A 922,746-nucleotide genomic window follows, 5' to 3' on the forward strand; every position below is an offset into this window, starting at 1 on the left:
CATTATTTATATGGCTTGATACCAACGAACGAAGCAAATGATCAATCGCTTCCCTCTATAACGGGTTTTGATGGTGAGAGCGATCTTTTCACCATCGAGGTTGGAGATGTGACAGCCATTGTGTGCACGATCGACTCCGATAAACATTCGGAAGAAGACTTAAAGGATAAGATTGAAAATGATATGGAATGGCTGCAGGAAAAAGCATTCCATCATCATGAAACCGTATTGATGGTGTCGAAGATGTATACCATCGTCCCTTTGAAATTCTGTACGCTTTACAAGAACGAGGACAGCTTAAAGGACACCGTAGAAAGCAACCGCAATAAGCTTTTGAGCACCTTCTCGAAGTTGAAGGGCAATGAAGAATGGAACCTCAAGATCTTCTGTAATGACAAAGAGCTCAGGGAAGAAGTGAGTAATAGCAATCCGGCGATAGAAGAAAAACGACAAGAAATCAGTGAATTGCCGAAAGGAAGGCAGTTTTTTGAAAAGAAAAAAATCGACCAGCTGATCGATCAAGAGCTCGAGAATGAAAAAAACAGGATTTGTGAAGAAGTCCATGAAAAGCTTAAAGAAAAGGCACTCGAAGGCAGTGTGAAGAAAAACTGGGGTAAAGACGTCACTGGGCGCCAGGAAAACATGGCATGGAACAGTGTGTTTCTGATTGAGGAAGATAAAGTGGATGACTTCATCAGTGAAGTGAACCGATACAAGGAAGAACTCGAGAAAACAGGCTGGAGTTTCGAAGCTTCGGGTCCTTGGCCTCCTTACCATTTCTCAAGTTTTTCATAAATTTGCCTGTTTCAAGAAGCGCCACTGAGGGAATTTAAAGAAGTATAAGAGAGAATAGAAAGGGATTGTGAGCTATGACAGTAAGAGAATCGATTGAGAACAAAGATATTGCACTTATAGACATTTTAGACGTGATTCTCGATAAAGGTGTAGCCATCAAAGGAGACCTCGTGATTTCGATTGCAGGTGTCGATCTCGTCTATTTGGATCTTAGGGTATTAATTTCCTCGGTGGAAACACTGGTACAGCATAAAAACGGAACACGCAAAGAAATCAACTCTGAAAAGCTTGATAAAGAAAGGGAGGAATTGATTCATGCAACAGGTCAGCCAGACAAATGGACGTAGCAGGATCAACTTCGATTCAAATAATCCCGAGGACGGATTGGCACAGCTTGTCCTCACAGTCATCGAATTAGTAAGGCAAATCGTAGAAAGACATGCCATGCGGCGTGTGGAAGGCGGCACACTCACAGATCAGCAGGTTGAGGATCTGGGCGTTGCCTTGATGAATCTAGAGGAAAAAATGGAAGAATTAAAAGAAATTTTCGGTCTTGATGCAGAAGACCTTAATATAGATCTCGGGCCGCTGGGAAGCTTGATGTAAGTACCTTCCCGTTGAGCCAAAGGAGGACAACAACATGGCTATGGAACATTCAATGCAGTCAAATACCATCGTGGATGTTTTAGAGAAAGTCTTGGATAAAGGGGTTGTCATCGCCGGAGATATTACGGTCGGGATTGCCGATGTCGAGCTCTTGACCATCAAAATCCGTTTAATCGTCGCTTCTGTCGATAAGGCAAAGGAAATCGGCATGGACTGGTGGGAAAACGACCCTTTCCTAAGCTCCAAAGCGGCTGACAACAATACACGAGCTCTTGAACAAGAAAATAAAAAGTTACAGGAACGCTTGGAGTCACTTGAGAAAAAGATGGATTCAAATCGTTTAAAAACTACTAATCAATCAAACTAATCGGAGGGTTTAACCATGGCAGAAAAAAACACAAAAGTAGAAGATACTACTGTAGAAAATCAGGATAAGAAATCAACAAATGAAAAGAAAAAAAGAATGAGCGGTCCCATCAGGCGCACGGTGGCAGGAAGTGTGCTTGGAGCTACAGTAGGATACCTGGCTACCCCGGAAAACGGGAAAAGGCTGCTTGATTCAATTGATCAGGAAAAGTTAAAGAGCAAATCCCTGGATTTTGGTAAAGCAGCAAAGGAAAAATCAAGAAGTGCGGTCACTTCGTTGAAGTCTTCAACAGCCGGTCTGTTCAAGCGTGATAAAAACACGGAAGAAAATGAGAATATGGAAGAAGAAAATGGTACAACACTAAGCTCAGACCAATCTGACGATCAAGAGACAAACAGCGACAAAGACTATGAATCTCTTAAGCAAGAAAACGATCAGCTAAACGACCGCCTTCAAAAACTAGAAGATATGCTGACAAAACTCACTGAACAAAACGAAGATGCAGACGAAGAAGACGAAGATGAAGAAGAAGAATCCAAATCAAAGAAGAGTACGAAAAAAGCGTCCAAGAAAAAAGCGGATGATGAAGAAGAGGATTCTAAAGAAGACTCAGACGACAACAATGAAGACGATGATTCAGATGAGTCAAAGAGTGAAGACGACTCTGAAGATGAGAATGAAGATGATGAAGATGAAGACAATAAGGATGATAAGAAAAAAGGCAAATCAGGATCATCTAATAGCAAGAAACGCTCTACCCGTAAATCATCAAAATCAAAAAAATCATCTAAAAAGGAAGATGAAAACGAAGACGAAGAAACCACACTTTCAAGCGATGACGACACATCTTCTTAATGGATAGACAGTCAGGAGGGAATAGTTAACATGAGCTTAGGATCTGGTGCAAATAAAGATTCAATTCTGGAATTTTTTGTACAGGCAGCTAATAAGCATGATTTTACATTGGACATCACCCTGAATGTAAACGGGGCTGTCATCACAGGAACGCTCATTTCTGCTAAAGACTACTTTGACGCATTGAGCGAAAACTTTGAAGATGGCAGCGATGTTGCGCAGAAGCTGAGTGAAGAACTTGTTAAAGCAGGTGAGCAGGTCGATGAGGGCGCCCTTAGTGAAGCCAATTTCATTCACCTGAAAAATACGAAAGTATACTGCGGCGACAATAAGCCTACTCCTTCAAAGGGGAAGATCCTCTGGAGGGGCAAGCTGAGTGAAGTCGATGGATTCTTCTTAGGGAAGATATCTGAATCAAAAAGCATTAAATAAAAATGAGATATAAACAAGCGCCCAGGGTACAGCCTCTGGGCGTTTGTTTGTGGAATAAAGGTGAAACCCTTTATTGAGTTTTTTAAGTGGTAGAGAAGCCTTTAAGGGCTTTTTTGCTTATTTTATGTTTACTTCCTTGATCGTACTCACCTTGTTGTTTCGGAAGCTGATATGTACTAAAGAGTTGGGAGAGGCTCCGTCCCATACATAACTCACTTGATGGGCTTTCGTTCCGGATTCCCCCGTCTCCCCCTGCTGCTTCCCTTCTCCGCCGATGATGTCGATGACCTCATCCAGCTCCATCCCTTTCGTAATTTGCGTGAATTCCTCCAGGGTGATGTCAGGTGAAAGTGCTTCTTCACTAGATTCCGGGCTGGAGTTGGAGCTTGTGCATGCAGTCAAGGCAATGAACAGGATGGTGATTATGAATACACCGTTTAACTGTTTTTTCATGTTAGATTTCTCCTTTTTTAATGATTCATTTATTGATGTAACCGAGGATAGATGAAAATTGTTTCGAATGTGGACGGTTTTTTTAAAATAGTGTATCTGAGAAATTGTAAAAATACACCATGAGAGTTGGATGTTTCTATTCATTTGAAGAGGTTTTTTTCCTTTTTTAACGGGTAAATAATACATAAAAAAGGAGGTTGCCTTTTATGAAACGTTTAATTGGAAGATTGATCAAATGGGGACCTATCATCTACCCGATCTATAAGAAATACCGCAATAAGAGAAGATCTCGTAAATCGATGACGTATTAATGTGAAAAACAGCCTGCGGGCTGTTTTTTTTGGTGGAAGAAGAGTGGTAAGGGTGCACATCAGGGAGTGGTTAATTAATGGCGCAATAGGTACCGTCAATTGTATTCCATATAAAAAGCTCCCCGAGATGACTCGGGGAGCTTACAAATCGTATAGATTAATGTGATGTTCTTCTCATTCCTCTTAACAGCAAGCTTAGAAGGAATACGAAGATAATGGCTCCGATCAATGCCGGGATAATCGCGATTCCTGCCAGTGACGGACCGAAGCTTCCCAGTAATTCACCGCCGATCCATGCACCGATGATACCCGCGATGATATTTCCGATGATTCCGCCTGGAACGTTTTTACCTAAGATTAGACCGGCTAACCAGCCAATGATTCCTCCAACGATTAAATATAAAATGAAACCCATAATTATTACCTCCAATTGTAGTTTTAGTATGATGTATTGTTACTGTTTATTTTCCCTTTTATCAGGAATTCAAACCTTAATACGTGGTCACTTGGAAGATTTTTTGCAAAAAGTACATGATGTATTTAAATGCAGGAAGTTTGTCCTGATACTTTTCATAATCAACCGTATACGTGCCATCCTCGTTATTCCAGATCCGCTTGAAATGGCTGTCAATGGAGCGGATGAATTCACTATCTGTAGATGAGACCAGCTTGATGTTTTCCTCGAGGTTGTAGTCATCAAGATTGCGTGATGTATAGTTTGTCGATCCGCCGATGACGGTGGATGTCTTCTTTCCTTTGACGTAAATGAACTTGGAATGATATTGTTCTTTGTTTGTGTCATACCAGCGGATGGTGATGTGTTCCTTGTTGAGATTATGCAGCTCGGATGCGATCGGCAGGTTGGGAAGTCCGATTTTTTCCTGGCCGAATGCATTTTGGTTCGGATCCAGCACGAGCCGCACTTTAACCTTCCGTTCTGCTGCGTCCTCTATGGCATCAATGATGTCCCGGTCTGCCAAATAAAACATCCCTATCCAAATTTCGTCCCCTTTTTCCGCCTCATCCATCGCTTTGACGACATGGTCCTGGACCTTGCTTTCAGTGAGGATCTGCGCCTTCACGGGTGGTCCTTCCCCCGAACCGGCAGGCTTGATCAGCTTATCCAGCTCTTCATTTGTCGGAAAGGCACTTTTATCACCATCGGAATAAGCAGCGACGGCTCTTTCGGCTTTTACCATGTCCTTCAGGATCTCCCCCTTCACCTTGAAGGCAATATTCGAATGAAACCCGCTCGCATCATGGGGGTTGGCTGAGAGGATCAATCCGGCATCCTCGGTGATGACCGTTTTCCTGTGATTCGCTTTTACGTTCAGTAATTTTAAGTAAGACCGTGCCGTCACTTTTGGAGCTGAAGGGGCCATAGGGTTCGGGAGCCAGCCGATTCCTTCCTGTCCAAACCATCCGAGGGCGGCCCTCCAAATTGATGAATAGATGATATTGGGGTCGCGGAGACGGTTCAAGTCCGTATAGATGACTTCTGCCCCGAGCTTTTCGAGAGGCGCTATTTGATGTGCAGTATGTGAACGGTAGGTCGTATTGACATGATCTGTAATGAAGACAACCTTCAAGTCAGGCTTCTTCTCCATTTGTTCCTGTATCTTTTTTGACAAATTTTCGCTGAGCTTGGGATAAGGCCGTTTGCCATCTGTATAGCCGTTGACGAGGAAGAGGTCAAGGACGAGAAAATCGTCTGCTTCTTCAATGGTTTTGTATACTTCATCAAAGATGGAATGGTCATATACTTCCTTGCCGTTCTTTTCATACGTAAGGTCGTACAAAAATTCAACATCTTTTTGAGGAAGTGTATAAACGTCCCCTTCATACGATATGCCCGGTGGGAGAGGCTTCACCCGATGATAGAGCATGAGTGCAGCAAGAATAAGAATGACGGCTCCGCCAATCCACCAGTTTTTCTTTTGATACCACTTTTGCTTCTTCTTCAATTGAATTCCCCTGTTCTTGTTTTTTTCTTACTATACCCTTTACGGTGGGAATAGAATCCTGTTTGAAACAGGTTTGCCACAAGGGCTATCAGTTTGTTTATAACGATATCTCCTATATGATGATGGTAAGAAATCTATATACCGATTGCAGGGAGGAAGAGATATGACGAAGCCGAAGATAAAAGCGTTTGTATTCGACGCCTATGGCACGCTGTTCGATGTACATTCTGTTATTGAGAAATGCAATGAATTGTTTCCCGGCAAGGGGGAGACAATCAGTGGGATTTGGAGGCAGAAGCAGCTTGAATACAGCTTTTTGCGCCAGCTGATGGGCAGATACTCGACGTTCTTTGAGATTACGAGGGATGCACTCCGTTACGCCTGTAAAGAGTCAGGTGCCGAGATCTCGGGCGAAACAGAAAAAGAATTGTTGGATTCTTATCTTAAGCTGCAGCATTATGAAGAAACGGAAGAGATATTGGAGGAGCTGAAATCCTATCAAACAGCGATCTTCTCCAACGGATCACTTGATATGCTGTCTCCGTTGGTCGAACAATCCCCGTTTGCTTCATTGCTTGATGAGGTGCTGTCCGTTGATGAAGTAAAGCAGTTCAAACCCACTCCGATGTCTTATCAGCTGGTGCTTGATAAGCTTGATGTGAAGAGGGAAGAGGTCTTGTTCATGTCGTCGAATACGTGGGATATCGCAGGTGCTGCAAGCTTCGGCTTCTACACCGCCTGGATCAATCGTCAGGGAAAGGAAATGGACGAGCTGGGAGTCAAGCCTGATTTTGTATTTCAGGATTTGCGCGGGATTCTGGATCTGGCGGAATAAGTGAATGGATACCAGCCGCTTCGGTTGGTATCCCATTTTATTTTTTTGAAAGGTAAACGGATCTTTGATGGCGAAAATGTAGAATAGACCGATCAAAAGGAGCTGTGTTGGAATGGTGCCTGAAGAAGTTGTGGTTAAGGGAGTAGACGTTGATCCGAAGACCAGATGCCGTCATTATCATAGTGAAAAAGATATCATCGCGATAAAATTCAAATGCTGCCATACATATTATCCATGCCATCTTTGTCATGAGGAAACGGCCGGACATGAGCCTGTGCGCTGGTCGAAGGATGAATGGAATATAAAAGCGATATTGTGCGGGGAATGCCGGAATGAACTGACGGTCCTGCAGTATATGAATTGCCAATCGGTCTGCCCGTATTGCAAGTCTTCTTTCAACCCGGGTTGTCAGACTCATTATCATCTTTATTTTGAAGGGTGAGGGAAGAATGAAGCAAACGAATCTGTCAATTGGCAATCAAAGAGTTCATTACAAAACGGCAGGTGTCTTGTTAATACATGCTTCAGAGCCTGCTGAGCTAGGGGATTCAAGAGAAAAAGGTATCCGTTCATTGAAAGAAAAAGTTTCTGATGCAGAGGTTCATCAGAAAAAAGGCGGTCACAATCTTCACTGGGATGACCCTGTTGGAATCGGGGACATGGTCAAAAATTTTACGGGAAGTATAGAAGATAGATATGTTCCACGTGAAACCAAGGAGTGATGAAATGGTACATGAGAAAGCGACCTTCGCAGGCGGATGTTTCTGGTGCATGGTCGAGCCTTTTGACGAACAGGAAGGCATCATCGATATCCGCTCCGGCTATACCGGAGGGGAGACTGAGCATCCAACTTATAAAGAAGTGATATCGGGCGATACGGGTCATGTTGAAGCAGTTCAGATCACATTCGACCCCGATATGTTTCCTTACAAAAAGTTATTGGACTTGTTTTGGCAGCAGATTGATCCGACAGATGCGGGCGGCCAGTTCAAAGACCGCGGCGAATCATACAGGACGGCAATCTTTTATCATATTGAATCACAAAAGGAGCAGGCGATACAATCAAAGAAAGACCTTTCGGAGAGCGGCCGATTCAATGAGCCGATCGTAACGGAAATCCTTCCAGCTGTAACCTTCTATGAAGCGGAGGAGTATCACCAGGATTTTTATAAGAAAAATGCCTTCCGATACGCCTTGTACAAGAGAGGGTCGGGAAGGGAAGAGTTTAAGCGGACATATTGGCCTGCTGATCGTTCGCATCTGCGCGTATCGTTGAGCGATATGCAATACTATGTCACCCAGGAAAATGGGACGGAACCTCCTTATGAAAATGAATATTGGAATAATACTGAAGACGGTCTTTATGTCGATGTAGTAAGCGGCGAACCGCTGTTCACTTCGAAAGACCAATATGACAGCGGGTGCGGATGGCCCAGTTTTACGAAACCGGTGATGGACGCGAGTGTGAAGGAGAGATATGACCTTTCACATAAATCGACACGCGTGGAAGTGAGAAGCAGGGAAGGTGGTTCCCATCTCGGCCATGTGTTCACGGACGGACCGGGACCTAAGGGACTCCGGTACTGCATCAATTCTGCAGCTCTCAGATTCATCCCGAAGGAACGGTTGGAAGCTGAGGGATACGGGGACTTTTTGATTTTATTCAATGGAAAAAAATAAACGTGTCCGCAAGGGATTCTGCGGGCACGTTTTACGTATCGGGTGGCGATATACTCTTTATTTTACTTTTTCTTCTGCCTTTTCAAACAGGTTTTCGACGCCCTGGACGCGCTTGATGGATGTGATTGTTCCCTGGTGCAGCCCCTCATGCCAATTGGCAAAGGAAAGCACTTCTCCCAAAGTAGTGAATGTAACGGTTCCCAGGTCGAACGGCTTTTCACCCTGTTCATCCAGACGGCCGGTGTATGCCTCTTTCACTCTTTTCGGCTGATCTTCAAGCAGGTCGCGAAGCTCCTTTAAAGACGGAGGAGTCAATCCGTCCTCCGCCCATGTCAAAGGACTTGTGTTGAAGCCGAACAGCTCATTGTAATGAGCGGGGATTCCTTTTCTTTCATTTTCACCAGCAAAAGAATGAAGAAGGTTTTCTTGTGATAATAGGATATGTCCGAGATTCCAGCGGATCGAGTTGCGGAAACCCTCAGGCATTCTGTCAGCCTGTTCTTCAGTTGTCGCATCTAAAAAAGCGAGTGTCCGCATTCGGATGAAGTCCATTTGTTGAAACAGCATATGTTCTTTCATGTCATATTCCTCCCAAAAAAGTGTGCTCTTTTGGTATTCGGGATAAACGGTTGATATTCCTCTTGTTGAATGGAAAATAAAAAAGCGCCCTTGAATCATCAAGGGCACCAGTCGAAAGTTTGATCAGTCTTGAGGACGGTTTTTTTCCGGCTTGACCCGCCCGGTTGTAAACTCCACTAATTCAGAGCTTGTGCGATTTCCTCTTTTAGCATTGGTATTTGCCTGTGCATTGCGGTTTCCCTGCTTTGTGCGGCCCATACTTTCCCCTCCTAAAAAAATACTCTTGCACTTATAGTGTTGGAACGAACTCCAGGAAATATTCCTTCATATCATTGCCAAGCTGGCGTCAAAAACTGACATATTTCTTTATGATCCGTGATATTTCCCGGGCTATATTCGACGTTATTTGAGTTGATCCTCCATTCGAGTCAACGGTTCTTTGGCTGGACCTTCAATAACGGTCCCGTCTGTTGAGAACCTTGAGCCGTGGCAAGGGCAGTCCCACGTGTGATCACCGTGGTTCCATGAACACTCGCAGCCCATGTGGGTACAGGTGGTATCCACCACGAAAAGCTCTCCATTTTCGTTTCTGTAACCGCCGCATCGTCTGCCGTTCACTAATACGATGGCTCCTTCTCCATTCTGTATGTCATCTGCTTTTTTGGTCGGGATATCAAGCTTTCCTTTCACCAATTGTGCTGCCACATTGGCATTTTCCTTCGCGAATCGTTTAATGCTTGGGTCCGCTTTGAACCGTGATGGCGTAAAGAGATCTTTGTATAGATTATGATTACCAAGTACATGATCGGAAAGGATCTGCCCGGCAAGTGTCCCCAATGTCATGCCCCATTTTCGAAAACCTGTAGCAACGAGAATGGCAGGGTGCTTTTTAGTTAAAGGGCCTATGTAAGGAACCTTATCCAAGGTAGTGAGGTCCTGTGCAGACCATCGGTACTTCACTTCCTCGATCCCGAGGACTCTATTTCCGAAGTCTTCAAGTGCATTGTAGTGTTCCATTGTGTCTTTTCCCTGCCCCGTCTTGTGGTTATCGCCGCCGATCAGCACAAGTTTATCGCCATTCTCATCTTCTGTGTAGCGAAGGGAGCGGGTAGGGTCTTCAGCACTGAGGTACATTCCGCCTGGGTACTCTTTAGTTGTTTTAACTCCAAGTATATACGACCGGTCAGGCTTAAGACGGGCGAAGTAGCCTCCCATCCCATCATAAAATGGAAAATGAGTGGCGATCACTACGTATTCGCTGTCGAGGTGATAACCGTCTTCCGTCACTACCTGTGTACTTTCTCCTTCATTGATCGTCTTTGCCAATGTCTGTTCGAAAATTTGTCCGCCGTTGTTAACGATACTGTCCACAAGAGCCTTGAAATACTTTAAAGGATGGAACTGTGCCTGATTTCTCATAATCACGGCATTTTTTATCTGAAGGTCGATCGGCAGCTGTTCCATCAGTTCTGTATCGATCCCCAGTTGTAGATAGGCTTCAAATTCCTTCTCCACCTTTTTCTTGTATTCATCGGTAGTGGAATAAATATAAGCATCCTGTTTTGTGTAATCGCAGTCGATGTTCTCAGACTGAATGGTGTTTTCCATGAAAGAGAGTGCCTTCATATTTCCTTCGTAATATTTCTTTGTGTATTCTTCTCCGAAATGATTGATCAGTTCGTCATAGATCAGCCCGTGCTGGGCAGTGATTTTTGCCGTTGTATGCCCGGTGGTACCATTGATAAGCCGGCCGGCATCAATCAAGGCGACTTTTTTACCGCCTTTTGCCAGCAGATAAGCAGTTGTGATTCCGGCGATCCCTCCGCCTACAACGGTTACATCCGTCTTGATGTTTTGTGAAAGCTTCGGAAATATAGGAAGATGGGCTGTTTCCCGCCAAAATGGCTCGGGTGGCTGGTTAAATGCATTATTGTTATTAGTGTCCATGGATTTGCTCCTTTTTTTACGTTTTTACACATTTTTCCCCATTGTCGGAAGAATAAGCAGAAATTTGGAAAAGAAATTAAAAAGAGACTGACCCATAAGGGCCAATCTCTGATGCAAACAAAGAGTTATGAAGATTTCTTGAGAAGCTTTGCTGATTTTTCAGCTGAGTCGACGGTTTGTTTTAAAAGCATCGAGATGGTTACAGGTCCGACTCCGCCAGGGACCGGGGTGATCGCACCGGCTTTCTCGTAACAAGACTCATAATCGACGTCGCCGACATTCCCTTTATTGTAGCCGGCGTCAAGGATGATCGCGCCCTCTTTCACCCAGTCGCCTTCAATGAAGCGGGGCTTTCCGACGGCCGCTACCACTATATCGGCCTGCGATATGATCTCCGGCAGGTTCTCTGTATAGGAGTGACAGGTCGTGACGGTTGCATTGCGGTTCAATAGCATCATAGACACCGGTTTGCCTAAAATCGGGCTTCTTCCGATCACGACGGCATGCTTTCCTTCAACGGACACATCATAAAAGTCAATGATGTTCATGATGGCAGCCGGTGTACAGGATGGGAACTCGCCGAAACCAAGAGATGTCTGACCGAAGCCGAGGCTCGTCACACCATCTACGTCTTTATCGATGGAAATCGCTTCGAACGCAGCGCGCTCATCGATATGCTTAGGGACAGGATGCTGAAGAAGGATGCCGTGTACATCCTCATCCGCGTTTAACTCGTTGAGGACTTTCAGCAGTTCACTTGTCGTCGTTTCCTTCGGAAGGTGAATCCGCCGGGACTCCATGCCGATTTTCCTGCAGGCATTCCCTTTCATTTTTACGTAGGTTTCCGAAGAGGAATCGTCACCCACAAGCACCGTGGCTAGGCAAGGCGTGATCCCTTTTTCCTTTAAAGCAGAGACTCTCAACCGCAAGCTTTCCTTCACTTCTGTAGCTACTCGTTTTCCGTCTAAAATTAATGGTTCCACTGCAATCCCTCCTGAAAATGATAAAAGACTATTTTCTGATAATCGCTGCTTTTCGATGGTGCTAAACAGCATAGTATGGAAAAGAGCCCAATAAAAAAAGACAAGGGCATACGGATGTCCTTGCCTTTGCCCAGGCGAACGGCATTTTTGGCTGATGATGAATGTAAAGTCGCAGCTCCCTTGTGGTTCGTTCCACGTTTTCGCCAGTCACTGCTGTTAATTAAGTTCAAATTCATTATAACACGAATATAAATAAAAAATCCAGTTAAATCGTTCGTGTTTTTATAAAATCTCCATCATAAGTCTGAAATGTATACCGGTCCAATTTTCTATCTTTCCTCCTCCCTTATAGCCGATTTGCGCAATGAACCGTTTTCATAAACTTAAAGTAACAAAACGATTTGGGAGGAAAAATGATGTTAAAAGATAAAGTAGTGATGATTACCGGAGCGTCGAAGGATTGGGGAAGGAAATAGCCCTGCAATTTACAAGGGAGGGGGCGAAGCTTGCCGTGTGTGCACGAAATCAAGCTCCTTTGAAAGAAGTGGAAAGGGAAATCCGTGCATAGGAGCTTCAATTAATTATTAACCGCATCAGCCTGCAAGCCCAAACACTTCTATAAGACCGCACACAAAAAGCGCACTTACCTAAAAGTGCGCTTTTCAACGTATTAACTCAACACCGCTGACCCAGTTTCAATCAAACCAATTGCGGCTTGCGTGTCTCAGCTGCTGCAAGTCCTGCTTTATTCAGAAAGTTCCACGGCTGATTGAAGTGAGGCTGGAAGAAGAAGTCGACAAAGCCGAGTTCTTCTATCGTCATGCCAGTCTGAATGCAGACGCTGAGTGTATTAATGGATTGGGTGACATCCGCTTTTGACAGTACCTGCGCGCCAATAATTTTACGGCTTTCAGGCAGGTAGCTGACTTTAAACAGCACATCTTCCGCTGTCGGCATAAATTCAGGACGGTGCTTTTCGGAGATTGTGACACTTTTCACATGAATATCCATCGCTTGTGCACTCGTTTCAGTTAAGCCTGTTGATGCCATATTCAGGTCATAAATATGCAGACCTGAAGTTCCCTGTGTACCAACATTCTTCATGACCGGTTCAGTGAGATTGCGTGCAACGAGTGTACCCATTCTGACTGCATTAGTTGCAAGTGGGATATAGGCAGCCTGACCTGTCGGATTGTATTTCACTGCACAACAGTCACCGGCTGCAAGGATGTCAGGGTCGCTTGTGCGCATATAATCATCAACTGTAATTGCCCCGTTTGGCAACATGTCTACTTTTCCTTTTAAGAGCTCTGTGTTTGGGCGGAAGCCGACACACATAATCACAATGTCAGTCTTAACGCGTCCTTGATTCGTTACAACAGCTTCAACAGACATTTCACCTTCAAAACGAGTAACAGTTTCGCCGAGTCGCAGTTCAACGCCGCGGTCAATGAATGCCTGCTCTACCTGATCTGTAAATTCCTGATCAAGATATTTATTCAGAATACGGTCCACACCGTCAATCAGCGTTACTTTTTTCCCTGCCTGCTGGAATGCTTCTACAAGCTCAACGCCAATATAACCTGCGCCGACAATCGTAACGTGCTTAGCGTCACGTGATTTTTCAATGATTGTATTTGCCTGATTGAAGTTCTTTGCTAACAGGACGTTATCAAGCTTAATGCCGTCGATTGGCGGGATGATTGGCCATGAACCGGTTGACATGACGAGCTTATCGTAGCTGTCATTGACTTCTTCACCAGTGACCAGATTCAACGCTTTGATCTGCTTCTGTGCAGTATCGATTTCCTGCACGGTGTGCTTCATTTTCATTGTAATGCCGAGATTTATCAGCTGTTCAGGTGAGCTGTAGAAAAGTCCCTGCGGATCTTCAACTACACCGCCCACATATAATGCTAAACCACATGAAAGAAAGGACACATTATCGTTTTTCTCATAGACTGTAATGTCTGCTTCAGGATACATATTTGCTATATTTGTTACAGCTGCTGTTCCAGCGTGAGTACTTCCGATTACTGCTATTTTCATGGGAAATTCCTCCTAAGTTTCAATTGTGAAATGTTTCACAAATACTGTTCGACTTAAGTATACGACGGTTTGGAATGGAATACAAGTGTTTTGTTCAGTATTTCACAAACAACTATATCTTTATCCGGCCTCCGTAAATAAGGGGCCGGGGGTGAATAATTGATGCGTCTCACCCGGGACGGAGGAAGCCGGTACTCTTATAGAATCATTACAAAAATGAATCACTGAGCTTCAGTCCCCGCTTCGCCGCCTCCACTCAATTAACTCGTCACTACCCGCAGCCCGACAACCGCTACTACAATCAGTGTTAAAAAGAAAATACGCTTGCGGTCTGCAGGGTCCCCATAAAATATCATACCTACGACAACGCCGCCGATTGTACCCATACCGGTCCAGACGGCGTAGGCCACGCCAAGCGGAATGCTGGTCATGGCGAATGAGAGGAGATTGAGGCTTGCTATAAAGCCGCCGATCAGAAAGATAAATCCGCTGATTTTTTTACCTGTTGCAATCCGCTGCATGCCGTTTACACCAAGCACTTCACAAAATCCCGCTATAATTAATGCAATCCAGCTCATGATTTCTGCGCCTCCTTCCCATTCGCATCCGTGACAAATTTCAGGCCGATTACGCCTACAAGCAGCATGACTACAAAGAACACCACACCTGCATTGATGCCAGCCTCAAAGAAGATCATATCCACGATCACAGTACCCAATGTGCCAAGCCCGACAAAGACTGCGTAGACAGTTGCTGTCGGCAGGCGTGTTGAAGCCATCAGCAGTCCTGTGAAGCTCACGAGAATCGCTGCGATTGTCAGCGTCCACGTCAATCCGTCATGCGCATATTTCAAGCCGGTCGCCCAGCCGATTTCAAAGAGTGCCGCAACTGCTGTGATAAACCACCACATAAAAATCGCTCCTTTTCTGCTAAAAAATAAAAAACCCGGGACATATCACTGTAAAGTGGTATCTCCCGGGCTTTTCTCCCTCCGTGTACAAAGATCGCTCTTTGCGCTTTCTCTCGGACCAGACCCGTAATGGCGGAACCCTAGAAAGTCTTTTTGTGAATATTATGGAGTTTTCGGTACTTATCTTAGTACGGGTGGAGCGGGAAGTCAAGTGAGGCGGTTTGTGCACTGTGGGACCTTTTTCTTTTAATGCAGAAACTCTCAATCTCGGGCTTTCCTTCACTTCTGTCTTATCGTTCGTGTTATTGTCGAACTACATCAAAAGACTGAATGAAATACCGGTCTATTTCTCTATCTTTCCTCTTCCCTTATAGCCGATTTGCCGCGGTAATCGTTTTCATAAAATGAAAGCAAGGAAAACAATTTAGGAGGAATGAACATGCTGAAAAACAAAGTGGTCATGATTACGGGGGCGTCAAAAGGATTGGGGAAGGAATTAGCCCTGCAATTTGCAAGGGAAGGGGCGAAGCTTGCCGTGTGTGCCCGTAATGAGGGTCCATTGAGAGAAGTGGAAAAGGAAATTCGAGCATTGGGCGGTGAGGTGGTTGCACTAGCCGCAGATGTATCCGTTCCGAAGGATGTGGACCGTTTTGTCTCGGTGACAGAGGATGCGTTCAGCAGGATTGATGTACTGATCAACAACGCTTCCATCTTCGGGCCTGGTCCAAGGCTGTTGGCAGATTATCCGGAAGCGGATTTTCTTGAGGTCTTGAAAGTCAACACGTTCAACCCATTCATCGTCACCAAGCGGGTCCTGCCGGGAATGCTGCTGAGGAATGCGGGTTCTGTCATCAACCTTACGTCTGAAGCGGGGAAGACCGGTTTTGGCGAATGGGGAGCCTACGGGATATCCAAATTTGCGGTGGAAGGCCTTACCCAGACGTGGGCGGATGAACTTCAGGACACAGGCGTCTGCATCAACATGGTGGACCCGGGTGAAATGAACACCGGGATGCATGATGAGGCAGTCCCGGAATGTGATTATCCGTTAGCTGAACCGCATGAACATATGGACGTTTTCCTTTACCTTGCTTCTGATGACGCCAGCGATGTTTCCGGCAGCCGCTTTGAAGCGCAGGAGTTCAAGTGGAATCGGGGTGGGGGACAATGAATGAAGCGGTCTTTGACATACCGGCCCAGTTAAATGCATCGACTCCCATCGAGATCACGGGAAAAAGCAGGGATGAAGTTAAATTGATGGTACTGAACAGGAAAACGGGAGCCTGCCTTCATTCCCGCTTTGATCAACTGCCCGCCCAGTTGAAGAAGGGAGACGTTCTGGTGGTCAACAACAGCAGGACGATTCCGGCATCACTGCAAGGGAAACAAGGAAATCGCCAGGTTGAAGTCCGGCTTTCCCGGAAAGTGAACAGCCATGAATGGGATGCATTGATTCTTGGGTGCATGTATGACACCCGGCTGTCCATTTCCTTCAATGACGGGGTTAAAGCCGTCATGGCAGGAAAAGGAAGTGAAGAGCCTTTAATCCGTTTGGCATTCAATGTGGAAGGTGAAGCATTTTTTGATTTTTTATATCGCAACGGGGAGCCGGTCCGCTATGAATACATCGATACCCCGTGGCCGCTTGAAAACTATCAGACCGTATACGGCTCGGTCCCGGGATCGGTGGAGATGGCTTCTGCCGGAAGGGCATTTTCCTGGAAACTGATCTCACAGCTTCGCGCAGAAGGGATCGAGGTCGTACCCCTGCAGCTTCATGCGGGACTCAGTTATTACGGTGATGACCGCTGGCCGACTCCAACGAACCACCCTGAGGAATACCATCTTCCACAAGGGACGGTGGATAGCATAAGAAGAGCCAAAGAAAAAGGAAACCGGGTGATTGCAGTGGGGACGACGGTCGTTCGTGCGCTTGAAACCGTCGCTGCCGGCCTTGATGGTGAACTAGCTGCCGAAAGCGGTGTGACAAATCTGTATATCACGAAAGAAAGTCCCCTGCGCATCGTTGACGGCCTGATCACCGGGCTTCATGAACCGCAGGCAAGCCACCTGGACCTTTTACGGGCATTCGTTTCGGATGAGCACTTATTCCGTGCCTACCGAAGCGCTTTGGCGAAGGGATATATGTGGCACGAGTTCGGGGATATGAATTTGATTTTGTGAATGTAGATTTTGGAAGCTTTGATTCTGGATGCGTCACCTTGGATATCGAGAAAATTCGACAAGTCGAGCAATAATCCCGGGTTTTCGCGCATAACGAGTGAAGATTCGAGCAAAATTAAATTTTTTCGAACAAAAATGTGATCATTTCGAGCAAAAGACCACGTTTCTATACCCATCCAGCTGTCAAAGCCATACATTACGATAAGGAAATCAGGTGAAACCATGAAACTTCATCACATCGGCATCAACGTCAGCAGCCTGAAACGCTCAAAAGGGTTTTATCAAACTCTTTTCGGTTTTAAAGAGGAGTTCACTGCTGTCATCGGGAGCGAGGAAATCGTATTTTTAAAGAGGAATGAGGATTGGCTGGAGCTGATCGAAGACCGGGATAGAGGCCCGTCAAACTCCCGTGTCCACTTCGCATGGGAAACGGCAGACCTGGAAGCAGAAATAAAGCGGCTCGCGCGGCTGGATTTGGTACCTGTTGAAGGACCAATCCAGCTGGATAACGGCTGGAGAGCAGTCTTTTACAAAGGGCCGGATGAGGAACTGATAGAGTTAATTTCAATAAAAACAAATTGAAGATGATAACCTGTTCCAGCAATTGATTGTAGTGGAAGACGAAGACTCCCTGCGGGGGAAGTGGCCAATGTAAGATCCGGCGGACAGCCGCTCTAGGTCTTAAGTTGAATACCTCACCAACCCGATCGGTTTTATGAAATTTTTTTGTTCACCCATCTGTGTTACAGTTATCCGGGTGTAAAGAAATTATACAGATTGGGAAGGGATTTTCATGAAAAGAGAATTCGTGATTCGCTGGGCGTTCTTCTTTGTCGGCCTGCTTGTTCTGGCCTTGGGGATTACGCTGACGATTAAAGGAAAAGATCTCGGGATCGGACCATGGGATGTCTTTCACTACGGGTTATTCAAACAGCTCGGTCTGACGATCGGTACATGGTCGATCATCGCCGGATTTATGATCCTTTTGATCACCGGTATCGGAACGAAGTCGTTTCCTAAGGTCGGCGCTTTTTTAAATATGCTTTTAATTGGTATTTTCATAGATTTATTTAATTTCCTGATTCCGGATCCGGAGTCGTTCGCGGCTCAGTCGATTGTATTCGCAATCGGGATCCTGGTGATCGGGTACGGAATCGGCCTATATGTTTCCGCTGATTTAGGAGCGGGACCCAGGGATAGCCTGATGCTTCTGGTGACAGAAAAAACAGGCTGGAAGGTGCAGTGGGTCCGGAATGGAATGGAGCTCATCGTCTTCTTCTTCGGATGGCTGCTCGGCGGTCCTGTCGGAATCGGGACGGTCGTCATTGCACTCGGCCTCGGTTCGATCGTCGGCATCTCCCTGCCGCAAAGCAAGAAGCTCCTTCAGTACGTCCTTACAAAACCATTAACGAAACGAGACAATCCCCTTGCAAGTTAAGGGGGTTGTTTTTTTATGTCCGGAACCCGAAAGTTGAAGCTGCATATTTTTTAAAGGGTAATCAAAGGACATAACAAGGGATTTCAACCTCAGTCAGAGAACTACTAATAATGTAAAGGAGTGGATGGAAAATGGAATTTACTTATCATGTATGGGCTACCCAAAAACTTTTGGAGCACTTGAAGTCCCTTCCACATGAGATGTTTCACGAAGAAATTCAAAGTGTGTTCCCGTCGGTAGAAAGGACGCTTTTTCATCTCTATGAAGTGGATGTCCTGTGGTTTTCTAGATTAAAAGGTGAGCGTATGCCGGTTGAAAAGAAAATGTTTGAAACAGTGGAAGAATGCGAATTGGATTTTTCTGATTTACATAATGAAATCCTCGAATGGCTTGGTGACATGTCTGATGAGCTCATTTCCCTCAGATATACGACTTCTAAAGGTGAAGCGTTTGAGAATACCAGAGGTGAAATCCTGAAACATATGGTCAACCATGGAACCTATCACCGCGGGAATATTGCGGCCATGCTCTGGCAGCTTGGTGAAAAGGGAGTTTCAACTGACTATATCTATTTCTTGAGGGAAAAAGGGGACGCATGGCTATGAAAGAGCTTGTAGGTCACTGCGATTCATGTCAAAAACCGATTTATTGCCTTGATGGGTTTTTTAACGGTGTGAAAAAGGGCAGCGGAGAGATTGTCTGCTTCGACTGCCATGAAGAGGAGGAAAACAACGATGGGTCATGAGTATGCGGATCGATTGGTTTCCCTTTTAAAGGAGAATCAAAATGAGGAAAACCGTGAAGCGATGGAGAAGTACATGCGCAACCAGTTTGCGTTCTTCGGCATCAAGACTCCGGAAAGAAACGCGTTGGTGCGTGAATTTATAAAAGAAAATGGAAAGCCGCCGGTGGAAGAGCTGCCGGAGATTGTCCGTTCCCTCTGGCGGGAGCCTCAGCGTGAGTGCCAGTACGCGGCGATGACACTTCTGGACAAGCAGGCAAGGGTTCTTGCGAGAGACCATCTCCCTCTACTGGAAGATATGATCTTGACGGTATCGTGGTGGGATACGATCGATCATATTTCCCCGCATTTTGCAGGGAGGATCCATGAAAAAGAGACGGCTGACGACTATCTCGAGAAGTGGATACACGCAGATAATTTCTGGCTGAACCGGGCAGCCATCCTTCACCAGTTAAGGTACAAAGACAAGACGGATGAAGAACGCCTCTTCCGTTATATCCTCATGCACAATGAATCGAAGGAATTTTTCATCCAGAAAGCGATCGGGTGGGCGCTGAGGGAATATTCGAAGACAAATCCCGAGGCTGTCCAGCAGTTCATCGACAGGGAGGATCTTGCTCCTTTAAGTAAGCGGGAAGGATTGAAGCATATTGAAAGGCTGGAAAATGCGAAGGGGTGATGCCCTTCGCTTTTTGCCTAGATGACATAGACTAAAAGAATTCCAAACAAGCCCCCGAGTAAAACATATAGGATCATGGGAATGAGTGTAATGCTTATGATCTGGCCTTCTTTTCCGCTCAGTCCGACAACGGAGGCTGCAGCGACCACGTTCAGCACGCAGACCATGTTTCCGGCATTGGCACCGAGAACTTGAAGAGCCAGGATCACGTCCGGTGCTGCTGATATCTGGTCGGCTACACTGAATTGAAAGAGTGAAAACATCATGTTGCTGAATGTTGCACTGCCTGAGATGAATGAGCCGAGAGCGCCGATCAAAGGCGCTGCAAGCGGCCATCCTTCCCCGATTGTCCCTGACATCAGTGTGGCAAGCTCCATCGGCATGCTGAGAAGTCCGCTTCCGTTCAGGTCGGAATTGATGAAGATCCTCACCATCGGCACGGCCGTCATTAATGAGATGACGGTCCCTTTCATCGTGATGATCGAGCTCTGCAAGGTGTCTTTGATTTGCTCTAGCTTCATTCTGTGAATCAAGAAAGTGATGAGCATCACGGTAAAGAAAATGGTGCCCGGCAGATAGAGAGGCTCGAACTGAGTTGATATCGACGTTCCAAGAATATCGGTCCATCCCACTTTTATACTCCGCATCCAACTCTTAAATGGGAGGAAGTCCAAGCGGGTGAGGACAAGGAACAGGGCGACAAGGATGTACGGAGACCAAGCCAGCCAGATCGGCATACTCCGTGCAGGGATTTCTTCTTGCAGTCTCTCATCCTCTTGCTTCTCTTTAAAATCCCACCCTCCATCCGGCAGCAGAAACCCTTTTTTGGCTGCCGGCACGACCAAAAGCAGCCCGGCAAGCCCGCCGATGATGGAAGGGAATTCAGGTCCAAGGAAAGCAGCAACGAGCCAGGCAGGGATCGTAAAGCTGAAACCTGCGAAAAGAGCGAACTTCCACACAGCCATTCCTTCTCTCCATGAACGATTTTCCCCAAAAAAGCGGGTCAGGATCGCCACCAGAACCAGCGGAATAAAACTTCCTATGAATAGATCGATGCTGACCGTCTGACTGGCAATAGAGCTCAGATAGTCGAGCATACTCCCATTACCTATCTGCTGAGATACTTGTTCTGCAAGGGATCCGCCTTGTCTCAGACCTTGGTCGACCCCGACCAGTACCGGTGTCCCGACCGCGCCGAATGATACGGCGCTGCTGTCGGCGATCAGTGCAAGAGATACGGCGGCGAGCGGCGGAAAGCCCAAAGCGACGAGCAAAGGGGCGCCGATGGCAGCGGGTGTGCCGAACCCTGCTGCGCCCTCGATGAAAGAACCGAATAACCAGGCGATGATGATCAACTGTACCCTTCGGTCAGGCGAAATCACGGAAAACCCATTGCGGATGGTTCCCATGGCCCCGCTGTTACTCAATGTATTTAAAAGGAGGATGGCACCGAAGACGATCCATAGGATCGAGATCGAAATAATGATTCCTTCAATCGTCGCTGCCCCCAGCTGTACGAATGGGATTTTCCATACAGTAAAACCCAATAGCGCCGTGACAAGGAAGCTGACCGGCATCGCCACGGAAGCCGGCAGACGGAATAATACAAGAAAAATGAAGACAGAAAGGATGGGTGTCAAAGACGTGAGAAGCTCAAGGAAACTCAAGATGTTCACCTGCTTTTATTATTTATACTCTTATTGTATATTAGTTTGCTCACCATTTCACAAACTTTTATGAACGATTTATGACAACGTATGATGGATTGATTTCCTGTTCACCGAAAAAAATAGAGAGAGTTCTGCAAGCCTATATTTTGAATGTTTCTTTCCCTGTTCGGTATGATAGATATACAAAGAATGAGGAGGTTATTCCAATGGACTTTATGCTCGAACGTCCCGATTCAAATGAAGAAGTGAACATCAACACGCTTCTTCAAGACAAGAAATCCGCGGTCATCTTTGTCCGTCACCTTGGCTGACCGATCTGCCGGAATTACCTCACGCAGTTGCGTGAGCGCGTTGAAGAATTTGATAAAAGAGGAATCAATTTAGTGGTGATCGCACCATCCAAAGGAAGCTTCGTTTCTCAATTCCTTGAAGAATTCGGCCCGTTCCCATTCACGATCTACGGTGATCCGTCCCGAGAAGGATACAAACAAGCCGGCACCGTCACCATGCCGAAATGGAAGCTGCTGAGTAAAGCCCTGTTCGGGTTTGTGACCGGAAAAGTGAAAAACTTCCTTCCCGACGAACAAGGCCAAAAGAAATTCGTCCAGAAATCCATGAAAACCCAGGACGTCTATATCCAGGGAGCGACGTTTCTCTTTAATGAAAAAAGAAAAATCGTTTGGAAGCACATCGACCAGTCTCCGGAGGATCATGCGAGTATTGATACTTTGTTGGGGAAGATTGATTCGAATTTATAGGAAAAATGTTAATTAACCTTCTATTTTTTTAGGTGAATGGCATTAAATTAAGTAAATTGCAAGGTGAAAATAGACGACCTCATAATGCTGGTGATTAGGCCGTCTTTTTAAATAAGCATTGTTTATTTGTAAGGTCAAGGAAGAACCTTGATTATAAGACGTTCCAGCGGTTGATTGGAGTGCAAGACGAAGACTCCTGCGGGAAAAGCGAAGCTGGGGAGACCCCGGAGACGCAGAGCGTCGAGGAGGCTCCCCGCTCGCCCGCGGAAAGCGAAGTCTTGCACGGAAATCAAAAGCGGCGTCCAACAGGCAATCTTCGTTTAAAATGATCCAGATAACAAACAACATGAAAAAGACTGCAGTTTCAACAAAAAACTGCAGTTTTTTTCATTAATCGGGAACACTAAATATATGAATAAAATGAAGAATTTTTTTGTCCATCACGAAAAAACATGTTAAACTAAAAAGTAGATTAAAAACAAGGAAATGTATAGAAATATCTGTTATTTACTGTATTTTTGGAGTGGACAATTGTTTATAAAGCGCTTACATAAAAGAAGGAGGATATTCCTATGACAAGCAAAACTCTTGATTCTTTTTTAACAGAAAACCTGGAAGATTTAAAATCACGAGGTTTATACAATGAAATCGATCCGCTGGAAGGTGCGAACGGACCGGTCATCACGATCAAAGGAAAGAAGCTTGTGAACCTTTCCTCAAACAACTATCTGGGCCTGGCAACAGATGAACGCCTGAAAAAAGTAGCAATCGAAGCGGTCAAAGAATATGGTGTAGGTGCGGGTGCCGTACGTACTATCAACGGAACGCTTGATTTGCACGTGAAGCTTGAGGAAAAGCTGGCGCAGTTCAAGGGAACAGAAGCGGCGATTGCCTATCAATCAGGTTTCAACTGTAATATGGCGGCAATTTCCGCGGTCATGGATAAAAACGATGCCATTATTTCAGACGAACTGAACCATGCGTCGATCATCGACGGCTGCCGTCTTTCAAAAGCAAAGATCATCCGTTTCAACCATTCTGATATGGAGGATCTCCGTGCTAAAGCAAAGGAAGCGAAGGAATCCGGCCAATACAATAAAATCATGATCATCACAGACGGTGTCTTCTCCATGGACGGAGACGTTTGTAAACTTCCTGAAATCGTGGAGATTGCAGAAGAATTCGATATGATGACATATGTGGATGATGCCCACGGCTCTGGTGTTCTTGGAAAAGGTGCCGGAACGGTGAAGCACTTCGGATTGCAGGATAAAGTCGACTTCCAGATGGGTACCCTTTCAAAAGCAATTGGGGTAGTCGGAGGATATGTCGCAGGAACACAGAACCTGATCGACTGGCTGAAAGTTCGCTCACGTCCATTCCTATTCTCGACTTCTTTAACACCTGCAGACGTAACGGCATGTACAGAAGCGCTTGACCTTCTCATGAACAGCACAGAGCTTCAGGACAAGATGTGGGAAAACAGCGCATATTTAAAAGAGAATTTGAAGAAACTCGGCTTTGACATCGGTGACAGTGAGACACCGATCACACCGGTCATCATCGGAGAGGAAAAAGCGACGCAAGACTTTAGTAAGCGCCTGTACGAAGAAGGCGTTTATGCAAAATCCATCGTCTTCCCGACCGTCCCAAGAGGAACCGGACGTGTGAGAAACATGCCGTCAGCAGCTCATACGAAAGAGATGCTCGATCAGGCGGTTGCTGCGTATGAAAAAGTCGGCAAGGAAATGGGTATTATCTAAACCAGACATCACAATATATACGGTACCGTGCCGGATGAACGAGGGCCTCGTTTGCCCGGCTGCGTGCTTTCTTAGCAGGAGGAAACAGAATGAAAAAGATTTTACTAACAGGGGCATTGGGTCAAATCGGTTCTGAGCTTACCGCAAAGCTTAGAAAAGAATATGGCACCGATAATGTCATTGCAACGGATATTCGCGAAACGGACAGTCACGTCGTTCAAGACGGTCATTTCGAGAAACTGGACGTGACGGATGCAGAAAAGATGTTCGACATCGCCAAAAAGAACAACGTCGATACAATCATTCACTTGGCCGCATTATTATCGGCTACCGCAGAAAAGAAGCCTCTGCTTGCATGGAATTTGAACATGGGCGGATTGGTGAATGCCCTTGAAGCGGCAAGGGAATTGGACTGCAAGTTCTTTACACCAAGCTCGATCGGCGCATTCGGACCCACCACGCCGAAAGACTCGACACCGCAGGATACAATCATGCGTCCAACGACGATGTACGGAGTGAATAAAGTATCAGGTGAGCTCTTATCCGATTACTACTTCCACAAGTTCGGAGTGGATACAAGAGGACTGCGTTTCCCAGGCTTGATTTCCTATGAAACTCTCCCTGGCGGAGGAACGACGGATTATGCGGTGGAAATTTACTACGAAGCGATCAAGAACAACGCTTACACGTCCTACATCGGTGAAGGAACGCATATGGACATGATGTATATGCCTGATGCCCTTCAGGCGATCGTCGACCTGATGGAAGCCGATCCCTCTAAGCTTCAGCACCGCAACTCATTTAACGTTTCTGCCATGAGCATCGCACCTGAGGATGTGGCAGCAGCGATCCGCGTACACCAGCCGGAATTCAAGCTGGACTACGACGTAGACCCTGTCCGCCAGTCAATCGCAGAAAGCTGGCCTGACGCCATCGACTCAAGCGCTGCAAAAGCCGAATGGGGCTTCAAAGCAGGCTACGATCTTGCAAAAATGACAGCCGACATGCTGGAAAAATTAAAAACGAAATAATCATAGAAAGATTGATCGCCTTCTTTTGTTAAGGTGATCAATCTTTTTTTATATACCTGCATGAAGTGAAGTCTTACATGAAAATAACCTCAAGTATAAAAACCCTCTATTTTCCTATTTGTAAATTTCCAAGAATTATAGAATAATACAAGTAAAGTACTTGGAAAATGAAGAAATCATGTATGATAAAAGAAAAAGATAGCGCAGGTGGTGTCATGAAACAAAATAAGGTTATGATCGGAAATAAACAATTTAATCATCTGGTGGCGCTGGCCGGCTTACTGTTGATCCTTCAGCTCCTCGCCGTGCTGCTGCTGGATGGACCTTGGGATCTCATTCTATCCCTTTTGATCTTGACACTCGGCGGCTTCTTTTTACTTAAGATGAAAAGAACAGCAACCGTCTTTTTCACAGAATATCGCCAACTGATCGAAGACAAGGACCAGCTGTCGACCCTGCTTCACTCGCTCCCCGACTTCGTGTGCTTTAAAGACGGTGAGGGGCGCTGGCTCAAGGTCAATCAATTCGGCAGGCAGCTCTATAACCTGGAGAGTATCGATTATATCGGAAAAACCGACCGTGAACTGGGTGAATTGGTTCCGTTTTTCAAAGACGCCTTCAACTATTGTGTCGATTCTGATGAAGAGTCTTGGAAAGCAGCGGAAGTGACGAGGTGTGAAGAAGGGTTTTATCTTCCAAATGGGGAGTTCAAGACCTTCGATGTCATAAAAGTACCACTTTATTATGAGGATGGCAGCCGGAAAGGCCTCGTCATCATCGGCAGGGATATTTCACAGCAGAAACTGGCTGAGGAAATGCTCTTAAGGAAAGAAAAGCTATCGGTGGTAGGTGAACTGGCAGCCGGGATTGCCCACGAGATCAGGAATCCGCTCACAAGCATCAAAGGATTCATCCAGCTGCTTGAAGAGAACGAACATGTGGCTGAAAATTATTTATCCGTCATGTCTTCTGAAATGGACCGCATCAACCAAATCGTGGGAGAGCTGTTGATCTTATCCAAGCCTCAAATGAGGGAATTCAAACCGTTCGATATGAGGGAAGTCCTTGATTACATCACAAAAGTGATGGGCCATGAAGCGATTCTGAAAGGCATTAACATCCAGGAAAATCGCCCGGAAACCCCAATGGTAGTCTACGGGGACAAAAATCAAATCATCCAGGTTCTCATCAATATCGTAAAAAACGCAATCGACGCCATGAATGAAGGCGAAATAACGGTCGACTGCACAATCGGAGAGAAACATATCAACGTCTCCGTCCTGGATCAAGGTACAGGCATCCCGCCAGAACGGCTGAAACGCCTCGGCGAACCGTTCTTCACCCTCAAAGAAAAAGGAATGGGACTGGGACTCACCATCAGCCAAAAAATCCTGGAAGACCACAAAGGCAGCCTCCATATCGAATCGGAAGTCAATAAAGGGACAAAAGTAGATGTGCTGCTTCCGCGATATATAGAAGAATAATAAGTGAAAGACCGGTGCAAAACGTGCCGGTCTTTTTTAGTTGAAGAAGGAGTGGCTGGTATTTCAACCAGTATTTATGTCTCTGTTTAAGCTTGTTCTTTTTATTATCCGTTCCAGCTTTTGATTGGAGTGGAAGACGAAGACTCCTGCGGGCAAAGTAGCTAATGTGAGACCCCACAGGAGCGCAGCGACGAGGAGGCTCACGGGCTACCCGCGGAAAGCGAAGTCTTCCACGGAAATCAAAAGCGGTATTAAAAGCACTCGAAAGGAATACAAACTAAGTTTTCCACATAAAAAAGCCAGGTCCCCCAAAAGGAACCTGGTTTTAAACGATTAACTATCAAAATATCATATGCGCAATCGCCACAATGACCAACAATGTCAAGAACGTACGCTGTAAGAAAATGATCACAAGATCTTTAAAGTCTACAGGGATCTTTGAACCAAGCAACAACCCGCCGACTTCAGACATGTAAATCAACTGTGTAACAGATAATGACGCAATCACAAATCGTGTCATTTCACTTTCAATCCCGGAACCGAAGATCGCCGGCAGGAACATGTCGGCAAATCCGACTAGAATGGACTTTGATGCTGCTTCTGCTTCAGGAACCTGCAGAATCTCTAATAGTGGGATGAAAGGCATACCAATCCATTCGAAAAACGGTGTGTTCTCCGCGATGATCAGTGCCGTCGTACCGATCGCCATAACGATTGGCGCAACACCCATCCACATATCGAGTACGTTCTTCATTCCATCCGCAAAGAATTTCGTCACGCTATTATTAGCCTTGGCCTGTACAAGCGCCGACTTATATCCATAGCCAAAACGCGTGTAGCCTTCAGGAATGACCTCCATTGTGTCTTTTCCTTCCTGGCCGTTGTAGTACGTATCAGGCTTGCGGGATAAAGGCGGTATGCGCGGCAGGATGATTGCGGCAATCAAACCGGAAGCTGCCACCGTTAGGTAAAACGGAATGAAATAGTCTCCTAGTCCTACTTCAGAAATGACCACTAAACTAAAGGTAATTGATACAACAGAGAAAGTCGTTCCGATGATGGCTGCTTCTTTCTTCGTGTAGTATCCTTCTTCATACTGCTTGTTTGTCAATAGAACCCCGATCGTTCCGTCACCGAGCCATGAAGCAAGGCAGTCGATGGAAGAACGTCCCGGTAATCCGAAAAGTGGTCTCATGATCTTCGTTAATAAAGCACCGAATAATTCCAGTAATCCGAAATTCAATAATAAAGGCAGGAACAGCCCTGCAAATAAAAAGACGGAGAATAAAATAGTGAGAAGCCCTTCAGAATTGAGAAGAAGTCCTCCGGTAACATCCGACCATACCCATTCAGGTCCGATTTTGAACAGGGTCATGATGGCGTAAACAGCCCCTAATACTCTTACAATCACCCAAACCGTCGGTACATTGAAAAGATTATAGAAAAATGGCGACTTCTTAATAGCATCCGGTTGAGCAAATTTTGTAATAAACGTCCCGATCACGGTTAAAACAATCAAACCTGTCATGATCGCAGGGACAAATGTTCCGATGTTTTCCTGCAGCCAGCCGGATAAGATGGCAATCGGAATTGTAATTCCATCCTCTTTAGGAATGGGAATGATAAAAAGAAAGATTCCTATTAATGAAGGAATGATAAATCGTAAATGACTAATGAGTGGATAACGTTGCTGATTCATATGTTCACCTCTGATGATCTTTATGCTTCGAATGAAACATTATTCATTTTAATGTATAGATATAAGTTTGTCTAGGTGGTAATTCATGCCTTGGGCATTTAAGCGTTTTCTACAGGGGCAGCGCGGTGTGTAAATAGAGCCGCTGTGATTATTCGACACAATTCGATTTTTACCCTGTTCATTTCATCCCTAAACCAAATTGCTTATGCCAATAAATAGAATCCTGCAGTTGACGGAGGCTGGCCGGTTAAATGGAAGCCAGCCTCATCAATTACGTTATAAAAATAGCAATCCAAGCGAAATGATGATTCCGCTGATGACAAGTATAAATACGCAATACCCCATGATGTCCTTAGCTTTTAATCCGGCAATCGCAAGGGCCGGTAATGCCCAGAACGGCTGAATCAGATTGGTCCAAGCGTCTCCCCAGGCCACTGCCATGGCTGTTTTAGCCACTGAAGCATCAAGGGTTTGGGCAGCATCGAGCATGATGGGAGCCTGAACGGCCCATTGCCCGCCCCCCGATGGCACGAAGAAGTTGACGATTCCTGCACTGAGGAATGCAAAGAAATAGAACGTCACATCATTTGAAATCGATACAAACGCCTCTGACATGACCACTGCCAAACCTGATGCAGTCATCATTCCCATGATCCCGGCATAGAAAGGGAACTGTATGATGATTCCACCCGCTCCTTTGACCGCCTCCTGAACCGCAGCCAGAAAACGTTGCGGAGTCCCGTGGAAAATGATTCCGAGGAACAGGAACAGGAAGTTTACAATGTCTAAGTTAAGGGCAAACCCATTTTTTACAAAATAATATCCAAGGAAAAGCACACCGAGAACCCCTATGATCATGGAAAGAACCATACTGTTTTCCATTTTTTCAGCAGGAGTCAGCGAGCCCGTTTCAACGGTCGCAGCTGTCTCATTGAATAATGAAGGGTCGACCGTTACGGTTTCATCCTTCGGAGGCATCAAAAGCCTCGCCGTAATCGGCAGGACGACGAATAAAACGGCAACAATAATGAGATTGAATGAAGCAAAAATCGTTTCACTTGTCGATATCACACCGATCAGATCTTGAAATGGATGCCCCTCGGTTGCAATCGATAATGGAATCGAGCCTGAAAAACCTGCATGCCAGACAACGAACCCTGAATATGCGCTCGCAATCAGCAAGCGGTAATCGACACCTTTGACCCTTTTTGCCAGCTCCTTTGCAAAAAGCGCACCGATGACCAGGCCGAATCCCCAGTTGATCCAGCTTGCGATCATCGACACAACCGTCACGATGACAATCGCGGAGCCTGGAGATTTGGCAAAAGAAGCAAGGAAGCCCAGAAAGCGTTTAAAGACCGGACTGCTTGCCAGTACATAACCGGTTACAAGCACCAGCACCATTTGCATGGAGAATGCCAAGAGTGCCCAGAATCCTTCACCCCAGAACTGAACCATCTGCATGCTTGTACTGTCTGTGAAAATCAGCCCCAGCCCGAACACAACGAGGGTCAAGATGACCACAAACAGAAACGGATCAGGCAGATATCTCTGCATAATCCTATTTGATAATGAAATTAGCGGTTTCAATTCATTTCCTCCCCTTTGTCTATTTCTCTTTATAAAACCATCCCATTTCCTATTCTTCTATAATGATATGTGAAAACCCTTTCAAAATTATAAATTTTCTTATTATTTTATTTGGATCGTACATCGTTGACCGTTCCTTTGCGCTTCAGGCATTTGCTTTCCGCGGGAAGGAAGTCGAGCCTCCTCACCGGAGCTGGACAGGTCGCGACCTTTCCTCCATCTCCCGTCGGAGCCAAATGCCTTCCGCTCTAATCCAATCAGGACTTTCAATTTACAAATAATGTTTAATGTCACTTTATTTGTAAATCCGACTGAGTATTATCCAGTAAATAACATTCTTAAATAATAAATGCCCGGTCCCTCTTTAAAAGAGAAACCGGGCATTTGATTCAGTGCAGTTATTTCTTAGGAACTTTCGGCTTTGGTTTTATTTCTTTCCTCAGCAGTCTGTAGAGGGTGAAGCACATGAGCAGCAGGATGACCGTGAATGGCAGAGCCGATACGAGGGAGGCGGTTTGCAGACCTTCGAGGCCGCTTGATAGGAGCAGAACGGCTGCGATCGCTGCGATGAGAACGCCCCAGACGATTTTTACAAACATCGGCGGATGCAGGCTTCCTTCTGTTGTCATGCTGCTCAGGATATACGTGGCCGAGTCGGCTGACGTGATCAGGAATGTGAAGATCAAAATGATGGACAGAACATTCAAGAGCATCGTAAATGGCAGCTCTGCATATGTCGTGAACAATGCCTTGGCCACATCCTGGTTGACGGCTTCAGCGATGGACGTGCCCCCGAATAAGTCGAAATGCAGGGCCGTTCCGCCAAAGACGGCGATCCATAATAAAGCGATCATCGGCGGGATGACCAGCACCCCGATAATGAATTCCCTAATGGTCCGTCCTCTTGAGACCCTCGCTACAAAGGCCCCGACGAACGGGGACCAGGCGATGGCCCATGCCCAGTAGAAAATCGTCCAGTCCTGCACCCATGATCCGCCTTGATAAGGGGTGAGGCGCAGGCTGTACCTGATGAAGTTGGTGATATAATCACCGATTCCAAGCGTGAACGTATTAAGGATGAAAACGGTCGGTCCGGAGATAAAGACAAAGACCATCAATAGGAGAGCCAGTGACAGATTAAGGTTGCTGAGCCATTTGATCCCCTTGTCGAGTCCAGTAGTGGATGATGTCAAATAGAGGATCAACAGCACCAAAATGATCAATAATTGTGAGAGGGTGCTGTCATCCATCCCGAATACGGTATTCAGCCCGCCATTGATTTGCAAGATCCCAAGTCCGAGTGACGTGGCAACCCCCATGACGGTCGCGATGACGGCAAGGATGTCAATCGTGTTTTTAATTCCTTTGGCGCGTTTACGCTTGCCGAACATCGGGGACAGGGAGGTGGAAATCAAGCCGTTCTCCCCTTTCCTGAACTGGAAGTAGGCAATGATCAGTCCAACGATTGCGAACACCGACCATTGGCTGAGCCCCCAGTGGAAAAAGGAATAAGCCATCGAAAGACGTGCCGCTTCTTTCGTCAGTGGTTCTGTCGAAGGATAAGGGGTTTCAAAAAAATGACTCATCGGCTCTGCAATCCCCCAGAAAACAAGGCCGATACCGAATCCGGCGGAAAATAACATCCCGATCCACGTGAAGAACGGGTATTCAGGCCTCTCGTCGTCCCGTCCGAGACGTATCTTTCCATACTTGCTGATGGCCAGGGCCAATAAAAATAATACAAAAATGAGAACGGCTAATAAGTAAAACCATCCGAATGCATATGTAGTGAAACCAAAAGCTGCATTTGCCCCTTTGGCAAAAAGCTTAGGAAATGCTGCCCCAAATACAACTAAAATGGCAACGACAATTCCGGATATCCAAAAAACTTTATTTAAATATGTACGATTCTCCAAATGCAGAATCCCTCCTTTTATATTTGTGCGTACCTGCCTATTATTCTCATACCCCAACCTCAACCAAAACATGCATGAACATTCAAATAACATGCATAAAGGCGGAAGAATGTTAAAAATGAAAGTGTTTTGATACAATGACTAAATAACAAAAGCACAGAGAGCAAAAGCTATAATAAAACATCATCAGAAAAATACAGAAATGAAAGGTGACGGACAATGATTACAAGCATAACCAGCGATATGGACGGAACATTATTAAATGAACATCAAGAAGTCAGTGAAGCCAATAAAAAAGCGATCCTAGAAGCTCAAAAGCAAGGAATTGAATTCATGGTGGCAACGGGGCGTTCTTACGAAGAAGCGCGATACGTCCTGGCGGATGCCGGCATTTTCTGCGATATCATCTGTGTAAATGGTGCAGAGGTCAGAAACAAGGACGGAGAAATCATCCATCAGGCCGGCATCCAGTCTGATCACGCCAAAGATATCGCAGCAGCCCTGAATGAAACAGGTATTTATTTTGAAGTCTACACAGACAAAGGTACCTATACGGAAAACTATGAGATGGGCATTGAACTGATCGTCGATATTTTTACGACAGCCAATCCTGAAGTGACCGAGGAACAAGTGAGGCAGGCCGCGCGTGAACGTTTTGAAAAAGGTCATATCAATCTTGTCGAAGATTATGGGAACATATTTAATGACGAATCCCAGCTCGTATATAAATTCCTCGTTTTTTCTTTTGACGATGATCAGCTGAAGGCAGCGAATGAAAAGCTGAAAGGCATCGGGGGGATCGCGGTCAGCTCCTCAGGTAAGGAAAACCTGGAAGTGAACAGCATTGACGCGCAAAAAGGCTTTGCCCTGCAGAAGCTTTTAAAGGACAAAGGATTATCGGCGGAGCAGGCGATGGCAATGGGCGATAACCTGAATGACCTGTCGATGATGAAAGTGGTTGGCCGACCGGTCGCCATGGGGAACGCACTTGATGAAATCAAGGAATACTGTACGTATCAAACAGCCCTTAACCGTGAAGACGGCGTGGCCAAAGCCATCAGGGAGGCCCTTCAATCCCCTGTGAAATAGATTGAACGCTTCAAAACTTGTCCATACTGATGAAAAAATGAAAAGGGAGCCAGTGACCGATGAGATCCATTTTATTTCAAAAAAGATTGGCAGTGACGATCGGACTTCTGCTCATTCTGGCATCATGCGGAGGACAACAAGAAGAAGAAAGCGAGTCAGTCAGCAAGCGCGAAACTGAACATAAAGTATTGGCCGAGAATCTTTCCATTCCATGGTCGATTGTCAAGGATGGAGAGGATTTCTACCTGACAGAACGGACAGGCGGTATCGTTGAAATCAAGGGCGGCAAGCAGACCGAGAAGAAAGTAAACCTCTCCAAACCGCTTGCCAGTCAGCCGGAAGCAGGATTCATGGGGCTGGTCCTTCATCCTGATTTCAAGGAGAATCAGCAGGCGTTTGCCTACTACACCTATAACGATGAAGACGGAACACCATATAACAGGGTGGTGGTGCTCCAAAGGTCAGAAGAGGCTTGGAATGAAACAGAGGTCCTCCTTGATAAGATCCCAAGCGGGGCACAGTATCATCACGGAGGCCGGCTGAAAATCGGGCCGAACGGGAAGCTCTACATCACCACGGGGGATGCCACCCAGGAAGAAAAAGCCCAGGAGCTGTCCTTCCTTGGAGGCAAAATCCTGAGGATCAACCTGGACGGCAGCATCCCGGATGACAATCCGTTCGGGGACTCCCCGGTTTATTCATACGGCCACCGCAACCCTCAAGGCCTGGCCTGGAATGATGAAGGGGAATTGTATGGCACAGAGCACGGACCTAACGGCTACGATGAGGTGAACCTCCTCCAGGCCGGGAAGAATTATGGCTGGCCGGAGATCACCGGAGACGAAACAGCCGAAGGGATGGTGTCACCCCTTGCCCATTCAGGAGAGCCTTCATGGGCACCATCGGGAGCAGGTTTCTGGAAGGATAAGCTCGTTTTTGCCGCCCTTGGCGGACAGAGTGTCAAACTCTTTGATCCTGCGACGAGAGAGGTGACGACTCTGATCGAGGGGTTCGGCCGGATCCGTGACGTACTGGTCGAAGGGGACACCCTCTATTTTGTATCGAATAACACCGACGGCCGGGGAATCCCCAAGGCAAATGATGATAAGCTGTACGAAGTGGATTTGGGTTCTTTGACGATGGAAGAATAAATGAGAAAAAGCCTTTCCTGCGAAAAATAACAGGGAAGGCTTTTATACGTTTAAAACCATAATCATTTCAATTTTCAAAGACATGCAATCATCATCGATTTTATCATCCTATTATGACTGACTGAACTATATTTAATCCATAAAAAAAAAGAGAACCGCTTCGGCTCTCTCTTTTTTCAATCGTTGAGGTGCTTCTACTTATCGATCTTGCCTTCTTGTTTTGAAAAGGCTTTGGATAAGGCGTGGATGGCAAGTTCAAGTTGTTCGAGTTTCTTTTCAAGTTTGACGAGCAGAAAAAGAGTGACTGCAATCGGAAAACCGAAATTGCCCAGTAATTGAATGAACACAGAATATTCCATTGCGAGACCTCCTTAGGAATTGTTCGGTAATGCTTTCTGTAGATCTGTCAGATCTGGTTAAGGCTGAAGGTTGACTGCTTTTGCAATCCCTGAGGCAATGGACTGGGACAAACCTTGAATAAATGCAGGATCTTTTAAATAGGAAGCATCGCCTGCATGGTCGATGAATAGGTTTTCAAGTAAAATCGCTGGCATCGCGGTCTCCCTCAGGACAGCAAAGTTTGCTTCTTTCTGTCCTCTGTCACGAAGGCCGTAGCCTGAATAGAATTTCATGATTTCAGCGTGGAGGACGTCCTGTCGTCTTCCCGTTTCTGTCCCGGAGGTGCCGGGATAGATGTAGCTTTCAAACCCTGTCCCGCCTCCTGCATTGTGATGGAAGGAGACGAAGTAGTCTGCACCAAGCCCGTTGGCAAACTGGGCCCGTTCTGATAATCCTATATAGACATCTGAATCTCTCGTTAAGATGGCGTCAACGATATATTGTTCTTCCAAAAGGGTCTGGACCTTAGTTGTAATGGTCAAGGTCAGCTGCTTTTCTTGCAGGCCGTGTCCCGTCGCTCCCGGGTCATTCCCGCCATGTCCTGGATCTAGTACGATCTTTGGCATACTCATCGTCCCCCTTTCTATGCCCAATACCAGAATTGCGAGCCGTATGGATACTCGATTCGGCTGTCGACATGGACAAATGTATTGTATGTGATGATGCCGCTGAATCCGCATGTCTTTGCGGCTTCGGCTGTTTGGGAAGGTGTTTTGCCTGAAGGGTCGGTGTCTGCCGCCACTCCATATGTGTGCATGCTGTTCGAAGCACCGCCTACATTGCTGTTGTGATTGATGCTGCGGAAGCCGGAATTGATGGTGATTGGAACATTGCCAAGCTTCTTACGGAGAGCTTCAAGTTTGTACATCAAGCGGCGGACGTTTTCTTTTACCTGGGTTGAACCGACTTTCCCGCCCGAAAAACCGCTGCCGTCTTTTGAGTGGAATTCACTGAAATTGAAATGGGCGGTAGAGCCGTCGCTGCTTTCAAGGGCATTCAGCTGAGTGTGAGTCTGCGGGCCGGCAATGCCATCAACCGAAAGCCCGTATGCGCGCTGGAATCGCTTCACGGCGGCTTCCGTTCCCGGTCCGAAGTCTCCATCGATTGTTACCTTGGTCTGTGAAGCAGAATCAGAAGCCCACCCTGCAACGCGGATTTGAAGTTCCTTTACATCACTGCCGGAGTCACCATTTCTCATTGTTCTAGTCCAGTTCATAAAAGCATCTCTCCCTCAGGTTTAGTAGATTAGTAGATTGAATGATTTGAAGGCCCGTCCCGCGGTGCTTTAAAGCGGTGGGGTGCGGGATTGGGCGGTGAGACAGCCAAAAGGGATGCAGGGTAAGGGCGGCCATCCCTGCCGCGCTTACTCTGTTTTGCTTGCCTTACACGTTATAAAGAAGACGAAGGGAGGGGATTTACAACCTATCTTCAAAAACTTTTCTGGGGAGGGAGGGTTGTCAGTGAACAAAAAAAGACAAATAAACACGAGGGGCGCCGTGTTTACTTGTCCTTCTTCATCTTAAGTCAGTTTAAATAGAGTGACTCTGATCATTTCATTAAATCAAACAGTCCGGGGACATCTTCCAGTGAGTAGCTTCGTACATACCCGATCACTTTGATCCTGAGTTCCTGTTCGAGATCTTCCCGATTTTCCTGATGAGTCAAACGCAGCGACTTTTTAATTTTTGGCTCGAAGGTATGCACCACGTCCACTTCATAATGGCTGTTATCCTGCGCTTCTTTTACCATGTCATAAAGTGCGTTCATTCTTGTTCTCCTTTCTCTAATTCTTCTTTTAATTTGGCCAGGGCTTTTTTGTGGGATTTAGAGACCGCCTGCTGGGAAACACGCAGAATTTTAGAAATATCCGTATCGCTTAACTCTTCTACGTATGCAAGGTCAAGAATCCTCCGTTGTCTGTCGGTGAGTTTTCTGTAGGCATGCAGCAGTGTTTCATCACTGATGGCATCTTCCAGGCTTTGTACGGGCAAGGTGAGGTGCTCTTCAGTGTCTGCAATCATGTCTTTAAACGTCCCGTCTTCCTCCCCGCCGAGCGGCTGATCAAGGGTCAGCAGCTGCCTGCCGCGGTGAAGGCGGATTTTTTTATCAAAATTGACACTATGAAAATATAAGGATGAACTGACATAGGAAGTGAATCTGATTCCGAAATAATGAGCCTTGAAAGCTTCATTCAGGCAACCCTCCGCCGATGCGCTTGGCGACGATAAAAATTCTTTCAAAAGTTCCTGGTGTTCGGGCCGGGTCATAAACGATTCCACTGCTTTATTTCCTCTTAAATCCGGATAGATACGGTAAAATCTCTCTTTCAATGAGTCCATTTTTTTCACCACCATTAGAACGTATGTTCGGTTAAATGTTTAAAAAAAAAGCGGCGGATACTATTCCTGCTTTTAGTATATAAAGAAACCTTCATTAAAAAAATGACAACCTCATTGTTTAATATCGTTCCAATGTACTATTCATTAAACTATAGAGTGGATATTTTTGTGAAGGGTGGAAGGGACTAATTTTTGGGTGGAAAGGGAGGATTAGCTAAAAAAGGAGGCTGGAAGCGTTGATTCGGTTAGTTGAAAATAAAATGGTAAAAGTTGAAAAGAAAAGAGGTAAAGTTGAAAATAAATAAGCAAAAGTTGAAAAGAAATCTCCTGAAGTTGAAAATAAAGTGCTGAACGAGGACAACTATAGGAAGAAATTTGATAAGATCAGCCGTCTTATTATAAAAAAATCAGTGTTCGCTTTAAATAAGGCACCCGCCGCTTCAAAAAGCGACGGGTTCTAGAAGAAAAATCAGCGCATCACGCTGCCGCCCGAGATCTTGACCGATTCACCAACAATGTTTCCGGCGGCATCACTCAACAGATAGACAATCGTGTTCGCCACTTCTTCAGGAGAAGTCAGCCTGCCGGACGGGATACTCTCTTTGGCAAGCTCCAGCTGCTCCTCGTAGCTGCGGCCGTGGCGCTCGCCCTTGGACTTGATGGCGTTCCGGCCCATTTCGGTATCCACATAGCCCGGGCAGACCGCATTAACACGTACGCCCTGTTCGATGGCTTCGAGGGCGAATGCCTGTGTGAAGCCGACAACCGCAAACTTGGATGCGCTGTACGCCGAGTTTCCGTGCGTTCCCCGGAGTCCAGAGAGGGAAGAAATATTGACGATCGCCCCTTTGCCGTTCTCTTTCATGCTTTTATAGATGGACTGTGTAAGCTCGACCAGTGAAAAATAATTGAGTTCCATCGTGCCGCGCAGATCATCTTCAGACAGGCTTTCAACGATGTCCCCGCCGCCGACCCCGGCCGAGTTGACGAGCCCGGTGATCGGGCCGAATTCGTTCGCGGCAAACTCAACGAGCTGGTCCCGCGCCTGGGGCTTGGTCAAATCCGCCTTCACCGCGAATACCTTATCCTCGCCGCAAGCCTGCCTAACCTCACTCAATTTTTCCTCATTCCTGCCCGTTATCGTCACGCGGGCACCGGCTGAAACGGCTGCTTTCGCCGCGGCATAACCGATTCCTCCGGTCGCCCCGGTAATTAAAATATGCTGTCCGTCCAGAGTTTTATCATGAAATGGAAAGTTCATCATGCTCCCTCCTTTTACTATGTAATGTATGTTACCCGTGAAACCGAACGGTAAAACGGGTCTGAAAAAAGAGCCCCGGGCACAAACCCAAGGCTCTTGACTATTACCCTTTCCCGACACCGTTCATAATCATCTGCACCGTCATCTCGATTTCTTTCTCGTCATCCCACTCTTCCTCAGGCAGGAACACATAGCGGACGAGCAGAAGGCCGAAGATGCTTGTCGCCGAGAAGCGCACCACTGCAGGCGAAGGCAGGTCGATGATCTGGCCTTTTTCTTTGTAGTGATCGACGAGGGCGGTGAATTTATCGAAGATTTTCTGAGCAATGTGCTCCTTGAATTGCTCCTTCAGTTCTGAATGGAAAGGAATTTCCTGGATCAGGATCTTGAAGACGGTCATATTATCCTTCAGGAACTCCTGGCGGTTCAGGATCATCGCCTTCAGGAAATCTTCGTAGCGTTCGTATTTGGCGTCCAATACCTTGTTGATATCGCGGATCACGAAGGGCGCGATCAATTTGGCCATGGTTGGTGAAACAATCGAAAGAAGCAGGTCCTTCTTTGTTTTATAATGGCGGAAAATGGTGCCTTCGGCGACACCTGCTTTCTTGGCGATCTGGCTTGTCGACGTAGAGGCATAGCCCTTCTCTGCAAACATCTCGATTGCGGCTTCCACGATCTTCTTTTGCTTCTCCGTAAACGGTTCTTCCTGTTCGAATAATTGTTTGAAAACATCTTTTTCTTCAGACATGCGTAAACCCCTAACGTAGTCGTTGTACCTTATATTTTACGGTATTTTTTAAGCGCTGCAACATTTAGGGTGATAAACAGGAGTGAAAATCCGGCAAGGACTGCCAGGTTGAAAAGCAGATCATTGAACTCGAACCCCCTGATCATCACATCCCGCAGGGCACTGGCTGCATAGTAGAGCGGGGTGAACGGTCCCACCCAGCTGAGCCATTCCGAAATCGTATCCAGATTGAACAATCCGGAGAAAAAGATTTGCGGCACGACGACAATCGGAATGAATTGCATCATTTGCAGTTCATTCTTAGCAAAAGCGGACAGCAATATTCCTAGTGTCAGCGCAGTAAATGAAAGCAGTACGATGACAATCAATACGTTAAAGAAGCTTCCAGCCATCATCATGTCGAGAATATAGATGGAATACCAGGAAATCAGCGCAGCCTGCAAGAGCGTCACAATCCCGAAACCAATGACATAGCTTACGACCATTTCCCAAATCTTGATCGGGGAAGCCAGCAGCCTCTCAAGCGTGCCGGTTGTTCTCTCTCTTAAAAAAGAAACCCCGCTTACCAAAAATACGAAGAAGAACACAAAGAATCCAAGCAGGACAGGCCCAAACGAGTCAAACATCCCCATGTCTTCATTTCCATATAAAAACGTCACTCCCTCTGATAGATTCGCAGATTGGGAAGGGAATAGGGTCTGGACCTTCTTCATCACGGCCCCGTTTACCGACGGGTCGCTTCCTTCAACGACGATGTGAGGTGCGGCGGTATCTTCAAACGTGACATACCCGTCCAACTCCCCGTCTTCCATCGCTTTCAAGGCTTTATCTTTGTTTTCAAAGCGTTCAAAATCTTTGAGGTCAAGCTTAGCCTCAAGAGGCTGGGGAACATCTATGACCGCCACTTTTGCCTCATAATCGTTTGAAGAAAAGACAAGCGAAAGCATCGTCATAATCAAGATGGGAGCCAGGAACATGAGGGCGAGCGTCCGTTTATCCCGGAAAAGCTGTCTGATGATACGAACGACGAAACCGTTAATTCTCAAGGGGAACACCTCCATTTTTCAGAAATACATCTTCTATTGAATTGACGCCGTATTGCGTTTTGATGGCAGCAGGCGTGTCGCTCGAAATGATTTCCCCATGCTGCAGGAGACCGAGCCTGTCGCAGCGTTCTGCCTCATCCATGACGTGTGTCGTGATGATGATCGTCCTGCCTTCCTCTTTTAGCGCATGGAATCCATCCCAAATCTCCTTCCTGAGAACGGGATCGATCCCGACGGTCGGTTCATCGAGAAAGAGGACATCAGGGTCATGCAAAAGCGCGATCGCGAGTGACAGCCTTCTTTTCATGCCGCCTGAATATTGGTGGACCGGCTTATCGAGGTGGGGGAGAAGGTCGACCATCTCCATCACTTTTTCAATCTGGTGTTTTCGCTGCGCTTTTTTGAGTCCGTAAAGAGAAGCCGTGAAAGCCAGATTCTCCTTGGCCGTCAGCTCTTCATACAGGGCATCGGACTGCGCCATATACCCGATGGACGGGTACAGCTCTTTCGCTTTCAGCGTGTTTCCTTTGAATGTGACTCTGCCTTTTGAAGGCAATTCAAGACCGATCATCATTTTGATCAGCGTCGTCTTGCCGGAACCGGACGGACCGAGCAGGCCGTAGATTTCACCGGGCTGGATATCAAGGGACACATCCTTTAATACATGCTGCGTTTTAAATGATTTGGAAAGATCGTTTAACTGAATGATAGAATTCATGTTCTCACACCTTTCGAGAGGTTGTTATGTGTTAGTGAGTGATTACTCACTTTAAAATATAAATGATTTGGGTTTGTTTGTAAAGTGAGTAATCACTCATTTTTAAGCTTGTTGATTTGTCCAGATAAAAAAAGCATGAAACATTCATCGAATGTCCCATGCTTTTTTTTATGTGTTCAATTTTCAATATAGACCTTACTCTACCTTATCGTTTTCCCACTGGTAGCTCCAGAAGTTTTCGGTGGTCACCCATTTCAGTGCTTCAGGATCGTTCACTTCCATGCCTTTTTCAAGGTCCTTCAGCATCCAGGCTGTCTGCGAGATATGGGCTTTCAATGTTTCGATCTTTTGATCCCTTACCGGTGTGATATCGATGACGATATCCGGCTCGCCAAGTTCTTCCCGGCAGTTCTTGGAGAAAGCCAGGCAGTGCAGTTTGGGACGCGATTCTTTCGGAAGGCGGCGCACTGCACGGACGACTGCTCTTGCCGTAGCTTCATGATCGGGATGTACAGAGTAGTCCGGGTAGAAGCTGATGATGAGTGAAGGATCGAGCTCTTCGATCAGTTCCGTTACCATATTCGCGAGTTTTTCGTCGTTTTCGAATTCGAGTGTTTTATCGCGGTAGCCCATCATGCGCAGGTCTTCGATACCCATCGCTTCGGCTGCTTTTTTCAGTTCTTTTTTTCGGATGAGGGGCAGTGATTCCCTCGTTGCAAACGGGGGATTCCCGAGATTCCGTCCCATCTCTCCGAGTGTAAGGCAGGCGTACGTGACGGGGGTGCCGTTATTTATATGAGTTGAAATCGTCCCGGACACGCCGAATGCTTCATCATCCGGGTGCGGGAAGATGACAAGGACTCTTCTTTCTTTTTCCATTCTTTTCTCTCCTTTCTTAATTAAACGGAGTAGGGCTGATTTCCAGTGCAACAGCAAGCTTCCCGTCAGCACCGTGGCCGGCCATCAACAGGCGGCCGTGTTCGTCCATTTCGTAGTGGGTGAGGCCTTCCGCATAAATCCAGCCGATCTCGATTTTCAATCCGACACGGAAAGGTCCGTCCCCGATGATTTTCCCATGCTCATAATTGACTTTCGCATTGCGGATGTAGGCTCCGGCGTTGAAGAAGCCTTCGTTGAAGTGAGCGGCGTACGCTCCGTTCGTCGTTTCCAAATGTATGTAGACATCCTGACGGGCAAATTGATTGATCAATCCTTGCGCATCAGCGATCTTGATCGGTTCCATTCCATTTCCTCCTTGAGTACAGAAATGACTCTTACGTATTATGTTCCATTTTACTAAAGTTTTTCCGTGAATGCGAAAAGTCTGTTTGTGAGGGGGCGGCGGTTTGAGGTGGGAAGGTGAGGCGGGATCGAAGTAGCTGTTCGTCATTTTAAAAAGTTTTTTCAATTTTTCCTTTGTTTTTCAGTGAGTTATTTCTATTTACTGAGGAAAATGATCATTTTAATAAAAATTCTTAACTAAGAATGCTTTGAAAACAGACGATGAGAAGGGAATATTAATTTAGTAATATTAATTGCGCCACTTTAGAGTTAATTGCGCCGGTTATTTATTAATTGCGCTACTTTCAAAATTATTGCGCCATAATCCAATTAATTGCGCAACTTGTCGAAAAATCTTTATCAACTAATTCATCATTCCGGCCATTACACATAAAAAAGTGCCAGGCACAAATCATCCAATCTGTGCCTGGCACCCGAATACTGCAAATTCAATATTATTTTTCTACACGATTATAAGCTCCGTGCATAACCGGGCCTACATATTCGTTCAATTTAAAACCGTGCTTGATCGCTGCTGTAACGAATTTCTTCGCGTTTTGAACGGCTTCCTTCACATCCTGACCGTTCGCAAGGTTGGATGTAATGGCAGCGGCGAAGGTACAGCCTGCGCCGTGGTTGTAAGACGTGTCCACTTTTTCTTCTTCCAACAGAGTGAATTCGCTGCCATCGTAGAAGAGGTCAAGGGCTTTGTCATGTTCCAGCTGCTTGCCGCCTTTGATGATAACGTTCTTCGCTCCGAGGTCATGGATTTTCTTTGCGGCTTCCTTCATACCGTCAACCGTTTTGATCGGACCGGTTTGGGCCAGCTGACCTGCTTCAAACAGGTTCGGCGTCACAACGGTCGCGCGCTGAAGGAGGTGCTCTCTCATGGCATCCGTGGTTTCAGGGTTCAACACTTCGTCTTCCCCTTTACACACCATAACCGGGTCGATCACGACTTTATCCAAGCCGAATTGATCGATTTTTTTAGCAGCAAGCTCGATGATTTCGACCGTGCCGAGCATCCCTGTTTTCATTGCGTCGATTCCGACGGACAGCACCGTCTCCAACTGAGCTTCCAGTGTATCGATTGAAAGCGGATGGACATTGTGGTGCCAGTGGTTATTAGGGTCCATCGTGACGACTGTCGTCAGGGCGGTCATTCCGTATACTCCGTGCTCCTGGAATGTTTTCAGGTCTGCCTGGATACCTGCTCCGCCACTCGTATCGGATCCTGCGATCGTTAGGGTCTTTTTCAATGTCATGGGTGATTACCTCCTAGTGTCGTGTCCATTTTTTGTCTGAATAAAGGATATAATACTGCCGGCGTAATTACAAATGTTCTTTCTTTTCGTAAAAAGAAGGCCCGTCCCGCGCTGCTTTAACGCGTCGCGGGACGGGCCTTCCACTCAAATGATTAGAACGGGCTTGGGTTGTTGGCTTTTGCTTCTTTGCTGGCGACGATGACCAGTTTGCCTTTGTCGAGTTCTTCTTCGTAGGTGTCTGCTTCCGTCCGGTTCATGCCGACTGCTTTCATCTTGTCTCGAAGCTCGTCTCCGCGGCTTTTGAACAGATTACCCATGCTCTCGATCATTCCCTGTTCTTTCACACCGATGGATTCGGTGCCTGTGCCTTCAGTGATGTCTTCTGAACGATGTTTGTCGTGTGCAAAGACATAAATATCTTCTTTCGTGTAGCCTTCTGCTGTTAACGTCTCGATTTTTGTTTTTGCTCCTACTACATTTTCAACGACTTCTACTTTATACATACATTCTCAACCTCCTGAAAATTGTTTTTCCAACACCGCAGTTTATTTCTGTGGAAGACTTCGCTTTCCGCGGGTGCCCCGTGAGCCTCCTTGCAAATCCTATAGGGTGTTTAACTGTCCAGCTGCAGGGCTTAGAGGCACATGTCATAAGCCAAACCGACCAAGAAGGCAAAAAACGCCTTCGTGGCCGTTTCGTCTTATGCCCCACGCCTCTGAGCAAAGCCCTTCCGCTTTTCTGATAGGAGTCTTCGTCTTCCACTCCAATAAACTGCTGGAACTCGTTAATGAAGTAATGTTAAGTCTAGCAAATGTTCTTATTTTTGCTTTTCCCGCTGAAAATAGTTTAAAACTTCCATAATCTAGTAACTGTTTTTGCGAGAATAATTGTTTCCAAGATTCGACAGATTTTCTTATAATAGAAGTAAGGAAGGTGAAGTGGTTGAGTACACAATATGAAAAGATCAGGCAAATGGAAGGGATTTTGGAAGAGTTAAAAGCGAATGAGAGAGAAATAAGCGCCACGGCCGCTATTGATTATAGAAGTAGAAGCAACAGGAATTCATGGAAGCTGATGACCTCGGTTCTTTCCTTTTGGAAGAATCGGCTGCTGCTCATTCTGCTTTTGATCATATTAGTGGCAGGCGGGACCGCCATCGGGATGTACGCATGGCTGGGTGGTTCCACTTTTACAGAAGAAAGAGGGTCGTTTGTTGAACGCATTCAGGAAATGAGTTCGCTGGCGACGGCTCAAGGGTTCGTGAAAGCGGTCATTGAGCAGGAGGATAATCAGTTATTTGGAAAAGATATCAGTGCCGACATCCCGGGCACGAAGCGGAAGCTTTTGATGGTGGTACCGGGGACGGTGCTCGCAGGCGTGGATTTACAGCAGATTGATAAAAACGATATAGTGGTAGATGAAGAGAAGAAAGAGATTCAACTGACGCTCCCGCAGGCGGAGATCCTTCAGGAGCCATCCATTGATACTGAAAATATTAAAACTTTTTCAGTGGAAGGGGTTTTCAGAAGTGACGTCGATTGGAATGAAGGCTTCGCCCTTGCCGATGTGGCGAAGGATTTGATCAGTCAGGAAGCGGTCGAGCAAGGTCTGCTGGAGGCTGCTGAGAAGAATGCCGAAAAGTCATTAAAGGGCATCTTTGAACAATTAGGCTATAAAGTGACCATCACGTACGAGAAGTAGAAAGGATGTCGCACGTTGTCTTCTGCTATTTTTAATAATGATTGGTCTGAGGTGCTGGAGGAAGAACTTCAGAAAGACTATTATCTGAAATTAAGAGAATGGTTAAAGGGTGAATATCAATCGTCGCCCACGTATCCGTCCATGTACGATATCTTCAATGCATTTCACTATACACCCTATCAGGATGTGAAAGTAGTTTTGCTGGGGCAGGACCCTTATCACGGACCGAATCAGGCGGAGGGGCTCAGCTTTTCAGTAAAAAAAGGCATCAAGCTGCCTCCGTCCTTACGCAACATGTATAAGGAGCTCCATGAGGATATCGGATGTGAGATCCCGCAGCACGGCTCGCTCGTAAAATGGGCTGAACAGGGTGTCCTGCTGTTGAATACCGTTTTGACGGTGCAGGAAGGAAAAGCTCACTCACACCGCGGCAAAGGGTGGGAGGAGTTTACCGACAGGGTGATTAGGCTGCTGAATGACCGCGAAAAGCCGATGGTGTTCCTTTTATGGGGGAAGCCGGCCCAGAGCAAGCGTGCCCTGATCGATGAATCCAGGCACAAAATCCTTGCTGCCCCTCACCCGAGCCCGCTGTCTGCCCACCGTGGTTTCTTCGGGAGCAGGCCCTACTCGAAGGCGAATCAATTTTTAAAAGAGCAAGGGTTGGAGGAAATCGATTGGTGCATTGAATAAGGAAGGTTGTTTCACGTGAAACAATCCGGAACCCTTCATTTTTCTGAAATGAGGGGTTTTAGCGTATCAGCAGGAGGCGAGGCGAGTTTGATGAAAAAAGAAAAGCGGATCAACTGCTTTCACTGCCGTTATTTTTATACTACATGGGAACCTGCCCATCCAAGGGGCTGCAAAGGGTACGGCTTCAAGACGAAAGCGATGCCGTCCATGGTCGTCCTCCAGTCATCGGGAAGTCCGTGTTTGAAGTTTGCGCCTAAATCAAAATAAGAACATATTTGATTATTCTCCCATTTACAATTAGGATTATGATGTAGATAACGAACGTAAGCTTTCGAAAGTGAAAGGAGGACCGGAATGAATATTCCTCATCAAAGCGTCATGAAACGAATGGAACAAGAATTGGCTAAAGCGAAATCTGCCGAGAAATCCCAGCAGATTCGAGAGCATATAAATTCGATTAAAGTGTTATGTGAAGTCCTGCTTGAAGAAAACAACCAAGGGGGGAGCTTCACTGCGCCCCTTCAACCGCAGCAGACAGTCCCATTCATTTCGCAGCAGCAACAACAGCCTGTCCAGAGACCGGTTCAGGTCCAGAAAGAAGAACCGCTGGAAACGGACGACGGGGCAAACGGGGATTCATTATTTGATTTTTGATCCACGGGATTCGTAAGAGGGAGGGCATCTCCCATATGAAAAAAGTGTTAATACATGCGGAGGAGTAGAGCCATGAAAACATTCATTATCATCGGAGCGCTTAGTGCGTTTTTGTCAGTGGGCCTGGGGGCGTTCGGTGCCCATGCACTTGAAGGCAAGATCGAGAAGAAATACATAGACACCTGGAATACAGGGGTCCTTTATCAAATGTTCCATGCGATCGGGATCATCATCATCGGTGTCTTGATGGGGACGGTTTCCCCGACGTCACTGCTGTCCTGGTCGGGCTGGCTGATGCTGATCGGGACGATTCTTTTCTCAGGAAGTCTGTACGTCCTGAGCATATCGGGCATCAAGATCCTCGGAGCGATCACACCGTTCGGAGGCGTGAGCTTCCTTGCCGGGTGGATCCTTCTCGTGATTTTTGCTGCAAAGACGATGTAATAATAAGAAAGGCTGACCATGGAGTCGGTCTTTTTTTTATCAAACAAGGCCCGTCCCGCGCTGCTTTAACGCAGTGCGGGACGGGCCTTCAAAAAATAAAAAGTGTTCAAAATTGGATTTTGAACACTTGAGGTTTGGATTACCGCGGGGAATAACTTGTCAATCCGGTCCCGTTGAACGGATATTCGTATTCGATTTCTTCGTCGAAGGTGATGTAATCCAAGTAAATCATCGGTATCAGATAGCGCATTCCGGTTTGGGGATCGCTTAAAATAAGATGATCGCGGCCGGCCGCTTCTATGACGCCCTTGAATACTTTCGCATTCCATTGTGTGTTGTTTTCAAACGTCGTATAAACAGTCGCCACTTTTCCTTTATTCAGGCGCAGGATGTTCTCGATATAAGATTCTTCGACAGGGAGCATGCCGGGAATGTTCTGCGACGGTCCCGGGGCATTTTGCTGTGCAGGCGGCTGCATATATTGCCCCTGTCCTTGCTGGGCCCCCTGAACCTGCCCTTGCTGCGGCATTACGGCACCGGCATAGTATTGACGGTAAGGATCATACGCTTGATACCCTTGGTAATATGGGTTGAATTCTTGATTTGACAAGTGATATACCTCCTTGAAAATCATGATTTTTACGTTTCTGTCTAAAGAGAGCCTGTCAGTTTAATAGGCCTTTGGACAATCTTGCCTGGTTGGAATGAAGAAACAATGTGCCTTGAAGCGGCCGGAGTTGGATTGATTGAACCATTTGGCGGGACAGTCTCCTTCCGGCCGGAAGAACCATAACGAATTTGACGCAGGGTGAAATCTTTCGCCTCTTATTGTTCTTCTGGCAAGATTGATGTCTTTCTCCCTTGCCCGCTGATAGAAATAACCCTTTTGTGTGGCTTCGAATCCGCCCGGTTTTTGAAACACCATCCGTTGTATCGAATTGATATCCTTGAAGTCCAGACATCGCACCCTTACACGGTTGATCCCCGTGTTTCCAACCATCAGCATCCCAAGCTGACCATCACCCTCGGCTTCGGCCCTCATCAATCGAGCGAGGAGTTTCACTTCCTTCTCGTTAAAAGGTACAACAGCCATCTTCCCACCTCATTTTAGAAGATGCTTTCTGTCTCACTATTTCATGTCTATGTCCGGGCACGAAAAGATATTCTTATAATTGGGCAGATTAACGATTACCCGGCAAAACTTGCGGAACCGGCCATTTGACCGGGCCTATTGTATAAAATGGGCTCATCTCCACGTAACTTGTGATTTTTTCAGGCGTCTAATGAAGTAGGAATCACATCAAGAGACACATCATGGGGGAATAAAGATGAAGAAAAACAACATGTTTAAATCAGCTTTCCTTGCTTTGACCATATCTGCGCTGAGTGTATCGAGTGCAGGAGCGGCAGGCTTTCATTTGATCCAAAAAGGGGATACGCTTTGGAGCTTATCGCAAAAGTATGGAATGTCTGTCGACCAACTCAAGGAGAGCAACAACCTGCACTCTAGCTTGATCTATGCAGGAAGCAAGCTTCAGGTTGGAAAAGTGGTCACCGTCAAAAAAGGAGACACGTTATGGAGCCTCGCTAAAAAGCATCAAACAACGGTCGGGCAATTAAAACACGTGAACGGGCTGAATTCAGACACGATCTATATAGGGCAGAAGCTCGAAATTCCAACGTTTGTATTGGTGAGGCCGGGGGACACGCTATGGGGAATCAGTCAGACATACGGACTGACAGTGGAAGAACTGAAGAAGAGAAACGGATTGAAAAGCAGCCTGATTTTTGCCGGTCAGGTCTTGAAGGTGAATAAGGTCACACCTGACAAATCACCGGGATACGATGCCGATAAGGTCATTCCGGGATTGACTCCCTATACCGGATATTATTACACGGCGGAAGAACCACGGAGATTCATCCTTCAATCAGCCAATGACGACTACTATTTTACAAGAGTCGAAGTGATCGATTCTGGTGCTGAGATCGGTTCATTGAAAAAGCAGGCACACGAACAGCTTAAGATGTTGGGCAAAGTCACTGAACTCCAGACGGAGAATTCGCTGCCATTTTACAAAGAGGCTGATTTTGTGCTTCACGCACACGATTCCGAGGTGCAGATGAACGTCGCTGTTAAAGAAGTGGATGGCGTTCTGTTGAAATTCACGATTCATTACCGGAATGCGGAGGAGTCGGAAGGGATTGTTCCGGAGATGCTGAAGATGCTGAATACGATTGAAATAAAATGAGTCAGGCCGTGCCCTTTTCGGGTCACTTTACTGTTTTTGTTATTTCTCTGTCTAACTGAGGCAGAAAGGCCCCCTCCCGGTACGGCAGAATATTTTGGTAAAATTTTTAGTGGACCGGGAGAGTTTTTTCGGTCTATTTTTTATTGTCTTCTTCAGCCTTTGCAATCAGCCATTCTATTTCTTCCACGGTGATTCGGCCCTTTTTCACTCGGTCTTTAATTGAATCTAGTGTAATGTTGTATTCTTCCATGTTATCCTTCTCCTCTTCATCTTGATATTTCCAGGTAAGCGGGGTAATCCGACTTTTATCAATACCCAGATTATTTTCTGTTTAATCCACTTGCAAACCCAGATATTTATATCGGAAGTAAAATGAAATTGTTAAGGGGAATCACCAGCGGGGTTCTGCAGAACGCAAAAAAGCAGTCCATTTTGGTGTTGCCCCAAAACGGACTGCTTAATTCATTCTTATACATGAAGGAACTTAGAGATTCCCTCTTCTTCTAACAGGTTACCAACGTAGAATGCACCGAATTCGCCGTAGCGTGCGCTTACTTCGTCAAAACGCATTTCGTATACAAGCTTCTTGAATTGAAGAACGTTATCGGCAAATAGCGTAACGCCCCACTCATAATCGTCAAAACCGACAGAACCGGTAATGATCTGCTTTACCTTGCCGGCATATTGACGGCCGATCATGCCGTGGCTCTTCATCAGTGAACGGCGCTCGTCCATCGGAAGCATGTACCAGTTGTCATTGCCCTGGCGGCGCTTGTCCATCGGATAGAAGCAGACGTGTTTCGCCTTCGGAAGGATCGGGTAGATGCGCTCCTGAACATACGGATTGTCATAAGGATCGCCTTCAGTCGGCATGTAATTACCAAGCTCAACGACAGAAACGTATGAGAATGTCGGAATCGTGAATTCAGCAATTTTAAGCTTGTTGAATTCGTTTTCGAGTTCATTCAGTTCTTCCATCGTCGGACGCAGGATCATCAGCATGAAGTCCGCTTTCTGCCCAACGATCGTGTAAAGGGCATGGCTTCCTTCTTTTGCAGCCTGAGTCGTATTCAACTTATCTAAGAAACGGTGGAATTCAGCAATCGCCGTTGCTCTTTCTTCACTCGGAAGCATCTTCCATGTAGTCCAATCGATCGCACGGAAATCATGCAGTGAATACCAACCGTCCAATGTTTGTGCTGGTTCTGGCATGTTCAATCACTCCTTAAAGTTCTTTTCATTTAGGCTCTTTTCGCATATTTTGTTGCATTACCCGCAAGAAAATACCGGAATTTGGGTATTTTCAGTTATATGTCCATGACTGTTAAAAAGATTGATTTCGAAAAGAGCACGATCACGCTCTTCATTCAAACTTATAGATAAGTACGTAGAGCAACAATTTATAGAAAACAGCCTTGCAATGTCACTATATCATAGTTTGGTCAAAGAGTAAGAATGGGAAACCCAAATGTCGTTAAAATGGCACAATTATAGGATAGGAAGCGCTTTTACGGAACACACTAAAAGGTGTTACATAAGGGATTGTTTGCATGCTGTATCGGGTATAGGAAGGATAAAAGGTGAAGCGGAATTTTTTGAAAACAAAGACTTTAACGGTGTAACCGAATACATTTTCCCTTTTCCTTGAATTCCTATATGAGTAGAGTATTCTAAGAATGGATATGTATAAATCAAGGAGGTTCCTCTATTGAGTAACTTATTTACGACACTGACAGATAAAATCAAAGGCAAAGAACTGAAGATCGTCTTCCCGGAAGGCAAGGATGAGCGTATTTTACGCGCGGCTTCCCGTCTGGCAAGCGATGGCGTATTGACTCCGATCGTAGTGGGGAATGTCGATGAAGTTCAAGCGGTGGCCAATCAATCAGGCGTGAAGCTTGACGGCTGCGAGCTTGTGGATCCGGCCGGATTCGACGGCATGGACGACCTTGTGAAAAGCTTCGTCGAGCGCCGCAAAGGGAAAGCGACGGAAGAAGATGCGAAGAAAATCCTTCTTGACGGAAACTACTTCGGAACGATGCTTGTGTACACTGGACAAGCACACGGACTTGTGAGCGGTGCTGCCCATTCAACGGCTGACACGGTCCGCCCAGCCCTTCAAATCATCAAGACAAAAGAAGGCGTACGCAAAACATCAGGCGTGTTCATCATGGTGCGCGGAGAAGAGAAATACGTATTCGCCGACTGTGCGATCAACATCTCACCTGACAGCCAGGACCTGGCTGAAATCGCGGTGGAAAGTGCAAAGACAGCAGACATGTTCGACATCGACCCACGAGTTGCGATGCTGAGCTTCTCCACAAAAGGATCTGCAAAATCAGCAGAAACCGAAAAAGTGGTCGAAGCCGTGACGATTGCAAAAGAAAAGTCACCTGAGCTGACAGTAGACGGAGAATTCCAATTCGACGCGGCATTCGTCCCGTCCGTTGCAGAGAAAAAAGCCCCGGGCGCAGACATCAAAGGTAATGCGAACGTATTCGTATTCCCAAGCCTCGAAGCCGGAAACATCGGCTACAAAATCGCTCAGCGCCTAGGAAACTTCGAAGCAGTAGGGCCGATCCTTCAAGGATTGAACGCTCCTGTAAACGACCTTTCCCGCGGGTGCAATGAGGAAGATGTATATAAATTGGCATTGATTACGGCTGCTCAGGCGCTGTAATGATGGTTTGTGGAAAGCCGGACTCTTAGTGAGGGTCCGGCTTTTTTTGTGGGGTGTTTGGTGTGTACCTGGTACATTGGGTTTGATTTGTACCAGGTACAAGTGAAGGGTGTTGTACCAGGTACATTCATTATATGGGGGTGGTGCCTGGCTCGATTGTGTTGATTTGAGCCTGGCTCAAGATGGGTAATCTGAGCCAGGCTCGTTTTGAACGGATTGAGCCAGGCTCAAATAAGAGGTCTGTGCCAGGAACAAATACCGCCTTTTGTGCCAGGAACAAACCGGTGTCATTGTGCCAGGAACAAATCGCCCTATTTGTTCCTGGCACCAATCCGGTGCACCCACCCATCGAGCCGCACCACCCATTACCCCACCAAGACCCAGGCACTCCCACCCCTATTTTATGTTATAATAAACCCGCATGTTTTCAGTGAAGGAGAAGCGTTATGGATAAGGAAAAAGCATATGCACTGCTTCGTCAGGAACGGTGGAGGGTGATCGATCAGTCGAGTCTCGGGCCGATGTTCGGTGCGCTGCAGTCTTTTGCAATGGATGATACATTGTGTACGGCTGTGGGAGCGGTTCAATCTGATCCGGCTGCCCGTTCGTGGGTCCATCATCAGACGGTGGTGCTTGGTATACAGGATACGAAATTGCCGTTTCTTTCTGAAGCGTTAAGCGCGTTGGAGGAAGCGGGTTATCAATATATTGTGCGGAACTCCGGAGGTTTGGCGGTTGTGCTGGATGAGGGGGTCCTGAATTTGTCTCTGGTATTCCCTGACTCGGAAAAAGGGATCGATATCAATAGAGGCTATGATGCGATGTGGCTGCTTGTTCAGGAGATGTTCAGGGATTTCGATGTCGAGATGGAAGCGAAAGAAATCACAGAGTCGTACTGTCCGGGAAGCTATGATCTGAGCATCGGTGACAGGAAGTTTGCCGGGATTTCACAGCGGCGCATCCGGAACGGGGTGGCTGTGCAAATCTATCTGTGTGTAAATGGAAGCGGTTCTGAGCGGGCAGAGTTGATCCGGCGGTTTTATGAAACAGGGCTCAGGGGAGAACAGACGAAGTTCACGTTTCCGTCCATCCGCCCTGAGGTGATGGCTTCGTTATCGGAGCTGCTCGGCGCGGAACTGACCGTACAGGATGTGATGCTCCGGTTCCTGCAGTCGTTGAAGACGCTCAGCGGTGAGATTTACTCCAGTGCCCTTCAAGGTGAAGAGTATACGATGTATGAAATGTATTATCAAAGAGTCGTGGAACGGAATGAGAAGGTATTGGGTAACTAAATACGCAGCAGAAAGATCAAATGACCGATTAGGACGTTTGGTCTTTTTTTGTTGAGTTTTGGTAAAAAATTGAAACTTTTATGATTTGTGTTCGTACTTTGAGATAACATCTTACTTCACATTGGAGGAGATCAGAGTGTATCTGACAGTTGATATTAAAGAAGCAGGTTATGAAGGCGGTTCGAATGTGCTGAAGGATATCCGGTTCTCGGTCGGGCCGGGGGAGCTTGTCGGGTTGATCGGGCCGAACGGGGCAGGAAAAAGTTCGACGATCAAATCGATTCTGGGAATCCTTAAGCATGTAAATGGAACGGTTCAAGTGGGGGATTATGCATACATACCGGAGCGGCCGATTTTCTACGACCGGCTGACACTTTGGGAGCATATTGATTTTCTCATGTCGACCTTGGATGTCGACGAAGAGGCTTTTAAGCTTGAAGCAAAAAGGCTGCTTGACTTTTTTCAATTATCACAGAGGATCCACCATTACCCGGAGAGCTTTTCGAAAGGGATGCAGCAGAAGGTCATGCTGATCCTGGCTTTTTTGAAGAAGCCCGATTTATACATCATCGATGAGCCGTTCATGGGGCTTGATCCGAATGCCACGAAAAAATTGTTGCAGCTGATCACAAAAGAAAAAAAGCGGGGGGCCGGCATTTTGATGTCAACTCATGTGCTGGATACGGCAGAAAAAATTTGCGACCGGTTTGTCCTTATTTCAAACGGAAAACTTGTCGTACAGGGGAAATTGGCTGAAGTCCGGAGAGACAGCGGGTTAATGGAGGGATCATTGTTTGATTGTTTCGATGTGCTGACGGAGAGTGAAAGTCATGCGGGCTAGCACGTTGTTCAGGAGGAGGCTGGCGGCAGAGTGGAACTATCAATGGGGCGTCATGAAGTCGGTCCTCGACTGGACAATCGTCGTTTATCTGGTCATTCCGGTGCTGATTGCGGCTCCCTTCCTCTACGCCGATATGTGGGAGCACAGTGAACTTTATTGGAGCGGCCGGCTGCCCTTTCATGTTTTGTTTGTTTTGATTCTGTTCGTGACAGCAAGCGGGAATTTCAGGACCTATTTAATGGAGGCAGACCTGCTATACCTTCTTCAGCAAAAAGACCTTCTTTACCCTTTTAAACGATATAGTTTTTTATATTCTGTAGTGGACTCGGTGATACGGGTCCTGGCTGCAGGTGTGATTGCAATGCCTTTGTTTGCCGGCATATACGGGTTGCAGGTTTCCGAGGTGTACCCTTTGATGGCAGCGGTGCTTGCGGTCAGACTGCTTTTCATGACGGTGAAAAAATTCACCTCCAAGGGAACGGTCAAGCTGGCGGCGTTCGTGCTGCTTGCGGCGGCAGCAGCGGTTTTGGTGACGAATGGTGGATCGTTTGCTGCAGGTGTCATCGGTCTATCCATGGCAGCGGCGGTCATTTTTCACCACCTGTGGCAGATGCCGAGGACCGACCGCTGGTTCATGAAGGAAATTGAAATCGAGGGGCGGGAAAGGGTCAGATATATCAAACTCATTTTAACGTATTCTATGGAAGTGGAGAAGGAACCGGAGAATCAGAAGAGCCGGCCGCTCCATGTGTTCCGCGACTCACAGCGTCTCTTCAAGGGGAGGAGGTCAAAGGAAGACGGCCTGCTTGAGCTGCTGGTGAAGGGGTTCCTCAGGAGAAACTATCTTACGCTTTATATTCAGGTCTTCTTGTTGACGATGTCAGCGGTCATCATCCTGCCGATATGGCTGAAATGGATCGTCTTTGCCGGCTTTGCTTTTTTCATCCAGTCGTGGCTGAAAAGTTTGTTCAGAAAAATGCTGGACAGCCCTTTTTTCGCCGTCGTCCCTTATGATAAGGAGGCAGTGGATTCAGTCTGGATCAGGTTTAAGAAGCTGTTCGCCTTGCCGGTGATTGGTGCAGCTGGAGCATCTGCTGTTTTTATCACTATTGTGGAGGTTATCGGACGTATAGGTTGACGGGGTTTGAGAATGGTAGAGTTTGAGGTCGGTTAGATTGGGTTATGGGTTGTCAGTAGTCCGATTTATGTTTTGGTTGCATACCCCGTGTTGTATATAGGCCCTTGAGTGTCCTGTTTCGCCCTTATAAATAAAATACCGCCCTTAAAAATGTTTTTCCGCCCTTAAAAATAAAATATCGCCCATATCCATATTTTTTCCGCCCATAAAATTTCCGATTCATTTGAAAAGAGGGGAAAATACCCCTTCATAATGCCGCAAAATCAATAAAAGCCAGCACACCCTTTCTTACAAAAGGCATACTGGCTTGGGAACCCTATTAAAAGGGGGGCTCACTATACATGTTACTCTGCGACCTTCTCCAAATTTCCGTTGCGGTCCATTTTGAAGCGCGGTGCTTTTGCTTCGCCTTCTTCGTCAAACAGGACAAGCTTGCGGGCGCGGTTCATGATCTGCATAAGTGTTTCGTAGTCTTCCTGCATCGTGACAGAGTTGGTTTCGAGCTCGGCGACCTTCTTTTCAAGCTCTTTGTTTTCTCTTCTAATCTCAGCGAGTTCGTGTTTTAATCTCTGATTCTCGATTTTTACGATATCCGAGTTTACGCTGGATTGCGCCATATTTTGCAGGAAGGCGATCACTTTTTCAAGTGTGACTTCACCGCGAAGGGCGGATGGGTTCACCATGTGCTTGCTTGCTGGTGCCTGCGGGGCAACGGGCTGCTCTTCCACAGTTTCTGAAACTTCAACTTCCTGCTGTTCAGCTTTTTGTGAAAGCTGTTCAGTTGCCGGTACATAATCCTCGAATTGGAATTCCATTTCTTCTTCCGCTTCAGCCATTGATAGAGACATAGCATCCAGTTCTTCATATGAAGGTGTAGGCGGCTTGTATAATAGCTTCTTCTTTCCGCCCTGATCTTTCCCCAGCAGGCGGTGGCGCTGTTTGCGCTGTTTTTTTGCCAGCTGCAAAGCTTTCTCGTATTGGTGGCGGACCACTGCATTCCAGCGGAACCCGCAGGCTGCGGATGTGCGGTTCAGTTTATCTCCAACCTCTTCAAACGCGTTTAGCTGTGTACTGCCTTCGCGTACATGACGCAAGACGGTTTCGGCTAATAGTAAATCATTTTCATCAGTCCAGGCATCCTGTCTTGTCTTCATCATTCTCATCTCAACTCCCATAATTTACTTAAATGACTCGTTGATAAAAGGATGGGCAGTTTTATAGATTTTTATACGAATATGTTAAAATTTTTTTGAAGTTGGTAGTTTCGTTGTTCGGTTCTTTGAATGCCGCTTATTGATTTCCGTGGAAGACTTCGCTTTCCGCGGGCGGCCGGTGAGCCTCCTCGTCGCTGCGCTCCTGCGGGGTCTCACCTGTCTCGCTTTTCCCGCAGGAGTCTTCGTCTTCCACTCCAATCAAACGCTGGTTTCGGTTAAACCAATTCACTTATATTGTGAGGGGTGCCATCTCCCCAAAACTGCTTCCATAATCAACCACCCGTGGCAGGTGAGTCACCACAACCTGGAAACGACACTCTCTTGCAAATCCTTGCAGAAAACTGTATTCTATAAATCGATGTTTAGTAAATAAATGATTCGATAGATAGAAAGGGTTGTTGGCAGATGGCAAACGAATTCCGGGTTTGCGATGATTGTCAGGCCGTTAACTTAAAGACTTTGATTCCCAAATTAAAAGAGATGGATCCGGACGCACCGATCGATATTGCGTGTCAGTCCTATTGTGGTCCAGGACGCAAAAAGACATTCGCCTTTGTCAATAATCGTCCGGTAGCGGCATTGACGGAAGAAGAATTAATGGAAAAGATCGAAAAGAAATTGAAGAAATAAATGTTTGGTTCAGCAAACTTCCTTTAAGGGAGTTTTTTCTTTTCTACCTTAAACTGCTTTAAGACCTTCTTTCAATGTAAAAGGGGCGCGGAATGGCCATTCATTCAGGTCTAGGACATGGATTGGGTTAAAAAGGTTTACGCGGCCTGTTGGAAGGAAATATTTAAGGGATGGAGAAGTAATGGAAAGAGGATGAAAATGTTTGTCAAGATGGTAAGAAAGCTGAAATTTTTTTGGAGGGTGACGGAGTGCCCGGTGTGAGTTGTTCAGGGGACATTTTTATATTTTTTTCGACAAAATTCGAGATGAAGACCGGGTACAAAGTCGCTATAATAGAAATATGCTAGTTTAGGAAGAGGGTAGAAGATGGAGTATTCCAAGCAGAAATTACATGAAGAAAAAGTATTTAAAGACCCTGTTCATCGGTATGTTCATGTAAAAGACCGCGTGATTTGGGATCTCATCGGGACGAAGGAGTTCCAGCGTCTCAGACGGGTCAGGCAGCTGGGAACGACGTATCTGACCTTCCATGGCGCGGAGCATAGCCGGTTCAACCATTCCCTTGGGGTTTATGAAATCATCCGCCGCATTGTCGACGATGTCTTTGACGGCAGACCCGAATGGGATCAGGAGGAGAGGCTGCTGTCCCTTTGTGCTGCATTGCTTCATGACCTCGGCCACGGACCTTTTTCACATTCCTTTGAAAAAGTGTTCCACTTGGATCATGAGCATTTCACTCAGGCCATCATTCTCGGCAGTACGGAAGTGAATCAGGTTCTCTCCAAAGTAGGCAAGGATTTTCCGAAGCATGTGGCAGAGGTGATCGCGAAGACGTACGAGAACAAGCTCGTCGTGAGCCTGATATCGAGCCAGATCGATGCCGACCGCATGGATTATCTGCAGCGCGATGCCTATTTTACGGGTGTGAGCTACGGACACTTCGACATGGAACGAATCATGCGTGTAATGAGGCCGCGAGAAGATCAGGTCGTCATAAAGCAGAGCGGGATGCATGCCGTTGAGGATTACATCATGAGCCGCTACCAGATGTATTGGCAGGTTTATTTCCATCCTGTGACGCGAAGTGCAGAGGTCATCCTGACGAAGATTTTACATAGAGCGAAGGAACTTCATGAAACGGGATACTCTTTCAAGCAGAAGCCCCTTCATTTTTATTCCCTTTTTACAGGGGATGTTGCTCTCCAGGACTACTTGAAGCTCGATGAATCGGTGATCATGTATTATTTTCAGATCTGGCAGGAAGAAGAGGACGGGATCCTGCGCGATTTATGCGAGCGGTTCATGAACCGCAACCTCTTCAAATACGTGGAATTCGATCCGGCGAAGGAATACAAGAAGCACAGCGAGCTTGAGACCCTGTTTAAAAAAGCGGGCATCGACCCCGAGTATTATTTGGTCGTGGATTCATCTTCTGATCTTCCATACGATTTTTACCGGCCGGGTGAGGAAGAGGAACGCCTTCCGATCCATCTTTTAATGAGAAATGACGAGCTTCGGGAGCTCTCGAGGGAATCGGATATCGTGGATTCCATCTCGGGAAAGCGCAGAACCGACCATAAATTATACTATCCAGTGGATTTACTATACGACGAATCAACGAAGAAGAATATAAAGAGACAGATACGGACGATTCTGGAACTTTCTTAGAAAAAGGCTGTGAGGATGAGCGGTTCGCGCAATCTGTGCGAAGGCCACATCTCAGGACAGCCCCGACACCTATGCCAACGGAGAATCACTGATGCAATACTAGGAGTAGGAGATGACGTACATTGTTGAAAGAACATGCAAAACTGATGAGTGCCTTTTTAGCGTCCGGCGAAGTGGTGGGAAGGAAGAAGCTGCAGAAGATGATCTTCATCGCCAAGAAGCTCGCTTTCCCGTTTCAGGAAAAATTCCAATTTCATTTTTACGGCCCTTATTCTGAGGAGCTGACCCTGCGCGTCGAGGAGCTGTGCAATATGGGGTTCATCTCGGAGGTGCGCGAGAAAAAGGGCGGCTATTACCAGTACCGCTACACCGTCACGAAGGAAGGGGAAGAATTCCTTTCACTCTATGAAAAGGACATCCCGTCCCTGAAGGACTGCCTAACGGATATGAATACGCAGTCTGCACGCTTTTTGGAGCTTGTTTCAACGGTTTTATATTTTGATAATCTTACAAAAGAAGAAGTCTGCGAGAAGGTCTTCACGCTGAAGAGCAAGCAGAAGTATACGGAAGAAGAAATCGATGAGGCGTTTGCCTATATCGACGGGTTGAAGAAGATTAAGGTTGTTCAATAAATTGGATGAAGGGCTGCTCTTAGTGGAAGGGCGGTCTTTTTATTTTATAAATAGGAGGAAAATTACATGCAGCATTATGATTTTACGGAGAGAGAGTTGTTTGTGAACAAGCTAAGGGAAGAAGGGAAAACATTTAGAGCCATCGGTGAAACACTTGGAGTAACTGGGAATAGGGCAAATCAAATTCATAAGGTATATAAAAAAAAGGAAAGATACCAATCTGTTGCCCGTGATTATCGAAATGGTGTAAGCAAGGAGACTATTGCAGAGAAGCTCGGATATTCGATGTCTTTGGTTGAATCCTTAATACGGAGAGGAAGAAATAAAGCTCCAAAGCAATAACTTCAGAGCCTCATGTGAAGCGATTTACTGATCACTCAATCTCTTCCCGCCGACAGCGTAATGCCCCTTCGTCATTTCTTCAATGAACACGACGATCTTGTCTTCTGAGGCGCCGGTTGTTTCGCTGACGGCCTGGGTGACTTTTTCGACGAGGGCTTTCTTTTGGTCTTCTGAACGTCCTTCGAGCATTTTAACGGTAATGTAAGGCATTTTGATTCGCTCCTTATCTCTGATTTTGATACAATCGTGGGTAGAACCCTGCTTCTATACTGTAATCCGGGGAGAGCGGGGAAGCAAGCTTGGATGATAAAGTCATGAGCAGGACTTTTTCGGTATACTATTGAATAAGAAAGTAAAACATTTTTAAAGGAGTACATATTTTGGATACTTTTCGCAGTTTGTTTGAGTCTATTTCGATCTTTTCGCTGGAAGAGCTTCCGTTTGTGGTCATCGCATTGGTGCTGGCGTTTACGGTCCATGAGTTTGCACATGCGTACGTGGCCTACAAATTCGGGGACACGACAGCCAAGGATCAGGGAAGACTGACGCTGAATCCTGTTCAGCATTTAGATCCATTTGGAACCATCTTGATACTGATTGCCGGTTTTGGGTGGGCCCGGCCTGTACCGGTGATGCGTTCGCGGTTCAAGAATCCGCGGCTGGCGGGCATTCTCGTGTCGGCGGCAGGACCGCTGAGCAATTTCCTGATTGCGTTCATCGCGTTCGGTTTATTTTATTTCTTTGTCGGGGTGACGGGCGGCGGGATCCCTCCGTTCGCGGTCGATCTTCTTCAGATGATCGTCGAATTGAATATTCTTCTATTTGTCTTTAACCTATTGCCGTTCCCTCCGCTTGACGGGTACCGGATCATCGAAGATCTGTCACCGGCCCATGTCCGGGTGAAAATGAGTCAGTTTGAACAATACGGCATTCTGCTGTTCTTGATCCTGGTGATCACACCGCTTGATCAATATACGATCTGGCCGTTCTTGAATACCGGTATGAGTGCGACGGGCCAGGCATTCAGTACGATTTATGGAACGATTTTTTCAATCTTTAGCTAAAAGGAGTGAAAAACGATGGAAAAGAAAAAGAACATCGGATTTAATATCATAAAAAGTGACCCTACTGACGGGCATGGAGGCTATGGTGTCGGGGCGCTGAGCCTAGATAATGTGTCTCCTGTCATGATCGATGTGGAAGAAGGGGAAGCGACGATCGAAATCGGTGCGATGCACGCACGGAGCCCGATGGAAAGAGGAATTAAATTTACGAATAACCGGGAGGATTCAGCCGGGGGCAAGCTGTTCTGGCTGATTTGGGTGACGATTGACCGCATGGAGGACGGCCCTTATTATGCGGGGGTGACTGCCTGTGAAATGGTCATGAATCGTGAAAAGCGGAGAGGCTACAAGTCGATGCCGGAGCACGTCAATCATATGGATAAATCCATCAAACGACACATCATCGTCGATCACATGGACGATAAGTCAAAAGGGATCCTGGCAGACTTCCTCAAAAACCATGACCAGGGCATGTGGGACCGCTCCAAGCCTGAGTTGAAAGAAGCGTTGAAAGCGGAATAAGATAGATGGCGGCCCATCCCTTACTATCAGGGATGGGCCTTTACTTTTGGACACCATTTTGTTTTGTGAACAAACTGTGACATTTTTTTGAAAGTGACTTTCACATCTTGTACTTATCTTGGAAAAAAAGTACACTTAAAGCACAGTTTGCACATAAACTAGGACATGAAAGACCCCGGGTTCGCACAAGCCCGGGGTTTTTCGTATTTTATAAATGGATAACGCCCGGCTTTGGTCTGGATGCTTTGTACCATTGCAGACAAAGGATAAAAATAATGATCATATCGATTGCATCTCCGCCGTAATACATGAGCATACTCCCGGCTTCGGCTTGATTTACCGGGACTCCCTCCGGCGGCCGGGCATAAATAATTTTCGAAAGAATGCCATGGGCAGCAAGGGCGCATAGCAATGCCGCAGCCCGGTATGCATAGCTTTTACGGTGCGGAATTGGGTCAATATAGATCAAACTGACAGTAAATAGATAACCTGCAAGGAATACATGCAGATGGATGAATATATGCAGCATAATGTTTTGGTGCATGGCGCTGTACAAACTGGTGGTGTAAAGCAGCCACAGCCCTCCTATATTCACGATGGAAGCAAAAAAGGGGTCGTTCAATACCTGTAATGGCCTAGTTTTTAACAGCCGTGAGAGCGTTCTCGCTTTATTCCTGGGAAGGGTGCGCAGTGTAAGGGTCATTGGTGCAGCCAATGCCATCAACAGCGGTGCGAGCATGCCAAGAAAAAGATGTCCGAGCATATGTGCCTGAAAATCGTGATGTGCCTTCTCTGCAAGGGGGCTGGCAACAGAAGCAACGGCCAGAAAAACTCCTGCGGACCAGGAAACCGTTCGGTACAATGGCCATTTTTTATAGTGGCGGTTTGAAAGGATCACTGCCCACACATAAAGGATCAGGGCACAAATAAAAGGAATGGCCAAAATCAATTGAGGTGTTGGCCCAAAAAGGCTCCGGGCAGCTTCTTCATGGACGTGATCCGTGCTCATCAGATGAGCTCCGCCTTCGCCTTCCTGCCTGTAAGGATCGTCACCATGATTCCGGCAATCAGCAGTGCTAGGGCAATGCTATTCCAAATCAAATCGTAAACGAACACATTTTCAACATAGCGGATTTCATGGATGCGCATGATCTTATGCTGGATCGTGCCGTCGTATAATTGGAAGCCGCCGGTGCCGAGCAGGATGCCGCCCCACCATCTCGCCTGCCAGTAGGCGTTCCTCCGCTTCAGGTCTGCAAAAAGAAAAAATCCGCCGATCGTGGCAAACCAGCTGAATGCATGGAAGAATCCATCCGATACCAAGCCGATATCCGTGGTGGATCTGTCATAAAAATGATGCCAGTGAAGCAGCTGATGGAAGACCGTCTCATCAATGAATGCCACCAGGCCGAGCCCGCATAGAAATCCCGATAACAGATTCCGTCCGGAGTAAATGCTCCGTGTTCCCAGAACTTTAACCATCGCCAAACCTCCCCTTGATTTCTTGTCACCATTATTCCCTCATAAAAAAGCGATAAACTCAGAGCGGAAAAAACCACCCCATTTAAAACATAAGGAAAACTTATGCATGAGGATAATGAACTTCTAATTAACTTATGAGAGCCTGCCGGGTACGATGGTAGTAGATTGATACAAGTAAGGAGTGGTAGAGGTGGAGAGGGAGATCACATTCAGATTAGCCGTAAAAGAGGACTTGGACAGGATTGTCCAGATGCTCGCTGACGATGTATTGGGAAAAGAAAGGGAACGTTATGAGGACCCCCTGCCGGAAGGGTATATGAAAGCCTTTCAGGCGATTGAGTCGGATCCGAACAATGAACTGACAGTGGCCTGTCATGACAACAAAATCATAGGCGTGATGCAAATCACTTTCACGCCTTACCTTACCCATCAGGGGAGCTGGCGGTCGACGATCGAAGGTGTGAGGACTTCCACTGCTGTCCGCGGGCAGGGAGTTGGATCCAAGATGATCAACTGGGCGGTGGAGCGTGCAAGAGAACGCGGCTGCAGTTTGGTCCAGCTCACAACGGACAAACAGCGCGGGGATGCTCTTCGATTCTACGAGAAGCTCGGATTCAGCGCCACACACGAAGGAATGAAAATGAAACTTTAACGAGCTAAAGGCCCGTCCCGCGTCGCTTTAAAGCAACGCAGGACGGGCCTTCAAAAGGAACTTAGAAGATCCAATCTTTCAGTTTTTTGTACCATGGTTTTTTGTCGTTTTTGGATGGTTCTTTTTCTTTTGGCGATTCGTGTTCTCCGAGGTGTACTTTGCAGTATTCAGTCGGTTCGGTGCCCCTCACGAAGTAGGTGAAGCGCTGGACGGGACAATCCTTCGTGGCAAGTTTGCCATTGTGGGGATTGACTGCCACTCCGACGACGCCCTTGGTCGGCTTGAACGCTTTGACGGGTTCGTCCTTCAGGGCTTCCTCCATGAATTCCACCCATATTTTCTTCGCGTAAAGTTTATCGGTCACCAGGGAGATGTCCTTCCCTTTGTCATAACCGGTCCATACCCCGGCTGTCAGCTGCGGCGAGAATCCGATCATCCAGTTGTCGGTATTGGTCGTACCGGATTTTCCGGCGTAATGCCTTGTTGCGTCTTTCCTGATCTGGATCCCGGTGACGGTCGAGTAATCATTCAGCTTCGGATCGAATATTCCGCTCAGCATGTGAGTCATGACGTAGGCTTTGTCCGGATCGAGGACTTGCTCTTTCTTCACTTCTTTTTCATAGATGACGTTCCCGGACCAGTCTTCCACACGGGTGATGAAGACCGGTTTCACTTTGTAGCCGCCGTTGGCGAACATATTGTAGGCGTTCACCATATCGATCACCCTCGCTCCCGATGTTCCGAGGGCGGATGACGGATACTTTTTAACCGGGGTGGTGATGCCGAATTTCTCCTTTGTCGTTTTCGGCAGGGTGTCCTGTCCCATGAACAGGTGGGTCTTCACGGCATAGACATTATCGGAGAGAGCAATCGCCTGGGCAAGCGTGATATCATCGTTCGCATATTTATTATTGTAGTTATGCGGCGCGTATTTTTTATTTCCGTCAAACGTGAAAGTGGTGAGTTCGCTTTTCATCGTGGTGGCAGGCGTGAATCCCTGGTCGAGTGCTGAATAGTAAAGGAGCGGCTTGATCGTCGAACCGGGCTGGCGTATGGCTTGAACAGCGCGGTTGAAAGGACTTTCCTCATAGCTCCGGCCGCCGACCATCGCAGTGACGTAGCCGTTTTTAGGATTCATCGAGACAAACCCGAGCTGGATGTCGGACTCCTCTTCAATCTGCCCGTCGACCACTTTTTCAGCTATTTCCTGATGCTTTGTATTAAGCGTTGTGTAAACTTTGAGACCGCCCATTTCGATTGTTCGTTCTTCAAGCCCCAGTTCCGTGCGGAGGATGTTTTTAACGACATCTTGAAAATATGGCGCTGTTTCCACGGTTAGATGGGCATGATGCCCGTTGATCTTGATTGGTTTTGCCTTCGTAATTTCACTTTCCGCCTTCGTGATGAAACCATCTTCCTTCATAGAATCAAGTATGAGCTCCTGCCGCTTCTTGGCATTCTCCATCGATTCGAGAGGGGAATAGTAGGAAGGTGCTTTCGGGATCCCCGCAAGCATGGATGCCTCCGCCAGTGTCAGCCTGTCTGCGTCTTTTCCAAAATAATATTGACTTGCAGCCTGGACCCCGTAAGCGCCGTGTCCGTAATAGATGGTGTTGAGGTAACCCTCGAGAATTTCCTTCTTGCTATAGTTCATTTCGATGCGAAGTGTATAAAGGGCTTCTGAAATCTTTCGTTTCCACGTCTTATCATGCGTTAAAAATAGATTGCGGGCGTACTGCTGGGAAATGGTGCTCGCCCCCTGTACCTTGGCCATTGCCTGCAGGTCGGCGAGTGCGGCGCCGGCGATCCTTTTTATATCAAATCCGTAATGTTGATAGAAATTCTTGTCTTCTATTGAAATCGTCGCTTCGACGAGGGCCGGTGAGATTTGGTCGAGATTCACCCAGTAGCGTTTCTCGCCGGTGTTCGTCTCGCCGATCACCTTGCCGTCCTCCCCGTAAATGAGCGTGGACTGAGGGACCGCGAGCGGCGGGGGACCCTGAATCTTCGCATACGTCAGCACCCCGATGAGCCCGATCAGCATCAGGACAGAAAATAATAGAGACAGAATAACGGCTGCCCTGACATATTTTTTTGTTTTCTCCATTCTCGAACGAGTAATCAGTTCCATCCCTTTTCCCGCCTTTTTTATAAAATAGTTTTCTATGAGAATCCGTCCCCGGGTTCCCTTCCCCAAGGCCCGTCCCTCGATGCGTTAAAGCACCGAGGGACGGGCCTTCCGATAAACTTCTGGTATATATAATCAGTATGAAAGCTTTGCAGAGTTTTTAAACGTACTAGAATAGAAAAAATTTCACTTGAATTTTTGCTAGATTCCACTATACTTTTTCTCATGTTTGTATTTATCATGATAGGGAAGGATAAAAATGACGTCTGTCGATGACGTTATTTATTTTGTAATCAATATCTGTGATGTTAAGTGACTTTGAATTTGGAAGGTTAAGCATATTTGATAATTTGCAGTAACAGGTTTTCAGCTAGAATAAACATAATAGCTATTTAGTTTTCAAACGGATCCAGCTTTTGATTGGAGTGGAAGACGCAGACTCCTGCGGGATAAGCGAGTTAGGTGAGACCCCGCAGGCGAAGCCGAGGAGGCTCACCAACCGCCCGCGGAAAGCGGAGTCTTCCACGGAAATCAAAAGCGGCGATCGGGCAGTTTATAGCGATAAAATAATTATAAGAAGGGAAGTAGAAACAATGAGTGGACTTTGGTACACAGAAAAACAAACAGAAAACTTCGGAATCACAATGAAAATCAAAAAGACTTTACATACAGAGCAAACGGATTTTCAATACCTTGAAATGGCTGAAACAGAAGAATGGGGCAACATGCTCTTCCTTGACGGCATGGTCATGACAAGCCAAAAAGACGAATTCGTCTACCACGAAATGGTCGCACACGTACCTTTATTCACACACCCGAACCCGGAAAGAGTATTGGTAGTAGGAGGCGGCGACGGCGGTGTCATCCGTGAAGTCCTGAAGCACCCAAGCGTGAAAAAAGCCGTATTGGTCGATATCGATGGAAAAGTCATCGAGTACTCAAAGAAATACCTTCCGGAAATCGCAGGCGAACTTGAAAACGAGCGCGTCGATGTCCAGGTGGGCGACGGCTTCATGCATATCGCGAAAAGCGAAAATGAATATGACGTCATCATGGTCGATTCCACTGAGCCTGTAGGGCCAGCTGTAAACCTGTTTACAAAAGGTTTTTATGCGGGAATCTCTAAAGCTCTTAAAGAAGACGGGATCTTTGTCGCTCAATGTGACAATCCATGGTTCAAAGCGGACCTTATCCGCCAGGTACAGCGTGATGTGAAGGAAATCTTCCCGGTTACACGCCTGTACACAGCGAATATCCCGACTTACCCAAGCGGCATGTGGGCATTCACGATCGGATCTAAAAAACATGATCCAATCGAAGTGCCTGAAGAACGATTCCACGAAATCGAAACAAAATACTACACGCCGGAACTGCACAACGCAGCATTCGTGCTTCCTAAATTCGTCAAAGACCTGACGAAATAATCGATAAAGAAAGGGTGAATAAGATGCGTTTTGATGAAGCTTATTCAGGTAATGTGTTTATTAAGAGTCATCCTTCCTATGAAGAGAGCTCGGTTGTGCTTTACGGGATGCCGATGGATTGGACGGTCAGCTACCGTCCGGGTTCACGTTTCGGCCCTGCCCGCATCCGTGAAGTATCGATCGGACTTGAAGAATACAGTGCATATCTTGACCGCGAGCTTGAAGAAGTGAAATTCTTCGATGCCGGCGATATTCCGCTGCCGTTCGGAAATCCTCAGCGCAGCATCGATATGATCGAGGATTATATCGATCAGCTTCTAGGCGACGGGAAAATCCCGTTCGGCATGGGCGGGGAGCACCTCGTTTCATGGCCAGTGATGAAGGCTGTTGCGAAGAAGTACCCGGATTTGGCGATCATCCATATGGACGCTCACACGGATCTTCGTGAAGAGTATGAGGGAGAGCCGCTTTCCCACTCGACTCCGATCCGAAAGATCGCCGAGCATATCGGACCTGAAAATGTGTATTCTTTCGGAATCCGCTCAGGCATGAAGGAAGAGTTCCAATGGGCAAAAGAAAACGGCATGCACATCTCGAAATTCGAAGTGCTCGAGCCGCTTAAGAAAATCCTTCCGACGCTTGCAGGACGTCCTGTTTACGTCACGATCGACATCGACGTACTGGACCCAGCCCACGCTCCTGGAACAGGTACCGTGGACTGCGGCGGGATCACATCCAGGGAGCTGCTTGCATCCATCCATGAGATCGCGCACTCCGGAGTCCACGTAGTAGGTGCCGACCTCGTCGAAGTAGCACCAATCTACGACCCATCCGAACAAACAGCCAACACAGCCAGCAAACTCATTCGTGAAATGCTTTTAGGCTGGGTGAAATAACTTATTTAAAATAGGATTGCCTTGTTATGAGGTGATCCTATTTCTTTTATAAGGAGAAATAGTGCCTCTTTGAAAAATAGAGTGGGATAGAGTACGTTAAGGGATCTGGGGAATGAAAGAAAAGTAAAAATGAATTGAATTAGGGTAGCAGCTCTATAGTCTCAAACAGAATTATTAGGCTCTATAGTAGTATGAAACGAAACCAGCTGTAGATTGGAGTGGAAGACGTAGACTCCTGCGGGAAAAGCGAAGCAGGGGAGACCCCGCAGGCGAATGCCGAGGAGGCTCCCCGCTCGCCCGCGGAAAGCGAAGTCTTCCACGGAAATCAACAGCGGTATAAAGAAGACGAAACCTGGTACCTGGAATTAAGAAGCCGGCTCATCACAACTTTCACAAACTTCCAACCCAAAACTCACCCCCATTCATTGCATTTTCACCCAATACTTCTTATACTTAATAAGTTAGAAGGAAGACCGCCCGCCAACAAAGGCGGACCAATTCCACGATCGGACCCTAAAATAGAAAAGGATGTGAGTGGTTTGACAGAATTCAATACTGAATCCACGCCTGTCAAAATTCACTTAAAAACGAATATCACAATCGGTGAAGACAGCGACTCTTTTGAGCTCGTATCATTTGGGCGATACTATGAAAAAGGGGATGCCTTTTTCCTGAAGTACGACGAAGTCCAGGAAGAAGGGACCATCCATACAATCGTCAAAGTCACCGATACGCAGGCACTGATCTTAAGAAGCGGTGCCGTGAAGATGAGAATGGTGTTTAACGAAGAGGAAGAGATGAACGGTTCCTATGAAAGCGAGCTCGGGACACTCTTGCTTACGACAAAAACAAAGAAACTTTCACATACGAAAAACCTGTCCAAGGCAGAAGGGGATTTCAACCTTTCATATGAGCTGATGATGCAGGGCAGCTCGGTCGGGGATTATGAGATGTCGATCAATTTTAAGGAGGAAGAATAGGCGCATGAATATCGTCGAAAAAGTACAAGAAAACCTGAAATCCGAAATAAAAGCAGCGGTTCTGAAAGCGGGTCTTGCAACAGAGGAGCAGATTCCGGATATCATCCTTGAGACACCGAAGGAAAAGTCACATGGGGATTACTCCACAAACATGGCGATGCAGCTGGCGCGTGTAGCGAAAAAAGCGCCGCGCATGATCGCAGAAGACATCATGGCAAACTTTGATCAATCAAAGGCTTCCATTGAAAAGATGGAAATTGCCGGACCTGGATTCATCAACTTCTTTATGAATAACGATTACCTGACGGATCTGATTCCGATGATTCTCGATCAGGATCACGAATATGGATTGTCCGATGCAGGGAAAGGGGAGCGCATCAACGTTGAGTTTGTTTCAGCGAACCCTACCGGTGACCTTCACCTTGGACATGCCCGCGGCGCTGCTGTCGGTGATTCCCTCTGTAATGTGCTTGAAAAAGCAGGCTACAAGGTGACTCGCGAGTACTATATCAATGACGCCGGAAACCAGATCCATAACTTGGCTAAATCAGTGGAAGCCCGTTATTTCCAGGCACTTGGTCAAGATGTGGCAATGCCTGAAGACGGCTACCACGGTGCCGACATCATTGAAATCGGAAAGCAGCTTGCTGATGAATTCGGTTCTAAATATGCGGATGCAGGCGAAGAGGAACGCTACAAGTTTTTCCGTGAGTACGGATTGAAGGTTGAAATGTCCAAGCTTCAGAAGGATCTCGAAATGTTCCGCGTGCCATTCAATGTGTGGTACTCTGAAACCTCCCTTTATGAAAACGGGAAAATCGATGCGGCGCTGGCGAAGCTCCGCGAAAACGGACATGTATACGAAGAAGACGGAGCGACTTGGTTCCGTTCGACCGAGCTTGGCGACGATAAGAACCGTGTGTTGATCAAGAACGACGGGACGTATACGTATCTGACTCCGGACATCTCTTACCATCAGGATAAATTCGAGCGCGGGCATGAGGTGCTCATCAACATCTGGGGAGCGGACCATCACGGTTATATCCCCCGCATGAAAGCGGCGATCGAAGCGCTTGGCTTTGACCGCGAGAAGCTTGAAGTAGAAGTGATTCAGCTTGTTCACCTTTATAAGGATGGCGAAAAGATGAAGATGAGTAAGCGTACCGGTAAAGCGGTAACGCTGCGTGAGCTTGTGGAGGAAGTCGGCCTGGATGCCGTTCGTTATTTCTTCGCGATGAGAAGCGCGGATACCCATATGGATTTCGATCTGGACCTGGCGGTGTCACAGTCCAATGAAAACCCTGTCTACTATGCACAATACGCACATGCGCGTATCTGTTCGATCCTGCGTCAGGCAGAAGAGTCCGGCCTTGCTTCTGAAGACCGCATCGACCTGAGCCTGATCGGAACGGAAAAAGAAATCGACCTTCTGAAGAAGCTGGGAGAATTCCCGCAGATGATCGCCGATGCAGCTGAGAAGCGCACACCGCACCGTGTCGCAAACTACATCAATGATCTTGCATCTGCATTCCACAGCTTCTATAACGCCAACAAGGTGCTGGACGATGAAAACCGCGAGCTTACAACAGCGCGCCTGGCACTCGTCAAATCCGTACGGGTAACGCTTCAAAACGCACTTGCCCTGATCGGTGTTGCAGCCCCTGAAAAAATGTAATCAAAAATCGAAGGCCCGTCCCTCGCTGCGTTAATGCAGTGAAGGGCGGGTCTTCTTTTTAATATTTTTTTCCGTATAACGTATAATAGTGGGTAGACATAGCTTAGGAGGTTACTCATGAAGACTGTTGTGCTGGCCATTGTTACCGGGTTTGTGGTAGGGTTCATTTTCGCCCTGTTCAAGCTTCCGATTCCAGCCCCGCCCGCGCTTGCCGGAATCGCCGGGATCGTTGGGATTTATTTGGGCTTCAAGGCATTCATGGCGATCCAGCCTTGGATTGAATCGGTATTTAAGTGATTTTTACATAAAAGAAGCGTCCTGATAAAGGGAGTGCTGTCTCAGTAAAGCCCGGATCATCCTCCGGGCTTTTGTGATTATTTTGAATTTATTATTCAAAATATATTGAATAATAAATTCAAAAACATTAGAATAAAGTCAACGATCTCTAAGGGAGGCTATTTATTTTGAAACATTTACTGCAATCAGATGAAGTGGAATCCATATCCCTGGAGGTAGAGTGGTCACCTGTGTGGGAAATCATCCTTGGCATCTCAGGGTATACACATAAGCAGCTCAGGCACACCTTCGACATGGACAGGGAGTGGGCCGCATCCTCGTCTTCCATGCCTCCAACCTTGGTTAAGAACTTAGATGAAATTGAAAAAACAAACTTCTGGCACGCGCTCATTATGCTGCAAAATAAATTTTCCGCAGCGAACGTACAAGATTTTTCGAACAGGCTTAAGGAGCTTCCGGCAGCTGATTTTTATGAAACAGTTCTGCCGTATAAGAGCAGAAATCTTGAGACAATGAGAGTAGAAACAGCCGAACAGCATACAAATCGGGATCTGTTTGAGCAATACGCTGCCAATTTTGAAGGTCATGAATTTTTAGGGGGATATATAAGTCATCTTGGACGGTATTCCTACGGGCAAATCAGGGATCTGCTGATTACCATCATGGATGAATGGACCAGCTGGATCAGTCAAAACGAAAACTGGGAAAAGTGGCTCAAGGCGCTGGATTATGAGTGTAAGCAGCAACGAAACCTTGATGCAAGAAATCCTGTTGAGGAAATTGAAAGAGTGACCGACGGGGTCAATTACCTCCCGGAACCCGGCGTATGGAAGGTTAAACTGATTCCCCATGCAGCCTACAGGCCGTGGATATTGGAAAAAAGGACCCCGGACACCAAGATTTTTTTCTACCCTTTAAAAGATGATTATCTAGCATCCCCGGGCGAACCATCTTCGGAATTAGTCCGCGGCCACAAAGCCCTGGGGGACGAGCTCCGTCTGAAGCTGCTGTACCAGCTTATGAAAGGGCCGTTGTCGCTGCAAGAATTGAGTGTTCAGTTTCAAACGTCTAAAACGTCGCTCCATCATCAGCTTTCACTATTAAAAGCGGCAAAATTTGTGGCCGCAGATAAAGGGGTTTATTCAGTGAACCCGCACAGGATCGAAACGTTTTCTGAAAAACTGAATCAATTCCTGGATACCAAATAATGAAGAAATTCTCTAAATCATTCAAGGCACTTTGGGCAGGGGAAGTCATATCAGAATTCGGCGGGGCGGCCGGAGGGATCATTAACGGATTGCTGTTATTTGAATTGACAGGCTCGAAAGAATGGATGGGCATCCTCTGGCTCGTTTACTTTATTCCTTCTCTGGTTTTGCAGGGAATCAGCGCCCCGTTTCTTAACCATGTGGTAAAAGAAAAGATGCTGAAGAGGATCCAATTGATCCGGGCATTTGCTTATCTGCTTCCCCTGGCCGGCCATTTGACCGGCTCCCCGAACGGGATCATTACTGGATTGGTCCTGCTTCAATGCCTCTTGGGACTGATGCAGCCGATTTACGCCAGTCTGTCATTTTCTTTGCTCCCCGATATTTGCAAGGAGGAAGAGCTCGCAGATGCAAACGTCTTGCTCGATGGCACCATCAGGCTGATGAGTTTTCTTGCCCCGGGAGCCACTTCCTTATTACTTGTGGTCAGTCCGATGCATTTCATCTATGGTTTTTCCTGCGTCATGTTTCTTGCCAGTTATTTTGCACTGTCGCGAATCCCTCAAACCAGTACGAAAAAGGCGGCTGCATGGACAAAAAAATTCTGGTGGGAAGAGATGAAGGAGGGATACAACACCTTTTTTCAATATCCCCGTCTTCTGCGCCTAACCATTCTTTCCTCTGCTGTACAGTTTGCAGTAGGGGCGGCTTTGGTGTTGAGTGTTCCCTTCATTCGCAGCGATCTGAATGGCGATGCCTGGCACTATGGGATCTTTTCCGGAGCATTTCCTGTCGGGTATGCTCTAGGCATGTTTTTACTGACCCGTGTATCGAAAAACGCGCAAACGATGTATTTAGGCTTGATAGGCGGCGGACTTTCCTTCGTATTCTTTTATTTTGTCCAATCGATCCCGTTGGCGTGGCTCTGTGAATTATTCGGCGGCTTGATCTTTCCCTTGTTCAATGCCCAGAACGCCGCTCAGTTTCAAAAGGAAGCCCCGAGAGACCGCCTGTCACAGCTGAGTGCTGTGAGACTCCTTTTCATCAGGTTGACGATGCCATTGGGGATCTTATTTGCCTCATCAGCGGTTCTCGGTACAAGACAAACCTACATGGTAGTTGGATTGGCCATCGTCATACCGGGATTATATTATTTCTTCACTTCATTTTTCCGGAGAGATTCCCGGCTGCCTGTGAAAGAAAACCAGAAGATTGGATAAAAAAAGCAGAACGGCCTCCTGAAGCCGTTCTGCTTACTAAATCAATACTCCAGCACACCGCCGCTGATCCGCTTGACACCGCGGATGGAAGCGAGGTCTTCGGTCAGTTTCAGCATGGCAAGGTCCTTGTCCTTCGCTTCGATCATGAAGTCGACATCCTGGCCGAATTTCTTCAGTGTTTTAAAAAAGGGTTTCACAAAATCCGGGTCCACATAATCGGCATGGGATCGAAAGGCTTTTTCGGATTTTGGGGAAGAGATATGTATTTTGGGCACAAGATCCCGCCTGTCCCATGTCTTAAAGATGTCCTCAAGATATGTTTCAAGAAGCTCGCTGCTGAGGTTCGCTTCATGATGGTGGATATCAAGCACCATCGGAATATCTTCCTTTTGACAGGCGGCAAGCGTCTCCTCCACATTGTACGTCTTGTCGTCGTTCTCGAGCGTCATGATTTCCTTCACCTCGGGCGGGATCGAATTTAGGTTCTCGTGAAACCTCCCGAGCGCTCCTTTTTTATCCCCGTAGGTCCCGCCGATATGAATATTGATCACCGACTCCTTTTCGACTCCCATGTACTCAAGCATCCGGTAATGATACACCAAGTCCTTCACCGCATTGTCGGTGACATGCTGCTTCGGGCTTGTGAACAACGTGAATTGATTCGGATGAAAACTCGCCCGGATCCCGAACGATTTGATGAGATCCCCGAGCTCCTTCCATTCATTTTTAAAAGGGGAGTAGAAATCCCACTCGACATCCGGGTGCGTCGCCAATGGGACGAGTGAGCTTGAAAGTCTGTACAGCTCAATCTCATGGGCTCGACAATAATAAAGAATCCGTTTCGTATGCTCCAGATTCATCCTCGTCACTTCAATGAGCTTCTCCATGCGCTCCTCGTGAGGCAGCTCGGTGAACCGTCTGTAAGTCATCGTTTTGGAGGGACTTGAATCCCACAAGGCAAGGGAATTTGCCACAAATCCCAGTCTCACTTTCATGCTGCAGCCCTCCCTAAAGCAGAATGGAAATCGCCGAAGCGACCTTCTCCTTAAATTTTGTAAAGAAAGATACAGACTCCAAATCACTGGCAGTCAATCGATCGGATGCCTGTATGTCTTTATCGATTTCTTTTTTTACTATTTCAATAAAATGTTTATCATAGATCAGATTATTAAGCTCAAGATTGAGGAAAAAGCTCCGCTGATCGAAGTTCGCTGTTCCTATATCACAAATGTGATCATCGACCATCATGATCTTTCCGTGATAAAAACCGTTCATATATTGATACACCAACGCCCCTTTTGCAAGAAGCGGCCTGAAATAGGGAAAGGCCGCTTCCTTCACCAGGGCATGGTCCGCCTGATCCGGCACGATGATCGTCAGTTTAACGCCCCGGTCGAGCGCATTCATCAGTTTGTCCATCAAGTGACTGGTCGGAATGAAGTAAGGAGAACCGATGAAGATGGATTCTTCCGCTTCCTCGATGAACTCCCCGAAAAACTGCTCGATGTTGACACCCTCGGTAGGGAAAATCCGATGCTTCATACTCCCTTTTTCGGAAGAGGGAAAGTAAAGCGAATCGTTTTTTAAATCCTGCTGCGTCGCACGGTGCCAGTCGATAATAAATTCAGATTGAAGGTCGAGGACCCCTTCCCCTTCCATTCTCATATGATAATCTCTCCAAGGGGACAGCTCCGGCTTATCATTTTCATCGATGTATTCCTTCCCGACATTGTATCCTCCAAGATAACCGATTTTCCCATCAATCACGGTGATTTTCCGGTGATTTCGCTGCTGGGAGGAAAAGAATAGGTAAGGGAATTTCACTTTCTGGGCGTAAGCGACTTCTACACCTACCGTCTTCAGCATATGCACTTTATACCTTGGCACCTGCAGACTTCCGATTTGATCCATAAGCAGCCGGACTTTCACGCCCTGTTTGGCCTTTTCCTTCAGAAGGTCCATGAAACGGTAGCCAAGATGATCATTTTGAACAATATAAAACAGAATATGAATAGAAGATTCCGCATTTTTGATATCCGTAAACATTTTATCGAACAATTCAGGTCCACGGGAAATCAACGTTATATCACTATAACGATCCTCGTATGTTCGTCTGGTACGGGTACGAATGAACTTACTTCGTCCCAGCTTGAAATCAACCACGATCCAGGCAATCAAAAATCCAATTATTAACAGTGTGTAAACCAACCACATTCGTATCACTCTCTCATCGTCAATAGGCTTAGTATGTCCGGTAACTTGTATTGTGTTCCATAATTTTTTATTCCCTGTAACAATAAGACTCGAAACCTTTTCTTCATACTTTTCGACTATGGAAGAAAAAGGGGCTTATGAATCATTCCTAAAATGAATGAGTTGTTTCGAGATTTAAGTCGTTCCAGCGGTTGATTGGAGTCAGGACGAAGACTCCCGCGGGAAGAGTAGCTAATGTGAGACGTGTCTAGCTACGGGGCTTAGAGGCTCACGGGCCGCCCGCGGAAAGCGTAATCCTGCACGGAAATCATTTGCGGTGATCAGAGAAGTTTCTTTTAAAAAAATCGTTGACTGAATGCTCATTCATTATATAATGGACATAAGGACATTTTTCTGAATATTAATTTGGTTTGTAAAAGTTTGAACAAAGGGGGAAGTTCATTTACGAACCGAAAAAGGGGGAGAGACTTGAGATGAATATATTACTCATTCTCAATTGGATTGCGTTCATTTTTGTAACCGTTTACGCAGTGAGTCTGTTTGTGTATGTGGTCAAAACAAGAATTGAATATATCAAACTTGGTAATAAAGTCGAATTTGATAAACGATTCAAAGAACGCTTCGAAAAAATCATGGTCAATGTTTTCGGACAGAAAAAGCTCTTGAAGGATAAGAAAAGTGGAGCGATCCACGTCATGTTCTTCTATGGCTTTATTTTAGTACAATTCGGGGCGATCGACTTCATCATCAAAGGACTCGCACCGGGAAGCCACCTGCCGCTTGGACCGTTGTATCCAGGCTTCACGTTCTTCCAGGAACTCGTCACACTGATGATCCTCGTCGCTGTCGTGTGGGCGTTCCACCGACGTTACGTTGAAAAGCTCGTCCGTTTAAAAAGAGGCTTCAAATCAGGACTCGTTCTTTTATTCATCGGGGGCTTGATGCTTTCCGTCCTGGTCGGAAACGGGATGAGCCTGATCTGGCATGGCGAAGAGCTTGCCTGGACTGAGCCGGTCGCGTCACTGATTGCAGGAGCACTCGGTGCCATCGGTGAAACGGCATCCATCGTGATTTTCTACATCGCATGGTGGATCCACTTGATTTTCTTACTTGCTTTCTTGGTGTACGTGCCGCAGTCAAAGCACGCCCACTTGATCGCAGGACCAGCCAATGTGTTTTTTAACCGTTTAGACAACCCTGGAAAACTGAAGCCGATCGACTTTGAAGACGAAACGGCAGAAAGCTTCGGGGTAGGAAAAATAGAAGAATTCAACCAGCACCAGATGATCGATTTCTACGCCTGTGTGGAATGCGGACGCTGTACGAATATGTGTCCGGCAACCGGTACAGGGAAAATGCTTTCGCCGATGGATCTGATTGTGAAGCTGCGTGACCACCTGACGAATCATGGTGCAGCCGTTACGCAAAAGAAACCATGGGTGCCTACATTTGCTTTCAACGGGACGAAAGGAAACCAGCTTGCGATGGCAGGTGCGACACAGGCAGCTGAAGAAGCGGCTGCCGGTGCAGCATACAGCCCATCCCTGATTGGGGACGTCATCACGGAAGAGGAAATCTGGGCGTGTACAACATGCCGTAACTGTGAAGACCAATGTCCGGTCATGAATGAGCACGTCGATAAAATCATCGACCTTCGCCGTTATCTGGTACTGACAGAAGGAAAAATGGATGCCGATGCCCAGCGCGCAATGCAAAACATCGAGCGCCAGGGAAATCCATGGGGCCTTAACCGAAAAGAACGTGAAAACTGGCGTGAAGCGAGAGAAGACGTTCACATCCCGACGGTGAAAGAAATGAAAAAAGCCGGGGAAGACTTCGAATACTTATTCTGGGTCGGATCCATGGGTTCATTTGATAACCGAAGCCAAAAAATCGCGCTTTCGTTTGCGAAGCTTCTGAATGAAGCAGGCGTGAAGTTCGCGATCCTTGGGAACAAGGAGAAAAACTCCGGTGACACACCTCGCCGCCTGGGTAACGAGTTCTTATTCCAGGAGCTTGCGACGAACAACATCGCCGAGTTCGAAAAGCATGAAATAAAGAAAATCATCACGATCGACCCGCATGCGTATAACATTTTCAAAAATGAATATCCTGACTTCGGCTTGGAAGCAGAGGTCTATCACCATACAGAGCTTCTGTATGACCTGGTGAAGGAAGGCCGATTGAAGCCTCAGTATGAAGTCAACGAAACGATCACGTTCCATGATTCCTGCTACCTGGGCCGTTACAACGAAGTATACGATCCGCCGCGTGAAATCCTTAAAGCGATTTCCGGCGTGAAACTCGTTGAAATGGAACGTAACCGCGAAAAGGGAATGTGCTGTGGAGCCGGCGGGGGACTCATGTGGATGGAAGAAGACACAGGCCACCGCGTCAACGTCTCACGTACAGAACAGGCACTTGCTGTCAGCCCGTCCGTCATCAGCTCAGGCTGTCCTTACTGCCTGACGATGCTATCAGATGGAACGAAAGCCAAGGAAGTCGAAGAAAACGTCTCAACACTCGACGTTGCCGAGCTTCTTGAAAAAGCAGTCTGCGGTGACCGGAAGGATGAGGTAGTGGCTTAAGCCCTGCATCTACTCAACGTTATCTGTAAAAGGAGTGAAACAACATAATACTCATTATGGCGTTTCACTCCTATTTATTTTTCTAGAATAGTAATTTAAATGAAAAATAAAAACTTTCTAAAAAATCATTACGTTTTACACAATTTTGAAGTACAATGGAAGTAGTGAAGGGACGGAATCTGTCCCTTCCTCTTTTGGGATTTGGTCGAGCGAGCGTTCAGTCGCAATAGCAGAAGCGGCTCTTACATGCAGATCAGCCACAATAAAATACAGCAACCGGGACACTTTCCCGGAGCACTGAAGAACAACCTGATACTTACTGGATTTTTTGAAAGCGTATACAAAAATATGATTCTCAAACTGAACAATAAGGAGAGGGATTTACATGGGAAAAACGGTTATTTTAGATGGGGCCAGAACTCCTTTCGGTAAGTTTGGAGGCGGATTGAGCAGTTTTACAGCTTCCGAGCTTGGCGGATTTGCCGTGAAGGAAGCATTGAATAGAGCGGGGGTCAGCGGTGAAGACATCGATGAAGTGATCCTCGGTTCCGTCCTGCAGGGAGGACAGGGACAGATCCCTTCCCGCCAGGCATCGCGTCACGCAGGCCTGCCTTGGAATGTGAAGACGGAAACGATCAATAAAGTGTGTGCATCCGGGATGAGAAGTGTGACGATGGCCGATCAGATCATCCGCGCCGGGGACGGGGAAGTAATCGTTGCCGGAGGAATGGAATCGATGTCGAATGCGCCATATATTCTGCCTAAAGCACGCTGGGGATTCAAAATGGGTGACTCAAGTGTGAAGGATCTGATGGTTCACGACGGTCTGACATGCAGCTTCAACAACGTTCACATGGGGACGTACGGAAACGCTACAGCGAAGGAATTCGAACTAACAAGGGAAGACCAGGATCGCTGGGCATTAAGAAGCCATGAACTTGCGGTGAAGGCGACTGAGGATGGGAAGCTTGGCGAGGAAATCGTGCCGGTGGAAGTGCCGCAGCGCAAAGGTGATCCAGTGGTTGTCGATCGTGACGAAGCACCTCGTAAGGATACTTCCAGTGAAGTACTGGCTAAATTAGGTCCGGTATTCGGTTCAGACGGAACGATCACGGCAGGTAACGCACCGGGGGTCAATGACGGAGCGGCAGCGATGATCCTGATGAGTGAGGAACGTGCTGAAAAAGAAGGCAAAAAACCATTGGCGACGATCCTGGGTCATACGGCAATTGCAGTGGAAGCAAAGGACTTCCCGCAGACGCCTGGACTTGTCATCAACGAGCTATTAAAGAAAACAGGTAAATCACTAGAAGAAATCGACCTATTCGAAATAAACGAAGCATTCGCGGCAGTGGCATTGACAAGCGGCAAGATTGCCGGTCTCGATCCTGAAAAAATCAACGTAAACGGCGGCGCTGTTGCCCTCGGCCACCCGATCGGGGCAAGCGGAGCACGCATCATCCTGACACTTGCTTACGAACTGAAACGCCGCGGCGGCGGAATCGGAATTGCGTCCATCTGTTCCGGTGGCGGCCAGGGAGATGCGGTTATGATTGAGGTGCCGAAGCAGTAGGCTGCGGATTTTGGAATGGTAGATTGGTAGAGTTTTAAGTTAGAGTTGGGTGCCTGGCTCGATTTGGTGGTTTTGAGCCAGGTTCAAATGAAGTGTTTTGAGCCAGGCTCAAACCGGGTCATCTGAGCCAGGCACCTTATGGAGTTTAGCGGTGCCAGGAACAAACGAGCCATGTTGTGCCAGGAACAATCGATGCACTTTGTGCCAGGCACAAATCAAGCAACCTTAGCCAGGCACCGCACCGGGCTCGCCGGTGTACCAGGTACAAAAGGCAGCCAGTGTACCTGGTACAAATCAACGGGCCTGGACCAGGTACACAAATTCGAAATTTCAAATTTATCCAGCAGTTGGTTGGAGTGGAAGACGAAGACTCCTGCGGGAAGAGTAGCTGATGTGAGACCCCGCAGGAACGAAGTGACGAGGAGGCTCACGGGCTACCCGCGGAAAGCGAAGTCTTCCACGGAAACCAACTGCGGTATAGAGGGACCATTTTTCAATCAAAGGGGAGAACAAACAATGAACATAAAAAAAGTCATGGTCATCGGAGCCGGACAAATGGGCTCGGGGATTGCCCAGGTATGTGCACAGGCAGGATTTGAAGTATTTTTAAATGACCTTAAAGAAGAATTCGTCCAAAAAGGAATCGGCGTCATCACCAAGAACCTTTCCCGTTCAGTCGAAAAAGGCAGAATGAGTGAAGGGGACAAAGAAGCGACGCTAAACAGACTGACGGCTTCAACGGATATCAACAACGCGAAAAACGTCGATATCGTCATCGAAGCAGCGGTTGAGAACATGGAAATCAAAACGAAGATCTTCGCTCAGCTGGATGAGATCGCCCCTGAGCATGCAATCCTTGCAACAAATACATCTTCACTTCCAATCACAGAGATTGCAGCGGCTACGAAGCGTCCTGAACAGGTGATTGGGATGCACTTCATGAATCCGGTACCGGTAATGAAGCTTGTTGAAATCATCCGCGGACTTGCGACAACGGATGAGGTGTATCAGGCGATCGAGGATATGACGAAATCACTGAACAAAGTGCCTGTTGAGGTGGAAGACTTCCCGGGATTCGTTTCGAACCGCATCCTGATGCCGATGATCAACGAAGCGGTCTACACGCTGTATGAAGGTGTGGCGAGTAAGGAAGCGATCGATGAAGTGATGAAGCTTGGTATGAATCATCCGATGGGGCCTCTGACGCTGGCTGATTTCATCGGGCTCGACACGTGCCTCTACATCATGGAAACCCTTCACGAAGGCTTCGGTGACGACAAATACCGCCCATGCCCGCTCCTAAGAAAATACGTAAAAGCAGGCTGGCTCGGCAAGAAGACTGGAAGAGGTTTCTACTCTTACGAATAAACAGCGTCTGGAGTAATGCACACGAACATCCGGGAGGGGACAATCATGGAATTACGATTCACGGAAGAACAGCAGATGATGCGCAAGATGGTGCGCGATTTTGCACAAACAGAAATACAGCCTTTTGTGGAAAAGATGGAAGAGGGGCATTTTCCACGTGAGATTTTAAATAAAATGGCGGAGCTCGGCCTGATGGGAATCACGATCCCTGAAAAATACGGCGGCTCCGAGATGGATTTCACATCCTACATCATCGCGATTCACGAACTGTCAAAAGTAAGCGCAACCATCGGGGTAATCCTGTCGGTTCATACTTCGGTGGGAACGAATCCGATCCTATATTTCGGAAATGAAGAACAAAAACAGAAGTACCTTCCAAAGCTTGCTTCTGGTGAGTATTTAGGGGCTTTCTGTTTGACGGAGCCAAGCGCGGGGTCTGATGCGAAGAGCTTGAAGTCAAAAGCGGAAAAGCGCGGCGATCACTATGTACTGAATGGTTCGAAGGTCTTCATCACAAACGGGGGCGAAGCGGATACATATATCGTGTTCGCTGTCACCGATCCTGCAAAGGGAAGCCGCGGGGTATCGGCATTCATCGTCGAAAAGGATACGCCTGGGCTGATCATCGGGAAAGACGAACACAAAATGGGCCTTCACGGCTCAAGAACGGTTCAGCTGACGTTTGAAGATATGAAGGTACCGGCAGAAAACCTTCTTGGTCAAGAAGGGGAAGGCTTTAAGATCGCGATGGCAAACCTGGATGTCGGACGCATAGGTATCGCAGCACAGGCACTGGGAATCGCGGAAGGAGCGTTCGATTACGCAACTGACTATGCGAAAGAACGCGTTCAGTTCGGCAAGCCGATTGCCGCCCAGCAGGGGATCGGGTTCAAGCTGGCCGACATGGCAACCGCCGTTGAAGGTGCGAAACTCTTGGTCTACAGAGCGGCAGACCTTCGCGCCCAAGGCATCTCCTGCGGAAAAGAAGCCTCCATGGCCAAACTTTTCGCCTCCAAAACAGCCGTCGACGTCACAACAGAAGCCATCCAGGTCTACGGAGGCTACGGCTACACCAAAGAATACCCGGTCGAGCGCCTATTCCGAGACGCCAAAGTAACTGAGATCTATGAAGGCACGAGTGAGATTCAGAGAATGGTCATCGGGAAGAATTTATTGGTTTAAGAGGTTTTTAGTGAAACTCAAGAATGAGAAATGGCTGGTTCCAGCGTTGGTTGGAGTGCAAGACGAAGACTCCTATCAGAAAAGCGGAAGGGCTTTGAAGAGAGGCGTGTGGCATAAGACGAATCGGCCTGGAAGGCGTTCTTTGCCTTCTTGGTCGGTTTGGCTTATGACATGTGCCTCTAAGCCCTGCAGCTAGACAGTGAACTCCTTGAAGAAGCCGAGGAGGCTCACGGGCTGCCCGCGGAAAGCGAAGTCTTGCACGGAAACCATAAGCGGTGGTTAAACGGTCCAAAATAGATTCCAACAAAGATGGGAGAAAAAATCATGAATTTTAAATTATCTGAAGAACATGAAATGATTCGCAAGATGGTACGCGATTTTGCCCGCAATGAGGTGGCACCGACTGCTGCGGAGCGCGATGAAGAAGAACGCTTCGATATGGATATTTTCCACAAAATGGCGGAGCTCGGCTTGACCGGGATTCCTTGGCCGGAAGAGTACGGCGGGATCGGAAGCGACTATCTTGCTTACTGCATCGCAGTCGAGGAGCTTTCAAGAGTGTGTGCATCCACGGGTGTAACCCTGTCAGCCCACACGTCTTTAGCGGGATGGCCGGTTTATAAATTCGGTACGGAAGAGCAGAAGCAGAAGTATCTCCGCCCGATGGCGCAAGGGGAGAAAATCGGTGCGTACGGTCTGACTGAGCCGGGTTCGGGTTCGGATGCAGGCGGCATGAAAACGACGGCGCGCTTGGAAGGCGATCACTACGTATTGAACGGCTCCAAGATCTTCATCACGAACGGCGGAATCGCGGATACGTACATCGTGTTTGCATTGACCGATCCATCGTCCCGCCAGCGCGGTACAAGTGCGTTCATCGTGGAGAAGGATTTCGAAGGCTTCTCTGTCGGTAAAAAAGAGAAGAAGCTCGGCATCCGTTCCTCTCCAACGACGGAAATCGTATTTGAAGAGTGCAAAGTGCCTGCAGAAAACCTCCTTGGTAAAGAAGGGGAAGGATTCAAAATTGCGATGATGACACTTGACGGCGGCCGTAACGGAATTGCCGCTCAGGCGGTCGGAATTGCACAAGGGGCGCTTGATGCGTCCATCGACTATGCGAAAGAGCGCGAGCAGTTCGGTAAGCCGATCGCTGCGAATCAGGGGATTTCTTTTAAAATCGCTGACATGGCGACATCCATCGAAGCTTCCCGTCTATTAACCTATCAAGCGGCGTGGCTTGAGTCGGAAGGTCTTCCTTATGGGAAGGAATCTGCGATGTCTAAGCTGATGGCAGGGGATACGGCGATGAAGGTGACGACAGAAGCGGTCCAGATCTTCGGCGGATACGGCTACACGAAGGATTATCCGGTGGAACGCTACATGCGTGATGCGAAGATCACTCAAATCTATGAGGGAACTCAGGAGATCCAGCGTTTGGTTATTTCCCGTATGGTGACGAAATAAATAATAGATTGATTGGAGCGGAAGGCTTGGCCTGAAGCGTAAATCACCACCTAATCTTTGGTGGGTTTAAAGGGGTATGTTTCCATATATAAGCCGCCCGCTTCGTTGGGGGATGAAGCAGGCGGCTCTAAGAGGGGTCAATGGGAGAATGTGATAAAGGCGGTCGGTACGATTGGATAAAAAAAGGGAAGTGCATGCTTCTGTCAAAGATGAACGGTTAGTGGAAAAAAGGCGTGACCAGATGATCCGGGGAGCCGTCTCTCTTTTTAAACAGAAGGGGTTTCACCGCACCACGACGAGAGAGATTGCCAAGGCCGCCGGATTCAGCATCGGAACGCTTTATGAGTATATACGAACAAAGGAAGATGTTTTGTATTTAGTCTGTGACAGCATTTATGAGCAGGTTCGATTGGAGCTTGAGGAGCTCGATATCGGCCAGGGTACGATTGAGAGCCTGAAGATCGGCATTGCCCATTATTTTCAGGTAATGGACCGGATGCAGGATGAGGTTCTCGTCATGTACCAGGAAGCGAAGTCGTTATCGAAGGACGCTTTGCCGTATGTCCTCCGAAAAGAGCTTGAGATGGTGGCGATGGTCGAGAAGCTGATCGTCCGCTGCGTCGAGACGGGGGAGCTTGAGCTTGATGAAAATCAGATCCATATGCTCGCTCAGAATGTATTCGTCCAGGGGCAGATGTGGGGATTCCGCCGCTGGGCACTGCAGAAGAGGTATTCTCTTCAGGAATATATCGATCTTCAAGTCGATCTGCTTTTTGCAGGAATCACAGGTTTTGAAAAACAAAGGAGAACAGGGGGAGTAATATGAGCACGGTTGAAGTTTACAAACCAAAGCACCATGTCCGTTTTGTGACGGCATCGAGCCTTTTTGACGGACATGATGCGTCGATCAACATAATGCGTCGGATTATTCAGGCAAGCGGATCAGAGGTTATTCACTTAGGTCATAACCGCTCCGTGGAAGAAGTGGTGAACGCTGCGATCCAGGAGGACGTACAGGGGATTGCGATTTCCTCCTATCAAGGCGGACACGTGGAATATTTTAAATACATGTATGATCTTTTAAAAGAAAAAGGAGCTTCCCACATCCGTATTTACGGCGGTGGCGGCGGGGTCATCATCCCGCGCGAAATCAAGGAGCTCCATGAATACGGGATCGCCCGCATCTTTTCACCGGAAGACGGCCGCCAGCACGGCCTTCAGGGGATGATCAACCAGATGATCGAGGAATGCGACTTCCCGACGATTGAAGGAAGCGTGAACTCGGAAGTTGAAAAGCTTTCGACTGGCGACGTGAACGCCGTTTCCAAGCTGATCTCACTCGCTGAGTATCAGGTCGGGGCGAATGAAGAGGTGGCCGCGACGGCACAGACGGTTTTCTCTGAGATTAAGACTCTTGCTAAAAAGGTGCCTGTACTCGGGATCACCGGAACCGGGGGCGCAGGGAAAAGTTCACTGACAGATGAACTGATCCGCCGCTTCATCAACGAACTTCCGGAGAAGAAGATTGCGATTCTATCAATCGACCCGACGAAACAGAAGACGGGCGGTGCGCTGCTTGGTGACCGTATCCGCATGAACGCGATCTTCAATCCGCGCGTCTACATGCGCAGCCTTGCTACCCGCGGTTCGAAAACGGAGCTGTCGTTAGCGATCAAGGATGCAATCAATGTAGTGAAAGCGGCCGGCTACGATCTCGTAGTTGTCGAGACGAGCGGAATCGGGCAGGGGGATGCGGAAATCGCTGAAATCTGTGACATGTCCATGTATGTGATGACGAGCGAATTCGGAGCGCCATCACAGCTGGAGAAAATCGATATGATCGATTTTGCCGACCTGATCGTCATCAACAAATTCGAGCGCAAAGGCTCAGAAGACGCACGCCGTCAGGTCCAGAAGCAGTATCAGCGCAGCCATATGCTGTTTGACAAGGACCTTGATGAGATGCCGGTGTACGGAACGATTGCAAGCCAGTTCAACGACCCGGGAACGAATGCGTTATTTGCGGCGATCGTGGAAACAGTGAATGAAAAGATGAAGCTTGACTGGAAAACAAGCTTTGGGAAAAACGTCGATGTTGAAAAACAGAACGTGATCATCCCGAACAACCGCCGTTACTATTTAAGAGAAATCGCGGAGACCGTCCGCAGCTATCATAAACAAGCGGAAGAGCAAGTGAATCTTGCGCGCCGCCTGTTCCAAATCGAAGGTGCGATGGAAGCCCTCCGTGAAAAAGAACAGAATGAAGAAGTCCTCACTTCACTGAACACCTTGAAAGAAGAAGTAGAAAACAAGCTGACAGCGGAATCCAAGGATATCTTGGCAAAATGGGAAAACCTGAAGGATACGTACAGCAAGGACCAATTCGTCACAAAAATCCGCGACAAGGAAATCGTCACCGAGCTGAGTACGAAGAGCTTGTCAGGGCTCAATATTCCTAAGGTGGCCCTGCCTAAGTACAAGGATTACGGGGAAATCCTGAAATGGGTCTACAGGGAAAACGTGCCGGGTTCATTCCCGTACACTGCCGGTGTGTTTCCTTTTAAACGAAAAGGGGAAGATCCGAAGCGCCAGTTCGCGGGTGAAGGGACTCCGGAACGTACGAACCGCCGTTTCCACTACTTGTCGAAGGACGATGATGCGAAGCGTCTGAGCACGGCGTTCGACTCGGTTACATTATATGGGGAAGATCCGGATTACCGTCCGGACATCTACGGTAAAGTCGGGGAAAGCGGTGTGAGCATCTGTACGCTTGATGACATGAAGAAGCTGTATGCTGGCTTCGATTTGTGCGCTCCGTCCACATCGGTTTCGATGACGATTAACGGACCTGCGCCGATCATCCTCGCGATGTACATGAACACGGCGATCGACCAGCAGATCCGTGCGAAGGAAGAAGAGCTTGGCCGCGTGCTGACAGTCGAAGAATATGTGGAAGTGAAGGAACAGACGCTTCAAGTCGTGCGCGGAACCGTTCAGGCCGATATTTTAAAAGAAGATCAAGGCCAGAACACTTGCATCTTCTCGACTGAGTTCGCGCTTCGCATGATGGGTGACATCCAGCAGTACTTCATCGATCATAAAGTGAGAAACTACTATTCTGTCTCGATTTCCGGCTACCACATCGCGGAAGCGGGGGCGAATCCTATTTCGCAGCTTGCGTTCACGCTGGCAAACGGCTTCACCTATGTCGAGTACTATTTAAGCCGCGGAATGGATATCAATAAGTTCGCTCCTAACCTGTCGTTCTTCTTCTCGAACGGACTCGATCCTGAGTATACGGTGATCGGCCGCGTGGCCCGCCGAATCTGGTCGACAGTAATGAGGGATAAGTACGGTGCGGATGAGCGCAGCCAGAAGCTGAAGTATCATATCCAGACGTCCGGCCGCTCGCTGCATGCGCAGGAGATCGATTTCAACGATATCCGTACGACACTACAGGCCTTGATGGCCCTTCAGGATAACTGTAACTCGCTTCACACCAATGCCTATGATGAAGCGATCACGACGCCGACGGAAGAATCCGTCCGCCGTGCGATGGCGATCCAGATGATCATCACGAAAGAACACGGTCTTTCTAAAAATGAAAATCCGCTTCAAGGATCTTTCATCGTGGAAGAATTGACGGATCTCGTGGAAGAAATGGTGCTCACTGAGTTCGACCGCCTGAATGACCGCGGTGGTGTGCTCGGTTCCATGGAAACCCAGTATCAGCGCGGCAAGATCCAGGAAGAATCCATGTATTATGAAATGAAGAAACATAACGGTGAACTTCCGATCGTCGGGGTGAACACGTATCTGAATCCGAATCCTCCATCTGAAGAACAGATGGACAGCATGGAACTGGCGCGTGCGACGAAGGAAGAAAAAGAAACGCAGATCAAGAACCTTCGCGACTTCCAGGCGAGAAACGAAAGTGATATCGAAGAAGCGCTTCAGCGCCTGAAAAAAGCGGCAGTCGACGGAGGCAACATCTTCGAAGAGCTGATGGAAACCGTCAAAATCGCAAGCCTGGGACAGATCACAAGAGCCCTATACGAAGTCGGCGGCCAGTACCGCCGGAATATGTAATAGATTAAGAAGAAAGAAGACTGCTGTCGTACCGGACGGCAGTCTTTTTTCAAAATTGCGGGTTTGATGAAGGCCCGTCCCAGCACGCGTTAACGCGCTAAAAGCCCGTCCCTCACTATGCTAAAGGATTTTCTGGTGGGTTGGATGATTAAAGTTTGGGGAATCGGTCCATGCTGAATATACAGAAAAGTTACAATTCTTTACGCTGCAATCATAGATGATGGTGTGGTTTTGCTATATAATGGGTATTGGATGAATAGACCCTGAGACGATTTATACTGGATGTGAAACTGTGAGGACATTTTTGCGTTATGCGCTTATGGCGGTCGGTATTTATGGGGCTCTTGTTTTGTATCACTTTCAGCTGGGGGCGATCCCGTTCCTTCTCCTGTCCTTCTACTTTTTTTATGAAGCGTATAAGGTGATCCGGTACGGTGACAGGGAGGAAAGTGAAGAGAGCAGCAGCCTTCTGAATTCACAAAAATAAAAAAATGATAGAAATGACAGATAAAGATAGCATAAAGTCTCTTATATTGTTTATAATGGGTAATATGCTTAAAATGATAATGGCAGGATTGTGCCATTTTTTAAAGTGCTTTAGTGACTCTCTCAGTAGAGTGTGAAATAGAGAAAGGAAGTGCGTGAAGTGAGTCTAAAACAGTTATCGAAGGAAGAATTGCGACAAACATCTTTTATTGAATTGGCACACGAGATCATGACGGAAAAGAAGCAAGCCATAACATTTCAAGAAGTGTTGAACGAAATTACAAGTCTACTTGAAATCTCTGAATCAGAGGCTAAGAGCCGCATGGTTCAATTTTATACAGATCTTAACATCGACGGACGATTCATTGCGCTTGGCGAAAACCGCTGGGGTCTCCGCGAATGGTATCCGGTTGATCAAATCGAAGAAGAAACCGTACCTACGATGAAATCTACCAAAAAGAAAAAGGCGAAGAAGAAAGTCGACGAAGATCTTGATCTTGACGAGTTCGATGATCTTGATGATGAAGATCTGGATGACGATCTTGATTATGATGATCTTGATGATACAGATGACGAAGATCTGACGGATGATGACGACGATGTGGATGACACGGACGATGATCTGGACGACCTTGATGTCGATGATGACGAAGAAGTCGATGAAGACCTGGAAATCGACGAGTTCGATGAAGTCGATGACGAAGAGGAAGAAGAATCAGATGAAGAAGATGAGGATGAAAAGCTTTAATTTTTCTGTGAATTAGGAAGATTTGCCTGACTCCATTCTATGCTTGACTTCTTTCTTGCAGGAAGGTAGTATTTTATTTGGGCTCCTTAAAAAAGGACGGATAGAGTATTCAGCGCTCCCCTTACCATTTGGTAAGAGGGGCGTTTTTTATTTTTTACAGGACAGCCTGTGCTTGGGATGCAGGCTGATTCACGTTTTCTCTACCCCTTACAACTTACCAATATTCATAAATAAGAGGCTGTCTTTTAGCTGATTTTTGCCCATGATTTTATTTTGCGGGAATGGACTTCTCCTTCTTTGAACAAGATAACTTCATGACAAGGATACATAGGAGACACCCTCTACTTTTTTTGAACCAACTCATATTAAAAGGGGGACATATACATGACTAAGTATATTTTCGTAACAGGCGGCGTTGTGTCGTCACTTGGAAAAGGGATCACAGCAGCGTCCCTTGGAAGACTATTAAAAAACCGCGGAGTTTCGGTGACGATCCAGAAATTCGATCCGTACATCAACGTGGACCCGGGAACGATGAGCCCGTATCAGCATGGAGAAGTATTCGTAACGGATGACGGTGCGGAAACAGATCTTGATTTAGGTCACTATGAGCGTTTCGTAGACATCAACCTGACAAAATACAGCTCCGTGACGACTGGGAAAATCTATTCCACGGTCCTGAAAAAAGAGCGCCGCGGTGATTACTTGGGCGGAACGGTTCAGGTCATCCCGCATATCACAAATGAAATCAAAGAACGCGTATACCGCGCAGGCAAAGAAACAAATTCAGACGTCGTCATCACGGAAATAGGCGGAACGGTAGGGGATATCGAGTCTCTTCCATTCCTTGAAGCAATCCGTCAAATCAAGAGTGACGTAGGCCGTGACAACGTGATGTACATCCACTGTACGTTAGTTCCTTACATCAAAGCTGCCGGTGAAATGAAAACGAAGCCGACCCAGCACAGTGTAAAAGAGCTTCGCAGCCTTGGTATCCAGCCGAATGTCATCGTCGTTCGTACAGAAATGCCGATGACGCAGGATATGAAAGACAAGATCGCCCTGTTCTGTGATATCGATAAAAATGCCGTAATCGAAGCGATGGATGCAGCGACACTGTACTCAGTTCCTCTTTCCCTTCAGGAACAGAAGCTTGATGAAATTACATGCCAGCACCTTAAGCTGAATTGCCGTGAAGCGGAAATGACGGAGTGGAATGAACTCGTCGAGCGTGTAACGAATCTATCACGCAAAACGAAGATCGCACTTGTTGGGAAATATGTTGAACTTCAGGATGCTTATATTTCAGTAGTGGAAGCTCTTCGTCATGCCGGCTATCAGTTCGACAGTGATATCGAAGTCAAGTGGCTGAACTCTGAGCTTGTTGATGCAGGAAATGTTGCTGAAAAACTTGGGGACGTAGACGGAATCCTTGTGCCTGGAGGCTTCGGTGACCGCGGAGTCGAAGGGAAAATCGCAGCGACTCAATATGCCCGTGAAAACAAGATTCCTTTCCTTGGAATCTGCCTTGGCATGCAGCTGGCATCTGTAGAGTATGCGCGCAATGTACTTGGTCTTGAAGGAGCTCACTCAGCTGAGTTGAACCCGGATACGCCTTACCCGATCATTGACCTGCTTCCAGAACAGAAGGACATCGAAGATCTTGGCGGAACGCTTCGCCTCGGTTTATATCCATGTAAACTGACGAAAGGTTCAAAAGCCTATGCAGCGTACGACGGCGAAGTGGTTTACGAGCGTCACCGCCACCGCTTCGAATTCAACAATCACTACCGTGAGCAAATGGAAAAAGCAGGCTTCATCTTCTCAGGTACAAGCCCTGACGGACGCCTTGTGGAGATCATCGAACTTGAAGATCACCCATGGTTCGTGGCATCCCAATTCCACCCGGAATTCACGTCACGCCCGACTCGTCCGCAGCCGCTGTTCAGAGACTTTGTCGAAGCAAGTTTGGCTTTTGGTGAGAAGGAATAAGAGATAGTAGTTGGTTTGGACCGCTTTCCTGGATGGGGGAGCGGTCTTTTTGTGTGGAGGGGGCACGGCGGTGGCTGTCTATTTACGATTGAGTGCAGGGATAAAGTGTGTAGGGAGGTGTAGAGGTTGTCGGATATTGTCGTTAAATCGGTAGATCGCCCTTATATTTGATATTCCGCCCTTAAAATCGAAATCTCGCCCTTATATTTAGAATAACGCCCATAACAATGCAGATTGCGCCCATAAAAATAGGGGCGGCACTTGGTGCAGGTGTAGATTATTCGACAGTTCGAGCATAAGGAGGGAGTTTTCGAGTAAAAGCAACCGAATTTCGAGCATAAAATGGGCAGGTTCGAGCAAAAGCAAGCGGATTTCGAGCATAAAATAGAAATCCCAATCATAAGAAGCTCCCCAATACCCGGGTATGTGTATCTCAAGAAAAAAATAAAAAAGAATATTGACAATTTTTCCACAAATAAGTAAGATATCGATTATACGCATGCGAATAGTAAACAAATTTCATATTTCTCTTATAAAGAGTTGGCAGAGGGACTGGCCCGATGATGCCCGGCAACCTACCGTTTCGACGGAAAGGTGCTAAGACCTGCAGGATTGATTTCCTGAGTGATAAGAGTACGTTTATTGATACATAAACCTCTTTTCTCTCGGGAAAAGAGGTTTTTTGGTGTCCGCGGGAAACTGGTGGATCCCGTTGACGGACCTTGAAAGCGAGCGAGTGCACCGCCCGGATCGAGAGGTCAAATTTTTAAAAAAACATATCACAAGAGGAGAGTCATTTATGAAAAAGCCGTCTTTATTACTTATCATCATCACGCTGGTACTGAGCCTGCTCGCAGCATGCCAGCCGAAGGTTTCCGAGGAATCGAATGCTGAAGCGGGGGCAGTGAAAGGGACATCCGATCACGCGCTTGCAGGCAAGAAAATCGCTTTGATCATGCAGATTAACCTGGGCACGTTTTCTGCCCAATACATTGAGGGTGTGAAAGAGCAGGTCGAGAAGTTCGGAGGGAAGGTACAGGTCTTCACTTCTGATGGGGATCTTTCAAAGATGTCATCGAACCTCGATGCTGCCATCAATCAGAAGTTCGATGGGATCCTGATTGACCATGGAACGAAGGAAGCGCTGCAGTCAGGTGTCGAGAAAGCAAAAGGGCAGGGCATTCCAGTCGTCGTGTTTGATGCGGATGTTGAATCGGATGGTGTGACCGTCCTTGAGCAGGGAGACAGGCAAATGGCAGATCAGACACTTAACGCCCTTTCAGAAGAGTTAGGCGGAAAAGGTGAAATCGTCAAGATCTGGGTAGCGGGGTTCGCCCCGATGGAAAGGCGCCAGACAGCTTATAAAGAGTTCCTTGAAGCGAACCCTGACATCAAGGAAGTGGCGGCTTTCGGCGCCGCGACCCAGAATACGGCACTCGATACGCAGGCCCAGATGGAAGCGATCCTGAAGCAGTATCCGAATAAAGGGGATATCGATGCTGTGTGGGCGGCATGGGATGAATTCGCGAAGGGTGCTGTCCGGGCCATCGAGGCAGCCGGACGGGATGAAATCAAGGTTTACGGGATTGATATGAGCGATGAAGACCTGCAGATCCTCCAGAAAGAAGGAAGTCCGTGGGTGGCATCTGCGGCGGTTGATCCGAAAGACATCGGGCGCGTTCAGGTGCGGTTCCTTTATCAGAAGATTTCTGGAGAAGATACACCTCAGACCGTGAAGCTCGAGCCTGTCTTCATCGAACAGGACCAGCTACCGGATGAACAGATCACAACCGACCAGCTTCACAAGCATGTCGAAGGCTGGGGCGCAAGCGAGCAGGGATACACAGATGAATTGAAGGAGCTTGAAGGCTCTTTCAAAAAATAGAGAGGAGGATGGATATGGCTGCTTTGCTGGAAATGAAAGATATCCATAAAACTTTTTCAGGGGTGAAGGCCCTGGACGCAGCAAGATTCCAGGTGAATGGAGGGGAGGTCCATGCCCTTCTCGGAGCGAACGGGGCAGGAAAGAGTACGCTCATGAAAATCCTTTCCGGGGCTTACACGCCGGACAGCGGCGAAATTCTTCTTCGCTCTGAAAAGAAACGCTATCAAACTCCGAGAGAAGCAAAGCAGCACGGCATCCACTGTGTCTATCAGGAAGTGGATACGGCAATCGTCCATCAGCTTTCGGTTGCGGAAAACATCCTGCTTGACCGCTTATCGGGCGGCGGATCTTTTTTCCTGAATAAAAGGACGCTTGAGAAAGAGGCGGGCGCCGTGCTTCACAGGATCGGGGCAGGTAATCTGTCACTGAGTTCACCTGCTTCCTCACTCAGCCTGGCCGAAAAACAGCTCGTCCTGATCGCGAGGGCGCTGCTTCAGAAAGCGGAAATACTGATTCTCGATGAGCCGACAGCCCCTCTCAGTCTATCGGAAACCGACAGGCTGTTCGAGGTGATGGAAGAGTTAAAGAAAGAAGGGGTAGGGATAGTGTTCATTTCCCACCGTCTGCCCGAGGTGTTCCAGGTGTCCGACCGGATCACGGTGATGAGGGACGGCAGGACGATCGGCATCTATGAAAAAGAGGAGACGACACCTGAGGAAATCGTAGAAAAAATGCTGGGGCGTTCGTTTAAGGAAGAATTCGTAAAGCAGCCTGCTGAAAAAGGAGGGATGCTTTACGAAGTGAAAGGGCTGGATGACGGCGGGAAACTCCGTTCGATCGACCTTCGTGTCAGGGAAGGGGAAGTCGTCGGGATTGTGGGGCTTGTCGGTGCAGGTAAAACAGAACTGGCAAAAGCATTGTTCGGGGCCTCCCCGATAGACGCAGGCTCCTATTTTTTAAAAGAAAAAGAAGTGAAGGTCAAAAGCCCGCGTGACGCTGTTAAGAACGGCATGGCGCTCGTACCGGAAGAGAGAAGGAAAGAGGGACTCTTCATCCATGAATCGGTCCAGCATAATCTCAGCTTTCCTTCATTACGGAATATTTCGAAACGCTTGTGGATCAACTCAACGGCAGAAAAAGAGCTTGCCCGGAACAGGATTGAATCACTCGGCATCTGCACCGCTCATGAAGGGGTCTCTGCAAATGATCTGAGCGGCGGTAATCAGCAGAAAGTGGCCATCGGTAAGTGGCTGACGGATGACGCTTCGCTGTTTTTGTTCGACGAACCGACGAAGGGTGTGGATGTCGGAGCGAAAAAAGAAATTTTTTCCTTAATACAATCCTTGGCACAAGAAGGCAAGGGCATCCTCTACTTTTCCTGTGAAATCCAAGAGATCCTGGCCGTTTCAGACCGGATCCTTGTTATGTATGACGGTCGGATCGTCAAGGAAATGACGGCAGGGGAAGCGACACAAGAAACCATTCTGCTTTATGCATCAGGAGGGACGGCAGCACATGAAGGCAAAGATATTAGACTTACTGTTTAAATACGGAGCCATTGCTTTGATGGCGGTTATTTTGATTTTTTTCAGCTTTTATCATCCATTCTTTTTCACATACGGGAATCTGTCGGATATTTTGAGGTCGATATCGATCGTGACGCTGGTGGCCCTCGGTGTGACCTTCACGCTGGTCGTCGACGGCTTTGATTTGTCCGTCGGCTCGACCGTCTCACTTTCGACGGTGGTGACGGCATCCCTGATGGTGTGGTATGAAGCGCCGTTGTGGCTCGTGCTCCTGATCCCGCTGCTGGTCGGCGCGGGAGTGGGGCTCTTCAATTCCCTCTTGATCGTCAAGCTCGGCATCCCGGATTTATTGGCGACGCTCGGTGCGATGTACATCATTTCAGGGATCCACCGGACCTATACGGAAGGGTACTCCATCTATAACAATATGCCGATGGCAAGCGGCGGAACGGCACCGGGGATATTTTCGGAAGCTTTCTTATGGATCGGGCAGGGCGAGCTGCTGGGTTTGCCGGTGCCTGTCTGGATCATGCTCGTGTTTGTCGGTTTGATGTATGTGATCATGCATTTCACACGTTGGGGACGGATTCTCTATATGACGGGCGGAAATGCGGAAGCATCGCGGTTGTCGGGTGTGAACATCAAGCGCGTGAAGCTTATCGCCTATGTCCTGTCCGGAGTGTTCGCCTCCATCGGCGGGATCCTGTTCACCGCCAGGGTCGGGTCCGGACAGATGGATGCCGGTGCCCCGCTCCTGATGGAAGCGGTGGCCGCCGTGTTCGTCGGTTTCTCCGTGCTCGGCGCGGGAAAACCGAACATCCTCGGCACATTCTTCGGTGCGGCGCTCATCGGCGTCCTCCTCAACGGGCTGACGATGATGAACCTGCCATACTACGCATTCGAAATCATCAAAGGAAGCGTGCTCGTACTGGCATTGGCCGTTACCTATATTCATGCAAAAAAAGTGAAATCAGCATAAAAAAAGCCCGTCCTTCAATGCGTTAAAGCATCGCGGGACGGGCTTTCAACTATTATTCGTACTCCTCAAGCATCTCCCGGATCACAAACCCGAGCGCGAAATAGATATAGAGCGCCGCCATGCTCGTAGGCATGCACACACGCTCGCCGATTTCCTCGCCCGGAAGCATCCCTTTGATCACCTTGGTATCGAGGTGAATGTCCGCAAGTCCGGCGAGCCCTTCACCCTCACTGACTAACCCGGATATCCCAACAAACGGAATCCCTTCCTCCGCCAGTCCCTTTGCAAACTCGACCGCTTCTTCATCCGTCGACAGGCGGGTCACAACGAGTACTCGGTCGGCTTCAGTCAGTACGGTGGAATCCTCGTATCTTTTTATAGAAGGAAGGCGTTCAGCACCATACAGAGCCTCAACCGTCACCGCTTCCATTTCCCCGAATGCCTTGATATAAACCGATCCCTGACCGACTGCCGCCTGTGCCAGTAACCTTGCCGCATCCTCAATCTCAAACTCCTGCTTCTCAGCTATACGTTTAAACAAACCCGATAACTGGGTCGTGAACATCTTGATCATCTTTCCACTCCTCCATCTGTCGAACATTAGACTTCGACAATCTTTGCTGTATCGCTTATTATAAAGGAAAATGAACCTAAGTAAAATAATGGAGAAAAAGCAGGATTTTTCACAGAAGAAAGAGAAGTACTAGAAGTGTGATAACTTTAGAGACGTTTTAATAGAAATAAACTTGTATAAAAACGGCTGCTGCGTTGATTGGAGTGCAAGACGAAGACTCCTGCTGAAGAAGTAGTTATGAGGGCCCGAAGACAAAGCCTGGGAAGCCCACCCGCTCCGCGGAAAGCGAAGTCTTGTACGGAAATCATAAGCGGATATGACAGGTATTCAAAGATATTAGACTGTCGCCAACCTATCGTTTGTTCATGTTCAAAACATACATATTCTATTTAAAAAGGGGATTAAGCCATATGAATGAAAAGATACTTATTGTAGATGATCAATTTGGTATTCGGATTCTATTAAATGAAGTGTTGCAAAAGGAAGGCTACCAAACCTTTCAAGCAGCAAATGGCGTTCAGGCACTTGAAATCGTTGATAAGCATTCCCCTGATCTGGTCCTTTTGGATATGAAAATTCCTGGAATGGATGGAATCGAAATCCTTAAGCGTATGAAGAAGAAGAACCAGGATATCCGCGTGATCATCATGACCGCGTACGGGGAACTGGATATGATTCAGGAAGCGAAGGATCTGGGTGCTTTGACTCATTTTGCGAAGCCGTTTGATATCGATGACATCAGACAGGCAGTAAGGCAGTACATTCCGGTTTGACCCAGAAGTTAGAATAGTGAAAATAGTAGTATTTTTTACAAATCGCCTCTTCAGTTGGTAAAATCAATTGTGTTTTGGTATGATACAAGTGAAATTGTTAACAATGTAGGTGTGAACAAGCTATACCTTCCATTATACTTACCAAAAATGGCACACTGACTGAATAAAAGGAGGAAATAAATATGCCTTTAGTTTCAATGAAAGACATGCTTATCAAAGCAAAAGAAAACAGCTATGCTGTTGGTCAATTCAACTTGAATAACCTTGAGTTCACTCAAGCGATCCTTCAAGCGGCTGAAGAAGAGAAATCACCTGTCATCCTTGGTGTTTCTGAAGGTGCAGCCCGTTACATGAGCGGTTTCACAACAGTAGTAAAAATGGTGGAGGGTCTTATGGAAGACTTGAACATCACAGTACCTGTTGCGATCCACCTTGACCACGGTTCAAGCTATGACAAATGTAAAGAAGCGATTGACGCTGGTTTCACATCAGTCATGATCGACGCTTCTCACGGTCCTTTCGAAGAGAACATCGAAATCACTTCCAAAGTGGTTGAATATGCTCACTCTAAAGGTGTTTCTGTTGAAGCTGAGCTTGGTACAGTCGGCGGACAGGAAGATGACGTAGTAGCTGACGGCGTTATCTATGCTGATCCTAAAGAATGCCAAGAGCTGGTTGAACGTACTGGAATCGACACTCTTGCTCCTGCATTAGGTTCAGTGCACGGTCCTTACAAAGGTGAACCAAACCTTGGTTTCAAAGAAATGGAAGAAATCGGTGCGGCGACAGGAGTACCTCTAGTACTTCACGGCGGAACTGGTATTCCGACAAAAGATATCCAAAAAGCGATCTCTTATGGAACAGCTAAAATCAACGTAAACACTGAAAACCAAATCGCTTCTGCTAAAAAAGTACGAGAAGTACTTGCAGCAGACTCTGAAGTGTACGATCCACGTAAATACATGGGTCCTGCACGCGAAGCGATCAAAGCGACGGTAATCGGTAAAATGCGTGAATTTGGTTCTTCTAACCAAGCGTAAGCGAATAGAGGTAATGTTTGGAAAGTGACCTGAAACAGATTAGATCTTTCCGGACGTGGTAGAAAAAGAATGAAGCAGTAGGAGAGGACTGGCACCAGGGGAGGTAATGCCTTTTTGGGTCAGTCCTCTCCGTTCATTATAAAAAGATTGAAAATTTTGTCGAAAAAGGGGTAGGAGACTTGAAATTTTTTATCGATACAGCAAACATGGACGAAATCAGAGAAGCATTTGAATGGGGAATCGTGTCAGGTGTGACAACCAATCCATCACTTGTGGCAAAAGAAAAAGGTGTCACATTCGAAGACCGCCTGAAAGAAATCACCGAACTCGTACCGGGTTCTGTCAGTGCAGAAGTCATCGCGACAGACGCGGAAGGGATGATCAAGGAAGGAAGGGAGCTTGCAAAGATCGCTCCGAACATCACGATCAAGCTTCCGATGACTCCGGACGGCTTGACGGCTGCATCCACTTTTTCAAAAGAAGGAATCAAGACCAATGTTACATTGATTTTCAGTGCGAATCAGGCCCTTTTGGCGGCCCGTGCAGGAGCGACGTATGTTTCGCCATTCCTGGGAAGATTGGATGATATCGGCCATGACGGCCTTGAGCTGGTTTCAAAGATCGCTGAAATCTTCGCGATCCACGGTCTGGAAACAGAGATCATTGCAGCATCGACACGCCATCCGCAGCATATCACTGAAGCTGCACTGAGAGGCGCGCATATTGCAACCGTGCCGCTTAAAGTATTGAAACAGTTATTCAGCCATCCGCTGACGGATAAAGGAATAGAAGCCTTTTTAAATGACTGGAATAACAGATAAATTGTTTTAGATAAACGCATGGTGATAGGTCAAAAGGACCTGTAAGAAAAAAATCGAAAATCCTATACATGTTTTGACGAAATATGTATAAACTAGTAGACAATACACTTCTTAGATCGTCTTCATATGGAAAAATAATCCTTTTTGTTCACGTGCTGGAGAACCGCACTCAAACTGAATGAGTGCTCATCTTCACCATGGAACAGTGGAAGGGAGATTAAAATGGAAAAGCTTAAGATTGCAGGTGGATATCCACTTGAAGGTACCATAAAAGTCAGTGGTGCGAAAAACAGTGCTGTTGCGTTGATACCGGCTACGATCCTGGCCGACTCACCGGTTACGATTGAAGGTCTGCCGGATATTTCAGACGTGCGCACACTGCAGGACTTACTGGAAGAGATCGGCGGAACGGTCGGTTTCGAAGATGGAGAAATGAGAGTGGACCCAAGTGAAATGGTGTCCATGCCGCTTCCGAGCGGGAAAGTCAAAAAACTCCGAGCTTCCTATTATCTGATGGGAGCGATGCTGGGACGCTTCAAAAAAGCCGTCATCGGTCTGCCGGGGGGCTGTCATTTGGGACCTCGTCCGATCGATCAGCATATTAAAGGGTTCGAAGCGCTTGGTGCAGAAGTGACGAATGAGCAGGGTGCGATTTATCTCCGTGCCGATGAATTGAAGGGTGCCCGTATCTACCTTGATGTTGTAAGCGTAGGCGCTACCATCAATATCATGCTTGCTGCCGTCCGCGCCAAAGGACGCACCATCATCGAAAATGCAGCGAAAGAGCCTGAAATCATCGATGTGGCAACGCTCCTCAGCAACATGGGAGCGAAGATCAAGGGAGCGGGTACTGATGTGATCCGCATCGACGGTGTCGATGAGCTTCACGGATGCCGTCACACGATCATCCCTGACCGCATCGAGGCAGGTACGTTCATGATCCTTGCCGCTGCAGCAGGAAAAGGCGTCTTGATCGACAATGTCATTCCGTTACATATGGAATCAGTGATTGCGAAACTTCGTGAAATGGGGGTTCCCGTTGAAACGAACGATGACCAGATCTTTATCGGCAGAGCGGACAAGCTGAAAGCCGTCGATATCAAGACACTTGTTTATCCTGGATTCCCGACCGACCTTCAGCAGCCGTTCACGGCGCTCCTGACTAGAGCGGAAGGTTCCGCGGTGGTAACGGATACGATTTATTCTGCCCGCTTCAAGCACATCGATGAACTGAGACGGATGAATGCCACGATCAAAGTCGAAGGGCGTTCTGCCATCGTCAATGGACCGGTCCAGCTTCAGGGAGCGAAAGTAAAAGCGAGCGACCTGCGCGCCGGAGCGGCTCTTGTGATTGCAGGCCTGATGGCAGAAGGAATCACAGAAGTCACCGGTCTTGAGCACATCGACCGCGGCTACAGCGATCTCGTTGAAAAACTGGAAGGACTCGGTGCGACGATCTGGCGTGAAAAAATGTCAGCGGAAGAGCTCGAACAATTAAAATCTTAATAATTATTTCAAACAATTCTCAGCTTTGAGAAGGATTGGCCCCGCTTTTTTTGAAAAAAGGTCTCTCTTAACCCTTGAATGTGTTACAATAAATCTGTTAATATGTTATACAATTTAAATTTATTGTAACCAATGATGCTTTTCTTATGCTTTTTGTGCCTATAGAAAGCAAGGAAGAGCCTAAACAAAAGGGAATTCAGGAGGCTGTATACATGGAAAGAAGTTTATCAATGGAGCTGGTTCGGGTAACGGAAGGAGCGGCCCTTGCATCAGCTAGATGGATGGGGCGCGGCAAGAAGGACGAAGCGGATGATGCCGCAACGTCTGCCATGCGTGACGTATTTGATACGGTACCAATGAAGGGAACTGTGGTCATCGGTGAAGGGGAAATGGACGAAGCGCCGATGCTGTATATCGGTGAAAAGCTTGGGACAGGTTACGGTCCCCGCGTCGATGTGGCAGTGGACCCGCTTGAAGGAACGAATATCGTCGCTTCCGGCGGCTGGAATGCACTTGCAGTCCTTGCGGTTGCCGATCACGGGAACCTGTTGAACGCTCCGGATATGTATATGGATAAAATTGCGGTTGGCCCGGAAGCCGTTGGCAAGATTGATATCAACGCTTCCGTCATCGATAATCTGAAAGCTGTGGCAAAAGCAAAGAACAAAGATATTGAAGACGTTGTGGCGACGGTGCTGAACCGTGAGCGTCACCAGCACATCATCCAGCAGTTGAGGGAAGCGGGTGCACGCATCAAGCTGATCAATGACGGGGATGTTGCCGGCGCGATGAATACAGCATTCGATCACACGGGAGTCGATATTCTTTTCGGATCAGGCGGTGCCCCTGAAGGTGTGCTTGCAGCCGTAGCGCTGAAATGCCTTGGCGGGGAAATCCAAGGGAAGCTCCTGCCTCAAAACGATGCCGAGCTTCAACGGTGCATCAGTATGGGGCTTGATGTAGATAAGATTTTACGCATGGAAGACCTCGTAACGGGAGACGACGCGATATTCGCTGCAACAGGCGTAACCGACGGGGAACTCCTTAGAGGCGTTCAGCTGAAAGGAACATACGGATTGACCCACTCAGTCGTCATGCGTGCCAAATCCGGAACCGTCCGCTTCATCGACGGCCGTCACAGCCTTCAGAAGAAGCCGAACTTGGTTATTAAATAAAAAAGTAAGTGGTGGGCATGATGCCACTTGATAGAAACGTTATTTTAAAAAATTATCATTCCAGCGGTTGATTGGAGTGGAAGACGAAGACTCCTGCGGGAAAAGTAGCTAATGTGAGACCCCACAGGAACGCAGTGACGAGGAGGCTCACGGGCTACCCGCGGAAAGCGAAGTCTTCCACGGAAATCAAAAGCGGTGTAACAATGGTTAGCAAGATAAAAGAGAAATCTTCATAAAGATAGCGAAGGAGGAGGTCGGCCCTCTTCCTTCCCATCTTATCACCCACACCTACTCTTCACAGGTGATCAATACCTTCCTGTTTTTTCTCAAACACACAAAATTTTCACCGAAAAAGCGAAAAGTCATGAACAGTTATCAACAGTTGAAAAGGGTACCTTGCGCTTTTACGATAATTATGGTTAAAATAGATAAGGTTTTTTCTTCAGCATTCTCTTTTTAATGCTTCAATTAATTTCTTCATTTTATTTACAGGGTTATTTTACATAGATTGTTTTGTCCTTCAGGAGGGTAAACAAAACAATGTGCAAATCCCCTTATTTCAATTCACTAATTCAATGCAGCAACCAAATTAATAAAGCGTGGTGTCATAATGGAAGAGTTAACAATCTCCAGCTTAGAAAATATGAAGCTGAAAGAGCTTTATGAGCTGGCTAAGCGATACAAAGTTTCATATTATAGTAAATTAACAAAAAAAGAATTGATTTTTGCCATTCTGAAAGTAAGAGCAGAGCAGGAAGGCTTCTTCTTCATGGAAGGTGTCCTTGAAATCATCCAATCTGAAGGCTTCGGTTTCTTAAGACCGATCAATTATTCCCCAAGCTCAGAGGATATTTATATTTCTGCATCCCAAATCCGCCGCTTCGATCTTCGTAATGGAGACAAAGTGTCCGGTAAGGTGCGTCCTCCGAAAGAAAATGAGCGTTATTTCGGACTTCTGCATGTGGAAATGGTCAACGGCGAAGAGCCGGAGGCAGCGAAGGAACGCGTTCACTTCCCAGCCCTTACGCCATTATATCCTGACCGTCAAATCACACTCGAAACAACACCGAACAGGATTTCAACGCGGGTCATGGACTTGATGGCACCGGTCGGATTCGGGCAGCGGGGTCTCATCGTGGCACCGCCTAAAGCCGGTAAGACGATGCTTTTAAAAGAAATCGCGAATTCGATCACAACGAATAATCCTGAAGCGGAATTGATCATCCTTCTGATCGATGAACGGCCTGAAGAAGTGACCGACATCGAACGTTCAGTGGATGCGGAAGTCGTTTCTTCTACGTTTGACGAAGTTCCTGAAAATCACATCAAAGTGGCTGAGCTCGTCCTCGAACGTGCGATGCGCCTGGTTGAGCACAAGCGTGACGTCGTGATCCTGATGGACAGCATCACCCGCCTTGCACGTGCATACAATCTTGTCATCCCGCCAAGCGGCCGTACATTGTCCGGCGGTATCGACCCGGCAGCGTTCCACCGTCCGAAGCGATTCTTCGGTGCGGCGCGTAATATCGAGGAAGGCGGAAGCTTGACGGTCCTTGCAACGGCACTGGTAGACACCGGTTCCCGTATGGATGACGTCATCTATGAAGAATTTAAGGGAACAGGCAACATGGAACTCCATCTTGACCGTTCACTTGCTGAAAGACGTATCTTCCCGGCCATCGACATCCGCCGTTCCGGTACACGTAAAGAAGAACTTCTTATCCAGCAGGATCATCTTGATAAACTATGGGCCATCCGTAAAGCGATGTCCGATCAGCCCGATTTCGCAGAGAAGCTTATGCGCAAGCTGAAACAATCGAAAACGAATCACGAGTTTTTCGAAGTGTTGACAGAAGAAGCAAAGAAGCGTTAATCTAGTAATCGGCCACATATAAAAGGACGTTATTTCCATTTTATTAGGTTGCAAAAATGGCATGTCCTTGTTATAATGTAATCAATGTGTTTTTAAAATTGGATGCGGTAAGGGGCTGGCTATTACTACCATGCTTATGCTCATATCGCATATATCTTCGTAATAAATTACTCTGTTTCAGATGATTCAGGGCGGAAGGAGATGAAAGTAATGAAATCAGCAATTCATCCTAAGTACAACACGATCAAAGTTAGTTGTGCATGTGGTAACGAATTCGAAACTGGTTCTGTAGCAGAAGAAATGCGCGTTGAGGTATGTTCTGAATGCCATCCATTCTACACAGGCCGTCAGAAATTCGCTGACGCAGGTGGACGTGTTGACCGTTTCAACAAAAAATACGGTCTTAAACAAAAACAACAATAATGAAGAGAAGGAGGACCGTGGATTCCCGTACCGTTTATATGCCCGGCATATAGGCGGGAAGGGCTCCCGCAGTCTTCCCTTCACTGCATAAAAACAGGCAAGGAAATTCTGCTTGCCTGTTTTTTATTACGTAAAGACAGGATTGAGGCGGTTTTTTCTTAAGAGCTGTGCCTCTTTTTTTCTGTCAAATTCACGATGATCAAGCATTTTTTCCGTACATAAAGGAATGCTTTATATTAATAGACAGCCAGCGGCAGGTGTCCTTTCTTGGCAAGATTCAGTCAGCGAATGTGTTTACTGAAAATTGCGAAATAAGGATGCGCTGAAGGACCGCTTTTTTATAAAATAAGGGGTTAGAAAGGAGAGGCGCTTTCGTGTATGTCATGAAGCAAACCGGTTGGGTGGAAGTCATTTGCGGCAGCATGTTCTCTGGAAAATCAGAAGAACTTATCCGCAGGGTCAGACGCACTCAATTCGCAAAGCAGGAAATTGCTGTGTATAAGCCAAAATTAGATAATCGCTACAGCGATGAATCGGTCGTATCCCACAATGGTACCTCGGTCATTGCAAAGGCAGTCGAGGGGTCGTCTGTCATCCTTGAGGATCTGAATCCTCAGGTCGATGTAGTCGCCATTGACGAGGTTCAATTTTTCGACGAAGGCATCGTGGAAGTCGTGCAGAAGCTTGCGAACAGCGGATACCGCGTGATCCTTGCGGGACTCGACCAGGATTTCCGGGGAGAACCATTCGGTCCGATGCCGGAGCTCATGTCCATTGCGGAGCAAGTGACCAAGCTACAAGCCGTATGTGCCGTCTGCGGCTCTCCGGCGAGCAGGACACAGCGCCTGATCAACGGTGAACCGGCAGGCTATGACGATCCGGTTATCCTTGTCGGGGCATCCGAAGCCTATGAACCAAGATGCCGCCATCATCATGAGGTTCCTAAGGGCTTGAGTGTCTCGCCTGATATGGTGAAGGAAGTATAATTATTATTTGACTTAAAACAAACCGCTATCCACCTGGGATGGCGGTTTTTTATTTTTGAAGGCCCATTTCTGAACTGAGGCCCGTCCCGCGGTTGTTTAACGCGGTGAAGCGGTCTGGGACGGGCCTTGAAGGGGTGGGTCAGCCAAAATTCACCTGGTATAACGATTCTCGTGAGGGAAAACGTAATATCAGGAGGTGTTTTGGCATGATGAAAAGAATGATGCTTGCTCTGTTCTTTACGGTGATTTTTATCATCGCTACGGCTTGCGGCAGCGTGAACCAGGAGTCAGAGTATGGAAGGCATAATGATGGCGGCGGGACACAATTCATCGATACCCGCAAGCCTCATATGGATAATGACCCGAAAAACGTGAAAAATGGCGAGAGTATGAATCAGAATCCCAATTTTCCGAACCTGACGAATAATATGGAAAACACATCGACGACGATGGGCGTCTATGAAGATAAAGCGCGCGAAGTCGTGAATGAATACTCCCATTTTAAAGCCGATGAGGTCTGGATCAATGGTGAACAAATGTGGGTGACTGCCCATACCAATAATGAAATGACCGCCAAAGAAACGGATAGAGAAGAAGCGAAGTTAAAGAAGAAACTTGAACAAGCGCTGCCTCGTTATAATGTGAATGTGAAGATTACAGAAAGATAAATATCAACTTGAATGGGGCAAGTGGAAGATGGATTCTGCTTGCCTTTTTGTGGTTAAGAGAGCGGCTGATGCCACATGCTGACTTTTTGTGTAAAACAACAGGTAAATGCCTGCTCATTTTCTAAGAGAATCCAGCAGTTGATTGGAGTGGGAGACAAAGACTCCTGCGGGAAGAGTAGCTAATGTGAGACTTGTCCAGCTCCAGGGCTTAGAGGCACATGTCATAAGTCAACTCGTCCAAGAAGGCAAAGAACGCCTTCGTGGCCGATTCGCCTTATGCCACCCGCCTCTGAACAAAGCCCTTCCGCTTTTCCTCCCGCAGGCTTGACGAGGAGGCTCACGGGCTACCCGCGGAAAGCGAAGTCTTCCACGGAAATCAACTGCGATATTCAGAGTGCTTTCATCATTTCTAGGGAATAATCATTAGGGATCACGTGGAGAAGCTCTTTTACATAGGGAAGCCTTTCATATTGAACATTCTTGTTTTTACCCACCCCATATAATATAATTAGACTGTTATGGATTAAAATTGAGGTGAATAGCTGTGTTCGATCGTTTACAAGCAGTGGAAGATCGCTATGATAAGTTAAATGAGCTATTAAGTGATCCGGAAATTGTGAATGACCCAAAGAAGCTAAGAGAATATTCAAAAGAGCAGTCAGATATCCAGGCGACGGTGGAAGCATACCGCGAATATAAAGACATCAGCCAGCAGTATAAAGATGCAAAAGCAATGCTGGATGAGAAGATGGATGCTGACATGCGCGAAATGGTAAAAGAAGAAGTATCCGAGCTTGAAGAGCAGATTGATGCACTGGAAGAGCGTTTGAAAATATTATTGATTCCTAAAGATCCGAATGACGACAAGAACGTTATCATGGAGGTCCGCGGAGCAGCCGGCGGAGACGAGGCAGCACTATTTGCGGGTGACTTGTACCGCATGTACAGCCGTTATGCCGAATCCCAAGGCTGGAAGATCGAAGTCATGGAAGCGACGTCTACAGGTGTCGGCGGTTATAAAGAGATTATCTTTATGATCACAGGTAATGGCGCCTATTCGAAAATGAAATACGAAAATGGTGCGCACCGCGTACAGCGTGTTCCTGAAACCGAATCCGGCGGCCGTATCCATACGTCGACAGCGACAGTGGCATGTCTTCCGGAAGCAGAGGAAGTGGAAGTGGATATCCATGAAAAAGATATCCGCGTAGACACATTTGCATCCAGCGGGCCAGGGGGGCAATCGGTCAATACGACGATGTCTGCTGTCCGTTTGACTCACATGCCAACAGGCGTAGTGGTTTCATGTCAGGATGAGAAATCCCAGATCAAGAACAAAGAGAAAGCCATGAAAGTATTGCGTGCCCGCGTATATGATAAATTCCAACGTGAAGTACAGGCTGAATACGACGCAAACCGTAAGTCTGCCGTTGGGACAGGTGACCGCTCTGAACGTATCCGTACGTACAACTTCCCGCAAAATCGTGTGACCGACCACCGTATCGGTCTGACGATCCAGAAGCTTGACCAGATTCTTGAAGGGAAGATGGATGAAGTCATCGATGCATTGATCATTGAAGACCAATCCAAGCTTCTTGAAAGAATGGAAGAAGTATAAAATGACCGTGACTGTATTTGAAGCCCTGAAGTGGGCTTCTTCTTTTTTAAAAGAAAATAACCGGGATGATAACGCAGGGGAAATCTATCTGCGCCATCTGCTTGGGCTGTCGCGTTCGTCTTTGCTTGCTGAACAGCGGAGTGAAGTCCCCCAGGATAAATGGGAAGAGTTCCAGGTGGGGATCCGTAAGCATGCCGCCGGGGTGCCGATCCAGCATATCATCGGTTTTGAAGAGTTTTACGGACGGGTGTTCAAGGTGAATGAGCATGTACTGATTCCGAGACCGGAAACGGAAGAATTGATTTATTATGGTCTTGAGAAGTTGAAACGGCTGTTTCCTCGAGGCGGTTCGCTGCGTGCCGCCGATATCGGTACGGGGAGCGGAGCGATAGGTGTGACGTTGAAGCTTGAAGCCGGGGGATGGCCAATTGACATGATGGCTGTGGATATCTCCGAGGAAGCTCTCGCTGTCGCGAAGGAAAACAGCCTGCGGTTAGGGGCTGCGGTCGATTTTTACCAGGGAGATCTTCTGCAGCCGCTTGTGGACAAGGGAGTGAAGCTTGATATCATGCTCTCGAACCCTCCTTATATACCTTTGGGTGACCGCGAAACCATGTCGGAAGTGGTCGTCGACCATGAACCGCAGCTCGCTTTATTTGGCGGGGAAGACGGTTATGATCTGTACCGGCGGTTTATGGAAGAGCTGCCTTTGATGATGAATGAAACGTTCCTGATCGGATTCGAAGTCGGCGCCGGCCAGGGTGAGACCGTTGCAGACATGCTGCGCGTAACTTTTCCTGATGCAGAGACGGAAGTGGTATTTGATATTAACGGCAAGGACCGGATGGTGTTTTGCTGTAAGGAATAGAATTGGATTGGAAGGCTCCTTTTTCTGAGAAAGGGGTCTTTTTTGTGATTTTTTTGATGTTTTTAATGAAAATTCGTTGAAATGATTAAGGGTCGGCATGTTTTAGTGGGAAATAGGTGTCTGAACCGTGTTTTCATAGAATAATAGATAGTAAGATATCATGCCGCCGCAACTTATTATCGAAATTTCAATTTTTATAATCGAAATAGAAGAATTTATTATCAAATTTTATTATATTTGATTTTATATTATCGACAGGAAGTTCTTATGATCAAATTTCATCCTTTGTAATCAAAATCATCGCTTTAATAGCGGGAGGTTGGTTCATTTAGAAACGGATTCAGCGTTGATGGGAGTGCAAGACGAAGACTCCTGCGGGAGAAGTGACTGAGGTGAGACTCCACAGGATAAAAAATATCAATTTACTAGTTTAAGATTTCCCCATCTTGTCCAGACTATTTTACTGAGGGGAAGGTGGAGAGAAAATGAAAACAAAACACGTGGTATTATCTTATATTCTCATTCTTACTTTAGGGACAATCGTAAGTTTATATATTCCGAAACAGGAAATCGTGGCACAGGAGCCGATGGTGATTCCACAGGAGGCGATTCGCCTGCGTATCCTGGCAAACAGTGACTTGGAAAAAGACCAGAACGTGAAACGATTGGTACGGGACGAGGTAAATAAAGAGATTACAAAATGGGTCGGCAGCCTCACATCACAGGAAGAAGCGAAGAACATCATCAAAGCGGGATTGCCGGAACTTCAGAAGATTGCGGAAGACGTGGTCGCAGAACAAGGTTTGGATCAAAACGTGGCAATCGATTTTGACAAAGTTCAGTTCCCTACAAAGCTTTATGGACAGTATCTATATCCGGCAGGTGAGTATGAAGCGGTATTGATCACACTTGGAAAAGGTGAAGGAGCGAACTGGTGGTGCGTACTGTACCCTCCTCTCTGCTTCCTGGATTTCTCAACAGGCAACGCAGTAAGAAGCCCGGGATTTGAAACAACGGTCGAAGCAAGCGGAGATGTCATCACTGAAGTTGATCCGGAAGACGAACTTGCGGAAGAAACAGGAGAACCTGCTGAAGAAGTGGTAACTGAATTAGCTGAGAAAGATGAAAACGGATTGGATAATCCTTCAGAAAAAGTTGAAACTGAAGTGGTGGAAGAGACAGTGGAAGTTCCAGCCGGAGCAGGAGAAGAGCAAGAATCTGTCGAAGAAAGCTTGGAACAAGTAAATTCCCAAGAAACCATCGTGAAAGAAAACAAACTAATCGACGGATTTCAAACAAAAGTACAAGTGGAAACAAAAGAACAACCAGTTAGTGAACAGGTCTTTGTAGAAGAAGGCGAGCAGGAAGAAGTAAAAGTCCGGTTCTTCGTGGTTGATTTTGTAAAAGGATTGTTTAATTAAGCGGAAGGCTTCATCTCAAGGGTGAAGTCTTTTTTATGTATCTCTTTTATAAGCCCCTGTTAAAGATAATCCAGGGTGATTCCAGCGGTTGATTGGAGTGCAAGACGAAGACTCCTGCGGGAAAAGCGAGTTAGGTGAGACCCCGCAGGAGATTTAGCGACGAGGAGGCTCAACAACTGCCCGCGGAAAGCGAAGTCTTGCACGGAAATCATTAGCGGTGTTAAAAGATTAATGAATTGTAGCTGGTCCACGTTAGTTAGAAGAATGGTTTTCTACTAAAAATAGAAATCTACTAAAAACTAGTTCTAATCCTCCCTCCCTCTCATAAAGTTAAAGTAAAGATACTAGAAAAGGGAGGAACACAAAATGACAAAAACAATCAGGCAGGCAACACATGAGGACATCTATAAAGTAATTGGATTTCTTGTCAAAGCGGGATTGAGCACTGAAGGGGTTAAGAACACGATTGACTGTTTCCTGGTGGTGGAAGATGAGGAAAAGAATCTGATCGGGACGCTTGGAATCGAGATGCGCGGCAGTACCGGGCTGCTTCGTTCGCTGGTTGTCACCCCTGCCTTTGACAGTGAAGAAATCTTTACCCTCTTCCAGGAGATTTTTAAGCTTGCAAAAGAGAAAGACTTATCCAAGCTTTACTTGATTACAAATCGGCGAGCTTCATTAAATTTCTTTGAAGTTTTAGGTTTTCAACAGGAACCACAGGCGTTTGTGGATGAACTGAAAGATTTCGTTCATGCCAAACAGTTATCCACAGTGGATAATCTGCTGACGATGAGCCTTCAACTGTAAGGGGAATCTCCGAAATTCGACAAATATTCAAATCAAATACCAGGGATGTTCATTCTATGAGGCAGATCATTTTTCAACAAAATGATCTGTTTTTTTTATGAGTGGATTCGACAAAAACCGTATGAAAGTGGGAGTTTGAAAAAATGTCTCTTTTTTCAGAATTATTCACACTCATCCACAGGGTTATCCACAGAGGGTAGAGGTTTATGCACGTTTTGTGGACAATACTTGAGTATTTACTAGGTTTCTTTTATACTTTCAAAAGGGTATGTTTGTGGAACGCTTGATAATTCAGTGTTTATACACATTAATGTGAATAGATGTATGCTTGATTGAAAAAGGTGGACGAATGATATGATAAAACGTTGGATTGTGGAAAATGATGTGGATAACAAAGAAAGTTATCCACAAATTGTGGATGCAGCTCGGATTTTGCAGCAAAATGAGGTTGTGGCATTTCCGACAGAGACGGTTTATGGACTTGGGGCAAACGCAAAAAGTGATGAGGCCGTCGATAAGATTTTTAAAGCAAAGGGAAGGCCATCCGATAATCCACTGATTGTCCACATCTCGAATAAAGATCAATTAATAGAGCTGGTTGAAGATATTCCGGAAGCGGCGGGAGAGTTGATTTCTTCCTACTGGCCGGGACCGTTGACCCTTATTTTTCAAAAAAAAGAGGGGGTACTTTCAGAGAAAGTGACGGCTGGACTCGATACGGTCGCGATCCGGATGCCGGACCATCCCGTGGCGCTTGCCATTATTGAAGAATCGGGTCTGCCGATTGCGGCGCCGAGTGCGAATCGTTCGGGAAAACCGAGCCCGACCACGGCTCAGCATGTGATCGATGACCTTGAGGACCGCATCATCGGAGTAGTTGACGGCGGTGAGACGGGTGTTGGCGTTGAATCGACCGTTGTTGATTGTACAGGACCGGTTCCTGTCATCTTGCGTCCGGGCGGTGTCACCAAAGAGCAGCTTCAGGAAGTCGTCGGGGAAGTGAGCGTGGATCCTTCATTGAAAGAAGGGAAGGGCGCGCCTAAATCACCCGGGATGAAATATACGCATTATGCCCCGGATGCCCCGGTATACTTGGTCGATGGGACGCGGGACGACGTTCAAAAGCTTGTGGATGAGAAAAAGAGTGAGGGATTGAAGGCCGGTGTGTTGACCACAGATGAATTTGTGGAGGATTACCGTGCTGACGTCGTGCTCTCTGTTGGACGGCGGAACGATTTGAAAACGGTCGCCCACGGGCTTTACGATACGCTTCGGGCATTCAATAACAGTGATGTTGATATTATTTTTGCCGAGATGTTCCCTGAAGAAGGAGTCGGGCTTGCGATTATGAACCGGCTTCAGAAAGCGGCGGGGTATCGGGTGATAAAGCCTTGATTTGCTTGATTTGAGGAGCTTGGAAAGACGGATTATACCGTATATGAATATAAAAAGTTGAGCAACACCCCTGCTGATTCGTGTAATGGCGGGGGTTTTTCGTTTGTTAGCGGGTGTGAGTTCAAGCAATCGATACCACTATACATTTTTGTCATTCTATTTCCTTTTGGACGTGCATAAGTTTGTCTTGAAGGCACGTCCAGAGGAGGAAAAGGAATGACAACGCTTATCGGAGAATTGATTACCCTGATGTTAATGGCATTTGCTCTCGGGATGGATGCCTTTTCGATCGGTATTGGTATGGGAATGCTGCAGCTTCGTTTGAAGCAGATTTTTTACATAGGATTGACGGTCGGCATTTTTCACGTATTCATGCCGCTCTTTGGAATGATAACCGGGAAATTCCTATCCGACACGTTCGGTTCATTTGCTACTTACGCGGGGGGCATTCTCCTGATTGTGCTTGGCATACAGATGTTTTTTTCCAGCTTTAAAGATGAAGAAACGACACTGATTTCCCCGGTGGGATTCGGTCTCATGTTATTTGCGTTGAGTGTAAGCTTAGACAGTTTTTCGGTTGGTTTGACCCTCGGGATTTTCGGTGCACGGACAGCCGTGGCCCTGGTTTGCTTCGGAGTGGCTGCCACCCTCTTGACCTGGATCGGCCTCTTGCTCGGAAGGAAATTTCAAGGCGTCCTCGGCACCTACAGCGAAGCACTCGGAGGCAGCATCCTCTTTGCCTTCGGAATCAAACTGCTGCTGCCATTGTAAAATTTCAAGGCCCGTCCCAGCCCGCTTTAAAGCGCTAAAAGCCCGTCCCTCACTGCTTTAATGTGGTGGGGCGTTTTTGTTTTCTTGATGATTAAGAAACGAGGTGCCATTGAAATGCACTACAGTTCAATGTTTAGGAGTTTAGAACAAGATTAGAGCCTGACAAGAAAACCAATAGTAGCAGATGTCCCTTATGTTTCTCTTTAAGAATATCCATGGCCTTATAAGAGTTGCTATTTTGTTATTAAAAATACAGAGTGGAATGTAGCGGAAGGAACTTGACTCCGACGGGATATAGAGGAAAAGTCGAGACCCCGCAGGCGGAACGACGAGGAGGCTTGACTTCCTCCCCGCGGAAAGCAATTGCCTGGAGCGAAAAGGAACGGTCGACTTCCGAAGTAACACTTTTCTTTTTGTAATCTTTGTGAATGTCCTATATGAGATTTGGAAAATATTTTATAATAGGCTTAAGGAGGATGAGATGATGAAGATCTTATTTGTTTGTACGGGAAATACATGCCGCAGTCCGATGGCGGAAGCGGTATTGAGACATAGAGGGACTGAGCGTTTCGAGGTGAAATCTTCGGGTGTTTTTGCAATGGATGGAAGCGATGCTTCATTTCAGACTAAAGAAGTTCTGAAAGAGAACGATATAAAACATGAGCACCAATCCAGCACGCTCCGGAAAAAGGACATCGACTGGGCGGACTATGTATTCACGATGACCGCTCATCATAAATGGGCAATCATGGATCAGTACCCAGAGGCCTCCGACAAAGTATTCACGTTAAAGGAATATGTGCTTGAGGATCCTGATGACATGGACGTTTCCGATCCCTTTGGAGGAAGTGTGGACATCTACAGACATACATATAGAGAGCTGGACTCGTTGATCGGGCAGTTGATCAACAAATTAGAAAGAGATTGATTTTTTGAGGAGAGAAAAGGGATGGGGAAAGAGAGAAGGTATAAGTCCGGTCTTAGAAAGAAATTGGTATTCTTCATTACGATTTTGGCTTTGGTCACGTATTCAACGTCGGCATTTTTCATTTATTTTATTAAACCTACCTTTGCACCTGACATGAATGAGTTTTTATTTACGAGTGTCACGTTGGGCATGGGTGTGTTCTGGTCAGCGGTACTGGCATTCTTCGCGGCCGGTTTTATCGTAAAACCATTGCAGCGTCTGGAGCAGGCTGCATTGAAAGCGGCAGAGGGTGACATTGCGGTGGAAGTGGAAGTGCCGAAGTCGGATGATGAAATCCGTGCGCTGGGCCTCGCATTCAACCGCATGCTTCATAACCTTCGGGATATGGTGTCGAGCATCGAGGAGAATTTCACAAAAACAAATTCAAATGTAGTGGATTTATCAAAGGCGTCTGAAATGGCTTCACAGCAAGCTGATGCAATTTCAAGGACGATCAGCGAAATATCGGCTGGCGCGGAAAGCTCGGCCATGTCCATTCAGACAACAGCCGAATCGGTTGAAGACGTCATTCAGATCGCGCAAGAAGTGCAGAATCACTCAAAGTCTTCTGAGCAGCTGTCTAAAAATATGGTCACCGAACTTCAAGGAAGCAAAGAGGTCATTCATTCTTTAGTGGAAGGGATCACGACGCTCGCGAAAGGTAACGAAGATTCACTGGTGGTTGTACGCCGTCTGGAGGATAACGCGAAAAAAGTGGAGCAAATCATTCAATTGGTAGGGGATATCGCCAACCAGACGAACCTGCTTGCACTGAATGCGTCCATTGAAGCGGCGCGCGCCGGTGAGCACGGAAAAGGCTTTGCCGTCGTAGCCGAGGAAGTCCGTAAACTTGCGGATGAGAGCGGCAAAGCGGTTCAAGGGATTTCTGATTTGATTAAAAATATCCAAACGGAAGTCGGGAACGTGGTCGGTCAAATCACAAACCAGGTGACGACGGCCAATAAGGAAGCGGAAAAGGGATCGGAAACGAATGAAGTCATTGAAACGATGACAAACACGATTCACGAAGTGGCAGACTCGGTCCAGAAAATCTCAGGCCTGGTCGACAGACAGATGGAAAGCATCAGACTTACATCCCAGCAATCCCAGGAAGTGGCGGCGATCGCTGAAGAAACTTCTGCGGGAGCGGAAGAAGTTTCGGAAGCGACCCGTGAACAGGCTGCGGTCATGGGGAATGTCGAGGACTTGACGTTGAACCTGAAGAAGCAGGCAGAGTCGCTGAAGGGGACGATCACCCGTTTTCATTTATAATTTGTTTATCTGATAGCATGGGCTTTAGAGTCTGTGCTATTTTTATTTTGGTTAGACACTTGGAAGGCCCGTCCCGCCGTGCGGTAACGCGTTAATGGACCGAGGGACGGGCCTTCAAACCGGGGACGGACTCCGTGTGAAAGACGACTTTTTTCCTAAGCTGAAAAACTTTATCTATTCGCATGGGTATGTCAAAATAAAAGGAAACAAACACTAGTCAAAAACGGGGAGTGACGATATATGAAAATCGCAATTGCGTCAGATCACGGCGGGGGTAATATTCGTGAAGAAATCAAATCATTATTGGAAGAACTGGGACTTGAATATGAAGATTTCGGCTGTGAATGCGGCACATCAGTCGACTATCCGGATTATGCGGTACCGGTAGCCGAGAAGGTTGCAAGCGGCGAGTTTGACCGCGGCATTTTAATCTGTGGTACAGGCATCGGTATGAGCATTTCCGCCAACAAGGTAAAAGGCATTCGTTGTGCGCTTGTGCACGATGTATTCAGTGCGAAAGCGACACGTGAACATAATGACAGCAACATGCTTGCAATGGGCGAACGCGTCATCGGCCCCGGGCTTGCCCGCGAAATAGCAAAAACATGGCTGGGAACGGAATTCGAAGGCGGACGCCACGCCAATCGAGTCGGTAAAATCACGGCATACGAAGACAAATAATAGGAAGTGGGTTTCATGGAAATCACTCAATTGCAGGAACAGCTTCGCAGTATATTGACAGAATTCAAGGATAAGGTTTCGTTGAAAAAAGGACAGGTTTTTGTCGTCGGATGTTCAACCTCGGAAGTCATCGGTGAACGGATCGGGACAGCCGGAACGTTTGATGTGGCTGAGATGATTTATAAAGAGTTAAAAGAGTTCGCCGAGTCAGCAGGAGTGTCGCTCGCGTTCCAGTGCTGCGAGCATCTGAATCGGGCGATCGTCCTGGAGCGTGAAACGGCTGAAAGGCTGCGGCTCGATGAAGTGACCGTCATCCCGGCCCGGTCGGCCGGCGGCGCGATGGCGACCCACGCTTACCGGTCGTTTGAAGATCCCGTCATGGTAGAGTTCATCAAGGCGGATGCCGGGATCGATATCGGTGACACGTTCATCGGCATGCAGCTGAAGCATGTAGCGGTGCCGGTCAGGGTGTCCCAGAAGAGCCTGGGTGGGGCGCATGTGACGCTCGCTGTGACCCGGCCGAAGTTGATTGGCGGGGTAAGGGCTGTATATGAATGAGAAGTTAAGAATTGAGCTCGTCTTTCAATGCTTGATGCGTTGAAGGGCGGGCTTTTTGTTTGTGCGTGGGGTAAGTTTGCTTTTGTTGTACCAGGTACAATCTAAGCTACGTGTACCAGGTACATTTGGAAGGGATTGTACCAGGTACAGTCTAAGCTGCGTGTACCAGGTACAAAAACCCCCCTGATGTACCAGGTACAACCCCAATTTGCAACTGCATATTTTTTCCCCGCCAACCCCAAAAACACGAACATTCCAATTTACCCACACGTTCTTATTTCGCGTTCTGCATAATCATGATAGAATGAAATTGAATGAATCAAGATGGCGCAGCTTAGAATGGGCCGATGATTAAAAGGGGGATATGTATGAGTAAGATTGCCAAGCAAGATCCGGAAATTTATGCATCAATTCAAGATGAATTAGAGCGTCAACGCACGAAAATCGAGTTAATTGCATCTGAGAATTTTGTCAGTGAAGCCGTTATGGAAGCACAAGGTTCGGTCCTCACGAACAAGTATGCAGAAGGGTACCCAGGTCGTCGCTATTATGGCGGGTGTGAACATGTCGATGTAGCGGAAAACTTAGCGCGCGACCGCGCAAAAGAGTTATTCGGAGCGGAGCATGTGAACGTGCAGCCTCACTCGGGGGCACAAGCCAATATGGCAGTCTACTTCACAATCCTTGAGCAGGGTGACACGGTCCTTGGGATGAACCTTTCACACGGAGGACATCTGACGCACGGAAGTCCGGTCAACTTCAGTGGAATCCAGTATAACTTCGTAGAGTACGGAGTCGATAAGGAAAGCCACCTGATCAACTATGAAGATGTTCGTCAAAAAGCATTGGAAAACAAACCGAAATTGATCGTAGCGGGAGCAAGCGCGTATCCTAGAAAGATCGATTTTGCAAAATTCCGTGAAATCGCGGATGAAGTGGGAGCATACCTGATGGTGGATATGGCTCATATCGCAGGCCTTGTGGCTGCCGGTCTTCATCAGAATCCGGTTCCTTACGCAGATTTCGTGACAACAACGACTCATAAAACACTTCGCGGTCCCCGCGGCGGTATGATCCTTTGTAAAGAAGAGTTCGGCAAGAAGATAGACAAGTCTATTTTCCCTGGACTTCAAGGTGGTCCGTTGATGCACGTGATCTCTGCAAAAGCGGTATCGTTCGGTGAAGCGCTGCAGGATTCTTTCAAAGAATATGCGCAAAATATCATCGACAATGCAGCCCGTCTCGGTGAGAGCTTAAGAAAAGAAGGAATCGACCTCGTATCAGGCGGTTCGGACAACCACCTTCTATTAATCGACCTTCGTTCACTTGGACTGACTGGTAAAATCGCAGAAAAAGTCCTTGATGATATCGGAATCACGGTCAATAAAAACACCATCCCATTCGATCCGGAAAGCCCATTCGTCACAAGCGGTATCCGCATCGGAACAGCGGCAGTCACGTCCCGTGGTTTTGCTAAGGAAGAAATGGACGAAATCGCGTCCATCATGGCCCTTACCCTCAAAAACCACGAAGACCAAACCAAGCTCGAAGAAGCCCGCAAACGCGTAACAGACCTAACAAGCAGATTCGCTTTATATCCAGAAAGATAATAAATAGTAGAAACCTCTTCAAAAGAACTGATTTTTTGGAGAGGTTTTTTTATGAGGGAAATAGATTGATAGGTTTGCAGGTAATGGAGGTTGTGGTTTATAAGATAGGTTAAAGGTGATTAGAAAAATAGCTAGTAACAGGATAGGTAGGATTCAGTAGTTGTAATTATGATTGAATGGATTCCAGCGGTTGATTGGAGTGGCAGACGAAGACTCCTGCGGGAAAAGCGGAGCTGTGGAGACCCCGCAGGCGAAGTGTGCTGCACCCCTATTGTTGGACACCCATCCAACAATAGGAGGTGCCCGTCAAATGGCTAAGTTTACCCAAGAGTTTAAACTTCATGTTGCCAAGCGTTATCTCAATGAATTGGTCAGTTATCGAGACCTAGCGAATCAAGTGGGTGTTGATGATTCGATTCTCCGCTACTGGGTGATGTTAGTTCGTCACCACGGTGATCAAGCTTTTACCTTTCCCTATACAAACTATCCTCGTGCCTTTAAACTGAGGGTAATTCAATTTATTACGGAAAAGAATTACTCCATTCGAGAGGCATCAGCCATTTTTCATATCCCAGATCCATGTATGGTTCGCAGGTGGAAGAAAAAGTGGGAGACAGCTGGAGAAGATGCCCTTGAACCTAAAGGAAAGGGGCTTTCTACAATGACTTCTAATAACAAGAATAAAAAGGCCAAAGACAACTCTTCCAACCAGTCGGTAGAAGATATGAAAAAAGAACTTGAATACCTTCGTATGGAGAACGCCTATTTAAAAAAGCTGAAAGCCTTAGTTCAGGAAGAACAATCACCAACGAAATCAAAGCGAAAGTAGTGTATGAACTAAGGAATGAATTCCCGGTGACTCGAACGATAAAAGTAGCCAAGATGCCCAAAAGTACTTACTACAACCTCATTAAAAAGTGGAGCCAACCAGACCCTGACCGTAAATGGAAAAGGAGAATACATTTCATTTACCATAGACATTCAGGTCGGTTTGGTTACCGTCGCATTACCGACGTGCTTCAGGAAAAAGGATATTCGATCAATAAAAAGAAAGTACTTCGAATTATGAGAGACCTCGGACTTAAATGCATGGTGCGAATGAAAAAGTACAAATCGTATAAAGGAGAAGTCGGAAAAGCAGCTCCAAACATTTTAAACCGTAACTTTAGTGCCAAAAAACCTAACCAAAAGTGGGTGACGGACATTACGGAATTTGCATTGTTTGGACAAAAGCTATATCTGTCTCCGATTTTAGACCTGTTTAACGGCGAAATCATCACCTACACGATTCAATCAAGGCCGACATTTGATTTGGTTGAAACGATGTTGGCACAAGGTTTAAAACATGTAAACGAAGGTGACGAGCTCTTAATTCATTCCGACCAGGGTTGGCACTATCGAATGGCCCAGTACCGAAGGGTACTGAAGGAACACAACATCACCCAAAGTATGTCTCGCAAAGGAAACTGTTATGACAACTCTGTCATGGAAAACTTTTTTGGAATCCTAAAATCAGAATTCCTTTATCTACAAGATTTTGATAGTATCGAGCACTTTAAAGACGAACTTGAACAATACATGCATTACTACAACCATTTGAGAATTAAATCAAGGTTGAAACGGAAAAGTCCAGTAGCTTATCGACTTAGTACAGAATTAGCTGCTTAACAAATAAGTGTCCAACTTTATGGGTCCAGTGCAAAGCCGAGGAGGCTCCACGCCCGCCCGCGGAAAGCGAAGTCTGCCACGGAAATCAATAGCGGTAATAAGAATGACTCACTCCTATCATTTTTTAATAAATCTCTCACATAAAAATAACGATTTCATTACACCTCCCAACTTTTATTGCTCTTAAAACCTCTTTTATGTACAATAGTCAAAGGTGTAAAACAGCAACTATCTATTTTTACATAAATCAAAACCAAAAGGAGAGAGTCGAATGGGCAAAGTATACGTATTTGATCATCCATTAATCCAGCATAAGCTGACATTCATCCGTGATAAAAACACAGGTACAAAGGAATTCCGCGAACTGGTCGATGAAGTATCAACGCTGATGGCATTTGAAATCACGCGTGAACTTCCGCTTGAAGACATCGAAGTCGACACACCGGTAAGCAAAGCGAATGCAAAAACACTTACAGGGAAAAAACTAGGGATCGTTCCTATCTTACGTGCAGGTCTTGGCATGGTCGACGGCATCCTTAAATTGATCCCGGCCGCAAAAGTCGGTCACGTAGGATTATACCGTGACCCTGAGACTCTTAAGCCAATCGAATACTACGTAAAGCTTCCGAGCGATGTGGAAGAGCGTGAATTCATCCTGGTTGATCCGATGCTTGCAACAGGGGGATCTGCTGTTGAAGCGATCAACTCACTGAAAAAACGCGGTGCGAAAAACATCACGTTCATGTGTTTAGTGGCATGTCCTGAAGGGGTGGAAGCCATTCAGGCAGAGCACCCGGAAGTAGACATCTATATTGCCGCCCTTGATGAAAAGCTGAACGAAAAAGGGTATATCGTTCCTGGATTAGGGGACGCCGGTGACCGTTTGTTTGGAACAAAATAAGAGATAAAGAACCCGGGTCATTTTCAGATGACCCGGGTTCTTTATTTTTTCGGAAGCATTAGATCCAATTGGATATATTTACATTATAATGTAGGGTTTCTAGTAAAAAGGAACTTCTTTATAATGAAGGTTGTGTGAATGGTTTCCATTCGATGAAGGTTGAGTAAAAAGTGCAATATTCACCAGTTTTCTGCAAATTATGATAAAAATGTGAACGTTTTGGAAACACGTGGCGAGGTTGTGAACTTTTTAACTTGAACGCATTGACATGGAAATAACCCTATTGTATGCTTACAAAGGGTATAAAATGATAAGGTTTTCACAATGCTTGAACACTTGTGAAAACGGTATTCTTTCATTTAACCCATCACTGTGTTTTTCCACTAAAAAATATGTGTGGGGATGCCAAATGCGTCAGGACAATAGACGCCCGTATCAAGCGATGGTCTTATATTCTGCTATTCTTACCCAGCTTGCAGGGTCCATTTTAATCGGGATCTTCGGGGGGAGATGGCTTGATGGAATATGGGGTACCACACCACTTTTCTTAATCATTGGACTACTCTTTGGGCTTTCAACAGGAATCTACACCATGCTCCGAACGGTCCAACATTTCAATTCGGGAGATTAATGTAAATGCCAGAACTTCAGCAAGTGTTTAACAGGCATCGTAAGTACATATTTTTCCTCCTTTCCTTATACGTCCTCGGTTGGGGTTTTACTTCCTATCAGTCTATATTTCTTGGGCTTATCCTGGGGACAAGTATAAGCATGTTCAGCCACTGGCTAATCATGAGGAGGACGGTACGATTTGGTGATGCAGTCGCAGCTGGACAGAAGGTTCGGTCTTTGGGGACTTTTTCACGGATGGCGGGGGCCGCCTTTGCAGTGATCATTGCAATGGAATATCCTGAACATCTTCATCTCCTGAGCGTCATTTTTGGATTAATGACAATCTATGTTGTCATTATGATAGATTATTTTACCCAGCAGCTTAAATCTCATAATTAGCGGGGAAGAGAGGTGAATTTCATTGCATCATGAAAATCCTACAGCCGAGTTTTTGGGTTTGACTTTCAACCTGGGGAACGTATTGATGATCACGGTGGCGAGTGCCGTTGTTTTCTTAATAGCCGTTCTTTCAACTCGGAGACTGGCCATGAAACCAACTGGAGTACAGAACTTCATGGAGTGGGTCATGGACTTTGTCAAGAACATTGTGAAGAGTAATATGGATTGGAAGACAGGTGGTCGTTTCCATATCCTTGGACTTACTTTGCTTATGTACATTTTTGTTTCAAACATGCTTGGGCTTCCGTTTTCGGTCGTCATTGACAACGAGCTATGGTGGAAATCACCAACAGCGGATCCTGTTATCACGATGACACTGGCAGTTATGGTTGTCGCGTTAACGCATTACTATGGTATCAAGATGAAAGGCTTCGGTGAATACGGTAAAGATTTCTTCAGACCTATGTCGTTCTTATTCCCGCTGAAGATTATTGAAGAGCTTGCCAACACACTGACACTTGGTCTTCGTCTTTACGGTAACATCTATGCCGGGGAAATCCTGCTTGCATTACTGGTGGGAAGCTTGGCGCACGCCGGGGCAGCCGGACTACTGGGAGCAATCATCCCAACGATCGTTTGGCAGGCATTCTCAATCTTTGTCGGCGCGATCCAATCATTTATTTTCGTTATGTTAACGATGGTTTATATGGCTCATAAAGTCAGCCACGACCATTAATATATACCCTGTTCAAAATTGAACAAAACTACTAACATTTTTCATACATTTAAAGGAGGAAATTTAGAATGGGTCTTTTAGCAGCAGCAATCGCAATTGGTTTAGCAGCACTTGGTGCAGGTATTGGTAACGGTCTTATTGTATCTCGTACAGTTGAAGGTATGGCTCGCCAGCCGGAAGCACGTGGTATGCTTCAAACAACAATGTTCATCGGGGTTGCACTAGTAGAGGCGATTCCTATCATCGCGGTAGTTATCGCATTCATCGTAATGGGTCAATAATAGCAAGTCTTGAGTTCAAAATGGCGAAGTCCTTCCAAAAGAACCTTCGCCATTCCTTTTATGTCCATAACTAATGGACGATTAATCTTGAATGTCCAGGCAAGAACTTGCCGTTAGATTACATGCTTTTCAAAAGAAAGTATTGACTCTTGAAGGGAGTGAAATCGCGTGCTAACAAACGCATTTGTCCTTGGAGCTGGTGGCGGCTTCAACGGTGGAGATATCCTTTTCCAGCTAGTGATGTTTTTGATTTTACTTGCGCTTTTAAAGAAGTATGCTTGGGGTCCTTTGATGGGCATCATGCAGGAGCGTGAGAATCATATTGCAGGCGAAATCGAAGCGGCTGAACAGAGCCGTGCTGAAGCAAGCAAGCACTTAGAAGAACAACGTCAACTTCTTAAAGAGGCTCGTCAAGAAGCGCAAACGCTGATTGAAAACTCTAAGAAGCAAGGCGACCTGCAGCGTGAAGAGATCATTCTTGCCGCTCGTCAGGAAAGTGAGCGCCTGAAAGAATCTGCTAAACGTGAAATCGAAACTCAGAAAGAGCAGGCAATGACTGCTCTGCGTGAGCAAGTTGCTTCATTATCCGTCATGATTGCTTCTAAAGTGATCGAGAAGGAATTGTCAGCAGCAGATCAACAGAAATTGATCAATGACTACATTAAAGAGGCAGGAGAAGAGCGATGAGCAACTCTACAGTCGCAAAACGCTATGCGTTAGCTCTTTTCGAAATTGCCAAAGAACAGAACCAATTAGAAGCGATTGAAGAAGAGCTTCGCGTAGTGAAATCTGTTTTCACACACAACCAGGAACTTAACATCCTTCTCAGCAATCCGAAGCTTTCTTTGGATAAAAAGAAGGGACTTATAAAGGAAGCATTCTCATCCGCTTCTGTACCAGTCCTGAATACCCTTTTACTTTTGACTGATCGTCATCGCATCAATCAGGTAGTAGGTGTTGCAAATGAGTTCATCGAGCTTTCGAATGCAGAAAGAGGAATCGCAGAAGCAACAGTCTATTCAGTACGTCCATTAACAGAAGATGAGAGAGAAGCCGTTTCCGCATCTTTTGCCAAAAAAGTAGGCAAACAATCATTAAGAATCGATAATGTGACAGACGATAACTTGCTTGGCGGACTTAAGGTCCAAATCGGCAACCGCATCTTTGACGGAAGCCTTGCAGGGAAGTTGCATCGTCTTGAACGTGAACTAGTTCGTTAACTTTCGTATAAATGAGGGGTGAAATTCATGAGCATCAAGGCGGAAGAAATCAGCGCGCTGATAAAAAAGCAAATTGAAAACTATCAGTCTGAGATGAAAGTAAGCGATGTAGGTACAGTTATCCAAATCGGTGACGGTATCGCTCGTGCTCATGGCCTCGACAATGTCATGGCTGGAGAGCTTGTTGAATTTTCTAACGGTGTCATGGGTATGGCACAAAACTTAGAGGAAAACAACGTAGGTATCATCATTCTTGGACCATTCAGTGACATTCGTGAAGGCGATGAGGTTCGTCGTACTGGACGTATCATGGAAGTACCAGTAGGGCAAGAACTTGTAGGTCGTGTAGTAAACTCACTTGGACAACCTGTAGACGGGTTAGGTCCGATTGCAACAACAAAAACACGTCCTATCGAAAGCGGAGCACCTGGTGTTATGGATCGTAAATCCGTACACGAGCCGCTTCAAACAGGTATCAAAGCGATTGACGCTCTAGTGCCGATCGGCCGTGGTCAACGTGAGTTAATCATCGGAGATCGTCAAACAGGTAAAACATCTGTTGCGATCGATGCGATCCTTAACCAAAAAGACCAGGACATGGTTTGTATCTATGTTGCGATCGGTCAAAAAGAATCTACTGTACGTAACGCAGTAGAAACATTACGTAAGCACGGTGCGTTAGACTACACAATCGTAGTAACGGCATCTGCTGCTTCACCGGCTCCAATGCTATTCTTGGCACCTTATGCGGGAATCACAATGGGTGAAGACTTCATGCACAGCGGCAAGCACGTTCTTGTTGTCTATGATGATCTATCCAAACAGGCCTCGGCATACCGTGAGCTGTCCCTATTACTTCGCCGTCCTCCAGGTCGTGAAGCATTCCCTGGTGACGTATTCTACTTGCACTCCCGTTTACTTGAGCGTGCAGCGAAATTAAGCGATGCAAAAGGCGGCGGTTCCATCACGGCACTGCCATTCGTTGAGACACAAGCAGGAGATATCTCCGCTTATATCCCGACAAACGTTATCTCCATCACTGACGGACAGATCTTCTTACAATCTGACCTGTTCTTCTCCGGTGTTCGTCCGGCGATCAACGCAGGTTTATCCGTATCCCGTGTTGGTGGATCCGCACAGATCAAAGCGATGAAAAAAGTATCTGGTACACTGCGTCTTGACTTAGCCGCTTACCGTGAGCTTGAAGCATTCGCTCAGTTCGGATCAGATCTTGATGCAGCAACGCAGGCGAAACTGAACCGCGGTGCGCGTACAGTAGAAGTACTGAAGCAGGATCTTAACAAACCACTTAAAGTTGAAAAACAAGTCATGATCCTTTACGCATTGACTAAAGGACATTTAGATGATATCCCGGTAACGGACGTTCGCCGTTTCGAAGGTGAATTCCTAAGCTGGTTAGATCACAACCATACTGAACTGTTAGATCATATCCGTACGACAAAAGGTCTTCCTGAAGATGCTGCAATGGTTGCTGCGATCACAGAATTCAAGAAGACATTTGCTAAGTCTGAGTAATCGCTTATAGGTCGGTGCTTCTTTTTAAAAAAGGACACCGGCTTCAATAAGTGATGACCATGATTGTTCGATCTTATGGCTAACATTTTAAAAGGGTGGTGAGAACCAGTGGCATCGTTACGCGACATTAAAACTCGTATTACGTCTACGAAGAAAACAAGTCAAATTACGAAAGCAATGGAAATGGTATCTGCTGCGAAATTGAACCGTGCGGAAACGAACGCTAAGTCCTTCGTTCCTTACATGGAGAAAATTCAAGACGTAGTCACTTCTATTTCCCTGGGCAGCACCGATGCAACACATCCGATGCTAGTCTCCCGCCCCGTAAAGAAAACCGGCTACTTGGTCATTACGTCTGACCGCGGTTTGGCGGGGGCTTATAACAGCAGTGTCATCCGTGCTGTAAGTAATGCGATTAAAGAGCGTCACAGCTCAGAAGACGAATTTGCGATCATTGCACTTGGTCGTGTCGGAAAAGACTTTTTCCAAAAGCGCGGCTATAACGTCGTAGAAGGTATTGTAGGTTTACCGGATCAGCCTAACTTTGCAGATATCAAGGAGATTGCGAACAAAGCAGTGAGCATGTTCTCTGATGGTGCTTATGATGAGCTGTACATGTACTACAACCACTACGTCAGTGCGATTCAACAAGATGTAACAGAGAAAAAGGTTCTGCCTTTGACAAACCTTGAATCTGAAGCTTCTTCAAGCAGTCTTACTTCTTATGAATTTGAACCGAATGCTGAAGAAATTCTTGAAGTGTTGCTTCCTCAATACGCCGAGAGCTTGATTTACGGAGCTTTACTTGATGGTAAAGCGAGTGAACACGCAGCTCGTATGACAGCGATGAAGAACGCAACCGATAACGCAAAAGACATCATTAATAACCTTACACTTTCATATAACCGTGCACGTCAAGCTGCGATTACCCAAGAAATCACGGAAATCGTCGGCGGAGCAGCTGCACTGGAATAGAAACGTATCCGGTTAATTCCGGTAAAACCATAGTTTTGTCGTCAAAAGCTAGTTAGGAGGGAAAGAGATGAACAAAGGACACGTTCTTCAAGTAATGGGTCCCGTTGTTGATGTCAAGTTCGCCAATGGCCAACTTCCTGATATCTACAACTCATTAAAGGTCCAAATTGCAGATAGAGCTGAACTTACATTAGAGGTTGCCCTTCACCTAGGTGATGATTCTGTACGTACGATCGCGATGGCTTCTACGGACGGTTTACAACGTGGAGCCGAAGTACTAGATACAGGAGCGCCAATCTCTGTACCAGTAGGGGATGTAACGTTAGGTCGTGTATTCAACGTCCTTGGTGAATCAATCGATTTAGACGAGCCGCTTACAGCAGGAATTCGTCGTGATCCGATTCACAGACAAGCACCTACATTCGATCAACTTTCTACAGAAGTAGAAATTCTTGAAACAGGTATCAAAGTAGTAGACTTACTTGCTCCATACATCAAGGGTGGTAAGATCGGTCTATTCGGTGGTGCCGGTGTTGGTAAAACCGTATTAATCCAGGAGCTTATCAACAACATCGCTCAAGAGCACGGCGGTATCTCGGTATTCGCAGGTGTTGGAGAGCGTACGCGTGAAGGTAATGACCTTTACCACGAGATGAGCGACTCTGGCGTTATCAAGAAAACAGCGATGGTATTCGGACAGATGAATGAGCCGCCTGGTGCACGTATGCGTGTTGCCTTGACGGGTCTTACAATGGCTGAATACTTCCGTGATGAGCAAGGTCAGGACGTACTTCTGTTCATCGATAACATCTTCCGTTTCACGCAAGCAGGTTCTGAGGTATCAGCACTACTTGGCCGTATGCCATCTGCCGTTGGTTACCAGCCGACACTTGCTACTGAAATGGGTCAATTGCAAGAGCGTATCACGTCTACAAACGTTGGTTCCGTTACATCGATCCAAGCGATCTATGTACCTGCCGATGACTACACGGATCCGGCTCCTGCAACAACATTCGCTCACTTGGATGCAACAACGAACCTTGAACGTAAGCTTTCCGAGATGGGTATCTACCCTGCGGTGGATCCATTAGCATCAACTTCACGTGCACTTTCTCCTGAAATCGTAGGGGAAGAGCACTACACAATTGCACGTAATGTCCAACAAACATTACAGCGCTATAGAGAATTACAAGATATCATTGCCATCCTTGGTATGGATGAGCTTTCTGATGATGATAAGCTGACTGTGGCACGCGCCCGCCGTGTACAATTCTTCTTATCTCAAAACTTCCACGTTGCAGAACAGTTCACAGGCCAAAAAGGTTCTTACGTACAAGTGAAGGACACGGTAAAAGGCTTCAAAGATATTCTTGACGGTAAATACGACCACATTCCAGAAGATGCATTCCGTCTAGTAGGTCCGATCGAGGACGTATTGGCTGCAGCTAAAGAAATGGGCGTAGAGGTATAATTAGGGACCAGGAGGGAAGAAAATGAAGACATTAAAAGTCAATATTGTCACTCCCGATGGCCCAGTGTACGATTCAGAAGTGGAAATGGTGAGTACGAAAGCTCAAAGCGGTGAGCTTGGGATCTTACCTGGACACATTCCGATGGTTGCTCCACTACAAATCGGTGCGGTACGCCTGAATAAAGGCGGTAACACTGAGCTTGTAGCTGTCAGTGGCGGATTCTTAGAAGTACGTCCTGAACAAGTGACAATTCTAGCACAGACTGCTGAAACAGCAGAAGCTATCGATGTACAACGCGCGAAAGAAGCAAAAAGCCGTGCAGAAGGCCGCATGCAGGCACAAAAGGATGACGTCGACTTCCGTCGTGCCGAACTTGCCCTTAAGCGTGCCATGAACAGAATTAACGTTTCCGAACGTAACTTCTAATAACGAAAACACCCTCTTCCGGTTGGAGAGGGTGTTTTTTTTGGATGTGGGCTGGTGGAACTGAATTGAAGGCCCGTCCCAGCGTACGTTAAAGCGGTGAAGGCCCGTCCCAGACCGCTTTACAGTGCTAAAAGCCCGTCCCGCCGTACACTGACGCGTTAAAGGACATACTTACACTAGTCATACATATTATAAGAAGATAGACGGGATTTCTAAGATACAAAGGCAGTTCGGGGGAAAACAAAAAATTTCCGTCTTTTGCTACATTTTCATTATCCCGTATCGGCCGGTATGTGATAAAATGGGCTATGTGTGTTGAATTTTTTTGATTGGAGAGAAACAGTATGGTGGAAAGCTTCAGCCAACAGGCATTGATCAGTATGCTCGTGCACTTATTTGTATTCGCCGTTACATTCTGGTCGCTGCAGGCAATTCAGCTTGATAAATTACTGAAAAAGAATCGTGTCGCTCAAGGAAGGCTGCTATTCATCCTGCTGACGATTGCGATTGGTTCAGCCGTCAGCCGATTCCTGCTGGATTATTATCTGTGGTCACAGCAGCTGCCAGCGTTCTTTCAATGAGGCTTTTTTCGCAGTGAAAAGCCAATCCTGACATGTGTTTGTGAAGAAAGATTGGATAGAGCATATCAAATTAAAAAATCAAGACAATTCTTTTACAAAAAATAGGACTTCCTGCATGTTTTCTTTACAGCCTGTTTTGAGTAAGATTAATTTTGTATTTGCATGTTTGTGAAAAAGTTTCATATTGAATCCGTTTTCATAGATGACCTTAAAAGGTTGTGTCCGGGGTGTAAAGAACATCGTTTTCTCCTCTGACCAACTGTTTCTATGCGTCATTTTATGAAAAAGGTTCAAACCTCTTCTCACACAAAATCATCTGAAAATTCTTCACACGATGCGGATCATTTTCAATTGCATATGGATAGTGCCCGAACAAAAAATTGTAAAAAGATGACGACATATTCGAAGTATGTTCTCCCCATAAAAGGAAAGACTTTTACCTAAGGGGAGGAATGCAGTATGGGACGGCATTTTTACATTTTATTAATATTTTTTGTTGGAATAGGTTTCCTGCCTATCATAAATGGGAAGAACACTATCGAAGCCAATCAATTATTAGACATCGAAAAGCTTGATCGCGCTATCTCTCAAACAAATGGTGAAGTAACTGAATGGTCTCTATATGCAAGAGAAAACGTAAAAAGCTTCACGAATAAAGGATTTGCCCAATATAGTAAGAATATGCAAGAAACTTTTTCTGATTTCGAATGGACGACAGAAAATAAGGGAGAAGAAGTAATTGTTGTGGGGACTCGCAAGACTTCTCACGGGGAAGAAACAATTAAGCTTCAACATACCCTCGGAAATGCACATTCGGTTTCGTACGTTATGTATGAGATCCGTGGAAATCAGGAAGCTTTGGGAGAAAAAACATCACGATATCTCAAGAGACAGTATATCCCAAACATGGAAATCATTTTTACTACTAAACCTTTGATTTTCTCTTGTATAAAAGGCGAATTCAATGATACGCTTGAGGAAGTTTTGTCGAATCAGGCTGTCGAAATGATGTCGATTCTTGACGCAACCGAAACGGAGTCACTGGAAGAAGAAGACTTTCATTCCGTTTCCGCCTACTCGAAGCAAATGTCACGGTCAATACCAACAAAAAATAGCGAAATGAATATACAACTGGGTCTACGGAAAAGTGGAATGGGCACCAAGACAACCTTTGTTCTTGGCACACCCATCCTGACGATTGAATATTAATATAGAGAAATTGGACGCGGAGGGGAATACTCTTGGAAAAAATTATCGTCCGCGGCGGTCAGCGTTTAAGCGGTACTGTGCAAGTTGAAGGAGCAAAGAATGCCGTTTTACCTGTTCTCGCTGCTACATTATTAGCAAGTGAAGGAAAAAGCAAAATTACAAATGTACCACCACTCTCCGATGTATATACGATTAATCAAGTATTACGTCATTTAAATACAGATGTTGAGTTCCATAATGATGAAGTTGTCGTTAATGCATCTAGGGAGTTATTTGTGGAAGCCCCATTCGAATATGTTCGCAAGATGCGTGCATCCGTTCTTGTAATGGGATCTCTTCTAGGACGTACCGGGAAAGCACGTGTGGCACTGCCAGGCGGATGTGCCATCGGTTCAAGACCAATTGACCAGCACTTGAAAGGCTTCGAAGCAATGGGAGCCAAGGTGAAGGTCGGTAACGGATTCATCGAAGCAGAAGTCGACGGAAGATTGAAAGGTGCAAAGGTTTATCTGGACTTCCCAAGCGTGGGTGCCACTGAGAACATCATGATGGCAGCAGCCCTTGCTGACGGGACAACAATCCTTGAGAACGTTGCAAAAGAACCTGAAATCGTCGACTTAGCAAACTTTATCAATAAAATGGGTGGAAACGTAGTAGGCGCAGGAACTGGAACGATCCGCATCGAGGGTGTTGAACGCCTTTACGGTGTCGAGCACAGCATCATTCCTGACCGTGTCGAAGCGGGAACATTCATGGTGGCTGCGGCCATCACAAAAGGAAACGTCCTTGTAAAAGGTGCGATTCCGGAACATTTATCTTCTTTAGTAGCGAAAATGGAAGAAATGGGCGTAACCATCATTGACGAAGGAGAAGGCCTGCGTGTCATCGGTCCAGATAAACTGAAATCTGTCGATATTAAAACAATGCCTCATCCTGGTTTCCCTACGGATATGCAGTCACAAATGATGGCTCTTCTTCTAGCAGCAGAGGGTACAAGTGTACTCACAGAGACAGTCTTCGAAAACCGCTTCATGCACGTGGAAGAATTCCGCCGCATGGGAGCCGACATCAAGATTGAAGGACGTTCTGTAATCATGCAGGGCCCAACTGCGCTTCAAGGTGCAGAAGTAGCTGCGACGGACTTACGTGCAGCGGCTGCGCTTTCCATCGCAGGGCTCGTTGCAGACGGCTACACACGTGTAACCGAACTGAAGCACCTGGACCGCGGCTATGTAAACTTCCATCAGAAGCTTGCGGGCATCGGTGCAGACATCGAGCGCGTAAAAGAAATCGAAGAAACAGATGCAGCTGTTTCAGATCAAAGCATGCTGAAAGACGCATAACATATAGGTTGAAAAATGGTAAGCTTTCTTTATTGGGAAGCTTGCCTTTTTTGTTTTGGGGTGTGGGAATTTTCCTGGTTGGTCTATAGCTTGGTGGTTTATTTCAGTGTGTTGATTGTTCGGTTTCGATTATAAACATGTCTAGTTGATAGTAATGGTTCGGATTCGATTAGAAATGTTTATCTTCAGTAATAACGGGTTGATATTGATAAAAGGAAAAATGGTTTCGATAATAAAAAGTTGATTTTCGATAATAGATGTCGATTTTCCGATAATAAATTGTTAAATATCGTTAATAATGCTGGATATGGGACAGATTATAATGCTCAGGATGGGAACATTTTACGTGTTACTGCCACATGGAGAGACTTTTTAGTGGCTGGAAGACAAGTCTGTAGAAAGGGTCATGCTATTTTTGAAGAAAAAAGAGCTGTTTTTGAGGAAAAAAGCGAAATAAATGCCCCTTTTTTAAAAAACTACCTTTCTGAACAGCCAGTTCCAAGAGATGTACGGAGTGATCGCGAAATCTGATGGTGTATTCACACAGTAAGGAGATTTTAATTTCAACTTTTCACGTTTTCCGATCAACTTTTGCTGATTTATTTTCAACTTTCCGCCCTTTGCGATCAACTTTCACCATTTTATTTTCAACTAAGTGAAGCAGACAAAACTCCAAAGAAATCTCCTTCACCACAAAACAAATTTCAATCATAAAAGCTTGTCCACTACCATACATATGAAAAAGAATGGAGAAGTGTGCTTGAGGCACTCTCCTATTTAATCTTTCATTGGAGGCAGCGAACATGACGCATTTAAAACCAGTACTGATCGTCTTCTCAATCTTCATTTGCATCATCTTTATCGTACCCACTCTGCTTGTGCTTCCGTTTTCATCGGACAAAGAAAAGACCAACTTAAATGAGAAACTGGAAGGCGCTCCCGGTATCGAGGAGCTAGCGGATTCAGTTGAGGTGGCTGTCTACCGGTCAGGCAAGAAAGTGATAGAGAAGCTGCCATTAGAGCAGTATGTAGTAGGAGTGGTAGCTGGTGAAATGCCTGCAGATTTTGAAAAAGAAGCACTGAAGGCACAGGCGCTTGCAGCACGGACATTCATCGTCAATAAAATGATGACTGAAGATTCCTCTGTACCAGAGGGAGCGGACGTCACCGATACGATTTCACACCAGGTATTCAAGAATCCATCGGAGTTAACAGTCCTCTGGGGTCCGGAAGCTGAATGGAAACTCGAAAAGATTACAGAAGCTGTACTGGAAACGAAGGGGCAGGTCCTCACATTCGATGGAAAACCGATCACCGCGGCCTTCTTCTCCACGAGCAACGGATATACGGAAAACTCAGAAGCTTACTGGCCAAATGAGATCCCCTACCTGCGGAGTGTGAAAAGTCCGTGGGATGAGAACTCGCCGAAGTTCACCGATCAAAAAATTATTCCGATAACGGAATTTGAGAAGAAGCTTGGTGTGAAATTGTCGAAGGACGGCTCTGTAGGAACGATCACTTCCCGGACGGAAGGGAAGCGGGTCGCCAACGTCGATATAAACGGCAAATCATTCACTGGCCGTGAAATAAGGGATATGCTCGGACTGAAATCCTCTGACTTCTCTTGGTATCTGAAAGACAACCACATCGTCATCTCGACCAAAGGCTACGGCCATGGAGTCGGCATGAGCCAGTACGGGGCCAATGGGATGGCGAAGGAAGGGAAGGACTATAAAGAGATCGTGACCCACTATTATAAGGGAGTGGAAATCACGACTTCGGAAAAGCTGCTTCAGAAGGTGACGGCGCAGAGATAGAATCGTTGGTGGGTAGTACCGGTTTTAGAGGTCGGGGCCATTCCGGGGTGCCAGGCACAGATTGGCGATTTTGTTCCTGGCACGCTGAGCCTGATTTGTGCCAGGAACAAATGACAGGGATTGTGCCTGGCACCTGACAGAATAGTGAGACTGGCTCAAATGACAGGTTCTGAGCCGGGCACCAACAGCTAGAATTGTACCTGGTACAAATCGAGGCCTTTGTACCAGGTACAATCCAGCATTCCTGTACCAGGTACACACTCACGCCAACAAAAAAAGATGGATTTCCCAAGCCAACACTGGCACCCGGGAAATCCATCTTTTTTAATTAAAATACCCTTCAAGCCTCTTCATATATCTCGTCACCACATGATTCGAACTCCTGAAATACGTCCGATTCACAACCCAGAATAGAATCGTCACCCCGATCAAATCCTTCGCTGCATCGATCATCGTCGCCGAACGGTACGGTACGAACGATTGATGAATCTCATCGACAAATCCGTAAAAGATCGCGATCAACGCAACGGTGAAATTGATTGAATACCGGAGCAACCCATGCGCAAGCAGGGCAAGCACAAACAATCCATAAAGAATCGCAAATTCAATTAAATGGAGGGACTCCTTTATAAAGCGGTCCCAATAGCTATCAGGAAAGCGGATGACCGCATCATCGGGGTTGCTGGACAGAATCCAGATCAGCATCATATATAGAAAAGGCGCAGCTGTAAGAGTGTATTTAAGCAATGTTTTCACAGTCTATCGTCCTTTCATTTCACATTAATTGTAAAAATACTTACCCATTGTATCATGTGTAAACGGTCCATCCACCCCATAAATATTGCAGTTCTATGAAGATTCCAGAAAAAAGTTTGGGATTCCATACATATTTCATTCAGGTTTGTCGAAAGATAAGAATTAAAAATTTTTTTGGACTTGTGTATATATTTTCAGAATTCTGTTCAGAATGATTGCTGAGGTGATGAAAATGAGAGAGGAAGAAAAGAAATACACTTCTCCAAAATTTTTGAAAAGACGTTGGGCATACCCAGCAATCTATCTAGCAAGTGCAGCAATCATTATCACAGGAATTCTGTGGTACCAAGCAGGAAATGATGCGAACGAGAATGCCGAGGATTACAGCTATGATGTTCCTACTGATAACGAGTTCAATCAGCCTGCTGAAGAAGTCAATCGTTCACTGGAAAACTTCGTAATGCCTGTTTCAAGCCCGGAAGACACAGTCATCGAAAAAAACTTCTACGATGCTGAAGCTTCTGCCGAAGAACAGGAAGCCGCTTTAGTCGTGTATGGCAACATGTACTATCCGAACCAAGGGATCGATATCTCGAAGGATGGAAAAGAATTCAACGTACTTGCTGCAATGAGTGGAACAGTCACAAAGGTTCAAGAAGATTCATTACTGGGCAACACAATCGAAATCGAACACAGTAAGGGTATTGTCACTCGTTACCAATCAGTCAAAGATTTTGAAGTAGCCGTCGGGGATGTCGTGGATCAAGGTCAAGAGATTGCAAAAGCCGGAAAATCTTTATTCAATGAAGATGCAGGTGTACACGTACACTTTGAAATCCGCAAAGACAATGTAGCAGTCAATCCAATCAACTATTTCAATAAGTCTCTTGCCACTCTTCAAGAAGCAAAGCTTGATGAGCAGAAGGTTTCCGGCGACCAGCCAGAAGCGGCACAAGAGGATGCAGTGAAGGAAGATGCAGCAGCTGAAGAAGGTGCTGAAGGGGAAGCGGCTGAAGAAAATCAAGACGCCAACCCATCTGATGCAGAGCAAAAAGACGCTGACGATGCAGAGTCCAATGCCGATGCAGAAGATCAAGATGCTGAATCAAACGCTGATACAAGTAAAGAAGAGCAAGAATAATAAACGGACTGACCGGCAGATGCTGGTCAGTTTTTTTGCGTCTACAAAAGTTTCGACTATTATCGACATGTCAATATTATGTCAGAAGAATAGTTTGATTGATTACCTAACACAACAACGTACAAATAGTAAGAAAATTCTTATATTTATAAAATAGATAGAGGTGAGTCAGGTAGCCATTGTCGGAATTTCTTTATTGAAAAAGCTTTTCCACATAAATGATAATGAGGTCACGAATAAAATTTCAGAAAATTTAATATTTATTTATGGCAGCGTTTACATAATGGGAGGTGAAAGATTGCTTTATTTCATCGTGTTACTCCTGATCACAGGAGCCAGCATCGTCTTTGCAATAAAGAAAAAGAAGGCCGTTTTTTTAGTTCTTCCGTTCTTATCCATGTTTGTTTATTTTATTGTTCAGATCGCACTTGTCCCAATGCCGTTTTTTGAAACAGTGAAGTTCATATTCAGTCTTAGATAAAAAGGGGGATATTTATGAAGAAAATTGACCGTGCACAAGCGGATCAGTATTTCAAAGAGAAAAATCGTTTTATGGCCTTATACCTTGTCATCTGGTTCATCAGTTCCTTTGTGATGGTGTTCTTCGCTGAAAGTCTATCATCGTTTTCGATCAACGGGTTTCCGTTCCACTATTTCATGGGGGCTCAAGGGTCGATTCTGATCTTTATTATCCTGCTTTATGTGAATGCGATTGTCTCTGACCGCATCGACCGGAAATATGGAATCGATGAAAGCAAGAATGAGCAAGTAAGTTATGGGAAGACGCTTGATCATTAAGTTGAATGAGAACTTTATAGTATCTTTTTTAAAAATAGTCTCTGTTTAACGATTGTTGATAATGGAAGCATGAAAGACCTGCCGATTCGTACACTGAAGCGGCCTGCTTCGTGATTGCCTTATATAAAAACAAGAAACAGAGCAAATAAGAATCACCAGCAGACAAAAGGGGGAAATCGGTTAATGGATGTACAGTTTATCGTGTCTACGGCTATTATTCTTGCAACATTTGCATTATATATCGGGATAGCAGTTTATAACAAAGCGAAAGCGACATCGGATTTCTACGTTGCCGGCCGCGGTGTACCGCCGGTATTCAACGGAATGGCCATCGGAGCCGACTGGATGAGTGCAGCGTCATTCATCGGGCTTGCCGGGACGGTCATGATCCTTGGTTATGATGGACTTGCCTACATAATGGGGTGGACAGGCGGTTACTTATTGCTGACCTTCCTGCTTGCGCCACAGCTTCGTAAATACGGGCGATATACGGTTCCAGAGTTTATCGGGGATCGGTATAACAGCCACACGGCCCGTGTCATTGCCGCTATTTGTACAATCATCATCAGTTTCACCTACTCGATCGGACAGCTGTCAGGGTCCGGGGTTGTTATCGGGCGTCTATTTGAAATCGACGCCAAGGTCGGGACGCTCATCGGGGTCGTGCTGATTGCCTTTTATTCTGCATTCGGCGGTATGAAGGGGATCACGTGGACACAGGTTGCTCAGTATATTGTTCTGATCATTGCTTATTTGATTCCGATCATTTTCATGTCCCTGCAGATCACGGGGAATCCTGCTCCATGGATTTCATATGGTGAACTCGTCGGAAAGATCGGGGAGCTTGACCGGGAACTCGGAGTTTCAGAGTATTTTGCACCGTTCACAAACGGGACGAAGTGGCAGTTCCTCGCATTGATGTTTACACTGATGGCCGGGACGGCGGGTCTTCCGCACGTCATCGTCCGCTTCTATACGGTCTCCACGATGAAAGCGGCTCGCTGGTCAGGGGCCTGGGCGCTTCTATTCATCGGATTACTTTATCTATCGGCACCTGCTTACGCAGCGTTCTCACGCTTCATCCTGATGACGAAGGTTGCGGGCAGTAAGATCAGTGAACTGCCGGCATGGACGGCTTCCTGGGTGGATACAGGAAAGCTCCAGGTAGCGGATACGAATGCTGACGGCGTTCTGCAATGGAAAGAAATCGTCATTTCGAATGATATCGTCGTTATGGCAACCCCTGAAATCGCCAATCTTGGGGTATTTGTCATCGGACTTGTTGCAGCGGGTGCGATGGCAGCGGCATTATCGACTGCCGGCGGGTTGATGATCGCGATTTCGTCTTCATTCGCCCATGATATTTATTACCGCGTATTCAGACCGAATGCGACGGAGAAGAATCGTCTCGCTGTAGCACGCTGGACGATCGTACTTGCAACACTTGCTGCCGGGCTGGTCGCGTTGAATCCTCCGGGTGTTATCACCCAGATCGTTGCATGGGCCTTTGCACTCGCGTCAGGAACCTTCTTCCCGGCTCTCATCCTTGGGGTCTGGTGGAAACGTTCCAACGCACAAGGGGTCATTGCAGGACTCTTGGTCGGCCTTGGCGTGACGCTCACATATATTTTCATGGCAAGGGCAGGAGTCAACGTATTCGGCATCATTGATACAGGAGCAGGTGTATTCGGAGCCACAGCCGGATTCCTAGCGAATATCATCGTATCGCTGATGACGAAGGCGCCGGCTCAGAAGCTTCAGGATGAAGTGACGGATCTTCGTTATCCTGAGCAAATGACATTCAAAAACGGGGATATTTGGGTGGACGATGATGTCAACTTCAAATCCTGATCATGCATTTCAAGAAGCTGTACTGCTTCATCCCTTCTTCAAGGGGATGGAGCATAGTACAGCTCTTTCCCTTTTTTCAAGTTGTAAAAAAGTGACCGCAGGAAAGGACCAGGCGCTTCTGAAAAGCTATGAAAGTCGCATCGGCCTCTACCTTGTCGTCAAAGGGGAAGTAGAGGTCATCGTCCCCGGTGAGATGGACGGAAAGGAAGAAGTGCTGGAATTCATATCTGAGGGAGGAATCGTCGGACTGTCCTCCCTCTACTCTTTTATGGAAAAAGAAGAAGTGGGAGAAGGTGTCTATGCATCCGTTGAAGTCAAAGCAAAAGAGGACAGTCTGCTTTGCCTCGTCCCTTACAGCGGATTGAAAGGATACTGGGAAGATCCGCACCTGAAGCGTTTTTTATTGAATGAAACGTCCAAGCGGCTCCAGGATATCTATTACTCTCTATCGAAGCAGGTCGGTGCATCCTATGGCCTTCAGGAACGCTCCACCATTTTAAAAAGAGTGCAAGATATCATGATTGATAATGTGATGACAGTAAACAGCGGCGCAACACTGCAGGAAGCGGCTCGTATCATGGGTACATATCGGGTAAGTTCGGTTGTGGTGCTTGATCAAGAAAGGATTGCCGGCATCCTTACCGAACGGGATATCGTCTCCCGATACATGGCAGGGAACATCCCCCTCACCAAAGGGGTGGAGGAAGGGATGACAGCCGATCCTGTCGTAATAGGGCAGGATTCGTATCTATACGAAGCACTGGCTGCGATGCTGGACCATTCGATCAAGCATCTTCCGGTAACAGAAAAGGACAAGCTCGTGGGGATCGTCACCCTTTACGATGTGATGAAGGCGAATCACACCGGCGCATTGACGAGTACACATAAGCTGGAAGATTCATTGTTCCCTCCAGATAAAATAAAGGCCACCATCGAGTCGGTATTCCATCATTTATGGAAAGCCCATGCCCCTGTCTTTCATGTATTGGACTTTATGTCAGGACTCCTGGACCGCTTGTATCGAAGAGTGCTGAAAGAATCTGAAGACGAGCTGAATGAAGAGGGGATGACCAAGCCATGCAGCTTTGCTTTTTATGTAATGGGTTCAGCGGGAAGAAAAGAGCAGTTCATGCTGACCGACCAGGATCATTTCCTTGTTTATGAAAAGGAAGGAAAGCAGTCGGAGGAATATTTCAGGCTGTTTTCAGATAAAGTGGTGAAGAAGCTAGAGGAAGCCGGTTTAAGGCGTTGTGACGGCAATATGATGGCCTCTGAGCCCGAATGGAGGGGTAGTCTGGATAAGTGGCAGGAAAGGGTGAGACGCTGGTCTGTGCGCTCTTCTGAAGAAACCCTGTTAAAGGCTCAAAATTTCTTTTCATTCCGCTTCATGGAAGGGGATGGGGATCTTCATGAGGATTTCACCAGTGCCCTTCACCATCAATTGAAAAACTCGAAAATCCTGCTGGCAAGGATGGCCGGGGTCGAAAAGACAAAGCCTGTACCCGTCCTTCATTCATCGATCAGGTCCCTGCTTGGGATGCAGCGAAAGGAATTTTCAATGAAAAAAGAAATCCTCTTCCCTTTTCATCATGCGCTGCAAATCTTGAATCTAGCCCATGGAAACCTGGCAGGCTCCACGTTGGAGAAAATTGCTTTCCTCGTGGAAAAAGGATCGATTTCCCCGGGGTTTGGCGATGACTTAACAGAAGCATTTGAAGAAGTGATGAAACTCTACATGGAACTGAAGAGAAATAAGCAGGTGGATACCGTGCAGCTATCCACCCTTTCAACGAGGGAAAAAGAAAATCTCTACCACAGTGTAAAAACAATCAGGGAATTCCAGAACATGATGCTCGCGCATTATTCATTAGCATAGAAGGGAAGTGACTCCATTCATTTTTTCTAAAAAGAAAATGACGTGTCCCTTGGAATATGATTCGATACCCATGAACAGGGCCATCGAAGAAATCACCTTCATCGTCTTCGACACAGAAACAACCGGCTTCCGTGTCAACGCAGGAGACCAGCTGCTCGAAATCGGGGCAGTCAGAGTGGAGGGATATAACGTAAAAGACAAAATGACATTTCAATCATTTTCTAATCCAAATCGACTTATTTCTCAGGAAATATCCGATTTGACGGGGATCGGGTCGAATGATGTCGAAGGAGCCCCTTCAGCTCAAGAGGCGATACGCGATTTCTTTGATTTCCTGAGTGAAAATAAAGCGGACTGCTTGGTTGGACATTATGTAAGTTTTGATGAACTGGTTCTGAAGAGTGAATTGAAGAGAACAGGCTCGCACCTGCAAATCGACCCGAGCATTGATACGCTTAACCTCATCGGCTACCTTGCGCCTTCCTATGACATGCGTGACCTGGAGCGATATGCTCAGCTATTCGGCACGCGGATGTACCCGCGGCATCGTGCTGTCAACGATGCACTGACGACGGCTTATTTGTTTGTGGAGCTGCTGGAGCTATTGCGTGATCGGAAGGTCGATACGTGGGGCGAGCTGCTGCGGGTGAGCAGGGGGCGGGGGTGAAGAGGGTCAATGAGAAGGTAGATTGGTCTGGGCCCTGAGCCACGAAGAGATTTTTTGTACCAGGTACAAAACGTAATCGGTGTACCTGGTACAATTTGTTCCCGATGTACCAGGTACAGGGTATCCTCCCGGGTTCAGAGATGGGACGATAACGCCGATCGTTACCTCACTAAAGGGTGAAAGCCGGCGTATGCCTGATTTATTTTCAGAAAATTCCCCCAAAACCTTGTCCTTATTGTCTTTTTTGTGCATATATGGGGACCTCGGCTAATAAAATGAAACAAACCTATCAAAATAGAGAGTGTTTGAGGTGAGGAATCGTTTCAACCTACTATTTCACCAAGCCGGGGAATTTGTTCATACGTTGTAAGATCAGGAAGCCGCTGCTTTAAATAAAGCTTTCTGCCGCTGATTGCGGTCTATACTATTTCATTGATGATATAGCGAGTCTCATTTCACACTTCTCACATCCAATTTAGGGAGGTCGAGTGGTGTGCACGATTACATCAAAGAGAGAACAATCAAGATTGGCAAGTATATCGTGGAGACGAAGAAAACTGTTCGTGTCATTGCGAAGGAGTTTGGCGTGTCCAAAAGTACTGTTCATAAGGATCTGACAGAACGCCTGCCGGAAATTAATCCAGAACTCGCAAACGAAGTGAAAACGATACTTGATTATCATAAATCAATTCGTCATCTACGAGGTGGAGAAGCCACAAAGCAAAAGTACAAAAAAGAAGAGCTCCACAGCTGATCAAAATACGCCAAGCTACGCATTGATGCGCTTGGTGTATTTTTAATTTGCAGGAGGAAAATCATATAGATCGGTGCCAGGCACAAACGGGCTGTTTTGTGCCTGGCACCGATCTATATGTAAAAGTGTTATTTGACCGAGCGCTCAGTCAACAATTTAAGTTGGGGTGGATTAGTGTATTTACCCTTTACCAGCATAGACTCCTGTGGGAATAGCGCGTTAGGTAAGACCCCGCAGGAGCGCAGCGACGAGGAGGCTTACCAACCGCCCACGGAAAGCGAAGTCTCGCACGGAAATCAACTGCGGCATACAGCTGCCACCCATTTTAACCTACCTGTAACAAAAAACATCCAATCAACATACTTCTTCAAATAAATAACAATTTTAATACATTTTTTTGACAAAGAATACGTCCTTTCGACACATTTGTGGTAAAATAATATATTGGGTGCAAGTTTTACCTTATCGTAAAAACGTAATTACATACTGACAATTAACTGACATATAAATGACTGGAATTGAAGAAGGGAGTAACACGAAATGTTTGCGAAAGATATCGGTATTGACCTTGGGACGGCGAATGTCCTGATCCATGTTAAAGGAAAAGGGATCGTTTTAAATGAGCCATCAGTTGTGGCTCTTGATAAGAATACAAATAAAGTATTGGCGGTCGGTGAAGAAGCACGCCGCATGGTGGGGCGTACGCCTGGAAACATCGTCGCCATCCGTCCCTTGAAGGATGGGGTCATTGCAGACTTTGACGTAACGGAAGCCATGCTGAAGCACTTCATCAATAAATTGAATGTAAAGGGTTTCTTATCGAAGCCTAGAATCCTGATCTGCTGCCCGACAAACATTACAAGCGTCGAGCAGAAAGCGATCAGGGAAGCTGCCGAGAAGAGCGGCGGAAAGAAAATTTATCTTGAAGAAGAGCCTAAAGTGGCCGCAATCGGTGCAGGGATGGACATTTTCAATCCTACAGGGAATATGGTTGTCGATATCGGCGGTGGAACGACGGATGTTGCCGTTCTTTCAATGGGTGATATCGTGACGGCGCAGTCCATCAAGATGGCAGGGGATAAGTTTGATTATGAAATCCTCAACTATATCAAAAAAGAGTACAAGCTTCTGATCGGTGAACGCACGGCAGAAGATATCAAAGTAAATATCGGGACGGTATTCTCCAGCAAGCGCGAAGAGGGAGAAGAGTTCATGAATGAGATGAGCATCCGCGGACGGGACATGGTATCCGGACTACCTCGTACGATTACCGTTACGTCCAAGGAAATTGAAGGAGCTCTTAAAGAATCTGTTGCTGTTATTGTACAAGCAGCTAAAAATGTCCTTGAGAAGACTCCGCCTGAGCTTTCAGCGGATATCATTGACAGAGGTGTCATCATCACGGGCGGAGGTGCTCTGTTGCACGGTATGGATCAGCTTCTTGCAGAAGAATTGAAGGTGCCAGTCTTCAAAGCTGAAAATCCGATGGACTGTGTGGCAGTCGGCACAGGAATGATGCTTGAGAACATCGATAGAATTTCACGCAGAAAAATCGGCTGATAGGAACTTTTTGGAACTGAAGCGAATGCGGTAAAAGTCGGTCCAAAACATCCGATAACAAGATGGAAGAGTGAAAACGTAAAGAGGTGGACATATGTTTCGTGGTTTTTATACTGTGGCAACTGGTATGCTTGCCCAGCAGAGAAAAACAGAGATGCTGACCAATAATATGGCGAATGCCAATACTCCAGGCTACAAGGCTGACCAGGCGTCGATGCGTGCTTTTCCGGAAATGCTGTTGGAGCGTTTGGACTCGGCTGGAGTCCCGACGGAAAAGGGGCTGTCGATTCCTTTTAACCAGAAGGTAGGCAAGTTGAATACGGGTGTCTATATGCAGGAGACGACCCCGAACTTTTTGCAGGGGGATATTCAGGAAACAGGCAGAAACGCTGATATTGCCCTCATTAATGGGACGATGCCTATCGATGAAGAGTCGGGCACTCAAGGGTCGGTTTTTTTGACGGTGGAAAGCGCGGATGGTCCCCGTTACACGAGGAACGGGAATCTGACTGTGAACGGAAACGGATTTTTAACTACTAACAGCGGCTTTCATGTTTTGGATGAGAATGGTGAACGGATCCAGCTGGAATCAGATGAATTCAAGATGTCCGATAATGGGGAAATCCTTGTTGAAGATAGGGTTGTTGGACGCTTGGGCATTGGTTTTTCAGAAAATCCGAACAGAATGATCAAGCAGGGAGACGGCTTGTTTGCTTCAGAAAACAATGGTCCCCTTCAGAATGCCTATGATACAGAAGGCGTCATTTTTTCGACAAAGCAAGGGTTCCTTGAACGTTCTAACGTAGACGCTTCCCGTACGATGACAGACATGATGACCGCTTACCGGGCATTCGAGGCGAACCAGAAAGTGCTTCAAGCCTATGATCGCAGCATGGAAAAGGCAGCAAATGAAATCGGGCGGGTAAACGGATAGTCATCCTTTTGAAATAGAAAATTCACGTGAAATACCTTATAATAAAGGGGAATTGACATGAACCGGACAATGATCACCGCGACGAATTCGCTGGGGCAATTGCAGAAACAAATGGATATGATCGGTCATAATCTGTCGAATGCTGAAACGAACGGGTACAAACGGCGTGAAGCGTCTTTCTCTGAGATGATGGTGCAAAACGTCAGGAATCAGGAGAGAACAGATATCGAAACAGGCAGGCTTACACCGCTGGGGATCCGTTCAGGAGTTGGTGCGAAGCTGGGGCAGGCTCAGCTTATCCTGTCACAGGGGTCTCTCAGATCGTCGGGACGCTCGCTGGACTTTGCATTGACAAATGAAAGACAGTACTTCAAAGTGCTGGCCCAGGACGGTGAAACGAATGCCGTGCGCTATACAAGAGACGGTGCCTTCTTCGTCAGTCCGATGGGGAACGGTGAATCGATGCTGGTGAATGCAGCCGGCCACCCTGTTCTGGATGAGAACGATAATTACATAACGTTTTCAGAGGAAGCAACACAGTTTGATTTGAATGATAATGGTGTCCTTGCAATTTCCGGCCCAAACGGAGTACTGGGTCAGGTGAATTTAGGAATAGTTTCCATTGAAAAACCTCAGTTTCTCAGTCAATATGGAAGTAACTTAGTAGGTCTTCCCGAGAATATGGACCAGCTGGATGTCGGGACTGACGAAGTACTGACCAATATGACCGGCGGTGCAAGAACGGATATTTCAATGGTGCAAAATTCCCTTGAAGCCTCAAACGTCGATATCGGAAAAGAAATGACAGATATGCTGAATGTTCAACGATCCTATCAGTTCCAGGCGCGTTCGATCTCGCTTGCCGATCAGATGATGGGTCTCGTTAATGGTATACGCTAAAAGGAGTCTTAAGCTATGAGTGAAAAAGAACTGGTACAAGAAGCGAAAACAAGAGAAACGGTAAAAGCCGAGAAAAAGGATAAGCAAAAGGAAGAAGCAAAACCGAAACGCTGGGTACGCGTGCGGATGCTTCCCATCTGGCTGCGGATCCTTCTCGTCGTCGTCCTTCTTGCTGCCAGTCTGGCTATTGGGGCGATGGTTGGATACGGCGTCATCGGTGACGGCAACCCAACTGACGTATTCAAAAAAGAAACTTGGCAGCATATCGTGGATATAGTGATGAAAAAATAATTTTTGAAGGCCCGTCCCGCATTGCTTTAACGCACTGCAGGACGGGCTTTGTGAGCTATTCCATTCTCCATGCTATTTATGTACAATGGAGGAAGGTTAGATATTACAGGAGGTACATAATACATGCTTGATATTAATGAAATCAAAGACATCATCCCGCATCGCTATCCGTTTTTGCTGGTCGACCGCATTCTAGAGGTTGAGGAAGGCAAGAAAGCGGTCGGTATCAAAAATGTAACTGCGAATGAAGAGTTCTTTAACGGCCATTTCCCTGATTACCCTGTCATGCCTGGCGTTCTGATTGTCGAGGCACTTGCACAGGTCGGTGCTGTGGCGATGCTTAAAAAAGAAGAAAATCGCGGCCGCTTGGCATTCTTTACCGGAATCGATAAATGCCGCTTCAAGCGTCAGGTAAAGCCTGGCGATCAGCTGAAGCTTGAGGTTGAAATGATCCGCTTCAAAGGGGCAATCGGTAAAGGGAAAGGCGTTGCAACGGTTGATGGAGAAGTAGCGTGTGAATTGGAAATGATGTTTGCTCTTGGTGAAAAGGAAGAATAAAGTATTGGGAACCGGTCCTGAGGTGATTTTAGAATCACTTAGGGATCGTTTTTTTTTTGCTTTTTAAAAATAGGTATGTGAATTTAATCTATGACGATACCTTGAATTATTGATGTAGTTAATAATTGTTTTTCATTTTATCCGGTTCCAGCGTTTGATTGGAGTGGAAGACGCAGACTCCTGCGGGAGAAGCGTGTTAGGTGAGACCCCACAGGAGCGCAGCGACGAGGAGGCTCACCAACCGCCCGCGGAAAGCGAAGTCTTGCACGGAAATCAAAAGCGGCATTCAAAGGAATATTAACCGAGGTTAAAAAGAGCACTTTTATAGAGCGATAAAAGTTTAAAAAGTTTCCAAATACCATGCAAGTAAATCAAATTTCAGGGAAAGCTAACCACGAAAGACCACAAATGGCGGTCTTACAACAAATATTCCAAACGTGTAGAAAGGAGTCATACATCATGAACAAAAAGTTAGTATCGATCCTTAGCGGGTCAGCACTTGCAGCAATGCTTCTTGTTGGATGTAACGCAAACGACCAGGAGCCTCCTCCGGAAGATAACGGTGTTGAAGAGAATGGTGACGTTGACGAAAATGGCGACATGAATGACGGCATGGACGAAAACGATGGCATGAACGACAACACGGAGCCTGAATCACAAGATAAAAACGCTCCAAACGACAAAGATGCAGAGAAAGATCCAAACACGCCTGAAGAAGATGCGATGGAAGATGACATCGATATGCAGGATGCGGATAATAAGGACGAGTAAGAAAAATAGCGTAGAGGCTCTGGGGCTTCTACGCTTAATCTATTCTCCTGGCATTGATTATGTATCTTTCTTCGGTGCTTGAAAGATATTCGAAGGGATAGCAGGTGGAGAGGGTCAGGATCTCATTAGGTGATGTAGACTCCAGTACAGACAAATCTGTTTCGTTAACCACAAACATTTCAAATACCACATAACGGTGATGCCCCGTGCTTAATTGAATCTCCAGAAGATCACCTTTTTCTATTTCCCCCATGCTTTTAAAAACGGTATCTCTGTGTCCAGCCAGGAAAATTCGATCTCCTTGTCCCGGCAACTTGGTATCTGAGTAATGACCGACCCCTTTTTCCAGCTCTTCTTCTTGTGTACCTTCAATAACTGGCAGTTTCTTTTTTAATTTGGGAATTGATAGGATACCCACTACCTCACCTTCAGAAAATGAATAAGAGACAGCAGCCGCTTTTTTCGGATATTTATTTTCAGCTGCCTTTACGATTTCATGTGCATCTTCCAAGGCTCTTTTTTCTTTCATCTCTTGCCCTGCTAAATGATATCCTGAATACCCTAGTAAGGATCCACCGCCAATTAATAGAGTTACACTCATTGCTTTTAAAAAATTAATCTTCAATGGCGTTTCTCCTTTTAAATTGGATAAATTGAATATACTCTAGAAACTCATGCTTAGTCAGTCCTTCTTCAATAGCTTTTGTTACCAATTGAAGCCACTCTTCATCGACTGAAATATCATCTGATTTAAACTTGAGTAACTGGGTAAGTGAAATGTTCAAAGTGTCCGCTAACTTTTGAAGGACCTGGATGCTGGGGTTTTTTTGCAGACCCCTTTCAATTGAGCTTATATAAGATTTAGAAATACCCGCTAATTGGGACAATTCATTAATTGTCAGCCCTCTCTCATCCCTATAATGTTTTAAAATGTCACCTACCAAAATGCTCAGTCCTTTCACTTCTTTATTTTTCATTATATAGAACAAAGTGCCTTTTATAAAAAACAAAATACTGAGTAAACGAAAGGGAATTCCATATATAGAACGAAAACACTTTGTTTTATTGGAGATTTAAAGTAATTTAAAGCTTTATTACATAAATTTCTTTATATATACTGATTTATATAGTTCACTAAAAAGAACAAAAGAAGCCGAGAGGAGCTTCTGAGTTTCTATCCCAAAGGAGACTTTCTATGGAAAAACGATTTAAAACAGTATGCATTCTTTTCCTAGCTTTCTTTATCTTTTCTCCTAAATTGATTCTAGCCGTAGAGAATAACCAAAATGAACAAAAAGAGATAGATATATCCATCAGTCCATCTCCCATTCTTTTTCACCTTACCAATGTGAAACCTGGAGATGAAATGTCGAGAGAGGTAACAATCCATAATAAAGGAAAACAGGATTTCAGCTATCTATTTTCTAATCAATTTTTAAAGGGATCAGAGAAGTTTTACAATGAATTATTTATTGAAGTGAGTGATAAGAAGAATATCTTAGTAAAGGGAAAGTTAAAAGATTTTAAAGAATTGGACGCCCGGGAACTTGAGAGCAATTCCTCTGAAATTCTGTATTTTAAAGTAGAAATACCATATGAACTCGGAAACGAATTTCAGGGGTTATCGACGGAATTTCAATTTAATTTTTTTGTAGAAGGGCCAATGGGGGCTGCACTTCCGGTCGATGGAAATGGTGTTTTACCATATACAGGAACAATTTATTATAAGATTTTAGTAGCGGGGATAGCACTATTGATAACAGGTATGAGCTTATATCTTTATACCAAAAGTAAGAAGAACGTAATGGCAGCATCAAACTTTAAGCTAGCAGAAAACCACCTTCGGGAAAGGAATGAGGTATAGTATGTATAGAAAAATCTGCACCCGATGTACGCGACCATCATTTAGCAGCACCGAATATGGTCAATGGATCTGTCCATCCTGCGGAAATGACTTAACTGATCATCCTTTTTACGACTCCAAAACCTTCCAGAATATTAATGAAAAAGTCCTTCCCTTAAAGAAGAAATTAGAAGCTTACCACATTAACATAAGGTGTAATAATTCGCAGTAATTCGACACAAGTTTCTTCGTTTCTTTTATCAATTAGCCTATTTTTAGTAAAATGATTAATCGTTTGTCAAAAAATAACAGTAAATGTAGGAAAAAAGTGTAAAAATAATTGTCAGAAAAGACAAAAAACAACAAAATTGAAGGTTGTTCATTAGTATAATGGGTATAGTTCTAAGGAGCTAGTCAGACAAAGGCAAACCTGCTGAAAAGCAGGGACGCAAAGTCACAGATCTAAGGTAAGAAGATGTGGAAAAAAGGTAATATACATAACTAATTGCACATTGGACGGCTAAGATGGCTGGATTGCCTGAAATACATATATGTATTTTGGGAGGAATGGTATTGATGAAGCGTGAACTTGATGTTGAATGGGTTGAACTAGTTAAACAGGCATTGGATGCAGGGATTTCAAAGAATGAAATTAGAGAGTATTTACAAAATCATAGTAAAAAAGCAGCTGAAGAATATAAAGTGGTTTAACGTAAAAAGTCTTGCAGAACCTGCAAGACTTATTTGTTGCCCAATTTCCATTTATTAAATTCAATAAACTCACGGAATTGTTCTTTCGTTATTCCAGAATCCATCGCTTCCTCTGCAATCTTGATCCATTCACGGTCAACTGCTGTGTTTTCGGATTCATCATGCAATAACGCGTCCATCGAGATTCCCAAAGCGGCAGAGACTTTTTCTAAAAACTGAATGGATGGGTTTTGTTGAATGTTGCGCTCGATGGAGCTCAGATATGACTTAGCAACCCCAGCTTTTTCAGCCAGCTCTGTCATAGACATTCTTTTTTCCTGTCTATACTTTTTCACTCTTTCCCCGATCATCGCGGACACCTGCCTATAAAATCGTTTCGATAATGTAATTATATCAAACCGTCAACGGGTACTCTACAAGAAGTTTACATATTCACGTAAAATTAGACGCTCGGTTTTGATGTTGCGGGGATACGCGGCTTGGATACCATCTTCTCGCGGAATTCTTTCATCAGTTCCTCACCGGAATATCCTCTTTGAAGCAAGTCGTCCAATAAAAGCTCGGCATATTCGTTCCGCTGCTTCTTTAATTTTCCTTCAAATAAAATACTCATGCGGCCGTTCATTTTCTTGATGCAGCGTATGGATGTCATGAAAGCGGCAGGATCATTTGCTTTGTGGGAAATGACGACCTGTATTTCCAAGTCGCTTTTTTTCTGCTGGGCCTTTTGGAAAAACTCAATGTGATCTTGGGGCATATATGTTTCGACAAGCCACGTCCTCTTCTCATCCTCTTTATTGATGATCAAACCGTCCTCAATTTCAAAATCCTGGAGTTCATCATTATCAACTACCTGCAGTGAAATCACTTTAAAGGTTTTCATGAACGAACATCTCCTATAAATAGGTATTGTTAAAAAAATTATATCACAGCGTGAAAAGAATCCCTAATATCAAATTGTGTTAAAAAAGTCTGATTTCCGATATTTGGCCTTATTTTGCGACGAAAATCGAAAATCTCCCTAGACGAATTTACCGAATCTAAGGCTGTTTTGGTTTTGAATTTCGGAAATTAACGATTTTACAAGCTTGAAAGAAGGGGTGTAAGATGAAATCATTCCAAAGAGAAAGGAGTGAAGAACGAAGGTGATTAATCAAGTAACCCTTGTAGGACGGCTGACCAAGGATCCCGAAACGAGGAAGACGATGGAAGGCAGGTCGGTCCTCAATGTAACCGTGGCCGTCAACCGCCAGTTTAAAAACCAGCAGGGGCAGGTGGAGACGGATTTCGTCATGTGCAAGATATGGAACAAGGCCGCCGATAACACGGAGAAATACTGCCGCAAAGGTTCGGTTGTCGGCATCACTGGCCGTATTCAAACCCGGAATTATGAAAATGATCAAGGTAAGCGGATCTATGTCACGGAAGTGGTGGCGGATTCGATACGGTTCATGGATTCAAAGCCGCAGCCTGACAGACATCAGGAGCCGGAGAAAGAACCGGTAGAATTACCATTTTAAAAGAAGGGAAGGGCACATATGGCAACCCTGCAAACCCTGGAACAACGAATCGATCGATTGGAAAAACTGAATGAAGACCTGATCAAAAAAGTAGCGCGTGCGAACGTCGAGAATTTCTATCTTGCACAACGTGTAACCGCACTCGAGCAAGGGTATGAATATCCGAGTGCCGTCCTGCAGACCACATCATAAGGAACTCTTCGCAAATGTCTCCAACTTAGATCTCTTCAAACGTAATTTCTATTCGTAAATAATTTCTGTCCAACCTATATGTTTTGTCTCAAATTCAATTGTCATCTTGTCACCGCGTCATCCCTCTAACATACCTCGTTAGAAATAGAATATCGTAAGGAAGTTGTGAAGTAGTTTTGTAAGTTCCCCAATATGTCTTCATGTAGGGTCGGTTTCTTTTGGAGCCGGCTGTTTTTTTGTTTGTAAAGCATTGAACGGGGCCCGTTGATTTCCGCTCCAGGCACTCGCTTTCCGCGGGCGGTCGGGAGCCTCCTCGGCGTTACACGCCTGTGTGGTCTCCCTTGACTCGCTTTTCCCGCAGGAGACGAGTGCCTGAAGCTCCAATCAACTCAGTATTAATACTTTGAAAATTAACTGAACAAAAAACAGCAGACTCCCAAATTAAAATTCATACACCAAAAAACCCCCTTTCTACAAGAAAAGGGGGCTCTCCACCATAACTATTCCAACACCAACAACGATTGGAGATCCTGATCAGACAACTCCGTAACCCACTGGTCGCTTCTGATAATCTCGTCATTAAGAGCCTGTTTCTTCTCCAGCATCGCATCGATTTTCTCTTCAAGCGTCCCTGATGACACCAGCTTATGGACATGGACGAATCGCTTCTGCCCAATTCGATACGCACGGTCGGTCGCCTGGTTTTCGACTGCAGGGTTCCACCAGCGGTCGTAGTGGACGACGTGGTTGGCGGCGGTCAGGTTCAGTCCGGTTCCGCCGGCCTTTAAGGAAAGCAGGAAGACGGGGAACTCTCCGTTTTGGAATTGTTCCACAAGTTTATCACGCTTAGCCTTGGCCATGCTTCCGTTCAAGAATGGTACGTCGACATCGAATTCTTTCTTCATGACTTCCTGGATCATTTCACCCATTGAAATATACTGGGTAAAAATCAATGTACCCTCACCTGATTCCAGTGCGGTTTCCACGATATCCTTCAACTTCTGCATTTTTTCTGAACGAGTCAGGATTGATTTCGGATCGGGTTCTTTCAAATAAAGGGCAGGATGGTTACAGAGCTGCTTCAATTGATTCAGCATCTGTAATATCAATCCCTTACGCTCGAAACCGCTCAGCGTCTCGATCTTCGTCAACGTCTCCTGTACTAGCTGTTCATAGAGAGCGGCCTGTTCAGCGGTCAAGCTGCAGTATTCCTTCTGTTCGATTTTTTCAGGAAGATTCAGCTCGACTTCAGGATCCTTCTTCGTTCTCCGCAGAAGGAACGGCTTGATTTTTGCCTGAAGCTCGCGGACTTTTTCCTGTGATTCGTCTTTTTCAATCGGCGCGATGTAGTTCTTCTGATACTGTGTGAATCCGCCCAGGTAGCCGTGATTCAAGAAATCAAAGATGGACCATAGTTCGGACAGGCGGTTCTCCATCGGCGTTCCCGTAAGTGCGATGTGATGCTTTCCATTAAGCTTGCGGATGGCACGGGATTGCTTCGTGTTCGCATTCTTGATGTTCTGCGCTTCATCGAGGGAGATGGAGCTCCATTCCACAGCAGACAGTTCGTCAAAATCGATATGTGACAAGCCATAAGAGGTCAGCACAATATCCATTCCTGCAATCCGCTCAGTAAATTTCTCCTCTTTCGCACGGGAAGGACCATAATGAAGATGAACCTTCAAATCCGGAGCAAACTTCTCGATCTCACGCTGCCAGTTGCCGAGTACCGAGGTAGGCGCAATGATTAGTGCCGGCGTTTCAGGTTTTTCGGTCTCCTTCACATGAAGCAGATACGTGATGAGCTGCACCGTTTTCCCAAGTCCCATATCATCGGCAAGGCAGGCACCGAAACTGAATTTCCGCAGGAACAGCATCCAGCTCATTCCGAGCTGCTGGTACGGGCGGAGTTCCCCGTGGAAGTCCTCAGGCGTTTCCACCAAAGGAATTGACGAGACATTCGTCAGCTGACTCACAAGTTTTTTCAAAGAGCGGTTCAGCTCCAGCTGAATACGGGCATATTTATACGGATCATACTCGTCATCCGGTTCCATCCCGTCATCATCCTCGTCCCGCGGCACAAGCTCCTGCTCCAGCATATCCTGAATCGAAATACCTTCCTGTTTTGCTTTCGTCATCATCTGTTGTATGCGTCGGATCATCGCAGGGTCGAGCTTCATCCACTGACCGCGGATCTTCACGAGGCGCCTCTGGTCAACCACCAACTTATTGAAATCCTCTTCCGATAAATTGACTCCGTTCATCGATAAACGCCAGTCAAAATCGAGCATCGCATTCAAGCCGACAAAAGAAGGGCGGTAACTCGTGTCTGTGTTCTTCAGCTTCGCCTTCACCAGCACCTGGGCATCCTTCATCGCTTCCCACCAGGACGGAAGGAGGATTTCGATATCAAGGTCGATCAGCTTTTCACTCAGCACAGATAAGAAATCCCATGCATCGTGCTCGCTGAGGGAATCGGTCAACGCACCGTCTGTGTCACGAAGCATCGGCATCATTTTCAGCCAGCGTTCCTGCTCATCGCGTACCTGAGGCAAATACCTTTCCCAGGAAGGCGGCACCGTATCTTCCGTCAACGAAATCACACGCTTTTCCTTCTTCCGGTCGCGCAAGATCGTCTCAAGCTGCCACGTTTCATCCTCATCCAAAGGCTCGGAAATACGAAGACCGATCGAGAAAGGAAGCTCGTCATCTTCCTCACCGCGGATCCATTCACTCCAGCGCTTCTCATCAAAATAAGCATGCAATTCCTCCGAAGTCAGCGTACTCTCCTTCAGCTTCTGAATCCTCTTCATCGCCTCAGATCCGCCTGCAGCCATTGCCTCATTCAACGACCCTTCAAACCACTGCTGCGTTAAAGCAGCGAGGGACGGGCCTTCAGGGAGGTCCTGCTGCCAGAATTCTTCATTGAAGTTTTTCCAGACTTCATCGGGAATGTGGAATTGAAGCCCTGATTCCTGCCACTCATCGAAGCGGGGGAGCCAGCGTCCGTCTTCGATCGCTTCGTAAAGGACGGGGGCAATCGCATTGCACGCCTGGCCGGTTTCGTCCCAGTCCCAATCCACCATTCCGCTGAAATGCTCCTGGGCAAGGAGGGTAAGAAGCTGCCACTGGGACACGACGATTCCGTCATTCACGATCACATCGTTCAGCAGCGTCCCGTAATGGGTATCTTCATGCCAAAGGAACAGCTGGCTTTTCCACTCTGAAGGCTGCAGCTGCTCACCATCACCATTTTCCGCAGTCAGAAAGAAGCGGTCTTCATATTTAGTTGCGTCTACATTGATTTTCACGGAAGACAGTTTAAGCATCAATCAACTTACCCTTTCTGCATTCTTCTTGAAACGCACGTAATCGCTTGTATTTTTCCAAGGTGTACTCTAAGTAAGTATCCCATTTATCCGTTTGCTTCAGCTTCTTATAAATCGTCCGGATCTTCTTCATATAACGGACAGCATACTTGTAGCTGTCGCGGTTCTTCTGCTCGATCATATCAATGACACCATTATAATAGACTGGCAAGGCAAGCTCAGGGGACTCTTTATATACCTGGCTGAGGCCCATGTTCTCCATCTCGGAGATTGAATAGCCCATATATTTCTGAAGCTCCACCCACTCACGGTAGGATTTTGTGTTAAGCAGAAATTCTGTGTAGCTGTAATAGCTGAACGGCAGCATCGATAGCAGCAGCTCCCGTAAGAAGGCAGGATCCCGTTCCATCAGCCATTCAGTCGGAAGCTTGCGAACGAACCAGCGGACAAAGCTCGATGCCTCATAATGACCCTTTTCTTCAATGTAAGAAGGGAGTCTTACTAAAATCGCTTTTAAAAGAAGCAGCAGACCCTCATATCGTTTTGAAAGAACGAATTTCACCAGCCAGAACTCAGAATAAGCGACGAGCTCAGTCCCAATCCTTTCCATGGTTTCCTCTGCCTTTTCCAACTCTTCAAGCAGCAGGTATTGATGGAGGAGGGCAATCTTTGTGAACGATTCGTCCTGAGAAGGAGAGTTCTCCAACCGCTCTACTTCTTTGCGGCGCCAGGGTTTTTGTTTGAACAGGTAATACCAGATAAACCGGTACACCTCTAATTTGATCTCAGTGCTGTGTTCAGGATCCTCGCTCATCCCGGCAGCCTTTTCTTTTAAAAAGGCAATGAACGGATCGAAGCTGAACGGCATCGCATGCACCGAAAGCTTCTCGACCGCATCCTCCATTTCATCCAGCAGGAAATCGAACATGGCATACTGCTCCCGGTTCAACGCGATGTCCCTTCTCTGTAAAAATAAATCCACTTCCAGTGTCAGGAAAAAGGTAGCGAATAGCTGATAAAGCGGCTTCCATTCTCGTTCGAAAGGCGCTTCTTTGTTAAACCGTTTGTAGATGTTCTGGATGATGACATCCATCAAGTAAGGCTGCCTTTCGAGCAGCTGCAAATCTTCTTTTTGTAAAAGCGTCTCGAAAAACTGCCACCACTCATCCGGAGAATTTCCGCGTGATTTCCGTTCCTGTAATAGGTCACTGGCTTTACGTAGGGCACCGGAATTGCTGTGCTTCTTCAATAAATCGTCCAGTGAGGATCTTTCTTCTGTATCCGAAGCGGGAGAGCTTTCCTGGCTGCGCCAGTCCTGGATCCATTCGCTGACTCGTGCCACCTTGTTGTAGATCATGAAAAAAGTGGCCATCTGATGGCGGCACCAGCCGGAATAGGGACAGGAGCACTTGCTCAACAAAGGGAACTGCAGATCCAGGCGCACAGAAACAGGCGTCACATCCTGAATATCGGCGCTTGCTTCTTCATCCCGGACCTTTACGTTCGACACCAGGTTCTGGCGAAACAATAGAAGCCCTTTTGAGACAATATTTCTTCCTTCATCGGTACCCGGGTTCAGCTCGCCCTGTATCGCCCGACTCATCGGAATTAATTTATCTTTCAATTCTTCAATTCGAATCGCCATCGAACAATCTCTCCCATCTATAAAATCGCATTCTTTTATTATAACGCATATGGGGTGGTGAATGGAATAAAAGAGGGAAATGTGCGGAAGTTGGGGAGGGATGGGGGAGATATTTCTCGGGAAATGTCGAAGTGTGGAGGGAGGGGTGTGGCTATATTAGTGTACCTGGTACAAGTAAGAGTTAATGTACCAGGTACACCAGTTTGAATTTGTACCAGGTACAATCCCGCCTGCTTGTACCTGGTACAGTTCACTTAAATGGGTGCCAGGCACAAAACCAGGGTATCGTGCCAGGCACAAACCGTTTCATCTGTGCCTGGCACGCGGACAACCCCTAAAACCCCGACTACTCCTCCCAATGAACATAAAAAGTCCCACCGCTATGAACATTCACACCCTTCAATTCAACAGCTTCACCGTTCCTCACATAAAAATTCTTATTCTCAGGAAACCGAAGCTCCTCACTACCACGCTTTACAACCAATTCAGGATTCTTCGGATTCCGCTTATCAATCAGCACCTCATAGCCTTTCTCCTTGAAAAACTTCTTCCCATCCACATACCAATCAGAAAAGCTATCCAAAGAAAACTCAAGATACCTGGCAAACACCCTCGGCAGATCTGTATTCTCAATCAACCCGGCAGGCTTATCAGGTCCATACCCGTAAAGAAACACATCCTCACCCGTATGCCCGTGGGTGGAAAACCCTACATTCGCACGCTTCGCCAGCAGCTTGACCATTTCATTCTCCAAGTCCTCCACATCTTTAGCTTCCTTCATCACACAATATTCTTTCCTGTTCAAATCAGACAACCCGTAAGACTCCAACACATCTTTCAAATTCGAACGGTCATCCTTCAATCGGGAAGTTGCGCCTTTCACCGTATACTGGGCTTTTTTCAACGGTTCTATAAATGTTTCAATAGGCTGATTCTTATATGTTTTATCTGTATCCCGATTACCGAGTGTCAGCCCGCTGTTCCCATGATCCGTCACAGCCACAACCATGGTGTTTCCATCGAGCTTTGCAAACTCAAGTGCTTCACCAACCGCCTTGTCGAAGCTCAACACCTCGCTCACCATCCCGACAGGATCATTCTTATGCGCTGCCCAATCCACCTTGCTGCCCTCCACCATCAGAAAGAAACCTTTTTCATTAGCGGATAATAGTTCGATGGCCGTCCTTGTCATCTCGGCAAGGCTCGGTTCATCCGGACTCAACGCTTTCCGGTCAAAATCATAAGCCAGATCCTCCTCGGCAAAAGCACCCCAAAGCTTATCGGCACCGCGGCTTTTTGAAAGCCCGTCCCTCGTTGCGGTGAAGGAGTAAAGTGCATCGGATTTAAGTTTATTTACTAGGTTTTCGCCGTCTTCGCGGGAGATTTGTTTGGTTTTGAGCATGCCGTCGTCATTTTTGACGGCGTTTTTGGATTTTGGTTTGAGCCAGGCAGAACCGCCGCCGAGGATGACGTCGAGATTCTGGTAGACCTGCTGTTCGCCGATGTCTCCGAATTCATTGCGGTTCAGTACGTGCGCAGTGAAAGCAGCCGGTGTTGCGTGCTGAACAGGGGAGGTAGATACGATACCTGTTGAATATCCAGACAGTTTCGCCGCCTCCAACACGGTCAGGGCCGGTTTGCCGTCAGCGTTCATGCCGATATAATCCGCTCGTGTTTTCTCCCCGGTGGCCATGGCGGTCCCTGCAGCTGCAGAATCGGTGATGGCAGATTCAATGGAATAGGTGCGAACGCCGCCGGTCAGGATTTTATCAAGGTTGAGTCCGGAGCCTTTATACCATCTTGAAAGCGTGACGATGTCGGAATTTGTGCCGTCCATGATCATGAAGATCACATTTTTCTTTGGAGGGGTGGCGGCAAAGCCGCAAGTGGAAGGGAAAGAGAAGGCCAGCAGGGATAGGAGAATGGTGATAATGAGTACAGGTTTGAAGGTTTTCATGAGATCGTCTCCTTACAAATAGTGTGAGTTACACTTAGTATCGACACTGTTAAAGAGACTATGTAAAAAAAGACCCGCACCAAACCGGGGCGGATCTTCTCCTACAATTATTTACGTTCTAAAATACCTAACAACAGATTTTCCAAAACAGTCGGCCGGTCCATTTTCTTCAGATCTCTCAATTTGATCTTGTCCCAATCGAGGGCTGTGATAAAAGAAGCGCCATTTCTTAATGCAGGGACTACATCGGGATTCACAATAAAATATTCGCCGGCTTTCACGCCGGATTTGATTTGGATTTTCCCGTCAACCTGCAGTCCGGTTTCAACGACTTTCTTTTTAACGGTACCCTTATCTGTCAGCACCCAGACATGCTTTTTTGTACCTGATTTTTCAACAGCCGTAATTGGTACGACCAATGTGTTCTTCACTTCATCGGTAATCACCGATACAAGTACATGGTGTCCTGGGAGAAGTTTGTTGTCTTTATCCTGCAGCTGAATCTTTATCGGATACATGCTGTCTGTTTCAAGGTGCGGATCTCTTTTAGGCAGGGAAGAGACATCTGACACAATCCCTTTTTGGGTTTTCTTTTCAACCTCGGATTGCACTTTGGCGTTCATCTTTTCTTCGACTTCCATGATTTCTTTTTCCGTCAGGTCGGTCGTGACGATCGTAGCTTCAGAAGCAATCGTAATCAGTGGATTCTGGACAGAGTGGGAAAGGTCTTTCACGATTCCATCCCCGCTGCTTTCGACTGTCAATGTTGTTTCATATGATTCCAGGTCGGAAATTTGACTCTCCAGGCTGTCGATCTGGTTTTCGAGGCGATCGACTTCAAGCTCCCGGGCGGCAATTTCCTTCTTCAAATCATATTCAGTTTCAAGGGCACTTGCTTCAAGCGGCATTTCTTCTTCATCATAAGAAGAAGGGAGCGTGTTCTCGAGCCTTTCCAAATCCGAGATATTGTCTTCGATGCTGTCGATCTCATCTTCAAGCTGGTCGATTTCAGATTCGAGGACATCCTTCTGCCCGGTGTAATCGGTTACTTCATATTCATACAGCGGTGTTCCTGCTTTCACTTCGTCGCCTTCTTTAACGAGGAATTTCTTGAAGGAGCCGAATTCGTCGTTGAAGTAAAGGTAGGTTTCTTCCGCAGAGGTGACGACGCCGGATTTAGGGAGCTCTCTTTGCAGGTCGTCTTTATCAAATGCGTCCCATTCCTCAATACGCACTTCCCTGTCGACCTTGCTATTTGCCTTTTCAATAAAATAGAGGTTGGTACCTGTAAAGAGGATGACCAAAAAGAGAATAATGTAAAATGTCCTTTTTTTATTCATAAATATCACAGCCTTTAATTTGTTAGATAAGGGTGGAAATATTTAAATATGCAAGTAAAGCTGTAATAGCCCAAAAGATTAGATTTGTTAGAAAAATAACTAGCCAGATGAGCCAATTTTTCTGCTGTGTGAGAGATTTCAATCCTTTGTATTGGATGTAAAAGATCCAAACCTTAAATAAGCTAGCGATGCCTAAAAAATATATAATTAAAGAATTTGATGTGATGTACTGGGCAAGTACTCCCAGGGATAGCGGAGATGAGTGCCAATCCAGCGATAAAAACAGGGATAAAGGTATGTATGTCAATCTTTCAAGCAATAGAATCATGAGGATAATCCCTTGGGTCATCACAAGCTTTTTATATTCACCATCATCAGAAATCGTCCAAAAGATCAGTGAAGGGATGAATAATATTATGGCTGCATATAACAGTCCGGCCAGCAGCCTTCCCAGAAAAAATAAAAATTTTTCTAATTCGTAGGTCGTTGGTGATAATGTTGTTAATTCTTTTGATATAGAATCCATTCCCAGTCCAAAGAACGCAGTGAATCCGAAAGTGATACAAGAAAGGAAGAATAAGAGAAACATTTTTTTGCGAAATTTTACGAGTTTTTCTGTTTCAGTGAGTTGATAAAAGAAGATGGATGGTTGTGTTAAACCTTTGAAGAGTCTGACTTCTCTATGCATAAATGGTTGTCCTCCAGCCTGAATTGATTCCTTCTCTTATTCTATCGAAAAAGATCGAACTTTTCCATAAATTGTAGAATGAATTTATGAGTAAAATAAAAAAGCGTCAAAAGACGCCCTTCTATTATGCTTGATATGTTAGGTAAGTAGTCCCCGCTATCAGCAGGATCGTGATGAGGAAAAAGCTTATGTACATGAAGACTTTTTGTATTTTCTTTTTTTTCATTGCTTCTTCTGGTGTTAGAAATGCCAACGATATATCCCCCTTTGTTCATGGTTTGGTAACTGGCTGGCTGATTTAGCCCCTACAGTTTTGCGTCCTCACCTTTCGATGAGTTTGCCTTATTCAAACCTTTACCAAGTTATATTATCGGACAATCGGACGAAAATGTTTATAGGTAAATAGTAATTTTAAAGAAAAATTTTCCACTAAAAAAGATGTCATTTTGTGTATAAATATGGTAATATACCTATATATTGATGTTTGAACTTTCGACAACTAGTGTATTAAAGTAGTAGAAACTGTTTGAAACTGTAGGAGGTTGTCTTTTTTGAATAAGAACGCAAGTAAAGACCAGCACGTTCTGTCCGTGATGCAAAAGGCATTCGATAAAGGACAGCAAGGGAACATGGATGCAAATAAAATGTTAAATTGGCTAAAACAAGAACTTCAAAGTGAATATACATTCCAAAACGAAAAAGCACTCTAATCCCAAACGGGCTTATGGAGTGCTTTTTTTAGTTTAAAGTGATGGTGACTACTCCTCCCTTTACTTTCAGGACAAACTTTTACTTCGGTCATCGAGTTATTCAAGAGACTCTTCAATTTGATATTAAAACAATTATCTATACCAAATTCCGTTAATCGGTAGTATGATAAGGAAGTGGAATATTGTCATTTGTTGTAAAAGAAGGAAGGGTGGCGAAAATAATGATAGAACAGAGACCAGAGAGTACAAAAAACAGTGAAGGAAAGGCAGAAAAGACAACTAGGATAGAAATGAATGGGATCCGAAATGACTTTGCTGCCAGCAAGGTAAGTTTTCACGTAACAAAGAAAAAGAATAGTTACTTCCGGGCAGGCGACTATGGGAAAAAGCGGGTGCACTTCTTTTCCAACAACAAAGAAAATGACAAAAATTTTTATGAGCTATATATTATCAACACCCATCAGGAAATTACTCATACCAATAAACTTACCTGTTTCATCCAGGAAAATAAGCGCATTGTTTATACAGGTAAGAAAGAGAAAAAATAGTGAATTTACATGCCCGCCACTCGCTGCAATAACATAGTGAGAGACGGGCATTTTAAAGAATAAAAAGTTCGAAAAAAATTAAACTTCTTACAGGAAAACGGAAATTGATGTCGAATCTTAATTTATAGGAAAATATTCCTAGTTATTAATATTGAAAATTCAAGCTCAAAAAGGAGGAAGTAATGAACAAAGAATTCATCCTGGTTTTCGAAGATTTCCACGTATCAAGAAAAATAGTGACTACACCTAAAAAACACCTCGTATTATTCCAGGGTCAGCAATACCATAATCGACTGGTTGTGGTAAGCAGGCCGCCGGGTTTCTCTCACGCATTGGAAGGAATCATGTATTCGGATAAAATTCTTGAAACGGTGGGCTTCAGCACGTTGTTTGCGATACCGATTGATTCAAAGCATTCCATTCCGTTTAAATATGTGCGTGTAGATGACAGGGACCAAAAACCTCTGGATTGTAAAATCGTGCTTGAAAACCAAGATGGAGAAGGTAAGTTGAATATACGTGCCCGCTTTCCCAGTAAAGATACATTAACGGATGGTGACAGGCAGGATATCCTTTCCTATCTCAGTCACAAATGCGACGGCGGGAGTATTACATACTTTCTGAAAAATCCTGATGTATATAAAGGGAAAGGCAATAAACAAGAAGATTCATAAAGGAGCCACCAGGCGAACCTGATTTATGGGGGCGTCTATTTTTAATGAATGCAAATAACCTCTGTCAGCTAAGTCTCCAAAACCATCATAAAACCCTTTACCACACTACCAAACTGCCTCTCTAAGTTTCTAAAATCGCGACATTTTCCGTTGACCTATCGAAAAACACCACATACAATATAAGTAGTTATTAGTATTTTTAGAATTTTCTAGTTAAGGTGCGAATGCCACTTGGATAAAATGGATCATACCAAAATTGGAAAGAATGCCATGCTGCTCCTGCTCCTGGATCAGGAAGAAGAAGAGTGGAACAGGCATTTCAATGAAATGAACTGGAGCTATTGCACAGGCAAAATCGGCTCCATGGACAGTCAAAAGATTGTCGCTGCCATCGAAACGGCAGCAAAAAGAAGTGATCTTGTACGAGAAGATCTCTATCGTGAAATGCATGCGCTGTATCACGCGACCATGGAAGCCCTGACCGGGGTGACCAGGGGGCACACCCAGATTGGGGAAGTCCTCCGAACGGTCGGCCTTCGCTTTTCTATCGTGAGGGGGACCCCTTATAAAAACGAAGAAGAAGGCGAATGGATCGCAGTCGCACTGTATGGAACGATTGGCGCGCCCATTAAAGGATTGGAACATGAAACAATCGGTTTAGGCATCAATCATATCTAAATGAAGCTCTTTTCAGACACTATGCTTTATTACACGCAAGAAAATACCGGGGTTTGGGTATTTTCGTGAACTCTGCTGTTTACAGGTTTACATTGACTGTGAAAAGAGCACGTGGCAGAACTGTATTTAGCAGTCTGGATGGAATCGAAATGCATGTTTTTTTTAAGAAATCAATTTAATGTAGAAAGAGCCTATAGAAACCAGTCAAAAGGAGGCTCGACCCGAGGCAGAACTCTGTCTTCGGGTCGGGCCTCTTTTTCTTGTGAAATTGATGATTATTAAGGCCCGTCCCAAACTGGATTAACGCGGTAGTTTGCTGAAAGCCCGTCCCAGGCTACATTAAAGCGGTGCTTGGCTGAAAGCCCGTCCCGCCGTGCTTTAAAGTGTGAAAGCAGTATGAATGTAAATAATTTTAATGAGGTGATGATAGATGGTTGTGTTGACAGGGTGTTCGTTGAGTTTGGAGGATGCGAGAAGGATCATTTATGAAGGGGAGGAGGTTGTGATTTCCCCAGAGAGTATGGCTCGGGTGAAGAAGAGCCGTGAAGCGGTTGAAAAGATTGTGAAGGAGAAGCGAGTGGTCTACGGGATTACGACGGGCTTCGGGAAGTTCAGTGATGTGCTGATCGATTCGGATGATGTGGAGGAGCTGCAGCTTAACCTTATCCATTCCCATGCATGCGGAGTGGGAGAGCCATTCCCTGAGACGGTTTCGAGGGCGATGCTTCTCCTTAGGGCAAATGCCCTTCTTAAAGGATATTCCGGCGTTAGGCCAGTAATCGTTGAAAGATTGGTAGAGTTCCTGAATAAAGAAATCCACCCGGTGATCCCGCAGCAAGGGTCTCTTGGAGCAAGCGGCGACCTCGCCCCTCTTTCCCACCTGGCGTTGGCACTTATGGGTGAGGGGGAAGTTCATTACCAAGGCGAAGTCCATCAGACACTGCCTGTACTTTCTAAAGAAAACATCTTCCCGATCCAGCTCCAGGCAAAAGAGGGGCTGGCACTGATCAACGGCACACAGGCGATGACGGCAATGGGTGTAATCGGATACTTGGAAGCAGAGGAACTGGCCTATCAAAGTGAAATGATCGCCAGTCTGACCTTGGAAGGTCTGCAAGGAATCATGGATGCGTTTGACGAAGATATACATTTAGTAAGAGGGTATCCTCAACAGGTAGCAACGGCAAAGCGAATTAGAACCTACCTGCGGGACAGCAAGCTCACAACCAAACAGGGAGACATCCGCGTACAGGACGCCTACTCCCTCAGGTGCATCCCGCAAGTGCACGGGGCATCCTGGCAGGCACTCGATTATGTAAAAGAAAAGCTGGAGATCGAAATGAACGCAGCAACCGATAACCCGCTGATTTTCGAAAACGGGGAAAAGGTCATCTCCGGGGGCAACTTCCATGGCCAGCCGATTGCCTTCGCAATGGACTTCATGAAGATTGCCGTAGCAGAGCTCGCCAACATCTCGGAACGGAGAATCGAACGGCTCGTCAATCCGCAGCTGAACGACCTGCCGGCATTTCTGAGCCCGCAGCCCGGCCTGCAGTCGGGGGCAATGATCATGCAATACTGCGCGGCATCACTTGTTTCAGAAAACAAAACATTGGCCCACCCTGCAAGCGTCGATTCGATCCCGTCATCCGCGAACCAGGAGGACCATGTGAGCATGGGGACAATCGGCTCCCGTCATGCGTATCAAATTTTACAAAACACAAGAAGGGTCCTTGCAGTCGAATTGATCTGCAATCTGCAGGCAGTCGAGCACCGCGGAACGGACCTGCTCGCAAGCACGACCCGTAAATTTTATGAAGAAGCGAGAAAAATCGTTCCTTCCATCACGAAGGACCGAATCTTCTCGAAAGACATAGAGAAAGTGAACAGCTGGCTGAAACAATTCCAACTAAAATCCATCACCAAAACAAAGGAGGAAACGACAAATGGTTAATGCAAACAAACGAATCGTCAATGTGAAAAAAGGAACGGAAATCGAATGTAAAGGATGGGAGCAGGAAGCGGTCCTCCGCATGCTGTACAACAACCTGGATCCCGAAGTAGCTGAAATCCCGGAAGAGCTTGTGGTATACGGCGGCATCGGGAAAGCGGCTCGTAACTGGGAGTCTTTCGATGCGATTGTCAACACACTAAGAAATCTTGAAAACGACGAAACGATGCTTGTCCAATCAGGTAAACCTGTCGGCGTCTTCAAAACGCACCAAGCGGCTCCAAGGGTTCTTCTTTCCAACTCGGTACTAGTACCGAAATGGGCGAACTGGGAGCATTTCCACGAGCTGGATCAAAAAGGTCTCATGATGTACGGGCAAATGACAGCGGGAAGCTGGATTTACATCGGTACTCAGGGAATCCTTCAAGGAACATACGAGACGTTTGCAGCATTAGCGAAAAAGCACTTCAATAACTCTTTAAAAGGAACGATAACCCTAACAGCCGGGCTTGGCGGAATGGGCGGTGCGCAGCCATTGGCCGTTACGATGAACGGCGGTGTGGTCATCGCAGTCGACGTCGATGAAGAGCGCATCCAGAAGCGCCTCGACACGAAATACTGCGACGTGAAGACGGACTCCTTGGAAGAGGCAGTCGCAATGGCTTACGAAGCAAGAGATAAGGGGAAAGCCCTATCCATCGCGCTTCTAGGAAACGCAGCCGAAGTTCACCACGAATTTTTAAAAAGAGGCGTGAAAATCGACATCGTGACCGATCAGACTTCAGCTCACGATCCTTTAAACGGTTATGTTCCTGAAGGATATTCATTAGAAGAAGCGGCGCGTCTAAGAAAAGAAAATCCATCTCAATATACACAGCTTTCACAAAAAAGCATGGCCAAACACGTGGAAGCCATGCTCGAGTTCCAAAAGAGGGGCTCAATCGTATTTGACTACGGCAACAACATCCGCCAGGTCGCGAAAGACGAAGGAGTGGAAAATGCCTTCGACTTCCCTGGATTCGTTCCTGCCTACATCCGTCCGTTATTCTGCGAAGGGAAAGGGCCGTTCCGCTGGGCAGCGCTTTCTGGCGACCCGGAGGACATTTACAGAACAGACCGCCTGATCAAAGAGCTGTTCCCTGAAAACGAAGCACTCAACCGCTGGATCGACATGGCGCAGGAGCAGGTATCGTTCCAGGGACTGCCTTCACGCATCTGTTGGCTTGGTTACGGTGAGCGCGTGAAGATGGGTCTGGCGATCAACGAGCTGGTACGTAAGGGCGAGCTGAAAGCACCTGTCGTTATCGGCCGTGACCACCTGGACTGCGGATCCGTTGCATCTCCGAACCGTGAAACGGAAAGCATGAAAGACGGAAGTGACGCTGTAGGGGATTGGGCAATTTTGAACGCCCTGATTAACACGGCAGCAGGCGGCTCATGGATTTCCTTCCACCACGGCGGCGGAGTCGGTATGGGTTACTCCCTGCACGCCGGTATGGTCGTTGTTGCAGACGGTACGGACCTTGCCCAAGAAAGACTAGAGCGCGTGCTTACCACCGACCCTGGAATGGGCGTCATCCGCCACGCCGACGCAGGCTACGATATCGCAGAAAAAACAGCCGAAAAACACAACATTCAAATCCCAATGAAAAAAGGAGGAGAATAAGGGATGACAAAACAATTCGACACGATCATTGAAAATATAGGACAGCTGCTCACGATGGACCACGGGGAAGGACCCCTCAAAGGGAAGGAAATGAGTGAGCTGCCGGTCATCGAACATGCAGCCGTTGGTATCAAAGACGGACTAGTAGAATGGATCGGTACACATGAGGAAGCCCAATCCCATAAAGCAACCGAACGAATCGACGCAGAGGGTAAACTCGTGACGCCAGGTCTTGTAGACCCGCACACCCACCTGGTATTCGGCGGCTCACGCGAACATGAAATGGCGCTGAAGCAGCAAGGGGTTCCATACTTAGAAATCCTTAAGCGGGGAGGGGGCATTCTTTCAACAGTAGGAGCTACCCGTGAAGCATCTGAAGAAGAACTGCTTAAAAAAGCCCGCTTCCACCTCGACAGGATGATTTCGTACGGAGTAACCACCGTCGAAGCGAAAAGCGGCTACGGCCTCGACAAAGAAACGGAGCTAAAGCAGCTCCGTGTGGCAAAAAAATTAAACGAAGAACACGCAGCGGACTTAGTGTCGACTTTCTTAGGAGCACACGCAATCCCGCCGGAATACAAAGAACGTTCAGATGAATTCTTACAGGAAATGCTTAAGTTGCTCGCAGACATTGAAAAAGAAAACCTAGCAGAATTCGTCGACATCTTCTGTGAAACAGGCGTTTTCACTGTCGAGCAGTCCCGCAAATTCCTAAAAGCGGCAAAAGAAAAAGGCTTCTCCGTAAAAATTCATGCCGATGAAATCGACCCGCTCGGCGGAACGGAAATGGCCACTGAAATCGGAGCCACAAGCGGAGATCATTTGGTAGGAGCATCTGAAAAAGGAATCCAAGCACTGGGAGCAACAGACACCATCGCCGTCCTCTTACCTGGTACATCCTTCTACTTGAACAAAGGAAAGTTTGCCAACGCTCGAGGAATGCTGGAAGCGGGAGCGGCCATCGCACTGTCAACGGACTTCAACCCGGGCAGCTCGCCTACAGAGAACCTGCAGTTCATCATGAACCTGGCATCGCTGCAGCTGAAAATGACCCCGGAAGAAATCTGGAACGCGGTGACGGTCAACTCTGCATACGCCATCAACAGAGGAGAACAGGCAGGCAAGCTCATAAAAGGGCGCAAAGCCGACATCGTCCTCTGGGATGCACCAAACTATCACTATGTTCCATATCATTACGGAGTGAACCACACTCATACTGTCATGAAAAACGGATGCATCATATACCGCAAGGAGAAGCTTCATGAGCATATTTCAACACATTAAGCCGGCAGGGAAAGCACAGTTCAAGGACCGGTACACAACGAAGGCAGCAGAGCTGCTGACACCGTACACAGAAGGCTCAAAAGGGGATGTCGCCATAATAGGCGCACCCCTTTCCAAGCCGTCCATCTCTCACTCGGGAGCGAGCTTTGCACCAGATGCCATTAGAAGATGCCTTAACTCCTTCACGACGTATAATATCGAAGAAGAAGCGGACATCAGCAACAAAACCATCATCGATTTCGGCGACATTGCCATGCACCCGACATCAATCGAAGAGTGCCACCAGAGAATCTATCAATCAACCAAAGAAGTCGCACAAGCCCAAGCGGCACCTTTAACCATCATTCTCGGCGGGGATCACTCCATCACCACATCAACCGTGAAAGCAATCAAAGAAACAATAGGGACGGTAGGGGTCATCCAACTCGATGCCCACCATGATCTGAGAAACACGGAAGACGGAGGACCTACCAACGGCACGCCATTCAGAAGATTGATAGAAGAAGGACATCTGAAAGGCGAGCATCTGATCCAAATCGGGATCCGCAACTATGCGAATGCCAAAGCTTATCACGACTACGCCATCCAAAAAGGCGTATCTGTCCACACCATGAAGGACGTCAGGCAACGCCCAATCACAGAACTGATCCAGTCAGCCCTAACCCGGCTGGACACTCAAGTCGACACCATCTACCTATCCGTCGACATGGACGTCCTCGACCAGGCATACGCTCCCGGCTGCCCGGCAATCGGCCCTGGCGGAATGGATCCGGATACACTCGCAGAAGCGGTCCAGCAGTCAATAAAACACCCGAAAGTCCAAACCATGGACATCGTGGAAATCGACCCGACGCTTGATATCCGGGATATGACGAGCAGAATTGCCAGCTTGCTTATTGTCAATTCACTAATAAAGTAAGATGAACAAAAAGTGTATCTCTTCGTCATGGGATACACTTTTTAAATTTGTTTTAAAATATGAGACATTTAATCGCTTTTATCGTCTAACATGTAATGGAAATCAATTAATTTATTTCCTCCTATATATGAATTTTTTTATTGTTAATGTAAGGAGCCAAGAAAATCAATTTGGGAAAGAAAGACTTAATCACCCTGTATAATGAATGTCTTGTAGTAACTTTCAAATAATCAAGTGAAAGGGGGAGTCCTTCATTTGGAAGATACACATAAGAATCACTTGATTGAGTCACTGATCGATGAATATGAAATATCTATAACGAAGCTGGCTTACTTTTATGTTCAGGATTGGCCGGCCGCTCAGGACATCTGCCAGGATGTCTTTATTAAAGTATATGATGCACTGGACCAATTCAACCATCAGTCGTCCTATAAAACATGGATTTATCGCATTGCCATTAATAAATGTAAGGATTATAAGAAATCAGCTTATTTCAGAAAAAGTACAGTCGTAGATAAATTTCATAGATTCTTTAATAAAGAGATTGCGGCTACTCCAGAACAAGTCCTGCTTCAAACAGAGGAACAGACCAGTTTATCAGCACAAATCTTTACCCTTCCAGTCAAATATAGAGAAATCATCCTATTGTATTATTATGAAGAACTGACAACCCGGGAAATCAGTGAACTGCTGAATATCAACTCCTCTACAGTCCGTACCAGATTAGAAAGAGGAAGACAGAAGCTGAAAACGATGCTGGAAAGGAGGGATAAGGATGAATAACGAAAGGGACCCTTTATTCACCCTCAAAGAAGATTTGGACAAAGAATTATTCGATAAAATAGAAATTACCAGTCAGAAGAGGCGCATCATGTCAAAGATTCATCATCATCACCCTAAAAAGAAAATAAACTGGTATATATTCTTGAATATCGGTGTGATTGCAGCCTTTATTTGCCTGCTCTCGATACTTGGAAGCAGTTACCTTTCAAACGAAGAATTAACTGAGGAAGACCCGGGTGAAGAAATACAGATACCTGATAAACCGGATCAGCCCTCCACGTTTATACCAGAAGATGACTTAAAGGACGAAATAAAAAAGGAGAAAAGAGAGCTCCGAAAAAAGGAACAGCCTGCGGTAGAAGACGATAAAACCGATCCTGCTCCATCAAATGAAGATGAAGAGGAAGAATCTGAAAAAGAAGAACCAAAGCAAAGGGGAACAACCAGCCCGGCACCACCTTTCGATTTCTCTTTTATTCTTCAAAATCCAACTGCATTTAAAGCTGAAGCGTCACAAGGCATATTGCATGGAGTAAATATAGTCATTGGAGAATCATTTGATAGTATAACTGAAAAGTACGGAAATCTTCCGTTTGCAAGCGGGACGGAAGGAGGATATAAACATAATTTAGGCAGTGATTATTTATTGACTTTTGACGAAAAAGGAGATGGAATCCTTCATAGGGTGGAAGTTAAAAGGAGAACGGTTACAAATCTGACAGTGGAACAAATGGTGAATGCTCTGGGTATCCCCTACTTTTACCACGATGCGATGTCAACAGGAGAAATTTATATGGCATACATTTACGGGGATTATCAATTGACAATGAGGGTGGAGGGAGACGTTGAACTCAGGCAGAGAGATACAAACGCAGATCTTGATGTAGTGTTTGTAGATTCCGCTGCAAAACTTACTACACTCCAGCTAAGTAGAAAATGGCTCGATGAAACGTTATTGAATAAAAACACCGAGATTGGTGCTCGAGAAGAATAGATTCCCCCGTCCTTCCTTTAAGGTCGTTAGCTAATTATTAAGGTTTTTACCAAACAAAAGCCCCTCCCTCTGATTTAAAAGTGGGAGGGGCGTTCACCATTAATCAAGTTTATTAATCAATTCCTTTTTAGCTTCCTTACTCTGGGTAGTATACTCTTCTTTACCATTTAAATAAAAATCTTCACCACATTCAGTTTGGGTGACTTGTACATCCACGTAGCCAATTTCTTTTCCGTCTGCCCCCGTGTTGCCTCCAACACCTCGTTCATGCACACAGTACGAATCAATTTCCTTTCGCTTCCCTGCCTGATCTATATAGTAATATTTATTATTCACTTCGTATGTAGCTGCTTTTGGAAGATACGGTTCCTTTCTTGAGGTTAAGGCATAACCATACGTTGAATAATCGGTTTGATGTAAGGTTTCGATTTCTGTTGTTTCTATGGGAAATACAGCAAATTCTCCTTCTTTTTTCAATTTGGGGGCACCTGGGATATTAAAGAAAACAGTGAAGGAGCCTTCGTATCCTTCAGGGATTAAATAAATATGATTAGTCAACCCTGGTGAGGTACAACCACCAAGGCTCAATGCTGCAATCAATAATAAGAATAATTTTTTCAATTGTCTGCCTCTCTTTATATAAATATAATTCCATTATAAGGATTTTATATGAAAGAAAAACAGGCCTTTTCAACCATCTTATAAGTAATCTTTGTTATGGTTCTAACAAGCCTTAAACTAAAAAAGAACCTCCTCCTGAGGTTTATACCTTCAGAAGAGGCTCTCTTTTTATAGTCCTGAAATGTGGCCGCCCTTAATGTCATAACCGGAATGAATTTCTTTCATCCCGATTACTTGAAGAAAATGCTGAAGCTTCTTCATGCATAGTGCTTCTGTTTCATTAACCACATCGAATCGATCGATGACTGCACATTTTTTGGTTTTTAGATACGTTACATTGTTGGTTTGGCTGCGGGAATAGGTATCGTTGGCAATGGAGTAGGTGGATGCTGATGCTTCACCGATTTTGGTATCGCCTTGTGTGAACTCGAAATGGAATTGAATCGACAAATCTACATCGGAATATAGAGGATTTACTTTCATGTTGATATCTTTCATCATGAAGCCCCCTTTCTTTTATTGTACTTTTATCCTACCACAAAAGTTTTTAAAGTGTATTTCGACTCATAATCGGTACGGAAGCAAATTTTTAGGGAATATGTGCAGAAAGTGATGTTTTCCTTCTTTTGTATAACTATAGGAATATTCCTACATGAATATATTAAGTAAAGTGATGATTTACTGGTTAGGGGGATTGGAACGGTGTCTGATGAGAAACATGTGGAAAAGGAAGAGGCTGAATTTAAGAAGAAAAAAACTTCCCAAATGGGAAGTTTTAAATTAAGTAATTAATGAGCACTTCCAGGAAGTTCCAGCTTTTGAACGGTTGCCGCTGCTTCCTCGGTGGTATTGCTTGAAAAACCTGCAACGCCAAGAAGAAGAATTGAAGCGGTTAGAATGGCAAGAAAATGTTTTTTCATGGGTCTTTCCTCCCTTTCTTATTGAACTTAATATTCGATAAGATTGATGATATATATGTTATTATAATTAAAGCACATATTCAATCTTTATTAAATTTGAGTGTAATGCCAAAATACCTATTTATTTTAATATTACATAGTTAATACACCTATTTTCATCAAAAAATATAACTCTAGGCATATTTAGAGGAGGATGTAAATGGACTTCACGGCCGTTGGAAAAAAAATTAAGGAACTAAGAAAAAATAGTGGACTTTCTCAAGAGGATCTTGCAGAAGGAGTCTGTACTCAGGCGCAAATAAGTAAAATTGAAAAGGGAGATGTGTTTCCTTACGCTTCTACATTATATCAAATTTCGCAAAAATTAGGGGTGGATGTAAATTATTTCTTTGATATCGGCACCACGCCAAGGTTAGATTATGTACAAGAGGTTTTTCAACAACTTCAGATTCTCAGAAGGAATTTGAAATTTGAAGAAATGATGGAGATTGTGAGAGCGGAGGAGGATAACCCTTTATTCATCCAAAATAATAAAAACCACCAACTCTTATTATGGCATAAAGGAATATATTTATATGAAGTAAAAAAAGATCTGGATGCTTCGGTGAAAACTCTTCGAGAGGCAATCAGCATTACAAATGAAAAAGGGAAGCTTCTTCAAGAGAGAGAATTAGAAATTCTTTTATCACTAGGGGCAATTTATTTTTACGAAGATTTGGATAAGGCTTTGGAAGTTTTTGAAGAGATTGAAGATCACTTGCACCTTTTACCTCATTTAAATAACTACACCATTAAAACAAGGCTTTATTATAACCTGGCAAGGACACTAACGAGGCTAAAAAGAATAGAAGAATCAAATAAATATTGCAAAAATGCCATTAAGTGGGCACTTCACAAAGATAGTTTGTACTTATTAGGAGAATTACACTATCACTTCGGTTATAACTTAGAATTATTAGAAAAGCCGGAGCAAGCCAAATCGTATATGGAAAAAGCCCTTATAGTCTTCGAACTTCAACAGGATGATAAATATACCCAGTTCATTAAAGGGAAAATTAAAGAACTAACTGCAAATTCGTAACGTTCTACTAACGTCCTGTGTGTTGATGGAACACTATCATGAAAAAAAGGAGATATCAGCATCTTAATTGGCTGATATCTCCTTTTTTGCTATTAAAAAAATTAATAAAATCTCTTAAAACTATCAAACTTAGATTTCCAATATGGATTATTTAAGCTGCTGATTTCAACACCGTTATCTCCAGCATGAATGAATTGCTCATCTCCAATATAAATTCCTACGTGAGAGATTCCCTTCTTATATGTATTTTCAAAAAATACAAGGTCCCCTAATTCAGGTTTGTCTACGTAATAAGACCGGTTAAAGTACCCTTCACTGGATTGACGCTTGATATCATATCCAGCCTCATTAAATACATGATAGATATAACCGCTGCAATCAAAACCGCTTGAGGAAGATCCTCCCCATTTATAAGGTGCCCCTAAATGGGCAAGGGCCTCAGAAGTAATCTCAGAATCCGGTCCTGGAGCAACTTTCTCACTGTCTTGCGAATGGGAAGTCTGCTGCTTGGCTACCTCCAGCTTCTGCCCTATGTGAATGACATCGGATTTAAGGTTATTCCATTGTTTGATATCCTGAACGGAGACAGAGAATTCTCTGCTGATCTTGTATAGTGTGTCGCCCGACTTAACAGAATATGAAACATTTTGTGGCTTAGAGACTGGTGGTACATTATTTTCATTTTTTGTTGTATCTTCCTCTGTTTTTGATGGTTCTTTTACTTGCGATGATGTAGAAGCGGATACTGTTAATTTCTGACCTGGATAAATAATATGCGAGGAAATTTGATTCCACTTTTTCAGGTCACTTAAAGAGATAGAATGAGAGTTAGCAATTCTTATAAGTGTGTCACCGGACTTAATAGTATAAGTCTTGCCGTTCTCAGCCACGGGCACGGCAGGAGGAGACGGTTTAGGATCAGTAGGCACCGAAGCTGGGTTCTTAGTCACAACTAGCTGCTGTCTAGGAAAAATGACTGTATTTCGAAGGTTATTCATCTGCTTTAACTCGGATATACTTACGTCATATTTCTTTGATATTGACCATAAGGTGTCACCCGGTTCGACTTTGTGGGTATTGGCAGAGGCTTGAGCAGCGAAAGAAGCAGAAATAACTGCAGTAGTAGCTACAGTAAATAACATTTTTTTCACATGTACTTCTCCTTTTTTGTCATAGATTGTTAAATATATTGTTATTTTATCACAGTTGGTATAAAAAATGGTTTTGAATTCAGAAAAAACATCTCTAAATATAGTTAAATTTAACTAGTTTCATTTTTGTATCTATACAACTTATAAAATACCATAAAATACCTATATAGTAATTTTATTATAACTATTTAATTTTTATATAAAATGCATTAACATGTTAAAAGTTAGGTATTTTTGGAACTTAATAGAAATTATTTAGGAGATTGGATTCATGAAGAAATATTTAATGATTGTTGTATTAGTAGTATCTTTTTTAGGAACGGGCAGTAAGGAAGTTAATGCTGAGGTATTTAATTATGATAGGATCGGCGGGGAAGATAGATTCGAAGTAGCTGTAAATTTATCAAAAAAATACTGGCCGGAGTCAGCGGAGGTTGTTGTTTTATCCAATTATAATGCTTTTGCTGACGCTTTGGCGGCAGGTCCGTTAGCTTTTAAACATAATGCGCCTGTGTTATTGACACATCCTGATAAACTAACTTTAACAACCAAGGAAGAGTTAAACAGACTATCCCCCTCTAAAGTCATAATTGCTGGAGGAACAGGGAGTGTCTCGGTGCAAATTGAAAAAGAACTTCGTGGGATGGGCATCAAGATTATAAGGTATGGGGGAAGAGACAGATTCGAAGTAGCTGTAAACATTGCAAAAGAATTCAGTAGCCCCAAATCAGCCATTCTTGCAAACAGCCAAGCGTTCGCAGATGCTTTGTCCGTTTCACCCTATGCCTCTCGGAATGGAATACCGATTCTGTTAACTCGTCCGAACAAGTTAGGGGAAGAGACTAAACACTATATTAAAGAGAGTAACATTCAACATACATATGTAATCGGAGGGACGGGGAGCGTAAGTAATTCCGTTCAACAAGATTTGCCTTCTCCCACAAGAATCGGAGGCAAGGATCGATATGAAGTAGCATCAAAAATATTTGAGCAATTCAATTTGGATAAAAACGGTGCCTTCATTGCTACAGGCTTAACGTTTGCAGATGCCCTTACAGGTTCGGTACCTGCAGCGAAAGAAAATACTGCAATATTATTAACGAAACCAAACAGTCTACCTGAGTCATCTCTAACAGCAATAACAAGAAATAATGTTAGCGGCTTTTTGTTGCTGGGCGGTCAAGGATCTGTTGGAGAAGAAATTGAATATCAGTTGTTTCATCGGAATTCCTCCACTGTTCCAGTGGTATATTTTGTACCGCATGCAGATGATGAAGTGTTATCGTATGCTGTAGATATTAGAAATATGATTAGGGAAGGAAGACCAACCTACTTAGTGTTAATGTCTCAAGGGGAAGATTCTTTTGCAAGAAGCATTCAAAATGGCTTCTATGATGGTAAGGATGTTTTACCTTTTGAGCAGGGTATGCCACTTTTTTGCCATTGGCATAAAAGGTATCATGACCCCATCGAAGAAAGTTATCTCCATGGACATATAGATGTTGAAACCTTTGGGGAATTAAGGGAAGAAGATTTCTTCAGAGCAACTAGAGCTTTGGGGGTCCCTGAGGAAAATATCTTTTCACACGCTCTTTCAAAGAATGAATTCACTAGCGAAAATATAGAGGGGATTATTAAAGAATATATTGGAAAATATCCTAGTGCAGATTTTAAAACAATGTCTAAGTTTGATGGGCATATTCAACATGCATTGATCGGCAGCACATTAGAAGAAATGGAACAAAAAAATGAACTGTACCCATTTCAAACATCATACTTTGTTTCTATGTATACTGATCGTTTTTCTTCTATTAATATACCTTATAAAAATGTGGTAATCACATTAAGTAATCATTTAGATGAATCATATATTAAAAAGGGGATAAACGAGTACAAACTTTTTGAGCCGGAGAATGGTTTGTATGGTAATGGCTATCATTCTGTGATGTCACAGTTTAATGCTTTAGAAAAACAAATGTTCACGAAAATCCATAAGTAGAGTTTTTTAGTAAGTAATATTTATGAAACAGAATGATAATTTTTTATTTTAAAGTGGTTGCGGTAAAATAATAAGGCTGACATTTATAGAAACACCTTTTAGAAAGGAGAATATGCATGAGTCGAATTTTAGTAACTGGTGGGGCAGGGTTTATAGGATCCCACTTAGTGGATGCGCTTTTAAATAGAAACGAAAAGGTTATTGTAATTGATAACCTTTCAATGGGAGATGAAAACAACCTGCCCCAGGATAATAATATTACTTTTATTAAAGGAGATTTGTCTGATCCAGAGTTAGTAAACACCTTATTCAGTAAATATACTATCAAAACAATTTTTCATTTAGGCGCTGTTGCAAGTGTAGTTGCTTCTATAGAAAAACCATCAGAAACACATAGAACAAATATGGATGGAACTTTAATTTTATTAGAAGCAGCAAAAAAATATGGTGTGGGTCGCTTTATTTTTGCTTCTTCAGCTGCGATTTTTGGTGACGAGCCAACCTTGCCTAAATCAGAAGAATCGACAATCAAACCTCTCACGCCATATGCAATTGACAAGTATGGGTCTGAACAATATGTAATTGCTTATAACAGACTGTATCATTTACCTACCACGGTTTTGAGGTTCTTTAATGTTTTTGGTAACAGGCAGAACCCTTCCTCCCCATACTCGGGAGTTGTATCTATTCTCACGGATAAATTTAAAAAACTCAAAAATAATGAGGAAGATTCATTTATCTTATATGGGGAAGGAGATCAAACAAGAGATTTCATTCATGTGAAAGATGTAGTTAAAGCTCTTATATTGGTCATGGAAAGAGAAGCGGCTGTAGGGGAGATATTTAACTTGGGAACAGGTATTTCTACTAGTTTAAAACAGCTTATAGAAATATATGAAAGAGCTACAGGGCTATCTCTTCCAATTATTGAAAAAGAAGAAAGATCTGGAGACATTAAGTATTCGTACACCAGTATAGAAAAAATAAAAGCTATTGGATATACTCCTGATTATTCCCTAGAAGAAGGTATTAAGATTTATTGGGATAAGGAATGTAGTTGATTTTACTTATAAATTTTTACCATAAAGCTTTGTTAAACACTGCTGTTGATTTTCGGGGTGCCCACCGCTCTAAATGTGGTCTTGCATGTTTAGTTTCAAGACCTTGGGGACAGTAAATGAGAATAATCAGCAACATGAATATATAAAAACATTCATATTGAAATAATAAAAGTCATTCTGAGGAGTGACTTTTTTATTTTTACCTAAATTCGACATAAACCCCTACTAATTACACAATTTCGAGTAATTTCTATTTTTATATTTACAATCTTTGTAAGCTTAGATAGTATTAACATTGTAAAATGTGTAACAAAAATTTAATGGAGTGATAAATAAATGAAAAATAAGATTGCAGCATCCTTGCTTTCATCTTTCCTATTACTAACTGCTTGTGGAACACAGGAAACAAAAGTGGAAGAAAATAGCACTTCAGGAAGTAGTGAAGTTACCGATAATAAGGAAGAGACTAAAATGGTCACTTATAATGGATTAGCTGATCCTCACACCATGGAAGTTGAAATGGATGGAGAAATTAAGTCAATCCAATTCAATCCGGATATCCTTGACCAAATTGAAGAAATGGAAGAAGGAAAAGAATATCAGTTGAAGGTAAAAGAAAATGAAAAAGGCCAGATCGAATTAGTAGAAATAATGAAATAAAATGATGGAGGTAAAGGATATTGGGTTTTTTAAGAAAAACAGTTGTATCAGTTGTTAGTGCCAGTGTGATTTTAGCTTATTCTCCTATTTCAGAAGCCAGTGCATCGACTATTTCAGTAAAATTGAAAAATTATATTGGCAACAGAACTAGTCTTGTAGTAAACAGTCAAGGTACATATAAACTAGAAAATAATAATAAAAGATTTTCTGGTGATGATCGCTATGAGGTGGCGGAAAATGTCGCAAGTAACGGCTGGGATACAGCTGAAACAGTGTTTGTTGTCAACTCATTAGCATTTGCTGATGCGCTTGCTGCGTCACCACTTGCCTACAAATATAATGCACCTATTCTATTAACCAGAGCAGGAGATATTCCTGAGTCTACGTTCAATAAAATTAAAACACTTCAACCGAATAAGATTATCATTGTCGGTGGTACTGGAAGTGTAAATGGGACAGTTGAAAATAAATTAAAGTCCATTACAGGTAATGTCTCCCGTATTGATGGGAAAGATCGTTTCGAGGTATCAAAAAAAATTGCACAAAACCTCGGAGCGTCAAGTGATGCGTTTCTTACCAACGGATTGATCTTTTCGGATGCCTTGGCTATAGCACCTTATGCTGCAAAGAATGAGATCCCTATCCTTCTTACTAGGAAAGATAGTATACCGGCTCCTACTTATGAAGCTATAAAGGGGAAATCTGAGGTAACGGTTATTGGCGGTACCGGAAGTGTGAATAATAATGTTTATAATAGTGCAAAAGCGACTAAACGAATTGATGGTAAAGATCGTTATGAAGTTTCAGCAAATATCGTAAAAGAGTTAAACATCAATTCAACTATGGCATATGTATCAAACGGATTAACGTTTGCTGATGCATTAACGGGCTCAGTGCTGGCTGCTAAAAATGGTTCGCCGTTGTTATTGACAAGAGCTGATAATCTGCCTGATGTTATTAAAAGTTTAATAGATAACAAGGCTTATAACGTATTCAACATTTTAGGTGGTCCTGCTTCTGTTGAAGAGAAAGTGGTTAATCAGCTGCCAAATGAATTTAAACTGCAGGCTGGAACGGATTATGTCGTGAAAAATGAATCTGGAAGACTAGCAATGTATCAAGGCAGCACGAAGGTTGCGGATTTTGGTCAATCTAATTTTGTGTTGGCACCATCATCATACTCAACTTCTAATGTACTTACAATCAAAGGTAGTGCAGAAAGACAATATCTGGGCAAGATGCAATTTACTTCAGAATCTGAAAAATACGTTAGACCAATAAACATTAACATCCCTTTTGAAGATTACCTAAAAAGTGTAGTTCCGAGAGAATCGCCAACCTATTACCATATGGAAGCATTAAAAGCCCAAGCGGTTGCTGCGCGTACCTTTGCCATTCGCAAAAAAGAGCAAACAGTTTTGGATGATCAAAGCTTTCAAGTCTATGGCGGATACGAATGGCACTCCAGAACTAATCAGGCAGTTGAAGATACGAGAGGGCAAGTACTCAGGTACAAAGGAGACTTAATTACAGCTTCATTTTCTTCGAGTAATGGTGGTTATACAGCAACCAATAAAGATGAATGGGGCTATGAAAACCCGGGTTATTTCCAGAATGTAAATGATCCATATGATACTTATTCATGGGATTTAAAAGTACCAAAAACGGCTATCAGTGACGACACTATCATAAAAACATCAGAAGAAAAAACAACTTATAGTAATATCACCTTAGACGCAGCTTTAAAGAATCCAGGCTGGTGGTGGGATGCTGTCAGTGAATCTAAAACAGTTTATTTAGATGAAACTCAAAAAACAGCGCCGCTTATTGATAATATTAAGAGCTATTTATATAAAGGTAGTTATATAAATAAAGAAATAAAGATTAAGTCAATCTCCAGTTATGTAATAGATCCTGAGAAAAATGAGGGCCAAAGAAGTATAAGCGGTTCTTTAAGAGTTAAGTTTTATATGAAAGAAAAAGGCACAAACAATTACTATCTTGAAACAGATGGAAAATTAAAAGAATATGAAGAAACGATTGAGGCTTCTGCAACTGATTTAAGATATTTGTTCGGTACAATGTACTACAGAAGTACATACACGCCATCTGTCGAAAATAACAGTGATAGCTTTACCATCCACGGCAAAGGATTCGGACACGGTGTAGGAATGAGTCAACAAGGTGCCAATAATAGAGCAAATGGGTACAATGGTTTACCTAAACAAACGTACAAGCAAATTTTAGATTTCTATTATCCTAATACCACACTAGGAAACTAATAAATTAGAATATCAGTAAAAATGGAGGAAATAATGAAAAAAATATTAATGACACTGGTTGTTTCTATCGTCTTATTGGGTCTAGCACACGGAGCCAGTGCTGAAGGACAGCATAAACGCTTAGCAGGTAAGGATCGGTTTGAAGTAGCAGCGAATGTAGCAAAGGAAGGTTGGCCTTACGGTGCCAATGTAGTTTTCATTGCAAACTATGATGCGTTTGCTGATGCCCTTTCAGCTACGCCTCTAGCTTACAAATTGAATGCACCGATTTTGTTATCGCGTACAACTAGTTTAGGTGACACAACTAAAAATAAGTTGCGCGAGCTATCACCTTCAAAAGTTTTTGTTGTAGGTGGTACAGCCAGCATTTCAAATAATGTTGTTAATGAAGTGAAAAGCTTAGGGATTTCTTCAGTTGAACGTATTAGTGGGAAAGATCGTTTTGAAGTATCAGCTGAAATTGCGAAAAGAATGCCAAGCTCTTCGAAAGCGGTAGTGGCAAATGGTTTGAATTTTCCGGATGCATTGGCAATTGCACCTCATGCTTCAAGAAGCGGCATGCCAATTTTATTGACACGTGATAACGAGCTTCCAGCTCCAACGGTTTCAAGCTTACTAAATAGAAAACCAAGTCAAGTCATTGTAATGGGTGGAACGGGCAGTGTAAGCAATGGGGTTTATGCTGATTTATCAGCTTACAACCCTCTTCGAATCGGTGGAGCCGATCGATATGAAGTTGCGGCTAATATTATTAAAAAATTGAATCTATCAACTTCAACAGGATTCTTGGCTACCGGGCAGACTTTTGCTGACGCTTTGACTGGGTCAGTTTTGGCAGCCAAGAAAAACGCCCCGGTTTTATTAACAAGAAATTCTTCACTACCTGAAGCGACTAAGGAAATTACAGGTCAAAAGAGAATGACGAATTTTGTTGTATTAGGCGGTACAGCTTCTGTTTCAAACAGTGTTGTTAAGGCTGTAGCAGGTCCTTTGGCAGGTGAGATGATAGTCGTAGATCCTGGGCATGGGGGAAGTGATCCTGGTGCTTCCGGGAATGGTGTTGTTGAAAAAGAAGTGAACCTCGACGTTTCAAAAAGAGTAAAAGGAAAATTAGATTCAAATGGGGCGTATGCAATCATGACTCGTGAGACGGATACCTATCCTACGCTCTCTGAAAGAGCAGCATTAGCAAATAAGCAAGGTGCAGATGCGTTTATTAGCATTCACGCAAACGCATATTCCAATTCTGATGTACAAGGCACTGAAACATTCTATGATGATACGTATGCAGGTCAGCTAAGTAAGGAATTGGCTACTTATATTAACAATGAATTAGTAGAAAAGTTAGATACAAACGATAGAGGAGTTAAAAACGTCGGCTTTAAGGTTATCAAGGAAGCCACGATGCCAAGTGTTCTGGTTGAACTGGCATTCATCACAAATGAAGAAGATGCAGCGAAATTGAGAAGTGATTATTACAGAGAACAAGCTGCAATTGCAATCACTAATGGAGTGCTTACTTTCTTTAGATAATAAAAGTAAGGAATAATATCGGAAAGGCACCTGGAATATGCTTATTCCAGGTGTCTTTTTATAAAAATCAAAGGGAGCATCTTGAATCTTTGTCCTTTAAACCATACAAATGCTGCTTGCTGTAATCAAATAATCGAAATAATGACACAAAATGCACTGAATGAACTATTGAAGTATGACTGATTTCGTTATATGTTTTTCTCGAGAGTATGCTGCTTAGTGAATATTACCACTAATAAACTCACTTTCAGGTTAGAGAATAAGACAGACAGGGTATATATGAAATGAAATTGTAAAAAAATTTTCATTTCTAAGAATGTATTTTGTGTTAAACTGATTTAGGAATTAATCAAGAAATCGAAGGAGTAAATATAATGGACATTACGCTACTATTGTCGGTACTAATATCTTTTGTCTCCGTCCTTATTGTCACTCCATGGGTTATAAAACTTGCTAAGCTCATCGGCGTGGTTGACCAGCCTGACCACCGGAAAGTGCACACCAAGGCAATGCCGAGAATGGGTGGACTTGCCATCTTTATCGGAGTCCTTGCCGGGTACTTTGCCTCCGGGGTGTATAAAGAACCGATTGCCTCTATTACATTAGGCGCTTTGGTGATCGTCGCTGTTGGTTTACTGGATGACAAGTTTGCACTGTCTCCGAAACTCAAACTGCTGGGTCAGCTGATTGCAGCCGGTATTGTGGTATATTCTGGATTAACTATTGAATTTTTATACATTCCATTTTTCGATCGTATCGATATTGGATTCCTGGCCATCCCCATGACCATATTATGGGTGATTGGAATTACCAATGCGATCAATTTGATTGATGGACTGGATGGACTCGCAGCCGGGATATCATCCATAAGTTTAGCTACAATAGCCTTCATGGCATTTATGAATGGGAAAGTCCTTATTTTGACACTTGCCTTGATTGTACTCGCAAGTGCAGTCGGTTTCCTTTTCTATAATTTTCATCCTGCAAAGATTTTCATGGGGGATACAGGATCGCTGTTTTTGGGTTACATGATCGCTGTATTATCTTTACTAGGACTTTATAAGAGTGTGACGCTTTTCAGTTTCGTTGTTCCCGTATTGATACTGGGTGTCCCATTATTTGATACAATCTTTGCTATTATCCGAAGGGTAGTCAATAAGAAACCGATATCAGCTCCGGATAAATCCCATTTGCATCATCGCCTGATCAGTTTGGGGTTTTCGCATAGAGAAACAGTGTTGATTATATACGCACTTGGATTATTCTTTAGTATATGTGCCATTATCTTTACTAAAGCTACTTTGTGGGGATCCGTTTTATTAATAGCGGCATTATTGATTACGATTCAGATGATTGCTGAGGTTATTGGCCTGGTAAATGAAAAACATAAACCTTTCTTAAGTTTCTATAAGAAAATCTTAGGACGTCAATAAGCTGTGGGAGCACTCCTGCAGCTTTTTATCTTATTTTCTAAGGAGATTTGCAATGAAACAAGTTCAAAGTCTTATTCTTCTCACAAGCCGGTTTCCTTATTCGCCGGGAGAAGAATTTATCTATAACGAAGTGAAGGTTCTGGCTGAGAAATTCGAGAAGGTCATCATTGTTCCTACGAATCAGGAGTGCTGGAATTTAGCCCGGCCGCATAAGAGGGATTTGCCTGGAAATGTAAATGTGGAAATTCTTAAAAGCCCCATTAGAAACCTAAAGTACAGAAAAATGCTGAATCTTATTAAAGGTTTTACTAATTCCCAGGTGCGTTCCTGGTATAAAAAGGATTTAAATAACGCCAGCAGATTTGGCTTAAAAGGAAAATTTAAGTTGTATAAATGGATTGTCGATGCCAATCAAATACAAAATCAATTAGGCTCAATCGAAAAAGCAGCAGATGGCAGCAGTATATACTACTCGTATTGGCTGACTCCTGCAGCGGCTTCCTTGGCTATGGAAAAAGAAAAACGGTCCATCAAAGCTGTATCAAGGGTTCATGGAGGAGATCTATATTCTGAAAGACACGCACTTCCTTATTTACCATTGCAGGAAGAGGTCATCCGCTCTTTGGATAAGACGTACAGCATCTCAAGCAATGGAAAACAATATTTAGCAAATAAATTCCCTGAGATTAATCAAAAAATTGAGGTTAGCCGTTTGGGTACAAAGGGAATAGAACATTCGTATGGAGAGGTTGAGCAAAAGTCTGACGAATTGAAACTAGTTTCGGTCTCCTATTTAAAATCGGTTAAGAGGGTGCATCTTATAGCAGAAGCAATCAAAAAGGCAGCTGTTCCCATTCACTGGATACATATCGGAGATGGACCGGAGAAAGAGAGAATCCAACACATCATTGAAGAATTTCCAGCACAATGTAAAGGAGAACTTGTTGGGAACTTTACAAATGATGAAGTCATTCAAACTCTGGGAAGCCAACCATTCGATTTGTTCTTGAATGTCAGTGAAAGTGAAGGGATTCCTGTGACGATCATGGAGGCGTTCAGTGCGAAGATTCCTGCCATAGCAACCAATGTGGGTGGCACAACCGAGGTAGTGAACGATAGAAATGGATGGCTTCTGGACAAGGACTTCGATCCAGCACAGATAACACAGATATTAAACGATGTATTTAAGCAGCCTGACCATTTGCTCACAAAGAGGGAAAAGGCTTATCGCACATGGAAGAAAGAATATTTCAGTGATGACAACTATGCGCGATTTGCAGAAAATCTACAGTCACTAGGAGCTTTATACGATCATGAATACTAAGGGTTCTTTTTTCTCAAACAGCTTAATCACATTGACGAGACAGGTGGCAAGTATTGTCATTGGTATCACGCTTATTTCGGTACTGGGTCGGACTCTCGGGAAGGAAGGATACGGTGAATACACTTTAATCACATATGTTCCTCTCATGATCATGACATTCCTGAATTTAGGGTTGAATTCCTCGACGATTTATTTTGTCAGCAGAGAAAAATACTCGTTAAGGGAAATCTTTAATACCAATGTCATAATGGCTGGTTTATTGTCTTTAACAGGAATACTTATCGGCACGATCGTCATGTTCATGTTTAAAGAATCTAAATTTGAAGAGTTGAACCTGGCACTGTTATTTGCAAGCTTGTTTGCTTTGCCATTTATGTTAGGGATGATCTTTTTACAAACGATTTTCCAGGGCCAGCAAAAATTCAAGACCTTTAATACCGCATTGTTGATTCAACAGATGGGTACCGTTGTGTCAGTATTGATATTAGTGTTTTTGATGGACTTGGGGCTTGAAGCTGCTGTGTTTTCTTTCGGGTTTGGATATTTCTGCAGTGTGACGTATTGTTTGATGAATTTGTTTCTTAAGGACAAGCTGAAGCTGGATCTCCACAGCTTTTCAAAAACTTATTTGAAAGAAGCGGTTTCTTACGGGATAAAGGCTCACATCAGTAACGTCATGACGTTTTTGAATTACCGACTGGATATTTTCCTTTTAGGATTTTTCTTAGGTAAGGGACCGGTAGGGGTATACTCTGCTGCTGTAAATATCGGTGAAAGGCTGTCGATCTTTTCACAATCCATCTCCAGTGTGCTGCTGCCAAGGATCTCATCGTCGACAGAAACCGTTGATCGAAACAAGATAACCGGCTTGGTTACAAGAATCATGACATTATTTATGATCCTTTTGGGTGTTGCTGTATTTGTATTATCCGATTTTATCTTTGATGTTCTCTTAAACAATGAGTACGAGAGCAGCTCGTTGATGCTTCAATTATTAATTCCGGGTATAGTTGTTCTGGCAGTAGAGAAACTATTATCAAATGATTTAGCAGGTCGCGGTAAACCAGAACTCAATATGTACGTATCAATCTTTAATGTAGTGTTAAATGTTATTCTTAACCTGATCCTCATCCCAACTATAGGAATGAAAGGGGCAGCCATTGCTTCTACCATTACTTATATTTTAAGTTTTGTGATAAAAGTGATAATATATTCTCGAGAAACGAAAGTGAAGCCTTTCAGTTTATTGATTCTGAGGAAGGCGGACATTATATTACTGAGGAATACTGCAAAAAAATTAACAAAGTCTTTTATGTAACCAAATTGAAAAATATTTATAACCCAAAATTCTATCATTTTGTGTATGATAGGTAGTGCGACCAATTGAGTATATTTGAGATAGGTGGTAATGGAATGATCAAGTTTGGCATAGTCGGTTGTGGGCATATTGCAAAGAAACATAGTACTGCAATCCAGGAAGCGGATGGAGCAGAACTAGCAGCGGTGTGTGACACTCAACCTGAAAGAGTAGAGATGTTTTCGAATGAATTTAATGTAAAAGGCTATACCAGCCTGGAGGAAATGTTGAATTCAGATATAGATGTGGTAAATATTTGTACCCCTAGCGGCTTCCATGCTGATATCGCGGTACAGATCGCAAAAGCGAATAAGCACGTAATCGTTGAAAAGCCAATTGCTCTCACGTTAGAAGATACGGACAAAATCATTACAGCTTGTGAAGAAAATAACGTGAAACTTGCAGTCGTGCATCCGAATAGATTCAGACCGGCATTTGTTGCCCTTAAAGAGCTCGTGCAAAGCGGCGTTTTCGGCAAGATCAGTCACTCCAATGCCACAGTGCGCTGGAACCGGAATCAGGAATATTACGACCAGGCGCCTTGGAGAGGAACCAAGTCACTGGATGGCGGGGTCCTAATGAATCAAGCGATTCATAATCTTGATCTTCTTATTTGGTTAATGGGAGATGTAAAAGAAGTCTACAGCATGGCTGCGACAAGATTGAGAAATATTGAAGCGGAAGATGTTTCGACAGGCCTTGCCCGCTTTGAAGACGGATCACTGGGTGTCATCGAAGCAGCTACTACAATCTATCCGAAGAATTTTGAAGAATCCATCACTATCTTTGGTGAAAAAGGCACAGTGAAGATCAGCGGACCTAATGCACTTCACATCGAACACCTTACAATCGAAGGGATGGACGAATCAGAAACGGAGCAATTAATCCAGAACATAAAAAATGACCCATGGGGCAAACCTGGACACCAGCGCATCATTGAAGATATGGTTGAAGCGATCAAAGAGGACCGCGAACCGGTAGTTACAGGATTGGATGGCCGAAAAGCTCTGGAATTAGTCATCTCTTTATATGAATCAGCTGAACACAATAAACCAATTATTCTTAATTAAGGATGGGATCAACAATGGAAACGACCTTATCAGCACAAGCTCAAAATCTTTTTGATAAAATTACAAACAAAGAAGCGACAATCGGTGTAGTAGGTCTGGGTTACGTAGGCTTACCGCTTGCTGTTGAGAAAGCAAAAGCCGGCTATAACGTGATTGGATTCGATGTCCAGCAAAAACGTGTAGACATGGTGAATGACGGCATCAACTACATTGGAGATGTCGTTGACGAAGAACTTGCAGAAATAATCAAGGATAAGAAACTTCTAGCAACAACAGATTATTCTATGATCCAGGAAGTAGATGCAGTAGCGATTTGTGTCCCTACCCCATTGGATATGTATCAGCAGCCGGATACTTCTTATGTTGAGAGTTCCGGTAAGGAAATTGCTAAATTCATGCGACCTGGAATGCTGATTGTACTAGAAAGCACGACTTATCCTGGTACGACTGAGGAAATCCTTAAGCCGATCCTTGAAGGAACAGGTTTAAAAACAGGGGAAGATTTCTTCCTTGCATATTCTCCTGAACGTGTGGATCCGGGTAATAAAGATTTCAATACAAAGAATACACCTAAAGTGGTTGGCGGTATAACACCTAACTGTACAAAAGTAGCTGCTGAATTATATAAGAGTGTTCTTGAAGGCGATGTACACGAAGTATCTTCACCTGCAGTTGCTGAAATGGAGAAAATCCTTGAAAATACATTCCGTCATATCAACATTGCGCTTGCAAATGAAATGGCCGTACTTTGCAACCGTATGGGGATCGATGTATGGGAAGTCATTGATGCTGCAGCAACAAAGCCATATGGTTTCATGCCGTTCTATCCTGGTCCTGGACTGGGCGGACACTGTATCCCTATCGACCCATTCTACTTAACGTGGAAAGCAAGGGAGTACAAATATCATACGAAGCTGATTGAACTTGCCGGTGAAATCAATAATGCGATGCCGGAGTATGTAGTCAGCCGAAGTATGCAAATCCTGAATAAAAATCAAAGATCACTTAACGGAGCTAAAGTACTTGTGTTAGGTGTTGCTTATAAGAAAGACATTGATGATGTACGTGAATCCCCTGCATTGGATATTTTAAGTGAAATGAGTAAGGAAGGTGCTGACTTCACTGTTGTAGATCCACATGTGAAGCAGTTCCGATTAAACGGTCAAGTTATTGAGCCTGTTGATTTGACTGAAGAAGCACTTGTGAATGCAGATCTTGTCCTGATTACGACTGACCATAGCAGCTTTGATTACAAAATGATTGCTGAGAAATCCCCGGTCATCTTTGATACAAGAAATGCGATGAAGAATTATCGTGACGACATAAAAAATTATTATCGTCTATAAACCACAGTGAAAAGAGTCCTATCCGGACTCTTTTTACCAGTGTTCTCCGAAAGAGGGATCTAACTTGAAAGTTTGTCATTTAACTTCTGTACATCCAACTGAAGATATTCGAATTTTTGTAAAAGAATGTTCTTATCTGAGCGAAGCGGGATTTGACGTAAGCTTAGTAGTCGGAAACAGTGAAACATATACGAAGAATGGTGTAGACATCATAGGGGCGCCAGTACAATCATCTAATCGTTACCTTAGAATGATTAAGGGTCCTCAGAGTGTTTATAAAAAAGCATTGGAAGTGGATGCGGACGTATATCACTTCCATGATCCCGAACTGCTTCCAGTCGGATTGCTCTTGAAATCCAAAGGCAAGAAAGTGATTTACGACGTACATGAGGATGTACCGCAGCAAGTACTTTCGAAACAATGGATTCCGAAGCCGCTGAGAAAGCTAGTATCCAAAATGGTAGAAGGGCTGGAAAGGTACGCTTCCAATAGATTCGATGCGGTGGTGACAGCTACCCCGACAATCAATGAACGGTTCCTTACATATCAACAGAACTCCGTTACCATTCATAACTTTCCGATTATGAATGAATTAATAGGAGAGGGTTCTGGTGATACAGTAAAACCAATGGATTTGAACAAAATAGTATACATCGGAGGAATAACAAGACTGCGGGGAATAGAAGAGATGGTCCGAGCAATGGAGGAGTTGAACAAAGAACCAACTTCTGACGTCACTCTTCATTTAGCCGGGGCGTTTGCGCCTCCTTCCCTTCAGAAGGAAATGGAACAATTAGAAGGGTGGAATCATGTCAACTTCGAGGGATATCTGAACAGAAAAGAAGTATCGAACTTATTGAATACTTCTTCAGTAGGATTAGTCATTCTACATCCTGAACCACGCTATGTTGTTTCTTACCCGATAAAATTATTTGAATACATGTCTGCCGGACTGCCTGTTATCGCAAGTGACTTCCCGCTTTGGCGGGGAATCGTAGACGATGCCCAATGCGGAATCTGTGTGGATCCCATGAGTCCCAAAGAAATTGCAGATGCAGTGAGTTATCTTTTAACCCACAAGGAAGAGGCAAGGAAAATGGGTCAGAATGGGCGGAAGGCAATCATGAATAAATATAACTGGGAACAGGAAAGTGTCCGGTTAGTTGAGCTTTATAAGAGTTTATAATGGCTTTAAAGGGTGAAAATTGTTGAAAATTTGGATACTCAATGCAGTAGCATTAAAACCTAATGAAACAGGGATAACACGACATTATGACTTATCTAAGCATATGGCGGATCAAGGTCATGACATCACCATATTCGCCAGCAGTTTCTTAGTTTACCTATTTAAATGGCGGGACCCTAAAAAAAAGAATTACTCAGAGAATGTAAATGGCGTCCTATTCGAATGGGTATGGACGCTCCCTTATAACGGGAACGGTCCTAAGAGACTCTTGAATATGATGAGCTATATGCTGACAGCCGTTAAAAGAGGAATGAAGAAAAAAGAGAAACCTGATGTGATTGTAGGTTCCTCCGTCCATCTGTTTGCTTGTTTGGCTGCTTACATTTTAAGCAAGCTGAAGGGTGCAACGTTCATAGTGGAGATTCGTGATCTGTGGCCAAAGACATTGATTGATTTTGGAGCCTTTTCCAAGAATCATCCCGTAGCTCTATTGTTCGGATGGATTGAAAGATTTGTTTATAAAAAGTCTGAGAAGATTATTGTGACACTTCCCGGGGCTTATAAATATATTACTTCCCTGGGAATCCCAAAAAATAAAATCGTTTATATCCCTAATGGAATCGATATGGACAAGATTCATGAATTGGAAAATAAGGCATCCCTTGAACCGGCATTGGAGAAGATAAGAGAAAATTATTCTCATATTGCCATGTATTTAGGGTCTCACGGAGTGGCTAATTCATTGGAAACGATCGTAAAAGCAGCTTCTGAATTGCCAAGAAAAGATACAGCATTTGTATTTGTTGGAGAAGGTCCTGAAAAAGGGAACTTAAAAAAACAAGCTCAAACGCTTGGTCTGGACAATGTATTTTTCATGGACGGAATACCTAAGAGAGAAGTGCTGTCCACATTGAACCTTGCCGATGTATTAATGGTTTCGATGCTTGATACGAATCTATATCAATATGGAATCAGCTTAAATAAACTGAATGATTATCTGCTTTCAGGAAAGCCAATCATCTTCTCCGGCCGGGTATTCAATGATATCGTCGCAAATGCAGAGGCAGGGATCACGGTCACTCCTGAAGAACCGGAAGAGTTTGCAAAAGGGTTGGAGTCTTTATTAAACTTAACAAGTGAAGAGAAACAAGCGATAAAGCTGAATGGCTACCGTTATTTGGACGAACACCACAATATTGAAAAGCTCTCAGATCAATTTCTCTCGGTTTGTAAGCAAAATCATTTTAATAACAAGGAGAATGCCCAATGAAAGTACCTATGTTAGATTTAACTGAACAATATCAAAATTTAAAAGAAGAAATTCATACAGCAATGGAAGAAGTCATGTCCAAAGCACATTTTATCCTTGGGCAGAATGTAAAGGATTTAGAAGCTTCGGTAGCAGAGTACAGCAATGCGAAACATGGAATCGGGGTTGCAAACGGATCTGATGCCCTGAATATCTCCATTCTGGGATTAGAAATCGGACCTGGTGATGAAGTCATCGTTCCATCCTTTACTTTCTTCGCGACAGCTGGAGCAGTTGCCAGAGCGGGAGCGACACCAGTATTTGTTGATATTGATCCTAAGACATATAATATCGATCCTGAAAAAATTGAAGCTGCAATCACACCTAAGACAAAAGCAATCATCCCTGTTCACCTTTATGGCCAAATGGCTGATATGGAAAAAATCAAGGAAGTTGCAGATAAGCATAATATCGCCATCATCGAGGATGCCGCGCAAGCCATCGGTTCCCTTTACAAAGGCAAGAAAGTAGGAGAACTTGGCACCACTGCATGCTACAGCTTCTTCCCTACAAAGAACCTTGGTGCATATGGGGATGCAGGTATGATCATTACCAGCGACGACGAAGTCGGTGAACGTATGCGTGTGCTTCGTGTACACGGCAGTAAGCCAAAGTACTATCACCATGTGCTGGGTTACAACAGTCGTCTTGATGAACTTCAAGCTGCCATCCTGAATGTAAAGTTCAAGCATTTAGATGACTGGAGCGATCAAAGACGTGAAAATGCTTATTATTACAATGAATTACTCAACAAAGAACTGAGTGATATAGTGGTTACTCCTTATGAAGAGGAATTCAACCATCATGTGTATCACCAGTACACAATCAGAGTGCCGAAACGTGATGAGTTACAGGCGTATCTGAAAGAACAAGGTGTCGCGACTATGATTTATTATCCACAGCCGCTTCACTTACAGCCTGTGTTCAAAGAGTTAGGTTTCAAAGAAGGAGACCTTCCTGAAACGGAAAAAGCGGCAGCAGAAGCGATTTCTTTACCGATGTTCCCTGAGTTAACAAGAGAGCAGCAGGAATATGTAGTGGCTAATATCAAAGAGTTCTACAAAGGATAAAGGGGAAATACAATGAAGCCTTTAAAAATAGGACAGAATGTTGTGATTGAAGACGGTGTGGAATTTGGAGAGAACGTGTCAGTTGGGCACAATGTCATCATTTATGCCGGTTCCAAAATAGGAAACAATGTCATGATCCAAGATAACGTGGTCATCGGAAAGCAGCCGGCCCGTGCGAAGAATTCAATTCTTCCTGAAGTGAAGAAGCTTCCGCCGGCCATTATCGGGGACGGGACTACTTTAGGTACATCTTCCATTATTTATGCAAACGCAGAACTTGGGGAAGAAGTGTTTGTTGCAGACCTGGCAACCGTAAGAGAAAGAGTGACAATCGGCAGGCAGACAATCGTAGGACGCGGAGTATCCGTTGAAAATGACTGTACAGTGGGCCAGAAGTGCAAGCTGGAAACAAACTGCTATATCACAGCTTATTCCACCCTTGGCGATTATGTTTTTGTCGCTCCTTACGTTGTCACAACCAACGATAACTATATGGCCCGTTCTAAAGAAAGATATGATAAATTTAAAGGTGTCACAGTCAAAAAAGGCGGAAGAATTGGAGCAAATGCGTTAATCCTTCCAGGTAAAGTCATCCACGAAGATGGAACAGTGGCTGCAGGAAGCATCGTATCAAGGGATGTCGAACAAGAAACACTGGTTGTGGGTTCACCTGCCAAGCCTCTCCGCAAGGTTCCAGATGATCAACTGCTAAGAAATCAATAATCTTGTTAGAGGCTGTTTCATACAGCCTCTAATTATTAGGTGATGCTCATATGAATACATATTTGAAATCAAAATATAATATCGGGTTCGTTTTAGGGGGAGCCACCCTTCTCCTCTTTTACCTGGCTGCCATGCAAAAAGGGATTAATCCTCGTAATCTCTTTGTCCTCACTTTTGGGGGAGTAATCGGTCTTTTAGGATTGATCTTCATTTGGCATAAATGGTGGAAAGGGGCACATAGATTTCACGTTGCGGTAAGTTTATTAATCATCTCCTCCTTTATAGGCGCAGCTGTTCCTTTGTTCAAGGTCGCCGGATTTACCATCTATCCTTTTCGGATCTTACTCGGCCTCTGTGTTTTTATGTTGGCAGGATTTTTCTATTACCGGAATCAAACAATTATACATTCCCTGAAATCCCTTAAAGATAACTCTTATACATATCTAGGGTTATTTTGGATTTTTTATGCTGTCCTGTCACTTGCCTGGTCGGTTAATACAATGAACACGATTCAGGATATTATCTTTCTCCTGAGCGGGTTACTGACCATCTACTTCATCCTTCTTGTCTATAAGAATAAGAAGGATTATGAAGAATTATTCTTTTATTGGATTGTGATGTCTCTATTACTCATTGCGATCGGACTCATTAATCATTTTCTTCAAATTCATCTGCCTGTATCAAGAATAAATACAGTTGCTCAATATCAGAAGCATATCCCTACAGCAGTATTTACCAATGAGAATGACTTTGCCAGCTTCTTGGCAATTGCGAGTTTCTTCTTTCTATCTTTACTTAAAAACGGTAAAGTCCTTCTCTATAAAGCAGTTGGTGCTACTGGATTTCTTCTTTCTATCTACTTGATCGGTGCAGCTTCATCCCGGGCCAATTATATTGCCATTGCCATTGGTCTGGTTGTATGGTTTATCTTTGTGTTAAAGCCCCTTCAGCGGCTTAAGATGGTGATCATAGGTACCCTCTTATCCGCACCTGTTTTCATTTTTATGGCTGAGAGAGTGGCTGCAGGCATGGAGATTGTAATTGGTATAATCCGAACCTTGCTTCCAGCAGAAGGGCAGGAAGATTCCATCAGTATTAGAGAGAACCTCTTGAAGAATGTAAAGGTCTTTGTGGAGAATACGTATGGATTCGGTGTAGGTCCAGGAAACATTGAATTATATATGAAGAAATTCCAGTTCTACAACACTTTCGGAGATTACAACGTTCATAATTGGTGGGCGGAAATTCTTGTTCACTACGGTGTTTTAACATTTACCGGATATGTCGTATTATTAGTGTACTTATTTGTGCAGCTAATTAAAATTGTAAAGAAGTGTACACTCCGAAGTGAACGGATGATGGCCGAATCACTATTATGCGGACTTAGTGCATTTGCGTTGGCCAGCATAAGTCCCAATTCTTTCATGGCTCTTCATTATAATTGGCTGTTTATTGGTGTTTGTATTGGGTTTGTTTATATGAAAACGAAAGGTGAAGATGTACGTGCTAAAACAAATGGGTTTGTCAATCATTCACAGACTTAGACGATTTTTTATTCTGCTTTTGATCATACCGCTTATTACTGCTGGAGTTGCTTTCTTTATGGAGATGGGAAAAGAAACTACTTACACTGCCAGTGTTCCGTTTGAGTTAGGGAATTTTGAAAATGAAAAGCTGACGGGTAAAAGTACAGTTAAAGACTACTTTCAAAAGAGTGAATATCTTCAGGATGTAATAAAAGCTACTAATTTAGACTATTCCATTGAAGAAATAAAGAACGGATTGATAATAGAAGAAGGTGGCGATCATATCATCGTCTTTAAACATACTTCTGCTAACAAGCAAAAATCTGAAGAAATTGTTCAAGCGATATCTGACCACTTTTTAGAAATATCTGAAGAAAAGTATGATGAAAAATTATCATTATTAAAAGAGTATGTAGAAAAAATTGAAAAAACAGAAGCCGCAAGGGGTTACCTGGTAGAAGAAGAATTTGAGTTTAAAAAAGACAATGAAATGACGATTACTAATATCAGGGAAACCAAACCTCTAGAAAAAGTTGCTTCGGAAGCATCCTATAAAAACCCTCTAAAAAGAGCAGTATTTGGATTTTTAGTAGGTGCTATGCTAAGCCTATTCCTCCTCATTGTCCCTGAACTCTTTAAAGAATATAGAGATTAAACAAGAAAAAAGTGAACTATCAGATGATTGATAGTTCACTTTTTTTCTTTAGTATGAAGTTTCCTCGTTTTCAGCTGTATTTTCAGGTTCGGTATAATCTAAGTGATTTTGCAGTTCTTCTTTAATCTCTTCAGTTCTTTCCTCATCCGGAATAAAGTAATAGACACCACTATAGTATTGGTCGGCACCGCTGAATTCTATCTGTTCAAGGGACGACTTCGAGAAGTCATTATATTTTTGAACAAAGGCCAAACCTTCCTTGATTTTCATGTTCGTTTCGATATTATCTCCAACTTCTTCAGCCAAATCGTCTGCCTTTAAGAACGTTTTAGGAGATAACACTTTATCCATGAGGCTTGTTACAATTTGTCTCTGTCTTTCATTACGGCCGAAGTCCCCGCGGGGATCTTTTTTACGCATCCTGGCATAAACCAACGCTTCTTCGCCATTCAGCTTTTGCTTACCTTCTTTAAAGGTGAACTTTTCCCAGTCCTTATTAATATCATAGAAATCAAAAGGAACGTCAACGGTGACGCCGCCCACTTCATCAATGATATTTTTGAAGCCGTCGAAATTCACTGTTACATAATAATCAATTGGTATATCCAAGAAGTCCTCTACTGTATCTATAACGAGCTCTTTGCCGCCATAGGAGAAGGAATGGTTGATTTTGTTCTCTTCATAACCTGGAATATCCACTAACGTGTCCCTGGGGATACTGACGAGTTTCATCGTTTGATCCTTGGGATTAAAAGTGGCTACCATGATGGTATCAGATCTTCCCTGATCGTATTCATCCGAGTAATCCTCGACTCCAAGTAAAAGCACGGAGAAGGGGTCGTCAGAAACATAGACCTGTTCATCACGCATCTTGGATTTCTCACCGCGTTCTATTTCCTTGTATGTCCCATCCAAAGCTGAATAGGATTTGTATGCCATTAAACTCAATCCTGCAGTCGTAATGATAAGGAATAAAGTAACAATCGATAGTATGATTCTTTTTCTTCTTTTTCTTCGGATCGTCCTTCGATGCCGAAGTCTCTCCTGATTGAAGTCCTGCATTCATATCATCCTTTTAGTTTTATCCACTATTCATTATAAACGATAGGGAAAGGATTTAAAATAATAAGTATTATTACGATTCAGTTACTCTTAGGTGGTAATTGCATTAAAAGTCTCTTCTTTGTACCACAATTTGTTATTGTGCTGAAGTTTCCAGGTATTCCACTTCGCCTTCTGTGATGTCTCCCTGGCCGTTTGTGAGTTCCGTCATCCAGTCGATAAACTGCTGCTTAGCGGCTTCTTCTACGTAGATCTCTACTTCCACCGCTTCGAGATAGTGGATGTCTTTCAGCTGGTAATGTGATGAACGCACTTCATTTTCCACTTTCCCCAGCCATGTATAGTCTATTTTGGTTTTCATAATGCGCATGAGCTTTCTTTCGACAATTCCTGTAGCGTTTAGGCCTTCGGAAACCGCTTTTCCATATGCGCGGATGAGACCGCCTGCACCCAGCTTGATGCCCCCGAAATAACGCGTGACAACCACAACGGTGTCTTTCAAGTCGCGCTTTTTTAATACCTCTAGCATAGGTACTCCTGCTGTCCCGCTCGGTTCTCCGTCATCATTCGCTTTCTGGATCAGATTGTTTTCCCCGATCATATAAGCAGAGCAATTATGGTTCGCGTCATAGTGTTTTTTCTTTATGGAGGCAATGAAGGCTTGAGCTTCTTCTTCGGTTTCTGCACGATTTACATAGGCAATAAATCGTGACCGTTCGATATTGATTTCATTTTCTCCATATCCTTTGACGGTATTATAGTGGTGTAACAAATTTCATTCTCCTCTCAATAAAGATGTTTAGTCTATATGTAATTAGGGTATATACAATAGGTTTTATTTCTCTTCTTACTATAAAGGACTTAGAGCAAAATTGCACAGAACCTTATAATTCGACAAGGAAATAATTGGTTCTACATGAAATAATGGTAATACAATGTAACGAAACTTTAATCTCCGACAATATGTGACATGGTATAATTGACGCTGAAAGTAATACTTCTTGTGTTCCTAACTTATGTTCGTAGGTGAATGGTCTCTTTATGAATCACCTTGCGAATTCAATGTGAAATACCGGAAAAACCCTTATATAGAAGTATTGCCGAGAAATATGCCTAGATGAATAAAGGAGATTTGTGATTACGCATTGAATTTCTAATAGGTATATTTTATAAATGAGATTATAGGTAGTTGGACATGTAAGGACTTTCAACAGCCGGATATAATAATCGATTTCTTATTATAGAAGAATAATACCTTGTGAATATCAGCAAAAATTCTTTCTGGGTGTAAATGCATCGTGGGAACCAAAAGAGGGGTGTACCGTGTCACTAAAAAAAATTAACACCAAGCTGCTGGATGTCATTCTTGAGAAAATGGTGGATACGGTCGACCAAAGTAAGGATGAAATCTTCCAGATCGGTGAACAATGCCGAAATGATTTTGAAGAACTGACAAGTGAATTAGCAGAAGTAAAGGAAATGGTCATCAAGGTCATTGATGAAGGGGATGAATTGACCCAGAAATCAAGACATGCCAGACTGCGGCTTTCTGAAGTGAGCAAGCATTTCCAGACTTACTCAGAGACCCAGGTCAGGGAAGCGTATGAAGTTGCTCATGACCTGCAAGTGAAAATCTCGATTAACAGACAGCTCGAAAAACAGCTGCGTGACCGCCGCGATGAGCTTCAAAGACGTTTACAGTCTTTGGGGGACACGATCGATCGTGCCGAACATCTGTGCACGCAGATATCCGTTGTCCTTAATTACCTCAATAGTGATTTGCGACAAGTGAATGAAGCTCTGGAAGATGCGAAACAGCGTCAGGATTTTGGACTGCAGATCATTGAAGCACAAGAGGAAGAACGGAAGCGTTTATCCCGTGAAATCCATGACGGTCCTGCGCAGATGATGGCCAATGTCCTGATGCGATCTGATTTGATCGACCGGGTATACAGGGAAAAAGGCTCGGATGAAGCGATCAAAGAAATCCGCGACTTGAAAAAGATGGTTCGGTCCGCATTATATGAGGTCCGCCGCATCATCTACGATCTCAGACCGATGGCGCTCGATGATCTTGGTTTGATTCCTACCCTCAGAAAATACTTAAGCACAATCGAAGAGTATAACCATGGGACTAGTATTCAATTCGTGAACATTGGCCTAGATGTAAGGCTTCCATCAAAATACGAAGTAGCCTTGTTCCGATTGGTACAGGAATGTGTGCAGAATGCATTGAAGCATGCTGAATCATCGCATATCCAAGTTAAAGTAGAAGTAAAGAAAGATAATATAACAGTTGTCGTTAAAGACAACGGCAAAGGGTTCGATATAGAAGCTCAAAAAACAGGATCCTTTGGCATCATGGGGATGAAAGAACGTGTCGACCTTCTCGAAGGAGACATCACGATTGACTCAACAATAGGGGCAGGAACCGTAGTTATCATTGGAGTTCCGCTCAATAAGTAAATTTTTTCGAAGGATTAGGGAGGCGAATGACATGGCAACAAATATTGTTATCATTGACGATCACCAGTTATTCAGAGAAGGAGTAAAACGTATCTTGGAATTTGAACCTTCTTTCAACGTAGTGGCTGAAGGGGACGATGGTTCGGAAGCCATGAACCTGGTTGAATCCCACGAACCTGATGTGGTACTGATGGATATCAACATGCCGGAAACAAATGGAGTGGAAGCCACTCGTGAACTGATGAACAAATATCCTGACACAAAGGTCATCATCCTGTCCATTCATGATGACGAAAACTATGTTAACCACGCATTGAAAACTGGAGCATTAGGTTACCTACTGAAAGAAATGGATTCTGAAGCTTTAATTGATGCAGTTAAAGTGGTTGCAGAAGGTGGTTCTTATGTTCATCCTAAAGTGACTCATAACCTTGTAGCAGAATACAAGCGCCTGGCAAATGCTCAAAACTCCGGTGGATTCCAGCAGTCCGAAGTTCGCCGCCCGTTGCATTTATTAACCCGCCGCGAATGCGAAGTTCTTCAAATGCTTGCTGACGGAAAAAGCAACCGTGGCATCGGTGAGGCACTGTACATCAGTGAAAAAACCGTTAAGAACCACGTAAGTAATATTCTTCAGAAAATGAATGTAAATGACCGTACTCAGGCTGTTGTCACAGCGATTAAGAATGGCTGGGTTGAGGTGCGATAAGTAGAAGACAGGTAGTAATTTGTTGTTAGGAAAGCAGCCCTTTTTTATGATGGAGGGCTGTTTTTTATAGGAAATAGGGTGATGGTTTTAAGACTGGCTCGAATGAGACAGGTGGTGCCAGGCACCAACCAACCTCACAAAAAATCCACTCTCCAACAAGGAAGTGGATTACATTAATGCTTCCGTCTCGCAAAATCCACAAAACGAAACTTATCCAGCCTGTGCCGTGACTCCGTATACTCAAACAGTGTAGCATCCTTCAAATGTACATAATTCTTCACGACGACCACATGATCATATCCATCCAAGTCAAGATACCTGCGATCCTCATCCGTACATTCTTCCACCACTATTTCCTTTTTTGCAAAATCGATTGGAAGTTCCAGATCATTTTCCAGATACTCATAGATGGAATTCTCACAGATTTCCTTTGTCAGCAGCGGAACCTCCGACTTCAGGAAATACGACTTGTCTAATATGATCTTCTCGCCCTGTATCTGGCGGGAGCGCACGACACTCCAAATTTCCGTTTTGTCTTGTACTTCAAAGATGGAAGAGAGGCTGCTGCCTGCATTCACGAGGCCGAACTCATGAACGGTAGTTTCTATATCTTCCCGTCCCATCGAGGACTGCAGCTCCTTAAAACTCACCAATCCTGAAATCGGGAAATCCATCCGCGATACATCAAGGACAAGGGACCCCTTTCCGCGCAGCTTCTGTATTAGTCCTTTTTGAGCCAGTAGTGTAAGCGCTTTCCTTATGGTCTCGCGAGAAGTAGAATAGATGACAGCCAGTTCGTTCTCTGATGGGAGAATGGTATTCGTATTGTAGGTCCCATCCTGGATTTTTTTAGACAGGTCTTCAAAAATTTGTTTGTATTTATTACTTTTCGTCATAGTATCACCATCTATTATTTTACCATAACATCGCGTGAAAATGAGATTGAACTTGAGTGTTGTGAATATTTTCAATAGAATGGAGATAGCGCAAATTTTAGAAAAGGGTGAAGAGTATTGTCGACACAACATTGGAAGAAAATCATGCTGGGAATTGGAATGAGTACGCTGTTATTGGGCGCTTGCGGAGGAGAAGAGGAAGCAAAGGAAGGTAAGAAGGATACAGAAGAGGTACAGCCGAATGAGGATCCGAAGAAAGATCCTGCTACGGATGAAGCAGCTTCTCTTACACAGATGACAGAGATCGTGGAAGATGCCGGCGCTTTAAAAGAAGCGGAAAACATTCCTGCCGAGGAAAAAACGGCTATCACTGAAGCCTTTAATCAATATATCGATTCTTTCAACGCTGAGGATTTCGAATCCTATATGAGTGTCATTTCAAAGACACCGGTGAATTTCAAGTATGAAGATGAAGAGCGTTATGTGAAGCAGATCTTTGATTCCGTTGATTCCAAGCGTACGGTGGAAAATGTGAAAATCATCAACTATGCCGGGAAGAAAGCAGATGTCTATGCTGAAATTCAGGCGACGACAAAGGATCCAAACAGCGATAAAGAAGTAACACGTTCAGGAAAGCAAGTAACCGTGTTTCATAAGAAAGAAGAGGGATGGAAGGTAGCGGCTATTTTCTTCCTGGCGAGTGAAGAGGATCAAGAGTAGGAATAATGAAAATAGACTGCTGCAGCAGTCTATTTTTTATGTATTTAATCATCATCATTCTTATGTGCTTCGGCGGTATATAGATTAAATAATTCATCCAGCTCCTCACTCAGCCTGAGGGTGACAGGATGGGTGAAGCCATTGACAAGAGCGAAGGATTGTAGCTCAGAACGCTTCTTTTCCATTTCGTACATGATGCTCTGCAGTTGATTGGTAGATGGCATAGAATCCCTCCTCCTCATGTTGTGTCTATATTATGACATATTTCTCGGGAAATGTGTCGAAATTGCTATAAATTGTTTTACAGTTTTTTGTATAGAATATTTTGCTTGTAAAATAATTCTGTTTATTAGACGTTTTTGTATAAATGAAAGTTTTATAGAAGGAACAACTATTGTCTGGTGAGCTACATAAGTTTTGTTGAATGATTAAAGTCCCTTTGCTAAATAATCTCACAAAAAAAGTACCTGCAAATGTGCAGGTACCCCTGAAAGTTACTTCGTTAAACGGAAGACGACAGACTCATATGGACGGAGTGTGAATTCTTTATATTGATTCGCCGTGGCTTCATAGTTCGATAATAGTATTTCACTGGTCCAGCCCTCGACATCCACTTCAGATGGAAGGGTGAACTTTGCTTCTTTTTCATAGAAATTATTCACCACGAGCAGTTTCTCGCCCTCACCGTTGCGTGCATATGCAAAAATCTCCGGATCATCTTCAAGGATCAGTTGATAATCGCCATGGACAATGATGTCGTGTTCTTTCCGCAGGTTGTTGAGCTTCTGATAGTGATAGAAGACAGAGTTTTCGTCTTCTAACGCGCTTTCCACGTTGATTTCTTTGTAGTTCTTCGCAACTGGGATCCAAGGTGTTCCTGAAGTGAATCCGCTGTTTTCCTCTGCGTTCCATTGAACAGGTGTTCTTGAGTTGTCACGTGATTTGTGACGAAGGATCTCAAGGATTTCTTCCTCGGATCTGCCTTCCTCTTTTAAGATATTGAAGATGTTGATCGATTCGACATCTCGATATTCGTCGATGCTTGTGAATTTCGGGTTGGTCATCCCTATTTCTTCACCTTGGTAGATGTAAGGTGTACCCTGCATCATATGGATCGTTGTAGCAAGCATCTTAGCTGACTCGGTGCGATACTCTCCGTCGTTGCCGTATCGGGACACGATACGCGGCTGGTCGTGGTTGCACCAGAAAAGCGCGTTCCAGCCTCCGCCTTTGTGCATTTCACTTTGCCATGTCGACAGGATGTCTTTTAATTTTAGGAAATCGAAGTCGGCAACCGACCATTTCTCGCCGTTCGGGTAGTCCACTTTAAGATGGTGGAAGTTGAACGTCATGCTGAGCTCATTGCGGTTAGGATTAGAGTACTTGATGCAGTTGTCGATTGTGGTGGAAGACATTTCCCCGACTGTCATGATGTCGTACTTCGAAAATACTTCTTTATTCATTTCCTGCATGTACTCGTGAACTTTCGGACCGTCCGTGTAAAATTTGCGTCCGTCCCCTGGTGCCACTGATCCATCATCGTCTGGGAAATCTTGATCCTTAGAGATAAGGTTGATGACGTCCAGGCGGAAGCCGTCGACGCCTTTTTTCAGCCAGAAGTGCATCATGTCGTACAGCTTTGTGCGGACTTCATCGTTTTCCCAGTTCAGGTCAGCTTGTGTCACGTCAAAGAGGTGAAGGTAGTACTGGCCGGTTTCTTCATCATACTGCCATGCGTTACCGCCGAACTTGGACTGCCAGTTAGTCGGCTCAGAGCCGTCCGGTTTGCCGTCTTTCCAGATGTAGAAGTCGCGGTATTCGTTGTCTTTTGATTTGCGTGATTCGATGAACCACTGGTTTTCGGTTGATGTATGGTTGATGACGATGTCCATGATGATTTTGATGCCGCGTTTGTGTGCTTCTTCGAGCAGTTCATCGAAGTCTTCCATTGTGCCGTATTCTTCATGGATGTTGAAGTAGTCGCTGATGTCGTAGCCGTTGTCGCGCTGGGGGGATTTGTAGATTGGTGTAAGCCATACGACGTCTATGCCCAGCTTCTTTAGGTAGTCGAGTTTTTGTGTGATTCCTTTGATGTCGCCGACGCCGTTGCCGGATGTGTCGTTGAAGCTTTTCGGGTAGATTTGATAGACGACTGAGTTTTTCCACCATGGTTGTTTCATTTTTATTCGCACCTTTCATAACTTAGTTAGAAGTCCTAAAGCCGCTTTTGATTTCCGTGGGAGACTTCGCTTTCCGCGGGCGGGCGGTGAGCCTCCTCGGCTTCGCCTGCGGGGTCTCACCAGCACCGCTTTTCCCGCAGGAGTCTGCGTCTCCCACTCCAATCAAAAGCTGGAACAGGCTATTATTCTGTTTTTTAAAAGTAGATAGGAGGTCCACCAAATGTCTGGTCCTCATCAAATCACTAATTTTGAAATGTAAAAAAGAAAAAAAGAGGGGAGGACCGTCAGTGAAGTCTATTATTTCACTGCAGATCATCTCGCCCCCTCATTTTAACTTGTATATACAAGTTCGTCTACTGTTATCTCTATTTTAACTTTATGAAGGCCCGTCCCTCGCCGCGGTAACGTATTACCGGGGCGGGGGTCTGACCCCACCAAAGCTTTCTTTACACTGGCTTACTCTTACTAAACCTTGACCAAATCATTGTTAACACAAACGGAACAACAATTGAAATGGCCATTCCGATAAAGAATGGGATCCAGTATTCCGGGATGATGGAAAGGAATCCAGGCAGTCCACCGACACCGATGGAGAATGCTTTGGTCCCTGTCATCGCAAGCAGCACGCCGCCGATAGCTGATCCGATCAACGCTGAGATGAATGGATAGCGGTATCGGAGGTTGACCCCGAACATCGCAGGCTCAGTGATTCCAAGATATGCTGAAATGGCTGAAGTACCGGCGAGGCCGCGCAGTTTTTCATTTTCTTTCTTGGCCACGAACATCATTGCAAGTGCAGCTGAACCTTGAGCGATATTGGACAGCGCAAGGATCGGCCATAGGAATGTTCCGCCCTGACTTCCGACTAGCTGAAGGTCGACTGCAAGGAAGGTGTGGTGCATACCTGTGATAACCATAACTGCGTAAAGACCACCGTATAGTAATCCACCTAACCAGGAAACAGAATCGAATACCCACACCACGCCGTCAGTCAATAGATTACCTATGAAGAATGTTACAGGGCCGATTAAGATAAATGATGCAAAACCAGTGATCAACAGTGCCACAGGTGCAACCACAAGCAATTTAATCGAATCATGGACCCGTTTATCCAGGAACATTTCAATCTTTGCTAACAGGTAGGATGCGAAGAGGATCGGCAATACCTGCCCCTGATAACCAATCTTATCGATTTCAAGACCGAAGAGATTCCATGTCGGGATTTCATCAGCTTTACCGTAATCCCAGGCGTTCATCAAATCAGGATGTACTAAGATAAGTCCTAAAACGATACCTAGTAACGGACTTCCGCCGAAACGCTTAACCGCTGACCAACCAATTAACCCAGGTAAGAACACGAAGGCCGTATTGGCAATCAGGTTGATGATACTTGCAAGATCCGCCCATTGTGGATGAACATCAATCACAGATTGTTCGTCATAAAAAATGCCGGGGCCCGTCAAGATATTATTAAGACCCATCAGTAAACCGGCCGTAACGATCGCCGGCAGGATCGGAATGAAGATGTCAGCCAACGTCTTGATCGCACGCTGCAATGGATTCAGGTTCTGAGTCGCAGCATCTTTGACATCCTGCTTTGATGCCTGCTCGATACCTGTTTCTTCTGCTAAAATTTGATACGCTTTATTTACCAAGCCTTGTCCAATGACGACTTGGAACTGTCCGTTAGATGAGAATGATCCTTTAACGATATCAATCTCTTCCAACCGCTCTTTGTCTACTTTCTTCTCATCCTTCAACACTAATCGAAGGCGTGTCACACAGTGAGTGGCCGTCTGGATATTCTCCTTACCGCCAATCGCTTCAATTATCTCGCGAACGGATTCTTTGCTCACGCTCATGAAATTCCCTCCCTGGTATTTCGGCAGGTGACAGGCACCTCCCGTAAATTGTCGAAAGCTGTCATGTACCCGCTTTCAATTCTATTAATGGAATTCCCCTAAATAGTTTGAGAAAAACGTTTCCATTTTATGCTTTTTCAAGAAGAGAAACGCTTACATTTGTTAGGGTTCTTGTTGTATATACAAGATATACTTTTATTCTATTCATGTATATACAAGTTGTCAATAAAAAAAGGGCAGCGTTTTCATAAATGTTGATTTTTGTCGAATGGATAATTAATAATAGCTTTTGTACAATGTAGAATCAGAAAGGCGCTAGATAGAAATACACGAAAAGTGTAATAGTTATCTATAAAGTCAGTTAATTGATAAATATGGAATTAAACCCACTATATAACACATGTGTGCCAAATCCATTAATACTGGGCATTCACCCTATATATTCAGTAATTACCATAATAAACCTCTTAAAATATGAATCTTCTTCTTTCATAATGGAAAAGCAAGAAAATTTTACATGAAAAAGGAGAACTATCTTTTGAAGAAAACGATTATTGCTGTTACAACTGCTGCTCTTGTCTCGTCACTTGCTGCTACATCTGTTGGTGCCGCTTCTTATCGCGTGAAATCCGGTGATTCACTTTCTGTGATTGCCTATAAATATGATACATCTGTTTCAAACTTAAAAAGCTGGAACGATTTAACGTCAGATACCATCTATGTTGATCAAGTTTTAGAGGTTTCTGCTTCATCATCGACTACAGCGAAAACATATAGAGTTCAATCTGGGGATTATTTGTCCAAGATCGGTCAGAAATTTGATGTGTATGTTGCAGAGCTGAAAGAATGGAATAATCTTAACAGCGATGTGATTCATCCCGGGCAGGTGCTTAACATTTCTGCACCAGGCAGCACAACAACGCAGCCTAAGCCAACGACTGGTACAGGCAGTTACACTGTCCAGTCAGGTGACACACTTTCACATATCGCTGTGCGATACAGCGTAAGTGTACCCCAAATCAAATCCTGGAACGGGTTAAAATCTGACACTATTTATGTGGGGCAAAAACTATCCATTGGTACCACTACCCAAACGAAAGAAGATTCAAACCAATCTTCAAACGTAGTGGATGTCGCGAAGAAATACATTGGGACTCCATACGCATGGGGCGGAACGTCACCAAGCGGATTTGATTGCAGCGGATTTATCTATTATGTATTCAATCAAGCAGGAATAAAGATCTCTCGTACGAACACGGGTGGCTACTACAGCAAATCAACTGCCATCTCCAACCCTAAACCGGGTGATTTGGTCTTCTTTAAGAACACTTATAAAGCAGGCATCAGCCACATGGGCATCTATCTTGGAAATGGTGAATTCATACACGCATCCGATAGCGGAGTCGAGGTGTCCAAGTTAAGCAACGCTTACTGGTCACCTAAATTTGCGGGATATAGAACGTTTTAATTCTTCGTTTCGAATCTAGATTAATTAAGTTGGCGCACCTAGCAAGAAGCTGAGTGCGCCGGCTTTTTTTGTATGTTCACCTGCTGGATTTTTTCGCCAGGTGATTTCATCATCGATTTCATCTGGAGAGTACGGCTGATTATCTCCTCACTTAAAAACAAAGCCCGAGTCAAAAAGACCCGGGCTCTTTCTTATACTAATTTTTTAATGTAACCGCCTCATAAGCAGTCTCTTTCCTTTCAAACTTCACATACATCCAGCCTCCAAGGACCACACAGGGAACAACCACTGCAGCCATCCCAAGAAAGGCAGCCCCGGGGGAATAATCATACAAGAACCCGCCAATAAACGTCAGGACAGCTGTGCTCAATCCCATTCCGAGCGAGGTATACACGCCTTGAGCAGCAGGGATATCCTTGCTGTCAAGCTCCTCATAAATCAACCTCATGAATGCATAATGAGTCAGTCCGAAGGTTAATGCGTGAAAGACCTGGGTAAAGATAAACACAGGCACACTTGGGAAAAGGAATAGTAACGTCCAACGTACCAAGGCTGCTCCGGCAGCAAGGGTGAACATCAATGATATACTTTTTCCCTTAAGCAATCGGTCTGAATACGCAAAGAAAAGAATTTCAGACAATACGGCAATATTTAAAATGACACCGATATACAAATTGCTCACATGAAGCTCCTGCAAATAAAGCACACCATAATTATAATAAGCGGCATGCGCCCCTTGAATGAAGACCACAATTACCATCGACCAGATGAACTTTGGTGACTGAAGAAGTCCTCTATAAGAAAGCCTTTCCTGTCCTCGGGTCTGGTTCATTGACTTGGGGAGCTTCGTTAAAGAAGTCAGCAGAATGACTACGACACCCGAGAAGAGTAAATAAAGAATCGCACCCTCAGAATAAATGGAAGTAATCAGCCCGACTGCCAGAAGTGCGGCGGTATATCCAATCGATCCCCATGAACGGCTTTTCCCGTAATCCACTTGTTCTTCCTTCATCATTACAGCCGCCATGCTTTCCACCATTGGGAGAAGCATCGGATAGATCAGGCTGAATAACACCATACATGTCAAAATGAATCCAAATGAATTCATAGGTAGAAATAGTACTAATGAAACTCCGGAGAAGACAACGAGCCATCGTGACAATTTTCCAAGTGCGAACTTCTGGCTCAGCTTAGGAAAAAGGAAAAAACTCGAAAACGAGCGGGCGATCATCCCAGCTGCGATCAACGTGCTAGCAGCTGAAATCGAGAAACCCTTGCTTCCCACCAGCCAAGCCGTCCAATACGGAATGAAGATCCCCCAGGTGAAAAAGATGGCAAAAAACTGAACAGACAACCAAGTTTGATTCTTCAAATCGTGATAAACTCCTTTTTTATAATAGAACCTTCAATTAGGTTTTGTGTTTACAAACAAGTAGATATTATATAGAACTCAAGCTCCATAAACAAGCTACTTAGCAACTATAGTATTAAATAGTAAAAATATGGTAATATAGTAACTGATTACAAGATAAAAGAGGATTCTGTCAAAAAATCTCGAAAAGTTAGTTATATAGAGGGAAGAAAAGGGGCGAGAAAAACAATGAGTAAAAAACTTGTCTTCGGAATACTGGGCAGTGTACTTTTCTTGACTGCACTCGGTGTATATATCGCAGTGGGAAGTTTGGACCGGCCTTCAGAAGGTGTCAATTCCAGTGAAACCACAGCGGAAACAAGTGAGGGGGCAGCGGAAACGGATACAAATGAAACAGGCAAAGAGACAGGCACTTCCAACCCGTTTGAGCCAAAAGTGAAAACGCCATTAAAAGAAGAGCTGATCCAGCAATATATCCATGCCATGAGTCATCAAAAGGTCGCCGCAGATGAAAAATGGTCATTCTTTGAAATCACGGAAGAACGGATAGACTTTCTCCTGGGACAATTAGAGGTCAATAACTATAAACACGGTCGTCTTTATAAAGAGATTTTAACAAGCTGGAAAGAGGGGGATTTTTCTGAAGCGGATAGGCAGCATAACGCAGTATGGAAGCTGCAGAACGGTTCCATTGGGGAAGCAAAGGGATTATTATCTCCAAAAGCGGAAGAAGCGTATCTTCAAAAGCAGAATAAAGAATCCAGATAGAAAACACCCCCGCTAACGGTGATAAGCGGGGGTGTTCATATAAAATGATTAAACTTCCAGATGTTCTTGTAAAGTAGTTTGAATCGAATTCAATTCCTCATCAGGAATTACATAATAATAGATTCCATCGATCTTTGTTCCAGAGCCGTTCTTTATCTGAATCTGCTCGATGTCTTTTGAAGCAGCTTTATAATGCTTCTGGATATCGACCATTTCATCGAATGTCAGGTTGGTCTTCACATTATTGCCTAATGCATCAAAGATATTATCGAAATTCCATAAACTTGAGACGCTTGCTCCTTCGCGGATGACTCCTTGTATGACCTCGCGTTGACGCAGCTGGCGTCCGAAATCTCCGCGTGGATCTTCATATCTCATTCGGGAGAAGGCTAGTGCTTCTTTACCGCTTAGCTTCAGCTTTCCTTCAGCGAAAGAATGTCCTTCATAGCTGAAATTCAAGTCATTGTTTACGGTTACGCCACCCACAGCGTTCACGATGTCTTTGAATCCTTCCATATTCACCTGTACATAATAATCCACCGGTATATCAAGAAGACCTTCTACTGTATCCATCGCCATTCCCACTCCGCCGAATGCATAGGCATGATTAATTTTATCTTTCGTGCCGCGTCCGACGATTTCAGTCAACGTGTCACGCGGGATGCTAATCATTTTGACGGATTCTGCCTCGGGATTCACGGTAAGCACGATCATTGAATCTGAACGGCCTTTGTCATTCTTGCGTTCATCAACACCCATTAATAGCACAGAGAACGGTTCTCTCTCTTTGAACTCGATGTCTTTCGTACGTTTAGAAGATTTATCGCGTTCAATCGGAGTGTGCATGGTTTCAACAGCTTTATTTAACGAGTGATAAATGCTATATGCATAGACTCCGCCTGCAACAATAAATAATAGTAGAACAATGCCGACAATCTTTGGCCACTTGCGTTTCTTTTTTCGTGTATGTTTTTCCATTCTCATTTTCTTTTCCCTCACCTTTACTTAACCTAATCCATAACATAGCAGATTGAGGACAAATTGCATAGATGTTTTTAACAATATTTATCAGTGGAATGGGTTACTCATTTACAAAGTAATCAACCAAATAGTCGGACCAGAGTTCATGGCCTTTTTCGTTAGGGGTATCCTGGGACTCGATTAAATAATCAACCAGGGTTTCATCTTCCGGCCAGGCTGTCCAGTGATCCAGGTAAGGGATCCCTTCTTCTTCCGAGAACTCTTTCAGCGAGTCGATCTGTTGAGGATAATAAGTAGCCCCTGACAGTGGATGAGGAGGCTGAAGAATCAGAGTGCTTTCTTCATTCGCTTCACCAAGCTGACTCATGAACATCAGGATACTTTCGTGGTTCTGTACGGTACCGACACTGTTTGAATTGTCCACTAAAGAGAATGGCTCCAATAAGACCAGGTCTGGTTCATATGAAAGGACTTCTTCGCTGTCCTCTCCATTAATAAAGTCGATTGACGTTACATCCTGTTGGAAGACAGTGACTTCCATTGTGCTGCCGTATTGATTATGGAGTGTTTCTTTCAACTGAGGCGCCCAGCCATTTTCGCCATCCCCTAAAGCGGGAGAGCCGACGATGGCCACTTTAAATGTTTCTTCTTCTTTCATTAAAGAAATAAATCTCTCCTGTGCTTCTTCCGGCCAGTTAGAAATAAGAGATTCAATATTCCCATCCTTCTCTGCTACTTCCGGTTCTTCTTTTTCAATTTCTGTTTCCGTCTCTTCGACATCTACTGCTTTACCTGCTGTCTCATCAGTGGTAGCGGAAATAGATGTCCTTTCTTTCCAATACATATTCCCAAGAAAGAGAAAGACAGCACAACTGATGGCTAGAACTGTGACTAAAAAGCTTTTCATTACAAATTCCTCCCGAATAGGTAAAAATAGACAAGAAATAATATCCAATTATGAATAATCCCTTTTCAAATAGAAATATTTGTAGTTTAATAGTATAAGTGTTTAAATATTACAGTTTAATTAAAATTATGACAACAAATGATAAAAAAAACAACAAAATATGCTATTATTTTACTTATTTTTATTTAGGAGGACATTATGGAAGAAACAATCAGTTTGCGAGAGTTAATGGAGACGCTGAGGAAAAGGATGCAATTTATCCTGATGATTACTTTAACCGCTGTAATTGTAAGCGGAGGGGTAAGCTTCTTTCTATTAACACCTGTCTATCAATCCTCAACTCAGCTTCTAGTCAATCAATCAAAGTCGGATCAGCCGGCTTATAATATAGGAGAAATTCAAACGAATCTTCAATTGATTAACACATATAACGTAATCATGAAAAGTCCTGCTATCTTAGAGAAAGTTATTTCTGATCTGGACTTAGACATTACGGCATCTCAATTAAATGAAAAACTAACTGTCGCGAGCGAAAGGGATTCACAAGTAATCAACTTGTCTGTGCAAGATACTGATCCGAAGAAAGCCGCTGCCATTGCAAATAAAACAGCAGAAGTCTTTCAAGAAGAAATCGTAAAAATCATGAACGTTAATAACGTAAGCGTCCTGGCCAAGGCTGAAGTTGGGGAAGATACATCACCGATTAAACCAAAGCCACTTCTTAATATTGCTATTGCTATGGTCGTGGGATTAATGGCTGGTGTCGGTATTGCGTTCTTATTGGAATACCTCGATAACACAATTAAGACAGAACAAGAAGTAGAAAAACTTCTGGGATTACCGGTTCTGGGTTCAATCACTAGAATCAAAGATCAAGAAGAGAAGGCCAAGAGCCGTGCACAACAACGCAGATCAAGACTAAGGGGTGAGAGAGTTGGCTCTTAACAAGAAAAAAGTAAAGCAAATGGTGAACACAAAACGTAAACTAATTACGAAAACAGATCCAATGTCCCCTATATCCGAACAATATAAAACCATTCGAACGAATATAAACTTCTCATTTATCGATGAAGAGTTGAAATCTTTAATGGTTACTTCATCAGGACCGGGAGAAGGGAAGTCTACAACCTCTGCCAATCTGGGTGTCGTATTCGCTCAAGAAGGAAAGAAAGTTCTCCTGGTAGATGCTGATATGCGTAAACCAACCGCCCATTATACATTTGGATTAAATAATACGTATGGATTAACGAGTGTGTTAACCAGACAGAAACCATTAACTGAAGTCACTCATTCTTCGGATGTGGAAAATTTGGACTTACTCACCTGTGGGCCGATTCCGCCAAATCCGGCAGAACTCCTCAATTCAGTCAGAATGCAATATTTCTTTAAAGAATTATACGAAGAATATGACATGGTCATTTTCGATACACCACCTGTATTAGCGGTAACAGATGCCCAAATACTTGCGAACCAATGTCAAGGGACTGTGCTAGTAATCAGTTCGGGAACTACAGAAGTGGAGAGGGCAGTTAAATCAAAAGAACTGTTGGAATCTGCTAAAGCTAAACTTGTTGGAGTCGTGTTAAATAATCGTGAAATGAAAGATACGGATTATTATTACTATGGTGGTAAAAATTAACATGAATTCGACAAATTTCTACTATTTACATTTTCATCCTTTCCGTTAAACTATATAATGTTGCAGTATTGAGTCGAAAGAACTAAAGGGGGAGTCGACATGATCGATATACACAGCCACATCCTACCAGGGATTGACGATGGTGCCAGAACAATGAATGACAGTATAGATATGGCTAAGCAAGCTGTATCTGAAGGTATCCATACCATCATCGCGACTCCTCATCATATGAACGGAAAGTACGACAACCTAAAGTCGGACATCCTTCCACTCGTAAGTGAACTAAATGAAACATTAAAGCAAGAAGCGATCGATCTCCAAGTGTTGCCTGGACAGGAATGCCGTATCTACGGTGAAATTCTTGAAGACTATCAAAAAGGTGACATTCTAACACTAAACAAAGATTCTCAGTACTTGTTTATAGAATTCCCATCAAACTCAGTTCCTAGATATGCTGAAAGGTTGCTTTACGAGCTTCAAGTAGAGGGACTAACACCAGTGATCGTTCATCCGGAAAGAAATGCAGAACTAATTGAACGTCCTGACAAGTTGTATAAATTCGTTATAAACGGAGCTGCTACACAATTGACAGCTTCCAGTCTCGTTGGGTATTTCGGTAAAAACATTCAAAAATTTTCTCAGCAAATGATCGAAGCAAACCTGGCGCATTTCATTGCTTCAGATGCGCACAACATTAATAACCGAACATTTAAGATGGAAGAAGCGATGAACTACGTAGAGAAAAAGTTCGGTATAGACAGTCTCTATTACTTTACAGAAAATGCGGAAATGCTTGTAGATAATAAAACCATATATAGAGAGGTTCCGGAAGAAATCAAAAAGAAAAAATTCCTTGGAATCTTCTAGTTTATAAAACTCCTAATAAGGTCCTAAGGTACTATTGTCGTTGGTGGAATCCATATGAAGTAAACAAGACAACAGTAGATATTTTGGGGATGTCTCCTAACCACTATCAATGGAGGCACTCGGTCACGCCGTGGGTAAGCGAATAGCTTTACCTTAGACGCCGGTCGTCGATGGCGGGATGTGAGGAAGGGTTAAATGCCCACATTTACTATTTTATAAGACACAAGTAATGAAATACAATGAAAACGCTTTATGTAATTGGTGGTTAAGATTCCAATTTGATACCTAATGAAAGAACATTTGGAAATTGTGTTTTTTCATTAGGTATTTATTGTATCGATTTAAATTTTCATAAGTATAGGGGGAAATAAATTAATGAAAAAAGTAAGAAAAGCAATTATTCCAGCTGCTGGATTAGGTACACGTTTTTTGCCAGCTACAAAAGCTATGCCTAAAGAGATGTTACCAATAGTGGATAAACCTACAATTCAGTACATAGTGGAGGAAGCTATTGCCTCTGGAATAGAAGATATCATAATTGTTACAGGTAAAGGGAAACGGGCTATTGAAGATCACTTTGATTATGCTCCAGAACTTGAGAGGAACCTTGCTGAAAAAGGTAAAAATGATTTATTAAAAAAAGTTCAACACTCAAGCAAGCTGGCAAATATTCACTATATAAGGCAGAAAGAACCCAAAGGACTTGGTCATGCAGTTTGGTGTGCTAGAAATTTCATAGGAGATGAACCTTTTGCTGTTTTATTAGGAGATGACATTGTAGTAAGTAAGGTTCCGTGTGTTCAACAACTTATTAATCAATATCAAGAGACGGGAAGATCGATAATTGGCGTACAAACAGTAGACTATAGCCAAACTAATCGTTACGGAATAATCGATCCTCTATATAGTGAGGGGAGTAGCTATCAAGTTCGTAGGTTCGTAGAAAAGCCAGAAATTGATTCTGCTCCATCAAACCTTGCGATAATGGGGCGTTACTTACTTACCCCAGAAATTTTTGAGTTACTTGAAATACAGGAAGAAGGAGCAAATGGAGAAATACAGTTAACGGACGCTATACAAAGATTAAATGAAATTCAGAATGTATATGCTTATGAGTTTGAAGGGCAACGCTACGACGTAGGTGAGAAATTAGGTTTTATAGAAACTACTATAGAATTCGCTCTCAATAATGATGAATTAAAGATACCATTATTAAAATATTTGAAGAAAACTATTGAAAAACAAAAAATAAATATATAGGAAAAGAGGATTGTCAATGGGGGTAAAACTGAGTAACGAAAATTTTTTTAAAGAATATTCTATTGCAATGGAAAATAGCGTTAAAGACTCTTTTTTAAACAAGGAAAGTAAAAGATATATCTATACTGTTGCTAAATCCTTGATAGATATATTATTGACACTTATAGCACTTCCGTTTGCATTGTTAATAGTTTTTCTTTTTGGAGTTTTGATAAAGATTGAAACTCCCGGTCCAATTTTCTTCTTTCAAGAGAGGGTCGGCAAGAACGGGAAGTATTTCAAAGTAATTAAATTAAGATCAATGAGAGTTGATGCGGAAAAGAATGGGGCGCAATGGGCAACAAAAAATGATCCTAGGGTGACTAAAATCGGCAGTTTTATTAGGAGAACTAGAATAGATGAATTACCTCAACTTATTAATGTCCTAAAGGGAGAAATGAGTTTTGTAGGGCCACGACCAGAACGTCCTTTTTTCACTGCAAAATTTAATGAAGAAATACCTGGTTTCATTAATAGACTTTCAGTTAAACCTGGCTTGACAGGGTGGGCTCAAGTAAATGGGGGATATGACATTACTCCTGAGGAAAAATTGAAACTAGATATTTATTATCTTAATAACAAAAGTCTAAAATTGGATATGGAAATCCTTTATAAAACAATAATTGTGTGTCTATCTGGGGCTGGTTCAAGATGAGATAATATTATGAGATATTTTCAACTTACAGTGAATATTTTTTAACTAGCTCGCTTAAAGGAGAAAAACTCAAATGAGAAAAGATAAGCTCATTAGTACATTAATGGGGATTTCAATATTTGGAATTGTTTTTGGGGGAGCCCTAAAAACAATTCCTTTTCTTGGCTTAGGTTCAATCATTAACCTCGCCTTTTTACTACTGATAACTGTTTTAGCTGTTTTTCAGGGGAAGGGATCTATCAATTTCGAATCCAAAATGGTATTTGGTCTTCTATTCATTTGCTGTGTTTATGTACTTTATTCTATTTTTGTATACTCACATGAAGAAGAATATTTAAAATATTTAATCAAGTTCATAGGAATGACTTATGCAATCATTATAATTGCGGTTTTTGCAAAGAAGGAAGACATTAATAGTTTTATAAACTTTACTTTAGTAATAGCTCTTATTTTATTAGTATTTGACCTATCAGGTTTGAAAGCAGTAGGGGATGATGTGAATTACTTAACCAGGCCTCACCTTTACGGGGCGGCAACTTGTGTTCTCATGGTGAAGGCATTAAATTCAATTAAACAATTTTTTGTAAACTCCATTCTAATTATTTTGTACATCTATGTAATTATTGATTATGGAAGTAGAGGCCCACTTCTTTTTATTGGATTCACATTTATTCTGATTGCCATTTTGTTCAGTAAAAATAGAGTGAGAAATACAATATTTCTATTAATAATAAGCGTTATAGTTAAGTTCAATATTGAAACTATTTTGGAAAGTAATCAATTGCTTGTATATAGATTTAATCGTTTATTCTATTCAATAGAAGAAGAACCAAGATTTCAATTGTATAGTAAAACTATAGAATATATTCTAAATAATCCTTTAGGCTATGGTTTTTATGCCCATAAAACATTAATAGGGGAAAAATATGTAGAATCATTCCCTTTAGAAATGTTATTGAACTTTGGAATTATTACTTTTATTCTATTTTTATATTTATTAGTACGATTACTAAGATATGTAATTAATCACTTAGGCGATACTTCTAAAATAAGTTTGTTTACTATATTTATTTATTTACTCCTAAGTTTTAGTAGGAGTTGGTCATTTTCTGATGGAATGGTGTTATTTATTATATACTTATTGATATTTATTAAAAACAAAAAAGGTGATAATAATGTTCTCGGTAATAATTCCTACTCATAATAGACTAGATTTATTAAAAAGGGCTTTAAGCTCTTTAGAAAAACAAACATATAAAGAATTTGAAGTAATAGTAATTGATGATGGTAATACATTAAATAAACACGATAAAGAAGAAGTACTGTCTTTCAAATTAAACATAAAAATATTGAATAATAAAGAATCTAAAGGGCCGTCAGAATCAAGAAATTTAGGAGTTTCTAACGCAAAGTATGAGTGGGTAGCCTTTCTTGATGATGATGATGAATTTGTAGAAAATAAACTTGATACTATTAAAAAACATATCACCTTAAAGAATCCAGATTTAATACATCATGACGCTACAATTAAGATGGTTCATGAAAAATTCAATTATAAAACTAAATCGTTTCAATCACTAAATTACCAAAACGATTTATTTATAAAAAACATAATTGGTGGTACTCCTGTTGTTGTAGTGAAAAAAGAAATACTAAAAGAAGCTGGAGGTTTTTCAAAAGATCTTGAAGCATTAGAAGATTATGAACTTTGGATAAAAATTTCAAAAAATACTAACAATATAATTTACTTATCTGAAGAACTAACATTATGCAATTACTATACTCGAAAAAAAAGTGTTTCTAAAAACATTGAGAATAATAAAAATGCTTTGAAAAAAATATATAATAAATATGAAAAAGAAATAAGTAATTTAAACAATTCTCAAAGAAAAAAACGAAAAGTTTGGATTTACGATATGCTTGCTCATAAGTATCTCTGCTTATACCAAAGAGCAAGTACTTTATATTACTTAAAATCTTTTAAAACAATTCCTAATGTTTCAAAGATCTTAGTAGCAATAATAAGTCTGATATCTCCCAAAATGGTTTTTTATTTTAGGTCAAAATTATAAATATAGGAGAATATTATGAAATATAACCCAATAGAAAAAACTATCGCCAAAAAACTTGATAGTAATCCACATCTAAAAAACATTGTAAAAAATATGTATCAACGTCTAATTTATATAAAATATAAAAAATCTAGAGCTTATGAACTTAATAATAATATCGACATAAGCGCTGCTAATATTGAAAAAGAATTTTTTTATGGTTACTATGACAAGTCTCCTTGGTTAAATGAAAATATTCTATATCATGAAGTAATAAATAACTCTTCTAAGGTTAATCTTGTGTTATGGGAAACTGCGAACAAGAAAAAGAAAATAATAGGTAATTCGAATGCGTGGAATTTCCAACAAGGTTCCATGCTCCAATGGATAGAAGAGGACAAAATCATCTTCAATGATATTGTAGAGGACAAACTAGTAGCTAAGGTTATTTCACCTGAAGGAATCATATTAAATGTCTTGGATTATCCTATTCAGGCATTAAACCCAAATGGGAAAAATTATTTAAGTATAAATTATAAGAGGCTTTTTGATTGTAAAACTGAATATGGTTACGAAAATCATTTGATAAACTTTAGTGGGGAAATGGAGTTAGAAAAAGATGGCATATGGATGGTGGATATAGATACAGGAAAATCAAGTTTAATAATTGACTTACACACTTTAATAAAACATGATTCCAGAGTAGAAATGCAAAAAGCTGAACATTTAATAAATCACATTATGTATTCTCCTAAAGGCGATAAGATTATCTTTATGCACCGTTGGATTGGACCTAAAGGTAAATTCTCTAGGTTATATTTATATGATCTTGACAGTAAGAAATTAAAAATTTTATTTGATGATAGGATGGTATCTCATTGCTGTTGGTTAGATAATAATAATATAATTTTATGGGCAAGAAAAATTGAAATTGGCGATAGGTATTATATCTATAATGTAAATAAAGGAGATATTGGTGTTATTGGGGAGGGTGAACTGGATAGTTTTGGAGACGGACATCCCTCTATTTCTCCTAACAAAAAGTGGTTATTAACAGATACTTACCCAGATAAGTCCCGACATAGAAAATTACTACTTTATAACTTAGAGAATAAAGAATTATTTAACATTGGTTCTTTCTTTTCCCCTTGGAAATACAATGGGAAAAGAAGGTGTGACTTACACCCTAGATGGAGTCCAGATGGTAAGAAGATATCTATTGACTCCACTCATGAGGGAATGAGGAAGAGTTATATACTAGACTTATCTGTATTTTTTAAAAAGGTTGAGGATTATGGAAAATAAAATAACAATTATCTTAGCCACATATAATGCTGAACAATATTTAAACGATTGTCTTAACAGTATTTCATCACAATCTTATAAGAATTTTAATGTAAATATTATTGATGACCATTCAAACGATAATACAGTAAAAATTATAAAAGACTGGTGTGAAATAGATCCACGATTTAATTTAATTGATATTCACTCTCAAAATAAAGGGTTAACTTATACGTTAAATGAGTTATTAGAGTCCAGTGATTCTGAGATTATTGCAAGAATGGATGCAGATGACTTGATGATGGTTAATCGATTAGAAAAACAATATAAATTCCTTATAGAAAATCCTGAGATTAGTGTGGTTGGTTCTTGGGCTATTGAAATCGACGAGGATAATCACTTAGGTAAAATAAGAAAAGTTCCAATGAGTAATAAGAGTATAAATAAAGTAATTCCTTTTGTTAACCCAATTATTCACCCATCGGTTATGTTCAGAAAAAATGATATAGTTAAGATTGGTTCTTATAATGAAAAATATCGTTTTGCTCAAGATTATGAACTTTGGTTTAAGTGTGTAGAGAATAAACTTAAACTGTTTAATATAAATGAACCTCTTATAAAATATAGAGTAAGCAGCAAACATGTAGAAAAAAGAAAAATTAGTTATAGATTAATAGATTTTAAAATTCGTTGGCAAGGAACGAAGAAGTTAAAGATTATCTTTCCAGTAAGAGTTTTTTCATCTATAATTCCTATTTTGCTCGGTATAATCCCAAACAATATTAAAAGAATTGCTTTAAAATATAGTCATAAAATTGATCCAAGATATCTTAAAGAATAAGGGATGTAAAAAAGATATTATTATAAAGATTGCTGTCTGCAAAAATAAATGACCTGTATTTAGGTCATTTATTTTATATGAAGTATTTAATATTGCAAAATGAAAATTTGAGGAGTTTCATAATGAAAAAAATTCAAATTGATGAAATAGTAATAATAATTCTAAATTATTCTAATTACAATTTAACAAAGAATGCTGTAAACAATTTATTGTTAAACGCTATAAAATACCCGATTGTTATAGTTGATAATAACTCACCAAACGAAAGTTATTCAATTTTAAAAGATTACTATAGTGATAATACTAATATACATGTTATACAAACGAAAAATAATGGTGGCTATTCCAAAGGTAATAACTTTGGAATAAAATATGCTGAGAGCAAATATAAAAATTTAAAATATATATGTATTATGAATCCAGATATTGAACTAAAAGACTCTAAAATTATTGATAATTTAATATTACTATTAAACTCTTCTTCACAATATGCTTCAGCTACGGGCATTCAGATTTTAAATGGACAAAAAGTACACGGATGGGAATTGCCCTCATATCTAACGCTTATTTTTAAAGAGAGTATATTGTTTAATAAGTTAAATTTTATGAAGAAAAGAATGAAAGAAAAAGTTAATGAATCAATACTTGAGCAAGAAGTTCTATCGGGTTGTTTTTTTGTAATTAATAAAGAAATATTCAAAGATATAGGGTATTTTGATGAAAATGTTTTTCTTTACTTTGAAGAAGATATATTGTCCCATAAATTAATGCAAAGAGGCTGGAAAAGTGTTATAGATTTAAATCAATCTTTTTATCATAATCACAACCATAAAAAATCTAGAACTTTAAAATCTTTGCTAAAAGACTATTCAATATTTGTAGAGTCTAAGAAATATTATTGTAATAAATACATGAAGAAAAAACCTGATTTACTATTCTATATTAGTGCAATTTTTCATAAATATGTTGAATTGCCTTTAAAGTATCTTATTAAGTATAAAATAGGTATGTAAAAGTTTATGAAAAAAATGGAAAGAGGCATATAAGATGTTTTCATCTATTAAAAAGAAACTAAATTTGTACTTGTTAAAAAGAAAATGGAGAAAAAAAAACTCACATAATAAAACCACTATTAATAGCATATTTCCTTTTGAAGTTGTTGATGTGGGTAACTATACCTATGGAACTTTAAATATCAGTTATTTTGGAAGTGAAGATGAGAAGTTAGATATTGGAAATCTAGTGTCAATCGGTGGAAATGTATTATTTATGCTGGGAGGAAATCACCAATATAATACGTTAACAACATATCCTTTTAAAGTAAAAGTATTAATGGAGAAAAGTGAAGCTTTAACAAAAGGGCCAATTATAATTGAAGACGATGTATGGATAGGAAATAATGTAATAATTTTATCAGGAATTAAAATAGGAAAAGGTGCTATTATTGCTGCTGGAAGCGTAATAACAAGAGATGTTGAACCTTACAGTATAGTTGGAGGGAATCCAGCTTCATTAATTAAATATAGATTTGAAAAAAGTCTTAGAGATAAATTAATAGAAATAGACTTAGGTGAAATTGATGATCAACTTATACAAGAAAACCTAGACTTATTTTATACACCAGTAGATAGTACTAATATTGCAAAAATAATTAAAAAGTTATCCTAAAAAGGATAACTTTTTAGAATAAAAGGTGAATTTCTTGAAGCTTGTAAAAGATATACTAAAGATGCTTAATTCTAATATTCTTATGTTATTGAGTAACATACTAATAAGTATATTGCTCCCTATGACATTAAGTGTTGAAGGGTATGGACAATACAGGCAATATATACTATATATTGGATATATTGCAATTTTAAATTTTGGATTTATAGATGGAATATATATAAAATATGGTGGCAAGGATTTAAAAAGTAATAGTAAAGAAATAAGACAAGAACATAAATTTTTAATATACTTCCAATCGATTATTACTATTATAATGGTGAGTTTTTCGATATTAATAGATGATAAAATCCTTTTATTGCTGTCTTTTTCTATTATTCCTTTGAACATTGGAGGTTTTCATAAAATACTTTATCAGTCTACAGGACAGTTTTCTCTATTATCGAAAGTAAATATTTTCTTTTCCGTATTTAATCTTATATTTGTAGGGGCTTTAATGCAATTTAATATTGAGAATGCTTTTTATTATATTTTTTCAACCCTTTTAGCTCATACCTTAATACTGCTAATAACTGAATATCACTTTATAAAAACTACTAAAGAGTTTATTAATAGTTCTAATATAAAATATCTAGAGCACTTTAAAGTTGGTATTTTTATTTTACTGGCCAATTTGTCGATACTTCTTTTTAATAATATGGGAACCTGGATAGTTAATATATTTTTAAGTATACAAAAATTCGCCAGTTATTCCTTTGCCATGTCGATGTTAAATATGATATTAATAACTGTGAGTTCCGTAGGATTAACGTTTTATAATTTTTTAGCAAGAAATGAAGACATAAAGATCATAAAACTAACTAAAAATATTTTAATAATACTAGGAGCTTTAGCTGGGAATTTGTTTTTTTTCTTGAAATTTTTCATTATACAATTTATTCCCAAATACACAGAATCTCTAGAAATAATAGCTATATCATTAGTTAACTTACCATACATCATGATAATAAATGTAATAATTAATAATCTTTATAAGGCTAGAAAAAAAGAAAGAAAGTTTCTTTGGGTTGTACTAAAAATGCTCTTTGTAAGTTTTTTGTTAAATATATTATTCTACAAAATCTTTAATTCTTTAGAGATGATTGCCTTAGCATCCACAATCAGTTTTATTTTTTGGTATTTCTACTGTATCAATACTGATTTTAAGTTCATTAAAAGTGGATTAAAAGAAATCTCTTTTTTGGTTTTACATTTTATTTTATTTTTAGGATGTGCTAACTTCCTAAACTTATTTTTAGGCTGGATTATATATTTTGTTTTAATATGCATTTTTATTTTCTTTTTTTTCTACAAGGATATGAAAGGATTTTTAATAATATTAAAAAATAACTTGTAGGTTTAATTTTTTCATCTATTTTCTAGCGAAAAGATTTTATTTTGTTTTAAAGAGGCTTAAAATAGGTTTCTTTTTTAATTTAAATTTAATATATTTTGGAAAAATTATGACTATTTTAGTAACTGCTGGTACCGATAAAATAAACTTTAAATAACTTAGAATTGTAAGATTAAAAAACTAAAGTTTTTACAATCAATTAATTTATCTATATTTATAAAGAAAGAGGTAGAGTTATGAAAGGGATTATATTAGCTGGTGGTTCTGGTACGAGACTTTATCCATTGACGATGGTTACAAGTAAACAATTGCTTCCTATATACGATAAACCAATGATCTATTATCCATTATCTACACTAATGTTAGCTGGTATAAACGATATCTTAATAATCTCCACACCAGAAGACACACCAAGATTTGAAAATTTATTAGGAGATGGATCCCAATTTGGGATTTCACTTAGTTATAAAGTTCAGGACAAGCCGGATGGATTAGCTCAGGCTTTTTTAATTGCCGAAGACTTCATTGGTGAAGACTCTGTTGCGATGGTTTTAGGGGATAACATTTATTACGGAAGCGGTATGAGAAAAATACTACAAAGAGCTGCAAATAAAGAAAGTGGTGCTACCGTATTTGGGTATCATGTACAAGATCCTCAACGATTCGGTGTTGTAGAGTTCAGTAAGGAGGGAAAAGTAATTAGTGTAGAAGAAAAACCAGAAGTGCCAAAATCTAATTATGCCATTACCGGGTTATATTTTTATGATAATCGTGTTGTTGAAATAGCTAAAAATGTTCGCCCTTCCGCCCGGGGTGAACTTGAAATTACCTCAATAAATGAAGCATATCTAAAAATGGGAGATTTAGATGTCGAGTTATTGGGGAGAGGTTTTACTTGGTTAGATACTGGGACACATCAAAGCTTAGTTGATGCAACAAACTTTGTAAAGACAGTTGAAGAGCATCAAGGTATTAAGATTGCAGCTCCTGAAGAAGTTGCGTTTATTAATGGTTGGATTACCAAGGAACAATTATGGGATTGTGGCGAAAAACTTAGTAAGACAGGGTATGGTCAATATTTAATGAAAGTTGCAAATGGTGAAATACAATATTAAGCAGTGAAAGAAGTGGTATTATATGAAATTTACTAAAACTAATTTAGATGACCTAGTTATCGTTGAGCCTAAGGTATTTGGAGATCATCGTGGCTGGTTTATGGAAACATATAATAAAGAGAATTTTTCTGATGAAGGGATAAATATTAAGTTTGTCCAGGACAATCAATCATTCTCAGCAACAAAAGGTACTCTTAGAGGACTGCATTATCAATTAAATCCAAAAGCGCAGACAAAATTAGTTCGTTGTACTAAAGGAGCAATTTATGATGTTGCCGTTGATATACGAAAGGGCAGTTTAACTTTTGGAAAATGGTTTGGAGTAGAGTTGACAGCAGAAAATAAAAAGCAATTACTAATCCCAAAAGGTTATGCTCATGGGTTTATGACGTTAACAGAAGATGTTGAAGTGCAATATAAAGTAGACGAGCTTTATGCACCTGAATGTGACAGAGGTATCACGTGGGATGATCCTGAAATTGGAATAGATTGGCCAATAGATATTAAGCCTATATTATCAGAAAAAGATAAAAAAGCACCATTACTAAACAATGCCGAAAATAATTTCGTGTACGGAGAGTAGTATCATGAAAATACTAGTAACCGGATATACAGGTCAACTTGGCTATGATGTTTTTCACTATGGATTGCAACAAGGTTTACAAATGGTAGGAGTGGGATCAAAGGATTTAGATATAACGAGAAGAGAAGATGTATCTCAATATCTAAATGAAGTCAAGCCAAATGCAATTATCCATTGTGCTGCCTTCACAGCTGTCGATAAAGCTGAAGATGAAAAAGATATATGTCGAAGTGTCAATGTTGATGGTACAAGGAATTTAGCTGAAGCAGCTCAAGACATTAATGCGAAGTTTATGTATATCAGCACAGACTATGTGTTTAGTGGAGAAGGTCAAACGCCATTCAAGGAAACAGAAGAACCTGGGCCAGTAGGTCATTATGGGAAAACAAAGCTAGAAGGGGAAGAAGTACTAAAACAACTATTAAATAATTGGTTTATAGTCCGTATTTCTTGGGTTTTTGGTATCAATGGTAATAATTTTATTAAAACAATGTTAAGGTTAGCAGAAACAAGAGATGAATTAAATGTGGTAGGCGATCAATTTGGTTCACCTACTTATACATTTGATTTGGCAAAATTATTAATTGATATGATTAAAACAGATAATTATGGAATTTATCACGCCTCCAATGATGGCTTTTGCAGCTGGGCTGAATTTTCTAAGGAGATTTTCAGACAAGCAAATCTCAGTATTAAAGTGAATTCTATTTCTACAGAGGAATACCCTACACGAGCTGTTCGTCCTAAAAACTCACGAATGTCAAAACAAAAACTGATTGAAAATGGATTTAGTCCGCTACCTAGCTGGCAAGATGCAGTTACGAGATATTTAAATCAATTAACACAAGAGGTGGAATAGATGGAAAATAAAAAAGTACTTGTTACTGGGGGCGCAGGGTTTATTGGTGGAAACTTTGTCCAGTACATGGTGGATAAATATACAAATTACGATATTTATAATTTAGATTTACTGACATACGCCGGAGATTTAACAAAGCATCAACAAATTGAATCAAAGGAAAACTATCATTTTATAAAAGCAGATATAACAGATCGTGATTCAATCATCCCTCTTTTTGAAAAAGAGCAATTTGATTACGTGGTTCATTTTGCGGCAGAAAGTCATGTGGATCGCTCAATTACCGACCCGGAAATTTTCATGGTGACAAATGTACTTGGAACACAAGTATTGTTAGATGCTTCCAAACTAAGTGGTGTATTAAAGTTTGTTCATGTATCAACTGATGAAGTTTATGGTGAACTAGATTTTGATCCATCAACATTCTTTACTGAAAATACTCCGATACAACCTAATAGTCCATATAGCGCAAGTAAAGCTTCATCCGATTTAGTAGTTCGTGCTTACCATGAAACATATAACATGCCTGTTAATATTACTCGCTGCTCGAATAACTATGGGCCATATCATTTTCCTGAAAAGTTGATTCCTTTAACAATATCTCGGGTTTTAAATGAACAAAAAGTACCGGTTTACGGTGATGGAGAGAATATTCGAGATTGGTTACATGTTATTGATCATTGTGCTGCTATTGATCTAGTTATGCATGAAGGTGTAAAAGGTGAGGTTTATAATGTCGGAGGCCATAATGAACGGACAAATTTAGAAGTAGTTAAGACGATTATTAATACATTGGGGAAGTCTGAGAATTTAATTGAGTTTGTTAAAGATCGTCTTGGACATGATAAACGGTATGCTATTGATCCAACTAAATTAGAACAATTAGGTTGGAAACCAACATATACATTTGAAACGGGTATTGCACAAACTATTCAATGGTATCTAGACAACAAAGAATGGTGGGAACAAATTATAAGCGGGGAATACCAAAATTATTTCGAAAAACAGTACAGTATTTAATATAGAAAGGAAGGTATCTTTATGTACAAAATAGCAGTAGCAGGAACAGGATACGTCGGCTTAGTGGCCGGAGTTTGTTTTGCTGAAATGGGTCATCTAGTAACTTGTGTGGATATTAATGAAGATAAAGTTGAGTTGATGAAATCTGGAGTATCTCCAATTTATGAAACTGGTGTAGAAGAGTTAATGAAAAAAAACTATGTTGCCGGAAGAATCGAATATACCACTGATATTAGAGCAGCTTACAAAGATGCGGACGCCATCTTCATCGGTGTTGGAACACCTGAGCAACCGGATGGCTCTGCTAATCTATCATATATTGCAAAAGTTGCCAGACAAATTGCTGAATCGGTTGAAAAAGATTGCTTAGTTGTTGTCAAATCAACGGTTCCGGTTGGTACGAATGATAAAGTAGAGCAGTTTATTCAAGATTTTTTAGTTAGAGATGTAAAAGTTGAAGTCGCATCCAATCCAGAATTCTTAGCCCAGGGCTCAGCCGTTCGTGATACTTTACACGCTGAGAGAATTATCATTGGAACAGAAAGCAAATGGGCAGAGGATTTATTAATGAATATATATGAACCATTCAATCTCCCTATTGTTTCTGTTAATAGAAGATCAGCAGAAATGATTAAGTACGCCTCAAATGACTTCCTTGCTTTAAAGATTTCATACATGAATGACATCGCTAACCTTTGTGAATTGGTTGGAGCTGATATTAATGACGTTGCTCGCGGAATGAGTTTTGATGAAAGAATAGGCAGCAAGTTCTTGAATGCAGGTATTGGTTTCGGTGGATCTTGTTTCCCTAAGGATACTAAAGCATTGGAATATATAGCTAGACAAAACGGTTACGAATTGAAAACTGTAAAAGCGGCTATTGATGTTAATAAAGAACAAAAGACGATGTTATATAAAAAGGCGAGTAAAAGGTTGATAACGTTTAACGGATTAAAAGTAGCAGTCCTTGGGTTAACGTTTAAACCAGGTACGGATGATCTCAGAGAAGCAGCGTCCCTTGAAAATGTTCCATTACTGCTTGACCAAGGAGCCGACATTTATGCTTATGACCCTGTTGGGAAAGAAAACTTCTCTAAAGTCCATCCTGAAGGTCAGAATGGCAAAGGTAGAATTACCTATGTAACAAATGTGGAAGAAGCATTAAAAGATGCAAATGTTTGTTTCATCTTCACTGAGTGGGGAGAAATCAAAGAAATCACTCCTGAAGCTTATCATATGTTGATGCGAACTCCTTTAGTTTTTGATGGACGGAATCTTTATAAGGTAGAAGACATGGAAGCAACTAAAGTAGAATACCATTCAATTGGAAGAAGAACAGCCGAAAGAAAAAAGGTGAAGGAGAAATGGGCCAATGAGTTACAAGAAACCACAATCTGATAAAGTATATTTAGTCACCGGCGCAGCTGGTTTCATTGGATTCTACTTATCTAAGCAACTATTAGAGCAAGGCTGTAAGGTCGTGGGAGTGGATAATCTAAATGAGTATTATGATGTAAATTTAAAATATGCTCGTTTAGATCAGTTGAAACCATATGAGAACTTTACATTCCTTAAAAATGATATCTCTGATAAATCAGGGGTTGACGACATTTTTAAAAAGTACAAACCTAAAATAGTAGTGAATCTGGCGGCACAAGCAGGAGTTCGTTATTCAATAGAGAATCCCGATGTATATATGCAGAGTAATGTGATAGGGTTCTATAACATTCTTGAAGCATGCAGACACAATCCTGTAGATCATTTAATCTATGCCTCATCAAGCTCAGTATACGGTGCCAACAAGAAAGTACCTTTCGAGGAAACGGACTTCGTGGATAACCCTGTTTCTCTTTATGCTTCAACTAAGAAGTCAAACGAACTAATGGCACATACCTATAGCCATCTTTATAAAATCCCTGCTACTGGCCTGCGTTTCTTTACGGTTTACGGTCCTATGGGAAGACCTGATATGGCTTACTTCGGATTTACAGATAAGTACTTTGCCGGCGAGCCTATCAAGATCTTTAATAATGGTGATTTTGAAAATGACTTGTATCGTGACTTTACCTATATTGATGACATTGTAACGGGAATAGAGAGACTAATCACAACACCTCCAGTGGAGGAAGGAGTTCCTCATAAGGTTTATAACATCGGAAAAAACAGCCCTGAGAAATTGATGACATTTATTCAAACTTTAGAAAAGGCATTGGGTAATGCATTAGGTAGGGAAGTAAAGTTTGAAAAAGTATTTGAACCTATTAAACCCGGGGATGTACCAGCGACTTATGCTTCTACTGACAGATTGCAAAAAGCTGTTGGGTTTAAGCCTGAGACTTCAATTGAGGAAGGGTTAGGGAAGTTTGCTGAGTGGTATGTGGGTTATTTTAGGAAGAAATAATTAAAAAAGCCGCCAAAGGGTTATCTTTGGCGGCTTTTGTACATGCCAAGGGTTTTACCACCCTCAGTAGCCTTTTTACCCTGAAAGATTTGATTTACCCTTATGATTAACATAAAATATTTTTAAATATCCCATACAACTCATCATGATGATTAAAGGAGTCAAACTAACCAAATACCTTGAACGCGTTTCCCAAATGATGAAGAAAAGAAAAAACCCAATGAGCGATAACATGGAAAAGGTAGTAAAGGAATTCTTGTTCTTTAATCTTAAAGAAAACAGCAATCCGATCAGCAACATGAGATGCTGGACCCGTGCATACCCTTGGACCAAGTGACCAGGCGTTTGAGTAGTCAATTGGGTAAAGTTTTCTGGATGTTCAGGTATCCTCCTCAATTTATTTAAGGAGTAATAGGTTCCATCTGTCCATGTATGGCCAATCTTCTCTATGTTAAATGAAATATTCCCCAATATTCCCTTTTCGGAAATTCGGTTTTTCAGTTCTTGATAGTGGATTTGAGTGACCACTTCTCTTGGATACTTCGTTAATAGATCTTTCGTCCACACGACATCATCCTGAGAATACTTCCCGAACTTATTTTTGTTTTGCCCCATCACAATCCAATGGGTAACCGGCATACTTTTTTGTTCGACAGCTGCCTTATCCAAAATCTCGAATTGATAAATGGAGCTGTTAAATAACGACTTAACAATTAATAGAATGATGAATGGTATGATGAAATATAATTTTTTCCATTTTTTTTGGTTTAAAAAAAGTACGATGCTGAAGGCAATCAAAAAGATCACAACTGATCCTTTTAATAGCATCCCAAATGAAAATAGGATGGATGCTGCAATGACTATTAAAACATGACTCCTGAATTCCCCGTTCTTATTCACTAAAATATGCAAGGGCAGGAGCAGGAAGATGAGTGAAATAGTATCAGTATATACGATAGGTGCAAAAAAGATATAGGGAAAGAAAAGTATGCTGACTAGTAAACTTGCTATTCCAACAGCTGCTCCTGCCACCTTTGCAGCAATTCGATAAATTAAGTACTGGCTTATGGTAATGACAATGACATTAAAGACTTGAAAATTGATAAGATCAGGTGAAGAAATTTTTCCAATCAATGCAAGTATACAAACCAGTAAGATATTATTTGGATAAATGGTGAAATACTCACCTATTTCTCCGCTCTCCACAAAAAGCTTTGCGCTATATATTACGGCTCCGAAGTCCCAGGAAGGGGTGACGGACAACTCCCGTATAGTAATTGTTTGTAAAAGCAAACTCAATCCCAACAAGATGAAAACGGTATAGAATTTAGGGGTTTTTTCCAGAAGCCTAATTAAGTTCTTTCTGAGTAAAAACATCATGGCTGAAAGTGATACTGCAAGAATTAATGTTATTACATTAAAGTATTGGGGTGTTTCCAGACTGATTGTACTATATCCTCTGCTCATAAAGATGTTAAGACCGACTAGAAATAAAATCAGTGCAAAGAATAAGATGTAAATAAATCTATGTAAAAAATGAAAGAATTGCCCTCCCATATTGTTCCTCCTTCTCGTAATGAATCCTAATAAATTTACCTTTAGTATTTATTTGAAACAAGTGGCAGTATATAGTAGATTACCATCTTATGTTAATTTGGTAAATAAATCTTATTAAAAAAGGGATAAATTTTTACTATTTATTTCTGGTTTTACCATACCGCATAAGCTTTTTTTACTACGTATGGTATTGAAATATATTGGAAATTCTGCTACCTTTAACCAAGTACTCTCTTTAATTCCAAATGTAGAATGTAATGGAATGTTGTATTGCTAATTTATAGTTTTTAAAGCGCGATAGTATTTTATATTTATAGGGGAAAATGACTGTTAAATGAATCATCGGAGACTGCTTGAGTTTAATAGTATCATTTGAATGTGCGTCAGAAAGGATAAAACATATATGAAAATGTTCCTCAAGTTCGGAACAGTAGGGTTCTTCAATACGCTTATTACCTTAGGGAGTTACACTCTCTTTATTTATATAGGAATAAATTATTTGGCAGCTAATGTTTTGGGATACTTCTTAGGGGTTTTAAACAGCTATTACTGGAATAAGAAATGGGTTTTTCGGGATCGAACGAAGAAGGCAAGTGTATTCTTTAAATTTATCACAGTTAATATACTAACTCTCACTTTCAACACGTTCACCCTATACATTCTGGTAGATCAGCTTGGTTTTCATCCTGTGATTGCCAATGTTTTTGCGGTTGGTGCTGGTTTAGCCCTGAACTATATCATGAATGTTAAATGGACATTCAACCAACCATCATAAATTTACACGAGAAATATTCTTATTGGAGGAAAAAATGAAAGAGTTAATATCGATTGTCATCCCTATGTATTATGAAGAAGAAGTGGCACAAGAGTGTTATGACAGGCTGAAAAGTGTGATGGAGGATAATAAAATAAGATATGAATTCATTTTCGTGAATGATGGCAGTACGGATAAGACGTTAGATATCTTAACGGAAATCGCTGATCGTGATAGTCAAGCGAAAATAGTGAATTTTGCCCGGAACTTTGGTCATCAAACCGCCGTTACAGCGGGGGTGGATTTTGCTGCTGGGGATGCGATCGTTATAATTGATGCAGATCTTCAGGACCCTCCAGAAATGATTCCCGCTCTCATTTCCAAGTGGAAAGAGGGCTATGAGATTGTTTATGCAAAACGGAAGAAACGCTCCGGAGAAACGAAATTCAAACTTCTCACCGCTAAGTATTTCTATAAATTTCTTAACTATATGTCAGATATAGACATACCGAAGGATACAGGTGATTTTCGGATTATTGACCGAAAAGCAGCGGATGTTTTTAAAAGCATGACCGAGCGTAATCGTTTTGTCAGAGGAATGTTTTCCTGGGTAGGGTTCAATCAAACCTTCATTGAGTATGAAAGAGATGAACGATTTGCGGGAGAGACGAAATACCCGCTGAAGAAAATGATCAAATTTGCTTCAGACGGCATCATTGCTTTTTCAACCAAGCCCCTAAAATTAGTCATGACTTTGGGCTTCTTTTCGGTTTTGGTCTCCTTTTTAGTTCTTATATATGCCATTTCAATCAAACTATTTGGACGTGAAGTGGAAACGGGGTGGGCCTCCATAATGGTGGCCATTACATTCTTTAGTGGAGTTCAATTGCTGGGTATGGGCATAGTCGGTGAATACATCGCGAGAATATACGATGAAAGTAAAAACCGGCCTATTTATATAGTGAAAGATACTGTTAATATTAAGGAAGCATCTCACAGTAGTAGACGAAAAGATGTAATTTGATTTCGTCAGTGATTCGTAATAAATCAAATGAAAAAATTAAAGAATTGAGGCTGGGACGTAGGTGTTTTAGTCAAAGAAAAACCCGAACTAATTTGCATTCTTCGAGGCAAATTAGTTCGGGTTTTTAAATTTTTCAAAAGTACATTTAGATTTAGCTTTTACCAGCGGTTGATTGGAGTGCAAGACGAAGACTCCTGCGGGAAGAGTAGCTTATGTGAGACCCCGCAGCTTGCCGAGGAGGCTCACGGGCTACCCGCGGAAAGCGAAGTCTTGCACGGAAATCAATAGCGGTATTAAGAGACTATACTGAAATTGTTCATACGATGGTTTATTAGTTTTGTCCAGATTTTGATATTATTTATGAAAATGATTTAAAACGTTCTTAACGATTTGCGAGATATCTTTATCGCTTTCAAGAGTCCCGGTAAATGTAAGGGAACCGACTGAATACACTCCGCCTCCGTAAGGGGTATCGTAGTAAATCATATCAGAACCGCCTTGATTGGGATTCTGTCCCTTTGCAAGACGAACGAAATTCTTCGGTGTGTGAGGGGTGATCTTATCAGTCTCACCGCCTGCAGCACCACGTCCGTTTACTCCTGTTTCTCCGATTAACTCTCCAGTTTTCAACCCTGTATTTTTGAAAATCCAATGATCAGGTCTTTCCACCTTATAAGGAGTGTATGTCCCGTAACCTAGATAATTATAGGCTACTCCCAGGTGTTTTGACTCAGGTCTAGATAAGTCCCTCCACAGGCCGCCTTTTTCGTTTGTTAAGGTATGGTAGCCTTTATCTTTGCGTACTTCCATCTGATCCCCTTTTACAGCCACTTTCCAATAGATGCTGTTAGCTGAAAGATTAAGGACGTTTCCGCCTTTATTCAAAAAGGATTCAAACCCATTGTACATTTCCGTGGTCCAATATTCACTATGTGAGTTTAATGCTAACGTTTCATATTGCTGCAGAATCCCCGGTTGATGATGTAAATCATATTCAGATATTACATCATAGGAATATCCGTTTTTCTCCAGCCAGGATAGTAAGAACTTCTCTGCGAAAGGCAGATGAATACTGTCTTCGTAAGGGTTAATTCGTGGGTTTGGTCTCTGGAAGTTTAAGATTTGAGCATATTTGCGATTTGTACCATCGTTTATCTTGTAACCATAGAAAGAACCGCCGCCCCATAGATTATAAGATTCCCAGGTAAAGTTATTTGCGAGTACAGCAATTTTTGGTTTCGTGCTGCTTGAATTCTTTATTGTAAACATTATGTAGAATTCTTCGCCGCTCTGGTCATAAACCCTGGCACCGTAAAGGCCGCTCTTCCAATCAGAAGGAACTTGAAAAGAATAGCTGGTTGCCCATCTGGCTCCGTATTTATATGAATATTTTCGATAGTTTTGCTTTGTTCCTTTGAGTTCAACCTTCTCGAAAACGACGGAGTCTTCTTTTCCGAATCTCCTCACTTCTAAAGAGAAAGTGGGTTGAAGTGTATGAACCTTAAAATCAATTGTCTGACCGGGGCTATAGCTTGGTTTATCTGTATAACCTTCAATCGTATGGTTATTCTCAATGATCAATGCATCCGAATAATCATTTAATATTTCCTCTTGAACAGACCCAGGGCCACCTAAAAGAATATAATTTTTAATATTCTTTTCCTCAATGATTTTCTTCGTATCAACAGGCATGCTATCTGCCCTTGTAAGAAGAATGGGATTATTTTCTTTCGCTGCTAAGACGGATCCAGTGAGGGCATCAGCAAATGACAGACCCGTTGCGACAAAGGCTTCATCAGTTGGAAGATTCTTCTGTCTAATCAGATTTGCTGCTACAGCGTAACGGTCTGACCCTCCAATTCGTTCTGGATTGGGCAGCTTCCCGGCCACTTCTTTTCCAACGCTTCCTTCTCCTCCCATGATGATCGTAGAGGTGAATTTTTTGTTTTTCAGAAACTGTGAAACAGATGCTGGAATATCGCTTTTTCGAGTAAGCAGAATAGGGTAACTATTTCTAGCGGCATAAGGTGCTACCGACAGGGCATCTGCAAACGTCATCCCCGTGGCGATAACGGCTGTATCTTTTATATGAAGGTTATTTGCGACATTGGCAGATACATCATACCTGTCTTTCCCGCCAATTCTATGAATATCTCTAATTCCTATCTTATTTAAGTCCTCGACAACCTTCTGGGAGACACTTGCGGGTCCTCCAACAAGTACAACCTTTGAAGATTTTAAGCGGATGAGTTCATCCTTTGTAGTACTGGTTAAAGAATTGGCATGTGTAAGCAAGATTGGTGCATCGTCTTGGTAAGCTAATGGAGTAGCCGATAAAGCATCGGCGAAAGCAAGGTAGTTTACTAAATAGACAGTTTGAGATTCTGCCCATCCTTTCTGTGAAACGTTCACAGCAACTTCAAACCGGTCTTTGCCGCCAAGTCTTTCCACCTCATTCTTCTGTGCACTCGCTTCTGATCCCAAAGTCAGTAAAAACAGCAGTAGAAACAAAATCTTTACCTTTTTCAACTTCATCCCCCTAATAAATGTAAAAATAGCAATCTAGTATCTAATAATACCATAATAATTCCATATAAAGTAATAAAAATGAGATGTTTTACTTAGTTTATTTATAGTGTGGAAGGGGTATATGGATGGAGTTTTTGGGGGTGTCAAGGCCCACTACCTATTATGCATAAAATCCTTTATTAATTTAATTGGCACGGAGGGGAGTTTATTCTCCTTTTGTTAAATTTACACTAGAGGTGGTTTTGTGTTTAAAAAATACATGCGTTTCAATGTGAAAATTCTTCCGATGTATATTGTACTGTCATTCCTATTACTTGTAGCGATTTTTCTCGGAGAAGACGGAGGAGAATATATCAACGAGGTTTCGACAGCAATATTTCAATTGGTGATACTTGCTCTAATTCCAAATATTATTTAGATGAGTATGAATAGAAAAGAACCGGGGAATTTTTTGGGTTTTTTAGGGGTGATTCCTTACCGGTTCCGTTTGTGTTGATTGCTGTTATTATGAGGGTGGTATATGTTTAGTGGGGGAGGACAATGTATCTGTCTTTTTCAGTTAGTTGCTTTTCTCATTAAAGTAAAAAAAGAAATAACCATGTTTGGTATATTACGGATGTTAGAGAACCGTGAGAGAGTAACCAAGGGAGATTCATTAATGAGCTGGGGGAATTCTTAGTTTGCGTAATGGACTCTTAAGAATATTTAATTCTTAATAAAGAATAAACGAGCTGATAATGAATTCATAATCAGCTCGTGCTTCTTAAACTGCTTTGGAAACAGGGGAGATGATGCCTCTTGATTCAAGTTCTGATTGTGTTTGCTCATCAGCTGGGCGGTATCCTTTTTCAAGTAGATCTTTAATGAAAATCTTATTATAAACAAAAGAAAATATAATACCGGGAATCCAAGCTCCAAACCCAAGAGTGAATGCTCCAACTGCAAAAGCCGTGATAAACATGATTGCAGCCCACTTTAAATCACCTCTTATAAGTGCTGGGAAAAACCCAAAAAAGAATGTTGTCCAGCTGAAGCCCACTTTCACCTCTTTAGTTACACCTGCATCGTTACGTAATCTTGCTTTCATTTCTTACACTCCTTTAGTCATGGTCCTTTTAGATTATACTATAAATTTTGGATGTGTTTTCCAATAAATATAAAAAAGAATATAAATTTATTAATATTTTGGTGGGAAACAAGGGAACGGTTCGAGATCAGAAAGAGTATGCTTTTTAAAAATATATTCACTTAAATTTGGTTATTTTTGTAGGTCGGAGTGTGAGTGACTGTTTTTATTGGGGAAGTAAGGGGAGGTTCTCTTAAAAAAGCAATGAATTATTTTCTTAGTGCTTGATTAATAACAGCCAAAATATACCAGAAAATGAAAAGTTGTATGCCACTTTGCGTTCAGGGTAAACCCAGACGGTTCCGACTCTACATTCCAAAGCGTCTAAATAAAGTAGGTGAATTGGTATAATGGAGGCGGACAGCGGATCCGCAGGGACGCAGATGGGACCATCACAATTATGTGTGCGAGCAGGGAGAAATCGTCGTACTCAAGCGTCGACAAGAAAATTCGCAGAGACCCCCTACCCAAATAAAAAGAGGCCGGTTCGCCCGACCTCTTTTTGCTTACTTCAATTTAATTTGGACAGGTTTACTTTCCTGCGTATGAATAGTTTTGGGGTTGTTCTTTTGCAAAGCAGTTCTCTTTACCGAGCTTGTAACATTGTGTATTAATTCCCCTACATCATGAGCGGACTCAACCAAAGGGTCAACGGCTTTCATTTTTCCTTTTACATCTACAGAAATTTGGTTGGCTGTATGAATCAGTTCTTCTGCTTCTTCTGTAATGCCATTCACAGCTGTCCGGGTGTCAGACAGCGTCTTATTCGTTTCAGTAAGTGTTGCCATTACTTTTCTTAATGTCAAAATCAAATAGATGACGAGAATGGTAAACGCGGCGGCTGCAATAACAGCACTCCACTCAAGCATTGAGACCAGCTCCCTTCTTTTCTATAAGTCTATGAGAGTGGGAGCTCAGACATTCCTGTGAAGGAGAGGTGAAAGCAAGGGGGGGCAGGCGGCGAGGATATTGGGGGTGTCGTTAATTTGGTGTTTAAGGCTTGAAGGTCATGAGATTAAGGGGAGGAAGTTTTCTTTTATGGGAAGAAGCAGTAGAACCGTCCCCTTGCTAAGAGTTGCTTTATAATATTTTATCCCTGTTAGTAGAACAAGCCACTTTGTAAACTACTCTTAATAGATAGGGCTTTTAAGCTTACCTCTTTTTACTTGCTTGTCATTTGTTACTCATTTAGCGTTTGACAGGGTGATTAGGTTTGTTAATATCAATTACACCATTGTCTACTGGATCAGTTTGATTCCCACTGACCACAAGGTGATATTCCCAATCCCCCCATACCGGAGTTCCTTCTCCCGTGTAACGGGGGTCAGTTTCATGAACAATAAAGTAGAAATACTTTTCACCCGTTTCCATGTTCGTGATGTTATTGATCATCCATCCACTGTCTAGATACGGGTCTCCTCCAAAGTCACCACGATATTGAACTTTATAATGATAAACGCCATCTTCTTGAGTATACTTGCCTGTTACATCCCCCACTGGAATACTGCCATCATCTGTCTGGTGCCCTGGAACGATGGTACTCTTTGCCGATACCCCCGATCCAATTACATTCATTGCAAAAACTATACCCAATGTAGCCGTTAATAATTTCTTCATGTTTAAAGTTCCTCCTTTAATTATCAATTAAATCAAAATCACTAGTAGTACTAATTATGTATGGTTCATGATGCTTAAAAGAGTAGTTTACAAAGGGATGTATCAATACTACCACAACTAGAAAGAATATTTTGTCAATTTTTGTTGGAGTCTTACTATTAAAGGCCCATGTTAATATTTCTAGATAAAATTATTTAGAGGAAGGAAAAAGACGGTTCTTTGAGGACCACGGGGACGGTTGGACGGTTCTCTTGCTTCTTTTTCATGATGACTAAGACCACAAATCTTTTCAAAAGCATGACCGAGCGTAATCGTTTTGTCAGAGGGATGTTTTCCTGGGTAGGGTTAATTTATATAGTGAAAGATACCGTTAATATTATAGAAGCATCTCACAATAGCAGAAGAAAAGATGTAGTCTGATTTCTTGAGGGATTCGTCATATTCAAATGAAAAGGTTGAAGGAAAGTGCAGGGATTTTAAACCCTGCACTTATTTGATATTACTAATGGTATTCAGCAATTGTCAATTCATCAGGAACTTAGCGACCGCTTCAGATCAAGATTATCCGGCTCGCACGGACCCTCTCTGACTTACAAGGGAAAATCGATGAGGCACTTACCGAAGCACTAAGTGTCACGATCTTTTCCTGTATCGCTGACAGGGGTAAGTGTCAGGTGAGTTTAAAATACAGGAAGAAAAAACTCCTCGCTACCATTCAAAAATTTTAAAAGAAATCGAGTTTGCAGAAATATTCTTTTAGGAATATATCCCTTTTTAGTAAGTATTTTGAACTATAATAAACCATAGTCCTAAAAGGGGTGGGATGAGTATAGTGTAGTGCTAAGGATAGAGAAAATGTAATTGCCAGAAAGGGGAAACGAGAAAAGTGAATAGAAAAAAATGGAGTTTTATCATTATTTTTAGTTTGGTCTTTCAATTATTCCAGCCGTTTATGATGAATGGCCATGCGGTGGCGAAAGCTCAGAAAAATCAGCAGCATGAATTGCCAATTAAAAGTGTAACACCGGAAAACGGTAACCTGGAGGTGGATCCTGCCGCTCCACTAGAGATTAAGCTGGATTCCTCACATAAGAATTTCAAAAGATACAGGCAGCAGTTTGAAGAATTGAAATATTCTCTTACAGTTAATGATAGAGAAGTAGAAAGTCTCTATGACAAGAGTGTGAACAAGCTTGTTGTGCTGGGTGTTACATTGGATCCCAATACAGATTACTCTGTTGATCTAAAGGTAAAGGCAGACAAGAATAACAACAAGAATAAGTCTGAGAATGGATCCTATTCTTATGAATTTACGACGAAGGAAAGTTATACTTTCTCCAAGCGCTTGGCGGACAAGGATGGAAATGTATATGAATTTACCGGGAACGAGCTCGTGAAAGAGATCACCCTTGAGAATGATACAACTCTCCCGCTGAGTGACATCATCAACGAACAGGAAAAGGTATCAATCGTGTCTTCACCTGTTTCCATTAAGCTTCCAGAAGAGAAGTTGACCCCGGATGCTTATATTAACGTGAAAGTGAACTATAAGGAAACTCCTTACGGGGTGGGGGATTATTATGTGGAAGATGGCCAAAAGATATTAGAGTGGCTCCCTTTCAGTGTTTCAGAAGAACAGGAGACAGCAAGCTTCAGGTTGAAGGAGTCTGTGACCCTGATTCCTTTTACGAGGGCCGAGACGAAAGTGTCATCTGGTTTCCTCAGTGATTTAGTAGAAGATGCAGCAGAAATAGTAAACTTATTCAAAGCGAATAAGGTGCTTGCTGACGATTTTAATATTCGAAAAATGTTTAATATCAAGAGGAATGATTCGGACGGGAATTTTGAAGCAGAACTTACTTATCTGCAGAATATCGATGACAGTCCGTTTGAAATCGGAAACCCGGAATACTACTACAAAATTTATAAACAAACAGGCGTGGACAGTGATCCTTCCGAATTGGTGGGCGTGACTGAAATGGAAGATGATGATTTGACCATTAAGAAAAAATTGAACAACGGCGTCTACCAGGTAAAGTTATTTGAGGATGATTCGTTTTCTTCCGAAGAAGACTTTGCGGATGATTTATTCTGGATCCAGGATATTTATATCGAACGTTCTCCACGTTTGATGAGTCAAAGCGAGATAAGTGAAATGGCCAGGAAGTATGCACCGATCACTGTGTTCCAGGAAGATGAGCAATTCTTCCCTATATCATTTGAAGAGTTATTATCAGCGGATATACCGACAACGAAAGTAGGGGATATATCAAACTGGTTTGATGGTGTTCATAAAGGAAAGGATATCCCTTTTCATCACTTAGGGGAATACCTCTCGTATAACGGCCATGTTGACTACGTCATCAATGGGAAAAACGCTTTGGGGCTCCAGGAGGTGACTGGGAGCAGGGAGAATTCCACCATCTATTACTCTTACATTGAGCAGGAAGGCAGGAAGTTTCTCAACTATCATATGATTTACGCCTTTGATCCGAAGACGGGAACGGCTGCCGATCCTGGTTCGGGTGCCCATAACTATGACAGGGAAAGTATTACGATTGAACTGGGTACTGACAATGAAGCCATAAGCATCAGCACATCTGGTCACTTGCCGGGCCAGACGATGGGCTTGAACGGTGATGATTATTCATGGACTTCATCAAGGCTCGTTATGCCTTTTGAGGACGACAGCAATCTATTCCCGAATCATGATAACCATCCGATCATTGCGATTGCCAGAGGGGCTCATGCGGTTTATCCTGTTCAGGGCACGTATGATCTGAGTGTGCCGATCTTTATGGGAATCAGCAAAAAAGGACAGGAATTGGCAGGGTTGACTTCAGACTTGACAGCAGATGATTTTGCCCAGAGACCGATTGATCATCCTGACGGAAGAAATATACTTTTACCCGATACAAGTGATTTGAGCACTTCGGATTTCAATCAGTATACACTAAAAAAACTGGATTTCAATCAAACGAGTGACAGCCGATATTCTTATCTAAACTTCAGTGGGGATTGGGTCGATGTTCTTGCCAGTGAAGTAAGCAGTTACTCAAATGAACCTTTCCCACCTTTCACGGAAAAGGAGAAGTTCGTGACGGACTGGATTGACGAGGGAGACAGCGGATTCAATTTTAATAGTATCCCTCAATTGAATGTAAATCTCCGCGAAGATGTTGAAACCTATCTATCAACCTACTTAACCGATGCTGACGCCACCCTTTCAGGTCATGTTAAGGATGCGATTACGAACCAGCCGATCGAAAATGCAGCCATCAGCTCGCTGAATGCGGCCCACCAATTTGATAAATCGCTTGGTTTATCAGATGAAGAAGGGAATTACAGGGTTCAGGTCGAATCAGGTGAGAATAGAAATATTTTAATCAGTAAGAACGGGTATATGCCTGTTGAATATCAAGGCATCACATTGGAAGAGAATGAAGAGAAATTCCTAGAAACGATTCTGCAGATTCCAAGTGAATATGAAGGAAGAACGGATGGAATCATTAAAGGGCATGCCTATAGAGCCGATAATGGAGGCACAATCCCCGGTGCGGTCATTAAAGTAAGGGAATCTTTCAATTCAAGGTCGGGCGAAGTACTATATGAAACCGAGACCGGCGGCGACGGTTCCTTCTTATTCGAGCATGTCGAAACGGGTTACTACACACTCGAAATAAGTAAAGATGGCTACATCACCACCTTCATCAATGTCACTGCCATAGGCGGAATGGAAGTAGTCAAACAGCTTCTGATGTCACCGGCACTTGATGAAGATGAAGTAAGGATTGTACTGGAATGGGGTGCGGAGCCGAGTGACCTGGACTCTCATTTGACTGGACCTGCATCCGGCGGCGGAGAATTCCATGTATTCTATGGTGATAAAACCTATTATGAAGATGGAATTGTACACGCCGAATTGGATATTGATGATGTCACATCCTATGGACCTGAGACGGTCACCATACGCAATCTGAAAAATGGTGTCTATCACTATTATATCCATGATTACAGCAACCGGTCGAATCCAGCAAGTTCAGCCATGTCTAATTCATCTGCAAAAGTGAAAGTCTACACTGAAAATGGTTATAGGGAATTCGATATTCCTGTAAACCAGGCGGGGATCCAATGGAATGTCTTTACTATTGAAGATGGTGCCATTAATCCTGTAAATACAATTGAATAACTAATCACAAAGGTGGAACGAGTGGAAGGGGGGGAATTCCCTTCCACTATTGAAAAAGGGGCTGAAATCATTGTTTCTAAGAAAAGAGATAAAGGCAGAGAAGAGCCCGATTATAAAATCAGTCTTTCAAACAACCAGCCTGTTTTTATGGATCATTTTACTTTTTATTCTATTCTTGATAGGGAACCTGCTCCTGGAAGTAAGTACATATGGAATGGAGATTGGAATGAGAAGTACGTTCATTACGCTGGAAATGCTGTCTAAACCTTTCCTATCTCAGCTTATATGGTCGTCAGATCCGGAAAGCAGCGTCCTTCATCTAGTAATGAACACGATTGTTTTTTATGCAGTATTCACCTTCGGGTTCTGGGTGAAGCAGTATTACAAAGTGACGGGCGTGGTCCTTTTGCTGTTCTTTTTCAGCGCTGCAGGCATTTGGTATTATGTTTATATTTTAAGTAATGCAGTGTTGTAGGTTGAATGGGGGCGTTCTCTTGCTTCTTTTATTATCAATACGGAAAACGCTCGTTCCATAAGAAAGAGACCAAATCGAGTTGATTTGGTCTCTTATTCATCATTAATACACAAATTTCTTTTCGAAAAAATAAACGAAATGCATATATACATATACAGGAATCAAGACAAATGCCAAATTCTCTACCGTTAGTCCCTCTAATAATAGATACGCTACCAGTAGTGCAGGGATTAAATACAAAGCCACGGTCACCAGGTAATCCCGAGTCTGGTTCTTGATCAAGCGCTTCTTAATAAAGTTAATGATTAGCGTGACAGGTATTCCCACTACTAAGTAAATAATGATTTCATAAAAGGTGATCGTCATAATGGATCCCACTATCATAGCAAGACTGTACTCTTCACCCTTCAAGAAAACATCTGATAACACAAGCAGGATAGCGGATAATGGAGCTGCAGCAGCTATTGATAATCCTAAAACAATGAACTTCTTCAAAACAAATTCCCCTTACATACCAAAATTTCCATTAAGTTCTTATAAAGATACAATAATACATATTTTGTATTATTGCACGGGCATAAAGCCTATCGGGAAAATTTACTAATTAAATATGACTGTAAAGCTAGGAACAAGCCTCCCACAGCCCAATATAAAGGAAGGGAAGCTGGTGCATGAAAAGAGAAAAAAATAATCATGATCGGTGATAGAAGACCAACCAGTTTCATTTGTTTTTGCTGTTCAACAGTCATTTGTTTCTGACTTACTTTAAATTGCAAGAAGTAAACTAAGCCTGCAATAAGGGTAACCCATATATCAGGTTGGCCCAAGTTGAACCACAAAAAAGTATGACTTGATATTTCTTGGGATTCACGTATTGCATAATACAATCCCATCAAAATAGGAAATTGAAGCAATAGAGGGAGGCACCCAAGGTTTAAAGGATTTACACCTCGTTGTTTATACAGTGCATATATATTCTGCTGCAGCTTTTGTTTCTCTTTTATATCAGTGGTCTCTTTTATTTTCTTTTGAATCTCTATAAGCTCAGGTTTAAGCTCATTCATTCTGATACCCATTTGTTTTTGGCTTTTCATCTGCTGAAGCATGAAAGGCAATAATACTAAACGAATTAGAATGGTTATAAACACCATTGCCAACCCGTAATTTCCCCCCAGCACATGAGCTGCTCCTTCAATAGCTGTAGAGAATGGACTGATAAAAAACTTGTTCAGCTGTCCGCCACCGCCTGTATCAGTTTGCTGGCACCCCGTTAAGATCAAAAACGTGAAAAATAACAAACTCCAAAACAATCTAACCTTCACTTTCAAAATCTATTCCTCCTTAAATGTTTAGTATAGGTTTAAGGAAAAATAGACTCTTCTTCATCAGGGTAGTTATGACGTTTGACAGCTTTGAATAACCAGCTAACGACAGGTACAGCCTTGCGATCTTTATATAATTGTAAGGTCAATTTAACATCTGCGAATTCAACATCACATCGTGAATCGGTAAAAGGGAAAGAAGATTTCGCCAGCCAACCCAGGAGGCATGTCAGTATAAAACTTAACAGTATAACTCCATATATTGAATAAACAGTTAACAAACTCGTATAATCGTTTACTAATTCAATCATAACAAACACCTCAGTTGGAAGACTCATATACATATACGGATTTAGGAAGAAAAGGTTTCATGAAGTATTATGGTTCATAACTTATCCCTCAGTCCCCTTGTAAGTCATTCGGTTCAGCCTTCTTCCTGTTTTGCTGTTCAAGGACATGTAATGGATCAAACCTGTAACTGCCATTTTCGTTTTATATAGAATAGAACTGCCAGTACCCTGTTTCGTCCATGACAGCAAATGAAAAGTCTCCAAATATAACTAGAGTTATAAAAAAACATGAAACAGCAAATTACAACAAGAATTAGTGCGGAATTCCGCAAGATACTCTTAATAAATACAAAATAATCCAATTTGTACAATAATTAGAAAGGTGGTACATTTTATAAGACTTTTATCAGGTGCATAAAGAACCATTTTTATCTTTTGAGAAGGACTTTAGTTAGTACTATCTGGTAAATAGTTGTTTATTAAAGATAAACATCTTGGAGGATGAACGATGACACAGTGGCTAAAAGAAGGGAAGAATTCCACGTACATTTTATTTCTGATCACATTTTTTACGACGTTGTTCAGTATGGGCGTCTCATTATTAAATGAAATGGGGAGAAAAGAAATCAATGCTTTGACTGGGCTTGTGGAGAAAGATGGTCCTCCTGCCATTGCTTTGATTGGGGTAGTGGTCGTATTCTTTCTGCTTGGTATCTTGATCCAAATCTTTTTCAGCAGCTTGGTACTCCACTTGATTGCCAAGTTTTTATTTAGGATACCGATTACGTTCCAGGTCTTTTACCGCATCTTTCTAATTTTCATTTCGTTCTTATCTTTAAGTCTGCTGTGGCAAATCTTCTTATACAATAATAACTTTGACACATTTTTGGTTGCTACTAATCCTCTTATTTTAATAGGTATGGTTATTTTATTTATTTTAATAAGAGCGGTAGTCAATATAAATCAGGTTAAACCTCTTCTTTTCACATTGTTCTGCTATGGTAATTATGTATTTTTTACAACACTATCACTAGGGGGAATTTAAAATGAATCATGTATTAAAAATGAACACAATCAATAAGAAAGATTTATTGGGTACTCTTATGCTTTTAGGGACAATGCTTGCAATTGCGGCATCTGCTCAAATGGGTGTGGAATATGACATCCATAAGATCGTTCCTGGAATTTCCACTGCAGCTGCACTGGTAGGTTTGCAAAGAGCTTATAAAGCTTATAAAGCAGGGAAAGGTTTAAGAAAAGCATTAGCGGTTGTATTTGGTTGGAATGTAGTAGGTTTACTTGTTAGCTGGCTTGGCGACTGGGCTATTGGATATCTATTGAAGAACCACATTACTACATTAGCTAATTACTAAGTTAACCAAATATAGCAGATAAATAATAATGTGAAGAGAAGGGTTTAATATATACAGTATTCCCCCCATGAAAGAAGAATGATAGATTCTGAGTTCATTCATAATCTATAAGCACAACACGTATACTTCGATTTTTTATAATACCGGGTATGAGGCCCAAGTGGCTGAAGAGTTTTTTTGGCAAGTTGAGAAGATGAAATTTTAATGTACTCTCCTATGGCAGTGAGGCGCAGGCGAGGACAGAAAAATAAAACCCTTTTTCTTAACAGAGGGTGAACGTTAGCTGATAAATAGTTCTAGTATCACTTAGAAAACGTCTTGGAGGATGAACGATGACACTTTGGCTTAAAGAAGGGAAAAATTCCACGTACATTTTATTTCTGATCACATTTCTAACCACGTTGTTCAGTATGGGCGTCTCATTATTAAATGAAATGGGGAGAAAAGAAATCAATGCCTTGACTGGGCTCGTAGAAAAAGACGGCGCTCCTGCGATTGCATTGATTGGGGTTGTGGTTGTATTCTTTCTGCTTGGTATCCTGATCCAAATCTTCTTCAGCAGCTTGGTCTTGCACTTGATTGCTAAGTTTTTATTTAGAATACCTGTTACTTTCCAGGTATTTTATCGTATCTTCTTGATTTTCATTTCATTCTTGTCACTAAGTTTGCTGTGGCAAATCTTCTTATACAATAACAACTTTGACACATTTTTGGTTGCTACTAATCCTCTTATTTTAATAGGTATGGTCATACTATTTATTTTATTAAGAGCGGTAGTCAATATAAATCAGGTTAAACCTCTTCTTTTCACATTGTTCTGCTATGGTAATTATGTGTTTTTCACGACGTTATCACTAGGGGGAATTTAAAAAATGAATCACGTATTGAAGCTTGAAACGATTAATAAGAAAGATTTACTGGGTACTTTGATCCTCTTGGGCGCCATGGTTGCAATTGCAGCATCAGCTCAAATGGGTATCGAATTTGACATCCATAAAATTGTCCCGGGAATCTCGTATGCTGCAGCAGCGGTTGGGCTGCATAGAGCATATAAGGCTTATAAGGCAGGAAAAGGTGTAAGAAAAGCGATAGCACTTGTATTTGGTTGGAGTGTAGTAGGATTTCTTGTAAGCTGGCTTGGCGACTGGGCTGTTGGATATCTACTAAGAAACCATATTGATGTATTAGCTAGTTACTAATTAATAATATGGCTGGCAGATAAAATAATGGTGTGAAAAGAAGGGTTTAATATATAGTATTCCCCATTCGAAGAGGTTGATAGATGTTGAGTTCTTTAGTATTGAAGACAATAATCACTACACTTATAAACCAATTTTTTTATAGCATCGATAAAGCCGGATTTAATATCAAAAAGTGGAAAAAGACTGCAGGCAGTGCGAAGGTTTACTTTATAGTCATAACTGCTATCGCCTATGTTTCCTGGTTTGTGCTCATGGTACTCTTCCAGATTTTCTTCCACTATGTAAAGCTGCCGGTTGAAGATTTGAACTTTGTCATCATTATGCTTTATATTCTGACGTTGTGCTTTTTTATCGGTTACACAGTAAATGATGATATCCGAAACTATGCTATTAGGAATAACTTTAAGCTCAAAGCGAAGAAAAAGTTAATTCTGTACAATGAGTATCTCAGTGCTTTGGTCATTTTCTTATTTGTACTCATTGTTTCTGCTCCTTTTAGCATTACCCAGATCATATTGAACAACGGTACGGGTGCCAGGTTTATCTTTCAATTTTTATTCAGCATTTTATTGTTGGGATTCTTGATAGGGTTTTTGAGATTTTCCATGTACGCTCTTCATCATGTGAGCTCTGAAACATTCACAGAGAAACTGTTAAGTGGTATGTACCTTTCTATTTGTATTGTTTTGTTTTTTTTCAGGGAGGAAATAAGCAGGTTCATAAAATTGTTTATTGATCGCCTTATGGCTGGTGAATTGGTAGCTGCCATCATGGAGTTCATACCAAAGAATATCAATCTCTATACTTACGAAATTGGATATGGGTGGTTCTTGGTTTCCGGACTGATACTCATTGTGTTTTTATTACTATCGACATCTTATGCCGGCTTTTTGCTTGAGGAGAAGAGGCTTCATATTAAGCCATCTCTCAAGAGCATCAGAATTCCAGAAAATCTTCATCTGTTCATCAATGTCTACCGGAAAAACGGATTGGTAAACTTGAACTTTCTCATTGTTTTCATCGGGATGATGATTATTTTCTCGTTTTTTGAAGCATTTGAAGTATCTGAAGAAAACGCTTCATTCTTCTGTGCATTTATGCTGGTCAATCTTATGGTACATAATAACCTATCTCAAATTGTATTACTATGCAAGAGAAATTCGGCCAAATTATTCAAAACTACGTTATTGCTTTCTATTTACCCGGTTATCCAGTTTTTAATTATGTATTTAATTATTTTTACGGTTTTTCAAACAGGGGTTATGCACGTGAGCTTCTTGTTAAATGGAATGATTATTTTAGGCTGTTGTCTTTATATTTATTGTGCCGCTGTATATATTCTTGAAGGGTTTTTTGAATCGGTTCTATTAGGTAAGCTCAGTAACCTGTCTGTTATTGCGTTTATCATTTGTACAATTCTTCTCGAATATCTTCTATATGTTGTGTTCTTGATCGAAGGAAGCTTCATCACATATCTGGCACCGGTTGTTTCATTCATTGGTACGTTGCTAATCATTAAGAATTTCAATAAAGTACGAGGTATTTTACATGATCAGTCAAGTAGAGCTTAAACGTTTTTTCAACAAATCATTTACCACAATGTTAGCCATTTATATGGGGATTGTTTTTATTGTATATGTGCTTGTATACCTCTATCCTCCGGAATTTAATGTGCTGCCGGATAACGAATTAGTGATTTATGAGAACTGGTATGGGATATTCTCTCAAAATATCAGCTCAAGCTTATTGATCATTCTGCTTGGTGTACTAACACTGGGGACGATTTCAACCCTGGTCGCGTTTTACAACCTGTACATATTATCCATTGCTATATATACCGCATATTTACACAGTGGTGCCATGTCCTATGCAATTGCCGTTATTATGGTGCACGGGTTACTGGAGATCATTGGAATTGTCTTGAGTTACTACTTGTCTACGCTATCTATAAGAATGTTAATAAATAGGGTGTACAAAAGGGAAATCTTTTTTATTCATGATGTAAAAGGCACCATTCGATTATTAGGGATAATGGCGATGATATTTTTATTTGCTTCTTTCATAGAAGCGTTTGCCACGCCGGCATTACTATCTTATTTAGTGGAGAATGTTATTTAATATGATAAACATACAAAATATCAAGAAATCATTTAGTAAAGAGATACTTAAAGACGTGAACTTTGAATTGGAAAGCGGCAAGGTATATTGTCTGCTGGGCAGGAATGGTGCGGGGAAGACTACGTTGATGAAGATATTGTCGGGAATCATGCGACAGGATTCTGGGCAGATTCTCATCAATCAAAAGGGAAGTGTGGATGAGTACAGTCATTATGTCTCTGAAGCTCCTATTTTTCTTGATTATCTATCAGGTTATGAAAACCTGAAATTCATACAAAAACTCAATAAAATCCCTATGTCGGAAGAAGAAATGAGCCGCTTTACCAGGCACCATCAACTGTCCGGTTTCGCTCATGAGCTCGTAGTCAATTATTCACAAGGAATGAAGCATCAACTTTCTTTAGCTTGTGCCTTCCTGACCAAGCCTCTCTTTCTGTTGCTGGATGAGCCGCTTGTTTCGCTGGATCCGGTAAATATAGTCGATATGCACAACCGTCTGAAGGCTTATGCAGACAAAGGGAATATCGTGTTTATTTCTACTCATATGCTCCCGATTGCACACAAAATTGGCGATGAAATCCTGATTTTGAAAGACGGGGAAGTCACACAAGTTTCGAATCATTACACGGAGAAAGAGCTGCAGTCCATCGTATTAAATGCCATTTGATAAATTCTGTTCAGGAACAGATTATTTTCGTTCCATATATATCATTCTCGTTGATAAGAAAAGGAAAGATTCAATATGACTACTAAGAAGAAACTAATAATAGCCATTTCGATCATATTGCTGCTAGGTGTCATTATTTTCAACGTCATTAGAGTGAATTCTAAACAGGTTGTGATGGTGGATGTGACAAAACCTGAGACAATGGATATGACGGACCCAGTAATAGCACCGGCAACTTTAGATATTAAAGAATATCAGCAAGTTATGTATGATGCGAACAAAGGGGAAATTGTAAAATTCTTTGTAAAAGCAGGAGACACAGTTACCAAGGACCAGGACTTGTTTGTCTATTCAGGAGGCAATCTGGAATATGAGAAAGAAGCAAATCAGCTCTCTGTGGAGAGAGGGTATATTTCGGTAAATGATGTTCTGGGACAAATTGAAAAAGTATATTCCGATATAGCTGAATTAACGAAGGAAGTAGGAAAAGAGAAGGCACAGAAAGAATATGCTGAACAGCTGAATCAGTTAGAAACACAGAAGAAGCTTGCCAATCTGGACTTGAAACAGGCTTTATTGGATAAAGAGCAATTAAATGCAAGAGCATCGGACCTGAAAGTAAAAAGCAAGGTGGAAGGAACAATCATTTCAATCAATGAAGATTCCCAAGCGACTATGGAAGGTGCGCAGGAACCCGTCATTACAATTGCGAGCCTTGATCATTATCTTTTAAAGGGAAGTATTTCAGGATATGATGCCCTGAAAGTGAAAGAAGGACAAAAAGTCAACATAACGTCCGACGTAGTTCCTGATGAAAAATGGAGCGGTACCGTTAGTAAGGTGTCTGAACTACCTGAGTCTTACGGCAGCAATCCAACGGATACAACAAACTCATTAAAATATACTGTTCTGATCGAAAGTGAAGACAACTTCCATTTGAAACCCGGATACGAGATGGTTGCTGAAATTATAACGGATACCAAGAAAGTTCTTACTATACCAAATGAAGCGATCGTTATGGATGATAGTCAATCTTATGTCTTCGTAGTCAAAAAAGGAAGGGCGGTCCGTCAAGAAATTGAAACCGGACTGACAACGATTAAGCGGGTTGAAGTGATTAAAGGTCTTACGTTGGAAGATCAGGTTATCGTCAGTCCGAAGGAAGATATGGCTGAAAACACGGAAGTGTCCATCAATGATTGAATTGAAGAATATTGAGAAGGAATACTTAGCTGGAAAAGAGAGCGTAAAGGTTTTGCATGATATCAACCTGACCATAGAAAAAGGAGAACTAACAGCAATCATGGGGCCTTCGGGATCTGGGAAGTCGACTTTAATGAATATAATAGGCTGCTTGGACAGGCCGGCAGGCGGTAAGTTCTATCTGAATGGAGAAGATATCGCGCATTATTCTCAAAATGAATTATCTCATTTGAGAAATCAATCAATAGGTTTTGTTTTCCAGCAATTTATGCTTCTCCCGAGATTAACAGCTTTCAAGAATATAGAACTTCCCATGGTGTATGCAGGTACAGGGAAAAAAGAACGTGAAAGTAAAGTGTGGGAATCACTAGAAAGAGTCGGTCTGAAAGACAGGTATCATCACTTTCCAAATGAACTTTCAGGCGGTCAAAAGCAGCGTGTCGCCATTGCCAGGGCGCTTGTGAATAACCCCGATCTTGTACTTGCTGATGAACCGACCGGCGCTCTTGATACCAAAACGGGCTCAGACATCATGTCTTTGTTTAGAGAGCTTAATTCAGAAGGTTCGACGATTGTAATCATCACTCATGAACATGAAATTGCCCGGCAATGTAATCGTGTGATCAACATCAGAGATGGAAGAATCACAACTTAACGGCGGGAAGGGTATACGCAATGACACTTATTGAAAATATCAGAATGGCGATAAATTCTATCAAAGCTCATAGACTTCGGTCCATTTTAACCATGATCGGTATTATTATTGGCGTGGCATCAGTCATCGTTGTTGTCTCGATTGGAAAGGGGGGAGAGGAACTACTCAAATCGCAAATTATAGGTAAAGGGAACATATTGGAGCTCTTCTATCAGCCTGACCAGGAGTACAGTGATGAGTTCATTCAATCTCCCTTCACTGGCGAAGACATTAAATTACTTCAGGAAATCCGAGGTGTCAATCGGGTGGTAGCCTCGAATACGGATTTTGGAACATTGAAATATAGAGAGAAGGAATTAGAGGCATCCATTATCTCTATTAACCAATCATATTTCGAGGTGAAGGATCATCCAATAACCAGCGGAACACGTTTTTCTTCAATTGATTATATCAGCGGTAACCGAGTCGTTCTAATAAGTGACAAGGCAAAAGAAGAATTATTCGGAGAGGAAACGGCCATTGGAGAAGTCATCAACCTGAATTCTCAGCCTATGAGAATCATAGGAATTCTAAAAAAGCCTACAGGGTTATTGTCCATGGATAATGTGGAGGTCTATCTTCCCTTATCAACCAGTAAATCCGCTTTGGGTAAAAGTGATATCAACCAAGTTTCATTAGAAGTGAAAGAAAAGGAAGACCTCGGCGAGATTGGGGAAATAGCAGCAAATAAGCTAAATGCCTATCATCATGTTGAAGACCATTATCAAGTGATCAATCTGGAACAGATTTCTGATGGTCTTGGCAATATTACACGAGTAATGACCATTGTTATTGGAAGCATTGCGGGCATATCTCTGTTTGTTGGAGGTGTCGGGGTAATGAATATCATGCTGGTATCCGTCACGGAACGAACCAGGGAAATCGGAATACGGAAAGCCCTTGGAGCTACGAGGAACCAAATTATGATCCAATTTCTGATAGAATCCGTTACTCTTACTTTAATTGGAGGCAGCATCGGGATTGCGGCCGGGTTCGGTACAGCAAAGCTTATCTCCCTGATAGCGGGATGGCCGTCATTAATACTTTGGGAAGTGGTGTTTGGCGGACTGGCATTTTCAGTGTTCATTGGATTGATATTCGGGCTCCTTCCGGCTAACAAGGCATCAAAGCTTGATCCAATCGAAGCATTAAGATACGAATAAAAAATCATTCGGGAAGGATTTGGTTATTATGAAAAAATTAAAATATATACTGGCTTCATCAGTTTTATTTCTCTCCACTGCCACTGCAGCATCAGCTGTATCTGGCCCTGAATATACAGCGGGCAAATTCACCTATGAGGGACAGGATACATTCACATCAAAGAGTAAAGTCATCTACTCGGGTGGCGGCAGCTTTAAAGTGTGCATGACAGGCGGATCAGGGGTCCACGAAGTAACGCTAATGGAATATGACGGAAGTGCGAGTGCTGATGATAAAGTCGGAATCGGCCTGCTGACAAATGGTTCTTGCAAAACATGGTCTGGATTAACAGATCGAATCGACGGAGAAAACAACAAAGCAGAATTTTATATAACAAAAGATACTAGCAACAGCATTACTGTTAAATTTTATGATTAATAATATGAAAAGAAGCAGTCCTGAAAAGGGCTGCTTCTTCTACTAGGGGGCATATTCATTTTACTTAGTTGGCGACTGAGCTATTGAATATGCATTGCTTAAACTCTATATATAAAACTAAAAAGTATTAAGCACTCATTTTTTTTGAGTTGATTAGATAAAAAATAAAATAAGTGATGAGAGCCAGGATAATATAAAATAATTCCAAGTTTGTGTCACTCATGCTTACTTCGGGCTCATTAACATTAAATACCCCGAATAAATAATTCGTTACAAGAAACAGCAATAGAGTGGTCCAACTTTGAATAATGGATTTGCTCTTGATTGATCTCTTTCTTTCATCGTCATTTGGACCGATGGGATAGCTTTTTTTTCCGGTTATCCAGCCTATGGATACGATCCAAAGAAGGATGACAATTAATTGAACAAGTAATTGCATGATAGACACCTCTACAAGTTAAAATTCTAGCATTTTAATGCCTATTACTATATGTAAAGAGTTTTTCCAGAGGTGTTTCCAGAATAACTGACAGATGAAACGCCAGAGATAAGGTCGGATCATATTTGTCGTTTTCAATGGCATTGATGGTTTGTCTGGAAACTGAACATGCATTCGCTAATTCCTTTTGGGAAAGCCCTTTACTTTTTCTTATGGCTTTAATGTTATTCTCCAACTCATCACCACTCAATATGTCAAAACTTCTTTACATACATATAATATATTTTTTTGGAAATTATGTCAAATGTTTTTTACATATAATTATCTGGGATGTGATGAATAATTTGTGGTGGTTCAATGATTAGTATTTTTTATACATTGATATATCCGCCACTCTTTAGACTCTTCATTTTCTTCTTAAGGAATACTGAGTTTTGCTCATCACGACGAAGTTCGAACATGTTCAGGGCTCGATTGAAATAAGGAATCGCTTTGTCATTATCGTTCACAAGCTCATAATTATACCCAATTTGATAGTTCAATTCCCCAAGCCCCCACAGAAGTTCTTCTTCTAAACACCAGTTGATGGCTTTTGTGCAATAGTCGGTAGACTCTTCGTATCTGCCCTCTCGTGTCAGTACCCTGGATATGTTATAAAACAAACGGGGTTTGATGCTTTTGTCATGTAATTGTTCAGACAATTTTAAGGCGGATTCAATCTGGTCATAATAGCGGAGTGCTTCCTCGTGCTGATATAAAGAAGAATGAATGGTTCCTATACTTAACAGGATTTGCATCTCTCTTTCCGTCATGGCTTTTTTCTGGCGGGCTGTCAGGTAGTAGGCTTCTTTTAACAGATTAAAGGCCTCCTCCTCCTCCTTATCCACTTCAAATGCATAGATCCCTTTATACCAGTACAGAAGCTGCAGTTTTTCATCATCTTTATAGAAGAGAGGGTTCTTCTCTTCCGTCTTCACAAGCTCCCTGATGTCCTCGAATTTAAAGTTGGTCCTAAGCTGCTTTAACTGCTTTTCTACCTCCAAGACATAATCAAGCCGCGGGGTGGTACCGATCTCAAAGAAATAGTTCACATCTACGCCTAGCTTCAAGGAGATTTGGTATAAAGCCGTGGCACTGGGGTAGACGTCCCCCTTTTCAATCCGGCTGACTAGCGCCTGCGTGCAAATCCCCTCCGCCAGTTCTCCCTGTGTCAGCCCGACAGCCTTCCTTAATTCTTTTATTTTTTTGCCTATAGCTGAGTAATCCATGCTCTGTCTCCTTGTTAACGTCATATGTAATAGTTTACCAAGAAACAGAGGGAGCGGTATAGGGTTTCATTATTTTGAAGGAAGAGGGGACATTGTGTTATCTAATTCTTGATATGTACGGGAAGCAACTGTCAACCTGGCATATACATACAGGTATATCAAGTTTAGGCACGATTTATTGAAATTATATGTACGCTGACCCGTACTTGTGGGTCGGAAGCGAGTACCTTAAAATAAAGGGAAACGCCATTACGGATTTCCTGAAAGGGTGTATTGGAATTGATTTCTGGAATTATTGGAGTTGTTTGCGCAGTCCTATTCATCCTTGTTGTTTCGATTGGAATAAAAGTGATTTCAACATGGGGGATGGGGAAGAAGAACATTGAAGGCATTATATTTTTTAAGGCAGTATTTCTGTCTGTTTTTTCAATTGCGGTATTGATCATCAACTCGAAGTACTTTTTATTGGATGCAATGGCTAAAGCTGGCCTGACGGTAGCTGTACTACTAGTGGCATGTTTACCTGTTTTAGTGATTCTTAAAAGCAAAAAACAAAAAACGTATGAAGACTTTGTCAATATGATTGAGAGATATATAGTCTGAACCAAGGGTACAGTGTATTTTTGAACCACTGTACCTATTGGTCCTTTGGTTATTCTTGGGTTTCTAACGGGTACCCCATCCTGTCGATTTAATGGTGGCAAGCGCGTACATGCGTAAAGGGAACAGCAATCCTAAGTGAATCAAGCCATATAATGGGGCCATCAAGAACACGATCGGATGCTTTAGGATATAGTATATATTTCTTGCATAAGCCGAAAGGCAGATATAGATGAAATAATAGAACATAAGCAGTAAACCGATTGTTTTTGCCTTGAAAATAAAGGCGAATAAGATAACGAATCCGAATAAGATCCACAAAGATAGTTCCAGCAGCACCCACACAAGGGTCCGGGGCTTCTTGAATCCTACCTTTAACGCATTCAGGCTTTCACGAAAGAAAGACTTATTCCAGCGGATCTGCTGTTTGATGAACTGACGGACGGTATCCGGCACGTCTGTCAGACACACGGCTTTCGATTGATAGACTGTTTTTCCCTTTAGAATCGCATAATTCGTTAAGCAGCGGTCATCTCCGAATTGAACCGGCTCCCCTAAGAAGGTTTGATTGCCGTAGTCTTCAATATTATCCATGATGACTTCCCGTCTGTAGCAGCTGATCGGGCCAGAGCAGACAAGGACGTTCCCGGTGACGGATTGAGCGGCTCTTTCCACTCGAAAGGCGTTTTCGTACCGCATATCCAATAATTTCGTAAACCAGTTATCTGTTCGGTTCCTCGCATTGATATGACCGGTGACGGCTTGTACATCCGGATCATGGAAAGGAATCAGTAACTCACGGGTGGCGTCCGGGTATATATAACCGTCGGAATCGACAGTGAAAATGATGTCACCTGTCGCCTGCTTGAAGGCCCATATTTGAGCATGCCTTTTTCCTTGGTTATTCTCCAGCCGATGCACAATCAAATTCTCAATATTCCGGCTTTCTTTAAGGTGCAGGATGGCTTCATAACCGGAAGTATCTTTACTGCCATCGTCTACAAAGAAAATCTCATGCACAGGGTAGTCCTGCTGCAGGATACTCTCGACCGTTTTCATGACCGCATCTGGTTTCTCATTATAGGAAGGGATAACGACTGACACTTTTAAATCAGGCGGTGTCCCTATTTTTGGCTTGTACTGAAATGAAAGCACCATTTTTCCAAGTAGATATGTAATCATGATCGAACCATAGATTCCAAGTGTGTAATCCACCCCGCCATGAGCATATTTTCGAACAACGAAAAGCATGGAGACGATGAGACCGAATAAAAGGACAATGAATAGTTTGTGTATTTTTTTATCTGCCAAGGGATATTCTCCTTTATAAATAGAATGATATAAAAAGTTGAGTCCTTCCTGTTCAAGTTTTTACACCTATTCTGTGTCGTTCAAACGAGAGAATTGTTCCCTTGGATGGAAGAGAAAACGCAGTATTGTAAGGGGTTGTTAATACATACAAAAAACACCTGCCAAAAGCGGCAGGTGTTTAGAGGTGGTAAAGTATGGATTGTTTACTTTGTCATTGAATGTAGGAAGTGAAAGAACATTTACCCTCTATGATTAGTTAACTTTCAATACTTCCCCCACATAAATTCGATCACTGATCCTATTATTTGCTTTCTTCAGCTTGCTCACGGTTGTATTGTATCTTTTGGCTATTGAATAAAGGGTATCCCCTTTTTTTACCTTATAGGTTGCGGTATTGGATGGAGACGTACCTTTGCCAGTGGAAGGAGCGGTTTCAGATCCCGTTACCTTTAAGGTTTGTCCAGCGTATATCCTGTCATTTTTCAGGTTGTTAAGCTTCTTCAGAGTGGCAACAGTCGTTTTATGTTTTTTTGCAATGGAATAAAGGGTGTCGCCTTTCTTAACTTTATAGGACACTGTTTTTGAAGGAGCTTTGCTCTCATCTTTGGACGGTGTTGATGAAGTACCCGAAACCTTCAGCACTTGTCCTGTATAAATGCGGTCGCTCTTTAAGCTGTTCAATTTCTTCAGGCTGCTGACCGTGGTCTTGTATTTCTTGGCAATGGAGTAAAGGGTGTCGCCGCTCTTCACTTTGTATGTGTTTGTTTGTTCAGTTTTAGCTGGAGGGGTTTCTCCCAACAGGTAGTACATATCTTTACTAAAGGTAATACGGTGTTTGGATTGGTAGCTCTTTGCAGTCTGCATGAACATGATCTCTTGCTGGGCTACACTGTCTTCCATATTACTAAGGGCGTTCTTGTAATCTTCCTCTGATAGGTCACCGTTATAATAGTCGATTGTGTCGATTTCAGAATTATATACTTCTATTAAACTATTATAAATATACTCATCCAGCTTCACGATCGTGCTGTTAGACGCATTGACGGGAGCTTCTTTTTCTAAAGCTGCATCATAATAATCCATATATTCATTGTAGAGTTCCATCATTTCATCTTCGGACTTTGCAGCATCGATCTTTTTCGTATAGCTTTCCAGCGTACGAATGATGGCTGCATAGTGAGAGGAAAACTTGTCCAACTCCAGCTGATAATTGATTGCTTGAGCGGCTTCCACCGAATAATCTGGAGGAATCAGTGCGCTGCTTGAAAATAATAGAGAGGTTGCCAAAACAGAAGCCGTTAATGTTTTCTTCGTGACCATGTTCATTCTCCTTCAAAAATATAAGTATAGGAAGTGATTCCTGATTTAATTATAATGACTTCCCATTAGGTTGGGAATTACCTTAGACAGCGGTTGGGGAGAATATTTTTCGACAAAATCTGGGGGGATCGGAGATGAAATGACAACTGTATACTCGTTCTCTAACTCTAGTATAAGGCGAGACATGTTTGGGCGCTGGAAACTTCCGTGCAGGAATTGCTGTAAAGGTTTACTGATGGCTATATGGAGTTTATAATAAAAAAGATTGTGATTAGTAAATTAATTACCAAAAAGGGGACGTAACAAATGAATATACTAGTAACCGGTGGGGCAGGGTATATAGGCTCGCATACATGTGTAGCTTTACTTGAAGCAGGTCATACGGTGGTAGTGGCCGATAATTTAAGCAACAGTAAATTTGAAACAATAGATAATATAAAACAAATAACAAATAAGGAAGTCAAGTTCTATAATGTTGACGTGACCGATGAACATGCAGTCAACGATATCTTTTCGAGTAATAATATTGATGGGGTCATCCATTTTGCAGGTCTGAAAGCAGTAGGTGAATCTGTGGAAATGCCACTTGACTATTACTATAATAATATCGTCAGCACGATGATCCTTACAAAGGCTTGTAAGAAATTCGGTGTGAATCGATTAGTGTTTAGTTCTTCGGCAACAGTGTACGGAGATAACGAGTCTCCTTTTGTAGAGACCATGGAACTATTGCCGACGACAAACCCTTATGGTGAGACAAAAGCAATGAGTGAGAGGATTCTAACTGATATTGCTAATGCAACCCCTGGTTTCTCAGTTGCTTTACTTCGATATTTTAATCCTGTCGGAGCGCATGAAAGCGGGTTAATAGGGGAAGCACCTAATGGGATTCCGAATAATCTCATGCCTTATGTTACTCAGGTAGCAAACGGCAAATTGGAGAAGTTGAGTATCTTTGGAAATGATTATCCTACAGTAGATGGTACAGGTGTCAGAGATTATATTCATGTATTAGACTTGGCTGATGGACATGTTGCAGCTCTGGATCACCTTGAGGAAGGTGCTCATGTTTATAACTTGGGTACTGGCCGAGGTACAAGTGTACTAGAGCTTATTAAAGCTTTTGAGGAAGCGAATGGAATTGAAATACCTTATGAAATTACAGATCGCAGACCTGGAGATATTGCTTCTTGTTATGCTGATACCACTAAAGCAAACCGTGAATTAGGCTGGTCAGCAAAACGGGACATGATCGCCATGTGCAGGGATTCATGGAGATTTGAAAAGAACTTTAATAAGTAATGGGTATGATAAAGTATCCTGCACAAGGGAGCTAATCTGTGTAGGGTACTTTATTATCTAAACACCTAATGGAAAAAGAAGCCCAACCTTGGATAGGCATCTATCAATTTTATTTAGTCATCAGAGATATAAACCAGTCTGAAGCCGAGGGCGAATATTTTTTATGCATAGAGTTGACATTTTTAAAATGAATTGATAGATTAATATAGGTCGTCACATTTTAAAGATTGTATTTACGGAGGATTAGCTCAGCTGGGAGAGCATCTGCCTTACAAGCAGAGGGTCGGCGGTTCGATCCCGTCATCCTCCACCATGGATTTTTTACTGAGCGAAAGCGGAGTAAAAAGATCCTTTTTCCTTAAACTTGCGAAGCGAAAGCGGAGCATCACTAAGCAAAAGTAGGCAAGCCTTATTATAGGCAGTTAAAACAACTGCTCATAAGTTAAGCAGCAGCCAATCACACGGAGGAATACCCAAGTCCGGCTGAAGGGATCGGTCTTGAAAACCGACAGGGGTGTTAAAGCCCGCGGGGGTTCGAATCCCTCTTCCTCCGCCATATTTGTTTTTATTCTCTCATGGAGGGGTAGCGAAGTGGCTAAACGCGGCGGACTGTAAATCCGCTCCTTCGGGTTCGGCAGTTCGAATCTGCCCCCCTCCACCAAGCTTTTTTACGAAGCGTCAGCGGAGTAAAATAAGCATCCTTGAATATTGCGCAGCGAAGCGGAGCAATATGCTTCTAAGCGAAGAGTAAGAAATAAATTTTCATAGGGGTATAGTTTAACGGTAGAACGAAGGTCTCCAAAACCTTTGGTGTGGGTTCGATTCCTACTACCCCTGCCACATACTGCGGGTGTAGTTTAATGGTAAAACCTCAGCCTTCCAAGCTGATGTCGTGGGTTCGATTCCCATCACCCGCTCCAATAGTAATTTCAAAGGGTCAGTTCTTGTGTTTCTCACCATTTTGGGGAAAGCAGAAGAACGGACCTTTTTTTATTTGAAAGTAAAAAATATCTGTATAAATAATGATACACTATTATCAAATAGCTTATTTATTTAAACAAACGTTTGATTAACATTTCCTGTTTTATAGTATAAGCGTGCTTAAGAATTAAACAGGTGTTTAATAGATGATAAGAAGGACAGCGGGACGTATCGCATGGCCCTTGTTGACTATTTCGGATTTATGTAAGATAGTTACTATGACCTGTTACTGATAAGTAGATAAATAGTTTGTTAGTAGGTGAAGCAATGAGGGAATTTCAGCAAGGGATACAGAAAAGAAATTATTATATAATTGTCTCTATCATTATTGTTTTGATGGTGATGGGGGTCGTGATTGATAACCCGGTGAATGATCGCTTTGTTGTGCATGGGGCGATGGTGTTCATCGTATCCGTATGTCTGCTGCTATATCCCGTGTATGAAACGACTTGGATAAGATATGCGACGGTCATTGCGTCGACCGGGTATTTTTACAGCCTGTTTTATTTGTATCCGGAAACATGGTCGGGATTTGTTTTATTGTGTTTTGTTCCTGCATTGTCCATCCTCTTTTTTGACAAGTGGCTGTTTTATTTTTCGCTAGTATTAAACGCATGTTTTATCGGGGTGACATTCAGTTATATTGGGATTATTGATAAAGGAGAAGCTTACTCATACATTTACGAAGATATTGCTGGGAACTCTGTAAACTTTATTGCGAGTCAGGTTATCCTTTATTTTATTTTTCATCTATCAAATGTACGGATTCAAAAACTGCGAATGTATTATGAGCAGGTGCAGCAGGCTGAACGGCTTAAGACGACTGGCCAGATGGCAGCTGCGGTCGCCCATGAAATCAGGAATCCACTTACTGTGGTAAAGGGATTTCTTCAATATTACAAGGGAGATCCTGAATTGAATCAACGTTTAAAACGGAATCTATCATTGATGATCGATGAGCTCCATACTGCGGAGCACGTGATTTCTCAGTTCCTGTCCATTGCCAAGCCGGATCAAGCGAAAAATATGGATTGGATCGATATGTCGACCGTATTAAATGATGTGACGGAGCTGTTAATAATGTACGGATTACTGAATGATAACAATATCGAGCTCTCGGTGGAGAATGATTGCTTGGTTATGGCTCATTCCATTGAACTCAAGCAGCTATTCGTCAATCTGATCAAGAATGCCCTTGAAGCCTCCCCAACCAGTGCAGCAGTCTCTGTAACGGCTAAGAAACAAAAAGATGAGGTAAGGATTCAAATATCGGACAATGGCAGAGGAATGACGCCAGAGGAAGTAAAAAGCTTAGGTACTCCTTTCTATTCATTAAAAAGCAAGGGGACTGGTCTTGGACTTATGATCTGTTATAACATTGTGGAAAAATACAACGGGACTATTCGCTTTGAAAGTACTTCAGGAGTTGGGACAACTGTCACAGTATACTTCCCGCTCGCTGCTAAATAATATGTTAACTCCATTAATTTGTAGTATTTGGTGAAATACTTAAAGAGCCCCTTTTTGTACGAAGAAAGTACAAGAAGGGGGCTCTTTTTTTAAACAAACGTTTGATCAATATTTACTATCTCTAATCTGCCAATTATAACCAGGAACAAGAATCCATATTCCTTTTTTGTTATGCTTATACTGTGTTATTACTATAAAAACGAGGTGGAAATGATGCCAGTAGATGAGTTAGCTCTAAAGAAATGGAAGTCCATGCCCCCTGATTTAAGGAAGAGGTTGGAAGGTAACGTATTCTGTTCAAAATGTGGGGTAACCACCATCGTTGATTATCACGTTGATTCTATTGATCATGATATTGTGCTGAAGGGACACTGTAAAAAGTGCAACGGGAAGGTTGCGAGGGTGATTGATTAATTGGATGCCGGAAATCAGATCTTCGTTTAATTCAATTCATTGAAGGGGAAGTGGAACGGGGCACATTTCTTCTACCAATAAAGAAAAATGAGCAGCGTAACCCGCTGCTCATTTTTATCTTATAGCTCTCGGGTTTCTCCGAAATTAATTACTTCTACTTTTACACCTGTTCCTTTCATGACGTCTTCCAACTCCTGATCCTGCCCCATCATAAACTGGATGACTGGAAATCCTTGTACTAGCCCGGCCATCATTTCAGGATCTGCAGCTTCCTCGACCTGAGGGAATGTGTGACAAGGAATGACCTTCTTAACATTCAACAAATGAGTCAGCGCGTATTTTGCTTCCCTGACCCCCATCACAAACTGTCCGGCACAAGCAAGGATGGCAACACTTGGCTGGTAGATATCCTGAATGATCTTCATATCCGCCATCACATTCGTATCCCCCGAGATATAAACGACTTCTTCCCCATAAACATTCAGCACAAATCCGCAAGGCTGTCCCACTAACTGAGGCACCCCTTGTGTCTCTCCGAAGGAAGACGTGTGAACGGCATTGACCATCGTCACCTCGAACGAATCCTGATAATAGGTGCCGCCGTAATTTAATGGAAAAACATTGTATCCGTCACCCATCAACTTCAATGCAAGCTCATACTGTGCCACCACCAGCACACCGGGGTTATGCTTCTTCAAATCTTCCAGCCCTGAGGCATGATCAAAATGGCCATGTGTAAGCAGAACTGTATCGATTTGACCAAGATAATCCCCTTGTAAAAATTCCTTCGGACAAGCCGGATTCTGGCCCAAAAACGGATCCACCATCATTTTATTCCCAGCCTTCGTTTCAATAACAAAACATGAATGACCCAATCGAGTAATCTTCATAAAAAACTCCTTTATAGTAAGATTTCAATCTATATCTATTTCCCAAACTGAAGAAATAGACCTGGGACATGGGGGCAGGTTCATTGTCCCTTTTAAAGAACTGCTTTTAAAGAGTATGTAAATAAAAGCACATTATAAGAAACGATTAGTTCATTATAAAAAACAAAATAGTAAGATAAAAAGAGAAAAACTGAGTTATAGTTCGAAAGTTGTTCTTTTTAACGAATAAATGACAGAATACAAGGTTTTTCAAATATTAAATAATCCAATATACTCACATTATAAGTTCACTATAAAGAACAAAAAACGAACGTAAAGGGAATTGAAATTTATGAAAATAGATTCAAAGCAGTTCGTTCCTAAATCTATACATAGCATCAAACGTTCATTGTTAAGAACGATTAGGGGAGGGAGACTTATTAGACACTCTCGAATAAGAAAGTTCAAGAATAAATACCGGAGTGTTAGTATTTTTGCCCAATTAGTTGCCATATGGTACTTGACGATGTTTGCGGCGATACACTTCACCGGTGATACTGGAGCTGCTTTCAATGATGTTGAAACAATTGCTGAGACAATATCGGCTGCAGAGGACTTCTGTAAGGATGCAAAAGAAGGCTCTGAATATTGGAAACAGCGATGCAAAGATAATGCCGGCATCGGAAATGGGACTGAACCAGTAGACGAGGATACGGGTGAAGGAACAGATCCTGATAATCCGGGACATAACAAAGATGAGTGTGACGATCATACCAATGCTCCTTGCTCTGAAAATAGTAAAATAACAGACTTACAGAAAAACATTTCTAGTGACAGCATCCAACTAACATGGAACAACCCTCAGGATCAAAAATTCAGTTCGGTCACCATTTATCGAAACGATGAACTTGCTGCTGAGAATATAAAGAATGGCCAGTTTGAAGACAAAGGGCTAACACCCTCTACAACTTATCTATATAAGCTGATCATGGTCGATAAGCACGGAAAAACCTTACATGAAGAAGTAATCGAAATTATTACCGCTGATTCAGAAAAAGAAACACAGACGCCGGAAGAATCGTCATCAAAAGAAGCTGCTAAGCAATCTGAACAAGAAGAACCTAGTAAGGAAGAGGATGCAGCTGAACCTACTGAAGGTGAAGAATCTCCTGAAAAAGAAGATAAACAGCCTCCAGCAGAAGTCACAACCCTCAAAGCTGAGAGAAACGGAAATAATATCAAATTGACCTGGGTGAATCCCTCTGAAGAAGATTTTTCATATATAAGTATCTACATTGAAGGAAGCGCTGAACCAATAAAGGTAAAAGTAGCGGATTCTAAAATAGATCTTCAGCAAAATCCTAAAGACAAAGTCACGTACCGATTTAAGACTGTAGACACCAGTGGAAATGAATCAACTGGTACTTTAATAACTGTTGAGGAAAAACAGTAAATCTCAAATAAAAGGTGATGAAAAAATGACTGCAAAAAAAGTATTGAAGATTACTAGCAACCTTATTACGACGTTCCTTTTCCTAATCTTATTGTTCATGATCTTTGTGGTGATTTCCTCAAAAGCTTCTGGAGGGGAACCTCAGTTTCTGGGCTACCAATTAAAAACCGTTCTCTCGGGATCAATGGAACCGACCTTTAAAACGGGTTCCATCATAGCTGTAAAGCCGGTTGAAGAACCAGCTGCCTTGAAAAAGGGAGATGTAGTGACTTTCTTGCAGCAAGATAATACCATTGTCACCCATAGAATTGCTGAAGTAATCAAAAGCGGTGAAAACACCATGTTTCAGACAAAAGGGGACAACAACAAAGACATGGATACACAACCCGTATTAGCTCAAAATATAGTAGCAAAATACACAGGTTTCACTATTCCATTCCTGGGATATTTCATAGATTTTGCAAAATCCAGTAAAGGTACAGCCATTCTATTGATCGTACCAGGTGTTTTACTGCTAGGTTATTCCGGTTTCACGATTGTCTCAGCCTTAAGGGAGCTGGACAAATCACATGTAACGACAGATTCAAAGAAAACCGCTTGATTGATCCCCTTATCCATTAAGGGTTCAATATATAAAAATTCTACATACCTCAAAAAACTTGGGGGAAAACAAGGAGGAAACTTACATGTCAATTAAAAAGAAATTAGGTTTAGGGGTAGCATCAGCAGCACTGGGAATTTCATTGGTAGGTGGAGGAACTTGGGCGGCGTTTAATGATACTGCGACGATTAATAACCATTTTGCCGCTGGGACATTGGATTTGGAAGTAGGTAAAAATCACCCTAGTCATAAAATGAACTTTGACCTTGGCAATATGAAGCCAGGGGACAGTGTGCAAAGAATATTTAAATTAAATAACGTAGGATCGATTGCTATTAAAGAAGTACTGTTAGACACCACTGCAAATAATTTCTTAGATGGTAATAACGGTGCATTAAATGGTGATAACACCGCTATGATGGAATATCTTTCTCAATTTAAGATCAACTTTGCATCTGTGGATGGTGAGTCTGCACGACATGAGCCTAGAAATAATGTCGTAGCTAGCGGAGCAGATTTAACGTTAGCTGACCTTGTAACTGGTCCAACTGCTTATGAAACAAAAATCAACAGTGCTTATCTTGCCACTGATGGAACAAAGCGAATTAATTTGGCTCCATTGACAGTTGCTGCTGGCTCTGAAGGTTTAAGAGGTATCCCTGTTGATCCAACAAGAGACTCTGACGCTGTATTCATTGAAATTGAATTTATCGATAACCCTGCAAAAGATTTAACAACTAATGAATACGTACAAAATAAATACCAAGGTGATAGTGCTCAATTCTTCTTTAATCTTGAAGCAACTCAATGGGCTGGTGTAGAAGTAGATACTAACGATCCAAATGGTTCTGTAAACAATGGTATTCAAGGATCTGCTGACGATACTACTACTCCAACTACCCAACCAGCTAACCCATCTGTTGGATCTCCTACGCCGGTTCATAATGGGAATGAAGTAGTAGATGGAAACAATAGAGACTAATAGATAATTGTTAAATTGGAGCTGACTCTAAATGTTGAGTCAGCTTTTTCTGTTTTAAATAGAACCAAAAGGAAAGATACAATGTTTTTTGAACCAGTAAACCTGTCCTCTTGATATTCCTGGTATTCAAGTATCAAATGCTGATACCACTGATCCAATAACTCAACAAGGTCCAAGAAGAAGTGGTGAAGGAACAATAGTAGATGCAGATAAAGTTGTAGTAGAGTAATAATTGTCCTGTCTTATTTAAGTCTTTAAATTCAACTCCCATTTACATCCATTTCCCGATATGATTCTATTACTGTATAGGATATTTCCTCCAAAATAAAAAGAATAAAAGAAAAAAATCTCCATAAAAATATCCCAAGGGGGCACAAATGAAAAGAAAACAACTTGCTATTGTCACCACCACTGCAGACAGCGACTTTGCACACATTCTCCTCAACTCAGAAGCAGACACCACCATCCTGAAACCAACCGACCTCCGCCACCATCACCTAGATCAATTCTACAGCTTTGCCATACTGGGCGGCACAGACGAACAGCCATTACTATTAGACCCAAGAGACAGAAAGCTGCTCGAAGCCCAAATCAAAAAGGGCAAAAAAGTATTCGCCGAATACACGGCAAGCATCGGAAACGTATACTTCAGCCAGCCTGAAAGCACAAGATATGAGCGGCTCATTTACACATCCAGAAACTCAGATATCCATAATCTCAAAATAGGGTCGGTTCTCGATGACCAATGCGGGATGCGGATAAAACCTCACGACATTTCATGCACAAAAAACACACCAATCTTACAGTTTGGCAGAATCAATACCCACGATTTTGTAGAAGTCACAGATACGACAACCGCCACCACATCAGACAGGGCACTATGGTTTGACGACCCTGAAAACTTACTGATCTGCTCCTTTAGACTATCCAACTTCAGAAAAGCCAGATATGCCCCGTGGCAGGACATAAAGAAAGTCATCGAATTCATCACGGAATGGCTCATCGATGAACCTGTATCATTCCAAGATTATTCACCATCCTATGAAACTCAAATTTCATCTCAACAACCGCCCATAGAAAACCATATAGAGTCGACAACTAATCAAGCGATGGAATGGTTCAGGAATGCTTCTATCGTCATTGAAGAAGGAAAGGGAGGCGCCATTGAAGGGCTTGGAACCGAAATCCATCCGGACGGGACCCAGCGGATCAGCACGATTCTCCGGGCAGACTGCATAGGAGAAATATCCTTGTCTTACTTAATGGATTATTTGCACACCGGCAATCTGAAAAATCTCCACATCTCTGATAACCTGTCTGACTTCATTTTTGAAAACTACTTATGTGAGGAAAGAAATCAATTATCCGGCATGATGCGCTGGACGCATGAAGCCTGGGGAGTCTGCTATCAGGATGATGTTGCGAGGGCGATTATTCCGCAGCTGCTGAAATGCCTGTACCTTGAAACGGATGATCATCTGGATCACTGTATTCAGGCACTGAAGTTCCTGGTCAGCACAACCGGCACCGATGGAACACGGGTCTTCCGGACAGACAATCTCGATCTCTCTCCTGAAAAAACCAAGGAGCTGAGAGAAACTCCCGGTAATCTGCCTAGCGCTCACTACAATGCCTACTATCACGCAGCCCTGCTCTTAGCTTACAAGTTAACCAATATTGAAGAGTTTAAGGCTACGGCAGTTACAGGATTGACCACAATGATGAAAGCGTATCCAGATACGACACGAGAGCAGAGTGAGACACAGGAATACTGCCGGTTGATTTTACCGCTGTCCTGGCTCTATTGGGTGACGAATGATGATGAGCATAAAACCTGGTTATACAGGGTGACTTCAGACTTGATGATAAGAATGCATCCTGACGGCTCATTTCTTGAGTGGGATACCGGCTATAAAGCAAGCATGCGCAGCGATGTGGGTGAAGGGGAAAGTTCACTTCTGACGAAAAACGGTGATCCCGTCATCGATCTCCTGTATTCGAATAACTGGCTGCCGATGGCATTTATCCAAGCCTGGTGGATCACAGGGGACGAACAATTCAAGGAGTTGTGGCAAGCGTCAGCCTGGTTTTTTATAGATGCACAAATCAAAAGTGAAAATACGCAAATAAACGGAGCCTGGGCAAGGGCGTATGATATCACGAGGAAAGAAGTGTTCGGTTCACCGGCTGACAGCGGATGGGGGCCATGGGCGATTGAATCCGGGTGGACGGTTGCCGAGGTGACGTCCGGATTGTACATGGGACTGCTGGAGGAAAGGCTTGCTTCTTTTCATAGGGGAGGGTGATTCATTATGCCGGTTGAAGGAGATTTTTTCCGTTTTTTTTATAAACTTAGAAGAATTTATTCACTACAAAACTATAAATCTACAAGCAGGGAGTTAGCATGAAAAAAGAGGAGTTTCTTGATTTAGTCAAACATCAATTAATTGTTTCATCCCAGGCTTATCCCGGTGACCCATTGTACGGTTCCGATATGATGGCGAAAATGAGCGTGGCAGCAAAAGAAGGCGGTGCGGCAGCGATCAGGGCAAATGGCAAGGAGGATATCATCGCGATAAAGAAAGCCGCCAACCTTCCTGTTATCGGAATCATCAAGCAGGATTACGATGACAGCGACATCTATATCACCCCGACGCTGAAAGAGGTTAATGAGCTGTTGGAAGCCGGGGCTGAAGTGATCGCCCTTGATGCGACTCAGAGAAAGCGTCCGGGTGGGGTGACGCTGGAAGAGTTGATCCGGTATGTAAGAAACCGCAGTGACTGCCTCATCATGGGTGATATTTCTACGGCAGCAGAAGGGGCAGCCGCGATGGAAGCAGGCTGTGATTTCATCTCGACAACGTTGTCAGGATACACCCCATACAGCCGTCAATCAGGGGAAGTCGATATTGACCTTATCAAAGATTTATCAAAAGAATTCACCGTCATAGCGGAAGGGAAAATCCATACACCGGAACAGGCGGCGGAGGCATTCACGCACGGCGCCCACGCGGTGGTCGTGGGAACGGCGATTACGAGGCCGGAAGTCATCACCAGCCGTTTTGTGGCAGAAATCAAAGAGGGTTCCGGTACGAAGAAGGCTTAAGTGGAGGTGAATACAGATATGATTACAACTATCAAATCAAGTCCGATGGTCCTGATATCAAGCCATTACAAATCAATGACGAAGTCCGAGCAGAGGGTGGCGGACTACGTCATGAATCAAGCGGAAGAAGCTGTATATTTGACGGTTACAGATCTCGCGGAAAAGGTGGGGGTGGGTGAGACCACCGTTCTTCGTTTCTGCAGGAAACTGAGCTATAAGGGGTATCAGGATTTCAAGCTGGCAGTCGCGCAAAGCCAGGTGGTTCCGTCAGAGAAGGTGAATGGGGAAATTGCAGACACTGATCCACTGGATGTCGTTGCAGCTAAAATCACGCAGCAGAATACCAAGACGCTCACTAATACGCTTGAACTTTTCCAAGGTGAAGTCCTTCAAAGAGCGATTGATTTGCTGTCGGCAGCAAGGGCGATCAGCTTCTTTGGAATCGGATCTTCCGGTTTCACCGCCCAGGATGCCGAGCACCGGTTTATGAGGATGGGATTCAATGTGAGCTACTCAACCGACTCCCACGTCATGGCCATGAAAGCGGCCCTGGTGCAAGAAGGGGACGTCGTCGTCGGGATTTCCACCTCGGGAAGCACAAAAGATGTTGTGGACACAATGAGAATCGCCAAAGAAAACGGTGCGACGGTGATGTGTATCACGAATCACGGAAGATCGCCGATCACCAAGTATGCGGATATCATCTTACTGGCTGCCTCGAAGGAATCACCCCTGCAGGGCGGCGCCTTCTCCTCAAAGATCGCGCAGCTTCACCTGCTCGACATCCTGACAAAAGCCATCGAAATGAAGCGTAAAGAGCCGACATACGGATCCATCAAAAAAACAGCAGAAGCAGTACTCGACAAAATGTACTAGGGACGCAGGGACAGGTCCGCTGTCCCAATAAACTGGGACACGGGACCTGTCCCCGCGTCCCGCCAAGGAGGAGTTTCATTTGAAAAGGTTGTCTATTTTTCTTGTGATGGTTTTATTGTTAGCTGCATGCAGCAGTAATTCTGCAGGCGGCGATGGGAGTGGAAGCGGTTCGGATAAAGAAGGCGGCGAGGTCAACCTGATGATGTTTGAAGGCGGGTTTGGCTCCGATTGGGTGAAGAGGAGTGCGAAGGAGTATGAAGAAATAAATCCGGGGGTCAAGATCAATGTGACCGCATCACCTGATATCCATACTCAGCTGCAGACACGTTTCATATCAGGTGATGTACCGGACATCATGAACCCGGGAGCCAAGGTGGATATTCAAGGACTTATCAGCCAAGGAGAAATCATGGAGCTTGACGAGCACTTGGAGAAGCCTTCCTATGATGATGAGAATGTGACATGGAGAGACAGCTTCATTCCGGAGCAGTTCAAGCTGCAGAAAGAAGGCAAGACATATGGGATCCCGACAGTATTCGGTGCCGGATATCTGTGGTGGTATGATGAAAAACTCTTTGAAGACAACGGATGGGAATTGCCTCAGACATGGGATGACCTTGAGAAGTTAAAAGATGAGGCAGCGAAAAAGGATATCTCCCTTTTCGCACTGCAAGGGATGCACCCTGGCTACTACTTCTACGGATTCTATCTTCCATTGGTTCAGAAAATCGGCGGCGTGAGTGCGGTGGAAGATGCGTTCAACCTGAAAGATGGTGCGTGGAAATCGGATTCCTTCTTGAAAGCGGCTGAAGAGACAGCCAAATTGAAACCGGAGGATTATCTGCTTGATGGGACACTTTCCCTTTCCCATACAGATGCCCAGACTCAATTTTTCCAAAGAAAAGCGCTCTTCGTGACAGCGGGTACATGGCTGGAAGGGGAAATGCAGGACGTCATCCCTGAGGACTTCAAGCTTCGTGCGATGAACCAGCCTGGATGGGAAGGACAGTCGGAGCTTGAAAACAATGCAGCCCCTATAACCTCCGGCTGGGGGGGCGCATTCTATATCCCGAGTAAAGCAAAGAATAAGGAACTGGCTGTGGACTTCCTGAAGTATCTTTCTTCAAAAGAGTCCGTATATAAAATGATGGAACGCGGACTTGCAAGTACCGTGAAGGGCACAGAAGACAAAATCACGTCCGAGCCACTTTCAAGTTCCCTGGAAGTGATCAGCAATTCAAACAATAAAACGTATCTTCCTACAAGCATCAATGATTCCTATCCTGAGCTTGCCAACAATCTGGTGAACAAAATCCAGGGGCTGCTGAATGGCGAAGTATCTCCTGAAGAATTCGTGAACTATGCGGAAGAAAAAGCGGGAGATGTTCGGAAGGATGACAGTATCGATAAGGTGAAGTTTGATTGGGGGAAATAATTAATGACAATGGTAATGCTGGGATGTTTTCGTAAAAAGTACGCAACTTGAAAATGAATTTTATGAACCGGTGAGGCTTCACCGGAAGACCCGCGAGAAGCCGATATTTAGAACGGAAATTCAGCTTAAATAAAGGTAGATAAGGAGGATGCCCCGAATAATACGTTATCGTTTATTCGCGGCCATCCTCTTCATCTATACAGAAAGAGAGACAAGTGGTCATGAATATAAAAATGCAAAATCGAGTGTTTATTTTGTCCTTTTTGCTCCCGGCCATGCTTATTTATGGCATTTTTGTGATCTATCCGATTCTCTCCGGATTGACGACGAGCTTTTATCAGTGGAGGGGAACGGGTGCCAAAACATGGATTGGGTTTGAAAACTATTCAAAGCTTTTGATTGATGAAAACTTTATCAATTCTTTGGTGAATACCCTTAAGTACACGGTGGCCCAGGTTCCAATTATTCTATTTCTAGCATTATTATTCGCACTCTTGATTACAGGGACAAAAAGTGCGAAGTGGGCGAATTTCTATCGATCGAATATCTTTATGCCGTTTGTCTTGCCAGGAGTGGCAATTGCTTTGTTATGGGCGACGATCTTCAATCCAATCAACGGGTTGTTGAATATCGTACTGCGGACGGTCGGACTCGACGGCTTGGCACACGAATGGCTCGGTGATCCGGATACCGCCTTTTGGGCGATTGTCTGGGTGAAGACGTGGGCATCGATAGGATTTTATACTTTATTATTTATAGCTGGAATATCGAATATTCCGAGGGAAGTGCTCGAGGCCGCTGATATCGACGGGGCTTCGCGGATCCAGAAAAGCTTGAAGGTCATCATTCCGATGTTGAGTCCGGTCGTGAAAGTGGTCGTTATTTTCTTGATATTAAACAGTCTGAAGATGTTCGAAGAGCCTCAGCTCATGACCGCAGGGGGGCCGAACCGTTCCACCGAACCGATTTCCCTGTATATGTATGAGCAGGCCTTTTCCAATTTTAACTTTGGCTATGCGTCCGCAATCGGAGTCATTTTTTTCATCCTGACCTTCATCTTCAGCATCTTCACAATCAAAACGATGGGAGGGGATTCCAATGAGGACCATTGACCGATTGAAGAGGGCGGATTGGTCGAAGCATCTGATCCTCATGTTCTGGACGGCTCTTATCATCCTGCCGACGCTGTGGGTGGTCATGAACTCGCTCAAAACGTCCGGCAGTATTTTGACAGAGCCGTACTCCCTTCCCATTCCCCCTCATATTGAAAATTACCAGAATGCTTGGGAGGAGGCTGGACTGGGACGGGGGTTCATCAACAGCATCTATCTTACGGTTCTATCTGTTTTCTTCATTGTCTTATTTTCAGCGATGCCCGCGTATATATTGGCAAGGAAGGTCTTCATGGGCAGGAAGCTCGTCTATTACTTTTTCATCAGCGGATTGATGTTCCCCACGTTTGTCGCGATGGTACCGTTGTTCTTGCTGATGACGAAGCTGAATCTATTAAACAATCATGTTGGGTTATTGATCGTGTATACGGCTTATTCCCTGCCTTTTACGATCTTTATTCTGTTTGCCTTCTTCAGGAGTCTGCCAAAGTCGCTGGAGGAAGCAGCTCTTATGGATGGAGCCGGTCCATACAGGACATTCTTCTCTGTGATGCTGCCGTTGGCAAAGCCCGGGCTCATTTCAGCGGCCATCTTCAATGTCGTCGGAATCTGGAATGAGTATGTACTGGCATTGATCCTGATCCAGTCGCCGGAACTGAAAACCCTGCCGGTATCCGTCGCGAACCTCATGCTCGTCATGCAGTACAAAACCGACTGGGGTGCACTATATGCCGGTCTCATCATGTCCATCATCCCGGTCATCATCATCTACATGGTCTTCCAAAAACAACTCGCCGCCAACACCACGGCCGGAGCCGTGAAGGAATAGGGACATGGGGACAGGAACGTTGTCCCAAATCGAAGATGATCAGGACGCGGGACCTGTCCCCGCTTCCCACCAAGGAGGGATTTTATATGAAGCAGTATATTGCGTTTGATATAGGAGGTACATATATAAAGTATGGGATTGTGCGTGGGGATGGGAAAGTAGTCGTGAGCTTCCTTACAGATACAGAAGCTCATCTTGGCGGACCTTCCATTGTGCAGAAGCTGGTCCGGCTGAGCCGGGAACTGCTTGAAACATATCAAGCGGCAGGAGTGGCCATCAGCACCGCCGGCAGGGTGGATGCTGATAGAGGGGTCATCTTGGGGGCGAGTAATAACATCCCTGAGTATAAAGGAACGGAATTGAAGAAACTGATCTCCACGGAGTTGAACCTCCCCGTTGAAGTGAGAAACGATGCGGACTGCGCAGCTTTGTGCGAGCATTGGCTCGGTGGTCACGGCGCAGACAATTTCATCATGCTGACAGTCGGGACGGGTGTTGGCGGAGGAATCATACTCAATGGCCAGCTTTACTCCGGCCACTCTTTTAGTGCGGGGGAGTGGGGGTATATGAGGATCGAAGGCGAGCAGTTTGAGAAAATCGCTTCCTTCCCCGGTTTGATAAAGATGGCTAAGGAATACAAGAGTGACCGCGAATGGACGGGCAAAGAAATCTTTGACTCATATGACCAGGGAGATCCTGATATTCAAAAAGCCGTTGCGAAGTTTTACAAACATCTTGCAGTGGGCATTTCGAATCTCATTTATATATTCGATCCTGAAAAGGTTGTAATCGGTGGAGGGATTGCGCTGAGAGGCGAAGCATTCCTGAAGGAAATCAAAGAAGAAGTAAGAAAATATACTAAGAAGGATTTTTATCAACGCACTGAACTGGTTCTCGCAAAATACCAAAATCACTCAGGAATGGTAGGGGCCGTCTATCATTTTATGCAGCGGGACTAGGGGACAGGTTCCTTGTCCCACCTATAGGGAGGGAGTTTTCGATGAAGTCAATTGTGTATTTTAATGATCATGTCACCACTCGTTTTGCGGTGGAGGAGTTACGGAAGCTGTACCGGAAAGCAGGTATAGAGGCAAGAATAAAAAGGAGTGGCCATTCTGATAATCAGGGGGAAGTCATTTTCTTAATGCTTGAAAATGAATATAACTCGGCAGAATGGTGTACCGCACCGCTTTCTTTAAAGGAAGATGGATTCGCTATTATTGAACAGGGGGAACAGGTCTGGGTTATAGGAAAAGGGGAACGGTCCTTATTGTACGGAGTGTATCACTACTGCGAGAAGATATTGGGGTATAACTGGGCTCATCTATCGGAGGAAAGACAAGAGTCCTCCATTAAAAATGCTGCATGTCTCGAGGAGCCTTTATTTAAAAGGCGCGGCAATATCATCGAAACGGTTGATGATCCCATTTACATAAACCGCCTGATAGACTGGGGAGTGAAAAACGGGCTGAATGAGTTCTTTTTCACTTTTTTTCTATGGGATAAGATACATAAATATGTAGAAGGAGAACTGGTGAAACGCAGTGTGAATGTCACTCTCGGCGGTCACAGCTTGTCGTTTTTAATAGGGGAAAAAGGAAATAAAGTCCTTCATTTACTAAAAGACTGCAATACGCAGGAGCAGGTAATCAGACGGATTGTGGACATCTGCCGGGAATCGCCGGTCGTAACGAGGGTGTCCTTATGGCCGGAAGACGTTGGGATTGATAAAGAAGAGAACGCAGATTTTATGCCGGCCTACATTGCTTTTACGGAAAAATTAAAGGCATCATTAACAAGCTTGAACGTAGAAGTAGAACATATTGTTTATAATGCAGGGCTTGAGTGGAATATGCTGGAACGCTCCGCCGCAACAGAGGCCTCGCGGGAAGCAGATGTATTATATGCCTATTGGGGAAGGGATTATTCTCAGCCGATTCATCATTCAACTCCGGAACAAAAGCGGGCGGCAGCTAGCTTAATAGACTGGAGAACCGAGACGGCGAAAACGGGCAGAAGTTTTACTGTACTGGAATATTACAGCGACCATTTCATGTTAAGCGAACTATTCCCGCCTCTCCTGAACAGGATGAAAGAGGATATGGAAGATTACAAGGAACTGAAGGTGGATGGAATCCTGAATCTGATCGTTCCCTGCCACATAAAACCGCATTCACCCGAAGGAACCGCAGATTACCCATGGAAATGGATTCATCAGCTGAATAACTTCATGTATGCAGGACTAAGCTGGGGGAAGGAACACAGCGTGTTGGCTGATGCCTATCGTACTTCAATTGGTGAAAGATACTTCTCAATCTTACTGGAATTAGAAATTATCATGGCTAAGCACACTTCATGGAATGTCCCGTTATTCCCGGCACGTATAGTAGATCCTGAAAAAGTGAAGGGACATGATTCAAGTCAGGAAATCACCAGCTTCCTGGATGAAGTGATCGATTTTCTTGACGAGCATACGCCTGCTGGCAGCGAAGATTTACTCGCCATTCAAAACAAAGATAATTACGATTCATTTACAAATGAAGAAATGCTTCTGATCTACTTCGACTACCTGAAAAAATCCGCTGTAAAGTGTAAACGCGGCTGGATGGGGGGAGACGCTGATGGACTTCAGTAATCTTCGATATTATGAACCTTCCAACAAAATGAAGCATCCCTATATGGTCAAAGAAGATTTAATCGTATACGGAGCCACCCCGGCAGGGATCACATGTGCGATCCAGGCAAAAAAGATGGGACTTACCGTTGCGATTGCTGAATTCAGCCGTCACATCGGCGGGGTGACAGCCAGCGGGCTGGGGGCGACGGATTTCGGTGCAAAAGAAGCAATAGGCGGTCTTTCGAAAGAGTTTTATAAGAGAATAGGAAGCTACTATGGAAAAGAAGAACAGTGGACCTTCGAGCCGAAAGCAGCAGCCTCGGTTTTTAAAGATTGGCTGGCTGAATATGAAATTCCGGTCTATTATAATCAGCATCCTGAGACAGTGGAAATGGAGAATAAGAAGATTAAGAGAATCATCATGGAAAATGGAAGCGTCTTTGAGGGGGATTTCTTCGTGGATGCAAGCTATGAAGGGGATATCATGGCAAAGGCGGGTGTTTCCTATACAGTGGGTCGTGAATCGAATTCAACTTACGGTGAGACCTATAATGGCGTACGCTTTGGCGAACCTCATCATAAATTTGAAGTGAGGGTCGATCCCTACGTGGTAGAAGGCGACAAAGAGAGCGGACTGCTGCAGGGAGTGGAAGAGCTGGAGCCGGGTACGGAAAAAGAAGGGAAGGGCGACCGCAGGATTCAAGCGTATAACTTCCGCATTTGTCTAACTAAGGACCCTGAAAATCGTATCCCATTTCCCAAACCCCCGTCATATGACACGGACAGCTATTCATTGCTGCTGCGGTATATACAGGCCGGAGTGTGGGAGGCAATGAATCTCCATATCATGCTCCCCAATGGCAAATCCGACTTGAATAATTATGGAGCGGTATCGACCGATTTCATCGGGAAGAATCATGACTGGCCTGATGGAAGTTATGAAAAGAGGGAAGCCATTTTTCAGGAGCATTTTAACTATAACCTCGGCATGCTTTACTTTTTGAGTCAGGACGAAAGGGTTCCAGCGTCCATTCGGGAAGAAGTCGCAGAATGGGGGCTTCCGAAAGATGAATTCACGGAGACAGGCCACTGGCCCCACCAATTGTATATCCGGGAAAGCAGGAGAATGGTTTCTGACTATGTGATGACTGACCGTAATTGTCTGGGTCAGGCCGTTATTGAGGATTCAATCGGGCTGGCTTCCTATCAAATGGATTCCCATCATTGCAGACGGGTTGTCATGGAAGGCGCTTGCGTAAACGAAGGGGACGTGGAGATTCCGATCTCGCCTTATCCGGTTTCTTACCGTTCGATCAGGCCGAAATTCGAGGATTGCTCGAACTTGGTGGTGCCTGTCTGTTTATCGAGCTCCCATATTGCCTTTGGTTCCATCCGGATGGAACCGGTATTCATGATCATGGGACAGTCTGCGGGGGCCGCGGTGAGCCTGGCTTTTCAACAGGGGTCGGCTGTTCAAGATGTGGATTATAATCGGTTGAAAGAGGTCCTGCTGAAATCAGGTCAGGTTTTGAAGTGGGACGAGAATATAGAGGATGATCCCGTAACACGTATGAAAAAGACGTTCGGACATGGCGGCGTCGGAAATTGAGAGATATTGTCGAATTGTCGGCAAATCAGTAAGAATTGTCCGTATTCTTGATTTTTCGTCCGCAAACCTGAAAAAATGTCCGTAAATCCAAATAAATGTCCGCAAACCCGATTTTTCGTCGGTAAACAAAATAATATTGTCCGTCCAAACAAAATAACCCGGCTCAGTGCCTCAGCACCGCCCGGGTTATTTTCACGACATTACAACTCGATTGTTTTAAGAGCCAGTTTGATGTTTAAATCGTTTACAACATCTTCTTCCTTGGCAGCGTTGAAATGATCCAGCGCCTTTTGCAGATAGTTCCTGGCTTCATTTATTTCGCCTTTATCGCGGTAGTGGATCGCCTGCTTCAGTGAGTTGACCAGCTGTTTCTCAACAGATTTCTTCAAGTCACCGTTTTGTCCTTCCTCGATGATGAGTGCCTTCGCAGATTCCAGTGTGAATTCAATCACTTCTATCTTCATTAAGTCAGTTCCGTCCGCATAATAGATATCCCCGTCGTTGCCGACTGTAGCGAGTTCTGTTGTACCCAGGGTTTCAAAATCAAGGGAAATCGGATCAATTGCCGTCAAGTTACCCGCCAAAGTCGTATACATGATGCCATTATCATCCCAGCGGATATGGATCGGGCGCCATCTGCCGTAATCTTTCACATCTTCATAAATGGTTTTGCTTTTCACAACTTCCAACGTCTCGGGGTCCATGGCGAAGATCGTTCCGTCTGCAGCAGACCACAGCAGGCCGTCGGGACCTTCACTCATGCCGCTGAGCATGCGCGGACTGTAATCGAGTCCAGGGATGTCAGGAACAAATTCAGTGACCTTTTCATTGTTCTCCAAATCCCAGACGAAGATTTTTGCTGCTTCTTCTGAAGGGTCGATCCCAAGGCCGCCTGCTATCGTGGTCGAGCCGTACAGCTTGTCCCCTTTTTCAGCTAGAGCGACAATGGCCTGATTGTGAATGACGTTTTCAAACACTTGAGCGTTTTCAGGATCCGCAGGGTCAAGGATCGTCAGTGACCCGCCGAGTTTTCCGTAATCAGGAATCGTGCCGATATAGAGCTTGTCGTTCACAGGCTCCATCTCGAATGGTCTGTCCTGATGTGGGATATCATAGATTTCATGCCTTTCAAGTTCCTCCTGGGTGGTATCAAGTTCGTAGATGATCGCTCCTGGATAAACGCCGAAATACATTTTATCCCCAATGCCTGCCATTCCTTCCGCCTGTCCGAGTGTGAACATCTCTGAGGTGCCGTCATCCGTACGGTAGACAGCACCCTTGCCGCCAGGATACCCGCTCATGTACATATTCCCGTCGGGTCCTTTCTCAAGGGTCTGGATCGGAATCGGATTCCCGGCCACCGGATATTGAATCGTTTTCACTTTTTTGGTTTCAAGGTTCATGAATGTCACTTGTCCCCCGAATTGGACGGTGACTAGTGAGTATCCCGGAAAATCGGGATCCCCTTCAAGTTCCACCCAGGCGGTATTGCGGATGAAGGTGCCGAATCTGACTCCTGTATCACGCGCCTCCAGGGTTTCATAATCGATCTCCATGATACGACTGCTCTGCTGAAAATAAGCCTTATTACTGCCTGGGAGTCCCTGGATGAGACGGAGGCCTTTGTTATTTTCATAATAAGTATCTTCCCATTGGTCCGTATTCGTATTGTAGAACAGAAGCGAGTTATCACCGCCGCCTACACCGGCGACGATATAGTCGCCGAACGCATCCATCTGCCAAACACTTGAGCCCTGGATGACGTGGTCGGGAACTGGAATCGTTTTGTAATCGCCTGTTTCCACATCAAGCTTCACCAGACGGTTATCAACTCCGACACCAAGGTAAAGATAGCCATCGTGATATGCAGTTGATCGGGTATAGCTCTGTCCGGGGGCAACCGTCCCGTAATCCCTCATTTCGCCTGTGCTTGGGTCATACATCCCTGCTTTGGCGTTCGGGAAGGACCCGAAGTAGACACGGCCTTCTTCATCGTAGGATAAACCATAGACAACGCTTTCCCCTATTCCGCCGAGATTCTTGACCTCCTGTGTCTCGGGGGAGTACTCGTATAAAGTTCCGTTTCCTCCGATATACACGTTCCCATTCGGAACCGTGATATGTGTCCATACGGCACCGGTCCCTTCAAGAGGATACGTTCTCAGCACTTCCTGCGTTTCGAGATCCACTACCTGAAAAATGGCGGGACTTCCGGAAGCGGTCGTATACATGACATCGTGGCCATTTTCCTTTCCATAGTCAGAATCATAAACGGCCACACTTTCCATTTGATGACCGAGGTTGACGGGATCTCCGAAGTTGCTGCCCGTTTCTGCATCGGCCGTCCCGGCAGGTATGAACATGGAGCCGATCATCATCATGAAAGACAATGAGATAAAACAAAACACTTTCACTTTCTTCTTCATTCTTCCATCTCCTCTGTAAATTCATTTCTTCTTTCCCTTATGGGTGAAAATGATCTCTGCGCCTTACACCGCCTTTCTAACTAAATGAAAGTACCTATTCATGTCGTGTGTAAGTGATATCTCAGATGGTGAATGCCTGTCCGTTGTGAAAGTTCCGCAAGCTGTTATTCCTATTTTTATAGATTTAGAACCTGGGAAACAAGTCTTTAAAGAGTCGTAATGTTAGATGAGGAAAATGACCTGTGATGGTGTGGTGGGGATAGGTCCTTAATACCTATTTTTGTTGATGAAATAGAAAAACCGCCACCCGGTCGGCAGCGGTCAACATTCACTATTATGCTGTTCAGGGTTCACACTGTTCAGTTTCTTTCTCTCCACTTTTTCAAAGGCCCTCAGGCCGATCCACATGACGGCGAAGGAAAGGACGCTGCCTGTAAAAAGAGGAATCATACCGGGGAGAACGGTGACGATTCCGTATAGAAGTCCGCATGCTGCAGCGATTTGGACCACTTCTAGCGGGGAAGTCAAAGCGATCAGCAATGTTTGCTTCATTGTCTTGAAAAACGGCAAGTCAAAATGGACATAGACAGGAAACAAAAACAACAGGGTAATGATGTACCAGACCAGGATCAGCACGAGTACCGGCACGAGGAAGGTCAGTTTTCCGCTATTCAGGCCAATGAAAGTGAAATCATAATAAAGGATATACCCGACGACCATAAAAATGAGTCCGTATCCGTTCGACTTTAAAAATTCTTTCTTATATGTACGCCAAAATTCAGGGAAAACAGAAACGGTTTCTTCCCGGAGCAGCCATTTCCTTACAACGGTAAACATCGCTGTAGTGGCCGGGAAAAAACCTAAGATCAACAGGCCGATGAAAGTGAATAAAATCCACAGCAGATTAAGATAGGCCAACTTCAGCATTCCGAATACGATTGTATTAAATCGATCCCATCCTCCCATTTTTTCACCCCTTTTGTGAACTACTATACGTCACCCATGGAAAAGATTGCAATCATTTTCTTAACATTCAAAATCCTTTCAAAAATAACCTCTGGATTTTATTAAAGACATTTAAGAGACTTGTCTCTTTTAAAAAAACGGATTAGACTTGAAGAAAGCTTATGAATATTTTTACAATTCTGAATCGTGTTGGAAGAACTTTTTTGTTCTGGAAAAAAGCTATCCGAAAATGACAGCGCTTTATCATGCTGGGGGAATTCCAAGGGGGTGGATGGGAGCACGGTAGGCTTCGCCTGCGGAAAGCGAAGTTCTGTACGTAAATCAACAGCGGTAGTTAACAAGAAAGAACCATAAAAAATAAAAATGAAAAGGGGTTCATTCATGAAAAAGAAATTGACGTTTCTCTTAGTGTTAGTCATGGGTCTTATCCTGATGGCCGCATGCAGCTCAAAAGATGAAAAGACAGGCGGAAAAGCAGGAGACGGAGAAGTATCCGGTGAGATCACCGTTTGGGTCCATCCTTATACGGGTGATGCAGATGCCGAGAAAAAGATGTGGGATGAAATCATTGCCTCCTATCAGGAAAAATTTGATGTGGACGTAAAAATTGAAACCATTCCTTGGGCAAACCGCGATCAGAAGGTACTTACAGCCTTAGCTGCCAATAACGGCCCGGATGTATTTTATGCCATCCCTGACCAAATGCCTCAGTATGCGAATGAAGGAATGCTATTGGAACTTGATCCCTACCTGAAGGATAACGATATGGATGATTTTGTTGATACCGCAGTCCTTTCGACAAAATGGAAAGATAAAACGTATGGTCTTCCAATCCTGCAGGAAGCTTATACGCTTTTCTACAATAAAGAAGTCATTAAAGCGATCGGCGAAAATCCGGAAAAACTTCCTGCAACGTGGGATGAATTCTCTGACTGGGCTAAAAAAGCAAAAGACAAAGGGTTCTACGCACTCAGCTATCAGGGCGGCGGTTCCATGAACGGAACTTTATATCCATTCTTATGGCAAGCCGGAGGAGAAGTCATTACTCAGGATGACGAAGTGAAGATCAACAATGAAGCAGGTGTGGAAGCTTTTGAATTCATCAATAACATGTACGAAAAAGGCTGGATCCCGGAAGATTCAGTTACGGCAATGGAACACGATGCATTATGGAACGGCGGGAAAATGCTTGCTGTTCAAGGGTCCGGAATTTCATTGACAAACCTTCAAAAGAGCGGATTGGATTTCGTTATTGCGCCACCGCTAAAGAATAAAGAACAGGCAACATATGGTACCACGGGAATGTTCGTTGTTCCTTCAAACACTGACAACCCGGATGCGGCAGCCGAGTTTATCAAAGTAGTGACGAATGCTGAAAACCAGCGTAAATTCAACACTCTGACCCAGTATATCCCGGCGCGTGAATCAGCGAAGGATATCTTTGATGACCAAAAATATTTAAGCCAGCTTTCCGAGTATACTCAGTACGCACAACCGGGTGTCATCCACCCGATCGGGCGCTCCATCATGCCTGGGATCCAGGCTGAAGTACAAACAATGATGGCAGGGGAGAAAACACCGAAGGAAGCAGCGGATGCAGCTGCAGAAGCAATAAAGGCGGAACTTGCCAAACAATAGAGTGTTAGACAGGGAGTACTGGTCTCTAAGAGATTGGTACTCTCTGTTTCCTAACTTACATAAGAAGAAGGTGATGAAACTGTTAAGCACTGAAACGGTTAAGCGTGAATTGAAAGTGAAAAATAAAAAATTACCTTTGAAAACACGGATCAAGCGTGAATGGGATCGGAACGCCATTGTGTACATTTTTCTGATTCCGACGTTAATTCATTTCTTGATTTTTCAAATATTCCCGTTTGCGTTCAGTTTTGTTCTGACATTTCTGGATTGGAAGGTGATCGGGGACCCCGAATATGTCGGGCTGAAACACTGGATGAGGTTTTTGGAGGATAAGTTGGCATGGAAAGCGATCTGGAATACAGTTCTTTTCTCCATTTATTATATCGTTCCGACCATGGCCCTCGGTTTGATATTGGCATTAATCATCAATTCAGGGGTATGGCTGAAAGGATTCTTTAAAGGAATCTTCTTTCTGCCGGTTGTCACCTCATTTGTCATCATCGCAGGAATCTGGGGATGGCTCTTCAGAGGGACCGAATCAGGGATGGTGAACTACCTGTTAAGTCAATTCGGCATTGATACACAGCTGTTTTTGTCCGACTCAAGTCAGGCACTGATCGTACTTGCAGGATTGAGTATTTTTAAAGTGGCGGGGAGTACGATGATTTATTACTTCGCCGGCCTGCAGTCGATTGACAAACAGCTTTATGAATCAGCGAGAATCGACGGAGCCACACCGTTCCGTATCTTCTGGTCCATTACATTTCCGCTGTTGAAGCCGATTCATTTTTATGTGGCGATCATCACAACAATCGGTTCGTTCCAGATTTTCGATTCCACGTTCCTTTTAACGGGCGGCGGACCGAACTATGCTACGACGACGATCGTGTTCTATTTATATCAGCAAGGATTCGGCGGACTTAACTTAAGCTACGCAGCGGTTCTTTCCTACGTGTTATTCTTTATAATTTTGGTCATCTCACTCATACAGCGAAAGTATATGGGACAGGAAACGAAGTATTATTAACCGCAGGAGTAAAGGAGGGTGAACAATGGGTAAGGTTATTAAATATTTTGCCTTGGCGATATTGGCTTTATGTTTCCTGTTGCCATTTATCATCATGGCTTTAGGTTCTTTTAAAGATATGCAGTACGCATTATTGGATCCGCTGTTCTGGATACCTGAGGATCCTACCCTGAGTAATTACACGTACTTGATTGGCAATGGACTATTTGTCAGATGGATTTTCAACTCAGTGGTCATTACGATTGTCCCGGTGTTCAGCCAAATGATCTTTTGTGCAATCCTCGGATACATTTTTGCAAAGAAGCAATTCCCCGGACGCGAGGTCATTTTCTGGGTGTTCATGGCCGTCATCATGATTCCACAGCAATTACTGATCATTCCAAAGTATATCATGTTCGCGGACTTCGGATGGATCAACACATATTGGGCATTAATCATACCTGAGCTTTGGGGGATCATGGGAGTTTTCCTCGTTCGCCAGTTCCTGCAGAGCATCCCGAATGACTTGGAAGAAGCGGCTCGCATCGATGGGGCGAATGATATCAAGGTGTTCTTTAAGGTGATTCTGCCGTTATCGATCCCAGTGGTAGCGACGGTCGGTACGTTTTCATTCATCTCCAACTGGAATGATCTATTCCAGCCGTTGATTTATATGACGAGGGAAGAGATGTTCCCGGTAACTGTCGGGTTGGCATCGATCCTCGGGAAAGAAGGGAACTTCGGAATCGAAATGGCCGGCTCGACACTGTCATTCATCCCGACCTTCTTGATTTTCTTATTCTTCCAGCGTTATTTCACGGAAGGGATCCAGATGTCAGGACTCAAGTAGATTCCTGGATTCAGAGGAAAGGCGGGGGCCAGTTAAATGAAGGATCTCAAAATAGGCATGGTTGGATTGGATACCTCTCATGCCTCAGTTTTTACCCGGTTATTGAACGATTCAGGCGAGGAACATCATGTTCGCGGCGGGAAAGTCGTCAAGGCCTTCCCGGGAGGCTCGCCTGACTTTGAATTAAGCTTAAAAAGGATCGATCGGTTTACCGAAGAGGTCCGCCGATATGGGATTGAAATAGTGGAGACGCTTGAGGAAGCCGCAGAGGGGACGGACGCTATCTTGCTTGAATCCGTCGATGGCGGTACCCATTTGGAGCAATTACGGAGATTGATCGTCTATAAGAAGCCGATTTTTATCGATAAACCCTTCAGTCTGTCATCAGTGGAAGCTGAAGAAATGGCTGAATTGGCGAAAACGTATGGTACACCGATCATGAGTACCTCTGCGCTGCGTTTTTCAGAGGGATTAACCAACGTGTTATCCCGATCTGATAAAGGTGAAATCATCGGGGCTGATTGTTTCGGCCCCATGGATTTTCAGGACGGTCAGGGATACTTTTGGTATGGAATCCATGCAGTAGAAATGCTGTTTGCGATATTGGGTGGAGGCACCGAAGCCGTCACCACTCACTCAAATGAGGACCATGACTGTATCGTCGGATGGTGGAAGGACGGCAGAATTGGAACAGTAAGGGGGAACCGTACGGGCAGCCAGCAGTTCGGAGCACTTGTCCACTTTGAAAAAGGAACGGAGTATGTAAATGTGGCTGCTGATGCCAAGCCGTTCTACGCCAGTCTGCTGGAGGAGGTCATCGACTTCTTTAAGGAAGGGGATCCGGGAGTGAAATTAAGTGAAACACTTGAAATCATCCGTTTCCTCGAGGCGGCCAATGAAAGTAAGTCAAGGGAAGACGGGTTGAAAATGGTTGAATGTAAAAGAAAATAGAATTCAGGAAATTGCCCGAATTCTATTTTTTCTCATTACACTTTTTCATCCATCGTAAAACTCAGCCGGTAGATCCGGCGCGGCCTGCCTTTGTGGGTCAATTTCTCTTCGCCGACGATGTCCACAAGCTCTGCATCCATCCATTTCAACAGGATCCGGTGGGCGCTCCTTACCGTAATGTTGAGAGTCGAGGCAAGTTCCTGTGCCGTGTAGTCGACAATCCCGTACCGCTCTACCCGCGCCATCAATTTGGTCATATAAGAGGCCGACATCCCGGCTTTTTCGGCTCTCTCGAGGAGCTCGGCATCCGTGATCGCCAAGTCGTATCGTTCGTACTGGGTATTCGTGGTGATATCAACCGGCCCTAAGACGCTTCTGTTTTCGCGGACGATATAACATACATCCCCGCCGGAATCCTTGGCCTGTCTGAGTGCCAAGCGTGCATGGCTGCCTGCTTCGGCTGCGGTCGATCCAAAGCCGACACCGATGCTTAAGGTGATCCCCATTGCATGATTGGTCTCCTGCAGCAGCGGGATGAATTTGTATCCGCGTGTTTCCCGCTCGAAAATGCCCCGAGTCGTGATGAAAGAGTATTCTTCACCGCCGAGGTTGATGAGATGCCCGTCCAGTTGTTTTATGTAATCAAGAAGCATTTGCTGGATATTTAACTTTAATAATTGTACATCATGCTCGGAATGATATTTCTCGGTGATTTTTTTGAAATCATCCACATTGATCAGACCGAACACGATTTGTGACTCCTTATTCCTGCGTGTCTCTGTTGCGAGGAGTGCCCTCTCGAGGGAGACGATCATATCCTGCTGTGTCGGTGTGACCCATTCGCAGGGGATATTCAACTCATCCAGCCTTTTGGATACTTCCTGGATACCGGTCAGTGCGATGGCTCCGCGCATTTCATGATTTTCTATGTGGAAATCGACGATGTCACTGATCAAAGGGGGATTGGAGTTCTTCTGGAATACCATTAGCTCGTAGTTCTCTTCTCCAAGTTCTACCAGTATTTTTTCAACATATTTCTTTTCAATCGTATCAATCGACAAGTTTTTCAATCCATGGCTGCTTTTAATCAGAAAAAGGGATCTGTACAACCCGGTCCCCATTAGTGGGACATGATGGACAGGGATCGGGAAATCAAGGAACTGTTTTGCCAGATTGTAAAGATGATACTCGGTGAACATGAGGACATCGACGTCATACATTAAATCCTTCGCGGCTTCTGCAATGATGCTCCCGGGTTTGATGACCGAAAAATAAGGCTTGAAGTTCGGGAATGATTTCAGTGTTTCTTTCGTTTGATCGACCAGTTCTTCCGGTCCGATGATCCCGATATTGATTTCAGAGTTGTCATGAATGGTTTTTTTGCTTCTCAATGTGCTCCCCCCAATGCGTGTTTTTTATAGACATGTCTTTTAATCTAATGATAATAATAATTATCTGAATTGTCAAAAATCAATTACGTAAAATATTTTAGCCGGCCCACTTTAAAGACCATTTAAAGACTTGTCTTTTAATAACGGGATTCATAAGATGTTGGTAAGTAATTTTCTGAAAGTTCAATCTTACAGTTTAGGAGAGTGGTTTGATGAAAACGATTGAAGAATTAGAGGTGTTTATGACAGAGCCTTCGCAGGCGCTGATTGAAGATGTAAGGAAGCTCGAAGGAGATATCATGATCCTCGGTGTAGGGGGGAAGATGGGTCCTACATTGGCCAAGATGGCGAAAAGGGCGATTGACAAGGCGGGGGTGAATAAAAAGGTATTTGGTGTATCCAGATTTTCAACGCCTGACTTGAGAAATGAATTGAATGCGTTCGGCATCCATACGATTTCTGCAGACTTATTGAAGGAGGAAGATCTGCAGGCGCTGCCCCATGTGAAAAACATTATCTATATGGCAGGGAACAAGTTTGGAACCGTCGGCAATGAGCACTTTACATGGGCGATGAACGCTTATCTGCCAGGAAGATTCGCTGAGAAATTTCCGGACTCCCGCATCGTGGCATTTTCAACGGGAAATGTTTATCCATTGACGGATGTGATCAGCAGCCATTGTGGAGAAGACCAGCCCGTCAATCCGATCGGTGAATATGCCCAGTCGTGCCTGGGGCGTGAACGCGTACTCACTTACTTCTCTCATAAAAACAACACACCGATGCTGATGTTCAGGCTGAACTATGCCATCGATCTGCGATACGGCGTCCTGCTTGAGGTGGCAAGACAGGTATACAATGATCAGCCGATCGATCTGACGATGGGGAATGTCAACGTCATCTGGCAGGGGGATGCGAATGAATATGCAATCAGATCCCTTCTGCACACGGATTCACCACCTAAGGTACTGAATGTGACAGGTCCTGAGACGATCTCCGTCCGCTGGCTGGCTGAAGCCTTTGCTAAACGGTTCAACAAAAGGGCCGTGTTCGTCAATGAGGAACAGCCGACAGCACTGTTGAATGATGCTTCACAGGCACATAAATTATTCGGGTATCCGAAAGTCACCATGCAGCAGATGATCGAGATGACAGCGGATTGGGTAGAGAAGGATGGTTATACGTATAACAAACCAACACATTTCCAAGAACGGCAAGGGGCGTTTTAAATGTTGAATCCAGCGGTTAAGAACTCATTACATGAAGGGGCCTTCATACCTGCGCATCCCCTTGCGATCACGGAAGGCAAGGAACTGGATGAAAAAAGCCAGCGTGCACTGACAAGGTATTATATCGATTCGGGCGTCGGCGGCCTTGCCGTCGGGGTCCACACTACGCAATTTGAGATTCGCGATCCCGAATTCAACCTTTATCAGAGGGTATTGAGGCTTGCTATCGAAGAAATGAACAGGGCGGGTGTCCCTGATTCTTTCATTAAAGTAGCCGGGATTTGCGGCCCTGTTGATCAGGCGGTTAAAGAAGCTCAATTCAGCAAGGACGCCGGTTATGATCTGGGGCTCCTGAGTATGGGCGGCTTACAGGATCATTCGGAGGAGCAGCTGCTGGAGCGTACCAAAAAAGTGGCTGAAATCATCCCGGTGTTCGGCTTCTATCTGCAGCCGGCCGTCGGGGGCAGGGTATTATCCTACGAGTTCTGGGAAGCGTTAGCAGACATACCGAATGTTCACGCCATCAAGCTTGCCCCGTTCGACCGATATTTGACAACCGAGGTCGTCAGGGCAGTCTGCCACTCTAGTCGGGGCGATGAGATTGCCCTTTACACAGGAAATGATGATAACATCGTCAATGATTTATTGACGACATACAAGTTCAAGGTTGGTGGAGAGGTAAAAGAAAAGAAGATTGTCGGAGGCTTGCTTGGGCACTGGTCGGTCTGGACGAAGCGGGCGGTTGAATTGTTCCATGAACTCAAACAATTGAAGCCGCACGATTGTGTCCCGGATCGAATGCTTACCCTGGCTCAGGAGATCACCGATGCGAACGGTGCCTTCTTTGATGCGAAGAATCAATTCAAGGGAAGCATCGCGGGCATCAACCAGGTTTTAGCTGCCCAGGGTTTGATGAAAGGGCGCTGGTGTCTGATCGACAAGGAAGAACTGAGTCCCGGTCAGTTGGAAGAAATCGACCGTGTCCGTGCAGCATACCCCCATTTGCATGATGATTCTTTTGTTGAAAAGAACCTGGAAAGATGGCTTGGCAGCTAAAGTTCTTCACAGAAATTGGAGGAATAGTGATGATGAGGAAAATTACAGTTAGGAATAAACGGGTGGAAATTGTACAGGAGGAACGGCCGGAGGTGAAACCTTCCTATATCTTGATCAAAACCCTCTATTCTGCGATTTCTCCCGGTACTGAGTTAACGATCCTTCAAAACAGTAGAGATACCCCGATTACGCTCGGTTATAGTGCGATGGGAGTGGTGGAAGAAGCTGGTGACGGCATCACGGATGTCAAAAAAGGTGATCTTGTGGCAGTTTACGGTGCTCCTTACGTCCAGCATGCCGATTCCCTCCTTGTTCCCAAGACGCTCTATGCCAAGCTGCCTGAGAATGTTGAACCGAAAGAGGCAGCCCTTGGGGGGATTGGTGCCATCGCCATCCATGCCCTCAGAACAGCAGAACTGCAATTCGGTGAAACGGTTGTGATCGTCGGAATGGGGCTGCTCGGTCAGATGATTGCAAAGATTGCCAACGCTGCTTCGTATCAGGTGATTACATATGATCTTCACGAAGAGCGCGTTGAAATGATCAAAAAAGACCGGGGAATCAAAGCATTCACGACAGCGGAAGACATGAAGGCCGAACTGGATCGAAGTACGGCCGGCCGGGGAGCGGATGCGGTTTTACTATGTGCAGGAGGAAAGAAATCGTCGTTGACGGGGCAGAGCCTCGAATGGATCAGGAATAAAGGGAAAGTGGTCATCGTCGGTGATATCGAACCGGACTTCCCGAGGAATTTGATGTTCAGTAAAGAAGCACAGCTGCTGATTTCGCGTGCAGGAGGACCGGGCCGATACGACAAGGTGTATGAGGCGGAAGCCATTGATTATCCGTACGGCTTTGTCCGCTGGACGGAGGGAAGGAACCTGGGTGAATATGTCCGGCTTGTGAGCGAAGGACGGATTGATGTAAGTCCCTTCTTCCAACAAGAAGTGGGTGTGGCTGAAGCAGCGGCTGCATATGAAGAACTCATGAATAAGCCATCTGCTTCATTGACGAAAATAATCAACTTCTCCAGTTAAGTTAAGGAGGGACGAGGATGAAAAACGATGTAAACATAGGATTGATCGGCATCGGGTCGATTGCGGAATCCAGCCATATTCCGAATTTGAAGGCTGCAGACGGGGTGAGACTTGCTGCAGTGGCCGATGTGGACCTTGACCGAGCGAGGGTCATCTCGCAGAAACATGACATCCCTCAATTTTTCAAAACGGCAGATGAGATGTTCGAAACGTCGCAGCTCGATGCCGTGATGATCTGCACACCGAATCAGACGCATATCTCGATTGCCGTGAAGGCTGCGGAAAAAGGAATTCATGTATTCATGGAAAAGCCGATCGGGACGGATTTAAAAGAAGTGAAAGATTATTTACAGCTTGCGAAAGAAAAAAATGTCTTAACGATGGTCGGTATGCCCCATCGTTTTCGTCGTGATGCTCGAATTTTAAAAGGGTATGCAACAAGGGGTACCTTCGGGGATGTCTACTATGTGAAAGCCAAGCTTTTCAGACGGAGGGGCACACCGAAGGGCTGGTTTACGAATAAGGCACTAGCAGGCGGAGGGGCACTGATGGATATTGGTGTACATGTACTGGACCTGGCATGGTGGCTGATCGGCAAGCCCGAAGCCCGGAGCATCACCGGAAAAACGATTACCGGTCTCGGAAACTATGAAACACACTATGTATCAAGCTGGGAATCCAGCAACAAGCAATTGAACAGCGGCCGGATTTTTGATGTGGATGATTTTGGCGCGGCATGGATCCGCTTCCGGAACGGGGCAGTGCTTTCTTTGGAAACCGCCTGGGCGGTGAACGGGGAGCAGGATGAAGGGATTCATATTGAAATCCTGGGAAACAAGGGCGGTGCCGTATTATCACCGCTTTCCATTTTTACAGAGGAGGAGGGTCTTCTCAGTAAGCATCAGCCTGTTTTTGAAAAAAATGAACCATTCAAAGATGAAATCGACCACTTTATCCATTGTATTCGAACAGGTTCTCCTCCGTTGATTGACGGGGAGGATGGTTATGAAGTGCTGAAGCTGTTGATGGGAATTTATGAATCATCGAATCTGGGAAAAGAAATTTGCTTCAATTAGTATCCGAAGGGAGAGATGGAGATGTTGAAAGTTGGTGTGATTGGAGCCGGGTCCATTTCTGAATTCCATATCAAGCCTTACCTGGCCAATAAAGATGTGGAATTAATCGCACTTTGCGACATAAAGGAAGAGCGTCTTGCTGAAAAAGGTCAATTATATGGAATCAGTCATTTGTACACCGATTATAAAGAATTGATGGAGAATGACGAAATCGATGCCGTCAGCATCTGTACATGGAATAACTCTCATGCAGAGATTGCCATATCTGCTTTGAAAGCGGATAAACATGTCCTTGTCGAGAAACCTTTATGCATGACAGTGGAGGAAGCGCTCGAGGTGGAAGCAACTGTTGAGGAGTCCGGTAAGGTCCTGCAGGTCGGTTTTGTGCGCCGTCATGGTGACAATGCGATGTTATTGAAGAAATTCATCGACAACGGCGAACTTGGTGACATTTATTATGCGAAAACGTCCTGCCTGAGGAGACTTGGAAATCCTGGCGGCTGGTTCAGCGACCGGACAAAATCAGGGGGCGGGCCGCTGATCGATCTCGGCGTCCATATGATCGATATCTGCTGGTACTTCATGGGTAAACCCCGTCCGGTCTCCGTAAGCGGGAATGCGTATTCAAAATTGGGCAATCGAAGCCATATCGAGAATCTCTCATTCTATAAAGCGGCAGACTATGATCCTACTCTCAATGATGTAGAAGATATGACCAATGCATTGATCCGATTTGAAAACGGGGCGTCCTTATTGGTCGACGTAAGCTTCACGCTGCAGGCCAAAAAAGATGAGTTGTACGTGAAGTTATTCGGTGATAAAGGGGGAGCGGAAATCGAACCCGAACTGGCAATTGTGACAGAGAAACATAACACCATTCTCAACATCACCCCGCAGATCGATAACTTGAAGTTCGACTTCACCAAAGCATTTACGAATGAAATCAACCACTTTGTATCCTGCTGTCTCCACGGAAAGGAAACCATTGCACCTGTATCGGACGGTGTACAGGTGATGAAGATGCTCAACGCTGTGTATGAATCAGCCAAAACAGGCAAGGAAGTGTATGTATGATGGAGCGTTCCGAAGTGGATTTGCTGATTGCAGGCGGCGGACTGGGAGGTTGTGCAGCGGCAATGGCTGCCTGCTCCAGAGGGTTGAAGGTCATCCTGACGGAAGACACCGATTGGATCGGCGGCCAGGTCACATCCCAGGGAGTGCCGCCTGATGAACATAAATGGATTGAAGAATCTGGTTCCACGAAAAGGTACCGAAATTACCGCGATCGTGTAAGGGACTTTTACAGATATAACATGGTGATCAAGGAGTCGAAGGAACAGCTTAACCCAGGGAACGGATTAGTGAGTAATATCTGCCATGATCCCCGGGTCACTTTGCATGTATTGAATGAGATGCTGCTTCCTTATGCCTTGACCAATCAATTACGCATCCTTCGCCACACAAGGGTAACCTCTGTCAATAAACATGGGAAAACGGTGCAGGCGATTACTCTTTTGAATGAAGAGTCAGGAGTTCATGAAGAAATCAACGCACGGTACTACATTGATGCGACGGAAGCGGGGGATCTACTGCCGCTTGCCGGGATGGAGTATGTGACCGGTGCCGAGGCAAAGTCCGACACAGGGGAGCCTCATGCATTGGAGACTTCGGATCCGGGTGATATACAGGCTTTCACATATGTATTGGGGATGGAATACCGGGAAGGGGAAGACCATACGATACCGGAACCCGATATGTACGCATTCTGGAGAAACTTCCACCCTGATATTTGGCCGGATAAGCTGGTGAGCTTTTATGCGCCCCACCCGATCACAAAGGAAAAGCGGACCTATACGCTCTTCCGGGAAGCGGAAGGGTTTCCTTTATGGGAGTACCGGAGGATTTTCGACCGCACTCAATTTGACAGTGGTTTCCGAGCCGGTGATATCACCTTGATGAACTGGCCGCAAAACGATTACTTTTTAGGCAATATTTATGATGTTCCCCCTGAAGAGAAAGAAAAGAATCTGTATGAAGGAAAACAGTTGAGCCTGTCGCTCTTGTACTGGCTTCAAACAGAAGCACCGAGACCTGATGGCGGCAAGGGATACCCCGGCTTGAAACTGAGAAAGGACCTGTTCGAGACAGAAGATGGACTCGCAAAAGCACCTTATATCCGAGAATCAAGACGTATCAAGGCAGAATACACTGTTGTCGAACAGGATGTATCGCCGTCGACCAACGATGGTGCGACGGGGGTTAAGTATGATGACCGGGTCGGGATCGGTTCGTACAGTATCGATCTGCATCCTAGCATGGCCGGTAAGAATTATCTCGATATTAAAGCTCTCCCGTTTTATATTCCGCTTGGTGCCCTCATCCCGAAAGATGCTGATAATCTCCTGGCAGGATGCAAAAATATCGGGACCACCCATATTACCAACGGCTGTTTCAGGCTGCATCCGGTGGAATGGAACATAGGGGAAGCGTGCGGTGCTCTGGCTGCCTTTTGTATAGAGCATGGCGTCGAACCGAAAAGAGTCCGGGAAGATCAGCCATTATTAAAGAAGTTCCAGCAAGGACTGAGGGAAGACGGCTTTGAACTGGAATGGCCGTTTTAATATTGAAAGCGGGGTGACCCCATTTGGGAAGGTACGTGGGAGATTTTTCTCTTGAACAATTACGCGAATATAAGCCCGCGCTCAGCGGTAAACCTGATGATTTCAATGAATTCTGGGAGGGTCAGAAAGAAAAGATGAAGAGCGTCCGGCCCAATGTAAAAGTTTCGGGGCGCCCGTATCCCGTCCCCTCGGTCGAAGTCGCAGATCTGATCATGGAAAGCTGGGACTCCACACCCTTAAACGGTATTTTCATTAAACCTGCAGGGGTGAAAGAATGCCCTGTCATCGTTTGCTTCCATGGCTATACGGGCAGCTGCGGGCTGGCGGCCGACTATTTGAAATGGACAGCGCTTGGAGCCGCTGTCTATTCATTTGATGTGCGCGGACAGGGATCTTCCCCTGACTATGCAAGGTACGGGAACGGAAGCAGGGTCCCTGGGTGGATGCTGAACGGCATCCATACTCATGAAAACTATTATTATACCAATGTGTACCGGGATCTTATTTTGCAGCTTCAGTGGGTACGGTCTGAAGAGGCGCTTGTGATTCCTTCATCATTAGGGGTGATGGGTTCCTCCCAGGGTGGCGGGCTGGCTCTTGCTGCGGCAGCCCTTGGTAAGGATGTGGACTATGTCGTTTCTGATTGGCCGTTCATGACCCACTTCGACCGGGCCCTTGATATTGCACTACAGGGACCATATTTGGAAATCGTGAACTATTTTAAATGGAATGATCCCCAGGGCAAGACCCGGGCTGTGGTGAAGAAGACATTGAGCTATATTGATAGTCTTCACTTCTGTGACTCGATCACCTGTCCGGCTTTGATGGCTGCCGGACTGGAGGACAGCGTCACACCGCCTTCAACCGTCTTTGCAGCCTACAATCACTTACAATCAACCGATAAAGAGATGGAAGTATACCCACAGTTCACTCATGAGATGAATGGATTTCATGAAGAAAAAAAGCTGGCCTTTGTAGCAGGACAGCTAACGAAATAAGGAGGGATCCCCCATGAGGATCAGCGTCAGCATGTACAGCCTCGCATCGACAATCAGGAAAGAAGATTGGTCCATACTTGATTTTGTCGACTATGCCAAGCGAATTTCCCTGGATGGTGTCGAACTGCTTGATTTTTACTGGAAGGAAGGCGACAGGGAAACGGAAATAGAGGGTGTCAACCAGGCATTGAAGGAAAACGGCCTTGTCGTATCCGCTTATGATGTATCGAACAATTTTGTGAAAGAATCCAGGGAAGAACGCGCTAAAGAAGCTGAGAAGGTCCTGGAAGGAATCAAAACCGCAAAGAAGCTCGGGACGAACATCGTCCGTGTATTCTGCGGAGACCTCCACGGTGAGTTGACTTATGAAGATGGTCAAAGCTGGATTGTGGAGGGGTTGAAACAGTGCGCAGAAAAAGCCGAAGCAGAACAAGTCTATTTAGCGATTGAGAATCACGGGCTGCTCGCGGGGAAGAGTGAGCAGGTGAAAGAAATCATTGAAAAGGTAAACAGTCCTTTCGTCAGGTCCACCTTTGATACAGGGAACTTTTTACTGGTACACGAAGAACCTCAGCAGGCCTTCAACATGTTGAAGAGTGATATCGTCCACGTTCACTTTAAGGATTTCAGGGTAAAAGGAGAAGCTGAAGACTTGAAAGGGTTCAAATCAACAGAAGGAGTCGAGTTGATCGGAACCGTCCCTGGAGATGGGCAAGTCAATTTGGCCTCTATTGTGGAAGGGCTGAAGGATGTAGATTATCAAGGCTGGCTCTCGATTGAATATGAGGGGCATGATGATGCGAAAGAATCGAATGAAGAAGCCGTCAGACGCCTTAAAAAACTACTGAGATAGGAGGGTTCATATGAGAAATGCGGTGATTGGCAGAATGGATAAAATGGACCGCAGCTCCGTATCTGATGGGACGCTGCTGCTTTCCCCGGAGGAATGGAGAGTGAGATCGGCTGAGGTAAAACCCGATTACCTGTTCATACCGCTGGAGTCAGCCGGGGATTACATCGGAAAAAAGAACGTGAATGTCTATTTTGATTTGGAGCTATATCCATTTTTTCAAAGAGTAAAAGAAGTCATTTCAGCCGACGGGGATGCCAAGGGGGTCCTCAGGCTGAGGAGGACCATCCCGAAAAATGGCAGTGAGTCCGATTTATATGGGGACCTTTTTGCGTTGTCAGCCATTGCCGGGGAACCGGAACAAATTTGTGTAAGATCCACCAATCGTGAGAACATTCCTTATCATCTCATTCTGATGATCCGTTTCAGCGGGGGAAAGATGGCTCATGCCGAGTACACATTCGGGGCAGGGGAAGAGCGGATTGAAGTGGAATGGAGCGGGATCAAAACCATTGCCGAGTTCGACAGTGAGGAAATGACACCGATCAAACCTCACGGCCACACCCGTCTGCCGCTCGTTTATTCTGTTGATGACATTCTTGAAAAGTCGCACAGGACAGATGAGGCATTTTATGAAAAGTTGGAAACATATAAGACTCTTTTAGGAGGGGGCGGCAATCTATGAAAATCGGAATGATGAGCTTTGCCCACATGCATGCATACAGTTATGCAGACAGCCTGATGAAACTTTCTAATGTTGAGATTGCCGGGATTTATGAAGACGATGAGAAGCGGGGGAAAGAAGCAGCCGGATCCTATCACACGACGTACTATCGGGATCAGGCGGACTTCCTCGCTGCGGATATGGATGCCGTCATCATCTGCAGTGAAAACAGCCGGCATAAAGAAATGGTCGTGAACGCGGCTAAAGCCAAAAAGCATATTCTTTGTGAAAAGCCGATTGCCACGACTGTGGAAGATGCCAAAGAGATGATTGCCGTCTGTGAAGAGCAAGGGGTGATCCTGCAGACTGCCTTCCCGGTAAGATTCAGCGATCCGATTATGGATCTGAAGAAAATGATCGATGACGGCGAGCTTGGTGAGATTGTGGCGTTCCGGACGACCAACCGGGGACAAAATCCAGGAGGGTGGTTCATCGACCCTAAGCAGTCAGGGGGAGGAGCGGTACTGGATCACACCGTTCATATGGTAGATATTATGCGCTGGTACTCAGGAAAGGAAATTTCCTCTGTCTACGCCATGGTGGATTCATTCTTCCATGACATTGAAATAGACGATGCCGGGATTCTGACGCTTGAGTTTGAGAATGGCGTAATCGCTTCCCATGACGCAAGCTGGTCGAGGTTTGCTGAATACCCTGTGTGGGGTGATGCGACAATCGAGGTGATCGGGACGAAACGTACGGTCAGGGCCGATGCCTTCAAAGAACACATCAGACTTTTTAAGAGCGCCAGCAAATCTCTGGAGCATGTCTTCTACGGGAATGACATGGATTACGGACTCATAAAAGACTTTGTTGACTGTGTTGAGAAGAAAAGGCAGCCTTCCATCACTGGATACGATGGTCTCAAGGCACTGGAAGCTGCACTTGCAGCATACCAATCAAGTGATAAGAAAAAGACAGTACATCTATAAGCGGGACAGGGGGACAGGTTCATCGTCCCACCCGGGTGGGACAATGAACCTGTCCCCCTGTCCCGAATTTTAAAAGGAGGTTTATACTTGTACTATCTTAAAGGCGATATCATCACTGACGGGCAGCGTTTCCAGAATAAAACGATCGGTATTTCCAAAGGGAAGATTTTTTATGTCGGAGAGGATGAACCTATAAACGTCAGTAATCTGTATATCACAAAAGGAGTGATTTGTCCTGGTTTCGTGGACATACACCTGCATGGCGTCAGCGGAGATGATTTCATGGATTCTGCCGAAGCCTTTGACAAGATTGCTGAACGGCTGCCCCGTTATGGTGTGACTTCCTTCCTGGCAACTTCAAGGACAGCAGCCATTTCTGACCTTGAAGACTTCCTTATTCACGCAACAAGCTTTGAACGAAAGCCTTCTTATGCTCAACTTCTTGGTGTCCACATCGAAGGTCCCTGGATCAGCCCTGTCTACCCAGGGGCACAAAAGAGTTCTTTGATCCGGCGTCTCACGGCTGAGGACTCACAGCGCATCATCCTTCCCCATTCCGGCATCATCTCGGTCATCACGCTTGCACCAGAAGAAGTGAATGACCGCTCCGTTCTTGATCAATTGCATTCAAATGGCATCCGGCTCTCAGCCGGCCACACAAATGCTTCACTTGAGGATGTGAAGCTTGCCATCAGCCATGGACTAAGGCAGATCACCCATACCTTCAACGCGATGAGCCCTGTCCATCACCGGAGCCCGGGGACGGCAGCAGCTGCGCTTATATGCGAAGAATTGACGTGTGAGATCATTCTTGATGGCCTTCATGTTCACCCTGACATGATCGGGTTCCTATATAAGGTAAAAGGCAGGGAAAAGTTGGTGCTTATATCAGATTGTACAGGATATAACAATCTGGATGATGGAGAGTATTTCCTTCGGGGAAAACATTTGATCAAGAAAGGGAATCAATTGAGGCTGAAGGACGGTCCTCTCGCAGGCAGCGCTATCACACTAGACCAAGGGGTGAAATATGCCGTTGACCATTGCGGGATTCCGTTGGAAGACGCTGTCTACATGGCGGGAAAGGGGCCGCTCAAAGCAATCGGAAAAGACGCGGTGAAAGGAAGTATAAAGGAAGGATTCGATGCCGACCTTGTTGTACTGGATGAAGAATCGAAGGTGGAAATGACGATCGTCAACGGGGAAATCGTTTATAAAAAATGAGTGAGCAGAATATGCTTGCTCTTTTTTTATGTTGGGACGATGAACCTGTCCCCCTGTCCCTTGGTAGGTAATACGACCCCTTTCGTGTCTTTTAAGAGAGTAGAAATGGCCGTTCAAAGGATTATGGAAGAAGTTGAAAGAAGTCATTAAATGTAAATATTTTTCAAGAAAGGAGGGCCGATTCTGTCAAATCAATACGAAATATAGAAGGGAGAAAAAGAATGAGTAAAAAAGTACTGCGCACGGTTTCAGTCTTGCTTTCTTTCATTTTGTTCATTTCATTGGTCCCGGCACTCCAGCCGGCGGTGTCGGCAGACGCAGGTTGGGAAGAGCTTCAGGTAGTAAACGGAGGCTTTGAAGCGGTTCCGGGGTCGGATAATGATATTCCATCCTGGGTGATCTGGAGCGGAGGAAATAAGACGGGCATGAAAGTGTCGGAGGAAAATGTTTTTGAAGGGGAGAGGAGCCTCAGGGTTGATAACTCAGGTTCTTTCGGCCTTTTCAGTCAGTTGATTGATGTGACGGAAGGGAATTCCTATAAGATGACGGCTCAACTATATGTAGATGAACTTGTGGCGGGGAATCCCGGCATCTGGCTGCGCTGGTATGATGCTGAAGGAAAGAACTTCGGGAATACGCCAAAGTATTTTGAGGGTCTGAAAGAGGGAGAGTGGCAGGAAGTTGCCATTGAAGCGGATGCTCCTGCAGGTGCCGCAGGGGTCAAGGTCTTTCTCTACCAAACCACAAGTACTGTGACAAAGGGATACTATGATAACATTCAAGTCTTTGAAAAATCGAATGAACAGCTGGATCTACCGTTCGAATACGGCGACCCCATCAATCTCGGGCCATCGGCTCTGGCGGCTAAAACCCAGGGAGCGGCCGTTGGCGACGGGGAAATCTACTATGCAACAAATGGGTCCCCTGCGACTTTTTACGCCAATGATGCAGAAACGGGGGAAAAGATTTTCTCCCATGAACTGCCGGGGAGTGACGTCGTATGGGGGATGACCATCGGATCCGACGGGAATGTGTATTTTGCCGGTACATACAACGGCATTCTGTACAGATATCTGGTGGACGAAAAGAAACTGGAGGAAGTCGGTAAGAGTCCTTCGGATAACTGGATCTGGCAGCTGGATGCAACAGAGGACGGGAAGATTTACGGGGCAACTTATCCGAATGCAAAAGTGTTTGAATATGACATTGAAGCTGATACCCTTACGGACCTAGGTCGCTTCCATGAAGAACAGAACTATGCAAGGGGACTGGGTGTAACGGATGAAAACTTATATGTGGGGATTGGCACGACTGCATATTTGATGAAAATGAACCGTGAAACGGGGGAAAGGGAAGAAATCGATTTGCCGATCACAGGTACGGGCACTTCCGTTTCAAATGTGTGGGAGTACGGAGATCGATTATTTGTCGCATATGGTACAAGCTTGCTGGTACTGGATGTGAATACAGGAGAAGTGGTCCATGAAATGAGCTGGCAAGATGAGGCTGCCTATGACGGATTGATTTCCCCTCCTTCGCCTTATGATGAAAGCTTGATCTATTTCAAGGACAAGCGCACAAGCGAGCTGTGGACCTATGATATGGATACGGATGAAACACAGCCTGTGGAACCAAGAATCACGCTGCCGGCTTCCCCGGTAAAGGCGTATGAATGGACAACGAATGAAGATGGAAAACAGGTTCTGTCGGTCCTTCACCATCAGATTGAGTACTCCACCTATAATCCGGAGACGAATGAAGCCACTGTCATTTATCCTGATGTAGAGCTTCAGGGTCTTTCCATTCAAAGTCTAGAAATCGGCCCGGATGAAAAGGTGTACATGGGCGGATATCAAGGTTCATTTGGAGTATTCGATACGTCCTCCGAATCGTATCTGCTTCGTGAACGGAATCCGCATCAAATTGAAGGAATCGGATTTATGAATGGGAACGTTTACATGGGGATCTATGGAGGGGCGATGATCTACAAATACAATCCAGAGCTTCCTTTTAAATATGAAGATGGAGGCAGCGGCGATAACCCTGAAATGGTTCATGATATCGGCGATGGTCAAAGCAGACCGTTCACCTTTACATCAGGGGATGATAAGTTATTCACCGGTACGATCGCTGATTATGGAAAACTCGGCGGGGCACTGACCATTTTTGATGAAAAGACAGGCGAATGGAATACAATCAGGAACATCATCGAAAATCAAAGCATCATCGGCCTTGCGTATAAGGACGGAACATTATATGGTGGTTCTACGACTGCAGGCGGCCTGGGCATAGACCCGACCGAAGAGAAGGCAAGGATGTTTGAATATGATGCATCTTCCGGGGAATATGAGTTATTTGACCTGGAAGTGGAAGGAATCAAGACACCTGAAATGATAGGGGAGCTTTCCTTTGGCCCTGACGGAAATCTATGGGGTGCCGCCTACGGCGTGAATGAAAAAGGAAAAGCAAACAGCGTCATATTCGCGATGGATCCGGATTCGAAAGAAATCATCAAACAAAAAGAGTTCTATACAGGTGTCCATCGCGGCAGTCAATGGCGTCCATTCTTCATGAGATGGGATGAAGAGGGCATGCTTTACACCACCATAGGAAGGAAATTGACGGTCATCGACCCTGAAACCATGATGAGTAAACAGTTGATCGGAGATACGGTCAACCTGATGGATATCGATAACGAAGGGAATATCTATTATGCCGATGGAGCAGATCTAATGAAACTGCCTGTCTCTTTGGAAGCGGCCGAACTGACCGCGGAGGACAGCAGCCTGCTTCAGGGAGAGACGGCGAAACTTGATTTGAAAGTCATATTGACTAACGGTCATGAAGTGGACCTTGCCGGCGCAGAGGTTGAGTGGGAAAACAGTGATCCTGAAGTAATCGAGCTCAATGAGGGAGAAGTTACAGCGTTGAATGCTGGTACAGCAGAAATAAAAGCGACGGTTACGTATAATGGCCAGACGGTAAAAACCGATGCCCTTATCATCACAGTGGAAGTATCCACCACTACACTCGCTGAACAAATTAAAGCCATGAATGAAAACGGCGACCTGGACGATGATACTGCTGAACAGCTTGTTAACAGGCTGAAACAGGCACAGCACCATTATGATCAAGGAAGAACAGAGCAGGCACTGAAACACTTGGGTGACTTCTCCAAGCACCTTGAAAGGAGCAGTGCCGAAGAAAATATAAAAGCCTTGCTCGAACAAAACGTCCAATCAATCAAAGATAAATGGGGTGAAGGTTCTATGCGGGACACGGGGACAGGTTCCTTGTCCTAATAGAGGTTACATCGGCTAGGAATAAAAAGCCTGGAGAAGTTTTTAATTCTCCAGGCTTTTTGGTATGGAAGGGACAGGGGGACACTGTTCCTGTCCCCCTGTCCATTCACTCGGTTAATTCCACATTATGTTCCTCGGCCAGACGTTCCAGTTCATTTGTGTATTTTCTGATACCCGCTCTTCCCTCAGCCAGCATTTCGTTTGCATCGGCAATCATTTCGTAATCTTGCTGATCTAAGGCTGCCAGGATTTTAATGAATGCGTTATTTTGCATATTAACCGCTTCGATGTAGAGTTCATGAATTTCTCGCACTTCTGCGGTGGCAGGATCGACTTCTTCAAGTTGATCGAGAAAATCCTTGTACATGGGCATGACTACGTCTTCAATATGAACGTAGGTTGTATAGTCGTCCACATAGTTATCTCCTGTTACACTCTCATACTCTGCTATTGCCTCATTTTCAAGATCTGCAAGATCCTTCAGGTCCTCGTTGACATAAGTTAATAAATCATCCTGTACGGGGTCGCTGCATCCTGTTAATAAAAACATCATCATAACTCCAATAACAACAACTTGGCCTTTCATTCTCCATCCTCCTTTTAGTAGTTTAACATGCTGCGGTGAGGAATGTACCCTTGAATTGTATGATGAGGGGAGCCTGGGTCATTACTCCTGAGGGGAATAATGCTGAATGGATGTGAAGAATGGTTCCGATTTTTCATGAAAAGGTTGACAGAAAAGGAGGGCTTTCAGTTTGAAAGGAAAAATTCCCCGCACCTTTGATGAGTCTTTAGTCATATTGTCCCTCTTGTAAATATCATGTAAAATTTAAAAATACAGACAATTGCAAGCGTTTGCATCTAAAAGAGAAATGCTCGTTCCAAGTTGTTATAGAAGATTCGAGTGTGTCTTTTGTGCAAATTTGTGCAAACGCTTCCACAACAAGTAATTTTAAAACAAAGGGGAGGAAAATGGACTATGGGGAGAAAAACAAAGCGGCAATTCTCAGTCTTTATGACACTGCTGATGGTACTGAGCCTTTGGTTACCGTATGTACCGGCTCAGTCCGTGACAGCGGCCAGTTCTGGAGAAGAAGAACTTAACACAACTGAGTCTTCAGACCGTACAGTACGCTTTACGTACATCCGTGAAGATCAACAGTATGAAGGCTGGAACATATGGGCCTGGAATACTGGAGTACAGAATGATCAACTTAATTTTGATTCCTATGAAAACGGGGTGGCGACAGCGAATATCGCGGTTGCACCTGAAACCGAACAATTTGGATTCGTGCTCCGCAGCACAGAGGATTGGAATACTGCGGAAAAAGAATTCGGTGACCGTTTTATTAAGGTTAACAAAAATGACACCATCACCAAGGCCTACATAACAAGCGGTGTCGAAGAAATCCGGATTGTTCCTGATGGGTCGGCTCCGGTCATCGACCAGGGAGATGCAACTTTCTTCTATCGTGACAAAGAGCTGTTTGCAAATGATGCAATGGACACGATTGAAAAAGTGGAATTGAAGTTTAATGGGGAAACCAGGGAAATGACATATGAGCCGGAGAATGAGAGGTTTGTGGTTTCGTATGAAGACATTCCGAATGGGAAAACGCCATATTCCTTTTTAATAACAAAAAACGGTGAAACAACAGAGGTCAGCGATCCTTACAATACAGTGGATGGTGTGTCGGTGATTGAATTTCAAAAAGCTGATCTGAATGTATCTGGAACTGTAGCACCGACTGCGATCGACTATAATCAGAATGCTGTATTGACGGTCGGCGTTGAGGGTCTGACTGATGATCTTAAAGTCTCTAAAATCACTGCAGACCTTACTCCTATAGGAGGATCAGACAAGTTCGCAATCGACCCTGCGCTGAAAGAAGTGACAATTTCAGTCGATGACAATGTGACAGCGGGCACCAAAACGATTCCTTTAACCGTGGTGGACAACTACGGAAACCCTCATAAAGGAACGGCTGAAGTCGAAGTGAAAACAAGACAGGCTGTCGGCGAAAATGATTTTGACTGGGACGAGTCCATCATTTATTTCATGCTGACAGACCGGTTCTTTAATGGGGATGCGTCAAATGACGACCCTTATGGTTTGAACTATGACGAGTCTAAGCGCGGAACTTATCAAGGCGGTGACTTTGAGGGGATCACGGAAAAACTGGATTACCTGGATGAGCTTGGTGTGAATACGGTCTGGATCAGCCCGGTTGTGGAGAACATCAAGTACGATGTCCGTTCTGTTGAGACAAACGGAGAATCGGACGAACCTTACTTCGGCTACCATGGCTATTGGGCGAGTAACTTCGGAGAATTGAACCCGCACTTTGGTTCAATGGAAGAATTCCATACACTGATTGATGAAGCCCATGAGCGCGGCATCAAAATCATGGTCGATGTGGTAGTCAATCACACGGGGTATGGATTGAAAGAGGTTGACGGAGAGCTTGCTGAAGAAAATCGTCCTACCGGATACCCTACAGATACTGAGCGTGAAACATACAGTGATATCGTCCGCCAAGGTTCTGATGTAGGCACTGATGAAGTTGTGGGTGAGCTCGCAGGCCTTCCTGACATCATCACTGAAGATCCTGCAGTCCGCCAGCAAATCATCGACTGGCAGACAGCCTGGATTGAAAAAGCGACAACGGCTAAAGGCAATACAATTGATTACTTCCGTGTCGATACAGTGAAGCACGTAGATAAGCCGACTTGGATGGCGTTTAAAAATGCCATCACTGAAAAAATGCCCGAGCACAAGATGATCGGGGAAGCATGGGGAACAAATGCTGATACGGATTATGGCTACCTCGAATCAGGTATGATGGATTCCCTGCTGGACTTTGGATTCAAGGAAATTGCTCATGAATTTGTGAACGGAAGCCTGAAAGCGGCGAATGATAAATTGACTGCACGAAATGAAAAAATTGATAACACGGCAACACTTGGACAATTCCTTGGAAGTCATGATGAAGACGGATTCCTGCATTCGCTTGGCGGCGATGAAGGCAAGCTGAAAGTGGCTGCTTCCCTGCAGGCGACGGCTAAAGGACAGCCGGTCATTTATTACGGTGAAGAGCTTGGCCAAAGCGGAGCCAACAACTATCCGCAGTATGACAACCGTTATGATTTTGCCTGGGATCAAGTGGAGAATAACGATATCTTAGAACATTACAAAAAAATCCTGAACTTTAGAGGAGACCATTCGAAAGCTTTTGCTAAAGGTGATAGAAGTGTTGTAGGTGGAAATAACAGCGATAAATTCCTGATGTTCTCTCGTACGCATGACGGAGAATCGGCATACGTCGGCTTGAATGTTGAGGATAAAGCAAAAGAGATCACGGTTTCTGTTGATTCTCCTGATGCGGTCATTACTGATCATTATTCAGGGAAGGAGTACCCTGCTTCAGGAGCTGAAGAAGTTACATTAACCATTCCGGCAATAGCAGACGGAGGAACTGTATTGCTGACTGTTGCTGGAGGTTCAATCACTGGTGCCGAAGCTGGTTCCGGCGATGGTGGTGAACCGGAAGTAGAGCCGGTTCCGGAGAATAATATCCGTATTCACTACAAACGTGAAGATGGAAATTATGAAAACTATGGTGCGTGGCTTTGGAATGATGTAAAAGATCCTTCAGCCAACTGGCCGACAGGTGCGACCATGTTCGAAAAGACCGACAGCTACGGTGCGTATATTGATGTACCGTTAGCAGAAGGCGCCAAGAACATCGGCTTCCTGGTCATGGACGTGACCAAGGGTGACGCTGGTAAAGACGGCGGGGACAAAGGGTTCACCATAACTTCAGAAGATATGAATGAAATCTGGATAGAGCAGGGTTCAGACAAAGTCTACACATACGAACCAGTGGACTTACCTGAAAACACCGTGCGTATCCACTATGTACGTGATGACGCAAACTACGAAAACTTCGGTGTGTGGAACTGGGGAGATGTAGCGGCTCCTTCCGAAAACTGGCCGGCAGGTGCGGCTGATTTAGCGGGCAAGGACCAATACGGTGCCTATGTGGATATCCCGTTAAAAGAAAATGCCAAACAAATCGGTTTCATCGTCATGGATGAGTCCAAAGGCGATGCCGGTAAAGACGGCGGGGATAAAACGTTCAATCTGCTTGATAAGTACAATCGTCTCTGGATCAAACAAGGTGACGATACGGTCTATGTCTCCCCTCAATGGGAAGTGGCATCCGGCATCACGTCAGCCGAAGTCATCTCGGAAGACACGATCCGCCTTGGTTTCACGATGACGGAAGGTTTAACGCCGGAATCTGTAAAAGAAGGTTTGGCTATCAAAGAGAGTGATGGAGAAGATGTAGCAGTAGAAAGTGTTGAAATCACTGGAGATACAACGGTTGAAGTGAAAGCTTCATTCAGCTTGGATAAACTCCCTCTATCCATCACGTATTCAGGCAGAACCGTTTCAGCCTCAACGGGCTGGAGAATGCTTGATGAGATGTATGGGTACGATGGGGACGACCTTGGTGCGACATATAAAGATGGCAATGCGACGCTAAAATTATGGGCTCCAAAAGCAAGCAAGGTAGTGGCGAAATTTTACGATAAAAAAGATGCTGCAACAGAAATCAGCAGCGTTGAATTGGAGTCTGGCGAAAAAGGAGTTTGGTCAGCCAACGTCAAAGCGAGCGATGTGGGTGTATCAGACCTGAAAGGCTACTACTACCAATATGAAGTCACAAACGATGGCGTGACGAAGAACGTTCTGGATCCGTATGCAAAATCCATGGCAGCTTTCACTGTCAATACGAATGGTGATGCGGGGCCGGACGGCGATAAAGTCGGTAAAGCGGCAATCGTTGATTTAAGCGGCACGAATCCGGAAGGCTTCACGCACGCAGAGATTGATGGCTATGAAAAACGTGAAGATGCCGTCATCTATGAAACTCACATCCGCGACTTTACATCCGACCCTTCGATTGAAGGCGACCTTAACGCAAGATGGGGCTCCTATAAAGCCTTCATCGACAAGCTGGATTACATCAAGTCCCTTGGTGTCACTCACGTACAACTACTGCCGGTCATGGCATGGTACTACGGTGACGAAACCAATATGGGTGAACGTGAGCTTGAGTACTCAGCAGGAGGCAACGAATATAACTGGGGCTACGACCCGCACAGTTATTTCTCACCAGACGGGGCTTACTCAGAAAATGCGAAAGACCCTGAACTGCGTGTGAAAGAGCTAAAGCAATTGATTGATGCGATTCATGACTCTGGGATGGGTGTAGTGCTGGATGTTGTCTACACGCACATGGCACAAACAAGCACACTGAACGATATTGTTCCAAATTACTACGCGTTCCAGGATGATAAAGGAAACTTCCTTGGAGGCTTCGGTAACAACCTGGCAACGAACCACAAGATGGCTGAAAAGCTGATGGTGGATTCAGTGAAATACTGGTTTGAAGAATACAAGATTGACGGTATGCGATTCGACATGATGGGTGACGCAACGTACCCTGCGGTGCAGAACGCATATGACGCAGCGGCTTCTGTTAACCCTGATGCTTTATTCATCGGGGAAGGATGGAGAACATTTGCTGGTCACCTCGCAGATCCTGAACTTAAAGGAATGGGTGCAGATCAGGACTGGATGGACAAAACCGATGATGTCGGCGTATTCTCAGACGAAATCCGTAACGAATTGAAATCGGGCTTCGGTTCGGAAGGCGAGCCGCGTTTCATCACAGGCGGAGCAAGGGATATCAACACCATTTTTAACAACATCAAAGGCCAGCCGGGTAACACGGCCGATGACGATCCGGGCGATATGGTCCAATACATCGCAGCGCACGATAATCTGCCGCTGTATGATGTTATCGCTCAATCGATTAAAAAGGATCCGGCTATTCCAGAAAACAACCTTGAGATTCACAAGCGTATCCGAATCGGAAACTCCATGATCCTTACATCGCAAGGTACTGCATTCCTGCATGCTGGTCAGGAATACGGAAGAACAAAGCAATGGTTAGGTGAAGGAGTACCTGAACAGAAATATCATGAGTTAAAGGATCAAGACGGAAATCCTTTCGGGTATTTCATCCACGATTCCTACGATTCTTCGGATGCGATCAACAAATTTGATTGGGAAAAAGCGACGAACGCTGAAGAATTCGCGGTGAACGCAACGACAAGAGAGTATACGGAAGGCTTGATCAAGTTAAGAAAATCGACCAATGCGTTCCGGTTGGGTGAAAAAGAGCTTGTCGATCAAAATGTCACCATGCTTGATATTCCTGAAATCAAGGATACAGACTTGATGCTGGCTTACAAGAACGTATCCACAGATGACACAGGTACTTACTATGTATTCGTCAATGCAGACGACAAGAAGCGTTCGCTGTCCATCAGCGACTATGACTTCAGGGGTGCGAAAGTCTTAGTGGATAACGACGAAGCGGGAGTCAAGCCGGTTGAAGAACGATCAGGGTTCAAATTGAAGAAAGATACCTTAACAATTGATCCATTAACTACAGTAGTGATTAAAGTGGATCAAAAAGGCAAGGCAAAAGGTAAGTCTAAAGAAAAACCAGGAGAAAGAAAAGGTCAAAAGGATTAAATATCCTTCTAAGCTAAAGGCCCGTCCCTCGTCAATTAAAGTGACGGTGGACGGGCCTGTTTTTTTATTACTGCCCCATACTATATTCTCTGCGGTTTGTCGCTTCTTTCTTTTCGGCAGTTTTAATTTTTGGGACGGTAAGAATATATTGATTTAAAGGGAATAGCTGGATGAATTTGACCACTCCGATTGTTGCTAGGAGAATAACTGCATACACGATTGGGAAAAGTGCTGTCTTCCAGATTGATGCAGGAGCTATTTCTTGGAAACAATAAATCACGAATGGGTGAGCTAAATAGATAGCCATTGATAAGGTACCTATTTTAGTAAGGGTATGATTCAACCAATTAATTTTTGTAATCGTTTCTCCGATTCCGATGATAAATAAGGTGATGATAGGAATGTTGATCATATTGGTTGCTCTATTAGAAGCTATGGCCCCAACGGTCTTGTATTCCCATACTGCTGCCAGCGTGATCAAAATGACAGAAATCCCCAATATGCCTTTATATTTTCTTGAGAACGCTGCTAGTGGTTCCCAATAATATGCAAGGAACCCTCCAAAAATAAAGAAGTATATCCAATGTGGCAGAAAAGCTCGCTGTCCAAGGATTTCTCCAATAATTCCTTCAAATTGACCTGGTGTGAAAAGTTTTAAAAAATATAAGTTCAGAAAGATAGAGCCCATCAACAAAATAATCCAGTTCTTTTTAGATCGGATTAATTGTAAGAACGGGAACAGCAGGTAAAATTGAAAGACAATCGCCATAAAGTATAAATGGTAAAAAGAATTACCTGATAAAAAGTTTATTAGAAACCGTTTTTCTCCGACGTCAAAGGGATTCACACCTTCAGCTGCATACATGAATCCTAAATAAAATATACTCCAAAATAAAAAAGGAAACCCTATTTTAGTAAATCGACTAGTAGAAAACCTCTTAAGATCAAAACCTCTGAAGCGAACTTGATAAAATAATAGAAACCCACTGATGAGTGCAAATATAGGGGTTCCGAAGCGGCTTATCTGGTTAATGAAATAAGTATAATCATTGAACTGCTGCCCCTGTTGGTAATAATAAGTGGCTGAGACATGAACAAAGACCACTAATAGACAAGCAATTGCTCTTAATATATGAATTTCAGCTATATGGCTGCGTTTTTTAGTCATTTTTGTCACATCCTTGATGTAGTAAACTCAATTCCTCCTACATGTTATATGAAAAATATAGTGAATTCTCATTCGTAATCATATTTTAATGAAATAGTTGAACGAGGATAATATTAGAACCAGAATATGATAATTGTGGGAAACTTTTAAAAATCCACTGTAGAATAACCCATACTCTTGAATCGTTCTAAGTTATAACAACTATTCAGCGAAGCTTAAAACTGAAATAAAGCTTTTTTATATCTCTTGTAAAAAGGTTTATTGAAAAAAGAAAAGGGAATAAAAAAATAACATTTCGACGTATTAAGCCAAATATTCTTAGAAATTCCACCATAAAAATGACAATTTTCTTGTGATGACCGGTTTATAATTGGACATATACGTTCTCCAGCTAACAAATTAAGTAGAATGGGGTGCTAGAATTATGAGAAATGAAAATGACTTCAGTTCCGGTTTGTATTGGGGCACTCTTATAAGTATTCCGTTGTGGCTTTCCTTTTTTGGATGGGTAAAGATTGTTAAGACATTTTTATAAAAAGTATTGTGACTAAGTAGTTAAATATTTAAAAGGGGTGACTAAGGGTAAAACTAACTTTAAGTCATCTCTTTTTTTATAACAAAACATATATTTTGTCGTAACTTTTAGAACCGTACCCTACATATATTTACAAATAATGTAACTTATCTTCTATATCATATCTGTATAGGTTATACGGATGGGGGATGAGAATGAAAAATGTACTGTTAATCTGTCTTTTAATCATCACGGTGTACACATTGACAGCAGGTAAATTACATTGGGATAAGAGAGTAATAGCGGTTCAGGCAGGCTCTGCTGCAACAAACGATGTGAACCATCAAGATAAAAAAGAAAAGGAGGTAATATCAGCTGCAGAAGTAATAGATAAGGATAAACTAGTGAAGTTAGATAAAGTGAATCATTTGCCGCCTGAGCTTCAGCAAAAGTTCAGAGAAAAAATAAACGGTGATGATCAGCCTGTTTATATGATGGTTCTCGGGTCCTCCTCTACCTCTCAAAAAGAAGGTGGATGGCCAAAACAGCTGGAAAATAAGCTGCATGAATTTTACGGCAAGTCTCTTGTAGAGGTTTCAATAAAAGAAATTGCTAATAAAACCTCTGATCAGGTGATCAGCGAGAACATACATAAAGACTTGGCGGGACTGACACCCGACATTCTGCTGTTGGAACCTTTTTTACTGTATGATAATGGAGAATTAAGTATATCGGACCGATTACAAAACCTTTCAACGATCATAGAAGTTTTTAAGGAACATAATCCAGAGATGACAGTGATGATACAACCTGCTAATCCTATTCATGGAGCCCGTCATTATCCAAATGAAGAGCAAGATTTGGAAGATTATGCGAAACAAAATAAATATATCTACTTGAATCATTGGTATGCATGGCCGGATCATAAAGGGAAGGAAATAAAGGAGTATCTCACGAATGAAAACTTGCCGAATGATAAGGGAAATGGGCTTTGGGCGAAATACTTAATTGATTATTTTGTAAGGAAGTAAATGATAGCGGCTTTGTCTGTTGAAATATTCTTTTAAGAATATCCTGTTTATTTATAATTAAGTTATGATATTATCTAAAAGTAGTAAAATGGTATCATTATTAACTGCGGTTTATAGTTATATAGTATGTTGATAAAAATTTATAAGCACATTCATAATTCGTACGATAATGGCAAAATCATTGAAAAATGATGACGCAAAACTACAGGGGCTAATGTCCAGGACTATGCCAGCCAGTTTCCGAACACGGACTCCTGCGATTTATGAAATAGAGGAGGAATATTATGAAGTTGAAAAGACTATTGTCTCAATTAAAATTTTGGTGGCACTCTATTAGAGTGCACTACCATCAGGCATTATTGGATAGTTGTCTGGACTGCCGGCTTCAAAAGAAAATCCAACAAAAAATCATGTATCACGAAATGAAACTGAATAACTATTAGTTTATGGAAAGGCTCTTTATGGGCCTTTTTTTATTTTATATCCATTAAAGCTTATAGGAGTGTTTTTTGTCGAAATATCATAGATTATGTCTGATTATTTCCTTATAATAAATGGTAACGGAAGAAATAATCGGTATAACCTACTATCTTAAGGATGGATTCTATTGGACAGAATTGTCATTACCGGCTATGGGATAAAAGCTCCAGGCGCATTAACTAAACATGATTTTCACAGTGTACTGGAGAATGGGATCTGTACCCAGTCTGTACTTAAAAGTAACAATGATACGCATTCGAGTGTGATTGCGGGAATTATAGAAGACGAGTTTACAACTATTAATGAAAAAAATTATAAGCGTTATCCCCGTTCGATCAGGCTGGCCCTGGCAGCTGCCGATGATGCAGTATCCATGGCTCAATTATCATGTGACCCATATAAGGTGGCAGTGATTATGGGGACTTCTGCTGGAGCGATACTAGAAATTGAGCAGTATGCTTCTGTGGCCCTTGATTTAAAAAAGTATCCAATTCACGGTGTATCGATTGTTGATACCCATACCCTTTCTTCGGCAGTGGCCGCACATGTAGGACTTAGAGGACCTGCTTTCACTCTAACTACCGGGTGTACAGCCAGTCTGGATGCAATTGTTTTGGCAAAATTATTATTGGAGTCCGGCCAAGTGAATGCCTGTATCATAGGCGGGACAGACGCACCCCTTGGACAGTGGAGTATTAACGGATTCATCAAAACAAGAGCCATAAAGTCAAATGTCTCAATCGAACAGACTGGTGTCCCATTTTCGACTGATCACCAAGGGTTCGTACTGTCTGAAGGGGCAGGGGTTCTGGTTCTGGAACGAGAAGAGGATGCTTTGAAGCAGGGGAAGAAAATCTATGGAAGCGTAGAAAACGTGTTATCAAGAAATGAAGGAACCCCGATCTTGAAAACGGACGAATCAGGACAGGAGATGCTTTCTTTATACAAGGAAGTCATTAGGGACAAAGTCCCTTCATATGTGAACAGTCAGTCTTTAGGCCTGCAGACAAATGACCGGATTGAAAGGTATATTCATAGAGAGCTGTTCAGGAATAGGGTGCCTATTACATCAATGAAAGGAATGACCGGTCACTCGTTTGCAGCCATGGGGGCGATGCAAATTATTTCAGCTCTGATTTCGATTGAGTATGGATTCATACCTCCGACCATCAAAACCTCAGGGAAGGGGTACGAGGATTTACCCATTGTTTATAAAACACGGTATCAGCCAATTGAATCCGTGAGTATAACCACTCATGGTAATAGCGGGAATAATGCTTGTATTGTTATTGGGAAACCCTGAAAACGATAAAAATGGAACAGTAGAATTATACGATTTAGGGGGGATCATCTTATGTTTTTTCTGTTTTTACTATTAGTTGCTCTTATCCCTCTGGTTATCGGCATTTCAATTGTTAAAATGTTCAAGGGAAATAAGTTATCAAAAGTATTATTTTTATTTTTATTATTGGCCTCGTTATGGCAAGTGGATGTATCAGTGTTGTTTGCTCATCATATTTTATCCCGGGAAGCCATCGATTTTCTGTTTAGGTTATTCAGGATAGGTTCTATCATGGTATCTCCTACTCTATTCTTTGTGGCTTTTATCATTTACCAGGAAGAGCTTGCGAACTTCCAAAACAGTAAATGGAATTACCTGATGAATAAAAAGGTGGTCATATTCTATTACATCTGTAGTTTTGCTGTGTATTTAATAGGCTGGAGCCATAAAGGGATTCATTCTTATAGATTGATAGAACCGGTCAATGCCCCTGCTTTTCATTTTCCTGTATACGGGAGTCTTTCATGGGTGTTTCAAGCGAATGTGCTTTTATTTATCATCAGTATTGTCGTATGTATAAGGATCTGTACCCGAATCAGTCATTCCGCTTTGCGATCATTTTTATTCTATTTTATCATCTCGACCGCCGTAGGGTATGCCATCGGGATACTAAACATGCTTCCTGATGCCATGCTGCTTCCCAGTGCTGTGTCAGTTCTGTTATTCGCTATTTCCATTCTGATTCTATCAAATAAGATGCATCTTCAGAGGGTCAATGATGTCAATAATCAACTTGACCAGAACAGGGATTTTTTAAGTAAGGTGATCGACCTTAACCCCAATTATATTTACGCTAAAGATCAACATGGCCGTTACTCTCTGGTGAACGAATCCTTCGCCGCCCTATATGGAATGGACAAGATAGAAATAATAGGGAAAACTGATTTCGATGTTCAGGTAAATAAGGAAAGAGCCTTTGAGATTTATCAGGTTGATCAATCGGTACTTGCTGAACAGAAAGAGATCACTGTAGCTGAAGAAATCTTTATTAATCGTTTTGGAAAAGAGAAATGGCTGCAAAGTACAAAGATTCCCATTAAAACGAAAGATTCCACTATTCTCCTTGGTGTCTCAACCGATATCACTGAGCATAAACAGCATGAAAAAGAACTTAACCATCAAGCGAATCACGACGTCCTGACCGGGCTTCCCAACAGGAGGTTGTTAAACGAAAATTTAACGAACATCTTAAAGCCGGCCGGCACGAAAGCCGCTTTGATGCTTATTGATTTAGACCGTTTCAAATATATCAATGACACCCTCGGGCATGATGTCGGAGATTTATTATTGATTGAAGTCTCTAAACGTCTTAAACAGTTTATTGGTAAATTAGGACTTGCAAACGCGAATGTCTACAGGCTTGGAGGGGATGAGTTCACCTTACTGTTTCCTTATCGTCATACTAAAGAAGTAACTGATATTGCGAATAGTCTACTTGAACAATTTAATAGAGAATTCATTCTCGGAGAGCAGGAATTCTTCATTTCGCCAAGCATTGGCATCAGTACTTATCCTGAAGATGGATGTGACGCAAAGACATTAATGAAAAACGCTGACACAGCCATGTACTATGTGAAGGAAAGAGAAAAAAATGGGTTTCAACTATTCACGAAAGAAATGAACTGTGATTTCTATCGGAAAATGATGATTGAAAAAGAACTGCGTACTGCTTTAGAACTGGGTGAATTTGACCTTCATTACCAGCCATTAATGGACATACATACAAAGAAGATCTGCGGAATGGAAGCGCTTATCCGCTGGAACAATAAGAACCTTGGTCCTGTTTCACCTGCTGAATTCATTCCGATTGCAGAAGAAACAGGTATGATTATCAGGATAGGGGAATGGGTCCTCAGGACAGCCTGCGAGCAGAATATACGCTGGCAGAAAGCGGAGTATCCTCCTCTGAAAGTCGGGATCAATATTTCAATCAGACAGCTCCTGGATAAAAAGTTCGTCCATAAAGCAGCTGCCATCATTAAAGATTCTGGACTTTCCCCAGCTTATATTGATCTAGAAATAACAGAAAGTATTGCCATGTATGATCCGGCTATGATGATCAATAAATTGGAAGAATTAAAGGCAATCGGAGTCAGCGTTTCAATGGATGACTTCGGGACTGGTTACTCCTCTTTAAGTTATCTCAAGAAATACCCGCTCGATACGTTGAAAATTGATCGAAGTTTTGTCAGCGGCATTACTTTTCATGAAGATAATAAAGCTATTGTGAACAGTATCATTTCTATGGCAAAGCACCTTGGCTTACATGTGACAGCAGAGGGTGTGGAGGACGAAGAGGAAATACGCTTTCTGGAACAAAGCCAATGTGACACCATACAAGGGTATGCAATTAGCAGACCGTTATGCGGTAAGGAATTTGAGCAGAAGTTCCTTTTAAAAACAGCTGAATAGTAAAGAATATATAAGCATGAAGAAACGTTTCTTCATGCTTTTTCTCATTTACGATAAGTATGCCGCTGTTTTGTCTTGTCAAAAATAATCACAAGGAAGTGATTATTTTGCTCAGGATAGGAGCCGCATGCTATTTTATTCTAATATTTATCTTTACTTGTACAGAAAGCTTGAACAGATTGTATAGAGAAAGAATTCCTCATTTTAAATGGAATTCCAATCCGGATTATTCAGCGTTTTTCGATTTCACCTCTTATTCTTTTACCAGTTATGCTTACATTTTTCAAAAAACTGGGCATGCACTCGCATTCTTTTTATTGGCTCTGATAGTTTTTGTAGTGGTCAATCGGATTGGAGTGACCTTGCTCATATCATTTTCATACGCACTCTTTACCGAGACTGCTCAGTTGTTTTTTCATCGAACCGGCTGCCTGGTGGATGTGGGGTATGATATGGCGGGGGCTTTTGTTTTTATGGTGGTGTTGTTCCTTATGAATGCTATTGGTGAGTTTATTCATTCTGAGCAATTTGATGTACGTTGAAAAATGAGGACAGGTACTTTTGGTATGGAGTGTCTGTTTTTGTATTTGGTTAGAAAACAAAATATTACTAATATATTAAAATATTACAATTATTTTACAAATAAATCCTCCAGAAGGGATAGGTGTTCTGTATAAAGAATTCAGAATATAGGAACTTATGTCTATGTTCTAATTATTTTAAGGGGGAATTAGTTTGAGAAAGAAAAGAAAAGCTGCGTCCGCAGCACTAGCTACACTGCTGGGACTTAGTACATTAGCAGTGGGTCCAGCTATGTCAACTGCTCAGACGGTTGATGTGAAAAGCGTCCTTAATGAGGTGACAAGTAAAGGTCATGCCGGTCATAGTCACCATGGGTCTCCGTTTGACTTGGGGATTGCCAACGATGAGCGTCTGATTGAGATGCTGAAGAAAGAAGGAAAGATTGCAAAGAATGCAACTCCTGCTGAAGCGGAGAAGGCACTGGCTAAGTTTTTGAATAAGAAGGCTGAAAGTGCAGAAAAAGAAGCGGGGGAGCTTGAAGATGAAGCAGCTGCTAGCAAAGCCAAGCTTCAGAAGGAAATGAAAGAGAGTGGCCTAAGATCCGGAAAGGGAAATAAGCTTGGCCAGGCGAAGAAGAATTCACCTGAGTCTGTAGTGAAGGAAGAATACGGTGGGGAAATGCGCACGGATAAAGTGCTTGTTCTCCTAATTGATTACCCGGATAAGCCTCATAATTCCATGACGGCCGATGAAACGGATATGTATTATGAAGGGGAAGATTCATACTCGCGTGAGCATTATCAGGACATGTTGTTTGGTACTGGCGGCTGGACCGGTCCGGATGGAAAAAACTATGTATCCATGAAGCAATATTATGAGCAGCAGTCAGGTGGAAGTTATTCTGTAGAAGGAGAAGTTGCTGGATGGTACACAGCTAGTCAACCTGCAACTGCTTATGGTGGGAACTATCCTACGGAAGATGATAGTGATGTTAATGCACGTGGTCTTGTAAAGGAAGCGTTAGCTCTAGCAGCCGCTGATCCAGAAGTAAATATCGCGGATTACGACAAGTGGGATCGTTACGACCTTGATGGTGATGGTGATTATTTGGAAGCAGACGGTCTCGTTGACCACTTAATGATTATTCACTCTGGTGTTGGTGAAGAAGCTGGCGGTGGATCCTTAGGTTCCGATGCAATTTGGTCTCACCGTTGGAACTTGGGAGGAGTCCATGCTCTTGAAGGGACAGAAGCAACCGTTGGTTATTGGGGAGGAGCAATGGCAGCTTATGATTACACAATCGAACCTGAAGATGGGGCTGTCGGTGTTATGGCGCATGAATTTGGACATGACTTAGGTCTGCCGGATGAATATGATACTCAATACTCAGGTGCGGGGGAAGCGGTAAGCTACTGGTCCATCATGTCAAGCGGAAGTTGGGCAGGAAGTATCCCTGGTACACAGCCTACAGGTTTCAGCCCTTATGCCAAGGAAATGCTCCAGACCACTGCTGTAGTTAATAGCAAGGGAGAAAAAGGGAATTGGTTGACAGGTAAAGAAGTGGAACTAGAAGATATAAATAAACAAGGTAAGGAATATCTTCTTGATGAAGCTACAACAAAAGGTACTAATAATGATGTGGTAAAAGTAAATCTTCCGCAAAAAGAAACAGTAATCAATAAGCCCGCAAGCGGTGAGAATCAATACTTCTCAGGAAGTGCTGATGGTTTACACACTTATTTGAAGACAACCGTTGATTTAACTAATGCTGAGTCTGCTCAATTCAATTTTAAAACATGGTACGACATTGAAACGGATTGGGATTATGCATATGTAACCGTTAATGGGGAACCGGTAGCGAGTGATATTACAACAACTACTAATCCGTATGATGCCAACCTAGGAAATGGTATCACAGGCTCATCCGATGGATGGCTTGATGCTTCCTTTGATTTGTCAGCATACACTGGGCAAGTAGTAGAGGTTGCGATTGAATATGTAACTGATGCTGCAGTATCAAACCCAGGTTTATTTGCAGATGATCTTGCAATTTTTGTAGACGGGAAAGAAGTTCTGTTTGATGATGCAGAGGGGGAACCGAAGTTTGATTTAGATGGTTTTACTGATAGTGATGGAATCAAACGCTCTGAACACTACTACCTATTGGAATGGCGTAGCCACAACGGTGTAGATGAAGGTTTGGCTAACATTCGCCGAGGAGCAAGCTTGATGGAATTCGATGAAGGTCTGGTTGTATGGTATGTAGATAACAAATACAGCGAAAACTGGACGGGGATCCACCCTGGAGACGGCTTCCTGGGTGTCGTAGATGCCGATCAACATGTTCTGAGTTGGAGTGACGGCACTGTAGGATCTACTCGCTATCAAATCCATGATGCGGCGTTTAGCTTAAACAAATCAGAAAAAATGTTCCTGGATTATCCTGGACAATTCACAATGAAAGACAATTTCACAAAACGCAACCCATTATTCGACGACAGCGCCGACTACAGTAACCCAGGCCTGGTCGACGCAGGACGTAACGTTCCTAACTACGGTCTGAAGTTCCGTGTAACTGGTGAAAGTGCTGATGGCACTGTTGGCAAAGTATTAATCTATAAATAAAACAATATTTCTAAAGGTTAAACTCCTTACTGACCCAGTAAGGAGCTTTTTTGTTTTTATAGAATAGAAACTGGACAATAAACTTCTCAACTTGTCCCAATCTGTCTCTTTTTGTCTATTAATATTTACCTAATTGTATAGATAATTCAGACTTTTTTATTGTATAATAGTACAAGATAAGGAATTAATTGTATTTTAGGAGGGGGCTCAGGAATGCCGGTTTATTATATGAAAGAGATATGGACTCCTTTGAAGTTGTTTGGGATCAAGTTTTTCAGGTGTGAGGAGAATCGTATATACATAAAGGTTCTTCAGTCTCACCGAAAACGAATCTTTGGGTAAAGGCTCATCCTGAATTAATGTGAAAAGGGCAAAGCCATCGAAAGGTGGTGACGCAAAGCTATAGGGGCTTCTGTTTGATGACAATGCCAGCCAGCTGCCGAATCTTTCTTTTAATATCGTAATTTGACATGAAAACCTTTAAGGTTTTTTTATTTTGTCTTTTTTACATATTCCCTCATCCGATCCGCAGCCCCTTTTCTCCACTTCTTAACTGCACCAATGGAAACCTCTTCTCTTTCTGCTATTTCCCTTATCGTTAACATATCGATAAAGGTATACATGACCCACTTTGTTTGGCAAACCGAAAGATCCTCACAATAAGCGAGCAGGGTTTCCTTTGAAAAAGGAACCTCCGTCCATTCATCCTCCACGAGTTCCCAAAATTCTTCTTTAGGATATGTTTGCCGATCAAGATCTTTATTTTTGCTATTCATATCGCTTAAAATCCTGCCTTTGATGTAGGAGTAGGCATAGGCAGCAAATTCACCCTTTTCACTGTCGAATTTTTGTGAGGCTTCCCAAAGGGCGATAAGCCCAGTTTGGAAAAACTCCTGTTGGTCTTTGTAGATGTTGAGAGAATGGATGATTCTGTGGATCATAGGTTCAAACTGACTTTGAATTTCATGGAATGAATCCAAATCAATGGTCCTTCTGAATGGCGCGCCTTTCGGTTATTCCCGGGTAGCTTTACCATACAGGGGAGAGAGAGGATTCAACAAAACGGGGAATTGTCTGTTTTATAGTAGATTCAGCGTTTTTCGTATGGTGGAAACAAACGGTTTGCGGCTGGAAAGCAATTGTTCGGGCTGAATTACTTTGTATTTTACGAAAAATTGTAAAATTGTGTAGAAATAACTGGAAATAACATCCTGTTAGAGTATAATAGGTATAAAGTCACTTATTTTTATGATTTTTCTGAAAAATAAGTTTCTACTTACATTTAAAGGATGGTGTAGTGAGTGAGAGAAAGAGAAAATCCTATTTCAATGAATACGATGGCGGTTTACCCGGCCTATCACGAGAGGTATCAATCCGTCATACTGAATCAGACGGGGGAACATATCTTCAGTAAAAGGCCGGTCTTGGATCTCCTGGATGATGTGTGCATGAGAAATGGAGCTTCGTATGATGGCAGGGTTAAAGCAGTGAAGCATGTTTTGCCTTATTTCAGGAAAACTCCCCTCATAATCAGTGAAGATCCACACATAGTTGCTTTTCCAACCATGTCTCCCCAACATTATGAATGCACCTGGCTTTTTTGTTCCCACATCGAGAATTTCTCCCACACTAATGGAAAAACATACGTCACCTTTAAAAACGGTTCTATGCTCGAGGTCTCTTGTTCAGTCAAGGTTCTCCGCACACAGATGGAAAGGGCATCTGCGACATTGAATTATTTTACGTCAGGTTTGGATTTGCCGCCTGCCGCCGGAAATCCGGAAGAATCCATGTTCACTCCATCGGTTTACTCGAGTATGCTCCCTTTGCAGCCGGAGAATCAGCCTCCCATCCAAATGTAATAGATTGAGAGAAGAAGACTTTTAAGAAAGGCTTCTTTTTTATGGGCAAAAAAATAAGCATGAAGGAGGGCCTTCATGCTTATCGTTATGGTTATTCGGTAATCCCGACAGAATCAAACCCGCCTGCCGCCGCAACAGCTTCCGCGCTTCCTGCACCGTATAGGTCCTCGGCGGATTGAATAATCGCCTGACGCGCATCACTGAAATCAGACAGACTTGTCAGGTAAGTAGTCAATGCACGGTAATAAATCTTACCAAGCTTCTCACGTCCGATATCCTGGGCCGTCAAGTAAGCGGCATGATTGATGATGGAGGAGTTGATATGAACGCCGCCGTTATCCAATTCGCGGGGGAGGTCATAAAACTCGTCCATATGGGAAGGGTACATGCCGTCTCCGTTTCCGTAAGGGACGTAAGCTGCGTTTACAGGATATTTACTAGGGTCACTCAGGCTTCGCAGGGATTCCCTTCCGCTTTCTTTGGCAGCAGGGGCCATGATGTCCTCACCAAGCTCCCAGTTTTCATCATCGATCAGTGCTCCAAAAATATCGGAGAATGCTTCGTTCAGAGCCCCGGATTGAAAGCGGTATAGAAGGTTGGCAGAGTTTGATGTCACCCCGTGAGCCATTTCATGTGCGGCAACATCGAGCCCGGCTGATAGAGGGACCATGAATTCACCGTCTCCGTCCCCGTAGACCATGTACGTGCCGTTCCAGAATGCGTTGTTGTAGTTGTTCCCGTAATGAACGACCGATTGAATCGGCATTCCTTCATCATCCAGGGAGTTTCGGCCGTGCTCATTAAGGTAGTACTCATAAACCTTTTCGGAATTATAGTGTGCGTCTACCGCCGGCCGGTCAAAATCAGAATGGAAGGCAGCATCCTTATCCTTAAATACTTCTAATCGGTTATTGGAATAATCGTACGTGATGATGCCGTCCAGCCCTTCATGGCTGAAGTCGGCCATCTGGAACATCGTGCCGTCATTCGGCTCTTTTGTTTGAGAGATATGAAGAAGACGGTGTTCTCCTAGAACCCCGATTCCGCTTCCTGTCTGGGTATTGATGTCTTCCGCATGCATGATGGCGTTGTACTGATCGACTACTTCACCTGTTTCAGCGTCTATGAACACAAACCAGTTGCCGGGTGCTTCTCCAAGGAAATTGACATTCACTTTATATGTAAGGTGATTTTCCCCTTCGAAAGGATAGATGACGAGTTCTGAGGTCGGTGCATAGGTTAATTTCTCCGGTGCTTCGACAGCTGATTGGGCTTTTTCGACCGCTTTACTGCTTGATAACTGAGGTGACAGGTTGAGGTCGGTTTCTTCCGCTGACTGGTGGTAAGATCCATTCACAGAAGTGATTTCATTGTTCTTGTTATAGTGAACGATGATTTCAGAACCTTCTACCGGGATGCCGTTTTTGGTTTGGCTAAAGCGGACATGGGTCATGCCCAGCTCATCTTTTTCTACTTTCTTTGCTTTTAAACTTGCTTTTGGGTTCTCCATGTTGAGTGTGGATTTCTTTTCTTGAAGATAATTGAGTGCATCGTTGGAGGTGGCAGCCATACGTTTTACAGCATGCCTTTCTTTTACGAATAGAGGGACATTTGCTTTTTCATTCCATTGCTTCACAGATATTGTCTGGGCGGCGGCAAGATCCTGAGGCTGCACAGCCAGTGCTTGTCCTTGAGGCAGAGTGGCAGCGATAAGAGCGGTAGAAAGTGCGATTGGTGCAATTAGTCTTTTCTTCAATTTATTTCCTCCCTTTACCATTTGATATTAAGTATAGATAGCAATCTAGTAAAATACATGAACATATGGAACGAACTTAACCTAGTGAAATTACTAGAGATAATAGACTGTCCTGGGTAGGTTTGATGGGGAATTTAGGATACCGAAAATCATCATTCGATAAATTCCGATAACCGAAATAAACCAAACGGCCCACCCTCTGTCGAAACCAAGAGAACCTTGTAACCGGGAATTCTTTAGTACTTTAGTAGAGCGAGGGACGGGCCTTCGGTTTTTGAGGGGAGGCTTGAAATTTTTAGAAAGTGTCTCAGAAGCAGTGTATTTCTGTTATGATATAGGAAAGAGAGAGCGTCTGAAAATAGGGAAGAAGGGATTGCCGGTAAATGACTAGTACTTCTGATAGACTCATAGATTTTTTAGAGGAACATTCAGCTGAGTTTTTACATAATTGGAGATCCAACATTGTCATTGCTGAAAATGATTTATATAAGGAGGAAGTCCTGCAGAATGGACTCCGGATGTTTCAGTTGGTGAAGCGTGCCATTCAAAACCCTTTGAGTGATGAGGAGGAAATCCAAGCACTTGCTTTTAAAACGGCTCATGAACGTGTGACAGCGAATGTCAATATCAGCGAGTTTGTATACAACGTCAATGTCGGGAAAAGTGAAATCATCAAATGGGTAAGCCGCTCCGGGATTGAATGGGAGGCCCTCCAGCCGTATCTCGAGGGAATCAACGCGTTATTTGACCGATTCTCCTATCTTGCCGTGAAACAATACACGGATATCCGGGACCAACAGTTGCAGGAGAAGGAGCTTTATATCGATCAGACTCACAAGGAACGGTTGACCATTCTTGGGCAGATGAGCTCTAGCTTTGTCCATGAATTTAGGAATCCATTGACTTCTATTATCGGATTTACGAAACTACTTCAGCACGATCACCCTGACCTTCCTTACCTTGATATTATGCAGCATGAACTGGATCAGCTGAACTATAGGATATCACAGTTCCTTCATGTTTCCAGAAAAGAAATCATAGAGAGTAAGCGGGAAGATATAGTGCTTTCTGACTTATTCCATGAATTATTGGAGTTCCTGTATCCCAGCTTATTGGCCGGGGAGGTCGCAACAAGCTTGAAAGTGGACAAGTCTTTACAAATTTCAGGCAACAAGGATGAATTCAGACAGGTTTTTTTGAACTTGATCATGAATTCAATCGATGCACTCCAAATCATGGATGGAGATCGCTTAATTCAAATCCACTCTGCTGTCAAAGCGTCGACTATGCATCTCTCCATCAGTAACAACGGTCCCAAAATACAACAAGAAACTATCAATGCTATTTTTGAGCCATTCTATACAACCAAAGAGCTTGGTACCGGAATAGGATTGTTTATTTGTAAGAAGCTGATTGAAAAGCATGGCGGTGAAATCACTTGTGCATCTACTGACGATAAGACTACCTTTACGATTAAAATCCCGTTGCGTTCCATTGTTCCTTCATAGGTAAAGGTCTGCCCCATTTATAAGGAACAGACCTTATTTTTTTACAGAATTACTGACATTCAATACAGTTGGCCTTCCAATGGAGTAATAGTCAACTGGCGCTTCATTTGCTTCTTCCAACGTAAAACAATTGCGTCCGTCAAATATAGCGGCATTATTCATGAGACCGGCTATGGTCCGAAGTCTGAGCACTTTATATTCTTCCCATTCTGTCACAATGAAGAGCATATCTTGATCTTCTATCGCATCTAAGCAATGTTCACCATATTTGACTGCGTTCCCCAGGATAGACCTGGCGTTTGTCATGGCAGCCGGATCGAAGACGGTCACCTCAACGCCATATGCCAGAAGTTCATTGATGATCTCAATTGAAGCAGCTTCTCGCATATCATCCGTATTGGGTTTGAACGAAAGTCCGAGTATGCCTGCTTTTTTATCTCTTAATGATTGAAAATGTGTTTTTGCTTTGGTTATGAGCCTCTTCTGCTGCTGGGTATTCACTGTGATCACGGATTTCAACAGCTCAAATGGATGTTCCACATTCCCTGCAAGCTGCACAAGGGCATTCGTGTCTTTTGGGAAACAGGAACCCCCATAGCCAATCCCGGCTTGCAGGAAATGAGGGCCGATTCTATGATCCATCCCCATGCCTTTTGCGACATCTTCAATGTTACCGCCTGTTTTCTCACAAAGTGTGGCGATTTCATTTATAAAACTGATCTTCGTAGCCAAGAAAGCATTTGACGCATATTTGATCATTTCTGCACTTTCCACAGAAGTATGCAGTATGGGTATATTGAAGGGTTTCACCATTTCTTCTAGCTTAGTTGCAGTTTGGTCACACTCCGTACCGATGACAATACGGTCGCCGTGAAACGTGTCGTGAAGGGCAGACCCTTCCCGTAAAAATTCAGGGTTGGAAGCTATGGAGAATTGAACAGGCACTGACAAAGAATCTTTTATCCATTCTTTAATACTTTGATTTGTACCGACAGGAACTGTGCTTTTCGTCACAATGATGGTGTCATGCCTGGTTAAATGGGCACCTATGCCATGGGCTGCCGCTTTTATTGCGGACAGGTTGCAAGTACCGTCTTCATTAGATGGTGTTCCTACTGCAAGAATGATGACTTCCGCCTGGGGAATGGCATCGTCATATTCGGTTGTGAACGAGATATTCCCTTTAGCCAGCTGCTTTTGGAGCATTTCCTCCAAACCGTTTTCATACAGTGGGGAGCGGCCGGACTTCAACATGTCAATCCGTAAGGCGTCAATGTCTAAAACTGTGACGTTATGTGAGATTTCTGCGAAAGATACGCCTGTCACCAAACCGGCGTAACCGGCACCAATCACTGAAATTTTCATTGGACATCCCTTCTTTATACATAATCTATTCCCTTATTTTATCAAAGATATATTTAGGCAGTGGTCTTAAATAGTAAAAGTTATCAGGAAAAAGATTGATTAATTGTAAATTTATATATGTGGATTCTATTATTTTGACTTATTATTTTTATGTGAATGATATAATAGTAGTAGAATAAGCCTACGAGGAGAGTTCTGATGGTCGTAAATGAAAAGGGAGTTACATTAATTGAAATATTGGCGGCTGTCACGATTTTGTCGATCATTCTTGTATCCATCTTTCGTTTGTTCCCGCAGGTGGGGATGATGAACCAACAGAATGAATTGAAGATAAAAGGGATGCATATGGCAAAGGGAGTGCTGGTTGAGTGGTCCGATAGGAGTGATGTCAGGTCCTTTCTTCTTGATGAAGATACGGGTTCATCTCCGGAGGGATTCCAGGCAGCAGAATCTGCTACTGAGGATTATTATCTTTTTATCATTGAGGAATCTTCCTTTGAGAAACATATAAAAATAAATAAATTGCCCAGCTTGGAAAATGGAGCAGGAAAGACTTACTTAATACAAGTTGAATTGCTGGATAAGAGAGGGACTCTGGTGAGTAAGACGTTTGGATATATCTCTCTGGAGGGGGAGCAGCCTTGACTGATGAAAAAGGGGTAACATTAATTGAAGTGCTGGCAGGATTGGCCATCCTCACCGTCATTGGTTTGGTCCTCTGGAATGTATTTTTTCAAGGTCTTTATTATTCCAAAAAAGCGGAGTCGGACATTTCCTTACAGCAAGAAGCGAACATTATTTCCATGAAGATGACCAGAATTCATCAAACATCTAAATCATATTCAGTTGAAAGTGAACAATGCAAAGTGAAAGTAGACTATACACCCTCATCAACAAACAAGCCTCCAAAGGAAACTACATTTTCACATTCAAAGCTGTGCATATCCGCAAACCAAGTGGATAAAGTGATTCCAAGTAATGAAGAGTTTGAATTGTTTCTCACAATATACGACAAGCAGCGGCCGGAAAATGAGTTTAAACTTCGTACGACGTTATATAGATTGAGAGAGGGATGACAGTTGGCTCGAATGAATAATAATAAAGGTTATGCTTTGGTTCTGACATTACTGATTCTAGTCGTTTTCATGGCTCTGGCCCTCTATCTCATGGGACGTTCATACAGCAGTACGAAACAAAATGAAGTAGTGGAAGAAAACTATCAATCTGCTGCCCTGGCGGAAATGGGGGTCACCCAGTATAAAATAGTGATTAAGGATGCTTATGAGAAGAGCAAAAGGCCTATTGAGAAGAAACTAGCTTCCGATCCTGATTTCGATTCCACCAATAGGGGGATTATCAATGAACTGGAATGTGAATTGAAGAAGCAGTTAAGGACAATGGTGTGTGGGGGAGAGGTAGAGGCTTATTCAATCACCGTTGATGAGAAGGGTCCTTCATCATTTACCATAAAAAATTTTGTATTCGATCAACAAGAGGAAGGCAAGCTTAAGGTTACATTTACAAGTACGGATAATCAAGAGGGAGAGGTTACCAGCTTGAATGTTACTATGATCATACCCATTGACGCGCAAGGCGGCTTTGGGGAAGGCGGTCAGCCGGTTGGATTTGATGTAATAAAGCTTCCCTCTGACATAAACCCGGATTGTGTGGATCCCAAAAACAAAGATGTCCATTGTGACAGGGTAGTAATGAAGGATGACTCCGAATATCCGGGGAACAATAAAAGTATTGAAAAAGAACTAATATATGCCCAAAACGATTTAGAATTGAGTGGAAATGCCAACAATTTTGAATATGCCAAAATACACGTAGAGAAAGATTTTACTTTAATGAAAAACATGAACAATGCTAAAAAAGTATATATTGAAGTAAAAGAAAACGCGTATTTTAAAGGGCATTTGGATACTTCATTATCCGATATATATGTTCAACAAGATATGTTTGTTGAGAAACAGCTTAAACTTTATGACCATTCAACCCTCTATGTAGGCGGCAGCTTGACGGTTGATAGTGAGGGTAATGAGAGTAGTAAGAATGGAAAGGGCAATGGGGGTAATGACAACAATGGAAATGGCAATAAGTTAGATGTCAGCCTTGATTCCACAATGTGTATTGGAGGCAGCTTGCATGGGTATCCAACTGCAGACATCGATGGAAAAATATATATGAAAGGGTCAAAAGAGAACGGCAGAATTGAGCTTGATTCTAAAAGTAGCGGCTTGGAGAATATTGAGTTTTTGGATGAAGAAACTTTCAATAACAAATGTGGGCATAAAAATATCTGGGGAGAAATCGAAACCCAGGTGGAATATGAATATAATTAGGAAACAGTATGCTAGAAAAGAACAGGAAGTGAGATCCTGTTCTTTTTTTATGCATTAAATTAAAACGCGTTAGGGTATAGCAGACTTTTGGCAAGGCTACACTAGTCCTAAATACTAAAGGGGTTTGGAGAGGTTTGATGAATGAAAATTTGAAAGGCAATTTTTTTGTAGGGTTGATATGGGGAACATTGCTAAGTGTACCGTTGTGGCTGTCGATAGCAGGGTGGATAAAGATAATTATCAAGTTTTAGGAAATAAATCTCAAATTTGATGTTTAGATGGGATGTTTCGTGGGTAAAAAATACTATCTGGTTCATTTTAACTACAAAAAGATTGAGGTGCTTCCTATGAATCTTTCAACCAAACAGGAAATGTGTTTCTTCTATCATCCAGCTTCCGGGAAAGATCTTTTCATCAGTATGGGACATACTCGTCTTTATACAAAGCGTTTAAATATAGAGATTGCTTCGTATTCTGGAACGATGCAGGTCGCTCTATCCGGGCATCTCGGTTCCTCCACAGTTGAAAAATTAGATGAGTTCCTACTTGAATATAGAGATTATTTTAATAATCATCGAAACATTACCATCGATATCAGTCAGCTTGATATCATCAACCAATTTGGGATTTCTGCTTTGGTTGATTTGGTTTGTGTATTGAAGCAGGAGGGGCTCCAGGTCTCTTTTCGCCGTGGAGGGAACAAGGCAGACCAAGTTCTGAGTGATGCCGGATTTTATGAGTGGCTGTAACCAAAATAGAAAAGCTTGATTTCCATCCGGTTTGTTTTCGGGTGGGAATCAAGCTTTATTTGTTAGTTCAGCTTTTTGATGTCCTGGATGATTTCTTCAAACGGCGGATCTGATACTCCTTCGTATTTATTGAGGAGTGTGCCCGATTCACCCACCAGGAAAAAGGAAGTCGCGTGGACGAACTGATTCGAGCCTTCGACTTTAGAGGCTGGAGTTTTGAAAGAGACATTCGCGAACGATTCAATTTCTTCACGGGTGTAACCGGTGAGGAACGTCCAGTTACTGTAATCCGCGCTGTGCCGCTTGCTGTATTCGGTTAATGTCTCAGGGGTGTCCTGTTCGGGATCAATGGAAATCGAGACAAGCTGAACTTCTTTTTGAAGGCCGGCTTTGTTGATTTCTCGTTGCAGCTCAGCCATATTGGCTGTCATCGGAAGACAGACCGTATCACAATTCGTGAAAATAAAATCCGCAATCATGATTTTGTCTTTATTTAACTCAGACAACTTCACATCTTCTCCCTCTTGATTCACCGCCTCAAGTTCCCCGACTTCCACACTCATCGGAAACGACTCTTCTGCATCCTCATTTCCGCACCCAACAAGTCCAGCCGAAAAAAATCCAGCCAATACAATCAACAAAAATCTCTTTATCTCAATCTCCCCCTCTTTACAACAAAGGTCCGCCACTTCACCACGTCAAAGCAGCGAGGGACGGGCCTTCAAATTAGTCGATGAATTGTTTGTCGATCAGATCGGTGAATTCTGGTTTTTCTTTTAGAAATTTAAGTTCGTAGGATGAGTCGGCGAATGCCTGCACTGCCTCTGAGTCAACCTCGTAAGTGAATCCGATGCGTTCCCAAGCTTGGTCGACGACTTCTTTGCTTAGTTCCTGTTTTGTTGTTTCTTTAATATCGTTGATTGTAATTTCTTTCGCTTCTTCAGGATTTTCAGCGATGAATTCTGTTGCCTGTTTGTGAGCGTCGACAATCTTTTGAATTCGTTCAGGGTTATCTTTTACTGATTTTCCAGATGCGACAAGGACGGATGCCGGAAGTGTTTCACCAAATGCAATTTCGTCGTGATCGATAATGACTTTTGCTCCTGTTTCCTGCTGGATGACCGCTGCCCAAGGTTCAGGAGCGACTGCGATATCGACTTTTCCTGACTTCAGCATTGCTGCATATTGAGCAGGGTTTCCGGTCACGTGCTTCATCGTTCCGCCGATACGCTGTGATTCGATGCCGTGTTCCTGAAGGAATGTTTCGACTTGGACGTCATGTGTACAGCCTACTGCAGGGGTGATGAATGACTTGCCCGCAAAATCTTTTACAGATTTGACACCGCTTTGTTCACTGGCGAGTACGACCGTACCGCCTGTTGACGCACCGGCGATGATTTTCACATCCGCACCTGTCATGTAGTTGTTCATGGCAGGTCCCGGTCCGACTAAGCCGGCGTCGATATCGCCTGTTTTAAGGGCGGTCATGAATGATGAACCGTCCGGGAATGTTTTGTATTCGATCTTCGTGCCGTCACCAAGCTGCTCTTCATAGTAGCCTTTTTCTTTTGCCACCATCGCCGGGACGTGGTTGATATTCGGGAAGTAGCCGATGACGATTTTTTCTTTGTCCGAAGATGATCCGGACGTTTTGTCAGACGTTCCGCATCCGGCTAAAATACCGGCGAAGAGAAAGAAAATCGCTGTGAAAAGAAAGATTTTTTTCATTTTGGGGCCTCCTAATGTTTTTTTATGGGTGTTTTTTTGTAACTTAAGGGAGTATCGCTTTACTAAAAAATTATTTTTTCAAAAACTCATGCCTTATTTTCAAAAATCCGGATATTTTATCAAAAACTCTAAATCTATTAAGACTCCAGACCCCAACGCTTCATAACCGACTTCTCAATACGCTGGAAAATCAGCTGATCCACGATTGCACCGACAACACCGATGATGATCATGACGGCAATAACGAGACTCATGTCACCAAAGTCCGATGCGTAGCGGAGGGTGTATCCAAGTCCCGGTCCGGTGCTTAATAATTCGCCGGCCATCAATGCTCTCCATGCGAATGCCCATGCGAGGCGTGAACCGGTTACCACGTAAGGAATCGAAGCAGGGAAGATCACCCTGATAAACAGATCCAATCCCCGAGAACCCATCGTCTGTGCTGCTTTTATAAACAGAGGCGATACATTTTTGATCCCCATTCGGATGTTCAGTGCCATGACAAAAGTTCCACCGAGAATGACGACGAAAATAACGGATTTTTCATTCAAACCGAACCACATGATCGCGAGCGGCAGCCACACGATGCTCGGCACGCTTTGCAAGGCTAGTAATACCGATCCAAGCGTGTCATCAGCCGTTTTGGATTTTGCCAAAAGGACACCGATGCTCGTTCCGATCAGTAAAGCAATGCCGAGTCCGATCAGCAGCCTCTTGAAGCTTGCGATTAGGTCAATAATGAGCGTCTGATCCTGGATACCGGTAAACAGAGCTTTAAAAACTGAAGTAGGAGAAGGGAGCACGACCTCCGTCCACAGGCCGAAGCGTGAACCTGCTTCCCAGAAAGCAATGATGAGTGCAAAAAAGATGATTCGTTTAAGAGCTGTGTTCATAGGCCAATTCCTCACTAATGACTTTGTCTATTTCTTTCTTCAGGTAGCTCATGATGTGCTCCTCGATCTTGACCATTTCTTCTTTATGAGCTTCCCTTGGCCGGGGGATATCCACTTTGATATCAGCGAGTATTGTCCCGGGCCGGGTGCCCATTACGATGATCCGGTCTGATAGTTTGATGGATTCCGAGATGCTGTGGGTGACGAAAAGGACGGTCTTCTTCGTTTCCATCCAGATCGTTTCAAGCTGGCCGTGAAGGCGGGAACGGGTTTGTTCATCGAGCGCGCCGAATGGTTCATCCATTAACAGGACTCCCGGATCCATCGCCAGTGCCCGTGCGATTGCGACCCGCTGCTGCATGCCCCCGGAAAGCTCGTGGGGATAATGATCCTGATAGTTTCCGAGCTGGACCATGTGGAGATACTTTGCAGCCTGCTGTCTCGCTTCGCTTTTTGACATCTCTTTTTTCAGTGGGAAGGTCACGTTATCGCGAACGTTCAGCCAGGGAAAAAGGGCAGCTTGCTGAAACACCATACCGCGGTCTTTTCCGGGCTTCTTGATCGGATTTCCTCCAACCGTGATCCCGCCGCTAGTAGATTTGGTCAGTCCTGCCACAATCGAAAGCAGTGTTGACTTCCCGCACCCAGATGGACCGAGGATCGAAACGAATCCCCCTTTATCGATCTCCAGGTTGATGTCCTTCAACACATCCACAGGTGTACCGGTTTTATCATTATATTGTTTGTTAAGATGTTCGATTTGAATGAACAAATAATCACCTTTTCTTATTAATCATATTAAACTAATCGGAATTAATGAATTTAATTATAGTATATTAGTAGGGATTGTCAAGGTTGCTAATTATTTTAAAGTCCACATCTTTTGAAAATTAGCCGTTGTTCAGAAAATAATGGAAATAAATTTTGAAAAAGTGAAATAAAAACTTGCCGGGAATCGTCTAATCTACAAAAGCAAAAAAAGTGGGGGAAATAGATGTTCAAAAAAGGTAAATTCGTTGGTATAGCTTTGGGTCTCGTCGGATTGGTGCTTTTTTCTTTCCTGACGATGTACGTTCTTTCTCAAGCAGAGAAGGGAAAAGCCGGAGAGGTGTTTGCTTCGGCTCAGGGGAGTGTATCTTCCTTATATGAAACGATGGAAATCCATTTGAAGGACGCAAAGGAAGACGGTTTGCTGACACTTATGGATGAAAAGGCGGTAGCGTCAGCCCAGTTAACATTGAATGATACGGAGAAACGCCTCTCAAACTTGAACGGAGCCCATAAAGAAAACGTGGAACAAGAATTACTTCCTAAAATGAAGGGGATTGAAGAGTACAACAGTATCGTTCCAAGTGCCAATCAGCTGCAAAGCAGGATTCATGATGTTGGTAAAAAAGTTAAGGAAGATCCGCTCGATCCGGGTTTATCAAAGCAGTTTACTTCAATAAAGGAAGAGTTAGCTGATTTTACAAAGCTGACCTCCAAAATAGAAAACCCCGCCATCCAGGAATTTTTTCAAAACAGATATAAACCGCAAATCACTCATTTAGAAGATCAGGTTACAGCATATAAAGGTGTTTCTGAGAAAATTGCAGAACTCAAGTCAATTGCTGAAAAACTGTCTCTTCCTCAAGGAGAGTTTGATCAAAGGGTTTCAAAGTTGTCCGAGGAAGTTGCGCATTTACCGTACAGTAAGACAAATGCTGTGATTCAAGAAGAAATCGAAAAGGCATCAAAGGAATATGAAACAAATATAATAGCGCAGGAAGAAAAGAAACGTGCTGAGGAAAAACGTCTTGCAGAAGAAAAGAAACGAGCAGAAGAAGAACGTCTTGCAAAAGAGAGGAAAAAAGCAGAGGAAGAGATGACTAAACAACAGGAGGACGAAGCTTTTCCAATGACGTTTACCGTGACTTCTTCAAGCGGGCATGAAACAATTTTTAGCCGGGAACCTTATGGTGACCGTTACCACGACATTGATGAAATCGCCAGAAGGCATGGGGGAAGGTACTATTACATCCCAGAATCAGACGTGGCTGCTATTTTTGATAAGAATAGGAATGCAATTGCAGGACTGAATTATGGATTCTCGACGGGTGTTGAATCCAAAGAATTGTTCGTCGATCTGTATGTTTATTACACAGGGACTTCTACGAAAGAAGCTGCATCACTTGTTGAACAGGTTATTGAATCAGGAGAACCGATTGAAGCAGGTGAAGGAAATGGAGAAGGTTCCAAGCTTTGGACGGAGGCTGGAGAATTACATTATGATTTGTGGTAAAAGCTAAACCATGCTTTTAATCTAACTACTTATATTAAAGATTCCTGTCATAAAATCTTAATAATCCAATAAAAGAGGGAGCCAGCCGGCTCCCTCTTTACTTTTAGTAAAAACCTCCAGTAAAAATATCAAAAAAATTTTACTAAAATGTTTACTGTAAGAGCGCTTTCATTTATACTAGCTTTAAAGTTTACTAAATGAGTTGTGAAAACATTCTATTAGATCACTAAAAGGAAGTTTCGAAGAGAGAGGAGTTTCATCATGGTATTTACAGTTGTATCCTTCTTATTATTTACATTGCTTGTAGCATTTATCTCGTATTGGAAGACGAAAGATGAGGATTTGACCACGAAGGATGGTTATTTCCTTGCCGGCCGCAGCTTGACGGGCTGGGTCATCGGGGGCTCTTTGATGCTCACGAATTTATCGACGGAGCAGCTGATCGGGCTGAATGCTCAAGGGTATTCCGACAATATGTCGGTGATGGGCTGGGAAGTCGGATCCGCGATTGCGCTGGTCATTGTGGCGTTTTACCTGCTGCCCCGTTATTTAAAAGGTGGCATCACGACGATTCCGGACTTTCTGGAAGAGCGCTTTGATTTTGGAACGAAGCAGATCGTCACCATCCTTTTCTTATTCGGTTATGTATTCAACCTGCTTCCGCCGATTCTTTATTCAGGTGCGGTGGCGCTGAGCGGAATTTTCAATGTCCCTGAAATGCTCGGGGTCGACCGTACGACAGCACTTTGGATCACGGTGTGGACGATCGGGATCATCGGTTCGCTGTATGCCATTTTCGGTGGATTGAAAGCGGTTGCTGTATCCGATACCATCAATGGGATCGGACTTCTGATCGGAGGATTGATGATTCCGGTTATTGGATTATTCGTTCTTGGTAACGGCTCGCTGTTCAGCGGGGTGGACATCATCATGGAGAATACGCCAGAGAAGCTGAATGCGATCGGTAAACCGGAAGATCCGGTGCCGTTCAGTACGATGTTCACGGGGATGCTGCTGGTGAACCTGTTTTATTGGGGTACGGCACAGCATATCATGCAGCGTGCGATTGCCGCGAAGAACCTGAAGGAAGGACAGAAAGGGGTCCTGATTGCGGCGGGATTCAAGCTGCTCGGCCCGTTCTTCTTGATTCTGCCTGGGATCATCGCATTCAACATGTTCGGTGAAAATCTTGAACCGACGGATGCGTATCCGAGACTCGTAAATGAAATCCTGCCGACACCGCTTGTCGGATTCTTCGCAGCGGTATTGTTCGGGGCGATCCTGTCTTCGTTCAACTCGGCATTGAATTCATCTGTCACTCTATTTATCTTGAATATTTACAAGCCTTACATGAAACCGGGGGCATCCGATAAACAGCTTGTCAAAACAGGGAAGTATTTCGGGACGCTCTTAGCAGTATTTGCAATGGTATTGGCGCCGCTTATCGAAAAAGCGCCTCAAGGGTTCTTCCAATACCTCCAGATTGTAAACGGTTTCTATAATGTACCTATTTTCACGATCATCATCATCGGGTATCTGACGAAGCGGGTGCCGGCGATTGCGGCTAAGGTTTCCCTCTTTGTATTCATTTCGATTTACGCCGTGACGCAGCTGTTCTGGGATACAGGCCTGCACTTCCTGCACATCTTGGGGATTCTGTTCGTTCTCTGTTCAGGACTCATGCTGATCATCGGAAAGATCAAGCCGAGGGATACAGATTTTGTACTTGAAGAATCACATAAAGTCGATATGAAACCGTGGAAGCTTGTGTACCCGATCGGGATTGCCGTGACCATTGCGATGATCATCATTTATATGATCTTCTCTCCGGCAGGTATCGGTGCATAGGAAACTTACAATCGAACAGTCAGGTGACTTTGCCTGGCTGTTCTTTTTAAAAAGCGGCACTGCAGCAGGCTGCTTAGGTTTTCCATTCCCCTCACGCCCACCAGTGATTTTAAGGAAAATAAACCCTTAGTAAAACTTTTACTAAAAGTTTATTGACGGACAAAGGTGCTTTGAATTAACATGAAATTGGAAGCGGTTACGGTTCATTTGACAGAATCGGCCGCAGGATGAACGAATGATAGATTGACAGATTTGGATTTATAGGAGGAATCACGATGGAGTTTCAAAAGCTTTCAGAGAGCTTTCAGAAGATATTCGGTCAAGCGGCGGAAAGGGCATTCTTTGCACCGGGCCGCATCAACTTGATCGGTGAACACACGGATTATAATGGGGGGCATGTTTTTCCAGGTGCGATCACGTTCGGCACATACGCATTTGCACGGAAAAGGGAGGACCGGCTTGTCAGGATGTATTCGCTGAATTTTGAAGAGAAGAGCATCATCGAATTTGACGTCGACTCACTTGACTTTGACAAAAAACATGATTGGTCAAACTATCCGAAAGGGATGATCCGTTATTTAAAAGAAGCAGGCCACAACATCGATACCGGGATGGACGTCCTTTACTTTGGCAATATCCCGAACGGGGCTGGGCTGTCATCATCGGCTTCCATCGAACTTGCGACCGGGGTGCTACTTCAAGGAATGTTCAGCCTTGATACGGAACGCCTCGAGCTTGTGGAAACCGGTAAAAAGGTGGAGAACGAGTTCATCGGTGTCAACAGCGGGATCATGGATCAGTTCGCCATCGGCATGGGGAAAAAGGGAACGGGCATCCTGCTTGATACCCATACCCTTCACTATCAATATGCCCCGCTCGATCTCGAACACCATAAAATCATCATCATGAATACGAATAAACGCCGCGAGCTGGCAGGCTCGAAATACAATGAGCGCAGGAAGGAATGTGAATCCGCGCTGAAAAGTCTGCAGGAGGTGGTCGATATCAGTTCTCTCGGCGATTTGACCGAGGAAGAATTCGAACAGCATAAACGGGTGATCGCGGGTGAAACCGAACAGAAGCGGGCAAAGCATGCTGTTTACGAAAACCGCCGGACATTGAAGGCGCTGGCTTGCTTGAAGAACGGACAGCTCGCAGAATTCGGGAAGCTGATGAATGAATCCCACGTGTCGCTGCGTGATGATTACGAGGTGACGGGAAAAGAACTTGATGCCCTCGTGGAAGCAGCCTGGAACCAGCCGGGCGTTGTCGGGGCGAGGATGACAGGTGCCGGGTTTGGCGGCTGCGCGATTGCGATTGTGGAAAATGAATATGTGGAACGTTTTATTGCAGAAGTAGGGAAAGAATATAAGGAAGAAATCGGCTATGAAGCGGCATTTTATACAGCAGACATCGGTGACGGTGCAAAAGAATTAGACAAAGAGGTGATCGTATGAACGTGTTAGTGCTTGGCGGTGCAGGATATGTAGGTTCCCACGCAGTCTATCAGCTGGTGGAAAAGGGATACCGTACGATTGTGGTGGATAATCTTCAGACAGGTCATGAAGGGGCCATCCATAAGGATGCTGTCTTCTATAAAGGTGACATTCGCGACAAGCATTTCCTTCGCTATGTTTTTGAAAACGAAAGCATTGACGGCGTCATCCACTTTGCAGCAAACTCGCTTGTCGGCGAATCTATGGAAAATCCGCTGAAATACTTTGATAACAACGTGTACGGCACTCAGGTGACGCTTGAAGTCATGAAAGAATTCGGCGTGAAGAACATCGTCTTTTCATCGACTGCCGCAACATACGGTGAACCCGAGCAGGTGCCGATCACGGAGGACATGGTGACAAACCCGACTAACGCGTACGGTGAAACGAAGCTCGCGATGGAAAAGATGATGAGATGGTGCGACGAGGCATATGGCATCAAATTCGTTTCGCTCCGTTACTTCAATGTGGCAGGTGCGAGAACGAGCGGTGAAATCGGCGAGGATCATGACCCGGAGACCCACCTGATCCCGATCATCCTCCAGGTTGCCTTGGAGCAGCGTGAGCATATCACGATCTTCGGTGAAGATTACGATACACCGGACGGCACATGCATTCGTGATTATATCCATGTCGACGATCTGATTGAAGCTCATCTATTAGCCTTGAATTATTTGAAGGAAACCGGGGAAAGCAATATCTTCAACCTTGGCAGCAGCCAGGGCTTTTCTGTAAAAGAAATGATCGATGCCGCGCGCAAGGTGACCGGGCATCCGATTCCGGCAAAGGTCGGGGAGAGAAGAGCAGGTGACCCGAGCAAGCTGATCGCTTCTTCTGACAAGGCAAAGAGCGTGCTTGGCTGGCATCCTTCAAGAACTTCGATTGAAAGGATCATCGGGGACGCCTGGAATTGGCATGAAAATCACCCATACGGCTACAGAGACGGAAAGGGAGAGTGATGGAGATGACCATTTTCCAAAAGGTTGACGCACTGATCGCAAAAGCGCTTGAAGCCGGACTGATTACAAAAGAAGATGAAGTGTATGCGCGGAACCGGGTGCTGGCCTTACTGAAGCTGGAAGACTATCAGCCGGAGTATGCAGCAGATTCCGGGGACATTCCGGACTTGCTCCAAGGGCTGACCGAATATGCAGTCGAAAAAGGCATCATCGACGATCTGTTCGATAAGAAGGAAATCTTCTCTGCAGAAGTGATGGACTGTTTCATCGCGAGGCCATCCGTCATCAATTCAGAGTTCTTCACCCGATATGAACGCGATCCCGGGGAAGCAACAGATTATTTTTATAAATTAAGCCGGGACAGCAACTACATCCAGACGAAGCGGATTCAGCAGAACATCAGCTACAAGGCCCCGACTGAATACGGGGAGCTCGATATCACCATCAATCTGTCGAAGCCGGAAAAAGATCCGAAGCAGATTGCCATGGAACGCGCGATGCCGAAGAAGGATAACCAATACCCGCAGTGCCTCCTGTGCGTCGAGAACGAGGGATATGCCGGCCGGATCGGACACCCGGCACGGGCGAACCACCGGATGATCAGGCTGAACCTAGGGGATGAAGACTGGATGCTTCAGTATTCCCCGTATGTGTATTACAACGAACACTGCATCGTCCTGTCGAAGGAGCACCGTCCGATGGAGATCAACAAGAGCGGATTCGAGCGCCTGCTTCATTTCGTCCATCAATTTCCGCATTATTTTGCCGGGTCGAATGCAGACCTGCCGATCGTTGGAGGCTCGATCCTGTCTCACGACCATTATCAGGGCGGGCGCTATGACTTTGCGATGGCGAAGGCGGAAAGCGAGTACAGGTTTTCATTGGATGGGTTTTCAGGAGTCGAAGCGGCCATCGTAAAGTGGCCGATGTCTGTCATACGGTTGAGCTCGGATGAAATGGCGAAGCTTGCGGATGCCGCTGATGATATCCTGTCGCAATGGAAGGAATACAGCGACCCTGAAGTCGACATCATCGCTTATTCCCGGGACACCCGCCACAACACGATCACACCGATCGCACGCATGCGTGACGGCAAATACGAACTGGATCTCGTGCTGCGGAACAACCGCACCAACGATGAGCATCCGATGGGCATCTTCCATCCGCACGCCGATGTCCATCACATCAAAAAAGAAAACATCGGCCTCATCGAAGTCATGGGCCTAGCCGTTCTGCCGGCACGCCTGAAGGGCGAACTACAAGAAGTCGAAAAAGCCCTATTGGGAACAGACCATAACGTCGAAGACATCCACCTGCCATGGGTCCAGCAAATGAAAGACCGCCACGGCAGCGAAGTCAACAAAGAAAACGTAAGCGGCATCGTCCGCGAAGAACTCGGCCACAAATTCTCCCGCGTCCTCGAAGACGCCGGAGTCTTCAAACGAGACGACCAGGGAATGAACGCATTCAGAAAGTTCGTGGATGGGTTGAGTGGGAAATAGACAATTCTTTCGGTGGTGAGAATTGCAGGCGGAATCAGAGGACAATTTCATGTGTCGAGCTAGCGTCTTGTAAAAATTATTTATTGTTTTAACCCGTTCCAGCTTTTGATTGGAGTGGAAGACGAAGACTCCTGCGGGAGAAGTGGCCAATGTGAGACCCCGCAGGCAAAGCCGAGGAGGCTCACGGGTCACCCGCGGAAAGCGAAGTCTTCCACGGAAATCAAAAGCGGTAATTAGCAGCGATTCTAAAGATTACTTTATAAATTTATATTAAAGAAAGCCTACAGAGGAGAAAGGTGATAAACATGTACCTAGGTGTTGATTACTACCCCGAACATTGGGACAAATCACTCATCGATGAAGACCTTACCCGCATGAAAGAAATGGGCGTCAACATGATACGGATCGGCGAATTCGCCTGGCACCTCATGGAAAAACAAGAAGGAACCTTCGACTTTTCATTTTTCGATCACGTCATCAAAAAGGCAAAACGCCAAGGAATAAGCGTCATGTTCGGAACCCCGACTGCCACATTCCCGGCATGGCTTGCAAAAAACCATCCTGATATCCTGATCGAAGATATCAACGGAAACAAAAAGGCATTCGGCGGCCGCCGCCAATACTGCTTCAACTCAGAAACCTATGAAGCATACTCCCTGCGCATCGTCGAAAAACTCGTGGATCACTACAAGGACGAAGAAGCGATTGTGTCATGGCAGATCGACAACGAGTTTGGACATGAAGGCAGCGACATGTGCTACTGCGGCCAATGCCAGGATGCGTTCCAGCGTTTCCTTGAAAAGAAATACGATTCAATCGATGAACTCAATGAGCGATGGGGGACGATTTTCTGGGGGCAGACGTATAATGACTTCTCTGAAATCCCTGTCCCGAAAGTGACGGTCACCGTCCATAATCCGGCGATGATGCTTGATTGGGCTCGCTTCCGCTCAGCGTCACTTGCAGGCTTCGCCCATAAACACATCGAACTCGTCAACAGACTGAAAGGCAATCACCAGACCGTCACGACGAACCTGCCTGGCGGATTTTTCGATAAATGGTTCGACCACAACGAATTTTCAAGGGAGCTCGATTTCGTGTCCTATGACAATTATCCGGTCTGGGGCGGCTTGAAGGAGCCGATTTCACCTGCCCACCTATCGATGACGCTCGATTATGTCCGGGGCTTGAAGAAGGAGAATTTCTGGATTGTAGAGGAATTGATGGGGGCACAGGGTCATGACATCATCGGTTACCTGCCTCGTCCGAATCAGGCAAAGGCATGGGCATGGCATGCGTTCGCCCACGGCTGCTCCAATATGCTATTCTTCCGCTGGCGCGGGATGAATAAGGGCGCCGAGCAATACTGCCTGGGAATCCTGGATTCCAACAACCGGACGACACGCAAATACAAGGAAGTCCAGCAATTTTTCAGTGAAGTGAAAGAGCATAAGGCGCTGTTTGATGCACCCGTCAAAGCGGATGTTGCGCTTGTATACGACTTTGATACCATCTGGTCATGGAGGAATCAGCAGCAAAATGCGAGCATCGATTACACGGAGGAAATTCTTCGTCTTTATGAACCCTTCCATAAGCAAAATACGTCCATCGATGTGATTAAATACGATCAGGACTTCTCCGATTATAAGGTGCTTCTTCTTCCGGTGGCAAAAGTGATGGATCCTGAATTGGCCGGTCGTCTCGAGGAATTCACAAGGAACGGGGGAACCGTCGTCATGTCCTACCGTGCAGGTGTGAAGGACCGCGACAACAACCTTGTATTCGGAAAAATGGTTCCAGGGGAGCTTTCCGGACTTCTGGGCATCGAAGTCGAAGAATCCGAGTCCCTGCAGGCGGGTGAGTCAGCTCCTGTTGTCCCTGTCGACGGCGGGGAGGCAACAGAGGCGGTCTACTGGCGCGATCTCGTGAAGCCGCTGACCGCACGCACGCTGCATCGCTACGATGACCGTTTCTACAATGAATATTCCTGTGTGACCGAAAATGATTTCGGCAAGGGTAAAGCCTATTACATCGGTGCAGGTGTTCAGCAGGAAATCATGCATTCACTGGCCAAAACGATCGCATCATCCTCTGGTCTTCATACAGTCGAGTCCAACCCTGGAGTTGAAATCATCACGAGAACGGCAGAAGGAAAAGACTATCAGGTGATCGTGAACCATAACGGATACGAAGAGACATTCAATGGCATCGAGCTCCAGCCGTATGAATGCCGCATCGTAGAGGTGTAATGGATTGGATATCAGAAAAGAACTATTCGGAGAAATCGAAGGAAAGCAGGTCGACTCCTACACGTTAAAAAATGATCATGGAATGGAAGTGTCCTTCATTACGTATGGAGGAGCTGTGACCAAGATCCTTGCGCCTGACCGGCATGGCCGTCTTGAAAATGTCGTCCTTGGATTCGACACGCTGGACGAATATATCAAACACACCCATTATTTCGGTGCCATTGCCGGAAGGGTCGCCGGCCGGATCGGTAACGCCCGGTATTCCTGGAATGGGAAGACAGTGGAACTGACTCCGAACGAAGGGCGCAATCACCTGCACGGCGGGAGTGTTGGTTTTAACCGTGTGATTTGGAATGAGGAAAAAGTCAGTGTCGCAGGTGACAGGGCCAGCGTGAAGATTTCCTATCGCAGCCTGGATGGAGAAGAAGGCTATCCAGGCAACGTGAAGGTTGAGGCAGCCTATACCCTGACGGATGAGGGCGATTTCATCATTGAGTATCAAGCTGAAACCGACCGTGATACACCGGTCAATCTCACCAATCACAGTTATTTCAATCTTAGCGGTGACGCCAAGAGTCCTATTTTGAATCATACCCTGCAGATGGAAGCGGACGCCTACCTACCATTGACAGACACAAATCTGCCGACGGGAGAAATCCGCCCGGTAGAAGGGACGCCGTTTGACTTCCGCCAGCCGCGCACCATTCTGGATGGGATGGAAGAGTCCCAAGAAACGAAAGATGGATATGACCACCCCTTTGTTTTAAAGGAGGATGGAAGTGTCGTTCTTTCACACGGAGGGAGCGGCAGGACGATGACCGTCGAAACCGACCAGAAATCCGTCGTCCTCTACACCGGGAACTTTCTAACAGGTGAGCGTCTGAGCGGTGGCGGCACAGCCGGCAGACATATGGGGCTCTGCCTCGAAACCCAAGGCTATCCCGACGCCGTCAACCACCCTCACTTCCCATCGGTGATGGTCAAAGCGGGGGATGTGTACAGGGCTTCCAACGTATATAAATTCGCAATAGTGAAGTAGAAGAATTAGGAGGGACTGGCCTTTAGAGAGATAAAGGACAGTCCTTTTTGTGTTGGTAAGTGGGGATCCGGCAGGTGCTTGGGCTCAGGTATCTGGATTGAGTGCTGGGTATTGGGTGCCAGGCACAAATCAGCGCTATTGTGCCAGGCACCGAGTGAAGGCACCGAGTAAGGCGGAATAACCTCTGCCCCCTGCAAAAAGTGAAAGGGTTTTCACCTAATTAAGTGGTTTATCGTTTTATCCCGCATAAATTGGGTAACTTTATACTAAATACCAATAACTACTTATACTGAGCAGGAGGGAAACGATGATCAGCCAAACACGTGACATTGTCCAGAAATCGCTGGACGCTTTACTGGAAGATGAACACTTTTTACCGGAATTGCAAGGGGATGCGAGGGAGCAGGCTTTCACTTCGCTGACAGCCATTCTGTCCACCCCGAATCATGTACATAAATCTTTCCTGAGGGTGCCGCTGGAAAATGGGCGGGTCGACCGCATTCCCGCTTTCCGGGTGCAGCATAACAACGCATTGGGCCCGTATAAAGGAGGGATCCGTTTCCACGAGTCCGTCAATGAAGACGAAGTGGTGAACCTCGCGTCGCTCATGACTCTCAAGAACGCCCTTCATGACGTTCCGTTCGGGGGAGGGAAAGGCGGTATCATCATCAATCCGCGGGATTACACGGACAAAGAACTGAACCTGATTGCCAAGAAGTATGTCCAGTATTTCAGTGATGTCATCGGACCCGACAAGGATATCCCGGCGCCCGACATGGGGTCAGGGGAACGCGAGATGGACTGGATGATGTCCGAGTATAAAAGCATCCATCCTGGCTATCCCTATAGGGGCAGCTTCACGGGTAAAAGCGTCATAAATGGTGGTTCACTGGGGCGCAGGGAAGCGACCGGTAAGGGCGTATTTTTTACGTTCCGTTATATGATCCATGATTTTATTAAAAACCAGAAGAATCTGCTGACGAAGACGGATAATGTGTTTGCCAAGACTGCCTTGAAATACGAAGATAAGCCGCTTACCATTTCCGTGCAGGGATTCGGAAATGTCGGGTCTGTCGCGGCTCTTGAAGCCTACCAGTCCACTCATCTGAAGAACAAGGTCGTCGCTGTCAGCGACAGGAACGTGACGCTTTACAACAGTGACGGGCTGGATATTCCCGCATTGATTGAATTTACGATGAGAAATAAAGGAGACCTGCCGACAACCCCTGAACAATTGAAGGAGATTGATACGAAAGCCGAAATATCAGATCGCGAAGATGTCCTGTATCTGGATGTGGATGTCCTCATCCTCGCCGCCCTGGAAGACCAGATCCATAAAGACAATATGGAAAAAGTGAAGGCTGGCATCCTCGTCGAAGGAGCGAACGCCCCTGTCACCACGGAAGCCGACAAATTCCTGAGTGACAAGGGAGTCATCATCGTACCGGATATCCTCGCCAATGCCGGCGGTGTGATCGTCTCTTATTTCGAATGGCTGCAGGGAAGGGAAACCCAGTTTTATTCAGAAGATCAGGTATTCAGTCGCCTATACGAAAAAATGCAGGCAACTCTGGATACGGTCCTTCCGCAATTCTTCGGAGACCCATTCCCACTCCGCCAGAACTGCTATATCCACTCCGTCACCAAGTTGTCGACCATCTTATACAGACAGGGGAAACTTTATTGAATTAACGCATCGAGGGACGGGCCTTTAGCGAGCTAAAGGCCCGTCCCTCACTATGTTTAGTTGAATTTCTAACGGGAAAAGGATTGATAGAAAGACATTCATTACTTTGAAAGGAGAGATGCCGGCATGGCAGAACGAAATGTGAAGAAGCTTCCATACAAAGGAATCAATACAGAGAAGAACAATGGACTGACGGACACACAGGAAGTTTTATGGGCGAAGGAATTTAAACGTGCAACAAAAGCTGGATATCCCGACGAAGTGAAGAGTGACCGCGGATAGGATCTTTGGATTGTGACCCTGTGGACCGGGCTGTTAATGTGCGGTTTATGGGGTTTTTTGTTTGTAAATAAGTACAAAAGCTATTTAGCTTTATCAACATCTCCATGGAGCTGAAATTTCACTCTCGAATAAGTGTAGTCTTTTTTATTTTTTCCAAGTTAGTAAAATCACTTCATTATGACCTCAAAATGAACTTCTTAAAATATCCCCAAATGGTGAAAATAAATTACCCACAAATCCCTTTATATCAACCTTTATCATCAACCCCCCTGCACTTTACTAAAATAATAAAAATTTTAGTAAAAATACGATTGACTATTTTCTGATAATTTACTAAAATCTTAAGTAAGATGTAAACGCTTTCTAATGGGTGTTTTTATTTTTTGACGGAACAAGAAAACGATTACAACTCTTTTAATCTAAGAAACTAAGGGGGACAAAGGGTATGAGGAAATTATTCGTAATGATGAGCATCATTGCTGCATTGATGATCGCCGGCTGCAGCTCCAGCAGTTCGGGAGGCAGCAAGGATGGAGAAGTGACGTTGACGGCCTGGGCCTGGAACGTAAACGTGGGGGCCTTGAATGACGCCGTGAAGGAATATCAAAAGGAGCATCCGAATGTGAAACTGAAAGTGGAAGACATCGGGCGTTTGGATGTGTATGACAAACTGTCAACTGGTCTTGCAGCAGGCGGCGTCGGGCTTCCTGACATCGTATTGGTGGAAGATGACCGCATCCAGGGATATGTTCAGGCATTCCCTCAAGGATTCCTGGACCTTTCAGAAAAAGGATTTGACGATCATAAAGATAAGTTCCCTTCTTTCAAAAATGACCTGGCACAGGTGGATGGAAAATACTTCGCCATGCCATTCGATGCGGGCCCGGGGGGGATGTTCTACCGCAGAAGCCTGTTTGAAGAAGCGGGAGTGAAAGCAGAAGACATCGAGACATGGGATGACTTCCTGGAAGCAGGTAAGAAAATCAAGGAAAAAACAGGTTCATATGCGATGCCTCTGGACATGTTCAAAGATGATCCGACTTTCCGGATGATGTTGAACCAGCAAGGTGTTTTCTATTATGACGAAGAAGGAAACATCGATCTGACAAGTCCTGAAGCCGTGAAAGCAATGGAAATGCAAAAGAAATTTGCCGATGCAGACCTGATCAAGAATGTAGACGGATGGAACGGTGTCGTTTCTTCTACGGTCGACGGATCTGTCGCGACGATTCCGTTCGGCGCATGGTATTACGGAACGATCATCGACCAGGCGAAAGATACAAAAGGGGATTGGGGAGTATTCAAGCTTCCTGCCTTTGAAGAAGGCGGAAACCGCGCTTCGAACCTCGGCGGATCCAGCTGGATGATTCCTGCCGCTTCTGAAAATGCGGATGCTGCTTATGATTTCCTTGAGTATTTCTCAACGGATAAAGAGACACAGATCATGGCGATGGAAGACTACGGCCTATTCCCGTCTCTGAATACTACTTACGATTCTGACGTTTTCACTGGCGAAGACGAATTCTTCGGAGGTCAGAAGATCTGGGAGCTGTTTGCAGACGAGATGAAGGATGTGCCGACCGCATATTACACAAAAGACTATTCAGTGGCACTTGATGAAGCCATCAAGGCACAGGCAGATACATTCAACGGTACAGATCCTGAAAAAGCGCTAAAAGAAGCAGCGAAACGATTGGAAGATCGTACGGAACGTAAAGCAAACTAGATTCAAGTTTTCCTAATTAAAAGAGAGATTTAGAGCCAAGAGGTTCTTCTGGTGATCTAGGTCTCTCTTTTTCTATCACATTCTGCGGGGCTGAACGAACCGCATCCGCTAATAAATTCCGCAAGAGAGAAGGATGATGTATGAAGTCAAAGACATATATCCCATATTTATTCATAGCACCAGCCGTCATTCTGTTCAGTATCTTTATGCTTTATCCGATCATTTCATCGCTGATCCTCAGCTTTCAGACCGGACAGGGCGCGAATCTGACATTTGTCGGGCTGGATAATTACAAACGGCTGTTATCGGATGAAATTTTCCACACCGCACTTAAAAATACCTTTATTCTATTAATCATCCAGGTGCCGATCATGGTCCTGCTGGCCCTTGTGCTGGCTTCATTATTAAACTCGGCTTTGCTTCGCATGAAAGGATTCTTCCGGGTGACCTTCTTCCTGCCGGCCGTCACGTCATTGGTCGCCTACTCCATCATTTTCTCCATCATGCTGATGAATGACGGGGTGGTCAACCAGCTGCTGACGTCCCTTGGATTCAAGGCCATACCGTGGCTGAACGACCCGTTCTGGGCAAAAGCGTCCCTGATCATCGCGATGACATGGAGATGGGTCGGGTATAACATGGTCATTTACCTGGCCGGCCTGCAGAATATTCCCGAGGAGCTTTATGAAGCGGCAAGCATGGACGGGGCATCCCGGGTGCGTCAATTCTTTGCCATCACCATCCCGCAGCTGAAGCCGGTCATATTGTTTACCGTCGTGCTGTCGACGATTGGAACGCTTCAGCTATTCGACGAGCCGTTCGTATTGACGAAGGGCGGACCGAGTGATGCGACACTGACGATCGGGATGTATCTGTACCAGACCGGGTTCCGCTTCTTTGATTTTGGCTATGCTTCAACCATTGCATATGTGATTGTGGTCCTGATCGCAATCATGACGTTCATACAATTCAAAATAACGGGTGATCAAGAATGAGACAGTCTAAAGTAGGAAAGAAAATCGGTTTATATAGTGTCCTGGCCTTGGGTGCCCTCGTTTCCCTGTTCCCGTTTTACTGGGCGGCGATCGGGGCGACGAATGAGAGCGGCAAGATGTTTTCAAAGCCTCCGGTCCTAGTACCGGGAGAGAAACTTGCAGAAAACGTCCAAATTTGAATGCGTCGATTGATATTGGGAAGGTCATGTTTAACTCCCTATTCATCGCGATCGTCTACACCGTATTGAGTTTATTGATTTGTTCGATGGCAGCCTACGCGTTTGCCAAGTTTCGTTTTAAAGGCAGAAACATCATCTTTGGTGTGTTCCTGCTTTCGATGATGGTCCCTTACCACGCAACCATCATCCCTCTGTTTAAAATGATGGCGGGCTTCGGCTGGCTGAATACGTATCAGGCAGTGATCCTGCCGAACCTTGCGTATCCGTTTGCCATCTTCCTCATGAGGCAGAATATGCTGGCGTTCCCGACTTCCTTGATCGAAGCGGCGAGAATCGACGGCTCCGGAGAGTGGAAGATTTTCTTTAAAATTGTCCTGCCGTCCATGAAGCCTGCACTCGCGGCAACGGCGATCTTCTTGTTCCTTTATCAGTGGAACAGCTTCCTATGGCCATTGATCGCATTGTCGTCCAATGATATGTACACATTCCCGGTTGCACTGTCCAGTCTTTTCGGACTTTCCCGGATCGATTACGGTCAGGTCATGGCAGGGGTGACGATTGCAACGATTCCAATCATCATCTTCTTCCTGGCACTTCAGCGACAGTTCATTTCAGGGATGCTTGGAAGTGCGGTGAAATAATTTTTTGCTGAAATACCGCTGGTGATAAGAACGAAAGGAAAGGATGACTCAACATGCCAATCTATGTGTCGGAACAGACGAAACAATTTCATCTTCAGGGGAAAAACGTCAGCTATATTTTCTCCGTCATGGAAAATGAACAGCTCGGACAGCTTTATTTCGGGAAAAAAGTGAAGCAACGCCACGACTTTTCCCATCTGCGCCAGCTTCCGGCAGAGCCATTGGGGAACGCTTCGTTCCCTTATGAAGGAAATCAGTTTTTTTCACTGGAATTCTTGAAACAGGAGTATCCCGGTTTCGGGACAAGTGATTACCGTGAGCCTGCGTTTGTTTTAAAATATTCGAATGGGAGCAGGACGTCTCACTTCATTTTCAAAGGTTATGAAATACTTGCAGGGAAACCTGGACTGGAAGGGCTGCCCGCGACCTATGCAGAACGTGAAGATGAAGCGGAGACGCTGGTCATCACATTGGAAGATGCGACGGCCGGAATCCAGATGGATGTGTTCTATACGGTGTATCATGAGCGGGACGCAGTTGTTCGCAGTGTGAAGCTCCGGAATGTAGGGGCTGAACCCGTGGTGATCGAGCGCTTACTCAGCGCATCGGTAGATTTGCCTCATTCCGATTTCGAATTCATCCATCTTCATGGTTCTTGGATACGCGAACGCCATGTGGCAGCAAGCCCGCTCCGAAAAGGGCTGCAGTCGATCGACAGCAAAAAAGGGGTATCCAGCTCGCTTCACAATCCATTCTTTGCGCTGAAGTCCCCGGAAACGACCGAATCACAAGGTGAAGTATATGGATTCAATCTGGTGTACAGCGGAAATTTCTTCGGCGGTGTCGAGGTTGATCTCTATGATACATCCAGGGCATTGCTTGGAGTGAATCCATTCGGGTTTGAATGGAAACTGGAAAGCGGAGAGGCATTTCAGACGCCTGAAGCCGTCATGGTGTATTCCGATCAAGGTCTGAACGGTATGAGTCAAACCTTCCACCGCCTCTATGAATCCAGGCTAGTCAGGGGCGAGTGGCGCGGGAAGGAACGCCCGATCCTCATCAATAACTGGGAAGCGACATACTTTGATTTTAATGAAGAAAAGATCCTCGAGATCTGCCGTTCGGCCTCAGAGCTTGGAATCGAATTGTTTGCACTGGATGACGGGTGGTTCCAGGGACGCAATGACGATACGACGTCGCTGGGTGATTGGACGGTTGACCGGAGCAAGCTGCCGGATGGAATCGCTGGCTTGAGTGAAAAAGTCTCGGAGCAAACCGGCATGAGCTTCGGTCTTTGGGTGGAGCCTGAAATGATTTCCGAAAAGAGCGACCTGTACAAAGCCCACCCGGACTGGGTACTCGGCGTGAAGGACCGGCCGCTTTCACACGGCCGGAATCAATTCATCCTTGATCTGTCCAAGCAGGACGTGGTCGATTATTTGGATGAAACCCTGTCCGCGATCCTTTCTTCATCAAGGATTTCGTATGTGAAATGGGACATGAACCGAAATATGACGGAAGTGGGGTCCGACTCTGTTGGCAGCGACCGTCAGGGAGAGGTCGCCCACCGGTACGTGCTCGGTCTCTATCAGCTGCTTGAAAGGCTGACCAGCAAGTTTCCGCATATCCTGTTCGAATCCTGCGCAAGCGGGGGGAACCGTTTTGATCCGGGCATGCTCTATTACATGCCGCAAACGTGGACGAGTGACAACACCGATGCCATTGAACGCTTGAAGATCCAATGGGGCACTTCGCTTGTGTACCCGCTGTCATCGATGGGCGCACACGTATCGAGCTGCCCGAATCACCAGACAGGCAGGTCGACGCCCCTCGATACCCGGTTCCACGTCTCCATGTTCGGGGCGTTCGGCTACGAGCTCGATGCCACTCGATTTTCAGAGGAAGAACAGCAGGAAGTAAAGAAGCAGGTTGAATTTGTAAAAGAAAACCGCCAGCTCCTCCAGTTCGGTTCATTTTACCGCCTGTTAAGTCCATTCGAAGGCAATGACACTGCCTGGATGGTCGCGGATGCCGAAAAAGGTGAGGCCATCGCAGCATTTTACCGGACATTGGCCGTCCCGAACCCATCCCTGAAACGGATCAGGCTGCAGGGGCTGGACCCGGATGCCCTGTACGAAATAGAAGGGACGGGACAAACAGTTCACCGGGCGTACGGAGACGAGCTCATGAACATCGGGCTCTTGATCCCCCCAATGTTCAGCGGCACCGTCGTCACTGAAAACACTGTGATAAAAGGAGACTTTCAATCATTAATCTGGAAGTTAAAGGAAGTCTGATAAGAAATCCCCATATTGATGGAAATTCAGGCTGATTTGTTTTAAAGTAAAGAGTGGTATGAATTTAAGTACAGGGTTGACCTACTTTTTTTCAAAGAAAATGTACTTTTGAATAATAAAACCGGCTCCAGCTGTTGATTGGAGTGCAAGGCGAAGACTCCTGCGGGAGAAGTGGCCAATGTGAGACCCCACAGGAGCGCAGCGACGAGGAGGCTCACGGGTCACCCGCGGAAAGCGAAGTCTTGCACGGAAATCAACAGCGGCTTTAGAAGAGCATTCAAAATAACAATCAAAATGCAAGAGAGAAGTAAGTCGAGCGGCCCGCTTCTCTCCCAGGTAAATAGCAATAAAGGGGGAAGTGGGATGGCCACTTTAAAAGACATAGCACAAAAAGCGGGAGTCTCACTCGCGACCGTTTCAAGGGTCCTGAACTATGATGCTTCACTGTCCGTAACGGACGAAACGAAGAAGAAGATTTTCCAGATCGCCCAGGACATGAATTACAAAACCCTGAGGAACCGGAAAGACCCTCAGCAAATCAGCGACCGACTCCAGTTTGGCCTGGTTTATTGGTACTCCGATCAGCAGGAAATGGCCGACCCATACTACATGGCCGTCCGCAACGGGGTGGAGCGGGAGTGTCAGGAAAGAAACATCGACCTCGTCAAGCTGTTCAAGAACGGTAACACAATCGACCCGACCAGGCTTTCAGAACTCGACGGCATCATTGCGGTCGGGAAGTACAGCCAATCCGAAATCGATGCTTTTGAAAAAGCAGCCCGCCAGCTGGTCCTCGTCGATTACTCACCATCGGATGACTACGACTCCGTGGTCGTCGATTTCAGGAAAGCGATGACCGAAGTGCTCGACTACCTCTTGAGCCTAGGCCATAAGAGTATCGGATACATCGGCGGAAAGGAATACGTCCTCGATGAAGAGCCGATCCGGGACGAACGGGAAGTCACGTTCCGGGAGTACCTTTCATTGAAAGGACTCCATAACCCCGCCTTCATCTGGACGGACGGGAACTTCACGTCGGAAAGCGGCTACAGCCTCATAAAGGAAGCCCTGAAAAAAGATGATGTCCCGTCAGCCTTCTTTGTCGCATCGGACTCGATGGCGATCGGAGCGATCCGTGCCCTTCATGAAGAAGGAATCGCCATTCCGGACGAAGTGTCTATCGTCGGATTCAATGACATCGCAACATCAAAGTTCCTTCAGCCTTCCCTGACGACTGTGAAGGTCTACACGGAATTCATGGGTGAATCAGCGGTGGAACTCCTTCTCGACCAGATTCAATCAAAGCGGGAATTGGCGAAGAAAGTAGTGGTACCGGTTCATTTAGTGAAGCGGGAGAGCTGCAGCGAAGCGGCTGATAAATAAGGAGAAGCTCTTTTTGGATCGTTGGTCCGGGAAGGGCTTTTTTTTGTTTAACAGTGGTTTTGCCAAAGATTAGTACAAGTGAGCCTGGCTCAAAGGGTCTGGTTTGAGCCAAGCTCGATCTCTATGTTTTGAACCATGCACCGAAGCAGCGCCTTTGAAGGAAAGGCTTCAATCCATTCGGGTGCCAGGCACAATCCGGCTGTTCTGTTCCTGGCACAATTAGCCCCTTTTGTGCCAGGAACAATCACCCCCTCGTGTGCCAGGCACAACCATAATCCAACCTACCCATTCCCCGTTCCCAACCTCCCCAATAAAAATATTTCAAACCAAGGTGTCCTTTTCCTCCCCCGATCCCTATATAAAAGGTGAAAGGAGGTGAGGCACCATGGCAACAGCGGATTTGAAAGGAACAAAGCTGAGGTTTGCATACAACGACGGGATGGATGAGAAAGGCAACCCGAAGTACAAGTACAAATCATACAGCTACATCAAAGGCTCGGCTACTCCGGATGAGATGCACAGCGCAGCTCAGTCACTCGCAGGTCTTTCAGAGAAAAACTTATTCAACGTAGAAAAGATTCAAAACTTCGATATCAACGCGTAATGACGTTGAAATTTAAGAGGGAGGAGGAGATCTCAACATGGCAAAGGTACTTGAATTAGAATTTAAAACCGAAACTGGCAAAACAGCGAAAATCAGCGTCAACGATCCCATCGACCCGATCGATACAATCCAAGTCAAAGCAGCAATGGACAACTTGATCACAACCGGCGTATTCGGAAGCTCAGGCGGCGCGCTAGTAAGCGTAGACGGAGCACGTGTGGTAGAACGTAATGTGACGGATTATGAAGTTTTATAATAAGTGACCCAAGCCCACCTCGTAATCTCAATACGAGGCGGGCTTTTCAATTTTAATTAAACGTTTGTTTAAACCTTCAAAACCTTTCTCCATCGAGGATTTGAGACGTTAATCAAACGTTTGTTTAAAAGTTAAGTGCTTCCTCCAAGGAAGGTTTTTGTCTTAATCCATGGTCAACCGTAACATTGATTAATTGTCTCACTCCAGCGTTGATTGTAGTAGAAGACGTAGACTCCTGCGGGAAAAGCGAAGCAGTGGAGACCCCGCAGGCAAAGCCGAGGAGGCTCCACGCTCGCCCGCGCAAAGCGAAGTCTTCCACGGAAATCAAAAGCGGTATACAAGGAAAATTTTTCAGTTCAGCCTATCCCCTTTAACCACAGCAAAGAAATCGCTTACATAAAAAACAAACTCAAAATCCCTTATTGACTTCCCAAAACAAACCATATATCATCTCCTATAAGATTAAAAACTTCGAAAATTAAATACTTTCAAATTATCAAGAGCGACCGAGGGATCAGGCCCTGTGACGTCCGGCAACCTCCAATTATGGAACGGTGCTAATTCCTGCAGAATGGATTTCATTCTGAAAGATAAGTCGATGACATAAACGCGATGCTTCTTTCAGTAATTGAAAGAAGCATTTTTTATTTGGCCAAACATCAATACATAAAGAAAAGGGGTGTGAATGATGATCCAAATCAGAAATCTAGTAAAAGAATACAAAACAAAAAAGCAAACGGTGCTTGGTGTGGATAATGTCTCCGTCACCATTCAAAAAGGAGAAATTTTCGGTATCGTCGGTTACAGCGGGGCCGGAAAAAGCTCGCTTATCAGATGCCTCAATTTACTGGAAAAGCCGACATCAGGGGAGATCATCATCGACGGACGGGACTTGACGAAGCTGAAATCCAGAGAACTCCGCCTCGCACGCCAGAAAATCAGCATGATTTTTCAGCACTTCCACCTCATCAAAGCGAAAACGGTATACGAAAACCTTGCTTTTGCCTTGAAAGCAGCGAGGGTGCCAAAGGCAAAGATCGAACCAAGGGTGACAGAACTGCTCGAGATGGTGGGGCTGAGCGACAAAGCTCAAGCCTATCCGGCACAGCTGAGTGGCGGCCAGAAGCAGCGGGTCGGCATCGCAAGGGCACTCGCGAACAATCCTTCCGTCCTGCTGTGCGACGAAGCGACTTCGGCGCTGGATCCGAGCACGACCAAGTCGATCCTTAAACTTTTAAAAGACATCAACAAACAACTGGGACTGACCATCGTCCTCATCACGCACGAAATGGAAGTTGTAAAAGAAATCTGCGACAGGATGGCCGTCATGCAGGACGGCAGAATCGTGGAGGAAGGCCCTGTGTATGATCTTTTCGCCAACCCGAGACAGCCGCTTACAAAACAGTTCATCGAAAACATCCTGCAGTTTGAACTGCCGCCTCACTTACTGAAGAGCCGGACGGGCAAGCTGATCAAAATCCAGTTCAAGGGCTCTATCGCAGAAGAGAGTGTCGTATCTGAAGTGTTCCAAAAATATAAGGTCCGAGGCAATATCCTTCATGGGAAAATCGAGTATATCCAGGAAACGCCGCTGGGGATTTTCATCATGGAGCTGATAGGAGAGGATGCTGAAATACAGGCCGCCATCCGCTACATAACAGCTAAAACACAAAGTCTGGAGGTGCTCGACCGTGCTGCCTGATTCATTGATTGCGATTTTACCAGAATTAAATAAAGCATTCCTGGAAACCGTCTATATGGTCGGGATTTCATTGGCCATCGCGATCCTGCTGGGCCTGCCGCTCGGTGTCCTGCTTTTCGTGACAGACAAGGGATTGTTCCTGCAAAACGGCTTCATTAAAAAAATCGTCGGCTTCGTTGTCAACATGGTCCGCTCGGTTCCGTTCATCATTTTATTAGTTGCACTATTACCTCTTACAAAAATATTGACGGGAACGACGATCGGACCGACGGCGGCATCCGTTTCGCTGTCTGTAGCGGGGATTCCGTTTTTTGCAAGAATGGTAGAAACGGCCCTTCGCGAGATTGATAAGGGAGTCATCGAAGCCTCGGTGTCGGTGGGGGCGAGTCCATGGATGATCATCAAGGACGTCCTGCTGCCGGAAGCGAAGCCGGCCGTCATCCAGGCCATCACCATCACAACAATCAGTTTGGTCGCCTATTCCGCTATGGCAGGAATCGTAGGCGGAGGCGGTGTCGGTGACCTGGCCATCCGTTTCGGCTACTACCGTTATGACAATACGGTCATGATCACCACGGTCGTCGTCTTGATTTGCTTGGTGCAGCTCATCCAGTATACGGGCGATGTTTTTGCAAGATTAGTAGATAAACGATAAACAACCTAGGGGGAAGATTTCATGAAAAAGTGGTTTTTACTTTTAGTAGCAGCATTGACAGTAAGTTTGCTTGCGGCGTGCGGTGGAGAAGAAGCAAGCTCGGAGGATAAAAAAGAAATCACGATTGGGGCGACATCAGGTCCGTACAGCGACATGGTGACAAAAGCCATCAAACCAGGGCTTGAGGAAAAAGGATACACCGTTGAAGTAAAGGAATTCAGCGACTACATCCAGCCGAACAACGCACTCGCGCAGGGGGACCTCGACGCGAACCTGTTCCAGCATAAAATCTATATGGAAACATTCGCAAAGCAGCACGGCATGGAGCTTTCGGAAGTCATCGTCGTACCAACAGCACCGATGGGCATCTACTCGAACAAATTTGATTCGATCGAAGACATCAAAGAAGGAAGCGCCATCGCCGTTCCAAATGACCCGACAAACGCTGCAAGAGCGTTCCAAATCCTAGAGGATGCGAAGCTGATCACATTGAAAGAAGGAACAGATCCATTAACGGTTTCTGAAAAAGACATCGACAAAAACGTGAAAAACCTTCAATTCAAACCGATCGAAGCGGCACAGCTTCCACGGGCAGTGGAAAGCGTTGACCTGTCGGCAGTCCCAGGGAACTATGCACTGGCTGCAAAAATGGATCTGCTTGACGCACTGCAGCTTGAAAACATGCCCGACCAATATCGCAACCGTGTCGTCATGAACACCAAAGACGTCGATTCCCAGCTTGCTAAAGACATCAAAGCAGTCGTCGAAGCAGCTGAATTCGAAAACGTCATCGACGAAGAATTCAAAGGCTTCGGGAAGCCGGAGTGGATGGAATAATTTCATACTTTAATGTAGTGAGGGACGGGCCATTAGCTTGCTAAAGGCCCGTCCCTCGTTGCGTTAGTGCATGAAAACCCCGGAAGTTTTGTTCATACAACCTCTTACCCTTTCATATACTTTACTCACGTTGGTTATTCATTTCCAATTTGGAATTTCAGGAAATTAGAGCATACAAGTTAATACCTTTGTGTAGAGACCCGGAGAATTCACATCATGAGCTTAGGCACACCTAGGTTATGTTTGTGATTCTTTTTTTTGTCCAGGATTGCTTTGAATTGTACCAGGTACACCGGTTGTATTTTGTACCTAGTACAGGATCGACGTGCTGTACCAGGTACAACAGAGACGATTTACACCTGGTACAAAACTGATGAAATGCACCAGGTACACTGGCTGTATTTTGTACCTGGTACAAAACCGATGAAATGTACCAGGTACACAAAAGAAAGCAACCCATAAATGAAAACGCTGTATATGTATCAAAGCCAAAGTGAACAAGGAATCGGCGAATGCAAGGGGGAGAAAATGTGAAAAAGGTTGAGCTCATTGATGTATCAAAATCATACGACAAAAAGAATGAAGTCATCACCAATATTAACGTGACGGTCGAGCCTGGCGAATTCTTTGTGCTGGTCGGGCCGTCCGGCTGCGGGAAGAGTACGATGCTGCGGATGATTGCGGGGCTGGAGGATATTACGGCGGGTGTTCTAAAAATAGGAGACGAGGAAGTGAATAACCTGCCGCCGAGCAAGCGGAATATTTCGATGGTTTTCCAGAACTATGCCCTCTATCCACATCTGTCTGTTGAAGAGAATATCGTTTTTGGCTTGCACGTAAAGAAGATCCGGAAGGCAGAGAGGAAGGCGCGGTGTGAAGAGACGGCGAAGATGCTTGGTCTTTCTGACTATCTGAAAAGAAAACCCCGCGAGCTTTCCGGCGGGCAACGACAACGGGTGGCACTCGCCCGCGCCATCGTCAACCAGGCCCCGATCTGCCTGATGGATGAACCGCTCTCCAATCTCGATGCCAAACTGAGGGCACATATGAGGTCGGAAATCAGGCAGATTCAACGAAAGCTTGGAATTACGATGATTTACGTCACCCATGATCAGGTCGAAGCGATGACGATGGGGGACCGGATCATGATTCTTCACGACGGAAAGATCCAGCAGATCGGGAAGCCGATCGATATCTATAATAACCCTGCCAATCCTTTCGTTGCGACCTTCATCGGTTCTCCTCCGATGAATATCGCTGAAGCGGAGTATAATTCGGAAACTTCGCAGCTCCATTTTGGGACCGATGGTAAAATCGCCATTCCAAAAGTAGATGAGAAGTTCATGAAATCTGGCCGCATCATTGTCGGCATCCGCCCTGAACATCTGAAAGCGGCCACAAAAGAAACCGAAGAAGGGGACAAAATCAATGTTGAAGTCATCAATGTTGAGGTTCTTGGAAACGAAACAATTTTCTCCTTCATGCTCGGTGAAAAAGAATGGATGGCCAAGTGGACCGGTCAGTGGCGGATCAATGTGGGGGACGTGATCCCTGTTGTCATCAATTACGAGTCTCTTTGCTTCTTTGACAGTGAGACACAGCAGATCGTCAAAACCCCGACGGATATTGAAAACTATATGTTTGACCAAGAGGTGCTCAAATGAAGGCCGGCCTGAATGCAGCACCGCCAAGCCTTTGGAAGAGGTCGCTGAACGTCAGGACCGCCATGCTCTATCTTTTTCCTTCTATCTTATTATTTGCTGTGTTCATTTTTTATCCAATGTTCCGGACACTGTATCTCAGCTTTTTCCTGACCGATCAGCAGGGGACTGCCGCGTTGTTTGTCGGCCTTGAAAACTATGCTTATTTACTCGAGTCGCCAGAGTTCAGGAACAGCATCAAGGCGACCTTCCTATTTGTGCTGTATACAGTCCCTATCGGAATCATATTGGCGCTTTTCCTTGCCCTCATTGCCAATGAAAAATTGAAAGGGATCGGCTTTTTCAGGACGATGTATTCCTCGTCCATGGGGATATCGGTAGCGGCTTCCTCGGTGGTATGGTTATTCCTTTTCCATCCGAGTGTCGGAATGTTCAACCGGCTGCTGCACCTCCTGCATCTGCCTCAGGTGCAATGGCTGCTCGATCCCGAATGGGCGTTGATATCTGTGTCCATTTCGACCATCTGGCTTAACACCGGATTCTCATTTTTAATCATCCTCGGTGGTCTTCAGAACATCAATGAGTACCTCTATGAAAGCGCACGGATCGACGGGGCGGGGTATTGGTATCAGCTGAGGAGGATCACGATCCCGATGCTGTCGCCGACGCTCTTTTTCATCATCACGATATCGCTGATCAACGCGTTCCAGACATTCGGCCAGATCGACATCCTGACCAAGGGAGGCCCTTCGCAGTCTACCAATCTCATCGTTTATTCGATTTACCGTGAAGCCTTCATCAACTATCAATTCGGAACGGCGAGCGCGCAGGCAGTCTTCCTGTTCATCTGTATCCTGATCGTGACGATCCTGCAATTCAAGCTCGGGGAAAAGAAGGTGCATTATCAATGAGTATGCCGAAGAAAATATTGCTGTATGTCCTGCTGACAGTATCAGCTTTTCTTGTGTTTTTCCCGGTGCTGTACGCATTTATGATCAGTTTCATGACGGGTTCGGAAATCCTTCAGGGTAAATTCCTGCCGCAGTCATTCACTCTGGAAAACTATTTTAAGGTGTTCGAGCGGCTGCCGCTCATGAATTACCTGATCAATAGTTTTGTCGTGTCATTCGGTGTAATGCTCGGGCAGCTCGTTGTCTGCAGCATGGCTGCATATGCGTTTGTCTTCATCCCGTTCAAGGGGAGGGACTTCATTTTCTTCTTATTCATATCGACGATGATGATCCCGTGGGAAGCGACCATGATCCCGAATTTCTTTACGATTCAAAAACTGGACTGGATCAATACGTATCAAGGGCTGTCGCTGCCATTCTTCGCGCTGGCTTTCGGGACGTTCCTGCTGCGCCAGCATTTTAAAACGATCCCGAAGGAACTGCATGAAGCGGCACAGGTTGCCGGCTTGAGCCGATTCGCCTTCTTCTGGAGAGTGATCCTGCCCGTTTCAAAAACGAGTCTCGTGACGCTCGGGGCATACGGGTTTCTGACAACCTGGAATATGTATCTATGGCCGCTCCTCGTGACGACCAATGATTCGGTCCGAACGGTCCAAATCGGTCTGAAGCAGCTGCAGACACAGGAAATGGCGACCGAATGGGGAGTCGTCATGGCAGGCGTCATCATCGTCATCATCCCGACCCTGCTGCTCTTGTTCCTCGGACAGAAGCAGCTCCAAAAAGGATTGACTCAGGGGGCATTGAAGTAACGGTGTTTCACATGCCTGCTGCTCTCAGTGAGTCCGGGCATGTTTTAGCATAAATAACAAAAAGGGGTGTTACCGAAAATGAAAAAGAAACTGAGGATGCTGTTCATTTTTAGTGTGCTGGCTGTCATGCTTTTCACGACGGCCTGCTCGAACAGTGAAAGTGAAAAGCCGAAAGAAGACGGTTCAGATGATGGAAAGAGTTCGGGACCAGTGGAGATCAACTTCTGGCATGCCATGTCAGGTGCCGGACAGGAAGTGCTTGATGGGATCGTTGCTGATTTCAACAACTCTCAGGATAAGTACAAAGTAAACGCGGAATTCCAGGGGACCTATGAAGAGTCTCTGACAAAACTGAGGAGTGTCGGCGGTACCGAGAATGCTCCTGCGATCACCCAGGTGTTTGAAGTCGGGACGAAGTACATGATCGAGAGCGGCTTCATCGAACCGATGCAGACGTTCATCGATAAGGATAATTATGACGTCTCACAGCTTGAGGAGAATATCCTGAATTACTATACGGTGGATGGAAAGCTTTATTCCATGCCGTTCAACTCCTCCACACCGGTGATGATCTACAACAAGGACGCCTTCAAAGAAGCGGGGCTCGACCCTGAAAGTCCACCTCAAACCTTTGAAGAAGTAAAAGCCGCTGCTGAAAAATTGACGAAAAAAGATGAGCGTTTCGGCTTCTCCATGCTCACATACGGCTGGTTCTTTGAACAGCTGGTTGCCACACAAGGCGGGTTGTATGTAAATGAAGAAAACGGCCGTGAAGGAGATGCGACAGAAGCAGTCTTCAACGGGGAAGAAGGGCTGCGCGTCTTCAAGTTCCTCGATGACATGAACAAAGCCGGTACATTCGGAAACTACGGAACTAACTGGGATGACATCCGTGCTGCTTTCCAAACCGGGAAAGTCGCCATGTACCTCGACTCATCCGCAGGTGTAGCCAACGCGATCAATAGCTCCCCGTTCGAAGTGGGCGTAGCGTTCATTCCGTATCCTGAGGAAGTGGAGCGCCAGGGAGTCGCCATCGGCGGAGCGTCCCTATGGATGTCAAAAGGGATCTCTGAAGAAAAGCAGGAAGCCGCTTGGGAATTCATGAAGTACCTGCAAACACCGGAAAGCCAGGCGAAATGGCATATCGGAACAGGCTACTTCGCGATCAACCCGGCTGCTTATGATGAAGACATCGTGAAGCAGGAGTGGGAGAAGTACCCTCAGTTTAAAGTGACCGTTGAACAGCTTCAGCAGACGAAACCTTCTGTTGCCACTCAAGGAGCACTGATATCTGTCTTCCCTGAATCCCGTCAGCAGGTGGTAACGGCACTTGAGAATCTGTACCAGGGAACCGATCCACAGGAAGCATTGGATCAGGCCGTGGAAGGGACGAATCGGGCGATTGAGATAGCGAATAAGACGAAGCAGTAAGATAGGTAAGATATAATTGGCCTTCGGTTTCGGCACCGCTTGTAACAATGAGCGAACCCAACCGAAGGTCTTTTAATGCATTAACGCATCGAGGGACGGGCCATAAGTTTGCTAAAGGCCCGTCCCTTGTAGTTTATATCGTTTCATTTCCCATAGAATAGCGATGGGATTTCAAGAAACCTTTTATCATCTAACATTCTTAAATTCTCTATTAATCTCTTGAACTTTAGAGCAGAGAGCCATTAAATAAGTCGAATAACCTCTTTTTTTACATAAGTAAGTAGAATAATAGTGCTTTTTGCTCAAGGAAAATAAGCCTCTTTAAATGAATTTCTAGTAATGTTATGAAAATTTGTGTAATTAAGGAAGGTGAGGGTTTAGATTACAAGTAACAAAAAATAAAAGGAGATGAAACGCTTAAATGAAAAAACGTCTATTTCATGCTTCACTTTTATCTATCATTCTAGTATTTATTCTATCGACAATTAGTGTTGGTGCTGCCCCTCAGGCGAATAAAGTCAGTACACCTCAAGCCCAGACACCTCCTGAACTAGCAGAAATCTTCGGTAATCTGGATACCACGTCTTCGAAAGTCACCAGCGTCATTGTAGAGCTGGAGGAAGAATCAGTTGTAGAAGCAAAACATAAAGGAAAAAAGCAGTCCAAAGCCAACTTGGCAAAAACACGCAATAAGGTAAAAAAAGATGTTAAGGATGCAGCAAAATCAAGTAAGGTGAAACGTGAATATGATCATGTGTTCTCAGGTTTTTCCATGGAGCTCAAGTCAAATGAAATTCCGAGTTTACTGGCTGTACCCGGGGTGAAAGCAGTATACCCGAATGTTACATACACCGTGACAGGTTCTGAGGGTGTAACCATCGAAGAGGATGCTTATCACCCTGAGATGCTGGACAGTGCACCTTTCATCGGAGCGGATGAGGCATGGGAATCCGGTTATACAGGTGAAGGAATCACAGTCGCTGTCATTGATACTGGTGCAGATTACACACACCCTGATTTAGCTCATGCGTTTGGCGACTATAAAGGATATGATTTTGTCGATGATGATCTAGATCCGCAGGAAACACCAAAGGGGGATCCACGCGGAGAAGAAACGACTCATGGAACGCACGTATCTGGTACAGTTGCAGCAAATGGGCAGATAAAAGGGGTTGCACCTGAAGCGACTTTGCTGGCTTATCGTGTGCTGGGCCCTGGCGGCAGCGGTACCACTGAAGACGTTGTGGCTGGAATCGAAAGAGCGGTTCAAGACGGTGCCGATGTCATGAACCTGTCCTTGGGTAATAGTTTAAATAACCCTGACTGGGCGACGAGTATTGCACTGGATTGGGCAATGGCAGAAGGTGTCGTTGCAGTTACATCCAACGGAAATGCAGGACCTGATAATTGGACGGTCGGTTCACCTGGAACTTCACGTGATGCCATTTCTGTAGGGGCGACTCAGCTTCCTTATAATGTATACACTTCCGAGATTACGACGACAGGCGGAGTTGCGTATGAAACGGATAAAGTGATGGGCTTCGCAAGTGATGAAGAACTGCTTGCCCTTAATGGAAATGAGTATGAATTTGTTTATGCCGGGTTAGGGACACCTGAGGAATTTGAAGGAAAAGATGTAGAAGGAAAAATCGCACTCATCAAACGCGGTGCCATTCCTTTTGTTGATAAAGCATCAAATGCCAAGGCTGCCGGTGCTATAGGTGCAATCATCTTCAATAGTGCACCAGAAGAATTCGAGTATGAAATTCCAGGGATGGCGGTTCCGACTTTTAAGATGTCAGGGACTGACGGTCAGAAAATGCTTGATGAGTTAGAAAAAGGAAATAATACAGTAGCGTTTGATTTGGAGTTCGACCGTGAAATCGGGGAAACGGTCGCTGACTTCTCTTCACGCGGACCGGTCTTGGATACCTGGATGATCAAACCGGACGTTTCCGCTCCTGGAGTAAATATTGTGAGTACAGTTCCGACACATAATGGAGAGAATCCACACGGATATGCTTCTAAACAAGGAACAAGCATGGCATCCCCGCATGTTGCCGGTGCTGCTGCCTTACTGCTGGATGCCCACAGTAATTGGGGTGTGGATGATGTAAAGGCAGCCTTGATGAATACTGCCGTTAATCTTTATGATAAATCAGGTGAAGCATACCCTCATAATACACAAGGGGCAGGGAGTATCCGTCCGGTGGATGCAATCAATGCGAAAACCCTTGTCACACCTGGAAGCCATTCGTTTGGTGTCTTTTCAAAAGACAAAGGAAAGCAAGTAGAAAAACAGCATTTCATGATCAAAAACCTTTCGGATAAACATAAGAAGTACAGTTTTGATGTTGAATTTGAAGGGAATCCGGTTGGAATCAAAGTGAAGACCAGCAAGAACCTGAAAGTCAAAGGGAATAAATCACAAAAAGTAAATTTTAAAGTCCAAGTAGACGCAAGTAAATTAGAGCCGGGCTACTATGAAGGGACTGTCACAGTCAGTGACGGTGAGAGTGAAGTAGAAGTTCCGACCATTCTCTTCGTTAAAGAACCCGATTATCCACGTATCGATGGGGGTGTAACGGTAACTGAGACAGAGAACGGATATGACCTTGAAGTTTATCTGCCGGGCGGAGCAGAGGAAGCAGGCATTTGGGTATATAAAACTGATATGACTCATGTTGGGGACGGTCCTGTTTATACAGACTTACCTAAATACTACAACACGTTAAGCTGGGACGGCAAAATAAACGGTGAAAACCTGGCACCCGGCGACTATTATTTCTTTGTTTATGCAGTTAAAAATGGACAGATGGACTACACTAATAGTGATGTCATTACTGTAGAGTGAAATATCAATTAAAGCGTTGAGAGACGGGCCATGTAGAAAAGGCCTGTCTCTTTTTGTTTTTACTAAGGATGAATGCAAACTATAACCTATAAGCAAACTAAAAATGGGTCTAATTTCATATCTTATGTAACATTTGTAAGTCTAAAGTTCTGATTTTGTAAAATAATTGAAAATATCTTAAAATTCGACGAAAAGATGCTATATTAAAAAGGAAGCTTAGTCAAAATTCTACATACTAAGCGGTTATTGGAAAAAATTCGTGGAGGTGTTTTCATAGGATAAATAAATATCCGCCTGAAAATCTTATGGGGAAAAGGACGGGTTTTCGCGGAGAGAAATGACATCTTATGTAAGCGTTCGCATTATAAGGTTGGACCAAATTTACTGTTAAACAAAGAAAGAGGAGGAACCAGTTTGAAAATCATGAAAAAACAGTTGTTTATTTTGACAACGATCTTTGCCATGCTGGTTGGATATATTGCTCCAATCGGTTCGACAGCTTCTGCTGCCGACTATATGTCGGTTCAGGAAGCGATTGAGAATAATGAGGGGACCGGAACGGTTACTGGTTATATTGTAGGTCATACAACATCGACCAATAGTTACGATTTCGAAGCGCCTTTTAACAATGACTATAACTTTGCTATTGCCGATAGCATTGATGAAACCGACCCTGCTAAAATACTGCCGGTACAAGTTCCGTCTGTTTTCCGACCGGCTTTTGGCCTCCAGACAAACCCTGATATTATTGGTAAAAAAGTAATTGTTACTGGAGACTTAACAGCATATTTCAATGTCCCTGCATTAAAAAATGCTTCTGCCATGTCCTTCGAAGGTGAACAGCCGGAAGAACCAACCCCATACGAAGGCATTGAAGGTTTAAGCATCCATGACATCCAGGGAGAAAGCCACACATCTCCTTATGTCTCTGAAAAAGTAAAAGAAGTGGAAGGGATCGTCACACATGTCGACGATGCAAGCAACTTCTACATGCAAGACCCTAATCCGGATGAGAACCCTGAAACGTCCGAAGCATTGCTTGTCTATAAGCCCGCTCACGGAGTACAGGTCGGTGACCATGTAAAGGTTGACGGCCAGGTGAAAGAATGGGTACTCGATGGTTATAGTGAAAAATTAGATACAGACTTGGCGATGACAGAGCTGAACGCTCAATACGGAAACGTTGTTGTTGTCTCAAGCGGAAATACTCTTCCTGAAGCTCTTGTAATCGGTGAAGATGTAACACCGCCAACTGAAGTGATCGACAATGATCAATTCGCTGAATTCGATCCGGAACAAGACGGGATCGATTTCTACGAAAGCCTGGAAGGAATGCGCGTAGCCCTGGAGAGTCCTACTATCACAGGACCTCAAAAATATGGTGAACTTCCAGTCATCACAGAGCAAGTCGAAGGAAAAACCTATACAAAAGAGGGAGCACCTCTACTGACAAAAGAAAATCAAAACCCTGAAAGAATGTTCCTATTATTGGATAACCGTGATTATGTTGCGAAAACGGGCGATCAATTCAACGGAACAGTAAATGGTGTAGTCAGCTATGGCTACAGTAACTTCAAGATTTTAGTTAACGAGGCAGAACTTCCGGAATTGAATGAACGTGAATTCACTCCAGAAGTGACGACGATCGAAAAAGATAACGAGGAATTATCCATTGCTGCATACAACATCGAAAACTTTGCAGCTTCGGATACAGATAAGCGTGACAAGCTTGCCAAATCAATGGTGGAGAACTTGAACTCTCCTGACATCATTGGCCTTGTGGAAGTGCTGGACGAAAGTGGAACGACTGACGATGGTACTGTTAAAGCAGATGCCAATTACAAAGCATTAAGCGATGCGGTTGCGAGCTTCGGCGGTCCAACGTACGCATGGACTGAAGTTGCTCCTCAAGATAAAGAGGACGGTGGAGTTCCAGGAGGAAATATCCGTGTCGGCTATCTTTACAATCCTGAACGAGTGACTCTTGCTGAAGCTCAAAAAGGCGATGCAACTACAGCTGTTGCTTATGAAGATGGCTCTCTAACGGTCAACCCGGGCAGAATCGATCCGACAAACCCTGCTTTTGATGACAGCCGTAAGCCATTGGCTGCTGAATTCGATTTTAACGGTGAAGAAGTGATTGTCATCAACAACCACTTCAATTCCAAAGGCGGAGACCAGCCGTTATTCGGTAAGAACCAGCCGCCTGTTCTGGGCAGTGAAGCACAACGCCTGGAAATCGCACAAATTGTTAACTCTTTTGTATCAGATATTCATCAAAAGAATGCGGATGCAAATGTAGTAGTAATGGGAGATTTGAATGACTTTGAATTCTCTGCTCCATTACAAACACTTAAAGGCGATGTTTTAACAAACCTTGTTGAAACACTTCCTGAAAACGAAAGATACACGTACACATACCAAGGAAACGCACAAGTTCTTGATCATATACTTGTTTCCAACCATTTAGCTGCTGGTGCTGAGTTTGATATCGTCAACTTCAATTCTCCATATATGGAAGAGCACGGCCGCGCAAGCGATCATGATGCACTAGTTGCCCAGCTTGATTTTGCAGATGAAACAAATGGTGAATTCGATCTTTCCATCATGCACACAAATGATACGCATGCCCATGTTGAAGGATATCCACGTTTATTCACAGCAGTAAACGAAGTTCGTGCAGAAAAAGAGAATGCCCTGCTATTAGATGCTGGTGACGTATTCTCAGGCACACTTTACTTCCGTCAATATGAAGGTCTTGCTGACCTTTGGTTCATGAACGAGCTTGGGTACGATGCAATGACATTGGGGAACCATGAGTTCGATAAAGATTCAGAAACACTTGCTAATTTTATCAAAGAAATGAACTTCCCGATGGTATCCTCAAACGTTACCGTGACTGGTGATGCTGACTTGGAACCACTGGTAAAAAATGAAATCGGACAGCCGGGAGAAGGCGGAAACATCTATCCTGCGCTTATCAAAGAAGTAGATGGAGAAAAAGTTGGGATCTTCGGATTGACGACTCCAGACACAGCTTTCATCTCGAATCCTGGAGAAAATGTTGTATTCGAAGACGCGGTTGAAAGTTCGACTGCCACGATAAATATGCTCAAAGAAGAAGGCGTAAATAAAATTATCGCACTTTCTCACTTAGGCTACTCCCATGATTTAGAGCTTGCTGAAGCCGTGGAGGGCCTCGATATCATCGTCGGCGGACACTCTCACACGGTTCTTTCAGAACCTGTTGTAATTGAAAAAGAAGAGCCTACGGTCATCGTGCAGGCTGGCGAGTATCTGAACCTCCTTGGTTTATTGGATGTAACGTTCAATGCTGAAGGTGTTTTGACAAGCCACGCTGGTGAAGTGCTTGATCTTGAAAATTACGAAGAGGATGCAGAAGCTCTTGCAAAAGTACAAGAGTACAAGGCTCCACTTGAAGAATTGAAAAGTGAAGTTGTAGGTTCAACGGAGGTTGCACTGAATGGTGAGCGTAATGACGTCCGCAGACAAGAAACGAACCTGGGTAACCTGATCACTGATGGAATGGTTGCAAAAGCGAACGAATTTGTAGAAACCTATATCGGGCTGCAAAATGGCGGAGGAATCCGTGCTTCGATTGATGCCGGGGAAATCACCCTTGGTGAAGTTCTCACTACAATGCCATTCGGTAACCAGCTTGTAACCCTTGACCTTACTGGACAAGAAATCCTGGATGCCCTTGAGCACAGCGTATCCCGCGTGGAAGGGGAAGATGCACCGGGTGAATTCCTGCAGGTATCAGGAATCAACTTCAAATATGATGTAAACAAACCGGCTGGCGAAAGAGTATGGTCTGTCGAAGTGAATACGGCTGACGGATTCCAGGAAATCGATCCGGAACAAACATACCGTGTAGCGACCAACGCATTCACTGCGAATGGCGGAGATGGGTATGATATGTTTAAACAGGCAAAAGATGAAGGCCGTCAAACAGATCTATTCCTAGTGGATTTTGAAGTATTTACGGATTATCTGGCTAAAAACAGCCCTGTTTCACCTGAAGTGGAAGGAAGAATCGTCCAAGAGGTTGAGCCTGATGAAGAGCCAATCTTAACCGGATGGGTTTACAGTGATGGTAACTGGTACTTCTACAACGAAAATGGTGAAATGCAAACAGGTAAAATCGAATGGAACGGCAAGAAGTATCACTTGAATGAAGATGGAACCCTTAAATTTGGAGGGGCTAATTCGAATGCGAAGTGGCTGCGACCTAACGCAGAAGATAAAAAAGGTTGGATTAAATCCAATGGAAAATGGTTCTTTATGAGTGAAGAGGGACCTGAACAACCAGGTAAGAAGGGAAAGAAAAGCTAGATAAATTAATCACAAATGAAAGGAACAGAGTCTCTCTGTTCCTTTTATTTGTAATCCTATTGATAAGACCTAATATCGATTAATCGATATATTGTACATAATAGATAAACGCGCTGCAGTCGAAGCCCGCTGTTGAGGAACTTCCCCATAATAGGGACCTCCCCCATGTGTTTTGAAAAAGTCAAAACTCGCCACAGTGAGTTTTCTTTATCAATGAGGGAATAAAATGTCTTTTGTTTTTAATAGTTAATTAGTCTTTCTTTAAATTCCCTTAAAACTTTCCTTCGTTCTTCATATTCTTTAGAATCAGCGTCTTCCCAGAGCTCAAGGTCTGCACCTCGTTCAATTAAGTTTATAGCAGTTTTACGAACTTGTTCCTGGAGGCATTTTTTCTCCAATTGTATAGATGAAAGACCAATATAAACTAGAGACATTACCTCCAAATCCTCTTCAGGATCAAACTCTTCTACATATTCCTCCAAGATTAGCTGTGTAGCTTCTTCAGGTGTATTTCCTTCATCTAAGTAGTCAATAAAACTATCTCTCACATCATTAGTTGTATCATCATCAAATAGTCCTGTTCCCCAAGCACCCATATTAACACCCCTTAATTATTAAATTACCTTTTTTAATAATTCTATAAAAAGAAAGAATTACCTTCTTACCTGCAAACCCAAATACTTATACAACGTCAAATAAAAAGAAAATCACGTTGGCCTTAATCAAACGTCATTATTTATGCCATTTATTAAGAAAGCCCCTAATAGAGAATCGTTTATGAAATTTATGGAGTATTTTCTTGGGGAAGACTGTGTAGATTACTATTACTCTTTTCTATCCCTAGAGCGGAAAAATTTATTAAAGTTGTAAGTACAAAAAAAGAACCGGTCTTTAAAAGACCCGTTCTTTTTAAGAAATTAAGCGTTAGCTGTCTCTTTCTCAGCCTCAATCACTGCCAAACGCTCAGCCACTTCTTCCTCAGTCAAACCGTGTTCGATGATATAACGGTTTTCTTCGCTTCTGCGGCACTCATCAGAGCAGCTTCTCATATATTTATGCTCGTTTTCTTCTGAGCAAAGGATTTTCTTGTTACATGGCGGGTGTGCACAATTCACATAGCGCTCACATGGCTCGCCGTCAAAGTAGTCTTTACCGACAACGACATGCTCTTTGCGGTTGACTGGCACTGCAATACGTTCATCAAATACGTAAAGCTGTCCGTCCCATAGATCGCCTTGCACTTCTGGGTCTTGTCCATACGTGACAATTCCACCGTGCAGCTGAGCAACATTCTCGAAGCCTTCTTTCAATAACCAGCCTGAGAATTTCTCACAGCGGATACCACCTGTGCAGTAAGTGATGATTTTTTTGTCAGCCAATAGTTCTTTATTTTCACGGACCCAATCCGGCAGGTCGCGGAAATTGCGGATATCAGGTCTGATCGCACCGCGGAAGTGACCAAGATCGTATTCGTAGTCATTACGGGCATCAAGAAGAATTGTATCTTCACTTTGGATCTGCTCAAAGAAATCTTTTGGCGCTAGATATTCACCAGTGATCTCATGAGGGTTCACCTCATCTTCTAGACGAAGTGTCACAAGCTCTGGACGATGTTTCACTTTTAATTTTTTGAAAGCATGCTCGTCTGCTTCATCAATTTTGAAGACAGTATCGTGAAAATGAGGATCATTTTTCATAGCTTCCATGTATGCATCTGTCTGCTCGATTGTACCAGAGCATGTTCCGTTGATTCCTTCTGAAGAAATCAGGATGCGTCCCATTAGACCCAGCTCCTGGCATAATTCCTTATGCTTCGCAGTCACTTCCTCAGGGTTTTCGATTGTTACATAGTTGTAGTACAGAAGAACTCTGTAAGGTTTTTGACTCATATTAAATTCCACCTATCGATTTATATTTGCAAGATATAATCTTAGGATCTTGTTCCTTATTACTCTTACGACAGTATATTATATCAAAAAATATACCTCGTGCACCAGTTTTACTGAAAAAAGTAAGGGGAGTGGGAGGAAAAGAAGGTGTAATATGGAAAGGACTAAAGGGCTGAATCTTCTATATTGGACATACATCTTGGAAGAGAGAATACATTTAAATTGAAATTAATTCATCAATTTGAAATAATTAGAAATAAGAAAACCAAGGGGGCTCACATTACATATGTTTAAAAAAATGTTCTTGCTTAGTCTGGTTGCTGCGGCGGGAATTTTGATGGCAGGCTGTCAGGAGAAAGCTCAGCCTGATGATCGATTGAAAGAGTATGTCGATCTTTGGAACGACAAGAAGTTTGAAAAAATGTATGATTCATATCTTTCATCTTCCGCAAAAGAAACCTATAAAAAAGAAGATGTCGTAAAACGGACAAATGACATATATGAAGATTTGGCTGTTACGGATCTGAAGGTAAATTTTAAAAAGCCAAAAGAAGAAAAAGAGTGGGATAAGGAAAAAGAGGCAGATTTCCCTGTCACTATCACAATGAATACATTGGCGGGCGAGGTTTCTTATGAGGAAACTGTCACCCTTCGGAAACAGGAAAAAGACGATGAAGAGAATTGGTATGTCGATTGGAAGCCGGCATTCATCCTCCCTGAATTGGAAAAAGGGGATAAAGTCGGCGTTGAGAGTATCCCTGCCAAGCGGGGCGAAATCTATGACCGGAATGAAAATCCGCTGGCAATAAACGGTGAGGCTTTTCAAATCGGCATCGTGCCAAAGGAATTTAAAGACAGCGATCTGAAAAAGCTGTCATCCCTCTTGGAAATATCGCCTGAAGCGATTCAGAAAGAATTAGATCAAAGCTGGGTCCAGCCCGAATATTTTGTACCGGTTAAGAAGCTGCCGATATCCGAACGGCCGCTAGCACTGGATATCATCGAGCTGCCTGGCCTCTATTCAAAAAGAGTGGAAGCCCGCCAATATCCTTACGGTGAAGCGGCTGCCCATATTACAGGGTATCTCGGAAAAATTAACGCAGAGAAGCTGGAGAAATTAAAGGATGAAGGGTATACGGCGCAATCCTTACTCGGTATAAGCGGGGCGGAGGAAGTATACGAGGAGAAGCTCCGCGGTCAAAGCGGTCAGCGAATCTATCTGACTAAAGTGAACGGAGAAGAAGTGACGGTCGCTGAACAGGAAGTGGAAGACGGGAAAAAAATCATGTTGACATTGGATGCCGAAATGCAGAAAAAACTGTACGACCAGATGAAGGATGAAGTCGGGACGGCCGCGGCTGTCAATCCTGAAACTGGAGAGGCATTGGCACTTGTGAGCGTCCCATCCTATGATCCGAATGAATTTGCACTCGGGATGGCCGGTGATAAGTTTGACAAGATTTATAACGATCCCGATCAGCCGTTGCGAAATCGTTTCAACAAGACGTATTCACCAGGTTCTGCGATGAAGGGAATCACCGCTTCGGTTGGCTTGAAGTCAGGGAAGCTTGATCCCGACAAAACGTTTAAGATAAATGGAAAGACGTGGAGAAAGGATGAATCCTGGGGAGGTTACAAGATTGTCAGGGTCTTTGATAATGACAGCGTAGTGGATCTCGAAAGTGCCATGAAGTACTCGGATAATATTTACTTTGCCAGAGTGGGAATGGAAATGGGTGCTGAAACCTTTATCCAAGGTCTGAAGGATTTCGGGTTCGGTGAAGAGATTCCTATGTCTTACCCCGTTACGAAATCGCAAATTTCTAATGACGGCAGCATTTCCAAAGAAATCCTGCTTGCGGATTCAGCCTTTGGGCAAGGAGAGGTCCTGATGAGTATTGTTCACCTGGCCAGTGCTTATGGCGGCATCATCAACGATGGCACCATGATGAAGCCGGTTCTCTTGAAGGATGAAGAACAAGGAGTGTGGAAAGAGGGGCTGTTGAGTCCTGAGCAGTCTCAGCTGATGAGAACGAACCTCCGGAAAGTCGTTTCTGAGGGAATCGCGGGTAAGGCTCAGGTTGCCGGTAAAGAGATAGCTGGTAAAACTGGCACAGCCGAAATTAAATCGGAACAGGGAACGACAGGGAAAGAAAATGGATTGTTCGTTTCCTATGACCAGAAGAATCCTGAGTTTGTACTCGCGATGCTTCTTGAAGGTGTGGAAGACCGCGGCGGAAGTACGCATACGGTACAGGTGGCGCAGAAGTTCTATTCGAATTATTGATTGGACTTAACTTGATATTTTGATTTGGCCTGCCGGGTGGTTCTCGGCAGGTTTTTAATATTTGTGGGTGTCAGGGGTTTTGGTTTGTTCCGTATTTTTCTAAGTGACGGAATTATTGGCGGAATCGAAAGATTAATGTTGAAAACTCGAAGAATAATGGTTAAAACTAAAAGATTATAGGCCCAAACTCGAAGATTTTCGAGTGAAACTAAAAGACTTTTTTCTAACCTCATACAAACAACTCTTGAACTCATAGATTTTGACCGCGTATAATCTATTTCTCCAACAAAGCCTGCCCATCTCCCTTTAATTTACTACATGAACCTAGGATTCCCGACACTTTTACCCTTAAAACCATTCCGCCAATTGGAAATATCTTAAACACCCTCCCAAACGACATACCGCCTGTCGAATTATGCTATGATAGGATAAACCAATGTGGCGAAATCACAACAGGAGTGATTATCTTGAACCTATTTCTGACAGGCTCGACAGGTTTCCTTGGCGGGAAACTTATCAAGAACCTTTTACAGGATAAACAGAACGAAGTCTATATTTTAGTAAGGAATGTAGAAAAGGCGGAGACCCTCAGAGACTCATTTGCATCAGCCGACCAGCAGCGGATCCATATCTACCAAGGGGACATTACTTACCCTAAGGGAGGGTTGTCGGATGAAGATATCGAGTGGCTTACAAATAAAATAGATGCCGTCTACCATTTAGCAGCTCTCGTAAAATTCGATCTTAATTTAAGGGACGAATTGTTTGCAGCAAACTACGACGGAACAAAACATATACTCGAATTGGCATCCATCATGCAAGTCAAAAAGTTCTACTATGTTAGCACGGCATACACAGTAGGAACGTTGACTCATGGGATGGAAGAGCTGTACCCAACAAACAGACGCTTCAACAACCCTTACGAGGAGAGCAAAGTGAAATCTGAACATCTAGTATTCTCGTACAGAGACAAAATGGATATTTCCATATTCAGACCGGCCATCATTGTCGGCGATTCAAAGACAGGGGAAGCCGATTCGCAGTTTACCCTGTACGGATTCATGCGTGCCCTCGCTGTCTTTAAACGTAAATCAGCTCGGAAAAATGACAACAACCGAACATATAGGCTGCTGGCTGCCAAGAACGGAACGTCCAACCTGGTGCCGGTCGATTATGTTGCCGACATTCTCAGCCTGGCACCTCAGAAAGCAGAAGCGGATAAAATTTATCACATTACAAATCCGAACCCTCCGACAAACTTTGATTTGTTGGAAATGCTAAAAGAAGCATTGGAATTCCACAGCTTGTCTGTTGTGGAAAGTTCGGATGAGCAGCTTGATGTAGAAGAAGTGAAATTGAACAGTTTGATTGATGTTTTTAAAGTCTATCTTGAGGGGAACCTTTCATTTGAAGACAGGAATACGCAAGAGCTTATTCGGGGGACAAATATTTCTCATTTAGATATGTCTGAAGATACGATTGAAATGATAATCAAGGCTGGTTATAAAACAAAAGAGGTAATATAGAGAACAAGAGGCTGAGATTAGTTGTTTTGGTCTATGTAACCCGAACTGATTTGCATTTTATGAGGCAAATCAGTTCGGGTTTTAGTTTTGTTAAGTATACAAATAGATTTTGACTCTTACCAGCGGTTGATTGGAGTGCAAGACGAAGACTCCTGCGGGAAGAGTAGCTAATGTGAGACCCCGCAGGAGTGAAAGCGACGAGGAGGCTCACAAGCTACCCGCGGAAAGCGAAGTCTTGCACGGAAATCAATAGCGGTAATTAAGCTCCTATACTTCAATTATTCGTCTTATGTGAGTATTGTTAGCTTTGTCTCAGCCCTTTATTCTGAAAGAGAAATCACCACATATTTTGCAGTCTCTTTAAATGGAAGCTTTCTTCCTTTCATTTGTGTTTTACCACAACATTTAATAAGATAAATCATGAACCATTCCCTCAATTTTCTTGCCTCCAAAAAATTAACAAACTAGCGAAAACCACGATGAAATATGGTACTATAAGAAAATGTAAAGAGAGAAATTCCTAACATTAAAATACATAGAGTAAGGAGAATGATCATGAGTAAAACACTTATTTTCGGTCACAAAAATCCTGATACGGATACAATCACGTCAGCACTAGTGTATGCTGATTTAAAATCAAAAATCGGTATGGACGTGGAGCCTGTCCGTTTGGGAGAAGTGAACGGTGAAACACAATACGCGCTGGATTATTTCAAGGTAGAAGCGCCTCGTTTGGTAGAAACAGTGGCAAACGAAACGGACACAGTCATCCTTGTCGACCACAACGAGCGTCAGCAAAGTGCAGATGATATCGAAAAAGTACGTGTTCTTGAGGTTATCGACCACCACCGTATCGCAAACTTTGAAACAGCGGATCCTTTATACTACCGCGCAGAGCCGGTTGGATGTACGGCAACGATTTTAAACAAAATCTATAAGGAAAAAGGTGTGGAAGTAACGAAGGAAATGGCCGGATTAATGCTATCAGCAATCATCTCGGACTCCTTGTTATTCAAATCACCCACTTGCACAGACGAAGACGTGGCAGCAGCGAATGAATTGTCTGAAATCGCTGGCGTAGACGCTCAGGAATACGGTCTTGAAATGCTGAAAGCAGGAGCGGATACGAGCTCGAAATCGATCGCTGAGCTTGTGACCCTTGATGCGAAAGAATTCTCAATGGGTACGGCGAAAGTGGAAGTCGCTCAAGTGAACGTGGTAGACACGAATGATGTTCTTGGACGCCAGGCTGAAATCGAAGCGGCGATGGAAACATTGATCAAAGAAAAAGGATTGGACCTTTTCCTATTGGTCGTGACAGACATCCTTGAAAACGACTCGACTGCACTTGCGCTTGGAAGCAAGCAGGCTGAAGTTGAGAAGGCATTCAATGTGAAGCTTGAGAACAACACAGCAGTGTTGAAGGGTGTAGTTTCTCGTAAGAAGCAAATCGTACCTGTTTTGACGGATGCGATCAAGTAATAAAGGTATGAAGGGAAGCGGTCTTAGGGCTGCTTCTTTTTTATTTGAATAGTTCTCATTAGTAATGCGTATTGAAGGGTGCCAGGCACAAAACGGCCTTATTGTTCCTGGCACAAAACTCTTAAAATGTTCCTGGCACAAAAACGCATAATTGTTCCTGGCACAATCCCAAGTAAAAAACCATAAGAAAGAGGGCTCAACATGAACCTTAAACGAATCCATCACATCGCCATCATCTGTTCAGACTATGAAAAATCAAAAGAGTTCTATGTTAACAAGCTGGGGCTCCAACCATTAAGAGAAGTCTACAGAGAAGAAAGACAATCATACAAACTGGACCTTGCTTTAAATGGTGAGTATGTCATTGAACTTTTTTCATTTCCGGATGCACCTGCGCGTCCAAGTTATCCGGAAGCAAAAGGGCTTCGCCACTTGGCATTTGAAGTAGAAAATATAGAAGAATCGGTGGTTGAACTTAATAAGCATGGGATTGTTCCTGAAGAAATCAGATTGGATCCTCATACACAAAAGCGATTTACCTTTTTTGAAGATCCGGATGGATTGCCATTGGAGTTATATGAAAGATAGAGTTTAATAAAATAAAAAGAGCACTTCCCACAAAGAGAAGTGCCGTCAACAGGTATTGTAATTTGTCGTTAGGTATATTAAATCATAGATGGAAAATGTGTGTATTTCCGTTCTGGGGCTATAATGTGGACTTATCCGGGCAGAACCTAATGAGATGAACGTATTTCTTAGAAAATATTAAAATATTAATATTCAAGTTGCTATCCCAAACTCCCCTAAGCTCTCCAAACCAACCATCACACAAAAAAGAGCACTCCCCATAAAGAGAAGTGCCGTCAACAGGTATTGTAATTTGTCGTTAGATTTATTAAACCATATACCAAACATTCGTGTAATTTCAGTCTCGGGCCATTCTCATGTAGAAATACCGGGAAAATTGAAGTTTTTTAAACGTTATCTGTTAAAATATAAATATATTAATATTTGGCTATAGGAGGGATGAATGTGGATTACTCGGCAATTGGGACAAAGATCAGAGAGCTTAGAAAAGAGATTGGATTGACGCAAGGGGAGTTGGCAGAAGACATATGCACCCAGGCGTTGATCAGCCGTATTGAAAAAGGAGACATCTATCCAAGTGCCGCATCCCTCTATCAGATCTCGAAAAAATTAGGGGTTGATGTGAACTATTTCTTTGAAATTGGATCAACTCCCAGATTGGATTATGTCAAAGAGGTTGAACGGCAGTTGCGGAAACTGAGGATTAAGTTGAAATACAACGAGATGATGGATGTAATCAAAGTGGAAGAGAGCAACCCTCTTTTTTATAAGGACTCTACCAATCTGCAGCTTCTTTATTGGCATAAAAGTATTTATTTATTCGAAGTTCAAAAAGATCATAAGAAAGCCATTGAAATTCTAAAGGAAGCCTTTCATCTTACTGCTTCCCCCAAAAAAGTACTGACGGAGAGAGAGATAGAAATCCTCATGACTCTGGGGGTCTTTGAGTTTAACTTAGGAAATCATGAACAATCGATGGAGTACTATGCTCAAGTCAAAAGTGCTTTAAATACTCTTGAGCATCTCAATGACAAGTCGATAAAAACAAGGCTTCTATACAATATCGCCAGAAGCTTAACCCGTTTAGGAAACTACAAAGAGTCCACCGGATATTGCGAACAAGCCATAAAATGGTGTGTGGAAGAGGAGCATCTCTGGGGACTTGGAGAACTTTACTATCACATAGGACATAATTATGAGCAGGAAGGCAAACTGGAAGAGGCATTGCCATATATAGAAAAGTCGATGATCATATTTGAAATGCGCAATAATAACAGCTACCATTCCTATCTTTTGAAGAAAAAAGAACAGATCATCGCTAAAAGAAAAGAAAGAAACAGAAATAAAAAAGAGCACTCTCCTTAAGGAAAGTGCCATCAACAGGTATTGTAATTTGTCGTTGATTCTATTAAAACATATAGTGAAAAAACATGTATTTGAACTCTGAGGTCCTGACAAGTAATGATAGCTTGTTTTTGTGAAAAATCATGCCGATTTCTGATAAAATATAAATATATTAATATTTCGTAATTCAAGTATGCAAAAGGACGGTGAGCAATTGGACTACTCCTTGATAGGCAAGAAAATCAAAGAACTCCGTAAGATTGTCGGCTTGACTCAAGGGGAGCTGGCAGACGGAATATGTACCCAGGCCTTGATCAGCAGGATTGAAAAAGGGGACATATACCCGAGTGCCACTGCTCTTTATCAAATTTCCAAAAAACTTGGTGTGGACGTCAACTACTTCTTTGAGATCGGTACGACTCCTAGGCTTGATTACATACAGGAAGTGGAGCGTCAATTACGGAAGCTGCGCATCAGGCTTAAGTATGAAGAGATGATGGAGATGGTAAAAGCGGAAGAAAAGAATCCTATCTTTTTCAAAGACAATCAAAACCTGCAACTTCTCCTTTGGCATAAGGGAATCTACATGTTTGAAATCGAAAAAAAGAGGGAGGATGCAATCGCTACTTTTTATAAAGCCTTCCATCTCACTTATGATAGTAAAAAAGCATTGTCCGAAAGGGAAATGGAAATTCTCTTGAGTATCGGCGCCCTTGAGTTCACAGGCGAAAATTATGATAAATCTTTAGACATTTACAACGAAGTCAGACAGGGCTTGAGAATGTTTACTAAACTGAACGATAAGTCGATCAAAACACGGATGCTTTATAATATCGCCAGAGTCTTGACGCGGTTAGGAAAACGCCAGGAATCCATCGAGCGGTGTGAAGAAGCCATCAGGTGGTGTCTGGAAGAGGAAAATCTGTACGGATTGGGACAATTGCACTACCATATCGGCTATAATCATGAGTTGGAAGGATCTTATGATAAAGCACTGGACTATATAGAGAAGTCCATCCTGATTTTCGATATGCTCCAGGACGACAAGTATCTATCCTATCTGATGAAGAAAAAGGAAGAAATCCTATCCAAGCAGGAAAACCTTAAAGAAGGGACCATACAATGAATACAACGACCTACTCACTATCGGAGCGATATGAAGTCGCATTCAATCAAATTCATGAGGCGTTGAAAAAGCAGGTGAAATCAAGGTCTGATAAATTCACCAGCCTCGTACACTCGGGACGGCATCACCGGGTCATCAGTACGTACCAGGATGAACTCTTTCAATATGCTAAACTGCGAAATGCACTGGTTCATGAAAAAACGGAATTAGGTTACTACATTGCCGAACCGCATAAGGAAGTAGTCGAGAGAATCGAAAAGATTGCACGTGTTCTTACCAATCCCAATTATGCTTTGACCATAGCAACAAAAGACATCATCTTCTTCCAGCTGGAAGACAGTATCGAAGACGTCATCAATGGTATCAGAACATATAATTATTCTCAGTACCCTGTTTATCAGGATGGGGTCTGCATGGGTTTAATGACCGCAAAAGGAATTGTAAAGTGGCTGGCAGAACGGATGATGGGGAGTATTGTAGACCTGGCCCATGTGAAAATTAAAGACGTTTTTCAACATGAGAAAGAACATCCATTAGCTTTTACGGCCAAATCGTCTACCATATTCGATGTGGAAGAATTATTTGAGCGTTATCATCAGCGTAAAGTTGATCTTGAAGCGGTCATCATAACGGAAAATGGACGGAAAGATGAGGTGCCGCTTGGAATCGTAACGGCGTGGGACCTGATTGAAATTGACTATGCAGCAGACTAGCTTGAAGCCTTCATGTAAGATCATGAAGGCTTTTCTCATTTAATCCCCTTGAAAATCACATACAGGGAGGCAGGCTTTCATAATAATGGTTGTATAGGGTTCAGACAGGGGTGAAAGGATGAGGAGACGAAAAAATCCAGTTCCTCTTTTACTTATTGGCGTCGTCGGGGGTATTCTCCTTTTTCTTTTCGTAAGCGTGCTCGGAAGTGGAGGAGGGGCATCCCCGGAGCAAGTCATTCAGGAATTTTATGAATATGAACAGAAAGGCGACTTCGGGAATTCATGGGAACTTTTTCATTCTGAAATGAAGAAAAAGTTCGGGAAATCTTCCTATATTCAAACAAAGAATCATGTGTTCCTCGGTCACATGGGTGTGGATACCTTCGAAGTGGAGGTGGGGGAGATTGAGGAAGTGAAGAACTTTGAGTTCAGTAAGGATGGTCCGACCTTCAAGGACGTGAGGTCAGCCGATGTGGATTTGCTGTTTGAAAGCCAGTTTGGAGAGATGACGATCAGTCAGATTTGCTATGTTGCCCAGGAAAAAGGTGAATGGAAAATTTTGTGGAACTATGATTTTTAATTTTCAGGTTTTAGAAAGAAAAGTCGGGGTATTTAGAAACTAATTAACCATTCTAAAAAGGAGGGCTAGGCTGTGTCCCTACTATACGTGAAGGCTCGAGAAATGATGGAATTCGATGCAAAAGTCCAGCAGTCTCAGAACACGAATATCCGCCTGTTCCGTAAACCAAAGCCAGCACCTGTTCAGAAAAACAGATAAACACCTCCCATCTTCCATTCCGGCAGTCTAATTATTGATTAGGCTGTTTTTTTATTTATAAAAAGGTGATTTCTATTGTTAAATAGAAGGTTAGTATAGCGAATGGAGATGATGAAAATGTATGAAGATACGGAAATCCGCGTTGTCATCGGAGCAGGGGAATATTCGAATAACCCGACCTGGATGCAGACACAGGAAAATGATCTTAACCTGTTGAATCAAGGGGATTGGGACGCCTTGTTTTCTGAGAACAGCATCAAAGCAATCTTGGCAGAGCATGTGTGGGAGCATTTGACCTATGAAGAAGGCGTACAGGCTGCCCGGAACTGTTATACCTATCTGAAATCAGGGGGATATGTACGATGTGCGGTACCCGATGGGAATTTCCCTGATAAAGTATATCAGCAGATGGTACAGGTCGGAGGGCCGGGTCCAGAAGATCATCCCGCTGCCAGTCATAGAATCGTACATACTTATCAAACCCTTACCAAGATATTTGAAGAGGCTGGATTCGAGGTTCGCCTTCTTGAATATTGTAATGATGCGGGGGAGTTCGTTTTCAATGAATGGGATGAGGAAGAAGGATATATCTATCGTTCCAAGCGTTTTGACCACCGGAATTCAAATGGAGAGTTAAGGTTTGTGTCTCTTATTGTTGATGCAGTGAAGTCATAAAAAAATCAGGGGCCTGTTATAGGGAACCCTGATTTTTAAATTTACTCCAAATCTTCACCGATGATCCGGACTTCTCGCTCAAGTTCCACATCAAACTTCTCTTTCACCGTTTTCTGCACGTGCTCAATCAAGGAGATATAGTCTTTTGCGGTTGCATTATCCTTGTTGACAATGAACCCGGCATGCTTTGTTGAAACCTCGGCACCGCCAAAGTTCGTTCCCTGCAGCTCGCTGTCCTGGATCAGTTTACCTGCAAAGTAACCGGGAGGGCGTTTGAATACACTTCCGCATGATGGGAATTCAAGCGGCTGCTTGGATTCTCTTTTATACGTCAGGTCGTCCATTACTGCTTTGATATCCTCGTATTCACCCGGCTTCAAGCTGAAAGTTGCCTCAAGGACGATATCGCCATTTTCCGAGATGTTGCTGTGGCGGTAATCAAGTTCAAGGTCAGCAGCCGTACGTTTGACGAGTTCACCATGACGGTCGACCACATAGCAATAATCCAGTACATCCTTGATTTCCCCGCCGTAAGCACCAGCATTCATGAACAGGGCACCACCGACAGTTCCTGGAATCCCGCAGGCAAATTCAAGTCCGGACAGGCGTTCTGCCAGTGCACGCCTTGATACATCGATGATCGCTGCCCCGCTTTGCGCCACGATCTGCTGGTCGTTTGTTTTAATATCATCAAAGTTCTTCAGATGAAGAACGATGCCGCGGATACCGCCGTCTTTCACAATCAGGTTTGACCCGTTTCCAAGCAGAGTGAACGGTACGTCCACCTTATTGGAAAGCTTCACGATGTTCTGTACTTCCTCATAGGTTGTCGGGGTCAGGAAGAAATCCGCTTTTCCGCCGAGCTTTGTATAGAGGTGGTCCCTCAGCATCTCATCGCGCTTGATGTTCTCTGTATGCATCACATTCAATAATTCTTTATAAACATTTTCTTTATTGTACATTCATGATCAGTCCCATAAAATATTTTTCTCTGGTTATAAATTCTACCCTCCCATTATATGATGAAAACCCATGAAAGTTAAATGGTTTCCGTTGACAGTTTAAAAACCACCCCGAAGGTAGGATGTTCATTTATAGTCCGTCAGAAAAATAATAAGCCTCATTGATGAGGTGTCTAAAGGAAGTATTGCCGTCAAAGAATCTCGATTTCAGCCCTTTATCAGCTTCCGGGTCCTTCCCGTTTCGGGTAATCGCAATCCCGCTTATAGATTGGAAGGCTGCTCCGTGGCTGAAATAGATCACATCCCGATCTGCTATGATGATAGAGTAAACTCCGCCGGATTCCCTTAAACGATCCATCTTGTCAGTTGCCCTCTCAGATAAAAAGGGCTTTAGTTTTTCCTGGTCATATGTATGTGTGGAGAATTCAGCTCCAACGTTAATCTTCCCATTATCCACTGCCTTGAACAAGGCATCGGAAACAATATTATAGTCGGTTTTATGGAAAATGAATGTTGTCTCCTGGTTTAAACCGATCAAAAATAGGATTGGAGTAATAAAACAAAAAATGGTGGTCCGCAATAGCTTTTTTCCAATCCCATTCTTTGCCACACTCAAAATAAAGAGCCATATGGTGGATAATCCAAGAATGCCGAGGGCTGGAAGCATGAGCAAAAACGTTAAAAAGAAGTCCCCGACAGCCAGTTTTGCATACAGCAGCAGGAAGGTTCCGCTCATGTAAAGAAGAAGGGGTACTTTGATTCTTTTCCAGTCGTTCTTTCCGTTAAGTAAAAACGAGATATATCCAAGGAGCAGTGTTGTGAACAAGATCAATACTACAATCATGTTTCTACCTCTCTCATATAATGTAGTGTTTTTTCCAGTTTAACAGTTTTACAGGAGACAAATGTAAAAAGAACCCCCACTCAGGAGGTTCTAAGACTTTACTTGATGAAATTGAACGTCTGTGCAATCGATGAAATGAAGTTCGTCAAAAAGTTTCCTTTAGACTCCTTCTTTTCCTGTCCGGGATTCGTTGCATCACTCTGCTTGAACTTGATTGAATACTTGGCGAATCCGCTGTCTTCGGTGCGGATGTACTCGTATGTTCTTGAATCATGGAGGTATTTCTGAGCTTCAGGAGAAGTCTCGAATACGACATTGACATCCCCTTTGATTGCAGCGAAATTCCAGTTGCCGTCTGCTTCAGGGTTGATTGTCCCTTTTTCCATGATGTAATCGATGATGACATTGCGGTTCTCATCCGGTGATTGGATGATGATGTTCGATCCGTCGATGCCAGGGAAGTGTCCGCCGCCGCTTGCACGGTAATTATTCGTTGCCACGATGAACTTTTGATCCGGATCGATTGGCTGACCATTGTACTTAAGATTTTTGATTCTGTGGGAATCCTCATTGAACAGTTTGCCGTCTGTTCCGTAACGAACAGGTTTTGTCACATCGATTTCATACGTGACACCGTCAATCACGTCAAAGTTATAGGAACGGAAATTTCCATTCACAAGGGACTGCTCTTCAGAAGTTGCTGTATCGATCTGGTTGAATTGTCCGGCCGACATCTCCAGCCATTCTTTCACTTGTGTCCCATCAATTAATACAGCCTGAAGGGTATTAGGGTACAAATAAAGGTCGGCAACGTTTTTGATTGCAAGCTCGCCTGCGGGGATGTCTGTGTAATAGGAAGCGTCCCCACGTGTTCCTGCTTTGAACGGTGCGCCTGCGGATAATACCGGAAGCCCTTCGTATTCAGTGCCCTTGATGTATTTTTCCACATACCATTTTTGTGCGTTCGTCACGATCTGAATGGAAGGATCATCTTTAACCTGTGCAAAATAGCTGTTGATCGGAGCGGTTGTTTCACCGACTGCACTTCTGACCCAGTCTACTGTGTGGTTATGGTCTTCCTCGATAGCTCCGAAAACTTCTTCATCGCGTTCAACTAATGGGTTACCGTCCTTATCCGCGATAGCCCGCGTGGAAGATTGGGAATTGACAACTGACCACTCTCCGTCTTTCAGTTCCAGCTCCAGGTCGACAAGACCAAGGTGGCTTCCCCAGTAACCTGGCATAACGGAAGCGACACCATTGATCGTTCCTTTGTTTACGTCTACCCCTTCGATGCCAGCATACGATTCAGAAGGGAAGACCCCGTGGGAATGACCGAACAGGATGGCGTCGATCCCTTCCACTTTTGACAGGGAATAAGTAGCATTCTCTTCGATACCTTCATCAGTTACATTTCCTATTCCGGAGTGAGGAATGGCGACAATGATATCGGCACCTTTTTCTTTCATCTCAGGAACGAATTTATTTGCTGATTCCACGATATCTTTTGCAATCACTTTTCCTTCAAGGTTCGCTTTATCCCACTGCATGATCTGTGGAGGGGTGAACCCGATGACACCGACCTTAAGGGTATGTTTTTCCCCGTCTTCATCGACTACTTCACGGTCAAGAATTTCATAAGGTGTAAAGTAATTCTCATCGTCACTCGGATCGCTATTTCCGTCATCTTTATAAACATTGGCGTTTACATATGGAAAACCAGAGCCTTTTAAAGAAGTTTGAAGAAAATCCAGTCCATAGTTGAACTCGTGGTTTCCGATGTTCGCTGCATCATAATCAAGCAGATTCATCGCTTTATATACCGGGTGAGTCTCACCGTCTTGCAGCGGATCCACTTTTGCCACGTAATCCCCCAGTGGGTTCCCTTGAATCAGGTCGCCGTTATCGAATAACAGGCTGTTATTTACTTCTTCACGCGCGTTTTTTATAAGAGTGGCTGTTTTGACAAGTCCATAGCTGTTTGTTTCTTTATCTTGATAATAATCATAGTTGGCAAGGTTTACGTGTATATCCGTTGTTTCCAAAATACGAAGCTTCACCAAGTCCTGATCCATGACATCAGCGTACGTAATGGAAGGAGCGGCTTGAGGGATGAGAAGTCCTAGAGCTAAAGCAGTACCAACGACTTTTTTCTTATTCAACAGTATCTCCCCTAAAATATGTATTTTATTGCAAACACTTACATAGTAGCACTTAATTGTAAAAATAGAATGGTTGAAAAGTAGTGTTTTTTTGAATAGTGTAATAGTTTGTAAAGGAAAGCAATGTGCTAAATAGGGGACTACCTTTTCATGTAAAAATAAGTTAGGATTGAACGTATAAAAACATCTGTTATAACATCTTTTTATCTATTAAATTGCACAACTCCTTCATATAGTATAAGAGGGGAGAGGAGGAAACGAAATGGCTCGCTTGTATATGGCCCTGATCGGGTTAAGTCTGATCTGGGGAATGTCCTTTGTCTTCATAAAGTGGTTGATCGAGCCGGCAGGCGTATGGGGAACGACATTTCTGCGCTGCATCGCCGGGGCTCTTGTGCTGCTGCCGATCTTTTTCATTCAAAGACGCAAAGGGGAGAAGAAACCGCTGCCGATATGGAAGCTGATTGTTGTCGGCATCGGGAACGCGGCTCTACCCTGGACCCTGATTGCATTAAGTGAAACACAGATTAATAGTAATACAGCCTCTATTCTGAACGCGACGACTCCAATATGGACGGGGCTCATTGGCTTTTTACTGTTTTCAGTCGTGCTGACAAGCTTTCAGTGGATCGGGATCTTGGTTGGTTTCATTGGAATTTTAGTATTGATGAATTTTGAAGTGAGCGGGATTTTCAGTTCTGACTTTGTCGGAGTGGGTACGATGATCCTTGCGACTGTGAGCTATGCGTTTTCTTCTCAATTTACGAAAAAATATCTGGCAGGAACGAGTGTCGTCACCATTTCGACGTTTCAACTGTTGATTGGTGCAGCAATCGGCTTTATAGGAATGCTGGTGACTCAGCCAATTGAAGTTGGAAGCCTGTTTACTGGTGAAGCTTTACTTGGAATCATCGGTCTTGGCTGTTTCGGATCTGGAATTGCGACGCTGCTTTACTTTTATATCATGACAAATGGAAGCCCGGAATTTGCCTCCACGGTCACCTACTTGATTCCGGGGACTGCAATGATTTGGGGATTTGTGCTGCTCGGAGAACCGGTTACGCATAATTTGATTCTTGGTCTTTTGATCATTTTTGCGGGGGTATTTTTGTCTTCGAGAAAGTCTAAAAAGGCGCTTGCTTCCCTTACCGTAGGGACCAGGTGAGAATTTAAACAAACGTTTGATTAAGATTTGGGAGCCCAGTGCTGACAGGGTTTCCTGTACTTAAACAAACGTTTGTTTTATTTTTGGGGAAGTGATTTTTCAGGTGAAGTGGTGCAATCGAAAGAACTTTCATATAAAATGAGAAAGATACATAGGTTAGAGTAGACAAGTTATCAGCAGGGTCTGATGAGGTGCCGGATGCTGATTGAATTTAAAATAAAGAAGTAGAGGGGTAACAATTATGAAAACGGCAATTGTAACGGATAGTACAGCCTACATCCCGAAAGAATTGCGCGAGTCTTTAAACATACACATGATCCCGCTGAGCGTCATCCTTGGCGGGGAGACATACCGTGAAGAAATCGATATTACTGCCAATGAATTCTATGAAGAGGTTGTCAGTCAGGACAAGCTGCCGACCACATCCCAGCCGCCGGTCGGTGAATTTGTGGAGCTGTTTGAAAAACTGGCGCGTGACTACGATGCGGTCGTGTCTATTCACTTATCCAGCGGCATCAGCGGCACCTACCAGGGAGCGGTGCAGGCAGGAGAAATGGTTGAGGGAATCAAGGTCTATCCATATGATTCGGAAATCAGCTGCATGATACAGGGATTCTATGCTCTCGAGGGTGCCAAGCTTGCCCGTGAAGGAAAAGGTGCAGAAGATATCGTCAGGTTGCTGGATGAAATGAAGCGGTCGGTTCAGGCATACTTCATGGTTGATGATTTGGCTCATCTGCAACGCGGCGGTCGTCTATCACAGGCGCAGGCAATCATCGGAAGCTTACTGCAGGTAAAGCCTTTGCTGCATTTTGTTGATAAAGTCATCGTGCCATTTGAGAAAATCCGAACTCGCAAGAAGGCATTGAAGCGGGTGGAAGGATTGTTGGAAGAGGCAGTGAAGGACGGCGGTTCTTATCAAGCTTCGATTATCCATGCTAATCGTGAAGATGAAGCGGTGGTGTGGATGAAGGAGTTATCTGAGAAGTATCCGAATGTGGAGTTTGATGTGAGTTATTTTGGCCCGGTGATCGGTACTCATTTGGGTGAAGGCTCGATGGGGATGGGCTGGGCTAGGAAGATTAGTGGATAATGGTTGGGAGGTCAGGTGCTGGTTTGGTGCCTGGCTTTTTTTGTGGGAAAATTTGGACTTGAGTTGAGATGAGGTGATTTAGATTGTGCCAGGAACAATGTGGCCTTAATGTGCCAGGAACAAATAAGTAGATTTGTGCCAGGTACAATCGGGCTTGTTTGTGCCAGGAACAAATAAGTAGAATTGTGCCTGGCACAGGTTTATTATGTGAAATGCAGGAAAATGAAAAAGTTTGTCGAATATATTTTATGAATTCAATAATAAATAGAAAGGAAGATTCAATGGGAAGAGAACCTCGAGTTTGGTTCCCTGGTGCGGTTTTTCATATTACTGCCAGGGGGAACAGGAAAAATAATATTTTTAGGGACAGCAAGGATTACCACCATTATTTATCACTTCTATTAAAAGCTAAGCTTCGAACCCCTTTCATCTTACACTCGTTTTGCCTCATGCCTAACCATATCCACTTAGTGATCGAAACCATCAACCATTCCCCAACCGAGATCATCCATTATATTCACTCCATTTATGCAAGGTATTTCAATAGAAAGTACAACTATATTGGTCATGTATTTCAGGGGCGCTACTACTCCAAGATGATAAAAAACATGAAACAGCTGTTGGATACGTGTAGTTATATCCACTTGAATCCAGTTAAATCACGTAGCTCAAAGTTGCCAGAGGATTACCGGTGGAGTAATTACAAGTCCTATGTCAATATGGTTAACGACAAAATAACGGATAAAGAAAAAATTTATCAAGCATTGGGTGATAACCCCCAACAAAAATATCAATTCTATGTAGAATCAAAATTGAGGGTAAAGGATTGGGAGAGACCGACTTAAACTTTCTTTGAATCACCTGGTGCCAGGCACAGGAGACCCTTTTTGTTCCTGGCACAATAAGACCGGTTTGTGCCAGGAACAAATCACTATTATTGTGCCTGGCACCGCCTGTCAACATAATCCACAAATCATTAAACAGATCCTAAGGAGGTCTATAATTGAGATTTGAACTATCAAACACCCACCTAACCCCGGAACAACTACTAACCAATCAACCAGCAACTCTCCAAAAAATATCCGAAATCACCCTACCGCCAGCAACACTACCAAACCCATCATTCAACTACTCCACCGATCTTCAACACTACCTTTCAGGTCGATCCCTCCTCCTAGACGAACTCCCTTTCTCGCTACAAATCCTCCAAGAACATCAACTAAACGGCTATCTCGCTTACGGCAAAGGAGTCGACAACAACCACTGCAACCGCTGCGGCAACACAAAAAAACACCTGTTTTCCACATTCAAATGCTTCCGCTGCAAGGAACCCTGTACCTACTGTCGAAACTGCATCATGATGGGAAGAGTGTCCGAGTGCACACCACTAATAACCTGGAGCGGACCATCGCCAACCAATCACAACCAGCCGATTTTCGACTGGCAGGGTACTCTCTCCCCAGCTCAGCAGGAAGCCTTCAATAGAGTAGTAGAAACCGTGCGAAAGAATGACAATCTACTAGTCTGGGCAGTCTGCGGAGCCGGGAAAACAGAAGTCCTTTTCGAAGGCATTCATGAAGCTCTCACTCAAAACAAACGGGTCTGCATCGCCGCACCCAGGACCGACGTCATCCTAGAGCTCTCACCAAGACTCCAAAAAGTTTTTCCTCAAACACCAATCACCACCCTTTACGGAGGGTCCGAAGACCGCCACAATTACGGCCAGCTTGTCCTTTCAACGACCCACCAGCTATACAGATACCAGCATGCGTTTGACTTCATAATCATTGATGAAGTAGATGCCTTTCCTTATTCCTATGACACGTCTCTTCAATACGCAGTAGAGAAAGCACGTAAACCCGAGTCGGCCATCGTCTATTTAACAGCCACTCCTGACTCAAAGACCCAGAAAAAGTGCTCATCAGGAAAACAAAATCATATCCGAATCCCCGCCCGTTATCATCGCCACCCAATCCCTGCTCCTCGCTTAGCCTGGTGCGGCAATTGGGAAAAATCATTTGAGAAGAACAAAATTCCCGCAGCACTTAAAAAATGGACCCTTCAAAGACTCCAGCAAAACAAACAGGCACTCATCTTCTTCCCATCAGTAAAAGCCATGGAAAAGGCTCTGCCGCTGTTCCGGGAACTCAACCCGGCAATAGAATCCGTCCACTCAGAAGATCCAGGCAGAAAGGATAAAGTCCAAAACATGAGAAACAATGAAACACCGATTCTTCTTACCACCACTATTTTAGAAAGAGGCGTCACAATCCCAAATATCGATGTTGCTGTATTAGGGGCTGAAGATAAGATTTTCACCGAAAGTGCACTTGTTCAAATTGCCGGAAGGGCGGGAAGAAGTGCCGATTATCCAAAGGGTGATGTCGTATATTTTCACCATGGCCGGACAAGGGAAATGATTAATGCGATCCTTCACATCTTTTTTATGAACAAGGAAGCCATGAAGCGAGAATTGATCGATGGCTGATTTCTGTCTTTATTGTGTGAACCCCATCAAAGAAGTGATTTCATGGAAAGGATTGTTTTACAACGAACCTGAGTATCTTTGTGAGCAATGTCTAAAGGGACTTCAAGCAATTTCAGGACAAAGGTGTTTGCATTGCTCACGCTCGTTTGAGAATCTAGCCAGTGAGCTAGTAAAAGGGGATATTTGTCTGGACTGCTACCGATGGGAGAAAGATCCGAAGTGGAAAGGCATACTTGAAAGTAACACCTCCCTCTTTGAATACAATGACTTTCTGAAAGAATACCTTGCCCGCTACAAATACAGGGGTGATTATGCTTTAGCAAAAGCATTCGCGCTTCAAATCGCAAACTGTCTTAAGGGGATGCATTATCACCACATCGCCACGATTCCCCTGAGCCAGGAAAGACACTATGAAAGAGGATTCAACCAATCGACGGCACTTTTAGAAGCTGCAGGCATAGCGGCATCTCCTTTACTAACAAGGATCCACTCTGAAAAACAGTCGAAAAAATCACGCCAGGAACGATTGGAGCAAAAACAAGTTTTTATATTACCAAAAGCAGATCTCAAAGGCCAATCCATTCTTCTCTTCGATGACATCTATACAACCGGAACGACGTTAAGACAAGCCGCCAAATTGTTAAAAGAAGCCGGGGCACATGAAGTCTCCTCTTTAACTCTTGCCAGGGGTTAAAAGTTCGCGTGTTTTCTCCGATATAAGGGATAACAATGAGTACCGCCCAGGAGGAAGATCAAGATGTCAGAAGTTATGAACTGTCCACGCTGTAATGCGCTGTTTATGAAAAATAAATTCAGGGACGTATGTGATAAATGTTTTAGAGAAGATGAGAAAATGTATGAGACGGTGTACCAATTTTTAAAGAAAAGGGAGAACCGTGCTGCGACGATGGAGACGGTCATTAACCAAACGGGTGTGGAGGAAGAACTTCTTTATAAATGGGTAAAGAAGGGACGAATTCAGACGAAAATGTTCCCTAACTTGGGTTATCCATGTGATAAATGCGGGAAGATTATCACTAGCGGCAAGCTTTGTCAGGGATGTACGGATGGCTTGAAAAAGGACTTGCAGCAGTATGAGGCGAATAGTGAATGGAAAGAAAAGATGAAGGAGCAGCGAACGTATTATACGACGCGTGACAAGTGAACCAGAAGAGAATTAGGAAGAACTAACCAGTGAAGATCACTAAACAATGCAGCATTCTATCCGATATACTTATATAGAGACACTTTGAACGTGATGAAAGCGAGGGAAACAATATGAAAATCAATAATATTGGGAACCAGAATATCAATCCGTATCAGCGCAGCCTGAATAAGTTAGGTTCAGCAGCGAAATCCGGGAAAACACCTTCTGATAAAATCGAGATTTCTTCCACTGCAAAAGAAATGCAGGAAGTCTCGAAAATGACGAAAGAACGCCAGGCAAAAGTGGAAGCACTGAAGGATCAGGTACAGAGCGGGAATTACACAATCGATCCGAAAGCCATTGCCAAAGGATTAAAGAATTTCTATCAAAGCTAGGAGAGAGCAAACATGTCAGCAACTGTTTTAATCGCAACGCTTGAAAAACTATATAAGCTGAATAAAAGTTTGTTTGACCTTTCCGTAAAAAAAACACAGGTGATCAAAAGGGGTGATATGGCAGGGCTCGACAACCTGTTAAAAGACGAGCAGAAGCATATCGCCGCTATCAATACGGTCGAGAATGAACGTCAGCGGCAGTCTGCCGGCTATTTAAATGGACTCGGCCTGCTGACAGAAGAACCGCCGACCCTTTCTCAATGCATCGAATACAGTGCGCCCGATGATCAAACCGTTCTTCGGGAATGGCAGAATAAAATGACAGAGTTGATTTTCGAATTAAAAGAACGAAATGAACTGAATCAAAAATTGGTCTATCAATCTCTTCAATTTGTGAATATGAACCTATCGATGATGCAGCCGCAGGATCACCAGTCGACATACGCACGTCCGAACGGCGAAAAAAAAGCACCGCCACAACGATCAATCTTTGATTCCCAGGCTTAATTAATTGAAACGGAGGCACCACCATGCGATCTACTTTCCACGGCCTTGAAACCGCCAAGCGCGGCATGTACACACAGCAAGGCGCCCTTTATACGACAGGTCACAATATTTCCAACGCAAACACGCCGGGCTACAGCCGCCAGCGTGTGAACTTTGAACAGACCACTCCATATCCTGCTCCTTCAATGAACCGTCCAGATATCCCGGGTCAAATGGGAACCGGGGTAGAGGCGGGTTCCATTCAGCGTGTGCGCGATTCGTTCCTGGATGTTCAATACCGCGGTGAAAATAACAAGCTGGGATATTGGGAATCGAAAATGGAAGCGATGAAAAAGATGGAAGAAGTCATGAACGAACCATCGGAGTCAGGTCTATCCAAGACGATAGATATGTTCTGGCAGTCGCTCCAGGATCTTGCGGTCAATCCGACGAACGCAGGTGCAAGGTCAGTTGTTCGTGAGCGTGGAATCGCGGTGGCGAATACGTTTAATTATTTATCATCCTCGCTGACCGGTGTTCGCGGTGATTTGAAAAATGAACTCAGCGTGACTGAAAAGCAAATCAACTCCCTGACAAGACAAATCGATAAAATTAATAAACAAATCGCAGATGTTGAGCCTCATGGTTACCTGCCTAATGATTTGTATGATGAACGTGACCGCCTGATTGATGAATTATCAAAGCACGTGTCGATTCAAACAAGCTACCAGTCAAGCGGAGGAGCATCTTCCCCGATTGCAGAAGGCCAGGTGACCGTTAACCTGGTTGGCAAGGACGGGAATTTTGCCATCAACCTGGTCGGGAAAAGCGGAGCAAACGAACTGAAGCTTTCCATGAAAGGACCTCAAGATACGGTCGATTCCGTCACAATCGGAAACCAGACGCTTGATGTGAACGACTTTTTATCACAGGGTGAAGGGAAATTAAGAGCCCTCATCGATACATACGGTTACTCAGACAAGAACGGCAAAGCACAAGGCTCTTACATTACGATGCTGAACGAACTCGACAATATGGCGTATGAATTTGCTAAAGCATTTAACGAACAGCACCAAAAAGGTGTGTCCCCTGCAGGAATGGAAGATCCGACCGTTGAAACACCGAAGTTCTTCCAGGATGCCGCGGATGCTTCTGCAGACTTAGGGAACATAGATAGATCAGGGTTTGCCCAGCGTATGCAAATTGCGGATGAACTGGAAAACCTGGACATGATTGCAACAGCAAGTGCAGGCAATCCTACACTTGGTGACGCAGCCAACGTAAGAGCACTTGCAGATATTATTACCACGACTGAACTTTCATACGGGGAAAAACCGGCAACCTTCAGGGCTCACTTCGAATCGGTCATCGGTGCAATGGCGGTTGAATCTCAGGAATCCGTCCGGCTTTCACAAAACTCCGGAGTGCTGCGTTCAGCGGTTGAAGAACGCCGTATGTCTGTAAGCGGGGTTTCACTTGATGAGGAAATGACCAATATGATCAAATTCCAGCACGCCTACAATGCTTCTGCGAGAATGATCACCCTTCAGGATGAAATGCTCGATAAAATCATCAACGGCATGGGAACCGTGGGAAGATAGGAAGGTGAAGCCTAAATGCGCGTAACACAAAGCATGCTAACCAATAACTCAATGAGAAACCTTAGCTCATCCTATGCGAGGATGGGACAGCTTCAGGACCAACTGGCTACAGGTAAAAAAATAACCAAGCCTTCCGATGATCCGGTTGTTGCGATGAAAGGGATGTTTTATCGTTCGAACTTGACGGGGATCGAGCAGTATAAACGGAATCTTTCCGAGCTATATCTTTGGATGGATAACTCGGAAGCGGGAATTGACCAGGCCAATCAAGGATTGCAGCGCGTTCGTGAGCTTACACTGCAAGGTAAAAACGGTACGTTAAGTGAAGAGGACAAAAAGGCTGTTGCCGTTGAAATTGAACAAATTAAGATGGACTTGGTTGGAGTAGCGGAAACTAAGGTTGCCGGCCGTTATATTTTTCACGGGACAGATGTAGGGAATTCTCCTGTCAAAGATGGGAAACCTGCAGACGGCAGTGCACCACAGGTTGCTGATAATCTGATTAGTGCAGCCATTGGAAATTATAATATAGAAGTTTCGCAGGGAGTATCTCTAAAAGCCAACGTGAATCCTGGCAATGTATTCAGTCAGAAGCTATTTGATACGGTGCACAGTATTCAAAAAGCATTGAAATCAGGCGATACATCTACACTTGATACAGAATTAGGGAACTTGGATGATGTCATGGAAACCCTGTCGGCTGAGCGTTCAGAACTGGGTGCCCGCTATAACCGTTTGGAAATGATCGACGACCGCCTAGGTCAGCAGGAAGTAGTCGCTAATCGGATCCTTTCTGATAACGAGGATGCCGATATCGAAAGAGTCATTACCGATTTGAAGACCCAGGAGAGTGTACACCGGGCTGCGTTAGGAGTCGGTGCGAGAATCATCCAGCCTACTTTAATGGACTTTTTACGATAAAAATGCAAGGGGACCAACCCTTTAAGGTGTTTCGTCACCTTAGGGGACGGTTCCTTTTTTAATAGAGGTGAAAGGATATGAACTTTCCACAGATACGATTGCAATCCACCCCTGCTTCCATCGGGATCAAAACGACTCCCGGAAAACTGGAAGTCGAAACACCCCCGCCGTCACTGGATATCCAGCAGCCAAAAGCAAAGATGGAAATCGAACGGAGACCTTCGAAGTTGACCATTGACCAAACCGAAGCAAGGGCAGACATGAATTTGAAATCAGTGCGCCGGCGGATTGAAGATTTTGCGAGACAGGGACATGAGGATTGGCTGGCCGGGCTCGCTCGTGTTGCTCAGGATGGAGACGAGCTAATGATGATAGAGAACGGGGGTAATGCCATTGCAGCACAAGCCGAACGAAACAGCGAAAATCCGATGTATGATTTCAATATTGGCTGGATCCCTTCAGCAGGAAGCGTAAAAATTCAATATGATCCCGGCGAGGTGAACGTGAAGTTTGAGCCGCAAAAAGTCATCAACAATACACAAGTTGTGAAGCCGCACATCAATGTGTCAAAAGCTCAGGTGGACATCAGTCTTCAAAAATATGCCGATTTACAAATTGATTTTGTGAATTTAAACCATGTCGGAATTAATTACGAACAGGAAATCTAAAAAGAAGGAATGAGAGCATGAACATAAACACTAAATACCACGGAGAGATTGACGTCAAAGAGGACGCTGTATTGAACTTTGAACAGGGGATCCCCGGGTTCGCCGATGAGAAAAAATTCGTCTTGCTGCCTCTGCCGGAAAATGATTGGTTTCATATCCTGCAATCGGTTACCACCCCACAGCTCGGATTCGTAGTGACGGACCCATTTTTATTCACGAAAGAGTTTGACTTCGAACTGGATCAAGGCAGTGTGGAATCATTGGGATTCACTGATGGGAAAAATGTAAAAGTACTGACCATCCTTACAATGAGGGAAACACTTAATGATTCGACTGCCAACCTGCAAGCTCCGATCGTGATCAATCTGGCAAACAACAAAGCCAAACAAGTGATTCTGAATGATCCAAACTACAAAACAAAACATCTAATCTTTGCTCAGCCAGAGCAAGCTGGTAAGGAGTGAGACGATGCTGGTATTAACGAGAAAAACCGGAGAAGCCATTCAAATAGGGGAAGATATTGAAATCAGTGTGATATCGGTAAAAGGAGATCAAATAAAACTTGGCATCAACGCACCGAAGAACGTCGAAATCCACCGAAAAGAAATCTACCTGACCATCCAGGAAGAAAATGCCGAAGCCTCCAAAGGAATCGAAAACCTCTTCAATATTTTGCCGAAAAAACAATAATTTTTATACTAAACTATTAAACCCTAGTAAAAACGACCGATATTAACCATGTAAGCAAGGAAAAAAGGGCGGCCGACCTTTCTGTTCTTTGTAAACCAAATAATGAACAGTTCACAAGGATGTGGACTTACTTTCAAGGAGGAAATTTAGTTATGAGAATTAATCACAATATTGCGGCTTTGAATACTTATCGTCAGTTGAATAGTGCTTCTACTGCACAATCTAAATCTATGGAGAAGTTATCTTCAGGTCTTCGCATCAACCGTGCTGGTGACGATGCCGCAGGACTTGCTATCTCTGAGAAGATGCGTGGACAGATTCGTGGTTTAGATCAAGCTTCTCGTAATGCTCAAGATGGTATCTCACTAATTCAAACTGCTGAAGGTGCCCTTAATGAAACTCACTCAATTCTTCAACGTATGAGAGAATTAGCGGTACAATCTACTAACGATACTAATACATCGTCAGACAGAGCTTCATTACAAGCAGAGGTAGATGAATTAATTACAGAAATTGATAGAATTGCCAACCAAACAGAATTTAATACAGCTACGTTACTTAATGGCACTGGTGGTAATAATGGAGATGGAACGTTCGATTTTCAAATTGGTGCTAATACGACACAAACAGTTACTCTAACAGTTGGAAATATGACAGCTGGAGGTGCTAATTTAGGTGTTTCAGGATTAGATATTTCTACAGATTCTGCTACAGCTACAGCTGCGATTGCTACATTGGATACTGCTATTACTAATGTCTCTACTGAGCGTAGTAATCTTGGAGCATTCCAAAATCGGTTAGAACATACAATTAACAATCTATCTACATCTTCCGAAAACCTAACTGCCGCTGAATCTCGTATCCGTGACGTTGACATGGCAAAAGAAATGATGAACCAAACAAAGAACTCTATTCTTGCTCAAGCTTCTCAAGCAATGTTAGCTCAAGCAAATCAACAACCTCAAGGAGTATTACAATTACTTCGTTAATAGAACCTTTTATAGAGCGAAGGGACTCTGGTCATATCCAGGGTCTCTTTTATAAATGAAAAATAGGTATAAAGTAATGGTCGAATAATATCAGGGAGCAATTTGAGTATGAAAAAAATCTTTTATGTAATTCTTATATGTCTACTATTATTTTCTCAAACAAAAGTCTTTGCAGTTGACGTTATAATCGAGGATCCCACACCAGACCTACAGGCCCCATACATAAAAATTATAAGTGTGTCGAGTAATGAACTGACCCCTACTACTCCAATTACTATTAATGCTGAAATTTCAGATGAACTTTCTGGCTTTAATAAAGGATCTATTACTTATAGAAAACCCTCAAATCAGATTGTTACAGTCCCATTTGCTCAAAATTCTCAGACCGGAACATACGAAGCATACATGTCTGTGTCAGATATTGATGTACCGGGTGAATGGAAGGTAGCGGACATATTCCTTCAAGATAATAAAGATAATTCTGTTCATTTATCTCATTTATCCACTCAATCCAACGGTGAGCTAATCGATTTTTCTGGATTAAACTTAAATGTAAGTGGAGTAAGCACTCCGATGTCTACCGATAAAGAGGCTCCGATACTTAATTCATTATCAATAAAGTCTCAGGAGTTAAGCGTTAATGACAGCATAGAAATTACAGCAGACATCTCGGATAATGAGTCAGGAGTTTCCATGGTTAAAGCTTACTATAAAAAGCCAAGTGGACTTTCCCAAACTATTTATTTATATAAGGATGCAGTTGGTACTTTCACGGGTACTCATTCGATAGGAAAATATGAAGAAAGCGGTGAATGGATACTAACTTCTATATATATTAGTGATAAAGAAGGAAATTCAAAAACCTATTCTGACTTCATAGACAAAGATGGGAACCTTCAAAGTTTTGAAAACTGCAAATTAACCATAACTGGTACGACAATTGACTCTGAAGCTCCGGTACTCAATGAAATTTCTGTTACTTCAACCAAGGTAAGTCCAAACGAGAAAATTGAAGTGCGGGCAAAAATCACAGATAACGAGTCAGGTGTATCATATGTAAAAGTAAATTATAGAAACCCAAGCGGTAATACAAAGTATTTTTATCTATATAAAACTACTACAGATAATGAATATGTTGGATCAATGACAATTTCACAATATGAGGAAAGAGGAGATAGAGTCCTTACCTCTGTTTACTTGCGTGACAATGTGGGGAATTTTAATACAATCACAAATTACCAGAATGAGAATAATGAAGAGAAATCATTTAATCACTGTACTGTTGAGGTGATAGGGACAACCCCGGATTGGGAAGCACCGGAATTTATAGGCGGAAAAATTGGCGTTTCACAAATCTCTGCTGAGAAGGCAGCTGTTAAATTGACTATTGAAGTTGAAGATAACTTATCCGGTATTACTTACAGCACTCTTAATGGCTCCTATAGAAAGCCCAGTGGGAAAATCTACTCCTTAAATTTTATAAAACAAAATAATCAATACACCGCTACGATCTATATAGATAAATATGATGAGTTAGGGGAATGGGCCTTAAATAATTTATCTATAAGAGATGCGGTCGGCAATTATGCCCGTCCTATTAAGATAGGGAGTAGTCCTTTGTCTGAATTTAATATTAATGTAATGGGGAAAATCACCATAACCCCAGGTACTCACAATAGTATATTTTTTGAAGCGCCAGAAGTGTTGTCCAGCGCTCAAACATACCAGTTAAAACCTGTTCTTAAATCAAGTAATGAATCTGTACCAGATGCAGATGTGACTAATGAGAACCTAGTAAAATATACTTCGACAAACCCTGATTTATTGAATGTAAGTACTACAGGGTTAATTACTATACCAGAATCAGCCGGTTCCGGCATTGTTATGTTAGAAGTTTCCTATGGAGAACTAACAAGACAAGTCGAAATAAAAATCAATGAAGGAACCATTGAATCCGTTCTTCAAGTGACACCACTCTCAACGATTTTACATGCTGGGGAGAGTCAACAGTTGAAAGTGGTTGAAATTAATGACGGTGCCAGAAAAGATATAACAAGCTCATCCAGTGGCATCACTTATTCCAGTAGTAATCCTTCTCTTGTAAGTGTTAGTAGTAACGGTCTAATTCAAGCGGCTATAGGAGAAATAAAGGGCACAGCAGAAATTATTGTAAACTACAACGGATTGAGTACTAAAACAATCGTCCAAATATCTAAACCTGTTGTAAGAGAGTTATCCATTTCTCCTAGAGAGGAAACACTATCATTATCTAATAACAGGCTCCAGCTAGTGGTCAAAGCATTTATGACAGATGGCACAACAAAAGATGTGTCAAAGGGGATAGAGGGTACAAGTTACATTTCTTCTAACCCTGCTATTGCACAAGTAAGTGGGGATGGATTAGTTACAGTCCCCTCCGATGCAACTAGCGGGGAAGTAACGATTACAGCAAAAAATAATGGTGTTTATGTTAGAAGTAAAATAAATATCAATGTACCGGAATTAACAGAGATTAATGTAACGCCAGATGAAATTGGAGTATATCCCGGAGACACTATTCAGCTGAACGCTTTAGGAAGATGGAGTAATGGAGTGGTTAAAGATATTACTTCAGGTGATGAAGGAACTTCCTATATCAGTTCATTATCAAGCAGAGGATCTGTAAATGAAAATGGTACAGTAATCATCCCAGAAGATGCTTCATATGGAAAGCTTACTATAACTCTAGTGAATAAATCAGTTAAAGCTATAGCAGTCTTGTATGTGGAGAAAGATCCTAGCAATGAATTGGTAGAGATTAGGGCTAAAACTGAAAATTCGAAATTGTTCAGGAATGAATCAACTCAATTGAGCATTACAGGTATTTATGGAGATGAGTCAGAAAAGGATCTGACATCAGGTACAGAAGGAACGACATATACCAGTTCGGTGCCAAGTAGGGCGGTGGTAGATGAAAACGGAACAATCACTGTACCAGCAGACGCGACCTATGGAAGTGTAACGATTACAGTAAGAAACGGGTCGTTATACACAAGAGTGGTTCTGACGATCGAGGAAGACCAAAGTAAAGTGTTAAAGAACTTGTCAGCAACGATTGAAGATCCAGCATTATACCGAGAGGAAGAAACACAATTAGCCGTATCGGGCCTTTATGGGGATGAATCATTAAAAGACCTGACATTAGGTACAGCAGGAACCACATATACCAGTTCGGTGCCGAGCAGGGCTATGGTAGATGAAAACGGAACAATCACTGTGCCAGCGGACGCAACATATGGAAGTGTAACAATTACAGTAAGAAACGGAACGTTATATACAAGAGTGGTTTTGACCATCGAGGAAGATCAAAGTAAAGTGTTACAGACCTTGTCAGCATCGATTGAGGATTCAGCGCTATACAGGGGAGAAGGAACTCAGTTAAGTGTAACGGGAGTCTATGGAGATGAGACTATAAAGGATTTGACGTCAGGTACAGAAGAAACGACATATACCAGTTCGGTGCCGAGCAGGGCGATGGTAGATGAAAATGGAAAAGTCACTGTGCCAGCGGACGCAACATATGGAAGTGTAACAATTACAGTAAGAAACGGAACGTTATATACAAGGTTGGTTTTGACCATTGAAGAAGATCAAAGTAAAGTGCTAAAGACCTTGTCAGCATCGATTGAGGATTCAGCCCTATACAGAGAAGAAGAAACACAAATAACAGTATCTGGAATCTTTGGAGATGAGTCAGAAAAGGATCTGACATCAGGTACAGAAGGAACGACATATACTAGTTCAGTTCCGAGTAGGGCAATCGTAGATGAGAACGGGAAGGTTACTGTACCAGCAGGTGCAACTTATGGGAATGTTACCATCACTATAAGAAATGGAAAATTGTACAAGAGAATATTGTTAACAATTCAATAATATACGTTCAGGGTGCATCAGCACCCTTTTTTCTATTGATTTCTAAACAATCATAAAATTACTCCGATATAAATTTTATGATAAATGTTTGGGAGGAAACAAAGTGATTCAAAAAGTGGCAGGTAAGTCCATATCAAACCAACAATCATTTACTAAAGAAGAACCAAACACACGTGAAGCAGTAAAACAACTCCAAGTTCAGGAACGCCAACAAGCAGCATCCAATAAAGAGCCTGTCACAAAAGAAAAAATGGTTGATGTCGTTCAAGGAATGAATGAGTTTCTACAAGCTTCAAATACACATTTGAAATTCGAATTTCACGATAAATTACAAGAATATTATGTCACGATCGTAGACGAACAGACAAAAGAAGTGGTAAAAGAAATACCGGCAAAGAAGATTCTCGATATGTATGCGGCGATGACAGAGTTTGTCGGATTGATGGTAGATAAAAAGATATAAAGAAAGGAGATATTTATGGCCAGTGATATGCGAATAAGTGGACTTGCGAGCGGCATGGACACAGAACAGATGATTAAAGACCTGATGAAGGCTGAGCGTATACCTTTGGATAAGTTAGAGCAAAAGAAGCAATATCTGGAGTGGCAGCGTGATGATTACCGTGATATGAATAAAATGATGTTTGATTTCCGCAACCTCATTTTTGACGGGGTAATGAAGCAGGGGACTTATACACAGAAAGCAGTGACTATTTCAAATCCCAATGAGATATCAGTGAAGAATATAAGTTCCACTACGGATTTTTCAGGTACGATTAATGTGGAAAAACTGGCTTCTGCAGCTACAATGTACAGTTCGGGACCCATTACTCAATCAGACGGCGCAGCTTTTGACTCCAAAAAGAAGTTGAGTGAATCGTTCGGGTTATCGGGCGAGCAAAGTATTAAAGTGAGGGCAGTACAAGCAGACGGTACGATGGCTTCAGATTTTACAGAGATAAAATTTATGGCTGAAGATGAATCCTTAGATAGCCTTATTGCTAAAATCAATGCCCAGACAGGGGTATCCATGTTCTATGATACCCAGACCAAACAAATGTCGGTGATGAGCAAAAATACCGGTAATAATACATCTGGAGCAGAAATTGAACTTCAGGGAGCATTATTTACCACTCACCTAAAGCTTGATGGAAATAATGATACTGCTGCAGCAAGTGGCAGGGGAGCAGCAGGGGAAAACGCTGTTTTTACATACAATGGAATGAAAACGGAGCGTGCCTCTAACACGTTTACCATTAATGGCTTTGAATTGACGTTAAAAAACGCTTCAAACACAAACGTAACATTCAGTTCACAGCCTGATACGGATAAGATTTTAGAGAAGATTGTAAAATTCGTAGATGAATATAACAAACTCATCGAAAAGGTGAATGGTGAACTAGGAGAGAAAAAGCATCGGAACTTCCAGCCTCTTACAAAAGAACAAAAGGAAGCGATGGAAGAAAAGGAAATCGAGCTTTGGGAAGAAAAGGCGCGGAGTGGTACTTTACGAAATGATTCTGTTCTATCTTCTGCAATGAACAAGATGAGGATGGATCTATATACCCCTGTTTCAGGAGGAGTATCGGGAATCGATCAGCTTGCTCAAATTGGTATTAAGACGTCAAGTAACTATCTTGATAAAGGCAAACTTATCATTGACGAAAGCAAATTAAAAGAAGCCATTTCCAAAGATCCCAATGCCATTTATGAGATTTTCGCTAAAGATGGAGCAACATCAGGAGAACAGGGTATTGCTCGTCGATTACGCGAAACTTTGAAAAATACGATGGACAGTGTCGAGAAAAAAGCTGGGAAAGCATCCAGTGGAAATAACTCATTCACTTTGGGGCGCTTACTGGATTCAACGGATAATCAGATTGATCGTTTCGAAGACCGTCTCATCCAAGTGGAAGATCGCTATTGGCGCCAATTCACCGCGATGGAGAAAGCTATTCAACGTGCCAACCAGCAGTCCATGTACCTCATGCAGCAATTCGGTGGGGGAATGTAATTTTTTATAAAGCAAGGTAATAAAAGGAGTGTCAATATGGCCATCAATAACCCTTATACAGCATATCAAAACAACTCGGTTAACACGGCTTCACCAGGTGAACTTACACTTATGCTTTATAATGGAAGTCTGAAATTTATTCATATAGCTAAAAAAGCCATTGAAGAAAAAAATATCGAAATAAAAAATACGAATATCCAAAAAGTGCAGGCAATCATTAGTGAACTGATGGTGACACTTAATACTGATCTGGAAGTTTCACAAAACATGATGTCTCTTTATGACTACATTAATCGCCGTTTAACGGAAGCCAATATTAAGAATGATGTAGCAATTTTAAAAGAAGTTGAAGGATTGATCACCGACTTCCGCGACACCTGGAAACAAGTCATCCAGCTCAACCGCCAGAAGCAGCATGCAGGGCAAGGCGGGCAGGCTTAATGAGTTCTGTCCTTCTATGCCACAGCATCACGAAGCAGCTGAAAGAAGCAATCGATGGGGTAAGTTCTGAAAATCGCGACTCTGTCATTGAATCAATCGAAAAGCTTTTGGTGGAAAGGCAGAGTCTGCTGGGCAGCATTAAGCCTCCTTTTTCCACAGATGAGCAAGTGCTGGGCAGGGAAATGATGGCGTGGAATCAGGAAATTGACCGGAAACTTATGCTTTTACGTACAGAAATCAAGCGTGACATGAACGGCTTATCCAAGAAAAAAACATCGGCACAGCGCTATACGAATCCTTACCAATCACTTCAGCACGACGGCATGTTTTACGATAAAAAGAAATAGGTGATTCCTTGACAAACGCAGTAAAACTGGACGAGAAACAATTCGAACTCCTCAACCAGTACGTTGGAATGCTGGAAACAATCGAAGAAGCATTTGATTATGTAACAGTGAGTTTTACTGATATAGAAAAGACGGAAGGCGACCGGGTATTGGCGGATGTGTTCGAAGCCCTTGGTCAGGTATCAGAGAGCAATAGAATGTTGGGGCAGATGTTTGAAGAACGTCCGGATATTTTGTCAATTATGATGAAGTTTGTTGGTGTCATTGACCAAGCAATGGAGTTAAACGGTCATTTTCAAGAAAGTAACGTGAAAGAAGAAATTGTCAAAGGGAAACTATCCCCTGCATTTTCTGCCTGGAGACTGGAAATGGATCAGGTATTGAAGCCTCTTTTGAATAACTGATGTTAGAGCCTCGCATATGCCGGGGCTTTTTCTATTTTAGAAAGTCTTTTATGCTATGATAATAGTGATTTCTAAAAAACACTAGTGAGATGATGACTCCAATGCAAACCCTGATCAACCTCATCACCAACGAAACAATCAAACAAGCTTCACTCAACCGCACCTGGATTTCCCTCGGAATCATCGTATTCATCAATTCTCTTTCCTCCTTCTTCACCTACATGCTCTTTGACGGCATCCAGTTTTCCTTCTGGGAGTTTATGAGAATCAGTTCGAATCTCTTGTTAGTTATACAGATATTCTGCCTGGTGATCGCGGGTGATATCGTGTCGAATGAATTCTCGAGAGGTACGATCAAGCTGCTGTTGATCAGGCCGATTAAAAGAAGCACCATTCTCCTTTCTAAATATCTAACGGTGATTGTTTGGGCAGTCATATTGACTGCTGCTCATTTCTTGTTTTCTTCATTGCTCGGAATTATATGGTTTTATGATAGTTTTTTTGAATTCACGGTGAACTTCTTTGTGGTAGCCGGGGCTTACGTTTTGAGATTTATTGAAATGATCATCATTTGCTCTTTGGCCTTTACGTTATCGGTGATTACCCGGAGCAGCTCTCTAGCGATCGGAGTGACCATTTTCTTGACGTTCACTTCGAATACGTTCATGATCCTTCTTAATGAACGCGGGATGGAGTGGGGGAAGTATTTATTGCTGGCGAATACGGATTTGCAGCAGTACTTTTTTGCCTCGCCTCCTTTTGAGGGCATGACGTTTGGGTTTTCGGTGATGGTGGTCGGACTGTATCTGGCTGTTTTCGGTTTATTGTCGGTGGTTGTTTTTAGTAAGAGGGATGTTGATGTGTAACAATCGCGGTGCCAGGCACAATACAAGGCATTTGTGTCTTGCACCAATTACTCTCCCACCCATTCACAAACCTGCCCCAAAATATCCACCAATCCTTCAAATTTCCCCCGTCTATTCCTCCAAAATCGTGAGACAATAATAGTGTAAAGAGTAGTTAGTCACGAACCAGCTCCACACACTCTTTACTCATATATCTCTTCAATCCCTTATGTGGCGACACTTTCGACATCTGCCGCAATCCTGCGACAAAATACTTTGTGAAATGACAAAAAATTTCGAAAGTTTAAGCAGGAATAATTGAGGGAATGTAGAAATATATAAACATAGCTTTATTTTTAAAAGGAGGAGTTTACATGTTGAATTACAACATTCGAGGCGAGAACATTGAGGTAACTCCAGCGATTCGCGAACACGTGGAGAAGAAGATTGGCAAGTTAGATCGTTACTTTAATGAAACTCCTGATGCAAATGTACATGTTAATCTGAAAGTGTACCCTGATAAAAATACTAAAGTTGAAGTGACTATTCCAATGCCGCACCTGGTCCTTCGAGCGGAGGAACGCCACACAGATATGTATGCGGCCATTGATCTAATAGTAGATAAATTAGAGAGACAAATTCGTAAACATAAAACAAGAGTGAACCGTAAAATGCGTGAGAAAGGCAGCCCGAAAGAGTTCTTCGCAGCCCAGGAGGATTTGAACCATGTTTCTCCTAACGGCGCAGCGGCTGTTGAATTAGAGGACGAGAATGAATCAGAAGTAGTGCGTACAAAACAGTTCAACCTGAAACCGATGGACAGTGAAGAAGCGATTCTTCAGATGGACCTGTTAGGCCACAGCTTCTTCGTCTTCACAGATGCTGAAACCAATGCGACAAACATTGTGTACAAGCGTCGTGACGGAAAATACGGTTTGATTGAAACGAACTGATCATTAACAATTGAAGATCCTGCAGTCATTATGGCTGCAGGATTTTTTGATAGGAGGTTTCTTCCAATTTTTGTCGAAATATAAGAGTAGACAAAAATAGAGGGGGAACCAAAGTGAGAGATCCACGTTTGGGAAAATTGGCAGAGGTGCTTCTGATACATTCATTGAAAATGAAAGAAGGAGAAAAACTCCTGATCACAGGTGAGTATACAACTAAGCCGCTGGTAAAGGAGCTGCTTCGAAAAGCGTATGATATGGGGGTCATCCCGTATTTTGAATTCGGCGATCAGGAATTGATGCGCATCATGGGTACTCATGCAAAGGAAGAGCAGATGATTCTCATGAATAAATGGAATATGGAAAAGTATCAGGATCTGGATGCATTCATCAGCATATCGAGCGACCCGAATGATGCCGAAATGAGTGAGGTACCGGCAGAGCAGTGGCAGCTGCTCATGCCGCATATGAAAGATTCCAATGACTATCTTGTCCAGAAGAAGAAATGGGTCCTGTTAAACTATCCGAACCCATCTCTAGCGCAAAAAGCAAAGATGAGCTATGACACGTTCTTCGATTATCTCCTGGAAGTATGCACAGTCGACTACAAGCAGATGGAGGAGGCACAAAAGCCCCTCAAAGAGTTGATGGACCGGACGGATAAAGTCCGGATTACAGGTGAGGGGACGGATCTTACTTTTTCCATAAAAGACATTCCGTCAGTCATGTGCTTCGGCGAGCGCAATATCCCGGACGGGGAAGTGTATACGGCCCCGGTCAAGGACAGTGTGAATGGTACGATCACGTATAATACGCCGACTTTATACCGCGGTTTTTCATTTGATAATATCTCTTTGACTTTTGAAGACGGAAAGATCGTGAAGGCGACAGCTGATAAAACGAAGGAACTCAATGATATTCTTGATACCGATGAAGGTGCCCGTTTTATCGGGGAGTTCGCGATCGGTGTGAACCCGAAGATCAAAGAGCCGATGCTTGATATCTTGTTCGATGAAAAAATCAGCGGCAGCTTCCATTTCACTCCGGGACAGGCTTATGAAGGGGCAGATAACGGAAACCGTTCCAGCGTGCACTGGGATATGGTCTGCATCCAGCGTCCCGAGTATGGCGGAGGCGAAATGTACTTCGACGATGTTTTGATTCGCAAGGATGGGTTATTTGTAATAGAAGAGCTGAAAGGTTTGAACCCGGACGCTCTCATTTAAAAGGAGGACTTCAACATGACGTATTCCATAGTCGGATATGATCCTGAAGAAAAAGAATGGGGAATTGCGGTTCAGTCCAAGTTTCTTGGTGTCGGCTCGGTTGTCCCTTTTGCCAAAGCAGGTGTGGGGGCGGTAGCGACTCAGTCATACGCCAATACCGCTTACGGACCGCAGGCGCTTCAGCTGATGGAAGAAGGAAAGACAGCCGAGGAAGCAATGGACATCATTACAAAAGATGATCCGGAACGCCATCTCAGACAGGTGGGTCTCATTGATGCCTGGGGTCACGGCGCTACGTTTACCGGAGAAGGCTGCTATGACTGGGCAGGCGGAATCACAGGAAAACATTTTGCAGCCCAGGGAAATATTTTAGTAGATGAAAACACGGTGAAAGCGATGGCAGAAACCTTTGAATCTACTACCGGGAGTCTGGCAGAACGCTTGCTCCATGCATTGGACGCCGGACAGGAAGCAGGAGGCGACTCGCGGGGAATGCAGTCGGCGGCTCTTTTAGTCGTAAAAGAAAACGGGGGCTACGGAGGCTTCAATGATCGCTACATTGACCTGCGTGTTGATGACCACTCCTCTCCTATAAAAGAGCTGAAGCGAATCTATTTAATGCACCAGCTTTATTTCAAAGAGTCAGAACCTGGAAGAGTCGTGCTGGTAGAAGGCGAGGTCCGGGACGACCTGCAGAACGAGCTGAATCGTCTGGGTTATGCGGACGAAGGCAAGTCACTGCATCAATCCCTGAAGGACTACCTGCATACCGAAAACTTCGAAATGCGTGAGCAGGAAGAGAATTATATTGATTTGGATGTATTGGATTATATGAAGAAGCAAGGGCGGTAGATTGATAGGGAGCTGTTTTCAAGGGGGTGGTTGACTTTGAAAACAGCTCTATTTTATGGATATGAAATAGATATTACCCATCTCCAGCTTTTGATTGGAGTGCAAGACGAAGACTCCAGCGGGAAAAGTGACTAATGTGAGACCCCGCAAGAGCGCAGCGATGAGGAGGCTCACGGGTCACCCGCGGAAAGCGAAGTCTTGCACGGAAATCAAAAGCGGTAATCAAGGTACTTTATGAAATAATGAGCAATTCCATTCCAACTGGTTGTTTTTACATCCACCAAAACAGTTTAACCCAACCCCAAAATGTTATATAATGAACATTTGTGAACGGGACTCAACAATTCGGAGGTAAGAACATACATGAGTACAGTCGGAAGAAATGAACCGTGTCCTTGCGGGAGCGGTAAGAAATATAAGAAATGCTGTGAAAAAGAGAACGTTGTGAATATAGATGCAATGGTGAACCAGGAACTTGATGTGCTGCAGGCGCAACTGTATGACTTCATCGCTACGGCGCAGGACCCTAAAATGGAAGAAGCGTATCATGAATATCTGAAGAAAATGGACCTGATGAAGGCCGATCCGGATATTTATGAAATGGCGTTTGTCAGCTGGTACGGTGCCACACAGAAAGATTTGGAAGGAGTACGTTTGATCGACCGTTTCATCGATAAGGCGGTAAGCACGGTGACGCGCCCCCAAACGGCTTCAGTTCTGGAATCCTGGAGAAATCTCCGTGTGACAGCTGGTACGGTTGAAAAAGTGGACGACAGCACGCTTCACGTGGAAGAAGTCATCACTGGTGACAAATTGGTCGTGAAAGAGAGATTCGGCAAGATGGAAGAGAACAGTTTCTTCCTTGCGTTGCTGCTGCCGAACGGGGACAAGTATCTCCCATTTGCCCAGTATTTCATTTATCCATCGATTGAAAAAGCTGCGATGGAACTGGTGAACATTCGTTTTGAACAGGGTGAATTCGAGAACCTTCAGGACTATCTTTCAGATCAATACATGATGCTTGCTGACGTCGGGTTTGTTTTATACAGTGCGGAAAAGAAGAAATCCGGTAAGAAAGCATCAGCCGATTCAGAAGGAACCGAGATTGAAATACCAGAAGTTCAGGAGCAGACAACTGAGCAGGCTGACACAATCGAAGGCGTGGAAATCTGGAAGACCCCTGAATATGTAGAAGCACTCACTGCACTTAAAAACTTCCTTTCTGAAAAAGGTGAAGACAAAGCCGAAAGCGAATTGCTGGTCTCAGTACTGGAAAAATACTTCTACACAGAACGTCCGACGATCCGCAACCCGAAAATCTATTCAGGTGCACTCGTCGACATGGCGAAAAACATCGACGAAATCAGTATCCGCCACGTCCAAAAGGAACTGGCCGAATACTTCGACGTGTCCGCCAACAGCATCTCCAGACGAAGCAAACAAATCTGGGAAAGCTATCAGGACACAGTCTACGAACTATTAGAAAAATAAACCCCTTCCAAGGCCCGTCCCCCGTTGCTTCACCGCGATGAGGGACGGGCCTTTATCCGTTTAAACCGCTGAACGTCCGTCCCTCACTCGATTGAAGTGCATCCATTTGGCTTAAGTTGTAAGAGGGGTGGGATAGTGGTAGAATTAATAGGAATGAATCTATTTATGTGCAGGATTTATAGGGCTTTTAGCGAATGTTTAGTAGAGATGTTTGAACGGGGGAAATAGGAGGCTTGGAGGCCTTTTACCTTTTCTCATGGAATTCTCATCTGCTTTCGCTATAGTGAAAGTGTTGTTTGGCTCTTACTTATACAGGATAAAGGAGCGTTATACATGCTTGGGATTTTAAACAAAGTGTTTGATGCAAATAAAAGAGAGATCAAAAAGCTTGAGAGAATAGCTGATCAAATAGAAGAACTTGCTCCGGAAATGGAGCGCCTCTCGGATGACCAGATTCGTGAGCGAACGGAACGTTTTAAAGAGCGTTATCAAAAAGGCGAAGACCTGGAGGATATGCTTGTCGAAGCATTCGCAGTTGTGCGTGAAGCGGCGCGCCGTGTTCTTGGGCTATATCCATACCGCGTCCAGCTGATGGGGGGAGCTTCCCTTCATGGCGGTAACATTTCCGAGATGAAAACAGGTGAGGGTAAAACCCTGACGGCAACGATGCCGGTTTACCTCAACGCGATCACCGGAAAAGGCGTACACGTCGTTACGGTCAACGAATACCTTGCCAGCCGTGACGCCGAGGAAATGGGTCAGCTTTACAATTTCCTTGGTCTGACAGTGGGTCTGAACCTGAACTCCATGTCAAAAGAGGAAAAGCGTGAAGCGTATAAAGCGGATATCACGTACGGAACGAACAACGAGTTCGGTTTCGATTATCTTCGCGACAACATGGTCCTTTACAAAGATCAAATGGTTCAGCGTCCGCTTCATTTTGCCGTCATCGATGAGGTCGACTCGATCCTGATTGACGAAGCGCGTACTCCATTGATCATTTCAGGGAACGCACAGCGCACGCCGCAGCTTTATATCCAGGCAAATGCGGTCGTCCGCACTTTGAAAAAAGACGAAGACTTCACCTATGATGAAAAAACAAAAGGTGTTCAATTAACTGAAGAAGGTATCACAAAAGTGGAGAAAGCATTCCACATTGATAACTTATTCGATATTTCACATGTAACTCTTAACCACCACATCAACCAGGCGTTGAAAGCTCACCAGAGTATGCACCGCGACGTTGATTACGTGGTTCAGGAAGGCGAAATCGTCATCGTCGACTCCTTCACGGGACGCCTGATGAAAGGCCGCCGTTACAGTGACGGTCTTCACCAGTCCATCGAGGCAAAAGAAGGTCTCGAGATCCAGAACGAGAGCATGACGATGGCAACAATCACATTCCAGAACTACTTCCGTATGTACGAAAAGCTTTCCGGTATGACCGGTACGGCGAAGACGGAAGAAGAGGAATTCCGCAACATCTACAATATGAACGTCATCGTGATCCCGACGAATAAACCGATCGTCCGTGATGACCGTGCCGATCTGATTTATGCTTCCATGGAAGGTAAATTCATGGCGGTTGTCGAGGATATCAAGGAACGTCATGAAAAAGGACAGCCTGTTCTTGTCGGGACAGTGGCCGTTGAAACGTCAGAGTTGATCTCTAAACTTTTAACGAAAAAAGGCGTACGCCATAACGTGCTGAACGCGAAAAACCATGGCCGTGAAGCCGAAATTATTTTAGAGGCAGGCCAAAGAGGCGCGGTTACAATCGCGACGAACATGGCCGGCCGTGGTACGGACATCAAGCTTGGTGAAGGCGTACTCGATCTAGGCGGTCTTGCCGTCATCGGTACCGAGCGTCATGAATCACGCCGTATCGATAACCAGCTTCGTGGACGTTCCGGTCGTCAAGGGGACCCGGGTGTGACGCAATTCTATCTTTCAATGGAAGACGAATTGATGCGCCGCTTCGGTTCTGACAATATGAAGACGATGATGAGTCGTCTCGGTATGGATGATTCACAGCCGATCCAGAGTAAAATGGTCAGCCGTGCCGTTGAATCTGCACAGAAACGAGTGGAAGGGAACAACTTCGACGCCCGTAAGCAGCTTCTTCAATACGACGATGTCCTTCGCCAGCAGCGCGAGATCATCTACAAGCAGCGTTACGATGTCATCGAATCTGAAAACCTTCGCGAAATCGTGGAAGGCATGATCAAATCCGTCATCGAGCGCCAGGTCGCGGCTCATACGGCAAACGAGGAAATCGACAGCTGGAACCTTCAAGGAATAGTCGATTACGTGAACGCGAATCTTCTTCCTGAAGGGGATATCACAGTGGACGATCTTCGCGGAAAAGAAGCAGATGAAATGATGGATCTCATCTGGGAAGACGTGAAAGTCCGCTATGATGAAAAAGAAGAAGAGATGAGCGCAGAACAAATGCGTGAATTCGAAAAAGTCATCCTGCTTCGTGCAGTCGATACAAAGTGGATCGACCACATCGACGCAATGGACCAGCTTCGCCAAGGTATCCACCTGCGTGCATACGGTCAGACAGATCCGCTGCGCGAATACCAGCATGAAGGCTTCGCGATGTTCGAAAGCATGATTCTGGCAATCGAAGAAGACGCAGCTAAATACGTCATGAAAGCTGAAATCAGAAACAACCTTCAGCGTCAGGAAGTAGCCAAAGGCCAAGCAGTCAACCCGAAAGAAGAAGGCGGCAAAGCCAAGAAGAAACCTGTCCGCAAAGAAGAAGAAGTCGGCCGCAACGAACCATGCCCATGCGGCAGCGGCAAAAAATACAAACACTGCCACGGCAGAATGGGATAAATGTTAGATTGAAGAGGATACCTGGTACTTGTATAGGAGTGCCAGGTACTTTTCCGTTTTTATGTCCGGGTAGATCCCGGGTTGTTCCGGGTGCCAGGCTCAAAATGACTGAATTATGCCAGGCGCAGCATCTGGAATGATTTCGATTCAGGCATGATGTGGGAGAGATTGTACCTGGTATATTCTTAATTCTATTCTTGGAATATAGGACTATCCAGCTGTTGATTGTAGTGGAAGGCGAAGACTCCTGCGGGAAAAGCGAGTTAGGTGAGACCCCGCAGGAGCGAAGCGACGAGGAGGCTCACCAACCGCCCGCGGAAAGCGAAGTCTTCCACGGAAATCAACAGCGGCGATTAACAGAGCCAAATTTATATACAAATTAAAATAACTCTAGAGGTGACCAATCATGGAACTAGCAGAAATCAGATCAGAATTAGAAAAAACAGCTAAGACATTAGCGGACTTCAGGGGGTCTCTTTGACTTAGAAAACAAAGAGGCAAGAATCCAGGAACTCGACGAAATCATGGTCCAGCCAGATTTCTGGGATGACCAGCAAAAAGCACAGGGACTTATTAATGAAGGAAACGGCCTTAAAGCCCTTGTGAATGAATACAAAGCGCTGCTTGAAACGCAGGAAAACCTTGAGCTGACGCTCGAGCTTGTAAAAGAAGAGCCGGATGAGGAACTGCAGCAGGATCTTGAAGAAGAACTGGTCGACCTGATGAAACGCCTGAGCGACTACGAACTTCAGCTGCTGCTAAGTGAAGAATACGACAAAAACAACGCCATCCTTGAGCTTCACCCGGGTGCGGGCGGAACCGAGTCACAGGACTGGGGTTCTATGCTGCTTCGTATGTATACGCGTTGGGCAGAGAAGAGAGGGTTTAAAGTCGAAACACTCGATTACCTTCCAGGCGATGAAGCAGGTATCAAGAGCGTCACTCTCGGAATCAAAGGCCATAACGCATATGGCTATCTGAAAGCTGAAAAAGGCGTACACCGTCTTGTACGTATTTCACCGTTCGATTCATCCGGGCGCCGTCACACCTCTTTCGTTTCCTGTGAAGTGATGCCGGAGTTCAATGAAGAAATCGAAATTGACATCCGTACTGAAGACCTTAAAGTTGACACATACCGTGCGAGCGGTGCCGGCGGTCAGCACATCAACACGACCGACTCTGCTGTCCGTATCACGCACTTGCCGACAAACGTGGTCGTCACGTGTCAATCAGAGCGTTCACAGATCAAGAACCGTGAAGCTGCGATGAAAATGCTGAAAGCGAAGCTCTATCAGAAGCGAATCGAAGAGCAGGAACAGGAACTGGCTGAAATCCGGGGAGAGCAAAAAGAAATCGGATGGGGAAGCCAAATCCGTTCTTACGTGTTCCACCCATACTCCATGGTGAAGGACCACAGAACCAACACAGAATCCGGTAACGTGCAGGGTGTAATGGACGGCGATATTGATCCGTTCATCAACGCTTACCTGCGTTCTAAAATTAAGTAATTTCGAAAGCTGAACCACTCCAAAGCGGGAGAGGTTCAGCTTTTTATTGTGGTGCCAGGCACAAATTGTACAAATTGTTCCTGGCACAAAAAGGTGGAAATGTGCCTGGCACAAAAAACCTGTTTTGTGCCAGGCACCAATCTCCTTGGCCCCATACCAAACTCACCGACCGCCCACACCAAATCCTAAGCCAATCAACCCTCCAAATCTCACCCCACCCCATTAATGCTTTAACACGTCACTCAACTGTTATTTACACGTTTCGACACCCGTGCTATACTCTCAAAGGTTGTAACAGAGCATGCCGGGAGCACTTACCAAAAGCCTGAGCAAGCACGTCCAACAACAAAACAACTAATACAAAAAAGTATGAGACAAAGGCCCGTCCCTCGCTCAATTAACGTACTAAAGTGCGACCGGGCACAGACTAATGGATGATTTACTCCGCTTGTACTCATACTATCAATACATACGCAGAAGGAGTCGTACGGAATGGGTTTGAAGCAAAAACGTCGAGAGCAGTCATTTAATCCGCGGAAAGAGAAGTTACTTGAGTATTTGTTTGTGGTTTTTGGGTCATCGATCGTGGCCATTGCATTTAATGTGTTTTTACTTCCGAACGAGGTAGCATCGGGAGGAGTCAGCGGGATTTCTACTATATTAAAGGGGCTTTTTGATTGGAAGCCGGCCTTCGTTCAGTGGGCATTCAATATTCCGCTCTTCATCGCAGGCCTCATCTTCCTTGGTCTTCAATTTGGAGTGAAAACAGCGATCGGGACTGTATTCTTACCTTTAGTCGTTTATCTGACGGAGGACTGGCAGCCCTGGACGGAAGATCCGCTGCTTGGTGCCCTATTCGGAGGGATCGGAGTCGGTATGGGTCTTGGAATCGTCTTCCGTGGTAAAGCTTCGACGGGCGGTACCGACCTGGCAGCCCAGATTGTGAACAAATTTACCGGCCTGTCGCTGGGGACTTGTGTTGCATTGATCGATGGAATGATCGTATTATCAGCAGCGATTGTTTTTGATATTGAACGAGGTCTTTACGCACTGATCGGGCTATATGTAACGAGTAAAACCATCGACCTTGTACAGGTCGGGGTCAGCCGTTCCAAGATGGCACTCATCATCACGAACCGCCAGGAAGAAGTTCGTGAAGGAATCTTGAATAAAATCGACCGAGGTGTGACAAAACTATCAGCATACGGGGGATATACGGATGATGAACGTCCGATCCTGATGGTCGTAGTCGATCAGACAGAATTCACAAAACTGAAACAACTGGTGAAAAGCATTGATGCCTCTGCATTTGTGGTCACAATGGACGCTTCAGAGGTATTGGGCGAAGGTTTCAAACGGGTGTAACCTTGGTATAATTATCTATAGGAGAAAGATTTCACCACGGTCGAATTCTTACTCTTAAATTTTTTCCTAGGAGGAGAAAACATGAAGAAAAAGCTTTTAGGCATTCTTTTAGGAACTTCATTAGTACTTGCAGCCTGCGGCGGGGACGACGGCGGAGACAGCACGGAAACGAGCTCAGGCGGCGTTGATGCAGAGAAAATCGTTAACAACAAATGCACAAGCTGCCACGGCGGCAACTTGGAAGGCGGCATGGGGCCTGCTCTTAACGATGTTGGCTCTCGTTTAGACAAAGACCAAATCCTTGAAATCATTAAAAACGGTAAAGGCCAAATGCCTGCAGATCTTGTAAAAGGTGAAGAGGCAGAAGCCGTTGCTGAATGGCTGGCGAATAAAAAATAAGACAGAAGAGGGGGAATCCTGTGAGGGTTCTTCTTTTTTTTGCTTTGAAACCAGCTTTTCACCACAATAATCCGGATTCAATGTAAAATTTCATTCTTATCCACACCCCTCACTTAACCCTTCTTTAAATCTATATGACAAACAAATAAAACTCTCCAAATCTATTCAAATTCCAGCTCACTTCCTTTAAACAAAGGGGAATCCAAATCTATTACAGTCTATCTATTTTACTTGTTGTTAGTACCTGTTACTAGGTATAAATAACTATGAAAAAATCGAATTTTAGGTACAATTGTCAATAAAAAAGGTAAAAATTTCTCAAAATATGTGGTTTTGAAATGAAACTGTAATAATATTTTTCCTTAACATCGTAAGAAGTGATGTTATAATATTTTCGTGAGCGAAATTCGAGCAATTTCACCATTTTATGTCTAATTTGGTAAAGGCAAAAGAATTTTATTCACACACATAGAGATAACAACACAGCCAAGAGGGGAACTACATACTACAAATTAGGTGATTTTATAATGATTGAAATGAAAGACGTCTATAAGCAGTATAACAACGGCGTTATGGCTGCGAATGGGTTTAACGTCCATATTAAGCAAGGCGAGTTTGTTTATGTCGTGGGTCCAAGTGGCGCCGGAAAATCAACGTTCATCAAGATGATGTACCGCGAAGTGAAGCCTTCCAAAGGTGACATCATCGTGAATGGTATAAATCTAGCAAAAATCAAGAATAGCAGAGTACCTCATTTACGCAGAAATATAGGAGTGGTCTTCCAGGATTTCAAACTGCTCCCGTCTCTGACAATATATGAAAACGTTGCGTTTGCTCTTGAAGTAATAGAAGAGCATCCGAAACAAATCAAGAAACGTGTAATGGATGTACTTGAACTCGTAGGTCTTAAGCATAAAGCCAGAATGCTCCCTAATGAATTATCAGGCGGTGAGCAGCAGCGTGTTTCGATTGCACGGTCAATCGTCAATACGCCGAAGCTGGTGATTGCCGACGAGCCTACAGGGAATCTGGATCCAGAAACGTCCTGGGATATTATGAATATCCTTGAGGAAATCGCAACACGTGGTACAACAGTGATCATGGCTACACATAACCGGGAAATCGTAAATACAATCAAGCATCGGGTAATCGCCATTGAGAATGGCCGGATTGTCCGGGACGAACAGCGAGGTGATTACGGTTATGAAGGCTAGAACGTATGCCCGTCACGTAAGGGAAAGTTTTAAGAGCATCGGCCGTAACGGCTGGATGACATTTGCATCCGTCAGTGCCGTAACCGTCACATTATTGCTTGTTGGTGTTTTCATCGTACTGATGCTAAACATGAACAAGGTAGCAACCGATATAGAGAAAGATGTTGAAGTTCGCGTACTTCTCGAAGTTGGTACGAAGCCTGAAGAAGCTAAAGCCGTTGGAGATAAGATAAAGAAAATAAATGAAGTCGAATCCGTCGATTATTCTTCCAAAGAGGAAGAACTTCAGAACCTGGTAAAGGATCTCGGTGACGATTTCAGATTATTCGAGCAAGATAACCCATTATATGATGTATTTATTGTAAAAGCGGAAAATCCTCGCGATACCGGAAAAATTGCTGCACAGATCAACAAGTATGAGAATGTAAATGAAGCAATGTATGGAGAAGCGAAGATTGAAAAGTTATTCAATATCCTTGAAATGAGCAGAAACGTCGGATTGGTCCTGATCATCGGTCTGTTGTTCACGGCGATGTTCCTCATCTCAAATACGATTAAAATAACGATTGTCGCTAGAAGAAGGGAAATCGAGATAATGAAACTCGTGGGTGCAACCAACTGGTTCGTCCGCTGGCCTTTCGTATTGGAAGGGCTATGGCTTGGTGTTTTAGGTTCTATTATCCCGATCGCTCTTGTTACAACTGGTTATTACTATGCTTACGACTTTATAAAGCCAAAACTTCAAAATCATTTTATACAGATATTGGACTTTACCCCGTTCATCTACCAAGTAAACGGATTGATCCTCTTAATGGGATGCTTGATCGGCGCCTGGGGAAGCTTCATGTCTGTACGTAAATTCTTGAGAGTATAAAATCGACAGGTTGATAGAAGCTGAAAGGAGCATGCCGCTTGAACAGGAAGTATTTTTTATCAATAGCAATAGCAGCAGCATTAACAATCGGGAGTTTTCCGGCGTTGGGAACTCCAGCCAACGCTCACTCCTCAGTAGAGGATTTGAAAAAGAAACAAGATGAGGTTTCCTCTAAAAAAGATAAAATCAATGGTGAAATCGATCAGAAAAAATCAGAAATTAATGCCAACATCAATAAACAGCAGGATATTAAAGCGAAAATTGCAGAATTCGATGCAAAAATAAAAGATACTGAAAACAAAATCGCAGAGAAAACAAAAGAAATTGAAGAAACAAATGCTGAAATTGATCAACTTAAAAAAGAGATCAAAGCTTTGGAGGAAAAAATCAAAGAGCGTAATGAACTTTTAAAAGAACGCGCTCGTGCGATTCAGGAAAAAGGCGGCTCAGCAAACTATCTTGATGTCCTTCTTGGCGCGGACAGCTTCGGCGACTTCATCAACCGTGTCACTGCAGTCAACACAATCGTGAGTGCAGATAAAAAGATCATGGACGAGCAAAAGAGAGACCAGGAAGAATTAGAGAAAAAGAAAGAAGAAGTAGAAACGAAACTAGCAGAATTAGAAGATGATAAAGCGAATCTAGTAACGTTAAAGCAAGACTTGAACAGTGAAAAAGCCCAAAAAGCGGAACTGTTCAAACAGCTTGAAAAGCAGCAGGCTTCCCTTCAAGTGGAAAAAGCGGACCTTGAAAAAGAATCAAATGCGTTAGCGAAAATGGAACAGCAAATCGGCGGTGAAATCCAGGCAGAGCAGGCACGTTTAGCAGAACTTGCCCGCCAGCGTGAACTTGAGAAGAAGAGACAGGCAGAAGCAGAAGCTGCGAAACGCGCAGCAGCTCAAGCTCAAACTAGCACGAGCAGCAGCGGCGGTTCTACTGCAGCACCGGCACCGAGCACGCCTGTTAGTTCCGGAACTTGGACAAGACCGGCATCCGGTGCTATCACAACTGAGTACGGCTGGGATACATTGAACGGCAAGCCTCGTTACCACTATGGTATCGATGTCGCGGCACGAGGTAGTGTTCCAATCGTTGCAGCAGCAGATGGATATGTCATCAAGAGCCAATACAGCTCAAGCTACGGTAACGTTGTATACATCACTCACTCGATTAACGGAAAAACCTTTACTACAGTCTATGCCCATATGTCTTCTTCATCAGTAAGCAGCGGACAGCCTGTAGACAAAGGACAGCAAATCGGGTACATGGGGAACACAGGTTATTCCTTCGGTCAGCATTTACACTTTGAACTTCATGCAGGTTCATGGAATGCGTCGAAATCAAACTCTGTTAACCCGCGCCAATATATCAATTTCTAATAGAATAGTAGTCTATGAAAAATCCTGCCATATGTTTATGGCAGGATTTTTTTGGATAATAGTTTACAAAATACTTCTCTCTATTCTAATATTCATAAAAGAATAATCCTCGACCCTTACAAATCATACGCTATAATGTATAATGAAATAAATGTCGAAAAAGTAAGTTTTTTGCACAAAAACTCTTTCCTCTATTGCTGGTAACTGGTACTATAGTATTGTTGTGGATGAAACTAATTTATATCATTTGAACTATTTAACAACCTTCGATAACGGCAAACTAATTCGAAAGATTAGGACGCAAAGCCACGGATCTAACGTTTTTTTAAAACTATGACCGCCGGGCTACCGAAAAGGATTGGTACATAAATGAACGCTGTCGCCAACTGACAGTTTCATTTAGCCCGCCATTCTTTTTGGCGGGCTTATTTTTTTATAGAGCCCAAGGTCACTGCAGGCAGGCAAACATCTGAAAACAGAAAGGAGATTACAAGATGGAACAAATAAATACTTCTGATGTAAGAAGACAATTGAGAAGTTTTTGCAGGAGAAATCGTTCCTCTTTGAAGAAGTACAGCTCCTATACTGCGGAAGAAATCAGCGATATGGTATTAAGCAGGCTGGGCTGTGAAGAGGTTAAGAGAATCGTAGACGACATCCAGCTGATCGATCGCAGAGGCGGAAACACGGGATTTTACTTGTTGCTTATTTTAGAAGCACTGAAGGGTTCACAAAAAGCTAGTTCAAATGAGAGGGCAATTATATAATAAAACCGGAAGTCCAATTTTTTTGACCGCCGGTTTTTTTGTTATTTTAAATTGACCCTTCGTTAAGATCAATCCTCCATTATGCAGACTTCGATAGCCAATGCTCCAGGTTCTTTTCAGCCGTACGAATATCCATTGTGATGTTAGTGAGCAGTTCAAAATGGTGATCTCTTTCACCATGATGTTTCAATAATTGAAAGATAGCAGGCTTTTGATACTTGATCACTGTCATCACTTCCATCATTGGCAAGTAAGCTTCTTTAGGCTGAATGCGCAAAAAAGAGCATATGAGCTGGATATACTCACCTGCGTGCTTTTGTTCATCGCTACTCAATTCAATCAATGCATGTAACCTGCTTATATGACGTTTAATCGTTTGCAATTCTTCAAATGTCATTGTGATATCCCCTTTATCTTTTGTTGGCGGCCCGGCCATCCTGGCGGTAATGATAGAATCCGCCCTAAATCCGCAGCTATGCGTCCTTCCTTTTAAGGAAGTATGCCGTTTTCAACAGAAACCCGGACTTCCATCTTTTCCTTATTATCGACTGCCTGTCCTATCCCGTTAATCGTATTAAAGATAAAGTAATAGTTCTAAATTACTAAATTGAAATTTACGTTAAAGAAGTCAATCTACTTGATTGGTGTGGAGAAAAGCATCATACTTACATACATAAGAGGGTATCTTAGTTCAGACCGATTATTGCCCAAACGGTCTATATATCCGTAAAAGTGAAAAGAATGGAATAAACCGATTATTCTTCGATGGACTGACTATTCAGACCTAAACAAACCAACAAAACGGAGGGACCAACCATGCAAGGACACGGACATCTTTTTCAACACCACAAAGCATCCAAACTGCTCGATCCAAAACGGCAGGAAATGGTGCCGGTGGACAAAGTACTCGAGCTTCTTCAATTGGATAGAAATGACCTCCTCGCCGACCTCGGATGCGGCAACGGCTATCTGACACTGCCGATCGCAAAGTCGGTAGATACAAAGGTACATGCCGTCGACCTTCAGCAAGAGATGCTCGAATATCTCCAGCACCGTGCCAAGGAAGCGGATGTAACCAATATTGAATATGAAAAAGCCTCGCTGGAATACTTAAGTTTTAACAAGAACACTCTGGACAAAGTTGTTTCTGCATTCGTCCTGCATGAAGTACCGAATCTGACCAAGGTATTCCAAGATTTGAATGACATGCTGAAAGACGACGGCCTATGGCTGATCCTCGACTGGGAGGCGGTGGAATCGGAAATGGGACCGCCGATCGAAGAACGGATTCCTTCGGAAGAATTGGCACAGCAATTGGATACGGCCGGATTCAATACCGAAGTTGGCCATCTGCACCCGGCTGTTTATAATATTGTTGTACGCAAGGGATAAAATAGTTGGGGCGGTGCCAGGCACAAAGCTGGAGTTTTGTGCCTGGCACGAATCAATTGAATTGTGCCAGGCACAATGTGAGGGTTTTGTTCCTGACACAATTCAACCTGATCGTGCACTGTACCAGGTACACACCACCGGGAATGTACTGGTACAAATATGATCAATTGTACCAGGTACAAAATCGAGCCAGGCTCAACACTCCTGATCTACGCCATGCCCCAAAAAATCGCACCACCCCTCCCCCATTTCTATTCCCCACCAAAAATCCCCACCCCTTAACAAAAAATTAACATTCCCCCGCCATACTATTGGTATAAAGGAGTGAACAATGTATGGTAGAGGTATCAATTTGGTTTGCGCTGGCTGCGGGGGCGCTGTCGTTTTTCTCGCCGTGTGTGTTTCCGCTGCTGCCGGCTTATGTGAGTCACTTGACCGGCGGGCAGGCTGAAGGCGGGCGGATCCAGGTGGAGCGAAAAGTGGTATTTATCAGGTCCTTCGGATTCATCGCCGGTTTTTCTTTCATCTTTATTTTAATGGGGGCATCCGCAAGTCTGCTCGGCGGATTATTCTCGGAGTACCGGATGTACATAGAACAAATTGCCGGGATCCTCATTATCGTGTTCGGCCTGCAGATGATGGGCTGGATTTCGTTCTCCTTCCTGATGAAGGGCGGAAAACAATTTGAAGTGAAGAAGAAAGGGACGGCTTTTGGTTCGGTCCTTCTCGGGATGGCATTTGCCAGCGGATGGTCTCCGTGCGTCGGGATCACCTTATCGTCGATCCTACTATTGGCGGGTGCAAGCTCGACGCTCACTCAGGGCATCATGCTCCTGATTGTGTATTCACTTGGTCTGGCGCTTCCGTTTCTGATCATCTCAATGATGATCACAAGGACATTCAGCGTCATGAAAAAAGTGAACAGGATTCTTCCGAAGCTTGCGAAGTTCAACGGCGTCTTGATGGTCGCCATGGGGCTTCTCGTTTTCAGCGGAAAAATGCAGCAGATCTCCGCATATCTTTCCGTATTCAGTCTCTTTTCAACCTAGGAGGAAATGGTCGTGAACGTTCAGAATAAAAGCATCCTCGTCGTGGAAGACGATGCAAAGATCCGGAAACTCATAAAGATCTTTCTTGAAAAAGAAGGCTATGAAGTATTTGAAGCGGGTGACGGTGAAGAAGGGAAGCGCATGTTCAGGGAGCATGATCCCTGCTTCGCCATCCTTGATTTGATGCTGCCTGAAATTCAAGGGGAAGAGCTGTGCAGATGGATTCGCGAGGATGAAAAGAGCGACATCGGCATCATCATGGTGACCGCAAAAGCGAGTGAAAGTGAACGGATCCACGGGTTGAAAACCGGGGCGGATGATTATGTCACGAAGCCGTTCAGTCCGACCGAGCTCGTGACCCGGGTGGAAACGGTTCTCCGCCGTACATCCAACCGGTGCCAAAAGCTCAGCCGCAGCGGACTCACCCTTAAACCTCAAAAAGGGGAAGTGACGTATAAAGGAAAACCAATTGAACTGACTGCTTTCGAATTCCGGATTCTGCAGCTGCTGATGATGCATCCAGGCCAGGTCATTTCAAGGCAGCAGATCCTTGATTCCCTGTATGAATTACATGAAAAAATAGTGTCGGAACGGACGATCGACGTTCACATCCGCCATCTGAGGCAAAAACTCCAGGAAGATACGAGCCTGAATGTCATCGAAACGGTAAGAGGAATGGGGTATAAATTCAATGGTTAACCGTAAAAAGCTCGGGAGTCTATTGACCCAGCTCACCTTTCTCAACACCTTCATCATCGCGGCCGTGATCCTGATTGCCGGATTTACCGTGAAGAATTACGCCTGCAACCTGGTAAACCAGCAGCAGATCACAGGGGCAAGTCTTGAAAGTCTATTGAACGATTATCTTATAAAAGTCAGTGCGCTTGCGTTCCTTCTGGCAGGAGGCTTTCATTTCTTTTTCATCAAATGGCTGACAACCCCATTGAAGAAGCTGACGGAAGCGACTCAAGCACTGAAAAAGGGAGAGTACCCCGAAAAATTGAAAAAGCCGCTCATCTATGAGGTGAAGGAGTTAAGTGAAGCATTTAATGATCTTTCGGAAACGACGGCACTTGTAAAAACGAAACAAAACCGGCTGCTCCGGGACCTGTCACATGAACTGCGGACGCCGCTCACGAACCTGACCGGCTACCTTGAAGGGCTGGAAAAAGGGATCGTTGAAGGGGACAAAGAAATGTACCGTTCACTGCAGGAAGAAACCGGCCGTATCGAGCGGCTCCTGCAGCAGCTTGTACACATCAATCGATGGACGGCCGATGAAAACCTGACCGCTCATCATCAGGATGAGATCCTCATTCACGAACTGCTGCAAAGTCGGATCACGGCTTTTCAGCTGAAATTCAAGGAAAAAGAAATCGATGTAACGGCTGAACTTGCACCTTGTTCCCTCAAAGGGAACCGGGACGGTCTTCACCAGGTCTTCAGCAATCTCCTGCAAAATATTGCCGACTACGACGTCGGAAAAAAACTTTTTATAAAAGGATTTGTGGCTGACCAGCAGTATGCAGTACAATTTTCTCATGACGGAAAAGAGATCCCCAAAGCTGAAAAAGACCTCATCTTTGAACGTTTTTACCGGGTCGATTCCTCCCGATCGTTTGTCACTGATGGAGCGGGCTTGGGCCTTGCGATCACAAAGGAAATCGTACAGGCGCATGGAGGCACGCTGACGCTGGAGACAGACGGACATCACCACACATTTGAAGTCCGGCTGCCGGCCGGTCAATTTAAAAAAGAGGAGAATGATGATGAATCAACAATGGTATAACATCGGTGCCTTCACGTTCCCGGGCTCATGGGCAGCGACCGTATCCGCGTTCGTCATCACATTCTTGTTTCTCTTTTTCTGGAATAAGAAAGCGAGCGACTGGTATTCGAACGCGGTATTTTATTTTATCCTGACCTGGAAACTGAGCGTGATCGTCGTCGACTTCGGGACGGTCATCAAACATCCGCTGACCATTCTTTATTTTCACGGTGGCACAGCCGGTTATTGGATGGGAATCACCGCTGTCTTGATCTATACTTTTATTAAAAAAGAAAATCCCCGACATGTGATTGCCGCGTGGGTCATGACCGTCCTTGTTTATGAAGGTGTGTTCGACATTCTTCAGGGGACGTTCATCTTTGGAGGGGCGCAGCTCATTTTAAACAGTGTACTGCTTCTCGTTTTACTTAAAAAATTGGGTAGGGCTGATCAGAGGGTCTGGGGCATGCAGATCTTGATTATCTTCACGCTGATTCAGCTGCTGATGAATTCATTCGGGGGATTCGAAATAGGGACCCCCACACTCACATACATCGTATTAGCCATCGTTCTGCTTTATCTTCAGAAAAGAGATGAACAAACGGAAATTTATGAAGCAGGGAGGAAAAATTAGTGAATAAACGTAACTTTGCTTTGGCCATCGTGGCACTCCTGATCGGGATCTTCCTGGTGAACATATTCCAGGATCAGCAGGAGAAAAAGGAACAAGAGGAAGCGGCAAAGCTTGCAGAGGAGTCCATGGACCTGTCCAATGCCGAACAGGGACTGGCGAAGGGCGACCGTGCACCGGACTTTGAACTCACGACTCTGGCCGGCGAAAAAGTGAAGCTTTCCGATTACCAGGGTCAGAAAGTGATCCTTAACTTCTGGGCGACCTGGTGTCCGCCGTGTAAGGCCGAAATGCCGCATATGCAAAAATACTACGAAAAAAATGCTGAGAAAGAAAATGTAGAGATACTTGCCGTGAACCTTACCAGCATGGATGAGGGCAGGAATGCTGTACAACAATTTGTGGACGGCTACGAACTCACCTTCCCGATCCCGATGGACGTAGATGGTGATATCGGCGGGGAATACCGCGCCTTTACCATCCCCACCACCTACATGATCGACACCAAAGGTCAGATCCAGCACAAAATCGTCGGCCCCATGAACGAAGAAATGATGGGCGAAATGGTCTCTGGAATGGACTAACGCGTTAATAGGATGAGGGACGGTCCTTTAGCATGCTAAAGGCCCGTCCCTCGTTTCTCTAAAGTACAGAAGTTTAGATGCATACTCCTCAAGGTATATAATGAGTATGTGATTGATTTTCTTGAAGAAACTATTCATTGAGAGAAGATGAAGGAGGAGTATTGGATGTTTCATTACACAAAAGAAGTTTCGTTGAGTGTGAAAGAAGCGGCGGAGAAGGTGGAAGCTGCGCTGAAAGAGGAGAGCTTCGGCGTTCTTTGGAATCTCGATCTTGCCGGAAAGCTTGAGGAAAAAGGCCTCGATTTCAATGAGGAAGTCGTGATCCTTGAAGTGTGCAATCCTCATGAGGCAAAGAAAGTGCTCGAACAAAGCATGCTTGTCAGCTACTTCCTGCCGTGTAAAGTCACCGTTTATACTGAAAACGGCACGACTAAGGTCGGCATGGCGAAGCCAAGCAAGTTGATTGAGCTGGTGGATAATGATGAACTTAAAAATATCGCGCTGGACATTGAAGATCGATTGATCGCTTGTATGGACCGGGTATAGGATTGGATGGAAGAGCACCTGCTGCGTTGGCGGCGGGTGTTTTTTGTTTGGGAAGGTGTAAAATGACAGCGAAAGACATAAAAATGGTTGTTTTAGCAGCCGATTCTGTTAACTTCTTTCGGGATGAATCAAATTCAAGGAGAAAACACCTCGATGCACCCTAAAAAAATTTGCTCGGTACAGGGATTCAAGCCACTTTTCATACTTTACGTGCCAATTTAAAAATATACGTGCAAGATTTCTGAAACACATGCAACATTTTAAAATACAAACCAAATTCCTAAAAATACGTTCCACTTGTCGAAAAATCTTTACACCGCTGTAACCTCAGCTCAAAAATTCCAGCCTCCTATACCACCAGTCTCTTCATCTCTATCAAAAAAACCTAACCGTGCTGCAACTCCAGCCAAGCACCCCTAATCCCCTAATAACTCAATGCACTTCAAAAAAACAATCCGGCCCCCGAAACATTTTCCTTCCTCGCAATCTTCTGAATATGATACACTCTTCTAAATACTATCGATTACAAGAGGAAGGATGACATACATGAAATTCACAACGAAAGTCGTACATAGCCAGTTAAAAGGTACCGAGGAAATCCGCAGCAAAACGACGCCAATCTATCAGACTTCAGCTTTTTCGTTCAAATCACTGGAAGAGCTTGAAGGGTTCTATGAAGGAAAATCGCCTTACCTCTACACAAGGACGGGAAATCCGAATACGGATGAACTTGGACAGATGGTGGCGGCCCTTGAAGGTGCACCGGCCGGGGTGGCGACGTCTTCAGGCTTGTCGGCGATCCTTGCTGCCGTGCTGTCGGTGGTACAAACCGGCGATCATATCGTGGCAGCGGAAGACCTGTACGGGGGCACCTTCCATATGTTGAAGGAAGAACTGAAAGGCTTCGGCATCGAGACAACCTTCGTCGACTTCACCAAACGTGAAGAAATCGAACAGGCCATCACGCCGCAGACAAAGCTGTTGTACAGTGAAACGGTGACCAACCCGTTCATGAGGGTGGAGGACATTCCGCAGCTGGTCGAGCTTGCCGGGAAACACAATCTCAAAACGATCATCGATAACACATTCGCAACACCATACCTGCGCCAGCCTTATCTGGAAGGCGTCGATCTCGTTGCCCACAGTGCCACAAAATATATCGGCGGACACAGCGATATCACCGCAGGCGTCGTGACAGGAAAAGAGGAATTAGTAAGTAAGGCCAGGGAAAAAGTCGTCAACATGGGCTCCAACCTGAGTCCGTTCGAGGCATGGCTGACGGCAAGAGGTGCAAAGACGCTCGCCCTTAGAATGGGCACACAGGCCCATAATTCCCTAGTATTATCTGATAATCTTAGAACGAATCCGCATGTGAAAAACGTGTACTATCCAAATAACCTTTCCGATAAAGGCCACGGTGCCATCGTGACAATCGAGCTCGATCCATCATGTGACATCAGTGCATTTTTCAAATCCCTCGGCTGGATCAAGATCGTGCCGACCCTTGCCGGAGTGGAAACGACCGTCTCTTACCCGCTGGGGACATCACACCGCGCCCTGCCGAAAGAAGCACAGGAAAAACTCGGCATAAACACCCATGTCGTACGCATATCGTTAGGTATCGAAGACTCAGAAGACATCGTAACCCAGTTCAACGCAGCAATCGAAAAATCTATCGAGTAAAGTTTGACTTGCATGAATGATGGGCGAACTTTAACTGTTTCCAGCTGTTGGTTGGAGTGCAAGACGAAGACTCCTGAGGGATAAGCGAAGCAGGGGAGACCCCACAGGAGCAAATCTCCGAGGAGGCTCCCCGCTCGCCCGCGGAAAGCGAAGTCATGCACGGAAAACAACTGCGGTTTAATAGCCCAATCTAAATAAAACAAAAAACAAAATAATAAAAAAAATCAGAAAATACCCTTGACGTTGAATGAATCAGCCTTTATAATTCATCTCAACGCACTACTTAAAAGACAACTAAATCGCTCTTATCCAGAGAGGCGGAGGGACTAGGCCCGATGAAGCCCGGCAACCTTCATGTTCGCAGGAACGATCTGCTACCACATGAAAAGGTGCTAATTCCTGCAGGCAGACTGCCTGAAAGATAAGAGGAGGACCCCTATTAAATTAGACCCTCTTCTTAGGAAGGGGGTTTTTGATTTTTCCTCTTCTTTAAAAATTCCTAGCCCAAGGATGGCTGATTCGGTGAAAAGGCAGCCATCACATCCTGCTGTCACCGAGACCGGCACCATCCATCATCAGCATTCAAACACGTTCACCCACAATGCCAGCGGAAACCCAATAAACCAAAAACCAGGAGGAATTCATTATGACAAAATCATTCGATGTTGAAACGTTACTACTACACGGCGGACAGGAACCGGATCCAACAACAGGTTCACGTGCAGTCCCGATTTACCAGACCACATCTTACGTTTTTGATAACAGTGAGCACGCTGCGAAGTTATTCGGACTTGAAGAAGAGGGGAATATCTACTCCCGTATCATGAACCCGACAGTTGATGTCCTTGAGAAGCGGATCGCCCTGTTGGAAGGCGGAATCGGTGCACTTGGTGTCTCTTCAGGGATGGCCGCGATATCGCTGTCCATCCTGAATATCGCGGGAGCAGGCGATGAAATCGTCGCAGCGACGAATCTTTATGGAGGCACATACAATCTATTCTCCACGACGCTTCCAAAGTACGGCATCAAAGTTCACTTCGTCGATCCGTCCGATCCGGAGAACTTCCGCAATGCGATCACACCGAAGACGAAGGCTGTTTTTGCCGAAACGATTGGAAATCCGAGTCTTCACGTGCTGGACATTGAAGCGGTCGCGAAAGTCGCTCATGACAATGAAATCCCACTCATCATCGATAATACATTTGCCACTCCATACTTATGCAAACCGATCGAATGGGGCGCGGACATCGTCATCCATTCAGCCACCAAGTGGATCGGCGGTCACGGTACAGCGATCGGGGGAATCGTCGTCGACGGCGGTAAGTTCGACTGGAATAATAAAAAATTCCCGGGCTTTGTCGATGAAGACCGCAGCTATAACGGCATCCGATATGCAGTCGATGTCGGTGAAGCAGCCTTCATCACAAAACTCCGGGTGCAGCTGCTGCGTGACTTCGGTGCCTGCTTGAGTCCGCAAAATGCGTTCCTTCTTTTGCAGGGTCTCGAGACACTTCACCTGCGAATCGAAAGGCATACGGAAAATGCATTGAAAATCGCCGAGCACCTCGATCAGCACAGCGGTGTGGCATGGGTATCGTATCCTGGTCTCGCACAGCATCCGTCCCACACACTGGCGCAGAAATACCTGAAAAAAGGTGCCGGCTCGATTGTCGTATTCGGCATCAAAGGCGGCAGGGACGCCGGACGCAAGGTTGTCGATAACATCACCCTTTGGTCACATGTCGCAAACGTCGGGGATGCGAAATCACTCATCATCCATCCGGCTTCGACAACCCATCAGCAATTGAATGAACAGGAATTGCGCACAACCGGGGTAACCGAAGAATTAGTTCGATTATCAGTCGGTCTGGAGTCCAGTAAAGACCTGATCGAAGACCTTGACAGCGCCATCGAAGCGGCATTGGCAGCTTCCCCGGTTTAATCCGGGAAGAGTTTTGTCAAAGAACTCAGCAGTGAGGCCGGTCACACGATAAAAGTACAACACATCAGGCCCCATCTGTAATGATAAAAAGGGGTATGGCGGGCTGAACGAAACCCGCCTGCCCAAAAAACACTTACCAAAAAAGGAGGAGACGGAATGGAGAATCCCCACACCCAAACGACCCGATACGAAGTAAACTCCATTACGATCCCATCTCTGACATTAGAATGCGGCTCCACCCTGGAACAGGTGGAGCTTGCTTATGAAAGAATCGGCAGAAAAGACGGTCCGGTCATCCTCATCTGTCACGCTCTCACAGGGAATCACCTTGTAAAAGGGACCCCGGGAAGCATTGGCTGGTGGGACGGACTCATCGGACCTGGTTCGTACCTTGACCCTGATGAGTACACCATCCTTTCTTTTAACGTATTGGGCGGAAACGACGGCAGCACCGGTCCCGGTTCCATCAATCCCTCAACCGGGCAGCCGTATGGAAGGGATTTTCCGAAAGTCACTGTAAGAGACATGGTCAAAGCTCAATATCTGGCACTGAAAGGACTGGCGATCCCTCACCTTCAAGCAGTGATCGGCGGTTCTTTGGGCGGGATGCAGGCATTGGAGTGGGGGATGATGTATCCATCATACGTCGATAAGGTATTTGCCCTTGCCGTCACACCTGCTCTCAGCGATTACGGCTTGGCTTTTAACCATATCGGCATCCAGGCGATCGAATCAGATCCCGATTTTCAAAACGGTCATTACTCCCCGGGAACTCATTTAAAAGGCTTGGAGATTGCGAGGATGGCAGGGATGGTCACCTACAGAACTCCCCAGCTTTTTGACGACCGGTTCAAACGTGAAGAAGCACAGAGTTGTTTCCAGGTGGAGAGCTATTTGAACTACCAGGGGAAGAAGCTCGCAAAACGATTCGATCCGAACAGCTATCTGACACTCCTGAAAGCCATGAACTCGCATGACTTGACTAGGGACCGCGCCTGTTCGATGGAAGATATTGCGCGAAATTATCCCACCGAGCTGATCACCATCAGCTACGAAGGGGACCTCATCTATTCGCCTCAGTATCTGGAAAGCTTCACAAACCAGGTACGGGCAGGGAGGCATTATTTCGTTTCCACTGCCTTCGGGCACGACGGTTTTTTAGTAGAGTTCGAGAAATGGGGAAGCATGATTTCTTCCCATCTGAAAAAATATCAACCCAACCGTGTTGTGAACGGCTAAAGTATCATAACCCGTCCTCCTCCGGCATATAGTTTAATAAGCAAAGACACCGCACCGCGAAGAAGCGCGTTTTTGTGTGGTGTCTTTTTTGTTAAAAGTGGTCCGAGCTTTTTAAAGTGTCCGGCTGCGGTAGTTTGTGATACAGGTCATTCAATGATATTCAACAGGACGAGCCGTCCGTTTTATACATAACGGCGGTCAGTTGATGAGTGACGTGAATATGGACAAACCAACCTTCATGCAGCCGGCGCTTTTCTTATCAGCCATGACAACAAGTTGGAGGGGGAAATATGGAGTTGAGAGGCAGAAAGCTTATCATCACAATTGTGATCAGCATGCTGATCGGGGCAGGCGGAATGTACGGGGGAGTCACCATGTTTGAAGTCACCGATTCAGGGGACGGGCTGACGGAGTTCGAGGGCAATGGAGAGGTGAATGACAAGCTTCATAAAGTGGAAGTGGCCTATGATCTGATCAGCGAGAAGTTTTTTCAGGACGTAAATAAAGGAGAGCTCGTGGAAGGTGCGATACAGGGGATGTTGAAGACGTTGAACGATCCTTATTCGGTGTACATGAACGCCGAGACGGCCTCGCAGTTCAACGATGCCCTCGATTCTTCATTCGAAGGGATCGGGGCTGAAGTCACGATGATGGACGGGAAACTGATCATCGTTGCTCCTTTTAAAAATTCACCTGCAGAAGAAGCGGGACTTAAGCCGAATGACCGTATCGTCAAGATTGACGGCAGCAGCATCGACGGCCTCGATTTATATGAAGCCACTCTCAAGATAAGAGGGAAAAAGGGCACAAAAGTAAAACTCGAGGTGCTGAGGGAAGGTGTTTCGGAACCGATCCAAGTCTCCGTCAAGCGGGATGATATACCGGTCGAAACCGTTCATTCCGATGTGAAAAAAGTGAACGGGACCACAACCGGGTACATCCAGATCACGACGTTCTCCGAGAATACAGCGGTTGATTTCAAGAAGCAGCTGACGGAGCTCGAAAAGAAAAAGGTGGAAGGTCTGGTGATCGATGTCCGCGGAAATCCGGGCGGGCTGTTATCCAGTGTCGAACAGATCCTCCAGGAATTTGTCTCGGGAAAGAAGCCTTATATCCAGATCCAGGAAAGAAGCGGTGAAGTGATGAAATCCTTCTCCAGCAATAAAGAAAAGAAAGCCTATCCGGTCGTCGTCCTGATCGACGAAGGAAGTGCATCTGCATCGGAAATCCTGGCAGGTGCCCTGAAGGAGACGGAAGGGTATCCGCTCATCGGGACGAAGAGCTTCGGAAAAGGCACGGTCCAGCAGGCCGTTCCGATGGGGGACGGCAGCAACATCAAACTGACCATGTATAAGTGGCTCACACCGAACGGCAACTGGATCCATAAGAAGGGGATCAGGCCTGATGTCGCGGTCAAACAGCCGGCTTACTACTATGCCCATCCTCTTCAACTCGAGAAACCGCTGAAGCCTGAAATGAATAACGAGCAAGTCAAGAATGCCCAGGAAATGCTGAAAGGGCTCGGCTTCACGCTCGACCGGACAGACGGTTACTACAGCAAGAAAACAGAGATGGCCGTCAAGGAGTTCCAGATCCAGCAAGGCCTGGACGTGAACGGAGTCATCGACAGTAAAACAGCGGAACACCTGCAGGCTGAAATCTATCAGCAAATACAGAACGAAAAGAACGATCTCCAGCTGCAGGCAGCGATCGAATACGTGAACCGCATTGCTAAGGCACAGACGTCAAACGAATAATCATGTTGGATCGCTTCCCGATACGGGAGGCGGTCTTTTTGTCGTTTGCGGGTGTAAAGGTATGAGGGAAGTTCTGTGTACCAGGTACATAGCGAGTGATTTGTACCTGGTACATCGACCGGGATTTGTACCAGGTACAATATAATGATCAGGTGCCAGGCACAAAAGAGTCGATTTGTGCCTGGCACAAAACCGGCAGATTGTGCCTGGCACCACTCACAATAAATGAGCCAGGCTCAAACAACAAGAAATGAACCTGGCTCAAACCCGCCATTCTGAGCCAGGCACCCCACCCTCTACCAAACCACCCCCCACCCATAAAATCCCCAACCAAACCAGAAAATACGACATCATTTCCCGGGAAAATATCAGGGATGCTGTCGAAAAACCTTTTATTGTACACTGCACATGATGGAAATTTCCCCTATGTAATAGAATCAGAAAAAAATTGCAATAGGTTTTAGCATAGTATTTTGATAAAATATAAGATAACAATCAATCGATAGATTTGAGGGGGTGACGGAACATTGGTAGAGCTTTGGTTATTGGACGTATTGAAAGCATTGGGTAAGTTCATTCTTCACCCGGTTCTGTTTTTATCCGTTTTTTTAGCGGTTTTGACTGGATATTACCGGGTTAAGAGGGAACGCAAGGATTTTAACACAAGATTATTGGACGGATATCATGATACACGTGTTCTATTATCATATGGAATCGCAATAGGGCTGGTGTTTTCTCTGGTCTCAATCGGAGCGGGTCTTGTCATCCCGGTGATCGCCCTTACTCTGATCGGGGCTTTGAGTGTACTGTTTGCCCTTACCAGAAACTTTCATCTTGTTTCTGCAGCCATCACAGTCGGATTTTCTTATTTCCTCCTCGTGACGGTCCGCTATTTCGATTGGGAAATCCCTTATGTACATAGTTATGTGGAAGATTTGAATCTCGGGCTGCTGAGTTCAGTGATGGTCCTAGCAGGGGTGCTCACGTTAATAGAAGGCATGCTCATCAAATTGAACGGCTGGAAGCATACTTCTCCGCGCCTGATTAAAAGCGAGCGGGGATTGAAGGTCGGGGTTCATCAGAGCAAGAAGCTTTGGCTGGTACCGATGTTTGTGCTGCTGCCGACAGGGAATCTGACACTGCCGTTCGACTGGTGGCCGGTGTTCACGCTTGGCACACAGAGTTATTCGCTATTGTGCGTCCCATTCCTGCTTGGTTTCCAGCAGCTTGTGAAAAGCACATTGCCGGAAATCGCGATCAAGCAAACGGGCTCACGGGTATTCTGGCTTGGCGCTTTTATCCTCACGCTTGCTGTTACAGGCTTTTGGGCACCGATGTTTTCGGTCGCCGCAGGGGTCATCGCGGTCCTCGGCCGCGCATGGATTGTGTATCGCCTCCGCTCTTCGGAAGATGCGAAGCCTTATTACTATAAAAGACAGCCAAGAGGCGTCATGATACTTGGCATCCTTCCTCAAACACCTGCAGAAAAATTATCCCTCGCAGTAGGGGAAATCATTCTGAAGGTGAACGGTACAGACGTACACACAGAAAGAGAATTTTATGAAGCGCTCCAGAAAAATGGGGCCTACTGCAAACTCGAGGTCCTCGGGACAAATGGAGAAAATCGCTTCGAACAAGGTGCCCTTTACGAAGGCGATCATCACGAACTGGGAATCCTGTTTGCCGATCAGGATTCAGGGTGGGACCGTCATCAGGTTTCATAATATTAATAAAAAAAAGCTTGCAGAGTCTATGTCTGCAAGCTTTTTTACATATCAAGGCGGTCTGTTCAACTGAAAACACTCCCGGTAAAGGAGCATAAACCAACGAATCTAGACAGACTCAACCTCATCCTTCTCCGTCTTATCAATAATCGCGGTCCCCACTAAATCACCTGTCACATTCAGGGCTGTTGCTCCCATTCCAACCAAAGCATCGATGGCAGTCAAGAGCGCCACCGTCTCCATCGGCAATCCAAGTTGGGCAAAGACGGTCGCGATCATGACAATCCCTGCGCCCGGTACGCCGGCAGTCCCGATCGATGCGAGCGTCCCAATTAAAACGACTACCAGCATCTCGGATATCGTCAACGGTTCCCCGATGACGTTAGCTGCGAAAACGGCTGAAACCGCAATGCGGATCGCGGCACCGTCCATGTTGATGGTCGCCCCGAGAGGAAGACTGAAGCCATAAAGGCTTTTGGACAATCCCAGGTTTTTCGCCGCGTTCAGCGTAAGGGGAAGCGTCCCTGAACTGCTTTGCGTGACAAAAGCAGTGATCATCGGTGTCCGGGCTTGTGCGAAAAATCTGCCCGGTCTGATTTTAAAGAATATCATAAACAGAATATAGAGACCGATCTGAACGGCAATCGCTGCATAAAGAACCAGCACCATATTGCCAAGCGATACGAGCGTATCCATCCCCTGACTTCCGACCGTATTCGCCATGATGGCAAAAATTCCGATCGGCACGTATTGCAATACCGCTTTCATGATGACGAGCGTTGCTTCATTCAATCCTTCAGCAAGCTTGTACACCTGCTCGCCTGCGTCATGGAATTGGTCACTCGATCGTAAATAGGAGATGGCAATCCCGAAGGTAAGAGCGGTAAAGATGATTCCGAGCAGGTTGAACTCTGAAAATGCCGTCACGATGTTTTCAGGAATGATGCTTAATAACACGCTCGTGATTCCAGGGTTTTCAGGTACTTCGAATGTTTCTTTCGTATCCAGCGTCATCCCGGTTCCGGGATCGAATAGACTGGCGCCGGTTATTCCGACAATGATGGCCATCGCGGAAGTCAATACATAGTATAAGAACATTTTCCCGCCCATCCGGCCGAGTCTGCTAACTCTTGTCTGGTTGACCCCGACAATCAGGGTGAACAGAATCAGCGGCAGGATCAAAAATTTAAGCAGCCGGATCAGGATGTCTCCAAGCGGTGTGAGTACAGAGGCATCCTTGCCCAAGACGAGGCCGGCTATGACACCAAGGACGAGGGCAACAGTGATTTTTAAAATAAGTGAAGCATCAAGATATCCCTTCCATATTGCCTTCATCTAAATTCCTCCTTTATTACATAGTTTCCCCAATAGGTTCTATTAGAATCTTCCATTTTAAAATTGTTTTCACATTGATTTAGTCGGGATTTATTAACGATACAACACACTCTTTTGTCTGTCAAAAGACATGTTCGACTTCCACTTTTTACGTTTTAACAATACGGAAGAGGGTATACAACGAGTATGAAAGTACAGCAAAAAAGTAGGAGGAGATTCAATGTCACTTCAACCACTTGAAGTAAAGGACTTAGTCAAGAAAATCATGAAAAAAGAAAATGTCTTCATCCTCGATGTCCGCGGTGAAGACGATTATGAAAACTGGAAGATCGAGGGCGATTCGGTCGAAAGCATGAATATCCCTCTTAAAGAAATCAAGGAAAATCCGCAGAAAGCAAAGGAGAAGCTGCCGGAAGATGGCCCGATCTACGTGGTTTGCGCAAGGGGGATTTCATCCCAGGACGGAGTGGAAATCCTGAAAGAAGCCGGGGTCAAGGATGTCACCCATCTGGTGGACGGTATGAACGGATGGAGCGAGCATCTGGAACCGGTCAAAATCAGTAAACTTCCAGGGGATGGCGGTGCCCTTTATCAGTTCGTCCGTCTCGGTAAAGGGTGTTTATCGTATGTCATCGAATCCAATGGGGAAGCGGCCATTATCGACCCAAACCGCATGACGCACTTCTACACGGACTTCATCGAGGAACAGGGACTGACTATCAAGGCCGTGATGGATACCCATCTGCACGCCGATCATATCTCAGGCGGGCGTGAAATCGCGAAACAGAACGGAGCAGCTTACTATTTTCCTGAGAAAGATGATGAAAGAGTGGAGTTTGAATATACCCCGCTGAAAGACGGGGACGAAATCAAAGTCGGGGATGTGTCAATCAAGCCATTCTACTCACCGGGTCACACGATCGGGAGCACAAGCCTCATCGTGAATGATGAATTCCTGCTCACGGGTGATATTCTGTTCGTCGAATCGATCGGACGTCCGGATCTTGCCGGCAAAGCGGATGATTGGGTAGGCGACTTGAGGGAAACGCTGTATGATCGCTATAAAAATCTTTCCTCGGATTTAACCGTCCTCCCATCGCACTTCGGTGAAATGAGCGAGTTGAATGACGACGGAAGTGTATCGGATAAATTGAACAGCCTCTATGAAAAAAACAAAAAGCTGAACGTGGAAAATCCGGAAGAATTCCGGCATATGGTCACCGATAACCTGCCGGACCAACCAAACAGCCACGAAGAAATCCGTGAAACCAATATGGGCAAAAAACAACCGGATGAAGACAAAAAGAAAGAAATGGAAACAGGACCTAATAACTGTTCAGTGTAATCACTTGCTGAATCAGTCAGTTCAAATATGAACGCGGGCATTTTCTCATATCGGGCAGGCAGCTTCAAAAGCGTCTGCCTGATTTTTTTATTTTCCCTTCCAAACACCCTCTCATTTGGTATAATTTTACTTATGATAGTGTAAACAGGGAGGCATTCAATGAAAATTCTCCATATCTTAAAAAATTTCATTCTATCAGCAGCCGGAATCGTCTTGATGGGCGGGCTGCCGGTTCTCATATCGGGCCTTGCCAATAAAGAATGGCAATGGGGGGCCTATTGGCAGACGGTCAAAGAGATTCTGAAAGCACTCATGCATCCCTCGGCACTCACGTATAAAGTGATCGGGGGCCAGAAGGAGCGGGACTTGTTCCCGTACCTGTGGGAGCCGGTCCAATATTCGCTGACCGTCCTGTTCTCTTCTTTCTTCCTCGCCATGCTGATGGCGGTCATCCTCACGATTATCACCATGATGTTCTCAGAGCGGATCAGGCAATCTATTAAATTCGGTTTCTATCTTTTGGAGACACTCCCCGATCTCCTCATCATTTTGCTTCTGCAGCTCGTCATTCTTTATTATTACAAACAATCGGGAGAGGTCCTGGTTGGAATCGCCGCCACTTATGAAGAAAAAGTATATCTCCTTCCGATCCTGGTGCTGGCGATCCTTCCGACGATTCAGCTGTACCGGCTGACCATGTTAACGTTTGAGAAAGAAGAGAAGAAGGATTATGTGCTGCTGGCAAAATCAATCGGGTTCGGACGATTTTTCATACTGATTGTACATATTCTCAGAAATGCCGTCATCACGGTGTTTTTTCAGTCAAAGAAAACGGTCTGGTTTATGCTGTCGAATTTATTCGTCGTCGAACTGCTGTTCAATATTCCGGGCATCACCCGTTTTCTCATGTCCACCTTGCAGCCGACATTATTCACACTCGCTTTATTCAGCATCTTCATCCCTCTGTTTCTTTTTTATAACGTCGGTGAAGTGGTGCTGTCCCGTAAAGCGAACAGGGGGGAGGAGCTATGATGAAACGGAGTGTTTGGAAGAATCCCTTTTTTCTGACGGGATTTTTGTATATCGCTTTATTGATTCTGGCCAGTTTCCTGTATTCGATGCTGTGGGGGGATGAAATCAGAAGGCTTTATTTTATTTCTGAAAATGGATTTCCCGTTGAGGCAGCACCGATTTCACCGAAATGGGCGTATCCGTTTGGAACAGATCCACTTGGGCTTGATATGCTGGGCAAGATCGTGATCGGTGCCAAGTATACGCTGATCACTGCTTTTATCATTGCGTTCCTGAGGGTGGCTGTCTCCCTGCCGATCGGATTCGTCCTCGGTATCTACCTCGGAAAATATAGAAAATCCATAAACGGCACGATTGATTCTTTCCATTACCTGCCGTTATCGATACTCGCATATTTCCTGCTTCAACCCGTGTTATGGGAGCCGTTTGAAGGATTCACAACGACTATGACGGAAAGGTTCATCTTTGAAATACTTGTGCTGACACTTCTCATCGTCCCGATCATTTCATCACTGTTGGGAAATGAAATATCACTGATTTATAAGGAAGAATTTATTTTGAGCGCGAAAGTATTAGGAGCCAACAAACTGAGAATCATTCTTAAGCATATACTGCCTTCATTGAAAGACAAGCTTGTGATTATGTTCGGCCAGCAAGTCATGCAGACGCTCATCATTTTCATTCATCTCGGTTTGCTGAAACTTTTTGTGGGAGGGACCAATGTGGATTACTCTCCAGTAAAGGACCCGCCCCAATCAATGACCAATGAATGGTCCGGTCTGATCGGCGACTCCTTTCGGTACCTTCAGGGCGCCCCGTGGGTACCGCTTACCCCGATCCTGTTCTTTGCGAGCGCGATGTTCGCCGTCGCCCTGATGATGGAGGGGTACGTGCGCGTGACTGCAGGACATTCTTATTTCCATAAAAAATTCAAGGAGAAGTACAATGGAGCGGCAAAAGAGGGAAAGTTCCATGTGAGTCAGAGTGATTTTGAACGCGTGAAACAACAGGGGAAATCATTAAGCGGATGATTTTGAGCGCAGGATTTTCCCCTTGAAACATCAATCATCTTGTTCAGGTACCTGTGCCCCTGTCTGGTGTACCAGGTACACTTACGCTCTAATGTACCAGGTACAAATAACACATAACAAAACGCCCGGAATCCAATCTTCCGGGCGTTAAACATTTTATCTCCGCAGACGTACATATCGGACCGCTGCATATACAAGCCCCAGCACCGCTGCCGCACTCAGCAAGATCCATGTCCCTTTTGACGCTTCGATTACATTCACCACAATCAAAGCTTCCAGAAGGAGAGCCGGGATTTTTCCCGCCGTGCTCACCACGGCAAAAGCGGCGAGGGGGATGTTGCTGAAAGCCGCTGCCGCTGTTACGACCCCTGAAGGGACAAACGGGACGATACGGAAGATAAACAGCAGGAAAATCCACTCATTTCCTTTTGCATGCTTCAATTTTAAAAAATATCGATTGGTTGAAATCCTATCAAGCTTTGCAGCGGATATCCCTTTCCGGTAGAGAATAAAAGTGACGATGGCCCCGAGCGATTCACCGATGATAGAGACGAGAAGTCCCGTTTCCAACCCGAAGTAAGAAATATTCAAAGCCGTGATGAAAAAGCTCGGAAGCACTCCGGCAATGCTGATCAGAATGTTCACCAATACGCTGAAGACAGCCACTAAGACGGCACTCCCATTCAAATGATTCTCTATTATTTCCTTTATGGTGAGTGCGAGCCAGTCCATTCTCTTCATTCCTTCAACGTGTCTTAATCTGACATCGAAAATTCCATTTCTGTGCTAAGAAGTTTATTTTAACAGACTACAAGCGGCCGGTGCTACTCAATCGTACCCTCAGCCATGATTTCTTCCCATTCTTCCCCGCCATTGGCCGTACGGTAAATATCATTTTTATATGTCACAATCGTAAACTCTGAAGGGTCAGTTGGGTTTTGCGTGATATGCATGATGGGATTATCCTCTTTCAAAGCGGGTGCTTGAAGCTGGGTCTCCTTGCCGCTTTCAAGGTCGAATTCCACCAGTGTGATTTCTCCATTCTCAATGGAAGAATACACCCCTGTTTTTTCCCCTAGAAAAATGCCTGTTGTCATTTTCCCTTCGGTTACTGCATTGAAATTGTCTCCGCCATCTTCAGATAGGAAGAGGCCGTCCCGGCTGGCGATCGCCATCATATTTTTATCGGTTGGATGGACAGCCATGCCGCCGATGCCGGTTGAATCGAATCCAGCCATTTTCTTCTTGCTCCAATTTTCTCCTTCATCCCCGGTTGAATAGAGACCGGCTTCCAGAGTCGAATTAGGTTCTTGATTTAAAACATATACTATACCAGAATCATAGCCGGCTGCAAGATAATGAAAATCAGTTTCTCCGTAGAAAGCAAGTTTCTCCATACTCTTGCCATAGTCGGTACTTTTGATCAGGCCCAAAGGATTTTTCAGATCAGAGCCTTCTTCAGGATGACCGCTTGAATAAAATCCTTCACTGTACGGGTAAAATCCCATATAGTCATGTTTTTTACTGTTCGCTTCAAGCCATTTACCATCTACATATTTAAATAAGCCGTTATGGGTCGCGATGACAAATGACTCTTTATCATTCGGATAGCCCGCTCCGTGGAGATGTTCGATATTCCCGCTTGCCGCCTCTTTGAATGTATATCCTTCTTCTTCAGAAGAAGAGCAGCCAGCTGCGGCAATGCTTGCTGCAGCGATTAGTCCAATCAATTTTTTCATACGATCTCCTGCTTTCCTTTTCATATTTTCCACTGATAGCCGATTCCCCAAACGGTTGTTAAATGACCCTCTATCGGGAAGTCGGCACGTTTGAGTTTGTCACGGAGATTCCTGATGTGAGAGTCGACCGTCCTTGCTTCCGTTGTGGCATTGGCATCCCAGACCATCACGAGAAGCTGATCACGGGTGTAGACACGTTCAGGGTTTTTCATCAGGGATTCCAGCAGCTTGAATTCTTTCATGGTGAGTGAAATCTGCTGCTCTTTATGCCGGAATGTATAGGAGCTGGAATCGAGGGTGAAATCCCCCCGTGTCAGTTGGTGATTTTGTGCTGATGCGAATTCATTATTCTTCCTTCTCAATTGGGCGTTCACACGGGCAAGGAGCTCCTCTTCATCAAATGGCTTTGTGATGTAATCATCCGCCCCGGCATTCAGCCCTTTTACGACATCTTCCTTTGTATCCCTGGCCGTCAGCATGATGATCGGAACATCTGAGAATGAACGGATCCGTTCGCATGTTTCCCAGCCCGACAATTCAGGCATCATGATATCGAGAAGCACCAGGTCGACCGGCTTCTTTTTAACGGATTGAATGGCTTCATATCCATTATTCACTTTTATTATCGAGTAGCCGCCAGGGTTTAAATAAAGCTCCAGCAGCTTCAGCATTCGTGCCTCATCATCTACTAATAAAATGGTGTTCATTCTTCACCCTCCTTATTGGGCATGGTCATAACAACCGTTGTTCCCATTCCTTCTGTACTTGTCAGGGAAATATCCCCTCCATGGGCGTCTACCAGCATTTTGACGATGGAAAGCCCCAACCCTGTGCCTCCAAGTTCCCGTGATCTTGATTTTTCAACCCGGTAGAGACGTTCAAAAATGCGGGGAATCTCCGACTGTGGAATGCCGATTCCTTCATCTCTTATGGCAAAAACCACGGATTGAGCCTGGGATGTGACTTGGAGTCTGGTCACGGAGCCTTCCCTCGAATATTTTCTTGCGTTATCGAGAAGGTTCAAGAGTATTTGTTCAAGCCTGATCGGGTCAGCATGCAGGGTCAGCTCTTCACGGCATTCGACCACAAGCTGAATCCCTTCGCTGTTAAAAGCGGGTGCCATCTTTGTCTGAATTTTACGCAGTAAAGGGCCGAGTTCAACATGTTCTTTCAAAATCGTAAACGTATTTTCATCCAGCTTGGCCAATTCGAATAGATTTTCCACGAGCGCCACGATGGTGCCTGTTTCTTCCTGTATGATCCGCAAGTATTCCTGCCGGTCGTGTTCATCAATATTCTCACGCAGTGCCACATTCGTATATCCCTGCACATATGTAAGCGGCGTTCTCAATTCGTGTGAGATGCTGCCGAGAAACTCGGCACGATCCCGTTTCATCGTTTTTAAATCCTTGGACAGTTTGTTGATCGATGCCCCCAATTCCCCGATCTCGTCATTTCCGAGCCGGGGGAGAGTCACTTCATAATCACCCTCGCTGATTTTTTCAGTGGCTCGTTTCATCCGGATGAGGGGCCTGGTCAGGATTTTGGATAGGGTGAAATGGATGATGATCAGCAGGCATAAACTGGAAATACCGGCAATCAAGAAGTGGGCATTCAGCTCCTTGATCAGCTCGCGGAGGGGTGCTGTGCTTTTAAACATGTACACATAGCCTGACTCGCTGTCTGTTTTGAAGGGAGTGACGGCAGCGAGATAGCGCTGATCCCGGTAATCCGCTTCCAGGATTTCCCCTTCTCTGTCGAGGGAAGAAGGCGTACGCTGCATCAGGTCTCCAAGCTTGGAAGAAAGATCGGTTGAGCTGATGATTTTCTTGTGATTTCTATCTGTGATCAATACTTCCGTTTCTGTTTTTGACTCCATCAGGGCGATATGCTGGAGGGTATTCTGGGAATAGTTATCCTCTAAAACATCACGGTGGCTGTTTCCTCTATATTGAATGGATTTCAGCTCTTCACCGATCCGGTTGTCGACGATTTTTTCATGAAGGTAAAACATCAGAAAAGCTTCCATGATCAACACGACAACCGTAAAGTACAGAGCTAATTTTGTTGAAATTTTATTCACGGAATACCCCCATTCTCATCAATCATATCGTACCTGAATTTTTTGAAGAATTTATGCAGTTTAGTTCATTTTAGCTCTGATGAATCAGGAAAGACAAACGAAGAAAAGACAAGCCCCTAAAATGCTTGCCTTTCCGTATCTGCCTCAATGTCCTCCATGTGCTTCTCCGCTGGCAGGAACGATTTCAAGGGCGTCATCAAGTATGCCTTGTGTCTGATAAGGAATGGCTTCTAAATCGCCGACGATGATCCCGTGATTGTACGGTCCCTCTTGCGGGCTTTCTTTGAAAGCAGGCTTGATTCCCCCCAAAAAGTCAACCACAGGCTTGTTCACTTTCCCGTTCTCGAGCCAGATGAGGGGGGCGTGTTTCCCGAGATGGGAAAAAGGGGCCGCCGGAATGACAAGCTGCGGTGTGGAGGTGGATATGAAAGAAACTCCATGTCCGGGATCTGTCAATCCCCAGCCGAAGCCGGTGTCTTTATCTTTGAATTTGGCGAATTCCACACTCATGGATACGGGATCGGTCCCTTTTATTCTCGTCACGTCTCCATAGACTTTTAATTTCTTTGCGACCTCATCCGTTGCGGCGTCCTTCGCTCCAAGCAGGTAAAGGTTCGCTTTGCCATCCCGCTTTTCCAGTGCTTTCTTCGTTTCCTCAGGGATCCCTTCATCATTCACATAAAGGACCGGTTCAGGCATGTGAGCGATCCAGTTCGCTGCCAGAAGCGAATACGGCTTTGCTTTTTCTTCTGAGGAAACAATGATGATGCTTTCCGGATACTGATTGTCTGTCACCCCGGCATAGGTTTGGTCGATTTCAGCAGCAAACTCCTCAGGGGAGCTTCCTTTCACTTCCTGGATGGCATACCCCTTCAGCTGTTTGCTGACGGAAGCGGGTGCATCTCCCATCACCATGATCTGTGTCTTGTTCACATTACCTTTAGGATTCAATCGTTTGATTTCGTTCATCACGTTCTCGGGTATCCCTTTTTCGTTATAGTATAAGACGGGTCCGTTGTTTGGGTGGTGGATAAGGTCCACAGCGGCCAAACCGATTTGCCAGTTGTTTTCCGGGATCAGGATGACCGTGCCGGGCTGGCTGTTCTTGTGAGTGGACGGCCAGATCATCTGGGAAGTAAGGATGGATGCTGCGGACGCCTCACTCGTATTCAATCGGGTGCTGTTTTTGGTCATGAGAGTTTGCAGATTCCGTGAGGCTCCTTCATTAACATCATCGGGAAGCTCATAGGATTGATTCTTGTCCATTTCTCCGAAGATGTCATCGGAATGTTCGTGATCTTCCTGGTGTCCATCGCCATGGCTGTCCCCGTGGCCGCCTTGGGAATGCTCCATATTTTCGTGGCCGGATTGTTCCTTGTTATCAAGATCGTTGCTGCATGCCGAGAGAAGAAACATGAGGGATGTCATAATTACAATGGTTTCTTTTTTCATGAGAGGTACCCTTCTTTCATTGTTTATAAAAGGTAATATATCTAAAATTAAAGCAAAATGTATGCACTCAATAGTAGTGTAATAAAATTGTCAAAGAAAAAACAGAGCCTGATCATTTCAGGCTCTGCCGACTATCTATCTATTTCATCAATACATACTCAAATGTCGATTCTTCCCTTTCAAAATCTGATAAACTCCGTAAAAGAACAACCCAACCGCAACAGCGGCAAGAATCCACTGCCCAAAGGGCTGCTGGGCGATCTTTGATAATGCCCCGTCAAGGCCTTTCGTTTTATCGGGGTCTGCGGTGATGGCTGTCTGGATGAAGAAATAACCAATCAGCAGGAAGACGAATCCGCGGGAGTATAATCCGAGTTTTCCAGCTTTTTTACCCAGCTGCCACTCTTTATCAGACATTTCGTGCCTCTTGAAATATTTTGTGTACGTTTCCTTATAAGCAGAATACATTTCGTAAAGTGCATAGCCGATGATGATGGCACCGACGATTCCGACGATCCATTGTCCGAAAGGCTGTGACAGCAGCTTCGCCGACAGGGACTGTTTGGATCCAGATCCCGAACCGCTTTTAGCATGCATGGCAATCATGAAGGCATTGTAGGAAAGTGCACCATATATGATGCCGCTGATGAAGTGAGTAAGTCTTCTGAACGCTGATTTCATCAAGTTGTCTGAATGACCGGGATCTTTGAACGCTTCGATGAAACTCCACATAACGATTCCGATGATCCCGAACCCGACGATCCATAACAGCACCTCACCGAATGGAGCCTGTGCAACCGCACTGAATGCTCCGCTCGAATCGGACATGCTCCCGCCGACCCCTAAAGCAGCCATAAGCGCCAGCGCTCCGATCATCAAATACACACTTCCCCTTGAGATATATCCGATACGTGCAAATCCCCTGATCCAGGGCTTGATATCCTGAGAGGAGGATGAGTTTTGACTGCTTGTGATTTTTGATGCAATTGAAGAAAAATCCGCCATATCCATTCGTCCCTTCTAGTACTTCGTTCATATTACTTATGTAGGATTTTCCCCATATTATTGAATGGGAAACCTCCCGCGGTATGAAAAATATCTTCCATTTTTCTGAGAAGGAATTTTTACAAAAAAGTTATTTACAAGAATCGGGGCGAGGAGTATGATAACTATCATCAAACAAATATTCTTTATCGCTTAATTCAATTTGAAGCGGGGGACCCGAGTTACAGGGGTGAATCCTCATCGCTGCCCAGATCAACTGAATAAACCTCCAGACATGGGACGGTACACCTATTGGGATGCCGATTGATGCTTGGGATTTATCGAAAAGTTGCTGTGCGTGGGATGGGGTAGGGCTACTTCCATCGCCCGAATCCGTCAGCTAACCTCGTAAGCGTAATGGGAGAGGATGATACTTGTGATCAAAAATTGACGACCACAGGGTGTATTCCTTGTGGTCTTTTTGTGCTGTTTTTTTACTATGGTCATTCAATACCGCTGTTAATTTCCGTGCAGGACTTCGCTTTCCGCGGGTAGCCCGTGAGCCTCCTCGTCGCTTCGCTCCTGTGGGGTCTCACATTAGCTGCTTTTCCCGCAGGAGTCTGCGTCCTGCACTCCAATCAACAGCCGGGGTCAGCAAAAACACTTAGGCGTTTTTAAAAATGAAGGATATTTCGACAAATCTCATCTCCCGCTTGTGCCAGACTTGCAACGGCAGCGGAGTTGAATAACATCAAATGGTTAAGCTAATAAAAAGGTTTTGGAGGGTACTCATCATGAAGAAACAATTTGCAGTCATCGGATTAGGACGATTTGGAGGAAATCTTGTACAGGAACTTGCAGAACTCAATGTAGAAGTGCTCGCCATCGATATTCACCATGATGTCGTCCAGAAGTACCAGGACGTTGCCACTCATGCCGTCCAGGCAAATGCGATGGACGAATCGGTACTGAAATCACTCGGTCTGCGGAACTTTGATCATGTCATCGTTTCGTTCGGCGAGAATGTAGAAGCAAGCATTTTGACGACGCTTCAATTGAAAGAAATCGGCGTCAAAGAGGTGTGGGTCAAAGCTTCGAATGCGTATCATCAGAAGGTGCTCGACAAGATCGGGGCCGACAAAGTCATTCATCCGGAACGAGACATGGCAAGAAGGATTGCCCATCACATCACGTCTGAAAAAATTATCGATTATATAGAAGTATCGAAGGAACATAGCATTGTCGAGGTTCTCGCTACAAAAAAAGTGGCCGGAAAAAATCTGATGGAACTGGATGTGCGCGCGAAGTACGGCTGCAATATCATTGCCATCCACCGCGGTGAAGAAGTCATCGTGTCTCCATCAGCGGACGAAGTGATTCAAAAGGAGGACCTTCTGATTGTGATCGGTCATAACCGTGATATTAATCGCTTTGAAAAAGAAGGTGTATAATCCATGAAGAAGAAAGCCATACAATGGACCCCGCCGCAGCTGCTGGTGGTCACATTCATCTTTTTCAGTACGCTCGGGATGCTCCTTTTAAAGCTTCCGTTTGCTACAGTGGAAGGCATTACGATGCTGGATGGCTTATTCACATCGGTCTCTGCGATGACGGTCACCGGATTGATCGTCGTTGATACAGGCAGTGTGTTCACGCTGTTTGGTGAGGTCGTCATCATGTGCCTGATCCAAATCGGGGGTCTCGGCATCATGTCATTTGCCGTCCTGATCTTTATGATGATCGGCAGGAAAATAGGTTTCAAGGAGCGGCTCTTGATTCAGCAGGCGTTGAATCAGACCTCTGTCGGGGGTGTCATAAAGCTGGTGAAGTATTTACTCGTCTTTGCCTTTTCGGTCGAAGCAGTTGCGTTTGTGCTGCTTGCAATGGAGTGGGTGCCTGAGTATGGATGGAGCAGAGGCTTGTATGTGAGTTTATTTCATTCGATATCCGCTTTTAATAACGCGGGGTTTTCCATTTGGCCTGACAGTCTGATGGGATATGTTGGGAATCCGACTGTGAATATCGTGATTTCGTCCCTATTCATCATCGGCGGGATCGGATTTACCGTGCTGGTCGATCTATATAAGAAGAGATCGTTCAGGAAGCTGTCACTCCATACGAAAATCATGCTGTGGGGGACGTTGATCATCAATACGGCAGCCATGATCATCCTCTTCATCCTGGAATACAACAACCCTAGTACACTCGCGAATCTGTCCTTGTTCGATAAGCTGCAGGCTGCTTATTTTTCTGCAGTGACGCCGCGTACCGCAGGATTCAATTCACTAGATTATGCGAGCATGGAACGGGATTCCATATTGTTGACCATCCTGCTCATGTTCATCGGGGCAGGAAGCGCGTCGACCGGCGGGGGAATTAAGCTCACGACATTCGTGGTCATATCACTCAGTGCCTTTGCATTCTTAAAAGAGAAACGGGAAATCCGCCTGTTCCGCCGCACGATCAGCGAGTTTCATATCTTTAAAGCTCTCGCTGTTTCGATGATGAGTGTATTTCTTGTGTTCACGGCATTGTTCATCATGAACATCAGTGAAAAAGGGGCTGATTTCCTGCCGATCCTCTTCGAAGTCGTATCGGCATTCGGAACCGTCGGCCTCTCGATGGGCATCACAGGCTCCCTTACCGAAATAGGGAAGAGTGTCATCATCGTCGTCATGTTCATCGGGAAGCTCGGACCGCTGACGCTTGCATTCTCATTATCAAAACCGGATAAGGAAAAGATCCGATATCCGAAGGAGGATATCCTGACTGGGTGATTCCTTACGCAAAAAAACCTGTGCTTTTTATCGGCACAGGTTTTTTAATGTGTTGGAGGAAATGTCGCGATCCATCACGAAGGCCTCGATTTTTCCTGAGTCTCATGCAAATCCCATTTCCCTCGATAATAAAATCCGCCATCCTCGATATTTGGAAGGGCGCCGTATAGTGCGATTCCGGTGAATTGGGATTGGTCGACCTCATATTGAAAGACCCCTTCGCCAGGACCGATGTTTTCCCCGGTTTCTCCATAGAGATCTTTCACGGGCTGAGGCTGCAGTTCCGGCCTGAATTGAACGGATACCTGATATCGCTTTTCAGGCTTCTCCCGTTTCATGACGATCAAGAAGGATCCATCATCTTCCACTTCCCCTGTTTGTGAGATCTTAGACTCATCCACTGGATCGGCTTCCGCATTCATGACCTGCTCCAGCGTCACTTCATCCGGGTATTCCTTTAAACTCGCTTCGATGACTGACCCCTGGGGTAAATCCGTCACTCCGCGAAACACCAATTTATCTTTGCTGAATTGCATGGTGGACTGCAGCGAAATCTGTTCTTTTCCCTTTGCTTCAGGTTCCTCTGCGGTCTGTTTCAGTGATTCATCGACCAGGACGACACGGCAGCCTGATAAAAGAAGAAGAAGGGAGAGTGATAAAACAGTGACCAGTCTAAATGGATTCATGCTGATTCCTCCCTTGAACGAAATGAAAATCCTCAATATTCTGCTTAGAAAGGACAGTAGTTGTTTGCTCTATCTTTTTTCTCCGTCTTCCCCTGATCATATGCCCCTCGATCAGTACCTGCCTGAGGACGGAGCTGATCTGATTCACGCAATAAATCGAAACCGCAAAAAACAGCAAAGGTGAAAGTAACAGCATCGGTTTATTGAAGATCTGCTGAATGTTGATGCTCATCGTTGCAGCCCATTCATTTGTGACAGAAAAATACTGAGGGATGTACTCCAGAACCCCGAAATTTTCTGTGATCAGTCCTCCCAATGTAATATGCAGGATCCCGAGCTGAACAAGGAGAAAAAGCGTCTGTGCGAGCTGTTCGGAAAACAATACGATCGACTGGCGGCTGAAATACGGCCACAAATGCCTGCGGATCAACTGGATGCGCCCCGCCCCCATCGTCCGGGAAGCCGCCACGAAATCCTGTTTCAAGAAGTCATGCATCCCCTGTCCTACGTACATTCCTAGCGATGGAATGACAATCAATGAAATCACGATGACTTCGATGATCAGGAATCTGAAGGATGGAAGGGCCCCCCCTGCGAATGCGAGTTGAAGGGGGTACAGCAGGATATAGACCACAATGGCAAGCGGTATGAAATTGAATGTGTCCAACAATCCTTTTGCACCTGCCCGGAACCAGCGGGGAAGAAAGGCATACAGCACCCCTGTGATAAATCCGCCGGCCATTCTCAACAAGGCGATGGCCATCGCCGATAATAGGGTGTATTTAGCACCCGCCACCAGGATGATGAACATATTCCTTCCGAGTTTATCGCTCCCGAGCGGAGGCATTTCGGAAAGGGAGTATGGGGGTGCGGCAATCACCCTGCCAGTCTCTTCATCGGTCATATAAGATGGACCGGACTCTTGAAAATCCGGATCCAGAACCGGGACCAGGTAGCTTCCGATGATCATGGCCAGTAAGATCAGCAGCGGAATCCAGAAACGATAAGACCTGAACACACTCATGCTTCCACCTCCTCATGGATGCCCGTATATTTTGTAATAAAGAGCTGCCCAAGACTGAATAAGATGAAGAAAGGCACATAAATCATGAGCATGCCGATAAAGAATGCACTCGGCTCACTGACGGCAACCGATAACATAGCCACCATGAATCCATTGATGTTAAAGAGGATTTCAATAATCAACAAATTCGAGAGCATGAGCAGGAAGATCGGTTTTATATGATAGTAGAAACTGATCCACACATTCCTGAAAAGATGGACCCAAAGGGTGTAGGCCTTGGAAAACCCTTTTGATAAAGAAAATTCCACGTACGGTTTATCGCCTTCTTCACGCAGTTGAAACAAAAAATTCTTGATCAAAAAGGCGATCGGCATCACGGCTAAACAAATGATCGGCAGAACATAAATCCTTTCTTCTCCGAGTGCATACATATCGAAAAAAAGAATACCGGTCTTTTTAAACAGCCAAATGATAAATAACTGCAGGATCACTACCACCAGTACATCAGGCAGGGAATCGAACAGATCAAGAACTTTCAAGAAAAGTCGATGTACCCTGCGAGGCAGAAGCATAGATACATAACTTAATAGAGCAGCGCTCACGACAGCAATGAGAAAGGCTGCCGCCAGCAGCAGGAAAGAATAGCCGAATAATTTTAACAGCATCGGAAAGATCGGATAGTCCTTCCCGTCCGCTTCCAAACGGATCAGGATATTTCCGGGGTCCAGCAGATCCTTTAGAATCAGTTCCAGCGTATGCAGGTATTTAGCAATATGTATGACGAGTTCGTGATCGTACATAAGCAGTGACCCGGCACCGCTGAATAGAAATAAACCCAGACATGTAAGGATGAATTGAACAGGAAGCCTTAGAAGTTGTCTTCTCATCGGGGCCCCTCCCTTAATATGGTGATTACAATTTCATTACAAACTTTTCAGAATATTTACCCACTACACTATACCACTTCCACAAAATTCCTTCAATAGAGTAATAAAGTCCCTTTTTAAAGCGATTTCCTTTACCGATTTAAAGCAGTGCGGGACGGGCCTTCAATAAAATTTCAAAATTCAAAAGAACGATACGATGGGTATGCAATCGCTCAAAAAAGGGGGTGATTAAGCGTTTACATGTCGATTCTGTGGTATTGACTGAAATGACAGTGTTCACTATACTGTGGAAAAATTCTGAACTTTCATGAGGTGGTGTTGTACATGAAAACTGTCTATAATTTCTCGGCCGGTCCTGCCGTTCTGCCGAAGCCGGTGCTTGAAAAGGTACAGCGTGAAATGCTTGATTATGAAGGTACAGGCATGTCGGTGATGGAGCTCAGCCATCGTTCTGCACCGTTTCAACAGATCATCGATGGGGCTGAGGCACTTCTAAGGGAACTTCTTGCCATCCCGGAAAACTATCACGTCCTCTTTATGCAGGGAGGGGCTTCCCTTCAATTCTCGATGATCCCTTTGAATCTGCTCGGTCCCGGGGAGACTGCCGAGTATATCGTGACAGGCAGCTGGTCTAAGAAAGCGGTAAAAGAAGCGGATAAAGTGGGGGAAGTACGGACGCACACAATGAAAAATCAGGCGGCGATCCCGGCTTATTCCGCAAAGGATTTTTCAGAAAAAGCACGGTATGTACATATCACCTCGAATAATACAATAGAAGGAACACGGTTCAATGGCTATCCGGATACCGGTGATATCCCGCTGGTCGCGGATATGTCTTCTCATATTCTTTCCGAGAAGCTCGATGTTTCCAAGTTCGGCCTCATATACGCCGGAGCCCAGAAAAATCTCGGCCCGTCAGGCGTCACCGTCGCCATTATCCGTAAAGACCTTGTCGGAAAGGCACCTGATTATTGTCCGACTCTCCTGAATTACGAGACATATGTCAAACACGGCTCCCTATTCAATACCCCGCCGACCTTTGCCATCTATGTATTGAAGCTTGTGCTTGAATGGGTGAAAGAAAATGGCGGAGTAGAAGGGATGGAGGCACGTAACGAGGAGAAAGCACAACTTCTTTATTCTTATATCGACCAGTCCGGACTCTTTCATAATCCCGTTTCACAAGAAAATCGGTCACTGATGAATATTCCATTTAAAGCGGATGACGATGAAGTGAATGCCAGATTTTTAAAAGAAGCGAAGGAAGCAGGACTCGAGTTTCTGAAGGGTCACCGGTCGGTAGGCGGCATGCGTGCGAGCATCTATAACGCCATGCCGGTCGAAGGTGTGAAGGAGCTCGTCGATTTCATGAAAACATTTGAACAGAACTTGAGTGGAGGAGGATCATGATGATTACAATCAATACGTACAATGCGATTTCAAAAAGCGGACTTTCATTAATCGAGGACGACATCAACTATCACCTGAATGGTGAGGGAGCTCCGGACGGGCTTCTTGTACGGTCGAAGAATCTCCATGACTTCACATTCCCTCCGTCTTTAAAAGCGATTGCCCGCGCCGGGGCAGGTGTCAATAATATTCCGGTGGATGAGTGCACGGATAAGGGGATTGTCGTTTTCAACACCCCGGGGGCAAATGCCAATGCCGTGAAAGAACTTGTACTCGCAAACCTGATTGCTTCCGCCCGTAATCTCTACTCAGCGGTAGGCTGGGCAAAAACGCTTCATAACCAAGAAGATGTGTCCACAGTCGTCGAGGCTAAGAAAAAGGAGTTTGTCGGCAGTGAAATCAAGGGGAAGAAGCTCGGTGTCGTTGGACTCGGTGCCATCGGTGTCCTCGTCGCGAACGATGCACTGGCCCTCGGGATGGATGTTGTCGCCTACGATCCATTTATTTCAGTCGACGCCGCATGGAGATTATCGCAGGATGTGAAGCGAGCTCATAATATCGAGGACGTGTGGGCGCAGTGTGACTTTGTCACCTTCCACATCCCGCTTACGGATAAAACGAAGCACTTTGTGAATAATGACAGCTTCAGGCGCATGAAAAAGGGCATCACTCTCCTGAATTTCTCGAGGGGCGAGCTTGTTGAAGAAAGTGCGCTGGGTGAAGCTTTGAATGCCGGCATCGTCAAAAAATACGTCACGGATTTCCCGAACGAACACGTATTGAAATTGGACAATGTCGTCCCGGTTCCCCACCTGGGCGCTTCAACCGTTGAATCCGAAGAAAACTGTGCCGTGATGGCGGCAAAACAGCTGAAAACGTATCTTGAGACAGGAAACATCAAGCACGCGGTGAATCTTCCGGACGTAGAACTTCCTCACAGCGGGAAGATGCGCGTGACCGTGATGCATAAAAATATCCCGAACATGGTCGGCGGCATCACGACGACATTATCCGGCTATGCCGTCAACATCGCCGATATGATCAACCGCAGTAAAAATACGTGGGCCTACACGATGATCGACCTAGACCAGAAACTGACAGAAGAAGAGCAAAGCGACGTCAAAACGAAATTGAAAGCCATCGACGGCGTCGTTTCGGTCCGCCTAATCTAAAAATGATGACTAGAACTCCCTTAACCCGAGAACAATGTGTAGTAGATACTCACTCGGATTAAGGGAGGTTTTCATATATGCCAAGCGTACCCTATCAGGGTTCGACATTATACTTCGAGGATATGGGGGAAGGGACACCGCTCGTATTCCTTCATCCCCCGGGAATGGGGAGGATCGTTTTTTCCAAACAGCACACTCTTGCCAAGCATTTTCGGCTGATCATCCCGGATTTATCGGGACACGGGGATTCACCGTCCTTTAAGACATTTGTCAGCCTCGATTCCTATGCGGAAGAAATCAACTTCCTTCTGGATCACTTGAAGTTATCCACATGTGTACTCATCGGATACTCTGCCGGAGGGGTGATCGCGCAGGAGTTTGCATCACTATTTAAAAATAAGGTCTGCGCCCTCATCCTGATCGGGGCTTATCCGAAAGTGATACACAACAAACTGAAGCTGATGCATCTGGCCGGAATGAAGCTGGTCCGGAACCATCCCGTCCGCCTAGCTAAAATCATTTCCAAAGCGCACACGAAAAGCAAGATGGAACGAAAAGAACTGCTTCTTCATATGAATAAGGCGAATCCGGAAATCTGGTACCATTTTTACAAGCAGTCCCTTTATTATGACGGTATTGAAAAAATGAACCGGTGCAAGCTGCCGCTCTTGTTGATTTATGGAGAAAAATCGGACTGGCTGAACGATCAAATGGAGTGCTACAAGGATTGTCATCCAAAAAAAGTCTATATCATTCCAGGTGCCTCCCACCAAATCCCGACACTTCACCATGATGCACTCAATGCCATTCTGCTTGGGGAAGTGGAGGAACTGCTTAACGAGAACTGATTTTGTTTCCAGGAAAGAGAAAAAGGGTAAGTACATCCGGGACCATAAAAGAGAGAGGAGAATACTATGGGAATTCATCATTATTTCAAAAGTCTTTCCGACCTGGAGACGCTCGTCCGCTGTCCGGGCCGATTTAAATACCATGAACATAATGTGGCCAGTCATTCCTTCAAGGTAACGAAGATCGCTCAGTTCCTTGGAACCGTGGAGGAACAGGACGGGCAGGAAGTCGACTGGAAATCCCTCTATGAAAAAGCACTGAACCATGACTATGCCGAACTGTTCACTGGAGACATCAAAACGCCCGTGAAGTATGCATCCGTCGAACTCCGCGAACTGTTCAGCCAGGTCGAGGACGAAATGGTAAAGAAATTCATCTCGACAGAATTTCCTCCCCAATACCAAGAGGTATACAGAGGAAGGTTCAAAGAAGGAAAAGACGCATCACTGGAAGGGAAGATCTTGTCTGTGGCAGACAAAATCGATCTCCTGTATGAATCATTCGGTGAAATCCAGAAAGGCAACCCCGATCCGCTGTTCATGGAAATCTATCAGGGTGCATTGTCCACAATCGTAAAGTTCAAAGAACTGGAATGTGTCCGGTACTTCCTGGATTACATACTCCCGGATATGCTTTCCGAGAAATTCATTCCCCACAGTGAATTGAAAGAGCGGACGGAGAGATTGATCCAAGACGGGGAGGGATAGGGAGAAAATCCTTTCTTAAAAGAAGCATATTCGTTAAAATATGGTTATTCCCTTCAATTGAGGAGAGTGGACCGTGTCTAAAATCATACTGGGTATCTTTTTACCGGGATTGCTCGTGGTCCTGTTCACAAGGGTCACGTACAATCACTATGTCGGACTTATACTTACCGTAGCACTCATTGCTGCATCTGTTTCCAAAGGGTATACAGATTCCTGGTGGCTGATCGTAATCGACGCCGCCTCGCTGACCATCGGATTCTGGTACAGCAACCAAATGATGATCAAAGCAAGAAAAAATGCCTGAACACCGTTGATGAAACGGTGCTCAGGCTTTTTTCTTGTTGTGGATTGTGGATAAGTGATGTATTTTTGTGTATAAATGGATCGGGAAATAATTTATTCACATTGTGAATGCGTATTCATACACATTATTCACAGTTTATTTTCTTTTATGTGGATAAAATGAGTGTTTTCCACATTTTATAACAACTTATACACATAGTTATTCACAACCTGTGTGTATTTCTTTATTATTTGAAGGCCCGTCCCAGATTGCTTTAAAGCGTGAAAGTAAATGACGATTTTGTTGGAGGCCAGAAGTTGTCTGTTTCTGTCGAATTGTCGGTAAAACACCTAAATTTGTCCGCATTTTTCATTTTTTGTTGGTAAATCGAAAAAATTGTCCGTATTTCGTCCGTTTCTCCTCTAACTAATTCATCTTTCCCTCCTTATCCACACGCTCAATCATTCCAAAATATAAGATTTCTTTCCATATCCACAATCCACAAAAATAAACGAACTTTTGTTCGCTTTTCATTGGTTATTCCTGTATGATATGTGGTAGAATGTGTATAGATGAATGGACTGTGTTTAATTTGTGAATAAATAGGTAAATAACAAGGTACGGATCCTTTATTATAGGAGGTTTCACGGTGAAGGAACAATTTCAGTTAAAATCCAAATACAAGCCGGAGGGCGATCAGCCGAAGGCGATTGACAGATTGGTTGGAGGAATTAATGAGGGAAAACGTCATCAGACGCTGCTTGGTGCAACGGGTACCGGTAAGACCTTTACCGTTTCCAATGTAATTCAAAAAGTGGAGAAACCGACATTGATTATTGCCCACAACAAAACACTTGCCGGTCAGCTTTACAGCGAATTCAAAGATTTTTTCCCTGATAATGCTGTCGAATATTTCGTCAGCTACTACGATTATTATCAGCCTGAGGCGTATGTGCCCCAGACCGATACATTTATAGAAAAAGACGCGAGCATTAATGATGAAATCGATAAGCTGCGCCACTCGGCGACATCCGCTTTATTCGAGCGCAGGGATGTCATCATCATTGCTTCCGTCTCTTGTATATACGGGTTGGGTAACCCGGAAGAATACCGTGAGCTTGTCCTCTCCCTCCGGACAGGCATGGAGATTGAGCGGAATCAGCTTCTGCGCAAGCTTGTGGATATCCAATATGAACGTAACGATATCGATTTCCAGCGCGGTACGTTTCGCGTACGCGGGGATGTTGTGGAAATCTTCCCGGCGTCACGCGACGAACACTGTATGCGCGTGGAGTTTTTCGGGGACGAAATCGACCGTATCCGAGAGGTCGATGCACTGACGGGCGAAATCATGGGAGACCGTGATCACGTCGCCATCTTCCCGGCATCCCACTTCGTAACCCGTGAAGAAAAGATGCAGGTCGCAATCAAAAATATCGAAAAAGAACTGGAAGAGCAGTTGGCGATCATGAAGGAAGACGGAAAGCTTTTAGAAGCTCAGCGGCTTGAACAGAGAACCCGCTATGACCTTGAGATGATGAGGGAAATGGGCTTCTGTTCCGGGATTGAAAACTATTCCCGTCACTTGACGCTCAGACCGCCGGGTTCTACACCATATACCCTCCTGGATTATTTTCCGGATGATTTCATGATCGTCGTGGATGAGTCCCACGTGACCCTCCCGCAGATCAGGGGAATGTTCAATGGTGACCAGGCACGTAAAAAAGTCCTTGTCGACCACGGTTTCCGTTTGCCTTCTGCGATGGATAACAGACCGCTCCGTTTTGAGGAATTCGAAGAGAAGGTACAACAGCTTCTTTATGTATCAGCCACACCTGGGCCATATGAACTTGAGCACAGCCCGGAAATGGTCGAACAGATCATCCGTCCGACAGGACTGCTCGATCCCATCATCGAAGTGCGCCCGATCGAGGGGCAGATTGATGACCTTCTTGGCGAAATCAATGAACGCATCGAGAAAAATGAGCGTGTCCTCGTGACGACATTGACCAAGAAAATGTCAGAGGATCTTTCAGCCTACTTAAAGGAAATCGGCATCAAGGTCCAATACCTGCACTCTGAAATCAAGACGCTTGAGCGAATCGAAATCATCCGTGACCTCCGTCTGGGTAAATTTGATGTTCTCGTCGGGATCAACCTGCTTCGTGAGGGGCTCGATATCCCTGAGGTTTCATTGGTATCGATTCTCGACGCGGATAAAGAAGGTTTCCTCCGTTCCGAGCGTTCCCTGATTCAAACGATCGGACGTGCAGCACGTAACTCGAACGGTAAGGTCATCATGTATGCTGATAAGATGACCGATTCGATGCAGAAAGCGATTGACGAAACGAAACGCCGTCGTGAAATCCAAGAGGAATATAATGAGAAACACGGCATCACACCGACGACGATACAAAAAGAAATCAGGGATGTCATCCGTGCGACTCATGCCGCAGAAGAAGCAGGGGTTTACGAAGGGAAAGAGACAAAAGTTTCGAATATGTCGAAACCTGAGAGACAAAAACTTATTGCTAGCCTGGAAGTGGAAATGAAAGAAGCGGCCAAGGCGCTCGACTTTGAACGGGCAGCCCAGCTTCGCGATACCATTCTTGAGCTAAAGGCGGAAGGATGAAACAGGAATGGCTAAAGACCAAATTATCGTACAAGGAGCCAGAGCTCATAATTTAAAAAATATAGATATTAAAATTCCGAGAGATAAGCTGGTCGTCCTGACCGGTTTATCCGGATCGGGGAAATCTTCCCTTGCCTTTGACACGATATACGCAGAAGGGCAGCGGCGTTATGTCGAGTCCTTGTCTGCTTATGCACGTCAATTCCTCGGTCAGATGGATAAGCCGGATGTCGATTCCATCGAAGGGTTGTCACCGGCAATCTCGATCGACCAGAAGACGACAAGCAAGAACCCGCGTTCAACAGTGGGGACGGTCACTGAAATATATGACTATCTCCGTCTGTTATTTGCCCGTGTCGGAAAACCGATCTGTCCGAATCACGGCATCGAAATCTCTTCCCAGACGATCGAGCAGATGGTCGACAGGATCCTTGAGTACCCCGAACGGACAAAGCTTCAGGTGCTCGCCCCTGTGGTTTCCGGACGCAAAGGCACCCATGCCAAAACGCTTGAAGACATCAAGAAGCAGGGGTTCGTCCGTGTCCGTGTAGACGGCGAGGTCCAGGATCTCGGGGAAGAGATCAAGCTTGAAAAGAATAAGAAGCATTCCATCGAAGTCATCATCGACCGTATCGTAGTAAAAGATGGTGTCTCAGCTCGGTTATCGGATTCTTTGGAAACGGCTCTCCGCCTTGCAGAAGGCCAGGTCGTCATCGATGTGATCGGGGAAGAGGAGCTCCTGTTCAGTGAGCATCATGCCTGCCCTTATTGCGGGTTCTCGATCACGGAACTTGAGCCGAGGATGTTTTCCTTCAACAGTCCTTTTGGAGCATGTCCAAGCTGTGACGGACTGGGGACGAAGCTTGAGGTGGACAAAGAACTTGTCATCCCCAACTGGGACCGCACCCTCAATGAGCATGCGATTGCCCCTTGGGAGCCGACCAGCTCACAATACTATCCATCACTGCTGAAAGCGGTCTGTGACCACTACAGTATCCCGATGGATGTTCCCGTCAAGGATATCCCGAAAGATAAAATGGATAAAATCCTTAAAGGCTCCGGCAAAGACGAGATCTATTTCCGTTACGAAAATGACTTTGGTCAAGTGAGGGAGAATTATCTCCGCTTTGAAGGGGTCATGAAAAATATAGAGCGCCGCTACCGTGAAACAAGCTCGGACTACATCCGTGAGCAAATGGAGAAGTACATGGCGCAGCAGGACTGTCCGACCTGTAACGGCCACCGCCTGAAAGAAGAAAGTCTGGCCGTGAAAGTGGATTCGCTCCATATCGGGGAAGTCACTGCCTTCTCCATAGAGGAAGCTGACCATTTCTTCGCACAGCTCGAGCTTTCAGAAAAAGACATGCAGATTGCACGATTGATCCTGAGGGAGATCCGTGAACGACTCGGCTTCCTTGTGAATGTCGGCCTTGATTATCTTACATTAAGCCGTGCTGCGGGAACCCTTTCAGGGGGAGAGGCGCAGCGGATCCGTCTCGCAACCCAGATCGGATCCAGACTGACAGGGGTTCTTTATATACTTGATGAACCTTCGATCGGCCTGCATCAGCGGGACAATGACCGCTTGATTGATACACTCAAAAATATGCGTGACATCGGGAATACGTTGATTGTCGTCGAGCATGACGAAGATACGATGCTTGCAGCCGATTACCTGATCGATATCGGTCCCGGGGCAGGCGTGCACGGCGGGGAGGTTATCTCAGCGGGAACACCCGATGAAGTCATGGATGACAAAAATTCCTTGACCGGACAATATTTATCCGGAAAGAAATTCATCCCGCTTCCACAGGAAAGACGCAAGCCCGATGGAAGATATCTTGAAGTTGTCGGGGCGAAAGAAAATAATTTGAGCAACGTGAAGGCAAAGTTTCCGCTGGGAGTTTTTACGGCAGTCACAGGTGTTTCCGGCTCCGGTAAAAGTACGCTGATCAATGAGATCCTCCATAAATCCCTTGCCCAAAAGCTTCACAATGCTAAAACCAAACCTGGTGAGCACAAAGAAGTGAAGGGGATCGACCATCTCGATAAAGTCATCGATATCGACCAATCGCCGATCGGCCGTACACCCCGTTCGAACCCGGCAACCTATACGGGCGTCTTCGATGATATCCGCGATGTGTTCGCGACGACCAATGAAGCCAAGGTGCGAGGATATAAAAAAGGACGCTTCAGCTTCAACGTAAAAGGCGGAAGATGCGAAGCCTGCCGCGGCGACGGGATCATCAAAATCGAAATGCACTTCCTGCCTGACGTCTATGTTCCGTGTGAAGTATGCCACGGCAAGCGTTATAACCGTGAAACGCTTGAAGTGAAATACAAGGACAAGAACATTGCGGACGTTCTTGAAATGACAGTCGAAGATGCGGTGAAGTTCTTCGAGAACATTCCGAAAATCAAACGGAAGCTTCAAACGATCTTTGATGTCGGCTTGGGCTACATCACACTCGGCCAGCCGGCGACGACTCTCTCAGGAGGAGAAGCACAGCGTGTGAAGCTGGCGTCCGAACTGCACCGCCGTTCAACAGGGCGTTCACTTTACATCCTGGACGAACCGACAACCGGTCTCCACGTCGATGACATTTCACGCCTGCTGACCGTACTTCAGCGCCTCGTTGAAAACGGGGATACGGTCCTTGTCATCGAACACAACCTGGACGTCATCAAAGCGGCCGACTACATCGTCGACCTCGGACCAGAAGGAGGCGACAAAGGCGGCACCATCATCGCCAGCGGAACCCCTGAAAAAGTCGCAGAAGCAAAAGGTTCCTACACAGGTAAATACCTGAAGCCGATCCTTGAACGCGACCGCGAGCGGATGAAAAAGAAAATCCGCGAGAAGGAAGAAGTGACGAGTTAATAACGATAAAAGAAAGCCTGAATACTAAGTAAAACCCGAACTAGTTTGCATCCTTGAAGGCAAACAAGTTCGGGTTTTTATTATTTGAAAATGTACAAATAGATTTTAGCTTTTTCCAGCGGTTGATTGGAGTGCATGACGAAGACTCCTGCGGGAAAAGCGTGTTAGGTGAGACCCCACAGGAGCATCGCGACGAGGAGGCTCACCAACCGCCCGCGGAAAGCGAAGTCTTGCACGGAAATCAATAGCGGTGTTAAGAGACTTTACTGGAATTGTTTTTAGTTTTATCCCAATGCTTCTTTACGAAATGACACCGATTTTATAAAAGTAGAACCTTATTCCACCAACACAGCAGGATTTTTGAATAAAGTATGGAATACATCACTCTATACTAAGTTGCGTAAGGTGGAATCGATTATGATTTGCAAAGTGAAGATGGGCAGTATTTTTTATGAAATGGTTGGCGAAGGTACCCCTCTATTAATCCTTCATTCCATGGGAACAGATCACCGTTCCATGAAGGCTTGGCTGGAACCCATTTTCTTGAATATGGATGGGTACCAAAGAATTTACATTGACCTGCCTGCACACGGACGGAGTGAAATTGACGAAAACCTCAGAACAACCACTGATATGCTTACAAATATAGTAGATTTTATAGATACCGTACTCCCTAATAAGGTATTTTCCTTAATAGGATTTTCTTTTGGTGGATATTTAGCTCAGGGGATACTGCATTTAAGAAAAAACCAAGTTGAGAGAATTTGTTTGCTTGCATCTGCCCTTCATATTAAAGAGAGGACGCTGCCTGAAAAGACAGTCTTAGAAAAAGATGATGATTTACTTAATGGGCTGGAGTCTGAAATAAGAAATGCTTTCGAAACACTGTTTGTTTATCAAAATAAAGAAAACCTCGACTGCTTTTTAAATGAAGTCCAGCCTGGACGCTTTTTGGCCAACAGAGAATTTTTAACCTCAAACTGGAGAGAAAAGGGCTACTTTTTCCCTAAAGAACCTTTCCATGATGTCTCTACCATGCGGCAGCAGGCACTGATCATTCTTGGGAAACAGGACTGTATCTGCGGATACAAAGATTATGATTTCTTGCTCAATAAGTTTCCAGAGTCAACCTATGTCATTTTAAACAAAGCAGGCCATATGCTTCCCATTGAAAAGCGTAAAGTAGTGCAGCAGCTAGTTGAAGACTGGTTAAAGTGACCAAATTGATTATGTCCTGCGTAATGTAAAATCTTCAAAAACAGGATTGACAAACCAATTAGAATCCTATACTATTACCCTAATGCTTAAACGCACTATTACATTAATTTAATAAAGCGATATCTTCTTATCCAGAGAGGTGGAGGGACTGGCCCTGCGAAACCTCGGCAACGGGTTCTTTATGAATACCGTGCCAATTCCATCAAGTCAAATGACTTGAAAGATGAGAAGAGCGGGACATATACCATTTTGTGCCTCTCTTCTTATGAAGAGGGGCCCTTTTTATTTCATACATGTCCTGAAACATCAAGAAGAATTCATAGTGAAAGGAGCAAGTCCTGTATGATCAGAGTTCAGAATGTTACAAAAATATTCGAGACGAAGGATGGGCCGTTCACCGCTTTGAAGAATGTGTCCTTTCAAGTGAAAAAGGGAGAAATCTATGGGGTCATCGGATTCAGCGGTGCGGGGAAAAGCACGCTCGTCCGCTGTCTCAATTATTTGGAGAAACCATCGTCAGGCGATATTTTCATTGAAGAGCAGAGCCTGAAAGAGCAGTCGGCGGTCGATCTCCGAAAAGAACGGCACCGCATCGGGATGATCTTTCAACACTTCAATCTGTTTCAATCCCGGACGGTGGCAGGTAATATCGCCTATCCTCTGAAACTGGCAAAATGGCCGAAAGAGAAAATCAATGAGAGAGTAAAAGAATTATTGGCCTTTGTCGGCCTGGAAGATAAAGCGAAACATTATCCTGATGAACTGTCAGGCGGACAGAAGCAGAGAGTGGGAATTGCAAGGGCACTGGCGACATCCCCTTCGATCCTGCTATGTGACGAAGCGACATCGGCACTCGATCCGCAGACGACGGAATCAATCCTGAATCTTTTAAAACGAATCAACGCAGAGTACGGTATCACGATTGTGATGATTACCCACGAAATGCAGGTGATCCGGGAAATCTGTGACAAAGTGGCGGTGATGGAAAATGGAGAAATCGTAGAAGAAGGAAGCGTCTTCGATATTTTTTCCAACCCGCAGACGGCTACAACGAAAAACTTCGTGAAAAGTGTCATGAATGACCAGCTGCCATCGTCCGTACTGGATAAATTGAATGGCAGCGGCGAGGGACGCATTTGCCGCCTGATTTTCAAAGGGGATTCGACAGGGGCACCGATCCTTTCGGAAACGGCAAAAAAATTCAATGCCCATATCAATGTACTGTTTGGGCAGATAACGGAGCTTCAAGGAAAGCCATTCGGGAATCTCATCGTCCAGATCATCGGAAGCGAGAGGGAAACGACAGAGATTCTGCGGTACTGGCAGCAGCGATTATTTGTAAGTGAGGTGGAAAAGCGTGCAAGTTAATTGGGAGATGTTTTGGCCTAAGATCATAGAAGCTACGTGGGATACCGTGGCGATGGTATCATTTTCACTGCTATTTGCGACGTTGATCGGACTTCCGCTTGGAATCATTGTCGTCGTGACGAGGAAGGGGCACTTACTGGAGAACAAAGCCATCTTTTCTGTATTAAGCAGTATCATCAACGTGTTCCGGTCCATTCCGTTCATCATCCTGATGGTGGCAATCATTCCTTTTACAAGATTGGTAGTGGGGACGTCGATCGGAACGGCCGCAGCAGTGGTGCCGCTTGTTGTGTTTGCAGCACCGTATATTGCGAGACTGGTAGAAAGCTCGCTCCTTGAAGTGGAACCCGGTGTCATTGAAGCAGCGGAATCCATGGGGGCAGGGCCGTGGCAGATCATCTTCGGAATCCTTATCCCGGAAGCACTGAGCACATTGGTCCTGAATATCACGATTGCCACAATCGGTCTCGTAGGTGCATCCGCCATGGCCGGGGCAGTCGGCGGAGGAGGTCTCGGGGATCTTGCCATCGCCTATGGGTATCAGCGTTTTGAAACTTCGGTCATGATTGTAACGGTCATTATTTTAGTGGTGATGGTTCAAGGACTTCAGACTGCAGGAAATACATTATCGAAAATCATCAGAAGACGATAGGAGAGAATATCATGAAAAAATCGATCAGTTTACTAAGTTTAGCCGTGCTGTTATTTACCTTGATCTTAAGCGGGTGCTCAGGTGACAAGGCTTCTGGTTCAGGGGAAAAAGAAGTGGTGAAAGTCGGATTGAACGGGTCGGGAGTACCGATCTGGGAATATATCAAAGAGAAAGCAGCGAAGGAAGGGATTGAAATCGAGCTTGTCGAGTTTGCCGACTACGTGAGACCGAATCAAGCGCTGGCTGATGGAGATATCGACTTGAACGCTTTCCAGACGATTTCCTACTTTGACTCATTCATTAAAGAACATAATCTGGACCTAGTGCCAATCGGGACCACGATCATCGCACCGATGGGGATCTATTCAGAAAAACATAAATCAGTGGAAGATATTCCAGAAGGAAGTAAGGTTGCCGTTCCTCAAGAAGCGACAAACCTGGGACGTGCACTTCTTCTTTTGCAGGAAGCAGGTTTGATCGAGCTTGAAAAAGGCTTTGACCAGTCTCAGGGACTTGATGCGATTAAAGAAAACCCGAAGAATCTTGAATTCACACCTGTCGTCGCTGCACAGACTCCCCGCGTATTGCCGGATGTGGCGGCATCGGTCATCAATAACGGGGTAGCGGTGGAAGCCGGATTTGTTCCTGTGGATGACAGCATCTACATTGAGGGGTCAGAATCAACGCCATATATCAACATCATTGCTGCACAGGCAGAGGACAAGGACAATAAAACGTATCAAAAAATAGTGGAAATTTATCAGCAGGAAGATGTCGCTGAACATATTAAGGAAACGTACAAGAACTCCTTGATCCCGACATTCGTTCCGCTGAGCGAAATCCAATAGGAGGTGCTTCAGGATGAGTCAGACAGTGAATGGAATTGATGTTAAAAATAAACTGGCATCTGCAGTAGACGAACTATCAACCACTTTGCTTTCGGTCAGTCACAGGATCCACGAGAACCCGGAAATCGGCAATGAGGAATACTTTGCTTCAGAAACGCTGACCACCCTATTATCCCAGCATGGATTTGCCGTCGAAACGGGACTCGCCGGACATGAGACTTCCATTGTTGCACGTAAAAGCTCAGGGGAAGAAGGGCCGGTCATTGGATATCTGGCTGAGTATGACGCGCTGCCGGGACTCGGGCATGCGTGCGGTCATAATATCATCGGTACAGCCAGCTGCGGGGCGGCCATCGCCCTCGCTTCCGTCCTTGAGGAAACAGGCGGGGAAGTGGTCGTGTTCGGAACCCCTGCTGAAGAAGGGGGTCCGAACGGCAGCGCTAAAGGAAGTTTTGTGAAAGCGGGATTATTTCAGGGCGTGGATGCTTGTTTAATGGTCCATCCTTACAATCGCACGACGCTGACGGGCAGTACACTCGCCGTCGATCCTCTCGATTTTGAATTCAGGGGCCGGTCCGCTCATGCAGCCGCTTCACCTGAGGACGGGATCAACGCCCTGGATGGCGTGATCCAGTTATTCAACGGCATCAATGCCCTTCGTCAGCACGTGACGGACGACGTCAGGATCCATGGCATCATCACTCATGGCGGCGATGCTCCGAACATTGTCCCTGATTACGCAAAAGCACGTTTTTACATCAGGGCGGCAACACGTGAAGCCTGCAATGAAGTCACGCAAAAAGTAAAAGCAGTGGCTGAAGGAGCAGCACTCGCGACAGGAACGGAAGTCAACGTCATCAAGATCCAAAATGAAGTGGACCACTTCCAGCTGAACCGCCGTTTTGACAAAGTCTTTCAGAAATCCATCGAATCTCTTGGAGAGTACTTTGATGAAACCGAGCGCAAAGGCCTGGGCTCGACCGACGCCGGCAACGTCAGCAGAGTCGTCCCGACCATCCACCCCTACATTAAAATAGGCCCGGAATCCCTCGTCGTCCATACAAACGAATTCAGGGAAGCGGCCAAATCGCCTGAAGGGGACCGGGCGCTGCTCACAGGAGCCAAGGCACTTGCTTTGACAGGATATGAGCTTTTGACCGATTCAGAGCTTTTAAAGGAAATATGGCAGGAGTTTAAAGACCGGCAGAGATGATATAAAGTTTGAATCGGGATAATGAATAGCAACATACCAATTCAAAAACGCACTGGATTTCTATTTGAAATTCACAGTGCGTTTTTTATATCCCTTATTATAGGGGACTGGGCTTTATTTTTAGTGGATTATGTTGAAGAATAAAGAGTATAAAAGGATATAACTGCGTGACACTCGAATTAAAAAACACAGAGTGGATTGGAGCTGCCGGCACTTGACTCCTGCGGGAAAAGCGGAACAGGTGAGACCCCGCAGGCGAAGCCGAGGAGGCTCACCGGCCGCCCGCGGAAAGCAAGTGCCGGCAGCGGAAAGGAACGGTTCGCAATTAGAAGGAAACCTGTATTGTAAAACACACCTCAGTACCCACAAAAACTCAGACCTCAGATGGAGTAAAACGAAGAATGTCCTATGAGAAAATGATCACAGAAGGAATTTTCAAAGAATGAAACCTTTTAAGAAACGTATCGTAAATAATAGTAAAGGAGATGATGAAGATGGAGACCAACAAGATATTATCAGCGCTTTGCTATTTTAGTATATTTTTTGCAGGATTTATATTTCCGATCATCGTTTATTTCATAACAGATAACCCGCATGTGAAGAAGGATGCCAAGGCGGCATTGATCTCTCACATCATACCATTGATTGCTATACCGCTTATCTTTGCAGGCATCTTTTTAGACATCGGCATTTTTGCCACGGGATCAGGAATTCCGGTCTTTTTCTTCCTGATGATCGGGTTGTTCATATTGATTAATATCGTCATTGTCATTTGGAATGTGTACAAAGGAATCAAAGTACTTCTGTAATACTTAATGATAAGGGGATGAAGAATGATGAATGAAGAACGCAAACGAATTCTCGATATGGTGGAAAAAGGGACGCTCACTGCCCAGGAAGCATTGACCTTACTTGAAGCCCTGGATAAGAAAACCGAACCAACAAAGGAAAAAGAGAAGGATTTCCTTGATGAGTTCGTGTCCATTTTCCAGGATGAGAAGAAGGGTGACACAAGCCAAGGTTACAAATCGGATAAAACGAAGGATAAACTTCTGGATTTTATGAACACCGCTTTTTCTAAAATAAAGAACTTCGACTTCGATTTCCAATGGAATCAGTCGGTTGAAGTGTCGCATGTGTTCCAGCAGCCAAACACGGCCTTCAAAAAAGTGGACATCGATGTGGCCAATGGGAAAGTGGAACTCATCCCGTGGGACGGCGAAGAGGTAAGGGTCGAGTGTCAGGCGAAGGTGTACCGAACCGAAGACCGGGAAGAAGCCCGAAAGCAGTTCATGGAGAACACCTCTTTTGCAGTCGACGAAGAAACGCTCTATTTCTCCACCCAGCTGAAATGGATGAAGGTGGATTCGAAGCTTTATATACCGAAGCATCAGTATGAAAAGGTATCGGTGCGTTTGTTTAACGGCGGTCTGAAAGCCGGCCATATCGACGCTGAAGATTTCCGGGCAAAATCGGCAAATGGAAAGATCCATATCGATCAACTGACAAGCAAAAAAGCAGAGGTCGAAACGTCAAACGGTGCCATCACGATTTTGAATGCAAAAGCAGAAAAGGTCGAAGCGGAATCCATCAACGGCAAAGTTCAGGTGGAAGGGGATATTCAGTATACGGATGCCCAATCCTTGAACGGAAATATCGTCTGTGCCATCACCGGTGCAAAAGCCGATACCCTGCACGCTAAAACTGTAACAGGCAATGTCGACCTCTACGTACCTGGTACCATCAACATCGCAGGCGAAGCCAAATCAAATCTCGGCGGATTCAAGGTGGAACTGGAAGGGATCGATGTCATCGAGGAAAAAAATGAAGTCGTCCAAAAACATATCCGTTTTAACCGCAAGACAGAGGCAGAAGAAAAACTGCATCTCTTTGCAGAAACAAAAACAGGTTCTGTCCTTATTAAAAAGGCAGAAGACAGGAATGTGTCCAGCGTGTAAAGGTTATCCTCCATATCGTTTAATCTCGGTGTAGAAGGGAATAAAAATAGTAAAGTTGTCCATAGCGCTTTACCTTAAAAAGTGCTTCCGCCCGAGATTCATCTTTTTGCGGAAACATCCATTCTTTCCTCATAAAAACAGCCGTGGAGAAGAATGTTAAGAAGGACAACGCATAAGATGAGAAGGAAGTGTAATCTATGAGAAAACAATTAGTGCGCTCAAGGTCCAATCGTAAGTTCGCCGGTGTACTCGGCGGGTTATCCCGGTTTACAGGAATTGATGCGACCATTCTGCGAGTGATTTTCATTATTTTATTAATTCCCACGGGATTCTTTCCGCTGGTCGTCGTTTACGGCTTATTGGCCTTTGTGCTGCCGAATGAGGAGGAAGCCATCAAATAATGAGATGGATAGTTGGTATATTGATCAACGCAGTAATTTTTGTGGCATTGGCAGGATTTTTTGACGGATTCAATGTATCAGGTTTCGGAGCGGCGGTCATCGCAAGTTTTGTCTTATCGATACTGAACGTTTTGATCCGCCCGCTCCTGATCCTTTTGACCCTGCCGGTAACCATTCTGACACTCGGATTGTTCCTGTTCGTCATCAATGCGGTCACCTTGCTGCTGACAGACGGGATCATGGGTGATGCCTTCGAATTATCAGGTTTCGGAATGGCCTTTCTGGCATCGATCATCCTGTCCCTTGCCAATCTGATCATTCAAAAAGCTGTGTTAGAACCTAAAAATGAGAAATGAACTCCGGCCGCTTAAGCCGGGGTTTTTTCTTTTGTGATGAAATTAAAAGAGGATTTCCTCCTCTTGAACTAGAAATAGTTGGAAACAGAGGAGGAGTCATAAATGAACGTAACATCATCGAGTATCAGAGGTTTCAAAAACATTGAAGTGCATTATCGTTTAATAAGTACATCCGGGAATCCAAAAGGTTTAGCTATTTTCTTCCCTGGAATGGGATACACCGTGATGGGCCCGCTCCTGCACTACCCGACCGGCATGTTTCTCAATGAAGAATGGGATGTGCTGCAAATAAATTATCAATACGATTCAGCCGAAATAAAAGAGATGACAGACGAAGAATTTGATGAAATGATGGTGTGTGATTGTAAAAATGTGATTGATGCCGTACTTGAGTCCGCCGCTTACGAATCATTTTTCCTGGTCGCAAAATCAGTTGGAACCATCCCGATGAGCGCCGAACTCCAACGAACATCCTTCAAGGGCGCCCGCATCATCTGGCTCACCCCGCTCTTAAAAGAGAAAGCCGTCCATGAAACGATGATGAAAAGCAGACAAAAAGCAATCTCCTTCATCGGAGACCGCGACCATCACTACCATGAAGAAAGATTCAACGAACTAAACACCAATCCCAACCTCCAGCTCCACCTCATCCCCGGCGCCAACCACAGCCTCGAACAGGATTTCAGAGCATTGGAATCAATTGACATCCACAAGAAAATAATGGAGGATATCGAAGCATTCATCAAAGAAGCATAGCCCCGGGCTGTGTTTCTTTTACTTTTTTACCTATGAAGATGGCCCAAACGCTTAATAAGGAAAAGCGAAGCTGGGGAGACCCCGCAGGCAAAGCCGAGGAGGCTCCACTCTCGCCCGGGGAAAGCGAAGTCTTGCACGGAAATCAAAAGCGGTATCACACTAGATTCTATATAGAAAGCAGGGACATCTTCCATAACAACTGATGCGCTTGCGCTTTTCCTCATAATTGCTAAAATAGGTAAGAGTACAAAAGATTCGAAGAACGAACGATTCTGATAGACAATCGAAGGAGGAGCTTGCTTTGGCAAAGGTTCGATCGAAAGATATACTGGAAAAATTCAACTTGGAACTTGTAGGCGGAGAAGAAGGATTACATAGACCGATCACCACAAGTGATATATCACGCCCAGGACTGGAAATGGCAGGCTATTTTAACTATTATCCAGCAGAAAGGGTTCAACTGCTTGGAAAGACGGAGCTATCATTCCTGGAACTGCTGGATGTAACGGAACGCAAGCGGAGAATGGAAGCCCTGTGCACGGATATCACGCCGGGCATCATCATCTCCCGCGACCTGGAAATCCCGGATGAACTGGTGGAAGCGGCAAACCGCACTGCCGTTCCGGTCATGAGATCCTCGATGAAAACAACCCGTTTTTCCTCCAGGCTGACCAACTATCTGGAAAGTAAGCTCGCTCCTACAACAGCGGTCCACGGCGTGCTTGTGGATATTTATGGAGTGGGGGTGCTCATCACAGGTAAGAGCGGCGTCGGTAAAAGTGAAACCGCACTGGAACTTGTGAAGCGCGGCCATCGCCTTGTGGCGGATGACTGTGTTGAAATCCGCCAGGAAGATACGGATACTCTGGTCGGCACCTCACCGGAACTCATCGAGCATCTGCTTGAAATCCGCGGTGTCGGCATCATCAACGTGATGACCCTGTTCGGTGCCGGGGCTGTGCGAAACTATAAGCGCATCACTCTTTGCATCAATCTCGAGATTTGGGATAAAACGAAGCAATATGACCGCCTGGGTCTTGAAGAAGAAAAAATGAGAATCATTGATACTGATATTACGAAGATGACGATCCCGGTTCGCCCCGGACGGAACTTGGCGGTCATCATCGAAGTGGCAGCGATGAACTTCCGTCTGAAGCGAATGGGTGTCAACGCAGCCGAGCAGTTTACGAATCGCCTCTCTGATGTCATTGAAGACGGCGTAAACGAAGATATTTAAGCAGAATCCATTTTAATTCATTCAGAAGGAGCGAAACAATGAACCAATCGATAATACCAATCGATCCGATCGCATTTCAGCTCGGGCCGTTGCAGGTACACTGGTACGGCGTCATCATCGGAGTTGGAATTGCACTCGGATTATATTTAGCGATATCGGAAAGCAAGCGTCTCGGGCTTCACCCCGATACGTTTGTCGATTTACTCGTTTGGGCGATCCCGATCGCCATCCTTTCGGCAAGGGCGTACTACGTTATATTCGAATGGGATTACTACTCCCAGAACCCGGGAGATATCATCAAAGTGTGGAATGGCGGTATCGCGATTCATGGAGCATTGATCGGATCCGTGATCACCGCGCTTGTTTTTGCCAAAATTAAAGGAATTTCCTTCTGGAAGCTTGCTGACATTGCGGCACCGAGCATCATCCTTGGCCAGGCGATCGGCCGCTGGGGGAACTTCATGAACCAGGAAGCCCACGGGGGAGAAGTGACGCGTGCCTTCTTGGAAAATCTTTATCTTCCGCAGTTCATCATTGATCAAATGTACATAAATGGGACTTATTATCACCCTACGTTCCTGTATGAATCACTGTGGAATTTCGCGGGTTTTGTACTTCTCCTCGTCTTAAGAAGAAAAGTGAACCTGCGCCGCGGGGAATTGTTCCTTTCCTATGTGATCTGGTATTCGATCGGCCGTTTCTTCGTGGAAGGAATGAGGACGGACAGCCTGATGCTGACGGAATTCTTACGGATTGCACAAGTCATCTCGCTTGTTCTGATCGTGGTGGCGGCTGCGCTTATCATTTATAGAAGAAAGTCTGGTATGGCACGGCATGCCTATAGCGACAAAAGCAATGAAGAAGTGAATATGTAAACAAAAGCTGAAGTGAGTGCGCAATGAAATCGGCACAGCAGCTCCAGTTCTTCTGAAAAATCGGCATAAAACATTTAAAGAGACAAAAGGATAAGGGGAGAAGAGAGAATGTGGATGTCATCGATAAAACATGGCGGCCTGACAGGTTTAAAGACAACATGGTCCCTTGGGAAAGTCATTTTTCCCATTACATTGATTGTATTTGTACTGCAATACACGCCCGTCCTGCCTTGGGTGATGGAAAAAATATCGCCCTTCATGAAGCTGATCGGCCTATCGGGTGACGCCGCCATTCCTCTGGTCCTCGGTAATTTCCTGAACCTGTACGCAGGGATAGCGGGTATCCTGTCGCTGGATTTGACCGTCAAGGAAGTCTTTATCATTGCGGTCATGCTGTCGTTTTCGCATAATCTGTTGATCGAATCGACGGTCGCCGCCAAAGTCGGCGTGAAAATCTGGCTGATTGTCACAGTGCGGATTGGACTCGCCCTCATCTCGGCAGTCGTCATCAACCTGTTATGGAAGGGCGGATCCGAGATGGCCCAATATGGCATGATGCCCCCGCAGCAGGCAGAGCCTGAGGGATGGGGAGAAATCCTTTTACTCGGTCTTGAAAAAGCGGGTTATGGTGTGCTTCAGCTGGCGCTGATCGTCATCCCGCTCATGGTCATCATCCAGATCATGAAAGACCTTGGATGGATGGAAGTCTTTTCACGCTGGCTCGCACCTGCGACACGTGCGCTCGGGATGAATGCCAACACGTCGACGACGATGGTGGCGGGACTCGTGATCGGCCTTGCCTATGGAGCCGGGGTCATGATCCAGGCGGTAAAAGAAGACGGCGTAAGCAAGAAGGACGTCACGATTGCCTTCATCTTCCTCGTTTCCTGCCACGCTGTCGTCGAGGATACGCTGATCTTCATTCCGCTTGGCATCCCGGTACTGCCGCTCCTGATCATCCGCCTTGTCACGGCGATTGTGTTGACGATGGTCGTTGCGTATTTCTGGAACCGCGCTGATGCAAAAAAAGAAAGGAAGAATCACTATGAGCAAAATTACAACAGTATTGTTTGACCTGGACGGAACACTGATCAACACAAATGATCTGATTATCTCTTCCTTCCTTCACACTCTGAATCATTACTATCCAGACCAGTACACCGAAAGAGATGTGCTGCCATTCATGGGTCCTCCATTAGAGGAGTCCTTTGGGGGACTGAACCCGGATAAAGTCGATGAAATGTGTGCCCATTACCGTGCATACAACCACGAGCACCATGACGATCTTGTCACCGAGTTTGAAGGTGTCTACGAAACCGTTGAAGCGCTGTACAAACAAGGCTATAAGCTCGCGATTGTATCGACGAAAGTGCGGGAAGTCGTCCTGAAAGGGCTTGATCTGATGAACCTGCGCCAGTTTTTCGATGTGGTGATCACACTCGATGAAGTGGAAAACGCGAAGCCTCATCCAGAGCCAATCGAGAAAGCGCTGATTGAATTAGGTGCTACACCCGGGGAAGCGATCATGGTCGGGGACAACCACCATGACATCCTGGCAGGAAAAAATGCGGGAGTCCTCTCGGCAGGTGTCGCATGGAGCGCCAAAGGCCGAGAGCATCTTGCCCATTATGAACCTGACTTCATGCTTGAAACGATGCCTGACCTATTAAAGGTGGTCGGAGTGCCGACAGCATGAGAAGAACGACACGCTACCCGGTAACAGGAGGCAATTCACTCTGGCATGTCTATAAAACCGTCCCGTTCTTGAAAGTCGTCAAAAACTTCATCGTCATCCAGGCAGCGCGCTACACCCCGTTCCTCGGAATGAAGAACTGGCTGTACAAAACGTTCCTGAGAATGAACATCGGCGACCAGACATCCTTCGCCCTCATGGTCATGCTCGACGTCATGTTCCCTGAAAAAATCAGTGTCGGCAGGAACACCGTCATCGGTTACAACACCACGATCCTTGCACACGAGTATTTGATCAAAGAGTACCGCCTGGGTGAAGTGGAAATCGGTTCGGAAGTCATGATCGGTGCGAATACGACGATCTTGCCGGGAGTGAAAATAGGCGACGGAGCAATCGTATCGGCCGGCACCCTTGTCCATAAGGACGTGCCTGCGGGAGCATTCGTCGGCGGAAATCCCATGCGTGTCATCTACACCAAAGAACAGCTGGCAGAGCGGTGGAAGGACGATGAGATTTACGGATTGAAAATGAAGGAATAAGTGAATCCTTCATTTTAGTTCGCATACAGCTCCACCCTCGTACCACCTGGATAACAGTAAAAAAGTGATCCCTCTGTATGCTGGGTAGCATAAAGGGATCACTTTTTATATGTCTAAGGCGATTCCACTCATAGGATTACCCGCAACTAGCCAAACGCATTGATAATAGCCATGCCGCTGGGGGCAGTTAACGGTCCGATGTTGAGTTGTCCAATACGGACGGGAGATTCAGGTGTGGAAACATCATACATTTCTATCATATCCTCCAAGTAATTGGATCCATAAAGAGTGGTTGTATCATAAGGGGAAGAATGATTTTCATCGAAAATAAAAAGCTGCCATCGGATGCACGGAAATCAAAAGCTATATATAAGGCCATTCCAATAAATTAGCTATTCCCCCTCCCCTCAATCTGTTATAAAGTAAGAACAGAGACAAACTGGGGGGCATGTGATATGAATTGGAATGATTGCATCGAAAGAACAAACACGCACTCTGTCAAATGGTCGTTTCCTGAAGAAGACGTCATACCGATGTGTATTGCCGACATGGATTTTCAGGTGGCGCCGGCCATCGCGGAGGCACTCAATCAAAAAGCCAGTCATGGTATTTATGGATATACAACGTTCAGCGGCCGTTATTTTGATGCCATCGTGTCATGGTGGAAAAAGCGGTTCGATATGGAGATAGAAAAAGATTGGATCTGCTTCAGTCCGGGGATCATACCGGGGATAAACGTATTGCTTTCTGTACTGACAGAACCGGGTGACGGCGTCATCATCCAGGATCCCGTCTATTATCCTTTTTACAGTACGATTGAAAACCACGGCTGTTCAGTCATAAAAAATACTTTAGTGTACAATGACGGTATCTACTCAATTGATTTTGACGATCTGGAAGAAAGGGCCCGTCAACCTGAGACAAAGCTGCTTATTCTCTGCAGCCCGCATAACCCTGTCGGGAGAGTGTGGACACATGAAGAATTGAAGCGGATAGGCGAGATAGCCAAACGGAATGATCTATGGATCATCTCGGATGAGATGCATGGGGACCTTGTCTACGGAGGTCATGAACACCTGCCTCTTTTTCAAGCGGATGAAAGCTTGAGAGCGAACAGCATCCTTTGTGCAGCACCGAGTAAGACGTTTAATATCGCCGGTCTTCAAACATCCATTCTACTTATTCCGAACAAGGACCTCAGGGAAAAGTATAATGAAAAGCTGACAGGCTTAGGCCTCATGAGACCGAATGTGTTCGGAATCGAAGGGACGATTGCAGCCTATGAGGAAGGCGAGCCTTGGTTAAATGAGCTGCTGATGGTACTTGAAGATAACAAGCAGTACGTCCTCAATTATTTGGACCAGCACCTGCCGGAGTTGAAAGCCATCGTGCCGCAGGCAACTCATCTGATCTGGATCGACTGCAGCGAGTTGGGAATGGCGGGTGAGGAACTTTGCATGTTCTTCCTGGAAAAAGCCCGGGTCAAATTCGACGAAGGCTTCAAGTTCGGAGGAAGCGGTCAATCGTTTGTACGAATGAATATCGCCTGTCCGAAAGAGCGGATTGATATGGCGCTCAGAAGGATGAACCATGCTGTATTGGAGCATCGGATGGAACAGCAATCATGAAATGATCTTTCCACATGAAGGCAGAGTATGAATTGGATTGAAAACTGATAAATAGGGGAAAAGGCAAAGATAGATTGAGAAGATCTGTTTTTGTCTTTTTTTATTAAAAAGATGGGTAGTTCGTTCATAATTGATTTGAAAAGGACAAATCAGGATCATTTTCATTAGCGGGGGACTGATTAACCGGGGTGTGTGTGGGATTTTTTTGGGCGGCATTAATAAAATTGCACCGGTTTTCCAGGAATTGCGCCAGAAAAAAATTAATTGCGCCGCTTTTAGACTTATTGCGCAAGAATCTCATTTATTGCGCAGATTGTCGAAAAATCGCAACAGGCACGTACTCACGTACACACCCATCACTCCCCTGTTGAATTTTCTCTCGCCCATAAACACCCAGCCTTCCTCCCCGAAGCATTCACCCGCCAAAAAATTCCCCGATAACGGTTGACGAATAAAACAAGAAAAGCTAAACTAACTAATAACTTTATTTTATTAGCACATTAGCGAACTAAAGGATTTCGGAATAATCAACTATTAGTAATCCCTCTACCATAGGGGAAAATAAATCAATATTCAATCTGCCAAAGGTGGTTCTTATGACGAAGCTATTCATGTTCGAGAAGCCGTTGGGAATGAGAGATACATTTCCCGATTTATATGAGATAAAAGATGGTACGAAAAAGAAAATGGAAGGTGCGATGAAGCGCTGGGGCTACAAATTCATCGAGACACCTTCGCTTGAATATTACGAAACGGTCGGGGACGCGTCTGCCATCCTCGATCAGCAGCTGTTCAAACTCTTGGATCAGCAGGGGCACACGCTCGTCCTGCGGCCGGATATGACGGCTCCCATCGCCCGCATCGCTGCATCGAAGCTCCTGAAGGACCGGACGCCGCTCAGGCTTGCCTACTCCAACAGCGTATTCCGCGCACAGCAGCGGGAAGGAGGGCGCCCGGCGGAATTCGAACAGGTGGGCATCGAATGCATCGGGGATGACTCCGTCAGTGCGGACGCCGAGGTGATTGCCCTCATGGTGTCTGTTTTAAAGGAAGCGGGACTCGACAACTTTAAGATATCGATCGGCCATATCGGCTTTGTTCAGGAACTTTTCACCCAGATTGTCGGAACCGAAGAGAGAGCCAATACGCTAAGAAGATTTTTATATGAGAAAAACTACGTGGGATACCGTCAGCATGTGAATGAACTGACGCTATCCTCCATCGATAAACAGCGATTGTTCAGCTTTTTGAAATTGAGAGGGTCGGACAATGTGTTCGGGAAAGCCCACTCCCTTTTAGAAGGAGAAAAAGGACTGCAGGCTTTGGAGCAGTTAAAGGAACTATGGAGCATCCTGAAAGACTACGGAGTCGAGCAGTATATCAAATTCGATCTCAGCCTCGTCAGTCATATGAGTTACTACTCCGGCATCCTGTTTGAAGTGTACGGTGAAAATGTCGGGTTTGCGATCGGGAATGGCGGACGCTACGACAAGCTTCTCGAAAAGTTCGGCAAAACCTCAGGGGCGACCGGATTCGGGCTGCGCCTTGATTATGTCCTTGAAGCGATGAGGATCGAATTAACTTCATCCGACCAGGAGTGCGTGCTGTTCAGTGACGAACGCAGGAAAGAAGCCATTACACTCGCATCAGAACTTAGGGGTGAAGGAAAAGAAGTGGTCCTCCAGAACTGGAAGGGTGTCGGCGACGTGGATGAATTTACAAAAGGATTCAGCAATGTTCATTTTGTCGTTGGACAGGAACGGAACGGAAATGGTGGTGAAAACCGATGAGCAGTTTAACGATTGCGATGCCAAAAGGCAGGATTTTTGAAGAAGCGGTTGAACTTTTAAGAAAAGCGGATTACGATCTGCCTCCCGAATTCGATGATTCAAGAAAACTGATCATCGAAGTGCCGCAGGAGGAACTCAGATTTATTTTAGCAAAACCGATGGACGTCCCGACGTATGTCGAGCACGGTGTCGCTGACCTCGGGATCGCCGGGAAAGACGTGATGCTTGAAGAAGAGCGTGATGTATACGAACTGCTCGATCTCAAGATCAGCGGCTGCTACCTGGCTGTCGCAGGGCTTCCCGATACAAAAATGAATGATGTGGCTCCGAAAATCGCCACCAAATATCCAAACGTCGCTTCATCCTATTTCAGGGAGCAAGGTGAGCAGGTGGAGATCATCAAGCTCAACGGTTCCATCGAACTGGCGCCGCTGATCGGACTCGCCGACAGGATTGTCGATATCGTGTCGACCGGGAGGACGCTGAAGGAAAACGGACTCGTGGAATACGAAACGATTGTGGATATCACATCCCGGTTGATCGTGAACCCGGTCAGCTACCGGATGAAGGATGAAAAAATCGAGGACCTTGTGGCCAGGCTGACCCGGGTCATCGAAGGTTGAGGAACTTTTTTATTATAAAAGGCTGGTGGAATGAATGAAGATTATCAGAGAGGTCGAAGGGGCGTCGATTAAGCGCTCAGTCGACAGCGGAACCGAAGAGCAGCGGAGGGCCGTTCAGGAAATCATCGCGTCTGTCCGTGAAAAAGGGGATCCTGCCCTCACCGCATACACGGAAAAATTCGACCGTGTACGAATAGAAGAACTCAGAGTTTCCGAAGAGGAAATCGCTGATGCATTTGCGGAGATGGACACTGAAATGATCAAAGTGATCCAGGAAGCGGCTGACAATATCAGCGCGTTCCATGAAAAACAAAAACAGTCCTCCTGGTTCACCACGCAGCCGGACGGAACGATGCTCGGGCAGAAGCTGACACCCCTTGATTCGGTTGGGGTTTACGTACCGGGTGGGACGGCTGCATACCCGTCCTCCGTACTGATGAATGTGCTGCCTGCAAAAGTCGCCGGGGTGGAACGGATCGCAATGGTTTCTCCGCCTGGAAAAGACGGCAAGCTGTCGTCCGGCGTGCTCGTCGCTGCAAAGATCGCCGGTGTGGAGGAAATCTACAAAGTCGGCGGAGCCCAGGCAGTTGCCGCCTTGGCTTATGGAACGGAGACGATCGCTCCGGTTGATAAAATCACCGGTCCGGGGAACATCTTTGTTGCATTAGCCAAACGTGAAGTGTTCGGTGACGTGGATATCGATATGATTGCAGGTCCGAGCGAAATCGTCGTGTTGGCGGACGGAAATCAGCATGCAGATGAAATAGCGGCAGATCTGTTGTCGCAGGCGGAACACGATACATTGGCATCCGCGGTCCTTGTTACGACATGTGAAGAGCTTGCTGAGAACGTATCAAGGGAAGTCGAGCGGCAATTATCGACGCTGCCCCGTGAGGATATCGCCCGGCAGTCGATCAGCGATTTCGGCGCCATCTATGTAGTGGACGATTTGGAAAAGGCTGTCGAGCTGGTCAATCAGCTTGCGCCGGAGCATCTGGAAATCCTGACGGCGGATCCGTTCGAAACGATGGCGGGGATACGCCATGCCGGAGCGATTTTCCTAGGGCGCTACAGCTCGGAACCGGTCGGAGACTATTTTGCAGGGCCGAATCACGTATTGCCGACAAACGGGACGGCGCGATTCTCAAGTCCATTGAACGTCGATGAATTCATGAAAAAATCAAGCATCATTTCCTACAGTGAAAGAGCACTGAAGGAAAATGGAGATAAAATAGCGAAACTTGCGCGGCTCGAAGGTCTCGAAGCCCACGCCCGTGCAGTCGAAATACGATTCAAAAAGAGGGACTGACGCTTTAGCGCACTAAACGCCCGTCCCTCGGTACTTTAAAGGAGTGAAGCAACGATGGAGAGAAGAGCGGAGATTGTGAGGAAGACGAATGAGACGGATATTCGTTTGAGTTTTGGAATTGACGGTGAAGGAAATTCGGAGATTGAGACGGGTGTTCCGTTCATGAGTCATATGCTGGACCTGTTCACGAAGCATGGACAGTTTGACTGCAAGATTGATGCGAATGGTGATACCGAGGTTGACGACCACCATACAACGGAGGATATCGGGATCTGCCTCGGACAGGCTCTCGTGAAGGCGCTTGGCGACAAGAGAGGCATCAAGCGCTACGGTTCGGCGATGGTGCCGATGGATGAGGCGCTGGCAACCGTCGTTGTCGACCTCAGCAACCGTCCGCATCTTGAATTCAGGGCGGACCTTCCAAGCCAGAAAGTCGGAACGTTTGATACAGAAAACGTTCACGAATTCCTCTGGAAGCTCGCTCTTGAAGCAAGGATGAATCTCCATGTGATCGTTCACTACGGCCACAACACGCATCACATCATCGAGGCGATTTTCAAGGCACTCGGCCGTGCACTAGATGAAGCGACGACCATCGACCCGCGGGTCAAAGGAATTCCTTCCACAAAGGGGATGTTGTAAATCATGATCGGCATCGCAGATTACGGAATGGGGAATCTGTTCTCAGTCAGCAAAGCGCTTGAGCGGCTGAACGTCCCCTATTTTATCAGTGACGACCGCGACAAGCTTCTCGAAGCAGACGGGCTGATTCTACCGGGAGTCGGCGCCTTCAAGGACGCGATGAACCTGCTTGAGTCCACTCATCTGAAAGAAACGATCCTGACTTTTGCAGGCAGTGGAAAGCCGCTGCTCGGCATCTGCCTCGGGATGCAGCTCCTTTTTGAAAAAAGTGAAGAAAACGGCCGTACACCGGGCCTCGGATTGCTTCCGGGAGAAGTCATCCATATCCCGAAACGGGACCATGAAGGAAACGACTATAAAGTCCCTCATATGGGCTGGAACCATCTTTCGTTCCAAAAAGAATCTCATCTTCTTGATGGATTGGAAGAAGGTTATGTCTACTTCGTTCATTCTTACTATGTGCAAGGGTCCGAAGAAGTCCTGACAGCGACGGCAGACTACGCAGGTGTTGAAATCCCTGCGGTCGTCAGCAAAGATAATATTTACGGCATGCAGTTCCACCCTGAAAAGAGCGGGCGGCTGGGCATGCAGCTACTGGAAAACTTCACAAAACGAGTGAAAGAATCGGAGGCAGTTTCATGAGTTTTACAATTTATCCCGCGATCGATATGCGCGGCGGAAAATGTGTACGATTGATTCAAGGGGACTACAATCAGGAGACCGTTTACGGCGATTCCCCTTTTGATATGGCAAAGAAATTCGCCGTTGAAGGCGCGGAATGGATCCATATGGTCGACCTTGACGGAGCAAAAGAAGGCTCCCGCATCAATGATGAGTTTGTCATTGCCGTTGCTGAAAAACTGGACGCAAAAGTCCAGGTCGGCGGAGGAATCCGCTCGGCGGAAGACATCGAGCACTATCTGAACCGCGGCGTCGACCGCGTCATCATCGGCAGCATCGCCGTTTCCAACACAGAATTAGTGAAAGAGTGGCTTGCCAAATATGGTGATAAGATTGCGATCGGACTCGACGCCAAGGACGGCTATGTCGCTACTCATGGATGGATCGAAACCTCTGCGTTGAAGGCAGTGGACCTCGGAAAAGAACTGGCCGCTGCAGGAGCAGAAACGTTCATTTTCACCGATATCGCCACGGACGGAATGCTGTCCGGGCCGAACATCGAAGCGGTCGTCGAACTGGCAAGGGAAACGGGTAAATCCGTGATTGCGTCCGGAGGCGTGAGTTCATTGGAAGACCTGGCTGCTCTTAAAAAATACTGCGGCCAGGGAGTGTCAGGTACCATTTGCGGTAAGTCCCTCTATACCGGGAAGTTCACCGTTGCCGAAGCGCTGAAAGAGGTGAAGGGATCATGCTGACAAAGCGAATCATTCCCTGCCTTGATGTAAAGGACGGCCGTGTTGTGAAAGGGATTCAATTCGTTGAACTGAGAGATGCCGGAAACCCGGTCGAACTTGCGAAAGTCTATGACGAACAGGGTGCGGATGAGCTTGTGTTTTTAGATATTTCCGCTTCCCATGAAGGCCGGAAAACGATGGTCGAGGTCGTCCAGCATGTGGCGGCGGAACTCGCCATTCCTTTTACAGTCGGCGGGGGCATCAATGCCGTGGAGGATATGAAAGTGATTTTAAGAGCCGGTGCCGACAAGGTTTCCTTGAACACGGCAGCCGTCCTGCGTCCCGAACTGGTGCGTGAAGGAGCACAGTACTTCGGATCACAGTGCATCGTGGTGGCCATCGATGCGAAATATGATGAGGAGAGCGGCGGCTTTAAGGTCTACACACACGGCGGACGGAAGCTCCGCGACCTCGATGCAGTGGAATGGGCCAAGCAGGTTGAGGACCTGGGTGCAGGAGAAATCCTGCTGACATCGATGGACAGCGACGGAGAGAAGAAAGGCTTCAATGTTGCGTTGACCCGGGCAGTGAGTGAGGCTGTCTCGATCCCGGTCATCGCTTCGGGCGGAGCCGGGAATGCAGAACACTTTAAAGAAGTGTTCACTGATGGAAAAGCCGATGCAGCGCTTGCCGCGTCCATTTTTCACTATAAAGAAACGAGTGTTGAAGAAGTGAAGAGTTACCTGAAAGAGCAGGAGGTGCATGTACGATGACGAACAACGACTGGATTAAAGACGTAACATACGATGAAAAAGGCCTGGTGCCGGCAATCGTACAGGATGCAGAGAGTAAAGAAGTCCTGACTCTGGCTTATATGAATGAGACATCATTAGCGAAGACGCTTGAAACAGGGGAGACCTGGTTCTACTCACGCTCCCGCCAAGAGCTCTGGCACAAAGGCGGAACGAGCGGGAATACGCAGACGGTCAAGAGCATCGTCTGGGATTGCGATAAGGATGCACTGCTCGTCCTTGTCGATAAAAAAGGCCCTGCCTGCCACAAAGGCGAGGAGAGTTGTTTTCATGAGAAGGTATTCGGAGAAAGCGCCGCACCTGGGGAAAACATTCTGCTGACACTTGAAGCACTCATCGCCGACCGTGAAAAAGAGCGTCCGGAAGGCGCCTACACGACCTACTTGTTTGAAAAAGGAGTCGATAAGATCCTGAAAAAAGTAGGCGAAGAGGCGTCTGAAGTCATCATCGCTGCAAAAAACAGGGACGCGGAGGAACTGAAATGGGAAGTCGCCGACCTGTTATATCACGTATTGGTGCTGCTGCGGGAACAAGAGCTTCCATTGGAAGAGGTTCTTGGGGTTCTTGTGGAGCGGCATAATAAATAATGAGTTTGGGAGAGGGACGGGCCTTTTGTTAAAAGGTTCGTCTCTTTTATGTGTTTTTGAACAAAATTGATAAGATTTCTTTTTGAAATGGGGCTGAATGGTATGATTTCCTTACAGTTGTTCCTGAATAGTGGAGGTCTGCTAGAGTGTGTTCTTTATTGAAGAGCGGAATTGCGCCACATGTCGAAAAATCTCTATCTTCTTCATCAAAACTTGCCCGCTTTCCAACCGAAACCCCCATCCCCTCAAAATATGGTAGTTTAGTCCAACTATGTTGTATGTTATACTATCTTAGTTATACTATGAACGTTTCGGAGGACTTTGATGAGAAAAGGGTCAAAACTAATAAGTGAGCAAGCTAAGGTGTTGTCTTTTGTCCCGACAGGTGAGTACTACTACAACAAGGGAATGAAAGCTTATCAGCGCCGCGAGCTAAAGCGGTCGTTAAAATATTTGAATAGAGCATTTCAACTGGAACCATTGGAACCGATGATTGCGTGTCAATTGTCGATTGTTTATACAGAGCTTGGCGAGTTCAAGCGTGCGAATGAATTGCTGCAGGAAATCATTAAGAATCTGGATCCGCATATGACGGAATGCCATTATTTTTTAGCTAATAATTATGCGCATTTAGGGTTATTTAAGGAAGCGTATGACCATGTGAGCGTTTATCTGGATAAAGAGGAGCATGGCGAGTTCGTCGAGGATGCAGAGGATCTGCTTGAATTGCTGGAACTCGATTCGGACCTGACGGTGGAAGATCTATACGAACATGATGATCTGATCATGCAGCAGGAAAAGGCGAAGGACCTGCTGGAGTCGGGTCATTTCCAAAAAGCCGTCGAGACCTTGAAGAAGGTGATCGAAGAGTATCCGGAATTCTGGTCTGCTTATAATAATCTTGCCCTTGCATATTTTTACCTGGGTGAAGTGGATCAAGCCTCGGCCACATTGGAAGAAGTGCTCGAGAAGAATCCGGGAAATCTCCATGCGCTTTGCAACACGGCTGTTTTTTATTTTTATCAAAAGAGGAATGGCGAGCTGGATGAGCTGATTGCGGGACTTGAAAAGGTACGCCCGCTGCTTCATGAGCATCGTTTCAAGCTGGGTGCCACTTTCGCTTTGATCGGTCATTCGGAAAAAGCATATGAGTGGCTGAAGTCCCTGCAGAAGATCGGGTTTGAAGGTGACGCGAGCTATTACTACTGGCTGTCCTATTCAGCATATGAAACAGGGCACCAGCAGACGGCGCGCAATGCCTGGAAAAAGGTTATCGAGATCAACCCTGAAAAAGAGGGGAATGAGCCTTGGAATGACGACCGTGCTGCAGGTTTTGAAAATCACGTCACTTCGATTCTGAAAAAGCTTCAAAGCGACTACACAGAAGAAAAGCTGTTCGGCCTTTTCCTGACGTCCGTTTCGGAGCATCAGAAATCGGTCCTTACACATGCCGATTTTTGTGAGGTGGAGGAACTGTCGATTGTCGAGAAAGTGTATCTGGCACATGTCCTGAACACCAACGGGAATACCTCGATGAAGGTGAATCAGGAAATCAAGAATATGCATGAGGTCGCGCTTCATCTCTATGATTCCCATCACCCGATTTCAAGCGTCGATTCGGGATTGTTCCTGACGTGGTTCACGGTTGCTTACCGCGGCCTGAAAGAGCGTGAGACATTCAAGAATACAAAAGCTTTCGCTGCAGCTGCAGACTATGTATGGAACCGCCTCAGAAATGAAAAGGTGACAAAGAAGCAGGTGTGCGACAGCTACAATGTCTCTGCAAGCACGCTGACTAAATATATTTCCGTGGTGGAAAGCTACCTTCCATGAGCATATTTTTGGACGATACAACCCTGTTTTTTATAGGATAGGGATAGACAGTAAATACTATATAGGGAATACAAAAACTTGCTTATAAGAACGTTTCGGAAGGAGTAATCGAGAATGTCAGAAGAAAAAATCTATGATGTGATCATCGCCGGTGCCGGTCCTGCCGGAATGACAGCGGCTGTATATACGTCACGTGCCAGCCTTTCAACGCTGATGCTTGAAAGAGGTGTGCCGGGCGGACAGATGGCAAACACAGAAGAAGTGGAAAACTATCCAGGCTTCGACCATATCCTTGGTCCGGACCTGTCGAATAAAATGTTCGATCACGCGAAGAAATTCGGTGCGGAGTACGCATACGGAGACATCAAGGAGATCGTCGACGAGGGCGATTACAAGCTTGTCAAAGCGGGTTCGAAAGAATATAAAGCACGTGCCGTCATCCTTTCAACGGGTGCCGAATACAAGAAGATCGGCGTTCCTGGTGAAAAAGAACTCGGCGGACGCGGAGTATCCTACTGTGCCGTTTGTGACGGGGCATTCTTCAAAGGGAAAGACCTTGTAGTCGTTGGCGGAGGAGACTCTGCTGTCGAAGAGGGTGTGTACCTGACACGTTTCGCCAACAAAGTGACAATCGTTCACCGCCGCGATGAGCTTCGTGCGCAGAAAATTCTGCAGCAGCGTGCCTTCGATAACGAAAAAGTTGATTTCATCTGGAATCACACAGTGAAGGAAATCAACGAAAAAGAAGGCAAGGTCGGCAGCGTCACGCTTGTATCGACTGAAAACGGCGAAGAAACAGAATTCAAGGCGGATGGCGTCTTCATCTACATCGGAATGATTCCTCTGACGAAGCCATTCCAAAACCTTGGCATCATCAATGACATGGGCTACATCGTGACCAACGAACAAATGGAAACGAAAGTCCCTGGAATCTTTGCAGCCGGCGACGTGCGTGAAAAAGAACTTCGTCAGATCGTTACGGCTACTGGCGACGGAAGCATCGCGGCGCAGGCAGCCCAGCATTATGTAGAAGAATTGAAGGAAAAAGTTAAGAACGCTTAATAGATAAAGCCTTGGGAAGCGGATCCCAAGGCTTTTTTTATTTTCTCAGATGCTTATCGTATATCGCAATCAATTCGGTCAGCGTCCAATTTTCCACTTCCGGCCCTTCCGCAACTCCATTTTCCACTATGAGACGAATAAAATGCTCACGCTGCTTTTGGACAGCTTCTCTTAAAAATGGCATAGCATTCACTCCTTTAGTTAGCGTAGTTCCATTGTAAAACCTTTCCGGTATGCATTCCGCAACTTTGGGAGATTTCCTGACAAACAAAAGAATGTTTGTCAGACTTTCTTACATAACGCTCAAGTTTCCTGCAAGCCCATGTATAATGAAGCTAAGAGGAGGAGGGTAGTGTGGGACAGGAATCTTCCTATAAGGATAAAAAAGTGATCTCAATCGGCGTAGTCAGTGAACTAACAGGCCTGACGGAAAGAAAAATCAGGTACTACGAAGAAAAGAATCTTATCTTCCCAGAACGGACCAACCGGGGATACCGGAAATACTCTTTCAACGACGTAGAACGATTAATGGAAATTGCGGACCATAGAGAAGAAGGCGTCACAACCAAGGAAATCAAGTACGAACTGACCAAAAAAGAGAGGCAAGAAGCGAAACAAAAAATGATCAGGGGACAAATAAACGCACGGTTTGGAATCCAGAAAAATTGATGGATTCCGGGAGGAGAGACAAACTCTATTGGGGGAGTTTGTCTTTTTTAGTGTTAGGGGAAAAGGTATTAATTGGAAAACCGGGAGATTAAACCGGATTTCTCATAGATTAATTCACATTTCTCTTAGTTAAATCCACAAACTCATAGAATAACGGCCATACCTCGTTGAATAGTCGCTAAAACTCATAGATTGACCCAACAAACGCAAGGAGGCTCGACCTTTATCTGGAGAACAAATATCTGCAGTGCAAAAGAACATATCAAGATCGGTACCAAAAATATACAGGATTAAATCCCCCATAAAAGGGAATAACCTCATCATGAACTGCATCATAGTCTAATCGGAAGGTATGATCATCAATGTCAAAATGGAAAATCATCATCCCAATCATCATAGCAGCAATCATTCCCGTCATCTATTTCAGTTTTTTTGCGGAAGAAAGCAAGTCGGAATCGAAGAAAAGGGTAATCGCCCTTGGAGATTCATTGACGTATGGATACGGGGATGACAAGGATACAGGCTATATCGGCCGCCTTGAAGAAAAGGTGAACGAGAAGAACACAGAAGAGAGTTACCAGTTCCAGAACCTCGGAATTCCCGGTCAAAAGTCGTCCGGCCTTCAAAAACAGCTGGCGAAGCCGAGTGTTGCCGAGGATTTAACGGCAGCGGATGTATTTATCGTCAATATCGGGACCAACGACCTGATCAAAAGCAATGGAGGAGACTTAGTCCCGCTGCAGCATGATAAAATCATGGAAGCGAAACAAGAGTATGTGGATAATTTGAACTTCATTCTGGATACGCTTGAAGAAACGAATGAGGACGCAGAGATCCTGGTGATCGGGCTTTATAATCCTTATCCAGACAAAGACAGCGATAAAATCGAAGCGTATGTCGATGAATGGAATCAAACGATCGTGAAGGAAGTCAAGAAACACGGAAAAGTAAAATATGTATCTTCCAATCCATTATTCAAGGGGAAGGATAAAGAGCAATATTTCCATGATTCCCTCCATCCGAATGGGAAGGGATATGAACTGATGGCAGATCAAATTATGGAAAAGTATAAATTTTAGAATAACTATTCGCAGGGATGAATGTTCATTCAAAGGGCATTATACAAATTCCGGAAAAAATCGATCGAAAGTTAATAAAAATTCGTCAAAATTAACAATTCCGTAATACCGTTTTAAATCTGTTGTAACACTAGTGAAACAATTATCGGGTATTATAGAAAGTAAGAAATTGACCCCCTTTTTAAGTAATAAATCCCGTAGACGACACAGGACTCGCCTGTGTCTATTTTTTTTGCCTTTTTTTCTGTTATAGTGACGATGTGAGGGCTGTACTACTCGAAATTTGAAGAAGGTTGTCCGTTTTTTTATAAAGGATAATCGACACGATTCACTTGAATGAACACCCAGACTATTCTTGTAAGGAATCTTCCATGTTTACATCGGAGGCTGAGACATTGTGGCTTGTCTGCAATCATAGTATAATATAAGGAATGAAAAAGGACGGAACCATGTCCTAATGAACTAGACTAGAGGTGAAGGAAGTGCAGCGCGTCACAAATTGCTTATATCTGGATGGAGACAAAGTACTCCTTCTCCAAAAACCCCGCCGAAATTGGTGGGTGGCGCCTGGAGGCAAAATGGAGCCGGGTGAATCGATTCGCGATGCGGTCATACGCGAGTACCGCGAAGAGACAGGGATCTATTTGAAAAACCCCGATTTGAAAGGTGTATTTACTTTCATCATCAAAGATGGGGAACAAGTGGTTTCAGAGTGGATGATGTTTTCCTTTTTTGCAACGGAAGCAGACGGGGTTAACCTGCAGGAGTCGGAAGAAGGCAAGATCAAATGGCATAAGTTCGATGACATCAAGGACCTGCCGATGGCCGAAGGGGATTATCACATCCTTGACTACCTGCTCCACGGAAAGAAAACCATCTACGGAACATTTACGTATACACCGGATTTTAAGCTGCTGTCGTACCGTTTAGATCCGAGCTAATATATTTTTTAATAAAGCGGGGGAAGAGCATGAGTACAGGTTCTACGAATGACGTACAATTAGTGATCATAACAGGAATGAGCGGGGCCGGTAAAACTGTCGCCATTCAAAGCTTTGAGGATTTAGGGTTTTTCTGCGTAGATAATTTGCCGCCGACTCTCCTGCCAAAATTCCTCGAGCTGATGAAAGAATCCGGCAATAAGATGAATAAGGTCGCGCTGGTCATGGACCTCCGCGGAAGGGAATTCTTCGACCATCTCTTCAAGGCATTGGATGAATTGGCGGAAACCTCCTGGGTGACACCGCAGATCCTCTACCTGGATGCAGATGATTCCTCCCTTGTCAGACGTTACAAGGAAACACGGCGCTCGCATCCTCTTGCTCCCTCAGGCCTGCCGCTTGAAGGGATCAAGCAGGAACGTGAGCTGCTTGAAGAATTAAAGGGCCGGGCGCAGTTGATTTATACGACTTCCACCATGAAGCCAAGAGAACTGCGGGAGAAGATCCTCACGGAGTTCTCTGTGAACAAGAAATCGATTTTTACGGTGAATGTCATTTCTTTCGGTTTCAAGCACGGGATACCGATCGATGCGGATCTTGTATTTGATGTGAGATTCCTGCCGAATCCTCATTATATCGATCATATGCGTCCTAAGACAGGGCTGGATGAAGAGGTTTCAACCTATGTGCTGAAGTGGAATGAAACCCATAAATTCCTTGATAAGGTGACGGATCTTCTATCGTTCATGCTTCCTCACTACAAACGTGAAGGAAAGAGTCAGCTGGTGGTGGCCATCGGCTGTACAGGCGGGCAGCACCGCTCGGTTGCCTTGGCGGAACATATCGGCCATCACTTTGAAGATGATTATCATACGAAAATCTCTCATCGTGATATCGAAAAGAGAAAGGCTGTTCAGACACCATGACTAAACTGCCAAAGGTTGTCGTCATCGGAGGGGGGACGGGTCTTCCGGTCCTACTGCGCGGACTGAAGCGCCATCCGCTCGATCTCTCGGCGATTGTCACCGTTGCGGATGACGGCGGAAGCTCAGGTCGGCTCAGGGATTCACTGGACATTCCTCCTCCGGGGGACATCCGGAACGTGCTGGCCGCACTGTCAGAGGTGGAACCCCTTGTGGAGCAGATGTTTCAGCACCGGTTCGAAACAGAGAACGAGCTTTCAGGCCATGCGTTAGGCAACCTGATCATAGCCGCACTTGCTTCGATTACGGGTGATTTTGTCCACGCCATCCAGGAAATGAGCCGGGTCCTGAATGTGAAAGGGAAGGTCCTTCCTTCTGCCAATCAGAGCGTCATATTGAATGCCGAGATGGAAGATGGCACGATCGTGACGGGGGAATCGACCATCCCGAAGGCCGGCAAAAAGATCAAGAGGGTCTTTTTGAAGCCTGACAATATCAAGCCGCTCGCAGAAACGCTCCGGGTCATCAAGGAAGCGGATCTGATTGTCATGGGACCGGGCAGTCTATATACGAGCATCATGCCGAATCTCCTCGTACCGGGGATTGGTGAAGCCGTATGCCAGTCGGGGGCCAAGAAGCTTTATATCTGTAATATCATGACTCAAATGGGCGAAACGCTTGGATACACGGCAAGCAATCATGTGGAAGCCATATCGAAACATATGGACCCTTCCTGCATTGACGCGATCCTGGTCAACAACAAGCAGGTGCCGGTTGAAGTGCAGGCCCGTTATGACAAAGAACAGGCGAGTCCGGTACATTTTGATATCGATCGTCTGAATTCCATGGGGATCGAGGTTCTTGCCCATGATATTCTTTCATATAATAATGGACTGGTACGTCACAATACGGAAAAAGTAGCGAAAATCATTCATTCCTATATGGAATCAAATAAATGACAGGAACAAATTTCTGTTGTATTAGGTTGTGCAAGCGTTTGCTAGGAGGTGATGGGGATGTCGTTTGCGTCGGAAACAAAGAAAGAATTAACCAATATCGAAGTGAAGGACTGCTGTGCCAATGCTGAATTATCAGCACTCATCAGGATGAATGGCTCACTGTCCTTCTCGAATCAGATGCTGGTCGTCAATATTCAGACGGAAAACGCCGCGATAGCTAGAAGAATCTATACACTGATAAAAAAGGGATACGACACCCCCGTAGAACTTTTAGTGCGGAAGAAAATGCGTCTGAAGAAAAACAACGTTTACATCGTGCGGATAAAAGAAGACACGAAAAAGATCCTCGAGGACTTGAAGATCCTTGGAGAGGGATTCACGTTTATCCATAATATTTCAGAGGATCTGTTAAAAAAGAAATGCTGCAGACGATCCTATTTAAGAGGGGCATTCCTGGCAGGGGGATCCGTGAACAATCCGGAAACATCCTCCTACCATCTTGAGATTTTCTCCCTGTATGCCGAACACAACGAAGCGTTGTCGGAACTGATGAACACTTTCGGGTTGAACAGCAAGACCCTCGAACGTAAAAAGGGATTCATCACGTATCTGAAAGAGGCTGAGAAAATCACCGAATTCCTCAATATCGTGGGAGCCCACAATTCCCTCCTTCGTTTTGAGGATGTCCGGATTGTAAGGGATATGCGAAACTCCGTGAACCGTCTTGTCAATTGTGAGACGGCCAACTTGAATAAAACCATCGGTGCGGCATTGAGGCAGGTAGAGAACATCAAGTTCATCGAAAAGCATGTCGGCCTCGGGGTGCTTCCTGATAAATTGCGTGAAATCGCAGAACTGAGAGTGACCTATCAAGACGTCACGCTGAAAGAACTGGGGGAAATGGTATCAGGCGGTACCATAAGTAAATCGGGAATCAATCACCGCTTACGGAAAATCGATCAAATTGCCGAGAAAATCAGAGCGGGAGAGAAATTAAGCAAATAATCAGAAGCAAAGGGGAGAAATGATAATGGTAGAAAAACAAGTCGAAGTCAAATTGAAAACGGGTCTTCAAGCACGTCCTGCAGCACTATTCGTCCAGGAGGCAAACCGCTTCTCATCCGAAATCTTTTTAGAAAAAGGCGGGAAGAAAGTCAATGCCAAAAGCATCATGGGTCTCATGAGTCTGGCAATCAGTACAGGTTCCGAGATTATACTGGCAGCAGACGGCAGCGACGAAGAAGAAGCGATCGCTGCGCTTGAAAAGTTTGTAGGCAAAGAAGGATAGGATCAACTTCACCGAATATAAGCCAGCAGCCCAATCGGGCTGCTGGCTTTTTTTATGTCTATGTGTAAAATTCTCTCAATTTTATTAGCAAACACAGCCCAAGGGTAAAGGAGGACTAAATACTATGTCCATCTTTCATGAAACTGTAATTTTTAGTGGAAAATGATTATGGAAGTGTCTGGTATTTTTTGTTACATTAATATTTTCAGGGGATATTTCCGCCTGCTTAACGCAGGGCAATTTGATAGGTTTAATATATCTGCAGGAAACCCAAAAAGACTATTAAACTTTTAAAGTCAGCAGTATAATAGTAAAAATTGGCTCAAATGCGAGAAAAGAGTACTATCCCGAACGAACTCCAATAAAAAGGCAGAAGATGATAAATGGAAAAATACCAGAAGCACTTTTTAAATAACTTTCGAAAAAAATTAGAGGAATGGGAAGCGAAGCCGGAAGTTCCTCATAAGGACGTGTATCGATTCGTCCACTCACTGGCAGGATCAGCTTCAACCCTTGGGCTGGATGAGATCGGAAAGCTCGCCAGACAATTAATGGACACGATGGATGAAGTGGATGACCGCCTTCTGACGATTCCTGAGCTTAGAACCATGCTTTTTGACATCATTGAAGCATATTACCGCTTGGAGGAAGGGACGGTCTCTGATAAAAAAGGACATCAGGGAAGACAGGGAGAAGAGCCCGTCATCCTGATCATCGACGATGATACGTCCTTCCTAATGTATATGAAAGAAGAGCTTGAAAACATCGGCTGGTATGTCGTACCGATTGCTAATCCGGAAAAAGCGGTGACTTCTTATTATGATGTGAGGCCGGATTGCGCCATCATCGATATATATATGAATGAAACCAATGGTTTCGAGGTGCTTGATTTCTTTAAACAAAAATTGAAGCAGCAGTTCATCCCTACCGTCATGGTCAGTGTCGATGACAGGAAAGAAACGAGAATGAAGTGTTATGGGTTAGGAGCGGATGATTTCATCCAAAAGCCTTTCGATATCGACGAATTCATCGTTCGTGTAAAAAGACAGATCGAGCGTAAAAAACAAATAGAAGAACTTATATTAATTGATGAATTGACCCATATGTACAATCGTAAATATCTCGCTCAAGCATATGACCAGGTCAAGAGCATCTGGAACCGGAGAAAAGAACCTTCTTCCATTGCTGTGATTGATATCGATCATTTTAAAAAAGTGAACGATCAATATGGCCATCTGGCCGGTGATAAGGTGTTGGCAGAATTTGCTTCATTTTTAAAGAAGAATACAAGGGGACAGGATATAGTGGTCCGATATGGGGGCGAGGAGTTTGTCGTCATATGCCTGAGCACCACTGGTCAGGATGCCTATACCTTCCTTGATCGCTGCCGTCAGGATTTCAGTGAACTTATTTTTCACGAAAATGACCCTTTCTCTTGTACGTTTTCTGCGGGGATATCTGAAATCACAGACCCGTCGAAGTCAATGGATGAGTGGCTCAGATTAGCCGACCAGGCCCTTTATAAGGCAAAAGAAAACGGAAGGAACAGAGTGGAAATCGACTCGAAATCCACCGGTATACAACATACTAAGATCATTAAGGTTGCCATCGTGGATGACGATCCGATCATCCGGACGGTGATGAGGGATATCGTTTCGAAACTGCCGGCAGAACAGAATGTAGAGTATGATATCAAAAGCTTTAAAGATGGAGCGGCTTTTCTGGAAGCGGAGTGGCATCGGGATTCTCTTTGCCTGGTGATATTGGATGGTGTCATGCCGAAGATGGATGGGCTTGAAGTTCTTGAAAGGCTCCGCAGCCAGGAAGACTCTTACCGTTATAAGGTTCTTATGCTGACGTCGCGCAGCAGCGAAAAAGACATTTCAAGATCTCTTCAGTTGGGAGCGGATGATTACATGACAAAGCCATTTAAACTGCTTGAGCTTGAAGCGCGTTTAGGGCAAATTTTGAAGAGGATGAGGTAAAGAACGTGTTTGAAAATGAGATTTTTTATTTCTCTGTGGTGCTGGTCAGCTTACTGCTCATATTATTTTTGTTGTTCAGTTATTTAGTCATCAAGAAATTGATCGGAAACGACAGGCGGGCCAAGGTAGAGAAATATAAGGAAGACTACCGGCTTTCCCTTTTCCAGTATTTCCAGGATGAAGCAAATGAAGAGTCGTTGAGTTTCCGTTCACAGCTCGAAGTGAAGGCATTCATCGAATTGACCGCAGGTTTTGCCAAGGTACTTGGCGGTTACACGATCAATGAACGGATCAGGGTGTTTGCCGAAACCCATTTTGAATCGTATATTTACTCGCGATTGACTCATCGGCGCTGGAGCATGCGGATGAATGCCCTTTATTGGATTGAGGAATTTGATATGAAAAATATGTTTGTTCATCTTGATAGATTGTTTGCTTCAAAGAAGCTGACGAAGAGTGAAGAGATACAGCTCCTAAAGATTTATATTCTAAATGAAAATCATAATATCTTGGAAAAAATGATCAGTCCCAGACATGCATTAACTGAGTTCGATTATAGCCTGTTATTCAAATCTTTAAACGGGAGACAGCTTGATCGGTTCATCCAGATGTTTGATGAGCTGCCGATGGAAATAAGGTATGCGCTGGTTGATTCGATCGGGCTCCGGGGAAGGCAGGCTGACAGTTTGTTCCTGGAAAGCCTCCTGGACAATCAAGCAGGGGAAATCCGTATTCGGGCATTGAAAGCAATCGTTGAAATGGAGCATTTCCTTGCGCCATCCAAATTGACGCAGCATCTTCTTTCATCTTCCTGGCAGGAACGGCTGATGGCCATTAAAGCATGCGAATACATCAGGAGCCCTGAACTCGTCCAGTATCTTGAGGACCTTATGAGTGATTCATCCTTTTATGTCCGGTCCCAAGCTGCTCAATCTCTTTTAAGGCTTGCATCAGGCAAAGAAGTATTAAGCGAAATTGCTGCCTCCGCGGAGGATGCTTTCGCAAGGGACATGGCGGCACAATGGCTGGAAAGAGGGGCGGTATGATGGATGTAACTTCACAATGGGGAACTTTCCTGATGACCATCGGATGGGTTGTCCTGGTCTATATGATCCTCGTCATTTCCTTTTATTCTATTTTACTGCTGATCTCTTTCATTCAGTTAAGAAAGACGTATCAATTGGATGAAAGGGAGCCCTATGAAGAGCTGATGCATTTACATCAGACTAAGCCTGTATCGATCCTGGTACCGGCCTATAATGAGTCGGTCGGGATCATGGCCACTGTCCGGTCTTTACTCAGCATTGAATACCCTGAATATGAAATCATCATCATCAATGATGGATCGACAGATGACTCTCTCGAAAAGCTCATTGATTCTTTTCAACTTGTAAAAATAAAGTGGGTCATCCGCCAGCAATTGAAAACGAAGCAGGTAAAGGGTGTCTATCAATCAAAGGTCTATAAGAACCTCCTCGTCGTGGATAAGGAGAATGGAGGGAAGGCAGATGCCTTGAATGCAGGGATCAATGTGTCCAACTATCCTTATTTCTGTTCGATTGACGGCGATTCTGTCCTGGAGCGAACTGCTTTTCTGAAGGTGATGAAGCCGATTGTCGAATCCGACGGTGAGGTCATTGCTTCAGGCGGAAGCATCCGCATTGCGAATGGCTGCGAAATTGAAAGCGGGGAAATCGTTAAAGTCGGGTTATCGCGTTCACCTATCGTCGTGATGCAGGTGATCGAGTATTTACGGGCTTTTCTGATGGGCAGAATCGGCTTGAGCCGTCATAACCTCCTCCTCATCGTTTCTGGGGCGTTCGGCGTTTTCTCAAAGCGCTGGGTCGTGGAAGCCGGTGGATATTCGCATACAGTGGGCGAAGATATGGAGCTTGTCGTGCGGCTGCACCGCTATGTAAAAGAGCAGGAAGTAAATAAGAAAATCGTTTATGTGCCGGATCCCGTGAGCTGGACCGAAGCACCGGAGTCATTAAAGTATCTGCGCAGGCAGCGGAGAAGGTGGCACAGGGGGCTGTTTGAAAGTCTATGGATTCACCGCAGGCTGATCTTCAATCCGAAATATGGTTCCATCGGAATGGTATCAATCCCATATTTCCTTATTATTGAATTTTTAGGTCCCGTGGTCGAGTTGATGGGGTATTTAGTGATGATTCTTTCCTTATTCTTAGGAGGGGTCTATCTTGAATTCGCCATTCTATTATTCTTGCTGTCTGTCATCTACGGTTCCATCCTTTCTATGGCTTCCGTGCTCCTTGAAGAGTGGACCATAAGGAAGTATCCAAAGGCATCGGATATCATCCGGCTATTCTTCTATTCACTTACAGAAACGCTCTGGTACCGTCCGTTGACGGTTCTGTGGCGCTGTGAAGGGATCCTTGACGTACTGAGGAGAAAGACAGGCTGGGGCGAAATGGCGAGAAAAGGAGTATCAAAATGACAAAGCTGAAATTATACGGATTCCTCTTATTCATTGCAGGAATTGTGCTCGTTATTTCCTCACCATTCTGGCTCTGGCAGCTGAAGGATAGTCGGGAGCTAGACTTCCTGATCATAGATAAGACCGTACCTGACGAGACATACCGTGAGCATAAAGGATTGGTTTGGCTGTTGAATCAGCAAAAATACTCAAAATCGGACGGCATGCCATATGAGCTGAATGAAGATTATATCGGATTCGTCCCGAATGCCGGCGGACATTCAGATACGAAAGACCTGCCGTCTTCACTCGAAAGCTACGATGCTGTTTATGTAGCGGATACGTATGGTGTATATAAAGAAGACCTCGACAATGAAAATATTTCCGGGGAGCGCTCTTCAAAAGTATACGGCGGCTTGACCAATGATGATATGGATGCTTTAAAGGAAATGGCAATGAAAGACGGTAAGACCCTCATTGCTGAATTCAACTCGATGGCGCATCCGACGACGGAAGAGACCCGTCAATCCTTTTATTCCCTGTTTAACTTAGAGTGGTCAGGCTGGATCGGACGGTATTTTCCTGACCTTAAAAGCAGTGAAGTTCCTCAATGGGTTCTAGAAAACTATGAGAATCAGTACGGGAAATCCTTTACGTTTACGGGACCTGGATATGTTTTGGTGGATAAAAACGACAGGCTGGTCATTCTCGATAAGGATGATATCGGAAAAGAAGGCGTTGTCTTTTCCACGACGTCTGAAGGAGAAAAACAGTTCGGGGAAAACATGAGTGTCCCCTACTCCTATTGGTTTGATATCGTTGAACCGATCAATGAAGAAGACGTCCTGGCCAACTACACTTTATCCCTTTCAAAAAGCGGAAAGAAGAAGTTGAAAGCCCTTCACCTTCCGGAAACGTTCCCTGCCGTTGTTCACGGGGATAACCGGGTGTATGAAACCTATTATTTCAGCGGGGATTATGCCGACCATCCGGACGTTCCGAATCTCTACCAGACGACAGGATTTTCAACATGGAGAAAATGGACGGAAGCTTCAAATCCGGACAACTCTTCTGCCTTCTACTGGAAAGCGTATGTCCCGATGATGACAAGCATCCTGGAACGAATTCATAAAGAAAAGAATCGGGAAATGATGCAGGGGAATATCCAGATCAAATCCAAAGATGATGTGAAGCTGGCAGGTAAAGCCGGTTCTGACTATATTCAAATCAATCAAAATGGAAAATGGGAAGACCTGCTTATAAAAGGAGTCAATATGGGGATTGCGAAGCCCGGTTCATTCCCGGGTGAAACAGCCATAACCAAAGAGGAATACGTAAGGTGGTTCAAGCAGATCGGCGCCATGAACGCAAATGCATTGCGTGTCTACACGATTCATCCACCGGCATTCTATGAAGCGTTCTACGAATATAATCAAATGGCAGAAGATCCTCTTTACCTATTCCACGGTGTGTGGGTGAATGAAGAAATCTTTTTGGAGACGAACGATGCCTTCGCCAAGGAAAATACAGACGAATTCCGTGCTGAAATAAAGCGCATAATCGACCTGGTCCACGGGCAAGCAGAGCTTCCTGCAAGAAAGGGCCACGCATCCGGGGCTTACACCTATGATATTTCTCCATATGTGCTCGGCTGGATCTTCGGGGTGGAGTGGGATCCTGAAGTCGTTCTTTCAACAAATGAAAAACATAAAGGCTTGGAAGACTTCCAAGGTGAGTACTTGTCTACGGAAGAGGCAGAACCGTTTGAAATATGGCTTGCAGAAATGATGAATGAAGGAATTGCTTATGAAACGGAAACTTACAAGTGGCAGCGCCCTGTCAGTTTCACGAACTGGGTGACGACAGATCTGCTCCATCATCCAAGCGAACCATCAGAAAAAGAAGACTTGGTCTCGGTGGACCCTAATGTCATGAAGGGTACCGGTAATCTGCATACAGGTCTGTTTGCCTCCTATCATATCTATCCATATTATCCGGATTTCCTTAATTATGAACCGGAGTACGTCAATTATGTCGATCACCGCGGTGAGAAAAATAATTATGCCGGTTATCTGAATGACATGAAGAAGGCCCATTCCATGCCGCTGTTGGTAGCGGAATTCGGTGTCCCGGGCTCACGCGGCCATACTCACCGAAACGTATACGGATGGGATCAGGGACATCATTCAGAAAAAGAGCAAGGCGAGATCAACCGCCGATTATTCGAAGATATGGTGGAAGAGGGAGCGGCAGGCGGACTTGTCTTCACCTGGCAGGACGAGTGGTTCAAGCGAACATGGAACACAATGGACTATGACAATCCTGATAGACGTCCGTACTGGTCGAATGCCCAGACGAATGAGCAGCAGTTCGGGCTTTTGAGCTTCGACCCCGGCCCGGACGAAACATCGAGGATCCATGTGGACGGACGCACAGGGGATTGGCAGCTGAAGGGAGTGGATCCTGCATTTACGGACGGCAGCCGCTCGATGTATGTCACAAGTGATGAACGCTACTTGTATGTGAGGGTGGATACCGATGAGATCACTGAACGGAAAGACACCTATCTTTTATTTGATACAGTGGATGCGCAGGGACAGTCTTCACTCCCCGGGGATGCTGATGTGAAAACATCCGGCGTGGACTTTGCCCTCCATATTCAAGGAGTGGAAAAGGCCCGGCTATTAGTGGATAGCTACTATGATACGTTTTATTATCATTACGGTGAAGTCCTCGACATGATTCCGCGCGAGGAGTATGCGGCCAAGAAAGATAATGGAAATTTTCATCCGATCCGGCTTACGTTGAATAAAGAATTAAATATAGACGGGAGGGTGATCCCGTTTGAATCCTATGAAACTGGCACATTGACATTCGGGACGGCAAATCCGGATGATCCGGATTACGACTCTCTCACAGACATCAGTGTCAGCCCTTCAAAGGACAGCTATGAAATACGGATACCTTGGCAGCTTCTGAATATCAAGGATCCAAGCCAGAAAGAGGCGATGGGAGATGTGTGGAAAAACGGGCTGGATTCGACAAGGACAATTGATGGCATCAACATCGGTCTATACGAAACGGATGGAAATCACACATTTTCCTATCCAAAACAAAGAGCAAACAACCTGAATCCGGCTGGATATTATCATTACTCGTGGGAAACCTGGGACCAGCCTGCATTTCATGAAAGATTGAAACAGTCATATTACGAAATGAAGAAGGCTTTTGATGAAGGAGAGGACTAAACCATGGCGAAAATCTTAATTGCCGAAGATGAAGAAGTGTTGAGGATGCTGGTCGTCGATACACTGGAGGATGAAGGGCATGAGCTCCATGAAGCAGCGGATGGCCGGGAAGCCATCACGAGCATCATGGAAAATGACTATGACCTGATCCTCCTCGACTATATGATGCCTTTATATACCGGACTTGAAGTCATCGAAAAGGTACGGAACATCCCGGAGAAAAAGGACGTGAAGATCATGATGGTATCGGCGAAAAGCCAGCAGGCGGATAAAGAACGCGTATTGCAGTCCGGTGCAGATTATTTTATTGCGAAACCATACAGTCCGATGGAACTGGTTCAGCGGATCGAGGATATCCTGAATGAAGAGGATTAAGGGATTTTTCCAAACAAGTCTGCGGAATCAATTCATCGGCGTGATGAGCAGCTTCATCCTCATTTTCCTGATCGGGGCAGCCTGTTTGTTTCTTTACAATCAATACATTACGGATGAATATCAAGCGGAACGGGAAAAACTCAATGAAAAAGAAGCAGTGGCTGAACAGCTGAACAGGGCATTCAGCAAAGCATTCTTTGATGCCCGGGGCTACATTGCATTTGGGAGGCTGGAGCTGAAAGAAAGCATCTACCGGCAGGAAATCGTCATCGAGAATATCATCGAGAAATTCAGGACGCTTGCGATCGAACCGGATGATCAATCCTTCATCAAGGATGTAGAAGAATTCTCTGATTACTATTTCAGGCAAATCGTCGCAAATGCCATTTTAAATTACGATAACGGGGACATTGAAGCGGTAAAAAAAGCATCGGCTGACGGCGGAACCGCCACTGTTGACACATTTCAAAACCAGATGAATGATTATAAGGATTCGCTAGAGGAAAAGAGTGATGAGGCATATGAAGAGGTGAAACGCAAGGAATCTCTCAGCCAGGGAGCCTTTGTTCTATTCATTTTCCTTATGCTGCTGGTATTGATGAGGATCATGAGGATGCTTGCCAAACAGATTGGGTCACCACTCAATCAGGTTGCAACGGCAGCCGAACAGATTGCCGAGGATGAAACATACCAGCGCTGGTCTTTTGAAAACAATCGCAAGGACGAAATCGGGAAGGTTTCGCGGGCATTTGAAAAAATGATCCATCGAATTCAATTGAAGGAAGAAGATCTGCTGGCCCAGAATGAGGAGCTGGTCGCCCAGCAGGATGAGCTTGAGTCACAGCAGTCGAAGCTTGAGCATCTGCTTACGGTTGCCAAACTTCGCGAGCAGCAGCTCGAGCGGCGCAATGAATTCATAAACGGGATTTCCCGTTCCCTCAACAAGCAGGAAGTGCTTGATAGTATTGTAGACACGATGTGCGACGTCATGGATGCCTCGCGAGGCATGATAGTCCTCCTGGATGAGCAGAAGTCGCGTGCATCATGCGGGATATCTGAAACGGGAGTGGGGCAGTTTGTAAATTATATGTATAACGGACTGCATCAGCGTTTATTTCAGAAGAAGGAGCCTTTTTCGATTAAACGTGAGCTTATAGAGGCAGAAAAGGGCTACCATCTTGAAACGATGTATTCCTATGATCTTTTCATCCCGATTTTATCATTGAATAAAGAAGTCGAAGCCATCATGGTCTTCAGCCGTTTCGGCCAAGATTTTAACTCAGAGGAACTCAAAGAATACAGGAGTCTCAGCAAACAGGTTTCCATCTCCCTTCAAAAAATCCATCTGTTTGAAGAGTCGGAAAAAGACCGTCATATGAATCAGGATATCCTGAATAACATCCAGGAAGGCATCCAGCTTGTCGATAACGACGGGAACAGCATGCTGATGAATACGAAATTATCAAAAATCATCAAAGGTGAGCTGTGCGCCCTGCAGCAGGCTCCGTATCCAGAGTGGAAAAGAGCACTTTTAGATCAAGTTGAAAATGAAAAAGGGCTGAACCGATATTATGAAATGGTCATTGAAGGGGAAAAAGCCGGCAGACACCTCCATACGTACCATCTCCAAGATGGAAGGACCGTCTACCAGGTATACTCGGAGGCCCTATACCGAGGTGATGAGAAAGTCGGGACCATCTTCGTGCACCGCGACATCACAAAAGAATTTGAAGTGGATCAGATGAAATCGGAATTCGTCTCCACCGTCAGCCATGAACTTCGAACGCCGTTATCAAGTGTCCTCGGCTTCACTGAATTGATGCTGACCAGAGACTTGAAGCCCGAAAGAACGAAGAAGTATCTGACAACCATCTATCAGGAAGCGAAACGATTGACCTCGCTTATCAATGATTTTCTCGATGTCCAGAGAATGGAGTCCGGCAGGCAGACCTTTGATAAACGGTACGAAGACATCGTCCCGATCATTCAAAATGTCATCAATACCCAAAAGATCAATGTCCCCCATCATACATTCACGATTGAGAAAGATACGGATTGTACGATGGTGCTCGGCGATAAAGATAAATTATCCCAGGCCTTTACGAACCTGATCAGCAATGCCATCAAGTATTCTCCTGACGGAGGGAATATCACGGCACGCGTTTATGAAAAACAGGATAAGGTGTTCATCAATATCATCGATGAAGGACTCGGTATCCCGGATGATGCCTTTCCTAAGTTGTTCACGAAATTCTACAGGGTCGATAATTCAGACCGCAGAAGAATTGGCGGCACAGGACTGGGTCTGACGATCGTGAAGGAAATCATCGAGAATCATGACGGCAGTATCAGGGTCGCTTCTGAAATCGGGAAGGGAAGCACATTCACCATCAGTCTGCCGATGGTGACGCTGCAAACCTTCAAGGAGGAAGAATCAAGCGGGGACGGCATGACGATCACTGTCATAGAAGATGACATCAATCTCGCATCGTTATTGACGACAGAGCTTTCCGGCAGCGGATTCCAGGTGCAGCACGCGAAATCCGGAGAAGACGCGATTGAAAAAATCCATGAGCATAGACCGGATGCCATCGTCCTGGATATCATGCTCGAAGGAGCCTTGTCGGGCTGGGACGTCCTTCAAACCCTAAAAGCAAATAAAGAGCTGTGTGACATCCCGATCATCATTTCTTCCGCACTGGACGAAAAAGAAAAAGGCATCACACTGGGGGCAGTCGATTACCTTGTGAAACCCTATCATCCAAGTGAACTATCAAAAACCATCCTGCATCTGCTCCTGAAAAGCGGGAGGAATGGGGAAGTGCTCATACCGTTTAAAGACGAATAACCACTTGAAGGCCCGTCCCAGACTGCGTTAACGCATTAGCGCAGCGAGGGACGGGCCTTTGGTTTTCATGAAAAAACCCCGGCGGCCAAAGCCGACGGGGCAGACTCTTCAAAAGAGTATTATTTTGTATTCATTTCATTGCGAGTGATGATGCGGTCGATCAAACCGTATTCTTTCGCACGTTCAGCAGTCATGAAGTTGTCGCGGTCCGTATCTTTTGCGATGACTTCAAGAGGCTGGCCAGTGCGGTCTGCAAGGATCTGGTTCAGTTTTTCACGAAGGAATAGGATGCGCTTTGCAGCGATCTCGATTTCCGTCGCCTGACCTTGTGCTCCGCCAAGCGGCTGATGGATCATCACTTCTGCATTTGGAAGGGCAAGACGCTTGCCTTCAGCACCTGCTGCAAGAAGGAATGCTCCCATTGAAGCGGCCATACCGATACAGATCGTCTGTACATCAGGCTTGATGTATTGGATCGTATCATAGATTGCCATACCTGCCGTGATGCTTCCGCCAGGAGAGTTGATGTAGATGGAGATATCTTTCTCCGGATTTTCAGACTCCAGGAATAGAAGTTGTGCTACAATGGAGTTCGCCACATTATCATCGATGGCGCTTCCAAGCATGATGACACGGTCCTTCAACAGACGAGAATAGATGTCGTATGCGCGCTCGCCGCGGTTCGTTTGTTCAATAACTGTAGGAATTAAGTTCATCCTTCGTTCCTCCTTAAAGTACACTTTTTTATTTGTATTTAATACATATTCACTTTGTACTGTAATCATACACTGTTGGTCAATAAAGGTCAAACCTGACGCATCAGCGATTCTTACACTATGTAATCCTTTCTACATCATACCCATCCATTCCTTTTTTAAACAGAGAAAACGTATTGCAATCCTGAAAAAAGTACCTTATAATATACTTTCGTACGATAGTTTTTCACAACCAACTACATGCCCTCGTGGTGCAACGGATAGCACGTAAGATTCCGGTTCTTAAAATGGGGGTTCGATTCCCTCCGAGGGCGTACCAAAATACCGCAGCGTTTTTATAACGCTGCGGTATTTTTTTGTCTTCAGTTGTATCACCGCTCAACTTCCTCCCCGCGGAAAGCAAGTGCCTGGAGCACAAAGGAACCGTCAATGTTAGTTATACGCGCATGATTAAAAGGTATCTTCCTCCTACTAAATTCATAGAATTCTATAAAACAACCAGTCTTCCAAACAATTCCCATTAACGAAAGCCCCGTTTTCATGTAAAATGAAGGGAGGAGGTTAGAAGGATGAATTTGAACACAGGATTATGGCAAAAACAGCAAATGAAGCTTCAAATGACACAACAGCTCTCTCAAGCCATCACCCTCCTCCAATATTCCACGATGGAACTGAATGCTTTCCTTGAAACGAAAGCATTGGAGAATCCCCTCATACAATTAGAAGACCCCGTCATGGACATTCCCGATCGAGGAGAGTCGTATCAAAATAAAGGCAAAGATCCGATAGATTTCACAGAGTTTCTATCAGTCTCGAAGAATACGCTTGATGAACATCTTTTTCTTCAACTAGATTTGAAATCGCTTTCTAAAATAGACTTGAAAGTCATGAAAGAACTGTTTTACAGCTTGGATGATAACGGATACTTGCAAATCGAGACGGAGAATTTCCTCTCCCGGAACCATCTGCCATTGTCTCAGCTGGAACACTATATAGGCATGCTGCAGGAATTGGAACCTGCCGGAATTGGAGCACGTTCCCTGCAGGAGTGCATTTCCCTCCAACTAAGAAGAAAGCGATCTTCGGGATTGGCCCTGACAATCGTGGAGGATCATTTTGATGATTTTGCGGCGAAAAAGTGGAAGGGAATGGCGAAAGAATTAAATGTGGAACTGAAAGACATTCAGAAAGCCGCTGATCTCATCAAGCAATGCAATCCGCGTCCGGGCGCCCTATACAGCGACGGGCCGTCTCATTATATCGCACCGGAATTAGTAGTGAACGTGTTGGACGACAAGACGGTTACCGTCTCATTATTTGACGGTACAACACTCAAAGTGATCTATAATGATGAGTACAAGGTTTTTCTTGAGCATCATTCCGATAAGGAAGTCGGCAGTTATCTAAGGGAGAAAGAACAGGAATTCCATTGGCTGCTGCAAAGCTTGCAGCAGCGCAAACAGACCATTGTAAAAGTAGGGAAATTGATCGTCGAAAAGCAGAAATCCTTCTTCCTGGATGGACCGGCCGGCCTTCAGCCCCTTACATTAAAAGAAGTAGCCGAAGAAGCCGGAGTCCATGAATCCACGATCAGCCGTGCGGTGAAAGGGAAGTATATGCAAACGCCTTATGGCATCTTTGAAATGAAGTACTTCTTCAGTGCCGCCATCAAGTCGCTCCATTCAGAAGACAGCGGGGCAGCTTCCTCCACGACGATCAAAAATGAAATCCAGCGCCTGGTGGACGAAGAAGATAAGAAGAAACCGCTGTCCGATCAGAAAATCGTCAACATGCTGATTGATAAAGGATACGACGTCTCGCGCAGGACCATCGCAAAATATCGGGATCAGCTCGGGATATCTTCTTCGACAATGAGGAAGCGGTATGAATGATAAATAATGATGGAAACTGGTACAACGCCCACACCATTTCCACCAAACCGGCATATATAGTATTATCAGTTGTACCTGGTACAAACACCCTGAATTGTACCAGGTACAATGTATAAAATCTGGCAAAATCACTAAACGGAGGACAACCCCAATGAACCCAGTCATCTTCTACACCAGAAACCAATGCCACCTCTGCACCGACGCGAAACTGAATCTTAAACTCGTCCAGGACGACCTGAAATTCGACATCATCGAAAAGGATATCGACCAGAGTGACGAACTGACGGAACGTTTCGGATTGATGATCCCGGTGGTGGAATATGACGGAGAAATCATCCAGTACGGGCAAATTGACTATTTTACACTTAGCAAGCGTTTACATGAAAAACTCAGTAGTTTCTAGTTGAAATGCGATTTCCATACTGATAGAATGAACGTTGAAAGCAGGGATGAATTTTTTTTGGAGGCAGTGGGACATAATATGTCTATGTGGGACTTTTATAGTCCAGCGAACATAAGCCGCATTCGTTTGACAGTATCCCGCAATGGAAAGCGCACGTTTAGTGGCACTTCCCTTGTGGAATTACTATAAAGTGGCAGTCACTCACTTCCATGTAAGGAGCTTTTACCGATGGAATCCATTATTGATATACAAAAGCGATTATTACCCGACCTGCTTGAAGTTATGCAAAAAAGGCATCAGATTCTCCGTTCGATTCAATTCTTACAGCCGGTCGGCCGCAGGAGTCTCGCGCAGAACCTTGGACTGACGGAACGGGTGTTGAGAAGTGAAGTGGAATTCCTTAAGAATCAGGATCTCATCTCGATCAAGACTTCCGGAATGATCATGACCGAAGACGGCATGAAGCTGCTGGAACGAATCGAAAATATGATGAGAGAGATTTCGGGAATCAATGACATGGAGGAAAGATTACAGTCTTTACTCAATCTTAATGAAATTGTCATCGTTCCGGGGAATAGTGATGAGTCTCCGTGGGTAAAAGAAGAATTGGGGCGTGCGTCAGCTTTTAGTATGAAACAGCGCCTTGAGGGGAATAATATCATCGCTGTGACCGGCGGTTCGACCATGGCAGCTGTCGCAGAAATGCTGACACCCGACTTTTCCGGATCCGACACCTTGTTTGTTCCTGCGCGGGGCGGAATCGGTGAAGATGTGAAGAACCAGGCCAACACGATCTGCGCGAAGATGGCAGAGCATACCGGAATGCGGCACCGCGTTCTTTATGTTCCCGATCAGGTCAGTAAAGAAGTTTACAAGTCCTTTTTAAAGGAACCGATGATTAAAGAGGTCTTAAATTTAATTCAATCAGCAAACATGGTTCTTCATGGAATTGGAGATGCTATTACAATGGCAGAAAGGCGAAAGACGCCACCGGCTGATTTTGAAAAAATCACTGCAGGGAACGCGGTCGGCGAAGCATTCGGCTATTATTTCAATGAGTCGGGGGAAGTGGTACATAAAGTGCCGACCATTGGACTCCAGCTTGAAGATTTGAAGAACATCAAACATGTATTTGCCGTCGCTGGCGGCAGCTCGAAAGCAAAAGCGATTCGGGCATATCTGAAAAGTGCTCCCTCTTCAACAATCCTGATCACCGATGAAGGAGCAGCGAAAGAGCTTTTAAAAGGCTGAGGCCTTTTGAAATATAAAAAAATCATCCTTACACACACTAAAGGAGGAAATAATATTATGGCAACGAAAATTGGTATTAACGGATTTGGACGTATCGGACGTAACGTATTCCGTGCAGCACTTAAAAACGATAACGTAGAGGTAGTGGCAGTCAACGACTTGACTGATGCAAACATGCTTGCTCACCTTTTACAATATGATACAGTTCACGGAACTCTTCAGGAGAAAGTAACTGTTGACGGTGACACACTTGTTATCGGCGATAAAAAAGTAAAAGTACTTGCAGAGCGCGACCCTGCTCAACTTGGCTGGGGAGACCTTGGTGTAGAAGTGGTAGTTGAATCTACTGGCCGCTTCACTAAGCGTGCTGACGCTGCGAAACACCTTGAAGCTGGTGCGAAGAAAGTCATCATCTCCGCTCCTGCAACAGATGAAGACATCACAGTTGTTATGGGTGTTAACGAAGACAAGTACGATGCAGAGAACCACAACGTCATCTCTAACGCATCTTGTACGACAAACTGCTTAGCGCCATTCGCGAAAGTTCTTAACGACAAGTTCGGAATCAAGCGTGGAATGATGACAACAATCCACTCTTACACAAACGATCAGCAAATCCTTGATCTTCCGCATAAAGATTACCGTCGTGCTCGTGCGGCAGCTGAAAACATCATCCCTACAACTACGGGTGCTGCAAAAGCTGTATCACTAGTGCTGCCTGAATTAAAAGGTAAACTGAACGGTGGAGCAGTACGTGTTCCAACTCCAAACGTTTCTCTTGTTGACTTAGTTGCAGAACTAGACAAGAACGTAACGGCTGAAGAAGTGAACGCGGCATTCAAAGAAGCTGCTGAAGGCGATCTTAAAGGAGTTCTTGCTTACAGCGAAGAGCCATTAGTATCAACTGACTATAACGGAAGCCCTGCTTCTTCAACAATCGATGCATTATCAACTATGGTAATGGAAGACAACATGGTAAAAGTAATCTCTTGGTATGATAACGAGAGCGGATACTCTAACCGTGTGGTTGACCTTGTTGATTACATCGCTTCTAAAGGTCTTTAATCCGTCATTAAAGTAAATTGACATTATCAGCAGGGTGAGGATGGATAAATTTTGTCCCACCATCTATAATGGAAAGGGATGAAGGGGAGCGGGGAAGATTCCCCACTCCCCTTTTTCTTGTTCCTATACTGAATTTTCTTTTCATTATGAAAAGAAACACAAAAGGAGGCCTTTTACGATGAATAAGAAATCAATCAAAGATGTTGATGTAAAAGGGAAACGCGTATTTTGCCGGGTGGACTTCAACGTACCTATGTCAGAAGGCAAAATCACTGATGAAACCCGTATCCAAGCTGCACTTCCAACAATCAAGTATTTAGTAGAAGGCGGCGCGAAAGTCATCCTGGCGAGTCACTTGGGGCGTCCAAAGGGTGAAGTAGTAGAAGAACTTCGTTTGACTCCGGTAGCAGAAAGACTTTCGGAGCTGCTTGGCAAGAACGTTGCGAAGGCTGACGAAGCGTATGGAGAAAACGTACAATCCAAAATCAGCGAAATGGCTGAGGGGGATGTACTTGTTCTTGAAAACGTGCGTTTCTATGCTGGCGAAACGAAAAATGACCCTGAACTTGCGAAAGAATTCGCGGCACTAGCCGACCTTTACGTAAACGATGCATTCGGTGCAGCCCACCGTGCGCATGCTTCAACTGAAGGCGTCGCAAAGCACCTTCCGGCTGTGGCAGGTCTTTTAATGGAAAAAGAGCTTGAGGTACTTGGAAAAGCACTCTCAACTCCGGAACGTCCATTCACAGCGATCATCGGCGGAGCGAAGGTAAAAGATAAAATCGGTGTCATCGATAACCTGTTAGATAAAGTGGACAACCTGATCATCGGAGGCGGACTTGCTTACACATTCGTGAAAGCACAGGGCCACGAGGTAGGAAAATCCCTTTTAGAAGAAGATAAAATCGATCTTGCAAAGCAATTCATGAAAAAAGCTGAAGATAAAGGCGTTAACTTCCTTATGCCTGTCGATGTAGTCGTTGCTGATGACTTCTCAAACGACGCAAATACAAAAGAAGTGGATATCGATTCGATCCCATCTGATTGGGAAGCACTTGATATCGGTCCTAAGACAAGAGAATTATTCCAAGCGACAATCAAGGATAGTAAGCTTGTCATCTGGAACGGACCTATGGGTGTATTCGAACTCGATGCATTTGCAAACGGAACAAAAGCCGTAGCTGAGGCGTTGGCCGATGCGACAGATACATACTCTGTCATCGGCGGCGGAGACTCCGCAGCAGCAGTCGAAAAATTCGGCTATGCTGACAAGATGAGTCATATCTCTACAGGTGGAGGCGCATCCCTTGAGTTCATGGAAGGTAAAGAACTTCCAGGTGTTGTGGCCCTTAACGACAAGTAATTCAGCATTTTAAACATGATATAAGAAAGGATGAGCAGTATGCGTAAGCCGATCATTGCAGGTAACTGGAAAATGCACAAAACGGCATCGGAAGCAAAGACTTTTACAGAAGAAGTAAAAGGATTGGTACCTGATACAGACAAAGTTGACTCTGTCATCTGTGCACCAGCCCTATTTTTAGAAAACCTGGTTGAACAAACAAAAGAGAGCAAGGTTTCAATCGGAGCTCAAAACATGCACTTCGAAGAAAGCGGAGCCTTCACTGGCGAAGTGAGTCCGGTGGCACTTGCTGACATCGGTGTGGAATATGTGATCATCGGTCACTCCGAGCGTCGTGAAATGTTCAATGAAACAGATGATTCTGTCAACAAAAAAACTCTTGCTGCATTCAATCACAACCTCACTCCGATCGTGTGTGTAGGTGAAACATTGGAACAGCGTGAAAATAATGAAACGAAAGATCTTGTGGGCTCTCAGGTGAAACAAGCACTTACAGGCCTTACAGAAGATCAAGTCAAGCAGACAGTCATCGCTTATGAACCAATCTGGGCAATCGGAACAGGTAAATCTTCCACTGCAGAAGATGCCAACGAAGTTTGCGCTCACATCCGCCAAGTCGTGGCAAGTGAGTTCTCACAAGCTGCCGCTGATTCTGTACGCGTTCAGTACGGCGGAAGCGTAAAACCGAACAACATCAAGGAATACATGGCTCAATCTGATATCGATGGTGCTCTGGTAGGCGGCGCAAGCTTGGAACCTCAATCGTTCCTGCAACTACTGGAGGCAGGTTCACATGAGTAAGTCACCAACTGCTTTAATCATCTTAGATGGCTTTGCATGCCGTAACACAAAAGAGGGGAACGCTGTTGCACAGGCGAACAAACCGAACTTTGACCGCCTTTGGAATAAATATCCTCATAATCAGTTAACAGCGAGCGGCGAAGCGGTAGGATTGCCAGAAGGACAAATGGGCAACTCCGAGGTGGGCCACCTGAATATCGGTGCTGGCCGTATCGTGTATCAAAGTCTGACTCGCGTAAACCTGGCGATCCGCGAAGGCGAATTCGAAACGAATGCAACCTTCCTTGATGCCATCAACCATGTGAAAGCGAAAGGGACAGACCTCCATGTATTTGGTCTTCTCTCAGACGGCGGCGTACACAGCCACATTGAACACTTATACGCACTTCTTGGCTTAGCGGCACGTGAAGGCGTAAAAAATGTCTATGTACATGCGTTCCTTGATGGACGTGACGTAGGGCCGCAGACCGCACCAAAATACATTGAAGAAGCAGAAGCGAAGATGAAGGAAATCGGCGTCGGCCAATTCGCCACGATTTCCGGTCGCTACTATTCAATGGATCGGGACAAGCGCTGGGAGCGTGTTGAAAAGTCCTACCGTGCCATGGTGTACGGTGAAGGACCTGACTACACTGATCCAAAACAGCTGATCAACGATTCATATGAAAAAGGAATCTACGACGAGTTCGTGCTTCCTTCTGTCATCACAAAAGAAAATGGAGAGCCGGTAGGTACGATCAAGGACGACGATGCCGTTATTTTCTATAACTTCCGTCCTGACCGTGCCATCCAGATCTCAAATACATTCACGAACGAAGATTTCCGTTATTTCGTCCGCGGTGAAAAGCATCCGAAGAACCTTCACTTTGTGTGCCTGACTAAGTTCAGTGAAACAGTGGACGGCTTCGTTGCCTTCAAACCGACGAACCTTGATAACACGCTTGGCGAAGTCCTGTCTCAAAACGGTTTGAAACAGCTCCGCATTGCCGAAACGGAAAAATATCCTCACGTCACGTTCTTCATGAGCGGCGGCCGTGAGAATGAATTCCCAGGGGAAAAACGGATCCTGATCGATTCTCCTAAAGTGGCAACATACGACCTTCAGCCCGAGATGAGTGCATACGAAGTGACAGATGCCCTGCTTGCCGAAATCGAAGCAGACAATCACGATGCGATCATCCTGAACTTCGCGAACCCTGACATGGTCGGCCACTCCGGAATGCTTGAACCGACAATCAAAGCAGTCGAAACCGTCGATGAATGCCTCGGCAAAATCATCGACCTAATCGAGAAGAAAGGCGGGACAGCCATCATCACAGCCGACCACGGTAACGCTGATGAAGTCCTGACAGATGAAGGAAAGCCAATGACCGCCCACACAACCAACCCGGTTCCTGTCATCGTAACAAAAGAAGGAATCGAACTCCGTGACGGCGGTATCTTAGGAGATCTAGCTCCAACGATGCTTGATCTTCTGAACGTGGATCAGCCGAAAGAAATGACGGGTAAATCACTGATTATAAAGTAAGTTTGCAGGACTTATACAAATTTTGTAAGGGTTTTGGGTTAATGCCCAGAGTTGATTGGAGCGGAAGGCACTCGACTCCTGCGGGATATGCGGGACAGGTGAGACCCCGCAGGCGAAGCCGAGGAGGCTCACCGCCCGCCCCGCGGAAAGCGAGTGCCTGCAGCGGAAATCAACGACCCTTTTTAGAAGAGTATGATAAAAACCTAACTATAAAGGAGAGTTATTTTTATGCCATTCATTACAGACGTATACGCACGTGAAGTACTAGATTCACGCGGTAACCCAACAATCGAAGTAGAAGTTTACACTCAATCAGGCGCTTTCGGACGCGCACTTGTTCCATCCGGAGCATCTACTGGTGAATACGAAGCAGTAGAACTACGCGACGGTGACAAAGGCCGCTACCTTGGTAAAGGTGTAGAAAAAGCTGTCGATAACGTAAATAACGAAATCGCTGAAGAAATCATCGGTTTTGACGTAACTGAGCAAGTGGCAATCGACCAGGCGATGATTGCGCTTGACGGTACAGAAAACAAAGGTAAATTAGGTGCCAACGCAATCCTTGGTGTTTCCATGGCTGTTGCACGCGCAGCTGCTGACTTCTTCGGAGTAGAACTTTACCAATACCTTGGCGGATTCAACTCCAAGCAGCTTCCAGTTCCAATGATGAACATCGTCAACGGCGGAGAGCACGCAGATAACAACGTTGATATCCAGGAATTCATGATCATGCCTGTAGGAGCTCCTACTTTCAAAGAAGGACTTCGCATGGGTGCTGAAATCTTCCACAGCCTGAAATCAGTTCTTAAATCCAAAGGCTACAACACAGCTGTAGGTGACGAAGGCGGATTCGCTCCTAACCTTAAGTCTAACGAAGAAGCACTTTCTACAATCATCGAAGCAATCGAAAATGCAGGCTACAAGCCAGGCGAAGAAATCCTTCTTGCAATGGACGTAGCAGCTTCTGAAATCTTCAACAAAGAAGACGGCAAATATCATCTTTCTGGTGAAGGCGTAGTTCGTACTTCAGCTGAGATGGTTGACTGGTATGCTGAAATGTGCGAGAAATACCCAATCATCTCTATCGAAGATGGTCTTGACGAAAACGACTGGGAAGGTTTCAAACTTCTGACTGACCGCATCGGTAACAAAGTTCAGCTTGTCGGTGACGACCTATTCGTTACAAACACAAGCAAGCTTGCTCAAGGTATCGAACAGGGAATCGGTAACTCAATCCTGATCAAGGTTAACCAAATCGGTACCCTTACTGAAACGTTCGATGCAATCGAAATGGCGAAGCGCGCAGGCTACACTGCAGTCATCTCTCACCGTTCAGGTGAAACAGAAGACAGCACAATTGCTGATATCGCAGTGGCAACAAACGCCGGCCAAATCAAAACAGGTGCACCATCACGTACAGACCGTGTGGCTAAGTACAACCAATTGCTTCGTATCGAAGACCAATTGGCACACACTGCACAATACCTTGGTGTGAACACATTCTATAACGTTAAGCGCTAATTGATTTAGCGATAGGAAACAGCCCCGTTTGGTGACGGGGCTGTTTTTTTGGTTTTGGGTCGCCTGTGGTATCTGGTGCCGAATTAAGCGGCATATACTTCGGGACTGAGGGCTCAGTCGGCGAGGGTGAGAGACTGATCAACGGCTGAAGAAATAGTTTTGCATCGGAATGCATTCGTTTTCCCTGTTTTTATTAAAAATAGACAAATAAGTCTTTTAAAAAAGCTGCCAAGAGGCAAAATAGCGGTGGTTTATTAAGGGAATCTCCTTCGAAAAGGGGTTTTCATGCCACTTTTTCAACTTTACAATCCACATTTCGAATTTACGTGCAACTTCTTAAAAATACATTCCAGTTTTCTGAAATGCGTTCCACTTTTCATTTTTATGAGCCTCTTAAAATCATTATAATCTGCCCCCAGCAAGCCTCGGGCTCGACCACTTAAAACCTTAATTTTTCAGTTTGGCTGCCCTGGTTCCATATAATATAGGAATTCATCCTGGCGCGGAAAAGAACCAACTGTCCCCCAAACCCAACACTTTCCACAATTATGCGAATATTACCTTGTCCGTACCATATCCCTATGGTAAACTAATAATGTTGTAATGTTCGTATCAGGAGGTGGGACTCATGCACGCTTTATTAGTCACTTTACTTATCATTGATTCAATTGCACTTATCGCTATTGTTTTACTTCAATCAGGTAAGAGTGCTGGACTTTCAGGGGCCATCTCTGGTGGTGCAGAACAGCTTTTCGGTAAACAGAAGGCACGTGGTATCGACTTGGTACTCCACAGAATCACAATTGTGTTATCTGTTTTATTCTTTGTTCTAACAACTGCAATCGTAGCTATATAATACAAAACCTGATCTTTCATAGGGTCAGGTTTTTTTATTTTTAGCCTGCTAAATACCGCTATTGATTTACGTGCAAGACTTCGCTTTCCGCGGGCGGCCGGTGAGCCTCCTCGCCGCATGCGCGCCTGCGGGGTCTCACCTGTCTCGCTTTTCCCGCAGGAGTCTTCGTCTTGCACTCCAATCAATAGCTGGATTGCTTAAAACAATTACTAACCACAACCAAATTAAAAACGAAATATTGGATTATAACCACCATCTTTGCTAAAAATAAAGAGTAAACCATTTAAACGATCGTTTAATATGACGAGCCCATACGCACCAAGGGTTCGCCAACGTTAATCAAACGTTTGTTTAAAAAATTTCTGTAAAAACCCATTACATAAACAATCTATTTAAACAACCGTTTAAACCGATAAAGACCGAAGCAGCAAGCTTTTAAAATCTTAATCAAACGTTTGTTTAAATTCAGAGAAAAGGAGTTCATATAAATGAAGACCGTTTTACCAAAACCATTTACATTTGAAGCCGGCCCGAGAGCCGTTCTTCTGCTGCATGGATTCACAGGGAATTCAGCGGATGTGAGAATGCTCGGCCGCTACCTGGAGAAGAAAGGCTATTCTTCACATGCACCGCATTATAAAGGACATGGAGTTCCGCCTGAAGAATTGGTTCATACCGGACCTGAAGACTGGTGGCAGGATGTCATGAATGGATATCAGCATCTGAAGGATAAAGGGTACGAAGAAATTGCAGTGGCAGGACTTTCTTTAGGTGGGGTATTTTCCTTGAAATTGGGTTACACTGTACCTGTAAAGGGTATTGTACCGATGTGTGCGCCTATGTATATAAAAAGTGAAGAAGTCATGTATAAAGGGGTCGTGGAATACGCCCGTGAATTTAAGAAATTTGAAGGAAAACAGGAAGATCAAATTGAAAGAGAAATAGAAGAGTTCAAGAAAACGCCAATGAACACATTGAAAGCTCTTCAGGAACTGATTGCCGATGTACGTAATAATGTCGATATGATCTATTCTCCAACATTTGTCGTACAGGCAAGACATGATCACATGATCAATACCGATTCTGCCAACATTATTTATGATAATGTCGAATCGGACGAAAAGGACCTTAAATGGTACGAGGAATCTGGACATGTCATTACACTGGATAAGGAAAAAGAGCAGCTTCATGAGGATGTGTACAATTTCCTTGAGAAATTGGATTGGACTGTTTAATGAATAGCAAGAGCAGGAGGGATTGTCATGGACGAAAATATTAAAGAGCATGTGGATAAACTCCTTTCCTACATGAAAGAAGAGGCCTATAAACCGCTGACGGTACAGGAGCTTGAAGAAGCATTCGGAATCGAAGGCTCAACCAACTTCAAGGATTTTGTCAAGGCGCTCGTCGTCATGGAGGAAAAGGGGCTTGTGGTACGCACCAGGAGCAACCGCTACGGCCTGCCGGAAAAAATGAATCTAGTAAGAGGGAAGGTATCCGCCCATGCAAAGGGGTTTGCTTTCGTCATACCTGAAGAATCAGGTCTGGATGATATCTTCATCCCTCCCAATGAAACGAACAACGCGATGCACGGGGATATCGTACTTGTCCGCGTGTCTTCCAACACATCCGGATCGAGACGGGAAGGAACGGTCGTCCGCATCGTGGAACGCGGAGTCGACCAGATCGTCGGAACGTTTACTCAAAGCAAGCACTTCGGTTTTGTCATCCCGGATGATAAGAAGTTTGCAAGCGACATCTTTATCCCGAAGTCTGCCCAAAAGGGAGCGATCGAAGGGCATAAAGTCGTTGTGAAATTGACGTCGTATCCTGAAGGAAGAAAGAGTGCTGAAGGGGAGGTTGTCGAAATCCTCGGTCATAAAAATGATCCAGGCGTCGATATCCTTTCAATCATCCATAAGCATGGCATCACGGTCGATTTCCCTGAGGAAGTGATGGAGCAGGCGAATAACGTTCCGGATACGATCGATGAATCAGAGATTCCGAATAGACGGGACCTTCGTGATCAGACCATCGTCACGATTGACGGAGCGGACGCGAAAGACCTCGATGATGCGGTCACTGTGACAAAGCTCGACAACGGGAATTACAAGCTGGGAGTACATATCGCAGACGTTACCTACTATGTGAAAGAAAGCTCTCCGATTGATGAGGAAGCCTTTGATAGAGGAACAAGCGTGTACCTCGTCGACCGGGTGATCCCGATGATCCCGCACCGCCTGTCGAACGGGATCTGCTCATTGAATCCGCAGGTGGATCGTCTGACACTTTCCTGTGATATGGAAATCTCACCGGATGGGGATGTCGTCAAACACGAAATCTTCCAAAGTGTGATCAAGACCACGGAAAGAATGACTTACTCTGATGTAAATAAAATTCTTGTCGACAAAGACGAGGAGCTTCGTAAACATTATGAACCGCTTGTGCCGATGTTCGAGCAGATGGAAGACCTTGCCCAGATCCTCCGTACAAAACGGATGAAGCGCGGTGCCATCGACTTTGATTTTAAAGAAGCAAAAGTGCTGGTCGATGACGAAGGTGAACCGACGGATGTCGTTCTTCGTGAACGCTCGGTTGCGGAGAAACTGATCGAAGAGTTCATGCTTGTTGCCAACGAAACCGTCGCGGAACACTTCCACTGGATGGAAGTACCGTTCATTTATCGTATCCATGAAGATCCGAAAGAAGACAAGCTGCAGCGCTTCTTCGAATTCATCACGAACTTCGGGTTGATTGTAAAAGGCACAGCCAATTCCGTGCACCCGCGTGCCCTTCAGGAAATCATTGAAGATGTGCAGGGTAAATCGGAGGAAATGGTTGTATCCACGATGATGCTCCGTTCGATGCAGCAGGCGAAATACGATCCTGAAAGCCTGGGTCACTTCGGACTTGCGACAGAGTTCTATACTCATTTCACATCGCCGATCCGCCGTTATCCTGACTTGATCGTTCACCGCCTGATCAGAACGTACCTGATTGAAGGCAAGCTTGATCAAGCGACCCGCGATAAATGGGGAGCGCAAATGGGCAATATCGCGCAGCATACCTCAAGCCGTGAACGCCGTGCCGTAGACGCTGAGCGCGAAACGGATGAACTGAAAAAAGCAGAGTATATGGAAGACAAGGTCGGGGAAGAGTACGATGGTATCATCTCCTCTGTCACGAATTTCGGTATGTTCGTCGAGCTGCCTAACACAATTGAAGGTCTTGTCCATGTCAGCTATATGACAGACGATTACTACCGTTTTGACGAGCGTCATCTCGCCATGATCGGAGAGCGGACAGGCAACGTCTTCCGCATCGGTGACGAAATCACGATCCGCGTCGTCAGTGTCAACAAAGACGAACGCGCCATCGACTTCGAAATCGTCGGCATGAAAAACAACCGCAGGGAGCGGCCGTCCGAATCCCGCACATTCCGCTCAGACAGCGGAAAAGGAAAATCCCCGTCACGCAAAAAAGACGACGGAGAATGGTCAACAAGACCTCCTAAAAACAACAAAAAGAAAAAGAAAAACAAAAAACACTACGAAAACGCCCCAAGAAGTAAACGTAAAAAGAAGAAGTAAGATTTTTATTTGAGGTGTTAAGTTCTAATAATGTTGAGGGGAAAGTGATATCAGCTGTTTCCAGCTTTTGATTGGAGTGCAGGACGAAGACTCCTGCGGGAAGAGTAGCTAATGTGAGACCCCGCAGGCGAAGCCGAGGAGGCTCACAAGCTACCCGCGGAAAGCGAAGTCCTGCACGGAAATCAAAAGCGGTATGAGAAAGTCGATATCAATAAAGCCAGGAGCAAATGGTATTCACCGTTGCTCCTTTCCTTTTCATACAAATCTACATCAAAATATGAGATAATAATAAAACAAACTCGACAGAAAGAGAAAAGAGGGGATACACATGCCAAAGGGAGAAGGCAAGCTCATTGCCCAAAATAAAAAAGCCCGCCATGACTATGCAGTAGAAGAAACATACGAAGCCGGACTTGTCCTGCAAGGAACAGAAATAAAAGCCATCCGAGCCGGACGCGTAAACCTGAAAGATTCTTTCGCCCGAATCAGAAACGGCGAAGTATTCGTGCACAACATGCACATCAGTCCATATGAGCAGGGAAACCGTTTCAACCACGAACCGCTAAGAACACGTAAACTTCTGCTTCACCGCAAGCAAATCAACAAATTGATCGGTGAATCCAAAGAAGCAGGTTATTCAATTGTACCGCTTAAGCTCTATATCAAGAATGGTGTAGCGAAACTACTAATCGGTCTTGCGCGAGGTAAGAAGAAGTATGATAAGCGTGAAGATCTAAAGCGTAAAGAAGCAAATCGCTCCATTCAAAGAGAACTTGCTCAAAGACAAAAAGGCATGTAGTTGTACTGATTTCCGTAATCTTACAATTGCATTCTGCTGTAGATTTGTTATAATAGTATTTGTCGCGAGGTAATCAAGCGGCTGTAAGAACAATTGAATAAGTGACTTACACGCTGAACTTATTCTTTCCCGTTCTTCCCTTTCTAATATGGGGACGTTACGGATTCGACAGGGATAGTTCGAGCTTGGGTTGCGAGCCGTAGGGATCGTCTACGTTAAAACGTCAAAGCCAATAATAACTGGCAAAACTAACAATAACCTAGCTTTAGCTGCGTAATAGCGCTTTAGCTGTTCCTCCCTCCATCGCCTATGTGGTAGGGTAAGGGACTCACTCTTAGTAGGCTACGCCGGAGTCCACCGTCTGAGGACAAAGGAAGAGACTAATCAGACTAGCTGCACGGACGCCCGTCGATAGGCAGAAGCTGCAGTGAACTTGCGAATATATCGACTACGCTCGTAGACGCTTAAGTGGCGATGTTTCTGGACGTGGGTTCGATTAGTAATAGTCGCCTTATGTGGCAACACATAAGTGAAAATTTGGCTTTATCGGTGAAACCTAAGTCACAGAATGTGTGATAAGGCAATGCCGAGCGGTATGTGGAGCAATCCAACAGCCGTGTATCGACTTATAGGCTGCCAAGCTATGGCAGTACTAGGATGCGGGATCCTATCTGACAACAGATAAATCTACATTTCGCATAATACGCCAAAGGACCTCTACTACAGGTTCAAGATATAGTCAGTGCCATGTCGAAAGCATGGAAGTGCACGTCCCACCGTCTCCACCAAATACATATTTGGTGGTTTTTATTTTGTGGATACAACCATAAAATTACTATTTTGGAAATCTTATACTTCAAGTTTATATACAGAAAAGCCATGCTCTGTTTGAATGCAGGAGCATAACTTTTATTATTTCTTAAAAATGGTTATTCAGTAAAGGGCCAGATTGTTGAAGATGTAGTGTAGCACTGGTAGTGGAAAACCGTACCATAAATAACGGCGTAATGAATCATTCATTTTACTTTGTTATGGTACAATTGTACGCAATAAGACTTATAAAGAAACTTAGTTATTCATCTATCCCGCCAATGACATATTATGAATCAGTGCTTTAATAAGGAGTTGTTTCAAATGAATAAAAATAAAAGCACAGATATAAAACGCTCATCAAAAGCAGAAATCATTCTACCTCAGATCAATAGTAAAACAAAGCTAGGCGACTTACGAAAAATAGCGAAGGACATTAAAAAAGATCACGAACTAGCTATGGAACTTTGGTCAACCGGAGAGTTTTTGCCAAGACTATTGGCAATCTTAATTATGGACAAAAAACTACTTTCACAAGATGTACTAAATAAGCTTGATAAGGATATGCAGACTCATACATATGATGAGCGAAATAACTTAATGGATTGGTTAATGGCTAATCAGCTCACCAAAAACAAGAAGAACATTGCATTGATGGAGTTATGGAAAAATAGTCCTTCTGCTCTTCAAAGGAGAGCTTTCTGGTATTTTCAAGGGCGATTGAGATGGACTGGACAAACACCGCCTGATAACACCGCAGACTTACTATCTGCAATTGAAGCTACTATTACCCAGGAAGAACCGGAAGTTCAATGGGCTATGAATTTCACCGCAGGCTGGATAGGCGTTTATGATGAAAAGTATCGAGCACGTTGTATAAAACTTGGTGAGAAAACGGGTCTTTACAAAGATGAAATGGTATCAAAAGGATGTACTCCCAATTATTTGCCGGAGTTCATTACGATTGAAGTTAACAAACGAATTAATAATTAGTTACCATTGAAAAATTCATAAGGGTTTGATATGAAAATAAAGGCCTCAATATGGACAGGATCTGAAAGTAAGCTTCCAGGTCCTTTTTTGCTTGGAGGGAAATTTCAAAAATTTATTATGAGAAGCATTAGTGCAGTATTGTTGAGCATCAAAATAGGTATAAGGTGAAATCGTATGCTTAAATTAGTATGTTTTGGGGACAGTATTACAGCTAGAAAAGAAGGATTGGATACGCCACGTTATTTGAGTCAAATGAGAAAAAGTGTGCATTAGAGAAAAACAGGTCTTGTATGTCGATAAGAAGAGATAATTTGATACAGTAAAAATATGTGTTAAACTATTTGAAAATTGGGAATTTAAGGAGTGTTTTTTGTGATAAATTATGATGGACGTAAGTTTGTATCAATTGAAAATACAGCTAATGGAGAAGTTTCTTCAAAAACTTTTTTTGAATATAAACAGGAAGGGAATATACTTTCAGCAACTTATAGTGGAGGTGAAATTGTAAAAGGAATATTAATTGGGATTGTGAAGGAAGATGGATGCTTACAGTTTAGGTATAACCATGTAAACATTAAAAATGTTATTAGGGGAGGTCAATGCTATTCTACTCCTGAAATTCTATCCGATGGCAGACTTCGCCTCCTAGAGAGTTGGAAATGGTTAGATAGCAGCCAAAGCGAAGGAGAATCAATTGTTGAAGAAGTTATACATTTATAAAATTGTAATAGGGAAGTAGAACTAGCACAGAAGAGGATATCTGACGAGTGACACAATAGTTGTGGTTATTACTGTATTTTATAGTAACCAATCTGGACTATTGTGTCATTTTTTTGACACGAAAATAATTACAATCTTGTTAAATGACACAAATTACAATATCGAAAAAGCCATAATAAACCCATATTCTGTTAAAGGGCCATTTAATGGAAGAACTCTTTAATACTAAGTTGACAATAAGTGCGTGATAAAGAAAGTATGGTTATCAGTGAAAAATAAATAAAAAATGCTGTTTTCGCATATAACCAGGTTATTCTGGCGAATTATGCTTATTTTTTGGGTACTTGGGATAAGGTTGCGTGTTCATGTTCGCTTTAAACATTTGTTGCAATTGCTCTATTTGGTCTAAATTACGACTTTGATCCTTTTGATCCATAGAAACCTCCTATAGAAATAATTTTCTTCTAGGCAATGTATGTGTTATTCACAACAAATAATGTAATAGAAGTGTGAAAAAGTTGTTTGCTTTCAACACAGAATCGTATTCTTCTTCAAAAGAGAAACCTTTTTCTTGGTGTCGGGATGCTGTGAACAACCGATGAAGTGATGAAAGCATTTGAAACAGGTGTACCTTTATTCGCTTTAGGAAGGGAATTGATAATGGAACCTAAGTGGGTATTAAAAGTACAAGCGGGTGAAGAAGACAAAATTTCGTATAAAATTCTCTAAAAAAGATCCACAAGAACAGGCTTCCTTTATTAATGGAGTAAACCTTCGGGTAGATGGCGGTTCGGTTGCGAGTAGATAAATTAAGCTAATTCTCAAGAAAAAACTTAAACAAAAAAGCTAGATTTTTCGACAAACTGAAAGAATTACCATTAGAATGCAATCGGTCATTCTTTTTTGTTTTCCTTACCGACAGGCGTGTTTTTATAATATGTGCACTTCCATAAAGTAATTTAATTGATTTTAGTCAATTAAGAACAATTCACTAAAATAAATTTAAATCATATATATTTGATATCCCGTGCGTAATTTTTGAGGAGGATATCATGAAACCTATGTTACCTATGGAAAAATTTTTCGGTAAGTTAGAGCTAGTATATGAATTTTATGGGGCTATGCCGACAGGCGTTAGTGTATCAGAAACCGGTCGTATTTTCATTTGCTTTCCGAAATGGGGAGACGACGTTAAGTTCACAGTGGCGGAAATTGTTGGAGATACTTTGGAGCCTTACCCTAGTTTAAAAACCAATTTGGGTAGTCAAGGTAATATTACAATGTCTTTCATCAGTGTCCAAAGTGTATTTGCGGATGGAAGGGGAACACTTTGGGTTTTAGATACAGCGGCACCTAATTTTTCCGAACCAATTAAAGGAGGGGCAAAATTAGTCGCTGTGGATTTAAAAACCAATACAATAAGAAGAGTTTATACTTTTACAGAAGATGTTGTCCTGCCAACAACTTATCTGAATGATGTCCGATTTGATTTTCGAGTTGGAAAAGCAGGTTATGCTTATATAACGGATTCATCTTCCAAAGGACCAGGAGCTATAATCGTTGTGGATTTAGAAAATGGAAATGCGTTCAGACGGTTAAATGGAGTAAATTCCACTTCACCCGACCCTTATTTTTTACCGAAAGTAGAAGGAGAAATTTTGATGAACCGAAACAAAGATGGCTCAACATCTCCATTTAGATTGGCGTCTGATGGTATAGCGATTTCTCCCGACGGAAAGGTTTTATTTTATTGTCCACTTTCCAGCCGGCATTTGTATTCAATCTCAACAGAAGCTCTAAGAGACCGAACGATACCGGACACCGATTTACGTTACCAGGTTGAGTACTGGGGAGAAAAAGGTGCGTCTGATGGGATGATCAGCGGGGCAAAAGGAAACCTTTATGCCGGAGACTATGAAAACAACAGTATTCGAAAAATATTGCCAAATGGCATAATGGAAACCATTGCTCATGATCCGAGAATTTTATGGCCGGATACTTTTTCAATTGGGCCTGATCAATACTTATATGTCATTGTGAACCAATTACATCGGCAGGCAAGGTTTCATTATGGAAAAGACCTGCGACAGAAACCGTATAGTTTACTTCGTATGAAAATTGATGAATTCCCTGCTTCTACCTTTTCGTAATAAAACATAGATGAATAATTTTCACATTACCTCAGGAGAGGGTTAATCGGTAGTAGTTTTTATCTGGGAATTTGCTGACGGTTGGAGGCGCTGAGGGACAGGTTTCCTCGTCCCCCCGAAGACATAACCTCTCTGCTAAAATACAGAGAATCGACTTTTAGGAGCTGCCTTTCTGAAGACTCATCAACTAATTTCATATATCTCTGCAGGCACATAGGCATTATCATCATACAGGAAATTTGCAGCCTGACCCCTGATACGTTAATACGTTAGAGTACCGGGGGTCAGACCCACTAGCGTTGCACGAAAGTAATTAAATTGAATATATTCAATTATTTTACATCTATTTTGAGTTTCTAAATTAAAAAAGGGAAGTAAGGTGTTAACTCAACCTTGTTCCCTTTTTTTTACATATGTATAATGTGCCATTGTTATTTCTTCTTCGTTTTCTTTTCTTTCACCATCACAATCCCAGTATCACCAAAAAACAGATTCTTTTTCCCCAGAGGTTTTTGCACTTTCTGCCTTCCTTTGGATGGTTTCTTCCTTCGGTTTAACTCATTCAAGATTCTGTCTGCCGGTTGGAATAAATAAATCTGTAAGACTCGAAAGAAGTTCCATGCCGTCTTCGTTGAGTTCAGTTGAAGCTTGATTAACAGTGATAGCCCGTATGCGATTAGTGCTAGAAACATGTGATTCCAGATACCTTGCGGTTTGGTACTCCATATCTTTCTCATCTTGAGATGACCCTTTATCCATTTGAAGAAGAGTTCAATCAACCATCGGTTTTTGTAGATTTCGAGGATTTCCACATCCGTTAAATCAAAGCGAGTGGTCAAAATCCGATATACTTGATTCTTTTCATCGACAAACTCAATGTAGCGAACGGGTTCATTTGAAATACCAAAATTAACGGTCTCGTCTTTTAGAACAGACGAGTGAGTTGGTTCTCGTTCTTCCAATGTGTAAAGAACTAAGTTCTTTCCAATACGGGCAACAAAATCAATTTCTTTGTCCAACCAGTCCATCAAGTTTTTCTTCGATCCATACCCTCTATCCATGACATAGGTAGCGTTAGCCTCTTCAATGATGACATCTGAGCTTTCAAAGTCTGTCACATTACCCGTTGAAGGGACGATTTTATCTGGAAACACTGTATTTTTGGAAGTGACAACCAATCGTGTATGCATTTTAACAGCATTATGGCCCTTTGAAATAAAGGCCCAGTCACACATGTTTTCAGGTAACCGAAATTCTGTAGAATCCACGATGTCCAAACGTCCAATCGCATTCGAAATACCGTTTTGCTTCCGAGTGTAGTGACGAACTTTAGCCATTACTTTGATAAAAACACTTTGTACTACCTCGGTAGAAAGATCGTTGATCCGCCGGCTTATTTGAGAGCCACTAATCCCGTTGACATTCAATAGTTTCATTAGATCGGTATACGCTCGGATCTTTTCTTCAATATGAGAATACGAACTCATCTGATCCAGGTGCGCAGCCACACCTATCCTTAATAGGGCTTCGGTAGTCAGCTTCTTTCCATAATCAAGAAGAGGACATTGTAAATCTTCCGTAGGAAGTTGGGATAAACATTGACAAATTAACATTCTTTGACCTATACTTTTACTCATTGCGTGAGCTCCTTTTGTAGAAGATTAGGGAACGTTTAGGTCACTATCTTCTACATTAGGGCTTTTTTTGTTTTTGTAAAGAAATTTTACCATTTTGCGTTATTTTACATATTTTTGAAGTCGTGCAACGCTAGTGGGTCAGACCCTCACTCTTTTACAGCACCCATTCGTACTTCCCTTTCAAATAATAAGAAAAGGAATTGACCTTTTCACTTTAAAAAGTGAGGGAGATCAATTGCTTTCGTTAAGATTTAAAGTCAACAGGTGTATAAATTTTTATTTATATATTCAGACGACCTTCATTATGGAGTAGTAAAGGACAACCACTGGGAAACCAGCCCGATTTCTCTTCAAACAGGCAAAAGTTTACTTTTTATATCAAGCTAGTTTTGCGTAATGTAAAGATTAACCAAAATCAAGGAACAGTTGATCGTAGATCATATCTGCTCCTTGGTTTTTTAAAGTGTCGGCAGTTTTAAAGCAGTGTCGATATTCTGCAGGTTGAGATCAAGCTGCTCGTTCGTATCAAAGGCATGATACCAGCCCCGTTCCACCATATAACTCGAGATTTGCTCGTGCAGGTCCAGGGCTTCTTCCAAATGCTTTGTCATCACTTCTTTTATTTCAGGTGAACCCGTTTCAGTGATGGCCATCGCATAATTTCGGACGCCGCTTTTGGCTGCAATCAGAAGGTCTGTTGCGACTACCTGATCTGTAAGTGCCTTCATGCCTGTTAAATTTTCAGCAATAAAGTTCATCTTTATTCAACTCCTCATGATTGTTTTGCTTTGGAAAGAATAGCGGAGAATTCCTCCAGTTGACGTGTAGATGTTTGTACGTCTTGCTCCATGATTCTTTTGAGTTTCTCATCGGCAACAAGGGCTCTCATGGTTTTGGACTTGGTTAAACAATTAGTTTTGAATGAGGCCAGTTCCTGGACCTCCAGGACTTCATGCAATACATAATCCATTTCATCAACCTCCTTTGATTTGACGGGAGTTCAGTCTAAACTCCTGCGAGACAGCTTTTTTATGGTTTCAGCACGACTTTAATGCAATTATCTGTCTTAGTATCGAAAATTTCATAACCACGCTTGGCTTCGCTCAGTGGCAGCACATGGGTCACGACATCACCAAGGTCGATCTTGCCGGATGTAACCAAATCATACATATGTGGCATAAGGTGAATCATCGGTGCTTGTCCTGAGCGTATATTGATGTTTCGCTGCATGATGTCCCCAAGCGGGAATCCATTATATCTGCCGCCATAAACGCCTGTAATCTGGATGGTACCTGCTTTACGTACTGCCTGTGAAGCAATGACCAGGGCGCTCATGGCACCACCTTGGAGCTTTAATCCACTTGCAAGGAACTCCATATCGGTCATCTTTCCATCCATCCCAACCGCGTCAATGACGACATCGGCGCCCCCTTTGGTAATTTCCTTAAGATAGCTGCCAACATTTTCGTGGTCTTCAAAATTGACGATTTCCACTTTGTTTGTACGTTTGGCATGATCCAAACGATATTTGACATAATCTACAGCTATTACCCTTTTTGCACCCTTCATCCAGGCAAATTTCTGGGCGAACAAGCCAACTGGACCGCAGCCAAGGACAATGACCGTATCTCCGTTTTTGACTCCTGCATTATCAACGCTCCAAAAGCCGGTGGACATCGCATCGGCAATACAACTTAATTTCTCATCCGGTTCCTCGCAGGATTCAGGAATTTTAAAGTGGGTGAAATTGGCATAAGGAACTCTAAGATACTCAGCCTGCCCGCCAGCAAAACCGCCGGTAGTACCTGAATAACCGAAATAGGCTCCCATATCACCATTGTCATTGGAATTATCGCATTGGCTTTCCAGCTGATTTTTACAATAAATACATTCCCCGCATGCAATATTGAACGGGATGATGACGCGGTCGCCTTTTTTGAGATTTCTCACTTCAGGACCTACTTCTTCAACAATACCCATCGGTTCATGTCCGATGATATAGTCTTCCTGCATGTTCGGGATCATTCCATGGATCAAGTGGAGGTCCGAGCCGCAAATGGCGGTACTTGTGATTTTGACTATCATGTCATCCGGCTTTTCAATCTTTGGATCTGGAACTTCTTTGACTTCCACATTCTTGATGCCTTGGTAGGTTACTGCTTTCATGCTGATTTACCTCCAGTGTTATTGTTCATCCGGTGTCCGGTCAAACATTCCTTTTCTGTTAGTGTCAACAGGGAATAAGTTCATATTTGCAATCATATTTGTATTCTTGGCAGAGAGCTGATCCAATTGATATTGTTCACCCAGGTCATGAGGATGGAACCATTTTTTCTGGACCATAAGCTCTGTAATTTCCTGGTGCATCGCGATACCTTGAAAAAGCTGTTTCCGAAGTGCTGCTCGTAATTCGGGTGTGGTTGTTTCCGTTAAAGCAACAGCCGTATTTCTAACACCTTCTTTTGCACGAACGAGAAAATCCAATGCAAATGTCATATCAGCGAGTTCCGGCATATTCAGTGCATTAATGGGATCTAAATAATCTTGATTCAATGTACGTTACCCTCCTTATCATCGATAATTGGTGTCGGGCGGCTCTGTGGAACCGGGGCTTCAAATGGTGCGTGTTTATAGATCTGCTGTAATTCAGCAAGATCTAACATGGATTGCTGCACATCTTTTTCCATCAATTCTCTAAGGTCCTGGTCAAAAACAAGACCCTGCATCAATTTTGACTTTGCTACACATAAAGTTTTCAAATTGATCGCTTCATGCAGGTCCAAAGATTCGTGTGGAGCCAATTGATACTTATCCAATGAAACAGACCTCCTTTTTCTTAGTTTTTAGAGTGTTTTTCTTAGGGATTTACTGATACCTGGTCTTCAGCGGCAGCTTTCTTTTAGGTAATGTCTCATATAGAAGGTGGCCACTTGTTTAAGATACCCCTTTAATATTTACCTTAAGAAGGATAGTATACGTTTTGTATATATAAGAGTTGGGGGGACACACTGGTTGCCCCACTAGCACATTAAAAGGGGACGGAATCCCGTCCCCGCGTGCATTTATTCAAATAAATCGACCAATAACTCCCAGAACACTTTCACTTTCTCGGAAAAAGGGGCCGACCCCCGGTTCGTTAAGAGGGTAGTGTGCAGGTCGTCTGGTCCTGATTTCTATATATCACTACGAGCCCTTCGCTTGTTATACGAGATCTTTGTCCCAACCAGCCTTAAATATGTTTCTACCAGTAGGGGGTGAACGGTTTAATCGACGGGATTTAAGTCCCACGGGCAGGGACGTTCTACCATGGCTACTGTTATAGTAAGACCATATTAAAAAAGGTCAACCAGAAATATCTAGAATTCTGATTAACCTTATAATACGAACGGGCAGGTTAGTTCAAATTCTGTTTTAAATAAATATAAGACGGTGAAAAAAGCACCGTCAATAATTTGCTATTTATTTTGTGTTAATTCTTTATAATAAAGGTAATCGACTTTATGCTTTGTAGCCATTAACTGTGAAGCCAAAATTGCCGTATAAACAGTGGTTAGTACAATTGCTCCAACACCAAGACCTGGAAGGTTTATCTTATTAGATGTACTCATTCCATTATTGCTTGTGCTCATAGCATTATTACTTATGGGTGCTTCTTCCATTTTATTAACCCCCTAATTTGTTATAGGGGTATTATTTGTAACGGCAGTTAAACTTATACTCCAAAAAGTAACTTAGCGAAAGAAAACAGGCAGGTCTTAAAAACTTAAAGTTTGTGAACAAATGTACTTAAACTAAACGGGGGCGTTAATGAAACAACAGGAATCATCCAAATCGACTTCCCGATTACAAAACAACAGTCCTATTAAACAAAGTCCTTACTTATATTTTGAAAAATCCCTCTTCAAAATCGAATATGAGTTTCAAACATTCTGGACTATATTTTCCGTTTCTTTTTGTAACTTCGTTATAATGCTCTAGAATCCAGTACGCACGCTTTTTCTTTTTTCTACTCTTAAATAGGGAGTGATTTCTTTTAAAATGTTAAGGACATCATTTTTGTTCTTTATTGTAAATGAATAGGAGTTTAGATGACGAGATGGATTGTAGTTTTTCTTTTTAGAAATTTGTCCCTTGGTTAAGTCTTGAAGATACTCGAGAAGTTCCCTATCAGTCGACGCAACAGAAATACAAGGTCTCCTATGTTCATTTTCATGGATGCGGGTAGTGTGATTGACCCTTCTCCATCAATGATACCTGCTAAATAGGCGGTTTCCCAGTCCGTCACGTTTTCAGCCCCTGTCCTTTTTCCTTTTATATATGTGTTTCCCCAAAAATAACAGTTGTGAACATAATTTCCAGTAAAAGTTTAAAACATAATGATTCGTCTCTTTCAGTGAAAAAACGATGCTTGTCGGGGGTCAGACCCGGAATTTCGTTCAGTCAAGAACCATATAAGAAGTTCAATAAAGGATTAATAAATGGACAGAATGAATAGTAGAGGCTTGCACATAAGTTTTTTATTTTCGTTAAATGTAGAATTAGAATTTAGCTCTTTCCAGCGGTTGATTGGAGTGCAAGACGAAGACTCCTGCGGGAAGAGTAGCTTATTAGAAAAGCGGAAGGGCTTCGCTCAGAGGCGGGGGGCATAAGACGAATTGGCCAAGAAGGCGTTCTTTGCCTTCTTGGCCGGTTTGGCTTATGATCTGTGCCTCTAAGCCCTGCAGCTGGACAGGTGAGACCCCACTGGCTTGCCGAGGAGGCTCACGGGCTACCCGCGGAAATCGAAGTCTTGCACGGAAATCATTAGCGGTATTAAGAACCTATACTTTATTTGTTCGTCTTTATGTGGTGGTTTTTTAGTTTTGTTGTCCCAGCCTCTTATCTTTGGATAATCTCCATAATCCAACCTTTTAAATCAACAATTCTTAAGTTTTCAATGTTTTTATCTGTTCCTGACACGATGAGTGGAACCTTTGAATCTGCCTTGTGCATCGAGCCATGGGCACCTCCGCCGGAATGCTCCGGTGAACTTTCTCCAATGAATTCATATCCTGGTTTGGCATCGGTGATAAGAAAGCGGCCGTTTTGTGATTCTGCTGCTCCATACAGCCTTGCTAAAGCATCGGGATAATCCCCAAAGCTGATTGTATTCTCATTCACTTTCATATCGAGGATATCAATGTTTCCTTTTACCGACCATGTCTGATGATATTGATCTCTATAGGGGCCGCCTGGCTTAAATGACAGTTCACCTTGATGATCAGGCGAAATCATTTTAATACCTTCGTTGTCCTTCCATGCTATCCAGGCAATACGGGATTCTTTTTGTAATTTTTCCGCCATTCCCCGCTGCTGAATGTCCTCTTTAAGCATATAAACATACGCCATCCGTTCATTTGCGGTGATTACAATTTCGTCTTTAGCCCGGACCGCTTCGCCAAGCTTCAATATGTTGTATTCAGAGAGTTCTTTTCTAAGGTCTATAAGAGCTTCTTTTTTATTTGATTTCACTAAGGATTGGTTGCTGTCGCCCATAATGACCCACACTAGGTTATCGAGTGCCTCGTTCCAATCAGGGAAGCTGTTCAGAACGTTTTGAAGCTGTTTATCTGCATCTTCTATTCCTTTAATCGCGGAAGGGCCTTTTCTGTGTACCGTAAAATCGTTTTCCGGTAAATACAGGATTGTAAAAGAAGGCAGCGTGTTGGTTTTAAGAAGATATGTCAACTCCTCGGCTGCAAAAGAATCATTCAGGCCAATCCGATTGACGATATGATGGTTTTCCTGATTCTCTCTGGAAAACACCCCTAATGACAGCGTTTCGGGGCCCATGGTTTGTATTTCATCAGGCAGTTTGGCTACTGCCGAAATGAAGCCCGGGACCTTCAAGGTATGAGGATGATTTCCACGGTAAATCAAAGCGTTTATAGAAGCAGTCTTAAAGCCTGCATTGTCCAGGTCCTCATGTATGGTTTTTACATTGCTGCTCAAGTCTTGATTGTTATACGCATAAAGACCATTCTTTGCAAAATCAGAAACACCCAGCTTCAATATTTCAAAAAATCCATTTCCATAGGTGATGATTCGTCTTTCTTTATCATCAAACCAGACAAGCCCCGGAATTTTATGCTGATCTGGATAAGTGCCTGTAATTAAAGAACTGTCAATCGTGACCGACATGGTCGGATACGAACTTACAAGATCAGTGCTGTATTGGCCGTTCTTTTTTAAAAATTCCAGGGCGGGGGCTTTACCGTCCTCAATTGCCTTGTTCAGCGGTTCTTCCATCAATGAGTCAATGACGAGGAGAATCACTTTCGGATGGGGCTCGCTGCCGGTTTGCAGAGGGAGCGGTTTCTTGGTATCAAGGGACGGGACCTGGCTGCTGCCGGTACACCCGATAACAAAAATAAGAAAAGAAAAAATGAATACTAAACGCTTTATCATGACTTCATCCCCAGTAATGGTCTGTTTCTTACCTTTTAGTATGAACAGATGCATTAAATTATTGTGTAATATAAGGGGACATAAAATCTTCGCTGCTGCAGCATACTATTTTTAGCAAAATAATGAATGGAGGTTTTGAAAATGGATGAAATTAGAAATACAAATCAAGTGGAAGAAGTCAATAAACACCTTAAAGAAATTCCTAAGGAAGCCGCAGAAAGAAGAATAGAAAAACAGCCGCAAACTGGTAAAAACGAGAAAGCCATTAAGCCATTTTAAGCACATAATACCTTTTGGAAGTCTGATCCTGGATAGGTAAGGCAAACCAAGGAATCTTACTGCATAAGCAAAAAATAGCGTAGGAGGGATTGCGCATGTCTGTCAAAAAGGTAAGAGGATTGTTCGTTGTACTTGCAATGGTTATGGTTATGACAACTTTAGGGTCGCAAGGCGTATTTGCCGAATCCGATGTGGTCACTCAGCCAGTGGAGACGGGAAAATCGATTGAGGTCGAGTTGAACGATGATTTCTTTAATCCAAAAGCCATCACGATTCCAAGTGGAAAAGCCACCACGTTGATATTGAAAAACAAAGGTGTGAAAGAGCATACCTTCACCGTGGAACAGCTCGGAGTGGATACAGAAGTCCAGCCGGGAAAAGAAAAAACCATTACACTTAACCCGAAACAGGCCGGTACATATGAACTGATATGCCGGTACCATTTCCGGGAAGGAATGGTCGGGGAAGTAATCGTCAAATAAGAAGCGGGCCGATATGGCTCGCTTTTTTTGGTTAAGCAAATCAATTATGATCAATGACTTACATAACAGCCAGCTGTGCTTCACTAACAAATGTTGATCACTCATAATGGTTCCATCTCTAATAAATGGTAAATAGAATGTAGGGTAACGTGTAAACCATTTAGAACGGGGTGGAAAGGTGAATCCTTTTAAAGCTATTTCTAGTGACGTTCGTTCGTATCAAATAATATTCAATAAACATAAAAAAACGATAAAGCTGATGTTAGTGTCTATTTTTTCCTGCATCGCTGCCATCCTGCAGGCTGCAGGCGGCTTTTTACCTGGTATAGGATTATTTATCAGTCCGCTTGCCACTGCACCTATTCTGTTATGCTCCATGTTGTCCATTCCATTTGGAGTCATGTCCTACTTTTTGACAATCATGTTGTTATTCATCCTGCAGCCTACTGAACTCATTATATTCCCTTTTACAACAGGATTGTTGGGACTTGGCATAGGGGGAGCTTTTCGTTGTTTTAAGGGGAGATTAAGTATCATTGCTGCAGGTGCCATTCTTTTAATGGCAGGGATCGTGTGCTTGCTATTCATTCTTCACTTCTCCGTTTTAGGTCCGGCCGTATCTGCTTCCTTTTCATTCCTTACCATGGGATGTATCTTTTTATTTTCTTTCCTTTATAGCTGGTTGTGGGTTAAAATGGCTTTGATCATCTTTAACAGAATAAAGAGGATGATCATTTAGTGATCCATGGAACGATTTCATAAATGGTCCCTTGGTTAAGGTCAGTCACTTTCGTAGAGCCATAAACCCCTAAATATAATGTGGTTTGATTCAGGTTCGTTCCTAAATTGACAAAATAGGCTGATTGCGGCCCGAAATCATAATCGATTTCGATCACGCTAAACTCATTTTGTTTACCATCTGGTCTTAGGGTAGTGTAAGCTAAAGCTCCTCTAACCTGAGGTTGTGATTCTTTCCGGGCAAGATCGGTGAACACAACGCTTCCCGTTAAGCCGGGGATTATGTTCCCCATATACGGCTGAACGCCAGTTAGTGCCGTTCCTCCAAATTTATCGCGTCTGATGTCACGATGATAATAACTGGTTAAAGGGTGAAGGCGGCTCCCTGAAAGTGTGACTGCTTCATTGTAAAAGGCAATTGTTTTCTCATCCAATTCTTGATTTGTTGAGCAGGCTCTTATAATCAAAGAAGGAAAATCACCTTCCCAGCCCCGCCAGCCAAAGTTAATGAATCCTTCTTTGTCTTGTTCAACATTCATGGAAGAAGCTTGGACAAGCTCTGTAACCGGTATTGGTTTATAATTCACAAATGAAAAAATCGATTCGACCAGATCCTGTCCGACATTTCCTGCATATTTCACATACTGATTATAAAATCGTTGATATGAAATGCCTGGTATATTGCGGACGCCTTTTGCCATTACGGTGAGCGTTTCCTGAATGGATGCGGGAAGTTCATTAAAACGGGTGACGATGGGTGGGTTAGGGATGTGTGGATTCTTACTTACATCCATTTCAATTACCTTACCGGCGATTTCCATGTCATCCTGGCTTAAGTTGAATGGATCATAGCCGGACCCTCCATCTCCGGTTGTTAACACAAGTTTTCCTGTTTCAGGTGAGAAATGTAAACTATTGAATCCATTATGATTATAAAATGGTCTTCTAATATTAAGTAATGTCCGCCGTTTCCCCGGTTTCCCATTCGATTGTAAAACCCATTCTTCAAACGTATCAATATGATCGTATTGCTTTTCTCTATTATTCCACTTTAGATTTAACGTTGCAGGATCACACGGATCAGGTTTAAAAGATTGGGAAAGAGCACCTGGCCCTTGTGTTCCAGCTGCTGAATAATGAAGATAAAACAGGCCGTTATAATAAAAATTCGGATGAAACGCAAGCCCCAGCAATCCCCGTTCATCATATCCACGGCCAGAAACACCCAGCTTCAGGATTCGAGGGCGAATATCTAAAAATGTCCTTATCTCCCCATTTCCTATGTAAAAGATTTCCCCTACCTGGGTTGCGATAAATAGCCTTTCCTTTGAGTCACCCGGGAGTAGGGCTGTTTTCAAAACAGTGGGTAAATTTATCTTCTCTACGATGGGCCGTAAACCAACCTTCACTTTTTTCAACTGACATCGCACCCCTTCTTATCGTTTTCTTCTAATAAGAATATGATTTGAATGGACTATTCATTCAACATTAGGCTGGGGACTTCGCGCCGCAAGTAATTTCATTAAGGGAGAGTGTGTCAGTTCAATGGTTATTGTGTATACGGAAACCTGGTACGAAGACTTATATAAAAAAACCCCCCCCCGCTTTTAGCGGAGGGTTGATCGCTTTCGGACATTTTTGAGAATCATTCTGCTATGGGGAAGGCTTGGCATGCTGACCAGGCTGTAGCTCAAATCCTGACGGGGGACTTCATATTCAATTGATTCCAGGAGATGGTGCAGACTCACGTTTAGTATGTCAAGAGTGACAAACTCTCCCGCACATCGATGCCCAAGAAAATAATCGCCTCCGCCCTGAGGAATAAAGTTAAACGGGCTCCCTTCCCAGTTTTCGAAACGGCTTGGTCTGAATTGATCAGGGTTGTCCCAAATACGTGAATCGTGATTGGTCCCGTATAGGTCCAACAAGCTTAAGGTTCCTTTTTCGAAATGGAACCCATTCCAGGTGAAATCCTTTTTCACGATGGCACCCACAAAAGGAAAGAAAGGATAGAAGCGCCTCACTTCCTGGATGAATGGCTGATATGGTCCCTCTTCTTCTTTCAGTTTTTGTGCTTCTTCCGGATGCTGGTGCAGAGCGTGGGCGAGAAAGGTGATGAAGATGGAAATGGCCACCATTGGCCGCAGCAGGTTCAGCATCTCCACGGATACGATGTCCTCATCCAAAAGTTGACCCTCCAAATCACGGTGCCATGCAAATTTATATACAATCGACGTCTCAGGAATATCGATGCTTCTCTGCCTGATCTGTCCAATGATCTCCTTCATCCATTTTTCAAGACGATTTCTCGCTCTTCTTCCTGCCCAATGCTTAGGTCCCACGGCTGTGGGCGATTCGTACATGGCCGCCAAGTCCTCCGTAAGCGCTGGGATATCCTCATCTAACACCGGCACGCCTGTCCACCTGCAGGCCGTCCGGCACAAAATTTCCTTCGCCTCATCATAAAGAATGACTTCATCCATGTCATCCCATTGATCTGTTGCACGATGCCATTCCTCCTCATGGATGCCAGCTAACCTCTTCAACTCTTCCCGGGTCATGACTGACATGAATAACTCTTTTCGGTGCTTGTGGTGCTCCCCGTCCAGGGATTGGACTCCATTCTTCCCAAAAAGCGTTTGAGCAGCCCGTTCAGGTGCTGCCCCTTTCCGTTTGAACTTTGCGTTATCATAAAATAGTTCAGCCGCATCCTTGCCGCTCAAGCAAATGGCTTTCTTACCCAAGAGCCTTGTTTCAAACACATCTGAACCAAAGCCTTGCCGTCTATTCGGTATGTACAGGTATCCTTCCCTGAGCAGGGCCAACGTGTGATCCAGTCCTTGTTCTTTGGGGGTTTGCTCTTCATTAGACATCATGTTCACTCCATATTTTTGGTTAGGAATCTTTTTATCTTTTATTCCCATTTGGATGGTGGAACAAACTTAGGTTTTGACCTATAAATAAATTCCTAAGGGTGCTGTCTATCGGTTATAAGCAATTGCTGGCCGGCCGGTATCTATTGGTGCTATTATTTTCACATGCGTATTTCTCGAGGAAATGCGCTTTTCTTAACGGCGCCATTAAAAACCATTGCTTCCTCCCCGATAAATTGATAGAATCTCGAATGGTAGTACTGAAAAACGAACAAGAGGGGTAGAGACATGATAACTGCTGCAAGCGGATATAGAATTGAAAAAGATTTCCTCGGGCAAAAGGAAGTACCTGAGCATGTATATTATGGGATACAGACGTTACGGGCGGTGGAAAACTTCCCGATAACAGGTTATAAAATTCATAAAGAAATGATCCATGCACTGGCAGTGGTCAAAAAAGCGGCTGCGCTTGCGAATATGGAAACGACACGCCTTTATGATGGCATCGGTCAGGCGATCGTGCAGGCTTGTGATGAGATCCTTGAAGGAAAGCTTCATGACTATTTCATCGTCGATCCGATTCAGGGAGGCGCCGGGACGTCCATCAACATGAATGCGAACGAGGTCATTGCCAACCGTGCCCTCGAACTGCTTTCCCATCAAAAAGGGGAATATGGGAAAGTCAGTCCGAATAGTCACGTGAATATGGCGCAGTCGACCAATGACGTATTCCCGACGGTCATCCACATTTCGACTCTTACGTTATTGGATAAGCTCTTGATCACGATGGAAGATATGCTGTCTGTTTTCAAAAAGAAAGCCCAGGAGTTTGATCACGTCATCAAAATGGGCCGCACCCATCTCCAGGATGCCGTACCGATCAGGCTTGGCCAGGAATTCGAGGCATACAGCCGGGTGGTTGAACGGGATATCAAGCGAATCGGACGGACCCGCGAGCACCTGTATGAAGTAAATATGGGGGCGACGGCGGTAGGGACCGGTTTGAATGCCGATCCGGAATATATCAAGAGTGTCGTGAAACATTTGGCTGAAATCAGCGGACTGCCTTTGACGGGAGCCGAGCACCTGGTCGATGCCACGCAAAATACCGATGCTTATACAGAGGTTTCTTCTGCATTGAAGGTGTGCATGACAAATATGTCCAAGATCGCCAATGATTTGCGTTTGATGGCTTCGGGACCGCGCGCCGGCCTGGGGGAGATCTCCCTTCCTGCAAGGCAGCCTGGTTCGTCCATCATGCCTGGAAAAGTCAATCCGGTCATGCCTGAGCTCATCAATCAGGTAGCCTTCCAGGTGATGGGGAATGATCAAACGATTTCCCTGGCTTCTGAAGCGGGCCAGCTTGAACTGAACGTGATGGAACCAGTTCTTGTATTCAATCTTCTGCAATCCATCAGCATCATGAACAATGCGTTCCGAAGCTTCACCGACAACTGCCTGAGCGGCATCGAAGCAAATGAAACGCGCATGAAGGAATATGTAGAAAACAGCGTGGGCATCATTACAGCGGTCAACCCGCATTTAGGGTATGAAGTCGTTTCAAGAATCGCGAGGGAAGCGATCTTGAAAGGGAAATCAGTCAGGGAGCTTTGTCTTGAGTATGATGTCCTGACTGAAGAAGAACTCGATCTGATCCTGAACCCTCATGAAATGACCAACCCGGGGATTGCTGGCCGAGTGCTGTTTGATCGGGAATAATGTATGTTCAAAGCTGCAGATCCATTCTGCAGCTTTCAGCTTGTAGACTAAGTCCAGGAATCGGACCGGGTCTACAAGCTTTTTTGTTTTTTGTTAGTTGAGGTGTTTTATCAACGTTCCTCTATCGATAATAAATAATAGGATCTGTTAAAGCTTATTGTAGTTATTAATCAACAGCGGTGATTTAGCAAAGGATTTTCACATACTTCCTGCATAACTGGGGAATTTTAAAGGTATCTATGAATGGGAGGCATATTTATGGACGACAGACTATTCAGGCGACTCAATCTGCTTTCTGGAGGCTCGGCCCCGATTGATTGGCTGATGATCTTTTTATCAAAAAAGGTTCGTTATGTGTATATAGTTGTTTTGATCTTCATGTGGTTTCGGAATGAAGAGTATAGAAAAGTGGGCTGGAATGCCATCATGTCTTCAGGGATGTGTTTGTTTCTTCACACTTTGATTAAGTTGTTTTACTTTAAGCCGCGTCCATTTGTCAAACGGCGGGTCGGCATACTCATTCCTTCAAAGATGGATTCTTCATTTCCGAGTAAGCATACCCTGCTTGTATTTGCTGTATCTACATCTATTTATCTTTATGACCGTGCCCTCGGTTCGTTGATGTGGCTATTATCATTATTGACTGGTTTCTCTCGTATTTGGGTGGGGCATCATTATCCATCCGATATTATCGGAAGTGCTTTTATGGCTTCCATGATCAGCTTGATAGTGGGGAAACCTGCTGGTAAAGAATAAAGGAACCTTCCTATGGGTGAAGGTTCCCCAGTTTGTTCAATAAGCCTTCCATTTTACTTTTTTGGCTTCGTTATATCGTTTCTCGACTTCGTTCCAATTGACGATATTCCACCAATTGTCTACGTACTTTCCTCTGTTATTTTCATATTGCAGGTAATAGGCGTGCTCCCAGACATCCAGTACGAGGAGGGGGATGACGTCCCATTGGCTCAGGTTTTGATGTTTCTCCGCCTGCAGGATTTCAAGACGCTGTGCACGCGGCGCCCATACAAGAATCGCCCATCCGACCGCTTCTACATTTTTCGCGGCTTCAGAAAAATGACGCTTGAATTGATCGAAGCTCCCAAACGCTTGATTGATTTCAGATAAAAGGGGACCTTTAGGCTTTCCGCCGCCTTTAGGAGCCATTATATTCCAGAAGATGGTGTGCAAGTAATGCCCCGCTCCATTGAAAGCCGCTTCCCTTTCCCAATGCTTGATCAACGAGAAATCATTGTTCCTTCTGGCTTTCTCCATTTCCTTTTCCGCTTTATTGAGCCCATTCACATAGCTTTGATGATGTTTATCGTGATGGAGTTTCATGATTCTCCTGTCAATATAAGGTTCGAGTGCATCATAGGAATAAGGGAGCGGGGGAAGTGTATGTTTGCCAATGGGAACAGGGGAGTGATTCCTCTCGTCATATGTTTCCCGTAAGTCCCATATTGTTTTCCATTGTTCGGTTAAACTGGTGCAGGTTTGTTCCAGCTGATGCGCCGTATGATGATCAAACAAGTTACGGTTCATTTTGATTTGTTCTAACTGGTTGAGGAAATCGTCCAACTGGTCGCTGTATTGTGTAGTCTCGTCACAGACCGGAAGCTGGTTGAGGTCGCATGCTTTGTTCCATTCCTCGATTAAAAGCAAAGCCCGCCGGTCCATGTTATCCAATAAATTCTGTACCTCGCTCATGAATATCCCGCCTTTCTTCATCGTTACACTATATGTAATTCAGGCAATTTTTAATTCCTATAAATCCTTTTCGTTATATTCCCTTCAATGTCCCCGGCCTTTTGCAGCAATCACGTTAATTTCTATATCTAATAAAGAATAAAATGGCAGGACCTTAGATATACTTTTCTTCGATTTTCCTGTTTTTATCTATTATGAGAGGGTAATGGAATATGTGGAAATAGTCGTAGATTCACGGAAAGAGGAGGATTTAGGTTTACATGAGTCACAAGCGTTTGATCGATTATAGAATTTTTCTTCCCTCATTACTGATTGTAATAGGGATCAGTATTCCCTTTGCCTTTTATGAGGCAGAGTCATTGGAGCTGTTGAACTCCATCTTTGATTATATTGTTGACGTATTCAGCTGGGGCTACCTCTGGTATGGAGTGATCCTCGTGGCAGCGGCATTGTATTTTTCTTTTTCAAAATATGGACAGGTCGTCTTGGGGGATCCGGCTGAGAAGCCCCGATTTACTTTATTCGAATATGCGTCAATTTTGATTGCGATGGGGATCGGGTCGACGATCATGAGGACGGGGATGCTGCAGTGGACGTCCGTCGCCAATGATCCGCCGGCGGGAGTCGATCCCGGATCGGCCGAGTCTTTATTGTGGGGTAATTCCTACAGTATGTTCCTTTGGGGATTCCAGGTGTTCGCGATTTTTGTGATGATCGCACCGGCAATGGGGTATGTCCTTCATGTCCAGAAACGTCCTCTCATGAGAATCTCAGAGGCTTGCAGGGTTCTTTTTGGTGACAGGTTTACAGATGGATGGGGAGGAAAGTTCCTGGATATTCTTTTCCTTATCAGTATTCTGACCGGGGCTGCTGTAACACTGGGACTTGGGGCGCCGATCATTACGCATAACTTATCTGCCCTATTAAATGTAGAAGTGACCTTCACAATGACGATCATTGTCACTATTATTTGGGTATTCTTATTTTCGCTCAGTGCGTATTTGGGGATCGAGAAGGGAATCAAACGATTAAGTACATTCAATATGTATTTAGCGGGAGTTTTTGCCATTTTGATTCTCGTTGCAGGACCAGGCGTCTTTATTTTAAATTATTTCACAGACAGCGTTTCCTTTTTATTAAGTCATTATCTTACCTTTTCCTTAAATACGGATTCCGTACACCAGGGAGAGACTTCGCACATCCAGAGTAATACAGTATTCTGGTTTGCCTATAGTGCCACATGGGCCATGCTGCACAGCGTGTTTGCTGCTAAAATCTCGCGGGGGCGCACGATCAAGGAGATGATCTTAACCTATCTCTTGGCACCGACGATGATTTCCTGGATTGCGACAGGGGTCCTCGGCGGATTGGGGGTTCACCGTTACCTGACAGGGGAGGTGTCCATCCTGAAGCTTGTCAAGCAGGATGAACGTATGGCGGCTATCCCTGAGATCCTTCATACCCTGCCTTTCGGAGGCATCATGATTACAATTTTTATCATAGTGGCATTGATATTCCTTACGACTACCCTTGATTCGACTACCTATACCGTAGCGGCGTATACAAGTACGAGGGATATGAGTGAACATGAACCGGCCAAAATGCTCCGTATCGTGATAGCAGGGGTAATCGCAGCTCTTGCTCTGCTGCTTATGCGCATCGGCGGGCTGGCTCCGCTTGAAGTGATCTCCGGCCTGATGGGGCTTCCGATCATCTTGGTGCAATTCATCCTGATTTATGCTGCCAAGAAGATGATGGATAAAGATAAGGCGTGGAAATATAATATACGGAAATAGTAAGGGCATAACCTCTTATCGTAAACTGCGATGAGAGGTTTATTTTTTGAAGGGATTGTCCTTACATATTTTCCGCCTGACCTTCCTTTTTACCCCTGGTGGAAAAAATCTTTTCATATACATATTGAAACCCATACATGGATATCGATTTCACTAAAAAGAGTAATGATAGCTGGAACCTCGTAAACCTGATCAAGGTGACATACCCGATTTTCTTGAACCAATTCAGCATGATCGTAGTGAAGAAGGAGTCAACAATCAAATTGACCAGAAAATAAATCGAGAATTTACCATAAGTGTATCTTAATATCCAAAGGGAGCCCACAAAGAAAGGACCCATGATCAATGGCAGTTCAGCTAATACGTTCGGTTTTATTGAAAAAGGGAACCACCACCATTTCCTCCGCGTTGCTAAAGTGCCTTCTCCGAGGAGATACAGGCTCATGAAAATGGTCCCGGGTAAAAATCTTCTAAACGTTTTATTACCCAGAAGGGGGATGGACAACCAGGGAAGCAGGGTCATTAACGTGATCATTAGTTTTCGATTCTTCATAAAAGGACATCCTCTACATCATAGTGGTACCTCTATTTTTCCTTTTTTATGAAATAATTATGTATCTGGGAAAGGATTCTTTCATTCGATGAAAGTTGCACATGAAGTCCTTCTTTTTTGACTCCTGATTAAATATATAACTATAAAAGGGAGGTAAAGATGTGGCTAATCAAATGATCACGATATGGGAGGAACACTTATTCTGGCTTGAGGTATTACAGGATCATGCTTATTTCATAAGGGACCACTTGTCTGCAGCGGAAGAAGAGTATGTCGAAGCGTCTCAGCGGTACATTCAACTATTCGGGGAGCTTATCGAGCAGTTAAACCGTATTCCAAGTACAGCAGGTCATGGGGATGAAACCATGATTCAGTTTTCAAATAGAGTGTGGCCAGTGGCAAAAGGCTACTTTGAATTTGAAGGAATGCTGCAGTCATTGAGGATCGACAATAAAGTAAATCTTAATCTTTCCCCAACCTATTTAAACGGCACACTTGCAGAAAATCAGGAATACCTAAGGTTTTTAGGGTATCTAATGAAAGGTCAGGAACCTGAGCCCCTTTCACTGTGGGAACTGATGGATTTATGGCTCGAAGACCAGCTGGGTCACGCTTTATTATTCCAAAACATGCTGGACCCGATCGAAATTGGTGCGAGCAGGCGGGCAGAGGCGTATATAAACCAATATCAAGTATATATCGTTCAAAACCGCCATCTTAAAGGATATCTCAGATTCAAGCAGCCCGGTTTTGCCCGGCAGAGGGAATTTGCATATGAAGTCGGCCGGACGACATTGGAGATGAGTCAGTATATCTCAGGAATGGTTGTGAAATATAATAAGAAAAAACTGCTGAATAAAACCACTCTCCGCTTTTTGGAGCACCATTTTCCAGAAACCTGTTATTTCATAAAAAAACTCAGTTATTATTCTCCAAAGTTAAAGGAGGCTGCAGGGGCTTGTTCCTTGAAAAGAGCTTCCTACTTATGATCTTTGATTTGGATGCTTGAAAAGTGAACGTTTAGAACCGGTGAGACATCTTCATTTTTCCGAATTATCAATTCATAAAACGCTCTCAACATTATTCAAAAATAATGTTGAGAGTTATTTTTTTGCGGATTGAGGAATTCTTTCCAACATTGTTACCGTTTTGTGAATAACTTTCGTCTAAATTTCGAAAATCAGGTTACAGTTCGGTTAAATGAGGGTACCTTCTTTAGAGAATTTGGTAATATGATGCTACAACTGATAAATACGAGATAAAGGAAGGTGAACCCTTTGTTTGATAAATTCAAGCCATACTTGATCGTTTTGATAAGTTTGGTTTCTTTATTTTTCATCATCATATTCAGTTCGGGAAGTGAAATGATCATTCTCGATCCGAAAGGGCCAGTAGGGCAGGTACAGAAAGACCTGATCATGCTGTCGATTTATTATATGCTTGGCATTATGATCGTCGTTCTATCATTCTTTACATTTATTCTATTAAGATATCGAAGCAGCCGGAAAGGTGATTACAGGCCTGAAATGCATGGAAGCACAAAGCTTGAGATCATCTGGACGCTGATCCCGGTATTGATCGTCATTGCCTTGTCGATTCCGAATACGAAGGCTTTGTATGAATTGAAAGAGGCTCCCAAGGCGACAGCTCATAAAGAGCCGATTGTGGTACATGCAACGGCTGTCGACTGGAAATGGATCTTCAGTTATCCGGAGGAAGGGATCGAAACGGTGAACTATGTCAATGTGCCGGAAGATCACCCGATCCTCTTCAAGGTGACAGCTGCTGATTCCATGGCTTCATTCTGGGTGCCGCAAATCGGCGGTCAGATCTATGGGATGCCTGGAATGGTGAATGATTTATACTTACAGGCGGATGAGCCTGGGACATACGCAGGACGTAACTCAAATTTCACGGGTGAAGGGATGACGCACCAGAAGTTTGATTTTGTTGCGATGGAAGAAGGAAAGTATGAGAAATGGGTACAAGATGTTCAGGCCAATGAACCGAAGCTTTCTGAAAAACAATATGAACAGCTTATTCTGCCTGGACATGTTGAAAAGATGACGTTCTCTTCCACTCACTTGTCCATTGTCGATCATGGCAAGAATTCCGAATATGCCTTTGCGATCCGTGAGAAATACGGGGTAACTGAAAGATCGCATGGAGCAGATGCGGACGCCGAATCCAGCCACAGCGGACACGGGGACCATGGAAATGACAACGGAAGCCATCAGGACCAGGAAGGTCATGATGGACATTCAAAAGATGAAGAAAAAGAAGAAGGACACGAGCATTAAGAAAGGAGGACCACTCTAAATGTTTGATTTTATCAAGGATAATTTAATCCTCAATGATCCGTTGATCCTTGGAGCCAACATTTCGATTGTTTTCACAGTAATCGGGGTTGTCGCAACCCTGACCTATTTCAAGAAGTGGAAATGGCTCTGGAACGACTGGATCACGAGTGTTGATCATAAAAAGATAGGTATCATGTATATTCTCGCTGCATTGGTCATGCTCTTCCGCGGAGGGGTCGATGCACTATTGATGAGGGCCCAATTGACGGTGCCGAATAACGAGTTTTTATCATCACAGCACTATAATGAAATCTTTACGACTCATGGTACGATCATGATCCTGTTCATGGCGATGCCATTCCTACTTGGATTGATGAACGTTGTTGTACCTCTGCAAATCGGTGCAAGGGACGTTGCGTTCCCTTACTTGAATAACCTGAGTTTCTGGTCATTCATGTTCGGGGCGATCCTTTTCAATATGTCATTCGTATTCGGTGGTTCACCGGATGCCGGGTGGACGAACTACGCGCCGCTTGCGATCGAAGGAAGCCCTGGTCCGGGTATCAATTACTACTTGCTCGGATTGCAGATTTCAGGGATCGGTACGTTACTGACGGGTATCAACTTTGTCGTCACGATCATTAAGATGCGTGCGCCGGGCATGACGCTTCTTCGCATGCCGATGTTCACGTGGACGACATTGATCACGGCATTCATCATTGTGTTTGCATTCCCGATCTTGACAGTTACGCTTGCACTGATGACGTTTGACCGTTTGTTCGGCACGCATTTCTTCACGCTGACGGACGGCGGGAATCCGATGCTTTGGTCGAACCTGTTCTGGTTATGGGGACATCCGGAAGTATATATCGTCATTTTGCCTGCTTTCGGTATCTTCTCGGAAATCATTGCCACTTTTGCAAGAAAAACATTGTTTGGCTATAAATCTATGATTATATCACTTGCTGCCATTTCACTACTCAGCTTCGTCGTGTGGGTTCACCACTTCTTCACGATGGGCGGAAGTGCTGCAGTGAACAGTGTGTTCTCGATTACGACGATGGCGATTGCCATCCCGACCGGTATCAAGATATTCAACTGGCTCGGGACCTTGTATAAGGGAAGGATCGAGTTTACGACCGCGATGATGTGGTCGGTGGCGTTCATCCCGACATTCCTGATCGGCGGGGTGACTGGTGTCATGCTCGGTATGGCTGCAGCTGACTTCCAGTATCACAACAACTACTTCCTGGTTGCTCACTTCCACTACACACTCATCGCAGGTGTCGTATTTGCCTGCTTCGCAGGACTTGTTTACTGGTATCCGAAGATGTTCGGCATCAAGATGAACGAACGAATCGGGAAATGGGCTTTCTGGTTCTTCTCGATCGGATTCAACGTATGTTTCTTACCGCAATTCGTATTAGGATTCGCGGGTATGCCAAGACGTGTGTACACATACGGACCTGAAGACGGCTGGACTGCATTGAATGTCATTTCTTCTGTAGGGGCATTCGGAATGGGTGTCGGATTCCTGGTCATCGTGTATAACGTATATTACAGCTACCGTTATGCGAAGAGAGAGGTATCAGGCGATGCTTGGGATGGCCGCACACTGGAGTGGGCAACAAGCTCAGCGATTCCTCCTCACTATAACTTCGCTCATGTACCTGAAGTGAAGAGTGTGGATGCATTCCATTACATGAAACAGGAATGGAAAGAATCCGGCAAACCTGAAGATCCGGATTATAAACCGATCCACATGCCGAACAATGCAGGTGTACCGTTCATCATGTCCGGTCTCTTCTTTGTAGCAGGATTCGGCTTGGTGTTCGAGCTATGGTGGATGGCGATCCTCGGGCTTGTGGGCATCATCGGAACTATGGCCCATCGCTCACTTACTTCACACAAATATGATAAAGGCTATTATGTAAGTGTGGAAGAAATAGAAAAGACTGAAAATCGTTTCAAGAGGGAGGCGTGAGTATGGCACATAGTACAAATGTAGATCCAAACACGCCACTGGAATATCAATCTGAAATCGGCAGACTGAATATCTTCGGTTTCTGGATTTTCATCGGAGCGGAAATGGCGCTGTTCGCCACCATTTTCGCCACGTTCTTTGCCCTTGAAAGCGGAACGGTAGGCGGTCCGCTGCCAAGTGAAGTGTTTGATCTGAAGAATACGATCATCATGACGTTACTATTGTTAATCAGTAGTTTCACGTCCGGTTTATCGATAAATGAATTAAGAAGAAGAAATGTCAAAGGGATGATGGTCTGGCTGATCATCACACTGCTATTCGGTGCAGGGTTCCTTTACATGGAGATCGCAGAGTTCCTTCACCTCATTCATGAAGGGGCGACGATGGGAACCAATGCATACTGGTCTTCATTCTATCTGTTGACCGGTACGCATGGTCTCCACGTTTCATTAGGTATCCTTTGGATCATTCTCGTGATGTTCCAGGTGAAGAAACAGGGATTGAACCCTGATACCGCAAAAAAACTATTTGTATCCAGCTTGTACTGGCACTTCCTTGATTTCGTGTGGATCTTCGTGTTTACAAGCGTGTACTTGTTAGGGATGGTGGGATAATATGTCAAATAACACATCAAACCACAGCCGTATACCCTGGACTCAAATCATTGGATTTTTCTTGTCAGTCGGATTGACGTTCCTTGCTGTTTACTGGGGACTGTACACTGACCTTGCCCGCGGAGCCATCGTGGCCATTGTCTTTGGTCTTGCCTTCCTGCAGGCGGCAATCCAGCTGTTCATGTTCATGCACGTAAATGAAGGCGAAGGAAAATGGCAGGTCGGGAAAATGCTCTCGGCGGGCTTCATCGCCATCGTCATTGTTGCTGGTTCTGTTTGGGTTATGAACAGTATGCACTAAAAATGGATGGGACATGGGGACAGGTACGTTGTCCCGATGAGCTAAGTATAAGAAACATGAAAAAGGAAGCTTCAGTGTTGAGAAGCTTCCTTTTTCTTTGTCGTTTTTTAGACAGGCACTGTCATATGCTGGTCTACTCCTTTTCGATTACTTTAAGATGAAAATACCGTCGGATACGGGACGTTCACCAGTAGGATCTGAAGGCTTATTCACTAATTTGTCATTGACGACCATCGCTGACGATCCCCCGCCATCAAGGTTCAAACCTTTAACTGCTCCAAGTGACTGAAGTATTTGGGCACTTTCAAAGAAGCTGACACCTATGCTTTCTTCAGGATTGCGACCTTCAACTGTGACAAGCAGGATATTTCCGTTTTCTTTAATGCCTGCCAAGGATCTTGGATGACGATATTGTGCAAAGTGATAGTAGAAATCCTTGCTCCATGCAAAGCCCTCTTCTTTTGCCTGAATATCGATTTTTCCTTCATCTACAAGTTGAGGTCCTCCGCCGATGATATCTAAACTGGATGGAGTATTGATCTGCTTGCCATCAGCGGTTATTTTTTTGGTGATATTCAATGAGTCCCCTTTTGAGACATTTTCTTTCAGCCACTCTGCCTGATCCCCGGTCGCTGATAGGACGATTCCGCTCTCTGGGATGCTATGGCCCCGCTCGGAGAAAGTCTCAACAACCTCTCCATTTGCATTAAGTACCGCCTCGAAGCCGTCCCCTTTTGGAGTGGTATCCCCGAAATAAGCGTTATATTCGATAATTTCTTCTTGATCAGTACAGGTCACATCATGCTTTGGCTGATTGGTTTCGATGTCCCCGACCCCTCCGCAGCTTCTGATCAATCCGGGTTTCCGGTTGATCCCGTCAATCACTGCCGTTTCACCGTTTTTAGTTTTTACTTGTAAAACAGTCGACGTTTCTGCAATCTTTGTATCGTTCCCCGAAAGAAGAAGGCTTGTGCGCTCTCCAATCGCTTCGCTTACAAGTTGTCCATTAACTACAGAAATGCCTGCCGGATCACCCGGTGTTCCGTCACCTGAACCTACGACAAAATAACCGCCATTCATTCCAGCCAAAGCTTGGGTGCGGCCGGCCATGGAAGAAACCTTTTCACGGCCGGTGATTTTATCCTTTGCGAGGACATTCGTCAAATCACCTTTAAATTTCCCTGGATCGATTTCAAGCACATCAATCTCCCATGGTCCTGTTGTTTTCGTAGTCCCGTCATATTCAGAAAAAGTGACCTTTGCTTTTTCATACCCATCGGCTTTTAGTTGCTCTGCAAGAGCCTTCGCTTGTTTCTCTTCTTCCATTTCCCCGGATCGAACTACATATCCTATTTTTTTGTCATCAACATCAGTCTCACCCACGTGCTTATTCTCCACTTTATGAAGTGTTGGCTTATAGCCTTTTTCCCTTAGTTCTTTTATAAGTGCCGAGGCTTGTTCCTTAGAATCATAAAATGCTGCATCCACTGTGTAAGAGGGTTTCTCTGAATAGTAGCCCCTAGTGATTTCTGTATGAGTGACTCCTTTGGTCAATTGTTTGGTGTATCTTGATTCTGGTAAATGGTTTACTCCTATTGAGAGAGTTTCTTGAGGGTCGGCAGCCTCTGCTTTTTCGTCATCCGGCACTCCAAATGAAAGAACAGTGGAAAGTGTTAATGTAGATATTAATACGGTTTTCATAAATGAACGGTACATGAAAGGAAACCTCCAAATGGATTTTTTACTTGCACCACTAGACTAGCGGGAAATTAATAAAAGGAAGTTACATAGGGATAAAGATTTGGTTAATTTCAAGGTTTCATAAAACTATTTCTTGAAAATTCTTGAGATGTATAAAAGAACTTGAAGAGTTACATTCAAAAAATGACCATGCAACCTTTTGGAATATGTCGAATATTTAGTCCATGAAAGTGTTGACATTGGAAGTAACTTACAATATCATAATGATTGATTGATCAATCAATTTTTATAAGGGAGAGAATTCACATGTCGGCATCACTTTCACTTGAAGAAAAAAAGAAACGGAAAAGGGCGATGATTCTGCAGGCAGCGGTAAAACTGTTCAGCGAAAATGGATTTGCCGAGACGCCGATTGCTGCGGTCGCAAAGGAAGCAGGCGTCAGTTTTGGCACCGTTTTTACGTACTTCGAAACAAAGGAAGTACTGTTTCAATCTTCCGTTTTGGAGCCTCTGGAAGAATTAAAGCCTTATTTTTATGAAATAGAAGAACGTTACAGCGGCAGCCCCATGGAGAAGGTAAAAGACATGATTCATTGCCAAGTGGATCTGTTTTCGAAGAGCAAGGATTATCTGCGTCTGATCCAGCAGGTGCTTGCCAGACCCGACAGGTATCCGGTACTGTTCAAAGAGCTTGATGATTTTGTTAACGTGTTTATCGACAAGATCTATCCGGTCATTGCAGAAGGGCAGGAGATGGGACTTTTCTACAAGGATTCACCGCCTTTGATTGCCCAGTCGTATTTATCCCTCATAAATGGTATGAGATTGACGTTTGTCGATGATTATACAAATTTGGTTTGGAGCGATATGAAAATTCAGGCACTGAGGCTGTTTGGTCCGGTTGCAGGCGCAAGGGAGGAAATGCGATGAAATTGAGGGACATCCATCCCAACATCAAATTAAGGTTGGGCATGCAGTTCCTTGGCGGACTTGTGTCCATGGCCGTCATTCCGTTCCTGGCCATCTATTTTTCAAAAAAAATCGGGACCGCCGAAACGGGGGTCATTCTCATATTGACCGTCATCAGCGGGGTGATCGGCGGATTCATCGGCGGGCATGTCTCCGATAAAATCGGGCGGCGGAACATCATGATTTATTCAGAAATCGGAGTGCTGGTCACCTATCTGCTTATCGCTTTTTGCAATTCCCCTTGGTATGATCTGCCGTATGTATCTGCGGTCTTATTTGTCTTCAATATGTTTTCTGGCGGGATGTTTCAGCCGGCTGCGCAGGCGATGATCATTGATGTCACGGATTCAGAATCGAGAAAGCTCGTGTTTACGATCAGCTACTGGCTCGGAAACCTGGCCACTGCACTCGGGGGTATCATTGGTGCCTTCTTGTTTAAAAGCTATTTGTTTGAGCTGTTCATCGGAATATCGGCCATCTCTCTTTTATCTGTACTCATCACTATTTTCTTCATCTCAGAAACCTACACACCAAAAAAAACTTCATCCGATCCATCATCCAGGCAAACCAAATCTTCACCTTTAGAATTCCTGCAAAGCTACTCTGCGGTCTTAAAAGATAAACTATTTATGTTTTATATAGTCGGCGCCGTATTCATTTTCACTCTGGAGCAGTCATTGACCAATTATGTGGGTATACGGCTGGAAAAGGATATCCCTGAGCAATCCGTTTCATTGTTCGGAATGGAATTTATGCTCGATGGCACAAAGATGCTCGGATTTTTGAAAACAGAAAACACGATGCTGGTCGTGCTTTTGTCCACAGTGGTTTTATTTTTATTTAAAAAATGGAAGGACCGCTGGACTCTCGTTGCGGGTATGTTCATTTTTTCCGTCAGCTTCAGTGCACTTGCTTTTACCAACAGTATTTTCCTTCTCTTTATCATCATCTTTGTCGGCACGGTCGGTGAACTTATGTATGTTCCCGTTAAACAAGCGATGATTGGGGAACTTGCCCCTTCGAATGCCCGGAGCACGTATATGGCATTTTACAGCCTGACGTTTTATGGGACGATGATCATCGCGTCGCTGCTGATCATCGTCGGCGAGTGGATCAGTCCGGTGATGATGGGGGGCATCCTGCTGGCTCTTGGTCTTACGGGGACTTTCCTCTACCATTTGATCACCAAATCATTGGAATCTGATGCAACGGATGCTAAAGAAGTGAAAGCCTCCATTTCTTAAAAAGGAGCGGCTCTGGTTAAATGAGAAAGGACGCGGAATCCCGCGTCCCACTCGTTAATTAGTGAGGCATATTCCCCGGCTGCTGAGGGACAGTTGCGTAGCTTTGCAGCATTTGCGCCATATCCTGGTCGTTCAGCTGAGGTACCTGGTAGTAGCCGTGCTTGTTTTGATACAAGAAAATTTCGTAGCTCATTTCGATGAAGTTCGGCACGCTGTCCGCTACGACGCGTCGCAGGACCGGGTTCGTCATTTCAAGCGCTGTCATCGCGAGCAAAGTCGAAAGTGTCTTGGTCTGGCCAAGCATATAAGCTGAAAGGCCTTTGTCTGACAGTTCATTGACTGATTGGTTCGGCTTTTTCGGCTGTCCCGGCTTGATTCCATATACCGCGTCATTGTTCTGCGTCATTTTATACTGCTGTGTCGGTACTTGAGGATCGCGTCCGGTTGAGAAGCTTCCGACGATCGTATTGTACATCGTTGTCACAAAAGCTGTCTGTCGTTTGACGATATCTTTCAGCTCAGGGTCCTGGATATGCTGATCATACATTTGATACTGATCGAGCATGCTGATGATTCCTGCAATCACTTCATGGGCATCGAATAACTCATGGCCGCCGTGATTTTTATTCATTTGATTCATTCCCGGCTGGGGGGTGTTTTGAGTTTGGTTTTGCTGATTGTTTTGTTGGTTGAACATGATGTTTCCCTCCTAAAGTCGTTGACATCGGTGTTAGATTTCCCTTTGAGGAGGGAATCATGTATGGAAAATCTTCTGCCGTTTCAGTCAATATCATCTGAGACTAATACATGAAGGCCCGTCCGAATATAATAGGGAGAAGTAATGTAGAGGTGGTTTTTAAGAATGAGCGTATTCATCAGTTATATTGCATTGGGATTATCGCTGTCAGCGCCGATGGGCCCGATCAATGCCCTTCAATTGGACAAGGGGATCCGGTTCGGGTTCTGGCATGCATGGCTTGCAGGCGTAGGAGGCATGGCGGCGGATGCTATATTCATGCTGCTCATCTATTTCGGTCTCGCCCAGTTTGCGGACATGCCCATCGTTCAATTATTTTTATGGCTGTTCGGTTTCTTTGTGCTCGTTTATACGGGGATTGAAAGTGTGGTGAAGGCCGGTGCTGCCGCTCAGCAGCATCAACATAGGGGAAGGGAAACGAAAGGGAAGTCGTTTCGTACCGGTTTTTTAATGGCGATTTCAAATCCCCTGAGTATTTTGTTCTGGCTCGGGATTTACGGGTCGATCCTGGCCGAGACCTCCAGTAAATATCAAGGCGGGCAAATACTGATATACAGCATGGGAATCTTCCTGGGGATCACGCTTTGGGATTTTGCGATGGCGTCTGTCGCAGCAGGAACCAGGAAATGGTTCAATCAAAGCATCACACGGTGGATCTCCATCATTTCCGGCATCGTCCTGATCGGATTCGGCATCTATTTCGGAGTGAAGGCTGCCGGAGTCATACTAGGATAATAGACAGACACCCAATCGAACACCTCCTAATAGGATAGTGTGTAGTCTTTTAGGAGGGATTTGTCCGATGTTACTTTCAAAAAGCTGGATCGATAAACATATAGATGAACTCACCCCATGGCAGCAGTCTGCCTACACCGATTTCTCAGACATGATCTGTGATGAACAGCACCCATATCCATGTGTACCGGGGAAACAGGGGTTTCAAAGGGATATGCTGCGCTTTGGGTTTGCGGATGACCCGAGAACACCCGGATCAATTGAACAACTCGCTGTGCTTTTAAAGGAGTATGGAGAAATCTCAAGGGATACAGGGAATTACGCTTCGTTAGTCGTTTTCTTTCAATCGGATGGGTTGGAAGGAGTAGGAATCAATCACTTTCATGACATGTTCTGGTCTGTATTAAATAAGGTCCATGATTTGGATGAAACACCATGGCCGGAAGGGATCGCCGAGGACCCCCATCATCACAGCTGGGAATTTTGTTTCGACGGGGAACCATACTTTGCATTTTGTGCGACGCCGGCGCATTCAATACGAAAAAGCAGGCATTTTCCTTATTTTATGATCGCCTTTCAGCCGCGCTGGGTGTTCGATGAAATTAATTCTTCCACTGCCTTCGGCCAGAAATTGAAAAAAGTGATCCGGAAAAGGCTTGTGGAATACGATGAAATCGATGTGCATCCGAGCCTTAAGTGGTACGGTCAGGAGGATAACCACGAATGGCAGCAGTACTTCCTCAGTGATGATGATTCCTCACTTTCGAAGTGTCCATTTATGAATAGGCAAAAGAGGATCAAGAGTTGAAGCGTATTGAGCTTTGGCTCTTTTTATGTCTTGAATGTTTTTCATAAAGAAAGGAGAAAGTAAAAGAGGAAACAAAAGGAGGTCCGCGAATGCTCAATCTACACCCAAACTGCTGGAGTGAACACGAAGAGTTACGTACGGTCGTTGTTTGCTCACCTACAACATTAGATGTCCCCGATCAGCGCACCGCGGATTATGTCGGGTGGGAAAAGCCCGTTAAACACGAAAAGGCATGCGAAGATCATGAAAAAATGGTGTTGGCCATGGAACGTGCAGGAGTACAAGTAATCGATTATTCCATCTATCTAAAAGGGGAACACGCTGAACTTAATCCCCGGCTCATCAACCGGATATTTGTCCGTGACTACGCTTGCGTCTTCGGGAATACAGTCATTCCGGGAGTTGCGGGATCAACGATGAGAGCGCCGGAATATCTTCACAGTCATCAGCTTTTCCAGCAGTGGTTTGACGAGAAGACATTCTCTCTCAAAGACAATAACCGGATCAAGGCCTGGGAAAATGGCGACGTATTAGTTTTGAGTAAAGATGCTGTGTTCATCAATACTGGTCTCAGGACAAGCATCGAAAGTCTGGAAGTCATGAAAGAAAAGATTTTTAAAGCGGGGTTCTCAGAAATCGGAGTAATTGATCTGCCCCGAAAAACTGAGACGCTGCATCTTGATATGAACTGCAATGTGGCAGGAGCTGACGTAATGATCGCTAAAAGCTACTTGCGCCTGTTTCCTGTACAGGTCATTACAGAAAATACCGCTGAATATAGAATGACGGGGGATTTCCTGAACCGCCATGGATTCGACGTGCTGTGGACAGACAAAGTAAGTCACACCGTGGCAGATATTAATTTCTTGAATCTTGATCCGGAAACGCTCCTTGTCAGCACCAAGATGAACAAGAGAATCCTGCATGAGCATCCTAAATTAAAGAATAAAAAGATCATTGAAGTCGATGTGAATGAATTGGAAAAAGGGGGAGGCGGCATCCGCTGCATGACCCTTCCATTAGAGCGCAGGTAACGATATGAAAAAGGACTTGTCGATATGGGACAAGTCCTTTCCTGTTATTACTCCTTAACGTTTTGACAGCAGGTATCCAACCGGTAAGTAAGGTACTAAATAGTGCCTGCTTGTCTCATTTGTTGAAAGTAGATATCATATACCGTAAGAGAATATACAACAAATTTTAGGAGTGGCTATAGGATGAAAGCATTGCTTCTTAAAGATAAAGGGTTATGGAAAGACATGAAAGTGGAAGAAACGGAAAAACCGGCACCTGGTAAGGATGAATTATTGATCGAGGTTCATGCTGTCGGCTTGAATCCTGTCGATTATAAGACGGGAACGAATGGAAATCCGAACTGGACATATCCACATATTCTGGGGCTGGATGTTGCAGGTGTAGTGGCAGAGGCCGGCGAAGGTGTGACCGGCTGGGAAAAAGGTGACCGTGTTGTTTATCACGGTGATTTGACAAGAAAAGGCGGCTTTGCAGAATTTACGCTGATCACCGCCCACACTGTTTCAAAAATCCCGGGCACTGTCTCATTTGAGGAGGCCGCCGCCCTGCCGACTGCAGGTTACACGGCATATCAGGCACTTCACCGTAAATTACCGATGGATCAAGTAGATACCATCTTGATTCATGGCGGTGCCGGAGGGGTTGGAGGATTTGGTGTCCAGCTAGCGAAACTTGCTGGTAAAACCGTCATCTCGACTGCTTCTTCACACAATCATGAGTATGTGAAGTCGCTCGGAGCCGATTATGTTATCGACTACCGTGAAGAAGATGTAAAAGAGAAAGTGATGGAAATCACGGAGGGTCGCGGAGTGGACGCAGTGGTCGACGCGGTCAGCAGGCAAAGTGCAACCGAAGCCCTCGACATGCTCGCGTACATGGGACATATCGTCTATATCGCAGGAGCACCTGATTTTACTGCAATAAAACCATTCACTAAAGTGGTATCCTACCACGAAATTGCACTGGGAGCGGGACATCAGTCCAATGACCTTCGCGCTCAAAAGGACTTTGCCGTCATCGGTGATCACATGCTTTCCCTCCTTTTTGAAGGAAAACTGGACGCCATGCTGAAAGAGGTCATCTCACTGGAGGAAATTCCAGAGGCGCTCAACCGCTTGTCGGAACGCCATGTAAAAGGGAAGATTGTCGCGAAGCTGAAATAAATTAATTACAAAAGGTGCTCATCCATGAAGGAGGGGCACCTTTTGTATTTTTATTGCTTTATTAAAAAATAGAGCTTTGATAAGTCGGTATCAGACAGGATCTTCGGCACCGGATAGAACGGATTCGCTTCCGTCAGTGCCCGCTTCACCATCAGCGGGATATCGCTTTCGGAAATGCCGTCCACTTTGGCCGGGATCTTCATGTCCGTGTTGAGCTTCTTGATCGCAGAAATGAAAGCCGCCGCTTTTTCGCCTGCCGTATCGGATGGTGAACCGATACCTGCTGCATCGGCTAATTCCGCAAGAGGCTGGTGAACCGACTCCCCGTAGTAATCGAGTACATAAGGGAGGATGACGGCATTCGCTAGCCCGTGGGGAACCGAATAGAATCCGCCGAGGGTATGGGCGATGGCATGGACATATCCGACGTAAGCACGGGTGAACGCCACGCCTGCCAGATAGGAGGCTTTCTGCATATTTCTCCGGGCCTCGATGTTCTCACCGTTTGAATAGGCTTCGTAAAGATTGCTGAATATCAGCTTCACGGCCTGTTTACTGCACTCCATTGTCTCACGGGTCCTGCTCCTGCCGATGTACGACTCGACTGCATGCGTCAATGCATCCATTCCAGTCGTCGATGTGATGTGGGGCGGAAGTTTTACCGTAAGCTGGGGATCGAGCACCGCAATTTGCGGAATCAGCGATAAGTCGTTAATTGCATATTTTTCATGGGTATCCGGATTTGAAATCACTGCGGCAATCGTTGCTTCGCTTCCCGTTCCGGCAGTTGTCGGGACGGCTGCGAGGAGAGGGAGATTCCTTCTTACTTTCAGCTGTCCCTTCATTTCCGCTATGGTCTTTTCGGGTCTTGCAACCCTTGCCCCCACAGCTTTGGCGCAATCGATCGGCGATCCTCCGCCGATCGCGATGATCCCATCACACTTGTTGTCGTGGTACATTTTCAAGGCGTCTTCGATATTATCAATCGTCGGATTCGGGACGGTTTTATCATAAACAGTGTATTGAATGTTGCTACTATTCAACCCCTCGAGGAGTCCGTTCATCAATCCGAGGGAAGAGATCCCTTCATCGGTAACGATCAGGATGCTCGAAATCCCGCTTTCTTTTAAGGCAGCCGGCAATTGGGTAAGGCTGTTTTCCCCTTCGATCAGCCGGGGTTTACGCCACGGCAGGAAATATAAAGCGCCCCGGTATGCGGTTTGATAGGCCCTGCAATACATTTTGTACATGACAATCCCTCTCTCTTTTTAAAATTGATATCATTTAAGGCCGGTCTAAGGGTGTCGATGTCTCTTCTAATATGTATTTGTGTTTTAAGCAGTTTATAAGTAACTTACAGATTTTTCTACTCTTCATCTATGATTCTATCAAGCATTCATGTGGGCTGCCAGCGAAATTTTGTATAATCCCCAAAGGTTGTTATAATGGTACTTCATCGATAGGCTAAAAAGGAGTTGAAAACCCTTGAAATATATACGTTCTCAAATGAAACGGCTGATGAAAGATGAAAAAGAACTGCAGGACCGGTTAAAGAAACTGATGGATGAGCAGGGCTTGGAGAGAAGTTTTGCCATGAAGGCACTGTACCATTCCGAAGTGGCGGACGGCGGTAAGTATCAGGCGAAGTACCAAGCGCTGGATGAGCCGAAAAAGTAGTTTTTTTGAAATCAAAGACCTGTATAGAGTGGTTCTATACAGGTCTTTTGCAGTTTTGAAGGGGTTAAGCACGGAACCCCCGGGGTAAACAAGATGAAAAAAGGATGATACGATGCCATTCGATTATTCATTGGACTTTGATTCCGTCGACTTCAGGGAGAACCCTGAGTTGTACCGGGTCGGCCGGGGAGAGCAGGGGGTCCTACTCGTTGAACCTTATAAAAGTGAAATCCTTCTGCACTGGCGATTTAAAACACCGGATATTGCAGCTGAATCTTCCAAAAAAATTTATGATATGTTCCTTCAATATAAAGAGAAGGACGACTTCGTCGGGATGGACATGGCCAGGAAATTCCTTCAAATGGGATATACCAGAGCCCGGCGCTATGCGAATTATAAAGGCGGCCGGAAATATGATGGAGACGGCGATGTGAAGGAGAGGCAGATTGATTCGGAGAAAGCTGAATCCGCCGCCATTTTTGAAGAGAAATGGAAGCTGGCAAGGGAAGATGAAGACTATCTCAAGATGAAGCGGGAGCATCAGAAGAAGTATGGATAAAGAAGTAAAGGCTGGTCCCTTAGGAATATCAAGGGACCGGCCTTTGTCATTATGACCTCCTGCTGTCGATCAGGTGGAGGACCCCTTTGAGAATGAGAACGATCGAGAATAATAGAATGGCCAATACCCCAATGACATCGGCAATCGGGTTAATCGGCTCCAAAAATCCTGTCAGCGGCACCCGGAGCAGGGCAAACCCTGAAAGAATGCCTAAAAAAAATAACCAAATTGAATGACTCATTTGAATTCACTCCTTTCTCATGATTAATTTATTCGGGAGGGGTGAAAGGGTTTATGAAAGGGGGCTTTGGGATTGGATACAGTCACCATTTTTAGAGGTTGAGAAAAAAATGTAGCTTGTCATATAGTTATTTTGTTATAATTTGGTAAGTGACGGAATTAATTCTGAAATTAAAAGATTATAAGCCGAAACTCGAAGGTTAGCGAGGAACACTCGAAGATTTTTACCCAAAACTGAAAGATACACAGGCATTCCCGAAAGATTCCTTCTCCCGCCTCCTGAAAACCCCGAATAAAACTTCAATTTCCCGTCTTAACCTCCGTCAAACTACCTCATTTACAAAAGGAGTGGTCAATTGATCAAGAAAATGCCCTGCGCCCCAATCAAAATCTTTATGTTATATGCCTTACTGAGAAGAATCCTCCCAAATCACCCTTTGAGAAAAGAGATTGCAGCAGAATTAAGAAAGCTTGAAGCAGGATACAAAGGGGAGTTGTCCCTAAATTATCATTTAAGCTTTTTGCCCGATAAAGAATACTTGATTTTATTTGATCTCCGCCTTTCTTATAAAACATTTTTCTTTCAAATTGATACTCTTATCCTGCATACTAACTTCATTCTCATTTCGGAAGTGAAGAACATAGCCGGGGAAATCTATATCGATACGGATTTCAATCAAATGATCAGGACCAGACATGAAATTTCTGAGGTATTCCCCGATCCAATCCTTCAGGCGTATAAACAAAAAGAGGGGCTGGAGAACTGGCTGACATCAAAGGTTTTTCCCACTTTTCCGATTGAATATCGAGTCGTTCTCACCAACTCCCACACACTCATTAAAAATACTTCTAAAAATCAACTCGTACTGGATAAGCTGATTCGCAGCGAAAGGCTTGTCTACGAAATTAAAAAACTGACCGCTAAATATCCGAAGCCTGTGGTGACTCAAAAAGCGCTGAACCGGATTGCAAACCGTCTCATGAAATTCCATGATCCCCTGAAGCCGGATGTCCTCGCACAATTTCAGTTTTCACCATCCGATATTCTGCCAGGCGTTTATTGCAGTGAGTGTCAATCCCTTTCGATGGAAAGGGTCCAGGGTAACTGGTGGTGTCCAACTTGCCGGTTAAAGAAAAAGGATGCTCATATCGAAGCTTTGAAGGACTATGCACTGCTCGTCGACACGACCATCTCGAATAAAGAAATGAGACACTTCACCAACCTGCAATCCCTTTCCACTGCAGCCAGGGTGCTGTCACAAATGAATCTACCCTCGACCGGGACGACTAGGAATCGGCGATATTCCCTCGACCCCTTAATAAAGAATTCGTATTAAATTTCTTGGCCAAGTCAATATCATCACACAAAAACCAACCCTTCAACGCATAAAAAAACGCCCTTCACTGCATCAACGCAGTGAGGGACGGGCTTTTAGCGATTTAAAGAGATGAGGGACGGGCCTTCAAATCAGTTTGCAGCTCGTTCTCTTTTCTTATGTCGGAATCGATCAAATACTAGGTAAAGCATCGGCACGATCATCAGTGTAAGGATGACCGAGAATGCGATTCCGGAAATGATGGTAACGGCAAGCGGTGTGAAGAGGGCATCTCCGCTGACCGCCACCGGGATCAAAGCGACGATCGATGTGATGGCAGTCAGGACGATCGGGCGTAATCTTGCACGGCCGGCTTCGACGACTGCTTCTTTTACATGCATGCCGTCCTTCAATCGCTGCTCGATGAATTCGATCAGCACAATCGAGTTCCGGACGACTATCCCCGTCAGTGAAACCATCCCCATGACGGCAAGGAAGCTGATTGGTGTCTGTGTGACGAATAATCCGAGTATGGCTCCGGCAATGGCCAGATAAACGGCAACCAGTACAAGGAAAGGCATGGATAGCGAGTTGAATTGCAGTGCAATCAGCAGGTAAACAAGGAAGATCACAATCGTGAACAAGATGGTGATTTCCGAGAAGAAGCTGTCCTGCGCTTCGTTTTCTCCGCCGAGAGTCACGCTGTATTCAGCTCCAAGGTCTTTCCCCGCGCCATCCACGATCTCTTGGACTTTTTCCTCATAACCTTCCTCATTCTCAGGGAATGCACGGATTGTAATGGCGCGTTCACCGTCGACATGAGGGATCTGCTGGATTTCTTCTTTCGTTTCGACAGTCACCAGTTCATCCAACGAGACAAGTTCAGGTGGTCCCGCAGGGGTCTGGCCGCCAGCAGCCGGTAATTCCAAGGAAGAAAGATCGACTTCCCCTTCATTGCCGTCCAGAACAAGATTCATGTCGCGCTTGGTGACGCCGTTATCAAAAGCCTTCAAAGGGATTCCTTCAGTCGCCAGGCGAATCTGTTCACTGATTTGATTAACGGTGATCCCGTTTTCCTCCATAGCTTCCCGGTCAGGGATATACTCAAGCACTGGGGAGAGTTCCCCGACATTATCAACGACAAGATTCGTTTCCAGGTTTCCGATAGCGTCCTTCAGTGAATCCCTCAATTCAAGCAATTTCTCCATTTCAGGGCCCGACACGGTAACCGTTACAGGTGCTCCGGCCGGCGGTCCCTGCTCAATCGTTTCCATGAAAAGTACAGCATCAGGGAATTCGCTGCGGAGCTTTTCGGTCCACTCCTCAATCAAGCCTTGGGCCGTCTGATTTTCCCTGTCGACGCGCGCTACGATCTGGCCGGTGTGTTCCCCCGAATTTTGAAGGGAGCTGTTGAATAGATTCGGCAGCCCTGTTCCGGCGAATACGCTTGTTTCATAGACGCCTTTATCGGTTTTCAGTCGATCTTCCATTTCAGCAAGCGTATCTGAGGTTTCCTCAAGCGTCGTTCCGATCGGAAGAGTGACGTCAATCGTCACTTCCTCGCGGTCGGCAGATGGGAAGAACTCAAATGGTGTAAAGGCGATCAGACCGAAGATAGCGGTCGTGAACACAAGTCCCAGAGAGGCTGTCAGGAAAGGCTTCTTGGAAAACCTTTTTAAAATGACATCTGCGTAGAAATCTGCAAACTTATCAAGCGGCTTCCCGATCAAGCCTGGTGAATCCGAGATTTGTTTCTTCGTTTTACTGTACAGCATGTAACGGAGCACAGGTACAAATACCAGTGCAGCCAGCGTCGACGCAAGAATCGTCGTAATCAAAACGGTCGGAAGCGCCCGGATGAAGGCTCCGTTTCCGCCTGATAAAAAGACGAGCGGCAGGAACGTAAACACGATGGCAAGGGAAGACGTTAGAATGGACACCCACATTTCCTTCACACCGTTGACTGCACCTGTCAGGGCATTGTCCCCGAGTTTATAGCGGCGCTGGATATTGTCATTCATGACGATCGAGTCATCAACAAGGATACCCAGTGCGATAATGGCCCCGATGACCGAAATCTGGTTGAGGTCCACGCCTGCATAAGGAAGTGGGATCAACCCGGCCAGGACGGAAATCGGAATCGCCAAGGCGACTACGAAAACCCCGGAACCTGTAAGTCCTATGGCAGTGGTGACGATGACTGCCAGCACAGAAATCGCCAGGGAAGTGAACAACCCTTTGAATATATCCGTTACCAGGCTGGCCTGTGAATAATAAGGTACTAGCTCCACGTCTTCGGGAAGATTAGCGCAGAGTTCATCCACTTTGTCGCTGACCCGCTCGTCGACAGAAGGGATATCTTCCCCTTGCTTGACGAAAGCGGTAAACGATACAGCAGGCTTTCCTTCGAATGTGATGATATCTTCTGCGTCTTTAGGTGAGATTTTCACATCGGCAATGTCCCCGAGTAACACGGACTCACCGCCAGTATTCTTTCCGACAAAGACCTCTTTCATTTCGTCGATGGTCGTGTAGTGCTCGACCGTCAGCTGGACGACTTCATTATCGATCGTTTCTTTTCCGAGAGGGGCAGGGTAGTATTCATCATTAATCGCCTTCATGACATTGGACACATTCAGTCCGGATTCTTTTAAGTCTTGAAGGTTAAGTTCGATGAGTATCTGCTCCTCCGGCAGCCCTTTTACGGTAACCCCCGAAACGCCTGATAATTCTTCTACTTCCGTTTTCCAGCGGTCAATCTCATCTTTGATGTCTTGCAGGCTCTCACGGTTCTCGCTCGTGAGTTGATAAGAAACAATTGGCATCTTCACCGTTGATTCGTTGATCTCAGGGTCGAATGCCTCTTCTGGGAACGATGCGGAAGCATCTGAAACAGCCTGCCGCACATCGCTGAACACTTCTTTTTTGTCTTTGCCATCTTCGACCTCTACAATGATAGTAGAGAATCCGGCAGCAGATGACGAACTCAGCTCCTTGATCCCATCAATGGACTGAAGTGAATTCTCGATCGGATTCGTGACGGTCCGTTCCACCGTGCCAACGGTTGCTCCCGGATAAACGGTTGAAACCGTCCCGATATTCACTTCTGTTTCAGGTATTTCTCTTTGAGGCAGTTGAAAAAATGTGAAAATCCCGATAATGGCAAACAGCAGGACAAAAATCAATGTGATCTTTGAACGCTTCAAGATTGCTTGAATCATGAAAATCCCTCCTATTCCGATGTTTGACTCATTAGTCAAATGGAAATTTTGAAATGTTTTGATGTACTGATATAATAGCTTTTAATCGATTTGACTCATAAGTCATTTTTTCATGATTGGGTTTTTAAGTCAAGAAATAATGTGCTTTTCGTTGATGGAGGATTTGACGGGGAGGAACTATGATAAAATGGGTTTGTACAATCTCAATGCTGCACCATTAAAAAGTAAAATAGATATTCTGAACTTCAGATAGAAGACAGGTGATAAATATGAATAAACGTAAAGCAATACTGGAAGCGGCTGTCGACCTGTTTGCAGAACAAGGCTACAACCAAACCTCGATGCAGCAGATCGCTGACAGCATCGGTATATCCAAGGGTTCTCTGTACTCATTTTTCCAATCCAAGGAAGATTTAATCATCTCCATCTATGAACATTATCAGCAGCTTGTCTTCGAACGGGCGTTTGTGGTTGGATTGGACGGGAAGATGCCTCCGGAAGACCGATTGGCTAAACAGTTTCAAGTACAGTTTGAGGGGATCCTGGAATACAAATCCTATATGAGGATGCATATGAGGGGGGAAACCGCCAAGAACAGCGAAAAGCTTGCCGCAATGGAGCACAGGATGAGGGGCCGGCTATTCAGCTGGATGCAGCATAATCTCCAGCGGTTGTATGGAGATAAGATCGAGCCATATAAGTGGGATTTGATGTGGATGACCCAATCCATCTATTCATCCTATATGATGCTCCTGATTTCAACGGAAAGTGAGCTGAAGCCTGAAGATCTCGGAAAGCATATCGTCAGACAGATCATGATCCTTGCTGCTGACTTCTTCGAAGGGAAGAGCAGACCTCTCCTTAATGATGACATGATGAAGCCATTCTCTGTCGACATGGATCGTGAAGGGGCATTTATTTCATTTGAAAAAAGGGAAGAAGCCTGGACGAATCTGTATGATAAGATCCATTCACTGAAAAGTGAGGAAGCCGGGGAATATGTAAGCATTGCCGATAGGATTTCCGAAGAATGCCGGAAATCGAAACCTGATGAGTTGATCATCAAAGGGATGTTGAGGCTGCTTGAAGATGCAGAAGAATTAAAAAAAGAAGTAAAAGAATTGGAAAAACAGCTGCTGCCTTAGCATCAATGGGCAGCAGCTGTTTTTTATTCACCCTTTAATTTCGTCAATACATTGTATCCGAATAATAACACAGCCAGCGTCGTCAGGACTCCTCCTGCCGCAATCACCGGGATGATGCTTTCGTTGCCGGATGAAATGAGGATGAATAGTCCGATCATCATAAGCGGGAGACTGATATTATGGAGCCAAAAATGAGCTTTTGCAAGCTTTGTCTGAGACACAGCCGGGAATAAATGATAGATGATACCTGCCAAAGTAAGAGCTGTCCAGCCCAGAAGATTGATATGAGCGTGAACCGGTGTGAAGCTGTAATCATGTGTCATCGACATATACAACCCGAATAACACGCCGATCATAAAATAAACAACCGAAATCTTGATCAGTCTGATGCCCATTGTTATCCCTCCATTTCTAGAAAAAATATATGAATCAATTGGTTGGGATAGAACTATATTAATAGTTCTTAAGTCACCCTTAAGTCACGTCAGGTAATGAATTACTGAAATCTTTCTGCACCAATTTAATTTCCTTTATGCAACTTTTTTTACTTTAAGGGAGATAGATGGGAATGGGTAAAAAGGTTTCTATAGACCCACTCGCATGCCTCTTGATAAAATGTTCAGGCAGTGTTTGGAGGTTGGGCTCAATGGATGATAAACGATATTCGCATTTAAAATTGGGTGAACGCGGTGCGATCATCAGCATCATTGCGTATATTCTCTTATCCATATTAAAGCTGGTGATCGGGCATGTGAGCGGGTCGGAAGCATTGAGAGCGGATGGCTTGAATAATACGACTGATATATTGGCTTCCATAGCCGTGCTGATCGGGTTGAGATTATCTCAAAAGCCGGCCGATGATGACCATCTCTACGGTCATTGGAAATCTGAAATGGTTGCTTCGATGGTCGCGTCGTTCATCATGGCAGTCGTCGGAATCGAAGTGTTGAGCGGGGCAGTCTTGTCACTGTTCGAAGGGCAGTCGCACCCCCCTGAAATGATCGCTGCATGGACAGGTATCTTTTCAGCATTGGTGATGTATCTGGTATACCGTTATAATAAAAAACTTGCAATGAAAATCAAAAGTCATTCGGTCATGGCAGCGTCAAAAGACAATCTTTCCGATTCGTGGGTCAGTATCGGAACGGTGGTAGGAGTCATCGGTTCTCAGTTCAATCTGCCCTGGCTCGATCCCCTTACTGCCTTAATCGTGGGTATCCTCATATGCAAAACAGCCTGGGGAATTTTCCGTGAAGCCTCACACCAATTGACGGATGGCTTTAATCAAGAACTGATCAAAGAATACATAGAAACGATCGGCATGATTCCAGGCGTCGAGGGGGTCAAAGACATCAAGGCAAGGAGCTACGGAAACAACATTGTCGTCGACGTCGTCATCACCGTAGACCAGGGATTGAACATCAACGAGGCACATGACATCTCCACAAAAGTAGAGAAACGACTGGAAAAAGAGTATGAAATCTATGACGTCCACGTCCATGTGGAACCGGATTGACTTTACCCCATTAACGCAGCGAGGGACGGGCCTTTAAAGGCCCGTCCCTCGTTTGATATTAATAGACTTTATCCCCATTGAAGATGGAGTTCTTTACGACAACATAGTCAACGTGGCGGATGGCATCAAGATTTGTTCCTCCTGCGTAGGAGATGGAGGATTGAAGATCCTGTTCCATTTCAACCAGCGTATCTTCCAGTGAACCTTTATGTTCAACGAACATTTTCTTTCCTTCGACATTTTTCTTTTCGCCTTTTTGGAATTCGGACGCTGAACCGAAGTATTCTTTGAAAAGCTTGCCGTCTTTTTCGAATGTTTCACCAGGAGACTCTTCGTGTCCTGCAAATAATGAACCGATCATGACCATGGACGCACCGAATCGGATGGATTTCGCAACATCACCGTGTGTACGGATTCCACCGTCTGCGATGATCGGCTTGGATGCCGCTTTGGCACACCAGCGAAGTGCTGCCAGCTGCCATCCGCCCGTACCGAATCCGGTTTTGATTTTCGTGATGCATACTTTACCAGGCCCGATGCCGACCTTAGTCGCGTCCGCACCCGCATGCTCCAGCTCTCGGACCGCTTCGGGAGTCCCGACGTTTCCGGCGATCACGAAGCTTTCTGGAAGGTGTTGTTTGATATGCTGGATCATATTGATCACGGCATTGGAGTGCCCGTGTGCAATGTCGATTGTAATATATTCAGGTGTTAGCTTCTCTTCGGCCAGCTGCTCCACAAAAGTGTATTCTTCCTCTTTCACACCCACACTGATGGAAGCGTATAAGCCCCGCGAGTTCATATCTTTTATAAAATCAATTCTTTTACCCGGTTGAAAACGGTGCATGATATAGAAATAATTATTTTCCGCCAAGTAAGCGGCGATCTTTTCATCGATGATCGTCTGCATGTTTGCAGGAACAACAGGAAGTTTAAAGGATCGGCCGCCAAGCGTAATGGACGTATCACATTCCGAACGGCTGTTCACCACACATTTTGCAGGAATTAATTGAATATCTTCGTAATCAAATACATTTTCCATGAATAACACTCCTAAAAACGAATATTAAATCTTTGTTTATTTAAAAATGTTCGTTCCTATCGTAATATACAACATTTGTTATCAGGGTGTCAAAGATTATTTTCTGAAATTTTTTACCTAAATAAAAAACGGGCCTGCTGTAAGCAAGTCCGTTTTCTAGTTCATGATCTTTCAATATTTTCATTAATTTTCTTAAGGACATTTCTGTAAACGTTCAGGTCTTTTTCTGAAATACCGGTAAGGATTTTCTCCTCCCATAGCCCTTCGATGACTGGGGATAGTTCTTCTTTGACCGCGGTTCCTTTATCGGTAATGAACAGGATGAACGAACGGCGGTCCTCTTTATTTTTTTCCTTGGTTATCAGTTCTTTGCGCTCAAGGATATCAAGGATTCTCGTGACGGTTGGCTGATCCTTTTCAGCTTTTTCCGCCAATTCCTTTTGATTGATCCCGTCATTTTCAGAAAGCCGCTTCAGAACGGTCCACTGTTCGGGAGTGATATCGAAGTTCTTAATGTTCACTGATAAGAAACGGATGATGTTCTTAACCGTATTACTGGTAAAAAGACCGATCGATTCATCACGTGTATCATGCATACTGGATCACCTACTACAAATTTTGTCTACTTCCATCATACTATAAAAGTCACTGGAATTGAGAACGATTTCATTTTATTTGTTATGACAAGTATATTTACTTTTCTGCTTGCTGTATATATAATTAGTGTAACAACTAATTTACGAAACATACATGGAAGCTTAAAGAAAGGGGATATACATGAAAGATACAACGAACAGCATCTGGACAAAGCCTTTTCTGATGGCTTTATCAAATAACTTTTTCGTCTTTTTAGTATTCTATTCGCTGCTTACCGTATTGCCTGTCTACGTCATTGATGAGCTTCGGGGAAGTGAAGCACAGGCCGGCCTTGTGACCACGATGTTTTTATTGTCGGCGATCATCGTCCGGCCATTTTCAGGGAAGATCATCGATAGACTGGGGAAAAAGAAAACCTTGATGATATCAGTGTTTCTCTTCGGGGCTTCTTCCTTCTTTTATTTTCTGACAAGCGACTTCTATCTCTTAATGGGATTGCGTTTCTTCCACGGAATCTGGTTCAGCTTCGCTTCGACCGTTTTAGTCGCGATTGCAGCAGACATGATTCCAGAACATCGAAAGGGGGAAGGGATGGGCTACTTTGCGATGTCGATGAATCTTGCCGTTGTAGCCGGTCCATTCCTTTCTTTGGCACTGGTTCAATTCATCCCTTTTTCTGCGCTGTTTCTGCTTCTGGCGGGCATGATGGTGATCGCATTCATCTTGACGTTCGGCATTCAAAAGGCCGAAGCGGCTGCTTTCTTGCCGAAAGCTGCCAAGCGGTTGACAGTGAAGGATCTGATTGAAGTGAGGGCGATACCAATTGCATCTGTCGGGTTCCTGACTGCATTCGCCTACTCGGGCATCATGTCGTTCATTTCCGTCTATGCGAAATCGGTCGGCCTTTTTGAATCAGTGAGTCTTTTTTTCGTCGTGTTTGCGGCAGCCATGCTGTTATCAAGACCGTATACAGGAAGGTTATTTGATCATAAGGGACCGGACTCGGTCATTTATCCGTCCTTATTTATCTTCGCGGCCGGTCTCATCATCTTGAGTGTCACGCATACCACCATCATTCTGCTGCTCGCAGGTGCGATGATCGGACTGGGATACGGCGCTCTCCTGCCGAGCTATCAGACGATGGCGATCCAGTCTGCGGCCAGGGAAAGAACCAGTCACTCAACATCCACATTCTTTATTTTCTATGACCTTGGAATCGCGGCCGGTTCCGTCATTCTTGGAATGATTTCCGCAGGACTTGGTTTTACTAGTCTTTATCTGATGTCGAGTGTCGTTGTTCTGGTGACGATCTTTATTTATAAAATTGTCTCAGGTCACTCTCATAACAAACAGTCACGTAACGCAGAAGTCGTGGAACAATAAAAAATCTGCCCCGTACCGGTTATTTGAACCGATGGGGCAGATTTTTTTATTTGTGCAAGTCTTAAGTCTTTGCTTTCCTCGCAGGAAGCGTGACAATAACATATCAGCTTGCCTGCTCAGCCAGCACGGTATTTTTCAGCTGGCGATATCTTGAATAAAAAAGTCCGGTCATGATCAGGGATAGACATCCAAATAGAACCGTCATGATCTGTAAGCCGACCAGGTCCAAGAGTAGTCCCGTAATGAGCAATACAACCTGGAAAATCAAGCGGTCCAGCATGTTCCGGAATGAGAAGAAGCGTCCGTGGAATTCCTTGGGCATCCTGGTTTGGAAAATGGTCGCGGCCGTCGGGAAGAAGCATCCTACCGCAAATCCGAATATGGCAAACGAAACAACCGACATCACAGGGTTGACTGCAAAATAAAGCAGAAGCTGGGAGACCCCGATGACAAATGAAAAGAAGAACAGTATTCTATATGGCGACATCATTTCCCCCATTTTCTTTACAAAAAACGCACCCGTCATAAAAGCAATTCCTTCTGCCGTATAAATCCACCCTTTGATCGCAGAACTGGCCTGAAGCTCGCTGATATTAATCACCATGAGATTAAACCCGCCGATGAACAGCAGCGGGACCAGCGTCAAGATCAGGGTCATCAATACAATGGGCAGGCCCTTGATGATAGGGAAGACCTCTTTGAAACTGGTACCTTTCGCTTTTTGACCTTTGACGGCAGGTGAAAGTGATTCTTCATCAATGGACAAGAACCATGTGAGTATAAACAATGCGATATACGCTGCCAGCGACAATACATAAAGCATCGATAAAGAAAGCACGACCAGGAGAATGCCTGCAAGTGCAGTCCCGAGGATCCTTGAAAGTGTGGCTACATTCATATGCACGCCATTCATCTGCAATAAATCTTTCTCCTTGACCACCAGGGGGATGGCAGCTTGAAGTGCGGGAAAATAAAAGGCTGCCGAGACTTGAATGCTCACAAGGAATACAATCATCCACAAAACAGAACTTGTTTCAATCGCAATCAGCATGAAAATGACACTCAGTGCCCGGGTGAAACCAGAGACCAGCATCACCTTTTTCTTTTTAACCTGATCGGTCAACCTCCCTGCAAGGGGACCGACAGCGAGTCCGGCAAGAAGACCGGAAGCGAGAATCAGTGACTTAAGAAAATCGGACGGCACCTTTTCCTGCATAAACTCCAGATTCCCGATGATTCCCAGCCAAAGCCCCAGGCCGGCCACAAATTCCCCTATCAATAAAATCCAAACATTTTTGTTTTTCCACATGTTGTGCAGCTCCTCATCACGTTCTAAATTATTTCGGTACCCTAAATATACTACGAAGTGAGATGGTTTGAAATAGTTTTATCACAGTGTATTTTTTCTCAACATCATTTAATTACTGTGGGTCAATTTTCCCTTTTTACACAAAAGTGTATGGATGGATTGTTGAATGGAAATTCACGAAATAGGCTGTAATATTCTCATTCCAGCCTTCTCCAAAAGCTGCTGTCATCACATCTGAAGACCATCTGAGTTCAATGAAATGAATATATGACAAATGAACCAAGGTGGCTGCTAGTTGTTGAGAACGGTTATCAATTAACCATTGACACTGATAATCATTATCAATTACTATGACGAAGAAAGCAATTACGGAAACAACCAATGAAAGGGAGATGACGAATGACAGTTCAAACCTTGACTTCAAATAAAGAATTACTAAGCCAGCAGGAGAAACGTGAATCGAATGCAAGATCCTACCCGAGAAGGATCCCTCTTGCCATCAGCGAGGCAGAAGGTATCCATGTGACCGATATGGAAGGCAGGAAATATTACGACTGCCTGGCAGGTGCCGGCACATTGGCGCTCGGACATAATCACCCAGCGGTTATCGAAGCGATGGAAGGAGTGATCCGTGATAAACGCCCATTACATACATTAGATCTTACAACCCCGGTAAAAGAAGAATTCGTAAATGAGCTATTCGCTTCCCTGCCTGAAGGATTCCGCGACCGTGCAAAAGTACAATTCTGCGGGCCGACCGGGGGAGATGCGATCGAAGCTGCACTGAAATTGGTCAAAACGGCAACCGGAAGACAAAGCATCCTGACCTTCCAGGGAGGGTACCACGGTGCCACGCACGGAACGATGGCAATCTCGGGGAACCTGGGTCCGAAGAAAAAGGTGGGAGGGCTCATGCCTGACACGCATTTCCTGCCGTACCCTTACACGTACCGCTGTCCGTTCGGTGTAGGGGGAGAAGAAAGCCACCGCATCTCGGCACGCTATATCGAGAACCTGCTTGATGACCCTGAAAGCGGGGTCCTGCCGCCGGCTGCGATGATCTTCGAGACCGTACAGGGCGAAGGCGGTTCGGTTCCGGCACCGATCGAGTGGCTGAAGGAAATGAGACGGATCACGGAGGAAAGAGGCATTCCTCTCATCATCGACGAAGTGCAGACGGGAATCGGACGGACAGGGAAACTATTCTCGTTCGAACATGCAGGAATCGTCCCGGATGTATTCGTCCTCTCGAAAGCGATCGGAGGCAGTCTCCCGTTATCAGTGGTCGTGTATGACAAAGACCTGGACTGCTGGGAACCGGGAGCGCATATCGGGACGTTCCGCGGCAACCAGATGGCAATGGCAGCGGGTACGGCAACTTTGAAATATATCAAGGAACATGACCTGGCTCAGCATGCTGACAAAATGGGACAAAGACTCCTCCAGTCGTTATCCGGAGTTCAAAGCGAATTTCCTGAAATCGGGGACGTGAGGGGAAGAGGCTTGATGATCGGCGTTGAAATGGTGGACCCATCCCTCCCGCAGTCAACATCGGGAAGCCACCCGGCAAATCCTGAGCTTGCAAGCAGAATCCAGCAGGAGTGCTTCAAGCGCGGCTTGATCCTTGAAGTGGGGGGCAGACATGGAGCAGTCGTCCGATTCCTTCCTCCGCTCATCATCACAGAAGAGCAATTGGATGAAATCTTCGCCATCTTCAAAGAAGCCGTCTCGGCTTCCGTAGTGAGGTAGGCCTTATGAGTACAGGCATAATGCTTAAAAATAAAAAGACGGCGTTTGACTCTTTCTTCCTCCATCAGGGGGAAGAAGGGCTGGCCGCTTTTGAAAAAGGAATGGAACAAGTCAGAAATAAACTGAAAGAAGTTTACAGCGATACCGAACAGCCTTTCATTGGAAAGACCTCGGCTGAAATCGAAAAGGAAATTGCCGGGATCATGAATTTTTCAAGTGAAGGCCTCCCGCTTCAGGAAGTCCTGGATGATATCGAGGGTCCCGTCCTGAGGAACAGCCTTCATATCTCACATGAAAAGAGCATGGCCCATCTGCATTGTCCGCCGCTTCTCCCGGGGATCATCGGTGAATGCATCATCGGTACTTTGAATCAGTCCATGGACTCCTGGGATCAGAGCACGGCCGCTACCTATGTAGAAGAAGGAATGGTGGAATGGCTGAAAGAAACGATGGGTTACCCTGAAAAGTCAGACGGTGTGTTCACAAGCGGCGGTACACAATCGAACTACATGGGGCTGCTGCTTGCCAGGGATTCATTCTGCCATATCCAATGGTGCCATAACGTACAAAAGCAGGGATTGCCGCCTGAATTTCATCGGCTGCGCATCCTTTGTTCGGAAGATGCCCATTTTACCGTGAAGAAGTCAGCCTCCCAGCTCGGTCTGGGAGACCAGGCTGTCATCACGGTGAAAACGGACGAACACCATCGCATGTGCATGAAGGATGTACAAGCTGTACTGAAGAGGCTGGAGGAAGACGGCATGCTGCCGTTCGCCATCGTCGCTACATGCGGTACCACTGATTTCGGAAGCATCGATCCATTGCCGGAACTCGCTTCCCTCGCAGAGGAAAAAGGCCTCTGGTTCCATGTGGACGCAGCGTTCGGGGGAGGATTGCTCCTGAGCCATTCTCACCGCGATAAGCTTGAAGACCTTGAAAAAGCAGACTCGATGGCCATCGATTTTCATAAATTATTTTATCAGCCTGTCAGCTGCGGGGCGTTCATGGTCAAGGACCGCAGGCATTTTGGATTCCTGTCCCATCACGCGGATTATCTAAATCCCGAGAAAGATGAAGATGATGGGATCGTGAATCTGGTAACGAAATCAACCTCAACAACCAGGAGGTTCGATGCCTTGAAGCTGTATCTTTCGCTCAAGACAGTGGGGATCGAAACCTTTGGCAAAATGATCGACCGGACCATGGAGCTTGCCCGCTATACGGCAGGATATCTTGAAGGTCTTAGCAACATCGACCTCAAAAATAAACATCCTGAAATCAACACCATCATCTTCAGGTATAAGCCGGAGACTGAAATCGGCATCGACCTTGATTTACTGAACAGGGCGATACAGCAGTCGCTTCTGCATGAAGGAAGAGGAGTCATCGCAAAGACAAGCGTAGATGGAGAAACCTTTCTGAAGCTGACTCTCCTGAATCCCAGAACAAGTGAAGAAGATATCCACGAGCTGATGGATGAAATAGATAAGACTGCAACTCAATTATTGAACGGAGGTTTGGCCGGTGTATGACACGAAGCAACTAGCGGAGAACGCGACGATACAAAGCTTTTTGAATTGTTATTTAAGGGAGACGGGGAATTTTGAAGAAGCTCCACAGTATGAGGGTCATCCTTTATTCAATACGGCAGGAGTGGAAAAAGTAATCATCTCCAAACTGGTCCTTCAGAAAATCGAATTAGTCGCCGGGATGACATACTGGTCTGATACAGACCGCCATTTATTCGCTTTCCCGATCTACTACCGTACCGCTGGAAGCGAAGACCTGCAGCCGATCGACTATATCACGCTTACTTCGCTCATCGTAAAAGAATTTTTATTGGATAAAAGCTTCACGGGAGCCGAGGATGAACTCGTTTACCGTGTCATCCTGAGCTGCCGCAACATCAAAACATACCTGGAGGACCGGGTGGAAGACGCAGAGTCACTTAAAGATGAAGACTTTGAATTCATTAAAGCGGAGCAGTCCCTATTATTCGGGCACCTGCTTCATCCGACCCCGAAAAGCAAACAGGGTCTGACGGAAACGGAGGATGCGGCTTATTCTCCAGAGCGTAAGGGAGAGTTCCAGCTTCACTATTTTGCAGCGGAGAAATCACTGGTTCTCCAAGATTCCAGCCGTCCGCAGTCTGCTGCTTCAATTATTTTCGAAGAATTGCAGAATGACAGCGAAGTCGATCAGGACTGGCTCGAAGAAATCATGAAAAAAGATGAAAAAATACTGCTCCCGGTTCATCCGCTCCAAGTGAAGGAATTAATGGAGAAGCCTGAAGTGCAAACGAGGCTAGCGGATGGTTCGCTTCAGTATGTAGGTCCCGCCGGCAAGACGTTTACGGGCACTTCATCATTCAGAAGTGTGTACAGCAAAGACTCTAAATATATGTATAAATTCTCTGTACCTGTCAAAATCACAAACTCCCTTCGCATCAACCAGGCGAAGGAACTTGCAAGGGGAGTGGAGGTTTCGAGACTTCTGGAGACTGAGGTTGGGCAAAGTATCAAGAAGAATTTTCCCAACTTTCGGATATTAGAAGATCCGGCTTACCTGAATCTTGTGTCGGAGACTGAACTCTCAGGCTTTGAAGTGGTGATCCGCGACAATCCTTTCTATGAAAATAGCAAAAATGTCAGCCTGGTTGCAGGGCTGTGCCAAGACCATGCCTTCGGGGGGGAACCAAGGCTCTTTTCGATCATCAAAGGGATCGCCGGCCGTGAAAACCGTTCGGTGGAAGAAGTGAGCATCGACTGGTTCAACCGTTACCTGGATCTGACACTCGACCCGATGATCTGGCTGTTTAACACCTATGGAATCGCGCTTGAGGCCCATCAGCAGAACTCGGTCATCAAGCTCGGGGGCGGCTACCCTGAAACCTTCTATTACCGCGACAACCAGGGATACTACTACAGTGAATCGAAGGCGGATAAATTGATGGAGCTGCTGCCTGAACTCAGTACAATGAGCGATACGATCTGTGCTGATGACGTAGCGGAAGAGCGCCTGAGATATTACTTCTTCTTCAATCACCTGTTCGGTCTCATCAACGGCTTTGGAGTCAGCGGTTTGATCAAGGAAGGGGAGCTGATCAGGGTCTTGAAGGAACGGCTGCAGAAGCATGAAGAAACAATGCCTTCCGATCTATTGAGCAGCCTGCTGTATCAGCCGGTTCTTCCGTGCAAAGCCAATCTGCTGACCCGTTTTTATGACATGGATGAGCTTGTCGGACCGATGGAATCGCAGTCCGTCTATACGATGGTGAAGAACCCGATTGCGGGAGAGGTGGAGATCCTCCATGCGCTATGAGTTTTATGACGAAGAAATCGGAAGAAAGATTTCTTTTAGAAAAGTGGAGTTCGAGCGGGATGTGGACATGATTCACACCTGGATGACGGAGGACCATGTCCATCCGTTCTGGAATCTCAACATACCTATTGATAAGTTCAGGGAACATTTGAAAAAAGCATTGAACGATGATCATCATACTCTTTTTATCGGGTGTTTGGATGATGTTCCGATGAGTTACTGGGAGGCCTACTGGGTCAAGGGGGATGTGCTTGAAAAGATGTATGGCGCCGCTCCCCATGACCAGGGCGTCCATCTCTTGATCGGTGATAAAGAATTTTTAGGAAAAGGATATTCATTGCCGCTGTTAAGGGAGATGGTCCGGTTTCAATTCCAGGATGAACGCACTGAAAAAGTCATGGCGGAACCGGACATCCGGAATGAAAAAATGATCCATGTGTTTAAGAAATGCGGTTTTGAACCGAATGGCTCTGTAGAACTGCCCGATAAAACCGGACTGCTCATGACATGTGAGCGGGGAGAATTCGAAAAGAGGTGGACCCCATGAATGAAAATGAAATCTATGACGTGATCGGCATCGGGATCGGGCCCTTCAACTTAGGATTGGCAGCCTTGCTTGATGAAGTGCCGGATATGAAGGCACTGTTTCTGGAAAAGAAAACGGAATTCAATTGGCATCCCGGGATGCTGATCGACGGGACGACCCTGCAGGTGCCGTTTTTCGCGGACCTGGTGTCGATGGCCGATGTCAGGAGCAAATACAGCTTCCTGAATTATTTACAGGCTCACAACCGTTTGTATCATTTTTATTTTCTTGAGAAATTCCATATACCGAGAAAAGAATACAACCATTATTGCCGCTGGGTCTCCGATCAGCTGCCGCAGTGCCGGTTTGGGATGGAAGTGGAACGGGTTGAACCCCTAGCGCTGGAAGACGGCGGGAACGGATATGAGGTATGGGTTTGGAATGACGCGGCGCGTAATGAAGAGCGGTTCGTGACGCGCCAACTCGTGATGGGGATCGGATCGGTTCCTTCTGTACCGGAGTGCTTCAAGGAACATTTAGGAAGCAGTGTCTTCCATACCTCTGAGTACTTGGAGAAAAAAGACATCTGCAAAGGGGCACGGTCGGTGACGGTCATCGGCTCAGGACAGAGCGCCGCTGAAGTATTCCTGGATGTGGCAAAAGAACAGGAGAACCACGGCTTCACCTTGAACTGGTTCACCCGTTCCAAGGGATTCTTCCCGATGGAGTATTCAAAGCTCGGCCTTGAATACTTTTCACCCGATTACACAGATTTCTTTTACAGCCTCCCGCAGGAGAAGAAGGACGTCCTCCTTAAGGATCAGGACCTCCTTTATAAAGGGATCAGCGCGGACACGATCGCGGAAATCTATGACTATTTGTACGAGCGCTCGATCGGAAGTGAATACCCTCCGATTGAGCTGCAGGCAATGACGGAAATCACCGGTCTTGAAGCAAGCGGCCGCGGATACTCGCTCAGCGGGCGTCACCAAGTAAAAGAAGAGGGATTCACACAAGAGACCGATGTCATCATCTTCGGGACAGGATACAAAACAGCAGTGCCGTCGTTTCTGTCAGGGATAAAGGATGACCTGGCATATGATGGCGCCGGCAGATTCAAGATCACGAAGGATTACCGCCTGGAGACACTCTTCGGAGATGGAGGCAGCATCTTCGTTCAAAACGGGGAGATGCACACCCATGGTGTCGGGGCACCGGACCTTGGACTCGGCGCACACCGGAATGCAGTCATCATCAATCAATTAGCCGGGAGGGAAGTATATCCGGTGCAGACGAAGAATGTGTTTCAGAGATTTGGAGTGGAGGAACGGGCCGCGGCGGGCGTTCCAAGCATGTAAGGAAGACGCCGGTGGGAGTGGCGGACTTGGATTGGGTAAGCTCCTGCGTGTTTTGTTAATAAATGTGTAGATTTACTAATAAGTGTGCGTTTTCGATTGCAATAAAAAATTTTCAATAAAAGGCTTCGCCGTTTCAATAATAAAAAGTTGATTTTCAATAATAAATCTTTTGATTTCGATAATAAAAGTTCCGTTTTCGATAATAAAGCCTTTTGAGTTTAAGGCAGGTAAGTTCAAATTTGAAGATTTCAGTGGGAAATACGTTTTTATAGTGGAAAATGAATGAATTTCGGTTTAACCCCCTAAGTTTGGACACATACTCCACTTTTCTTAGGGTTACTTAGTTTTTCATCTTTCTACCGCGCTTTCGCTTGCTGGCCTCAATGTTTTCAAACAGGAAACCTGTTCAAAAACATTGAGGTCACATGGTTAATGTGATTGGTTTTACTTGATTGTCCATATATTTCTCAAAATACTCTTTTGGTGAATAGTCCATCAAACTGCCGTGATATCGTTCTTCATTGTAAAACTGGATATAATTATCGACCTTTTTATAAGCATGTTCAAAGTTTATAAACTCATTTCTTTGATAACACTCTCGTTCCAGTACACTATGAAAAGACTCAATATAAGCATTCATATTAGGTGACTTCGGTGGGATCCTTTCGTGCTCAATCACGATTTGTTCCTTACAAAAATCCTGAAAATGATGACTACAGAATTGTGGACCGTTATCAGTCCTGATAATTAGTTTAGTGGAGTTATCAGCTATTTGATCTTCAGAGTCGGGGATATGAATATTTCGTTTCATAATAGCCTTCTGAAGCATTTTGGTGATATGTTTGGCTTCGCACACAGTACCTCTGTAATGACCTACGATCGTACGATCGTAGACATCAATAGCACTAGCCAGGAAGAAATAACGCCTTGAAGAAAGCACATACCCATACTTAATATCTAGCTGCCATAACTGATTAGGACCATTAACAGAACGGTTTCTAGCTAGTTTTCTAGGATATTTTGGGTTCTTTTCTCTTTGAGGCATCAAGATATCTAGCTCTTTACACAATCTGTAGACTTTCTTTTTATTAATGATTAGTTTGTATTTTTTTCTTAAGGCCCTTGTCAGCTTACGGTACCCATATACAGCTGATTCACCATCAATCAATTTCATTAAGTACTTCTTTATTAAAGAATCTTTAACTCTCTTTCCTTTGGTGTTCATGGAGAATCCAGGGATTGGTCTTCCCCCCGTGGTTTCCCGTTTCACAGTGGGGTTAGAAACCCTATAGTAATACGTTGAACGTCCTACGGAAGCAATCTTTAAAACACGTTTGGCAGGAAAACCAGCCTGGATCCATTCATGGGCAAAGGCTATTCGCTCGGAAAGTCCGGAAACTTTTTTTTTAGCATTTCTCTAAGCATCGTAACTTCAAGTTCCTTCTCACCGAGTAATTTCATGGCATGATCGTATTTCTTCTGGATATCACTTTCAGAAGAAGACTTGGATAGAGGAGTTACACCCTCTTTTTCCATCTCAGCTTCAATCTCATCACGATACTGCTTTACCCAATTACTAAGAGTGGACTGATTGACTCCTGTTTTCCTAGCGATAAAAGCCATATTACCTGATTCCAGCGCCATGCGAACGTATTGTTTTTTCACTTCTTCCATTGGTCCATTTCGTTTACTCATTTTGGCTCCTCCTTTGATACTTCTATCTTAATATCTATAGAAGTAGGTGTCCAAAAGAGTAAAGGGGCTAAATAGATTTTATAGCGAGTAAGACGAAAAACATGTTTTTCCTATAGAAAATACTCAAATTTCACTGTTTTTGACGCTGGATTCTATAATGGGTCAACACAAGACACAGACTCCCGCGGAATGCGAAGTCCTGCACGTAAACCAACAACAGTGATAAACATACAATCTCACTTTTAAAACAGCAACTAAAACAGACAGAAAGAAGGGATCCCATGCAATTTGCCAGCGAATTACAAAATGTATTAAACAAAGACAACTGGAAAAAGGTCAACCGCAAACTGATTGCAAAAATGTTATCGGAATACATGTATGAAGATATGATTCAGCCTGAGATACTTAGCGAAGATGGTAAGGCGATCACGTATTCTTTGCAGGTTTCACCGGACAAACAGTATCGCTTCCAGGCAGAGAAACGGTTCTTTGACAGCTTTGATGTGAAGTGGGGCACGATTGACATTGCAGCAGGAGAAGAAACGAAGCCGGCAGAGAGTGCCATCGAGCTGCTGGTCGATCTTCAGGGGATCATCCCGATGTCATCCGAGACGATTGGACATCTGATCAAAGAACTGAACGCCACCTTGATTGCAGATGCCCACCTGCTCGAAAAAGATTCGAAATCATCAGACGAGCTTATCCATGTCGACTATGCAGAGCTCGAGGGCTTCATGACCGGCCATCCGTGGATTACATACAACAAGGGCCGCATCGGTTTCGGATACGACGATTATCTCCGTTATGCACCCGAACATGGCAACGAAATCCGTCTTTCCTGGATTGCCGTGGCGAAAAAAATCGCTTCATTCCAATCGGTCGATGGGTTGAAGTATGAAGACCTTCTTGGTTCGGAACTGTCTGAAGCAGAACAAATTTCTTTTGAAACAGTGGTGCAGAATCAAGGCGCCAATCCTGAAGACTATTATTTCATGCCGGTACATGAATGGCAGTGGGAAAATGTCCTGATACAGAACTTCCCGGAAGAGCTTGCCGAAAAATCGATCATCCCTCTAGGGGAAGGAAACGACAGCTACCTTCCTCAGCAGTCGATCCGGACATTCGTGAATAGGACGAACAAAGAGAAGCATCACGTCAAGCTTCCGATGAGCATCCTGAATACGCTCGTATACAGAGGGCTGCCGTCTGAACGGACATTGATTGCCCCGCAGGTGACAGAACTCATCAAAGGGATCGCTGACAACGATTCGTTCCTGAAAGAGGAGTGCCGCGTCATCCTGCCGGGTGAAAACGCCAGCATGAATGTCGATCATCGTTACTATACGGGGGTAAAACAGGCTCCTTATCAATACCTTGAGATGCTCGGGACGATCTGGAGGGAAAGCATCTATACGTATCTAGATGAAGGTGAACAAGCCATCACGCTTGCAGCGCTTTTATATGAAGATCATGACAATAAACCATATGTGCAGAGTTTGATTGAAGACTCCGGGCTTCAGGCGGACGAATGGATGAAGACATTTTTCAAGGTGGTCATGGAGCCGCTGCTTCACTACTTGTATCAGTATGGGACAGTGTTTTCGCCGCACGGTCAGAACACCATCGTCGTACTGAAGAATTCCGTTCCGCACCGGTTAGCGATCAAAGACTTTGTCGATGATGTCAACATTTCAGATCAGGACTTCCCTGAACTGCGTGGTTTATCGAAAGAATTCAAAGAGGTGCTGAGAAGCGAGCCGCCGGAAGGATTGACTCAATTCATCTTCACCGGCTTGTTCATCTGCCATCTGCGCTACCTGAGCAACATTCTCGTGAACCATGAACTTATGGAGGAAGAGACATTCTGGGGTATGCTCGCACAGTCCATTCAGGATTATCAGGACCGATTCCCTGAGCTGAAGGAGCGTTTCCAACTGTTTGACTTCTTCAAGCCGCAGCTGACGAAGCTTTGCCTGAACCGCAACCGCATGGTGGATTACGGATATTCAGACGGCGATGACCGCCCGCATGCTTCAGAATTCGGCAAGGTGAATAATGCGCTTGCGTTATTCCAGGTGAAAGAAACAGTTTAACAAAACTCACTCACCGGAAGCCTGACGCAGACGAAGGCGTCGGATTCGGATATTAGGGAGATTAAAACGGATCAGGACCAGATCCTCAAGAAAGCAGGTTTAGCATATGAGTATAATCGTACAAAAATTCGGAGGGACCTCTGTCAGTTCTGCTTCACATATCAAACGGATGGCTTCAAGGGTGATAGAGGAAAAAAACAGGGGAAATGATGTCGTCGTGGTCGTTTCAGCCATGGGGGACACCACGGATACCCTGACAAAGCTTGCAAGCGAAGTGACCACACAGCCGGAAAAAAGAGAAATGGACATGCTCCTCTCAACAGGGGAGCAGGTGACGATCGCCCTCCTTGCCATGGCCCTTCAGGAAAAAGGATCGGACTCGATTTCTTTCACCGGCGGGCAGGCAGGCATCCATACAGATTCAGTCCACGGTAATGCCAAAATCAAAACGATTGATGGGGAGCCGATTTTAAGAGAGCTCGATGCCGGAAAAATCGTCGTGGTGGCTGGTTTTCAAGGTATAACCGAAGAAGGGTATATTTCTACATTGGGAAGAGGGGGCTCCGATACTACAGCAGCGGCACTCGCAGCCCAGCTTGGGGCAGAACGCTGTGATATCTATACGGACGTCGATGGTGTGTACACTTCAGACCCCCGATATATCAAGAAAGCTGCCAAAATTTCATCCCTCACGTACGATGATATGCTGAACCTGGCAGCAAGAGGAGCGGGTGTCCTGCATCCAAGGTCTGTTAAACACGCGAAAAAGCATGGAATCCCGATGGTGGTGCGTTCCAGCCTGACGAAAGAGAGGGGAACATTCATCAATCACTCCTCCCGACGCTCAGACAGGTACCCAGTCATCGGAATCGTCTTTCAAGGCGAAAGGACAAGCATCACCCTCAGTGGATTGGAGGGCGGCAGCGAAGTTCAGTCAGCAATCAGATCGGCCCTTTCAACCCGGAACATCGAGTGTGATTTTTTCAAAGATCAACCGGAAAGCGAACTGACACTGCTCGTTCAACACAATGATGTGAAAGAATCGCTGGAGCTACTTTCAGAAGAGCTCAAGTTTCCTCGGTTCACTACACAGGGCGATTTGGCAAAAGTAGCGGTCATCGGAAGCAACATCCGCACCCATCCTGTCATCCAGGGAAAAGCCGCCCAAGTGCTGGCTGCTGAACACATTGAATTCAAGCTCATCGAGGACTTGCCTGGAAGCGTCACCGCTGCCGTACCACAACATGATATGCACCGGGCCGCCGGGATTCTGCATACTGCTTTTGGACTGGATGTCCATGAAATGAGAAAGGTTGTCGCGGTTCAATGATAAAAGGAACTTCCTGCCGGGAAGTTCCTTTCGTCGTTTATCATCTCTTTTTCTTTAAATACTCCAAGCTTCTTTGGACACTTTCAAGTGGAGAAGTACTGCACTCATCCTGCTCGACGATCCACCAATCTATGCCGCCTCCATTCCCGGACTCGAGCACAGATTCCAGATCTACCCCGCCAGTTCCGAGTTCCGCAAAAAAGCGTTCGCCATCCGTGGTCATGTCTTTGAGGTGAACAAGAGGGGAGCGGTCCCCGTAGCGCTCCAGCCATTTATCAGGTCTTTCCCCTGCAAAGGTCAACCAGTAAATATCAAATTCAGCTTTGACCCAATCGGGGTTTGTTTCACTCAGGATGGTCTCTAATGCCGTGCGTCCATTACTCAACGTTTTTAACTCAAAATCATGATTGTGATAACAAAGAGAGATGCCTTCACTCGCACATTTTTCTCCGATATCATTCAAATCATCAATCAACCGGAAATAATCCTTTTCCGTTCTTTCTTCAGGCTGAAGATACGGGCACACCACAAAGCTCGAGCCTAATTCCTTTTGATCATCAATGACTTTAGCGGCATCCGCTCTTAATTCAGAAAGCGCGATATGACTTGAAGCTGCTTCCAGCCCGAGATCATCGAGCACCCGTTTTAGTTCTTTCGCCGTTAAATCGCCGTAACCTGCCAGCTCGACCCCTTCGTAGCCAAACTGGGCGACTTTTTCTAAAGTACCTGTAAAATCGTTCTCGGCTTCGTTCCGAAGAGTATACATCTGCAGCGCAATAGGAATTTGCTTCATTTTATGTAACCTGCCTTTCTTACCTCTTTTAATAAGATTTCTGAAGGAAAGGCAGAAATCCTTTAATAAATTTAAAAAAACTACCCAAAGCGGTTGATTGCAACCAGCTTGGGCAGGCTTTTTTTATTTAACGGCAGGTGCTTTAATTTTCAAACACGCAAGCTTCTTTTCATTTCGAAAAACAGTGTAATGAGCAGCTGCAATTTTTTCTTCCACATAATCCAGTGAAAATGTACCAGAAGGATCGGCCAGACTCCCGATCGCCCTCGACAAATGGTCGACGACATGCTTCAGATTAACCTTATTTCCGAGCTCGCTGTCGGCATTCATCTCATCCATGATCTCAAACGCAAGATTCTGCACATGATACAAACGTCTCTGCTCCAAACGTGAATACCCCCTTGTCATATTCGTATCTTTTCTGATTATATGGCGGGAAAGGGATGGTTATGATAGCGAACATTGGGGTATAGGTTTTTTAACACCTCAAGGTATGAACAGATGTAAAAAAGTGAACTCTAATGATAACTGAGGAGGTGAAGAAACATGGCACAAGATGTACTATGTGAAGTAAGCAACTGCAAATACAACAAAGAAGGCAAAAAATGCTCAGCCGACCAAATCTTCGTCGTGAGCCACAAGGGGAACAAAGCACATAACAGCGAAGAAACCGATTGTAAGACATTTGAACCTGGTATGTAATTGATGCGATTACTGAAATAAGGAACTCATTTTGAATGAAGTTCCGGCAGGCAACCATTGGCGTGGTTGTCTTGTTTTTAGATAGTATTGATAATGATTGTCATTCTTATTCGTGGGTTGGGTGATTTTGTTAGGATTTGAGGAAAGGGCATGGCAGGAAGTGTCGATTTAGTGTCGGTTTTGACGGGAAATCGGAGGTTCGCCCTTAAAATTATAATAGCGCCCTTATATTCAATAGTTCGCCCTTAAATGAAAATAGCGCCCATATAACTACTCCGGAAGCATTAATTTGTAATTTCTTACTAAAATTAAAGGGTTTCACACCTATTTGAAGAATAAATAATTTAGATATTTCAGATTGGAGTGATGAAATGATTATACAAGACCGCGAAATACCTAGAATTATACTGAAGTTGCAAGCTTTACTCAGAAGACTTCCTCTAAATCATCCAAAAATCCAAGTGCTAGTAGACGAACTTAACCGAAGGTCAGCTGGCTACAAAGGAGAAGAAGCACTCGATTATCCACTCAGTCTCCTCGATCCTAAAGATTATCTGATTTTCCACGGCCTTCGCCTACAAATAAACAATAACTTCTTTCAAATCGATACTTTGGTAATATCCAAACATTATATTCTCTTCATCGAAGTGAAAAACTTAGCTGGCAGTATCTACTTTGACCCTGTTTTCAGTCAGTTAATTCAGATGAAAGATGATCAGAAATTAGCTTTCCCAGATCCTCAAATCCAACAACAAAGACAAGAAATGCAATTTAAAAAATGGCTAGAGCAAAATGGCTTTTCACCTATCCCTATTCTAAGCCTGGTAGTAATAAGTAATGATAAAACAATTATTAATACTTCTGCCAATAATAACAACCTTAACTCCAAAGTTTTACACCGCTATCTTCTCCCTATGCAAATCCACAAATATGAAGAATCCCACCCATATGAAAATTACAATGACAAAGAAATTAAAAAATTGATTCGATTGTTAAAGAAAAAACATGTGATGGCAGACCATTCAATTTTAGAAAGATTTAATCTCTCTCCAAGAGAAATCAGACAAGGGGTAATATGTGAGACGTGTAATCATAGTCCACTTGTCAGAGAACACGGTTCCTGGTTCTGTATTAAATGCAAAAATAAAAATACAAATGGACATATCCAAGCGTTAATTGATTACCAGTTGCTAATTAACTCGACAATCACAAATGTAGAAGCAAGAAGATTTCTTAATATTGAATCAAGATACGTTGCCAAAAGACTTTTAAAATCCCTCAACCTCCCTACAACCGGCACCAAAAAAGCCACCACCTACGACCTCACCCACCTCACCAAACAAAATCCCCAGACAAAACCAATCAAAAAACCCGCCACAAATAAGTGACGAGTCCATCATTCCTTCTCAATCCATTCCTGGGACCATTTTTCAATATTTTTCATCAGCGGTTCCAATGAATATCCTTTTTCAGTAAGGGAGTATTCAATTCTCACCGGGGTTTCCGGATAGACTTTCCGTTCGACGATGCCTTCTTCTTCAAGGTCCTTGAGGCGTTCAGATAAGAGTCTTCCGCTTATGCCGATACCGTCCTTGATGGTGCAGTTCCGCTGCGGGCCGGAAAGCAGTTGATAGATGATGAGGGCGGTCCATCGCTGGCTCAGGATGCTGATCGCTTTTTCGAACCGCGGGCAAATTTCAGATGTATTCACCATTACCACTCCTTTGTTCATACTCTTAGTATACCATACTTACTAATAAACTATAAATTAGTTACTTGACAAAATTTAGTTACTAAAATAATATTAGTTACATAAAGTAACTTACTAACTTTATTATATTATATTCAAAAAGAAAGGAAGAAGCAAAAATGAATACTCAACAAATAGGGGCACTGATTTTAAGGATTGCTTTAGGTTTGACGTTTTTCATTCACGGTCTTGTGAAGTTTCAAGGAGGCATCGAAAATACGGCGGGGTTCTTCGAGACATTGGGACTTCCCGGGTTTGCCGCATATGTGGTTGCGCTGATTGAATTGATCGGCGGAGTCGCGATGATTCTCGGATTCGGCACTAGAGTGACGGCAGTTCTTTTTGCCATTATTATGATAGGTGCAATCGCTAAAGTGAAGCTAGCGGGAGGCTTCTTAGGGAATGGTCAAGGTGCGGGTTATGAACTCGACTTTGCACTTCTTGCAATGTCCGTATATTTCATCCTTGATAAACCGGCGTCTTTTTCATTGGATTCCAAGCTTTTTCAAACGAATGTCAGTCAATAATGAAAGGAGTTTATAAAATGAACTTTCACCAATATCCACATACACATGTAAGTGAAGTAACCATAAAGGTAGAAAACCTCCAACGTTCACTGAATTTTTATCAGGAGGTCATAGGGTTCAAAGTATTGGATCAATCACAAAATAAAGCATCCTTGACTGCTGATGGTCAAACACCGCTGCTTACAATAGAACAGCCGGAAAATGTCATCCCAAATCAGCGGGGAACGACAGGCCTGTACCATTTTGCAATATTATTACCGGAAAGAGCGGACCTGGGAAGAATTTTACAGCATTTTGCTCAATTGAATATTCCTTTGGGTTCATCCGATCACCTGGTGAGTGAAGCACTTTACTTGAATGACCCTGATGGAAATGGAATAGAGGTCTATTGGGATAAACCTTCATCCGATTGGACGTGGAAGGGAGGACAGGTGGAAATGGCAGTCGATCCGATTGATGCCAGGGCCATTTTAGCTGAAGGAGAAGGGGAGCCATGGACAGGGCTGCCCCCGCAAACACTGATGGGGCATATTCATCTGCATGCTGCAGACCTCGATGAAACAGCCGATTTCTATACAAAAGGGCTGGGATTTGAAGTCGTGTCGTCCTTGGGGAATCAGGCTCTGTTCCTGTCCACTGGCCGCTACCATCATCATATTGGACTGAATACATGGAACGGTACCGGTGCGCCGAAACCTGCGGAAAACAGCGTTGGCCTGCAGTCATTCAATGTTCATTTTCCGAGTCAGGATGAGAGGGAGGCAGCCGCATCACGCTTGAAAACACTCGGATATCAAGTGGAAACCGGCCAGGACGGCAGTCTCTCTACAGAAGACCCTTCAGGCAATAAGATGTACTTAATGGTGTAAGCTGAAAAGTTTCATGAATTGGTCTGATACTGGAAAAAACGAGACGGTATCTAACGGGTAAAATGAAAAGCCGCCCCCATCACCAAGGGCGGCTTTCGACCATTCTTCATCCTTCGCTTGGATCGACCTCATCATAAACAAGCCGGGTCACCATCGTGGCTTCCCCATTTTTCACTTCCTCTTCCGTAGCGTCTTCGCCGAAGGATTGTTCTTCATCATAAGTGGGCGCGACATTGTTTTCTTTTGAAAGGTTCGGGGTTCTTTTTCTCATGGTCATTCCTCCTGTTGTCTGTTTGTTGTTTAGTGTGATGAGAAACTTGCAAAGTATACCAGTCAGGCAGAACTTTTTAAAAAGAAGCGGAGTTGGTGGGATACTATACATATCAATAGCTTTTTTGGAGGGAACAACATGAAATTGAGTGTGCTTGATCAATCAGTCATCACAAAAGGGCAGGACGCGGGGGCGGCATTCGAAGAGACGGTGAGGCTTGCCAAGTTCACTGAGGAACTGGGCTATACCAGGTTCTGGGTAGCGGAGCATCACAATACGAACGGCATGGCAGGTTCAGCGCCGCAAGTGCTGATTTCGCATCTTGCTTCTATGACAAACCGCATGAAAATTGGATCCGGCGGGGTGCTGCTCCCTCAGTACAGCCCCTATAAAATTGCAGAGGATTTCAAGGTGCTCCAGACCCTCTTCCCGGGAAGGATTGATCTTGGGATCGGGCGTTCACCCGGCGGTTCTTATGAGACACGCCTGGCACTGACGGATGGCTTGAAAAAAAGCATGAATGAGTTTCCCGGGCAGGTGGAAAGGCTTCAGCATTTCCTTCATGGGGAGCCGGGAGTCAAGGCTTATCCTTATGTAGATACACCGCCGGATATATGGATTCTCGGGATCACCCATCGGGGCGCAAGGGTTGCTGCCGAGAATGGTACGGCTTTTACTTATGGCCACTTTATCAATCCTTCGAACGGGAAGAAGGCGCTTGACTACTATCACGATCAATTCCGGCCTTCTGCTGGTTTAAAATCCCCGCTCACCAATGTCTGCATATTCGTCGTCTGTGCGCCGACCCAGGAAGAAGCTGAACAAATCGCAAAAAGTCAGGATATTTGGTTATTGGAAGTGGAAAGGGGAATTGATACCCGCATTCCGTCGAAGGAAGAAGCGGAAAGCCGGATATTTACCTCCAGGGAGATGGAGAAAGTAAGAGAAAATCGCAAACGTGCGATTGTGGGAACTCCTGAAAAAGTGAAAAAGGAGCTATATTTGCTTAATGAAATCTATGGGACCGATGAATTCATGATTATCACGAATGTATCTGATTTTGAAGACAAATTGAGATCTTATGAATTGCTTGCAGGTGTACTGCTGGATGAAGAGGAGGATTGATTTTGAACCAAAGCGGACAGGATCGATCCGACAGCCTGGGTCCAGCTTCCGATTACATTCAAGTCCCCGCTGTCTTCGTTGTTTAGTTCGAGGATACCTGAAATGGCCTGTAACGAGTTGCCGATTACCTGCAGGGCATTTCCATAGATCGAAAGCAATTCATCCAGCGTCCGTTCTTCATCAAGGGAATCAGCAACAGCGGCAGCCCCGCCTAATGCCTGAAGGAGATTTCCTTTGATATCGAGTTCCTGCTTCGTCACTTCATTAAAGTCAATCATCAGGCCGGACATGACGGTCAGGTTTCCTATGGCTTGAATTTGGTTGCCGATCTTCGTCAAGCTGCCTGGATCGTTGATGACATCAGCTTCAAGGGCATTGCCTGTAGCCTGGAGTTCATTTCCGACAATGTCGATGTTTTGGAGGGACTCCTCCGGCACAGACTTGATGGGCGTATTTCCTATCGCGGAAAGAACTGTCCCTATCGCTTGAATCCATGCTCCAAATGTGGCTTTAAACTCACTTCCCATGTAAATCGCCTACTCTTTGAGTTCTACGATAGTGTATACAAAAGTGTCGGGGATGGTTAATCCGTAAAAATAAAAAGGCAGAAGACGGGAAGGTCTTCTGCCTTTTATTATCTGGCAAGCTTTACGATTTCTGCATCCTGATTCGGACGGTTTAGTATCAGATCCCTTAATATGCGGGAGCCGAGCATGCTGTACACCGTGCCGTTCCCGCCGTAGCCGAGTAAATAGTAGATCCTGTCTTTATCGGGATGCCTTCCGATATACGGAAGGTGATCGAGGGATTCACCGAAACTTGCACCCCAGGCATATTCCATTTCAACATTTAAATCGGGAAACATCTTCTGCACTTCTTTTTCAATCCTTTTTCCTTGTTTCTTGATTTTTTCCATGCTTTGCGGGGCTTCCGCCGGGTCTTCATCGAGGCCGCCGGCAATGATCCGGTTATCCACGGTGGTGCGCAGATACAAATAAGGTCTGTCCGTCTCCCAGATAAGTGCCCGTTCATGCCACTGTGACAAATCATCGACTGGCTTGGTGGCGATGGCATAGGACCGATTGATTTCGGTCCCGATGTTTTCGCCGAGCGGCGGGGTTTCATAACCGGTCGAGTGCACGACGTGAGAAGCGGTCAATGTCCCCTTGTTCGTTTCGATGATGACCTTTTCGCCGTCTTCCTTTACTTCAATCGCTTCTCTTCCTTCGAAGGCTGTCGTGTTATGTTCCTTCAAATATTCGAAGATTCCATTCACAAACCGGAACGGATTTACTTCCGCGTCCCCATGGGTGATCAGTGCACCGGATTTGGAGAACGGCAGATGTTCCTTCATATCTTTTTTGGACCAGTATTCCACCGGGAAACCGTGCTCCTTCAAAGTTTTATATTCTTTCTTCAGCTTTGGCAGGTGCAGCGGAGAGCTTGCATAATAGATGCTCTTCCTGCGGGTGAATTCCGGTGAGACAGGCAGGGTCATAGCCACTTCTTCCAAGTGGCCGACGGCTTCCTGACATAACTTATAAAATCGGACCGCCTGCTCTTCACCGATTTCGTCGATCAATTCATGGAGCATGATATCATTTGAAAATTGCAGAAGCCCGGTGTTAGCAGAAGAACTGCCGGAAGCAAGCTGCCTTTTTTCAATGATGGCCACTTTCAACCCTTCACGGGAAAGCACATAGGCACAGAGCGCCCCGGACATGCCTCCGCCGATGATCGCGACATCGTAATGAGTATCGAACTCTTTTTCTGTATCATTATAAGTGGTCGGCCAAAATAATTTTCCATTATGTAATTCCATTTTCTTTATCCCCTAACTGTCAGCTTCTTTGTGAGTATTTGATTCCCTCTTAAAAAGGGATTGAAACGTGTCCGACATAAAAAAAAGAAGCTGGAACAAAACTAAAATGAGCTTTAATCACCGCTATTGATTTCCGTGCAAGACTTCGCTTTCCGCGGGTAGCCCGTGAGCCTCCTCGTCACATGCGTTCCTGCGGGGTCTCACATTAGCTACTCTTCCCGCAGGAGTCTTCGGCTTGCACTCCAATCAACCGCTAGGAATAGCTAACATTTAACACGTACATTCAAATTAATAACCCGAACTAAATTGACTTCTAGCAGGCAATTTAGTTCGGGTTTTACTTCTACTAAAACACTTTTGTCTCAGCCTACTGCCACAGTCTTAATGAGTGGATGTATTCAGTTTGACCTCAATGTTATCCCTTGTCGCTTTTGAATAAGGGCAGACACCATGCGCTTTTTCCACAAGTTGTTTCGCTTCATCCAATTCTACGCCGCCGACTGAAACCGAGAGGACGACTGAGAGCTTGAATCCTCCGTCTGTATCTTTTCCGATCGAAACTTCTGCAGTGACTTCGGAGTCAATCTTCTTTTTCTCCTGTCCGGCAACGAGGTTCAAAGCGCTGTCAAAACAGGCTGAGTATCCTGCTGCAAAGAGCTGCTCAGGGTTTGTCGCCCCTTCACCCCCGCTGCCCCCGAGGGATTTTGGCATGGCCAGGTCAAATTCCAATACCCCGTCGCTGCTTTTTACCTTTCCCTGCCGGCCTCCGTTAGCGGTTGCTTTTGCTGTGTATAATGGTTCCATCCTGATCACTCCCATTTAAAATTTGAACACTCTTACTTTTTACTATTGAGGTTTGGGCTAAACCTGCCAATGTGCTCCTCATTCCACGATTTCCCGCTGTTTCCGGCAGGCGAGGACGGTGGTCTTTAACGAAGCATAATTTCCGATTGCTGCATATCCGTAAAAGAAGCCCATGAAGATCCCGACCACGAGATGGCCCCTATGGCTGATGAAAATGGAAATGAGAAGTCCGAGGATGACCGCGATAATGGGGACCAGGAAGGCCGGGGGTTTCAGAGTCAGCTTGATGACCTGTGTGATGAGTATGATGATGGGGATGGCGATGATCGCATCCCAGATGTTTGTATGGATGGTTGGTAAATTCATGTTGTGCCTCCGGATGGTTGGTATAGTCATAATGTTTCCAACTGGAGGCTGAATAAACAAAAAAGGACGACCCTGGGGATCATCCTTCACTGCAATTGTGTTCAGCTTTATCAAATATCAGGGCTGAACCGGAATGTTTCTTTATCTGAACAGTGCATTCCAGCGCTCCGCCTTTTCAAGCGCGGCAAGGTCGGCCGACACTTCACCCGGACGTACACCGGCACCGATCATATAATCTGCAAATTCCATATTCACGAATTCAAAGATGTAATTGAACTGCTGAACAAGAGGAAGCCCTTTAATACGGGCACTCGGTCCGCCGCTGATGACGACATAGGCTTTTTTCCTGGTCAGCTCTTCTTTCAGATTAAATCGTTCATCACGTAAGTATTGACTCCAGCGGTCGAAGAAGTTTTTCATCGGCCCGCTCATCCCGTACCAGTAGAGCGGAGTGGCAAACAGTAGGACGTCGTGTTCCTGGATCAATTCTACGAGTTCTTCATAATCATCTTCGACAGGTGCGAATCCTTCTTCTGTATGTCTCATATCCACGATCGGCTTGATATCCAAATCTGCAAGCGACACAATCGTATGGTCGGTTCCCTCGACGATTTTTTTGGCAAGGTATTCGGAGTTTCCGTCTTTTCTCGTACTCCCGAGCAGCGCTAATACTTTCATCTGAAACTCTCCTTCTCTTTTAATTGGGCAGTTATCCCCAGTATATTCACACATGGGCAAACAGGGGAATGGACCTTGTTGCCCCGCAGGTTGTCCCTCATTGATGTGACGGGATATTTTCTAGAAAAAATTATTTATCGGATCTTAAATCCTTCTTCCCTCAAATACAAAGCGGCTTCATCATAGCCGCCGAAGCTGTCTTCCAGATTTTCACCGGCGTAAATATTCCAGCGGTCATCTTCTTCCACGAGGAGAAGGGTATGGCCATCGGAATCCTTCCACGTTTGTTCGACAGCAGGCTCGTTTTCTTCCTCTTCTGATAAGTATGAGATAGAAGCGGTGATGATTTCGCGGAGCTCCTCTTCGGCAAAATCACGAATGTTCACGAGCCCTTTTGCATTGGCATCATATTGGGGAAGGTTCCCCGTATAGACAAATCCGTTTCCGTTCGGATGCAGGTGGTAGACAACGATGGTTTTATCATAAAGACTGTCTTCAAAGTGAAAGTTCACCCGATTTAACGACACATCTTTTCTTGTGAGCTTATCGAATGTTTCAATGATGTCCAGTTTCTCCTGGAAGGTCAGCATGTCAATTCCTCATTTCTATTTCAACGATTTTTTCATTATAGCACAGTCCCCTATTTTTAAAGAAAGGATAGGGGTATAATGAGGGGAAAGAGGTGACCATATTGAAAGATTTCACATCCTTAGGTTTGCAGCCTAAGTTCGCAGATGCATTAAAAGAACAATCCATTACAGAACCAACTCCGATCCAGGTCGAAACGATACCTGTTTTATTAAATGGCGAAGATGTTATTGGACAAGCACAGACCGGCACGGGAAAAACAATGGCCTTCCTGCTGCCGATGCTTGCAAAGATCGATAAAGAAAAAGAAAGTATCCAATCCCTAATCGTCACCCCGACAAGGGAACTGGCGATCCAGGTGACGGCTGAACTCAACCAGCTGCTGGCTGCATCAAAAGAAGACATCAATGTGCTGGCGGTCTACGGCGGTCAGGACGTCGAGAAACAGATCAAGCGTTTGACAAATAAGGCGGTCCACATCGTCATCGGGACCCCGGGCCGGATCCTTGATCACGTGCGCCGCGGAACGATCGATTTTTCGGAAGTATCGTTTCTTGTCCTTGATGAAGCGGATCAAATGCTTCACATCGGATTTTTCGATGAGGTCGAGGCGATCATTCGCGAGACCCCTTACACGAGACAGACCGCCTTGTTCTCGGCGACGATGTCAAAGGACATCCGGAAAATCGGGAAGCGCTATATGAACAACCCGCACAATGTGCATATCCGTGAAAAAGAGAAGATCGTCGAGGAAATCCAGCAGGAGGTCGTCGAAACGACCGACCGTCAGAAACTTGATGCCCTCAGTCAAACAATCCACGACGTCCATCCGTTTCTCGGCATCATTTTCTGCCGGACGAAAAGGCGGGTAAGCAAATTGCACATGGACCTGAAGGCAAGGGGGTTCCTTGTCGATGAACTTCACGGCGATCTTTCCCAGGCGAAAAGGGAAGCCGTCATGAAAAAGTTCCGCGATGCCAAAATCCAACTATTGATCGCCACGGATGTGGCGGCCCGCGGTCTTGACGTTGAAGGCGTCACGCACGTCTTCAACTACGATATCCCGGAGGATGTGGAAAGTTATATCCACCGGATCGGGCGGACGGGACGTGCCGGAAATGACGGACTCGCCATCACGTTTGTGGCATTGAAGGATAAGCAGGCACTCGAAGTGATTGAAAAAGGAATCGAGCGGTCGCTGCCTAGGCGTGAGGTGGAATTGGCCACGACTGTTGAAAAAAGTCCATCTCGAGTCAAAGGGAACAATGAGAGTGCCAAAGAAAGAAGAGAGAAAAACATTCAGGCAAGCCGGGAACGCAGTGCAAAAGGCGGACGGGGCAGACGTGCATCCGGGAAATCTGGAGGCAGAAACGATTCGAGCGGCCACTCAACTTCAAAATCTGACAGCAGGAGTTCAGATGGCAGAAGGTCATCAGACAGAGGTTCATCCGGCGGACCAGCTGGAAGAGGTTCTTCATCCGCGGGCAGAAGGAGCGGCGGTGGAAGTTCGGGCAGATCCGGAGGACTAAACAGCAGCTCCGGTTCGGGTCCAGGCGGCAGAAGAGGCCGTTCTTAAATCAGGAAAAAGCATGGCTGTGTGAATGGTGCGCAGTCATGCTTTTTCAGTTGTTTATTTTACAGAATTTGCTAAATGGATGAATTATTGGAGTAACTCGGTGATTATGGAGTGAAACTCGAAGATATCAGCTAAAACTCGATGATTTCCACCAAAACTCGATGATTATGCATAAAAACTGAAAGATTAACCAATTAATTTCCAATTCCAAATGCCATAAGCCTTCATCTAGATGTACTACCACCTGGATAAGGGCTCCTCTAAGCAAGTCCCCTCCAATTTTCACCCTGTTCAGAGCCATTTTTAATTCTATTTATCAGAAAATTAAAACAACTAGCTTGATATCTCTCACACATTCCCTTTAAAATATAGTAAACGCTTTATTAATTTGGAAAGGGGATGGAATGACAGCATGCATGTACCTTTAGTGTTAACGGACTTTCTTGATCGCGCGGTGGAGCAATACGGGGAGAAAACCGCAATCATCGATGATGAAAAAAGACTTACATATAAACAGCTGAATGCCCGTGTAAACCAGTTATCCCGGGGGCTGCAGGAGCTTGGCATCGAAAAAGGGGACAAAGTCGCCTACCTCGCGCCGAACACGACGGAGATGCTCGAAGGGTTTTACGGGGTATACGGAGTGGGCGGAGTGATGACCCCTCTGAATACACGCCTCAAGCCTGCGGATTATCAATTCATTCTGACCCATAGTGAAAGTAAGGCATTGTTTGTGGATGAAGAATTGTATCCGCTCGTTCAACCGATTTTGTCAAAAGTATCAAACCTGAAACACGTGATCATCCACGGCGGTTCTCAGGATGATTACCCTGGATATGACGATTGGAGGGGCCAGTTCAGCCCTGAAGAATTTGACAGGGTGCCGCTTGATGAAACGGATATCGCTTCCCTGCTGTACACGAGCGGGACGACCGGTGATCCGAAGGGAGTCCTCCTCACGCACAGGTCCAATTATCTTCACGCCCTGTCCAGTATGCACCACCTGAAGGTCTCGGACCAGGACACGCTGCTCCACGTACTCCCGATGTTCCACGTAAGTGGCTGGGGATCACCTTTCTATTACACGGCAAACGGTGCCACTCAAGTGATGCTGAGGAAGGTCGACCCTAAGCTCATCTTGGAAAAAGTGAAGAGGCACGGTGTATCAGTCATGCATATGGCCCCGACCGTCCTGAATATGATCCTTGAACAATATGAATCTGAAAAGCCGGCAATCGATCAGCCGCTGAGGGTCGTCATCGCAGGATCGGCACCTCCTCCGGCTTTTGTGAGAAAAGTGGAAGAGGACCTGAAGTGGGAATTCATCCAGGTGTACGGAATGACGGAGATTTCCCCGCTCATCACGACTTCTGCGATCCGTTCCTTGGAACAGGAAAAAACCAATGAAGAGAAGTACAGGTTAAAGGCTAAAGCGGGATACAGCATGATCGGCGCCAAGGTCAAGGTCGTAGATGAGTTAGGGAACGAGGTCCCTCATGACGGGAAGGCAATTGGAGAAATCGTCACAAGGACGAACACGGTCATGGAGGGCTATTATAAAAATCCGGAAGCGACGAATGCAGCGATTCGGGGCGGCTGGCTGCATACAGGGGATATGGCGGTCGTCGACGGGGACGGCTATATCGAAATTGTCGACCGCATGAAAGACGTCATCATCAGCGGCGGGGAAAATATCTCCTCGATCGAAGTGGAGGGGGCGCTTTATGAACATCCTGGCATCTTGGAAGCAGCGGTGGTTGCCATTCCCCATGAGCGTTGGGGAGAGGTGCCGCACGCGGTGGTCGTCCTCCGCGATGGCCACAAATTGACAGAAGAAGAACTCATCTCTTTCTGCAGGGAAAAATTAGCCCACTTCAAAACCCCAAAGGGCATTACATTTGCTGGAGAGCTTCCGAAAACCGCCTCCGGAAAAATTCAAAAAGTCGTCATCCGGAAAGAATTCTGGAAGGATCATGACCGGATGGTTCATTAAGAAGACAAGAAAAAGACGTGTGGGCCCACACGTCTTTTTTTCTATTATCCTATTTAATAATGCCGAATGGTTTCCCTACCGGAAGCGTCACTTTTCCAAAATGAGCATTCAGTACGCTCGCTGCAGATCCATAGAAACTGAAAATCGAAATCAGGAGTTCTGATATGGCGGCAAGTTGGTGCATCGCGTGAGGCATGATCCCCAATGTAGAAAGTGAAAGACCGATGAATAAGAAATCGATCAGCACGAAAATGATAAACAATACCTTATGGGTCTCCATGGCCCCGATGGTCATAAATAAGCTGAAAATAAGGTAACCGATGAAAGCAATTCCTAATTGCTCAGTACCGACGGCTGCTGCCGCTTCCTTGCCGAATACACCGAACTGAATCAGCCAGGACGTTCCGACACCAAGCCAGAACAGCCCGAACGCACCAAAGGCTGTCGTCCCGAATGTATTGTTGTGTTTGGCATCTTGGATACAGGCGAAAAGCTGAGCGAATCCGCCGAGAAAGATTGCCCAGGGCAAGACAAAAGATACCCCGTCGGTCCAGCCGAGTTTGGCAGATGAAGCCACAAGCGTGACCATTGCCAGTCCGAATAACCCCAGAGCAGAAGGGTCCGCTGCTGTTAGTTGAACTCGTTGAGTTGTTTGTGATTGATTCATGATGATTCCTCCTAAAAAAACATACCTGACTACATTACAGAAATAATCAGCCCAGCACAATAGAAAGAAAGTATGTAAGCATAACTTTCACAAAAAATTTTTTTGGAAGGAGGTACGCCTTATCAGGGGTTGGATGTTTTTCCTTAAAATTTCAACGCGTTATGATGTTTATCTTTCCAATAAGATGGTAAACAAGCAAATGTAACATCAAAAAATCAAAGGAGGATTCTTACCATATGGCATTCCGTTTTAAAAGAAAAGACAAGCCATAGAGCAGCTGAAAAGGAAGCACATGAGAATTCTACTTAGGTTTTTAAAAAGTCATTGGAAACGTCATTTCTGGAAAAGAGTCATTGGTCATCAAGCTAATCACACTTAAAAGGAGAGGAAACAAAATGGCAAACAACAATAACCGAAACAACAATAATAGCAATGGAAACATGAGCCGCGAGGAAAGAGGCCGAAAAGGCGGAGAAGCAACCTCCCGCAACCATGACAAGGAATTCTATCAGGAAATCGGAGAAAAAGGCGGGGAAGCCACTGCGAGCAACCATGATAAAGAATTCTACCAGGAGATCGGTGAGAAAGGCGGCAGGAATTCCAGCAACTCAGGAAATTCAAACCAATCAAGAAGCAATAACTCAGGGTCCAACAGCTCTAACTCAGGATCCAACAGCTCTAACTCAGGATCCAATAACTCAAATAACAGCTAATCGTTAAAGAACTTGGAACTTAATCAGACTACTGTCATTGGAAACGTCATTTCCGAATAGGTCATTGGAGAATATACCAGATATAAAAAGGAGCGGAAACAACATGGCAAACAATAATAACAACAACAATAACAATAACAGTAATAATAACAATGGAAACATGAGCCGCGAGGAAAGAGGCCGTAAAGGCGGAGAAGCAACTGCACGCAACCATGACAAGGAATTCTATCAGGAAATCGGAGAAAAAGGCGGGGAAGCCACTGCGAGCAACCATGATAAAGAATTCTACCAGGAGATCGGTGAGAAAGGCGGCAGGAATTCCAGCAACTCAGGAAATTCAAACCAATCAAGAAGCAATAACTCAAACTCTGGGTCCAACAGCTCTAACTCAGGATCCAACAGCTCAAACAACAGTTAATCCATAAGCTTGTCATTGAAACGTCATTTCCGAATACGTCATTGGAGAATATACCAGACATAAAAAGGAGCGGAAACAACATGGCAAACAATAATAACAACAATAACAACAATAATAGCAAAAACAACAATAAAATGAGTTATGAAGAAGCGGGACGCAAAGGCGGAGAGGCTACATCCCGTAATCATGATAAAGAGTTCTATCAGGAGATCGGAGAAAAAGGCGGAGAAGCCACCTCAAATAATCACGATAAAGAATTCTACCAGGATATCGGAGAAAAAGGCGGCAGAAACTCAAATTCAGGCGGCTCCAACCGTTCAAATAACAACTCAAATAATAACAACAATTAATTTAATCGTAACAAATAAAAGGGATCCTTTGCAAAGGGTCCCTTTTTTGATCGTCTGTTAGAAGCTTTCGTGCAAGAGTATACGGTGATGGAGATTGGATTTTCGTTCACAATCCTCCAGTTATCAACAATTTCACAAGGTTATCAACGAAAAAAATCGATTATCAACGAAAACTCTAATTTATCAACCATTTTATGGATATATCAACATTTTTCTCACAGTTATCAACAATTCTCATAAAATCCGCCAGAAACACCTTGCTTCCTTTATACTAAAACCTTTTCACCCAAAATCCAACTCTATCTTTTTTACAGCAAACCTTCCTGAAAAATACTTTCCAAGGTTTTATCTCAAACCAAACAGGGAATAATCCATCCGTAAACGAAATTATCAGGAGGTAAGACCCTATGAACCTGTCAAAAAAAGCAGTCCAGGACAAGGATGTGTATTGTCCTTCTGAATATGGAAAATTGAAAAAGGTATTGGTGGTTTCACCTCAGAATATGAGAATCACCGAAGTAATCAACGAGACTCAAAAACATTACTTGGAAGATAATATCAAAATAGATAAAGCCATCAGGCAGCACGAGGAGTTTGTAAGAATCCTTGAGGAAAACGGAGCCGAAGTGGACCATCTTGAGCCAATGAAAGAATTGAATGAGCAGGTATTCACCAGGGATATTGGATTCTGCATTGGGGAAGAATTCATCGTTTCCTCCATGAATACCAGCTTGAGAGAGGGAGAAGTGAAGGTCCTTCTTCAATGGCTGGAAGAGAACAAGATTCCCCACTCCCATTTGGCAGCTCACTCCATTGAAGGCGGAGATGTACTCGTAGATGGGAAAAATGTATGGGTTGGAATCAGCGGTCGGACCAATCGTCTTGCGATTCAATCCTTGAAAAAGCTGCTGCCGGAATATACCGTCCATGCTCTTCCTTTAAGAAGCGATATCCTTCACTTGGATTGTGTCTTTACGATCATTTCGGAAGAAGCTGCACTCGTATATCCGCCGGCCTTTTCAAATAAAGATCTGGAAAAAATCAAAGAGCACTACAATATCATTGAAGTCAGTGAGAGGGAACAGTTCCAGATGGGACCGAATGTACTGGCCATCGGGGATAAAAAGATCATCAGTCTCACTCAGAACAAATTATTGAATGATAGAATCAGGGAGAAAGGCTTTACAGTGATCGAAAACGACTTCTCTGAGATCATTAAATCAGGCGGATCCTTCAGATGCTGCACCCTGCCTGTAATAAGAGAATAACATATGGCCCGTCCTGCAATGCTTTAAAGCACTGCGGGACGGGCCTTTGATTTTGTTTGAATGAAGCGCTGGTTTACAAACCTTTTACACGATTGTATTTTCCTTGAAAAAGGTTCTTCATAATTCTCTACTATTCTAGTAACTGTATTCATAACTTAGGAGGTAGGGAAATGAAAAAGTCTATGAAAAAAATCCTGCCATTGGCAGTTGTATCGTCATTAGCAATTGGCAGTGTCATTGGAATGAATCAGGAAAACCCGGAAGTGAAAGCGCAAGACTCTAAAAATGGCAAAGCCAAGAACGTCATCTTCATGATTGGCGACGGCATGGGTGTTCCTTATACAACAGCTCTTCGTTATATGAATGACAATCCGGAAACACCGGAATTCGAGAAAACAGCCTTTGATCCTTATCTTGTCGGTCTGCAATCGACTTATCCGGAAGATGAACATGAAAACGTTACTGACTCAGCAGCCGCAGCGACTGCGATGAGCGGCGGAGTGAAGACGTATAACAATGCGGTAGCTGTTGAAAATGATAAATCCAGAGTGAAAACAGTATTGGAGCAGGCGAAGGAAAACGATATGTCTACAGGTATTGTATCAACGTCTCAAATCACGCACGCCACCCCTGCTTCATACGGTGCGCATGATGAACACCGTGATAATGAAAATGAAATTGCCAATGATTATTTTGATGAAATGATCAAAGGTGAACATAAGATCGACGTCATGCTTGGCGGGGGGACGGACTTCTTCGAACGTGAAGACCGCAACCTTACGGAAGAATTCAAGAAAGATGGTTACAGCTATGTGAAGACAGCTGAAGAATTGAAGAATGACGATAACAAACAGATCCTCGGACTTTTTGCCGAGGAAGGAATGGACAAGATGATCGACCGCGATGAGAAACAGCCGAGCCTTGCCGATATGACTACATCTGCACTTGATCGTCTGAAAACAGACAAAGACGGGTTCTTCTTGATGGTGGAAGGAAGCCAGATCGACTGGGCTGGTCATGACAATGATGCGGTCGCGGCCATGAGTGAAATGAGAGATTTTGAAAAAGCATTTGAAGAAGTGCGTGATTTCGCGAAAGAAAATGGAGAAACATTGGTAGTCGTTACAGCTGACCACTCCACAGGCGGGTTCTCAATCGGTTCAGATGGTGAGTATAACTGGAATCCTGATGTGATTGATGCAGCAAAGCGCACGCCTGACTTCATGGCAGAAGAAATCGCGAATGGCGCTCCTGTGGAAGACACAATGTCACAATATGTTGATCTGGAACTGACAAGTGAAGAAATAGCTTCGGTAAAAGAAGCGGCAGCAACAAAGGACAAAGTGGAAATCGACAATGCGATTGAAAAGATCTTCGACAAGCGTTCTGGTACAGGCTGGACGACGGACGGACATACAGGGGACGATGTTCCTGTCTATGCATTCGGTCCCCAGAAAGAAAAATTCTCAGGGATGATCGACAATACGAATCAAGCACAGCTAATCTTCGAGATCTTAAAGAATAAAGGTAAAATCCAAGAAGATAAATAGTAGTGAAAAAGCCACGCGGATATGCACCGCGTGGCTTTTTCTTAGGATTCTTGCAGATCCGCGATGCTGACTTGCGATCTTTCTTCTAACGGTCCGCGAAGATGAACGACAGCTGTCTGTCCATCCTCCATCACTTCATCGATCCAGACAGAAGTGTCTTTATATTTAACCTCTATGTCTGCTGAAGAAGATAAGATTTGCTTCACACGTTTAAGTTCCATATGCCATTTCCTCCTGAATATCATTTTCCTTTGTTTAGTGTGTCCAACTGCTTCAAGAAAATGCCGGTATACTTTATTTTCTTCAAGAGATTCTAAAGTTGAAAGGGTGATTTCATGAAGGAAAAAGACCAAATGTCAACGACTGAGGCGAATATGGAAATGAATGAACGCTTTTACGGGAAAGACGAGGAAAAGCAGGACTCTCAAGCACCGACCTACCTTCAAGGAGGCGGCACCCCGGCAATAAAAATTACCGGAGACGAAAAGTAAAGGAAGACCGATTTCAGGATCACAACTGGAATCGGTTTTTTTATGACGAAAAAAAGCCACCTTTTATAGGCAGCTCACGTCATCAATCGGTCTTATTCTTTTGATCTTTATTATGTTTGTTGCCTTTGCTGTTATCGCCGTTTGTCAGTTCAGAAGCAAATTCAGTTGTCCCGCGCTTCGGGGAGTTTTGATTGCTGCTTCCTTTGTTGAATTTTTTGGTCATAAGGCATTCCTCCTTTGTTTGGTGGGGTTAGTTTTTGAAGGGAGAGTTAAAGTTATGCGTAAAATCAAATTTGCTTGTAGTTTTCCACAACGCTGTCCGAATCCATGCAAAACTAAGCTTTCCGGATTAAAAAAACAAAAAATAATCATAGTTTTTTTTTATGGACATAGGTTATAATGTAAAGCGTAATGATTACGATTAATCATCAAAAAGAAAGGATTACGATTAATCATCAAAAAGAAAGGATTACGATATGAATTCTTTAAGAGGTCTTGGTCAAGACACGTTGGGGATCTTGTTATTTTTGGGGATTATCGCTCTGTTCCTGGCAGGCGACTTGATTTCAATTCCGGATGCAGTAATGTCATCCTCGTTTGTGAATGTTACGACCATTTTCCTGAGTATTTTGTTAGAAGCCATTCCTTTTATCTTAATAGGGGTTTTTGCTTCATCGGTGATTCAGGTATTTGTATCGGAAAGTATGTTGAGAAAATGGATTCCAAAAAGGTATCCATATCTTGCTCTTTTTCCGGCTGCGATGGTAGGGGCCATTCTTCCAGTCTGTGAGTGTGCAATCGTCCCGGTTGCGAGGCGGCTGATCAAGAAAGGTGTACCGGCACACCTTGCCATTGTAGTAATGGTGACCGCACCCATATTGAACCCGATCGTGTTCGCATCCACCTATTATGCTTTTCAAAACAATATGACGGTGGTATGGGGAAGAATGATTCTCGGATTCATCGCGGCGATTTTGATCGGTGCATTCGTGTACAAGCTATTTGGTAAACAAAACCCATTGATTGAGGAAAAGCATACCCATCATCATGAGCATCATTACGCCAGCAATGGGAGAATGATGCAAACCATCGTACATGCAAGTGACGAGTTTTTTGATATGGGAAAATATCTTGTCATCGGTGCATTTGTGGCCGCTGTTTTCCAAACATATCTGGACCGTGAACTATTGGTGGGAATCGGCTCCAATGATGTGGCCGGACCGGCTGTGATGATGGCATTTGCATATATTGTTTCCCTATGCTCGGAAGCGGATGCGTTTGTGGCTTCATCGTTTGGCAGTCTGTTTACAACCTCATCACTTCTGGCGTTCCTGGTTTATGGGCCTATGATTGACTTTAAGAACACACTGCTGATGCTTGCTTATTTCAATAAAAGGTTCGTTCTCACATTTATAGGAATTGTCACGATTGCTGTTTATATCTGTACATTCATTTTTGGGATGCTGGTGTAAAGGAGGGGACCATTTGAAATCATCTGAACAATTTCACACATACATAAGGGGCATTATCTTAATCGGTTACGCGCTCTTGGTATTAAAGCTTTTCCTGACGTTCAATCTGCAAAATTTCGTCGCACCAAAGATGCATATCTATATGTATTTCTCGCTGGGCGTATTCCTTGTGCTTGGTGTGATCCAGATCATCCGGGGTACATCGTCTAAAGGAAAAGCTCATCATTGTGACTGTGAAGGACATGAGCTTCCAAAGGGATTCCTGCGTTCGACGATTGTCTATTCGCTTTTCGTGTTTCCGATTGTGCTCGGTTTTCTGCTGCCGGATAATTTACTGGACAGCTCGGTTGCTGCCAAAAGGGGAGTCAAGGTGGGGAACAGTTTATTTACCACACCTCCCAATTCAGGAGAAGAGCAGCCTGATGCAAGTCAAGTGGAAGAGAAGGAGCCAAAGGGGCATACAGTTGAACCGACGCTTGGTTCATACGAGGAGTTCCCCGTGGAAAAAGACTTTGATAAACTGAAAGAACTTCTTGGGAAACAAGAAAAGATCATTGTCCGGGATGAGCAGTATATTCAAACCTTAAGTGTGGTGGATGAAAATCTGGATCAATACGCCGGCAAGGAAATTCAGTTGACTGGCTTTGTGTACAAGGATGAAGGGTTTGCGCAGGATGAAATTGTTGTATCCCGCTTTACCGTTACTTGTTGTGTAGCTGATGCCTCTGTGTATGGGATACTTGCCAGGGATGAAGAACTTGGTAAATTAGAGCCTGACACATGGATTAATATTAGCGGCATCATAGGCAAAACCGACTTCAATGGATCCCAGATGCCTGTGATTAAAAATCCCGTATTTGAAAAGATTGATCCACCGGATAATCCTTACGTGGAGGAATTTTTCATCAAGATTGAGTAGTTTTACAGAACCCCTGCCCTTCTGTATATAAAAGGGCAGGGGTTATACTATAATGTATAAATCGTAATGATTTCGTTTTATGAGTGTAAGGAGGCTTCCTAATGTTTGAATGTATCATTGCAGGCGGCGGTATTCATGGCTGCACCATTGCGAATTATCTGGTTAAGAAGAAAAAGATTCCGGTTAATCAAATATGCGTAATAGATCCACATCGTGAGCCTTTAGCCAAATGGAAGCTATTGACGCAGAGGATAGAGATGCCATATCTTCGTTCCCCTGCAGTGCATCATCTTGACCTCAATCCATTTAGTTTGCATTCATTCAAAGAAAAGAACAAAGCTTCCTTCTTTGGATATTATAAACGTCCTTCGCTTGACTTGTTCAATAAGCATAGTGAGCATGTCTTGGAAGAGATTGAGATCCAGAAGGCATGGAAGCAAGGCTATGTTGAGAAGGTGAGTAGAAAGAAAAGAACTTGGGAGGTTCAGCTTGATTCCGGTGACATCATCATGGGGAGGAATTTAATCATTGCTACCGGCATGAATAATAGGCTGTCTTATCCAGGCTGGGGCGAGGAGCTTGTAAAAGAACTTCCAAACCAGGCAGGTCATGTTTTTCAAGATAAGCTTCCATTCATAAAGGCTCCTATAGCGGTAATAGGCGGGGGAATATCAGCAGCCCATCTTGTCGTTAAGCTTAGTAAAGCGTTCAAAGGCGGACTTTGTCAAATCTCACGCCACCCATACAGGGTAAAGGACTTTGATAGTGACCCGGGCTGGCTTGGCCCCAAGAATATGAATGCCTATCAAAAGCTTTCATCTTTTACAGAAAGACGAGAAGTTATACAAAAAGCAAGACACAAAGGATCGATGCCAAGAGAATTGGTGAATCGGCTAAGGTGGCTGCAAAAGGAACATGCCTTCACCTTTATCCAAGATGAAGTAGAGTCATGGGAAAAAGATTCTGACGGAATCAGGCTGAAACTGATGGCGGCAAAAGATATGACCGTGCAAACGGTCCTTTTTGCCACTGGATTTTCCCCGGACACAATGAGGGTGGAATGGCTGGAGGATCTTATTAAACAAGAAAAACTGACTTGTGCCAATTGCGGCTTTCCGGTTGTGAAAGAGAACTTGGAGTGGTGTGATCATTTATTTGTGTCAGGCCCCCTTGCCGAACTTGAAATAGGTCCGGCTGCCCGGAATATCTCAGGGGCAAGAAAAGCAGCACAGCGTATAGCAGACAGTTTATAAAAAGGAGATTGGTTTCATTGAAAGTACCAGTAACAGTATTAAGCGGCTATTTGGGATCTGGGAAGACAACATTGCTTAATCACATCTTACACAACAAAGAAGATAAGAAAATCGCAGTGATTGTGAACGATATGAGCGAAGTCAATATTGATGCAGCCCTCGTTAAGGACGCAGGTTTTTCACGGACAGAGGAAAAGCTTGTAGAACTGCAAAATGGCTGCATATGCTGCACGTTGAGGGAAGATTTATATTAGTCGAAGTAAATCGTTTGGTGGAACAGGGAGATATTGATTATATCGTTATTGAATCCACCGGTATATCGGAACCGATTCCCGTTGCGCAGACATTTACTTATCGTGATGATGATACCGGAGTGGATCTAACCGGTAAAACTCGGTTAGATACCATGGTAACAGTAGTGGATGCCAATCGATTTTGGCATGATTTTGCCAGTGGTGAAACATTATTGGACTGCAAGCTGGCAGCAAGCGGGGAAGATCATCGAGAAGTGGTTGATTTATTGATCGATCAAATTGAATTTGCCAATGTCATTCTTTTGAATAAGATTGATTTGGTGAAAGAAAAAGATGTATCCGAATTAAAAGCGGTTCTGCGGAAGCTTAATGCTGATGCGAATATAATCGAAACCTCTCATTCAAATGTTGACTTGGAAGAGGTTCTTTCTACAAGATTGTTTGATTTTGAGAAAGCCAGTCAAAGCGCTGGTTGGATCAAGGAGCTGCTGGAAGAGCACATTCCTGAAACCGAGGAATATGGGATATCCTCTTTTGTATACCGCAGAAATAAACCCTTTCACCCGGAACGCTTTATGAAGTGGATGGAAGAATGGCCGGTGGAGGTCGTCCGTGCAAAAGGCTTCTTCTGGCTGGCCAGCCGTAATCATATGACCGGTCTTCTTTCACAAGCGGGACCGTCGATTACCATACAAGGTGCAGGGGAATGGATCGCTGCGTATCCTGATGATGAAATAGCTCAGATTCTAAAAGAAGAAAAAGAGTTGGCTGCAAAATGGGATCCTGATTTTGGGGACCGGATGAGTGAAATCGTACTAATAGGCATAAAAATGAAACGGGAAGAAATGGAACGGTCCCTGGATAAATGTTTGTTGACTGAAGAAGAGATGATGATGGATTGGAGTTCATTCCGCGACCCAATTCCTCCTTTTACGATAACCGAGTAACACGAAAAAGCCTGATCCTCTTGGAGGGTTGGGGTTTCTTGCATATGAGTAAAAACTACCGAAATGGCCGGTTAAAAAGGTTTTATTTAGAGTCGTGAAGAAAAGGATTAGTACAGAGGAGGGGTGTTATGGAGGAAAACTTGTATTTTAACACTTTGTCTGAATTCAAGGTTGATCGTGAAGGCGGATACGGCAACTGGTACAGGGGGGAAGAGCCGGAAGCGGTGCGTCCTGACAGCTTTCCGATCCTTTTCATCCACGGAATCAATACAACATCTGAAACTTGGTGGATAAACGGAAATGATATCAGTGAATCGGCCCGTTCACATGGTTTCCGAACAGCGTTCATAAACCTTTCCGGAACAGCTGATATGTGGTCCAATGGAATGCTTTTAGCTGAAAAACTGAAAGAGATTTCTGCTTGTTTTAAAAAAGAACTCGTGATCCTGGCTCACAGCAAGGGTGGAATCGATGCCCAGACGGCAATCGTTTATCATGGTGCATCACAATATGTGAAACGGGTGATCACCCTTTCTACACCTTATCATGGATCGGAACTTGCAGACCTCGCGTACAGCAGATGGGCGGATTGGCTTACGGAAACCCTGGGCAGCAGGAGTGACGCAGTATTCTCGCTTCAGACTGGATATATGAAGGCCTACCGTAATTGTACGGATGCGGCCGCTGACCGGCAGGCGCCGCGCTTTTATACTTTCGGGGGCACGGGGTGGGGCAGCATGGGTTCCGAATTGTTTTGGGGAGGCCTGTATCTGAGCAGGTTTGGTGCAAGTGACGGAGCGGTGACGGTGAAGAGTTCCCGGCTTTCTTATGGGAAGGAAGTGATGGTTGATGATTGGACGCACAAAACAATCAAGCAGGGGCAGGAGATCTTTCCTTATATTAAAAAAATGGTTGTCGAAGAGATGGACGAAGTTTCGTATCAGTCTGCAGTTGCATCGGTTGAAGAGGGATTGGAAACATCGGTTCTTCACAGGGGAGGGGAATATGCCGGAGCGGTAAAGGAACGGTTCTCTGTAGAAGACGGAGTGGATGAAATCACCGTTGATTGGATCAGCTGTTCAAAAGATGCTTCGTATGTACTGACGGACCCTGGCGGCGGGAAGTATACACATTTCGTCACAACCGGGGACGAGACAGGTTTCTTTCCCAAAGCCTTTCATCATACTCTCAAGATCGAGTCACCTCCTGCCGGCGGATGGGTGCTTGAAGCAAGGAATGATCAGCGGGAAACCTATTTGCTTAACGTCATTTTTACCGGCGGGATAAATGTTCAGCTGGAAATGATAATGAGTGATAAGAAGGTTGATCCCAAAGGTAAGGAAATGGCTGCCCAAGGAGTTTCCGAGGTTAAGAAACAAGTTCATGTCTGTAACTTTCCCTTGGCACAAAAAGATAATAAAGTGACACGATCAACATATGGAGAGGGCCTCCATAATATCACAATCGACCTCGAAGGAATAACCTCTCAAGGCTTTCATTTCGAACGGACCATCATAAAAACGATCACTGTTGATAAAGATGGAAACTCCCTTGAGTAATATATTGAAAAAGGCCCGTCCCCCGCTGTTTTTAAAGTGGGGAAAGGGCCTCAATCTTTATAATGATTCCATGAATTCTGTCACCTGATCCGGTGTTTTAGCATTTGCGCTGTGCAAATGGGCGGTTTTTTCGCCGTTTTTCCAGACGAGCAGGCTTGGGATTCCCATGACGTCATACTTTTCCGCTATTTCCGGAAGTTCATCCTTGTTGATGTCATACCACTTGTATTGGCTGTATTGTTCCATGATTTCATCAATGAACATATCCATGCGACGGCAGTCAGGACACCAGTCGGCATGGAATTTCACGACTACGGGCTGTTCTGAAGAAATCACTTCTTCGAACGTCTCTTTATTTTTAATCGATTGCATGCGGATACCCCCTTTCCCTATTATTTTAACCACATGTGAATCTTACGTAAACTGCAAGGTTTCATAATCCATCAGCAAAGAATTTCCTGCTCTCGGAAGAACATGATAGTATAGGGGTACATTCTAAGGAAAACAGGTGATAACATGAAACCGATCAATGTGGGATTAGCAGGTTACGGATTCTCCGGGCAAAGCTTTCACCGCCCGCTGCTGCAGCATTCCAAAGACTATAAAATACATACGGTGATGTCTTCCAATAAGGAAAAAGTCCAGCAAGACTTAGAAGGTGTCAACGTGGTGCCGACATTGGATGAACTGCTTCAGGAAGACATTGAACTTGTGGTCATCACGACACCGAACCATTTGCATTATGACATGATCAAGCATTCACTCTCAGCAGGAAAACATGTCGTCGTTGAAAAACCATTCGTCACAAAGAGCAGGGAGGGCGAAGAACTGATACAGCTGGCAGAGGAGAAAGGCCTTCTGCTGTCTGTATTCCATAACCGGCGCTGGGATGCCGACTTCTTGACGATCCGAAAGCTGTTGGAAAACAAGGTACTTGGTGATGTCACTACATATGAAGCACACTTTGACCGTTACCGTCCGGATGTAAAGGACCGCTGGAAGGAAAACAAGGTCGACGGCGGAGGAGTATTATATGATCTTGGTGCACACTTGATCGACCAGGCATTGTGTCTTTTCGGAAAGCCGCAATGGGTGTTTGCGGATGTCTTCTCCCAGCGCGACCCTAAAAAAGCAGAAGATTATTTTCAGATTACATTTGGATATGACACAGCCCGGATCGGTCTCTATTCACGCTCGATTGTATTGGATCCGGGTCCGCGCTACCAGGTTCATGGGCGGAAGGGAAGCTTTGTGAAGTACGGCATGGATCGTCAGGAAGCAGATCTTAAAGAAGGTCTCGATCCTTATTCCAAGTCGTGGGGGAAAGAAGATGAAGAGTACTGGGGAACCTTATCCCTGATGGAAGGTGATAAGGTGAACACCGTTAAGTTTCCATCTGAAAAAGGGGATTATACTCAATATTACCGGGTTATCCATCAAGCCATAAGGAATAACCAAACGTCCCCGGTGACTCCGGAAGAAGCACTTGATGTCGTACGCATCATTGAGGCCTGCAAGAAAAGTGCCGAGAAGAAAGAGGCTGTTTACTTGAAAAGTTAATTTTCTCCTGGATGGCAGGGAATTAGAATATCAAAAATCAAAGACAAAAGAAAAGAGAAGCCCGGCTGACTCGTTCAGTCAGCCGGGCTTCTCTTTATTTTACAAGATTTGTTTAAACCTGAAGATGCTTAGGCAGCTGGTGGCGTCCGATTCTGCAGAGGTGATTCAATGAACGGTTCTTTACTCCACCGTCCCGCCTTCCACAATCTTAACGTCTGGTTCTACGTTAAATTGAGCATTGGGGTAGAGCGTTCCTTCCCACTCTTTTATGTCGAATCCTCTTACACCATGTTTTTGGATCTGACCGATACCGATCGGATCGACACCGATCTTCTGAAATTTAGTGAGCATTTCCATTGCTTTGTCTTCAATATCCTCCTCCATGTTTTTTTCAATCTCGGTGATTTTTTTAGGGGTCAATCTTTCACCTGTGTATTCTTTGATAATTCCTTTTATTTTTATTTTTATCGTAACCTTGACCGGTTTCTTTTTGTACGTAACTTTTATCTTGTGTTTCGCTTTAAGACTTGTTATGGAGGCTTCAACTTTTTGACCGTCTCTTTTTTTCTCATCATCAAGCCGTACAACGTGGCTGCCTTCCGAAATCTTATCCACCAGAATCTTAAAGAAAAACATGTCCTCAGCGGGTATTGTATCGACCATTTTATCTTTTTGGAATAGGGCGATTCCATCTACTTTCAGCGTACTATCTGAAATCTTCCGAATAATCGGGAGGTATGGAGTCTGACCTAATTGATAATAATCGAAAAGGAACATGTGCAGATTTGTTTCAGGCAGCTCCCGTCTTTTTATGTTCTGCCTAAGCAGATTGGAGATATACATCCCGTTTCCCCTAATGCCATACTGCCCTTGAAGGATGTCTTTGGCGTCCCCTCTGCTGACCATCATAAACACCCTTGCTCCGATGCTGGGATCCCTCTGCAGGGAATCTGCAATATCGATTACCCCTTTTTGCGCAAGGCCTTCCCCGATGACAACTGCATCCAGCCCCCCTCTGACCAGGGGCTGCTGTGACATTCTTGCCAGGGTTTCCAATACCTCACGGGTGGAAGTTGCTTCAGCGGAAAGCGTCATATTCTCAATTGATTTATCAGGCTTATAGATTGGGAACATGGCAGTCCCCCTAATGGTATTCTCATCAATCAAGTCATACCCTTTTCCTGTTTCAATGTATAAGTCATCGAGAATCTCTCTTTCTACACATCCTGACGATAAAACGGAAAGAACCATGGCTATCCAACATACCAGAACTTTTTTCATGATTTTTTTCTCACCTTCTTCATAAAAATAACGAGTACTAAAAGAAGCGGAATGTATATGAAATTGAGATAGAAACCGATTTGCCCAGCCATATCATTGAGGAAGTTTACTTGTGTTCTGGTAGTAAATAAAGTAAGTACGCCCAAGCATATCAGTATGATGAATACCAAGGAATGCCGGTGTTTGAGCGGGGTCATCCGCTTTAATATCCTGCTTGCACACCAAAGGGTAATACATACGTTTGGAAGAATGACAAGACACCAATTGGCTATCCCGATATATTCAAAACGCTCTACAAAAGGCATTTCTACAATTTTCCACATGGACAGGGTGGCCCATACGGTTTTTTCCAGCTGCTTCTCACTGAAGAAGGCAAACGAAATAAGGGCGATGAGTGCATAGACGGCAGTGGTGGTGAATAATGCCCAATGAGCGTACTTTTGCGAACTCTTAGCATTTTTAATAAAAGGATAAAACAGCAATATACATTCGTAACCTAAGTAAGTAAGAGACATATTTTTCGTAGAGATTAAAATGTCTTTCAATGAATGATCGAATACAGGCAAAATATTTCTAAAATCAGAGAACGGAAAGGTAAAAGCAAACGTAAGCAGCAGGTAGCTGGGTAAAATAGTGCCGAAAAAAGCCGTTCCCGCAATGACCCGGACTCCCCCGCTGACAAAATAATAGCTGAGAATCAGAAAAGATAGTGCAAATATGAATGTACTTAACCTTGGGTACATCCATACTTGAAGCACCTCGATGTACGTTCTTAAAATGGTGATCACCAGCAGACTGAAGTATATGACAAAAACGAAGTCGAATACTTTCCCGATCCACTTCCCGAATGCCAGAGTGTGAGCTGATACAAGGTCTCCTCCGCTTTTATCCAAGATGACATACATCATGAATACCAGGATGTGTGTAAGGATGCCGGCAAGGATAACGGAAATCCACCCATCATAACCTGCATTCTTGGCGATTATTCGTTGAAATCCTAATACGCCTCCACCAACTTGGATGGAGTGGATGAGAAAGAAAACCAAAAATGGACTGATTTTTCTTCTTTCAGGAATCGCTTGCATCATTTCACCTCTATTCATTCATCAATATCCAGCTTTTTCTTCCCTTCTTGAGAATGGAATCGAGTCTTCTTATTCGTCCGAAGGTATTGTGGGCGGTCTGCTTGCTTATAAAACGGAAAACGGATGAGTGCATCTTTTAAATCCTTCAGGCGCGGCGGATATATAGGGGACAGGAATGGCCGTCCCAATGACGTGAGATATAAAAGATGCCCCATAAGGAAACAGAAACAATATACGATTCCAACCAGCCCCCAAAGTTGTGCAAGTAGCAAGAATGGGAAACGCAGGATCCGGATTGTATTACCCATTCTGTAGACGGGTGTCGTAAACGAAGCCAGGGCTGCAAGGGCAACGAGGATAAGCAGTACATTACTCGTCAGTCCTGCTTCAACCGAAGCAGTCCCGATTACGATACCGCCCACGATACCGATTGTCTGACCGACTTTTGTCGGAAGCCTTGCCCCGGCCTCGCGCAGAAGCTCAATCGTCAACTCAAGAAACAATGCTTCAAGAATCGGCGGGAGAGGGATCTCCTGCCGGGACGTGACGAGTGCAGCCATCAGGTCTTTCGGGATCAGCTCATAATGATAAGTGAGGGCCGCCACATAGATGGGAGTGATCAGGATGGAGAACGCAACGGCGAATACCCGTACCAATCTGAAAAAAGAAGCCACAAGGAAATTAAGGAAGTAATCCTCATAAGCGTTGAAGAATTCAACCAGTGTGGTCGGACCGATCAGCGCATGCGGTGAACCGTCCACCAATACGGCAACCTTTCCCTCGACCAATACTGAAGCCACCCGGTCCGGGCGCTCAGAATCCAGCAGCTGGGGAAATGGAGATAAGCTGTTATCGGCAATCAGCTGCTCAATGAATGAGGAGTCCATGACCTGATCAAAGTTGACATTTTGCAGGCGCTGCCGCATTGTATTCACATTTGCTTCATCTGTCAGACCATCCAAGTAAAGGAGGGCGACTCTTGTATGGGTGATGGTCCCGATATTAAATTCCTCTACAGTTAGTTCCTTGATGGGGATCCGTTTTCGCAAGAGGTTTAAATTATCGCTCATAGATTCGACAAATGCCTCTTTTGGCCCGACGACACTGAACTCCACTTCCGGCTGTGACACCTTCCGACCCATTTCATTCTTGGTCGCGATGAATGCGAACTTACGATTCGAGGCATCCATCGTTAACATCGTGTATCCATTAAATAATTTCTGTTCAATTTGGGATTCATCTTTCGAAACTTGAATATCGACGATCGGCACCAGGGTTTTGAGATCGTCAAAGTCATGGAAATCCTTTGATAATAAAGAAGGAAGAACATCCTCCTGCAGGATTTTCCCGTCAATCAATGTGGTGATGAAGTGTAGGCTGAACTTCACTCCGGTAAAGGGGTTTTGGTAAAAGGCCTGTTTATAATCAACCGATTTTTCCATTTCTGATTTGATACTTTCATATGACTGTTTCTTTTTTGTTTTATCTGAATTCTTATTTTTAAAGAATGAAAACATACGAATCCCTCATGTTCACTGTGGTGTATTCTGTAGTGTTTCCGAAATAGGGAGAATTATGAAAAGATGAGGAGTGTTGGCAGAAAATAAAAAAAGACCAGGGAATCATCCCTGATCTTTAGGTCTTGTTTATTGCTCCAAGAAAAATTTCTCGATATCGTCAAGCATTTTGTTTGCTGCAATGACGCCGCCGGCGGTGTTCCAGATGGCATCACTTACTTCGTGTACGTTACCTTCTTTAGCAGCTTCAAGATTCTTGAATAACGGATCATTGATCCATTCTTCTGCTAATTTGTTCGCTTCACCGTCTCCTGTTTCATATGTGAAGTAGAAGAGGACATCTCCATCCATTGCCGGGATGCGTTCTTTCGTTACACCTTTTTCAGCAAAGTCATCTACGTCCTGGCCTTCTGGGCGTGCAAATCCTAATTGCTCAAGGATGACACCTGAGAATGAGTCTTTATGGTAGATACGGACGTCACCAGCTAAGAAACGGACCATTGATACTTCCTGGTTCACCTTATCGCCTAATTTCCCTTTCATGTCTTCGATGCGCTGATCGTATTCATCCATGACTTTTTTTCCTTCTTCTTCTTTATTCAATGCTTTTGAATATAGCTCGAAGTTTTCTTTCCAGTTACCCTTGAGTGTTTCAGACATAACCGTTGGAGCGATTTCTTTCAGTTGGTTGTATTGCTCTTCCTGACGAAGTTTCGTTCCGATGATAAGATCGGGTTGAAGCTTAGCGATCGCTTCGATGTTCAATTCGCTTTCAGTACCGACCACTTCAACATCTTTCATATCGTCAGCGATGTGATCGTACCAAGGATCACCTGTCCATGATTGAACTGCACCTGCAGGAGTCACACCCAATTCCAGCAGTGCCTCTGTTCCTTCGTTAGTAAGGATGACTACCTTTTCAGGCGTGCCTTCAATTTCAGTTGTCCCCATTGCATGTTCTACTGTATATGTTTCTTCTTTTTTCTTGTCGTCTTTACTTGCTGAAGTATCTTTATCTTCTTCCTTGTTCCCGCAAGCCGCAAGGAAAAGAAGGGAAGCAATCAGTAGTAAAGATAGTAAGCTTCTTAATTTCATATGTATAATTCCTCCTGAGATATGTTTTGTTGATAATGATTATCATTCACAACCCTTATGATAATTGAGAAGGTTTTCATTGTCAACAACTAATTGATAATGATTTTCAAAGTCATTGACGACATTATCAATTTTCTCTAAAATAGGAAGTAGGTAATCATTTTTAATTTAAACAGTGACCTGAAAGGTAAACATATGATTAAAACGCAGAAACAATTCATTTTATTTTTAGGGACGACCTTTTTCCTTATAATATGTATCGGGATGAGCATCGTCTATGGATACACGGATACATCTTGGAAACTGGCAATTGAAGCGTTTACGAACCCTAACCAGTCGACGGAACATCTGGTATTGCAGACAATCAGGCTCCCAAGGGCGCTGATCGCTGCCGTTGTCGGTGCCTCACTCGCCATATCGGGTGTGCTCATGCAGACACTGACGAAAAATCCGCTCGCCTCACCGGGGATTTTCGGAATCAATGCCGGCGGCGGGTTCATGGTGGTAGTGGCAGTGACATTGTTCGGCGTGTCGGATCTTCAGTCATTCACCTGGCTTTCCTTCCTCGGAGCGGGGATTGCTGCTTTTGGTGTATATGCCATCAGTGCTGCCGGCAACAACGGACTGACACCGATGAAGCTGACACTGGCGGGAGCCGCGATTACGGCCATGTTTTCGTCCTTCACACAAGGACTTCTTGTACTGGACGAATCAGCTCTCGAACAAGTGCTGTTCTGGCTTGCCGGATCCGTACAGGGCAGAAGCCTGGATATCTTGACCGGTGTTTTCCCATACATCCTGATAGGATGGATCGGGGCCCTCATACTCGCCGGCAAAATGAATATATTAGCTATGGGTGAAGATGTTGCCAAGGGATTGGGATTGAAAACAAATCTTATCAAATTCCTTGCGCTGTTGATCGTCGTTTTGCTCGCGGGCGGTTCTGTCGCGATTGCAGGACCGATCGGGTTCATCGGAATCGTCATCCCCCATCTGGCCAGGAAGGTGATCGGTGTCGATCACAAGTGGCTCATCCCTTATGCAGGATTATTGGGCGCGGTGCTTTTGCTCACTGCCGATATTGCCGCACGCTACATCATCATGCCCCAAGAGGTGCCGGTAGGAGTGATGACGGCTGTCATCGGTGCTCCATTCTTTGTGTATGTGGCCAGGAAGGGGTTCTAAAATGAATAGATTCATAGGAAAACGATGGTTTAAAGATCAAATATCTTTTTTAATAGATTTATCAGCACTGAAAAAAGTGACAGTACTGGGAGTTTTAGTGCTGCTTGTGTTAATTGTCAGTACAGGAATAGGGGATATGAAGATTGCCCCTTGGAATGTAGTAAGTGTCTTTTTTGGTGGGGGTACCGGTCTTGAACAGCTGGTCGTGAAAACGTTCCGGCTCCCGCGTATCATCATCGCCCTCCTTGCAGGGATGGCACTGGCAGTAGCTGGCGGCATTTTACAGGGGATGATCAGAAATCCGCTTGCTTCCCCTGATATCATCGGAATCACCGGCGGTGCGGGAGCAGCGGTTGTTGCCTTTTTGACGATATTCAGCAATGAAGATGGTACGCTGCCGGTCAGTATTCAATGGATGCCTGTGGCGGCGTTCATAGGTGCAGCAGTTGTCGCATTTTTGGTTTATTTTCTTGCATGGAAAAAAGGAGTATCCCCTGTCAGGCTTGTCTTGATCGGTATCGGGATATCGGCCTTGACGCAGGCGGTGACTACACTTCTGATGATCATGGGTCCTATTTACAGGGCGAGCCAGGCAAATATCTGGATTACCGGAACAGTGAATGGATCTGATTGGCAGGATGTAGGAATCCTCTTGCCATGGAGTATCGTGTTCATTCTTATAAGCTTTTTCATCACACGTCAATTGAATATCCAGGAACTTGGGGAGGAGCTTGCCAAGGGAGTGGGAGGACATGTTCAACGGCAGAGGTTCTTTCTTCTTCTGATGGCGACGGTTTTGGTAGGCGGTGCCGTTTCCTTTGCCGGCGGCATCGGCTTTGTCGGCTTGATGGCTCCTCATATGGCAAGAAGAATGGTAGGGTCTTCGTATGGGGCATTGCTTCCGGCGTCTGCCTTCATCGGGGGAATCCTAGTGATGCTCGCTGATTTGATCGGCCGTACGCTATTCCTGCCTCTGGAAGTTCCTGCCGGTGTATTTACCGCTGCGATCGGTGCACCATATTTTATCTATCTGCTATTTAAAACGAGAAATTCTTAAGGAGTTGGCCTCAATATGAGCATGCTGCAAACAAAAGACTTGACCCTGGCTTATGGTGAAAGAACGATCATCGATGAACTGAATATTGAAATTCCAAAAGGGGAAATCACCGTATTCATTGGTGGAAACGGATGCGGAAAATCAACGCTGCTGCGTTCCATCGCACGGTTATTGAAGCCGAAGCAGGGGTCTGTTCTTTTAGAAGGTGATGCCATTGCCAAGTTGTCGACAAAAGAAGTCGCGCGTAAAATGGCCATTCTTCCTCAGTCGCCGACAGCTCCTGAAGGACTGACCGTCCTGCAGTTGGTAAAACAGGGGAGATATCCCCATCAAACGTGGCTGAAACAATGGTCGCATGAAGATGAAGAAATCGTCCAGAACGCTCTCAAGGCAACCAAAATGGAAGAACTGCAGCATCGCAAAGTCGATGAATTATCAGGCGGACAGCGCCAGCGTGCCTGGATCGCACTCACCCTTGCACAGGATACGGATATTATTCTTTTGGATGAGCCCACTACTTATTTGGATATGACTCATCAAATCGAAATTCTTGATTTATTGTTTGAATTAAACGAGAAAGAAGACCGGACGATCGTCATGGTACTGCATGACTTGAACCTTGCCTGCCGCTACGCCCACAATATTGTGGCCATCCGCGATCAGAAAATCTATTCGCAGGGAAAACCCGAGACGATCATAAGCTGTGAGTTGGTGAAAAATGTCTTTGACATGGACTGTCAGGTAACGAGCGATCCGTTATTCGGCACCCCGCTTTGTATTCCGTTCGGAAAAGGCAGATGCATACTCAAGCAGATAGGTGAACCGGTATGAAGATTGCTTCCTTAACGGATGAACAATGGGCACTCTTGAATCAGTACCGCTTTCAAAAGTGGGATCCGTCGGATTCAGATGGAACCGAGGCCAGTCTGCTTTTAGAGGATGGTGAAATGGTCCGATATTTGGAAGACCGCTTCTCAGTGATGGGAGCGGATGATCTAAAGACAGCCGGGTCCCTTTTTATGAAGCGTTATGCGTTTGTGGCAGCACTGGGGATGCTGGCGATGACTTTTTGGAACAAGAAACTGAACGTTTCACCGGAAAATCTTTTGCTCGTTGATCACGTGAACGATAAGGGTTTGTGGCTGCCGCAAATCTGCTTGAAGGATTCGAGCGTACAAGAATTTACGTCCTGGTCTGAAAAAGAAGAGTTTATCCGTTCCCTGTTCAGTGAACACCTTGATCCATTCATCGGAGTGATGAAACGCTCCGTTAAGCTTTCAAATCTTATCCTGTGGGAAAATATTGCTGTCTATCTATTCTGGATCTATGAAAGTGACGCGTTGACTACGGATGAGTATGCGTTTGAGAGAAGAGACCATGATTTTGCCCAGTTATTAAGCAATGATAACAGTCATTGGTTCGGCGCGTATCATAACAATCCCCTGAACAGATATTATACTGAAAAAGTTCGTGTCGAAGGTCTTGAGGATAAAATCCGCGTGCGGAAGACATGCTGTTTTTCCTATCGATTAGAGAATGGCGAGCAATTTCGCTGTAAGAGCTGTCCGCAGACTTGCAAGGTAAAGCGGATGGCTTACTAGAGAATATACTATAAACTGGAGGTTCTGATTCATGAGCGAATTTCCGAAACAATTTGACGCGCTGCTGGATAAATACACCGAGCTGCTCATTGGAGAGTCTTCTCCTGAGAAAAAAGAAATGGTGAGCCAATATGCACTCTACACGTTCATTGCCAAAAACATGCCGGCACTCGTGAAACATTGGAACTCACTTTATCCTGACGGGAAAGAAGAAATGAAGAAAATCGTCGGTGAGATTAAAGTATTGAATGAGGCTCACCGGGATGAAGTGAACCGGAAGAAGAAGGATGAATAGACGGTTTTTGGCTGATAGATGTTGAAAGTACCCGGGGATGGGTGCTTTTTTTTGTGGATTCAGCCCCTTGGTATGAGGCAGGAGCTGGTGATAGAGTGTTGTTCCGGTCGGGGTATAAATCGAGCCCGTCCCGGTCATTTTGCCCTATTCAAAAAGCGACCCCCGAAAAGGAGGTCGCTTAAACAAAACTACTGAAGCTGTCCTCCGCTCGCACTCCCGTATGGAAACTGGGAAGAATACTGTTGATGCTGTTGATAGGACTGCTGGATTTTTTGGCTGTCTTCAGCTTCAAGCTTGTACCAGCCTTTACGGAACATTTCATTATACAGCTCGCGCTGGGCGTTTTGCGTTTCGTTGAAGATTGTCAATAAGTCTTGATACAGCGCCTGATGACTTGCTTCATTAAGAGCTGTGCAATAAGAAGCGGTCATGTATTTTTCATGCGAAAGGACATCTGTAATGAAATCGCGATCATTCATTTGTGGAGTGGATGGGACTTGTGTCTGCGGGTTCTGGATTTTCTGCTGGTTTTGATTCTGCTGGTTCATACGATTCGTCTCCTTTCTACATCATGCCTTGGTTTTGGTTTGACGTGTTCAAGTGGGTCAATAATTGTTCGTAATGGCGCTGATGCATTTGACCGCACTTATCGAGTTCTGCTTTAATTTCCTGATCCTGGCACTGAGTGGCAGCAAAGTGACATTTTTTCATGGCAGTCAAATTCCATGCCAGCATGTCATTCAAGTAGAGTGAATCCTTTGTCGTTAACATTTGCGGCGGCTGCGTATATGCTTGCTGCTGATTACCTTGTTGAGGTTGTTGCTGCATCATTTATTCCTCCTTGATGTTTGTGAAATGATGGGTCCATCGACCTAAAGTGCTTTATGCAGGATAAAACAATTTTCAGGCTTTAACAAACGTTATTCTGCCTAATTTCATGCAGGTTATGCACCGCTTACAAATTTCGATAATATTCTACTAAGAAAGTAACAAAAGTATATTCAAAATGTTTAATAGGTGATAAAATGTTGGTAAACAGAATACTACTCGAAACCTTTTTCTTTTTATCAAATAAGAAAACGTTTTCATAGTATGATATATATGTTTTTATCAGGGAGGTAGCAACATGGAGCAAGCAATGCGTAATTTCTTTTTATTCCTTTCTAAAAACAAGCCAATCACCAAACTGGCTAAGAAATATGGCCTACGTTTCGGGGCGGCGAGATTTGTTGCCGGTTCATCAATCGAGCAAGCGGTCGAAGTCATTCGTGAATTGAATAAACAGAATCTTGTGGTAACGATTGATTATTTAGGTGAGTTTGTCGATAACGTAGAGGAAGCCAATGAAATGGCCCTTGAATGTGTGGAAGCTGTCCGTGCAATCGGCAGAGAGAAATTGAGATCTCAATTATCGCTCAAGATGACCTCAATGGGACTTGATCTTAAAGAGGATGTCGTGACGAAGAATATGAGGATGATCCTCGAGGAAGCAAAGAAACATGATGTCTTTGTGACTATCGATATGGAGGATTACTCACGCTGCGGCAAGACGCTCGAAATCTTTAAGACACTGAAATCAGAATATGACAACGTCGGTACTGTCATTCAAGCCTATCTTTATAGAACAGAAAAGGATATGGAAGAGTTAAATGCGTATTCCCCGAATCTGCGTCTTGTGAAAGGGGCTTATAAAGAATCGCCTAAAGTTGCCTTTCCTGATAAAAAAGATGTAGATGAGAACTTCAAGAAAATCATCAAGATGCATATGCTGAATGGAAACTATACGGCCATTGCCACTCATGATGATAACATCATTGAATATACAAAGAAGCTTGCTGAAGAACATAATATTCCGCGTGATCAGTTCGAATTTCAGATGCTCTTTGGCATTTGTGTAGAGCGTCAGCACGAACTTGTGAAGGAAGGCTACAAAATGCGCGTGTACGTCCCGTATGGTACGGACTGGTACGGCTATTTCATGAGACGTCTGGCTGAGCGCCCGGCTAACGTGGCATTCGTTTTAAAAGGCGTTATGAAAAGTAAATAATCGATGAAAACTTCACGGATATTATGTCTGTGAAGTTTTTTATGAAGGATAGTTAATGCTGAGTGATGTCGGTCCAGATAGGTGTGAATCATTAGGACAAGCTGAATTCAATAAGCACATCAATTGTTACAACTTTCACAATATAGTATAATTATTCTTATCATCATTCTTTAATTCGAGGCGATCACATGGATTTTTCGATTGAAAATGTTTCAATGCTTTTAGCCCTCCTGCTCCTTATTGGTGTCATTTTTGCCAAGTTTTCCTCACGATTGGGAGTTCCTTCATTAATTCTCTTCATTGCAGTAGGAATGATCTTAAATACCTACTTTTTCTTTGATAATGCTCATATCACTCAATTTATAGGAACCATCGCCCTGATCATCATCTTGTTTGAAGGGGGTCTCCAGACGAAGTGGAGCAATATAAAAAGTGTCTATAAACCAGCCCTGTCACTGGCTACAATCGGGGTACTGGTCACAACTCTATCCATCGGCATTGCAGCTAAGTTCATATTGGACTTGAACTGGCTTGAGGGGATGCTGTTCGGCGCAATTGTAGGTTCGACCGATGCTGCTGCCGTATTTTCTGTTTTGGGGAACAAAAATATCAAATCAAGAATTTCATCCACCCTCGAGGCAGAATCGGGTAGTAACGACCCGATGGCGATCTTTTTGACTGTAGCCTTTTTGCAGTTGATTCAAATGCCTAATTTGAATCCATTCAATTTAGTATTATCCTTCTTTTGGCAGATGGGGATGGGGCTTGTTCTGGGTGCCCTATTTGGAATGATTTCTGTGTGGATCATCAACAAAATCAACCTGGACTCTTCCGGTTTGTATCCCGTCCTTTCGGTTTCACTCGCTATTTTGACATATGCCCTTACATCGATCATCGAGGCCAGCGGTCTGCTTGCCGTTTATGTCATGGCGATTATTGTAGGAAACCAGGAATTAACCTACCGCCATTCGATCATCAAATTCAATGAAGGTTTCGCCTGGATGCTGCAGATCGTCATGTTCATCCTTCTGGGCCTGCTCGTGTTCCCGCAGCACCTTCCCGGAATCGCACTGCAGGGAGTTCTTTTGTCTGTTCTCCTGATTTTCGTTGCGAGACCTTTAGGTGTTTATATCAGCCTTGCTTTTGATAAAAGCTACAATGTGAAGGAGAAATTCTTTATTTCGTGGGCGGGACTGAAAGGGGCGGTGCCGATTGTACTGGCAACGTTTCCAATGGTGGCAAATTTGGAAAACAGCGAAATTATCTTTAACGTTGTCTTCTTCGTCGTTCTATTATCCGCCCTTGTACAGGGGACTACGATTACCCCTTTGGCTAATTTCTTGAAGCTTGCCGGAAAAGATAAACCTCCGCTCGCTCACACGCTTGAGCTGGTCAGTATCGGAAAGACAAACAACGAAATGATTGAAGTTCATATCAATCAGGATGCCTATATCACCGGAAAGGCAATCAAGGAAATCGAACTTCCGGAAAAGACGTTGATTTCAGCAGTCATCCGGAAGAATGATTTACTCACTCCGACAGGGGATACGGTCATAAAGGCTGAAGATACATTATATGTACTTGCGAATAAAAGCCAGCGTAAACACATTAACCAGCTGCTGAATGCCAAGAAAGAATCTCAGGAAACCAGAGAGGGAGACGGCAACGGCAAGAAGTCTGAAGAAGCCGCCGTTCCCCATGAACATAACATGGACAGGAAACCTGAGGAATCCGGCACATCTTCACATGAAAATGGAATGAAGCTTGATGACCCTCAACATGTTAATTTGAAAGAGCATAACAACCCAGATCAGACAGAATCCGAAACCGGCACAGACAGCCAATCAGAAAGCAGATCATAATCGAAACCAGATTTTTAAAATAAAAAAAATGACCACACATTTGTCTGCTATGTGTGGTCATTTTAATGTGAGGATCAACGACATTGGTTATGCTTTCACTCTCAACTCATATCGGTGAAAAAGAAAGCCAAAGAAAGAAGCAAGCACTTGCTGAAAGAGCATGCCGATCACGACTGGGACCGCAACGGCAGCGGGAAAATATTGAACCGCGATGACAGCCCCTGCACTGATGTTCCTCATTCCCCCGGTGAACAACAGGCTTGCTTTGGTATCCCTTGTTTGTTTAAGCAGGCTGCCAAGCAGCCATGCCAGCGCGAAACCAGAGATGGCAATGAACAGCACGGTGAAAGCAATCAGGAACAGTTTAAGACTGATATCTTTTAAATAAGGAGCGACAGCGGAACTATTGATGGCAACGACCACACCGATTCCGATTTTTGTAAAAGGGGATAAATGTTTCCCGACTGTGTCCTTGATACTTCCTTTTGTCAGGTGATTACAAAGCATTCCGATAATGGATGGAATCACGACCATCCACAATAAACCGTTCATGATGCTCCAGCTGTCCATTTCAACCTTTTGTCCGACAATCATAGACAGGCTTGCCGGCACGATGAAGGGGGAAAGGATTGTATCGACGAGAATGATGGATAGGGCGAGACCGATATTCCCCTTATAAATGGTCACCCATACGAAGCTTGTGATTCCGGTCGGAATGACCATCGCAAGCAGTAATCCCGTCACTGTCAGCCCATCCTCCGGAAAGACGATGCTTCCCATCCCGAACGCCCAAAGCGGCATGATGATATGAAGGATGAGGAGCGATGTCAAAAGGGGGAGCGGGAATTGAACCGCCCGCTTAACGGAATGGAAATTCGAGCTCAAGGATCCGGAAAAAGTCATAAATGCGAATACCCAAGGCACGATGAACGTCAAAGGTGATAAATAGGGAGCAAACAATACACCGAGCAGCACAGCCGAGGGTGTAATGAAGGGCATAAGCTTCTCCAATTTCTTATTTAATACCTGCAGCATACCAAACGCTCCTCATAATGAAATAGAATAATAGAAACATCATATCATTTTTGGGCTTGGTTTATCCCGTCATCTGATTTGAAAAAACGACCACTCCTGGATGGGAGGGTCGTTTAGGAGTCAATTTCTATTCAGTTGGAAGCGCTGCTTTAGAAAACGATTTTTTCTCGAACAACTGTTCAAAAATCGGATACATATACTGTACGACGAATCCTAATAGAACCGTTACAAGAATCGTCCCGATCCCGATGTCACCTTTAAATAAGAAGGCAAGTGTCAATGCAAATCCTTCAGAGAGGATCCGCGAGTTTCGAAGATTCAAACCGAAACGGGTATGAATCGCCACCATAAGCGTGTCCATTGGGCTTGCAGGGAATTTGGCCTGAAGGTAAATGGAAACACCGATCCCAACTGTCATGATTCCGATTGCAAGGGCGATGAACTGATTGACCATCATCACAGGAGCAAAGTCAGCCAACACAATCAAGAGCCAGAAATCAATTAACAATCCAATAACAAAAATCGTCAGTGTCGCAAGTACGTCCGGACGCTTTTTCATAATGACCGCATTAAGTATGATCAACACGATACCGTTAATGAATACCGCCGTACCGACCGTGATGCCGAACATTCTCGACTCACCCACGGCAAGTGCATCCCACGCAGAAGCCCCAAGCCCCGATTTGATGATCAATGAAACACCCATCGTCAAAATGAATAATCCTATAGTGAAAAATACTGATCTGCGAATCATCATCGTATTTTCTCTCCTTATCTGTAAACGTTATCAAAAGACTGTTGGCTGGACACCTCTAAGATGTTGAAGTAAGAGGTCTGACAACCAAACACAATACACTTAGTTTACTTCATAACGTACAGGGAAGCAAAGTTAATTTTTGCATTTCAGCATATTTAATTCGTTTTATCTGGGTTGGGCACTTTAGTGCTTTATTGGAGCGAGGGACGGGCCTTTGGGGGAACAGGTGTGATTGCAGAAGGGGAATGTTTTTCCAAATATTACTTAAGTCAGCGTATATCGAAATAAGTCAGCATAAATGAAAATTTGTCAGCATATAACTGAAAAAGTCAGCATAAAATGATATTTTTACGCATAAAAAGAAAAAAGTCAGCATAAACCAAAGCCGGTGGGGAAGAAGTTGGTCCAGGCAGCCGAATTCCTCACCATTCGCCTCTTAAAATCTTCACTCAACATTAAAATAGGTCAAAAACAATCACAGGAGCCTGCAAAGGCGCCTGTGATCATCCCTTATTGCTTTTTAAATTGGTTGTTTTGACTGTTTACTTTACCGCCGCCGTCTTCTTCGACAGTCGGACCGGCATTGCCTTTCACACTGGCAGCACTGACTCCTGCCCTTGAAGGATCTTTTTTGCGTTTTGCCATGAAAAAACACCTCCATTCATAAAATGCCCGGATGGACGCAGTTTATGACTTAAAAATTCTGGGCTCTATACAAGGGGATTATGCTTTTAAACATTGTAAGAAGAAGAACCAGCAAAAAAATTTGTAAAAACCTTCATTTTTAAACGTTTAAATATTGCGATATTTTAGAAAATCCGATATATTATAGATAACAGAAACTCACTCGGGTCTTTTTTTTGACCAAAAAATGAATGAGTGTTCATTCAAAGTTGTCCGGACTGCATAACCGGTCCGGTTATCCATTGAAATTATCATCACAATGCAAACAAAGGGGGAGAACACATTGACGCGCAGAATTCAGAAAGCTGCAGTATTGGGATCAGGAGTTATGGGATCGGGAATTGCAGCACATTTAGCGAACATCGGTATTCCGACAATGTTATTAGACATCGTGCCACGCGAATTAACAGACGAAGATAAAGCAAAGGGTTTGACAGAAGAGAGCAGTGCATTTCGTAACCGCTTAAGTGAAAACGCTTTAAAAAAGCTTTTGAAACAGAAACCTGCACCTTTAACCTCTAAACAGAATTTATCGCTGATTACAGCTGGTAACTTTGAAGACGATATGGAGAAAATTGGCGAATGCGACTGGATCATCGAGGTCGTTGTGGAAAATCTGGAAATTAAAAAGAAAGTTTTCGAACAGGTGGAAAAATACCGTAAACAAGGAAGCATCGTCAGTTCCAATACATCTGGGATATCAATCGAGGCAATGTCAGAAGGCCGCTCAGAGGATTTCCAGAAGAACTTCCTGGGGACTCATTTCTTCAATCCGCCCCGCTACCTGAAGCTTCTTGAAGTCATCCCGACGAAGAAGACGGATGGGGATGTCGTGGACTTCATGAAAACATTCGGTGAAGATGTACTAGGGAAAGGCGTTGTCTTTGCAAAAGATACTCCGAACTTCATCGCGAACAGAATCGGAACATACGGCCTGCTTGTTACCGTGCAGGAAATGCTCAAAGGCGGCTACAGCGTCGGAGAGGTCGATTCAATCACGGGTCCAGCAATCGGAAGACCGAAAAGCGCGACATTCAGAACACTTGACGTCGTCGGTCTTGATACATTCGCCCACGTTGCGAAAAATGTCTACGACCAGGTGGAAGGCGAAGAGAAGAAGGTATTCGAAGTACCGGCATTCATGCGTAAGATGCTTGATAATGGCTGGCTCGGAAGCAAGAGCGGCCAAGGGTTCTTCCTGAAGCAAGGCAAAGAGATCCTTGAATTGAATCCGGAAACACTTGAGTATGAGCCTCGTAAAAAGCTGAAAACAGCTTCACTTGAAATGAGCAAGAATGAAAAGGGACTCCCGAATAAAATCAAGTCACTCATCTATGCGAAAGATAAAGCCGGTTCCCTTCTATGGAACATTCTATCTCCTGTACTGACATACTCCGCAGAACTTCACGGTGAAATCGCGGACGACATCGTTGCCATCGACCGTGCCATGAAATGGGGATTCGGATGGGAGCTCGGCCCATTTGAAACGTGGGATGCGATCGGAGTTGAAAAGTCCGTCACACGAATGAAAGAAGAAGGTATAACCGTACCGCAGTGGGTTAAAGAAATGCTTGAAGCGGGACACACTCATTTTTATAAAGAAGAAGAGGGCGAACGGTATTTCTACCATCATGGAGAATACAAGCTTGTAGAGCGTAACCCGAAAGTAATCGACTTGAAGCTTCTGAAGAAGCAAGGAAAGCTGATCAAGAAAAACTCAGGCGCGAGCCTCATTGATATAGGGGACGGTGTGGCACTACTCGAGTTCCACTCTCCAAATAACGCGATCGGCCTGGACATCATCCAGATGATCAACTTCGCTGTAGATGAAGTGGAGAAAAACTTCAAAGGGCTTGTCATCGGAAATCAGGCGAAGAACTTCTGCGTGGGGGCCAACCTTGCCATGATCCTGATGGAAGCGCAGGATGATAACGCTTTTGAAATCGACATGGTCGTGCGTCACTTCCAGCAGGCCATGATGAAGATCAAGTACTCCTCTAAACCGGTAGTCGCAGCGCCATTCGGCATGACGCTCGGGGGAGGAAGCGAAGTATGTCTGCCGACTGCACATATTCAAGCAAGCATGGAAACGTACATGGGTCTTGTAGAAGTCGGTGTCGGCCTGATCCCGGGCGGAGGCGGAAACAAAGAGCTTTATATGAAACACTTAGCAAACCTTCCGAATGGAGTGGAATTCGATCTTCAGAAGGTAGCGAATAAAGTATTTGAAACGATCGCAATGGCAAAAGTGTCGACGTCAGGCGATGAAGCGAGAGACACCAACTTCCTGAGTCGTGCTGATGGAGTGAGCGTAAACGGCGACCACTTATTATATGATGCGAAACAGGCTGCCCTGGCCCTCTTTGAAAGTGGCTACAAAGCGCCGATTCGCAGGAAGGTACCGGTAGTCGGGGAAACGGGATATGGCACTCTTTTACTGGGAGCGCAATCGATGTATCAATCAGGCTTCATTTCCGAACACGATCTCCTGATCGCGAAGAAATTGGCTTACGTGATTGCAGGAGGCAAAGTGCCATTTGGAACCGAAGTTGACGAACAATACTTATTGGACCTTGAGAGAGAAGCATTCTTGAGCCTGATCGCTCAGCCGAAATCACAGCAACGAATGCAGCACATGCTTGTTAAAGGAAAGCCATTACGCAACTAAACATATAAAACCAATTCAGAAAGCGGGGGAACATCATGCGTGAAGCAGTCATAGTGGCTGGTGCCAGAACACCAGTCGGAAAATCAAGAAAAGGGTCATTGGCAGGAGTGAGACCGGATGACCTTGGTGCCCTTGTCGTAAAAGAAACATTGAAACGTGCGGGGAACTACGAAGGAAATATCGATGATTTGATTATCGGATGTGCGATGCCGGAAGCCGAGCAGGGATTGAATATGGCAAGGAACATCGGCGGCCTTGCCGGGCTTCCAAGTTCCGTACCAGCGATCACCATAAATCGATATTGCTCATCAGGTTTACAGTCCATCGCTTATGCGGCAGAAAAAATCATGCTTGGGCACTCTGATACGGCAATCGCCGGCGGAGCGGAATCCATGAGCCTGGTACCGATGATGGGTCACGTGGTGCGCCCGAACGCAAAACTTGCTGAAACGGCTCCTCAGTATTACATGAGCATGGGCCATACGGCAGAAGAAGTGGCGAAGAAATTCGGCGTTTCCCGTGAAGACCAGGATGCTTTTGCAGTGAGAAGTCACCAGAAAGCGGCAAAAGCGATTGCGGAAGGTAAATTCGATGATGAAATCGTACCGGTGGATGTCGTTCAGCGCTCGGTAAATGCAGAGAACAAACTGATTGAAAAGACATTCCAGTTTTCTAAAGACGAAGGAGTTCGTGCTGAAACGAGTTCAGACGTTCTTGCGAAATTGCGTCCCGCATTCAATGTAAAAGGCTCTGTGACAGCAGGAAACTCCTCTCAAACAAGTGACGGAGCAGCAGCCGTCATGGTGATGGACCGTGAAAAGGCAGATGGACTCGGGCTTCAGCCGATGGCGAAATTCAGAAGCTTTGCTGTAGCTGGAGTGCCGCCTGAAATCATGGGGATCGGCCCTGTCGAAGCGATTCCGCGCGCACTGAAAATGGCAGGTCTTGAGCTGTCAGATATCGGATTATTCGAACTGAACGAAGCATTTGCTTCACAGTCGATCCAGGTCATCCGTCAGCTTGGACTGGATGAAGACAAAGTGAACGTAAACGGCGGAGCGATCGCACTCGGTCACCCGCTTGGCTGTACAGGTGCAAAACTGACCCTGTCACTCGTCCACGAAATGAAACGCCGCAACCAGCAATTCGGAATCGTCACCATGTGCATCGGCGGCGGAATGGGAGCAGCCGGGGTGTTTGAACTGATTGGTTAAAAGTTAAATGACTTGAAGATATAAATTTTTATTCGTCTTTTCTAAAGGATTCAATTTTCATTTAAGTGAATCTAGCTGTTGATTGGAGTGCAAGACGAAGACTCCTGCGGGAGAAGTGACCAATGTGAGACCCCGCAGGCGAAGCCGAGGAGGCTCACGGGTCACCCGCGGAAAGCGAAGTCTTGCACGGAAATCAACAGCGGTGTTGAACACAGCCTTTCCATAAAAAAAACGTTAAGGGGATGTCAAATATGGCAAATCAAACAGATAAGTTGATTAAGGGTGGAAGTTTTTTAATTGAAGATGTGAGCTTTGATCAAGTATTCACACCGGAAGAATACTCCGATGAACAAAAAATGATCGCGAAAACGACTGAAGACTACGTACTGAAAGAAGTTGTACCTGTCATCGACAATCTTGAAAACCATGAGTTCGATCATTCTGTGCGTCTATTGAAAGAAGCAGGGGAGCTCGGCCTCTTGGGAGCGGATGTTCCTGAAGAGTATGGCGGAATCGGCCTGGATAAAGTGAGCTCAGCTTTGATCGCAGAAAAAATGTCCAGAGCAGGCGGTTTCTCCATCTCCCACGGTGCCCATGTCGGGATCGGGTCACTTCCAATCGTCCTTTTCGGTAACGAAGACCAAAAGCAAAAGTACCTTCCAGCATTGGCAACAGGTGAAAAACTTGCCGCATATGCATTAACAGAGCCGGGTTCAGGTTCGGATGCTCTGGGTGCAAAGACGACAGCGAAACTGAACGAAGCAGGCACGCACTATATTTTAAATGGTGAAAAGCAATGGATCACAAACTCTGCATTCGCTGATGTATTCGTGGTATATGCGAAAATCGATGGCGAGCATTTCTCGGCGTTCATCGTTGAAAAAGATTATCCAGGCGTTTCTACAGGACCTGAAGAAAAGAAAATGGGAATCAAGAGTTCTTCAACCAGAACATTGATCCTCGAAGATGCTGAAATCCCTGCAGAAAACCTTCTTGGCCAGGCAGGAAAAGGCCATATCATCGCCTTCAACATCTTGAATATCGGCCGTTACAAGCTTGGTGTAGGTGCTGTCGGTGCGAGTAAGCGTGCGTTTGAAGTAACGGTTCAATACACCAATCAGCGCCAGCAGTTCAAGACATCCATCTCGTCTTTCAACCTGACGAAAGAAAAACTGGCGACGATGGCAGCGAAACTATATGCAGCTGAAAGCTCCGTATACCGTACAGTAGGTTTATTCGAGGACCGCATGAGCAAACTTACCGATGAAGAAGTCAAGAACGGAACCGAAGTAGCAAAATCAATCGCCGAATATGCAATCGAATGTTCATTGAATAAATTCTTCGCAACGGAAGTCCTGGATTACGTTGTTGACGAAGGCGTTCAGCTACACGGCGGATACGGATTCATGCAGGAATATGAGATTGAAAGAATGTACCGCGATTCACGCATCAACCGTATCTTCGAAGGCACGAATGAAATCAACCGCCTTCTTGTACCGGGGACATATCTTCGTAAAGCAATGAAAGGTGAACTGCCGCTCCTTCAGAAAGCACAGGCTCTTCAGGAAGAACTGATGATGCTTATGCCAGAAGAAGTTAGCGACGAGCCATTGGCACAGGAAAAATATCTTGTGAAAAACGCGAAGAAAATCGGTCTGATGCTTGCAGGATTAGCTGCTCAGAAGTTCGGAAAGGCACTCGAAAAAGAGCAGGAAATCCTTGTGAACATTGCAGATATCGTATCGAATGCATATGCAATGGAATCTGTCGTCCTTCGTACAGAAAAAGCGCTTGAGAAGGGCGGAGCTGAAAAAGCGAAGCAAAAACTTCTTTATACGCAAATCTTCTGTCAGGAAGCGTTCAATGAAATCGAAGCGCATGCAAAAGAAACGCTTGTGGCAACAGAGCAGGGTGACACTCTACGTATGATGCTTTCAGCGCTCCGCAAATTCACGCGCCACACACCGATCAATGTGATCGCGGTTAAGCGTGAAGCATCTGAAAAGCTGATTGATGCTGAGAAGTATGTTGTTTGATAAGTGACTTTTTGGTGAAAGGAACGGACCTCCGTTTGGGGGTCTGTTTTTTGTTTTTGGGGTCATTATCTTGAGGGAGAGATAGTAATCCAGTCAACTATTGAATTAATTACGTCACCAATATAAATAATTCAATCATACATTTAAATAATTCCGTCACACCGCCTCATCATTCCCTCACAAACCCCATTGATTCAATCAACCGGTCAAATTCTACTATAGCAGCTGGTGTACGCACTCAATATCCGTTCTCTTGACGTATCCCTAAGTATAAATTATTATATGTTTAAACACTTAAACGTTTAAGCGTTTAAACATAACGAAATAAGGTGGAAAATATATATGAAAAACAAAACCGTACTGATCACAGGGGCATCAAGTGGAATAGGGCTTCATTTTAGTCATAAATTTGCTCAAGCGGGCCATAACGTGGTCCTCGTGGCGAGAAGTGAGGAGAAGCTGCATTCTCTTGCTGCAGAATTAGAAGGGAAATACAAGATCAAAGCACATGTTATCAAAGCTGATCTAGCCGAGACGGGAGCATCCCGTTTCATTTATGAACAAGTTACGTCAAATGACATCGAAGTTGATATTCTCATTAACAATGCCGGGTTTGGATTGTTCGGTGAATTTGAACAGACTGAGATTGAGAAAGAAAAGGATATGATTCAAGTAAACATTACAGCCTTGACCGAGCTTAGCAAGTATTTTGGAAAGGAAATGGTGAATCGGAAGAAGGGACAAATATTGAACGTGGCTTCCACTGCAGCCTTCCAGCCGGGACCATTAATGTCCGTATACTATGCCACGAAAGCGTACGTCCTTTCATTATCAGAGGCACTTGCGAATGAATGGGAGGAATACGGAGTGCAGGTGATGGCACTATGTCCGGGAGCTACTAAAACAGGGTTCAGTGATGCAGCCGAACTTCAGGAATCAAGACTCTTCCAGTCGGGCGTCATGACTGTTGAAGAAGTAGTAGAAGAAGCCTATAAGCAGATGGCCCATCAAAAGAAGGTAGTGATCATACCAGGGATGAAAAATAGAGTGCTCGCCGGGTCCATTCGATTCATGCCGCGTAAACTGGTCACAAAGATTGTCCGCAAAGTCCAGGAACGGATATAATAAAAGTGAATGAAGTAGAAGGGAGAATATTATGGGGCAAAAAGCCATTGATACATTCCGTGCTTGTACTCCTTTATTTCAAGCATTAAGTGATCCGTATCGGCAGGACATCATTGTCCTTCTTGCTGAAAAAGAACCGCTTACGGTCAATCAAATCACTGAGCATCTAACTCTATCCCGTCCGGCGGTCTCCCACCATTTGAAAATATTGAGAGATCAGCAGCTCGTCTCCCTTGAGCAGAAAGGGACACAGCGTTTCTATTCTTTAGAACTTGATCATGCGGTTGAACTTCTAAAGCAACTGGTGGGGACAATAGAAAATCACTGTGAATAAACCTTCTGTAAAAGAAGGAAAATAACGAAGGCTGTCGAAATTAGTCTAATAGGTAAAATCCTTAAACCAGGGAACGGTGATATATCCAGTTCCCTACTTTTTAATATTGAATGATATATGCTGACAACCAAATCGAAAGGTGGTGGTAACATGTCATTGTCTTTTTATTCATATCCAAAATGCGGAACGTGCCGGAAAGCAAAGAAGTGGCTTGAAGACAATAACGCAGATTTTAATGAAATACATATCGTTGAAAATCCCCCGTCCAAGGACGAGCTGAAAAGCCTTTATGAAAAAAGCGGTCTGCCGCTGAAAAAGTTTTTCAATACCAGCGGGAAAAAGTATCGTGAACTTGGATTGAAGGATAAGGTGAACGATGCCCCTGATGAAGAACTCCTTGAGATCCTGTCTTCAGACGGCATGCTCATTAAACGTCCGATCACAACAGATGGTTCCAAGGTGACGGTCGGATTCAAAGAAGAAACGTTTGAAGACACCTGGAAATGAGGGTACATTCCATTTCGTGTAACCAGCTAATGGAAGCCCCTTAAACGGCTTATAAAAAGTTTCAAAGGAAACACTTTGTTTTCTTGCTTTTTTATAAAAGAGTGTGTCAATATTAGGTTGTATACCAAGTATTTGGAGGGATTTGAAATGAGTACACCGAAAGATCTTCGCTATTCTGAAGAACATGAATGGGTCAAAACAGAAGGGGAAAACGTACGTATTGGAATTACTGCATTTGCACAATCTGAACTTGGCGATATCGTATTCGTGGAGCTGCCTGAAGTAGGCGACGAAGTTAAGGCTGACGAGCCATTCGGAAGCGTTGAATCAGTTAAAACTGTTTCAGAACTGTACGCACCGGTTTCAGGTAAAGTCGTTGAAGTAAATGAAGATCTTGCTGACAGCCCTGAGTTTGTTAACGAGTCTCCTTATGAAAAAGCTTGGATGATCGTTGTTGAACCAACTGATGCTGGAGAAGTGGACAAGCTGATGACAGCAGAACAATATGAAGAAATGATTAACGAAGGTTAATACCCGGGAACACCTTGAGTATATTCTCAAGGTGTTTTGTTTTTCATTTGGGGCATTCTAATGGTAGATGCCATTAAAGAAAGGATGACCCCTATGACTCTTGAACCAAAGAAACTGGATGTCACAGACCGTGTGACTGGAAAACTGAAAAATGGAGAGTTGGAATTGTATCTTGATAATCAGCCGATCGGCAGAATGGCTGTGCCTCTTGAAGGGATCGCCATGGAACCTGATTTTGAAGCGAAAGAAAATAAAATTTTCCAAAACTACACCGCCACAGAAGGAACCGATGCACGATATACTGACTGTGACGAAGGCGGCTGGTGTTAAGTTTCACTTGAAAGGGTGCCAGACTTCTCCTCATGGAAAGCCGGCACCCTTTTGCCTGTTTTAATGCTAATGCAAGGTATTGAGTTGGTAAGATATATTTAATACGCTTTATTTTAATGAAAAAGATTTAAGCCTGTTCCAGCGGTTGATTGGAGTGCAAGACGAAGACTCCTGCGGGAAAAATAGCTAATGTGAGACGTGTCCAGCTCCGGGGCTTAGAGGCACATGTCATAAGTCAACTCGTCCAAGAAGGCAAAAAACGCCTTCACGGCCGATTCGCCTTATCCCCCCCGCCTCTCTTCAAAGCCCCTCCGCTTTTCTAACCCGCAGGAACGGAGTGACGAGGAGGCTCACGGGCTACCCGCGGAAAGCGAAGTCTTGCACGGAAATCAACAGCGGAGTTCAGCCTTTTTTCTTTCTATTTCCAAAAAAAAATGAGAAGATATAAGTAAGTAGCGGACATCATCTCTAATTAATTGAATATACTATCCTAATCTTATTTTTGAAAGATAAGGTGATGACAATGTTGGAATTTGGTGATGAAAAAGTAATCATCGTAGAAGGTACAACAGATAAACGAAAGGTAGAAGGGATCATTAAAGAACCCATTGAGATTATCTGTACAAATGGAACCATCAGCATTACAAAAATGGACGAACTGATTGATTCGCTGGAACAGAGAGATGTTTATATACTGGTGGATGCCGACCATGCAGGAGAAAAGCTTCGAAAACAATTCAAGCGTGAGTTTCCCGAGGCAGAGCACTTATATATCGACCGGATGTATAAAGAAGTGGCATCTGCACCTGAATATCATTTGGCTTCTGTACTGATTGGCGCCAATATTGATATACACACGGAATTTCTGGAAAAAAGGATGAGTTAACGTTGAATGAGGTAAGTAGTACAAGTGCGCTTTATGATTCAATAAACACACATGAACTTTCGGCCGTTTATCTCTACACCCCTATGTGTGGGACATGCCAGGTAGCAGGCAAAATGATGGAAGTCGTGAAAAAGCTTCCGCAGTCCTTTCATTTTGAAAAAGTCAATTTGAATTACTTACCACAGTTTGCAGAAGAACAGGTGATTGAAAGTGTGCCATGTTTGATCCTATATAAAAATTCTGAAGAGAAGGAAAGGATTTATGCCTTTCAATCTGTGCCCTATCTATATGAAATGTTGAAGAAAACAGAGACCTTTAATGGATAAAGGTCTTTTTATTTTGTCATTTTCGCTATCACTTTAATATAGGTGTCCAATGTAGCTGCTCAACCCTGAAAACCTTTCTACAAACTAGGACATATTTCTTGGGAAATGAAGAGAAATTGCTCGGAATTTATATTCTGAATATTCAATATTATCTATTTCGACAGTGATTCATTATTACTTCAAAATCATGTCGAGCAACTGAAAAAGGATAGAATATCCAAATGTAGAATTAAGTAGTAAGAAGATTCGCGGGAGGGTATTTATGAGAAATCATTTAGAGACGTTAATTGAACAATGTCATGCCAAGTACCATCTGCAGCTGTTATTTCCTTCAGATCCATTTATTCTTGCCTTCGAATGTGAAAATCAGCGCTACACCATTTCTCTATCAAATAATGAGTGCTTTATTATGGAAGACAGTATGAAATCTGAACCTCAATTTTTTATCGATGGAAATAAGGAAATGATTACACGTGTTTTAAAAGGGGATGAGCTTTTATCGCGGATGGTTGAAAACAATCAATTATCTGTTCGCGGTGGTTACCGCCCGCTGTTGTTCGTGGAGTCTGTGTTGTGGTTGACAAGACCCATCATAAAAGAGACTGTGGAAATTTAGTGATTACTCTAATCTTCTGAAAAAAAAGAATTGACACCCTTTATATGTGGTGATAAAATCACTTTTGTAGCAAATTTTCTGAGACTTTACACATATTAACTTAATATATTTAGACTTACTCTTATTTAGAGTGGTGGAGGGACGTGCCCTATGAAGCCCGGCAACCGTCAATTTTATTGAAATGGTGCCAATTCACTCAAAGCTATGCTTTGACAGATAAGAGGAAGGATAATCATATGATTATGCCTTTCTGCTTATCTGCGGGAAGGTTTTTTTATTGCCCTCATACCTAGACTGTGGGCAATAAGAGAAGTATTAATTCATATTAGAACGATCGTTTTACTCAAGAAGAAGGAAGGTGACCGACATCATGATTACCATCTCAGACGTGAAGAAAATATATCAATCGAAATCAGGCCCGATTTCTGCAGTGGACGGAGTGAACCTTTCCGTTAAGGAAGGTGAAATATTCGGGGTGATCGGCTATAGCGGTGCCGGTAAAAGTACGCTGATCCGGATGCTCAACGGACTTGAGGTCCCGACTGAAGGTGCTATTAACGTGGGCGGTCAGGCAGTATCTACGATTAGAGGTAAAAAGCTCCGCGAGGCAAGACAATCGATAGGCATGATTTTTCAACATTTCAATCTGTTATGGTCAAGGACTGTCATTGAAAATATTCAGTTCCCCTTGGAGATAGCAGGTGTTCCTAAAAAAGAAAGAAATAAAAGGGCAAATGAACTGCTGGCTCTTGTCGGCCTTGAAGGGAGAGGGGATTCGTATCCTGCGCAGCTGAGCGGCGGCCAGAAGCAGCGTGTCGGCATCGCAAGGGCACTTGCGAACAACCCGAGTGTACTTCTGTGTGACGAAGCGACATCTGCACTTGATCCCCAGACAACCGATTCCATCCTTGATCTGCTTGTGGATATCAACAAGCGCCTGGGACTGACCATCGTCCTGATCACGCATGAAATGCACGTCATCAAAAAAATCTGTCATCGTGTAGCCGTAATGGAAAATGGGAAGGTTGCTGAACTCGGGGATGTGCTCGAAGTATTCCGGAATCCTCAGCAGCAGGTGACAAAAAGGTTTGTGAAGGAAGTGTCTCAGGATCAAGATTCGGATGAAGTGATTGAACAGCTCATCCAAGATTACTCGACAGGGAAGGTCTTGAAATTTACGTTCGTGGGTGAATCGACCGGGCAGCCGCTGATCACCTCCCTGATCAGAAAATTCGACCTTGAAGTGAATATCCTTCAGGGGCAAATATCCCAGACACAAAAAGGTGCATACGGCACATTGTTCGTTCATCTGGACGGAGCGGAATCCCAGCTTAAAGAAGCCCTTGCGTTTGCCGAAAGCCAGTTGGTGAAAGTGGAGGTGATGGCAGGATGATCGAAACGATCTTTCCGAATGTCGATTGGGAAAAGCTCTGGGAAGCAACACTGGAAACCCTTTATATGACGGGGATGTCCGTCCTTATCACGTTTGTATTGGGTATCATTCTCGGGATCCTTTTATTTTTGACATCCAAAGAAAATCTTTGGGAAAACAAACTCACTTACACTGTAACAAGCGCTGTCGTGAATGTATTCAGGTCGATCCCGTTCATCATCTTGATCGTCTTGCTGATCCCGTTCACGAAGTTCTTGCTTGATACAATCCGCGGTGCAAATGCAGCTCTGCCGGCACTCATTATCGGGGCTGCGCCGTTTTACGCCAGAATGGTCGAAATCGCCCTGAGGGAAGTAAACAAAGGCGTCATTGAAGCAGCAAAGGCAATGGGCGCTAAGACAAGTACAATCATAATCAAAGTGCTCATTCCGGAATCGATGCCGGCGCTCATATCGGGTATTACGGTGACGGCCATCGCCCTTGTCGGATATACCGCTATGGCAGGGGTCATAGGGGCAGGGGGACTTGGGAACCTTGCTTACCTGGACGGTTTCCAGCGCAGCAGGGATGATGTCACTCTGGCATCTACGATCATGATCCTCGTGATCGTGTTCGGAATTCAATTCATTGGTGATTTCTTTACAAAAAAATTAGATAAACGCTAAAAGGAGAGAACAACATGAAAAAATGGTTAGCAGGAGCAGTAGCAGCAGCAAGTATTTTTGGATTGGCCGCTTGCGGAAATGATTCAGGAGCGGGAAGCGATGAAAAGGAACTGGTAGTGGGTGCTTCGAATGTACCGCACGCTGAAATCCTTGAACAGGTAAAGCCGATCCTGGAAGAGAAGGGAATCGATCTTCAAATCGAGACGTATCAGGATTATATCCTTCCTAACAAGGATCTAGATAACGGCGACATCGACGCCAACTATTTCCAGACGATCCCTTACATGGAGCTTCAAATGAAGGATAATGAGGGGTATGATTTCGTCAATGCGGGCGGCATCCATATCGAGCCGATCGGCGTTTACTCCAAGAAGTATAAATCCCTGGAGGACCTTCCGGAAGGGGCAACGATTTTGATGAGTAACTCTGTTTCCGATCACGGACGCATCCTAAGCTTATTGGAAAAGAAAGGGCTCATCACATTGAAGGATGGAGTCGAAAATACACAGGCTCAAATTGAAGATATAGAGGAAAACCCAAGAAACCTGAAATTTGATTATGAATATGAAGCGGGTATGCTTCCGCAAATGTACGAAAATGAAGAAGGCGATGCCGTGGTCATCAACTCCAACTATGCCATCGATGCCGGCCTGAAGCCGCTTGAAGATTCAATTGCCATCGAAGATACTGATTCTCCATATGTGAATGTCATCACTGTCAACAAAGGAGACGAAGATAAAGAAGAAGTGAAAGAACTCGTCAAAGCTCTGCGCTCAAAAGAAATCCAGGATTTCATCAATAAAGAGTGGGACGGGGCGGTTGTTCCTGTTTCAGAAGAATAAGTTTAACGAAACCCGATGACTTCATCGGGTTTCTTTTATGAATAAATTTCGGACATAATCCATTCCTGATTGGCTCATACTATCTTCGATGAATCTAAATCGAAAATGGAGTTGAACAGGATGCAAATGGAACCTAGAAATACAACCGAAGCGGCACTTCATGACTATAAAATGGGGCTTGGGATCTTCACGGAAAAAATGCCTGAGCTTGCACAGCATTATAATACATTCACAGAGCACTGTTTCAGGGAGGGTGTCCTTACTACAAAAGAAAAGCAGTTGATCGCCCTTGGAATCAGCCTCTATTCACAGGATGAATACTGCATCATCTACCACACAAAGGGATGCATCGATGAAGGATGCTCTGAACAGGAAATCCTTGAAGCCGTTGGAGTCACCGCGGCATTCGGCGGCGGGGCAGCCATGAGCCAGGCTGTCACCCTGGTACAGCAATCCGTGCAGGAACTGAACCAGCTTAAACAATAACTCAGAAAGCGGAAGGGCATGGATCGAAGCCCTTCCGCTTTTTAGTTTCTTCTATTATATATAGGACTTTAGTTCATGAGGGTAAAAAGTTTGGCATGCAGGGGATGTGGAAGATACAGGCTGCTGTCTCCGGCTGCATAAAGGTTATTTGACAAGTTGCACGTAAATGTAAAAAGTGGCATGTATTTTCGAAAAGAGGATTGATTAATCATTATTTGGTTCGATTTTTAAAAAATGGAACGGAAACGTGAGAAAGTGGAACATAAATAAAATGGACTTGGAGGTACATCAGAGGATCAAGTCTGCGTGTCCTTTTTGACGATTTGTTCAATGTAAGCGCTTTATTTTTATACAAGCATCTGGATATTTACTAACTTACCTATTATTTGCTAGTATAATGGCGGAATTTTATGAAAACTTAATAATACCCTGCTGTAAAAATCTTCTGAATATGATTTTTTAGAAAAAATGAAGAAATACGGGTTTTGTGTTCAGCAGGAGGGGGTAGTATAGTTATGAATATAAAATTTGAAAGGAATGATTCATTATCGACTCTCTTGAGGGTTTGTCGTACACAAGTGAAATGGAAAAGGCGATGCATAGTGCCCATGGAATTGGATACGAGGTGTACAAACGAAAGCATGCAGTGAGGATGCAAGTAGAGAAGCAAAGAGAGCAGGACTACAAGGAAAGTCGAAGAATGATTGCGGCACTTGATAGAAAAGTGCATGCTAATATATAATAGATGCAAAGGAAAACCAGTGTTGATTCAGACACTGGTTTTTTTCATGAATGTAACGTAATAATTGGAACTTCACGCATCACTGGCAAATCACAGTCTTGCGGGAAATCAACAGCGGTGTCAGGGATCCACAAAGAATAATAGCCAACGGATTATCATGTAATTTCTTCCTATTTATATAGGAAGAAACCTGGACAGGCTCTTTCATGGCAGTCCCTACATTTTTATGTGGTTTTCAGCAAACAATAGAGAAGGATTTACATGCCGGATTAACCTTGGCCGCTGATTCTGAAAAAGTTGATAATACCTTTTATTTGTTATAAGATTGTAATGATAATAAATTGAGAATGAGTAAGGGAGGAATCTCTTACATTCATTTTATAAAGTCACGGAGGTATATACACATGGCAGGTTCTACTTTAACAATTAAAGATCTTCATGTTGAGATTGAAGGAAAGGAAATCCTTAAAGGGGTTAACCTTGAAATTAAAGGTGGAGAAATCCACGCAGTAATGGGACCAAATGGTACAGGTAAATCTACTTTATCTTCTGCGATCATGGGTCACCCTAAGTATGAAGTCACTAAAGGAAGCATTACGTTTGACGGTGAAGACGTGCTTGAAATGGAAGTAGACGAGCGTGCACGAGTAGGTCTATTCCTTGCTATGCAGTACCCAAGTGAAATCAGCGGTGTAACAAATGCTGACTTTTTACGTTCTGCAATCAACAGCCGCCGCGAAGAAGGCGATGAGATTTCACTAATGAAATTCATCCGCAAAATGGATTCTGAAATGGAATATCTTGAAATGGATCCGGATATGGCACAGCGTTACCTGAACGAAGGTTTCTCCGGCGGTGAGAAGAAACGTAATGAAATTCTTCAATTGATGCTTCTTCAGCCAAAGATCGCAATCCTTGATGAGATTGATTCAGGCCTTGATATCGATGCCCTTAAAGTTGTTTCCAAAGGAATCAACAAAATGCGCGGAGAAGATTTCGGCTGCTTGATCATCACTCACTATCAGCGTCTTCTTAACTACATCACACCGGATCATGTCCACGTGATGATGCAGGGCCGCATTGTAAAATCAGGCGGAGCAGAATTAGCTCAGCGTCTTGAGGCGGAAGGGTATGACTGGATCAAGGAAGAGTTAGGAATCAAAGACGAAACTGTTGGCCAAGAAGCGTAAGTGTTAGGGGGATAATAATGACTGTAGAAACGAAACTATCAGTAGATCAGGACTATGTCAGCTCCTTCTCAAAGCAGCTTGGAGAGCCAGAATGGTTAACAACCCTTCGTACAGATGCCTTTAACAAAATGAAGGATCTTAGCCTACCGGTTGCTGATAAAACGAAAATCACGAACTGGAATTTCACTTCTTTCCAGAAGCATTCGGTTGAAAGTGATTCGTTTTCCTCATTGAGTGAGCTGCCAGAAGAAGCAAAAGCACTAGTTGACTTAGAAAGCAAAGATCAAAGCTTATATATCCAAAGAAACAATACACCTGCATATCTTTCACTATCCAGCGAATTAAAGGATAAGGGTGTCATTTTCACAGATATCTTTACAGCAGTGAAAGAGCACAGCGAAATTGTTCAAAAGTATTTCATGACAGAAGGCGTGAAAACGGATGAGCACAAGCTTACAGCACTTCATGCAGCATTGATGAATGGCGGAGCGTTCCTTTACATTCCAAAGAACGTAGAATTGGCTGATCCGATTCAAGCAGTTTATGTTCACGACAACGCTGAAGTTGCCATGTTCAACCACGTATTGGTTGTGGCGGAAGATAACAGCTCAGTGACGTATGTAGAAAACTATATTTCTACAACGGATGTTGAAGACGGCATATACAATATCGTAACGGAAGTAGTGGCGAACAATAATGCCAAAGTGGCATACGGTGCAGTGGACAATCTTGCAAGCGGCTTGACGACTTACGTGAACCGCCGCGGTGTTGCAGCAAGAGATGCCCGCATCGAATGGGCACTAGGGCTTATGAATGACGGAGACACTGTTTCTGAAAACGTAACGAACCTGATGGGTGACGGTTCTTTTGCTGACACAAAAACGGTTGTTGTCGGAAGAGGCAAACAGAAGCAAAACTTTACGACGAAGGTTGTTCACTTCGGTAAAAACTCTGAAGGTTACATCCTTAAGCATGGTGTCATGAAAGATGAAGCTTCTTCCATCTTTAACGGAATCGGCAAAATCGAACACGGTGCGTCAAAGTCGAATGCAGAGCAGGAATCACGCGTATTGATGCTGAGCGAAAAAGCACGAGGGGATGCAAACCCGATCCTTCTGATCGATGAAGATGATGTAACAGCAGGACACGCAGCATCAGTTGGCCGCGTTGATCCGCTTCAGCTTTACTACTTGATGAGCCGCGGTATTCCGCAAAAAGAGGCTGAACGCCTTGTTATTCACGGTTTCCTTGCTCCTGTGGTGAACCAATTGCCTATCGAAGGAGTCAAGAAACAGCTTGTCGAGGTAATCGAAAGGAAAGTAAACTAATGGATGTTAAAGAGATTCGTAAGCATTTTCCGATTCTCGACCAGGAAGTCAACGGACATCCACTCGTTTATTTAGACAGCGCGGCGACTTCGCAAAAACCGATTCCCGTCATTGAAGCGATCAATGATTATTATCGCGGCTATAACTCGAACGTTCACCGCGGTGTACACACGCTGGGGACACGAGCGACGGATGGCTATGAAGGAGCCCGTGAAAAGGTTCGTACATTCATCAACGCTTCGTCTACACAAGAAGTCATCTTTACACGCGGCACGACAACCGCGATCAATACAGTGGCGGCAAGCTACGGGCGTGCAAATCTGAATGAAGGCGACGAGATCGTCATCACTCATATGGAGCACCACAGTAATATCATTCCTTGGCAGCAGCTTGCAAAGGAAACAGGTGCCGTATTGAAATATGTTCCTCTTCAAGAGGATGGAACGATCACCCTTGAAGATGTAAAAGAAACCGTTACAGCCCAAACGAAGATTGTTTCAATCATGATGGTATCGAACGTGCTTGGTACGATGAACCCGATCAAGGAAATCACGCAAATTGCACATGATCACGGTGCAGTGATGGTGGTGGACGGGGCGCAGGCTGCTCCCCATATGAAGATCGACGTTCAGGATCTTGACTGTGATTTCTTCGCTTTCTCGGGCCATAAAATGGTTGGGCCTACCGGAATCGGTGTTCTTTACGGTAAGAAAAAGCATCTGAACAAGATGGAACCGGTCGAGTTTGGCGGAGAGATGATTGATTTCGTCGGGCTCCAGGAATCCACTTGGAAAGAGCTTCCTTGGAAGTTCGAAGGCGGTACGCCGATCATTGCAGGCGCGATTGGACTCGGGGCAGCGATTGATTTTCTCGAAGATATCGGACTGGACAATATCGAGGCATATGAGCACAAGCTTGCGGCTTATGCACTGGATAAAATGAATAGTGTTGAAGGAATGACCATCTACGGTCCCAAAGATCCAGGCCAGCGTGCCGGACTTGTTACCTTCAACATTGATGATGTCCATCCTCATGATGTTGCGACTGTATTGGATGCAGAAGGAATCGCTGTCCGTGCCGGTCACCATTGTGCGCAGCCGCTGATGAAATGGCTGAATGTCTCGGCAACTGCACGTGCCAGCTTCTACCTGTATAATACAGAAGAAGATATTGATAAACTTGTTGCAGGCCTGGTGAAGACAAAGGAGTTTTTCAGCGATGTCTTTTAATAACTTAGATCAGCTGTACAGACAAGTCATCATGGACCATTATAAAAACCCCCGCAATAAAGGGTCTTTAGAAGATGGCAGCTTTACGATCGATATGAATAATCCGACCTGCGGCGACCGCATCCACTTGACATTGAAAGTGGAGGATGGCGTCGTTCAGGATGCAAAGTTCGACGGCGAAGGGTGTTCAATCTCGATGGCATCTGCATCCATGATGACACAAATCGTAAAAGGTAAAGAAATCGATGAAGCACTTAAGCTTTCGAAGATTTTTTCTGATATGATGCAAGGTAACGAATATGATGAAGATGTGGATTTAGGAGATATTGAAGCACTTCAAGGAGTCGCTAAATTCCCTGCCCGCATTAAATGTGCGACACTGGCGTGGAAAGCGATGGAAAAAGGAGTAAAAGGAGAAGAGCAGGAGGAATAAGCTCTTCTCCCGACACTCTATCAAAGAATGGAGGAATCAACATGGCAAAGAAAATGCCTGAGATCGGGGATTATAAGTACGGATTTAGTGATAAAGACGTCTCAATTTTCCGTTCAAAACGTGGTTTAACGCGTGAGATTGTTGAAGAAATCTCCCGCATGAAGGAAGAGCCTCAATGGATGCTTGATTTCCGTTTGAAGTCGCTTGACCATTTTTATAACATGTCAATGCCACAATGGGGCGGAGACTTACAAGAACTGAACTTCGATGACATTACGTACTACGTAAAGCCTTCTGAGAAGTCAGAGCGCAGCTGGGATGAAGTACCTGAGGAAATCAAGCAGACGTTTGATAAACTGGGTATTCCTGAAGCTGAGCAAAAGTATCTTGCAGGGGTATCTGCTCAGTACGAATCTGAGGTCGTTTACCACAACATGCAGGAAGATCTTGAAAATATGGGAATCGTATTCAAGGATACAGATTCTGCCCTTAAAGAAAACGAAGATATTTTCCGTGAGCACTGGGCAAAAGTCATTCCTCCGACGGACAACAAATTTGCTGCACTGAACTCAGCGGTATGGTCCGGCGGATCGTTCATCTATGTTCCTAAAGGTGTGAAGGTCGATACGCCGCTTCAAGCGTACTTCCGCATCAACTCTGAGAACATGGGTCAGTTCGAACGTACATTGATCATCGTGGATGAAGGCGCAAGCGTACACTATGTAGAGGGTTGTACGGCTCCGGTGTATACGACGAATTCCCTTCACTCTGCAGTTGTTGAAATCATCATCAAAAAAGATGCGTACTGCCGTTACACAACGATTCAAAACTGGGCGAACAACGTATTCAACCTGGTCACGAAGCGTGCTGTGTGTGAGGCAAACGCAACAATGGAATGGGTAGACGGAAATATCGGATCCAAACTGACGATGAAATATCCGGCTGTCATCCTTAAAGGAGAAGGCGCTCGCGGTATGACACTTTCCATCGCACTTGCAGGTAAGGGTCAGCACCAGGATGCAGGGGCTAAGATGATTCACTTGGCACCGAACACTTCTTCAACGATCGTATCGAAGTCGATCTCCAAGCACGGCGGTAAAGTAACATACCGCGGTATCGTTCACTTCGGACGCAAAGCGGAAGGTGCACGCTCAAACATCGAGTGTGATACGCTGATCATGGATAATCAGTCCACTTCCGATACGATCCCTTATAACGAAATCCTAAACGATAACATTTCGCTTGAACACGAAGCGAAAGTATCCAAGGTTTCAGAAGAACAATTATTCTATCTGATGAGCCGCGGAATTTCAGAGGAAGAAGCAACAGAAATGATCGTAATGGGCTTCATCGAGCCATTCACGAAAGAACTTCCAATGGAATACGCAGTTGAAATGAACCGCCTGATCAAATTCGAGATGGAAGGTTCAATTGGATAATCATAGATAATATAAACCCCTTTTGCCCCGGCAGAAGGGGTTTGTTTTATTTGATTTAGGATTGGTTATGATCACCTCAACAGAACCTATCACTACGAATCCACATGCCTCTTATGATAAAATGAAAGCCAAAAGAAGTTCATCATTAGTAAAGAAGGTGAATACGGATGATTTATATAGGAGTGACGGGCTGGGGGGACCATGATTCTCTTTATGAAAATGTTTCTCCTCGCGATAAGCTGAAAGAGTATGGTGCGCATTTTCCGGTTGTGGAAGTGGACGCGAGCTTTTATGCTGTCCAGCCGATCCGCAATGCCGAGAAATGGGTGAAGGAGACACCGGAGCATTTTAAATTTATTGTGAAGGCCTATCAAGGCATGACCGGCCACCAGCGAGGGGACATTCCTTTTGAGACGAAAGAAGAAATGTTCAATGCTTTTAAGGATTCACTTTCGCCGTATCTGGAAGGTGATAAACTGGCGATGGTCCTTTTACAGTTTCCGCCTTGGTTTGACTGCTCGCGTGACAATGTCGCCTATATCAGGTACTGTAAGGAACAGTTAAACGACTTGCCGCTGGCGCTCGAGTTTCGTCATCAGAGCTGGTACAGACCGCAGTATAAAGATAAGACACTCACCTTCATGGAAGAACAGGGATGGATTCACAGTGTATGTGATGAGCCCCAGGCCGGGGACGGGTCGATACCGAGAGTATTGAAGGCAACCCATGAAGATGCGACCCTTATTCGTTTTCATGGCCGTAACGTCCATGGATGGAACAAAACCGGCAGCGGAGATGAATGGCGTGAAGTACGGTATTTATATCGATATAATGAAGCAGAATTAAAAGAGTGGATTCCTCATATTCATAAGCTTCACAGGGAATCAAAAAACGTGTATGTCCTTTTTAATAACAATTCCGGCGGGGACGCTGCGGACAATGCCAAACAGCTGATTGACATGCTCGGGATTGAATACAAGGGCCTTGCACCGAAGCAGCTGGATTTATTCCAGGAGTAGGATGATATAAAGGACATGGAGAAATTACGTTTTCTTCAATAAGAATTGGAGATGAAGGTTAGTGGAATGGATCGTATTAATTTGCATTGGATTATTTGCAGGGACAGTCGGCTCTCTTGTGGGACTCGGCGGCGGTGTGATTGTGGTTCCCGCACTGATCTATTTTGGTACATATACAGGCTGGCTTGAAAACATCACACCTCAAACGGCTGTCGGCACTTCGTTGATGGTCATGATATTCACCGGGTTGTCGTCGACTCTTTCTTATCTAAAACATAAGACAGTCGATTATAAGAGCGGGTTGATTTTCTTCGCGGGTGCCGGGCCGGGATCGATTATCGGCGCATGGGTAAATAAATATTTGAATATGGAAGATTTCAATCTTTATTTCGGTATTTTTATGATATTCATGGCGATCATCCTGATGGTACGGAATAAGCTGAAACCTATTGAAAAGTTCAAAACGGCCTCCTTTCAAAGGGAATTCACCGATCCAAGCGGGGAAACCTTCCGATATGGCTATCCGCCTATTATAGGGGCATTGATTGCTCTTGTGGTCGGGTTCACTTCAGGGCTGTTTGGCATCGGCGGTGGATCGCTGATGGTGCCTGCGATGATTCTGATCTTTCTGTTTCCGCCTCATGTAGCCGTAGCGACGTCCATGTTCATGGTCTTTATGTCGGCACTGGTGAGTTCCGGGACGCATGTGGCACTCGGAAACGTTAAATGGCTGTATGCGCTGGCTTTGATTCCCGGGGCATGGTTCGGGGCTAAACTGGGATCATTTTTAAATACCAAGCTTGAATCAAAAGCACTGGTGAGCGTACTGCGCATTATACTGATCTTAATTGGAATACGCTTGATTTACCAAAGCATAACGGGATAACCTCCATCGGGAGAGTGAGAGCACAATGAAAGAAATCATTCATATCTATCATACAAACGACCTTCACAGTCATTTTGAGCATTGGTCGAGAATACGGGATTTTCTGCAAAAAAGGAAGGCGTGGCATGGCAATGAGGGGGAAGATGTATTCCTCTTTGATATCGGTGATCACGTAGACCGCTGGCACCCTTATACGGAAGCTACATTGGGCAAGGGAAATGTCGGTTTATTAAATGAAGCGGGTTACGACGCAGTGACGATCGGGAATAACGAAGGCATCACCTTGGATTATGGGGATTTAAATACACTGTATCAAAAAGCAGAATTCCAAGTGATTGTTGGTAACCTGTTAAACCGGGAAAAGAAGATTCCAGATTGGCTCAAGACTCATCATATCTATGAAACAAACTCAGGATTGAAGGTCGCAGTTCTCGGTCTTACCGCCCATTTCTTCCCTTTTTACAGAGCGCTGGGCTGGAATATCACTCCTCCGCTTGAAGAGCTGAAGAAGCAGGTGGAACAGGTGAAAAGTGAAGCGGATATAGTGGTGCTCTTATCCCACTTGGGAATAAGGGATGATGAACTCATTGCAGAGTCCTTCCCGGAAATAGACGTGATCCTGGGTGCGCATACCCATCACATTTTGCATGAAGGAAAAGAAATAAATGGGGTCATGCTCGGGGCCGCAGGGAAGTTCGGAAATTATGTCGGTCATGTGATGATTGAAGTGGATCCTGCAGCTAAGAACATATTGTCAAAAAAAGCACAGCTGTATGCACATGACGATCTGCCTCATTCGGATCGTGAAGAAGAAGAGAAGCTGAAGTGGTATAAAGAAGGAGAAAGCATGCTGGGGACAGAAGTTGCAAATCTGTCCCAGCCATTGACGGCTGAGTGGTTTAAAGAATCACCGCTTCCACAGCTTTTGAGTGATGCTTTGAGAGAGTGGTGCAAGGCGGACTGTTCATTCCTGAATGCGGGACTCCTCATAGAAGGGCTGAATGAAGGTCCTGTGACCAAGCAGGACCTCCACCGTATTCTTCCTCACCCGATCAACCCTTGTCTGATCGAGCTTTCAGGGGCAGAGCTGAAGGAAATCATCAAACAGACGCATAATGAAGAATGGCCGCATTTGCAGCTGAAAGGGCTCGGCTTCAGGGGGAAAATCATGGGTGAATTTGTGTATACCGACATTGCATTTGAAGAAGATACACAAAGCATGTTTATCAAAGGGGAAGCGATACATCCCCAAAAAACATATAAGCTTGCAATCCCTGATATGTTTACATTCGGACACTTCTTCCCGGATCTACAGAGATTGGAGAAAAAATACTTCATGCCGGAGTTTCTGAGGGATGTCCTAGCCTGGAAATTGGGTCAGTAAATGTTTCACCGTTCTTCGGCTCCTTTCATACATATGAGTTGAGAGGAGTGATGCAGAATGATGAACCTTTCTCCGATTACCATTCAAGGACATACCTTTTTAGCTATTTCTGTTGCGTTGCCGAAAACCAACCTGCTCGTTGTGACGAGCGATAAGGGATATATTATGTGCGGGGCACTCGATGTTGCTTTACTCAACGAAAAATTAAGTGACAGAGGAATCATTGCCGGCAGAGCCGTGGGAGTCAAAACGATCGACCAGCTACTGGATGCTCCCTTGGAATCGGTGACGATTGAAGCGGAAAACCGCGGAATAAGTCCGGGTATGATCGGTCGCGATGCATTACTGAAAATGCTGTAAACCTTGATGGGATGATCGCTTCTGTGCTGTGTGCATGGAAGCTTTTTTTCTTATAAAAGTAGTGATGCCTTTCTTATTATTCTTCATGATTCAGTTATTATTTTCCGCTGTTATGGAAGCTCCGTCTTTTCTTATGTAGAATGGTGGTAAATAATTCTTTATGGAGTTGTTCATATGCATGAGAAACTTGGAATTCAAATGATGCAATTTTTACTAAACGCTCCCGTGTGGTCGGAGTGAGCCCTGAAATGATCATACAGCAACATCGTTTACGTGCCGTGATGTTTTATAAAAAATCACTCTTCAATGTCAGTCACGACATCAGTGAATTTGTCGTTCTTGGCGACCGGGATGAAATCATTCAGGATGCTCAACTGACGCTTGAGGTTTTAAAGCTCTATGAAATTTTGTATTTTACATTTAGAACAAAAATGCTTATTACTGAGACCCTGACAGTAAGTAAATTCTTGGTTGAAGTAAAGGATTATATACATAGCTTGAAGTTTCACCATGCAATAATTGAATTATTCGGATACAAGAATGAGAGGTATGGTCTGCCATTTGAAAGAATGGAGCAACTAATCAATACGGGTACCGCAAAAAAGGAATCCGCTAACTTGATGAAGGACATCACTGATTTTTATGACACCATTCTGGATAAAAGGACGTTCTCAGAGAAGGAAGGGAAAGAGTTGAAAGAAAAGACTGAAGATATGCTGAACGTAGACTACATTGCCACAGAGACATTAAAGAAAGCGTGGGTATTAAATAATTCATTTGAATAATTATTAATGATAAGGATGGGATGGACTGGGAGTTCCTATGCTTATTTTGTTCCTGAAGAGGCCCGTACAAAAGTAATCTCAGTTTAGACTCATAATACCGATATTGATTTCCGTGCAAGACTTCGCTTTACGCGGGTAGCCCATGAGCCTCCTCCTCACGCTCGCTCTTTGGATGCACATAATACCTTATCCTTTATAGAGTAACTAAAGATATATATAAGGGGAATTTTTTCCGTTAATCTGCTGAAGCTCGCTTGGATAGGGGGAAATAAGGGGAAAAATTCCTTCTAATCTTGCACAGATCCCCAATTTTAAAGTTTTTCAAGTAAATAGAAGTAAAACTTCCCTTTATTTTTACTGTTTTCAGTTCCATTTCTTCATTAAGGGAAATTTCTCCCCTTATGTAATCATCCAATGTTACCGATTCTTTCATCTGGCTCGAGGGGTTCCGCTTTTGTTCACTTTGTCGGGTAAGATTAGATGTAAATACATCTGCAATTACTACCACATTTTGCGGTGTAGATTGCAATTTTGTACTCCAAAACAGAACCCGTTATCATTAGCTTGGCTTTTTAGTTTTGTCCCGAGATTTTTTAAATCATCCCTATAAGGCTCACCTCAAAAAACCCCTCAAACTGCTTAGACATCTTCCACCTTTACTCCCCCTTAATATTCTTTCATGAATATTTACCATGTTTTGCTTAAATACAGCTTGCAACGCCTTTTTTATCCATTATAATGGAGGTACTAGTAAAATATGTCGAAAAATGAAGGAATTACATAGGAGAATTCTATGAGGCTGATATCAACTAGGGCTTTGAGGCCGGGAATGGTTATGGCGACAACTGTATATAATGTAAGGGGTCATGCGCTGATCCAGCAAAATGTTGCGATCACGGAACGGATGATTTACCGTTTGCAGGAGCTTAATATTCAGTATGTCTATATTGAAGATTCCCTGTCTAATGGTATTAAAGTCACCGAGTCTGTACCGAGCAAAGTACGACATGAAGCGGTTGCCGGTATTGAAGAAGTATTCAGCCGGATCAATGAAGCAAAAATGCCCCAGAATTTACTTGTACTGGCGGACAGCGCGAAACAACTGAAACAGATTATCGACGTTGTCTTAAAGGAAGTCAAGGGGAATGACGAGCTGCTGACCGTACTTACAGACGTCTTTGCCTATGATTCTTATGTATTTCATCATTCTTTCAATGTAACGTTATATACACTCTCGATTGGGATCGAACTGAATCTTTCCCAAAAACAGCTGGAGGAACTAGGGATAGGAGCGATTCTTCATGATGTTGGCAAGATGCTGGTATCTGAAGACATTCTTATGAAACCGGGAAAACTTACAGAAGATGAGTTCATGGAAGTCAAGAAACATACCGAGCACGGATTTGATATTCTTAGAAAACTTCAGTCTGTATCTCTATTGGTGGCTCACTGTGCCTATCAGCATCATGAAAGATTGGACGGCTCAGGATATCCCCGGGGCCTAAAAGGGGATGATATACATCCTTTCGCTAAGATCATTGCAGTGGCAGATGTCTTTGATGCGATGACATCCAATCGCGTGTACCGAAAAGCGATGCTTCCACATGAAGCGCTGGAAATCCTTTACGCGGGATCGGGTTCCTTATTTGACATGAATGTCATAGAAGCGTTCAGGAGATCCGTCGCCATTTATCCGAACGGGATGGTTGTTGAATTGAATGACGGAAAAAAAGGGATTGTCACCGGTCAGAATAAAGGACTGACGGACAGGCCTGTCATCCGGGTGATAGAAGAAGACGGGGAAGAGCTTTATTCTCCATATGAATTGGACTTACAGAGCGAGCTTGATAAAGTCATCATCGGTTTTGATGCCGAATATGAACCGGCAGCCGCTAAAATAAAATAAATTTTTGCGTTAAACCCTCCTTAAAGAGCATAAGAATAGCTTGTAAGGGGGGATTTTTTTGTCAAAGTTTAAAACACACAAACCCCGAAGAGGAGGACCGCTGCCTTTTCGCCACGTGATGATCATCACCATCGTTTTCTTTATCTTTTCCACAGGGGCGGGTCTCTGGATCGTAAACCTGGGCTTGAAGCCAACCCTGCTTGCTTATGCAGAAACGCAAACGAGCAGAATCGGTACGATGGTCATCAATAAAGCGATCAACAAAAAGGTGGCAGGATCCATTGAGTTAGAGGAAATAACGGAAGAAGTCAAAAATGCAGAAGGGGAGGTGGTCTCTCTCAGTTTCAATACACAGAACATCAACCGCGTTCAGGGAGAAATCACTAATTTAGTCCAACTATATTTAAAGGAAGCTGAAAAAGGGAATATCGAAAATCTGGAATACATCACGGACATAGAAATCGACGAGGAAGGCACAAAAGCGGATGAAGGAATCGTGTATTCTGTTCCTCTTGGTCAAGCTACGAATAACGCCTTACTCGGGAACTTGGGACCTAAAGTCCCGATCAGGTTCCATTCAATTGGGGACGTGCGTTCGGACATTAAACATACAGTAGAAGAGTTCGGGATAAACAATGCCCTGGTCAAAGTCTATGTGACCCTGACCGTCAATGTCCAGATCATCATCCCGTTTGCAACCAAAACAGAAACCATCAAACAGGATGTACTCATCGCCATGGATACCGTCCACCTTGATGTACCTCAGTTCTTCAACAACAGCGGCGACGGTACATCACCATCGATTGAAATCCCGACGAATTGATTCAGGTGTTATGATATCACCATCTACTCTTTTGTATAGATACTATTATAGCTGGCTCCAGCAGTTGGTTGGAGTGCAAGACGAAGACTCCTGCGGGAGAAGTGGCCAATGTGAGACCTGTCCAGCTCCAGGGCTTAGAGGCACATGTCATAAGTCAACTCGTCCAAGAAGGCAAAGAACGCCTTCGTGGCCGATTCGCCTTATGCCACACGCCTCTGAACAAAGCCCTTCCGCTTTTCTTCCCGCAGGCGAAGCCGAGGAGGCTCACAGGTCACCCGCGAAAAGCGAAGTCTTGCACGGAAATCAACTGCGGTAATCAAGAATGGAAAAACATGTACTCGCACTTTCCCAATAAAAAAGTTGTCAAAAAAGTGATAGTTTGATATATTAAGAAAGGAAATTTTAATATCATAACCACATCATCAATCCGATGGGGTAGAGGTGCAGGGTTCAAGAGTAAGCTGTTTGAGGATGACAACTGAGACAACAGATGAAAGGGAACCTTTGCCGAAGCAGATATGTTTGTCAGAAGCATATGTGCTGGGGTTATCTTGAAGAAGGGTAACACTGTCATTATAGGGGATACTCTATGATGGGGAGCTACAGATCGTGATGGAGCACTTACATTACTCATTAAAGGTAATGATAGGATCCTCTATCATTACCTTTTTTTATTCCTCTGTCATGCAATGAGGTTCCCCCCCTATCAAATAGGAGGAGGACATTATGGAAAACACAATTTACTCAATCATCCCGCCCCTTTTAGCCATCCTGATGGTTATCTTGACGAGGCGCGTACTGCTCTCGCTGGGTGTAGGGATCATCGCTTCAGCACTTCTAATCACAGATTTCTCAATTACAGGCACTTTCAGTAAGATATGGGAAGCCGTCAAGGGCATTTTCGTTGCCGACGGTGGATTGAATACCTGGAATGTGTACATCATTTTATTCTTATTGATTCTTGGCGTCATCACCGCTTTCGTAAACATTTCCGGCGGAAGCCGCGCATTCGGTGAATGGGCGATGAAACGGGTGAAGACAAGAAGAGGCGCGCAATTATTGGCGGCTGTTTTAGGTATCATTATTTTTATTGATGACTATTTCAATGCGCTTGCGGTCGGACAGGTTGCAAGACCGATCACGGACCGTCACAAAATTTCCCGTGCGAAACTAGCTTATATCATCGATTCGACATCGGCACCGGTCTGTGTGGTATCACCGGTATCAAGCTGGGGAGCATATATCATTGGAATCATCGGCTCTATTCTTGCCACACACAGCATCACTGAATACACAGCATTTTCTGCATTCATCCAGATGATTCCTATGAATCTGTATGTTTGGGCAGCGTTATTACTAGTGTTGATCGTTGCTTATAGAGGCTTTGATTTTGGAAAGATGAAGGAACATGAAGAAAGAGCGGTGACGACAGGCAACCTTTATGACCCGGATAAAGAGATCCCGGGTGAGCTTAAGAACGATCTGCCTGTAAGCTCTAAAGGGTCGGTAGGCGATCTCGCATGGCCGATCATCGCCCTGGTTGTCGGAACAGTCGGTATGATGCTTTGGACTGGATATAAGGCAGTTGGTTCGTTCGATATCTTACCTGTATTTGAAAATACAGATGTCACTAAGTCATTATTATATGGAAGCTTATTCGCATTAGCGATTGCACTCATTCTTTTCTTCCGTCAAGTCAGCTTGAAGGGAGTGGGGGGAAGTGCAGCCGGAACAGCGGTTGTTGAAGGAATCAAATCCATGCTTCCAGCTGTATACATCCTCATTTTTGCATGGGCGATCGTCACTCTTATCGATGAGCTTCAAACTGGAACATATTTAGCCGGATTAGTGGAAAAATCGAACATGCCGGTCGAGGTTCTGCCTGTACTGCTATTCTTGGTGGCCGGAGTCATGGCTTTCTCTACAGGGACTTCATGGGGATCGTTCGGGATCCTGCTTCCGATAGCAGGTGAAATTGCCGCAGCAACTGATGTAAGTGTATTACTTCCTGCGATGGCCGCTGTTTTAGCAGGTGCGGTTCTTGGAGACCACTGTTCACCAATCTCTGATACAACCATCCTGTCTTCAACCGGGGCAGGAAGCAATCACATTGATCACGTTCTCACGCAGATTCCTTACGCACTCATCGGTGCATTGGCAGCTTCCATCGGTTACCTCGTATTAGGGTTCACCGGAAGCACCCTGCTTGGATTAGTCGTAGTCATCGTGCTGGTTGCAGGAATCGGATTCTTAAAAGGAAAGAATTCAGATACAGCAGTTTCACAATAAGGATATTCGTAAAACCAGAGGCATATTTGCTTCTGGTTTTTTATATTTTGGGCCCGGGATCAATCGGGCATTCGCGGCAGTTATGAAAAATGAGCCGTTCGCCCGCAATTCTATCAGATGTTCCTCTCTCATATGAATAGGAGGAAAGGGGGAATCGATATGCTGACAGAGGTGGAAGGCTATGCCGATTTACATTATCCGGAAGAATTACTATCCATCATCCGGAATGGGTTCCAGCGATCCTCCAAGCCTAAAAAGGTGCTCATATTAGGAGGCGGGATGGCCGGACTGGTTGCGGCATCCCTGTTGAAAAGAGCAGGACATGAAGTGATGATATTGGAGGGAAATGACAGGATAGGCGGCAGGATTTATACGGTGAGGGAACCATTTACATCCGGGAATTACCTTGAATTCGGCGCCATGAGAATACCAGAGAATCATGTGTTGGTGTTTGAATATATTAAGCGTTTTAACCTGCCGATCAATCGTTTTATCAACTCTTCCCCGCAGGATTTGATCTATGTCAACAAAGTTCTGACTACCAAAAGTGAATATAAAAGAAACCCGGATATTTTACGTTTCCCTCTTGAAGAGGAGGAAAAAGGAAAAACGGCAACTGAACTTTTTCTTGAAGCGACCCAGCCATTTTTTGATTTATACTCAAGAAGCACCCCGGGAGAGCAGAAAGAATTAAAGAAAAAGTATTCGATTTACTCGATGGGTGATTATTTGGCTTCCAATCCTCTCGGAAAATCACTTTCGGACAACGCCATTCGAAAAATCGCTGTCATGCTTGGTATAGAGGGCTTCCCGGGCTTCTCTTTTATAGACATATTGACAGATATCATTTATCCAATTTTCAGTGAAAAAATATCATTTTATGAAATAACCGGGGGAAATGACCATCTGCCCAGGTCATTTATCAATGAGCTGCAAAAGGAGATCAAGCTTAACCGGAAAGTGGTCAAGATCATCCAGGAAGATAATCGTGTTTGTGTACAGACATTAAATCCTGTTACACGGAAGATGTCGCAATATGAGGGTGACTATGCCATTGTCACGATGCCTTTCACGGTCTTTCAATTCGTGGATGTCGTCCCTTATGATTCAATTTCGTTTAAAAAGTGGCAGGCAATAAGAGAAGTGAATAATGTCCATGCTGTAAAAATCGGCATTGAATTTAAAAGCAGGTTTTGGGAGGAATACGGATTTGGGAATATCACCAGTGACCTGCCTTTGAAATTCAGTTATATTCCAAGCCACGGAATCGGGTCGGGTGGTCCTGCGGTACTGCTGGCAAGCTACAGCTGGGGAAGTGATGCCGTGTTATGGAACAGTTTACCCAATGAAGAATTGGTTCGTGTGGTGCTGAAGGATTTAGCCAAGATATATGGAAAGATCGTGTATACGGAATTTATGCAGGCTGTTTGGTTCAATTGGAGTCAAAACCCTTACTCCGCTGGATGCTTCACACTATTTACCCCCCAGCAGCAGAAAAATTTCGATGAGATTACCCGGAAACCGGAAGGAAGGCTTCATTTTGCGGGAGAGCATACCTCTTCTTTTCACGGATGGATAGAAGGGGCCGTTGAATCAGGGATCCGGACGGCATATGAAATCCATTATCGAAAATAAATAGTGCTGATTATCAGGGTATAACGTTAGTGTTTTCCATTTAAAAACCGCCAGAGGGCAAATAGAACTATAAAAGTAGAAAATACCCCGAAATTACAAAATTTTGCTTTGACAATTGTCCTAGAACTAGCTATACTGACTTTAGATTAAATAATCTGAAAATATAAAAATTTCAATTACCTTCAAATTGGTAATTGGAAACTTTGGGGGGAACCAACATGGAAAAACGTGCCCAGTTTGGAACACGTGCAGGATTTATCCTGGCTGCAGTAGGGTCTGCTATCGGGTTGGGAAACATTTGGCGTTTTCCGGCGGTAGCATATGAAAATGGTGGAGGGGCATTTTTTATTCCTTATCTTTTTGCTCTTTTGACTGCCGGTATTCCATTACTCGTATTAGAATTCACGATAGGACATAAGTACCGCGGATCTGCGCCATTATCATTCTTCCGCATGAATAAAAAGACAGAATGGCTGGGATGGTGGCAGGTACTCGTATCATTTGTCATTTCCACGTATTATGCCGTCATAATTGCATGGGCGATGGCATACAGTGTTTTTGCTTTCAATCAAAGCTGGGGAAGTGACACGGAAGGATTCTTATTTGGGGAATACTTGAAGTTATCTGTAGACCCTGGACAAACAGGAAGCATCGTAGCCGGTGTATTCATACCTCTATTATTAGTCTGGATCATTACTCTCGGCGTACTCTTCAAGGGAGTCAAGAAAGGTATCGAAGTAGCGAACAAGATCTTTATTCCTGCACTCGTAGTATTATTCCTGATCATTGTGGTTCGCGCCTTGACTTTACCTGGTGCCCTTGATGGATTGGATGCTTTCTTCGCTCCGGATTTCAGCAAGATCATGAGCCCGGATGTGTGGGTAGCGGCTTACGGCCAGATTTTCTTCAGTTTATCAATCGCATTTGCAATCATGATTACGTACTCCAGTTATCTTCCGAAGAAATCCGATATTACGAATAATGCATTCATCACCGGTTTCAGTAACTCCGGATTTGAGCTTCTTGCAGGGATCGGGGTATTCGCTGCACTTGGATTCATGGCCCAAACACAAGGAGTCGGTGTTGAGGAAGTAGTGAGCGGCGGGGTTGGCTTGGCATTCGTGGTATTCCCGCAAATCATCAATGAATTCCCGGCATTGAACGGTCTATTCGGATTCTTGTTCTTTGCTTCACTGGTACTTGCAGGTTTATCATCACTCATCTCAATCACTGAAACGTATGTAGCTGGTATTTCTGAGAAATTCGGAATTACGCGTACGAAAGCGGTAGCGTTTGGCGGCGGACTTTCTGCCCTCGTCTCACTTTTATTCGCTACACAAGGCGGACTTTTATTCCTTGACGTAGCAGATTACTTCATTAACCAGTTCGGTGTAGCGTTCATCGGGTTAGTAGAAGTTATCGTAGTCGTTTGGTTCCTGCGCAAACTCAATACCTTTAAAGGTCACGCCAATGGATTATCTGACATCCAGCTTGGCGGCTGGTGGAAAGTTTGTCTCGGAGTCATCACACCTGTCGTACTGGGTTGGATGATGTTTGGACTATTCAAGATGAACATCCTGAAAGAATTTGAAACGGAAACAGGGAACTATGGGGGATACTCTGATTCCTTCATCCTTTACAGCGGCTGGTTTGTAGCAGCCTTCGCTTTAATTGTCGGAGTGGCATTTACCTTTAAACGCTGGCATTCCAAAACAGAAGCTGAAAGCTATAAGGAGGTAAGCTGACATGAGCGGTAGTGCAATCATTATGTTAGTTGTCGGTGTCGTCATCATTTGGGGTGGACTTGCGGCAAGTATCGCTAACGCGGTATCCAAGTCCAAAAAAGCATCATAATATGAACGTAAAGAGCAGACGGTGGTTTACCATCGTCTGCTCTTTCTTACTCCGTTAAAGGCTCTGCCCTCGTCATCATGATGAAGGCAGGGCCTTCTGTTACCTTTTCTTACTTTTGATACGGTCTTGCCGTTCCCATTGCCGAAGATGCGGGTACGGGTCGAAGGACCATTCTGTCAAGCCGTTGTCTTTGTACATACCGTAGTGGAGATGTGGCGGGAACTTACCGGATGTACCGGGTGGCCCGTAGCCTGAGCTGCCGACTCCCCCGATCATCATTCCGGGTTCGACGACCTGTCCGACTCTCAGATTTTCCGAAAAACCGCTTAAATGTGCGAAGTAATGGTAGGTATTATTGATATCCCTGATACCGATTCTCCACCCCCCATAGCGGTTCCAGCCTTTCATTTCAATGATGCCGTACGACGTCGCCCGAACGGGAACACCATAGTCCGCAAAAAGGTCCGTCCCTTCATGGATGCGCCGGCCGCCCCATCCGCGTGCGTCCCCCCATGTATTCCGGTAGCTGTAATTGAATCTGAGCGGGAGAGGGAATGCTTTGTCATTTAGATGAATCGTACCGAAGTGCTTGTAGATCTTGGCTTTGCCCATGATGATACTGACAGTCTTATCACGTTTGTAGTAATCCCATAAAGCCAGTTTGAAGTTATCGCGGTCGATTCCGTACTGTAAGATATAATCCGTAAAGGCTGCCAGGACATCTTCATCACTTTTGATGCTGGCCTTACCATCAAGATCCCCATCCCTTCCAAATCCGTTGAATAGAGTGATGGTCTCCGGGTTTTCATCTTCGAGATTGGGATTTAATGGTCCTGCCCATTTCTCGGGATCGATATAAATGGAGATCAAAGAGGAGGGCTTTTCTCTATCTTTACGCGCAAAGCGCAAGCTGCGTTCGTATTGGTCAACAGCTGCAAGATAATACCAAGGAATTTGAGTAAGTGCTTCACTTTTTTGAAATAATTCCAACCGTTTTGTGTGTATCTGTTCCTCTGACAACTTTTCTTCTGCCTGTGTCCGGACAGGACCTATAAGAACAAGGAGCAAGGCAAGTGTCAGAACTAATCGTATATACAAGTCAATCCCTCCAACTTATAGTTCTGCCCTTAGTGTGCGACGAGCTCTCATTAATCATAATCATCAATAAATGGTAAAAGAGGTACATGCTTGTTTTCACATTTTTAGTATGATAAAGTGACAAAAGAAGTATATTGATGATGGCTATAATTTTACATAGAATGAACGATCAGTAAGCGTTTCACTCTTACATAGGGCTGTTTTCTAATTACTGTTGCATCTCGTTCATGATGGCGGGGAATGAATAGTGCGTGTTTACGTGCTCTTTTCGAACTCAAGCTAATAAGAGATAGGGACGTACATTGGAAAATACCCAATATCCGGTATTTTCCTGTTTGTAAGCAACAGTGTATGCGAAAAGAGCTTTGCCTAAATCAGAAATTGTTAGGATTGGAGATGAGGGGTATGACGAAGAAAGACGAATATATTCGTAAACCGGATTGGCTTAAGATTAAGCTGAACACCAATGATAACTATATGGGCTTGAAAAAAATGATGAGGGAAAATAACCTTCATACAGTTTGTGAAGAGGCCAAATGTCCCAATATACACGAATGCTGGGGAACAAGAAGAACCGCAACTTTTATGATCCTTGGGGATGTTTGTACCCGTGCCTGCCGTTTCTGCGCAGTTAAAACAGGATTACCGAACGAACTGGACCTAAAAGAGCCAGAACGCGTAGCCGATTCAGTACAACTGATGAACTTGAAGCACGTTGTCATCACAGCTGTTGCCCGAGATGATTTAAAAGACGGCGGGTCTCAAGTATTTGCTGAAACAGTGCGTGCCATCCGCCGCAAAAGTCCATTTACATCCATTGAAGTACTGCCTTCCGACATGGGCGGAGTGTTTGAAAACATCAAGACACTAATGGATGCAAAGCCGGATATCATGAACTACAATATTGAAACTGTCCGCCGATTGACTCCAAGAGTCCGGGCCCGTGCAACATATGACCGTACGCTCGAGTTCCTTCGCCGTGCTAAAGAATTGAATCCGGATATTCCGACGAAATCCAGCATCATGGTTGGACTTGGCGAAACCAAGGAAGAAATTCTTGAGACATTCGACGACCTTCGTGCCAATAATGTGGATATCGTAACCCTTGGTCAATATCTGCAGCCAACGAAGAAACACTTAAAGGTACAGAAATACTACCATCCGGATGAGTTTGCCGAACTCCGTGAAGCAGCGATGGAAAAAGGCTTCAGCCACTGTGAAGCTGGACCGCTTGTGCGTTCTTCCTATCATGCCGACGAGCAGGTAAATGCAGCTGCCAAAGCGAAGCAAGCAGCAGGTGAGAAAGAAATGAAACAGCAGGCATAAATGCAGCAAGGACTGACTATTTGAGATGTCTCTCGTAGTCAGTCCTTTTTTAAAGGCTGTTGAAAAGGGCTTTTTGTACTTATCAACAATTGCCAAAGATAGAGGCTGAACGGAAAGATGCTAGTCCATCATGGTCTCTGAGTTGTCAGTACGCTGTTGACGCTCTTTATTGATTTGATGTACATCATCTTCATTCATATTCTGTTCATCAATCATTTCACCGTTGGCATTTTCACCGGCATCAATATTCTTGCCTTGAGGAGAAGCTTTCAGCATCAAGTTAATCGTATCATCAATGGCCGTATTGACATTTTTGCTGTCGCTGTCCATTTTTGCAAGATTTTCTACATTCTGCATCAAGTTCGGATCATCGGTTACATACACATGGTACCAGCGCGGGATGACGGACATGGCCGTTTTCTTCACCTGATCAGCAACATTGAAGCGGGCATCCTTATCTTTTTTATCGGTTTTATAAGAGATCAGCACCTCTTCATCCGTCACAAGGGTCGCACAATCATCCACGTTCGGTATGGCTACGCTCATTTTACTGATGCTGTCGGCAACCTGCTCCCGGTCTAAACGATACATATTGTCATTCGAAATGGCTTGTCCCTGTACAGGGCTTTTCTGCTGACGGACAAATCCGAAATCTTCCCCGTTTCGTTTAGAGTCCTTGCTCACATTTTCATTAAAAAGTTCTTCCTGGTCGTTCACATTGATGGTGTTGCCGTTGTCATGGAACATTTCTTCATTTGCTTTATCAATCCCGTTACAGGCCGCACCGAACAATGCAAAGCTTAATACCGTCGTGCCAAGAATATATTTATTCAATTGAAACACCCCCTAATTGTTAGGGTGACCATCTCATTTTATAATTTTTCATAGTAATTAATGGACAATCCGTTATAATTTAAGTAAGGATAAGGAAGAAAGAGGGTGGATGGAATGATCTGTGTCGGTAACATTTGTTATGAAATCGTGGAAGAATTCAGGGACGGATTTAATGAAGAAGCATTCAAAGAGAGATACAGTGATATTTTAAATAAATACGACTTTATCCTCGGAGACTGGGGATATGGCCAGCTGCGCCTTAAAGGTTTTTTCGATGATCAGAATCAGAAAGCATCCTTCGATACAAAGGTGAGTACGCATAAGGATTATCTTTATGAATACTGCAACTTCGGATGTGCATATTTTCTTTTGAAAAAAGTGAAAAAATAAGGCAGGATAACAAAGGAACATCTCAGAAGAAGGAGATGTTCCTTTGTTTTATTCATTCTCCGTATAAGGGGGCTCTTCGTTTCGTTCAGGGTCTGCGTGTACGGGATGAGAGCCAGGTTCCTGACGGGGGATATCCTGGTGAAGGGATTTATTTTCATAATTGAAGGCACTGTAGTACCGTTGTCCCTTTTCCCAGTCCGTACTCTTATTTTCAACCGGAGTATATTTTCCGCGAGGAGATCCATATGGTCCTTCGGGAAGCGTCTCGGGCACCAGGAAATTCCGCTGTGTCTCCACAGTGGAAAAGTCGCTGTACACTTCTTCTTCCTTGTCGCGGGAATCATGTCCTTTTTTCATTTCATCTCCCACCTTTCTTAGGTGTAGTATGTGAGGAGCGGGAGATGTTCATTCGGGGATATTTACATTATCGTCTCGCTCAAAAAATCCCTCAGCTCGGCAGCTTCTTCTTCCGTAAGCTTATAAACACTTTCAAGGTACCCCGGTTCATCGAGGTCATCGCGGCCGATGATGGCGAAGCGGCTTCCTTGAAGGTCCAATACGAGTGATTTACCATAATAACGGTCGGTTTGGGTGATGGCTAGGTCATAGCGCTGATTTTCTCCCATAAAGCTCACAAAGCGTGTTTTTGTCTGTTCGGTATCATCGTATAAATAAAATCGGTCTGTCATCACGATTCCTCCTCTAATTTCGTCAGCTTTCTCCATCATAACAAACTGAAGCGCGAATTGCAGTGAAGACGCCACTATATAGATTGCTGAAAATTATGTTAAACTATAAAAGGATGTCAATCAGAAGAGGTGAACGGAATGTATTTCGTGGACAGAGAAAAAATTGAAGAAACCTTGGTATTTATGAATGATCAATTAAGCATGTTTAATAAGCAGTCAGACTGGAAATCCGAGATGGAGAAGCTCGGTCTCGAAAGAATCGGGCATACCCTGATCGAATCGGTTCTTGATGTGGGAAACAGTATGATTGATGGTTTTATCATGAGAGATCCCGGAAGCTACGAGGACATAATCGATATATTGCTGGATGAAAAAGTCATCAATGATGAAATGAGCAAAGACTTAAAACGTTTGATCGAACAGCGTAAGGTTCTGGTTCAAGAATATACAAACGTCGACCATCAAGCTCTTCAGAGGATTCTTCATTACGTACGTTCTACATTAGAACAATTTCCTGTACATGTACGCAGCTATTTGGAAAATGAACTCGGACCCGTTTCCGCATTTAAAAATTAATGAAAATCACCGGCGCTTTCTTTTCGGAAAGCGTTTTCTTTTTGTAGATATTATAATGAAAAACTAACATACTAAACGTATCAAAACGGAGGTACAAAATGAAACAATACAAAGGTTATTTAATCGATCTGGATGGAACGATGTACAGAGGGAAAGAAGTCATCAATGAAGCGGGGGATTTTGTCCGGCGCCTGAAGGAAAAAGGGCTGCCATATTTGTTTGTGACGAATAATTCATCACGCCGCCCTGAACAGGTCGCTGAAAAACTTAAGGCATTCGGCATTTCAGCTGAAAAAGAACAGGTATTCACGACTTCAATGGCGACTGCTCAATTCATTGCTGACAAAAAGCCTGGCAGTACTGCCTATGTCATTGGAGAAGAGGGAATCCGCTCAGCATTGGAGGAAAAAGGCATTACTTTGCAAGACGAAAGCCCCGATTTTGTCGTAGTTGGGATCGACCGCGGCATCAATTATGAAAAACTTGCCCTCGCTTGTCTCGGGGTGCGCAATGGTGCGACATTCATTTCAACAAACGGAGATATTGCCATTCCTACGGAAAGAGGTTTGCTGCCTGGAAATGGTTCACTGACTTCTGTCGTTACGGTTTCTACTCAGACACAGCCTATCTTCATCGGCAAGCCTGAATCCATCATCATGGAGCAGGCATTGGAAGTGCTTGGCGTTGCAAAAGAAGACACGTTAATGGTCGGCGACAATTATGATACAGATATCAAGGCAGGAATGAATGCAGGTTTGGATACGCTCCTTGTCCATACCGGTGTTACAACAAAAGAGATCTTGAAGCAGATGGAACAACAGCCGACTTATACAATCAATACGCTGGACGAGTGGGATGTATAGAAAAGGAATGGGTGATGGACACTTAGTCTATCGCCTTTTTTAATGATATTTAAAAATTGTTTCGAGCATTTCCAGGTTAGACAACTCTTTTTTATCTGGGTAAAATAGAACAGGGAAATGAAAGTTATTTCCTGAAATATCATTAAAAGGAGTGAAACGTAAATTAAATTGCCGGGTAATGTTTTAATCATGCTATGCAGGGTAGAAGGGTAAGAAGGATATTTATGCATATCCTATCCTATTGACTCTGTTAGCTGGGGAATATGAAAAAGGTAGTGTGAAATATGAGTATTACTGAGTTGATTGGAAAGAACATCAGAAGGCACAGGCGCGCAAAAGAGATTACGATTCAAGAGCTCAGCAAAAGAAGCGGATTGACCGTAAATTATATCTCTTTAATTGAAAAAGGAGATGCAAATGCATCGATAAACAAAATTCATGCCCTGATACAAGGATTGCAGCTGAAGTGGGAGGATATCATTCCCACTCGCGAAGAAGAGATGACGCTTCGGGCCCCTTCTTCTGACGAGTTGACGGAATAAGGTTTCTATGAGACATTTCCAGCTTGATCATTTGAATGAATTCTTTGTCCAGTTGTAATGCATTTGCTTTTTTAAACGCTTCTACCAAGGTTTGATCACTGAGTAGTTTTATCTTACATTCACCTCAGTCCGATTCATTGTTGCGACCAATGAACAGGCGGAATTAGCCGTACTCGTGATAGCCTTTATAAAGTGGAAAAAAGTCATAATATTACAATTATATTTTTAATTATTACAACTATATTTGTAATTATATCGAATACTTTTTATGCGTGCAAATTTAACGTGCTAAAACAAGTAAAAATTACCAAATGAAAAAACAGACCTCAAAAAATGGGGTCTGTTTTTTCATAAATGCCTGTTTATTGCTGACCTTCATTCCGGTGAGCAAGACGGCTTGAAGCTGCTGCTGCAATGGCTCCCACGATATCATCAAGGAAGGTATGGCACATACCCGAAGATTTATCATTTAACTTCATTAAAATGCCGGGTTTTTGTTTATCAATAAAACCGTAGTTTGTAAAGCCGATCGATCCATACACATTCACAATGGAGAAGGCAAGAATTTCATCCACTCCGTATAATCCTTCATCCACTTCCACAATCGATTGAAGGGGCTCTTCAAGCAACTTCTTTTCCGCTAACCGGTCCAATTGAATTCCAGTTAGAATGGCATTTTGCACTTCACGCTTTGTTAACACTCTTTCCACGTTGTAAATGCATTCTTCCAGTTCAAGGTCAGGATGGTATTTCTGTTGAAGGTACATAACTAAATTGGCGATGTCTTCAATTTCTACGCCTCTTTCATGCAGCCATCTTCTTGAGGTTTCTTTTAATATATCCATTGATTTTTTGTCCTTCATCCAATTCACCTTTTCTGTAGTTAAATATTATTCAAGCGACAGAGCCTTGTTTTACTCATATGATACCCTTTTTAAAAATAGACATAATAATAGCCTCTATCCTCATTCTTGCCCATCAGTACAGGGGGATATTCCTTGGAACCATCGATTTAATGTAAAAATGAAGAAACTAAGGCAGCGGACTTCTTCATGAAAGCCGCTTTGTATACAGATAGGAGAGGGTAATATGTCTCATGAGATTTTAGCGAAGCATTACGGGTTGACCCCAGAACGCGCATACTTTGACGGTGTGATGGACCGCTATATGGCAGGGGGATTATTATATAGTATTGTTGGCGTTTCAAATGTGGAACAGGAAACATTGGTAGAAATCTATAAATTAACCGAGCATATGAAGTCACAAGGGGACCGTTATGTTTCTTCGTTTGTGCAAAGTACAGAGGGCCGTTATTTAGTAACAGAAAACAACCAGGATTATGTGCTGGTGAGAAATGAAGAACTGCCTTCCGCAGCTGACAGCAAAGTGGGAAGAAAGCTCGGTAAGTTTCATTTTCGAGGCAGATTATTTGAAGAGAAGGTAGAGAAGATCAGCAGGATGGGACAGTGGAAAGCGTTATGGGAACGGAGGCTTTCCCAACTGGAAAAAGCCTATTTCGAAGTCCTTGAGAATCAACCGGTCGATGATTTCGAACGCCTATTCGTCGAAAGTTATCCTTATTACAATGCCCTATCTGAAAACGCCATTCAATATCTAGTGGATACTGAACTCGATGAAGATCCAAAACCTGAAGATGCAGGCACGATCTGTCACGAACGTTTTCAGCACACGACATGGGGGACTGAGACCTGTATTCACTTCCCATTTCACTGGGTATTCGACCACGCCAGCCGGGATCTTGCTGAATGGGTCAGGGAACAATACCTCATGAAGAGCCAGACATTTCATCCCGGCATGCAGGAGTTCTTAAGGGAATACGAAACCATTGCGCCGCTTTCTCCTTTTGCATGGAGGCTGTTGTACTCAAGGATTCTGTTTCCGCTCCATTATTTTGAATGTATAGAAGAATACTATATCTCTCAATCCGATCAGCAAAAGAAAACTGCAGAGGACAAACTCGAGCGCTACTTGAAAAACTCCAAACATTACGAATCATTCTTGTCTGATTTTTATCACTTGTCTGAGGTGCCGGTGAAAAAATGGGGAATCCCATTGGTGGGCTGGCTGTAAATCTTTGAATCATCAATGAAAGCCCTTTTATGGTACACTTGTAGGAAATGTAAGTGAAGGCAGGTAAACTCAATGAAACCATCTATTTATATCACAAGAAGATTACCTAAAACCGTAATTGAATCGTTGAATCAGGAGTTTCAAGTGGAAATGTGGGAAAAGGAAGACGTTCCGGTTCCAAGGGATGTTCTTCTGGAGAAGGTGTCAGGGGCATCGGCACTGATCACCATGCTCTCGGATGGAGTGGATACTGAACTCCTTGAACATGCCAAGGAACTTAAAGTGGTAGCGAATCTGGCGGTCGGCTATGATAACATCGATCTCGAAGCAGCAAAGCAAAATGGAGTGGTCATTTGTAATACGCCGGATGTGCTGACCGATACCACAGCTGACTTGACCTTTGGTTTGTTAATGGCGGCTGCACGCCGGATCGTCGAGGCTGACCGCTACATTAAAGAAGGAAAATGGAAAAGCTGGTCCCCTCTCCTTCTGTCAGGGGCAGACATCCACCATAAAACAATCGGAATCGTGGGGATGGGAAGTATAGGAGAAGCGGTGGCCAAGAGGGCGAAAGGTTTTGACATGGACATTCTGTATCATAATCGTTCACGAAAGCCGGAAGCCGAAGAAAGGCTGGGGGCTTCCTATGTATCATTGGATGAGCTTCTGGTCCAATCTGATTTTGTGGTCGTCCTTGCGCCTCTAACTTCGGAAACGGAAGGGTTATTCCAAAAAGAACAATTTCAAGCCATGAAAAAATCTGCATTCTTCATCAATGCTGCCCGTGGTGCCATCGTGAATGAAGAGGCATTGACAGAGGCGCTGAAAACAGGTGAAATCGCTGGTGCGGGGCTAGATGTCTTTGTGAAAGAGCCGATCGATCCGGATCATCCGCTGCTCTCTTTGGAAAATGTCGTGGCACTGCCTCACATCGCAAGCTCTTCAACAGAAACCCGCATAGGCATGATGAATCTTTGTGTACAGAACATCCAGGCCGTATTAAAAGGGGACAAGCCCAAAACGCAGGTAACATAAAGTACAAAAAACACGCATGGCTTTCATGCGTGTTTTTTACTGCCATCATGCAGGTACAAGGTCCTTTTCGACAGCCAGATAATAAGGAGCCAGTGACTGGCCCTCAATCTCTTCAAGGAAAGAAGGTGCCACATCCGGTAATATACTCCGGGCAAACCTCCATGCATTTTCTTCGATTCGCAGCATCAACCGGTTTCTTTCCGGCTCATCAGCGAAATCTAAGCTGTCTGCCAATTCCTCAAGTTCTTTATCATGCGCGTGCCCAAGTTCATGGGCCAAAACGACTTTAAAATATTCAGGTAAACATGTATCTCGAGGAAACAGGCGAAGACATTGCTCAGTGACATCCTCAGTGTACATTGTAATGGAATGGGTGCTCATGCTGTATTTCCCGCCAACAAGGCGCCTGCCGGGAAAAGCATCCTCCAATGTCACACTCAGCACAGAATCCAAACGGCCTAACATTTCATCCACAACATTTTGAAATATCTCTTTAGTCAATCTTTCTCTTTCTCCCCTTAAAATAAAAATCTTCGTCATTATAAGATGTATATGGGAAAAAGGAAATAGCATTCTTTAAAAAGTTAGTGGAATAATTGGTATTTATTGTTATTAAGGGATGGGAGAACGGGAAGAACTTTTGGAAGCGGTTGAAGGTGGAGAAACTTCAAAATAAAAAAGATGACTCAACAGCTTGAGTCATCCTGTAAGTTTAATTAGAAAACTTGTTCTACTTCTACGATTCCCGGTACTTCTTCGACTAGTGCGCGTTCAATACCAGCTTTAAGAGTGATTGTTGAACTTGGGCAGCTCCCGCATGCGCCTAACAGACGAAGCTTCACGATACCATCTTCCACGTCAACCAGTTCACAATCTCCGCCATCGCGAAGTAGGAACGGACGTAATTTATCTAGTACTTCCTGTACGGAATCAAATTGTGCTTGATCAGCCATCATTATCTACTCCTTTCCTTACTCTCTATTATAATGACATATTCGTAAAAAATCTATCAACCCGCAAACAATTGGGAATTTCTTTTTTTGGAGGGTTCTCTATGCCGCTGCCCGATTCGTGGGAGACTTCGCTTTCCGCGGGTGGACATAGAACATAGTTTGAAACCCAGCCATTTTTTGTTCCCAGTTTGATGATTTTTTTGTAAAATGGTTGTATGAGGGGAAATAAGGGGGAGATGAGAGTATGGAGCGTAAACCAGTTGAAATTCATGTATATGGTGCTGAGGTCCTTTGCCCGAGCTGTGTGAATCTGCCATCATCAAAAGAAACGTACGAGTGGCTTGAGGCAGCAGTCGGACGCAAATACCCGGATCAGCCATTCACCATTAAATATATAGACATCCACAATCCGCCGGAAGACGAAGCCATTAAAAGCTTCGCTGAAAAAGTGATCGAAGAGGATATGTTCTATCCCATTGTCCTCTTGGAAGGTACAGTCGTCGGAGAAGGAAATCCCCGTTTGAAGACGATTTATTCTGAACTTGAGAAGCATGGGTATAAAGCGGTATAGTGCTTTTTAATAAATGTCTGTAAAGCAAAAAAGACTTTTCCTGAGGAAGAGTCTTTTTTTGTATATAAGGGAAATCAAAAAAGAAACCGCACCATGGCGGTTTCGGTTTCTTCAACATCATCCATTATGATATTTATACATCCATAAAACACCTGATTTCAGCAATCGTGCGACGCGCCCTGTGATGGACCGCTCGTTCACCAATCCGAATCCGTGCTTTTTACCGAGTGAACCGAGGATGCCTTTTAGTTTGATTTTAGGCAGTTCTTCCGGAAGCGGCTCGTCTTTCCAGCGTTTTAGGAGGATCTGTACGATCTGCTCAGCCTGTCCTTCAGCTAACTGTGCACTTGGGGCTTGTGGCAGGCTCGCACAATCACCGACAACGTACACATGTTCATCGTCCGGAAGGTTATGATACTTTGAAATCACGACGCGGCCGCTTGAGTCTTTCTCGGCATCCATTTCACGAACAACCTGTGTAGGCTGAATGCCTGCTGTCCAGACGATGGCATCACAATAGATTTGTTCTTCGTGGTTATGCAGCGTATTAGGCTCCACTTTCGTGATATTTGAATTATTGACGATTTCTACATTGTTTTCTTCAAACCAGCCGTGGACGTAGGAGCTTAATCGTTCCGGGAAGGCGTTCAGGATACGGGTTCCACGGTCGAAAAGCTTAATTTGTAAATCGGAACGACTTTCACGCAGCTCACTTGCAAGCTCGATTCCGCTCAGACCGGCACCGACGATTCCGACGATTGAGCCTGCAGGAAGATTATTAAGTGTCTGATACGTTCTCCGCGACTTGTCGATCGTTTGGATGCTGTAAGTGAATTCGTCTGCACCAGGCACATTATGATATTTGTCCTCACAGCCAAGCCCGATCACAAGGTCATCGTATGGGACAGCATCCTGATCTTGCAGCTGGACCAGTTTATTCTTTGTATCAATCTTTGAAATCTCACCGTACACATAGGATAAACGAGCATGTTCCGGGAATGATACGCGTACATGATGATCGGAAATTGTCCCGGCAGCCAGAGCATAATATTCTGTTTTCAGGCTGTGATATGGGTTGCGATCAATTAACGTAATGGAGACATCTTCCGGGAGTTGGTTCGGTAACAAGCGAAGAAGGACGCGCATATTGCCATATCCTCCGCCAAGCAGCACTAATTGTTTCATGTTAATTTCCCCTTTTGGCTCTCTGCAATTTTGTCGAAATGGTGTGTTTATATAAGGTTCTCTACAATGTAGAGGGAAAAAGGACTATTGTCCGTAAAAGTAAGCATTTTCAATATGATTCACAATTGGACCGATTATACAATAAGTAAACCTATTAACATTAAAAGTATATCGAAATAAGGACGTTTTCACAACAGAAATAAGGGAAATTGTTCACAATCTGTTATACGGATATACAATGCGCATGGATTGACGATTTTCTCAAAAAAAGGTAGCATTACAAAGAGTAGAGAGGTGATGGAATTGCAGCCTATAATCGAATTTTGTATCAGTAACTTAGCTAGCGGTGCGCAAAAAGCGCTTGAAATATTAGAAAGAGATCCAAACCTCGATGTCATCGAGTACGGATGTTTAGGCTACTGCGGAAAATGCGCTTCCTCTTTTTACGCATTAGTGAACGGGGAACCCGTCGAAGGGGATACCCCAGAAGAATTGGTGGAAAATATCTATCAGTTCTTAGAAGAAAATCCAATGTTCTAATGGTTGAAGCTGATCTTTTGATCGGCTTTTTTTTGTGGTTAAGGAAGGAAATGGAAAGGTTTTGGTGAAATAGTAAAGTGATGATAAGAAAGGGTGAGAAGATGAGTATTTTCCAAGGAGTCATGCAGACCAACATGATGGTGAGCGATATTGAAGCAGCAAAGAATTGGTACAGGGATGTACTGCAGGCAGAAATAGAAAAGGATTACGGTACGACGGTAGTCCTAACATTTGGCAGTGATTCGCCCTCAGGGACCCTTTGTTTAATTCAAGACAAAGAAGCAGCGGGGGAAAACCATTCTACTTATCCGGTGCTGCAAATATCCCCCGAATTCAAGGATACCCTTTATGAAAAGCTGCTTGAAAAAGATGTCGAGGTAGAAGGGGATCCGGCTCACCGCAGCCATTTTAAGTTTTATGATCCAGATGGTAACAGGCTGGAGGCATACAATCCTGGGATATATGAAGAAAGCTAGAGTCTTTTCTCCAGCTTTCTTTTTTTGTCTCTGTCAGTGTGAGCAGAACTTATGAAAGGGTATCAAGCCAGATGATTCTGCTTTTGTTCCTTAAAACGTTCCCTGATTTGATACCACTGTTCCTTGGCCAATTCCACAATCTTCGGCTCGGTTGATAGATGTTGTTTTTCAATCACCTTTGACAGGTATTTAACTGCTTCTTCAACTTTATCCTGACGGCGGAGCAGCTCAGCTATAAGGTATAGAAGCTTCGTTTCTGACATTGCCGTTCCTTTAAAGTCATCGTTTAAGTAAGATTCGATGTAATCATGAGTGGCAAGGTTAATGAATCTTCTTTCCTGTTCTTCTTGATTGGTTTTCCTGTATAGCCAGGCAGTCCGCAAATATAATCCGGCGATCGTGATCTTTTTTTCTTTTTTTATCAATGCACAATAAGCAGCGAGCTTATATGTTTTGATTGCTTCATCCACAGAGCGGATATGTCCGTAATCCTGAGGCTGCCAGTGACGGCTGATTTTCTTTTCCAGGTCTGTTTTTAAAACCGGAACGATATATTTGGTGAATTCATCGGTAAAGGAGAAGCCGCATTGAGGGCAGACGGATACATTGTAGAGTAATGGGTTGAGTTCATCAGAGCCATAGACAGGACAAAAATCGCTTTCATGACCTTGGACTTTGACGAAACGGGAGCGGAGTTTAGTAGTGGAATAGGGATGTTTACAAGCAAGACATTGGACTTTTTTTTCGTAAAAGGGGGTTACTTCAGTCATCATTCTCACCTCGTATTAAGGACTATTTTCCTTATTATACCTTGAAAGGGGAGAATTGGACTAGTGTTTTTTCTGTCTGATTTGAAAAACCCCAGGGCTTTCGGCTGTCACAAAGATAAAGTCAGTCACATAGTTTCCCTCGGTTGAGTAGTAAAATAGAAAGGAGTATACTAATAAATAAGAAGAGAAAAGGTTGGAGGTGTAGTGAATGAGTGAAATTGTGAATCTGACAGAAGCTGCTGCCCTTCAGATTAAAGATATGATGAAGGAGCATGACGAGACGGATGCCATGCTGCGAATCGCAGTAAAAGGCGGCGGCTGCAGCGGCCTTTCGTATGGAATGGGCTTCGAGCATGAGGTGCAGGAAGGCGATGAAGTGCTTGAACAGCACGGAATCAAACTTGTTGTATCCAAAGAGGATGGAGTCATTCTGAACGGTACAAAAATTGATTATAAGCAGTCCATGATGGGCGGAGGCTTTACGATTGATAATCCGAACGCAATCGCTTCATGCGGCTGTGGATCATCGTTTGTGACAGCTTCGAATAAAGGTACGCCGGAGAATTGTTAAAGATAAAAAGAGAAGTCAGGGTTGTGAATTACAAGGTAATATTGAGTGTACACAATCACTTAAATGCGTAGTAACAATCCTATTTATTGAATATTAAGGTTGTTAATTACAGTCCTTCTCGATAGTTAATGTCAAAGACTAACTATTTGAGGAGGATTTTTTTATGACTTTAAAGAAAAGAAAGAGAAAAAAACCAGTAGGAAAAATGTCTAATCAGAAAGAATATCCACAATTAACATTGGAGCAAGCGGTTGATCTAGTCATCTCAGGGAAAATGGCTGAGGGTTTACGTGAAAGGACTCTGAGGGATTATCAAAAAGACTGGAATTATTTTAGGAAATGGCTAAATGAACATTATGAAGTGGAGTACATAGACGATCTTACACCCCAGCACTTCAGAGATTATATTAACTACATGAAATATGATGCAAAAAAGTATGATGGTCACAAATATATAAATAGTGATGAGCAGGGTGTTGGGTTATCTGAGACAACGATAAACATTCGTCTTAGAGTTTATAAAGCAATCTTCAACTATCTGGATAGAGAAGATCTGATTGAAGTAAATCCAATGAATAACATTCGTCTTTTGCGCCAAGATATTGATTTAACGAATTGTTTAACAGACGAGGAAGTAAAAGAGATACTTAGACAACCAAATCAAAAAGATTATGTCGGATATAGGGATTATGTAGCTATAATTTTGTTGTTAGATAGCGGCATAAGAGCAAATGAACTTTTAAGTTTGCGAACGACAGATATTGATTTTAAAACTCGTTTTATTACATTAGGAGGAGATAGGAATAAAAATCGTAAACCAAGAATTGTCCCTATTTCAGCTCATACTGTTAAATTATTACTTCAATTGATTAACGAAAACAAAATTCACTATTCAACTGAGAGAATTTTCCTCTCGTCATACGGTGAACCTCTAGGACAAAATCACTTCAATAAAAGGTTGAAATATTATGGTGAGAAGGCAGGCATAAAAGGAAAAAAGATGACAGCACATGTATATCGACATACATGGGCAAAAAATATGACTCTTAACGGATGTGATGCGTTCACACTTCAAAAAATGGGAGGGTGGTCAGATATAAGAACTATGAGAAGGTATATTCAGATGGATACGGATGATCTGAGAATTAGTCATGATCAGTATTCACCAGTAATGAAAATTGTTCATAAGAAACGATGAATATAGGTGAATAGTATGGGAAGCACTTTGTTTGACTTTGACTAACTTTGACTATATTATGTAATATAATAACAAATACTTGATTATTTTGGGGAAGGAGGAGTTATTAAGGTGGATAGATACAATGAAATTATGGAAAATGTACAAAAACGATATCCCAATCTAACTGTTGTATCGTTAGAGCAAGAGTTGGATAGCTATGCTAGATCAAATGTGTTTTTAACTGTTAAAGCTCCTATCCACGTGATCGGTAAATTAATCACATTGGCCAGTGGTAAAAACCGACTATTAGCAACTTCTTTTAGTATTGAAGAAGATAAAATTAGATTTAAGTCTTTTAATGTAGCTGACATGTATCCGTTGTTGGATACAATCACGAAATAGTGAGTTTGATATGGGATAAACTTTAACAGTTGCGTTCTATTAACTGTAGGTTCTACCGTGACCTAAAGAAGGTTGCTGCATGCATAATATTAGCGGTTGTGTATAAGGCTTATAAGCTTAGCATCATGATGAGGAAGCCAAGTAGGAACAATCTTAGTGTAAGAAGAAAATAGAATTATCAATTTAAAATATTATTATGAAGGGGCTTGATGCCTCTTTTTTTTGTTGATCGAGGGGGGGGCACGTTTACAGGTAAGACTTGGTCACGTTTTTGATGTAGGAGGTTAATGCTTCTACTCCTACAGGGGGAACTTATTTTGATGTTAATCTTTGGTTAAATAAAGCATAGCCCAAAGTTGGACTATGCTTTTTACTTAGTGAACTAAGTCATATAAGTTGACTTGAGTCAACTTGGATTTTAAACCTTCAATATCGAGATTTTGAGCAACTAACTTATTTGCAAGGAATAAACGTAGAGAACTAGGGTCTCCAAACTTAATTTTTTGAAGTCCTTCTCTTAAAATTAATTCAAGTTCTGCTGCTATCTTTTGTATAACTTCAGGTTTTATACTATAAATGCCTTCTGAAGCGTGCTTAGAAAATTGTTCAATTTTACTTTTTGGACAAATCATAACCAATGTAATTTGATTTTCATCTTCTAACTTATAGTTTTGTTTAATCCAGCTACGGTGTACAACTGTTTGTCTAATATCATCAAGAGGAATATATCCCTCGCTACTCTCCACGTTTGTTTTAGCTTCAAAAGAAATCCATGTATTAGTTAAATTCCAAACTCCGTCTGGTGCGCCATGCCCTTCTGGTCTTTCAGAGTACAGTCCTAAACAATTTCCAAGGGATTGCAATGCTGTTTCAAACGAATTAGCATCTTTTTGATTAAGACCGTCAATAACTTTACGCAGATCTTTATCAAACTTATTTTCTCTGTCACCAAAGGATTTTAAATAACTGCTAATTCTTTCAATTTGTGTTTCTAATTCGTCGCTATAAACCTCTTCATCTTCTAAGTCAAGCTCAATATTCCTTTTATCTAGCCAAACTTTATTTTCTGAAGCTTGCAGGCTTTTCATTAAGTAACTTTCAACTTTATCGTTGTCTTCTTGAAGAACTGCTAAAGTGGCAATCAAGTAATTCCACCATGCTCGATAACCTTTCAACTCTGGTATACGTGCAAACTCATCTAGGACTCCTTGTGCAGATTTATGGGCTTGTTCATAGTTGTGTTCCCATAGATGATAAAGGTAATCTATCTCTGATTTAGTCGAATTATAAAGTTTTATCGCTGTCTGGCTTTGAGTATAATCTTCTTTTTCTTTACTCAGTTTATTAATTTGTTTATCTAAATGTGCTTCGACACGTTCCCAATTTTTATTCTGTGAATAGAAATTGGATAAAGAAGAGTGCCAAGTATCTTTATCAGTAATGTGGTTAATTTGACTAATTCCAAATGAGATTTCCGCATCTATTTCAGCAGGTAAACCTTTTCTAAACTCTTCTTTAAATAAGTAATCTCCTACGTACCTTCCCTTAAACAAGACTACTGCATAATCAGAAATCCCTCTTGTACATCTTCCTAAACCTTGAATTATCCTTGTCATTAATTTGCTTTTCAATAATTCAGTTGCATTAAGTCTATCTTGCAAGAACTTTTCTTCGTAACTGATTGCGACAGGCAACTCATTCATAATTTGTAATCTACAGTCATCATCTTTAAGGTCTATTCCTTCATAACGCCCAGCTAATGCCAATATTGAATTGTTAGTTGATGTAAAAGTATTTAAGTCATCCTCGATAGCGTGACCATCCAAAATAGTTGAGTTTGGCACTAGTTTATTTAATTCTTCCTTCATATTTTCAATTTCATTAAAGGACGGAGCAAGGACTAATGTCCGTGGTTGGTTTTCAATAGTCTCCTTAATAACCTCATTAAGTTTCTCCCCTTCAAAATGATCTTGAGGGAATAGGATTAGTCTTCTACCAGAAACTTTATTTGAAGTAGGAGGAAATTTTCTTATATAGTGTATATCTTGTACCCCAAACATTCTTTCTAGTTCGCCAGAGTAACCAAGAGTAGCAGACATATAAATCCGTTCTTTTGCGTCGATAAAGGCAGGATGCTTTTTATTAGGTGGCAATATGGGTTTTATGACTATTTGGGAATGGGATATAAAAATTTGGCAAGTATGTAAGTGGCTTCGAAGCATGCTCCACTTATAATAATGAGAAGTACCATCAGTTTTTGTATCAAGTAAACTCCTAATATCATCAACCTTTTTATACCATTGAGCGAACGATAGGATATCTATTCCATCATATAGTGGGTCGTAGGTACCGTGTATTATTTTATCTTGGATATGAGGAGATATACTGTCTCCGAGTGTATGGAACAGGTTATTAAAAATGTCTTCGTCTTTTTGTCTGTTTATTTGTACTGACCAAAAATTATCAATAGCATATTCGGTAGCATGTGCATCATCAAAGATAATTTGATTAGCGTCATGAAACTTAGGATTGATGTTAAAGATATGACCATAAGTAGTTACACAAATTGCAGCAGATCTCTGATATTTACCTAACTCTCTTTGTGAAAATTCGCTTGTTTTTCCAGTTAGAAGCACAGACTGAATACCATAAGACTTTAATAACATATTGGTTTGACTAGCTAGTTGTCTAGTAGCACAAGCATATACTATTCTCCAACTATTATTAATCCTATTAAATTCTCCAATCAAGCCTCCCACAAGTGTTTTTCCATGACCAGCAGGCATTTCAATTGCGAAATCATTAACTTTCTCTCTCATTTCTTCGTATTCCTTTAGAGACTCTCCTTGCTGATGAGAGAGTCTATCTAGTTTCCCCAATTTATTGAATAAATCGATAGTGTTGTTATAGCTCACTTCATCATCGCCAGGTATAAAGAAACTCATCATATATCCTCCTTTTATAGAAATATTTAACAATATTATAACAACAAAACCTTTAATAATGTAGTTTGAAGCTATTAATTTCGACAAAGATACCAATACTTACGAGCGAACCTAAAATAAATGTAAATAAAAGAAAGGTTTTATTAACATTTGAAATTAATAGTTTAAGAAATTAAAATATCGGACATAATTATGATGTGAGTGAAAAACACAAAAAATAAGATTGTCTTTTAGCTGAAATCTAGCTAACGATTATCTATTCAAACATTAATCCATTAATACTACGGTTTTCCGAATTGTTTTGTAGGAGAACACTGTGGTTATTATGATTAATTGATTTGGAGTCGTTAGCTTTTTTGTGTTTCTCTCAAATAAAATTTTAGGAGTTGGTAAAATGGAAAAATCAATTATTAGCAAAAAAGAATTTAAGAAATTAATGAAGGGAAACGAACTAGATTGTGTCAATATTATTGCTCAAGGCGAGGGATGTATGGTTACTATCTCTACACTAGATGATGATGACATTATATTTAATGTTACAACTACTGAAAATTTAGTAGAAGCCATTTTTCATGCTGAAGATTTGAGTATACGATACGACCTTCCTATGAAATTATACCTAAACCACATTGTTTTTAAGGAGGAATACCCGTCTCGCTATTTAACTAGAATTGGGTGAAATTAAGTCAAAAATATCTTTTTAACACATTAGCAGCGAGTTGAAGTGAAAATTAAGCTGAAGTCAAGCTAATTTTATTAAACATGGAGGTGGAGGCATTAAGAAAAAGGAGGAATGTTTATGAAATTTATGCTAGACAACGAAGAATTTACTAACAAACCTAAAGGAAATGAAATTGGTGTGATTAGCAGGCGGATTATAAATAATCCAGTAGATATTGATGTTGAAGGACTTGCAACTGAATTAGGAAAAGGAAAAACAATTGTCCCTGCAAACTTTAAGTATCGAGATGGTGCTATAAAAAGGTCTATTGATAACTGGGAGTCCCAGCAAATATTAGCTTTAGATTTCGATGAAGGACTTAGGTTAGATGAAGCATTAAAGGATAACTTTTTTATAGAGAATGCTGCATTTATATATACCACTTTTAGTCACACAGAAGAACACCATAAATTCCGTGTAGTATTTGTACTTGAATTTCCAGTTTATGATTATCAATTGTACAAGAAATTAATAAATGAATTATTAAGTCGTTACCCTTATGCTGATCAGTCTTGTAAGGATGGGAGTCGGTTGTTTTTTGGAGGAACTAGGATAATACCTTTTGACTATAATAATCGGTTATTACTGGATGAATTTAATGAAGAGACCCCTTTGCAGGACATAAAGAATAATCTAAGTAATATGTCTAGCACGAGGGTACACCAATCCCAGAACACTCTCATCCAGTGCCCAGATAATAATATTCAACTTATCAAAGAGCGTAATATACAAGCATTACAAGAAAGGCTCAATATCAATCCTGTTACATTATCAAATAACGAAGTTATTGATTATCTTAAGAAACAGGATTTACGTACATTTCTGGGTGTCCAGTCGAGCGGGAATTTCATCGACATATTTCATGACGAGAGTAACCCTAGTGCATCAATCTACCAATCAAATAAAGAGAACGGTCATTGGTTGTATAAGTGTTTTTCTTCTAGTCATCCATTTGTCGGGACTATATTCCATGTAGTCGAAAAGCTATTGAATTGCACGACTGTTCAGGCTAAGAAGTTTTTAATGGAAGTTTACAAGATAACTATCTTTGAGTCAGAGGCTGTTAAAGACTTCAAAGAAAGTATTGATATGTATAAGGAACTTTTAAGGTCTGAAGAACTTGAAGATATACATCCCAATTTTTATAAAGTGTTTAATAGATATGGTCATTTAATGGACTTATATATTTTATTGGACTTAACGAAGGAATATATAACAAACGAAAGTGACCCGAGAATTGTTTTCTATCATAGTGTAAGGACACTTGCATCTCATTTTGGTAGAAGTATATCTGCAACTGGGACAAGGTTAAATTTTTTCACCATATTTAATGTCATATACAAACTAGATGAACATGAAGTACCACCAGATTTGCTCGAAATACAAAAGCAAAATAAGAAGAAAAACGGTTATCAGTACAGAAGTAGCACATATGAAATTCCCATGTATACATATGAGTTCTTTAATAAAATTGATGACCTTTGTAAGTTGTGGATTGAGAGCGGCTGTACAAGTAGAACAATTTCATATGAAGGAGTTTTGAGAGTGTTTGGTCGTAAAGAAGCCGATCGGGTCTATCCGCAAGATAAAGGCAAGGAAATTCGGAAGTTGAATGATGACATTGTCTCTGAAATTAATTTTTCTGCTCTCCGACTGATTGAATATAAGGGGTGGGTGACCGAGAAAGAAATTCTTGAATGTATAAGGGAAACCATAAAGGGCAACCAAGATTTTAAGAAAGGACAGTTTAAGCGATGTATTGCAGAAATGTTAGATGCTTACGGGCTAGAAATTGTTGCGACCAACAAGCAAGTGAAAGCTGAAATGGGTATTACAGAAGAGTTTATGAGTAAACGAAGTTTTCCAAAGATAATAAGAAGAAAAAAATAATGATGAGGTGTGATTATAAAATAACATGAAACAAGAACCAGCCGCTTGTAAGAATAAACATGGTAGTTTGGATTAGTAATTGTTCAATACGGTTGGAAAATAGCAATCCAAAAACATAAACAACTACTAATCGAAAATACCAAACATAAACACCTTCATCGCTCAATTAATAGCAGCGGAAGGAGATGTTTAAGTTATGAAAATTAACAAAAAGTTCGACAGAGAGGTCATTGTAGAAGGGAACAGGTTATTGGTGATCTCATGTAGGAAAGCTATAGAAAGAAGCCGATGTTCAGAAGGAGCATATCAAAATGTTAAATGCTCTTTTAAGACTGCAAAACAGCTATATTCATCAATAAGACTTAACAATAAGAAATTATATGAAGAATGGATGAGAAAAACGGTAATCTATTTGGAGGCTGAAAGCAGAGCCGATAGATACCGCCTCCGCCCTACACTTGATAGGATTGATAGTAACGGGCATTACTTTATCAATAACCTGCAGGTATTAACGTTTGGCGAAAATGCTTCGAAGGCTCAAATGAGAAAATAGATAGTATCAAGGACTATGGAGTTAACCATAGTCCTTTTTTAAAAAAATTTTTAGCAATTATTTTAGTATCTATAAGCATACTATGGTTTCCTTTTCAACTGCTAAGGTATAGAACTATTAAGGCAAGCTTGATAAATGGGAACAAAGTAGAATACTATTTATTTAAGTTTTAGTTATCAGAATATTCAAAATAAGGTATTTACAATTAGATTTCTCTCCACTATTATTGAAAAGCATCAATAAGAAAGAGAATAGGAGAGAATTTACATGGTTATTACCAAGTTGTGTACAGATGAAAATTGTAGTAGGAAAAACCAATCTTTGAATATTGAAACTGAGTTTTATGCCCATAGGGGAGGTAAATATGGAAAGAGAGCAATCTGTAAAGAGTGCTATCACAAACGTTATGGTAAAAAGGAAAGAGCAGCCGCTCATAAGAGAAAGAATAGACTTCTAATCAATAACTCATTAACGGAAGAAGAAGAGTTGATGGTTAGAGAGGACTTTGAAGGGAAATGTGCGCTTAGTGGGAAGGTATATAATGTTCAGTTAGACCATTTTGTACCTTTAAGCTGGGGGAGGGTAGCTGCACAGTTAGGGATTGGAGGCACGAATTATGCTAACATGCTTCCGCTAAATGAAACATTAAATAAATCAAAATCCTATCACAACCCATTTGAATGGATAATAAAAGCAAAAGAGAGACATAACATTGATACATTAATGTGGGAAAAAGCGATAGAGTATATTGCAAGTAAGAATAACATGTCGGTTGCAGATTTTGAAAGTAGAGTCAATGAATGTCACAGAATAATTTTAGAAATGACCTATGTACGTACTCTTGAAAGAAGGATGACGTTGAAGAAAAGAAGAATAACAATGTTGCATATACCAGTTATAAAAGCTGCTCTGGAAAAAGGGATAAATATCGAGGCTGCTGTTAGCAAGTATGGAAACCTTTTAGTGAGAAAGCATGTTGAACTAAAAGAAGTTCAAGAAGCAATTAGAAAGATTAAGAGTGAATTATCCAAATTGAAATAAGGAGGAGTCCAAATTTTTATTGCGTATACAGATGCATCAATTCAAGGGAAGAGATGTTTCTTATCATTTGTGATTGAATTTGAAGACGGTGGATTAATACACCGAAGAATTTTAATTAGAGAAAGGAAGATACAATTAGCTGAGGCATTGGCAGTTAAAGAACTATATTCATTTCTACAATATCATGGTTTTGAGAAAGGGATTGTGCTTCTGGATAACAAAGAAGCAATAAACTGGATTATCCTTAACAAATCTAAAAGACTAGAAGGATTACATCAGTGCCTTGCTTCAGCGGAGGTGGAACTTCAGTATATTCCGAGAAGGTATAATATCGCTCATTCCCTAGCACATAGTAACCGCTATGTACCATCTAGCAATGTTAAGAGTATTAATCGAGATCATTTGTCTGCATTTATGAACTTTCCAGAATACAATTTAAACATAGAGGTTTATGAAGAATTTAGAAAACTATACCCTAAAAAAACCAGGTGCTATCACAAATATCAAAAAGCCTTAAATAAAAAGATATGGCTTGGAAATGTAATTGAAGAAGGTAAAGATTACAGTGTTTATGCATACTATGATTTAAGAATAAAAGTATCAAATGATAACATAGTGTCTGTTTCTAAAGAGCAATTTGTTTCTCTTAAAAACCATTATACTGTAATAAGAAATAAGAAGAAGTTGAGTAGAGTAAAAAGAAAGGTTATTAATACATCCTCCAACTCCAGTTAGAATAACAATTATTTTACTGACTAATAATACTCTTGTACTTACATTAACAGTGGAGACGATAAAAATGGGTAAACAGAGTGTTATTACTATTCGAATGGACTTATGTGAACTTAAATTAAAGGTTTTGAATATTGCCCTGTATCTTGAAGAAGATGATAAGTATTCCCGTGAAGACGCAGTAACCGATCTGTTTAGGGTTGTGAAGCAGATTGAAGCCATTGAAGAATTAAAATCATTAAACAAAGCCACCAATTAGGGTGGCTTTAAATATAGGTCGGGATGACATCTTTTATTTCTTGCTCAGCATTTTCTAATCCTTCTAACCATAAATCTACAAGTTGTACCCCCTCTATTAGGTCTATATTAAGTCCTGCAGCATAGTCTCTGGCACCTTGAGTGAATGAGCCTGTAGTTACTACATACCCTCCTGTTGCATCTCTTTTGACCATATTGCTATGTACTAGAGCAATTGCTTCAAAGGGCAAGTCTCCTCGATAGCATTTTACCTGTCCCAGAAAAAGACCATCTTCAGTAGTATGTTCAAAGTCAATTCCGAAATCCCCAGTGGGTGGAGATACCCAAGTGCTTCCTCCTTTTGCTCTTTCGATTATTTCCGCTACAAATGACTCAAACATGATCGGGTCTTGTTTTAAATAAGAAGAGGATAATGTTTTATCTTCTTCAGTTTCTTTTTTAAACCTCATGTATAAGCCGGTTGCAAGAGTTCTTTTCATTTCTTCGCTCTTATCAATATGTTGTGCCAGTAGCTGAGTCTGGTAGTCGTTTTTTCTTTTGTGAGAATAAAACTGAAAGAAAGCGGCAGCCAGTATTAGTGCAACTACTATTTCTAAGTAAATCATTTAATCACCTCCTTACTTGTTTTACCTTTAAAAAGAAACAATATTCACTTATGTAAAAAAATGTAATAAAAATAAAGGTCATGTAAGAAGGTTGTCGAAAATAGTAATAGAGAGGGAGGATGTATAACTTGTATGATGATTATGTTTTGAGGTGTATCATTTGCAAAGTGGAGTTTTCGGAGTCAGACATTGAAGTTATGGAAGCTACAGATATCCTTATCTGTGACTTGTGTGCACATGAACAATACGTGAAGAGTATAAGATCGGAAAACAATCTTTAACACGAGGAGTAAACAATGGATATTGAAAAAATTAAATTAGGAATTAACAAAACTGGATTTGTACATGAGTACAAGGTGTGTGAAATATTAGAACAAAACAAGTGGAACGTAATAAATAATAGGTATTATTTGGACGATGTCCAAGAAATTAATAGGGAAATTGATATCATAGCATACAGGGTTAATGAAGTTGAAGACATATTATATTACACATCTCTAATAATTAGTTGTAAAAAAAGTGAAAGTAATATATGGAGCTTTCTTACAAAGGACATTAAGAATGGTGACCCCAACATTAATTTTTGTCCTATATCAAACTGGGCAAATGACAAGGTTTTGAGTTATATGATCAAACCTGAAAAAGTTGAAGATGAAGTGTGGAGTGTTACAAGTGATCATGAGGAACTTAATTTTGTCTATGGGATAAATGATCATGTGTTTGCCTTTCAACAATTGAACAAAACTAGTTACACTCCCCAAAATGACAAAGATATTTATAATTCAATCATTTCTTCAATTAAAGCTTTAGAATATGAAAAGAACTCCTTAGATGAAAGAAAAAATAGAAAGGTTATGTACAATTTTAACTTAATATCAATATTCGATGGTGAAATGATTAAAGTACACTTAAACAATGAAGGAGAAAGCATAGAAGAAATAGATGAAATAAAGTATTTAAACAGACATATAGTTAATAAAAACGAAAATTTCTATAGAGTGCATTTCATAAAATTCAGTAGATTACAAGACTATATAACAAATTTTAACAAACTTCACCATTGGAATTGTGAGTTTTATCCAAATTTAAGAAGAGATTTTTTTAATAATATTACTATAGAAGAACCCAAAGAAAAAATAGATCTACTTCTTCCAGAATTCATAAAAGAGGTTCTTTGGTATGTATCTATGGAGGTTGAAGATTTTACGATCGACAAATTAAATCTAAAGTTCAACACTTACACAAATTTAATGGAAATTGGATTTACGGGAGAAAATTTAACTTTCAATGAAGAAAATCATATTGCAGAGGTACTAGATAATAGTGATACGGCAAAAAGAACAATAAAAGAAGGTTTTAATAAAGTATACAATTTTAATGGCTTTTTCTCTGTAAAACCTTATTACGAGGTTGATTTACCATTCTAATATTGTTTAGTCTCAAAAACGAATGTTTATGAGACAATGCTACCTAGCTTATATCAGGTAGTATTTTTTTGTGTTTTGTGGTTCATAAGCCGTTTCAAAATCAACGTTTCAATATATACACCAATAAACCTTTTTGATACAATTAAAGTATAAAAATGGAAAAGATGGTGTTTATATGAAAATTGGTTATGCAAGGGTTAGCACCCAAGACCAAAGCCTAGATCTTCAAATGGATGCACTTCAAAAAGCTGGTTGTGAAAAGGTATATTCTGAAAAGGTTAGCGGTATGAAAGACGACAGGCAAAAGCTGAAAGAATTGATTGATTACGCTAGAGAAGGAGATGTTCTAGTTGTATATAAGTTAGACCGTCTTGGAAGATCTACAAAGAAGCTTATTGAACTTACAGATGAACTTGAGAATAGGGGAATAGAACTTGTAAGCATTCGAGATAACATAGACACTACTACAGCAGTTGGGAAGGCTATGTTTCGTATGCTGGCAGTATTAAGTGAAATGGAAAGGGATTTAATATCAGAACGCACTAGAGCAGGATTAGAGAGCGCTAGAGCAAGGGGAAGAAAGGGAGGGAGACCTAGAAAAGACTCCAAAATAATTAATAAAGCTATAAAACTTTATGAGTCAAGACAATATTCGGTTAGGGAAATTGAAGATTTGACAGGAGTGTCTAAGGCTACGTTATATAGAGAATTGAAAGAGAAGAATATGAATAATGATTAGTAATATTGTTTAAAACATCTGAACTCATATAAGGGCTAGATATACAAACAATATTCTTTGGAAAGTGGTTTCTGGTATAATGAGGATATATTGTAAAATAAGTGGGTGTAGTTATGCAGTATATTATTTATTGTGATGAGTCAGTGAAAAATGGAACTTACTATGGCAATTTTTATGGAGGAGCTTTAGTAAGATCAATACATTTTGAAGAAGTAAAACAGTCTCTTGAAGATAAAATGAAAGAATTAAATCTGCTATCTGAAGTTAAGTGGCAAAAGGTTACCTCAAGCTATTTAGAAAAATATATGGAACTAATAAATCATTTTTTTGATTTTATAAAGGCGGATAAAGTAAAGATAAGAGTAATGTTCACTCATAATGCATATGCTGCTAAGAAACTAACTAAAGAGCAAAGAGAAAATGAATATTTCCTACTTTACTATCAATTTATTAAACATGCTTTTGGTTTTAGGTATTCAAATAACTCGCATAGTAGGATATCTCTGTACTCATACTTTGATCAACTTCCAGATACCAAAGAAAAAAATCAAAATTTTAAAGATTTTATTTATAGCTTGCAGTTTCAAGACTTTTTTGAAGAAGCCAACTTGTTCATTCATAGCAAAGATGACATTGCAGAAGCTAAGTCTCATGACCACGTTATATTGCAATGCTTGGATGTAGTATTGGGAGCAATGGAGTTCCGCTTAAATGAGAAACATAAAGAAATTCCAAAAGGCAAGAAAAGAAGAGGTAAAAGAACAGTTGCTAAAGAAAAACTTTATAAATTAATTAATTCTCGAATTAGAGAGATATATCCAAATTTCAATATTGGAGAAAGCACTGGAATTAAAGGGAGTCCAGATAATAGGTGGAACCATCCTTATAGGCATTGGAAGTTTGTACCTAGTGATAAGCAGCTAAACAAAAATTATACTCCAAAAAATAAAAAATGAGCCCCACTTTTTCTACATGTATAGCTCACGTGGAACGTAAGCCTTCGAAAAAAGTCAAGCTCATTTATTAACAACTTTTGTATATTTCAATTATATAGTAAAAAATAATTGAAAATCAACTCTAAGATTAATTTATTTTATATAAATACTTCCATATACTTGTATCTATACGTATGTTTGGGTAAAATTTAGACAGTGACATTAACAATCGTTTAGGTATGCAATTAACAATCTTGCTTGTTATTCATAATCATTCCAAATTACAACTAACCTTGATATATCAACGTTCTGAAACAGTCCATGATGGGCGGAGGCTTTACGATCGATAATCCGAACGCGATCGCTTCATGCGGCTGTGGGTCATCGTTTGTGACAGCTTCGAATAAAGGTACGCCGGAGAACTGTTAAAGGATAAAAAAAGAAGGACCAGCGCTCAAGTCAGCGCTGGTCCTTTTTATTGAATTCATTATAATTTCTTTAGGGCTTCATCTACGGGAATTTCTCCGTTAAGGATTTCAAACACTTTGTGGTTCGTTTCTAAAGTGGTCAATGATTCCACGAGCACCTTGGCTACGTCAGCCCGCGAGATACTGCCGCTTTTATCGGCTATGGACCGCTCCGCGATGATATTTCCGCTCGCATCGTCAAAGGTCAAGGCTCCTGGACGGACAATCGTATAGTTCAGGCCGCTTTCTTGAAGGTGTACATCCGCTTCATTTTTGGCTTTTAGATAGACGTGCATGCCTTCCGGGGCGTTCTCCGGCTGGTCGGCTCCCATGGAACTCAACATGATGAAACGTTCGATTCCCTTTTGCTTTGCATAATCAACCGCTTTTTTCGCGCCTTCCTGATCGATTGCAATCGTTTTATCCTCGCCTGTTTTACTACCGCTCCCGGCAGCGAAAATGACCGCATTGACATTTTCAAGGGCATAGGAGAAATCCTGTTCAAGATCTGCGACGACCGGTCTTGCACCCAGGTCTTCCATATCGTTTGTCTGTTCAGATTTACGGATCATGGCTTTAGCGAAGTGCTGAGTGCTGTTCACAAGCTCTTTTAAAATGAGCCGGCCGGTATGGCCATTCGCTCCAATAACAAGTACATTCATCTCATCTCAACATCCTTTTTTATTTTTTTCTCTTATTATTGGTCTACCCATTACTTGCTAAAATAAACAAGGCACTAATCTTAGAGAAGCTTTAACATACTGGAGAGGCACATATAAAAAGAGACCCAGGAATCATTCCTGAATCTCTTTTAAATAATTAATCTGTAAACATGGACGTACTGTGCATAGGCTGTACTCTTGCTTTCGGGTCCATGAAGGCTTTTGCATTGTTGACGGCTGTAGGAGCTTCACCGAAACCGCTCGCAATCAGTTTTACTTTTCCGTCATAGGTGGAAATATCGCCTGCTGCGTAAATGCCTTCTATATTCGTTTCCATTCGTGAGTTGACGACGATTGAATTTTTCTCGATTTCAAGTCCCCAATCTTTGATTGGTCCGAGTGAAGAGACAAACCCGAAGTTGACGATCAACTCATCGATATCAAGGATTTCCTTTTCATCTCCGCGTACTTCTTCTAAAATGATCTGATGGATCTTTGACTCATCGCCTACAATTTCAGCAGGAACAAAAGGAGTCTTAAGTTCCACAGAGGAATTGTTGAGATTTTCCACACTGTGCTCATGGGCTCTGAACTTATCCCTTCGATGAATGAGATAGACCTTTTCAGCAATCGGTTCGAGCATCAATGCCCAATCGACTGCAGAATCACCGCCGCCGCAAATCGCCACTTTTTTGCCTCTGAACTTCTCCATATTATCGACGAAATAATGAAGATTCGTTCCCTCATATTGAGAAGCGTTTTCGAGCTCGAGCCGTCTCGGCTGGAATGCACCGTTCCCGGCTGTGATGATGATGGTCCTTGAATAGTGAACTTCTTTATCAGTTGAGAGCTTGAAGCAGCCGTCGCCTTGCTTCTCGACACTTTCCACTGCCTGCTCCAGGCATATGGTCGTTTCAAACTTGGCCATCTGCTCCTTCAGGTTATTGACAAGGTCCTGAGCCTTCACTTTTGGGAACCCTGCCACGTCATATATGTATTTTTCAGGATAGAGGGTGGATAACTGACCGCCCAATTGCGGTAAACTTTCGATGATCTTTACTGAAGCTTTTCTCATCCCGCCATAGAATGCGGTGAATAACCCTGTTGGGCCGCCCCCTATAATCGTTATATCATAAACCTTTTGATCTTCCTTCAAGTAGATCCCTCCCAGATATAGATGCATCTATTTTAATTTATTCTATCATAGAGAAATGAATCCTTCCCAAAATTTAGATTATTCTTTTGGACACTCTGTCTTTGGATGCTGAGTGCAGTTGCTTGAAGCGGAGCCTTCGTCCCGAGACGAAGAAAATTCGACAAGCGGCGCAATTATTTGGATTCCGGCTCAATTATTTCTGAAAGCAGCACAATTAATTCTCAATTATCAAATAGATGACTATTTCCAAAGTGAAAAAGAGATCAACTTTAATAAACCATCTATATAATAGGGTGAATTTGATCAATACCAAAGCCCAGTCACCTGAAAAATAACCAGTTGAATAGTATGATCTCAACCAATATTTTCATCGATCAATTTCACTCAAATTCTTCGGCTCAAAACATAGTACCTATTACATTCTTCCTTCATTACTCAATGAATCAAACGATTCTCTAAATGCGCTATTGTCGCAATTTTCCCAAGAATGATTATTTATCTTTAATACCTTGAAAAGATGGGGTAAAACGAATATTATGTAATGTAGGCATATTGTTAAGAATTTATGACAATTTTCGCGGTGTGCACTAGTACGTGAAAGTTGTCACATACTTATTATTTTGTTTTTATACTATTTATACAGTATTCTCTCTTTTCATTTGAAAAGGATCATCCCGCAAAATTTGTTTTGAGTTCCGCTTAATCGGGGAATGAGATAGTAGCAGCAGATTGACGGGATAAAAAAGACCGATGTGGAGGACTCTAAGAGTATCCGACGCAAATTCAATCAAAAAGGTGGATGTGATTCAGTTGAGAAAGCCAAGAATCGTTGTTTTAGGTGCAGGTTATGGCGGGCTTATGACAGTAACTCGTCTTCAAAAGCAATTAGGTACGAACGAAGCGGAAGTCATCCTTATTAATAAGAATGATTACCACTATGAAACAACATGGTTACATGAAGCTTCTGCAGGGACTCTTCATCACGACCGTGTGCGTTATGATATTAAAGATGTTGTGAATACAAGCAAAGTGAACTTCTTACAGGCAACTGTGGACGACATCAAAGTAGCAGAAAAGAAAGTTGTAACAAGTCAAGGCGAAGTAGAGTTCGATTATCTTGTGGTTGCGCTTGGTGCCGAGTCTGAGACGTTCGGTATTCAAGGGTTGCACGAGCATGCGTTCATGATTTCAAACATCAACTCAGCTCGTCAAATCCGTGAGCACATTGAACTCCAATTTGCTACGTATAAGAACGAAGAAGAGAAAAACGATGAGCGCCTGACGATCGTCGTAGGTGGAGCAGGCTTCACAGGTATCGAATTCCTTGGGGAGCTGGGTAACCGTGTACCTGAACTATGCAAAGAATACGATATCGACCGTTCAAAAGTACGTATCGTTTGTGTGGAAGCAGCGCCAATGATCCTTCCTGGCTTCGATCCTGAACTTGTGAAATATGCACGTGCCGCTCTTGAGAAAAAAGGCGTTGAATTCCACATCGGAACTCCGCTTAAAGAAGCAAAAGCAGACAGCGTATTGATTGCCAAAGGCGAAGATGAAGTGGAAGAAATCAAAGCTGGTACAATCGTTTGGGCAGCTGGTGTCCGCGGTAACCGCATCATTGAAAAAGCAGGTATCGAAAACATGCGTGCCCGCGTCAAAATCAACAAAGATCTTCGTGCACCAGGTCACGACAATATCTTCATCATCGGTGACTGTTCACTGATGATCAACGAAGAAACAGAACGCCCATACCCGCCGACTGCACAGATTGCAATGCAGCAAGGGGAAGTGTGTGCGCGTAACATCGCAGCTCTTCTTCATGGAAAAGACCATCTTGAAGAATTCACACCGGACCTGAAAGGTACTGTATGTTCACTTGGTGAAGACGACGCAATCGGTGTTGTGTACGGCAAGAAACTTACTGGTACAAAAGCATCATTCATGAAGAAGGTAGTAGACAACCGTGCGCTATACATGGTTGGCGGACCTTCACTAGTATTCAAAAAAGGTAAATTCAAGTTCTTTTAAGATGAACAGTGAGTGATAAAGCAGAGTGGATTTTAATTCCGCTCTGTTTTTTTACATTCAGACAGTAATGAACGGTGGAACAGCCGGTACATATAGACCATCTTACCTAAAAATCCAGTCATGACTTTTCTATCTCCGTTACCTGTAGTACCTTAAAGTAAAGAGAATTTTTATAGTAAGAGGAGGAGTAGGTTGAAAAGGGGAAAGGTGTGGCTGGCTGTTGCCGGACTTGTTATAGATAAAGATGGAAACTGGCTTGTTGTTAAGAAAAAATACGGAGGACTGAAAGGTATGTGGTCACTCCCGGCCGGATTCGTTGACGAAGGAGAAACGGTCGATGAAGCAGTTCTTCGTGAAGTGAAAGAGGAAACGGGCCTCACGACGACTGTTAATGGGATCATCGGGGTACGTACCGGTGTGATAGGGAACGAAATCAGTGATAATATGATCATTTTTCATCTGGATCATGTCGATTCGGATCTGTTGAAAGTAGAAGAAAGTGAACTGTTCGATGTGCAATGGAAATCCCCAAATGCACTGATGGTGGATGGCAAAACCTCCGTCATGATCCATGAAATGCTGAAGCAGGGTGATTTATTCCAGCGCCATCAGGCCATTGAAGGATTGGATCCCGGCGAGCAGTTTGGCTATACGAGTTATAAGTTGTTTATGTGATTCATTAAGAAAAGGCATCAAATACAAAAACGTATTTGATGCCCTTTTTAGGTCATACCGATTCTTTTTCCTGAAGAGACATAATATATTTGAGCCCTGTTGATGAGTCACTGAAAGTCAAAACGTTTTCAAACTCACCGATACTTATGGCAAGCTCGGGTGTAATCCCGACGATGATGCATTCGACCCCGATCAATTTTAAACAATCATAGAGCTTCTGGAGGTTTTGTCTGATACTATCGTCAAACCTGCTTATCCCGCTGATGCTGATCATGACGTATTCAATGCGGCTCTTTACACACTCCTCAAGCACAGTGCTGATCACTATTTCTCCCCGGTCAAGATCAAGTTCGCCTTTAAGCGGCAGGGCAATGGTTTTATCCCAAATATGTAAAATGGGTACAGACAGTTCCCGGATCATTGTCTCTCTTCTCTTTTCCTCTTCTGCTCTTGAGGTAACATCCATAAGCATGACCATATAGCCTTCCACCTGTCCGGATTGCGTAGAACTTGTGATGGGAGTGATCACGATATCTGCAGCGAGCCTCTCCTTGATATTGATTCTTGCTCGATGTCCATCATGAATGTCGTCCATGATCCTGCGCTGATATGGAGGCAATTCATGAAATTCATCCATATTCATTCCGATCATATCTTCTGCGCTGTTAAGCCCGAATAACGGGGCAATGGCTGTCATTGACGTGGATGCTTTAGTATTCATCCACGTCACGGTATAATCCTTATTGGCAATAATGATATTTTCACCTATGCTGTTTAACGCATCGGTACCGGTAATGTCGATTGGAATCGGTCGATTCATTTTGGTATTCCACCTTTGTTCGATTTATACATGTATTTCTAATACAAGTATATCTAAAACAAGTAAAATGTAAAATAAAACGGGTAATGCTTGGTGCGTGAAAACCCCCGTTACATACCGTGTTGGAGGTAAAAGGACGAGCTTCCATAATTTATTTAAAAATTCAGTAAACTTTGTGAAAAAGAGAGATATTGAAAGATAACAAGCAATGTATTCGCTTTCTTAAAGGTACATCCTCTAATATGTCCCTTTCCATTCACGAGGATAGATGATATATTATCAGAAAATTAAGAAATTAAACTCAAAAGGAGAGGGAATCATGAGAGCTACTGCAAGTACGAAAACAAAATTTTGTCTATACTGTTCAGGAAAAGGATACTTTCAGTTAGTGTTGGGTGGTTCTGAGACATGTCCTTGCTGCGGAGGCAGCGGGAAACAAAAATAGAACGGACGCTAATCTGACCATATGAAGCAGACCTTGAAATTCGGGTCTGCTTTTTGCTTGGCAGAAACGATTTCGCGGTAGGTGCGTTATGCCACCCGCCTCTGAGCATAGCCCTTCCGCATTTCTATTGTCCAGCTCCGGCGGCTAGAGGCTCGAGACATAAGCCATGCCATCCAAAAAGGCAAAAAACGCCTTTATGGCTGCCCTGTCTTATGCTTGTCGCCTCTGAACGAGCCGCCTCCGCATTTCTATTTTTGTTGATTTTGTGAATACGTCTTTCAAAAGATTGACGCTTTCATAAACATTGAGTACACTAAACTTTAGTGTTTATGGAGGTGCAGACGGTAAATGCCTATACATGTAATGATTATTTCGATGCTTCTTTTTCTGGTTCTGTTTTTTGGAATCGGCTTTTTGTTAAATATGTTATTGCGTATGACATGGATAATGGCGATTATCTATCCGATCATTGTCATTTTTATTGTAGATGATGTGCGTTTTATTGAATACTTCCGAAATGCAGGAGCTTCGTTTTCGGAATTGGGCACTAAAATTAGCAGTTTAGCTTTGGCCGATCTTTTGATACTTGGCAGCGGACTTGCAGGAGCGATTCTTTCAGGGATTGTGATGAGAATCTTGAGAGCCAAAGGATATAGAATGTTTTGATTTATTTCCGTTTACCCCGTGAATGCCCGGGTTGAACGGATTTTTTTATGCAATTCTACAAATGATAAGAGAGCGGTGAAGCTTAAAAATTCCAGGGTAAGACACCATAAAAAAAACCTTTTCACCTTAGAAACTACTAATCCTAATATTTTCCAAAAATTGAAACTATTCGATTTTTTTATCAATTTATGAATAAATACCATCTTTGTGGGGAAGGAATAAGGGTGGGAGGAGTGAATTCATGAATTTGGTAATAAAATGGACGAAACGAATCATCATGGTTAGTTTATTTGTACTAGCCTTAGGGACCACCTTTCAATCGGTATCGGGGGTGGAAGCCCAGACGTTTAAATCCTGGCTGAATGAAAACAAAGGAAGTCAGTCGGAACGCTATTCAGAAAACCATAAAACAAATCATATATCATTATCATTCAAATTTTTGAAGAGATTAGCAGGGGTCAAGACGATGATCTCTTCAAGCAAACCTGTTGAAGGGCAACTTCCGACACTGGAAGAATCGGTCAATTGGGAGCAGTATCCGAAAAATACCGTGGTGGCTACTGGATATACGGCCGGTGTAGAATCAACGGGGAAAAGTCCGGGGCACCCTGGATATGGGATTACATACTCGGGAGTGAAAGTGAAAAGGGACTTATATTCTACGATTGCGGCAGATACATCCGTCTATCCGATCGGTACGATCCTCTTCATCCCTAACTATGGATATGGGGTCGTGGCTGATACAGGAAGTGCAATCAAAGGAAATAAGCTCGATTTATATTACGATACCGTTCAACAAGTCTATGATGAATGGGGAAAACAAACCCTTGAGGTGTATGTCGTACAAGTAGGTACAGGCAAGCTGACGGAAGAAGACCTGGTGAAACTGAACAGCAATGAATCGATGCAGGTCTTCAGGCAGCAAATCTTATCAACTAAAGTGGAATAATGTAAAAGCTCGTATGCAGAAACTTTGCATACGAGCTTTTCTTATGGAGAATGTTGAAGGTCCAATCCTTCGTATACTGCAGGATGCAGCATTCTGGCAAGCTTCACCGCCCCTTTTAAAAGAAGGGGGGACGGCCTGCAGTAAAGGGCTTCCTCCAGAATGAGTATCCGATTTTCCTGAACGGCTTTCATTGTATCCCAGCCGGGGCGCTTCTTTACAATGTCGGGATTCACCCGTTTCTGCTGTACGCCTACCCATGCAAGGCAGATATAGTCGGGATCACGATCCCTGACATCTTCCCAATCGGTTTGGACGCTGGCAAGTTCGACATCCCGGTAACTGTTTTTGGCTCCTGCCATCTCACTCAATTCGGTGAGCCAATTTATTTTTCCCGGAGTAAAAACGGGCTTCGGCCACCATTCCCAGTAGAGGACCGGCGCGTGGCTTACGGTCCTGCTCAACCTCTTTAATTCCTCAACCGTATGTAAAAACGTCTGCTGCCTAAGGACAGCGGTTTCCTCAACCCCGCATGCTTTCCCGACCGTTAATATATCCTCGGCGATGTCCCGGAAGCTTTGAGGATTCAGTGTGATATGCGGAATGTTTCTCCTATTTAATTCCTCGATATTTTTTTCCATCCCAGGGACGCTCAGTGAAGAAAAGACGAGATCGGGTTCCAAAGCCTGTAGCTTATCCATATTGATGGACAGGTCGGGGCCCAGCTTGGGGAGTGAACGCACTTCCTCAGGATAATCGGAAAAATCATCAACGCCGACCAGACTGGATGTAAGTCCAAGATAATCGATGATTTCAGTATTACTCGGGCAAATAGAGACAATCCTCACCGAATCACTCCTAAGTAAATAATAGATAGTGCAGAAGCAGGGTCAATATAATTCCTGAAAGGCCGCCGAAAAAGACCTCGATCGGTTTGTGTCCAAGCAGTTCCTTAAGCTCTTTCCGCTTTTCCTGCTCGGGCTTGTTCTGCCAGCCCTTGGCTTCTGTCATGAATTTTTGAAAATCAATCGTTAACTGGTTCAACACGATGGCCTGTTCACCCGCCTGTCTTCTGACACCGGTCGCATCAAACATGGTGATGATTGCAAAGATCGCCGACACGGCAAAAACCGGGGAAGAAAGTCCTGTCTCCAAGGCGACCCCTGTTGAAAGAGCCGTCACTGCAGCAGAGTGTGAACTTGGCATTCCGCCTGTAGACGTGATCAATGACCAGTTTAATTCCCTCGTTGCAATAAATTGAATGGGCACCTTAACAAATTGTGCAAAGAAGATTGCAAATAAAGAGGCCCACAATGGAAAATTCAAGAATACTTCCATGCTGTCACCTGCCATCTTTCTTAAAAGTCTGAAAACAAATAATGCTCTTATTATATCATACCCGAATGAAAGCAGAACTAACTTGCATGAGCGAATGTCTGTATGTCGAAATAAACTGACATCTCCGTTATAATGGAGAATGGAGGTGTCAGGGGAAATGAATTATACAATCAACCAAAAAGATATTACAAAAGCAGCAGGGGAATGTTTAGTGGTCGGAGTTTACCATCAGCCATCTTTTGAAGGGGAACTGAAAGAGCTTGATCACGCATTTGAAGGGTATCTTACTTCACTGGTGAAGGATGGAGACATTTCTTCAAAGCCTAAGAAACTATCAAAAATACATACGTTCGAGAAAATCGGAAGCAAGCGGATCCTGTTTGTCGGACTTGGCAAACAAAAGGATCTGACTTTCGATCTTTTAAAAGAGGCGATGGGACTTGCATCGAAAGAGCTGAAAAAAATGAAAGTCTCTTCTTTTTCAGTGGCGCTTGATACATTTTCATCAGAAGAACTGCCTGCTGCAGATGCGGCACATGCTCTCACAGAAGCGTACACGATGGCTACATATCAGTTCGAAGGCTACAAGCAAAAATCAAATGAGCCTGAAGTGTATGTGGACAGCATTGAGTTTTTAACAAGCGATGATGACAAAGAAGTCAATACGGCTCTTGAAGTGGGAGCGGCTTTCGGAAGAGGTGTCAATTCGGCGCGTACTCTTGTGAATACACCTGGTAATCTGCTAACATCTACAAAAATGGCAGAATACGCCCTGGAACTTGCAGAGCGCTATGATTTCGAGGCGGAAATACTCGATAAAGAAGAAATGGAGAACCTCGGAATGGGAGCCCTCCTTGCAGTCAATCAGGGATCGGTTGAGCCGCCTAAGATGATCGTCCTGAAATACAGCGGAAAAGATGAATGGAAAGACGTCATCGGCTTGGTCGGAAAAGGAATCACCTTCGATACCGGCGGTTATTCCATCAAGCCGAAGGACGGCATTGTCGGCATGAAGACGGATATGGGTGGCGCTGCAGCTGTCCTTGGGGCAATGGAAATCATCGGTGAAACAAAGCCTGAGCAGAATGTGGTAGCCGTGATTCCATCAACGGACAACATGGTAAGCGGTTCTGCATTCAAGCCTGATGATGTCATCACGGCGATGAGCGGGAAAACGATCGAGGTCCTGAACACGGATGCCGAGGGACGCCTTGCCCTTGCAGACGGGATGACTTATGCGAAGCATCACGGAGCGAATTACCTGGTGGATGTGGCGACGCTGACCGGCGGGGTCATCATTGCACTTGGAGAAGATAAGACAGGTGCCCTCACAAATAATGAGGCATTCTTTGAGCAGGTGCTTGAAGCATCGAGCGAGTCCGGAGAATTCATCTGGCAGCTGCCATACACGGAACATGATAAAAAACGTGTCCGCAGCAGTAAGATTGCCGACCTCAACAATTCACCAGGACGGGCAGGACATGCCATCATGGGCGGTGCCTTCGTAGGGGAATTTGCCGATGGTCTCCCATGGGTTCACCTGGATATCGCAGGAACAGCCACGACGAAGAGCACATATGATCTTGGTCCTTCTGGTGCCACTGGTGTCATGGCCCGTACGCTGGCACTACTGGTGGAACGATTCCAGCCTTTAGAAAAATAATGATAGAGACAGGCCTTTTTCTGATCCAGTTGTTTTGGATTGGGGAAGGCCTTTTTCATTTTCAAGAGGATATGTTAAATAAGCTTGTTGAATTAGTAGGGGTTTAAGCTGTTGACAGGAGCTGCTCGTAGACCCCGGGGGAAGCGCAGTCCATCAGAAAGAGGAAGGTGGTTTTTTAGAGTTGAAAATAAATTAGCTAAAGTTGAAAATAAGCCAGCCGAAGTTGAAAACAAATGTCCAGAAGTTGAAAATAAACCAGCTTAAGTTAAAAACAAATAAACAGAAGTTGAAAATATCAAACATTTACTCCTTCTAAACCATACAAAAACTTACCAACCAACATTTTAATGATTCATCAGACTAAAGTATTGACAACCTCTCTTTATCTTGTTAAAGTTAAAAACGTTGTTTTATTACTCTACCAATTTAGCGAACTAAAGTAATATCTATGGAACTACCAATAAAGAATCAGCCGGTAAAGTATCATTTGAAAACAGGCTGCAGAACTTTTTAAGGGAGGAATAATGATGAACGCAGTTGTTATTGCTGTTCTGATCATGCTCATATTGAGTTTAGTACGTGTCAATGTCGTCTTTGCCCTCATTACGGGTGCGCTGATCGGAGGTTTGATCGGCGGCATGGGCATGAGTGAGACGATAACGGTCTTCTCTGAAGGATTATCAGGGGGCGCCAATATCGCTTTAAGTTACGCGTTACTTGGGGGATTCGCTGTAGCAATTTCCTATACGGGGATTCCGAATCTTCTCGTAGACTGGGTGTTAAAGGTTGTCGGGAAAAAAGGAGATTCAAGAAAAGCGGCCCTTTCTAAGGCACTTATCGTTTTTGCTATTTTAATTATGGCTATTTTTTCACAGAATCTGATTCCGATCCACATTGCTTTTATCCCTATCCTGATTCCGCCTCTATTGAAGGTCATGACGGAACTGGAATTGGATAGACGCTTAATTGCCTCTGTCATCACATTCGGACTGACTGCTCCTTATATCCTTTTACCAGTAGGATTTGGTCTGCAGTTCCACGAAATCATTGCACAGAATATGGCAAGCAGCGGAATGGAGATCGATCTGGGGGATATCCCTAAAGCCATGCTCATTCCTGTTGGCGGAATGATGATTGGATTATTGATCGCAGTGTTTGTAAGCTACCGCAAACCAAGAAAGTACAGTGAAGCAAAAGAAGTCATTTCAGATGAAAAAATGGTCTATAACAAAAAAGCGATGGTCTTCGCCTTTATCTCGATCATCGTGGCACTGTATGTCCAGCTTCAGCTTGAATCCATGATCTTTGGAGCTCTGGCTGGGATTGCCGTGCTTTATCTTTCTGGTTCCGTGAAGTGGAAGGAAGCTGACGGATTGTTGAATGAAGGAATGAAAATGATGGCGTTCATCGGGTTTGTGATGATCACTGCCTCAGGATTTGCTGAAGTGATGACAGCAACCGGGCACGTAGAAACGCTTGTTGAGGCGACTGCAGATGCAATCGGCGGCAACAAGGCGATGGCAGCCTTCATCATGCTCGTTGTCGGCCTGCTTGTGACGATGGGAATCGGTTCCTCGTTTGCGACGATTCCGATCATTGCAGCTATTTTCGTACCTCTTTGTATGGAGCTTGGCTTCAGCCCGATGTCGACAATTGTTATTGTCGGAACAGCAGGCGCCCTGGGAGATGCGGGTTCTCCTGCTTCAGACAGTACGCTCGGGCCGACAGCCGGATTGAACGCGGACGGCCAGCACAATCACATTTGGGATACATGTGTACCGACGTTCTTGCACTATAACATTCCGCTGATCCTCTTTGGATGGATTGCGGCGATTATGTTTTAAGTTTGGATTTGGATTTTAGCAGGGGATTTTTTAATCCTCTGCTTTTTTTGTAGGTAGAAGAGGTACTCTCATTAAAAACGAGAAGCTTTTATAGACAGATAAAACCAAGTTTCAGGAAATACGTGCCACTTTCCAGATTTACATTCCACTTTCAGAAAATACATGCCACTTTCCCGAGATACGTGCCACTTGTCGAAAAATCTTTACGTAGAATCCAGCACCTAACACTAACCACCCCGACACCCTCATCTTGCGTTCATTCTCAGTAATAAATCAAAGCCCACTCAAAAACGCCCTCCATCGCATAAATCAGTAATGAAGCCGATAAAAATAGATGGCTGTCCCTGTAAACTGAAGAAGAGGAGGAAATGCGAATGTATAGTCAAGTGTATGACAGAAGGCCAAGACCGTACGGATTTGGCAGAAGACCATTCTACGGAGGAGGGTTCTTTGGCGCTCCGTTTATTGGCGGTGTGTTAGGCGGTCTCTTAGGTTCTGCTCTCTTGTATCCAAGACCTTATCCACATTATTATCCACCATACGGGTATGGTTATGGTAATGGATATCCGGGATATTACCAATATTATTAATCATAGATCAAAAGGGCCTCAAGGATCATACCTTGAGGCCCTTTTTTACTGAATTCTATAAACGAGTGCAACTTTTTACCTCAGTAACCTCTACCTGATAAACCTACATTTCCCTCCACCGTACGTCGACGATCAGATGGCAGCAATCCACTTCACCAATCTTCTCATCAAATATCATGTGGATCCCGTCTGGATTAAATGAGACGACGGGGACAACCTTTACACCGGTCCTGCGAATGAGTTTAAGGACCTCTTGAGTGTTTGACTGCTGAGCTAAATTCATGAGTTGATGGGCAAACGAAGTATCATTCTTGATTTTCGTCAATACGAGGTGGGCGCTTTCCATTAACTTTAGTGTTTTATCTGCAGAGGCCATAAACGTTTTTGTTTCAATTGGAGGAAGGTTATTGCGATAATGAAGGTTGGGGTACAGTGGGACATTTCTTCTCGAGTGATGGGGTTGATAAGGGCTCTGGACAGGATGGTAAAATGGGTGATATCGATTCATGGAATACCTCCTTATTCCTGGCAATTAGGCTCTAAGGAAATGTATGAAGCTGAACACGATATTATTCATGCGGGAGTTATCCAAAGCCGGTGTAGTTTATACTTTGCGGAGTGGACAGGCCTCGAGAGGTACAATCGGAACCACGATAAAAACGACTAAGTAAGCAAAAAGAACCTTCTTAAAGAGGGTTTTTATTATTTTTACCGAAATTCTACTATATGATGACTATAATGAGGTGAACAGAATGAAAATGGAAAATACGCTAATCAGTACACTTGGAATTGAGTTTGTGGAGTTAGGCAAAGGAAAGGTGATTGCAACCATGCCTGTCAATGAGGCTACCCGCCAGCCTTTCGGATTCCTTCACGGTGGAGCGTCGGTGGCCCTCGCTGAAACAGTGGCGAGTGTGGGGGCAGTGGAATTAATCGATCTTGAGAAAGAAATCTGTTTCGGTCTTGAAATCAACGCAAATCACATAAAAGCAAAACGTGATGGAGTGGTTACCGCCACGGCATCCGTCATGCACCAGGGGAAAACGACGATGGTCTGGGATATTAAAATCACCGATGAAGAGAATCAATTGATTTGTGTCTCACGATGTACAATGGCAGTCGTGCCGAAACGCTGACCTGCTTCGGGGGCGGTTCCCTGTGGTTAAGGAAGAGTACATATGTAGGGGACGTTTAAAAGCTTTCACAATGGGAAATCAATAAGTAACCAAGATAAGGAGGTTACACGATGCCTTGGAGCAAAAATGATTATCCCGATTCATTAAAGAATCTCCCCGCCGATGTTCGGAATAAAGCAATAGAGATTGCCAACGCCCTCTTGGATGAGGGGTATGATGAAGGAAGGGCCATTGCGATTGCCACCGACAGGGCTCACAAGTCCGAGGAAGGGACCGATACTGATAAGACCGAGTATCATGTGAAAACCCATGAAGACGGATGGCAGTTGATGAAGAAGGGCAGCAGCCGGGCCATTATGGTAGAAGACACGAAAGAGGACCTTCTTTCAAAAGCGAAGGATTATGTGAATGACCATTCCGGCACACTTGTCATCCATAAGCAGGATGGCAGTGTGGATAAGGAATTATATGATCAATAAAAAGAAGCTTGACCTGGAAAGGGATCCCTTTACCAGGTCAAGCTTTTTTAATTGGAGTTCTGTTGTTCATATTCTTTCTTATTCTTCAAATCATCCTGTACGCTTTTATCCCACAGCTTAACTCCTGAGTGATAAGCTGCTCTTGCAATAAGGTGTCCCGCAACCGGGGCGGTCACAAAGATAAAGATGATGGCAAGGATGAGCCTTGAATTGAAATGCCCATGTTCTAAATAGAAATAGAGAAAGGTTGCAAGGAGAATGGACATTACTCCGAGTGTTGCACTTTTGGAAGCGGCATGGTTCCGCGTATAAACATCAGGCAGCCTCAACAAACCGAAGGCTGTGACAAGGCTGAGGAATCCACCGACAATTAATAAAAATCCAATGAGGAATCTAATGATCTCGGTCACGTTCAATGATCTCCCCTTTCTCCAGGAATTTAGAAAAGGCTACTGTTCCGATAAACGCCAGAATACCTAAAAGCAGGATGACTTCCAGGAAAGCGAATGTATCCAGAAGCATGGATACCAACGCAATGATCGCGATCAGATTGATCCCTATCGCATCGAGTGCGACTACTCTATCCGGAGTGGTCGGTCCTTTGATCAGGCGGTAGATCAATCCCAGCATAGAGAGGGAGACCAATAATAATGTCAGCTGAAGAATTGTATGCAACATTATCGACTCACCTCCATGATCGCTTTTTCAAAAGAGTTCTTGATTTCATCAATTGCTTCATTTTTATCGGGGATATCAATGGCATGGATATATAGAATTTTATTATCATACGATACATCCGTCACCAGCGTACCCGGGGTTAATGTGATTAAATTAGCGAGCAGGGTGATTTCCCAATTCGTCTCCAACTCAGTCGGAAGAGCAAAAATCCCGGGCTTGAAATCGAGCTTTGGTCTCAGGATCGTTTTCAATACGGCGATATTTGCCATGATCAGCTCTTTTATAAAGAGAAACAACAGGCTGATGACGGCGATCACCCTATGAATATAAAACCGTGAACTGAAAAACCTTCTGAATGCAAAGAGTATCGCTAAACTTAGTAGAAAGCCAATGATAAATGACTGAGAAGTAAAGGAAACCGATAGAAACATCCAGACAAAAGCCAGGAATATGTTTAATAAAAATTGAAAGGCCATTTTACATTACTCCTTTAACACTGCGTCTATATAGATATTCGGGTCAACCAGTACTTCTGCTGCCTGTGAGAATAGGGGACGCAATGCTTCTGCTCCAAAACCGTAAAACACGGCGAGCAGCACAAGCAGGGCGGATGTCATCCACAAATAGCGCGCATGCCCTTTTGACACGTGCTTATATTCCTTAGGTGTTCCCCAAATTCCATTCAAGAAAATCTTAATCACTGAATACAGGACCATTAAGCTTGATAAGAGAATCAATCCTGCACCTAAATAATCTTCCGCCTCAAAGCTGCCCCTTACGATCAATAATTTTCCGATGAAGCCGCTGAGGGGAGGAATGCCCGCAAGTGAAAAGACAGCGACCAGGAATGTCCAACCAAGCCAAGGATATTCTTTGATCAAACCGCCCATCTTCTTCAAATCCGTCGTACCGGTGATCGTGATCATCACCCCGATCAGAAGGAAGAGGGCTGCTTTGATGATCATATCGTGAATCAGATAGTAAACAGAGCCTTCTAACGCATCGGGATTCATTGTAGATACCCCGAATAAAATGACGCCTACTGCAATGATGATATTATAGATGATAATTTTTTTAACATCCCAGTATGCAACAGCACCGATGCATCCGAATATGATCGTCATGATGGCCAGCACTGCGAGAATACTATGAGTATAGCCGGTATCATGATAAAAGAATAAAGTGTAGGTTCTCATGATGGAATAAATACCCACTTTGGTTAACAATGCTCCGAATAGAGCAAGGATCGGAGTCGGCGGAGCATAATATGAACCAGGAAGCCAGAAATAAAGGGGGAAGATTCCTCCTTTCAGTCCGAAAACGATCAGGAACAGTACGGCGATAGAAGTAAGAATCACAGGCTGGTTCACTTCAGCGATCTTCACCGAAATATCTGCCATATTCAGTGTCCCGACAACCGAGTATAAATAGGCTACAGCAATAACAAACAGCGCAGAAGAGATGACGTTTACAAGAATATATTTGATTCCTTCACGCAGCTGGGCTTTTGTGCCGCCCAATACGATCAATACATAAGAACTCATCAGCATAACCTCGAAGAATACGAACAGGTTGAAGATATCACCTGTCGTGAAGGCGCCGTTCACACCGACCAATAAGAACTGTACGACCGGATAATAGTAGAAACGCTCCCTGTCTGCCCCGATGGCTTTAAAAGAATAGAGCAGCACAACCAATGTAATGATGCTCGTCGTGGTCACTAATAACGCGGACAGCATATCCGAGACCAGGGTGATCCCAAATGGTGCCTGCCAGCTTCCAAGATTCACGCTTTGTATTCCATCTTTATTGATGGTGTAGATAAGCACGAGGGATGCTGCAATGGTAGCCAATGTCGAAATGGCTGAAATCCCTCTTTGAACGTTAACGTATTTACTTATGAATAGTAAGATAATCGCCGTGAATAACGGGATTAGTATGGGTAAAATCAGTAAGTTAGTCATTTCCTTCGTTTCCTCTCATTTGATCCGTATTATCAGTTCCAAGCTCCTGGTACGTCCGGTAAGCGAGCACCAGGAAGAAAGCCGTGACACCGAAACTGATAACGATCGCTGTCAGAATCAAAGCCTGAGGCAGCGGATCCACATAAGATTTCGCATGTTCCCCCAAAAGAGGTGCAGCTCCCCCTTTGAGACCGCTGATCGAAAGGAGCAGTAAATGGGCTCCATGACTCAGCAATGCCGTTCCGATAATGATGCGCAATAAACTTTTCGAAAGCATTAAATATACAGCACTCATAAACAGAATGCCGCAAACAACTGCCATTAATATCTCCATTATTCACTCACTCCTATTGTCTGAATAATGGTCATCGTTACACCGATAACAACCAAATACACACCTGTATCAAATAACACTGCTGTATGAAGAGACGTCTTTCCCAGAAGCGGAAGATAGAAATAATCATAGGCATGAGTAAGGAAAGGCACATCAAACAACAATGCACCAGCTCCTGTCGCCACCGCTATCAATAGTCCTACAGCCGTTAAAATCTTGTAATCGATCGGAAGGATATTCGCCACTGTATCGAGATCATATGCAAGCAGCATGAGAACGATCGCAGCGGAGGTCATCAATCCCCCGATAAATCCTCCCCCTGGAGTGTAATGTCCAGCAAAGAAAAGACTCAGAGAAAACAGGACAATGATGAAAGTGACAACATTAGTGACTGTTTGAAGAATCACATCATTTGTTTTGGGTTTCTTCATCCCTCTTTCCTCCTTGTCAGACGCAATTTAATCATGGAGTAGATACCCAGGGCAGCAATAGCCAGTACACAAATTTCAAACAGGGTATCAAATCCTCGGAAGTCTACGAGAATGACGTTAACCATATTCTTACCTGCAGCTTCCTCATACACATTTTTAATATAATACTCAGAAATCGATTCAGATAATTTAGTGCTGTAAGCAGAGATGGCAAACAGCGTCACCACTACCCCGACTCCAATGGAAATCAGTGCATTTCCGAGCTTGAAGCTCATCCGCTCTTCATGGCGGCTCAATGGAGGAAGGTGATAGAAACACAATAAGAACAGGGCAACCGAGACCGTTTCAATCACAAGCTGGGTAAGCGCCAGGTCCGGTGCACGGAACAGAACGAAGAATAGTGAAACGGTATATCCGGCCGCACCAAGTAAAATGATCGCGGTTAGTCGTGATTTCGCAAATAAAATCGATACGGAACTGATCACCAAGAGCAGTGCGATCGCGATTTCGTAGATACCGATTGGTGCAAGGTCACCGGTATTGATCGCAAACGCCCCTTTGAACCACAAGGTGAACAGCAGGATACCGATGAAGAACGCGAATATATAGACGAGGTAACTTCGGATGAACCCTGTCATGTACCCTCTTGTGAAAGAGAATGCAGCGCGTTCGCCTCGGACCAAACCTCCATCATAAATAGAATTCAGCGTTAAGCGTTCAGGAATCCATGAATAGATCTTCTTCCATTTCGGAAGCAATTGATAAAGCAGGATACCAAACAGGATGACACCTAATGTCATAAATAACTCCGGAGTGAATCCGTGCCAGAATGTAATATGTGCTTCAATCACATGACCTTCTTCAACAAGGCTCGGTGTAATCGCCGCAACTGCAGGAGCGATGATACGCTCAGACAGGATGTTAGGGAAGAACCCGAACACAATGACAAGGGAAGCCAGAATGATCGGCGAGATCAGCATCCCGAACGGTGCCTCGTGAGGTTTCTTCTCCAATTTTTCAGGCTGGTGTTCCCCGGTGAATGTCTTGAACACAAGGATCATGCTGTAGATGAGCGTAAATATGCTTCCCACCCAGGCAAGGACAGGGAAAAGGATGCCGGCTGTGTCCAGGCTGAAAATATCCATCTCAAGGACACGGACCATCCCGGTAAAGAACATTTCTTTACTCAAGAAGCCGTTGAATGGAGGCAGACCAGCCATTGAAAATGCACCGATCACCGCAACTGTAAACGTAATCGGCATAAAGCTCATCAGCCCGCCGAGTTTGCGGATATCCCTCGTGCCGGTTTCATGATCGATGATACCGACAACCATAAACAGGCTTCCCTTGAAAGTAGCGTGGTTGATCAAGTGAAAAACGGCGGCAAGAGTTGCGACCATATAAATATTGTCGTCCAAGTGAGTGTAGTGCAGGGCGGCTGCACCCACTCCTAGCAGCGACATGATAAGACCAAGTTGACTGACAGTGGAGAATGCGAGAATCCCTTTTAAATCTGTTTGTTTCACAGCATTAAAGGATCCCCAGAATAATGTGAAAATCCCAAATCCTCCTACAAGCCATAACCATAAGCTTGTCTCGGCAAATAACGGACTCATGCGGGCAACAAGGTAGATCCCCGCTTTAACCATCGTAGCCGAGTGCAGATATGCACTGACAGGTGTCGGGGCTTCCATGGCATCCGGAAGCCAGATGTGGAACGGGAATTGAGCCGATTTTGTAAAAGCACCCAGCAGTACGAGAAGCATAGCCGGAATGAATAGGGCATTTGTCATAAGCTGATCGGATTGTGAAATCAACTCGCGGATACTGAATGTACCTCCCATCAAATATAGAAGGATAAATCCAGCCAGCATGGACAATCCGCCGAATACAGTGATCAGCATGGATTTCTGTGCACCGTATCTGGAGCGTTCGCGGTGGTACCAGTAACCGATCAACAGGAAAGATGAAATGGACGTAAACTCCCAGAACATATAAAGAACGATCAGATTATCAGACAGGACCACACCGAGCATGGCTCCCATGAACATCATTAAATACACATAGAAGTTATGTAATTGTTCCTTTTTCTTATCGAGATAGTAGATCGAATAAAGAACCACAAGCGAACCGATACCGGTAATGAGAAGTGCGAAAAGAAGCCCGAGTCCATCTATGTAGGCAATAAAATTGATGCCGAAAGACGGCATCCACTCCGCTGTTTCCTTAATCGTGTTTCCATCCCTCGTAATCGGCATGAATTGAATGAAGTAGCTGAACAAAGCAACCGGCAGAAGCAATACGAACCAGCCGGTATGGATACTCCTAAATGCCTTATAAAGAAATGGAATAAGAATGGCAAATAAAAAAGGCGATATAATAGCCCAATGTAACAATGTCATAAAAAACCCCCCTCATATTAAATTCCAACATGTATTCTTCAACTAAATCTTATGTAGGTTCATTTCACTTTCTGGAAATTCATCATCCGTTCTTAAAGTATGTCCGGAAATCTTAACCTACAGAGCATTATAACGCAAAAAAACAATGCTTGCATTACTCAGGCTTCTGCCATAATCGTTTTTTAATTTTAGTATTAAATATGTAGAAACGCGGGAGATCACCACGAAAAATTTTAAGGATTTTCCTTTGGAAATACAGCATGTAAAGAATAGTTTTGGTTATTTTGGAGAATCCTATCCATAAGGCGGTGGTGAAATTGAAAAGAAAAACAGTGGCATTTACAACCATACTATTCACATTTATTGGATTGGGGTGGCTGGTTGAGTCCCAGGACCGGTTTAACCGGGGGATCATCGAAACAGATGACCCGGCAACAGCTAATCTGCAGTCTGTCCAATACGAAGGCACAGAAGAAATAGAGGAAGTGCCGGCGAACAATCAAAGGATCCGGCAGCCGTTTAGATCGAGAGAGTACATCCGTATAGTGCCGAACGGAATGTCCCATACTGATGAAGCATTCGACTGACTGTCTTTTTCATGTCCGCATGGGGGAGGCAGTCATTTTTTCTTTTTACGAGCGATTCCGTGTGATTTTCACCTATCGTGACAGCACGACAAAATGCCCATGATTTTCTTATCAATACCCTTTTCAAGACTCCCATAAACGATTATGATGTAAGTGCTGTATGGAATAATCATTATAGGAGAGTTATCAATTGAAGAATACATATTTAACAAGCTATCTGCCTCTGTTTGCCATCCTTTTATTCAGCTTGACCTTCTCGGTCTACGGAGTGGAAGTATTTGTGGACCTTTTCAAGAAAATCGGCGTCTATCCCGGGATGCGTGAATTTCTATCGGATATTCAACTGAAATTTGTGTTATTAATCCTGCTGATGATCGTCTTCTTCATGGTATTTGCAGCCCTGAAGCTCATTGCTGAAACTATCAACGGTGTCTCCATGCTATTCTTTTCAAAAGATTCCGAAGGCCAATTATATAACCGGGTCAGGTCCGGCTCCATGATCTATTTCATCGGCGGTCTCGTGTCCGTCGTCAGCCTCAAATCCTTCCTGGGGGTGGTTGCTATTTTCGCCGTCACTTCGGTCATATATTTTGTTTACTTTGTTTATAAAATAAGCGTCACAGTATCAAAAGCAGGGATCATAGGGGTCATCAGCCTGCAATTATTTACTTGGTCATCCCTTTTTATGACGATCTTTTTTGTGATTTTAAAATTGTATAACGGTGTCATGGCGAGTTTGCCGATCATGTCGAAGGTGAAGCTGTGACTGTTCTTTGAGGAGTATGAAACGGTTGTTTTGTACTCTTTTTTTATAGGATGGAAAAAAGCAGGGCGTTGTGAATGGTGTATAAGGATAATCGACAGTTCGAGCAAAAATTTCGGTTTTCGAGCATAAGTGGAGGGGCTTCGAGCAAAAACTTGGGATTTTCGAGCATATATAGTTGATTTGGCGGGATGCATCGTTTTGTCAGTTCAGTAAAATCGCATGACATCCCCAATTTGTCTGTCCTTAAGAAAAATAACGCCCGGAGATGGTCTCCGGGCGTTATTTCATGATTTTCTGCCATATTTTATGACTCGGCCGCAGCCTTTCGATCCTGCTCATGTTCTGAGGGATGTCGTGGCCGACCCAGACACCCGTCGTGTACTCATTCGTCAACCCCATTACCCAGTAATCATGATAATTGTTGGTGGTTCCTGTTTTTATTCCAACATAGGGCTTTGATACATAAGCGGCTTTCCCTGTACCGTTCTCAGCAGCATTCGCGAGCATCTGCCTCATTTTTGCCGTGGTATCTTGAGACCATATTTTCTTTGGCTTATCCTTCCATTCGTAAAGGACTTTTCCATTTCCGTCTTTCACGTTCACGATGGCATGGCTTTTATAATAGCTGCCGTCGATGAAGGATGTGTAGGCATTTGTCATCTCGAGCGGGCTGAAGCCGTAGGTGAACCCGCCGATCGATGCTGCGTATGTGTGATCATCTGCTGTCAAGCGCTCGAAGGAAAAGGATGAAAGCTTGTTGAATGCTTCTTCCACCCCGACTTTCTCCATCAACCGGAGAGCGGGGGTGTTGTACGATTGAGCCAGCGACTGGTTCAGCGTGACCGTCCCCGGCTGGACGCCTCCGTAGTTGATCGGGCAATAATTACCTATACAGTAATTATTGGCGTTCACTTTTTCATGAATGGATGCTTTGAATATGTCAAGATACGGCGCATATACAAGCAGCGGCTTGATGGAGGAACCAGGCTGCCTGTAGGCTTGGAAAGCATGGTTGAAATTATATTTTTGATAATCTTTCCCTCCGGTCAGTGCAGCGATTCTTCTTGTTTCATTATTGATGGTGACTGATGCGCCCTGCAGTTTTTCACCATGGAGCCCGGTGTTCAAAGCTTCTGCGCTTTTTTGCTGCAGGGCTGGATCAAGGGCAGTCTGAATTCTGACGCCAGAAGCAATCACGCTTTCAAACCGGTTATCCAGCTTGTTGATGATCTGCTCCTTTTCCTGTGGTGAAGAGGCATTTTCAAGCTGTACCTTGTAGCCTTCGTGCAATGAAATCAGCTCTCTTAATTCCTCTTCCACATAGAAGGCATAATCAGGATACCGATCGATTTTCTTGCGGATATTCAACTTTATCGGAACTTTCTTCAGCTTGTCCGCTTCTTCTTTTGCAAGCTTTTCAGTGTTAACGAGAATGTCAAGCAGACGTTCCTGGCGAACTTTGGTCTGATCGAAATGGTCGACAGGATCATACTTGCCCGGATTATTCGGGATCGAGGCTATGAACGCCATCTCTGCTTTGTTCAATTCCGAAACACTTTTTTGAAAATAATATTGTGACGCTGTTTCGATTCCATACACACCGTTGCTGAAATAAATGACATTGAGATAAAGCTCCAGTATTTCATTTTTGGAAAGGGAACGTTCAATCTCATGTGCATAGAAGAGCTCGGTCAATTTTCGGTTGTACGTTTTTTCCTGGCCTAAATAAAGATTTCGGGCGAGTTGCTGGGTAATGGTGCTGCCGCCCTGCTGTATATGTGTGAACACCAAGTTTTTTACAACTGCCCTTAATATGGCGCCGGCATCAAATCCCACATGTTCATAAAAATGCTGATCTTCTGAAGCGACCAGGATATCTTTTACGAATGGGGGGATTTTTTCATCTTCTACATATAATCGAAAGGGACGATTGACCTCTGAAAATACGTCCCCGTTTTTGTCCAGCAGTAAACTGGTCTTGTTAAGGTTCAACTGGTCTGTATTCACCGTGGTTTCGAGCTCATCCTGAAATCCCTGGACTTTGTCGACTTCTTCTGTCGTGAAGAACAGCGTGGTAAAAAACAAAGCCATAAAGCAAATCACTGTCAGAAATCCTGCAAACACTCTCATATTTCCACTCTACTTTTCTAGTAATCTTGTTTCACGTGACCGTCAACTTCAGAATGTCGTATACTCCACCATAATAATCCAAATGCCCCCAAGAATAAAGCACCTGTTACATAAAAAACGGAAGAAATGCCAATATATCCTGATATTGTCCCTCCGAATACGGGTCCAATCACGTTTCCAAGAAAACGAAAACTCTGGTTGTAGCCCAATACTTCACCCTGCATGCTGAGCGGCGCTTCCTGACGAATATAAGCTGTCACGCAGGGAATCATCCCCCCGATGGCAATACCGAATAAGAACCGGAGAAGTACAAGCTGCCAGAGCTCTGTAACAAGAGCTTGCGGCACGATAAGGATGGAAGCAAGCACCAGCAGGATGGAAAGGACCTTCTCATATCCGATTTCATCGCCAAGCTTTCCCCACTGCCGGGTAGCGATGAAATTCCCGAATCCTGTAGCCGAAAAGGCAAGGCCGGCTAAAAAGGCAAGGTTAGCGGATGAAGTAAGTTCATCTACATAAAGTGCCAGAAGCGGCTGAATGCTGAAGTTCGCGACTTGAATGATCAAGGAGAGAACAATCACCGTCACAAGGAGCTTGTGACTGAATATGTGCTGAAGCACCTGCTTGCTTGAATATTTGTTTTGCTTATTCCTCTGTTCCTTATTCCGCTGCTCGTTTATTCCGAACAGAACCACTGTCGCAGCGACCGCAATGGAAATCGCCGTGAAGATAAAGGTATAAGAAAAACCAACATTATCAGCAAGAATCCCGCCGATGACAGGTCCGAACAAACCTCCGGACACGGTCCCCATCTGCAGGGTACCCAATATTTTCCCTGCTTCCTTTTTAGAGGTCTGGGAAGAGATAAGCGCCATTGACGTAGGGATAAAACCGGTCACAGCCCCCATCAACAGCCTCAGGATAAACATCCCCTGGACGGACTCCATGAATCCCATAAAGAAAATGGAGGTGGCAATCCCATAACCTGTGATCAACAGAATGGGCTTGTAGCCATAGCGGTCACCAAATCTTCCCCATAAAGGAGAGATGAAGAACGCAGTCAGAAATGTGATCCCGAAAACAAAACCGGACCAGCGCTGCACATATTCAGCGCTATATTCACCGAACGTCTCTATATATAGAGATAAGAACGGCAGGACCATAGTGGCGCTGGCAGCCACTAAAAAATTCGCCATGACCATAATGACAAGATTTCTTTTTTCTATTGAAATGATAAACACCTTCTCATAAACTATTTATTTCGGTTTCCTAAATATCTATTGTATTAAAGATTTCTTACAGAGTCCACTGAGTAAGAAGTTTTTCAGGATGTTGAAAAGGATTTAGTCATATTTTTCAGGTTGAACATGATATAATATAAGAATAAGAATTATGTAATCTCACCGAAATGCGAATAAGCTTGTGAGTGAACATAAACTCGTACGTATTCAAAATAGTATCTTAATAGAATGAAAATTGGGGTCTGTACAAGATTGAGGAGGGAGTTACGTGGTAAATGCAAAGCAGCTTGTGTTCATTGACTTTGAGTTTTCAATGCCGGAACGACATAGAGTCCCCAAAGGTTTTTTCCCTGAAATAATCGAAGCAGGTGTGGTGGTGGTTCAGAATGGGCAAGTGACAGATACGTTTTCTACTTATGTAAAACCTTCTGCCTTTCCCAGACTAACCAATCGCTGCAAACGATTTTTATCGATCACACAAGATAAAGTAGACGGAGGAATCTCCTTCCAGACCCTCATCGATTATTTCAACCAATTGAATTCAAATGGTATTGAAAAAGTTGTCACATGGGGCAACATGGACATGAAAGTGTTGAGGGATAACTGTACCCAGTCAGGAATGGCCTTTCCTTTTCAAGCTCAATTTTTCGATTTATCGATGGAATACAAACGATTTTTCGGAGATCAAAATCAAACCGGCTTATGGAAAGCCGTCCAGGAATATGGAAGGGAAGGGGTCGGAAAGCATCACAAAGCACTGGATGATGCACTGACGACTCATCACATATATAATCTCGTGGAAAAAGATAAAAAGTATCTCGACAAAGCCGAACCAACCACCATCGGCGACCGGATTGATTTAAGCAAGTTTTATAACCAGCTGGCTTGAGATCATCTAAATATTTTAAAAAACGTGCCTATGACCGGCACGTTTTTTAGTTATCGTTGGATAATAGGCAAATTTAGTCTTCAAACGTCAGCCCATACATGAGCTCATACTCCCGCTGTACTCCGCGGAGAGCTTCCAGACTTTTAATGGCATGCGAAGATCCGTCTGCTTCCGATTGTTTTTTCAAATCGCCGAAAGCAGTGAGAAGTGTGTCATTGTATTCTGGTATGTCTCCTTCATAAGGCTTCACCATCTTTTCAGGCATGTTGGCCTGCTCACGAAATGCCAGTGCCTTTCTTTCGTGGAATAATGGAACATCCACTTCGGCAGGGTTATGTAAATCACCTTGCCGAGGGTGCTTAAGAACAGCAAGGATCCTTACCACGTAAGCACCTGGACGTTCTCCTGTGACCTCTCCGATGTATTTTCCCGTTTTATAAAAAGCTGTGACTTTATCCCCTATTTGAAAATTTTGCAAAATTACCCCTCCTCTTAAGTGTTCAAGTCTATTATAATGGAACACAAAGTGATCTTAATAAAGCTTACTAATAAAAGTAACATGCGGAGGTACATATATGAAGAGATTGGTACTATTATCCTTGTGTCTGATAGGTTTAATTCTTGCCGGATGTGGACAAACAGAGAAGGATAACAGCAGTGAAGAAAAACCTGCTGAAACAGAAGAAAACAAAACAACTGATGCAGAATCTGGAGGAGATGACAAGATGACTTACCCGCAGCTGACTACGGACGTAGCAGAAAATGAAAAAGTAGTAGAAATGAAAACTTCAATGGGCACCATTAAAATAAAATTATTCCCTGAGCAGGCACCAAAAACAGTTGAAAACTTTATCACTCACAGTGAAAACGGCTACTATGACGGATTGAAATTCCACCGTGTGATCAAAGATTTCATGATCCAGGGCGGAGACCCGAATGGAAACGGAACAGGCGGCGAAAGTATCTGGGGAGAATCCTTTGAAGACGAATTCTCCAAACAGCTTTTCAACATCCGCGGAGCACTTTCAATGGCTAACGCAGGCCCTGATACGAATGGAAGCCAATTCTTCATCGTTCAGAACAGTGAAATGAACCCTGGTTTCGAGGAGAAAATGAAAGAAGCAGGATTCCCGCAGGAAATCATTGACGCTTATATGGAACGGGGAGGAACTCCACATCTTGACTTCAAGCACACTGTATTCGGCCAGGTAATCGAAGGAATGGATGTCGTGGATAAAATCGCGGATGTGGAAGTGGGGCAGAATGACGCTCCGAAAGAAGATGTGACCATTGAAAAGATCACAGTTGTGAAGTAACGGAAAGAAGGATGCATTCCATATCGGGTGCAGTGAATATCGTGTATCGCGCCCCGATATGTGTGGGTTCATTTTATAAACATTTCAACGAAAAGGACCTTGATGCTTCAGCTGAAAGGTTCTTTTCTATTAGATCAAAATCAGCTTTTAGAAGCACAGCAAGCTTGACCAGATGATTACGACGGGTATTTGATGATGAAGCTTGTCACTATTTCCTCGGAAATTGTCGGAATGTGAGGTTCTGGGGAAGCTGCCCTCGTTCCGATTTAAACCGGAGAAGGTATGCTTTCAACTTTAACGTGTTCATAGAATCGTTAAATAATTTCGGCGGGGAAATGGTTTCTCCATTTTTATCTTGGTATAATGGGGAAAGAGTTTGTTGTGAAAGGAAAGGGGCTAATTATGCTTTCTTCATTTGTATTAAATTTGTTTTTATACTTTCCGGAAGACAAGACAGAGTACATTCCAGCCGCGATTTGGATGGTCATCTTTTTTGTATTGACGATCTTGACGTTCCGTTTGATAAAAAAGGTATCCAAGAAGGAAGAACTTAAAACGAAAGCGATCGAGGAAGAAGTAATGAAGCGGAATCGAGAAACTGAATGACTGTTATGTGAGCACGCCAGTATGTGTTATGGCGTGCTTTTTTATGAGAAAAGTTGTTCCGTGAGAATAGATGGGTGTCGATATTTGTAGAATTGTCGGTAAGTTGCTGTTTTAGGTTGATAAAAAGAAAAAAACGTTGATATAGTCAAATTTTTGTTGATAAACACCAAAAAACTTTGATAAATAATAATTTCCGTTGATAACCGCAAATCTTCATCGATTCTCCTCCACCCCCAGACCCCAGTACGCTCGTTTTTTCGCTTCCGTAAGAATACTTTCCCCCTATCTCGTCAAAAATGGAGTAGAGTATGTACATTTGGAGGAATTATAGATGAAAAACAACAAGTTACTTTACATAGTTTTGCCGGCGATCCTGCTTGGGGCGTGCGCCATTGAAAACCCAAAGAAGACGGAAGTCGATATGAAAAATGATACGGGCGATTCGCTGGGAAAGGTGATCCTTCAGGAGAAGTCGGATGGAATAGAGGTCGATCTGAACCTTGAAGGACTGCCGCCCGGGGAACACGGCATTCATTTTCATGAAAAAGGGACGTGTGAACGCCCTGACTTCGTGTCTGCGGGCAATCATTTTAATCCGGATGATAAAAAGCACGGACTTATGCATCCTGAAGGAGCCCATGCCGGCGATCTGCCGAATATCATTGTTAAAGATGACGGGTCTGTAAAGGTGAAGTTGATGGCACCTCTTGTGACGCTGACGAAAGGGAAGACTTCCTTGTTTACAAAAGAAGGGACCTCCCTGATCATTACCGAAAACAAAGATGATGGCATGACGCAGCCGGCAGGAGATTCGGGAGCGAGAGTCGCCTGTGGTGAGATTGCCAAAGAAAAAGAGAAGAAAAAGTAAAAGAAGCCCGCTGTTCAAGGTTATTGTGAACAGTGGGCTTGTTTATACTGTAACAAAAAAAGAGCAGCAAGGGCCGTCAGGCTTTCCTGCTCTTTTTTCATCTATCGTTATCCAAGCGCCTTCGCAAGTCTTTCCAGCCCGTCCATCAATACTTCCCGCGGACAGGCGATGTTCATCCTGACAAAGCCTTCGCCGCCTTTCCCGTATTTCGGGCCCGGCTCCAAGCCCAGTTTCCCTCTTTCAAGCAGTCGTTCTTTAAGCTCGTCATCCGAAATTCCAAGCTTGTTGCAATCGATCCAAAGAAGATAGGTTCCTTCAGGTTCAACAAGATGAAGGTCAGGAAGATTCTCTTCCAGGAATGATTTCGTGATCTTCACATTTTCCGATAAATAATCCATGATGTTTTCGAGCCATTTTTCCCCATAGCGATAGGCAGCTTCCATGCCAGTTATACCGAATGTATTAAGGGTGAAGAAGCCTTGTTTTTTATGGACATCGGCTATTTTATCGCGGAATTCTTTGTTAGGGGTGATCATGGCTGAAGCTTGCAGTCCTGCCAGATTGAAAGTTTTGCTTGGTGCTATGAGGGTGATGGTCATCTCTCTATAGCTTTCATCGATTGCGGCAACCGGTGTGTGGGTATGAGATCTGTAGACGAGATCCGAATGAATTTCATCCGATACAATGATGACATTGTGCTTTTGGCAGAGCTCCGCCATCTTGGTCAGTTCTTCACGTGAACATACGCGGCCGCTGGGATTATGCGGGTTGCAGAGCAGGAATACTTTCACGCCTTTTTTCAGTGATGCTTCAAAATCATCAAATGAAATACTATATGCCCCGTCTTCGTATACTAACGGAGCATTTTCAATCACACGGTCATTTTCTTCTGTCATGGTGAAGAATGGTGTGTAGACAGGTGACTGAACTAAGACTTTGTCACCGGGTTTGGTCAGTGCCTGTATGATCGCCGCGATAGCTGGTACGACACCAGGGCTGTATTGAAGCCACGATTTATGTATGCTCCAGCCATGTCTCTTCTTGACCCAATCAGTGATTGCTTCTGCGGGTCCGTCTCCGACAAAGGTATAGCCGAAGATGCCATGATCCAATCGGTTCTTGAGGGCCTCGCTCACTTCAGCTGGCGGGAGGAAGTCCATATCGGCCACCCACATCGGCAGCACATCATCCTTTCCAAATACAGTTTTGGTCATATCCCATTTAACAGAAGATGTCCCTTTTCGGTCGATTATTCTCTCGAATTCATTCAAAGTCTTTACCCCTTTCACGAAAAAAATGGTAAGTGCCTGAAGCTTGAGTTCAAGCTTATCGCCAGTCAACAAGGTTCTGGTGGATACTTAAGCTATATCCATCATATTATGCAAGTCGGAAAGATGAAAATGATTTGTTTATTCCGTATCAGAAAAAGGGACTTCCCCTTAGGTTTCAGTAAGAAGCGTTTGGGAAAGTCCTTTTTTATACTGCGGCTGATTATTTTTGACATATTCATCCGTTTCGGAATTTATAAACTGCTGGATATGCTGAAGTACTTCGTCAGGTTTTTCTTCAGGTACAAGGTGGCCGGTCTCTTTTAATACGACAAGCTTTGATTGGGGAAGATCTTTGGCCAGCCTGTGTCCGGTCGTGAGGGGGACGACGCGGTCATGTTCTCCCCAGACAAGGAGGCACGGTGTCTCGATTTTCTGTAATTCCCCGATGGATAAGTCTCCCTCGCGGTCACGGATCATCCGTGTCAGGGCTCTAAATATATCATCCTCAAGAAATGGTTTTAAGTAGCCGAACATCATCTCGTCATCGATCAATTCCTTGTTGTGGACAACGTTCTCAAGATTTTTCCGCACACCCGACCGTGTAAGCCAAAGCTTTACATACAGATGGAAAAAAGGAATGCGGCTCGCCATAAGGACCGGCCATTTCATCTTTTTGAGATAACCCGAGCTGCATAGGAGGACACCTTTATCGACGAGTGAAGGTTCTTTTTTCATGACATTGAGTGCAATCTGTCCACCCATGGAATGTCCGGTGAGGTGTATATTCCTCACATTCAAGTGGTCGAGCAGCGATATGACGGTATTCGCCAAATTGTCATAGGAATAGATGAAGCGGTTTGATTTGTCGCTGCTGCCGAATGGAGGCAGATCGATCGAAATCACGTTATATTTTTCTTTTAAAAGCGGAGTCAGTCGTCTGAAACTGAAGGTTGAAGATAGAAATCCATGAAGAAGAACGAAGGTTTCGGCTGCTGTCGGGTGCTGATGGTATTCATAATATACTTGTGCTCCATTTACGTTTACCGTTCTGGCAAACTCGTTTCCCTGCATGATTCGTCACTCCTCACAATGCTTGTTTGTCGTATTTTACCCTTTTTTTGTTATTTAACACCTTTAACAATTTGATTTCAGAATAAGAAAAACGGTGAGTAACACTTTCTATTTTTACTGCTTCTGCTATAATGTAACCATTTAAGTGGTTTGAAGGAGGAGCATTATGCAGCTTAGCGAATTGGAGCTTGATTTACTGAGGATCTTACAGAAGGATGCAAGAATTTCATCAGAAAACTTAGGAAAGATGGTTCAAGTATCATCAGAGGAAGTGGAAACTGCCCTCACCAAGCTTGAAAAGGAAAATATCCTTGTGCGATACAGCTCGATTGTGGACTGGTCAAAGGTGGAAGGACATGAAGGTGTGACGGCGATGATCGACGTCAAGGTGGCTCCGAAAAGAGGCGTCGGATTTGATGAAGTCGCTCACCGCATCTACCGATATAAAGAAGTGAAGAGTGTGTACCTGATGTCAGGGGCATATGATCTATCGGTTACGGTGGAAGGGCGGTCCATGAATGAAGTCGCTACCTTTGTCTCTGAAAAACTATCGACACTTGATTCGGTTTTGTCCACCACGACCCATTTTCAGCTGAAAAAATACAAGCATGATGGCACCATTTTCGGTGATTCTCATGAAGATAAACGGATTGTGGTGTCCCCATGACAATAAAGACATCATACATTGCGAAGTCGGTTGAAAACCTGAAGCCGTCCGGAATCCGTAAATTCTTTGATCTGGCGGCCAATATGGAAGGCGTCATTTCCCTTGGCGTCGGGGAGCCGGACTTCATTACATCTTGGACGGTAAGGGAAGCTGCGATTCTCTCATTGGAGCAGGGTTTTACTTCTTATACGGCTAATGCAGGCCTATTGGAGCTCCGAAAAAAAATCAGCAGCTATATGAAGAATGGTTATGGAGTCGGATATGATCCGGGAACGGAAATCATCGTGACGGTCGGGGCGAGCCAGGCACTCGATATCAGTATGCGTGCCATCATCGATCCGGGTGATGAAGTGGTCGTTGTCGAGCCGGGCTTTGTATCGTATGTCCCGCTTGTTCAGCTTGCAGGGGGAAAGCCTGTAACCGTCGAAACAAAGCCCGAGAATGGCTTTAAACTGACTGCAGAAGAACTTGAGGCAGCGATTACGGACAGAACGAAAGCCGTATTGATATGCTCACCGAACAATCCGACCGGAACCGTATTGGAAAGGGAAAATCTTGAAGAGCTTGCAGACGTTATACGCCGAAATGATTTGGTGGTGCTTTCGGATGAAATCTATTCCGAGCTTGCTTACGACCGGGGCCATGTGTCAATCGCGTCTTTCGAAGGAATGAGGGACAGAACGATTGTGATAAACGGCTTTTCGAAAGGATTTGCGATGACTGGCTGGAGGCTCGGTTTTATATGCGCTCCGGTGGAAATCGCCGAACCTCTGTTGAAAATTCACCAGTACGCCATGATGTGCGCATCGACTCCTGCTCAATATGCTGCCGTCGAAGCACTTGATAAAGGGATGGAAGATGTAGTTGATATGAAGCGAAGCTACCGCCATCGCCGGCATTATTTTGTCGATTCATTAAATGAGATGGGGCTTACATGCCACTTGCCGGGTGGTGCATTTTATGCATTCCCGTCTGTTGCCAAAACAGGCCTGTCCTCTGAAGAGTTTGCAGAAAAGCTGCTGATGGAAGAAAAGGTGGCAGTCGTACCCGGGAATGTGTTCGGGAAGGGCGGAGAAGGACATATCAGATGTTCGTATGCTTCTTCCATGGAACAGCTGCAGGAAGCTGTGAAGCGGATGAAGAGATTTGTTGAGAATCATAGCTAGCTATATTTTGCCCAGGTGCTGACATGTAGGCACCTGGTTTTTTTGATGCCTTGTTTTAAGCAAAAAAAAATAGGACGATTGAATAATCGTCCAACAAATGAAAACAAAAGGGGGAATACTTAGAAAGCTTAGTCTCAGTATGACCCGTTTTGAAGAATGATATACATACATTTTGAATGTTTATTTTTCATACTTAACTTCATAAAGCATCTGCATGACGCGGAGAAAATCGTCTTCTGAGAATTCCTTTGCTTTGCGGAGGATCAGCTTTGTCCGTTTGGAACCTATCTCTTTAATGAGCTGTTCGATCTCAGAATCGATCCCTGCCGGATGATGATTGATCATTTCACGTTCCAAAAGCTCGGAAGCTGGGATATCAAGAACGGTTGACAGCTTTAAAATGGTTTGTGTATCAGGGATCTGTTCATTGTTTTCATACTTCTCAATCGTACTGGCGCCTAAGCGAGCTTTAAGGGCTAACTCGCGCTGAGAAATGTTTCGATCTTCTCTGACTCTCTTCAAATTCTCACCAAAGTGTGACATCTTACAGCCCTCCCAAATATCAAGTCTTCTTCTTATTTCTATTTTATCACCAAGTGGAAAAAATTAGACTGTCCACCCGTGAACAAAATGTTAAAAATGAAGGCCAGCCCCTCATCGCTTTTACGATGAGGGACTGGCCTGAAGTGGATTATATAAACTTAGATATGAATACAAATATGATCGCAATCGGGACGATATAGCGGAGAATGGAGATCCACAAGTTGAATAGTCCTCTGGAGGTCGATGATCCCTGCTGGATTTCATTCCACACTTCTGCCCTTTTCAAGCGATAGGATACAAAAATACTAATAAACAATGCCCCGATCGGCAGTCCGAAGCTGCTGGTGATAAAGTCAGCAAAATCAAAGAAATTCCGGTCGAAAAGAATGAAGTCGCCGAAGACTCCAAATGACAGCGCACTTGGTATTCCAGCGATGAACACCATGATCCCCATCAACCAAGTATAAGGCATTCTCTTCTTTTGATTTCCTTTTGTTAAAGCGGCTACTCCGATTTCAAGGATCGAGAATGCCGATGTCAACGTCGCAAAGAGAAGGAGAACTAAGAATACGGTCAAGAAGATCCCGCCGAAAGCTATTTCATTAAAAACAGCCGGGAGAACGACGAAGGCAATTCCCGGTCCTTGATCAGGCTGGAACCCTAACGCATAGACAGATGGGAAAATCACCAGCCCAGCCAGCAAGGATATGAAAATATTCAGCCCTGATACTGAAATCGCCGAACGCGGCATGCTATCCTCCTTTGAAAGGTAGGAAGCATATGTGACCATGACGGATAATCCGACACTTAATGAGAAAAAGGCTTGTCCAAGTGCAAGGAGGGCTGTTTCGCCTGTCAGGTAATTCCAGTCGGGGACCAGAAGGAAGCGTACACCTTCCATAGCACCATCAAGAGTAAGCGAGCGTGCCATCAGGATAAGAAATAAAATAAATAAAGACGGCATCATATAGCGGCTGGCACGTTCAATTCCTTTCTGGATCCCTCCTTGAACGACCATGACAGTCAGCACAATAAACAAGGCTTGCGTGAACAGGATCTCCCATGGATTTGCGATGATGCTCTCAAACATTGCCCCGTACTGTTCCTGCGTTTTACCAGAGAGAGCCCCTGTAAAGCTTCTGGCAAGATAGGACAGAATCCAGCCTCCCACGACACTGTAGAACGACAGGATGATAAATGAAACGATTGTACCAAGGTAGCCGATTAGGTGCCAGGCAGACCCGGGCGCCAGCTTTTTATAGGAAGTAACGGCATCCGCTCCGGCTCTTCTTCCGATCACAAACTCTGCAAGCAGAATCGGTGTACCGATCAATATCGTGAAGATGATGAAAAGGAGAAAGAAGACTCCCCCCCCATTGGCCCCGGCCATATAAGGGAATTTCCAAATGGCTCCGAGTCCGATGGCAGAACCAGCCGCTGCCAGGATAAATCCTATTTTTGAAGACCATTGTTGTTTCTTTGCCATGACGATGCTCCTTTCAAAAGTGATTGTTATATAACCCTTCTAAAAACAAAATGATTTTTTCATACTACTATGTTTTTAAAGCCATGTACACCGGATATTGTAATTTTCAATAAATATTAAAATTGGTTGTAACTGTAATGAATTCAGGGATTTTTCAAAAAATTCATCTTGACCTTGGAATTAGTATGGATGTAAACGTTTTAAATCATGAAAAAATTCCTATTTTATTGAAAAAATAAAAACGGGCTGGAAAAGTTAGCAAAGTATAGTATACTAGTGGTAAGAACTCGTTCACAAATTAGACAATAATTCGTCAATAATTCGTCAAAAATGAAAGCGCTTATATTAGGAGGGATCAATTATGGATATGTTTATGGTGTATTTATTCGTTGCCACCGCTACCCCGTTATTCTTATGGATCGAGCATCGGAAATGGGCATTGATTCATATTCCATTCTTAGTAGCATTATGGGCCATCTTTATTTATTACATTGCAGTTCCTGAAATGGGCGGCTGGGGACATGTGACATTCTGGAGTCTCTTCGTTTTTAACTTTGCGTTCGCACATCTTGCAGCGTTCTGGTTATATGCGGCTCCTTATTTGAAAAAACACAGAAAGAAAATGATGGAAATGCGCACATACAATGTTGAAAAATAAATCCCCGGAGACGAGGGGTTTATTTTTTTTGCCTTCAAGACCGAAAAAAGCTGCAAGTGTTATCATGTATATATCCAATTTAATGAAGAAAACCCTCTTTTTTGAAACAAAAACGATTCAGTCTTCGTTACATAGATAAGGAGAGTCAGAAGGAAAGGAGAGGTTTACAGCAGTGGACGAATTTCAGCTCATTGAAAAGGCAAAGAAGGGGGATCTTTCCGCCTACAGCAAATTGATCAGCGACCATTCCCCAATCGTGGAACGCTTTGCTTTCCAGATGGGGAACCACATTGATGATATTCCGGATATCAGCCAGGAGGTTTTCATCAGGGTATACCGTTTCATCGATGGTTTTACACATGCGAAATTCACGACCTGGTTATATAAGATAACGTTAAATGTCTCCAGGGACTTTAAACGCAGAGAAAGTCAGCACAACAAGAGGGTCAAAAAGGTGATGAACGAACCTTTGGTGGAATCGACAGCCCCTTATATGCGTGTATTGAGAGAAGAAGAGGATCAGGTTCTTCACGAATGTCTCCAGGAGCTTGACGAGAAGTACAGGATCCCTATCATCTTGTATTATTTTCATGAAAAGAAATATGAAGAGATAGCCGATATCCTGTCCATCAATTTATCAACGATCAAAACCCGGCTGCTAAGAGGCAAAAGCATGCTGAAAAAGTTGCTTGAGGAAGCGGAGAAAAGGGAGGGAACCATCAATGGATGATAAAATGTTTGAAAAAAGGCTGGAATTATTAGATCGTTCGTATAAAAAAATGCCGCCGCAGACAGATTCCGCTTCAATCATCTCTGTCATTAGAAAGGAGCAGTCCCTTTCCGTTAAAAAACGTTCCCGTCCTCTTATTCACTGGCCATATGCTGCCAGTTTTATCGGAGTCTTATTAATTGGAACAGTGCTCGTACTGCAATTAACGTTGGGCAGTGACAGTGCGCATGAACCGCAGCAATCCGGACCGCAATCATCACAGGCTGGATACAGCAATGAAACAAGCGAAGAGCTGGATGCGCAGATAGAGGATGCAAAAGCACTCTATGAATTGCGCAAAACACAGGCGATGGCAAGACTGGGGTTGAATAACTCAATGTTCAGCGGAACACAGTTCAATAGGGATGCTCAAGGTCATCTATTATATGTAGAAACGATCCCTAAACGTAATTATCCCCTTGATCAGAAGCTGGAGTGGGTAAACAACGGGAAAGAATGGATAGAGGAATCCTTAAGGACACCAGATATGATGATCGGCACCCTTAAAGGCGGGATGACGATGATGGAAGCAGAAATTTGGACGGCAGAATTTTTGGAAAAACAAAAAGGACTTCTCCCGCTTTATGAAGAAAAACTGCAGAAATATAAAGAATGGTGGAAACCCCATATCGAGAATGGGGAAATCAATGTGAAAGAATTGAATGCAGTTCAGCATTATCCGCCTGAATTCAGAAGCATCCTGGGCGGCATGACAAACAATGCGGTAAAACTCATTTACAATAAAAAACAAGACGTACTCGAAACGTCCATCGACCTTGAGTATGTGAATATGATCTCCAACAATGCGTTGCCGGAAGTATATGTTTCATATATCCAAACAAGCCAGTCTCCTGTTCTGGCCGCAGGGGAAATTACGACAGGGTGGAAGGAAGCAGGTGACCGTCTGATGCTGCTTGAGGACATGTTGAAAAAATTGCCGGAGGATTCCAGATTCAGAAACGAAGTGGAACTTGATTATGACCTTCTCTATCAACACTATGTGAACGGCGGCGTCAACCAGCCGATTTTTACAGAGATGGGTCAGTTGAAGCCGGAAGTCCAGGAAGCGTATCAATATCTTGTGGAAAATTATTCTTCATATAAAACCGCTGAAAGTCTGCAAGGGGTCTTGGATGAACTGAGGGAATTGAATGGCAAAAAGCCGGAACGATGGGTGCAGCATACGCCGGTCATCATCTCGTCAGAAGTGGAAAAGATATACGAGGGACGGGAATAACGCTTTTGGTTTATTCTCAATAATGAATAATGTTTTAATAATAAGAAAAATAGGGAAACATAACTAGTGAGATGCGTGATTTTAGACAAATACTTTGTTTAGGCTGACTGTTAATTTAAGCTGATCCTAGCGGTTGATTGGAGTGGAAGACGTTAACTCCTGCGGGAAATCAACAGCTGCGTTTTAAGAGTTAGTAAAAAAGGAATAAATTCATACTCCAGTATAAATCCTTTTTGCCGAAAACCATAATCTATGGTATAATCTAAAATTGCGTGTAAAAGAGAAAAATAATATATATACTAGGAGTGTTACCATGACTACAAAATTCGAAACAGGATCTGTCGTAACAGGTAAAGTTACAGGCATCCAGCCATACGGAGCATTTGTTGCATTAGACGAAGAAACACAAGGACTTGTTCACATCTCTGAAATCACACACGGATTTGTTAAAGATGTCAGCGAGCACCTTTCAGTAGGCGACGAAGTAAAGGTTAAAGTATTATCAGTGGACGAAGCAGCTGGTAAAATCAGCCTTTCAATCCGTGCTACAGAAGAAGCTCCTGCACAACAAGCTAAGCCTGCAGCAGCGAAAAAACCTCGCCGTCAAGGAAGTGTAAAGCCGGCTGCTGAAGAAACAACTCCAGCAGGCTTCAACACACTTAAAGACAAGCTTGAAGAGTGGATCGAGCAATCTGAACGTGAAGATCTAATCAAGAAGTAATCCTATCATAAAACCACCCCGTCTCAAATGAGACGGGGTGGTTTTTCTTTTTATATAAAGGTTTTCTGCCGGTTGTTATCGAAGATGTATATAGGAAGAGTGATAAGGAAGGGGGAGATACAATGAAAGACCAAATATTGAATCTAAATACATGTGCTCATGTCCTGTACTCTTATGAAAATGGGGAATCTTATATAAAAAATGTTATTGTTTACATTAGCGAAGGAATCAAAAGTGGAGATTCAGTTATTCTTATTGAGAATGAAAGAAACATAAAGATTATATTCAAACAATTAAAGAGTCGCTTGACTGATGATCAATTAGAAAAAGTTCACGCAATCAGTAACTTTGAATTCTACCTTACAAGGGGGAGCTACCATCCACCTGCCGTTTACGAACAATTGACCAAAACGATCACTCCCTATATAGAGAACGGTATTCCCTTTCGTTCCTGGGCTAACGTGGAATGGGGGTCGCTGGATGATCCCTCTCAAATCATAGACTGGTTTGAAAAAGAAACGGATAGAGCGGTACTCCAGTATAAACTGAAAGTGGTTTGTGCATATGGTAAGGAGAAAATGCCTGCAGAGATGCAGTCCATCCTGGAAAAAAGCCATCCTCATATCATGACGGATGATAACCTGATGAAATCAAATACATACGACCCTTCACATATGTTGGTTAAAAAAGGCGATTGATAAATAAATGACTCAGTCGCTTTTTATTATATGTGCTGAATTAAACTTCTGCCCACTGAAGGCATCTGTATAGTGGATTTACCAATCTGACCACGAAGAATAAATAAAAAAATTGGAAGGAAGACTTCTTTAACAAACATTCTTTTTTTGCTTAAACAAGGATTTTAAAGATTGATAATGAATACATGTAATAAGGGAAACGAAAGGAGAGTGTCAGGAGATGGAAGAAGAGATAAATGGTCTTTTAAAAACAAAACCATGCACACACATCCTTTACTGTTACCACAACATGGATATGTATATCAAAAAGGTGACTGCCTACCTTGTGGATGGGGTGAACGCAGGGGAAATGGTCATTCTTATCGAGAGTGAAAAAAACCTGAAGACTATGGCCGCACGATTGAAAGTTGAGCTGACGGATGATCAATTAAAACAAGTCCACATGATCAGTAATTTCGATTTTTACCTATCAAGCGGAAGCTATCATCCGCCTGCCATCTATGAGCAATTGATGAAGATCTACACGCCTTATTTCAACGGGGATGCCCCGTTTAGAACCTGGACAAACGTAGAGTGGGGGGAACTGGAAAACCCTTCTCATATCGTGGATTGGTTCGAAAAAGAAACGGATAAATTGGTTAATGAACAACAACTGAATCTCGTATGTGCATATGATGCAGATAAAATGCCACCGGATATGCAGGCGATTTTAGAGCAAAGCCATCCTCATATCATGAGGGATGAGGATCTTATTGAATCGACAATATACAACAAAGTCAAGCTGTAACCGGGGAAAGCGGCGAATTCCAGTTGTGGAATCCGCCGCTTGATTTATGTGCAGTATGTAATTTGGCGGAAAATAAAGAATTTTTCAACAATATACTTGTCCGTACAACTTTAATAGAATATAATGAAAAATGAAAGCGCTTTTATGATGGAAATACATAACAATCGGGAGGGACTTGGATGCTTTATAATAATCCGAATACAGAAGGTTCACTGGTTCAATTCAAAGACAAATATGATAACTTCATCGGCGGGGAATTTATTGCGCCGGCAAATGGTGAGTACTTCGAAAATGTATCACCTGTAACAGGGAAAGTATTTACGAAAATCGCCCGCTCAAATGAAGCGGATGTGGAAAAGGCACTGGATGCTGCACATGCAGCGAAGGATGCTTGGGGGAAAACATCTGTAGCTGAGAGAGCGTCCATTCTGAATAAAATAGCTGACCGCATGGAAGAAAACCTTGAAATGCTTGCAGTAGCAGAAACGTGGGATAATGGTAAGCCGGTACGCGAAACGCTTGCTGCTGATCTGCCGCTGGCAATCGACCACTTCCGCTATTTCGCGGGTTGCATAAGAGGGCAGGAAGGGACGCTTGGAGAAATCGATAATGATACGGTTTCTTATCATTTCCATGAGCCGATCGGGGTTGTCGCCCAGATCATTCCTTGGAATTTCCCGATTTTGATGGCTGTATGGAAGATAGCTCCTGCGCTTGCTGCAGGGAACTGTGTGGTTTTGAAGCCTGCTGAGCAGACTCCGGCCTCCATCATGGTTCTTGTTGAACTGATTCAAGACCTGCTTCCTAAGGGCGTGTTGAACGTGGTTCAAGGTTTCGGAGTAGAAGCAGGGAAGCCCCTTGCCCAGAGTAAACGTGTCGGCAAAGTTGCCTTCACTGGTGAAACGACGACTGGGCGCTTAATCATGCAATACGCTTCTCAAAATATCATTCCGGTGACCCTTGAGCTTGGCGGGAAATCACCGAATATCTTCTTTGAGGATGTCATGAATGAAGATGATGATTTCCTTGATAAAGCGGTGGAAGGTTTCGTCATGTTCGCCCTTAACCAAGGGGAAGTATGTACATGTCCTTCAAGAGCGCTGATCCAGGAATCCATTTACGACAAATTCATGGAAAGAGCGATCGAGCGCGTGAAACAAATCAAGCAGGGCAACCCGCTGGATACGGAAACAATGCTTGGGGCGCAGGCGTCAGAAGAGCAGCTGGATAAGATCCTTTCTTATATCGAAATCGGTAAACAAGAAGGAGCGGAGTGTCTGATCGGCGGGGAGCAAAATAAATTGGAAGGTGACCACGAATCTGGTTACTATGTTAAACCGACTGTATTTAAAGGCGACAACTCCATGCGTATCTTCCAGGAAGAAATCTTTGGACCAGTTGTTTCTGTCACAACATTCAAAACGAAGGAAGAAGCACTTGAAATTGCCAACGATACCCTATATGGACTTGGAGCGGGTGTATGGACACGTGATATGAACACGGCGTACCGTTTCGGACGTGAAATCCAGGCTGGACGCGTTTGGACGAACTGCTACCATGCATACCCTGCGCATGCAGCGTTCGGCGGCTACAAAATGTCGGGTATCGGCCGTGAAACGCATAAGATGATGCTTTCCCACTACCAGCAAACGAAGAACCTTCTTGTAAGCTACAGCCCTAAGAAGTTAGGATTCTTCTAAAATGGAAAATAGACTGGAGGCGACAGAGCAGGCCCTTCAATTGATTGAAAAGCTTAAGAGCAAGCATGGACCACTGCTTTTTCATCAATCAGGAGGATGTTGTGATGGAAGTTCCCCGATGTGTTTGAGCCAGGATGATTTAATCATAGGTGACAGCGACGTGTTAGTGGGTACTGCAGCCGATTGTCCTTTCTATATGAATTCACAGCAATATGAGTATTGGAAGCACTTCAAGATCATATTGGACGTGAAACCCGGAAGAGGAGGCGTCTTCTCTTTGGAATCCACTGAAGGATTGAGGTTCATCACGGATTCCGAGTTGATCAAGTCTTAGATTCCAAGGCAGTTCTATTTTTAAAAAGAGAATAATAGTTTAAAAAAAGACAACTTATTCTGTTAAGTTGTCTTTTTTTGATGATTATTAATTTAAAATAATTCTAATTTATTATTGACTTTCATTCTCAATTAAGTAAAATAAAAATATACTTACTTAATAATAATTATAATCTGAAGGAGTGTTTAATATGGATAGAAAGAAATTGACGACTAATCAAGGGGCGCCAATCGGTGATAATCAAAACTCGATGACAGCCGGAGGCAGAGGTCCGTCGCTGCTAGAAGATTATCAACTCATAGAAAAGCTGGCCCATTTTGACAGGGAGAGGGTCCCTGAAAGAGTCGTTCACGCAAGAGGAGCCGGGGCTCATGGGGTATTCATCACAAAAAATAGCATGAAGAAATATACGAAAGCGAAATTTCTCCAAGAAACTGGTACAGAGACACAGGTGTTTGCACGTTTTTCGACGGTCATTCATGGACAGCATTCCCCTGAAACATTAAGGGATCCACGTGGATTTGCCGTTAAATTTTACACGGAAGAAGGAAATTGGGACTTGGTAGGGAACAACCTGCCTGTATTCTTTATCCGCGATGCCATGAAGTTTCCGGATATGGTCCATTCCTTAAAGCCTGATCCGCGTACAAATATCCAGGACGGGGAGCGATATTGGGATTTCATGTCCTTGTCACCGGAATCGACCAATATGATCATCCACCTCTTCACGGACGAAGGAATTCCTGCTAACTACCGTCAGATGCGCGGTTCGAGTGTCCACGCCTTCAAGTGGGTGAACGAAGCAGGAAATACCGTCTATGTTAAATTGAACTGGAAGACAAAACAGGGTATGGTGAATCTGTCTGCCGAGGAAGCGGCGGAAATCCAGGCTCATGACTTCAACCATGCAAGCCGTGATTTATACGAAGCGATTGAAAATGGCGATTATCCAGAATGGGATCTTTATGTTCAAGTTTTGGATCCAATGGATATGGATTCATTCGGTTTCGACCCGCTGGATGCAACAAAGGATTGGCCGGAAGAAGAAATTCCATCCCATTTCGTCGGCACGATGATCTTGAATAAAAACCCTGAAAACGTGTTTGCTGAAACTGAATCTGTCGGTTTTAACCCAGGAGTATTAGTGAACGGGATGCTTCCATCAGAAGATAAGCTGCTTCAAGGGCGATTATTCTCTTATTCCGATACGCAGCGCTACCGCATCGGGGCGAACTATCAGCAGCTGCCGATCAACTGCCCGTTTGCACAAGTCAATAACTATCAAAGAGACGGTTCGATGCCGTTCAAGCAGCAATCAAGTCCGATCAATTACGAACCGAACAGCTACGACGGTGAACCGGAGGAAGTGGAAGGCTACACGGAAGTGAACCAGCAGATGACGGGTGAAAGAGGCCGGCAAAAAATCGAGAAAACGGATGATTTCGGTCAGGCGGGACGTGTGTACAGAAGCTATTCTCCTGAAGTGAAGGCCCAGCTTGTGAAAAACCTTACGGCGGAGTTGAGCGCTGTAAGTGAACGAATCGCTCTTCGTGCGATTTGTAACTTCTATCGTGCAGATGAGGAGCTTGGGATGAAGGTTGCAGAGGGAGTGGGAGTGGATTTGACTCCGTACTTGCAGTATGTGAAATAGAAGATTGATGGAAAGCCAGTCTTTCCCCGGAGGTTTCTGATGGGGAGGGCTGGTTTTTTTAAATGGGGAAAGTGGTGGGGGATGTTGAGCCAAGTTGTTAATAAAATAAGGGGGGAGAAAGTTTATCGTCCGTTTTTCCGATTTATCGTCCAACATAATTTTTTTCTGCCATTTTATAAATATATCGTCCATTAATAAATTTTATGGTCCAACATTTCAATGTATCGACTGTTCTGCATAAAACGCCAAATTTCGCAAACGGGTTTCCCTCGAGCAGTGCTAAGATCAAAACCCTCTCTATAATAAAAGCCACACCCACAACCCTGGGCATGGCTCCTTATCCGCCTCATCACTCAATACCCAGCACCGCGCTCAATTCCATACTTCCTGATCCGATACTGCAGATTCTGACGGCTCATGCCAAGGGATTTTGCAGTCTGGGTAATATTGTATTCATGATGTTTCAATGCTTTTTGGATATAATAGGTTTCTGCTTCTTCAACAAACATCTCCAGCGGTTTGATGTCGCTTCCTGTCTGATAAAGGAAGTCTGACTCCTCTTGGGATTCCTGGCTGGAAGAGCCATGATGAAGGCGCTGCCTGAAGCCGATCGGCAGATGATTGAAATCGATCAATTCTTCAAAGCCGGCCAGGTTGAACGCCCCTTCTATTACATGCTCCATTTCCCTCACATTGCCCGGCCAATCATATTTTAGAAAAATATATTTGACTTCATCAGTCAGCCCCCTGATATTCATGGCAAAGTGATGATTGAACTGATTGATGAAAAAGGAAATCAGCTCTTTTATATCTTCTTTCCGGTCCCGAAGCGAGGGGATGAAGATGGACACGACACTCAAACGGTAATATAAATCTTTTAAGAGACGCCCTTCAGCAATCGCGTCGATCGGATCTTCGTTCACCGTTGCAATCACGCGGACATCATATGGGAGGTCCGTTCCTCCCTCCAGGAGGTTTAACAGCTTTTGCTGAAGGGAAGTGGTTAATGAGTTGATTTCATCGAGCAGCAATGTACCGCCCTCTGCCTGCTGGAACAGGGTTTGATGATTCTCTGTTTCATACCTGCCCGCTGCATTGTCACTTCCTTCAAAAAGAAGGCTTTCCATCATGTCCTCCGGTAAGGAAGCGCAGTTTTGGGCGATGAACGGACGGTCGGAACGGGAGCTGCCGTTGTGGATGCTTTGGGCGAACAGCTCCTTTCCAGAGCCTGCTTCTCCGCAGATCAAGACAGGGGAAGAGGTCCTTGTGGCTCTTTTCCCGGTTTCGACCGCTTCCTGCAGACGGATGTTTCCGCCCACGATACTGTCGAACGTATAGAGACTGTTCGTACGTTTGTGCAGATTTTCACGCATCATCTTCTCAAGCATCGTGACATCACGTGCAATTTCGATTGCGCCGATCAGCACTTCATCATGAAAAATAGGGAAGGTATCATTAATCGTCGTGATTTCAATTCCGTTTATATTAAAGTAGGTTTGTTTAACGTTGAGCGCAGGTTCCTTGGTTTTCAAGACTTGAAGAAGTGTGCTTTCTTCTTCGGAGTGGAATTGAAATACATCGAGAAGGTTTTTGTCGAGCACGTCTTCGATTTCCATACCTTCAATTTCACGCATTTTGCGGTTGTAGATGATGGTTTTGCCCCTTGAGTCGATGACATGGACACCTGATTCGAGATGTTCGGCGGCTTTTTCATACATATATAATCGTTTTTCGAATTCCTGCATGCTGTCTCTCTCCTCGAAATTTATGGTACGAATACTTCGTCTGACAGGTTTCATACGGCGGCAATTATTATTTCAGTAAAATAATTATTATTTCAGTAAAATAAATCAAATTGAAAACGCTTAATGAAAAAATTTTTAAAAAACTCTTGAAAAATGCAACTATCTTTTGCATTATTATAAGTGTAAGGGTTTTCTTAATGCAAATTTTTTTTGCATACCTGTTAATTAACCTCGTTTAAGGGGATGAATGAAAATCTTTGTTTAAAAGGGGGAATACCCAAATGATTCCTTACAAGCACGAACCATTCACGGATTTCTCACTAAAAGAAAATCAGAAGGCATTCAAAGAAGGTTTAAAAGTAGTAGAAAGTTACCTGGGGCAGGATTATCCGTTGATTATCGGCGGTGAGCGTGTGATGACTGAAGATAAGATTGTTTCCGTTAACCCGGCTAACAAGGAAGAACTTATAGGACGCGTTTCAAAAGCTGACAAAGATCTTGCCGAAAAAGCAATGAATGTTGCCTATGATACGTTCCAAACCTGGCGCAAAGTGAAACCTGAAACACGTGCAGACATCCTGTTCCGTGCTTCTGCCATAGTTCGTCGCCGTAAGCATGAATTTTCTGCTTTATTAACGAAGGAAGCCGGTAAACCATGGAAGGAAGCGGATGCTGATACAGCAGAAGCAATCGACTTCATGGAGTACTACGGGCGTCAAATGCTTCGAATCAAAGATGGGTTCCCTGTAGAAAGCCGTCCTGGTGAATACAACCAGTTCAATTATATTCCGCTTGGAGTTGGCGTAGTCATCTCTCCTTGGAACTTTGCGTTTGCGATCATGGCGGGTACAGCTGTAGCTGCAATCGTATCAGGTAATACCGTCCTTCTTAAACCAGCTTCAACGACATCTGTCGTGGCAGCTAAATTCATCGAAGTGTTAGAAGAAGCAGGGCTTCCTGCAGGTGTTATCAACTACGTTCCTGGAAGCGGTGCTGAAGTGGGTGACTACTTAGTTGATCATCCGAAGACACGCTTTATTTCATTCACGGGTTCACGCGAAGTAGGGACGCGCATATACGAAAGAGCTGCGATTGTCCATAAAGGCCAAAAATGGCTGAAGCGTGTAATCGCAGAAATGGGCGGTAAAGATACAATCGTTGTAGACAGCGAAGGAGATCTGGAGCTTGCAGCACAATCAATCGTTGCTTCTGCATTTGGATTCTCAGGTCAAAAATGTTCTGCCTGCTCACGTGCAGTCATCGTAGAAGATGTATACGACAGAGTGCTTGAGCGTGCAGTTGAATTAACGAAAGAATTAACGGTTGGTGATCCAGTTGACCAGGATAACTTCATGGGTCCAGTGATCGACCAGGCGTCATTTGATAAGATTATGAGCTATGTTGAAATAGGCAAAGAAGAAGGCAAGCTGATGATCGGCGGAGAAGGAGACAATTCCAAAGGATTCTTCGTGAAACCTACGATCTTTGCAGACGTTGGTTCTGATGCGCGCCTGATGCAGGAAGAAATCTTCGGACCTGTTGTCGCATTCTCCAAAGCGAAAGATTTCGATCACGCGCTTGAGATTGCAAACAACACAGACTATGGTTTGACTGGTGCGGTCATCACAAATAACCGTGCGAAGATCGAACAGGCTCGTGAAGATTTCCACGTTGGTAACCTTTACTTCAACAGGGGTTGTACGGGAGCAATCGTTGGATACCAGCCATTCGGCGGATTCAACATGTCAGGTACCGACTCAAAAGCCGGCGGACCGGACTACCTGCTGCTTCATATGCAGGCGAAAACAACTTCAGAAACACTATAATACCACATGAAAATAGGGAGGAGCCTTTGTTAGCAGGGGCTCCATCCTTTTGTATAAGTATTAAATTGCGGCAGTTGAAGATAGAGTTTCCGCAGGCTGCAATTTTTTAATAAAAGCTATCTGCAATTTCATTAAGGAGGAACTTTTTTATGTCAGTGAATACTCATTCTATTATCGAACAAACAGAAAAATATGGTGCGAAAAACTATCACCCGCTTCCAATCGTCATCTCAGAGGCAGAAGGTGTTTGGGTGAAGGACCCAGAAGGAACTAAGTACATGGATATGTTGAGTGCTTATTCAGCGGTCAACCAGGGCCACCGCCACCCGAAAATCATCCAGGCGCTGAAAGATCAGGCAGATCGCGTGACATTGACTTCGCGTGCATTCCACAACGATCAGCTTGCTCCTTGGTATGAGAAAATATGCAAGCTTACAGGGAAAGACATGGCCCTTCCAATGAATACAGGTGCCGAAGCTGTTGAAACAGCGATTAAAACGGCACGCCGCTGGGCTTATGATGTAAAAGGCGTGGAAGTAAACAAAGCGGAAATCATCGCGTGTAATGGAAACTTCCACGGAAGAACGATGACGGCTGTTTCCCTTTCTTCAGAAGAGGAATACAAGCGTGGATTCGGGCCTATGCTTCCTGGCATCAACCTGATTAATTATGGTGACCTTGATGCGCTAAAAGAAGCGATCACCCCGAATACAGCCGCATTCCTGATCGAACCGATCCAGGGTGAAGCGGGCATCGTCATTCCTCCTGAAGGTTTCTTGAAAGCAGCTTATGAGCTTTGTAAAGAAAATAATGTATTGTTTATCGCTGATGAAATCCAGGCAGGCCTGGCGCGTTCCGGTAAGATGTTTGCATGTGAGTGGGAAGGTGTAGACCCTGATATGTACATCCTTGGAAAAGCACTTGGCGGCGGAGTATTCCCAATCTCTTGTGTGGTTGCAAGCAATGAAGTGCTTGGCGTGTTCAATCCGGGTTCCCATGGTTCCACTTTTGGAGGAAATCCAATGGCTTGTGCGGTGTCAGTCGCTTCCCTTGATGTACTTCTTGATGAAAAGCTTGCTGACCGTTCATTGGAATTGGGAGAATACTTTATGAGTAAACTGCGCGAGATAGATAATCCTATGATTAAGGAAGTCCGCGGAAGAGGATTGTTCATAGGAGTCGAGCTTCATGAGCCGGCACGTAAATATTGCGAACAGTTGAAAGAGGAAGGGCTGCTTTGTAAAGAAACGCATGATACGGTGATCCGTTTCGCTCCTCCACTTGTCATTTCACAGGAAGAACTGGACTGGGCGATCGACCGCATTAAAAAGGTACTCTCAAAATAAGACTGATGGGGATGAGTGAAACCTTGAAAAAGGCTGATTTTCACGTTTTTCATCAGCTTTGAATAGATAGTTAGTGTCCCTTTAAAGTGCGAAATCAGGAATCATCATTTTTTTGAAAATGCCAATGGTTTAGTACAAGGTAATATGTTACAATAACTACGTTTCAGATCACATAATAAAGAGGCGAATGTTTAAAATGGGAGAAAACCTTAATCTGTTTACTTCTACACAGCATGTCATTAGCGATGCTTTATCGAAGCTCGGATATTCCGAAGAAATGTATGAACTTCTGAAAGAGCCGATCCGCATGTTGACGGTCCGGATTCCAGTGCGAATGGATGACGGCAGCATCAAAGTGTTTACCGGTTACCGTGCTCAGCATAACGATGCAGTCGGTCCTACTAAGGGAGGCGTTCGTTTTCACCCCGAAGTGGATGAAGAAGAAGTAAAAGCCTTGTCCATGTGGATGAGTTTAAAATGCGGCATCGTCGACCTGCCTTATGGCGGCGGAAAAGGCGGGATCATCTGTGATCCCCGTACGATGTCTTTTACTGAACTTGAAAAATTAAGCCGGGGATATGTGCGGGCGATCAGCCAGATCGTAGGTCCTACCAAGGATATTCCTGCACCTGACGTTTATACGAACTCGCAGATCATGGCGTGGATGATGGATGAGTACAGCCGGCTTCGTGAAAATGATTCACCTGGCTTCATCACGGGGAAACCAATCGTGCTTGGCGGTTCTCAGGGACGTGAAAAGGCAACGGCTCAAGGGGTAACCATCTGTATCGAGCAAGCTGCGAAAAAACGCGGCATTGATATCAAAGGTGCACGTGTCGTGATCCAGGGATTCGGAAACGCAGGCAGCTTCCTGGCGAAGTTCATGCATGACGCCGGTGCAAAAGTGATTGCCATTTCTGATGCTCACGGTGCACTGCACGATCCAGCAGGACTTGATATTGATTATCTATTGGATCGACGTGACAGTTTCGGAACCGTAACGACATTATTCGAAAATACGATCACGAACAAGGAACTGCTGGAACTTGAATGTGATATCCTGGTACCGGCAGCGATCTCAAATCAAATCACTGAAAAAAATGTTCATGATATCAAAGCATCCATTGTGGTAGAAGCTGCAAATGGCCCGACTACTCTTGAAGCGACACGCATCCTTTCCGAAAGAGGGATCCTGCTGGTTCCCGATGTACTGGCAAGTGCAGGGGGAGTAACGGTATCCTACTTTGAATGGGTTCAGAACAACCAAGGGTACTACTGGTCAGAAGAAGAAGTAAACGAGAAGCTTGAAGCTAAACTTATTGATGCTTTCAACAATGTATATGAAACATCTCAGAACCGCCGGGTCAATATGCGTCTAGCCGCATACATGGTCGGCGCTCGCAAAATGGCAGAGGCGTCAAGATTCAGAGGTTGGGTATAACCCCATCATATAGGTAGAACCTGCTCCCAAGTTATACGGGGGCAGGTTCTTTTGTTTTTCAGTGTTTTATATAAGAATTAACACTGCATCTCATGCTATATTGATAATAAGGTTAAAATTTTTAATTAGCAGGAGGGATCTTATTGACTGCAGCCATTGAAGAAGCATCCCGGAAATCCATACAAAACGCAATAGAAAGACAAAAGCATTTTTTTAAAGAAGGCGGGACGAAGCCGCTGGACATGCGGAAACAAACGCTTGAAAAGCTGGCAAAAGTCATCAAAGAACATGAAAAAGAAATCCTGCAAGCATTGAAGCAGGATCTGAATAAATCTGAAATGGAAACCTACGTCACTGAAATCGGGATTCTGCTTGAAGAAATCAGATTTACATTGAAGCATATTGATGAGTGGGCTGCACCGGTGAAGGTGAAAACAGCGAAAACGCATGTTGGGTCGAAAGCCTATAAGGTCCCTGAACCGTATGGGGCGGCACTCATCATCGCACCGTGGAATTACCCTTTACAGCTGGCACTCTCTCCTATCATCGGGGCGATCGCTGCGGGTAATACGGTAATAATCAAGCCGTCAGAACTGACCCCGCATACTTCAAATCTGATCTCGGATATGATCCATTCCCATTTCGACCCTGAATATATCACGGTCATTGAGGGCGGAGTCGAAACGACCCAAAGCTTGCTCGACCAGCCGTTTGATTATATTTTCTTTACGGGAAGTGTACCGGTAGGGAAGGTGATTATGGAAGCGGCAGCAAAACAGCTCATCCCCGTCACATTAGAGCTTGGTGGGAAGAGTCCCTGCATCGTCGACGAAACAGCCAATATATCGCTTGCAGCCAAACGTATCGCCTTCGGTAAAGTGACGAATGCCGGACAAACCTGTGTTGCCCCTGATTATCTTTTCGTTCATCAAAACGTGAAGGAAGTATTCGTTAAAGAATTTGAGAAAGCCGTCCGGGATTTTTACGGGAAAAATCCGCTGACGAATGATACCTACGGAAAAATAGTGAATGAACGCCACTTCAATCGACTGACGGATTATTTGCAGGACGGCGAAATCTTGACAGGCGGCCGGGTGGACCATGCCAGTCTGAAGATCGAACCTACTCTTATGGTACCTAAAGACCAGTCCGTTCCAGTCATGCAGGATGAGATTTTTGGACCGATCTTCCCGGTGATGGAATATGAGAGCCTGGATGATGTGATCGAGTTTATCAATGATCGTCCCAAACCTTTGGCCCTTTATTTGTTTACGAGTGACGATAATGTGGTGGATAAGGTTAACGGTTCCATTTCGTACGGAGGGGGCTGCGTGAACGACACGCTGATGCATCTTGCCACCCCTTATCTGCCGTTCGGGGGAGTAGGGGAGAGCGGAATCGGGAATTATCATGGGGAATCCAGTTTTGCCACATTCACTCATTATAAAAGCATTCTGAAACAGACCACCAAATTTGATTTCAGTTTCCGGTATCCGAATGCGAAATTTGGATTGAAAATACTTAAAAAGTTGTTGAAATGATGGGTATGGTGACTCAAGTTTTGGCGATGAGTCACCTTTTTTGTGGAATGGGGATTGAATGTTGATATTTGGGAGTATATCGGACCCTATGCATCGACAGGAACAAACTTTATGCTGACTTTTAGAGAGATATGCTGAATTATTAGGATTTATGCTTACTTTAACAAATAATGGAAACCGTAGGACGGGGTAAAATCAAAATACATAAAAGGCCCGTCCCTCACTGCTTAGAGAGGGACGGGCCTTTATCTTTAAAGTTAGCGTGTCGGTTCTGTGTGCGGCTCTCTCTCGATCTCTTCTGTTGGCTTGAATAATAATCCGAGATTTATGAGACCGGCGATTCCTACTAATCCGTAAATGATGCGGGATAGAGCAGAATCTTGTCCACCGAAGATGGCCGCTACCAGGTCAAATTGGAAGAATCCGATTAGTCCCCAGTTAATGGCACCGATGATCGTCAGAACCAAAGCAATACGTTGAATTGCACTCATGTCATTTTTCCTCCTTAAACAATGGCTCATTTATAAGATGTCCAAACCTTTTACACTTATTCCACACAAGAAAGTTTTTCTGTGTGCAAGTTCTTTGCAATTTGGGAAAGATATATTCGATAATAGAAAAGTGAGTGAACAGGCGACGTGGATTTAGCAAGCCTGTCATTATAAAAGGAGGTAACATAGGATGAATACTTTTACTTATTATAACCCGACAAAGCTGATCTTTGGTAAGGGTCAAGTGGAGCAATTGAAAGAATTGGTGCCTCAATATGGAAAGAAAGTGCTTCTCGTTTATGGCGGAGGAAGCATTAAACGTAACGGCCTATATGATGAAGTGGTATCCCTTTTAAATAGTATCGATGCAGAAGTGCATGAGCTTCCGGGTGTAGATCCGAATCCTCGTCTTTCTTCTGTTAGAGAAGGTGTGAAGATCTGTAAGGAAAACGACATTGACTTCCTCCTTGCAGTCGGCGGTGGAAGTGTCATCGACTGTACAAAAGCGATTGCAGCCGGTGCGAAATATGACGGTGATGCATGGGATCTTGTGACGAAGAAAGCTGTGGCTCATGAAGCCCTTCCATTCGGCACGGTGCTTACACTTGCTGCCACGGGTTCTGAAATGAATGCAGGGTCTGTTATCACAAACTGGGAAACTCAGGAGAAGTACGGATGGGGAAGCCCTGTGACATTCCCGCAATTCTCGATCCTCGATCCGGTGAATACGTTCACGGTACCGAAAAATCACACCGTTTACGGTATGGTTGATATGATGTCCCACGTATTTGAACAGTATTTTAACGATGCAACAAACACGCCTTTACAGGACCGTATGTGTGAGAGCACATTAAGAACGGTCATTGAAGCGGCACCTAAATTGATTAATGATCTGGAGAATTACGAGCTTCGTGAAACGATCTTGTATTCAGGGACAATCGCGTTAAACGGAATGCTCCAAATGGGCTACCGCGGCGATTGGGCGAGTCACAACATTGAACATGCGGTATCAGCTGTGTATGATATCCCTCATGCCGGCGGACTTGCCATCCTCTTCCCGAACTGGATGAAGCACAACTTGAAGGTGAACCCTTCACGTTTCGCACAAATGGCGGAGCGCGTATTCGACGTCGACCCGACCGGGAAAACAGAAGAAGAAACGGCGCTTGAAGGAATTTCAAAGCTTCGTGAATTCTGGAGCTCAATCGGCGCCCCATCAAGCCTTGCCGACTATGACATCGATGACAGCAAACTCGACCTCATGGCCGACAAAGCAATGGCAAACGGAGAATTCGGCAACTTCAACAAACTCAACAAAGAAGATGTTCTTGCTATTCTTAGAGCTTCTTTATAATAGTTCATTGGAAAAGGGCAGCTTTTACGGCTGCTCTTTTTCTATAAGTTGATAATACTAATTAAATCGGACATGAACGAAAGTTGCTATTAATTCATGGTGTAATCTCACCTTTTGTTTATTTTTAGTTATCCTCCATTATTAATATTATGGTGATTCCAGCGGTTGATTGGAGTGGAAGACGCAGAATCCTGCGGGAAAAGCGAAGCAGTGGAGACCCCGCAGGCTTGCCGAGGAGGCTCCACGCTCGCCCGCGGAAAGCGTAGTCTTCCACGGAAATCAACCGCGGAGTTCGAAGCAAAATCTTTGTTTTAAATCACCAAAAACAGGGGAAAATCATCAAGGGAAGAAAAATTTCATCATGACTGCGCTTACATAAATGGCGCGTTCTTGATTATCGTCTCAGCATTCGATAAAGTGAGATAGAAGAAAATAAATTAATCGGAGGATGGTTATGACACACATTCGTTTTGATTATTCAAAAGCGTTATCGTTTTTTGGAGAACATGAACTTACATACTTAAGTGATGCAGTGAAAGTCGCACATCATTCATTACACGAACAAACAGGTGCAGGAAGTGACTTCTTGGGATGGGTCGATCTTCCTGTCGATTATGATAAAGAAGAATTCTCCCGCATCCAGAAATCAGCTGAAAAAATCAAGAATGATTCTGATATCCTGCTTGTCATCGGGATCGGCGGATCTTACCTTGGAGCCCGTGCGGCAATCGAAATGCTGAATCACAGCTTCTACAATGCTCTTCCAAAAGAGAAGCGTTCGACTCCGCAGGTGCTTTTCCTTGGGCAGAACATCAGCTCGACTTATATGAGAGATTTAATGGATCTGCTTGAAGGGAAAGACTTCTCGATCAACGTGATTTCGAAATCCGGTACGACTACCGAGCCGGCGATCGCTTTCCGTATTTTCCGCAAGATGCTGGAAGAGAAGTATGGTGTCGAAGAAGCACGCAAACGTATCTATGCTACAACGGATAAAGCAAAGGGTGCCTTGAAGACACTTGCTAATGACGAAGGCTACGAAACATTTGTTGTACCTGATGATGTCGGGGGCCGTTACTCTGTTCTGACAGCGGTTGGTCTGCTTCCGATCGCGGTGAGCGGTGTTGAAATCGATCAAATGATGAAAGGTGCTGCAGAAGCACGCGAAGACTTCAGCAAGTCTGAATTGACGGAGAACCCGGCGTATCAATACGCAGCAGTCCGTAATGTCCTTTACAACAAAGGCAAGACAATTGAAATGCTGATAAACTATGAGCCTGGCTTGCAATATTTTTCTGAATGGTGGAAGCAGCTGTTCGGCGAAAGTGAAGGGAAAGACCAGAAAGGGATCTTCCCTTCTTCGGCTAATTTCTCCACAGACCTTCACTCCCTTGGACAATATGTTCAGGAAGGACGCCGTGATCTTTTTGAAACGGTTATCAAAGTACAGGAACCGCGCCACGAGCTGAAAATCGAAAAGGCTGACAGTGACCTTGACGGCTTGAACTATCTTGCAGGGGAAACCGTCGACTTTGTGAACAACAAAGCATTCGAAGGGACACTTCTTGCCCATACAGATGGCGGAGTGCCTAATCTGATTGTTGAAATTCCGGCGATGGATGCTTACACTTTCGGCTATCTGGTATACTTCTTCGAGAAAGCATGTGCGATGAGCGGATACCTGCTCGGCGTCAATCCGTTTGACCAGCCAGGGGTGGAAGCATACAAAGTGAACATGTTCGCCCTTCTTGGGAAACCTGGATTCGAAGAGAAAAAAGCAGAATTGGAAAAACGTTTAAAATAACCAGAATGAAGAGCGCGTGAGAATCCAATTCTCCGCGTTCTTTTTATACATTTTTCCCCCTCTTTTGGAAAAACTACTCCTAAAGAAAGGGGATTGATGTGAGTGATTGAGCTTTCATCCAATATTGAAGGTAAACATTATCAATTGTATAAGCTCGAACAGCTGCTGAAACCGCTCGGGTATACAATCGGCGGTAACTGGGATTATGACCATGGGTACTTTGATTATAAAATAGACGACGAGGTCGGCTATCAATTCCTGCGTGTTCCTTTCAGGGCAGTTGACGGTCAGCTTGATTCCAGAGGGGCGACGGTAGAATTCGGCAAGCCGTTCCTGCTTGGACACAAGTATCAAAGAGGTCTTGATGACTTTGCATCTGCCGGTGACTTTTCCGGAACGGTCAATCAATTTTCCGAGCCGGAGGATCCTGACGCAAGTATTCCGGATAAATATGTCGACATCGGCCGGGAGCTCGTAAAGGAACTCGAAGATGTCATCATGACGAATTAAATATCGGAAGCCATACAAAGGATAGAAGCTGACTCAATGGAATAGAGTCAGCTTCTTTTCGTATACCTTAATTTGTGATGACAAGCAATTCATCCGAAGCTTCGACCACGGTCGTCAACGGGGGGTTCACAGAGGTTTCATCCCCCTTTTTGATTCCGAGCAGAATGATATTTCTATCCAGAAGCCTCTGGCTTAAACTTTGAAAGGTTTCATTTACACAGTCTTCTGTGATCGGTACAAGCTGAAGGTGATTTCCTTTAAGGTGATTCAGCAGTTTCAGGATGGTTTTTGACATCCCCTGTGAAATGATGCTGTTGATCATGACAAAGCTTGTCTGCATGTTGGTTTGAACCACTTCATTTGCCCCCGCACGCTCAGCATTAATGACCTGGTCTTTCTGAAGGATTTCCACGACAGTATACACATCGGGGTGATTGCCTTTTACCGCAAGCAGCGTCAGGACCGTATGCATATCGGCTTCCACTTCGTTTCGGTTCTGATCCGCGGTGATGATGGCGACCGAAGCTTCCTGCATACTTGCTTTTTTCAGAACCTTATCCTTAAATGGGGACCCCTTGATAAAATGGATATGGTGATTCCGGTATGGATTCTTTTCTAGCGTTTCGTCAATCAGAATGATCTCCCCGCGGAAATGAAGGGAGCTCAATTGACTGATAATCTCCCTGGCACGCTCGTTCCAGCCTATGATCACCACGTGTCCCTTTCCTTTGAATTCAGCTTTCCCTTCCATATATGCATTTTGTGACATCACTGTATTAGTCGCTAATGTAATGAAGTATGTAGATAGAAAACCAGCACCGACCAAGATAAGGATGATACCGAAAACCCTGCCTTCGTTTGAAGCGGGTACCAGGTCACCGTAGCCTACTGTCGACATCGTGATGATGGCCCACCAGATTCCATCAAAATAGGACGGAAACGTGTCAGGCTCGATAAAATGTATAAGGATGCCAAATAACGTCATCAGACTTATGGCTATCAGGAAAATCCGCAATAATAAAGGCCAGCGCAAGAATTGATGAAATAGCTGCTGAACCATACAACCAGCCTCCTTCTTCATAATGGACGAGGTCGTCCAGCGCCGGCATCCTGGAAAATGCAAAAAAGCGAGCTTCCCATAAGGCAAAGGACACCTTTTTGCAAGCTCGCCGTAAGTGTGCCGGGCATAACCAGGTGCTTGCGCAATTGTTTCATCTGCACTGACCATTATTGCCCAACCAGGGTTATCTCATAACTAATCCAGCCATTCTTTCTTTAACATACTATACATATAAGCATCATACATGGTGTCTTCCTGCAGGATATATTCCCGCAGCAGCCCTTCCCGGCGGAAACCGAGTTTCTCCACAACTCTGGAAGAAGCCTGGTTATTTGGGACAATGACCGCTCCGATACGGTTCATTTCTCTTTCTATAAAAAGATACGTAATAAGCGGTTTTAACGCTTCCCCCATAATACCGTTCCCCCAATAATCAGGATGAAGGTCGTATCCGATTTCACAGCGTTTATAGGACTTTGCTATCCCGTGGAACCCGCAAGTCCCCATCATCTCATCCGTGCTTTTATCCACGATCGCCCAGCGCATCGGGCCTCCAACTTCGAACTGCTTTTCAAAGTTCTCTACCATTTTCTCTGCCACTTCTTTAGAAGAGATGGGGCTCATTCCGAAATACTGCAGGACTTCCCTGGAAGTATAATGTTCAAATAAAAAATTGACGTCCTCATTTGTAATCTGCCTTAAAATCAGGCGATCCGTTTCAAAGATTGGATAAGTTGTGGTTGTCATCTTCATCTCTCCTTCCGGCTCTTTTCGTATACGTTGTTGCTTTGCACACTGATGGTAAGTCTGTCTTTTGGTAAGCTTGAGTACGAAAAGAACAAGTCTACAAGCTGTATCCGGACTAGTGGATTATGTACGAAAAGCAACAATCTTTTAGAAAACAGCTCTCCTTTAAAAAGAGTATATCACGAGTGTATTAGAAAATAAGGAAAATTTCGAAAAGTAAAGAGTGAAATATTGCTTTTTATGAGGCCGAGTTTCAGTGTCCTCCTGTTAACAGATCTTCGTCTTCCCCTTCATCGAGGTATGTTTTGGTTCCAGCATAGTCGGGTACTACATGCGTAAACTATAAACTTGATGAAGGGGAGTTGTGCTGTGTACGTTCACTTTTGTGTAGAGGGCCATTCCGAAATTTTTCATAAGCAGGAGTTCGAAGACATTACTCCATTGTTGAAGATGAAAGAGGCAGGGACTTTATTAACTTTCAAGGATGAACGAAAAGAGTCCTGCTTTATTGAAGGAAGGATCATTAAAACCTCATTTGAAACCCTATTGGATTCGAACAAGGAAGTAAAAGAGCAAACCCTTGTTGTCCATTTATATGTGGAGAATGAAGACATGCGGGCTGTAAAGGGAGAAAGAAAATAGAATCATAAGTGAATGCCGGTGGTGTAAAATGCATGCCCCTCTTTTTTGATGAACATTTATTCCCTCCTTTTTGACTATTATTCTATTGAAAAATACAATAAATGGAATTATGCTTAGAGAGTATTGTAATTTGTAAATAATGGAATAGTAGGGAGATGGCAGGTTGAAAAATGCATGGAAAAATGGAATGAAAGCAATGTTTGCATTGGGACTGATTTTTTCTGCAATGATGCTCTTTGTAACCCCGGCTTCGGCTGCAGGGGATTACAATAGAAGCATTGAAGGGCCTCCGGGAGGATACGGAAGTCTATCGTGGAAATATGAGGGGCTTAACAGGACGACCTATTACGTTATATACAACTACAATGATACAAGTGAGCAATTCTGGAAAAAGGTTTATTATGATAAAAACAATAACTATGTTAAAACAACCTATGGGTCTAATTAAACGAAAGAATGATTATGTCCTGTGACATAATCATTTTCTCGTTCAGTTCTGAAAAGACTCTGCTATCTTCACCATATCTGCTTTATCAAGAACCATATCTGACATGCGGGGGTTGTAACCCATGGAGTAGAAAATTCCGTCTTCATACCATACTAGGTGGCTTGTTCTTAATTCCCGATTTTCGCGGTAGCTTCCTGTCACACCCCGGATTTTTACCGGTTCGTACATGGCGGGTGTTCCTGATTCAAGTCCGATATCCATACTGATCGTCAATCTCTGTTTCTCGGGTCCGAATAATTTTATAGAAAAGGTATCAAATCCATCATGTGGAGTGGTTTTGTAAGTTCGGTCCACCACTTCAAATGGAACTACGGAAGGCAATTTGATTTTTTCACTCCATTTTGTGTCATCTTCATCAACTTTCAGGTCCAGCTGCTGAAAGTCAGCCTGGCTCGCATTCTTCCCCTGGAATAACTCAAGCTGGCTCCCGCCTATATATACAAACAGAGTAAGGCAGGCAAGCATGAATACGGCTGTCATCACCGGGGCAAGCACAGACTTCTTTCCATAGGAAGATTTGCTTCCGCCAGAATGTATCTCATTTAATATATTTCTTCTCATTTCATCAGTAAATCCATGACCTTTAAATGTTTCTTCTTTCATCATTCCACGCAGTCGACTCAATTTATCCATTGTTATACACCTCACTGCTTTGGTATGCTGCCCCCAACAACTTTCTTCCCTTTGCTAAACGTGTTTTGACTGTGTTGATGTTCAGATCCATACACTGAGCAATCTCGGCCAGCTTCATTTCCTCAAAATAGAATAAAAAAATGATTTCACGATATTTCACTGGCAGCGATAATAATTTCTCTATTAGTTCACTGTTGGTTTCTTCTTGAATGAGACTTTGCTCAGGCGTGCCGAACTTTCCCTTCACCATATCATTGATGGTATTTGTGAAAGAAATCATCCTCGTATCCCATCGCCTTAAATAGTCCTTACAGTGATTGATCGCCATGCGGACGATCCATGTCTTTAACGATGATTCCTCGCGAAAGGTATCCATCTTCCTGTAGACCTTCACAAACACTTCCTGCGTCAGGTCTTCAGCGAGGCTGTGGTCCTTCACGTACGAATACACTATGTAATAAATGTCGTTGCCATATTCACTCATCGCTTTTTCCAGGATGAGGTCCCTTGATGAGTCAGGAAAGGCTTCTCTTTGATTTTTATGCAAAAAATCACCCGCTTTCGTCCTCTCCATTCTACCAATTTGACGTATACAGTTGGGAGAAAGTTTTGCAATTTGTGGAAAACATGGTGAATTAATTGAAACTTTTTCCAACCACACACCGTATAAAGAGTTGAACACATCATTCTTATTTGAAAGCGTCAGGGAGGGAGATCATGAATTATTATGTGAATGTCGGTTTTACAATCGTCCTTTTAATTGCATTGACGGCGGGGGCATTTGCTATTGACTTTATCGGAAAATCATTACAAAGATTGATTCATCCTAAATTCCTTAAAGGCACGATCATTTTTATCATCCTTCTTTTAATGACAGGCGGGTCTTATACCCTGAGCATGCTTGGAGAATGGAGTTTCATAGATACGATTTTCGTCACGAGCCTTTGTTTCTTCGGGTTGGGCTGGATTACAAACATCACCAATCGGGCGAGTAAGAATGCAGCTGGTACAACAGCAAAATTCATCACGAACAATGCCTATAAACATCAATATGAAGCAGCCGGTACATACGGGATAAGCCTCTATTTTCTTTCCAGCCTCATTTTTCTGGCAGGGAGCTGGACAGTGGCATTTGCCGTGGCCTTTATTTAATTGCTGATCAACAGTTTAAAGGGGGGATTTTATGCGCACAATCAGCCTCATCTTAACAGCCATTATGGCAGGGGTTTACTCGGGGATATTGGACGGATTTGAAGAAGGCAGGGGTCTTGCTCCGTTTGCCAGCGTTCTTATATTAATTATGATGACATTCAGTACAGCTCTCTTATTCAAAAAAATCTTTCCACAAGAGTGTGTGAAAAAATAAACAGGAACACCGCCATCTCACTGGCGGTATTCCTGTTTATTTTATTTGTTCAAACCGTTCAAGCGCCCTCTTCCTGGCAGCTTTATGATCGACGATCGGGTTCGGATAGTCCACACCAAGTTTCACTCCCGCTTCTTCCAAAACATCATCAGGTGCTGAGGAAGGGGAATGGATGTACTTGGACGGCATATCTTTAAGTTCAGGTACCCACATCCGGATGTACTTCCCGTCACCATCAAACTTCTTGCTCTGAAGGGTCGGGTTGAAGATGCGGAAGTAAGGGGACGAATCGAAGCCGCTGCCGGCTACCCATTGCCAGCCCATCGAGTTATTGGCGGTATCGGCATCAATCAACGTATCAAGGAACCACTCTGCTCCCTTTTGCCATGGAATCAATAGATGTTTGGTTAAAAAGGAGGCCGTGATCATCCGGATACGGTTGTGCATGAAACCGGTCGCCCATAATTCCCTCATGCCGGCATCGACAATCGGATAACCGGTTTTTCCTTTGATCCAGCTTTGCCAATGTGAATCATCGGCTTCCCACTCGAATGCTTTGAACTTCTCATGAAGCGGCTCTTTCGGCGACTGTGGGAAGTGAAGGAGGACGGAATAGGAGAAGTCCCTCCATATCAGCTGTTTGATGAACGGCTCGGTTTGTGTTTCAATTCGTTCAGTGAAATGGTGGAACACACTTCTTACTGAAACAGCGCCGACTGCCAAGTAAGGGGAGAGTGTGGAATGGATACCTGCCGCGGGATAATCCCTTCCCTCATCATAATCCTGGACTTCTTTACTGAACCGCTTCAATCGTTTGATCGCTGCCTTTTCACCTGGATTCCAGATGTTGTCCATGATTTTATACCAGGCGATTTTCGGAAACAGGTGTAAGTCATTAAGTGATAGTCCTTTATCATCAATATCAGGGGCAGACAATGATTTCACTTTCGGAACAGGCTTCGGGATCTCTTCTTTTCTGAGAGTCTTATAGTATGACGTGTACACTTTATAAGGCGACCCGTCACTTTTCGTAATTTTCCACGGGGGCATCAAAAGGGTACCTTCATAAGTCTTCACTGTTATTCCTTCCTCAGACAGCTCATCGGCAAGCTTCTTATCACTTTCAAATGTCCCGGGTTCGTATACCCGGTTCCAGTAAACGGCACTTGCCCCTGTTTTTTTAATCCACTTTGGGAGCACCTTTTTCAGTTCGCCTCTATCAAACAGCAGGCAACCGCCGATCGCTTCAAGTGATTCCTGGAAATGCTCCAGATTCCTGTGAAGCCACCATTTCTTTGCTTCACCAGACCCTGACAGGCTTTCATCATGTACGTAGAGCGGAATGACCTGCGCCTCCCTTGAAGCATGATAAAGCGCGGGATGGTCATGCAGACGAAGATCCTTCCTGATCAGGACGATGATAGGTTTACTCATGCTGGTTACCCCCTTTTCTAAAAGGTTTCTTAGTGAAGATTATATATAAGCAGTGTTATGGGTTCAAAGATGGATGGGTTAATACCCCTGCTAACTTTTATTCTCTTAACCTACAAAGCTCTATTCCAGCTCGACATAAATAATCAAAATATTCAAAACAGTCCATATGTCATACCTAATTCCGACATTCTGCTCATTAACAGGACTTATGTGGTATAGACATCTATACTTTTAATTCCATAAACTAGAATAGTAGAGTAAAATGGAAACCCTTACATTTATGGGCAGAAGGAGGTAAAAATGGATGAAAAAGAAACCAGTTTCAATTGCTTTAACCGCTTTAATGTGTACCTCGTTATTTAGTCCCGCAGTGCTTGCTCAAGGTGGGGAAAATGACAGGGCAGTACCCCAAGCAGAAAATGTCCGGGCACATCCTGCATTCACATGGGGGAATCCGGCACCTTCATCGCCTGTCCTCCACCCGGGTTCAGCTCGTGGAGCAGGCATGATTCAATCGACTTTAGACAGAATAGATCCTTTGATGGAAGAGAAGATTGCTGAAGGTGTCATGCCGGGGGCCGTGGCTCTTGTCGCCAGAAGCGGGCATATCGTAAAGCATGATGCTTACGGGGAGGCTTACCGCTACACGGATGGTGATTTCACTGAAACAGATTCTCCGATCTCGATGGAGAAGGATACGATTTTCGACCTCGCATCCATCAGTAAAATCTTCACCACGACGGCAGCGATGATCCTTTACGAGGATGGAGCTTTCGGGCTGGATGATCCGGTTGCGGACTATATACCGGAATTTGCGGCAAATGGGAAAGAAGACGTCACGATCAGGCAGTTGATGACACACACATCTGGGTTCACGGCATGGATTCCTCTTTATAGTAAGGGGAAAGATAGGGAAGACAGGATGCAGATTGTATTCAATCATCCGCTTGCGAACGAACCCGGCACCGCCTATACATACAGTGATTTAAACATGATTACATTAGGTGCCATCATCGAACGATTATCCGGGCAGCGTCTAGATGAATTTGTGGAAGAAAATATAACTCAGCCCCTGGGAATGAAGGATACGATGTATAACCCTCCAGCTTCGCTGAAAGAAAGAATCGCTGCAACTGAATATCAGCCGGCGATCGGAAGAGGGCTTGTATGGGGGGAAGTACATGATGAAAATGCCTGGTCGCTGGACGGTGTTGCAGGGCATGCAGGGGTATTCTCCACAGCGGAAGACCTGGCGAAATTTGCTCACATGTTTGTAAAAGAAGGGCGCTATGGAAGTAAGCAGATCCTGAAGCCTGAAACGATCAAACTGCTTTCTGAAAATCAAATCCCCGAATTTCCGGGTGATGACCACGGGCTAGGCTGGGAATTGAACCAGGGCTGGTTCATGGATGGGTTATCAGATGAGAACTCTCTTGGTCATACAGGCTATACAGGAACATCAATCGTTGTCAACCAGGATAATGACACGATTGCCATCCTGCTGACAAACCGTGTCCATCCATCACGAAGCACGGTATCGACCAATACGGCCAGACGTCCCTTTGCGCGATTAGTCGCAGACTCGATTCCTGTGGAAATGCCTAAAAAAGAGGATGCTTGGTTTTCTGGATATGGTGATCAATTGAACCGCAGTTTGACAGCAGAAGTGAATGTTGGGGAGGATGCTTCTTTATTCTTTGATACCTGGTATCGGATCGAGAAAGATTCCGACTTCGGTCATGTCGAAACATCGACTGATGGAGAAACGTGGACGGCTGCCGGAACTTCTTTTACTGGAAACAGTGAAGACTGGTCAGAAGAAGAAGTCTTGATACCTGCGGGCACAAAATTCATTCGTTTTACTTACGAAACAGATTCGTATGCCAATTATAGAGGCTGGTATGTGAAAGATATCGAGCTGAAGCTTTCAAATGGTGAAAAGCTTTCCCCTGTTTTCACAGGTTGGGAGAAACGAAGTTATTAAATAGAAATAGAGGAGGAGAAAGGATGAAACATACGTACAAGGTATTCTCTTTAACGGTGCTCGTACTGGCGATGATCATCTCTGGAATGCCGATGAATCAAGCGAAAGCAGAGAGTCCGTTGAAAGATCTCATCATCTATCAGAATGCTCCGCAAGTGGTTGTTTCGAATACAGGTGAGGAAATCGGATTGAAAGCAATGAATGTTTACGCGGACGGACACTTCACCTTTGTGTCGGAAGGCCTGGACTGGAGTTCATCCAACAAGAATGTAGCGTCTGTTGATGAAAACGGAAAAGTCACGTTAACCGGTCAGAACGGTAAATCCTTTATCACTTTGACGAACGGGGACTTCACAGATCGCATTGCTGTTCATGTAAAGCCTGCTCCTGAAAAAGGGAAGAAAGGCAAACCGGCATCCAAGACTATGATCGTGAAGGAAGAAGGAGAGCGCTATGACCTTGTAGACGAGGCCATCGCGAACATGACAATCGAAGAAAAAATCGGTCAGATGCTGATGCCTGACTTCAGAAATTGGAACGGTGAAAATGTAACAGAAATGCTTCCTGAAATCGAACAATTGGTAAAAGACTATCATCTCGGAGGGGTTATTTTATTCCGTGAAAATGTGGTCACAACGGAACAAACGACGAAATTGGTAGCTGATTATCAAGAGGCTGCAGAAAAATACGGTTTACTTATGACAATCGACCAGGAAGGCGGGATTGTTACACGACTTCAATCCGGAACCGATTTTCCGGGGAATATGGCATTGGGTGCCACAAGATCACCTGAGATTGCCCATAACGTGGGAAAAGCAATCGGTGAAGAGCTGCATTCTCTTGGAATTAACGTCAACTTTGCACCGGTGATGGATGTCAATAATAATCCTGACAACCCGGTAATCGGTGTTCGTTCTTTCGGGGAAGATCCTGATTTGGTCGCGGAAATGGGTGTGGCTTACACTGAAGGACTTCAATCAACCGGTGTAGCTGCCACAGCCAAGCATTTCCCGGGTCACGGGGATACGGCGGTGGATTCTCACTTAGGGCTTCCTGAAGTCCCGCATGATAAAGAACGTTTGATGGAAGTGGAACTGTATCCATTCCAGAAGGCCATGGATGCTGGAATCGATGCGATCATGACGGCACACGTCACGTTCCCTAAGATTGACGATTCCAAAGCAATATCGAAAAAAACAGGAGAAGAAATTGCAGTCCCAGCCACTCTTTCTCATAAAGTGCTGACAGAATTGATGCGGGAAGAAATGGGCTATGAAGGTCTCATCACGACAGATGCGATGAACATGAAGGCGATCGCAGATCATTTCGGCCCAGTGGATGCTGCTGTCAGAGCAGTGAAAGCAGGAACGGATATCGTCCTTATGCCAGTCGGACTAAGTGAAGTAAGACAAGGGCTGCTCGATGCGGTCGACAGCGGGGAACTGACAGTTGACAGAATTGAAGCGTCGGTTGAAAGAATCCTGACTCTGAAAATCAAGCGTGGTGTCATCAAGGAAGAAACACCTCTTCCATTGGAAGAAAAAATCGCACAGGCAAGTGAAATCGTTGGATCCCAAGAACATAAGCAAGTTGAAAAAGAAGCGGCAGAACGCTCCGTCACACTTGTGAAGAACGAGGATGCACTTCCCATGAACCCGTCTGAAGATGAAAAGATCGTCGTAGTAGGAAGATCTTTTGTCCAGGACCTTGGGAATGCCGTGAAAGAGCAGCATGAAAATACATCTGTCATCGAGGTTGCATCAACCTATCAGCTGACAGATGAGCAGAAAGCAGAAATTAGAGATGCATCAGCTGTCATTGTCGGAACCTACACTTATAATGTTTCAGGCAGATCTCCTGAGAGTGTGCAGATGCAGATGGTAAAAACGTTAGGGGAAGTAACAGAAGCACCGGTGATTGCACTGGGTATCCGTAACCCATATGACGTCATGGCGTATAACAGCGAAGTGGACGCGTATCTTGCTCAATACGGATTCCGTACAGCAAGCTTTAAAGCAACCGCGGCGACGATTTTCGGAACGAACACACCTGGCGGCAAGCTGCCGGTATCAATCCCAGGCGTGGATGAAGGCACTCTATACGAATTTGGTCGCGGCTTGACGTATTAATTTTACTGGCTAAATGAAAATTGTTGTTGATTTCAGCTGGTTTTAGCTGTTGATTGGAGTGCAGGACGAAGACTCCTGGGGGAAAAGTGTGTTAGGTGAGACCTGCTCACCAACCGCCCGCGGAAAGCGAAGTCCTGCACGGAAATCAACAGCGGTGATTACCAGCACTATTTTATAAAAACAGGAGGGAAAGTTCTTGAAAAAGTGGATGATTGCACTACTCACATTGGTCCTGGTCCTATCGACGATGTCAGCAGGGTCTGCCCATGATAATAACGGAAAAGGTAACGGTTACGGACATGGAAAGGGGAAAGGCAAGCATAAGGAATTCTCACTTGGTGTCGAGCAGCTTCTAAAAGAAGAAAAGCACCTCATCGAAGGGAAAAAAGTAGGCTTGATCACGAACCCTACAGGAGTCGATCAAGAGCTGAACAGTATCGTAGACACTTTGCATAATGACCCGGATGTTGAATTGACAGCCCTTTACGGACCGGAGCATGGTGTCCGCGGGGATGCACAGGCTGGTGAATATGTAGAATTCTATATCGATGAAAGAACGGGCCTTCCGGTATACAGCTTATATGGAGCAACGAAAAAGCCGACACCTGAAATGCTTGAAAATGTTGAAGTCCTGCTATTTGATATCCAGGATGTAGGAACTCGCTTCTACACCTATATCTACACGATGGCATATGCCATGGAAGCGGCAAAAGAAAATAATATCCCGATCGTCGTACTGGACCGTCCAAATCCATTAAGCGGGAAAGAAGTTGAAGGGCCGGTGCTTGACATGGAGTACTCTTCATTCGTCGGTAAATACAGCATCCCGCTTCGCCATGGTATGACAGTCGGGGAACTTGCAAAGCTATTCAATACTGAATTTGAAATTGGCGCAGACCTGACCGTGGTGGAAATGGAAGGATGGAAACGCAGCATGTATTATGATGAAACACCACTGGAGTTCGTGATGCCTTCACCTAATATGCCGACACTTGATACGGCATTGGTGTACCCGGGTGCAGCGTTGATCGAAGGGACAAATGTATCCGAAGGCCGTGGAACAACAAAGCCATTCGAACTGATCGGTGCTCCTTTCATCAATGCAGCCGACCTTGCAGCAGCACTGAATGGCCTGGAACTTGAAGGCGTTACCTTCAGAGCGGCATCCTTCACTCCGGCATCATCCAAGCACGCCGGAAAACTGTCACACGGGATCCAAATCCATGTCACTGACAGAAAAGATTTCAAACCTGTAGAAACAGGATTGCACATCGTCAAGACTATTCATGACATGTATCCGGAAGACTTCCAATTCCGCGCAGAAAACAGCGCAGGCATCTCATTCTTCGATAACCTCATCGGAAACGGATGGGTTCGAGAAGGAATAGAAGAAGGAAGAAGTGTCGATGAAATGGTTGAACAGTGGGAAGTAGAACTTGAAGAATTTAAAGAAGTACGTGAAGAGTATCTGATTTATTAATTTGATCATTGATAGAGCTTGAGGCCCTGCTGCCTCGAGCTCTTTTTCATTACATTGAATGGGAGATATAAATGATTTCCTTCAGCATATGCATAAGATGTTGGTCCTATTAAAATACTTACATTTTCACCCTTTTATTGATAGCATAGTAGTGAGAGATTTTTAGGTTTAGTCTCTATTAAAGCTTATCTATGTTTTAACTCGTTCCAGCTGTTGATTGGAGTGCAAGATGAAGACTCCTGCGGGAAAAACGTGTTAGGTGAGACCCCGCAGGCGAATGCCGAGGAGGCTCACCAACCGCCCGCGGAAAGCGAAGTCTTGCACGGAAATCAACAGCGGTATTAGCAGGGTGTTTATATATGTCTTACTATTTAGATGGATTGTAAAAACACCAAATCAATAAAAAAGAAAAGAGAGGTTATCAATCATGCTAAAGAAATTCGCAAGTGATGCATTGGGTATCAGTGACATCGGAAAAATCATCAAAAGAGAAGACTTTGATAAAACACAGTCAGATGATTACGTCCTAAATGAAGATGGAGAGAAAATCCACTTCCTGATCAAGTCCAAAACCGACGAATACTGCTTCACCAATCGTGCGCTCATTCATTTAGACGGTGAGAAAGCCTCCAGCAGCAAACGAAACCTTTACCGTTATGAGTATTATCAGCATCCAATCAGCAACGTATCCATAGAAACAGCCGGCACCATCGATTTGGATCTTGAAATTAAATTTACCATGGGCAATCAAGCCTTTTCCGTGGATATCGACAAAAAAGAAGGAGAGGCAATCGCCGACCTTTACAAATCACTACTTGCTATCTCCCACATACAGCAAGAAGCAAAGCGTAAAATCGATTCTGCAGAAAAGAGTTTATCAATGGCCAGGGACCTCATCGCAAATAATCGCTTCCATGATAATGACATTTCGAATGAATTCAAGGAAACGACGAGCTTTGCATTTGAATGGATGAATGATCATTACAATGCGAATACGAGAAAAGACTTTGGTGAAGTTTTTAATCGGTATATTCAAAACTAGAAGAATAATATAAGCGTCTGCCATTTATATGGCAGACGTTTTTTTAAGAATATAGACGCCAATCTCCGATGAATGGGTCAGGCTGAGGAAAATGGACGAATAATAATAGCTGAAGTGAAATATCTATATAAAAAGATTCATAGTACAAGTTCAATTTTTATTATTGGAAGACTAGTAAAGCTCTAGATAGGGGCTGATTCTTTGAAACGGAACGCCAATGTGAATGCCGTCATCTTTGTTCTTTTCTTCTTACTTATCATCCATGTCATCCGGATTATCCTCCACGCTAAAATCTACATCGTATACAGTATGGGGGTTGGCCCGCTTTTCTTAATAGGACTCATTATTTTCCTCATTGTATTGCTTTATTTTAAAGGGTGAGTATTAGAAATTGTAAGGATTGCCGGGGATCAGGCAGCTGACCACCGGTTTTTTATTTGGCACTGGCGCGACATTATTAGCAAGTAACTTTGTAAAAAAACGTGAGGAAAAAGACCGGATTTTGTTAACAATATCTTTATCAAGCTCTAATTGTATCAACATATCGGTTTAACATCCCTTTTCTAGAATGTAGGTGAATACATATTTTAGTTAGGAGATGAATAAAATGAGCAAAAAATTATTAGTAGGTACAGGGGTTGCCTTTTCGTTGTTATTCAGCCCGATCAGTCAGGTGTTTGCAGAAGAGCCTACAGCAGGCGAGAGGAAACAGGTAGATAATGTAGCGCACCGCGGGGCAGCGGGTTATGCTCCTGAAAATACGATTGCTGGTTTTGATCTGGCAGTTGATATGAAATCCGATTATATTGAAATCGATGTTCAAAGAAGTAAAGATGGTGAATTAGTGGTGATCCATGATACAACGGTGGATCGTACGACAGATGGAACTGGAAAAGTAGGGGAGTTAACACTTGGGCAGCTTAAAAGCCTTGATGCAGGAAGCTGGAAAGGGGAACAATTTGCTGGAGAAACGATCCCGACATTTGAAGAGGTTCTTGAGCGTTACCACGGTAAAGTTGGGATCTTAATAGAATTAAAGGCTCCGGAGCTTTATCCTGGCATTGAAAAAGAAGTGGCAGAAGCATTAGAAAAACAAAATCTGGATAAACCCCAGAATGAAAAAATCATCATTCAATCTTTTAACTTTGAATCCATGAAAAAGATGGATCAGCTTCTTCCTCAAGTTCCCATCGGTGTACTGACGTATCATCTTGCCGATACAACAGCGGAAGCTTTGCAGGAGTTTTCAACCTATGCGGAATGGTTCAACCCAAGCTATGGGATTGTGTCTGAAGAATTAGTCGATGAAGTCCACTCCCTTGATATGCAAATAGGCTCATGGACGGTACGCAGTCAAGAAGCGGCAGACTTTCTATTCGAAATGAAAGTTGACGCCATCATTACTGATTATCCGGATTATGTAGATCCTGGGGCTGAGAACTAATAAGCATATCCTTTTTCTCCACAAAAAAAGGAGCCTCCGCCCCTTTTTTCAACCTTAATAGGAAAAGCTCCCTGTCCAAGAAGGGAGCTTTTTCATCATGTCCAGTTATTACAACAACACTTTATCCAATTCATACATTTTATCATAAGCGGAGAGCAATTCTTCAGGCACCAGTGTCCGCCCATACACCCAGGCGTTCTTCTCGATCAGCGCATTTAACTCTTTTATTTCCTTTTTGTCACCATACATCAGAATCCTCGTGTCATGCTTATTCTTCTTAAAGTCCAGATAATAGCCGAGCACACGGTAAAGAACGATTTTCACAAGGTTCTCCTTTGTCTCTTTTATATTCAATTTCGCTATATACCCATTGATTTTCAGGTAATTGAATCTGATTGTGTTGTGGGATACGTTATAACTCATCGGCACAGTGAGCTGATTGTTCGATTCATACTTGATCTCTAAGTTGTGATCGGATAATGTCTGCTGGATGATTTTTTCGATATTCCATATGTAAAGCATTCTATATCACTACCCTTCGACGACTATTGTTTCAGTATAAGGAGGATTTCTTTCTTTGTAAAATATCAGCTATGTCCATTGATTTCCACGCATATGGCACTTGGTCTATTAGCCCCGTTCCCATAATAAATATAAGGTGAAGGGGGGACGGCCGATGAGCTTGTTTGAGAGTCATGTGAAAAAGAACTTAATGAGGCTGCACCGGAATGTATACGTATCGCGGGATGACCCGCAGTATTATGAGAAGGTCCTCCGCTATAAGGATCCCGACAATTCCGAGGCGCATTACTATGTCGGAAAGAAATGTGAAGAAGAGGGAGCGCTGGTGAAGGCTTATCTTCATTATAAACATGCTGCAGACGCGCAGTCCCCATATTATTTTCAAGCAAAAAGGGCCTATAAGTCTCTGGAGGAAAGAATCAATCCTCCCCCGAGGCCCCTGCCGGCGGTTCGGAAAAAAATTCCTGTTTATATGAAGTCCCTTATCGTGTTCCTTATTCTTTTTAACTTGTTTCTGGTTGCCATTTTATTCTGGAAGGCGGATTCCCTCAGGGCGATCGCCTCAAATGTAAAGGGTTGGGGGACGGATAAAGAAGTGGTATATGAGACTGAAGACATCCCCTACGTTGTTTATTTTCCTGAAGATACCACGCTTCAAGAGGTGGAGGATACTATTTATAACAAGGTGGTGCGAATAGGAAAGGGGCAATCGAACAAGAGTGTTCTGTTATACGGTGTCTGGACAGCCGATCCCGGCCTTTCCCTTAAGGTCCTCCCATTAAAGAGCGATAGGATAAAATCCCAGGCATTTGTGATGGCTGAGTACAATTCCGCCATTGATGACTCAGTCAAAATCCGGTTCTTGAACAGCCAGCAGGCTGCCATTGATCCTTACTCGAATACCTACATTGGAACCAATCTTTTGCGAACGGCCCTGGAGGCGTATATAAATGAAAAAGGATCTGCGCCGCCTGCTCTTGATGCCCTTGTGGACAATTACCCCAATAATTACCTCAGCTACATCCCAAAGGAGCAATACCTTGGTTCGAATGGCGTCTCACCCACTCATTCAGGCAAAGGCGGCTGGGTATATGATCCGCATGCTCCAAGCTTAGAAAAAATGGTCTATCCCAATATCACAGACGCCATTCAAATTCCTTTTCATCCTGTCGAGGTCATCGTGGATAAGAGATCATTTACTCTGATGGTGAAAAGTTCTCCCTATTTAATGGAGTTGAAACAAGTGGGCCTGGGGAGAAATGATTCCACTCCGGAAGGGACATTCACTGTTCTGGATCGAGTCGTGGAACCAGTTGGGATCAGCCCGGATATGTTTGGTGCCGCTGGTCTCGGTATGGGTGATTACGCCATTCATGGGACATATGAGGAGGATTCCATCGGGAAGGATCGATCGCTGGGGTGTATCCGGCTGTCCAATGAGGACGTTCAAGATATTTTTGATATTGTACCGAAGGGAGCGGTTGTGAGGATCGTTGATAATCCTCTATTGATGACGGGGTATAAAGAGGCGGGGGATATGGATGCTGGAATTCCTGAGGAAAAATCAGGGGGAAACCAATCTACTAAAAGAATATTTGGTTGGGCAGGGTGAATATAAACCTTGAACTTATAGACTAAAAAAGGAGTCACTTTGCTATAAAACCAGTAGATAAATAAAAAAGCAGGGAAAACCATAAAGGTTTTCCCTGCTTTTTGGTATGGAGCATAGCGGGATCGAACCGCTGACCTTTTGGCTGCCAGCCAAACGCTCTCCCAGCTGAGCTAATGCCCCGTGTTCAATATGTATGCCTCGTTAGTGGCTATGAAAATAGTTTACTGGATTGTCTATTTTATTGTCAATACCATTTTTATAGAAACGCACATAATTTTTGTACCGATTTGATAGCGGAAGAATTCAACTCGTTATCAATGTAAACTTTCTCCCAATCATGGTAACATTAAAATTAATGACAAGTACGGAGGATCCCTTATGCGTATTTTTAGGATTTTGAACAATAATGCGGTGGTGGTTGTGGACGGACCGCAGGAGAAGATTGTGATGGGGAGCGGGATTGCGTTTCAGAAGAAGCGGAATGATATCATCCCGAAGGACAAGATTGAGAAGATATTTGTCCTGCACGGAAACTCCTCTGAGAAGTTCCAACAGCTGCTGGCGACACTGCCGGAGGAACACATTGAAATAGCGGAAAATATCATCTCTTTTGCGGAAGGCCATCTCCATGCACCACTTAGTGATCATATTCACATCGCGCTGACGGACCATCTTTCTTTTGCACTTGAAAGGCTCGAGCAGGGCATTCCGATTCAGAATAAACTGCTGAACGAGATCAAGATGCTGTACAAGAAGGAATATGAAGTCGGCTTATGGGCGAAGGAAGAGATCAAGAATAAACTCGGAATCGACATTCCGGAAGATGAGGCAGCCCACATAGCCCTTCACATCCACACGGCAAAAATGGACGCCCCATCCATGAGCGAGTCTTTGAAGCAGGCGACGATTCTAAGAGACTTCGTCGATAAAATCGAAGAAATCCTGAATATCGAAGTCGAAGAGTCCAGTATCAATTATCAGCGGCTCATCACGCATCTCAGGTTTGCCCTGAACAGGATCCAGCAGGGCGATCAGTTCGATCCGATTGATGAGGATATGTTCGATCTCATTAAGATGAAATATGAATCTGCTTATCAAACGTCAAAACAATTAACTGAATACTTGCAGGAAGAATACGACATCCAATTTCCCCAATCCGAAATTGCTTATATTGCCCTGCATATTCAAAGATTACTGTAGGGACAGTCGGAACCGAATAACGAATGACAGACATGCTTCACGATTTTGATTACGGTTGGAGATTATCATTAATATTGGAGGCTGCATGACAGTCCCGCTAAAAACGAATGAACCAAGGAGGTTAGTGCCTCCTTGGTTCATTCATTTTCTTTTCCACTGACTTGCGTCTGAGTAGAGCCAGGGCTTTCCAATAAAAATTGATCACAAGGTGGTTTCCTGGATTGAAATTAGAGGTATGTTAACATAGGTAAGGTACATAATTATCGAGAGGTGAAGCATGAAACAGGCAACAAGAGTATTTTGGTATGCATTATTTATTACATTGATCGTTGTCGTTTGGGGTTCTGCAGCTCCAAAGAAACTGGAAAAATTCACGGCATCGGTCACGCAGGGAATTTTAAATAAATTCGGCTGGTTTTATTTATTGATTGTCATTGCCATTCTTCTATTCTGTGTTTATTTAATGTTCTCGCGGTACGGAAAAATAAAACTTGGTAAAGAAAACGATAAACCGGAGTTCAGCAACTCATCATGGTTTGCAATGCTCTTCAGTGCCGGGATGGGGATGGGCCTTGTCTTCTGGACAACGGCTGAACCGATTTCACATGCATTCATCAGCAGTCCGGCGGCAGAAGCCGGGACTGATGCAGCTGTGAAAGATGCATTGAAGTATTCGTTTTTCCACTGGGGAATCCATGCATGGGCCGTTTACGGAATCGTGGCACTGGTCCTGGCATACTTTAAATTCAACCGCGGGGCCCCGGGCTTGATCAGCGCTACGCTTATCCCGCTATTTGGAGAAAAGCGGATGAAAGGATTCCTGGGTCAGTGGATCGATGTCCTGGCCGTTTTCGCGACGGTAGTCGGTGTTGCGGCCACTCTCGGTTTTGGATCCGCTCAAATAACCGGCGGACTTTCATTCTTATTTGGTATACCAAACAATTTTACCGTCCAGCTCATCGTCTTGACGGTCTCTACCATTCTATTTATTTGGTCCGCATGGTCGGGTATCGGTAGGGGGATTAAATACCTGAGTAACATCAATATGGGGCTCGCCGCTCTTCTGCTGGTGCTATTATTCATCGTCGGACCGACGCTGCTCATATTGAATATGTTTACACATACCCTTGGCAGCTATGTTGCAGATTTCTTTAAAATGAGTCTCAGGATTGCACCGATGGACCCGGAAAGCCGGACATGGATCAATGGATGGACCATTTTCTACTGGGCGTGGTGGATCTCCTGGGCACCTTTCGTGGGGATCTTCATTGCGAGGATTTCAAAAGGACGTACGATCAAGGAATTTTTATTTGGCGTTCTATTGCTTCCTTCCCTCGTATGCTTCATCTTCTTCTCCGTATTCGGGGTTTCGGCATTACGGTTGGAAAACCTGGGGATGGCGGCCATTTCCGAATTCAGCCTGGAGACTTCCACATTTGGAACACTCGCAGAGTATCCGCTCGGTACGTTCATGTCGATTCTGACGATTTTTGTCATCGCCATTTTCTTCATTACGTCTGCAGATTCTGCCACATTTGTTCTGGGAATGCTCAGCACAAATGGAAGGTTGAATCCAGACAATCAGATTAAAATGGCATGGGGCCTCATCCAGTCCATGATGGCCGCTGCAGTCGTCTACTTCGGCGGGACCCAGGGTCTTCAGAACATGCTGATTATCGCAGCCCTGCCATTTGCGATCGTCATCATTCTGATGGGAGTGTCATTTTTTAAAGACATACGGGTGGAATTACGTTCAAAGAAGAACGATCCAAAACACAATCTACTGAAAAAAGGCAGCTAATCGGCTAACGGGTTCTGTTTTAAGGGACAACCTATTAAAAACATTGGAAAAAGGGAAGCAAATCGTCATGATTTTGCAACCCTTTTTTTATTGGATATACCAAGCTTTTTAAGGAATTCGGAATCTAATTTGTATATTAATTTGTTACCGAAACGGCACTAAAATTGAAGCGGTACAGAACTTTCTGTAACGCTTCAATTACAATGTTTTTTATAATCTAGCTAATGAGTTTGTTTGGTCTCCAAAGTTGAAAGTGGTGAAAATTAGGTAAATCCTTATTAAACTAAAAAACAGGTTGGGAATTTTCAGGTGCATAGGATGCCTTATCCTTTATAGAGTAACTAAAGATATAAATAAGGGAAAATTTTCCCGTTAATCTGTTGAAGCTCGCTTGGATAGGGGTAAATAAGGGAAAAATTTTCTTTTAATTTTGCACAGATCCACAATTTTAATGTTTTTCAAGTAAATAGAAGTAAATTTTCCCTTTATTTTAACTGTTTTCAGTTCGATTTCGTTATTAAGGGAAACTTCTCCCCTTATTTAATCATCCAATGATACTGATTCTTTCATCTTGCTCGAGAGGTTCTTCGTGTAAGATTATCTGTAAATGCATCTGCAATTACTACCACATTTTGCGGTGTAGATTGCCATTTTGTACTCCAAAACAGAACCCGTTACTGATCGGCGGCCCTTTTTTCATAAAAAACCGGTTGACGGTACCGTTTTCATATTGTAGAATGTTGTCGAAAACAACTTTATATCGAGGATTGTTACTGATTATGCAGGCAAGACCTAGAATGTATAAGACAGCGGTAGAAGTCTATCAAATGACCTACCTCTATTTTCTTATATATTTTAGGTCTTTTTTTGTTGCTGAATAGAAAATAGAGGAGGAATTTTTGATGAATCATCGTGAAGTAGCTGAGAAGCTAGTGCCGCTTTTGGGCGGAAGGAATAACGTCGTCAGTGCGACTCACTGCGCGACACGCTTGCGCCTTGTCATTGAAGATGAAAGTCAGATCGACAAGGGGGCCATCGAAGAACTTGATGGCGTAAAAGGAGCATTTTCAAGCTCTGGACAGTTCCAGATCATTTTTGGGACAGGGAACGTCAACAAAGTGTTTGAACATTTCGGTCCGCTTGTCGGGGCTTCAGTTGAAGACAAGTCCCCAACGGGAGAGTCTCACAGTGATGCAGCGAAGCGTAAAATGAACCCGTTCGCCCGCTTTGCACGGACATTATCCAATATTTTTGTACCGATCATCCCGGCGATCGTGGCAGCCGGTATGCTGATGGGGCTTCTTGGATTGATGAAAACATACAAGTGGGTGGATCCTGAAAGCGGCCTGTTTGTTATGCTTGATATGTTCTCTTCAGCCGCATTCATCATCCTGCCGATTTTGATCGGGATGAGTGCAGCCAAGGAATTTGGAGCAAATGGCTATCTGGGGGCAGTCATCGGGGGAATCATGACCCACCCTGCATTATTGAATCCTTGGGGGCTGGCGGATGCAAAACCTGAAACGCTTGATTTCTTCGGCATGGGTGTCGAAATGCTTGGTTATCAAGGGACTGTCATCCCTGTTCTATTGACTGTTTATGTGATGGCGAAGCTTGAAAAAGGCTTGCGCAAAGTAGTGCCGAACACAGTGGATTTATTGGTTACGCCTTTCTTAACCGTTATTTTCACAGGATTCATCGCGCTGTTGGTTGTCGGTCCATTGGGAAGGGTGCTTGGTAACGGCATCACAACCGTATTGGATGTTGTCTACAATACAGCGGGACCGATTGCGGGAATGATTTTCGGAGGACTCTACTCAACCATCGTCTTGACCGGCGTTCATCACAGCTTCCATGCGATTGAAGCGGAATTGCTCGCGAATGTCGGCGGTAACTATCTGCTTCCGATTTGGGCGATGGCAAACGTCGCGCAAGGCGGGGCGACACTTGCTGTCTTCTTCAGAACGAAAAATAAAAAGACGAAAGAAATCGCGGTCCCTGCAGCTGTTTCGGCATTCCTCGGAATCACGGAGCCTGCGATCTTCGGGGTGAACCTGAAGCACCGCCGTCCATTCATCGGCGCCGCCATCGGGGGAGCTCTTGGCGGAGCCTACGTCGTATTCACGCAAGTAATGGCAAACGGAATCGGACTGACGGGTATTCCGATGTTTGCTATCGCTCAGGATCCGATCAACTATGGAATCGGATTTGTGATTGCCGTAGCAGGTGCTTTCATTGCGACACTTCTGTTAGGATGGAAGGAAGAAACGAAATAGACTTTAGTCCTTACCAGTTTTTTGCTGGTAAGGATTCTCTTTATATAATAGAAAAAATGAGGAGGAACGGATATGAAACAAGGAATCATCTCCCTTGGAGAAGCACTGATTGATTTTATTCCACTCGATAAAGACAACGCCACTTTTCAAAAAAGTCCCGGAGGTGCACCGGCAAATGTGGCCGTAGGTCTTTCCAGATTAGGGACGAAATCTACTTTTCTAGGAAAAGTGGGCGAGGACGTACTGGGGAAGTTCCTAAAGCAGACGTTAATTGACTTCGGTGTAAGGACGAACCAGATGCACTTGATGAAGGACGTACGTACGGGAGTCGTTTTCGTTACAAACGCGGAAGACGGCGAGCGCAGCTTCGACTTCTACATCGATCCGAGCGCCGATCGTTTTCTTGAGAATAAGGATATCGATGAAGAAGATTTCACGTCTCACAAGATCCTTCACTTCGGTTCGATTTCCATGATCAGCAGTCCTGCAAAGGAAGCGACTCACTATGCGGTCATGCTTGCAAAGCAAAATGGAATGATCGTTTCGTACGATCCCAATCTGCGTCTCGGGCTTTGGGATTCAGAGGAGACCGCACGCGAAACGATCAAGAGCATGCTTTCGCAGGCGGATGTGCTGAAGATTTCAGAAGAAGAGCTTGAATTCATTACAGGTGAAAAAGACATCGAAGCTGGTGTGAGAAGTCTTCATGATTACGAAATTCCTCTCATCATTGTCACGCTGGGGGCAGAAGGCAGCTATGTGTTCAAAGGAACGTCGAACGAACATGTTCCCGCGATGAAAGTGAAGGCGGTCGATACGACAGGGGCCGGGGATGCATTCGTTTCAGGAATCCTCTATTCACTTCATCAATTTGAAGGAGACATCGACTCCCTTACGCTTGAGGAAGCCGTGGAGATGGCCCGGTTTGCATCGGTTTCAGGCGCACTTGCAGCTTCCACAAAAGGAGCGATGACCGCACTTCCGACATTGGAAGAAGTGAACAGTCACCTCAGGAAGGGGGAGTAATGGATGACAACGAGAGATGAAGAGTTGAGGCAGGCAGCGTATGATGAAATGAACAAGCATAAGGTGATAGTTGAACGGGACCCATATCGTCTCCACTATCATTTGATGCCGCCGGTAGGGCTTTTAAACGATCCGAATGGTTTCATCCAATCGGGAGGTGTCTATCACCTTTATTATCAATGGATGCCGTTCAAGACAGGCCATGGAGCCAAGTTCTGGGGGCATTATTCCTCACGCGACCTGGTGAACTGGACCCATGAAGAAATCGCTCTGACACCCTCCGAATGGTATGAGAAGAACGGATGCTACTCGGGCAGTGCCATCGAGCATGATGGGAAAATCCTTGCATTCTACACGGGTAACGTAAAAGGTGACGAAGGAAACAGGGAGACCTATCAGTGCCTTGCCGTTTCAGAAGACGGTGTTCATTTTGATAAAAAAGGTCCTGTCGTCCATCTGCCAGACGCCTTCACCGCCCATTTCCGGGATCCGAAGGTGTGGAAGCAGGACGGGAAGTATTTCATGGTCGTAGGCGCACAAACAACTGATTTAAAAGGTGCTGTAGCCATTTTAAAATCTGAAAATCTTACCGGCTGGACCTATTCCGGCATCCTGACGGGAGGAGGAAAAGGGAAGCTTGCCGATTTCGGATATATGTTTGAATGCCCGGATCTATTCCAGCTTGACGGAGAGGACGTTCTCATTTTCTCCCCTCAGGGCCTGGAGGCAGAAGGCATGAAGTATCGGAATGTGTATCAGGCAGGGTATGTAAAAGGAAGCTTTGATCCTGAAAACCCAGCATTCGAGCATGGTGATTTCGAGGAGCTTGATCGCGGTTTTGATTTCTATGCACCGCAGACAACACTTGATGAACATGGTAGGCGAATCCTTTTCGGCTGGATGAGTGTGCCGGATCAGAACGAACAGGATCACCCGACGATTGACTATAAATGGCTTCATACAATGACGCTGCCGCGTGAACTGAAGCTGGTGGGAGATAAGGTCTGGCAGATTCCTGTCGACGAGCTTTCGGATCTGCGTGCGGAAGAGGCTGTCGAACATGCCGTGACGTTAGTAAAAGAAAGCAAAGCGCTGGAAAGTGTCCGGGGCAAAGCGCTGGAGTTGCAGCTTGATGACATTTGTATTGAAGGCGGATGGATGGACCTCACGATCAGTGACGGTGCGAGACTTTTATATCATCCAGGCGACAAGGTCTTCACACTTGAACGTAAAAGCTATGTTGACGGAACGATCGAAAAGCGTCAGTGCACATTGAACGAGTTAAATTCCATGCAGATTTTCATCGATACATCTTCAATCGAGATCTTCCTAAATGGCGGGGAAGAAACCTTTACCGCCCGTTTCTATCCATCTCCGAATCTGGATAGGATTACGTTCAGTGCTTCTAAAAAGGCAGAGTTTCGTTTGAAAAAATGGTCCCTTGGTAAATAGGCCGCCCTTGTGGCGGTCGTTTTTTTTGGATTTACCGATTTTTTGATGTTGATTGGTCCTTTTTTCGGGAGAAGCGAATGAAAAAGTCTGAATGTCCCATAAAAATCCCTTATAAATAGTGAGATTTTTCTTTTTTAGATAAAAACGTTAAAAATGGAATGGATGCTTTGCGTCGACAAGGACTTTGTTATCGAATTTGAACATTTTTTTATCGGAACTCAAAGATGTATTATCGATAATCAGCTTTTTATTATCGAAGTGTTTAATTCTTTTATTGATACGAACCTTGCTTTAACATAATTAAACTATTATTTTCAAATCCCCAACTTTATTATCGAACGTGTAAGTCACAAGTATTCAACCGTTATACTTACCTCACAAACCCCCCCTGTTACCTCATGACCGTCACCATCCCATCTCCCATTAACAAAGCTTTCCTTTTATTAAAAATCCATTTGATGTTATAGTAGGAAAATAAATTTTCATTAATGAAAGGATTTTTATACATGAGTTATAAAATGATTGTTCTTGATTTAGATGATACATTGCTTCGTGATGACCAGACGATTTCAGAACGTACGAAGAAGGCATTGATGGAGGCGCAGGAATCAGGAGTAAAGGTGGTCCTTGCATCGGGGCGTCCGACTTACGGCATGCGCTGGGTGGAGAAGGAGCTGAAACTCGATGATTATGGAAGCTATATCTTATCCTTTAACGGCTCTAAGATCATCAACTGCCGTACAAATGATGAAACTTACAGCCGCACATTGTCAGCTGAAGCGGCTCACAGATTATACGATTTAAGTAAACGAGAAGGAGTCGGAATTCTGACATATTCCGAGGAAGCCATACTTGTGGAAGAGCCAAGTGAATATGCTGATATTGAAAGCAGACTCACGGGACTGCCTGTGAAAGTAGTGTGGAGTTTCAAAGAAGCGGTCCAGGGGCCAGTCGTAAAGGTGCTCATGCTGAAAGAAGCAGAGCGGCTTGTTGAAGTGGAAAAGAAGCTTCAGACAGAACTGGACGGGGAGTTGTCCGTCATGCGCTCAAAGCCATATTTCCTTGAGTTCACTCAGCTTGGCGTCACAAAAGGGGCGAGCCTCGATTACTTGATCAAACCTCTAGGGATCCACAGGGAGGAAGTCATCGCCATCGGGGACAGCTACAATGACCAGACCATGATTGAATTCGCGGGCCTTGGCGTCGCGATGGGAAATGCGCCGGAAGATATTAAAGAGAAGGCTGATTATGTAGCGGCTTCTAATATGGAAGATGGCGTAGCGGAAGTGGTAGAGAAATTCGTGTTAAATAGACTGACCCGTGTATAGAATTTGACACCAGCGGTTGAAAGGGAGAAAACATAAAAACATAGCTTTTTGAGGCGCTAATTACCGTACTGATTAGCACCTCTTTTTTTATTCTAAATGCGGTGTTAAAAAAATTAGGACACCTAGTTTGAGTGATCCTTTAGTTATTCCGTTAACCCTCGGTTCAGGAAAACGATAATATCTAAGAATCATCTTTGCTGCCTACGAGAGTTTGCACTGTTTTCAGATGATTGGTGTCACTGATGATTTTGTAGTCATCAAGAGATTTTTGATCTAATCTTACGTGAATAACTTTTGTTAGATAACGATCTTCGCCTACTTGATTTGTCACAATAATTTCTACATGATATTTATATAAATCCCGGGGCATACCCTCTGCTTTTTTAAGCTCTATTTTTGAAAAATCGTCCATAAGACGCTCTATGGTATCCTGCTCTTCTATGGTTTTACTTTCATTAGTTTCTAATACCTCATTTGAGGGGTCATACACTCGGATCTTGATTGCATCAATGACGCTATCTTCCTTAAGTGTTTTATCATAAAGATCTGGAAAGGTTGTATAGGTTGATTGATGAACAATAATAAAAGCTCCCAAAACGAATAACGTCATCCCCATAACCAACGTTCGTTTTCTTTTGAAAAATTTACTCATCACAAGTGTCACGAGCATAATCAAAACAACAATAAGAAAAAGATGAAAATATTGTAATGTGAAATCAAAAAACCACCCCAATATACAACACTCCCCCTCTGTAATCCAGTTTTTTTATATGAAAATCCAATACTTCAAATAGAAATAAAATGGAAAATTCTGATAACAATTTTATCATAAGTTGTATTTGATGGCGAACGGGTTAGTAAGACTTGTGAGGCGGACTGAAGTCCGAATCGGCTTCAATCCGCCCCACAAAAAAAGAGCTAAACCTATTATACAGATTCAGCTCCGCTCCTTACTTGGGATCGTACTCCCAATCGTATCCCGCACCATATCCCGGACCAATGCCCCGATTCCCGCTTGGACCACTTCCCTGTCCGTCCCCGTGATTGACTTCCGGAAGCTTCCGGTTGACTAATTTCGGAGGAAGGGGCTGAATTCCGAGGATGCAGTTGCAGTCAATGATGATACATTTGTCGGTTTTGTAAAGGGCAAATATATCTTCGACATCGTCGGTCATGTATCCGTCTATATCCACTCCCTCCAGTAACCTGAGTGTCGCACAGTCCTCTTCGATATCGATGATCTTAAAGAAGATGGTGCTGCCTGAGTGTAAGTGGGCTTCAAACGGTTCACTATTTTCTTTCATATATAAAAGAAAAGGAATGGTATCCACCTTGTCGTACTCACAAATGAACTTGAATTTTTGAGTTGCCAATTTACATTGTTCAAGGAGCAATTCATTCAGGGTTTCGCATATACAGCTGTTGTGATGACAAATCATCGCCACAAATCCTCCTTTCAACTGTCTCTTATTATTAGTGTATTTTGCTCTTGAAAAGTGGTGTAGTACATATATAACGGTTTAAGTTGATTCCAGATAAAATCGTATCTCTTTAGCGGCATTTTTTGCGCGCTCCTCTGATTCCTGCACAGATTCTCCGTACGCCATGACATACCCGTATCTGTGCCCCATGGAAGTGGGGGGACGGAGTATTTTCCCTTTTTTGGATTTTATATAAACTTCAATGATGCCTTCATGTTCTTCCGCTTTGTTCTGTCCTGACACTTTTAAGAGCTTTCCGACCTTGTTTACAGTCATGTAGCAGGTGTAGATATGTTTTTTCCATTTGGGTTTAATTGTGTTGGGTTTACTGAGATAGACCCTTAACGTTTCTTCCACTATGCTCAGTCCGTATGCTTCTTCGATCATCTTATTCATTGCCCCTCCGGAAATGCGGGGGTTGATTTCAATGAGTTTCCATTGATCCTTTACCAGCCTCATTTCCAGATGACAGCTTCCATTAATAAAACCCAAGTCATTGATGATCTCTTCCACCTTTTTGACTAATTCAGGTTGATGGTTTTCCGGTGAAACACTATAGCCGGTGACAATGAATCGTTTCTGATAGTTGATTTCCTGTTTGACGACCACGGCAATCACGGGTTTACCTTCTTTGACCACTGCCTCGATTAAGTATTGCGGTCCATCTAAATATTCTTCTACAAGGATGGTGGAAGGTTTTTTTCGATTTAATTTCTTTATGCCCCAAGCCAGCTCTTCCTCGTCATGAATGAGCAGGACATCCTTGGATCCATTGGAAACGGGAGACTTTAATATGAAAGGATAGGGGATCGTTCTTGCCTTATCTGTTGAAAAAGGAGGCTCCATTTTTATAAAATCAGGTGAATATTCTTTTCCTGTCAGTTTCATTCTGAGCTCTGTCTTATCCATACAATCAGCTATAGGCTGCAAGGTGATATCCGTTCCGCAGAATTCATTGGAAAGCCGGGCTGACAAAGAAACGTGGGCATCGAAAAAACTGATGATGCATGCTATCTTCTTCCCTGCCTGCTGAAGGGAAGTGATTTCTTTCCTTAGTGCTTCTTCCTGCTTTAAATCTACTTCGACCATTTCATCCACTTCCGGAAAAAGATCTTTTTCTCTTATAATCCTTCTATTGTTAGTAAAAAGGATGGTGGAATAGCCCAATTTTTTCCCGGCTTCAATTCCGTCCCTTGAGGAGCCTGACCGGTGAGTACCTATAAAAATGATGTATTCGTTCATAAGAAAAAAAGCTCCTTTATGAAAGTTCTTTGGTTTTCGTCTCTACTCATTATATGAGCTGTCTTTGGATAAGTATGGGCAGTTGAAGGTGAAAACAGATAAATGGAGGAACTTCCATCGAAGAATATTCAGGATATTTAACAAAATCGTCAATGAATCAGCCTGCACCCTATGTGTATGCTCAGAATAAACTATAAAGTAAAACATTGCTCGTACCCATTTTGAGCGTTGAAAGAGAATTTTTATTATGAAGGAGCGTACCTTGAATGAAGTCTATCATTTTTATTGAAACGACTAAGTCAGGTTCAAGCAGGGAAGCGATTAAGACGGCAGACAGACTTGGCTATTATACTATCCTTTTTACTGAGAGACCTAACTTTGTTGCGAAACGGGAGGAATTCCCCGATGTTCATTTCATGAAATTATGCGATCTCAGTGATATGAATAAACTGCAAAAAGAAGTGAAGGCCCTTATCTTAAAAGGGATCGAAGTGTCCGCTATCGTAAGCTATGTGGATCCGCACAGCTATACAGCATGTGTCCTTGCTGATACATTCAATGTAAATCACTTTTCCACCGAAGGAATGAAAAATATTCAAAATAAGATTCAATCACGGGAGCTGATGAAGGACTCGTCAAAAACTCCCGCTTACTGGACGGTTGCAACAAAGAGGGAAAGCAAGGCACTGGAACCGGAAATCAAGGATAAGTTCCCTCTGATCATGAAATCCCCCCAATCTACGGGTTCAAAAGATGTCTACAAGGTAGAGAATCTGGAAGAATATCGTAAGAGGTATGAGACGCTGATCAATCGTTATGAAAATCAGCCTATTTTAATAGAAGAATTTCTCCCGGAGCCTCAGTACCTGGTGGAAGTAGTGGTTCATAAAGGAAAGGTTCATATCATGGCGGTGATCAAACAGGATATTCACTATCATCGGCGCTTTATCGTCATGGGCTATAAATTGATGCTGAATGCAGGGAAAAACTTTTCTGACGGACTGAAGAAGGCGATAGAAGACATCGTTAGTCAGCATGGGCTCGAGTCCGGCGCTTGCCACCTGGAGCTTCGCCGCAAAGGAACTCAGTGGAAGCTGATTGAAATAAATGCACGTATCTCCGGGGCTGGGATGAACAACATGATCAAAGCTGCCTTTGGGATCAATCTGGTCGAAGAAACATTAAAAATGGCACTGGGAAAAGATCCTGATTTAAAGCCTAAATTTCAAAAGAATGTATATATGCAATATGTGACGGTGGAAAAAAAGGGGACCCTTAAGAGAGTAACAGGAAAAAATAAAGCCCTCGCTTCCAAGGGAGTAGTAGAGGTTTACGTCAAGCCGCGTAAAGGTTCGTTGATTACACCTCCATTGTCGATGGGACATCGGTACGCATATGTCACCGCTGTCGGAAAGACTGCTAAAGAAGCTGAGATGAATGCAAAGAAGGCGGCTGCGGAAATTCAGTTTTGGATTGAAGAGTCTCCAAAGGAAAAAATCACAACAGAAATTAAATAAGAAAGGAGGGAGGGCCGCCGTTTCCCTTCCTCATTTTATGTACAAGTATAATAGCATGATCAAAATTATTAAAAACGCCTTGTTCAAGCTTAGTCAGCTTAAAACAAGGCGTTTAAATTTACATGATTCCAGTATGCAATTTTGTTTTTCCAAATCGGGGACGGAGGATCTTCCATTCGAGGTGTCATCCAAGATGCTTCTTAAAATACTCCACCGTCTCCACCATCTCCAGCCCGCTGGCTCCTTTGATGAGAATGGTCCAGTTTGGCTTGATGGTTTTGAGTAGATTCTCGTTTAATTGATCCATAGAGGTTCGGTTAAAGTGAAAGATCCGCTGCTTATTCATTCCCGCTTCCCGGGCACCGATTCCAATGTTTTTAGAAAGATTGCCATAGGTAAAGAGGTAATCGATCTTCTTCTCAGCAACATATCTTCCTATTTCTTTGTGAACTTCTTCATGCTTATCTGCAAAGCCTGCCATGCTTCCCAGGACTGCGACTTTCTTTTCCCCTTCCAGGTTCGAAAGTACGTCGAGCGCCCCTTTCATTGCATCCGTAAAGGCATGTACCGTATCGTCAATCAGCGTGATGTTGTTTTTCAGCTGCATGACATCGAGCCTGTGCCTTGGCTTCCTCACTTCACTCAAACCTTGTTTGATTTCTTCAGGTGTAAAGCCGAGCAGGTCGGCGATGGCAATGGCCAGGAGGGCATTGTATACGTGGAATTCTCCATGATAGGGAATGGAGAAGGTATGAGATGTACCCGACAGCTCAAGGTCAAAGCTGATCCCTTCCACATTGTAGCGCACGTTCTTTGCCTGGTAATCCGAAGGGGTATGGATGCTGACCTTCTTCAGCACTCCTGTGAATTTCTTTGTATGCAGGAGCTTCGACTGTTTATCGTCTCCATTCAAGAATAAGTGGCCATCCCCATCCATACCTTTAATAAGCTCTGATTTGGCTGCCGCTATTCCTCTAATATCGCCATTGAAGTTGCCGATGTGGGCAGTGCCGATGTTGGTGATCGCCCCTATGTTAGGCTGAATGATTTTACAATGCTTACTGATGACGCCAGGGTACGCCATCCCATATTCGAGTACAATGGCCCGATGGATGAAATTGATTTCATCCTGGTGCTTTTCTGTATGGTCGGTCCGGTTCCAATAATCACTGGATTCGAAAATGATCCAGCGGGTTCTGAGAATGGATGCGATGAATGATTTTGTAGTTGTTTTCCCGGAACTTCCGGTTACAGCAATGATCGGTCTTTCAACGGAGAAATCAATACTCATAATTATCCTCCTTTCATGGTAAACTTGGTGATTGCTTGGCTAAGTAGATGCAGTATCGGATTGTATTAATAACTACATCCAATTCAAGATAAAAGGTTGGGGGGCATCCGGGTCTCCAGTTGACCTCATAGATCCATATTTTCCCCAGGTCGTCCAAAGCGACATCGATTCCAAGCTCATCGATTGTCTCTGAATAGTGTTGATCCTGTAATTCATCCATATGCCGGGCCAGGGCCAGGGAGAAATTTTCTAAATAACGTTTGATGTTAAAATAATCATCCCCAAATTCCTGCTTCAAAAAAGGGACCAGATAATTCATCGAACCGCCGCTGTTGATATTGGAAACAATCGTTCCCGGGGCACCGATTCTTGGGTAGATGGAAGTAATGACCCATTCTCCTTCACCGTCTTTTTGAACGTGAAGCCGGAAGTCAAATACGCTGCCATCCTTAGTCCGGCAATTGATATAGGGCTGTACGAGAAAGTCCTCTTCCCCGATATGTGTGGAAACAAATTCCTTTAATTCATCATAAGAATAAAGATGCTCATCCGTGTCAATTAATAGCCTAAAATCATTTCCGACACGTTCAATAAGAATGATCGATTGACCTTTCCGTCCGTTTACCGGCTTAAAGACAATTTTCCGATAAGCCTCCAGAAATGAAAAAAAGTGATTCGTCCCTCTGATAACCTCCGAGGGGATCAAGTATTGGGTGAACTCCCCAGCTTCCATTAATCGTTTATACACGGCCATTTTATTGCCGATCGAATGAGTGGTAAAGGGAATGTCTTTCTTCAGATTTTCAATGACATCATTGGATTTAGCCAGCTTTTCAGGGCTTCCTGTGTTATAGATGACATGTGGGAACGGGAAGATTCCTTCCACCCACTCCCCGTCTTTATATTCAAATCCTGAAATTGTTTTCGTATCAAAGTCAACTCCACCCGGAGAGAAATAAATCATCTCCGTTCCTTCCGCCTTGGCCACAGCTGCATAAGCGTACGATTTGATGACACTTTCAGGATGCTTTCTGTGGTGCAGCATTCCAATTCGAATCAATTGACTGACCTCCTTCATTTATATAAAAATGACCTTCTTCCTAACTAGTAAATGACGATAGCCGCTTTTAGGGAACGACACTTGTAATGGGTAAACCGCCCTTTTTTGCTCATTCACTTTCGGGGCTCCGAATGGATGGCATTCCACAAAAGCCTATAGAAGTAACTGGTATGCCCCCTGAAACAAATCTCTAATCCAAAGAGAATGAGGTTTCCTTCTGGATTGGTAATGATCGCAGCCTTCCCATGAGCTTGGTGGTAGTCAGGCCAGTATCCAGCCAGTAACGTATCCTGGCCCTTTCCGTATGAAGCGACCACATTCATCTTGCCGATATTCGTGAACCAGGCGGGCCGGTATACAAAACCGGTATCTTCAGTCAGATATCCCTTCGTAATCGCGTGATCCTTATAATGGATCTGCAGTAATGCATTCTTATTCCAGCCGCCGGAATGAACCTCCGCCTCACTCAATTCAAGGATCATGGTCAAGGCCTTAGAAGCACCAGCCCCGATCCCGATTACTTTTCCGCCCTTTTGTAAATAGTGCTGAAGATTTTTACGGCAGGCGTCCTGCTGGTCAGGGGAGTCCAGTACGAAATCACGGTACATGCTTCTGATGTTTGATGGAGGATAAAATAAATGCTCATATCCGTTATAAATAAGGACATCGATGGAGGATAACGCTTTTTTAACAGCCAAATCCTTTGCTCTTAATTCCTTAAAAGGAATCTTCATTTGCTGAAGGGCAAGCTTCAGCCCTGAATGAGATTTTTTATGAAAAAGGCCATCGTCTATTAAAATCCCGACTGAAACAGGGGCTTCTGGATTTGGTTTTTCAGGGTAAGGTACGGGTTGAACGTCATTCTCGAATGATTTGAAAGGCTTCATACCAGCCATTATCTTCTCAACTGCAGGATGGCAATTCACTCCCCAGCTCAATGGAAGGCTCCAGGCGCATAGCTCTGACAACCTTTCAGAACCTGAAGAGAGATCTTCCCCCCGGGACAGGAAACAATAAGCCAAATTAGCGCGTGCTTGATTCATTGGTACGATGGTGGTTCCCGAGGGGAATGTATGTCCTTCGTATTTGAATTCTTCTGTAGAGGAGTATAGTTTGATTCCATTTTGCTGCAGATGCAGGATTAACTTCCTGTAAGCTGATTCAAATCCGCTTTTTTCTGTCAGCAAGAAGTATTTTGGGAAAAGTCCCGGTGAGTGAGTGGGATGGTGATTCTTGATTCCCCTGCGGAAAAAGGCAGTTTGGTTTTTTTCCAACTCTACTCTGTGCTTTGAAATGTGGGAAAGAGCAGCTGTAACAGCTAAAACAAGCCAGGTGGTGCCGTCCTCTGAGCGGCTTGGTGATTCGATGGTAAGACCGGTGGCCCCTTGCAGCATCGAATACATCGAACAGCAAAATGGACTATAGTCATCCCAGCCATTCTTTCCATCGCGATAAGGGATGTACGTGCCTTTGATCGACTTAAATCTTTCACCGGAAAACTTGTCCCTTTCCGCAACTAAAAAGGCTTCCATGTGCTCAGCAAGAGGTAGCGCCCATTTAAGATACAGATCATATTCATATGCTGGATTGTGAGGGGGGGTACAGGGTTCGATCAATCCAAGGTGAGTGTGAATGGATCTTTTCCACACATACCCATGCAAGTCCAATACGACTGCCGGCTTTACCTTCACGATCAGATTGACTATGCTTTGTGTTTCCGGCTGCGATTGTGTAAGGAAATCCCGATTTAAATCAAAGCCTTCTGCGTTATAGCGGGTCTTATGCACATATCCGTCCGGATTACAGCAAATGACACAATGAACAACCAAATCATCCAGCCATTGTATGCTTTTAGCTTCTTTCTGAATCTTATCCAAAAAGCGCAGTAAAGCTATTGAACCGGTGGCTTCATGTCCATGAATGGAAGCGGTAATGACGACGGGGGTTTTCTTCTGTGACTGCCGGGACCGTTTCCTGTTTTGAACGATTTCTGTCCCTGAATCAATGGGTTTTTGAATCGTCACACACCAAACATCCCGCCCTTCAATAGACTTGCCGAGTGAGGAAAGGGAAAGGAATGGACTTTGCCGGCTCTTCTTCTTTATTAATGCTTCTAGCTTCCTGTAAGAAAGAATAGTACTTCGCATGTAGTCATAGCCTCCTTTCTATAGTTAATTCAAGGAGAGTCAGTTCTGCCATGGACAAGTGTCCCGTTTAGACAAATATGGTCATTTTTCGCCCCTATTGTAGAGAGAATGCCTGTAATATATGGTCTTCTGCCGTCTCCACCGGAGAGACTTGTACATAGATTAATACATGAGAACGGATCAACCGGTCAGGTGGAAGGGGGATTCCTATGAAAATGACGATTGAAAGATCCACGTTTAAAGAAGTGGAGCCGCTCATTAAGCTTGCTCGCAAAGAAGGGATGAGGGTTCATGACGTCCCGGGATCTGTATGGTTTTATGCAAAAGTGGATGGAGAAATGGCTGGCTTTGTCTCTTGCTATATAAGGGAGAAGCATGGGAAGGCGGTCTTTAAAAGTGATTATGTGCGGGAGGGATACAGACGCAGAGGCATCTACCGGAAACTGTTTGAGACGAGATTGGCCTACGTCAGGAATTTCAACGTGAAATTAATCAAAGCATCCTGTACAAAGATGTCTTTGGGGTGCTTCTTGTCTTACGGGTTCACGAAAACAGAAACGAGGTCAAGGAAATATACAGATGTAGTGATGAATGTAGTTCATTAGATAATTAGGGGGGATCGAAATGATGAAACTTCATTTAAAGGAAATCAGAGGGGCAGTGGAAGGAGCTTTAGTAAGCGGTTCTGAAAATATGGACATCCATGATGCGATCATCTTCCATCAGCATAAGCTGAAGATGACGAATACACTGGTTTTCATCGATAAAAGGAAGCCAATCAGCGAAAAGAAATGGAATAGGATGGTGAGGAATGCTCCATGCGCCGTAATTACAGATCATGATCAAGCTGCTGTAAGCGGTGAAGAAGGGATGACCATCATTCAGGTTCGAAATGTGAGGGAAGCGTTTACGAAGTTTGTGAAATACTTCAGGGGTATCTATACACTCCCGATTGTGGCCATTACAGGAACTTGTGGAAAAACAACCACCCGTGAGATGCTGACGCATATCTTGGAGGAAAATCATTCTGTCGTTTCCACCGAACAGAATGACAATACCCCGCATCGATCATTTGAATACCTGATGAAAATAAACGAGAGTACTGATGCAGGTGTATTTGAAACGGGCTTGGGCGGTCCTGGTGATCTGCGCTATCACTGCAAGGTCTATCAACCGGATATAGGGATCATTACCAATATCGGAGTGTATCATCTCGATCGCTGCAAGACCTTTGAAGGATATCTTGCAGCCAAAGCGGAAATGCTTGAAGGGCTGCAGAACAAAGGTACATTGATACTGAATGCAGATGACCCCAATAGTTCTAAAATTAATTTAGAAGAGTACAAAGGAAATGTCCTTTATTTTAGTATCCATCAGCCGTCCGGCTTCAGGGGAACCCATATCTCAATCAGTGAAAAGGGTACGCATTTCACCTTACATGCAAACGGCCGCAAATACCCTGCTTTTATTCCTGAAATCGGAGAACATCACGTATACAATGGATTGGCTGCGTTACGGGCTGCGGTAGAACTTGGGGTAGACATTAAAATAGGGATCAGAAGGTTACGCACCTTTAAAAATCTGGAAAGGCATTTTCAATTGCGTAAAGGCCGGAACGGTTCAACGATCATCGATGACACTTGGAATGTGAACCCTACCTCATTAAAGGAAGCCATTAAGACGCTTTCCTTGATAGCCAAAGATAAGAAGCGTATAGCTCTAATAGGGAATGTTGAAAGACTCAACAGAAAAACAAAGGACATACACAAGGAACTCGGAAAGTATGTGGTTGAATACGGAATCGATGTGCTGTTTACGTATGGAAAGAAAGCGAAGATACTGGCGGAGCAGGCATCGATGGAAAGTGAAAATATCATTGTATATCCATTTACCTCGATTAAAGGGATGGAAAAACTGATATTGAAACATCTCGATGAGCAGTCATACATGCTGGTCAAATGCCGGGCCGGCAGTAAACCTTTGATGAGATTAAAAGAGCGTTTGATGAGTGAGGAATGATAAGGAGAGGTGAAGGATGAAAGTTTTACAACTGAAGAGCGTAATTCAGACAGTCGGAGGACAATTAGTGCTTGGTTCGGATGATCTATTGGTGAAAGACGCAGTCATTTATCACCTCCATGGAGTCAGCAGGAGTCACACAATCATCTTTTTAGACAGAAGGAAGCCATTCGATCATGAAGAAATCGAGCATCTGCAGCCATATGTCATCATCAGTGATGCAAGGGATTGTAAAGAGAGATATACAGAAGCGTTTGCTGTGATTGAAGTGGACAATATTAGAAGGGCCATATTTGCCTTTGCTGATTTTTATAGAAGATTATGGAACATTCCCATCATTGCCATCACCGGAACGAATGGGAAGACTACGACAAAGGACATGATTGTTCATATCCTTAAAAAACAATATTCCGTTCAATTCACCAAAAGGAGCAGAAATGCGCCGAGAAAGTCCTTTGAATATCTGATGGGAATTAATGAAGACACAGACGTTGGAGTCTTTGAAACAGGTTTGGGATCCCCCGGGAACCTGCGGTATCATTGTGATATTTTCCAGCCTACGATCGGAATCATCACCAACATAGGAGTCTTTCATTTGGACAAATGCAAAACAATGGAAAATTATATTGAAGCAAAGGGAGAAATCATAGAAGGGTTAAAGAATAAAGGAACGTTACTGGTGAATGCAGATGATGAAAATATAGCCACCCTTCCTTTAAAGGATTATAAGGGGAAGCTGGTTTCCTTCGGGAAATCGGCAGCTGCCGACTTGAGAGCTGCTGATATACACATCGGTTCAAATCAAACGAGATTCACTATGACGTATAAAAGCAAAGCATATTCGGTGGTCCTGCCTTGTCTGGGAGAACATCAGGCTTATAATGCCATGGCTGCGATCGGAGCTGTACTGGAAGCTGGTATGGATCTCGAGTCAGCCATCGAAGCATTGAGGTCGTTCAGTGTGCTCGAAAAACATATTCAATTGAAGCAGGGGATAAAGGGTTCCACCATCATTGATGATTCTTGGAGTTTAACACCCGGAGCATTAAAGGAAGCATTGAAGGTACTGCAATCCGTTGCAGACGGCAGGAAAAAAATCTTACTGATTGGAAATATCGGCAGATTGGGCGATTATACTAAAAAAACTCATGAGGAAGTGGGGGACATGATCGCAGAACAAGACATCGATGTTCTGGTGACATATGGACATAACGCCATGTATGCAGCCCGAAGAGTGGCGGATAGAAACAAGGACATCCAAGTACATGCATGTCTGGATGTAGAAGACGTCTACCATAAAGTCTCTTCATTATTATCCCATGAGAGCTTAATGCTTTATAAGTGTTCAAATACAGACGATGATTTAATGACACTTAAGGAACATTTCTTAATGAACCATTAACTATAATGATGAACTTTTACCTTAAGACAGGAGTGAAAAAATGAAACCTCTGCCACTGCGAGAAATAATGGGTGTGATAAATGGAGAGCTCGTATATGGAGATGACAATTTCATCGTGAAGGATGCGATGGTCTCCCATCTGCACAGAATAAAAATGAGAAACACGTTAATATTCTTAAGAAAAAACGAAGCCTTTCACGTTAACAAGGTGATTAGATACTCGCCTTATATTATCGTAACGGATAAAAGTGATGAAGAAATGAAGGCTAGTGAAGCCGCAGGTATCGTAAGAGTTGAAAATGTAGATGATGCATTCTGGGCGTTCACCCGCTATTACCGAAATCTATTTGATCTGCCGATCGTGGCCATTACGGGCACTTGTGGAAAAACCACCACCAAAGAGATTCTTTCCCACCTTTTATCTTCTACACATTCCATCCAATCCACCATCAGAAGCAGGAATGCCACCAGAAAATCCTTTCAATATCTTATGGGCATCGATGAAACCACGGATGCTGCAGTATTTGAAACCGGTCTGCGCGGTCCCGGGAACCTTCATTATCATTGCCAAGTATTTCAACCTACAATCGGAATCCTCACAACAATCGGTGTCGACCACCTGGATAAGTGCAAGACGTTAGACGGGTACATCAAAGCAAAATCCGAGATTGTCAAAGGTGTCAGTAAGGGCGGCACCCTCATCTTAAACAGCGAGGATGAAAACACAAAGAAAGTATCTTTATCAGGATTCTCCGGGCAGATCATATATTGCGGTACAAGCAAACGCGCGGATTACCGAGCCGCTGACATTGTTTATGGAAGGAAAGGAATGTCATTTACACTTCATCATAAAAACAAAACGTACAGGATGTATATACCGGGCTTTGGAAAACATCAGATATATAATGCGCTGTTCGCTCTTGCAGCTGCCCATAAAATCGGACTGAGCCTTAGGAAGGCTTCAATGCGACTGAGGACATTTAAAAATCTTGAACGGCATTTGCAGGTTGAAAAAGGTATTATGGCATCTACGATCATTGATGATACGTGGAGTACAAACCCCACATCCATCAGTGCAGCCATTGAAGTACTTGAAAGGCTGGGAAATGATAGAAAAAGTGTATTGGTATTAGGTAATATTGCCTATTTAGGGAAGCAGGAGAAGAAAATTTATCATGATTTAGGAAAATTAATTGCATCTAAGAAAATCGACACCTTGATTGCTGTAGGAAAGAATACAAAGCAGGTAGCGGATCAGGCTCAAAAGGATGGGTTCGAAGGGAAAGTATATACAGCAGATTCTCCTGCACACATTAAAAAGTATGTAGCAAATCTGTTGGATGAAAAAACCGTATTAATGATCAAAGGATCGATGATGGATACGGAGTTAATAAGGCTTGCAAGCTCCTTTAAAGCGGATGGATAAGTGAGTAAGAAAAAAGACCCACTCCTATTACCCCTGTTGGTATCTCGCTCCTTCTTGGCAATTATTACATCGTTTAATCGCTAAAATCTTTGTTATACTTGCTGTGGATAAGAAATTAGAATATTTCACTTTATTCACAGGAGGTAGAAACATGAAGAAATTAATGACAACCGCGGTATGCACAGTTGCTTTAACGTTCAGCTCTGTGTCAATTCCGCCTGTGCAGCAAGCAAATGCAGAAACAGCTTCCCAGCAGCCTGAAGTAGAGCAGAAAGCTGATAATATTATTTCAACTGCAAAAAGCTTAATTGGTAAAGCGACATACGAACGATATGTTTACAACCCGCCGCATCAATTTGGCTGCAGTGGATTCATATACTATGCCTTCAAACAAAACGGTATCGACCTTGCAACAAGGGATACAAACGTACAGGCACAATTGGGTGAGTATGTACCAAAGGATCAGCTTCAAAAGGGAGATCTTGTGTTCTTCGATTCAAACCCGAATGATAACGACCCGGTTACTCACAATGGGATTTATATCGGAGATAACAAAATCATTCATATGGCAGACGAAGAGAATGATATTCTGATCTCTGATTTAGACGGTAAGGATTATTATAAGAATAATTATAAAACTGCACGACGTGTGCTTCCTTCCTTTATGTATGATGAAGCAACTTCATCCACTGCAGAAAAGGTAGTTGAAATAGCAGAAGGGTTAATCGGGAAAGCTTCTTACGGCACTCCTTACAATGAAGAAACATTGACTTTCAATGGTGCAGGACTGACTTATTATACGTATAAGCAGGTAGGGATTGACCTTAAATCAAAAACAGCAAGTGAACAGTCAAAACTTGGAGAACCTGTTAAACGTCAAGATCTTCAAAAAGGTGACCTTGTATTCCTTTCAAATAATTCAAGTAACGGAAAGATTGTTCATGTAGGTGTATATGCGGGGAATGATCAAATTGTTCACGCTGCCGGTTCTGATTCCGGAATCAAGAAGAGCGTTATTCTTAACGGCTACTACGATGAACATTATGTTACTGCGCGCCGCGTGATTGACGTGGATGCGGCGGCTACAGAAGATACAGCCGAAAATACTGAAACTCAAACACCATCTGCTTCTCAGGAAAAGCCTGAAACAGAGACGGATGTTCAACCAGAAACACCTGCAGCAAAGCCTGAAACAGAAACGGATGTTCAAGCAGAGAAGCCGGCAGAAACACCATCAGAATCGGATGTTCAGCCACAAGCTCCAGCAGATAAACCGGAAAACACTGAAGACAAGCCTGCTGCTCCTCAAAATAAAGGTACTGAGGTTTCAGGGCTTGCAGAAGATTTAATGGGCAAAGCTCAGTATGGACGTTCTTATGATGAAAGCACAATGAGTTTTAACAGTGCAGGACTCGCTTACTATGTGTTTAAACAGAACGGCATCGACCTTCAGGATAAAACAGCAGCCGGGCAGTCGACAAAAGGCCAGTACGTTTCGAAATCTCAATTGAAGGAAGGGGACCTCGTGTTCTTCTCAAATTCTTCAAGTGACGGTGAAATCGTTAATACTGCCATCTACGCAGGCAACAATGAAGTGATCATGTCCGCCGGTAAGACTTTAGGTGTTGTAAAACGAAACTTGGATAGAAGCTGGTATCAAGAAAATTATGTGACAGCTCGCAGAATCATTGAATAGTCTTTTAAATGAACAAGGGGTGACCGCCCCTTGTTTTTTCTTTTCTAAATAAATACCCTCGATCACAAAACATAAACCACTAATTATCAATTCCTTCATTAATGGTTGGATAACCCTCAAACTTTTTTATTGGAAATCCATCAGTCTTCACTGTATACAACACTTACATTTAACAGAGCCTAACATATACATAATCAAGATTTATGTTTGGTTTGGAATCTGCCTGGGTAGACATTTACATAGAATTAATATTTCTTTGGTTATTATTTACACCTCAAGTACATTCAGGCATCGATCGATGGAAGTAATATAAGAGTGAAAGCGTTACATCCCTTCATATGATTAGATTCCTCAAGAAATTGTCGAATTCCGATGAAATGTTTTTGTTACGAATTACACTAAAATGTTATACAGCTGAAATTAATTTCTGCTATAATACTTTTTGTTGACTCAATTTTGATTTACAAAAAACAAACGATCTTTACTAAATCTTAATATAAAAGGTGATGAAGTATGAACTTCTTTAAGAACCGTTTCAATGACATGCGCAGTGAGATGCGTGCTGGGAAGTTGACTTTCTTCTTTACAGTTGTCATTTTATTCTGGCTTAAAACGTATGCCGTCTACTTGGCGGAATTCAACCTTGGAATTCAAAATTTCATGCAGCAATTCTTACTATTCTTTAACCCGCTGAGTTCAGCACTATTTTTCTTTGCATTTGCTCTTTTCTGGAAAGGCAGAGGACGATATATTGCATTTATCGTCATTAACTTATTGATGTCTTTCGTATTATATGCAAACGTCGTGTACTACCGTTTCTTTAATGATTTCATTACAGTTCCGGTTATTCTTCAGGCAAAAACGAATAACGGACTCGGCGGAAGTGCCGTTGAGTTAATCAATCCTATAGACCTTCTTTACTTCCTGGATCTGTTCATCATTATTGGATTAATGATCCTGAAGAAAGTAAAGCCGCAGGAAAAGCTGCGTTTCCGTTCAGTATTCGCGGTCATGACTTCTGCAGTTCTTGTTTTCTTATTGAACCTTGGACTTGCAAATATTGATCGTCCGGAGTTATTGACTCGAAGCTTTGACCGTAACTACCTGGTAAAATATTTAGGAACACACAACTTTACAATCTATGATGTCGTTCAAAACTCTAAGACACAAGCGAAACGTGCTATGGCCGACAGCAATGAGGTATCAGAGGTAGAGAACTTTGTGCAAGCAAACAAAGCGGCTCCAAACCCTGATGCCTTCGGTAAAGCTGAAGGTAAAAACGTCATTTATATTTCTATGGAATCCCTGCAGTCATTCATGATTGGCAGAGAGTTGAATGGTCAGGAAGTTACACCGTTCCTGAATTCTTTAGTTGAAAATAAAGATGCCATGTACTTTGATAACTTCTTCCATCAGACTGGTCAGGGTAAAACATCCGACTCAGAGTTCATCATCGAAAACTCATTATACCCGCTTCCACAGGGTGCAGTTTTCATGACACATGCAAATAACACGTATCAATCTGCTCCTGCTATCTTAAAGGATAAAGGATACACTTCAGCCGTGTTCCACGGTAACTATAAAACGTTCTGGAACCGTTCTGAAATGTACCGTTCAATGGGGTATGACAAGTTCTTTGATGCAACGTATTATGATATGAGCAACCCGGAAGAACAGCTTCCATACGGATTGAAAGATAAGCCGTTCTTTGAAGATTCAATTCCGATGCTCGAGAGTTTAAAGCAGCCGTTCTATACGAAATTCCTGACGTTATCCAACCACTTCCCGTTTGACCGTCATGAGGAAGACACTGACTTCCCGACAGCGGAAACAGGTAATGGTGTAGTGGACCGTTATTTCCAAACGTCACACTACATGGATCAACAGCTTGAAGCATTTGTGAACGACTTGAAAGAAAAAGGTTTATATGACAATACGATGATTGTTCTTTACGGAGACCACTATGGTATTTCAGATAATCATAAAAAAGCGATGTCTGAAATCCTTGGCAAAGAAGTGAATGACTACGAAAGTGCTCAGCTGCAGCGTGTACCACTGTTCATCCTGAACTCTGGCGCTGAAGGTGGAGTCAACCATACGTACGGCGGACAGATTGACCTTCGCCCAACAGTTATGCACCTTCTTGGACAAGAGACGAAAGATTATCTAAGCTTTGGTCAAGACTTGTTATCTGAAGAACGCAAGCAAATTGTTCCTTTCCGTAACGGTGATGTGATTTCTGATAAGTATTCCAACATCAAAGGCGTCTGCTACGATAACGAAACAGGTAAGCCTGTTGAAGAAGATAATGAGGAAGCTAACAAAGCTTGTGAAGATATCAGTAAGGATGCCCAGAAACGCCTTGAGCTATCAGATAAGGTAGTCTATGAGGATTTACTGCGTTTCCACAAACCGGAAGGATATACGCCGATCGATCGTAAAGATTATCAGTATGTAAATCCAAATCCGAAAAGCACAGAAAATCCAGAAGCAAAACATGAAGAAAACCATGAATAAGATAGTATGATAAAAGCCAGCTCCGGTTTAAGGAGCTGGCTTTTTTTATGTCTTGGAAAGAAAGGGGCGGGCCTGCACTTCAACACTTTAAATTGACGAGGGACGGGCCTTTGTTTCATTAGCCAAAATGTTCGATGTGGTCAATCTGATTCAAGTGCAGATTGATCACTTCCTTCGTATCATCCGCGTAAAAAAGTAAATGTTCGTCATTTATTTGAAGTAGTCTGCCAGAAAAAGAGTGTGGGCCTTTCTTGGTTTTCATATAATGCACACTCAGTAACTGATTTTCATTCATCCATTCTGTCATCTTGCTAAGCCATTCATTCACGTCAGGTCTCTCCTTCTGGATGTCATCATACTCATTTCTCTGTGGAGAATGAATTGAACTGCCTTTCTCCAGTAAAACACAAACTAATTATTACTCTTGTTGTATTTTTATCGGTATGTTGGAAGTGGTTGTTTAGTTGGGATTTAAAGGGAATAAAGGATGGATGCAGGGAGAGAGAGGGGGTGAAGCGGTGGAAAGGGGGAAGCGGGGATTGAGCGCTCAGTCGGTAATTCTGACATGAATATTCGCAATAAAACAATCAAAATTTATAACTTTCAAGTAAAAATGACCATCTTTCAAACCATTTCACCTGTGCACTTTATAAAATGGGATATTTAAATACTCATAAGCGGCTCCTTTGGGGAGGAGCAGTTGATAATTGTGCCGGATTTCAATTTATTGTGCCAGTTCAAAGGATAATTGAGCTACTTAGAATGATTTAAACTGCCTTCAAGCCACGGCTATAAAGTTAAACTTCCTCACCCCCACCCATATTCAAGATCTAAACCCATCCCAAAAGTCATCTTGAACGTTTTTGATTGCCGAATGAACGTTTATGAATGATATTGATAGAAAATGATTGATTTTTGTAAACGTTCTCATTATAATGGAATTAATTAAGAAAGTAGCGGGAGGAACTTATGTTAACCGAAGAACGACACCGTATTATTTTAGACTTGCTGAAAGAGAAGGAAGCCATCAAAATCCAAGAGATTGCAGAGCAGACGAATGCCTCTGAATCAACGATCCGCCGTGATCTGACTCAGCTTGAACAAGAGAAGTTTTTAAAGAGGGTTCACGGAGGGGCGGCAAGGCTTCAAGGGAAGCTGAAGGAATTGACTGTTTCTGAAAAAACATCCAAAAGCCTTCATGAAAAAAACGCGATCGCCCGGTATGCGGCAAGCCTTGTTGAAGAAGGGGATTGCATTTTTCTGGATGCAGGAACAACGACGCTTGGCATGATCGAGTTCCTTCCTGAAATCGATATCGTGATCGTGACAAATGGTTTGACTCATGTAGATTCCCTGCTGCAGAAAGGATTCAAAACGTATATCGTGGGAGGCAGCGTGAAACCGACCACGAAGGCGATGATCGGAAGCGGAGCCATTGAATCTCTTCAAAAATACCGCTTTGATAAAGCATTTCTCGGAACGAACGGTGTCCATCCTCAATATGGATACACGACACCGGATCCAGAAGAAGCGCAAATAAAGAAAACGGCCATTGAACTTTCGAGAGAAGCGATGGTGTTAGCGGACGATACTAAATTTGGGGAAATCGCGTTCAGTAAGATTGCTGATCTTGAGAAAGCGATCGTCATCACCAATGGGACTACGAATGATCTCGACCCGGCATATAAGAAACAAACTACAGTAAAGGTTGTGACAACATGATATACACCTTGACCCTGAATCCTTCAGTTGATTATATTATGGAGCTTGATCAGTTTAAGAAAGGCGGATTGAACCGGTCAGCGAAGGAAAGTACACTGCCTGGCGGAAAGGGAATCAATGTCTCCCGTGTCCTTCACGTCCTGGGTGTAAAAAGCACTGCACTCGGTTTTGCGGGAGGTTTCACAGGTGAATACATCAAGCAGTTCTTAATAGAGGAAAACATAGATACCGACTTTGTGGAAGTGGAAGAAATGTCGCGGATCAATGTAAAAGTGAAGTGCGAAGACGAAACGGAAATTAACGGGAACGGCCCTTCGATCCATAAGGGGCAGTTAGATCAACTTCTGAGTCAAATCTCGGACCTGTCAAAGGAAGACACACTGGTGCTCGCAGGCAGCATACCCGCTTCTGTTCCTAGGTCTTTTTATCAAGAAGCGTCAGCTCTTTGTGAGGAGCGGGGAGCGCGCATCGTCATTGATGCTGAGAAGAATTTGCTAGAGCCGGTTCTGTCGCTGAAGCCATTTCTGATAAAGCCGAATCATCACGAACTTGGAGAAATGTTTGATGTGGTGATCGAGTCTATAGATGAAGCGATTCATTACGGAAGGAAACTGAAAGAAGAAGGCGCACAAAATGTGATTGTATCGATGGCGGAAAAGGGAGCGCTTATGTTAACCGGAGAGGAAGTGTATTATGCATCTGTTCCTAAAGGAGAACTGAAAAGCTCAGTGGGAGCTGGTGACTCGACGGTTGCGGGATTTCTGGCAGGACTTTCAAACGGGCTCAGCCTGGAAGACTCATTCCGATTAGGTACAGCTGCAGGTTCAGCGACGGCTTTTTCCATTGGGTTGTGTGAAGCAGAAAAAGTAAATGAATTATATAAACAGATTGATATCAAAAAAAGATAAAAGGGAGGAAGTACCATGCGTATAACAGAGCTATTAAGAAAAGAGACGATCGCATTGAATCTAGAAGCGTCATCTAAAGCTGCCGTCATCGACGAACTTGTTTCTGTCCTGGATAAGAGCGGTAACCTGCAGGATGCCGAAGAGTTCAAACAAGCGATACTGAACCGTGAATCACAGAGTACGACCGGTATCGGCGAAGGCATCGCCATACCGCACGCAAAAACATCAGCAGTAAAGGCACCGGCAATTGCTTTCGGAAAATCGGCTGCCGGCGTAGATTATGAGTCCCTGGACGGGGCTCCTGCACACCTATTCTTCATGATCGCGGCAACAGAGGGGGCGAATCAAACACATTTGGAGGCGCTCAGCCGGCTTTCTTCCATGCTGATGGATGAGAGTGTCCGTAAATCGTTAGTAAATGCTTCTACCAAAGAAGAAGTTTTAGAGATTATTAATCTTCATGATAAAGAGGAAGAAGAGGAAAACGTTTCTGAAGTGACTTCCACCAGTGATGGAATGGTGTTGGCTGTAACGGCGTGTCCTACCGGGATTGCTCACACATACATGGCAGCGGATGCCCTTAAAGCAAAAGCGAAAGAGCTGGGGATCGACCTTAAGGTAGAAACGAATGGCTCCGGGGGAGCAAAGAATGTATTGACTTCGGGAGAAATTGAAAGCGCTGCAGCAGTGATTGTCGCTGCAGATACGAAAGTGGATATGAATCGTTTCAAAGGAAAACCTGTCATTGAAGTTCCAGTGGCAGAAGCAATCAGAAAGCCAAAGGAATTGCTTGAAAAAGCGGTGAAAAAGGATGCTCCGATCTATAGCGGTGGTAAAGCAGCGAGTGAAACAGAGGAGCAGGGTACGGAGAAAAAGCAGCGAACGGGATTTTATAAGCATTTGATGAACGGTGTTTCCAACATGCTTCCGTTTGTTGTGGGAGGCGGGATCCTGATCGCGATTTCGTTCCTCTTCGGCATTCAGTCAGCCAACCCGGATCATGCTGAATACAACGAGTTTGCAGCCATGCTAATGAAAATTGGCGGCGACAATGCATTTTATCTAATGGTACCTGTCCTAGCAGGATTTATCGCAATGAGCATTGCCGACCGTCCCGGTTTTGCGCCAGGTATGGTCGGCGGACTGATTGCCGCTACAGGTCAAAGCGGTTTTCTCGGGGGAATCATTGCCGGTTTCCTTGCCGGATATGTTGTAGTTGGTATTAAACGATTGACGAATAACTTCCCGGCAGCACTGGAAGGCATCAAGCCGGTTCTTATTTACCCGCTGCTCGGTATCTTTATCACAGGTTTCATCATGCTTCAATTCCTGGTCGAGCCACTCAGTGCCGTGAACAGCGGAATTCAGAATTGGCTGGATGGATTGGGCACTGGAAATCTGATTGTCCTTGGGTTGATTCTTGGGGGGATGATGGCTGTTGATATGGGTGGTCCGATCAACAAGGCTGCATTTACATTCGGTATAGCGATGATTGAAGGCGGGAATCTTGCACCCCACGCCGCCATCATGGCAGGAGGGATGGTGCCGCCGCTTGGATTGGCGCTTGCGACCACTTTCTTTAAAAGGAAATTCAATGACAATGAAAGAAAAGCGGGGATTGCCGCTTACTTCATGGGTGCATCATTCGTTACGGAAGGTGCGATCCCATTTGCAGCAGCGGATCCTTTCAGGGTCATTCCTTCCATCGTGACAGGTTCAGCGGCTGCTGGTGCACTTGCAATGGCCTTTGGTATCGGCCTGCCTGCACCGCACGGGGGATTATTCGTCTTCCCTGTGGTAGAAGGTAATCCATTCTTATATCTCTTAGCTGTACTGATCGGTTCAATCATTACAGCATTAATGGTCGGGTTCTTGAAGAAGCCGGTTCAATAAAGGAAATCAAGGTGCCAGGTGACGTTTTCGTTGCCTGGTTTTTTATATTCTTGAAGTCAATTGAATACTCGTCTTCTGAAAAGACGCCTCCTCTCCACTGACAGTGGTTTTAAAATGTTCGATATAGGTTAAAAGTATAAGTAGTAGAAGATTGTGAAGAGGGGAAACGCCAATGGAATTTTTAGAAATGATCGATTTGGAGTTACCGGATGAATTTGAGCTCTCCCTGTACCGGATCATGTTAATCGTCATTTTAAGCGGCTTGATCGGGATCGAAAGAGAGTCTAAAAACCATCCGGCGGGACTGCGCACGCATATCCTGGTGGGTGTCGGATCCTGTTTACTGATGCTCGTATCACTATATGGATTTGAACCGTTCCTTGAAGAACACCCTGAATTAGTCGGTTTTGACCCAAGCCGTATCCCTTCGTACGTCATCTCGGGAATCGGATTCCTCGGCGCGGGGACAATTATGGTTCATGGTGGGGTCACTGTGAGGGGGCTTACCACTGCCGCGAGTATATGGGTAGTAGCGGGGCTTGGTCTAGTAGTTGGAATCGGCATGTATTGGGAAGCCATTTTCACTACGTTCATCATTGTGATCACATTGTTTTTCTTAAATAAGTTTGAGACCTTTTATAAAATGAAAGTGAGACATAAAAAACTCCTTCTCTTAAGTTTAGTCGTCAAAAAAGGGGAAGGAAATATAAGTGCCATTAATGATGCGATTACCCAACACGGCATAGAAATCACCCAGTATCAAATAGAAGATGACGATGACCTGAAAGGTCTGGAACGATTTAAATATTCTCTCCTGCTCCTTACGCCGGATACAGTTAATTTTAATGGTGTATTGGAAGTGGTGAAGGATCTTCCCTGCATTGATAAAATCCAGCTTCATAAAAAATAACCCCTGCATTGTTTCAGGGGTTATTTCATTTGTTTACAAGCTCTCGATTTCTACATCCTTGATCCCGCTAATTTCAGAAATCGTGTAATAAATATCTGTCGTCTTTTTTCTGAAATCAACGATGATCTTTAATTCCAGAAGATGCATGTTGTTCTTCAAATCCTTAATGCGCATGCTTTCTATTGCAATCTCTTCTTCCTTAATGTGTTCGATGATTGTCTTGATTTCATGCTTCTCTTTAATGGTCGCCCTCAGGAACAATTCCTTTTCACGCAGTCGTTTGGGACCGATGAAGGTAATGATTGTAGGTACTACCTCGACAGAAACGATAAGAAGCACGACACCTGCGGTTGCCTCTAAATAAAATCCAGCCCCGACTGCTATCCCGATTCCGGCAGCTCCCCAGATCATCGCGGCTGTTGTTAACCCTGAAATGCTGTCATTCCCCCGTCTCAATATAACGCCTGCCCCCAGAAAACCAATACCAGAGACAATTTGAGCTGCCAGCCGCAAAGGATCCATTGTAATATTCACTTTTTCAGATCCCTCGGAAATATAGGCCGATTCAATCGAAACGACAGTCAACAGGCAGCTTACAATACAAATGACCAGTGAGGTTTTAAGACCCACAGGCTTCCGCTTTAGTTCTCTTTCCAAACCAATGACTAATCCAAGAACCGCAGAAATTCCAAGCTTCATGTAAAGTGCTGTATCAATGAAGTCCATCTTACCCCCTCCATATCTGTAAACCCGATTGTAAAAATTGATAAATGGATATAGTATTCTCTCTCTCTATTTATTAAAATGAGAACAATTAAACCTTTTAAGAAGAAGCATTACATCATTCAGAAAAACACGGGGGTATTTCCATGTCCGAAACCAAAGTAAACCCATACCTGCTTCTAGCTGTCGGAGTGATCTCCGTTTCCACTTCAGCAATTTTGGTGAAAGTATCGAGTGCTCCGGCTGGTATTTTAGCGTTTTACAGACTCTTTTTCACAGTGCTTTTAATGTCCCCTGTATTTTTCTTAAAGTATGTGAAGGAACTCAAAGTTATTACACGGAGAGATTGGGTGTTTTCAATCATCGCGGGAATCTTTCTCGCTTTTCACTTCATCCTGTGGTTTGAGTCACTCAACTACACGTCCGTCGCCAGCTCGACGGTGCTTGTCACTCTTCAGCCGCTGTTTGCCTTTATCGGAGCTTATTTATTTTTTCAGGAAAAACTCACCGGGAAAGCAGTCATCTCTGCTCTCTTGGCAGTGACGGGAAGCATCATCATCAGCTGGGGAGATTTCAGGATCAGCGGAGAGGCCCTGTGGGGCGACATTCTAGCTTTGCTTGCCTGTGCATTAGTGACTGGATATCTTTTATTTGGACAAACGATCCGTAAACGGCTGTCTTTGGTCACATATACGTATTTGGTCTATGCGATCAGTGCGGTTGTACTTTTATTCTATGTACTTATCCGGGGGGAAAGTCTGGGACCTTATCCGAAAGAGGACTGGATTTACTTTCTTCTGCTGGCGATTGTTCCGACCCTTCTAGGGCATTCATTATTTAACTGGTCGTTAAAGTGGTTAAGTACTTCGACCATTTCAATGGCGATCCTGTTCGAGCCCATCGGGGCCTCTTTACTAGCCTATTGGCTGCTCTCGGAAAAAATACTTCTCACCCAAGTCATCGGCGGTATGATCATTATTCTGGGTGTAACCCTCTTTCTAATGGAAGAAAGAAAGATCAAGAAAATGGTTCGACAGGTGAACGAGGTGAAAAAGAATGAAGAATTACCATATTAGAAAAGCAGGGCTGCCTGACGCAGCTGGAATCGCAAATGTTCATATCAACAGCTGGAAAACGACCTATATAGATATTGTATCCGATGAGTACCTGGATTCCTTAACAGTAGAAGATAGGACAGTGAGATGGGATGGCATTCTCAAAGGTTCACATCAAACCTATGTGTGCGAACTGGATAATGGGGATATTGCCGGTTTCGTTTCTATAGGTAAAGAGCGTGAAAAGAAATATGAAGGTGAATTGTACGCCATATATTTATTGAAGGAATATCAGAGAAATGGAATCGGCAGCGACCTATTTTCATTTGCTATGAGTGCATTGAAATCTCAAGGCTGCTCCAACATGCTCGTTTGGGTGTTAAAAGATAACCCGTACAAGCACTTTTATTATTCATTTGAACCTGAAATCGTCAAAGAACAAAAGATTTCAATCGGCAGGGAGGAATATGACGAAGAGGGCTTATTGTTTTCATTGTAATGAAGGTCATGCAAAAAGACGCAGCTCAATGATGAGCTGCGTCTTCAATATTCTCCTTACCATTGCATTGGTTAGGAGAACGCATATGTAAAACTTGAAAAGACAAATGCCATAACTACTGAAAGAATAAATGTAAAGCCTCTGACGGGTTTCGTGCTTTCACTGATTTTCAACCCTGTTACATACGAATAAGCGAAAAGATAAATGGCCATAAAGTAAGAGAGGTATTGTGCTCCGTCTATAAGCGTCATGTCCTGGATCTCCTTTCAGGGAATGTCTATTCTTATGTTTATGAAACTGCACTTCAGGTAAGAACAAGAAAAAATGGACAAGGATTAAATTTTTTGTAAAAAATATATTGCAATAACATTAAACGCATGGTATATTAATAAACGTCGCTGATGCAGCAAACATCATTTCAAAAAAAGAAATTAAAAAAGTTGTTGACGCGAATGCATGAAACATGTTATATTAATAAAGTCGCTTCAAACGGAGCGCGAAACAAATTGAACCTTGAAAACTGAACAAAACAAGACAATACGTCAACGTTAATTCTAGATTTACCGCAACGATTGAATCGTTGCAACAAGAGCTATTCAAACTTTTATCGGAGAGTTTGATCCTGGCTCAGGACGAACGCTGGCGGCGTGCCTAATACATGCAAGTCGAGCGGATCAAAGGGAGCTTGCTCCCTGAGATCAGCGGCGGACGGGTGAGTAACACGTGGGTAACCTGCCTGTAAGACTGGGATAACTCCGGGAAACCGGGGCTAATACCGGATAACTCAGTTCCTCGCATGAGGAACTGTTGAAAGGTGGCTTTTCGCTACCACTTACAGATGGACCCGCGGCGCATTAGCTAGTTGGTGAGGTAACGGCTCACCAAGGCGACGATGCGTAGCCGACCTGAGAGGGTGATCGGCCACACTGGGACTGAGACACGGCCCAGACTCCTACGGGAGGCAGCAGTAGGGAATCTTCCGCAATGGACGAAAGTCTGACGGAGCAACGCCGCGTGAGTGAAGAAGGTTTTCGGATCGTAAAACTCTGTTGTTAGGGAAGAACAAGTGCCGTTCGAATAGGGCGGCGCCTTGACGGTACCTAACCAGAAAGCCACGGCTAACTACGTGCCAGCAGCCGCGGTAATACGTAGGTGGCAAGCGTTGTCCGGAATTATTGGGCGTAAAGCGCGCGCAGGTGGTTTCTTAAGTCTGATGTGAAAGCCCACGGCTCAACCGTGGAGGGTCATTGGAAACTGGGGAACTTGAGTGCAGAAGAGGAAAGTGGAATTCCAAGTGTAGCGGTGAAATGCGTAGATATTTGGAGGAACACCAGTGGCGAAGGCGACTTTCTGGTCTGTAACTGACACTGAGGCGCGAAAGCGTGGGGAGCAAACAGGATTAGATACCCTGGTAGTCCACGCCGTAAACGATGAGTGCTAAGTGTTAGAGGGTTTCCGCCCTTTAGTGCTGCAGCTAACGCATTAAGCACTCCGCCTGGGGAGTACGGTCGCAAGACTGAAACTCAAAGGAATTGACGGGGGCCCGCACAAGCGGTGGAGCATGTGGTTTAATTCGAAGCAACGCGAAGAACCTTACCAGGTCTTGACATCCTCTGACAACCCTAGAGATAGGGCTTTCCCCTTCGGGGGACAGAGTGACAGGTGGTGCATGGTTGTCGTCAGCTCGTGTCGTGAGATGTTGGGTTAAGTCCCGCAACGAGCGCAACCCTTGATCTTAGTTGCCAGCATTCAGTTGGGCACTCTAAGATGACTGCCGGTGACAAACCGGAGGAAGGTGGGGATGACGTCAAATCATCATGCCCCTTATGACCTGGGCTACACACGTGCTACAATGGACGGTACAAAGGGCAGCGAGACCGCGAGGTTTAGCCAATCCCATAAAACCGTTCTCAGTTCGGATTGCAGGCTGCAACTCGCCTGCATGAAGCTGGAATCGCTAGTAATCGCGGATCAGCATGCCGCGGTGAATACGTTCCCGGGCCTTGTACACACCGCCCGTCACACCACGAGAGTTTGTAACACCCGAAGTCGGTGAGGTAACCTTTTGGAGCCAGCCGCCTAAGGTGGGACAGATGATTGGGGTGAAGTCGTAACAAGGTAGCCGTATCGGAAGGTGCGGCTGGATCACCTCCTTTCTAAGGAATATTTTATGAAACGTTTGACAGTCGAAGTTTTGTTCAGTTTTGATGGTTTAATTTCCATCAAAATGATATTACTTGTTTTACAACAAGTAATTCTTATTTTCTTTGCGCTTGCGGCAAAGCTGATTCGAAGATTTTGTCTTCACCTCAGCGCAAGGCAGCACGAAGAGAACTCACTGATGCGATTCACGATGTGAAGCAAATCAGTAGCCTTGTTCTTTGAAAACTAGATAAAGATAAATTGATAGTCAAGAAATTACCGAGTATCGCCATTTTAGGTTTTAAACCTTATGTAACAACCAATTCGGTTAAGTTATGAAGGGCGCACGGTGGATGCCTTGGCACTAGGAGCCGACGAAGGACGGGACTAACACCGATATGCTTCGGGGAGCTGTAAGTGAGCTTTGATCCGGAGATTTCCGAATGGGGGAACCCATTGTTCGTAATGGAACAATATCCATATTTGAATACATAGAGTATGGAAGGCAGACCCAGGGAACTGAAACATCTAAGTACCTGGAGGAAGAGAAAGCAAATGCGATTCCCTGAGTAGCGGCGAGCGAAACGGGATGTAGCCCAAACCAAGAGGCTTGCCTCTTGGGGTTGTAGGACACTCTATACGGAGTTACAAAGGAACGGAGTAGACGAAGAAGTCTGGAAAGGCTCGTCAAAGAAGGTAACAACCCTGTAGTTGAAACTTCGTTCCCTCTTGAGTGGATCCTGAGTACGGCGGGACACGTGAAATCCCGTCGGAAGCTGGGAGGACCATCTCCCAAGGCTAAATACTCCCTAGTGACCGATAGTGAACCAGTACCGTGAGGGAAAGGTGAAAAGCACCCCGGAAGGGGAGTGAAAGAGAACCTGAAACCGTGTGCCTACAAGTAGTCAGAGCCCGTTAACGGGTGATGGCGTGCCTTTTGTAGAATGAACCGGCGAGTTACGATCCCATGCAAGGTTAAGTCGATGAGACGGAGCCGCAGCGAAAGCGAGTCTGAACAGGGCGAATGAGTATGTGGTCGTAGACCCGAAACCAGGTGATCTACCCATGTCCAGGATGAAGTCCAGGTAACACTGGATGGAGGTCCGAACCCACGCACGTTGAAAAGTGCGGGGATGAGGTGTGGGTAGCGGAGAAATTCCAATCGAACTTGGAGATAGCTGGTTCTCTCCGAAATAGCTTTAGGGCTAGCCTCATGTGTAAGAGTCTTGGAGGTAGAGCACTGTTTGGACTAGGGGCCCTCATCGGGTTACCGAATTCAGACAAACTCCGAATGCCAAAGACTTATCCATGGGAGTCAGACTGCGAGTGATAAGATCCGTAGTCGAAAGGGAAACAGCCCAGACCACCAGCTAAGGTCCCAAAGTATACGTTAAGTGGAAAAGGATGTGGAGTTGCTTAGACAACCAGGATGTTGGCTTAGAAGCAGCCACCATTTAAAGAGTGCGTAATAGCTCACTGGTCGAGTGACTCTGCGCCGAAAATGTACCGGGGCTAAACGTATCACCGAAGCTGTGGATTGACACCTCTAGGTGTCAGTGGTAGGAGAGCGTTCTAAGGACAGTGAAGTCAGACCGTAAGGACTGGTGGAGTGCTTAGAAGTGAGAATGCCGGTATGAGTAGCGAAAGATGGGTGAGAATCCCATCCACCGAATGCCTAAGGTTTCCTGAGGAAGGCTCGTCCGCTCAGGGTTAGTCGGGACCTAAGTCGAGGCCGATAGGCGTAGACGATGGACAACAGGTTGATATTCCTGTACCACCTCTTTTCCGTTTGAGCAATGGGGGGACGCAGGAGGATAGGGTAAGCGCACTGCTGGATATGTGCGTCTAAGCAGTTAGGCTGATGATGAGGCAAATCCCATCATCGTGAAGGCTGAGCTGTGACAGCGAGCGAATTATAGTAGCGAAGTTCCTGATTCCACACTGCCAAGAAAAGCCTCTAGCGAGGAAAAAGGTGCCCGTACCGCAAACCGACACAGGTAGGCGAGGAGAGAATCCTAAGGTGAGCGAGAGAACTCTCGTTAAGGAACTCGGCAAAATGACCCCGTAACTTCGGGAGAAGGGGTGCTCTTTGAGGTGCATAGCCTCGAAGAGCCGCAGTGAATAGGCCCAGGCGACTGTTTAGCAAAAACACAGGTCTCTGCGAAGCCGTAAGGCGAAGTATAGGGGCTGACGCCTGCCCGGTGCTGGAAGGTTAAGAGGAGTGCTTAGCGCAAGCGAAGGTGCGAATCGAAGCCCCAGTAAACGGCGGCCGTAACTATAACGGTCCTAAGGTAGCGAAATTCCTTGTCGGGTAAGTTCCGACCCGCACGAAAGGCGTAACGATCTGGGCACTGTCTCAACGAGAGACTCGGTGAAATTATAGTACCTGTGAAGATGCAGGTTACCCGCGACAGGACGGAAAGACCCCGTGGAGCTTTACTGTAGCCTGATATTGAATTTTGGTACAGCTTGTACAGGATAGGTAGGAGCCTTGGAAGCCGGAGCGCCAGCTTCGGTGGAGGCGTTGGTGGGATACTACCCTGGCTGTATTGAAATTCTAACCCGCGCCCCTTATCGGGGTGGGAGACAGTGTCAGGTGGGCAGTTTGACTGGGGCGGTCGCCTCCTAAAGAGTAACGGAGGCGCCCAAAGGTTCCCTCAGAATGGTTGGAAATCATTCGCAGAGTGTAAAGGCACAAGGGAGCTTGACTGCGAGACCTACAAGTCGAGCAGGGACGAAAGTCGGGCTTAGTGATCCGGTGGTTCCGCATGGAAGGGCCATCGCTCAACGGATAAAAGCTACCCCGGGGATAACAGGCTTATCTCCCCCAAGAGTCCACATCGACGGGGAGGTTTGGCACCTCGATGTCGGCTCATCGCATCCTGGGGCTGTAGTCGGTCCCAAGGGTTGGGCTGTTCGCCCATTAAAGCGGTACGCGAGCTGGGTTCAGAACGTCGTGAGACAGTTCGGTCCCTATCCGTCGTGGGCGCAGGAAATTTGAGAGGAGCTGTCCTTAGTACGAGAGGACCGGGATGGACGCACCGCTGGTGTACCAGTTGTCTTGCCAAAGGCATCGCTGGGTAGCTATGTGCGGAAGGGATAAGTGCTGAAAGCATCTAAGCATGAAGCCCCCCTCGAGATGAGATTTCCCATCACTTTATGTGAGTAAGATCCCTGGAAGATGACCAGGTAGATAGGTCAGAGGTGGAAGCATGGTGACATGTGGAGCTGACTGATACTAATCGATCGAGGACTTAACCACAAAGAGTCATTTTTAAATGAACAACGGCAATACCGGTATTCTTGACATCAATCCTTTATCTAGTTTTCAGGGGATAAATTTTAAATTAATACTTGAAATTATCTCTGAAAAAGATATAATAATACTTGTCCTTTAAAAAGGATAACAGTCTGGTGACTATGGCGAAGAGGTCACACCCGTTCCCATGCCGAACACGGAAGTTAAGCTCTTCAGCGCCGATGGTAGTTGGGGGCTCTCCCCCTGTGAGAGTAGGACGTCGCCAGGCGATTTATATTTTGGAGGATTAGCTCAGCTGGGAGAGCATCTGCCTTACAAGCAGAGGGTCGGCGGTTCGATCCCGTCATCCTCCACCATAGATTTTTACGAAGCGTGAGCGGAGTAAAAGATCTTTCCTTCCTTTACTAAGAGCGAAGGAAAAAACGTCCTTAATTTCTACAATGTATTCAATGCTGAGTATATTGGACGAGTATTGCAAAACAACTTTACACGCCGGTGTAGCTCAACTGGTAGAGCAACTGACTTGTAATCAGTAGGTTGGGGGTTCAAGTCCTCTTGCCGGCACCACTTCGGTTTTACTCATTTTTATATGAGCCATTAGCTCAGTTGGTAGAGCATCTGACTTTTAATCAGAGGGTCGAAGGTTCGAGTCCTTCATGGCTCACCATTTGATGTTTGCAAAAGGCAAATGTCTCATTACATGCGGGTGTGGCGGAATTGGCAGACGCACCAGACTTAGGATCTGGCGCCGCAAGGCGTGGGGGTTCAAGTCCCTTCACCCGCACCATATTTGCGGAAGTAGTTCAGTGGTAGAACACCACCTTGCCAAGGTGGGGGTCGCGGGTTCGAATCCCGTCTTCCGCTCCAAAGATTTTTGCCGGGGTGGCGGAACTGGCAGACGCACAGGACTTAAAATCCTGCGGTAGGTGACTACCGTACCGGTTCGATTCCGGTCCTCGGCACCAAAGATTTTTGCTCTGGCAAAAGATATTTCCTTAATTTGCGGAAGCAAACATTCTTAATTATATTAAGCGCCCGTAGCTCAATTGGATAGAGCGTTTGACTACGGATCAAAAGGTTAGGGGTTCGACTCCTCTCGGGCGCGCCATCTATATCGGGAAGTAGCTCAGCTTGGTAGAGCACTTGGTTTGGGACCAAGGGGTCGCAGGTTCGAATCCTGTCTTCCCGACCACTTTAGATGGGGCCTTAGCTCAGCTGGGAGAGCGCCTGCTTTGCACGCAGGAGGTCAGCGGTTCGATCCCGCTAGGCTCCACCAAAGATTTTTGCTTCAGCAAAATATCTTACCTTTTACGCAGCGTAAGCGGAGTAAAATAATCTTCAATGTATTTGCTTCAGCAAAACATCTGAAAATTTCATTAAAATGTTTCTTGGCGGTGTAGCTCAGCTGGCTAGAGCGTACGGTTCATACCCGTGAGGTCGGGGGTTCGATCCCCTCCGCCGCTACCAATACGGACCTTTAGCTCAGTTGGTTAGAGCAGACGGCTCATAACCGTCCGGTCGTAGGTTCGAGTCCTACAAGGTCCACCATTCACATTTTAAAACACGGAGGAATACCCAAGTCCGGCTGAAGGGATCGGTCTTGAAAACCGACAGGGGTGTTAAAGCCCGCGGGGGTTCGAATCCCTCTTCCTCCGCCATATTTATTTTTTTACCCTTATTATCGTCGCGGGGTGGAGCACGTCCGAATAATCTTCGGAGCTTGCACATCAGCGCACCGACTGAGCAGCAGCTTGAATAAGCTTACTGAAGTCGGGGTGGTTCTAACGGATCTGTATTCGTAGGATCACAACTTATTTAAACGTTTATTATCGTCGCGGGGTGGAGCAGTTCGGTAGCTCGTCGGGCTCATAACCCGAAGGTCGCAGGTTCAAATCCTGTCCCCGCAATACCATTTTTGTTAAAGCAAATAGTAATCTAAGGGGTAACCGATGGATGAATATTTTGCTGGCGCAAAAATTCTTGGTCTGGTAGTTCAGTTGGTTAGAATGCCTGCCTGTCACGCAGGAGGTCGCGGGTTCGAGTCCCGTCCAGACCGCCACTAATTACATAGTGTGGCTTAGTAGCTCAGTTGGTAGAGCACGGTGAATAAGCTTCATCGAATAAACATCAGCGTACAGCTTGAGCAGCATCTTGAATAATCTTTCTGAAAGCTGGACGATGGACTATCACACTCTATGATTAGGAATTTTACATATGATGGCTCAGTAGCTCAGTTGGTAGAGCAATGGACTGAAAATCCATGTGTCGGCGGTTCGATTCCGTCCTGAGCCACCATTTTTCATTTATATCATACTTTTCATGGCGATTGTGGCGAAGTGGTTAACGCACCGGATTGTGGTTCCGGCATTCGTGGGTTCGATTCCCATCAGTCGCCCCATATATTTTGCGGGTGTAGTTTAATGGTAAAACCTCAGCCTTCCAAGCTGATGTCGTGGGTTCGATTCCCATCACCCGCTCCAAGGGCCTATAGCTCAGCTGGTTAGAGCGCACGCCTGATAAGCGTGAGGTCGGTGGTTCGAGTCCACTTAGGCCCACCATCTTAATATTCCGCAGTAGCTCAGTGGTAGAGCTATCGGCTGTTAACCGATCGGTCGCAAGTTCGAATCTTGCCTGCGGAGCCATATGGAGAAGTACTCAAGTGGCTGAAGAGGCGCCCCTGCTAAGGGTGTAGGTCGGGCAACCGGCGCGAGGGTTCAAATCCCTCCTTCTCCGCCATTAAGGCCCGTTGGTCAAGCGGTTAAGACACCGCCCTTTCACGGCGGTAACACGGGTTCGAATCCCGTACGGGTCATTCTGAAAGACTATCTAATCGATAGTCTTTTTTATTTTATATGTAAGTAATCATCGCTCAAAAGCAGCTGCCATGCTTGAATCCTTGGAGGGATTTCAAGTTCATTCCCGAGCGTGCCTTATAAATAAGAAGAGTAGAAACGCCCTGTGAATTTCCATAGGGCGTTTCTTTTTGTGAATCTTTTTTTTGAAGATATGTTAACTCTGCAAAGTATTAGAAAAGAGCCGGGGAGAAACAATAGGTTTGTCGTCACCGCTGTGACAAAGTTAGTTTTCATCTTCCTTGTTGTTCAGTATTCCGTGACCTATGATTAATATATGAGTACTTGATTTATATAGAAAGGAAGAGAAAAATGGCTCAATCAACTGTAAAAGTTAAAATACAAAAGTTTGGTAACTTCCTCAGTTCTATGGTCTTGCCGAATATCGGTGCCTTCATTGCATGGGGATTGATTACTGCATTATTTATTCCTACCGGTTTTTTTCCAAATGAAAGCCTTGCCAAATTAGTGGGGCCGATGGTCACGTATCTTCTGCCTCTCTTGATCGGGTATACAGGCGGTAAGCTTGTGCACGATCAGCGCGGCGGAGTCGTGGGTGCGATCGCTACAATGGGGGTCATCGTAGGTGCACCTGATACCCCGATGTTCCTCGGTGCTATGATCATGGGACCGCTTGGCGGTTACGGCATCAAGAAATTTGACAGTGCAATCGAAGGGAAGATCCGTGCAGGGTTTGAGATGCTTGTTAACAACTTCTCGGCGGGAATACTTGGCGGGATCCTTGCAATCCTTGCGTTTCTCGGGATCGGACCTGCTGTTGACGGACTGACAAAGCTTCTGGTTGCCGGTGTTGACTGGCTTATCGGTGCAGGGCTGCTGCCGCTGACAAGTCTGTTGATCGAACCTGCAAAAATCTTATTCTTGAATAATGCCATCAACCACGGTGTCCTTTCACCGATTGGGTTGGAACAGGTACAGCAAACGGGTCAATCGGTTCTTTTCTTACTGGAAGCGAACCCTGGACCGGGTCTTGGTGTATTGCTCGCATTTATGCTGTTCGGCAGGGGGACTGCCAAGCAATCCGCTCCTGGCGCAGCAATCATTCATTTCCTGGGAGGGATCCATGAGATTTACTTCCCTTATGTCCTTATGAAACCTATGCTGTTTCTTTCAGTCATACTGGGAGGAATGAGCGGAGTCTTCACGCTTGTTCTATTGGGCGGCGGCCTTTCCGCTCCTGCTTCGCCGGGAAGCATCCTGGCGATTGCTGCTGTCACACCTCCTGAAGGTATGAAGTATCTGGCAAACTTTGCGGCTGTCATTGTAGCAGCGGTTGTGTCATTCATCGTTTCGGCGATCGTCTTGAAATCAAGCAAGAAACAGGAAGACAATATTGAAGAAGCAACGAAGAAAATGGAAGAAATGAAAGGAAAGAAGAGTTCTGTTTCCGGACAAATCAATCAGCAGCAGGGCCCACTTCCTGGTGAAGTGAATAAAATTGTCTTTGCTTGTGATGCGGGAATGGGATCCAGTGCGATGGGTGCGTCATTACTGCGTAAAAAAGTGAAGGAGGCAGGACTTGATATTTTCGTAACGAATACAGCAATCAGTAATCTGCCGGCTGATGCACAGGTAGTCATCACTCAGGAAGAATTGACGCCGCGCGCGAAGAATAAACTGCCGGATGCATACCACATCTCGGTCGATAATTTCCTTTCAAGTCCGGAATACGATAAGCTTATTGGAAGCCTCCAAAATGACATCACGGAAGAACAGGATGAGCTTGTCGAGGATGCAGAAAAGGAAGCAGTCGGAGTCGAACCTCAGGGAGACGGGGATGACGATCTTCTACGAGAAGAAAACATCTTCATCGGCCAGGAGTTTCAGACGAAGGAAGACGCTATCCGATTTGCCGGGGAAGCACTCGTGAAAGCTGCTTATGTAGAAGACAGTTACGTCGATGCAATGATCGAAAGAGAAGGCATCACGACGACATACATGGGGAATAACGTGGCCATCCCCCACGGTACGGAAGACGCGAAGAAAGCGGTCATCAAATCAGGATTCACGGTCATTCAAGTGCCGAAAGGCGTGGACTTTAACGGTGAACAGGCAAAGCTGATCTTTGGTATCGCCGGTAAAGATGGCACGCATCTTGAGATCCTGTCAAGCATCGCCGTCATCTGCTCCGAGCAGGAGAACGTAGACAAGATGGTACAGGCAAAAACAGCTAAAGAACTGAAAGAAATCATCAATAACAACTAATATTCAATCCGGAAAGGTGTTTCTTGCCTTTCCGTTTTGGCGGTTAAAATCTAAACTACAAATAACTTACTCAATACACATTTAAGGCGCTGACTATACCATAAAGAAACGGAGGGAGAACATGTTCATTACCTCAAGGGAAAAATCGATTATAGAATTGATTGTAAAAACATCGGGTAAGCATACCGTTCACTCTCTCTCTGCTTTTATGAATGTCAGCGGCCGGACGATCCAACGGAATCTAAAATCCATCGAAGCCATTTTGAAACAGTATCATCTGGAGCTGAAGCGGACGCCGAGTGATGGATTATTCATTGACGGAAAGAACGAGCATATCTACAGGCTGATTCAAGGGTTGGCAGAAGCAAGCCCTACAGATGAAACACCTGAAGAACGAAAGCTGCAATTATTGATCACCCTGCTGCATGATGGACCTTCTTTCAAAAAGCAGGTCCTTGCCAATCAGCTGGGAATCAGTGTCACCACATTAAGCGCCTATCTTGACGAACTGGCAGATTGGCTGAATAAATTCAGCATCACGCTCACCAGGAAGAGAGGGGTGGGTGTAGAGATGATTGCGAATGAAGCCAGTAAGCGGCATGCTCTTGCAAGCTTCTTTCTCGTTTATTTTTATGAAGATATCATTGAAAGCTTGTATTTAATGCAAAAAGGTCATGCATTCAATGAACCGGTTCTTGGATATTTCCAGCCGGATCATCTGAAGGCTGTCTATCAGACGATTGACAGGCACTTATCCAATGAACAGCTGAGCCTTGTAGACAACGATTATATCGGCCTGGTCGTACATGTCTGCCTGAGCATTCAGCGGACGCAGAATGACTGCGTCATAACCGAAATGAACCAAGTGGAAAGCCATTACTCCAGTGAATACAATTTGATGATGGAGATTGCCGGAGAGCTGGAGGAGGTCCTTTCAATACGGATCACCGAATCGGATATCAACTTTTTGACGCTCATATTAAAAGGCTCCAAGGTACAAGAAACGGATGCTGCTTATTATGACAGTATTTTTCTAGGGCATCTGATTAAAAAAGTTGTCAAGGATGTTTCCACCAACCTGAATGTTGATTTAACTGACGACTTTTCACTGTTTCAGGGTCTCCTGGCCCATATGGGACCATCGATTTTCAGGCTGAAGCAGCAGATGGAATTATTCAATCCGCTGACGGAGGAAATCAAGGAAAAATATCCGGTCCTGTTTTTGGCGGTCAAAAACAGCCTTGAAAACCAATTTACGGATATACATTTCCCAGATGCCGAGGTTGCGTATATCGTCCTGCATTTCGGCTCTGCGCTTCTGATGAATGAGGAAAAGGTCAAAATCGACGCCGTCGTGGTCTGTCCAACCGGCATCGGGGCATCAAAGATGCTCGCAAGCCGCATTCAAAAAGAATTGAAGATGATTCATTCTGTGGATATCTTATCGATTGCAGATTTCCGGACTGCGAACCTGGGTGATTATGACCTCGTGGTTTCTACGGTAAGGCTTCCATTTACCGAGGTTGATTATCTTTTGGTCAATCCGTTGTTAAGCGAAAAGGACATCGGATTCATTCAGGATTATCTCCAAAAAAACATCGAAAAAATCACGCGAAAAAAATATATGAAGCCATCTCCACGGGAAGAGGATAACACACGACCTACAGAAATCAGAGGTTTACTGAAGGAAATAAAAGATGTTCATTCGAGCATCCAATCCATCCTCGATCATTTCCGTGTCTACCGGATGTCCTCTGTAGAGAGTCATCACGCTGTATTACATGAGATGGTGGGAAATGCTGAAAAGGATGATCTGGTGACGAATCCCCGATCCGTGTTGAATCAACTTGTTGAAAGGGAGAAAAAAGGCGGCCTCGGGATCCCGAACACCAATATGGGCCTTTTCCATTGCCGAGATAAAAACGTCATGATGCTGCTTTTCCAGATTGCCCATTTAGATCAACCGTGCATCATCAAGGGAATGGATGGGGCGGATCTTGAGATGAAAAGCCTCCTGCTGATGGTCGCTCCAGAGAATTTAAGCAAAAGAGAGCAGGAAATCCTTAGTATCATCAGTACGAGTCTTATTGAAGATCATAGATCGATGATGATTTACTCGTCCGCTAATGAAAACATGATTTATAAAAAGCTGGAAAATCTTTTTCTCGATTACCTACAAAATAACTTGATAAAGGAATGATGAAAGTGAAACGAACCGTTCATTTTGGTGCAGGAAATATTGGCAGAGGTTTTATCGGAGCATTATTTTCAAAATCTGGCTATCATGTCACTTTTGTCGACATTGCTGAAGGAATCATCGATAAACTGAATGAGGAAGGAACCTACCAGGTTAAATTAGCAACAGAAAAGAATGAAACCGAAACGATTTCCAATGTTTCCGGCCTTAATAATCTCCATCAGGAAAAGGAAGTGATTGAGGAGATCGAACAAGCAACTTATCTCACGACAGCCATCGGTCCGAATATCCTTCCCAGGATTGCACCGCTGATTTCGAAAGGTATTGAAAAGCGTGTCCTATCATCGGATGAACCTCTTTATATTATTGCATGTGAGAATCAAATCGGGGCGACGGATATTTTAAAGGGACACATCCTGGAGCAGTTACCTGAAGATGTGAAGTCCAAATTGGAAGGGAAGGTCCATTTCTTCAATTCAGCTGTTGACCGCATCGTACCGATTCAGGGGCAGGATTCCTTGGATGTCCTCGTTGAACCATACTATGAGTGGGTAGTGGAGGCGAAGGAAACAATCCCTCCAGTTACCGGCATGACAATTGTCAGCGATCTTGCACCATTCATTGAACGAAAGCTGTTTACGGTAAACACTGGTCATGCTGTAATAGCTTATCTCGGTTACTTGAAAGGAAAAACAACAATCGATGAAACATTGGCAGACGAAAGCATTGCTGATCAGGTGAAGGAGACGCTGAAAGAAACCGGGGCTTACCTGGTGAAGCAATACGGCCTGGATGAAAGTGAGCATCTCTCATATATCGAGAAAAACATCGAGCGATTCAAGAATGCTTACTTGAAGGACGGGGTCACTAGAGTCGGGCGCGCACCAATGCGTAAACTAGGTCCGGATGACAGACTGGTACGCCCGACTACAGAAGCTCAAAAAGCCGGCTTATCATATACTAATCTTGCTAAAGCCATTGCAGCGGCCTTATTATTTGACCATCCAGAGGATCCGGAAGCAGTCAAAATTCAGAAAATGATTAAGGAAAACGACGTTCCATACGTGCTCAAAGAAGTAAGCGGGCTGGACGAAACGAACCCGATCACATTAGAAGTGATTCGTCAGTATGAAGAATTAAAGGCGTAACCTGCAAAAAGGAGAGTGGAGACACTCTTCTTTTCTTATTTCTAATAGGAGAATGTTAAAATTAATAAAGCAGTTAACATGAAGATGGATCATTAAGAACTGGAGCGAGTTGAAAATAACAGGGGTGATGTTGATGAAAGCTGGATGGGAGCGTTCAAATGAGTGGATCATGCCCGACTTAGACGAAGTCAGGAATATGCTGAAGCCTTATTTTAAAGATAGGTTTGTGAAGGAAATTGAGCGTTTAGACGGAGGGCTCAACAATTCAAATATCAAAATCAAAACCAATTTAAATGAGTATTTTGTTTTGCGGATTTATAATAAGCGCAGCAACAACATGAAGATTGAAACTGAAATAGCCAGGCTTTTACAAGGAAGAGTGCCTGTACCTCAAACTGTGTACGCTGACTCCAGCTGCTCTGTTTTTAAATACCCTTTTTTACTTATGAATTGGATGGAGGGAGAGCAGTTTTCTGAAATGATATACAGGAAAAATCATAAGGATATAAGGAAAGCAGCACATGCAGCGGGAGCGGCTTTAGCCGACATACATAAAATTAGGTTTCCCGATTCGGGTTTCTTCGATGATGAGTTGAACATAAAAGAGCATGTTGAAATCAATGCAAGCACGTTCATTGGGTTTATTTTAGAAATGGTTGAAAAAGGATTTGTCAGCAAATATTTGGGAAAAACATTATGCAGCAGTGTGGTGAAGTTTGTGCAGGAACATGTTTACCTTATGGACGATCCAGGAGTGCAGAATTCATTGGTACACAGTGATTTTAACCCTTTGAATGTCCTGGTTGAAGAAAAAGGCGGTGGTGTGAAGATTACGATTTTAGATTGGGAATACGCTTTTAGCGGTTCGCCTTTAATGGATATTGGAAATATGCTTCGATATGAGGGAACAACCGCCCCAGGCATGTTAAAGCCCTTCATTCAGAGTTATCTAGAGAATGGCGGCGGCTTGCCGGAAAACTGGCTGCAAAAAGCAAAGCTATTGGATCTGATTGCACTGCTCGATTTGTTAAATAAGGAAAAATGCGGTGAAGTAAGAGTTAAAGATATAAAGGGATTGATAATGAAAATGATGGATGAATGGGAGGGGTATGAGGCTGTCCAGAGAGCGTTTGAGTAAGTTTACCGTTGTGAAATACAAAATATAAATTAACATTGCTTTTCGTATAATAATACGCACCAAAATTAATAAGCAATTTGGCAAGGGGATTAGAAAAGAAAAATGTTTGGAGACATATGCTCTAAGCATTTTTTTATCACAAGATAAGCACTAGTTAGTGATTTTTGGATATAAAATAAATTTCATAAAATAAGCTGCCAAAATAAGGGGAGAAATTCCTCTTATTGAGGAAATGGCACGAAATATAAATTAAATAAAGGGAAACATTCCCCCTATTTACTCAAAAGCATGTAAATAGACTTATTTTACTTTGCCTTAACGGGAAAAACTCCCCTTATATCCCCCGAACCTAGCCCTATTCTGCAGTATAACGGGAAAAACTCCCCTTATTAAAACAATCAGAGGTTCCACACAATTAAGGATGAAAAAAATGTCTGCTTCATTTAACTGCTTCTCAAAAATCAACACCCACCGCCTGCTAGTTAAATATCATTTGTAGCAAACCAATTGCTATAACAATTAGAATGCAAATTATCATGCTGACAAAACGTATGACAAGAGGGTTAAAAAGAGTTCGAAATTCAGGGCGGATTTACCGTTTGTTTTTATTTCCCCCTAAATATATATCAACAAAAAAGAAGCAGTCTGTTTCAGTGGCGAATAGGACTGCTAATTGGTGTGCTAATTTAGTTTTTGTATTCGAAATCCGAACCCGTTAGATACCAATCTGGGCTTTTTTTCGGCCTTATCGTTTAGCAAAACCCTTCTATGACTTCCTTGTCCATGCCGCGGGTTTATCCTGCAGGCTCATCAGAATATGTAATGTAAGGAATGGACTTCAGCCATTTTTTCAGAGCTGATCCCTCTCCCAACTATTGTATTCAATGCCCGTTCCTTCATCGCTAAAGTGATGAGTGGCGAATGTTTATTTTACCATATTTATCCTTAAGTTGATGTGTGAGCCATCCAAGTTTCAACTTCTCCCTTATTAAAACAGGTAGTACTATACACCTGAATTCCCTACAAAATACCGGAATCCTTTTATATTCTTCATTTTTTTCCTCTTTTTTGATCGAAAAAACTTTCGACAAGATTCTGCATTTTCTTTACATGTAACCCTTATCATTTTCCTTAATATTACAATGCAACCGCTTTCCTAATTGTTGGTGTAGGATTATGTCGTAATAGAGCGATGTTTTTAAAAAGGAATTTTTCATAAGTAGCAGAAAGTAGTTAATAGATTGAAAAATGTAGGTGAAGTGATGAACGCAATGATGTTATCTGATTATGATGTTTTTTTATTTCATGAGGGAAGTTTACAGCAAGCGTATCAGTTTATGGGTTCTCATGTGAGGAGTGATTCCCGTGGGACCTATACAGAATTTTGCGTTTGGGCACCGAATGCGAGAAGTGTATCCCTGGTCGGTTCATTCAATGAGTGGAATGGTTCCGGGTATGAACTCGAAAAATGGAACCGGGAAGGCCTGTGGGTCATCCGGGTGGACCGTGACTTAACGGGTGAAACGTATAAATATGAAGTCACGGCACTATCGGGAGAGTGGAAGCTTAAGGCGGATCCGTATGGTTTTGCATCAGAGAAGCGGCCGCAGACAGCAAGCATCGTGTATGAATTGGAAGGGTTCAAGTGGAGTGATGAAGAATGGCTCGAGGATAGGTCTGGTTCGACAGTATACGATAAACCTTTATTCATTTATGAAGTCCATCTGGGGACGTGGAGAAAGAAGAAAGGAAAGTTTCTTTCTTATACGGAGCTTGCCGGGGAGCTGATTCCATATGTGAAGGAGCATGGCTTTACTCATATTGAGCTGCTGCCGATTACAGAGCATCCTTTTGACCGTTCCTGGGGCTATCAGAGTACAGGGTATTATGCACCGACAAGCAGGTATGGCGAACCTCATGACTTGATGAACTTTATCAATGAATGCCACAGACACGAAATAGGGGTCATCCTGGACTGGGTTCCGGGACATTTCTGTAAAGATGCCCACGGATTGTATCAGTTCGATGGATCTTTTGCCTATGAGTACGGGGAAGAACGTGACCGCGAGAACTATACATGGGGGACGGCGAATTTCGACTTGGGGAAAGGCGAAGTAAGGAGCTTTTTGATTTCCAATGCCCGTTTCTGGATGGAATATTATCATATTGATGGGTTTCGGATTGATGCAGTGGCCAATATCATTTACTGGGCCAATCAGGGGCAGCAGTCGCCCAACCAGGGTGCGATCGATTTTTTGAAAAAGCTGAATCAGGCGGTATTCGACTATGACCCTTCGATTCTGATGATTGCGGAGGATTCGACAGACTGGCCGCAGGTGACTTCCCCGGTTCATTATGGAGGGCTTGGCTTTAATTATAAATGGAATATGGGATGGATGAATGATGTGCTCGATTATATGGAGACGCCTCATACTGAACGGAAAGGTGTTCACTCTTTGATGACGTTCTCTCTTCTTTATGCCTTTTCAGAGAATTATGTCCTCCCTTTTTCACATGATGAGGTTGTGCATGGGAAGAAATCGTTATTGAATAAAATGCCGGGGGATTACTGGCAGAAATTTGCACAATACAGGCTTCTTCTTAGTTATATGGTGGCCCATCCTGGTAAAAAACTTCTCTTTATGGGAAGCGAACTGGCTCCGTTTTCGGAGTGGAAGGATCTTGAAGAGTTGGATTGGCATTTATCGAGTTACGAATTTCATCACAAATTCAATTCATATTTCAAAGATCTGCTGCATTTATATAAGGGTGCTGAAGCTTTATATGAGCTGGATCACCAATCCCGGGGCTTTGAATGGATCGATGTGAATAATTCAGCTCAGCAGATTTTTTCTTTTGTAAGAAAAGGAAAGAAAGAGAACGATCATCTGGTGGTGATCTGCAATTTCAGTCCGATTGTCTATCACGGGTATAAGGTCGGTGTCCCTCATGCCGATTCCTATAGAGAGATATGGAATAGTGATGACGGGAAATATGGAGGCTCTAATCAGATTAATCCTGCACCGCTTCCGGTACAACATGAAACCTATCATGGGAAAGAAGGATCAGTGGTCATGACGATTCCTCCATATGGAGCAGTATATTTAAAACCAGAATACGGAAGGGGAGAATAGAATGGGAAAGGGAAGATGTGTGGCCATGTTATTAGCAGGAGGTAAGGGGAGCCGTCTGAGTTCTTTGACGAAAAACTTAGCGAAGCCTGCCGTTCCCTTCGGAGGGAAATACCGCATCATTGATTTTACCTTGAGCAATTGCACGAACTCCGGAATCGATACGGTCGGGGTTCTGACGCAGTATCAGCCGCTTGTTCTGAACTCTTATATCGGAATTGGAAGTGCATGGGACCTGGACCGCAAAAATGGCGGAGTGACGGTTCTCCCTCCATATGCGGAATCATCAGAGATGCGCTGGTACACTGGTACAGCCAGTGCAATCTATCAAAATATGAACTATCTGGAACAATATGACCCGGAGTACGTCTTGATCCTTTCAGGAGATCATATCTACAAGATGGATTATAGTAAAATGCTTGACTATCATATCGAGAAGAAAGCGGACGTGTCCATATCGGTCATTGAAGTGGATTGGGCAGAGGCGAGCCGTTTCGGTTTGATGAATACGAACGAAGAGATGAGGGTCACTGAATTTGAAGAGAAACCGGCGTATCCGAAAAGCAACCTCGCATCCATGGGGATCTATATCTTTAATTGGTCCATTTTAAAGGATTTCCTGGAGATGGATGAACGAAATCCTCATTCAAGTCATGATTTCGGAAAAGATGTGATTCCGCTGCTTCTGGATGAAAAGAAGAAACTGATGGCGTATCCGTTCAAAGGCTATTGGAAGGATGTTGGTACGGTCAAAAGCTTATGGGAAGCGAATATGGATCTTATTGATGAGAACAATGAACTGAATCTGTTTGATCATGAATGGAGGGTGTATTCGGTCAATCCGAACGAACCGCCGCAATATATATCAGAAGATGCATTCGTTGAAGGGTCGCTTGTCAATGAAGGGTGTACGATTGAAGGGACGATCTCAAAGTCGGTGTTATTCCAGGGAACCACGGTGAAAAAAGGGGCCCACGTATCACGCTCGGTCATCATGCCGGATGCGGTGATCGGGGAAAATACCTATATTGAACAGGCGATTGTACCTACGAATGTGAGAGTGCCGAGTGGCGTCTGTATCATGCCGGAAGAAGGGTCTGATGAAGTGATCCTTGTGACGGAAGCATTCATCGAAACATTGCTTGAGCAAGAAGAAGTGTAAGGATCTCTAAAGTACAACTTAAGAGGAGGAAATTGTCGTGAAAAATTCATTGCTTGGAGTTATTGATGCCACTAGTTACTATAAATCTTTAGAGGATTTGCTCTTACATCGGTCATTGGCTGCCCTTCCGATTGGGGGAAGATACCGGTTGATTGATTTCGTGCTTTCCAATATGGTGAATTCCGATATAGGCTCTGTTGCGATTTTCCCTAAGTTTCAGTATCGCTCGTTAATGGACCATCTCGGTTCCGGGAAAAACTGGGATCTGAACCGCAAGCGTGACGGACTGTTCTTCTTCCCTGCCCCGGGACTTGATGCAGTGGATGAGGGAGTGGGATCCTTCAATCATTTCGCACACCACTTGGATTATTTCTACCGCAGCCGTCAGGAATATGCGCTGATCAGCAATTGCTTCACGGTATGCAATATCAATTATCGCCCGGTTCTTGAGCGCCACACGATGATTGGATGCGATATCACGGAGATCCGACATAATGGAAAGTCCCTCGAAATGTATATGGTGAAAACCTCTCTGTTGAGAGATCTGATCGAGACTCGCGAAGACACCGGCTATACATGCATGAAGGATGTAGTGGAAGATCTGGACAGCGGTTATAAAGTATGCGGATATGAACATATTGGGTTCGTGGAAACCGTCGATTGCATTGAAAAGTATTATGAAACCAGTATGAAGCTTTTAAATGTTTCTTCATGGAAGGAATTGTTCAAAAAAGAAATGCCCGTCTACACGAAAGTAAAGGATGAGCCTCCTGCACGTTATACTTCAGGTGCCAGCGTTAAAAACAGCATCATCGCCAATGGGTGTTATATTGAAGGGAAAGTACACAATTCAACCATGTTCAGAGCGGTGAAGGTAGGGAAAAATACAACTATTTCAAACAGTATCATTATGCAAAAGAGTCAAATTGGAGATAACTGTGTACTAGAGAATGTCATCCTGGATAAAGATGTGAGAATCGAGGACGGAGTGAAGCTTACAGGAGATCCCGATAATCCCATTGTCATTCGTAAAGGGATGGTTCAAGGAGCGCTGATGAATTCGTGAAAGTCTTGTTTACTGTTTCTGAATGTGTACCTTTTATTAAATCAGGAGGCTTGGCGGACGTTGCCGGAGCCCTCCCGAAAGAGCTGCGAAGCCTGGGGACGGATATCAGGGTCATTCTCCCGAAGTACGGGGGGATTTCCCATGAATTCAAGGGGGAAATGAAAAAGAGAAAAGAGTTTTTCGTTTCCGTCGGATGGAGAAATCAATATTGCGGGATCGAAGAGCTCCATCACGACGGGGTTACATATTACTTCGTTGATAATGAGTATTACTTCAATCGTGATCGCATGTACGGTTATTTCGATGACGGCGAGCGTTTTTCGTTTTTTACGAGAGCTGTGCTGGATTCCATCGAGGTCCTTGATTTTTATCCTGATGTCATTCATTGCCACGATTGGCATACCGGAATGGTGCCGTTCTTATTACGGACAGAGTATCAGGATAAACCGGGGTACGCGTTTATCCGGAGTGTCTTTACCATCCATAATCTCCAGTTTCAAGGAATTTTCCCTAAGTCTGTCATGACGGATTTACTTGGTGTGCCGGAGCGTTATTTTCACCCAGAGTATCTAGAGTTTTATGACAATATCAATTTCTTGAAGGGTGCGTTGATTTCATCGGACTATATCACAACTGTCAGTCCGACGTATAAAGAGGAAATTTTGACTCCTTATTACGGGGAAAAACTCCATGGGATTTTAAGGCAGCGATATAACCAGCTGCAAGGCATCCTGAATGGTATCGATGATGAGGTGTACAATCCGGAAGAAGCACAATTCCCTTACAGGAGCGGGAGCCTCGAAGGGAAAGTCAGAACGAAACTGGAACTGCAGGAGAAATTGAATCTGGAAGTGAATGAAGATATCCCGGTTGTCTCGATCATTTCCCGCTTGACGGTCCAAAAAGGGCTCGAATTGGTCAGGGGCGTATTTCATGAAATGCTTCAGGAGGACGTTCAATTTGTTTTACTGGGGACGGGTGATTGGGAATTCGAACAGTTTTTCCGGGAGATGGAATCGCAATATCCGGATAAGGTAAGGGTTACGATCGGATTTAATGAAGAATTGGCGAAAGAGATTTACACAGCTTCTGACCTCTTCTTGATGCCTTCGAAATTTGAACCATGCGGACTCGGTCAATTGATTGCTTTACGGTACGGAGCCCTTCCGCTTGTAAGGGAAACGGGGGGGTTGAACGATACGGTTCAATCGTATAACGAGGATACGAAGTCAGGGAACGGATTCTCCTTTAAAAACTTTAATGCGCATGACATGCTTCATACGTATAAACGAGCGCTTGATTTCTACCATAATGATAAGGAAACATGGGAGCATATCGTACAAACTGCCATGAATAAGGATTACAGTTGGGCTCAATCGGCCTTTAAATACAACCAATTATATGCTGACCTTGTATCGAGGAGTGAAAGCCATGTTTTCTGATCACAACGAATTTAAAGAGATGTTCCTTAAGAAACTTGAAATGATGTACGGAAAAACATTTCCGGAGTCCACCTCTCAGGATCAATTCTTCGCATTGGGGCATTTGATCCGGGAATACATCAGCATGAACTGGATTCATACGAACGAGCAGTATCGTTTTAATAAAAAGAAGCAGGTGTATTATTTATCCATTGAATTCCTGCTTGGGCGGCTATTGAGGCAGAACCTGATGAACCTTGGGATCTATGAGGTTGTCGATCAGGGATTGAAGGACCTCGGGATCGATCTTTCAGACATTGAAGAAATCGAACATGATGCGGGGTTAGGGAATGGGGGACTGGGGCGCCTGGCAGCCTGTTTCCTGGATTCTTTAGCCTCTCTTAATTTACCGGGGCATGGGTATGGGATCCGTTATAAACATGGCCTGTTCGAGCAGAAGATCGTAAATGGTTTCCAGATGGAGCTCCCGGAACAGTGGCTTCGGCATGGACACGTATGGGAAGTCAGAAAATCTGATTTGACGGTTGAGGTTCCATTCTGGGGGAAGGTCGAATCATCTACGGAGAATGGTGTGCTGAAGTTCCGCCATGTGGATGCAGAACTCGTTTCTGCTGTCCCTTATGATATGCCGGTCGTCGGACATGAAACCTCGACGGTCAATACCCTGCGTCTTTGGAGCGCGGAGCCTGCAGCTTACAAAGCCGGAAAAGACCTGATGAAATATAAGCGGGAAACGGAAGCGATCACTGAATTCCTGTACCCGGATGACACGCATGATGAAGGGAAGATCCTTCGACTGAAACAGCAGTATTTCCTGGTCTCAGCAAGCATTCGTTCCATCATAGATTCGTATATTTACAGATACGGAGATTTGAGGGATCTTCACGAATATGTGTCGATTCATATCAATGATACCCACCCGGTACTTGCCATTCCTGAACTCATGAGGGTACTGCTGGATGAATACGAATTTGACTGGGAAGAGGCATGGGACATCACCACGAAGACGTTCGCGTATACCAATCATACGACACTTTCTGAAGCGCTCGAGAAATGGCCTGTCCGTATTTTCCAGCCGCTGCTTCCGAGGATCTTTATGATTGTTAATGAAATCAACGAGCGCTTCTGCCGCGAGTTATGGAAAGAATACCCGGGTGAGTGGAAGCGGATCGAGGACATGGCAATCATTTCACACGGAGAGGTGAAGATGGCTCACTTGGCCATTGTGGGCAGCTTCAGCGTCAACGGTGTGGCGAAGATTCATACAGAAATCCTGAAGCAAAGGGAAATGAACTTATTTTATCAATATTATCCTGATAAATTTAACAGTAAAACAAATGGAATCACGCACAGAAGATGGCTGATGAACAGTAACCCTCCTTTATCGAAGCTGATCACCTCGGCGATAGGGGACGATTGGATCCATCAACCTGTAAAGCTTAAGGATCTTGAGAAGTATAAGAGCGATGCTTCCTTCCTCCAGGACCTTTATAAAGTGAAGCAGATGAATAAGGAGAGGCTTGCGCGCCGAATTCTTGAAAATAACGGAATGAAGGTCGATCCCCATTCCATCTTTGATATTCAGGTCAAAAGGCTGCATGCATATAAGCGGCAGCTGTTGAATGTGCTTCATATCCTGCATCTCTATAACCGCTGTCTGGAGGATCCGCATTTTGATTTCCACCCGCGGACATTCATTTTTGGGGCCAAGGCTTCCCCGGGCTATTTTTATGCAAAGAAAATCATTAAGCTTATTCATTCGGTAGCGGACCTTGTTAACGATCACCCTGTCGTGAAAGGCCGGATAAAGGTCGTCTTCTTGGAAAATTACCGGGTTTCGCTGGCTGAGGAAATCATCCCTGCCGCTGATTTGTCTCAGCAGATTTCAACCGCAAGCAAGGAAGCATCGGGTACGGGTAATATGAAATTCATGATGAATGGTGCGCTTACGTTAGGGACGCTCGATGGTGCAAATATTGAAATCCTCGAGCAGGTCGGGGAAGACAATATCTTCATCTTCGGCTTGACCGCAGAGGAAGTCATGAATTATCAGAAGCAGGGCGGATATTACGCGATGGAATATTTCCATCACGACCCCCGCATCAAGAAAGTGCTGAATCAGCTTGTTGACGACACGCTGCCGGGTGCGGATGACCACTTTGAAACGATTTATGATTCCCTTTTAGGCGAGAACGATCAATTTTTTGTCCTGCGCGATTTCGATTCCTATGTTCGCATTCAGGAAGAAGCAGGAAAAGCTTATGGCAAGAGGGAAGAATGGTCGAGAATGTGCTTGCACAATATCGCGAATTCCGGCTATTTTTCGAGTGATAGGACGATCGAGGAATATTCGAGGGAGATTTGGAAGATCGTTGAGGGTAGTTTGATGAGGTAAAATGAAATGAAGTTTAAGAGCAATGTTTTTTGTTGAGCAGACAGTAAACTTATAGGTTTATTCTAACGATGTAATGGTCCCGCTTTGAAAACGCAATCAGGAAAACTATTCTGTCATATAAATAGTTTATACCAGTCCCGGCAGGCATATTTTTGAATAAATAGACTGTGTTAGTTCATTCTTTTCATATGGTATGATTTTATTAAATGAATAGTAGCTGTGTCCTCCTTTTATGGAGGACTTTTTTCTTTTTAAGAGAGGTTTCTGTGATAGCTACTTATTATCCTGATTTTTTTCCCATGCCATCGGGCATTCAAGCCCTGAATAATTCAATCGGAAAAAATTGATTTTTAATTCACAAAGAAATCTTGCATTCTAGTTCTATCAATCCTTCGTTCGTTGAAAAAAGGAGTGTACGTATTGGATATATTAATTACCGTGTTTTTTATTCTTAGTGTTACGTTTCCAGTGCTTCATTTATATCATTGCCTGCCCATTTTCCGTGAGGCTGACGAAAGGTCTACACGGAATCCTGCAATTAAGCGGTGGATGATCGAGCATGGGCATGAAGAGGAGCAAGGCTTGAGCATATTAATCCCATGCTACAACGAAACAGGGATTGTGGAAACGTCGGTTAAAAGTATGGCTTCCCTGCCTTATTCGGAAATGGAGGTCATTTATATCAATGACGGATCAACAGATGACACAATGGGCTACCTGGACCGATTGCTTGAATTGGAGGCTTGTTCAATGACTCCGGGCGGTAACCTGACTCACGAAGAAGTGAAGGGGACTTATAGGTCCAGGCTCTACCCTCGCTTCTATGTCGTCGATAAGATGAATGGGGGTAAAGCGGATGCTCTAAATGCTGGTATTGAGTACTCGAATCATGACATAACCATCACCTTGGATGCAGACACGATCTTGGACGAGAGCGCGTTACATGCTGTAAATGATACATTTAAAGACGATCATGTTGTTGCTGCCGGCGGAATGGTCCATGTTCTTCAAACAAAGCCGAATGATTCTTCCAAACGCTTGTCGCTGAGGGATGCAAATATGTTGCTGCGGGTCCAAGTGCTGGATTTCTTGAAAGCATTCTATATTTCAAAGTTGTCGTTGGTCCGTTTTAAAGCATTGGCGGTCATTTCAGGTGCTTTTGGCATTTTTAGAAAACAAGCCCTTCTAGATGTCGGAGGTTACCGTAATACGATAGGGGAAGACATCGATATCACCCTGCGCATTCACAAACTGATAGCAAAAAATAAAAAGTTGCGTATTCGTTTCATCTCGGAGGCAGTGGGTTACACCGAGCTGCCGGAAACATGGGGAGATCTGACAAAGCAGCGTTTACGCTGGCAAAAGGCGTACGTAGATTGCGTCATTCACTTCAGTTCCTTTTTTGGGAAAACCTTATTTTCCAAGGCTGTCTCATTTTTTTATATCTTTGAAGCGTTTCTCGTCGGGACGGTTGCTTCGTACATAATGACAGGGATTGTCATCGTCAATATGATTTACGATCCTCAGAATACGTATTTAAACTATCTGTTTTTTTATATGTTTTGGATTTTCGTGTTTGGAGTAATATACGATCTAGTAGCAATTCGTCAAGGAAAGCGTTATGGATTTTCCTTTTCCCTAAAGGATGGTTTTCGGTTAGCAGGAGCTATTCTTTTTGATATATTCATCTATCGATTTGTCACGATGTATTTTGTCATGTATGGGAGTATTTCGTACTTCTTCAATAAAAAGTGGAACAAGGTTTCAAGGACAGGAAGAAAATATAATGAAGAAGGTACGAAACCTGCAGCATAGGTTGAACTCATGGTGAAAAGCTGAACATGAAGGAGGGAAGGAAATGGGTAAAAAATTACTTCTGATCACGTTAACCTCTACAACGGTTTTTATTCTGGGGGTAGTGAGTCTGACCTTCCAGTTTGTGACTTCAACAGGAGCAAGCATGAACGAAGATTTTGAACAGAACGGAAAATACAAAGAACGCTCGGATGATATCAGCCTGGCCGATGGTGATCCCCTTTCAATCCTTTTGATGGGGGTCGACTCCCGTCCGGGTGAAGAGAGCGGGAGAGCCGATACGATGGTCCTGATGACAATCAATCCTCACTCCAACTCGATCCATATGGTCAGCATACCCAGGGATACGCACATAAGGATTAATGGTGGATTAGATAAAATAAACAGTTCCTATCAAGTCGGAGGGCCCGGGATGACGATTCAGTCTGTCGAAACCCTCCTTGATGTCCCTGTTGATTATTTCATCGAAGTAAATATGAAAGGGTTTGAAGGCATTGTCAATGCATATGGGGGAGTGGAAGTGAACAATGACCTGGAGTTTACGGATAAACATGTACACTTTCCAAAAGGCGAGATTAAACTGGATGGTAAAGAAGCATTGATTTATGCCCGCATGAGAAAGAAGGATCCAAGGGGTGACTTTGGGCGTCAGAAGCGTCAGCGTCAAGTTATTGAAGCTTTGATGCAGAAAGGGGAGAGTATTGCTTCCGTCACGAAATTCCGTGATATTATCAATGTTCTTCAACATAACGTTAAAACGAATATGAACCCACTCGAAATGTGGAATATTCAAGCCAATTATAAGAGTGCAAGAGAAACCATTGAAGCTCACAAGATAGAAGGTAAAGATAAAACATTTAAAGGGACTTATTATTATATGCCGGATAAAAAGAACCTCAACTCTATTTCACTCACGCTGAAAGAACATTTAGAACTGATACCCAATAGTACAGAGGCAGATCAAAGTCGTTCAAGCAAAAAGGAAGATGCTGATAATAAGAAACCTGATAATCAAAAGTCATCTGTTCATAAAAAGGAACGATTCAGAACTGAGCAAGAGACTGAGATAAAAGACCCTGAAACGGAAAGGTCTTCTCAAACAGCCGATCATGGTCCTGATGAAGAAGAGACAGACAAAAACTCAAAGGAAACCGGCGAGCAGCCGAATGTAAAAAGAGTCATCAATAATGACTGGATGCCTATACCTACGAATCAAACAACTCATACAAAGGTGACGTTCGAAGAGGGGTCCCTGGATTGGGAAGAAATGAAAGCCGCAATAGCCAAGGGCGCTGACTTATCAACAAACGATATGATTCTTTGGTGGGTGGAAGGTAAAGGGGTAAATCGAGTCACGGCTACCGTGACGAATAAAGCCCAGACAGATAATTACAGGGTTTATGTAGAGTGGATTGAGGGAAGAGGCTACGCACCTGTAAAGGTGGAAGAACTGTATGAAAATGATCAAAGGCATCACTGATTCAAGCGAAATCTTGTTTGCTCGGTGGTTGATGAATTCATTGACAAAAGACCCAAACAACTAGGAGAATTTTCGAATGAATATCACTACATGGCTGGCAGCGGCCATCATCTTACTATTGTTGATCATCTTTGGATTATTAATTTTATTGAGGAAAAGAAAGAAAATGTATGAAAAACGATTAGGAGAAATTGAAAGAGAAGCCGTGATGAGTTTGGACCGCGTTGAATATAACCTGAAAGGTAATAAAGAGTGAATTTTAGAAGGGAGAAGACAATAGGAGTGGAAAGAATTGATCACGATTTAAGAACATTTCGAAGATAACCTAATAAAATCCCAAGGCTCTAGAGCCTTGGGATTTTATTTAGTCCTTTTTCTTTTTAGAAACATAACCGTCCCCATCTTTATATGGAATATCTCCGATCGGGGATTCCAAATCATTTTCATCGAGCATTTCTTCGTACTCTTCATGCTTCTTGGACGGATAGGTCTTGCGGGTTGAGCCGTCGATATCCGTTGCTGCGAAGCTTTCGTAATCCTCAGTGAATCCTTCAGAGGAGTCATCTCCCTGGTACAGTTCAGAGTAATCTTCGTACTCGCCTTCGAAATCTGATGGCGTTTCAGACGTACCGTAGCGGGCAACCTCTTGGAAGCTGTCTTCGTCATCCCGTACATTGCCGTCCGTGCGGTGCCTGAATTCATTATCGATCGGCGGCTGCAGTACGTCCTCTTCCACCGGCCGGTCTCCTGCTTTGGACTGCTCAGGCGAGTGATCTTTACAATAGAGCGTTGTCGGAATCACTTCAAGGCGTTCATAAGGAATCTCCGTGCCGCACTCTTTACACTTGCCGTACGTCCCATCTTCAATAGCCTTGAGTGCCTGATCTATCTTGTTTAATTCGATTTTTGAATGATCATCAATCGCGAAATCTTTTTCGCGTTCATAAAGCTCTGTACCCATGTCGGCAGGGTGGTTATCGTAAAGAGACAACTCTCCTGAATTATCGCGTTCGTTTGTATGATGAAGACTGTCAAGATCCCGATGCAGATGCTCATTTAATTGAGACTGTTGTTGAAGCAGTTCTTTCTTCAGTGTTTCTTGCTGACTATTCGTAAGCAATCTTCTCACATCCTTCATTTTAACGTCCGGCTTAGTGAAAGCCGGATCAATTTTTAATGGTCTAATCATACTTTATCCGAAAGTAGTCCGATTAAAACATAAAAAAGAGCACTCTGTGATGAAGGTGCTCAAAGTGAAGGGAAGACCTGTATTATTTTGTGAGCGAAAGTTATTAGGTGGATTGTTACCGGATTTTTCTTTTTTTTAGGTGATTTGGTACTCATTTATATGTATTCTTTTCATTTGCCTTCAATTTTGAGATTATGGGCTTGGAACTTTTGGGTAAATCGATTTTAAATGCAGGCTGAATTGATAATTGTGCCACTTTTGGATTTAATGTGCCGGAATCCTGATAATTGTGCTGCTTTCGGAATTATTGTGCCAAAATCCTCATAATTGTTCCGGAATCCCAATAATTGTTCCACTTGTCGAATGTTCTTTAACTCTAATCCGAACACCAAGAACAAAATAAAAAACCGGGCATCAATCCACCCGGTTTTCTAAACTGAACCATTATTAAATGAAATAAGCAAGCAGCAATCCAATCGACAGCAAAAATCCAAAAATGGTATTAGTTTGAGCCGTTGCTTTCATTGCCGGCATCATTTCAAGCGGCTGTGATTTTCCAATAAAGCTTTTCGTAGCTTTCACCGCTTTTGGGATACTAAGATAAGAAACGAAAATCCAAGGAGACATGTCTCCGAATAATACTAATCCTGCAACCCATGCGTACGTTAAGAAAAACATGCTGCCGAGAAGGATGATAGCTCCTTTTTTGCCTAGTAAGATTGCGATGGTTTTACGACCGTTTTCTTTGTCTCCATCCAGGTCGCGAATATTATTTGCAAGTAATATCAGTCCGACCAGAATCGATACCGGAACGGAAATCAGAATGCTCTCAGCAGTGATTGTCTCGGTTTGGATATAGAAGGAGATCAGGATGATGATCAAGCCCATAAACAATCCTGCTACAATTTCACCTAACGGGGTGTAGGCTATCGGCATCGGTCCCCCTGTGTAGAAGTATCCGGCTGCCATGCATAAAAGTCCTATCACTGCCAGCCACCATGTGCTGTTCGCGACGATATAGAATCCTAAAAGCAAGGCAATCCCGTAAAACGAAAAGGCAATATTCATGACCGTTGAAGGCTTTACCCCATTGCGGACAATCGCGCCGCCGATTCCGACGGAGTGTTCCGTATCGAGGCCGCGTTTATAGTCGTAGTATTCATTGAACATATTCGTAGCGGCCTGAATAAGCAAAGATGCCGCAAGCATCGCTAAAAATAATGAAAATTGAATGTCTGTATATTGAAGAGCAAGTACAGTCCCGAGCAGTACCGGAACGAATGCGGCTGTCAAGGTATGGGGTCTAGTGAGCTGCCACCAGATCTTCCACCCTTTATCTGCTTCTATTGTATTTGTCATTCCATGTGCCATTCATCTCTCTCCCTTACATTCAAGGAACTTTTCTGAAAACATTACAATTCCTTTACAGATTAAAGTGTAGGTAATGGAGCGGGGAGTGTCAATCTTTTTTTCAGTACGATGCTTTCCTATTTATACCTTTAACAAGTGAGCTTCTATCCTGAAGCAAAATTAGTGTTTTCCATTATTTGAGCACTTTTACAACCCTTTAGGTTTCTCAAATACGGAAAAAGGGTTTATTATATATAATAAGGATAAAATTGTTTGATTGTCATTCACATCGTTGACACACCTTACAGTGAGGTGTATCTTATAATAAGTTTTGAATCATGTACGTGATTGTTTGGGGGAATTCAGGTTGGTTACCATCCATAAAACCAATATTGAAAAAGCATATGATACAGCCATGGAAAAGGCTAAACAATATCAACACCCCGTCCTTTTCAGCATCGTGGAGAAAATCGACTCTGTCGACCCGCTTTCCTTTTATAATGAGGGGAACTCATTATTTAAGGGAACGCGTTTTTTATGGAAGGACAGGGATCATACGATTACACTCGCAGGGCTGGGTTCTGCATACACAATCTCTACACAAGATGAGAGAGATCAATTCTTTGCGGTTGAGAAAGAGTGGAAGCGCTTTATCGACGAGGGTGTCATTCTTTCTCCTGAGAATTGGATCGGTACGGGACCACTGTTATTCGGGGGCTTCCGATTCGATCCGCTTAATCAAAGAGGCTCGGAATGGGAAGACTTTGAGAACGGTACTCTTCAGGTTCCATCCTTCATGCTGACAAAATCAAAGGAAGCGGATTATCTGACGTTGAATATGTTATGCAGTCCGGGGGATGACGAAGAGCCGTTAAATGAGATGATCCGTTTTAAAGACGAAATCATCAGGAAGTCCAAGTACCCTTCCGTTCCTGAAGAATCAGCCGTGAACGTTGTTGAGGATTACAATCCTGAAGAGTGGAAGAAGTCCGTTCAGAATGTCGTGGAAGAACTTAAGGAAGGCGGGATGGAGAAGGTGGTTCTTGCACGTAAATGCCAAGTTACCTTTGATGCCCCGATCACTTCTGACTTTGTGCTGGACAACCTTTGGAAGCAGCAGCCTGACAGCTTCATATTCAGTTTCGAACAGAACAAGAGCTGCTTTATAGGGGCTACTCCTGAGCGACTGGTCAAAAAGACCGGCGAAGAAGTGCTGTCCACTTGTTTAGCCGGCTCCATTGCAAGGGGACGCACGCTCGAGGAGGATGAGAAGCTTGGTGAAGAGCTTCTGAATGATGAGAAGAATCGGTATGAGCATCACTTGGTTGTCGAGACCATTCAACAGGCACTTGAGCCGTTCTGTAATGAACTTTCCCTGCCGGAAAAGCCGGGTTTAATGAAGATGAAAGATATTCAGCATCTATATACCCCTGTTGTCGGACGGTCTGCCGAGCAGACTTCCCTGCTCAATATGATTGAAAAACTTCATCCCACACCTGCATTGGGCGGTGTCCCGAGAGACAAGGCACTTTCTGTCATCCGTCAGGAAGAGAAGATGGACAGAGGGTTATATGCGGGGCCTGTAGGATGGATGGATGCATACGGTAACGGGGAGTTTGCTGTAGCGATCCGCTCGGGTCTCCTTCATGAAGAGGGATCATATTTATATGCTGGCTGTGGAATTGTAGCGGACTCAGATCCTGAAAGTGAATTCAAAGAAACACAAATGAAATTTCGACCGATGCTCAGGGCATTAGGGGGAACCATCCATGGATGAACATCAACAGCGCTTGACAAGTTATTTAGCAGCATTTATCGATGAATTAGTCGGAAATGGAGTAGACGAGGTGGTCATCAGTCCGGGATCCCGTTCTACTCCTTTGGCGTTATTATTCGCGCATCACCCAGGCGTGAAGACGTATATCAACGTAGATGAACGTTCTGCTGCTTTCTTTGGACTCGGGATCGCAAAGGCTAAGAAGAAGCCTGTTGCGATTCTTTGTACGTCTGGAACGGCAGCAGCCAATTATTATCCGGCCGTGATTGAAGCGCGTTACGCTAAGGTCCCGCTGATTGTGCTGACAGCCGACCGGCCGCATGAGCTGCGTGAAGTCGGAGCTCCTCAGGCGATCAACCAGCTGGACCTTTACGGGAAACACGTGAAGTGGAGTGTAGATATGGCCCTGCCGGAATCTTCGCCTGGCATCTTGAAATATGCAAAATCATCCGCTGCAAGAGGAGTGAGCCTGTCACTCTCAGCTCCGTCAGGTCCGATCCATTTCAACTTCCCTATCAGGGAACCATTGATCCCTGACTTAGATGAAGCAGAGTTTACTAAAGGCAGTCGCAGAGAGAAGCGTGTAATCGGCGGTGTCCGGGGATTATCTCCTGAAACGCGCAATGACTTGCTTCCTCTTCTTAAGGAAAAACAAAAGGGACTGATTATTTGCGGTCCTGGACTGCCTGCGTCTGCAATCGAGTCGATTATGGAGTTTGCCGAACATTACGGGTTTCCAGTCGTCGCAGATCCTCTCTCGGGAGTTAGGAGCGGAGTACATTCCAAGGAAAATGTAATCGAAACGTATGATGCTTTTCTGAAAACGAAAGAGGTAAGCGATGATCTGCTCCCGGATTTGATTATTCGCTTCGGAGCCATGCCAGTCTCAAAACCTCTGACCCTTTTCTTAAAGGGGCTGCCTGATGTTCCATATTGGGTTGTCAGCAGCGGAGAGGAATGGCAGGACCCGATCGCCAAAGCTACTGAATTCATTTATTGTGATGAAAGATTGTTCTGTATGGACCTGAAGACCGGTGCTGGAACCAAGGATGCCGGTTGGCTGCATGAGTGGAAATCGGTAAATGATCTTTCGAGACATATCCTTCAGACAGGCCGTCAGCCTTGGAATGAGGGGAAAGCTGTCAAACAATTGATTGAACAGCTGCCGGACGGGGCAGCGGTTTTTGCCAGCAACTCGATGCCGATACGTGATATAGATACGTTCTTCTTCAATAGTGACCGCGAGATTTCCGTACATGCCAATCGCGGAGCCAATGGTATCGATGGTGTCGTTTCGACTGCCCTCGGGATGAGCACGGGAAATACCCCTTTGTATCTCCTGATCGGGGACCTTGCTTTTTTCCATGATCTGAACGGTCTTCTTGTCGCAAAGAAATATGGGTTGGATATCACTATTGTGGTGATGAATAACAACGGGGGAGGAATCTTTTCCTTCCTGCCGCAGGCAAGTGACGGCACCTACTTCGAGGAATTATTCGGCACCCCGATGGACCTTGACTTTTCTTCAGCGGCAGCCTTTTACGGCGCGCATTTTTCACTGGTGAAAGAAGAGGGGGAGTTTGGTGAAGCTCTTAAAAATGCTGAGCAGCATAAAGGAATCAAGATCATTGAAGTCCTGACAAACCGTGAAGAAAATGTAGCAATTCATCGTAAATTGTGGAATTTTGTTTCCCAGGAAATAGTGGCAAAGTTGAAGGGGAATGCCCCATGATTCTCCGGGTGAATGAGATCGATTATTTTGTAGATGTTAAGGGAGAAGGATTCCCGCTTGTATTCCTTCATGGATTCACCGGTGATAGCCGTACGTGGGATGACATAACCAGCCGGATTGGGAAAACACATCAATGTATTACCATCGATATCATTGGCCACGGGAAAAGTGAATGCCCTTTAGATGCAGAGAGGTATTCAATGGACGCAGTCTCAAGGGATATCAGTAACATATTGAATCAGCTGGATATAAAGAGAGCAGCCTTTATCGGTTACTCAATGGGAGGAAGGCTTGCTCTTCACTTTTCTAATCTCTACCCGGAATACGTCAGTGTGCTTATACTTGAAAGTGCTTCCCCCGGCTTGAAAACGGAAGAGGCTCAGAAAGAGAGACGGGAGAGAGATCTTGCTCTTGCGGATAAGATCATGCAAGAAGGAATGGAGTATTTCGTGAATTTCTGGGAAGAGATCCCCTTGTTCTCCACTCAGAAAAGGTTGCCTGGTGAGGTTCAAGAGACGATCCGCGTACAGCGGCTTCAGCAATCCCCTGTCGGACTTTCGAACAGCTTGAAGGGAATGGGGACCGGGGCGCAGCCATCCTGGTGGGATAGGCTGCATGAGCTTTCCTTTCCGGTGGTTTTGATGATAGGAGAGCTTGACCATAAGTTTGCTGCGATTGCCAAAGAGATGGAGAAGCATATTCCTGAAGTTGAAGTTATTACTTTTTTCGACACAGGTCATGCAATTCATGTGGAAGAACCTCGAAAGTTTGGTACAATAATAGAGGAAGTTTTATTCAATTACATAAAGGAGGATGTCTAACATGGCTTTTGAATGGGTTTCAGAAAGAAACTACGAAGAAATTTTATATGAAACATATAACGGTATCGCCAAAATCACGATTAACCGTCCGGAAGTTCGCAACGCTTTCACACCTAAAACGGTAATGGAACTGATCGATGCGTTTGCTTATGCACGTGATGATTCCAAAGTGGGCGTAATCGTCCTTGCTGGTGCAGGAGAAAAAGCATTCTGTTCCGGCGGTGACCAAAGTGTCCGCGGACACGGCGGTTACGTAGGTGAAGATGAAATTCCTCGTCTGAATGTACTGGACTTGCAGCGTTTGATCCGTGTCATCCCTAAACCGGTCATCGCGATGGTTTCCGGTTACGCAATTGGCGGCGGCCACGTCCTTCATGTCGTTTGTGATATTACTATCGCTGCTGATAACGCCATCTTCGGGCAGACAGGACCGAAAGTGGGAAGCTTCGATGCTGGATACGGTGCAGGATATCTTGCACGTATCGTAGGTCACAAGAAAGCAAAGGAAATCTGGTATCTATGCCGTCAGTACAATGCCCAGGAAGCTCTTGAAATGGGTCTTGTCAATACGGTGGTGCCATTGGATAAACTTGAAGAAGAAACGGTTCAGTGGGCTTCTGAGATGCTTGAGAAGAGCCCGACTGCACTTCGCTTCCTCAAAGCTGCATTCAACGCCGATACAGACGGTCTGGCTGGACTTCAGCAGCTTGCAGGAGACGCGACACTTCTTTATTACACAACTGAGGAAGCTAAAGAGGGTCGAGACTCGTTCAAGGAAAAACGCAAACCTGACTTCGGACAATTCCCTCGTTTCCCTTAATAGAGGGCAGCCTGATGGATCTCGACAGATTCATCAGGTTTTTTATATTTAGCGAAAATCATTCATGAATTGGAGAAGAGACGTTATGACATCCCAACAGCTGCCGAATTGGCTCAAACAAAGAACATATCTGACCCCCGACAGGGTCGCCTTGATAAGCGATCAACATGAGTATACGTTTAAAGACCTGTGGAACATGACGATCGAAACGGCAGGCAAGATACATAGTCATGTGAAGGGTTCTCAATCCGAATTCATCGGATTGATGATAAAAAACACAGTCGAATCGGTCACGGTCATTCATGCGGTTCAACAGCTCGGCTTGTCAGCCGTCCTCCTGAATCATCGATTAAGTCCGACTGAACTGGCATTTCAGATGGAAGATATGAAACTGCCGGCAGTCATTTTAGATGATGAGTTTGATGAAAAGCTTCAAAATCAGCATGTACAAAAAGTGAAGATTTCAGATTTACAGAAGGCGTCGCCGTCAACCTTTGAAATAAAGGATCATTTTCAGTTAGATCAAGTCTGTTCAGTCATGTACACTTCTGGTACGACTGGGGCACCAAAAGGGGTGCTTCAGACATACGGAAATCATTGGTGGAGTGCGATTGGTTCGTCATTGAATCTCGGTACAAGTGAAAATGATACCTGGCTGTGTTCGGTACCGCTCTTTCATATAAGCGGCTATTCGATTTTAATGAGAAGTGTCATTTATGGGATGAGCGTGCGGCTGTTTGACCATTTCGATGCAGTACGAATCAATAGAGAGCTGAAGAGCGGTTCCATCACTATTATGTCGGCAGTGAGTAATATGCTGCAGCGAATGCTGAAGGACCTGGGCGATGAACCGTACCATGGGAATTTTCGCTGTATGCTTCTTGGAGGGGGACCGGCGCCGCTTCCATTACTCGAAATCTGCAGAGACAAGGAAATACCTGTTTTTCAAACATATGGGATGACGGAAACGTCTTCTCAGATTGTGACCCTTTCCCCTGAATACAGCTTGTCAAAGCTTGGTTCAGCAGGAAAACCGCTGTTTCCTTCCGAACTGAGGATAAAGAAACAAACCGGACCTGCGTCAGCGTATGAAGAGGGGGAGATTTTAGTGAAGGGACCCAATGTGACAACGGGGTATTACATGCGTGAAGATGCGAACAGAAAAAGCTTTGAGGATGGGTGGCTTTCCACAGGTGATATCGGCTACGTGGACGATGAAGGCTTTTTATTCGTCTTGGACCGCCGTTCCGATTTAATCATTTCCGGTGGGGAAAATGTGTACCCGGCTGAGATTGAAAGTGTTCTTACTTCCCACCAAGAAATCGAAGACGTGGGGGTGGCAGGAATTACGAGCGATGAGTGGGGGCAGGTTCCTTGTGCTTTCATTGTAAAAGGCACCATGAGTCTCCTTAACGAGGAAGAAGTGCTTTCTTTCTGTAAAAAGAACCTTGCTTCCTACAAACAGCCGAAAAAGATCGTCTTTGTGGATGAAATCCCACGGAATGCCTCCAATAAGATTCTGAGACGAGTGCTGAGAGAGCGTTGGGAGCAGGGGGTGTACCGGGGTGAACATTAAGAAAATAAGACTGCACATGATATCGATGCCGTTGAAGAAGCCGTTTGTCACTCACTTGCAAAGAGTTGAATCACGGGAAGGGATCATAATTGAGGCCGAGGATCAAAACGGTGTGATCGGCTTAGGTGAGGCAGTGGCTTTTTCTACGCCATGGTATACGGAAGAGACGGTGAATACGTGCCATCACATGCTGAAAGATGTATTGATTCCATTGCTTGAACGCAGCCCGATTACCCACCCGAAAGAACTGAGTAAGCTGTTTGAGACTGTAAGAGGGAATGCAATGGCAAAAGCTTCACTGGAAATGGCGATCTGGGATTTATATGCGAGGCAGCAGGACAAGCCCCTTTGGAATGTGCTTGGAGGGACCCGTGAGAAAATACTGGCAGGTGCCGTCGTTGGAGGAGATTCGATTGACGGGATGATTGCACAGACTCATGAACTGGTCGATGCAGGGTATGAACGGATAAAAATCAAGATTTCGAAGGGGGCGGATATTGAAATTGTCCGTGCATTAAGAGAAAAATTTCCGCATCTTTCCCTTTTGGCAGATGCGAATTCTGCGTATGGTTTGGATGATGCCGAGCATTTGAAATCCCTTGATGAATTCCACTTGGAAATGATCGAACAGCCTCTCGGGATTGACGATCTGGTTGACCACTCCATTTTGCAAGAGAAGATCGGCACCCCTATCTGTCTGGATGAAAGTATCGTGAGTCCCCACGATATGAAAAGTGCCATCCATTTGAAGAGCTGCGGTGTCGTCAACATCAAGCTGGGCAGGGTCGGAGGTTACAATTCTGCACTTGAAATCTATCGACTTTGCCAGGAGAACGGGATCAGAGTGTGGTGCGGCGGCATGATTGAATTCGGTGTCTCCCGAGCTCATAATATCTGCCTTGCAAGCATTGAGGGATTCTCGATCCCAGGTGACATTTCTTCATCCTCGAAATATTGGGAGGAGGACATCATAGATGCTCCGATCACGGTGGAGAACGGAATGGTGCAGAGGATTGATAAGCCTGGTATTGGAGTAGGGCTGAATGAGAAGCGTCTGAAGGAAGTTTGTGAGTGTAGGGAAGAGTTTTTGTTGTAAACAGTGAAGGACATGAAATTCATCTGGGATTTCACGTCCTTTTATTTTTGCATTGTAAAAAAATGATAGACCTTTCTAGCTGTTGCATGGAAACCAACAGCGGCATTAAAAAGGAAGAAAGCTTAACTCTTTTTCTGTAAATACCGTTTGTCGTTCATGAACAGACTCCAGAAGTATACAAACCCCGGGAAAAGAATGATGAACCCGACAATATAAGTGATGAAAACCGCCCGGAATGAATTCGGATCTGTAAAACCAGACTGAATCGTCACTTCCGGATAAATGATATAAGGAAGATGAGCATTACCGTAGACATAGCTTGCCAATACATATTGAAACGTAACGGCCACCACTGCTACACGCGGCATTCCTTTCATCCCCTCTTTATTGGTGGGCAGGAACAGTGCTGCACCTGCAACTAAAAAGCCGAGCAGGGAAATCAGCAGGATCGTCAAGTCCTCCATCATACGTTCATAAATCCAGTTTGCTTCATTTTTCATTGTGACCATGATGAGAAAAGCCATCAAAACGGATATGGGACCGATGATCATCGCATCCCTTCTGTATACCTTATATGCCTCAAATTCCCTTGACGCTTTGGAGTAGTCCGCTAACAAAAGCGATGAAAGAAACAATGTACTCGCTACGGCAAACCCAAAGAACGCATATTCATGGGGACTGGTAAAAAGCTTGCCCAACAGCAGTGTCTGTCCGTCCTCAAAGTCAATATAAGGACCATGCGAAATCGGCAGAACGCTGATTAAAAGACCAGGTATCAATAGCCCCGTTATGCCGGTGATATAGGTCAGTGGTTTACGGTAATCATCTGCCACATGCGAAAAGACAAGAAAGGCGCTCCGGATCGCAAGCAGGAGGAGGATCAAACTCCCCGGCACCAAAAGGACGGTACCGAGAGAATAGGCCGCACCGGGGAATAAGCTGTATACCGCCACGACAAGGGCGACGATGAACGTGTTCGTCACTTCCCACGTCGGGGAGAGATAACGATTGGCGATATTGGTTGCTTTTGTTTTGTCGTGGTTGATATAAAGCATCGACCAGAAGCCCGCCCCGAAATCCATCGTAGCCATTACGGCATATATAAATACGAAACCCCATAGGATCGTAATTGCGATTAATACCTGAGTCATGAATGATCCCTCCTTCTTATTAAGTGGACAACGGAATTTCCTTGCTTTCAGCTTTATCAAGATCTTTTTGCGGCGGATTGCGTTTGAAGTAATAAAGTAATACAAGCACTACAGCCACTGCTAAAATGGCATACACAGTGACAAATAGTATAAACAGAACGGCAATGTTCCCTGTGGTCGTGACCGAATCCTCTGTACTTAAAATCCGGTAAATGGTCCAGGGCTGTCTGCCGGTACAGGCAAAAATCCAGCCGAACTCAATGGCCAGGATGGAAAGAGGTCCTCCAGCCACAAAGAGCCACATCATCCACTTCGGATAACGATCCTTCTTCAAGAGTTTCTTCCATACATAGGCAACCAGAGCAAGAAGAATCAACAATGAACCGATGGCGACCATTGCGTTGAACAGGGTATGAACGAAAAGCGGCGGCCAGTATTCCTCAGGAAAATCATTCAAGCCGATCACTTCGGTATCAAAGCTGTTCCCCGCAAGGAAGCTCAGTGCCCAAGGAATTTCGATTCCCCATTTCACTTCCTGTTCTTCCCGGTCCGTAAACCCTCCAATGGCAAGCGGGGCATGTGTCTGTGTTTCGAACAGCCCTTCTGCAGCTGCCAGCTTTTCAGGCTGATATTCGTGAAGCATCTGAGCGGATTCATGTCCATTGATCGCGGTGAAGAACGCGAAGACCCCTCCTACGAATAAACAAATCATCAGTGCTTTACCATGAAACTTATAGACTCTCGACCCGAATGGTGTGCGGAGCATTTTGAATGCAGCGACTGACGCAATCGTGAAAGATCCGACGACGTAAGCAGAAAGAGCGACATGCCCGGCCGTCACAAAGAAGCTTGGGTTGAAAAATGCTTTCCAAGGGTCGACATTCGTGATTTCACCGTCGACGATATTGAAGCCGGCCGGTGTCCCTTCAAATGCATGCACATTGGTGATCAAGACAGCCGATGCCAGTCCACCGATTGCCACAAGGATCAAACTGATGATCCGCATCCAAGGGGCAATCCGATTTGCCGCGTATACATAAATGGACATAAAAAGAGCTTCTATGAAGAAGGCATAAATTTCAATTTGAAAAGGCAGGGCCATCACTCGTCCAATGACCTCCATAAAACCGGGCCACAGCAGCGATAATTGCACGCCAGCAATCGTCCCTGTCGGAATACCTACTCCGAGAAGCACGGCGAATGCCTTCGTCCAGCGCTTCGCCATAACTGAATAATCCAAATCGTTTGTGCGTTGATACATAATTTCCGCTACAAGGATCATCAGCGGGATCCCGACTCCCAGCGTCGCAAAAATAATGTGAAACGCCATTGTCGTGCCGAATAAAGATCGGGCTAGTACTAATTCATCCATTTCCAATTCTCCCTTACCATGTCATTAGCTTTCCTTATTGTCCACATAATGGAAAATAATATGCATGTAAGTGAGCATTTGGATTATGTTGCAGAAAAAAGCACCACTCCAAAAATAGAGTGGTGCCAAATCATTACTGCAGAGCCTTTTTCAGTGTTTCAATATTCTTTCGCATCAGTGAAAAATAATCTTCATCCTCATCACGATCTTCTTCTGTCAAAACAGAGAGGTTATGAAGCTTGAGTGATTCAGCTCCCAGTTCCTTCTGAACGACTTCAGTCAAACGGGATGAAACATTTTGTTCAAATAAAATATACTGAATCTTATCTTCTTTTCCTTTTTCAATGATTTTCTTCAATTCCTGCTGAGAAGGTTCATCAGATGTATTCAATCCCGCAATGGCTTCCTGATGGAGACCGTATCGCTCTTCCCAGTAGCTGTATGCAGCGTGTGAAACATAGAACGTTTTCTTCGGTGCAGCCTCAGCCATCTTCATGAATTCGGCATCCAATGCATTAAGCTCACCGTTCAACTCCTTCAGATTCTTTTGAAAATCTTCTTTATGTTCGGGCATTTCCTTGGCTAACGTACTCGCAATGACTTCGGCCATTTGTTTGGAGTATTCAGGATTCAGCCAGATGTGGGGATCAGTGTCATGTTCATGCCCATGTTCATCCTCACCATGCGATTCTTCCTCGTGGCTGTCATCAGAATGTCCTTCTTCCTCATGCCCATGTTCCTCTCCTGAATGTTCCAAATCTATTTTCTCACTTGTGGGTACCACAGTAACATCTTCATTTTCCAATATGGTCTTAGACTTTTCGACAAATCCTTCGAGGCCCATCCCAACGTAAAAAAAGACATCTCCTTCGGCCATTTTGATCATATCTTTTTGGGAAGGTTCGAACGTGTGCTCATCAGCTCCTGGAGGATAAATGCTTTTGACTTCTACATGTTCTCCCCCGATTTTCTTAGTGAAATCCTCAAGCGGATAAACCGTTGTATAGACATCGAGTTTACCATCCTTTGCTCCCTTTTCATCAGGAGAAGTTCCGCACGCTGAGAGAAGTAAGACAATTAATAATAACAAGCTTTTGCGAATATAGTTCAAGAAGAAACCTCCTTTAAAATAATTAAAATGTAATGATTACGATTTAGCACAAAAGTTATTTTACTATCCTCCCACTCATTAAGCAAGACAAAAGTTTTATTCCCGTTTTTTATTTTTACCTAATCTTGAAAAGAAAGACGAAATAAATAAAAGACTACCTCCTTTTTCAGAGCTAGTCTTTGTGCTTTTTATTCCTGGAAGGCCATTCTTCCGGGACGTGATCAATTCCGCCGGGGTGGAAGGGGTGGCATTTAAGGATTCGTTTCATTGTGAGAAAGCTGCCGCGTATAGCGCCGAATCTTCCGACTGCCTTGATCCCGTAATGAGAGCAAGTGGGATAAAATCGGCAGGTAGGAGGTTTTATCGGTGATATCACGACTTGATAAAATCGGAACAGTAAAAGCAACGCGCGTTTCATCATTTGTACTCCCTGAGTGTTTTCTTCTACTATATCAAAGAAAGTATATCAAAGGAAAGAAGCCTGATTTTGGATTGAAATAAAAATGTAAAGAGGGTTGGAAGGCACGAATGACGAAGATTGAAGAAAGAAAATATCCATTCATATGGATAAAAACATATTAAGTTGATGAAATTACTATGGATTTAAGTTATACTAAGGATAGAAATGAATGGGAGTGATAATGGATGCCATCAGTAGAAAGCTTTGAATTAGATCATAATGCGGTAAAGGCACCGTATGTCAGACATTGTGGAGTTCATAAAGTAGGAAGCGACGGTCTTGTGAATAAATTCGATATCCGTTTTAGTCAACCGAACAAACAGGCGATGAAACCTGACTCCATTCATACACTGGAGCATTTACTTGCGTTTACCATCCGTAAATATGCAGAGCCATATGCTCACTTTGATATTATTGATATATCGCCGATGGGCTGCCAGACAGGTTATTATCTGGTTGTCAGCGGTGAGCCTGAAGTGGAGGAAATCATCGATCTATTGGAAGCGACCATGAAAGAAGCAGTCGAAATCGAAGAGATTCCTGCAGCAAACGAGAAGCAGTGCGGACAGGCTAAGCTTCATGATTTAGAGGGAGCAAAGAAATTAATGAGATACTGGCTGAGTCAGAGTAAAGAAGACTTGAAGCAGGTTTTTGCTTAACAATAAGAAAACCCACCAGAGCTGGTGGGTTTTTATGTTTATTATTCCTTTGGTTTCAATTCCGAGTCGGCTTTCTTTGCTTCCATATGCTTCAGGTGAGGATTATTTTCAATTGGATCGACGGTATGTTTAACTGTAGTATATGCTTTGGATGTCGTCAGGGCACTAACAAATATCACTAATATGCATACAGCGACAGCGATGATCATTAAAAGCGTTAATGACACAGTTCAACCCCCTTTTTCCTTATTTTATCATATACTAAATAAATGTCCTTCACTAAATCGTACAATTTGTTGAATAAAGTGTATGGTACAAAGGTCCTTTTATTGTTTCCGGAACCATTCTATTTCATCAGGTGAAATTTGGTATGATGAATAAAACAGGGGAGAGGAGGTGGGATTTCCATGAATGTATCCTCCATAATGGGAAAGCAGGTAGCAGAGCTTCAGCGGACGCTTAGTATGAATTTGCTTAAGAGCCAGATGTCCACCCAGGCTGCGCACGTCACGGTGATGCTTCAGGATATGCAGGAGGCAACTGCTGCACCGCATCCGAGCAAGGGACATAGTATTGATGTAATGGGGTAAGAAAAAAGCCTTAAACAATGATTGTTTAAGGCTTTTCATATTATGTTCCTTCCTGAATCAGTGAAGGCTTTTCCGTTCCAATCTTACTCGTTCTTCACTTTTGGACCATTTTTCTTTTAACGTTTCAAATATGTATAGTCGAAGGAAATACTCCAATTCTTCTGTTTCCATTTCCTGGATCAATTCAATGATTTCGTTCCTGGAAGTATCTTCTAAAATCGTAAGGGCAATGAGGTCTAAGTCTTCATCTGTACCTTTGATTCTGCCGCGGTACATTTCATAGATTTCTTCAATCAACTTCATGCACTTCACCTCCCTTTCATTAATTTTAACAGAATTAGGATTGAATACTCCACATTTTATTTTGTATTTACCCGAAATTCCACATCATAAGCCTATCGTCCGGAAAATCTAATCTTTTTCTTATTGATACTATACTAAAGAATAATGACTTTATTCTTTATACAGGGATTTTTTTAAAAAGATTTATGAATTCCGAGTAAGGTCTCGATGTCAGTGTGGCAAAGGTGAGCCTCCTCGTCAGGAAATGAATAGAATCGTACGAAATGAGGAAAAAGAAGGGTAAGAAAATTGAAGGGGTTGGAAAGCTTGGACGAACGTCATGATTATTACATCGAGGTAGCCACAGGTGAAATTTCAAGAAGCTCGACTGATTCTTCATGGAACTTTAAAATTTCGGCAACGGACGAAGAAATCACAAGATTGAGGGAGATTTTTGATTCAAGTCATTCGATCGACTGGCAGAATTTCTATCGTGCACATGTGCCATATATACAGTATCACTTTGACCGTGAGAATGATGCTTACGATGAAAATCTTCATAGGGTGTATGCCATGATCCATGAACTCGGTGATGAGGATGCAAGAAAACATATCGAGAGTATGGGGATTCTCGATCATCCAGCTCCATAATGGCAAATAAAGTGTTGGTTCCAAAGCTAAACTTGTGGACCAATGCTTTTTATTTGTGATTAGATTAGAGTGGGGGGATGACAAATGGAACAATTTATCGATGCCAATGGATTAAAAGTGGAACTTGCATTTCAACAACATTTTTTTGGACAGGAGTCCCATCATGTTTTGGTCATTTGCCGATACCGCGATAAATGGCTGTTAACACAGCATAAAAAGCGGGGACTTGAGTTTCCCGGCGGCAAGCGTGAAAAAGGGGAAACACTTGAAGAAGCGGCGATCCGGGAAACGTACGAAGAAACCGGGGGAGTGATCAAAGATCCCGTTTTTGTAGGGGAATACAAGGTCTTTGATCAAACACCATTTGTGAAGACCATATTCTTTGCGGAGGCTGACGAATTGGTAAGAAAAGAGGATTACCTGGAAACATACGGATGTAAGTTATGGGAAGGTGATCTGGCAGATATGCAGACACACCCCGAATTCAGTTTTATCATGAAAGACAAAGTGGTGGTATCGGCTCTGAAACACTTAAACCTTATGACTTGATCCACTTCTTTTCAAGTTGTTCTACAATCTTATACATAATCGTGGCAAATACAGCGATCACAAGCAGAGAGAGAAGCACAAGGGTGAAATTGAACACCTGGAACCCATAGATGATCATATATCCGAGTCCCTTTGCCGACACGAGGAATTCACCTACAATGACCCCCACCCAGGATAAACCGACGTTTACTTTCAACGTGGAGATGATCGTCGGGAAGGAAGCGGGAAGGATGACCTCTTTGAACATCTGGCCCCTTTTAGCTCCGAATGTCTTCATGACCTTCAAGTAGTTAGGATCCACCTCTTTAAAAGAGGTATATACGACGATGGTGGTGATGATGACGGAGATGACCGTTCCCATCGCGATGATCGAAGTGAAGCCCGGGCCAAGTCCGACGATCAGAATCGGACCAAGGGCCACTTTCGGCATTGCGTTCATGATGACAAGGTACGGATCCAGTACTCTTGACAGGAAAGGTGACCACCAAAGGAGTGCAGCTAACAGTGTTCCGAGCAGTGTACCTAGGATAAAACCGAGAATTGTCTCTCCCAGTGTCACTGATAAATTGGCAAGGAGGCTCCCATCTGCTGCTTTATCCAAGAAAAGTGCCCAAATCTTTGAAGGCGAGCTGAAGATTAACGGATCGACCCAGCTGTTTCGGCTCGATATTTCCCACATGCTGAAGAAAACAAGGAAGATGAGAGACTGATAGAACCATACCCAGCGCTGTTCTTTTTTCAGGGATTGAATGTATTCGGCATGCTTCTGTTTAAGGGTTTCCTGATTCAAGGTTCTCAAGCTCCTTCCATATCGTTTGAAAATAAGGGGGATATGCCTCATGGTTCCTCACGGTCAACGGCGTTAGTTCCCTTAACTCCCGTGGAACCTCAAACACCCTGTGTACCCTGCCCGGCTTTGAGGCGAACAGAATGATCCGGTCACTCATCGCAATCGCTTCACCGATATCATGGGTGACGAGCAAGGCGGTTTTATTCAGAGACTTCAAGGTGGTAAAGATAAGATCTTCGAGCTTTAATTTCGTTTGATAATCGAGTGCTGAAAACGGCTCATCCAAAAGCAGGATTTTCGGTTCCGTAATCAATGTACGAATCAGGGCGACCCGCTGCCGCATCCCGCCCGAAAGCTCTCTTGGATACGAAGATGCCACCCCGGAGAGGCCGAGTTTCTCCAGTAATTCATACGCTTCACGCTTCTTCTCTTTTGTTAAGCTCTCCATGATCTTCAACCCTATGAAGATATTCTCCTCAATCGTTTTCCATGGAAACAAATAATCTTGCTGAAGCATATATCCCATCTGATTTTTTTCGGAATTGACTGGTTTGCCGTGCAGGAGAACCTTTCCTTCTGTCGGCTTGATGAGTCCTGCGATGATTGAAAGAAGAGTAGTTTTCCCGCATCCGCTCGGTCCGATAAAAGAGATGAACTCTCCTTCATTCACATCGAATGAAATGTTAGATAAGGCATTGGTGGCCGTTTTAGGGGAAAAATAAGTGTGATGAATCGTGTCAAGGGACAGAAAATTCACGGTAACGCGCCTCCAGTCTTTTATTATTGAAGGGCTGACGTGGCGTCAGCCCTGTTTGGTGATGGTAAGGTTTGAACGGCTGGGTACCAGGTGGTGCCAGGCACAGATCGGGGTATTTGTACCTGGTACAAAATCAGCGAATTGTACCAGGTACAATCTCATCAATCGGTTCACCGGTTACTCAACTCTGATCATCCTATTCACTCACTTTCTCAGCAACCGATGTGTTCACGAGTGTCTCATGGTCTACTTGCTCCGGCAGTTCTCCCGCTTCCTCCATGATACTTTGCAGATTATCCCATTCTGCTGAATCCAGAATCGGATCTGTTGCGAAGGAGCCTTGTGATTTATAGCGGTCCACCACGGTTACGATGATGTCTAATTCAGTATCCTCGAAATACGGTTCGATGACTTCGGCGATTTCTTCAGGGGAGCTTTCTTGCACCCACTTCTGGGCTTTGTGAAGAGCCTTTGTGAACTTTTCGATGTCATCTTGGTTCTCTTTTATATAACTGTCCTTTGCCATGAAGGTAGTGTAAGGGACATGGCCGGATTCTGTACCGAAGGAAGCGACGATATGTCCTTTCCCTTCTTTTTCAAAAATCGATGCAGTTGGTTCGAACAGCTGCACATAATCACCTGTTCCTGATGCAAAGGCGTTGGCGATGTTGGCGAAATCGATATTCTGGATCAGGTTCAGATCATTATGGGGATCGATTCCGTGCTGTTTAAGCACAAATTCTCCGACCATCTGTGGCATGCCGCCTTTACGCTGACCCAGGAAAGTGGAGCCTTTCAGCTGGTCCCATTCAAAGTTTTCCACTTTTTCACGCGATACCAGGAAGGTACCGTCTGTTTGTGTGAGCTGGGCAAAGTTGATGACGGGATCATCGGACCCTTGCGCATGGACGTAAATGGATGTTTCAGAACCGACAAGCGCGATATCTGCCCCATCGGATAGTAAAGTGGTCATCGTCTTATCCCCGCCCCATGTGGTGGTGAGTTCAATATCGAGGCCTTCCTCTTTAAAAAAGCCTTTTTCAATTGCAACATATTGGGGAGCATAGAAGATGGAACGGGTAACTTCTGCCACGCGTACTTTTTCCAGCTCATTCTTTTCGCTTCCGCATGCTGTCAAGCCGATGGTGAGTACTGTGGTCAAGAGAAGGGTGAAGACGATTCGACTCCATTTTTTCATAAATATTTTCCTCCTTTGAATGAAACAAAAGCCTATACTAATACCCTCTAAACGGTTTTACATCATCATAGAGGGGTAGGATGCTCCTATAGAGAACCATGACAAGTTGAATATGAGATTTGATAAAATAGTTTATGTGACGTGTAAAAAATGTGTGAATACCCAGAGTGATTTTTGAAAGGAAGAGAGTATGATAAACGGAACAATTGTGAAAAAGACGTTATTTCCATCCCCGAACCCGCATGTCGAGCTCTATGAAATCGTCTATTTGTCAGGAGGTCTGCGAGTGAAAGGGCTGCTTGCACAGCCGGTACAAGAAGGAGAGTATGATGGCTTTCTGTATTTAAGAGGCGGAATTAAAGGAGTGGGGATGGTGCGTCCCGCCCGGATTGCCCAATTTGCCCAGCAAGGATTTATCGTGTTCGCGCCATTTTACCGCGGGAACCGTGGCGGGGAAGGGAATGAAGATTTTGCGGGGGATGACCGTGAAGATGCCTTGTCCGCATATCAGCTGCTCAAACAATACAAACGCGTACATAACCAGCGGATCCATGTCTTCGGTTTTTCCAGGGGAGGGGTCATGGCACTCTTCACCGGCATTGAAAGGAAAGACGTCACTTCCATCGTCACTTGGGGAGGGGTATCCGATATGTTCCTGACCTATGAAGAGCGGAAAGACCTTCGCAGGATGATGAAGAGGGTGATCGGCGGCAGTCCGAATAAATATCCTGAACGCTATGAGTGGCGGACCCCGCTGTATGAAATTGAAGGAATCTCAGCTCCTGTCCTGATCATTCACGGAAAAAAAGATCACAACGTTTCGATCGATCATGCATATAGATTAGAAAAAAGGCTGAAAGAGGCCGGGAAATCCGTTGAGTCATATTATTTTTCAGATTTCACGCATTATTTTCCCCCGCTGAAAAACCGTGAAATTGTCTCTATGCTTTGTGGTTGGATGAAAAAACAGAAGTAAAGGGGAATGACCATGGGAATGGGGCTCGAGCTTAATACCACGCTTGTCACGAAAGGGAAAGAGGTCAGAAAGGAAGACAATCTTTTTCAATTGCAAAAAGACGGTTACCGCTTATATCCGATGCACACTCCAATCGAAATTCGGACGACAAAGAAAAGCCATTCAAGGGGATATGCACGTATAGAAAAGATACAATGGCATGAAGGAAGGACAACGATTTCTTACAAACTGATATCGCTGAATAGGACCAATTAAGAGCCTGGTTATCAGGTTCTTTTTTATTTGCTGATAAATACAGGGATTAATTCTCATACTAATAAAAAACTGAGGTAAACAGATGATTGAAAAGTATGACAGCGTTCATAGTGGGTTAATGAGAGCGGCAAAATTAAATATCGACTATTGGATGGAATATAATTTCCTTACTCTGAAGTGGTGGATCATTGTCGTCTTAATGATCGGCCTCTGGGTGAAGATATTGAAGTTGGTGGATCGGCAGCAGCTGCCGAGGGTCCTTTTTCTCGGGATGGTTTGGATCATAGCTGCGGCGAATCTGGATGGATTTGGGTTTGAATTGGGTTTTTGGGGATATCCAACCGAACTCTTACCGATTTATCCAAAGGCCTATTTTTTTGATTACGCCTTGATTCCTGTCAGCTATATGTTCATTTATTATCATTTTCCGAAGGGGAAGGCATTCTTCATCGCCAATATGGTGTTAGCGGGCGGGGCTTCGTTTATCAGTGAGCCATTTTTTAGATGGCTTGATTATTACAAGGCTTATCATTGGGAACCGTGGTGGTCATTCGTGATCTATTTCCCCCTCTCGTATATCATTCGCTGGTTTGTGGAAAAAATCTTTAAGGTTCTTCCCGAACGATAAAAAGTGTGTTAACTTTAAATTGTTGATAGTTTACACAAAGGGGAGAACAGAGAATGAATGGGGAAAAATTAAGAATGATCATCCAATGCAGTATTTTTGCTGCAATAACAGGGATTTTTGCGCAGATTGAAATTCCGCTTCCGCTTGTCCCGATCAGCGGGCAGACTTTGGCGGTAGGGATTACAGCGACGATTCTCGGAAGTAGATACGGAGCTTTTGCCATGATTGGCTATGCCGCACTTGGAGCGGTCGGGGTGCCGGTATTTGCCGGGTTCAGCGGGGGAGCGCAGGTGCTTGTCGGCCCTACCGGCGGCTACATTTTCGGGTTCATTGCAGCGGCATTTATTACAGGATTGATCTTAGAAAAGACGAAATTCAACCTTACAATGGCCATGATCGCAAACACAGCAGGGATGGTCATCACCCTGTTACTTGGTACAATCCAATTGAAATATGTGGCCGATCTGAGCTGGGCGCAGGCTATGGCAGCGGGAGTGTATCCTTTTATCGTAGTAGGGCTTATCAAAGCATTCCTGGCCAGCTGGATAGGTATTACGGTTAGAAAACGTCTGGTGCAGGCGAAATTGATACAGGGCAGTCAAGAAGCGGCTGCTTAATTGAAAAAGCCGGATCTCTTCGAAAGAAGATCCGGCTTTTATAGTGCAGTTTTTTGATGGGGCGGGATGAGGGGGAATGAGCTTCCTCTTGGCATTCCCCACGTCTAAAATTTGTACATCATCCAATAGCCGATATCTTCAAAGCCGATATTCTTATAGATACTGCCTGCTTCAGGATTATCATAAAAAAGGCAGAGCTCCTTGCCTTCCTGAAGTACATCAAGGCACAGTCTGGTCATGCACTCGGTCGCATATCCTTTTTTCTTATGATCAGGGTGGGTACACACAGCCACGATCATCGCAGACATGCTGTTTTCAGCAGTGGTAGAGGCGGAGGATACATAGATGCCGTCTTTTTTAATGTAGTAGCTGCGCGCGACCCCTTTTTCCATACCATGTTTTCTTTTCTCCACAGTGAAATTTCCCCCGCTGAACTCAAGGATTTTTTTGTAGAGTTCAACTAGTCCGGGCAGGTCTTTCGTGGAGGCTTTTTCAACATGATTAAGTTCCTCATTTGACAATGAGCCGCGGTTATGCCTTTTTGATTGATATTCCCTCGTTAAGAAAGGTTCTACCTTTGAAGTGACCGCCTTTAGACCTGACATGATACTGAAATCATCGCAGTGATTAATAATGTCGGCGAATCCCTCTGCATCAAAATCTCCTGCGGAGTACGGAATGAAGTTTTCCCTATATTTTAAGAGGACCCCTCTCAGTCTTCCCAACTCGTCAAAATCTCCCCAAATGGTTTGGAAATCCTGTTCATAGCCAAATGCCTCTATATCGCCGATGATGAATAAATTCTCGGCAGGCTGCATTTGGATCAACTGCTGACATTGCTCATCATCTGCCTGGGTTAATACTCTGATCATTTCACTATCCCCTTTATAAGTTTAATTGATATATTACCAATATTTCTAATATTTAGTAAAGAGGAATTTGCAAAAAATATTCGTTGTTGTTTTAAAAAGCTCAATTTAGGGAAAGTTAGCAACAATACATGATGAAGGAGGCGGTATACATGTTGTGGACCATCATCGGGATACTTGTTGTCCTGTGGTTATTGGGACTGATCTTCAAGATCGGCGGAGCCATCATCCATATTTTATTGATCATTGCCGTGGTCGTGTTCTTATGGAATCTGATTACAGGCAAGAAGAAACGCTTATAGCTTATTTAAAAGGAGGAGGAATCCTCTTTTTTTATTTGGTTGGGATTTGGTGGAGGAAATCAAGGGAAGCGCAGCCGGCGAGGAGAGGGCCGGACTGGTGCCCCGTGGATTGCCGGGTTGGTAACTTCGGATTTTGTCGATTGTTGTAGAATTGTTGGTAAAATCAAAAAAACGTTGATAAACGAAGATTTTCGTTGATAAGCCTTATAAAACGTTGATAACCTAGAATTTTCGTTGATAAGCCTTATAAAACGTCGATAACTTCAATTTTCATTGGTAAGACTGATAATCACAGGGTTTTCGCTAATTCCCCCAGAAAAACCGACGCCAAAAATAAAGACCAGCCAAACACTATGCCGTGTTCGACGGGTCTTATTGAAATAAATGTGATTAATTTACAGCGGGACCGCCTTTAGCTTCGATCTCGGCAGGTACGTTTGTGAATTTCTTGAAATTTTCGTTGAATTGGCGTGCAAGTTCAGTTGCTTTCACTTTGTACGCTTCTTCATTAGACCATGTTTTAATCGGTTGAAGCACTTCATCAGGTACACCTGGTACATGTACCGGAATGTTCAATCCGAAGATTTCGTCTGTTTCCGTTTCAACGTTCGTCAGTTCACCTTCTAAGGCTGCCTGCACCATTGCGCGTGTGTAAGATAACTTCATGCGGTTACCCACACCGTATTCTCCTCCGGTCCAGCCAGTGTTTACGAGGTAGACTTCTGCATTGTGCTCATCGATTTTCTTACCGAGCATTTCTGCGTAGCGAGTAGCGGCAAGCGGCAGGAAAGGAGAACCGAAGCAAGTAGAGAATGTGGCCTGCGGTGAAGTGATTCCGCGCTCAGTTCCTGCTAATTTAGATGTATAACCGCTTAAGAAATGGTACATAGCCTGCTCTTTCGTCAGTTTACTGATCGGAGGCAGGACGCCGAATGCATCGGCAGTCAGGAATACGATGGTATTAGGGTGGCCGGCAACGCTAGGCTCCACGATGTTTTCCATTGCTTGAAGCGGATAAGCTGCACGCGTGTTTTCTGTTAAACTATTATCATCATAATCCGGAATGCGGGATTCTTCATCAAGAACCACGTTTTCCAATACGGATCCAAAGCGGATGGCATCAAAGATTTGAGGCTCTTTTTCACGAGTCAGGCCGATGCATTTCGCATAGCAGCCGCCTTCGATGTTGAATACGCCATTCGGTGACCAGCCGTGTTCGTCGTCCCCGATCAAACGGCGGTTGGGATCTGCTGATAATGTCGTTTTGCCTGTTCCGGATAGGCCGAAGAATAGTGCGACGTCGCCTTCGCGTCCTACATTTGCCGAACAGTGCATGGAAAGGATGTCTGCTTCAGGAAGCATGTAATTCATGACGGAGAAGATCGATTTCTTCATTTCTCCTGCATATTCCGTTCCGCCGATCAGGACGATGCGTTTTTCAAAAGAAACGATGATGAATGTTTCAGAATTTGTCCCGTCCACAGCAGGGTCTGCTTTAAAGTTTGGAGCTGATACGATCGTAAATTCTGATTTATGTGAGATTAACTCTTCCGCACTCGGACGGATGAACAGCTGATGCGCGAAAAGGTTATGCCACGCAAATTCATTGATTACCTGGATCGGAAGTCTATGTTTTGGATCTGCACCTGCAAATCCGTTGAAGACGAATACTTCTTCTTTTTCTTTTAAGTATGCAAGGACTTTATGGTATAATTTATCGAATGATTCAGCGGAGATTGGCTGATTAACAGCTCCCCAATCAATTTTATCTTTTGTTGTAGGCTCCTCTACAGTAAATTTATCTTTAGGAGAGCGCCCTGTATATTTGCCAGTTTCAGCTCTGACTGCACCTGAAGAAGTTAAAACGCCTTCATTTCTATGAAGAACTTTTTCCACTAATTGTGAAACAGACAGTTGATTTTTGATATTTTGACCGCTAAGTAATTCTGTTAACTCACTAGACATGCTCACTGAATTCATTAGAACCCTTCCTTTATATAAATTTAAATACCACTTTGTTGTTGTATCTTTTCAAAAATAGTATAACACAATTAATTTATTAGTCTATACTATTTAGCATTTTTTTATATTGTGACTTAAACTTGTAACATTTTCCTTTAAAAACGCAACTTATTTCTCCCTATCTAAGCAGTTTATGCTTGTCCTCAGGAAATTCCTCATTCATATACCCACGTTTCCGTGTTTCTTCTTATATAAATGTCAGAAGCCTGCCCAATAATCAATCAAAACATTGTTCCCAGCGGTAAATGTGGCATCATGCTGTTAATCTTTACATACTAAAAAATATTTGACACCCTTTGGCGTTAACGTTATTATTGTACCTTGAACGGATACTCTTATCCTGAGCTGGTGGAGGGAGCAGACCCTATGAAACCCAGCAACCTGCTAAATAGAAAGTTGGTCCTTTTTGTAATAGGGAAGGATCCCATGAAGCGAAGGTGCTAAACTGAGGCAAGGTGGACAACCTTGAACGATAAGAGAGAAAAGGCGCGGCTATGATGTGAAACCTTTCCTCTTTGTACTTTTTCCCGAGGAAGGGTTTTTTCTATTTTATAGTGGAGCATTAGTGATTAAATCTCATGTTTTTATATAAGGTCGTTTTTCTCTTCCTTATAAAAAAACCATGTTTACTTCATACTACTTAGGGAATGAGTACCGTATCTGTTTAATTGTTTTGTCGGTGGAAATCGGCAATTATGCTTAAGGAGGAACCTTAATGTCAACAAAACGTCGTCTGTTTACATCTGAGTCCGTAACGGAAGGACATCCAGATAAAATTTGTGACCAAATCTCTGATTCAATTCTTGATGCCATTTTAACGAATGACCCGAATGCCCGTGTAGCATGTGAAACATCTGTTACAACAGGTCTTGTCCTTGTTGCAGGTGAAATCACAACAAATACGTATGTGGACATCCCTAAAATCGTCCGTGAAACGATCCGTGGGATCGGATACACACGTGCGAAGTACGGTTTTGATGCAGAAACTTGTGCAGTTTTGACATCAATCGATGAGCAGTCTGCCGATATCGCCCAAGGTGTGGACCAAGCACTTGAAGCGCGTGAAGGACAAATGTCTGATGAAGAAATCGATGCAATCGGTGCAGGTGACCAAGGTCTGATGTTCGGATTTGCCTGCAACGAAACGAAGGAGCTTATGCCTCTTCCGATTTCCCTTGCACATAAATTATCCCGCCAGCTGACTGAAGTACGCAAAGAAGAAGTTCTTCCTTACCTTCGTCCGGACGGTAAAACGCAGGTAACGGTTGAATATGATGAGAACGATAAGCCTGTACGCATCGACACAATCGTTATCTCAACTCAGCACCACCCTGAAGTTTCGCTTGAGCAGATCCAGCGTAACCTGAAAGAATATGTCATCGATCCTATTGTTCCTAAAGAACTGATCGACGAAAAAACAAAATACTTCATCAACCCTACCGGCCGTTTTGTTATCGGCGGTCCTCAAGGTGATGCGGGTCTTACAGGCCGTAAAATCATCGTTGACACATACGGCGGATACGCACGTCACGGCGGCGGCGCATTCTCCGGTAAGGATGCGACGAAGGTTGACCGCTCGGCTGCATATGCAGCGCGCTATGTAGCGAAAAACATCGTGGCTGCCGGCCTTGCTGAAAAGTGTGAAGTTCAATTGGCGTATGCGATCGGTGTAGCACAGCCTGTATCCATCTCGGTTGATACATTCGGAACGGGTAAGGTTTCTGAGGATGTATTGGTTGATGTGGTAAGCAGCAACTTCGATCTTCGCCCTGCAGGAATCATCAAGATGCTCGATCTTCGCCGTCCGATTTACAAGCAGACAGCTGCTTACGGACACTTTGGCCGCAACGATCTTGACCTTCCTTGGGAGCGTACGAACAAAGCTGAAGTATTGAAAGCTGAAGCTCTTAAGTAATAACAGGTATGAGAAAACCAATACTCTTTTATGGGTGTTGGTTTTTTTGATGTATTTGGATTGGGGCGGCTGGTTGAGTGAAGTTGTATTCGGTGCGTACAAGTTTTGAATGAGGGTATGGGTTTCGAAGTCAAAGAAGTCAAGGTAAGGAAACTCATGCGGAATTTGTCGAAATATGAAGAATGGCAGATATATTAGGATTTTGGCAGCTAAAATGAAAAAATGGACGATAAAAAATATTTTTGGACGATAAAAATGAAAGACGGCAGATAAAATCGAAAAATGGCCGAAAGCTTCACCATACCGCAAAGTCCTGCCATACTCAATTAGCTTGAGTCGTGCCTGGTCCCGAAAGCAAGAATCGAGCCAGGCACAACCTCGGGATGATTAAATCCACTTCAACCCTCCCGTAATTTAACACGAGTAATCTCACTCAGGTTGGGGTATCACAAGTATAAGAGTTAAAAGGGTTTGATGCTTTTATAATACTGGCCTTTTTCGGCATATTCCCTGGAGATGCGTTTCATCTCACTGATATCATGTTCGTTCAATTCCCTCACCACTTTTGCAGGACGGCCAAAGGCAAGCGTGTTTGGAGGGATGACTTTTCCCTGAGGGACCAGACTACCGGCTCCGATAAAAGCACCTTCACCGATCTCGGCGTTATCCAGGATGATCGATCCCATGCCAATGAGGGCTTTTTTTCTGATTTTGCAGCTATGTAAGATGACACCGTGGCCGACTGTCACTTCATCTTCAAGGATAAGGGGATTTCCAGGGCTTTGATGAAGGATGGAGTTGTCCTGGACATTCACTTTGCTCCCAATCCTGGTAGGTGCAACGTCTCCTCTGATGACGGTATTGAACCAGATGCTGGATTCTTCCCCGATCTCAACATCCCCGGAAATCGTTACATAATCGGCAACATAAGCAGATTCTGCAATAACAGGTTTTTTATCATGGTATGGATAGAGCATTTTTCACTACCCCTTTCAATAATATTTACTATAATAATGGTAGCAGATGATAACCATTAGAGAAACATTTAAGGAGGATTTGCCATGTGGAAATGGGAAACAGATCAAGAGGCAAAAGCAGTCATCGTCATCATTCATGGAGCAATGGAACATCATGGCCGATACGGCTGGCTCATTGAAATGTGGCGTGCAGCAGGTTTCCATGTCATTATGGGTGATTTGCCGGGGCAGGGAATGACGTCGAGAAGACAAAGAGGACATATCGATTCGTTCGACGAATATCTTATCGAGGTGAAAGACTGGGTTCAGGCTGCTTATCAGTTTGAACTGCCTGTATTCCTCCTTGGCCACAGCATGGGCGGACTCATTGCCGTACGGATGCTTCAGGAGTCCCATGTCAAGTTGGCAGGGGTCATATTATCTTCACCTTGCCTGGGTCTTGTGAATGGACCGTCCAAACCGATCGAATTACTGTCGTATGGATTGAATAAATTTGCCCCGATGGTCAAATTCCCATCAGGATTGACGATTGATATGGCGACCCGGAATGCGGATGTCAGGGAGATTGACAGCAACGATACACTTTATATCACGAAAGTTTCTGTCCGCTGGTACAGGGAGCTAGCACAGGCAATCAAGCTTGCCACAGTCAACTTGAATAAAATGCCGGATATCCCTCTTCTGGTGCTCCAGGCTGGCGATGATAAAATCGTGGATAAAAGTGCAGTCAAGAAATGGTTCAATGAGCTGTCGCTTTCGGAAATGCACTATAAGGAATGGGCGAAATGCTATCATGAAATCTATAACGAACCCGAGAGAGAAGAAATCTTTGAATACTCGAAGATCTTCATAGAAAGCCGGCTGAAGGCACTGGGTTATATTTTATAAACGAGGTGGTAAGCTTGTCAGTACCTGCAAGTCCTTTTTCATTAATGACAAAAGTATATCGGGATATCTTTCCGCTTGTCCATCATGAGCTTGATCACTGGAAAAAACGAGCCTCAGAGATTCCAAACGATGAATTAAGAAAACAGGCATTAGCGAGTATTGAGCATAAAACCTTTCATTGTGAAGGGGGTTCGATCCTTTCCATTCTCTCACTGAAGAAGAAAAGGGAAACGATCCGCTTCACGGTGGCTTATCAAACGATCAGCGATTATCTGGATAATCTTTGTGACAGAAGTACGTCCCTTGATCCGGAGGACTTCGAATTGCTGCACCAATCGATGAAAGATTCATTGACCGTCGGTTCTGAAACCGTGAACTATTATGCATTGAGGAATGATCAGGATGACGGCGGCTATTTACGTGATTTGGTCATGGCTTGTCAGGAATCACTGGCTGCCATTCCCCACTATGGAAGCATTAAAAATGAGCTGCTGGAACTTTGCGAGTATTATTGTGATTTGCAAATACATAAACACGTGAAAGCAGAAGAAAGGGAGAAAAGGCTTCAGGCATGGTTTGAAGGACACCGGTCCAGCCTTCCGGAGATGGATTGGTATGAATTCTCGGCATGCTCCGGTTCCACCCTCGGAATCTTCTGCCTGGTGGCCTATGCCAGCAGGGCAGACTTTAGACCTTCATATACAGCAAAAATAAAGGCAGGTTACTTTCCTTACATACAAGGTCTCCATATCCTCTTGGATTATTTTATCGATCAGGAAGAAGATCATGAGGGGGGAGACTTGAACTTCTGTTTCTATTATGAAAATGATGATCATTTAAGAGAGAGGCTCATTCATTTCCTCCGTAAAGCGGATGAGCATACAAATGATCTTCCGCATTCCGGCTTTCACCGCCTGATCAATAAAGGGTTGATCGGGGTCTATCTGTCTGATGAAAAAGCGAGCCGGCAAAAAAGGGTCCAGGCTTTCTCGAAAGAATTCATCGGTAAAGCCGGATGGGTGACAAAATTCTTCTTTTGGAACGGAAAAATGTATCGGAAATTAAAGAGAGCGAAATAAGCTCGGTAGTTATTTCGTACTACGAAATAAAATAGTCCTATTTAAAAAGCTGGTTCCGTTACCATGGAATCGGTTTTTTGTCGTTTTATGGAATTTATTATTAGTAAAATATTCCCTTGTAAAATTTTTTCATAGGAGGAAATATTCAAGTTATGTCAGAATATATGGATTTTTCTGAAAAATCTAGTATATTGTAATTAGTTGTAAAAACATAGTACATAAGGGGGAATGACGTGTTGAAAACACGTAAAGTATTATCAATGGCTCTCACTGCTGCCTTGGGTATCGGCGCATTTGCTGGATCGGCATCAGCGGGGACTGTAGTACCAGAGAATGTGTTGTCAAAGCCAACGGTAAAGCATGAACATGGTCACGGTGGTCCATTTGACCTCGGAATCGCAAACGACGAGCGTTTGATTGAGATGTTAAAGAAAGAAGGTAAAATCTCTGAAAATGCGACTCAAGCACAAGCTGAAAAAGCATTGAATAAGTTTTTGAAAGCGAAAGCTGATGGTGCTAAGAAAGAAGCAGGCGAGCTTCACGACGAAGAGGCAGAAACCAAAGCGGAACTTAAAAAGAGTATGAAGAATAATAGCTTTACTTCCGGTAAAGGAAATAAATTAGGGCAAGCGAAGAAGAACTCACCTGGTTCGGTAGAAGAAGAAGCGTACGACGGTAAAATGCGTACGGATAAAGTGTTGGTCCTTCTTGTAGATTATCCGGACAAGCCTCATAACTCCATGACGCCTGATGAAACGGATATGTATTACGAAGATGAAGATGCTTACTCCCGTGAACATTATCAAGATATGCTGTTTGGAGATGGCGGCTGGGAAGGTCCAGACGGAAAAACGTATGTATCCATGAAGCAATATTATGAGCAGCAATCCGGCGGAAGCTACTCGGTTGAAGGTGATGTTGCAGGCTGGTATACAGCGAGTAAGCCGGCTGCTGCTTATGGCGGAAACTATCCAACAGAAGACGGCAGTGATGCAGATGCCAGAGGACTTGTTAAAGAAGCTTTGGAAGCAGCGGCAGCAGATCCGAGTGTGAATATTGCTGATTACGATCAGTGGGATCGCTATGATCTTGACGGTGATGGTAATTACCTTGAAGCAGACGGACTTGTTGACCACTTGATGGTCATTCACTCCGGAGTTGGGGAAGAAGCAGGTGGGGGTTCCCTTGGTTCCGATGCCATCTGGTCTCACCGTTGGAATCTTGGAGGAATCTTCCCAATTGAAGGTACTCCTAAACCAGAAGTGGATTATTGGGGAGCAGGATCCATGTATGCATATGATTACACGATTGAACCTGAAGACGGTGCGGTCGGTGTAATGGCCCACGAATTCGGTCATGATTTAGGACTTCCAGATGAATATGACACTCAATATTCGGGAGCAGGAGAAGCGGTTTCTTACTGGTCAATAATGGCAAGCGGAAGCTGGGCAGGGGATATCCCTGGATCGCAGCCGACAGGATTCAGTCCTTATGCGAAGGAAATGCTTCAAGCCTCTGCAGTTGTTGATAATGAAGGAACAGAAGGAAATTGGTTAACAGGTTCTGAGGTTAACGTGGACGACGTTACTACTGACGGTATGGAATTACTTTTGGATGAAGCCAATACCAAAGGCACAAACAATGACGTTGTAAAAGTAAATCTTCCACAAAAAGAGACAGTCATCAATGAACCGGCCAGCGGTGAATTTGAATACTTCTCAGGAAGTGCGGATGAGCTTCACAATACCCTATCCACAACAGTGGATTTAACAAATGCAACTGACGCACAGTTCAATTTCAAAGCATGGTATGATATTGAAACTGATTGGGATTATGCTTACGTAACGGTAAATGGTGAGCCGATTGCAAGTGACATCACTACTGACACGAACCCGCATGGTTCCAACCTTGGAAATGGTATCACAGGTTCTTCAAATGGATGGATTGATGCATCATTCGATCTTTCTGCATATGCAGGTCAAGAAGTGGAAGTTGCGATTGAATATGTAACGGATGCAGCGGTTTCAAATCCAGGATTCTTTGCAGATGATTTATCTGTTGTAGTAGACGGGGAAGAAGTACTCTCTGATGGTGCTGAAGGAGATGCGAAAGTTACTTTAGATGGATTCACTAAGAGCGATGGAATCAAGAAATCGAATCACTATTACCTATTAGAATGGCGCAGCCACAACGGTGTCGATGAAGGTCTAGCCAACATCCGCCGTGGAGCAAGCTTGATGACATATGACAGCGGTCTTGTCGTATGGTATGTCGATAACAAATACAGTGAAAACTGGACAGGTGCCCACCCTGGGGACGGATTCCTAGGAGTAGTGGACGCCGACCAAAAAGCCAATTATTGGAGTGATGGTGCAGTAGGTTCTACCCGCTATCAAATACATGATGCAGCATTCAGCTTGAACAAATCAGAAAAGATGTTCTTGGATTACACTGAACAATTAGGAATTACAATGAAAGACAATCACACTAAACGTAATCCATTATTCGACGACAGTGCAGACTACAGCAACAAAGGTCTTGTAGATGCTGGCCGTAACGTACCTGAATACGGATTGAAATTCCGTGTAACTGGTGAAAGTGCAGACGGTACTGTCGGTAAGGTAATGATCTACAAATAAAAAGACAAATTTAAAGGGTGACGGCACACTGCCGTCACCCTTTAAGCATGTTATTGGACATTTTTAATCAGGGAATTGATAATAATACTCACATCAGTTAAAGGAGATGTCCAATATTGACGATCAAATTAAGTGTCTTGGATCAGTCACCGATTTCAGAAGGTATGAGCCCCCAAGAGGCTCTAAATCATACAGTAGAACTTGCACAGTTTGTTGAAAAGCTGGGTTTCACCCGTTTTTGGGTATCGGAGCATCATGATTCGCCGAGCCTTGCAGGATCATCACCGGAGGTATTGATTGCCCATCTGGCGCAGAACACTTCGAAGATCCGTGTAGGATCCGGTGGAGTCATGCTCCCTCATTACAGCTCGTACAAAGTGGCGGAAAACTTCAGGCTGCTTGAAGGCTTGAATCCTGACCGGATCGATCTCGGTCTTGGAAGGGCGCCTGGCGGGATGCCTATGGCTTCGATGGCCCTCAGTGACGGCAAGCATCGTGATGTTCACCGTTATCCGGAGCAGATTGACGAACTGCTCGGTTATCTGACCGATTCCCTGCCTGACTCTCATCCATATCAAGGATTGACGGCAGCACCGCTGATCGAGACGATGCCTGAGGTCTGGATGCTCGGCTCCAGTCCTTCAAGTGCCATGCTTGCTGCACAAAAAGGACTGCCATATACATTTGCACAATTTATCAATGGTGAAGGCGGTCCTCAATATACAGAGGCTTATCGCAATAACTTTGTACCATCCGAGTACTTGGATAAGCCCAAAAATACCGTGGCAGTCTTCACGATTTGTGCAGAAACGGATGAGGAAGCGGAAAGGGTTGCCTCAAGTATTGATTTGTCATTGATTATGCTGGAACAGGGCATGCGTTCGAACGGGACGCCAAGTCCGGAGAAAGCGGCAGCCTATCATTACAGCACATTCGAACTTGCGCGGGTGAGAGAAAATCGGAAGCGCATGATTGTGGGAAATCCTGAAAAATTAAAAAGGGAAATCCTCCAGCTCAGTGAACAATACCAAACCGACGAAATCATGCTCGTCAGCATCACATACGATTTCCAGGACAAACTAAAATCATTCCAGCTCATCGCTGATGCACTGCTTTAAAGCAGTGAGGGACGGTCCTTTAGCATGCTAAAGGACCGTCCCTGTTTTTATCTTTTCTCCAATGCGAGGATGAATGGAGGGTTATTGAGTTGGTTGACGAATTGATAACGTAAAACGTGCACGTAATTCTGATCTAATTTTTCTACATAGCGGAGCAGATAATCCCGTTCAACGGCTCCTTCGTGGTGACCGTGGTAAATAACGAGGATAAGGATCCCTTCAGGCGCCAGCATTTCAAGGATTTGATTCATTGCTGAAATGGTTGTCTTTGGCCGGGTGACAATTGTTTTGTCCCCACCCGGAAGATAACCAAGATTAAAGATGGCTCCGGTAATCTTTCCGTGATGTAGAGGCGGGATGACATTCATGACCGTCTCATGCCCCTGGTGAAACAGGGTAACACGATGAGAAAGTTCATGAGCGGCGAGCTGATCTCTTGTATTCTGCACGGCTTCTTCCTGGATATCGAAACCGTAAACACGTCCGTTATCACCGACGAGCTGAGCCAGATACAATGTATCATGGCCATTTCCGAGTGTTGCATCTATTGTGATATCGCCCGGTTTCACTGCATTTTCCAATAGCTTTCGGGCAAAAGGTAAGATTCTTTCCAGTTTCATGCTTTCACATCCACATTATAATATTTTCCTTGCCAGCTGTTGCGATTCTTCAATTCATGATCAATTGCGTTCAGCACATTCCACTTATTCACACTCCACATCGGACCCACCATGATTTCAATCGGTCCGTCCCCGGTGATCCTGTGGACGATCATTTCAGGAGGAAGGATTTCTAATTGATCGCAGACCAGGTGCACGTATTCATCAAAGTCCATGAATTCAAGGAGCCCTTTTTCATACTGCTTGACCATGGGTGTGCCTTTTAATAAATGAAGCAGGTGGATTTTAATCCCCTGTACATCCAATTTTGCTACTTCGCGTGCCGTTTCCATCATCATTTCTGGATTTTCCTGTGGCAGACCGTTAATGATATGGGAGCAGACACGGATTCCATGTTTTCTGAGCTTGTTCACGCCTTCAACATAGCATTTATAGTCGTGTGCGCGATTAATCAAGTCTGCAGTCTTTTCATGGATGGTCTGAAGTCCGAGCTCCACCCAGAGATATGTCCGTTCATTGAGTTCAGCTAAGTATTCTACAACATCATCCGGGAGACAGTCAGGACGTGTGGCGATGGAGATTCCGACGACTCCTTCCTTTTGAAGGACAGACTCATACTTCTCCCGCAGCACCTCTACGGGTGCATGTGTATTCGTAAACGCCTGGAAATAGGCCATGTATTTGCCGTCTTTCCATTTTTTATGCATTTTATCTTTTATATCGTTGAATTGTTTATCAAGGGGGTCGACACGGTCCCCGGCAAAATCTCCAGAACCTGCGGCACTGCAGAACGTACATCCGCCGTGAGCCACTGTACCGTCGCGATTCGGAAAGTCAAATCCGCCATCAAGCGCTACTTTGAATACTTTATGACCAAAGTGATTACGTAAATGATAATTCCATGTATGATATCGTTTGTTATCTGCAGCGTACGGAAACGGGTTTGTCACGATGACAAACACCTCCTAATTTCTTCATCAATGTATGTATATTAACCCTCATCAAAAAGATTTTAACATGAATGCGATCGTGAATGTATCCTCTCTCTTGAAATAGGTGAAGATTACCACTTCTGAATGCGGTCAACAGGTTAAAACTAATGAAGAAGAAGAGCAGGCATATTCTCTTCTTTAGACCAAAGAAAGCAGGAGGTAGTCGACATGGCAACAAGACAATCCATTGAAGACTGTATTCAGAAATGTGAAGATGCCATTCGTTACGCTCAAGAGCAATACAAATCCGGCATGGAGCAGGAGCATTATCACGATGAGGAATACACGAAAGCGATGCAGCAAATTGAAGAGGCAGTCAATGATGTTGCTGATCTGGCACACAGCGCAAATGCCCAGCAGCGCGAACAGCTGCACAGAATGAGGCTGCAGCTGCAAAATCTTCAGAATGAGATGATTTTATTAGAACATGATCCAACTGTAGTGGGAGGAAAATTACATTGAAAAAACGTTCTAAACAAAATAATCCCGAACAAAAAACAAGAAGCGATTTCCGTAATTTAGATACAGAATTCGGTGCTGAACAGAACCCTGTAAAAACAGCCAAGAAACAGTACGAAAAACAGGGGCAGCCTGTCAAATCAAAGCAGAATAACGGGAAATGATGATAGAAACTAGGTGCTTTATGGGTGCCTAGTTTTTTTGCTGGTTGGGATTGTTAGTTGAAGAAGGGCAGTAAATGGGGGAGTTGAGCCAGGCACCCTTTCCCGCTGCTCAAGAGCTTGGTAAAATCCCCCGAAAAAATCATAAAAATAGTTCTTGCCCCTCCTAATCAAAAGGAGTAAAATTCTTTTGGGACTCGAAATAAATGGGAGAAAGGGAAGAAGAAAATGCCTAAATCTTTATGGTTGCTTGTCATCGGGATGATGGTGAATGTCACAGGTTCTTCCTTTTTATGGCCGCTCAATACGATTTACCTTCATGAGCACCTTGGAAAGTCATTATCTGTTGCCGGCCTCGTGCTGATGATCAATGCAGGTGCAAGTGTCATCGGGAATCTGATTGGCGGAAGCCTGTTTGATAAGCTGGGGGGCTACCGCTCCATCTTGCTGGGAATCATCATTACATTAGCAGCGCTTGTCGGGATGAATGTGTGGCAAGGCTGGCCTTATTATGTTGTCTTTCTGACTGCTGTCGGTTTTGGTTCCGGGATTGTGTTTCCTTCCATGTATGCCATGGCCGGTTCTGTGTGGCCCGAAGGCGGACGAAAGGCGTTCAATTCCGTTTACGTCGCTCAAAACATCGGAGTTGCAGTAGGTGCGGCAGCAGGCGGATTGGTGGCATCTTTTTCATTCAGTTATATATTCCTCGCGAATTTACTTATGTACGTCGTATTCTTCTTGATTGCTCTTTTCGGCTACCGCCATATATCGGTGGATTCAGCAAGACAGACCTCTGTTCTGAGCGAAAAAAGAGTGATACGGAACAAAACAAAGCTGACCGCGCTTCTGATCATCTGTGCGGCCTACTTACTATGCTGGGTCGGCTATGTTCAGTGGCAGTCGACCATCGCAACCTATACACAGGAAATCAATATCAGTTTGAAGCAGTACAGCCTGCTTTGGACCATCAACGGCGCCTTGATCGTGCTCGCTCAGCCTCTTTTATCAAAAGCGATCAAACGTTTTGAGGACAATCTTAAGATGCAGATCATGATAGGGATCATCATATTTATGGTTTCCTTCGGAGTGGCTTCTGTTTCGGATACGTTTGAATGGTTTGCGATCTCCATGATCATATTGACCGTGGGTGAAATGCTGATTTGGCCTGCCGTTCCTACGATTGCCAATTCACTGGCTCCAAGGGGGCGTGAAGGCTTTTATCAGGGAATTGTAAACAGTACGGCTACGGGCGGGAGAATGATCGGGCCGTTCATCGGGGGAGTCTTGGTTGATTTGTTCAGCATGCAGGTTTTATTCATGTCACTGATCGGTTTCTTCGCCGCCGCTTTGATGCTGGCGGGTTTATATGATCGTCCATTAAAAAAAGAAGCACCTGTGTCATTGCCAGTACAATAAAAGCCGGTGAATTTTTCACCGGCTTCTTTACTGCATTAAGATTGTCCAGCTCCTGCGGCTAGAGGCTCGAGGTCATAAGTCAAGCAATCCAAAAAGGCAAAAAACGCCTTTCCGGCTTGCTCGCCTTATGCTTGTCGCCTCTGTGCGAGCCGCCTCCGCTTTTCTATATTTTCCAGCTCCTGCGGCTAGAGGCTCGAGGTCATAAGTCAAGCAATCCAAAAGGCAAAAAACGCCTTTCCGGCTTGCTCGCCTTATGCTTGTCGCCTTTGGGCGAGCCGCCTCCGCTTTTCTATATTTTCCAGCTCCTGCGGCTAGAGGCTCGAGGTCATAAGTCAAGCAATCCAAAAGGCAAAAAACGCCTTTCCGGCTTGCTCGCCTTATGCTTGTCGCCTCTGGGCGAGCCGCCTCCGCTTTTCTACTGTCCAGCTCCAGGACCTAGAGGCACATGTCATAAGCCAATCCGGCCAAGAAGGCAAAGACCGCCTCCCAGTCCGGCTCGTCTTATGCCAACCGCCTCTGAGCAAAGCCCTTCCGTTTTTCTATATAAAAAGGGCTCCCATTTCCTATGGAAGCCCACTTGCAAAAAATTGAGGCGGATGATCCAAACTCCACATAGTTTGCTGCCGTTAAGGCGTGATCACCGACTTACACAATTCAGCTCATCGCTTGTATAGAATAACACGGAATGAATCCAAACACAATCTTTTATTGTCCGAAAGAATATGGTTAAATATTCTAATTCATTACTCGTTTACTCTTGTCTTGTTTTGCAGCCAGTATTTAATGATAGGGCCCTTGTCACCATATACGGGATCGCGGTCAGGGAGGGGAACATTTTTGATGTCAATAAGGACTTGCGGCCGCTCTTTCAAACACCCTTCTTTCATATTATATTCGGCTCCGTCGGGATAGGCACCGACTACTCTGAAACCGGGGCTTGAAGATAATTTTTTGTGGCCGGTCCCTGCGGGAAGTATGAGTACATCACCTTTTCGAACTGTTACTTCCACGCCTTTATCCCCGCCAAGCTGTACTTTTGCATTGCCTTCCATGACTCCGATCACTTCATGTGCATTGCTGTGATAGTGATGATAACCATGGACGCCGTTTACCCAGCTGTTCAGCCACTTATTATGATTAAAGATTCTTTCCATCTCATCTGTATCATCCATTGCATTGCGGTAGATGAGAACAGGCAAATCCGGATTGTTTGGGATGGTACCATCATCTTCTAAGTAATAGATTTTTAAACGATCAATTTCCATTCCATCACCTCCTCGTATTTATATAAAAAGATTCCCCCTCCCCCTTGTTTATAAACCCAATTCTTCCTGTTTTATATATTATGGAAATCCCCTCAATGAAGAATTGATATGCTACTATAATAGTAAGGATATTTTGAATTGATAGATAATACTTGAATAGATCAAACATCATGAAAGCAGGGGAATGAGATGAGCAGTCTGTTAAAAAAAGTTTCTGCCGAAATGATAGAAATCATCTTGGAGAATGCCTTTGAATGGCTGGTTGTAGTCGATAAGGATGGGAACATCATTTACATCAATGAAAACTATTGCAAGTTTCTTGAAGTGGACCGGGATAAAGCGATCGGAACCCACGTGATAAATGTGATTGAAAATACCAGAATGCATAAGGTCGTGGAAAGCGGTAAAGAGGAAGTGGCGGATCTGCAGTACATCAAAGGAAATTATATGATTGCGAACCGTATCCCGATCGTGGTGGACGGGGAAGTGATCGGCGCTTTCGGCAGCGTGATATTCCGCGATACGAGTGAATGGATGCAGATGAGTTCGCATGTGAAAAACATGATGTCGAAGATTCAAAGCTATATACAGGATATCAATACAGGGGTGAAGTACAACTTATATGATATCATCGGGGAATCCGAAGGGATCAGGGAGTTGAAAGACAAGGTCCAGATGATTGCACCAAGCGATATCTCGATTCTGATCAGGGGGGAAAGCGGTACCGGTAAGGAATTATTCGCCCACAGCATTCACCAGCTCAGTGAAAGGAGCGGTCAGCCTTTCATTAAAGTGAATTGTGCTGCGATTCCTGAACAGCTTCTGGAGTCGGAGTTATTCGGATATGAGGAAGGTGCGTTTACCGGAGCCAAAAAAGGAGGGAAGAAAGGGAAATTCCAACTCGCCCATAAAGGCACCCTTTTCCTCGATGAAATCGGTGACATGCCGCTTAATATGCAGGCAAAACTCCTCAGGGTGCTGCAGGAAGGAGAAGTGGAAGCGGTAGGGTCTTCCCGTGTGCACCAGGTGAATGTCAGAATCATCGCTGCCACCAACCGGCCCCTAGAAAAAATGATGGAAGAAAAAAGATTCAGGAGCGATCTCTATTATCGGATCAATGTAGTGCCATTTGTTATACCGCCCCTAAGGGAAAGGAAAGATGACATCATCACTCTTGCAGAATTCTTCTTAGGGAAATCGATGAAGTCTTCCGGCAAAAGGATTCAGGGGTTTCAGCAGGACGTGTTGGATGTATTCACCTCTTACAGCTGGCCGGGGAACTTAAGGGAGCTGGAAAATGTAATCAATGCGTCAACCTACTTATCAAATGAAAATCAGATTTCATTAAGTTCCTTACCCCAGTATATGAAAGCGGGGACTCTTTACAATGTAGAATCAAAGACTTTGAAAGAAATTCTTGATGATACAGAGAGAAGTGTACTGGAACAAAGTTTGAAAAAGTTTCATCAAGACAAACGGAAGCTGGCTGCCGCGCTTGGTATCAGTAAATCGACACTTTATGAAAAATTAAACAAATATCAGCTTTTGGATTAGTCCAGAAAATCGGAATAGAGTCCGATTTTCTGGACTTTTTGTTATTGATAAGAAATTGTGTACATCTTGTGAATGATATTTTATTATAGTCCGGATTTCCGGACTGTCATTTTCATGAAAGGCTGATTTTATTAATCTGAAAGTTGGCACAATTATTGCATGTCTATTAAGTGAACGATCTATACAGAAAGGAGCAGACATTGCCAAACAGAAAAATGTAAACGATTGCAACAAAGGGAGAAGAAAAACGTTTTTTGGAAAAAAGGGGGATTACAAGATGTTAAGTATGATTGGTCTCATTGGCGGACTTATTTTATTAATCTTTTTAACAATGCGGGGAATGAACATTTTAATTGTCGGACCCATCTCTGCATTATTCGTGGCTGTGCTCAGCGGGATGCCGTTATTCCCGCAGCTGGCTGGTGAAGGGGAAGCGAATCTGGTTTCCAACTATATGTCAGGGTTTACAAGCTTCGTGGCCGCATGGTATTTGATGTTCTTACTTGGTGCCATCTTCGGTAAGGTGATGGAGGATAGCGGAGCGGCGGACAGTGTATCGCGATTTGTCGTTGATAAATTGGGTATGAAATTTGCCGTATTTGCAATCGTATTAGCCTGTGCTGTTTTGACTTATGGCGGTGTAAGCTTATTCGTCGTTGCCTTTTCAGTATATCCGATGGCAGTCAGCCTATTTAAGCAGGCAGATCTGCCCCGCCGGTTCATCCCGGCTGCACTTGCATTCGGTTCCGTTACATTTACGATGACGTCAGCCGGATCGCCTGAAATTCAAAACTGGATTCCGATTGAATATTTAGGTACAACGCCATACGCAGGCTGGGAAGTCAGCTTGATTGTGGCAGTGTTCATGGCAGTGTTCGGTTACTGGTGGTTAAAGCGCATGATTGCCAAAGCAGTCAACAAAGGGGAAAGATTCCAATCCCGCGAAGAAGATCCTGTCATTGATGAAGGGAGACCGTTACCAAATCCATTGATGGGACTCATCCCGTTATTGGTCGTTCTGATCCTGTCGTTTATTTTCCATGACTCCTTAAAGCAGTCGGCTCTGATCATTGCTTTATTGGGCGGGGTCATTTCTGCTTACGCTTTAAATCGAAAATATTTCAAAGGATTTTGGAGTGCGGTTTCAGAGGGTACGATCGGTGCCCTGATTGCTATCGGGAACACCGCAGCGGTCGTTGGATTCGGTGGAGTGGCGAAAGCAGTCCCTGCATTTGAGACGGCTGTTGATGTCATGACCAATATCCCGGGTTCACCTCTTATCGGTGGAGCCATTGCGGTAAGTGTCATTGCCGGTATGACAGGTTCTGCATCAGGCGGTCAGGCAATCGCCCTTCCTATCCTGGCACCTCATTATGTCGACATGGGTGTTAATCCTGAAGCCCTTCACAGAACTGTGGCGATTTCTTCAGGTGCCCTGGATTCCCTTCCGCATAACGGATATGTGGTCACCACGATCCGGTCGATTTGCAATGAGTCTCACGGAGAAGCCTATGGTGCAGTAGGTGCATTGACCGTCATTGTTCCATTGATCGGATTGGCGATCGCCATCTTATTGTTCAGCTTGGGAGTAGGTATCTAAGAAAGGAGTATCATCATGGTTGAAAACAAAGTCGTGTTTGTCACAGGTGCAGCACAAGGAATCGGTTTTGAGATCGGAAAGGAATTCGCTGCGAACGGTGCAAAAGTGGTACTAACAGATCTGAAGGAAGATGGAGTGCAGGAAGCTGCACTCTCCCTGAAAAAAGAAGGATATGAAGCGATGGGCATCCGCTGTGATGTTACTTCTGAGGAAGACTTGAAAGAAGCCATTGCGTCCACAGTGAATCATTATGGAAGACTTGATGTGCTGATTAATAACGCGGGTCTTCAGCATGTGTCGCCTATCGAAGATTTCCCGACAGAGAAGTTCGAGTTTTTGGTGAAAGTCATGCTGACGGCTCCATTTGTGGCAATCAAACATGCCTTGCCTATCATGAAAGAACAAGGCTTCGGCAGGATCATCAATATGGCTTCCATTAATGGACTAGTGGGGTTTGCCGGCAAGGCAGCCTATAATTCTGCGAAACATGGAGTCATCGGTTTGACCAAGGTTGCAGCACTTGAAGCAGCAGCACATGGTGTCACTGTGAATGCTGTCTGCCCCGGCTATGTCGATACCCCGCTTGTACAGAATCAGCTTGGTGATCTGGCTAAGACGCGAAATGTCCCTCTTGAAAAAGTACTGGAGGAAGTCATTTATCCGCTGGTTCCGCAGAAAAGGCTTCTGGACGTAAAGGAAATAGCTGACTATACGATGTTCCTCTGCAGTGATGCTGCAAGGGGCGTAACTGGTCAGGCAGTGGTGCTGGATGGAGGATATACGGTTCAGTGATGATGAAACGACTCAGGGATGGGTCGTTTCTTTTTTGCTATTTTTTATCGGAAAATTGACATGCTTTATAAAAAACGGATTCAAATTCACTAAATTCCTTCACATTGGGCTTGCGCTCCTGAATATTTTCTCCTAAAATAGTGAATATATATAATGATTCTTATATTTCAGACGTTGATCAGGAGTAGTAATGAATGTTTTCTGTCTTAGAGAGTTGACGGGTGGTGGAAGTCAACCGGGAGCATCATGAACTCGCCTGCTGAGTTGCAAGTGTGAACAATCAGTAAGACTTGCCGTTTTCCGCGTTAAGGATGAATGAAGCTGAGTGCGCGTACACTAATGTGGGTGGTACCGCGGGAGAATAAATACATAACTCTCGTCCCAAATATTTTTATTTGGGATGGGAGTTTTTTATTTTGCTTCAATAAGCCTGATCAAAGAACGAACCGTCCGTCTGAACCACATTCCATTCATTTGATAAAGGAGGATCTCAATATGAGTTTTGATCATAAAAGCATTGAGACAAAATGGCAGCAGTATTGGGAAGAAAACAAAACGTTCAAAACAACTGAGGATGAGTCGAAAAAGAATTTCTATGCGCTGGATATGTTCCCGTATCCATCAGGTGCAGGCCTTCACGTAGGCCACCCGGAAGGTTACACCGCAACGGATATCCTTTCCAGAATGAAACGTATGCAGGGGTATAACGTCCTTCATCCAATGGGGTGGGATGCATTCGGTCTTCCTGCGGAGCAGTACGCGCTTGATACAGGAAACGACCCCGCCGAATTCACGAAGCAGAACATCGATAACTTCCGCCGTCAGATCAAGGCGCTTGGTTTTTCTTATGACTGGGACCGTGAAGTGAATACGACTGACCCTGGCTACTACAAATGGACGCAATGGATCTTCCTTAAGCTTTATGAAAAGGGCTTGGCTTACGTTGATGAAGTAGCGGTGAACTGGTGCCCGGCGCTTGGTACGGTCCTTGCGAATGAAGAAGTCATAGACGGAAAGAGTGAGCGCGGAGGCCATCCGGTCGAGCGCCGCCCGATGAAACAGTGGATGCTGAAGATCACGGCTTATGCGGACCGCCTTCTTGAAGACCTGGAAGATGTCGATTGGCCGGAAAGCATCAAGGATATGCAGCGCAACTGGATCGGACGTTCTGAGGGAGCAGAAGTCGTCTTCAACATTGACGGACATGATGCATCATTCGATGTGTTCACAACACGTCCTGACACGATCTTCGGTGCAACCTATGCAGTGCTTGCCCCTGAACATGATCTGGTTGAAAAAATCACCACTCCTGAACAAAAAGAGAAAGTTGAAGCTTACCTTGATAAAGTGAAAACAAAGAGCGATCTTGAACGTACCGATCTTGCAAAAGAAAAAACAGGTGTGTTCACTGGGGCATATGCGATCAACCCTGCAAACGGAAGCAAAATGCCGATCTGGATTGCAGATTACGTTCTTGTGAGTTACGGATCTGGAGCCATCATGGCCGTACCGGCGCACGATGAGCGAGACTATGAATTTGCCAAGCAATTCGACCTGCCGATCGTTGAAGTGGTTTCAGGCGGAGACGTTGAAAAGGAAGCCTACACAGGTGATGGAGAGCACGTGAATTCTGATTTCCTTAACGGTCTTGGGAAAGAAGAAGCCATCACAAAAGCGATCTCTTGGCTTGAAGAAAAAGAAATCGGTACGAAGAAAGTCACATACCGCCTTCGTGACTGGCTGTTCAGCCGCCAGCGCTACTGGGGTGAGCCTATTCCAGTGATTCACTGGGAAGACGGCACAACATCTGGCGTTCCGGAAAGCGAACTTCCGCTTGTCCTTCCTAAAACGACTGAAATCAAGCCATCCGGCACAGGCGAATCACCACTTGCCAACATTAGCGGATGGGTAAATGTAGAAGACCCTGAAACAGGCAAGAAAGGCCGCCGTGAAACGAATACAATGCCGCAATGGGCAGGAAGCTGCTGGTACTACCTTCGCTACATCGATCCTCATAACGAGGAAGCACTTGCCGATGCGAAGAAAATGGATGATTGGCTTCCGGTCGATATGTACATCGGGGGAGCAGAACACGCGGTACTTCACCTTCTGTACGCTCGATTCTGGCACAAATTCCTTTATGATATCGGAGTCGTGCCAACGAAAGAGCCGTTCCAGAAGCTTTTCAACCAGGGGATGATCCTAGGTGAAAACAATGAAAAAATGAGTAAATCAAAAGGGAATGTCGTAAACCCTGATGAAATCGTCGAATCTCACGGAGCAGATACTCTCCGCCTGTATGAAATGTTCATGGGGCCGCTTGAAGCTTCGGTTGCATGGAGCACGAACGGACTGGATGGAGCCCGCCGTTTCCTTGACCGTGTATGGCGCCTTCTTATCGAGGAAGACGGCACGCTTTCCGGCAAAGTGTCCGACACAGCGAACCCGGCCCTTGATAAGATTTACAACCAGACGGTCAAGAAGGTCACGGAAGACTATGAAGGTCTTCGCTTCAACACAGGGATCTCCCAGCTGATGGTCTTCATCAATGAAGCGTACAAAGCAGAGACCCTTCCAAAAGCATATGTAGAAGGTTTCGTGAAGCTCCTTGCGCCGATCGCCCCTCATATGACGGAAGAGCTTTGGGCAAAACTTGGACACGAAGATTCCATCACATACGTGGAATGGCCGTCTTTCGACGAGTCGAAACTCGTGGACAATGAAGTGGAAATCGTCCTTCAGGTCAACGGTAAAGTGAAGGCGAAAGTGATGATCCCTCGCGACATGAACAAGGATGAACTTGAAAAAACCGCGATGGAAAATGAAGACATCAAGAGTCAAATCGAAGGAAAAACAGTGCGCAAAGTGATTGCCGTACCAGGCAAGCTAGTGAATATTGTGGCGAACTGATGTTGAATGGGGGAACGGACTTTTCTTGGTCCGTTCCTTTTTTTGTTGTGGTGGCCCGTGGGGAAGCGGGTGCCAGGCACAAATGGGTTGTTTTGAGCCAGGCACATATGGGTTGTTTTGAGCCAGGCACAAATGGGTTGTTTTGAGCCAGGCACAAATGGGTTGTTTTGAGCCAGGCACAAATGGGTTGTTTTGAGCCAGGCACAAATGGGTTGTTTTGAGCCAGGCACAAATGGGTTGTTTTGAGCCAGGCACAATAAAACAGGAGCGTGTACCAGGTACAAATCAGCTTCCGTGTACCTGGTACATCCCCAACCCCGATACCCACGCGTGTGTAAATTTTTTGTGATAGGGAATACCTTTGATATAATCAAAATGGATTACCACGAAAGGGTGAAGAAAATGACTGAAATCAAAACGATCACAACAGATGAATTGAACAAAAAGCTTCAAAATGGTGAAGACTTATTATTGGTTGACGTCCGTGAAGATGAAGAAGTAGCGGAAGGGATGATCCCGGGAGCGCGTCACATCAAGATGGGCGATATCCCTGAATCACTGGACAAGTTCGATAAGGATAAAGAATACATCTTTATCTGCCGCTCAGGCAACCGCAGCGGAAATGTCGCTCACTACATGAAGGATCAAGGCTACAAAGTGGTGAACATGGAAGGCGGCATGATGAACTGGGGCGGCGAAACGGCTCCCAAGAAATAATATGGACCAAGAAAACACATTCCTTTAATAAGGAGTGTGTTTTTTTACTTAAAGTTGTTTGAAAATTAAAATATCCGACAATACTGATGATAATTTCTAAAAGAAGGTGAGAGCGGGATGATCCAGGTCAAAGTGTTTGATTATGAGCATGAGAAGGATTTGGAGCAGGATATGAATCAGTTTCTGAGTAAAGTGGATGAGAAGAAAATCGTCGATATCAAATATCATATCGCTGCATTGTCGGAAGAAATGGAAGAACAGATTTACTGTTTCTCCGCAATGATCATTTATCGAAAATAAAAAGGTTGATGCGTCTGGTGGATAAGACGATCAACCTTTCTTTTTTTTATATTTTTGCGGCATTGAAGCCGGCAAGACGGCCGGTCACAAGCGCACTGGTGATGTTATAACCGCCTGTGTAACCGTGGATGTCCAGCACCTCACCGCAGAAAAACAGACCGTGCATTTTTTTTGATGCCATCGTTTTCGGCTCGATTTCTTTAACTGAAACGCCGCCGCCTGTGACAAATGCCTTTTCGATTGAAAGGGTTCCGTTCACCGTAAATGTGAACTGCTTTAACAGCTTTGTAAACTGGCGGACTTTCTCCGATGAAAGGTGATCTCCTTTTTCATCAGGATCCATTCCGGCTTTATCAAGGAGGAATAATAGATACCTTTCCGGCACCAGGCCTTTAAAGATATTTTTGGCCGCTTTCTTTCCTTCTTCTTTTACCTGCTTGTAAAGAGATTGGAAGAGTTGTTCTTCATTTGTATCAGGCAGTGAGTCGATGACCATCGTGACATGGGTCAGGTTCCACTTCTTCATCGCTTTCACGACATATTGACTAGAGCGGAGAACAGCCGGCCCTGAAATGCCTAAATGAGTGAAGATCATGTCCATCTTATGGGTGATCAGTTTCTTCCCTTTAGGGTTCAGCACGCTCAGTTCAACTTCCCGGAGCGACAATCCCTGTAAGGCTTTCTGCTTGATGAATGGTTCATCGGACGTCAAAGGAACCTCAGTCGGGAATAATTCAGTGATCGTGTGGCCGGCTTTTCTGGCCCATGGGTATCCGTCACCGGTTGATCCGGTATGAGGGACTGATTTTCCGCCTACGGCTATGACCACGGCTTTTGCATGGATCACTTCGCCATTCATTAGTCGGATTCCCTTTGTTTCGCCATCCTCATACATCACTTCCTCTACCGCCGTATTCGTTCTTGTCTCGACCTTTAACTCTTTCATTCTGTTTAAAAGGGCTTCTACTACATCCAGTGCCCGGTTTGAGACCGGAAACATCCGGCCGTGGTCTTCTTCTTTTAATTGAATTCCCAGGTTTTCAAAGAAAGAAATGATGTCTTCATTATTGAACTCGGAAAAAGCGCTGTACAAGAAGCGGCCGTTTCCGGGGATGTGTTTGATGATCTCATCGATCGGCAGGCGGTTTGTCACATTACAGCGGCCGCCGCCTGAAATCGCAAGCTTTTTTCCAAGCTTCGACCCTTTATCTACAAGAAGGACCTTGGCACCGTTCTCGCCGGCCGCAATGCTTGCCATTAATCCGGATGGTCCTCCGCCTATTACGATTACGTCATATATTGACATTATTTCACCAACTTTATAGTTTAACTTCTCAACATTTAATAATAGCAAAAATGGCCCCGCATAAAAAGTTTCAGTTATTAGTTAATCGTTCGTATACACTAATCTGCATATGCCGGGTGTTCAGAAACTTGATTGAATTTATTATTAAATGCACGTTAGCAAACCCCCTCACCAGGGTACTCTACTTACTATGTCCAAAAAAAATTGTCATTCGATACGTACAGTAGTAAACTATGATAGTGTGAAAATTTATCAGAAGTATTAACGCATGTTTCTAAAGGGAACGTGCATTTCCAGAGAGGGATACTATGTCATCTAAATTAATAAAAGGAACGTTTATATTAACGTTAGGGACCTTTATTTCAAAGTTTTTGGGTCTTTTTTATGTTATACCGTTTGATGAGTTATTAAAAGGGAACGAAGAAGGGGCATCATTGTATCAATATGGATATGTGCCTTATACGATCTTTTTGACAGTGGCGACAGCCGGGGTCCCGCTGGCTGTTTCGAAGTTTGTCTCGAAATATAATGCGATTGGAGAATATGCCGTCGGGCGGAAGCTGTTTAAATCAGGGCTGCTGTTAATGACGTTGACAGGAATTCTATCATTCCTTGTTATGTACATCTTTGCTCCTGTATTTGCCGAGATGACCATTAAGAGTGATGAACAGGTCATTTCAGTCGCACAGGTAACGACGGTCATCCGCGCGGTCAGTTTTGCATTGATCATCATACCGTTCATGAGTCTGATACGCGGTTTTTTCCAGGGGCATCAGTCGATGGGGCCGACTGCCGTATCACAGGTGATTGAACAGATAGTGCGAATCGTCTTTTTACTTGGCGGGATTTATGTAGTGCTGCACATAATGGACGGCTCGGTCACGACTGCAATCAGTGTAGCTACGTTTGCTGCATTTGTCGGAGGACTCGCCAGTCTGGGTGTGCTCATTTGGTATTGGTTTAAACGAAAGCCTCATTTAGATGAGCTTTTGGAGGAAGACCGGGGACAAGAAGAAGTTTCCCTGCCGAAGATGTACAAAGAAATCATTGCCTATTCGATTCCGTTCATTTTTGTGGGACTGGCCAATCCATTGTTCCAACTTGTGGATCAGATCACCTTTAATACAGCAATGGCAGAGATCGGAAATGCTAAGATTTCCGACCATGCGTTCGCAGTATTAAACTTTTATACTCATAAGCTCGTGATTATTCCGGTGTCTCTGGCAACAGCTTTTTCCATGACATTGATACCGCTTATCACGACTTCGTATACGAGCGGTGACCGGAAAACAATGCGCCGGAATATCGACCAATCTTTTCAGATCCTGCTGTTTTTAACGGTTCCTGCATCGATTGGAATCGCCCTTTTGGCAGAACCTACTTACACATTGTTTTATCATAGTGACGAGCTAGGTACTTCGATTCTTAGAACATATGCGCCGGTGGCGATATTATTTGCTCTTTATGCTGTTACGGCCGCGATACTTCAAGGAATTGATGAGCAGAAATTCACCATCTTCAGCTTGCTGGTAGGATTGTTTCTGAAGCTTGTGCTGAACATACAACTGATCAAGCTGTTTGAAACCCAGGGAGCCATTATCGCGACAACCATAGGTTACGCAGTCGCAATCGCAATCAACCTTTATGTAATTAAAAAATACGCACGTTACAAATTCGAACTCATTATCCGGAGAACGGTGGCTATCGGTATCATGAATGCGGTCATGGCCGCAGTCGTACTGATTTTGTATGGTATTTTAAAACAATTCTTGAGTCCTGCTTCAGGATTCCAAGCGATCATACTTGTCGCGATATGCGGGGGAGCGGGTGCTCTGGTTTATTTCTACTTGAGCCTGAGAAGCAAGCTTGCAGATAAATTGTTTGGAGAAAGAGTCAATAAGCTTCGAAGTCGTTTGCGGATAGGATAATAGAAAAGGGGATGACGCATTGAGTCCATCCCCTTTTTTCATTCACTGATTATAGTAACCGAGCTGCCTTTCAAGCCTTTCCACTTGTCTTTCAAGGCGGTCCACTCTCCGGTCCAATCGCTGATATTGTCTTTCAAGACGATCGAGACGTTGGTCGAAACTTCCGCCGCCACCGCCCCCCGGGTAACCTGGATATCCCGGATATTGCTGGCCGCCGCCGGGAAGGGGAATCGGAATCAAAATGCCGCCGGTTCCTTGTTGTCGAAAAGGATACATTCTTTTCACCTCGTATTTAAGATAGGTTTCTTGCTTATCGTTAATAGCCTATGTATAAAATAGGATAATGAATGGGCTTTTACCCTAAACGCAAATCAATTATCTACACGGATAAATTTAATAAAATAGGAGTGTCACTATGAGAATCGATAAGTTACTTGCAAACATGGGCTATGGAAGCCGAAAAGAAGTGAAGAAACTGCTGAAGGATGGTGGTCTTCAGGTAAACGGTGAGGTCATCAAGGATGGTAAAGTCCACGTCGACACGGAAAAGGATACCGTGATGCTGTACGGGGATAAGGTTGAATACCGTGAATTCATCTATCTGATGATGAATAAGCCGCCTGGACTGATTTCTGCCACAGAGGATGCCAATGAAGAAACCGTTATCGACATCCTTCAGATGGAAGACCAGATCTTCAATCCATTTCCTGTAGGGAGGCTTGATAAAGATACAGAAGGCTTGCTGCTCATCACGAATGACGGCCAATTATCGCATCAGCTTCTTTCTCCAAAAAGGCATGTACCGAAAACGTACTTTGCCGTTATTGAGGGCGAAGTGACCGAACGTGATATTGAAGCCTTTAAAGAAGGCGTGACGCTGGAGGACGGCTATCATACAAAGCCTGGAGACCTAGTGATATTAAAAGCAGGGATCACTTCTGATATCGAGTTGACGATTACGGAAGGCAAGTTCCATCAGGTGAAGCGGATGTTCGAAAGTGTAGGGAAACGCGTTGTTTACTTGAAGCGTTTGTCGATGGGGCCGCTCGAGCTTGATGAAGACTTGGAACTTGGGGAATACCGTGAGCTTACGGATGAGGAAGTTGAGATGCTGAAGGAATATCGTCCTTAATTTTAGTAAATTAGTTAGAAAAAGCCTGGAACTACTTATAGAAGGTGGTTATCAGGTTTTTTTATGTTCAGTGGCAACTTGGTTTTGGTGCCTAAGGCGGATTTTTGCTCGAAAACTATAAAAAAATGCTCGATTTCCTGTTTTTTTGCGCGGAAAATATTATTTATGCTCGAAATTTTGGATATATGCTCGTTTTGTCGAATTTTCTACATAGAATAGCACACTTGATAAAAAAGTAAGAGGTCATAACTGAAAAACCCCCATAGGCAAAGAGCGCCTTTGGGGATTTCCCAGTTATGCTTGTCGGGGCTGAGCAGTCGGCTTCGCTTTTCTCTTGTCCAGCTCCAGCGGCTAGCCCCTCGAGGTCATAACTGAAAAACCCCCAAAGGCAAAAAGCGCCTTAGGGGATTTCCCAGTTATGCTTGTCGGGGCTGAACGAGCCGCCTCCGCTTTTCTCTCTATGAAGACATCTTTACTTTCTTCTCAGTTGTTGTCCATTGGCCGCGACTTGGGCTTTGTACCAAGTCATTATACGCTAACACGTTGAGATCTCTTTGAATGGTGCGAGGAGTAATGCCAAATTCGTCAACGAGATCTTGAGTTGTTACAGTACCTTTCTTGTTGATGTACATGTATACAGCTTTTATTCTTGTTAGCATACGATTGGTTGAAGGTTTCAAAGAACCACTCCCTCATCATTTTTCCAAAGTCAAAGACTACATCGACATGTGTGCACCTCACGTGCTACCTATGTACTATGCGCTTTAGACAACCCCTTTTCCTTTTATAGTTTACTCATAAGATGTCTGACAATCATATTGTACCCCTAATTCTACAAAAATTCTATAATATTGTCTAAATTTACAAACAATTAACGTGAGGTACTGATGTTAACCCCATTGTATGAGGTCTTGGAGGAAAAGATGAATAATTCTGAAAATTAAAGACACAAACTTTTTCACATAGGTCATTCTACATGTTTGGATTTCACCCCCAAACAGTATAAAATGGAACGTGATATGAGTTTAAATACATAATGAGCAGGTGTTAACGATGAATTGGACGCAGGAAGTAGAGAAACGAAAAGATGATTTACTAAAAGATTTACAAAACTTTTTGCAAATTAAAAGTGTTTTAGATGAAGAGAATGCAACAGAGGAAGCACCTCTTGGAAAAGGCGTGAAGGAAGCACTCGATTATTTATTGATGCTTGGCGAGAAAGACGGCTTCACCCCTAAGAATGTCGACCATCTCGCCGGCCATCTTGAGTTCGGTGACGGGGATGAACTCCTTGGAATCCTGTGTCACGTGGATGTCGTTCCTGAAGGTGACGGCTGGAGTGTCGATCCTTTCGGAGGAGAAATCAAGGACGGAAAGATTTTTGCGCGCGGCGCGATCGATGATAAGGGGCCTACGATGGCTGCTTATTATGCCATGAAAATCGTAAAAGAGCTGAACCCGGAATTTACAAAAAGGGTCCGCATGATCATCGGGACCGATGAAGAAAGTGATTGGAGATGTGTCGATCACTATTTCAAGAAAGAAGAAATGCCTTCAATGGGCTTTGCCCCGGATGCAGATTTCCCGATCATCTATGCCGAAAAAGGGATTGCAGATTATGATCTCGTTCAGGAAAAGAACAATGATGGAAACGATTCACGCAATAAAGTGATTTCCTTCGAATCGGGCCGCCGTTATAATATGGTTCCTGATTACGCTAAGGCTGTGGTCCATCTGGATGAAGATCATACGAAATGGGTCCAGCAGTTTGAAATCTTTTCAAAACAAGAAGAAATCAAGGGCAGCTATTATATCGAAAATGGTGACGTAATCTTTGAAGTGGAAGGGGTTTCGGCTCACGGGATGGAGCCTGACAATGGGAAAAATGCAGGGCTGCATCTTGCGGCTTTTCTGACAGAGCTTCCTCTTGATTCACAGGCAGAAGCATTCTTTGCTTTTACAAAAGAGACATTCTTTAAAGAATCCCGCGGCGTAAAGCTGGGTGTAAGCCACCGGGATGACATCACGGGTGACTTGACGATCAACGTAGGGAAACTGCGTTATTCCCACGAAGAAGGCGGCCGTCTCGGTCTGAATATGCGTTACGGGGTCCATTACGATATGGAACAGGCAAAAGAGACTCTTCAGGCCATTGAAGGTTTTGCGGTTGAAAAATTTACAGACAGCAAGCCACACCATGTATCATCGGATGATGAGCTTGTACAGACATTGAAAAAAGTGTACGAAGAGCAGACCGGGGAAAAAGGTGAACTCATCACGATCGGCGGCGGTACCTATGCAAGAAGCCTTGAGGCTGGCGTGGCATTCGGGCCGTTATTCCCTGGAAGGGAAGATATTGCCCATCAAAAAGATGAATACATGTATATTGAGGATCTTTTAAAGGCTACGGCGATTTATGCTCAGGCCATATATGAATTAGCGTGTAAATCTTAAGGATTGGGAGGAGAGAGGAAAATGGCGGCAGAAACGGTATTCCTAAATGGGGAATTTGTGAAAAGAAGTGACGCAAAAGTAGACATAGAAGACCGGGGCTATCAATTCGGAGACGGGATATATGAAGTGATCCGCGTGTATAACAGGGAAGTTTTCACGATGAACGAACATATGGAGCGGCTGTATCAAAGTGCGGCGAAAATGAAACTGAAGATTCCATTCGACCTTCAGGAACTCTCTTCCATCGTATTCAAATTGATTGAAACGAATGACGTGGAAGAAGGCTTTGTGTATATGCAGGTGTCCAGGGGAATTTCACCAAGACAGCATCACTTTCCGGGAGAAGATGTATCAGGAAGTGTGGTTGCGTATACGAAGGTTTTCAAACGTCCTGTAAAACAGATGAACGAAGGTGTGACAGCCACACTTGTAGAGGATATCAGATGGCTCCGTTGCGACATTAAAAGTCTGAACCTGTTAGGAAACATCCTGGCAAAACAAGAAGCGGCTTCCAAAGGTCATTTCGAAGCGATCCAGCATCGGGGGGAGACGGTGACGGAAGGGTCTTCATCAAATGCCTTTATCGTTAAAGAAAAGAAAGTGTATACACATCCTGCTACCAATCTGATTTTAAATGGAATTACCAGAAGAGTGATCAAGGAATTAGCAGAAACGAATGGTGTAGAATTCATTGAAAAAACATTCACGGTGGATGAACTGCTTTCAGCTGACGAAATCTTTATTGCAAGCACGACATCTGAAGTCATGCCGGTCATAAAAGTAGACGAGCATACAATCGGACAGGGTGTTCCTGGACCAGTGACAGTGAAACTGCAAGAATTGTTCACGGAAAGAATCAAGGCAGAGTGTAAAGTACAGCAAGTTTGACGGAGGGTGCGGGATGAAGTGGATTTGTTCTCAGGCATATATGAGAAAAGAACGTATGATTGAAGATAATCGGCAGTTTACGGTGGAGACGGAAGAATATCTGTATTTGTACCATGATAAAATCGTCACGCCTAAAAGGAGTTTTACACTCCATCAGGTGATGGATGTGACGAAAAAACACCTTTCTGCCCACTACACGTTTCTTTACCTTCACACCATCGAAGGGGTCCTGACGTTCGTCGTGAAGTCTTCACCCGATCATTTCATCTCAAATTACCATAAAGCAAAAGATGACATATAAAAAGAGCCCGTCCTTCAATGCGTTAAAGCGTCGAGGGACGGGCCTTTAAATTTTATCCAGCACCAGTGCTATCCTTAGAACCTGAACAGATCGCTTGAAAGGTATCTTTCTCCTGTATCACATGCGATACAGATGACTACATCATCAGGTGATAAAGTTTTTGCGACTTCAATGGCAGCGTAGCATGCCGCTCCTGAAGACGGTCCGACCAGGATGCCTTCTTCGCTTGCCATTCTTCGTGCGATATCATAAGCCTGTTCATCTTCTATCTTGTGAATTTTATCGTATACTTCTGTGTTCAGTGTATCAGGGACGAAGCCCGGACTTGTTCCGACAAGCTTATGTTTTCCGGGTTTTCCTCCCGATAGGACCGGTGACCCTGCAGGTTCGACTACATGCACCTGGATATCAGGATATTTTTCCTTCAGCACTTCGCCGGTACCGGTAATCGTTCCGCCTGTTCCAGCTGTCGCGACGAAAGCGGAAAGGGGCTTGCCGATTTGGTCCATCGCTTCGATGATTTCAAGCGCCGTCGTCTTACGATGGGCGTTCGGATTGGCGTCGTTTTCAAACTGCATCGGCATAAAGCTGTTCGGGATTTCCTTCGTCAGTTCCTTTGCTTTTTCGATCGCACCAGGCATCTTCTCATCGCCAGGCGTCAATACGACTTCTGCTCCGTATGCTTTCAGCAGGTTGATCCGCTCCTGGGTCATCGTATCAGGCATGACGAGGATGGAACGGTAACCTCTTGCTGCCGCGTTCATCGCAAGTCCGATTCCCGTATTTCCGCTCGTCGGTTCGATGATCGTCGAACCTTCCTTCAGCAGCCCTTCTTTTTCTGCTTCCACAATCATCTGGAAGGCTGCACGGTCTTTTACACTCTTGCTCGGATTATAAAATTCAAGCTTTACATACACATCCGCTCCGTCAGAAGGATTAAGACGATTTAATTTAACAAGGGGGGTATCCCCGATTAATTCAGCAACATTCTGTACTACTTTCATGCTCAACTTCCTTTCCTTCACTGTCTACTTATATGGTACTCATTCACATAAATCTTATCAACTAAATAGGCTTTGTATTTCATTTTTATTGCATTTTCCATCAGTGATTCTTTCTGTTAGCACATTTTGCTAAAATAGAGATAAATAAGACAAATTAGGTGCACTCCAATCATCAGCTGGAACAAGCTTACTATAAACATAATCTCTAACTAAAGCCAAAGACAAAGGATGGTATGTTTATGTTAAAAACACACTATTTTTTCGCATTATCTTTACCAGACGAAATGAAAAAAGAAGTACATGAACTGACGGTTCCTATAGTGGAAGAGGATTCTTTTAAGAAGTGGGTTCATCCGGAAGACTACCATATCACCCTGGCTTTTTTGGGGGATTCTTCACAAGAAGACCTTGATCAGGCGATAGACCATGTTACACAATCTTTACATAACCTGGGAAGTTTCCCGCTTTCACTCAAGCGGTTCGGTACGTTCGGAAAAAGTGATGAACCGAGAATTTTCTGGATGGGAGTGAACCCGTCATCGACTCTTCATCAAATTCGTGAAAAAGTATATGAAGCATGCGAAGAAGCCGGTTTCCAACTGGATTCAAGGCCGTTCACACCACATATCACGGTGGGGCGCAAATGGAACAAGCCTTCTGCTTTCTCAAAGGAATGGGTGAGTGAATTCAACCCCGTTGAAACTCACTGCCATACGATAAGAGAAATCGTGTTATATCGAACACACCTGGACCGTATTCCGAAATATGAACAGGTCCATACGATAGAATTGAACGAACTGCCCTAAACCATATTTGAAAGGAAGGACTCCTTATGGCGCAGCTGATTAAACTTCAAGATTATGTTTCAAGGTATGAAACCGATTTATATAGATATCCTTCCCAATTTGTACGATTAAAAAAGCAGCAATGGGAAAAAATGAAACTTCACTGGGAAAGCGGCGGGACCTTTTCCTCACCTGAAAAAGAAGAAATTGAGAAAGAAAAATCGTCCGTCACAAGGAAGTTCATATCATTTTTTAAGAAGAAGGAAAACGATGAATCGGGGGAAGACGCATCTCTCATGCAAAAGGACGATGATGAAATCGAGCTTGAAATGGGCATGCACCCTGATATAACGTCTGAAGAAGAGTTGAAGAAGCACTTCCTTGATTCCGTCTTTGAATTTCAATTAAGGTGGGCAAGCTCCACGATTTCAGAAAAATCCTATGTGGATAACAGCTATTGCTATGATGAGCGACTGAAGTACCTGCTGCAGCGATTTCCTGATAATACACTGGTATTATATTATCCGGTTTTTAAGATAAAGAATGCTCCTGTTGAGTTGGAGGTCATACTGATTACGCCGACTGGGATCTGGTGCTTATCGTTCCTGGAATTCGAGGATGGGACAGCCTATATCGGTTCCGGAGATCGTTTCTGGGAGAAAAAGTGGGGGGATTCAGAAACAAGGGTGCTGAATCCACTGATTTCCTTGAGGAGGATGGAACGCATCATCCAGCAAATTGTTGAATATGCCGGGGTTGAGCTGCCCGTGCACAAAGCTGTCCTCAGCAGAAATGGCTATGTCGATTATCCACAGGCCCCTGCCGGATATCGTTTTATCGATAAACGCACGCATGAAAGTTGGTTCAATCAGCAGAGGTCAAGCCGTTCACCGATTAAAAGTGTCCAATTGAAAGCAGCGAAGGCCATTTTGGAATACTGTCAGACGACTTCATTCAAGCGGATGCATTATCAACATGAGACATTAAAGGAGTGGAATGCAGCAGCAGAAGAGGATTCGCAATGAAGACAATCTTTATTGTGAATCCATCTGCCAGGAACGATCATTCCCTTTCTTCTTGGAAAAGGTTCCAGAAGAACATCTCCATTCCTCACATGATGTATATCACTGACCACCCGGAGGATGTGAGGAAGATCGTGGAGGAGCTTGTCCGTGTCTATCCTCAAGATACGCTATACATCATCGGAGTCGGAGGAGATGGGACGATGAATTCCATCATCTCGGGTACGGCCGGTTTTGAAAATATCTTCATCGGGTATATTCCAGAAGGAAGCGGAAATGATTTTGCCCGGGGCTATCAATGGCCTGCCAGGCGGCATGAGGCTTATAACCTAATTAAAGAAACAGCCTCTTCAGCACATCCGATTTCACTGGATGCAGGTCTTTTCTCTATAGGAGGGGGGCCAAAACAATATTTTGTGAATAATATAGGAGTAGGATTCGATGCATTGATCGCCCAACAGGCGAATGCATCCCTATTAAAGAAAAAATTGAACCGCTGGTCATTGGGGAAACTGATCTATCCCATTCTTCTTTGCAGGGAAACGTTTACCTTTACCCCTTTTCAGATGACGATCGAGGTTGATGGTGAGAAACAAACGCTTGACAGAGTATGGTTTATCACCATTTCGAATCAGCCTTATTTCGGGGGAGGGATGAAAATAGCCCCGGAAGCATGCCCATATGATGGGGAACTTGATCTGACCATCGTGTCCGGGCTTTCGAAATGGAAGCTTTTGTTTTTGTTTATTTCCGTTTTTTTCGGAAAACATACTGAACTGAAAGAAGTCCATACATTAAAAGGACAAAGTATCACGATCGAAAGCGGGGAGGGGATTCCTGTCCATGCAGATGGCGATTTTGCAGGAGTCATCGATGTAGAAAGTGGTTTGAACGTCAAGATCCTCCCCGGCAGCTGGAAAATGTTAAATAGAAGCAGGTGGCAGAAGTGTTAGTCATTAGTCGGCAGTACGAAGCATTCCTGGATACATTTCATACGATTACATTCATTCTCCCTTATACGTATCATGGCGGGCAGTCCGATCGATTTTCCTTATTAAAGGACGGGAACGAAATCGCACTTGAACTGAAGGAGAAAATCCCGTTGGATGATGCAATGAAATACACCGCATCCCTGCCTGAGGCACTTGAGTTTGGAAAAACCTACACGATCGTTGACGAACATCATACGGAAACGGACCTGCAAATCGGTGCAGTGATTCGTACGGAAGAATTCGATCAGCATTTTTTTTATGACGGAGATGACCTGGGTGTCACCTTTCAAGGGGACACGGCCGTTTTTAAAGTGTGGTCTCCCACTTCTACTGAAGTGAAGCTGAAAATAAAGGCACCTCATGAAGAGGAAGTCGTTCAATACCCCATGGAAAGAACCGAAAATGGCGTCTGGGAGCTGACTGTCCGGGATGACATTGAAGGGTATTATTATACATTTATGACATGCATCAACCTTATCTGGAATGAGCTTGTCGATCCTTACGCGAAAGCCGTTTCCTATAACAGTGAATGGGGATGTGCAGTGGATCCTGATCGCATCACCCCCCGGTGTTCTTCGCTGGAGCCCTTGCCATCTCCTACAGATGCTGTCATATATGAATTGAATGTAAGGGACTTTTCCAGCTCTAAAGAAAGCGGAATGATGTTCAAGGGGAAATATCTTGCCTTCACGGAAAAAGAGACTGCCACTCCAAATGGCTATTCCAGCGGCATCCAATATTTGAAGGAACTCGGTATCACTCATGTTGAACTCCTTCCCGTGAATGATTTTGACGGTGTAACGGATGATCGGGCAGATAACCGGTACAACTGGGGATACAACCCTCTGTACTTTAATGCTCCAGAAGGCAGCTACAGTATGAGGCCTGATGATCCCGCAGAACGCATACGCGAACTGAAATCGGCGATCCATTCCCTGCATGAAGAGAATATCAGGGTCATTTTGGATGTGGTGTATAATCACGTCTATATTAAAGAAACATCGTCTTTTGAAAAACTCGTTCCGGGATATTTCTTCCGTCATGATGAAAACGGCCTGCCCTCCAATGGAACGGGTGTCGGAAATGATTTTGCTTCTGAACGCTCAATGGCGAGGAAATTCATCAAGGATTCCATAATCTATTGGTTAAAAACCTATGGAGTGGATGGGTTCCGGTTCGATCTGATGGGCATCCTTGATGTCGGTACGATGAACGAAATACGTGAAGAAGTGAACAGGATCCTGCCTGATGCCATCTTGATCGGTGAAGGGTGGGACCTGAATACGCCACTTCCTCAAGGGAAAAAGGCCAACCTCAGAAACGCAAACATTCTTAGAGGGATCGGTCAATTCAATGATTGTTTCCGGGATACGATCAAGGGAAGCACATTCAATCTGCACGATAAAGGATTTGCTCTCGGTCACGGAAACCTGGAAGGGAAAGTGGAACAGGTGCTCATGGGGAGTATCGGAACCAGTGGAGAAAGAGGCATATTTATTGAACCCGCTCAATCCGTCAACTATGTAGAGTCACATGACAACCATACGCTGTGGGATAAAATGAAAGCATGCCTCGGGGAAGAAGATGTCACCCTTTTGAAAAGACAAAAGCTTGCAACCGCGATGGTTTTATTTTCGCAGGGGATACCATTCCTTCATGCGGGGCAGGAATTTTACCGGACCAAGCAAGGAATAGAAAACAGCTACAATGCGCCCATCGAGATCAATCAGCTTGATTGGGTGAGAAGAGAGAAGCATGATGAGGATATTGAATATGTCAAAGGCTTGATCGCGATCAGGAAAAGTCACGGGGCATTTCGTTTCAGGCAGGCGGAGCTCATCAGGAAGTATGCTTCTGTCCATCATCCAGCAGAAAATCTGGTAACGGTCCATTATCAAGATGTCCATCCATATGGTCCTTGGAATGAAATCATCCTGCTATTTCATTCCGGACACAGTAAAGCTGAGTTCCAACTGCCAATAGGTAAGTCCTGGTCTCTCCTGGCAGACGGAAATAAGGCGGATATGAACGGAATACGCGAGCTGAACGGAGAGTCCATAGAGGTTGAGGGCCTTTGTTCCTATATAATCGTCCGCTGACACATCGTTCCAATGCTTGACGAAATGAGAAGATGACGATAAAATCAAAAACAGATGGCTATTGATTGATCTGCCCAATAGCTGTCTTTTTTGTTTTATGAAGACTTTAAATTACTGAAAATGTATTTAATGAATGTTTGGAAATGACGATAATAAAAGTATGTAAGATAAAAATGAACATGACTAAGGACCAATAGAAGGTGAATATATTGGAACACTTATTTGACCAAGATTGGGAAATAGTCCCCGCAGGCGGTGCTACCGGAGAAGCTTTTTTCGCTCAATATCAAGAGCAGAAGCTGTTTCTTAAACGCAACTCTTCTCCATTTGTAGCCGTATTATCAGCAGAAGGCATCGTGCCGAAACTGGTTTGGACAAAGCGAATGGAAAATGGGGACGTTATAACAGCACAGCACTGGTTAAATGGAAGAGAATTAAATCCAGAAGAGATGAAGAATGAGCGGGTAGCCAGGCTGCTCAAGAAAATCCATTCTTCCAAGCCTCTTTCAACGATGCTTGAGAGATTGGGCCAAGAACCCTTTCAACCCGAGCATATGCTGACAGAAGTGGAAACGGGGCTGGAGTTCGATCTTCTATCACTTCCGATAGTCAGGCAAGCGTTATTATTTCTGCAAAAAGAACTGGAAGAGGTTCGGCAGGATGAATACGTAGTCTGTCACGGGGATGTGAATCATAACAACTGGCTGCTATCTGATTACAACCAGCTGTACCTGATTGACTGGGACGGCGCGATGATAGCCGACCCTGCATTTGATGTGGGAATGCTGTTATATTGGTACATTCCCGAAGAAGAGTGGCCGGCATGGCTGACTCAATATGGGGTTGAGATGACAGACAATTTAAAACTGAGAATGAAGTGGTATGTAGTGGCTCAAACGATCCTTTCCATCCAATGGCATAAAGGAAAAGGACGTTTTCATGAAATGAACCACTGGATCGAATATTTACACAAAGTCGTTTGATCAGGAGAACTGATCCATATCCGTCACCCATTGGGACAGATTTTGTCTATTGTTCGTAATATGAGAGTCAAGGTCAGAGCTTCCTGCTCCGCTTTGACTGTATTGATAAATTTCCTGCAAGACCGGCTTAATATTTTCATTGATATCAGCATTTACCATCAACGATTTAACCAATCGTTCGACTTGTTCACATTCAGATACTGAACCGCAGCAATCTGTTTGATGATTCGATAATATATCTCTCAATAACTGCATTTGATAATGGGAATCCAAAGGCATAACCGTACACCCTTTCATATAGATCTTTCATCGTTTTCTTCTTTGAAAACAAAAAAGGAATTCACGATTAGTGTGTGAATTCCTTTTTTATTTATTCGTGGTATTTTTGTTGAGGTGCTGTACTTTACCGGTCAACCAGAATTAGTTCTTGCAGTGTTTTCTTACATCTGTTATTGTTTTTTCGGTAGAGCTGTTTTCATATGAAATGTTTTTTAATGAAAACATCTTATATGAAAACTGCTTTAAAATTATCAAATGAGGTGTTGCATCATGCGTTTAAGACATAAACCATGGGCTTCTGAAAAAATCAGCGAATACCCGCAGTATGTGGTCGCAGAGCCCGAAGAGAAAAAAGGGAAATGGAACAAGGAATTTGGAAATGACAATCCGATTCATATAGAAGTGGGAACTGGAAAAGGCCAGTTCGTCACGGAAATGGCGAGAGCGAATCCCGATGTCAACTACATCGGAATCGAATTGTATGAAAGTGTCATCGTGACGGCACTGGACCGCTTGATCGAAGCAGAACTTCCGAATGTTAAGCTGCTGAATGTGGATGCCAGAAATCTGACGGAATACTTCGCTGAAGGTGAAGTAGGAAGAGTGTACCTTAACTTCTCCGATCCATGGCCGAAGAACCGTCACGAAAAACGCCGTCTCACCTACGAAACATTCCTGAAGCTTTATGAGGATATCCTGATCAAACGCGGTGAAATCCACTTCAAGACCGACAACCAGGGCTTGTTCGAGTATTCACTGAAGAGTTTTTCATGGTACGGCCTGCACTTGAAGTTTCTCAGCCTTGATCTTCACAACAGCGATTTCGAAGGCAATATCATGACCGAATACGAAGAAAAGTTCTCTGCCAAAGGCCAGCGGATTTACCGTGTGGAAGCGCAGTATCAGAATTGATAATTGCTGAAAGAAGTGTCCTGATAGTATTGGGGCGCTTTTTTTATTGGATTGTCAGACTGAGTGGTTGAGAACCTTCAGAATGTAGGGTGAAATCCTGAAAAAGTTAGTGATTACTATTTAGCCCCTTTACTCTTTTGGACACCTACTTCTATAGATATTAAGATAGAAGTATCAAAGGAGGAGCCAAAATGAGTAAACGAAATGGACCAATGGAAGAAGTGAAAAAACAATACGTTCGCATGGCGCTGGAATCAGGTAATATGGCTTTTATCGCTAGGAAAACAGGAGTCAATCAGTCCACTCTTAGTAATTGGGTAAAGCAGTATCGTGATGAGATTGAAGCTGAGATGGAAAAAGAGGGTGTAACTCCTCTATCCAAGTCTTCTTCTGAAAGTGATATCCAGAAGAAATACGATCATGCCATGAAATTACTCGGTGAGAAGGAACTTGAAGTTACGATGCTTAGAGAAATGCTAAAAAAAAAGTTTCCGGACTTTCCGAGCGAATAGCCTTTGCCCATGAATGGATCCAGGCTGGTTTTCCTGCCAAACGTGTTTTAAAGATTGCTTCCGTAGGACGTTCAACGTATTACTATAGGGTTTCTAACCCCACTGTGAAACGGGAAACCACGGGGGGAAGACCAATCCCTGGATTCTCCATGAACACCAAAGGAAAGAGAGTTAAAGATTCTTTAATAAAGAAGTACTTAATGAAATTGATTGATGGTGAATCAGCTGTATATGGGTACCGTAAGCTGACAAGGGCCTTAAGAAAAAAATACAAACTAATCATTAATAAAAAGAAAGTCTACAGATTGTGTAAAGAGCTAGATATCTTGATGCCTCAAAGAGAAAAGAACCCAAAATATCCTAGAAAACTAGCTAGAAACCGTTCTGTTAATGGTCCTAATCAGTTATGGCAGCTAGATATTAAGTATGGGTATGTGCTTTCTTCAAGGCGTTATTTCTTCCTGGCTAGTGCCATTGATGTCTACGATCGTACGATCGTAGGTCATTACAGAGGTACTGTGTGCGAAGCCAAACATATCACCAAAATGCTTCAGAAGGCTATTATGAAACGAAATATTCATATCCCCGACTCTGAAGATCAAATAGCTGATAACTCCACTAAACTAATTATCAGGACTGATAACGGTCCACAATTCTGTAGTCATCATTTTCAGGATTTTTGTAAGGAACAAATCGTGATTGAGCACGAAAGGATCCCACCGAAGTCACCTAATATGAATGCTTATATTGAGTCTTTTCATAGTGTACTGGAACGAGAGTGTTATCAAAGAAATGAGTTTATAAACTTTGAACATGCTTATAAAAAGGTCGATGATTATATCCAGTTTTACAATGAAGAACGATATCACGGCAGTTTGATGGACTATTCACCAAAAGAGTATTTTGAGAAATATATGGACAATCAAGTGAAACCAATCACATTAACCATGTGACCTCAATGTTTTTGAACAGGTTTCCTGTTTGAAAACATTGAGGCCAGCAAGCGAAAGCGCGGTAGAAAGATGAAAAACTAAGTAACCCTAAGAAAAGTGGAGTATGTGTCCAAACTTAGGGGGTTAAACCGGTTTCGCTTATTTTTAGGCAGGGATTATCAATATCATGGAGAAATCCGTCCTTCCAGCAGCCCTTCCAACCGATAATTGCGCCATATTTCAGGATGATTGCGCCGGTTTTTAAATTATTGCTCCGCATTCAGAATAATTGCGCCGGTCTTTATATTATTGCGCCACTTTCAGGATAATTGTGCCGGAATCCCGTTAATTGAACCTCTTGTCGAATTTTCTTTAGTCTAGTTTATTCCTCTCCTGCGGTAAATTGGGATACATGACCAAGAAAAGGCTTATCTATATAAGTTGTCCATAAATTCTGATAAAATAAAATCGTACGAACAAAGGAGGAATAACAGATGAAGGAATCATTGAAAGTAGGAGATTTAACGATCCACTGGCTGAATGGGGGCGTCACCCACATGGATGGGGGAGCGATGTTCGGAGTGGTTCCGAAACCTCTTTGGTCCAAAAAATATGCAGTCAATGAATTGAATCAAATCGAACTGAGAACCGACCCTCTCTTCTTTCAATATCAGGGAAAGAACATCCTGATTGAATCCGGGATCGGAAAAGGGAAATTAAATGACAAGCAGAAACGTAATTATGGGGTGCATGAGGAGTCATCCATCGATGCATCGTTGGAGGAGCTGGGGTTGACCCCGGAGGATATCGATATCATTTTGATGACGCATATGCATTTCGATCATGCATGCGGATTGACTAAGTATGAGGGTGAAGAGACCGTTCCAGTATTTCCTAATGCTACTATTTTTACATCAAAGGTTGAATGGGATGAGATGAGAGAACCGAATATCCGCTCGCGTAATACATATTGGAAAGAAAACTGGGAAGGCATCACTCATCAGGTGGAAACATTTGAGGGTGAAAGGGAAGTGCTGCCGGGCCTTCGCATGATTCACACAGGCGGACATAGTGACGGACATTCGATCATTGTCCTGGAGCATGAGGGTGAAACGTTCATTCATATGGCGGACATCATGCCGACCCATGCTCATAAAAACCCCCTGTGGGTCCTTGCGTATGATGACTATCCAATGACCTCCATCCATGCGAAAAATAAGTGGATCAATCAGGCGATAGACAATGAGTGGTGGTTCTTATTTTATCACGATGCCGTATACCGGGCGTTAAAATGGAATAAAGACGGTGAAATTATTGAAGAGGTGCCGAGAAGATTATAATGGAGAAAAAGCAGGATGACGCTTTAAAGTGTCATCCTGCTTTTCATTTTAATTAGATAAAGGATAAACATCGATCACGGTCCCGGTATAGGCATCGGCCAAAAATTCATATTGTTCCAATCTGCCTTCACTGCGGCGTGAGACTCCGCCCTTATATACTTTGGTTGATAAGGAGTGTTTCTGATAATCCTCAGGTTTCATCGATATCCAGGATCCATCGATCTTCCCTTCTTTTTTAAATGAGTGCTTTACATCCTTTAATACTCTTTCGGCTGATACAAAGCTTGCATCTTTCAGCTTATCACCCAATAGTATGCCGCCTGCAGCACCGATTCCTACTCCTAAAATGAAAGACTTCCAGTTCATGTTCATCCCTCCACAGCCAAGATTACAAACAGGTATATAGGTACATTCTAACAAAGAATCAGAAAAAAAGAGAACTGCTTTTGCCTTAATTGGTGGTAAGACGTGAGAAAGTTCTGTAAAATGAAACTATACATAACCAGATATTAAATAAAAAAGGGGCAGAATAAATGAAACAAGATACATTGGAATTATTTAAAACGTTAACTGAGTTGCCTGGGGCACCCGGGAATGAACATGCCGTTCGTAAATTTATGAAAGAACAATTAGCGCAGTACTCCGACGAAGTGGTCCAGGACCGTCTAGGGGGAGTATTCGGTGTGAAAAAAGGTAAATCTGAGGATCCGACAGTCATGGTCGCCGGTCATATGGATGAAGTTGGCTTTATGGTCACTAGCATCACGGATAACGGAATGCTTCGGTTTCAAACACTCGGAGGCTGGTGGAGTCAGGTCCTCCTTGCTCAGCGTGTGCAAATCATCACGGATAACGGACCTGTTGTCGGTGTAATCGGCAGCATTCCTCCGCATCTTTTAGGAGAGGAACAACGCAGGAAGCCGATGGATATGAAAAATATGCTCATCGATATCGGTGCAGATAATAAAGAGAACGCACTGGAAATCGGAATCAAGCCAGGGCAGCAGATCGTACCAATTTGTCCGTTTACGCCAATGGCAAATGAGAAGAAAATTCTGGCCAAAGCATGGGACAACCGCTATGGCTGTGGATTATCCATTGAGCTCTTAAAAGAGCTTCAAGGTAAGGAATTACCGAATACACTTTATTCCGGTGCGACTGTGCAAGAGGAAGTAGGTCTTCGGGGAGCGCAGACAGCGGCAAATATGATCAATCCGGATATTTTCTTTGCATTGGACGCAAGCCCTGCAAATGATATGTCAGGCGATAAAAATGAGTTCGGCCAATTAGGAAAAGGAGCCCTTCTCCGGATTCTTGACCGTTCCATGGTGACGCATAAAGGAATCAGGGAGTTTGTCCTGGATACTGCAGAGTCCAATGACATCCCTTATCAATATTTTGTATCACAAGGCGGTACTGATGCCGGAAGAGTGCACATTTCCAATGAAGGTGTGCCGAGTGCCGTAGTCGGGATTTGTTCACGTTACATCCATACGCATGCATCCATGATCCATGTTGACGATTATGCAGCAGCTAAAGAACTTATCGTAAAATTGGTCAATCAATGTGACCGTTCCACAATCGAAACCATCAAACGCAACGGATAGTGGATTAATCACATTCAGAATGAGAAAACATAATGGTTGAGAACTGTCTCCTCGGAGGCAGTTTTTTTAGGAGCCAGGTTTAAAGTGAAAGCAGGGATATCTTCAAAATCCTGTGTTAGTAGAAAAGAGGTATCGTAATTTGTTGAAAATTGCAATTGGCACACAAAACAAAGCAAAAGTTGAAGCTATTGAAAAAGGGTTTCGGGAACATTATGAACAAGTGAGTTTCGAATGCCTGAAGACGGAATCAAATGTAAGTGAGCAGCCTTTTTCGGATCAGGAGACGATTGAAGGGGCATTAAATCGGGCTAAAAACGTCTTAAGGATGACGGGAGCAGACATCGGCATCGGGCTTGAAGGAGGGGTGTCAGAATCCCTTTATGGAATGTTCCTTTGTAACTGGGGAGGGCTCGTAGATCGAAATGGAAATGAAATCATCGCAGGAGGGGCAAGAATCTCGCTGCCTGCGGAAATTGGCAGGGGTTTGAGGCAAGGCAGGGAACTTGGCCCGCTCATGGATGAATTCACCAAACGGACGGGAATCAGGCAAAGTGAAGGAGCGGTAGGGATTTTTACTGACGGGATCGTCACACGGGATGCCATGTTCCATCATGTTGTCCAGTTGTTGATCGGTCAGCTGAAATATAGAGAAAAACAGAGCTGAGAGAGAGCATTTATTTATCTTCCTCCTACTTGGCCCATACCAAACTAACTGCCTCTTCATACGATAAACTATATCAGAGTTTAGTATCTGATAATTTATTGCAGGGAGGTTTGGTAAATGGGATGCAGAAGAGATGATCGTGTTGGCGGGCGTCGTGACGACTGTTGGGACGACCTTTTATTTGGTAGCCGCAGAAGACGCCGCAGAAGAGATGACGATGTTTTTGGTATAGAAGACGACCGCAGAAGAAAACGCAGAAGAGATGACGATGTCCTTGGTGCAAGAGACGACCGCAGAGGATGCCGTCACAGAAGAGATGACGATGTTCTTGGTGCAAGAGACGACCGCAGAGGATGCCGTCACAGAAGAGATGACGACGTTCTCGGTGCAAGAGACGACCGTAGAAGACGCCGCAGAAACTGCTGCTGGTTCTGGTAATTTATGAAAAGGATTCGCGTATATGCGCGGGTCTTTTTTTCTTATGCAAGGACATAAAAAAAACCCTCTGAAGTGAATCAGAGGGTCATGAACTTATTTATTTTATGCCTTTCATAAACACTTGAATTTTCGGTGCCAGAAGGAATAGGATGATACTTAAAACGATTGCTGCTCCCCCGATGGAACCAAAGTAAAGCATTTCTGAATCAGCAGAATAGAATCTTACAAGCTGGGCATTCAATGCCTGTGCACCGGCAGAAGCAAGGAACCAGAGACTCATTGTCTGAGCCGAGAATGCTTCAGGTGCAAGTTTGGTAGTCGCTGACAGACCTACCGGTGAAATCATCAATTCACCAAGTACGACGATGAAGTAGCTTAGTACTAACCAAAGCGGACTTACTAATGCATCTTCTCCTGTGAAGTAACCAGGAAGCAGGATGACCAAGAATGACAGACCTGCAAATAGAAGACCAAGAGAGAATTTTTGAGGAATCGTCGGCTGACGATCGCCCAATTTCACCCACATTCCAGCAAACATAGGTGCAAGGATGATAATGAATAGCGGGTTAAGAGATTGGAACCATGCAGGTGAAATCTCAAGTCCCAAAAAGTCCAGTTGAGTACGTTTATCTGCATAAGCAGCCAGGATCGTTGAACCTTGTTCCTGGATTGCCCAGAACATGACCGCAGCAATGAACAATGGAATATATGCAAGGACACGTGAACGTTCTGTTGCTGTTGTTTTAGGGCTCTTGTACATGACGATAAAGTAAATCGTTGGAGCCAAGATACCAAAGATTCCGACTAAATTGATAAATAAATCTAAAGTGAACCAGCCATTTGGAATCGTGATTCCAAGGACAATGGCAACTGCTACTACTACCAGAGCAGAGAGGGAACCGTATTTTTTCTTTTCAGCAGCATTAAGCGGGTTCGGTACATATGTACCAGCAAGACCCAGGCTCTTCTTCTTAGTCACCATGAAGACAACTAGTCCGAAGAACATACCGATTGCAGCAAGTGCGAATCCCCAGTGGAATCCGTAGCTTTTCATAAGAGCCCCTGTAAGAAGCGGTGCAAGGAAAGCTCCTAAGTTGATTCCCATATAGAAGATACTGAATGCAGCATCGCGGCGGGTATCATTTTCTGCGTACATTTCACCGACTACAGTCGATACGTTTGGTTTTAATAAACCAGTACCAATAACGATTAATACCATTGAAACGAAAAACATGGACAAGCTGCCCGGGAATGATAAAGCGATATGCCCGAACATGATCAAGATTCCTCCGTAGAAGACGGCTTTTGATGTACCGAATATTCGGTCTGCCAGCCAGCCTCCGATGACACCGGACATATAAACTAGTGACCCATAAATAGACATGATTGCTAAAGCTGTACCTTCTTCTAAGCCAAGGCCGCCTTTTGAAACCTCGTAATACATATAGTACACAAGGATTGCACGCATTCCATAGTAAGAAAAGCGCTCCCAAAATTCCGTGAAGAATAGCGTGAATAGTCCCTTAGGGTGTCCAAAGAATCCCTTCTGGGGAACACTATCCACAATTTTCTGTTTATTGATTGACGACATATTACAACCTCCTTAGTTCTTTTACTATAATATTTTAATATTTTCATAAAGTCAAAAAAACTTTAAAAACTAGTAATTATAGCATAAAATGTTTTTATTTTACCAACATTTTATTATTTTAGAATAGTAAGATAATTTAGGGATGATGGAGTGTTAAAACATGAAAAAGCATGCCGGGATTAATTATAACGGCATGCTTTTCTGAAATTAAATATAAAATTACTGTAAGTAAATGAATTATCTGGTTATTCCGTTTCGAAAATATACGAAAGTATTTTGGCTGCCTGTTCGATTGTTGTACATGTCACATTTGCTTTATTCGACAGTTCTTTCAAGGGATGATGAAGTTCTTCGGGACGGATGAGGATCAATGGTTTATTTAGTGCAAGGGCAGTACTTGCATCCATTGCTGTATTCCACTGCTTATACTTTTCTCCAAATAACGCAACGACCAGATCCGATTTTTTCATAAGTAATTCGGTACGGAGGTTATTGATGGCAGATGCAGCTTCATCACGTAGGATCTTGTCAGGCTGTTCGCCGAGGATTTCTTCCCCGATCAAATCAGAGCGATCATGATTTTCCATGGGTCCGACAAAGGACAAAGGTAATTCCAGCTTTTTTGATTGCTGTTTTAACTCTTCTCTCCAACTGCTATGTATTTCCCCTGCAAGGTACACAGTAAATTCCATTCGGCATCTCTCCTTTTTTTAGTCATTTTATCATATATACCCTGTGCTGGTGAAAAGTAACCTGCATTGCCATGAAATTAAGGAGTTTTCTTTTTGTAAGGGTTGTCAATGGTACTTTGTGACGGTATTATTAGCGTAGGTCCTAAGCGAGAAAAGTGAAGGCGGATCTCCGCCCAAGCCGAAAAAGGAGGAAAAGAGGATGAAAACAAAGATTTCAATCGTTTTCTTCTTTCTTGTGCTTATATTAGCTGGATGCAATACAACTATAGACGAAGAGAAAGAGCAGACAGCCCAGACTGTGGAGGATACGTTCAAAAATACAGAGAAGAGCGCTAAAGAAAAAGCAGGGAACCTTAGCTTTTATCTCCCGTTTGGAGCCAAGATTGAAAAGGAATCTTCCAATAATGTCATTATTTCAGAAGGCTCTGATACATTTATTCTATTTACTAATCCCGAGGAAGATCCAAACAGTGAACTTCTATATAAAATGGCAATCAGTGACGAGAAGAATATCGTCCAAAAAGATACATTCAAAGATGACAATCGTTTAGGATACTATGTCATTAAAAAATTGCCTGATTCAGAAGATTATGAGCTGATCGTAGGGGTTGGGGGCACTAAATTGACCACTCAGTCCCATCTAGAAGATCTCTCGGATAATGCCGAAATGATGATGGAAATAGCAGGTTCGGTAAAACATAAATAACGATATCGACCGATTTTTTACTATAACCAGTAGAAAATCGGTTTTTTTATTTGGATTTGTCGGAGCAGAGCGACGCCTGCCACAGCTATGAATGGTTCATTGCCCGCTTGGACAGCTTACTATTCATAATCGGAAATTAAATATAGACAAAAACAACATGTGTCTTTACACTAGTAAATGTGTGATTCCTTATAATGGAGAAAAGGGGAATGAGAATGAAGAATTACATGGAAAGTAAAGGGGTTAAGTTCTCTGCCAAGGTTTATTTTATAGATGCTCTGAGTTATATGGCCTTAGGTCTTTTCAGCTCGCTGATTATCGGTCTGATCATCAAGACAATCGGCGAGCAGGCGGCGTTCCTGCCTATGCCGATGAAGACCTTTTTCATCGATATGGGGGCCCTTGCCATCAGTCTGATGGGACCCGCCATTGGTGTCGCGATTGCATACGGCCTGGGAGCACCGCCGCTTGTACTATTTGCTGCCGTCGTGACGGGTGCGGCAGGTGCATCTCTCGGTGGTCCGGCAGGTGCTTATCTGGCAGCGGTGGTATCCACGGAAATTGGGAAACTTGTAAGCAAAACGACGAAGGTCGATATCATCGTCACTCCATTTGTGACGATTCTTGCAGGCTTCTCTGTGGCATACTTTGTCGGGCCGCAAATAGGTGAATTTATGACCATGTTCGGAAGCTGGATCAGCTGGGCGACGGAACAGAGGCCGATCATCATGGGGATCCTAGTGGCGGCGCTCATGGGGATTGCTTTGACGGCTCCGATTTCGAGTGCGGCGATTGCGCTGATGCTTGATTTGAGCGGGGTGGCAGCAGGGGCTGCAACCATTGGATGCGCAGCCCAAATGGTCGGATTTGCCGTGATCAGCTACCGGGAAAATAAAGTGGGGGGCCTGCTGGCACAAGGAATCGGCACTTCTATGCTGCAAGTGCCTAATATAGTCCGTAACCCGCGCATCTTGCTGCCGCCTACGATTGCGGGGATGGTGCTCGCACCGATCGGAACGACTCTCTGGATCATGGAGAACAATGCTGCGGGAGCCGGAATGGGAACGAGCGGCCTAGTCGGTCAGATCATGACGTTCAAGACAATGGGCTTTACCTGGGATACGGCTTTGAAAGTACTGATGTTGCATTTCGTTGGACCTGCTTTCATCTCCCTGTTAATATCTGAATATATGCGTAAAATAGGTTGGATCAAACCAAACCAAATGACGATTGATACAGGAGGAAAATAAGATGCGTAAGCTTAAGACGATGGAAGAATTTCATGAATTGAAAAACAACGGGAAACATGTGTTTATGTTTTCGGCTGATTGGTGTCCTGACTGCCGGGTGATCGAGCCGATCCTGCCTGAAATAGAAAATGAATACAGTGAATATACTTTTTTATATGTAGATCGCGATCAATTCATTGATATCTGCATCGATCATGATATCTTTGGAATCCCGAGCTTCCTTGCATTCGATAATGGTCAAGAGACTGGCCGCTTTGTAAGTAAGGACCGTAAAACAAAAGAAGAAATACAAGCGTTCATGAACAGCCTTTCTAAATAAAGCAAAGGGGATATTCTTCGGGGTATCCCTTTTTCTGTGGACGGATTCTTTTTGTATTATCGAGATTTTATTGTAAAATGTTAAAAGTGGCAGATTGTTTTAAGTGAACGGTGAATGATTAGTTTAAGAAGGAGGGGAACCATGGATATAAAAAAACTAAAAGGCATCCTTCAGGAGCGATTGGACAAACCGAATCGCACATTTACATATGATCGGGAAAAAGATTCCCTGCGCATAGAAAATACCGAGACTGATAAAGGGATCACGGTAGCACTTCCGCCCATCGTCTCAAAGTGGAAAGAAAATAATAAGTCGATCATCGATGAAGTCGTTTATTATGTAGAAGAAGCCCTGAATGTCATGGGAACCAAATCTGATATGGGAAGCAAAGAAAAAAACGTATTTCCGGTCATCCGGTCCACTTCATTCGCAACCGAATCAAACGACGGCATCCCGCTCGTCACGGACGACCATACAGCCGAAACCAGGATCTATTATGCAATCGATCTAGGATCAACCTATCGTTTGATTGATGAGAACATGTTGAAAGAAGAAGGCTGGTCCCATGAACAAATGAAGGAAACTGCCCTGTTCAATGTAAGAGGGCTGCCGACACAAATGAAGAAAGACGAAGTAGCCGGCAATATCTATTATTTCTTGAATAATAATGATGGCTACGATGCGAGCCGCATATTAAATGATGCTTTCTTAAAGAAGATCAGCAGTGATATACAAGGTGAGATGACAGTCTCAGTCCCGCACCAGGATGTGCTTGTGATAGGGGATATCCGAAATGAAACAGGCTATGATGTACTCGCACAGTTAACAATGAGCTTTTTCACCACGGGCAATGTCCCGATTACAGCATTATCATTCGTCTATGAAGATGGAGAACTTGAACCGATCTTCATCTTGGCTAAAAATCGTAAAAAGTGAAGGGAGTAAACATACATGAACGTATTTTATAATCTTGAAGGGGTCGGGGATACCCTGATCATTACACTCCAGCCCGGATTTGAAGGGAAAGTCGGACATGAAGGAAAAGGAGACGCTGTCCGCATCTTCGATGAAGAATCAGGAAAAACGGTCGGCTATAATTTGTTCAGTGCCTCAAACTACATGGAGCTGAATGAAAAAGGGCAAGTTGAAATGAATGACAACAAGCTTGAGAAAATCAATAAAGCTCTTAAAGACAATGGTTTTGAGGAAGTATTAGAAGCAGACTTCTCACCTAAATTCGTGGTCGGTTATGTTTCGGAAAAAGAAAAGCACCCCAACGCAGATAAATTAAATATCTGTAAAGTGGATGTAGGCGGAGAAACCCTGCAAATCGTATGCGGCGCCCCGAATGTCGACCAGGGCCAGAAAGTGGTGGTGGCAAAAGTCGGCGCAGTCATGCCAAGCGGAATGACCATCAAAGACGCTGAGCTGCGCGGTGTCCCTTCATCAGGCATGATCTGCTCAGCAAAAGAACTCGACCTGCCAAATGCCCCGCAGGAAAAAGGCATTCTTGTTCTGGAAGACAGCTATGAGATTGGACAGCCTTTTAAAGGATAAATATACAAAAATCAAACCCGGAGTCGAATGACTTCGGGATTTTAATTATGTAGATTGTAACTAGTGAATGAGTTGAGAGCTCAAAATAAGCACTTCGTTGAAGGCTCACGGATTTCACACGAAAAACGAAGTCTTCCACGGAAATCAACAGCGGTATTGAAAGACCCTGCTACTTCTTTATTCTAACTTTTCCCACCAAAACAATATTACACCAATATTGCTTTCGACACATTCTCTTAACAATTCTCTAATTCTATCGAAATCACTCGAATTTTTCTCTTTAACTGATAAAATAAAAGATAAGTATCAAGGAAAGAGTGATAATTGTGAGTTGGATTAAAAAAATAATGAATAAACTATCAGATCAAGATGAGCCAATTGAAGAATATTATGAAGAAGAAGTTGAAGAAAGTGAGCCACGGTCTGAAAAACGCATATTTAATAATAAAGTCTTAAATCATTCAAGAAACGTAGAAGCCAGAATGACCTATCAATACCCAAAAGGGAATTTTCGTTTCCCGCTTATTTCTGACGGGGAAAACGTGAATGAGCCCCGTCCTTCGAGAAAACGGAGAGAGCCGGAACAAAAGGAAAAACAGGAGACGAAGCGGGAAGAAGTACGGGGGATCGAACGAAAACCTCGTAAAAGCCAGCTTCAAAAGTCAACATATTCAGAAAAGGCTTCACCTGAGCGAACCAAATCGATAGAGCGGCAGACCGAAAAAAACAATAAGAATGTAAAGACCAAAAAAGTTGAAAAAGGAAACAGCCGTCCGTTTCGCCCGACAGAAATCCCTTCCCCTATATATGGTTTCAGAACGAGACCGGTTAAACCAGTTGAAAAAACTGAAGTGGAATATGAACTTAAGGAGTTCTTACATAATGGGGAAGCAGTAAAAGAAGAAAAGCATGATGTATATCCTCCCGAAGTAGAAAAAGTAAATGAAGTAATAGAAGAAAGTCGCAGCCAGAACCGTGCGGGGGTTGAAGCATCTTTGATAGGAAATGAATTTTCCTTTAAGGAAAATGGCAGCGAGCACGTAGTCGGGGAACAAAGTGAGCAGAACCAAGGTGCTGCAGAAACTTTCCAAAGTGAACAGCATCAAGAGGCTGCCGAAACATCAACTGAAGAAGATATGACTTCAGTGCCGGGAGCTCATTCACCTGCCGCAGCACAACAGGAATCACCCGAGACAGCCTCATTCACAGAAGAGGAAGCACCGGTAAATAAGGAAACTTTCGAATCACATGACAGCTCAGATGTACTTTCAATCAGGGAAGAAAATACAGCTCAAGCTGAAGGGGGCAAGGCGCCAGAAAGTGGTGAGAGACAAGTTTTAAAATCGGTTACTCCCGACCAACCGGAAGTATCCATAGATGAACAAGAATCAGAATATCCTGATCAGCCGATAAAGACACAGGAAGTACAACCGCAGCTGAACAACGGGAAGGTTCAGGAGGAAGAACGCAAGCCCAGAAAAAGATCGCATCTTCCCTTTAACGTCTTGATGTTGAAACAGGATAAACGTCAGATGAATCAACGCCACAGAACAAATGGGATACAGGAAAGAAAGCCGGCGCACACTTCTCTCCCGAACCGTGAGGAGAGAAGGCAGACAGTCCCTGTGCAGCAGGGGCAGGTGCAGAATTCATCTGCAGGATTGGAAAATGAATCAGCAAATGATGGCCAAACGGCAAGCGGAGGCACTGTGACATCGGTTCAATCTGTTCCAAACCCCACAGCGGAAAGACAAGAAGCTGTGGTTGAAACCCAATCTCCCTTATATGAAAGAAATGCACAAGAACAGGCTGTTTCTGAAAGCAGAACAGACAACCAAGTGGGAAATCAGTCGAATAAGGTCCAGGGAGAAGAAGCTGTAAAAAGTTACAGTGAACTTACATCATCGGTGAAGAGTACAAAAGGATATACGTTTCCCGAAATGGACTACTTGATGCCTCCCGTTTCGAAGAAGTTGAGCGGGGAATGGCTCGAATCACAGAAAAATCTTTTGGATGAGACGCTTCATAACTTTAATGTACGTGCCAAAGTGGTCAATGTCACCCAGGGCCCGTCTGTTACACGATTCGAAGTGCAGCCGGAGCCCGGGGTAAAGGTAAATAAGATCACGAATCTTGCGGATGATATCAAACTCAGCCTTGCAGCTAAAGATATCCGGATCGAAGCGCCGATTCCGGGGAAGCATACGATCGGTATCGAGGTGCCGAACAGGGAAAGCCGTCCTGTCTGCATCAGTGAGGTAATTGCCAGTCCTGCCTTCCAGGAATCTGAATCAGCGCTGACTGCAGCCCTTGGACTTGATATTTCCGGTCAGCCGATCGTGACCGATTTGAGTAAGATGCCTCATGGACTGATTGCCGGCGCCACAGGGTCGGGGAAAAGTGTATGCATCAACTCCATACTGGTCAGTCTTTTGTATAAAGCATCACCGGATGAGTTGAAGCTTTTGTTGATCGATCCGAAAATGGTGGAGCTCGCACCATATAACCGCATCCCGCATCTGGTCAGTCCGGTCATCACTGATGTCAAAGCGGCAACGGCAGCATTGAAATGGGCTGTCGAGGAGATGGAAAGACGGTATGAATTGTTTGCCCATACCGGTGTGAGGGATATCAAGCGCTTCAATGAACTGGCAAAGAGAAACAAGCAATACAATGATACGCTTCCGTATATGGTCATCGTGATCGATGAGCTTGCGGACCTCATGATGATGTCGCCTGCAGATGTTGAAGAAGCCATCTGCCGTATCGCACAGAAAGCCCGTGCCTGCGGTATCCACTTGATCATCGCGACACAGCGGCCGTCAGTTGATGTCATCACAGGATTGATCAAAGCGAATGTGCCGACAAGGGTTGCATTCTCTGTTTCTTCAGGGGTTGATTCCAGAACGATCATTGATGGAAGCGGTGCTGAGCGCCTGCTCGGAAAAGGGGATATGCTGTTCCTTGAAAACGGTTCTTCCAAACCTGTAAGGCTGCAAGGTACCTTTGTATCAGATGATGAAATTGATGAAATCATCCATCATGTAAGAGAGCAAAGAGAGCCGGATTATATCTTTCAGCAGGATGAACTGATCAAAAAGGCGCAAGTGACGGAAGAAGAAGATGAATTGTTTTTCGAAGCATGCGAATTTGTCATCGATCAAGGAGGGGCTTCTGCTTCAAGCCTCCAAAGACGGTTCAGAATCGGGTATAACCGTGCAGCAAGATTGATGGAAATGATGGAAAAGAGTGGTGTCATTTCAGAATCAAGAGGCAGCAAGCCAAGGGATGTCCTGATCTCCGAGAGTGAATTGGAGACATTGGCATAGACTAGTACAAATATTTAATACGTGGTATTCTGTTTATGATATAAACAGAATACCTATTTTTTTGGTAAGCCATTAAGGAGCCTTATGATGAAAGAAATCGAATTGAAACTTCAAGGGGAAATCAAACGATTAACCAACCATACATTTAAATTTGACGAAAGGATTAAGGAAGGATGGTTTTCAGCGGTCTATTTTTTAAAAACAAGGGAAATTGCGCGTAAGTATAAACCAGATGCGGTAGTGACGATGCAATTTTTTCAAAAGGACCACTCCGTATTATGCGGTACCGATGAAGTCATCGCGCTTTTACATACGTTTGCCGATATGCCGGAAAATCTTGACATCCATTCGTTGAAAGATGGAGATCAAATTTCTCCATTTGAAACAGTCTTGACGATTACGGGACGCTATCAGGATTTTGGATACCTCGAAGGAATCATTGATGGAATCCTCGCCAGAAGAACCTCCGTTGCAACCAGTGTGTATAACGTGATGAAAGCAGCTGCCCTTTCCGGTGAACAAAAGCCGGTCATTTTCATGGGTGACCGTGATGACCATTTTACTCAGCAGGCGGGGGATGGATATGCCGCTTTTATCGGCGGATCCACCGCGCAGGCCACCCATGCCATGAATGAGTGGTGGGGAAAACAGGGAATGGGCACGATGCCTCATGCGTTGATCCAGTTATTTAATGGGGATATCGTGGAAGCGGCCAAGGCCTATCAGGAAACGTTCCCCGAGGATGAACTGATTGCACTGGTCGATTACAATAATGATGTTATTACCGATGCATTGAAGGTGGCCAGGGAGTTTGGTACTGAACTAAAAGGGGTACGAGTAGATACGTCACGGATGATGATCGACAAGTACTTCCTCCGCAATCAGCATGTTCTGGGAACATTCGATCCACGGGGAGTGAACAGGGAACTGATCTTTGCCCTCAGAAAGCATTGGATGAAGAAGGATATCAACATGTGAAGATTGTCGTTACAGGAGGCTTCAACGAAAAGCGTATCCGTGAGTTTGAGGAAAGCAGGGTGCCGGTGGACGTGTATGGAGTAGGCAGCAGCCTTCTGAAGATTCATGTCGGATTCACTGGTGACAACGTTGTCCTGGACGGTGTACACCAGGCAAAAGCCGGCAGAAAGCTTCGGCCTAACCCGCGGCTTGAAAAAGTTGAATTCGAATAGGTGAGAGGATGCAGGACAAGGAACTCTTGAATTTAAGTCAATATCGCAAGAAGAAACAGCGCATTGCACAAGAGCAAATAGATGAATTATATCGACAAGCGTATCAATATGCGTTGAAAGAGACCAATATACGTGAAAAAGTAAGAGCTAAGATGATCTTTGCAAAACGTTTTCATTTGAAGGAACCATCGCTGGTTTCAAAAAAGGCAGAAGAAGTATTCCACGAATGGTTTCTTTTTGATTATAAGACAATTAAGGGACAGACATTATTCTTTCAATTTCTGCAGTCCCGAAACCTTGGTGAACCGCTTAAGATGATGGGAGCCCTGCTGCTCTCGGCTGCCCCTGAACCGGTGATCATCTCAGAAATCCTTTCAGAGGATAATGAAGTTTTGATAAAAGGTGAAAACATCATTCATGAACAAAAAGAATGTGTCAAAACATCCATGGAGCATATAAACGATGTAATACAGAGCGGATCGCTTTATTTTATGAGAAAAGTCCCTCTCGTCACAGATCCGTGGCTCATAGGACCCGTGTTTGAAGCAGGAAGCAGCGATTTGCAGGCAGTGATAAAAAGCCATTACCGTCAAAAGAATCATGAAACTGGAGTATTATGGAGAACATTTTTAAAAGAAGAAGCTCCTTCGTATATCCTATAGGGGGATTCCTAGCTCGTTCATGGTCAGAGTGCATAAAAAGTGATATAATGTTCAAGTTGAATCAAACAAGTAATCTTTTAAATAGGTGTCAGAAGATAGCCATTCTTCTTGAACTCCCTTATACTTAATAAGACGGAACGATTTCAAGTCCATAGCCATACGGATAGCAAAATAATATTCATTTCATATAATGCTTAAGATAGATGATTGTTGGAGGTTCTATTATGACTATATATCATTTCGTAGGAATCAAGGGTTCGGGTATGAGTGCATTAGCCCAAATACTCCACGATATGGACTACGAGGTCCAAGGATCTGATGTAGATAAATATTTCTTTACTCAAAAGTCTTTAGACGAATCAAATATAAAAATCCTTCCTTTCCAGAAAGAAAATATCGGAGGGGATATGCATGTGATTGCAGGAAATGCTTTTCCTGATACACATGAAGAAATAGAAGCGGCAATCGAACAAGGTGTACCGATCACGAGATATCATAAATTCCTTGGTGACTTCATGCAGAAGTTTACAAGCGTGGCGGTGACCGGTGCTCATGGTAAAACGTCCACGACCGGACTACTGGCACACGTGATCAGCGGTGCAAAGCCTACTTCGTACCTGATCGGTGATGGTACCGGTAAGGGGGAAGTGGATGCTCAATACTTCGTCTTTGAAGCATGCGAGTATCGACGTCATTTCTTATCCTACTATCCTGACTATGCCATCATGACGAATATCGATTTTGATCATCCTGATTATTTCGCCAATATCGATGATGTGTTTTCCGCATTCCAGGAGATGGCGATGCAAGTGAAAAAAGGCATTATTGCTTGTGGTGATGATGAACAATTACAGAAGATCCAGGCTCAGGTTCCGGTGGTATTTTACGGTTTTGCTGAAGAAAATGATTTCCAGGCAAGAAACGTGAGCCGTGACCGCGAAGGAACTTCCTTTGATGTATTCGTACGGAATGAATTCTATGCAAGCTTTAAAATCCCTACATTCGGTGATCACAATATCCTAAATGCGCTGTCCGTCATCGCGATTTGCCATTATGAAGAGTTGGATACAGCCGTTGTACAGGATAGACTCAGCAGCTTCAAGGGTGTAAAACGCCGTTTCTCTGAAAAAGAACTCGGTTCCCAGATTCTGATTGATGACTATGCGCATCATCCGACTGAAATCAAAGCAACGGTGGATTCCGCGCGTCAAAAATATCCTGAGAAGGAGATTATCGCTGTATTCCAACCGCATACTTTCACCCGTACGCAAACCTTCCTGTCTGAGTTTGCTGAAAGCCTTGATATGGCGGATAAAGTGTACTTATGCGAGATTTTCGGTTCAGCAAGAGAAAATCATGGCAAACTGTCGATCCAAGATCTGCAAAGTAAAATTGAAGGATCTGAAATTATCGACGAACATGATACTACTCCTTTATTGGACCATGACAACGGTGTCCTGATCTTTATGGGAGCGGGAGATGTCCAAAAGTTCCAGGAAGCATACGAAGCGACATTAAAAGAAAAACTAGCAGAAAACTAATCAAATGATGCCGGCTCCTATGGGGTCGGCTTTTCATTTTAAAGGCCCTTTTCTCACTGCATTAGCAGTGAGAAAAGGGCCTTTGATTATTATTTAAGATTATCAGGATTCAGTACTTCGAGTTCAGGAAGGACGAATTTTCCGTCTTTTCGGATCAGTACGTCGTCGAAGTAAATCTCTCCTCCTCCGTATTCGGGTCTTTGAATCATGACCATATCCCAGTGGATGTTTGAATGATTTCCGTTGTAGGCGTCTTCATAGCATTCACCAGGAGTGAAGTGGAAGCTTCCGTCGATTTTCTCATCGAAGAGGATATCCTGCATCGGATGCTGGATGAAAGGATTGACTCCAATGGCGAATTCACCGACGTATCTGGCTCCTTCATCCGTATCGAATATCTTATTGATTCTTTCCGTATCATTGGCGGTTGCTTCTACAATCTTTCCGTCTCTGAACGTAAGCTTTACGTTCTCAAAAGTAAACCCGTTATAAGGGGATGGAGTGTTGTAGGAAATGGTTCCATTTACAGACTCCTTGACTGGAGCAGAATAAACTTCTCCATCAGGTATATTCAAACGTCCTGCACATTTTACCGCCGGAATATCTTTGATCGAGAACGTCAGATCGGTCCCTTCTCCAACGAGGCGGACTTCATCCGTTTTGTTCATGAGTTCGACAAGGTTGTCCATTGCCTTATCCATTTTACTGTAATCAAGGTTGCAGACATCAAAATAGAAGTCTTCAAATGCTTCCGTGCTCATTTTTGCCAACTGAGCCATTGATGCATTCGGATAGCGCAGTACCACCCATTTTTTCTTCGGAACGCGGATTTCCCTATGTACTTTCTTTCCAATCGTGTTCCCGTGGATTTTCATTTTTTCATCCGGAACGTCTGATTGCTCGCTGATATTATCACCGGAACGAAGACCGATATACGCGTCCATTTCCTTCATGACATTCGCCTCGAAATCAGCCATCATATTGTATTGATCATCCTGCGCCCCGAGCAGCAGTGCACGGTCCACTGAGTGATCTTTGATGGATACAAATGGGAAGCCTCCTGCTGCATAAGCTTCTTTAACGAGTGCTGTGACCAATTCGCGTTGTAAGCCGAAGTTTTCGATCAGCACTTTTTCACCTGGCTGCAGTTGGACAGAATATTGAATTAAATTCCTTGCCAGTTTTTCAATACGCGGATCTTTCATTTTTGTAGCCCCCTTATATGAATTTCAATTTTTATTGTACCCTAAAAATTACCGGGATGATAAAAAAGTAAATTAGAAAAGATAAAAAAGTATTTTAAAAATTAAGCAGGAATTTGCCCTCCACAGGAAGAAATCCTAGTATAATGTTTTATTTGTGTATAGGGTGGGTAAAGAATTTCTATACATGGAGGTGTACTATATGGAAATAATTCTTTATCTAAGTGTAGCAGTTATTGCAATTGCCTTTTTCATTTTAGTAATAAGCGTTATGAAAACCTTGAAATCAATGGGGACGACCCTCGACAGTGTATCAAGTACGTTGAACGGTCTTGAAACCCAGCTTCAGGGAGTGACAAAGGAGTCTACTGAATTACTACATAAAACGAACCTTTTAGCCGAGGATATCCAGCGCAAGTCTGAGGATCTGAACACCGTTGTTTATGCAGTAAAAGATGTAGGTCATTCCATTCAGAACCTTAATAACTCGGTAAAGAAAGTGAGCACTTCCATCTCTTCTGAGCTCGAAAGGAATCAAGGGAAGATCTCCCAGGTGGTTCAGTGGGGAAATGCGATCATCGAGTTAAAGGACAAGTGGAAGCAAAAAAAGGAACAACAGTCGAGTCTTTCTGACAACGCTGTTCAAAATCAACCCGCACACACAGAAGTTCAATCTCGAGAAAAATTGGTTAAAAGAGCAAGATCTTATAACAATTAGGAGAGGGGAATTTTCAAATGACACAAAACCAAACTCAAAATCAGCAAACAAACGACAGTAACAACATCAACTCAAAGGACTTCATGATCGGCACATTGATCGGAGGGATTGTAGGAGCTGCAACAGCACTTTTACTTGCTCCTAAATCCGGAAAGGATCTGCGTAACGACCTTAATGAACAAGCCGGCGTAATAAAAGAAAAGTCAGGTCAATGGAAAGATACAGCGGTTGAAAAGAGCAATGAATTAGCGGCAGTCGCTAAAGAAAAGTCTGCGGCACTTTCAAAGACTGTTCAGGAGCAATCCAATACAGTGAAAGATAAGTTCAAATCTTACCGTTCAAAAAACAACAGTGAAGATGTAAATGACGAGCTTCAGGAAGTGCCTGTGGGAGATGCGACTCCTGTTCAGGAATCTGATGATGTAAATCAAAAGCTTGAAGAAACGAAAAAAGCTTTTGATGAAACAGAAAAAACGTATAACCAATAATAGTTGTCCTGAGGAGCGGTGAGGTGATATGATTACTTCGCCGCTTTTTTGTGCAGGCTATTCTTGATGCAGCCATCTGTATAAGGATAAGAGAAGGAAAGGATGTATACTGAAGATGCAAAAGATTGAAACGGTCCAGCAATTCGAACAACTTGCAGAAACGAAGCCCCGCTTTTTCTTTATGAAACACAGTCTGACTTGTCCGATCAGCTCAAATGCGTTCAATGATTATCAAGCGTTCTTAAATAACAATAGGGAAGAAGAGGGTTATTATCTGGCGGTCCAGGAATCCAGGGAACTCTCGAGCCATATTGCTGAGAAATATGCCATCAAGCATGAATCGCCGCAAGCATTCCTGTTCATCGACGGAAAACCCGGCTGGAACGCATCCCACTGGAACATCACCGAAAAAGAACTGAGTAAACTATAAATAAGAATCTGCATAGTAACGGGTTCTGTTTTAAGGTACAAACTATAAAAAACATTGGAAAAAGGGAAGCAAATCACAATGATTTTGCAACCCTTTTTTTATTGGATAGAACAAACTTTTTGAATGCATATGATACCTTAGCCTTTATAGAGTAACCAAAGATATAAATAAGGGGAATTTTTCCCTTTAATCTGTTGAAACTCGCTTGGATAGGGGTAAATAAGGGGAAAAATTCCTCCTAATCTTGCACAGATCCCCAATTTTAATGTTTTTCAAGTAAATAGAAGTAAATTTTCCCTTTATTTTAACTGTTATCAGTTCAGTTTCTTCATTAAGGGAAATTTCTCCCCTTATTTAATCATCCAATGTTACTGATTCTTTCATCTGGCTCCAGCTTTTGATTGGAGCGGAAGGTGCTCGACTCCTGGGGGATTTGCGAGACAGGTGAGACCCCACAGGAGCAAATGCGAGGAGGAGGCTCACCGCCCGCCTAGCGGAAAGCGAGTACTCGAAGCGGAAATCAAAAGCGGTATTAACAGTCTACTCTAGTAAAAAAACAAACCAACATCGGTAATAATAGGAATTTCCCAAATTAGCGTTTATTTGCAAGGCAAAGGGGAATTAAACGTAATAACAAATCAATTAAACTATAGGAGGATTAATTTAATATGGTACAGTCTTACCAAAATCAAATGAATAAATCAAACAACGTAAACCAAATCCCTACCGTTAAGGAGAAAAGAAGCGGGAAGCTTGTTAAAGGAATCGTACTCGGAGCCGTCGTTGGCGGAGCGGTTGCCATGATGGATAAGAATACAAGAAAGAAAATTACAAACGGTACGAGCTCAATGAAGGACTCTACAATGGGCATGGTTTCAAAAGTGAAAGAAAATCCATCAGGAGTCATGAATGACTGGCAGGATCGAATCAAGTCAGCTTCATCTGTATTAAAAGAAGCGATCAATGACGCGCAAAAACTATATGAAAAAGTAAACGGGGAAGTCATCGATCAAGTGAATCAGGTAAAAGATGACTCAACAGAGATCATCGCCACTACAAAGGAAGCAGCTGAAGATCTTAAGGAAATCGGCAGTAAAGTAAAGGAAGCCGGTGAAGAAGTGACGTCGGATTCTACACAAACTTCATCTGCATCAACGTCCATTTCATCTTCGAATAAAGAGAATATTCACAGCACGAATAAGCCGAGCAGTGTCCCTGGACAGATCGGTTCATAAAAAAACTGGCGTAACGCGCCAGTTTTTTTATGTCTTTGTTTATTTATACGCATTCGCCCATCGTATCTCGAGACTGTCCCCAGCTTGTATTTCCTCATAAAAAGTGGTTTCTTCCCCATTCCTTATTAACTGAAAGGATGCATTCCCGTGTTCAGGCATGGAAACTTCCACGTGATTAAAGATATCCTGGAAAATAAACGAATGTGCTGCTTTTTCCTCAATTGTTATCGAATCTCCGGTACGTATGGGGTCATTCAGATTTAATGGCTTTCCTTCTTTATAAACCTTTGCCGCTTCCTGCTTCAATTTAACAGGGCTGCCATTGAACACGACCTCGATCGAACGTTCACGATAATCATTTATTTTCATCAGTAATTGTCCGACTGTAGGGTGCTCTGGTGCCTTTAACATGATGCGGTCATTATGACCAAGGGCAGAAGAAGGTTTAACCTCCAAATTATTAACGAACACCTTCCCTCCGAATGAAGGGATGAAGGTTTCTTTTCCGTTGAGGGTGAGGCGGAATGGTTTACATTTTTCCAGCCACTCATCATACCCTAGCTTTCTCAATGCCTCGGCAATCGTTTCCCTTGCCTCATAATGAATGGTGTCCCCGTCTTGGAGCGTCTCATCCAAGGTGGCACTCTTTCCGTTTCTTAAAAGTTTGGGTGACAGAGTATGTGCCTTCTCATTGATTGTCACTGTCTTATCAGGAATATCATCGACTAACTCTCTTATTCTTACAGTGGGGGACGTCCCGTCCGATCCTTTAATGACCGTGATCCTGTCATGGTTCATCAGTCTGTCGTCCACGGATGCTTCTTTACCGTTCCTAGAAATCACAGGGGGATGACCGTAGCCTCCGGGAAGGGTCACTTTCTGTCCATTGATCGTGATAAAGTAGGCATTACCTGGCTTTCCGTACAATCTGTTTATTTTCAGTCCAGCAGCAAGCAGCCCATCCCCGATGGTTAGATCCTTGACCTCGAACAGGCGGATCGGCTGATCATTCACGTGAATGGTTACGTACTGGACAGGCGCTTGTTTAGCGGCGATTGCAATGCCGACAGGCGTTACAAGCTCCGGGCCTTTAGCGGCAGCGTCTGTAAACGTTAAATCTTGGATGGCTTCAATTCCTCTTACAGCTACTCTGTTTTCCGGAAGGTTCAATGACCTGGCCAACTCAATATGCAATTTTGGCGTCAAGCTGCCTCCGCCTACGAGCATGACAGCCTGCGGTGACTTTTGATTGTTTAATAGAAGAATTTCATGTGAGATCTTCCGGGCAAGATGTTCAATTGAAGGATGTATTTTATCTACCACTTCCTGTACTGAAAGCTCTGATTCAAATCCTAAAATATCGGTCACAGAAATGGTCTCAGATTGATGAAGTTCCCTTTTTGCTTTTTCCGCCAGTGGGAAATCGAGCAGTAATGCGTCACTGATGGCTTCAGTAATTTCATCCCCGGCGGTCGGGACCATCCCGTATGCGGTGACGGTTCCCTTATTGGTCAGCGCAATATCGGATGTTCCCGCTCCGATATCCACAAGGGCGACATTCAATCTCCTCATGGACTGAGGGATCAGAACATTGATTGCCGCGATTGGTTCAAGCGTCAATGCTTCCATTTCAAGCCCCGCTCGATTTAATGCAGCCAAAAGTGATTCGACTACAACCCTGGGAAGGAAGGTTGCAATGATTTCCACACTGGCCTCGTCCCCCTGCTGATCGATCAGGCTGCCGATTTCCTCGCCGTCCAGCCGATAATATAATACGGAGTAGCCGACGCAATAATAGTGATAGCTTTTGTCATCGCTTTCATTTTCTGCGGCCTGGGCTTGTGCCTGCTGGACGGCACTGAGTTCCAAATGGAGGATATCTTCTTTTTTCAGGAGAGGCTTGCCTTTAATGGAAAACGAGGCAGCTGATTTTTCGGTTTTTAATGCTCTGCCGGCAGCAGCGACACATACTTTGTGAAGCGGTCCATGCTTTTCTGCCAGCTTCTTCTTAATGGATGTAATGACATTCGAAACAGCGGGGACATCATGAATCTGCCCGTCTAGCATCGCCCTTTTCTTGTGCTCTTCCACTTCAATGTCGGATACATGGTATTTCCCGTCTTTTTCCTCTAAAATGATGCCCACGACTGAACGGGTTCCTATATCCAATGAAAAAATTTTTTGCAAAGTAAACACCTACTTTTGATGAGTCTCATAAGATACTAAAATACTTTAGTGCTTAAAAGCGTTTAATTAATAAAGAAATTTATCGTGACATTTGAGAAATCTTCTATTATAATTAGTTTCAATATCTATAAAAAATGTATCATACTTTTATAAAACTAAGACAGTTTTTTATGTATGAACAGGATAAAATCAAGAAAGGGTGCTGTATTGTGAGTAATCAAGAGCTCGATCAATTGCGAAAAAAAGTCGACGAGATGAACTTAAAACTATTAGAAACCATCAATGAACGTGCTAAGCTCGTTCAGGAAATCGGGCGTGTGAAGGAAAAGCAAGGAGTATACCGTTATGATCCTGTTCGTGAAAGAGGAATGTTAGACCTGATCAAGGAAAATAACAATGGTCCATTTGAACATTCGACTATTGAACATATCTTTAAAGAGGTCTTTAAAGCTGGTTTAGAATTACAGAAAGATGATCATCGCAAAGCATTGCTAGTATCCCGTAAGAAAAAAGCAGAGGATACGATTGTAAATATCAATGGAGATGCAATCGGTGACGGAAATCCTCATTTCATCTTCGGCCCGTGTGCAGTGGAATCGTATGAACAGGTTGCTCAAGTTGCACAGGCTGTCAAAGCGAAAGGATTGAAACTTCTTCGCGGCGGGGCCTTCAAGCCAAGAACATCCCCATATGATTTCCAGGGGCTGGGTATTGAAGGATTAAAGATTCTTAAAAAGGTTGCGGATGAATACGATCTGGCGGTAGTCAGTGAGATCGTGAATCCTGCAGATATCGAACCGGCACTCGATTACATCGATGTGATCCAGATTGGTGCGAGAAACATGCAGAACTTCGAATTGCTGAAAGCTGCAGGCGCAGTGAAGAAACCGGTTCTATTAAAAAGAGGTCTGGCTGCAACGATCGATGAATTCATCAATGCAGCTGAATATATTATTTCTCAGGGCAACGGGGACATCATCCTTTGTGAACGCGGAATCCGTACGTACGAGAAAGCGACACGGAACACACTTGATATCTCTGCTGTACCGATCCTGAAACAAGAGACTCACCTTCCTGTATTCGTGGATGTCACGCATTCCACAGGGCGCAGAGACCTTCTGCTTCCAACAGCGAAAGCGGCAATCGCCATCGGAGCCGACGGAGTGATGGCAGAAGTACATCCGGACCCTGCTGTAGCCCTATCCGACTCAGCACAGCAAATGGATCTGGACCAATTCGATCACTTCTACCAGGAACTATTAAAAGGACGTACAATCAACGTTTAACCAACCCAAAACGGGGTATAGAAAAAAGGCTGGACTTTCACGCAAAGTCCAGCCTTTTTAATTTGAAAAGTTCATATAGGTATTGTTGGTTAAATGAATTGTGGTTTGAGTTCTCTCCAGCTTTTGATTGGAGTGGAAGACGAAGACTTCTGCGGGAAAAGCGAGTTAGGTGAGACCCCACAGGAGCGCAAGCGACGAGTTATCATGAACAAAACTAGCTCCTTATTCGTAACTTCGTAGGTTAACTGGGTATATGAAAGTAAGCACAATCAAACCCAATCAGAGCTACATTACGAAAGGAGCTAGCTTATTATGAAGAATACCACAAAATTTATTGGTTTAGACGTATCTAAAGAAAAAATTTCAGTTGCCATCGCAGATGTAGGACGTGAAGCTCCAAGGTACTATGGCATGATTCCTCATACTGCTGAAGCCCTCCGGTCTCTCGTGAAAAAGCTTGGTCAATCTGAAAACCTGTACATGTGTTATGAAGCTGGACCAACAGGCTATCCACTCTATCGCTTACTGACTTCAATGGGTGTGCATTGTGATATTATTGCGCCATCACTCATTCCTCAAAAGCCTGGGGAGCGTGTGAAAACAGATAAAAGAGACGCCATCCGACTCGCTCAGCTCTATAGAGCTGGTGAGTTAACAACGATCCATGTGCCTTCAGAAGAAGGTGAAGCACTGCGTGATCTGGTTCGCTGCCGTGAAGATGCAAAAGAAGATGAGCTGCGTGCCAGACACCGGCTGACTAAATTCCTGATGCGTCACGAAATCCGGCCACCCGATGGTGTGAATCGTTGGACAATTAAATACTACAGGTGGCTTGATACACTGAAGTTCGAGTATTCATCTGCGCGTGTTGTATTTCAGGAATACTATCATCAACTCAAAGAGCTTCAACAGCGGGTGATTAGACTTGAAGAAGAGATTCGCGAACAGTCCACAAAAAATGTGCACGCACCGATGATCCAGGCTTTTCAATCACTACGGGGCATCGCACTGATTACGGCGACCAGCCTTGTCGCAGAAGTAGCGTGTTTCCAACGCTTTCAGACGGCGCCTCAATTTATGGCTTACGCCGGATTGATTCCGAGTGAGTACTCAAGTGGTGAACGCAGACACCAGGGGCAAATCACAAAAGCCGGTAACCGACATTTGAGAAAACTGTTAATTGAAGCTGCCTGGAGTTACCGATATTCACCTGCCGTTAAAGGTGATTTAAAAAAGCGTCAACAAGGAAGTCCGCTTACTGTGAAGGAAATCTCCTGGAAAGCGCAAAACAGACTCCATAAAAAATATTACCGATTGGTTTCTAAAGGGAAAGAAAAAAATAAAGCCATTACCGCTGTCGCCAGGGAACTAGCTGGGTTTATTTGGGCGATTTCCAAGAAATCAAACCGATTCATCAGTAAATCCTTTGTTTCAAGTGATCTAGTGTTCCTTGTATACAGTTTTGCCCAAACGAAACGAAGATGAGATGAGCTTAGGGCTCGAAGGCAAAGATCAACACCGGGAAGGAACATCCACGTGCCTCCTCTGTGCTAGTCTGATTCGTCAGATGAATGCACGTTACGAGTTAGTGGGAAAGTCCTTCATACGGAAAGATAAAATGTGTGAATCCACGAATATCAGAGTGCTAACCGCAGTCGAACATTTTTGCCTTCGTGCCGTGTGCTTACCTTTAGTTTCATCCTAAATGAAAGGAGAAAACCAGTAGGAAACGCACAGTCAAAGCAAAGTTTAAAAGAAGCTGTAGGGGCTTCGCTTCTTAAAGGCGGACAAAAATAATTCAAAATCGAATGGGGAGCACCTGTATTGACAGTTTTGTTCATATCAGGAGGCTCACCAACCACCCGCGGAAAGCGAAGTCTTCCACGGAAATCAAAAGCGGCGGGAAAGGGAATTTTTATACCCGTTTATTGCAGTTAACCAAACTCTGTCGTATGATAATCAACATAATTGCAGATAAATAGACTAAAGACTGTTATAATAAATTTTTTAATGCTAAATATGTGCATTTTTTAACAAACCATTGTAATCGCTTTTTTCTTATGGATTGTTTAGTGTAAAATAACATTAATAAGTTGAGAAGTTAAAGGAGTGTCAGTAATGAATATAACAATATACGATGTAGCGCGGGAAGCCAATGTATCGATGGCCACTGTATCACGTGTAGTAAACGGAAATCCGAACGTAAAACCGGCAACAAGAAAGAAAGTACTAGAGGTCATCGACCGCTTGGGCTACCGTCCCAATGCAGTAGCAAGAGGACTCGCGAGTAAAAAGACGACAACAGTCGGAGTCATCATCCCGGATATTTCAAATATCTTTTATGCTGAATTGGCACGCGGGATCGAGGATATTGCAACTATGTACAAATACAATATCATCTTGAGCAACTCGGATCAAAACTCTGAAAAGGAACTTCATTTGTTGAACACGATGCTTGGAAAACAAGTGGATGGCATCCTGTTCATGGGGGGACATATCACGGAAGAGCATGTTCAGGAGTTCGAACGTTCCCCGGTTCCGATTGTCCTTGCAGGTGCAGTGGAAGAAACCAATACAGTTCCATCCGTAAACATTGACTATAAGGCTGCAACGTACGACGCAGTGAAAGAACTGCTTGATAAAGGACACAAACAAATAGGATTTGTAAGTGGCCCTTTCCACGATACGATCAATATGAAGTTCAAGCTGGAGGGATATAGAGAAGCATTAGCTTCTGCAGGAGTGGAATTCAGCGATGACCTTGTGGTGGAAGGCGAGTACACATATGATTCCGGCCTTGAAGCATGGCAGAAATTCTCGGAGCTGGATGATAAACCGACAGCGATTTTCGTGGGGAACGATGAAACGGCCCTTGGCGTAGTGCACGGAGCGCAGGACAGTGGTGTCACGATCCCTGAGGATGTGGAGATCATCAGCTTTGATAATACAAGGCTTGCTCTCATGGTGAGACCTCAACTGACCTCAGTCGTTCAGCCGCTTTATGACATCGGTGCTGTGGCGATGAGACTTTTGACGAAATACATGAATAAAGAAACGGTTGAAGAAGAAACGGTTGTATTACCTCACCGCATTGAACATAGACGCTCAACAAAATAAGGTTTTTGTCGATATAAATAATAAGACAAAACTTATTTACAGGGAGAGTCAAAATGAAGAAGATTGATGTTCTTACGCCTATCGGAGTGGTCGCAGGCTTTCTTTTTGTAGCGTTTGCGATCATTTCAAACTCAGGGCTTTCAGGGTTTGGTTCATTTGTGGACCTTCCCTCTATTTTTATTGTCATCGGCGGTTTGATTGCTGCCATGCTGGTGAGCTTCTCAATCAAAGAACTTAAAACTCTGGGGAAAGTCATGCGTGAATCCTTCCGGGACGAGGATTATGACACCCATGGGTTGATCCGCACCTTCATCATGCTTTCTGAAAAAGCCAGGAGAGAGGGTCTTCTGGCTTTAGAAGCGGAAGTGGAAGAAATTGAGGACCCTTTCTTACGAAAAGGGGTCCTTTTAGCTGTTGATGGGATCGAAACTGATGTCATGACAGATATTATGGAAGCTGAAATCATTGCTCTTGAAGAGCGTCACCGCAAGAGCAGAAGCTTGTTGGACAAGGCAGGGGAATATGCACCTGCGTGGGGAATGATCGGAACCCTGATTGGCCTTGTCCTGATGCTTAAGAACCTGAATGATCCATCTTCATTAGGGCCCAATATGGCCATTGCGCTTCTGACGACCTTGTATGGATCACTTCTTGCCAATCTTGTATTTATCCCCATGGCATCTAAGTTAGCCATGCGTACGGAAAAAGAAGTGTTCATGAAGCAAATCATCATCGAAGGAGTAGTGGGGATCCAATCAGGACAGAATCCGAGAATACTTGAAGAAAAGCTCAAAGTCTTTCTGTCACACGACGAACTGCTGAGATATGCCCAAAGGCAGCAGGAGGGGGCAGCCCTTGATGAGGCGTAGAAGAAAACCGATTGAGCCGAGAGCGAATGCTCCGCGATGGATGGTGACCTTTTCGGATTTGATCACTCTTATTCTCGTTTTCTTTATTCTGCTTTTTTCAATGTCGCAGATTGATATAGTAAAATTCCGCGCCATTGCCGATTCATTTCAACAGAAGCAGATTCTTGAATTCTACCCATCTGTCATCCCATTTGAAAAGCCGTCAAGCGAGCCTGAAATAGAAATGGACGCTGATCAAAGGGACACAAGGGCAGAGCGGGAGAAAGACTTGCAGGAATTACTGACAGAAATCCAAGCTTACTTAAAAGAAAACGAATTGAGTGACATCGTGGTTGCGACAAGAACGGAAAGAGGAGTCGTCCTTGTCCTGCAGGAACAGGCACTCTTTGCCTCTGGCGAAGCAGCGATCCTTGAAACATCCTATCCGTTTTTAAATAAAGTGGGAAATCTGCTGTCTCAAATCCCCAACTTTGTAAAAGTGGAAGGGCATACGGACAACAGGCCGATTTCTACATATCAATTTCCTTCTAACTGGGAACTCTCTTCGGCACGTGCCAGTGCTGTGATCCGATACTTGATCCAGGCTGAAAACCTGGACCCAAAACGATTCATCGCAGTAGGCTACGGTGATACGCGTCCGATTGCGCCGAATGATACATCTGATAATTTGCAAAAGAATAGAAGAGTGGAGATCATCGTCAGCGACCCTGCTTATGAAGAAGAATCGTAGAATAGGAAACCATTTCAACAGTGAAAGTTGAAGTGGTTTTTTTGTTGCAGGAAAGTGAAGGGAAGGTAAAGATAGTAAAGGCTCAGAGTCTGTCGGCTATAGACTCTGAGCCTGTTATCTGCTCTCTCAACTTCCGGGTTTCTGCCTAAGCTGCTGGCGGATGGGATAGAGGGCTTTTTCAAGGGTATGTCTATTTTTTTCAGTGATTTCGCCTTTCCGCGGTATGGCTGGATAAATGTCTGGAGCGTCGGTCCATTCAGTGGGCAGTGGAACTCCTGCTTTACTTTTCCACCGTTCAATCCAAGCCGGCGGGAGGGCGCCGGATGCATCCACCCGTCCGGTCATCTCCAGCCAGATCAAGGACCAGGCTCTCGGGACGACCCGCCAAATATCATATCCGCCGCCGCCTACCGCAATCCATTTGCCGTTGCAGTACTTCTCAGCCAGTTCGTGGGCGATGCGGGGAATTTCCTTGTAAATGTTCATCGTGGCAGACAGATGTGTCAATGGGTCATAGTAATGGGCATCTGCACCATTCTGAGTCAGGATGACATCGGGTTTGAAGAATTCAACAACCTCCCGGAAGCTTGTTTCATATGCTTCGAGCCAGGATTCATCCTCTGTGAATGCATCCAACGGGATATTGAATGAAAATCCGTACCCTTTCCCATGGCCGCGTTCATTGATGTTGCCTGTGCCGGGGAACAAGTATCTGCCGGTTTCGTGGATGGACAATGTACAGACATCGGGATCGTCATAAAAAGACCACTGAACACCATCCCCGTGATGGGCATCCGTGTCGACATACAGCACTCTGGCATTATATTTTTCTTGTAAATACCGGATGGCAACAGAACTGTCATTGTATATACAGAAGCCGGAAGCCTTACCCTTAAAGCCGTGATGAAGCCCGCCGCCGAGGTGAAGCGCATGTTTCGCTTTTCCGGTCATCACGTAATCAACTGCTGTAAGCGTCCCTCCGACCAGATAGGCGCTTGCTTGGTGCATCCCATCGAACATCGGTGTATCTTCAGTACCGATTCCGTAACCTTCTGCCTGTTCAGGAGGGAGCTGGCCAGTACTTGCTCTCTTGACAGCGTTTACATAGTTGGGGTCGTGATTGAGAAATAACTCTTCATCCGTTGCCATTCTTGCCGGGATGATCTCCCCCGGATGGAGGGCCTGGACTTCCTTCAATAAATCCATAGTCAGCGTCAATCTGGTCTGGTTGAAAGGATGCTGATCATTGAAACGGTACCCGAGAAGTTCGTCGGAATAAATAAATACTGCATCTTTCATCATGAAGACATTCCCGGCATGTTTGGCCATAACACGTCATATCCTTCTTTCTTCAAATCTTCTATCACGTTCATCGGATTCATCGTCCTTACCCGGAAGACAAGTATTTTATAGGCTTCATCTTTTTTATCAGGGTATACAAGTACACTCAGAATATTGCTGTTATGGCGACGGATAATGCCTGCCACATCATATAATATACCCGCACGATGAGGGACCTTTACCTCAATCTGTGAACCGGGCTGATTGGCTCCTGTCAGCTGGATCAGCGTGTGGAGGAGGTCTGTTTCCGTAATGATCCCGATCAGCTTGTTCTCCCTTACAATCGGCAGGCAGCTGATGTGATGTTCATAAAATAAAGCGGCAACTTCCTCGACAAAATCCAGGGGGTGCCCTGTAATCACATCTGTTTTCATAATGAATTTGAGAGGTTTCTTCAGCTCAGCGGCAGAAGAATCATCATCAAATATAGAGGGTGTACCGTCCTTGACATCGCGGTCACTTACAATCCCGATGACTTCTGAGTGATCATTGATGATGGGGATATGCTTGATTTTCTTTTCCCTCATTAAATTAATGGCTGATTCAATCGTATCATCCGGTTTTAAGACAGCCACTTCCGTCTTCATAATTTCTTCGACTATCATGCTCTCCACCCCTTCTAGAAAACGAATAGTTTAATACATAAAACGGTTCATGAATCGAAGCTGATCGAATCTCTGGATGGATTCGGAGTCGACCCTTTTTCCGATTCTCGCCATCAGGCAGTTGGCTGGGTGGGAACTGATTTCAGGGTCATCGGTCGCGTAATATTCCAGCCCTCCCGCATTCATCATCTTCTCCATGATTTTGCGGTACTCCCAAACATTCAGCCCCGTTCCTTTCAGGTCCCAATGCCAGTAATATTCGGTTGTAATGACAATGAAGTCTTCCATATTGTCATCCATCATTGATACTTTTAACAGGTGCTTTCCGACTGAGGCACCGCGATACTTTGGAATGACTTCAATTGCACCGAGCTCGATCAAATTCTCCATTTTCCCTTGAGACCAACGTTCAAGAGGATCTGGATATAGATATGTAACATAGCCTACAATCGTATGATTATCCCTTGCGATTATAATCCTTCCTTCAGGCAAACCGGCAATCTCGACAAGAGCTTTATGCTGCTGTGCAGGAGGTCTGAAAGCGACCAAATCTTCATGAAAATCAAGACGTGCCAGTTCCTCTGCATGAATAGGCCCTTCAATGATCAAGTTTCCTTTTGTTGTCTTTACCTCAGTTGCATTATAGGTTTTCTTCAATTTCATCTGGACACCACCTAAAGATATTCCTCTCAATCTATTATACATGAAATAGAAAAAAGTAGAGCGCTTTCACAAAATTTTCAGACGTTTGAAATAAATTTTTGCCAGCGGAACATTATTGTAAAATACCTATAAATCAATGGTTTAAATGGTATCAATCCTATAAATATTGAGGATAATCGATACAACTGATTTTTTAAAAAATTGAGAAAATATAATTTATATACTATAATAAGGTTGTAAATTCTTACATAAGGGGGATTCGGTATATGAAAGTGGAAGCGTTACCAGTCACGAAGGGGAACTATAATCTTGAAAGCTATGAAAATACTTATGATTCTTTTGATTGGAAGGAAGTTGAAAAAGAATTTTCATGGCATGAGACAGGACGGGTAAATTTAGCGTATGAAGCGATTGACCGTCATGCAGAATCATTCAGAAAAAATAAAGTTGCCCTTTATTATCGGGATCCTGAACGTGATGAAAAATACACGTTCACTGATATGAAGAAATTATCCAATAAAGCAGGAAACGTCCTGAAACAATACGGTGATGTGGAAAAAGGGGACCGTGTGTTCATCTTTATGCCAAGATCACCCGAGCTGTATTTCTCCGTTCTCGGAGCAGTGAAGCTGGGCGCCATTGTCGGTCCTTTATTCGAAGCATTCATGGAGGGCGCTGTACGGGACCGCCTGGAGGACAGCGAAGCAAAGGTTCTCATCACGACTCCTGAACTGCTGGACCGTGTTCCTGTCAGTGAACTGCCTCATCTCAAACATGTATTCCTTATCGGGGATAACGTGCAGGAAGATGATGTACATGTTGATTTCAATGCAAAATTCAAAGAAGCAAGTGATAAGCTTGCAGTCGAGTGGGTGGACCGGAATGACGGTCTGATCCTGCATTACACGTCCGGCTCGACAGGAAAGCCTAAGGGAGTGCTGCATGTTCATAATGCAATGCTTCAGCACTACCAGACATCTAAATGGGTGCTGGATCTGCAGGAAGAAGATGTATACTGGTGTACGGCGGACCCTGGCTGGGTGACGGGTACTTCATACGGAATCTTCGGCCCATGGCTGACAGGTACTTCAAACGTCATTGTAGGAGGGCGCTTCAAGCCTGAAAATTGGTATAAAACGATAGAAGATTACGGGGTGACCGTATGGTACAGTGCACCGACCGCTTTCAGGATGCTGATGGGTGCCGGCGATGAGGTCGTGAAACAGTTCGATCTAAGTTCCCTTCGCCATATCCTGAGTGTGGGAGAACCCCTTAACCCTGAAGTGGTGCGCTGGGGGATGAAGGTCTTCAACCTGCGCATACATGATACGTGGTGGATGACGGAAACGGGAGGACAGTTGATCTGTAACTATCCTTGCATGGAAATCAAGCCGGGATCAATGGGTAAACCTTTCCCGGGAGTGAAGGCTGCGATCGTCGATGATCAGGGGAATGAGCTCCCTCCGAACCGAATGGGGAACCTGGCTATCAAAAAAGGCTGGCCATCCATGATGAGCCAGATCTGGAACAATCCGCAGAAGTACGAGTCTTACTTCATGCCGGGTGATTGGTATGTATCAGGGGACTCAGCGTATATGGACGAAGAAGGCTACTTCTGGTTCCAGGGCCGTGTGGACGATGTCATCATGACATCCGGTGAACGCGTAGGCCCGTTCGAGGTGGAGAGCAAGCTTGTTGAACACCCTGCAGTCGCAGAAGCCGGTGTCATCGGTAAACCTGACCCTGTACGCGGTGAAATCATCAAGGCCTTCATAGCACTTCGTGACGGCTACGAAGTGACAGATGAGCTGAAAGAAGATATCCGCCAATTTGTCAAAAAAGGATTGGCTGCGCACGCCGCTCCACGTGAAATCGAATTCCGTGAAAAACTTCCAAAGACCCGAAGCGGTAAAATCATGCGCCGTGTCTTGAAAGCATGGGAGCTGGATTTACCTACTGGTGATTTAAGTACGATGGAAGATTAATCGTTATAAGAAAACCCCCGCTTATTGAAGCGGGGGTTTTTGCATGACATTTCTCCATTCATCAAAAAACGAGCACAGAAACTAATTCTGTGCTCGTTTTCCATTTTTTATTCTGTTCCTTCTTCAGGCGGTTTAGGATCCGTTGGTTCATCATCACCAGGAGGTTCAGGCGTGGTGCCGCCATCTCCGCCGCCATCTCCGCCGCCATCTCCGCCGCCGTCAGCTGGAGGAGGTTCCGGTTTATCCGGCTCCGGAGGCTTGGGATCTGTTGGTTTATCCCCGCCCGGAGGCTTCGGCTCCGGTTTTGGCTTTTCAGGCTTTGGTTCCGGTTTCCCGACTTGAACCGTGTTGGACGGAGACGATTCTTTACCGGCCACATCGACGGCCTTGACGAAATACTCTCCGTTACCCACTGAAACGGAATAGTTGTCACCTGATTTGACGCTGCCTACTTTACTACCGGATTTAGAATAAACACGGTAACCGACGACATCCCCGCTTCCGGAAGAAGTCCATGTAATCTTATTTCCGTTCACAGAAGCTTTCACCGTGCCGGGTGCAGCTCCATCATCAGAAATTTTATTCTCTGCAATCAGAACATTTTTAAACCGTTCATCTTCCTGAGGGATCAGTTTTGAAGCATCCCCAGGCACTTTACCGAATACATTTTTCACAAAATCAGGATTCAGGATGACCCCTGGCTGTGAAAATTCTTCCGGTGTATTAGGAAGGGCCAGATATTTCTTTCCATTGACCATCACGTAACGGCTCATCAGCAAGCTGTCATCGGTTTTGGTCGGTACAAATTTGGCATTGAACAGATCACTCTTGACAAGTCCGGCTTTCGTACATGCTTCTGAAGGAAGCAGTCCGGAGATTGAACAGAATGAACGTCGTACGATTCCGCCCGGTTCTTTAAAGGAGCCTTCGGGATCGATCAGGTTTGGTGCAAGGTCTCTTGTATCATTCAGCAGGAAGGACCATAGACGAATGTTTCTTAATCCGTAATGTCCATACTGCGCACGGGATGCTGCTGTATTTAAGTCTGAAGGTGTATCATACCCAAACCAGGTACCAAATGTGATGCTCGGGTTGGAAGCAACAAACCAATGGTCTTTATAATCCTGGGAAGTACCCGATTTCCCTGCCCAATCCGATGAGAAGTTCAGGAATCTTTTCGCATAGCGGCCAGTCCCAAGTGAATGGTCGAGCGTATCCCTCATCATGTCGATCGTCAGGTAAGCCGTCTGCGGGCTGTAAACTTCCACTGGCTCTGATTTATGTTCAAACACAATATTTCCGTCTTGATCGACGATCTTATCGATCATATAGGCGTCCACAAATTTTCCGCCGTTGGCGAATGTCGAATAAGCATTGACGTTTTCCTCGACCGTCACACCTTGTGTGGTGGCTCCGAGTGCAAGGGACAAGTTATTATCCACCCGGCCCAATTTTGCAAAATCCATCTTCATCAGGAATTCGTTGAATGGATTGCGGTCATAAATGTTTGCATACGTTCTGACCGCCGTAAGGTTCAATGATTCTGCCAGTGCAAATCGTGCAGGGAATAGTCCCCGTTCCTTCAATGAGTAGTTTTCCGGTGTCCATCCATTGATATTCACCCCGACATCAGGCAGGGGCGAACCCGGTGAAATGTAGCCATACTCCAATGCAGGTGCGTATGCAAGAAGCGGCTTCATTGTCGAACCATTCGAGCGGTAGGAGGATGTTGCGTGATTCAACTGCTCGAGTTTGAAATCACGGCCCCCGATGAAACTTATGATTCTTCCAGTCTTGTTTTCTATCATGATGGCGCCGACTTGAACCGGTTCTTCAACTTGGACTTCTTCACCGGTTTCAGGGTCGGTTGTTGTGACGGTTTTTGAAGGACCGTACATGTCATAAGCATTTTTTGTTTTCTGCATTTGATCATAGATTTTTTTATCGATGGTGGAATGGATTTCATACCCGCTTTGACGGACATTGCGGTCAGCCAGTGTGTGGTATTTCTCTTCCAATTCATCATTATTTTCAAGGTCCTGCTTCGAATAACCGTCTTTCTCGGCAAGAACACCCGTCATGATGTCGATGGCCCTGCTTTCAAGTTCGGCTGTCAGCCAAGGGTAGTTTTCGCTTGGAGAAGCTTTCGGCTCAATGAAATCCTTTGTTAGATCGTAGGCTACTGCGTCTTCATATTCCTTGTCCGTGATATAACCTTCTCTATGCATCCTGTATAGGACGGTGTTTTTACGTGACATACCCGGCTCGAGGTTCTCTTTCAGTTCTCCATTATTCATGAATGGCGTGTAACTGAAAGGAGCCTGGGGCAGCCCGGCTATGAATGCTGACTGTGGAAGGGTCAGGTCTTTTGCATCCACGCCAAAAATTCCCTGGGCAGCAGATTGGACTCCGCCGATATTACGGCCTGATGAATTTCTTCCCAATGTTGCAACGTTGAGATAGGCTTCGAGGATCTCGTCCTTTTCAAAGAATCTTTCCAGCCGCAGGGCTAGAAGGATTTCTTTAGCTTTTCTTTCGAAGGATACTTCATTGGTCAGGATCTGGTTCTTGATGAGCTGCTGTGTGAGCGTGCTTCCGCCTGATTGAGTGGAAGAGTTGGTGAATTCCTGCAGCACTGCACGCATGATCGCTTTCGGAACCACTCCATTGTGCTCTTTGAAATACTCATCTTCTGTGGCGATGACGGCATTTCGCAGATGCTCCGACACATCTTCCAGTTTCACTTCTTCACGTTCAAGATCTGTCCTTAATTTTCCAAGATAGACATCGTCGGCAAAATAAAGCTGCGAGGTTTCTTCGTAATTGTAAATGTCCTTTTTCATTTGGTCGTAAGAACGAATCGGCTCTTCCTTGACCAGCGATGCGAAATAACCGGCCCCCACGCCCCCTGCGAAAGCCGTCCCGAGTACCAATACAACAATGGTGATCAGGGCAAGGTTCCAAAATACTCCGTATGTAATTCTTGCTCGTTTTTGAACTCCGGTATTTGTAAAGAACCTGATGACAGGATCTAATTTTTCAAGTAATTTGTTCCATGTTTCTCTCATATTTTCATTCCCCCTAGAACATTCCTATTATAGCATATCCAAGAGAACACTGTCGTAAAAAGTCAAATAAAAAAGGTATTTTGACATAAAAAATTCTTGACTTTATTGACTAAAGTAATGCATTATGGTAAAAACCTAATATAGTTAGTATTGAACTTTTTCAATTCATTTGACATACAGACCCTACCGCAATGAGAGGATCAAGTAGTTTGCATTCCCTGTTACCCAGAGAGTCAGTGGCCGCTGAAAACTGACACAAAATGCAGATGAATTACATCCTGGAGCTTTTGCTGTGAACTCTTAGTAGCAGCAAACGGTGAAAGCCGTTATCTTTTTTGAGTGAAGGATGTTTTTTCCTTAATTTGGGTGGTACCGCGCGACAGCGTCCCTGCATATATGCAGGGACTTTTTTGTTTTTACGGCTGTGTTGAGTGAATGGAAGAGAAGAAGGAGGAAGATTGGATATGGAATTATTGAAGGATTTAGAATGGCGTGGAATCACGTACCAGCAAACTGACGCTGAAGGGTTAAAGAACCTTTTAGATAAAGAAAGCATTTCGATCTACTGCGGAATCGATCCGACTGCAGACAGTATGCACATCGGTCACTTACTGCCTTTCCTGACTCTCCGCCGTTTTCAAAATGAAGGACATCGTCCATTGGTTTTGGTCGGAGGGGCAACAGGCCTTATCGGTGATCCGAGCGGAAAGAATGAAGAACGTAAACTGCAGACGATCGATGCGATCAGACACAACGCAGCAAGCATCAAAAATCAGCTGGAAAGCATCTTCGACTTCGATGGTGAAAACGGAGCGGTCATGGTGAATAACTACGACTGGATCGGCGCGATGGATGTGGTGACGTTCCTGAGAGACTTCGGTAAGCATGTGGGTGTCAACTACATGCTGGCAAAAGATACGATCTCATCCCGTCTGGAATCAGGGATCTCATTCACTGAGTTCACATACACGATTCTTCAGGCGCTTGATTTCAATCACTTATACGACAACTACAACTGCAAGCTTCAAATCGGCGGAAGCGACCAGTGGGGGAATATCACGACCGGCCTTGAACTGATCCGCAGAACGCATGAAGAAGAAACAAAGGCATTCGGTTTCACGATTCCTCTTGTAACAAAAGCGGACGGAACGAAATTCGGTAAAACGGAAAGCGGCGCGATCTGGCTGGATCCAGAGAAGACGTCTCCTTACGAGTTCTACCAGTTCTGGATCAATACGGCTGATGCCGATGTCGTGAAATACCTGAAATACTTTACATTCCTGTCTCAAGAAGAGATCGATGCCCTTGCAGATTCAGTAGAGACCGAACCTCATTTACGCAAAGCACAAAAAGCACTTGCAGAGGAAATGACAAAAATGATCCATGGGGAAGAAGCATTGGAACAGGCAATCAGAATTACTGGCGCCCTGTTCAGCGGAGACATCAAATCACTATCTGCATCTGAAATCCTGGAAGGTTTCAAGGATGTTCCTTCATTCGAACAGCCAAAAGGAGATGCGATCGGGCTCGTTGATTTGATCGTGAACGCGAAAATTTCACCTTCAAAACGCCAGGCGCGTGAAGATGTAGGCAACGGTGCGATCTACATCAACGGCGAACGCGTGACAGACCTGCAGCATGTGATCGATGAGAAAGATATGATCGAAGGACAGTTCACGATCATCCGCCGCGGGAAGAAGAAGTACTTTAAGATTCAGTACGTGTAAGAAGTGGTTTTTTGAATGGACAGCGTAATCTCTGTTTTGGGGATTGCGCTGTTTTTGCATGAATTCGGCTGAAGGCAGGCGGATTTAAGATAAGTTTGGAGTGGAGGAAGCTTGATTTTCATTTAAATGGGAGAGTAGCAAGGAGAAATGGGTGAGAAAGAGGGGAGATATAACTATATTAATATTTATTGTGCCGCATTCAGAATAATTGCGCCTCTTTCTGGATAATTAAGCCACTTTTAGAATGAATGCGCCACTTTTTTCATAATTGAGCAGCTTGTCGAATTTTCATCACTGCCAGGGTCTCACGCATCACCAAAATCGAACTTACTGAAGATTCGTTTCTTCCCAAAATAACAAAAAACCCTGCCCATAAAGAGCAGAGTTTCTTCTTCACAAAGATTAACGAGAGTAGAACTCAACGATAAGAGCTTCGTTAATTTCAGCTGGTAATTCAGAACGCTCAGGAACGCGAGTGAAAGTACCTTCAAGCTTGTCAGCATCGAAAGTCAAGAATTCAGGAACAAAGCTGTTCACTTCAAGAGCTTCTTTGATGATGTCAAGGTTGCGTGACTTTTCACGAACTGAGATTGTTTGTCCAGGTTGTACGCGGAAAGATGGGATATCTACGCGAGATCCATTAACCGTTACGTGACCGTGGTTAACAAGCTGACGAGCTTGACGGCGAGTACGTGCAAGACCTAAACGATAAACAACGTTGTCTAGACGAGACTCAAGTAAAGCCATGAAGTTTTCACCGTGTTTACCTTGTAATTTGCCAGCTTGGTCAAATAGGTTACGGAATTGACGTTCAGTTACTCCGTACATGTGACGAAGTTTTTGCTTTTCTTGAAGTTGTAAACCGTATTCAGAGATTTTCTTGCGTTGGTTAGGACCATGAGGACCTGGAGCGTAAGGACGCTTTTCTAATTCTTTACCCGTACCGCTTAGAGAGATTCCAAGACGACGAGATAATTTCCAACTTGGACCAGTATAACGAGCCATGAGAGACTCCTCCTTTATTGTTTTTATTTTGTTGTAAAATAAAAACACCTGTGAATTAACAATTATGTGTATTTTGTTTTCATGTACCTTCGCCCTAGCAGCAGAGGGTTACAAGATACACCTCAACATAAGAGGAACAAAATACAAACACAAAGGACTTCACTGAAGCTGCATTATTTTACACAAAGAACATTATATGACGTAGAAGAATAGAAGTCAAGGAAGTATTTAAGATTCGTATAGAAAGACGAATCGAGTTTAAAAAATACTTTTTCTTTACTGGATCATTTAAAACCTGCTTGTATCGTCATTCGTCTAATCTAGTGCAGCTTGTCACCAACCCATCTCCATATCATACAATCCGATTCCAGCCTTATGACTTGTTCGTGCCGGGCTAAGTTAATTAAACCTATCCTGATGCCTGCGCAGTATTTACCAAATTTCTGCCTAAATATTGCAATTATTTTCAGTCCTGTGTTTCTTCGTATGTTATAATTAAGAGTGGTAAATACGTTAGTCAGGTGAAGGCTTTTGATAGAAACAAAGCGTGAAAAATACATACGATTTATACTGATTGCCTCATGCATGCTTGTCGTTGCAATCGGTGTTATATATTCTGCACCCTCCCGGGGAGTGGATGATGATGAGAAACCTCTTGCATCCGCGCAGATCCTCAAGAAACAGGACGGCGATCAAAATGCGGTTGCAGCGGTTACCAAAATGGTTGGTGATCAGCAGGTTCTTGTCCTATATGATATTGAAAAAGAAAATAAGTTCCATTTTAACGTGCTTCACACAGCAGCAATGAAGGAACATATCGAGGAAATGAAAATCCATGGGGACGGGGATGGCCTGTGGGTGAAAACCAAGAAAGAAGACTGGATCCTTTTTTCAGATGGTTTGGATGTGCTGACGCAGGCCGAGCAGCCTGAACATGGTCATTCAACCCGTCAATCATTTCGTTATGAGAAAAACGATCATAGAGCCATTGTGGCGATCGATCAACAAGAAGTTGCATTGCAGCTGTCAAAAGAAACAAAGCCATTGGAAATCCATCCGCTGTCTGCTGATGACTCTTTATGGCTCATCGTATATGAGGACGAACTGGTCCTTGCGAAATCCAATTAATAGTAGTTCACAAACCTTTTAGGGTACGGGTGAGGAAATGACCATTCTAACTGATAAATTACATGCTTATAAATCTAAATTATTCGATCTGATTCATGATGGCAGGCCAGGCGTGCTGCTTCAATCAAACTATCTTCATAACTGGCTGGAGTTGTTAAAAGAATGCCTGGGGATCGAAAAAGCTTTCTTATATAATAAAGGAAAGGAAGGATTCAGCCTTCTTCAAAGTACCCAAGGAGGGGAGGCCCCTCCGGTACTGAGTGAGGGCTTCATCAGGAGGTATTTTGAAGACGCTTCACCTTTTGTTAAGAGCTGCAGTGATTCTATTTTTCATTCTGGCTTTCAGTTTCAAACTGATAAAGATGAGGAGTACTTCCTATTGATCCAGGGGCAGGAAGCCATGGAAACGGCTGAAGCGGAATGGCTTTCTTCCTTTTGGAAAGCGAGCGACCAATTTCTGAAGCATGGATCCAGGGTACTGAATGTATATGAAGAAGAAAGGCGTTACCGGGAATTGTTTAAGGTAACGGAAGTTTTCCATTCCAATAGGGATGTACAGACTTTGTTGGTGCAAATTATCGAAACGCTGGGTGAGGTGTTTCCGCAGGATACATTCCAAATCCTTCTATCTAATGACCGGTATGAGTTCGGTTCTCTCCCGATAAAATGCTTCGATTTCGAAAAGGCCAACCCTTTTGCCATGCAGGCTTTTGTAAACGGGAATATAGAGTTGGATGAAGAATCGAGGCTCTATGCCCCATTGAGAGGGAAACAGGGGATTTATGGCGTTTTGGAAGTAGTCACAGGCGCTCATATGCTGTTTACTGAACCAAAAATCGAGTTTATCAAATTGCTTGCTTATACAGCGGGGAGTGCACTGGAGAATGCCAAGCTGTATGAACAGTCGAAAAGGCTGATCAGTGACCTGCAGCTTATCAATGAAACTTCTCATCAATTGAATTTGGAGTCCCGCTTATCCGATACTTTATTATTTTTGAAGAAACAGATTCAGCGGTCATTTCATCCGAGCGCAATCGGATTCGTATTAAATGAAAAGAATGAATCAGTAATTCTCGAGCAGAGCTCTACCGGGTTTTTTACAGAAGAAGGTCAAAAATACATATCTTATGTGAAAGACCGGATTAATAAGGAACGGGATTCGATCTTTCTGGGAGACGTCAGTGACCGGATTGCTGCACCTGATTATTTATCTCTTATGGCGGTGCCGATGACCCAAAATGAAAAGCTGATAGGTTTCTGTGTCGTTCTTCATACCGAGGCGTATATGTTTTCGTTTGATATGTACAAACTCTTGCAGTCTTTTATTCATCATTCAGCCCTTGCAATCACGAATGCGACACTTAGGGAAGAACTTGAGCATCTCGTCATTACCGACCATATGACGAAATTGTATGCCCGGCATTACCTTGATGAAAAAATGGAAGCGGCGATGAAAAAAGATGAATTAGGTACGCTGTTGTTGATCGACATTGATGACTTTAAATCGGTAAATGATAATTACGGCCATCAGATCGGGGATGAAGTCCTGATCCAGGTAGCCGACCTCCTTAAAGATCAAGCAGGAGAGAGTGGACTGGCCGCACGCTGGGGTGGAGAAGAAATGGCTGTTTATCTGCCGCTCGTTGAACGAAAAGCTGCGCTTGCCATAGCTGAAGCCATTGTGGAAGTGACTGCCTTTAAAACACAGCCAAGGGTTACACTTTCATGCGGGCTTTCATCATGGGGAAAGCATGACAGCGCCGGCCCTGAATCAGTAAAGGAATTAGTCAAGAAAGCGGATGAAGCTCTTTATATAGCAAAAAATCATGGGAAAAATCAAGTGGTGGAAGACCTGGATAACCGTCTTCTGACAAGATAATCAATATGAAAAACGGCGGCTTTCAGAGTAACGGGTTCTGTTTTAAGGTACAAACAATAAAAAACATTGGAAAAGGGAAGCAAATCGTAATGATTCTGCAACCCTTTTTTATTGGATATAACAAACTTTTTAAGGAATTCGGGTTCTAATTTTTATATTATGAGGTAAATCCTTATTAAACTAAAGAACAGGTTATATCTTTAGTTACTCTATAAAGGATAAGATATCTAAGTAACTAATTACCAACTATAAGGGGAAATTTTCCCGTTAATCTGCTGAAGCTCGCTTGGATAGGGGTAAATAAAGGGAAAAATTCCTTCTAATCTTGCACAGATCCCCAATTTTAATGTTTTTCAAGTAAATAGAAGTACATTTTCCCTTTATTTTAACTGTTTTCAGTTCCATTTCTTCATTAGGGGAAATTTCTCCCCTTATTTAATAACCCAATGGTACTGATTCTTTTATCTGGCTCGAGGGGGGTCCGCTTTTGTTCGCTTTCCCGGGTAAGATTAGCTGTAAATGCATCTGCAATTACTATCACATTTTGCGGTGTAGATTCCAATTTTTTTACTCTAAAACAGAACCAATTACTTTCAGAGCTGAAGATTTTTTGAATTCTGTATAAGAAATATCTTTAGATCTCTATTTTTAAGACCAATCCTTTAATACGTTAATGTAAACGCTTTCTTTTTTAGTGAGATTATCATATCCTAGAATAGAAGAATAACAGAACTTAGAGGGAACACAGTGGGAGGAATACTTGATGAAAGATGAGAAACATTTTGAAACACGTGTGATTCATGAGGGGTATAAATCTTCTCAGCATTTTGATAGTTTAGCGCCCCCTTTATATCAAACTTCAACTTATACTTTTGCCAATGCGAAGCAAGGGGAAAATCGCTTTGCGGGTGAAGAAGAAGGATATATTTATTCAAGGCTCGGCAATCCGACAGTAGGCATATTAGAAGAAAGAATGGCATCGCTTGAAGGGGGAGAGGCGGCCCTTGCTTTCGGTTCCGGGATGGCTGCCGTTTCAGCGGTCCTCTTTTCATTGACCAAAGCGGGAGATCATATCCTTTGTTCTCAAGGGGTGTACGGCTGTACATTCGGCCTGCTCGAATTAATGAACGAGAAATTTGCGATTGAGCATGATTTCTCTGCAATGGACACGGAAGAAGAAATCCGTGCAAAAATCAAAGATCATACAACATGCATTTACGTAGAAACACCGATTAATCCGACGATGCAATTGATAGATTTACAAATGGTTGTGAAGGTAGCCCGTGAAAAGGGGATTCCTGTTGTCGTGGACAATACGTTCTGTTCCCCTTATTTACAGAGACCTCTGGAACTAGGCTGTGATATTGTGATTCACAGTGCGACAAAATACATCGGCGGCCACGGTGATGTCATTGCAGGCATTGTCGTCGGTTCACAGGAAAAAATGGCAGAAATCAGAATGACGACACAAAAGGATATCGGTGGAATTATTTCTCCATTTGATGCCTGGTTATTATTGAGAGGTTTAAAGACGCTGGCAGTGCGTCTGGACCGCCACTGTGAAAGTGCCGACAAGATTGCGGGTCTCTTAGCAACACATCCTGCAGTGGAACAGGTGATTTATCCCGGGCGGACGGATCATCCCCAGCATGCAATCATGAAGAAGCAGATGAAGAAGCCAGGCGGCATGATTTCTTTCACCATCAAAGGGTCGAAAGAGGATGCCCAAAGGTTGATGGATGATTTGCATATGATCAAGATCGCGGTCAGTCTGGGGGATGCAGAGACATTGATTCAGCATCCCGCTACGATGACACATGCAGTGGTCCCGGAAGAAGCGAGAGAGAAAATGGGTATAACGGATACTCTCCTCAGACTTTCTGTCGGTCTTGAATCCACAGAGGATATTTGGGACGATCTCGAACAGTCATTAAATAAAGTGAAATTTCCAAGTGATGTGATATAAAATTGGAAAAAGCGTGGAGAAACATAGAGTTCTCCACGCTTTTTTCATGTTTCTGATAATGACCGATTACAAATGCTTCATTAATTCCTCGGTAAATGCCTCCAGATACTTCTGGTCTTCTTCATCAAAACGCGCTTT

The 922,746-nt window shown here is 44.2% G+C and carries 859 protein-coding genes, 28 tRNA genes, 3 rRNA genes, 1 other RNA gene, 8 pseudogenes, 16 riboswitches and 2 other annotated features (2 of these 917 cut by a window edge); of the genes and pseudogenes, 660 read left to right on the forward strand and 239 right to left on the reverse strand.

Annotation, left to right across the window (positions count from 1 at the left end):
- The 6 genes from HWX64_RS12605 to gvpU all read left to right on the forward strand — a co-directional run.
- Positions 1–795 carry the 3' portion of a GvpL/GvpF family gas vesicle protein gene (locus HWX64_RS12605; RefSeq protein ID WP_175989915.1) on the forward strand. Its footprint begins 12 nt before the window's first position, so 795 of the gene's 807 nt are visible here — the last part of the coding sequence; its start codon lies off the left edge, out of view; its stop codon occupies positions 793–795.
- A gap of 74 nt (positions 796–869) precedes the next feature.
- Positions 870–1,142 carry a gas vesicle protein gene (locus HWX64_RS12610; protein WP_175989916.1) on the forward strand — a complete coding sequence of 91 codons (273 nt, stop codon included), beginning with the start codon at positions 870–872 and terminating at the stop codon, positions 1,140–1,142.
- Complete coding sequence (locus tag HWX64_RS12615) at positions 1,111–1,401, forward strand: gas vesicle protein K (protein WP_064567977.1); 291 nt, start codon at positions 1,111–1,113, stop codon at positions 1,399–1,401. The genes HWX64_RS12610 and HWX64_RS12615 overlap by 32 nt, the downstream gene beginning before the upstream one ends.
- 34 nt (positions 1,402–1,435) lie before the next feature.
- Positions 1,436–1,768: a gas vesicle protein gene (gene gvpJ, locus HWX64_RS12620; protein ID WP_175989917.1), complete on the forward strand. Its 333-nt coding sequence runs from the start codon at positions 1,436–1,438 to the stop codon at positions 1,766–1,768.
- 15 nt (positions 1,769–1,783) lie between these two features.
- On the forward strand, positions 1,784–2,623 hold the full coding sequence (gvpT, locus tag HWX64_RS12625; RefSeq protein WP_175989918.1) for a GvpT/GvpP family gas vesicle accessory protein: 840 nt from the start codon (positions 1,784–1,786) through the stop codon (positions 2,621–2,623).
- 30 nt (positions 2,624–2,653) lie between these two features.
- Complete coding sequence (gene gvpU, locus HWX64_RS12630) at positions 2,654–3,055, forward strand: gas vesicle accessory protein GvpU (RefSeq protein ID WP_175989919.1); 402 nt, start codon at positions 2,654–2,656, stop codon at positions 3,053–3,055.
- A 117-nt stretch (positions 3,056–3,172) separates the two neighbouring features.
- Here the strand turns inward: gvpU and HWX64_RS12635 are convergent, their stop codons facing one another.
- The 3 genes from HWX64_RS12635 to HWX64_RS12645 form a co-directional block, all read right to left on the reverse strand.
- Positions 3,173–3,508 carry a hypothetical protein gene (locus HWX64_RS12635; RefSeq protein WP_175989920.1) on the reverse strand — a complete coding sequence of 112 codons (336 nt, stop codon included), beginning with the start codon at positions 3,506–3,508 and terminating at the stop codon, positions 3,173–3,175.
- A 468-nt stretch (positions 3,509–3,976) separates the two neighbouring features.
- A complete protein-coding gene (locus HWX64_RS12640; protein ID WP_175989921.1) occupies positions 3,977–4,234 on the reverse strand; it encodes a GlsB/YeaQ/YmgE family stress response membrane protein in 258 nt (85 codons plus the stop codon).
- A gap of 76 nt (positions 4,235–4,310) precedes the next feature.
- Complete coding sequence (locus HWX64_RS12645; protein ID WP_254871143.1) at positions 4,311–5,783, reverse strand: phospholipase D family protein; 1,473 nt, start codon at positions 5,781–5,783, stop codon at positions 4,311–4,313.
- A gap of 163 nt (positions 5,784–5,946) precedes the next feature.
- Here HWX64_RS12645 and HWX64_RS12650 point away from each other — a divergent pair, with 163 nt between their 5' ends.
- From HWX64_RS12650 to msrA, 4 genes are all read left to right on the forward strand, one after another.
- Positions 5,947–6,618 carry a haloacid dehalogenase type II gene (locus tag HWX64_RS12650; protein ID WP_175989922.1) on the forward strand — a complete coding sequence of 224 codons (672 nt, stop codon included), beginning with the start codon at positions 5,947–5,949 and terminating at the stop codon, positions 6,616–6,618.
- 112 nt (positions 6,619–6,730) lie between these two features.
- A complete protein-coding gene (locus HWX64_RS12655; RefSeq protein WP_175989923.1) occupies positions 6,731–7,060 on the forward strand; it encodes a CHY zinc finger protein in 330 nt (109 codons plus the stop codon).
- A gap of 7 nt (positions 7,061–7,067) precedes the next feature.
- Positions 7,068–7,340 carry a hypothetical protein gene (locus tag HWX64_RS12660; protein ID WP_175989924.1) on the forward strand — a complete coding sequence of 91 codons (273 nt, stop codon included), beginning with the start codon at positions 7,068–7,070 and terminating at the stop codon, positions 7,338–7,340.
- 4 nt (positions 7,341–7,344) lie between these two features.
- A complete protein-coding gene (gene msrA / locus HWX64_RS12665; RefSeq protein ID WP_175989925.1) occupies positions 7,345–8,298 on the forward strand; it encodes a peptide-methionine (S)-S-oxide reductase MsrA in 954 nt (317 codons plus the stop codon).
- Between the two features lie 57 nt (positions 8,299–8,355).
- Here msrA and HWX64_RS12670 read toward each other — a convergent pair whose 3' ends face one another.
- The 7 genes from HWX64_RS12670 to HWX64_RS12695 all read right to left on the reverse strand — a co-directional run bounded on the left by HWX64_RS12670 (position 8,356) and on the right by HWX64_RS12695 (position 14,766).
- The gene (locus tag HWX64_RS12670; RefSeq protein ID WP_175989926.1) at positions 8,356–8,877 is read right to left on the reverse strand and encodes a DinB family protein; all 522 of its coding nucleotides are present in this window, start codon (positions 8,875–8,877) and stop codon (positions 8,356–8,358) included.
- A gap of 123 nt (positions 8,878–9,000) precedes the next feature.
- Positions 9,001–9,135 (reverse strand): hypothetical protein, encoded by a 135-nt coding sequence (locus HWX64_RS22110; RefSeq protein ID WP_303049481.1) that lies wholly within the window; start codon positions 9,133–9,135, stop codon positions 9,001–9,003.
- A gap of 144 nt (positions 9,136–9,279) precedes the next feature.
- The gene (locus tag HWX64_RS12675) at positions 9,280–10,824 is read right to left on the reverse strand and encodes an FAD-dependent oxidoreductase (protein ID WP_175989927.1); all 1,545 of its coding nucleotides are present in this window, start codon (positions 10,822–10,824) and stop codon (positions 9,280–9,282) included.
- A 125-nt stretch (positions 10,825–10,949) separates the two neighbouring features.
- The gene (locus HWX64_RS12680; protein ID WP_254871188.1) at positions 10,950–11,813 is read right to left on the reverse strand and encodes a bifunctional 5,10-methylenetetrahydrofolate dehydrogenase/5,10-methenyltetrahydrofolate cyclohydrolase; all 864 of its coding nucleotides are present in this window, start codon (positions 11,811–11,813) and stop codon (positions 10,950–10,952) included.
- A 115-nt stretch (positions 11,814–11,928) separates the two neighbouring features.
- Positions 11,929–12,028, reverse strand: a riboswitch (ZMP/ZTP riboswitch).
- 478 nt (positions 12,029–12,506) lie between these two features.
- Positions 12,507–13,856 carry an FAD-dependent oxidoreductase gene (locus tag HWX64_RS12685; protein ID WP_175989929.1) on the reverse strand — a complete coding sequence of 450 codons (1,350 nt, stop codon included), beginning with the start codon at positions 13,854–13,856 and terminating at the stop codon, positions 12,507–12,509.
- A 260-nt stretch (positions 13,857–14,116) separates the two neighbouring features.
- Complete coding sequence (locus HWX64_RS12690) at positions 14,117–14,434, reverse strand: multidrug efflux SMR transporter (protein ID WP_175989930.1); 318 nt, start codon at positions 14,432–14,434, stop codon at positions 14,117–14,119.
- The gene (locus HWX64_RS12695) at positions 14,431–14,766 is read right to left on the reverse strand and encodes a multidrug efflux SMR transporter (protein ID WP_175989931.1); all 336 of its coding nucleotides are present in this window, start codon (positions 14,764–14,766) and stop codon (positions 14,431–14,433) included. The genes HWX64_RS12690 and HWX64_RS12695 overlap by 4 nt, the downstream gene beginning before the upstream one ends.
- Positions 14,767–14,826: 60 nt before the next feature.
- Positions 14,827–14,921, reverse strand: a riboswitch (guanidine-I (ykkC/yxkD leader).
- A 284-nt stretch (positions 14,922–15,205) separates the two neighbouring features.
- Between HWX64_RS12695 and HWX64_RS12700 the strand changes: the two genes are divergently transcribed.
- The 7 genes from HWX64_RS12700 (at position 15,206) to HWX64_RS12730 (ending at position 19,809) form a co-directional block, all read left to right on the forward strand.
- Positions 15,206–15,937: an SDR family NAD(P)-dependent oxidoreductase gene (locus HWX64_RS12700; RefSeq protein ID WP_175989932.1), complete on the forward strand. Its 732-nt coding sequence runs from the start codon at positions 15,206–15,208 to the stop codon at positions 15,935–15,937.
- Positions 15,934–16,950 carry an S-adenosylmethionine:tRNA ribosyltransferase-isomerase gene (locus tag HWX64_RS12705; RefSeq protein WP_175989933.1) on the forward strand — a complete coding sequence of 339 codons (1,017 nt, stop codon included), beginning with the start codon at positions 15,934–15,936 and terminating at the stop codon, positions 16,948–16,950. The genes HWX64_RS12700 and HWX64_RS12705 overlap by 4 nt, the downstream gene beginning before the upstream one ends.
- 222 nt (positions 16,951–17,172) lie before the next feature.
- A complete protein-coding gene (locus HWX64_RS12710) occupies positions 17,173–17,532 on the forward strand; it encodes a VOC family protein (RefSeq protein WP_175989934.1) in 360 nt (119 codons plus the stop codon).
- A gap of 211 nt (positions 17,533–17,743) precedes the next feature.
- On the forward strand, positions 17,744–18,388 hold the full coding sequence (locus tag HWX64_RS12715) for a YitT family protein (RefSeq protein ID WP_175989935.1): 645 nt from the start codon (positions 17,744–17,746) through the stop codon (positions 18,386–18,388).
- A 131-nt stretch (positions 18,389–18,519) separates the two neighbouring features.
- Entirely contained in the window at positions 18,520–18,993 is a 474-nt protein-coding gene (locus HWX64_RS12720) for a DinB family protein (protein WP_175989936.1), read from the forward strand.
- Positions 18,990–19,133 (forward strand): hypothetical protein, encoded by a 144-nt coding sequence (locus HWX64_RS12725; protein ID WP_175989937.1) that lies wholly within the window; start codon positions 18,990–18,992, stop codon positions 19,131–19,133. The genes HWX64_RS12720 and HWX64_RS12725 overlap by 4 nt, the downstream gene beginning before the upstream one ends.
- Positions 19,123–19,809: a DNA alkylation repair protein gene (locus HWX64_RS12730; RefSeq protein ID WP_175989938.1), complete on the forward strand. Its 687-nt coding sequence runs from the start codon at positions 19,123–19,125 to the stop codon at positions 19,807–19,809. Before HWX64_RS12725 ends, HWX64_RS12730 begins: the two co-directional genes overlap by 11 nt.
- 17 nt (positions 19,810–19,826) lie before the next feature.
- Here HWX64_RS12730 and HWX64_RS12735 read toward each other — a convergent pair whose 3' ends face one another.
- Complete coding sequence (locus tag HWX64_RS12735) at positions 19,827–21,476, reverse strand: L-lactate permease (RefSeq protein ID WP_175989939.1); 1,650 nt, start codon at positions 21,474–21,476, stop codon at positions 19,827–19,829.
- 341 nt (positions 21,477–21,817) lie between these two features.
- Here HWX64_RS12735 and HWX64_RS12740 point away from each other — a divergent pair, with 341 nt between their 5' ends.
- The 5 genes and pseudogenes from HWX64_RS12740 (at position 21,818) to HWX64_RS12755 (ending at position 26,515) form a co-directional block, all read left to right on the forward strand.
- On the forward strand, positions 21,818–22,237 hold the full coding sequence (locus HWX64_RS12740) for a peroxiredoxin-like family protein (protein WP_254871144.1): 420 nt from the start codon (positions 21,818–21,820) through the stop codon (positions 22,235–22,237).
- A 170-nt stretch (positions 22,238–22,407) separates the two neighbouring features.
- A pseudogene (locus tag HWX64_RS21960) lies at positions 22,408–22,631 on the forward strand (hypothetical protein).
- 178 nt (positions 22,632–22,809) lie between these two features.
- Complete coding sequence (locus HWX64_RS12745) at positions 22,810–24,000, forward strand: glycine C-acetyltransferase (RefSeq protein WP_175989940.1); 1,191 nt, start codon at positions 22,810–22,812, stop codon at positions 23,998–24,000.
- Between the two features lie 89 nt (positions 24,001–24,089).
- Entirely contained in the window at positions 24,090–25,031 is a 942-nt protein-coding gene (locus tag HWX64_RS12750; protein WP_175989941.1) for an L-threonine 3-dehydrogenase, read from the forward strand.
- A 215-nt stretch (positions 25,032–25,246) separates the two neighbouring features.
- Complete coding sequence (locus HWX64_RS12755; RefSeq protein WP_254871145.1) at positions 25,247–26,515, forward strand: ATP-binding protein; 1,269 nt, start codon at positions 25,247–25,249, stop codon at positions 26,513–26,515.
- A 340-nt stretch (positions 26,516–26,855) separates the two neighbouring features.
- Here HWX64_RS12755 and HWX64_RS12760 read toward each other — a convergent pair whose 3' ends face one another.
- From HWX64_RS12760 to HWX64_RS12770, 3 genes are all read right to left on the reverse strand, one after another.
- A complete protein-coding gene (locus HWX64_RS12760; protein WP_175989942.1) occupies positions 26,856–28,214 on the reverse strand; it encodes a YjiH family protein in 1,359 nt (452 codons plus the stop codon).
- A gap of 276 nt (positions 28,215–28,490) precedes the next feature.
- Entirely contained in the window at positions 28,491–29,771 is a 1,281-nt protein-coding gene (locus tag HWX64_RS12765) for a short-chain fatty acid transporter (RefSeq protein WP_175990718.1), read from the reverse strand.
- Positions 29,772–30,202: 431 nt separating this feature from the next.
- Positions 30,203–31,720, reverse strand: a complete 1,518-nt coding sequence (locus tag HWX64_RS12770; protein ID WP_254871146.1) for a BCCT family transporter — start codon at positions 31,718–31,720, stop codon at positions 30,203–30,205.
- Between the two features lie 219 nt (positions 31,721–31,939).
- Here HWX64_RS12770 and HWX64_RS12775 point away from each other — a divergent pair, with 219 nt between their 5' ends.
- Both HWX64_RS12775 and HWX64_RS12780 read left to right on the forward strand, forming a co-directional pair.
- On the forward strand, positions 31,940–32,809 hold the full coding sequence (locus HWX64_RS12775; RefSeq protein WP_175989944.1) for an HAD family hydrolase: 870 nt from the start codon (positions 31,940–31,942) through the stop codon (positions 32,807–32,809).
- A 59-nt stretch (positions 32,810–32,868) separates the two neighbouring features.
- Entirely contained in the window at positions 32,869–33,960 is a 1,092-nt protein-coding gene (locus HWX64_RS12780; protein ID WP_175989945.1) for a sorbosone dehydrogenase family protein, read from the forward strand.
- 194 nt (positions 33,961–34,154) lie between these two features.
- On the opposite strand, the gene HWX64_RS12785 is transcribed toward HWX64_RS12780, so the two are convergent.
- The 13 genes from HWX64_RS12785 to HWX64_RS12845 form a co-directional block, all read right to left on the reverse strand.
- On the reverse strand, positions 34,155–34,319 hold the full coding sequence (locus HWX64_RS12785; RefSeq protein WP_175989946.1) for a YvrJ family protein: 165 nt from the start codon (positions 34,317–34,319) through the stop codon (positions 34,155–34,157).
- Between the two features lie 57 nt (positions 34,320–34,376).
- Positions 34,377–34,925 (reverse strand): N-acetylmuramoyl-L-alanine amidase, encoded by a 549-nt coding sequence (locus HWX64_RS12790; protein WP_175989947.1) that lies wholly within the window; start codon positions 34,923–34,925, stop codon positions 34,377–34,379.
- A 17-nt stretch (positions 34,926–34,942) separates the two neighbouring features.
- Positions 34,943–35,575: a D-Ala-D-Ala carboxypeptidase family metallohydrolase gene (locus HWX64_RS12795; RefSeq protein ID WP_175989948.1), complete on the reverse strand. Its 633-nt coding sequence runs from the start codon at positions 35,573–35,575 to the stop codon at positions 34,943–34,945.
- A 332-nt stretch (positions 35,576–35,907) separates the two neighbouring features.
- Positions 35,908–36,126, reverse strand: coding sequence for a hypothetical protein (locus HWX64_RS12800; protein ID WP_175989949.1), 219 nt, complete (start codon positions 36,124–36,126; stop codon positions 35,908–35,910).
- Positions 36,123–36,698, reverse strand: coding sequence for a sigma-70 family RNA polymerase sigma factor (locus tag HWX64_RS12805; protein ID WP_175989950.1), 576 nt, complete (start codon positions 36,696–36,698; stop codon positions 36,123–36,125). The genes HWX64_RS12800 and HWX64_RS12805 overlap by 4 nt, the downstream gene beginning before the upstream one ends.
- A gap of 469 nt (positions 36,699–37,167) precedes the next feature.
- Complete coding sequence (locus tag HWX64_RS12810; RefSeq protein ID WP_368495586.1) at positions 37,168–37,962, reverse strand: SDR family NAD(P)-dependent oxidoreductase; 795 nt, start codon at positions 37,960–37,962, stop codon at positions 37,168–37,170.
- Between the two features lie 100 nt (positions 37,963–38,062).
- Positions 38,063–38,710 carry a TetR/AcrR family transcriptional regulator gene (locus tag HWX64_RS12815; protein WP_175989951.1) on the reverse strand — a complete coding sequence of 216 codons (648 nt, stop codon included), beginning with the start codon at positions 38,708–38,710 and terminating at the stop codon, positions 38,063–38,065.
- A 29-nt stretch (positions 38,711–38,739) separates the two neighbouring features.
- The gene (locus HWX64_RS12820; RefSeq protein ID WP_175989952.1) at positions 38,740–39,756 is read right to left on the reverse strand and encodes an ABC transporter permease; all 1,017 of its coding nucleotides are present in this window, start codon (positions 39,754–39,756) and stop codon (positions 38,740–38,742) included.
- Entirely contained in the window at positions 39,746–40,474 is a 729-nt protein-coding gene (locus HWX64_RS12825) for an ABC transporter ATP-binding protein (RefSeq protein ID WP_175989953.1), read from the reverse strand. The genes HWX64_RS12820 and HWX64_RS12825 overlap by 11 nt, the downstream gene beginning before the upstream one ends.
- A gap of 195 nt (positions 40,475–40,669) precedes the next feature.
- Positions 40,670–41,353, reverse strand: coding sequence for a bacillithiol biosynthesis deacetylase BshB2 (bshB2, locus tag HWX64_RS12830; RefSeq protein WP_175989954.1), 684 nt, complete (start codon positions 41,351–41,353; stop codon positions 40,670–40,672).
- A gap of 16 nt (positions 41,354–41,369) precedes the next feature.
- Positions 41,370–41,717 (reverse strand): YojF family protein, encoded by a 348-nt coding sequence (locus tag HWX64_RS12835; RefSeq protein ID WP_175989955.1) that lies wholly within the window; start codon positions 41,715–41,717, stop codon positions 41,370–41,372.
- Between the two features lie 493 nt (positions 41,718–42,210).
- Positions 42,211–43,020, reverse strand: a complete 810-nt coding sequence (gene pdxK, locus HWX64_RS12840) for a pyridoxine/pyridoxal/pyridoxamine kinase (protein ID WP_175989956.1) — start codon at positions 43,018–43,020, stop codon at positions 42,211–42,213.
- 152 nt (positions 43,021–43,172) lie between these two features.
- Complete coding sequence (locus tag HWX64_RS12845) at positions 43,173–43,523, reverse strand: general stress protein (protein ID WP_175989957.1); 351 nt, start codon at positions 43,521–43,523, stop codon at positions 43,173–43,175.
- Positions 43,524–43,962: 439 nt separating this feature from the next.
- On the opposite strand from HWX64_RS12845, the gene HWX64_RS12850 reads away from it, so the two are divergent.
- The 5 genes from HWX64_RS12850 (at position 43,963) to HWX64_RS12870 (ending at position 46,509) form a co-directional block, all read left to right on the forward strand.
- Positions 43,963–44,721 (forward strand): DUF4230 domain-containing protein, encoded by a 759-nt coding sequence (locus HWX64_RS12850; protein ID WP_175989958.1) that lies wholly within the window; start codon positions 43,963–43,965, stop codon positions 44,719–44,721.
- Between the two features lie 15 nt (positions 44,722–44,736).
- Positions 44,737–45,411: a uracil-DNA glycosylase gene (locus HWX64_RS12855; RefSeq protein ID WP_175989959.1), complete on the forward strand. Its 675-nt coding sequence runs from the start codon at positions 44,737–44,739 to the stop codon at positions 45,409–45,411.
- A 90-nt stretch (positions 45,412–45,501) separates the two neighbouring features.
- A complete protein-coding gene (locus HWX64_RS12860; RefSeq protein ID WP_175990720.1) occupies positions 45,502–45,678 on the forward strand; it encodes a uracil-DNA glycosylase in 177 nt (58 codons plus the stop codon).
- 87 nt (positions 45,679–45,765) lie between these two features.
- The gene (locus HWX64_RS12865; RefSeq protein WP_175989960.1) at positions 45,766–46,065 is read left to right on the forward strand and encodes a YwdI family protein; all 300 of its coding nucleotides are present in this window, start codon (positions 45,766–45,768) and stop codon (positions 46,063–46,065) included.
- Positions 46,066–46,137: 72 nt separating this feature from the next.
- A complete protein-coding gene (locus tag HWX64_RS12870; RefSeq protein ID WP_175989961.1) occupies positions 46,138–46,509 on the forward strand; it encodes a DUF423 domain-containing protein in 372 nt (123 codons plus the stop codon).
- Positions 46,510–46,648: 139 nt separating this feature from the next.
- On the opposite strand, the gene gerQ is transcribed toward HWX64_RS12870, so the two are convergent.
- Positions 46,649–47,038: a spore coat protein GerQ gene (gerQ, locus tag HWX64_RS12875; protein WP_175990721.1), complete on the reverse strand. Its 390-nt coding sequence runs from the start codon at positions 47,036–47,038 to the stop codon at positions 46,649–46,651.
- A gap of 141 nt (positions 47,039–47,179) precedes the next feature.
- Entirely contained in the window at positions 47,180–47,602 is a 423-nt protein-coding gene (locus HWX64_RS12880; protein ID WP_175989962.1) for a cell wall hydrolase, read from the reverse strand.
- Between the two features lie 235 nt (positions 47,603–47,837).
- On the opposite strand from HWX64_RS12880, the gene HWX64_RS12885 reads away from it, so the two are divergent.
- Entirely contained in the window at positions 47,838–48,758 is a 921-nt protein-coding gene (locus tag HWX64_RS12885) for a LysM peptidoglycan-binding domain-containing protein (RefSeq protein WP_175989963.1), read from the forward strand.
- A 468-nt stretch (positions 48,759–49,226) separates the two neighbouring features.
- Here the strand turns inward: HWX64_RS12885 and hemQ are convergent, their stop codons facing one another.
- Positions 49,227–49,970, reverse strand: a complete 744-nt coding sequence (gene hemQ / locus HWX64_RS12890; RefSeq protein WP_175989964.1) for a hydrogen peroxide-dependent heme synthase — start codon at positions 49,968–49,970, stop codon at positions 49,227–49,229.
- A 496-nt stretch (positions 49,971–50,466) separates the two neighbouring features.
- On the opposite strand from hemQ, the gene pta reads away from it, so the two are divergent.
- The 4 genes from pta to HWX64_RS12910 all read left to right on the forward strand — a co-directional run bounded on the left by pta (position 50,467) and on the right by HWX64_RS12910 (position 54,709).
- Positions 50,467–51,438: a phosphate acetyltransferase gene (pta, locus tag HWX64_RS12895; RefSeq protein WP_175989965.1), complete on the forward strand. Its 972-nt coding sequence runs from the start codon at positions 50,467–50,469 to the stop codon at positions 51,436–51,438.
- A gap of 446 nt (positions 51,439–51,884) precedes the next feature.
- Positions 51,885–52,730 carry a lipoate--protein ligase family protein gene (locus HWX64_RS12900; protein ID WP_175989966.1) on the forward strand — a complete coding sequence of 282 codons (846 nt, stop codon included), beginning with the start codon at positions 51,885–51,887 and terminating at the stop codon, positions 52,728–52,730.
- Positions 52,731–52,866: 136 nt separating this feature from the next.
- The gene (locus tag HWX64_RS12905) at positions 52,867–53,571 is read left to right on the forward strand and encodes an ABC transporter ATP-binding protein (RefSeq protein WP_175989967.1); all 705 of its coding nucleotides are present in this window, start codon (positions 52,867–52,869) and stop codon (positions 53,569–53,571) included.
- The gene (locus HWX64_RS12910; RefSeq protein ID WP_175989968.1) at positions 53,561–54,709 is read left to right on the forward strand and encodes an ABC transporter permease; all 1,149 of its coding nucleotides are present in this window, start codon (positions 53,561–53,563) and stop codon (positions 54,707–54,709) included. Before HWX64_RS12905 ends, HWX64_RS12910 begins: the two co-directional genes overlap by 11 nt.
- Positions 54,710–55,053: 344 nt before the next feature.
- Here the strand turns inward: HWX64_RS12910 and HWX64_RS12915 are convergent, their stop codons facing one another.
- Positions 55,054–55,863 carry an RsfA family transcriptional regulator gene (locus HWX64_RS12915; RefSeq protein ID WP_303049490.1) on the reverse strand — a complete coding sequence of 270 codons (810 nt, stop codon included), beginning with the start codon at positions 55,861–55,863 and terminating at the stop codon, positions 55,054–55,056.
- Positions 55,864–55,934: 71 nt separating this feature from the next.
- Positions 55,935–56,125: pseudogene (locus tag HWX64_RS21965) on the reverse strand (hypothetical protein).
- A 203-nt stretch (positions 56,126–56,328) separates the two neighbouring features.
- On the opposite strand from HWX64_RS21965, the gene HWX64_RS12920 reads away from it, so the two are divergent.
- From HWX64_RS12920 to HWX64_RS12935, 4 genes are all read left to right on the forward strand, one after another.
- Positions 56,329–56,553 (forward strand): DUF1450 domain-containing protein, encoded by a 225-nt coding sequence (locus tag HWX64_RS12920; RefSeq protein WP_071620720.1) that lies wholly within the window; start codon positions 56,329–56,331, stop codon positions 56,551–56,553.
- 366 nt (positions 56,554–56,919) lie between these two features.
- Positions 56,920–58,221, forward strand: a complete 1,302-nt coding sequence (locus HWX64_RS12925; protein WP_175989970.1) for an HD domain-containing protein — start codon at positions 56,920–56,922, stop codon at positions 58,219–58,221.
- Between the two features lie 122 nt (positions 58,222–58,343).
- Positions 58,344–58,853, forward strand: coding sequence for a YwgA family protein (locus HWX64_RS12930; protein ID WP_032086974.1), 510 nt, complete (start codon positions 58,344–58,346; stop codon positions 58,851–58,853).
- 66 nt (positions 58,854–58,919) lie between these two features.
- Positions 58,920–59,195: a hypothetical protein gene (locus HWX64_RS12935; protein ID WP_032086973.1), complete on the forward strand. Its 276-nt coding sequence runs from the start codon at positions 58,920–58,922 to the stop codon at positions 59,193–59,195.
- 24 nt (positions 59,196–59,219) lie between these two features.
- Here the strand turns inward: HWX64_RS12935 and HWX64_RS12940 are convergent, their stop codons facing one another.
- On the reverse strand, positions 59,220–59,405 hold the full coding sequence (locus tag HWX64_RS12940) for a 2-hydroxymuconate tautomerase (RefSeq protein WP_032086972.1): 186 nt from the start codon (positions 59,403–59,405) through the stop codon (positions 59,220–59,222).
- Positions 59,406–59,575: 170 nt separating this feature from the next.
- Between HWX64_RS12940 and HWX64_RS12945 the strand changes: the two genes are divergently transcribed.
- Both HWX64_RS12945 and HWX64_RS12950 read left to right on the forward strand, forming a co-directional pair.
- Positions 59,576–60,259, forward strand: coding sequence for a site-2 protease family protein (locus HWX64_RS12945; RefSeq protein ID WP_254871147.1), 684 nt, complete (start codon positions 59,576–59,578; stop codon positions 60,257–60,259).
- 15 nt (positions 60,260–60,274) lie between these two features.
- Complete coding sequence (locus tag HWX64_RS12950) at positions 60,275–60,781, forward strand: YwhD family protein (RefSeq protein ID WP_175989971.1); 507 nt, start codon at positions 60,275–60,277, stop codon at positions 60,779–60,781.
- 208 nt (positions 60,782–60,989) lie between these two features.
- Here HWX64_RS12950 and HWX64_RS12955 read toward each other — a convergent pair whose 3' ends face one another.
- Entirely contained in the window at positions 60,990–61,790 is an 801-nt protein-coding gene (locus HWX64_RS12955; protein WP_175989972.1) for a cytochrome c oxidase assembly protein, read from the reverse strand.
- Positions 61,790–62,263 (reverse strand): DUF2243 domain-containing protein, encoded by a 474-nt coding sequence (locus tag HWX64_RS12960; protein ID WP_175989973.1) that lies wholly within the window; start codon positions 62,261–62,263, stop codon positions 61,790–61,792. Before HWX64_RS12960 ends, HWX64_RS12955 begins: the two co-directional genes overlap by 1 nt.
- 190 nt (positions 62,264–62,453) lie before the next feature.
- On the opposite strand from HWX64_RS12960, the gene HWX64_RS12965 reads away from it, so the two are divergent.
- A complete protein-coding gene (locus HWX64_RS12965) occupies positions 62,454–62,915 on the forward strand; it encodes a GNAT family N-acetyltransferase (RefSeq protein ID WP_175989974.1) in 462 nt (153 codons plus the stop codon).
- Between the two features lie 61 nt (positions 62,916–62,976).
- On the opposite strand, the gene HWX64_RS12970 is transcribed toward HWX64_RS12965, so the two are convergent.
- Entirely contained in the window at positions 62,977–65,046 is a 2,070-nt protein-coding gene (locus HWX64_RS12970) for a transglycosylase domain-containing protein (protein ID WP_175989975.1), read from the reverse strand.
- A 590-nt stretch (positions 65,047–65,636) separates the two neighbouring features.
- Between HWX64_RS12970 and speE the strand changes: the two genes are divergently transcribed.
- The 7 genes from speE to HWX64_RS13005 all read left to right on the forward strand — a co-directional run bounded on the left by speE (position 65,637) and on the right by HWX64_RS13005 (position 72,743).
- On the forward strand, positions 65,637–66,467 hold the full coding sequence (gene speE / locus HWX64_RS12975; protein WP_175989976.1) for a spermidine synthase: 831 nt from the start codon (positions 65,637–65,639) through the stop codon (positions 66,465–66,467).
- Positions 66,468–66,490: 23 nt separating this feature from the next.
- Positions 66,491–67,363, forward strand: coding sequence for an agmatinase (speB, locus tag HWX64_RS12980; protein ID WP_175989977.1), 873 nt, complete (start codon positions 66,491–66,493; stop codon positions 67,361–67,363).
- A gap of 539 nt (positions 67,364–67,902) precedes the next feature.
- On the forward strand, positions 67,903–68,343 hold the full coding sequence (locus HWX64_RS12985) for a DUF1934 domain-containing protein (RefSeq protein WP_175989978.1): 441 nt from the start codon (positions 67,903–67,905) through the stop codon (positions 68,341–68,343).
- A 4-nt stretch (positions 68,344–68,347) separates the two neighbouring features.
- Positions 68,348–70,018 (forward strand): arginine--tRNA ligase, encoded by a 1,671-nt coding sequence (gene argS / locus HWX64_RS12990; RefSeq protein WP_175989979.1) that lies wholly within the window; start codon positions 68,348–68,350, stop codon positions 70,016–70,018.
- Between the two features lie 117 nt (positions 70,019–70,135).
- Positions 70,136–70,315 (forward strand): XapX domain-containing protein, encoded by a 180-nt coding sequence (locus tag HWX64_RS12995; RefSeq protein ID WP_175989980.1) that lies wholly within the window; start codon positions 70,136–70,138, stop codon positions 70,313–70,315.
- A 167-nt stretch (positions 70,316–70,482) separates the two neighbouring features.
- Positions 70,483–71,523 carry a helix-turn-helix transcriptional regulator gene (locus tag HWX64_RS13000; RefSeq protein WP_175989981.1) on the forward strand — a complete coding sequence of 347 codons (1,041 nt, stop codon included), beginning with the start codon at positions 70,483–70,485 and terminating at the stop codon, positions 71,521–71,523.
- Positions 71,523–72,743 carry an MFS transporter gene (locus HWX64_RS13005; RefSeq protein WP_175989982.1) on the forward strand — a complete coding sequence of 407 codons (1,221 nt, stop codon included), beginning with the start codon at positions 71,523–71,525 and terminating at the stop codon, positions 72,741–72,743. Before HWX64_RS13000 ends, HWX64_RS13005 begins: the two co-directional genes overlap by 1 nt.
- Positions 72,744–72,784: 41 nt before the next feature.
- Here HWX64_RS13005 and uvsE read toward each other — a convergent pair whose 3' ends face one another.
- Positions 72,785–73,738, reverse strand: coding sequence for a UV DNA damage repair endonuclease UvsE (gene uvsE / locus HWX64_RS13010; protein WP_175989983.1), 954 nt, complete (start codon positions 73,736–73,738; stop codon positions 72,785–72,787).
- Between the two features lie 13 nt (positions 73,739–73,751).
- Entirely contained in the window at positions 73,752–74,957 is a 1,206-nt protein-coding gene (cls, locus tag HWX64_RS13015) for a cardiolipin synthase (RefSeq protein WP_175989984.1), read from the reverse strand.
- 473 nt (positions 74,958–75,430) lie between these two features.
- On the opposite strand from cls, the gene HWX64_RS13020 reads away from it, so the two are divergent.
- The 13 genes from HWX64_RS13020 (at position 75,431) to HWX64_RS13080 (ending at position 94,837) form a co-directional block, all read left to right on the forward strand.
- A complete protein-coding gene (locus HWX64_RS13020) occupies positions 75,431–77,545 on the forward strand; it encodes a 4Fe-4S dicluster domain-containing protein (RefSeq protein WP_175989985.1) in 2,115 nt (704 codons plus the stop codon).
- 385 nt (positions 77,546–77,930) lie between these two features.
- Entirely contained in the window at positions 77,931–79,118 is a 1,188-nt protein-coding gene (locus tag HWX64_RS13025; RefSeq protein WP_175989986.1) for an acetyl-CoA C-acetyltransferase, read from the forward strand.
- 516 nt (positions 79,119–79,634) lie between these two features.
- On the forward strand, positions 79,635–80,486 hold the full coding sequence (locus HWX64_RS13030; protein WP_175989987.1) for a 3-hydroxybutyryl-CoA dehydrogenase: 852 nt from the start codon (positions 79,635–79,637) through the stop codon (positions 80,484–80,486).
- A gap of 45 nt (positions 80,487–80,531) precedes the next feature.
- The gene (locus tag HWX64_RS13035; RefSeq protein ID WP_175989988.1) at positions 80,532–81,668 is read left to right on the forward strand and encodes an acyl-CoA dehydrogenase; all 1,137 of its coding nucleotides are present in this window, start codon (positions 80,532–80,534) and stop codon (positions 81,666–81,668) included.
- A gap of 324 nt (positions 81,669–81,992) precedes the next feature.
- Positions 81,993–83,132, forward strand: coding sequence for an acyl-CoA dehydrogenase (locus tag HWX64_RS13040; protein ID WP_175989989.1), 1,140 nt, complete (start codon positions 81,993–81,995; stop codon positions 83,130–83,132).
- Positions 83,133–83,304: 172 nt separating this feature from the next.
- Positions 83,305–83,958: a TetR/AcrR family transcriptional regulator gene (locus HWX64_RS13045; protein WP_254871148.1), complete on the forward strand. Its 654-nt coding sequence runs from the start codon at positions 83,305–83,307 to the stop codon at positions 83,956–83,958.
- Positions 83,955–87,221, forward strand: coding sequence for a fused isobutyryl-CoA mutase/GTPase IcmF (gene icmF, locus HWX64_RS13050; protein ID WP_175989990.1), 3,267 nt, complete (start codon positions 83,955–83,957; stop codon positions 87,219–87,221). Before HWX64_RS13045 ends, icmF begins: the two co-directional genes overlap by 4 nt.
- A 292-nt stretch (positions 87,222–87,513) precedes the next feature.
- Complete coding sequence (locus HWX64_RS13055) at positions 87,514–87,708, forward strand: hypothetical protein (protein WP_175989742.1); 195 nt, start codon at positions 87,514–87,516, stop codon at positions 87,706–87,708.
- 159 nt (positions 87,709–87,867) lie between these two features.
- Entirely contained in the window at positions 87,868–88,455 is a 588-nt protein-coding gene (rpoE, locus tag HWX64_RS13060; protein WP_175989991.1) for a DNA-directed RNA polymerase subunit delta, read from the forward strand.
- A gap of 384 nt (positions 88,456–88,839) precedes the next feature.
- Positions 88,840–90,447, forward strand: a complete 1,608-nt coding sequence (locus HWX64_RS13065) for a CTP synthase (RefSeq protein WP_175989992.1) — start codon at positions 88,840–88,842, stop codon at positions 90,445–90,447.
- Between the two features lie 527 nt (positions 90,448–90,974).
- A riboswitch (SAM riboswitch) is annotated at positions 90,975–91,081 on the forward strand.
- A gap of 165 nt (positions 91,082–91,246) precedes the next feature.
- Positions 91,247–92,332, forward strand: a complete 1,086-nt coding sequence (locus HWX64_RS13070; RefSeq protein WP_175989993.1) for a sugar ABC transporter substrate-binding protein — start codon at positions 91,247–91,249, stop codon at positions 92,330–92,332.
- Positions 92,333–92,346: 14 nt separating this feature from the next.
- Positions 92,347–93,879: a sugar ABC transporter ATP-binding protein gene (locus HWX64_RS13075; protein WP_175989994.1), complete on the forward strand. Its 1,533-nt coding sequence runs from the start codon at positions 92,347–92,349 to the stop codon at positions 93,877–93,879.
- The gene (locus tag HWX64_RS13080) at positions 93,848–94,837 is read left to right on the forward strand and encodes an ABC transporter permease (RefSeq protein ID WP_175989995.1); all 990 of its coding nucleotides are present in this window, start codon (positions 93,848–93,850) and stop codon (positions 94,835–94,837) included. The genes HWX64_RS13075 and HWX64_RS13080 overlap by 32 nt, the downstream gene beginning before the upstream one ends.
- Before the next feature lie 52 nt (positions 94,838–94,889).
- On the opposite strand, the gene HWX64_RS13085 is transcribed toward HWX64_RS13080, so the two are convergent.
- Positions 94,890–95,411, reverse strand: a complete 522-nt coding sequence (locus tag HWX64_RS13085) for a DUF2529 domain-containing protein (protein ID WP_175989996.1) — start codon at positions 95,409–95,411, stop codon at positions 94,890–94,892.
- A 410-nt stretch (positions 95,412–95,821) separates the two neighbouring features.
- Between HWX64_RS13085 and HWX64_RS13090 the strand changes: the two genes are divergently transcribed.
- The 36 genes and pseudogenes from HWX64_RS13090 to HWX64_RS13265 all read left to right on the forward strand — a co-directional run bounded on the left by HWX64_RS13090 (position 95,822) and on the right by HWX64_RS13265 (position 130,534).
- Entirely contained in the window at positions 95,822–96,184 is a 363-nt protein-coding gene (locus tag HWX64_RS13090; RefSeq protein ID WP_175989997.1) for a response regulator, read from the forward strand.
- Between the two features lie 182 nt (positions 96,185–96,366).
- Complete coding sequence (gene fdaB, locus HWX64_RS13095) at positions 96,367–97,224, forward strand: class IIb fructose-bisphosphate aldolase FdaB (RefSeq protein ID WP_175989998.1); 858 nt, start codon at positions 96,367–96,369, stop codon at positions 97,222–97,224.
- 179 nt (positions 97,225–97,403) lie between these two features.
- Positions 97,404–98,045, forward strand: a complete 642-nt coding sequence (gene fsa / locus HWX64_RS13100) for a fructose-6-phosphate aldolase (RefSeq protein WP_175989999.1) — start codon at positions 97,404–97,406, stop codon at positions 98,043–98,045.
- Positions 98,046–98,267: 222 nt separating this feature from the next.
- Positions 98,268–99,551 carry a UDP-N-acetylglucosamine 1-carboxyvinyltransferase gene (locus HWX64_RS13105; protein ID WP_175990000.1) on the forward strand — a complete coding sequence of 428 codons (1,284 nt, stop codon included), beginning with the start codon at positions 98,268–98,270 and terminating at the stop codon, positions 99,549–99,551.
- Between the two features lie 212 nt (positions 99,552–99,763).
- Positions 99,764–100,726, forward strand: a complete 963-nt coding sequence (gene glpX / locus HWX64_RS13110; RefSeq protein ID WP_175990001.1) for a class II fructose-bisphosphatase — start codon at positions 99,764–99,766, stop codon at positions 100,724–100,726.
- 610 nt (positions 100,727–101,336) lie between these two features.
- Entirely contained in the window at positions 101,337–102,599 is a 1,263-nt protein-coding gene (rho, locus tag HWX64_RS13115; protein WP_175990002.1) for a transcription termination factor Rho, read from the forward strand.
- 210 nt (positions 102,600–102,809) lie between these two features.
- Positions 102,810–103,022: a 50S ribosomal protein L31 gene (rpmE, locus tag HWX64_RS13120; RefSeq protein ID WP_175990003.1), complete on the forward strand. Its 213-nt coding sequence runs from the start codon at positions 102,810–102,812 to the stop codon at positions 103,020–103,022.
- A gap of 374 nt (positions 103,023–103,396) precedes the next feature.
- Positions 103,397–104,008: a thymidine kinase gene (locus HWX64_RS13125; RefSeq protein WP_175990004.1), complete on the forward strand. Its 612-nt coding sequence runs from the start codon at positions 103,397–103,399 to the stop codon at positions 104,006–104,008.
- Between the two features lie 206 nt (positions 104,009–104,214).
- Positions 104,215–104,676 carry a hypothetical protein gene (locus HWX64_RS13130; RefSeq protein ID WP_175990005.1) on the forward strand — a complete coding sequence of 154 codons (462 nt, stop codon included), beginning with the start codon at positions 104,215–104,217 and terminating at the stop codon, positions 104,674–104,676.
- Positions 104,677–105,220: 544 nt separating this feature from the next.
- On the forward strand, positions 105,221–106,294 hold the full coding sequence (gene prfA / locus HWX64_RS13135; RefSeq protein ID WP_175990006.1) for a peptide chain release factor 1: 1,074 nt from the start codon (positions 105,221–105,223) through the stop codon (positions 106,292–106,294).
- A gap of 1 nt (position 106,295) precedes the next feature.
- Positions 106,296–107,162 (forward strand): peptide chain release factor N(5)-glutamine methyltransferase, encoded by an 867-nt coding sequence (gene prmC, locus HWX64_RS13140; RefSeq protein ID WP_303049482.1) that lies wholly within the window; start codon positions 106,296–106,298, stop codon positions 107,160–107,162.
- A gap of 485 nt (positions 107,163–107,647) precedes the next feature.
- The gene (gene spoIIR / locus HWX64_RS13145) at positions 107,648–108,583 is read left to right on the forward strand and encodes a stage II sporulation protein R (RefSeq protein WP_175990007.1); all 936 of its coding nucleotides are present in this window, start codon (positions 107,648–107,650) and stop codon (positions 108,581–108,583) included.
- Positions 108,584–108,949: 366 nt separating this feature from the next.
- Complete coding sequence (locus tag HWX64_RS13150) at positions 108,950–109,390, forward strand: GNAT family N-acetyltransferase (protein WP_175990008.1); 441 nt, start codon at positions 108,950–108,952, stop codon at positions 109,388–109,390.
- Between the two features lie 354 nt (positions 109,391–109,744).
- A complete protein-coding gene (locus HWX64_RS13155) occupies positions 109,745–110,785 on the forward strand; it encodes an L-threonylcarbamoyladenylate synthase (RefSeq protein ID WP_175990009.1) in 1,041 nt (346 codons plus the stop codon).
- Between the two features lie 216 nt (positions 110,786–111,001).
- The gene (locus tag HWX64_RS13160; RefSeq protein WP_175990010.1) at positions 111,002–111,556 is read left to right on the forward strand and encodes a manganese efflux pump MntP family protein; all 555 of its coding nucleotides are present in this window, start codon (positions 111,002–111,004) and stop codon (positions 111,554–111,556) included.
- Between the two features lie 481 nt (positions 111,557–112,037).
- Positions 112,038–112,484 (forward strand): low molecular weight protein arginine phosphatase, encoded by a 447-nt coding sequence (locus HWX64_RS13165; protein WP_175990011.1) that lies wholly within the window; start codon positions 112,038–112,040, stop codon positions 112,482–112,484.
- Between the two features lie 21 nt (positions 112,485–112,505).
- Positions 112,506–113,795: a methyl-accepting chemotaxis protein gene (locus HWX64_RS13170; RefSeq protein WP_175990012.1), complete on the forward strand. Its 1,290-nt coding sequence runs from the start codon at positions 112,506–112,508 to the stop codon at positions 113,793–113,795.
- Positions 113,796–114,035: 240 nt separating this feature from the next.
- Positions 114,036–114,476 (forward strand): ribose 5-phosphate isomerase B, encoded by a 441-nt coding sequence (rpiB, locus tag HWX64_RS13175; RefSeq protein ID WP_175990013.1) that lies wholly within the window; start codon positions 114,036–114,038, stop codon positions 114,474–114,476.
- 15 nt (positions 114,477–114,491) lie between these two features.
- The gene (locus tag HWX64_RS13180) at positions 114,492–115,034 is read left to right on the forward strand and encodes a TIGR01440 family protein (RefSeq protein ID WP_175990014.1); all 543 of its coding nucleotides are present in this window, start codon (positions 114,492–114,494) and stop codon (positions 115,032–115,034) included.
- A gap of 368 nt (positions 115,035–115,402) precedes the next feature.
- The gene (glyA, locus tag HWX64_RS13185) at positions 115,403–116,644 is read left to right on the forward strand and encodes a serine hydroxymethyltransferase (protein ID WP_175990015.1); all 1,242 of its coding nucleotides are present in this window, start codon (positions 115,403–115,405) and stop codon (positions 116,642–116,644) included.
- A 310-nt stretch (positions 116,645–116,954) separates the two neighbouring features.
- Positions 116,955–118,312, forward strand: a pseudogene (locus tag HWX64_RS13190) (IS3 family transposase).
- A gap of 271 nt (positions 118,313–118,583) precedes the next feature.
- Positions 118,584–119,213, forward strand: coding sequence for a uracil phosphoribosyltransferase (upp, locus tag HWX64_RS13195; protein WP_175990016.1), 630 nt, complete (start codon positions 118,584–118,586; stop codon positions 119,211–119,213).
- A 409-nt stretch (positions 119,214–119,622) separates the two neighbouring features.
- Positions 119,623–119,844 (forward strand): AtpZ/AtpI family protein, encoded by a 222-nt coding sequence (locus HWX64_RS13200; RefSeq protein WP_175990017.1) that lies wholly within the window; start codon positions 119,623–119,625, stop codon positions 119,842–119,844.
- Between the two features lie 5 nt (positions 119,845–119,849).
- Entirely contained in the window at positions 119,850–120,224 is a 375-nt protein-coding gene (locus tag HWX64_RS13205; RefSeq protein ID WP_175990018.1) for an ATP synthase subunit I, read from the forward strand.
- Positions 120,225–120,246: 22 nt separating this feature from the next.
- Complete coding sequence (gene atpB / locus HWX64_RS13210; protein WP_175990019.1) at positions 120,247–120,960, forward strand: F0F1 ATP synthase subunit A; 714 nt, start codon at positions 120,247–120,249, stop codon at positions 120,958–120,960.
- A 68-nt stretch (positions 120,961–121,028) separates the two neighbouring features.
- Positions 121,029–121,241 (forward strand): F0F1 ATP synthase subunit C, encoded by a 213-nt coding sequence (gene atpE, locus HWX64_RS13215; RefSeq protein ID WP_044339990.1) that lies wholly within the window; start codon positions 121,029–121,031, stop codon positions 121,239–121,241.
- A gap of 168 nt (positions 121,242–121,409) precedes the next feature.
- Entirely contained in the window at positions 121,410–121,928 is a 519-nt protein-coding gene (locus HWX64_RS13220; RefSeq protein WP_175990020.1) for a F0F1 ATP synthase subunit B, read from the forward strand.
- Positions 121,925–122,461, forward strand: a complete 537-nt coding sequence (locus HWX64_RS13225; RefSeq protein WP_175990021.1) for a F0F1 ATP synthase subunit delta — start codon at positions 121,925–121,927, stop codon at positions 122,459–122,461. The genes HWX64_RS13220 and HWX64_RS13225 overlap by 4 nt, the downstream gene beginning before the upstream one ends.
- Positions 122,462–122,488: 27 nt before the next feature.
- A complete protein-coding gene (gene atpA, locus HWX64_RS13230) occupies positions 122,489–123,997 on the forward strand; it encodes a F0F1 ATP synthase subunit alpha (protein WP_175990022.1) in 1,509 nt (502 codons plus the stop codon).
- Positions 123,998–124,105: 108 nt separating this feature from the next.
- Positions 124,106–124,972: a F0F1 ATP synthase subunit gamma gene (locus HWX64_RS13235; protein ID WP_175990023.1), complete on the forward strand. Its 867-nt coding sequence runs from the start codon at positions 124,106–124,108 to the stop codon at positions 124,970–124,972.
- Between the two features lie 67 nt (positions 124,973–125,039).
- Complete coding sequence (gene atpD, locus HWX64_RS13240) at positions 125,040–126,443, forward strand: F0F1 ATP synthase subunit beta (RefSeq protein WP_175990024.1); 1,404 nt, start codon at positions 125,040–125,042, stop codon at positions 126,441–126,443.
- Positions 126,444–126,465: 22 nt separating this feature from the next.
- Complete coding sequence (locus HWX64_RS13245; RefSeq protein ID WP_175990025.1) at positions 126,466–126,870, forward strand: F0F1 ATP synthase subunit epsilon; 405 nt, start codon at positions 126,466–126,468, stop codon at positions 126,868–126,870.
- Between the two features lie 344 nt (positions 126,871–127,214).
- On the forward strand, positions 127,215–127,451 hold the full coding sequence (locus HWX64_RS13250) for a DUF1146 family protein (RefSeq protein WP_175990026.1): 237 nt from the start codon (positions 127,215–127,217) through the stop codon (positions 127,449–127,451).
- A 459-nt stretch (positions 127,452–127,910) separates the two neighbouring features.
- Complete coding sequence (locus tag HWX64_RS13255) at positions 127,911–128,660, forward strand: YwmB family TATA-box binding protein (protein ID WP_175990027.1); 750 nt, start codon at positions 127,911–127,913, stop codon at positions 128,658–128,660.
- A gap of 32 nt (positions 128,661–128,692) precedes the next feature.
- Complete coding sequence (gene murA, locus HWX64_RS13260) at positions 128,693–130,003, forward strand: UDP-N-acetylglucosamine 1-carboxyvinyltransferase (protein ID WP_175990028.1); 1,311 nt, start codon at positions 128,693–128,695, stop codon at positions 130,001–130,003.
- A gap of 375 nt (positions 130,004–130,378) precedes the next feature.
- Positions 130,379–130,534 (forward strand): hypothetical protein, encoded by a 156-nt coding sequence (locus HWX64_RS13265; RefSeq protein ID WP_175990029.1) that lies wholly within the window; start codon positions 130,379–130,381, stop codon positions 130,532–130,534.
- 40 nt (positions 130,535–130,574) lie between these two features.
- Here HWX64_RS13265 and HWX64_RS13270 read toward each other — a convergent pair whose 3' ends face one another.
- Entirely contained in the window at positions 130,575–130,772 is a 198-nt protein-coding gene (locus HWX64_RS13270; protein ID WP_175990030.1) for a hypothetical protein, read from the reverse strand.
- A gap of 34 nt (positions 130,773–130,806) precedes the next feature.
- Here HWX64_RS13270 and spoIID point away from each other — a divergent pair, with 34 nt between their 5' ends.
- Complete coding sequence (spoIID, locus tag HWX64_RS13275; protein WP_175990031.1) at positions 130,807–131,820, forward strand: stage II sporulation protein D; 1,014 nt, start codon at positions 130,807–130,809, stop codon at positions 131,818–131,820.
- A 324-nt stretch (positions 131,821–132,144) separates the two neighbouring features.
- On the opposite strand, the gene HWX64_RS13280 is transcribed toward spoIID, so the two are convergent.
- Positions 132,145–132,576, reverse strand: a complete 432-nt coding sequence (locus HWX64_RS13280; protein WP_254871149.1) for a VanZ family protein — start codon at positions 132,574–132,576, stop codon at positions 132,145–132,147.
- A 232-nt stretch (positions 132,577–132,808) separates the two neighbouring features.
- On the opposite strand from HWX64_RS13280, the gene HWX64_RS13285 reads away from it, so the two are divergent.
- From HWX64_RS13285 to HWX64_RS13345, 13 genes are all read left to right on the forward strand, one after another.
- Entirely contained in the window at positions 132,809–133,717 is a 909-nt protein-coding gene (locus tag HWX64_RS13285) for a M23 family metallopeptidase (RefSeq protein WP_175990032.1), read from the forward strand.
- A gap of 298 nt (positions 133,718–134,015) precedes the next feature.
- Positions 134,016–134,198, forward strand: coding sequence for a hypothetical protein (locus HWX64_RS13290; RefSeq protein ID WP_175990033.1), 183 nt, complete (start codon positions 134,016–134,018; stop codon positions 134,196–134,198).
- Between the two features lie 14 nt (positions 134,199–134,212).
- Entirely contained in the window at positions 134,213–134,515 is a 303-nt protein-coding gene (locus tag HWX64_RS13295) for a DUF4212 domain-containing protein (RefSeq protein WP_175990034.1), read from the forward strand.
- Between the two features lie 183 nt (positions 134,516–134,698).
- On the forward strand, positions 134,699–136,366 hold the full coding sequence (locus HWX64_RS13300; RefSeq protein ID WP_175990035.1) for a sodium:solute symporter family protein: 1,668 nt from the start codon (positions 134,699–134,701) through the stop codon (positions 136,364–136,366).
- Entirely contained in the window at positions 136,344–138,242 is a 1,899-nt protein-coding gene (locus HWX64_RS13305; RefSeq protein ID WP_175990036.1) for a DUF294 nucleotidyltransferase-like domain-containing protein, read from the forward strand. Before HWX64_RS13300 ends, HWX64_RS13305 begins: the two co-directional genes overlap by 23 nt.
- Before the next feature lie 37 nt (positions 138,243–138,279).
- Complete coding sequence (locus tag HWX64_RS13310; RefSeq protein WP_175990726.1) at positions 138,280–138,909, forward strand: PolC-type DNA polymerase III; 630 nt, start codon at positions 138,280–138,282, stop codon at positions 138,907–138,909.
- A 493-nt stretch (positions 138,910–139,402) separates the two neighbouring features.
- The gene (spoIIID, locus tag HWX64_RS13315) at positions 139,403–139,663 is read left to right on the forward strand and encodes a sporulation transcriptional regulator SpoIIID (protein WP_032086905.1); all 261 of its coding nucleotides are present in this window, start codon (positions 139,403–139,405) and stop codon (positions 139,661–139,663) included.
- A gap of 540 nt (positions 139,664–140,203) precedes the next feature.
- A complete protein-coding gene (locus tag HWX64_RS13320) occupies positions 140,204–141,223 on the forward strand; it encodes a rod shape-determining protein (RefSeq protein ID WP_175990037.1) in 1,020 nt (339 codons plus the stop codon).
- A 94-nt stretch (positions 141,224–141,317) separates the two neighbouring features.
- Positions 141,318–142,157 carry a flagellar hook-basal body protein gene (locus HWX64_RS13325; protein ID WP_175990038.1) on the forward strand — a complete coding sequence of 280 codons (840 nt, stop codon included), beginning with the start codon at positions 141,318–141,320 and terminating at the stop codon, positions 142,155–142,157.
- Positions 142,158–142,214: 57 nt separating this feature from the next.
- The gene (locus HWX64_RS13330) at positions 142,215–143,057 is read left to right on the forward strand and encodes a flagellar hook-basal body protein (RefSeq protein WP_175990039.1); all 843 of its coding nucleotides are present in this window, start codon (positions 142,215–142,217) and stop codon (positions 143,055–143,057) included.
- A gap of 15 nt (positions 143,058–143,072) precedes the next feature.
- A complete protein-coding gene (locus HWX64_RS13335; RefSeq protein WP_175990040.1) occupies positions 143,073–143,348 on the forward strand; it encodes a DNA-directed RNA polymerase subunit beta in 276 nt (91 codons plus the stop codon).
- 123 nt (positions 143,349–143,471) lie between these two features.
- Positions 143,472–143,906 (forward strand): 3-hydroxyacyl-ACP dehydratase FabZ, encoded by a 435-nt coding sequence (fabZ, locus tag HWX64_RS13340; RefSeq protein ID WP_175990041.1) that lies wholly within the window; start codon positions 143,472–143,474, stop codon positions 143,904–143,906.
- A 459-nt stretch (positions 143,907–144,365) separates the two neighbouring features.
- Positions 144,366–144,677, forward strand: coding sequence for a hypothetical protein (locus HWX64_RS13345; RefSeq protein WP_175990042.1), 312 nt, complete (start codon positions 144,366–144,368; stop codon positions 144,675–144,677).
- Between the two features lie 34 nt (positions 144,678–144,711).
- Here the strand turns inward: HWX64_RS13345 and HWX64_RS13350 are convergent, their stop codons facing one another.
- Together HWX64_RS13350 and HWX64_RS13355 are read right to left on the reverse strand one after the other, a co-directional pair.
- A complete protein-coding gene (locus HWX64_RS13350) occupies positions 144,712–145,302 on the reverse strand; it encodes a class D sortase (RefSeq protein ID WP_175990043.1) in 591 nt (196 codons plus the stop codon).
- Positions 145,292–145,654, reverse strand: coding sequence for a helix-turn-helix domain-containing protein (locus HWX64_RS13355; RefSeq protein ID WP_254871150.1), 363 nt, complete (start codon positions 145,652–145,654; stop codon positions 145,292–145,294). The genes HWX64_RS13350 and HWX64_RS13355 overlap by 11 nt, the downstream gene beginning before the upstream one ends.
- A gap of 218 nt (positions 145,655–145,872) precedes the next feature.
- On the opposite strand from HWX64_RS13355, the gene HWX64_RS13360 reads away from it, so the two are divergent.
- Entirely contained in the window at positions 145,873–146,541 is a 669-nt protein-coding gene (locus HWX64_RS13360; RefSeq protein ID WP_175990044.1) for a TasA family protein, read from the forward strand.
- 392 nt (positions 146,542–146,933) lie between these two features.
- Positions 146,934–147,062: riboswitch (cyclic di-GMP riboswitch) on the forward strand.
- Positions 147,063–147,096: 34 nt separating this feature from the next.
- The gene (locus tag HWX64_RS13365) at positions 147,097–147,231 is read left to right on the forward strand and encodes an anti-repressor SinI family protein (RefSeq protein WP_254871190.1); all 135 of its coding nucleotides are present in this window, start codon (positions 147,097–147,099) and stop codon (positions 147,229–147,231) included.
- Between the two features lie 29 nt (positions 147,232–147,260).
- Here the strand turns inward: HWX64_RS13365 and HWX64_RS13370 are convergent, their stop codons facing one another.
- Both HWX64_RS13370 and HWX64_RS13375 read right to left on the reverse strand, forming a co-directional pair.
- Positions 147,261–147,581, reverse strand: a complete 321-nt coding sequence (locus HWX64_RS13370; protein WP_175990045.1) for a helix-turn-helix domain-containing protein — start codon at positions 147,579–147,581, stop codon at positions 147,261–147,263.
- A gap of 92 nt (positions 147,582–147,673) precedes the next feature.
- Positions 147,674–148,114 carry a YwpF-like family protein gene (locus tag HWX64_RS13375; RefSeq protein WP_175990046.1) on the reverse strand — a complete coding sequence of 147 codons (441 nt, stop codon included), beginning with the start codon at positions 148,112–148,114 and terminating at the stop codon, positions 147,674–147,676.
- Between the two features lie 262 nt (positions 148,115–148,376).
- Between HWX64_RS13375 and HWX64_RS13380 the strand changes: the two genes are divergently transcribed.
- Together HWX64_RS13380 and HWX64_RS13385 are read left to right on the forward strand one after the other, a co-directional pair.
- On the forward strand, positions 148,377–148,751 hold the full coding sequence (locus tag HWX64_RS13380) for a single-stranded DNA-binding protein (protein ID WP_175990047.1): 375 nt from the start codon (positions 148,377–148,379) through the stop codon (positions 148,749–148,751).
- Between the two features lie 18 nt (positions 148,752–148,769).
- A complete protein-coding gene (locus tag HWX64_RS13385) occupies positions 148,770–148,943 on the forward strand; it encodes a hypothetical protein (protein WP_175990048.1) in 174 nt (57 codons plus the stop codon).
- Between the two features lie 500 nt (positions 148,944–149,443).
- On the opposite strand, the gene HWX64_RS13390 is transcribed toward HWX64_RS13385, so the two are convergent.
- From HWX64_RS13390 to HWX64_RS22115, 6 genes are all read right to left on the reverse strand, one after another.
- Positions 149,444–152,272, reverse strand: a complete 2,829-nt coding sequence (locus HWX64_RS13390) for a DEAD/DEAH box helicase (RefSeq protein ID WP_175990729.1) — start codon at positions 152,270–152,272, stop codon at positions 149,444–149,446.
- Complete coding sequence (locus tag HWX64_RS13395; protein ID WP_175990049.1) at positions 152,265–153,917, reverse strand: SWIM zinc finger domain-containing protein; 1,653 nt, start codon at positions 153,915–153,917, stop codon at positions 152,265–152,267. Before HWX64_RS13395 ends, HWX64_RS13390 begins: the two co-directional genes overlap by 8 nt.
- Positions 153,918–154,263: 346 nt before the next feature.
- Positions 154,264–155,874 carry an alkaline phosphatase gene (locus HWX64_RS13400; protein ID WP_175990050.1) on the reverse strand — a complete coding sequence of 537 codons (1,611 nt, stop codon included), beginning with the start codon at positions 155,872–155,874 and terminating at the stop codon, positions 154,264–154,266.
- Positions 155,875–155,981: 107 nt separating this feature from the next.
- On the reverse strand, positions 155,982–157,214 hold the full coding sequence (locus HWX64_RS13405) for an efflux RND transporter periplasmic adaptor subunit (protein WP_175990051.1): 1,233 nt from the start codon (positions 157,212–157,214) through the stop codon (positions 155,982–155,984).
- A 22-nt stretch (positions 157,215–157,236) separates the two neighbouring features.
- The gene (locus HWX64_RS13410) at positions 157,237–157,740 is read right to left on the reverse strand and encodes a hypothetical protein (RefSeq protein WP_175990052.1); all 504 of its coding nucleotides are present in this window, start codon (positions 157,738–157,740) and stop codon (positions 157,237–157,239) included.
- 286 nt (positions 157,741–158,026) lie between these two features.
- A complete protein-coding gene (locus tag HWX64_RS22115) occupies positions 158,027–158,155 on the reverse strand; it encodes a hypothetical protein (protein WP_303049483.1) in 129 nt (42 codons plus the stop codon).
- Positions 158,156–158,179: 24 nt separating this feature from the next.
- Positions 158,180–158,254, reverse strand: a riboswitch (cyclic di-GMP riboswitch).
- A 199-nt stretch (positions 158,255–158,453) separates the two neighbouring features.
- Here HWX64_RS22115 and HWX64_RS13415 point away from each other — a divergent pair.
- The 10 genes from HWX64_RS13415 to HWX64_RS13460 all read left to right on the forward strand — a co-directional run bounded on the left by HWX64_RS13415 (position 158,454) and on the right by HWX64_RS13460 (position 168,109).
- Positions 158,454–158,612 (forward strand): hypothetical protein, encoded by a 159-nt coding sequence (locus tag HWX64_RS13415; protein ID WP_175990053.1) that lies wholly within the window; start codon positions 158,454–158,456, stop codon positions 158,610–158,612.
- Positions 158,613–158,794: 182 nt separating this feature from the next.
- On the forward strand, positions 158,795–159,160 hold the full coding sequence (locus HWX64_RS13420) for a hypothetical protein (protein WP_175990054.1): 366 nt from the start codon (positions 158,795–158,797) through the stop codon (positions 159,158–159,160).
- 182 nt (positions 159,161–159,342) lie between these two features.
- Positions 159,343–159,834, forward strand: a complete 492-nt coding sequence (locus HWX64_RS13425) for a hypothetical protein (RefSeq protein WP_175990055.1) — start codon at positions 159,343–159,345, stop codon at positions 159,832–159,834.
- Positions 159,835–160,074: 240 nt separating this feature from the next.
- Positions 160,075–160,512 carry a hut operon transcriptional regulator HutP gene (hutP, locus tag HWX64_RS13430; protein ID WP_175990730.1) on the forward strand — a complete coding sequence of 146 codons (438 nt, stop codon included), beginning with the start codon at positions 160,075–160,077 and terminating at the stop codon, positions 160,510–160,512.
- Positions 160,513–160,942: 430 nt separating this feature from the next.
- On the forward strand, positions 160,943–162,466 hold the full coding sequence (gene hutH, locus HWX64_RS13435; protein WP_175990056.1) for a histidine ammonia-lyase: 1,524 nt from the start codon (positions 160,943–160,945) through the stop codon (positions 162,464–162,466).
- Entirely contained in the window at positions 162,459–164,129 is a 1,671-nt protein-coding gene (gene hutU, locus HWX64_RS13440) for a urocanate hydratase (RefSeq protein ID WP_175990057.1), read from the forward strand. Before hutH ends, hutU begins: the two co-directional genes overlap by 8 nt.
- 3 nt (positions 164,130–164,132) lie before the next feature.
- Complete coding sequence (gene hutI / locus HWX64_RS13445) at positions 164,133–165,413, forward strand: imidazolonepropionase (RefSeq protein ID WP_175990058.1); 1,281 nt, start codon at positions 164,133–164,135, stop codon at positions 165,411–165,413.
- A complete protein-coding gene (gene hutG, locus HWX64_RS13450) occupies positions 165,391–166,332 on the forward strand; it encodes a formimidoylglutamase (protein WP_175990059.1) in 942 nt (313 codons plus the stop codon). The genes hutI and hutG overlap by 23 nt, the downstream gene beginning before the upstream one ends.
- A gap of 255 nt (positions 166,333–166,587) precedes the next feature.
- Positions 166,588–167,115, forward strand: a complete 528-nt coding sequence (locus tag HWX64_RS13455; protein ID WP_175990060.1) for a sigma-70 family RNA polymerase sigma factor — start codon at positions 166,588–166,590, stop codon at positions 167,113–167,115.
- Positions 167,108–168,109, forward strand: coding sequence for a hypothetical protein (locus HWX64_RS13460; protein WP_175990061.1), 1,002 nt, complete (start codon positions 167,108–167,110; stop codon positions 168,107–168,109). The genes HWX64_RS13455 and HWX64_RS13460 overlap by 8 nt, the downstream gene beginning before the upstream one ends.
- A 99-nt stretch (positions 168,110–168,208) precedes the next feature.
- Here the strand turns inward: HWX64_RS13460 and HWX64_RS13465 are convergent, their stop codons facing one another.
- The 3 genes from HWX64_RS13465 to HWX64_RS22120 form a co-directional block, all read right to left on the reverse strand.
- Positions 168,209–168,730 carry a DUF6843 domain-containing protein gene (locus HWX64_RS13465; RefSeq protein ID WP_175990062.1) on the reverse strand — a complete coding sequence of 174 codons (522 nt, stop codon included), beginning with the start codon at positions 168,728–168,730 and terminating at the stop codon, positions 168,209–168,211.
- A 168-nt stretch (positions 168,731–168,898) separates the two neighbouring features.
- Positions 168,899–169,231, reverse strand: a complete 333-nt coding sequence (locus tag HWX64_RS13470) for a hypothetical protein (protein WP_175990063.1) — start codon at positions 169,229–169,231, stop codon at positions 168,899–168,901.
- 287 nt (positions 169,232–169,518) lie between these two features.
- A complete protein-coding gene (locus HWX64_RS22120; protein WP_303049484.1) occupies positions 169,519–169,650 on the reverse strand; it encodes a hypothetical protein in 132 nt (43 codons plus the stop codon).
- 199 nt (positions 169,651–169,849) lie between these two features.
- Here HWX64_RS22120 and HWX64_RS13475 point away from each other — a divergent pair, with 199 nt between their 5' ends.
- The gene (locus tag HWX64_RS13475) at positions 169,850–170,731 is read left to right on the forward strand and encodes a helix-turn-helix domain-containing protein (RefSeq protein WP_175990064.1); all 882 of its coding nucleotides are present in this window, start codon (positions 169,850–169,852) and stop codon (positions 170,729–170,731) included.
- A gap of 101 nt (positions 170,732–170,832) precedes the next feature.
- Here the strand turns inward: HWX64_RS13475 and HWX64_RS13480 are convergent, their stop codons facing one another.
- The gene (locus HWX64_RS13480) at positions 170,833–171,873 is read right to left on the reverse strand and encodes a LysM peptidoglycan-binding domain-containing protein (RefSeq protein WP_254871191.1); all 1,041 of its coding nucleotides are present in this window, start codon (positions 171,871–171,873) and stop codon (positions 170,833–170,835) included.
- A 280-nt stretch (positions 171,874–172,153) separates the two neighbouring features.
- On the opposite strand from HWX64_RS13480, the gene HWX64_RS13485 reads away from it, so the two are divergent.
- The 16 genes from HWX64_RS13485 to HWX64_RS13560 all read left to right on the forward strand — a co-directional run bounded on the left by HWX64_RS13485 (position 172,154) and on the right by HWX64_RS13560 (position 192,416).
- A complete protein-coding gene (locus tag HWX64_RS13485; protein WP_175990066.1) occupies positions 172,154–173,881 on the forward strand; it encodes a cell wall-binding repeat-containing protein in 1,728 nt (575 codons plus the stop codon).
- Between the two features lie 116 nt (positions 173,882–173,997).
- A complete protein-coding gene (locus HWX64_RS13490; RefSeq protein WP_175990067.1) occupies positions 173,998–174,942 on the forward strand; it encodes an NAD-dependent epimerase/dehydratase family protein in 945 nt (314 codons plus the stop codon).
- 336 nt (positions 174,943–175,278) lie between these two features.
- Entirely contained in the window at positions 175,279–175,602 is a 324-nt protein-coding gene (locus tag HWX64_RS13495; RefSeq protein ID WP_175990068.1) for a hypothetical protein, read from the forward strand.
- 20 nt (positions 175,603–175,622) lie between these two features.
- Complete coding sequence (locus tag HWX64_RS13500; protein ID WP_175990069.1) at positions 175,623–177,884, forward strand: cell wall-binding repeat-containing protein; 2,262 nt, start codon at positions 175,623–175,625, stop codon at positions 177,882–177,884.
- Positions 177,885–177,917: 33 nt separating this feature from the next.
- Entirely contained in the window at positions 177,918–179,417 is a 1,500-nt protein-coding gene (locus HWX64_RS13505; protein ID WP_175990070.1) for a cell wall-binding repeat-containing protein, read from the forward strand.
- Between the two features lie 374 nt (positions 179,418–179,791).
- Positions 179,792–180,850 carry a glycosyltransferase family 4 protein gene (locus HWX64_RS13510; protein WP_175990071.1) on the forward strand — a complete coding sequence of 353 codons (1,059 nt, stop codon included), beginning with the start codon at positions 179,792–179,794 and terminating at the stop codon, positions 180,848–180,850.
- Between the two features lie 52 nt (positions 180,851–180,902).
- On the forward strand, positions 180,903–182,174 hold the full coding sequence (locus tag HWX64_RS13515) for a glycosyltransferase (RefSeq protein WP_175990072.1): 1,272 nt from the start codon (positions 180,903–180,905) through the stop codon (positions 182,172–182,174).
- On the forward strand, positions 182,164–183,492 hold the full coding sequence (locus HWX64_RS13520) for a flippase (protein ID WP_175990073.1): 1,329 nt from the start codon (positions 182,164–182,166) through the stop codon (positions 183,490–183,492). Before HWX64_RS13515 ends, HWX64_RS13520 begins: the two co-directional genes overlap by 11 nt.
- 95 nt (positions 183,493–183,587) lie before the next feature.
- Positions 183,588–184,601, forward strand: coding sequence for a Gfo/Idh/MocA family protein (locus HWX64_RS13525; RefSeq protein WP_175990074.1), 1,014 nt, complete (start codon positions 183,588–183,590; stop codon positions 184,599–184,601).
- A 14-nt stretch (positions 184,602–184,615) separates the two neighbouring features.
- Positions 184,616–185,947, forward strand: coding sequence for a nucleotide sugar dehydrogenase (locus HWX64_RS13530; protein WP_254871151.1), 1,332 nt, complete (start codon positions 184,616–184,618; stop codon positions 185,945–185,947).
- A 64-nt stretch (positions 185,948–186,011) separates the two neighbouring features.
- Positions 186,012–187,133 (forward strand): glycosyltransferase family 4 protein, encoded by a 1,122-nt coding sequence (locus HWX64_RS13535; RefSeq protein WP_175990076.1) that lies wholly within the window; start codon positions 186,012–186,014, stop codon positions 187,131–187,133.
- Between the two features lie 22 nt (positions 187,134–187,155).
- Complete coding sequence (locus HWX64_RS13540) at positions 187,156–188,403, forward strand: glycosyltransferase family 4 protein (RefSeq protein ID WP_175990077.1); 1,248 nt, start codon at positions 187,156–187,158, stop codon at positions 188,401–188,403.
- Entirely contained in the window at positions 188,400–189,512 is a 1,113-nt protein-coding gene (locus tag HWX64_RS13545; RefSeq protein WP_175990078.1) for a DegT/DnrJ/EryC1/StrS aminotransferase family protein, read from the forward strand. Before HWX64_RS13540 ends, HWX64_RS13545 begins: the two co-directional genes overlap by 4 nt.
- A gap of 12 nt (positions 189,513–189,524) precedes the next feature.
- Positions 189,525–190,235 carry an acyltransferase gene (locus tag HWX64_RS13550; RefSeq protein ID WP_175990079.1) on the forward strand — a complete coding sequence of 237 codons (711 nt, stop codon included), beginning with the start codon at positions 189,525–189,527 and terminating at the stop codon, positions 190,233–190,235.
- Positions 190,236–190,285: 50 nt separating this feature from the next.
- The gene (locus HWX64_RS13555; protein WP_175990080.1) at positions 190,286–191,779 is read left to right on the forward strand and encodes an O-antigen ligase family protein; all 1,494 of its coding nucleotides are present in this window, start codon (positions 190,286–190,288) and stop codon (positions 191,777–191,779) included.
- Positions 191,739–192,416, forward strand: coding sequence for a hypothetical protein (locus HWX64_RS13560; protein WP_175990081.1), 678 nt, complete (start codon positions 191,739–191,741; stop codon positions 192,414–192,416). Before HWX64_RS13555 ends, HWX64_RS13560 begins: the two co-directional genes overlap by 41 nt.
- A gap of 48 nt (positions 192,417–192,464) precedes the next feature.
- Here HWX64_RS13560 and HWX64_RS13565 read toward each other — a convergent pair whose 3' ends face one another.
- Complete coding sequence (locus HWX64_RS13565) at positions 192,465–193,478, reverse strand: LCP family protein (protein WP_175990082.1); 1,014 nt, start codon at positions 193,476–193,478, stop codon at positions 192,465–192,467.
- Between the two features lie 136 nt (positions 193,479–193,614).
- Positions 193,615–194,250, reverse strand: coding sequence for a YigZ family protein (locus HWX64_RS13570; RefSeq protein ID WP_175990083.1), 636 nt, complete (start codon positions 194,248–194,250; stop codon positions 193,615–193,617).
- 551 nt (positions 194,251–194,801) lie between these two features.
- Here HWX64_RS13570 and HWX64_RS13575 point away from each other — a divergent pair.
- Both HWX64_RS13575 and HWX64_RS13580 read left to right on the forward strand, forming a co-directional pair.
- Entirely contained in the window at positions 194,802–195,944 is a 1,143-nt protein-coding gene (locus HWX64_RS13575; protein ID WP_175990084.1) for a sensor histidine kinase, read from the forward strand.
- Positions 195,945–195,975: 31 nt separating this feature from the next.
- A complete protein-coding gene (locus HWX64_RS13580; RefSeq protein ID WP_175990085.1) occupies positions 195,976–196,653 on the forward strand; it encodes a response regulator transcription factor in 678 nt (225 codons plus the stop codon).
- 173 nt (positions 196,654–196,826) lie between these two features.
- Here HWX64_RS13580 and treR read toward each other — a convergent pair whose 3' ends face one another.
- On the reverse strand, positions 196,827–197,549 hold the full coding sequence (gene treR, locus HWX64_RS13585) for a trehalose operon repressor (RefSeq protein ID WP_175990086.1): 723 nt from the start codon (positions 197,547–197,549) through the stop codon (positions 196,827–196,829).
- 117 nt (positions 197,550–197,666) lie between these two features.
- Between treR and HWX64_RS13590 the strand changes: the two genes are divergently transcribed.
- Positions 197,667–198,269: a hypothetical protein gene (locus tag HWX64_RS13590; protein WP_175990087.1), complete on the forward strand. Its 603-nt coding sequence runs from the start codon at positions 197,667–197,669 to the stop codon at positions 198,267–198,269.
- A 44-nt stretch (positions 198,270–198,313) separates the two neighbouring features.
- Here HWX64_RS13590 and HWX64_RS13595 read toward each other — a convergent pair whose 3' ends face one another.
- From HWX64_RS13595 to treP, 4 genes are all read right to left on the reverse strand, one after another.
- The gene (locus HWX64_RS13595) at positions 198,314–198,493 is read right to left on the reverse strand and encodes an aspartyl-phosphate phosphatase Spo0E family protein (protein ID WP_175990088.1); all 180 of its coding nucleotides are present in this window, start codon (positions 198,491–198,493) and stop codon (positions 198,314–198,316) included.
- 270 nt (positions 198,494–198,763) lie between these two features.
- Positions 198,764–200,449, reverse strand: a complete 1,686-nt coding sequence (gene treC, locus HWX64_RS13600) for an alpha,alpha-phosphotrehalase (RefSeq protein WP_175990089.1) — start codon at positions 200,447–200,449, stop codon at positions 198,764–198,766.
- Between the two features lie 22 nt (positions 200,450–200,471).
- Positions 200,472–200,765 carry a hypothetical protein gene (locus tag HWX64_RS13605; RefSeq protein ID WP_175989743.1) on the reverse strand — a complete coding sequence of 98 codons (294 nt, stop codon included), beginning with the start codon at positions 200,763–200,765 and terminating at the stop codon, positions 200,472–200,474.
- A 130-nt stretch (positions 200,766–200,895) separates the two neighbouring features.
- The gene (gene treP / locus HWX64_RS13610; RefSeq protein ID WP_175990090.1) at positions 200,896–202,311 is read right to left on the reverse strand and encodes a PTS system trehalose-specific EIIBC component; all 1,416 of its coding nucleotides are present in this window, start codon (positions 202,309–202,311) and stop codon (positions 200,896–200,898) included.
- Between the two features lie 538 nt (positions 202,312–202,849).
- Between treP and HWX64_RS13615 the strand changes: the two genes are divergently transcribed.
- Positions 202,850–203,779: a LysM peptidoglycan-binding domain-containing protein gene (locus tag HWX64_RS13615; RefSeq protein WP_254871152.1), complete on the forward strand. Its 930-nt coding sequence runs from the start codon at positions 202,850–202,852 to the stop codon at positions 203,777–203,779.
- Between the two features lie 196 nt (positions 203,780–203,975).
- On the opposite strand, the gene HWX64_RS13620 is transcribed toward HWX64_RS13615, so the two are convergent.
- Positions 203,976–205,151, reverse strand: a complete 1,176-nt coding sequence (locus tag HWX64_RS13620; RefSeq protein WP_175990092.1) for a 3-phenylpropionate MFS transporter — start codon at positions 205,149–205,151, stop codon at positions 203,976–203,978.
- A gap of 228 nt (positions 205,152–205,379) precedes the next feature.
- Here HWX64_RS13620 and HWX64_RS13625 point away from each other — a divergent pair, with 228 nt between their 5' ends.
- Positions 205,380–205,919, forward strand: a complete 540-nt coding sequence (locus tag HWX64_RS13625; protein ID WP_175990093.1) for a DUF6241 domain-containing protein — start codon at positions 205,380–205,382, stop codon at positions 205,917–205,919.
- Between the two features lie 48 nt (positions 205,920–205,967).
- Here the strand turns inward: HWX64_RS13625 and HWX64_RS13630 are convergent, their stop codons facing one another.
- Both HWX64_RS13630 and HWX64_RS13635 read right to left on the reverse strand, forming a co-directional pair.
- Positions 205,968–206,903 (reverse strand): LytR family transcriptional regulator, encoded by a 936-nt coding sequence (locus tag HWX64_RS13630; protein ID WP_175990094.1) that lies wholly within the window; start codon positions 206,901–206,903, stop codon positions 205,968–205,970.
- 97 nt (positions 206,904–207,000) lie between these two features.
- A complete protein-coding gene (locus HWX64_RS13635; protein WP_175990095.1) occupies positions 207,001–207,807 on the reverse strand; it encodes an SGNH/GDSL hydrolase family protein in 807 nt (268 codons plus the stop codon).
- Positions 207,808–208,005: 198 nt separating this feature from the next.
- On the opposite strand from HWX64_RS13635, the gene HWX64_RS13640 reads away from it, so the two are divergent.
- From HWX64_RS13640 to HWX64_RS13725, 18 genes are all read left to right on the forward strand, one after another.
- Entirely contained in the window at positions 208,006–208,752 is a 747-nt protein-coding gene (locus HWX64_RS13640) for a YveK family protein (RefSeq protein ID WP_175990096.1), read from the forward strand.
- A 19-nt stretch (positions 208,753–208,771) separates the two neighbouring features.
- A complete protein-coding gene (locus HWX64_RS13645) occupies positions 208,772–209,446 on the forward strand; it encodes a CpsD/CapB family tyrosine-protein kinase (RefSeq protein ID WP_303049491.1) in 675 nt (224 codons plus the stop codon).
- 99 nt (positions 209,447–209,545) lie between these two features.
- The gene (locus HWX64_RS13650; RefSeq protein ID WP_175990098.1) at positions 209,546–210,313 is read left to right on the forward strand and encodes a tyrosine-protein phosphatase; all 768 of its coding nucleotides are present in this window, start codon (positions 209,546–209,548) and stop codon (positions 210,311–210,313) included.
- Between the two features lie 375 nt (positions 210,314–210,688).
- Positions 210,689–211,573, forward strand: a complete 885-nt coding sequence (galU, locus tag HWX64_RS13655) for a UTP--glucose-1-phosphate uridylyltransferase GalU (protein ID WP_175990099.1) — start codon at positions 210,689–210,691, stop codon at positions 211,571–211,573.
- Positions 211,574–211,640: 67 nt separating this feature from the next.
- Entirely contained in the window at positions 211,641–212,267 is a 627-nt protein-coding gene (locus HWX64_RS13660) for an exopolysaccharide biosynthesis polyprenyl glycosylphosphotransferase (protein ID WP_254871192.1), read from the forward strand.
- Positions 212,268–212,340: 73 nt separating this feature from the next.
- Complete coding sequence (locus HWX64_RS13665; protein WP_175990101.1) at positions 212,341–213,471, forward strand: O-antigen ligase family protein; 1,131 nt, start codon at positions 212,341–212,343, stop codon at positions 213,469–213,471.
- Positions 213,443–214,339, forward strand: coding sequence for a glycosyltransferase family A protein (locus HWX64_RS13670; protein ID WP_175990102.1), 897 nt, complete (start codon positions 213,443–213,445; stop codon positions 214,337–214,339). The genes HWX64_RS13665 and HWX64_RS13670 overlap by 29 nt, the downstream gene beginning before the upstream one ends.
- 15 nt (positions 214,340–214,354) lie before the next feature.
- Entirely contained in the window at positions 214,355–215,623 is a 1,269-nt protein-coding gene (locus HWX64_RS13675) for a hypothetical protein (RefSeq protein WP_175990103.1), read from the forward strand.
- On the forward strand, positions 215,613–216,443 hold the full coding sequence (locus HWX64_RS13680) for a glycosyltransferase (RefSeq protein WP_175990104.1): 831 nt from the start codon (positions 215,613–215,615) through the stop codon (positions 216,441–216,443). Before HWX64_RS13675 ends, HWX64_RS13680 begins: the two co-directional genes overlap by 11 nt.
- A 122-nt stretch (positions 216,444–216,565) precedes the next feature.
- The gene (locus HWX64_RS13685; RefSeq protein WP_175990105.1) at positions 216,566–217,456 is read left to right on the forward strand and encodes a glycosyltransferase; all 891 of its coding nucleotides are present in this window, start codon (positions 216,566–216,568) and stop codon (positions 217,454–217,456) included.
- Between the two features lie 34 nt (positions 217,457–217,490).
- Positions 217,491–218,111, forward strand: a complete 621-nt coding sequence (locus HWX64_RS13690) for a CatB-related O-acetyltransferase (RefSeq protein WP_175990106.1) — start codon at positions 217,491–217,493, stop codon at positions 218,109–218,111.
- 34 nt (positions 218,112–218,145) lie between these two features.
- Entirely contained in the window at positions 218,146–219,507 is a 1,362-nt protein-coding gene (locus HWX64_RS13695) for a hypothetical protein (protein ID WP_175990107.1), read from the forward strand.
- Positions 219,508–219,740: 233 nt separating this feature from the next.
- Complete coding sequence (gene rfbA, locus HWX64_RS13700) at positions 219,741–220,619, forward strand: glucose-1-phosphate thymidylyltransferase RfbA (RefSeq protein ID WP_175990108.1); 879 nt, start codon at positions 219,741–219,743, stop codon at positions 220,617–220,619.
- A gap of 22 nt (positions 220,620–220,641) precedes the next feature.
- Entirely contained in the window at positions 220,642–221,202 is a 561-nt protein-coding gene (gene rfbC / locus HWX64_RS13705) for a dTDP-4-dehydrorhamnose 3,5-epimerase (protein ID WP_175990109.1), read from the forward strand.
- A 4-nt stretch (positions 221,203–221,206) separates the two neighbouring features.
- The gene (rfbD, locus tag HWX64_RS13710) at positions 221,207–222,061 is read left to right on the forward strand and encodes a dTDP-4-dehydrorhamnose reductase (protein ID WP_175990110.1); all 855 of its coding nucleotides are present in this window, start codon (positions 221,207–221,209) and stop codon (positions 222,059–222,061) included.
- The gene (rfbB, locus tag HWX64_RS13715) at positions 222,062–223,081 is read left to right on the forward strand and encodes a dTDP-glucose 4,6-dehydratase (protein WP_175990111.1); all 1,020 of its coding nucleotides are present in this window, start codon (positions 222,062–222,064) and stop codon (positions 223,079–223,081) included.
- 21 nt (positions 223,082–223,102) lie between these two features.
- Positions 223,103–224,479, forward strand: coding sequence for a UDP-glucose/GDP-mannose dehydrogenase family protein (locus tag HWX64_RS13720; RefSeq protein ID WP_175990112.1), 1,377 nt, complete (start codon positions 223,103–223,105; stop codon positions 224,477–224,479).
- Complete coding sequence (locus HWX64_RS13725; protein ID WP_175990113.1) at positions 224,454–225,482, forward strand: SDR family NAD(P)-dependent oxidoreductase; 1,029 nt, start codon at positions 224,454–224,456, stop codon at positions 225,480–225,482. Before HWX64_RS13720 ends, HWX64_RS13725 begins: the two co-directional genes overlap by 26 nt.
- A gap of 75 nt (positions 225,483–225,557) precedes the next feature.
- Here the strand turns inward: HWX64_RS13725 and HWX64_RS13730 are convergent, their stop codons facing one another.
- Positions 225,558–227,039: a glycosyltransferase family 39 protein gene (locus HWX64_RS13730; RefSeq protein WP_175990114.1), complete on the reverse strand. Its 1,482-nt coding sequence runs from the start codon at positions 227,037–227,039 to the stop codon at positions 225,558–225,560.
- 403 nt (positions 227,040–227,442) lie between these two features.
- Between HWX64_RS13730 and HWX64_RS13735 the strand changes: the two genes are divergently transcribed.
- Both HWX64_RS13735 and HWX64_RS13740 read left to right on the forward strand, forming a co-directional pair.
- Positions 227,443–227,814 (forward strand): GtrA family protein, encoded by a 372-nt coding sequence (locus HWX64_RS13735; RefSeq protein WP_175990115.1) that lies wholly within the window; start codon positions 227,443–227,445, stop codon positions 227,812–227,814.
- 34 nt (positions 227,815–227,848) lie between these two features.
- Entirely contained in the window at positions 227,849–228,817 is a 969-nt protein-coding gene (locus HWX64_RS13740; protein WP_175990116.1) for a glycosyltransferase family 2 protein, read from the forward strand.
- A gap of 354 nt (positions 228,818–229,171) precedes the next feature.
- Here the strand turns inward: HWX64_RS13740 and HWX64_RS13745 are convergent, their stop codons facing one another.
- The 4 genes from HWX64_RS13745 to HWX64_RS13760 all read right to left on the reverse strand — a co-directional run bounded on the left by HWX64_RS13745 (position 229,172) and on the right by HWX64_RS13760 (position 234,089).
- On the reverse strand, positions 229,172–231,346 hold the full coding sequence (locus tag HWX64_RS13745) for a N,N-dimethylformamidase beta subunit family domain-containing protein (protein WP_175990117.1): 2,175 nt from the start codon (positions 231,344–231,346) through the stop codon (positions 229,172–229,174).
- 763 nt (positions 231,347–232,109) lie between these two features.
- Positions 232,110–232,433 (reverse strand): DUF2628 domain-containing protein, encoded by a 324-nt coding sequence (locus tag HWX64_RS13750; protein WP_175990118.1) that lies wholly within the window; start codon positions 232,431–232,433, stop codon positions 232,110–232,112.
- 545 nt (positions 232,434–232,978) lie between these two features.
- Positions 232,979–233,341, reverse strand: coding sequence for a DUF948 domain-containing protein (locus HWX64_RS13755; RefSeq protein WP_175990119.1), 363 nt, complete (start codon positions 233,339–233,341; stop codon positions 232,979–232,981).
- Between the two features lie 319 nt (positions 233,342–233,660).
- Complete coding sequence (locus HWX64_RS13760; protein WP_175990120.1) at positions 233,661–234,089, reverse strand: hypothetical protein; 429 nt, start codon at positions 234,087–234,089, stop codon at positions 233,661–233,663.
- Positions 234,090–234,975: 886 nt separating this feature from the next.
- Between HWX64_RS13760 and HWX64_RS13765 the strand changes: the two genes are divergently transcribed.
- Together HWX64_RS13765 and HWX64_RS13770 are read left to right on the forward strand one after the other, a co-directional pair.
- Positions 234,976–238,278, forward strand: coding sequence for a carboxypeptidase regulatory-like domain-containing protein (locus HWX64_RS13765; RefSeq protein ID WP_175990121.1), 3,303 nt, complete (start codon positions 234,976–234,978; stop codon positions 238,276–238,278).
- A gap of 70 nt (positions 238,279–238,348) precedes the next feature.
- A complete protein-coding gene (locus tag HWX64_RS13770) occupies positions 238,349–238,753 on the forward strand; it encodes a hypothetical protein (RefSeq protein ID WP_175990122.1) in 405 nt (134 codons plus the stop codon).
- A gap of 102 nt (positions 238,754–238,855) precedes the next feature.
- Here HWX64_RS13770 and HWX64_RS13775 read toward each other — a convergent pair whose 3' ends face one another.
- The 3 genes from HWX64_RS13775 to HWX64_RS13785 form a co-directional block, all read right to left on the reverse strand.
- Positions 238,856–239,248 carry a hypothetical protein gene (locus tag HWX64_RS13775; RefSeq protein ID WP_175990123.1) on the reverse strand — a complete coding sequence of 131 codons (393 nt, stop codon included), beginning with the start codon at positions 239,246–239,248 and terminating at the stop codon, positions 238,856–238,858.
- 89 nt (positions 239,249–239,337) lie between these two features.
- Positions 239,338–240,075, reverse strand: coding sequence for a membrane protein insertase YidC (gene yidC / locus HWX64_RS13780; protein ID WP_368495596.1), 738 nt, complete (start codon positions 240,073–240,075; stop codon positions 239,338–239,340).
- Positions 240,076–240,113: 38 nt separating this feature from the next.
- Positions 240,114–240,386: a hypothetical protein gene (locus tag HWX64_RS13785; RefSeq protein ID WP_175990124.1), complete on the reverse strand. Its 273-nt coding sequence runs from the start codon at positions 240,384–240,386 to the stop codon at positions 240,114–240,116.
- Between the two features lie 487 nt (positions 240,387–240,873).
- Here HWX64_RS13785 and HWX64_RS13790 point away from each other — a divergent pair, with 487 nt between their 5' ends.
- The 11 genes from HWX64_RS13790 (at position 240,874) to HWX64_RS13840 (ending at position 249,203) form a co-directional block, all read left to right on the forward strand.
- Positions 240,874–241,410 carry a hypothetical protein gene (locus tag HWX64_RS13790; RefSeq protein WP_175990125.1) on the forward strand — a complete coding sequence of 179 codons (537 nt, stop codon included), beginning with the start codon at positions 240,874–240,876 and terminating at the stop codon, positions 241,408–241,410.
- A 1-nt stretch (position 241,411) separates the two neighbouring features.
- Positions 241,412–241,738 (forward strand): hypothetical protein, encoded by a 327-nt coding sequence (locus tag HWX64_RS13795; protein WP_175990126.1) that lies wholly within the window; start codon positions 241,412–241,414, stop codon positions 241,736–241,738.
- A 332-nt stretch (positions 241,739–242,070) separates the two neighbouring features.
- Positions 242,071–242,607 (forward strand): hypothetical protein, encoded by a 537-nt coding sequence (locus HWX64_RS13800; protein WP_175990127.1) that lies wholly within the window; start codon positions 242,071–242,073, stop codon positions 242,605–242,607.
- 3 nt (positions 242,608–242,610) lie between these two features.
- On the forward strand, positions 242,611–242,937 hold the full coding sequence (locus tag HWX64_RS13805; RefSeq protein ID WP_175990128.1) for a hypothetical protein: 327 nt from the start codon (positions 242,611–242,613) through the stop codon (positions 242,935–242,937).
- Positions 242,938–243,020: 83 nt separating this feature from the next.
- A complete protein-coding gene (locus HWX64_RS13810) occupies positions 243,021–244,511 on the forward strand; it encodes a hypothetical protein (protein ID WP_175990129.1) in 1,491 nt (496 codons plus the stop codon).
- The gene (locus HWX64_RS13815) at positions 244,489–245,058 is read left to right on the forward strand and encodes a stage II sporulation protein M (RefSeq protein ID WP_175990130.1); all 570 of its coding nucleotides are present in this window, start codon (positions 244,489–244,491) and stop codon (positions 245,056–245,058) included. Before HWX64_RS13810 ends, HWX64_RS13815 begins: the two co-directional genes overlap by 23 nt.
- 1 nt (position 245,059) lies before the next feature.
- The gene (locus HWX64_RS13820) at positions 245,060–245,725 is read left to right on the forward strand and encodes an ABC transporter ATP-binding protein (RefSeq protein ID WP_175990131.1); all 666 of its coding nucleotides are present in this window, start codon (positions 245,060–245,062) and stop codon (positions 245,723–245,725) included.
- 75 nt (positions 245,726–245,800) lie between these two features.
- Entirely contained in the window at positions 245,801–246,928 is a 1,128-nt protein-coding gene (locus HWX64_RS13825) for an efflux RND transporter periplasmic adaptor subunit (RefSeq protein WP_175990132.1), read from the forward strand.
- On the forward strand, positions 246,921–247,583 hold the full coding sequence (locus HWX64_RS13830; RefSeq protein ID WP_175990133.1) for an ABC transporter ATP-binding protein: 663 nt from the start codon (positions 246,921–246,923) through the stop codon (positions 247,581–247,583). Before HWX64_RS13825 ends, HWX64_RS13830 begins: the two co-directional genes overlap by 8 nt.
- A gap of 20 nt (positions 247,584–247,603) precedes the next feature.
- Positions 247,604–248,785 carry an ABC transporter permease gene (locus tag HWX64_RS13835; protein ID WP_175990134.1) on the forward strand — a complete coding sequence of 394 codons (1,182 nt, stop codon included), beginning with the start codon at positions 247,604–247,606 and terminating at the stop codon, positions 248,783–248,785.
- Positions 248,786–248,813: 28 nt separating this feature from the next.
- A complete protein-coding gene (locus HWX64_RS13840) occupies positions 248,814–249,203 on the forward strand; it encodes a hypothetical protein (RefSeq protein WP_175990135.1) in 390 nt (129 codons plus the stop codon).
- A gap of 127 nt (positions 249,204–249,330) precedes the next feature.
- On the opposite strand, the gene HWX64_RS13845 is transcribed toward HWX64_RS13840, so the two are convergent.
- The 3 genes from HWX64_RS13845 to HWX64_RS13855 all read right to left on the reverse strand — a co-directional run bounded on the left by HWX64_RS13845 (position 249,331) and on the right by HWX64_RS13855 (position 250,910).
- Positions 249,331–249,642, reverse strand: coding sequence for a hypothetical protein (locus HWX64_RS13845; RefSeq protein ID WP_175990136.1), 312 nt, complete (start codon positions 249,640–249,642; stop codon positions 249,331–249,333).
- 34 nt (positions 249,643–249,676) lie between these two features.
- Complete coding sequence (locus HWX64_RS13850) at positions 249,677–249,877, reverse strand: helix-turn-helix transcriptional regulator (protein ID WP_175990732.1); 201 nt, start codon at positions 249,875–249,877, stop codon at positions 249,677–249,679.
- Positions 249,878–250,013: 136 nt separating this feature from the next.
- A complete protein-coding gene (locus HWX64_RS13855) occupies positions 250,014–250,910 on the reverse strand; it encodes a helix-turn-helix domain-containing protein (RefSeq protein WP_175990137.1) in 897 nt (298 codons plus the stop codon).
- A gap of 279 nt (positions 250,911–251,189) precedes the next feature.
- Between HWX64_RS13855 and HWX64_RS13860 the strand changes: the two genes are divergently transcribed.
- A complete protein-coding gene (locus tag HWX64_RS13860) occupies positions 251,190–251,513 on the forward strand; it encodes a hypothetical protein (RefSeq protein ID WP_175990138.1) in 324 nt (107 codons plus the stop codon).
- A 63-nt stretch (positions 251,514–251,576) separates the two neighbouring features.
- On the opposite strand, the gene HWX64_RS13865 is transcribed toward HWX64_RS13860, so the two are convergent.
- Positions 251,577–252,821, reverse strand: coding sequence for a glycosyltransferase (locus tag HWX64_RS13865; protein ID WP_303049485.1), 1,245 nt, complete (start codon positions 252,819–252,821; stop codon positions 251,577–251,579).
- Between the two features lie 252 nt (positions 252,822–253,073).
- On the reverse strand, positions 253,074–254,141 hold the full coding sequence (locus HWX64_RS13870; protein WP_175990139.1) for a LysM peptidoglycan-binding domain-containing protein: 1,068 nt from the start codon (positions 254,139–254,141) through the stop codon (positions 253,074–253,076).
- Positions 254,142–254,447: 306 nt separating this feature from the next.
- Between HWX64_RS13870 and galE (HWX64_RS13875) the strand changes: the two genes are divergently transcribed.
- From galE (HWX64_RS13875) to HWX64_RS13910, 8 genes are all read left to right on the forward strand, one after another.
- On the forward strand, positions 254,448–255,443 hold the full coding sequence (gene galE, locus HWX64_RS13875; RefSeq protein WP_175990140.1) for a UDP-glucose 4-epimerase GalE: 996 nt from the start codon (positions 254,448–254,450) through the stop codon (positions 255,441–255,443).
- A 237-nt stretch (positions 255,444–255,680) separates the two neighbouring features.
- Positions 255,681–255,756: transfer RNA gene (locus HWX64_RS13880), tRNA-Val, on the forward strand.
- Between the two features lie 150 nt (positions 255,757–255,906).
- Positions 255,907–255,999, forward strand: a tRNA-Ser gene (locus HWX64_RS13885).
- A 21-nt stretch (positions 256,000–256,020) separates the two neighbouring features.
- A tRNA-Tyr gene (locus HWX64_RS13890) sits at positions 256,021–256,104 on the forward strand.
- A 105-nt stretch (positions 256,105–256,209) separates the two neighbouring features.
- Positions 256,210–256,283, forward strand: a tRNA-Trp gene (locus HWX64_RS13895).
- 6 nt (positions 256,284–256,289) lie between these two features.
- Positions 256,290–256,363: transfer RNA gene (locus HWX64_RS13900), tRNA-Gly, on the forward strand.
- 328 nt (positions 256,364–256,691) lie between these two features.
- Positions 256,692–257,894 carry a HAMP domain-containing sensor histidine kinase gene (locus tag HWX64_RS13905; protein WP_175990141.1) on the forward strand — a complete coding sequence of 401 codons (1,203 nt, stop codon included), beginning with the start codon at positions 256,692–256,694 and terminating at the stop codon, positions 257,892–257,894.
- A 210-nt stretch (positions 257,895–258,104) separates the two neighbouring features.
- Positions 258,105–258,308, forward strand: coding sequence for a hypothetical protein (locus HWX64_RS13910; RefSeq protein WP_254871154.1), 204 nt, complete (start codon positions 258,105–258,107; stop codon positions 258,306–258,308).
- A gap of 119 nt (positions 258,309–258,427) precedes the next feature.
- Here the strand turns inward: HWX64_RS13910 and HWX64_RS13915 are convergent, their stop codons facing one another.
- Positions 258,428–259,198, reverse strand: coding sequence for a metal-dependent hydrolase (locus HWX64_RS13915; protein WP_175990142.1), 771 nt, complete (start codon positions 259,196–259,198; stop codon positions 258,428–258,430).
- A gap of 331 nt (positions 259,199–259,529) precedes the next feature.
- On the opposite strand from HWX64_RS13915, the gene HWX64_RS13920 reads away from it, so the two are divergent.
- The 12 genes from HWX64_RS13920 to HWX64_RS13975 all read left to right on the forward strand — a co-directional run bounded on the left by HWX64_RS13920 (position 259,530) and on the right by HWX64_RS13975 (position 273,797).
- Complete coding sequence (locus tag HWX64_RS13920; protein ID WP_175990143.1) at positions 259,530–260,630, forward strand: fibronectin type III domain-containing protein; 1,101 nt, start codon at positions 259,530–259,532, stop codon at positions 260,628–260,630.
- A gap of 25 nt (positions 260,631–260,655) precedes the next feature.
- The gene (gene sipW, locus HWX64_RS13925; protein WP_175990144.1) at positions 260,656–261,231 is read left to right on the forward strand and encodes a signal peptidase I SipW; all 576 of its coding nucleotides are present in this window, start codon (positions 260,656–260,658) and stop codon (positions 261,229–261,231) included.
- Positions 261,232–261,316: 85 nt separating this feature from the next.
- A complete protein-coding gene (locus HWX64_RS13930) occupies positions 261,317–262,213 on the forward strand; it encodes a TasA family protein (protein ID WP_175990145.1) in 897 nt (298 codons plus the stop codon).
- 377 nt (positions 262,214–262,590) lie between these two features.
- A complete protein-coding gene (locus HWX64_RS13935; protein WP_175990146.1) occupies positions 262,591–264,519 on the forward strand; it encodes a hypothetical protein in 1,929 nt (642 codons plus the stop codon).
- Positions 264,520–264,617: 98 nt separating this feature from the next.
- Positions 264,618–265,319 carry an N-acetylmannosamine-6-phosphate 2-epimerase gene (locus HWX64_RS13940; RefSeq protein WP_175990147.1) on the forward strand — a complete coding sequence of 234 codons (702 nt, stop codon included), beginning with the start codon at positions 264,618–264,620 and terminating at the stop codon, positions 265,317–265,319.
- A gap of 18 nt (positions 265,320–265,337) precedes the next feature.
- Entirely contained in the window at positions 265,338–266,195 is an 858-nt protein-coding gene (locus HWX64_RS13945) for a MurR/RpiR family transcriptional regulator (RefSeq protein ID WP_175990148.1), read from the forward strand.
- A gap of 79 nt (positions 266,196–266,274) precedes the next feature.
- The gene (locus HWX64_RS13950; protein ID WP_175990149.1) at positions 266,275–267,630 is read left to right on the forward strand and encodes an extracellular solute-binding protein; all 1,356 of its coding nucleotides are present in this window, start codon (positions 266,275–266,277) and stop codon (positions 267,628–267,630) included.
- Between the two features lie 221 nt (positions 267,631–267,851).
- Entirely contained in the window at positions 267,852–268,742 is an 891-nt protein-coding gene (locus tag HWX64_RS13955; RefSeq protein ID WP_175990150.1) for a carbohydrate ABC transporter permease, read from the forward strand.
- Positions 268,729–269,571 (forward strand): carbohydrate ABC transporter permease, encoded by an 843-nt coding sequence (locus tag HWX64_RS13960; RefSeq protein ID WP_175990151.1) that lies wholly within the window; start codon positions 268,729–268,731, stop codon positions 269,569–269,571. The genes HWX64_RS13955 and HWX64_RS13960 overlap by 14 nt, the downstream gene beginning before the upstream one ends.
- Positions 269,572–269,657: 86 nt before the next feature.
- A complete protein-coding gene (locus HWX64_RS13965) occupies positions 269,658–270,530 on the forward strand; it encodes an ROK family protein (protein ID WP_175990152.1) in 873 nt (290 codons plus the stop codon).
- A 41-nt stretch (positions 270,531–270,571) separates the two neighbouring features.
- Positions 270,572–272,206: an alpha-glucuronidase family glycosyl hydrolase gene (locus HWX64_RS13970; RefSeq protein ID WP_175990153.1), complete on the forward strand. Its 1,635-nt coding sequence runs from the start codon at positions 270,572–270,574 to the stop codon at positions 272,204–272,206.
- Positions 272,193–273,797, forward strand: a complete 1,605-nt coding sequence (locus tag HWX64_RS13975) for an FAD-dependent oxidoreductase (protein ID WP_175990154.1) — start codon at positions 272,193–272,195, stop codon at positions 273,795–273,797. The genes HWX64_RS13970 and HWX64_RS13975 overlap by 14 nt, the downstream gene beginning before the upstream one ends.
- 200 nt (positions 273,798–273,997) lie before the next feature.
- Here the strand turns inward: HWX64_RS13975 and HWX64_RS13980 are convergent, their stop codons facing one another.
- Together HWX64_RS13980 and HWX64_RS13985 are read right to left on the reverse strand one after the other, a co-directional pair.
- Complete coding sequence (locus tag HWX64_RS13980) at positions 273,998–276,223, reverse strand: FIMAH domain-containing protein (protein WP_175990155.1); 2,226 nt, start codon at positions 276,221–276,223, stop codon at positions 273,998–274,000.
- A gap of 321 nt (positions 276,224–276,544) precedes the next feature.
- Complete coding sequence (locus tag HWX64_RS13985) at positions 276,545–277,189, reverse strand: YesL family protein (RefSeq protein WP_175990156.1); 645 nt, start codon at positions 277,187–277,189, stop codon at positions 276,545–276,547.
- A 381-nt stretch (positions 277,190–277,570) separates the two neighbouring features.
- Here HWX64_RS13985 and HWX64_RS13990 point away from each other — a divergent pair, with 381 nt between their 5' ends.
- From HWX64_RS13990 to HWX64_RS14005, 4 genes are all read left to right on the forward strand, one after another.
- Complete coding sequence (locus tag HWX64_RS13990) at positions 277,571–278,827, forward strand: sugar ABC transporter substrate-binding protein (RefSeq protein ID WP_175990157.1); 1,257 nt, start codon at positions 277,571–277,573, stop codon at positions 278,825–278,827.
- Between the two features lie 73 nt (positions 278,828–278,900).
- Positions 278,901–279,854, forward strand: a complete 954-nt coding sequence (locus HWX64_RS13995; protein WP_175990158.1) for a carbohydrate ABC transporter permease — start codon at positions 278,901–278,903, stop codon at positions 279,852–279,854.
- 25 nt (positions 279,855–279,879) lie between these two features.
- A complete protein-coding gene (locus HWX64_RS14000; protein ID WP_175990159.1) occupies positions 279,880–280,683 on the forward strand; it encodes a carbohydrate ABC transporter permease in 804 nt (267 codons plus the stop codon).
- Positions 280,684–280,719: 36 nt separating this feature from the next.
- Complete coding sequence (locus HWX64_RS14005) at positions 280,720–281,634, forward strand: Gfo/Idh/MocA family protein (RefSeq protein ID WP_175990160.1); 915 nt, start codon at positions 280,720–280,722, stop codon at positions 281,632–281,634.
- Between the two features lie 35 nt (positions 281,635–281,669).
- Here HWX64_RS14005 and HWX64_RS14010 read toward each other — a convergent pair whose 3' ends face one another.
- Entirely contained in the window at positions 281,670–283,025 is a 1,356-nt protein-coding gene (locus HWX64_RS14010; protein ID WP_175990161.1) for a hypothetical protein, read from the reverse strand.
- 212 nt (positions 283,026–283,237) lie between these two features.
- Between HWX64_RS14010 and HWX64_RS14015 the strand changes: the two genes are divergently transcribed.
- The 12 genes from HWX64_RS14015 to HWX64_RS14070 all read left to right on the forward strand — a co-directional run bounded on the left by HWX64_RS14015 (position 283,238) and on the right by HWX64_RS14070 (position 298,074).
- Positions 283,238–284,254 carry an NAD(P)-dependent oxidoreductase gene (locus HWX64_RS14015; protein ID WP_175990162.1) on the forward strand — a complete coding sequence of 339 codons (1,017 nt, stop codon included), beginning with the start codon at positions 283,238–283,240 and terminating at the stop codon, positions 284,252–284,254.
- The gene (locus HWX64_RS14020) at positions 284,255–285,310 is read left to right on the forward strand and encodes a dihydrodipicolinate synthase family protein (protein WP_175990163.1); all 1,056 of its coding nucleotides are present in this window, start codon (positions 284,255–284,257) and stop codon (positions 285,308–285,310) included. It begins immediately after the preceding gene.
- 29 nt (positions 285,311–285,339) lie between these two features.
- A complete protein-coding gene (locus tag HWX64_RS14025; RefSeq protein WP_254871155.1) occupies positions 285,340–286,347 on the forward strand; it encodes a zinc-binding alcohol dehydrogenase in 1,008 nt (335 codons plus the stop codon).
- Positions 286,348–286,364: 17 nt separating this feature from the next.
- Complete coding sequence (locus tag HWX64_RS14030; protein ID WP_175990164.1) at positions 286,365–287,423, forward strand: Gfo/Idh/MocA family protein; 1,059 nt, start codon at positions 286,365–286,367, stop codon at positions 287,421–287,423.
- Between the two features lie 21 nt (positions 287,424–287,444).
- The gene (locus HWX64_RS14035; RefSeq protein ID WP_175990165.1) at positions 287,445–288,497 is read left to right on the forward strand and encodes a Gfo/Idh/MocA family protein; all 1,053 of its coding nucleotides are present in this window, start codon (positions 287,445–287,447) and stop codon (positions 288,495–288,497) included.
- Positions 288,494–290,044 (forward strand): FAD-dependent oxidoreductase, encoded by a 1,551-nt coding sequence (locus HWX64_RS14040; protein ID WP_175990166.1) that lies wholly within the window; start codon positions 288,494–288,496, stop codon positions 290,042–290,044. Before HWX64_RS14035 ends, HWX64_RS14040 begins: the two co-directional genes overlap by 4 nt.
- Before the next feature lie 23 nt (positions 290,045–290,067).
- Entirely contained in the window at positions 290,068–291,042 is a 975-nt protein-coding gene (locus tag HWX64_RS14045; protein ID WP_175990167.1) for an alpha/beta fold hydrolase, read from the forward strand.
- A gap of 13 nt (positions 291,043–291,055) precedes the next feature.
- The gene (locus tag HWX64_RS14050; protein ID WP_175990168.1) at positions 291,056–291,895 is read left to right on the forward strand and encodes a sugar phosphate isomerase/epimerase; all 840 of its coding nucleotides are present in this window, start codon (positions 291,056–291,058) and stop codon (positions 291,893–291,895) included.
- A 10-nt stretch (positions 291,896–291,905) separates the two neighbouring features.
- Positions 291,906–292,577, forward strand: coding sequence for a hypothetical protein (locus tag HWX64_RS14055; RefSeq protein ID WP_175990169.1), 672 nt, complete (start codon positions 291,906–291,908; stop codon positions 292,575–292,577).
- Positions 292,574–293,548: a Gfo/Idh/MocA family protein gene (locus tag HWX64_RS14060; RefSeq protein WP_175990170.1), complete on the forward strand. Its 975-nt coding sequence runs from the start codon at positions 292,574–292,576 to the stop codon at positions 293,546–293,548. Before HWX64_RS14055 ends, HWX64_RS14060 begins: the two co-directional genes overlap by 4 nt.
- Before the next feature lie 87 nt (positions 293,549–293,635).
- Entirely contained in the window at positions 293,636–294,772 is a 1,137-nt protein-coding gene (gene nagA, locus HWX64_RS14065; RefSeq protein ID WP_175990171.1) for an N-acetylglucosamine-6-phosphate deacetylase, read from the forward strand.
- 221 nt (positions 294,773–294,993) lie between these two features.
- Positions 294,994–298,074: an FIMAH domain-containing protein gene (locus tag HWX64_RS14070; RefSeq protein ID WP_175990172.1), complete on the forward strand. Its 3,081-nt coding sequence runs from the start codon at positions 294,994–294,996 to the stop codon at positions 298,072–298,074.
- A gap of 106 nt (positions 298,075–298,180) precedes the next feature.
- On the opposite strand, the gene HWX64_RS14075 is transcribed toward HWX64_RS14070, so the two are convergent.
- A complete protein-coding gene (locus tag HWX64_RS14075; protein ID WP_175990173.1) occupies positions 298,181–298,660 on the reverse strand; it encodes a hypothetical protein in 480 nt (159 codons plus the stop codon).
- A 393-nt stretch (positions 298,661–299,053) separates the two neighbouring features.
- On the opposite strand from HWX64_RS14075, the gene HWX64_RS14080 reads away from it, so the two are divergent.
- Positions 299,054–304,687, forward strand: coding sequence for a pullulanase (locus HWX64_RS14080; protein WP_175990174.1), 5,634 nt, complete (start codon positions 299,054–299,056; stop codon positions 304,685–304,687).
- 67 nt (positions 304,688–304,754) lie between these two features.
- Here the strand turns inward: HWX64_RS14080 and HWX64_RS14085 are convergent, their stop codons facing one another.
- A complete protein-coding gene (locus tag HWX64_RS14085) occupies positions 304,755–305,855 on the reverse strand; it encodes an acyltransferase (RefSeq protein ID WP_175990175.1) in 1,101 nt (366 codons plus the stop codon).
- A 729-nt stretch (positions 305,856–306,584) separates the two neighbouring features.
- Between HWX64_RS14085 and HWX64_RS14090 the strand changes: the two genes are divergently transcribed.
- From HWX64_RS14090 to HWX64_RS14115, 6 genes are all read left to right on the forward strand, one after another.
- Positions 306,585–307,400 (forward strand): hypothetical protein, encoded by an 816-nt coding sequence (locus HWX64_RS14090; protein WP_175990176.1) that lies wholly within the window; start codon positions 306,585–306,587, stop codon positions 307,398–307,400.
- Positions 307,401–307,561: 161 nt separating this feature from the next.
- Positions 307,562–307,645: riboswitch (cyclic di-GMP riboswitch) on the forward strand.
- 39 nt (positions 307,646–307,684) lie between these two features.
- Positions 307,685–307,843, forward strand: a complete 159-nt coding sequence (locus HWX64_RS14095) for a hypothetical protein (protein WP_175990177.1) — start codon at positions 307,685–307,687, stop codon at positions 307,841–307,843.
- A 164-nt stretch (positions 307,844–308,007) separates the two neighbouring features.
- Entirely contained in the window at positions 308,008–309,183 is a 1,176-nt protein-coding gene (locus HWX64_RS14100; protein WP_175990178.1) for a beta-ketoacyl synthase N-terminal-like domain-containing protein, read from the forward strand.
- Between the two features lie 51 nt (positions 309,184–309,234).
- Positions 309,235–311,634, forward strand: a complete 2,400-nt coding sequence (locus tag HWX64_RS14105) for an EAL domain-containing protein (RefSeq protein WP_175990179.1) — start codon at positions 309,235–309,237, stop codon at positions 311,632–311,634.
- A 59-nt stretch (positions 311,635–311,693) separates the two neighbouring features.
- Positions 311,694–312,176 carry a VanZ family protein gene (locus HWX64_RS14110; RefSeq protein ID WP_303049486.1) on the forward strand — a complete coding sequence of 161 codons (483 nt, stop codon included), beginning with the start codon at positions 311,694–311,696 and terminating at the stop codon, positions 312,174–312,176.
- A 271-nt stretch (positions 312,177–312,447) separates the two neighbouring features.
- Positions 312,448–314,781: an immune inhibitor A domain-containing protein gene (locus tag HWX64_RS14115; RefSeq protein ID WP_175990736.1), complete on the forward strand. Its 2,334-nt coding sequence runs from the start codon at positions 312,448–312,450 to the stop codon at positions 314,779–314,781.
- A 359-nt stretch (positions 314,782–315,140) separates the two neighbouring features.
- Positions 315,141–315,225, forward strand: a riboswitch (cyclic di-GMP riboswitch).
- A gap of 47 nt (positions 315,226–315,272) precedes the next feature.
- Here HWX64_RS14115 and HWX64_RS14120 read toward each other — a convergent pair.
- A complete protein-coding gene (locus tag HWX64_RS14120; RefSeq protein ID WP_175990181.1) occupies positions 315,273–315,761 on the reverse strand; it encodes a sigma-70 family RNA polymerase sigma factor in 489 nt (162 codons plus the stop codon).
- 321 nt (positions 315,762–316,082) lie between these two features.
- On the opposite strand from HWX64_RS14120, the gene HWX64_RS14125 reads away from it, so the two are divergent.
- Positions 316,083–316,643 carry a competence protein ComK gene (locus tag HWX64_RS14125; protein WP_175990182.1) on the forward strand — a complete coding sequence of 187 codons (561 nt, stop codon included), beginning with the start codon at positions 316,083–316,085 and terminating at the stop codon, positions 316,641–316,643.
- Positions 316,644–316,734: 91 nt separating this feature from the next.
- Here the strand turns inward: HWX64_RS14125 and HWX64_RS14130 are convergent, their stop codons facing one another.
- A complete protein-coding gene (locus tag HWX64_RS14130; protein WP_175990183.1) occupies positions 316,735–318,399 on the reverse strand; it encodes a M4 family metallopeptidase in 1,665 nt (554 codons plus the stop codon).
- 383 nt (positions 318,400–318,782) lie between these two features.
- Here HWX64_RS14130 and HWX64_RS14135 point away from each other — a divergent pair, with 383 nt between their 5' ends.
- Complete coding sequence (locus HWX64_RS14135) at positions 318,783–319,907, forward strand: histidine kinase N-terminal domain-containing protein (protein ID WP_175990184.1); 1,125 nt, start codon at positions 318,783–318,785, stop codon at positions 319,905–319,907.
- Between the two features lie 33 nt (positions 319,908–319,940).
- Here HWX64_RS14135 and HWX64_RS14140 read toward each other — a convergent pair whose 3' ends face one another.
- Positions 319,941–321,272: a UDP-glucose/GDP-mannose dehydrogenase family protein gene (locus HWX64_RS14140; RefSeq protein WP_175990185.1), complete on the reverse strand. Its 1,332-nt coding sequence runs from the start codon at positions 321,270–321,272 to the stop codon at positions 319,941–319,943.
- A 198-nt stretch (positions 321,273–321,470) separates the two neighbouring features.
- On the opposite strand from HWX64_RS14140, the gene HWX64_RS14145 reads away from it, so the two are divergent.
- The 4 genes from HWX64_RS14145 to HWX64_RS14160 all read left to right on the forward strand — a co-directional run bounded on the left by HWX64_RS14145 (position 321,471) and on the right by HWX64_RS14160 (position 324,366).
- The gene (locus HWX64_RS14145) at positions 321,471–321,917 is read left to right on the forward strand and encodes a prepilin-type N-terminal cleavage/methylation domain-containing protein (protein WP_175990186.1); all 447 of its coding nucleotides are present in this window, start codon (positions 321,471–321,473) and stop codon (positions 321,915–321,917) included.
- Complete coding sequence (locus HWX64_RS14150) at positions 321,914–322,348, forward strand: type II secretion system protein (protein WP_175990187.1); 435 nt, start codon at positions 321,914–321,916, stop codon at positions 322,346–322,348. Before HWX64_RS14145 ends, HWX64_RS14150 begins: the two co-directional genes overlap by 4 nt.
- A 3-nt stretch (positions 322,349–322,351) precedes the next feature.
- On the forward strand, positions 322,352–323,617 hold the full coding sequence (locus HWX64_RS14155) for a hypothetical protein (RefSeq protein ID WP_175990188.1): 1,266 nt from the start codon (positions 322,352–322,354) through the stop codon (positions 323,615–323,617).
- Between the two features lie 290 nt (positions 323,618–323,907).
- The gene (locus HWX64_RS14160) at positions 323,908–324,366 is read left to right on the forward strand and encodes an STAS domain-containing protein (protein WP_175990189.1); all 459 of its coding nucleotides are present in this window, start codon (positions 323,908–323,910) and stop codon (positions 324,364–324,366) included.
- A gap of 62 nt (positions 324,367–324,428) precedes the next feature.
- Here HWX64_RS14160 and HWX64_RS14165 read toward each other — a convergent pair whose 3' ends face one another.
- The 4 genes from HWX64_RS14165 to HWX64_RS14180 form a co-directional block, all read right to left on the reverse strand.
- Positions 324,429–325,004 (reverse strand): SCO family protein, encoded by a 576-nt coding sequence (locus tag HWX64_RS14165; protein ID WP_254871157.1) that lies wholly within the window; start codon positions 325,002–325,004, stop codon positions 324,429–324,431.
- Positions 325,005–325,092: 88 nt separating this feature from the next.
- Positions 325,093–326,094 carry an aliphatic sulfonate ABC transporter substrate-binding protein gene (locus HWX64_RS14170; RefSeq protein WP_175990190.1) on the reverse strand — a complete coding sequence of 334 codons (1,002 nt, stop codon included), beginning with the start codon at positions 326,092–326,094 and terminating at the stop codon, positions 325,093–325,095.
- 137 nt (positions 326,095–326,231) lie between these two features.
- Positions 326,232–326,987: an ABC transporter permease gene (locus tag HWX64_RS14175; RefSeq protein WP_175990191.1), complete on the reverse strand. Its 756-nt coding sequence runs from the start codon at positions 326,985–326,987 to the stop codon at positions 326,232–326,234.
- Positions 326,971–327,759, reverse strand: a complete 789-nt coding sequence (locus tag HWX64_RS14180) for an ABC transporter ATP-binding protein (protein ID WP_175990192.1) — start codon at positions 327,757–327,759, stop codon at positions 326,971–326,973. Before HWX64_RS14180 ends, HWX64_RS14175 begins: the two co-directional genes overlap by 17 nt.
- A 222-nt stretch (positions 327,760–327,981) precedes the next feature.
- Here HWX64_RS14180 and HWX64_RS14185 point away from each other — a divergent pair, with 222 nt between their 5' ends.
- The 26 genes from HWX64_RS14185 (at position 327,982) to HWX64_RS14305 (ending at position 363,627) form a co-directional block, all read left to right on the forward strand.
- Positions 327,982–329,268, forward strand: coding sequence for a hypothetical protein (locus HWX64_RS14185; RefSeq protein WP_175990193.1), 1,287 nt, complete (start codon positions 327,982–327,984; stop codon positions 329,266–329,268).
- Positions 329,269–329,529: 261 nt separating this feature from the next.
- Positions 329,530–331,116: a solute:sodium symporter family transporter gene (locus HWX64_RS14190; protein ID WP_175990194.1), complete on the forward strand. Its 1,587-nt coding sequence runs from the start codon at positions 329,530–329,532 to the stop codon at positions 331,114–331,116.
- Positions 331,117–331,391: 275 nt separating this feature from the next.
- Positions 331,392–332,573 (forward strand): galactokinase, encoded by a 1,182-nt coding sequence (locus HWX64_RS14195; RefSeq protein WP_175990195.1) that lies wholly within the window; start codon positions 331,392–331,394, stop codon positions 332,571–332,573.
- Complete coding sequence (gene galE, locus HWX64_RS14200; RefSeq protein ID WP_175990196.1) at positions 332,570–333,571, forward strand: UDP-glucose 4-epimerase GalE; 1,002 nt, start codon at positions 332,570–332,572, stop codon at positions 333,569–333,571. Before HWX64_RS14195 ends, galE (HWX64_RS14200) begins: the two co-directional genes overlap by 4 nt.
- A 5-nt stretch (positions 333,572–333,576) precedes the next feature.
- Positions 333,577–335,073 (forward strand): UDP-glucose--hexose-1-phosphate uridylyltransferase, encoded by a 1,497-nt coding sequence (gene galT, locus HWX64_RS14205; protein ID WP_175990197.1) that lies wholly within the window; start codon positions 333,577–333,579, stop codon positions 335,071–335,073.
- Positions 335,074–335,378: 305 nt separating this feature from the next.
- Positions 335,379–337,322, forward strand: coding sequence for a beta-galactosidase (locus tag HWX64_RS14210; protein WP_175990198.1), 1,944 nt, complete (start codon positions 335,379–335,381; stop codon positions 337,320–337,322).
- 4 nt (positions 337,323–337,326) lie between these two features.
- On the forward strand, positions 337,327–338,361 hold the full coding sequence (locus HWX64_RS14215) for an aldose epimerase family protein (protein WP_175990199.1): 1,035 nt from the start codon (positions 337,327–337,329) through the stop codon (positions 338,359–338,361).
- Positions 338,362–338,668: 307 nt separating this feature from the next.
- Entirely contained in the window at positions 338,669–340,048 is a 1,380-nt protein-coding gene (locus HWX64_RS14220; RefSeq protein WP_175990200.1) for a Glu/Leu/Phe/Val dehydrogenase, read from the forward strand.
- Positions 340,049–340,174: 126 nt separating this feature from the next.
- A complete protein-coding gene (locus HWX64_RS14225; protein ID WP_175990201.1) occupies positions 340,175–340,330 on the forward strand; it encodes a YfhE family protein in 156 nt (51 codons plus the stop codon).
- Positions 340,331–340,775: 445 nt separating this feature from the next.
- Positions 340,776–342,056 (forward strand): sugar ABC transporter substrate-binding protein, encoded by a 1,281-nt coding sequence (locus HWX64_RS14230; protein ID WP_175990202.1) that lies wholly within the window; start codon positions 340,776–340,778, stop codon positions 342,054–342,056.
- A gap of 140 nt (positions 342,057–342,196) precedes the next feature.
- Positions 342,197–343,051 (forward strand): carbohydrate ABC transporter permease, encoded by an 855-nt coding sequence (locus tag HWX64_RS14235; RefSeq protein ID WP_175990203.1) that lies wholly within the window; start codon positions 342,197–342,199, stop codon positions 343,049–343,051.
- A complete protein-coding gene (locus HWX64_RS22205) occupies positions 343,048–343,230 on the forward strand; it encodes a hypothetical protein (protein ID WP_368495591.1) in 183 nt (60 codons plus the stop codon). Before HWX64_RS14235 ends, HWX64_RS22205 begins: the two co-directional genes overlap by 4 nt.
- A 26-nt stretch (positions 343,231–343,256) precedes the next feature.
- Positions 343,257–343,871, forward strand: a complete 615-nt coding sequence (locus tag HWX64_RS14240) for a carbohydrate ABC transporter permease (RefSeq protein ID WP_368495592.1) — start codon at positions 343,257–343,259, stop codon at positions 343,869–343,871.
- Positions 343,872–343,924: 53 nt separating this feature from the next.
- Entirely contained in the window at positions 343,925–346,168 is a 2,244-nt protein-coding gene (locus HWX64_RS14245) for an alpha-galactosidase (RefSeq protein ID WP_175990204.1), read from the forward strand.
- Between the two features lie 363 nt (positions 346,169–346,531).
- A complete protein-coding gene (locus tag HWX64_RS14250; protein ID WP_175990205.1) occupies positions 346,532–347,551 on the forward strand; it encodes a LacI family DNA-binding transcriptional regulator in 1,020 nt (339 codons plus the stop codon).
- A 385-nt stretch (positions 347,552–347,936) separates the two neighbouring features.
- On the forward strand, positions 347,937–348,155 hold the full coding sequence (locus HWX64_RS14255) for a DUF1659 domain-containing protein (RefSeq protein WP_175990206.1): 219 nt from the start codon (positions 347,937–347,939) through the stop codon (positions 348,153–348,155).
- A gap of 37 nt (positions 348,156–348,192) precedes the next feature.
- Positions 348,193–348,411 carry a DUF2922 domain-containing protein gene (locus HWX64_RS14260; protein WP_175990207.1) on the forward strand — a complete coding sequence of 73 codons (219 nt, stop codon included), beginning with the start codon at positions 348,193–348,195 and terminating at the stop codon, positions 348,409–348,411.
- Between the two features lie 490 nt (positions 348,412–348,901).
- Positions 348,902–349,008: riboswitch (SAM riboswitch) on the forward strand.
- 91 nt (positions 349,009–349,099) lie between these two features.
- Positions 349,100–350,113, forward strand: a complete 1,014-nt coding sequence (locus HWX64_RS14265; RefSeq protein WP_175990738.1) for a methionine ABC transporter ATP-binding protein — start codon at positions 349,100–349,102, stop codon at positions 350,111–350,113.
- Positions 350,103–350,768: a methionine ABC transporter permease gene (locus HWX64_RS14270; RefSeq protein WP_175990208.1), complete on the forward strand. Its 666-nt coding sequence runs from the start codon at positions 350,103–350,105 to the stop codon at positions 350,766–350,768. The genes HWX64_RS14265 and HWX64_RS14270 overlap by 11 nt, the downstream gene beginning before the upstream one ends.
- A 21-nt stretch (positions 350,769–350,789) precedes the next feature.
- Entirely contained in the window at positions 350,790–351,605 is an 816-nt protein-coding gene (locus HWX64_RS14275; protein WP_175990209.1) for a MetQ/NlpA family ABC transporter substrate-binding protein, read from the forward strand.
- Between the two features lie 530 nt (positions 351,606–352,135).
- Positions 352,136–353,269: an ABC transporter ATP-binding protein gene (locus HWX64_RS14280; protein WP_175990210.1), complete on the forward strand. Its 1,134-nt coding sequence runs from the start codon at positions 352,136–352,138 to the stop codon at positions 353,267–353,269.
- A complete protein-coding gene (locus tag HWX64_RS14285; protein WP_175990211.1) occupies positions 353,266–354,177 on the forward strand; it encodes a carbohydrate ABC transporter permease in 912 nt (303 codons plus the stop codon). The genes HWX64_RS14280 and HWX64_RS14285 overlap by 4 nt, the downstream gene beginning before the upstream one ends.
- On the forward strand, positions 354,174–354,986 hold the full coding sequence (locus tag HWX64_RS14290; protein WP_175990212.1) for a carbohydrate ABC transporter permease: 813 nt from the start codon (positions 354,174–354,176) through the stop codon (positions 354,984–354,986). The genes HWX64_RS14285 and HWX64_RS14290 overlap by 4 nt, the downstream gene beginning before the upstream one ends.
- A 78-nt stretch (positions 354,987–355,064) precedes the next feature.
- Complete coding sequence (locus tag HWX64_RS14295) at positions 355,065–356,417, forward strand: ABC transporter substrate-binding protein (protein ID WP_175990213.1); 1,353 nt, start codon at positions 355,065–355,067, stop codon at positions 356,415–356,417.
- Between the two features lie 421 nt (positions 356,418–356,838).
- Positions 356,839–359,271, forward strand: a complete 2,433-nt coding sequence (locus HWX64_RS14300; RefSeq protein WP_175990214.1) for a S8 family serine peptidase — start codon at positions 356,839–356,841, stop codon at positions 359,269–359,271.
- Between the two features lie 423 nt (positions 359,272–359,694).
- A complete protein-coding gene (locus HWX64_RS14305; RefSeq protein WP_254871194.1) occupies positions 359,695–363,627 on the forward strand; it encodes a 5'-nucleotidase C-terminal domain-containing protein in 3,933 nt (1,310 codons plus the stop codon).
- A gap of 239 nt (positions 363,628–363,866) precedes the next feature.
- On the opposite strand, the gene HWX64_RS14310 is transcribed toward HWX64_RS14305, so the two are convergent.
- Together HWX64_RS14310 and HWX64_RS14315 are read right to left on the reverse strand one after the other, a co-directional pair.
- The gene (locus HWX64_RS14310; protein WP_175990216.1) at positions 363,867–364,223 is read right to left on the reverse strand and encodes a MarR family transcriptional regulator; all 357 of its coding nucleotides are present in this window, start codon (positions 364,221–364,223) and stop codon (positions 363,867–363,869) included.
- A 321-nt stretch (positions 364,224–364,544) separates the two neighbouring features.
- Positions 364,545–365,516 (reverse strand): rhodanese-related sulfurtransferase, encoded by a 972-nt coding sequence (locus tag HWX64_RS14315; RefSeq protein ID WP_175990217.1) that lies wholly within the window; start codon positions 365,514–365,516, stop codon positions 364,545–364,547.
- A 286-nt stretch (positions 365,517–365,802) separates the two neighbouring features.
- On the opposite strand from HWX64_RS14315, the gene HWX64_RS14320 reads away from it, so the two are divergent.
- The 10 genes from HWX64_RS14320 (at position 365,803) to HWX64_RS14360 (ending at position 376,035) form a co-directional block, all read left to right on the forward strand.
- On the forward strand, positions 365,803–367,803 hold the full coding sequence (locus HWX64_RS14320; RefSeq protein WP_175990218.1) for a penicillin-binding transpeptidase domain-containing protein: 2,001 nt from the start codon (positions 365,803–365,805) through the stop codon (positions 367,801–367,803).
- A gap of 467 nt (positions 367,804–368,270) precedes the next feature.
- Positions 368,271–369,329 (forward strand): SDR family oxidoreductase, encoded by a 1,059-nt coding sequence (locus HWX64_RS14325; RefSeq protein ID WP_175990219.1) that lies wholly within the window; start codon positions 368,271–368,273, stop codon positions 369,327–369,329.
- A 555-nt stretch (positions 369,330–369,884) separates the two neighbouring features.
- Entirely contained in the window at positions 369,885–370,811 is a 927-nt protein-coding gene (locus HWX64_RS14330) for a manganese-dependent inorganic pyrophosphatase (RefSeq protein ID WP_175990220.1), read from the forward strand.
- Between the two features lie 201 nt (positions 370,812–371,012).
- Positions 371,013–371,399: a VOC family protein gene (locus tag HWX64_RS14335; RefSeq protein ID WP_175990221.1), complete on the forward strand. Its 387-nt coding sequence runs from the start codon at positions 371,013–371,015 to the stop codon at positions 371,397–371,399.
- Between the two features lie 444 nt (positions 371,400–371,843).
- On the forward strand, positions 371,844–372,764 hold the full coding sequence (locus HWX64_RS14340) for a helix-turn-helix domain-containing protein (protein WP_175990222.1): 921 nt from the start codon (positions 371,844–371,846) through the stop codon (positions 372,762–372,764).
- Between the two features lie 193 nt (positions 372,765–372,957).
- Positions 372,958–373,869, forward strand: coding sequence for a helix-turn-helix domain-containing protein (locus HWX64_RS14345; RefSeq protein WP_175990223.1), 912 nt, complete (start codon positions 372,958–372,960; stop codon positions 373,867–373,869).
- A complete protein-coding gene (locus HWX64_RS14350; RefSeq protein ID WP_175990224.1) occupies positions 373,866–374,582 on the forward strand; it encodes a CBS domain-containing protein in 717 nt (238 codons plus the stop codon). The genes HWX64_RS14345 and HWX64_RS14350 overlap by 4 nt, the downstream gene beginning before the upstream one ends.
- Before the next feature lie 118 nt (positions 374,583–374,700).
- Complete coding sequence (locus tag HWX64_RS14355; protein ID WP_175990225.1) at positions 374,701–375,162, forward strand: hypothetical protein; 462 nt, start codon at positions 374,701–374,703, stop codon at positions 375,160–375,162.
- 72 nt (positions 375,163–375,234) lie between these two features.
- Positions 375,235–375,360 carry a hypothetical protein gene (locus tag HWX64_RS22125; protein WP_303049487.1) on the forward strand — a complete coding sequence of 42 codons (126 nt, stop codon included), beginning with the start codon at positions 375,235–375,237 and terminating at the stop codon, positions 375,358–375,360.
- Between the two features lie 111 nt (positions 375,361–375,471).
- Positions 375,472–376,035 (forward strand): methyltransferase domain-containing protein, encoded by a 564-nt coding sequence (locus HWX64_RS14360; protein WP_175990739.1) that lies wholly within the window; start codon positions 375,472–375,474, stop codon positions 376,033–376,035.
- A gap of 41 nt (positions 376,036–376,076) precedes the next feature.
- Here the strand turns inward: HWX64_RS14360 and murB are convergent, their stop codons facing one another.
- The 3 genes from murB to HWX64_RS14375 all read right to left on the reverse strand — a co-directional run bounded on the left by murB (position 376,077) and on the right by HWX64_RS14375 (position 379,955).
- Positions 376,077–376,997: a UDP-N-acetylmuramate dehydrogenase gene (murB, locus tag HWX64_RS14365; protein ID WP_175990226.1), complete on the reverse strand. Its 921-nt coding sequence runs from the start codon at positions 376,995–376,997 to the stop codon at positions 376,077–376,079.
- 130 nt (positions 376,998–377,127) lie between these two features.
- Positions 377,128–377,841, reverse strand: a complete 714-nt coding sequence (locus HWX64_RS14370; protein WP_175990227.1) for a hypothetical protein — start codon at positions 377,839–377,841, stop codon at positions 377,128–377,130.
- A 98-nt stretch (positions 377,842–377,939) separates the two neighbouring features.
- Positions 377,940–379,955 carry a bifunctional 2',3'-cyclic-nucleotide 2'-phosphodiesterase/3'-nucleotidase gene (locus HWX64_RS14375; RefSeq protein WP_254871195.1) on the reverse strand — a complete coding sequence of 672 codons (2,016 nt, stop codon included), beginning with the start codon at positions 379,953–379,955 and terminating at the stop codon, positions 377,940–377,942.
- Between the two features lie 310 nt (positions 379,956–380,265).
- Between HWX64_RS14375 and HWX64_RS14380 the strand changes: the two genes are divergently transcribed.
- From HWX64_RS14380 to HWX64_RS14540, 33 genes are all read left to right on the forward strand, one after another.
- Positions 380,266–381,168, forward strand: coding sequence for a DMT family transporter (locus tag HWX64_RS14380; protein WP_175990228.1), 903 nt, complete (start codon positions 380,266–380,268; stop codon positions 381,166–381,168).
- A 241-nt stretch (positions 381,169–381,409) separates the two neighbouring features.
- Positions 381,410–382,261 carry a DegV family protein gene (locus HWX64_RS14385; protein WP_175990229.1) on the forward strand — a complete coding sequence of 284 codons (852 nt, stop codon included), beginning with the start codon at positions 381,410–381,412 and terminating at the stop codon, positions 382,259–382,261.
- A gap of 281 nt (positions 382,262–382,542) precedes the next feature.
- The gene (locus HWX64_RS22210; RefSeq protein WP_175990230.1) at positions 382,543–383,106 is read left to right on the forward strand and encodes a transposase; all 564 of its coding nucleotides are present in this window, start codon (positions 382,543–382,545) and stop codon (positions 383,104–383,106) included.
- 512 nt (positions 383,107–383,618) lie between these two features.
- Entirely contained in the window at positions 383,619–384,749 is a 1,131-nt protein-coding gene (locus HWX64_RS14395) for a DEAD/DEAH box helicase (RefSeq protein ID WP_254871158.1), read from the forward strand.
- Positions 384,742–385,443: a ComF family protein gene (locus tag HWX64_RS14400; RefSeq protein WP_175990231.1), complete on the forward strand. Its 702-nt coding sequence runs from the start codon at positions 384,742–384,744 to the stop codon at positions 385,441–385,443. The genes HWX64_RS14395 and HWX64_RS14400 overlap by 8 nt, the downstream gene beginning before the upstream one ends.
- A gap of 63 nt (positions 385,444–385,506) precedes the next feature.
- Entirely contained in the window at positions 385,507–385,914 is a 408-nt protein-coding gene (locus HWX64_RS14405; protein WP_175990232.1) for a TIGR03826 family flagellar region protein, read from the forward strand.
- Positions 385,915–386,027: 113 nt separating this feature from the next.
- On the forward strand, positions 386,028–386,291 hold the full coding sequence (gene flgM / locus HWX64_RS14410) for a flagellar biosynthesis anti-sigma factor FlgM (RefSeq protein ID WP_175990233.1): 264 nt from the start codon (positions 386,028–386,030) through the stop codon (positions 386,289–386,291).
- 12 nt (positions 386,292–386,303) lie between these two features.
- Positions 386,304–386,798: a flagellar protein FlgN gene (locus tag HWX64_RS14415; protein ID WP_175990234.1), complete on the forward strand. Its 495-nt coding sequence runs from the start codon at positions 386,304–386,306 to the stop codon at positions 386,796–386,798.
- A 23-nt stretch (positions 386,799–386,821) separates the two neighbouring features.
- Positions 386,822–388,378, forward strand: a complete 1,557-nt coding sequence (gene flgK, locus HWX64_RS14420; RefSeq protein WP_175990235.1) for a flagellar hook-associated protein FlgK — start codon at positions 386,822–386,824, stop codon at positions 388,376–388,378.
- Positions 388,379–388,393: 15 nt separating this feature from the next.
- Positions 388,394–389,299 carry a flagellar hook-associated protein FlgL gene (gene flgL, locus HWX64_RS14425; RefSeq protein WP_175990236.1) on the forward strand — a complete coding sequence of 302 codons (906 nt, stop codon included), beginning with the start codon at positions 388,394–388,396 and terminating at the stop codon, positions 389,297–389,299.
- A 77-nt stretch (positions 389,300–389,376) separates the two neighbouring features.
- Positions 389,377–389,967 carry a DUF6470 family protein gene (locus HWX64_RS14430; RefSeq protein ID WP_175990237.1) on the forward strand — a complete coding sequence of 197 codons (591 nt, stop codon included), beginning with the start codon at positions 389,377–389,379 and terminating at the stop codon, positions 389,965–389,967.
- A gap of 17 nt (positions 389,968–389,984) precedes the next feature.
- Positions 389,985–390,431: a flagellar assembly protein FliW gene (fliW, locus tag HWX64_RS14435; RefSeq protein ID WP_175990238.1), complete on the forward strand. Its 447-nt coding sequence runs from the start codon at positions 389,985–389,987 to the stop codon at positions 390,429–390,431.
- 4 nt (positions 390,432–390,435) lie between these two features.
- Positions 390,436–390,657: a carbon storage regulator CsrA gene (gene csrA / locus HWX64_RS14440; RefSeq protein WP_175990239.1), complete on the forward strand. Its 222-nt coding sequence runs from the start codon at positions 390,436–390,438 to the stop codon at positions 390,655–390,657.
- A 152-nt stretch (positions 390,658–390,809) separates the two neighbouring features.
- Positions 390,810–391,646, forward strand: a complete 837-nt coding sequence (hag, locus tag HWX64_RS14445) for a flagellin Hag (protein ID WP_175990240.1) — start codon at positions 390,810–390,812, stop codon at positions 391,644–391,646.
- Between the two features lie 108 nt (positions 391,647–391,754).
- On the forward strand, positions 391,755–395,558 hold the full coding sequence (locus HWX64_RS14450; protein WP_175990241.1) for an Ig-like domain-containing protein: 3,804 nt from the start codon (positions 391,755–391,757) through the stop codon (positions 395,556–395,558).
- Positions 395,559–395,661: 103 nt separating this feature from the next.
- Positions 395,662–396,021 carry a flagellar protein FlaG gene (gene flaG, locus HWX64_RS14455; protein ID WP_175990242.1) on the forward strand — a complete coding sequence of 120 codons (360 nt, stop codon included), beginning with the start codon at positions 395,662–395,664 and terminating at the stop codon, positions 396,019–396,021.
- A 15-nt stretch (positions 396,022–396,036) separates the two neighbouring features.
- Entirely contained in the window at positions 396,037–397,572 is a 1,536-nt protein-coding gene (locus tag HWX64_RS14460; RefSeq protein ID WP_175990243.1) for a flagellar hook-associated protein 2, read from the forward strand.
- 36 nt (positions 397,573–397,608) lie between these two features.
- Positions 397,609–398,013: a flagellar export chaperone FliS gene (gene fliS, locus HWX64_RS14465; RefSeq protein ID WP_175990244.1), complete on the forward strand. Its 405-nt coding sequence runs from the start codon at positions 397,609–397,611 to the stop codon at positions 398,011–398,013.
- Positions 398,013–398,360 (forward strand): flagellar protein FliT, encoded by a 348-nt coding sequence (locus HWX64_RS14470; RefSeq protein ID WP_175990245.1) that lies wholly within the window; start codon positions 398,013–398,015, stop codon positions 398,358–398,360. The genes fliS and HWX64_RS14470 overlap by 1 nt, the downstream gene beginning before the upstream one ends.
- A gap of 8 nt (positions 398,361–398,368) precedes the next feature.
- The gene (locus HWX64_RS14475) at positions 398,369–398,764 is read left to right on the forward strand and encodes a hypothetical protein (protein WP_175990246.1); all 396 of its coding nucleotides are present in this window, start codon (positions 398,369–398,371) and stop codon (positions 398,762–398,764) included.
- A gap of 101 nt (positions 398,765–398,865) precedes the next feature.
- Entirely contained in the window at positions 398,866–399,630 is a 765-nt protein-coding gene (locus tag HWX64_RS14480) for an ABC transporter permease (RefSeq protein WP_175990247.1), read from the forward strand.
- 353 nt (positions 399,631–399,983) lie between these two features.
- Complete coding sequence (gene raiA, locus HWX64_RS14485) at positions 399,984–400,562, forward strand: ribosome hibernation-promoting factor, HPF/YfiA family (RefSeq protein ID WP_254871159.1); 579 nt, start codon at positions 399,984–399,986, stop codon at positions 400,560–400,562.
- Positions 400,563–400,675: 113 nt separating this feature from the next.
- A complete protein-coding gene (locus tag HWX64_RS14490) occupies positions 400,676–401,785 on the forward strand; it encodes an aminopeptidase (protein WP_175990248.1) in 1,110 nt (369 codons plus the stop codon).
- Positions 401,786–401,800: 15 nt separating this feature from the next.
- Positions 401,801–402,637: a DUF1028 domain-containing protein gene (locus HWX64_RS14495; protein WP_175990249.1), complete on the forward strand. Its 837-nt coding sequence runs from the start codon at positions 401,801–401,803 to the stop codon at positions 402,635–402,637.
- A gap of 363 nt (positions 402,638–403,000) precedes the next feature.
- Positions 403,001–404,128, forward strand: a complete 1,128-nt coding sequence (locus HWX64_RS14500; protein ID WP_175990250.1) for a YecA family protein — start codon at positions 403,001–403,003, stop codon at positions 404,126–404,128.
- A 333-nt stretch (positions 404,129–404,461) separates the two neighbouring features.
- Positions 404,462–406,972, forward strand: a complete 2,511-nt coding sequence (gene secA, locus HWX64_RS14505; protein WP_175990251.1) for a preprotein translocase subunit SecA — start codon at positions 404,462–404,464, stop codon at positions 406,970–406,972.
- A 406-nt stretch (positions 406,973–407,378) separates the two neighbouring features.
- Positions 407,379–408,480, forward strand: a protein-coding gene (gene prfB / locus HWX64_RS14510) for a peptide chain release factor 2 (RefSeq protein ID WP_175990252.1) whose coding sequence is annotated in 2 segments (ribosomal slippage) — positions 407,379–407,450 and positions 407,452–408,480 — 1,101 coding nt in all. Because the reading frame shifts where the segments join, the coding sequence is not laid out codon by codon here.
- A 492-nt stretch (positions 408,481–408,972) separates the two neighbouring features.
- A complete protein-coding gene (locus HWX64_RS14515; protein ID WP_175990253.1) occupies positions 408,973–409,845 on the forward strand; it encodes a YitT family protein in 873 nt (290 codons plus the stop codon).
- Between the two features lie 81 nt (positions 409,846–409,926).
- Entirely contained in the window at positions 409,927–410,244 is a 318-nt protein-coding gene (cccB, locus tag HWX64_RS14520) for a cytochrome c551 (protein ID WP_175990254.1), read from the forward strand.
- Between the two features lie 527 nt (positions 410,245–410,771).
- Positions 410,772–411,458 (forward strand): cell division ATP-binding protein FtsE, encoded by a 687-nt coding sequence (ftsE, locus tag HWX64_RS14525; protein WP_175990255.1) that lies wholly within the window; start codon positions 410,772–410,774, stop codon positions 411,456–411,458.
- A complete protein-coding gene (ftsX, locus tag HWX64_RS14530; RefSeq protein ID WP_175990256.1) occupies positions 411,448–412,332 on the forward strand; it encodes a permease-like cell division protein FtsX in 885 nt (294 codons plus the stop codon). The genes ftsE and ftsX overlap by 11 nt, the downstream gene beginning before the upstream one ends.
- Before the next feature lie 38 nt (positions 412,333–412,370).
- A complete protein-coding gene (locus HWX64_RS14535) occupies positions 412,371–413,711 on the forward strand; it encodes a murein hydrolase activator EnvC (RefSeq protein ID WP_175990257.1) in 1,341 nt (446 codons plus the stop codon).
- A gap of 264 nt (positions 413,712–413,975) precedes the next feature.
- A riboswitch (cyclic di-GMP riboswitch) is annotated at positions 413,976–414,064 on the forward strand.
- Positions 414,065–414,205: 141 nt separating this feature from the next.
- Positions 414,206–414,478: a hypothetical protein gene (locus tag HWX64_RS14540; RefSeq protein ID WP_175990258.1), complete on the forward strand. Its 273-nt coding sequence runs from the start codon at positions 414,206–414,208 to the stop codon at positions 414,476–414,478.
- Positions 414,479–414,557: 79 nt separating this feature from the next.
- On the opposite strand, the gene HWX64_RS14545 is transcribed toward HWX64_RS14540, so the two are convergent.
- Positions 414,558–414,875 carry a hypothetical protein gene (locus tag HWX64_RS14545; protein WP_175990259.1) on the reverse strand — a complete coding sequence of 106 codons (318 nt, stop codon included), beginning with the start codon at positions 414,873–414,875 and terminating at the stop codon, positions 414,558–414,560.
- A 22-nt stretch (positions 414,876–414,897) separates the two neighbouring features.
- A riboswitch (cyclic di-GMP riboswitch) is annotated at positions 414,898–414,992 on the reverse strand.
- A 302-nt stretch (positions 414,993–415,294) separates the two neighbouring features.
- Here HWX64_RS14545 and HWX64_RS14550 point away from each other — a divergent pair.
- The 12 genes from HWX64_RS14550 to HWX64_RS14605 all read left to right on the forward strand — a co-directional run bounded on the left by HWX64_RS14550 (position 415,295) and on the right by HWX64_RS14605 (position 428,793).
- Positions 415,295–415,870: a class I SAM-dependent methyltransferase gene (locus HWX64_RS14550; protein WP_175990260.1), complete on the forward strand. Its 576-nt coding sequence runs from the start codon at positions 415,295–415,297 to the stop codon at positions 415,868–415,870.
- A gap of 335 nt (positions 415,871–416,205) precedes the next feature.
- Positions 416,206–416,919 carry a cytochrome c biogenesis CcdA family protein gene (locus tag HWX64_RS14555; RefSeq protein WP_175990261.1) on the forward strand — a complete coding sequence of 238 codons (714 nt, stop codon included), beginning with the start codon at positions 416,206–416,208 and terminating at the stop codon, positions 416,917–416,919.
- Between the two features lie 6 nt (positions 416,920–416,925).
- Positions 416,926–417,618 carry a response regulator transcription factor gene (locus HWX64_RS14560; RefSeq protein WP_175990262.1) on the forward strand — a complete coding sequence of 231 codons (693 nt, stop codon included), beginning with the start codon at positions 416,926–416,928 and terminating at the stop codon, positions 417,616–417,618.
- Positions 417,611–418,708 (forward strand): cell wall metabolism sensor histidine kinase WalK, encoded by a 1,098-nt coding sequence (locus HWX64_RS14565; RefSeq protein ID WP_175990263.1) that lies wholly within the window; start codon positions 417,611–417,613, stop codon positions 418,706–418,708. The genes HWX64_RS14560 and HWX64_RS14565 overlap by 8 nt, the downstream gene beginning before the upstream one ends.
- On the forward strand, positions 418,689–419,321 hold the full coding sequence (locus tag HWX64_RS14570; protein WP_175990264.1) for a hypothetical protein: 633 nt from the start codon (positions 418,689–418,691) through the stop codon (positions 419,319–419,321). Before HWX64_RS14565 ends, HWX64_RS14570 begins: the two co-directional genes overlap by 20 nt.
- The gene (locus tag HWX64_RS14575) at positions 419,321–419,902 is read left to right on the forward strand and encodes a redoxin domain-containing protein (protein ID WP_175990265.1); all 582 of its coding nucleotides are present in this window, start codon (positions 419,321–419,323) and stop codon (positions 419,900–419,902) included. Before HWX64_RS14570 ends, HWX64_RS14575 begins: the two co-directional genes overlap by 1 nt.
- A gap of 165 nt (positions 419,903–420,067) precedes the next feature.
- Positions 420,068–420,448, forward strand: coding sequence for a DUF302 domain-containing protein (locus HWX64_RS14580; protein ID WP_175990266.1), 381 nt, complete (start codon positions 420,068–420,070; stop codon positions 420,446–420,448).
- Between the two features lie 546 nt (positions 420,449–420,994).
- Complete coding sequence (locus tag HWX64_RS14585) at positions 420,995–422,131, forward strand: PLP-dependent aspartate aminotransferase family protein (RefSeq protein ID WP_175990267.1); 1,137 nt, start codon at positions 420,995–420,997, stop codon at positions 422,129–422,131.
- 302 nt (positions 422,132–422,433) lie between these two features.
- A riboswitch (SAM riboswitch) is annotated at positions 422,434–422,559 on the forward strand.
- Between the two features lie 218 nt (positions 422,560–422,777).
- Positions 422,778–424,073 (forward strand): O-acetylhomoserine aminocarboxypropyltransferase/cysteine synthase family protein, encoded by a 1,296-nt coding sequence (locus tag HWX64_RS14590; protein ID WP_175990268.1) that lies wholly within the window; start codon positions 422,778–422,780, stop codon positions 424,071–424,073.
- 156 nt (positions 424,074–424,229) lie between these two features.
- On the forward strand, positions 424,230–425,312 hold the full coding sequence (locus HWX64_RS14595) for a homoserine O-acetyltransferase (RefSeq protein WP_175990269.1): 1,083 nt from the start codon (positions 424,230–424,232) through the stop codon (positions 425,310–425,312).
- Positions 425,313–425,602: 290 nt separating this feature from the next.
- The gene (locus HWX64_RS14600) at positions 425,603–427,069 is read left to right on the forward strand and encodes a S41 family peptidase (RefSeq protein ID WP_175990270.1); all 1,467 of its coding nucleotides are present in this window, start codon (positions 425,603–425,605) and stop codon (positions 427,067–427,069) included.
- A 527-nt stretch (positions 427,070–427,596) separates the two neighbouring features.
- Entirely contained in the window at positions 427,597–428,793 is a 1,197-nt protein-coding gene (locus HWX64_RS14605) for a PDZ domain-containing protein (RefSeq protein ID WP_175990271.1), read from the forward strand.
- A gap of 108 nt (positions 428,794–428,901) precedes the next feature.
- On the opposite strand, the gene HWX64_RS14610 is transcribed toward HWX64_RS14605, so the two are convergent.
- Positions 428,902–430,128 carry a dicarboxylate/amino acid:cation symporter gene (locus HWX64_RS14610; protein ID WP_175990272.1) on the reverse strand — a complete coding sequence of 409 codons (1,227 nt, stop codon included), beginning with the start codon at positions 430,126–430,128 and terminating at the stop codon, positions 428,902–428,904.
- Between the two features lie 220 nt (positions 430,129–430,348).
- Here HWX64_RS14610 and HWX64_RS14615 point away from each other — a divergent pair, with 220 nt between their 5' ends.
- The 3 genes from HWX64_RS14615 (at position 430,349) to HWX64_RS14625 (ending at position 433,536) form a co-directional block, all read left to right on the forward strand.
- Positions 430,349–431,473: an MBL fold metallo-hydrolase gene (locus HWX64_RS14615; RefSeq protein ID WP_175990273.1), complete on the forward strand. Its 1,125-nt coding sequence runs from the start codon at positions 430,349–430,351 to the stop codon at positions 431,471–431,473.
- A 159-nt stretch (positions 431,474–431,632) separates the two neighbouring features.
- A complete protein-coding gene (locus HWX64_RS14620) occupies positions 431,633–432,505 on the forward strand; it encodes an ABC transporter permease subunit (protein ID WP_175990274.1) in 873 nt (290 codons plus the stop codon).
- Entirely contained in the window at positions 432,502–433,536 is a 1,035-nt protein-coding gene (locus HWX64_RS14625) for an ABC transporter permease (protein ID WP_254871160.1), read from the forward strand. The genes HWX64_RS14620 and HWX64_RS14625 overlap by 4 nt, the downstream gene beginning before the upstream one ends.
- A gap of 156 nt (positions 433,537–433,692) precedes the next feature.
- On the opposite strand, the gene HWX64_RS14630 is transcribed toward HWX64_RS14625, so the two are convergent.
- The 6 genes from HWX64_RS14630 to HWX64_RS14655 form a co-directional block, all read right to left on the reverse strand.
- On the reverse strand, positions 433,693–434,268 hold the full coding sequence (locus HWX64_RS14630; protein WP_175990275.1) for a TVP38/TMEM64 family protein: 576 nt from the start codon (positions 434,266–434,268) through the stop codon (positions 433,693–433,695).
- 92 nt (positions 434,269–434,360) lie between these two features.
- Entirely contained in the window at positions 434,361–435,275 is a 915-nt protein-coding gene (locus tag HWX64_RS14635) for a F510_1955 family glycosylhydrolase (protein ID WP_175990276.1), read from the reverse strand.
- Between the two features lie 20 nt (positions 435,276–435,295).
- Positions 435,296–435,982 (reverse strand): response regulator transcription factor, encoded by a 687-nt coding sequence (locus HWX64_RS14640; protein WP_175990277.1) that lies wholly within the window; start codon positions 435,980–435,982, stop codon positions 435,296–435,298.
- A complete protein-coding gene (locus tag HWX64_RS14645; protein ID WP_175990278.1) occupies positions 435,979–437,358 on the reverse strand; it encodes a cell wall metabolism sensor histidine kinase WalK in 1,380 nt (459 codons plus the stop codon). The genes HWX64_RS14640 and HWX64_RS14645 overlap by 4 nt, the downstream gene beginning before the upstream one ends.
- Before the next feature lie 144 nt (positions 437,359–437,502).
- A complete protein-coding gene (locus tag HWX64_RS14650; RefSeq protein WP_175990279.1) occupies positions 437,503–438,810 on the reverse strand; it encodes a cell wall-binding repeat-containing protein in 1,308 nt (435 codons plus the stop codon).
- A 147-nt stretch (positions 438,811–438,957) separates the two neighbouring features.
- Positions 438,958–439,821 (reverse strand): DUF1206 domain-containing protein, encoded by an 864-nt coding sequence (locus HWX64_RS14655; protein ID WP_254871161.1) that lies wholly within the window; start codon positions 439,819–439,821, stop codon positions 438,958–438,960.
- A gap of 173 nt (positions 439,822–439,994) precedes the next feature.
- Positions 439,995–440,225, forward strand: a riboswitch (cyclic di-AMP (ydaO/yuaA leader).
- Positions 440,226–440,588: 363 nt separating this feature from the next.
- Between HWX64_RS14655 and HWX64_RS14660 the strand changes: the two genes are divergently transcribed.
- A complete protein-coding gene (locus HWX64_RS14660) occupies positions 440,589–441,245 on the forward strand; it encodes a TrkA family potassium uptake protein (RefSeq protein WP_175990280.1) in 657 nt (218 codons plus the stop codon).
- 3 nt (positions 441,246–441,248) lie between these two features.
- Positions 441,249–442,571: a TrkH family potassium uptake protein gene (locus tag HWX64_RS14665; RefSeq protein WP_175990281.1), complete on the forward strand. Its 1,323-nt coding sequence runs from the start codon at positions 441,249–441,251 to the stop codon at positions 442,569–442,571.
- A gap of 74 nt (positions 442,572–442,645) precedes the next feature.
- Here HWX64_RS14665 and HWX64_RS14670 read toward each other — a convergent pair whose 3' ends face one another.
- Genes HWX64_RS14670 through HWX64_RS14680 form a run of 3 tightly spaced genes read right to left on the reverse strand, consistent with a single transcriptional unit; the run spans position 442,646 to position 445,168 of the window.
- Positions 442,646–443,257 carry a hypothetical protein gene (locus HWX64_RS14670; protein ID WP_175990282.1) on the reverse strand — a complete coding sequence of 204 codons (612 nt, stop codon included), beginning with the start codon at positions 443,255–443,257 and terminating at the stop codon, positions 442,646–442,648.
- Entirely contained in the window at positions 443,244–444,281 is a 1,038-nt protein-coding gene (locus HWX64_RS14675) for an ABC transporter permease subunit (RefSeq protein ID WP_175990283.1), read from the reverse strand. The genes HWX64_RS14670 and HWX64_RS14675 overlap by 14 nt, the downstream gene beginning before the upstream one ends.
- A complete protein-coding gene (locus tag HWX64_RS14680) occupies positions 444,278–445,168 on the reverse strand; it encodes an ABC transporter permease subunit (protein WP_175990284.1) in 891 nt (296 codons plus the stop codon). Before HWX64_RS14680 ends, HWX64_RS14675 begins: the two co-directional genes overlap by 4 nt.
- A 324-nt stretch (positions 445,169–445,492) precedes the next feature.
- On the opposite strand from HWX64_RS14680, the gene serC reads away from it, so the two are divergent.
- From serC to trxB, 33 genes are all read left to right on the forward strand, one after another.
- Positions 445,493–446,578 (forward strand): 3-phosphoserine/phosphohydroxythreonine transaminase, encoded by a 1,086-nt coding sequence (gene serC / locus HWX64_RS14685; protein WP_175990285.1) that lies wholly within the window; start codon positions 445,493–445,495, stop codon positions 446,576–446,578.
- Positions 446,578–447,750: a phosphoglycerate dehydrogenase gene (locus HWX64_RS14690; RefSeq protein WP_175990745.1), complete on the forward strand. Its 1,173-nt coding sequence runs from the start codon at positions 446,578–446,580 to the stop codon at positions 447,748–447,750. Before serC ends, HWX64_RS14690 begins: the two co-directional genes overlap by 1 nt.
- 77 nt (positions 447,751–447,827) lie before the next feature.
- Positions 447,828–448,598 carry an alpha/beta fold hydrolase gene (locus HWX64_RS14695; RefSeq protein ID WP_175990286.1) on the forward strand — a complete coding sequence of 257 codons (771 nt, stop codon included), beginning with the start codon at positions 447,828–447,830 and terminating at the stop codon, positions 448,596–448,598.
- A gap of 66 nt (positions 448,599–448,664) precedes the next feature.
- Entirely contained in the window at positions 448,665–449,306 is a 642-nt protein-coding gene (locus HWX64_RS14700; RefSeq protein ID WP_175990287.1) for an HD domain-containing protein, read from the forward strand.
- Positions 449,307–449,379: 73 nt separating this feature from the next.
- Positions 449,380–449,610 carry a CsbA family protein gene (locus tag HWX64_RS14705; RefSeq protein WP_175990288.1) on the forward strand — a complete coding sequence of 77 codons (231 nt, stop codon included), beginning with the start codon at positions 449,380–449,382 and terminating at the stop codon, positions 449,608–449,610.
- Between the two features lie 628 nt (positions 449,611–450,238).
- The gene (uvrB, locus tag HWX64_RS14710; RefSeq protein ID WP_175990289.1) at positions 450,239–452,221 is read left to right on the forward strand and encodes an excinuclease ABC subunit UvrB; all 1,983 of its coding nucleotides are present in this window, start codon (positions 450,239–450,241) and stop codon (positions 452,219–452,221) included.
- Positions 452,222–452,228: 7 nt separating this feature from the next.
- Positions 452,229–455,102, forward strand: a complete 2,874-nt coding sequence (gene uvrA, locus HWX64_RS14715) for an excinuclease ABC subunit UvrA (RefSeq protein ID WP_175990290.1) — start codon at positions 452,229–452,231, stop codon at positions 455,100–455,102.
- A gap of 435 nt (positions 455,103–455,537) precedes the next feature.
- Positions 455,538–456,320: an alpha/beta fold hydrolase gene (locus HWX64_RS14720; RefSeq protein WP_254871196.1), complete on the forward strand. Its 783-nt coding sequence runs from the start codon at positions 455,538–455,540 to the stop codon at positions 456,318–456,320.
- Positions 456,321–456,444: 124 nt separating this feature from the next.
- Positions 456,445–456,550: riboswitch (SAM riboswitch) on the forward strand.
- Between the two features lie 112 nt (positions 456,551–456,662).
- Positions 456,663–457,688: a methionine ABC transporter ATP-binding protein gene (locus tag HWX64_RS14725; protein WP_175990292.1), complete on the forward strand. Its 1,026-nt coding sequence runs from the start codon at positions 456,663–456,665 to the stop codon at positions 457,686–457,688.
- Positions 457,689–457,695: 7 nt separating this feature from the next.
- Entirely contained in the window at positions 457,696–458,340 is a 645-nt protein-coding gene (locus HWX64_RS14730) for a methionine ABC transporter permease (protein ID WP_175990746.1), read from the forward strand.
- 11 nt (positions 458,341–458,351) lie between these two features.
- Positions 458,352–459,188 (forward strand): MetQ/NlpA family ABC transporter substrate-binding protein, encoded by an 837-nt coding sequence (locus tag HWX64_RS14735; RefSeq protein ID WP_175990293.1) that lies wholly within the window; start codon positions 458,352–458,354, stop codon positions 459,186–459,188.
- A 13-nt stretch (positions 459,189–459,201) separates the two neighbouring features.
- Complete coding sequence (locus tag HWX64_RS14740; RefSeq protein ID WP_175990294.1) at positions 459,202–460,401, forward strand: M20 family metallopeptidase; 1,200 nt, start codon at positions 459,202–459,204, stop codon at positions 460,399–460,401.
- 494 nt (positions 460,402–460,895) lie between these two features.
- Positions 460,896–461,210 carry a DUF4870 domain-containing protein gene (locus HWX64_RS14745; protein WP_175990295.1) on the forward strand — a complete coding sequence of 105 codons (315 nt, stop codon included), beginning with the start codon at positions 460,896–460,898 and terminating at the stop codon, positions 461,208–461,210.
- Between the two features lie 24 nt (positions 461,211–461,234).
- Entirely contained in the window at positions 461,235–462,359 is a 1,125-nt protein-coding gene (locus HWX64_RS14750) for a DUF4097 domain-containing protein (RefSeq protein WP_175990296.1), read from the forward strand.
- A gap of 197 nt (positions 462,360–462,556) precedes the next feature.
- The gene (locus tag HWX64_RS14755) at positions 462,557–462,760 is read left to right on the forward strand and encodes a PspC domain-containing protein (protein ID WP_175990297.1); all 204 of its coding nucleotides are present in this window, start codon (positions 462,557–462,559) and stop codon (positions 462,758–462,760) included.
- The gene (locus HWX64_RS14760; protein WP_175990298.1) at positions 462,760–463,116 is read left to right on the forward strand and encodes a phage holin family protein; all 357 of its coding nucleotides are present in this window, start codon (positions 462,760–462,762) and stop codon (positions 463,114–463,116) included. Before HWX64_RS14755 ends, HWX64_RS14760 begins: the two co-directional genes overlap by 1 nt.
- Positions 463,117–463,218: 102 nt before the next feature.
- The gene (locus tag HWX64_RS14765) at positions 463,219–463,872 is read left to right on the forward strand and encodes an alpha/beta family hydrolase (RefSeq protein ID WP_175990299.1); all 654 of its coding nucleotides are present in this window, start codon (positions 463,219–463,221) and stop codon (positions 463,870–463,872) included.
- A gap of 301 nt (positions 463,873–464,173) precedes the next feature.
- Positions 464,174–465,109 (forward strand): HPr(Ser) kinase/phosphatase, encoded by a 936-nt coding sequence (gene hprK / locus HWX64_RS14770; RefSeq protein ID WP_175990300.1) that lies wholly within the window; start codon positions 464,174–464,176, stop codon positions 465,107–465,109.
- Positions 465,110–465,147: 38 nt separating this feature from the next.
- Complete coding sequence (gene lgt, locus HWX64_RS14775) at positions 465,148–465,984, forward strand: prolipoprotein diacylglyceryl transferase (RefSeq protein WP_175990301.1); 837 nt, start codon at positions 465,148–465,150, stop codon at positions 465,982–465,984.
- Between the two features lie 108 nt (positions 465,985–466,092).
- Positions 466,093–467,058, forward strand: a complete 966-nt coding sequence (locus HWX64_RS14780; protein ID WP_175990302.1) for a nucleoside recognition domain-containing protein — start codon at positions 466,093–466,095, stop codon at positions 467,056–467,058.
- Positions 467,030–467,680 carry a pyrophosphatase PpaX gene (gene ppaX, locus HWX64_RS14785; RefSeq protein ID WP_175990303.1) on the forward strand — a complete coding sequence of 217 codons (651 nt, stop codon included), beginning with the start codon at positions 467,030–467,032 and terminating at the stop codon, positions 467,678–467,680. The genes HWX64_RS14780 and ppaX overlap by 29 nt, the downstream gene beginning before the upstream one ends.
- Positions 467,677–468,216, forward strand: a complete 540-nt coding sequence (locus tag HWX64_RS14790; RefSeq protein WP_175990304.1) for a DapH/DapD/GlmU-related protein — start codon at positions 467,677–467,679, stop codon at positions 468,214–468,216. Before ppaX ends, HWX64_RS14790 begins: the two co-directional genes overlap by 4 nt.
- 455 nt (positions 468,217–468,671) lie before the next feature.
- Positions 468,672–469,844 (forward strand): MalY/PatB family protein, encoded by a 1,173-nt coding sequence (locus HWX64_RS14795; RefSeq protein ID WP_175990305.1) that lies wholly within the window; start codon positions 468,672–468,674, stop codon positions 469,842–469,844.
- 596 nt (positions 469,845–470,440) lie between these two features.
- Positions 470,441–471,634 (forward strand): ATP phosphoribosyltransferase regulatory subunit, encoded by a 1,194-nt coding sequence (locus tag HWX64_RS14800; RefSeq protein ID WP_175990306.1) that lies wholly within the window; start codon positions 470,441–470,443, stop codon positions 471,632–471,634.
- Positions 471,631–472,257, forward strand: coding sequence for an ATP phosphoribosyltransferase (gene hisG, locus HWX64_RS14805; RefSeq protein ID WP_175990307.1), 627 nt, complete (start codon positions 471,631–471,633; stop codon positions 472,255–472,257). The genes HWX64_RS14800 and hisG overlap by 4 nt, the downstream gene beginning before the upstream one ends.
- A gap of 34 nt (positions 472,258–472,291) precedes the next feature.
- Positions 472,292–473,566 carry a histidinol dehydrogenase gene (gene hisD, locus HWX64_RS14810; RefSeq protein ID WP_175990308.1) on the forward strand — a complete coding sequence of 425 codons (1,275 nt, stop codon included), beginning with the start codon at positions 472,292–472,294 and terminating at the stop codon, positions 473,564–473,566.
- Positions 473,567–473,620: 54 nt separating this feature from the next.
- Positions 473,621–474,208, forward strand: coding sequence for an imidazoleglycerol-phosphate dehydratase HisB (hisB, locus tag HWX64_RS14815; RefSeq protein WP_175990309.1), 588 nt, complete (start codon positions 473,621–473,623; stop codon positions 474,206–474,208).
- Between the two features lie 3 nt (positions 474,209–474,211).
- Complete coding sequence (gene hisH / locus HWX64_RS14820; protein WP_175990310.1) at positions 474,212–474,850, forward strand: imidazole glycerol phosphate synthase subunit HisH; 639 nt, start codon at positions 474,212–474,214, stop codon at positions 474,848–474,850.
- Positions 474,847–475,584: a 1-(5-phosphoribosyl)-5-[(5-phosphoribosylamino)methylideneamino]imidazole-4-carboxamide isomerase gene (gene hisA / locus HWX64_RS14825; RefSeq protein WP_175990311.1), complete on the forward strand. Its 738-nt coding sequence runs from the start codon at positions 474,847–474,849 to the stop codon at positions 475,582–475,584. The genes hisH and hisA overlap by 4 nt, the downstream gene beginning before the upstream one ends.
- Positions 475,578–476,336, forward strand: coding sequence for an imidazole glycerol phosphate synthase subunit HisF (gene hisF / locus HWX64_RS14830; protein ID WP_175990312.1), 759 nt, complete (start codon positions 475,578–475,580; stop codon positions 476,334–476,336). The genes hisA and hisF overlap by 7 nt, the downstream gene beginning before the upstream one ends.
- Positions 476,333–476,962 (forward strand): bifunctional phosphoribosyl-AMP cyclohydrolase/phosphoribosyl-ATP diphosphatase HisIE, encoded by a 630-nt coding sequence (gene hisIE, locus HWX64_RS14835; protein WP_175990313.1) that lies wholly within the window; start codon positions 476,333–476,335, stop codon positions 476,960–476,962. The genes hisF and hisIE overlap by 4 nt, the downstream gene beginning before the upstream one ends.
- A gap of 324 nt (positions 476,963–477,286) precedes the next feature.
- Complete coding sequence (locus HWX64_RS14840) at positions 477,287–478,795, forward strand: lipopolysaccharide assembly protein LapB (RefSeq protein WP_175990314.1); 1,509 nt, start codon at positions 477,287–477,289, stop codon at positions 478,793–478,795.
- A 114-nt stretch (positions 478,796–478,909) separates the two neighbouring features.
- Positions 478,910–479,857 carry a thioredoxin-disulfide reductase gene (gene trxB, locus HWX64_RS14845; protein WP_175990315.1) on the forward strand — a complete coding sequence of 316 codons (948 nt, stop codon included), beginning with the start codon at positions 478,910–478,912 and terminating at the stop codon, positions 479,855–479,857.
- A 37-nt stretch (positions 479,858–479,894) separates the two neighbouring features.
- Here trxB and HWX64_RS14850 read toward each other — a convergent pair whose 3' ends face one another.
- Positions 479,895–480,041 carry a hypothetical protein gene (locus tag HWX64_RS14850; protein WP_175990316.1) on the reverse strand — a complete coding sequence of 49 codons (147 nt, stop codon included), beginning with the start codon at positions 480,039–480,041 and terminating at the stop codon, positions 479,895–479,897.
- A 170-nt stretch (positions 480,042–480,211) separates the two neighbouring features.
- Between HWX64_RS14850 and HWX64_RS14855 the strand changes: the two genes are divergently transcribed.
- The 13 genes from HWX64_RS14855 to HWX64_RS14915 all read left to right on the forward strand — a co-directional run bounded on the left by HWX64_RS14855 (position 480,212) and on the right by HWX64_RS14915 (position 496,609).
- Entirely contained in the window at positions 480,212–480,526 is a 315-nt protein-coding gene (locus tag HWX64_RS14855) for a MerR family transcriptional regulator (RefSeq protein WP_175990317.1), read from the forward strand.
- A 362-nt stretch (positions 480,527–480,888) separates the two neighbouring features.
- On the forward strand, positions 480,889–481,605 hold the full coding sequence (locus HWX64_RS14860; RefSeq protein ID WP_175990318.1) for a GDSL-type esterase/lipase family protein: 717 nt from the start codon (positions 480,889–480,891) through the stop codon (positions 481,603–481,605).
- Positions 481,606–482,087: 482 nt separating this feature from the next.
- A complete protein-coding gene (locus HWX64_RS14865) occupies positions 482,088–482,546 on the forward strand; it encodes an 8-oxo-dGTP diphosphatase (protein WP_175990319.1) in 459 nt (152 codons plus the stop codon).
- Positions 482,547–482,575: 29 nt separating this feature from the next.
- Positions 482,576–483,472 (forward strand): RNase adapter RapZ, encoded by an 897-nt coding sequence (gene rapZ, locus HWX64_RS14870; protein ID WP_175990320.1) that lies wholly within the window; start codon positions 482,576–482,578, stop codon positions 483,470–483,472.
- Positions 483,469–484,428 carry a YvcK family protein gene (gene yvcK / locus HWX64_RS14875; protein ID WP_175990321.1) on the forward strand — a complete coding sequence of 320 codons (960 nt, stop codon included), beginning with the start codon at positions 483,469–483,471 and terminating at the stop codon, positions 484,426–484,428. Before rapZ ends, yvcK begins: the two co-directional genes overlap by 4 nt.
- 57 nt (positions 484,429–484,485) lie before the next feature.
- On the forward strand, positions 484,486–485,433 hold the full coding sequence (gene whiA, locus HWX64_RS14880; RefSeq protein WP_175990322.1) for a DNA-binding protein WhiA: 948 nt from the start codon (positions 484,486–484,488) through the stop codon (positions 485,431–485,433).
- Positions 485,434–485,458: 25 nt separating this feature from the next.
- Positions 485,459–485,716: an HPr family phosphocarrier protein gene (locus tag HWX64_RS14885; RefSeq protein ID WP_175990323.1), complete on the forward strand. Its 258-nt coding sequence runs from the start codon at positions 485,459–485,461 to the stop codon at positions 485,714–485,716.
- 383 nt (positions 485,717–486,099) lie between these two features.
- A complete protein-coding gene (locus HWX64_RS14890) occupies positions 486,100–487,701 on the forward strand; it encodes a diguanylate cyclase (protein WP_175990324.1) in 1,602 nt (533 codons plus the stop codon).
- Between the two features lie 5 nt (positions 487,702–487,706).
- Positions 487,707–488,747, forward strand: a complete 1,041-nt coding sequence (locus tag HWX64_RS14895; protein ID WP_175990325.1) for a HEAT repeat domain-containing protein — start codon at positions 487,707–487,709, stop codon at positions 488,745–488,747.
- On the forward strand, positions 488,747–490,159 hold the full coding sequence (locus HWX64_RS14900) for a glycosyltransferase (protein ID WP_254871197.1): 1,413 nt from the start codon (positions 488,747–488,749) through the stop codon (positions 490,157–490,159). Before HWX64_RS14895 ends, HWX64_RS14900 begins: the two co-directional genes overlap by 1 nt.
- Complete coding sequence (locus tag HWX64_RS14905; protein WP_175990326.1) at positions 490,156–493,386, forward strand: hypothetical protein; 3,231 nt, start codon at positions 490,156–490,158, stop codon at positions 493,384–493,386. The genes HWX64_RS14900 and HWX64_RS14905 overlap by 4 nt, the downstream gene beginning before the upstream one ends.
- Positions 493,387–493,389: 3 nt before the next feature.
- Positions 493,390–493,761 carry a response regulator transcription factor gene (locus tag HWX64_RS14910; protein WP_175990327.1) on the forward strand — a complete coding sequence of 124 codons (372 nt, stop codon included), beginning with the start codon at positions 493,390–493,392 and terminating at the stop codon, positions 493,759–493,761.
- Positions 493,748–496,609, forward strand: coding sequence for an ATP-binding protein (locus HWX64_RS14915; protein WP_175990328.1), 2,862 nt, complete (start codon positions 493,748–493,750; stop codon positions 496,607–496,609). The genes HWX64_RS14910 and HWX64_RS14915 overlap by 14 nt, the downstream gene beginning before the upstream one ends.
- A gap of 119 nt (positions 496,610–496,728) precedes the next feature.
- Here the strand turns inward: HWX64_RS14915 and clpP are convergent, their stop codons facing one another.
- Entirely contained in the window at positions 496,729–497,325 is a 597-nt protein-coding gene (gene clpP / locus HWX64_RS14920; RefSeq protein WP_175990329.1) for an ATP-dependent Clp endopeptidase proteolytic subunit ClpP, read from the reverse strand.
- A gap of 242 nt (positions 497,326–497,567) precedes the next feature.
- On the opposite strand from clpP, the gene HWX64_RS14925 reads away from it, so the two are divergent.
- From HWX64_RS14925 to HWX64_RS15005, 17 genes are all read left to right on the forward strand, one after another.
- Positions 497,568–497,639: transfer RNA gene (locus tag HWX64_RS14925), tRNA-Arg, on the forward strand.
- Between the two features lie 255 nt (positions 497,640–497,894).
- Positions 497,895–499,217, forward strand: coding sequence for an RNA polymerase factor sigma-54 (rpoN, locus tag HWX64_RS14930; RefSeq protein WP_175990330.1), 1,323 nt, complete (start codon positions 497,895–497,897; stop codon positions 499,215–499,217).
- A 151-nt stretch (positions 499,218–499,368) separates the two neighbouring features.
- The gene (locus HWX64_RS14935) at positions 499,369–499,620 is read left to right on the forward strand and encodes a glutaredoxin family protein (protein ID WP_175990331.1); all 252 of its coding nucleotides are present in this window, start codon (positions 499,369–499,371) and stop codon (positions 499,618–499,620) included.
- Between the two features lie 228 nt (positions 499,621–499,848).
- On the forward strand, positions 499,849–500,871 hold the full coding sequence (locus HWX64_RS14940; RefSeq protein ID WP_175990332.1) for a sugar-binding transcriptional regulator: 1,023 nt from the start codon (positions 499,849–499,851) through the stop codon (positions 500,869–500,871).
- A 57-nt stretch (positions 500,872–500,928) separates the two neighbouring features.
- On the forward strand, positions 500,929–501,936 hold the full coding sequence (gene gap / locus HWX64_RS14945; protein ID WP_175990333.1) for a type I glyceraldehyde-3-phosphate dehydrogenase: 1,008 nt from the start codon (positions 500,929–500,931) through the stop codon (positions 501,934–501,936).
- 178 nt (positions 501,937–502,114) lie between these two features.
- Positions 502,115–503,299: a phosphoglycerate kinase gene (pgk, locus tag HWX64_RS14950; RefSeq protein ID WP_175990334.1), complete on the forward strand. Its 1,185-nt coding sequence runs from the start codon at positions 502,115–502,117 to the stop codon at positions 503,297–503,299.
- A gap of 39 nt (positions 503,300–503,338) precedes the next feature.
- Complete coding sequence (gene tpiA, locus HWX64_RS14955) at positions 503,339–504,100, forward strand: triose-phosphate isomerase (protein WP_175990335.1); 762 nt, start codon at positions 503,339–503,341, stop codon at positions 504,098–504,100.
- Complete coding sequence (gene gpmI / locus HWX64_RS14960; protein WP_175990336.1) at positions 504,093–505,628, forward strand: 2,3-bisphosphoglycerate-independent phosphoglycerate mutase; 1,536 nt, start codon at positions 504,093–504,095, stop codon at positions 505,626–505,628. The genes tpiA and gpmI overlap by 8 nt, the downstream gene beginning before the upstream one ends.
- 228 nt (positions 505,629–505,856) lie before the next feature.
- Positions 505,857–507,149: a phosphopyruvate hydratase gene (gene eno, locus HWX64_RS14965; RefSeq protein ID WP_175990337.1), complete on the forward strand. Its 1,293-nt coding sequence runs from the start codon at positions 505,857–505,859 to the stop codon at positions 507,147–507,149.
- 628 nt (positions 507,150–507,777) lie between these two features.
- Positions 507,778–508,005, forward strand: coding sequence for a preprotein translocase subunit SecG (gene secG, locus HWX64_RS14970; RefSeq protein ID WP_175990338.1), 228 nt, complete (start codon positions 507,778–507,780; stop codon positions 508,003–508,005).
- Between the two features lie 488 nt (positions 508,006–508,493).
- Positions 508,494–509,240, forward strand: coding sequence for a carboxylesterase (locus HWX64_RS14975; protein ID WP_175990339.1), 747 nt, complete (start codon positions 508,494–508,496; stop codon positions 509,238–509,240).
- A gap of 27 nt (positions 509,241–509,267) precedes the next feature.
- Entirely contained in the window at positions 509,268–511,595 is a 2,328-nt protein-coding gene (rnr, locus tag HWX64_RS14980; RefSeq protein WP_175990340.1) for a ribonuclease R, read from the forward strand.
- Between the two features lie 328 nt (positions 511,596–511,923).
- Positions 511,924–512,394 (forward strand): SsrA-binding protein SmpB, encoded by a 471-nt coding sequence (gene smpB / locus HWX64_RS14985; RefSeq protein ID WP_175990341.1) that lies wholly within the window; start codon positions 511,924–511,926, stop codon positions 512,392–512,394.
- A 158-nt stretch (positions 512,395–512,552) separates the two neighbouring features.
- Positions 512,553–512,893, forward strand: a transfer-messenger RNA (tmRNA) gene (gene ssrA, locus HWX64_RS14990).
- Positions 512,894–513,528: 635 nt separating this feature from the next.
- The gene (locus HWX64_RS14995) at positions 513,529–514,197 is read left to right on the forward strand and encodes a DNA alkylation repair protein (protein WP_175990342.1); all 669 of its coding nucleotides are present in this window, start codon (positions 513,529–513,531) and stop codon (positions 514,195–514,197) included.
- 372 nt (positions 514,198–514,569) lie between these two features.
- Positions 514,570–514,917 (forward strand): n-acetylglutamate synthase, encoded by a 348-nt coding sequence (locus HWX64_RS15000; RefSeq protein WP_175990343.1) that lies wholly within the window; start codon positions 514,570–514,572, stop codon positions 514,915–514,917.
- A 1,052-nt stretch (positions 514,918–515,969) separates the two neighbouring features.
- Positions 515,970–517,067, forward strand: a complete 1,098-nt coding sequence (locus tag HWX64_RS15005) for an L-dopachrome tautomerase-related protein (protein ID WP_175990344.1) — start codon at positions 515,970–515,972, stop codon at positions 517,065–517,067.
- A gap of 431 nt (positions 517,068–517,498) precedes the next feature.
- Here HWX64_RS15005 and HWX64_RS15010 read toward each other — a convergent pair whose 3' ends face one another.
- From HWX64_RS15010 to HWX64_RS15050, 9 genes are all read right to left on the reverse strand, one after another.
- Positions 517,499–518,704 carry an IS4 family transposase gene (locus HWX64_RS15010; RefSeq protein ID WP_175990345.1) on the reverse strand — a complete coding sequence of 402 codons (1,206 nt, stop codon included), beginning with the start codon at positions 518,702–518,704 and terminating at the stop codon, positions 517,499–517,501.
- Between the two features lie 458 nt (positions 518,705–519,162).
- Complete coding sequence (locus HWX64_RS15015) at positions 519,163–519,462, reverse strand: spore coat protein (protein ID WP_175990346.1); 300 nt, start codon at positions 519,460–519,462, stop codon at positions 519,163–519,165.
- A 14-nt stretch (positions 519,463–519,476) separates the two neighbouring features.
- Positions 519,477–519,674, reverse strand: a complete 198-nt coding sequence (locus HWX64_RS15020) for a hypothetical protein (protein ID WP_175990347.1) — start codon at positions 519,672–519,674, stop codon at positions 519,477–519,479.
- Between the two features lie 59 nt (positions 519,675–519,733).
- On the reverse strand, positions 519,734–520,870 hold the full coding sequence (locus HWX64_RS15025; RefSeq protein WP_175990348.1) for a zinc-dependent alcohol dehydrogenase: 1,137 nt from the start codon (positions 520,868–520,870) through the stop codon (positions 519,734–519,736).
- Positions 520,871–520,888: 18 nt separating this feature from the next.
- Positions 520,889–521,257: a spore coat protein gene (locus tag HWX64_RS15030; protein WP_175990349.1), complete on the reverse strand. Its 369-nt coding sequence runs from the start codon at positions 521,255–521,257 to the stop codon at positions 520,889–520,891.
- On the reverse strand, positions 521,254–521,520 hold the full coding sequence (locus HWX64_RS15035; RefSeq protein WP_148970834.1) for a spore gernimation protein GerQ: 267 nt from the start codon (positions 521,518–521,520) through the stop codon (positions 521,254–521,256). The genes HWX64_RS15030 and HWX64_RS15035 overlap by 4 nt, the downstream gene beginning before the upstream one ends.
- 639 nt (positions 521,521–522,159) lie before the next feature.
- Complete coding sequence (locus tag HWX64_RS15040; protein ID WP_175989744.1) at positions 522,160–522,363, reverse strand: hypothetical protein; 204 nt, start codon at positions 522,361–522,363, stop codon at positions 522,160–522,162.
- Between the two features lie 476 nt (positions 522,364–522,839).
- A complete protein-coding gene (locus HWX64_RS21975; protein ID WP_254871162.1) occupies positions 522,840–522,989 on the reverse strand; it encodes a hypothetical protein in 150 nt (49 codons plus the stop codon).
- A gap of 593 nt (positions 522,990–523,582) precedes the next feature.
- Entirely contained in the window at positions 523,583–525,151 is a 1,569-nt protein-coding gene (locus HWX64_RS15050; protein ID WP_175990350.1) for an alkaline phosphatase family protein, read from the reverse strand.
- 141 nt (positions 525,152–525,292) lie between these two features.
- On the opposite strand from HWX64_RS15050, the gene HWX64_RS15055 reads away from it, so the two are divergent.
- The 3 genes from HWX64_RS15055 to HWX64_RS15065 all read left to right on the forward strand — a co-directional run bounded on the left by HWX64_RS15055 (position 525,293) and on the right by HWX64_RS15065 (position 526,651).
- The gene (locus HWX64_RS15055; RefSeq protein ID WP_175990351.1) at positions 525,293–525,430 is read left to right on the forward strand and encodes a hypothetical protein; all 138 of its coding nucleotides are present in this window, start codon (positions 525,293–525,295) and stop codon (positions 525,428–525,430) included.
- A gap of 95 nt (positions 525,431–525,525) precedes the next feature.
- On the forward strand, positions 525,526–525,912 hold the full coding sequence (locus HWX64_RS15060) for a cupredoxin domain-containing protein (protein ID WP_175990352.1): 387 nt from the start codon (positions 525,526–525,528) through the stop codon (positions 525,910–525,912).
- Between the two features lie 178 nt (positions 525,913–526,090).
- Positions 526,091–526,651, forward strand: coding sequence for a hypothetical protein (locus tag HWX64_RS15065; RefSeq protein ID WP_175990353.1), 561 nt, complete (start codon positions 526,091–526,093; stop codon positions 526,649–526,651).
- Here HWX64_RS15065 and HWX64_RS15070 read toward each other — a convergent pair.
- Together HWX64_RS15070 and HWX64_RS15075 are read right to left on the reverse strand one after the other, a co-directional pair.
- Complete coding sequence (locus HWX64_RS15070) at positions 526,644–528,068, reverse strand: sorbosone dehydrogenase family protein (protein WP_175990354.1); 1,425 nt, start codon at positions 528,066–528,068, stop codon at positions 526,644–526,646. The genes HWX64_RS15065 and HWX64_RS15070 overlap by 8 nt on opposite strands.
- A 189-nt stretch (positions 528,069–528,257) precedes the next feature.
- Complete coding sequence (locus HWX64_RS15075) at positions 528,258–529,523, reverse strand: cytochrome P450 (protein ID WP_175990748.1); 1,266 nt, start codon at positions 529,521–529,523, stop codon at positions 528,258–528,260.
- Positions 529,524–529,811: 288 nt separating this feature from the next.
- Between HWX64_RS15075 and aspA the strand changes: the two genes are divergently transcribed.
- Positions 529,812–531,242 carry an aspartate ammonia-lyase gene (gene aspA / locus HWX64_RS15080; protein WP_175990355.1) on the forward strand — a complete coding sequence of 477 codons (1,431 nt, stop codon included), beginning with the start codon at positions 529,812–529,814 and terminating at the stop codon, positions 531,240–531,242.
- 258 nt (positions 531,243–531,500) lie between these two features.
- Positions 531,501–531,998, forward strand: coding sequence for an undecaprenyl-diphosphatase (locus HWX64_RS15085; protein WP_175990356.1), 498 nt, complete (start codon positions 531,501–531,503; stop codon positions 531,996–531,998).
- A gap of 36 nt (positions 531,999–532,034) precedes the next feature.
- Here HWX64_RS15085 and HWX64_RS15090 read toward each other — a convergent pair whose 3' ends face one another.
- Complete coding sequence (locus HWX64_RS15090) at positions 532,035–532,949, reverse strand: superoxide dismutase (RefSeq protein WP_254871163.1); 915 nt, start codon at positions 532,947–532,949, stop codon at positions 532,035–532,037.
- Between the two features lie 260 nt (positions 532,950–533,209).
- Between HWX64_RS15090 and HWX64_RS15095 the strand changes: the two genes are divergently transcribed.
- Positions 533,210–534,745 carry a BCCT family transporter gene (locus HWX64_RS15095; RefSeq protein ID WP_175990357.1) on the forward strand — a complete coding sequence of 512 codons (1,536 nt, stop codon included), beginning with the start codon at positions 533,210–533,212 and terminating at the stop codon, positions 534,743–534,745.
- A gap of 61 nt (positions 534,746–534,806) precedes the next feature.
- Here the strand turns inward: HWX64_RS15095 and HWX64_RS15100 are convergent, their stop codons facing one another.
- The gene (locus HWX64_RS15100; protein ID WP_175990358.1) at positions 534,807–535,298 is read right to left on the reverse strand and encodes a hypothetical protein; all 492 of its coding nucleotides are present in this window, start codon (positions 535,296–535,298) and stop codon (positions 534,807–534,809) included.
- A 161-nt stretch (positions 535,299–535,459) separates the two neighbouring features.
- Between HWX64_RS15100 and HWX64_RS15105 the strand changes: the two genes are divergently transcribed.
- The 5 genes from HWX64_RS15105 (at position 535,460) to qoxD (ending at position 540,497) form a co-directional block, all read left to right on the forward strand.
- Positions 535,460–536,287 carry a DUF2935 domain-containing protein gene (locus HWX64_RS15105; protein ID WP_254871164.1) on the forward strand — a complete coding sequence of 276 codons (828 nt, stop codon included), beginning with the start codon at positions 535,460–535,462 and terminating at the stop codon, positions 536,285–536,287.
- Between the two features lie 288 nt (positions 536,288–536,575).
- Positions 536,576–537,598 carry a cytochrome aa3 quinol oxidase subunit II gene (gene qoxA, locus HWX64_RS15110; protein WP_175990359.1) on the forward strand — a complete coding sequence of 341 codons (1,023 nt, stop codon included), beginning with the start codon at positions 536,576–536,578 and terminating at the stop codon, positions 537,596–537,598.
- A 19-nt stretch (positions 537,599–537,617) separates the two neighbouring features.
- Positions 537,618–539,582 (forward strand): cytochrome aa3 quinol oxidase subunit I, encoded by a 1,965-nt coding sequence (gene qoxB / locus HWX64_RS15115; RefSeq protein ID WP_175990360.1) that lies wholly within the window; start codon positions 537,618–537,620, stop codon positions 539,580–539,582.
- A 2-nt stretch (positions 539,583–539,584) separates the two neighbouring features.
- Complete coding sequence (gene qoxC / locus HWX64_RS15120) at positions 539,585–540,196, forward strand: cytochrome aa3 quinol oxidase subunit III (protein ID WP_175990361.1); 612 nt, start codon at positions 539,585–539,587, stop codon at positions 540,194–540,196.
- A 1-nt stretch (position 540,197) separates the two neighbouring features.
- Entirely contained in the window at positions 540,198–540,497 is a 300-nt protein-coding gene (qoxD, locus tag HWX64_RS15125) for a cytochrome aa3 quinol oxidase subunit IV (protein WP_175990362.1), read from the forward strand.
- Between the two features lie 147 nt (positions 540,498–540,644).
- Here the strand turns inward: qoxD and HWX64_RS15130 are convergent, their stop codons facing one another.
- On the reverse strand, positions 540,645–542,213 hold the full coding sequence (locus HWX64_RS15130; RefSeq protein ID WP_175990363.1) for a phosphodiester glycosidase family protein: 1,569 nt from the start codon (positions 542,211–542,213) through the stop codon (positions 540,645–540,647).
- A gap of 291 nt (positions 542,214–542,504) precedes the next feature.
- On the opposite strand from HWX64_RS15130, the gene HWX64_RS15135 reads away from it, so the two are divergent.
- Complete coding sequence (locus HWX64_RS15135; RefSeq protein ID WP_175990364.1) at positions 542,505–543,128, forward strand: TetR/AcrR family transcriptional regulator; 624 nt, start codon at positions 542,505–542,507, stop codon at positions 543,126–543,128.
- On the forward strand, positions 543,125–544,411 hold the full coding sequence (locus tag HWX64_RS15140) for an MFS transporter (protein ID WP_175990365.1): 1,287 nt from the start codon (positions 543,125–543,127) through the stop codon (positions 544,409–544,411). The genes HWX64_RS15135 and HWX64_RS15140 overlap by 4 nt, the downstream gene beginning before the upstream one ends.
- 58 nt (positions 544,412–544,469) lie before the next feature.
- Here the strand turns inward: HWX64_RS15140 and HWX64_RS15145 are convergent, their stop codons facing one another.
- On the reverse strand, positions 544,470–545,051 hold the full coding sequence (locus tag HWX64_RS15145; protein WP_254871198.1) for a spore coat protein: 582 nt from the start codon (positions 545,049–545,051) through the stop codon (positions 544,470–544,472).
- A gap of 222 nt (positions 545,052–545,273) precedes the next feature.
- Here HWX64_RS15145 and HWX64_RS15150 point away from each other — a divergent pair, with 222 nt between their 5' ends.
- The 4 genes from HWX64_RS15150 to HWX64_RS15165 all read left to right on the forward strand — a co-directional run bounded on the left by HWX64_RS15150 (position 545,274) and on the right by HWX64_RS15165 (position 548,909).
- The gene (locus tag HWX64_RS15150) at positions 545,274–545,903 is read left to right on the forward strand and encodes a LysE family transporter (protein WP_175990367.1); all 630 of its coding nucleotides are present in this window, start codon (positions 545,274–545,276) and stop codon (positions 545,901–545,903) included.
- Between the two features lie 67 nt (positions 545,904–545,970).
- Positions 545,971–546,711, forward strand: coding sequence for a YqcI/YcgG family protein (locus HWX64_RS15155; protein ID WP_175990368.1), 741 nt, complete (start codon positions 545,971–545,973; stop codon positions 546,709–546,711).
- A gap of 89 nt (positions 546,712–546,800) precedes the next feature.
- The gene (locus HWX64_RS15160; protein ID WP_175990369.1) at positions 546,801–547,745 is read left to right on the forward strand and encodes an arginine deiminase family protein; all 945 of its coding nucleotides are present in this window, start codon (positions 546,801–546,803) and stop codon (positions 547,743–547,745) included.
- A gap of 183 nt (positions 547,746–547,928) precedes the next feature.
- Positions 547,929–548,909, forward strand: coding sequence for a zinc-binding dehydrogenase (locus HWX64_RS15165; RefSeq protein ID WP_175990370.1), 981 nt, complete (start codon positions 547,929–547,931; stop codon positions 548,907–548,909).
- 50 nt (positions 548,910–548,959) lie between these two features.
- On the opposite strand, the gene HWX64_RS15170 is transcribed toward HWX64_RS15165, so the two are convergent.
- Positions 548,960–550,159, reverse strand: coding sequence for an iron-containing alcohol dehydrogenase (locus tag HWX64_RS15170; protein WP_175990371.1), 1,200 nt, complete (start codon positions 550,157–550,159; stop codon positions 548,960–548,962).
- A 235-nt stretch (positions 550,160–550,394) separates the two neighbouring features.
- Here HWX64_RS15170 and HWX64_RS15175 point away from each other — a divergent pair, with 235 nt between their 5' ends.
- Together HWX64_RS15175 and HWX64_RS15180 are read left to right on the forward strand one after the other, a co-directional pair.
- On the forward strand, positions 550,395–550,586 hold the full coding sequence (locus HWX64_RS15175; protein WP_175990372.1) for a hypothetical protein: 192 nt from the start codon (positions 550,395–550,397) through the stop codon (positions 550,584–550,586).
- A gap of 112 nt (positions 550,587–550,698) precedes the next feature.
- The gene (locus HWX64_RS15180; protein ID WP_175990373.1) at positions 550,699–551,145 is read left to right on the forward strand and encodes a DUF4385 domain-containing protein; all 447 of its coding nucleotides are present in this window, start codon (positions 550,699–550,701) and stop codon (positions 551,143–551,145) included.
- A gap of 49 nt (positions 551,146–551,194) precedes the next feature.
- Here the strand turns inward: HWX64_RS15180 and HWX64_RS15185 are convergent, their stop codons facing one another.
- Positions 551,195–551,386 carry a hypothetical protein gene (locus HWX64_RS15185; RefSeq protein ID WP_175990374.1) on the reverse strand — a complete coding sequence of 64 codons (192 nt, stop codon included), beginning with the start codon at positions 551,384–551,386 and terminating at the stop codon, positions 551,195–551,197.
- Between the two features lie 355 nt (positions 551,387–551,741).
- Here HWX64_RS15185 and HWX64_RS15190 point away from each other — a divergent pair, with 355 nt between their 5' ends.
- A complete protein-coding gene (locus HWX64_RS15190; protein ID WP_175990375.1) occupies positions 551,742–552,722 on the forward strand; it encodes a nuclease-related domain-containing protein in 981 nt (326 codons plus the stop codon).
- 131 nt (positions 552,723–552,853) lie between these two features.
- Here HWX64_RS15190 and HWX64_RS15195 read toward each other — a convergent pair whose 3' ends face one another.
- Positions 552,854–555,922 (reverse strand): efflux RND transporter permease subunit, encoded by a 3,069-nt coding sequence (locus HWX64_RS15195; protein WP_175990376.1) that lies wholly within the window; start codon positions 555,920–555,922, stop codon positions 552,854–552,856.
- Between the two features lie 269 nt (positions 555,923–556,191).
- Between HWX64_RS15195 and HWX64_RS15200 the strand changes: the two genes are divergently transcribed.
- Positions 556,192–557,067 (forward strand): TetR/AcrR family transcriptional regulator, encoded by an 876-nt coding sequence (locus HWX64_RS15200; RefSeq protein WP_175990377.1) that lies wholly within the window; start codon positions 556,192–556,194, stop codon positions 557,065–557,067.
- Between the two features lie 23 nt (positions 557,068–557,090).
- Here HWX64_RS15200 and HWX64_RS15205 read toward each other — a convergent pair whose 3' ends face one another.
- Entirely contained in the window at positions 557,091–557,462 is a 372-nt protein-coding gene (locus HWX64_RS15205; protein WP_175990378.1) for a cbb3-type cytochrome c oxidase subunit I, read from the reverse strand.
- Positions 557,463–557,713: 251 nt separating this feature from the next.
- Here HWX64_RS15205 and HWX64_RS15210 point away from each other — a divergent pair, with 251 nt between their 5' ends.
- A complete protein-coding gene (locus HWX64_RS15210) occupies positions 557,714–558,583 on the forward strand; it encodes a cation diffusion facilitator family transporter (protein ID WP_175990379.1) in 870 nt (289 codons plus the stop codon).
- A gap of 58 nt (positions 558,584–558,641) precedes the next feature.
- Here the strand turns inward: HWX64_RS15210 and guaC are convergent, their stop codons facing one another.
- Complete coding sequence (guaC, locus tag HWX64_RS15215; protein WP_175990380.1) at positions 558,642–559,625, reverse strand: GMP reductase; 984 nt, start codon at positions 559,623–559,625, stop codon at positions 558,642–558,644.
- Between the two features lie 161 nt (positions 559,626–559,786).
- Positions 559,787–560,221: a MarR family winged helix-turn-helix transcriptional regulator gene (locus HWX64_RS15220; protein ID WP_175990381.1), complete on the reverse strand. Its 435-nt coding sequence runs from the start codon at positions 560,219–560,221 to the stop codon at positions 559,787–559,789.
- 181 nt (positions 560,222–560,402) lie between these two features.
- On the opposite strand from HWX64_RS15220, the gene HWX64_RS15225 reads away from it, so the two are divergent.
- Complete coding sequence (locus tag HWX64_RS15225; RefSeq protein ID WP_175990382.1) at positions 560,403–561,605, forward strand: MFS transporter; 1,203 nt, start codon at positions 560,403–560,405, stop codon at positions 561,603–561,605.
- Between the two features lie 103 nt (positions 561,606–561,708).
- On the opposite strand, the gene HWX64_RS15230 is transcribed toward HWX64_RS15225, so the two are convergent.
- Positions 561,709–562,914 carry an MFS transporter gene (locus HWX64_RS15230; RefSeq protein WP_175990383.1) on the reverse strand — a complete coding sequence of 402 codons (1,206 nt, stop codon included), beginning with the start codon at positions 562,912–562,914 and terminating at the stop codon, positions 561,709–561,711.
- A 399-nt stretch (positions 562,915–563,313) separates the two neighbouring features.
- On the opposite strand from HWX64_RS15230, the gene HWX64_RS15235 reads away from it, so the two are divergent.
- Genes HWX64_RS15235 through HWX64_RS15255 form a run of 5 tightly spaced genes read left to right on the forward strand, consistent with a single transcriptional unit; the run spans position 563,314 to position 569,868 of the window.
- Positions 563,314–564,663, forward strand: coding sequence for an aspartate aminotransferase family protein (locus HWX64_RS15235; RefSeq protein WP_175990384.1), 1,350 nt, complete (start codon positions 563,314–563,316; stop codon positions 564,661–564,663).
- 5 nt (positions 564,664–564,668) lie between these two features.
- Complete coding sequence (locus HWX64_RS15240; protein ID WP_254871165.1) at positions 564,669–566,195, forward strand: aspartate aminotransferase family protein; 1,527 nt, start codon at positions 564,669–564,671, stop codon at positions 566,193–566,195.
- Positions 566,188–567,984: an IucA/IucC family siderophore biosynthesis protein gene (locus HWX64_RS15245; protein WP_175990385.1), complete on the forward strand. Its 1,797-nt coding sequence runs from the start codon at positions 566,188–566,190 to the stop codon at positions 567,982–567,984. Before HWX64_RS15240 ends, HWX64_RS15245 begins: the two co-directional genes overlap by 8 nt.
- 16 nt (positions 567,985–568,000) lie before the next feature.
- Positions 568,001–568,531, forward strand: a complete 531-nt coding sequence (locus tag HWX64_RS15250) for a GNAT family N-acetyltransferase (RefSeq protein ID WP_175990752.1) — start codon at positions 568,001–568,003, stop codon at positions 568,529–568,531.
- Positions 568,528–569,868: a lysine N(6)-hydroxylase/L-ornithine N(5)-oxygenase family protein gene (locus HWX64_RS15255; RefSeq protein ID WP_175990386.1), complete on the forward strand. Its 1,341-nt coding sequence runs from the start codon at positions 568,528–568,530 to the stop codon at positions 569,866–569,868. Before HWX64_RS15250 ends, HWX64_RS15255 begins: the two co-directional genes overlap by 4 nt.
- 421 nt (positions 569,869–570,289) lie before the next feature.
- On the opposite strand, the gene HWX64_RS15260 is transcribed toward HWX64_RS15255, so the two are convergent.
- Both HWX64_RS15260 and HWX64_RS15265 read right to left on the reverse strand, forming a co-directional pair.
- On the reverse strand, positions 570,290–571,246 hold the full coding sequence (locus HWX64_RS15260; protein WP_175989736.1) for an IS3 family transposase: 957 nt from the start codon (positions 571,244–571,246) through the stop codon (positions 570,290–570,292).
- The gene (locus tag HWX64_RS15265; RefSeq protein ID WP_175986392.1) at positions 571,243–571,563 is read right to left on the reverse strand and encodes a transposase; all 321 of its coding nucleotides are present in this window, start codon (positions 571,561–571,563) and stop codon (positions 571,243–571,245) included. The genes HWX64_RS15260 and HWX64_RS15265 overlap by 4 nt, the downstream gene beginning before the upstream one ends.
- A 281-nt stretch (positions 571,564–571,844) precedes the next feature.
- Here HWX64_RS15265 and HWX64_RS15270 point away from each other — a divergent pair, with 281 nt between their 5' ends.
- Together HWX64_RS15270 and HWX64_RS15275 are read left to right on the forward strand one after the other, a co-directional pair.
- Entirely contained in the window at positions 571,845–573,656 is a 1,812-nt protein-coding gene (locus tag HWX64_RS15270) for an IucA/IucC family siderophore biosynthesis protein (protein ID WP_175990387.1), read from the forward strand.
- A 106-nt stretch (positions 573,657–573,762) separates the two neighbouring features.
- Positions 573,763–574,986: an aspartate kinase gene (locus HWX64_RS15275; protein WP_175990388.1), complete on the forward strand. Its 1,224-nt coding sequence runs from the start codon at positions 573,763–573,765 to the stop codon at positions 574,984–574,986.
- A gap of 40 nt (positions 574,987–575,026) precedes the next feature.
- Here the strand turns inward: HWX64_RS15275 and HWX64_RS15280 are convergent, their stop codons facing one another.
- Together HWX64_RS15280 and HWX64_RS15285 are read right to left on the reverse strand one after the other, a co-directional pair.
- A complete protein-coding gene (locus HWX64_RS15280; RefSeq protein ID WP_175990389.1) occupies positions 575,027–575,779 on the reverse strand; it encodes a sugar phosphate isomerase/epimerase in 753 nt (250 codons plus the stop codon).
- Between the two features lie 123 nt (positions 575,780–575,902).
- Complete coding sequence (locus tag HWX64_RS15285; RefSeq protein ID WP_175990390.1) at positions 575,903–576,166, reverse strand: hypothetical protein; 264 nt, start codon at positions 576,164–576,166, stop codon at positions 575,903–575,905.
- Positions 576,167–576,325: 159 nt separating this feature from the next.
- Between HWX64_RS15285 and HWX64_RS15290 the strand changes: the two genes are divergently transcribed.
- Positions 576,326–576,481 carry a DUF1540 domain-containing protein gene (locus tag HWX64_RS15290; protein ID WP_071620538.1) on the forward strand — a complete coding sequence of 52 codons (156 nt, stop codon included), beginning with the start codon at positions 576,326–576,328 and terminating at the stop codon, positions 576,479–576,481.
- 371 nt (positions 576,482–576,852) lie between these two features.
- Positions 576,853–577,869: a nuclease-related domain-containing protein gene (locus HWX64_RS15295; protein WP_175990391.1), complete on the forward strand. Its 1,017-nt coding sequence runs from the start codon at positions 576,853–576,855 to the stop codon at positions 577,867–577,869.
- An 8-nt stretch (positions 577,870–577,877) separates the two neighbouring features.
- Here the strand turns inward: HWX64_RS15295 and HWX64_RS15300 are convergent, their stop codons facing one another.
- Positions 577,878–578,192, reverse strand: a complete 315-nt coding sequence (locus HWX64_RS15300) for a helix-turn-helix domain-containing protein (RefSeq protein ID WP_175990392.1) — start codon at positions 578,190–578,192, stop codon at positions 577,878–577,880.
- A gap of 158 nt (positions 578,193–578,350) precedes the next feature.
- Between HWX64_RS15300 and HWX64_RS15305 the strand changes: the two genes are divergently transcribed.
- Both HWX64_RS15305 and HWX64_RS15310 read left to right on the forward strand, forming a co-directional pair.
- Entirely contained in the window at positions 578,351–578,758 is a 408-nt protein-coding gene (locus tag HWX64_RS15305; RefSeq protein ID WP_175990393.1) for a DoxX family protein, read from the forward strand.
- Between the two features lie 17 nt (positions 578,759–578,775).
- Positions 578,776–579,627, forward strand: coding sequence for a VOC family protein (locus HWX64_RS15310; protein ID WP_175990394.1), 852 nt, complete (start codon positions 578,776–578,778; stop codon positions 579,625–579,627).
- Between the two features lie 106 nt (positions 579,628–579,733).
- Here the strand turns inward: HWX64_RS15310 and HWX64_RS15315 are convergent, their stop codons facing one another.
- A complete protein-coding gene (locus HWX64_RS15315) occupies positions 579,734–579,898 on the reverse strand; it encodes a hypothetical protein (RefSeq protein ID WP_169792821.1) in 165 nt (54 codons plus the stop codon).
- 138 nt (positions 579,899–580,036) lie between these two features.
- Here HWX64_RS15315 and HWX64_RS15320 point away from each other — a divergent pair, with 138 nt between their 5' ends.
- Positions 580,037–581,023, forward strand: a complete 987-nt coding sequence (locus tag HWX64_RS15320; protein WP_175990395.1) for an LLM class flavin-dependent oxidoreductase — start codon at positions 580,037–580,039, stop codon at positions 581,021–581,023.
- Here the strand turns inward: HWX64_RS15320 and HWX64_RS15325 are convergent.
- The 6 genes from HWX64_RS15325 to HWX64_RS15350 form a co-directional block, all read right to left on the reverse strand.
- Positions 580,978–581,550 carry a DUF6944 family repetitive protein gene (locus tag HWX64_RS15325; protein ID WP_175990396.1) on the reverse strand — a complete coding sequence of 191 codons (573 nt, stop codon included), beginning with the start codon at positions 581,548–581,550 and terminating at the stop codon, positions 580,978–580,980. The two genes, HWX64_RS15320 and HWX64_RS15325, sit on opposite strands and share 46 nt — an antisense overlap.
- A 107-nt stretch (positions 581,551–581,657) precedes the next feature.
- Positions 581,658–582,845, reverse strand: a complete 1,188-nt coding sequence (locus HWX64_RS15330) for an FAD-binding oxidoreductase (RefSeq protein WP_175990397.1) — start codon at positions 582,843–582,845, stop codon at positions 581,658–581,660.
- Between the two features lie 381 nt (positions 582,846–583,226).
- On the reverse strand, positions 583,227–583,649 hold the full coding sequence (locus HWX64_RS15335; RefSeq protein ID WP_175990398.1) for an organic hydroperoxide resistance protein: 423 nt from the start codon (positions 583,647–583,649) through the stop codon (positions 583,227–583,229).
- A 78-nt stretch (positions 583,650–583,727) separates the two neighbouring features.
- Positions 583,728–584,015, reverse strand: coding sequence for a hypothetical protein (locus HWX64_RS15340; protein ID WP_175990399.1), 288 nt, complete (start codon positions 584,013–584,015; stop codon positions 583,728–583,730).
- A gap of 141 nt (positions 584,016–584,156) precedes the next feature.
- A complete protein-coding gene (locus tag HWX64_RS15345) occupies positions 584,157–584,693 on the reverse strand; it encodes a flavodoxin family protein (RefSeq protein ID WP_175990400.1) in 537 nt (178 codons plus the stop codon).
- A 134-nt stretch (positions 584,694–584,827) separates the two neighbouring features.
- The gene (locus tag HWX64_RS15350) at positions 584,828–585,283 is read right to left on the reverse strand and encodes a hypothetical protein (protein WP_175990401.1); all 456 of its coding nucleotides are present in this window, start codon (positions 585,281–585,283) and stop codon (positions 584,828–584,830) included.
- Between the two features lie 92 nt (positions 585,284–585,375).
- Here HWX64_RS15350 and HWX64_RS15355 point away from each other — a divergent pair, with 92 nt between their 5' ends.
- Both HWX64_RS15355 and HWX64_RS15360 read left to right on the forward strand, forming a co-directional pair.
- Positions 585,376–586,857, forward strand: a complete 1,482-nt coding sequence (locus HWX64_RS15355; protein ID WP_175990402.1) for a DEAD/DEAH box helicase — start codon at positions 585,376–585,378, stop codon at positions 586,855–586,857.
- Between the two features lie 412 nt (positions 586,858–587,269).
- A complete protein-coding gene (locus HWX64_RS15360) occupies positions 587,270–588,850 on the forward strand; it encodes a long-chain-fatty-acid--CoA ligase (protein ID WP_175990403.1) in 1,581 nt (526 codons plus the stop codon).
- Between the two features lie 49 nt (positions 588,851–588,899).
- On the opposite strand, the gene HWX64_RS15365 is transcribed toward HWX64_RS15360, so the two are convergent.
- A complete protein-coding gene (locus HWX64_RS15365; protein WP_175990404.1) occupies positions 588,900–589,517 on the reverse strand; it encodes an acetate uptake transporter in 618 nt (205 codons plus the stop codon).
- Between the two features lie 440 nt (positions 589,518–589,957).
- On the opposite strand from HWX64_RS15365, the pseudogene HWX64_RS21980 reads away from it, so the two are divergent.
- From HWX64_RS21980 to HWX64_RS15390, 5 genes and pseudogenes are all read left to right on the forward strand, one after another.
- Positions 589,958–590,128, forward strand: a pseudogene (locus tag HWX64_RS21980) (KGG domain-containing protein); the annotation flags it as partial.
- 262 nt (positions 590,129–590,390) lie between these two features.
- Complete coding sequence (locus tag HWX64_RS15375) at positions 590,391–590,648, forward strand: KGG domain-containing protein (RefSeq protein WP_254871199.1); 258 nt, start codon at positions 590,391–590,393, stop codon at positions 590,646–590,648.
- An 80-nt stretch (positions 590,649–590,728) separates the two neighbouring features.
- The gene (locus HWX64_RS15380) at positions 590,729–590,998 is read left to right on the forward strand and encodes a KGG domain-containing protein (protein WP_175990407.1); all 270 of its coding nucleotides are present in this window, start codon (positions 590,729–590,731) and stop codon (positions 590,996–590,998) included.
- Positions 590,999–591,405: 407 nt separating this feature from the next.
- Entirely contained in the window at positions 591,406–592,266 is an 861-nt protein-coding gene (locus tag HWX64_RS15385) for a dimethylarginine dimethylaminohydrolase family protein (protein WP_175990408.1), read from the forward strand.
- Between the two features lie 170 nt (positions 592,267–592,436).
- A complete protein-coding gene (locus tag HWX64_RS15390; RefSeq protein ID WP_175990409.1) occupies positions 592,437–593,816 on the forward strand; it encodes an alkaline phosphatase in 1,380 nt (459 codons plus the stop codon).
- Between the two features lie 41 nt (positions 593,817–593,857).
- Here the strand turns inward: HWX64_RS15390 and HWX64_RS15395 are convergent, their stop codons facing one another.
- A complete protein-coding gene (locus tag HWX64_RS15395) occupies positions 593,858–594,037 on the reverse strand; it encodes an H-type small acid-soluble spore protein (RefSeq protein WP_175990410.1) in 180 nt (59 codons plus the stop codon).
- A gap of 132 nt (positions 594,038–594,169) precedes the next feature.
- On the opposite strand from HWX64_RS15395, the gene HWX64_RS15400 reads away from it, so the two are divergent.
- Positions 594,170–594,307, forward strand: a complete 138-nt coding sequence (locus HWX64_RS15400) for a hypothetical protein (RefSeq protein WP_175990411.1) — start codon at positions 594,170–594,172, stop codon at positions 594,305–594,307.
- A gap of 82 nt (positions 594,308–594,389) precedes the next feature.
- On the opposite strand, the gene HWX64_RS15405 is transcribed toward HWX64_RS15400, so the two are convergent.
- The gene (locus HWX64_RS15405) at positions 594,390–594,530 is read right to left on the reverse strand and encodes a hypothetical protein (RefSeq protein WP_175990412.1); all 141 of its coding nucleotides are present in this window, start codon (positions 594,528–594,530) and stop codon (positions 594,390–594,392) included.
- Positions 594,531–594,783: 253 nt separating this feature from the next.
- On the opposite strand from HWX64_RS15405, the gene HWX64_RS15410 reads away from it, so the two are divergent.
- The 5 genes and pseudogenes from HWX64_RS15410 (at position 594,784) to HWX64_RS15430 (ending at position 600,711) form a co-directional block, all read left to right on the forward strand.
- A complete protein-coding gene (locus tag HWX64_RS15410) occupies positions 594,784–595,779 on the forward strand; it encodes a permease (RefSeq protein WP_175990413.1) in 996 nt (331 codons plus the stop codon).
- A gap of 13 nt (positions 595,780–595,792) precedes the next feature.
- Positions 595,793–596,698 (forward strand): TIGR03943 family putative permease subunit, encoded by a 906-nt coding sequence (locus HWX64_RS15415; protein ID WP_175990414.1) that lies wholly within the window; start codon positions 595,793–595,795, stop codon positions 596,696–596,698.
- A gap of 101 nt (positions 596,699–596,799) precedes the next feature.
- Positions 596,800–597,951: an FAD-dependent oxidoreductase gene (locus tag HWX64_RS15420; RefSeq protein WP_175990415.1), complete on the forward strand. Its 1,152-nt coding sequence runs from the start codon at positions 596,800–596,802 to the stop codon at positions 597,949–597,951.
- A 17-nt stretch (positions 597,952–597,968) separates the two neighbouring features.
- Positions 597,969–599,152, forward strand: a pseudogene (locus HWX64_RS15425) (GTP-binding protein).
- A gap of 128 nt (positions 599,153–599,280) precedes the next feature.
- Positions 599,281–600,711, forward strand: coding sequence for a triacylglycerol lipase (locus tag HWX64_RS15430; RefSeq protein WP_175990416.1), 1,431 nt, complete (start codon positions 599,281–599,283; stop codon positions 600,709–600,711).
- Positions 600,712–600,768: 57 nt separating this feature from the next.
- Here HWX64_RS15430 and HWX64_RS15435 read toward each other — a convergent pair whose 3' ends face one another.
- On the reverse strand, positions 600,769–601,083 hold the full coding sequence (locus HWX64_RS15435) for a thioredoxin family protein (RefSeq protein ID WP_175990417.1): 315 nt from the start codon (positions 601,081–601,083) through the stop codon (positions 600,769–600,771).
- 144 nt (positions 601,084–601,227) lie between these two features.
- On the opposite strand from HWX64_RS15435, the gene HWX64_RS15440 reads away from it, so the two are divergent.
- Positions 601,228–602,271 carry an oxidoreductase gene (locus HWX64_RS15440; RefSeq protein WP_175990418.1) on the forward strand — a complete coding sequence of 348 codons (1,044 nt, stop codon included), beginning with the start codon at positions 601,228–601,230 and terminating at the stop codon, positions 602,269–602,271.
- A 180-nt stretch (positions 602,272–602,451) separates the two neighbouring features.
- Here the strand turns inward: HWX64_RS15440 and HWX64_RS15445 are convergent, their stop codons facing one another.
- From HWX64_RS15445 to HWX64_RS15460, 4 genes are all read right to left on the reverse strand, one after another.
- Entirely contained in the window at positions 602,452–603,552 is a 1,101-nt protein-coding gene (locus tag HWX64_RS15445) for a Ger(x)C family spore germination protein (RefSeq protein WP_175990419.1), read from the reverse strand.
- Positions 603,549–604,655 (reverse strand): GerAB/ArcD/ProY family transporter, encoded by a 1,107-nt coding sequence (locus HWX64_RS15450; RefSeq protein WP_254871166.1) that lies wholly within the window; start codon positions 604,653–604,655, stop codon positions 603,549–603,551. Before HWX64_RS15450 ends, HWX64_RS15445 begins: the two co-directional genes overlap by 4 nt.
- Positions 604,652–606,154 (reverse strand): spore germination protein, encoded by a 1,503-nt coding sequence (locus tag HWX64_RS15455; RefSeq protein WP_175990420.1) that lies wholly within the window; start codon positions 606,152–606,154, stop codon positions 604,652–604,654. Before HWX64_RS15455 ends, HWX64_RS15450 begins: the two co-directional genes overlap by 4 nt.
- A gap of 129 nt (positions 606,155–606,283) precedes the next feature.
- The gene (locus HWX64_RS15460; protein ID WP_175990421.1) at positions 606,284–607,249 is read right to left on the reverse strand and encodes an ABC transporter substrate-binding protein; all 966 of its coding nucleotides are present in this window, start codon (positions 607,247–607,249) and stop codon (positions 606,284–606,286) included.
- A gap of 195 nt (positions 607,250–607,444) precedes the next feature.
- On the opposite strand from HWX64_RS15460, the gene HWX64_RS15465 reads away from it, so the two are divergent.
- From HWX64_RS15465 to HWX64_RS15485, 5 genes are read left to right on the forward strand one after another with little or no spacing between them, the layout of a single operon-like run.
- On the forward strand, positions 607,445–608,434 hold the full coding sequence (locus HWX64_RS15465) for an iron ABC transporter permease (protein ID WP_175990422.1): 990 nt from the start codon (positions 607,445–607,447) through the stop codon (positions 608,432–608,434).
- Between the two features lies 1 nt (position 608,435).
- The gene (locus HWX64_RS15470; protein ID WP_175990423.1) at positions 608,436–609,491 is read left to right on the forward strand and encodes an iron ABC transporter permease; all 1,056 of its coding nucleotides are present in this window, start codon (positions 608,436–608,438) and stop codon (positions 609,489–609,491) included.
- Positions 609,492–609,506: 15 nt separating this feature from the next.
- A complete protein-coding gene (locus HWX64_RS15475) occupies positions 609,507–610,322 on the forward strand; it encodes an ABC transporter ATP-binding protein (protein ID WP_175990424.1) in 816 nt (271 codons plus the stop codon).
- Positions 610,319–611,092 carry an IucA/IucC family C-terminal-domain containing protein gene (locus tag HWX64_RS15480; RefSeq protein ID WP_175990754.1) on the forward strand — a complete coding sequence of 258 codons (774 nt, stop codon included), beginning with the start codon at positions 610,319–610,321 and terminating at the stop codon, positions 611,090–611,092. Before HWX64_RS15475 ends, HWX64_RS15480 begins: the two co-directional genes overlap by 4 nt.
- Before the next feature lie 31 nt (positions 611,093–611,123).
- Positions 611,124–611,387 (forward strand): DUF2573 family protein, encoded by a 264-nt coding sequence (locus tag HWX64_RS15485; protein ID WP_175990425.1) that lies wholly within the window; start codon positions 611,124–611,126, stop codon positions 611,385–611,387.
- Positions 611,388–611,575: 188 nt separating this feature from the next.
- Here the strand turns inward: HWX64_RS15485 and HWX64_RS15490 are convergent, their stop codons facing one another.
- Both HWX64_RS15490 and HWX64_RS15495 read right to left on the reverse strand, forming a co-directional pair.
- On the reverse strand, positions 611,576–611,935 hold the full coding sequence (locus HWX64_RS15490) for a spore coat protein (protein WP_175990426.1): 360 nt from the start codon (positions 611,933–611,935) through the stop codon (positions 611,576–611,578).
- 16 nt (positions 611,936–611,951) lie between these two features.
- Complete coding sequence (locus tag HWX64_RS15495; protein ID WP_175990755.1) at positions 611,952–612,215, reverse strand: hypothetical protein; 264 nt, start codon at positions 612,213–612,215, stop codon at positions 611,952–611,954.
- Between the two features lie 298 nt (positions 612,216–612,513).
- Between HWX64_RS15495 and HWX64_RS15500 the strand changes: the two genes are divergently transcribed.
- Both HWX64_RS15500 and HWX64_RS15505 read left to right on the forward strand, forming a co-directional pair.
- Positions 612,514–613,434, forward strand: coding sequence for a proline dehydrogenase family protein (locus HWX64_RS15500; protein WP_175990427.1), 921 nt, complete (start codon positions 612,514–612,516; stop codon positions 613,432–613,434).
- 188 nt (positions 613,435–613,622) lie between these two features.
- Positions 613,623–615,296, forward strand: a complete 1,674-nt coding sequence (locus HWX64_RS15505) for a potassium/proton antiporter (RefSeq protein WP_175990428.1) — start codon at positions 613,623–613,625, stop codon at positions 615,294–615,296.
- An 87-nt stretch (positions 615,297–615,383) separates the two neighbouring features.
- Here HWX64_RS15505 and HWX64_RS15510 read toward each other — a convergent pair whose 3' ends face one another.
- From HWX64_RS15510 to HWX64_RS15520, 3 genes are all read right to left on the reverse strand, one after another.
- Positions 615,384–616,331 carry a bile acid:sodium symporter family protein gene (locus HWX64_RS15510; protein WP_175990429.1) on the reverse strand — a complete coding sequence of 316 codons (948 nt, stop codon included), beginning with the start codon at positions 616,329–616,331 and terminating at the stop codon, positions 615,384–615,386.
- 127 nt (positions 616,332–616,458) lie between these two features.
- Positions 616,459–617,088: a YitT family protein gene (locus HWX64_RS15515; protein ID WP_254871167.1), complete on the reverse strand. Its 630-nt coding sequence runs from the start codon at positions 617,086–617,088 to the stop codon at positions 616,459–616,461.
- 510 nt (positions 617,089–617,598) lie between these two features.
- Positions 617,599–617,733: a YuzL family protein gene (locus tag HWX64_RS15520; protein ID WP_175990430.1), complete on the reverse strand. Its 135-nt coding sequence runs from the start codon at positions 617,731–617,733 to the stop codon at positions 617,599–617,601.
- A gap of 298 nt (positions 617,734–618,031) precedes the next feature.
- Between HWX64_RS15520 and HWX64_RS15525 the strand changes: the two genes are divergently transcribed.
- The 31 genes from HWX64_RS15525 to HWX64_RS15675 all read left to right on the forward strand — a co-directional run bounded on the left by HWX64_RS15525 (position 618,032) and on the right by HWX64_RS15675 (position 651,033).
- Complete coding sequence (locus tag HWX64_RS15525; protein ID WP_175990431.1) at positions 618,032–620,440, forward strand: 3-hydroxyacyl-CoA dehydrogenase/enoyl-CoA hydratase family protein; 2,409 nt, start codon at positions 618,032–618,034, stop codon at positions 620,438–620,440.
- A 35-nt stretch (positions 620,441–620,475) separates the two neighbouring features.
- A complete protein-coding gene (locus tag HWX64_RS15530) occupies positions 620,476–621,654 on the forward strand; it encodes an acetyl-CoA C-acetyltransferase (RefSeq protein WP_175990432.1) in 1,179 nt (392 codons plus the stop codon).
- A gap of 251 nt (positions 621,655–621,905) precedes the next feature.
- The gene (locus HWX64_RS15535) at positions 621,906–623,690 is read left to right on the forward strand and encodes an acyl-CoA dehydrogenase family protein (protein ID WP_175990433.1); all 1,785 of its coding nucleotides are present in this window, start codon (positions 621,906–621,908) and stop codon (positions 623,688–623,690) included.
- 342 nt (positions 623,691–624,032) lie between these two features.
- On the forward strand, positions 624,033–624,815 hold the full coding sequence (locus HWX64_RS15540; RefSeq protein WP_175990434.1) for an SDR family oxidoreductase: 783 nt from the start codon (positions 624,033–624,035) through the stop codon (positions 624,813–624,815).
- A 31-nt stretch (positions 624,816–624,846) separates the two neighbouring features.
- Positions 624,847–625,149, forward strand: coding sequence for a metalloregulator ArsR/SmtB family transcription factor (locus HWX64_RS15545; RefSeq protein ID WP_175990435.1), 303 nt, complete (start codon positions 624,847–624,849; stop codon positions 625,147–625,149).
- A 150-nt stretch (positions 625,150–625,299) separates the two neighbouring features.
- Positions 625,300–625,656: an arsenate reductase family protein gene (locus HWX64_RS15550; RefSeq protein ID WP_175990436.1), complete on the forward strand. Its 357-nt coding sequence runs from the start codon at positions 625,300–625,302 to the stop codon at positions 625,654–625,656.
- Positions 625,657–625,803: 147 nt separating this feature from the next.
- Positions 625,804–626,187, forward strand: a complete 384-nt coding sequence (gcvH, locus tag HWX64_RS15555; RefSeq protein WP_175990437.1) for a glycine cleavage system protein GcvH — start codon at positions 625,804–625,806, stop codon at positions 626,185–626,187.
- A 93-nt stretch (positions 626,188–626,280) separates the two neighbouring features.
- Positions 626,281–626,517, forward strand: a complete 237-nt coding sequence (locus HWX64_RS15560) for a YusG family protein (protein ID WP_175990438.1) — start codon at positions 626,281–626,283, stop codon at positions 626,515–626,517.
- Positions 626,518–627,040: 523 nt separating this feature from the next.
- Positions 627,041–627,403 (forward strand): toprim domain-containing protein, encoded by a 363-nt coding sequence (locus tag HWX64_RS15565; protein WP_175990439.1) that lies wholly within the window; start codon positions 627,041–627,043, stop codon positions 627,401–627,403.
- A gap of 2 nt (positions 627,404–627,405) precedes the next feature.
- Positions 627,406–627,729: a thioredoxin family protein gene (locus HWX64_RS15570; RefSeq protein WP_254871168.1), complete on the forward strand. Its 324-nt coding sequence runs from the start codon at positions 627,406–627,408 to the stop codon at positions 627,727–627,729.
- Between the two features lie 262 nt (positions 627,730–627,991).
- Positions 627,992–628,345: a hypothetical protein gene (locus tag HWX64_RS15575; RefSeq protein WP_175990440.1), complete on the forward strand. Its 354-nt coding sequence runs from the start codon at positions 627,992–627,994 to the stop codon at positions 628,343–628,345.
- Positions 628,346–628,463: 118 nt separating this feature from the next.
- Positions 628,464–628,568: riboswitch (SAM riboswitch) on the forward strand.
- A 147-nt stretch (positions 628,569–628,715) separates the two neighbouring features.
- On the forward strand, positions 628,716–629,738 hold the full coding sequence (locus tag HWX64_RS15580; protein ID WP_175990441.1) for a methionine ABC transporter ATP-binding protein: 1,023 nt from the start codon (positions 628,716–628,718) through the stop codon (positions 629,736–629,738).
- Positions 629,735–630,403, forward strand: coding sequence for a methionine ABC transporter permease (locus tag HWX64_RS15585; RefSeq protein ID WP_175990442.1), 669 nt, complete (start codon positions 629,735–629,737; stop codon positions 630,401–630,403). Before HWX64_RS15580 ends, HWX64_RS15585 begins: the two co-directional genes overlap by 4 nt.
- Positions 630,404–630,417: 14 nt before the next feature.
- On the forward strand, positions 630,418–631,245 hold the full coding sequence (locus HWX64_RS15590) for a MetQ/NlpA family ABC transporter substrate-binding protein (RefSeq protein ID WP_175990443.1): 828 nt from the start codon (positions 630,418–630,420) through the stop codon (positions 631,243–631,245).
- 120 nt (positions 631,246–631,365) lie between these two features.
- Positions 631,366–631,731, forward strand: coding sequence for a carboxymuconolactone decarboxylase family protein (locus HWX64_RS15595; RefSeq protein ID WP_175990444.1), 366 nt, complete (start codon positions 631,366–631,368; stop codon positions 631,729–631,731).
- 1,146 nt (positions 631,732–632,877) lie between these two features.
- On the forward strand, positions 632,878–633,663 hold the full coding sequence (sufC, locus tag HWX64_RS15600; protein WP_175990445.1) for a Fe-S cluster assembly ATPase SufC: 786 nt from the start codon (positions 632,878–632,880) through the stop codon (positions 633,661–633,663).
- Positions 633,664–633,680: 17 nt separating this feature from the next.
- Positions 633,681–634,991, forward strand: coding sequence for a Fe-S cluster assembly protein SufD (sufD, locus tag HWX64_RS15605; RefSeq protein WP_175990446.1), 1,311 nt, complete (start codon positions 633,681–633,683; stop codon positions 634,989–634,991).
- Positions 634,991–636,220 carry a cysteine desulfurase gene (locus tag HWX64_RS15610; protein ID WP_175990447.1) on the forward strand — a complete coding sequence of 410 codons (1,230 nt, stop codon included), beginning with the start codon at positions 634,991–634,993 and terminating at the stop codon, positions 636,218–636,220. The genes sufD and HWX64_RS15610 overlap by 1 nt, the downstream gene beginning before the upstream one ends.
- Positions 636,210–636,653, forward strand: coding sequence for a Fe-S cluster assembly sulfur transfer protein SufU (sufU, locus tag HWX64_RS15615; protein ID WP_175990448.1), 444 nt, complete (start codon positions 636,210–636,212; stop codon positions 636,651–636,653). The genes HWX64_RS15610 and sufU overlap by 11 nt, the downstream gene beginning before the upstream one ends.
- Positions 636,654–636,694: 41 nt before the next feature.
- Complete coding sequence (gene sufB, locus HWX64_RS15620; RefSeq protein WP_175990449.1) at positions 636,695–638,092, forward strand: Fe-S cluster assembly protein SufB; 1,398 nt, start codon at positions 636,695–636,697, stop codon at positions 638,090–638,092.
- A gap of 167 nt (positions 638,093–638,259) precedes the next feature.
- Positions 638,260–639,111: a DUF72 domain-containing protein gene (locus HWX64_RS15625; RefSeq protein WP_175990450.1), complete on the forward strand. Its 852-nt coding sequence runs from the start codon at positions 638,260–638,262 to the stop codon at positions 639,109–639,111.
- 61 nt (positions 639,112–639,172) lie between these two features.
- A complete protein-coding gene (locus tag HWX64_RS15630; RefSeq protein ID WP_175990451.1) occupies positions 639,173–639,997 on the forward strand; it encodes a sulfite exporter TauE/SafE family protein in 825 nt (274 codons plus the stop codon).
- A gap of 25 nt (positions 639,998–640,022) precedes the next feature.
- Positions 640,023–641,381: a bifunctional UDP-sugar hydrolase/5'-nucleotidase gene (locus tag HWX64_RS15635; RefSeq protein WP_175990452.1), complete on the forward strand. Its 1,359-nt coding sequence runs from the start codon at positions 640,023–640,025 to the stop codon at positions 641,379–641,381.
- A 57-nt stretch (positions 641,382–641,438) separates the two neighbouring features.
- The gene (locus tag HWX64_RS15640; RefSeq protein WP_175990453.1) at positions 641,439–641,741 is read left to right on the forward strand and encodes a YunC family protein; all 303 of its coding nucleotides are present in this window, start codon (positions 641,439–641,441) and stop codon (positions 641,739–641,741) included.
- A 248-nt stretch (positions 641,742–641,989) separates the two neighbouring features.
- A complete protein-coding gene (locus tag HWX64_RS15645) occupies positions 641,990–642,526 on the forward strand; it encodes a hypothetical protein (RefSeq protein WP_175990454.1) in 537 nt (178 codons plus the stop codon).
- A gap of 829 nt (positions 642,527–643,355) precedes the next feature.
- A complete protein-coding gene (locus tag HWX64_RS15650) occupies positions 643,356–644,432 on the forward strand; it encodes an HD-GYP domain-containing protein (RefSeq protein ID WP_254871169.1) in 1,077 nt (358 codons plus the stop codon).
- A 58-nt stretch (positions 644,433–644,490) separates the two neighbouring features.
- A complete protein-coding gene (gene yunB / locus HWX64_RS15655; protein WP_175990456.1) occupies positions 644,491–645,255 on the forward strand; it encodes a sporulation protein YunB in 765 nt (254 codons plus the stop codon).
- 428 nt (positions 645,256–645,683) lie between these two features.
- A riboswitch (Lysine riboswitch) is annotated at positions 645,684–645,866 on the forward strand.
- A 115-nt stretch (positions 645,867–645,981) separates the two neighbouring features.
- Positions 645,982–647,544, forward strand: coding sequence for a Na+/H+ antiporter NhaC family protein (locus tag HWX64_RS15660; protein WP_175990457.1), 1,563 nt, complete (start codon positions 645,982–645,984; stop codon positions 647,542–647,544).
- Between the two features lie 159 nt (positions 647,545–647,703).
- Complete coding sequence (locus HWX64_RS15665; RefSeq protein WP_175990458.1) at positions 647,704–649,179, forward strand: flavin monoamine oxidase family protein; 1,476 nt, start codon at positions 647,704–647,706, stop codon at positions 649,177–649,179.
- 218 nt (positions 649,180–649,397) lie between these two features.
- Entirely contained in the window at positions 649,398–650,924 is a 1,527-nt protein-coding gene (locus tag HWX64_RS15670) for a sodium-dependent transporter (RefSeq protein ID WP_175990459.1), read from the forward strand.
- Between the two features lies 1 nt (position 650,925).
- Entirely contained in the window at positions 650,926–651,033 is a 108-nt protein-coding gene (locus HWX64_RS15675) for a methionine/alanine import family NSS transporter small subunit (protein WP_175990460.1), read from the forward strand.
- 99 nt (positions 651,034–651,132) lie between these two features.
- On the opposite strand, the gene HWX64_RS15680 is transcribed toward HWX64_RS15675, so the two are convergent.
- Positions 651,133–652,125, reverse strand: coding sequence for a M23 family metallopeptidase (locus HWX64_RS15680; protein WP_175990758.1), 993 nt, complete (start codon positions 652,123–652,125; stop codon positions 651,133–651,135).
- A gap of 411 nt (positions 652,126–652,536) precedes the next feature.
- On the opposite strand from HWX64_RS15680, the gene lipA reads away from it, so the two are divergent.
- Positions 652,537–653,457 (forward strand): lipoyl synthase, encoded by a 921-nt coding sequence (gene lipA / locus HWX64_RS15685; RefSeq protein ID WP_175990461.1) that lies wholly within the window; start codon positions 652,537–652,539, stop codon positions 653,455–653,457.
- Positions 653,458–653,577: 120 nt separating this feature from the next.
- Here the strand turns inward: lipA and HWX64_RS15690 are convergent, their stop codons facing one another.
- Positions 653,578–654,300 carry a YhcN/YlaJ family sporulation lipoprotein gene (locus HWX64_RS15690; RefSeq protein ID WP_175990462.1) on the reverse strand — a complete coding sequence of 241 codons (723 nt, stop codon included), beginning with the start codon at positions 654,298–654,300 and terminating at the stop codon, positions 653,578–653,580.
- A 105-nt stretch (positions 654,301–654,405) separates the two neighbouring features.
- On the opposite strand from HWX64_RS15690, the gene HWX64_RS15695 reads away from it, so the two are divergent.
- Positions 654,406–654,681, forward strand: coding sequence for a YutD family protein (locus HWX64_RS15695; RefSeq protein WP_175990759.1), 276 nt, complete (start codon positions 654,406–654,408; stop codon positions 654,679–654,681).
- Between the two features lie 48 nt (positions 654,682–654,729).
- Here HWX64_RS15695 and HWX64_RS15700 read toward each other — a convergent pair whose 3' ends face one another.
- The gene (locus HWX64_RS15700; protein ID WP_175990463.1) at positions 654,730–655,038 is read right to left on the reverse strand and encodes a cytosolic protein; all 309 of its coding nucleotides are present in this window, start codon (positions 655,036–655,038) and stop codon (positions 654,730–654,732) included.
- 62 nt (positions 655,039–655,100) lie between these two features.
- Positions 655,101–655,370 carry a DUF3055 domain-containing protein gene (locus HWX64_RS15705; RefSeq protein WP_175990464.1) on the reverse strand — a complete coding sequence of 90 codons (270 nt, stop codon included), beginning with the start codon at positions 655,368–655,370 and terminating at the stop codon, positions 655,101–655,103.
- Between the two features lie 138 nt (positions 655,371–655,508).
- Here HWX64_RS15705 and HWX64_RS15710 point away from each other — a divergent pair, with 138 nt between their 5' ends.
- The 3 genes from HWX64_RS15710 to HWX64_RS15720 all read left to right on the forward strand — a co-directional run bounded on the left by HWX64_RS15710 (position 655,509) and on the right by HWX64_RS15720 (position 657,351).
- Positions 655,509–655,946 (forward strand): DUF86 domain-containing protein, encoded by a 438-nt coding sequence (locus HWX64_RS15710; protein ID WP_175990465.1) that lies wholly within the window; start codon positions 655,509–655,511, stop codon positions 655,944–655,946.
- A 98-nt stretch (positions 655,947–656,044) separates the two neighbouring features.
- Complete coding sequence (locus HWX64_RS15715; RefSeq protein ID WP_175990466.1) at positions 656,045–656,809, forward strand: TIGR01457 family HAD-type hydrolase; 765 nt, start codon at positions 656,045–656,047, stop codon at positions 656,807–656,809.
- A gap of 284 nt (positions 656,810–657,093) precedes the next feature.
- Positions 657,094–657,351 carry a helix-turn-helix domain-containing protein gene (locus HWX64_RS15720; protein ID WP_175990467.1) on the forward strand — a complete coding sequence of 86 codons (258 nt, stop codon included), beginning with the start codon at positions 657,094–657,096 and terminating at the stop codon, positions 657,349–657,351.
- Here HWX64_RS15720 and sda read toward each other — a convergent pair.
- Both sda and HWX64_RS15730 read right to left on the reverse strand, forming a co-directional pair.
- Positions 657,287–657,463, reverse strand: coding sequence for a sporulation histidine kinase inhibitor Sda (gene sda, locus HWX64_RS15725; RefSeq protein ID WP_175990760.1), 177 nt, complete (start codon positions 657,461–657,463; stop codon positions 657,287–657,289). The two genes, HWX64_RS15720 and sda, sit on opposite strands and share 65 nt — an antisense overlap.
- A 250-nt stretch (positions 657,464–657,713) precedes the next feature.
- Positions 657,714–658,214, reverse strand: coding sequence for a phosphatidylglycerophosphatase A (locus tag HWX64_RS15730; RefSeq protein ID WP_175990468.1), 501 nt, complete (start codon positions 658,212–658,214; stop codon positions 657,714–657,716).
- A gap of 226 nt (positions 658,215–658,440) precedes the next feature.
- Here HWX64_RS15730 and yutH point away from each other — a divergent pair, with 226 nt between their 5' ends.
- Together yutH and HWX64_RS15740 are read left to right on the forward strand one after the other, a co-directional pair.
- Positions 658,441–659,442 carry a spore coat putative kinase YutH gene (gene yutH / locus HWX64_RS15735; RefSeq protein WP_175990469.1) on the forward strand — a complete coding sequence of 334 codons (1,002 nt, stop codon included), beginning with the start codon at positions 658,441–658,443 and terminating at the stop codon, positions 659,440–659,442.
- Positions 659,443–659,514: 72 nt separating this feature from the next.
- Positions 659,515–660,477, forward strand: a complete 963-nt coding sequence (locus HWX64_RS15740; protein ID WP_175990470.1) for a D-glycerate dehydrogenase — start codon at positions 659,515–659,517, stop codon at positions 660,475–660,477.
- A 45-nt stretch (positions 660,478–660,522) separates the two neighbouring features.
- Here HWX64_RS15740 and HWX64_RS15745 read toward each other — a convergent pair whose 3' ends face one another.
- Together HWX64_RS15745 and HWX64_RS15750 are read right to left on the reverse strand one after the other, a co-directional pair.
- Positions 660,523–660,978 (reverse strand): hypothetical protein, encoded by a 456-nt coding sequence (locus HWX64_RS15745; protein ID WP_254871171.1) that lies wholly within the window; start codon positions 660,976–660,978, stop codon positions 660,523–660,525.
- Positions 660,979–661,193: 215 nt separating this feature from the next.
- Positions 661,194–661,403 (reverse strand): annotated as a pseudogene (locus HWX64_RS15750) (NifU family protein); the annotation flags it as partial.
- Between the two features lie 271 nt (positions 661,404–661,674).
- Between HWX64_RS15750 and HWX64_RS15755 the strand changes: the two are divergent.
- The gene (locus HWX64_RS15755; RefSeq protein ID WP_175990471.1) at positions 661,675–662,001 is read left to right on the forward strand and encodes a YuzD family protein; all 327 of its coding nucleotides are present in this window, start codon (positions 661,675–661,677) and stop codon (positions 661,999–662,001) included.
- Positions 662,002–662,118: 117 nt separating this feature from the next.
- On the opposite strand, the gene HWX64_RS15760 is transcribed toward HWX64_RS15755, so the two are convergent.
- Positions 662,119–663,186 carry an NAD(P)/FAD-dependent oxidoreductase gene (locus HWX64_RS15760; protein ID WP_175990472.1) on the reverse strand — a complete coding sequence of 356 codons (1,068 nt, stop codon included), beginning with the start codon at positions 663,184–663,186 and terminating at the stop codon, positions 662,119–662,121.
- 297 nt (positions 663,187–663,483) lie between these two features.
- On the opposite strand from HWX64_RS15760, the gene HWX64_RS15765 reads away from it, so the two are divergent.
- Complete coding sequence (locus HWX64_RS15765; RefSeq protein WP_175990762.1) at positions 663,484–663,726, forward strand: YuzB family protein; 243 nt, start codon at positions 663,484–663,486, stop codon at positions 663,724–663,726.
- A 101-nt stretch (positions 663,727–663,827) separates the two neighbouring features.
- Positions 663,828–664,202 (forward strand): VOC family protein, encoded by a 375-nt coding sequence (locus HWX64_RS15770; RefSeq protein WP_175990473.1) that lies wholly within the window; start codon positions 663,828–663,830, stop codon positions 664,200–664,202.
- Positions 664,203–664,264: 62 nt separating this feature from the next.
- Here the strand turns inward: HWX64_RS15770 and HWX64_RS15775 are convergent, their stop codons facing one another.
- Positions 664,265–664,975, reverse strand: a complete 711-nt coding sequence (locus tag HWX64_RS15775; protein WP_254871172.1) for a DUF2225 domain-containing protein — start codon at positions 664,973–664,975, stop codon at positions 664,265–664,267.
- Positions 664,976–665,180: 205 nt separating this feature from the next.
- Here HWX64_RS15775 and HWX64_RS15780 point away from each other — a divergent pair, with 205 nt between their 5' ends.
- From HWX64_RS15780 to HWX64_RS15790, 3 genes are all read left to right on the forward strand, one after another.
- Positions 665,181–665,543 carry an iron-sulfur cluster assembly accessory protein gene (locus HWX64_RS15780; protein WP_175990474.1) on the forward strand — a complete coding sequence of 121 codons (363 nt, stop codon included), beginning with the start codon at positions 665,181–665,183 and terminating at the stop codon, positions 665,541–665,543.
- A 163-nt stretch (positions 665,544–665,706) separates the two neighbouring features.
- Positions 665,707–666,741, forward strand: coding sequence for a tyrosine-type recombinase/integrase (locus tag HWX64_RS15785; protein WP_175990475.1), 1,035 nt, complete (start codon positions 665,707–665,709; stop codon positions 666,739–666,741).
- Between the two features lie 111 nt (positions 666,742–666,852).
- Positions 666,853–667,125, forward strand: a complete 273-nt coding sequence (locus HWX64_RS15790; protein WP_175990476.1) for a hypothetical protein — start codon at positions 666,853–666,855, stop codon at positions 667,123–667,125.
- A 374-nt stretch (positions 667,126–667,499) separates the two neighbouring features.
- Here HWX64_RS15790 and HWX64_RS15795 read toward each other — a convergent pair whose 3' ends face one another.
- The gene (locus HWX64_RS15795; RefSeq protein ID WP_175990477.1) at positions 667,500–670,073 is read right to left on the reverse strand and encodes a DEAD/DEAH box helicase; all 2,574 of its coding nucleotides are present in this window, start codon (positions 670,071–670,073) and stop codon (positions 667,500–667,502) included.
- Positions 670,074–670,464: 391 nt separating this feature from the next.
- Here HWX64_RS15795 and HWX64_RS15800 point away from each other — a divergent pair, with 391 nt between their 5' ends.
- From HWX64_RS15800 to HWX64_RS15825, 6 genes are all read left to right on the forward strand, one after another.
- On the forward strand, positions 670,465–670,749 hold the full coding sequence (locus tag HWX64_RS15800; RefSeq protein ID WP_175990478.1) for a hypothetical protein: 285 nt from the start codon (positions 670,465–670,467) through the stop codon (positions 670,747–670,749).
- Positions 670,750–670,869: 120 nt separating this feature from the next.
- Positions 670,870–672,681: a hypothetical protein gene (locus HWX64_RS15805; protein WP_175990479.1), complete on the forward strand. Its 1,812-nt coding sequence runs from the start codon at positions 670,870–670,872 to the stop codon at positions 672,679–672,681.
- A gap of 196 nt (positions 672,682–672,877) precedes the next feature.
- A complete protein-coding gene (locus HWX64_RS15810) occupies positions 672,878–673,234 on the forward strand; it encodes a hypothetical protein (protein WP_175990480.1) in 357 nt (118 codons plus the stop codon).
- 267 nt (positions 673,235–673,501) lie between these two features.
- Positions 673,502–674,275 (forward strand): hypothetical protein, encoded by a 774-nt coding sequence (locus HWX64_RS15815; protein ID WP_175990481.1) that lies wholly within the window; start codon positions 673,502–673,504, stop codon positions 674,273–674,275.
- Between the two features lie 69 nt (positions 674,276–674,344).
- A complete protein-coding gene (locus HWX64_RS15820) occupies positions 674,345–675,010 on the forward strand; it encodes a hypothetical protein (RefSeq protein WP_175990482.1) in 666 nt (221 codons plus the stop codon).
- Positions 675,011–675,074: 64 nt separating this feature from the next.
- Entirely contained in the window at positions 675,075–675,266 is a 192-nt protein-coding gene (locus HWX64_RS15825) for a hypothetical protein (protein ID WP_175990483.1), read from the forward strand.
- 7 nt (positions 675,267–675,273) lie between these two features.
- On the opposite strand, the gene HWX64_RS15830 is transcribed toward HWX64_RS15825, so the two are convergent.
- Positions 675,274–675,870, reverse strand: coding sequence for a restriction endonuclease (locus tag HWX64_RS15830; RefSeq protein WP_175990484.1), 597 nt, complete (start codon positions 675,868–675,870; stop codon positions 675,274–675,276).
- Positions 675,871–676,166: 296 nt separating this feature from the next.
- On the opposite strand from HWX64_RS15830, the gene HWX64_RS15835 reads away from it, so the two are divergent.
- The 4 genes and pseudogenes from HWX64_RS15835 to HWX64_RS15850 all read left to right on the forward strand — a co-directional run.
- Entirely contained in the window at positions 676,167–677,297 is a 1,131-nt protein-coding gene (locus HWX64_RS15835) for a hypothetical protein (protein ID WP_175990485.1), read from the forward strand.
- A 175-nt stretch (positions 677,298–677,472) separates the two neighbouring features.
- Positions 677,473–678,036, forward strand: a complete 564-nt coding sequence (locus HWX64_RS15840; RefSeq protein WP_175990486.1) for a recombinase family protein — start codon at positions 677,473–677,475, stop codon at positions 678,034–678,036.
- Between the two features lie 113 nt (positions 678,037–678,149).
- On the forward strand, positions 678,150–678,992 hold the full coding sequence (locus HWX64_RS15845) for a DUF3800 domain-containing protein (RefSeq protein WP_175990487.1): 843 nt from the start codon (positions 678,150–678,152) through the stop codon (positions 678,990–678,992).
- 291 nt (positions 678,993–679,283) lie between these two features.
- Positions 679,284–679,400: pseudogene (locus HWX64_RS15850) on the forward strand (iron-sulfur cluster assembly accessory protein); the annotation flags it as partial.
- 58 nt (positions 679,401–679,458) lie between these two features.
- On the opposite strand, the gene HWX64_RS15855 reads toward HWX64_RS15850, so the two are convergent.
- Entirely contained in the window at positions 679,459–680,100 is a 642-nt protein-coding gene (locus HWX64_RS15855) for an SDR family oxidoreductase (protein WP_175990488.1), read from the reverse strand.
- Positions 680,101–680,257: 157 nt separating this feature from the next.
- Positions 680,258–681,256, reverse strand: a complete 999-nt coding sequence (gene yumC / locus HWX64_RS15860) for a ferredoxin--NADP reductase 2 (RefSeq protein WP_175990489.1) — start codon at positions 681,254–681,256, stop codon at positions 680,258–680,260.
- 810 nt (positions 681,257–682,066) lie between these two features.
- On the opposite strand from yumC, the gene HWX64_RS15865 reads away from it, so the two are divergent.
- A complete protein-coding gene (locus tag HWX64_RS15865; RefSeq protein WP_175990490.1) occupies positions 682,067–683,284 on the forward strand; it encodes an NAD(P)/FAD-dependent oxidoreductase in 1,218 nt (405 codons plus the stop codon).
- A gap of 192 nt (positions 683,285–683,476) precedes the next feature.
- Positions 683,477–683,959 (forward strand): NUDIX domain-containing protein, encoded by a 483-nt coding sequence (locus tag HWX64_RS15870; protein WP_175990491.1) that lies wholly within the window; start codon positions 683,477–683,479, stop codon positions 683,957–683,959.
- A 52-nt stretch (positions 683,960–684,011) separates the two neighbouring features.
- On the opposite strand, the gene HWX64_RS15875 is transcribed toward HWX64_RS15870, so the two are convergent.
- Positions 684,012–684,779 carry an STAS domain-containing protein gene (locus HWX64_RS15875; RefSeq protein WP_175990492.1) on the reverse strand — a complete coding sequence of 256 codons (768 nt, stop codon included), beginning with the start codon at positions 684,777–684,779 and terminating at the stop codon, positions 684,012–684,014.
- A gap of 319 nt (positions 684,780–685,098) precedes the next feature.
- Here HWX64_RS15875 and HWX64_RS15880 point away from each other — a divergent pair, with 319 nt between their 5' ends.
- The 3 genes from HWX64_RS15880 (at position 685,099) to HWX64_RS15890 (ending at position 686,839) form a co-directional block, all read left to right on the forward strand.
- The gene (locus tag HWX64_RS15880) at positions 685,099–685,224 is read left to right on the forward strand and encodes a YuiA family protein (protein ID WP_162266043.1); all 126 of its coding nucleotides are present in this window, start codon (positions 685,099–685,101) and stop codon (positions 685,222–685,224) included.
- A 348-nt stretch (positions 685,225–685,572) separates the two neighbouring features.
- Positions 685,573–685,890 carry a YuiB family protein gene (locus HWX64_RS15885; protein ID WP_254871173.1) on the forward strand — a complete coding sequence of 106 codons (318 nt, stop codon included), beginning with the start codon at positions 685,573–685,575 and terminating at the stop codon, positions 685,888–685,890.
- Between the two features lie 241 nt (positions 685,891–686,131).
- Positions 686,132–686,839, forward strand: a complete 708-nt coding sequence (locus HWX64_RS15890; protein ID WP_303049488.1) for a 3D domain-containing protein — start codon at positions 686,132–686,134, stop codon at positions 686,837–686,839.
- Between the two features lie 41 nt (positions 686,840–686,880).
- Here HWX64_RS15890 and HWX64_RS15895 read toward each other — a convergent pair whose 3' ends face one another.
- Both HWX64_RS15895 and HWX64_RS15900 read right to left on the reverse strand, forming a co-directional pair.
- The gene (locus tag HWX64_RS15895) at positions 686,881–687,684 is read right to left on the reverse strand and encodes a cobalamin-binding protein (RefSeq protein WP_175990493.1); all 804 of its coding nucleotides are present in this window, start codon (positions 687,682–687,684) and stop codon (positions 686,881–686,883) included.
- A gap of 10 nt (positions 687,685–687,694) precedes the next feature.
- Positions 687,695–688,174 (reverse strand): divergent PAP2 family protein, encoded by a 480-nt coding sequence (locus tag HWX64_RS15900; RefSeq protein WP_175990494.1) that lies wholly within the window; start codon positions 688,172–688,174, stop codon positions 687,695–687,697.
- Positions 688,175–688,331: 157 nt separating this feature from the next.
- On the opposite strand from HWX64_RS15900, the gene HWX64_RS15905 reads away from it, so the two are divergent.
- The 4 genes from HWX64_RS15905 (at position 688,332) to HWX64_RS15920 (ending at position 692,271) form a co-directional block, all read left to right on the forward strand.
- Complete coding sequence (locus HWX64_RS15905; RefSeq protein WP_175990495.1) at positions 688,332–689,837, forward strand: leucyl aminopeptidase; 1,506 nt, start codon at positions 688,332–688,334, stop codon at positions 689,835–689,837.
- A gap of 111 nt (positions 689,838–689,948) precedes the next feature.
- Positions 689,949–690,101, forward strand: a complete 153-nt coding sequence (locus HWX64_RS15910; protein ID WP_175990496.1) for a hypothetical protein — start codon at positions 689,949–689,951, stop codon at positions 690,099–690,101.
- Between the two features lie 263 nt (positions 690,102–690,364).
- The gene (locus HWX64_RS15915; protein WP_175990497.1) at positions 690,365–691,681 is read left to right on the forward strand and encodes a Na+/H+ antiporter family protein; all 1,317 of its coding nucleotides are present in this window, start codon (positions 690,365–690,367) and stop codon (positions 691,679–691,681) included.
- Positions 691,682–692,055: 374 nt separating this feature from the next.
- On the forward strand, positions 692,056–692,271 hold the full coding sequence (locus HWX64_RS15920; RefSeq protein WP_175990498.1) for a hypothetical protein: 216 nt from the start codon (positions 692,056–692,058) through the stop codon (positions 692,269–692,271).
- Positions 692,272–692,374: 103 nt separating this feature from the next.
- On the opposite strand, the gene HWX64_RS15925 is transcribed toward HWX64_RS15920, so the two are convergent.
- A complete protein-coding gene (locus tag HWX64_RS15925; protein ID WP_175990499.1) occupies positions 692,375–692,779 on the reverse strand; it encodes a hypothetical protein in 405 nt (134 codons plus the stop codon).
- 244 nt (positions 692,780–693,023) lie between these two features.
- Between HWX64_RS15925 and HWX64_RS15930 the strand changes: the two genes are divergently transcribed.
- Together HWX64_RS15930 and HWX64_RS15935 are read left to right on the forward strand one after the other, a co-directional pair.
- Positions 693,024–693,407 (forward strand): PaaI family thioesterase, encoded by a 384-nt coding sequence (locus HWX64_RS15930; protein ID WP_175990500.1) that lies wholly within the window; start codon positions 693,024–693,026, stop codon positions 693,405–693,407.
- Positions 693,408–693,517: 110 nt separating this feature from the next.
- Complete coding sequence (locus tag HWX64_RS15935) at positions 693,518–693,886, forward strand: DUF2188 domain-containing protein (protein ID WP_175990501.1); 369 nt, start codon at positions 693,518–693,520, stop codon at positions 693,884–693,886.
- 47 nt (positions 693,887–693,933) lie between these two features.
- Here HWX64_RS15935 and mnhG read toward each other — a convergent pair whose 3' ends face one another.
- The 7 genes from mnhG to HWX64_RS15970 are packed head-to-tail and all read right to left on the reverse strand — an operon-like array spanning position 693,934 to position 699,695.
- Complete coding sequence (gene mnhG, locus HWX64_RS15940; protein ID WP_175990502.1) at positions 693,934–694,296, reverse strand: monovalent cation/H(+) antiporter subunit G; 363 nt, start codon at positions 694,294–694,296, stop codon at positions 693,934–693,936.
- Positions 694,280–694,564 carry a Na(+)/H(+) antiporter subunit F1 gene (locus HWX64_RS15945; RefSeq protein WP_175990503.1) on the reverse strand — a complete coding sequence of 95 codons (285 nt, stop codon included), beginning with the start codon at positions 694,562–694,564 and terminating at the stop codon, positions 694,280–694,282. The genes mnhG and HWX64_RS15945 overlap by 17 nt, the downstream gene beginning before the upstream one ends.
- Positions 694,564–695,040: a Na+/H+ antiporter subunit E gene (locus HWX64_RS15950; RefSeq protein WP_175990504.1), complete on the reverse strand. Its 477-nt coding sequence runs from the start codon at positions 695,038–695,040 to the stop codon at positions 694,564–694,566. Before HWX64_RS15950 ends, HWX64_RS15945 begins: the two co-directional genes overlap by 1 nt.
- Before the next feature lie 6 nt (positions 695,041–695,046).
- Complete coding sequence (locus HWX64_RS15955) at positions 695,047–696,528, reverse strand: Na+/H+ antiporter subunit D (RefSeq protein WP_175990505.1); 1,482 nt, start codon at positions 696,526–696,528, stop codon at positions 695,047–695,049.
- Positions 696,521–696,862, reverse strand: a complete 342-nt coding sequence (locus HWX64_RS15960; protein WP_175990506.1) for a Na(+)/H(+) antiporter subunit C — start codon at positions 696,860–696,862, stop codon at positions 696,521–696,523. The genes HWX64_RS15955 and HWX64_RS15960 overlap by 8 nt, the downstream gene beginning before the upstream one ends.
- Positions 696,862–697,293, reverse strand: coding sequence for a Na(+)/H(+) antiporter subunit B (locus HWX64_RS15965; RefSeq protein WP_175990507.1), 432 nt, complete (start codon positions 697,291–697,293; stop codon positions 696,862–696,864). Before HWX64_RS15965 ends, HWX64_RS15960 begins: the two co-directional genes overlap by 1 nt.
- A complete protein-coding gene (locus HWX64_RS15970; RefSeq protein ID WP_175990508.1) occupies positions 697,290–699,695 on the reverse strand; it encodes a Na+/H+ antiporter subunit A in 2,406 nt (801 codons plus the stop codon). Before HWX64_RS15970 ends, HWX64_RS15965 begins: the two co-directional genes overlap by 4 nt.
- 317 nt (positions 699,696–700,012) lie before the next feature.
- On the opposite strand from HWX64_RS15970, the gene HWX64_RS15975 reads away from it, so the two are divergent.
- Complete coding sequence (locus tag HWX64_RS15975) at positions 700,013–700,282, forward strand: hypothetical protein (RefSeq protein ID WP_175990509.1); 270 nt, start codon at positions 700,013–700,015, stop codon at positions 700,280–700,282.
- 190 nt (positions 700,283–700,472) lie between these two features.
- Positions 700,473–701,048 (forward strand): DUF5366 family protein, encoded by a 576-nt coding sequence (locus tag HWX64_RS15980; protein ID WP_175990510.1) that lies wholly within the window; start codon positions 700,473–700,475, stop codon positions 701,046–701,048.
- A gap of 279 nt (positions 701,049–701,327) precedes the next feature.
- Here the strand turns inward: HWX64_RS15980 and HWX64_RS15985 are convergent, their stop codons facing one another.
- Both HWX64_RS15985 and HWX64_RS15990 read right to left on the reverse strand, forming a co-directional pair.
- Complete coding sequence (locus tag HWX64_RS15985) at positions 701,328–703,178, reverse strand: transglycosylase domain-containing protein (protein ID WP_175990511.1); 1,851 nt, start codon at positions 703,176–703,178, stop codon at positions 701,328–701,330.
- A 17-nt stretch (positions 703,179–703,195) separates the two neighbouring features.
- Positions 703,196–704,410, reverse strand: coding sequence for an MFS transporter (locus HWX64_RS15990; protein WP_175990766.1), 1,215 nt, complete (start codon positions 704,408–704,410; stop codon positions 703,196–703,198).
- 277 nt (positions 704,411–704,687) lie between these two features.
- On the opposite strand from HWX64_RS15990, the gene kapD reads away from it, so the two are divergent.
- Positions 704,688–705,308 carry a 3'-5' exonuclease KapD gene (gene kapD, locus HWX64_RS15995; protein ID WP_175990512.1) on the forward strand — a complete coding sequence of 207 codons (621 nt, stop codon included), beginning with the start codon at positions 704,688–704,690 and terminating at the stop codon, positions 705,306–705,308.
- A gap of 73 nt (positions 705,309–705,381) precedes the next feature.
- Here the strand turns inward: kapD and HWX64_RS16000 are convergent, their stop codons facing one another.
- Positions 705,382–705,789 carry a kinase-associated lipoprotein B gene (locus HWX64_RS16000; RefSeq protein ID WP_175990767.1) on the reverse strand — a complete coding sequence of 136 codons (408 nt, stop codon included), beginning with the start codon at positions 705,787–705,789 and terminating at the stop codon, positions 705,382–705,384.
- A gap of 94 nt (positions 705,790–705,883) precedes the next feature.
- Between HWX64_RS16000 and HWX64_RS16005 the strand changes: the two genes are divergently transcribed.
- The 3 genes from HWX64_RS16005 to HWX64_RS16015 all read left to right on the forward strand — a co-directional run bounded on the left by HWX64_RS16005 (position 705,884) and on the right by HWX64_RS16015 (position 708,098).
- Positions 705,884–706,624 carry a peptidylprolyl isomerase gene (locus HWX64_RS16005; RefSeq protein ID WP_175990513.1) on the forward strand — a complete coding sequence of 247 codons (741 nt, stop codon included), beginning with the start codon at positions 705,884–705,886 and terminating at the stop codon, positions 706,622–706,624.
- 402 nt (positions 706,625–707,026) lie between these two features.
- Positions 707,027–707,230, forward strand: coding sequence for a hypothetical protein (locus HWX64_RS16010; RefSeq protein ID WP_175990514.1), 204 nt, complete (start codon positions 707,027–707,029; stop codon positions 707,228–707,230).
- Positions 707,231–707,561: 331 nt separating this feature from the next.
- The gene (locus tag HWX64_RS16015; protein ID WP_175990515.1) at positions 707,562–708,098 is read left to right on the forward strand and encodes a superoxide dismutase family protein; all 537 of its coding nucleotides are present in this window, start codon (positions 707,562–707,564) and stop codon (positions 708,096–708,098) included.
- Positions 708,099–708,205: 107 nt separating this feature from the next.
- On the opposite strand, the gene HWX64_RS16020 is transcribed toward HWX64_RS16015, so the two are convergent.
- Together HWX64_RS16020 and HWX64_RS16025 are read right to left on the reverse strand one after the other, a co-directional pair.
- A complete protein-coding gene (locus HWX64_RS16020; protein ID WP_175990516.1) occupies positions 708,206–709,369 on the reverse strand; it encodes a MalY/PatB family protein in 1,164 nt (387 codons plus the stop codon).
- A gap of 168 nt (positions 709,370–709,537) precedes the next feature.
- The gene (locus HWX64_RS16025) at positions 709,538–710,440 is read right to left on the reverse strand and encodes an alpha/beta fold hydrolase (protein WP_175990517.1); all 903 of its coding nucleotides are present in this window, start codon (positions 710,438–710,440) and stop codon (positions 709,538–709,540) included.
- A gap of 166 nt (positions 710,441–710,606) precedes the next feature.
- On the opposite strand from HWX64_RS16025, the gene HWX64_RS16030 reads away from it, so the two are divergent.
- Positions 710,607–711,107: an Lrp/AsnC family transcriptional regulator gene (locus tag HWX64_RS16030; RefSeq protein WP_175990518.1), complete on the forward strand. Its 501-nt coding sequence runs from the start codon at positions 710,607–710,609 to the stop codon at positions 711,105–711,107.
- Positions 711,104–712,273, forward strand: coding sequence for an aminotransferase (locus tag HWX64_RS16035; protein WP_175990519.1), 1,170 nt, complete (start codon positions 711,104–711,106; stop codon positions 712,271–712,273). The genes HWX64_RS16030 and HWX64_RS16035 overlap by 4 nt, the downstream gene beginning before the upstream one ends.
- Positions 712,274–712,453: 180 nt before the next feature.
- Here HWX64_RS16035 and HWX64_RS16040 read toward each other — a convergent pair whose 3' ends face one another.
- Both HWX64_RS16040 and HWX64_RS16045 read right to left on the reverse strand, forming a co-directional pair.
- Positions 712,454–712,816 (reverse strand): helix-turn-helix domain-containing protein, encoded by a 363-nt coding sequence (locus HWX64_RS16040; RefSeq protein ID WP_175990520.1) that lies wholly within the window; start codon positions 712,814–712,816, stop codon positions 712,454–712,456.
- 148 nt (positions 712,817–712,964) lie between these two features.
- Positions 712,965–714,302 carry a sodium-dependent transporter gene (locus HWX64_RS16045; RefSeq protein ID WP_175990521.1) on the reverse strand — a complete coding sequence of 446 codons (1,338 nt, stop codon included), beginning with the start codon at positions 714,300–714,302 and terminating at the stop codon, positions 712,965–712,967.
- 361 nt (positions 714,303–714,663) lie between these two features.
- Here HWX64_RS16045 and HWX64_RS16050 point away from each other — a divergent pair, with 361 nt between their 5' ends.
- The 9 genes from HWX64_RS16050 to HWX64_RS16090 all read left to right on the forward strand — a co-directional run bounded on the left by HWX64_RS16050 (position 714,664) and on the right by HWX64_RS16090 (position 722,857).
- Complete coding sequence (locus HWX64_RS16050; RefSeq protein WP_175990522.1) at positions 714,664–714,960, forward strand: spore morphogenesis/germination protein YwcE; 297 nt, start codon at positions 714,664–714,666, stop codon at positions 714,958–714,960.
- Positions 714,961–715,132: 172 nt separating this feature from the next.
- Positions 715,133–715,690, forward strand: coding sequence for an RNA polymerase sigma factor (locus HWX64_RS16055; RefSeq protein WP_175990523.1), 558 nt, complete (start codon positions 715,133–715,135; stop codon positions 715,688–715,690).
- Positions 715,683–716,966: a hypothetical protein gene (locus HWX64_RS16060; protein WP_175990524.1), complete on the forward strand. Its 1,284-nt coding sequence runs from the start codon at positions 715,683–715,685 to the stop codon at positions 716,964–716,966. Before HWX64_RS16055 ends, HWX64_RS16060 begins: the two co-directional genes overlap by 8 nt.
- 313 nt (positions 716,967–717,279) lie before the next feature.
- Positions 717,280–717,687: a S1 domain-containing post-transcriptional regulator GSP13 gene (gene yugI, locus HWX64_RS16065; RefSeq protein WP_175990525.1), complete on the forward strand. Its 408-nt coding sequence runs from the start codon at positions 717,280–717,282 to the stop codon at positions 717,685–717,687.
- A gap of 122 nt (positions 717,688–717,809) precedes the next feature.
- A complete protein-coding gene (locus tag HWX64_RS16070) occupies positions 717,810–718,385 on the forward strand; it encodes an MEDS domain-containing protein (RefSeq protein ID WP_175990526.1) in 576 nt (191 codons plus the stop codon).
- A 220-nt stretch (positions 718,386–718,605) separates the two neighbouring features.
- Positions 718,606–719,172 (forward strand): MEDS domain-containing protein, encoded by a 567-nt coding sequence (locus tag HWX64_RS16075; RefSeq protein WP_175990527.1) that lies wholly within the window; start codon positions 718,606–718,608, stop codon positions 719,170–719,172.
- Between the two features lie 179 nt (positions 719,173–719,351).
- On the forward strand, positions 719,352–720,872 hold the full coding sequence (gene adh / locus HWX64_RS16080) for an aldehyde dehydrogenase (protein ID WP_175990528.1): 1,521 nt from the start codon (positions 719,352–719,354) through the stop codon (positions 720,870–720,872).
- A gap of 1 nt (position 720,873) precedes the next feature.
- Positions 720,874–721,206 (forward strand): DUF779 domain-containing protein, encoded by a 333-nt coding sequence (locus HWX64_RS16085; protein ID WP_175990529.1) that lies wholly within the window; start codon positions 720,874–720,876, stop codon positions 721,204–721,206.
- A 190-nt stretch (positions 721,207–721,396) separates the two neighbouring features.
- Positions 721,397–722,857 (forward strand): catalase, encoded by a 1,461-nt coding sequence (locus tag HWX64_RS16090; protein ID WP_175990530.1) that lies wholly within the window; start codon positions 721,397–721,399, stop codon positions 722,855–722,857.
- Between the two features lie 353 nt (positions 722,858–723,210).
- Here HWX64_RS16090 and HWX64_RS16095 read toward each other — a convergent pair whose 3' ends face one another.
- Positions 723,211–724,602 (reverse strand): sigma-54-dependent Fis family transcriptional regulator, encoded by a 1,392-nt coding sequence (locus HWX64_RS16095; RefSeq protein ID WP_175990531.1) that lies wholly within the window; start codon positions 724,600–724,602, stop codon positions 723,211–723,213.
- A gap of 281 nt (positions 724,603–724,883) precedes the next feature.
- Here HWX64_RS16095 and pruA point away from each other — a divergent pair, with 281 nt between their 5' ends.
- The 4 genes from pruA to HWX64_RS16115 all read left to right on the forward strand — a co-directional run bounded on the left by pruA (position 724,884) and on the right by HWX64_RS16115 (position 730,756).
- Positions 724,884–726,428, forward strand: a complete 1,545-nt coding sequence (pruA, locus tag HWX64_RS16100) for an L-glutamate gamma-semialdehyde dehydrogenase (protein WP_175990532.1) — start codon at positions 724,884–724,886, stop codon at positions 726,426–726,428.
- Positions 726,429–726,577: 149 nt separating this feature from the next.
- Complete coding sequence (locus HWX64_RS16105) at positions 726,578–727,774, forward strand: ornithine--oxo-acid transaminase (protein WP_175990533.1); 1,197 nt, start codon at positions 726,578–726,580, stop codon at positions 727,772–727,774.
- Positions 727,775–727,970: 196 nt separating this feature from the next.
- Positions 727,971–729,215 (forward strand): Glu/Leu/Phe/Val dehydrogenase, encoded by a 1,245-nt coding sequence (locus HWX64_RS16110; RefSeq protein WP_175990768.1) that lies wholly within the window; start codon positions 727,971–727,973, stop codon positions 729,213–729,215.
- A gap of 143 nt (positions 729,216–729,358) precedes the next feature.
- Entirely contained in the window at positions 729,359–730,756 is a 1,398-nt protein-coding gene (locus tag HWX64_RS16115) for an aldehyde dehydrogenase (RefSeq protein ID WP_254871174.1), read from the forward strand.
- Positions 730,757–731,013: 257 nt separating this feature from the next.
- On the opposite strand, the gene HWX64_RS16120 is transcribed toward HWX64_RS16115, so the two are convergent.
- Positions 731,014–731,247, reverse strand: a complete 234-nt coding sequence (locus tag HWX64_RS16120; protein ID WP_032086367.1) for a DUF378 domain-containing protein — start codon at positions 731,245–731,247, stop codon at positions 731,014–731,016.
- Between the two features lie 190 nt (positions 731,248–731,437).
- Between HWX64_RS16120 and HWX64_RS16125 the strand changes: the two genes are divergently transcribed.
- From HWX64_RS16125 to HWX64_RS16135, 3 genes are all read left to right on the forward strand, one after another.
- Positions 731,438–732,601: an iron-containing alcohol dehydrogenase gene (locus HWX64_RS16125; RefSeq protein ID WP_175990534.1), complete on the forward strand. Its 1,164-nt coding sequence runs from the start codon at positions 731,438–731,440 to the stop codon at positions 732,599–732,601.
- 454 nt (positions 732,602–733,055) lie between these two features.
- The gene (locus HWX64_RS16130) at positions 733,056–734,405 is read left to right on the forward strand and encodes a glucose-6-phosphate isomerase (RefSeq protein ID WP_175990535.1); all 1,350 of its coding nucleotides are present in this window, start codon (positions 733,056–733,058) and stop codon (positions 734,403–734,405) included.
- 102 nt (positions 734,406–734,507) lie between these two features.
- A complete protein-coding gene (locus HWX64_RS16135) occupies positions 734,508–734,915 on the forward strand; it encodes a YugN-like family protein (RefSeq protein ID WP_175990536.1) in 408 nt (135 codons plus the stop codon).
- Between the two features lie 67 nt (positions 734,916–734,982).
- Here the strand turns inward: HWX64_RS16135 and HWX64_RS16140 are convergent, their stop codons facing one another.
- Both HWX64_RS16140 and HWX64_RS16145 read right to left on the reverse strand, forming a co-directional pair.
- Positions 734,983–735,975 carry a TrkA family potassium uptake protein gene (locus HWX64_RS16140; RefSeq protein WP_175990537.1) on the reverse strand — a complete coding sequence of 331 codons (993 nt, stop codon included), beginning with the start codon at positions 735,973–735,975 and terminating at the stop codon, positions 734,983–734,985.
- 195 nt (positions 735,976–736,170) lie between these two features.
- A complete protein-coding gene (locus HWX64_RS16145) occupies positions 736,171–736,722 on the reverse strand; it encodes a GNAT family N-acetyltransferase (RefSeq protein ID WP_175990538.1) in 552 nt (183 codons plus the stop codon).
- Positions 736,723–737,091: 369 nt separating this feature from the next.
- Between HWX64_RS16145 and HWX64_RS16150 the strand changes: the two genes are divergently transcribed.
- Both HWX64_RS16150 and HWX64_RS16155 read left to right on the forward strand, forming a co-directional pair.
- Positions 737,092–737,364, forward strand: coding sequence for a hypothetical protein (locus HWX64_RS16150; protein ID WP_175990539.1), 273 nt, complete (start codon positions 737,092–737,094; stop codon positions 737,362–737,364).
- Between the two features lie 163 nt (positions 737,365–737,527).
- Entirely contained in the window at positions 737,528–737,812 is a 285-nt protein-coding gene (locus tag HWX64_RS16155; RefSeq protein ID WP_175990540.1) for a hypothetical protein, read from the forward strand.
- A gap of 42 nt (positions 737,813–737,854) precedes the next feature.
- Here HWX64_RS16155 and HWX64_RS16160 read toward each other — a convergent pair whose 3' ends face one another.
- Both HWX64_RS16160 and HWX64_RS16165 read right to left on the reverse strand, forming a co-directional pair.
- The gene (locus tag HWX64_RS16160; RefSeq protein WP_175990541.1) at positions 737,855–738,505 is read right to left on the reverse strand and encodes a hypothetical protein; all 651 of its coding nucleotides are present in this window, start codon (positions 738,503–738,505) and stop codon (positions 737,855–737,857) included.
- On the reverse strand, positions 738,498–739,052 hold the full coding sequence (locus tag HWX64_RS16165; protein WP_175990542.1) for a sigma-70 family RNA polymerase sigma factor: 555 nt from the start codon (positions 739,050–739,052) through the stop codon (positions 738,498–738,500). The genes HWX64_RS16160 and HWX64_RS16165 overlap by 8 nt, the downstream gene beginning before the upstream one ends.
- 170 nt (positions 739,053–739,222) lie before the next feature.
- On the opposite strand from HWX64_RS16165, the gene HWX64_RS16170 reads away from it, so the two are divergent.
- Both HWX64_RS16170 and HWX64_RS16175 read left to right on the forward strand, forming a co-directional pair.
- Entirely contained in the window at positions 739,223–739,657 is a 435-nt protein-coding gene (locus HWX64_RS16170) for a hypothetical protein (protein WP_175990543.1), read from the forward strand.
- A gap of 31 nt (positions 739,658–739,688) precedes the next feature.
- Complete coding sequence (locus HWX64_RS16175) at positions 739,689–739,871, forward strand: hypothetical protein (RefSeq protein ID WP_175990544.1); 183 nt, start codon at positions 739,689–739,691, stop codon at positions 739,869–739,871.
- Between the two features lie 36 nt (positions 739,872–739,907).
- Here the strand turns inward: HWX64_RS16175 and HWX64_RS16180 are convergent, their stop codons facing one another.
- Positions 739,908–741,305, reverse strand: coding sequence for a deoxyribodipyrimidine photo-lyase (locus HWX64_RS16180; protein WP_175990545.1), 1,398 nt, complete (start codon positions 741,303–741,305; stop codon positions 739,908–739,910).
- A 304-nt stretch (positions 741,306–741,609) separates the two neighbouring features.
- Between HWX64_RS16180 and HWX64_RS16185 the strand changes: the two genes are divergently transcribed.
- The 6 genes from HWX64_RS16185 (at position 741,610) to HWX64_RS16210 (ending at position 749,384) form a co-directional block, all read left to right on the forward strand.
- The gene (locus HWX64_RS16185; protein WP_175990546.1) at positions 741,610–743,289 is read left to right on the forward strand and encodes a serine hydrolase domain-containing protein; all 1,680 of its coding nucleotides are present in this window, start codon (positions 741,610–741,612) and stop codon (positions 743,287–743,289) included.
- A gap of 71 nt (positions 743,290–743,360) precedes the next feature.
- Complete coding sequence (locus tag HWX64_RS16190; protein ID WP_254871202.1) at positions 743,361–745,418, forward strand: glycoside hydrolase family 3 protein; 2,058 nt, start codon at positions 743,361–743,363, stop codon at positions 745,416–745,418.
- 196 nt (positions 745,419–745,614) lie between these two features.
- Positions 745,615–746,898: an exo-beta-N-acetylmuramidase NamZ domain-containing protein gene (locus HWX64_RS16195; RefSeq protein ID WP_175990548.1), complete on the forward strand. Its 1,284-nt coding sequence runs from the start codon at positions 745,615–745,617 to the stop codon at positions 746,896–746,898.
- Positions 746,899–747,325: 427 nt separating this feature from the next.
- Positions 747,326–747,940, forward strand: a complete 615-nt coding sequence (locus HWX64_RS16200; RefSeq protein WP_175990549.1) for a PH domain-containing protein — start codon at positions 747,326–747,328, stop codon at positions 747,938–747,940.
- Positions 747,941–748,141: 201 nt separating this feature from the next.
- Positions 748,142–748,321 carry a hypothetical protein gene (locus HWX64_RS16205; RefSeq protein ID WP_175990550.1) on the forward strand — a complete coding sequence of 60 codons (180 nt, stop codon included), beginning with the start codon at positions 748,142–748,144 and terminating at the stop codon, positions 748,319–748,321.
- Between the two features lie 226 nt (positions 748,322–748,547).
- A complete protein-coding gene (locus tag HWX64_RS16210; RefSeq protein WP_175990551.1) occupies positions 748,548–749,384 on the forward strand; it encodes a glycerophosphodiester phosphodiesterase family protein in 837 nt (278 codons plus the stop codon).
- Positions 749,385–749,492: 108 nt separating this feature from the next.
- On the opposite strand, the gene HWX64_RS16215 is transcribed toward HWX64_RS16210, so the two are convergent.
- The gene (locus HWX64_RS16215; RefSeq protein ID WP_175990552.1) at positions 749,493–749,906 is read right to left on the reverse strand and encodes a hypothetical protein; all 414 of its coding nucleotides are present in this window, start codon (positions 749,904–749,906) and stop codon (positions 749,493–749,495) included.
- A gap of 154 nt (positions 749,907–750,060) precedes the next feature.
- Between HWX64_RS16215 and HWX64_RS16220 the strand changes: the two genes are divergently transcribed.
- On the forward strand, positions 750,061–751,518 hold the full coding sequence (locus HWX64_RS16220; protein ID WP_175990553.1) for a L,D-transpeptidase: 1,458 nt from the start codon (positions 750,061–750,063) through the stop codon (positions 751,516–751,518).
- A 107-nt stretch (positions 751,519–751,625) separates the two neighbouring features.
- Here the strand turns inward: HWX64_RS16220 and HWX64_RS16225 are convergent.
- Positions 751,626–751,698 (reverse strand) — tRNA-Ala (locus HWX64_RS16225).
- A gap of 198 nt (positions 751,699–751,896) precedes the next feature.
- On the opposite strand from HWX64_RS16225, the gene HWX64_RS16230 reads away from it, so the two are divergent.
- From HWX64_RS16230 to HWX64_RS16255, 6 genes are all read left to right on the forward strand, one after another.
- A complete protein-coding gene (locus HWX64_RS16230; protein ID WP_175990554.1) occupies positions 751,897–752,718 on the forward strand; it encodes a PRD domain-containing protein in 822 nt (273 codons plus the stop codon).
- Positions 752,719–752,995: 277 nt separating this feature from the next.
- Complete coding sequence (locus HWX64_RS16235) at positions 752,996–754,519, forward strand: BCCT family transporter (RefSeq protein ID WP_175990555.1); 1,524 nt, start codon at positions 752,996–752,998, stop codon at positions 754,517–754,519.
- Between the two features lie 902 nt (positions 754,520–755,421).
- On the forward strand, positions 755,422–756,795 hold the full coding sequence (locus tag HWX64_RS16240; protein ID WP_175990556.1) for a sucrose-specific PTS transporter subunit IIBC: 1,374 nt from the start codon (positions 755,422–755,424) through the stop codon (positions 756,793–756,795).
- A 72-nt stretch (positions 756,796–756,867) separates the two neighbouring features.
- Positions 756,868–757,821 (forward strand): aminoimidazole riboside kinase, encoded by a 954-nt coding sequence (locus HWX64_RS16245; protein ID WP_175990557.1) that lies wholly within the window; start codon positions 756,868–756,870, stop codon positions 757,819–757,821.
- Positions 757,822–757,824: 3 nt separating this feature from the next.
- Positions 757,825–759,273: a sucrose-6-phosphate hydrolase gene (locus tag HWX64_RS16250; RefSeq protein ID WP_175990558.1), complete on the forward strand. Its 1,449-nt coding sequence runs from the start codon at positions 757,825–757,827 to the stop codon at positions 759,271–759,273.
- 506 nt (positions 759,274–759,779) lie between these two features.
- The gene (locus tag HWX64_RS16255; protein ID WP_175990559.1) at positions 759,780–760,601 is read left to right on the forward strand and encodes a Cof-type HAD-IIB family hydrolase; all 822 of its coding nucleotides are present in this window, start codon (positions 759,780–759,782) and stop codon (positions 760,599–760,601) included.
- Positions 760,602–760,782: 181 nt separating this feature from the next.
- Here the strand turns inward: HWX64_RS16255 and HWX64_RS16260 are convergent, their stop codons facing one another.
- The 3 genes from HWX64_RS16260 to HWX64_RS16270 all read right to left on the reverse strand — a co-directional run bounded on the left by HWX64_RS16260 (position 760,783) and on the right by HWX64_RS16270 (position 763,324).
- Positions 760,783–761,334, reverse strand: coding sequence for a hypothetical protein (locus HWX64_RS16260; protein ID WP_175990560.1), 552 nt, complete (start codon positions 761,332–761,334; stop codon positions 760,783–760,785).
- A gap of 217 nt (positions 761,335–761,551) precedes the next feature.
- Positions 761,552–762,040, reverse strand: coding sequence for a CotY/CotZ family spore coat protein (locus tag HWX64_RS16265; RefSeq protein ID WP_254871203.1), 489 nt, complete (start codon positions 762,038–762,040; stop codon positions 761,552–761,554).
- Between the two features lie 81 nt (positions 762,041–762,121).
- Positions 762,122–763,324 carry an ATP-grasp domain-containing protein gene (locus tag HWX64_RS16270; protein ID WP_175990562.1) on the reverse strand — a complete coding sequence of 401 codons (1,203 nt, stop codon included), beginning with the start codon at positions 763,322–763,324 and terminating at the stop codon, positions 762,122–762,124.
- A gap of 266 nt (positions 763,325–763,590) precedes the next feature.
- On the opposite strand from HWX64_RS16270, the gene HWX64_RS16275 reads away from it, so the two are divergent.
- The gene (locus tag HWX64_RS16275) at positions 763,591–764,841 is read left to right on the forward strand and encodes an ATP-grasp domain-containing protein (RefSeq protein WP_175990563.1); all 1,251 of its coding nucleotides are present in this window, start codon (positions 763,591–763,593) and stop codon (positions 764,839–764,841) included.
- A gap of 184 nt (positions 764,842–765,025) precedes the next feature.
- On the opposite strand, the gene murF (HWX64_RS21985) is transcribed toward HWX64_RS16275, so the two are convergent.
- From murF (HWX64_RS21985) to HWX64_RS16285, 3 genes are all read right to left on the reverse strand, one after another.
- Complete coding sequence (gene murF, locus HWX64_RS21985) at positions 765,026–766,132, reverse strand: UDP-N-acetylmuramoyl-tripeptide--D-alanyl-D-alanine ligase (RefSeq protein WP_254871175.1); 1,107 nt, start codon at positions 766,130–766,132, stop codon at positions 765,026–765,028.
- Between the two features lie 13 nt (positions 766,133–766,145).
- Positions 766,146–767,192 (reverse strand): YheC/YheD family protein, encoded by a 1,047-nt coding sequence (locus tag HWX64_RS21990; protein WP_254871176.1) that lies wholly within the window; start codon positions 767,190–767,192, stop codon positions 766,146–766,148.
- Between the two features lie 113 nt (positions 767,193–767,305).
- Positions 767,306–769,339, reverse strand: a complete 2,034-nt coding sequence (locus HWX64_RS16285) for a DUF2817 domain-containing protein (protein WP_175990564.1) — start codon at positions 769,337–769,339, stop codon at positions 767,306–767,308.
- A gap of 209 nt (positions 769,340–769,548) precedes the next feature.
- Between HWX64_RS16285 and HWX64_RS16290 the strand changes: the two genes are divergently transcribed.
- From HWX64_RS16290 to HWX64_RS16315, 6 genes are all read left to right on the forward strand, one after another.
- Entirely contained in the window at positions 769,549–769,944 is a 396-nt protein-coding gene (locus HWX64_RS16290; RefSeq protein ID WP_175990565.1) for a GNAT family N-acetyltransferase, read from the forward strand.
- Between the two features lie 19 nt (positions 769,945–769,963).
- Positions 769,964–771,358, forward strand: a complete 1,395-nt coding sequence (gene murF / locus HWX64_RS16295) for a UDP-N-acetylmuramoyl-tripeptide--D-alanyl-D-alanine ligase (protein WP_175990566.1) — start codon at positions 769,964–769,966, stop codon at positions 771,356–771,358.
- A gap of 16 nt (positions 771,359–771,374) precedes the next feature.
- Positions 771,375–772,760, forward strand: coding sequence for a UDP-N-acetylmuramoyl-tripeptide--D-alanyl-D-alanine ligase (locus HWX64_RS16300; protein WP_175990567.1), 1,386 nt, complete (start codon positions 771,375–771,377; stop codon positions 772,758–772,760).
- Positions 772,761–772,800: 40 nt separating this feature from the next.
- Positions 772,801–774,186, forward strand: coding sequence for a UDP-N-acetylmuramoyl-tripeptide--D-alanyl-D-alanine ligase (locus tag HWX64_RS16305; RefSeq protein WP_175990568.1), 1,386 nt, complete (start codon positions 772,801–772,803; stop codon positions 774,184–774,186).
- A gap of 151 nt (positions 774,187–774,337) precedes the next feature.
- Entirely contained in the window at positions 774,338–775,882 is a 1,545-nt protein-coding gene (locus tag HWX64_RS16310) for a C40 family peptidase (RefSeq protein WP_175990569.1), read from the forward strand.
- A gap of 543 nt (positions 775,883–776,425) precedes the next feature.
- Positions 776,426–778,399 carry an LTA synthase family protein gene (locus HWX64_RS16315; protein WP_175990770.1) on the forward strand — a complete coding sequence of 658 codons (1,974 nt, stop codon included), beginning with the start codon at positions 776,426–776,428 and terminating at the stop codon, positions 778,397–778,399.
- Positions 778,400–778,517: 118 nt separating this feature from the next.
- Here the strand turns inward: HWX64_RS16315 and HWX64_RS16320 are convergent, their stop codons facing one another.
- Entirely contained in the window at positions 778,518–778,727 is a 210-nt protein-coding gene (locus HWX64_RS16320) for a hypothetical protein (RefSeq protein ID WP_175990570.1), read from the reverse strand.
- A gap of 641 nt (positions 778,728–779,368) precedes the next feature.
- On the opposite strand from HWX64_RS16320, the gene HWX64_RS16325 reads away from it, so the two are divergent.
- The 4 genes from HWX64_RS16325 (at position 779,369) to HWX64_RS16340 (ending at position 783,832) form a co-directional block, all read left to right on the forward strand.
- On the forward strand, positions 779,369–780,121 hold the full coding sequence (locus HWX64_RS16325) for a DeoR/GlpR family DNA-binding transcription regulator (RefSeq protein ID WP_175990571.1): 753 nt from the start codon (positions 779,369–779,371) through the stop codon (positions 780,119–780,121).
- Entirely contained in the window at positions 780,118–781,029 is a 912-nt protein-coding gene (pfkB, locus tag HWX64_RS16330) for a 1-phosphofructokinase (protein ID WP_175990572.1), read from the forward strand. The genes HWX64_RS16325 and pfkB overlap by 4 nt, the downstream gene beginning before the upstream one ends.
- 15 nt (positions 781,030–781,044) lie before the next feature.
- Positions 781,045–782,922 (forward strand): PTS fructose transporter subunit IIABC, encoded by a 1,878-nt coding sequence (locus HWX64_RS16335; protein WP_175990573.1) that lies wholly within the window; start codon positions 781,045–781,047, stop codon positions 782,920–782,922.
- A 172-nt stretch (positions 782,923–783,094) separates the two neighbouring features.
- The gene (locus HWX64_RS16340) at positions 783,095–783,832 is read left to right on the forward strand and encodes an MgtC/SapB family protein (RefSeq protein WP_254871177.1); all 738 of its coding nucleotides are present in this window, start codon (positions 783,095–783,097) and stop codon (positions 783,830–783,832) included.
- A gap of 33 nt (positions 783,833–783,865) precedes the next feature.
- Here HWX64_RS16340 and HWX64_RS16345 read toward each other — a convergent pair whose 3' ends face one another.
- The gene (locus tag HWX64_RS16345; protein WP_175990574.1) at positions 783,866–784,558 is read right to left on the reverse strand and encodes an MgtC/SapB family protein; all 693 of its coding nucleotides are present in this window, start codon (positions 784,556–784,558) and stop codon (positions 783,866–783,868) included.
- Between the two features lie 143 nt (positions 784,559–784,701).
- Here HWX64_RS16345 and HWX64_RS16350 point away from each other — a divergent pair, with 143 nt between their 5' ends.
- Complete coding sequence (locus HWX64_RS16350) at positions 784,702–785,631, forward strand: DMT family transporter (RefSeq protein ID WP_175990575.1); 930 nt, start codon at positions 784,702–784,704, stop codon at positions 785,629–785,631.
- A complete protein-coding gene (locus tag HWX64_RS16355; RefSeq protein ID WP_175990576.1) occupies positions 785,612–786,109 on the forward strand; it encodes a GNAT family N-acetyltransferase in 498 nt (165 codons plus the stop codon). Before HWX64_RS16350 ends, HWX64_RS16355 begins: the two co-directional genes overlap by 20 nt.
- Before the next feature lie 71 nt (positions 786,110–786,180).
- Here the strand turns inward: HWX64_RS16355 and HWX64_RS16360 are convergent, their stop codons facing one another.
- A complete protein-coding gene (locus HWX64_RS16360; protein ID WP_175990577.1) occupies positions 786,181–786,360 on the reverse strand; it encodes a hypothetical protein in 180 nt (59 codons plus the stop codon).
- Between the two features lie 353 nt (positions 786,361–786,713).
- On the opposite strand from HWX64_RS16360, the gene HWX64_RS16365 reads away from it, so the two are divergent.
- The 36 genes from HWX64_RS16365 (at position 786,714) to HWX64_RS16540 (ending at position 813,818) form a co-directional block, all read left to right on the forward strand.
- Positions 786,714–788,265 (forward strand): 16S ribosomal RNA (locus tag HWX64_RS16365).
- Between the two features lie 312 nt (positions 788,266–788,577).
- Positions 788,578–791,513: ribosomal RNA gene (locus HWX64_RS16370) — 23S ribosomal RNA — on the forward strand.
- Positions 791,514–791,661: 148 nt separating this feature from the next.
- A 5S ribosomal RNA gene (gene rrf / locus HWX64_RS16375) occupies positions 791,662–791,778 on the forward strand.
- Together the 16S, 23S and 5S rRNA genes with 21 tRNA genes alongside form the textbook arrangement of a ribosomal RNA operon.
- A 12-nt stretch (positions 791,779–791,790) precedes the next feature.
- Positions 791,791–791,866: transfer RNA gene (locus HWX64_RS16380), tRNA-Val, on the forward strand.
- A 135-nt stretch (positions 791,867–792,001) separates the two neighbouring features.
- Positions 792,002–792,077, forward strand: a tRNA-Thr gene (locus tag HWX64_RS16385).
- A gap of 24 nt (positions 792,078–792,101) precedes the next feature.
- A tRNA-Lys gene (locus tag HWX64_RS16390) sits at positions 792,102–792,177 on the forward strand.
- A 35-nt stretch (positions 792,178–792,212) separates the two neighbouring features.
- Positions 792,213–792,297: transfer RNA gene (locus tag HWX64_RS16395), tRNA-Leu, on the forward strand.
- 5 nt (positions 792,298–792,302) lie between these two features.
- Positions 792,303–792,377, forward strand: a tRNA-Gly gene (locus HWX64_RS16400).
- Between the two features lie 9 nt (positions 792,378–792,386).
- Positions 792,387–792,475 (forward strand) — tRNA-Leu (locus tag HWX64_RS16405).
- A gap of 66 nt (positions 792,476–792,541) precedes the next feature.
- Positions 792,542–792,618, forward strand: a tRNA-Arg gene (locus HWX64_RS16410).
- 7 nt (positions 792,619–792,625) lie between these two features.
- Positions 792,626–792,702, forward strand: a tRNA-Pro gene (locus HWX64_RS16415).
- A gap of 8 nt (positions 792,703–792,710) precedes the next feature.
- A tRNA-Ala gene (locus HWX64_RS16420) sits at positions 792,711–792,786 on the forward strand.
- A 114-nt stretch (positions 792,787–792,900) separates the two neighbouring features.
- A tRNA-Met gene (locus HWX64_RS16425) sits at positions 792,901–792,977 on the forward strand.
- Positions 792,978–792,981: 4 nt separating this feature from the next.
- Positions 792,982–793,058, forward strand: a tRNA-Ile gene (locus tag HWX64_RS16430).
- 17 nt (positions 793,059–793,075) lie between these two features.
- Positions 793,076–793,168, forward strand: a tRNA-Ser gene (locus HWX64_RS16435).
- Between the two features lie 175 nt (positions 793,169–793,343).
- Positions 793,344–793,417: transfer RNA gene (locus HWX64_RS16440), tRNA-Met, on the forward strand.
- 75 nt (positions 793,418–793,492) lie between these two features.
- Positions 793,493–793,569, forward strand: a tRNA-Asp gene (locus HWX64_RS16445).
- Positions 793,570–793,729: 160 nt separating this feature from the next.
- Positions 793,730–793,805 (forward strand) — tRNA-Phe (locus HWX64_RS16450).
- A gap of 27 nt (positions 793,806–793,832) precedes the next feature.
- Positions 793,833–793,908: transfer RNA gene (locus HWX64_RS16455), tRNA-His, on the forward strand.
- An 8-nt stretch (positions 793,909–793,916) separates the two neighbouring features.
- Positions 793,917–793,990 (forward strand) — tRNA-Gly (locus HWX64_RS16460).
- A 1-nt stretch (position 793,991) separates the two neighbouring features.
- Positions 793,992–794,068, forward strand: a tRNA-Ile gene (locus tag HWX64_RS16465).
- Positions 794,069–794,077: 9 nt separating this feature from the next.
- A tRNA-Asn gene (locus tag HWX64_RS16470) sits at positions 794,078–794,152 on the forward strand.
- A 3-nt stretch (positions 794,153–794,155) separates the two neighbouring features.
- A tRNA-Ser gene (locus HWX64_RS16475) sits at positions 794,156–794,246 on the forward strand.
- Positions 794,247–794,250: 4 nt separating this feature from the next.
- A tRNA-Glu gene (locus tag HWX64_RS16480) sits at positions 794,251–794,322 on the forward strand.
- Positions 794,323–794,674: 352 nt separating this feature from the next.
- The gene (locus HWX64_RS16485) at positions 794,675–796,588 is read left to right on the forward strand and encodes a PTS mannitol transporter subunit IICBA (protein WP_175990578.1); all 1,914 of its coding nucleotides are present in this window, start codon (positions 794,675–794,677) and stop codon (positions 796,586–796,588) included.
- A gap of 121 nt (positions 796,589–796,709) precedes the next feature.
- Positions 796,710–798,788 carry a BglG family transcription antiterminator gene (locus HWX64_RS16490; protein ID WP_175990579.1) on the forward strand — a complete coding sequence of 693 codons (2,079 nt, stop codon included), beginning with the start codon at positions 796,710–796,712 and terminating at the stop codon, positions 798,786–798,788.
- Positions 798,785–799,933 (forward strand): mannitol-1-phosphate 5-dehydrogenase, encoded by a 1,149-nt coding sequence (locus HWX64_RS16495; RefSeq protein WP_175990580.1) that lies wholly within the window; start codon positions 798,785–798,787, stop codon positions 799,931–799,933. The genes HWX64_RS16490 and HWX64_RS16495 overlap by 4 nt, the downstream gene beginning before the upstream one ends.
- 133 nt (positions 799,934–800,066) lie before the next feature.
- Positions 800,067–801,071 (forward strand): phosphotransferase family protein, encoded by a 1,005-nt coding sequence (locus tag HWX64_RS16500; RefSeq protein ID WP_175990581.1) that lies wholly within the window; start codon positions 800,067–800,069, stop codon positions 801,069–801,071.
- A 1,262-nt stretch (positions 801,072–802,333) separates the two neighbouring features.
- Positions 802,334–804,205, forward strand: a complete 1,872-nt coding sequence (gene glgB / locus HWX64_RS16505; RefSeq protein ID WP_175990772.1) for a 1,4-alpha-glucan branching enzyme — start codon at positions 802,334–802,336, stop codon at positions 804,203–804,205.
- A gap of 1 nt (position 804,206) precedes the next feature.
- Complete coding sequence (locus tag HWX64_RS16510) at positions 804,207–805,364, forward strand: glucose-1-phosphate adenylyltransferase (RefSeq protein ID WP_175990582.1); 1,158 nt, start codon at positions 804,207–804,209, stop codon at positions 805,362–805,364.
- Between the two features lie 37 nt (positions 805,365–805,401).
- Entirely contained in the window at positions 805,402–806,430 is a 1,029-nt protein-coding gene (locus HWX64_RS16515; RefSeq protein ID WP_175990583.1) for a sugar phosphate nucleotidyltransferase, read from the forward strand.
- Entirely contained in the window at positions 806,427–807,872 is a 1,446-nt protein-coding gene (gene glgA, locus HWX64_RS16520) for a glycogen synthase GlgA (protein WP_175990584.1), read from the forward strand. Before HWX64_RS16515 ends, glgA begins: the two co-directional genes overlap by 4 nt.
- Positions 807,862–810,267, forward strand: a complete 2,406-nt coding sequence (locus tag HWX64_RS16525) for a glycogen/starch/alpha-glucan phosphorylase (RefSeq protein ID WP_175990585.1) — start codon at positions 807,862–807,864, stop codon at positions 810,265–810,267. Before glgA ends, HWX64_RS16525 begins: the two co-directional genes overlap by 11 nt.
- A gap of 420 nt (positions 810,268–810,687) precedes the next feature.
- Complete coding sequence (locus HWX64_RS16530) at positions 810,688–812,082, forward strand: glycosyltransferase family 2 protein (protein ID WP_175990586.1); 1,395 nt, start codon at positions 810,688–810,690, stop codon at positions 812,080–812,082.
- A gap of 43 nt (positions 812,083–812,125) precedes the next feature.
- Positions 812,126–813,562: a DUF1510 family protein gene (locus HWX64_RS16535; protein ID WP_175990587.1), complete on the forward strand. Its 1,437-nt coding sequence runs from the start codon at positions 812,126–812,128 to the stop codon at positions 813,560–813,562.
- 76 nt (positions 813,563–813,638) lie between these two features.
- The gene (locus tag HWX64_RS16540) at positions 813,639–813,818 is read left to right on the forward strand and encodes an LPXTG cell wall anchor domain-containing protein (RefSeq protein WP_175990588.1); all 180 of its coding nucleotides are present in this window, start codon (positions 813,639–813,641) and stop codon (positions 813,816–813,818) included.
- 108 nt (positions 813,819–813,926) lie between these two features.
- Here HWX64_RS16540 and HWX64_RS16545 read toward each other — a convergent pair whose 3' ends face one another.
- Both HWX64_RS16545 and HWX64_RS16550 read right to left on the reverse strand, forming a co-directional pair.
- Complete coding sequence (locus tag HWX64_RS16545) at positions 813,927–814,691, reverse strand: TraR/DksA C4-type zinc finger protein (protein ID WP_368495597.1); 765 nt, start codon at positions 814,689–814,691, stop codon at positions 813,927–813,929.
- 507 nt (positions 814,692–815,198) lie between these two features.
- On the reverse strand, positions 815,199–816,122 hold the full coding sequence (locus tag HWX64_RS16550) for a 1,4-dihydroxy-2-naphthoate polyprenyltransferase (RefSeq protein WP_175990590.1): 924 nt from the start codon (positions 816,120–816,122) through the stop codon (positions 815,199–815,201).
- Positions 816,123–816,468: 346 nt separating this feature from the next.
- Here HWX64_RS16550 and HWX64_RS16555 point away from each other — a divergent pair, with 346 nt between their 5' ends.
- From HWX64_RS16555 to menC, 6 genes are all read left to right on the forward strand, one after another.
- Positions 816,469–817,878, forward strand: coding sequence for an isochorismate synthase MenF (locus HWX64_RS16555; protein ID WP_254871178.1), 1,410 nt, complete (start codon positions 816,469–816,471; stop codon positions 817,876–817,878).
- Positions 817,871–819,610, forward strand: a complete 1,740-nt coding sequence (gene menD, locus HWX64_RS16560) for a 2-succinyl-5-enolpyruvyl-6-hydroxy-3-cyclohexene-1-carboxylic-acid synthase (RefSeq protein WP_175990591.1) — start codon at positions 817,871–817,873, stop codon at positions 819,608–819,610. The genes HWX64_RS16555 and menD overlap by 8 nt, the downstream gene beginning before the upstream one ends.
- Complete coding sequence (menH, locus tag HWX64_RS16565; protein ID WP_175990592.1) at positions 819,607–820,431, forward strand: 2-succinyl-6-hydroxy-2,4-cyclohexadiene-1-carboxylate synthase; 825 nt, start codon at positions 819,607–819,609, stop codon at positions 820,429–820,431. The genes menD and menH overlap by 4 nt, the downstream gene beginning before the upstream one ends.
- A gap of 1 nt (position 820,432) precedes the next feature.
- Positions 820,433–821,251 carry a 1,4-dihydroxy-2-naphthoyl-CoA synthase gene (gene menB / locus HWX64_RS16570; RefSeq protein ID WP_175990593.1) on the forward strand — a complete coding sequence of 273 codons (819 nt, stop codon included), beginning with the start codon at positions 820,433–820,435 and terminating at the stop codon, positions 821,249–821,251.
- A gap of 85 nt (positions 821,252–821,336) precedes the next feature.
- Positions 821,337–822,827, forward strand: coding sequence for an o-succinylbenzoate--CoA ligase (locus HWX64_RS16575; RefSeq protein WP_175990594.1), 1,491 nt, complete (start codon positions 821,337–821,339; stop codon positions 822,825–822,827).
- Positions 822,817–823,923 carry an o-succinylbenzoate synthase gene (menC, locus tag HWX64_RS16580; protein ID WP_175990595.1) on the forward strand — a complete coding sequence of 369 codons (1,107 nt, stop codon included), beginning with the start codon at positions 822,817–822,819 and terminating at the stop codon, positions 823,921–823,923. The genes HWX64_RS16575 and menC overlap by 11 nt, the downstream gene beginning before the upstream one ends.
- 122 nt (positions 823,924–824,045) lie before the next feature.
- Here menC and HWX64_RS16585 read toward each other — a convergent pair whose 3' ends face one another.
- The 4 genes from HWX64_RS16585 to yidD all read right to left on the reverse strand — a co-directional run bounded on the left by HWX64_RS16585 (position 824,046) and on the right by yidD (position 827,975).
- Positions 824,046–825,074 carry a cytochrome d ubiquinol oxidase subunit II gene (locus HWX64_RS16585; RefSeq protein WP_175990596.1) on the reverse strand — a complete coding sequence of 343 codons (1,029 nt, stop codon included), beginning with the start codon at positions 825,072–825,074 and terminating at the stop codon, positions 824,046–824,048.
- Between the two features lie 19 nt (positions 825,075–825,093).
- Positions 825,094–826,446, reverse strand: a complete 1,353-nt coding sequence (locus HWX64_RS16590) for a cytochrome ubiquinol oxidase subunit I (protein ID WP_175990597.1) — start codon at positions 826,444–826,446, stop codon at positions 825,094–825,096.
- Positions 826,447–826,579: 133 nt separating this feature from the next.
- Positions 826,580–827,557 carry a metal ABC transporter solute-binding protein, Zn/Mn family gene (locus HWX64_RS16595; protein WP_368495593.1) on the reverse strand — a complete coding sequence of 326 codons (978 nt, stop codon included), beginning with the start codon at positions 827,555–827,557 and terminating at the stop codon, positions 826,580–826,582.
- Positions 827,558–827,729: 172 nt separating this feature from the next.
- On the reverse strand, positions 827,730–827,975 hold the full coding sequence (gene yidD / locus HWX64_RS16600) for a membrane protein insertion efficiency factor YidD (protein ID WP_175990775.1): 246 nt from the start codon (positions 827,973–827,975) through the stop codon (positions 827,730–827,732).
- Between yidD and HWX64_RS22130 the strand changes: the two genes are divergently transcribed.
- A complete protein-coding gene (locus HWX64_RS22130; protein WP_303049492.1) occupies positions 827,924–828,058 on the forward strand; it encodes a hypothetical protein in 135 nt (44 codons plus the stop codon). The two genes, yidD and HWX64_RS22130, sit on opposite strands and share 52 nt — an antisense overlap.
- A gap of 144 nt (positions 828,059–828,202) precedes the next feature.
- Positions 828,203–828,676, forward strand: coding sequence for an S-ribosylhomocysteine lyase (locus HWX64_RS16605; protein ID WP_175990598.1), 474 nt, complete (start codon positions 828,203–828,205; stop codon positions 828,674–828,676).
- Positions 828,677–828,717: 41 nt separating this feature from the next.
- Here the strand turns inward: HWX64_RS16605 and ytzI are convergent, their stop codons facing one another.
- A complete protein-coding gene (ytzI, locus tag HWX64_RS16610) occupies positions 828,718–828,903 on the reverse strand; it encodes a YtzI protein (protein ID WP_254871179.1) in 186 nt (61 codons plus the stop codon).
- Positions 828,904–829,083: 180 nt separating this feature from the next.
- On the opposite strand from ytzI, the gene HWX64_RS16615 reads away from it, so the two are divergent.
- On the forward strand, positions 829,084–829,266 hold the full coding sequence (locus tag HWX64_RS16615; RefSeq protein WP_175990599.1) for a polyribonucleotide nucleotidyltransferase: 183 nt from the start codon (positions 829,084–829,086) through the stop codon (positions 829,264–829,266).
- Between the two features lie 57 nt (positions 829,267–829,323).
- On the opposite strand, the gene HWX64_RS16620 is transcribed toward HWX64_RS16615, so the two are convergent.
- Entirely contained in the window at positions 829,324–829,569 is a 246-nt protein-coding gene (locus HWX64_RS16620; protein WP_032087259.1) for a DUF6154 family protein, read from the reverse strand.
- Positions 829,570–829,875: 306 nt separating this feature from the next.
- Here HWX64_RS16620 and HWX64_RS16625 point away from each other — a divergent pair, with 306 nt between their 5' ends.
- Positions 829,876–830,199: a hydrolase gene (locus HWX64_RS16625; RefSeq protein WP_175990600.1), complete on the forward strand. Its 324-nt coding sequence runs from the start codon at positions 829,876–829,878 to the stop codon at positions 830,197–830,199.
- 84 nt (positions 830,200–830,283) lie between these two features.
- On the forward strand, positions 830,284–830,748 hold the full coding sequence (gene ytkD / locus HWX64_RS16630; protein ID WP_175990601.1) for an RNA deprotection pyrophosphohydrolase: 465 nt from the start codon (positions 830,284–830,286) through the stop codon (positions 830,746–830,748).
- Here the strand turns inward: ytkD and HWX64_RS16635 are convergent.
- The 3 genes from HWX64_RS16635 to HWX64_RS16645 form a co-directional block, all read right to left on the reverse strand.
- On the reverse strand, positions 830,738–831,538 hold the full coding sequence (locus HWX64_RS16635) for an ABC transporter permease (RefSeq protein WP_254871181.1): 801 nt from the start codon (positions 831,536–831,538) through the stop codon (positions 830,738–830,740). The two genes, ytkD and HWX64_RS16635, sit on opposite strands and share 11 nt — an antisense overlap.
- The gene (locus HWX64_RS16640; RefSeq protein WP_175990603.1) at positions 831,519–832,295 is read right to left on the reverse strand and encodes an ABC transporter ATP-binding protein; all 777 of its coding nucleotides are present in this window, start codon (positions 832,293–832,295) and stop codon (positions 831,519–831,521) included. Before HWX64_RS16640 ends, HWX64_RS16635 begins: the two co-directional genes overlap by 20 nt.
- 196 nt (positions 832,296–832,491) lie before the next feature.
- Entirely contained in the window at positions 832,492–833,493 is a 1,002-nt protein-coding gene (locus tag HWX64_RS16645; protein WP_175990604.1) for an ABC transporter substrate-binding protein, read from the reverse strand.
- A gap of 190 nt (positions 833,494–833,683) precedes the next feature.
- Between HWX64_RS16645 and HWX64_RS16650 the strand changes: the two genes are divergently transcribed.
- The 4 genes from HWX64_RS16650 to HWX64_RS16665 all read left to right on the forward strand — a co-directional run bounded on the left by HWX64_RS16650 (position 833,684) and on the right by HWX64_RS16665 (position 835,969).
- Positions 833,684–834,469, forward strand: a complete 786-nt coding sequence (locus HWX64_RS16650; RefSeq protein WP_175990605.1) for a S9 family peptidase — start codon at positions 833,684–833,686, stop codon at positions 834,467–834,469.
- Positions 834,470–834,481: 12 nt separating this feature from the next.
- The gene (locus HWX64_RS16655) at positions 834,482–834,724 is read left to right on the forward strand and encodes a DUF2584 domain-containing protein (protein ID WP_175990777.1); all 243 of its coding nucleotides are present in this window, start codon (positions 834,482–834,484) and stop codon (positions 834,722–834,724) included.
- Between the two features lie 82 nt (positions 834,725–834,806).
- Positions 834,807–835,352: a CBO0543 family protein gene (locus HWX64_RS16660; protein WP_175990606.1), complete on the forward strand. Its 546-nt coding sequence runs from the start codon at positions 834,807–834,809 to the stop codon at positions 835,350–835,352.
- A gap of 53 nt (positions 835,353–835,405) precedes the next feature.
- Positions 835,406–835,969 carry a biotin transporter BioY gene (locus tag HWX64_RS16665; RefSeq protein WP_175990607.1) on the forward strand — a complete coding sequence of 188 codons (564 nt, stop codon included), beginning with the start codon at positions 835,406–835,408 and terminating at the stop codon, positions 835,967–835,969.
- Between the two features lie 104 nt (positions 835,970–836,073).
- On the opposite strand, the gene HWX64_RS16670 is transcribed toward HWX64_RS16665, so the two are convergent.
- Positions 836,074–836,841, reverse strand: coding sequence for a GNAT family N-acetyltransferase (locus HWX64_RS16670; protein WP_175990608.1), 768 nt, complete (start codon positions 836,839–836,841; stop codon positions 836,074–836,076).
- A gap of 149 nt (positions 836,842–836,990) precedes the next feature.
- Between HWX64_RS16670 and HWX64_RS16675 the strand changes: the two genes are divergently transcribed.
- Entirely contained in the window at positions 836,991–837,140 is a 150-nt protein-coding gene (locus HWX64_RS16675; RefSeq protein WP_175990609.1) for a lmo0937 family membrane protein, read from the forward strand.
- Positions 837,141–837,530: 390 nt separating this feature from the next.
- Here the strand turns inward: HWX64_RS16675 and pckA are convergent, their stop codons facing one another.
- Entirely contained in the window at positions 837,531–839,120 is a 1,590-nt protein-coding gene (gene pckA, locus HWX64_RS16680) for a phosphoenolpyruvate carboxykinase (ATP) (protein WP_175990610.1), read from the reverse strand.
- Between the two features lie 374 nt (positions 839,121–839,494).
- Positions 839,495–839,641: riboswitch (SAM riboswitch) on the forward strand.
- A 236-nt stretch (positions 839,642–839,877) separates the two neighbouring features.
- Here pckA and metK point away from each other — a divergent pair.
- Entirely contained in the window at positions 839,878–841,077 is a 1,200-nt protein-coding gene (gene metK / locus HWX64_RS16685; RefSeq protein ID WP_175990611.1) for a methionine adenosyltransferase, read from the forward strand.
- Positions 841,078–841,538: 461 nt separating this feature from the next.
- Here metK and HWX64_RS16690 read toward each other — a convergent pair whose 3' ends face one another.
- A complete protein-coding gene (locus HWX64_RS16690) occupies positions 841,539–842,054 on the reverse strand; it encodes a gamma carbonic anhydrase family protein (protein WP_175990612.1) in 516 nt (171 codons plus the stop codon).
- An 84-nt stretch (positions 842,055–842,138) separates the two neighbouring features.
- Here HWX64_RS16690 and HWX64_RS16695 point away from each other — a divergent pair, with 84 nt between their 5' ends.
- From HWX64_RS16695 to HWX64_RS16710, 4 genes are all read left to right on the forward strand, one after another.
- Positions 842,139–842,942, forward strand: a complete 804-nt coding sequence (locus HWX64_RS16695; protein ID WP_175990613.1) for an alpha/beta hydrolase — start codon at positions 842,139–842,141, stop codon at positions 842,940–842,942.
- A gap of 14 nt (positions 842,943–842,956) precedes the next feature.
- Entirely contained in the window at positions 842,957–844,021 is a 1,065-nt protein-coding gene (locus tag HWX64_RS16700) for a tetraprenyl-beta-curcumene synthase family protein (protein ID WP_175990614.1), read from the forward strand.
- A 260-nt stretch (positions 844,022–844,281) separates the two neighbouring features.
- Positions 844,282–846,660, forward strand: coding sequence for an immune inhibitor A domain-containing protein (locus tag HWX64_RS16705; protein WP_175990778.1), 2,379 nt, complete (start codon positions 844,282–844,284; stop codon positions 846,658–846,660).
- Positions 846,661–846,776: 116 nt separating this feature from the next.
- Entirely contained in the window at positions 846,777–847,778 is a 1,002-nt protein-coding gene (locus tag HWX64_RS16710; RefSeq protein ID WP_175990615.1) for an LLM class flavin-dependent oxidoreductase, read from the forward strand.
- 47 nt (positions 847,779–847,825) lie between these two features.
- Here the strand turns inward: HWX64_RS16710 and HWX64_RS16715 are convergent, their stop codons facing one another.
- Entirely contained in the window at positions 847,826–848,398 is a 573-nt protein-coding gene (locus tag HWX64_RS16715) for a class I SAM-dependent methyltransferase (RefSeq protein ID WP_175990616.1), read from the reverse strand.
- Positions 848,395–849,360, reverse strand: a complete 966-nt coding sequence (locus HWX64_RS16720) for a TIGR01212 family radical SAM protein (RefSeq protein ID WP_175990617.1) — start codon at positions 849,358–849,360, stop codon at positions 848,395–848,397. The genes HWX64_RS16715 and HWX64_RS16720 overlap by 4 nt, the downstream gene beginning before the upstream one ends.
- 198 nt (positions 849,361–849,558) lie before the next feature.
- On the opposite strand from HWX64_RS16720, the gene HWX64_RS16725 reads away from it, so the two are divergent.
- The 3 genes from HWX64_RS16725 to HWX64_RS16735 all read left to right on the forward strand — a co-directional run bounded on the left by HWX64_RS16725 (position 849,559) and on the right by HWX64_RS16735 (position 851,426).
- Entirely contained in the window at positions 849,559–849,852 is a 294-nt protein-coding gene (locus HWX64_RS16725) for a YtzC family protein (protein WP_175990618.1), read from the forward strand.
- Positions 849,849–850,013 carry a glycogen biosynthesis protein GlgD gene (locus HWX64_RS16730; RefSeq protein ID WP_175990619.1) on the forward strand — a complete coding sequence of 55 codons (165 nt, stop codon included), beginning with the start codon at positions 849,849–849,851 and terminating at the stop codon, positions 850,011–850,013. Before HWX64_RS16725 ends, HWX64_RS16730 begins: the two co-directional genes overlap by 4 nt.
- Positions 850,014–850,238: 225 nt before the next feature.
- Positions 850,239–851,426, forward strand: coding sequence for an MFS transporter (locus HWX64_RS16735; protein WP_175990620.1), 1,188 nt, complete (start codon positions 850,239–850,241; stop codon positions 851,424–851,426).
- Between the two features lie 743 nt (positions 851,427–852,169).
- On the opposite strand, the gene HWX64_RS16740 is transcribed toward HWX64_RS16735, so the two are convergent.
- Positions 852,170–852,691: a cupin domain-containing protein gene (locus HWX64_RS16740; protein WP_175990621.1), complete on the reverse strand. Its 522-nt coding sequence runs from the start codon at positions 852,689–852,691 to the stop codon at positions 852,170–852,172.
- A 189-nt stretch (positions 852,692–852,880) separates the two neighbouring features.
- Between HWX64_RS16740 and HWX64_RS16745 the strand changes: the two genes are divergently transcribed.
- The 6 genes from HWX64_RS16745 to HWX64_RS16770 all read left to right on the forward strand — a co-directional run bounded on the left by HWX64_RS16745 (position 852,881) and on the right by HWX64_RS16770 (position 860,564).
- On the forward strand, positions 852,881–854,245 hold the full coding sequence (locus tag HWX64_RS16745) for a sigma-54-dependent Fis family transcriptional regulator (protein ID WP_175990622.1): 1,365 nt from the start codon (positions 852,881–852,883) through the stop codon (positions 854,243–854,245).
- Positions 854,246–854,522: 277 nt separating this feature from the next.
- Positions 854,523–855,845, forward strand: a complete 1,323-nt coding sequence (locus tag HWX64_RS16750) for a GntP family permease (protein WP_175990623.1) — start codon at positions 854,523–854,525, stop codon at positions 855,843–855,845.
- Positions 855,846–855,860: 15 nt separating this feature from the next.
- Complete coding sequence (locus HWX64_RS16755; RefSeq protein WP_175990624.1) at positions 855,861–856,637, forward strand: 3-hydroxybutyrate dehydrogenase; 777 nt, start codon at positions 855,861–855,863, stop codon at positions 856,635–856,637.
- Positions 856,638–856,802: 165 nt separating this feature from the next.
- Positions 856,803–857,024: a binding site (T-box leader), on the forward strand.
- A gap of 108 nt (positions 857,025–857,132) precedes the next feature.
- A complete protein-coding gene (leuS, locus tag HWX64_RS16760) occupies positions 857,133–859,547 on the forward strand; it encodes a leucine--tRNA ligase (RefSeq protein WP_175990625.1) in 2,415 nt (804 codons plus the stop codon).
- 402 nt (positions 859,548–859,949) lie between these two features.
- The gene (locus HWX64_RS16765; RefSeq protein WP_175990626.1) at positions 859,950–860,264 is read left to right on the forward strand and encodes a rhodanese-like domain-containing protein; all 315 of its coding nucleotides are present in this window, start codon (positions 859,950–859,952) and stop codon (positions 860,262–860,264) included.
- Positions 860,265–860,381: 117 nt separating this feature from the next.
- Positions 860,382–860,564: a sporulation protein Cse60 gene (locus HWX64_RS16770; RefSeq protein WP_175990627.1), complete on the forward strand. Its 183-nt coding sequence runs from the start codon at positions 860,382–860,384 to the stop codon at positions 860,562–860,564.
- Between the two features lie 46 nt (positions 860,565–860,610).
- On the opposite strand, the gene HWX64_RS16775 is transcribed toward HWX64_RS16770, so the two are convergent.
- Positions 860,611–861,870 carry an NAD(P)/FAD-dependent oxidoreductase gene (locus HWX64_RS16775; RefSeq protein WP_175990628.1) on the reverse strand — a complete coding sequence of 420 codons (1,260 nt, stop codon included), beginning with the start codon at positions 861,868–861,870 and terminating at the stop codon, positions 860,611–860,613.
- 308 nt (positions 861,871–862,178) lie between these two features.
- On the opposite strand from HWX64_RS16775, the gene HWX64_RS16780 reads away from it, so the two are divergent.
- On the forward strand, positions 862,179–863,798 hold the full coding sequence (locus HWX64_RS16780; RefSeq protein ID WP_175990629.1) for a polysaccharide biosynthesis protein: 1,620 nt from the start codon (positions 862,179–862,181) through the stop codon (positions 863,796–863,798).
- A gap of 42 nt (positions 863,799–863,840) precedes the next feature.
- Here the strand turns inward: HWX64_RS16780 and HWX64_RS16785 are convergent, their stop codons facing one another.
- Entirely contained in the window at positions 863,841–864,074 is a 234-nt protein-coding gene (locus HWX64_RS16785; RefSeq protein WP_254871182.1) for a hypothetical protein, read from the reverse strand.
- 139 nt (positions 864,075–864,213) lie between these two features.
- Here HWX64_RS16785 and HWX64_RS16790 point away from each other — a divergent pair, with 139 nt between their 5' ends.
- The gene (locus tag HWX64_RS16790) at positions 864,214–864,930 is read left to right on the forward strand and encodes a pseudouridine synthase (protein WP_175990630.1); all 717 of its coding nucleotides are present in this window, start codon (positions 864,214–864,216) and stop codon (positions 864,928–864,930) included.
- 458 nt (positions 864,931–865,388) lie between these two features.
- Here HWX64_RS16790 and HWX64_RS16795 read toward each other — a convergent pair whose 3' ends face one another.
- The gene (locus HWX64_RS16795) at positions 865,389–865,610 is read right to left on the reverse strand and encodes a DeoR family transcriptional regulator (protein WP_032087291.1); all 222 of its coding nucleotides are present in this window, start codon (positions 865,608–865,610) and stop codon (positions 865,389–865,391) included.
- 364 nt (positions 865,611–865,974) lie between these two features.
- Between HWX64_RS16795 and pepV the strand changes: the two genes are divergently transcribed.
- From pepV to HWX64_RS16810, 3 genes are read left to right on the forward strand one after another with little or no spacing between them, the layout of a single operon-like run.
- On the forward strand, positions 865,975–867,384 hold the full coding sequence (pepV, locus tag HWX64_RS16800; RefSeq protein WP_175990631.1) for a dipeptidase PepV: 1,410 nt from the start codon (positions 865,975–865,977) through the stop codon (positions 867,382–867,384).
- Positions 867,385–867,405: 21 nt separating this feature from the next.
- Positions 867,406–868,272 carry a D-amino-acid transaminase gene (dat, locus tag HWX64_RS16805; RefSeq protein WP_175990632.1) on the forward strand — a complete coding sequence of 289 codons (867 nt, stop codon included), beginning with the start codon at positions 867,406–867,408 and terminating at the stop codon, positions 868,270–868,272.
- A gap of 13 nt (positions 868,273–868,285) precedes the next feature.
- Positions 868,286–868,573 carry a hypothetical protein gene (locus HWX64_RS16810; protein ID WP_175990633.1) on the forward strand — a complete coding sequence of 96 codons (288 nt, stop codon included), beginning with the start codon at positions 868,286–868,288 and terminating at the stop codon, positions 868,571–868,573.
- A gap of 74 nt (positions 868,574–868,647) precedes the next feature.
- On the opposite strand, the gene cysK is transcribed toward HWX64_RS16810, so the two are convergent.
- Complete coding sequence (gene cysK, locus HWX64_RS16815; RefSeq protein WP_175990634.1) at positions 868,648–869,577, reverse strand: cysteine synthase A; 930 nt, start codon at positions 869,575–869,577, stop codon at positions 868,648–868,650.
- A 239-nt stretch (positions 869,578–869,816) separates the two neighbouring features.
- On the opposite strand from cysK, the gene thpR reads away from it, so the two are divergent.
- The 5 genes from thpR to HWX64_RS16840 all read left to right on the forward strand — a co-directional run bounded on the left by thpR (position 869,817) and on the right by HWX64_RS16840 (position 875,458).
- Positions 869,817–870,383 carry an RNA 2',3'-cyclic phosphodiesterase gene (gene thpR / locus HWX64_RS16820; RefSeq protein ID WP_175990635.1) on the forward strand — a complete coding sequence of 189 codons (567 nt, stop codon included), beginning with the start codon at positions 869,817–869,819 and terminating at the stop codon, positions 870,381–870,383.
- Between the two features lie 26 nt (positions 870,384–870,409).
- Positions 870,410–871,387 (forward strand): nuclease-related domain-containing protein, encoded by a 978-nt coding sequence (locus tag HWX64_RS16825; protein WP_175990636.1) that lies wholly within the window; start codon positions 870,410–870,412, stop codon positions 871,385–871,387.
- On the forward strand, positions 871,384–872,337 hold the full coding sequence (locus HWX64_RS16830; RefSeq protein ID WP_175990637.1) for a diacylglycerol kinase family protein: 954 nt from the start codon (positions 871,384–871,386) through the stop codon (positions 872,335–872,337). The genes HWX64_RS16825 and HWX64_RS16830 overlap by 4 nt, the downstream gene beginning before the upstream one ends.
- Complete coding sequence (gene pulA, locus HWX64_RS16835) at positions 872,331–874,475, forward strand: type I pullulanase (protein WP_175990638.1); 2,145 nt, start codon at positions 872,331–872,333, stop codon at positions 874,473–874,475. Before HWX64_RS16830 ends, pulA begins: the two co-directional genes overlap by 7 nt.
- 209 nt (positions 874,476–874,684) lie before the next feature.
- The gene (locus tag HWX64_RS16840) at positions 874,685–875,458 is read left to right on the forward strand and encodes a phosphotransferase family protein (RefSeq protein WP_175990639.1); all 774 of its coding nucleotides are present in this window, start codon (positions 874,685–874,687) and stop codon (positions 875,456–875,458) included.
- Here the strand turns inward: HWX64_RS16840 and HWX64_RS16845 are convergent, their stop codons facing one another.
- On the reverse strand, positions 875,459–875,737 hold the full coding sequence (locus HWX64_RS16845) for a YtzH-like family protein (protein ID WP_175990640.1): 279 nt from the start codon (positions 875,735–875,737) through the stop codon (positions 875,459–875,461). It abuts the gene before it with no gap.
- A gap of 270 nt (positions 875,738–876,007) precedes the next feature.
- On the opposite strand from HWX64_RS16845, the gene trmB reads away from it, so the two are divergent.
- The 4 genes from trmB to HWX64_RS16865 all read left to right on the forward strand — a co-directional run bounded on the left by trmB (position 876,008) and on the right by HWX64_RS16865 (position 879,433).
- The gene (gene trmB / locus HWX64_RS16850; protein ID WP_175990641.1) at positions 876,008–876,649 is read left to right on the forward strand and encodes a tRNA (guanosine(46)-N7)-methyltransferase TrmB; all 642 of its coding nucleotides are present in this window, start codon (positions 876,008–876,010) and stop codon (positions 876,647–876,649) included.
- A 191-nt stretch (positions 876,650–876,840) separates the two neighbouring features.
- Positions 876,841–877,161 (forward strand): transposase, encoded by a 321-nt coding sequence (locus HWX64_RS16855; protein WP_175986392.1) that lies wholly within the window; start codon positions 876,841–876,843, stop codon positions 877,159–877,161.
- Between the two features lie 17 nt (positions 877,162–877,178).
- Positions 877,179–878,114 carry an IS3 family transposase gene (locus HWX64_RS16860; protein WP_254871100.1) on the forward strand — a complete coding sequence of 312 codons (936 nt, stop codon included), beginning with the start codon at positions 877,179–877,181 and terminating at the stop codon, positions 878,112–878,114.
- A gap of 473 nt (positions 878,115–878,587) precedes the next feature.
- Positions 878,588–879,433, forward strand: coding sequence for an MBL fold metallo-hydrolase (locus tag HWX64_RS16865; protein WP_175990642.1), 846 nt, complete (start codon positions 878,588–878,590; stop codon positions 879,431–879,433).
- Between the two features lie 48 nt (positions 879,434–879,481).
- Here HWX64_RS16865 and HWX64_RS16870 read toward each other — a convergent pair whose 3' ends face one another.
- The gene (locus tag HWX64_RS16870) at positions 879,482–879,799 is read right to left on the reverse strand and encodes a PepSY domain-containing protein (RefSeq protein ID WP_175990643.1); all 318 of its coding nucleotides are present in this window, start codon (positions 879,797–879,799) and stop codon (positions 879,482–879,484) included.
- 167 nt (positions 879,800–879,966) lie between these two features.
- On the opposite strand from HWX64_RS16870, the gene HWX64_RS16875 reads away from it, so the two are divergent.
- The 3 genes from HWX64_RS16875 (at position 879,967) to HWX64_RS16885 (ending at position 882,142) form a co-directional block, all read left to right on the forward strand.
- Positions 879,967–881,040, forward strand: coding sequence for a M42 family metallopeptidase (locus HWX64_RS16875; RefSeq protein ID WP_175990644.1), 1,074 nt, complete (start codon positions 879,967–879,969; stop codon positions 881,038–881,040).
- A gap of 139 nt (positions 881,041–881,179) precedes the next feature.
- The gene (locus HWX64_RS16880; RefSeq protein ID WP_368495594.1) at positions 881,180–881,704 is read left to right on the forward strand and encodes a DUF84 family protein; all 525 of its coding nucleotides are present in this window, start codon (positions 881,180–881,182) and stop codon (positions 881,702–881,704) included.
- Positions 881,705–881,821: 117 nt separating this feature from the next.
- Positions 881,822–882,142, forward strand: coding sequence for a hypothetical protein (locus tag HWX64_RS16885; protein WP_175990645.1), 321 nt, complete (start codon positions 881,822–881,824; stop codon positions 882,140–882,142).
- A 97-nt stretch (positions 882,143–882,239) separates the two neighbouring features.
- Here the strand turns inward: HWX64_RS16885 and HWX64_RS16890 are convergent, their stop codons facing one another.
- A complete protein-coding gene (locus HWX64_RS16890; protein ID WP_175990646.1) occupies positions 882,240–883,733 on the reverse strand; it encodes a peptide MFS transporter in 1,494 nt (497 codons plus the stop codon).
- Positions 883,734–883,978: 245 nt separating this feature from the next.
- Positions 883,979–884,425: a YtoQ family protein gene (locus HWX64_RS16895; protein WP_175990647.1), complete on the reverse strand. Its 447-nt coding sequence runs from the start codon at positions 884,423–884,425 to the stop codon at positions 883,979–883,981.
- Positions 884,426–884,624: 199 nt separating this feature from the next.
- Between HWX64_RS16895 and HWX64_RS16900 the strand changes: the two genes are divergently transcribed.
- The 9 genes and pseudogenes from HWX64_RS16900 to murC all read left to right on the forward strand — a co-directional run bounded on the left by HWX64_RS16900 (position 884,625) and on the right by murC (position 894,979).
- Positions 884,625–885,131, forward strand: a complete 507-nt coding sequence (locus tag HWX64_RS16900; protein WP_175990648.1) for a hypothetical protein — start codon at positions 884,625–884,627, stop codon at positions 885,129–885,131.
- Between the two features lie 215 nt (positions 885,132–885,346).
- Positions 885,347–886,381, forward strand: a complete 1,035-nt coding sequence (locus tag HWX64_RS16905) for a PTS transporter subunit IIC (RefSeq protein WP_175990649.1) — start codon at positions 885,347–885,349, stop codon at positions 886,379–886,381.
- A 1-nt stretch (position 886,382) separates the two neighbouring features.
- A complete protein-coding gene (locus HWX64_RS16910; RefSeq protein ID WP_175990650.1) occupies positions 886,383–886,700 on the forward strand; it encodes a thioredoxin family protein in 318 nt (105 codons plus the stop codon).
- 141 nt (positions 886,701–886,841) lie between these two features.
- Entirely contained in the window at positions 886,842–887,636 is a 795-nt protein-coding gene (locus HWX64_RS16915) for a DUF1444 domain-containing protein (RefSeq protein WP_175990651.1), read from the forward strand.
- Positions 887,637–887,651: 15 nt separating this feature from the next.
- Positions 887,652–888,257, forward strand: coding sequence for a YtpR family tRNA-binding protein (ytpR, locus tag HWX64_RS16920; protein WP_175990652.1), 606 nt, complete (start codon positions 887,652–887,654; stop codon positions 888,255–888,257).
- A gap of 326 nt (positions 888,258–888,583) precedes the next feature.
- Positions 888,584–891,586: a DNA translocase FtsK gene (locus HWX64_RS21995; RefSeq protein ID WP_254871183.1), complete on the forward strand. Its 3,003-nt coding sequence runs from the start codon at positions 888,584–888,586 to the stop codon at positions 891,584–891,586.
- A gap of 87 nt (positions 891,587–891,673) precedes the next feature.
- Positions 891,674–892,776 (forward strand): annotated as a pseudogene (locus tag HWX64_RS16930) (nicotinate phosphoribosyltransferase).
- A gap of 8 nt (positions 892,777–892,784) precedes the next feature.
- Positions 892,785–893,438, forward strand: a complete 654-nt coding sequence (locus HWX64_RS16935; protein WP_175990653.1) for a hypothetical protein — start codon at positions 892,785–892,787, stop codon at positions 893,436–893,438.
- A gap of 224 nt (positions 893,439–893,662) precedes the next feature.
- Positions 893,663–894,979, forward strand: a complete 1,317-nt coding sequence (murC, locus tag HWX64_RS16940; RefSeq protein ID WP_175990654.1) for a UDP-N-acetylmuramate--L-alanine ligase — start codon at positions 893,663–893,665, stop codon at positions 894,977–894,979.
- Positions 894,980–895,068: 89 nt separating this feature from the next.
- On the opposite strand, the gene HWX64_RS16945 is transcribed toward murC, so the two are convergent.
- The gene (locus HWX64_RS16945; RefSeq protein ID WP_175990655.1) at positions 895,069–896,184 is read right to left on the reverse strand and encodes an aminopeptidase; all 1,116 of its coding nucleotides are present in this window, start codon (positions 896,182–896,184) and stop codon (positions 895,069–895,071) included.
- A gap of 199 nt (positions 896,185–896,383) precedes the next feature.
- Here HWX64_RS16945 and HWX64_RS16950 point away from each other — a divergent pair, with 199 nt between their 5' ends.
- The 4 genes from HWX64_RS16950 to HWX64_RS16965 all read left to right on the forward strand — a co-directional run bounded on the left by HWX64_RS16950 (position 896,384) and on the right by HWX64_RS16965 (position 899,052).
- Positions 896,384–896,899, forward strand: a complete 516-nt coding sequence (locus tag HWX64_RS16950) for a DUF948 domain-containing protein (protein ID WP_175990656.1) — start codon at positions 896,384–896,386, stop codon at positions 896,897–896,899.
- Between the two features lie 17 nt (positions 896,900–896,916).
- The gene (locus HWX64_RS16955) at positions 896,917–897,387 is read left to right on the forward strand and encodes a YtxH domain-containing protein (RefSeq protein WP_175990657.1); all 471 of its coding nucleotides are present in this window, start codon (positions 896,917–896,919) and stop codon (positions 897,385–897,387) included.
- A 115-nt stretch (positions 897,388–897,502) separates the two neighbouring features.
- The gene (gene ytxJ, locus HWX64_RS16960; protein ID WP_175990658.1) at positions 897,503–897,817 is read left to right on the forward strand and encodes a bacillithiol system redox-active protein YtxJ; all 315 of its coding nucleotides are present in this window, start codon (positions 897,503–897,505) and stop codon (positions 897,815–897,817) included.
- Positions 897,818–898,485: 668 nt separating this feature from the next.
- On the forward strand, positions 898,486–899,052 hold the full coding sequence (locus HWX64_RS16965) for a YtxH domain-containing protein (RefSeq protein ID WP_254871184.1): 567 nt from the start codon (positions 898,486–898,488) through the stop codon (positions 899,050–899,052).
- 39 nt (positions 899,053–899,091) lie between these two features.
- On the opposite strand, the gene HWX64_RS16970 is transcribed toward HWX64_RS16965, so the two are convergent.
- Entirely contained in the window at positions 899,092–901,248 is a 2,157-nt protein-coding gene (locus tag HWX64_RS16970) for a cell division protein FtsA (RefSeq protein ID WP_175990659.1), read from the reverse strand.
- Between the two features lie 200 nt (positions 901,249–901,448).
- On the opposite strand from HWX64_RS16970, the gene HWX64_RS16975 reads away from it, so the two are divergent.
- The 5 genes from HWX64_RS16975 to motS all read left to right on the forward strand — a co-directional run bounded on the left by HWX64_RS16975 (position 901,449) and on the right by motS (position 907,241).
- A complete protein-coding gene (locus HWX64_RS16975; RefSeq protein ID WP_175990660.1) occupies positions 901,449–902,525 on the forward strand; it encodes a bifunctional 3-deoxy-7-phosphoheptulonate synthase/chorismate mutase in 1,077 nt (358 codons plus the stop codon).
- Positions 902,526–902,837: 312 nt separating this feature from the next.
- Positions 902,838–904,010 (forward strand): IS110 family transposase, encoded by a 1,173-nt coding sequence (locus tag HWX64_RS16980; RefSeq protein WP_254871185.1) that lies wholly within the window; start codon positions 902,838–902,840, stop codon positions 904,008–904,010.
- A 633-nt stretch (positions 904,011–904,643) separates the two neighbouring features.
- A complete protein-coding gene (ccpA, locus tag HWX64_RS16985) occupies positions 904,644–905,642 on the forward strand; it encodes a catabolite control protein A (RefSeq protein ID WP_175990661.1) in 999 nt (332 codons plus the stop codon).
- 53 nt (positions 905,643–905,695) lie between these two features.
- Entirely contained in the window at positions 905,696–906,511 is an 816-nt protein-coding gene (motP, locus tag HWX64_RS16990) for a flagellar motor protein MotP (RefSeq protein ID WP_175990662.1), read from the forward strand.
- Positions 906,501–907,241, forward strand: a complete 741-nt coding sequence (motS, locus tag HWX64_RS16995; RefSeq protein ID WP_175990663.1) for a flagellar motor protein MotS — start codon at positions 906,501–906,503, stop codon at positions 907,239–907,241. The genes motP and motS overlap by 11 nt, the downstream gene beginning before the upstream one ends.
- 126 nt (positions 907,242–907,367) lie before the next feature.
- Here motS and HWX64_RS17000 read toward each other — a convergent pair whose 3' ends face one another.
- Genes HWX64_RS17000 through HWX64_RS17010 form a run of 3 tightly spaced genes read right to left on the reverse strand, consistent with a single transcriptional unit; the run spans position 907,368 to position 909,850 of the window.
- Positions 907,368–908,543, reverse strand: a complete 1,176-nt coding sequence (locus HWX64_RS17000; RefSeq protein WP_175990782.1) for an acetoin utilization protein AcuC — start codon at positions 908,541–908,543, stop codon at positions 907,368–907,370.
- Positions 908,540–909,187 carry an acetoin utilization AcuB family protein gene (locus tag HWX64_RS17005; protein ID WP_175990664.1) on the reverse strand — a complete coding sequence of 216 codons (648 nt, stop codon included), beginning with the start codon at positions 909,185–909,187 and terminating at the stop codon, positions 908,540–908,542. The genes HWX64_RS17000 and HWX64_RS17005 overlap by 4 nt, the downstream gene beginning before the upstream one ends.
- Positions 909,188–909,217: 30 nt before the next feature.
- Complete coding sequence (locus HWX64_RS17010; RefSeq protein ID WP_175990665.1) at positions 909,218–909,850, reverse strand: GNAT family N-acetyltransferase; 633 nt, start codon at positions 909,848–909,850, stop codon at positions 909,218–909,220.
- A gap of 266 nt (positions 909,851–910,116) precedes the next feature.
- Here HWX64_RS17010 and acsA point away from each other — a divergent pair, with 266 nt between their 5' ends.
- Positions 910,117–911,835 carry an acetate--CoA ligase gene (gene acsA / locus HWX64_RS17015; RefSeq protein ID WP_175990666.1) on the forward strand — a complete coding sequence of 573 codons (1,719 nt, stop codon included), beginning with the start codon at positions 910,117–910,119 and terminating at the stop codon, positions 911,833–911,835.
- A 107-nt stretch (positions 911,836–911,942) separates the two neighbouring features.
- On the opposite strand, the gene HWX64_RS17020 is transcribed toward acsA, so the two are convergent.
- Positions 911,943–914,903, reverse strand: coding sequence for a transglycosylase domain-containing protein (locus HWX64_RS17020; RefSeq protein ID WP_175990667.1), 2,961 nt, complete (start codon positions 914,901–914,903; stop codon positions 911,943–911,945).
- A gap of 182 nt (positions 914,904–915,085) precedes the next feature.
- Positions 915,086–915,296, forward strand: a binding site (T-box leader).
- A 71-nt stretch (positions 915,297–915,367) separates the two neighbouring features.
- Between HWX64_RS17020 and tyrS the strand changes: the two genes are divergently transcribed.
- Positions 915,368–916,630, forward strand: a complete 1,263-nt coding sequence (gene tyrS, locus HWX64_RS17025) for a tyrosine--tRNA ligase (protein ID WP_175990668.1) — start codon at positions 915,368–915,370, stop codon at positions 916,628–916,630.
- 402 nt (positions 916,631–917,032) lie between these two features.
- On the opposite strand, the gene rpsD is transcribed toward tyrS, so the two are convergent.
- Positions 917,033–917,635: a 30S ribosomal protein S4 gene (rpsD, locus tag HWX64_RS17030; protein ID WP_071619207.1), complete on the reverse strand. Its 603-nt coding sequence runs from the start codon at positions 917,633–917,635 to the stop codon at positions 917,033–917,035.
- A gap of 531 nt (positions 917,636–918,166) precedes the next feature.
- On the opposite strand from rpsD, the gene HWX64_RS17035 reads away from it, so the two are divergent.
- The 3 genes from HWX64_RS17035 to megL all read left to right on the forward strand — a co-directional run bounded on the left by HWX64_RS17035 (position 918,167) and on the right by megL (position 922,608).
- Positions 918,167–918,763 (forward strand): hypothetical protein, encoded by a 597-nt coding sequence (locus tag HWX64_RS17035; protein WP_175990669.1) that lies wholly within the window; start codon positions 918,167–918,169, stop codon positions 918,761–918,763.
- Positions 918,764–918,800: 37 nt separating this feature from the next.
- A complete protein-coding gene (locus tag HWX64_RS17040; RefSeq protein ID WP_175990670.1) occupies positions 918,801–920,642 on the forward strand; it encodes a sensor domain-containing diguanylate cyclase in 1,842 nt (613 codons plus the stop codon).
- A gap of 763 nt (positions 920,643–921,405) precedes the next feature.
- Positions 921,406–922,608, forward strand: a complete 1,203-nt coding sequence (gene megL, locus HWX64_RS17045; protein ID WP_175990671.1) for a methionine gamma-lyase — start codon at positions 921,406–921,408, stop codon at positions 922,606–922,608.
- A gap of 66 nt (positions 922,609–922,674) precedes the next feature.
- Here megL and HWX64_RS17050 read toward each other — a convergent pair whose 3' ends face one another.
- Positions 922,675–922,746: the 3' portion of a GAF domain-containing protein gene (locus tag HWX64_RS17050; RefSeq protein ID WP_175990783.1), read on the reverse strand. Its footprint extends 414 nt past the window's final position; only the last 72 of its 486 coding nucleotides appear in the window; the start codon falls outside the window, past its right edge; the stop codon is at positions 922,675–922,677.

Source organism: Bacillus sp. Marseille-Q1617 (assembly GCF_903645295.1).
In the GTDB taxonomy this organism is placed as follows: Bacteria; Bacillota; Bacilli; order Bacillales; family Bacillaceae_B; genus Rossellomorea.

Excerpts from the sequence above, each read along its gene's own strand:
- HWX64_RS12610 (WP_175989916.1), top strand. The coding sequence starts at position 870 with ATGACAGTAAGAGAATCGATTGAGAACAAAGATATTGCACTTATAGAC.
- HWX64_RS12615 (WP_064567977.1), top strand. The coding sequence starts at position 1,111 with ATGCAACAGGTCAGCCAGACAAATGGACGTAGCAGGATCAACTTCGAT.
- gvpJ (WP_175989917.1), top strand. The coding sequence starts at position 1,436 with ATGGCTATGGAACATTCAATGCAGTCAAATACCATCGTGGATGTTTTA.
- gvpT (WP_175989918.1), top strand. The coding sequence starts at position 1,784 with ATGGCAGAAAAAAACACAAAAGTAGAAGATACTACTGTAGAAAATCAG.
- gvpU (WP_175989919.1), top strand. The coding sequence starts at position 2,654 with ATGAGCTTAGGATCTGGTGCAAATAAAGATTCAATTCTGGAATTTTTT.
- HWX64_RS12635 (WP_175989920.1), bottom strand. The coding sequence starts at position 3,508 with ATGAAAAAACAGTTAAACGGTGTATTCATAATCACCATCCTGTTCATT.
- HWX64_RS12640 (WP_175989921.1), bottom strand. The coding sequence starts at position 4,234 with ATGGGTTTCATTTTATATTTAATCGTTGGAGGAATCATTGGCTGGTTA.
- HWX64_RS12650 (WP_175989922.1), top strand. The coding sequence starts at position 5,947 with ATGACGAAGCCGAAGATAAAAGCGTTTGTATTCGACGCCTATGGCACG.
- HWX64_RS12655 (WP_175989923.1), top strand. The coding sequence starts at position 6,731 with ATGGTGCCTGAAGAAGTTGTGGTTAAGGGAGTAGACGTTGATCCGAAG.
- HWX64_RS12660 (WP_175989924.1), top strand. The coding sequence starts at position 7,068 with ATGAAGCAAACGAATCTGTCAATTGGCAATCAAAGAGTTCATTACAAA.
- msrA (WP_175989925.1), top strand. The coding sequence starts at position 7,345 with ATGGTACATGAGAAAGCGACCTTCGCAGGCGGATGTTTCTGGTGCATG.
- HWX64_RS12670 (WP_175989926.1), bottom strand. The coding sequence starts at position 8,877 with ATGAAAGAACATATGCTGTTTCAACAAATGGACTTCATCCGAATGCGG.
- HWX64_RS22110 (WP_303049481.1), bottom strand. The coding sequence starts at position 9,135 with ATGGGCCGCACAAAGCAGGGAAACCGCAATGCACAGGCAAATACCAAT.
- HWX64_RS12675 (WP_175989927.1), bottom strand. The coding sequence starts at position 10,824 with ATGGACACTAATAACAATAATGCATTTAACCAGCCACCCGAGCCATTT.
- HWX64_RS12685 (WP_175989929.1), bottom strand. The coding sequence starts at position 13,856 with ATGAAAATAGCAGTAATCGGAAGTACTCACGCTGGAACAGCAGCTGTA.
- HWX64_RS12690 (WP_175989930.1), bottom strand. The coding sequence starts at position 14,434 with ATGAGCTGGATTGCATTAATTATAGCGGGATTTTGTGAAGTGCTTGGT.
- HWX64_RS12695 (WP_175989931.1), bottom strand. The coding sequence starts at position 14,766 with ATGTGGTGGTTTATCACAGCAGTTGCGGCACTCTTTGAAATCGGCTGG.
- HWX64_RS12700 (WP_175989932.1), top strand. The coding sequence starts at position 15,206 with ATGCTGAAAAACAAAGTGGTCATGATTACGGGGGCGTCAAAAGGATTG.
- HWX64_RS12705 (WP_175989933.1), top strand. The coding sequence starts at position 15,934 with ATGAATGAAGCGGTCTTTGACATACCGGCCCAGTTAAATGCATCGACT.
- HWX64_RS12710 (WP_175989934.1), top strand. The coding sequence starts at position 17,173 with ATGAAACTTCATCACATCGGCATCAACGTCAGCAGCCTGAAACGCTCA.
- HWX64_RS12715 (WP_175989935.1), top strand. The coding sequence starts at position 17,744 with ATGAAAAGAGAATTCGTGATTCGCTGGGCGTTCTTCTTTGTCGGCCTG.
- HWX64_RS12720 (WP_175989936.1), top strand. The coding sequence starts at position 18,520 with ATGGAATTTACTTATCATGTATGGGCTACCCAAAAACTTTTGGAGCAC.
- HWX64_RS12725 (WP_175989937.1), top strand. The coding sequence starts at position 18,990 with ATGAAAGAGCTTGTAGGTCACTGCGATTCATGTCAAAAACCGATTTAT.
- HWX64_RS12730 (WP_175989938.1), top strand. The coding sequence starts at position 19,123 with ATGGGTCATGAGTATGCGGATCGATTGGTTTCCCTTTTAAAGGAGAAT.
- HWX64_RS12745 (WP_175989940.1), top strand. The coding sequence starts at position 22,810 with ATGACAAGCAAAACTCTTGATTCTTTTTTAACAGAAAACCTGGAAGAT.
- HWX64_RS12750 (WP_175989941.1), top strand. The coding sequence starts at position 24,090 with ATGAAAAAGATTTTACTAACAGGGGCATTGGGTCAAATCGGTTCTGAG.
- HWX64_RS12755 (WP_254871145.1), top strand. The coding sequence starts at position 25,247 with ATGAAACAAAATAAGGTTATGATCGGAAATAAACAATTTAATCATCTG.
- HWX64_RS12760 (WP_175989942.1), bottom strand. The coding sequence starts at position 28,214 with ATGAATCAGCAACGTTATCCACTCATTAGTCATTTACGATTTATCATT.
- HWX64_RS12765 (WP_175990718.1), bottom strand. The coding sequence starts at position 29,771 with ATGCAGAGATATCTGCCTGATCCGTTTCTGTTTGTGGTCATCTTGACC.
- HWX64_RS12775 (WP_175989944.1), top strand. The coding sequence starts at position 31,940 with ATGATTACAAGCATAACCAGCGATATGGACGGAACATTATTAAATGAA.
- HWX64_RS12780 (WP_175989945.1), top strand. The coding sequence starts at position 32,869 with ATGAGATCCATTTTATTTCAAAAAAGATTGGCAGTGACGATCGGACTT.
- HWX64_RS12785 (WP_175989946.1), bottom strand. The coding sequence starts at position 34,319 with ATGGAATATTCTGTGTTCATTCAATTACTGGGCAATTTCGGTTTTCCG.
- HWX64_RS12790 (WP_175989947.1), bottom strand. The coding sequence starts at position 34,925 with ATGCCAAAGATCGTACTAGATCCAGGACATGGCGGGAATGACCCGGGA.
- HWX64_RS12795 (WP_175989948.1), bottom strand. The coding sequence starts at position 35,575 with ATGAACTGGACTAGAACAATGAGAAATGGTGACTCCGGCAGTGATGTA.
- HWX64_RS12800 (WP_175989949.1), bottom strand. The coding sequence starts at position 36,126 with ATGAACGCACTTTATGACATGGTAAAAGAAGCGCAGGATAACAGCCAT.
- HWX64_RS12805 (WP_175989950.1), bottom strand. The coding sequence starts at position 36,698 with ATGGACTCATTGAAAGAGAGATTTTACCGTATCTATCCGGATTTAAGA.
- HWX64_RS12810 (WP_368495586.1), bottom strand. The coding sequence starts at position 37,962 with ATGATGAACTTTCCATTTCATGATAAAACTCTGGACGGACAGCATATT.
- HWX64_RS12815 (WP_175989951.1), bottom strand. The coding sequence starts at position 38,710 with ATGTCTGAAGAAAAAGATGTTTTCAAACAATTATTCGAACAGGAAGAA.
- HWX64_RS12825 (WP_175989953.1), bottom strand. The coding sequence starts at position 40,474 with ATGAATTCTATCATTCAGTTAAACGATCTTTCCAAATCATTTAAAACG.
- bshB2 (WP_175989954.1), bottom strand. The coding sequence starts at position 41,353 with ATGGAAAAAGAAAGAAGAGTCCTTGTCATCTTCCCGCACCCGGATGAT.
- HWX64_RS12835 (WP_175989955.1), bottom strand. The coding sequence starts at position 41,717 with ATGGAACCGATCAAGATCGCTGATGCGCAAGGATTGATCAATCAATTT.
- pdxK (WP_175989956.1), bottom strand. The coding sequence starts at position 43,020 with ATGACATTGAAAAAGACCCTAACGATCGCAGGATCCGATACGAGTGGC.
- HWX64_RS12845 (WP_175989957.1), bottom strand. The coding sequence starts at position 43,523 with ATGTATAAAGTAGAAGTCGTTGAAAATGTAGTAGGAGCAAAAACAAAA.
- HWX64_RS12860 (WP_175990720.1), top strand. The coding sequence starts at position 45,502 with ATGAAAAAAGAAAAGCGGATCAACTGCTTTCACTGCCGTTATTTTTAT.
- HWX64_RS12865 (WP_175989960.1), top strand. The coding sequence starts at position 45,766 with ATGAATATTCCTCATCAAAGCGTCATGAAACGAATGGAACAAGAATTG.
- HWX64_RS12870 (WP_175989961.1), top strand. The coding sequence starts at position 46,138 with ATGAAAACATTCATTATCATCGGAGCGCTTAGTGCGTTTTTGTCAGTG.
- gerQ (WP_175990721.1), bottom strand. The coding sequence starts at position 47,038 with ATGCCGCAGCAAGGGCAGGTTCAGGGGGCCCAGCAAGGACAGGGGCAA.
- HWX64_RS12880 (WP_175989962.1), bottom strand. The coding sequence starts at position 47,602 with ATGGCTGTTGTACCTTTTAACGAGAAGGAAGTGAAACTCCTCGCTCGA.
- HWX64_RS12885 (WP_175989963.1), top strand. The coding sequence starts at position 47,838 with ATGAAGAAAAACAACATGTTTAAATCAGCTTTCCTTGCTTTGACCATA.
- hemQ (WP_175989964.1), bottom strand. The coding sequence starts at position 49,970 with ATGCCAGAACCAGCACAAACATTGGACGGTTGGTATTCACTGCATGAT.
- HWX64_RS12900 (WP_175989966.1), top strand. The coding sequence starts at position 51,885 with ATGGATAAGGAAAAAGCATATGCACTGCTTCGTCAGGAACGGTGGAGG.
- HWX64_RS12910 (WP_175989968.1), top strand. The coding sequence starts at position 53,561 with ATGCGGGCTAGCACGTTGTTCAGGAGGAGGCTGGCGGCAGAGTGGAAC.
- HWX64_RS12915 (WP_303049490.1), bottom strand. The coding sequence starts at position 55,863 with ATGAAGACAAGACAGGATGCCTGGACTGATGAAAATGATTTACTATTA.
- HWX64_RS12920 (WP_071620720.1), top strand. The coding sequence starts at position 56,329 with ATGGCAAACGAATTCCGGGTTTGCGATGATTGTCAGGCCGTTAACTTA.
- HWX64_RS12925 (WP_175989970.1), top strand. The coding sequence starts at position 56,920 with ATGGAGTATTCCAAGCAGAAATTACATGAAGAAAAAGTATTTAAAGAC.
- HWX64_RS12935 (WP_032086973.1), top strand. The coding sequence starts at position 58,920 with ATGCAGCATTATGATTTTACGGAGAGAGAGTTGTTTGTGAACAAGCTA.
- HWX64_RS12940 (WP_032086972.1), bottom strand. The coding sequence starts at position 59,405 with ATGCCTTACATTACCGTTAAAATGCTCGAAGGACGTTCAGAAGACCAA.
- HWX64_RS12950 (WP_175989971.1), top strand. The coding sequence starts at position 60,275 with ATGGAAAAGAAAAAGAACATCGGATTTAATATCATAAAAAGTGACCCT.
- HWX64_RS12955 (WP_175989972.1), bottom strand. The coding sequence starts at position 61,790 with ATGAGCACGGATCACGTCCATGAAGAAGCTGCCCGGAGCCTTTTTGGG.
- HWX64_RS12960 (WP_175989973.1), bottom strand. The coding sequence starts at position 62,263 with ATGGTTAAAGTTCTGGGAACACGGAGCATTTACTCCGGACGGAATCTG.
- HWX64_RS12970 (WP_175989975.1), bottom strand. The coding sequence starts at position 65,046 with ATGGAACTGATTACTCGTTCGAGAATGGAGAAAACAAAAAAATATGTC.
- speE (WP_175989976.1), top strand. The coding sequence starts at position 65,637 with ATGAGTGGACTTTGGTACACAGAAAAACAAACAGAAAACTTCGGAATC.
- speB (WP_175989977.1), top strand. The coding sequence starts at position 66,491 with ATGCGTTTTGATGAAGCTTATTCAGGTAATGTGTTTATTAAGAGTCAT.
- argS (WP_175989979.1), top strand. The coding sequence starts at position 68,348 with ATGAATATCGTCGAAAAAGTACAAGAAAACCTGAAATCCGAAATAAAA.
- HWX64_RS12995 (WP_175989980.1), top strand. The coding sequence starts at position 70,136 with ATGAAGACTGTTGTGCTGGCCATTGTTACCGGGTTTGTGGTAGGGTTC.
- HWX64_RS13005 (WP_175989982.1), top strand. The coding sequence starts at position 71,523 with ATGAAGAAATTCTCTAAATCATTCAAGGCACTTTGGGCAGGGGAAGTC.
- uvsE (WP_175989983.1), bottom strand. The coding sequence starts at position 73,738 with ATGAAAGTGAGACTGGGATTTGTGGCAAATTCCCTTGCCTTGTGGGAT.
- cls (WP_175989984.1), bottom strand. The coding sequence starts at position 74,957 with ATGTGGTTGGTTTACACACTGTTAATAATTGGATTTTTGATTGCCTGG.
- HWX64_RS13020 (WP_175989985.1), top strand. The coding sequence starts at position 75,431 with ATGAATATATTACTCATTCTCAATTGGATTGCGTTCATTTTTGTAACC.
- HWX64_RS13025 (WP_175989986.1), top strand. The coding sequence starts at position 77,931 with ATGGGAAAAACGGTTATTTTAGATGGGGCCAGAACTCCTTTCGGTAAG.
- HWX64_RS13030 (WP_175989987.1), top strand. The coding sequence starts at position 79,635 with ATGAACATAAAAAAAGTCATGGTCATCGGAGCCGGACAAATGGGCTCG.
- HWX64_RS13035 (WP_175989988.1), top strand. The coding sequence starts at position 80,532 with ATGGAATTACGATTCACGGAAGAACAGCAGATGATGCGCAAGATGGTG.
- HWX64_RS13040 (WP_175989989.1), top strand. The coding sequence starts at position 81,993 with ATGAATTTTAAATTATCTGAAGAACATGAAATGATTCGCAAGATGGTA.
- icmF (WP_175989990.1), top strand. The coding sequence starts at position 83,955 with ATGAGCACGGTTGAAGTTTACAAACCAAAGCACCATGTCCGTTTTGTG.
- HWX64_RS13065 (WP_175989992.1), top strand. The coding sequence starts at position 88,840 with ATGACTAAGTATATTTTCGTAACAGGCGGCGTTGTGTCGTCACTTGGA.
- HWX64_RS13070 (WP_175989993.1), top strand. The coding sequence starts at position 91,247 with ATGAAAAAGCCGTCTTTATTACTTATCATCATCACGCTGGTACTGAGC.
- HWX64_RS13075 (WP_175989994.1), top strand. The coding sequence starts at position 92,347 with ATGGCTGCTTTGCTGGAAATGAAAGATATCCATAAAACTTTTTCAGGG.
- HWX64_RS13080 (WP_175989995.1), top strand. The coding sequence starts at position 93,848 with ATGAAGGCAAAGATATTAGACTTACTGTTTAAATACGGAGCCATTGCT.
- HWX64_RS13085 (WP_175989996.1), bottom strand. The coding sequence starts at position 95,411 with ATGATCAAGATGTTCACGACCCAGTTATCGGGTTTGTTTAAACGTATA.
- HWX64_RS13090 (WP_175989997.1), top strand. The coding sequence starts at position 95,822 with ATGAATGAAAAGATACTTATTGTAGATGATCAATTTGGTATTCGGATT.
- fdaB (WP_175989998.1), top strand. The coding sequence starts at position 96,367 with ATGCCTTTAGTTTCAATGAAAGACATGCTTATCAAAGCAAAAGAAAAC.
- HWX64_RS13105 (WP_175990000.1), top strand. The coding sequence starts at position 98,268 with ATGGAAAAGCTTAAGATTGCAGGTGGATATCCACTTGAAGGTACCATA.
- glpX (WP_175990001.1), top strand. The coding sequence starts at position 99,764 with ATGGAAAGAAGTTTATCAATGGAGCTGGTTCGGGTAACGGAAGGAGCG.
- rho (WP_175990002.1), top strand. The coding sequence starts at position 101,337 with ATGGAAGAGTTAACAATCTCCAGCTTAGAAAATATGAAGCTGAAAGAG.
- rpmE (WP_175990003.1), top strand. The coding sequence starts at position 102,810 with ATGAAATCAGCAATTCATCCTAAGTACAACACGATCAAAGTTAGTTGT.
- HWX64_RS13130 (WP_175990005.1), top strand. The coding sequence starts at position 104,215 with ATGATGAAAAGAATGATGCTTGCTCTGTTCTTTACGGTGATTTTTATC.
- prmC (WP_303049482.1), top strand. The coding sequence starts at position 106,296 with ATGACCGTGACTGTATTTGAAGCCCTGAAGTGGGCTTCTTCTTTTTTA.
- spoIIR (WP_175990007.1), top strand. The coding sequence starts at position 107,648 with ATGAAAACAAAACACGTGGTATTATCTTATATTCTCATTCTTACTTTA.
- HWX64_RS13150 (WP_175990008.1), top strand. The coding sequence starts at position 108,950 with ATGACAAAAACAATCAGGCAGGCAACACATGAGGACATCTATAAAGTA.
- HWX64_RS13155 (WP_175990009.1), top strand. The coding sequence starts at position 109,745 with ATGATAAAACGTTGGATTGTGGAAAATGATGTGGATAACAAAGAAAGT.
- HWX64_RS13160 (WP_175990010.1), top strand. The coding sequence starts at position 111,002 with ATGACAACGCTTATCGGAGAATTGATTACCCTGATGTTAATGGCATTT.
- HWX64_RS13165 (WP_175990011.1), top strand. The coding sequence starts at position 112,038 with ATGATGAAGATCTTATTTGTTTGTACGGGAAATACATGCCGCAGTCCG.
- HWX64_RS13170 (WP_175990012.1), top strand. The coding sequence starts at position 112,506 with ATGGGGAAAGAGAGAAGGTATAAGTCCGGTCTTAGAAAGAAATTGGTA.
- rpiB (WP_175990013.1), top strand. The coding sequence starts at position 114,036 with ATGAAAATCGCAATTGCGTCAGATCACGGCGGGGGTAATATTCGTGAA.
- HWX64_RS13180 (WP_175990014.1), top strand. The coding sequence starts at position 114,492 with ATGGAAATCACTCAATTGCAGGAACAGCTTCGCAGTATATTGACAGAA.
- glyA (WP_175990015.1), top strand. The coding sequence starts at position 115,403 with ATGAGTAAGATTGCCAAGCAAGATCCGGAAATTTATGCATCAATTCAA.
- upp (WP_175990016.1), top strand. The coding sequence starts at position 118,584 with ATGGGCAAAGTATACGTATTTGATCATCCATTAATCCAGCATAAGCTG.
- HWX64_RS13200 (WP_175990017.1), top strand. The coding sequence starts at position 119,623 with ATGCGTCAGGACAATAGACGCCCGTATCAAGCGATGGTCTTATATTCT.
- HWX64_RS13205 (WP_175990018.1), top strand. The coding sequence starts at position 119,850 with ATGCCAGAACTTCAGCAAGTGTTTAACAGGCATCGTAAGTACATATTT.
- atpE (WP_044339990.1), top strand. The coding sequence starts at position 121,029 with ATGGGTCTTTTAGCAGCAGCAATCGCAATTGGTTTAGCAGCACTTGGT.
- HWX64_RS13225 (WP_175990021.1), top strand. The coding sequence starts at position 121,925 with ATGAGCAACTCTACAGTCGCAAAACGCTATGCGTTAGCTCTTTTCGAA.
- atpA (WP_175990022.1), top strand. The coding sequence starts at position 122,489 with ATGAGCATCAAGGCGGAAGAAATCAGCGCGCTGATAAAAAAGCAAATT.
- atpD (WP_175990024.1), top strand. The coding sequence starts at position 125,040 with ATGAACAAAGGACACGTTCTTCAAGTAATGGGTCCCGTTGTTGATGTC.
- HWX64_RS13245 (WP_175990025.1), top strand. The coding sequence starts at position 126,466 with ATGAAGACATTAAAAGTCAATATTGTCACTCCCGATGGCCCAGTGTAC.
- HWX64_RS13250 (WP_175990026.1), top strand. The coding sequence starts at position 127,215 with ATGGTGGAAAGCTTCAGCCAACAGGCATTGATCAGTATGCTCGTGCAC.
- HWX64_RS13255 (WP_175990027.1), top strand. The coding sequence starts at position 127,911 with ATGGGACGGCATTTTTACATTTTATTAATATTTTTTGTTGGAATAGGT.
- spoIID (WP_175990031.1), top strand. The coding sequence starts at position 130,807 with ATGACGCATTTAAAACCAGTACTGATCGTCTTCTCAATCTTCATTTGC.
- HWX64_RS13285 (WP_175990032.1), top strand. The coding sequence starts at position 132,809 with ATGAGAGAGGAAGAAAAGAAATACACTTCTCCAAAATTTTTGAAAAGA.
- HWX64_RS13295 (WP_175990034.1), top strand. The coding sequence starts at position 134,213 with ATGAAGAAAATTGACCGTGCACAAGCGGATCAGTATTTCAAAGAGAAA.
- HWX64_RS13300 (WP_175990035.1), top strand. The coding sequence starts at position 134,699 with ATGGATGTACAGTTTATCGTGTCTACGGCTATTATTCTTGCAACATTT.
- HWX64_RS13305 (WP_175990036.1), top strand. The coding sequence starts at position 136,344 with ATGATGTCAACTTCAAATCCTGATCATGCATTTCAAGAAGCTGTACTG.
- HWX64_RS13310 (WP_175990726.1), top strand. The coding sequence starts at position 138,280 with ATGACGTGTCCCTTGGAATATGATTCGATACCCATGAACAGGGCCATC.
- HWX64_RS13320 (WP_175990037.1), top strand. The coding sequence starts at position 140,204 with ATGTTTGCGAAAGATATCGGTATTGACCTTGGGACGGCGAATGTCCTG.
- HWX64_RS13325 (WP_175990038.1), top strand. The coding sequence starts at position 141,318 with ATGTTTCGTGGTTTTTATACTGTGGCAACTGGTATGCTTGCCCAGCAG.
- HWX64_RS13330 (WP_175990039.1), top strand. The coding sequence starts at position 142,215 with ATGAACCGGACAATGATCACCGCGACGAATTCGCTGGGGCAATTGCAG.
- HWX64_RS13335 (WP_175990040.1), top strand. The coding sequence starts at position 143,073 with ATGAGTGAAAAAGAACTGGTACAAGAAGCGAAAACAAGAGAAACGGTA.
- fabZ (WP_175990041.1), top strand. The coding sequence starts at position 143,472 with ATGCTTGATATTAATGAAATCAAAGACATCATCCCGCATCGCTATCCG.
- HWX64_RS13345 (WP_175990042.1), top strand. The coding sequence starts at position 144,366 with ATGAACAAAAAGTTAGTATCGATCCTTAGCGGGTCAGCACTTGCAGCA.
- HWX64_RS13355 (WP_254871150.1), bottom strand. The coding sequence starts at position 145,654 with ATGAAAAATAAAGAAGTGAAAGGACTGAGCATTTTGGTAGGTGACATT.
- HWX64_RS13360 (WP_175990044.1), top strand. The coding sequence starts at position 145,873 with ATGGAAAAACGATTTAAAACAGTATGCATTCTTTTCCTAGCTTTCTTT.
- HWX64_RS13365 (WP_254871190.1), top strand. The coding sequence starts at position 147,097 with ATGAAGCGTGAACTTGATGTTGAATGGGTTGAACTAGTTAAACAGGCA.
- HWX64_RS13370 (WP_175990045.1), bottom strand. The coding sequence starts at position 147,581 with ATGATCGGGGAAAGAGTGAAAAAGTATAGACAGGAAAAAAGAATGTCT.
- HWX64_RS13375 (WP_175990046.1), bottom strand. The coding sequence starts at position 148,114 with ATGAAAACCTTTAAAGTGATTTCACTGCAGGTAGTTGATAATGATGAA.
- HWX64_RS13385 (WP_175990048.1), top strand. The coding sequence starts at position 148,770 with ATGGCAACCCTGCAAACCCTGGAACAACGAATCGATCGATTGGAAAAA.
- HWX64_RS13390 (WP_175990729.1), bottom strand. The coding sequence starts at position 152,272 with ATGCTTAAACTGTCTTCCGTGAAAATCAATGTAGACGCAACTAAATAT.
- HWX64_RS13395 (WP_175990049.1), bottom strand. The coding sequence starts at position 153,917 with ATGGCGATTCGAATTGAAGAATTGAAAGATAAATTAATTCCGATGAGT.
- HWX64_RS13400 (WP_175990050.1), bottom strand. The coding sequence starts at position 155,874 with ATGAAAACCTTCAAACCTGTACTCATTATCACCATTCTCCTATCCCTG.
- HWX64_RS13405 (WP_175990051.1), bottom strand. The coding sequence starts at position 157,214 with ATGAATAAAAAAAGGACATTTTACATTATTCTCTTTTTGGTCATCCTC.
- HWX64_RS13410 (WP_175990052.1), bottom strand. The coding sequence starts at position 157,740 with ATGGATTCTATATCAAAAGAATTAACAACATTATCACCAACGACCTAC.
- HWX64_RS13425 (WP_175990055.1), top strand. The coding sequence starts at position 159,343 with ATGAACAAAGAATTCATCCTGGTTTTCGAAGATTTCCACGTATCAAGA.
- hutP (WP_175990730.1), top strand. The coding sequence starts at position 160,075 with ATGGATCATACCAAAATTGGAAAGAATGCCATGCTGCTCCTGCTCCTG.
- hutH (WP_175990056.1), top strand. The coding sequence starts at position 160,943 with ATGGTTGTGTTGACAGGGTGTTCGTTGAGTTTGGAGGATGCGAGAAGG.
- hutU (WP_175990057.1), top strand. The coding sequence starts at position 162,459 with ATGGTTAATGCAAACAAACGAATCGTCAATGTGAAAAAAGGAACGGAA.
- hutI (WP_175990058.1), top strand. The coding sequence starts at position 164,133 with ATGACAAAACAATTCGACACGATCATTGAAAATATAGGACAGCTGCTC.
- hutG (WP_175990059.1), top strand. The coding sequence starts at position 165,391 with ATGAGCATATTTCAACACATTAAGCCGGCAGGGAAAGCACAGTTCAAG.
- HWX64_RS13460 (WP_175990061.1), top strand. The coding sequence starts at position 167,108 with ATGAATAACGAAAGGGACCCTTTATTCACCCTCAAAGAAGATTTGGAC.
- HWX64_RS13470 (WP_175990063.1), bottom strand. The coding sequence starts at position 169,231 with ATGATGAAAGATATCAACATGAAAGTAAATCCTCTATATTCCGATGTA.
- HWX64_RS22120 (WP_303049484.1), bottom strand. The coding sequence starts at position 169,650 with ATGAAAAAACATTTTCTTGCCATTCTAACCGCTTCAATTCTTCTTCTT.
- HWX64_RS13475 (WP_175990064.1), top strand. The coding sequence starts at position 169,850 with ATGGACTTCACGGCCGTTGGAAAAAAAATTAAGGAACTAAGAAAAAAT.
- HWX64_RS13480 (WP_254871191.1), bottom strand. The coding sequence starts at position 171,873 with ATGTTATTTACTGTAGCTACTACTGCAGTTATTTCTGCTTCTTTCGCT.
- HWX64_RS13485 (WP_175990066.1), top strand. The coding sequence starts at position 172,154 with ATGAAGAAATATTTAATGATTGTTGTATTAGTAGTATCTTTTTTAGGA.
- HWX64_RS13490 (WP_175990067.1), top strand. The coding sequence starts at position 173,998 with ATGAGTCGAATTTTAGTAACTGGTGGGGCAGGGTTTATAGGATCCCAC.
- HWX64_RS13495 (WP_175990068.1), top strand. The coding sequence starts at position 175,279 with ATGAAAAATAAGATTGCAGCATCCTTGCTTTCATCTTTCCTATTACTA.
- HWX64_RS13505 (WP_175990070.1), top strand. The coding sequence starts at position 177,918 with ATGAAAAAAATATTAATGACACTGGTTGTTTCTATCGTCTTATTGGGT.
- HWX64_RS13510 (WP_175990071.1), top strand. The coding sequence starts at position 179,792 with ATGGACATTACGCTACTATTGTCGGTACTAATATCTTTTGTCTCCGTC.
- HWX64_RS13515 (WP_175990072.1), top strand. The coding sequence starts at position 180,903 with ATGAAACAAGTTCAAAGTCTTATTCTTCTCACAAGCCGGTTTCCTTAT.
- HWX64_RS13520 (WP_175990073.1), top strand. The coding sequence starts at position 182,164 with ATGAATACTAAGGGTTCTTTTTTCTCAAACAGCTTAATCACATTGACG.
- HWX64_RS13525 (WP_175990074.1), top strand. The coding sequence starts at position 183,588 with ATGATCAAGTTTGGCATAGTCGGTTGTGGGCATATTGCAAAGAAACAT.
- HWX64_RS13530 (WP_254871151.1), top strand. The coding sequence starts at position 184,616 with ATGGAAACGACCTTATCAGCACAAGCTCAAAATCTTTTTGATAAAATT.
- HWX64_RS13545 (WP_175990078.1), top strand. The coding sequence starts at position 188,400 with ATGAAAGTACCTATGTTAGATTTAACTGAACAATATCAAAATTTAAAA.
- HWX64_RS13550 (WP_175990079.1), top strand. The coding sequence starts at position 189,525 with ATGAAGCCTTTAAAAATAGGACAGAATGTTGTGATTGAAGACGGTGTG.
- HWX64_RS13555 (WP_175990080.1), top strand. The coding sequence starts at position 190,286 with ATGAATACATATTTGAAATCAAAATATAATATCGGGTTCGTTTTAGGG.
- HWX64_RS13565 (WP_175990082.1), bottom strand. The coding sequence starts at position 193,478 with ATGCAGGACTTCAATCAGGAGAGACTTCGGCATCGAAGGACGATCCGA.
- HWX64_RS13580 (WP_175990085.1), top strand. The coding sequence starts at position 195,976 with ATGGCAACAAATATTGTTATCATTGACGATCACCAGTTATTCAGAGAA.
- treR (WP_175990086.1), bottom strand. The coding sequence starts at position 197,549 with ATGACGAAAAGTAATAAATACAAACAAATTTTTGAAGACCTGTCTAAA.
- HWX64_RS13595 (WP_175990088.1), bottom strand. The coding sequence starts at position 198,493 with ATGCCATCTACCAATCAACTGCAGAGCATCATGTACGAAATGGAAAAG.
- treC (WP_175990089.1), bottom strand. The coding sequence starts at position 200,449 with ATGAAACAACCATGGTGGAAAAACTCAGTCGTCTATCAAATCTACCCG.
- HWX64_RS13605 (WP_175989743.1), bottom strand. The coding sequence starts at position 200,765 with ATGATCTGCAGTGAAATAATAGACTTCACTGACGGTCCTCCCCTCTTT.
- treP (WP_175990090.1), bottom strand. The coding sequence starts at position 202,311 with ATGAGCGTGAGCAAAGAATCCGTTCGCGAGATAATTGAAGCGATTGGC.
- HWX64_RS13625 (WP_175990093.1), top strand. The coding sequence starts at position 205,380 with ATGAGTAAAAAACTTGTCTTCGGAATACTGGGCAGTGTACTTTTCTTG.
- HWX64_RS13630 (WP_175990094.1), bottom strand. The coding sequence starts at position 206,903 with ATGAGAATGGAAAAACATACACGAAAAAAGAAACGCAAGTGGCCAAAG.
- HWX64_RS13635 (WP_175990095.1), bottom strand. The coding sequence starts at position 207,807 with ATGAAAAGCTTTTTAGTCACAGTTCTAGCCATCAGTTGTGCTGTCTTT.
- HWX64_RS13640 (WP_175990096.1), top strand. The coding sequence starts at position 208,006 with ATGGAAGAAACAATCAGTTTGCGAGAGTTAATGGAGACGCTGAGGAAA.
- HWX64_RS13645 (WP_303049491.1), top strand. The coding sequence starts at position 208,772 with ATGGTGAACACAAAACGTAAACTAATTACGAAAACAGATCCAATGTCC.
- HWX64_RS13650 (WP_175990098.1), top strand. The coding sequence starts at position 209,546 with ATGATCGATATACACAGCCACATCCTACCAGGGATTGACGATGGTGCC.
- galU (WP_175990099.1), top strand. The coding sequence starts at position 210,689 with ATGAAAAAAGTAAGAAAAGCAATTATTCCAGCTGCTGGATTAGGTACA.
- HWX64_RS13660 (WP_254871192.1), top strand. The coding sequence starts at position 211,641 with ATGGAAAATAGCGTTAAAGACTCTTTTTTAAACAAGGAAAGTAAAAGA.
- HWX64_RS13665 (WP_175990101.1), top strand. The coding sequence starts at position 212,341 with ATGAGAAAAGATAAGCTCATTAGTACATTAATGGGGATTTCAATATTT.
- HWX64_RS13670 (WP_175990102.1), top strand. The coding sequence starts at position 213,443 with ATGTTCTCGGTAATAATTCCTACTCATAATAGACTAGATTTATTAAAA.
- HWX64_RS13675 (WP_175990103.1), top strand. The coding sequence starts at position 214,355 with ATGAAATATAACCCAATAGAAAAAACTATCGCCAAAAAACTTGATAGT.
- HWX64_RS13680 (WP_175990104.1), top strand. The coding sequence starts at position 215,613 with ATGGAAAATAAAATAACAATTATCTTAGCCACATATAATGCTGAACAA.
- HWX64_RS13685 (WP_175990105.1), top strand. The coding sequence starts at position 216,566 with ATGAAAAAAATTCAAATTGATGAAATAGTAATAATAATTCTAAATTAT.
- HWX64_RS13690 (WP_175990106.1), top strand. The coding sequence starts at position 217,491 with ATGTTTTCATCTATTAAAAAGAAACTAAATTTGTACTTGTTAAAAAGA.
- rfbA (WP_175990108.1), top strand. The coding sequence starts at position 219,741 with ATGAAAGGGATTATATTAGCTGGTGGTTCTGGTACGAGACTTTATCCA.
- rfbC (WP_175990109.1), top strand. The coding sequence starts at position 220,642 with ATGAAATTTACTAAAACTAATTTAGATGACCTAGTTATCGTTGAGCCT.
- rfbD (WP_175990110.1), top strand. The coding sequence starts at position 221,207 with ATGAAAATACTAGTAACCGGATATACAGGTCAACTTGGCTATGATGTT.
- rfbB (WP_175990111.1), top strand. The coding sequence starts at position 222,062 with ATGGAAAATAAAAAAGTACTTGTTACTGGGGGCGCAGGGTTTATTGGT.
- HWX64_RS13720 (WP_175990112.1), top strand. The coding sequence starts at position 223,103 with ATGTACAAAATAGCAGTAGCAGGAACAGGATACGTCGGCTTAGTGGCC.
- HWX64_RS13725 (WP_175990113.1), top strand. The coding sequence starts at position 224,454 with ATGAGTTACAAGAAACCACAATCTGATAAAGTATATTTAGTCACCGGC.
- HWX64_RS13730 (WP_175990114.1), bottom strand. The coding sequence starts at position 227,039 with ATGGGAGGGCAATTCTTTCATTTTTTACATAGATTTATTTACATCTTA.
- HWX64_RS13735 (WP_175990115.1), top strand. The coding sequence starts at position 227,443 with ATGAAAATGTTCCTCAAGTTCGGAACAGTAGGGTTCTTCAATACGCTT.
- HWX64_RS13740 (WP_175990116.1), top strand. The coding sequence starts at position 227,849 with ATGAAAGAGTTAATATCGATTGTCATCCCTATGTATTATGAAGAAGAA.
- HWX64_RS13750 (WP_175990118.1), bottom strand. The coding sequence starts at position 232,433 with ATGAAAGCAAGATTACGTAACGATGCAGGTGTAACTAAAGAGGTGAAA.
- HWX64_RS13755 (WP_175990119.1), bottom strand. The coding sequence starts at position 233,341 with ATGCTTGAGTGGAGTGCTGTTATTGCAGCCGCCGCGTTTACCATTCTC.
- HWX64_RS13760 (WP_175990120.1), bottom strand. The coding sequence starts at position 234,089 with ATGAAGAAATTATTAACGGCTACATTGGGTATAGTTTTTGCAATGAAT.
- HWX64_RS13785 (WP_175990124.1), bottom strand. The coding sequence starts at position 240,386 with ATGATTGAATTAGTAAACGATTATACGAGTTTGTTAACTGTTTATTCA.
- HWX64_RS13790 (WP_175990125.1), top strand. The coding sequence starts at position 240,874 with ATGACACAGTGGCTAAAAGAAGGGAAGAATTCCACGTACATTTTATTT.
- HWX64_RS13795 (WP_175990126.1), top strand. The coding sequence starts at position 241,412 with ATGAATCATGTATTAAAAATGAACACAATCAATAAGAAAGATTTATTG.
- HWX64_RS13800 (WP_175990127.1), top strand. The coding sequence starts at position 242,071 with ATGACACTTTGGCTTAAAGAAGGGAAAAATTCCACGTACATTTTATTT.
- HWX64_RS13805 (WP_175990128.1), top strand. The coding sequence starts at position 242,611 with ATGAATCACGTATTGAAGCTTGAAACGATTAATAAGAAAGATTTACTG.
- HWX64_RS13810 (WP_175990129.1), top strand. The coding sequence starts at position 243,021 with ATGTTGAGTTCTTTAGTATTGAAGACAATAATCACTACACTTATAAAC.
- HWX64_RS13815 (WP_175990130.1), top strand. The coding sequence starts at position 244,489 with ATGATCAGTCAAGTAGAGCTTAAACGTTTTTTCAACAAATCATTTACC.
- HWX64_RS13820 (WP_175990131.1), top strand. The coding sequence starts at position 245,060 with ATGATAAACATACAAAATATCAAGAAATCATTTAGTAAAGAGATACTT.
- HWX64_RS13825 (WP_175990132.1), top strand. The coding sequence starts at position 245,801 with ATGACTACTAAGAAGAAACTAATAATAGCCATTTCGATCATATTGCTG.
- HWX64_RS13830 (WP_175990133.1), top strand. The coding sequence starts at position 246,921 with ATGATTGAATTGAAGAATATTGAGAAGGAATACTTAGCTGGAAAAGAG.
- HWX64_RS13835 (WP_175990134.1), top strand. The coding sequence starts at position 247,604 with ATGACACTTATTGAAAATATCAGAATGGCGATAAATTCTATCAAAGCT.
- HWX64_RS13840 (WP_175990135.1), top strand. The coding sequence starts at position 248,814 with ATGAAAAAATTAAAATATATACTGGCTTCATCAGTTTTATTTCTCTCC.
- HWX64_RS13845 (WP_175990136.1), bottom strand. The coding sequence starts at position 249,642 with ATGCAATTACTTGTTCAATTAATTGTCATCCTTCTTTGGATCGTATCC.
- HWX64_RS13855 (WP_175990137.1), bottom strand. The coding sequence starts at position 250,910 with ATGGATTACTCAGCTATAGGCAAAAAAATAAAAGAATTAAGGAAGGCT.
- HWX64_RS13870 (WP_175990139.1), bottom strand. The coding sequence starts at position 254,141 with ATGGTCACGAAGAAAACATTAACGGCTTCTGTTTTGGCAACCTCTCTA.
- galE (WP_175990140.1), top strand. The coding sequence starts at position 254,448 with ATGAATATACTAGTAACCGGTGGGGCAGGGTATATAGGCTCGCATACA.
- HWX64_RS13905 (WP_175990141.1), top strand. The coding sequence starts at position 256,692 with ATGAGGGAATTTCAGCAAGGGATACAGAAAAGAAATTATTATATAATT.
- HWX64_RS13910 (WP_254871154.1), top strand. The coding sequence starts at position 258,105 with ATGATGCCAGTAGATGAGTTAGCTCTAAAGAAATGGAAGTCCATGCCC.
- HWX64_RS13915 (WP_175990142.1), bottom strand. The coding sequence starts at position 259,198 with ATGAAGATTACTCGATTGGGTCATTCATGTTTTGTTATTGAAACGAAG.
- HWX64_RS13920 (WP_175990143.1), top strand. The coding sequence starts at position 259,530 with ATGAAAATAGATTCAAAGCAGTTCGTTCCTAAATCTATACATAGCATC.
- sipW (WP_175990144.1), top strand. The coding sequence starts at position 260,656 with ATGACTGCAAAAAAAGTATTGAAGATTACTAGCAACCTTATTACGACG.
- HWX64_RS13930 (WP_175990145.1), top strand. The coding sequence starts at position 261,317 with ATGTCAATTAAAAAGAAATTAGGTTTAGGGGTAGCATCAGCAGCACTG.
- HWX64_RS13935 (WP_175990146.1), top strand. The coding sequence starts at position 262,591 with ATGAAAAGAAAACAACTTGCTATTGTCACCACCACTGCAGACAGCGAC.
- HWX64_RS13940 (WP_175990147.1), top strand. The coding sequence starts at position 264,618 with ATGAAAAAAGAGGAGTTTCTTGATTTAGTCAAACATCAATTAATTGTT.
- HWX64_RS13945 (WP_175990148.1), top strand. The coding sequence starts at position 265,338 with ATGATTACAACTATCAAATCAAGTCCGATGGTCCTGATATCAAGCCAT.
- HWX64_RS13955 (WP_175990150.1), top strand. The coding sequence starts at position 267,852 with ATGAATATAAAAATGCAAAATCGAGTGTTTATTTTGTCCTTTTTGCTC.
- HWX64_RS13960 (WP_175990151.1), top strand. The coding sequence starts at position 268,729 with ATGAGGACCATTGACCGATTGAAGAGGGCGGATTGGTCGAAGCATCTG.
- HWX64_RS13965 (WP_175990152.1), top strand. The coding sequence starts at position 269,658 with ATGAAGCAGTATATTGCGTTTGATATAGGAGGTACATATATAAAGTAT.
- HWX64_RS13970 (WP_175990153.1), top strand. The coding sequence starts at position 270,572 with ATGAAGTCAATTGTGTATTTTAATGATCATGTCACCACTCGTTTTGCG.
- HWX64_RS13975 (WP_175990154.1), top strand. The coding sequence starts at position 272,193 with ATGGACTTCAGTAATCTTCGATATTATGAACCTTCCAACAAAATGAAG.
- HWX64_RS13980 (WP_175990155.1), bottom strand. The coding sequence starts at position 276,223 with ATGAAGAAGAAAGTGAAAGTGTTTTGTTTTATCTCATTGTCTTTCATG.
- HWX64_RS13985 (WP_175990156.1), bottom strand. The coding sequence starts at position 277,189 with ATGGGAGGATGGGATCGATTTAATACAATCGTATTCGGAATGCTGAAG.
- HWX64_RS13990 (WP_175990157.1), top strand. The coding sequence starts at position 277,571 with ATGAAAAAGAAATTGACGTTTCTCTTAGTGTTAGTCATGGGTCTTATC.
- HWX64_RS13995 (WP_175990158.1), top strand. The coding sequence starts at position 278,901 with ATGAAACTGTTAAGCACTGAAACGGTTAAGCGTGAATTGAAAGTGAAA.
- HWX64_RS14000 (WP_175990159.1), top strand. The coding sequence starts at position 279,880 with ATGGGTAAGGTTATTAAATATTTTGCCTTGGCGATATTGGCTTTATGT.
- HWX64_RS14005 (WP_175990160.1), top strand. The coding sequence starts at position 280,720 with ATGAAGGATCTCAAAATAGGCATGGTTGGATTGGATACCTCTCATGCC.
- HWX64_RS14015 (WP_175990162.1), top strand. The coding sequence starts at position 283,238 with ATGAAAACGATTGAAGAATTAGAGGTGTTTATGACAGAGCCTTCGCAG.
- HWX64_RS14020 (WP_175990163.1), top strand. The coding sequence starts at position 284,255 with ATGTTGAATCCAGCGGTTAAGAACTCATTACATGAAGGGGCCTTCATA.
- HWX64_RS14025 (WP_254871155.1), top strand. The coding sequence starts at position 285,340 with ATGATGAGGAAAATTACAGTTAGGAATAAACGGGTGGAAATTGTACAG.
- HWX64_RS14030 (WP_175990164.1), top strand. The coding sequence starts at position 286,365 with ATGAAAAACGATGTAAACATAGGATTGATCGGCATCGGGTCGATTGCG.
- HWX64_RS14035 (WP_175990165.1), top strand. The coding sequence starts at position 287,445 with ATGTTGAAAGTTGGTGTGATTGGAGCCGGGTCCATTTCTGAATTCCAT.
- HWX64_RS14040 (WP_175990166.1), top strand. The coding sequence starts at position 288,494 with ATGATGGAGCGTTCCGAAGTGGATTTGCTGATTGCAGGCGGCGGACTG.
- HWX64_RS14050 (WP_175990168.1), top strand. The coding sequence starts at position 291,056 with ATGAGGATCAGCGTCAGCATGTACAGCCTCGCATCGACAATCAGGAAA.
- HWX64_RS14055 (WP_175990169.1), top strand. The coding sequence starts at position 291,906 with ATGAGAAATGCGGTGATTGGCAGAATGGATAAAATGGACCGCAGCTCC.
- HWX64_RS14060 (WP_175990170.1), top strand. The coding sequence starts at position 292,574 with ATGAAAATCGGAATGATGAGCTTTGCCCACATGCATGCATACAGTTAT.
- HWX64_RS14070 (WP_175990172.1), top strand. The coding sequence starts at position 294,994 with ATGAGTAAAAAAGTACTGCGCACGGTTTCAGTCTTGCTTTCTTTCATT.
- HWX64_RS14075 (WP_175990173.1), bottom strand. The coding sequence starts at position 298,660 with ATGAAAGGCCAAGTTGTTGTTATTGGAGTTATGATGATGTTTTTATTA.
- HWX64_RS14080 (WP_175990174.1), top strand. The coding sequence starts at position 299,054 with ATGGGGAGAAAAACAAAGCGGCAATTCTCAGTCTTTATGACACTGCTG.
- HWX64_RS14085 (WP_175990175.1), bottom strand. The coding sequence starts at position 305,855 with ATGACTAAAAAACGCAGCCATATAGCTGAAATTCATATATTAAGAGCA.
- HWX64_RS14090 (WP_175990176.1), top strand. The coding sequence starts at position 306,585 with ATGAAAAATGTACTGTTAATCTGTCTTTTAATCATCACGGTGTACACA.
- HWX64_RS14095 (WP_175990177.1), top strand. The coding sequence starts at position 307,685 with ATGAAGTTGAAAAGACTATTGTCTCAATTAAAATTTTGGTGGCACTCT.
- HWX64_RS14105 (WP_175990179.1), top strand. The coding sequence starts at position 309,235 with ATGTTTTTTCTGTTTTTACTATTAGTTGCTCTTATCCCTCTGGTTATC.
- HWX64_RS14110 (WP_303049486.1), top strand. The coding sequence starts at position 311,694 with ATGCCGCTGTTTTGTCTTGTCAAAAATAATCACAAGGAAGTGATTATT.
- HWX64_RS14115 (WP_175990736.1), top strand. The coding sequence starts at position 312,448 with ATGTCAACTGCTCAGACGGTTGATGTGAAAAGCGTCCTTAATGAGGTG.
- HWX64_RS14135 (WP_175990184.1), top strand. The coding sequence starts at position 318,783 with ATGACTAGTACTTCTGATAGACTCATAGATTTTTTAGAGGAACATTCA.
- HWX64_RS14140 (WP_175990185.1), bottom strand. The coding sequence starts at position 321,272 with ATGAAAATTTCAGTGATTGGTGCCGGTTACGCCGGTTTGGTGACAGGC.
- HWX64_RS14145 (WP_175990186.1), top strand. The coding sequence starts at position 321,471 with ATGGTCGTAAATGAAAAGGGAGTTACATTAATTGAAATATTGGCGGCT.
- HWX64_RS14170 (WP_175990190.1), bottom strand. The coding sequence starts at position 326,094 with ATGAAAAAAATCTTTCTTTTCACAGCGATTTTCTTTCTCTTCGCCGGT.
- HWX64_RS14175 (WP_175990191.1), bottom strand. The coding sequence starts at position 326,987 with ATGAACACAGCTCTTAAACGAATCATCTTTTTTGCACTCATCATTGCT.
- HWX64_RS14185 (WP_175990193.1), top strand. The coding sequence starts at position 327,982 with ATGTTCAAAAAAGGTAAATTCGTTGGTATAGCTTTGGGTCTCGTCGGA.
- HWX64_RS14190 (WP_175990194.1), top strand. The coding sequence starts at position 329,530 with ATGGTATTTACAGTTGTATCCTTCTTATTATTTACATTGCTTGTAGCA.
- HWX64_RS14195 (WP_175990195.1), top strand. The coding sequence starts at position 331,392 with ATGGAGTTTCAAAAGCTTTCAGAGAGCTTTCAGAAGATATTCGGTCAA.
- galE (WP_175990196.1), top strand. The coding sequence starts at position 332,570 with ATGAACGTGTTAGTGCTTGGCGGTGCAGGATATGTAGGTTCCCACGCA.
- galT (WP_175990197.1), top strand. The coding sequence starts at position 333,577 with ATGACCATTTTCCAAAAGGTTGACGCACTGATCGCAAAAGCGCTTGAA.
- HWX64_RS14210 (WP_175990198.1), top strand. The coding sequence starts at position 335,379 with ATGTACCTAGGTGTTGATTACTACCCCGAACATTGGGACAAATCACTC.
- HWX64_RS14220 (WP_175990200.1), top strand. The coding sequence starts at position 338,669 with ATGATCAGCCAAACACGTGACATTGTCCAGAAATCGCTGGACGCTTTA.
- HWX64_RS14225 (WP_175990201.1), top strand. The coding sequence starts at position 340,175 with ATGGCAGAACGAAATGTGAAGAAGCTTCCATACAAAGGAATCAATACA.
- HWX64_RS14230 (WP_175990202.1), top strand. The coding sequence starts at position 340,776 with ATGAGGAAATTATTCGTAATGATGAGCATCATTGCTGCATTGATGATC.
- HWX64_RS14235 (WP_175990203.1), top strand. The coding sequence starts at position 342,197 with ATGAAGTCAAAGACATATATCCCATATTTATTCATAGCACCAGCCGTC.
- HWX64_RS22205 (WP_368495591.1), top strand. The coding sequence starts at position 343,048 with ATGAGACAGTCTAAAGTAGGAAAGAAAATCGGTTTATATAGTGTCCTG.
- HWX64_RS14240 (WP_368495592.1), top strand. The coding sequence starts at position 343,257 with ATGTTTAACTCCCTATTCATCGCGATCGTCTACACCGTATTGAGTTTA.
- HWX64_RS14245 (WP_175990204.1), top strand. The coding sequence starts at position 343,925 with ATGCCAATCTATGTGTCGGAACAGACGAAACAATTTCATCTTCAGGGG.
- HWX64_RS14250 (WP_175990205.1), top strand. The coding sequence starts at position 346,532 with ATGGCCACTTTAAAAGACATAGCACAAAAAGCGGGAGTCTCACTCGCG.
- HWX64_RS14255 (WP_175990206.1), top strand. The coding sequence starts at position 347,937 with ATGGCAACAGCGGATTTGAAAGGAACAAAGCTGAGGTTTGCATACAAC.
- HWX64_RS14260 (WP_175990207.1), top strand. The coding sequence starts at position 348,193 with ATGGCAAAGGTACTTGAATTAGAATTTAAAACCGAAACTGGCAAAACA.
- HWX64_RS14265 (WP_175990738.1), top strand. The coding sequence starts at position 349,100 with ATGATCCAAATCAGAAATCTAGTAAAAGAATACAAAACAAAAAAGCAA.
- HWX64_RS14275 (WP_175990209.1), top strand. The coding sequence starts at position 350,790 with ATGAAAAAGTGGTTTTTACTTTTAGTAGCAGCATTGACAGTAAGTTTG.
- HWX64_RS14285 (WP_175990211.1), top strand. The coding sequence starts at position 353,266 with ATGAAGGCCGGCCTGAATGCAGCACCGCCAAGCCTTTGGAAGAGGTCG.
- HWX64_RS14290 (WP_175990212.1), top strand. The coding sequence starts at position 354,174 with ATGAGTATGCCGAAGAAAATATTGCTGTATGTCCTGCTGACAGTATCA.
- HWX64_RS14295 (WP_175990213.1), top strand. The coding sequence starts at position 355,065 with ATGAAAAAGAAACTGAGGATGCTGTTCATTTTTAGTGTGCTGGCTGTC.
- HWX64_RS14300 (WP_175990214.1), top strand. The coding sequence starts at position 356,839 with ATGAAAAAACGTCTATTTCATGCTTCACTTTTATCTATCATTCTAGTA.
- HWX64_RS14305 (WP_254871194.1), top strand. The coding sequence starts at position 359,695 with ATGAAAAAACAGTTGTTTATTTTGACAACGATCTTTGCCATGCTGGTT.
- HWX64_RS14310 (WP_175990216.1), bottom strand. The coding sequence starts at position 364,223 with ATGGGTGCTTGGGGAACAGGACTATTTGATGATGATACAACTAATGAT.
- HWX64_RS14315 (WP_175990217.1), bottom strand. The coding sequence starts at position 365,516 with ATGAGTCAAAAACCTTACAGAGTTCTTCTGTACTACAACTATGTAACA.
- HWX64_RS14320 (WP_175990218.1), top strand. The coding sequence starts at position 365,803 with ATGTTTAAAAAAATGTTCTTGCTTAGTCTGGTTGCTGCGGCGGGAATT.
- HWX64_RS14330 (WP_175990220.1), top strand. The coding sequence starts at position 369,885 with ATGAGTAAAACACTTATTTTCGGTCACAAAAATCCTGATACGGATACA.
- HWX64_RS14335 (WP_175990221.1), top strand. The coding sequence starts at position 371,013 with ATGAACCTTAAACGAATCCATCACATCGCCATCATCTGTTCAGACTAT.
- HWX64_RS14350 (WP_175990224.1), top strand. The coding sequence starts at position 373,866 with ATGAATACAACGACCTACTCACTATCGGAGCGATATGAAGTCGCATTC.
- HWX64_RS14355 (WP_175990225.1), top strand. The coding sequence starts at position 374,701 with ATGAGGAGACGAAAAAATCCAGTTCCTCTTTTACTTATTGGCGTCGTC.
- HWX64_RS14360 (WP_175990739.1), top strand. The coding sequence starts at position 375,472 with ATGAAAATGTATGAAGATACGGAAATCCGCGTTGTCATCGGAGCAGGG.
- murB (WP_175990226.1), bottom strand. The coding sequence starts at position 376,997 with ATGTACAATAAAGAAAATGTTTATAAAGAATTATTGAATGTGATGCAT.
- HWX64_RS14370 (WP_175990227.1), bottom strand. The coding sequence starts at position 377,841 with ATGATTGTAGTATTGATCTTGTTCACAACACTGCTCCTTGGATATATC.
- HWX64_RS14380 (WP_175990228.1), top strand. The coding sequence starts at position 380,266 with ATGGCTCGCTTGTATATGGCCCTGATCGGGTTAAGTCTGATCTGGGGA.
- HWX64_RS14385 (WP_175990229.1), top strand. The coding sequence starts at position 381,410 with ATGAAAACGGCAATTGTAACGGATAGTACAGCCTACATCCCGAAAGAA.
- HWX64_RS22210 (WP_175990230.1), top strand. The coding sequence starts at position 382,543 with ATGGGAAGAGAACCTCGAGTTTGGTTCCCTGGTGCGGTTTTTCATATT.
- HWX64_RS14395 (WP_254871158.1), top strand. The coding sequence starts at position 383,619 with ATGATGGGAAGAGTGTCCGAGTGCACACCACTAATAACCTGGAGCGGA.
- HWX64_RS14400 (WP_175990231.1), top strand. The coding sequence starts at position 384,742 with ATGGCTGATTTCTGTCTTTATTGTGTGAACCCCATCAAAGAAGTGATT.
- HWX64_RS14405 (WP_175990232.1), top strand. The coding sequence starts at position 385,507 with ATGTCAGAAGTTATGAACTGTCCACGCTGTAATGCGCTGTTTATGAAA.
- flgM (WP_175990233.1), top strand. The coding sequence starts at position 386,028 with ATGAAAATCAATAATATTGGGAACCAGAATATCAATCCGTATCAGCGC.
- HWX64_RS14415 (WP_175990234.1), top strand. The coding sequence starts at position 386,304 with ATGTCAGCAACTGTTTTAATCGCAACGCTTGAAAAACTATATAAGCTG.
- flgK (WP_175990235.1), top strand. The coding sequence starts at position 386,822 with ATGCGATCTACTTTCCACGGCCTTGAAACCGCCAAGCGCGGCATGTAC.
- flgL (WP_175990236.1), top strand. The coding sequence starts at position 388,394 with ATGCGCGTAACACAAAGCATGCTAACCAATAACTCAATGAGAAACCTT.
- HWX64_RS14430 (WP_175990237.1), top strand. The coding sequence starts at position 389,377 with ATGAACTTTCCACAGATACGATTGCAATCCACCCCTGCTTCCATCGGG.
- fliW (WP_175990238.1), top strand. The coding sequence starts at position 389,985 with ATGAACATAAACACTAAATACCACGGAGAGATTGACGTCAAAGAGGAC.
- csrA (WP_175990239.1), top strand. The coding sequence starts at position 390,436 with ATGCTGGTATTAACGAGAAAAACCGGAGAAGCCATTCAAATAGGGGAA.
- hag (WP_175990240.1), top strand. The coding sequence starts at position 390,810 with ATGAGAATTAATCACAATATTGCGGCTTTGAATACTTATCGTCAGTTG.
- HWX64_RS14450 (WP_175990241.1), top strand. The coding sequence starts at position 391,755 with ATGAAAAAAATCTTTTATGTAATTCTTATATGTCTACTATTATTTTCT.
- HWX64_RS14460 (WP_175990243.1), top strand. The coding sequence starts at position 396,037 with ATGGCCAGTGATATGCGAATAAGTGGACTTGCGAGCGGCATGGACACA.
- fliS (WP_175990244.1), top strand. The coding sequence starts at position 397,609 with ATGGCCATCAATAACCCTTATACAGCATATCAAAACAACTCGGTTAAC.
- HWX64_RS14470 (WP_175990245.1), top strand. The coding sequence starts at position 398,013 with ATGAGTTCTGTCCTTCTATGCCACAGCATCACGAAGCAGCTGAAAGAA.
- HWX64_RS14480 (WP_175990247.1), top strand. The coding sequence starts at position 398,866 with ATGCAAACCCTGATCAACCTCATCACCAACGAAACAATCAAACAAGCT.
- raiA (WP_254871159.1), top strand. The coding sequence starts at position 399,984 with ATGTTGAATTACAACATTCGAGGCGAGAACATTGAGGTAACTCCAGCG.
- HWX64_RS14495 (WP_175990249.1), top strand. The coding sequence starts at position 401,801 with ATGACGTATTCCATAGTCGGATATGATCCTGAAGAAAAAGAATGGGGA.
- HWX64_RS14500 (WP_175990250.1), top strand. The coding sequence starts at position 403,001 with ATGAGTACAGTCGGAAGAAATGAACCGTGTCCTTGCGGGAGCGGTAAG.
- secA (WP_175990251.1), top strand. The coding sequence starts at position 404,462 with ATGCTTGGGATTTTAAACAAAGTGTTTGATGCAAATAAAAGAGAGATC.
- HWX64_RS14515 (WP_175990253.1), top strand. The coding sequence starts at position 408,973 with ATGGGTTTGAAGCAAAAACGTCGAGAGCAGTCATTTAATCCGCGGAAA.
- cccB (WP_175990254.1), top strand. The coding sequence starts at position 409,927 with ATGAAGAAAAAGCTTTTAGGCATTCTTTTAGGAACTTCATTAGTACTT.
- ftsE (WP_175990255.1), top strand. The coding sequence starts at position 410,772 with ATGATTGAAATGAAAGACGTCTATAAGCAGTATAACAACGGCGTTATG.
- ftsX (WP_175990256.1), top strand. The coding sequence starts at position 411,448 with ATGAAGGCTAGAACGTATGCCCGTCACGTAAGGGAAAGTTTTAAGAGC.
- HWX64_RS14540 (WP_175990258.1), top strand. The coding sequence starts at position 414,206 with ATGGAACAAATAAATACTTCTGATGTAAGAAGACAATTGAGAAGTTTT.
- HWX64_RS14545 (WP_175990259.1), bottom strand. The coding sequence starts at position 414,875 with ATGACATTTGAAGAATTGCAAACGATTAAACGTCATATAAGCAGGTTA.
- HWX64_RS14550 (WP_175990260.1), top strand. The coding sequence starts at position 415,295 with ATGCAAGGACACGGACATCTTTTTCAACACCACAAAGCATCCAAACTG.
- HWX64_RS14555 (WP_175990261.1), top strand. The coding sequence starts at position 416,206 with ATGGTAGAGGTATCAATTTGGTTTGCGCTGGCTGCGGGGGCGCTGTCG.
- HWX64_RS14560 (WP_175990262.1), top strand. The coding sequence starts at position 416,926 with ATGGTCGTGAACGTTCAGAATAAAAGCATCCTCGTCGTGGAAGACGAT.
- HWX64_RS14565 (WP_175990263.1), top strand. The coding sequence starts at position 417,611 with ATGGTTAACCGTAAAAAGCTCGGGAGTCTATTGACCCAGCTCACCTTT.
- HWX64_RS14570 (WP_175990264.1), top strand. The coding sequence starts at position 418,689 with ATGAATCAACAATGGTATAACATCGGTGCCTTCACGTTCCCGGGCTCA.
- HWX64_RS14580 (WP_175990266.1), top strand. The coding sequence starts at position 420,068 with ATGTTTCATTACACAAAAGAAGTTTCGTTGAGTGTGAAAGAAGCGGCG.
- HWX64_RS14585 (WP_175990267.1), top strand. The coding sequence starts at position 420,995 with ATGAAATTCACAACGAAAGTCGTACATAGCCAGTTAAAAGGTACCGAG.
- HWX64_RS14590 (WP_175990268.1), top strand. The coding sequence starts at position 422,778 with ATGACAAAATCATTCGATGTTGAAACGTTACTACTACACGGCGGACAG.
- HWX64_RS14595 (WP_175990269.1), top strand. The coding sequence starts at position 424,230 with ATGGAGAATCCCCACACCCAAACGACCCGATACGAAGTAAACTCCATT.
- HWX64_RS14600 (WP_175990270.1), top strand. The coding sequence starts at position 425,603 with ATGGAGTTGAGAGGCAGAAAGCTTATCATCACAATTGTGATCAGCATG.
- HWX64_RS14610 (WP_175990272.1), bottom strand. The coding sequence starts at position 430,128 with ATGAAGGCAATATGGAAGGGATATCTTGATGCTTCACTTATTTTAAAA.
- HWX64_RS14615 (WP_175990273.1), top strand. The coding sequence starts at position 430,349 with ATGTCACTTCAACCACTTGAAGTAAAGGACTTAGTCAAGAAAATCATG.
- HWX64_RS14620 (WP_175990274.1), top strand. The coding sequence starts at position 431,633 with ATGAAAATTCTCCATATCTTAAAAAATTTCATTCTATCAGCAGCCGGA.
- HWX64_RS14625 (WP_254871160.1), top strand. The coding sequence starts at position 432,502 with ATGATGAAACGGAGTGTTTGGAAGAATCCCTTTTTTCTGACGGGATTT.
- HWX64_RS14630 (WP_175990275.1), bottom strand. The coding sequence starts at position 434,268 with ATGGACTGGCTCGCACTCACCATAAAGGAAATAATAGAGAATCATTTG.
- HWX64_RS14635 (WP_175990276.1), bottom strand. The coding sequence starts at position 435,275 with ATGAAAAAATTGATTGGACTAATCGCTGCAGCAAGCATTGCCGCAGCT.
- HWX64_RS14640 (WP_175990277.1), bottom strand. The coding sequence starts at position 435,982 with ATGAACACCATTTTATTAGTAGATGATGAGGCACGAATGCTGAAGCTG.
- HWX64_RS14650 (WP_175990279.1), bottom strand. The coding sequence starts at position 438,810 with ATGAAAAAAGAAACCATTGTAATTATGACATCCCTCATGTTTCTTCTC.
- HWX64_RS14655 (WP_254871161.1), bottom strand. The coding sequence starts at position 439,821 with ATGGATATGGCGGATTTTTCTTCAATTGCATCAAAAATCACAAGCAGT.
- HWX64_RS14660 (WP_175990280.1), top strand. The coding sequence starts at position 440,589 with ATGAAGAAACAATTTGCAGTCATCGGATTAGGACGATTTGGAGGAAAT.
- HWX64_RS14665 (WP_175990281.1), top strand. The coding sequence starts at position 441,249 with ATGAAGAAGAAAGCCATACAATGGACCCCGCCGCAGCTGCTGGTGGTC.
- HWX64_RS14670 (WP_175990282.1), bottom strand. The coding sequence starts at position 443,257 with ATGAATCCATTTAGACTGGTCACTGTTTTATCACTCTCCCTTCTTCTT.
- HWX64_RS14675 (WP_175990283.1), bottom strand. The coding sequence starts at position 444,281 with ATGAGTGTGTTCAGGTCTTATCGTTTCTGGATTCCGCTGCTGATCTTA.
- HWX64_RS14680 (WP_175990284.1), bottom strand. The coding sequence starts at position 445,168 with ATGAGAAGACAACTTCTAAGGCTTCCTGTTCAATTCATCCTTACATGT.
- serC (WP_175990285.1), top strand. The coding sequence starts at position 445,493 with ATGAAAACTGTCTATAATTTCTCGGCCGGTCCTGCCGTTCTGCCGAAG.
- HWX64_RS14690 (WP_175990745.1), top strand. The coding sequence starts at position 446,578 with ATGATTACAATCAATACGTACAATGCGATTTCAAAAAGCGGACTTTCA.
- HWX64_RS14695 (WP_175990286.1), top strand. The coding sequence starts at position 447,828 with ATGCCAAGCGTACCCTATCAGGGTTCGACATTATACTTCGAGGATATG.
- HWX64_RS14700 (WP_175990287.1), top strand. The coding sequence starts at position 448,665 with ATGGGAATTCATCATTATTTCAAAAGTCTTTCCGACCTGGAGACGCTC.
- uvrA (WP_175990290.1), top strand. The coding sequence starts at position 452,229 with ATGGCTAAAGACCAAATTATCGTACAAGGAGCCAGAGCTCATAATTTA.
- HWX64_RS14720 (WP_254871196.1), top strand. The coding sequence starts at position 455,538 with ATGGGCAGTATTTTTTATGAAATGGTTGGCGAAGGTACCCCTCTATTA.
- HWX64_RS14725 (WP_175990292.1), top strand. The coding sequence starts at position 456,663 with ATGATCAGAGTTCAGAATGTTACAAAAATATTCGAGACGAAGGATGGG.
- HWX64_RS14730 (WP_175990746.1), top strand. The coding sequence starts at position 457,696 with ATGTTTTGGCCTAAGATCATAGAAGCTACGTGGGATACCGTGGCGATG.
- HWX64_RS14735 (WP_175990293.1), top strand. The coding sequence starts at position 458,352 with ATGAAAAAATCGATCAGTTTACTAAGTTTAGCCGTGCTGTTATTTACC.
- HWX64_RS14740 (WP_175990294.1), top strand. The coding sequence starts at position 459,202 with ATGAGTCAGACAGTGAATGGAATTGATGTTAAAAATAAACTGGCATCT.
- HWX64_RS14745 (WP_175990295.1), top strand. The coding sequence starts at position 460,896 with ATGGAGACCAACAAGATATTATCAGCGCTTTGCTATTTTAGTATATTT.
- HWX64_RS14750 (WP_175990296.1), top strand. The coding sequence starts at position 461,235 with ATGATGAATGAAGAACGCAAACGAATTCTCGATATGGTGGAAAAAGGG.
- HWX64_RS14755 (WP_175990297.1), top strand. The coding sequence starts at position 462,557 with ATGAGAAAACAATTAGTGCGCTCAAGGTCCAATCGTAAGTTCGCCGGT.
- HWX64_RS14760 (WP_175990298.1), top strand. The coding sequence starts at position 462,760 with ATGAGATGGATAGTTGGTATATTGATCAACGCAGTAATTTTTGTGGCA.
- HWX64_RS14765 (WP_175990299.1), top strand. The coding sequence starts at position 463,219 with ATGAACGTAACATCATCGAGTATCAGAGGTTTCAAAAACATTGAAGTG.
- lgt (WP_175990301.1), top strand. The coding sequence starts at position 465,148 with ATGAACCAATCGATAATACCAATCGATCCGATCGCATTTCAGCTCGGG.
- HWX64_RS14780 (WP_175990302.1), top strand. The coding sequence starts at position 466,093 with ATGTGGATGTCATCGATAAAACATGGCGGCCTGACAGGTTTAAAGACA.
- ppaX (WP_175990303.1), top strand. The coding sequence starts at position 467,030 with ATGAGCAAAATTACAACAGTATTGTTTGACCTGGACGGAACACTGATC.
- HWX64_RS14790 (WP_175990304.1), top strand. The coding sequence starts at position 467,677 with ATGAGAAGAACGACACGCTACCCGGTAACAGGAGGCAATTCACTCTGG.
- HWX64_RS14795 (WP_175990305.1), top strand. The coding sequence starts at position 468,672 with ATGAATTGGAATGATTGCATCGAAAGAACAAACACGCACTCTGTCAAA.
- HWX64_RS14800 (WP_175990306.1), top strand. The coding sequence starts at position 470,441 with ATGACGAAGCTATTCATGTTCGAGAAGCCGTTGGGAATGAGAGATACA.
- hisG (WP_175990307.1), top strand. The coding sequence starts at position 471,631 with ATGAGCAGTTTAACGATTGCGATGCCAAAAGGCAGGATTTTTGAAGAA.
- hisD (WP_175990308.1), top strand. The coding sequence starts at position 472,292 with ATGAAGATTATCAGAGAGGTCGAAGGGGCGTCGATTAAGCGCTCAGTC.
- hisB (WP_175990309.1), top strand. The coding sequence starts at position 473,621 with ATGGAGAGAAGAGCGGAGATTGTGAGGAAGACGAATGAGACGGATATT.
- hisH (WP_175990310.1), top strand. The coding sequence starts at position 474,212 with ATGATCGGCATCGCAGATTACGGAATGGGGAATCTGTTCTCAGTCAGC.
- hisA (WP_175990311.1), top strand. The coding sequence starts at position 474,847 with ATGAGTTTTACAATTTATCCCGCGATCGATATGCGCGGCGGAAAATGT.
- hisF (WP_175990312.1), top strand. The coding sequence starts at position 475,578 with ATGCTGACAAAGCGAATCATTCCCTGCCTTGATGTAAAGGACGGCCGT.
- hisIE (WP_175990313.1), top strand. The coding sequence starts at position 476,333 with ATGACGAACAACGACTGGATTAAAGACGTAACATACGATGAAAAAGGC.
- HWX64_RS14840 (WP_175990314.1), top strand. The coding sequence starts at position 477,287 with ATGAGAAAAGGGTCAAAACTAATAAGTGAGCAAGCTAAGGTGTTGTCT.
- trxB (WP_175990315.1), top strand. The coding sequence starts at position 478,910 with ATGTCAGAAGAAAAAATCTATGATGTGATCATCGCCGGTGCCGGTCCT.
- HWX64_RS14850 (WP_175990316.1), bottom strand. The coding sequence starts at position 480,041 with ATGCCATTTTTAAGAGAAGCTGTCCAAAAGCAGCGTGAGCATTTTATT.
- HWX64_RS14860 (WP_175990318.1), top strand. The coding sequence starts at position 480,889 with ATGTCAAAATGGAAAATCATCATCCCAATCATCATAGCAGCAATCATT.
- rapZ (WP_175990320.1), top strand. The coding sequence starts at position 482,576 with ATGAGTACAGGTTCTACGAATGACGTACAATTAGTGATCATAACAGGA.
- yvcK (WP_175990321.1), top strand. The coding sequence starts at position 483,469 with ATGACTAAACTGCCAAAGGTTGTCGTCATCGGAGGGGGGACGGGTCTT.
- whiA (WP_175990322.1), top strand. The coding sequence starts at position 484,486 with ATGTCGTTTGCGTCGGAAACAAAGAAAGAATTAACCAATATCGAAGTG.
- HWX64_RS14885 (WP_175990323.1), top strand. The coding sequence starts at position 485,459 with ATGGTAGAAAAACAAGTCGAAGTCAAATTGAAAACGGGTCTTCAAGCA.
- HWX64_RS14890 (WP_175990324.1), top strand. The coding sequence starts at position 486,100 with ATGGAAAAATACCAGAAGCACTTTTTAAATAACTTTCGAAAAAAATTA.
- HWX64_RS14900 (WP_254871197.1), top strand. The coding sequence starts at position 488,747 with ATGGATGTAACTTCACAATGGGGAACTTTCCTGATGACCATCGGATGG.
- HWX64_RS14905 (WP_175990326.1), top strand. The coding sequence starts at position 490,156 with ATGACAAAGCTGAAATTATACGGATTCCTCTTATTCATTGCAGGAATT.
- HWX64_RS14910 (WP_175990327.1), top strand. The coding sequence starts at position 493,390 with ATGGCGAAAATCTTAATTGCCGAAGATGAAGAAGTGTTGAGGATGCTG.
- HWX64_RS14915 (WP_175990328.1), top strand. The coding sequence starts at position 493,748 with ATGAAGAGGATTAAGGGATTTTTCCAAACAAGTCTGCGGAATCAATTC.
- clpP (WP_175990329.1), bottom strand. The coding sequence starts at position 497,325 with ATGAACTTAATTCCTACAGTTATTGAACAAACGAACCGCGGCGAGCGC.
- rpoN (WP_175990330.1), top strand. The coding sequence starts at position 497,895 with ATGAATTTGAACACAGGATTATGGCAAAAACAGCAAATGAAGCTTCAA.
- HWX64_RS14935 (WP_175990331.1), top strand. The coding sequence starts at position 499,369 with ATGAACCCAGTCATCTTCTACACCAGAAACCAATGCCACCTCTGCACC.
- HWX64_RS14940 (WP_175990332.1), top strand. The coding sequence starts at position 499,849 with ATGGAATCCATTATTGATATACAAAAGCGATTATTACCCGACCTGCTT.
- gap (WP_175990333.1), top strand. The coding sequence starts at position 500,929 with ATGGCAACGAAAATTGGTATTAACGGATTTGGACGTATCGGACGTAAC.
- pgk (WP_175990334.1), top strand. The coding sequence starts at position 502,115 with ATGAATAAGAAATCAATCAAAGATGTTGATGTAAAAGGGAAACGCGTA.
- tpiA (WP_175990335.1), top strand. The coding sequence starts at position 503,339 with ATGCGTAAGCCGATCATTGCAGGTAACTGGAAAATGCACAAAACGGCA.
- gpmI (WP_175990336.1), top strand. The coding sequence starts at position 504,093 with ATGAGTAAGTCACCAACTGCTTTAATCATCTTAGATGGCTTTGCATGC.
- eno (WP_175990337.1), top strand. The coding sequence starts at position 505,857 with ATGCCATTCATTACAGACGTATACGCACGTGAAGTACTAGATTCACGC.
- secG (WP_175990338.1), top strand. The coding sequence starts at position 507,778 with ATGCACGCTTTATTAGTCACTTTACTTATCATTGATTCAATTGCACTT.
- HWX64_RS14975 (WP_175990339.1), top strand. The coding sequence starts at position 508,494 with ATGAAGACCGTTTTACCAAAACCATTTACATTTGAAGCCGGCCCGAGA.
- rnr (WP_175990340.1), top strand. The coding sequence starts at position 509,268 with ATGGACGAAAATATTAAAGAGCATGTGGATAAACTCCTTTCCTACATG.
- smpB (WP_175990341.1), top strand. The coding sequence starts at position 511,924 with ATGCCAAAGGGAGAAGGCAAGCTCATTGCCCAAAATAAAAAAGCCCGC.
- HWX64_RS14995 (WP_175990342.1), top strand. The coding sequence starts at position 513,529 with ATGAATAAAAATAAAAGCACAGATATAAAACGCTCATCAAAAGCAGAA.
- HWX64_RS15005 (WP_175990344.1), top strand. The coding sequence starts at position 515,970 with ATGAAACCTATGTTACCTATGGAAAAATTTTTCGGTAAGTTAGAGCTA.
- HWX64_RS15010 (WP_175990345.1), bottom strand. The coding sequence starts at position 518,704 with ATGAGTAAAAGTATAGGTCAAAGAATGTTAATTTGTCAATGTTTATCC.
- HWX64_RS15015 (WP_175990346.1), bottom strand. The coding sequence starts at position 519,462 with ATGAACTTTATTGCTGAAAATTTAACAGGCATGAAGGCACTTACAGAT.
- HWX64_RS15020 (WP_175990347.1), bottom strand. The coding sequence starts at position 519,674 with ATGGATTATGTATTGCATGAAGTCCTGGAGGTCCAGGAACTGGCCTCA.
- HWX64_RS15025 (WP_175990348.1), bottom strand. The coding sequence starts at position 520,870 with ATGAAAGCAGTAACCTACCAAGGCATCAAGAATGTGGAAGTCAAAGAA.
- HWX64_RS15040 (WP_175989744.1), bottom strand. The coding sequence starts at position 522,363 with ATGGAAGAAGCACCCATAAGTAATAATGCTATGAGCACAAGCAATAAT.
- HWX64_RS15050 (WP_175990350.1), bottom strand. The coding sequence starts at position 525,151 with ATGATAAAGCGTTTAGTATTCATTTTTTCTTTTCTTATTTTTGTTATC.
- HWX64_RS15055 (WP_175990351.1), top strand. The coding sequence starts at position 525,293 with ATGGATGAAATTAGAAATACAAATCAAGTGGAAGAAGTCAATAAACAC.
- HWX64_RS15060 (WP_175990352.1), top strand. The coding sequence starts at position 525,526 with ATGTCTGTCAAAAAGGTAAGAGGATTGTTCGTTGTACTTGCAATGGTT.
- HWX64_RS15075 (WP_175990748.1), bottom strand. The coding sequence starts at position 529,523 with ATGTCTAATGAAGAGCAAACCCCCAAAGAACAAGGACTGGATCACACG.
- aspA (WP_175990355.1), top strand. The coding sequence starts at position 529,812 with ATGATAACTGCTGCAAGCGGATATAGAATTGAAAAAGATTTCCTCGGG.
- HWX64_RS15085 (WP_175990356.1), top strand. The coding sequence starts at position 531,501 with ATGGACGACAGACTATTCAGGCGACTCAATCTGCTTTCTGGAGGCTCG.
- HWX64_RS15090 (WP_254871163.1), bottom strand. The coding sequence starts at position 532,949 with ATGAGCGAGGTACAGAATTTATTGGATAACATGGACCGGCGGGCTTTG.
- HWX64_RS15095 (WP_175990357.1), top strand. The coding sequence starts at position 533,210 with ATGAGTCACAAGCGTTTGATCGATTATAGAATTTTTCTTCCCTCATTA.
- HWX64_RS15100 (WP_175990358.1), bottom strand. The coding sequence starts at position 535,298 with ATGAAGAATCGAAAACTAATGATCACGTTAATGACCCTGCTTCCCTGG.
- qoxB (WP_175990360.1), top strand. The coding sequence starts at position 537,618 with ATGTTTGATTTTATCAAGGATAATTTAATCCTCAATGATCCGTTGATC.
- qoxC (WP_175990361.1), top strand. The coding sequence starts at position 539,585 with ATGGCACATAGTACAAATGTAGATCCAAACACGCCACTGGAATATCAA.
- qoxD (WP_175990362.1), top strand. The coding sequence starts at position 540,198 with ATGTCAAATAACACATCAAACCACAGCCGTATACCCTGGACTCAAATC.
- HWX64_RS15130 (WP_175990363.1), bottom strand. The coding sequence starts at position 542,213 with ATGTACCGTTCATTTATGAAAACCGTATTAATATCTACATTAACACTT.
- HWX64_RS15135 (WP_175990364.1), top strand. The coding sequence starts at position 542,505 with ATGTCGGCATCACTTTCACTTGAAGAAAAAAAGAAACGGAAAAGGGCG.
- HWX64_RS15140 (WP_175990365.1), top strand. The coding sequence starts at position 543,125 with ATGAAATTGAGGGACATCCATCCCAACATCAAATTAAGGTTGGGCATG.
- HWX64_RS15145 (WP_254871198.1), bottom strand. The coding sequence starts at position 545,051 with ATGAATCAAATGAATAAAAATCACGGCGGCCATGAGTTATTCGATGCC.
- HWX64_RS15150 (WP_175990367.1), top strand. The coding sequence starts at position 545,274 with ATGAGCGTATTCATCAGTTATATTGCATTGGGATTATCGCTGTCAGCG.
- HWX64_RS15155 (WP_175990368.1), top strand. The coding sequence starts at position 545,971 with ATGTTACTTTCAAAAAGCTGGATCGATAAACATATAGATGAACTCACC.
- HWX64_RS15160 (WP_175990369.1), top strand. The coding sequence starts at position 546,801 with ATGCTCAATCTACACCCAAACTGCTGGAGTGAACACGAAGAGTTACGT.
- HWX64_RS15165 (WP_175990370.1), top strand. The coding sequence starts at position 547,929 with ATGAAAGCATTGCTTCTTAAAGATAAAGGGTTATGGAAAGACATGAAA.
- HWX64_RS15170 (WP_175990371.1), bottom strand. The coding sequence starts at position 550,159 with ATGTACAAAATGTATTGCAGGGCCTATCAAACCGCATACCGGGGCGCT.
- HWX64_RS15180 (WP_175990373.1), top strand. The coding sequence starts at position 550,699 with ATGCCATTCGATTATTCATTGGACTTTGATTCCGTCGACTTCAGGGAG.
- HWX64_RS15185 (WP_175990374.1), bottom strand. The coding sequence starts at position 551,386 with ATGAGTCATTCAATTTGGTTATTTTTTTTAGGCATTCTTTCAGGGTTT.
- HWX64_RS15195 (WP_175990376.1), bottom strand. The coding sequence starts at position 555,922 with ATGATTCAAGCAATCTTGAAGCGTTCAAAGATCACATTGATTTTTGTC.
- HWX64_RS15200 (WP_175990377.1), top strand. The coding sequence starts at position 556,192 with ATGAATAAACGTAAAGCAATACTGGAAGCGGCTGTCGACCTGTTTGCA.
- HWX64_RS15205 (WP_175990378.1), bottom strand. The coding sequence starts at position 557,462 with ATGGGCATCAGACTGATCAAGATTTCGGTTGTTTATTTTATGATCGGC.
- HWX64_RS15210 (WP_175990379.1), top strand. The coding sequence starts at position 557,714 with ATGGATGATAAACGATATTCGCATTTAAAATTGGGTGAACGCGGTGCG.
- guaC (WP_175990380.1), bottom strand. The coding sequence starts at position 559,625 with ATGGAAAATGTATTTGATTACGAAGATATTCAATTAATTCCTGCAAAA.
- HWX64_RS15220 (WP_175990381.1), bottom strand. The coding sequence starts at position 560,221 with ATGCATGATACACGTGATGAATCGATCGGTCTTTTTACCAGTAATACG.
- HWX64_RS15225 (WP_175990382.1), top strand. The coding sequence starts at position 560,403 with ATGAAAGATACAACGAACAGCATCTGGACAAAGCCTTTTCTGATGGCT.
- HWX64_RS15230 (WP_175990383.1), bottom strand. The coding sequence starts at position 562,914 with ATGTGGAAAAACAAAAATGTTTGGATTTTATTGATAGGGGAATTTGTG.
- HWX64_RS15235 (WP_175990384.1), top strand. The coding sequence starts at position 563,314 with ATGACAGTTCAAACCTTGACTTCAAATAAAGAATTACTAAGCCAGCAG.
- HWX64_RS15240 (WP_254871165.1), top strand. The coding sequence starts at position 564,669 with ATGAGTACAGGCATAATGCTTAAAAATAAAAAGACGGCGTTTGACTCT.
- HWX64_RS15255 (WP_175990386.1), top strand. The coding sequence starts at position 568,528 with ATGAATGAAAATGAAATCTATGACGTGATCGGCATCGGGATCGGGCCC.
- HWX64_RS15265 (WP_175986392.1), bottom strand. The coding sequence starts at position 571,563 with ATGAGTAAACGAAATGGACCAATGGAAGAAGTGAAAAAACAATACGTT.
- HWX64_RS15270 (WP_175990387.1), top strand. The coding sequence starts at position 571,845 with ATGCAATTTGCCAGCGAATTACAAAATGTATTAAACAAAGACAACTGG.
- HWX64_RS15275 (WP_175990388.1), top strand. The coding sequence starts at position 573,763 with ATGAGTATAATCGTACAAAAATTCGGAGGGACCTCTGTCAGTTCTGCT.
- HWX64_RS15280 (WP_175990389.1), bottom strand. The coding sequence starts at position 575,779 with ATGAAGCAAATTCCTATTGCGCTGCAGATGTATACTCTTCGGAACGAA.
- HWX64_RS15290 (WP_071620538.1), top strand. The coding sequence starts at position 576,326 with ATGGCACAAGATGTACTATGTGAAGTAAGCAACTGCAAATACAACAAA.
- HWX64_RS15295 (WP_175990391.1), top strand. The coding sequence starts at position 576,853 with ATGATTATACAAGACCGCGAAATACCTAGAATTATACTGAAGTTGCAA.
- HWX64_RS15305 (WP_175990393.1), top strand. The coding sequence starts at position 578,351 with ATGAATACTCAACAAATAGGGGCACTGATTTTAAGGATTGCTTTAGGT.
- HWX64_RS15310 (WP_175990394.1), top strand. The coding sequence starts at position 578,776 with ATGAACTTTCACCAATATCCACATACACATGTAAGTGAAGTAACCATA.
- HWX64_RS15315 (WP_169792821.1), bottom strand. The coding sequence starts at position 579,898 with ATGAGAAAAAGAACCCCGAACCTTTCAAAAGAAAACAATGTCGCGCCC.
- HWX64_RS15320 (WP_175990395.1), top strand. The coding sequence starts at position 580,037 with ATGAAATTGAGTGTGCTTGATCAATCAGTCATCACAAAAGGGCAGGAC.
- HWX64_RS15325 (WP_175990396.1), bottom strand. The coding sequence starts at position 581,550 with ATGGGAAGTGAGTTTAAAGCCACATTTGGAGCATGGATTCAAGCGATA.
- HWX64_RS15330 (WP_175990397.1), bottom strand. The coding sequence starts at position 582,845 with ATGGAATTACATAATGGAAAATTATTTTGGCCGACCACTTATAATGAT.
- HWX64_RS15335 (WP_175990398.1), bottom strand. The coding sequence starts at position 583,649 with ATGGAACCATTATACACAGCAAAAGCAACCGCTAACGGAGGCCGGCAG.
- HWX64_RS15340 (WP_175990399.1), bottom strand. The coding sequence starts at position 584,015 with ATGAATTTACCAACCATCCATACAAACATCTGGGATGCGATCATCGCC.
- HWX64_RS15345 (WP_175990400.1), bottom strand. The coding sequence starts at position 584,693 with ATGAAAGTATTAGCGCTGCTCGGGAGTACGAGAAAAGACGGAAACTCC.
- HWX64_RS15350 (WP_175990401.1), bottom strand. The coding sequence starts at position 585,283 with ATGCTGACCTTCCAGGAGAAACTGGACATCATTGAAACATTCGATAAG.
- HWX64_RS15360 (WP_175990403.1), top strand. The coding sequence starts at position 587,270 with ATGCATGTACCTTTAGTGTTAACGGACTTTCTTGATCGCGCGGTGGAG.
- HWX64_RS15365 (WP_175990404.1), bottom strand. The coding sequence starts at position 589,517 with ATGAATCAATCACAAACAACTCAACGAGTTCAACTAACAGCAGCGGAC.
- HWX64_RS15375 (WP_254871199.1), top strand. The coding sequence starts at position 590,391 with ATGAGCCGCGAGGAAAGAGGCCGTAAAGGCGGAGAAGCAACTGCACGC.
- HWX64_RS15380 (WP_175990407.1), top strand. The coding sequence starts at position 590,729 with ATGGCAAACAATAATAACAACAATAACAACAATAATAGCAAAAACAAC.
- HWX64_RS15385 (WP_175990408.1), top strand. The coding sequence starts at position 591,406 with ATGAACCTGTCAAAAAAAGCAGTCCAGGACAAGGATGTGTATTGTCCT.
- HWX64_RS15390 (WP_175990409.1), top strand. The coding sequence starts at position 592,437 with ATGAAAAAGTCTATGAAAAAAATCCTGCCATTGGCAGTTGTATCGTCA.
- HWX64_RS15395 (WP_175990410.1), bottom strand. The coding sequence starts at position 594,037 with ATGGAACTTAAACGTGTGAAGCAAATCTTATCTTCTTCAGCAGACATA.
- HWX64_RS15400 (WP_175990411.1), top strand. The coding sequence starts at position 594,170 with ATGTCAACGACTGAGGCGAATATGGAAATGAATGAACGCTTTTACGGG.
- HWX64_RS15405 (WP_175990412.1), bottom strand. The coding sequence starts at position 594,530 with ATGACCAAAAAATTCAACAAAGGAAGCAGCAATCAAAACTCCCCGAAG.
- HWX64_RS15410 (WP_175990413.1), top strand. The coding sequence starts at position 594,784 with ATGAATTCTTTAAGAGGTCTTGGTCAAGACACGTTGGGGATCTTGTTA.
- HWX64_RS15420 (WP_175990415.1), top strand. The coding sequence starts at position 596,800 with ATGTTTGAATGTATCATTGCAGGCGGCGGTATTCATGGCTGCACCATT.
- HWX64_RS15430 (WP_175990416.1), top strand. The coding sequence starts at position 599,281 with ATGGAGGAAAACTTGTATTTTAACACTTTGTCTGAATTCAAGGTTGAT.
- HWX64_RS15435 (WP_175990417.1), bottom strand. The coding sequence starts at position 601,083 with ATGCAATCGATTAAAAATAAAGAGACGTTCGAAGAAGTGATTTCTTCA.
- HWX64_RS15440 (WP_175990418.1), top strand. The coding sequence starts at position 601,228 with ATGAAACCGATCAATGTGGGATTAGCAGGTTACGGATTCTCCGGGCAA.
- HWX64_RS15445 (WP_175990419.1), bottom strand. The coding sequence starts at position 603,552 with ATGAAAAAAGTTCTGGTATGTTGGATAGCCATGGTTCTTTCCGTTTTA.
- HWX64_RS15450 (WP_254871166.1), bottom strand. The coding sequence starts at position 604,655 with ATGAATAGAGGTGAAATGATGCAAGCGATTCCTGAAAGAAGAAAAATC.
- HWX64_RS15455 (WP_175990420.1), bottom strand. The coding sequence starts at position 606,154 with ATGTTTTCATTCTTTAAAAATAAGAATTCAGATAAAACAAAAAAGAAA.
- HWX64_RS15460 (WP_175990421.1), bottom strand. The coding sequence starts at position 607,249 with ATGAAATTAAGAAGCTTACTATCTTTACTACTGATTGCTTCCCTTCTT.
- HWX64_RS15465 (WP_175990422.1), top strand. The coding sequence starts at position 607,445 with ATGATTAAAACGCAGAAACAATTCATTTTATTTTTAGGGACGACCTTT.
- HWX64_RS15470 (WP_175990423.1), top strand. The coding sequence starts at position 608,436 with ATGAATAGATTCATAGGAAAACGATGGTTTAAAGATCAAATATCTTTT.
- HWX64_RS15475 (WP_175990424.1), top strand. The coding sequence starts at position 609,507 with ATGAGCATGCTGCAAACAAAAGACTTGACCCTGGCTTATGGTGAAAGA.
- HWX64_RS15480 (WP_175990754.1), top strand. The coding sequence starts at position 610,319 with ATGAAGATTGCTTCCTTAACGGATGAACAATGGGCACTCTTGAATCAG.
- HWX64_RS15485 (WP_175990425.1), top strand. The coding sequence starts at position 611,124 with ATGAGCGAATTTCCGAAACAATTTGACGCGCTGCTGGATAAATACACC.
- HWX64_RS15490 (WP_175990426.1), bottom strand. The coding sequence starts at position 611,935 with ATGAACCAGCAGAATCAAAACCAGCAGAAAATCCAGAACCCGCAGACA.
- HWX64_RS15495 (WP_175990755.1), bottom strand. The coding sequence starts at position 612,215 with ATGCAGCAACAACCTCAACAAGGTAATCAGCAGCAAGCATATACGCAG.
- HWX64_RS15500 (WP_175990427.1), top strand. The coding sequence starts at position 612,514 with ATGGAGCAAGCAATGCGTAATTTCTTTTTATTCCTTTCTAAAAACAAG.
- HWX64_RS15505 (WP_175990428.1), top strand. The coding sequence starts at position 613,623 with ATGGATTTTTCGATTGAAAATGTTTCAATGCTTTTAGCCCTCCTGCTC.
- HWX64_RS15510 (WP_175990429.1), bottom strand. The coding sequence starts at position 616,331 with ATGCTGCAGGTATTAAATAAGAAATTGGAGAAGCTTATGCCCTTCATT.
- HWX64_RS15515 (WP_254871167.1), bottom strand. The coding sequence starts at position 617,088 with ATGATGATTCGCAGATCAGTATTTTTCACTATAGGATTATTCATTTTG.
- HWX64_RS15520 (WP_175990430.1), bottom strand. The coding sequence starts at position 617,733 with ATGGCAAAACGCAAAAAAGATCCTTCAAGGGCAGGAGTCAGTGCTGCC.
- HWX64_RS15525 (WP_175990431.1), top strand. The coding sequence starts at position 618,032 with ATGCAAACAAAGGGGGAGAACACATTGACGCGCAGAATTCAGAAAGCT.
- HWX64_RS15530 (WP_175990432.1), top strand. The coding sequence starts at position 620,476 with ATGCGTGAAGCAGTCATAGTGGCTGGTGCCAGAACACCAGTCGGAAAA.
- HWX64_RS15535 (WP_175990433.1), top strand. The coding sequence starts at position 621,906 with ATGGCAAATCAAACAGATAAGTTGATTAAGGGTGGAAGTTTTTTAATT.
- HWX64_RS15540 (WP_175990434.1), top strand. The coding sequence starts at position 624,033 with ATGAAAAACAAAACCGTACTGATCACAGGGGCATCAAGTGGAATAGGG.
- HWX64_RS15545 (WP_175990435.1), top strand. The coding sequence starts at position 624,847 with ATGGGGCAAAAAGCCATTGATACATTCCGTGCTTGTACTCCTTTATTT.
- HWX64_RS15550 (WP_175990436.1), top strand. The coding sequence starts at position 625,300 with ATGTCATTGTCTTTTTATTCATATCCAAAATGCGGAACGTGCCGGAAA.
- gcvH (WP_175990437.1), top strand. The coding sequence starts at position 625,804 with ATGAGTACACCGAAAGATCTTCGCTATTCTGAAGAACATGAATGGGTC.
- HWX64_RS15560 (WP_175990438.1), top strand. The coding sequence starts at position 626,281 with ATGACTCTTGAACCAAAGAAACTGGATGTCACAGACCGTGTGACTGGA.
- HWX64_RS15565 (WP_175990439.1), top strand. The coding sequence starts at position 627,041 with ATGTTGGAATTTGGTGATGAAAAAGTAATCATCGTAGAAGGTACAACA.
- HWX64_RS15575 (WP_175990440.1), top strand. The coding sequence starts at position 627,992 with ATGAGAAATCATTTAGAGACGTTAATTGAACAATGTCATGCCAAGTAC.
- HWX64_RS15580 (WP_175990441.1), top strand. The coding sequence starts at position 628,716 with ATGATTACCATCTCAGACGTGAAGAAAATATATCAATCGAAATCAGGC.
- HWX64_RS15585 (WP_175990442.1), top strand. The coding sequence starts at position 629,735 with ATGATCGAAACGATCTTTCCGAATGTCGATTGGGAAAAGCTCTGGGAA.
- HWX64_RS15590 (WP_175990443.1), top strand. The coding sequence starts at position 630,418 with ATGAAAAAATGGTTAGCAGGAGCAGTAGCAGCAGCAAGTATTTTTGGA.
- HWX64_RS15595 (WP_175990444.1), top strand. The coding sequence starts at position 631,366 with ATGCAAATGGAACCTAGAAATACAACCGAAGCGGCACTTCATGACTAT.
- sufC (WP_175990445.1), top strand. The coding sequence starts at position 632,878 with ATGGCAGGTTCTACTTTAACAATTAAAGATCTTCATGTTGAGATTGAA.
- sufD (WP_175990446.1), top strand. The coding sequence starts at position 633,681 with ATGACTGTAGAAACGAAACTATCAGTAGATCAGGACTATGTCAGCTCC.
- HWX64_RS15610 (WP_175990447.1), top strand. The coding sequence starts at position 634,991 with ATGGATGTTAAAGAGATTCGTAAGCATTTTCCGATTCTCGACCAGGAA.
- sufU (WP_175990448.1), top strand. The coding sequence starts at position 636,210 with ATGTCTTTTAATAACTTAGATCAGCTGTACAGACAAGTCATCATGGAC.
- sufB (WP_175990449.1), top strand. The coding sequence starts at position 636,695 with ATGGCAAAGAAAATGCCTGAGATCGGGGATTATAAGTACGGATTTAGT.
- HWX64_RS15625 (WP_175990450.1), top strand. The coding sequence starts at position 638,260 with ATGATTTATATAGGAGTGACGGGCTGGGGGGACCATGATTCTCTTTAT.
- HWX64_RS15635 (WP_175990452.1), top strand. The coding sequence starts at position 640,023 with ATGAAAGAAATCATTCATATCTATCATACAAACGACCTTCACAGTCAT.
- HWX64_RS15640 (WP_175990453.1), top strand. The coding sequence starts at position 641,439 with ATGATGAACCTTTCTCCGATTACCATTCAAGGACATACCTTTTTAGCT.
- HWX64_RS15645 (WP_175990454.1), top strand. The coding sequence starts at position 641,990 with ATGATCATACAGCAACATCGTTTACGTGCCGTGATGTTTTATAAAAAA.
- HWX64_RS15650 (WP_254871169.1), top strand. The coding sequence starts at position 643,356 with ATGGTTATGGCGACAACTGTATATAATGTAAGGGGTCATGCGCTGATC.
- HWX64_RS15660 (WP_175990457.1), top strand. The coding sequence starts at position 645,982 with ATGGAAAACACAATTTACTCAATCATCCCGCCCCTTTTAGCCATCCTG.
- HWX64_RS15665 (WP_175990458.1), top strand. The coding sequence starts at position 647,704 with ATGCTGACAGAGGTGGAAGGCTATGCCGATTTACATTATCCGGAAGAA.
- HWX64_RS15670 (WP_175990459.1), top strand. The coding sequence starts at position 649,398 with ATGGAAAAACGTGCCCAGTTTGGAACACGTGCAGGATTTATCCTGGCT.
- HWX64_RS15675 (WP_175990460.1), top strand. The coding sequence starts at position 650,926 with ATGAGCGGTAGTGCAATCATTATGTTAGTTGTCGGTGTCGTCATCATT.
- lipA (WP_175990461.1), top strand. The coding sequence starts at position 652,537 with ATGACGAAGAAAGACGAATATATTCGTAAACCGGATTGGCTTAAGATT.
- HWX64_RS15695 (WP_175990759.1), top strand. The coding sequence starts at position 654,406 with ATGATCTGTGTCGGTAACATTTGTTATGAAATCGTGGAAGAATTCAGG.
- HWX64_RS15700 (WP_175990463.1), bottom strand. The coding sequence starts at position 655,038 with ATGAAAAAAGGACATGATTCCCGCGACAAGGAAGAAGAAGTGTACAGC.
- HWX64_RS15705 (WP_175990464.1), bottom strand. The coding sequence starts at position 655,370 with ATGACAGACCGATTTTATTTATACGATGATACCGAACAGACAAAAACA.
- HWX64_RS15710 (WP_175990465.1), top strand. The coding sequence starts at position 655,509 with ATGTATTTCGTGGACAGAGAAAAAATTGAAGAAACCTTGGTATTTATG.
- HWX64_RS15715 (WP_175990466.1), top strand. The coding sequence starts at position 656,045 with ATGAAACAATACAAAGGTTATTTAATCGATCTGGATGGAACGATGTAC.
- HWX64_RS15720 (WP_175990467.1), top strand. The coding sequence starts at position 657,094 with ATGAGTATTACTGAGTTGATTGGAAAGAACATCAGAAGGCACAGGCGC.
- HWX64_RS15730 (WP_175990468.1), bottom strand. The coding sequence starts at position 658,214 with ATGAAGGACAAAAAATCAATGGATATATTAAAAGAAACCTCAAGAAGA.
- yutH (WP_175990469.1), top strand. The coding sequence starts at position 658,441 with ATGTCTCATGAGATTTTAGCGAAGCATTACGGGTTGACCCCAGAACGC.
- HWX64_RS15740 (WP_175990470.1), top strand. The coding sequence starts at position 659,515 with ATGAAACCATCTATTTATATCACAAGAAGATTACCTAAAACCGTAATT.
- HWX64_RS15755 (WP_175990471.1), top strand. The coding sequence starts at position 661,675 with ATGGAGCGTAAACCAGTTGAAATTCATGTATATGGTGCTGAGGTCCTT.
- HWX64_RS15760 (WP_175990472.1), bottom strand. The coding sequence starts at position 663,186 with ATGAAACAATTAGTGCTGCTTGGCGGAGGATATGGCAATATGCGCGTC.
- HWX64_RS15765 (WP_175990762.1), top strand. The coding sequence starts at position 663,484 with ATGGAATTGCAGCCTATAATCGAATTTTGTATCAGTAACTTAGCTAGC.
- HWX64_RS15770 (WP_175990473.1), top strand. The coding sequence starts at position 663,828 with ATGAGTATTTTCCAAGGAGTCATGCAGACCAACATGATGGTGAGCGAT.
- HWX64_RS15775 (WP_254871172.1), bottom strand. The coding sequence starts at position 664,975 with ATGATGACTGAAGTAACCCCCTTTTACGAAAAAAAAGTCCAATGTCTT.
- HWX64_RS15780 (WP_175990474.1), top strand. The coding sequence starts at position 665,181 with ATGAGTGAAATTGTGAATCTGACAGAAGCTGCTGCCCTTCAGATTAAA.
- HWX64_RS15785 (WP_175990475.1), top strand. The coding sequence starts at position 665,707 with ATGACTTTAAAGAAAAGAAAGAGAAAAAAACCAGTAGGAAAAATGTCT.
- HWX64_RS15795 (WP_175990477.1), bottom strand. The coding sequence starts at position 670,073 with ATGATGAGTTTCTTTATACCTGGCGATGATGAAGTGAGCTATAACAAC.
- HWX64_RS15800 (WP_175990478.1), top strand. The coding sequence starts at position 670,465 with ATGGAAAAATCAATTATTAGCAAAAAAGAATTTAAGAAATTAATGAAG.
- HWX64_RS15805 (WP_175990479.1), top strand. The coding sequence starts at position 670,870 with ATGAAATTTATGCTAGACAACGAAGAATTTACTAACAAACCTAAAGGA.
- HWX64_RS15810 (WP_175990480.1), top strand. The coding sequence starts at position 672,878 with ATGAAAATTAACAAAAAGTTCGACAGAGAGGTCATTGTAGAAGGGAAC.
- HWX64_RS15815 (WP_175990481.1), top strand. The coding sequence starts at position 673,502 with ATGGTTATTACCAAGTTGTGTACAGATGAAAATTGTAGTAGGAAAAAC.
- HWX64_RS15825 (WP_175990483.1), top strand. The coding sequence starts at position 675,075 with ATGGGTAAACAGAGTGTTATTACTATTCGAATGGACTTATGTGAACTT.
- HWX64_RS15830 (WP_175990484.1), bottom strand. The coding sequence starts at position 675,870 with ATGATTTACTTAGAAATAGTAGTTGCACTAATACTGGCTGCCGCTTTC.
- HWX64_RS15835 (WP_175990485.1), top strand. The coding sequence starts at position 676,167 with ATGGATATTGAAAAAATTAAATTAGGAATTAACAAAACTGGATTTGTA.
- HWX64_RS15840 (WP_175990486.1), top strand. The coding sequence starts at position 677,473 with ATGAAAATTGGTTATGCAAGGGTTAGCACCCAAGACCAAAGCCTAGAT.
- HWX64_RS15845 (WP_175990487.1), top strand. The coding sequence starts at position 678,150 with ATGCAGTATATTATTTATTGTGATGAGTCAGTGAAAAATGGAACTTAC.
- HWX64_RS15855 (WP_175990488.1), bottom strand. The coding sequence starts at position 680,100 with ATGAATGTACTTGTTATTGGAGCGAATGGCCATACCGGCCGGCTCATT.
- HWX64_RS15875 (WP_175990492.1), bottom strand. The coding sequence starts at position 684,779 with ATGAATCGACCGATTCCAATCGACATTACCGGTACCGATGCGTTAAAC.
- HWX64_RS15880 (WP_162266043.1), top strand. The coding sequence starts at position 685,099 with ATGAGAGCTACTGCAAGTACGAAAACAAAATTTTGTCTATACTGTTCA.
- HWX64_RS15885 (WP_254871173.1), top strand. The coding sequence starts at position 685,573 with ATGCCTATACATGTAATGATTATTTCGATGCTTCTTTTTCTGGTTCTG.
- HWX64_RS15890 (WP_303049488.1), top strand. The coding sequence starts at position 686,132 with ATGAATTTGGTAATAAAATGGACGAAACGAATCATCATGGTTAGTTTA.
- HWX64_RS15900 (WP_175990494.1), bottom strand. The coding sequence starts at position 688,174 with ATGGAAGTATTCTTGAATTTTCCATTGTGGGCCTCTTTATTTGCAATC.
- HWX64_RS15905 (WP_175990495.1), top strand. The coding sequence starts at position 688,332 with ATGAATTATACAATCAACCAAAAAGATATTACAAAAGCAGCAGGGGAA.
- HWX64_RS15915 (WP_175990497.1), top strand. The coding sequence starts at position 690,365 with ATGAACGCAGTTGTTATTGCTGTTCTGATCATGCTCATATTGAGTTTA.
- HWX64_RS15920 (WP_175990498.1), top strand. The coding sequence starts at position 692,056 with ATGTATAGTCAAGTGTATGACAGAAGGCCAAGACCGTACGGATTTGGC.
- HWX64_RS15925 (WP_175990499.1), bottom strand. The coding sequence starts at position 692,779 with ATGAATCGATATCACCCATTTTACCATCCTGTCCAGAGCCCTTATCAA.
- HWX64_RS15930 (WP_175990500.1), top strand. The coding sequence starts at position 693,024 with ATGAAAATGGAAAATACGCTAATCAGTACACTTGGAATTGAGTTTGTG.
- HWX64_RS15935 (WP_175990501.1), top strand. The coding sequence starts at position 693,518 with ATGCCTTGGAGCAAAAATGATTATCCCGATTCATTAAAGAATCTCCCC.
- HWX64_RS15945 (WP_175990503.1), bottom strand. The coding sequence starts at position 694,564 with ATGTTGCATACAATTCTTCAGCTGACATTATTATTGGTCTCCCTCTCT.
- HWX64_RS15950 (WP_175990504.1), bottom strand. The coding sequence starts at position 695,040 with ATGGCCTTTCAATTTTTATTAAACATATTCCTGGCTTTTGTCTGGATG.
- HWX64_RS15955 (WP_175990505.1), bottom strand. The coding sequence starts at position 696,528 with ATGACTAACTTACTGATTTTACCCATACTAATCCCGTTATTCACGGCG.
- HWX64_RS15960 (WP_175990506.1), bottom strand. The coding sequence starts at position 696,862 with ATGGAGATATTAATGGCAGTTGTTTGCGGCATTCTGTTTATGAGTGCT.
- HWX64_RS15965 (WP_175990507.1), bottom strand. The coding sequence starts at position 697,293 with ATGAAGAAACCCAAAACAAATGATGTGATTCTTCAAACAGTCACTAAT.
- HWX64_RS15970 (WP_175990508.1), bottom strand. The coding sequence starts at position 699,695 with ATGACATTGTTACATTGGGCTATTATATCGCCTTTTTTATTTGCCATT.
- HWX64_RS15985 (WP_175990511.1), bottom strand. The coding sequence starts at position 703,178 with ATGAGAGTGTTTGCAGGATTTCTGACAGTGATTTGCTTTATGGCTTTG.
- HWX64_RS16005 (WP_175990513.1), top strand. The coding sequence starts at position 705,884 with ATGAAGAGATTGGTACTATTATCCTTGTGTCTGATAGGTTTAATTCTT.
- HWX64_RS16010 (WP_175990514.1), top strand. The coding sequence starts at position 707,027 with ATGCTTTCTTCATTTGTATTAAATTTGTTTTTATACTTTCCGGAAGAC.
- HWX64_RS16015 (WP_175990515.1), top strand. The coding sequence starts at position 707,562 with ATGAAAAACAACAAGTTACTTTACATAGTTTTGCCGGCGATCCTGCTT.
- HWX64_RS16025 (WP_175990517.1), bottom strand. The coding sequence starts at position 710,440 with ATGCAGGGAAACGAGTTTGCCAGAACGGTAAACGTAAATGGAGCACAA.
- HWX64_RS16030 (WP_175990518.1), top strand. The coding sequence starts at position 710,607 with ATGCAGCTTAGCGAATTGGAGCTTGATTTACTGAGGATCTTACAGAAG.
- HWX64_RS16035 (WP_175990519.1), top strand. The coding sequence starts at position 711,104 with ATGACAATAAAGACATCATACATTGCGAAGTCGGTTGAAAACCTGAAG.
- HWX64_RS16040 (WP_175990520.1), bottom strand. The coding sequence starts at position 712,816 with ATGTCACACTTTGGTGAGAATTTGAAGAGAGTCAGAGAAGATCGAAAC.
- HWX64_RS16045 (WP_175990521.1), bottom strand. The coding sequence starts at position 714,302 with ATGGCAAAGAAACAACAATGGTCTTCAAAAATAGGATTTATCCTGGCA.
- HWX64_RS16050 (WP_175990522.1), top strand. The coding sequence starts at position 714,664 with ATGGATATGTTTATGGTGTATTTATTCGTTGCCACCGCTACCCCGTTA.
- HWX64_RS16060 (WP_175990524.1), top strand. The coding sequence starts at position 715,683 with ATGGATGATAAAATGTTTGAAAAAAGGCTGGAATTATTAGATCGTTCG.
- yugI (WP_175990525.1), top strand. The coding sequence starts at position 717,280 with ATGACTACAAAATTCGAAACAGGATCTGTCGTAACAGGTAAAGTTACA.
- HWX64_RS16070 (WP_175990526.1), top strand. The coding sequence starts at position 717,810 with ATGAAAGACCAAATATTGAATCTAAATACATGTGCTCATGTCCTGTAC.
- HWX64_RS16075 (WP_175990527.1), top strand. The coding sequence starts at position 718,606 with ATGGAAGAAGAGATAAATGGTCTTTTAAAAACAAAACCATGCACACAC.
- adh (WP_175990528.1), top strand. The coding sequence starts at position 719,352 with ATGCTTTATAATAATCCGAATACAGAAGGTTCACTGGTTCAATTCAAA.
- HWX64_RS16085 (WP_175990529.1), top strand. The coding sequence starts at position 720,874 with ATGGAAAATAGACTGGAGGCGACAGAGCAGGCCCTTCAATTGATTGAA.
- HWX64_RS16090 (WP_175990530.1), top strand. The coding sequence starts at position 721,397 with ATGGATAGAAAGAAATTGACGACTAATCAAGGGGCGCCAATCGGTGAT.
- HWX64_RS16095 (WP_175990531.1), bottom strand. The coding sequence starts at position 724,602 with ATGCAGGAATTCGAAAAACGATTATATATGTATGAAAAAGCCGCCGAA.
- pruA (WP_175990532.1), top strand. The coding sequence starts at position 724,884 with ATGATTCCTTACAAGCACGAACCATTCACGGATTTCTCACTAAAAGAA.
- HWX64_RS16105 (WP_175990533.1), top strand. The coding sequence starts at position 726,578 with ATGTCAGTGAATACTCATTCTATTATCGAACAAACAGAAAAATATGGT.
- HWX64_RS16110 (WP_175990768.1), top strand. The coding sequence starts at position 727,971 with ATGGGAGAAAACCTTAATCTGTTTACTTCTACACAGCATGTCATTAGC.
- HWX64_RS16120 (WP_032086367.1), bottom strand. The coding sequence starts at position 731,247 with ATGAGTGCAATTCAACGTATTGCTTTGGTTCTGACGATCATCGGTGCC.
- HWX64_RS16125 (WP_175990534.1), top strand. The coding sequence starts at position 731,438 with ATGAATACTTTTACTTATTATAACCCGACAAAGCTGATCTTTGGTAAG.
- HWX64_RS16130 (WP_175990535.1), top strand. The coding sequence starts at position 733,056 with ATGACACACATTCGTTTTGATTATTCAAAAGCGTTATCGTTTTTTGGA.
- HWX64_RS16140 (WP_175990537.1), bottom strand. The coding sequence starts at position 735,975 with ATGGTTCAGCAGCTATTTCATCAATTCTTGCGCTGGCCTTTATTATTG.
- HWX64_RS16145 (WP_175990538.1), bottom strand. The coding sequence starts at position 736,722 with ATGACAACCACAACTTATCCAATCTTTGAAACGGATCGCCTGATTTTA.
- HWX64_RS16160 (WP_175990541.1), bottom strand. The coding sequence starts at position 738,505 with ATGGATAAATTGAGTCGACTGCGTGGAATGATGAAAGAAGAAACATTT.
- HWX64_RS16170 (WP_175990543.1), top strand. The coding sequence starts at position 739,223 with ATGAATTATTATGTGAATGTCGGTTTTACAATCGTCCTTTTAATTGCA.
- HWX64_RS16175 (WP_175990544.1), top strand. The coding sequence starts at position 739,689 with ATGCGCACAATCAGCCTCATCTTAACAGCCATTATGGCAGGGGTTTAC.
- HWX64_RS16180 (WP_175990545.1), bottom strand. The coding sequence starts at position 741,305 with ATGAGTAAACCTATCATCGTCCTGATCAGGAAGGATCTTCGTCTGCAT.
- HWX64_RS16185 (WP_175990546.1), top strand. The coding sequence starts at position 741,610 with ATGAAAAAGAAACCAGTTTCAATTGCTTTAACCGCTTTAATGTGTACC.
- HWX64_RS16190 (WP_254871202.1), top strand. The coding sequence starts at position 743,361 with ATGATCATCTCTGGAATGCCGATGAATCAAGCGAAAGCAGAGAGTCCG.
- HWX64_RS16200 (WP_175990549.1), top strand. The coding sequence starts at position 747,326 with ATGCTAAAGAAATTCGCAAGTGATGCATTGGGTATCAGTGACATCGGA.
- HWX64_RS16210 (WP_175990551.1), top strand. The coding sequence starts at position 748,548 with ATGAGCAAAAAATTATTAGTAGGTACAGGGGTTGCCTTTTCGTTGTTA.
- HWX64_RS16215 (WP_175990552.1), bottom strand. The coding sequence starts at position 749,906 with ATGCTTTACATATGGAATATCGAAAAAATCATCCAGCAGACATTATCC.
- HWX64_RS16220 (WP_175990553.1), top strand. The coding sequence starts at position 750,061 with ATGAGCTTGTTTGAGAGTCATGTGAAAAAGAACTTAATGAGGCTGCAC.
- HWX64_RS16230 (WP_175990554.1), top strand. The coding sequence starts at position 751,897 with ATGCGTATTTTTAGGATTTTGAACAATAATGCGGTGGTGGTTGTGGAC.
- HWX64_RS16235 (WP_175990555.1), top strand. The coding sequence starts at position 752,996 with ATGAAACAGGCAACAAGAGTATTTTGGTATGCATTATTTATTACATTG.
- HWX64_RS16240 (WP_175990556.1), top strand. The coding sequence starts at position 755,422 with ATGAATCATCGTGAAGTAGCTGAGAAGCTAGTGCCGCTTTTGGGCGGA.
- HWX64_RS16245 (WP_175990557.1), top strand. The coding sequence starts at position 756,868 with ATGAAACAAGGAATCATCTCCCTTGGAGAAGCACTGATTGATTTTATT.
- HWX64_RS16250 (WP_175990558.1), top strand. The coding sequence starts at position 757,825 with ATGACAACGAGAGATGAAGAGTTGAGGCAGGCAGCGTATGATGAAATG.
- HWX64_RS16255 (WP_175990559.1), top strand. The coding sequence starts at position 759,780 with ATGAGTTATAAAATGATTGTTCTTGATTTAGATGATACATTGCTTCGT.
- HWX64_RS16265 (WP_254871203.1), bottom strand. The coding sequence starts at position 762,040 with ATGATTTGTCATCACAACAGCTGTATATGCGAAACCCTGAATGAATTG.
- HWX64_RS16270 (WP_175990562.1), bottom strand. The coding sequence starts at position 763,324 with ATGAACGAATACATCATTTTTATAGGTACTCACCGGTCAGGCTCCTCA.
- HWX64_RS16275 (WP_175990563.1), top strand. The coding sequence starts at position 763,591 with ATGAAGTCTATCATTTTTATTGAAACGACTAAGTCAGGTTCAAGCAGG.
- murF (WP_254871175.1), bottom strand. The coding sequence starts at position 766,132 with ATGAGTATTGATTTCTCCGTTGAAAGACCGATCATTGCTGTAACCGGA.
- HWX64_RS16285 (WP_175990564.1), bottom strand. The coding sequence starts at position 769,339 with ATGCGAAGTACTATTCTTTCTTACAGGAAGCTAGAAGCATTAATAAAG.
- HWX64_RS16290 (WP_175990565.1), top strand. The coding sequence starts at position 769,549 with ATGAAAATGACGATTGAAAGATCCACGTTTAAAGAAGTGGAGCCGCTC.
- murF (WP_175990566.1), top strand. The coding sequence starts at position 769,964 with ATGATGAAACTTCATTTAAAGGAAATCAGAGGGGCAGTGGAAGGAGCT.
- HWX64_RS16300 (WP_175990567.1), top strand. The coding sequence starts at position 771,375 with ATGAAAGTTTTACAACTGAAGAGCGTAATTCAGACAGTCGGAGGACAA.
- HWX64_RS16305 (WP_175990568.1), top strand. The coding sequence starts at position 772,801 with ATGAAACCTCTGCCACTGCGAGAAATAATGGGTGTGATAAATGGAGAG.
- HWX64_RS16310 (WP_175990569.1), top strand. The coding sequence starts at position 774,338 with ATGAAGAAATTAATGACAACCGCGGTATGCACAGTTGCTTTAACGTTC.
- HWX64_RS16315 (WP_175990770.1), top strand. The coding sequence starts at position 776,426 with ATGCGCAGTGAGATGCGTGCTGGGAAGTTGACTTTCTTCTTTACAGTT.
- HWX64_RS16325 (WP_175990571.1), top strand. The coding sequence starts at position 779,369 with ATGTTAACCGAAGAACGACACCGTATTATTTTAGACTTGCTGAAAGAG.
- pfkB (WP_175990572.1), top strand. The coding sequence starts at position 780,118 with ATGATATACACCTTGACCCTGAATCCTTCAGTTGATTATATTATGGAG.
- HWX64_RS16335 (WP_175990573.1), top strand. The coding sequence starts at position 781,045 with ATGCGTATAACAGAGCTATTAAGAAAAGAGACGATCGCATTGAATCTA.
- HWX64_RS16340 (WP_254871177.1), top strand. The coding sequence starts at position 783,095 with ATGGAATTTTTAGAAATGATCGATTTGGAGTTACCGGATGAATTTGAG.
- HWX64_RS16345 (WP_175990574.1), bottom strand. The coding sequence starts at position 784,558 with ATGGACTTCATTGATACAGCACTTTACATGAAGCTTGGAATTTCTGCG.
- HWX64_RS16350 (WP_175990575.1), top strand. The coding sequence starts at position 784,702 with ATGTCCGAAACCAAAGTAAACCCATACCTGCTTCTAGCTGTCGGAGTG.
- HWX64_RS16355 (WP_175990576.1), top strand. The coding sequence starts at position 785,612 with ATGAAGAATTACCATATTAGAAAAGCAGGGCTGCCTGACGCAGCTGGA.
- HWX64_RS16360 (WP_175990577.1), bottom strand. The coding sequence starts at position 786,360 with ATGACGCTTATAGACGGAGCACAATACCTCTCTTACTTTATGGCCATT.
- HWX64_RS16485 (WP_175990578.1), top strand. The coding sequence starts at position 794,675 with ATGGCTCAATCAACTGTAAAAGTTAAAATACAAAAGTTTGGTAACTTC.
- HWX64_RS16490 (WP_175990579.1), top strand. The coding sequence starts at position 796,710 with ATGTTCATTACCTCAAGGGAAAAATCGATTATAGAATTGATTGTAAAA.
- HWX64_RS16495 (WP_175990580.1), top strand. The coding sequence starts at position 798,785 with ATGATGAAAGTGAAACGAACCGTTCATTTTGGTGCAGGAAATATTGGC.
- HWX64_RS16500 (WP_175990581.1), top strand. The coding sequence starts at position 800,067 with ATGAAAGCTGGATGGGAGCGTTCAAATGAGTGGATCATGCCCGACTTA.
- glgB (WP_175990772.1), top strand. The coding sequence starts at position 802,334 with ATGAACGCAATGATGTTATCTGATTATGATGTTTTTTTATTTCATGAG.
- HWX64_RS16510 (WP_175990582.1), top strand. The coding sequence starts at position 804,207 with ATGGGAAAGGGAAGATGTGTGGCCATGTTATTAGCAGGAGGTAAGGGG.
- HWX64_RS16525 (WP_175990585.1), top strand. The coding sequence starts at position 807,862 with ATGTTTTCTGATCACAACGAATTTAAAGAGATGTTCCTTAAGAAACTT.
- HWX64_RS16535 (WP_175990587.1), top strand. The coding sequence starts at position 812,126 with ATGGGTAAAAAATTACTTCTGATCACGTTAACCTCTACAACGGTTTTT.
- HWX64_RS16540 (WP_175990588.1), top strand. The coding sequence starts at position 813,639 with ATGAATATCACTACATGGCTGGCAGCGGCCATCATCTTACTATTGTTG.
- HWX64_RS16550 (WP_175990590.1), bottom strand. The coding sequence starts at position 816,122 with ATGGCACATGGAATGACAAATACAATAGAAGCAGATAAAGGGTGGAAG.
- menD (WP_175990591.1), top strand. The coding sequence starts at position 817,871 with ATGGATGAACATCAACAGCGCTTGACAAGTTATTTAGCAGCATTTATC.
- menH (WP_175990592.1), top strand. The coding sequence starts at position 819,607 with ATGATTCTCCGGGTGAATGAGATCGATTATTTTGTAGATGTTAAGGGA.
- menB (WP_175990593.1), top strand. The coding sequence starts at position 820,433 with ATGGCTTTTGAATGGGTTTCAGAAAGAAACTACGAAGAAATTTTATAT.
- HWX64_RS16575 (WP_175990594.1), top strand. The coding sequence starts at position 821,337 with ATGACATCCCAACAGCTGCCGAATTGGCTCAAACAAAGAACATATCTG.
- HWX64_RS16585 (WP_175990596.1), bottom strand. The coding sequence starts at position 825,074 with ATGACTCAGGTATTAATCGCAATTACGATCCTATGGGGTTTCGTATTT.
- HWX64_RS16590 (WP_175990597.1), bottom strand. The coding sequence starts at position 826,446 with ATGGATGAATTAGTACTAGCCCGATCTTTATTCGGCACGACAATGGCG.
- yidD (WP_175990775.1), bottom strand. The coding sequence starts at position 827,975 with ATGAAACGCGCGTTGCTTTTACTGTTCCGATTTTATCAAGTCGTGATA.
- HWX64_RS16605 (WP_175990598.1), top strand. The coding sequence starts at position 828,203 with ATGCCATCAGTAGAAAGCTTTGAATTAGATCATAATGCGGTAAAGGCA.
- HWX64_RS16615 (WP_175990599.1), top strand. The coding sequence starts at position 829,084 with ATGAATGTATCCTCCATAATGGGAAAGCAGGTAGCAGAGCTTCAGCGG.
- HWX64_RS16620 (WP_032087259.1), bottom strand. The coding sequence starts at position 829,569 with ATGAAGTTGATTGAAGAAATCTATGAAATGTACCGCGGCAGAATCAAA.
- ytkD (WP_175990601.1), top strand. The coding sequence starts at position 830,284 with ATGGAACAATTTATCGATGCCAATGGATTAAAAGTGGAACTTGCATTT.
- HWX64_RS16645 (WP_175990604.1), bottom strand. The coding sequence starts at position 833,493 with ATGAAAAAATGGAGTCGAATCGTCTTCACCCTTCTCTTGACCACAGTA.
- HWX64_RS16650 (WP_175990605.1), top strand. The coding sequence starts at position 833,684 with ATGATAAACGGAACAATTGTGAAAAAGACGTTATTTCCATCCCCGAAC.
- HWX64_RS16655 (WP_175990777.1), top strand. The coding sequence starts at position 834,482 with ATGGGAATGGGGCTCGAGCTTAATACCACGCTTGTCACGAAAGGGAAA.
- HWX64_RS16660 (WP_175990606.1), top strand. The coding sequence starts at position 834,807 with ATGATTGAAAAGTATGACAGCGTTCATAGTGGGTTAATGAGAGCGGCA.
- HWX64_RS16665 (WP_175990607.1), top strand. The coding sequence starts at position 835,406 with ATGAATGGGGAAAAATTAAGAATGATCATCCAATGCAGTATTTTTGCT.
- HWX64_RS16670 (WP_175990608.1), bottom strand. The coding sequence starts at position 836,841 with ATGATCAGAGTATTAACCCAGGCAGATGATGAGCAATGTCAGCAGTTG.
- HWX64_RS16675 (WP_175990609.1), top strand. The coding sequence starts at position 836,991 with ATGTTGTGGACCATCATCGGGATACTTGTTGTCCTGTGGTTATTGGGA.
- pckA (WP_175990610.1), bottom strand. The coding sequence starts at position 839,120 with ATGAATTCAGTGAGCATGTCTAGTGAGTTAACAGAATTACTTAGCGGT.
- metK (WP_175990611.1), top strand. The coding sequence starts at position 839,878 with ATGTCAACAAAACGTCGTCTGTTTACATCTGAGTCCGTAACGGAAGGA.
- HWX64_RS16690 (WP_175990612.1), bottom strand. The coding sequence starts at position 842,054 with ATGCTCTATCCATACCATGATAAAAAACCTGTTATTGCAGAATCTGCT.
- HWX64_RS16695 (WP_175990613.1), top strand. The coding sequence starts at position 842,139 with ATGTGGAAATGGGAAACAGATCAAGAGGCAAAAGCAGTCATCGTCATC.
- HWX64_RS16705 (WP_175990778.1), top strand. The coding sequence starts at position 844,282 with ATGGCTCTCACTGCTGCCTTGGGTATCGGCGCATTTGCTGGATCGGCA.
- HWX64_RS16715 (WP_175990616.1), bottom strand. The coding sequence starts at position 848,398 with ATGAAACTGGAAAGAATCTTACCTTTTGCCCGAAAGCTATTGGAAAAT.
- HWX64_RS16725 (WP_175990618.1), top strand. The coding sequence starts at position 849,559 with ATGGCAACAAGACAATCCATTGAAGACTGTATTCAGAAATGTGAAGAT.
- HWX64_RS16735 (WP_175990620.1), top strand. The coding sequence starts at position 850,239 with ATGCCTAAATCTTTATGGTTGCTTGTCATCGGGATGATGGTGAATGTC.
- HWX64_RS16740 (WP_175990621.1), bottom strand. The coding sequence starts at position 852,691 with ATGGAAATTGATCGTTTAAAAATCTATTACTTAGAAGATGATGGTACC.
- HWX64_RS16745 (WP_175990622.1), top strand. The coding sequence starts at position 852,881 with ATGAGCAGTCTGTTAAAAAAAGTTTCTGCCGAAATGATAGAAATCATC.
- HWX64_RS16750 (WP_175990623.1), top strand. The coding sequence starts at position 854,523 with ATGTTAAGTATGATTGGTCTCATTGGCGGACTTATTTTATTAATCTTT.
- HWX64_RS16755 (WP_175990624.1), top strand. The coding sequence starts at position 855,861 with ATGGTTGAAAACAAAGTCGTGTTTGTCACAGGTGCAGCACAAGGAATC.
- leuS (WP_175990625.1), top strand. The coding sequence starts at position 857,133 with ATGAGTTTTGATCATAAAAGCATTGAGACAAAATGGCAGCAGTATTGG.
- HWX64_RS16765 (WP_175990626.1), top strand. The coding sequence starts at position 859,950 with ATGACTGAAATCAAAACGATCACAACAGATGAATTGAACAAAAAGCTT.
- HWX64_RS16770 (WP_175990627.1), top strand. The coding sequence starts at position 860,382 with ATGATCCAGGTCAAAGTGTTTGATTATGAGCATGAGAAGGATTTGGAG.
- HWX64_RS16775 (WP_175990628.1), bottom strand. The coding sequence starts at position 861,870 with ATGTCAATATATGACGTAATCGTAATAGGCGGAGGACCATCCGGATTA.
- HWX64_RS16780 (WP_175990629.1), top strand. The coding sequence starts at position 862,179 with ATGTCATCTAAATTAATAAAAGGAACGTTTATATTAACGTTAGGGACC.
- HWX64_RS16785 (WP_254871182.1), bottom strand. The coding sequence starts at position 864,074 with ATGTATCCTTTTCGACAACAAGGAACCGGCGGCATTTTGATTCCGATT.
- HWX64_RS16790 (WP_175990630.1), top strand. The coding sequence starts at position 864,214 with ATGAGAATCGATAAGTTACTTGCAAACATGGGCTATGGAAGCCGAAAA.
- dat (WP_175990632.1), top strand. The coding sequence starts at position 867,406 with ATGGCGGCAGAAACGGTATTCCTAAATGGGGAATTTGTGAAAAGAAGT.
- HWX64_RS16810 (WP_175990633.1), top strand. The coding sequence starts at position 868,286 with ATGAAGTGGATTTGTTCTCAGGCATATATGAGAAAAGAACGTATGATT.
- cysK (WP_175990634.1), bottom strand. The coding sequence starts at position 869,577 with ATGAAAGTAGTACAGAATGTTGCTGAATTAATCGGGGATACCCCCCTT.
- thpR (WP_175990635.1), top strand. The coding sequence starts at position 869,817 with ATGTTAAAAACACACTATTTTTTCGCATTATCTTTACCAGACGAAATG.
- HWX64_RS16825 (WP_175990636.1), top strand. The coding sequence starts at position 870,410 with ATGGCGCAGCTGATTAAACTTCAAGATTATGTTTCAAGGTATGAAACC.
- HWX64_RS16830 (WP_175990637.1), top strand. The coding sequence starts at position 871,384 with ATGAAGACAATCTTTATTGTGAATCCATCTGCCAGGAACGATCATTCC.
- HWX64_RS16845 (WP_175990640.1), bottom strand. The coding sequence starts at position 875,737 with ATGCCTTTGGATTCCCATTATCAAATGCAGTTATTGAGAGATATATTA.
- trmB (WP_175990641.1), top strand. The coding sequence starts at position 876,008 with ATGCGTTTAAGACATAAACCATGGGCTTCTGAAAAAATCAGCGAATAC.
- HWX64_RS16855 (WP_175986392.1), top strand. The coding sequence starts at position 876,841 with ATGAGTAAACGAAATGGACCAATGGAAGAAGTGAAAAAACAATACGTT.
- HWX64_RS16865 (WP_175990642.1), top strand. The coding sequence starts at position 878,588 with ATGAAGGAATCATTGAAAGTAGGAGATTTAACGATCCACTGGCTGAAT.
- HWX64_RS16870 (WP_175990643.1), bottom strand. The coding sequence starts at position 879,799 with ATGAACTGGAAGTCTTTCATTTTAGGAGTAGGAATCGGTGCTGCAGGC.
- HWX64_RS16875 (WP_175990644.1), top strand. The coding sequence starts at position 879,967 with ATGAAACAAGATACATTGGAATTATTTAAAACGTTAACTGAGTTGCCT.
- HWX64_RS16885 (WP_175990645.1), top strand. The coding sequence starts at position 881,822 with ATGGGATGCAGAAGAGATGATCGTGTTGGCGGGCGTCGTGACGACTGT.
- HWX64_RS16890 (WP_175990646.1), bottom strand. The coding sequence starts at position 883,733 with ATGTCGTCAATCAATAAACAGAAAATTGTGGATAGTGTTCCCCAGAAG.
- HWX64_RS16895 (WP_175990647.1), bottom strand. The coding sequence starts at position 884,425 with ATGGAATTTACTGTGTACCTTGCAGGGGAAATACATAGCAGTTGGAGA.
- HWX64_RS16900 (WP_175990648.1), top strand. The coding sequence starts at position 884,625 with ATGAAAACAAAGATTTCAATCGTTTTCTTCTTTCTTGTGCTTATATTA.
- HWX64_RS16905 (WP_175990649.1), top strand. The coding sequence starts at position 885,347 with ATGAAGAATTACATGGAAAGTAAAGGGGTTAAGTTCTCTGCCAAGGTT.
- HWX64_RS16910 (WP_175990650.1), top strand. The coding sequence starts at position 886,383 with ATGCGTAAGCTTAAGACGATGGAAGAATTTCATGAATTGAAAAACAAC.
- HWX64_RS16915 (WP_175990651.1), top strand. The coding sequence starts at position 886,842 with ATGGATATAAAAAAACTAAAAGGCATCCTTCAGGAGCGATTGGACAAA.
- ytpR (WP_175990652.1), top strand. The coding sequence starts at position 887,652 with ATGAACGTATTTTATAATCTTGAAGGGGTCGGGGATACCCTGATCATT.
- HWX64_RS16935 (WP_175990653.1), top strand. The coding sequence starts at position 892,785 with ATGCAGGACAAGGAACTCTTGAATTTAAGTCAATATCGCAAGAAGAAA.
- murC (WP_175990654.1), top strand. The coding sequence starts at position 893,663 with ATGACTATATATCATTTCGTAGGAATCAAGGGTTCGGGTATGAGTGCA.
- HWX64_RS16945 (WP_175990655.1), bottom strand. The coding sequence starts at position 896,184 with ATGAAAGATCCGCGTATTGAAAAACTGGCAAGGAATTTAATTCAATAT.
- HWX64_RS16950 (WP_175990656.1), top strand. The coding sequence starts at position 896,384 with ATGGAAATAATTCTTTATCTAAGTGTAGCAGTTATTGCAATTGCCTTT.
- HWX64_RS16955 (WP_175990657.1), top strand. The coding sequence starts at position 896,917 with ATGACACAAAACCAAACTCAAAATCAGCAAACAAACGACAGTAACAAC.
- ytxJ (WP_175990658.1), top strand. The coding sequence starts at position 897,503 with ATGCAAAAGATTGAAACGGTCCAGCAATTCGAACAACTTGCAGAAACG.
- HWX64_RS16965 (WP_254871184.1), top strand. The coding sequence starts at position 898,486 with ATGGTACAGTCTTACCAAAATCAAATGAATAAATCAAACAACGTAAAC.
- HWX64_RS16980 (WP_254871185.1), top strand. The coding sequence starts at position 902,838 with ATGAAGAATACCACAAAATTTATTGGTTTAGACGTATCTAAAGAAAAA.
- ccpA (WP_175990661.1), top strand. The coding sequence starts at position 904,644 with ATGAATATAACAATATACGATGTAGCGCGGGAAGCCAATGTATCGATG.
- motP (WP_175990662.1), top strand. The coding sequence starts at position 905,696 with ATGAAGAAGATTGATGTTCTTACGCCTATCGGAGTGGTCGCAGGCTTT.
- motS (WP_175990663.1), top strand. The coding sequence starts at position 906,501 with ATGAGGCGTAGAAGAAAACCGATTGAGCCGAGAGCGAATGCTCCGCGA.
- HWX64_RS17000 (WP_175990782.1), bottom strand. The coding sequence starts at position 908,543 with ATGATGAAAGATGCAGTATTTATTTATTCCGACGAACTTCTCGGGTAC.
- HWX64_RS17005 (WP_175990664.1), bottom strand. The coding sequence starts at position 909,187 with ATGATAGTCGAAGAAATTATGAAGACGGAAGTGGCTGTCTTAAAACCG.
- HWX64_RS17010 (WP_175990665.1), bottom strand. The coding sequence starts at position 909,850 with ATGAAATTGAAGAAAACCTATAATGCAACTGAGGTAAAGACAACAAAA.
- acsA (WP_175990666.1), top strand. The coding sequence starts at position 910,117 with ATGAAAGTGGAAGCGTTACCAGTCACGAAGGGGAACTATAATCTTGAA.
- HWX64_RS17020 (WP_175990667.1), bottom strand. The coding sequence starts at position 914,903 with ATGAGAGAAACATGGAACAAATTACTTGAAAAATTAGATCCTGTCATC.
- tyrS (WP_175990668.1), top strand. The coding sequence starts at position 915,368 with ATGGAATTATTGAAGGATTTAGAATGGCGTGGAATCACGTACCAGCAA.
- rpsD (WP_071619207.1), bottom strand. The coding sequence starts at position 917,635 with ATGGCTCGTTATACTGGTCCAAGTTGGAAATTATCTCGTCGTCTTGGA.
- HWX64_RS17040 (WP_175990670.1), top strand. The coding sequence starts at position 918,801 with ATGACCATTCTAACTGATAAATTACATGCTTATAAATCTAAATTATTC.
- megL (WP_175990671.1), top strand. The coding sequence starts at position 921,406 with ATGAAAGATGAGAAACATTTTGAAACACGTGTGATTCATGAGGGGTAT.